The sequence below is a fragment of the Mitsuaria sp. MSU3D genome (genome assembly GCF_056867975.1).
Genome location: NZ_CP200314.1, coordinates 618,253 through 1,527,648, shown reverse-complemented (window position 1 = coordinate 1,527,648; position 909,396 = coordinate 618,253). Strand labels below are relative to the sequence as shown.

General features: G+C 69.0%; 802 protein-coding genes, 10 tRNA genes, 1 other RNA gene, 3 pseudogenes and 2 riboswitches (2 of these 818 cut by a window edge). Of the genes and pseudogenes, 380 read left to right on the top strand and 436 right to left on the bottom strand.

Annotation, left to right across the window (positions count from 1 at the left end):
- The 8 genes from AC1VNM_RS06915 to AC1VNM_RS06880 all read right to left on the bottom strand — a co-directional run.
- Positions 1–51, bottom strand: the 5' end (the start) of a protein-coding gene (locus AC1VNM_RS06915) for an AGE family epimerase/isomerase (RefSeq protein WP_483106337.1). 1,227 nt of this gene lie to the left of the window's left edge; only the first 51 of its 1,278 coding nucleotides appear in the window; the start codon lies at positions 49–51; its stop codon lies beyond the left edge, outside the window.
- Between the two features lie 17 nt (positions 52–68).
- A complete protein-coding gene (locus AC1VNM_RS06910; RefSeq protein ID WP_483106336.1) occupies positions 69–1,058 on the bottom strand; it encodes a LacI family DNA-binding transcriptional regulator in 990 nt (329 codons plus the stop codon).
- Positions 1,059–1,171: 113 nt separating this feature from the next.
- Positions 1,172–1,828, bottom strand: coding sequence for a hypothetical protein (locus tag AC1VNM_RS06905; RefSeq protein ID WP_483106335.1), 657 nt, complete (start codon positions 1,826–1,828; stop codon positions 1,172–1,174).
- Positions 1,825–2,604, bottom strand: coding sequence for a DeoR/GlpR family DNA-binding transcription regulator (locus AC1VNM_RS06900; protein ID WP_483106334.1), 780 nt, complete (start codon positions 2,602–2,604; stop codon positions 1,825–1,827). The genes AC1VNM_RS06905 and AC1VNM_RS06900 overlap by 4 nt, the downstream gene beginning before the upstream one ends.
- Before the next feature lie 54 nt (positions 2,605–2,658).
- A complete protein-coding gene (locus AC1VNM_RS06895; RefSeq protein ID WP_483106333.1) occupies positions 2,659–3,765 on the bottom strand; it encodes a hypothetical protein in 1,107 nt (368 codons plus the stop codon).
- Positions 3,762–4,229 carry a type III secretion system chaperone gene (locus AC1VNM_RS06890; RefSeq protein WP_377155166.1) on the bottom strand — a complete coding sequence of 156 codons (468 nt, stop codon included), beginning with the start codon at positions 4,227–4,229 and terminating at the stop codon, positions 3,762–3,764. The genes AC1VNM_RS06895 and AC1VNM_RS06890 overlap by 4 nt, the downstream gene beginning before the upstream one ends.
- Before the next feature lie 81 nt (positions 4,230–4,310).
- Positions 4,311–5,315 (bottom strand): Bug family tripartite tricarboxylate transporter substrate binding protein, encoded by a 1,005-nt coding sequence (locus tag AC1VNM_RS06885; protein WP_483106332.1) that lies wholly within the window; start codon positions 5,313–5,315, stop codon positions 4,311–4,313.
- A 47-nt stretch (positions 5,316–5,362) separates the two neighbouring features.
- Positions 5,363–6,436 (bottom strand): tartrate dehydrogenase, encoded by a 1,074-nt coding sequence (locus tag AC1VNM_RS06880; RefSeq protein ID WP_483106331.1) that lies wholly within the window; start codon positions 6,434–6,436, stop codon positions 5,363–5,365.
- Positions 6,437–6,580: 144 nt separating this feature from the next.
- On the opposite strand from AC1VNM_RS06880, the gene AC1VNM_RS06875 reads away from it, so the two are divergent.
- Complete coding sequence (locus AC1VNM_RS06875) at positions 6,581–7,591, top strand: LysR substrate-binding domain-containing protein (RefSeq protein WP_483106330.1); 1,011 nt, start codon at positions 6,581–6,583, stop codon at positions 7,589–7,591.
- Positions 7,592–7,630: 39 nt separating this feature from the next.
- Here the strand turns inward: AC1VNM_RS06875 and AC1VNM_RS06870 are convergent, their stop codons facing one another.
- The gene (locus AC1VNM_RS06870) at positions 7,631–8,026 is read right to left on the bottom strand and encodes a hypothetical protein (protein ID WP_483106329.1); all 396 of its coding nucleotides are present in this window, start codon (positions 8,024–8,026) and stop codon (positions 7,631–7,633) included.
- A 3-nt stretch (positions 8,027–8,029) separates the two neighbouring features.
- Positions 8,030–8,434, bottom strand: coding sequence for a hypothetical protein (locus AC1VNM_RS06865; protein ID WP_483106328.1), 405 nt, complete (start codon positions 8,432–8,434; stop codon positions 8,030–8,032).
- Between the two features lie 248 nt (positions 8,435–8,682).
- Here AC1VNM_RS06865 and AC1VNM_RS06860 point away from each other — a divergent pair, with 248 nt between their 5' ends.
- Positions 8,683–10,170 carry a serine hydrolase gene (locus tag AC1VNM_RS06860; RefSeq protein WP_483106327.1) on the top strand — a complete coding sequence of 496 codons (1,488 nt, stop codon included), beginning with the start codon at positions 8,683–8,685 and terminating at the stop codon, positions 10,168–10,170.
- On the opposite strand, the gene AC1VNM_RS06855 is transcribed toward AC1VNM_RS06860, so the two are convergent.
- A complete protein-coding gene (locus tag AC1VNM_RS06855; RefSeq protein ID WP_483106326.1) occupies positions 10,139–12,073 on the bottom strand; it encodes a potassium transporter Kup in 1,935 nt (644 codons plus the stop codon). The genes AC1VNM_RS06860 and AC1VNM_RS06855 overlap by 32 nt on opposite strands.
- Positions 12,074–12,327: 254 nt before the next feature.
- Between AC1VNM_RS06855 and AC1VNM_RS06850 the strand changes: the two genes are divergently transcribed.
- Complete coding sequence (locus AC1VNM_RS06850; RefSeq protein WP_377155172.1) at positions 12,328–12,534, top strand: hypothetical protein; 207 nt, start codon at positions 12,328–12,330, stop codon at positions 12,532–12,534.
- A gap of 31 nt (positions 12,535–12,565) precedes the next feature.
- Here AC1VNM_RS06850 and AC1VNM_RS06845 read toward each other — a convergent pair whose 3' ends face one another.
- Positions 12,566–13,675: an S-(hydroxymethyl)glutathione dehydrogenase/class III alcohol dehydrogenase gene (locus AC1VNM_RS06845; RefSeq protein ID WP_483106325.1), complete on the bottom strand. Its 1,110-nt coding sequence runs from the start codon at positions 13,673–13,675 to the stop codon at positions 12,566–12,568.
- 191 nt (positions 13,676–13,866) lie between these two features.
- A complete protein-coding gene (locus AC1VNM_RS06840; protein ID WP_483106324.1) occupies positions 13,867–14,835 on the bottom strand; it encodes a c-type cytochrome in 969 nt (322 codons plus the stop codon).
- Between the two features lie 239 nt (positions 14,836–15,074).
- Between AC1VNM_RS06840 and AC1VNM_RS06835 the strand changes: the two genes are divergently transcribed.
- Genes AC1VNM_RS06835 through AC1VNM_RS06825 form a run of 3 tightly spaced genes read left to right on the top strand, consistent with a single transcriptional unit; the run spans position 15,075 to position 19,077 of the window.
- Positions 15,075–15,452: a c-type cytochrome gene (locus AC1VNM_RS06835; RefSeq protein WP_377155175.1), complete on the top strand. Its 378-nt coding sequence runs from the start codon at positions 15,075–15,077 to the stop codon at positions 15,450–15,452.
- Between the two features lie 11 nt (positions 15,453–15,463).
- Positions 15,464–16,468: a cytochrome c oxidase subunit II gene (gene coxB / locus AC1VNM_RS06830; protein ID WP_483106323.1), complete on the top strand. Its 1,005-nt coding sequence runs from the start codon at positions 15,464–15,466 to the stop codon at positions 16,466–16,468.
- Positions 16,465–19,077, top strand: a complete 2,613-nt coding sequence (locus AC1VNM_RS06825) for a cbb3-type cytochrome c oxidase subunit I (RefSeq protein WP_483106322.1) — start codon at positions 16,465–16,467, stop codon at positions 19,075–19,077. Before coxB ends, AC1VNM_RS06825 begins: the two co-directional genes overlap by 4 nt.
- Positions 19,078–19,188: 111 nt before the next feature.
- Here AC1VNM_RS06825 and AC1VNM_RS06820 read toward each other — a convergent pair whose 3' ends face one another.
- Entirely contained in the window at positions 19,189–20,634 is a 1,446-nt protein-coding gene (locus AC1VNM_RS06820; RefSeq protein WP_483106321.1) for an NAD-dependent succinate-semialdehyde dehydrogenase, read from the bottom strand.
- A gap of 166 nt (positions 20,635–20,800) precedes the next feature.
- On the opposite strand from AC1VNM_RS06820, the gene AC1VNM_RS06815 reads away from it, so the two are divergent.
- Positions 20,801–23,302 (top strand): mechanosensitive ion channel domain-containing protein, encoded by a 2,502-nt coding sequence (locus AC1VNM_RS06815; RefSeq protein ID WP_483106320.1) that lies wholly within the window; start codon positions 20,801–20,803, stop codon positions 23,300–23,302.
- Positions 23,303–23,399: 97 nt separating this feature from the next.
- Positions 23,400–24,029, top strand: a complete 630-nt coding sequence (locus AC1VNM_RS06810) for a flavin reductase family protein (protein ID WP_483109251.1) — start codon at positions 23,400–23,402, stop codon at positions 24,027–24,029.
- A 93-nt stretch (positions 24,030–24,122) separates the two neighbouring features.
- Here AC1VNM_RS06810 and AC1VNM_RS06805 read toward each other — a convergent pair whose 3' ends face one another.
- From AC1VNM_RS06805 to AC1VNM_RS06775, 7 genes are all read right to left on the bottom strand, one after another.
- A complete protein-coding gene (locus AC1VNM_RS06805) occupies positions 24,123–25,211 on the bottom strand; it encodes a porin (RefSeq protein ID WP_483106319.1) in 1,089 nt (362 codons plus the stop codon).
- 121 nt (positions 25,212–25,332) lie between these two features.
- Positions 25,333–26,376, bottom strand: coding sequence for a tripartite tricarboxylate transporter substrate binding protein (locus tag AC1VNM_RS06800; RefSeq protein ID WP_483106318.1), 1,044 nt, complete (start codon positions 26,374–26,376; stop codon positions 25,333–25,335).
- A 127-nt stretch (positions 26,377–26,503) separates the two neighbouring features.
- Positions 26,504–28,045, bottom strand: coding sequence for a sensor histidine kinase N-terminal domain-containing protein (locus AC1VNM_RS06795; protein ID WP_483106317.1), 1,542 nt, complete (start codon positions 28,043–28,045; stop codon positions 26,504–26,506).
- Positions 28,042–28,707 carry a response regulator gene (locus AC1VNM_RS06790; protein ID WP_377155182.1) on the bottom strand — a complete coding sequence of 222 codons (666 nt, stop codon included), beginning with the start codon at positions 28,705–28,707 and terminating at the stop codon, positions 28,042–28,044. The genes AC1VNM_RS06795 and AC1VNM_RS06790 overlap by 4 nt, the downstream gene beginning before the upstream one ends.
- A gap of 74 nt (positions 28,708–28,781) precedes the next feature.
- On the bottom strand, positions 28,782–28,952 hold the full coding sequence (locus AC1VNM_RS06785; protein WP_483106316.1) for a hypothetical protein: 171 nt from the start codon (positions 28,950–28,952) through the stop codon (positions 28,782–28,784).
- Entirely contained in the window at positions 28,942–29,358 is a 417-nt protein-coding gene (locus AC1VNM_RS06780) for a hypothetical protein (RefSeq protein ID WP_483106315.1), read from the bottom strand. The genes AC1VNM_RS06785 and AC1VNM_RS06780 overlap by 11 nt, the downstream gene beginning before the upstream one ends.
- A 396-nt stretch (positions 29,359–29,754) precedes the next feature.
- A complete protein-coding gene (locus tag AC1VNM_RS06775; RefSeq protein ID WP_377155185.1) occupies positions 29,755–30,087 on the bottom strand; it encodes a hypothetical protein in 333 nt (110 codons plus the stop codon).
- A 440-nt stretch (positions 30,088–30,527) separates the two neighbouring features.
- Here AC1VNM_RS06775 and AC1VNM_RS06770 point away from each other — a divergent pair, with 440 nt between their 5' ends.
- The 3 genes from AC1VNM_RS06770 to AC1VNM_RS06760 all read left to right on the top strand — a co-directional run bounded on the left by AC1VNM_RS06770 (position 30,528) and on the right by AC1VNM_RS06760 (position 32,275).
- The gene (locus tag AC1VNM_RS06770; RefSeq protein WP_377155186.1) at positions 30,528–30,953 is read left to right on the top strand and encodes an organic hydroperoxide resistance protein; all 426 of its coding nucleotides are present in this window, start codon (positions 30,528–30,530) and stop codon (positions 30,951–30,953) included.
- Positions 30,954–30,978: 25 nt separating this feature from the next.
- A complete protein-coding gene (locus AC1VNM_RS06765; RefSeq protein WP_377155187.1) occupies positions 30,979–31,107 on the top strand; it encodes a hypothetical protein in 129 nt (42 codons plus the stop codon).
- A 103-nt stretch (positions 31,108–31,210) separates the two neighbouring features.
- A complete protein-coding gene (locus AC1VNM_RS06760) occupies positions 31,211–32,275 on the top strand; it encodes an MBL fold metallo-hydrolase (protein ID WP_483106314.1) in 1,065 nt (354 codons plus the stop codon).
- 31 nt (positions 32,276–32,306) lie between these two features.
- On the opposite strand, the gene AC1VNM_RS06755 is transcribed toward AC1VNM_RS06760, so the two are convergent.
- On the bottom strand, positions 32,307–33,731 hold the full coding sequence (locus AC1VNM_RS06755; RefSeq protein WP_483106313.1) for an MFS transporter: 1,425 nt from the start codon (positions 33,729–33,731) through the stop codon (positions 32,307–32,309).
- A gap of 257 nt (positions 33,732–33,988) precedes the next feature.
- On the opposite strand from AC1VNM_RS06755, the gene AC1VNM_RS06750 reads away from it, so the two are divergent.
- From AC1VNM_RS06750 to AC1VNM_RS06720, 7 genes are all read left to right on the top strand, one after another.
- Positions 33,989–35,551, top strand: a complete 1,563-nt coding sequence (locus AC1VNM_RS06750) for a methyl-accepting chemotaxis protein (protein WP_483106312.1) — start codon at positions 33,989–33,991, stop codon at positions 35,549–35,551.
- A gap of 242 nt (positions 35,552–35,793) precedes the next feature.
- Positions 35,794–36,345 carry a type VI secretion system lipoprotein TssJ gene (gene tssJ / locus AC1VNM_RS06745; RefSeq protein ID WP_483106311.1) on the top strand — a complete coding sequence of 184 codons (552 nt, stop codon included), beginning with the start codon at positions 35,794–35,796 and terminating at the stop codon, positions 36,343–36,345.
- On the top strand, positions 36,342–37,676 hold the full coding sequence (tssK, locus tag AC1VNM_RS06740; protein ID WP_377155192.1) for a type VI secretion system baseplate subunit TssK: 1,335 nt from the start codon (positions 36,342–36,344) through the stop codon (positions 37,674–37,676). The genes tssJ and tssK overlap by 4 nt, the downstream gene beginning before the upstream one ends.
- A 74-nt stretch (positions 37,677–37,750) precedes the next feature.
- Positions 37,751–39,073, top strand: a complete 1,323-nt coding sequence (locus tag AC1VNM_RS06735) for a DotU family type VI secretion system protein (protein WP_377155193.1) — start codon at positions 37,751–37,753, stop codon at positions 39,071–39,073.
- A complete protein-coding gene (tssM, locus tag AC1VNM_RS06730) occupies positions 39,070–42,648 on the top strand; it encodes a type VI secretion system membrane subunit TssM (protein ID WP_483106310.1) in 3,579 nt (1,192 codons plus the stop codon). Before AC1VNM_RS06735 ends, tssM begins: the two co-directional genes overlap by 4 nt.
- A 22-nt stretch (positions 42,649–42,670) precedes the next feature.
- Positions 42,671–43,381, top strand: a complete 711-nt coding sequence (gene tagF, locus AC1VNM_RS06725; protein ID WP_483106309.1) for a type VI secretion system-associated protein TagF — start codon at positions 42,671–42,673, stop codon at positions 43,379–43,381.
- Positions 43,382–43,458: 77 nt separating this feature from the next.
- Positions 43,459–44,982, top strand: a complete 1,524-nt coding sequence (locus AC1VNM_RS06720) for a HAMP domain-containing methyl-accepting chemotaxis protein (protein ID WP_483106308.1) — start codon at positions 43,459–43,461, stop codon at positions 44,980–44,982.
- Between the two features lie 33 nt (positions 44,983–45,015).
- Here AC1VNM_RS06720 and AC1VNM_RS06715 read toward each other — a convergent pair whose 3' ends face one another.
- Positions 45,016–45,885, bottom strand: a complete 870-nt coding sequence (locus tag AC1VNM_RS06715) for a PP2C family protein-serine/threonine phosphatase (protein ID WP_377155197.1) — start codon at positions 45,883–45,885, stop codon at positions 45,016–45,018.
- Between the two features lie 33 nt (positions 45,886–45,918).
- A complete protein-coding gene (tagH, locus tag AC1VNM_RS06710) occupies positions 45,919–47,856 on the bottom strand; it encodes a type VI secretion system-associated FHA domain protein TagH (protein WP_483106307.1) in 1,938 nt (645 codons plus the stop codon).
- A 138-nt stretch (positions 47,857–47,994) separates the two neighbouring features.
- Here tagH and AC1VNM_RS06705 point away from each other — a divergent pair, with 138 nt between their 5' ends.
- The 8 genes from AC1VNM_RS06705 to AC1VNM_RS06670 all read left to right on the top strand — a co-directional run bounded on the left by AC1VNM_RS06705 (position 47,995) and on the right by AC1VNM_RS06670 (position 58,809).
- The gene (locus AC1VNM_RS06705) at positions 47,995–49,032 is read left to right on the top strand and encodes a LysM peptidoglycan-binding domain-containing protein (RefSeq protein WP_377155199.1); all 1,038 of its coding nucleotides are present in this window, start codon (positions 47,995–47,997) and stop codon (positions 49,030–49,032) included.
- 67 nt (positions 49,033–49,099) lie between these two features.
- Positions 49,100–50,251: an acyltransferase family protein gene (locus AC1VNM_RS06700; protein WP_483106306.1), complete on the top strand. Its 1,152-nt coding sequence runs from the start codon at positions 49,100–49,102 to the stop codon at positions 50,249–50,251.
- A 56-nt stretch (positions 50,252–50,307) separates the two neighbouring features.
- A complete protein-coding gene (locus tag AC1VNM_RS06695; protein WP_483106305.1) occupies positions 50,308–51,621 on the top strand; it encodes a putative DNA modification/repair radical SAM protein in 1,314 nt (437 codons plus the stop codon).
- Positions 51,621–52,574 carry a TIGR03915 family putative DNA repair protein gene (locus AC1VNM_RS06690; protein ID WP_483106304.1) on the top strand — a complete coding sequence of 318 codons (954 nt, stop codon included), beginning with the start codon at positions 51,621–51,623 and terminating at the stop codon, positions 52,572–52,574. Before AC1VNM_RS06695 ends, AC1VNM_RS06690 begins: the two co-directional genes overlap by 1 nt.
- A gap of 1,018 nt (positions 52,575–53,592) precedes the next feature.
- The gene (locus AC1VNM_RS06685) at positions 53,593–54,021 is read left to right on the top strand and encodes a VOC family protein (protein WP_483106303.1); all 429 of its coding nucleotides are present in this window, start codon (positions 53,593–53,595) and stop codon (positions 54,019–54,021) included.
- Positions 54,022–54,123: 102 nt separating this feature from the next.
- The gene (locus AC1VNM_RS06680) at positions 54,124–55,437 is read left to right on the top strand and encodes an F-box protein (protein ID WP_483106302.1); all 1,314 of its coding nucleotides are present in this window, start codon (positions 54,124–54,126) and stop codon (positions 55,435–55,437) included.
- A gap of 229 nt (positions 55,438–55,666) precedes the next feature.
- The gene (locus tag AC1VNM_RS06675) at positions 55,667–57,190 is read left to right on the top strand and encodes an F-box protein (RefSeq protein WP_483106301.1); all 1,524 of its coding nucleotides are present in this window, start codon (positions 55,667–55,669) and stop codon (positions 57,188–57,190) included.
- A 131-nt stretch (positions 57,191–57,321) separates the two neighbouring features.
- Positions 57,322–58,809, top strand: coding sequence for a hypothetical protein (locus AC1VNM_RS06670; protein ID WP_483106300.1), 1,488 nt, complete (start codon positions 57,322–57,324; stop codon positions 58,807–58,809).
- Between the two features lie 24 nt (positions 58,810–58,833).
- Here AC1VNM_RS06670 and AC1VNM_RS06665 read toward each other — a convergent pair whose 3' ends face one another.
- The 16 genes and pseudogenes from AC1VNM_RS06665 to AC1VNM_RS06590 all read right to left on the bottom strand — a co-directional run bounded on the left by AC1VNM_RS06665 (position 58,834) and on the right by AC1VNM_RS06590 (position 78,442).
- A complete protein-coding gene (locus tag AC1VNM_RS06665) occupies positions 58,834–59,742 on the bottom strand; it encodes a hypothetical protein (protein WP_377155206.1) in 909 nt (302 codons plus the stop codon).
- On the bottom strand, positions 59,739–60,854 hold the full coding sequence (locus AC1VNM_RS06660) for a polysaccharide deacetylase family protein (protein WP_483106299.1): 1,116 nt from the start codon (positions 60,852–60,854) through the stop codon (positions 59,739–59,741). Before AC1VNM_RS06660 ends, AC1VNM_RS06665 begins: the two co-directional genes overlap by 4 nt.
- A 26-nt stretch (positions 60,855–60,880) precedes the next feature.
- Positions 60,881–63,535: a protein kinase domain-containing protein gene (locus tag AC1VNM_RS06655; protein WP_483106298.1), complete on the bottom strand. Its 2,655-nt coding sequence runs from the start codon at positions 63,533–63,535 to the stop codon at positions 60,881–60,883.
- A 371-nt stretch (positions 63,536–63,906) separates the two neighbouring features.
- On the bottom strand, positions 63,907–64,788 hold the full coding sequence (locus tag AC1VNM_RS06650) for a type VI immunity family protein (protein ID WP_483106297.1): 882 nt from the start codon (positions 64,786–64,788) through the stop codon (positions 63,907–63,909).
- 97 nt (positions 64,789–64,885) lie between these two features.
- Complete coding sequence (locus AC1VNM_RS06645; protein ID WP_483106296.1) at positions 64,886–65,896, bottom strand: DUF4150 domain-containing protein; 1,011 nt, start codon at positions 65,894–65,896, stop codon at positions 64,886–64,888.
- A 44-nt stretch (positions 65,897–65,940) separates the two neighbouring features.
- Positions 65,941–67,194 (bottom strand): annotated as a pseudogene (locus tag AC1VNM_RS06640) (TIGR02270 family protein); the annotation flags it as partial.
- A 2-nt stretch (positions 67,195–67,196) separates the two neighbouring features.
- Positions 67,197–68,318 (bottom strand): beta-ketoacyl synthase N-terminal-like domain-containing protein, encoded by a 1,122-nt coding sequence (locus AC1VNM_RS06635; protein WP_377155214.1) that lies wholly within the window; start codon positions 68,316–68,318, stop codon positions 67,197–67,199.
- A gap of 1 nt (position 68,319) precedes the next feature.
- Complete coding sequence (locus AC1VNM_RS06630) at positions 68,320–69,393, bottom strand: DUF2169 family type VI secretion system accessory protein (protein WP_483106295.1); 1,074 nt, start codon at positions 69,391–69,393, stop codon at positions 68,320–68,322.
- A 27-nt stretch (positions 69,394–69,420) separates the two neighbouring features.
- The gene (locus AC1VNM_RS06625) at positions 69,421–70,086 is read right to left on the bottom strand and encodes a DUF6484 domain-containing protein (protein WP_377155216.1); all 666 of its coding nucleotides are present in this window, start codon (positions 70,084–70,086) and stop codon (positions 69,421–69,423) included.
- A 1-nt stretch (position 70,087) separates the two neighbouring features.
- The gene (locus tag AC1VNM_RS06620; protein ID WP_483106294.1) at positions 70,088–72,325 is read right to left on the bottom strand and encodes a type VI secretion system Vgr family protein; all 2,238 of its coding nucleotides are present in this window, start codon (positions 72,323–72,325) and stop codon (positions 70,088–70,090) included.
- 217 nt (positions 72,326–72,542) lie between these two features.
- Entirely contained in the window at positions 72,543–73,061 is a 519-nt protein-coding gene (locus AC1VNM_RS06615; protein WP_483106293.1) for a hypothetical protein, read from the bottom strand.
- A 73-nt stretch (positions 73,062–73,134) separates the two neighbouring features.
- Positions 73,135–73,578 (bottom strand): hypothetical protein, encoded by a 444-nt coding sequence (locus AC1VNM_RS06610; protein WP_483106292.1) that lies wholly within the window; start codon positions 73,576–73,578, stop codon positions 73,135–73,137.
- A 1-nt stretch (position 73,579) separates the two neighbouring features.
- Positions 73,580–75,019: a hypothetical protein gene (locus tag AC1VNM_RS06605; RefSeq protein ID WP_483106291.1), complete on the bottom strand. Its 1,440-nt coding sequence runs from the start codon at positions 75,017–75,019 to the stop codon at positions 73,580–73,582.
- Positions 74,956–75,939 carry a hypothetical protein gene (locus AC1VNM_RS06600; RefSeq protein WP_483106290.1) on the bottom strand — a complete coding sequence of 328 codons (984 nt, stop codon included), beginning with the start codon at positions 75,937–75,939 and terminating at the stop codon, positions 74,956–74,958. The genes AC1VNM_RS06605 and AC1VNM_RS06600 overlap by 64 nt, the downstream gene beginning before the upstream one ends.
- Before the next feature lie 17 nt (positions 75,940–75,956).
- Positions 75,957–76,940, bottom strand: coding sequence for a hypothetical protein (locus tag AC1VNM_RS06595; protein WP_483106289.1), 984 nt, complete (start codon positions 76,938–76,940; stop codon positions 75,957–75,959).
- 23 nt (positions 76,941–76,963) lie between these two features.
- Positions 76,964–78,442, bottom strand: coding sequence for a PAAR-like domain-containing protein (locus AC1VNM_RS06590; protein WP_483109250.1), 1,479 nt, complete (start codon positions 78,440–78,442; stop codon positions 76,964–76,966).
- On the opposite strand from AC1VNM_RS06590, the gene AC1VNM_RS06585 reads away from it, so the two are divergent.
- The gene (locus AC1VNM_RS06585; protein ID WP_483109354.1) at positions 78,360–78,557 is read left to right on the top strand and encodes a hypothetical protein; all 198 of its coding nucleotides are present in this window, start codon (positions 78,360–78,362) and stop codon (positions 78,555–78,557) included. The two genes, AC1VNM_RS06590 and AC1VNM_RS06585, sit on opposite strands and share 83 nt — an antisense overlap.
- 22 nt (positions 78,558–78,579) lie before the next feature.
- On the opposite strand, the gene AC1VNM_RS06580 is transcribed toward AC1VNM_RS06585, so the two are convergent.
- The 9 genes from AC1VNM_RS06580 to AC1VNM_RS06540 form a co-directional block, all read right to left on the bottom strand.
- The gene (locus AC1VNM_RS06580) at positions 78,580–79,689 is read right to left on the bottom strand and encodes a hypothetical protein (RefSeq protein ID WP_377155224.1); all 1,110 of its coding nucleotides are present in this window, start codon (positions 79,687–79,689) and stop codon (positions 78,580–78,582) included.
- Positions 79,686–80,807: a DUF2169 family type VI secretion system accessory protein gene (locus tag AC1VNM_RS06575; RefSeq protein ID WP_483106288.1), complete on the bottom strand. Its 1,122-nt coding sequence runs from the start codon at positions 80,805–80,807 to the stop codon at positions 79,686–79,688. Before AC1VNM_RS06575 ends, AC1VNM_RS06580 begins: the two co-directional genes overlap by 4 nt.
- Before the next feature lie 14 nt (positions 80,808–80,821).
- The gene (locus AC1VNM_RS06570; RefSeq protein ID WP_483106287.1) at positions 80,822–81,367 is read right to left on the bottom strand and encodes a DUF6484 domain-containing protein; all 546 of its coding nucleotides are present in this window, start codon (positions 81,365–81,367) and stop codon (positions 80,822–80,824) included.
- A 1-nt stretch (position 81,368) separates the two neighbouring features.
- Positions 81,369–83,504: a type VI secretion system Vgr family protein gene (locus tag AC1VNM_RS06565; RefSeq protein ID WP_377155228.1), complete on the bottom strand. Its 2,136-nt coding sequence runs from the start codon at positions 83,502–83,504 to the stop codon at positions 81,369–81,371.
- A 141-nt stretch (positions 83,505–83,645) separates the two neighbouring features.
- Positions 83,646–83,996, bottom strand: coding sequence for a hypothetical protein (locus tag AC1VNM_RS06560; protein ID WP_483106286.1), 351 nt, complete (start codon positions 83,994–83,996; stop codon positions 83,646–83,648).
- Positions 83,997–84,098: 102 nt separating this feature from the next.
- Positions 84,099–84,464, bottom strand: coding sequence for a hypothetical protein (locus AC1VNM_RS06555; RefSeq protein ID WP_483106285.1), 366 nt, complete (start codon positions 84,462–84,464; stop codon positions 84,099–84,101).
- A 13-nt stretch (positions 84,465–84,477) separates the two neighbouring features.
- On the bottom strand, positions 84,478–89,676 hold the full coding sequence (locus tag AC1VNM_RS06550) for an RHS repeat-associated core domain-containing protein (protein WP_483106284.1): 5,199 nt from the start codon (positions 89,674–89,676) through the stop codon (positions 84,478–84,480).
- 82 nt (positions 89,677–89,758) lie between these two features.
- The gene (locus AC1VNM_RS06545; protein ID WP_483106283.1) at positions 89,759–91,198 is read right to left on the bottom strand and encodes a DUF2169 family type VI secretion system accessory protein; all 1,440 of its coding nucleotides are present in this window, start codon (positions 91,196–91,198) and stop codon (positions 89,759–89,761) included.
- Positions 91,170–93,242 (bottom strand): type VI secretion system Vgr family protein, encoded by a 2,073-nt coding sequence (locus AC1VNM_RS06540; protein WP_483106282.1) that lies wholly within the window; start codon positions 93,240–93,242, stop codon positions 91,170–91,172. Before AC1VNM_RS06540 ends, AC1VNM_RS06545 begins: the two co-directional genes overlap by 29 nt.
- Before the next feature lie 254 nt (positions 93,243–93,496).
- Here AC1VNM_RS06540 and AC1VNM_RS06535 point away from each other — a divergent pair, with 254 nt between their 5' ends.
- Complete coding sequence (locus AC1VNM_RS06535) at positions 93,497–94,222, top strand: hypothetical protein (protein ID WP_483106281.1); 726 nt, start codon at positions 93,497–93,499, stop codon at positions 94,220–94,222.
- 32 nt (positions 94,223–94,254) lie between these two features.
- Positions 94,255–94,989 carry a hypothetical protein gene (locus AC1VNM_RS06530; RefSeq protein ID WP_483106280.1) on the top strand — a complete coding sequence of 245 codons (735 nt, stop codon included), beginning with the start codon at positions 94,255–94,257 and terminating at the stop codon, positions 94,987–94,989.
- Between the two features lie 158 nt (positions 94,990–95,147).
- On the opposite strand, the gene AC1VNM_RS06525 is transcribed toward AC1VNM_RS06530, so the two are convergent.
- The 11 genes from AC1VNM_RS06525 to tssA form a co-directional block, all read right to left on the bottom strand.
- Entirely contained in the window at positions 95,148–95,783 is a 636-nt protein-coding gene (locus tag AC1VNM_RS06525; protein ID WP_377155233.1) for a PEP-CTERM sorting domain-containing protein, read from the bottom strand.
- A 255-nt stretch (positions 95,784–96,038) separates the two neighbouring features.
- Positions 96,039–98,690 carry a type VI secretion system ATPase TssH gene (tssH, locus tag AC1VNM_RS06520; protein WP_483106279.1) on the bottom strand — a complete coding sequence of 884 codons (2,652 nt, stop codon included), beginning with the start codon at positions 98,688–98,690 and terminating at the stop codon, positions 96,039–96,041.
- The gene (gene tssG / locus AC1VNM_RS06515) at positions 98,687–99,934 is read right to left on the bottom strand and encodes a type VI secretion system baseplate subunit TssG (protein ID WP_483106278.1); all 1,248 of its coding nucleotides are present in this window, start codon (positions 99,932–99,934) and stop codon (positions 98,687–98,689) included. The genes tssH and tssG overlap by 4 nt, the downstream gene beginning before the upstream one ends.
- Positions 99,931–101,841 carry a type VI secretion system baseplate subunit TssF gene (gene tssF / locus AC1VNM_RS06510; RefSeq protein ID WP_483106277.1) on the bottom strand — a complete coding sequence of 637 codons (1,911 nt, stop codon included), beginning with the start codon at positions 101,839–101,841 and terminating at the stop codon, positions 99,931–99,933. Before tssF ends, tssG begins: the two co-directional genes overlap by 4 nt.
- Positions 101,842–101,845: 4 nt before the next feature.
- The gene (gene tssE, locus AC1VNM_RS06505; RefSeq protein ID WP_088404496.1) at positions 101,846–102,340 is read right to left on the bottom strand and encodes a type VI secretion system baseplate subunit TssE; all 495 of its coding nucleotides are present in this window, start codon (positions 102,338–102,340) and stop codon (positions 101,846–101,848) included.
- 70 nt (positions 102,341–102,410) lie between these two features.
- A complete protein-coding gene (locus AC1VNM_RS06500) occupies positions 102,411–103,214 on the bottom strand; it encodes a type VI secretion system accessory protein TagJ (protein ID WP_483106276.1) in 804 nt (267 codons plus the stop codon).
- Between the two features lie 19 nt (positions 103,215–103,233).
- Positions 103,234–103,731, bottom strand: a complete 498-nt coding sequence (locus tag AC1VNM_RS06495) for an Hcp family type VI secretion system effector (RefSeq protein WP_377155238.1) — start codon at positions 103,729–103,731, stop codon at positions 103,234–103,236.
- A gap of 190 nt (positions 103,732–103,921) precedes the next feature.
- Positions 103,922–104,401: an Hcp family type VI secretion system effector gene (locus AC1VNM_RS06490; protein WP_377155239.1), complete on the bottom strand. Its 480-nt coding sequence runs from the start codon at positions 104,399–104,401 to the stop codon at positions 103,922–103,924.
- 220 nt (positions 104,402–104,621) lie between these two features.
- Positions 104,622–106,121: a type VI secretion system contractile sheath large subunit gene (gene tssC, locus AC1VNM_RS06485; protein WP_377155240.1), complete on the bottom strand. Its 1,500-nt coding sequence runs from the start codon at positions 106,119–106,121 to the stop codon at positions 104,622–104,624.
- A 66-nt stretch (positions 106,122–106,187) separates the two neighbouring features.
- Positions 106,188–106,697, bottom strand: a complete 510-nt coding sequence (tssB, locus tag AC1VNM_RS06480) for a type VI secretion system contractile sheath small subunit (protein WP_377155241.1) — start codon at positions 106,695–106,697, stop codon at positions 106,188–106,190.
- Positions 106,698–106,777: 80 nt separating this feature from the next.
- Positions 106,778–107,809 carry a type VI secretion system protein TssA gene (gene tssA / locus AC1VNM_RS06475; protein WP_483106275.1) on the bottom strand — a complete coding sequence of 344 codons (1,032 nt, stop codon included), beginning with the start codon at positions 107,807–107,809 and terminating at the stop codon, positions 106,778–106,780.
- A gap of 320 nt (positions 107,810–108,129) precedes the next feature.
- Between tssA and AC1VNM_RS06470 the strand changes: the two genes are divergently transcribed.
- Positions 108,130–109,275 (top strand): glycoside hydrolase family protein, encoded by a 1,146-nt coding sequence (locus AC1VNM_RS06470; RefSeq protein ID WP_483106274.1) that lies wholly within the window; start codon positions 108,130–108,132, stop codon positions 109,273–109,275.
- A 116-nt stretch (positions 109,276–109,391) separates the two neighbouring features.
- Here the strand turns inward: AC1VNM_RS06470 and AC1VNM_RS06465 are convergent, their stop codons facing one another.
- Positions 109,392–109,820 (bottom strand): hypothetical protein, encoded by a 429-nt coding sequence (locus AC1VNM_RS06465; RefSeq protein WP_483106273.1) that lies wholly within the window; start codon positions 109,818–109,820, stop codon positions 109,392–109,394.
- A 247-nt stretch (positions 109,821–110,067) separates the two neighbouring features.
- On the opposite strand from AC1VNM_RS06465, the gene AC1VNM_RS06460 reads away from it, so the two are divergent.
- The gene (locus tag AC1VNM_RS06460; RefSeq protein ID WP_483106272.1) at positions 110,068–111,066 is read left to right on the top strand and encodes a Crp/Fnr family transcriptional regulator; all 999 of its coding nucleotides are present in this window, start codon (positions 110,068–110,070) and stop codon (positions 111,064–111,066) included.
- Between the two features lie 40 nt (positions 111,067–111,106).
- Here the strand turns inward: AC1VNM_RS06460 and AC1VNM_RS06455 are convergent, their stop codons facing one another.
- The 5 genes from AC1VNM_RS06455 to AC1VNM_RS06435 form a co-directional block, all read right to left on the bottom strand.
- Positions 111,107–113,272 (bottom strand): PAS domain S-box protein, encoded by a 2,166-nt coding sequence (locus AC1VNM_RS06455; RefSeq protein WP_483106271.1) that lies wholly within the window; start codon positions 113,270–113,272, stop codon positions 111,107–111,109.
- Between the two features lie 20 nt (positions 113,273–113,292).
- Positions 113,293–114,204 (bottom strand): response regulator transcription factor, encoded by a 912-nt coding sequence (locus AC1VNM_RS06450; RefSeq protein ID WP_483106270.1) that lies wholly within the window; start codon positions 114,202–114,204, stop codon positions 113,293–113,295.
- A 9-nt stretch (positions 114,205–114,213) separates the two neighbouring features.
- The gene (locus tag AC1VNM_RS06445) at positions 114,214–115,827 is read right to left on the bottom strand and encodes a hybrid sensor histidine kinase/response regulator (protein WP_483106269.1); all 1,614 of its coding nucleotides are present in this window, start codon (positions 115,825–115,827) and stop codon (positions 114,214–114,216) included.
- A complete protein-coding gene (locus AC1VNM_RS06440) occupies positions 115,824–116,477 on the bottom strand; it encodes an MEDS domain-containing protein (RefSeq protein WP_483106268.1) in 654 nt (217 codons plus the stop codon). The genes AC1VNM_RS06445 and AC1VNM_RS06440 overlap by 4 nt, the downstream gene beginning before the upstream one ends.
- A gap of 394 nt (positions 116,478–116,871) precedes the next feature.
- A complete protein-coding gene (locus AC1VNM_RS06435; protein ID WP_431103404.1) occupies positions 116,872–117,231 on the bottom strand; it encodes a four-helix bundle copper-binding protein in 360 nt (119 codons plus the stop codon).
- A 494-nt stretch (positions 117,232–117,725) separates the two neighbouring features.
- On the opposite strand from AC1VNM_RS06435, the gene AC1VNM_RS06430 reads away from it, so the two are divergent.
- The 4 genes from AC1VNM_RS06430 to AC1VNM_RS06415 all read left to right on the top strand — a co-directional run bounded on the left by AC1VNM_RS06430 (position 117,726) and on the right by AC1VNM_RS06415 (position 123,047).
- Complete coding sequence (locus AC1VNM_RS06430; protein ID WP_483106267.1) at positions 117,726–118,862, top strand: TolC family protein; 1,137 nt, start codon at positions 117,726–117,728, stop codon at positions 118,860–118,862.
- Positions 118,863–118,925: 63 nt separating this feature from the next.
- The gene (locus tag AC1VNM_RS06425; RefSeq protein WP_483106266.1) at positions 118,926–121,082 is read left to right on the top strand and encodes an ATP-binding cassette domain-containing protein; all 2,157 of its coding nucleotides are present in this window, start codon (positions 118,926–118,928) and stop codon (positions 121,080–121,082) included.
- Positions 121,083–121,123: 41 nt separating this feature from the next.
- Positions 121,124–122,278, top strand: coding sequence for an HlyD family type I secretion periplasmic adaptor subunit (locus tag AC1VNM_RS06420; protein ID WP_483106265.1), 1,155 nt, complete (start codon positions 121,124–121,126; stop codon positions 122,276–122,278).
- A gap of 103 nt (positions 122,279–122,381) precedes the next feature.
- Positions 122,382–123,047, top strand: coding sequence for a response regulator (locus tag AC1VNM_RS06415; RefSeq protein ID WP_067271469.1), 666 nt, complete (start codon positions 122,382–122,384; stop codon positions 123,045–123,047).
- Between the two features lie 87 nt (positions 123,048–123,134).
- Here AC1VNM_RS06415 and AC1VNM_RS06410 read toward each other — a convergent pair whose 3' ends face one another.
- Entirely contained in the window at positions 123,135–124,325 is a 1,191-nt protein-coding gene (locus tag AC1VNM_RS06410) for an EAL and HDOD domain-containing protein (protein WP_483106264.1), read from the bottom strand.
- A 339-nt stretch (positions 124,326–124,664) separates the two neighbouring features.
- Between AC1VNM_RS06410 and AC1VNM_RS06405 the strand changes: the two genes are divergently transcribed.
- Positions 124,665–125,324, top strand: a complete 660-nt coding sequence (locus AC1VNM_RS06405) for a YiaD family glycine zipper/OmpA-like lipoprotein (RefSeq protein ID WP_483109249.1) — start codon at positions 124,665–124,667, stop codon at positions 125,322–125,324.
- Positions 125,325–125,411: 87 nt separating this feature from the next.
- On the opposite strand, the gene AC1VNM_RS06400 is transcribed toward AC1VNM_RS06405, so the two are convergent.
- Positions 125,412–125,615, bottom strand: a complete 204-nt coding sequence (locus AC1VNM_RS06400) for a hypothetical protein (protein ID WP_377155257.1) — start codon at positions 125,613–125,615, stop codon at positions 125,412–125,414.
- A gap of 22 nt (positions 125,616–125,637) precedes the next feature.
- Positions 125,638–126,165: a hypothetical protein gene (locus AC1VNM_RS06395; protein ID WP_377155258.1), complete on the bottom strand. Its 528-nt coding sequence runs from the start codon at positions 126,163–126,165 to the stop codon at positions 125,638–125,640.
- A gap of 263 nt (positions 126,166–126,428) precedes the next feature.
- Between AC1VNM_RS06395 and AC1VNM_RS06390 the strand changes: the two genes are divergently transcribed.
- From AC1VNM_RS06390 to AC1VNM_RS06370, 5 genes are read left to right on the top strand one after another with little or no spacing between them, the layout of a single operon-like run.
- The gene (locus AC1VNM_RS06390) at positions 126,429–126,605 is read left to right on the top strand and encodes a DUF1328 family protein (RefSeq protein ID WP_067271457.1); all 177 of its coding nucleotides are present in this window, start codon (positions 126,429–126,431) and stop codon (positions 126,603–126,605) included.
- A gap of 35 nt (positions 126,606–126,640) precedes the next feature.
- Positions 126,641–127,177, top strand: a complete 537-nt coding sequence (locus AC1VNM_RS06385; protein WP_377155259.1) for a ferritin-like domain-containing protein — start codon at positions 126,641–126,643, stop codon at positions 127,175–127,177.
- A 4-nt stretch (positions 127,178–127,181) separates the two neighbouring features.
- Positions 127,182–128,678, top strand: a complete 1,497-nt coding sequence (locus tag AC1VNM_RS06380) for a phospholipase D-like domain-containing protein (RefSeq protein ID WP_483106263.1) — start codon at positions 127,182–127,184, stop codon at positions 128,676–128,678.
- Positions 128,669–130,942, top strand: coding sequence for an AsmA family protein (locus AC1VNM_RS06375; protein ID WP_483106262.1), 2,274 nt, complete (start codon positions 128,669–128,671; stop codon positions 130,940–130,942). The genes AC1VNM_RS06380 and AC1VNM_RS06375 overlap by 10 nt, the downstream gene beginning before the upstream one ends.
- Before the next feature lie 29 nt (positions 130,943–130,971).
- A complete protein-coding gene (locus tag AC1VNM_RS06370) occupies positions 130,972–131,385 on the top strand; it encodes a response regulator (RefSeq protein ID WP_377155262.1) in 414 nt (137 codons plus the stop codon).
- 128 nt (positions 131,386–131,513) lie between these two features.
- Here the strand turns inward: AC1VNM_RS06370 and AC1VNM_RS06365 are convergent, their stop codons facing one another.
- The 4 genes from AC1VNM_RS06365 to AC1VNM_RS06350 form a co-directional block, all read right to left on the bottom strand.
- Positions 131,514–133,142, bottom strand: a complete 1,629-nt coding sequence (locus AC1VNM_RS06365; protein WP_483106261.1) for a DHA2 family efflux MFS transporter permease subunit — start codon at positions 133,140–133,142, stop codon at positions 131,514–131,516.
- Positions 133,139–134,386, bottom strand: coding sequence for an EmrA/EmrK family multidrug efflux transporter periplasmic adaptor subunit (locus AC1VNM_RS06360; RefSeq protein ID WP_483106260.1), 1,248 nt, complete (start codon positions 134,384–134,386; stop codon positions 133,139–133,141). Before AC1VNM_RS06360 ends, AC1VNM_RS06365 begins: the two co-directional genes overlap by 4 nt.
- A 95-nt stretch (positions 134,387–134,481) precedes the next feature.
- Complete coding sequence (locus tag AC1VNM_RS06355; protein ID WP_377155267.1) at positions 134,482–135,945, bottom strand: efflux transporter outer membrane subunit; 1,464 nt, start codon at positions 135,943–135,945, stop codon at positions 134,482–134,484.
- Between the two features lie 74 nt (positions 135,946–136,019).
- Positions 136,020–136,544 (bottom strand): MarR family winged helix-turn-helix transcriptional regulator, encoded by a 525-nt coding sequence (locus AC1VNM_RS06350; RefSeq protein ID WP_483106259.1) that lies wholly within the window; start codon positions 136,542–136,544, stop codon positions 136,020–136,022.
- Positions 136,545–136,829: 285 nt separating this feature from the next.
- On the opposite strand from AC1VNM_RS06350, the gene AC1VNM_RS06345 reads away from it, so the two are divergent.
- A complete protein-coding gene (locus AC1VNM_RS06345) occupies positions 136,830–138,569 on the top strand; it encodes an ABC transporter transmembrane domain-containing protein (protein WP_377161946.1) in 1,740 nt (579 codons plus the stop codon).
- 195 nt (positions 138,570–138,764) lie between these two features.
- Here AC1VNM_RS06345 and AC1VNM_RS06340 read toward each other — a convergent pair whose 3' ends face one another.
- Positions 138,765–139,499: a response regulator gene (locus AC1VNM_RS06340; protein ID WP_377155269.1), complete on the bottom strand. Its 735-nt coding sequence runs from the start codon at positions 139,497–139,499 to the stop codon at positions 138,765–138,767.
- 198 nt (positions 139,500–139,697) lie between these two features.
- On the opposite strand from AC1VNM_RS06340, the gene AC1VNM_RS06335 reads away from it, so the two are divergent.
- The 4 genes from AC1VNM_RS06335 (at position 139,698) to AC1VNM_RS06320 (ending at position 145,515) form a co-directional block, all read left to right on the top strand.
- On the top strand, positions 139,698–140,075 hold the full coding sequence (locus AC1VNM_RS06335; protein ID WP_483106258.1) for a response regulator transcription factor: 378 nt from the start codon (positions 139,698–139,700) through the stop codon (positions 140,073–140,075).
- A 68-nt stretch (positions 140,076–140,143) separates the two neighbouring features.
- Positions 140,144–142,798: an ATP-binding protein gene (locus tag AC1VNM_RS06330; RefSeq protein WP_483106257.1), complete on the top strand. Its 2,655-nt coding sequence runs from the start codon at positions 140,144–140,146 to the stop codon at positions 142,796–142,798.
- Positions 142,799–142,822: 24 nt separating this feature from the next.
- Complete coding sequence (locus AC1VNM_RS06325; RefSeq protein WP_483106256.1) at positions 142,823–144,010, top strand: hypothetical protein; 1,188 nt, start codon at positions 142,823–142,825, stop codon at positions 144,008–144,010.
- Positions 144,007–145,515, top strand: coding sequence for a hypothetical protein (locus tag AC1VNM_RS06320; RefSeq protein WP_483106255.1), 1,509 nt, complete (start codon positions 144,007–144,009; stop codon positions 145,513–145,515). Before AC1VNM_RS06325 ends, AC1VNM_RS06320 begins: the two co-directional genes overlap by 4 nt.
- Positions 145,516–145,769: 254 nt before the next feature.
- Here the strand turns inward: AC1VNM_RS06320 and AC1VNM_RS06315 are convergent, their stop codons facing one another.
- Positions 145,770–147,785, bottom strand: coding sequence for a putative bifunctional diguanylate cyclase/phosphodiesterase (locus AC1VNM_RS06315; protein ID WP_483106254.1), 2,016 nt, complete (start codon positions 147,783–147,785; stop codon positions 145,770–145,772).
- Positions 147,786–147,878: 93 nt separating this feature from the next.
- Positions 147,879–148,568, bottom strand: a complete 690-nt coding sequence (locus tag AC1VNM_RS06310; RefSeq protein ID WP_483106253.1) for an MCP four helix bundle domain-containing protein — start codon at positions 148,566–148,568, stop codon at positions 147,879–147,881.
- Between the two features lie 247 nt (positions 148,569–148,815).
- On the opposite strand from AC1VNM_RS06310, the gene AC1VNM_RS06305 reads away from it, so the two are divergent.
- Together AC1VNM_RS06305 and AC1VNM_RS06300 are read left to right on the top strand one after the other, a co-directional pair.
- Complete coding sequence (locus AC1VNM_RS06305) at positions 148,816–149,655, top strand: thymidylate synthase (RefSeq protein ID WP_483106252.1); 840 nt, start codon at positions 148,816–148,818, stop codon at positions 149,653–149,655.
- A gap of 20 nt (positions 149,656–149,675) precedes the next feature.
- On the top strand, positions 149,676–149,933 hold the full coding sequence (locus AC1VNM_RS06300; protein WP_483106251.1) for a hypothetical protein: 258 nt from the start codon (positions 149,676–149,678) through the stop codon (positions 149,931–149,933).
- 33 nt (positions 149,934–149,966) lie between these two features.
- On the opposite strand, the gene AC1VNM_RS06295 is transcribed toward AC1VNM_RS06300, so the two are convergent.
- Together AC1VNM_RS06295 and AC1VNM_RS06290 are read right to left on the bottom strand one after the other, a co-directional pair.
- Complete coding sequence (locus AC1VNM_RS06295; RefSeq protein WP_377155279.1) at positions 149,967–150,209, bottom strand: DUF2061 domain-containing protein; 243 nt, start codon at positions 150,207–150,209, stop codon at positions 149,967–149,969.
- 164 nt (positions 150,210–150,373) lie between these two features.
- Positions 150,374–150,940: a thermonuclease family protein gene (locus AC1VNM_RS06290; RefSeq protein ID WP_483106250.1), complete on the bottom strand. Its 567-nt coding sequence runs from the start codon at positions 150,938–150,940 to the stop codon at positions 150,374–150,376.
- 238 nt (positions 150,941–151,178) lie between these two features.
- On the opposite strand from AC1VNM_RS06290, the gene AC1VNM_RS06285 reads away from it, so the two are divergent.
- Together AC1VNM_RS06285 and AC1VNM_RS06280 are read left to right on the top strand one after the other, a co-directional pair.
- A complete protein-coding gene (locus AC1VNM_RS06285; RefSeq protein WP_483106249.1) occupies positions 151,179–151,607 on the top strand; it encodes a response regulator in 429 nt (142 codons plus the stop codon).
- A gap of 275 nt (positions 151,608–151,882) precedes the next feature.
- Positions 151,883–152,632: a sugar nucleotide-binding protein gene (locus AC1VNM_RS06280; protein ID WP_483106248.1), complete on the top strand. Its 750-nt coding sequence runs from the start codon at positions 151,883–151,885 to the stop codon at positions 152,630–152,632.
- A gap of 74 nt (positions 152,633–152,706) precedes the next feature.
- On the opposite strand, the gene AC1VNM_RS06275 is transcribed toward AC1VNM_RS06280, so the two are convergent.
- Entirely contained in the window at positions 152,707–153,252 is a 546-nt protein-coding gene (locus AC1VNM_RS06275) for a histidine phosphatase family protein (RefSeq protein ID WP_483106247.1), read from the bottom strand.
- Positions 153,253–153,309: 57 nt separating this feature from the next.
- Here AC1VNM_RS06275 and AC1VNM_RS06270 point away from each other — a divergent pair, with 57 nt between their 5' ends.
- The 3 genes from AC1VNM_RS06270 to AC1VNM_RS06260 all read left to right on the top strand — a co-directional run bounded on the left by AC1VNM_RS06270 (position 153,310) and on the right by AC1VNM_RS06260 (position 157,150).
- A complete protein-coding gene (locus tag AC1VNM_RS06270; protein WP_483106246.1) occupies positions 153,310–154,881 on the top strand; it encodes a cation:proton antiporter in 1,572 nt (523 codons plus the stop codon).
- 202 nt (positions 154,882–155,083) lie between these two features.
- Positions 155,084–156,433 (top strand): glutathione-disulfide reductase, encoded by a 1,350-nt coding sequence (gene gorA / locus AC1VNM_RS06265; RefSeq protein WP_483106245.1) that lies wholly within the window; start codon positions 155,084–155,086, stop codon positions 156,431–156,433.
- Between the two features lie 162 nt (positions 156,434–156,595).
- Positions 156,596–157,150: a tetratricopeptide repeat protein gene (locus AC1VNM_RS06260; RefSeq protein ID WP_483106244.1), complete on the top strand. Its 555-nt coding sequence runs from the start codon at positions 156,596–156,598 to the stop codon at positions 157,148–157,150.
- Positions 157,151–157,257: 107 nt separating this feature from the next.
- Here AC1VNM_RS06260 and AC1VNM_RS06255 read toward each other — a convergent pair whose 3' ends face one another.
- Positions 157,258–158,151: an AraC family transcriptional regulator gene (locus AC1VNM_RS06255; RefSeq protein WP_483106243.1), complete on the bottom strand. Its 894-nt coding sequence runs from the start codon at positions 158,149–158,151 to the stop codon at positions 157,258–157,260.
- A gap of 102 nt (positions 158,152–158,253) precedes the next feature.
- Between AC1VNM_RS06255 and AC1VNM_RS06250 the strand changes: the two genes are divergently transcribed.
- Positions 158,254–158,997, top strand: coding sequence for an SDR family oxidoreductase (locus AC1VNM_RS06250; RefSeq protein WP_483106242.1), 744 nt, complete (start codon positions 158,254–158,256; stop codon positions 158,995–158,997).
- 11 nt (positions 158,998–159,008) lie between these two features.
- On the opposite strand, the gene ppk2 is transcribed toward AC1VNM_RS06250, so the two are convergent.
- A complete protein-coding gene (gene ppk2 / locus AC1VNM_RS06245; protein ID WP_431103370.1) occupies positions 159,009–159,932 on the bottom strand; it encodes a polyphosphate kinase 2 in 924 nt (307 codons plus the stop codon).
- A gap of 206 nt (positions 159,933–160,138) precedes the next feature.
- Between ppk2 and AC1VNM_RS06240 the strand changes: the two genes are divergently transcribed.
- From AC1VNM_RS06240 to AC1VNM_RS06230, 3 genes are read left to right on the top strand one after another with little or no spacing between them, the layout of a single operon-like run.
- Positions 160,139–160,609 (top strand): (2Fe-2S)-binding protein, encoded by a 471-nt coding sequence (locus tag AC1VNM_RS06240; protein WP_483106241.1) that lies wholly within the window; start codon positions 160,139–160,141, stop codon positions 160,607–160,609.
- Positions 160,610–160,612: 3 nt separating this feature from the next.
- Positions 160,613–162,784 carry a xanthine dehydrogenase family protein molybdopterin-binding subunit gene (locus AC1VNM_RS06235; RefSeq protein WP_483106240.1) on the top strand — a complete coding sequence of 724 codons (2,172 nt, stop codon included), beginning with the start codon at positions 160,613–160,615 and terminating at the stop codon, positions 162,782–162,784.
- Positions 162,781–163,503 (top strand): Isoquinoline 1-oxidoreductase subunit, encoded by a 723-nt coding sequence (locus AC1VNM_RS06230; protein ID WP_483106239.1) that lies wholly within the window; start codon positions 162,781–162,783, stop codon positions 163,501–163,503. The genes AC1VNM_RS06235 and AC1VNM_RS06230 overlap by 4 nt, the downstream gene beginning before the upstream one ends.
- Here AC1VNM_RS06230 and AC1VNM_RS06225 read toward each other — a convergent pair.
- Complete coding sequence (locus AC1VNM_RS06225; protein WP_483106238.1) at positions 163,443–164,261, bottom strand: LuxR C-terminal-related transcriptional regulator; 819 nt, start codon at positions 164,259–164,261, stop codon at positions 163,443–163,445. The two genes, AC1VNM_RS06230 and AC1VNM_RS06225, sit on opposite strands and share 61 nt — an antisense overlap.
- A gap of 142 nt (positions 164,262–164,403) precedes the next feature.
- Here AC1VNM_RS06225 and AC1VNM_RS06220 point away from each other — a divergent pair, with 142 nt between their 5' ends.
- The 5 genes from AC1VNM_RS06220 to AC1VNM_RS06200 all read left to right on the top strand — a co-directional run bounded on the left by AC1VNM_RS06220 (position 164,404) and on the right by AC1VNM_RS06200 (position 169,557).
- Positions 164,404–166,140, top strand: a complete 1,737-nt coding sequence (locus tag AC1VNM_RS06220; RefSeq protein WP_483106237.1) for an FAD-dependent oxidoreductase — start codon at positions 164,404–164,406, stop codon at positions 166,138–166,140.
- Complete coding sequence (locus tag AC1VNM_RS06215; RefSeq protein WP_483106236.1) at positions 166,137–166,439, top strand: antibiotic biosynthesis monooxygenase family protein; 303 nt, start codon at positions 166,137–166,139, stop codon at positions 166,437–166,439. The genes AC1VNM_RS06220 and AC1VNM_RS06215 overlap by 4 nt, the downstream gene beginning before the upstream one ends.
- Positions 166,440–166,583: 144 nt before the next feature.
- Positions 166,584–167,090 carry a dihydrofolate reductase gene (locus AC1VNM_RS06210; protein ID WP_483106235.1) on the top strand — a complete coding sequence of 169 codons (507 nt, stop codon included), beginning with the start codon at positions 166,584–166,586 and terminating at the stop codon, positions 167,088–167,090.
- 87 nt (positions 167,091–167,177) lie between these two features.
- Positions 167,178–167,756, top strand: coding sequence for a DUF4337 domain-containing protein (locus AC1VNM_RS06205; protein WP_483106234.1), 579 nt, complete (start codon positions 167,178–167,180; stop codon positions 167,754–167,756).
- Between the two features lie 142 nt (positions 167,757–167,898).
- Complete coding sequence (locus AC1VNM_RS06200; protein WP_483106233.1) at positions 167,899–169,557, top strand: hypothetical protein; 1,659 nt, start codon at positions 167,899–167,901, stop codon at positions 169,555–169,557.
- A gap of 17 nt (positions 169,558–169,574) precedes the next feature.
- Here the strand turns inward: AC1VNM_RS06200 and AC1VNM_RS06195 are convergent, their stop codons facing one another.
- Together AC1VNM_RS06195 and AC1VNM_RS06190 are read right to left on the bottom strand one after the other, a co-directional pair.
- Complete coding sequence (locus tag AC1VNM_RS06195; RefSeq protein ID WP_483106232.1) at positions 169,575–170,192, bottom strand: 2-dehydro-3-deoxy-6-phosphogalactonate aldolase; 618 nt, start codon at positions 170,190–170,192, stop codon at positions 169,575–169,577.
- Positions 170,189–171,088, bottom strand: a complete 900-nt coding sequence (locus AC1VNM_RS06190; protein WP_483106231.1) for a 2-dehydro-3-deoxygalactonokinase — start codon at positions 171,086–171,088, stop codon at positions 170,189–170,191. The genes AC1VNM_RS06195 and AC1VNM_RS06190 overlap by 4 nt, the downstream gene beginning before the upstream one ends.
- Before the next feature lie 126 nt (positions 171,089–171,214).
- On the opposite strand from AC1VNM_RS06190, the gene AC1VNM_RS06185 reads away from it, so the two are divergent.
- Complete coding sequence (locus AC1VNM_RS06185; RefSeq protein WP_483106230.1) at positions 171,215–172,918, top strand: SMP-30/gluconolactonase/LRE family protein; 1,704 nt, start codon at positions 171,215–171,217, stop codon at positions 172,916–172,918.
- A gap of 115 nt (positions 172,919–173,033) precedes the next feature.
- On the opposite strand, the gene AC1VNM_RS06180 is transcribed toward AC1VNM_RS06185, so the two are convergent.
- Entirely contained in the window at positions 173,034–173,939 is a 906-nt protein-coding gene (locus tag AC1VNM_RS06180; RefSeq protein WP_483106229.1) for an SDR family NAD(P)-dependent oxidoreductase, read from the bottom strand.
- Positions 173,940–174,215: 276 nt separating this feature from the next.
- On the opposite strand from AC1VNM_RS06180, the gene xth reads away from it, so the two are divergent.
- Positions 174,216–174,980 carry an exodeoxyribonuclease III gene (gene xth, locus AC1VNM_RS06175; RefSeq protein WP_483106228.1) on the top strand — a complete coding sequence of 255 codons (765 nt, stop codon included), beginning with the start codon at positions 174,216–174,218 and terminating at the stop codon, positions 174,978–174,980.
- Positions 174,981–175,008: 28 nt separating this feature from the next.
- On the opposite strand, the gene AC1VNM_RS06170 is transcribed toward xth, so the two are convergent.
- On the bottom strand, positions 175,009–175,500 hold the full coding sequence (locus tag AC1VNM_RS06170; RefSeq protein ID WP_377155302.1) for a MarR family winged helix-turn-helix transcriptional regulator: 492 nt from the start codon (positions 175,498–175,500) through the stop codon (positions 175,009–175,011).
- Positions 175,501–175,608: 108 nt separating this feature from the next.
- Between AC1VNM_RS06170 and AC1VNM_RS06165 the strand changes: the two genes are divergently transcribed.
- Entirely contained in the window at positions 175,609–176,187 is a 579-nt protein-coding gene (locus tag AC1VNM_RS06165) for a PaaI family thioesterase (RefSeq protein ID WP_483106227.1), read from the top strand.
- A 166-nt stretch (positions 176,188–176,353) separates the two neighbouring features.
- On the opposite strand, the gene AC1VNM_RS06160 is transcribed toward AC1VNM_RS06165, so the two are convergent.
- Together AC1VNM_RS06160 and edd are read right to left on the bottom strand one after the other, a co-directional pair.
- Complete coding sequence (locus AC1VNM_RS06160; RefSeq protein WP_377155304.1) at positions 176,354–176,989, bottom strand: bifunctional 4-hydroxy-2-oxoglutarate aldolase/2-dehydro-3-deoxy-phosphogluconate aldolase; 636 nt, start codon at positions 176,987–176,989, stop codon at positions 176,354–176,356.
- 44 nt (positions 176,990–177,033) lie between these two features.
- A complete protein-coding gene (edd, locus tag AC1VNM_RS06155) occupies positions 177,034–178,854 on the bottom strand; it encodes a phosphogluconate dehydratase (protein ID WP_483106226.1) in 1,821 nt (606 codons plus the stop codon).
- 183 nt (positions 178,855–179,037) lie between these two features.
- Here edd and AC1VNM_RS06150 point away from each other — a divergent pair, with 183 nt between their 5' ends.
- Entirely contained in the window at positions 179,038–179,661 is a 624-nt protein-coding gene (locus AC1VNM_RS06150; protein ID WP_377155306.1) for a gamma-glutamylcyclotransferase, read from the top strand.
- Between the two features lie 45 nt (positions 179,662–179,706).
- Here the strand turns inward: AC1VNM_RS06150 and AC1VNM_RS06145 are convergent, their stop codons facing one another.
- The gene (locus tag AC1VNM_RS06145; protein ID WP_377155307.1) at positions 179,707–180,351 is read right to left on the bottom strand and encodes a nucleotidyltransferase family protein; all 645 of its coding nucleotides are present in this window, start codon (positions 180,349–180,351) and stop codon (positions 179,707–179,709) included.
- 189 nt (positions 180,352–180,540) lie between these two features.
- Here AC1VNM_RS06145 and pdxH point away from each other — a divergent pair, with 189 nt between their 5' ends.
- A complete protein-coding gene (gene pdxH / locus AC1VNM_RS06140) occupies positions 180,541–181,176 on the top strand; it encodes a pyridoxamine 5'-phosphate oxidase (protein ID WP_483106225.1) in 636 nt (211 codons plus the stop codon).
- 3 nt (positions 181,177–181,179) lie between these two features.
- Here the strand turns inward: pdxH and AC1VNM_RS06135 are convergent, their stop codons facing one another.
- From AC1VNM_RS06135 to AC1VNM_RS06105, 7 genes are all read right to left on the bottom strand, one after another.
- Positions 181,180–183,339: a TonB-dependent receptor gene (locus AC1VNM_RS06135; RefSeq protein ID WP_483106224.1), complete on the bottom strand. Its 2,160-nt coding sequence runs from the start codon at positions 183,337–183,339 to the stop codon at positions 181,180–181,182.
- A 151-nt stretch (positions 183,340–183,490) separates the two neighbouring features.
- The gene (locus AC1VNM_RS06130; RefSeq protein ID WP_483106223.1) at positions 183,491–183,955 is read right to left on the bottom strand and encodes a hypothetical protein; all 465 of its coding nucleotides are present in this window, start codon (positions 183,953–183,955) and stop codon (positions 183,491–183,493) included.
- Positions 183,956–183,970: 15 nt separating this feature from the next.
- Entirely contained in the window at positions 183,971–184,516 is a 546-nt protein-coding gene (locus AC1VNM_RS06125; RefSeq protein ID WP_483106222.1) for a DUF3299 domain-containing protein, read from the bottom strand.
- Positions 184,517–184,661: 145 nt separating this feature from the next.
- On the bottom strand, positions 184,662–185,873 hold the full coding sequence (locus tag AC1VNM_RS06120; protein WP_483106221.1) for an ABC transporter permease: 1,212 nt from the start codon (positions 185,871–185,873) through the stop codon (positions 184,662–184,664).
- Positions 185,870–186,646, bottom strand: coding sequence for an ABC transporter ATP-binding protein (locus AC1VNM_RS06115; protein ID WP_483106220.1), 777 nt, complete (start codon positions 186,644–186,646; stop codon positions 185,870–185,872). The genes AC1VNM_RS06120 and AC1VNM_RS06115 overlap by 4 nt, the downstream gene beginning before the upstream one ends.
- A gap of 29 nt (positions 186,647–186,675) precedes the next feature.
- Entirely contained in the window at positions 186,676–187,251 is a 576-nt protein-coding gene (gene msrA / locus AC1VNM_RS06110) for a peptide-methionine (S)-S-oxide reductase MsrA (protein ID WP_377155315.1), read from the bottom strand.
- 76 nt (positions 187,252–187,327) lie between these two features.
- Positions 187,328–191,392 (bottom strand): DUF748 domain-containing protein, encoded by a 4,065-nt coding sequence (locus AC1VNM_RS06105; protein ID WP_483106219.1) that lies wholly within the window; start codon positions 191,390–191,392, stop codon positions 187,328–187,330.
- A gap of 88 nt (positions 191,393–191,480) precedes the next feature.
- Between AC1VNM_RS06105 and AC1VNM_RS06100 the strand changes: the two genes are divergently transcribed.
- The gene (locus tag AC1VNM_RS06100; RefSeq protein WP_377155317.1) at positions 191,481–192,248 is read left to right on the top strand and encodes a YdcF family protein; all 768 of its coding nucleotides are present in this window, start codon (positions 191,481–191,483) and stop codon (positions 192,246–192,248) included.
- Positions 192,249–192,453: 205 nt separating this feature from the next.
- Here AC1VNM_RS06100 and AC1VNM_RS06095 read toward each other — a convergent pair whose 3' ends face one another.
- Positions 192,454–194,007, bottom strand: coding sequence for a UbiD family decarboxylase domain-containing protein (locus tag AC1VNM_RS06095; RefSeq protein ID WP_483106218.1), 1,554 nt, complete (start codon positions 194,005–194,007; stop codon positions 192,454–192,456).
- A gap of 307 nt (positions 194,008–194,314) precedes the next feature.
- Between AC1VNM_RS06095 and AC1VNM_RS06090 the strand changes: the two genes are divergently transcribed.
- From AC1VNM_RS06090 to nusB, 12 genes are all read left to right on the top strand, one after another.
- Positions 194,315–195,166: a lytic transglycosylase domain-containing protein gene (locus tag AC1VNM_RS06090; RefSeq protein ID WP_431103340.1), complete on the top strand. Its 852-nt coding sequence runs from the start codon at positions 194,315–194,317 to the stop codon at positions 195,164–195,166.
- Positions 195,167–195,544: 378 nt separating this feature from the next.
- Positions 195,545–196,795 carry a serine hydroxymethyltransferase gene (glyA, locus tag AC1VNM_RS06085; RefSeq protein ID WP_377155318.1) on the top strand — a complete coding sequence of 417 codons (1,251 nt, stop codon included), beginning with the start codon at positions 195,545–195,547 and terminating at the stop codon, positions 196,793–196,795.
- Positions 196,796–196,811: 16 nt separating this feature from the next.
- The gene (gene nrdR, locus AC1VNM_RS06080; protein WP_067271194.1) at positions 196,812–197,255 is read left to right on the top strand and encodes a transcriptional regulator NrdR; all 444 of its coding nucleotides are present in this window, start codon (positions 196,812–196,814) and stop codon (positions 197,253–197,255) included.
- Positions 197,256–197,450: 195 nt separating this feature from the next.
- Entirely contained in the window at positions 197,451–198,032 is a 582-nt protein-coding gene (locus tag AC1VNM_RS06075; RefSeq protein ID WP_483106217.1) for a GspH/FimT family pseudopilin, read from the top strand.
- Positions 198,029–198,556 carry a type IV pilin protein gene (locus AC1VNM_RS06070; RefSeq protein WP_483106216.1) on the top strand — a complete coding sequence of 176 codons (528 nt, stop codon included), beginning with the start codon at positions 198,029–198,031 and terminating at the stop codon, positions 198,554–198,556. The genes AC1VNM_RS06075 and AC1VNM_RS06070 overlap by 4 nt, the downstream gene beginning before the upstream one ends.
- A gap of 10 nt (positions 198,557–198,566) precedes the next feature.
- On the top strand, positions 198,567–199,280 hold the full coding sequence (locus tag AC1VNM_RS06065) for a PulJ/GspJ family protein (protein ID WP_483106215.1): 714 nt from the start codon (positions 198,567–198,569) through the stop codon (positions 199,278–199,280).
- Positions 199,277–200,389, top strand: coding sequence for a hypothetical protein (locus tag AC1VNM_RS06060; RefSeq protein ID WP_483106214.1), 1,113 nt, complete (start codon positions 199,277–199,279; stop codon positions 200,387–200,389). The genes AC1VNM_RS06065 and AC1VNM_RS06060 overlap by 4 nt, the downstream gene beginning before the upstream one ends.
- Positions 200,386–200,913 carry a type IV pilus modification PilV family protein gene (locus AC1VNM_RS06055; RefSeq protein WP_483106213.1) on the top strand — a complete coding sequence of 176 codons (528 nt, stop codon included), beginning with the start codon at positions 200,386–200,388 and terminating at the stop codon, positions 200,911–200,913. Before AC1VNM_RS06060 ends, AC1VNM_RS06055 begins: the two co-directional genes overlap by 4 nt.
- A gap of 10 nt (positions 200,914–200,923) precedes the next feature.
- Positions 200,924–202,156, top strand: a complete 1,233-nt coding sequence (gene ribD / locus AC1VNM_RS06050) for a bifunctional diaminohydroxyphosphoribosylaminopyrimidine deaminase/5-amino-6-(5-phosphoribosylamino)uracil reductase RibD (protein WP_483106212.1) — start codon at positions 200,924–200,926, stop codon at positions 202,154–202,156.
- Between the two features lie 127 nt (positions 202,157–202,283).
- Entirely contained in the window at positions 202,284–203,396 is a 1,113-nt protein-coding gene (gene ribBA / locus AC1VNM_RS06045; protein ID WP_483106211.1) for a bifunctional 3,4-dihydroxy-2-butanone-4-phosphate synthase/GTP cyclohydrolase II, read from the top strand.
- Between the two features lie 7 nt (positions 203,397–203,403).
- Complete coding sequence (gene ribH, locus AC1VNM_RS06040) at positions 203,404–203,868, top strand: 6,7-dimethyl-8-ribityllumazine synthase (RefSeq protein WP_377155325.1); 465 nt, start codon at positions 203,404–203,406, stop codon at positions 203,866–203,868.
- Entirely contained in the window at positions 203,865–204,365 is a 501-nt protein-coding gene (gene nusB, locus AC1VNM_RS06035; protein WP_377155326.1) for a transcription antitermination factor NusB, read from the top strand. Before ribH ends, nusB begins: the two co-directional genes overlap by 4 nt.
- Here the strand turns inward: nusB and AC1VNM_RS06030 are convergent.
- Both AC1VNM_RS06030 and AC1VNM_RS06025 read right to left on the bottom strand, forming a co-directional pair.
- Entirely contained in the window at positions 204,343–204,648 is a 306-nt protein-coding gene (locus AC1VNM_RS06030) for a hypothetical protein (protein WP_483106210.1), read from the bottom strand. The two genes, nusB and AC1VNM_RS06030, sit on opposite strands and share 23 nt — an antisense overlap.
- Before the next feature lie 111 nt (positions 204,649–204,759).
- Positions 204,760–206,106: an MFS transporter gene (locus tag AC1VNM_RS06025; RefSeq protein WP_483106209.1), complete on the bottom strand. Its 1,347-nt coding sequence runs from the start codon at positions 206,104–206,106 to the stop codon at positions 204,760–204,762.
- A gap of 289 nt (positions 206,107–206,395) precedes the next feature.
- Between AC1VNM_RS06025 and AC1VNM_RS06020 the strand changes: the two genes are divergently transcribed.
- On the top strand, positions 206,396–207,319 hold the full coding sequence (locus AC1VNM_RS06020; RefSeq protein WP_483106208.1) for a LysR family transcriptional regulator: 924 nt from the start codon (positions 206,396–206,398) through the stop codon (positions 207,317–207,319).
- A gap of 259 nt (positions 207,320–207,578) precedes the next feature.
- Entirely contained in the window at positions 207,579–208,661 is a 1,083-nt protein-coding gene (locus tag AC1VNM_RS06015) for an ABC transporter substrate-binding protein (protein WP_377155329.1), read from the top strand.
- A 57-nt stretch (positions 208,662–208,718) separates the two neighbouring features.
- On the opposite strand, the gene AC1VNM_RS06010 is transcribed toward AC1VNM_RS06015, so the two are convergent.
- From AC1VNM_RS06010 to AC1VNM_RS05990, 5 genes are all read right to left on the bottom strand, one after another.
- The gene (locus tag AC1VNM_RS06010) at positions 208,719–209,882 is read right to left on the bottom strand and encodes an acetyltransferase domain-containing protein (RefSeq protein WP_483106207.1); all 1,164 of its coding nucleotides are present in this window, start codon (positions 209,880–209,882) and stop codon (positions 208,719–208,721) included.
- A 14-nt stretch (positions 209,883–209,896) separates the two neighbouring features.
- On the bottom strand, positions 209,897–211,894 hold the full coding sequence (locus tag AC1VNM_RS06005; RefSeq protein ID WP_483106206.1) for a TonB-dependent siderophore receptor: 1,998 nt from the start codon (positions 211,892–211,894) through the stop codon (positions 209,897–209,899).
- A gap of 224 nt (positions 211,895–212,118) precedes the next feature.
- Positions 212,119–212,541, bottom strand: a complete 423-nt coding sequence (locus AC1VNM_RS06000) for a DUF2946 family protein (protein WP_483106205.1) — start codon at positions 212,539–212,541, stop codon at positions 212,119–212,121.
- Positions 212,542–212,693: 152 nt separating this feature from the next.
- On the bottom strand, positions 212,694–213,719 hold the full coding sequence (locus AC1VNM_RS05995) for a GAF domain-containing protein (RefSeq protein WP_483106204.1): 1,026 nt from the start codon (positions 213,717–213,719) through the stop codon (positions 212,694–212,696).
- A gap of 86 nt (positions 213,720–213,805) precedes the next feature.
- On the bottom strand, positions 213,806–215,251 hold the full coding sequence (locus AC1VNM_RS05990; RefSeq protein ID WP_483106203.1) for a hypothetical protein: 1,446 nt from the start codon (positions 215,249–215,251) through the stop codon (positions 213,806–213,808).
- A gap of 241 nt (positions 215,252–215,492) precedes the next feature.
- Here AC1VNM_RS05990 and AC1VNM_RS05985 point away from each other — a divergent pair, with 241 nt between their 5' ends.
- From AC1VNM_RS05985 to tolA, 5 genes are all read left to right on the top strand, one after another.
- Positions 215,493–216,695, top strand: coding sequence for a pyridoxal phosphate-dependent aminotransferase (locus AC1VNM_RS05985; RefSeq protein WP_483106202.1), 1,203 nt, complete (start codon positions 215,493–215,495; stop codon positions 216,693–216,695).
- Positions 216,692–217,258: a tol-pal system-associated acyl-CoA thioesterase gene (gene ybgC / locus AC1VNM_RS05980; protein WP_483106201.1), complete on the top strand. Its 567-nt coding sequence runs from the start codon at positions 216,692–216,694 to the stop codon at positions 217,256–217,258. Before AC1VNM_RS05985 ends, ybgC begins: the two co-directional genes overlap by 4 nt.
- A gap of 140 nt (positions 217,259–217,398) precedes the next feature.
- Positions 217,399–218,091, top strand: coding sequence for a protein TolQ (gene tolQ, locus AC1VNM_RS05975; protein ID WP_377155335.1), 693 nt, complete (start codon positions 217,399–217,401; stop codon positions 218,089–218,091).
- Between the two features lie 16 nt (positions 218,092–218,107).
- The gene (gene tolR, locus AC1VNM_RS05970; RefSeq protein ID WP_377155336.1) at positions 218,108–218,548 is read left to right on the top strand and encodes a protein TolR; all 441 of its coding nucleotides are present in this window, start codon (positions 218,108–218,110) and stop codon (positions 218,546–218,548) included.
- A 22-nt stretch (positions 218,549–218,570) separates the two neighbouring features.
- A complete protein-coding gene (tolA, locus tag AC1VNM_RS05965) occupies positions 218,571–219,488 on the top strand; it encodes a cell envelope integrity protein TolA (protein WP_483106200.1) in 918 nt (305 codons plus the stop codon).
- Here tolA and AC1VNM_RS05960 read toward each other — a convergent pair.
- The 3 genes from AC1VNM_RS05960 to pcp form a co-directional block, all read right to left on the bottom strand.
- A complete protein-coding gene (locus AC1VNM_RS05960) occupies positions 219,466–221,310 on the bottom strand; it encodes an MbnB/TglH/ChrH family RiPP precursor modification enzyme (RefSeq protein WP_483106199.1) in 1,845 nt (614 codons plus the stop codon). The two genes, tolA and AC1VNM_RS05960, sit on opposite strands and share 23 nt — an antisense overlap.
- Positions 221,307–221,507, bottom strand: coding sequence for a hypothetical protein (locus tag AC1VNM_RS05955; protein ID WP_377155338.1), 201 nt, complete (start codon positions 221,505–221,507; stop codon positions 221,307–221,309). The genes AC1VNM_RS05960 and AC1VNM_RS05955 overlap by 4 nt, the downstream gene beginning before the upstream one ends.
- Before the next feature lie 219 nt (positions 221,508–221,726).
- The gene (pcp, locus tag AC1VNM_RS05950; protein ID WP_483106198.1) at positions 221,727–222,365 is read right to left on the bottom strand and encodes a pyroglutamyl-peptidase I; all 639 of its coding nucleotides are present in this window, start codon (positions 222,363–222,365) and stop codon (positions 221,727–221,729) included.
- Positions 222,366–222,532: 167 nt separating this feature from the next.
- On the opposite strand from pcp, the gene AC1VNM_RS05945 reads away from it, so the two are divergent.
- Positions 222,533–225,070, top strand: coding sequence for a GspE/PulE family protein (locus tag AC1VNM_RS05945; protein WP_377155340.1), 2,538 nt, complete (start codon positions 222,533–222,535; stop codon positions 225,068–225,070).
- 77 nt (positions 225,071–225,147) lie between these two features.
- Here AC1VNM_RS05945 and AC1VNM_RS05940 read toward each other — a convergent pair whose 3' ends face one another.
- The 3 genes from AC1VNM_RS05940 to AC1VNM_RS05930 all read right to left on the bottom strand — a co-directional run bounded on the left by AC1VNM_RS05940 (position 225,148) and on the right by AC1VNM_RS05930 (position 228,310).
- On the bottom strand, positions 225,148–225,402 hold the full coding sequence (locus AC1VNM_RS05940) for a DUF1488 family protein (RefSeq protein WP_377155341.1): 255 nt from the start codon (positions 225,400–225,402) through the stop codon (positions 225,148–225,150).
- A gap of 159 nt (positions 225,403–225,561) precedes the next feature.
- On the bottom strand, positions 225,562–227,043 hold the full coding sequence (locus AC1VNM_RS05935; protein ID WP_483106197.1) for an acyl-CoA-binding protein: 1,482 nt from the start codon (positions 227,041–227,043) through the stop codon (positions 225,562–225,564).
- Entirely contained in the window at positions 227,036–228,310 is a 1,275-nt protein-coding gene (locus AC1VNM_RS05930) for an MASE1 domain-containing protein (protein ID WP_483106196.1), read from the bottom strand. Before AC1VNM_RS05930 ends, AC1VNM_RS05935 begins: the two co-directional genes overlap by 8 nt.
- Positions 228,311–228,400: 90 nt before the next feature.
- Between AC1VNM_RS05930 and AC1VNM_RS05925 the strand changes: the two genes are divergently transcribed.
- Positions 228,401–229,750 carry a GTP pyrophosphokinase gene (locus AC1VNM_RS05925; RefSeq protein ID WP_483106195.1) on the top strand — a complete coding sequence of 450 codons (1,350 nt, stop codon included), beginning with the start codon at positions 228,401–228,403 and terminating at the stop codon, positions 229,748–229,750.
- Positions 229,751–229,827: 77 nt separating this feature from the next.
- On the opposite strand, the gene AC1VNM_RS05920 is transcribed toward AC1VNM_RS05925, so the two are convergent.
- Both AC1VNM_RS05920 and AC1VNM_RS05915 read right to left on the bottom strand, forming a co-directional pair.
- On the bottom strand, positions 229,828–231,156 hold the full coding sequence (locus tag AC1VNM_RS05920) for a 3-deoxy-D-manno-octulosonic acid transferase (protein ID WP_483106194.1): 1,329 nt from the start codon (positions 231,154–231,156) through the stop codon (positions 229,828–229,830).
- 49 nt (positions 231,157–231,205) lie between these two features.
- Complete coding sequence (locus tag AC1VNM_RS05915) at positions 231,206–232,594, bottom strand: phosphomannomutase/phosphoglucomutase (RefSeq protein ID WP_483106193.1); 1,389 nt, start codon at positions 232,592–232,594, stop codon at positions 231,206–231,208.
- A gap of 360 nt (positions 232,595–232,954) precedes the next feature.
- Between AC1VNM_RS05915 and AC1VNM_RS05910 the strand changes: the two genes are divergently transcribed.
- The 3 genes from AC1VNM_RS05910 to AC1VNM_RS05900 all read left to right on the top strand — a co-directional run bounded on the left by AC1VNM_RS05910 (position 232,955) and on the right by AC1VNM_RS05900 (position 236,166).
- The gene (locus tag AC1VNM_RS05910) at positions 232,955–234,574 is read left to right on the top strand and encodes a DNA-3-methyladenine glycosylase 2 family protein (RefSeq protein ID WP_483106192.1); all 1,620 of its coding nucleotides are present in this window, start codon (positions 232,955–232,957) and stop codon (positions 234,572–234,574) included.
- A 120-nt stretch (positions 234,575–234,694) separates the two neighbouring features.
- Positions 234,695–235,279, top strand: a complete 585-nt coding sequence (locus AC1VNM_RS05905) for a methylated-DNA--[protein]-cysteine S-methyltransferase (protein ID WP_483106191.1) — start codon at positions 234,695–234,697, stop codon at positions 235,277–235,279.
- Positions 235,276–236,166: a DMT family transporter gene (locus AC1VNM_RS05900; RefSeq protein WP_377155350.1), complete on the top strand. Its 891-nt coding sequence runs from the start codon at positions 235,276–235,278 to the stop codon at positions 236,164–236,166. The genes AC1VNM_RS05905 and AC1VNM_RS05900 overlap by 4 nt, the downstream gene beginning before the upstream one ends.
- Here the strand turns inward: AC1VNM_RS05900 and AC1VNM_RS05895 are convergent.
- Positions 236,129–236,719, bottom strand: a complete 591-nt coding sequence (locus AC1VNM_RS05895) for a TetR/AcrR family transcriptional regulator (protein ID WP_377155351.1) — start codon at positions 236,717–236,719, stop codon at positions 236,129–236,131. The two genes, AC1VNM_RS05900 and AC1VNM_RS05895, sit on opposite strands and share 38 nt — an antisense overlap.
- 157 nt (positions 236,720–236,876) lie before the next feature.
- Here AC1VNM_RS05895 and AC1VNM_RS05890 point away from each other — a divergent pair, with 157 nt between their 5' ends.
- On the top strand, positions 236,877–238,157 hold the full coding sequence (locus AC1VNM_RS05890) for an MFS transporter (protein ID WP_483106190.1): 1,281 nt from the start codon (positions 236,877–236,879) through the stop codon (positions 238,155–238,157).
- Between the two features lie 72 nt (positions 238,158–238,229).
- Here the strand turns inward: AC1VNM_RS05890 and ligA are convergent, their stop codons facing one another.
- Positions 238,230–240,329, bottom strand: coding sequence for an NAD-dependent DNA ligase LigA (gene ligA, locus AC1VNM_RS05885; protein WP_483106189.1), 2,100 nt, complete (start codon positions 240,327–240,329; stop codon positions 238,230–238,232).
- Between the two features lie 91 nt (positions 240,330–240,420).
- On the opposite strand from ligA, the gene AC1VNM_RS05880 reads away from it, so the two are divergent.
- The 8 genes from AC1VNM_RS05880 to AC1VNM_RS05845 all read left to right on the top strand — a co-directional run bounded on the left by AC1VNM_RS05880 (position 240,421) and on the right by AC1VNM_RS05845 (position 249,367).
- Complete coding sequence (locus AC1VNM_RS05880; RefSeq protein WP_483106188.1) at positions 240,421–241,077, top strand: hypothetical protein; 657 nt, start codon at positions 240,421–240,423, stop codon at positions 241,075–241,077.
- A gap of 10 nt (positions 241,078–241,087) precedes the next feature.
- Positions 241,088–241,507 carry a toxin co-regulated pilus biosynthesis Q family protein gene (locus AC1VNM_RS05875; protein WP_483106187.1) on the top strand — a complete coding sequence of 140 codons (420 nt, stop codon included), beginning with the start codon at positions 241,088–241,090 and terminating at the stop codon, positions 241,505–241,507.
- Positions 241,508–241,674: 167 nt separating this feature from the next.
- Positions 241,675–243,297 (top strand): hypothetical protein, encoded by a 1,623-nt coding sequence (locus tag AC1VNM_RS05870; protein WP_483106186.1) that lies wholly within the window; start codon positions 241,675–241,677, stop codon positions 243,295–243,297.
- Entirely contained in the window at positions 243,294–244,937 is a 1,644-nt protein-coding gene (locus tag AC1VNM_RS05865; RefSeq protein WP_483106185.1) for a hypothetical protein, read from the top strand. Before AC1VNM_RS05870 ends, AC1VNM_RS05865 begins: the two co-directional genes overlap by 4 nt.
- On the top strand, positions 244,921–245,703 hold the full coding sequence (locus tag AC1VNM_RS05860) for a hypothetical protein (RefSeq protein ID WP_483106184.1): 783 nt from the start codon (positions 244,921–244,923) through the stop codon (positions 245,701–245,703). The genes AC1VNM_RS05865 and AC1VNM_RS05860 overlap by 17 nt, the downstream gene beginning before the upstream one ends.
- Before the next feature lie 8 nt (positions 245,704–245,711).
- A complete protein-coding gene (locus AC1VNM_RS05855; RefSeq protein WP_483106183.1) occupies positions 245,712–247,613 on the top strand; it encodes a GspE/PulE family protein in 1,902 nt (633 codons plus the stop codon).
- 96 nt (positions 247,614–247,709) lie between these two features.
- Complete coding sequence (locus AC1VNM_RS05850) at positions 247,710–248,789, top strand: type II secretion system F family protein (protein WP_377155362.1); 1,080 nt, start codon at positions 247,710–247,712, stop codon at positions 248,787–248,789.
- On the top strand, positions 248,786–249,367 hold the full coding sequence (locus tag AC1VNM_RS05845) for a lytic transglycosylase domain-containing protein (RefSeq protein WP_483106182.1): 582 nt from the start codon (positions 248,786–248,788) through the stop codon (positions 249,365–249,367). The genes AC1VNM_RS05850 and AC1VNM_RS05845 overlap by 4 nt, the downstream gene beginning before the upstream one ends.
- Here the strand turns inward: AC1VNM_RS05845 and paeA are convergent.
- Entirely contained in the window at positions 249,294–250,646 is a 1,353-nt protein-coding gene (gene paeA / locus AC1VNM_RS05840; protein WP_377161956.1) for a polyamine export protein PaeA, read from the bottom strand. The two genes, AC1VNM_RS05845 and paeA, sit on opposite strands and share 74 nt — an antisense overlap.
- A gap of 176 nt (positions 250,647–250,822) precedes the next feature.
- On the opposite strand from paeA, the gene AC1VNM_RS05835 reads away from it, so the two are divergent.
- A complete protein-coding gene (locus AC1VNM_RS05835) occupies positions 250,823–254,413 on the top strand; it encodes an ATP-binding protein (RefSeq protein WP_483106181.1) in 3,591 nt (1,196 codons plus the stop codon).
- 225 nt (positions 254,414–254,638) lie between these two features.
- The gene (locus tag AC1VNM_RS05830) at positions 254,639–259,582 is read left to right on the top strand and encodes an autotransporter outer membrane beta-barrel domain-containing protein (RefSeq protein WP_483106180.1); all 4,944 of its coding nucleotides are present in this window, start codon (positions 254,639–254,641) and stop codon (positions 259,580–259,582) included.
- A 9-nt stretch (positions 259,583–259,591) separates the two neighbouring features.
- On the opposite strand, the gene ligD is transcribed toward AC1VNM_RS05830, so the two are convergent.
- Together ligD and ku are read right to left on the bottom strand one after the other, a co-directional pair.
- Positions 259,592–262,342 carry a DNA ligase D gene (ligD, locus tag AC1VNM_RS05825; RefSeq protein WP_483106179.1) on the bottom strand — a complete coding sequence of 917 codons (2,751 nt, stop codon included), beginning with the start codon at positions 262,340–262,342 and terminating at the stop codon, positions 259,592–259,594.
- Positions 262,343–262,370: 28 nt separating this feature from the next.
- Positions 262,371–263,393: a non-homologous end joining protein Ku gene (ku, locus tag AC1VNM_RS05820; protein WP_483106178.1), complete on the bottom strand. Its 1,023-nt coding sequence runs from the start codon at positions 263,391–263,393 to the stop codon at positions 262,371–262,373.
- 217 nt (positions 263,394–263,610) lie between these two features.
- On the opposite strand from ku, the gene AC1VNM_RS05815 reads away from it, so the two are divergent.
- The gene (locus AC1VNM_RS05815; protein WP_483109248.1) at positions 263,611–264,282 is read left to right on the top strand and encodes a phosphoribosyltransferase; all 672 of its coding nucleotides are present in this window, start codon (positions 263,611–263,613) and stop codon (positions 264,280–264,282) included.
- Here the strand turns inward: AC1VNM_RS05815 and AC1VNM_RS05810 are convergent.
- The 4 genes from AC1VNM_RS05810 to smc all read right to left on the bottom strand — a co-directional run bounded on the left by AC1VNM_RS05810 (position 264,279) and on the right by smc (position 270,459).
- Complete coding sequence (locus tag AC1VNM_RS05810; protein ID WP_483106177.1) at positions 264,279–264,959, bottom strand: RES domain-containing protein; 681 nt, start codon at positions 264,957–264,959, stop codon at positions 264,279–264,281. The genes AC1VNM_RS05815 and AC1VNM_RS05810 overlap by 4 nt on opposite strands.
- Complete coding sequence (locus AC1VNM_RS05805) at positions 264,956–265,507, bottom strand: hypothetical protein (RefSeq protein ID WP_377155369.1); 552 nt, start codon at positions 265,505–265,507, stop codon at positions 264,956–264,958. Before AC1VNM_RS05805 ends, AC1VNM_RS05810 begins: the two co-directional genes overlap by 4 nt.
- 256 nt (positions 265,508–265,763) lie before the next feature.
- The gene (locus tag AC1VNM_RS05800; protein ID WP_377155370.1) at positions 265,764–266,879 is read right to left on the bottom strand and encodes a cell division protein FtsZ; all 1,116 of its coding nucleotides are present in this window, start codon (positions 266,877–266,879) and stop codon (positions 265,764–265,766) included.
- 67 nt (positions 266,880–266,946) lie between these two features.
- The gene (smc, locus tag AC1VNM_RS05795; RefSeq protein WP_483106176.1) at positions 266,947–270,459 is read right to left on the bottom strand and encodes a chromosome segregation protein SMC; all 3,513 of its coding nucleotides are present in this window, start codon (positions 270,457–270,459) and stop codon (positions 266,947–266,949) included.
- Positions 270,460–270,774: 315 nt separating this feature from the next.
- On the opposite strand from smc, the gene queF reads away from it, so the two are divergent.
- The 10 genes from queF to AC1VNM_RS05745 all read left to right on the top strand — a co-directional run bounded on the left by queF (position 270,775) and on the right by AC1VNM_RS05745 (position 280,406).
- Complete coding sequence (queF, locus tag AC1VNM_RS05790) at positions 270,775–271,206, top strand: preQ(1) synthase (RefSeq protein ID WP_377161962.1); 432 nt, start codon at positions 270,775–270,777, stop codon at positions 271,204–271,206.
- Positions 271,207–271,239: 33 nt separating this feature from the next.
- Positions 271,240–271,665 (top strand): SET domain-containing protein, encoded by a 426-nt coding sequence (locus AC1VNM_RS05785; RefSeq protein WP_377155372.1) that lies wholly within the window; start codon positions 271,240–271,242, stop codon positions 271,663–271,665.
- Between the two features lie 66 nt (positions 271,666–271,731).
- Positions 271,732–272,982 carry a succinyldiaminopimelate transaminase gene (gene dapC / locus AC1VNM_RS05780; RefSeq protein ID WP_483106175.1) on the top strand — a complete coding sequence of 417 codons (1,251 nt, stop codon included), beginning with the start codon at positions 271,732–271,734 and terminating at the stop codon, positions 272,980–272,982.
- 83 nt (positions 272,983–273,065) lie between these two features.
- On the top strand, positions 273,066–273,884 hold the full coding sequence (gene dapD, locus AC1VNM_RS05775) for a 2,3,4,5-tetrahydropyridine-2,6-dicarboxylate N-succinyltransferase (RefSeq protein ID WP_377155374.1): 819 nt from the start codon (positions 273,066–273,068) through the stop codon (positions 273,882–273,884).
- A 56-nt stretch (positions 273,885–273,940) separates the two neighbouring features.
- Complete coding sequence (locus tag AC1VNM_RS05770; protein ID WP_377155375.1) at positions 273,941–275,107, top strand: PilT/PilU family type 4a pilus ATPase; 1,167 nt, start codon at positions 273,941–273,943, stop codon at positions 275,105–275,107.
- A gap of 32 nt (positions 275,108–275,139) precedes the next feature.
- Positions 275,140–276,291 carry a succinyl-diaminopimelate desuccinylase gene (dapE, locus tag AC1VNM_RS05765; RefSeq protein WP_377155376.1) on the top strand — a complete coding sequence of 384 codons (1,152 nt, stop codon included), beginning with the start codon at positions 275,140–275,142 and terminating at the stop codon, positions 276,289–276,291.
- A complete protein-coding gene (gene prmB / locus AC1VNM_RS05760) occupies positions 276,288–277,190 on the top strand; it encodes a 50S ribosomal protein L3 N(5)-glutamine methyltransferase (protein ID WP_483106174.1) in 903 nt (300 codons plus the stop codon). The genes dapE and prmB overlap by 4 nt, the downstream gene beginning before the upstream one ends.
- A complete protein-coding gene (locus tag AC1VNM_RS05755; protein WP_483106173.1) occupies positions 277,187–279,208 on the top strand; it encodes an ATP-binding cassette domain-containing protein in 2,022 nt (673 codons plus the stop codon). The genes prmB and AC1VNM_RS05755 overlap by 4 nt, the downstream gene beginning before the upstream one ends.
- 156 nt (positions 279,209–279,364) lie before the next feature.
- The gene (locus AC1VNM_RS05750; RefSeq protein ID WP_483106172.1) at positions 279,365–279,922 is read left to right on the top strand and encodes a MarR family winged helix-turn-helix transcriptional regulator; all 558 of its coding nucleotides are present in this window, start codon (positions 279,365–279,367) and stop codon (positions 279,920–279,922) included.
- Between the two features lie 49 nt (positions 279,923–279,971).
- The gene (locus AC1VNM_RS05745; RefSeq protein WP_377155381.1) at positions 279,972–280,406 is read left to right on the top strand and encodes an organic hydroperoxide resistance protein; all 435 of its coding nucleotides are present in this window, start codon (positions 279,972–279,974) and stop codon (positions 280,404–280,406) included.
- A 108-nt stretch (positions 280,407–280,514) separates the two neighbouring features.
- On the opposite strand, the gene AC1VNM_RS05740 is transcribed toward AC1VNM_RS05745, so the two are convergent.
- Positions 280,515–281,441, bottom strand: coding sequence for an asparaginase (locus AC1VNM_RS05740; RefSeq protein ID WP_483106171.1), 927 nt, complete (start codon positions 281,439–281,441; stop codon positions 280,515–280,517).
- Positions 281,442–281,564: 123 nt separating this feature from the next.
- Here AC1VNM_RS05740 and lexA point away from each other — a divergent pair, with 123 nt between their 5' ends.
- Together lexA and AC1VNM_RS05730 are read left to right on the top strand one after the other, a co-directional pair.
- Entirely contained in the window at positions 281,565–282,242 is a 678-nt protein-coding gene (lexA, locus tag AC1VNM_RS05735) for a transcriptional repressor LexA (protein ID WP_377155383.1), read from the top strand.
- Between the two features lie 17 nt (positions 282,243–282,259).
- A complete protein-coding gene (locus tag AC1VNM_RS05730) occupies positions 282,260–282,565 on the top strand; it encodes a helix-hairpin-helix domain-containing protein (RefSeq protein WP_483106170.1) in 306 nt (101 codons plus the stop codon).
- Between the two features lie 65 nt (positions 282,566–282,630).
- On the opposite strand, the gene AC1VNM_RS05725 is transcribed toward AC1VNM_RS05730, so the two are convergent.
- From AC1VNM_RS05725 to AC1VNM_RS05615, 23 genes are all read right to left on the bottom strand, one after another.
- Positions 282,631–282,707, bottom strand: a tRNA-Asp gene (locus AC1VNM_RS05725).
- Between the two features lie 102 nt (positions 282,708–282,809).
- Positions 282,810–282,885, bottom strand: a tRNA-Glu gene (locus AC1VNM_RS05720).
- Positions 282,886–282,947: 62 nt separating this feature from the next.
- Positions 282,948–283,023 (bottom strand) — tRNA-Ala (locus AC1VNM_RS05715).
- A gap of 47 nt (positions 283,024–283,070) precedes the next feature.
- Positions 283,071–283,147: transfer RNA gene (locus AC1VNM_RS05710), tRNA-Asp, on the bottom strand.
- Positions 283,148–283,329: 182 nt separating this feature from the next.
- Positions 283,330–283,405: transfer RNA gene (locus AC1VNM_RS05705), tRNA-Glu, on the bottom strand.
- Positions 283,406–283,447: 42 nt separating this feature from the next.
- Positions 283,448–283,523: transfer RNA gene (locus tag AC1VNM_RS05700), tRNA-Ala, on the bottom strand.
- A gap of 144 nt (positions 283,524–283,667) precedes the next feature.
- On the bottom strand, positions 283,668–285,068 hold the full coding sequence (gene gltX / locus AC1VNM_RS05695; RefSeq protein WP_483106169.1) for a glutamate--tRNA ligase: 1,401 nt from the start codon (positions 285,066–285,068) through the stop codon (positions 283,668–283,670).
- Positions 285,065–286,300 carry an O-succinylhomoserine sulfhydrylase gene (locus tag AC1VNM_RS05690; RefSeq protein WP_483106168.1) on the bottom strand — a complete coding sequence of 412 codons (1,236 nt, stop codon included), beginning with the start codon at positions 286,298–286,300 and terminating at the stop codon, positions 285,065–285,067. The genes gltX and AC1VNM_RS05690 overlap by 4 nt, the downstream gene beginning before the upstream one ends.
- Positions 286,300–287,811, bottom strand: coding sequence for an amidophosphoribosyltransferase (purF, locus tag AC1VNM_RS05685; RefSeq protein ID WP_377155386.1), 1,512 nt, complete (start codon positions 287,809–287,811; stop codon positions 286,300–286,302). The genes AC1VNM_RS05690 and purF overlap by 1 nt, the downstream gene beginning before the upstream one ends.
- Positions 287,812–287,871: 60 nt before the next feature.
- Entirely contained in the window at positions 287,872–288,360 is a 489-nt protein-coding gene (locus AC1VNM_RS05680; protein WP_483106167.1) for a CvpA family protein, read from the bottom strand.
- Positions 288,361–288,428: 68 nt separating this feature from the next.
- Complete coding sequence (locus AC1VNM_RS05675; RefSeq protein WP_483106166.1) at positions 288,429–289,388, bottom strand: SPOR domain-containing protein; 960 nt, start codon at positions 289,386–289,388, stop codon at positions 288,429–288,431.
- A 164-nt stretch (positions 289,389–289,552) separates the two neighbouring features.
- Positions 289,553–290,932 (bottom strand): bifunctional tetrahydrofolate synthase/dihydrofolate synthase, encoded by a 1,380-nt coding sequence (folC, locus tag AC1VNM_RS05670; protein WP_483106165.1) that lies wholly within the window; start codon positions 290,930–290,932, stop codon positions 289,553–289,555.
- A gap of 97 nt (positions 290,933–291,029) precedes the next feature.
- Entirely contained in the window at positions 291,030–291,902 is an 873-nt protein-coding gene (gene accD, locus AC1VNM_RS05665) for an acetyl-CoA carboxylase, carboxyltransferase subunit beta (RefSeq protein ID WP_067270997.1), read from the bottom strand.
- Positions 291,903–291,952: 50 nt separating this feature from the next.
- On the bottom strand, positions 291,953–292,750 hold the full coding sequence (trpA, locus tag AC1VNM_RS05660) for a tryptophan synthase subunit alpha (protein WP_377161966.1): 798 nt from the start codon (positions 292,748–292,750) through the stop codon (positions 291,953–291,955).
- Positions 292,747–294,021 carry a tryptophan synthase subunit beta gene (gene trpB / locus AC1VNM_RS05655; RefSeq protein WP_483109247.1) on the bottom strand — a complete coding sequence of 425 codons (1,275 nt, stop codon included), beginning with the start codon at positions 294,019–294,021 and terminating at the stop codon, positions 292,747–292,749. Before trpB ends, trpA begins: the two co-directional genes overlap by 4 nt.
- A 93-nt stretch (positions 294,022–294,114) precedes the next feature.
- On the bottom strand, positions 294,115–294,750 hold the full coding sequence (locus AC1VNM_RS05650; protein WP_483106164.1) for a phosphoribosylanthranilate isomerase: 636 nt from the start codon (positions 294,748–294,750) through the stop codon (positions 294,115–294,117).
- A 23-nt stretch (positions 294,751–294,773) separates the two neighbouring features.
- Positions 294,774–295,556: a tRNA pseudouridine(38-40) synthase TruA gene (gene truA / locus AC1VNM_RS05645; RefSeq protein ID WP_431103262.1), complete on the bottom strand. Its 783-nt coding sequence runs from the start codon at positions 295,554–295,556 to the stop codon at positions 294,774–294,776.
- Between the two features lie 88 nt (positions 295,557–295,644).
- Positions 295,645–298,326 (bottom strand): motility hub landmark protein FimV, encoded by a 2,682-nt coding sequence (locus tag AC1VNM_RS05640; protein ID WP_483106163.1) that lies wholly within the window; start codon positions 298,324–298,326, stop codon positions 295,645–295,647.
- A gap of 382 nt (positions 298,327–298,708) precedes the next feature.
- On the bottom strand, positions 298,709–299,839 hold the full coding sequence (asd, locus tag AC1VNM_RS05635; RefSeq protein WP_483106162.1) for an aspartate-semialdehyde dehydrogenase: 1,131 nt from the start codon (positions 299,837–299,839) through the stop codon (positions 298,709–298,711).
- A 132-nt stretch (positions 299,840–299,971) separates the two neighbouring features.
- Positions 299,972–301,096 (bottom strand): 3-isopropylmalate dehydrogenase, encoded by a 1,125-nt coding sequence (gene leuB, locus AC1VNM_RS05630; protein ID WP_483106161.1) that lies wholly within the window; start codon positions 301,094–301,096, stop codon positions 299,972–299,974.
- A 109-nt stretch (positions 301,097–301,205) separates the two neighbouring features.
- The gene (gene leuD, locus AC1VNM_RS05625) at positions 301,206–301,853 is read right to left on the bottom strand and encodes a 3-isopropylmalate dehydratase small subunit (RefSeq protein WP_483106160.1); all 648 of its coding nucleotides are present in this window, start codon (positions 301,851–301,853) and stop codon (positions 301,206–301,208) included.
- Between the two features lie 17 nt (positions 301,854–301,870).
- On the bottom strand, positions 301,871–303,316 hold the full coding sequence (gene leuC / locus AC1VNM_RS05620) for a 3-isopropylmalate dehydratase large subunit (protein ID WP_483106159.1): 1,446 nt from the start codon (positions 303,314–303,316) through the stop codon (positions 301,871–301,873).
- 46 nt (positions 303,317–303,362) lie between these two features.
- Complete coding sequence (locus tag AC1VNM_RS05615; RefSeq protein ID WP_483106158.1) at positions 303,363–304,325, bottom strand: LysR family transcriptional regulator; 963 nt, start codon at positions 304,323–304,325, stop codon at positions 303,363–303,365.
- A gap of 228 nt (positions 304,326–304,553) precedes the next feature.
- Here AC1VNM_RS05615 and AC1VNM_RS05610 point away from each other — a divergent pair, with 228 nt between their 5' ends.
- Positions 304,554–305,705 (top strand): lytic polysaccharide monooxygenase, encoded by a 1,152-nt coding sequence (locus tag AC1VNM_RS05610; RefSeq protein ID WP_483106157.1) that lies wholly within the window; start codon positions 304,554–304,556, stop codon positions 305,703–305,705.
- A 159-nt stretch (positions 305,706–305,864) separates the two neighbouring features.
- On the opposite strand, the gene AC1VNM_RS05605 is transcribed toward AC1VNM_RS05610, so the two are convergent.
- Both AC1VNM_RS05605 and AC1VNM_RS05600 read right to left on the bottom strand, forming a co-directional pair.
- Entirely contained in the window at positions 305,865–307,592 is a 1,728-nt protein-coding gene (locus tag AC1VNM_RS05605) for an NAD(P)/FAD-dependent oxidoreductase (protein ID WP_483106156.1), read from the bottom strand.
- 118 nt (positions 307,593–307,710) lie between these two features.
- Entirely contained in the window at positions 307,711–307,875 is a 165-nt protein-coding gene (locus tag AC1VNM_RS05600; RefSeq protein WP_297530647.1) for a hypothetical protein, read from the bottom strand.
- Positions 307,876–308,163: 288 nt separating this feature from the next.
- Between AC1VNM_RS05600 and AC1VNM_RS05595 the strand changes: the two genes are divergently transcribed.
- Positions 308,164–309,909, top strand: coding sequence for a vWA domain-containing protein (locus AC1VNM_RS05595; protein ID WP_483106155.1), 1,746 nt, complete (start codon positions 308,164–308,166; stop codon positions 309,907–309,909).
- Between the two features lie 3 nt (positions 309,910–309,912).
- On the opposite strand, the gene AC1VNM_RS05590 is transcribed toward AC1VNM_RS05595, so the two are convergent.
- Positions 309,913–310,131: a hypothetical protein gene (locus tag AC1VNM_RS05590; protein WP_377155398.1), complete on the bottom strand. Its 219-nt coding sequence runs from the start codon at positions 310,129–310,131 to the stop codon at positions 309,913–309,915.
- A gap of 321 nt (positions 310,132–310,452) precedes the next feature.
- Between AC1VNM_RS05590 and AC1VNM_RS05585 the strand changes: the two genes are divergently transcribed.
- A complete protein-coding gene (locus tag AC1VNM_RS05585) occupies positions 310,453–310,893 on the top strand; it encodes a hypothetical protein (RefSeq protein ID WP_377161974.1) in 441 nt (146 codons plus the stop codon).
- A gap of 370 nt (positions 310,894–311,263) precedes the next feature.
- Entirely contained in the window at positions 311,264–311,620 is a 357-nt protein-coding gene (locus tag AC1VNM_RS05580; protein ID WP_483106154.1) for a hypothetical protein, read from the top strand.
- Between the two features lie 151 nt (positions 311,621–311,771).
- On the opposite strand, the gene AC1VNM_RS05575 is transcribed toward AC1VNM_RS05580, so the two are convergent.
- The 5 genes from AC1VNM_RS05575 to AC1VNM_RS05555 all read right to left on the bottom strand — a co-directional run bounded on the left by AC1VNM_RS05575 (position 311,772) and on the right by AC1VNM_RS05555 (position 317,120).
- The gene (locus tag AC1VNM_RS05575) at positions 311,772–312,395 is read right to left on the bottom strand and encodes a DVUA0089 family protein (protein WP_483106153.1); all 624 of its coding nucleotides are present in this window, start codon (positions 312,393–312,395) and stop codon (positions 311,772–311,774) included.
- Between the two features lie 266 nt (positions 312,396–312,661).
- Positions 312,662–313,153 (bottom strand): GAF domain-containing protein, encoded by a 492-nt coding sequence (locus AC1VNM_RS05570; RefSeq protein ID WP_483106152.1) that lies wholly within the window; start codon positions 313,151–313,153, stop codon positions 312,662–312,664.
- 187 nt (positions 313,154–313,340) lie between these two features.
- Entirely contained in the window at positions 313,341–314,759 is a 1,419-nt protein-coding gene (locus tag AC1VNM_RS05565) for a class I SAM-dependent methyltransferase (RefSeq protein ID WP_483106151.1), read from the bottom strand.
- Positions 314,752–315,771 carry a DUF1365 domain-containing protein gene (locus tag AC1VNM_RS05560; RefSeq protein ID WP_483106150.1) on the bottom strand — a complete coding sequence of 340 codons (1,020 nt, stop codon included), beginning with the start codon at positions 315,769–315,771 and terminating at the stop codon, positions 314,752–314,754. Before AC1VNM_RS05560 ends, AC1VNM_RS05565 begins: the two co-directional genes overlap by 8 nt.
- Positions 315,768–317,120, bottom strand: a complete 1,353-nt coding sequence (locus AC1VNM_RS05555; protein ID WP_483106149.1) for an NAD(P)/FAD-dependent oxidoreductase — start codon at positions 317,118–317,120, stop codon at positions 315,768–315,770. Before AC1VNM_RS05555 ends, AC1VNM_RS05560 begins: the two co-directional genes overlap by 4 nt.
- A gap of 329 nt (positions 317,121–317,449) precedes the next feature.
- On the opposite strand from AC1VNM_RS05555, the gene AC1VNM_RS05550 reads away from it, so the two are divergent.
- Positions 317,450–318,043, top strand: coding sequence for a sigma-70 family RNA polymerase sigma factor (locus tag AC1VNM_RS05550; protein ID WP_483106148.1), 594 nt, complete (start codon positions 317,450–317,452; stop codon positions 318,041–318,043).
- Complete coding sequence (locus tag AC1VNM_RS05545; protein WP_483106147.1) at positions 318,043–318,756, top strand: ChrR family anti-sigma-E factor; 714 nt, start codon at positions 318,043–318,045, stop codon at positions 318,754–318,756. Before AC1VNM_RS05550 ends, AC1VNM_RS05545 begins: the two co-directional genes overlap by 1 nt.
- Here the strand turns inward: AC1VNM_RS05545 and AC1VNM_RS05540 are convergent.
- The 5 genes from AC1VNM_RS05540 to AC1VNM_RS05520 all read right to left on the bottom strand — a co-directional run bounded on the left by AC1VNM_RS05540 (position 318,719) and on the right by AC1VNM_RS05520 (position 323,883).
- Entirely contained in the window at positions 318,719–319,186 is a 468-nt protein-coding gene (locus AC1VNM_RS05540) for a DUF2177 family protein (RefSeq protein ID WP_483106146.1), read from the bottom strand. The two genes, AC1VNM_RS05545 and AC1VNM_RS05540, sit on opposite strands and share 38 nt — an antisense overlap.
- Before the next feature lie 13 nt (positions 319,187–319,199).
- Positions 319,200–319,901, bottom strand: a complete 702-nt coding sequence (locus AC1VNM_RS05535) for a DUF6134 family protein (RefSeq protein WP_483106145.1) — start codon at positions 319,899–319,901, stop codon at positions 319,200–319,202.
- Positions 319,898–320,725: a DUF1295 domain-containing protein gene (locus AC1VNM_RS05530; RefSeq protein WP_483106144.1), complete on the bottom strand. Its 828-nt coding sequence runs from the start codon at positions 320,723–320,725 to the stop codon at positions 319,898–319,900. Before AC1VNM_RS05530 ends, AC1VNM_RS05535 begins: the two co-directional genes overlap by 4 nt.
- Before the next feature lie 10 nt (positions 320,726–320,735).
- Positions 320,736–321,797: an SAM-dependent methyltransferase gene (locus AC1VNM_RS05525; RefSeq protein ID WP_483106143.1), complete on the bottom strand. Its 1,062-nt coding sequence runs from the start codon at positions 321,795–321,797 to the stop codon at positions 320,736–320,738.
- A gap of 142 nt (positions 321,798–321,939) precedes the next feature.
- The gene (locus tag AC1VNM_RS05520; protein WP_483106142.1) at positions 321,940–323,883 is read right to left on the bottom strand and encodes a WD40/YVTN/BNR-like repeat-containing protein; all 1,944 of its coding nucleotides are present in this window, start codon (positions 323,881–323,883) and stop codon (positions 321,940–321,942) included.
- 434 nt (positions 323,884–324,317) lie between these two features.
- Here AC1VNM_RS05520 and AC1VNM_RS05515 point away from each other — a divergent pair, with 434 nt between their 5' ends.
- Entirely contained in the window at positions 324,318–324,722 is a 405-nt protein-coding gene (locus AC1VNM_RS05515) for a RidA family protein (protein ID WP_377155411.1), read from the top strand.
- Positions 324,723–324,888: 166 nt separating this feature from the next.
- Positions 324,889–325,383, top strand: a complete 495-nt coding sequence (locus AC1VNM_RS05510) for a GNAT family N-acetyltransferase (protein WP_483106141.1) — start codon at positions 324,889–324,891, stop codon at positions 325,381–325,383.
- Positions 325,384–325,416: 33 nt separating this feature from the next.
- Here AC1VNM_RS05510 and AC1VNM_RS05505 read toward each other — a convergent pair whose 3' ends face one another.
- Positions 325,417–325,881 (bottom strand): 5-carboxymethyl-2-hydroxymuconate Delta-isomerase, encoded by a 465-nt coding sequence (locus AC1VNM_RS05505; RefSeq protein WP_483106140.1) that lies wholly within the window; start codon positions 325,879–325,881, stop codon positions 325,417–325,419.
- Positions 325,882–325,912: 31 nt separating this feature from the next.
- Here AC1VNM_RS05505 and trhA point away from each other — a divergent pair, with 31 nt between their 5' ends.
- The 8 genes from trhA (at position 325,913) to AC1VNM_RS05465 (ending at position 334,841) form a co-directional block, all read left to right on the top strand.
- Complete coding sequence (trhA, locus tag AC1VNM_RS05500; protein WP_377155414.1) at positions 325,913–326,584, top strand: PAQR family membrane homeostasis protein TrhA; 672 nt, start codon at positions 325,913–325,915, stop codon at positions 326,582–326,584.
- Positions 326,585–326,606: 22 nt separating this feature from the next.
- Positions 326,607–327,074 (top strand): nuclear transport factor 2 family protein, encoded by a 468-nt coding sequence (locus tag AC1VNM_RS05495; RefSeq protein ID WP_483106139.1) that lies wholly within the window; start codon positions 326,607–326,609, stop codon positions 327,072–327,074.
- 233 nt (positions 327,075–327,307) lie between these two features.
- Complete coding sequence (locus tag AC1VNM_RS05490; protein WP_483106138.1) at positions 327,308–328,198, top strand: hypothetical protein; 891 nt, start codon at positions 327,308–327,310, stop codon at positions 328,196–328,198.
- Between the two features lie 109 nt (positions 328,199–328,307).
- Positions 328,308–328,862, top strand: a complete 555-nt coding sequence (locus AC1VNM_RS05485) for an ECF-type sigma factor (protein ID WP_483106137.1) — start codon at positions 328,308–328,310, stop codon at positions 328,860–328,862.
- A gap of 27 nt (positions 328,863–328,889) precedes the next feature.
- Positions 328,890–331,883 carry a serine/threonine-protein kinase gene (locus AC1VNM_RS05480; protein ID WP_483106136.1) on the top strand — a complete coding sequence of 998 codons (2,994 nt, stop codon included), beginning with the start codon at positions 328,890–328,892 and terminating at the stop codon, positions 331,881–331,883.
- Between the two features lie 90 nt (positions 331,884–331,973).
- Complete coding sequence (locus AC1VNM_RS05475) at positions 331,974–332,678, top strand: phosphatase PAP2 family protein (RefSeq protein WP_483106135.1); 705 nt, start codon at positions 331,974–331,976, stop codon at positions 332,676–332,678.
- Between the two features lie 147 nt (positions 332,679–332,825).
- Positions 332,826–333,305 (top strand): hypothetical protein, encoded by a 480-nt coding sequence (locus AC1VNM_RS05470; protein ID WP_483106134.1) that lies wholly within the window; start codon positions 332,826–332,828, stop codon positions 333,303–333,305.
- Between the two features lie 141 nt (positions 333,306–333,446).
- Positions 333,447–334,841 (top strand): TolB family protein, encoded by a 1,395-nt coding sequence (locus tag AC1VNM_RS05465; protein WP_483106133.1) that lies wholly within the window; start codon positions 333,447–333,449, stop codon positions 334,839–334,841.
- A 21-nt stretch (positions 334,842–334,862) separates the two neighbouring features.
- On the opposite strand, the gene AC1VNM_RS05460 is transcribed toward AC1VNM_RS05465, so the two are convergent.
- Positions 334,863–335,312: a hypothetical protein gene (locus AC1VNM_RS05460; protein ID WP_483106132.1), complete on the bottom strand. Its 450-nt coding sequence runs from the start codon at positions 335,310–335,312 to the stop codon at positions 334,863–334,865.
- A 32-nt stretch (positions 335,313–335,344) separates the two neighbouring features.
- On the bottom strand, positions 335,345–335,890 hold the full coding sequence (locus tag AC1VNM_RS05455) for an HD domain-containing protein (protein WP_483106131.1): 546 nt from the start codon (positions 335,888–335,890) through the stop codon (positions 335,345–335,347).
- Positions 335,891–336,014: 124 nt separating this feature from the next.
- Here AC1VNM_RS05455 and AC1VNM_RS05450 point away from each other — a divergent pair, with 124 nt between their 5' ends.
- Positions 336,015–336,947 (top strand): homocysteine S-methyltransferase family protein, encoded by a 933-nt coding sequence (locus AC1VNM_RS05450; protein WP_483106130.1) that lies wholly within the window; start codon positions 336,015–336,017, stop codon positions 336,945–336,947.
- A 69-nt stretch (positions 336,948–337,016) separates the two neighbouring features.
- Here the strand turns inward: AC1VNM_RS05450 and AC1VNM_RS05445 are convergent, their stop codons facing one another.
- Positions 337,017–337,460, bottom strand: coding sequence for a DUF1801 domain-containing protein (locus AC1VNM_RS05445; RefSeq protein WP_483106129.1), 444 nt, complete (start codon positions 337,458–337,460; stop codon positions 337,017–337,019).
- A 61-nt stretch (positions 337,461–337,521) separates the two neighbouring features.
- On the opposite strand from AC1VNM_RS05445, the gene AC1VNM_RS05440 reads away from it, so the two are divergent.
- On the top strand, positions 337,522–337,890 hold the full coding sequence (locus tag AC1VNM_RS05440) for a glyoxalase superfamily protein (protein ID WP_483106128.1): 369 nt from the start codon (positions 337,522–337,524) through the stop codon (positions 337,888–337,890).
- A gap of 33 nt (positions 337,891–337,923) precedes the next feature.
- Here the strand turns inward: AC1VNM_RS05440 and AC1VNM_RS05435 are convergent, their stop codons facing one another.
- The 3 genes from AC1VNM_RS05435 to AC1VNM_RS05425 all read right to left on the bottom strand — a co-directional run bounded on the left by AC1VNM_RS05435 (position 337,924) and on the right by AC1VNM_RS05425 (position 339,073).
- Positions 337,924–338,295, bottom strand: coding sequence for a YciI family protein (locus AC1VNM_RS05435; RefSeq protein WP_431104880.1), 372 nt, complete (start codon positions 338,293–338,295; stop codon positions 337,924–337,926).
- 96 nt (positions 338,296–338,391) lie between these two features.
- The gene (locus AC1VNM_RS05430; RefSeq protein ID WP_483106127.1) at positions 338,392–338,727 is read right to left on the bottom strand and encodes a YciI family protein; all 336 of its coding nucleotides are present in this window, start codon (positions 338,725–338,727) and stop codon (positions 338,392–338,394) included.
- Between the two features lie 58 nt (positions 338,728–338,785).
- Positions 338,786–339,073: a hypothetical protein gene (locus AC1VNM_RS05425; RefSeq protein ID WP_483106126.1), complete on the bottom strand. Its 288-nt coding sequence runs from the start codon at positions 339,071–339,073 to the stop codon at positions 338,786–338,788.
- Positions 339,074–339,154: 81 nt separating this feature from the next.
- Between AC1VNM_RS05425 and AC1VNM_RS05420 the strand changes: the two genes are divergently transcribed.
- Positions 339,155–339,781 (top strand): hypothetical protein, encoded by a 627-nt coding sequence (locus tag AC1VNM_RS05420; RefSeq protein ID WP_483106125.1) that lies wholly within the window; start codon positions 339,155–339,157, stop codon positions 339,779–339,781.
- Positions 339,782–339,825: 44 nt separating this feature from the next.
- Here AC1VNM_RS05420 and AC1VNM_RS05415 read toward each other — a convergent pair whose 3' ends face one another.
- Positions 339,826–340,242 (bottom strand): hypothetical protein, encoded by a 417-nt coding sequence (locus tag AC1VNM_RS05415; RefSeq protein WP_483106124.1) that lies wholly within the window; start codon positions 340,240–340,242, stop codon positions 339,826–339,828.
- A 174-nt stretch (positions 340,243–340,416) separates the two neighbouring features.
- On the opposite strand from AC1VNM_RS05415, the gene AC1VNM_RS05410 reads away from it, so the two are divergent.
- From AC1VNM_RS05410 to AC1VNM_RS05345, 14 genes and pseudogenes are all read left to right on the top strand, one after another.
- Entirely contained in the window at positions 340,417–341,013 is a 597-nt protein-coding gene (locus AC1VNM_RS05410) for a nucleotidyltransferase family protein (protein WP_483106123.1), read from the top strand.
- Positions 341,014–341,015: 2 nt separating this feature from the next.
- On the top strand, positions 341,016–341,417 hold the full coding sequence (locus tag AC1VNM_RS05405) for a nuclear transport factor 2 family protein (RefSeq protein WP_483106122.1): 402 nt from the start codon (positions 341,016–341,018) through the stop codon (positions 341,415–341,417).
- Positions 341,414–341,887 (top strand): hypothetical protein, encoded by a 474-nt coding sequence (locus AC1VNM_RS05400; RefSeq protein WP_483106121.1) that lies wholly within the window; start codon positions 341,414–341,416, stop codon positions 341,885–341,887. Before AC1VNM_RS05405 ends, AC1VNM_RS05400 begins: the two co-directional genes overlap by 4 nt.
- A gap of 267 nt (positions 341,888–342,154) precedes the next feature.
- Positions 342,155–342,520, top strand: a pseudogene (locus tag AC1VNM_RS05395) (DUF4365 domain-containing protein); the annotation flags it as partial.
- Positions 342,521–342,549: 29 nt separating this feature from the next.
- Positions 342,550–343,137 carry a hypothetical protein gene (locus AC1VNM_RS05390; RefSeq protein WP_483109353.1) on the top strand — a complete coding sequence of 196 codons (588 nt, stop codon included), beginning with the start codon at positions 342,550–342,552 and terminating at the stop codon, positions 343,135–343,137.
- A complete protein-coding gene (locus AC1VNM_RS05385) occupies positions 343,134–343,613 on the top strand; it encodes a hypothetical protein (protein ID WP_483106120.1) in 480 nt (159 codons plus the stop codon). The genes AC1VNM_RS05390 and AC1VNM_RS05385 overlap by 4 nt, the downstream gene beginning before the upstream one ends.
- On the top strand, positions 343,613–344,263 hold the full coding sequence (locus tag AC1VNM_RS05380; RefSeq protein WP_483106119.1) for a DMP19 family protein: 651 nt from the start codon (positions 343,613–343,615) through the stop codon (positions 344,261–344,263). Before AC1VNM_RS05385 ends, AC1VNM_RS05380 begins: the two co-directional genes overlap by 1 nt.
- Positions 344,264–344,454: 191 nt before the next feature.
- Positions 344,455–345,681, top strand: coding sequence for a hypothetical protein (locus tag AC1VNM_RS05375; protein WP_483106118.1), 1,227 nt, complete (start codon positions 344,455–344,457; stop codon positions 345,679–345,681).
- Positions 345,682–345,687: 6 nt separating this feature from the next.
- Entirely contained in the window at positions 345,688–347,010 is a 1,323-nt protein-coding gene (locus AC1VNM_RS05370; RefSeq protein WP_483106117.1) for a hypothetical protein, read from the top strand.
- A complete protein-coding gene (locus AC1VNM_RS05365; protein ID WP_483106116.1) occupies positions 347,007–349,160 on the top strand; it encodes a carboxypeptidase-like regulatory domain-containing protein in 2,154 nt (717 codons plus the stop codon). Before AC1VNM_RS05370 ends, AC1VNM_RS05365 begins: the two co-directional genes overlap by 4 nt.
- A 13-nt stretch (positions 349,161–349,173) precedes the next feature.
- Complete coding sequence (locus AC1VNM_RS05360; protein WP_483106115.1) at positions 349,174–350,364, top strand: aminotransferase class I/II-fold pyridoxal phosphate-dependent enzyme; 1,191 nt, start codon at positions 349,174–349,176, stop codon at positions 350,362–350,364.
- The gene (locus tag AC1VNM_RS05355; RefSeq protein WP_483106114.1) at positions 350,361–351,617 is read left to right on the top strand and encodes a hypothetical protein; all 1,257 of its coding nucleotides are present in this window, start codon (positions 350,361–350,363) and stop codon (positions 351,615–351,617) included. The genes AC1VNM_RS05360 and AC1VNM_RS05355 overlap by 4 nt, the downstream gene beginning before the upstream one ends.
- Before the next feature lie 24 nt (positions 351,618–351,641).
- Complete coding sequence (locus AC1VNM_RS05350; protein ID WP_483106113.1) at positions 351,642–353,018, top strand: peptidoglycan recognition protein family protein; 1,377 nt, start codon at positions 351,642–351,644, stop codon at positions 353,016–353,018.
- A gap of 14 nt (positions 353,019–353,032) precedes the next feature.
- Positions 353,033–353,827: an amidohydrolase family protein gene (locus AC1VNM_RS05345; protein WP_377155430.1), complete on the top strand. Its 795-nt coding sequence runs from the start codon at positions 353,033–353,035 to the stop codon at positions 353,825–353,827.
- Here AC1VNM_RS05345 and AC1VNM_RS05340 read toward each other — a convergent pair.
- Together AC1VNM_RS05340 and AC1VNM_RS05335 are read right to left on the bottom strand one after the other, a co-directional pair.
- The gene (locus tag AC1VNM_RS05340) at positions 353,775–355,136 is read right to left on the bottom strand and encodes a sigma 54-interacting transcriptional regulator (protein WP_483106112.1); all 1,362 of its coding nucleotides are present in this window, start codon (positions 355,134–355,136) and stop codon (positions 353,775–353,777) included. The two genes, AC1VNM_RS05345 and AC1VNM_RS05340, sit on opposite strands and share 53 nt — an antisense overlap.
- 196 nt (positions 355,137–355,332) lie before the next feature.
- Complete coding sequence (locus tag AC1VNM_RS05335) at positions 355,333–357,555, bottom strand: bifunctional diguanylate cyclase/phosphodiesterase (protein ID WP_377155432.1); 2,223 nt, start codon at positions 357,553–357,555, stop codon at positions 355,333–355,335.
- Positions 357,556–357,709: 154 nt separating this feature from the next.
- Here AC1VNM_RS05335 and AC1VNM_RS05330 point away from each other — a divergent pair, with 154 nt between their 5' ends.
- Positions 357,710–359,674, top strand: a complete 1,965-nt coding sequence (locus tag AC1VNM_RS05330) for a T6SS phospholipase effector Tle1-like catalytic domain-containing protein (protein WP_483106111.1) — start codon at positions 357,710–357,712, stop codon at positions 359,672–359,674.
- Positions 359,675–359,711: 37 nt separating this feature from the next.
- On the opposite strand, the gene AC1VNM_RS05325 is transcribed toward AC1VNM_RS05330, so the two are convergent.
- Positions 359,712–360,143 (bottom strand): hypothetical protein, encoded by a 432-nt coding sequence (locus AC1VNM_RS05325; protein WP_483106110.1) that lies wholly within the window; start codon positions 360,141–360,143, stop codon positions 359,712–359,714.
- 137 nt (positions 360,144–360,280) lie between these two features.
- On the opposite strand from AC1VNM_RS05325, the gene AC1VNM_RS05320 reads away from it, so the two are divergent.
- Positions 360,281–361,510, top strand: a complete 1,230-nt coding sequence (locus tag AC1VNM_RS05320) for an esterase-like activity of phytase family protein (protein WP_483106109.1) — start codon at positions 360,281–360,283, stop codon at positions 361,508–361,510.
- Positions 361,511–361,646: 136 nt separating this feature from the next.
- Positions 361,647–362,879, top strand: a complete 1,233-nt coding sequence (ampC, locus tag AC1VNM_RS05315; protein WP_483106108.1) for a class C beta-lactamase — start codon at positions 361,647–361,649, stop codon at positions 362,877–362,879.
- A 76-nt stretch (positions 362,880–362,955) separates the two neighbouring features.
- Here ampC and AC1VNM_RS05310 read toward each other — a convergent pair whose 3' ends face one another.
- On the bottom strand, positions 362,956–363,369 hold the full coding sequence (locus AC1VNM_RS05310) for a YfeK family protein (RefSeq protein ID WP_483106107.1): 414 nt from the start codon (positions 363,367–363,369) through the stop codon (positions 362,956–362,958).
- Positions 363,370–363,482: 113 nt separating this feature from the next.
- Here AC1VNM_RS05310 and chrA point away from each other — a divergent pair, with 113 nt between their 5' ends.
- Entirely contained in the window at positions 363,483–364,835 is a 1,353-nt protein-coding gene (gene chrA, locus AC1VNM_RS05305) for a chromate efflux transporter (protein ID WP_483106106.1), read from the top strand.
- Between the two features lies 1 nt (position 364,836).
- Positions 364,837–366,294: a 3-deoxy-D-arabino-heptulosonate 7-phosphate synthase gene (locus AC1VNM_RS05300; protein WP_483106105.1), complete on the top strand. Its 1,458-nt coding sequence runs from the start codon at positions 364,837–364,839 to the stop codon at positions 366,292–366,294.
- Between the two features lie 24 nt (positions 366,295–366,318).
- On the opposite strand, the gene AC1VNM_RS05295 is transcribed toward AC1VNM_RS05300, so the two are convergent.
- Positions 366,319–369,807, bottom strand: coding sequence for a P-loop NTPase fold protein (locus tag AC1VNM_RS05295; RefSeq protein WP_483106104.1), 3,489 nt, complete (start codon positions 369,805–369,807; stop codon positions 366,319–366,321).
- Positions 369,808–369,930: 123 nt separating this feature from the next.
- On the opposite strand from AC1VNM_RS05295, the gene AC1VNM_RS05290 reads away from it, so the two are divergent.
- The 3 genes from AC1VNM_RS05290 (at position 369,931) to AC1VNM_RS05280 (ending at position 372,685) form a co-directional block, all read left to right on the top strand.
- Positions 369,931–370,881 carry a 5'-nucleotidase, lipoprotein e(P4) family gene (locus AC1VNM_RS05290; RefSeq protein ID WP_483106103.1) on the top strand — a complete coding sequence of 317 codons (951 nt, stop codon included), beginning with the start codon at positions 369,931–369,933 and terminating at the stop codon, positions 370,879–370,881.
- Between the two features lie 123 nt (positions 370,882–371,004).
- Positions 371,005–371,430: a BlaI/MecI/CopY family transcriptional regulator gene (locus tag AC1VNM_RS05285; protein ID WP_483106102.1), complete on the top strand. Its 426-nt coding sequence runs from the start codon at positions 371,005–371,007 to the stop codon at positions 371,428–371,430.
- Complete coding sequence (locus AC1VNM_RS05280; RefSeq protein ID WP_483106101.1) at positions 371,423–372,685, top strand: M56 family metallopeptidase; 1,263 nt, start codon at positions 371,423–371,425, stop codon at positions 372,683–372,685. The genes AC1VNM_RS05285 and AC1VNM_RS05280 overlap by 8 nt, the downstream gene beginning before the upstream one ends.
- Before the next feature lie 22 nt (positions 372,686–372,707).
- On the opposite strand, the gene ggt is transcribed toward AC1VNM_RS05280, so the two are convergent.
- The 34 genes from ggt to AC1VNM_RS05110 all read right to left on the bottom strand — a co-directional run bounded on the left by ggt (position 372,708) and on the right by AC1VNM_RS05110 (position 405,162).
- Positions 372,708–374,378, bottom strand: coding sequence for a gamma-glutamyltransferase (gene ggt, locus AC1VNM_RS05275; RefSeq protein ID WP_483109246.1), 1,671 nt, complete (start codon positions 374,376–374,378; stop codon positions 372,708–372,710).
- A 144-nt stretch (positions 374,379–374,522) separates the two neighbouring features.
- Complete coding sequence (locus AC1VNM_RS05270; RefSeq protein WP_483106100.1) at positions 374,523–375,017, bottom strand: DUF1178 family protein; 495 nt, start codon at positions 375,015–375,017, stop codon at positions 374,523–374,525.
- A gap of 12 nt (positions 375,018–375,029) precedes the next feature.
- Positions 375,030–375,689, bottom strand: a complete 660-nt coding sequence (locus AC1VNM_RS05265) for an NUDIX domain-containing protein (RefSeq protein ID WP_377155448.1) — start codon at positions 375,687–375,689, stop codon at positions 375,030–375,032.
- Positions 375,670–376,005 carry a DUF2818 family protein gene (locus AC1VNM_RS05260; RefSeq protein WP_377155449.1) on the bottom strand — a complete coding sequence of 112 codons (336 nt, stop codon included), beginning with the start codon at positions 376,003–376,005 and terminating at the stop codon, positions 375,670–375,672. The genes AC1VNM_RS05265 and AC1VNM_RS05260 overlap by 20 nt, the downstream gene beginning before the upstream one ends.
- A gap of 58 nt (positions 376,006–376,063) precedes the next feature.
- Positions 376,064–377,545, bottom strand: coding sequence for an NADH-quinone oxidoreductase subunit NuoN (nuoN, locus tag AC1VNM_RS05255; RefSeq protein ID WP_377155450.1), 1,482 nt, complete (start codon positions 377,543–377,545; stop codon positions 376,064–376,066).
- Between the two features lie 12 nt (positions 377,546–377,557).
- The gene (locus AC1VNM_RS05250; protein ID WP_377155451.1) at positions 377,558–379,027 is read right to left on the bottom strand and encodes an NADH-quinone oxidoreductase subunit M; all 1,470 of its coding nucleotides are present in this window, start codon (positions 379,025–379,027) and stop codon (positions 377,558–377,560) included.
- A gap of 18 nt (positions 379,028–379,045) precedes the next feature.
- The gene (gene nuoL / locus AC1VNM_RS05245; RefSeq protein ID WP_483106099.1) at positions 379,046–381,106 is read right to left on the bottom strand and encodes an NADH-quinone oxidoreductase subunit L; all 2,061 of its coding nucleotides are present in this window, start codon (positions 381,104–381,106) and stop codon (positions 379,046–379,048) included.
- Between the two features lie 25 nt (positions 381,107–381,131).
- Positions 381,132–381,443 (bottom strand): NADH-quinone oxidoreductase subunit NuoK, encoded by a 312-nt coding sequence (gene nuoK / locus AC1VNM_RS05240; protein WP_067273420.1) that lies wholly within the window; start codon positions 381,441–381,443, stop codon positions 381,132–381,134.
- On the bottom strand, positions 381,443–382,084 hold the full coding sequence (locus AC1VNM_RS05235; protein ID WP_377155454.1) for an NADH-quinone oxidoreductase subunit J: 642 nt from the start codon (positions 382,082–382,084) through the stop codon (positions 381,443–381,445). Before AC1VNM_RS05235 ends, nuoK begins: the two co-directional genes overlap by 1 nt.
- 79 nt (positions 382,085–382,163) lie before the next feature.
- Positions 382,164–382,646, bottom strand: a complete 483-nt coding sequence (gene nuoI / locus AC1VNM_RS05230) for an NADH-quinone oxidoreductase subunit NuoI (RefSeq protein ID WP_255362648.1) — start codon at positions 382,644–382,646, stop codon at positions 382,164–382,166.
- 15 nt (positions 382,647–382,661) lie between these two features.
- The gene (gene nuoH / locus AC1VNM_RS05225; RefSeq protein ID WP_377155455.1) at positions 382,662–383,759 is read right to left on the bottom strand and encodes an NADH-quinone oxidoreductase subunit NuoH; all 1,098 of its coding nucleotides are present in this window, start codon (positions 383,757–383,759) and stop codon (positions 382,662–382,664) included.
- Positions 383,760–383,772: 13 nt separating this feature from the next.
- Positions 383,773–386,106 carry an NADH-quinone oxidoreductase subunit NuoG gene (gene nuoG, locus AC1VNM_RS05220; RefSeq protein ID WP_483106098.1) on the bottom strand — a complete coding sequence of 778 codons (2,334 nt, stop codon included), beginning with the start codon at positions 386,104–386,106 and terminating at the stop codon, positions 383,773–383,775.
- A gap of 21 nt (positions 386,107–386,127) precedes the next feature.
- Positions 386,128–387,525, bottom strand: coding sequence for an NADH-quinone oxidoreductase subunit NuoF (nuoF, locus tag AC1VNM_RS05215; protein WP_431103177.1), 1,398 nt, complete (start codon positions 387,523–387,525; stop codon positions 386,128–386,130).
- Between the two features lie 12 nt (positions 387,526–387,537).
- The gene (locus AC1VNM_RS05210; RefSeq protein WP_377155458.1) at positions 387,538–388,080 is read right to left on the bottom strand and encodes an NADH-quinone oxidoreductase subunit NuoE family protein; all 543 of its coding nucleotides are present in this window, start codon (positions 388,078–388,080) and stop codon (positions 387,538–387,540) included.
- Positions 388,081–388,091: 11 nt separating this feature from the next.
- Complete coding sequence (locus AC1VNM_RS05205) at positions 388,092–389,348, bottom strand: NADH-quinone oxidoreductase subunit D (RefSeq protein WP_483106097.1); 1,257 nt, start codon at positions 389,346–389,348, stop codon at positions 388,092–388,094.
- A 2-nt stretch (positions 389,349–389,350) separates the two neighbouring features.
- Positions 389,351–389,947 carry an NADH-quinone oxidoreductase subunit C gene (locus tag AC1VNM_RS05200; protein WP_297526090.1) on the bottom strand — a complete coding sequence of 199 codons (597 nt, stop codon included), beginning with the start codon at positions 389,945–389,947 and terminating at the stop codon, positions 389,351–389,353.
- A gap of 20 nt (positions 389,948–389,967) precedes the next feature.
- Positions 389,968–390,444: a NuoB/complex I 20 kDa subunit family protein gene (locus AC1VNM_RS05195; protein WP_067273441.1), complete on the bottom strand. Its 477-nt coding sequence runs from the start codon at positions 390,442–390,444 to the stop codon at positions 389,968–389,970.
- Between the two features lie 173 nt (positions 390,445–390,617).
- Positions 390,618–390,977, bottom strand: coding sequence for an NADH-quinone oxidoreductase subunit A (locus tag AC1VNM_RS05190; protein WP_067273444.1), 360 nt, complete (start codon positions 390,975–390,977; stop codon positions 390,618–390,620).
- A 264-nt stretch (positions 390,978–391,241) separates the two neighbouring features.
- Positions 391,242–391,326 (bottom strand) — tRNA-Leu (locus AC1VNM_RS05185).
- Positions 391,327–391,460: 134 nt separating this feature from the next.
- Positions 391,461–391,853, bottom strand: a complete 393-nt coding sequence (gene secG / locus AC1VNM_RS05180; protein WP_377155460.1) for a preprotein translocase subunit SecG — start codon at positions 391,851–391,853, stop codon at positions 391,461–391,463.
- A 34-nt stretch (positions 391,854–391,887) separates the two neighbouring features.
- The gene (gene tpiA / locus AC1VNM_RS05175; RefSeq protein WP_377155461.1) at positions 391,888–392,628 is read right to left on the bottom strand and encodes a triose-phosphate isomerase; all 741 of its coding nucleotides are present in this window, start codon (positions 392,626–392,628) and stop codon (positions 391,888–391,890) included.
- Between the two features lie 48 nt (positions 392,629–392,676).
- A complete protein-coding gene (locus AC1VNM_RS05170; RefSeq protein WP_483106096.1) occupies positions 392,677–393,663 on the bottom strand; it encodes an NAD(P)H-quinone oxidoreductase in 987 nt (328 codons plus the stop codon).
- Positions 393,664–393,691: 28 nt separating this feature from the next.
- Positions 393,692–395,830, bottom strand: a complete 2,139-nt coding sequence (gene pnp / locus AC1VNM_RS05165) for a polyribonucleotide nucleotidyltransferase (RefSeq protein WP_377155463.1) — start codon at positions 395,828–395,830, stop codon at positions 393,692–393,694.
- Positions 395,831–396,113: 283 nt separating this feature from the next.
- On the bottom strand, positions 396,114–396,383 hold the full coding sequence (rpsO, locus tag AC1VNM_RS05160) for a 30S ribosomal protein S15 (protein ID WP_067273461.1): 270 nt from the start codon (positions 396,381–396,383) through the stop codon (positions 396,114–396,116).
- 187 nt (positions 396,384–396,570) lie between these two features.
- On the bottom strand, positions 396,571–397,860 hold the full coding sequence (locus AC1VNM_RS05155; protein ID WP_483106095.1) for a branched-chain amino acid ABC transporter substrate-binding protein: 1,290 nt from the start codon (positions 397,858–397,860) through the stop codon (positions 396,571–396,573).
- A 41-nt stretch (positions 397,861–397,901) separates the two neighbouring features.
- Complete coding sequence (gene tsaD / locus AC1VNM_RS05150; protein WP_377155465.1) at positions 397,902–398,960, bottom strand: tRNA (adenosine(37)-N6)-threonylcarbamoyltransferase complex transferase subunit TsaD; 1,059 nt, start codon at positions 398,958–398,960, stop codon at positions 397,902–397,904.
- A 12-nt stretch (positions 398,961–398,972) separates the two neighbouring features.
- Positions 398,973–399,311 (bottom strand): ISC system 2Fe-2S type ferredoxin, encoded by a 339-nt coding sequence (gene fdx / locus AC1VNM_RS05145; RefSeq protein ID WP_067273474.1) that lies wholly within the window; start codon positions 399,309–399,311, stop codon positions 398,973–398,975.
- Positions 399,312–399,369: 58 nt separating this feature from the next.
- Positions 399,370–401,238: a Fe-S protein assembly chaperone HscA gene (hscA, locus tag AC1VNM_RS05140; RefSeq protein WP_483106094.1), complete on the bottom strand. Its 1,869-nt coding sequence runs from the start codon at positions 401,236–401,238 to the stop codon at positions 399,370–399,372.
- Positions 401,239–401,293: 55 nt separating this feature from the next.
- Positions 401,294–401,815 (bottom strand): Fe-S protein assembly co-chaperone HscB, encoded by a 522-nt coding sequence (gene hscB / locus AC1VNM_RS05135; protein WP_377155467.1) that lies wholly within the window; start codon positions 401,813–401,815, stop codon positions 401,294–401,296.
- Positions 401,816–401,899: 84 nt separating this feature from the next.
- Entirely contained in the window at positions 401,900–402,223 is a 324-nt protein-coding gene (gene iscA, locus AC1VNM_RS05130; RefSeq protein ID WP_377155468.1) for an iron-sulfur cluster assembly protein IscA, read from the bottom strand.
- An 8-nt stretch (positions 402,224–402,231) separates the two neighbouring features.
- The gene (gene iscU, locus AC1VNM_RS05125; RefSeq protein WP_377155469.1) at positions 402,232–402,648 is read right to left on the bottom strand and encodes a Fe-S cluster assembly scaffold IscU; all 417 of its coding nucleotides are present in this window, start codon (positions 402,646–402,648) and stop codon (positions 402,232–402,234) included.
- A gap of 71 nt (positions 402,649–402,719) precedes the next feature.
- Entirely contained in the window at positions 402,720–403,940 is a 1,221-nt protein-coding gene (locus AC1VNM_RS05120; RefSeq protein WP_483106093.1) for an IscS subfamily cysteine desulfurase, read from the bottom strand.
- Between the two features lie 55 nt (positions 403,941–403,995).
- The gene (locus tag AC1VNM_RS05115; protein WP_067273486.1) at positions 403,996–404,529 is read right to left on the bottom strand and encodes a Fe-S cluster assembly transcription factor; all 534 of its coding nucleotides are present in this window, start codon (positions 404,527–404,529) and stop codon (positions 403,996–403,998) included.
- 168 nt (positions 404,530–404,697) lie between these two features.
- Positions 404,698–405,162 (bottom strand): low molecular weight protein-tyrosine-phosphatase, encoded by a 465-nt coding sequence (locus AC1VNM_RS05110; protein WP_483106092.1) that lies wholly within the window; start codon positions 405,160–405,162, stop codon positions 404,698–404,700.
- 120 nt (positions 405,163–405,282) lie between these two features.
- Here AC1VNM_RS05110 and AC1VNM_RS05105 point away from each other — a divergent pair, with 120 nt between their 5' ends.
- The 3 genes from AC1VNM_RS05105 (at position 405,283) to AC1VNM_RS05095 (ending at position 408,287) form a co-directional block, all read left to right on the top strand.
- Positions 405,283–405,447 carry a hypothetical protein gene (locus tag AC1VNM_RS05105; RefSeq protein ID WP_483106091.1) on the top strand — a complete coding sequence of 55 codons (165 nt, stop codon included), beginning with the start codon at positions 405,283–405,285 and terminating at the stop codon, positions 405,445–405,447.
- Positions 405,448–405,570: 123 nt separating this feature from the next.
- Positions 405,571–406,548 (top strand): aliphatic sulfonate ABC transporter substrate-binding protein, encoded by a 978-nt coding sequence (locus AC1VNM_RS05100; protein ID WP_483106090.1) that lies wholly within the window; start codon positions 405,571–405,573, stop codon positions 406,546–406,548.
- A gap of 56 nt (positions 406,549–406,604) precedes the next feature.
- The gene (locus tag AC1VNM_RS05095) at positions 406,605–408,287 is read left to right on the top strand and encodes a rhodanese-like domain-containing protein (RefSeq protein WP_483106089.1); all 1,683 of its coding nucleotides are present in this window, start codon (positions 406,605–406,607) and stop codon (positions 408,285–408,287) included.
- A 142-nt stretch (positions 408,288–408,429) separates the two neighbouring features.
- Here AC1VNM_RS05095 and uvrB read toward each other — a convergent pair whose 3' ends face one another.
- Positions 408,430–410,595: an excinuclease ABC subunit UvrB gene (gene uvrB / locus AC1VNM_RS05090; RefSeq protein WP_377155475.1), complete on the bottom strand. Its 2,166-nt coding sequence runs from the start codon at positions 410,593–410,595 to the stop codon at positions 408,430–408,432.
- A gap of 133 nt (positions 410,596–410,728) precedes the next feature.
- On the opposite strand from uvrB, the gene AC1VNM_RS05085 reads away from it, so the two are divergent.
- The 8 genes from AC1VNM_RS05085 (at position 410,729) to AC1VNM_RS05050 (ending at position 416,296) form a co-directional block, all read left to right on the top strand.
- Complete coding sequence (locus AC1VNM_RS05085; RefSeq protein WP_483106088.1) at positions 410,729–411,931, top strand: amino acid aminotransferase; 1,203 nt, start codon at positions 410,729–410,731, stop codon at positions 411,929–411,931.
- Positions 411,932–412,181: 250 nt separating this feature from the next.
- Positions 412,182–413,504, top strand: coding sequence for a polyhydroxyalkanoate depolymerase (locus tag AC1VNM_RS05080; RefSeq protein ID WP_377155477.1), 1,323 nt, complete (start codon positions 412,182–412,184; stop codon positions 413,502–413,504).
- Between the two features lie 62 nt (positions 413,505–413,566).
- Complete coding sequence (gene rsxB, locus AC1VNM_RS05075; RefSeq protein WP_483109245.1) at positions 413,567–414,199, top strand: electron transport complex subunit RsxB; 633 nt, start codon at positions 413,567–413,569, stop codon at positions 414,197–414,199.
- A 54-nt stretch (positions 414,200–414,253) separates the two neighbouring features.
- A complete protein-coding gene (gene nth, locus AC1VNM_RS05070; RefSeq protein WP_483106087.1) occupies positions 414,254–414,892 on the top strand; it encodes an endonuclease III in 639 nt (212 codons plus the stop codon).
- 47 nt (positions 414,893–414,939) lie between these two features.
- Complete coding sequence (locus tag AC1VNM_RS05065; RefSeq protein ID WP_377155480.1) at positions 414,940–415,194, top strand: cell division protein ZapB; 255 nt, start codon at positions 414,940–414,942, stop codon at positions 415,192–415,194.
- Positions 415,191–415,523 carry a cell division protein ZapA gene (locus AC1VNM_RS05060; protein ID WP_483106086.1) on the top strand — a complete coding sequence of 111 codons (333 nt, stop codon included), beginning with the start codon at positions 415,191–415,193 and terminating at the stop codon, positions 415,521–415,523. The genes AC1VNM_RS05065 and AC1VNM_RS05060 overlap by 4 nt, the downstream gene beginning before the upstream one ends.
- Positions 415,524–415,552: 29 nt before the next feature.
- Positions 415,553–415,733: non-coding RNA, 6S RNA (gene ssrS, locus AC1VNM_RS05055), on the top strand.
- 125 nt (positions 415,734–415,858) lie between these two features.
- Entirely contained in the window at positions 415,859–416,296 is a 438-nt protein-coding gene (locus tag AC1VNM_RS05050; protein WP_483109244.1) for an EVE domain-containing protein, read from the top strand.
- A 33-nt stretch (positions 416,297–416,329) separates the two neighbouring features.
- Here the strand turns inward: AC1VNM_RS05050 and AC1VNM_RS05045 are convergent, their stop codons facing one another.
- Entirely contained in the window at positions 416,330–417,349 is a 1,020-nt protein-coding gene (locus AC1VNM_RS05045) for a GGDEF domain-containing protein (protein ID WP_483106085.1), read from the bottom strand.
- A 458-nt stretch (positions 417,350–417,807) separates the two neighbouring features.
- Here AC1VNM_RS05045 and rpsU point away from each other — a divergent pair, with 458 nt between their 5' ends.
- The 5 genes from rpsU to AC1VNM_RS05020 all read left to right on the top strand — a co-directional run bounded on the left by rpsU (position 417,808) and on the right by AC1VNM_RS05020 (position 421,429).
- Entirely contained in the window at positions 417,808–418,020 is a 213-nt protein-coding gene (rpsU, locus tag AC1VNM_RS05040) for a 30S ribosomal protein S21 (protein WP_012346814.1), read from the top strand.
- 166 nt (positions 418,021–418,186) lie between these two features.
- Positions 418,187–418,633 (top strand): GatB/YqeY domain-containing protein, encoded by a 447-nt coding sequence (locus AC1VNM_RS05035; protein WP_377155483.1) that lies wholly within the window; start codon positions 418,187–418,189, stop codon positions 418,631–418,633.
- Positions 418,634–418,671: 38 nt separating this feature from the next.
- Positions 418,672–419,013: a protein tyrosine phosphatase family protein gene (locus AC1VNM_RS05030; protein ID WP_377155484.1), complete on the top strand. Its 342-nt coding sequence runs from the start codon at positions 418,672–418,674 to the stop codon at positions 419,011–419,013.
- Between the two features lie 278 nt (positions 419,014–419,291).
- The gene (locus tag AC1VNM_RS05025) at positions 419,292–419,900 is read left to right on the top strand and encodes a TRAP transporter small permease subunit (RefSeq protein ID WP_431103148.1); all 609 of its coding nucleotides are present in this window, start codon (positions 419,292–419,294) and stop codon (positions 419,898–419,900) included.
- Positions 419,900–421,429 (top strand): TRAP transporter large permease, encoded by a 1,530-nt coding sequence (locus tag AC1VNM_RS05020; RefSeq protein ID WP_483109243.1) that lies wholly within the window; start codon positions 419,900–419,902, stop codon positions 421,427–421,429. Before AC1VNM_RS05025 ends, AC1VNM_RS05020 begins: the two co-directional genes overlap by 1 nt.
- On the opposite strand, the gene AC1VNM_RS05015 is transcribed toward AC1VNM_RS05020, so the two are convergent.
- Positions 421,426–421,746: a hypothetical protein gene (locus tag AC1VNM_RS05015; protein ID WP_483106084.1), complete on the bottom strand. Its 321-nt coding sequence runs from the start codon at positions 421,744–421,746 to the stop codon at positions 421,426–421,428. The two genes, AC1VNM_RS05020 and AC1VNM_RS05015, sit on opposite strands and share 4 nt — an antisense overlap.
- A 143-nt stretch (positions 421,747–421,889) precedes the next feature.
- Complete coding sequence (gene sugE / locus AC1VNM_RS05010) at positions 421,890–422,210, bottom strand: quaternary ammonium compound efflux SMR transporter SugE (RefSeq protein WP_377155488.1); 321 nt, start codon at positions 422,208–422,210, stop codon at positions 421,890–421,892.
- Between the two features lie 99 nt (positions 422,211–422,309).
- Here sugE and AC1VNM_RS05005 point away from each other — a divergent pair, with 99 nt between their 5' ends.
- Complete coding sequence (locus tag AC1VNM_RS05005; RefSeq protein WP_483106083.1) at positions 422,310–423,329, top strand: LysR family transcriptional regulator; 1,020 nt, start codon at positions 422,310–422,312, stop codon at positions 423,327–423,329.
- On the opposite strand, the gene AC1VNM_RS05000 is transcribed toward AC1VNM_RS05005, so the two are convergent.
- The 5 genes from AC1VNM_RS05000 to AC1VNM_RS04980 form a co-directional block, all read right to left on the bottom strand.
- Positions 423,244–424,203: an amino acid ABC transporter substrate-binding protein gene (locus tag AC1VNM_RS05000; RefSeq protein WP_377155490.1), complete on the bottom strand. Its 960-nt coding sequence runs from the start codon at positions 424,201–424,203 to the stop codon at positions 423,244–423,246. The two genes, AC1VNM_RS05005 and AC1VNM_RS05000, sit on opposite strands and share 86 nt — an antisense overlap.
- Positions 424,204–424,230: 27 nt before the next feature.
- Complete coding sequence (locus AC1VNM_RS04995) at positions 424,231–425,643, bottom strand: replication-associated recombination protein A (protein ID WP_483106082.1); 1,413 nt, start codon at positions 425,641–425,643, stop codon at positions 424,231–424,233.
- A 21-nt stretch (positions 425,644–425,664) separates the two neighbouring features.
- Positions 425,665–426,285, bottom strand: a complete 621-nt coding sequence (lolA, locus tag AC1VNM_RS04990) for an outer membrane lipoprotein periplasmic chaperone LolA (protein WP_377155492.1) — start codon at positions 426,283–426,285, stop codon at positions 425,665–425,667.
- A 65-nt stretch (positions 426,286–426,350) separates the two neighbouring features.
- On the bottom strand, positions 426,351–428,723 hold the full coding sequence (locus AC1VNM_RS04985; protein ID WP_377155493.1) for a DNA translocase FtsK: 2,373 nt from the start codon (positions 428,721–428,723) through the stop codon (positions 426,351–426,353).
- Between the two features lie 88 nt (positions 428,724–428,811).
- Positions 428,812–429,480 (bottom strand): Crp/Fnr family transcriptional regulator, encoded by a 669-nt coding sequence (locus tag AC1VNM_RS04980; RefSeq protein ID WP_067273553.1) that lies wholly within the window; start codon positions 429,478–429,480, stop codon positions 428,812–428,814.
- A 192-nt stretch (positions 429,481–429,672) separates the two neighbouring features.
- On the opposite strand from AC1VNM_RS04980, the gene trxB reads away from it, so the two are divergent.
- The 3 genes from trxB to rpmG all read left to right on the top strand — a co-directional run bounded on the left by trxB (position 429,673) and on the right by rpmG (position 431,313).
- Complete coding sequence (gene trxB / locus AC1VNM_RS04975; protein WP_483106081.1) at positions 429,673–430,632, top strand: thioredoxin-disulfide reductase; 960 nt, start codon at positions 429,673–429,675, stop codon at positions 430,630–430,632.
- Positions 430,633–430,886: 254 nt separating this feature from the next.
- Complete coding sequence (gene rpmB, locus AC1VNM_RS04970) at positions 430,887–431,120, top strand: 50S ribosomal protein L28 (RefSeq protein WP_377155495.1); 234 nt, start codon at positions 430,887–430,889, stop codon at positions 431,118–431,120.
- Positions 431,121–431,142: 22 nt separating this feature from the next.
- Positions 431,143–431,313 carry a 50S ribosomal protein L33 gene (rpmG, locus tag AC1VNM_RS04965; RefSeq protein ID WP_067273562.1) on the top strand — a complete coding sequence of 57 codons (171 nt, stop codon included), beginning with the start codon at positions 431,143–431,145 and terminating at the stop codon, positions 431,311–431,313.
- Between the two features lie 88 nt (positions 431,314–431,401).
- Here rpmG and AC1VNM_RS04960 read toward each other — a convergent pair whose 3' ends face one another.
- From AC1VNM_RS04960 to AC1VNM_RS04950, 3 genes are all read right to left on the bottom strand, one after another.
- Positions 431,402–431,920, bottom strand: a complete 519-nt coding sequence (locus AC1VNM_RS04960) for a DUF3016 domain-containing protein (RefSeq protein WP_483106080.1) — start codon at positions 431,918–431,920, stop codon at positions 431,402–431,404.
- 148 nt (positions 431,921–432,068) lie between these two features.
- Positions 432,069–433,280 (bottom strand): DesA family fatty acid desaturase, encoded by a 1,212-nt coding sequence (locus AC1VNM_RS04955; RefSeq protein WP_377155498.1) that lies wholly within the window; start codon positions 433,278–433,280, stop codon positions 432,069–432,071.
- A 230-nt stretch (positions 433,281–433,510) separates the two neighbouring features.
- Entirely contained in the window at positions 433,511–434,779 is a 1,269-nt protein-coding gene (locus tag AC1VNM_RS04950) for an RsmB/NOP family class I SAM-dependent RNA methyltransferase (RefSeq protein ID WP_483106079.1), read from the bottom strand.
- Between the two features lie 69 nt (positions 434,780–434,848).
- Here AC1VNM_RS04950 and AC1VNM_RS04945 point away from each other — a divergent pair, with 69 nt between their 5' ends.
- Together AC1VNM_RS04945 and AC1VNM_RS04940 are read left to right on the top strand one after the other, a co-directional pair.
- Positions 434,849–435,127 carry a DUF1653 domain-containing protein gene (locus AC1VNM_RS04945; protein WP_483106078.1) on the top strand — a complete coding sequence of 93 codons (279 nt, stop codon included), beginning with the start codon at positions 434,849–434,851 and terminating at the stop codon, positions 435,125–435,127.
- Positions 435,128–435,145: 18 nt separating this feature from the next.
- Positions 435,146–435,796 carry a DUF1345 domain-containing protein gene (locus tag AC1VNM_RS04940; protein ID WP_431103133.1) on the top strand — a complete coding sequence of 217 codons (651 nt, stop codon included), beginning with the start codon at positions 435,146–435,148 and terminating at the stop codon, positions 435,794–435,796.
- A 59-nt stretch (positions 435,797–435,855) separates the two neighbouring features.
- Here AC1VNM_RS04940 and purN read toward each other — a convergent pair whose 3' ends face one another.
- Complete coding sequence (purN, locus tag AC1VNM_RS04935; protein WP_483106077.1) at positions 435,856–436,494, bottom strand: phosphoribosylglycinamide formyltransferase; 639 nt, start codon at positions 436,492–436,494, stop codon at positions 435,856–435,858.
- A gap of 157 nt (positions 436,495–436,651) precedes the next feature.
- On the opposite strand from purN, the gene trpS reads away from it, so the two are divergent.
- From trpS to AC1VNM_RS04920, 3 genes are read left to right on the top strand one after another with little or no spacing between them, the layout of a single operon-like run.
- Positions 436,652–437,668: a tryptophan--tRNA ligase gene (gene trpS, locus AC1VNM_RS04930; RefSeq protein WP_483106076.1), complete on the top strand. Its 1,017-nt coding sequence runs from the start codon at positions 436,652–436,654 to the stop codon at positions 437,666–437,668.
- Between the two features lie 10 nt (positions 437,669–437,678).
- Positions 437,679–438,134, top strand: a complete 456-nt coding sequence (locus AC1VNM_RS04925; RefSeq protein ID WP_377155504.1) for a DUF3717 domain-containing protein — start codon at positions 437,679–437,681, stop codon at positions 438,132–438,134.
- Positions 438,131–439,519 (top strand): MATE family efflux transporter, encoded by a 1,389-nt coding sequence (locus AC1VNM_RS04920; protein WP_377155505.1) that lies wholly within the window; start codon positions 438,131–438,133, stop codon positions 439,517–439,519. Before AC1VNM_RS04925 ends, AC1VNM_RS04920 begins: the two co-directional genes overlap by 4 nt.
- A 3-nt stretch (positions 439,520–439,522) precedes the next feature.
- Here AC1VNM_RS04920 and AC1VNM_RS04915 read toward each other — a convergent pair whose 3' ends face one another.
- The 4 genes from AC1VNM_RS04915 to ettA form a co-directional block, all read right to left on the bottom strand.
- Positions 439,523–441,046: a sensor histidine kinase gene (locus tag AC1VNM_RS04915; RefSeq protein WP_483106075.1), complete on the bottom strand. Its 1,524-nt coding sequence runs from the start codon at positions 441,044–441,046 to the stop codon at positions 439,523–439,525.
- Between the two features lie 13 nt (positions 441,047–441,059).
- Positions 441,060–441,773, bottom strand: coding sequence for a response regulator (locus tag AC1VNM_RS04910; RefSeq protein ID WP_483109242.1), 714 nt, complete (start codon positions 441,771–441,773; stop codon positions 441,060–441,062).
- A gap of 94 nt (positions 441,774–441,867) precedes the next feature.
- On the bottom strand, positions 441,868–442,455 hold the full coding sequence (locus AC1VNM_RS04905; protein WP_377155507.1) for a Spy/CpxP family protein refolding chaperone: 588 nt from the start codon (positions 442,453–442,455) through the stop codon (positions 441,868–441,870).
- 198 nt (positions 442,456–442,653) lie between these two features.
- The gene (gene ettA / locus AC1VNM_RS04900) at positions 442,654–444,318 is read right to left on the bottom strand and encodes an energy-dependent translational throttle protein EttA (protein ID WP_483106074.1); all 1,665 of its coding nucleotides are present in this window, start codon (positions 444,316–444,318) and stop codon (positions 442,654–442,656) included.
- A 187-nt stretch (positions 444,319–444,505) separates the two neighbouring features.
- Between ettA and AC1VNM_RS04895 the strand changes: the two genes are divergently transcribed.
- Positions 444,506–446,152 (top strand): ABC transporter substrate-binding protein, encoded by a 1,647-nt coding sequence (locus AC1VNM_RS04895; RefSeq protein WP_483106073.1) that lies wholly within the window; start codon positions 444,506–444,508, stop codon positions 446,150–446,152.
- 70 nt (positions 446,153–446,222) lie between these two features.
- Here the strand turns inward: AC1VNM_RS04895 and AC1VNM_RS04890 are convergent, their stop codons facing one another.
- Positions 446,223–446,930 carry a winged helix-turn-helix domain-containing protein gene (locus AC1VNM_RS04890; RefSeq protein WP_483106072.1) on the bottom strand — a complete coding sequence of 236 codons (708 nt, stop codon included), beginning with the start codon at positions 446,928–446,930 and terminating at the stop codon, positions 446,223–446,225.
- A 457-nt stretch (positions 446,931–447,387) separates the two neighbouring features.
- Here AC1VNM_RS04890 and AC1VNM_RS04885 point away from each other — a divergent pair, with 457 nt between their 5' ends.
- Both AC1VNM_RS04885 and mnmC read left to right on the top strand, forming a co-directional pair.
- Positions 447,388–448,956, top strand: coding sequence for a DEAD/DEAH box helicase (locus AC1VNM_RS04885; RefSeq protein WP_377155511.1), 1,569 nt, complete (start codon positions 447,388–447,390; stop codon positions 448,954–448,956).
- Positions 448,957–449,067: 111 nt separating this feature from the next.
- Positions 449,068–451,005 (top strand): bifunctional tRNA (5-methylaminomethyl-2-thiouridine)(34)-methyltransferase MnmC2/FAD-dependent 5-carboxymethylaminomethyl-2-thiouridine(34) oxidoreductase MnmC1, encoded by a 1,938-nt coding sequence (mnmC, locus tag AC1VNM_RS04880; RefSeq protein ID WP_483106071.1) that lies wholly within the window; start codon positions 449,068–449,070, stop codon positions 451,003–451,005.
- Positions 451,006–451,010: 5 nt separating this feature from the next.
- On the opposite strand, the gene AC1VNM_RS04875 is transcribed toward mnmC, so the two are convergent.
- Together AC1VNM_RS04875 and AC1VNM_RS04870 are read right to left on the bottom strand one after the other, a co-directional pair.
- Positions 451,011–451,391, bottom strand: a complete 381-nt coding sequence (locus AC1VNM_RS04875) for a hypothetical protein (protein ID WP_483106070.1) — start codon at positions 451,389–451,391, stop codon at positions 451,011–451,013.
- 149 nt (positions 451,392–451,540) lie between these two features.
- Positions 451,541–451,903, bottom strand: a complete 363-nt coding sequence (locus tag AC1VNM_RS04870; protein ID WP_483106069.1) for a putative quinol monooxygenase — start codon at positions 451,901–451,903, stop codon at positions 451,541–451,543.
- Between the two features lie 194 nt (positions 451,904–452,097).
- On the opposite strand from AC1VNM_RS04870, the gene AC1VNM_RS04865 reads away from it, so the two are divergent.
- The gene (locus tag AC1VNM_RS04865) at positions 452,098–453,648 is read left to right on the top strand and encodes a methyl-accepting chemotaxis protein (protein ID WP_483106068.1); all 1,551 of its coding nucleotides are present in this window, start codon (positions 452,098–452,100) and stop codon (positions 453,646–453,648) included.
- A 66-nt stretch (positions 453,649–453,714) separates the two neighbouring features.
- Here AC1VNM_RS04865 and rpiA read toward each other — a convergent pair whose 3' ends face one another.
- The 5 genes from rpiA to AC1VNM_RS04840 all read right to left on the bottom strand — a co-directional run bounded on the left by rpiA (position 453,715) and on the right by AC1VNM_RS04840 (position 457,555).
- Positions 453,715–454,374 carry a ribose-5-phosphate isomerase RpiA gene (gene rpiA / locus AC1VNM_RS04860; RefSeq protein WP_377155518.1) on the bottom strand — a complete coding sequence of 220 codons (660 nt, stop codon included), beginning with the start codon at positions 454,372–454,374 and terminating at the stop codon, positions 453,715–453,717.
- A gap of 67 nt (positions 454,375–454,441) precedes the next feature.
- Positions 454,442–454,915 carry a DUF6152 family protein gene (locus AC1VNM_RS04855; RefSeq protein ID WP_483106067.1) on the bottom strand — a complete coding sequence of 158 codons (474 nt, stop codon included), beginning with the start codon at positions 454,913–454,915 and terminating at the stop codon, positions 454,442–454,444.
- Between the two features lie 37 nt (positions 454,916–454,952).
- A complete protein-coding gene (locus AC1VNM_RS04850; RefSeq protein ID WP_377155520.1) occupies positions 454,953–455,381 on the bottom strand; it encodes a hypothetical protein in 429 nt (142 codons plus the stop codon).
- 4 nt (positions 455,382–455,385) lie between these two features.
- Entirely contained in the window at positions 455,386–456,528 is a 1,143-nt protein-coding gene (locus AC1VNM_RS04845) for a 3-deoxy-7-phosphoheptulonate synthase (RefSeq protein WP_377155521.1), read from the bottom strand.
- Between the two features lie 52 nt (positions 456,529–456,580).
- Positions 456,581–457,555: a DMT family transporter gene (locus AC1VNM_RS04840; protein ID WP_483106066.1), complete on the bottom strand. Its 975-nt coding sequence runs from the start codon at positions 457,553–457,555 to the stop codon at positions 456,581–456,583.
- Positions 457,556–457,670: 115 nt separating this feature from the next.
- On the opposite strand from AC1VNM_RS04840, the gene AC1VNM_RS04835 reads away from it, so the two are divergent.
- The 5 genes from AC1VNM_RS04835 to AC1VNM_RS04815 all read left to right on the top strand — a co-directional run bounded on the left by AC1VNM_RS04835 (position 457,671) and on the right by AC1VNM_RS04815 (position 462,324).
- Entirely contained in the window at positions 457,671–458,621 is a 951-nt protein-coding gene (locus AC1VNM_RS04835) for a LysR family transcriptional regulator (RefSeq protein ID WP_483106065.1), read from the top strand.
- 155 nt (positions 458,622–458,776) lie between these two features.
- Positions 458,777–459,817 (top strand): quinone-dependent dihydroorotate dehydrogenase, encoded by a 1,041-nt coding sequence (locus tag AC1VNM_RS04830; protein WP_483106064.1) that lies wholly within the window; start codon positions 458,777–458,779, stop codon positions 459,815–459,817.
- A 173-nt stretch (positions 459,818–459,990) separates the two neighbouring features.
- Positions 459,991–460,317: an iron uptake protein gene (locus AC1VNM_RS04825; protein WP_377155526.1), complete on the top strand. Its 327-nt coding sequence runs from the start codon at positions 459,991–459,993 to the stop codon at positions 460,315–460,317.
- A gap of 17 nt (positions 460,318–460,334) precedes the next feature.
- Positions 460,335–462,020 carry a PepSY-associated TM helix domain-containing protein gene (locus tag AC1VNM_RS04820; RefSeq protein ID WP_483106063.1) on the top strand — a complete coding sequence of 562 codons (1,686 nt, stop codon included), beginning with the start codon at positions 460,335–460,337 and terminating at the stop codon, positions 462,018–462,020.
- The gene (locus AC1VNM_RS04815) at positions 462,013–462,324 is read left to right on the top strand and encodes a DUF3325 domain-containing protein (protein WP_377155528.1); all 312 of its coding nucleotides are present in this window, start codon (positions 462,013–462,015) and stop codon (positions 462,322–462,324) included. Before AC1VNM_RS04820 ends, AC1VNM_RS04815 begins: the two co-directional genes overlap by 8 nt.
- 125 nt (positions 462,325–462,449) lie before the next feature.
- Here AC1VNM_RS04815 and AC1VNM_RS04810 read toward each other — a convergent pair whose 3' ends face one another.
- The 5 genes from AC1VNM_RS04810 to AC1VNM_RS04790 all read right to left on the bottom strand — a co-directional run bounded on the left by AC1VNM_RS04810 (position 462,450) and on the right by AC1VNM_RS04790 (position 468,994).
- Positions 462,450–462,950: an FxDxF family PEP-CTERM protein gene (locus AC1VNM_RS04810; protein ID WP_377155529.1), complete on the bottom strand. Its 501-nt coding sequence runs from the start codon at positions 462,948–462,950 to the stop codon at positions 462,450–462,452.
- A 230-nt stretch (positions 462,951–463,180) separates the two neighbouring features.
- Positions 463,181–465,541, bottom strand: a complete 2,361-nt coding sequence (gene parC, locus AC1VNM_RS04805; RefSeq protein ID WP_483106062.1) for a DNA topoisomerase IV subunit A — start codon at positions 465,539–465,541, stop codon at positions 463,181–463,183.
- A 166-nt stretch (positions 465,542–465,707) separates the two neighbouring features.
- A complete protein-coding gene (locus AC1VNM_RS04800; protein WP_483106061.1) occupies positions 465,708–466,436 on the bottom strand; it encodes a lytic transglycosylase domain-containing protein in 729 nt (242 codons plus the stop codon).
- Positions 466,433–466,978, bottom strand: a complete 546-nt coding sequence (locus AC1VNM_RS04795; protein ID WP_431103104.1) for a GNAT family N-acetyltransferase — start codon at positions 466,976–466,978, stop codon at positions 466,433–466,435. Before AC1VNM_RS04795 ends, AC1VNM_RS04800 begins: the two co-directional genes overlap by 4 nt.
- 15 nt (positions 466,979–466,993) lie before the next feature.
- A complete protein-coding gene (locus AC1VNM_RS04790) occupies positions 466,994–468,994 on the bottom strand; it encodes a DNA topoisomerase IV subunit B (protein WP_483106060.1) in 2,001 nt (666 codons plus the stop codon).
- A 214-nt stretch (positions 468,995–469,208) separates the two neighbouring features.
- On the opposite strand from AC1VNM_RS04790, the gene AC1VNM_RS04785 reads away from it, so the two are divergent.
- From AC1VNM_RS04785 to bamC, 7 genes are all read left to right on the top strand, one after another.
- Positions 469,209–470,690, top strand: a complete 1,482-nt coding sequence (locus AC1VNM_RS04785) for an amidohydrolase family protein (RefSeq protein ID WP_483106059.1) — start codon at positions 469,209–469,211, stop codon at positions 470,688–470,690.
- A 101-nt stretch (positions 470,691–470,791) separates the two neighbouring features.
- Complete coding sequence (locus AC1VNM_RS04780; protein ID WP_483106058.1) at positions 470,792–472,027, top strand: MFS transporter; 1,236 nt, start codon at positions 470,792–470,794, stop codon at positions 472,025–472,027.
- 30 nt (positions 472,028–472,057) lie between these two features.
- Positions 472,058–472,195 (top strand): hypothetical protein, encoded by a 138-nt coding sequence (locus AC1VNM_RS04775; protein WP_377155534.1) that lies wholly within the window; start codon positions 472,058–472,060, stop codon positions 472,193–472,195.
- Between the two features lie 93 nt (positions 472,196–472,288).
- Positions 472,289–473,092, top strand: a complete 804-nt coding sequence (locus AC1VNM_RS04770) for an SDR family oxidoreductase (RefSeq protein WP_377155535.1) — start codon at positions 472,289–472,291, stop codon at positions 473,090–473,092.
- Positions 473,089–473,760, top strand: coding sequence for a class I SAM-dependent methyltransferase (locus AC1VNM_RS04765; RefSeq protein WP_483106057.1), 672 nt, complete (start codon positions 473,089–473,091; stop codon positions 473,758–473,760). Before AC1VNM_RS04770 ends, AC1VNM_RS04765 begins: the two co-directional genes overlap by 4 nt.
- A 62-nt stretch (positions 473,761–473,822) precedes the next feature.
- Positions 473,823–474,704 carry a 4-hydroxy-tetrahydrodipicolinate synthase gene (gene dapA, locus AC1VNM_RS04760; RefSeq protein WP_483106056.1) on the top strand — a complete coding sequence of 294 codons (882 nt, stop codon included), beginning with the start codon at positions 473,823–473,825 and terminating at the stop codon, positions 474,702–474,704.
- 83 nt (positions 474,705–474,787) lie between these two features.
- On the top strand, positions 474,788–475,948 hold the full coding sequence (gene bamC, locus AC1VNM_RS04755; RefSeq protein ID WP_377155537.1) for an outer membrane protein assembly factor BamC: 1,161 nt from the start codon (positions 474,788–474,790) through the stop codon (positions 475,946–475,948).
- A 283-nt stretch (positions 475,949–476,231) separates the two neighbouring features.
- Here the strand turns inward: bamC and AC1VNM_RS04750 are convergent, their stop codons facing one another.
- The 3 genes from AC1VNM_RS04750 to AC1VNM_RS04740 all read right to left on the bottom strand — a co-directional run bounded on the left by AC1VNM_RS04750 (position 476,232) and on the right by AC1VNM_RS04740 (position 478,286).
- Complete coding sequence (locus AC1VNM_RS04750; protein ID WP_082938518.1) at positions 476,232–476,432, bottom strand: hypothetical protein; 201 nt, start codon at positions 476,430–476,432, stop codon at positions 476,232–476,234.
- Between the two features lie 157 nt (positions 476,433–476,589).
- A complete protein-coding gene (locus tag AC1VNM_RS04745; RefSeq protein ID WP_483106055.1) occupies positions 476,590–477,114 on the bottom strand; it encodes a hypothetical protein in 525 nt (174 codons plus the stop codon).
- Positions 477,115–477,158: 44 nt separating this feature from the next.
- Positions 477,159–478,286, bottom strand: a complete 1,128-nt coding sequence (locus AC1VNM_RS04740; protein ID WP_483109241.1) for a cupin domain-containing protein — start codon at positions 478,284–478,286, stop codon at positions 477,159–477,161.
- A gap of 107 nt (positions 478,287–478,393) precedes the next feature.
- Between AC1VNM_RS04740 and AC1VNM_RS04735 the strand changes: the two genes are divergently transcribed.
- Both AC1VNM_RS04735 and AC1VNM_RS04730 read left to right on the top strand, forming a co-directional pair.
- Entirely contained in the window at positions 478,394–478,927 is a 534-nt protein-coding gene (locus AC1VNM_RS04735) for an FKBP-type peptidyl-prolyl cis-trans isomerase (RefSeq protein WP_483106054.1), read from the top strand.
- 118 nt (positions 478,928–479,045) lie between these two features.
- Positions 479,046–480,032: an IS481 family transposase gene (locus AC1VNM_RS04730; RefSeq protein WP_483109240.1), complete on the top strand. Its 987-nt coding sequence runs from the start codon at positions 479,046–479,048 to the stop codon at positions 480,030–480,032.
- Between the two features lie 126 nt (positions 480,033–480,158).
- Here AC1VNM_RS04730 and AC1VNM_RS04725 read toward each other — a convergent pair whose 3' ends face one another.
- From AC1VNM_RS04725 to AC1VNM_RS04630, 20 genes are all read right to left on the bottom strand, one after another.
- Positions 480,159–480,833: a hypothetical protein gene (locus AC1VNM_RS04725; RefSeq protein ID WP_483106053.1), complete on the bottom strand. Its 675-nt coding sequence runs from the start codon at positions 480,831–480,833 to the stop codon at positions 480,159–480,161.
- A complete protein-coding gene (locus AC1VNM_RS04720; RefSeq protein ID WP_483106052.1) occupies positions 480,823–484,824 on the bottom strand; it encodes an RHS repeat-associated core domain-containing protein in 4,002 nt (1,333 codons plus the stop codon). Before AC1VNM_RS04720 ends, AC1VNM_RS04725 begins: the two co-directional genes overlap by 11 nt.
- 1 nt (position 484,825) lies before the next feature.
- The gene (locus AC1VNM_RS04715; protein ID WP_483106051.1) at positions 484,826–487,186 is read right to left on the bottom strand and encodes an FG-GAP repeat domain-containing protein; all 2,361 of its coding nucleotides are present in this window, start codon (positions 487,184–487,186) and stop codon (positions 484,826–484,828) included.
- Between the two features lie 80 nt (positions 487,187–487,266).
- Entirely contained in the window at positions 487,267–488,481 is a 1,215-nt protein-coding gene (locus AC1VNM_RS04710; RefSeq protein WP_483106050.1) for a SpvB/TcaC N-terminal domain-containing protein, read from the bottom strand.
- Between the two features lie 264 nt (positions 488,482–488,745).
- Positions 488,746–489,684, bottom strand: a complete 939-nt coding sequence (locus tag AC1VNM_RS04705) for a YuxH family protein (RefSeq protein ID WP_483106049.1) — start codon at positions 489,682–489,684, stop codon at positions 488,746–488,748.
- Between the two features lie 195 nt (positions 489,685–489,879).
- Positions 489,880–491,979 (bottom strand): sensor histidine kinase, encoded by a 2,100-nt coding sequence (locus tag AC1VNM_RS04700; protein ID WP_483106048.1) that lies wholly within the window; start codon positions 491,977–491,979, stop codon positions 489,880–489,882.
- Positions 491,972–492,640 carry a response regulator gene (locus AC1VNM_RS04695; protein WP_067273685.1) on the bottom strand — a complete coding sequence of 223 codons (669 nt, stop codon included), beginning with the start codon at positions 492,638–492,640 and terminating at the stop codon, positions 491,972–491,974. The genes AC1VNM_RS04700 and AC1VNM_RS04695 overlap by 8 nt, the downstream gene beginning before the upstream one ends.
- A 116-nt stretch (positions 492,641–492,756) precedes the next feature.
- Positions 492,757–493,026, bottom strand: a complete 270-nt coding sequence (locus AC1VNM_RS04690; RefSeq protein ID WP_431102902.1) for a hypothetical protein — start codon at positions 493,024–493,026, stop codon at positions 492,757–492,759.
- Between the two features lie 351 nt (positions 493,027–493,377).
- Entirely contained in the window at positions 493,378–494,526 is a 1,149-nt protein-coding gene (locus AC1VNM_RS04685) for an ABC transporter substrate-binding protein (RefSeq protein WP_483106047.1), read from the bottom strand.
- A gap of 109 nt (positions 494,527–494,635) precedes the next feature.
- Positions 494,636–495,958, bottom strand: coding sequence for a TRZ/ATZ family hydrolase (locus AC1VNM_RS04680; protein WP_483106046.1), 1,323 nt, complete (start codon positions 495,956–495,958; stop codon positions 494,636–494,638).
- 18 nt (positions 495,959–495,976) lie between these two features.
- Positions 495,977–496,957 carry a nucleoside hydrolase gene (locus AC1VNM_RS04675; RefSeq protein WP_483106045.1) on the bottom strand — a complete coding sequence of 327 codons (981 nt, stop codon included), beginning with the start codon at positions 496,955–496,957 and terminating at the stop codon, positions 495,977–495,979.
- 19 nt (positions 496,958–496,976) lie between these two features.
- Complete coding sequence (locus AC1VNM_RS04670; protein ID WP_483106044.1) at positions 496,977–497,978, bottom strand: ribokinase; 1,002 nt, start codon at positions 497,976–497,978, stop codon at positions 496,977–496,979.
- Positions 497,975–498,991 carry a LacI family DNA-binding transcriptional regulator gene (locus AC1VNM_RS04665; RefSeq protein ID WP_377155547.1) on the bottom strand — a complete coding sequence of 339 codons (1,017 nt, stop codon included), beginning with the start codon at positions 498,989–498,991 and terminating at the stop codon, positions 497,975–497,977. The genes AC1VNM_RS04670 and AC1VNM_RS04665 overlap by 4 nt, the downstream gene beginning before the upstream one ends.
- 209 nt (positions 498,992–499,200) lie before the next feature.
- Complete coding sequence (gene gltA / locus AC1VNM_RS04660) at positions 499,201–500,511, bottom strand: citrate synthase (RefSeq protein ID WP_421037247.1); 1,311 nt, start codon at positions 500,509–500,511, stop codon at positions 499,201–499,203.
- A 30-nt stretch (positions 500,512–500,541) separates the two neighbouring features.
- Complete coding sequence (locus tag AC1VNM_RS04655) at positions 500,542–500,823, bottom strand: FAD assembly factor SdhE (protein WP_377155548.1); 282 nt, start codon at positions 500,821–500,823, stop codon at positions 500,542–500,544.
- Between the two features lie 28 nt (positions 500,824–500,851).
- Entirely contained in the window at positions 500,852–501,556 is a 705-nt protein-coding gene (locus tag AC1VNM_RS04650) for a succinate dehydrogenase iron-sulfur subunit (protein ID WP_067273709.1), read from the bottom strand.
- A gap of 22 nt (positions 501,557–501,578) precedes the next feature.
- Positions 501,579–503,387, bottom strand: coding sequence for a succinate dehydrogenase flavoprotein subunit (sdhA, locus tag AC1VNM_RS04645; protein ID WP_483106043.1), 1,809 nt, complete (start codon positions 503,385–503,387; stop codon positions 501,579–501,581).
- A 3-nt stretch (positions 503,388–503,390) separates the two neighbouring features.
- On the bottom strand, positions 503,391–503,753 hold the full coding sequence (gene sdhD, locus AC1VNM_RS04640; RefSeq protein WP_067273716.1) for a succinate dehydrogenase, hydrophobic membrane anchor protein: 363 nt from the start codon (positions 503,751–503,753) through the stop codon (positions 503,391–503,393).
- 75 nt (positions 503,754–503,828) lie between these two features.
- Positions 503,829–504,269, bottom strand: coding sequence for a succinate dehydrogenase, cytochrome b556 subunit (sdhC, locus tag AC1VNM_RS04635; protein WP_377155553.1), 441 nt, complete (start codon positions 504,267–504,269; stop codon positions 503,829–503,831).
- Between the two features lie 126 nt (positions 504,270–504,395).
- Positions 504,396–505,178 (bottom strand): GntR family transcriptional regulator, encoded by a 783-nt coding sequence (locus tag AC1VNM_RS04630; RefSeq protein WP_377155555.1) that lies wholly within the window; start codon positions 505,176–505,178, stop codon positions 504,396–504,398.
- Between the two features lie 255 nt (positions 505,179–505,433).
- On the opposite strand from AC1VNM_RS04630, the gene AC1VNM_RS04625 reads away from it, so the two are divergent.
- The 6 genes from AC1VNM_RS04625 to acnB all read left to right on the top strand — a co-directional run bounded on the left by AC1VNM_RS04625 (position 505,434) and on the right by acnB (position 511,922).
- Positions 505,434–506,420, top strand: a complete 987-nt coding sequence (locus AC1VNM_RS04625) for a malate dehydrogenase (RefSeq protein WP_297531473.1) — start codon at positions 505,434–505,436, stop codon at positions 506,418–506,420.
- A 190-nt stretch (positions 506,421–506,610) separates the two neighbouring features.
- Complete coding sequence (locus AC1VNM_RS04620) at positions 506,611–507,621, top strand: HpcH/HpaI aldolase/citrate lyase family protein (protein ID WP_483106042.1); 1,011 nt, start codon at positions 506,611–506,613, stop codon at positions 507,619–507,621.
- 181 nt (positions 507,622–507,802) lie between these two features.
- A complete protein-coding gene (locus AC1VNM_RS04615; RefSeq protein ID WP_483106041.1) occupies positions 507,803–508,378 on the top strand; it encodes a hypothetical protein in 576 nt (191 codons plus the stop codon).
- 232 nt (positions 508,379–508,610) lie between these two features.
- A complete protein-coding gene (locus AC1VNM_RS04610) occupies positions 508,611–508,856 on the top strand; it encodes an AbrB/MazE/SpoVT family DNA-binding domain-containing protein (RefSeq protein WP_483106040.1) in 246 nt (81 codons plus the stop codon).
- A gap of 4 nt (positions 508,857–508,860) precedes the next feature.
- Positions 508,861–509,283, top strand: a complete 423-nt coding sequence (locus tag AC1VNM_RS04605) for a type II toxin-antitoxin system VapC family toxin (RefSeq protein ID WP_377155560.1) — start codon at positions 508,861–508,863, stop codon at positions 509,281–509,283.
- 50 nt (positions 509,284–509,333) lie between these two features.
- On the top strand, positions 509,334–511,922 hold the full coding sequence (acnB, locus tag AC1VNM_RS04600; protein WP_483106039.1) for a bifunctional aconitate hydratase 2/2-methylisocitrate dehydratase: 2,589 nt from the start codon (positions 509,334–509,336) through the stop codon (positions 511,920–511,922).
- 168 nt (positions 511,923–512,090) lie between these two features.
- On the opposite strand, the gene sodC is transcribed toward acnB, so the two are convergent.
- The 7 genes from sodC to AC1VNM_RS04565 form a co-directional block, all read right to left on the bottom strand.
- Positions 512,091–512,627 (bottom strand): superoxide dismutase [Cu-Zn] SodC, encoded by a 537-nt coding sequence (gene sodC, locus AC1VNM_RS04595; protein ID WP_377155564.1) that lies wholly within the window; start codon positions 512,625–512,627, stop codon positions 512,091–512,093.
- Positions 512,628–512,642: 15 nt separating this feature from the next.
- A complete protein-coding gene (locus AC1VNM_RS04590) occupies positions 512,643–513,146 on the bottom strand; it encodes a tetratricopeptide repeat protein (protein ID WP_377155565.1) in 504 nt (167 codons plus the stop codon).
- A gap of 140 nt (positions 513,147–513,286) precedes the next feature.
- Positions 513,287–514,024, bottom strand: coding sequence for an anti-sigma factor (locus AC1VNM_RS04585; protein WP_483106038.1), 738 nt, complete (start codon positions 514,022–514,024; stop codon positions 513,287–513,289).
- Positions 514,021–514,596, bottom strand: coding sequence for a sigma-70 family RNA polymerase sigma factor (locus tag AC1VNM_RS04580; RefSeq protein WP_377155569.1), 576 nt, complete (start codon positions 514,594–514,596; stop codon positions 514,021–514,023). Before AC1VNM_RS04580 ends, AC1VNM_RS04585 begins: the two co-directional genes overlap by 4 nt.
- 46 nt (positions 514,597–514,642) lie before the next feature.
- Entirely contained in the window at positions 514,643–515,254 is a 612-nt protein-coding gene (locus AC1VNM_RS04575; protein WP_483106037.1) for a DUF3455 domain-containing protein, read from the bottom strand.
- A gap of 91 nt (positions 515,255–515,345) precedes the next feature.
- Positions 515,346–516,227 carry a YbgC/FadM family acyl-CoA thioesterase gene (locus AC1VNM_RS04570; protein ID WP_431102879.1) on the bottom strand — a complete coding sequence of 294 codons (882 nt, stop codon included), beginning with the start codon at positions 516,225–516,227 and terminating at the stop codon, positions 515,346–515,348.
- Complete coding sequence (locus tag AC1VNM_RS04565; protein ID WP_483109239.1) at positions 516,224–517,285, bottom strand: alpha/beta hydrolase; 1,062 nt, start codon at positions 517,283–517,285, stop codon at positions 516,224–516,226. Before AC1VNM_RS04565 ends, AC1VNM_RS04570 begins: the two co-directional genes overlap by 4 nt.
- A gap of 141 nt (positions 517,286–517,426) precedes the next feature.
- Here AC1VNM_RS04565 and AC1VNM_RS04560 point away from each other — a divergent pair, with 141 nt between their 5' ends.
- Positions 517,427–518,587 (top strand): iron-containing alcohol dehydrogenase, encoded by a 1,161-nt coding sequence (locus AC1VNM_RS04560; protein ID WP_483106036.1) that lies wholly within the window; start codon positions 517,427–517,429, stop codon positions 518,585–518,587.
- Positions 518,588–518,645: 58 nt separating this feature from the next.
- Entirely contained in the window at positions 518,646–519,233 is a 588-nt protein-coding gene (locus AC1VNM_RS04555; RefSeq protein WP_377155574.1) for a TetR/AcrR family transcriptional regulator, read from the top strand.
- A 91-nt stretch (positions 519,234–519,324) separates the two neighbouring features.
- Here AC1VNM_RS04555 and AC1VNM_RS04550 read toward each other — a convergent pair whose 3' ends face one another.
- Entirely contained in the window at positions 519,325–521,052 is a 1,728-nt protein-coding gene (locus tag AC1VNM_RS04550; protein ID WP_483106035.1) for an IlvD/Edd family dehydratase, read from the bottom strand.
- 7 nt (positions 521,053–521,059) lie between these two features.
- On the bottom strand, positions 521,060–522,103 hold the full coding sequence (locus tag AC1VNM_RS04545) for a Bug family tripartite tricarboxylate transporter substrate binding protein (RefSeq protein ID WP_483106034.1): 1,044 nt from the start codon (positions 522,101–522,103) through the stop codon (positions 521,060–521,062).
- 162 nt (positions 522,104–522,265) lie between these two features.
- Between AC1VNM_RS04545 and AC1VNM_RS04540 the strand changes: the two genes are divergently transcribed.
- From AC1VNM_RS04540 to AC1VNM_RS04520, 5 genes are all read left to right on the top strand, one after another.
- Positions 522,266–523,156 carry a LysR family transcriptional regulator gene (locus AC1VNM_RS04540; protein ID WP_483106033.1) on the top strand — a complete coding sequence of 297 codons (891 nt, stop codon included), beginning with the start codon at positions 522,266–522,268 and terminating at the stop codon, positions 523,154–523,156.
- A gap of 129 nt (positions 523,157–523,285) precedes the next feature.
- A complete protein-coding gene (locus AC1VNM_RS04535; RefSeq protein ID WP_483106032.1) occupies positions 523,286–523,651 on the top strand; it encodes a helix-turn-helix domain-containing protein in 366 nt (121 codons plus the stop codon).
- The gene (locus tag AC1VNM_RS04530; RefSeq protein ID WP_483106031.1) at positions 523,648–525,039 is read left to right on the top strand and encodes a HipA domain-containing protein; all 1,392 of its coding nucleotides are present in this window, start codon (positions 523,648–523,650) and stop codon (positions 525,037–525,039) included. The genes AC1VNM_RS04535 and AC1VNM_RS04530 overlap by 4 nt, the downstream gene beginning before the upstream one ends.
- 161 nt (positions 525,040–525,200) lie before the next feature.
- The gene (locus AC1VNM_RS04525; RefSeq protein WP_483106030.1) at positions 525,201–526,166 is read left to right on the top strand and encodes a tripartite tricarboxylate transporter substrate-binding protein; all 966 of its coding nucleotides are present in this window, start codon (positions 525,201–525,203) and stop codon (positions 526,164–526,166) included.
- A 211-nt stretch (positions 526,167–526,377) separates the two neighbouring features.
- Complete coding sequence (locus AC1VNM_RS04520) at positions 526,378–527,391, top strand: Bug family tripartite tricarboxylate transporter substrate binding protein (RefSeq protein WP_483109238.1); 1,014 nt, start codon at positions 526,378–526,380, stop codon at positions 527,389–527,391.
- 4 nt (positions 527,392–527,395) lie between these two features.
- On the opposite strand, the gene AC1VNM_RS04515 is transcribed toward AC1VNM_RS04520, so the two are convergent.
- Positions 527,396–527,608, bottom strand: coding sequence for a hypothetical protein (locus tag AC1VNM_RS04515; RefSeq protein ID WP_483106029.1), 213 nt, complete (start codon positions 527,606–527,608; stop codon positions 527,396–527,398).
- Complete coding sequence (locus tag AC1VNM_RS04510) at positions 527,605–529,320, bottom strand: M66 family metalloprotease (protein ID WP_483106028.1); 1,716 nt, start codon at positions 529,318–529,320, stop codon at positions 527,605–527,607. The genes AC1VNM_RS04515 and AC1VNM_RS04510 overlap by 4 nt, the downstream gene beginning before the upstream one ends.
- Positions 529,321–529,426: 106 nt before the next feature.
- Here AC1VNM_RS04510 and AC1VNM_RS04505 point away from each other — a divergent pair, with 106 nt between their 5' ends.
- Positions 529,427–529,711, top strand: coding sequence for a hypothetical protein (locus AC1VNM_RS04505; protein ID WP_483106027.1), 285 nt, complete (start codon positions 529,427–529,429; stop codon positions 529,709–529,711).
- A 246-nt stretch (positions 529,712–529,957) separates the two neighbouring features.
- Complete coding sequence (locus AC1VNM_RS04500) at positions 529,958–531,493, top strand: alkaline phosphatase D family protein (RefSeq protein WP_483106026.1); 1,536 nt, start codon at positions 529,958–529,960, stop codon at positions 531,491–531,493.
- Positions 531,494–531,581: 88 nt separating this feature from the next.
- Here the strand turns inward: AC1VNM_RS04500 and AC1VNM_RS04495 are convergent, their stop codons facing one another.
- Both AC1VNM_RS04495 and AC1VNM_RS04490 read right to left on the bottom strand, forming a co-directional pair.
- On the bottom strand, positions 531,582–532,364 hold the full coding sequence (locus AC1VNM_RS04495) for a M15 family metallopeptidase (protein ID WP_483106025.1): 783 nt from the start codon (positions 532,362–532,364) through the stop codon (positions 531,582–531,584).
- A 105-nt stretch (positions 532,365–532,469) separates the two neighbouring features.
- Positions 532,470–533,576 (bottom strand): AraC family transcriptional regulator, encoded by a 1,107-nt coding sequence (locus AC1VNM_RS04490; protein ID WP_483106024.1) that lies wholly within the window; start codon positions 533,574–533,576, stop codon positions 532,470–532,472.
- A gap of 137 nt (positions 533,577–533,713) precedes the next feature.
- Here AC1VNM_RS04490 and AC1VNM_RS04485 point away from each other — a divergent pair, with 137 nt between their 5' ends.
- Entirely contained in the window at positions 533,714–534,565 is an 852-nt protein-coding gene (locus AC1VNM_RS04485) for a class I SAM-dependent methyltransferase (protein ID WP_483106023.1), read from the top strand.
- A 57-nt stretch (positions 534,566–534,622) separates the two neighbouring features.
- Here the strand turns inward: AC1VNM_RS04485 and AC1VNM_RS04480 are convergent, their stop codons facing one another.
- The 3 genes from AC1VNM_RS04480 to AC1VNM_RS04470 all read right to left on the bottom strand — a co-directional run bounded on the left by AC1VNM_RS04480 (position 534,623) and on the right by AC1VNM_RS04470 (position 536,954).
- The gene (locus tag AC1VNM_RS04480) at positions 534,623–535,339 is read right to left on the bottom strand and encodes a GAF domain-containing protein (protein WP_483106022.1); all 717 of its coding nucleotides are present in this window, start codon (positions 535,337–535,339) and stop codon (positions 534,623–534,625) included.
- A gap of 51 nt (positions 535,340–535,390) precedes the next feature.
- Entirely contained in the window at positions 535,391–536,362 is a 972-nt protein-coding gene (locus tag AC1VNM_RS04475) for a bifunctional helix-turn-helix transcriptional regulator/GNAT family N-acetyltransferase (protein WP_483106021.1), read from the bottom strand.
- A gap of 100 nt (positions 536,363–536,462) precedes the next feature.
- Positions 536,463–536,954, bottom strand: coding sequence for a response regulator (locus tag AC1VNM_RS04470; RefSeq protein ID WP_377155589.1), 492 nt, complete (start codon positions 536,952–536,954; stop codon positions 536,463–536,465).
- A 202-nt stretch (positions 536,955–537,156) separates the two neighbouring features.
- On the opposite strand from AC1VNM_RS04470, the gene AC1VNM_RS04465 reads away from it, so the two are divergent.
- The 4 genes from AC1VNM_RS04465 to AC1VNM_RS04450 all read left to right on the top strand — a co-directional run bounded on the left by AC1VNM_RS04465 (position 537,157) and on the right by AC1VNM_RS04450 (position 546,981).
- The gene (locus AC1VNM_RS04465) at positions 537,157–542,298 is read left to right on the top strand and encodes a HAMP domain-containing protein (protein WP_483106020.1); all 5,142 of its coding nucleotides are present in this window, start codon (positions 537,157–537,159) and stop codon (positions 542,296–542,298) included.
- Positions 542,289–544,700: a response regulator gene (locus tag AC1VNM_RS04460; RefSeq protein ID WP_483106019.1), complete on the top strand. Its 2,412-nt coding sequence runs from the start codon at positions 542,289–542,291 to the stop codon at positions 544,698–544,700. Before AC1VNM_RS04465 ends, AC1VNM_RS04460 begins: the two co-directional genes overlap by 10 nt.
- Positions 544,701–544,784: 84 nt before the next feature.
- Positions 544,785–544,982: a hypothetical protein gene (locus AC1VNM_RS04455; RefSeq protein ID WP_483106018.1), complete on the top strand. Its 198-nt coding sequence runs from the start codon at positions 544,785–544,787 to the stop codon at positions 544,980–544,982.
- Between the two features lie 139 nt (positions 544,983–545,121).
- The gene (locus AC1VNM_RS04450) at positions 545,122–546,981 is read left to right on the top strand and encodes a hypothetical protein (protein ID WP_483106017.1); all 1,860 of its coding nucleotides are present in this window, start codon (positions 545,122–545,124) and stop codon (positions 546,979–546,981) included.
- 145 nt (positions 546,982–547,126) lie between these two features.
- Here the strand turns inward: AC1VNM_RS04450 and aceA are convergent, their stop codons facing one another.
- Positions 547,127–548,425, bottom strand: a complete 1,299-nt coding sequence (aceA, locus tag AC1VNM_RS04445) for an isocitrate lyase (protein ID WP_483106016.1) — start codon at positions 548,423–548,425, stop codon at positions 547,127–547,129.
- A 469-nt stretch (positions 548,426–548,894) separates the two neighbouring features.
- On the opposite strand from aceA, the gene AC1VNM_RS04440 reads away from it, so the two are divergent.
- On the top strand, positions 548,895–549,086 hold the full coding sequence (locus AC1VNM_RS04440; protein ID WP_483106015.1) for a hypothetical protein: 192 nt from the start codon (positions 548,895–548,897) through the stop codon (positions 549,084–549,086).
- A 337-nt stretch (positions 549,087–549,423) separates the two neighbouring features.
- Positions 549,424–550,974: a methyl-accepting chemotaxis protein gene (locus tag AC1VNM_RS04435; protein ID WP_483106014.1), complete on the top strand. Its 1,551-nt coding sequence runs from the start codon at positions 549,424–549,426 to the stop codon at positions 550,972–550,974.
- On the opposite strand, the gene AC1VNM_RS04430 is transcribed toward AC1VNM_RS04435, so the two are convergent.
- A complete protein-coding gene (locus AC1VNM_RS04430) occupies positions 550,961–551,938 on the bottom strand; it encodes a tripartite tricarboxylate transporter substrate binding protein BugE (protein WP_377155601.1) in 978 nt (325 codons plus the stop codon). The genes AC1VNM_RS04435 and AC1VNM_RS04430 overlap by 14 nt on opposite strands.
- Positions 551,939–552,215: 277 nt before the next feature.
- Between AC1VNM_RS04430 and AC1VNM_RS04425 the strand changes: the two genes are divergently transcribed.
- A complete protein-coding gene (locus AC1VNM_RS04425; RefSeq protein ID WP_483106013.1) occupies positions 552,216–553,238 on the top strand; it encodes an alpha/beta fold hydrolase in 1,023 nt (340 codons plus the stop codon).
- 48 nt (positions 553,239–553,286) lie between these two features.
- Here AC1VNM_RS04425 and AC1VNM_RS04420 read toward each other — a convergent pair whose 3' ends face one another.
- A complete protein-coding gene (locus tag AC1VNM_RS04420) occupies positions 553,287–554,339 on the bottom strand; it encodes a proline iminopeptidase-family hydrolase (RefSeq protein WP_483106012.1) in 1,053 nt (350 codons plus the stop codon).
- Positions 554,340–554,435: 96 nt separating this feature from the next.
- A complete protein-coding gene (locus AC1VNM_RS04415; RefSeq protein ID WP_377155606.1) occupies positions 554,436–555,077 on the bottom strand; it encodes a response regulator transcription factor in 642 nt (213 codons plus the stop codon).
- A 325-nt stretch (positions 555,078–555,402) separates the two neighbouring features.
- Between AC1VNM_RS04415 and AC1VNM_RS04410 the strand changes: the two genes are divergently transcribed.
- The 3 genes from AC1VNM_RS04410 to AC1VNM_RS04400 all read left to right on the top strand — a co-directional run bounded on the left by AC1VNM_RS04410 (position 555,403) and on the right by AC1VNM_RS04400 (position 557,857).
- On the top strand, positions 555,403–556,188 hold the full coding sequence (locus AC1VNM_RS04410; RefSeq protein ID WP_483106011.1) for a response regulator transcription factor: 786 nt from the start codon (positions 555,403–555,405) through the stop codon (positions 556,186–556,188).
- Positions 556,149–556,802, top strand: a complete 654-nt coding sequence (locus tag AC1VNM_RS04405; RefSeq protein WP_377155609.1) for a hydrolase — start codon at positions 556,149–556,151, stop codon at positions 556,800–556,802. The genes AC1VNM_RS04410 and AC1VNM_RS04405 overlap by 40 nt, the downstream gene beginning before the upstream one ends.
- Before the next feature lie 65 nt (positions 556,803–556,867).
- Positions 556,868–557,857 carry an alpha/beta fold hydrolase gene (locus tag AC1VNM_RS04400; protein WP_483106010.1) on the top strand — a complete coding sequence of 330 codons (990 nt, stop codon included), beginning with the start codon at positions 556,868–556,870 and terminating at the stop codon, positions 557,855–557,857.
- Here AC1VNM_RS04400 and AC1VNM_RS04395 read toward each other — a convergent pair.
- Positions 557,841–559,556, bottom strand: a complete 1,716-nt coding sequence (locus AC1VNM_RS04395; protein ID WP_483106009.1) for an ATP-binding protein — start codon at positions 559,554–559,556, stop codon at positions 557,841–557,843. The genes AC1VNM_RS04400 and AC1VNM_RS04395 overlap by 17 nt on opposite strands.
- A 197-nt stretch (positions 559,557–559,753) precedes the next feature.
- On the opposite strand from AC1VNM_RS04395, the gene AC1VNM_RS04390 reads away from it, so the two are divergent.
- The gene (locus tag AC1VNM_RS04390) at positions 559,754–560,413 is read left to right on the top strand and encodes a response regulator (protein WP_483106008.1); all 660 of its coding nucleotides are present in this window, start codon (positions 559,754–559,756) and stop codon (positions 560,411–560,413) included.
- On the opposite strand, the gene AC1VNM_RS04385 is transcribed toward AC1VNM_RS04390, so the two are convergent.
- From AC1VNM_RS04385 to AC1VNM_RS04375, 3 genes are all read right to left on the bottom strand, one after another.
- Complete coding sequence (locus tag AC1VNM_RS04385; protein ID WP_483106007.1) at positions 560,397–563,582, bottom strand: sensor histidine kinase; 3,186 nt, start codon at positions 563,580–563,582, stop codon at positions 560,397–560,399. The genes AC1VNM_RS04390 and AC1VNM_RS04385 overlap by 17 nt on opposite strands.
- Before the next feature lie 89 nt (positions 563,583–563,671).
- A complete protein-coding gene (gene cuyB, locus AC1VNM_RS04380; protein WP_483106006.1) occupies positions 563,672–564,466 on the bottom strand; it encodes a cysteate racemase in 795 nt (264 codons plus the stop codon).
- 18 nt (positions 564,467–564,484) lie between these two features.
- Entirely contained in the window at positions 564,485–565,426 is a 942-nt protein-coding gene (locus AC1VNM_RS04375) for an amino acid ABC transporter substrate-binding protein (RefSeq protein WP_483109237.1), read from the bottom strand.
- 134 nt (positions 565,427–565,560) lie between these two features.
- On the opposite strand from AC1VNM_RS04375, the gene AC1VNM_RS04370 reads away from it, so the two are divergent.
- Positions 565,561–566,442, top strand: coding sequence for a LysR family transcriptional regulator (locus AC1VNM_RS04370; RefSeq protein WP_483106005.1), 882 nt, complete (start codon positions 565,561–565,563; stop codon positions 566,440–566,442).
- On the opposite strand, the gene queG is transcribed toward AC1VNM_RS04370, so the two are convergent.
- Positions 566,420–567,499, bottom strand: coding sequence for a tRNA epoxyqueuosine(34) reductase QueG (gene queG, locus AC1VNM_RS04365; RefSeq protein WP_483109236.1), 1,080 nt, complete (start codon positions 567,497–567,499; stop codon positions 566,420–566,422). The two genes, AC1VNM_RS04370 and queG, sit on opposite strands and share 23 nt — an antisense overlap.
- 95 nt (positions 567,500–567,594) lie before the next feature.
- Between queG and tsaE the strand changes: the two genes are divergently transcribed.
- From tsaE to AC1VNM_RS04350, 3 genes are read left to right on the top strand one after another with little or no spacing between them, the layout of a single operon-like run.
- Complete coding sequence (tsaE, locus tag AC1VNM_RS04360) at positions 567,595–568,101, top strand: tRNA (adenosine(37)-N6)-threonylcarbamoyltransferase complex ATPase subunit type 1 TsaE (RefSeq protein ID WP_483106004.1); 507 nt, start codon at positions 567,595–567,597, stop codon at positions 568,099–568,101.
- 36 nt (positions 568,102–568,137) lie between these two features.
- Positions 568,138–569,619, top strand: coding sequence for an N-acetylmuramoyl-L-alanine amidase (locus AC1VNM_RS04355; RefSeq protein ID WP_377155621.1), 1,482 nt, complete (start codon positions 568,138–568,140; stop codon positions 569,617–569,619).
- Positions 569,616–570,038 (top strand): hypothetical protein, encoded by a 423-nt coding sequence (locus AC1VNM_RS04350; RefSeq protein ID WP_483106003.1) that lies wholly within the window; start codon positions 569,616–569,618, stop codon positions 570,036–570,038. The genes AC1VNM_RS04355 and AC1VNM_RS04350 overlap by 4 nt, the downstream gene beginning before the upstream one ends.
- A gap of 6 nt (positions 570,039–570,044) precedes the next feature.
- Here the strand turns inward: AC1VNM_RS04350 and AC1VNM_RS04345 are convergent, their stop codons facing one another.
- From AC1VNM_RS04345 to AC1VNM_RS04330, 4 genes are all read right to left on the bottom strand, one after another.
- A complete protein-coding gene (locus AC1VNM_RS04345) occupies positions 570,045–570,440 on the bottom strand; it encodes a helix-turn-helix domain-containing protein (RefSeq protein ID WP_377155625.1) in 396 nt (131 codons plus the stop codon).
- Between the two features lie 2 nt (positions 570,441–570,442).
- Positions 570,443–570,850 carry a type II toxin-antitoxin system RelE/ParE family toxin gene (locus tag AC1VNM_RS04340; RefSeq protein WP_377155626.1) on the bottom strand — a complete coding sequence of 136 codons (408 nt, stop codon included), beginning with the start codon at positions 570,848–570,850 and terminating at the stop codon, positions 570,443–570,445.
- A gap of 187 nt (positions 570,851–571,037) precedes the next feature.
- Positions 571,038–574,517, bottom strand: a complete 3,480-nt coding sequence (locus tag AC1VNM_RS04335) for a S41 family peptidase (protein ID WP_483106002.1) — start codon at positions 574,515–574,517, stop codon at positions 571,038–571,040.
- 246 nt (positions 574,518–574,763) lie between these two features.
- On the bottom strand, positions 574,764–575,414 hold the full coding sequence (locus AC1VNM_RS04330) for a DedA family protein (protein WP_483106001.1): 651 nt from the start codon (positions 575,412–575,414) through the stop codon (positions 574,764–574,766).
- Between the two features lie 153 nt (positions 575,415–575,567).
- Between AC1VNM_RS04330 and mutL the strand changes: the two genes are divergently transcribed.
- The 7 genes from mutL to AC1VNM_RS04295 all read left to right on the top strand — a co-directional run bounded on the left by mutL (position 575,568) and on the right by AC1VNM_RS04295 (position 586,511).
- Positions 575,568–577,616: a DNA mismatch repair endonuclease MutL gene (mutL, locus tag AC1VNM_RS04325; protein WP_483106000.1), complete on the top strand. Its 2,049-nt coding sequence runs from the start codon at positions 575,568–575,570 to the stop codon at positions 577,614–577,616.
- A gap of 95 nt (positions 577,617–577,711) precedes the next feature.
- A complete protein-coding gene (locus AC1VNM_RS04320) occupies positions 577,712–579,469 on the top strand; it encodes a pseudouridine synthase (RefSeq protein ID WP_483105999.1) in 1,758 nt (585 codons plus the stop codon).
- A complete protein-coding gene (locus AC1VNM_RS04315) occupies positions 579,466–580,704 on the top strand; it encodes a multidrug effflux MFS transporter (RefSeq protein ID WP_483105998.1) in 1,239 nt (412 codons plus the stop codon). Before AC1VNM_RS04320 ends, AC1VNM_RS04315 begins: the two co-directional genes overlap by 4 nt.
- Complete coding sequence (gene miaA, locus AC1VNM_RS04310; RefSeq protein ID WP_483105997.1) at positions 580,701–581,711, top strand: tRNA (adenosine(37)-N6)-dimethylallyltransferase MiaA; 1,011 nt, start codon at positions 580,701–580,703, stop codon at positions 581,709–581,711. Before AC1VNM_RS04315 ends, miaA begins: the two co-directional genes overlap by 4 nt.
- A gap of 82 nt (positions 581,712–581,793) precedes the next feature.
- Positions 581,794–582,453 carry an ABC transporter ATP-binding protein gene (locus AC1VNM_RS04305; RefSeq protein ID WP_377155641.1) on the top strand — a complete coding sequence of 220 codons (660 nt, stop codon included), beginning with the start codon at positions 581,794–581,796 and terminating at the stop codon, positions 582,451–582,453.
- Positions 582,454–582,567: 114 nt separating this feature from the next.
- Entirely contained in the window at positions 582,568–585,234 is a 2,667-nt protein-coding gene (locus AC1VNM_RS04300) for an FtsX-like permease family protein (protein WP_483105996.1), read from the top strand.
- On the top strand, positions 585,234–586,511 hold the full coding sequence (locus tag AC1VNM_RS04295; protein WP_483105995.1) for a lipocalin-like domain-containing protein: 1,278 nt from the start codon (positions 585,234–585,236) through the stop codon (positions 586,509–586,511). The genes AC1VNM_RS04300 and AC1VNM_RS04295 overlap by 1 nt, the downstream gene beginning before the upstream one ends.
- A gap of 7 nt (positions 586,512–586,518) precedes the next feature.
- Here the strand turns inward: AC1VNM_RS04295 and AC1VNM_RS04290 are convergent, their stop codons facing one another.
- Positions 586,519–587,136 (bottom strand): GGDEF domain-containing protein, encoded by a 618-nt coding sequence (locus AC1VNM_RS04290; RefSeq protein ID WP_483105994.1) that lies wholly within the window; start codon positions 587,134–587,136, stop codon positions 586,519–586,521.
- Positions 587,137–587,444: 308 nt separating this feature from the next.
- Between AC1VNM_RS04290 and AC1VNM_RS04285 the strand changes: the two genes are divergently transcribed.
- On the top strand, positions 587,445–589,517 hold the full coding sequence (locus tag AC1VNM_RS04285; protein WP_483105993.1) for a sensor domain-containing diguanylate cyclase: 2,073 nt from the start codon (positions 587,445–587,447) through the stop codon (positions 589,515–589,517).
- Between the two features lie 58 nt (positions 589,518–589,575).
- Complete coding sequence (locus AC1VNM_RS04280) at positions 589,576–590,115, top strand: GNAT family N-acetyltransferase (RefSeq protein WP_483105992.1); 540 nt, start codon at positions 589,576–589,578, stop codon at positions 590,113–590,115.
- Between the two features lie 114 nt (positions 590,116–590,229).
- On the opposite strand, the gene AC1VNM_RS04275 is transcribed toward AC1VNM_RS04280, so the two are convergent.
- The gene (locus AC1VNM_RS04275; protein WP_377155647.1) at positions 590,230–590,832 is read right to left on the bottom strand and encodes a MarC family protein; all 603 of its coding nucleotides are present in this window, start codon (positions 590,830–590,832) and stop codon (positions 590,230–590,232) included.
- Between the two features lie 126 nt (positions 590,833–590,958).
- Between AC1VNM_RS04275 and AC1VNM_RS04270 the strand changes: the two genes are divergently transcribed.
- Positions 590,959–591,471, top strand: coding sequence for an Lrp/AsnC family transcriptional regulator (locus AC1VNM_RS04270; RefSeq protein ID WP_483105991.1), 513 nt, complete (start codon positions 590,959–590,961; stop codon positions 591,469–591,471).
- On the opposite strand, the gene AC1VNM_RS04265 is transcribed toward AC1VNM_RS04270, so the two are convergent.
- The 7 genes from AC1VNM_RS04265 to AC1VNM_RS04235 all read right to left on the bottom strand — a co-directional run bounded on the left by AC1VNM_RS04265 (position 591,464) and on the right by AC1VNM_RS04235 (position 600,753).
- Entirely contained in the window at positions 591,464–593,179 is a 1,716-nt protein-coding gene (locus tag AC1VNM_RS04265; RefSeq protein ID WP_483105990.1) for a hypothetical protein, read from the bottom strand. The two genes, AC1VNM_RS04270 and AC1VNM_RS04265, sit on opposite strands and share 8 nt — an antisense overlap.
- 613 nt (positions 593,180–593,792) lie before the next feature.
- On the bottom strand, positions 593,793–594,791 hold the full coding sequence (xerD, locus tag AC1VNM_RS04260; protein WP_483105989.1) for a site-specific tyrosine recombinase XerD: 999 nt from the start codon (positions 594,789–594,791) through the stop codon (positions 593,793–593,795).
- 112 nt (positions 594,792–594,903) lie between these two features.
- Positions 594,904–596,499: a DegQ family serine endoprotease gene (locus tag AC1VNM_RS04255; protein WP_483105988.1), complete on the bottom strand. Its 1,596-nt coding sequence runs from the start codon at positions 596,497–596,499 to the stop codon at positions 594,904–594,906.
- Between the two features lie 131 nt (positions 596,500–596,630).
- Positions 596,631–597,215 (bottom strand): hypothetical protein, encoded by a 585-nt coding sequence (locus tag AC1VNM_RS04250; protein WP_483105987.1) that lies wholly within the window; start codon positions 597,213–597,215, stop codon positions 596,631–596,633.
- A 378-nt stretch (positions 597,216–597,593) separates the two neighbouring features.
- Positions 597,594–599,087: an ATP-binding protein gene (locus AC1VNM_RS04245; protein ID WP_483105986.1), complete on the bottom strand. Its 1,494-nt coding sequence runs from the start codon at positions 599,085–599,087 to the stop codon at positions 597,594–597,596.
- A gap of 8 nt (positions 599,088–599,095) precedes the next feature.
- Positions 599,096–599,755 (bottom strand): response regulator, encoded by a 660-nt coding sequence (locus AC1VNM_RS04240; protein WP_297524135.1) that lies wholly within the window; start codon positions 599,753–599,755, stop codon positions 599,096–599,098.
- A 50-nt stretch (positions 599,756–599,805) separates the two neighbouring features.
- Positions 599,806–600,753, bottom strand: coding sequence for a hypothetical protein (locus AC1VNM_RS04235; protein ID WP_483105985.1), 948 nt, complete (start codon positions 600,751–600,753; stop codon positions 599,806–599,808).
- 100 nt (positions 600,754–600,853) lie between these two features.
- Positions 600,854–600,957: riboswitch (glycine riboswitch) on the top strand.
- Positions 600,958–600,967: 10 nt separating this feature from the next.
- A riboswitch (glycine riboswitch) is annotated at positions 600,968–601,088 on the top strand.
- 65 nt (positions 601,089–601,153) lie between these two features.
- Here AC1VNM_RS04235 and gcvT point away from each other — a divergent pair.
- The 4 genes from gcvT (at position 601,154) to AC1VNM_RS04215 (ending at position 607,237) form a co-directional block, all read left to right on the top strand.
- Positions 601,154–602,287: a glycine cleavage system aminomethyltransferase GcvT gene (gene gcvT / locus AC1VNM_RS04230; protein WP_483105984.1), complete on the top strand. Its 1,134-nt coding sequence runs from the start codon at positions 601,154–601,156 to the stop codon at positions 602,285–602,287.
- An 88-nt stretch (positions 602,288–602,375) separates the two neighbouring features.
- Positions 602,376–602,747 (top strand): glycine cleavage system protein GcvH, encoded by a 372-nt coding sequence (gcvH, locus tag AC1VNM_RS04225; protein ID WP_297524138.1) that lies wholly within the window; start codon positions 602,376–602,378, stop codon positions 602,745–602,747.
- A 72-nt stretch (positions 602,748–602,819) separates the two neighbouring features.
- Entirely contained in the window at positions 602,820–605,711 is a 2,892-nt protein-coding gene (gene gcvP / locus AC1VNM_RS04220) for an aminomethyl-transferring glycine dehydrogenase (protein ID WP_483105983.1), read from the top strand.
- Between the two features lie 134 nt (positions 605,712–605,845).
- On the top strand, positions 605,846–607,237 hold the full coding sequence (locus tag AC1VNM_RS04215; protein WP_483105982.1) for an L-serine ammonia-lyase: 1,392 nt from the start codon (positions 605,846–605,848) through the stop codon (positions 607,235–607,237).
- Positions 607,238–607,449: 212 nt separating this feature from the next.
- On the opposite strand, the gene AC1VNM_RS04210 is transcribed toward AC1VNM_RS04215, so the two are convergent.
- Positions 607,450–607,728: a hypothetical protein gene (locus AC1VNM_RS04210; protein WP_483105981.1), complete on the bottom strand. Its 279-nt coding sequence runs from the start codon at positions 607,726–607,728 to the stop codon at positions 607,450–607,452.
- 269 nt (positions 607,729–607,997) lie between these two features.
- Here AC1VNM_RS04210 and AC1VNM_RS04205 point away from each other — a divergent pair, with 269 nt between their 5' ends.
- Complete coding sequence (locus AC1VNM_RS04205) at positions 607,998–609,443, top strand: MFS transporter (protein ID WP_483105980.1); 1,446 nt, start codon at positions 607,998–608,000, stop codon at positions 609,441–609,443.
- A gap of 60 nt (positions 609,444–609,503) precedes the next feature.
- Here the strand turns inward: AC1VNM_RS04205 and AC1VNM_RS04200 are convergent, their stop codons facing one another.
- From AC1VNM_RS04200 to AC1VNM_RS04160, 9 genes are all read right to left on the bottom strand, one after another.
- Positions 609,504–610,424 carry a S1 family peptidase gene (locus AC1VNM_RS04200; RefSeq protein WP_483105979.1) on the bottom strand — a complete coding sequence of 307 codons (921 nt, stop codon included), beginning with the start codon at positions 610,422–610,424 and terminating at the stop codon, positions 609,504–609,506.
- Positions 610,421–611,725, bottom strand: coding sequence for a PilZ domain-containing protein (locus AC1VNM_RS04195; protein ID WP_483105978.1), 1,305 nt, complete (start codon positions 611,723–611,725; stop codon positions 610,421–610,423). Before AC1VNM_RS04195 ends, AC1VNM_RS04200 begins: the two co-directional genes overlap by 4 nt.
- A 75-nt stretch (positions 611,726–611,800) precedes the next feature.
- Positions 611,801–614,701, bottom strand: coding sequence for an XrtA/PEP-CTERM system TPR-repeat protein PrsT (gene prsT, locus AC1VNM_RS04190; RefSeq protein ID WP_483105977.1), 2,901 nt, complete (start codon positions 614,699–614,701; stop codon positions 611,801–611,803).
- Positions 614,702–614,746: 45 nt separating this feature from the next.
- Entirely contained in the window at positions 614,747–616,114 is a 1,368-nt protein-coding gene (gene prsR / locus AC1VNM_RS04185) for a PEP-CTERM-box response regulator transcription factor (RefSeq protein ID WP_483105976.1), read from the bottom strand.
- A 73-nt stretch (positions 616,115–616,187) separates the two neighbouring features.
- On the bottom strand, positions 616,188–618,326 hold the full coding sequence (prsK, locus tag AC1VNM_RS04180) for an XrtA/PEP-CTERM system histidine kinase PrsK (protein WP_483105975.1): 2,139 nt from the start codon (positions 618,324–618,326) through the stop codon (positions 616,188–616,190).
- A 107-nt stretch (positions 618,327–618,433) separates the two neighbouring features.
- Positions 618,434–619,810 carry a TIGR03013 family XrtA/PEP-CTERM system glycosyltransferase gene (locus AC1VNM_RS04175; RefSeq protein WP_377155677.1) on the bottom strand — a complete coding sequence of 459 codons (1,377 nt, stop codon included), beginning with the start codon at positions 619,808–619,810 and terminating at the stop codon, positions 618,434–618,436.
- 546 nt (positions 619,811–620,356) lie between these two features.
- A complete protein-coding gene (locus tag AC1VNM_RS04170) occupies positions 620,357–621,499 on the bottom strand; it encodes a branched-chain amino acid ABC transporter substrate-binding protein (RefSeq protein ID WP_377155678.1) in 1,143 nt (380 codons plus the stop codon).
- A gap of 352 nt (positions 621,500–621,851) precedes the next feature.
- Positions 621,852–622,280 (bottom strand): DNA polymerase III subunit chi, encoded by a 429-nt coding sequence (locus tag AC1VNM_RS04165; RefSeq protein ID WP_483105974.1) that lies wholly within the window; start codon positions 622,278–622,280, stop codon positions 621,852–621,854.
- A 55-nt stretch (positions 622,281–622,335) separates the two neighbouring features.
- Positions 622,336–623,796 (bottom strand): leucyl aminopeptidase, encoded by a 1,461-nt coding sequence (locus AC1VNM_RS04160; protein WP_483105973.1) that lies wholly within the window; start codon positions 623,794–623,796, stop codon positions 622,336–622,338.
- A 28-nt stretch (positions 623,797–623,824) separates the two neighbouring features.
- Here AC1VNM_RS04160 and lptF point away from each other — a divergent pair, with 28 nt between their 5' ends.
- The 5 genes from lptF (at position 623,825) to AC1VNM_RS04135 (ending at position 628,824) form a co-directional block, all read left to right on the top strand.
- Positions 623,825–625,024 carry an LPS export ABC transporter permease LptF gene (gene lptF, locus AC1VNM_RS04155; RefSeq protein WP_483105972.1) on the top strand — a complete coding sequence of 400 codons (1,200 nt, stop codon included), beginning with the start codon at positions 623,825–623,827 and terminating at the stop codon, positions 625,022–625,024.
- Positions 625,021–626,184 carry an LPS export ABC transporter permease LptG gene (gene lptG, locus AC1VNM_RS04150; protein WP_377155683.1) on the top strand — a complete coding sequence of 388 codons (1,164 nt, stop codon included), beginning with the start codon at positions 625,021–625,023 and terminating at the stop codon, positions 626,182–626,184. Before lptF ends, lptG begins: the two co-directional genes overlap by 4 nt.
- Positions 626,185–626,245: 61 nt before the next feature.
- Positions 626,246–626,671 (top strand): sirohydrochlorin chelatase, encoded by a 426-nt coding sequence (locus AC1VNM_RS04145; protein WP_431102813.1) that lies wholly within the window; start codon positions 626,246–626,248, stop codon positions 626,669–626,671.
- A gap of 30 nt (positions 626,672–626,701) precedes the next feature.
- Positions 626,702–627,646 carry a CysB family HTH-type transcriptional regulator gene (locus AC1VNM_RS04140; RefSeq protein ID WP_088408215.1) on the top strand — a complete coding sequence of 315 codons (945 nt, stop codon included), beginning with the start codon at positions 626,702–626,704 and terminating at the stop codon, positions 627,644–627,646.
- 8 nt (positions 627,647–627,654) lie between these two features.
- Positions 627,655–628,824 carry a pyridoxal phosphate-dependent aminotransferase gene (locus AC1VNM_RS04135; RefSeq protein WP_483105971.1) on the top strand — a complete coding sequence of 390 codons (1,170 nt, stop codon included), beginning with the start codon at positions 627,655–627,657 and terminating at the stop codon, positions 628,822–628,824.
- Between the two features lie 10 nt (positions 628,825–628,834).
- On the opposite strand, the gene AC1VNM_RS04130 is transcribed toward AC1VNM_RS04135, so the two are convergent.
- Entirely contained in the window at positions 628,835–630,934 is a 2,100-nt protein-coding gene (locus AC1VNM_RS04130; RefSeq protein ID WP_483105970.1) for a type IV pilus assembly protein FimV, read from the bottom strand.
- Positions 630,935–631,170: 236 nt separating this feature from the next.
- Between AC1VNM_RS04130 and AC1VNM_RS04125 the strand changes: the two genes are divergently transcribed.
- From AC1VNM_RS04125 to AC1VNM_RS04115, 3 genes are all read left to right on the top strand, one after another.
- On the top strand, positions 631,171–631,875 hold the full coding sequence (locus tag AC1VNM_RS04125; RefSeq protein ID WP_088408218.1) for a Crp/Fnr family transcriptional regulator: 705 nt from the start codon (positions 631,171–631,173) through the stop codon (positions 631,873–631,875).
- 139 nt (positions 631,876–632,014) lie between these two features.
- Positions 632,015–633,055, top strand: a complete 1,041-nt coding sequence (locus AC1VNM_RS04120; RefSeq protein ID WP_483109235.1) for a phosphotransferase — start codon at positions 632,015–632,017, stop codon at positions 633,053–633,055.
- A gap of 105 nt (positions 633,056–633,160) precedes the next feature.
- A tRNA-Pro gene (locus AC1VNM_RS04115) sits at positions 633,161–633,237 on the top strand.
- Positions 633,238–633,292: 55 nt separating this feature from the next.
- On the opposite strand, the gene AC1VNM_RS04110 is transcribed toward AC1VNM_RS04115, so the two are convergent.
- On the bottom strand, positions 633,293–634,207 hold the full coding sequence (locus AC1VNM_RS04110; protein ID WP_377155690.1) for a LysR family transcriptional regulator: 915 nt from the start codon (positions 634,205–634,207) through the stop codon (positions 633,293–633,295).
- 179 nt (positions 634,208–634,386) lie between these two features.
- Here AC1VNM_RS04110 and AC1VNM_RS04105 point away from each other — a divergent pair, with 179 nt between their 5' ends.
- Positions 634,387–635,490 carry an NADH:flavin oxidoreductase/NADH oxidase gene (locus tag AC1VNM_RS04105; RefSeq protein WP_483105969.1) on the top strand — a complete coding sequence of 368 codons (1,104 nt, stop codon included), beginning with the start codon at positions 634,387–634,389 and terminating at the stop codon, positions 635,488–635,490.
- Between the two features lie 135 nt (positions 635,491–635,625).
- On the opposite strand, the gene AC1VNM_RS04100 is transcribed toward AC1VNM_RS04105, so the two are convergent.
- Entirely contained in the window at positions 635,626–637,107 is a 1,482-nt protein-coding gene (locus AC1VNM_RS04100; RefSeq protein ID WP_483105968.1) for a hypothetical protein, read from the bottom strand.
- A 3-nt stretch (positions 637,108–637,110) separates the two neighbouring features.
- Positions 637,111–638,559 (bottom strand): putative bifunctional diguanylate cyclase/phosphodiesterase, encoded by a 1,449-nt coding sequence (locus tag AC1VNM_RS04095; protein ID WP_483105967.1) that lies wholly within the window; start codon positions 638,557–638,559, stop codon positions 637,111–637,113.
- A gap of 393 nt (positions 638,560–638,952) precedes the next feature.
- Between AC1VNM_RS04095 and AC1VNM_RS04090 the strand changes: the two genes are divergently transcribed.
- Positions 638,953–640,938 carry an OPT family oligopeptide transporter gene (locus AC1VNM_RS04090; protein WP_377155696.1) on the top strand — a complete coding sequence of 662 codons (1,986 nt, stop codon included), beginning with the start codon at positions 638,953–638,955 and terminating at the stop codon, positions 640,936–640,938.
- Between the two features lie 171 nt (positions 640,939–641,109).
- Positions 641,110–641,186, top strand: a tRNA-Arg gene (locus AC1VNM_RS04085).
- Between the two features lie 61 nt (positions 641,187–641,247).
- On the opposite strand, the gene AC1VNM_RS04080 is transcribed toward AC1VNM_RS04085, so the two are convergent.
- The 38 genes from AC1VNM_RS04080 to AC1VNM_RS03895 form a co-directional block, all read right to left on the bottom strand.
- Entirely contained in the window at positions 641,248–641,679 is a 432-nt protein-coding gene (locus tag AC1VNM_RS04080; protein ID WP_483105966.1) for a hypothetical protein, read from the bottom strand.
- A complete protein-coding gene (locus tag AC1VNM_RS04075) occupies positions 641,676–642,161 on the bottom strand; it encodes a TIGR02594 family protein (protein ID WP_483105965.1) in 486 nt (161 codons plus the stop codon). The genes AC1VNM_RS04080 and AC1VNM_RS04075 overlap by 4 nt, the downstream gene beginning before the upstream one ends.
- Positions 642,158–642,481, bottom strand: coding sequence for a hypothetical protein (locus AC1VNM_RS04070; protein WP_483105964.1), 324 nt, complete (start codon positions 642,479–642,481; stop codon positions 642,158–642,160). Before AC1VNM_RS04070 ends, AC1VNM_RS04075 begins: the two co-directional genes overlap by 4 nt.
- Positions 642,468–642,863, bottom strand: a complete 396-nt coding sequence (locus AC1VNM_RS04065; protein WP_483105963.1) for a hypothetical protein — start codon at positions 642,861–642,863, stop codon at positions 642,468–642,470. The genes AC1VNM_RS04070 and AC1VNM_RS04065 overlap by 14 nt, the downstream gene beginning before the upstream one ends.
- Before the next feature lie 10 nt (positions 642,864–642,873).
- A complete protein-coding gene (locus tag AC1VNM_RS04060) occupies positions 642,874–643,071 on the bottom strand; it encodes a hypothetical protein (protein ID WP_483105962.1) in 198 nt (65 codons plus the stop codon).
- 24 nt (positions 643,072–643,095) lie between these two features.
- Positions 643,096–645,135 (bottom strand): hypothetical protein, encoded by a 2,040-nt coding sequence (locus tag AC1VNM_RS04055; RefSeq protein ID WP_483105961.1) that lies wholly within the window; start codon positions 645,133–645,135, stop codon positions 643,096–643,098.
- Between the two features lie 10 nt (positions 645,136–645,145).
- Positions 645,146–647,236: a hypothetical protein gene (locus AC1VNM_RS04050; RefSeq protein WP_483105960.1), complete on the bottom strand. Its 2,091-nt coding sequence runs from the start codon at positions 647,234–647,236 to the stop codon at positions 645,146–645,148.
- A gap of 3 nt (positions 647,237–647,239) precedes the next feature.
- On the bottom strand, positions 647,240–648,715 hold the full coding sequence (locus tag AC1VNM_RS04045; RefSeq protein ID WP_483105959.1) for a hypothetical protein: 1,476 nt from the start codon (positions 648,713–648,715) through the stop codon (positions 647,240–647,242).
- A 1-nt stretch (position 648,716) separates the two neighbouring features.
- Positions 648,717–649,346 (bottom strand): hypothetical protein, encoded by a 630-nt coding sequence (locus AC1VNM_RS04040; protein WP_483105958.1) that lies wholly within the window; start codon positions 649,344–649,346, stop codon positions 648,717–648,719.
- A complete protein-coding gene (locus AC1VNM_RS04035) occupies positions 649,343–649,798 on the bottom strand; it encodes a hypothetical protein (protein ID WP_483105957.1) in 456 nt (151 codons plus the stop codon). The genes AC1VNM_RS04040 and AC1VNM_RS04035 overlap by 4 nt, the downstream gene beginning before the upstream one ends.
- A 103-nt stretch (positions 649,799–649,901) precedes the next feature.
- On the bottom strand, positions 649,902–650,243 hold the full coding sequence (locus tag AC1VNM_RS04030) for a hypothetical protein (RefSeq protein ID WP_483105956.1): 342 nt from the start codon (positions 650,241–650,243) through the stop codon (positions 649,902–649,904).
- Positions 650,240–650,608, bottom strand: a complete 369-nt coding sequence (locus tag AC1VNM_RS04025; RefSeq protein WP_483105955.1) for a hypothetical protein — start codon at positions 650,606–650,608, stop codon at positions 650,240–650,242. Before AC1VNM_RS04025 ends, AC1VNM_RS04030 begins: the two co-directional genes overlap by 4 nt.
- The gene (locus AC1VNM_RS04020) at positions 650,601–652,019 is read right to left on the bottom strand and encodes a packaged DNA stabilization protein (RefSeq protein ID WP_483105954.1); all 1,419 of its coding nucleotides are present in this window, start codon (positions 652,017–652,019) and stop codon (positions 650,601–650,603) included. The genes AC1VNM_RS04025 and AC1VNM_RS04020 overlap by 8 nt, the downstream gene beginning before the upstream one ends.
- A 4-nt stretch (positions 652,020–652,023) precedes the next feature.
- Entirely contained in the window at positions 652,024–652,479 is a 456-nt protein-coding gene (locus AC1VNM_RS04015; RefSeq protein ID WP_483105953.1) for a hypothetical protein, read from the bottom strand.
- A gap of 1 nt (position 652,480) precedes the next feature.
- The gene (locus AC1VNM_RS04010; protein WP_483105952.1) at positions 652,481–652,786 is read right to left on the bottom strand and encodes a hypothetical protein; all 306 of its coding nucleotides are present in this window, start codon (positions 652,784–652,786) and stop codon (positions 652,481–652,483) included.
- 12 nt (positions 652,787–652,798) lie between these two features.
- The gene (locus tag AC1VNM_RS04005; RefSeq protein WP_483105951.1) at positions 652,799–653,248 is read right to left on the bottom strand and encodes a hypothetical protein; all 450 of its coding nucleotides are present in this window, start codon (positions 653,246–653,248) and stop codon (positions 652,799–652,801) included.
- A gap of 2 nt (positions 653,249–653,250) precedes the next feature.
- Complete coding sequence (locus AC1VNM_RS04000; protein WP_483105950.1) at positions 653,251–653,733, bottom strand: packaged DNA stabilization gp4 family protein; 483 nt, start codon at positions 653,731–653,733, stop codon at positions 653,251–653,253.
- Between the two features lie 7 nt (positions 653,734–653,740).
- Positions 653,741–654,127, bottom strand: coding sequence for a hypothetical protein (locus AC1VNM_RS03995; RefSeq protein ID WP_483105949.1), 387 nt, complete (start codon positions 654,125–654,127; stop codon positions 653,741–653,743).
- An 83-nt stretch (positions 654,128–654,210) separates the two neighbouring features.
- On the bottom strand, positions 654,211–655,626 hold the full coding sequence (locus AC1VNM_RS03990; RefSeq protein WP_483105948.1) for a P22 phage major capsid protein family protein: 1,416 nt from the start codon (positions 655,624–655,626) through the stop codon (positions 654,211–654,213).
- Positions 655,627–655,768: 142 nt separating this feature from the next.
- On the bottom strand, positions 655,769–656,755 hold the full coding sequence (locus tag AC1VNM_RS03985) for a hypothetical protein (protein WP_483105947.1): 987 nt from the start codon (positions 656,753–656,755) through the stop codon (positions 655,769–655,771).
- Positions 656,756–656,888: 133 nt separating this feature from the next.
- The gene (locus tag AC1VNM_RS03980; protein WP_483105946.1) at positions 656,889–658,946 is read right to left on the bottom strand and encodes a portal protein; all 2,058 of its coding nucleotides are present in this window, start codon (positions 658,944–658,946) and stop codon (positions 656,889–656,891) included.
- 10 nt (positions 658,947–658,956) lie between these two features.
- Positions 658,957–660,378 carry an SGNH/GDSL hydrolase family protein gene (locus tag AC1VNM_RS03975; protein ID WP_483105945.1) on the bottom strand — a complete coding sequence of 474 codons (1,422 nt, stop codon included), beginning with the start codon at positions 660,376–660,378 and terminating at the stop codon, positions 658,957–658,959.
- A 440-nt stretch (positions 660,379–660,818) separates the two neighbouring features.
- Positions 660,819–662,180, bottom strand: a complete 1,362-nt coding sequence (locus AC1VNM_RS03970; RefSeq protein WP_483105944.1) for a phage terminase large subunit — start codon at positions 662,178–662,180, stop codon at positions 660,819–660,821.
- Complete coding sequence (locus AC1VNM_RS03965; RefSeq protein WP_483105943.1) at positions 662,177–662,578, bottom strand: terminase small subunit; 402 nt, start codon at positions 662,576–662,578, stop codon at positions 662,177–662,179. Before AC1VNM_RS03965 ends, AC1VNM_RS03970 begins: the two co-directional genes overlap by 4 nt.
- A gap of 11 nt (positions 662,579–662,589) precedes the next feature.
- On the bottom strand, positions 662,590–663,042 hold the full coding sequence (locus tag AC1VNM_RS03960; protein ID WP_483105942.1) for a hypothetical protein: 453 nt from the start codon (positions 663,040–663,042) through the stop codon (positions 662,590–662,592).
- A gap of 21 nt (positions 663,043–663,063) precedes the next feature.
- The gene (locus AC1VNM_RS03955; protein ID WP_483105941.1) at positions 663,064–663,282 is read right to left on the bottom strand and encodes a hypothetical protein; all 219 of its coding nucleotides are present in this window, start codon (positions 663,280–663,282) and stop codon (positions 663,064–663,066) included.
- Positions 663,279–663,515 carry a helix-turn-helix domain-containing protein gene (locus AC1VNM_RS03950; RefSeq protein WP_483105940.1) on the bottom strand — a complete coding sequence of 79 codons (237 nt, stop codon included), beginning with the start codon at positions 663,513–663,515 and terminating at the stop codon, positions 663,279–663,281. Before AC1VNM_RS03950 ends, AC1VNM_RS03955 begins: the two co-directional genes overlap by 4 nt.
- Positions 663,516–663,526: 11 nt before the next feature.
- Positions 663,527–663,925 (bottom strand): M48 family metalloprotease, encoded by a 399-nt coding sequence (locus tag AC1VNM_RS03945; RefSeq protein ID WP_483105939.1) that lies wholly within the window; start codon positions 663,923–663,925, stop codon positions 663,527–663,529.
- On the bottom strand, positions 663,922–664,107 hold the full coding sequence (locus tag AC1VNM_RS03940) for a hypothetical protein (RefSeq protein ID WP_483105938.1): 186 nt from the start codon (positions 664,105–664,107) through the stop codon (positions 663,922–663,924). The genes AC1VNM_RS03945 and AC1VNM_RS03940 overlap by 4 nt, the downstream gene beginning before the upstream one ends.
- On the bottom strand, positions 664,104–664,328 hold the full coding sequence (locus tag AC1VNM_RS03935) for a DUF7696 family protein (RefSeq protein WP_483105937.1): 225 nt from the start codon (positions 664,326–664,328) through the stop codon (positions 664,104–664,106). The genes AC1VNM_RS03940 and AC1VNM_RS03935 overlap by 4 nt, the downstream gene beginning before the upstream one ends.
- Positions 664,325–664,606 (bottom strand): hypothetical protein, encoded by a 282-nt coding sequence (locus AC1VNM_RS03930; RefSeq protein WP_483105936.1) that lies wholly within the window; start codon positions 664,604–664,606, stop codon positions 664,325–664,327. The genes AC1VNM_RS03935 and AC1VNM_RS03930 overlap by 4 nt, the downstream gene beginning before the upstream one ends.
- Positions 664,603–664,914 (bottom strand): hypothetical protein, encoded by a 312-nt coding sequence (locus AC1VNM_RS03925; protein WP_483105935.1) that lies wholly within the window; start codon positions 664,912–664,914, stop codon positions 664,603–664,605. The genes AC1VNM_RS03930 and AC1VNM_RS03925 overlap by 4 nt, the downstream gene beginning before the upstream one ends.
- On the bottom strand, positions 664,911–665,375 hold the full coding sequence (locus AC1VNM_RS03920) for a RusA family crossover junction endodeoxyribonuclease (RefSeq protein ID WP_483105934.1): 465 nt from the start codon (positions 665,373–665,375) through the stop codon (positions 664,911–664,913). Before AC1VNM_RS03920 ends, AC1VNM_RS03925 begins: the two co-directional genes overlap by 4 nt.
- 481 nt (positions 665,376–665,856) lie before the next feature.
- Entirely contained in the window at positions 665,857–667,425 is a 1,569-nt protein-coding gene (locus AC1VNM_RS03915; protein ID WP_483105933.1) for an AAA family ATPase, read from the bottom strand.
- 30 nt (positions 667,426–667,455) lie between these two features.
- On the bottom strand, positions 667,456–667,716 hold the full coding sequence (locus AC1VNM_RS03910) for a hypothetical protein (RefSeq protein WP_483105932.1): 261 nt from the start codon (positions 667,714–667,716) through the stop codon (positions 667,456–667,458).
- A complete protein-coding gene (locus tag AC1VNM_RS03905; RefSeq protein ID WP_483105931.1) occupies positions 667,713–668,402 on the bottom strand; it encodes an HNH endonuclease in 690 nt (229 codons plus the stop codon). The genes AC1VNM_RS03910 and AC1VNM_RS03905 overlap by 4 nt, the downstream gene beginning before the upstream one ends.
- The gene (locus AC1VNM_RS03900; protein ID WP_483105930.1) at positions 668,399–668,803 is read right to left on the bottom strand and encodes a helix-turn-helix domain-containing protein; all 405 of its coding nucleotides are present in this window, start codon (positions 668,801–668,803) and stop codon (positions 668,399–668,401) included. Before AC1VNM_RS03900 ends, AC1VNM_RS03905 begins: the two co-directional genes overlap by 4 nt.
- Positions 668,800–669,150 carry a hypothetical protein gene (locus tag AC1VNM_RS03895; protein WP_483105929.1) on the bottom strand — a complete coding sequence of 117 codons (351 nt, stop codon included), beginning with the start codon at positions 669,148–669,150 and terminating at the stop codon, positions 668,800–668,802. The genes AC1VNM_RS03900 and AC1VNM_RS03895 overlap by 4 nt, the downstream gene beginning before the upstream one ends.
- Positions 669,151–669,340: 190 nt before the next feature.
- Here AC1VNM_RS03895 and AC1VNM_RS03890 point away from each other — a divergent pair, with 190 nt between their 5' ends.
- On the top strand, positions 669,341–669,475 hold the full coding sequence (locus AC1VNM_RS03890) for a hypothetical protein (RefSeq protein WP_483105928.1): 135 nt from the start codon (positions 669,341–669,343) through the stop codon (positions 669,473–669,475).
- 11 nt (positions 669,476–669,486) lie between these two features.
- On the opposite strand, the gene AC1VNM_RS03885 is transcribed toward AC1VNM_RS03890, so the two are convergent.
- Positions 669,487–669,777, bottom strand: coding sequence for a hypothetical protein (locus AC1VNM_RS03885; protein WP_483105927.1), 291 nt, complete (start codon positions 669,775–669,777; stop codon positions 669,487–669,489).
- Positions 669,778–669,780: 3 nt separating this feature from the next.
- On the bottom strand, positions 669,781–670,005 hold the full coding sequence (locus AC1VNM_RS03880; protein WP_483105926.1) for a transcriptional regulator: 225 nt from the start codon (positions 670,003–670,005) through the stop codon (positions 669,781–669,783).
- Positions 670,006–670,077: 72 nt separating this feature from the next.
- Between AC1VNM_RS03880 and AC1VNM_RS03875 the strand changes: the two genes are divergently transcribed.
- The 25 genes from AC1VNM_RS03875 (at position 670,078) to AC1VNM_RS03755 (ending at position 685,058) form a co-directional block, all read left to right on the top strand.
- Positions 670,078–670,809 carry a helix-turn-helix domain-containing protein gene (locus tag AC1VNM_RS03875; RefSeq protein WP_483105925.1) on the top strand — a complete coding sequence of 244 codons (732 nt, stop codon included), beginning with the start codon at positions 670,078–670,080 and terminating at the stop codon, positions 670,807–670,809.
- Complete coding sequence (locus tag AC1VNM_RS03870; RefSeq protein WP_483105924.1) at positions 670,806–671,060, top strand: hypothetical protein; 255 nt, start codon at positions 670,806–670,808, stop codon at positions 671,058–671,060. The genes AC1VNM_RS03875 and AC1VNM_RS03870 overlap by 4 nt, the downstream gene beginning before the upstream one ends.
- The gene (locus AC1VNM_RS03865; protein ID WP_483105923.1) at positions 671,060–671,341 is read left to right on the top strand and encodes a hypothetical protein; all 282 of its coding nucleotides are present in this window, start codon (positions 671,060–671,062) and stop codon (positions 671,339–671,341) included. The genes AC1VNM_RS03870 and AC1VNM_RS03865 overlap by 1 nt, the downstream gene beginning before the upstream one ends.
- Positions 671,342–671,481: 140 nt before the next feature.
- Positions 671,482–672,006, top strand: a complete 525-nt coding sequence (locus AC1VNM_RS03860; protein WP_483105922.1) for an Lcl C-terminal domain-containing protein — start codon at positions 671,482–671,484, stop codon at positions 672,004–672,006.
- Entirely contained in the window at positions 672,003–672,341 is a 339-nt protein-coding gene (locus AC1VNM_RS03855) for a hypothetical protein (protein ID WP_483105921.1), read from the top strand. Before AC1VNM_RS03860 ends, AC1VNM_RS03855 begins: the two co-directional genes overlap by 4 nt.
- On the top strand, positions 672,338–672,553 hold the full coding sequence (locus tag AC1VNM_RS03850) for a hypothetical protein (RefSeq protein ID WP_483105920.1): 216 nt from the start codon (positions 672,338–672,340) through the stop codon (positions 672,551–672,553). The genes AC1VNM_RS03855 and AC1VNM_RS03850 overlap by 4 nt, the downstream gene beginning before the upstream one ends.
- Positions 672,550–672,771, top strand: a complete 222-nt coding sequence (locus tag AC1VNM_RS03845) for a hypothetical protein (protein WP_483105919.1) — start codon at positions 672,550–672,552, stop codon at positions 672,769–672,771. Before AC1VNM_RS03850 ends, AC1VNM_RS03845 begins: the two co-directional genes overlap by 4 nt.
- Positions 672,768–672,983: a hypothetical protein gene (locus AC1VNM_RS03840; protein ID WP_483105918.1), complete on the top strand. Its 216-nt coding sequence runs from the start codon at positions 672,768–672,770 to the stop codon at positions 672,981–672,983. Before AC1VNM_RS03845 ends, AC1VNM_RS03840 begins: the two co-directional genes overlap by 4 nt.
- A 22-nt stretch (positions 672,984–673,005) precedes the next feature.
- Positions 673,006–673,944, top strand: coding sequence for a recombinase RecT (locus AC1VNM_RS03835; protein ID WP_483105917.1), 939 nt, complete (start codon positions 673,006–673,008; stop codon positions 673,942–673,944).
- Positions 673,941–674,807 (top strand): YqaJ viral recombinase family protein, encoded by an 867-nt coding sequence (locus AC1VNM_RS03830; protein WP_483105916.1) that lies wholly within the window; start codon positions 673,941–673,943, stop codon positions 674,805–674,807. The genes AC1VNM_RS03835 and AC1VNM_RS03830 overlap by 4 nt, the downstream gene beginning before the upstream one ends.
- Before the next feature lie 840 nt (positions 674,808–675,647).
- Positions 675,648–675,905, top strand: coding sequence for a hypothetical protein (locus AC1VNM_RS03825; RefSeq protein ID WP_483105915.1), 258 nt, complete (start codon positions 675,648–675,650; stop codon positions 675,903–675,905).
- A 105-nt stretch (positions 675,906–676,010) separates the two neighbouring features.
- The gene (locus AC1VNM_RS03820; protein WP_483105914.1) at positions 676,011–676,658 is read left to right on the top strand and encodes a 3'-5' exonuclease; all 648 of its coding nucleotides are present in this window, start codon (positions 676,011–676,013) and stop codon (positions 676,656–676,658) included.
- Between the two features lie 130 nt (positions 676,659–676,788).
- On the top strand, positions 676,789–677,214 hold the full coding sequence (locus AC1VNM_RS03815) for an Lcl C-terminal domain-containing protein (protein WP_483105913.1): 426 nt from the start codon (positions 676,789–676,791) through the stop codon (positions 677,212–677,214).
- Positions 677,215–677,248: 34 nt separating this feature from the next.
- Positions 677,249–677,716, top strand: coding sequence for an Lcl C-terminal domain-containing protein (locus AC1VNM_RS03810; protein ID WP_483105912.1), 468 nt, complete (start codon positions 677,249–677,251; stop codon positions 677,714–677,716).
- Between the two features lie 21 nt (positions 677,717–677,737).
- Entirely contained in the window at positions 677,738–678,100 is a 363-nt protein-coding gene (locus AC1VNM_RS03805) for a four helix bundle protein (protein ID WP_483105911.1), read from the top strand.
- Between the two features lie 287 nt (positions 678,101–678,387).
- Positions 678,388–679,440 (top strand): RNA-directed DNA polymerase, encoded by a 1,053-nt coding sequence (locus AC1VNM_RS03800; protein WP_483105910.1) that lies wholly within the window; start codon positions 678,388–678,390, stop codon positions 679,438–679,440.
- A 29-nt stretch (positions 679,441–679,469) separates the two neighbouring features.
- The gene (locus tag AC1VNM_RS03795) at positions 679,470–679,919 is read left to right on the top strand and encodes a crAss001_48 related protein (protein ID WP_483105909.1); all 450 of its coding nucleotides are present in this window, start codon (positions 679,470–679,472) and stop codon (positions 679,917–679,919) included.
- A gap of 34 nt (positions 679,920–679,953) precedes the next feature.
- Positions 679,954–680,739: a hypothetical protein gene (locus AC1VNM_RS03790; protein ID WP_483105908.1), complete on the top strand. Its 786-nt coding sequence runs from the start codon at positions 679,954–679,956 to the stop codon at positions 680,737–680,739.
- Entirely contained in the window at positions 680,736–680,897 is a 162-nt protein-coding gene (locus tag AC1VNM_RS03785) for a hypothetical protein (RefSeq protein ID WP_483105907.1), read from the top strand. The genes AC1VNM_RS03790 and AC1VNM_RS03785 overlap by 4 nt, the downstream gene beginning before the upstream one ends.
- A 2-nt stretch (positions 680,898–680,899) precedes the next feature.
- Positions 680,900–681,160, top strand: a complete 261-nt coding sequence (locus tag AC1VNM_RS03780) for a hypothetical protein (RefSeq protein ID WP_483105906.1) — start codon at positions 680,900–680,902, stop codon at positions 681,158–681,160.
- Positions 681,157–681,789, top strand: a complete 633-nt coding sequence (locus tag AC1VNM_RS03775) for a J domain-containing protein (protein ID WP_483105905.1) — start codon at positions 681,157–681,159, stop codon at positions 681,787–681,789. Before AC1VNM_RS03780 ends, AC1VNM_RS03775 begins: the two co-directional genes overlap by 4 nt.
- Positions 681,786–682,019 (top strand): DUF4224 domain-containing protein, encoded by a 234-nt coding sequence (locus AC1VNM_RS03770; protein ID WP_483105904.1) that lies wholly within the window; start codon positions 681,786–681,788, stop codon positions 682,017–682,019. The genes AC1VNM_RS03775 and AC1VNM_RS03770 overlap by 4 nt, the downstream gene beginning before the upstream one ends.
- The gene (locus AC1VNM_RS03765) at positions 682,016–682,999 is read left to right on the top strand and encodes a tyrosine-type recombinase/integrase (RefSeq protein WP_483105903.1); all 984 of its coding nucleotides are present in this window, start codon (positions 682,016–682,018) and stop codon (positions 682,997–682,999) included. Before AC1VNM_RS03770 ends, AC1VNM_RS03765 begins: the two co-directional genes overlap by 4 nt.
- A 716-nt stretch (positions 683,000–683,715) precedes the next feature.
- Positions 683,716–684,309, top strand: coding sequence for a hypothetical protein (locus AC1VNM_RS03760; protein WP_483105902.1), 594 nt, complete (start codon positions 683,716–683,718; stop codon positions 684,307–684,309).
- Between the two features lie 221 nt (positions 684,310–684,530).
- Positions 684,531–685,058, top strand: coding sequence for a phospholipase D family nuclease (locus AC1VNM_RS03755; protein ID WP_483105901.1), 528 nt, complete (start codon positions 684,531–684,533; stop codon positions 685,056–685,058).
- A 16-nt stretch (positions 685,059–685,074) separates the two neighbouring features.
- Here AC1VNM_RS03755 and AC1VNM_RS03750 read toward each other — a convergent pair whose 3' ends face one another.
- The 4 genes from AC1VNM_RS03750 to AC1VNM_RS03735 all read right to left on the bottom strand — a co-directional run bounded on the left by AC1VNM_RS03750 (position 685,075) and on the right by AC1VNM_RS03735 (position 693,710).
- Positions 685,075–685,791: a hypothetical protein gene (locus AC1VNM_RS03750; RefSeq protein WP_483105900.1), complete on the bottom strand. Its 717-nt coding sequence runs from the start codon at positions 685,789–685,791 to the stop codon at positions 685,075–685,077.
- 113 nt (positions 685,792–685,904) lie between these two features.
- Positions 685,905–690,065 carry an RHS repeat-associated core domain-containing protein gene (locus tag AC1VNM_RS03745; RefSeq protein ID WP_483105899.1) on the bottom strand — a complete coding sequence of 1,387 codons (4,161 nt, stop codon included), beginning with the start codon at positions 690,063–690,065 and terminating at the stop codon, positions 685,905–685,907.
- Entirely contained in the window at positions 690,062–691,612 is a 1,551-nt protein-coding gene (locus AC1VNM_RS03740) for a hypothetical protein (RefSeq protein ID WP_483105898.1), read from the bottom strand. The genes AC1VNM_RS03745 and AC1VNM_RS03740 overlap by 4 nt, the downstream gene beginning before the upstream one ends.
- A 13-nt stretch (positions 691,613–691,625) precedes the next feature.
- A complete protein-coding gene (locus AC1VNM_RS03735) occupies positions 691,626–693,710 on the bottom strand; it encodes a type VI secretion system Vgr family protein (RefSeq protein ID WP_483105897.1) in 2,085 nt (694 codons plus the stop codon).
- 270 nt (positions 693,711–693,980) lie between these two features.
- Between AC1VNM_RS03735 and AC1VNM_RS03730 the strand changes: the two genes are divergently transcribed.
- The 3 genes from AC1VNM_RS03730 (at position 693,981) to AC1VNM_RS03720 (ending at position 696,938) form a co-directional block, all read left to right on the top strand.
- The gene (locus AC1VNM_RS03730; RefSeq protein ID WP_483105896.1) at positions 693,981–694,838 is read left to right on the top strand and encodes a metallophosphoesterase; all 858 of its coding nucleotides are present in this window, start codon (positions 693,981–693,983) and stop codon (positions 694,836–694,838) included.
- 65 nt (positions 694,839–694,903) lie between these two features.
- Positions 694,904–695,932 carry a hypothetical protein gene (locus AC1VNM_RS03725; protein WP_483105895.1) on the top strand — a complete coding sequence of 343 codons (1,029 nt, stop codon included), beginning with the start codon at positions 694,904–694,906 and terminating at the stop codon, positions 695,930–695,932.
- Between the two features lie 73 nt (positions 695,933–696,005).
- Positions 696,006–696,938 (top strand): SOS response-associated peptidase family protein, encoded by a 933-nt coding sequence (locus AC1VNM_RS03720; protein ID WP_483105894.1) that lies wholly within the window; start codon positions 696,006–696,008, stop codon positions 696,936–696,938.
- Positions 696,939–696,943: 5 nt separating this feature from the next.
- Here AC1VNM_RS03720 and AC1VNM_RS03715 read toward each other — a convergent pair whose 3' ends face one another.
- Positions 696,944–697,756, bottom strand: a complete 813-nt coding sequence (locus AC1VNM_RS03715) for a CPBP family intramembrane glutamic endopeptidase (protein ID WP_483105893.1) — start codon at positions 697,754–697,756, stop codon at positions 696,944–696,946.
- Between the two features lie 137 nt (positions 697,757–697,893).
- Between AC1VNM_RS03715 and AC1VNM_RS03710 the strand changes: the two genes are divergently transcribed.
- Together AC1VNM_RS03710 and AC1VNM_RS03705 are read left to right on the top strand one after the other, a co-directional pair.
- Positions 697,894–699,465, top strand: coding sequence for a polyamine aminopropyltransferase (locus tag AC1VNM_RS03710; RefSeq protein WP_483105892.1), 1,572 nt, complete (start codon positions 697,894–697,896; stop codon positions 699,463–699,465).
- Complete coding sequence (locus AC1VNM_RS03705) at positions 699,447–701,105, top strand: flavin monoamine oxidase family protein (RefSeq protein ID WP_483105891.1); 1,659 nt, start codon at positions 699,447–699,449, stop codon at positions 701,103–701,105. The genes AC1VNM_RS03710 and AC1VNM_RS03705 overlap by 19 nt, the downstream gene beginning before the upstream one ends.
- Here the strand turns inward: AC1VNM_RS03705 and AC1VNM_RS03700 are convergent.
- Entirely contained in the window at positions 701,102–701,317 is a 216-nt protein-coding gene (locus tag AC1VNM_RS03700; RefSeq protein ID WP_377155714.1) for a Fic family protein, read from the bottom strand. The genes AC1VNM_RS03705 and AC1VNM_RS03700 overlap by 4 nt on opposite strands.
- 168 nt (positions 701,318–701,485) lie before the next feature.
- Complete coding sequence (locus AC1VNM_RS03695) at positions 701,486–701,656, bottom strand: hypothetical protein (RefSeq protein WP_377155716.1); 171 nt, start codon at positions 701,654–701,656, stop codon at positions 701,486–701,488.
- A 101-nt stretch (positions 701,657–701,757) separates the two neighbouring features.
- Between AC1VNM_RS03695 and AC1VNM_RS03690 the strand changes: the two genes are divergently transcribed.
- Positions 701,758–702,570: an acyl-CoA thioesterase gene (locus AC1VNM_RS03690; protein WP_483105890.1), complete on the top strand. Its 813-nt coding sequence runs from the start codon at positions 701,758–701,760 to the stop codon at positions 702,568–702,570.
- 94 nt (positions 702,571–702,664) lie between these two features.
- Here AC1VNM_RS03690 and AC1VNM_RS03685 read toward each other — a convergent pair whose 3' ends face one another.
- Genes AC1VNM_RS03685 through AC1VNM_RS03665 form a run of 5 tightly spaced genes read right to left on the bottom strand, consistent with a single transcriptional unit; the run spans position 702,665 to position 708,195 of the window.
- On the bottom strand, positions 702,665–702,916 hold the full coding sequence (locus AC1VNM_RS03685; protein WP_483105889.1) for a MoaD/ThiS family protein: 252 nt from the start codon (positions 702,914–702,916) through the stop codon (positions 702,665–702,667).
- A 26-nt stretch (positions 702,917–702,942) separates the two neighbouring features.
- The gene (locus tag AC1VNM_RS03680; RefSeq protein ID WP_483105888.1) at positions 702,943–704,232 is read right to left on the bottom strand and encodes a molybdopterin molybdotransferase MoeA; all 1,290 of its coding nucleotides are present in this window, start codon (positions 704,230–704,232) and stop codon (positions 702,943–702,945) included.
- The gene (thrC, locus tag AC1VNM_RS03675; RefSeq protein WP_483105887.1) at positions 704,225–705,634 is read right to left on the bottom strand and encodes a threonine synthase; all 1,410 of its coding nucleotides are present in this window, start codon (positions 705,632–705,634) and stop codon (positions 704,225–704,227) included. Before thrC ends, AC1VNM_RS03680 begins: the two co-directional genes overlap by 8 nt.
- On the bottom strand, positions 705,631–706,941 hold the full coding sequence (locus tag AC1VNM_RS03670; protein ID WP_377155725.1) for a homoserine dehydrogenase: 1,311 nt from the start codon (positions 706,939–706,941) through the stop codon (positions 705,631–705,633). The genes thrC and AC1VNM_RS03670 overlap by 4 nt, the downstream gene beginning before the upstream one ends.
- Before the next feature lie 27 nt (positions 706,942–706,968).
- Positions 706,969–708,195 carry a pyridoxal phosphate-dependent aminotransferase gene (locus AC1VNM_RS03665; RefSeq protein ID WP_431102787.1) on the bottom strand — a complete coding sequence of 409 codons (1,227 nt, stop codon included), beginning with the start codon at positions 708,193–708,195 and terminating at the stop codon, positions 706,969–706,971.
- Between the two features lie 138 nt (positions 708,196–708,333).
- On the opposite strand from AC1VNM_RS03665, the gene AC1VNM_RS03660 reads away from it, so the two are divergent.
- The 3 genes from AC1VNM_RS03660 (at position 708,334) to AC1VNM_RS03650 (ending at position 711,500) form a co-directional block, all read left to right on the top strand.
- Positions 708,334–708,708 carry an Mth938-like domain-containing protein gene (locus AC1VNM_RS03660; protein ID WP_377155726.1) on the top strand — a complete coding sequence of 125 codons (375 nt, stop codon included), beginning with the start codon at positions 708,334–708,336 and terminating at the stop codon, positions 708,706–708,708.
- A gap of 194 nt (positions 708,709–708,902) precedes the next feature.
- Positions 708,903–709,382: a peroxiredoxin gene (locus AC1VNM_RS03655; protein WP_067270239.1), complete on the top strand. Its 480-nt coding sequence runs from the start codon at positions 708,903–708,905 to the stop codon at positions 709,380–709,382.
- Positions 709,383–709,766: 384 nt separating this feature from the next.
- Complete coding sequence (locus AC1VNM_RS03650; RefSeq protein ID WP_377155728.1) at positions 709,767–711,500, top strand: PhoH family protein; 1,734 nt, start codon at positions 709,767–709,769, stop codon at positions 711,498–711,500.
- Positions 711,501–711,596: 96 nt separating this feature from the next.
- Here the strand turns inward: AC1VNM_RS03650 and mdtD are convergent, their stop codons facing one another.
- A complete protein-coding gene (gene mdtD / locus AC1VNM_RS03645) occupies positions 711,597–713,060 on the bottom strand; it encodes a multidrug transporter subunit MdtD (RefSeq protein WP_483105886.1) in 1,464 nt (487 codons plus the stop codon).
- A 93-nt stretch (positions 713,061–713,153) separates the two neighbouring features.
- Here mdtD and AC1VNM_RS03640 point away from each other — a divergent pair, with 93 nt between their 5' ends.
- Positions 713,154–714,002, top strand: coding sequence for an HAD family hydrolase (locus AC1VNM_RS03640; protein ID WP_377155730.1), 849 nt, complete (start codon positions 713,154–713,156; stop codon positions 714,000–714,002).
- Here the strand turns inward: AC1VNM_RS03640 and AC1VNM_RS03635 are convergent.
- On the bottom strand, positions 713,987–715,981 hold the full coding sequence (locus AC1VNM_RS03635; RefSeq protein ID WP_483105885.1) for a M3 family metallopeptidase: 1,995 nt from the start codon (positions 715,979–715,981) through the stop codon (positions 713,987–713,989). The two genes, AC1VNM_RS03640 and AC1VNM_RS03635, sit on opposite strands and share 16 nt — an antisense overlap.
- 112 nt (positions 715,982–716,093) lie before the next feature.
- A complete protein-coding gene (locus tag AC1VNM_RS03630) occupies positions 716,094–717,989 on the bottom strand; it encodes a propionate--CoA ligase (protein WP_483105884.1) in 1,896 nt (631 codons plus the stop codon).
- Between the two features lie 291 nt (positions 717,990–718,280).
- On the opposite strand from AC1VNM_RS03630, the gene AC1VNM_RS03625 reads away from it, so the two are divergent.
- The 8 genes from AC1VNM_RS03625 to AC1VNM_RS03590 all read left to right on the top strand — a co-directional run bounded on the left by AC1VNM_RS03625 (position 718,281) and on the right by AC1VNM_RS03590 (position 726,829).
- Positions 718,281–719,447: a C40 family peptidase gene (locus AC1VNM_RS03625; RefSeq protein ID WP_483105883.1), complete on the top strand. Its 1,167-nt coding sequence runs from the start codon at positions 718,281–718,283 to the stop codon at positions 719,445–719,447.
- Between the two features lie 165 nt (positions 719,448–719,612).
- Positions 719,613–721,016 (top strand): hypothetical protein, encoded by a 1,404-nt coding sequence (locus AC1VNM_RS03620; RefSeq protein WP_483105882.1) that lies wholly within the window; start codon positions 719,613–719,615, stop codon positions 721,014–721,016.
- A 106-nt stretch (positions 721,017–721,122) separates the two neighbouring features.
- Positions 721,123–721,198: transfer RNA gene (locus AC1VNM_RS03615), tRNA-Ala, on the top strand.
- A gap of 220 nt (positions 721,199–721,418) precedes the next feature.
- Positions 721,419–722,315 carry a hypothetical protein gene (locus AC1VNM_RS03610; RefSeq protein ID WP_483105881.1) on the top strand — a complete coding sequence of 299 codons (897 nt, stop codon included), beginning with the start codon at positions 721,419–721,421 and terminating at the stop codon, positions 722,313–722,315.
- A gap of 14 nt (positions 722,316–722,329) precedes the next feature.
- Positions 722,330–723,004, top strand: a complete 675-nt coding sequence (locus AC1VNM_RS03605) for a hypothetical protein (RefSeq protein WP_483105880.1) — start codon at positions 722,330–722,332, stop codon at positions 723,002–723,004.
- 304 nt (positions 723,005–723,308) lie between these two features.
- Entirely contained in the window at positions 723,309–724,559 is a 1,251-nt protein-coding gene (locus AC1VNM_RS03600) for an ABC transporter substrate-binding protein (RefSeq protein ID WP_483105879.1), read from the top strand.
- Positions 724,556–725,275 carry a response regulator gene (locus AC1VNM_RS03595; RefSeq protein WP_483105878.1) on the top strand — a complete coding sequence of 240 codons (720 nt, stop codon included), beginning with the start codon at positions 724,556–724,558 and terminating at the stop codon, positions 725,273–725,275. The genes AC1VNM_RS03600 and AC1VNM_RS03595 overlap by 4 nt, the downstream gene beginning before the upstream one ends.
- A gap of 42 nt (positions 725,276–725,317) precedes the next feature.
- On the top strand, positions 725,318–726,829 hold the full coding sequence (locus AC1VNM_RS03590; RefSeq protein ID WP_483105877.1) for an ATP-binding protein: 1,512 nt from the start codon (positions 725,318–725,320) through the stop codon (positions 726,827–726,829).
- Positions 726,830–726,928: 99 nt separating this feature from the next.
- Here the strand turns inward: AC1VNM_RS03590 and AC1VNM_RS03585 are convergent, their stop codons facing one another.
- Both AC1VNM_RS03585 and AC1VNM_RS03580 read right to left on the bottom strand, forming a co-directional pair.
- Positions 726,929–728,248, bottom strand: a complete 1,320-nt coding sequence (locus tag AC1VNM_RS03585) for a sugar MFS transporter (RefSeq protein WP_483105876.1) — start codon at positions 728,246–728,248, stop codon at positions 726,929–726,931.
- A 15-nt stretch (positions 728,249–728,263) separates the two neighbouring features.
- Positions 728,264–730,912 carry a TonB-dependent receptor gene (locus tag AC1VNM_RS03580; protein ID WP_483105875.1) on the bottom strand — a complete coding sequence of 883 codons (2,649 nt, stop codon included), beginning with the start codon at positions 730,910–730,912 and terminating at the stop codon, positions 728,264–728,266.
- 534 nt (positions 730,913–731,446) lie between these two features.
- Between AC1VNM_RS03580 and AC1VNM_RS03575 the strand changes: the two genes are divergently transcribed.
- The 4 genes from AC1VNM_RS03575 (at position 731,447) to AC1VNM_RS03560 (ending at position 735,703) form a co-directional block, all read left to right on the top strand.
- On the top strand, positions 731,447–732,184 hold the full coding sequence (locus AC1VNM_RS03575) for an endonuclease/exonuclease/phosphatase family protein (protein WP_377155750.1): 738 nt from the start codon (positions 731,447–731,449) through the stop codon (positions 732,182–732,184).
- Entirely contained in the window at positions 732,181–733,545 is a 1,365-nt protein-coding gene (gene clsB, locus AC1VNM_RS03570; protein ID WP_483105874.1) for a cardiolipin synthase ClsB, read from the top strand. Before AC1VNM_RS03575 ends, clsB begins: the two co-directional genes overlap by 4 nt.
- A complete protein-coding gene (locus tag AC1VNM_RS03565; protein ID WP_483105873.1) occupies positions 733,542–734,492 on the top strand; it encodes a lysylphosphatidylglycerol synthase domain-containing protein in 951 nt (316 codons plus the stop codon). Before clsB ends, AC1VNM_RS03565 begins: the two co-directional genes overlap by 4 nt.
- Before the next feature lie 98 nt (positions 734,493–734,590).
- Positions 734,591–735,703 carry an alpha/beta hydrolase gene (locus AC1VNM_RS03560; RefSeq protein WP_483105872.1) on the top strand — a complete coding sequence of 371 codons (1,113 nt, stop codon included), beginning with the start codon at positions 734,591–734,593 and terminating at the stop codon, positions 735,701–735,703.
- A 31-nt stretch (positions 735,704–735,734) separates the two neighbouring features.
- On the opposite strand, the gene AC1VNM_RS03555 is transcribed toward AC1VNM_RS03560, so the two are convergent.
- The 7 genes from AC1VNM_RS03555 to AC1VNM_RS03525 form a co-directional block, all read right to left on the bottom strand.
- Positions 735,735–737,057 carry an MgtC/SapB family protein gene (locus AC1VNM_RS03555; RefSeq protein ID WP_377155756.1) on the bottom strand — a complete coding sequence of 441 codons (1,323 nt, stop codon included), beginning with the start codon at positions 737,055–737,057 and terminating at the stop codon, positions 735,735–735,737.
- A gap of 234 nt (positions 737,058–737,291) precedes the next feature.
- A complete protein-coding gene (locus tag AC1VNM_RS03550; RefSeq protein ID WP_483109234.1) occupies positions 737,292–738,200 on the bottom strand; it encodes an ATP-binding cassette domain-containing protein in 909 nt (302 codons plus the stop codon).
- A 20-nt stretch (positions 738,201–738,220) separates the two neighbouring features.
- Positions 738,221–739,057 (bottom strand): aliphatic sulfonate ABC transporter permease SsuC, encoded by an 837-nt coding sequence (gene ssuC / locus AC1VNM_RS03545; RefSeq protein ID WP_483105871.1) that lies wholly within the window; start codon positions 739,055–739,057, stop codon positions 738,221–738,223.
- 1 nt (position 739,058) lies between these two features.
- The gene (gene ssuD, locus AC1VNM_RS03540; protein ID WP_483105870.1) at positions 739,059–740,240 is read right to left on the bottom strand and encodes an FMNH2-dependent alkanesulfonate monooxygenase; all 1,182 of its coding nucleotides are present in this window, start codon (positions 740,238–740,240) and stop codon (positions 739,059–739,061) included.
- Positions 740,241–740,291: 51 nt separating this feature from the next.
- A complete protein-coding gene (locus AC1VNM_RS03535) occupies positions 740,292–741,275 on the bottom strand; it encodes a sulfonate ABC transporter substrate-binding protein (RefSeq protein WP_483105869.1) in 984 nt (327 codons plus the stop codon).
- 92 nt (positions 741,276–741,367) lie between these two features.
- Positions 741,368–741,979, bottom strand: a complete 612-nt coding sequence (ssuE, locus tag AC1VNM_RS03530) for an NADPH-dependent FMN reductase (RefSeq protein WP_377155762.1) — start codon at positions 741,977–741,979, stop codon at positions 741,368–741,370.
- Positions 741,980–742,070: 91 nt separating this feature from the next.
- Positions 742,071–742,673 (bottom strand): TetR/AcrR family transcriptional regulator, encoded by a 603-nt coding sequence (locus tag AC1VNM_RS03525; protein WP_377155763.1) that lies wholly within the window; start codon positions 742,671–742,673, stop codon positions 742,071–742,073.
- Between the two features lie 162 nt (positions 742,674–742,835).
- Here AC1VNM_RS03525 and AC1VNM_RS03520 point away from each other — a divergent pair, with 162 nt between their 5' ends.
- Positions 742,836–743,837 (top strand): NADP-dependent oxidoreductase, encoded by a 1,002-nt coding sequence (locus tag AC1VNM_RS03520; RefSeq protein ID WP_377155765.1) that lies wholly within the window; start codon positions 742,836–742,838, stop codon positions 743,835–743,837.
- Positions 743,838–743,920: 83 nt separating this feature from the next.
- Positions 743,921–745,249: an outer membrane protein transport protein gene (locus tag AC1VNM_RS03515; RefSeq protein ID WP_483105868.1), complete on the top strand. Its 1,329-nt coding sequence runs from the start codon at positions 743,921–743,923 to the stop codon at positions 745,247–745,249.
- Between the two features lie 125 nt (positions 745,250–745,374).
- Here the strand turns inward: AC1VNM_RS03515 and AC1VNM_RS03510 are convergent, their stop codons facing one another.
- From AC1VNM_RS03510 to AC1VNM_RS03470, 9 genes are all read right to left on the bottom strand, one after another.
- Entirely contained in the window at positions 745,375–746,100 is a 726-nt protein-coding gene (locus tag AC1VNM_RS03510; protein WP_377155768.1) for an ABC transporter ATP-binding protein, read from the bottom strand.
- Complete coding sequence (locus tag AC1VNM_RS03505) at positions 746,097–747,005, bottom strand: ABC transporter permease (RefSeq protein WP_483105867.1); 909 nt, start codon at positions 747,003–747,005, stop codon at positions 746,097–746,099. Before AC1VNM_RS03505 ends, AC1VNM_RS03510 begins: the two co-directional genes overlap by 4 nt.
- A gap of 10 nt (positions 747,006–747,015) precedes the next feature.
- Complete coding sequence (locus AC1VNM_RS03500) at positions 747,016–748,032, bottom strand: aliphatic sulfonate ABC transporter substrate-binding protein (protein ID WP_483105866.1); 1,017 nt, start codon at positions 748,030–748,032, stop codon at positions 747,016–747,018.
- Positions 748,029–749,522, bottom strand: coding sequence for an LLM class flavin-dependent oxidoreductase (locus AC1VNM_RS03495; RefSeq protein WP_483105865.1), 1,494 nt, complete (start codon positions 749,520–749,522; stop codon positions 748,029–748,031). The genes AC1VNM_RS03500 and AC1VNM_RS03495 overlap by 4 nt, the downstream gene beginning before the upstream one ends.
- Positions 749,523–749,533: 11 nt before the next feature.
- The gene (locus tag AC1VNM_RS03490; RefSeq protein ID WP_483105864.1) at positions 749,534–750,343 is read right to left on the bottom strand and encodes a MetQ/NlpA family ABC transporter substrate-binding protein; all 810 of its coding nucleotides are present in this window, start codon (positions 750,341–750,343) and stop codon (positions 749,534–749,536) included.
- A gap of 79 nt (positions 750,344–750,422) precedes the next feature.
- Positions 750,423–751,097, bottom strand: coding sequence for a methionine ABC transporter permease (locus AC1VNM_RS03485; protein WP_377155778.1), 675 nt, complete (start codon positions 751,095–751,097; stop codon positions 750,423–750,425).
- A complete protein-coding gene (locus tag AC1VNM_RS03480; protein ID WP_483105863.1) occupies positions 751,090–751,983 on the bottom strand; it encodes a methionine ABC transporter ATP-binding protein in 894 nt (297 codons plus the stop codon). The genes AC1VNM_RS03485 and AC1VNM_RS03480 overlap by 8 nt, the downstream gene beginning before the upstream one ends.
- 14 nt (positions 751,984–751,997) lie before the next feature.
- Entirely contained in the window at positions 751,998–753,239 is a 1,242-nt protein-coding gene (locus AC1VNM_RS03475; protein WP_483105862.1) for an acyl-CoA dehydrogenase family protein, read from the bottom strand.
- 200 nt (positions 753,240–753,439) lie between these two features.
- A complete protein-coding gene (locus AC1VNM_RS03470) occupies positions 753,440–753,652 on the bottom strand; it encodes a hypothetical protein (protein ID WP_377155785.1) in 213 nt (70 codons plus the stop codon).
- Positions 753,653–753,808: 156 nt separating this feature from the next.
- Between AC1VNM_RS03470 and AC1VNM_RS03465 the strand changes: the two genes are divergently transcribed.
- The 7 genes from AC1VNM_RS03465 (at position 753,809) to AC1VNM_RS03435 (ending at position 762,041) form a co-directional block, all read left to right on the top strand.
- Complete coding sequence (locus AC1VNM_RS03465; RefSeq protein ID WP_377155787.1) at positions 753,809–754,513, top strand: response regulator transcription factor; 705 nt, start codon at positions 753,809–753,811, stop codon at positions 754,511–754,513.
- 26 nt (positions 754,514–754,539) lie between these two features.
- Positions 754,540–756,063: a sensor histidine kinase gene (locus tag AC1VNM_RS03460; RefSeq protein ID WP_377155789.1), complete on the top strand. Its 1,524-nt coding sequence runs from the start codon at positions 754,540–754,542 to the stop codon at positions 756,061–756,063.
- 336 nt (positions 756,064–756,399) lie between these two features.
- Entirely contained in the window at positions 756,400–757,599 is a 1,200-nt protein-coding gene (locus AC1VNM_RS03455) for a maltoporin (RefSeq protein ID WP_377155790.1), read from the top strand.
- Between the two features lie 196 nt (positions 757,600–757,795).
- Positions 757,796–759,049, top strand: coding sequence for an ABC transporter substrate-binding protein (locus tag AC1VNM_RS03450; RefSeq protein ID WP_377162015.1), 1,254 nt, complete (start codon positions 757,796–757,798; stop codon positions 759,047–759,049).
- Between the two features lie 107 nt (positions 759,050–759,156).
- Complete coding sequence (locus AC1VNM_RS03445; protein WP_067270156.1) at positions 759,157–760,035, top strand: carbohydrate ABC transporter permease; 879 nt, start codon at positions 759,157–759,159, stop codon at positions 760,033–760,035.
- A gap of 85 nt (positions 760,036–760,120) precedes the next feature.
- Positions 760,121–760,951 (top strand): carbohydrate ABC transporter permease, encoded by an 831-nt coding sequence (locus AC1VNM_RS03440; protein WP_483109233.1) that lies wholly within the window; start codon positions 760,121–760,123, stop codon positions 760,949–760,951.
- The gene (locus tag AC1VNM_RS03435; protein ID WP_483105861.1) at positions 760,893–762,041 is read left to right on the top strand and encodes an ABC transporter ATP-binding protein; all 1,149 of its coding nucleotides are present in this window, start codon (positions 760,893–760,895) and stop codon (positions 762,039–762,041) included. The genes AC1VNM_RS03440 and AC1VNM_RS03435 overlap by 59 nt, the downstream gene beginning before the upstream one ends.
- On the opposite strand, the gene AC1VNM_RS03430 is transcribed toward AC1VNM_RS03435, so the two are convergent.
- Entirely contained in the window at positions 761,956–762,825 is an 870-nt protein-coding gene (locus AC1VNM_RS03430; RefSeq protein WP_377155797.1) for a hypothetical protein, read from the bottom strand. The genes AC1VNM_RS03435 and AC1VNM_RS03430 overlap by 86 nt on opposite strands.
- A gap of 82 nt (positions 762,826–762,907) precedes the next feature.
- Between AC1VNM_RS03430 and AC1VNM_RS03425 the strand changes: the two genes are divergently transcribed.
- The 8 genes from AC1VNM_RS03425 (at position 762,908) to AC1VNM_RS03390 (ending at position 774,824) form a co-directional block, all read left to right on the top strand.
- On the top strand, positions 762,908–764,968 hold the full coding sequence (locus AC1VNM_RS03425; RefSeq protein WP_483105860.1) for an ATP-dependent helicase: 2,061 nt from the start codon (positions 762,908–762,910) through the stop codon (positions 764,966–764,968).
- A gap of 235 nt (positions 764,969–765,203) precedes the next feature.
- Positions 765,204–766,241: a serine hydrolase gene (locus tag AC1VNM_RS03420; protein ID WP_483105859.1), complete on the top strand. Its 1,038-nt coding sequence runs from the start codon at positions 765,204–765,206 to the stop codon at positions 766,239–766,241.
- 157 nt (positions 766,242–766,398) lie between these two features.
- Positions 766,399–766,926, top strand: a complete 528-nt coding sequence (locus AC1VNM_RS03415) for a hypothetical protein (RefSeq protein WP_483105858.1) — start codon at positions 766,399–766,401, stop codon at positions 766,924–766,926.
- A gap of 126 nt (positions 766,927–767,052) precedes the next feature.
- Positions 767,053–769,005 (top strand): ABC transporter ATP-binding protein/permease, encoded by a 1,953-nt coding sequence (locus AC1VNM_RS03410; protein WP_483105857.1) that lies wholly within the window; start codon positions 767,053–767,055, stop codon positions 769,003–769,005.
- Positions 769,006–769,109: 104 nt separating this feature from the next.
- Complete coding sequence (locus AC1VNM_RS03405) at positions 769,110–769,691, top strand: MgtC/SapB family protein (RefSeq protein ID WP_483109232.1); 582 nt, start codon at positions 769,110–769,112, stop codon at positions 769,689–769,691.
- Between the two features lie 90 nt (positions 769,692–769,781).
- Positions 769,782–771,902, top strand: coding sequence for a hypothetical protein (locus AC1VNM_RS03400; RefSeq protein ID WP_483105856.1), 2,121 nt, complete (start codon positions 769,782–769,784; stop codon positions 771,900–771,902).
- A gap of 159 nt (positions 771,903–772,061) precedes the next feature.
- On the top strand, positions 772,062–774,431 hold the full coding sequence (locus AC1VNM_RS03395; protein ID WP_483105855.1) for a hypothetical protein: 2,370 nt from the start codon (positions 772,062–772,064) through the stop codon (positions 774,429–774,431).
- 156 nt (positions 774,432–774,587) lie between these two features.
- Complete coding sequence (locus tag AC1VNM_RS03390; RefSeq protein WP_377155808.1) at positions 774,588–774,824, top strand: hypothetical protein; 237 nt, start codon at positions 774,588–774,590, stop codon at positions 774,822–774,824.
- Here AC1VNM_RS03390 and pdeM read toward each other — a convergent pair.
- The 3 genes from pdeM to AC1VNM_RS03375 form a co-directional block, all read right to left on the bottom strand.
- The gene (gene pdeM, locus AC1VNM_RS03385) at positions 774,814–775,527 is read right to left on the bottom strand and encodes a ligase-associated DNA damage response endonuclease PdeM (RefSeq protein WP_483105854.1); all 714 of its coding nucleotides are present in this window, start codon (positions 775,525–775,527) and stop codon (positions 774,814–774,816) included. The two genes, AC1VNM_RS03390 and pdeM, sit on opposite strands and share 11 nt — an antisense overlap.
- Entirely contained in the window at positions 775,524–778,337 is a 2,814-nt protein-coding gene (locus AC1VNM_RS03380) for a DEAD/DEAH box helicase (RefSeq protein ID WP_483109231.1), read from the bottom strand. Before AC1VNM_RS03380 ends, pdeM begins: the two co-directional genes overlap by 4 nt.
- Before the next feature lie 131 nt (positions 778,338–778,468).
- Positions 778,469–780,127, bottom strand: a complete 1,659-nt coding sequence (locus tag AC1VNM_RS03375) for an ATP-dependent DNA ligase (protein WP_483105853.1) — start codon at positions 780,125–780,127, stop codon at positions 778,469–778,471.
- 195 nt (positions 780,128–780,322) lie between these two features.
- Here AC1VNM_RS03375 and AC1VNM_RS03370 point away from each other — a divergent pair, with 195 nt between their 5' ends.
- Positions 780,323–783,592 (top strand): hybrid sensor histidine kinase/response regulator, encoded by a 3,270-nt coding sequence (locus tag AC1VNM_RS03370; protein ID WP_483105852.1) that lies wholly within the window; start codon positions 780,323–780,325, stop codon positions 783,590–783,592.
- Positions 783,593–783,682: 90 nt separating this feature from the next.
- On the opposite strand, the gene AC1VNM_RS03365 is transcribed toward AC1VNM_RS03370, so the two are convergent.
- A complete protein-coding gene (locus tag AC1VNM_RS03365) occupies positions 783,683–784,735 on the bottom strand; it encodes a ligase-associated DNA damage response exonuclease (protein ID WP_483109230.1) in 1,053 nt (350 codons plus the stop codon).
- 354 nt (positions 784,736–785,089) lie between these two features.
- Between AC1VNM_RS03365 and AC1VNM_RS03360 the strand changes: the two genes are divergently transcribed.
- The 8 genes and pseudogenes from AC1VNM_RS03360 to AC1VNM_RS03325 all read left to right on the top strand — a co-directional run bounded on the left by AC1VNM_RS03360 (position 785,090) and on the right by AC1VNM_RS03325 (position 801,779).
- A complete protein-coding gene (locus AC1VNM_RS03360; RefSeq protein ID WP_483105851.1) occupies positions 785,090–788,770 on the top strand; it encodes a response regulator in 3,681 nt (1,226 codons plus the stop codon).
- 35 nt (positions 788,771–788,805) lie between these two features.
- The gene (locus AC1VNM_RS03355) at positions 788,806–790,011 is read left to right on the top strand and encodes a response regulator (protein ID WP_483109229.1); all 1,206 of its coding nucleotides are present in this window, start codon (positions 788,806–788,808) and stop codon (positions 790,009–790,011) included.
- Positions 790,011–793,406: a response regulator gene (locus tag AC1VNM_RS03350; RefSeq protein ID WP_483105850.1), complete on the top strand. Its 3,396-nt coding sequence runs from the start codon at positions 790,011–790,013 to the stop codon at positions 793,404–793,406. Before AC1VNM_RS03355 ends, AC1VNM_RS03350 begins: the two co-directional genes overlap by 1 nt.
- Positions 793,406–797,422 carry a response regulator gene (locus AC1VNM_RS03345; protein WP_483105849.1) on the top strand — a complete coding sequence of 1,339 codons (4,017 nt, stop codon included), beginning with the start codon at positions 793,406–793,408 and terminating at the stop codon, positions 797,420–797,422. Before AC1VNM_RS03350 ends, AC1VNM_RS03345 begins: the two co-directional genes overlap by 1 nt.
- A pseudogene (locus AC1VNM_RS03340) lies at positions 797,419–797,862 on the top strand (response regulator); the annotation flags it as partial. The gene AC1VNM_RS03345 and the pseudogene AC1VNM_RS03340, both read left to right, overlap by 4 nt.
- A 68-nt stretch (positions 797,863–797,930) precedes the next feature.
- Entirely contained in the window at positions 797,931–798,995 is a 1,065-nt protein-coding gene (locus AC1VNM_RS03335; RefSeq protein WP_431102724.1) for a S1C family serine protease, read from the top strand.
- Between the two features lie 153 nt (positions 798,996–799,148).
- Positions 799,149–800,153: an LLM class flavin-dependent oxidoreductase gene (locus AC1VNM_RS03330; RefSeq protein WP_483105848.1), complete on the top strand. Its 1,005-nt coding sequence runs from the start codon at positions 799,149–799,151 to the stop codon at positions 800,151–800,153.
- Between the two features lie 165 nt (positions 800,154–800,318).
- Complete coding sequence (locus AC1VNM_RS03325) at positions 800,319–801,779, top strand: prepilin-type N-terminal cleavage/methylation domain-containing protein (protein WP_483105847.1); 1,461 nt, start codon at positions 800,319–800,321, stop codon at positions 801,777–801,779.
- Positions 801,780–801,860: 81 nt separating this feature from the next.
- Here the strand turns inward: AC1VNM_RS03325 and purL are convergent, their stop codons facing one another.
- Complete coding sequence (purL, locus tag AC1VNM_RS03320; RefSeq protein ID WP_483105846.1) at positions 801,861–805,886, bottom strand: phosphoribosylformylglycinamidine synthase; 4,026 nt, start codon at positions 805,884–805,886, stop codon at positions 801,861–801,863.
- Positions 805,887–805,997: 111 nt separating this feature from the next.
- Positions 805,998–806,294 carry a hypothetical protein gene (locus AC1VNM_RS03315; protein WP_377155819.1) on the bottom strand — a complete coding sequence of 99 codons (297 nt, stop codon included), beginning with the start codon at positions 806,292–806,294 and terminating at the stop codon, positions 805,998–806,000.
- Positions 806,295–806,571: 277 nt separating this feature from the next.
- Between AC1VNM_RS03315 and fusA the strand changes: the two genes are divergently transcribed.
- Positions 806,572–808,674 (top strand): elongation factor G, encoded by a 2,103-nt coding sequence (gene fusA, locus AC1VNM_RS03310; protein ID WP_377155821.1) that lies wholly within the window; start codon positions 806,572–806,574, stop codon positions 808,672–808,674.
- 141 nt (positions 808,675–808,815) lie between these two features.
- On the opposite strand, the gene AC1VNM_RS03305 is transcribed toward fusA, so the two are convergent.
- Positions 808,816–809,670: an SDR family oxidoreductase gene (locus AC1VNM_RS03305; protein ID WP_483105845.1), complete on the bottom strand. Its 855-nt coding sequence runs from the start codon at positions 809,668–809,670 to the stop codon at positions 808,816–808,818.
- 109 nt (positions 809,671–809,779) lie between these two features.
- Between AC1VNM_RS03305 and AC1VNM_RS03300 the strand changes: the two genes are divergently transcribed.
- On the top strand, positions 809,780–810,748 hold the full coding sequence (locus AC1VNM_RS03300; RefSeq protein ID WP_483105844.1) for an AraC family transcriptional regulator: 969 nt from the start codon (positions 809,780–809,782) through the stop codon (positions 810,746–810,748).
- Between the two features lie 2 nt (positions 810,749–810,750).
- Here AC1VNM_RS03300 and AC1VNM_RS03295 read toward each other — a convergent pair whose 3' ends face one another.
- Entirely contained in the window at positions 810,751–811,185 is a 435-nt protein-coding gene (locus AC1VNM_RS03295) for a VOC family protein (protein ID WP_483105843.1), read from the bottom strand.
- A gap of 291 nt (positions 811,186–811,476) precedes the next feature.
- Here AC1VNM_RS03295 and AC1VNM_RS03290 point away from each other — a divergent pair, with 291 nt between their 5' ends.
- The gene (locus tag AC1VNM_RS03290; RefSeq protein WP_377155828.1) at positions 811,477–812,109 is read left to right on the top strand and encodes an NAD(P)H-binding protein; all 633 of its coding nucleotides are present in this window, start codon (positions 811,477–811,479) and stop codon (positions 812,107–812,109) included.
- Positions 812,110–812,157: 48 nt separating this feature from the next.
- On the opposite strand, the gene AC1VNM_RS03285 is transcribed toward AC1VNM_RS03290, so the two are convergent.
- Positions 812,158–814,032 (bottom strand): tetratricopeptide repeat protein, encoded by a 1,875-nt coding sequence (locus AC1VNM_RS03285; RefSeq protein WP_483105842.1) that lies wholly within the window; start codon positions 814,030–814,032, stop codon positions 812,158–812,160.
- Positions 814,033–814,219: 187 nt separating this feature from the next.
- On the opposite strand from AC1VNM_RS03285, the gene AC1VNM_RS03280 reads away from it, so the two are divergent.
- Positions 814,220–817,621 carry an amidohydrolase family protein gene (locus AC1VNM_RS03280; protein ID WP_483105841.1) on the top strand — a complete coding sequence of 1,134 codons (3,402 nt, stop codon included), beginning with the start codon at positions 814,220–814,222 and terminating at the stop codon, positions 817,619–817,621.
- A gap of 266 nt (positions 817,622–817,887) precedes the next feature.
- Here the strand turns inward: AC1VNM_RS03280 and dut are convergent, their stop codons facing one another.
- The 11 genes from dut to AC1VNM_RS03225 all read right to left on the bottom strand — a co-directional run bounded on the left by dut (position 817,888) and on the right by AC1VNM_RS03225 (position 829,169).
- Positions 817,888–818,337 (bottom strand): dUTP diphosphatase, encoded by a 450-nt coding sequence (gene dut, locus AC1VNM_RS03275; RefSeq protein WP_431102716.1) that lies wholly within the window; start codon positions 818,335–818,337, stop codon positions 817,888–817,890.
- A gap of 60 nt (positions 818,338–818,397) precedes the next feature.
- Positions 818,398–819,627, bottom strand: a complete 1,230-nt coding sequence (gene coaBC, locus AC1VNM_RS03270; protein ID WP_377155839.1) for a bifunctional phosphopantothenoylcysteine decarboxylase/phosphopantothenate--cysteine ligase CoaBC — start codon at positions 819,625–819,627, stop codon at positions 818,398–818,400.
- 169 nt (positions 819,628–819,796) lie between these two features.
- Positions 819,797–820,570, bottom strand: coding sequence for a tRNA (guanosine(46)-N7)-methyltransferase TrmB (gene trmB / locus AC1VNM_RS03265; RefSeq protein ID WP_483105840.1), 774 nt, complete (start codon positions 820,568–820,570; stop codon positions 819,797–819,799).
- Positions 820,571–820,728: 158 nt separating this feature from the next.
- Positions 820,729–822,048 carry a thymidine phosphorylase gene (gene deoA / locus AC1VNM_RS03260; RefSeq protein ID WP_483109228.1) on the bottom strand — a complete coding sequence of 440 codons (1,320 nt, stop codon included), beginning with the start codon at positions 822,046–822,048 and terminating at the stop codon, positions 820,729–820,731.
- 154 nt (positions 822,049–822,202) lie between these two features.
- Positions 822,203–822,967, bottom strand: coding sequence for a deoxyribose-phosphate aldolase (gene deoC, locus AC1VNM_RS03255; RefSeq protein WP_483105839.1), 765 nt, complete (start codon positions 822,965–822,967; stop codon positions 822,203–822,205).
- Between the two features lie 126 nt (positions 822,968–823,093).
- A complete protein-coding gene (locus AC1VNM_RS03250; protein ID WP_483105838.1) occupies positions 823,094–823,951 on the bottom strand; it encodes a purine-nucleoside phosphorylase in 858 nt (285 codons plus the stop codon).
- A gap of 46 nt (positions 823,952–823,997) precedes the next feature.
- Complete coding sequence (gene cdd / locus AC1VNM_RS03245) at positions 823,998–824,444, bottom strand: cytidine deaminase (RefSeq protein WP_483105837.1); 447 nt, start codon at positions 824,442–824,444, stop codon at positions 823,998–824,000.
- Between the two features lie 2 nt (positions 824,445–824,446).
- Positions 824,447–825,412, bottom strand: coding sequence for an ABC transporter permease (locus tag AC1VNM_RS03240; protein WP_377155848.1), 966 nt, complete (start codon positions 825,410–825,412; stop codon positions 824,447–824,449).
- Positions 825,405–826,562 (bottom strand): ABC transporter permease, encoded by a 1,158-nt coding sequence (locus AC1VNM_RS03235; protein WP_377155849.1) that lies wholly within the window; start codon positions 826,560–826,562, stop codon positions 825,405–825,407. Before AC1VNM_RS03235 ends, AC1VNM_RS03240 begins: the two co-directional genes overlap by 8 nt.
- Positions 826,559–828,154 carry an ABC transporter ATP-binding protein gene (locus AC1VNM_RS03230; RefSeq protein ID WP_483105836.1) on the bottom strand — a complete coding sequence of 532 codons (1,596 nt, stop codon included), beginning with the start codon at positions 828,152–828,154 and terminating at the stop codon, positions 826,559–826,561. Before AC1VNM_RS03230 ends, AC1VNM_RS03235 begins: the two co-directional genes overlap by 4 nt.
- Before the next feature lie 25 nt (positions 828,155–828,179).
- Positions 828,180–829,169, bottom strand: a complete 990-nt coding sequence (locus tag AC1VNM_RS03225) for a BMP family lipoprotein (protein WP_483109227.1) — start codon at positions 829,167–829,169, stop codon at positions 828,180–828,182.
- Positions 829,170–829,669: 500 nt separating this feature from the next.
- On the opposite strand from AC1VNM_RS03225, the gene AC1VNM_RS03220 reads away from it, so the two are divergent.
- Together AC1VNM_RS03220 and feoB are read left to right on the top strand one after the other, a co-directional pair.
- Positions 829,670–829,990: a FeoA family protein gene (locus AC1VNM_RS03220; RefSeq protein ID WP_483105835.1), complete on the top strand. Its 321-nt coding sequence runs from the start codon at positions 829,670–829,672 to the stop codon at positions 829,988–829,990.
- The gene (gene feoB / locus AC1VNM_RS03215) at positions 829,983–831,845 is read left to right on the top strand and encodes a ferrous iron transporter B (RefSeq protein ID WP_483105834.1); all 1,863 of its coding nucleotides are present in this window, start codon (positions 829,983–829,985) and stop codon (positions 831,843–831,845) included. The genes AC1VNM_RS03220 and feoB overlap by 8 nt, the downstream gene beginning before the upstream one ends.
- Before the next feature lie 6 nt (positions 831,846–831,851).
- Here the strand turns inward: feoB and AC1VNM_RS03210 are convergent, their stop codons facing one another.
- Complete coding sequence (locus AC1VNM_RS03210; protein ID WP_483105833.1) at positions 831,852–832,406, bottom strand: DUF6036 family nucleotidyltransferase; 555 nt, start codon at positions 832,404–832,406, stop codon at positions 831,852–831,854.
- Positions 832,403–833,155 carry a helix-turn-helix transcriptional regulator gene (locus AC1VNM_RS03205; protein ID WP_483105832.1) on the bottom strand — a complete coding sequence of 251 codons (753 nt, stop codon included), beginning with the start codon at positions 833,153–833,155 and terminating at the stop codon, positions 832,403–832,405. Before AC1VNM_RS03205 ends, AC1VNM_RS03210 begins: the two co-directional genes overlap by 4 nt.
- A 136-nt stretch (positions 833,156–833,291) precedes the next feature.
- Here AC1VNM_RS03205 and AC1VNM_RS03200 point away from each other — a divergent pair, with 136 nt between their 5' ends.
- The gene (locus AC1VNM_RS03200) at positions 833,292–835,139 is read left to right on the top strand and encodes a DUF885 domain-containing protein (RefSeq protein WP_483105831.1); all 1,848 of its coding nucleotides are present in this window, start codon (positions 833,292–833,294) and stop codon (positions 835,137–835,139) included.
- A complete protein-coding gene (locus AC1VNM_RS03195) occupies positions 835,136–835,405 on the top strand; it encodes a SlyX family protein (protein ID WP_377155862.1) in 270 nt (89 codons plus the stop codon). Before AC1VNM_RS03200 ends, AC1VNM_RS03195 begins: the two co-directional genes overlap by 4 nt.
- Positions 835,406–835,589: 184 nt before the next feature.
- Here the strand turns inward: AC1VNM_RS03195 and AC1VNM_RS03190 are convergent, their stop codons facing one another.
- Together AC1VNM_RS03190 and lepB are read right to left on the bottom strand one after the other, a co-directional pair.
- Positions 835,590–836,300, bottom strand: a complete 711-nt coding sequence (locus tag AC1VNM_RS03190) for a glutathione S-transferase N-terminal domain-containing protein (protein ID WP_431102705.1) — start codon at positions 836,298–836,300, stop codon at positions 835,590–835,592.
- A gap of 100 nt (positions 836,301–836,400) precedes the next feature.
- Complete coding sequence (gene lepB, locus AC1VNM_RS03185; RefSeq protein WP_377155864.1) at positions 836,401–837,081, bottom strand: signal peptidase I; 681 nt, start codon at positions 837,079–837,081, stop codon at positions 836,401–836,403.
- A gap of 268 nt (positions 837,082–837,349) precedes the next feature.
- On the opposite strand from lepB, the gene AC1VNM_RS03180 reads away from it, so the two are divergent.
- The 3 genes from AC1VNM_RS03180 to AC1VNM_RS03170 all read left to right on the top strand — a co-directional run bounded on the left by AC1VNM_RS03180 (position 837,350) and on the right by AC1VNM_RS03170 (position 840,928).
- Complete coding sequence (locus tag AC1VNM_RS03180; RefSeq protein WP_483105830.1) at positions 837,350–837,730, top strand: DUF2946 family protein; 381 nt, start codon at positions 837,350–837,352, stop codon at positions 837,728–837,730.
- A 120-nt stretch (positions 837,731–837,850) separates the two neighbouring features.
- Positions 837,851–840,037: a TonB-dependent receptor gene (locus AC1VNM_RS03175; protein ID WP_483105829.1), complete on the top strand. Its 2,187-nt coding sequence runs from the start codon at positions 837,851–837,853 to the stop codon at positions 840,035–840,037.
- A 339-nt stretch (positions 840,038–840,376) separates the two neighbouring features.
- Positions 840,377–840,928, top strand: a complete 552-nt coding sequence (locus AC1VNM_RS03170) for a class I SAM-dependent methyltransferase (RefSeq protein ID WP_377155869.1) — start codon at positions 840,377–840,379, stop codon at positions 840,926–840,928.
- A 139-nt stretch (positions 840,929–841,067) separates the two neighbouring features.
- Here the strand turns inward: AC1VNM_RS03170 and AC1VNM_RS03165 are convergent, their stop codons facing one another.
- Positions 841,068–842,117 carry an SRPBCC family protein gene (locus AC1VNM_RS03165; RefSeq protein ID WP_483105828.1) on the bottom strand — a complete coding sequence of 350 codons (1,050 nt, stop codon included), beginning with the start codon at positions 842,115–842,117 and terminating at the stop codon, positions 841,068–841,070.
- A gap of 106 nt (positions 842,118–842,223) precedes the next feature.
- Between AC1VNM_RS03165 and AC1VNM_RS03160 the strand changes: the two genes are divergently transcribed.
- The 3 genes from AC1VNM_RS03160 to AC1VNM_RS03150 all read left to right on the top strand — a co-directional run bounded on the left by AC1VNM_RS03160 (position 842,224) and on the right by AC1VNM_RS03150 (position 844,630).
- On the top strand, positions 842,224–842,724 hold the full coding sequence (locus tag AC1VNM_RS03160) for a MarR family winged helix-turn-helix transcriptional regulator (RefSeq protein WP_483105827.1): 501 nt from the start codon (positions 842,224–842,226) through the stop codon (positions 842,722–842,724).
- 149 nt (positions 842,725–842,873) lie between these two features.
- Entirely contained in the window at positions 842,874–843,857 is a 984-nt protein-coding gene (locus AC1VNM_RS03155) for an alpha/beta fold hydrolase (protein ID WP_431102699.1), read from the top strand.
- Positions 843,858–844,036: 179 nt separating this feature from the next.
- Positions 844,037–844,630 (top strand): GNAT family N-acetyltransferase, encoded by a 594-nt coding sequence (locus tag AC1VNM_RS03150; protein ID WP_377155877.1) that lies wholly within the window; start codon positions 844,037–844,039, stop codon positions 844,628–844,630.
- Between the two features lie 171 nt (positions 844,631–844,801).
- Here the strand turns inward: AC1VNM_RS03150 and AC1VNM_RS03145 are convergent, their stop codons facing one another.
- The 4 genes from AC1VNM_RS03145 to AC1VNM_RS03130 are packed head-to-tail and all read right to left on the bottom strand — an operon-like array spanning position 844,802 to position 848,424.
- Positions 844,802–845,518, bottom strand: a complete 717-nt coding sequence (locus AC1VNM_RS03145) for an ABC transporter ATP-binding protein (RefSeq protein ID WP_431102697.1) — start codon at positions 845,516–845,518, stop codon at positions 844,802–844,804.
- 24 nt (positions 845,519–845,542) lie between these two features.
- On the bottom strand, positions 845,543–846,334 hold the full coding sequence (locus tag AC1VNM_RS03140) for an ABC transporter ATP-binding protein (protein WP_377155881.1): 792 nt from the start codon (positions 846,332–846,334) through the stop codon (positions 845,543–845,545).
- A 22-nt stretch (positions 846,335–846,356) separates the two neighbouring features.
- Positions 846,357–847,490 (bottom strand): ABC transporter permease subunit, encoded by a 1,134-nt coding sequence (locus AC1VNM_RS03135; protein ID WP_377155882.1) that lies wholly within the window; start codon positions 847,488–847,490, stop codon positions 846,357–846,359.
- A gap of 10 nt (positions 847,491–847,500) precedes the next feature.
- Positions 847,501–848,424 carry a branched-chain amino acid ABC transporter permease gene (locus tag AC1VNM_RS03130; protein ID WP_483105826.1) on the bottom strand — a complete coding sequence of 308 codons (924 nt, stop codon included), beginning with the start codon at positions 848,422–848,424 and terminating at the stop codon, positions 847,501–847,503.
- Positions 848,425–848,707: 283 nt separating this feature from the next.
- Between AC1VNM_RS03130 and AC1VNM_RS03125 the strand changes: the two genes are divergently transcribed.
- Together AC1VNM_RS03125 and AC1VNM_RS03120 are read left to right on the top strand one after the other, a co-directional pair.
- Positions 848,708–850,594, top strand: a complete 1,887-nt coding sequence (locus AC1VNM_RS03125; RefSeq protein ID WP_431102694.1) for a sensor histidine kinase — start codon at positions 848,708–848,710, stop codon at positions 850,592–850,594.
- Complete coding sequence (locus AC1VNM_RS03120) at positions 850,587–851,927, top strand: sigma-54-dependent transcriptional regulator (protein WP_377155886.1); 1,341 nt, start codon at positions 850,587–850,589, stop codon at positions 851,925–851,927. The genes AC1VNM_RS03125 and AC1VNM_RS03120 overlap by 8 nt, the downstream gene beginning before the upstream one ends.
- A 156-nt stretch (positions 851,928–852,083) precedes the next feature.
- On the opposite strand, the gene AC1VNM_RS03115 is transcribed toward AC1VNM_RS03120, so the two are convergent.
- The gene (locus tag AC1VNM_RS03115) at positions 852,084–852,458 is read right to left on the bottom strand and encodes a response regulator (RefSeq protein ID WP_377155888.1); all 375 of its coding nucleotides are present in this window, start codon (positions 852,456–852,458) and stop codon (positions 852,084–852,086) included.
- Positions 852,459–852,773: 315 nt separating this feature from the next.
- Between AC1VNM_RS03115 and AC1VNM_RS03110 the strand changes: the two genes are divergently transcribed.
- The 4 genes from AC1VNM_RS03110 to AC1VNM_RS03095 are packed head-to-tail and all read left to right on the top strand — an operon-like array spanning position 852,774 to position 858,287.
- Positions 852,774–853,433, top strand: coding sequence for a biliverdin-producing heme oxygenase (locus AC1VNM_RS03110; protein ID WP_483105825.1), 660 nt, complete (start codon positions 852,774–852,776; stop codon positions 853,431–853,433).
- The gene (locus tag AC1VNM_RS03105; RefSeq protein ID WP_483105824.1) at positions 853,433–855,811 is read left to right on the top strand and encodes an ATP-binding protein; all 2,379 of its coding nucleotides are present in this window, start codon (positions 853,433–853,435) and stop codon (positions 855,809–855,811) included. Before AC1VNM_RS03110 ends, AC1VNM_RS03105 begins: the two co-directional genes overlap by 1 nt.
- Positions 855,812–855,830: 19 nt before the next feature.
- Positions 855,831–856,289, top strand: a complete 459-nt coding sequence (locus AC1VNM_RS03100) for a response regulator (RefSeq protein WP_377155894.1) — start codon at positions 855,831–855,833, stop codon at positions 856,287–856,289.
- A 3-nt stretch (positions 856,290–856,292) separates the two neighbouring features.
- Complete coding sequence (locus AC1VNM_RS03095) at positions 856,293–858,287, top strand: hybrid sensor histidine kinase/response regulator (protein WP_483105823.1); 1,995 nt, start codon at positions 856,293–856,295, stop codon at positions 858,285–858,287.
- 178 nt (positions 858,288–858,465) lie between these two features.
- On the opposite strand, the gene AC1VNM_RS03090 is transcribed toward AC1VNM_RS03095, so the two are convergent.
- The 4 genes from AC1VNM_RS03090 to pmbA all read right to left on the bottom strand — a co-directional run bounded on the left by AC1VNM_RS03090 (position 858,466) and on the right by pmbA (position 862,060).
- Positions 858,466–858,849, bottom strand: a complete 384-nt coding sequence (locus tag AC1VNM_RS03090; protein ID WP_483105822.1) for a type II toxin-antitoxin system RelE/ParE family toxin — start codon at positions 858,847–858,849, stop codon at positions 858,466–858,468.
- Positions 858,850–858,964: 115 nt separating this feature from the next.
- Entirely contained in the window at positions 858,965–859,351 is a 387-nt protein-coding gene (locus tag AC1VNM_RS03085; RefSeq protein WP_431102687.1) for a hypothetical protein, read from the bottom strand.
- Between the two features lie 150 nt (positions 859,352–859,501).
- On the bottom strand, positions 859,502–860,584 hold the full coding sequence (locus AC1VNM_RS03080; RefSeq protein WP_067270047.1) for a TRAP transporter substrate-binding protein: 1,083 nt from the start codon (positions 860,582–860,584) through the stop codon (positions 859,502–859,504).
- A gap of 108 nt (positions 860,585–860,692) precedes the next feature.
- Positions 860,693–862,060: a metalloprotease PmbA gene (gene pmbA, locus AC1VNM_RS03075; protein WP_377162023.1), complete on the bottom strand. Its 1,368-nt coding sequence runs from the start codon at positions 862,058–862,060 to the stop codon at positions 860,693–860,695.
- A 122-nt stretch (positions 862,061–862,182) separates the two neighbouring features.
- On the opposite strand from pmbA, the gene yjgA reads away from it, so the two are divergent.
- The 3 genes from yjgA to AC1VNM_RS03060 are packed head-to-tail and all read left to right on the top strand — an operon-like array spanning position 862,183 to position 863,960.
- Positions 862,183–862,785: a ribosome biogenesis factor YjgA gene (gene yjgA, locus AC1VNM_RS03070; protein ID WP_483105821.1), complete on the top strand. Its 603-nt coding sequence runs from the start codon at positions 862,183–862,185 to the stop codon at positions 862,783–862,785.
- Positions 862,772–863,398 (top strand): molybdopterin adenylyltransferase, encoded by a 627-nt coding sequence (gene mog, locus AC1VNM_RS03065; RefSeq protein WP_483105820.1) that lies wholly within the window; start codon positions 862,772–862,774, stop codon positions 863,396–863,398. The genes yjgA and mog overlap by 14 nt, the downstream gene beginning before the upstream one ends.
- Positions 863,399–863,456: 58 nt before the next feature.
- Entirely contained in the window at positions 863,457–863,960 is a 504-nt protein-coding gene (locus AC1VNM_RS03060) for an FKBP-type peptidyl-prolyl cis-trans isomerase (RefSeq protein ID WP_331617172.1), read from the top strand.
- A gap of 104 nt (positions 863,961–864,064) precedes the next feature.
- Here the strand turns inward: AC1VNM_RS03060 and cysE are convergent, their stop codons facing one another.
- Positions 864,065–864,832, bottom strand: a complete 768-nt coding sequence (gene cysE, locus AC1VNM_RS03055) for a serine O-acetyltransferase (protein ID WP_377155907.1) — start codon at positions 864,830–864,832, stop codon at positions 864,065–864,067.
- A gap of 121 nt (positions 864,833–864,953) precedes the next feature.
- The gene (locus tag AC1VNM_RS03050; protein WP_431102681.1) at positions 864,954–865,757 is read right to left on the bottom strand and encodes an RNA methyltransferase; all 804 of its coding nucleotides are present in this window, start codon (positions 865,755–865,757) and stop codon (positions 864,954–864,956) included.
- 154 nt (positions 865,758–865,911) lie between these two features.
- Here AC1VNM_RS03050 and AC1VNM_RS03045 point away from each other — a divergent pair, with 154 nt between their 5' ends.
- The 12 genes from AC1VNM_RS03045 to AC1VNM_RS02990 all read left to right on the top strand — a co-directional run bounded on the left by AC1VNM_RS03045 (position 865,912) and on the right by AC1VNM_RS02990 (position 878,756).
- Entirely contained in the window at positions 865,912–866,889 is a 978-nt protein-coding gene (locus AC1VNM_RS03045) for an inositol monophosphatase family protein (protein ID WP_377155908.1), read from the top strand.
- Positions 866,890–867,053: 164 nt separating this feature from the next.
- Positions 867,054–867,539 (top strand): Panacea domain-containing protein, encoded by a 486-nt coding sequence (locus AC1VNM_RS03040; protein WP_483105819.1) that lies wholly within the window; start codon positions 867,054–867,056, stop codon positions 867,537–867,539.
- Positions 867,536–867,958, top strand: coding sequence for a hypothetical protein (locus AC1VNM_RS03035; protein WP_483105818.1), 423 nt, complete (start codon positions 867,536–867,538; stop codon positions 867,956–867,958). Before AC1VNM_RS03040 ends, AC1VNM_RS03035 begins: the two co-directional genes overlap by 4 nt.
- A 110-nt stretch (positions 867,959–868,068) precedes the next feature.
- Positions 868,069–870,669: a DNA mismatch repair protein MutS gene (gene mutS, locus AC1VNM_RS03030; RefSeq protein ID WP_483105817.1), complete on the top strand. Its 2,601-nt coding sequence runs from the start codon at positions 868,069–868,071 to the stop codon at positions 870,667–870,669.
- A gap of 35 nt (positions 870,670–870,704) precedes the next feature.
- Positions 870,705–871,532: an alpha/beta hydrolase gene (locus AC1VNM_RS03025; protein ID WP_431102675.1), complete on the top strand. Its 828-nt coding sequence runs from the start codon at positions 870,705–870,707 to the stop codon at positions 871,530–871,532.
- A 60-nt stretch (positions 871,533–871,592) separates the two neighbouring features.
- Positions 871,593–873,269, top strand: a complete 1,677-nt coding sequence (locus AC1VNM_RS03020) for a CTP synthase (protein WP_377155916.1) — start codon at positions 871,593–871,595, stop codon at positions 873,267–873,269.
- Between the two features lie 52 nt (positions 873,270–873,321).
- A complete protein-coding gene (locus AC1VNM_RS03015) occupies positions 873,322–873,609 on the top strand; it encodes a DUF1330 domain-containing protein (RefSeq protein WP_377155918.1) in 288 nt (95 codons plus the stop codon).
- A 201-nt stretch (positions 873,610–873,810) separates the two neighbouring features.
- Positions 873,811–875,097, top strand: a complete 1,287-nt coding sequence (eno, locus tag AC1VNM_RS03010) for a phosphopyruvate hydratase (RefSeq protein WP_088405489.1) — start codon at positions 873,811–873,813, stop codon at positions 875,095–875,097.
- A gap of 93 nt (positions 875,098–875,190) precedes the next feature.
- Entirely contained in the window at positions 875,191–875,460 is a 270-nt protein-coding gene (ftsB, locus tag AC1VNM_RS03005) for a cell division protein FtsB (RefSeq protein WP_483105816.1), read from the top strand.
- A gap of 41 nt (positions 875,461–875,501) precedes the next feature.
- Positions 875,502–876,134, top strand: a complete 633-nt coding sequence (gene pnuC / locus AC1VNM_RS03000; protein ID WP_377155922.1) for a nicotinamide riboside transporter PnuC — start codon at positions 875,502–875,504, stop codon at positions 876,132–876,134.
- A 64-nt stretch (positions 876,135–876,198) separates the two neighbouring features.
- On the top strand, positions 876,199–876,870 hold the full coding sequence (locus AC1VNM_RS02995) for an AAA family ATPase (protein WP_483105815.1): 672 nt from the start codon (positions 876,199–876,201) through the stop codon (positions 876,868–876,870).
- Positions 876,871–876,983: 113 nt separating this feature from the next.
- Positions 876,984–878,756, top strand: coding sequence for a bifunctional metallophosphatase/5'-nucleotidase (locus tag AC1VNM_RS02990; RefSeq protein ID WP_483105814.1), 1,773 nt, complete (start codon positions 876,984–876,986; stop codon positions 878,754–878,756).
- Positions 878,757–878,761: 5 nt separating this feature from the next.
- On the opposite strand, the gene hslO is transcribed toward AC1VNM_RS02990, so the two are convergent.
- On the bottom strand, positions 878,762–879,742 hold the full coding sequence (hslO, locus tag AC1VNM_RS02985) for an Hsp33 family molecular chaperone HslO (RefSeq protein ID WP_377155927.1): 981 nt from the start codon (positions 879,740–879,742) through the stop codon (positions 878,762–878,764).
- Between the two features lie 20 nt (positions 879,743–879,762).
- Positions 879,763–880,308, bottom strand: coding sequence for a gamma carbonic anhydrase family protein (locus tag AC1VNM_RS02980; protein WP_483105813.1), 546 nt, complete (start codon positions 880,306–880,308; stop codon positions 879,763–879,765).
- A gap of 29 nt (positions 880,309–880,337) precedes the next feature.
- On the opposite strand from AC1VNM_RS02980, the gene AC1VNM_RS02975 reads away from it, so the two are divergent.
- Positions 880,338–881,123, top strand: coding sequence for a ferritin-like domain-containing protein (locus AC1VNM_RS02975; RefSeq protein WP_483105812.1), 786 nt, complete (start codon positions 880,338–880,340; stop codon positions 881,121–881,123).
- Positions 881,124–881,241: 118 nt separating this feature from the next.
- The gene (locus AC1VNM_RS02970) at positions 881,242–882,135 is read left to right on the top strand and encodes a DMT family transporter (protein ID WP_483105811.1); all 894 of its coding nucleotides are present in this window, start codon (positions 881,242–881,244) and stop codon (positions 882,133–882,135) included.
- A 10-nt stretch (positions 882,136–882,145) separates the two neighbouring features.
- Here AC1VNM_RS02970 and AC1VNM_RS02965 read toward each other — a convergent pair whose 3' ends face one another.
- On the bottom strand, positions 882,146–882,619 hold the full coding sequence (locus AC1VNM_RS02965) for an Lrp/AsnC family transcriptional regulator (protein WP_377155933.1): 474 nt from the start codon (positions 882,617–882,619) through the stop codon (positions 882,146–882,148).
- A 154-nt stretch (positions 882,620–882,773) separates the two neighbouring features.
- On the opposite strand from AC1VNM_RS02965, the gene aptA reads away from it, so the two are divergent.
- A complete protein-coding gene (gene aptA, locus AC1VNM_RS02960; protein WP_483105810.1) occupies positions 882,774–884,093 on the top strand; it encodes an omega-aminotransferase AptA in 1,320 nt (439 codons plus the stop codon).
- A 93-nt stretch (positions 884,094–884,186) separates the two neighbouring features.
- Here the strand turns inward: aptA and AC1VNM_RS02955 are convergent, their stop codons facing one another.
- Positions 884,187–884,627, bottom strand: a complete 441-nt coding sequence (locus tag AC1VNM_RS02955; protein WP_483105809.1) for a DUF3052 domain-containing protein — start codon at positions 884,625–884,627, stop codon at positions 884,187–884,189.
- 37 nt (positions 884,628–884,664) lie between these two features.
- Between AC1VNM_RS02955 and AC1VNM_RS02950 the strand changes: the two genes are divergently transcribed.
- The 7 genes from AC1VNM_RS02950 to AC1VNM_RS02920 all read left to right on the top strand — a co-directional run bounded on the left by AC1VNM_RS02950 (position 884,665) and on the right by AC1VNM_RS02920 (position 891,385).
- Entirely contained in the window at positions 884,665–885,666 is a 1,002-nt protein-coding gene (locus tag AC1VNM_RS02950) for a DMT family transporter (RefSeq protein WP_483105808.1), read from the top strand.
- A gap of 406 nt (positions 885,667–886,072) precedes the next feature.
- Positions 886,073–886,810 (top strand): PIG-L deacetylase family protein, encoded by a 738-nt coding sequence (locus AC1VNM_RS02945; protein ID WP_483105807.1) that lies wholly within the window; start codon positions 886,073–886,075, stop codon positions 886,808–886,810.
- Positions 886,811–886,941: 131 nt separating this feature from the next.
- Complete coding sequence (locus AC1VNM_RS02940) at positions 886,942–887,937, top strand: succinylglutamate desuccinylase/aspartoacylase family protein (protein WP_483105806.1); 996 nt, start codon at positions 886,942–886,944, stop codon at positions 887,935–887,937.
- 22 nt (positions 887,938–887,959) lie between these two features.
- The gene (locus tag AC1VNM_RS02935; RefSeq protein ID WP_377155942.1) at positions 887,960–888,652 is read left to right on the top strand and encodes a DsbA family oxidoreductase; all 693 of its coding nucleotides are present in this window, start codon (positions 887,960–887,962) and stop codon (positions 888,650–888,652) included.
- Between the two features lie 311 nt (positions 888,653–888,963).
- On the top strand, positions 888,964–890,010 hold the full coding sequence (locus AC1VNM_RS02930) for a recombination-associated protein RdgC (RefSeq protein ID WP_483105805.1): 1,047 nt from the start codon (positions 888,964–888,966) through the stop codon (positions 890,008–890,010).
- 7 nt (positions 890,011–890,017) lie between these two features.
- Complete coding sequence (locus AC1VNM_RS02925; RefSeq protein ID WP_377155946.1) at positions 890,018–890,842, top strand: AraC family transcriptional regulator; 825 nt, start codon at positions 890,018–890,020, stop codon at positions 890,840–890,842.
- A 132-nt stretch (positions 890,843–890,974) separates the two neighbouring features.
- The gene (locus AC1VNM_RS02920; RefSeq protein WP_483105804.1) at positions 890,975–891,385 is read left to right on the top strand and encodes a cupin domain-containing protein; all 411 of its coding nucleotides are present in this window, start codon (positions 890,975–890,977) and stop codon (positions 891,383–891,385) included.
- A gap of 31 nt (positions 891,386–891,416) precedes the next feature.
- Here the strand turns inward: AC1VNM_RS02920 and AC1VNM_RS02915 are convergent, their stop codons facing one another.
- The 3 genes from AC1VNM_RS02915 to dusA all read right to left on the bottom strand — a co-directional run bounded on the left by AC1VNM_RS02915 (position 891,417) and on the right by dusA (position 894,232).
- Positions 891,417–892,325, bottom strand: coding sequence for a hypothetical protein (locus tag AC1VNM_RS02915; RefSeq protein ID WP_483105803.1), 909 nt, complete (start codon positions 892,323–892,325; stop codon positions 891,417–891,419).
- A gap of 232 nt (positions 892,326–892,557) precedes the next feature.
- Positions 892,558–893,139 (bottom strand): methylated-DNA--[protein]-cysteine S-methyltransferase, encoded by a 582-nt coding sequence (locus AC1VNM_RS02910; protein ID WP_483105802.1) that lies wholly within the window; start codon positions 893,137–893,139, stop codon positions 892,558–892,560.
- A 25-nt stretch (positions 893,140–893,164) separates the two neighbouring features.
- Positions 893,165–894,232 (bottom strand): tRNA dihydrouridine(20/20a) synthase DusA, encoded by a 1,068-nt coding sequence (gene dusA, locus AC1VNM_RS02905; RefSeq protein ID WP_483105801.1) that lies wholly within the window; start codon positions 894,230–894,232, stop codon positions 893,165–893,167.
- Positions 894,233–894,433: 201 nt separating this feature from the next.
- On the opposite strand from dusA, the gene AC1VNM_RS02900 reads away from it, so the two are divergent.
- Entirely contained in the window at positions 894,434–895,363 is a 930-nt protein-coding gene (locus tag AC1VNM_RS02900) for a hypothetical protein (protein WP_483105800.1), read from the top strand.
- Positions 895,364–895,448: 85 nt separating this feature from the next.
- Positions 895,449–895,598 (top strand): hypothetical protein, encoded by a 150-nt coding sequence (locus AC1VNM_RS02895; RefSeq protein ID WP_377155956.1) that lies wholly within the window; start codon positions 895,449–895,451, stop codon positions 895,596–895,598.
- Between the two features lie 4 nt (positions 895,599–895,602).
- Here the strand turns inward: AC1VNM_RS02895 and AC1VNM_RS02890 are convergent, their stop codons facing one another.
- Positions 895,603–896,010, bottom strand: a complete 408-nt coding sequence (locus AC1VNM_RS02890; protein ID WP_483105799.1) for a hypothetical protein — start codon at positions 896,008–896,010, stop codon at positions 895,603–895,605.
- Positions 896,010–896,627, bottom strand: coding sequence for a hypothetical protein (locus AC1VNM_RS02885; RefSeq protein ID WP_377155959.1), 618 nt, complete (start codon positions 896,625–896,627; stop codon positions 896,010–896,012). The genes AC1VNM_RS02890 and AC1VNM_RS02885 overlap by 1 nt, the downstream gene beginning before the upstream one ends.
- Before the next feature lie 210 nt (positions 896,628–896,837).
- Between AC1VNM_RS02885 and AC1VNM_RS02880 the strand changes: the two genes are divergently transcribed.
- Positions 896,838–899,468 (top strand): penicillin acylase family protein, encoded by a 2,631-nt coding sequence (locus tag AC1VNM_RS02880; RefSeq protein WP_483105798.1) that lies wholly within the window; start codon positions 896,838–896,840, stop codon positions 899,466–899,468.
- 79 nt (positions 899,469–899,547) lie between these two features.
- On the opposite strand, the gene AC1VNM_RS02875 is transcribed toward AC1VNM_RS02880, so the two are convergent.
- The 7 genes from AC1VNM_RS02875 to AC1VNM_RS02845 all read right to left on the bottom strand — a co-directional run bounded on the left by AC1VNM_RS02875 (position 899,548) and on the right by AC1VNM_RS02845 (position 908,458).
- A complete protein-coding gene (locus AC1VNM_RS02875; protein WP_483105797.1) occupies positions 899,548–899,946 on the bottom strand; it encodes a hypothetical protein in 399 nt (132 codons plus the stop codon).
- 10 nt (positions 899,947–899,956) lie between these two features.
- Positions 899,957–900,493: a hypothetical protein gene (locus tag AC1VNM_RS02870; RefSeq protein ID WP_483105796.1), complete on the bottom strand. Its 537-nt coding sequence runs from the start codon at positions 900,491–900,493 to the stop codon at positions 899,957–899,959.
- Positions 900,494–900,661: 168 nt separating this feature from the next.
- The gene (locus AC1VNM_RS02865) at positions 900,662–903,550 is read right to left on the bottom strand and encodes a spermine/spermidine synthase domain-containing protein (RefSeq protein ID WP_483105795.1); all 2,889 of its coding nucleotides are present in this window, start codon (positions 903,548–903,550) and stop codon (positions 900,662–900,664) included.
- Entirely contained in the window at positions 903,547–904,176 is a 630-nt protein-coding gene (locus AC1VNM_RS02860) for a putative 2OG-Fe(II) oxygenase (protein WP_377155970.1), read from the bottom strand. Before AC1VNM_RS02860 ends, AC1VNM_RS02865 begins: the two co-directional genes overlap by 4 nt.
- An 11-nt stretch (positions 904,177–904,187) precedes the next feature.
- Positions 904,188–905,156 carry a HupE/UreJ family protein gene (locus tag AC1VNM_RS02855; protein ID WP_377155972.1) on the bottom strand — a complete coding sequence of 323 codons (969 nt, stop codon included), beginning with the start codon at positions 905,154–905,156 and terminating at the stop codon, positions 904,188–904,190.
- A complete protein-coding gene (locus AC1VNM_RS02850) occupies positions 905,153–906,121 on the bottom strand; it encodes a peptidyl-prolyl cis-trans isomerase (protein ID WP_483105794.1) in 969 nt (322 codons plus the stop codon). Before AC1VNM_RS02850 ends, AC1VNM_RS02855 begins: the two co-directional genes overlap by 4 nt.
- 84 nt (positions 906,122–906,205) lie before the next feature.
- Positions 906,206–908,458, bottom strand: a complete 2,253-nt coding sequence (locus tag AC1VNM_RS02845; protein WP_483105793.1) for a hypothetical protein — start codon at positions 908,456–908,458, stop codon at positions 906,206–906,208.
- Positions 908,459–908,730: 272 nt separating this feature from the next.
- Here AC1VNM_RS02845 and AC1VNM_RS02840 point away from each other — a divergent pair, with 272 nt between their 5' ends.
- A protein-coding gene (locus AC1VNM_RS02840; protein WP_483105792.1) for a PEP-CTERM sorting domain-containing protein crosses the window boundary here: on the top strand, positions 908,731–909,396 show its 5' portion. It continues 3 nt past the right edge of the window; the window shows 666 of its 669 coding nt (coding positions 1–666); it begins with the start codon at positions 908,731–908,733; its stop codon lies off the right edge, out of view.

The following is a 909,396-nucleotide window of genomic DNA, read 5'->3' as shown; positions in this document are numbered from 1 at the left end:
GGATCGGAAATCGGGCAGGTCGCTGGTCGCGGGAGAGGTCGTGTCGGTCATGCGGAGGGTGATGGGGGTCAGTCGTTGCTGCTGGTGCTGTCGCGCACGACCAGCGCCACGGGCAGGGTCAGTTCAAGGGGCTCGTCCGCCGGCGTGCCCAGCAGCAGCTCCACGCCCTTGGCGCCGAGCGACTCCTTGTCGACACGCACCGTGCTGAGCGGCGGATGGGCGACGGAGGCCCCGCCGATGTCGTCGAAGCCGACCACGGCAATGTCCTCGGGGATGCGCAGGCCCAGGTTGAGGCACTGCCGCATGGCGATCAGCGCCGCGCTGTCGTTGAAGCAGACGACCGCGTCGGGCCGCTTGCGGCGGTCGAGCAGCACGCGCATCGCCTCGATCACGCCGGCCTCGCCGTCGCCGAGCTGCGGCGCGATGACCTCCAGGTCCGGGTCGGCCTGCACCTGCGCCTCGAACAGCGCGCGCCGGTAGCCGCGGGCGCGCTGCTCCAGGCTGTAATGCGCCGGCGATCCCGAGATCAGCGCGATCGTCCGCCGTCCGCTGCGCAGCAGGTGGCTGGTCGCGAGGAAGCTGCCGTGCTGGTGGTCCGGGTTGACCGAGGTCATCCCGCGCCGGTGCATGTCCACGAGCACCGTCGGCTTGCCGCTGCGCTTGAGGGTGTCGAGGACCTCGGGCTCGAAGTAGCCGACGCACAGGAAGGCGTCGAGCTGATGGCCGCGCGTCTGTTCCAGGACGGGCTGGCCGGGGCCGGCGACGATGAAGGACAGCGAGAGGCCCTCGCGCCGGCAGACCTGCTCGGCGCCGTGCAGCACGGCGGAGAAGAACGGGCTCGACGCCAGCGTGTTGTGCTGGCTGTGCAGCAGGAAGCCGATGCGCCGGATCCTGTTCTTGCGCAGTTGCGCGAAGTCGTAGCCCAGGCGCACGGCGGTGTCGCGGACGACCTGGCGCGTCTCTTCCGACAGCCCGGACTGGTTGCGCAAGCCGCGCGACACGGTGCCGATGGACAGGCCGGACGCCTTGGCGATATCGCGGATGGTGGTGCTGCTCATGGGTGGGGACGATTCTTGAAGTGCCCTTTTCAGGGGTCAACAAAGTCCCGCGAGTTTCCCAAGTGTTTAGGGCGCCCCGCTAAACACCGCCGCCATGCCCTCGAATCCCGTGGTCAGCGCCGCCGCGTCGGCGCCTCCAGCACATAGGGCCAGGCCACCACGGTGGCGATCGCCATCGGCGCGGCGACCAGCGCGGCCGCCAGCGGCGGCTCGAAGCCGACGGCCAGCAGCAGCGTCGTCACGAGCGCGCCACCCGCGCCCGCGACGCCGTAGATCGTCCGGAGTCCGGGTCGCCGCCGCTGCCGGGTCGAGCGCGCGACCTCGTCGGCCGTGGCATGCATGGCGACCTCCAGCACGCCGGCGCACAGGCCGAAGGCGAACAGGGCCGCGGCCAGCAGCCCCGGTGATCCCGCCAGCGCGAGCACGGGCAACATCGATGAGGAGCCCAGGCCGCCGATCAGCACCAGGCGGCGCGCGCCCAGCCATGGCGGCCGTTGATCCGGCGTCCGGCCGCCCCTGCCGGCACGCGTCCGGGTGACGGTCCGGGTGACGGTCCGGGTGCCGATCCACGCACCCGCCAGCAGCGCGAGCGCGGCCATGGCCAGATCCCACAGATCGAGTCCGATCCGATGCGCCAGGCTCGGCATCAGCGCCGCGACGCAGGTGATCCCGCCGCCGGCCACGATGAAGGCCAGGCGCACGGCCAGGCGCGCCTCGGGCCGATCCGTGGCGGGCTCCAGGAAGGACCAGCCGTCGTCCAAGGCGCTCATCCCGCCGGGTCCACCGGGAGGACCTCGGCCCCGCTCTTGCGCAGCGCCTTCATGACGCTCGCGCCGACGTCGCGCTCGATGACGATGGTGTGCAGCGCCTCCAGCGCGGCGACGCGATGGGCGGCCGTCGCCTGCAGCTTGTCGCTGGTGACGAGTCCCACGACATGGCGGCTGCGCTCGATCAGGGTGCGCTTGAAGGCGGCCTCGCGGAAATGGGTCGTGAGGATGCCGTCGCTCATCGACAGCGCGCAGACACCGACGAAACCGCGGTCGATGCGCAGCCGCGAGAGGCTGTCCACCGCGGCCGCGTCGACGCAGCCGCCCAGGTGCGGGTCGACCTCGCCGCCGATCATCAGCAGACGCAGGTCCTGGCGTCGCAGCACGGCGGCGGCGACGTCGACCGCGTTGGTGGCGACGGTGAGGTCCGCGTCCTCCGGCAGGACATCGACCAGCGCGAGGTTGGTGCTGCCGGTGTCGAGGAACACCAGCTCGCCCGGCCGGACCGTGGCCGCGCCGGCCCGCGCCAGCGCGGACTTGCGGACCGGGGCCTCCTTCATCCGCGCGGCGAGCGGCCGGTCGTTGGCCGCGATCGGCACGGCGCCGCCGTAGACGCGCCGGCACAGGCCGTCCGCGGCCAGCGCACGGAGGTCGCGCCGGATGGCGTCCTCGGACAGGTTGAATTCGGCGGCCAGGTCGGCCGCGACCACGGCATGGCCGGCGGAGAGCCGGTCCGCGATGACGTGGCGACGGGCGTGGGGAAGATCGGCGAGCGACATGGCGTCCCTGGAAGCGAGACGCGATTGTGCACGTTAATACACGTTATTGCACGATCATCCGTGACTCCGGGACGTGCGCGTTGCGTCGCAGTAGTGCGTCACGTGCTCGTCGAACCGGTCGTGCACGTGGGTCATGCCCTTGCCCGGAATGCCGTTGAAATGGTGCCCGATACCGAGGCCGTGCACGTTCGGCAGCAGGCTGCGCAACGCCGAGACAACGTCCCCGCGCGGCGAGAAGCTCTCGACCAGTTCCGTGGCACGCGCCAGGTTCCGGGGCGGCAGGCGATGGACCAGGCCATCGCTCAGATGGGGCGGGCAGAACGCCGTGACGGGCACCGGGTTGTGCGCCCGCAGGCTCGCAAAGATCGCTTCGTTGGCGCCCTTGGAATGCCCCACCGCCCGGACGGCAAAGCCCTTGAGCTCCGATGGCTGCTGCAGATGGTTCTGCGTCTCCAGCAGGAGATCGGCGGCCTGCCGATAGCTCTCGGGCAGATGACCCGCTCCGGCCTTGAGATTGGCCCCCCACTGCGCCATCGTCGAGCTGAAGTTCTGGCCCGGCCGGGATCGCTCGAGCACCGTCTCGCCGGTCTTCTTGCCTGCCGTCGTGCCGCCGAAGGACAGGACCACCTCGCGCGTTTCCGGGTGCTGCAGCACGACGGCGGTCAGTCCGGTACCGCGATCGACGAGGGTGCCGTCGGCGTGCTCGACACCGGACGACCGGAGGCCGAGCGCGGTGCGGAGCTTCACCGCCAATGCCTCGCACGGCGACCACCCCGGCGGCAGTTGCGCGTCATCCCGCTCGTAGGGGAATCGGGCCAGGGCCGCGTTGCAGCTCAGCCGCTCCAGCGACGGGAGATCGGTGGGCATGGCGCGTATCTCATAAAACCCGGACGTCGTCTGCGGCTGGGGGCGCAGCGATGACAGCGGCCCGCCACGCGCCAAGTCCGGCGTCGCCGCGGCGGCCACGTGCCGGGGCGGCGGCGTGGCGCGTCGGAACGCATCGCTGCGCATGAGCCGGGCGCGCGTCCCGGATTCCGCCTTCGCCTGGCGAAGGCCGCTCAGACGCGACAGCGGTGGGTGCGCTGTCGGCGCGGCAGGCGCCGCCGGTGGATGGTCGACGGGATCGAACGTCAGCGATACAGGTCTGGCATCGATTCTCATGCGGCTCTCCCGGTCCGCAGGAACAGCGCCGCGGTGCCGCGAGGCGGCCTGACATCGCCCGCGACATCGGCCCGCACCGCGGCGGCCAGGTCGAGCACGGCTTCGACGCCATCGACGAACGCCTCCGGTTCCAGATCGAGCGGGAGTTGCTGGATCAGCACGAACTGACGCCGCAGGCCGTCGACCGCGATCACCGCGCCCCCGAGCGCAGGCCGATCGGCATTGAGGCGCAACAGGCGAAGTGCGAGCGTCCCGCCGGCATCCTGTTGAGGGATGGGCAGGATCCGCGCGACGAGGAACACGTGATCCCCGGCCATCGACAGCTCGACGACGAGCTGGACGGTATCGGTGCCGTCCAGCAGCACCAGCAACCCGTCCGGGGCCTCCAGCGGCGAGGCGGTACGCCGCGACAGGGCAGCGAGGAGTCGCGCGAAAAGCGCGTCGGCTTCCGAGGAATCGAGCATGGCAGAACGGAGGATGGAGGTTGGTGTCAGTCGACTACCAACCGAAAACGTTCGGCCGTCGAAGCGACGCCGCCGGCGCACTCATTCAATCTGCACGTTCGCCTCCTTCACCAGCTTGGCGAACTTGGCCGTCTCATTGCGGATCTGCGACGCCAGTTGCTCGCTGGTGCCGCCGGTGGTCTCGGCGCCAATCTCCTCCATGCGCTTGCGGAACTCGGGCGCCTGCAGCACCTTGACCATTTCGGTGTTCAGCTTCGCGACGATGTCCTTGGGCGTGGCCGCCGGGGCCAGCACGCCGAACCAGGTGCCGATGTCGAAACCCTTCAGGCCGGCCTCGTCGAGCGTGGGCACGTCGGGCAGCGCGCTGGAGCGCCGGGCCGTCGTCACCGCCAGCGCGCGCAGCTTGCCGGCCTTGATGTGCGGCAGCACCGGCGTGACGGTGTCGAAGGACATCTGGATCTGCCCGCCGAGCAGGTCCGTGGCCAGCGGCCCGCTGCCCTTGTAGGGCACGTGCAGCATCGTCGTGCCGGTGAGGTTCTGGAACTGCGTACCGATCAGGTGCTGCGCGGTGCCGTTGCCGTTGGAGCCATAGGTCCATTCGCCGGGCTTGGCCTTGAGCTGCGCGACCAGTTCCTGCACCGTCTTCGCCGAGGTCTGGCTGGCGTTGACGACCAGCACGTTGGGGACCAGCGCGATGCTGGTGATGGGAACGAAGTCCTTCTGGAAGTCGTAGGGCAGCTTCTTGTAGACGCTGCTCGCGATCGTGTGGTGGACCGCGCCGATCAGCAGCGTGTAGCCGTCGGGTCTGGCCTTGGCGACGTAGTCCGCGCCCAGCGTCGCGCCGGCGCCGGGCCGGCTCTCGACGATCACCGGCTGGCCCAGGCTCTGCTGGAGCTTCTCCGCCAGCGCGCGCGCCAGCACGTCGGTGGTGCCGCCAGCGGGGAACGGGACGATCAGCGTGATCGGCTTGGCGGGCCAGGGTTGGGCGAAGGCGGGAGAGGCGAAGCCGAGGGCTGCGGTGGTCGCGGCGATCGCCGAGGCGGCGATCAGTAGCCGGCGGCGGAAGGTGGTCGGAACTTGACTCATGGTTTGTCTCCAGGGCGATGGCTCTGACGGCCATTCGAGTGGAAGGGTCAGCTGGGCTGGCGCAGGGCGGCGATCACGGCGGCGGTGACGTCGGTCGTTTTCGCCTGGCCGCCGAGGTCGCCGGTGTGCAGCGACGGGTTCGCCGTCACGGCCTCGATCGCGCGCATCAGGCGCCGGGCGGCATCGTCCTCGCCGAGGTGCTCCAGCAGCATCACCGCGGACCAGAAGGTCCCGACCGGATTCGCCAGGCCCTTGCCCATGATGTCGAAGGCCGAGCCATGGATCGGCTCGAACATCGACGGATAGCGCCGCTCCGGATCGATGTTGCCGGTCGGCGCGATGCCCAGGCTGCCGGCGAGCGCGGCCGCCAGGTCGCTGAGGATGTCCGCGTGCAGGTTGGTCGCGACGATGGTGTCCAGCGTCGCCGGCTTGTTGACCATGCGGGCGGTCGCCGCGTCGACGAGTTCCTTGCCCCAGGTGACGTCGGGGAAGTCCTTCGCGACCTGCGCGGCGATCTCGTCCCACATCACCATCGCGTGACGCTGGGCGTTGCTCTTGGTGATCACCGTCAGCAGCTTGCGGGGCCGCGACTGCGCCAGCTTGAACGCGTAGCGCATGATCCGCTCGACGCCGGTGCGGGTCATGATGGACACGTCGGTGGCCGCCTCGATCGGATGGCCCTGGTGGACGCGGCCGCCGACGCCGGCGTATTCGCCTTCCGAGTTCTCGCGCACGATGACCCAGTCGAGGTCCTTCGGTCCGCAGCGCTTGAGCGGCGCGTCGATGCCGGGCAGCACGCGGGTCGGACGCACGTTGGCGTACTGGTCGAAGCCCTGGCAGATCTTCAGCCGCAGGCCCCACAGCGTGATGTGGTCGGGGATGTCGGGATCGCCGGCGGAGCCAAACAGGAGAGCGTCCTTGTCGCGCAGCGCGTCGAGGCCGTCGGCCGGCATCATCTCGCCGTGCGCGCGGTACCAGTCGCCGCCCCAGCCGAAGTCCTCGAACTCGAAGCGGAAGCGGTCGGTGGTCGCGGCGAGGGCCTCCAGGACCTCGCGGCCCGCGGGGATCACTTCCTTGCCGATGCCGTCGCCGGGGATGGTGGCGATGCGATAAGTCTTCATGGGGTGTTGTCTCCAGGTGAGGTCGAGAGATCTCGGGGAATCTCAGGTAAGGCCTGGCCCGACTCTAGGAGCCCCCTGCCCTGCGGATCGCGGCTAAAGTCAATCCGTCTTCAACCTGGATTCAACAATCGGCAGGACTTCTCCATGGCTTCAAACACCACGTCCGGCGCTGGAACCGCGAAGGCAACGATCACGACGGCGACCAGGTCGGTGACCAGGACGGTGACGAAGACCGGCTCCAGTGCGGCGGCGATCGCGCCGGCCGACCTGGGCTTCTTCTCCGCGCTGTGCAGCGCCGGCAGCCTGAGCGCCGCGGCGCGCGAGCTCGGCATCACGACGGCGGCCGTCAGCAAGCACCTGACACAGATGGAGAGCCGGCTGGGCACGGCGCTGCTGAGCCGGACGACGCGGCGGATGAGCCTGACGCAGGAAGGCGAGCTCTACCTGGAGCACGCGCGGCGGATCCTCGCGTCGATCGACGACCTGCAGGAGGTGATGAGCGCGAGCGGCGGCACGGCCAGCGGCCTGCTGCGCGTGAACGCGACCCTCGGTTTCGGACGGACGCACATCGCGCCGCTGATCTCGAGCTTCGTCCGGCAGCATCCGAAGCTGCAGGTCCAGCTGCAGCTGTCGGTCAACCCGCCGCCGCTGAACGAGGACGCCTTCGACGTCTGCATCCGCTTCGGCCCGCCGCCGGACGCGCGGGTCATCGCGCGGCGCATCGCGGCGAACCGTCGCCTGCTGTGCGCCTCACCGGCTTACCTGAGCGCGCACGGCACGCCGAAGACGCCGGCGGAACTGGTGCGGCACGACTGCATCGGCATCCGACAGGGCGAGGAAGCGTATGGCCTGTGGCGGCTGTCTTCGAAACGCGGCCGCAAGACGGTCACCGAGGCGGTGAAGACACGCGGCGCGCTGACGACCAACGACGGCGAGATCGCGGTGAACTGGGCGCTCGACGGACACGGGATCCTGATGCGCGCGGAATGGGACATCGCGCGCTACCTCGCGAGCGGGCGACTGGTCCAGGTCTTGCCGGACTGGGAGACGCCGGATGCGGACATCTATGCGGTGTACCCGCAGCGGTACCAGGGCACCGCGCGGGTGAGGCAGTTCGTGGCGCATCTGGGCAAGGCGTTGGGGAGGTCGGGGTGATCGACCTCCTCTTGACTACGGCGAGCCAGATATCGATGTTCACCCGTGCAGATGCGCTGAGACGAACGGCGCAACGACACCGGCGAGCGTGGCGCACAGCATCGCCAGGCTGACCGCCAGTCCGATCGACCACTTCACGGCATTGATTGTCATCGCCTGCGTCTCGACACGTAGGTCGCCAATGGCCTTGTACATCTCCGCTCGCATCGAGCCAAAGCCCTCCTTCATCTCGGCGCGCAACTCGCCGAGACCCTCCTTCATCTCGGCGCGCAACTCGCCGAAACCCTCCTTCATTTCTCCGCGGAGCTGCTCCAGTTGAGCGCGCGTGGCCAGCGTCGGCAAGACCGTTTCAATGGCCTGCACGCGGGCGATCAGCTCCGGATCGGACGTCGCGGCGCGCTCGGCGGCGCCGCTCTCATAGGGATTCATCTGCATCGTTTACCTCGCGTGATTGACGACAAGCGGCATGACGAGCGTCATTGCAGTGATCACAAGACCGACGCCGCTGACCGCGACGCCAATCGACCACTTCATCGTGTTGTTGGCGGTCCGGTGCATGTCGACGCGCATCTCGCCCATGCAGGCCTGCAGATCCGCGCGCATGGTCTGCATTTCGGTACGCACTGCACCAAAACCTTCTTTCATTTCTCCGCGAAGCTGCTCCAGCTGCGCACGCGTGGCCAGCGTCGGCAGGACCGTCTCGATGGCCTGCACGCGGGCGATCAGCTCCGGATCGGACCTCGCGGCGCGCTCGGCGGCGCCGCTCTCATAGGGATTCATCTGCATCGTCTGTTCCTCGATCAACAGCGGGCCCCTGCCCGCCATGGAGAACAACTCTGCCACCGCTGATCGAGTCCGAAATCGAAATCGGGCCGTGTTCCCCCATCAGTCGGCCTCAATCTGGAATCACCTTGCGGCGGATCAAAGGGCGGCGATAAAAATTCGTCCGGATGGGGGTGTGAATCGGCGGCGACGACGGCCCTCTTGGGGGATGGAGGCAACTCCTGACCCCGCCTTACACTGCTCAGGCATTCGGTCCTCGGCGACAAGACAGTGACGCTGAAGGCACCGGCATCCCGGGAGTCCCTCTCATGCCCAAGTTCACTCGTCGCGCCGGCCTGCAGGCTTCGGCCGCATTGGCCACCATCGGTCTGTCGGCGCCGTGGCGCGCGGTCGCGCAGTCTGCCGCGCCCGCCAGCAAGCCTGCCTCCAACGCCGCTTCGAGCGCCGCCGCTTCGCCGTCCCGCGACGCCCCTCAGCATGACGGCCCGGAGGGCGCCCTGCTCGCCGAGCGCTTGAAGTACGAAGGCGTCGCGCTCGCAGCCCTGCGCATCCGTGACGGGGCGACCACCTTCAGCAGCGCGAGCGCCCGCGGTCCGGTGCCCGATCAGCAAGCGCTGTTCGAGCTCGGCTCGATCACGAAGACCTTCACCGCGCTGCTGCTGGCGGATGCCGTGACCCGCGGGCTGATCAAGCTCGACGATCCCGTCGAGACCGCCCTGCCCGATCGCCTCAAGCTGCGCGACAGCCAAGGCGCGCCGCTGCGCTGGGTGGATCTGGCGACACAGCGTTCGGGGCTGCCGCGGCTGCCCTCGAACCTGGCCGTGCGCCCGGAGCTCACCGATCCCTACGCCACCTACGACTGGCCGCAGATGGCCGCGTTCCTCTCCGGGTGGAAAGCCGACAAGCCGCGCGACACGGCCTACGAATATTCGAACCTCGGCTTCGGCCTGCTCGGCCAGGCGCTGGGCTTCCTGCAGCAGCGCGACTATCCGGCGCTGCTCCGCGAGCGCGTGCTGGTGCCGCTGGGGATTTCGGACCAGATCTTCCTGAGTCCTCCGGCAGGCCGGCGTTTCCTCGACGGACATGACAAGTCCGGCAAGCCCGTCGACCACTGGACCTTCCGTCCGGCGATGGCCGGCGCGGGCGCGCTGCTCGGCAGCACGCGCGGCCTGGCGCGCTACGCGCAGGCGGCGATGGGACAGTTCGACCATCCGCTGAAAGAGGCCTTCGCCTTGTGCCTGCGCCGTCACGGCGCCCGCGACATCCCCGGTGCAGGGATCGGTCTCGCATGGAACAGCGCCGCGTTGCCGGGTCGCATCGCGTTCAACCACGACGGCGCCACCTTCGGCTTCAGCACCTCGCTGTGGCTGGACCCGTCGAAGGGCAATGCCTCCGCCGTACTGGCCAACGCCGGCGTGGGCGTCGTCGATCTGGCGCTGCATCTGCTGGAGCCGACCATCCCGCCGTCGGACATGTCCTTGACGCGCCAGACCGAGGTGACGCTGTCGCCGGAGCAGCTGACACCGTTGACGGGCGTCTATCTGCTGTCGCCGTCGATGAAGATCACCGTGCACGCCGACGGCAACCGCCTGTTCGCGCGGGCGACCGGGCAACAGGCCTTCGAGCTCTTCGCGACATCCCCGCTGACGTTCTTCGCCAAGGTCACGCCGATGGAGATCGTCTTCGAGCCCGGCGAGCGGGCCGCGCCGGCGCTAACCGTCAGGCAGGCCGGAAGAAGCACCCGGGCCGCGCGGGAGCCGGACGCTACAGCTGGACCCGCGAGCCCAACTCGATGACGCCGTTGTCCGGCAGCCGGAAGTAGTCCGCGGCGCTGCTGGAGTTGCGCGCCATGGTGATGAACAGCTGCTGCCGCCAACGCGCCATCCCGGAGGTCTTCTTGCCGGCGCCGGGTACCACGACCTGCCGGCTCAGGAAGTACGACGCCAGGAAGGGATCGAACTGCAGATCGTGCCGCGCGCAGCGCCCCAGCGCCGCCGGCAGATTGGGCTCATCCTTGAATCCGTAGCGCACCACCACGCGCCAGAAGCCGGGGCGCAGTGACTCGACGCTCAGTTGCTGGTCCTCCGGCACGAACGGCACCTCGTCGAAACGGACGGTGACGATCACGTTGCGCGCATGCAGCAGTTGGTAGTGCTTCAGGTTGTGCAGCAGCGCCGGCGGCACGACCTCGGGATTGGAGACCGGATAGACGGCGATCCGGTCGGGTCGAGGGCCTTCGACGTCATGCGACAGGGACTCCAGGAACGGGAGCAGCGGCAGGTCCTCCCCGGCGACCTGCTCGTGCAGCCGTTCCTTGCCTCGGCGCCACGTCGCCATCACGGCGAACAGCACCAGCCCCAGCGCCAGCGGGAACCATCCCCCCTGCATGATCTTGAGCGAGCAGGCGACCACCAGCAACGCGTCGACCGCCAGGAACCCGGCCGTGGCGGCCCATGCCAGCGGGGCCGGATAACGCCAGGCGTGGCGGACGACGAAGAAGGTCAGCAGCGTCGTGATCAGCATGGTGATCGTCACCGCGATGCCGTAGGCCGACGCCAGGGCCGAGGAACTTTCGAAGCCCAGCACGGCCAGCAGCACGGCGACCAGCAGCGTCCAGTTGATCGCCGGCAGATAGACCTGGCCCATCGCCCGCTCGGAGGTGTAGATCACCCGCATGCGGGGCAGCAGCCCCAGCTGGATCGCCTCCTTCGTCAGCGAGAACGCGCCCGAGATCACCGCCTGCGAGGCGATCACCGACGCGAGCGTGGCCAGGAGCACGCAGGGGATGAGCCAGGCCGACGGGAAGAGGCGGAAGAACGGGTTGTCGAGCGCACCCGGCTCCCGCAGCAGCAAGGCCCCCTGTCCGGCGTAGTTCAGCGCGAGCGTCGGCAGCACGAGCGCCGACCAGGCGAGCCGGATCGGTCGGCGGCCGAAATGCCCCATGTCCGCATACAGCGCTTCCGCGCCCGTCAGCGCCAGCACGAGCGCGCCGACGACCAGGAACAGCCCCGGCCCGCGCGCCTGGAGGAAGGCCAGGCCGAATCGGGGATCGAGCGCCTGGAGGATCTGCGGGGCCTGCGCGATCTGGAGGGCTCCGATCGTGCCGAGCACACCGAACCACAACAGCATGACCGGGCCGAACATCACGCCGACGGCCGCCGAGCCGTGGCGCTGGATCAGGAACAGACCCGTCAGCACCGCCACCGAGAGGGGCAGGACAAAGGGCTTGAGGGTCGGCGTGATGATCTCCAGGCCTTCCACGGCGCCCATGACGGAGATCGCGGGCGTGATGACGCTGTCGCCGTAGAAGAGCGCCGCCCCGCAGACACCGACCAGCAGCAGCATCCTGCGCCGGCCCGGCGTGTCCCCGGCGGCCCGGACCGCCAGCGCGGTGAGCGCCATGATGCCGCCCTCGCCCCGGTTGTCCGCGCGCAGGATCAGCACGACGTACTTGAGCGTCACGACGATCATCAGCGCCCAGAGGATGGCCGATACCGCGCCGATGATGTCCGCCGGCTGCAGGCTCACGCCGTTGGCGGGGTTCAGCACTTCGCGCATCGTGTACAGCGGACTCGTCCCGATGTCGCCGAACACGATGCCCAACGCCCCCAGCGTCAGCGGGGCCAGTCCTTGACGCGGACCGTGCTGGCCGCTCGAGGGGATGTCGCCGGCGACAGGTGGGGCGGAATCTCGAAGCATCAGGAGAGCGCCGAGGCGCGGTCTGCGGAGAAGGCACCACTATCCCACAGCGGGTGCCGGCTTCACCGGACCGGAGATCCGCGGCCGCGGGTGTCTCGCGGCCGCGGGTCCCCTCCGGCCGGGCGATCCTTCGCCCGTGCAGTCCGTGAAGCCCAAATCACGGTTGGTCGCGCGACGAGGGCGGCGGGCGGCCGTCGACGTTATGGTGTCGGCCAGCCGTATCGATCGATCACGGCGTCAACAAGGAGTGCGTCATGGGCTTCGTCGGCCTGCTGTTCTGGTTGGTCCTGTTCGTGCTGTGCTGGCCGCTGGCCCTGCTGGCGCTGGTGCTGTGGCCCGTCGCCTGGCTGCTGACGCTGCCGTTCCGCCTGATCGGACTGAGCGTCGAGGCGGTCTTCGCGCTGCTCAAGGCCATCCTGTTCCTGCCGGCGCGAGTGCTGGGCTGGCGCGAGTCTCGCTGACCGCTCTCAGGCCGGAAGTCGCCCGCCTGCTTCAGTAGTGCACGACCGAGCGGATCGACTTGCCTTCGTGCATGAGGTCGAAGGCCTCGTTGATGCCGGCGAGCGGCATCGTGTGGGTCACGAACGGGGCGAGCTGGATGTCGCCGCGCATCGCCTCCTCGACCATGCCCGGCAGTTGCGAGCGCCCCTTGACGCCGCCGAAGGCGCTGCCCTTCCAGGTGCGGCCCGTGACCAGCTGGAACGGCCGCGTCGAGATCTCCTGACCCGCGCCCGCCACGCCGATCACGATCGACTGGCCCCAGCCGCGATGCGCGCACTCGAGCGCCGCGCGCATCACGTGGACGTTGCCGATGCATTCGAACGAGTGGTCGACGCCCCAGCCGGTCATCTCGACGATCACCTGCTGGATCGGCTTCTCGTGGTCCTTCGGGTTCACGAAGTCGGTGGCGCCGAAGACCTTGGCGAGCTCGAACTTCGACGGGTTGGTATCGATCGCGATGATGCGGCCGGCCTGTGCCAGCTTGGCGCCCTGGATCACCGCCAGCCCGATGCCGCCGAGGCCGAACACGGCCACCGAGTCGCCCGGCTGCACCTTGGCGGTGTTCTTCACCGCGCCCAGGCCGGTGGTCACGCCGCAGCCCAGCAGGCAGACCTGCTCGGGATTGGCGTCCGGGCTGATCTTGGCGAGCGACACCTCGGCCACCACGGTGTACTCGCTGAAGGTCGAGCAGCCCATGTAGTGGTAGATCGGCTGGCCCTGGTAGGAGAAGCGCGTCGTGCCGTCCGGCATCACGCCCTTGCCCTGCGTCGCGCGCACGGCCACGCACAGGTTGGTCTTGCCGGACTTGCAGAACAGGCACTCGCCGCACTCGGCGGTGTAGAGCGGGATCACGTGGTCGCCGGGCTTGACGCTGGTGACGCCCTCGCCCACCTCGACGACGATGCCCGCGCCCTCATGGCCCAGCACCGCCGGGAACAGGCCTTCCGGATCGTCGCCGCTGAGCGTGAACGCGTCCGTGTGGCACACGCCGGTGTGGGTGATCTTCACCAGCACCTCGCCTTTGCGGGGCGGCTCGACATCGATCTCGACGATCTGCAGCGGCTGGCCAGCCTGGAATGCGACGGCGGCACGGGATTTCATGGGAAGGCCTTTCGGAAGAGACGGGGCAGCGGGGGAAGCGCCAGGGATGGCAGGGGCGCCAGGGACGCAACGAGGACGCGCCCCGGAGGGCGCGCTGATGCGGTCGAGTCTATCCCGCCCGGTCGCTCATCGCGGGTCCGATCCGGCATCGGCGTTCGCTTCCTGCATCGGCTCCGGGAGCGCTCCGGCGGTCAATGCGCGAGCAGGTAGCGCGCCATCAGCCGCGCCTGCGTCTCGCTGATGCCCAGCGTCGGCATCGCGGTGTGCGCGTCGATCGCCTGCGGATCGCGGATCCAGGCGGCCAGGCCGTCCTCGGTCGGGAACGCCTTGCCGCCGATGCGGTCGCGTCCCGCGAGGCCGCTCAGGCGCGGACCGTTGGAGGTGTCCGGCCCGACCACGCCAGGGATCGTGTGGCAGGCGGTGCAGCCATGCTGGCGGAAGGCGCGCTGGGCGAGCTCCACGCTCGGCAGCGGCGGCACCAGCGGCGCCGGGGCGTCGACGACGCCGTCGCAGCGCGGCATCGCGTTCCGCGCTCCAGCCGGTCCCGCCGTCACCGGTGACGGTCGCTGCGAGGTCGGCGATGTCGGCGACGTCAGTGATGTCGTCGATCTTGCCGATGTGCTCGGCACCGGGCCCGCCGTGGCGCCTCCCGACGGCAACGCGGTCAACGCCCGGTACTGGTCCGGCGTCATCAGCGGCAACGCGTCGAGGAAGGCGACGACGGCCCAGAGCTCGCCCTCCTCCAGCCGGTACTCCCAGGCGGGCATGCCGCTCATCTTGATGCCGTTGCGGGTGATCCAGTAGAGGTCCTGCGGCCGCCAGTGGCGGGTGGCCTCCACGAGGGAACTCGGCACCGGCTGCATGCCCAGCGCGAACGCCTCCGGCGCCACGCCCGGCGCGCCGTGGCAGGCGACGCAGCGGTCGCGGAAGCAGGCGGCGCCCTGCATCACGCGCTCCCGGGTGAGCAGGTCCCGCGGCGGCGGATGCGCGTCCGCGCGGTGCTGGACCGCGCGCTGCAGCGCGATTTCCAGCAAGGAATGCACCGGCTGCAGGTGCGGCCCGGTCGCCGACACGTCGTAGACGCCGAACCAGACGAAGGCGGCCGCGCCCGCCGCCCCGAGCACGCCGGCCGCGACGCCGGCGGCCAGGACGGCTTTCACAGGGGAGACGCCCGGAGGGACGCCCGGGGGGACGCGACGCGGCGGATCGATCATGGCCGCAGCGAGGCAAGCGCGGTGCCGGACCTGCGATGCGGGACCTGCGATGCGGGACCTGCGATGCGGGACCTGCGATGCCGGACAGGTGGGCTCGATGCCGGGGCAGGCACTTCGTGTGCCGGGGAGCGCGCATGACGCGTCCCCGCCCTCCCGTTCGCCCTCGCTCCTCCGGCTCAGCCACCGTGCCCGCGGCCGTCCTGGGACTGGCCGCCGCGCTGGTCCTCCTGCTGAGCGGCTGCGGCCCCGCCCCGGACGAGCCGCTGCGGCGGTGGCAGGTCGACGCCGCCGACCTGGAACGTGGTCGGCAACTGATGTCGCAGTTCCAGTGCGGCAGCTGCCACGCCGTCCCGGGCGTGCCGGGGGGCGGTCAACGGGCGCCGGCGCTGGAGCGCTTCGGCCGGCGCGCCTACATCGCCGGCCAGTTGCCCAATTCCCCGGAGGTGCTCCAGCGCTGGTTGCTGGACCCGCCGGGCCTGCTGCCCGGCACGACGATGCCGCGACTCGGCCTGTCCGAGCGCGACGCGCGCGACATCGCCGGCTACCTGCTGTCGCTGCGATGAGCGCGGGCGGCATGCTCCGGCCCGCCGGCCCGCAGGCGCAGGCGCTGGCCGAGGTCATGACCACGACGCTGATCGTCTGCGCCTTCGCCTTCGTGTTCGCGATGGCCTGCCTGGCCGCGGCGCTGTGGTGGAAGGGCCGCCGGCCCGTGTCGACGGCGCTGTGGCTCTGGGGCGGCGGCCTGGTGCTGCCGGTCCTGGTGTTCGGCGGCCTGCTGCTCCACGGCGAGCGGCGCGCCTTCGGCCTGGACGACCCGTCACCGCCGGGCGCGCTGCGCGTGGCCGTCACCGGACACCTGTGGTGGTGGGCGATGCGGTACGACGCGGAGCCCGACGCGCCCGCCTTCGCGACGGCCAACGAGTTGCGCGTGCCGGTCGGCCGTCCGGTGACCCTGACGCTGGCCTCGGAGGACGTGATCCACAGCTATTGGGTGCCGGCGCTGGGCGGCAAGGTCGACATGGTGCCGGGACGACTCAACCGGCTGACGTTCACCGCGTCGCAGCCGGGCGTGTTCCGCGGACCGTGTTCGGAGTACTGCGGCACCCAGCACGCGGCGATGGTGCTGCAGGTCGTCGCGATGCCGCCGGAAGAGTTCGCGCGATGGCGGCGCGCGCAGGCCGGCGCCGCGCCGGAGCCGGTCTCGCGACAGGCGCTGCGAGGCGCCGCGCTCTTCCGCGAGAACGGCTGCGCCGCCTGTCATGCGGTGCGGGGCACCCACACGGCCGGCGACGTGCGTCAGGGTCTGCAGGCGGCACCGCCACTCGGTCCGGACCTGACCCATGTGGCGAGTCGGCTGTGGCTGGGGGCCGGCGCGCTGCGCAATCGCGATCCGCTCGGTGATCCGCGCACGGCGTTGCGACAGTGGATCAGCGACGTCCAGGCAGTGAAGCCGGGCGCGCGCATGCCGTCCTATCGGCACCTGCGCACGGACGAAATCGACGCGATGGTGGAGTTCCTCGCCGGACCACCCGTCGCAGGCGGCGGAACGGAGCGGCCGCTGGTCGCGTCCACGCCATGAGCGACGCCGGCAGCATGGACGGCGTGGGCGGTGCAGCCGGCGTGAGCGGCGCGGCCGACGTGCGCGCCACCAGCGCCACGCGCGACATGAACGAGGTGCCGTCGCCCGGCGCCCGCCGGCCGGAGAATCGCCTGCCGAGGCCGGAGGGCGAGCTCGAGCGCTTGCGCGCCGCCTGGGAGCCGCCGAAGGGCTGGGGCGTGATCGGCAGCGTCAACAACGTCTTCATCGGCAAGCTCTACATCGCGACGGCGTTCGTGTTCCTGCTGCTGGGCGGTGTCCTGGCGCTGCTGATGCGAGCGCAACTGGCGACGCCGGGGCAGACGCTGTTCAGCGCGCCGGTCTTCCAGCAGCTGTTCACGATGCACGGCACGGTGATGATGTTCCTCTTCGCCGTGCCGATGGTCGAGGCGATCGCCGTTTTCCTGCTGCCCAACATGCTGGGTGCGCGCGACCTGCCCTTCCCGCGCCTGTCGGCCTATTCGTACTGGATGTACGCCATCGGTGGGCTGGCCTTCTACGCCACGCTGTTCTGGCAACTGGCGCCCGATTCGGGCTGGTTCATGTATCCGCCGTTGAGCGGCGCGACGTACTCGCCGGGCTTGAACGCGGACTTCTGGCTGCTGGGCATCGGTTTCATCGAGATCAGCGCGATCGCGGGCGCGATCGAGCTGATCACCGGCATCCTGATGACGCGGGCGCCGGGCATGACGCTGGGCCGGATGCCGGTCTACGCGTGGTCGATGCTGGTGGTGGGGCTGATGATCGTGCTGGCCTTCCCCGCCGTGATCGCCGGCACGGCGCTGCTGGAGATCGAACGCGCCTTCGACTGGCCGATCTTCGACGCCACGCGGGGCGGCGATCCGCTGCTGTGGCAGCACCTGTTCTGGTTCTTCGGGCATCCGGAGGTCTACATCATCTTCCTGCCAGCGGCGGGGCTGGTCTCGACGATGGTGCCGGCGCTGGCGCGGACCACGCTGATCGGCCGCCACGCGGTCAGCGCAGCGCTGGTCGCCATCGGCGCGGCGAGCTTTTTGCTGTGGCTGCATCACATGTTCACCGCGGGCCTCGGCGGACTGGGGTTGAGCCTGGTCTCGATCTTCAGCGTGGCCATCGCGATCCCCGGAGCGCTGCAGATCTTCGCGTGGATAGGCACGCTCTGGCGCGGCCGGCTGCAATGGACCACGGCGACCTGGTTCCTCATCGGTTTCCTCGTCACCTTCGTCGTGGGCGGCCTGACGGGCGTGATGCTGGCGCTGCTGCCGATCGACTGGCAGGTGCACGACACCTACTTCGTCGTCGCGCATTTTCATTACGTGCTGATCGGCGGCATGGTGCTGCCGATGTTCGCGGCGCTCTACCACTGGATTCCGCTGTGGAAGGGGCGCGCAATGTCGGAGCGCGCGGGCCGCTGGGTCTTCGGTCTGATCTTCGGCGGTTTCCACCTGACCTTCTTCCCGATGCACATCGCCGGCATGCTGGGCATGCCGCGGCGGGTCCACACCTACCCGTCGGGGCTGGGACTCGAACTGCCGAACCTGCTCTCGTCCGTCGGCGCCTTCATCATCGCCGCGGGCGTGCTGCTCTTCGTCATCGACCTCGTGCGCAGCCAGCTGGGGCCGGAGCAGGAGCACGACGACCCATGGCGCTCCTCGACGCTGGAGTGGCTGCCCAGCGAGGCTTACGGCACGCGCAGCATTCCGCACGTCGAGCACCACGAGCCGCTGTGGCACCGGCCCGCGCTGCATGAGGAGGTCGAGGCCGGCGCGCACTGGTTGCCCGGCACGATCACCGGCGACCGCGAGACGCTGTTGACCAGTCCTGCCCAGGCGCATCCGCTGCGCATCGTGACGCTGGCGGGGGACAGCCTGTGGCCGCTGCTGGCGGCGATCGGGACGGCGGCCTTCTTCCTGCTGATGACGGTGAAACACGTGAGCGGCACCGTGGCGGGCGGCGTCCTGGCGATCGTCGCGATCTGGGCGTGGTTGTGGCAGACGGACCGCGCGCCGCCCTTCGAGGAAGCCGAGGCGGCGGATGGCGTGATCCTGCCGATGGGGGTGACGGGGCGTCAGGCGCCGTCGTTCTGGGCTGTGGTGATCCTGATCGTGGTGGAGGCGACGATCTTTGCGTCGATGGCTTTCGCGCATCTGCATGCGGCGATGAAGCTGGACGTGTGCCCGCCGCCGGGAGTCGGGTTGGCGAGCCCCGCGACCTTGTTCCAGCAGACGCTGGGCTACGCGCTGAGTCTGGTGGTCGTCGTGTGGGCGGGGCTCGGCGCCAGGCGCGCGCCGGTCTCGAGGTGGCGTGCCGTACTTCTTGCACCGGCCTTCGGCCTGGCGGTGCTGGCGTTCTACAGCGGCCTGAGGACGGCCTGGCCGGCGGAACGACCGCCGACGCTGGATGCGTGGACGGGCACGCTTGCCGCGCTGCACAGCCTGCAAGGCCTGCAGATCGCTGTCGCCTCAATGCTGGCGCTGTACTACGCCGCGCGACTTGCGAGTGGCCTGATCCGTCCCCGACAGCACGCCACGCGCGAAGCGGTGGTGTTGCTGTGGGGTTGGATCTGCGTGCAGGGCGTGATCACGGTATGGTGGCCTCGTCTCGTCGCATGAAGACGAGGGCAGCGAGCGCTTGTGGGGCCGGAATGGGGCTTGGGGTCCCTGGAGGGGCGCCCCATGCCCCGTGTAGAGCCCGCGCAAGGCTTACCGGAGTGGGCTCGCCGATCAAACCCCGAGCAGCGACACCGCCTTGGTATTGAGGTAGGCCTCCAGCGCCTCCGGCCCACCTTCCGAGCCGTAGCCCGAGTCCTTCACGCCGCCGAAGGGCATTTCCGCGGACGGCGTGGCGGGCTGGTTGACCCACAGCATCCCGACCTCCATGCGTTGCGCGAGCAGATGGGCGTTCTTGATGGACTTCGTGAACGCATACCCGGCGAGTCCGAACGGCAGCCGATTGGCTTCCGCGATGGCTTCCTCGAGCGTATCGAACCCGCGGATGGCTGCGATCGGCCCGAAGGGTTCGTCGTTGAACACGGACGCGTCGAGCGGGACATCGGCCAGGACGGTGGGCGCGAAGAAGTTGCCGGCGCTGCCGACGCGCTCCCCGCCGGTGGCGATCTTGGCGCCGCGTTCGCGGGCTTCCGCGACGATCTTGGACATGGCGACGACGCGTCGCTCATTGGCGAGCGGTCCCAGCGTGGTGCCTTCGGCGAGCCCGTCGCCGAGCTTGAGTCCTTGGGCGTGCTTCGCCAACGCCGCGGTGAACTCGTCCTTGAGGCTGTTATGGACGAGGAAGCGCGTCGGCGAAATGCAGACCTGCCCGGCGTTGCGGAACTTCGCTGCGCCGGCGGCCTTGACGGCGAGGGCGACGTCCGCGTCTTCCGCGACGATCACGGGCGCGTGCCCGCCGAGTTCCATGGTGACGCGCTTCATGTGCGCGCCGGCCAGCGCGGCGAGCTGCTTGCCGACGGGGGTGGAGCCGGTGAAGGTGACCTTGCGAATGACCGGATGGGGGATCAGGTAGCTGGAGATTTCATGCGGGTCGCCGAAGACGAGGCCGACGGTTCCGGGCGGCACGCCCGCGTCGACGAAGGTCTGCAGCAGCGCTGCGGGCGATGCGGGGGTTTCCTCCGGCGCCTTCACCAGGAAGGAGCAGCCGGTGGCCAGCGCCGCGCCGAGCTTGCGCACGATCTGGTTGACGGGGAAGTTCCAGGGCGTGAACGCGGCGATGGGCCCGACGGGTTCCTTCAGCACGAGCTGCTGCGCCGCCAGGTTGCGCGAGGGCACGATGCGGCCGTAGACGCGGCGGCCTTCGTCGGCGAACCACTCGATGATGTCGGCGCCGGCGAGGACTTCCACCTTCGCTTCGCCGACGGGCTTGCCCTGCTCCTGCGTCAGCAGCTTGGCGATCTCGGGTGCGCGCTCGCGCAGCAGCGCGGCGGCGCGTCGCATCGTCGCGGCGCGCTCGTGCGCGGACACGTTGCGCCAGGCCTCGAAGCCCTTCTGCGCCGCTTCGAGCGCGCGGTCCAGGTCCGACTTGCTCGCATGCGCGACCTTGCCGATCACGGCGCCGGTCGCAGGGTTGCGCACGTCGATGGTCTTGCCGCCGGCGGCGTCGACCCATTCGTTGGCGATCAGCAGGCGGGTATCGGGATAGGAAGCAGTGGTCATGGCGGGTCCTCGTGAACGTTGAGGGTGACTCTACCCGCTGGCCGCGCTCGCCGGCGCCGCGGGGGCGCTAACCCGACGGATCGCTGGCCCATTGGACGCAGAGCGCCCGGGACGACGGGCAGGCAGGCGGATTGCCCTCCTGGCGCACCTCCACTCACGACTCACGATGCGACGGATCAAGGACCTGACCGCGAGAGCCTCGCGGATGCTCGCCACATGGCTGCTGTGCGCCGCCGTGGCGGCGATCCCGGCGTTCGCCTTGGCGCAAGACCCGGCGCCCGAGCCGACCGACCCCGCGAAGCTGCTCGACCTGGCCCGGACGGAACTCAAGGCGGCCCAGCCCAAGCCGGGCAAGGAACTGACGACCGAGGACCTGAACGCCATCAAGGACAAGGTCGAACGGGTGAAGTCGCGCATCGACCAGGCGCGCTCCGCGCTTCAGCCGAAGTTGGACGATGCCAAGAACCGGCTCGCGCAACTCGGCACGGCCCAGGCGGACGTGAAGGAAACCCCCGAGGTGGCGCAGTTGCGCGCGCAACTGGGACGCGAAGTCGCCACGATCGACGGTCAGGTGAAGGTCGCCAACGACCTCGGCGGACAGGCCGACAGCACACTGCGCAACGCCAACGCGGCCCAGCGGCTGCAGCTGAGCGCCCGTCTGGGCGAGCGCGTGCCGTCCTTGCTCCAGTCGGGCTTCTGGCGGGCGCTGGGCGCTGATCGCGCGGCCGACGTGGAACGCGCCCGCGTGTTCGGGATCGAGTTCGGGGCCTTGTGGTCCTCGGTGCCGGCCTCGGCCTGGGCGACCTTCGTCGCCGCGGTGGCGGCGTGGCTGGTCCTGTGCCTCGGCGCCCGGCGATTGACCGCGCGCCTGTGCGCGACGCGCATCCCGCCCGGTCGCCTGCGCCGGTCGCTGTTCGCGATCAGCGAGGTGATCCTGCGCACGCTGCGGCCGGGGTTGATCGCCCACGGCCTGGTGCTGACCTTGACCGCCAGCCTCGTCGACGGCGCACCGGACGGTCCGGACTCGCTCGCCCAGTGGCTGGACACGGCGGAAATGATCGTCTGGTTCGGCGGCTTCATCGCCGGTCTCGGGGCGGCGCTGCTGATGGCGCGCAAGCCGTCGTGGCGGCTGCTGCCGGTGCCCGACATCGCCGCGTCGCGCCTGGCCTGGCTGCCGCGCACGCTCGCGGGCGCCGTCGTGCTGGGCTGGCTCTCGTCCCGCACCGCGGCGACGCTGGACCTGAGCGCGTCGGGCAACGGCGCCGTGCAGACGCTCGCGTCGCTGACCTTCATCATGGTGCTCGGAGCGGCCATCGCGCAGCTTCGCCGGCATGCCGGCGTCGCGGAGGACAACGCCGCCGTCGCCGATGCCGGTACTGGCAACCATCCAGAACTGACGATCCGTCCGTTGTGGCTGTCGGTGCTGCGCGCCGCCGCGTGGCTGACGCTGGTGGGCGCGACGCTCGCGCTGCTCACCGGCTTCGTGTCGCTGGCGATGTTCGTGCTGAACCAGGTGGTGTGGGGCTTGATCGTGATCGGCGGCGCCTACCTGCTGACGGTGCTGGTCGACGACCTCTTCATGACCCTGCTGGCGCCCTCGCCCTCGCCCTCGTCGGCGGCGACGTCGGGTGATGGCAGGAACGATGGCAGGAACGATGGCAAGGGCGACAACAAGGGCGGCCCGAACGCAAGACCTGGCACCTCCTCCTCCGCCGCCGCCGCCGACGGTCCCGCGCCGCCGCGCACGCGCGAGCAGACCGCCCTGCTGCTGTCCGCCGTCTGCCGCGTGTCGATCGCCTTCTTCGCGCTCCTGCTGCTGCTCGCGCCGTATGGCGAAGGGCCGATGGACCTGGTGCGCCGCTCCGGCAGCCTGCAGGACGGCCTCACCATCGGCACGCTGCAGCTCAACCCGATCAAGCTGCTGCAGGCGCTGGCCGTGCTGTTCGCGGGCCTGGGCGCGGTGCGGCTGCTCAAGGCCTGGCTGACCAACAGCTACATGCCGACCACGCGGATGGACATCGGCATGCGCTCGTCCACGACGACGCTGTTCGGATACATCGGCACCGTCGTCGCCATCGCCGCGGCATTGCGAGCGTCCGGATTCAGTATGCAGAGCGTGGCCTGGGTCGCCAGCGCGCTGTCGGTGGGCATCGGTTTCGGCCTGCAGTCGATCGTGCAGAACTTCGTCTCCGGCCTGATCCTGCTGGCCGAGCGGCCGGTGAAGGTCGGCGACTGGGTGTCGCTGTCGGGCGTGGAGGGCGACATCCGCCGCATCAGCGTGCGGGCCACCGAGATCCAGATGGGCGACCGCTCGACGGTGATCGTGCCGAATTCCGAGTTCATCACCAAGATCGTCCGCAACGTCACCTACGGCGAGTCGCTGGGCATGGTGCAGTTCAAGCTGCCGATGCCGCTGGCCACCGACACCGACCGCGTGAAGGCGCTGGTGCTGGCCGCGTTCCAGGCGCACGGCGGCGTGCTGTCCGCACCGGCGCCGAACGTGCAGCTCGACGGCGTGGACGGGACGAACCTGGTGCTCAACGCGTCGGGTTTCGTGAACTCGCCGCGCGCGGCCTACGGCATCAAGAGCGAGCTGCTCTTCGACGTGCTGTCGCGCCTGCGCGCCGAGGGGTTGCTGCCCGGGCAGACCGCGCCGCCGCCGGCGTGAGCGCCTGAGGGCCGGAGGGCTGAATCACGCGCAGGAGCAAGGTCCGGCGACCGCCGTCACAATGGTCGCCGCCATGAAGACGCTCTTGAACGAACTCCTGAACGAACACGTCGCGCCGGTCCCGCTGAACAAGGCCTACCGGCTGCTCAACCACGGGCCGACCGTGCTGGTGTCCGCCGCGCACGGCGCCGTGCGCAACGCAATGGCCGCGGCCTGGTCCTGCGCGCTGGACTTCCAGCCGCCGAAGGTGACGGTGGTGCTCGACAAGGCGACGCGCACGCGCGAACTGGTGGAGGCCAGCGGCTTCTTCGTGCTGCAGGTGCCGACGGCCGCTCAGGCCGAGTTGACGCACCGGCTCGGCAATCGCAGCCTGCATCAGGATGCGGACAAGCTCGCCCACGCGGGGGCGAGGCTGGTCGATGTCGACCTCCCGGCCGATGCGGGCGTCGGCCCCGACGGCGCCGCCGCGGGTCCCGTCCCGCTGGTGGACGGCTGCGCCGCGTGGCTGGTGTGCCGGGTCTTGCCCGAGCCCCGCAACCAGTGGATCTACGACCTGTTCATCGGCGAGGTCGTCGCGGCCTGGGCCGATGCCCGCGTGTTCAGCGACGGGCATTGGCACTTCGAGTCCGCGCCGCCCGAGCTGCGCACGCTGCACTACATCGCGGGCGGCCAGTTCTACGCGATCGGGGAATCGATCGTCGTGCCGGACACGCCCGCGGCGGGTTGAACGGAGCGGATACGCGCCAGGGCGGATCGATCGCGGCCTCGCAGTGACGGCGACGTCGGACCGGTGCGGTCCGGACCGACGTGCCGACGCCGGTCAGAACCGGTGCTGGATGCCCAGGCCGACGCTGGACTGCGAATCGCCGAAGCCGTTGTCGTCGCGCGAGACGCTGACCCGTCCGCCGTCGCCCGACTTCGCCGTCGAGGCGACCGCGTAGAGGCTGGTGCGCTTGGACAGCTCGTACTTGGCGCGCAGCGCATACAGCTTCGGATCGTCGGTGCCGCTGGCGCCGCTGGAGATGTTCTGGAAGTACACGGCCGGCGTGATGCTCAGCGCGGGCGTCGCCTGCCAGGTCGCGCCCAGCCAGGTCATCGTGCTCTTCGCATCGGCGCCGCCGACCGCGAACGCCTTCCTGTAGACGCGTTGCGCCAGGAACAGCTTGACCGGCTTCCAGTCATAGGACGCCGCCCAGTGCAGCGCCTTTTCCTTGTCGTGGCGGCCGTTGGCGGCGATCGTCGCGCCGTTGCGCTGATCGACAACCAGCGTCGCCGAGAACGGCCCCGCCGTGTACGCGCCCGCCAGCGCGAAGAAGCGGCCCGCCGAGTCCGAGCCCGTGACCTCGCCGAGCGCGTAGGTCGCGCCGACCTTCACCGGGCCGAAGGTCCCCTGGTACTTGATCAGGTTGGACATGCCCGTGGCCATCCCGTCCTTGCGCGGCAGCGTCGCGATCTGGCCCCCGGACGTGGCCCACGAGTAGAACGGCGCGTAGCCCATCGGGTCGAACGGCAGCAGGAAGTCGTAGGTGGTGGTGTAGGAACGGCCGGCGACGACGCGGCCGAATTCCCCCTCCAGGCCGACGTTGGCCTGGCGGCCCCAGTAGGACGAGCCCGCCATGCCGGTGTCGAAGGCGACCTCGGCCTCGAGCTGGAACACGGCCTTCAAGCCGCCGCCGAGGTCCTCGGCGCCGCGCAGGCCCCAGCGGGAGGTGTTCATGCCGCCCGACGTCAGGCCGAAGCGGTGGTCGCCGGCGGCGTTCATGTGGTCGCGGTATTCCAGCAGGACATCGGCGATGCCGTAGACCGTGACGCTGCTCTGCGCGAAGGCGGACGGTGTCGCGCACAGGGCCAACAGGCCGGCGGCGCACAGGGTGTTCAGTCGGATCGGGGTCTTGCGGGAGGATGTCAAGGGAGTCTCCTTGTTGTCGTTGAAAAAATCCGGACGCAGGGGCGCCCGCGGTCCTCACGCGGTGAGGCCCGGGTCTGGGGGAATCGGAGGGACGGGAAGCGGGACCGCCGCTTCGACGCGCTCAGCGTCTGAGGCCGAAACGGGTGGCGAGCTCGACGTACTCGCGGTTCTGCCGGTCGATGACGTCGCGCAACGCCGGGCCGGTGAGCGCGAGCGGGAACAGCCCGTGGCGCGCGCGGACCTCGGCGAAGGCCGGCGCGGCCATCAGGTGGTCGAAGGTGGCGGTCCAGGCGGCGACGTCGCCGTCCGAGACCTTCGGCCCGACATAGAAACCGCGGATCGCGGGCCAGACGATGTCGACGCCCTGCTCGCGCGCCGTCGGCACGCCGGACAGCGGGCCGGGCAGGCGCTGGTCGGCGAGCACCGCCAGCGCGCGGAAGGGGCTGCCGGCGCCGAGCTTGTCGAAGACCTCGGACGCGTCGCCCATGTAGACCTGGACGTGGCCGCCCTTGAGCGCGGCGATGGCTTCGCCGCCGCCCTCGAAGGCGACGAAACGCATCGACTTGTGGTCCACGCCGCCGGCCCCGGCGACCAGCGCCGACTTGACCCAGTCCTGGCTGCCGATCGTGCCGCCGGCGGCGAAGCTGATCCGGCCCGGATCGGCCTTCAGCGCGGCGAGCAGCTCGGGCAGCGTCTTCCACGGCGACTGCCGGCCGACCAGGACCACGCCGTAGTCGACGCCGATGGCGGCGATCCAGCGCACGTCGTCGACGCTACGCTTGCCGAAGCGGCCATGCGAGAGGTTCAGCAGCGAGCCGCTGGAGAAGGCCACCAGCGTGCGCGGCTCGGCGGGGCGGCGCGTGACGATCTGGTCGAAGGCGATCGCGCCGACGCCGCCCGGCATGTAGCTGATGCGCATCGGCGTCGTCGTGAGGCCGGCCTGCTGGAACGCGGCCTGCGCGAGCTTGCAGCTCTGGTCGAAGCCGCCGCCGGGCTTGGCGGGGGCGATGCATTCGGGCGCGGTGTCGCCGCCCGGCATCGGCGCGATGGCGGGCATCCTGGCGGGCGCCGAGGCGCCACGGCCCGGCTGCGCCGTGACACCGGCGGACGCGGTCAGCCAGACAGCCGCCATGAGCGTGGCCGCCCAGGTCGAGATCGATCGCATGTCTTGTCTCCTCGCGGTGGTCTGTATCGCCGCCGGCCGTCGTCGATCGCGAACGCTCGCGCATCGTCGACAGGGCCGCGCGGTCGCCCGCCACCTGCTGGTGACGAACTCTAGGAAAGCGGCGCTTTCAACCGGCTTTCAGCGTGAAAGGAAATTCCGCCGTCGCGCGCAGCGGAAGCCGCAGCGTGACGGTGGTACCGCGCTCCAGGCCGTCGGCGTCGAGACGCGCCGCGGCGATCTCCATGTCGCCGAGGTGGCGACGGACGATCGCCCGCACAATGGCCAGGCCCAGTCCCGAGCCCGGCAGGTCCACGTTGCTGCCGCGGAAGAAGCGCTCGCCCGCGCGCGGCCGCTCGTCGGCGGGAATGCCGGGGCCGTCGTCGACGACACGGATCACGGCCCAGTGCGCGCGTTCTCCGCTCTCTTCGCTCTTTCCGCTCTTTCCGCTCTGCACGCCCTGCCCGGCTGCCTGGTGTGCCTGCCTGCGTTCCACCCCGACCTGCAGCGTCACCGCACCGCCGCGCGGCGTGTAGCGCAGCGCGTTGTGCAGCAGGTTCAGCAGCGCCTCGCGCAACTGACCTTCGTGGCCCAGCACGACGATGTCCCCACCCATGTGATCGAAGCCGAGGTCGATGCCCTGCTCCCGCGCCAGCGGCCAGGATTCGCGCGCGCAGCGATCGGCCAGACGGTCCAGCGCCAGCGGCGTCATTGCCACCGCCGCGGTATCGGCGCGGGCCAGCGCCAGCATCTGGTTGGTGCGACGCACGGTGTCGTCGATCTGGCCCTTGAGCGCGGCCAGCGCTTCGGCGAGCCGCTCCGGGTCGCGCTCGCGACGCGCGTAACCCACCATCGTGGCCAGCGTCGCCAACGGCGTGCGCAACTGGTGCGAGGCGTCGTCGACGAAACGCCGTCGGCCGTCGATCAACTCGCGCTGCCGGGCGAGGTGATGGTTGATCGCGCGCACCAGCGGCGCGGCGTCGGCGGGCACCTCGGTCTCGTCGACGGGCGACAGGTCGTCGTCGGCACGCGCCTCGACCTCCCGCCGCAGCCGCTCCAGCGGCCGCAGCGCCCAGCCGATCACCAGCGCCAGGGTGCCGGCGACGATGGACACGGTCAGCAGGTCGCGCCACACCGCCTGCAGCAGCAGCGCGCGCGAGAACGCGTTGCGCGAGTTGGTGCTCTCGGCCACCTGGATGATCATCCGTCGGCCGGGACGTTCGGGATCGAGCTCGCGCGCCCACGCGCCCACGCGCACCGGGGCGCCGAAGTACTCGGCATCGATGAAGCGCGGCACGCCGGTCTTCAGCGGCTGGCCGGGCAGCGGCAGGCCGGCGTTGCCGATCTCGACGAGGCCGTCCTCGGTGCTGACGCGGAAGAAGACCTGCCCGCTGGCGGTGAGCTCGAAGAACTCCAGCAGCCGGTACGGCATCTCGACGGACAGGCCGCCGGTCTCGGTGGAGACGTTGCTGTCGATCGCCTTGATCGCGCCGAGCAGCGAGCGGTCGTAGGCGGAGTTGGCCGCCTGCAGCGCGGTGCCCCAGGTCAGCGCCAGCTCGATGCCGACGGCGGCTAGCATCACCGGCAGCACCAGCGCAAGCAGCGTGCGGCGGACGCTGAAACGGTGCCAGCGGGTCGGGAGCGAGGGCCAGCGGAGGCCGAGGCGTTTCACATCGCTTCCAGCACGTAGCCCAGGCCGCGCAATGTGGTGATGCGGACCTTGCCGGACTCGATGCGGCGGCGCAACCGGTGGACGAGGACCTCGACGGCCTCGGGCCGGACGTCCTGCTCGTCGGAGAACAGGCGCTCCAGGATTTCCTGCTTGGACATGGGCTCGCCGCTGTGCTGGATCAGCGTGCGCAGGACCGCGTGCTCGCGCGGCGACAGCGCCAGCGGTTCACGGTCCAGCGTGAAGAGCTTGGAGGCCGCGTCGTAGACCAGCGGGCCGCAGGCGAAGCGCGGCTGATCGCGGCCGCGGGAGCGGCGGATCAGCGCGATCAGTCGGGCTTCGAGTTCCTGCAACTCGAACGGCTTGGCGAGGAAGTCGTCGGCGCCTTCATGCAGCGTGCTGACGCGTTCCATCAGCGAGTCGCGTGCGGTCAGCACCAGCACGGGGACGCGCGAATCGGCGTCCCGCAGTCGCGCCAGCACCTCGTGGCCGCCCAGGCCGGGCAGTCCGAGGTCCAGGACCATCGCGTCGTAGCGGGTGGCGGCCAGCTGGTTCAGCACCAGCCGGCCGTCGTCGACCCAGTCGACGACGAAGTCGTTCTGGGCAAGCGCCTTCACCAGCCAGTCGGCCAGGGGCTTTTCGTCTTCGACGAGGAGGATCCGCATGGCGCGCGATGCTAGCGCGGCGGTTTACGGTGGCGGCTAGTGTCTTTCCACATGAATGGATTCCCTCGCCAGATTCACGCTTCAGTGGCCATCGAGCCTTCACTTGCCTTATTGCGACGTCGGGTCGCCTTTTCTTCGTCGGTATCCAGATATCCCAATCGACCGGCGACATAGAAAATCGTGCCAAAGAAAATCATGTAGAAGACAAAGGCCGCAAGGCCACCGAGCAAGAGTTCAGACAACATTGAATCCCCTTCCAAGAAGGTAGTAGTGAAAATAAAGATTGGAGCCAACAAATGTCCACATGGTCATGCACATGGCTACCCGCACGCCAAATGAGAAGCGATGATCCGAAGGCATCAGGAATGTCGGCTCAATCCAGCGGACAATGAGCAACCAGATCAGAATCGACAGGAAGATCAGCGCTGGCGAAATCGCCGGAAGAAGCTGCCTGACGGCCGCATTTGGCACATGGCAAGCCAGATCCTGTATACCGATGGCAATCGCACCGTCGAATGCAAGAAGCATCAACGCCCAGTCCGCGGCCGAGCTTTTCAGGGCTTGCTCCCCTCGCAGAATCAGATTCAAGGCCCAGGTCGCCGCCGCGGGAATGGTGCCCGCCAGCCAATATGTCAGAGCCTCCGAGGTCATCGCATCTCCAAGTACTGCAGATGAAGACGATCCTATGACTGCGCGAGATACCCGAAAACGAGTCCACCCCGCGTTTTGCGAGGTTCTTGCCATCAAAACAGTGCAAACAAGTAGTCCGGCGTCACCGCGGGACAAAGTGGGGCTAGCAAGACGCGCCGGATGCGTCGTGAATCGATGAGGGAATGGCCTTGTTCAGGCGTGTCGGAGGCAGCAGCGCGGGCCACCCGGGCCCGGACACGCGCCGTCTCGCGACGGCACGGGTTCGCGCCGCACCGCGGTCGCGAGACTCCTCCGGCTGGCGCTGCGCAGCGCCAGGAACGGCATGGGATGCGGGAACCTCCCCGCCGCGGCCCGCGACGACATCGCGGATCGCCGACAGCGGCGGGTGAGTCCCGCTCAGGCGGACAGGCCGCGCGCCGCGTCGATCGTCGCGATCGCCTCGACCGTGTCGCCGTGGCGGACCAGCCAGCTGACCTTCTCCAGCTGGCGCAGATCACGGGAGTTGTCCGGGTCGCGTTGCGCCATCAGTTGGCGACGCACGTCGCGCAACAGATGCATCGCGTTGTCCTGGTGATCGCAGTAGAGCTCGACCTGCACCGCGCGCAGTTGCTGCTGGATCGTCGCGCGGCGCTCCGACCGGCGCGCCATGTCATCGGGATTCGTCGAGGCCTGGGCCGACGCCGCCGCGAATGCGGCGACCATGGCGAGGATCGGGGTGGACTTGCTCATGTGCATCTCCTTCGGCTCGGCGGGCTCCGCGCCGGTGGCGTCTCGGGAAAGGCGTCGCCGTGGGCCGCGGGGCCGGTCGGGCCGATTGCGTCAAACATCGTGTTGCCCTGGGCGTAAGGTGCGCCCACCGAATTAGGGCGTCCTTAAGAAAACCGTCTGACGGGCGCTGGAAAACCTGTCGCGGCGCTGCACGCCCCAGGTTTTACGCGGCGGCAACGTCGTCGTCACGGACCGTCACAGAGGCGGCTCCGGAGGAGGTCGTTCGCCTCGTCTGTCCGGACGCCCGCGGGGGCGGACGGTCCATTTGTATGCCAGTGTGTCCAACGGCTGCCGCGACACGCGCCGCGCCAATTCGCCCCGGGGGGTCACACATCGTCGATACATCGGCCCGTTGCAATGCAGGTCATGCAGCGAGTGACGCTGTGCCACTGGAGTCCGACATGCCCCCGACCACCGATCACGTCCAGGTCCTCTACACCGCCCACACGCACACGACCGGCGGCCGCGACGGCCGCGGCCAGTCCGACGACAGCCGTCTCGACGTCCAGCTGGGGTCGCCCGGCACGTCGCGGCCCGGCACGAATCCGGAACAGCTGTTCGCGGTCGGCTGGTCCGCCTGCTTCATCGGGGCGATGGGCCTGGCCGCCCACGCGATCGGCGTGCGGCTGCCCGCGGAGGCCGCCGTCGACGCGTCGGTCGACCTCAACAAGGGCGCCGATGGTTACTTCCTGAGCGCCAAGCTGCGGGTCAGCCTGCCCGGCCTGCCCCGCGACACGGCCTACGAGCTGATCAAGCGCGCCCACGAGACCTGCCCCTACTCGAAGATGACGCGCGGCAACATCAACGTCGGCCTGGAACTGGTCTGAGCTGGCGACAACACGGATGCACCTCATGAAGCGATGGCTGCTCGCCCTGCTCTTCCTCCTCGGCGGCGCGGCGCATGAGGTGCGCCATCCGCTGCAGTGCACCGCGGTCACGAGCGGGGCCGGCCCCTCGGGAAGACGCCGGCCCGCCTCCTGAGGGTCGCACCGGCGCGGGACACCGACACCGGGGCATCAACGCTGGGGCATCAACGCTCGGTATAGTGACTTTCACCATCACCTCGCCGCGCGCTGCTTCGGCCATGAGCCCCGTTCCCCCTGCCCCGTCCCCTGACGTTCTCCCTGACGTCCTCCCCGACGTCCTTCCCGACGTTCTCCCTGCCGTTCCCCCGGCGGTTTCTTCCGCCTTCACCATCCGGGCCTTCCACGACGACCGGACCGGCACGGTCAGCTACGTGCTGGCCGACCCCGCGACCCGCCAGGCGGCGATCGTCGATCCGGTGCTGGACTTCGACCTGAAGTCCGGCCGCACCGCGACCACGCAGGCCGATCGCCTGCTGGCGCACGTCGCGCAGGCGGGGCTCACGGTGCAGTGGATCCTCGAGACCCACGCGCATGCGGATCACCTGTCGGCGGCGAGGCATCTGCAGGCGCATGTCGGCGGCCGCATCGCCATCGGCGAACACATCCGCGAGGTGCAGGCGGTGTTCCGCAAGCTCTACAACCTGGAGCGCGATTTCCTGCCCGACGGCCGCCAGTTCGACCACCTGTTCCGCGACGGCGAGACGTTCATGATCGGCGGCATCGAGGCGCAGGCACTGCTCGTGCCGGGACATACGCCGGCCTGCATGGCCTACCGCATCCGGGGTGGCCTCGGGACACGCCGTGAGACCGGCCTTGAGAAAGGCGGTCAGGAAGGCGGCCAGGCAAGCGGTGAGTCAGGCGGTGAGGCAGGCAGCCAGGACGTGGTCTTCGTCGGCGACACGATGTTCATGCCCGATGTCGGGACCGCGCGCGCGGACTTCCCCGGCGGCGACGCGGCGACGCTGTACCGCTCCATCCGCCGCCTGCTGGCGCTGCCGCCCGCGACGCGGCTCCTCGTCTGTCACGACTATCCGCCCGAAGGCCGCGCGCCGGCCTGGGAAACGACGGTCGCCGAGCAGCGCGCCCGCAATATCCACGTCCATGACGGCGTCAGCGAAGCCGAGTTCGTCGCGCTGCGCACCGGGCGCGACGCCCAGCTGGACGTGCCGGCGCTGATCCTGCCCTCGATCCAGATCAACATCCGCGCCGGCCAGATGCCGCCCGCCGAGGACAACGGCGTCAGCTACCTGAAGATTCCGCTGAACACGCTGAGCCGGCAATGACGGACGGTGACCGGCGCTGATCCGGGGCCGGTCAGTGCCCGCCCGCGGCGGCGCCTTGATCCTCGCGGTCGACCGTCACCGGAAACGGCGCCAGCCACGCCAGCACGATCGGCGGGATCGAGAACACCAGCACCCAGCCGAAGAAGCTCGCGTAATGCTGGCCCAGGCCCGCGTAGAGCCAGCCGCTGACGCTGCCCGTCGTCCACCTCGTCAGCGCCATCACGCCGGTGGCCATCGCGTAGTGGGTCATCTTGAAGGGCCCCGGCGCGATCTGCTGCATCATGTACAGCATGTGCCCCACGGAGCCCATGCCGAAGCCGAACTTCTCGATGGCGACCACGGCGCCGATCCACCACAGGTCCGTCGGCATCGCGTGGCTGAGGTAGTAGTAGGTCAGGTGCGGCAGGTTGAGCGCGACCGCCAGCAGCAGGAACGAGCGTCGCAGCGTCATCTTCGCGGCGATGAAGCCGCCCAGGAAGGCGCCCGCGATGAACGCGATCGTGCCGGCGCTGCCGTAGATGTGGCCCAGCGCCGCGTTGTCCAGGCCGAGCCCGCCCGCCGAGCGCGGATCCAGCAGGAACAGCGGCCCGAACTTCTCGATGAAACCCTCGCCGAAGCGGTAGAAGAAGACCACGGCCAGCATCATCCAGATCGACGGCTTCTGGAACAGCGTGACCCACGACTGCCGCAGCGACACCATCGCGCTGGCCAGGTCCTGCCCCTGCACCACCGACGGCGCGCCCGTCGGCAACACGCGCAGATGCCACAGCCCGAAGCCGCCCATCATCGCCGCCGCGCCCAGCATCACGGCCATCCAGCACTGCACCCAACTCCAGCCCAGCGAGCCGTGCAGCCAGCCCGTCAGCGACACCAGCAAGCCCGACGCCACCACCGCGCCCAGGTTCCAGCACATGCCCTGCACCCCGGCGTAGCGCGCCTGCTCGCGGGGGTTCATCGTGGTCATGAACACCCCGTCGGCCACGATGTCCTGCGTCGCCGAGGCGAAGCCCGTGATCCAGAAGAAGGCCAGCGACGCGCGGAAGAAGCCGTCCAGCGGCAGGCAGAACGCGACGGCGCCGATCGACGCCATCATCAGGAACTGCATCGCGATCACCCACCAGCGCTTGGTCCGGTAGGGCTCCAGCAGCGGCGACCACAAGGGCTTGAGCACCCACGGCAGGTACATCTGCGAGGTGTAGAGCGCGATGTCCTCGTTGGACACGCCCAGGTTCTTGTACAGGATGGCCGCGACCAGGCCGACCAGCACGTTCGGCAGGCCCATCGCCAGGTACAGGGAGGGCACCCAGGTCAGCGGATGACGGGCCTGCACCGCGGCGGCCTCGCCGCCCGGCGCCTCGCCCAGCGGCGCCTCGCCCAGCGGCGTGTGGCCCAGCGGCGTGTTGCCCGGACCCGCGGGCGCGCCGCTGCCGGCGACCTGGGATAGATCTGCACTCATCGACTGTCTCCTCTTATGGATGCGGAGCATAGAGCACCCTGACAACGCTGTCATACGGGCAAGTGCGGAGTCTCCGGACGCTCATCCTGCGTCGTGCGTTCGCACGGTCGTCCGTGAAGGACTTCGCAACGGGTCACAGGACGTGGGGACGCTGACTTCACACCGTGTTCAGGGGCCCCTCACGGACAGGTTTCTGAAGGCTGACGGGCGCACCCTGGTGACACCTCTCGTAACACCCGGCCTCCCCGGTCAAGACCATGTCCATCCTCCGCAACTTTCGCATCGGCAAGCGCCTGGCGCTGGCCTTCGGCGCCGTGCTGGCACTGCTGTGCTTCATCGCGGCGTTCGGCATCCAGCAGATGGCGCACATCAACGACAACGTCCAGGACCTCAACACGAACTGGCTGCCCAGCGTCGCCAAGCTGGCCGACATGCAGGACGCCGCCAACGAAACGCGCCGCCTATCGCTGCGTGGCGCGCTGGAGATCGACGACGGCGCGCGCGCCAGACTCGTGCAGCAGCATGACGCGTCGGTCCTGGCCTTCGACAAGGCGGCGCATGAGTACGAGCCTTCCATCACCGGCGACAAGGAACGGCGGCTCTACGACCAGATCCGCGACGCCTGGAAGGCCTTCCTCGAGTCGGATGCCGAACTGCAGCGCGCCGTCGCCGGCGGGGACGCCCAGCACGAGACCGCCCGCAAGCTGGCCGGCGGCAGTTCCTCCGCCCTCTTCAGCGCGCTGTCCAAGGCCGTCGACGTCGATGTCGCCTTCAACCGCGATGGCGGCGACCAGGCCGCCAAGGACGCCGCCGTGTCCTACGCCACCGGCCTGCGCGTGACGCTGGTCGTGGTGGCCGTGGCGCTGGCGATCGGCATCGTCCTCGCGCTGCAGGTGACGCGCTCCATCACCACCCCGATCGCCGAGGCGGTCCGCGCGACCCAGGATGTCGCCGGCGGCGACCTCACCGTGCGCATCCAGGCGGAAGGCCGCGACGAACCCGCCGACCTGCTGCGCGCGATGGGCCGCATGGTGGAACAGCTCGGCCAGCTGGTCGGCCAGGTGCGCGACAGCAGCGACAGCATCGCCAACGGTTCCAAGGAGATCGCCCAGGGCAATGCGGACCTGAGCTCGCGCACCGAAGCCCAGGCGAGCAGCCTGCAGCAGACCGCCGCGTCGATGGAGGAATTGACCAGCTCCGTCGCGCAGAACGCCGCGTCCGCGGGCCAGGCGAGCCGCATGGCCGCCGACGCGTCCGGCGCGGCCGCTGAAGGCGGCCGTGCCGTGAGCGCCCTGGTCGAGACCATGCAGGGCATCAGCGATGCGTCACGCCGCATCGGCGACATCATCGGCACGATCGACGGCATCGCCTTCCAGACCAATATCCTGGCGCTGAACGCGGCGGTCGAGGCGGCACGGGCTGGCGAGCAGGGTCGCGGTTTCGCCGTCGTCGCGTCCGAGGTGCGGGCGCTGGCGCAGCGCTCGGCCGGCGCGGCCAAGGAGATCAAGGACCTGATCCAGGCCAGCACCCAGCGCGTGGACACCGGCGCGCGGCAGGCGCAGAGCGCTGGCGAGGTGATGCAGCGCGTGGTCGCGGAGGTCGGCCAGGTCGACACCCTGATCCGCGAGATCTCCTCCGCCACGCAGGAGCAGACCGGCGGCATCCAGCAGGTCGGCGACGCCGTCACCCACCTGGACCAGGTCACCCAGCAGAACGCGGCCCTGGTCGAGGAAAGCGCGGCCGCCGCCGAGAGCCTCAACGGCCAGGCCCAGCAACTGGCGAAGCTGGTCAGCCAGTTCCGCGTCAGCGCCACGGCCTGACCTCCGCCTGCCCTCCCCAGACCATCGCCCGCAGTCCCCGGTCGCAAAACCGGGACAGTACGGCAGTGGTTGGGGACGGTGAGGCGTGGGGTTCCGGACCTTGCGTCCGGGGCCCCATGCCTCGGCGGCCGACGCCCGGGCCTCCAAAGGAGCGTTCTCGCCCGCGGTCCCCGATTACCTAAGTCACCACCCCGAAGCCCCCCCGCTGGCTATCCTTTCTTCCGGTCAAGAAGGACAACCAGATGCTCACGCCGCGTTCGGGACACCAAACCACCCAATCCCTCACTCGCAGGGCTGCTGTTGCGGCCCCGCTGGCCTTGGGGGCGCTGCTCGCCCTGGGTGCCTTGGGGGGATGTTCCTCCCTCGACAAGATCAATCCCTTCTCCAGTTCGGAGAAACCCACCGAGGTGACCAAGGGCAGCATCCAGGCGTCGGCCCAGGTGAACCCGAGCGTGACCAAGCGTCCCTCCCCGCTGCTGGTGCGCGTGTATGAGCTGAAATCGGACGTCGGCTTCAATGCGGCCGACTTTGTCAGCCTGTACCAGAAGGACCAGGCCGAGCTGGGCGCCGAGATCGTTTCCCGCGAGGAGATGACGCTGCAGCCTGGCGAAGCGCGTCCGTGGACGAAGAAGATCCTGTCGCCCGAGACGCGCTTCGTCGCGGTCTTTGCCGCCTACCGCGACCTGGAGCGTGCGCGCTGGCGCGCGGTCGTGCCGGTGGTGGTCGGCAGGAAGCAGGAGATTCTCATCCAGGCCGAAGAGCTGTCGGTCAGCGCGACGGTCAGGCTGCCGTGAGCTGGCACAGCAAGGTCATCTGGTCGCAGGGCATGTTCCTGCTGCCGCACCATTTCCAGCAGGAGACCCGTTACCTCGAGCATCTGGTGGACAGCCGCGCCCGCGCGTTGGCGCCGCACGGCTGGGGGTTCACCGAACTCGTGCTGGACGAGGCGCTGCTGAGCGTCGGCCGGCTGGGCATCGTGCGCGCGAGCGGCATCCTGCCCGACGGCACCCCGTTCCAGATTCCGCAGGCGGATGCCGCGATGGCGCCGCTGGAGGTGCCCGCGGACCTGAAGGGCGACATGGTCGTCCTGGCCGCGCCGATCGCCCGCCCCGGCACGGACCAGGTCGCGTTCAACGGCCACGATGCCGGCGAGCTGCACCGCTATCACGTCGTCGACCAGGACCTGCGCGACCAGACCAGCGCCGGCGACGAGCCTGAACCCGTGCAGACCGGCGCGCTGACGCTGCGCCTGCTGCCCGCCCGCGAGCTCAACGACGCCTATGCCGCGCTGGGCGTGGCCCGCATCGCGGAACGCCGCGCCGACCAGCAGCTGGTGCTGGACCGCAGCTACATCCCCCCGCAGACGCGCATCGACGCCAGCGGCCATCTGTCCGTGATGGCATCGCTGCTGCACGGGCTGGTGCGCCAGCGCGCGCAGTTGCTGTCGTCGCGGATGGGGCAGCTCGGCAACGGCGTGTCCGAACTGGCCGACTTCCTGATGCTGCAGGCGCTGAACCGCGCCGACCCGCTGTTCCGCCAGCATGCGGCCTCCCCGCACGTGCACCCGGAAACGCTGCATCGCGACTGCCTGCAACTGGCCGGCGACATGGCCACCTTCGTCAGCGACACCCGGCTGGCCTCCGAATATCCGCTGTACCGCCACGACGACCTGCGCGGCAGTTTCGCGCCCTTGCTCGAGGACCTGCGCCGCATGCTCAGCGTCGTGCTGGAGCGCAACGCGCTGCAGATCGACCTGACCGAACGCACCCACGGCGTGCGCACCGCCGTCGTCCCCGACGCCGACCTGCTGCGCAGCGCGAGCTTCGTCATCGCGGTCAATGCGCAGGTGGCGGCGGAACAGCTGCGCCAGCGTTTCCCCGCGCAATCCAAGCTGGGCCCGGTGGACCGCATCCGCGACCTCGTCAACCTGCAGCTGCCTGGCATCAGCATGCGCGCGCTGCCGGTGGCGCCGCGCCAGTTGCCGTTCCACGCGGGCTTCCATTATTTCGAGCTGGACCGCGGCGGCGACCTCTGGAAGCAGCTCGAGCGCAGCGGCAGTCTGGCGCTGCACGTGGCCGGCGATTTCCCCGGACTGGAACTGGAGCTCTGGGCCATCCGGCAGTGACCGCCGCTCGCGGCGACGCCGGGCCCCGCTCCACGCTTCCACCGATTCAAGACCAGTAACCTCCGGGAGCCGGCATGGACCCCTCCGCGCTCAACGATCCGTTCGCAGGCTTCGACGATCAGCGCACCTTCATCAAGCCCCGTCCGGGCGGCGCGCAGGCGCCGCGCGGCGCCACACCGTCGCCCGACTCCGTGCAGCCCGACGCCGCCCCGCCGGCCGCCGGGCTCAACCCGCTGCTGACGCTGGCCAACCCGCTGCTGCTGCTCGTCCCGCAATTGCGCGGGACGCGCCGCGTGGACGACGTGGCGGTGCTGCGCAACAACCTGGCCCAGGGCATCCGCGACTTCGCGGCCCGCGCCGCCGCGGCCGGCATCCCGCCGGAGCGCGTCATGGCCACGCGCTACGTGCTCTGCACGATGATCGACGAGGCCTGCGCCGACACGCCCTGGGGCGGCTCCGGCGTCTGGGCGCGGCACAGCCTGCTGTCGATGTTCCACAACGAGACCTGGGGCGGCGAGAAGGTCTTCCAGCTGATGGCCCGCCTGGCCGAGAAGCCCGAGGCCAACCGCGACCTGCTCGAACTGATCTACGCCGCGTTGACGCTGGGCTTCGCCGGACGCTATCGCGTCATCGACAACGGACCGGCGCAACTGGAAGCGGTGCGTGACCGTCTGGCCCAGATCCTGAAGCAGCAGCGCGGCGACTACCCCGCCGCGCTGGCGCAGCACTGGCAGGTCGAGGCCATCACCCAGCGCCGTCACATCGGCTGGCTGCCGCTGGCGGCGACGGCGGCGCTGACAGCGTTGCTGCTGGTGGGCGTGTACCTGTCGCTGACCCTGTCGCTGGCGGAGCGTTCCGATCCGGTGTTCGGACAGATCCAGGGGCTGCGGCTGTCGCCGCCCGTGGTCGCGCCCCCGCCGCCGCCGGCCAAGCCGCGCTTGGCGCAGTTCCTTCAATCCGACATCAAGGCCGGCCTGGTCACCGTGCGCGACGAGGTCGACCGCAGCGTCGTGACCATCCGCGGCGACGGTCTCTTCGCGCTGGGCAGCGCGACGATCGTGCCGGAGCGCGAAGCGCTCATGACCCGCATCGCCGACGCGCTGACGCAGGTCCAGGGCACGGTGCTGGTGACCGGGCACAGCGACAACACGCCGATCCGCACGGTGCGTTTCCCCTCCAACTGGCACCTGTCGGAAGAGCGCGCCAACACCGTGCGCGAATTGCTGGTGGCGCGCCGCGTCGCCCCCGAGCGCATCCGCGCCGAGGGCCGCGCCGAGGCCGAGCCGGTCGCCCCCAACGACACCCCGACCAACCGCGCGCTGAACCGGCGCGTCGAAGTCAGCCTGATGGTCAATGGCCGCGCGCCTGAAGCGCCGGCGCGCGGAGCTTCCCGATGAAACGCGTCCTGGGATGGATCTTCAACCGCTGGGTGCTCCTGGCGGTGCTCGTGCTGGCGGTCGCGCTGCTGATCTGGATCGTCGGTCCGCTGGTGGCCGTCGGCGAGGCTCGGCCGCTCGACACCGAGCGCTCGCGCTGGCTCACGATCGGCGTGCTCGTCCTGATCGTGGCGCTGTGCATCGCATGGAGCCGCTGGCGCGCCAAGCGCGGCAACAGCGCCGTCGTCAACCAGCTGCTGCAGCAACCCGCCGCGGACGCCCCCGAGCGCGAGACCGCCGACATGCTGGCCGTGCGCGAACGCTTCCGCCAGGCGCTGCAGATGCTGCAGCGCTCGCGCTTCGGCGCGGAGGGATCGGCGGGCTTCGGCGCCAAGCTGCGCTCGCGCTTCGGCGGCCGGTATCTCTACGAGCTGCCCTGGTACCTGATCATCGGCGCGCCGGGTTCGGGCAAGACCACGGCGCTGCGCCACAGCGGGCTGAACTTCCCGCTGGCGGACCAGATGGGCGACCACGCGATCCGCGGCGTCGGCGGCACCCGGCATTGCGACTGGTGGTTCACCGACCGCGCCGTGTTGATCGACACCGCCGGCCGCTTCACCACGCAGGACAGCGATCCCACCAACGACAAGGCGACCTGGAGCGGTTTCCTGCAGATGCTGCGGCGCTCGCGTCCGCGCCAGCCGATCAACGGCGCGCTGGTGACGGTGTCGGTCACCGACCTGCTGTCGCGCAGCCCGTCGGAGCGTGCCCAGCACGCCGCCACCGTGCGGGCCCGCGTGCAGGAGCTGCAGAAGGACCTGGACATCCGCTTCCCGGTCTACCTGCTGGTCACCAAGGCCGACCTGCTGTCGGGCTTCATGGACTACTTCGCGACGGTCGACAAGGACCAGCGCGCGGCGCCGTGGGGCTTCACCTTCCCGCGCAACAGCACGTCGCCGCTGGCCGGCTACGGCGCGGAGTTCGACGCCCTCGAGCAGCGCCTGCAGAACGGCCTGATCGACCGGCTCCAGGCCGAGCGCGATCCGCAGCGCCGCGCCCGCATCTACGGTTTCCCGGCGCAGTTCGCGAGCCTGCGCGCGCTGCTGGCGGAATTCGCCGAGGGCGTCTTCGCGCCCTCCCCTTACGAAGCCCAACCGCTGCTGCGCGGCGTCTACTTCGTCAGCGGCACGCAGGAAGGCACGCCCATCGACCGCGTGCTCGGCTCGGTGGCGCGCAGCTACCAGATCGAGAACGCGGTGCTGGCGCCCAACCAGGCCAGCGGCCGCAGCTACTTCCTGAACCGGCTGCTCAACGAGGTCGTCTTCGCCGAAGCCGGCCTGGGCGGCACGCACCGCGGCTGGGAGCGCCGCCGCAACGCGCTGGCGCTGGGCGGCTACGCCCTGGTCGCGATCGCCGGCATCGGCCTGCTCACGGCCTGGACCGTCAGCTACTTCAACAACAGGAAGTACCTGGAAGAGACCTCCGCCCGCGCGGACCAGGTCCGCGAGCTGCTGCAGGCCACGCCCAACCGCGCGACCGCCGACCTGCTGCCGATCCTGCCCGCGCTGCAGGCCACGCGCGCGCTGGCCGCGGTCGACGAGAACGTCCCGTGGTCGATGCGCATGGGCCTCTTCCAGGGAAAGAAGCTCGACAGCGCCGCACGCGCGTCCTACCAGCGGATGCTGGGTGACGCGGTGCTGCCGCGGCTGGTGCTGCGCATCGAGGAACAACTCCGCCAGGGCGCGGCCACGCCGGTCACGCTGTACGAGGCGCTCAAGGCCTACGTGATGCTGCACGACCCGCAGCACTTCGACGCCCCGGCGCTGAAGCAGCACATCGAGGGCGACTGGGAAACCACGCGCCGCGAGCTCACGCCGGACCAGCGCGAGGCGCTCGGCGCCCACCTGGACGCGCTGCTGTCGCAGGGCGGCATCGCGTCGCCGCTGCCGGAGGACGCCTCGCTGCTGACGGCGGTGCGCACGCAGCTCGCGACGCAGCCGCTGCCGCAGCGGATCTACAACCGGCTGCGGGCGCAAGGCCTGGGCACCGAGTATCCCGACTTCACCGTCGCGCGCGCCGGCGGCCACAACGCGCCGCTGCTGTTCACGCGAGCCAACGGCGCGCCGCTGACGCAGGGCGTGCCGGGCTTCTTCACCCGCGACGCCTACCTGCGCGGCTTCCAGCCGCGGGTCGGCCAGGTCGCGGACGAGCTGGCCGCGGAAGAGCCGTGGGTGCTCGGCGTCGCCGCCGCGCCGAAGAATCCGCAGGACCTCGTGCGCGCCAACGCGCCGCTGGTCGACGACGTCCGCCGGCTCTACCTGAACGACTACGCGGCCTCCTGGGAGTCCTTCCTCAACAGCGTGAAGCTGCTGCCGATGGCGACGGTGCCGCAGTCGGTGGAGCGCTCGCGCATGCTGTCCGCGCCGGACAGCCCGCTGGGTCCGTTCCTGCGGGCGGCGTCGCGCGAGACCACGCTCGCGCAGCCCGGCAACGCGATCGAGAACGCCGAGCGACGCGCCGCGGACCTGGTCCAGCAGACGCGCGAAAAGGTCGCAGGCATGTTCTCCGGCAAGCCGGGTCAGCAGAACCCGGCGGACCCGAACGCGCCGCGCATCGAGAACATCGTCGACGACCGCTTCGTCGGCCTGCGCAGCATGGTCACGGCTCCGGCCGGCGGCGGCAAGGCGCCGCTGGACGAGACCGTCGGCCTGATCGCCGAGGCCAACATCATGCTGACCGCGGCCGATTCCGCGCTCAAGGGCGGCAGCGCGCCGCCGCCGTCGCCGGTGCCGACGCGACTGAAGGCCGCCGCCGCGATGAGCCCCGAGCCGCTGCGCACGATGCTCGACGAACTGGGCAGCAGCAGCGCCCGCGTGTCGCAGGGCGCGATGCGCCAGAACCTCGGCATGGAGGTGCGCTCGCAGGTCGGCGAGTTCTGCAACCAGGCCGTTTCCGGGCGTTATCCGCTGGACCGCAACTCGCCGCGTGACGCCACGCAGGCGGACTTCGCGATGCTGTTCGGACCGGGCGGCAAGATCGACCAGCTCTTCCAGCAGAAGCTCGCGCCCTACGTCGACACGACGACCCGGCCGTGGAAGTTCCGTGCGGTCGAAGGCACGCCGCTGGGTGGCGACAGTGGCACGCTGCCGCAATTCCAGCGCGCGCAGGCGATCAAGGAGACCTTCTTCCCCGGCAGCGCCACGCCGTCGCTGCGGCTGGACTTCAAGCCGATCGAGATGGACACCACGATCCAGCAGTTCATCCTGGACGTGGACGGCCAGATCGTGCGCTACAGCCACGGGCCGCAGATCCCGACCTCGGTGCAGTGGCCGGGACCGCGCGGCAGCTCGCAGGTGCGGGTGCAGTTGAGCCCGGTCAGCGCGAGCGGTTCGTCGGGCCTGGTCAACGACGGGCCGTGGGCGCTGTTCCGGCTCTTCGACCGCGTCAAGATCGAGAAGACCGCCGCGCCCGAGCGCTTCAAGGCCACCTTCGAGATCGAAGGCCGCAAGGCGGTCTTCGAGGTCACCGCCAGCAGCGTCCGCAATCCGTTCCGTCTGCCGGAGCTCAACGAGTTCCGCTGCCCGGGCGGTCTGTGAGTCGCATCAGGAGAGCCCCACCATGAGCGCGCTGCCCGAAGCCCTGAACGCCGCCGGCGATGCCGTGCCCGGCTGGTACGGCAAAGTCACCGCGCTGGGCGACTTCGCCCAGCGGCGGCTGCCGCAGCACTGCGTGCAGCATTGCGACGCCTGGCTGTCCGGGATGATGCAGGACCTGCCGAAGGTGCTCGGCCCCCGCTGGCTCGACACCTACCTGACCGCGCCGGTGCTGCGCTTCGCGTGGGCGCCAGGCGTCGTCGACATGAAGTGGTGGTTCGGCGTGCTGATGGCCAGCTGCGACAACGTCGGGCGCTACTTCCCGCTGGTCATCGCGCAGCCACGCGCGCAGCCGCCGGTGGACCGCGCCGGGCTGGATCACCTCGACCGCTGGTACACGGTGCTGGCCAACGCGGCCATGCGCACGCTGGACGACACGGCGACGGTGAACTCGCTCGAGGCGGCGCTGGCCGCGGCGCCGCCCTGGCCACCGAGTCACGCGGCGACCTTGCCCGCGCCGGAGAACGCGGTGCAGTGGGTCACCTACACCGCGCCGGCAAGCCTGCTCACCGCGGCGGTGCCGATGCTGGCGGCGGGCGAGCTGCTGGAACGCCTGGCCGGCTGCACGGTGTGGTCGCCCAACCCCGAGCCCGGGGAGCAGGTCCACATGCGCTGGGGCCCGGGGCTCCCGTACGTGGAGGCGTTCGCGGCGATGCTGACGCGCAAGACCGGCTGATCTCGCTGGCTCGCGGTGACGGCAGGCGCGAGACCTTCAGCCTCACCTGTGCGACATTGCGCCCCAGGGAGAACCGCATGAAGACATTCGGACGCAGCCTCGCGCTGGGATTCCTGCTGGCCGCGGCGGTGCTGTGCGGCGTCGGCGTCGTCGCCATGAGAAGCGCCTACCTGATGGCGTCCGCGGCCGACGGCGTGACGCAGAGCCATCAGAACTTGCGCCTCCTGGCCGAGCTGCTCAACGACGTGGCCGAAGCCGAGGCCGCGCAACGCGGCTTCATGCTCACCAAGGACACGGCCTACCTCGCAGCCCTCGACAAGTCGACGGCCGTGGTCACCGCCAGACTCGCCGAGATGCGCGCGACGCCCGCGTGGCGATCCCGGAGCGCGGAGCTCACCAATACCGAACAGGACATCTCCGCGCTCTTCGCGCTGTTCCGTGAGCGCATCGCCGACCGCCAGACGATGAGCCTGGAAGAGACCACGCGATCGCCCAAGGTCAGCCTGGTCCGCCAGGGCATGGAGCGGCTGCGCGAGCGGTTCGCCGCGCTGGAGCGCGACGAGGTCGCGCAACTGGAGATGCGCTCGGCCGAGATGGGCCAGACCACGCGGCTGGTCAAGGGCGTGGGGCTCGGAGGCACGGTGCTCGGTCTGCTGATCGTCGTCGTCACCGGCCTGGTCCTGCAGCGACTGCTGATGCAGATGGTGGGCGCGTCCGCCGTGGACGTGGCCGAGCGCGCGCGCGAACTGGAAGCCTCTTCCGTGCGACAGGCCGGGGCGACGAAGCAGACCTCCTCCGCGGCCATCGAACTCACCGCCACGATGCACGAGGTGCAGGCGGCCGCCAACCAGATCGCGCAGCGCTCGACCGAGGTCGAGGAGATGGCCTCGGCCAGCACACGCGCCGCGACGGCCGGCAGTCAGGCGATGGCCCGCGCGCGCGAGGCCACCGTCTCGCTGAGCCAGCAGATCGACATGGTCGTCACGCAGATGACGACGCTGGGCAAGGAGGTCCAGGGCGCCTCCACCGTGCTCGGCGCCATCGAGGAACTGGCGGAGCGCACCAACATCCTCGCGATCAACGCAACGATCGAGGCCTACGGCGCCGGCGAGGCCGGCGAGCGCTTCCGCGTCGTGGCCGACGAGATCCGCCGCCTGGCCGAGAAGGTGCGCGCCGATGCGGTGGACATCCGGCGCCAGCTGGACTCGATCCGCAACGTCTCCAACGCCACCATCATGTCGACCGAGGCCGGCGTCAAGGCGGTGGCGGCGAACTCGTCGCTGTTTTCGGAGGCGGAGGCGATGTTCACGCTGATCTCCGAACGCGTGGCGGCGTCCGACCTCGCGAGCAAGGAGATCAAGATGGCCACGCACCAGCAGTCCAGCGCCGGGCGCCAGCTCGAGGTCGCGTTGACCGATGTCGGCCGCGCGACGGCCGACGCGGAACAGGTCGCGCAACGCAACCTGGAGACGGCCGCTGCGCTCTCGACCACCGCGCAGAGATTGAGCGCGTTCGTGGCGTCGCCGACGCGGTGGCCGGCCGCAAGACCTGGCCCCGGCTCCGCATCGCGCACCGCGCCGCGAGGCGCGCGGGGCAGCTGAAGCACGAGCGGCCGGCGACCGAAGGCCCGGCGCTCAGAGCGGCATGCGCCGCGTCGACTCGTCCTCTTCTTCCTCTTCCAGCGGGATCGGGCCGGAATCGACCGTCGACTCCTGCACCGCGGTGCCGGCTTCGTCCGTCGGCGTCTGGGCCACGGCCGCCAGCACCGGCTCGCCCACCCACAGCGCGATCGCGCTGAAGTTGTCCTGGTCGGGCAGCCGGCGCTCCTCGATCACCGCGCGCATCGCCGCCAGCCAGTCGTCCGGCGACCCCGCGTTGCGCAGCGTGTCGTGGATCAGCGTGTCGCCCGCGCTGCCCCACCAGCCGTCGCTGCACAGCAGGAAAACGTCCCCGTCCTGCAAGGGCTGCGGCGCGGTGGTGTGCGGGTTCAGGTCATCCTCGATGCCGAGCGCGGCCACGAGGTGGTTCTTGTGCGGATGATCCTCCGCCTGCTCGGGCGTCAGCAGGCCGGCCTCGATCAGCATCTGCACGACGCTGTCGTCCTGCGTGATCGTGTCGATGTCGCCGCCGCGGATGCGGTACAGGCGCGAGTCGCCCACGTGCGTCCACAGCGCGAAGTTGCGCTGCGCGTCGACGCACAGCGCGACCAGCGTGGTGTGCATGCGGTCGCGGCCCGTGCCCTCGACGCCGCGCCGCACGTCGTCGTGCGCGGCCAGCACCGCGCCGGTCAGCAGCTCGGGGCGCCACGGCAAGGTCGCGTCGCCCAGGCTGGTCTGCATGCGGTGCACGGCGCGGCGCGCGGCCTCGGCCCCGTTGCGGTGGCCACCGGCGCCGTCGGCCAGCACGGCATACCAGCCGGGGCCGTTCTCGTGCGCCACGATGGCGTCCTCGTTGTTGTTGCGCGCGCCTTGTTCGCTGCAGGCGGCAACCCTGATCTTGAGCATGGTGTGAACGACGTGTAGGACAAGTGGCGGGACTCAGGCCCCGCTCTGCTGTGCTTGTTGTTGTGACGGCTGCGAAGCCGCGGAGGCGCCCTGCCCATGCTGGCTCAGGCGCTCGAGTTGATCTTCATAGGCCTCCAGGAAGGCCTTGCCGAACAGTGAGTGGAAGTCTTCCTGCGCCTCGTCCCGGATGGACTCGAAATGCTGCAGGTAAAGCTCCCAGAGCTTGGCCTTGCGATTCATTGCCAGCACGCTGTCCAGCACCGACCGGCTGGAGAGCTTGGCTTCCAGCGCCTTGGGCTGGAAGCGCGTCAGCACGCCCTCCAGCGCGGCGCGCGTGCCGGCCATCGTGCCGATCGTGTGGCCGACCAGGTCGCGCATCGCGTCCTGCATCGCGGCGGGACCGGGCAGGAAACCGCGCACCGGCGGCTGCAGCAGCTGCTCGAGCGCCGATTGCGCGTCGGGCGAGAACTTCAGCGGGTTGTTCTCGCGCGAGCGGATGACGGTCACCTGCGCGCGCAGTTCATGTTTCGTCGCGGCGCGCACGGCCATCATGCGCAACGCGCCGTCCACCGAGGCGTTCAGCAAGGACCCGATGACACGCATCAGGTCCGGGTTCAAGCCCTGCGGCGGCGCGGCCATGCGGATGCCGGCGCCCTCGCAGAAGGCCTGCCACAGCGCCGCGGTGTCGGCGGCCTGGCCCGGGGCGGCCGGCGGGGCGGCCACGGCCGGCGCGGGCGGCGGCACGTAAGCGGGCATCGGCGGCGGCACATGCGGCGGCGGAACCATCGCCAGCGGCGGAGGCGCCACCGCCTGAACCGCAGGCGCCGCGATCGGAGCGCCAACGGGCGGCAGGATGGGCGCGACGACGGCGGGCGCCACAGCCGGAGCCATCACCGGCGGGACGGTGGCCACAGGGGGAGCCACGGGCGGCTGAGCCGGCGGCAATGGCAGCGGGAGCGGCGTCCGGACCCCCGGGGGCCGGAAGGCCGAATGCAGCGCCGGCGTGTGGTCCGGCAGCGCGGGGGTCTGCGGCTCGGTGTTCGTTGCCGGCGCCGCGGCGCCGAACAGCGCCAGCGGGTCCGACGCCACCGTGTCGCGCAGCGCGTCGCCGGGCTTGGACGCGCCGGCCATGAAGCCGGCCAGCGGATCGCTGCCACCGGGCTGCAGGCCGAAGAGATCGTCCAGCGAGCGGTTGTTGTCACCCGGCACGAGGTCGGCGAAAGCGCCGCCGAAGCCGAGTTCGTCGTTGCGTGCCGGCGGCAGGGCCGGCGCGGGCGGCGGCGCCAGGTCCAGCCCGCCGAAGGGATCGAAGGGCGAGACCCCTCCGGAGACCGGCGACGGCGATGGCGACGCCACCGGCGCGGCGCGGGACGGCGGCGGCGCGAACGGATCGAAGTCGTCCGGCAGCATCATCGGACCCGCCGGCGCGGGCGGCGGCGCCTGGACCGGCGGCGCCGCGAAGGCCGAGACGTGCGGCGCGGGCGCCGGCGAGGTGCTGAAGACGTCGGGCGGCGGCGGCGTGCCGCCGAACAGGTCGGCGAACGGATTGGAACTGGACAAGGCGGCCGGCGCCGGGGCCGGCGACGGTCCGAGCGTCGCCGGACGGGCGAGGTCCGGCGCGCGGCGGATGACCGTCGCGCCGCTGTCGGCGCTGGCTTCGCTCTGCACTTCCAGCAGGTACCCGCCGATGCGGACCTGGTCCAGATGGCGCAGCGGCACGGCCTGACCCTGCCCCACGGGCTGGCCGGCGACGGTGATCGGGTTGGCGCTGCCGACGTTGCGGATGACGAAACCGCCGGCCTCGGCGCTGATCTCGGCCTGCTGGCGGGAGATGTGGCGCTCCGGGTCCGGCAACGCCATGGTGTTGTTGTCGGCGCGACCGATGGTCCCCCCGGTGGCGTCGAAGCGCGCGGTGATGGGCTGCGTCAGGGGCAGGTCGTTGAGCGACACCGCGCGCAGGGTGAGGGTCATGTGGCTGCCTTTGGGACCTCGGGAGACTGGCATGGGATGTTTGCGTGACAATGGCCGCGCTTCAATGAACGAAAGTCACCTGAGAGGGGCTTGTCGCTGTTTCATACTCCACCCCGCTCGAATCCCGACGTGATGCCGATGTCGACCACCTTCCGTTCCGACGCCCCGATTTCCCTGACCCCGACCGCGCAAGCGGCGCGGGGCCGCGGCCATTCCCCCCTTGCTGCCGGTACGGCCCTGCTGCTGAGCCTGGCGCTCGCGGCCTGCGTCACGCCCGCCCCGCCGCCTCCGCCGCCGCCCGATCCGGTGGTGACGGCGCCGCCGCCGCCCCCTCCTCCGCCCGAGCCCGTGCCGCCGACCGCGGCCGAGCAGGCGCTGGCGCAGAAGACCGCCATGCAGGCGATCGAACTGCTGGAGGCCGGCCAGGAAGACCAGGCCCGCAACGAGCTGCAGCGCGCGCTGCAGCTGGACCCGGGCAACAAGCTGGCCAACAACCTGATGCGCCAGATCACCGCCGATCCGGTGGCGCAGCTGGGGCGCGAATCCTTCGCCTACACGGTGCAGTCCAGCGACACGCTGTCGCGGATCGCGGGCCGCTTCATGGGCGACATCTACTCGTTCTACATCCTGGCCCGCTACAACGACATCCGCGTGCCGCGCCAGGTGTCGGGCGGCCAGGTGCTGCGCATCCCCGGCAAGCCGCCGGCGGGTCCGCTGTATCCGCGTCCGTCGGCCAGGCCGGACCCGAAGGCGACCGCCGCGGCTGCGGCCGCCGCGGCAGCCGCGCAGGCCCCCACGCCGCCCGCGACGACGACGGTGGCCGCCGCCCCGACGCCGGCAGCGCCGCCGCCCCCGCCGGAACTCTCGCCCGGCGAGAAGGCGATGCGCGCCGGCGATGCGCACGAGCGCGCGGGCCGCTTCGACAAGGCGCTGGAAGAGTACCGCCGCGCCGAGGCCGCCGATCAGCCGGGCGCCGGCGCCAAGATCGAGGCGGTGCGCAAGAAGCAGATCGCCAAGGCCACGCTGGCCGCGCGCACCGCGTTCGCCAAGCAGGACCTGGCCGGCGCGATCAAGGGGTGGGACAGCGTCCTGCAACTCGATCCGGACAACGAGCTTGCCAAGCTCGAACGCCAGAAGGCCGCCACGCTGAAGGCGAAGGCGGACCAACTGAAGTGACCGGTCATTGCTGACCGCATGCGAAAGAGGCGCCCCGGGCGCCTCTTCGCTTTTTGAAGCCCATCCCATGGATTCCCCCACCCCGCGCAACTTCGCCATCGACTGCCTGCGCGGCGTGGCCATCCTGCTGGTGGTCGTGCACCACCTGGCACTGCCGTTCCGGCTTCCGCTGGCGCCGAGCCTGCTCGGCCCGTGGGTGCCCAAGCGCCTGATCGATGCCGTCAGCTTCAACGGCTACGAGGCGGTGTTCATGTTCTTCGTGATCTCCGGCTTCCTGATCACGACGCGCCTCCTCGAGCGCCACGGCGATCTCCGCCGTGTCGATCCGGGCGCCTTCTACCTGGCCCGCGCGCGCCGCATCCTGCCGCTGCTGCTGGTCGTCCTGGCCGTGCTGACGCTGCTGGCCGCGCTCGGCGTGCCCGACTTCGCGCCCTCGTCGAAGCAGTCGCTCGGGGGCCTGCTGGGTTCGGCGCTCACCTTCACCTTCAACTGGTATGAAGGCCGGACCGGCTGGGCACCGGCCGCGTGGGACGTGCTGTGGTCGTTGTCGATCGAGGAGGTGTTCTACGTCGGCTTCCCGCTGCTGTGCCTGGGGCTGCCGCGCCCACTGCTCGTCGTCGCGCTCGCCGTGCTGGCGCTGAGCCTGCTGCCCTTGCGCTCGATGGTGCCCGTCAGCCACGAGGTCTGGTGGGAGAAGGCCTACCTGCCCGGCATGTCCGCCATCGCCTGGGGCGTGCTGGCCGCCCTCGCCGTCCAGCGTTGGCGGCCGGGCCCGCGCGACGCGCGCGCGCTGGCGATCTTCGGCGGCTTCTGCGTGCTGCTGGTGATCGGGTGGGGCGACCTCGTCCACCGCCATCTGTTCAAGAGCGGCATGTACGGCCTGTGCGTCGGCACCTGCGCGATGCTGATCGCCTTCCGGGCGCACGCGCCAGCCCAGCGCTCCGGCTTGAACTGGCTCGCGCGCATGGGCCGGCTCAGCTATGAGCTCTACCTGAGCCACATGTTCGTCGTGCTCGGCAGCGTGGCGCTCTATCGCTCATTGCTCGGGACTTCGCAGGCGTGGACCTTCGTCGTCTATGTGCCGGCGGTCATCGCGAGCATCGGCCTTGCGATCGCGCTGGAGCGTCTCATGCGGCGCCTGGCCGAACTCGTCACGGGATCGACGCGGGCGACGCGGCACGCCCGTGCCGGCGCCACGGACATCGCATCCGGCAACTGAGGCAAACCTGCTGGAAAGCTGTATATTTATACAGTAGTTATTCTTCCGGCAGTGCCATGGACCTCCCCCGCAAGCTCGCCATCCTGGCGGACGCCGCCAAGTACGACGCCTCCTGCGCCTCCAGCGGTACGGACGCGCGCGATTCCCGCGGCGGGACCGGCATCGGCTCGACTGAAGGCATGGGGATCTGCCACAGCTATGCGCCCGACGGCCGCTGCATCTCGCTGCTGAAGATCCTGCTGACCAACCATTGCCAATACGACTGCCTCTACTGCGTGAACCGGTCGTCGAGCAACGTGCCGCGCGCGAAGTTCAGCGTCGAGGAAGTCGTCGCGCTGACGCTGGACTTCTACCGGCGCAACACGATCGAGGGCCTCTTCCTCAGCAGCGGCATCATCAAGAGCCCGGACTTCACGATGGAACAGGTCGTGCGCGTCGCGCAGGTCCTGCGCGAGGAGCATGACTTCCGCGGCTACATCCACCTGAAGACGATCCCCGATGCCAGCGAGGAACTGCTGCGGCGTGCCGGCCGGTATGCCGACCGGCTCAGCATCAATGTCGAGCTGCCGACCGATGTCGGCTTGAAGGCGTTGGCGCCCGACAAGGACACCGCCGCCATCCATCGTTCGATGGGCCGCCTGCGACTGCACATCGACGATGCGAAGGACGCGCACCAGGCCGCCGCCAAGGTGCCGATCCGCGTGATGCCAGGGGCCTCCGCGCGTCCCGCCCGACCTCCCCGCTTCGCGCCGGCCGGCCAGAGCACGCAGATGATCGTCGGTGCCGACGCCAGCGACGACCGCAGCATCCTGCGCAGCAGCGCCGCGCTCTACGGGCGCTTCCGGATGCGGCGCGTCTACTACTCGGCCTTCAGTCCGATCCCCGATGCCGCGCGGGCGCTGCCGCTGATGGCGCCGCCGCTGGTGCGCGAGCACCGGCTCTACCAGGCCGACTGGCTGATGCGCTTCTACGGCTTCGATCACGAGGAGATCGTCGACGACGGCACCGGTCTGCTGCGGCTCGACGTCGATCCCAAGCACGCGTGGGCGCTCGCGCATCCGGAGCGCTTCCCGGTCGACCTCAACCTGGCGCCGCGCGAGATGCTGCTGCGCGTGCCGGGCCTCGGCGTGGGTTCGGTCGACAAGCTGCTCGCCGCGCGCCGCGTGCGCCGCCTGCGCGCCGAGGACCTGCGGCAGATGAAGCTGCCCGCGCGCAAGGTGCTGCCCTTCGTGGTCGTCGACGGCCACAGACCCGCTGCGACGGCGATGGCCGCGACGTCCGTGGCCGCAGGCGCCCCGGGTCCGACAGCGCGCGCCGATTCGATGATGGCGCCTGCCATGCCGGTGCCGACGCAGATGGGCTTGTTCTGATGGTCCATGTCCGGCTCGACGGCCCCATCGATCTCGACGGCTTCCGTCAGGCAGCGAAGCGGCTGATGGCGCTCGGCATCGCGCCCGACGATGTCGTCTGGACCACGGGCGATGCAGGTGACGGCCTGTGGGGCGACGACGCGCACGGGAACGGACTTCCCCAAGGGCTGCCGCCCGACTTGGATGCGGAAACTGCGGCACCCACGGCAGCAGCAACCGCGGCAATGTTCACCGTGCCCGCAGCCTTCTTGTCGCTGTGCCGCACCGCCCTGCTCCACGCCGAGCCCCAGCGGTTCACGCTGCTGTACCGGATGCTGTTCCGCCTGAGGACCGAGCCCGGCTACTGGCGCGACACGCTCGACGCGGACCGTCGCCGGGCGGAGCGTCTCGAACGCGAGGTCCGGCACGAGATCCACAAGACGCATGCGTTCGTCCGCTTCGTGCCGGTCGAAGACGCCGATGGCGAGCGCCTGGTCGCGTGGTTCGAACCGACGCACCACACGCTTGAGGCCGCCGCGCCCTTCTTCGCCCGGCGCTTCGCCAACCTGCGCTGGGCGATCCTGTCGCCGCGTTGCTCGGTGTCGTGGGACGGCCAGTCGCTGCAGATCGGCCCCGGAGGCCGGCGCGAGGACGCGCCGCCGCAGGACGCGGGCGCCGAGCTCTGGCTGACCTACTACCGCAGCATCTTCAATCCCGCGCGGCTGAAGGTCGCGATGATGGAACGCGAGATGCCGCGCCGCTACTGGACGAACCTGCCGGAAGCGGCACTGATCGAACCGCTCGTCGCGCAGGCCGGGGGCCGCGTTCAGGCGATGCTGGAAGCGGGACCGACCTCGCCGCGCCGCATCCGCGAGATCGAGCGTCCGCGCAGCGCCAACGCGGCGACGCCAGCGATCAGCAGCGCCCAGGTCGACGGCTCCGGCGCGGGCGACGGCACCGCGGACAGCGCGTAGTTGAAGCCCGATGCCGACGACAGCGAATAGTCGATGAGGTTGCCGTTCCAGTCGGTGACCTGCGAGATGCCGCCCCAGTAGATCGTCGGCGCGTTGGCGGCCATCGAGGCCGTCGCCGACGGCCCCGCCGCATTCAGGTGGCTGGTCATCTCCAGGTAGAAGTCCATGTTCGTCGCGTGCCCCGCGAAGATCGCCGCGGAAAAGCTGTAGACCGCGTACACGTCGCCGATCGGGCTGCTGTTCCACTGGTTGTCGGTCACGACGCTGCCGTCGTGGGCGAGCGTGGTGGTGCTCTGCCAGGCGGTCGTGTAGAAGCCGTCGAGCTGATGGACCAGGGTCCAGTCCAGCGCCCCCGCCTGCGTCGTGCCGCCGGCGCCGCCGGTCATCGACGCCGACGTGCCGCCCGCGATCACGATGTTGTAGTGGACGATCAGCTCCGGATCGAAGCTGCCGTCGTTGCGCGTGAAGGTCAGTGCATCGGTCTGGTACGCCGTCATCGAGGTCGACGAGGTGCCGCTGCCCGTGACGCTCGTGGCGAGGCTGCCCGACAGGTAGCCCGGACCCAGCCGCGTCGACGCCGACGCGGTGGCGTTGAAGGGCGTTCCCGACGCATCCGTGCCGCTCTCGCTCGCCGACGCGTTCAACGATCCGGGCGTGCCATGGGTCGATCGACTGTCGGTCGCGGAACCGGCGCGGACCTCGATGGTCTGCTCGGGTCCGGCGGGCGGATTGAATTGGGCCTGTGCCTGGGGCACGACCGCCCAGAAGAGTGCGGCAAGGAGAAGCGGTTTCATGAGAGGGCTGCTTTCGGAGACGTGCAAGGGCACGAGAACGATCGCGAGAGCAAATGCGGGGCCCATCGAGCGCTCGCGCTGTCCCGGACTCGGGGGGCGTCGCAAGACATCGCAGGAAAAACGAACGGCACGGGCGCCGCGTCCGGAGGTGAACGGACAAGAACGCCGCTTGCCCCGTTCCTGTCACTGGACGTTTTCACCGCCACGATTTCAAGGAGATCCCCATGGAAACGCAGGAACTGCATCGCGGACGCCTCATCGACCACCTCCAGCTCGTCGTGCGGGATCTGCCCGCCAGCCGGAAGTTCTACGAGGCGATCCTGCCCCCGCTGGGCGTGCCGATCGGCGGCTCGGGCGACGACTACTTCTGGGCCGACGAGCTGTTCGTGTCGACCGCCGACAGCCAGGCCGCGCAAGGGCACCTCACCGGCCGCCACCACCTGGCCTTCCAGGCCAAGGACCGCGCGGCGGTGGATGCCTTCCACAAGACCGCGCTGGCCAACGGCGGCACCGACAACGGCGCGCCCGGCGAGCGGCCCTACCACCCCGGCTACTACGCGGCGTTCGTGCTCGACCCGGACGGCAACAACATCGAGGCGGTCTTCCACGGCGAGGCCACGCGCAGCGCGGCGTCGGTGAAGGTGACGTTCTGAGGGCTTGAACTTCTAATCATCCCGGACCACCAAGCGTACCCTTGCGCCGGGATGGCTGTCGTTCGACTGTCGCAAAAGCGCATGCCTTCAACGAACGCCACCATGCTGCCCTCCCCGGATTTCAAACGATTTGAGCTCGAGGCCTCACAGCCCATCAACGTCGAACCGCCGCCTTCCGGCGAGGCGGAGGCCCGCCAAGATCGCGGATTGAACGAGCTGCCGGAGGAAATGCTGGACCAGATTGCCGGGCACCTGCCGATGCGATCGTTGCAGGCTCTGGCGTGTGTGAACCAGCGCATGGGAAGCATCGTCGACTGGCAGTTCGAATTGAAGCAGAGGACGCTCCAGCAAGACATCGAGCGATTCTCATGGACGTCCGGGCTGGACGACTTCCGGTCTCTGCTGTTTCTCGTCCGACGTCTTCCGCGCGAGGATCAGACCGCGCCGCTCCAGGCGTTGTGTGCGCGTCTTGATCGATTGCCCGAGGCTCAACGCAAGCCGGCTGCGGCTGCAGTTCTGAGGGACCTGTCCGGGTTGTCCGAACGCTTGGTCAGTCAGTTGAGAGTCCTCGCGAGCCACGGTTCGGCCGCCAGCGCCGTCATTGCTGGAGAGCCGCTCAATGCCATCGCGAAATGCTTTGAAATTGACAGAACTTATGACTTGGAACGGCTGGCCCTCAGCCACGGGCCCATCCAGGGAGCCATCGATGCTGGCGAAGACAAAAAGACGGTGGCGAAGCGCTATGGAGTTTTTCCCGAAGACCTACCGCTGCCAACGCGTTACTGGACTTTTCAAGGGGTGCAGGATCCTTCGCTCTACATAGCCCGTTTGCAGCAAGCCCGTCGCGCAGTCCGCCAGGGCGAACCTGTGGACGCGGCTGTGAATCGATGCTTTGAAGGTGTCGACTTCCTCACCACCGATCGAGATGACCTGGTGAAGTGCGCGGTCGACGGTGTCGCCGGGGAAGCCGCCGTCCGGGGGCAAGACGTCGATGCCATCGCGCAGAAGCATGGCATTGACACCGAGAGAGGACGCATGGAGCTGGAACGCCTCGCCTGCGACGGCGCTGCCGGCGAAAAGGCCCGCGCGGGAGAAATCGTGGCTGCCGTGGCGCGACACCATGGCATTCGATCCGCGCCCTACCTGTTGGCGCTGCTGGCCGAGGCGATGAAGGGCGTACCAGGCGATGAGGTCAGGACGGGCGAGAAGACCGTGGAACAGGTGACACACGAACATGGCCTCGATCTCTCACAGATCGCGGAAGCCATGGAAGAGCACACAGCGGACGAATGGCTCTCGCAGCGTCCAAAGAACTACGGCAGGGCGATGTATGAGCTGCGCCGCGACATCAGCCCAGCCGAATTTCTGGAGCGCGAGGCCAATTCAGGCAGAGCGTCCTCCGTACCAAGGGTGTGAGCCATCCCCGGGAACGCTCACGCGTTCACTTCCCGTCGACCTTGTTCTTCGCCGTCGGAGCGGCGGCAGGCGCGGCGGCCGGTGGGCACGTGCCTTCGCCGGCGTGCCCATCCCGCGGATTCCAGAGGCGAACCGCCCCCGTTTCCCGGTCACATAGCTCATCCCCCTTGTCCAGGTTGTCCGCCATCGAGGCAGACACGGAGACATGAGCAACCGGAGAACCATTGTCATGGTCAGAACATCGCCCCACTGGGGAAGCACGATCCCCACGTCCCCCACCGAAGCGGCGACCGAGGCGGTGACCGAAACGGCCATCGAAACGGCCATCGACACGGCACCCGGAACACTGCCTCCGTCTGGCGGAATGCCGAATCCGCAGCGCGCGGGCCTGATGCACCTGCCGCAGGAGATGCTCGAGCGGGTCGCCGAGCACCTTCCGGCGAAGGATCTGAGGGCGCTGGCGCTCACGAGCAGGGAAAGCGCACGGGCCGTCGACTACCAGCTGAAGCGGGCGATGATCTCCCACCAGATCGCCCGGATCTCCGGAAGTGCGCAGCCTCCCTGGGGCGAACGACTCGAGACCTTTCAGCGACTGCTGACTGCCATCCAAGGGCTCCGCAAGAGCGATCAGCCCCGGCAAGCGCTGCAGGCCCTGAGTGCATGCCTCGATCTGATGCCGGAAGCGGAATGCCGACAGGCCGCGGCGAACTTGCTGACTTTGCATCCGCTGCTGCCGGAGTCACTGCACGAGCCCTTGAAGATCCTGGCCGAACACGGTTCGCCCACTCTCGCTATCGCTGGCGGCGTGAGCGTCGAAACGATCGTTCGCCACTTCTATCCGTCCTGCGAAGGACGGGCGCGGAACGATCTTCTTCTCAGGCTCGAGAGCACGGCGATCCACCTGGGTCCCGCCGAGGAAGCCATCAAGGCGTGTGAAGATCCGGACGAGGTTGCCCGGCGCCTCGGCATTGACACCAACTTCGCGTGGGCGTTGAAAAGGCGGATCGACCGGAGAGGCGATGTGCTCCCTGCCGTGCCGCCCGGTGCCCTGCCTGTCGCTCGACGAGCGGCCCGTGGGGGAGAAAGCGTGGAGGAAGTGGCCCTGCGTCTTCGGCTCACCCGGCAGCGCGACATCGAGGACCTGGAGTTGTTCGCGGCCGAAGGCGTCGCGGGAGAAGCAGTGGCCTTGGGCGAGCCCGTCGATCAGGTGGCGGCGAGGCATGGCATCCGAAGCGTCAACGGACGCTGGGCCCTGGAGCGCGCGGCCTGCTGCGGGGCGGCTTGCGATGCGGTGAGGCATGGCCACCTGGTGGATGCCACGGCGGACCGCCACGGCATCCTGGACCCGCTGAACCGCTACCACCTGCTGCTCCAGGCGATGGCGGCAAAGCCCGGCGACGCGGTCAGGAACGGGGCGTCCGTCGAGGACGTGGCGCGTCTCCATGGCATCGACCTGTCTGCGCTCGCCGTCGAACTGCAAGCCCGCGCGCCCCAGCGGCACAGCGAGCTCAACCCCGGCTTCCCCGGAGGCCACGGAGACCACGGAGACCACGGAGAGGAAGACGATGCGGCGTATGTGCAAAGAATGACGCAGAGCCACTACCAGTGGCTCGTCGACGACCTCAAGCGCCACGCCGAGTCGCGTCCGGAGAGTCGCCTGCAATTCAGGCGTCGGTTCATGACCTTCCTGACGGAAGTCCCCGCCCGCGAACGTCCTGGAGCCACGGGGCACGAGCCCCCGGCCCCGGCCTGAGGCGAGACCCGCCCCGGCGGCGCTTCACTTCGCCGCGAACCATCGCCATCTCCGGGTCACATAGCTCCCTTGTCCAGGTCGTCTGCCATGGTGGCAGGCGCAGGGACATGGGAACCCGGAGAACGATCGCCATGTTCAACACATCCTCCGCATGTCAACGTGCGATCCTGACGCCGTCCACAGAAACGGCAATCGCGCCGGCAATAGCGCCGGCAATCGAACCGGAAATCGAAACGTCGACCGGAACGCCCCCGTCCTCCATGGGGATGCCGGTCCCGCAGCGTACGGACCGGACAGACCCGCCACAGGAGATGGTCGAGACGGTCTCCGAGCACCTTCCGGTGAAGGATCTGAGGGCGATTGCGCTCACGAGCAGCAGGAGCGCACGGGCCGTCGACTACCAGCGGAACCGGGCGAAGATCTCCCAGGAGATCGCCCAGATCTCCGGCAAGGCGCAACCCCACTGGGGCGAACGACTCGAGACCTTTCAGCGACTGCTGACGGCCGTCCAGGGGCTTCGCAAGAGCGATCAGCCCCAGCCCCTGCTGGCACTGGCGGACTGCCTCGATCGATTGCCCGAGGCGCAATGCCAGGAAGCCGCGGCGAGCTTGCTGACTTGCCAGTCCATGCTGCCGCAGCGAATGCTCGAGCGCTTGAGGCTCCTGGCCTGGTACGGCTCGCCCGTACTCGCCATCGCTGACGGCCTGCACCCCGATCGGATGGTTCGCGAGTTCTATCCGTCTTGCAACGAAAAGCTGCGGAAAGCCCTTGCTTTGCGGCTTGAGAGCACGGCGATCCACCTGGGTCCCGCCGAGGCAGCCCTCCAGGCGGGTGAAGATCCTGAGGCGATCGCCAAGCGCCTCGGAATCCGCATCGGCCTCATCGACACGTTGCAATCGCGAATCGACGCCCGGGACGAAGGTGTGCTGGGTAGCGTGGCTGCCGCTCGACTGGCTGTCCGTCAAGGGGAGAGTGTGGATGCGGTGGCGCTGCGTCATCGACTTACCGTCGAGCACGACATCGAGGACCTGGAGTTGTTCGCAATCGACGGCGTCGCGGGAGAAGCTGCGGTCTTGGGCGAACCCGTCGATCAGGTGGCGGAAAGGCATGGCATCCGAAGCGTCAACGGACGCCGGGCCCTGGAGCGCGCGGCCTGCTGCGGGGCGGCTTGCGAGGCGGTGAAGAATGGCCACCTGGTGGATGCCACGGCGGACCGCCATGGCATCCTGGACCCCCTGAATCGCTACGACCTGCTGCTCCAGGCGATGACGGAAAAGCCGGGCGACGCGGTCAGGAACGGGACTGCCGTCGAGGACGTTGCGCGTCTCCATGGCGTCGACCTGTCTGCGCTCGCCACCGAACTACAGGCGCGCGCCCCCAAGCGGTACATCGAGGTGGACCTCGACTTCCCCGGAGACCACGGAGAGGAAGACGATGCGACGTATGTGCAGAGAATGACGCAGAGCCACCATCAGCGGCTCATCGACGACCTCAAGCGCCACGCCGAGTCGTATCCGGAGAGTCGCCTGCAATTCAGGCAGCGGTTCGCGCCCGCCCGGCCGGCGATCCCCCTCCGCGACCGTCCTGGAAGAACGGGGCGCGACCTTGCCCCGGTCTGAGGCGAGACCCGCCCCGGCGGCGCCTCACTTCTTGTCGACCTTGTTCTTCGCCGTCGCCGCCGCGGCGGGTGCGGGCGCGGAGGACTTCGCGGCCGATTCGTCGATCAGCTGCCGCATCATGGCCGTCGCGCGCGCATTCTTCGGGTCCACGCGCAGGCACTTCTGCAGCACCATGATCGCGCCGGACTTGTCGATCGTCGCCAGCTTCTCGGCCTTGCGCACGTAGAGGTCGGCCAGCAGCCGTTTCGCCGACGGATCGTTGCGATCCTGCGGCGCGCGTTTCTCCAGCAGGCGGATCGGCTCGTCGATCTCGCCCTGCGCCGCCAGCATCGCGATGTGCTCCAGCTCGTTGCGGTCCGGTCCGGCCGTGGCCGCCGCGGCCTGGGCCGACTCCTTCGCCGGGGCGCCCGAGCTCGACGCCTGCGCCTTCGCGGGCGAGGCCGGCTTCGCCGCGACCGGCGGCGGCGCGGCCTTGCGCAGCGTCACGCGCGCCGGCTTGCCGAGGTAGCTCTTCTGGTTGCGTTCCTTCTCGAGCGCGCGCAGCGCATCGGCGGCCGCCTCGTTGTCCGGCTGCAGCGACAGCGCCGCGAGGTACTGCGTCGTCGCACCGTCGAGGTCACCGCGCTTCTGCGCGGCCCGGGCCTTGTCCAGGCGCTCGCTCACGCCGCTGTCGATCTGCTGCCGCGTCGCGGCCAGGCTGTCGCGATAACCGGCATTGTCCGGACGCAGCACCGTCAGCGCCTCCCAGGTCCAGGCGGCGTCGGCCAACTGGCCATCCTTCACCTGCTCCTGCGCACGCTGGACCTGCGCCTGCTCGAACGCCGACGGCGGCGCGCCCGCCGTCCCTTCCGGGTTGCGCAACGCGCCGGGGCCGCCGGTACAGGCCGACAGCGCGACGGCCATCACCAGGGCCAGTGCAACGGCGGCTCTCATGGGGTCGGTCCGATGCGTCGGCTGGTCTGCAGCCGGGCCTTGAAGGCCTCGAGGTCGTGGTCGCCAAAGATCATCGTGCGGCGCAGCATCAGCGGCTGCGCGTAGAAGGCGTTGCCGCCCGGGTTGACGGTCACCGCCAGCGTGTACTTCTGGCGCGTCAACGCGTCCAGCACCAGCTCGTTGGCGTCGCCGTAGGGATAGGCGTAATGGCGCACCTGGCCGGCCGTGCCGAGCTTCTGCTCGATCAGGTCGCGCGGGCCGGCGGTCTCGCTGTCGAGGTTGCGCTTGTAGCGCTCCTCGTTCTCGCCGGTGGTGCGTTCGATCAGGTTGCGATGCGACTTCGAGTGCGACTGGATGTCCATCAGCCCCGAGGACTGCATCTCCGCCAGCTGCGGCCAGCTCACCGCGTCGCCGCCCGCGCCGACGAAGTCGGTGTAGACGAACATCGTCGCCGGCAGGCCGAGCTTGCGCAGCACCGGATAGGCCAGCTTGTAGACCGACTCGTAGCCGTCGTCGAAGGTGATCACCACGGCCTTGGGCGGCAGCGGCTCCTTGCCGTCGAGGTAACCCGCGAGCTGCGACAGCTTGACGACGCGGTAGTCGTTCTTCGCGAGCCACTCCATCTGCGCCGCGAAGTTGGCCTGGGACACGGCCATCTTGCCGCCGACCGTGCCGAGACGGTGATAGCAGAGGATGGGCACGGTCTGCAGCTGGCCCGAGCGCACGCCCAGCGGGCTCATCGGCTTGAGAGGCACGATCAGCGGCTGGCCCGGCTCGGCCTTCGTGGCGCCGCTGTTGGCCTCGCTGATCTGCCAGTCGCGGTCCTCGCTGCCGAGCAGCCGGGCCGCGATGCCGCGCAGCGACTCACCGGCCACCGGCACGTAGATCAACAGCCGGTCGCTGCGCGCGACGATCTCGCCGTTGGCGGTGGTCGAAGGCGCCTTCACGGGCGCGGGCTCGCTCAGCGGCGGCGTCGCGGTCGGCGGCGCGACGCAACCGGTCAGCGCGAGCACCATGGCCGCAGCGACGACGACTGCGCCGCCCAGCATCGGACGACGCGGATTGACTCCCTCTCCCGCTTGCGGGAGAGGGTTGGCGTGAGGAGCCCTCATGCGCGGCAATGCTTTCGCGACGGACATCAGGCGGCTCCCGGCGTCGACGGCGGCACCGGCGGTGCGGGTTGCGTCTGCTCATCCGAAGGCGCAACGGCGACCGGCGGCTCGGGCTCGGCCGGAGAAGCCTGCGCGGCCTGAGCGGCCTGCGCGCGCGCCGCCGCCAGCGCGCCGGACTTGCGCCCGATCGTCGTCGGCGCCTCGGCCTTCGCGGCGGAGGCCGCCAGCGCCTGCTTGTCCTGCAGCGCCTGCGCCATGCGGTCGAAGGCGGCGTAGAGCAGCCCGAATTCGTCCTTGCGCTGTTCTCGGATGCGGAAGTCGACGCGGCCACGGCCGATCTCGTCCAGCGCCTCCACGACCAGCTTGATGGGCCGCGAGAACCAGTTGGCGACGAAGAACATCGCGATCGCCACGGCCAGCACCGTCGTCACCGCGAGCACCGCCATCAGCGTGCGCGACAGCCGCGCGACGCTTTCCAGCGGGCGCTCCGGCAAGCCCAGCGCGACACGCCCCACGGTCTTGTCCTGGAAGGTGATCGGCGAATCGAAGCCCAGGATCGCCGCGCCGCCCGCCGCGTGGTACCGAGTGCGCTTGACGGCGCCCTGCGCGCCCAGCGTCTCGCCCGGCGGCGCCTGATACGGCTTGCCGACGGTGTCGGGCAGGCTGGACGCCGCGACCACGCCGGCGCGGTCGATGACGGTGACGCTCTCGAAGTCACCCGTCTTCATGATCTCCTGCAGCGAGACGTCGACGGAGACCCAGTCCTCGCCCAGCGCCGCGGTGGCGTTCTGCGCGGCGATGAAGCGCGACAGCGCGGTGCCGTAGTCGGCCACCTGCTGCATCAGCGCGGCGTTCTGGCGCTGGCTGATGATGGAGCCGCTCACGGCCATCACGATGGCGACGATGCCGGCCATCATCGCGGCCCACTTCACGCGCAGCGGGATCAGCTTGGAGCGGCCCTTGTTGCGCGCTTCCTCGTCGATCTCGTTGAGCACCTTGACCAGCGAATCGGCGAGTTCGGCGCCGGTCTGGAAGCGGTTGTCCGGCGCCTTGGCCATGCAGCGGTCGACGACGCGGCGCAGCGACGCGGGGATCTCGGGGCGCAGCTTGTTGAGCGGCGTCGGGTCGTCCTTGGCGATCTTGAGCGCCAGGTTCACCACGCTGTCGCCGGTGAACGGGCGCACGCCGGTGAGCATCTGGTACAGCACGATGCCCACTGAGAACAGGTCCGAGCGGCCGTCGATCTTCTCGCCGTTCATCTGCTCGGGGGCCATGTATTGCGGCGTGCCGAGCACGTCGCCGACGCGGGTGCGCTGCTCCCCCTTGGTGGACTCCATGTGGGCGATGCCGAAGTCCATCACCTTGATGTCGAGCGTGCCGCGCACGCGGGCGATGTTGCCGGGCTTGATGTCGCGGTGGACGATGCCGCGCTTGTGCGCGTAGTCGAGCGCGCGGGCCAGCTGGATGGCCATCACGACGGTGTCGCGGATGGGCAGCGGCGTGCCGGGCTCGAGCAGGTCGGCCAGCGGCTCGCCGTCGAGCAGCTCCATGGCCATGTAGGGCCGGCCGTCGACCTCGCCCACGTCGTGCACGGTGACGATGTTGGGATGCGACAGGCTGCCGGAGGCGCGCGCCTCGCGCAGGAAGCGGGCGTGGTATTCCTCGTCCTCGCACAGCGAGGCGTGCAGGAACTTGATCGCCACGTCGCGGCCGATGCTCGGGTCGTGCGCCTTGAAGACGCTGGCCATGCCGCCGCGTCCGATGCGGTCCAGCACCTGGAAGCGGCCGACCTGGCGCACGGGGGCCTCGTTGCTCGCGACCTTCGCGGCGAGCGTGCCGCCCGGCAGCGTGCCGGTGGACGGACGCCGCTCGGGCTCGGGCGGCAAGGCGCGCAGCGCCGCCACGGCGGCGGCGGCATCGGGATCGAGCACGGTCTCGGCGAATTCGGACGCGCCGAATTCGGATTCCTCGGCGTCGGCGACGGGCGCGGCGAACGGCGTCACCGACGCAGCGGGCGGGGCGACCGGCACGGCGGGCGGTGTCACTTCGGGGGCCGGAGGCGCCACGGGCGGCTTGGCAACCGCCTCGACGGCGGGCGGCTTCGCCACGACAGCCTTCGCGGCCGGAACGAGCACCGTTTCATTGCCCGAGGGCTCAATGTCCGCGAGCGACTTGGCGGCGGCTGCGGGCGGCTCGACCGGCGCGGCTGGTGGAACGGGGGGCTGGGCAGGCGCCGAAGGCGTCGGGGCAGGAGTCACGGAAGAGGCTTCAGCGGGAATGGCGGATTCGGCGGCGGGCGTCGAGGGGGCGGGCTTCTCGGCGTGCGCGCGCGGGGTCAGCAGCGGGGCGGGCGCGATGACGGTGTGGTCGGTGTCGACGGGAATGTCGGCCGGCTTGCGACCGGCGCGCATCGAGAAGGTGTCGGGGAACGTCGGATCGATGAAGCTGATCTCGCGTTCATGCTGGACCGTCTCGGGGCCCTCGTCATGAGGCGGCTCGGGATCCGGCTCCGCGGCCGATGCCGGAACGGCGCGGTTGGCGGCGGTGTTCGGGGGCATGCGGTCCAGCGGCGCGCCGGCCGGCACGATGCGTGTCGCGTCCGGATCGAGCGTGGGATCGTCGGCCGCCGCCGGTGCGTTGCCCGGCTTGGCCGAGCGGGGATTGCCTTCTTTTCGTGACATCGAACGCCTCGCCGCGGCGAGGATCGCCGCCCAATGCGCATCGTCTCTGTCACGGGGATCGGGGGCAATGAACGAAAGTCATCCGATGCCCTCCCCCAGGCCACGTTAGAAGAACTGCGCGACCCTGCGGTCCCCCACCTCTGCTGCACAGTCGGATGCTGGCGCCATACCGTTGCATGAAGCCGTCATACAGCCGCTGGATGGCAGGCATCGCCGGGCGGGGTCTTGCAGACGTCGGGGATGGTCGCCGCGCTGATGCCGTTGCTGAACTTGTGGACCAGCGAGTTGACCGTTCCGTTGACCTTGAGGGTGACCGGCCTGGCGTCAGTCGATCCGGCCGCGGAGCACGGGCACGAGGCGGCCGTGGCAGATCAGGGCCGGAGGCGATGCAGCCATTCGCGTGTCGCCTCCTCGTCCGGGAACCCTGGCAACGGGAAGAGGTTGTCGACCAGCCAGGGCGCGAGCAGCGCGTTCACGCGTCGATAGGCGCTCAGGTCCGTCCCGCGGTTCACGTCCCCCTCCAGCGGCTCGGCCGCGGCCTGCACCAGCACGCCGGCGCCGATGCGCGCGGCGCCCGGATGCCCGGACAGCGCCTTGGCCGCGTCCGGGTCACGTGCCAGCAGCGCGTCGCCGACGTAGGTCAGCCATTGCGCGCCCTTGAGCTCGGTCTGCAGGTTTTCCTTCTCGGCGATCAGATCGCTCAGCGACACGCCGGCGTACCGCATCACATGGGCGTGAAGCGCCTTGCCGCGCGCGCGGTTGATGTCGTTGTGGTCGAAGTTGAGCGCCAGTCCGCCATAGCCGTGCAGGAAACCCGATCGGCCCACGGCATCCGCGACCCAGTCCCGAAGACGCTGGGCCGGCTCCGTGACCGGCATGTGGAACTGCAGGTAGCCGACGATCTGGCCGTCGTAGCTCGGGGAACACGAGTACTTCAGCGCCCACGGGCCGACGCCGTCCCCGACCTCCCCCGAGTCGATCACGATGGACAGGTCCGTGCGCTGTCGCGCGGCATCCTCCGCCAGCGTCCGCAACTTCTGCGCCGTCGTTGCCGACACGGCCTGGTTGCGGCGCGCACTGCCCGCGCGCACCCAGCGTGCCTGCGGCAGCACCCGCTCCAGGGTCGCGAGCAGGGCCGGCAGCACGCCCTCGGCCTTGGGGCCGGTATCGAAGAACAAGGTGGCGCCCAGCGTGCGCAACGCCAGCACCTCATCGCCATCGCTGAAAACGATCGTCTCTTCCTGTGGGCTCATGTTGTCGATTGTCCTGTCGGCGAGGCCGCTCGTGGCGTCGCCGTCTCTGTTTCGCCTGATTGCCTGATTGCCTGCTTGCCTGCCTGGGCCCGCTGGCCTACTTGGTATAGCCCGGGCATCCGCAGTCCTCGGGCGTCATGGGGGTGGGGTCCTGACCGGGCGGCTTCGAGATCCGACGATACGCGGAGATCTGGTCATCGGAGAACTTGTCGCGCTTGCCGGGCCCGAGGATCTTCTCGTAATTGAACTTGGCATCGAAGATCTGCCGCTTGCCGGCACGGTCGACGACCAGGTCGGGAAAGCGCACGGTCCTCTGCGAGGGGTGATCCTTGAACAGCGAGCACACCTGACGGATGAATTTGCGGGAAGGTTCTCCGGCGGCATTCAGCTCGATCGGCGGGTGCGAACCGTTGAGCGAGAGCAGCGTATTGACCAGCTTGTCCAGCACGTTGCCCTCCATCATCGGCTCGATGGGCACGGGCGGCTTCTTCAGATCGGTGGGCATGAAGTAGGGCTGTTCCGGCGAGATGCCCTCGCCCAGCTTGCCCTCTTGCTTCAGCTTGTTCAGGCGGTCCTCGAAGTCCTTGGACGCGCGGCCGGATCCGCGCAGCTTGCCCTTGTCGTACTCGGCCTGCGTCTCGCACAACGCCTGGCAGATCGCGTTGGCCTCGGCCTCCGTCAGACCCGCGTCCATCAGCGCCTGCTGCACGACGCCCGCCAGATTGGCCGCGTTCTCGTGGTTGTGGAACATCTTGTCCGTCAACCGCGCGGCGCCCTTCCCATTCAGCTTGACGTCGAAGGAATACAGGATCCAGGTCGCTTCCTTCATGAAGGTGCTGGACTTGACCCCGCCGAGCGTGCCCGCGTTGTCCCCGTTGGACATCGCGAATTTCGAGCCCTTGATGGCGGCCATGGTCTTGTCGCCCTTGACCGTCGTCGTGCCGTCGGACAGCGTGACCGACTGGGCGATGTTGGGATACGGGATCGGCACGGGACCGCCCGGGCTCGGCGTCTTGCAAACGTCGGGGATGGTCGCGACGCTGATGCCGTTGCTGAATTTGTGCACCAGCGAGTTGACGGTCCCGTTGACCTTGATGGTGACCGGCATGCCTCAGTCCCCCCGCCCAGGCGCTGCAGCAAACGGCGCTGCCGCCACGCCGGCGCATCCACCGGGAACAGCGGCGTGCCCGGCCGCAGCAGGCACAGGTGCAGCGCGGCGAGCGCCCTCGCCCGCTGACGTCCGCCGTGCAGCACGCGCAGGCAGTGCACCTCGCTCAACGCCTGACCCAGGAAAAGCCGGCCGTCCGCCGACAAGGTCGGCAGCCGCGACTGGTGCGCCAGCCACCAGGCCCGCACCTGCTCGACGTTCGGCCACGGCAGCGCGACGTCCACCGGCACCTCGACGTCGTCGTCCTCCGGGTCCTCGTTGGGGCCCTCGTCGAAGTCCTCCGGCGGCGGCGCCTCCAGGCCGTCCGTGTTCACGTCGGCGCCGGCGATCAGGCAGAAGGCCTCCAGCGCGATGCGCGCCGAGGCGGGCTTGGTCATCTGGTCGATCAGCCACGGCAGGTAGCGCAGCTGGCCGGACAGCCCCGCGCCGATGATGCGCAGGCGCGCCGCGCCGGCCATCGTCTCCGCCTCCACCAGCAGGCGGTGGCCCTCCTGCACCGGCAGCGCGAGCACCGCCAGCCGGAACGCGTCCATCTGCCGCGTGCCCGGCCGCAGCGCGGCGCCGGTCAGCGCGGCCAGCGCCTTGCCGCGATCGCCCAGCAGCACGCCGGACCACAAGGCCCAGTAGCGCGGCTCGCTCTTCTCGTCGCCGATCAGGCCGAGCACCGGCTCCAGCCACTCGACGCGCCCGAGCTCGCCCGCCAGCCGCAGCGCCCGCGCGCGCTCGCCGGCATTGGTCGACCGCATCGACACCGACCAGCGCTCGCCCGCGTCCAGCCGGTGCGCGCCGTAGGCCTCCAGCGTCAGGCGCCGGCTCAGCGAATCGTCGGCCGGCATCAGCGCCTCGGCCTTCAGCGCCTCGTTGGCGCCGACCCAGCCCAGCGCCGAGGCAAGACCTGGCGCCGCCTCGGGCGCTTCCTTGGCGCGCCGCACCAGCGGCAGCCAGTCGTCCGGCCGCCCGTTCAGCGCCAGGACGCCGGCGACGAAGAAGTCCTCCGCGCAATCGTTGACCAGCGCGGCCTGGCACGGCGGCCAGGCCTCGTCGCCGGCCTCGACGAGCCCGTCGATCTGCGCGGCCAGTTGTTCGTCCAGATCGGCGAACTGCTGCGGCGAGTAATGCGGCGCGTCGAGCGCGTCACGCCGCTGCGTCCACAGGAACGCAGCCTCGTCGCGGTAGGTCTCGATCTGGTCGGCGGTCACCGGCGCCGGAAGACCGGGATCGAAGCGGGCGTTGTCCATCGTCATGCCCGCACCGCCACGTCGGCGCGGATCACCGCCGCGCCGCGTCCGCCGCCGTCCGAGCTGCCCCACAGCAGCGTCAGCGGCCCCTTCGCATGACCCTTGCGGCAGGCGGAGGCCGCCAGCAGCAGATGCAGCGGCAAGCCCGCCGCGCCCACGTCGCCCCAGCAGTCCGCCGGCGCGAGGAAGTCCGTCGGATCGCGCAGCCGGTCGCGCACGCGCAGCCCGCAGAAACCGTATTCATCGGCGCGGTACGCCTCTCCGTTCATGTCGCAGACCACGTTGTCGATCACCCCTCCCGCGGGCATTTCATCCAGCGCGCGGCGCAGGGCCTGCGTCAGGCCTTCGCCGATGCAGACCTCGCCGCTCTTGTTCAATTTCGATTCGCGGCCGAGACCGACCGCAAGCACGTCCGCCCAGCCGCCGCCCGCCGCGGTCTCTCCCGCACGCGCCAGGAGCAGCGCGCCGGCGGCTTCACCGGGGATGAAGCCCCAGGCGTTGTTCAAGGGACCGGCACCGTGCAACTGCTCTTCGGCCTCGAGCCATTCGAGCGTCTCCGGCGCCAGATACGAGTCCACGCCCGCGACGACGACCGCGTCGACCTGCCCGCCGCGCAGCCAGGCGCGCGCCTGGTCGAGCGCCTCGAAGCCGCCCGCATGGCCGCTGGCGAAGAGCTGGCACGGGCCAAGCCAGGCGCCGAGGCGTTCGCGGCACAGCGCGCGCACGGCGTCGGCGGCGTCATCCGGACCGCCAGGACGCGCAGGCGGCAAGGCGATGGCGACGCCGATGCGGCCGTCGCGCCCATCGCGGGCCGTCGTCGCCGCACCGCCTGGCGCGAACACACCCGCCAAGGCCTCCGTCAACGCGGGCGCGAGCAGCGCGACCAGGCGTTCCGCGCCGCGCAGGGCGTCGTCGACGCCGGCCACCCGCGCCACGCGCATCGGCTCGCCGGCGGTGTCGATCATGTAGGCGTGTTCGCTGAAGCCGCACAGCCCCGCACGCACCGCGGCAGCGGTCGAACGCGCGTCGCCGCCCACCGGGGTGAAGGCGCCGATCGCCAGGACGCGCAGCGCCGGCGGAGCCGGTGCGGCGGGCGATCGCGGAGCAGTCGGTTCCTGGCGCATCTCAGGCCGCCTCCGTCCGATGACCGGAGGCATCGGCCTCGTCGGGCATCGGCGCCCCGAGCACGCCGTCGCGCAGGTCCTGTTTGAGCCAGATCCGCGTGCGGTCGAGCTTGAGCACGCGCGGATGGCACGGCAGCGCGCTGTGGAAGACCAGCGAGACCCGGCGCTCATCCGGCGCCAGGATCACGGTGTGCAGCTTCGGCGGCGGATGCTGCTCGCGGTGGCCGTCGTTGAAGAAGGTCTCCAGGCCGAGGAACACGCGCGGCAAGGCGAAGCGGAGCTGTCCGCCACCCGGCGACAGGTTCAGCAGCGCGACGGGTTCACCGCCGCGCAGAAAGCCCGCGTGCTGCTGATCCGGCGGCGCGCACTGGTAGTGACGGTCGTCGAAGTCGTCGGGCAGCAGCGGCAGGCGCTCGCGCTGCCAGCGCTCGTCGTAGGTGCCGGCGAAGCGGCGGCGTTCCGTCCAATGGCTGCACAGCGCGCCGAAACCGGCCGGCACGGGCCGGTCCTTCCAGCCACGGATCAGATGGTCGGGATCTTCGATGTTGGGCAGCGGCCGGCCGTCGACATGGTCGCCGTCGACCGCGTAGCCCTGCCCCAGCGGATTGCGCTCGTCCCAGGTCGCGGGATCGGCCTGGGGATCGACACCGCCGAAGGCGCGCTCCCACACGACGGGCATCGCCGTGAACGGCGCCGGACGGCCGATGCTGCGGCCTGACCAGACGCGATCGCCGAAGACCTTGAGCACCTTCGCGCGACCGCCCACCGCCACGCCGACGTCCAGCTCCGTCACCGGCGTGCCGCCGGGCGCATGGGCCTGTCCATCGACGATCACGTCGGTCGCGATCTTGGTCCGGATCAGGTCCGCGTCCGCCGACAGGCTGGTCGAGGCCGCGTCACCGCGATGCGCCGGACCGCGCAGCACCTCGGGCTGCGTCTCGGCCACGCGCGGCGTGCCGTCCGCCTGCAGCGTGAAGCTCGCCTTCACGGCCACCAGCCAGATCTCGGTGCCGTCGCGATCGCGCACCCAGCCGCGCTCGGCGGCGAACGGCGTGCGGTTCTGCAGTTGCCACATGGGGGATCCTGACGGGGTCCGGGACCGTCAGTTGATGTCGACGAACGCACCCTTGATGCGGTTCGCGCCGCTGGAGCGGCTCAGCACGTAGGTGCCCCGGATCAGGATCTTGCCGGCGGCGGTCAGCACGATGCTGGCCTCGCCGCAGCGCAGCTCGACCTGCTTCGCGCCGTTGAGCACGACGCGCTCGCCGTCGACCGTCACGGTCTGACCCCGTCGCGTCAGCGCGGGTCCGGCCGTCCCGGCAGGCGCTCCCTCGGGGTCGATTTCGGGTTCAGGTTCGGGCGCGGCCCCGCGCGCTTCCAGCTCGAGTTCGCGCGCGGCGTGGGCCGCACGGGCGCCGTGCCTCGGCGCCTCGGGCTCCGCATGCCGCATCGCGCGGCCCAGGATGACCGGCCGGGTCGGATCGCCGCGCTCGAGCGAGACGATGACCTCGTCGCCCTCATCCTCGACCTTCAGTCCGACGACGGACATCGCGACCACGGGCGGCAGGCCCTTGGCCATGCGGACCAGGAAACGGCCCTGCGCGTCGAAGCCGCAGAACATGCCGACCAGCACGCCGGCGTCGACGAGCCGCATGCGGTCCATCAGGTGCTCGGCGGCGGCGACGGCCGCGCGGGTCGGGTCGCCGCGACGGCGGTTGGGACTGGGGGCGGCGCCCAGGGGCCCCGCGTTGCCTGCTTGTTCGGCCATGTCAGTTCTCTCCGATCTTGGCGCCCTTGACGGCGACGCCGCCGCTGCCCTTGATGCCTACCGTGCCGCTGGCCTTGATGGTGATCTTGGATGCGGTGATGGTGATCCCGCTCGAGTCCATCACGATCTTGCTGCCGCCGGCCTTGAGCGTGATCGACGGCGCCTCGATCGTGGCGCTGCCGCCGGCCTTGGTCTTGTAGGTGCCCTTGGCGGTCTGCCCGATGGTCGCGGCCGACAGCTTGTGCGGACCGCCGACGCCGATCGACTGCAGCGCGCCGACGTTGACCCGCTGCAGCCCGCCGATGGACACCATCTGCGCGCCGCCGACGTTGATCGCTTCCGCCGCGCCCACGGTGTGCATGCGCGCCGCGCCGACCGTGTGGGCCTCGGCCAGCGAGACGGTGGTGGTCTGCGCACCGTTGACGGTGTGGCTGCGCACGCCGTTGACGGTGACCGTCTGGCCGGCGTTGATCGTCACCGTCTCGCCGCCGTTGACGGTCTCGGTGCGATGCGCGCCGATGGTGATGGTCTCGGCCGCGCCGACGGTCTCGGTGCGGCTGGCGCCGACCGAGGTGGTCTCGTTGGCGCCGACCGTCTTCGAGCGGTTCGATCCGACGCTGATCGTCTGGTTCACGCCGACGGTCTGCGTCTGGTTGTTCCCCACGGTCTCCGAGTCGTCCACGTCGACCGTGTCGGTGCGGTTGTTGTGGATGGTGGAGGTCTGGTCGTGCTCGATCGTGGTGGCCATGTCGTACTGGCCGTGGATCGTGATCATCTCCTTGCCGGCGGTGTCGTCCATCGACATCTCGTTGTAGCCGGCGCCCTTGTGGGTCTTGGACTTCATGCCGCTGATGACGGCGGCGGCGGGCAGGCCGTACGGGGGCATCTGCTCGGCGTTGTAGACGCGGCCGGTGATGAGCGGCTGGTCGGGGTCGCCCTCGACGAAGTCGACCACCACCTCCTGCCCGATGCGCGGGATGGACACGCCGCCCCAGCCCTTGCCGGCCCAGGGCTGCGAGACGCGGATCCAGCACGAGCTGGTCTCGTTGCGCTGGCCGCGGCGGTCCCAGTGGAACTGCACCTTCACGCGGCCGTACTTGTCGGTGAAGATCTCCTCGCCCGACGGCCCCGTCACGATCGCGGTCTGCGGGCCCGGCGCCATCGGCTTGGGCGTGCGGCGCTCAGGACGGAACTGCTGGTCGGCGGGGATGGCGTTGAAGCGGCAGCGCAGCTCGGACTCGCCCGAGGCCGACTCCGTCGACGCCTGGCGCAGCTGCGTGACCGTGCCGGTGACGAGGTACTTCGCGTTCTGGTCGTCGCGCGGATGGCGGCTCAGCGACAGCAGATGGCCGGTGCGCACGCCCTGCGCGTTGGTGTCGCCGTCGAAGCGGGCGAAGGCGGTCTGGATCTCGTCGAGGCGGTCCTCGACGTACTGCGCGCCGTCGCTGCCCTGCACGTAGCCGCCGGGGTAGTCGAAGACCTCGCCGTCGGACAAGTCGTAGTCGCGGGCGCGGTCCAGCTGCGTTTCCAGCGAGGTCGAGGGCCGCTCGAAGTCGTAGTCGGTGATGACGACCTTGCCGGGCTTGAGGCTCTCCTGCGTGACCCAGGCGTCGACGTACTCGAGCTCGGGCGGCGCGTTGTTCGCGCCGCCGTAGAACGGCAGGGTCTCGCAGTCCGGGGCGCAGTCGTGGGCGGAGGCGGCGTCGGTCAGCACCAGCGTGTGGCCGGACTCGTCGTGGGTGAAGTACCAGTAGATGCCCTCGTTCTCGAGCAGTCGGGCAACGAAGTTGAAGTCGGTCTCGCGGTACTGGACGCAGTAGGTCCAGGGCCGGTAGGCGCGCATCAGCTTGAACTCGTGGCGCGCGACCGGGTGGTCGTCGAAGACCGCCTTGACGATGTCGGGGACGGTCATCGCCTGGAAGATGCGGCAGTCGGCGGTGCGCGTGAGCAGCCACAGCCAGGGGCGCATCGTCATCTGGTAGACGGTGTGCTTGCCCTCGAAGCCGGTCTGCGCGAAGCGGGTGACGTAGCCGGCCAGGTGGCGGGGCGCGTCGTCGCGCAGGGCCATGGTCAGCGTCGCGGACTTGCCGAGCAGTTCCGAGGCGCGGATGTCCTTGCGCTCGCTGAGCAGGGTCAGCGTGGTCTCGCCGAGGTCGCTCAGCGCCTCACGCGACGCGCAGGCGTGGACGCGGAGGACGTCGTCGTCGAGGGCGGTCTTGAGGCGGAATGGAGCTGCCATGGGCGGACCGTGAAGGCGGACCTGAGCAATCGGTCCGTCACGGTAGGCTCGGGCGAACTACGCCGAAAGCGACCAAAGTCATTCGCGGGGGCACCCCATGTAAAGGGGTGATACGGTGGCCCCACGCGTGTCACCGGTGTGGGTGACGCGTGCGCCGCTGGGTGCGGCGGCGCACGTTCGGAAGTTCGCGGAGCGCCTTCCGGCGCTCGCGCAGCCGTCACATCGGCAGCGTCATCGAGACGGTGATCGTCAGCACGGCGCCGTCGTCGTCGTAGTCGGCGGTGACCTCACGGCCCTCGACTTCCCACTGCTCCCACTCGAAGACGCCCTCTTCCTCCTCGCCGTCGACGGCTTCGCCGTAGGCGGCGGTGGCGGCCTCGCGGGTGGTCACAGGCGTGGTCGCGAACGGGCCGTTGCCCTTGTAGGGATCGACTTCCTCGCTGCCTTCGGGGTAGTAGAAGATCGCGCTCAGCACGTGCGTGCCGGGGCCCAGCGGTTCACCGTAGTCGACCGCGTGGGTCTCGCGCGGGGAGAAGGACAGCACCACGCCGCCCTCCTTGAGGTGCACGAAGCCGGCGCGGATCTCCTTCTTGCGCTTCTGGGAGAGCTCGGTCGGCGCGGGCGTGCCGGCGGGCGTGGTGTGCGCGAGAACCGCGGCGATCAGCGGAGCGTCGAGCTCGGTCAGGCCCAGGAGGCTGGGGAGATCGGGGAGCGTCGGAATGGTGGTGGTGGTCATGAGGCTGAACGATACCCCGTAATGGGGTCACCGGGCCGGGCGGGCGATCAGGCAGTTGGCGTGGGTACCGCGCTCACGAGCCGGCAGCCCAGGACGTGGAAGCGAATTCCACCCACAGCCGAGGGAGTTCCGTCAGTTCGCCCTGATGTGGATCCCGGACCTGGCTGCCCTCGATCACGAGCGGCTTCAGGCTGACACGCTCAGCCGGAGGCACGTCGAGATCGATGTCCTCCACGATGGCAGCCTGCACGCAGACGCCCTGACGCCATCGAAGCAGCAACGGCAGGTCGGGAGGGATGAAGCCGTTCAGGAACTCGGCGTGATCCTCCAGATCCAGCCACATCCAGGCGACTTGGGCCGGCATCGCATCCGCGCAGAGCGCGTCGAAGAGCGGCCGCAGCCGCAGACACTTCGGGCACCACGCCTCGGCGCCGATGATGACCAGCAGCTCCGCGTCGGGCCGTGCGAGTTGACGGGCCAGCGCTTGCGCGTCATTCCAAGGATCGAAGGTCGGCATGTCAGGCGGCCTGCTCGAGACCGATGCGGCGGAGTTGACGCGCCTGATGCCCAGGGCTCGCGCGCAGGTCGACAGCGTATTCGGGATGCATGCGCGACAACGCGTCCGCCGCGATGAATCGCAGCGCCTGGGCGTGGTCGCGCGTCGGGTCGAGGATGTCCCGCAGGAGGTGCGGATGCACCGGATTCGCCAGCAGCAGCCGCTGGTCGCGCGGCCACGCGTGACGGCTGGCCGGATGCGCGCGGACGCGCGTGACGTCGGGCAGAGGAAGGCCGGCGTCGGCATCGCGGCGCTCCGTTGTCATCGGTGCGTCGAGATCGAAGGCTGGCTCCTCGGCCGTGAGCCCTTCTCCGGCCAGATCGACGGCCGTGAGGCACTGCCAGACCCATCCAGCCCAACGACCCTGCGCCGGATCCTGCATCGCGGCCACGACGAAGTCGAGCAGCGCCGGATCGCCATGACTCAGCGAAAAATTCAGCGCCTGCCTCACCGGCAGACGCGCCACCAGCCGCCCCGTCTCGGGATGACCGATCGGCAGCATGGCGGCGAGTTCTCGGAGCCAGCGGTCCAGACGGCGTCGCGCCGGCACGCGATACCAGCCGGTCGCCGTGGCGAGCACATCGGTCTGTTCCACGGCGCATTGCCAGAGCAGACCCGACAGGCGCACCACGACGTCGGAGCTGCGGGCTTCCCGGGCTGCGCCCGCATGCCAGGCGATCACGGCCTCGGCGCGGACGGCGCTCGATGGGTCCTCGAACAGCGGCCGAAGCAGCCCTGGCCGCTCCCGTCCGACAGCGCGACAGGCGGCGGCACGGACATGGGGGTCGGCGTGTTGAAGCAGAACGGCAGCCGATTCGGGCACCGTGCCGCGCAGTGCGCTTGCCCGCAAGGCGAGCACGAGGTCCACCGGTTCCTCACTCGTCCAGGCCTTGTCGAGCCAGGCCGCGGCATCGGTCTCGCTGGCCCATGCCAACGCGGAAGCCGCTCCGCGCAGCACGACATCCGGATGGCGACGGATCGTGCGCAGGACGCGCCCGATCCGGTCATCACGCGAATCGGAATCGCCGAGCAAGGCGCAATACATCGCTACGAAGGCCTCCCCGGCCTTGCCCCAGCGGTCGAGTCCGGCGATGGCCAGTTCGTACGACAACGGCGTATTCAGGCGCAGGCCTTCGAGATTGGCCTCGAGCAGATGCGCGAAGTGCCGGGCCCGCTCGGCGCCGAGATGCGTGGCCTCTGCGGGACGATCCAGCGTCGTCCAATAGAACGCGGCGTCTTCCACATGCCGCGCCACGATGGGCGAGACGAAGGGGCGGTCCAGTGCGACGGAATCCATCTGTTCCTCGGGCATGAGTTCGGGTGCGGACAGCGGGGCCGTCAGTTCTTGTAGGGGGCAACGACCTTGCGCCAGGTCTTGCCGTCGAAAGTCGAGACCGTCCACAGGTCCGCAACAACGAGCAGGCCGTCGTGCGCGTCCATGTGGCCCGAGGCCAGGATGGGCTTGCCCTCGTGCTCGGGCGCCACGATCTCGTGCCCGTTCCACACGCGGAGCTGATAGTCGGAAGCGAGCCAGAGCTGACCGTTGAACCAGCGCGTGTCGTTCCACAGGATGCTGGAGCCGCGCTGTTCCAGCAGGCGCCAGGTGGACTGCTGCCCCACCCACAGGCTGCCGCCTTCGCCGGTGATGTACACGTTCCCGTCGCCGCCGCAAGTCACCGTCGCCAGTTGCTCGTTCGTCGGGAAGTCCATCTGGCGCCACTCGCCACCGTTGAAATGCCAGACGTCGCCGTGTCCGCCGACGGCGTACAGGTCATCTTCTGAAAAGCCGTCGATGTCGTCGAAGCCGGAGGCCTTCATCTCCCCCTCGGTGCGCGGTGCCTCGATCCCCACCACCTTCTCCCAGTGGCCCACGGAGACACGCCTGTAGATCTCGCGCGCAGTACCGACCGCATAGGTGTGCGCTCCGATGCACTTCAAACGCGATGTACCGGGCCATTGTCCGGCGGAGATCTTCTCGAGCGGGCCATTGCCGCCGCCGAGGGGCCAGGTGTCGCCATCGGCGTTCATCGCGGCCACGAGCCCTCCAGGACGGACAAAGGGCGCCCGGCTGACGCCGAGACTCGGGAACGGCATGTGGCTCAACTGCTGACACTCGATGTTGTTCTCGGTCGCATCGTCCAGAAAGATGCTGCTCAGCCGGGTGGCAATGTCGCTGTCTTTGATCAGCGATGCCTGGGCCGCCGGCACGTGCTGCCGCGCCAGCATCTGAACGATGTTGCGATCACGGACGGCAATGCCGGTGATCTCGAAACCTTCGACGATCTCTTGCCACTTCTTCAGTGAAACGTGCGGACTGCTCATGGAGGTGGACAGCCGGTTCAGTCCTTGTATGGCGCGACGACCTTGCGCCAGGTCTTGCCGTCAAAAGTCGAGACCGTCCACAGGTCCGCGGCAACGAGCAAGCCGTCATGCGCGTCCATGTGGCCCGAAGCCAGGATGGGCTTGCCCTCGTGCTCGGGCGTCACGATCTCGTGCCCGTTCCACACGCGCAGCTGGTAGTCGGAAGCGAGCCAGAGCTGACCGTTGAACCAGCGCGTGTCGTTCCACAGGATGCTGGAGCCGCGCTGTTCCAGCAGGCGCCAGGTGGACTGCTGCCCCACCCACAAGCTGCCGCCTTCGCTCGTGATGTACACGTTGCCGTCGCCGCCGCAAGTCACCGTCGCCAGTTGCTCGTTCGTCGGGAAGCCCATCTGGCGCCACTCTCGACCGTTGAAATGCCAGACGTCGCCGTGACCACCGACGGCATACATGTCCGATTCCGAGAAGGCATCCAGGTCCTTGAAGCCGGCGGCCTGCAGCTCGTCTTCGTTCTGGGACATGGGGATGCCTTCGACCCGCGCCCAGCGGCCCACCGCTACGCGCTTGTACAGCGTGCGGGCGATGCCGATCGAGTACGTGAACCCGAAGAGACACCTCAGGCGGGTTGTCGCCGGGCGGGCGCCCACGGCGATCTTCTCGAGCGGACCGTTGCCGCCTCCGAGCGGCCAGGCGTCACCGTCGCGTCCCCTGGACACCACGATCCCACCCGGTCGCTCGAACGGCGCGCGGCTGACCCCCAGCTTCGGAAAGGCCATGTTCTGCAACTCCTGACACTCCAGGTTCTGGTCGGACGTGTCGTCGAGAAAGACGCTGAGGATGCGGGTAGGAATGTCCGCGTCCAGCAGGTGCGTGGCCTGTTCATGCGGCATGGCTTTGCGCGCCACCAATTGCAGGATGTCGCGATTGCGCACAGCGACATCGGTGATTTCGAACCCTTGCAGATTGGCGGCCCAGGCGGCCTTGGAAACGTGCGTGCTGCTCATGAAAATTCAAACTCCGAATGCTCTTACCGACCCGAAGGCGTCGGCGTGGGCGTGGTGGGTGTGCCCGGTATCACCGGTTTCGCCTGGTCGTCCACCATGTGCGGCCTCGCGCCCCTGCACATGGCGTAATACGACTCCAATTGCGACCGAATGCATTCAGCGGAACACCCGGACAAGGGGAAGGCCTCCTTGTGGGACTTCGCGGCTGAATCCATGGCGTCAGCCATCGACATCGACCCGTCAGGCGAAACACGTCCAGCTTTGGCCTTCAAGTCGTGCTGATTGGCCAGCGCCTGGTGGGCGCGAGCGTGGCTGCCGTGATTCTGACTGAAGCCTTCGACACACACGGTGGGGGCCATGTCGTGGTCATAGTTGGGACATTGAGCCTTCAATGACCCTTCAGGGATGAGATGGTGCCCGGTCTGGCCGGGACAGCATCCACCGCCGTTGGCGGCCTCGACTTTCGACTTGCCTCGTTGACCGATCAAGTTGCCGGCGCCATTGGCCTTGTAGGGCACCAGATTGCATTTCCGCGCCCGCGTGCAGTCGTTCAGGGTCGCCAGCATGTCCTGCCCCTCGGTGGCGAGTTTCAGCACTTCCTCGTCGGACAGCTTGCTGATATCGCCGAACTTGCTGGCGAGGTTCTGCAAGTCCTTGGCCTTCGAGGTCAACACCTCGAGGCGTCCCAGCGACTCCATGGCGACCGCACGGATCTCGGCAACGTCGCCGACCGCCATCGCCGCGTCCGCCACGGACCAGATCGCCATCGCCGCATTGCCCCAGGCAGGAACGGAACTCCCCGCCAACTGCTTGGCCGCCGCCTTCGCTCCCCACTTCATCGCGGCATTCTTGCCGGCGTTGAACGCCATGTCCGTGAGCTGCTCCTTGAGCGCATTCATCAGGTTCAGCTCGTGCGGCAGGTTCTTGTAGGCGTCCTGCAGCTTCCCGGCGTATTCACGGGCCTGTTCGTAGCTGTTGACCATGGCGCCGAGGCCGTCGCAGTGATCGTCGGTCCAGTGCCAGTTCGAGCCGTCGCGTCGCCCCTTCCCGCTCTTGCGCCGGAACTTCTGCAGCATCTGCGACAGCTTGCTCTGCTTCTTCAGCGTGCTTCGAGTCTCCGAGTGTTCCTTCTCCGGCGCGCAGGCGCGCTCGATGCGTGCCTCCTCCTTGTGGCAAGGATGCCCACCCCAGAATCCCCGCGAGACATACGGGAACGTCGGCGTGTTGCTCGGCATCGAGCCGTGGTTATGCGTGACCAGGTCCAGGTTGCGCGGCACGCCGAAGCCCTCGAACACCACGTCGCTCGACCAGTTGGTGAAGTACGCCTTCCCCTTGATGACGCCCGTCGCGACGCCCTTGCCGAAGGCTTGCGTCGCGGGTTCGTTCCCGATGCTGGTGTCGAACCTCGACTTGTTCTCGATGGCCACCATCTGGCCGACGATCATCACGGTCTTCGTCCCGTTGACGATGGAGTCGGCGAAGCAGGTGTTGGGATACGGAATGACGACCGGGCCGGCGGCCGGCCCCGGCGGACTCCAGCAGGGATCGGGCGACGCGCTCGACGACACTCCGGAAGAGCCGACCGCCTTGCTGGCGATCTCCTGGCCGTTGGCGTAGACGTGGGTAGCTGGCATGGTCTTCAGGCAGTGTCCTGGGCCGGTTCTCGGGTGCGGAGCATCAACGCGGACCGGCGTCCGTCGTCTTCGGCGAAATGCAGCAGGCCGGTACGACCCAGGCCCGCCGTGCCGGCATGCCCGATCGTGCCCAGCGCACGCATCTCATGCGCGATCCAGCCCAGCGTCGCCACCGCGCCCGCGGTTCCGGCATCGCCGATGAACTGCGCGATGCGGTGATGAGGAAACTCCACGCGCTTGCGCTCCATCGCGCGCGACATCGCGAGTTCGATCTCGCGCGCCATCCAGTGCTCGCCGTTCATGCCGCTGGCGTGGAACTCGGCATCGGCCACGGCGACGCCCGATTGCCGCGCCGCCTCTCGCAGCGCCGCGGTCAACGCCTGCGCACGCAGCGGCTCATCGCCGTCGATCCGCCAGTCGTCCTGCCCGCTCGCGGCGCCGGTGATCCAGACCTCGGTCATGCCAGCGCGCGTGGCCAGTCGCGTCAGCACCACAGCCGCGGCGGCCTCGCCAGGAATCAACGCATCCGTGTGCCGATCCTCCGCGAGCCTGCGCTGCGCCAACAGGCGGTCGATCGTCGGCGCCGTCAGCAGGCTGTCCGACGCGAGCAGCACGACATGGCGGATCGCCTCGGTACCGTCGATCCCGTCCTCGAGCAGATGGGACGCTAGCAGCACACCGTCGGCAAGTCCGCCCCGGCCCGCATGCATCGCCCGACTGCCGGGATGCAGACGGTGATCGGTCGTCACGGTCTGGAACGCTTCATGCAGTTCACGCAGCGGAGTCGCCGGCTGCGACGCCGACGGCAGCATCAGCAGCAGCGCCGTCGACTGCGGCGAGAGCGACTCGCCCTCCTCCAGCTTGGCGCGCTCCCACGCCTCGTCGAAGGCCATGCGAAGCAGAGCGGCCTGCCGCTGACCGCCCCAGATGTCGAAGCCATGCACCGGGGCCCCGACGACCGGCTTGCCGCCGAGACCGACGAACCGGGTCTCGCGGAACAGGTTCAGCCGCGCTCGGATCGCCGCGACCGTGCGCGGCAGCGTGTAGCCAAGCGCGCTGCATAAGCCTTCTGCGGCGATGCGCATCGGGCGTGGTGGCCGGATCTGTGCACTCATGCGACCGCCTCGTTCTCGACGGCACCGGGAACGTCGGCCACCGTGCCGCAGCCGGCACAGCCCCCGGCCACGCGCTGCCGCCACCAGATCGGATCGATCGGACCGACGGCCACTTCGCTGAACTCCTGAATGCTCCGGTACTGGCGGACGCTGGCGCGCCAGACCACGCTGAAACGGCGCTCTTCGGGCTCGAAGAACAGCGTGTCGACCACCGCCTCCGGCGCCTCCTGTCGATAGTCGGTACGCAGCACACGGACTTGCATGTCGAGCTTGGGCAGCGCAAAGCTGAGTTCCGGATGCGTCTTCAGCAGATGCGTGAGACGCACCGTCTCCCCGCCGCGTGGATACGCCATCTGCTGGTCCGGAGGCGCGACCTGATGAAAGCGCTCATCGAAATCTTCCGGCAGCAGCGGGAATACCTCCCGCCGCCAACGGTCGTCATAGGTGCCGCCGTAATGGCGGCGCGGCAGCCAATGCCGGCCGATCGCGCCCAACGCCCACGGCGTCGCGTCGTCGCCCGGGTGACGGACTGGCCGTGCCGGATCTTCCAGCCGCGGAGCAGGACGGCCGTCCTTCGCGCGCCATGTCGTCTCGCCCGCGAAGCCGAGACCGATCGGGTTGGACTCCTGGACCTCGGCGTGGCCGGGATGTCCATCCACCGGCTGAGTGCCGCCGAACGCACATGCATGATGAAGCGGCAAGCTGACGAAGGGCTCCGGCTCGGTCAGCTTGAAGTCGGCACGTCCGGAGCCGGCGGCCCGCCAGCGACGCTCACCGGTGACACGCACCCGCTTGCTGAACTCGCCGACCTCGACGCTGGCGATCAGCTCGCGCACCGCCACGCCGTCCGGCGCGTGCGCATGGGCGTCGAAGATCACGTCGCAGCGCGGTTTGAAGCGCGGCATGTCGGCGCCATAGCGCATCGCGCTTTCGCCGGGGACGCCATGGTATTCATCGGCCAGCACGATCGGCGACGGCGGCAGCGGGCGCGGCCGCTGCCCCGGATCGGGGATCCGCCAGGTCGCCTTGACCGCGATCACGAGATGCTCGCGTCCGGCGGCATCCAGGGCCACCGCGACGTCGGACACCAGATGCCGGGAGCCCACATGAAGCTGCATACCCGGTGTCGCTTTCAGTTGACGTGCACCGACCCGCCCACGATCCGCTGCGTCGCGCTCGCATGGCTGGTGATGTAGGTTCCGCGCAGCTGGATGCGGCCGTCGGCCGTCAGCACGATGCACGCCTCGCCGCAGCGCAGCTCGAGTTCCTCGGCCGCTTCGATCACCTCGCGATGACCGTCCACCGTGATGACGAGCCCTTCCGGCTCCTCGTCGTGAACCACCTGCGCCGATTGCGTTGCAGGCGCGGCCTCGCCGTGCCACAGCAAGCCCAGCACGATCGCGGAACCGCCGGCAAGCACGCTCAGCGCGACGCCCTGGCCTTCGTGTTCGGCCGACAGCGGCACCAGGCTGTGCGCCACGCCCACGAGCCCCAGCCCGGGGACCATCGCCGCGCCGGTCGCGCCTTGCGCGGGCACCGCCTGCAGCGTGCCGATGATCACCTGTCCCGGCACCGGCATGACGGGCGCCTGCGAGCCCTGATTCAACAGCGCATGGAACGGCGACGCGTCCTGCGCCGCCGCGTCGACGCCGTGCGCCGGCAAGTCGAGTCGCTCCACGTCAGTTCTCCAGGATCTTCTTGCCCTTGACCGTCACCTCGCCGTCGGCCTTGAAGGTCTGCTCGCCGGTGGTGCCGACGCTGAGCGTGTGGCCGTTGAGGATGATGGTGCCGTCGGACTTCATCGTCAGGCTGGCCTTGCCCACCGTCAGGTGGATCTCGTCCTTGGCGTCGACGGAGTACACCGCGCCGCTGCTGATGCTGTAGTCCTTCCCGACCATCGTGTTCTTGTACAGCCCGACCTGTTCCGTCTGGAATGCACCGACCGTCGTGTTCATCATCGCGCCGACCGACGTCTGGTACCCCAGACCGATCGTCAACGCCTTGGCCATGCCGATGGTCTCGGCCTTCGCCATCGCGATGGTCTCGGTCTTGTTCGCACCGATCGTCACCGACCGGTTCGACCCGATGCTGATCGTCTCGTTGATGCCGACGTCCTCGGTCCGGTTCATCCCGATGGAGATCTTCTCGTCGAGGTCCACGCGCTCGGTGCGGTTCTTGTGCACCGTGATCGTCTCGTCCAGGTCAACCGTCTCCGTGCGGTTGCCCTTCACGAACACCGTCTCATGCCGATCGATCGTCTTCGTCCGATCCCGTCCGACCCAGTGCGTCTCGTCGTTCTCGACCTCGATGTCCTGGTTCTTCTCCGCGTGGATCCACAACTGCTCGTCGCCGTGCTTGTCCTCGAAGCGGATCGCGTTGGCGTTGCCGTAGCTGCCACCCTTGGTCGAGCGCGTCAGGAAGCCGCTCTGCGTTGCGTTGGCCGGCAAGTCCCACGGCGGCAGGTTCTCGCCGTTGTAGGTCCGCCCCATGATGATGGGCGCGTCCGGGTCGCCTTCGATGAACCCGATGATCACTTCCTGCCCGATGCGCGGGATGTGGATGCCGCCGAAGTTCGAGCCCGCCCACGGATGCGCCACGCTCACCCAGCACGAGCTGCGCTCGTCGCTCCTGCCGCGCCGGTCCCAGTGGAACTGCACCTTCACCCGGCCGTACTTGTCGGTGTGGATCTCCTCGCCCGCCGGACCGCTGACGATGGCCGTCTGCGGCCCCGCCACCAGCGGCTTCGGGGTGCGCCGCGGCGGCCGGTACTGCTGCGCCGCCGGGATGCAGTTGAAGCTGCAGCGCAGCCCCGTCTCGCCCGAGCCCGCCTCGTTGGCCGCCTGGCTCAGGCTGATCTGCGTGCCCGTGATCAGGTACTGTGCGTTCTCGCTCTCGCGCGGATGGCGGGTCAGCGACAACAGGTGCCCCGTCTGGACACCCTGCGCGTTGGTCGTGCCGTCGTAGGTCTGGAACTGCGTCTGCAGCTCGTCGAGCCGGTCTTCCACATACTGCGACCCGTCGCCCGTCTGGATGTAGCCGCCCGGGTAGTCGAAGATCTCGCCGTCGGACAGGTCGTAGTTGCGCGCCACGCTCTGGTTGGTCTCCAGCGACGTCGACGGCCGCTGGAAGTCGTAGTCGGTGATGACGACCTTGCCCGGCTTCACGCACTCGGCGCTGCTCCAGTTCTGCACGTACTCCAGCTGCGGCGTGGCCTGCGCGCCCGAGCCGTAGAACGGCAGCGACTCGCAGCCGGGCCTGGCATCGTGCCCGCTGGCCGAGTCGCACAGCACGACCTTGTGGCCGCCCTCGTCGTGCTCGACGTACCAGTAGATGCCTTCGTGCTCGAGCAGCCGCGCGACGAAGTTGAAGTCGGTCTCGCGGTACTGGACGCAGTAGTTCCAGGTCCGGTACGGACGCAGCAGCTTGAACTCGTAGCGCGCGACCGGGTGATCCTCGAACACCTGCTTGACGATGTCGGGGACCGACAGCTCCTGGAAGATGCGGCAGTCCGAGGTCCGCGACAGCAGCCACAGCCACGGCTTGAGCTGCATCTCGTAGACGCAGTGCTTGCCCTCGAAGCCGCGCTGCGCGAAGCGCGTCACGTAGCCGCTGAGGTAGCGCGGCGCATCGTCGCGCAGCGCGATCGTCAGCGTCGCGGGCTTGCCCAGCAGCTCCGAGGCCTGGATGTCCTTGCGTTCGCTCAACAGCGTCAGCGTGGTGTCTCCAGCGTCGCTCAGAGCCTCCCGCGACACACAGGTGTGCACGCGCAGGGTCTCTTCAGGCAAGGCAGTCTTGAGGCGGAAAGGTGAGGCCATGGCACCAGGGGTCAGGTCGACACCCCGGAGGCTAGGGATCACCCGAGATCACCACAACGGTCGAAAGTCACTCCCGCGTTTGAGACTGGCGTGGACGAATTTTGCAGAATTATCAGGACGGTCGGCACGACCTGGCCCGGCTCAGGTCATCAACAGGAATTCCTCGTCGTCAAGGATCTCGGCAACGTCTTCCCGCCACTGCCGGGGGTCATTCACCTGTTGCCAGACGACGCCCGCGGGCCAGGTCCTGCCTTCCCCGTGGAAACGATCACGCATCGTCCCGATGACGCTGCGTGGCGTTGGCCAGGAGGATTCTCCGATCTCGACCAGCAGGTTTCCCCGATCGAGCTCGTCGAGCAAGACCTGGCGCAGCCCGTCGGGCAACTGATAGACGAGTGAGATCCAGTCCGCGGCGGCGGAAGGATCGAGTTGGCGTGCGCGAACCTCTGCGGCGCAATCGCCGGCAATCGCCGCAGCATCGGCGTCTGACATCGTGTGCCAGTTCGTCGAGCATCGGAATTGAAGACCGCTGGAAGATGGCCATCGGCTCCAGGATGAAGGTTGGGTCACAGAGGTCCGTCCCTTGGGCTGGACTCAACGCCCACGAACCACGATCGACAGATCGCCCTGCTTCGGATCCACCGAAAACTCGATCTCGCCCCACTGAAAGCGGGCCAGGGCCATCGGCCTCGCGACCATCTCCGGCGCGATGCCGGTCTTCTTCGCGAAGCGCTTCACGATGCGACTCGTCAGGATCGAATCGGGAAATTCCTCTTCGTCGAACAGGACTGCCGCGACCAGCCCCTTCCCTTCTTCTTCGGCGATCACCAGGCTCGCCGCCAGATCGAGGTAACGGACGGGATGTCCATCCTGCGGCTGCGCCGTCGGCGTGCCGGCATCCCAGACGACCTTGCCATCCACCAGGACCCGCCCCGTCGCCACATCGATGTCGAGATTCACTTGCTGACCTTTCTCATTTGCCCAGTTTGATGATCCTGAACGTGTCCGACAGGTTGCCCTTCTCGGCATTGGACATGAAATACTGGACGCCGCCGCCCTTGCCCAGATGCGGGTTGGCCGCGGCCTTGCCCATCGCCACGCAGGTGTCCTCTTTCAGGACATAGGCGTGCACTTGGGTCCGCATGTCCCGCGCCTTCGGACTCTTCCAATTGTCCTTGTGCGCGACCTGCAGCGCATCGTTGTAGTCGCGCGCCGATTTGGCCCCGAGCACCTCGCCCCCCTTCACGAAGTAGTTGCCGGGCGCCGGCCCGTGCGGATACAGGGTGTAGAGCACCGTGCCCTTCTTCATCACGACGTTGGTGTAGCTGTCCTTGCCGTCGTACGGTGTCGTGCCCTGCCAGCTACGGGCCTCCGTGGCCGGATCTTTTCCGCAGCACGGGTCACAACCGCCCTTGCCCTTCTTTAACCCGAGCGGATCCACCCACTGGACTGGGTCCGGCGCGTACTGATAGGGATTGAACCCGCCCATCAGCCCAATCGGATCCTGCGTCAGATAACGCCCGGCATCCGGGTCGTAGTAGCGATGCCGGTTGTAGAAGAGCCCCGTCTCCTCGTCCTCGTACTGCCCTTGGAAGCGCAAGGGCTGGCGGACTTCGTCGACGTCGGTCCGCGCCAGGCGCCCCCAGGCGCGGTAGCGGGCGCGCCAGCGCGCACGGCCATTGCCGTCCAGCAGCGCCAGCGGCGTGCCGAGGTGGTCGCACTCGTAGAAGAGCACCTCGTCGTTCGCGGCGTCGGCGCCGTCCCATCGCGTCTGCGCCGCCTGCTCTGCCTCGCAGTCCGCGCGCCAGCGTTCCAGGCGCCGGTACCAGCGCACGTGTGCGTCCGGCTCCGCGGAAGGCGCATCCGGTCGATCCCACGCGACCACAGGCGCGAACGCGACCGACGCGTTGTCGAAAGCCGCCAGCGTCTCCGCGCCGCGGACCCGCGCCAGCGGCGTGAAGCTGTCGGGCTCGTGCACGTAACTCACGGTGCCCTGTGCATCGACCTCCTGGACCATGAGGTCGCCGTTCCAGACGAACACGGTGACGTGCTCGCCGTCCGGCGTTGCGACGCGCTTGAGCACGCGGCGTCCGATCGCGTCGTACGCGTAGCGGCTCGTCAGCACGCCTTGAGGCGTCGCGCGCTCCGCGCGGACCAGCCGCTGATGCGCGTCGTACAGCAGATTCAGATCGTCGACCTCGACCCCGACGCCGATCGCCGCCTCGTTCGCGGCATCGTCCTGCACCCAATGCTTGCGCACCGCATTGCCGTCGGCATCGTGCTCGTAGTGCCAACCGAGCGCCTGCGTCACCACGTTGCCACGCGCCGGCGCCGCGAGCGCGTGCGGCCCCGTCGAGATCGAGGCAGCGGACGTCGCGCCCGGCAAGGGGACGAGATTGCCCGCCGGATCGAACGCGAAGGTCTCCCGCAAGCCCGGCTGGATCGCGGACATCAACTGCCCCACCATGTCATGCGTGTAGCGCAGCTCTCCCAGCACGGAATCGTCGATGCGCTCGATGTCGCCCGTCCGCGCGTAGCCGTACTCGCGCTCGCGCAGCGCGCCCGGCACCGCGTCCCCGAAGCCGAACACGCTGCGCGTCCAGCGCGACGCGCGGTCGTAGCGCAGTTCGCGCCGCATGCCGCCGGGGCGAAGCCCACCCAGGCTGCGTCGCGTCTCGCGATGCAGCGCGTCGCGATCGACGTCGACCAGCGGGCGTCCTTGCCACAGCACGCCGTGCCAGTGTCCCGGACCGTAGCGCTGGGTCTGCAGCACGCGCCCGTTCGGCAGGCGCGTCGCCACGCGCTGCCCCAAGGCGTCGTACTCATGCCGCAGCAGGAAGGAGGCCGCCGCAGTGCCGCGCTCGGCCGCATCGGGCCAGCCGCCCGCGGGATCCGGTCGAACGCTTTCCGGCGTCAACTCGATGCGCTGTCGCTCCTCGATCAGTTGCCCCGCCGCATCCCAGCGCAGCCGCGACTGCGCCGCCGCGTTTTCGACGGCGATGACGCGGCTCAGCGGATCCCAGGCGAAGCGCTCCTGCCCGTCCGGCGTCACGCGCGCCAGCATGCGGCCCAGCGCGTCGCGCACGTAGTCCGTGCGGATCGCGCCGCGCTGACTGGCGACCAGCTCGCCTGCGGCGTCGTAGTCGTAGCGGCTGACGAGTCCGTCGAAGCCCGTCTCCTGGATCAGCCGCCCTTGCGCGTCATAGGCAAGGCGATACGACTCGCCGTTGCCGTTGATCAACTCGACCAGCCGCAGCGCGCGGTCGTAGCGGTACTGCAGGCGCTGACCGGCCGCGTCGATGCGCTCGATCGGCAGTCCCTGCATCTGGTAGCGGTAGGTCGTCTGACGTCCCACGCCGTCCATGTGGACGAGCAGGCGACCCATGGCGTCGTAGGTGAACCGTTCCTCGCCGCCGTCGGGATAGCGGATCGCCACGAGCCGGTCGATCTCGTCCCAACCGTAGCGAACGCTGTGTCCCAACGCGTCCGTCCGGGCGATCAACCGGCCGCAGGCGTCCCAGTCGAAACGCGTCTCGGATCCGGAGCAATCGACGTAGGCCATCAGCCGGCCGCTGCCGTCGTAGACATAGGTCTTCGCGCGACCCGCCGCGTCCATCAGTTCCCGCAGCTGGCCGAACACGTTGTAGGCCATCCGGGTGACGCGACCCAGCGCATCGGTCTGCGCCACCACGCGACCATCAGCGTCGAACGCGCGCTCCTGCACGTGGCCCATCGCATCGATGGTCCGGATCGGCCGGTTGCGTTCGTCGTACTGCAGCACCGTCCGTCCGCCCATCGCGTCGGTGGTGCTGAGCAGGCTCCCCTGCGCGTCGTAGGTGAAGCGCGTCGTGTGGCCGGCGGCGTCGGTCTCCTCGAGGAGATCGCCCGCGGCGCTCCAGCGGCGGGTGCCAAGCCGGCGTGCGTCCGCCGTCGCGTGGTCCTGGACCCGCACATCCACGCACAGGTTGTTGGCATTGAAGCGGTAGGTCCAGAGGCTGTCGTCGCTCTGCCGGACACGGGTGGTGTCGGCGTCGAGGTAGTCGATGTGGACAGGCTCCGTTCCGTCCTCCGCGCCGGCGTAGATGGCACGTGCCCAGTGGCTGGTCAGCGGCGACCAGCTCCCGCGGTGCGCAGGCGCAAAGTCGCTCGGAGGCTGCGCCTTCACGACGTCGGTCAATGCATTGGTCGAGGTATCGGTCTCGGCCGCGGTCTCGGCCGCGGTCGCGGTCGAAGTCGGAGTCGCGGGCTCGGTCTCGACGGGGTCCGCCGGCTGGAACAGCACGTCCGCGCCCTGCCAGCGAAGCACCCATGCGCCTCCGGTCGGATCGGCGTAGCGCGTCAGCAGGTGCGTGTCGTAGTGGTAGCGCCAGAGATGGCCCAGCGCGTCCTTGCGTCCGAGCAGATCCAGCGCCGACAGGTCCGCGCCGTCACGCGGCGCTTCCAGGCCATAGGCGTAGCGCGTCAGGACCTGCCACCCCACCGAGACCCCGCCGGCATCGGTCCCGTCGACCGGGAGCCGGCGGACCAATCTGCCGATCCGCAAGGCGCCATGGCAGTCGCGTTGCGCGTCCGTCAGCACACCCGTCGGCGCCGCGTGCGCCTCCAGCACGATGCCGCCCGGAGCCGTGATGCGGAGCACCGCGAAGTCTTCATCCAAGCGCTGCGGCAGCACGGACGACTCCCATCCGGGCAGCCAGTCGAGCCGCACGGACAGCCCGTCCGGACGTCGCTGTTCCGTCAGGTAGCAGCACTGGACGCGCTCCATGCGCGGCGCGGGCTCTTCCAGCAGGCGCAGAGATCGCGGCCGCAGGCCCTCCAGGCCGAGCGGCATCACATCGACCGCCAGCGCCTCGCAGCGCGGCCGCTCGAATGCATCGAGGGTGCCGTCGCGCCAACGCAGTTCGAAGCGCCACTCCTCCACGCGCGTCAGCGTGAAGGCCTCGAACGCGTCATCGATCGTTCCACCGACCGACAACAGCGGCAGCAGGACCGTCCGGCCGGTCGCGTCGTGGTACGCAATGCCGCGCGCGCCAATGCTCAGGCGAACTAGGTAGGGCGAGGTCCATCGGGCGCCGAGCAACCCGCGGTCATACGCCGCGTGGCTCGACCGGTAGGCGCGCGACCAGGCGACCGGCATCAGGCCCTCGATCTCGGCGTCGAGTTCCGACAGCAGCTCATCCCCGGTGCCGTAGTGGATCGGCCGCCGGCTGCGCGTCGCCGCCTTGCCCGGCCCCTGGTTCTGCGGGCAGCACTCCTTCGGTTGCTTCTTGTCCTCGGGTGCCTTTTTCTGCGTCTTGCCACCGTCGGGCTTGTCTTCCTCGTGTTTGGCGGCGTGCGGCTTGGGCTCGGGCTTCTTGGCCGGCGGATGCTTCTTCGGGAAGAAGCGTGCCAGCAGGCGCCCTCCGCCTGGCAGCTTGCCCAACGCCCAGGTGGCGCCGCGCTCGGCGGCCTTTTCCGCGAGGGCGCCCAGGCTCGGCGCCTTGTCGTCGAGCACCCAGTCCACCGTCGTATCCAGCACGTCGGTCGCCGACCCGGTGGCGGCGCCGACCGCAGTCACGCCGCCGCCGACCGCCGTCACCGCGCCGCCGGCCGTGGCGATCGCGCCGCCCACCGGCGCGCCCACGCCCGTCAGCGCCACGCCGCCGCCCACCAGTGTCGTGGCGGCCCCGGCGGTCGCCACCTTGCCGCCGGTCTCCATCGCCTCGTCGCTGAACTCATGCAGCGCGTCGGACGCGCCGCTGTCGCGATACGCCTGCGCCGCGCCCTTGAGCCGGCCTTTCGCCGCAGCCGTCCCCCGCTCGTAGATGCGCCCCATCGTGTTGCGCGCGTTCATCCAGATCAGGTCGGCCTCCCGCACCCAGGCCTTCGCGTTGCTGGTCGACGTGCTGCTCTTGTCCTTGGGCTCCGCCTTGTCGAGGTAGGTGCCGCTCTTGACCCCGCCCTTCACGCCGCGCGCATCGCCGGTCACCTTCGGGATGAAGGTCTGGCCGTGCAGCACCGCCGGATCGCCTTGATGCTTGACGTTGCGCGATGCGGCCGTGGCCTCCTTGAACTCGCCCTTGATCGGATACGGGATCGGCACGATGTTGCTGCCCACCGGGGTGAGACAAACATCGGGCTGCAGGCTGACGCAGAAGAAGCGCTTGGATCGGGTGACGGTTTCGCGGGCCATGAGGAGGATCAAGGGCCGACGGCGTGGCGGCGGCGGTTGCGGGGGAAGGTCGGAAACGGCGTGTCTGCGCCGACGCAGGCGGCTACATGGCCGGCTGCGCCAACACGGCGCGCAGCTCGGCGAGCCGCTCGCGTTGTCCGGGCGTCGTCGCCTCGATCAGGCGGGCCTCTTCCAGCCCATGTTGCGCGCTGACGCTCCAGCGCCAACAGATGTCGACGACGCCGTCGTCGCTATCGATCAGCACGGTGTCGATCACGGGGTCGAAGCAGCGCACGTCGCCCTCCGCATCGATGCCCATGAGGACGAAGCCGCGATCCGGCAACTCGAACATCGTCATCCGATGGCCGCCCTGGACGGGCCTCGCTGCCGGGTGCGACCGCGGCCAGAGGTTGTCCAGCACGACGCGCTCGCCGCCGCGCAGCGGCCGGCATTGCTGATCCGCGGGCGCGCAGTTCCAGTAGCGGAAATCGAAGTCGGGGTTCAGCGCCAGGCCCGCGGCGACGTGCGCCGGATCCGGCGCCTCGCGACCGATCCAGCCGACGCGCGGCGCCCAGCCGCGCTCGATCGGGCCGAGGCCCACGGTCTCCAGCGACTCGCGTCCGGCGGCGACATGCCAGAAGTCGTCGACGGTGACCGGCTGATGCGCGAGCTCGATCTGATGCGCCGGCAGACGGTCGAGCTTCGTCGCCTGCAGGAACCATTCGCGCGTGAATCCCCGCCCCGCCGGATTGAACCGGCTGGCCTCGTGCGCGAGCGGACGTTGCGGCAGGTCCGCCGACGCATCCGGATGAGCCGCCAACTGATCGGGACGCAGGTGATGGCGCGCGGGCACCTCGCTGGCCACCGGGCTGCCGACGTCGATGCGGCTTTGGCCGCCGAAGCCGTTTTCATAACGGAGCGCGCAACGCTCGATCGGTTCGGCGGCGCTGAGCATCCAGTCATCCGGCCCTGAAGCACGGCCGTCGCGACCGTCGCGACCGTCACCGTCGGCGGAACGTCGCATCCACCAGCGCGGCCCGTGCACGCGCACCTGCTTGTCGATCAGCACGTTGAAGGCCTCGCGCGCGGACACCGGTTCGGGCGAAGCCGACGTCGCGGTCGATGCCGATGTCGCGCCGGTGGCCGGGGCCTTCGGCTCGAACACACGCAGTCGCGCGACGAAGGAGGACACCGGCGTCGCCTCGGGTGCATGCGCCGATCCCACGACGAGCACGTCGCACATCGGCTTGTACGGCGCGAGGTCGCTCTCCTCGCGGATCGTGAGCGCGGGGTTGCCGTCGTGCGGCAGGTCCTCGTCGTTGAGCGGCGCGGGCGCCTCGTCGAGCAGCAGCGGCGCCACGCCGGCCTCGTCCGGCTCGCCGAGCCGGTAGCGCTCCTTCAGCACCACCGTGTGGATCAGGCGCAGCGCCGGATCCAGCGCGTCGAACTGCAGATGCGACCGCCCGGTCAGGTCGCGCAGGATCAGTCGCGGCAGGTCGGCGCCGCGCAGGTCCTCAACCGACCGGGTTGGTGTCGACGTCATCGCCGTGCACTTCCACTTTCTTGTCGCCGCGGATGATCACTTCCTTGCCGCTGATCTCGATCCGCCCGTCCTTGGTCATGAGCAGGCTGCTCGCGCCGACGGTGATGCTCAGGCGATCGCCGGCGGTGATGTTGATCGAATGCCCCACGGCGGTGGTCTGGTTGAGACCGACCACGGTGGCCATCAGTCCGCCGACGTTCAGGTTGTAGCCCAGGCCGACGTTGTCCATCCGTCCGAGACCGACGTTCTGCATCGAGGCCAGCGTGATCGTCTCGGTCTTCATGCCGCCGATGGCGATCTCCTGATTGGCGCCGATCGAGATGGTCTCGTTGATGCCGACGTCTTCCGTGCGGTTCATCCCGATGGAGATCTTCTCGTCGAGGTCGACGCGCTCGGTGCGGTTCTTGTGCACCGTGATCGTCTCGTCCAGGTCAACCGTCTCCGTGCGGTTGCCCTTCACGAACACCGTCTCATGCCGATCGATCGTCTTCGTCCGATCCCGTCCGACCCAGTGCGTCTCGTCGTTCTCGACCTCGATGTCCTGGTTCTTCTCCGCGTGGATCCACAACTGCTCGTCGCCGTGCTTGTCCTCGAAGCGGATCGCGTTGGCGTTGCCGTAGCTGCCACCCTTGGTCGAGCGCGTCAGGAAGCCGCTCTGCGTTGCGTTGGCCGGCAAGTCCCACGGCGGCAGGTTCTCGCCGTTGTAGGTCCGCCCCATGATGATGGGCGCGTCCGGGTCGCCTTCGATGAACCCGATGATCACTTCCTGCCCGATGCGCGGGATGTGGATGCCGCCGAAGTTCGAGCCCGCCCACGGATGCGCCACGCTCACCCAGCACGAGCTGCGCTCGTCGCTCCTGCCGCGCCGGTCCCAGTGGAACTGCACCTTCACCCGGCCGTACTTGTCGGTGTGGATCTCCTCGCCCGCCGGACCGCTGACGATGGCCGTCTGCGGCCCCGCCACCAGCGGCTTCGGGGTGCGCCGCGGCGGCCGGTACTGCTGCGCCGCCGGGATGCAGTTGAAGCTGCAGCGCAGCCCCGTCTCGCCCGAGCCCGCCTCGTTGGCCGCCTGGCTCAGGCTGATCTGCGTGCCCGTGATCAGGTACTGTGCGTTCTCGCTCTCGCGCGGATGGCGGGTCAGCGACAACAGGTGCCCCGTCTGGACACCCTGCGCGTTGGTCGTGCCGTCGTAGGTCTGGAACTGCGTCTGCAGCTCGTCGAGCCGGTCCTCCACGTACTGCGACCCGTCGCCCGTCTGGATGTAGCCGCCCGGGTAGTCGAAGATCTCGCCGTCGGACAGGTCGTAGTTGCGCGCCACGCTCTGGTTGGTCTCCAGCGACGTCGACGGCCGCTGGAAGTCGTAGTCGGTGATCACGACCTTGCCCGGCTTCACGCACTCGGCGCTGCTCCAGTTCTGCACGTACTCCAGCTGCGGCGTGGCCTGCGCGCCCGAGCCGTAGAACGGCAGCGACTCGCAGCCGGGCCTGGCATCGTGCCCGCTGGCCGAGTCGCACAGCACGACCTTGTGGCCGCCCTCGTCGTGCTCGACGTACCAGTAGATGCCTTCGTGCTCGAGCAGCCGCGCGACGAAGTTGAAGTCGGTCTCGCGGTACTGGACGCAGTAGTTCCAGGTCCGGTACGGGCGCAGCAGCTTGAACTCGTAGCGCGCGACCGGGTGATCCTCGAACACCTGCTTGACGATGTCGGGGACCGACAGCTCCTGGAAGATGCGGCAGTCCGAGGTCCGCGACAGCAGCCACAGCCAGGGCTTGAGCTGCATCTCGTAGACGCAGTGCTTGCCCTCGAAACCGCGCTGCGCGAAGCGCGTCACGTAGCCGCTGAGGTAGCGCGGCGCATCGTCGCGCAGCGCGATCGTCAGCGTCGCGGGCTTGCCCAGCAGCTCCGAGGCCTGGATGTCCTTGCGTTCGCTCAACAGCGTCAGCGTGGTGTCTCCAGCGTCGCTCAGAGCCTCCCGCGACACACAGGTGTGCACGCGCAGAGTCTCTTCAGGCAAGGCGGTCTTGAGGCGGAAAGGTGAGGCCATGGATCTTGCTGAATCGTTCTGGTCCGCACGGTAGGGGGCGCCTATCGCGCAAGTAAGAGGCGAAGGTCACTTCGGGCGACGATCGCCCGCGACGCCGCCGGGCGCTTCCTCCTCCGCCTCGGAACCAGGGGGCAGGACTTGCCCCGCTCGAAACATCCCGTTGCGAATTCCCGCCTGTGCAGAGGCCAAAGTCACTTCGGCGCGCCCGGCCCGCCCGGTACCTTCCGGTTCATCCGCATTCTGAAGAAGCGCCGATGCCTGCTGCACGCATTCCCGGACCATTGGGCGCCGGGGCCAACACATTCGAGATCGACGACGGCACGATGATCCGCGCCGCATCCCCGCTGGTGTCGCCGGTCGGCGCCGCGCCGCGCGCCGAGAAGGCGCCCGCCATCGACGACGACACCCGCGCGCTGGCCGCCGTCGCCTACGGCGAGGGATCGACCGGCAACGTCTACGAGGAGATGGCCGCCATCGCCAACGTGCTGGTGCGTCAGCAGAAGGCGCGCGGCTTCGCGTCGATCAGCGCGTTCATCAAGACGGACAAGACCTTCGCGTTCGCCGCGCATGACGGCAACCAGCGGCACAACAAGCTCAAGAAGGCCACGGCCGAAGAGATCGCCGCCGACACCGGCATGAGCGACGCCGTGCGCGGTGCGCGCAACGCGCTGAGCGCCACCGGCACGGACTACGCCAACGGCGGCTACTTCTGGGACGGCGCCGACATCAAGTCGAACTACGACAAGCACCCCAAGGTCAAGGCCGGCATCCACATCACCGACCCGAAGCACAACATCTACGGCATCAAGGACAAGGACGTCCCCGGTGAAGAATGGTGGCGCAGCGCGGCGGGCGCCAAGACCAAGCTGCGCGGCAAATGGGATTACAAGTACGAGTCCACCGCCGCGTACGGCGGGACCATCTTCTGGAAGTACAACGACGACTTCGTGAAGGCCACCAACAACAAGGTGTACGACTGATGCCCCGCCTGCCCCGTCCGCTCCGCGCTTCGATGAGCCACCCCCTGCGCTGTTCCCTGCGCCGTGCGCTGCCTCGATCGCTGCAGGTTGCCGCGACCGCCCTCGCCGGCTCGCTCTTCGTCGCCTGCGCGGCGCACGCCGACGCCGTGGCCAGGAATGCGACCGAGCTGCGCGACCTGCTGCGCGGCACGGCGACGCCGGCAGCGCTGGAACCGATCAAGACCGAAGGCTGGTGCGGACCGCAAGGCTGCTTCGTCGACGTCGGCGAGCTGCGCCTCGACCGCGACAAGGGCGGCTTCGCCAAGGCGCCAGGCGGCAGGCAACTCGTCCTCGTCGAGCACAAGGCCATGGGCGGTGAGCCGCTTCCGGACATCGACTGGACGTCGACGGACGCCTACCGCGTGACGTCCGGCGGCCAGCGCTGGGGCACGTGCATGGAGTTCGCGCATACCGGCATCGGCAAGAGCGGCGTGTACCAGCGCTGGACCAGCGTGGTGCTGGTGCCGTTCAACGGCGGCAAGCCCGCGGGAACGGCGCATCGCTTCGTGGGCTACTGGGCCGGGTGCGATTCGTTGCAGGCCACCGCGACCCAGGGTCAGGTCGTGCTGCCGGTCATCGAGCGCGGTGAGCCGTCGGCGTCGAAGCCGCTGCGGCTGGTGAACCAACAGTGCAGCGCCAAGAGCTGCGACGGACAGATCGACCGTCGGGTGATCGATGGAGATCCCGCCAGCGAAGATGGCACGCTGTCGATGCGCGACGCGCGCTGAGTTCCTGTCGCCGCTTCGGCTCCCAGCCTTCCCACGTCCTACGGCACCGTGCTGCGTCAATCCGCGCCGGACGTGAAAACGCCCGCGAGTGCGGGCGTTCGAACCGCCGCCGGATGGCGGGGTGGTCGGACGGATTCGTCCGACGATGACTTCAGCGATCAGGCCGACTTGCGGCGACGCACGACACCGACCGCCGCCAGCGCGAGGCCAGCCAGCGCCAGCGACGCGGGTTCCGGCACGGCGTTGCCTTCCAGCGCGAACGCAACGCTCTCGCCGCTGCGCAGGCCCGCGCCCTGCTGGTACAGCTGACCGCCCACATGGCTGTAGCCCCACACGCCCAGGTCGGTGTTGTAGAAACTGGCGTAGTAGGTGCCGGCCGCCAGAGTCAGGTTGAGCAGATCGTCGGTGGTGGCCGTGCCCTGGAGGCCGCCGAGGTCCGTCGTCGTGAAGTCGCCGGCGACGAGCGTCTGGCTGAACAGCTGCGCGCCCGGCAGGCCGTCGCCGCCGATGCTCCACACCGAGAACGTCATGCCGTTGTTCCAGTACGGCGCCGAGTTGTAGATGTTGACGCTGAAGCCGGTGATGTCGCTGGCCGAACCCAGCGTGAACTGGTCGAAGACGCGGTAGGTGCCGCCGCAGCCCGAGCACCACGGCGACGCGGGCGTGTTGCCGGTCAGGCTGGGGAACGACTGGAACACCACGTCCGCCGAAGCGGTCATCGGCAGCGCGGCGCAGGCCAGTGCAACGGCGCCCAGGGACAGGCGGGCGGTCGTGAAGAGGGAGCGGAGGGTCATGGTGTCGTCGTTGGAATGAGGTTGGACCAACCATCCCAACGCAGCGTCCGTGCCAGGCTTCAATTTCCCAGTCACGTCAATGACTTACGCTGACCATGCCCCTTGCTTCAGTGACAAGCTGTAAAGGAGTTCGACACTTGTTCATGGGACATAGTTCACGAATCGTGGGCATGCCGCTTGAAAAGTCGAATTCCACTGCCCGGCAGCTGGTCGCTACTTCGCCAGCGTCACCGGGCAAGGACCTCCCCGTCGTACTCAGTCGAACGCGTACGCGAAGTCCCCGTCCTTCACCGCCAGCTCGACCTTCGTGATCGCCTGGCCGTTGGTGACGCGGGTGAGGTACTCGCGGCTGATGCGCGGCAGCACGGTGTTCGTGAGGATCGCATCGACCACGCGGCCACCGCTCTCCACCTCGTTGCAGCGGCTGATGATCAGCTTGACCACGTCGTCGCCGAAGGTCAGCGGCACGCCGAGGTTCTCGCCCACGCGCTTCTGGATGCGGCCCAGTTGCAGGCGCACGATCTGGCCCAGCATCTCCTCGCTCAGCGGGTAGTACGGGATCGTCACCAGGCGGCCCAGCAGCGCCGCCGGGAACACCTTCAGCAGCGGCTCGCGCAGCGCCTTGGCGATGCCGTCCGGTTCCGGCATCAGCTCCGGGTCCGCGCACAGCTTCATGATCAGGTCGCTGCCCGCGTTGCTGGTCAGCAGGATGATCGTGTTCTTGAAGTCGATGTGGCGACCCTCGCCGTCTTCCATGCGGCCCTTGTCGAAGACCTGGAAGAAGAGCTCGTGCACGTCCGGGTGAGCCTTCTCGACCTCGTCCAGCAGCACGATGCTGTAGGGGCGGCGACGCACCGCCTCGGTCAGCACGCCGCCTTCGCCGTAACCGACGTAGCCCGGGGGCGAGCCCTTGAGCGTGGAGACCGTGTGGGCCTCCTGGAACTCGCTCATGTTGATGGTGATGACGTTCTGCTCGCCGCCGTAGAGCGCCTCGGCCAGCGCGAGCGCCGTCTCCGTCTTGCCCACGCCCGAGGTGCCCGCCAGCAGGAACACGCCGATCGGCTTGCTCGGGTTGTCCAGCCCGGCGCGCGAGACCTCGATGCGCTTGGCGATCATCTCCAGCGCATGGCGCTGACCGACGACGCGCTGGTTCAGCGTGTCCGCCAGTTGCAGCACCGCCTGCACCTCGTTGCGCACCATGCGGCCCACCGGGATGCCGGTCCAGTCCTGCACCACCGCGGCCACGGCCTGTTCGTCGACCTGCGGCAGGATCAGCGGCGCATCGCCTTGCAAGGTCGTCAGCTCCGAACGCAGGCCGTGCAGTTCGGTCAGCAGCGTCTCGCGCTCGGCCTCTGCCGGCGCGCCCTCGCCATCCTTGCGCAGCAGTGCGTGCAGTTCCAGCACGCGGTCGACCATGCCCTTTTCCTTCAGGTGACGCGCTTCCAGCTCCGCCTTGCGCGTCTGCGCCTCGTCGAGCTGCGTCGCCACGCGCTGCTTGCGCTCCGCGACGTCCATGCCGATCGCACCCTCGCGACCGATGATCTCGCGCTCGATCTCCAGCGCCTGGATGCGGCGCAGGCAGTCCTCGAGTTCCGCCGGCGTCGCATGCTGGCTCACCGCCACGCGCGCGCAGGCCGTGTCGAGCAGGCTCACCGCCTTGTCCGGCAGCTGTCGCGCCGGGATGTAGCGATGGCTCAGGCGCACCGCGGCTTCGATGCCCTCGTCGAGCAGCGCCACACGGTGGTGCTTCTCCAGGATCGACGCCACGCCGCGCAGCATCAGCACGGCCTTGTGTTCATCGGGCTCGGGCACCTGCACAACCTGGAAGCGCCGCGTCAGCGCGGGATCCTTCTCGATGTGCTTCTTGTACTCGGCCCAAGTCGTCGCCGCGATCGTGCGCAGCTTGCCGCGCGCCAGCGCCGGCTTGAGCAGGTTGGCCGCGTCGCCGGTGCCCGCCGCGCCGCCCGCGCCGATCAGCGTGTGCGCCTCGTCGATGAACAGGATGATCGGCTTGGGCGAGGCCTGCACCTCGTCAATGACCTGGCGCAAGCGGTTCTCGAATTCGCCTTTCATGCTCGCGCCGGCCTGCAGCAGGCCGATGTCGAGCATGTACAGCGATACGTCCTTGAGCTGCGGCGGCACGTCGCCCTGCGCCAGGCGCAGCGCGAAGCCTTCCACCACCGCCGTCTTGCCGACGCCCGCCTCGCCCGTGAGGATCGGGTTGTTCTGGCGGCGACGCATCAGGATGTCGACGATCTGGCGGATCTCCTCGTCGCGGCCGGCGATCGGATCGATCTCGCCGTTGCGCGCGCGCTCGGTCAGGTCGACGGCGTAGCGCTTGAGCGCTTCCTGCTTGCCCATCGCCGCGGGCGCGATCGCGCCGCTCGCGTCACCGGGGGCAGCGCCCGGCTCGGCCGCGCGCATCGCGCGTTCGGGCGAGCCTTCGAGGATCTGGTTGAACTTCTCACCCAGGTCGTCGACGTTGATCTTCTCGAACTGCTTGGACACCGACAGCAGCACGTTGCGCATCGACGCCGTCTTCAGCAGCCCCAGCACCAGGTGGCCGGTGCGCACCTGCTGGTCGCCGAACATCAGCGAGCCGTAGACCCAGCCGCGCTCGACCGCGTTCTCGACCCAGCTCGACAGGTCGGTCACCGAGGTCGCGCCGCGCGGCAGCCGGTCCAGCGAGGCCATCAGGTCCGACGACAGCTGCGCCGCGTCCAGCCCGTAGTGCTTGACGATGCGATGCAGGTCGGAATCGGGCGTGTTGAGGATCTGGTAGAGCCAGTGCTGCAGCTCGACGTACGGATTGCCCCGCAGCTTGCAGAACACGGTGGCGCCTTCGATCGCCTTGTAGGCCAGCGGATTGAGCTTGCCGAAGAGGCTGGTGCGGGCGATTTCAGTCATGACGATGCTCCCTGTGATGCCGGCGGCGTGGCCCGTCCCTTCACCCGCTGTTGCGGATGCAGGTGCAGGTCGCCCCGGTCGTGACGATGCGGACGGCCGCCCGAGCGGCCCGTCCAGGAGGTGAAGCCCAGGCGCGCGTTGCCGCTGAGCGCCGCGGCGGGCACCTCGTCGCGGCGCAGCACGGGCTGCAGCTCCCATTGCAGGTTGTGGCCGACGTACTGCCGGATCCAGTCGTTCAGCGGCCGCCACGCGTCGCCGTCGGGCAGGAAGCCCTCGTACTGGCGCAGCGTCAGCGGTCCCAGGACGACGCGGAAACGGTATTGCCGGTCCCAGGCCTTGTTGCCCGCGGACGTGTTGCGGCCCAGACGCGGCAGCTCCCTGCCGATGCGCTCGGGCCGCTGGCGCGCGAAGCCCAGCCGCGTGCGCTCGCCGTCCTCGACGGGCAGCCAGTGCGGCACATGCTGCTCGATGCGCACCGGCACCTTGAAGTGGGACGACAGGATCTTGGCAAGGCCTTCCGGATGCTGCGCGCGCCCGCCGTGCAGGCCCGCCTGGAACAGGCGCGCGGTCTGCGGCAGCGAGTCGCCGGGCCGCTGCGCGCCGTCCAGTCCGGTCGCCGCGCCCAGCCAGGCCGCGTAGCGGTCGGTCGCGGGCCGGTCGTGCTGCACGGCCGGTTGCGACTGCGCCCAGGCGCGGTAGAAGTGCAGCAGCAGCCGGTGATGGAAGACGTCGAGGAAGCGGCTCAGCGTCGGATCGCCGCGCTGGTGCAGCCGTTCACGGGTGTACTCGGTCAGGTGCAGCGGCATCGGCCCTTGCGGGCCGAGCAGGCCGAAGAAGCGCACGCCGAGGCGCGGCGCCGGGTTCTGGCCGCGCGTCAGGCTCTGCAGCGCCGCCGGCGCAAAGTCCAGCTCGGGCTCCTGGCCCAGGCGGATCGCCTCCTGCGAGGGGCGCAGACCGCGTCCCAGCCGCGGCACGTCCGGCGTCAGGCCCTCGATGCGCCGCAGCAGCGCGAAGAAATCATGCGCCCAGGGCGTCGCCTCGACGTCCTCGAAGAGTGCGCGCAGCGCGGCTTCGCGCTCATTGCGCTTCTCGGGCCGGCGCGCGAGCAGCGACTCGGGCGTCGGCGCGGCGCCTGCGTCGGCGCCGGCATCGGACGCCTGCGCGACGGCACCACCACCGGACGTGCCGGAGGCGTCCTCGTTGGCGTCGTCACCAGAGGTCGAGCCGGGGCCGTGCAGGTTCATCCGCGCTCCTCGTCGCGCGCGCTGTCGCCGCGACCTTCGGCGTCGCCGCCGATGCGCGGGGCCCAGCGCTTCACGAGGCCGCGCTGCGTCGTGCGCAGGCTCAGTTGCGTGAAGCTGTTGATCGCCGCGTGGCGCGTGAAGTAGCGTTCCAGCACGCTGGCGAAGAGGAAGGTGCTGTGGCCCTGGAAGGCGTGTTCGTCGAGTTCCAGGGCGATCTCCGCGCCGGTGCCGTAGCTCAGCGGCCCACTGAACGGCAGCCGCCGCACGACGGGTTTGGATTCGACCGCACGCACGCCCTCGACCTGACGCAGCCAGCCGGGATCGCCCGGTGGGCCGTACAACGCCAGCAGTCGTCGCAGGGTCGCGGCCGCCTGCGCGGGCGGCTCGTCGGCCCAGGGCAACTGCTGCTGCGTCAGCAGGCCGACCAGGCTCCAGCCCGCTTCGCCCGCCGGCTGGCGGTTGACCGGCCGCGTCGGACCATGCACCGCATCGACCTTGAGCACGGGCCCGGCGGCATCGAGCCGCCACACGCCGGCACCGTTGTGCGGCAGCAGCATCGGCAGGTCGCGGTTGGTGACCAGCGCCGAGACCGACAGCTGGCGGATGTCCTCGCGATACGGCGCATGGCGCGGATCGACCAGGGAGATGAAGACCTCGTCGCCGATGTAGCCGGTGCGCGGCCCCTGCTCCTTCTGGCGCGTGGACATCAGCCGCGGCTCGCGCCGCGCGGTGTAGAAGCCGGGGGCATCGGGCGGCGCCTCGTGATACGTCGCGTAGAGCGGCTCGAAGCCCTGCTGGCCGAGCGCCCCGGCGCCGTAGCCGATGACCGACTGCAGGCTGTGGATCTCGTAGTCCATCGGCCGGGTGCGGTCCGGCACGACGTGATATTCCCAGCTGCCCGTGCCGAGCTGGATCCGGTCCAGCCGTTTCGGGAACAGGTTGATCGCCGGCGTGCAGTGCAGCGAGACGCTGTCGACATCGACCATCGCCTCCAGCGCCCCGTCACCGCGGGAGAAGAACAGCACGATCTCGAAGGACGTGCCGTCGATGCGCGCGAGGCGGTCGGCCAGTTGATCGATCTCGAGGAACAGGAAGCGCCGCGGCATCGCGGCGAGCTCCTGCATCAGCCGGCTGCCGGAGAAGTTGCGGTGGGTCTCGGGCAGCAGCGCCTCGTCGGGCGCGAAACCCAGCGGACGGATGCTCGTCGCAGGCCGCCATTGCAGGGGCACGGTCGACGCGTCGATGCCGTCGCCGGTGACGAAAGTCCCCAGCGGCGCGCCCAGCGCCAGTTCATGCAGGCGATAGGCGACCTCGTCCGGCGCGCTCAGATACAACGCGAGCCGGTCGAGTCCGAGCTGCCGCACGGGGATGCCGCCACCGGTCTTGAGCCTGAGCCGCACGCCGCCGCGGCTGCCCGCCGCATCCGGCAGACGCGACACCGGCAGGTCCGGCGCGTGGGTGAAGTACTGGACGTCGTCCAGCGTCAGCGGCCACAAGGTGACGTCATGGGCGGTGCGGAATTCGCAGCGCGTGTCCTGCCCGCGCGGGATGCCGGACTGCAGCACGCTGCCGCGCGGCACCGGATGGCCCTTGGAGAGGTTGGGGTCGGTCGGATCGACGCTCAGGCGCGCGATCATCATCGACGGGATCGGCGCCAGGAAGTTCGGGTAGATCGATTCCAGCAGATGCGAGATCAGCCGCGGGTGCTCGGCGTCGAGCTTGAGCTGGACGCGCGCGGACAGGAAGGCGAAACCCTCCAGCAGCCGCTCGACATAGGGATCGGCGACCTCGGCATCTTCCAGCCCGAGGCGGGCGGCGATCTTCGGAAAGTCGCGTGCGAATTCGGCGCCGACCTCGCGCAGGTGGGCGAGCTCGTCGTTGTACAGGCGCAGCAGGCGCGGATCCATGTCCTCAGCCCTCGCGCACTTCGACCTGACCGGCCTCGAGGTCCATCTGCGTGCGCAGCAGGATCTCCAGCGGAATCGGCTGCGCCCACAGGTGGCCGCGGATGTCGAACTCGATCACGTTGTGCGTGTCCATCACGCTCTGCGTCTCGATCGCGCGGACCTCCAGCGTGTCGGGCAGGATGCGCGGCTCGAAGCGCAGGATGGCCTGGCGGATCTGCTTCTCCAGCAGATGCACGTCGATGCGCGAGGCCAGTTGCCCCGACAGCGCCGGCAGTCCGAAGTTCAGCACGCTGTCGCCCACGTGGCCGTAGGGATCGCATTCCTTACCCATCGGCTGGATCGCGTTGAACAGCCAGCCCAGATCGCGCAGCACCGCCTGGCGCAGCTGCGACTTGGTCATGACGCGGCGCTCCTCCGCCTCCACGCGGTGGAAGGGATCGTCGTCGGTCAGCCGGTCCAGCAGGGCCGGCTGCAGGCGGTCGCGGTGGATCTGGCTCATGAGCGGGTCGAGCGGGTCGAGGGAATCCGGAGCGCCGGCACGCCGCGGCTGGCCGCGCGCGGCGAGGCCGTCATGGCTGGCGCAGTTCGATGAGGCGCGCGTCGAGCAGCCCGGTCTCGCCCTGGTCGGTCATCAGCACGCGCTGGCCGACGCCGGCGTACTGGTCGTCCTGCGAGCCCGGCAGCGGCTGCCATTCGGTGCGGCGCGCCATCCAGACGCGCTCGTCGTCGAAGGCCACGCTGCGCGGGTAACGCGTCGGGATCAACGCGACGGAGCCGCCGCCGTTGGGGAATTCCAGGTGCGCCGCGGACCACACGAGATCGCGCAGGTCCGTCGGCGGCTCGATGTGGATCTCCTTGATCGCGGAGAACGGGACCCAGCAGTAGCGGCCGTTGATCACCGCCTCCAGCACCGGGCCGATGCGCGAATCGCCGTCGCAGATCCAGTCGAAGGCCTGGCCGTCGATCGAGCCGGCCGTCGCGGGCGCGGCGTCCAGCGCCTGCGCACGCAGTTGCCGCGCGCCGGCGACGTCGCCGTCATGCTCGAGCTTCAGCGAATGGACCAGGTTGGCGACCCACTCGGCCGGCTCGCCCATCACCATCGGCGTGGTGCGGCCCTCGAAGACGGCCTCGCGCACCAGCTCGCACTTCAGCGCTTCGCGGTAGGTGTTGACCATCGCCAGCGTGCCCGCGTCGAGTTCGCCGCAGACCTCCAGCTGCGCGGCCGCACGCGCCCATTGGCCCGTCACCGCCAGCAGCTGGAACAGCATCGTGCGCAGCTTCGCGTCCTGCGGACGCTGACGGACTTCCGCCTGCGCCGCGGCCAGCGCCTCGGTCGGGCGGCCCGCCGCCAGCAGTTCCTGCACTGCGCTCATTCCATACTCCTCAAGACACTCAGGTGAGGTCGTCGTCGAAGGTGTGCGTGCCGCCCATCGCGCCCTTGGCGTTCTGGGTGCGGTACTCGATGTTGACCTTCTGGAAGCTCATCGAGATGCGCTCCACCGGCGCGCCGGTCTCGTCGCAGTCGATGTCGTAGGACGCGACGCGCGCCTTCTCCAGCGTCAGGCAGAAATAGTCCTCCTGCGAGCCGCCGGCCTTGCGCAGGTAGAGCTTGGCGCTCTTGACCTCGTCGTTGGTCGCGACGGCGCTCATCAGCGCGGTGCTCGCGCTGTCGAGGCCCTTGGTGATCGTCAGCTGGCGGTAGCTGCGGCGGCCGGTCTGCTGACCGGCCACGGCATCGCCGGCGGCGCCCACGCCCCAGCTGAAGCCGCGCACGACGATGTCGTTGGCGTGGCCCGCCGAGGTGGACTCGCCCTTGACCTTGCCCGCCCGCTTGAGCGACAGGTCCAGGTACATGTCGGCGCTGCTCGCGCCGCTGGTCAACGGATTCATCTTTCGCTCCGGCATGGACAACGGATGACGGCGTCGGACGCCAGCGGGTGGCACCGGACGGCATCACGCGCCGCCCTTGCTCACCGTCATTCGTTGTCCGAGCGCGGCGCGACAGACCGGAGCCTGCCGCGCCGCGGGGATCGTCGAGGGTGCCGCGCCGACGCGAGCCGGCACCGCACCCGTCAACACATCAACGCGTTTCGGTCGTGGCAACGTTCCAGCCGAACTTGACCGCGCCGCCCAGGCCGCCCTTGGCGTCTTGAGCCTTGTACTCGAACTCGATGTCGGCGTAGGACACCGACACGCTTTCGCTGATCTCGCCGCCGGCCGAAGCGGACGGGGAGACCGAGGTCACCAGGACTTGCTTCAGGGTGACCTTCAGGAAGTCCTGCTGGCCTTCGCCGGCCTTGCGGCAGGTCAGGACGGCCTGGTCGAAGTGCTTGCCCGAAGCGCAGGCCTTGGCCAGCACCGGGGACGCCTTGTCGTAGTAGTGCGCGAACACGAACTGGCCAGGAACGCCCTTGCCCTTGCCCGAACCGGTACCGGCGGCGGCGGTGCTTTCCTGACGCACGTCCCACGACCAGGCCAGCAGGTCGATCTCGCCCTTGTGGTCCTTGTGGGTGGATTCGCCTTCGACTCCGGCGAACTTCAGATTGGCGTCGATCGTCATGGTCGGTTTCTCCTAGATGAACTCTGTGAAAACAGTCTCCGCCTCGACGCTGACCGCGACGGAGACCAGGGATTTCGGACCTTGGAAGGTCCGGATGGCGGGGTGCCTCGAAAGTTCAGACCGCGCCTTTCAAGGCGCTCCCTTCAACACGTCGCGCGTCATCGCGCGCGATTCTCAAATTCTTGTGCCGGCGATGACCGCGCGGCGGTCACCGCCCTGCTTACTTGCCCTTCTGCGACGGCAGCGTCGAGACCAGACGCAGCGACACGGTCAGGCCTTCGAGCTGGTAATGCGGACGCAGGAAGAACTTCGACGAGTAGTAGCCGGGGTTGCCCGGGATCTCCTCGACCACCACTTCCGCGGAGGCCAGCGGCTTCTGCGACTTCGTCGTTTCCGACGAGTTCGCCGGATCGCCGTCGACGTAGTTCATGATCCACTTGTTCAGCCACTTCTCCATGTCGCCGCGCTCCTTGAAGGAGCCCACCTTGTCGCGCACGATGCACTTCAGGTAATGGGCGAAACGGTTGCAGGCGAACAGATACGGCAGCCGCGCGGCCAGGTTGGCGTTGGCGGTGGCGTCCGGATCGTCGTACTCGGCGGGCTTCTGCAGCGACTGGGCGCCGATGAACGCGGCGAAGTCCGAGTTCTTGCGGTGCACCAGCGGCATGAAGCCGTTCTTGGCCAGCTCGGCCTCGCGGCGGTCGCTGATCGCGATCTCCGTCGGGCACTTCATGGCCACGCCGCCCTCGTCGGTCGGGAAGGTGTGGGCCGGCAGGCCCTCGACCGCGCCGCCCGCTTCCACGCCGCGGATGCGGGTGCACCAGCCGTAGGTCTTGAACGAGCGGTTGATGTTGGTCGCCATCGCGTAGGCCGAGTTGGCCCACGTGTACTTGGCGTGTTCGCCGCCGCCGGTCTCTTCCTCGAAGTTGAACTCCTCGACCGGGTTCGTCTTCGAGCCGTAGGGCAGGCGCGCCAGGAAACGCGGCATGGCCAAGCCGATGTAGCGCGCGTCGTCGGACTCGCGCAGCGACTTCCAGGCGGCGTACTCGGGCGTGCTGAAGATCTTGGTCAGGTCGCGCGGGTTCGCGAGTTCCTGCCACGAGCCCATCTGCATCAGCGACGGATTGACCGCGGCGATGAAGGGCGAGTGCGCGGCGGCCGCGACCTTGGCGATCTCGCCCAGCAGCTCGACGTCCGGCGGGCTGTGGTCGAAGTAGTAGTCGCCGACGATGGAGCCGAAGGGCTCGCCGCCGAACTGACCGAATTCCTCCTCGTACACGCGCTTGAAGATCGGGCTCTGGTCCCAGGCCGTGCCCTTGTAGCGCTTGAGCGTCTTGCCGAGGTCGTTCTTCGAGATGCTCATCACGCGGATCTTGAGCTGCTCGTCGGTCTCGGTGTTGTTGACGAGGTAGTGCAGGCCGCGCCAGGCCGACTCCAGCTGCTGGAACTCGGCGTGGTGCAGGATCGCGTTGACCTGCTCCGACAGCTTCTTGTCGATCTCGGCGATCATGGCCTCGATCGAGACGATGACGTCGCTGCCGATCAGCGTGGTCTGCGACAGCGCCTGCTGCGCCAGCGTCAGCACCGCCTGCTCGACAGCGGACTTGGCCTCGTCGGTCTTGGGCTTGAATTCCTTGTTCAGCAGCGAGGCGAACTCGCCGCCTTCGTACTCGATGCCCTGCAATGAAGGCGCGTGTTGCGCGAGGGTGTCATCGGCCATGGTGCGTGCTCCGTGGGATCCGTGGGTCGGTTCTTGAATCGGTTCTGGAAAGCGTCAGCGGCGCGCTCACTGCGCGGCGCCGTCGTCGGGCTTCTGGGCCGAGGCCAGCGACTTGAGCAGCGCCTCGTCCTTCACGACCTTGGCGATCAGCTGCTCGGCGCCGGCCTTGCCGTCCATGTAGGTGATCAGGTTGGCGAGTTGCTGACGCGCCTCGAGCAGCTGCTTGAGGCCGTCGACCTTGCGCGCGACCGCGGCCGGGGAGAAGTCGTCCATCGACTCGAAGGTCAGGTCGACCATCAGGTTGCCTTCGCCGGTCAGCGTGTTGGGCACGGCGAACGAGACGCGCGGCTTCATGGCCTTCATGCGGGCGTCGAAGTTGTCGACGTCGAAGTCCAGGAACTTGCGGTCCGACACCGGCGGCAGCGGCTCGGTGGGCTTGCCCGACAGGTCCGACAGCACGCCCATCACGAAGGGCAGCTGCACCTTCTTCTCGGCGCCGTAGAGCTCGACGTCGTACTCGATCTGCACGCGCGGGGCGCGATTCCTGGCGATGAACTTCTGGCTGCTGGTGGCCATGGGGTGCTCCTTGAAGCGGGGATCGGGTGAAAGGCGGAACGTTGAAGAACGGCGTCGAATTCGGTGTCGGTGTCCGGCGCTTACTCGCTGGTCGTGCCGGCGAGCTTCTCGATCTCGTGCACGCCCTCGGGATTGAGGTCGCGCATGATTTCCAGGAAGCTCTTGCTCATCAGCCGCTGCGCGCGGCGGATCAGCAGCGGCGCGGGATTGCTGGGCTCGTGGCGCTCGATCCAGTCGCAGACGCGCTGCAGGGCGCGGACGGCGTCGTCGCGGCTGGCGATCGTGCCGGGCGCGGACACCGCGCCGACGGCCACGCCGCCGAAGCCCGCGGCCGGCACGCCGGCTGCATCGTCCGAGGCGGCCGCGACATCGCCGCCGCCCTGCCCCTGCAGTTGTCCGGCGGCCGCGGCAAGCGGCTTGAACAGACGCAGCAGCGGCGAGAAATCAGGACCTTGTCCGGTGCCGAGCGGCGCTTCGATCGCCGCCACAATGCCTTGCACCGTCGGCAGCGCGTCATGCAGTCGCGCGGCGAAGGCGGGATCGTTCGCGGCCTGCGCCGACAGCCCGGCCATCAGGCCTTCGGGCGACGGCACGGATTCCTCGCCCATCGGATCGGCGTTGCCCAGCGCCAGTTCCACGTCGCGGACCCGGGGACCACCGCGCTGGCCGGTCAGGCTGGCGGCGCGCAGGTCGGCGATGCCGGCCATGACGCTGGTCAGGGGCTGCAGCGCGTTCAGGCGCATCGTGGGATCGTCGTGGTCGGAGGCATCCAGTTGCGGATGCACATGCGCCCACTGTTGTTCCAGCAGACCGCGGATCAGGGCCAGGCCGTCGATGGCGGCGCCCAGTCCTTGCAGCCGGGCACCGGCGCGCACCAGCCAGACGGCGACGCGCAGGTCGCGGGTCCGCTTCGCCAGCGCCAGGGCCTGTTCGTGGACGGCATGCCAGTCGGGTTCCTCGGCCGGGATGATGGTGTCGCCGAATTGCTGCTCGGGTTTGCCCGCACCCGCCGCTTCCAGCGCGAGGAAGGCAGCGTCGTACTCCAGGTCGGCGCCGCACGGGGCGTCGTCCTGCAAGGGGGCAAGCAGCGAATCGAGGTCGAGGTCAGCCATCGCGTCGGAGGCAGCAAAACGGTTGCATGCCATGGACTCTATTGAGGCCTGTAACCGAGCGCAGTGGTCGAAAGTCACTTTGGCGAGAGAGAGGGGGCGCTCAGGCTAGGGATTGCCGCCCGTCTCAAGTCAAGCCCGGACAGCTCTGCGCAACGCGCGACACCCTCTTCCGAGGTACCAGGATGAATGCCAGCCGTCAGCAACATTAACAATGTGTTTCGACGCGGGACAAGGACATCGGGAGACGCTCATACTCCGGCCCCGCAAGACCTGTCCCCTGCGTGGGGGACAAGGTTATCCATCGCTGCAAGAGCTCCCCCATGAAGCATCCGGCTGAATCCCCTTTGAATGCGCTGACGGCTCCGGCCGCGCCGACGCTCGTCGCGCCGTTGCCGCCCGACGCCGACCGCCGTCGCCTGCTGACCCTGGCCGGCGCGAGCGCGCTGCTGTCCGCCTGCGGCGGCGGCGGCAGCGGCGGGGACTCGCCGGCAACGCCCGCGGCGCCTCCGGCGGGATCGCCGCCCGCGTCCCCGCCACCGCCGGCGGCTCCGCCGCCTCCTGCATCGCCCCCGCCCCCGGCAGCACCGCCGCCGGCCGGGTCGCCTCCGGCATCGCCACCGCCGCCTGCATCGCCGCCGCCACCCCCTCCTCCGCCGCCTCCGCCGCCTCCTCCTCCTCCGCCGCCGCCCATCACGTCAGTGAAGCGGGGCGTCGCCTATGACCTCAAGGACGCGGCCGACTTCAACGCGCTGTCCGGCGGGACCATCGGCTGGTGGTACAACTGGGCGCTCCAACCCAACACGACCGTGCAATCGCAGCCGTCCATCGCCGGCGCGCTGGAGCACGTGCCGATGCTGTGGAACTTCAACTTCAACACGGCGCAGGTCGTGACGGCGTTGAAGGCGCGTCCGACGGTGAAGTACCTGCTGGTGCTGAACGAACCCAACCTCACCGACCAGGCCAATCTCTCGCCGGCCGATGCCGCCGCGCAGTGGCCGCGTTATGAGGACGTCGCGCGCCAGACCGGCGTGAAGATCGTCGGCCCGGCGATCACCTGGGGCACGATGCCGAACTACGGCGATCCGGTCGTGTGGATGGATGCGTTCATCGCCGCCTACCGCGCCGCCAACGGGGGCCGCGATCCGCAGATCGACGCGCTGGCCTTCCACTGGTACGACTACGGGCTCAAGGACCAGCTGGACCGGTTGACCAAATACGGCAAGCCGTTCTGGGTCACCGAGATGGCCAACTGGCACAACGGCGCCGGCCCGCACATCGACACCTCCGACAAGCAGAAGGCGCAGATGGCCGACATGGTCAGCGTCTGCGAGAACCGCAGCGACGTGGCCCGCTATGCGTGGTTCACCGGCCGCTGGGACAACGACGTGCACTTCACCAGCCTGTTCGGCGCCACCGGCGTGCTGACGCCGGTCGGCCAGCAGTACAAGAGCCTGCCGAAGGCTTGACGGCCTGCCGATGGGTCGTCGAGGGATGCTGCCGACCTTGCAGCACCCGTTGCAGGAGGCGCAGGCCCTCAAGGCGACCCTCCAGGCCGCTGACAAGAAGAAGTGATCTGAAGTGATTAGCGCAGCGCGGCGAGCAGCGCCGCCTGCACTGTTTGAACCGCCTCCGCCGCTTGTACCGCTTGCGTGATGCGGCGGCGCTCCTTCTCTGCCCCAGTGCCGCGCCCGTCGACGAGCGCGAGCACGGCCTGCACGTCCACCACGGGCACCACGGCCGCCGTCGCCAAGCGCCGCAGGACAGCGGGCGGCAGGCCGTCGCACGCGATCGCGCCGTAGAGGCGCCCGAGCAGCCGTGCGACATCTTCCAGCGCCGCGCCGTCCTCGATCACCCGCGTGGGGTCGAGGACGGTCACCTGCGCGCCCAGTTCTCGCGCCGCCTGCTGGAACAGCATCGCCTCCGGTGCGCCCTCGTCCCCACACACCATGCCCATCCGCAGGCCCTGCAAGGGCGCAGGCGTCGTGCGCGGAGACGAAGCGGACAGCGGCATGGTCGAACGCGTGGCGTGGAGGGAGGAAGTCGGCGGCATGACGGGGGCGGCGGGCGCGGGGACCACGCCGGGAGGCGAGCTGCACAGCGTAGTCAGCTCGCGGAGGGAGGCGTTGATCGATGTCAACGCGAACGCCTCGTCGACGCCGGGCGCGCAGCACGGCTGCCCGGACTCGACGGGCTGTTACTGAACCGTCACCGAGGGTTCACTGACTGTTGCTGACCGATGTCAAGGATTGGTGCCGCCGTTGCGAGCCGTTTCTAGCATCTCCAGCAATCCCTTCAACCCCGAGACCATCATGCACAGCGCCATCGCCCTCGCCTCCCCTCCGAGCGACCTCCCCCGCGATCGCCTGCGCGATGCCCCGGCTGGCCGGCCGCGTGTGGCGCCTTCGGCCAAACCGGTGCCTCGCGAAGGCGCCGCGCCCCTGTCCGCCACCGCCGCGATCGTCGCGTGCACCACCCCCGGCCTGATCGCGCCCGATCTGCGCCCGCAAGCGCGGCCGCCGCTGCAGGTGACCGTGTCGGAACCGCGCGTCGTCTCCCGTGATCCGCAACAGCGCATGCTCGAGGTGATGCGCACCATCCGCGACATCCTCCAGCCGGCCGCCAAGGTGGTGCGCGCCGGCGACATGGTCTTCCGCGCCTCGCAGCCCTTCAACACCGTGTACCTGATCAATGCCGGCGCGTTCAAGCTGGTGAGCCGCAGCCTGGACGGCCGCGAGCAGATCGTGAGCCTGAAGTTCCGCGGTGACTGGCTGGGCTTCAGCGGCATCGCGCACGGACGCCATCCCTGCGACGCGGTCGCGATGGACACCGGCAACATCTCGATCATTCCGTATGACCTGCTGCTGCAGGCCTGCGCGCGTTACCCGGAGATGATGGCCGTGGTCCACGAAGGCATGAGCGCCGAGATCACCCATGAACGCCAGTCGCTGATGTCGGTGTGCACGCTGGCCTCGCTGGCACGGGTGGCGGAGTTCCTCTGCGCCTGGGCGCGCAGCATGCATCAGCGCGGCCTGCGCGCCGATGAACTCACGCTGCGCATGACGCGCGCCGACCTGGGCAACTACCTGGGCATGACGCTCGAGACGGTCAGCCGCTGCCTGTCCAAGCTCAACCGCGAGGGCCTGATCCTGTTCGGCGAACGCGGCCGTCGCCAGATCTCGATCCCCAGCCGGGAACGGCTGGAGCAGTTCGTGATCGGGGGCTCGATGGCGCGGGGGAAGCTGGCGACGGCGGCGTGAGCCCCGCCGGCGCCTTCCGGTGCCGGGCGCCGTTCGTCCCTCAACGCGACATCACCCTCCCGATCGCCCGCGCGAGCGCGGCGCGCTCATAGGGCTTGGGCAGCAGCGCCCAGTCCAGCGCGTTGTCGTGCTCGGAAGAAAGCAGTTCGGCCGAGAACCCCGACATCAGCAGCACGGCGATGTCGGGCCATTCCTTTTGAACGCGTGACGCCAGTTCCGTACCGCGCATGCCGGCGCCCAACGCGATGTCGCTGAGCAGCAGATGCGGCAGCGGGCTGCCCTCGGACGAGTCAGCCGCTTCGTCCAGATCGCGCAGATGCCGCAGGGCTTCTTCCCCGCTCGCGCAGGCCGTGACGCTGCAGCCGAAATCGGTCAGGTAGCGACGTGCGACGGCGCGCACTTCGGCGTCATCCTCCACCAGCAGCACGCGCAGCCCCGGCGGTACGGCCGAGGCCGTCGCATCATGCTCGACCACCTGGCGCTGCGCGGCCGGCGGCTGCGGCAGGATCAAGGACAAGGTCGTGCCGTGACCCGGCGTGCTGTCGATGCCGATCGCCCCGCGCGACTGGCGCGCGAAACCGTAGACGGTGCTCAGTCCCAGTCCGGTGCCACGGCCCGCCTGCTTGGTCGTGAAGAAGGGTTCGAAGGCGCGCTCCTTGACGTCCTCCGGCATGCCCGTGCCGCTGTCGGAGATGGCGATGCGGACATAGTGCATCGCACCCTCCGACCCGTATCCCGCAGGCGTCGGATCCTCGTCGTCCTCCTCCAGCTCGCGGCGCAACTCGGGCGGGATGGACCTCAGCGGCCCGGCTTCGAAGAGCAGTTCCCCGCCCTCCGGCATCGCATCGCGCGCGTTGATGGCGATGTTCAGCAGCGCCGACTCCAGCTGCGCGGGATCGGCCTGCACATCGGGGCAATCGGCGGCCACCTCGATGCGGATGCGGATGCGCTGGTCAAGCGTGCGGTGCAGCATGTCGGCCAGCGAGCGAAGCATCGCGCCCACGTCGACGCTGGCCGGCTGCAGCCGCTGCCGGCGCGAGAACGCCAGCAACTTGCCCGTCAGCTCCGCGCCCCGGCGCGAGGCCCGCGTCGCCGCCGCGACCAGTTGCGGCGCGAAGCCGTCCTCGGTCACCGCCGGCAGTTCGGCCAGCACCTGCAGATTGCCCTGGATGACGGTCAGCAGGTTGTTGAAATCGTGCGCGATGCCGCCCGTCAGTTGACCCACGGCCTCCAGGCGCTGGGAGTGGCTCAGCGCTTCCTCGGTCTGCGCCCGCTGCAGACAGGTGCCGAGCAGGTTGGCGACCGATTCCAGGAAGCGCAGCTCCGCATCGCCGAAGCGTCGCGGCTGACGCGAGCGCACCGCCAGCGTGCCCACCGGCCTTCCCCGATCGGACAGCGGGACCGCCAGCCCGGACACCAGGCCCGCCAGCAGGTAGCTCTGCGGCACGGCGAACCGTTGCTCGCTGCGGTAGTCCTCGACGACGACCGGCGCGCCCTGGGCCAGGACGAAGCCTTGCGGCGTGTCCGGGCGGTTCGGCACCGTCGCGCCGAGGCCTTCGCCCTCCAGCAATCCGACGCCGTCCGCCAGGCGCAGCGCGGTGCGGCCCGGCTCGAGCAGGAAGACGACCGCCTGGTCCGCCTCCAGCGCCCGGGCGGCAATCGATGGCACCTGGCGCAGCACCTCCTGCGGATCGAGCGAATCGACGGCGATCCTGCCCAGTTGGGCCAGATGCTCGCTGTATCGCGCCCGCTGCAAGGCCTGGCGCACGCGCGGGTACTCGGCGACGCTGCGGATCGAGGCCATCGTGTACGGCAGTCCCAGCGGCTGCAGCGGGCTCAGCGCGATCTCCACCAGCACCTCCGACCCGTCACGCCGCCGCGCGACCAGTTCGGTGGCCGTGCCGCCCATGGGCCGCGATCGCGGTGCGGCCTCGTAGGCATGCCGGTACGCCGCGTGGCGCGGACGGATGCTGTCGGGCACCAGCATCTCGACGGAGGCGCCGATGAGGTCCTCGTGGGCATATCCCAGCAGTTGCGTGACCGTCGGATTCGCGAGCCGGATCAGCCCCCGGTCGTCGACGAGCAGCAGCCCGTCCGGCGACGCGGCGAACAGCGCGCGAAAGACGGCGGATTCGTCGAGCCCCGTGGATCCGCCGTCATTCCCGCCGTGCGCGTCGTTCCCGCGGTCGTTGGTGGCGTTGCTCATGACCGTGCTCCTCTCGGCGCTCAGGTCGAGCGCGTCGAGGTCACTCTCGGCGCGAACAAGTAGCCGGCGCCCCGGACCGACTTGATCCACTGGCCTTCACCCGACTCGGCGCCGAGCTTGCGACGCAGCCGCCCCACCTGCACATCGATCGTGCGGTCGAAGGGCCCGGACTCGCGACCCCGGGTGTGCTCCAGCAGAAAGTCGCGCGACAGCACGCGCCCGGGGTGCAGCATGAGGATGTGAAGCAGGTCGAACTCGCCGGTCGTCAGCGCGACCTCCTCGCCGTCCGGCCCGGTCACGCGGCGCGCGGACACATCCATGGTCCAGCCCTCGAAGTGGAGGCGCTCACGGCCGGCGGACAGGTCCTGGACGATCTCGACTGGCTGCCCGCTGGACAGTCCCGGCGGCGCCGATGCGGCACCGGAAGCCACGACCGCATTGCCCAGGTGGCCCGGGTGGCCCGGGTGGCCCGACGAAGCAGCCGCGGCGGCCGGGCCGGCCGCCGGTCCTGGCGCCAGGCGCCGCAGCACGGCCTTCACGCGGGCGACCAGCTCGCGCAGGTCGAAGGGCTTGGTGACGTAGTCGTCCGCACCGACCTCCAGCCCGACGACCTTGTCCACCGCGTCGCCGCGCCCGGTGACGATCACCAGGCCGCAGCGCCAGTGCTCGCGCAACTGGCGCGCGATCACGAAGCCGTCCTCGCCGGGCAGCCCCAGGTCCAGCAGCACCAGGTCGGGCGTGTCCGCCGCCATCAGGTCCATCAGCGCCCGGCCGGTGTGGAGTTGCGTCGTGCGGAAACCGTGCGACGCGAGGTAGCCGGCCAGGAGCTGGGTGATGTCCGGCTCGTCGTCGAGGATCGCCACATGGGCCGGGGCTGGCGCCGACACGCTCGCGGGCGTGGTCGCGGAAGGGAGGGAATCGGGCGCACTCATGAGCCCCGATTAGAGCGCGTCCGCACGGATCAGCCGCTCCAGCGTGCGCGTCAGGCGATCCAGATCGATCGGCTTGACCATGTGCTCGTCGAAGCCGCTGCTCAGCGCCTTGTCGCGATCGGAGGCCTGGCCATACCCGGTCAGCGCGATCAGGCGCGGCGCCGCCGCCCCGAGTTCGTGATGGATCAGGGTGGCCAGCTGGTAGCCGTCGATGACCGGCATGCCGATGTCGAGCACCGCGGCATCGAACCGCGATGCGCGCACCCGGTCCATCGCTTCCTGCGGCAGCGTCGTCGTGACGACGTCGTAGCCGGCGTAGCGCAGCGCCATGCCCAGCGTCTCGGCGGCGTCACGGTTGTCGTCGACGACCAGCACCCGCCCCTGCACCGGCGGCAGCGTGTCCAGCGCCTCGGTGGCCGGCCCCGGCGCGGGCGGCGCGGCATGGATCTCCGCCGGCAGCGTCACGCGGAAGGTCGCGCCCTGCCCCGGCCCCGCGCTGAACACCGCCACCTGGCCGTGATGCATCTCGACCAGCTGCTTCACGATTGCCAGCCCGATGCCGAGCCCGCCCTTGGAGCGATCCAGCGTCGTCGAGCCCTGCTCGAACAGTTCGAACACGCGCGGCAGCATGTCCGCGTCGATACCGGCGCCGTTGTCCTGCACCTCGATCACCAGTGCATCGCCGACGGCGCGCGCCGCGACGCGGATCTCGCCGTTCGTCGGCGTGTACTTGGCGGCGTTGCTCAGCAGGTTGACGAGGACCTGGCGCAGCCGGGCCCGATCGCCCACCAGCCGCAACTCCGGTCCGACGTCGCAGGCCACCCGCATCAGGTGGTTGCGTTCCTCGAGCAGCGGGCTCACGCCCTCGATCGCGTCGCTCAGCAGGAAAGGCACGTCCACCGGCTCGCGCGCCAGCTCGATCTTCCCGCGCGTGATGCGGGTGATGTCGAGCAGGTCGTCGACCAGCTTGGAGAGGTGGCCGACCTGGCGTTCGATGATCTCGTGCTCGCGCGACAGCTGGCCGGTCTGCAGGCGGATCAGATGCAGCGCGGTGGAGATCGGCGCCAGCGGGTTGCGCAGCTCATGGCCGAGCATGGCGAGGAACTCGTCCTTCGCGCTCGCGGCGCGTTCGCGCTCATGGTCCAGCCTCGCGGCGTGCAGACCGGTCGACGCCAGCGTCGCCGCGGCGCGCATGAAGGCGCTCTGGTGCGGCGACGGGAAGTCCGGTCGGGAGGAGCCGAACCACAGGCTGCCGGCCCGCCCCGCCGGTCCGAGGTAGAGCCGCACCACGCGCAAGGTGCCCAGCGGCGATTCCAGCGCGGTCGCGCTGTCGGCGGTGTCCGGCATCTGCCGGCAGGCGATGATGAAGTCGGTCCAGGCCTCCTGCGACACACGCACGCCCCCAAGCTGCAGGACCGTGGCCGGCGCGGCGTCCGGCACCAGCGGCGCATGCAGCAGACAGACCGCCGTGCCGACGATCCGGTTCACCGCCTCGGTCGTGAGCTGCAGGACGGTGGCGGCGTCGCGCCCGACCCAGAGGGCCGGCAGCGCGAGCAGGCCCATCAGGTCACGCAGCGCCCGGTCGGCGGCGGACGGTTCTCTTTCTCGGGACATCGTGGTCATTCGGCCCGCCGGGGTCGTGCCGGCACTGGGAGCGCCACCGGCGCGGAGCGCCCGCGACGTCGCCCCGTGGCCCGGCGCGCGGACAGCTCGCGCAGCATCTCGGCCGGCGGCGTGAAGAACGGATTCTCTCGCAGCACGCCGCCGATCATCGTCAGCGGATGCGTGCGCAGCAGATCCATCATGGTGGTGCCATCGAGCGGCGCGAGGTCGTAGACGCAGATCGCCAGGCGCCGGTTCGCGTCCAGGACGCCGTTCAGGCGCGCCTCGTACTCCAGCAGGTCCAGACGGTCGATGCCATGACGGACCGCCCAGCCCATCTGCGTCATCACACGCAGTCCGTCGAATCCGCCCAGCTCCCGCCCCTGCGCCGCGGTGGCCAGCGCCATGGCCGCGAGCATGGCCTCCACGTCGATCGCGCCGGGTGCCTGCGGCCAGGGCCACAGGGCCAACTGGCCGCGGTGTTCGCACGCCACGACGTCGATCCCGGCGCCGACCAGCCGGGCCCGGTGCTCGTCAAGGCCGCCCGGCTCGATCAGATGCAGGTTGCGTTCGTTGTTCCGCTCCGCCTCGCGGTAGAACGGCGCCAGCACCTGGCACGCCTCCTCCCGGCTGTCGAAAAAAGCGCAAATGTGGAAATGGGGGGTGATCACTGCTCTCTCGCACCGTCCGCGGCGTCAAGGCCATCGGACGTCCTCCGTCCCGAGTTGCATCGGCCAGTCGGCTGGCTCTTGGGGTCGATCGCCGGATGTTAGCCGTGAAGCGGGTGTGCGACTGGCATCCGATGCCCGACGGCCATCGTCATTCCGTCCCCGACCGTGTTCGAGCGCCCCGGCCCGCCCTGTCACATGCCACGTTCTTCGATCAGTTGCCGACTCACAACCGTCAGATACGGATTAAATCCCTGAAATCAAAGATGGACACTTGCCAGAAACCCGTCATGACAATTCATCAATGAACCGACTGCAGTCAGTCAATCGGTCCATCAATAAGTCAGCCGGCAACCGTGCCTTGGCAGAAAGTCTGCCGCCGTGCCGCCAATTGCGCTCAGGCGTGGGCGCCCAGCGCATGTCGCTCACCCGCGTGGACATCGCAGGCAGCTGCGCAAGCCCGGCAAGCCTGGGCGCAACGCCTGCAATGCGCATGCTGATGCTTCTCGCATTCTTCGGCGCACGCCCGGCACAGATGGGCGCACAACGCGCAGAAGTCGCCGTGGTGCGCGGACTCCCGCGACAGCACACCGATCGTGGCCTCGCAGATCGCGGCGCAATCCAGATCCAGCAGGGCGCACGCCTCCAGCAGGCGATCGCCGGAGCGGATGCACGCGTTGGCGCACTGACGCGTCGCCAGCAAGGCCTCGGCACACGCCTTCATGCAGGGTTCCAGGTCTTCGGAGGGGGTGGTCATCGCGAGTCCTTCAGGAGGTAAGAGGTGCCGCTTCCGGGCAACCGTCATTCCCCCGGACGCCGGCATCGGGCCCCTAGATATTCGTGCCCCGAACCCGACTAGCAAACTATTGCTAGTTTCTTTGCATAAACAAGCCATCAGTGGTTGACGGCGCCAAAAGGCTAGCAAGGAAATGTCATTGTGAGACGGCAGGACAGGAAACGAAACTGAGCGGGATAGAAAACAGCCCGACGGGGTTTCCCTTGAACCGCCAAGCTCCTTTCCGACCATTCCGACCTTTCCAACCCTTCCGCGCTTTCCGATCACACCGGTCAACGAATATCGACATCGCCACCGGATGGCACTATCCGCTCGCCGCGCTGGCACTGATCAGCCTGCCGGCCCACGCGGACGACGGACGCCAGGTGCCGGCCGAGGCCCTGGAGGAAGCCCCCCTCGCCGTCTCCTCCGCCAGCGCCGCCTCGCCGGTGAATGCCGTTCGCTGGGGGGCCGCCATGGATGACTTCCTCACCGGCGCGTTGTCCGCGGATCCCTCGATCGAACGCGCCCGGGCCTCGATCGCCGCCGCCGAGGACGGCGTCACCGCCGCGAAGTGGCAGTTCGGTCCCTCGCCGAGCTTCTCGCGCCAACTCGCCAGCGGCATCGGCGGGTACGTCAACGTCCTGAGCATCCAGCAGCCGCTCTACACGGGAGGACTGCTGTCGGCCAACCTGAGCGCCGCACGGACCACCGTGCGCAGCAGCGAGATGGAGCTGCGCTCCGCGCAACTCCAGTTGAAGCTGAAGATCGTGCAGACCTGGGCTGACTGGGCCAAGGTCCGCGGTCGCATCGACAGCCTGGAGGCGTTGCGCGCGGAGCATCAGCAGTTGCTGGAGATGATCCGGCGTCGCAACCAGGCGGGCGTGGCCACGAACGCCGACGCGGCGCTGGCCGCCTCCCGGCTGAGCGCCGTGCAGGCGGAAATGGCGCAGGCCCGGCTCGAGGAAGCATTGCAACGCGACCGGCTGCAGCGCCTGGCGCGTCGCCCCGTCGACGATCCCTTGCGCGTCGTGCTCGACGGCGAGCTCCCCGCGCCACCGGCGTTGAACCAGGTGCTCGACCGCATCCAGCTCTCGCCAGAGATGGCGATCGCGCGCGCGAACGTCGACCTGTACCGCGATGAACTGACCAAGGCCAAGGCCGCGCTGCTGCCGACCGTCAGCCTGCGCATGGACCGTCAGAGCGGCGCCTACAAGGACGATCGCATCGGCGTCGTGATCCAGGCCGGGCTGCCCGGGGGCCTGTCGGCCCTGTCCGGCGTGAATGCGGCCCGCTCCCGGATCGCCGCGGCGGAAGCCGCGGTCGCCGCGACCGAACAGGACCAGTTGAGCAACTATCAGCTGGAGTACACGCGCCATGCCGCGGCGGTCGCCTCGCTGCGCAACGCCGAGCTCACCGCCTCGACCGGCGACGAGGTGCTCGCGTCGTACCGACGTCAGTTCGATGCCGGCAAGCGGGCGTGGCTGGACCTGCTGAACATGGTCCGCGAGGCCCACACCACCCGCCAATCCCAGCGCGACGCCGCGATCGACGAACGCGCCGGCCTGTATCGCCTGCACCTGCTCCTCGACGGCGCACCGGCGCTCGATTGAGCGGCTCGCCATCCGTCTGCCGCAACGCCCTTCCTGCCCATCGCCACCCGCGAGATGCCCGCCATGACATGGAATCCCTTCAAGCGAACGACGGCCGCGTCGTCGCCCCCTTCGGCCGCCGTCGCGACCGCCCTGGCCCACTGGCTGCGCCTGAAGGGGCGTCCCGTGCCCGCCGCGCTGGTCCGTCAACGCCAGATGGAGCTGGCTCTGCCCGGCGAGGATCTTCACAGCGCGCGCCTGCTGGCCGGTGCGCTCGATCAGCAGAGCCATTTCGTGCTGCTCGACGCGCCGCAACTCGCCGCGTTGCCGCTGCTGTGCCACCACGCCGAGCACGGCTGGCAAGTGGTCACCGCCCGCACGCCCGAGGGACTCTGGACGTGCGCCGGACCTGATCGGGTCCGTCGCGACCTCGTGCTGGACGATCAGCCCTGCCTGCACGCGGTGGTGGATCACGAGACCGAACGGGGCGCGACCCGAAGCGCGCGCGGCATGATGCTCGCGCAGATCCGAGGCCAGTGGCCGATCTTCGTGGAGGCGGCGGGCCTGTCGCTGGTGCTCTCGACGATCGGCATCGCCATCTCGTTCTTCTCGATGCAGGTCTACGACCGCGTCATCCCGAGCCAGGGCCACCAGACGCTGTGGGTCCTCACCCTGGGCGTGGGCCTGGCGGTGGTGATCGAGTTCCTGCTGAAGCTTGCGCGGGCCTCGCTGCTCGAACCGCGGCTGAAACAGCTGGACGTCGGCATCTCCAGGGCGCTGATGGCGCGGCTCAACGCGGTCCGGCTGGATCAGCGACCCGGTTCCGTCGGCACGCTGGCGTCGCAGGTGCAGAGCTTCGAGTCGATCCGCGGCATCCTGTCGGCCAGCACCCTGTTCCTGCTCTTCGACATGCCGATGGCGCTGATCTTCGCGCTCGTGATCGCGGCGATCGGCGGCTTCTGGATGGCACTGCCGGCGGTGGTGCTCTTCGGCGTGACCGTGCTGACCGGCCTGCTGCGTGCCCGCCGCATCGCCCGGCTGACCGCGAGCAGCCAGTCCGGGGCCAACGCCAAGACCGGCCTGCTGGTCGAGACCATCGAAGGCACCGAGGCGATCAAGGGCTTGGGCGCCACCTGGCGCTTCGAATCCCGCTGGGCGGCGCTGTGCGAAGTGAACGCCGCGCAGAGCCTCGCCCTGAAGCACGAGAGCGACACCACCTCGTACATTTCCGCCGCCCTGCAACAGGTCAGCTACGTGGCCCTGATCTGCGTCGGCGCGGTGCTCGCGATCGACGGGCACCTGACACAGGGCGCGATCGTCGCCTGCTCGATCCTGTCGGGGCGCGTGCTGTCGCCGCTGGCCTCGATCCCGCCTTTGCTCGTGCAGTTGGGCAGCGCTCGTGCGTCCATGAAGGCGCTCGATGCGATCTTCCGGCTGCAGGTGGACAACGAAGGCGTCGCCCGCCCCCTCGTGCCCCAGGTCCTGCACGGGGAGTTGCGCTTCGAGAATGTCGAATTCGCCTACCCCGGTCAGAAGGAAGCGCTGCGCTTCGGCAGCATGCGCTTCCGCCCCGGCGAAAAGGTCGCCATCCTGGGAACCATCGGCGCCGGCAAGACCACGCTGCTGTCGCTTGCCTGCGGCCTGACCCAGCCGACACGCGGCACCGTCTACCTGGACGGCGTCGACCAGCAGCAGATCCACGCCGGATGGCGCGCGACCCAACTGGCCTATTGCCCGCAGCACGCCTGGCTGTTCTCCGGCACGCTGCGCGACAACCTCCTTTTCGGACTGCCCGACGTCAGCGACGACCTCCTGGTCGCCGCCTGCCAGAAGACCGGTCTCTGGCCCATGGTGGCCCAGCATCCGCTGGGCCTGGACCGCAAGCTCTCGGAAGGCGGACGCGGCCTGTCGGGCGGGCAGCGTCAGCTCGTGGCGCTGACGCGCCTCGTCCTGGCCGATCGCGCGGTGTGGCTGCTCGACGAGCCGACCTCCGGCATGGACGACGGACTGGAACAGGCCACCGTCCGCTTGATGCGGCAGATGCTCAAGCCCGAGACGACGCTGCTGCTGGTGACCCATCGCCTGTCGATGCTGGCGCTGGTCGACCGCGTGATCGTTCTCTCGCCACAGGGCGTCCTGGCGGACGGCCCGCGGGACGAGGTGCTGGCCAGGCTGCAGGGCCGCCCGGCGCCGTCCAACGACGCCGCGGCCGCCACCAGGGCCGCCACCGCGGCCGCTTGAGCGTCGGCCGCTCGCAGAACTTCCGACATCAAGAGAACGTTATGACAACGACCAAGAGTCTTCACGAGGGTCAGACGCGCGTGCGCTGGACCGTCCTCGCCACGGTGGCGGCGCTGGCTGCCGGCTTGTGGTGGGCCTCCCAGGCGCAGATCGAGCAGGTGACTCGCGCCGGGGGCAAGGTCATGGCATCCTCGCGCACCCAGGTGATCCAGGCACCGGACGGAGGTGTGGTGGAAAAGCTCTTCGTGCACGAGGGGGATGCCGTCCGCAAGGGCGATCTGCTGGCGCAGCTCGACAACACCAAGGCCAGCGCCGCGCTGGCGGACTCCAGCGAAAAGGCCGATGCCTTGAACGCCTCGCTGGCGCGCCTGCGCGCCGAAACGCTGGGCACGCCCTATCGTCCCGCCGGCACCGGCCCGTTCAACGAGCTGCAGCGCCAGCTCTACGAACGCCGCCGCACGGCCTTGCAGGAAGAGCTCACGGTGCTGGCGACGTCCGCCGATCTCGCCCGGCGCGAGGTCGCCCTCAACGAGCCCCTGTACAAGGCCGGCGACATCAGCGCGGCCGACTATCTGCGGCTCCAGCGCACGGCGAACGAGGCCGCGGGACAGGTCACCTTGCGCCGCAACCGCTTCCTCCAGGATTCGCAGGCGGAGCTGGCCAAGACCGAAGAAGAACTCGCCAGCGTGCAGCAGATGCTGAACGACCGTCGCGGCAACCTGGAACACACGCAGTTGCGTGCGCCGGTCGACGGCGTGGTCAATCTGATCACGCTGACCACCGAGGGCGCGGTCCTGCGACCAGGCGACGAGATCATGCAGCTGCTGCCCACCGGCGACGACCTGATCATCGAGGCCCGGCTGCGCGCCGCGGACATCGGATTCATCCGACGCGGCATGCCGGCGGTGGTCAAGGTGGACGCCTTCGACTACAGCATCTACGGCGCGCTCGACGGCAGCGTGACCTATGTGAGTCCCGACGCCCTGACCGAGCGCACCGCGCAAGGCGAGCAGGCCTACTACCGCACGCACATCCGCATCAGCGGCAAGCGTTTCAAGGGCGAGAAGGCCGATCGCATCGTGATCCAGCCCGGCATGACGGCAACGGCGGAGATCATCACCGGCCGTCACACGGTGCTGGACTACCTGCTCAAGCCCGTCCGGAAAACGATCTCGGAATCACTCGGAGAGCGCTGAATCCCCGGCGACCGCACGACGCTTGCGCAAGCACCACTCACTTCACGTCATCAATCTTCATCGCCCATCAGCAACAACAACTCCGAACCAGAGGGGAACAGACATGATCACCGTCACCATCATCGAAGACGATGCCACCGTCCTGCAGCGCCTGATCGACGTCGTGTCGGCCAGCAGCGCCTGCCAGATCGTGGGCATCGGTCGCAACCGCGGCGAATCGGTCTCCGCGATCCTCGCCAATCGTGCGGACATCTACCTGGTCGACCTCGGCCTGCCCGACGTGGACGGGATCGACCTGATCAAGCTGATCGACGAGAAGTGTCCCGATGCCCACAGCATCGTGATCAGCACCTTCGGCGATGCCAAGCATGTGATGCGCAGCCTGCGCTCGGGTGCTTCGGGCTACCTGCTGAAGGAAGAAATCCAGCCCAGCCTGATCGACAAGATCATCGCCACCCACAACGGCCACGCCCCCTTGAGCCCCGCCGTCTCCCGGCTGGTGCTCGACAAGCTCGAGAGCCTGGAGACCGGCGTGAAGCCCAAGGTGGACAAGGGGCAGAAGCTGAAGGAGCTCGGCCTGGGTCAACGCGAATGGAGCGTGCTGAACCTGCTGATCGAAGGCCTGCCGATCGTCGACATCGGCAGCCGCCTGTCGATCTCGCGCTTCACGGTGAACCAGCACTTGCGGTCGATCTATCGCAAGCTGAACGTCAACTCCCGCGCCATGGCCACGAGTGTCGCCCGGCTGCATGGGCTGATCGACGAGTGAGCGTGCCGGGGGGAGGCCCCGTGCCCGGATGCTCGCGGACAGGCCGCCCTCCCGGGTGGCTTGGTCATGGCTCAAGCGCCTGCGCCCTCAGGCGGCAGCCGTCACCATGCCATTGCCGGGCCTGCCATCACGAGCAGGTGTGGCGGAGCCAAGGATCGACAGGAACACCGAGGCGGGTTTCGACAGCAACCGCATCCGCAGCAGTTGCTTGCAGAGCATGAAGGAGGCTTGCTCCAGCGCTCCCGAGGTGCTCACGAGGCCCTCGCGACGCAAGCGGAGCCGCCCTTCGGCCAGTTCGCCGCGCAGCAGCTGCGCCAAGTCGCGATCCCGGCCATGCACGGCGGCGACGTTGAGCACCGCCAGCCAGGCAACCAGGACCGCACGGGGCAACGACGCCAGCACATCCGCCAGCGACTCCGATGTCGCGGCGCAATGGGGCGCATGGATGGCCTGCACGCGCAGCAGTCGCGCGACCAGTGCGGGATGACGCCCCGCGATCAGCGCGAGCGACGACGCCGAGACCCCCGAGCGCGCCAGCATGAACAGCTGCCCGACCACGTGCGGATCGCATCCAGGCAGCGCGTGCACGGCCAGGGTCGTCGGCCGGGCGATGCCATAGCCTTGGAAATAGTCGGCGCCCGCACGACGCGCGCGCTGAAGGGATGCATCGTCTTCGATCTTCTCGGCGATGACGGCCATGCCGAGTTGGTGGGCCTGGCGAACCAGCGCAGACAGTTGATCTGCATCAAGACCGACGGCATCGATCTTGGCGAACTGGACCCACGGGGCCAGTGACCATCGCGCGTCGTCGGCGCGGACGATATCGTCGAGGGCGAAACGGTAGCCGCGGCCATGAAGGTCGCGGATTCGATGCAGAAGCGCCGCGTCCACCACGACGGTTTCGAGCAGCTCGATCACGCCGACATCCGGCGTCAGCGCTTCGGCGATCGGACTCATCAGCGTGCGGCAGTCCATGTTGACCAGCAGGTCGCCGATGGGGTGCTCCGCGGCAGGCGCGTCGGTCAGCAGTTCGCCATCGATCAACGCGCCCGAGAGGGCCGTGGCCGTCGCGTAGGCGCCCAGTTCCGGTCCGACGCCGTCATTGCTGGCATTCCAGCGGAACAGCAGTTCCGTGGCCACGACGCGGCCGGCACGATCGATGACCGGTTGCATGGCGTAGCGGACATGGGAGCCGAGATGTTCGGCCTGCCAGTTCGGCGAGGGGGAGAGTTCCACACCGTTGACGGGGGTGCGACCGGGTTCGGACGATCGGGACATGGGCACTCCGCGGAGCGGGTAGCGAAGAAGGCTTCATGCTATGAACCAAGGGCCCGGCGCTGAATAACAAACACTTGTCATCCATGGAAGCTCGATAACAGTTATGGGAGGGGTCACCGACTGGAACTTGGGGGACACGGCAGGTGCCGCACTTGCCCTCCTTCGTCACCGTCGGACACGCGCTCGGACCGGAACCCCGGTGCGATGCGCGGGCGACTCACCCGCCAGACCCGGACCGGGTCCGCCGCCGCGCTGGGATACTGACCTGCGCGGGCGGCGGCACAGCCGCCCGGGTCGTTGGGTTTTCTTACCCGGATCACAAGGAGAAGCAACATGCAGATGCGACACACCCGACTGGCCGCGGCCGCCCTGGCGGCCGCCGTCCTGGCCGGCTGCGCGAACATGGACGAACGCCAGCGCGGCACCGCGGGCGGCGCCGCGATCGGTGCCGTCTCGGGCGCGGTCATCAGTTCCGCCACCGGCGGCAAGGCGGGGACAGGAGCGTTGATCGGCGGCGCGCTCGGCGCGGTGGCCGGCAACGTCTGGTCACGCCACATGGAGGACAAGCGCCGCGCGATGGAACAGGCCACCCAGGGCACCGGCGTCGAGGTGACGCGCACGGCGGACAACCAGTTGAAGCTGGACGTGCCGAGCGACATCTCCTTCGCGACCAACAGCGCCGCCATCGAGCCGCGGCTGCGTCCGGTGCTGGACGCCTTCGCGAACGGCCTGAACAGCAATCCGTCGCCGACGATGGTGCGCGTGGTGGGCCACACCGACAACACCGGCTCCGATGCGATCAACGATCCGTTGTCGCTGCGTCGCGCGGAGAGCGTGCGGGGTTATCTGGCCGACCGCGGCGTCCGTTCCGACCGGGTCGAGGTCGCCGGCCGAGGCTCGCGCGAACCGCTCGTGTCGAACGACACGGCGGAGAGCCGCGCCAAGAACCGCCGCGTCGAGATCTTCCTGCGCGAGCCGCAGCAGGGCTCGGGCGGATGAGCGTTCCGACGCTCCCATGACAAAGGCGCCTGTGATGCAGGCGCCTTTTTCTATCGCGCGTTCGGCGCGTCCAGCGCGTCCAGCGCGTCAGGTCGTGGGCTTGGCGGGCTCGGGTCCCATGTGAGGTCCGGTGCGATGCAGCGCGCCGCCCTCGCCTTCCCAGGTGGTGACCTCCTCGGGTTTCGAATGCGAGGTCTTGTGCCGCGCCTCGAAGCGCCGGGCCTGCCACTGCCACAGGGCGTAGCCGGCCAGGCTCGACAACGCGAGGGGGACGAGTCGTTTCATCAGCATGGTGTCGCTCCTCGTCGATCGATCATCGTGCCGGCGCGCTGGCCTTGGGCTGGCGCGGAGGCGGAACGTCCGGTCCCGGACGCATCGTCGCGCTCGGCGGTTCGGCCGGGGCGGACGGAATCCCCGCCGCCGTCGGGTTCTCCTGCACCATGCGATCGATGCGGGTCAGGATGCCGCCGCTCTGCACGCTGCCGTCGCGCGTGCCCTGCCCCATCACCATCATGCGGCAGTCCTCGCGGTCTTCCGCGGCGACGCGCTGGCAGCGCAGCATCGCGTTGTTGGCGAGGTCCTGCGCGCTCGCGGTCCGGAGGCTGCCGCGCTGGGCTTCCTGACGGGCCGCGCCGGCTTCCTTCAGGCAGGCCGCGCGGGCCTGGCCGGTCTTGCCGGCCAGGCAGTTGGCGCGTTCCTGCTCATAGGTCGCCTGGATGTCGGACTTGGACGCGGCCGCGAAGGCCGGCGTGGTCACCATCATGACGGCCGACAGCACCGCCCCGGCGGTGATCCACGCGGCGGCGGAGGGGGAAGTGAGGGTCTTGTTGAGCTTGATCATCTTGGGTTCCTTTCCAGCGCTCGGCGCCGAGGTCGGAAGACGGGACGGGAGGATGAAGCAAGGCTAGGCCCGCGACCTGCCGCCGTCTGTCGTACCGCGCCGGAGCCGCGTGTAGGACGAGTCCGGCACCGCGCTCCAAGGCAGCGGTGGCGGCGTCCTGTCCTACACCCGGACGTGGGCCCTGCTGATCCTTCCGGTCCACGGCGGCTTCTACAGTGACCCCAAGTGCCGCGCCGCGGCCGACAGCTGGAAAGGACATCGTCATGTTGAAGTGGGCCTTGATCTTTGCCGTGATCTCGCTGGTGGCGGGTGTACTCGGCTTCACCGGCCTTGCCGCGGGCGCGGCGGGCATCGCCAAGATCCTGTTCGGGATCTTCCTGGTCATCTTCCTGGTGCTGCTGGTCCTGGGCATCACCGGCGTGAACGCCCTTCGAAAGTGACCTTCACCGATTCTTGAATCCAGAGGAGCCAGCCCATGAACGCCCCCGAACACAAGCACCTGCAGCTTGACGAACAGGCCTTGCAACGCGCTCGCCAGCACCTCGACGAAGGCCCGGTCACGCCCAGCTACGGCCCGTGGCGCGAAGACGTGATCCGCCTGCTCAACGACGCGCTCGCGACCGAGCTGGTCTGCGTGCTGCGCTACAAGCGCCACTACTTCACCGCGCACGGCCTGAACTCGCCGCGCATCGCCGAGGAGTTCCTCGAGCACGCCACGCAGGAGGCGGTCCACGCCGACCGCATCGCCGAGCGCATCGTGCAGCTGGGCGGCGATCCGGACTTCAAGCCGGACACGCTGACCCAACGCAGCCACGCCGAGTACGACGAGTCCAAGGACCTGAAGGAGATGCTGCGATCGAACCTGATCGCCGAGCGCATCGCCGTCGAGGCCTACCGCCAGATGATCCAGCTCATCGGCGACAAGGATCCGACGACGCGACGCATCCTCGAGGAAGTCCTCGCCGAAGAGGAAGAGCACGCCGACGACCTCGCCGACCTGCTGAGGGACTGACAGCATGCGCCGGCGCGTCGCGGCCCTGCTCTTCGCGCTCGGCGCGAGCGTCGGTCTCGTGGCCTGCGGCACGCCGCGCGCGCCGGTCAACGGCCGCGTCCCGGAGCCGCCGTCCACGGCGCCGACGCTGACGCGGGTGGCCGCGCAGGTCGACGTCGTCGGCCCGCGCGGCCAGATGAACCAGGCCAGGCGCGAGCAGGCCCTGCAGGCGGCGGCCGCACAAGGCAAATCGGACCTGCTGAAGCGGCAGCTCGCGGCGATGTCCGCGTTCGGGGATGTCGACCTGTATGCCGGCAACGACGCGCAGCTGCTCGTCGATGGGCCGGCCACCTTCGCCGCCATGTTCGCGGCCATCGAGAAGGCACGCCGGCAGATCGTCCTGGAGAGCTACATCATCGAGGACGCCGACGTGTCGCGACAGCTGGCCGACCTGCTGCTGAAGCGACGCGCGGATGGCCTCGAGGTCGCGGTCCTCTACGACGGCGTCGGATCGATCGGCACGGACGAGACCTACTTCGACCGCCTGCGTCAGGGCGGCATCGCGGTCTGCGCCTTCAATCCGGTCAATCCGCTGAAGCAGCGCACGCGGTACCACAAGATCACGCAGCGCGACCATCGCAAGATGCTGGTCATCGACGGCGAGACCGGCTTCACCGGCGGCATCAACATCAGCGCGGTGTACTCGTCGGGCTCGGGCGGTTTCGGCGGCCGAAGCGCGTCGAAGGCGCCCCGGCCCCAGGCCGCATCGAGCGAAGCCAGCGGCAAGACCGGAGGCAAGGCCGGTGACAAGGGGGATGACAAGGCCGACGAGAACGGCTGGCGCGACACGATGATCCAGGTGCGCGGCCCCGCGACGCAGGCGTTGCACACGATGTTCCGCGAGGTCTGGTCGCAGCAGCACTGCGAAGGCACCGTCGCGGCGATCGAGCCGCCACCCGGCCCGCCCGCGGGCCAGCAGTTGATGCGCGTGATCCCGTCCACGCCGCAGGACACCGAGAACCGCATCTACACGCTGCTGCTGGGCAGCATCCGCGCCGCGCAGCGCAGCGCGTACCTGACGATGGCCTACTTCGCGCCCGGCCAGGACATGGTCGACGCCCTGTGCGAGGCCGCGCAGCGCGGCGTCGACGTCCAGCTGATCCTGCCCTCGCGCAGCGACTTCGGCCCGGTGATGCACGCGGGCCGCAGCCACTACGAGCGCATGCTGAAGGCCGGCGTTCGCATCCATGAACTGCAGGACGCGGTGCTGCATGCGAAGACCGCCGTCATCGACGGCGTGGTCTCGACGGTCGGCTCCAGCAACATGGACTGGCGCAGCTTCGTGCACAACAACGAGGTCAACGCGGTCGTGCTCGGCGAGGACTTCGGCGGCGCGATGACGCGCATGTTCGAGCGCGACCGCGGCGCGTCGAAGACGATCGAGCTGCAGCGCTGGCAGGACCGCGGCCTGTGGCAACGGGGCAAGGAATACTTTTCCAGGATGTTTGAGCAATGGTGGTGAACAACGCGCCCTCCTCCGCGCCGGCGCCTTCGCCGGGTCCGCGACGACATCGTTTCCATGGCTGGGCCCTGGGCCTGGGCGTGCTGCTGGCGATGCTGCTGATCACGGTCGGCGTCTGCGAATGGCTGGGCTGGCCCTTCCTGCGCCGCCCGGCGGAGCAATGGCTGAGCCAGAAGCTCGACCGCCAGGTGCGCTTCGACGGCGACGAGGACAACACCGCCTGGCAGCTCCGGCTGATCGGCCACCTGCGCCTGCGTTCGCACAGCCTCACGATCGCCGGCCCCAGCTGGAGCACGCTGGGCGGTCCGATGCTGCAGGCGCAGGACGCCGCGCTGACGCTGCGTTATTCGGACCTGCTGGCCCTGCGCCACGAGGGTCAGGCCTTGCAGGTGAAGTCGCTGCGCGCGGGCGAACTGACCCTGCGGCTGGAACGTGACGTCGAGGGCCGCGCGAGCTGGCAATTCGGCAAGCAGCCGCCCAGCGACACGCAGGTGCGCAAGCGCCCCAACATCGACGGCATCCGCTTCGACCTGCTCGAAGTGGGCCAGGGCACGGTACTGGTGGACGACAAGATCCAGCAGCTGTCACTGCTGGGCCGCTTCGCGTTGCGCGAGACCTGGGCGACGCCGGAGGACGCTGCTTCCGCGGTGCGTTCGGGCCTTGCCGCATCGGGCGCGGCGTCTGGACAGCGCGCGCCCGCGGCGGCGGCGCGGGTGGCCAGCGCGGCCGCCTCCGGCACCCGGCTCGCCGTGGACTTCGGCGAACGGGTGGCGGGCAAGCCCAAGGGCGCCTCGGCGCCCGCCGGCGAACCGGGACCCGGCGAAGGCGGCCGCAACGGCGTGACGGCGCAGGCCGAGGGCCATTGGCGCGACCTGCCGATCAAGGCCAGCCTGCAGACTGGCTCCGCGCTGCCCTGGATGTCCTCGGACCCGAACGCACCCGCCGTGCCGGTCACGCTGCGCGGCAACATCGGCAAGGCCCAGTTGAGCTTTGACGGCCAGGTCCGCGACCTGCTGGTCAGCCAGGGTCTGTCCGGGAAATACACGCTGGCGGGGCCGTCGCTGGCCGCGGTCGGCGAGCCGCTCGGCGTCACGCTGCCGACCACGCCGGCCTTCGCGATGGCGGGCAAGTTGACGCGCGACGGCACACGCTGGACCACGGCGGTCAGCAAGGCCACGATCGGCAAGAGCCAGTTGAGCGGCGAGTTCCAGTACGACAAGCCGGAGAATGGCCGCCCGACGCTGACCGGCGAACTGCGCGGTCGCGAGCTGTGGCTGGCGGACCTCGGACCGGCGGTCGGTGTGCCTGCGGAGCCGGGTGCGCGCAAGGCGAAGAAGGGGCCTTCGCGCGTGCTGCCGGACAAGCAGTTCGACCTGCCCTCGCTGCGGGCGATGGACGCCAACGTGAATGTGAAGCTGGCGCGTTTCGAATCCGGCAGCGCGCTCCTGCAGGCCGCCGAACCGCTGAACGCGCGGATCGTGCTGCAGGACGGCGTCCTGGAATTGCGCGACATCGATGCGCGCGTGGCGCGCGGCCAGGTGGCGGGCAACATGAAGCTGGACGGCCGGGGCCCGCAGGCGAAGTGGCAGGCGCGGCTGCGTGTCGGCGGCGTGCATCTGGAGCAGTGGCTGAACCTGGAGCGCAAGAACGGCCAGCGCTGGGTCACCGGGTTGATGGGCGGGCGCGTCGCGCTGGATGGCGAAGGCAAGTCGACGGCCGAACTGCTGGCGAGCGCGGATGGCCGCATGGTGCTGTACTGGACCGAAGGGACCATCTCCCATCTGATCGTGGAGGCGGCGGGCATCGACATCGCGCAAGGCCTGGGCATGCTGGTGCGCGGCGACGAACCGCTGGAGGTGTACTGCGGCGTCGCCGATCTGCGGGTCAAGGACGGCGTGGTGACGCCGCGGCCGATGGTCATCGACACGAAGGATTCGGTGGTGCTGGTGGATGGCGGCATGTCGCTGGCGACGGAACGGCTGGCGTTGACCGCCAAGGTCGATCCCAAGGACAAGAGCCCGCTGACGCTGCGCACACCGCTGAACATCCAGGGGACGTTCGGCGACCCCCAGATCAGCCTGCAGAAGGGGCCGCTGCTGCGCAAGCTGGTGCCCGCGGCCGTGCTGGGCGTGGCCCTGGCGCCGCTGGCGGCGATCGTTCCGCTGATCGACCTGGGCGAGGAGGCGGACCCGGAGAGTCTCAAGGCGCTGTCTGAATGCAACGCGCGGCTGGCGCCGGCTTCGAAGCGGGGCTCGGGATCGTGATAATGAGCGCCTCGCTCACGCCCATGCCCATGTCCACCGTTCCCGTCACCGCACCGACGCCCGGCACGCTGAACTGTTTCCTGGTTGAGGACAGCCCGCTGATCCGGGAGAACCTCGTCGCGACGCTGCAGGAGATGCTCGACCTCGACGTGGTCGGCTGGGCCGAGGACGAAGCCAGCGCGCTGCGCTGGCTGCACGACGAGGCGGTCCCCTGCGACATCCTCATCATCGACCTCTTCCTCAAGCGCGGCTCCGGCATGTCGCTGCTGCCCAAGGCGCGGCAACTGCAGCCCGAGGCCAAGGTCATCGTGCTGACCAACTACGCCACGGCCGACATGCGGCAGCGCTGCGAGCAGCTCGGCGCCGACCGCGTCTTCGACAAGTCCAGCGAACTGGACGAGCTGATTGCGTACTGCCTGGACCTGGCGTCCTCCAAGGCTTGACGCCAAACGCAGGCACGAATCACTGCGCAAATCGCAACCCGACGAAGCGCCAATCGCACAGCAGAAAGGGGTCCCGCGGGACCCCTTTCGACGTTGGGGCGATATCTGTCGCCTCGGCGATCGATTCGTCAGTGCGCCCCGCCCGCATCCACAGGCGCGCCCATCTTCGGGGGCCGCTTCGTGAGCCACACGAAGGCGATCAGCACGACGAACAGCACCGCGGACGCCAGGAAGATGTCGTCCGCCGCCCGCGTGAACGCCTGCTGGTCGACCAGCCGGTTCAGGTAGGCCAGCGCCTGGTCGTGGCTGAAGCCCTGGCGCTGCAGCGTGTCCAGCGCCGCCGTCTCGGCCGGATCGCCCAGCGACAGCCGCTCCGCCAGGTGATGGTGGTGCAGCGCCGCCCGGTTCTCCCACAAGGTCGTGGAGATCGACGTCCCCATCGCGCCCGCCGTGATCCGCACGAAGTTCGACAAGCCCGCCGCCGCGGCGATCCGCTCCGGCGTGATGCCCGACAGGGTCAGCGTCGTCAGCGGGATGAAGAAGAACGCCAGCGCCCCGCCCTGCAGGATCGTCGGGATCATGATGGTCCCGAGGTCCGTGTCCGTCGTGAACACCGACCGCATCCACAGCACGATCGCGAACATCACGAAGGCGAAGCTCGCCATCATCCGCGGGTCCCACACCGAGACCTTCTTCCCCACCACCGGCGACAGCAGGATCGCCAGCACGCCCACCGGCGCCAGCGCGAAGCCCGCGGCGGTGGCGGTGTAGCCCATGTGCTGCTGCAGCCACAGCGGCAGCAGCACCACGTTGCCGAAGAACAGCCCGTACGCGATCGACAGCACCGAGGCGCCGAACAGGAAGTTCCGCCGCGCGAAGAGCCGCAGGTCCACCACCGGGTGCTTGTCCGTCAGCTCCCAGACGATGAACACCGCCAGGCCCACGACCGCGATCACGGCCAGCGCGATGATCTGGTTCGACTCGAACCAGTCCAGCTCCTTGCCCTTGTCCAGCATCACCTGCAGCGAGCCCACCCACAGCACCAGCAGCGCCAGCCCGATGGTGTCGATCGGCAGCTTCTTGGTCGGGGTCTCGCGGGTGCGGTAGATGCTCCAGGTCAGCCCGGCCGCAAACAGCCCCACCGGCACGTTGATGTAGAAGATCCACGGCCAGGTGACGTTGTCGGTGATCCAGCCGCCCAGCAGCGGCCCCACCACCGGCGCGACCAGTGTCGTCATCCCCCATAACGCGAGCGCCGTGCCCGCCTTGTGCTTGGGATAACTCGACAGAAGCAGCGTCTGCGACAGCGGGATCATCGGTCCCGCCACCAGGCCCTGGAACACGCGCGCCGCCACCAGCATCTCCAGCGAGTGCGCGAAGCCGCACAGCCAGGACGCCAGCACGAACAGCAGCACGCTGGTCGTGAACAGCCGCACCGCGCCGAAGCGCTGCGTCAGCCAGCCGGTCAGCGGCACCGAGATCGCGTTGGCCACGCCGAAGCTCGTGATGACCCAGGTGCCCTGCACCGGGCTGACGCCGAGGTCACCGGCGATCGCGGGCAGCGACACGTTCGCGATGGACGAGTCCAGCACGTTCATGAAGGTCGCCAGCGACAGCGAGATGGTGCCCAGCACCAGCGCGGTGCCGGTCAGCGGCGCGGGACCGGCCGGCGGCCCGGAAGGCGCCGGCGATGCCTGCGGCGCGGCGGGCCCGGGGGCCGCCGGCGCGCCGGGCGCGGTTGGAGTGGAATCGCTCATTGCACGCGCGTGGTGGTCGTCTTGGCCGCGGCCTTGCCGAGGTTGGTCGCGATGATCTTGTTCACCTGCTCGTCGGCGGCCTTCTCCTGGACGTCGAAGATCGTCGTCTGCAGTCGCGGCGCGCTGGCGCCGGTCGCGGCGGCCAGCATCGCGCCGCCCTGGTCACGGATGTCGACCTGCACGTCCATCGACAGGCCCACGCGCAGCGGATGCTCCTGCACTTCCTTCGGGTCCAGCGCGATGCGCACCGGCACGCGCTGCACGACCTTGATCCAGTTGCCGGTCGCGTTCTGCGCCGGCAGGAGCGCGAACGCCGCGCCCGTGCCGGCACCCAGGCCCTGCACCGTGCCGTGGTACTCGGTCTTCTTGCCGTAGACGTCCGCCTCCAGCGTCGCCTTCTGGCCGATACGCAGCTTGGCCAGCTGGCTTTCCTTGAAGTTGGCGTCGACCCAGACCTGCTGCAGCCCGACCACCGCCATCAGCGGCGCGCCGGCCGCGACGCGCTGGCCCAGTTGCACCGAGCGGCGCGCGACCCAGCCGTCCACCGGCGCGATCAGCTCGGCGCGCTGCAGCGCGAGGTAGCTCTCGCGCAGACGCGCGGCGGCGCGCAGCACGTTCGGGTGTTCCTCGACCTTGACGCCGTCCGTCAGCACCTGGTTGGAGGCCAGTTGATCCTTCGCGGCCTGCAGCGCCGACTGCGCGGCGGCGGCTTGCGCACGGGCCGAGGTCAGTTGCGACTGCGCGTGTTCCAGCTCTTCCTTGCCGACGGCGCCGGTGGCCACCAGCGGCTGGCGGCGCGTGACGTCGGATTGCAGGCGATCCAGGTCGACGGTGACGCGCTTCAGGTCGGCCTCGCGGACCTTGACCTGCGCTTCGAACCCGCTGTTGTTCGCGTACAGCGTGCGGACCTCGCGGACCGTCTGGGCCAGTTGCGCCTGTGCCTGCTCCAGCGCGACGCGGGCATCGACCGGATCCAGGCTCACCAGCTTCTGGCCGGCCTTCACGAAGTCGGTGTCGTCGGCGTAGACCGCGCGCACCGTGCCGCCGACCAGCGGCGTGATCTGCACGACGTTGGCCTGCACATAGGCGTTGTCGGTGGACTCGTAGCGGCTGCCGACGATCCATTCATACCCGGCGTAGGCCAGGCCCGCCACGATGACGGCGGCGGCGATGATCGTCAGGCCCTTCTTGCGGGAGCCGTTCTTGGCGGGAGCTTGCGTGTTGGTCGGGGGCGTTGCGCTCATGGTGTGCTCTTCGGGATTCTTGTGATTCGGGCGCGTCAGCGGCATGACCGCCGGCGTTTCAATGTCGTGTTCGATGCCTGTCGGAGGAACCGGTGTCAGCGGCGGTCGGCCGAGGCGGTCGTCTGCGCGGCGTCCCGGGCAGGCTCGGCATAACCGCCCCCCAGCGCGCGCATCAGGTTGATCTGCGCATCGACCGTCAGGGCTTGCAGGTCGATCCGGCCGCGCTGCTGCAGCAGCTGGTTCTGCTGCGCGCTCAGCACCGCGATGCGGCCCGTCAGGCCGGCGCGGTGGCGCTGATCGGCCAGCGCGGCCTGGCTGTCGGCGTTGGCCACCAGCGCGTCCTGCTGCGTGCGCTGCTGGCGCAGCGACTCGAGCGTGGTGAACTGGTCGCTGGCGTCGCGCACGGCGTCCAGCACCGCGACGTTGTAGCTCGCGATCGCGGCGTCCTGCTCGGCGGCGCTGCCGCGCAGGTTGGCGCGCAGCCGGCCGCTGTCGAACAGCGGCAGGTGCAGCGCCGGACCCGCGCCGTACTGGCGGCTGCCGCTCTTGAACAGCTCATCCAGGCCGATCGAGTTCAGGCCGACGAAGGCCGTCAGGCTCACGCTCGGATAGAACTGCGCGCGGGCGACGCGGATGTCCTGCGCCGTCGCCTCGACCCGCGCGCGCGCGGCGGCCAGGTCCGGGCGGCGGCCCAGCAGGTCCAGGTGGGGCGCCTGCTGCCAGTCGAGCGCGACCGGCAGCGCGGCCTCCAGCGATTCGGTCGCCTTCGGGCCCTGCCCCGTCAGCGCGGCGATCTGGTGACGCAGCAGCGCCTGCTGCTCGCGCAGCACGACCTGCTGGCGCTGGATGTCGGGCAGCGGCGCCTCGGCGACGCGCAGGTCCTGGCCGTTGTCCAGGCCGGCGGCGCTGCGCTGGCGCACGAGTTCGAAGGACTGGTCGCGCAGCGTCTTCTGCTGCTCCAGCAGACGGCCCTGCGCCTGGCTGCGCGCCAGCGCGACGTAGGCCTTGGCCACGGCGTTGGACACGCTCAGCCGCGCGGCGGCCGCGTCCGCCTCGGCCGCGCGTTGCTGGCCGAGCGCGGCCTGCAGCGCCGCGTCATGCTTGCCGAAGAAGTCGAACTCGTAGCTCAACCCGGCCTGGATGTTGGCCAGCGTGCGGACGCTGCCGGCCAGCGGCGGCGGGTAGATGCCGTTCTCGGTGATGCGCTGGCGGGTCACGTCGGCCTCGAGCTCGGCGGCCGGACGCTTCGCGGCCTCGGCGTTCTCGGTCATCGCCGCGGCGCGGGCGATGCGGGCACGGGCCAGTGCCAGGTTCGGCGAATTCGCGATCGCCTGGTCGACCAGCGCATCCAGTTGCGGATCGCGGAAGGTCTTCCACCAGGACGCGTCGAGCGCCTGGCTCTGGCCGGCGTCGAGGCCCAGACGGGCGGCTTCGGCGCCGTCGATCGGCCGGCCGGGTTCGGCCAGCTTGGGGATGGGCGCGCAGGCGGTGAGCACCATCAGCAGCGCCGCGCCCATGGCCAGGGCCAGCGTGGTGCGATGAAGGAAACGGGAGGTCATCGGAGGTTCCTCAGGACTGTTGTTCTTGTGGGGAGAGCAGGCAATGGAAAAGGTCGGCATCGGGTCCGTCGCGATCATTCGAACTTGTCGACCAGCGTGGACGACTCGCCCGTCAGGTCGGCGTCGCGGATGCCCTGGCCGTTGACGACGATGCGTTGCAGCAGGCCGATCAGCGTGCGGAACTCCTGGTCGGTGAAGCCGGCCAGGTGGTCGTTGAACACCTTGGACAGCACGCCCGGGGCGGCCGCCATCGCGTTCACGCCGACCTCGGACAACGACACCATCACCACGCGCCGGTCCTCGACCGAGCGCTCGCGGCGCACCAGGTTCTTCGCTTCCAGCCGGTCCAGCAGCCGCGTCATCGCGCCGCCGTCCATCGCCAGCTCGCGGGCGAGCGCGGCACTGGACATCGGGCCGTTGAAACGCAGCCGCAACATCGGCGCCCATTGCGCGTGGGTCAGGTCGAGTTCGCCGAGCATCTTGTCGGCCTGCAGCACCATGGACTGCTTGATCTGCCGCAGCAGCCAGCCCAGGCTCGGCTCCGACGTGAAGCTGTCGGCGCTGTAGAAATCGGCGGGCGGGGGCAACTTGGCACTCATGACGTCGTCTTTCATGACTTCGGATTTCCGGGATGGCACTGACGGAAATTCTTGATGACAATTATTGCTTAGGCAATGATTGCCTTGCCAATCACTGCCTGGGATGGACTTTCCGCGTGTAGGGACATTCCCGCAACACGCGGCCCCTAAACTGACCTCATGTCCGCCATGTCCCCCTCTTCTCCCGGCTCGTCCCCCTCGGCGACGGCCTCCCGCCACCCCGAACCGGCGCCCGCTTCGAGCGGACAGGCAAACGCCGTGCGCACGCCGCCCCCCTTGCGGGCGATGGGCCCGGCGCTCTGGCCCTTCCTGCGGCCGTACCGGGGGCGGATCGCCGCGGCGATCGTCTTCCTGGTCCTGGCGGCGGCGGCGACGCTGGTCTTCCCGCTCGCGCTGCGCCAGCTGATCGACCAGGGCCTGGTGTCCGCCGATCCGGGCGACCGGCTGATGGCATTGCGCGAGCATTTCGTCTGGCTGTTCGCGACCGGCGCGGCGCTGGGCGTGTTCTCGGCCCTGCGCTTCTACGCAGTGACCTGGCTGGGCGAGCGGGTCAGCGCGGACCTGCGCACCGCCGTCTACAGCCACGTGCTGCGCCAGAGTCCCGAGTTCTTCGAGACCACCCAGACCGGCGAGGTCATCAGCCGCATCACCACCGACACGACGGTGATCCAGGGCATCGTCGGCTCCAGCCTGTCGATGGGGCTGCGCAACGTCATCATGGGCCTGGGCGCGGTGGCGCTGCTGATCTTCAGCAATCCGTGGGTGATGACGCAGGTGCTGGGCATCCTGGTGCTGGTCGTGGCGCCGGCGATGTTCTTCGGACGCCGCGTGCGGCGGCTGTCGCGCTCGAGCCAGGACCGCATCGCCGACACCAGCGCGATCGCCGCGGAGATGCTCAACGCGATCACCGTCGTGCAGTCGCATGCGCAGGAGGCGCGCGAGGCCGTGCGCTTCGACGCCGCCAGCGAGGCCGCCTTCGACACCGCGCGCAAGCGGACCAAGGTGCGCTCCTTCCTCGTCGCGTTCATCATCACGGCGACCTTCGGCGCGCTGCTGTGGGGGCTGTACCAGGGCACGCAGGCGGTGATGGCCGGCAAGATCTCCGCGGGTCACCTGGGGCAGACGGTGGTCTACGTGATCCTGCTGGTGTCATCGGTGGCGGTGCTGGCGGAGGTCTGGGGCGACCTGCTGCGCGCGGCGGGCGCGATGGAGCGGCTGATGGAGCTGCTCGCGGCGCAATCGCCGGTGGCGGACCCGGCGGCGCCGGTCGCCCTGCCCGCCTCGACCGGCCCGGCGCGCGTGGCCTTCGAACAGGTCCGCTTCCACTACCCGTCGCGCCCCGACCGCGCCGCGCTGGAGGACTTCACGCTGCGCATCGAGCCTGGCGAGACCGTCGCGCTGGTCGGCCCGAGCGGTGCTGGCAAGAGCACGGTGCTGCAGCTGCTGCAGCGCTTCTTCGACGTGCAGTCCGGCAAACTGCAGCTGGATGGCGTGCCTGTGGACCGCGTGAAGCTGGCGGACCTGCGCGGCCGCATGGCGCTGGTGCCACAGCAGAGCGTGATCTTCTCGGCCAGCGCCTTGGACAACATCCGCTACGGCCGCCCGGACGCGAGTGCGGAGGAAGTCATCGCCGCGGCCAAGGCCGCACATGCCGACGAGTTCATCCGCCAACTGCCGCAGGGTTACGACAGCTTCCTGGGCGAGCGCGGCGTGCGCCTGTCTGGCGGCCAGCGCCAGCGCATTGCGATCGCGCGGGCGATGCTGCAGGACGCGCCGCTGCTGCTGCTGGACGAAGCCACCAGCGCGCTGGATGCGGAAAGCGAGCGGCTGGTCCAGCAGGCGCTGGACGAGGCGATGCGTGACCGCACGACCCTGGTCATTGCGCACCGTCTCTCGACGGTGCAGCGTGCCGATCGCATCGTGGTGATGGATCATGGTCGCATCGTCGAGCAAGGCACGCATGCCGAGCTCGTGGCGCGAGGCGGCCTCTACGCACGCCTGGCCGCATTGCAGTTCAACGCATGACGGAGGCTGCTCCGTCGATGGCAGTGCGCGAGGCTGCCCGAGGCCGGCGGCGGAGCCCGCTTCCAGGACTGACCAGGCGCGTTCTGTCTGAGAGCAGCGAACCGCAGGTGAGCGGATCGAGTTGAGCGCCCTGGCGGGCTCCGCCGCCGGCCTCGGGCAGTCTCGCGCGGGCTCTCCCTCGCCCCGCTCCCCGACTTACTCCAGCACTTCCACCGGCACGCTGAACACGTACCCGGCCCCGCGCTCTGTGCAGATGTAGAGCGGCTGTGCCGGATCGCTTTCGATCTTGCGTCGCAGCCGCAGGATCTGGACGTCGATGGATCGGTCGTAGACCTCGGCGCCGTGAAGGCGGGAGAGGTCGAGCAGCTGATCGCGGGTCAGCACGCGCTGGGGCGATGAGCAAAGCGCCTGAAGCAGGTTGAACTCCCCATTGGAGAGTTCCACGCGCGCGCCGTCGGGCGCGGTGAGCCTGCGGCTGCGGACGTTCAACTCCCAACCGTCGAAGCGATAGCCGCGTCGACGCTCGTCGCGCGCCGGGACGGCCTCCCGCAGCAGCTGATAGCGCCGCAGCACGGCGCGGATGCGCGCAAGGAGTTCCCGCGAGCTGAAGGGCTTGTTGATGTAGTCGTCGGCGGCCAGCTCCAGCCCCATCACACGGTCGGCCTCATCCTGCCGGCCGGTGACGATGATCACCGGCACCTGACTGCTCTCACGCAGCGTGCGCGCCAGCTGCATGCCGTCCTCGCGGCCCAGCCGCAGGTCCAGCAGCACGAGGTCCACCAGTTGCGCCTGCATCACGGCCTGCATCTCCGCGCCCGACCCCACCGCGGTCACGCGCAGGTCGTGCTCGGTGAGGTAGTCGGTCAGCAGCTCGCGGATGGCCGGGTCGTCGTCGACCGCGAGGATGTGGGGCGTGGTGGTCGCATTCATGGTGGCGGCCCGAAAGCTATCACGGGTTCTTCACGCGGCGGAAGCCACGTCCGGGTGTCTCCGCATTTCAGCTGTAACGCAGGAAATCTCCCGGAAATGATGGCGGAACAGCGCCCGGCGCCAATAGCGTCATTCCCGCCCTTGCGCGCAGGCTCTGCCCCGGACTTCCGGGACGGCCCCGCCACCCGCGCCCCGCCGATGTTCACCGTAGTTGTTCTTGACGACAATGCCGCGATCCGCGAACTGATCTCCGAGTGGCTGGCCGCCGCCGGGCACGACGTGATGGACGCTCGAACGATCGCCGCCGGCTGCGCCGCCGGAGAACCCGGCGCCGAGGCCGTCGGCCTGGTGCTGCTGGACCTGCCGATGCTGCGCGACGGCGTGCGCACGCTGATCGAACGCGTGCGCGCCACATATCCGCGCGCGGCCCTGCTGGGATTGTCGACGCAGGTCTCGGAAGCGCTCGGCGCCGCGTCGCCGGCCGCCCGGCAGCTCGTCCTCCAGGGCCTGCTGCCCAAGCCCTGCCTGCGCGAGGAACTGCTGGCCGCCGTCCGCCCGCTGCTGCGCAAGGACTGACCCCCTGCCCCGCCCACACAATCCACCCCGTCCGCCCCTTCAACGTCCACGCCGGCTCCCTTCGCCCCATGACCGAAACCCGCTCGCTGCGCCGTTGGATCGCCGTCGTCGGAAGCGGCGTGATCCTGGCGTTCGCCGCCTCGTCCGCCTATGACGCGTGGCGGCTGCACCAGCAGGTCACGCAGTCCACCGGCCGCGAGCTGAGCAACCTGGCCCGGGCGCTGTCGGAGGAAGCGGAGCGCAGCCTGCAGGCCGTCGACCTGCTCCTGACCGACACGGCGATCTGGTACCGCGACAAGGGTGCCAGGCAGACCGGCGCCGACATCGAGAACGCGCTGCGGATGCGCGCATCGGCCACGCCGCAGGTCAGCGTGCTGACGATCACGGATGCCGACGGCCGGCAGCGCTACCGCTCGCGCCAGACCGGCGAGCCGCTGGCCGACGTCTCCGACCGACCTTACTTCGAGACGCAACGCGACTCGCGCGTGGCCGGCCTGTTCATCAATCCGCCGATCGTGACGCGGTCGGAGCGCCGCGCCGCGCTCGTCGTGTCGCGGCGGCTGGAGACGCCGACCGGCGCCTTCGCCGGCGTGGTGACGGCCATCGTCACGCTGGACGAGCTGCGCGAGGTCTACAACGCGATCGACCTCGGCGCGGGCAGTGCCTTGATCCTCACCTTCGACGACGGCCGGCTGGTCGTGCGCCAGCCGCCGGACTCGCGCGCCGACGGGCAGGTCTTCAGCGACCTGACCTCGCAGCAGGCCAGCGCACCGCGGATTGCGCGCAGCCCCGTCGACGGGCGCGAGAAGTTCATCGTGTCGCTCCCGGTCTCGGACCGGCCGCTGATGATGTCGGTGACCAAGGACGCGCACGAGGCGATGGCGCCGTGGCGCGCGGAGATGGTCGGCCTGGCGCTGCGCACGCTGGCGCTGGTGGCGGTGGGCCTGCTGACGATGAGCCTGATGCTGCGACAGCTGCTGCGCGTCGAGCGCGGCGAGCAGGCGCTGCGCCGCAGCGAACAGCGTTACGCGCTGGCGATGGAGGCGGCCAACGAGGGCCACGCCGAGTGGAACCTGCAGGAGAACAGCTTCTTCGCCTCGGAACGCTGGCTGCGCCTGCACGGCGCGGCGCCGTCGGCGCGGCCGATGGAAGCCCGCGCGCTGTTCCTCTCCCTGGATCTGCATCCGGACGATCGTCCGGTCGTCACGGACAGCTTGCACGAGCACCTGGCGGGCCGCACGCCGGAGCTCGACATCGAGTACCGCGTCCGTCTTTCCGGCGGCGGCACACGTCCCGCCGATGAGCGCCGAGACAGCGCGAGCGGAGCGAAGCGTGAGGTCGGGAATGAAGCCGCGAATGAAACCCTGAGCGACACCCTGGACGACGGCGAGGACGACACCGTCTGGCGCTGGCTGCACCTGCGCGGACGATGCCTGAGCGACGCGGCGGGCCGGCCGACGCGCTTCTCGTGCGCCGCGATGGACATCACGCCGCGCAAGGACGCCGAGGCCGAACGCGAGCGCCTGCAGGCCCAACTGCGGACCGCGCAGCACATGGAGTCGCTGGGCACGCTGGCCGGCGGCATCGCGCACGACTTCAACAACATCCTGGGCGCGATCCTGGGCCACGGCGAGATGGCGCAGCGCCGCGCCGGCACTGCCAACGCCGACCTGGCGCGCCACCTGGACCGCATCATGCAGGCGGGCGCGCGGGCCCGGCTGCTGGTGCGCCGCATCCTGGACTTCAGCCGCAGCGGCGTGCATGACCGCAGCCTGGTCAACGTCGACCAGGCCGTCGAGGAGGCGCTGCAACTGGTGACGCCGACGCTGCCCGCGGACGTCGAACTCCACACCGCGCTGCGCGGCGGCAACGCCGGTCTGCTCGGGGACGTGCTGCAGATGCAGCAGCTGGTCAGCAACCTGTGCAGCAACGCCGTCGGCGCGATGCCTGGCGGCGGGCGGCTGGGCCTCAGCGTCGACGTGCTGGTGCGCGCGCAGCCCGTGCTGCTGAGCCACGGCACGCTGCCGCCGGGCCGGTACGCCGAGGTCCGCGTCTCCGACACCGGCACCGGCATCGCGCCGGACGTCTACGGCCGCATGTTCGATCCGTTCTTCAGCACGAAGGCGGTCGGCGAAGGCACGGGGCTGGGCCTGTCGGTCGTGCACAGCATCGTCGCCGACATGGGCGGCGCCATCGACGTGCGCACCGAGCCGGGCCGCGGCAGCAGCTTCGCGCTGTGGTTCCCGGTGGCCGGCGAGGCGCCGCGCGCGCTCCGGTCGAACGACGCGGAGGCGCCGCCGCGCGGCGACGGCCAGACGCTGCTGATCGTCGACGACGAGGCGCCGCTGCGCGAATTCGCCGAGGAACTGCTGGCGGAACTCGGCTACGAGCCGGTCGGCTTCCCGAGCGCCGAGGCGGCGCTTGTCGCCTTCGAGCGTGCGCCGCAACGCTTCGACGCGGTGCTGACCGACGAGACCATGCCCGGCATGAGCGGCGTCGAGCTGGCCAAGCGCCTGCTCGCGCAACGCCCCGGGCTGCCGGTGCTCGTGATGAGCGGCTACGGCGGCGAGGAGCTCGAAGCCCGCGTCGCCGCCTCCGGCGCGCGCGAGCTGGTGCGCAAGCCGCTGAGCGCGGCGGAGCTCGCGCAGGCGGTGGCCCGCGTGCTCGACGCATCGGCGGTTTCAGCTGAAACGTCCGGGTCGCCGGGGGTAACCGCGCGGTAGTCGCACCGCCGCACGATGCGGCGCATGGACACGCTGAACCCCGGCGCTGCCGTGGCCCCTCGCTGGGCACACCGTGGTGCACTCGTGCTGCTGGCGGCGCTGACCGCGACGACCCTCGTCGCCGTCCGCGCCGACCGCCCCTGGCCCGACCTGGCGCCGCTGCCGGCCTCGCGACGCGCGGCGTTGCTGCTGTCGGTCAGCGACGGTCTGCTGACCGCGCCGCTGCGCATCGTCGATGAACGCGACGACGGCCAGCTCACGCCCACGCAGGCCGCCTTCGCCGTGCAGGCGAGCGCCGAACGCGCGCGCAACGCCTTCCGCAAGCTCGGCGACGACCGTCCTCATGAACCCTCGCCCGAACTGACGACGGCGACCTCCGCCGCCGCGGCGCGGATCCGCACGCTGACGCTCGCGCTGGACCGGCTGGCCAACGGCCTGCGCGCCGACGACACGGCGGCGGTGCGGCACCTCGTCGCGACGCAGCTGGCGCCGGCGACCGTCGATGTCCAGCGCGCGCTCACCGATCTGGCCGCCGCGCAGTCGGAGGCGGAGCGCCGACACCAGGCCTGGGCCGCCGATCACGGCGAACGCGACCGCGCGCTGATCGATGCCGCGCTGGCGGCGGGCTGGGCGATGACGCTCGGGCTGCTGTGGCTGTCCAGCCGGCTGCGCCGCCAGACCGCCGCGATCGGCGCGATGCAGGCGCGCTTCGAGGAGCCGGCCTGGCGCGATGCGCTGCGGCTCGGTGTGACCGGCGAGGCGCTCGAAGGCATCGGCAACGCGCTCGTGCGCGCGGGCGCCGCGGATCTCGTCTGCGTCGCGCGGACGGGCCCGGGCGCCGACGCGCTGCATCGCCTGCTGATCCGTCAGGTGGCGGCGCGCACGGGGCTGATCGATCCGCCGTGGGTGGGCGACCTGCTGCTGCTGCCCGGTCGCCAGGAGGTGCTGCGCGCACTGCGCGCCGGCGAGCCGCAGGTGCTGGGACGACATCTCTCCGACCTGGGGACGACCTTCGCGTGGCGCGGCTGCGCGACCTGCGCGCGGGCGCTGCTGCTGCCGATCTGGCACGGTCCCGTCTGGTACGGCTGCCTGGCGCTGTTCTCGACATCGGCGGACGCCTTCGATGCCGGCGAGGTCCAGCGGCTGCAGGCGATCGCCGATGCGATCAGCACGACGCTGGGCCGGGATTCGCAGCTGGGGCATTCGACATGAGCGCCGCCGGCCACCCGGGCAATTCGGGTAACGCGAGAAAGCCGCGCGACACGGGCAGCCCGGGCAGTCCAAGCCATCGGAGCAATCCGGGCAAGTCGGACGAGCCGGGCAAGCCCCGCAGCGTCGATGACTCCGCTGGTGCATCAGCGCCGGAGAACTCCACGCTCGTCGCCGCGATCTCCGCACTGGCGGCGCGCCCCGGCGCCCGCCTGGGCATGGCCGGACTGGTGCTCGGCGCTGGCGTCGCCGCCTTCGGCACGGGTACGGCCCGATTCGAAGCCGGCATCGAGACCGACTTGCGCGTCATGCACGGCCTCGATCGGCTCGATCGCCTTGTCGACGAAGCCGGCGCGCAACTGATGCGGGCGCGCGTCGCCCCGCGGCGCGAGATCGACGCCGGCACCCGCGGCGCTTTCCATCGCCTGACGGCCTTGAGCTTCCAGGCCGAGCAGACGCGCAGCGACCTGATCGCCGGCGTGCGCGGCGGCACGTCGCGCGCGGAGATGGCGGACATGCTGTCGGCCGACCGGCGCCTGTGGGACCTGCTGGCCGACGAGAGCGGCCTCGTGCGCGAGGGTTCGGTGGCGATGGCCACGCGTTTGCACGGGGACAGTCAGCGACAGGCGTTGGACGCCGCGCTGGCGGAACGCAAGACCGTGCGCGAGACGTATGTGACCCGCATGCGCGAGGCGTCGCATGACACCGCGGGCAGCTCGCGGGCCTGGGCGGTCGGCGGCCTCGCGGCGATCGCGCTGCTGGTGGCCGCCGCCGTTCGCGGTGTGCGACCTCGACGCACGTCGGCGAAGGATCCGTCGGACGCTTCAGACGCATCCCCCGGCGCGGCATCCCGCATCCGGCCCGATACCACCGATCTCACGCTCGCCCAAGCCGCCGCCCGTCGACTCGAGGACGGGACGGCGGCGACGCTCGCCGGGCTGGAAGCGCGGATGGCACGGCTGGCCTGGCTGGAACTCCAGTCGGCCGGACACATCGCGCGCCTCGGCACACCGGGCCCGCGTCCGCAGGCGCTGGACCGGGCCGGCGCGCGCGCCAGCCTGCGCGCGCTCGACATCGGCCTGCGCGACGCGATCGCGCAGGTGGAAACGCTGATCCACATGAGCAATGCGCTCGACGATCTCGTCGTCCAGCGCGGCAGCGCGGTGCGAAACGAGGCGGCTGCCGTCACTGCCGCCACCGCCAACACTGCCGACATGACGGCCGAGTCAGCCGCGATCGCTCAGGAATGGAACCGCCTGCTGGCGCTGGCCTCGGCCGGCGCGGCCGCGGCCTCGCGCGTCGCGCATCAGACGCTGGACCGCCTCGAGATCAGCGCCGCACTGCTGGGCCGCTGGATCGGGCTGGTGGACGAAGCCATCGCGCTCGCCGAGCAGTCCGGCCTGGCGCCGCTGCCGGCCGAGGCCGGCTCGCTCAAGCCGGCAGACGCCGCCACCTTGTGGCAGGCGCTGGGCCGCGTCCGCGCACGGCTGAAGCGCGCGGCGGCCTGAACCTTCCGGAGACCGCGGGCACGACCCGCGCCATCAACACCCTGCCCGGTCCGGTCCGGGGATCCAGGCCGTCGAGTCGTTCGATCTCCTCCAGCGCGTCGATCACATCGAGGATCTCGGCCATCGCCAGCGGCGCATCGGCGTCGAAGGTCCACGTGCGCAAATGGGCACGATCGCGGGCCCGTTGATCGAGGGGACGCGCACCGATCGCGCGCCGTTGCCATCGGGGGTTCATCGACGATCGCCCGGAGCGCTCACGCCGCCGCCAGTGCCGGGAACGACAGGCCGAGCGCGGACGCGGCCGTGGCGCTTGTCGCGACCATCGGCGCCATCGCGGTCAGCGCCGCGCGGCGATCGTGCTGCGCGAGGAACTCCGCGGCCTTGTCCGCCGCCAGCGGGCGGCCGTAGAAATAGCCCTGGATCTCGTCGCAGCCCATCTCCACGAGGCGGGCGCGCTGCTCCTGGGTCTCGACGCCCTCGGCCAGCACCGTCAGCTGCATGCTGTGCGCGAGGCCGACGACCGCGTGCACGATGCACGACGGATTCGCCTTCGGATCGAGGCTCATGCCGCGCACGAAGGACTGGTCGATCTTGAGCTTGTTCAACGGAAACCGCTTCAGGTAGGCGAGGCTGGAATAGCCGGTGCCGAAGTCGTCGATCGCCAGCGCCAGGCCGAGCCCGCGCAGCGCTTCCAGCACGTCCATGACCTTCTCCGGGTCCTGCATCGCGGTGCTCTCGGTGAGCTCGATCTCCACGTGTTCCGGATCGACGCCGGACACGGCCAGCCCGTGGCGGATCGTGTCCAGGAAGCCCGCCTGCTGGAACTGCCGCATCGACACGTTGACCGCGATGACCACCGGTTCCGCGCGGCCCTCGTTCCACAGGCGCGCCTGGTGGCAGGCCTGCTCGAAGACCCAGGCGCCGATCGGCACGATCAGGCCGGACTCCTCGGCGAGCGGGATGAACTCCGCCGGCGAGACCAGGCGGCCCTGGCGCTTCCAGCGCAGCAGCGCCTCGAAGCCGCGCAGCGCGCCGGTCGCGAGGTCCTGCTGCGGTTGGTAGTGCAGCGCCAGCTCGCCGCGCTCGATCGCGTGCTGCAGATCGGCTTCCATGTCGAGCCGCTCCAGCGTCTGCGTCTGCAGGTGCGCCGAGTACGGCACCAACTGGTCGCCGCCCGCGCGCTCGGCCGACTGCAGCGCGGCATCGGCCTTGCGCAGCAGCGTCTCGGCGTTGCCGCCGTCCTCGCGGCTGTCGACCTCGCCCAGGCTCAGCGTCAGGAAGACCTCGTGGCGGTTGACGCGGAACGGCCGGGCCAGTTCCTCGCGCAGGTGGGCGATGGCGGCGACGTGTTCCGCGCTCGGGCCCTCGTAGAGCACCGCGATCATCGCGCCGTCCAGGCGGAACAACTGGCCGCCGTGGGCGCGGGTCGCGGCCTCCAGTCGCCGTCCGACGTCGAGCATCAACTGGTCCGCATGACGATGGCCGAGGCTGACGACGACGCGCTCGAAACGGTCCAGCTTGCCCAGCACCAGCGTCAGGTCCGCGCCGTCCAGTTGGGCGAGCCGGCGCTCCAGGCTGCGGCGATGCGGCAGCCCGGTCAGCGGATCGTGGACGGCCTGGTGCGCGAGGACATCCTCCGAGCGCAGCCGGGCCCACACGTGGTGGATCATGAACAGCGCCGTCACCGCGGTGATCAGGTTGAAGACGTGGACGACGGTGCCGATCTGGTCGATGCGATGGGTGGCCTGCTCGCTGCTGCGGTAGACCATGGCGTCGATCTCGTCCTGGAGCGCGTCGATGTCGCCGCGGACCTGGTTGGTCAGCCGGTTCAGTTCGAACAGCACCGCCTCGGCGGCGCCGGGCTTGGGGTTGTCGGCGACGGCGTCGAAGCGCGGCGTCAGCGCGAGGATGGACTCGAAGCCCACCTGCATCCGCCCGATGACGTCCTTGTGCTCGGTCTGCGCGCGCAGGGCCTGGAGGTTGGCGTCCATGTCGCGGCGCGTGTCGCGCTCGAGCATGACGAAGCGGTCATGGCTGATCGAGTTCGCGAAGTACTTGTTCATCGCCAGTTGATGCAGCAGCAGCGAGGACTCGAACTCCGAGAGGTGATGCAGCAGCGGCACCTTCTCCTTGAGCAGCGGCGTGGCGCTGCTGCGGATGCTGGCGGTCATCCAGTCCATGGCGACGGACATGCCGATGCTGAGCGCCACCAGCGCGGCCAGCAGACCGTAGACGCCCCAGCGGTAGGGCCGGCTCACCGTGTGATTCATGAGCGTTCTCCGTCGTAGCGGGTGTTCAGGGGTGTTCGGGGGTGCCGAGGCGCTCGGGCGTACAGGCGTACAGGCGCTCGGCCATCGCGTCGCTCAGGCGCTGAGTCGCGCGACCGCTTCGCCGGTGCCCGGCGCGACGTCCCGGCGGATCCGCTGGCTGCCAACCACCGCGGCGCCCATCAGCATCGCGGCGCACAGCGCGACCAGCAGGCCGCGGGCGTTCAGGTAGCCCTCCTCGCCCTCCTCCGCCGCGGCGCTGATGAGCGCGGTCTGGCGGTCCTTGAGGGCATCGAGGTCGGCCATGGTCTTCAGCTGCGCCGCGCGCAGTTCGCCCACGAGCAGCGCGCCGGCCTCCTCGCGGTGGCGGTCCTTGAGCAGCGCGACGAAGCGCTGCTGCAGCGGCACGTAGTCCGAGAACGAGCGCGACAGGCGCGCGATGTCCGCGGCGCCGTTCTCCAGCGCGGGCTGGTGCTTCAGCGACTCGATGGTGGCGGCGATCTCGCGCGTCTGGCGGCCGGTGTCCACGAGCGCAGCGGCGATGCGGGTCTCGTCCTCGAAGATCAGCGCGTTGCGCAGGCCGCGGCCGACGGCGTTGACCTGGTCGGACATGTCGCCCAGGCGCTGGACCAGCGGGAGGCGTTCGCGCTCGATCTGGCGCAGGCTGGCGCTGACGGCGGCCAAACGCGACACGACCACGCCGGTGCTGAGGGCCGACAGCGCGAGCAGGAGCAGGAACACGGCCGCGAGGCGCGTGCCGGTGCTGAGCGACTGGATGGATTTCATGCGGACCCCGCGTGGCTTGTCTCGATGGCCGGCGGCCGCTGGCGTACGAGCGACGTTGTCCGGGCTGCGGCGATGTTCGGAGGCGCACGTTGGGATCGGGTTACGACGGCTCGCCGCGCGCATTACAGGCGTAATGCGGTGGGGCGCCGGCTACCTCTTCCGGGGGGTGACGTCGTCCGGGCGAGGGAGCGGCCCGGGGAGACCGCGCGGCCTGGGGGCTCGACGCGGGCCCTCTAGAATCGCCCTCATGACGACCCCGACCGCCCCTGCCTCGACCGCTGCGCGCCCCGTGCGCAGCCAGTACGAAGACTTCATGCGCCACGTGTACGAGCACGGCGTGGCCAAGGGCGACCGGACGGGGACGGGCACGCGCAGCGTGTTCGGGCACCAGATGCGATTCGACCTGAGCGAGGGGTTCCCGCTGGTCACGACGAAGAAGGTGCACCTGAAGTCGATCATCCTGGAGCTGCTGTGGTTCCTGCGCGGCGACTCCAACGTCAAGTGGCTGCAGGAGCGCGGCTGCACGATCTGGGACGAGTGGGCGCGCGAGGACGGCGACCTGGGCCCGGTCTACGGCGTGCAGTGGCGCAGCTGGCCGAAGGCGGGCGGCGGGCACGTGGACCAGATCGCGGAGGTGGTGAAGCAGCTGAAGACCAATCCGGATTCGCGCCGGATCATCGTCTCGGCGTGGAACGTGGCGGAGCTGGACCAGATGGCGCTGATGCCCTGCCACGCGTTCTTCCAGTTCTACGTGGCGGACGGCAAGCTGTCGTGCCAGCTGTACCAGCGCAGCGCGGACATCTTCCTGGGCGTGCCCTTCAACATCGCGAGCTACGCGCTGCTGACGCAGATGCTGGCGCAGCAATGCGGGCTGGGTCTGGGGGACTTCATCTGGACGGGCGGGGATTGCCACATCTACTCGAACCACTTCGAGCAGGTGGAGACGCAGCTGTCGCGCAGCCCGTTCCCGTATCCAACGATGCAGATCAAGCGCAAGCCGGCGTCGATCTTCGACTACGAGTTCGAGGACTTCGAGCTGCAGGACTACCAGCACCACGCGGCGATCAAGGCGCCGGTGGCGGTGTGAGCGGCGGGAGCTGAACTCACATGGCGCTGAGGCCGGAAGATCTCACCGAAGAGGAGATGCTTGCGGCCGAGGCGTGGTTTCCGGAGCTGGCCGCAAAGGCCGGACGGAAGGCTTACGAGCAGGCGTTGGCGGAGACCGGCTCGGTCGTTGTGGCAAGCGGGAATCGGCTGATCAGGCGGTTTGCGGATGGGAGCGAGAAGCTCATCCAGATGCTGCCGCCAGACCTGAGAGTGCAGCGCGGGGCTGTGCTGAAACGTGTCAACCGCGTAGCGACATAGCGCTCGCCTCACTAGCGCCAACACTTTCGCCCTTCAGGCGACCTCGACCTTCGCCGTCGCGAGCGAGCGCTCATGCGCCTTCTTGCGGCGTGCCGACCACCACGCCTTGATCGACGGGTGCCCCCAGTATTTGTCGAAGAAGTAGTGGAGGACGGTGTTGACCAGCGGCTCGATGAACGTCACCAGGCCCGCGATGGCGATGCTTCCGGTGAGCAGGTAGGTCACCGTGAAAGAGGTCCCGAGGTGAAGCACTCCGAACGTTGCAGTCTTGGCCATCTCGCATCCCCTTCCAACCGAGTTTGATCTTGCTCGAGATGGTACGGATCGCCGATGCGACCGGCCAATCGCCTTTGCTCATCGCGAAGATAGGTGCTGCACGACTGATGGTCTGGACTGGCCCCCTCCGCCCTTCTCAAAGCGGCAGGGCAAGACCTGGCACTTCAACGGGAGGAGTCATGTTCCGCGGGAGCTCTTGAGCCAGTCACTTTGCTGCGACGGAATTCCCACGGAGGGGTTGGCGTCGTCTCGCTCCATAGGCCGCGCCGCGCGCGCCGGGCATCGATCTCCTCGGCTGAGTACAGGGTGCGTTGTGCGGCCGGTTGCTCCCGCTCGTACGCCTTGTAGTGCCAGGCCAGGCCTGCTCTCAGTTGGGCTTGGCCGACATCGACCGAACGCACGCGGACAAGCCCGAGGATGCGGCCGTAGCGATCTCTCTTCTTCCAGTCCACGACAACCTCCTGCCGGAAGACCAGCTCCGAGAGGTGCTGCCGCGAACGCTCCCCAAAGGCTTGGCGCTTCTCCGGTGCATCGATTCCGACCAGCCGCACGCGATGCGGATGGTGCTCGCTGTCCAGCACGGTCAGCGTGTCGCCATCAGAGAGGCCGACGACTTCGCCGCGGAGCGTCGCTGCGCCGGCGGTGCCGAGCAAGCTGCAAAAGAGGACGGCGATCCGAACCGCGTGGTGCGAGGAAAACGGAGAGAAGCATCTGCCGGAGGGAACGGACATGAACGGTGCGGAGTGGCGGCGGGACCCGGTTTGTAGGTCATTTCCCGACAGCGAGTTGATGGATTTGCCGGCATTCGCACAAATGATAAAAGTGCAAAATTCATTTCACGTTGTTACGTCGTGAAGAGCGGCGGCAACGTCCCCGCTTTTCCTCCCTGAGCGGGGTCGACATCAGTCGATTACGCCCGGCGGCGCGCAAGCGGTCCGGGCTTCTTTTTTTGCTCGCGCAGCGAAGAGGATGGCTGCCATCGACCGACAAGAAATGCGAATTCTGCTAATCGACGCATCGTCCTCGTTCCGACGGCGGCTTCGAGACCGACTGACCCGGGTGCCTGGTGCGGCAGTGGTGGGAGAGGCCGAGCATGAGGATCAAGCCGTCATGGCCGCAGGCCTGTGCAGGCCGGACGTCATCCTCACCGACTTGACCCTGTCCACGGGCAACGGCTTCTCGGCGGTCCAGCGACTCCGGGCCCAGGGGTTTCAAGGCACGGCGTATGCCGTCACCTGTGGGGACGAAAGCGTGTTCGGGCCGCTGTGTATCGCCGCAGGCATCGACGGCTACTACGACAAGGTCCATGACCTGGACCGTCTGGTGCAGGCGCTGGCCGTGATCGCGGATGCCCCGACCCCACCTACGCGGTCGAGGCTCAAGATCGCCGACCTCTGACGGCTTGTGGCACGAACCGGCTTTGCGCCCATTCGTCGCGGAAAAACACGAGGTCTGAATGCTCCGCCGCCTCCTGTACGTCGCCTCGATTGCTGAAGGCAAGACCGACCGGGTGCTGACGCAAGCGGGACGAACGACCCGCGGGCCTGCAGCTCTCCCCTGCCGCGATGCGAGGCATGGCGCTGGCCTCCTGAACCGATGGCGGCGAGCCGCGCGCGAAGCCCCGGACGCGTGGCAGAGTCGGGGGGATCAACAGCCAAAGATCGACACTGGACATGAAGCTCCTCATCACCGGACTGAACGGCACCGTGGCTCCCTGGGTCGGCCGTGAAGCGGAAACGCGAGGCTGGGACGTGGTGGGTTGGGACCGCGGCGCGGTGGACCCTGCCGATGAGGCCGCCGCCCTGGCCTTCCTGCGCGCCGAGGCGCCGGATGCCATCGTCCACCTGGCGATGGGCGCCGAGTCGTGGGCAGCTCAGCTGGCAGGCTTCGCGAGGCTGCACGGGGTGCCCCTGGTCTTCGTGAGCACCGCGATGGTCTTCGACGCTTCGTCAGGGGGACCTCATCGGCCACGCGACCAGCGGACCGCAAAGGACAACTACGGGCAGTACAAGATTCGATGCGAGGACGCGGTGCTGACGGCTTATCCGTCGGCGACGGTGGCTCGCATCGGTTGGCAGATCGCGCCGGATGGTGTCGGCAACAACATGCTCCGTCACCTGGATGAGCAGCAGGCCCGGGATGGGCGCATCCGCGCGAGTTCAGCGTGGCGGCCGGCGTGCTCCTTCATGTCCGACACCGCGGCGGCGCTCTGCGATCTCGTTCAGGAAGGCACCGGCGGGCCGGTTCATCTGGACAGCAATGCCTTGGATGCGCTGACCTTCGACCAGTTGGTCCAGAAGGTGGGAAAGAAGTTCGAGCGGCATTGGGTGGTCGAGGTGACGCAGGACTACCTGCATGACCAGCGGCTCGTGAACGAGAGCGGCGGCTCGATGCTGCCGCCGCTGAGCGTCCATTTGGGGTAATGGGGCGCGAGAGCGGAGGGACGTCCTCTGACTGAATGAGCGAGGCTTCAGCTTGCCGCGGTTCTGAACGCGGCTCAGGGGGCTGGGGCGGCCAACTCGCCCAGCACTTCTGCGCGTCCGTCGACCCAGCGCAGCGCGACGCCTTCACCAGACGCGGGATGGATTCCGCTGAGCCCGGTGATCGTCACCTGGTGCGTGACGACCACCAGCACGCCCGGCCCGCGCCAACCGGCCAGCAGCGCGGTGGCATCGCGCAGTTGGCCGGCCTCGCGCTCCATCTGCCCGAAGAAGGAGCCGAAGGCCGGCTGCTCTTTCACCGGCAAGCCGGGGAAAGCCAGCCGCGCCGTCTCCAACGTGCGACACCAGGGCGAAGCCCACACCGCGCCGACGCGCAACCCGCCCAGGCGCTGGCGCAGCGCCTCGCCGATGCGGCGCGCCTGATCGCGCCCCGCGTCGCTGAGGTTGCGCTGCGTGCCGCAATCACCGAGCTTGAGGCCCGGCGGGTCGCCGCCCCCTGGCGCCAGCGCATGGCGGTAGAGCACCACGTCGCCATCGCGCAGGTCCACCGCCCAGACGGGCGCAAGCAGCAGACAAAGCAGGCAGGCTAGACAGAACTTCATGGCGGCCTATTGTGAACCGGGGGCGCGAAAGCCCTTTCGCACTGACATACTCGGCCCGTGCACGACCTAGAGCAGATCATCGTCCTCTTCGTCGCAGCGGTGCTTCTGGCCGCTGCCGCAAGAAGGATGGGCGCCCCCTACCCCGTCTTCCTGGCGGTAGGCGGCGCGGTGCTCGCATTGCTACCCGGCGCGCCTCATCTCACCTTGCCACCCGACCTGGTGCTTGCCCTCTTCGTGGCACCGATCCTGGTCGACGCGGGATACGACGCGTCACTGCGCGACCTGAAGGACAACTGGCTTCCGCTGGCAAGCCTGGTGATCGTCGCGGTCAGCCTGACCACCGCGGCGGTCGCGCTGGTCGCTCACACCTTGGTGCCGACCCTGCCCTGGGCCGCCGCCATCGCGCTCGGGGCCATCGTGGCTCCGCCAGATGCCGTGGCCGCGACCGCCGTCCTTCGCCCGCTGCATCCGCCGCAACGCATCCTCGGCATCCTGGAGGGCGAGAGCTTGCTGAACGACGCCAGCGCGCTCCTGATCTACCGCTTGGCCGTTGGCGCCGTCGCGGCAGGAAGTTTCTCCCTGCAAGCCATTGCGCCGGCCTTCGTCCTCAGCGTGGTCGGCAGCCTCGTCGCCGGGCCCGCGCTGGGCTTGCTGACGCAGCGGCTGCTCGAACGCGTCCAGCACATCCCGACGGCGATCATCATGCAGTTCGTCGGCGCCGTGGGGGTCTGGCAACTGGCCGAGCACCTTGGCCTGTCGGGCGTGCTCACCACGGTGTGCTTCGCCATGACATTGGCTCGCATCGCACCTGCCCGCATCGAGGCGCGCGTCCGCGTCCCCACCAACGCCGTGTGGGCGACGGTCGTCTTCGCGCTCAACATCTTTGCGTTCATCTTCATCGGCCTGCAGTTGCGCCCGATCCTCCTCGACCTGCCCGAGGCCACGCGAGACCACTATCTGACCGTTGCGGCCGCCGTGCTGCTGACCGTCATCGTGGTGCGGATTGGCTGGCACATGGCGTTCAACGCGATGCTCGGCGCGTTCGGCAAGAGACATCGCGTCAAGGTGGCGCGGCTGATGCTGAAGCCGACCGTCGGCAGCGGTCTCGTCATCTCGTGGGCCGGCATGCGAGGCATCGTCACGCTTGCCGCAGCCCTGGCGCTTCCAGCACAGTTCCCCGGGCGAGACCTCATCGTGCTCACCGCATTCCTGGTCGTCCTGGGCACCCTGCTCATCCAGGGCCTGACGCTCAAGCCGCTTCTTCGCTTGCTCAACCTGCGGGACGGCGACCCGGTGGGCGAAGAGGAAACGGCGGCGCGGCAGCGAATGCTCGACGCCGCCTTTGCCCGGCTGCCGAAAGACTCGACACCCGTGCACGACCTGGTGCGCAAGAACCTGAAGATGCACCTGGGCCGGCCACTTCACGACACCGGCAGCGCCTTCGCGTCGTTCGGCGCCGAGTACGACGACGCCTATGAAGGGGCGCTCGACGCCGCTCGGCAGACGCTCCTGACCATGCGCGACGCGGCGGAGATCGGCGACGACGCCTTCCATACCCTGGAGAACGAACTGGACTGGCTGGAGGCGTCAGACCCACTGCGCGCAGCCAACGCGGACTCGACGGAGTAGCTGCCAAGCTGCACCAGTTGGCCAGCGCCTCAATGTCGCGCCAGCCATCGACCGGTGTCTGCCAAACATTCGCGCTGCAGCACGCGATTGTTCCGACCCGCACAATGACCTGTTCCCCCGCCCACCGTTGATGGGCAGAGCGCGCGTCGTTACGCTGTCGTATCGATAGGAGCGCCCGGATCGACCTCCGGGCCGTTGACGTATGCAGCAGTTCGACTTTGATCTCTTCGTGATCGGCGCAGGTTCCGGCGGCGCACGCGCGGCTCGGGTCGCCGCAAAGCACGACGCGCGCGTGGGCATCGCCGAGGGTGCCAATTTCGGCGGCACCTGCGTCAACCGCGGCTGCGTCCCCAAGAAGCTGATGGTCTACGCGAGCCGTTTCCCCGATGCGTTCAAGGCCGGAAAGGCCTTCGGATGGGACGCGCCGGAGGCCCGCTTCGACTGGCACGCGTTGATGAACAACAAGGACACCGAAATCGACCGCCTGGAGAGCGTCTACGAGCGCAACCTCCACGGGGTAGGCGTGCAGACCTTCCCCGAACATGCCACGCTGCTGGGCGCCCACACCGTGCGGCTGCGCAGCAGCGGCAAGGTCGTGACGGCCGAGCGGATCCTGATCGCCACCGGCGCTGCCCCTGACCGCCCCAGCTTCCCCGGCGTCGAACTGGCGATCACGTCGGACGAGCTCTTCCATCTGAGCGAGCAGCCGCGGCGCCTCCTGATCGTCGGAGGCGGCTACATCGCCGTCGAGTTCGCCAGCGTCTTCGCCGGTCTGGGCAGCCAGGTGACCCAGCTCGTGCGGGGCCCGGCGCTGCTTCGCGGCTTCGACGGCGAGATCGCCGAGACACTGCGCGAGCATCTGTCCATGCGCGGCGTCGACCTGGTCTTCGATGACCGCATCGAAGTGCTGCGGCGGGAAGGCGCGGCCCTGCGCGTCGCCACGACCGGCGGCCGCGTGTTCGAGGTGGATGCCGTCCTGCTCAGCACCGGCCGCCGCCCGAACATCGAAGGCCTGGGGCTCGAGGCGGCCGGCGTCGAGGTCAACGACAAAGGCGCCATCGTGGTCGGCCCCGGCGGCAGCACGACCGTCGCATCGATCTTCGCCATCGGTGACGTCACCGATCGTCTGAACCTGACGCCGGTGGCCATCCGCGAGGGTCAGGCGTTTGCGGACCGCCACTACGGCGGCATCGAGGGGCCGGAGATCGACTACGCGCTGGTCCCGACCGCGGTCTTCACCACGCCCGAGATCGGCGTGGTGGGCCTGACCGAGGTGCAGGCGCGAGAACGCTTTCCCGGCCTGCGCGTGCTGAAGACCCGGTTCCGCTCGATGGCGCAGGCCTTCGCCGGCTCGCGGGATCAGGTCTTCTTCAAGGTGCTCGTCGATGACGCGACCGACCGCGTGGTGGGCGTGCACCTGCTCGGCGACGGGGTCGCGGAGATGATCCAGTTCATCGCCGTCGCCTTGAAGGCGAACGCGACCTGGCAGGACTTCCGCAGCACGGTCGCCCTGCATCCGACCATCGCCGAAGAACTCGTCACGCTCAAGTGAGATCGGCGAGGCGGATCGCCCCCGCCTCGCGCCTCGCCTTCTCGCCTCGCGCGGACCATGCACGGGGCCCTTCCGCTTGTCCTACACGCACTCGCACCGCTCTCCGGCAGAGGCAAGTCCCGACCCCCGGCACCATTCACGGCAACTCACCAGAGCACTGCCATGACCACCAACCCGCCGATCTCCGCCGCCGACATCCTCCTGGCCCACATCACGTCCGCGCGCCCCGCCGTGCGCGTCGAAGACGTCGAGCTGCACAGCTCGGCGCGCCGCCTGAGCAACGCCGCGCTGGATGCGCTGGTCGAGCTCGCGGCGCTGACCGAGACGACCGACGAAGCCGCCGCCGAGGCGGGCTATCGCCAAGCCATCGCCAACGATCCCTGCCACATCGAGGCCTTCGCGCAACTGACCTCGCTGCTCAGCCGCCAGGGCCGTCATGACGACGCGCTGGAGCTGATCGACCAGGCCGTCGGCTGGTGCAGCGACATCGCGTCGCTGTACTTCTTCGCCGGCAAGGTCCAGGAGAGCGCCGGCCGCCTGACGCAGGCCATCGCGGCCTTCGAGCAGGCGCTGGACCTGAACCCGGCGCTGGCTGAAGCGCATTACCGCCTGGGCTCGCTGTGCGAGCAGCTCGGCGAGCCGCGCGCCTCCGCCGCCCACTTCCGCGTCTATCGCCGCCTCGTGGACGAGAACCAGTCCAACCTGCGTCTGAGCTGAGGGCCCTCGCGCCGCTTCAGCGGCGACGCGCCCCCTCTGCCGCCACTGCTGGACTCGACGTGTCTGCTGGCGCGAACCGCGCTCACACACGCTGTGTTCCGCGCGGCTCAGCCGCGCGCATGACGACTCGGCGCCATACCCACGTGCCGGCTGAACGCCGTGCTGAAGGTGCTCGTCGAGCCGTAACCGACGCGCTCCGCCACTTCCGAGACCGGCACCTTGCCCGCCCGCAGCAGTTCCTTGGCGATCTCCATGCGCCAGGCCAGCAAGTATTCCATCGGCGCGACGCCGACCGTGCGCGTGAAGCGCTCGTAGAACGCGGACCGCGACAGCGCCGCGAGCTTCGCCAGTTGCGCCACCGTCCACGGGCGCTCGACCCAGGCGTGCATCTGCTGCAGCGCCTTCGCGAGCCGCTCATCGGCGAGCCCGCGCAGCAGGCCCGCCGGGGCGTCCGCGGTGGAACTCGCCCGCATCGCCTCGACCAGCATGGCTTCGACCAGGCGCGACATCATGAATTCGCCGCCGGGCTTGGGCGCCATCGCCTCCTCGCTGACCAGTTGCACGAGCAGCGCCAGCCGCGATGAGCCTCGCACGTGCACCACGCGCGGCAGCAACGCCACCAGCAGGCCCGGATCGGCACAGTCGAATGCGAACGCGCCGCCGAGCGCGCGCATGTCCGCCGGACCGCGGCGCTCGCCGTAGCGCAACTCGCCGCGCGTCTTCGCGGCTTCCCGCGGATCCATCGGCATCACCGGCACCGCGTCCACGCTCGAGAGCGTGAAGGCCGGTGTCGTCGGCAGCAGGACGAAGTCGCCGGCCTGCAGCGTCACCACGTCATGGCCGTCGACCGCCAGCCGGCTGTGCCCTTCCAGCACGATGCAGAAGCTCGGCTGGCCGTACTCGGCGTACCGCACCGCCCAGCCGCCCTTGCCGCTGATCAGGTTGGCCATGACCGCGCGCGGGCGCAGCAGGCGCACGACATCGGAAAGCGGATCGCTCATGTCCGGACGTTGGCCAAAGAAATGCGGACGATACGCCCTCGTTCGTCCGGCGCGGGATCTCTATCGTGGCTCCCTGTTCCCACCCACCCATGGAGATTCCCGATGAAGACCGTCCTGATCACCGGCTGCTCGTCCGGCTACGGCCTCGCCACCGCCCGCCACTTCCACGCCCAGGGCTGGCAGGTCATCGCCACCATGCGCACCCCGCGCGACATCGATATCCCGCCCTCCTCCCGCTTCCGGGTCGTGGCGCTGGACGTCACCCGGCCTGAGAGCATCGCCCGCGCGCTCGAGGACATCGGGACCATCGATGTGCTGGTGAACAACGCCGGCATCGGCCTGTTCGGCGCCTTCGAAGCGACGCCGATGACCACCGTGCGCGACGTCTTCGAGACCAACACCTTCGGGACCCTGGCGATGTGCCAGGCGGTGATCCCCCGCCTGCGCGAGCAGCGCTCGGGCACCATCGTCAACGTGACGTCCAGCGCGACGCTGGCGCCCTTCCCGCTCGTGGCGGCCTACACGGCCAGCAAGACGGCGATCGAGGGGTTCAGCGCCTCGCTGGCGTTGGAGCTGCGCGACTTCGACGTGCGCGTGCGCCTCGTCGAACCCGGCTACGGCCCGGGCACGAACTTCTCGGCGAACGCCGGCGAGCGCATCCAGGGCCTGATCACGCCGCCCTACGCGGCCTACGCGCAGCGCATCTTTGCGGAGTTCGTCGGCGCCTCGCTCACGACGACGCCGGAGGACGTCGCCGAGGCCGTCTGGCTGGCCGCCAACGACACGACGGACCGCCTGCATCGCGCCGCCGGGCCGGATGCGGTGGCGCTCGCCGAGCGCCGTTGATCGATGCCTGCTCAGTACTTCGCCGGCACGAACATCGACTCCGGCACCGGATGCCGCATGTAGTCGTCGTGCCGCTCGCGATCCGGCAGGCGGATCTCGGTGCGTTCGACCTCGTGGTACGGGAACTGGTCCAGCAGATGCTGGATGCAGTTCAGCCGCGCGCGCTTCTTGTCGTCGGCCGCCACCACCCACCACGGCGCCTCGGGGATGTGCGTGCGGTCGAGCATCACTTCCTTGGCGCGCGTGTAGTCCTCCCAGCGGCGGCGCGACTCGAGGTCCATGGGCGACAGCTTCCACTGCTTGAGCGGATCGTGGATGCGGCCCAGGAAGCGCAGGTGCTGCTCCTCGTCGCTGATGGAGAACCAGTACTTGATCAGCGTGATGCCGGAGCGCACCAGCATGCGCTCGAACTCGGGCACCGAGCGGAAGAACTCCTCGACGTCGTCCTCGCCGCAGAAGCCCATCACCCGCTCGACGCCGGCGCGGTTGTACCAGCTGCGGTCGAAGAGCACGATCTCGCCGGCGGCCGGCAGATGCGGCACGTAGCGCTGGAAGTACCACTGCGTGCGCTCGCGGTCGTTGGGCGCGGGCAGCGCCACCACGCGGCACACCCGCGGGTTGAGCCGCTGCGTGATGCGCTTGATCGCCCCGCCCTTGCCGGCGGCGTCGCGGCCCTCGAAGAGGATCACGACCTTCTGCCGCGTGTGGTGCACCCAGTCCTGCAGCTTCACCAGCTCGCGCTGCAGGCGGAACAGGTGCTTGAAGTAGGCGATGCGCTCGCCGTGCGCGCTGTCGGAATCGCTCTCGTCCAGCGCGCGCAGCGCCTCGTCGACGTGGCGGTCCTCGATCTCCAGCTCCAGTTCCTCGTCGTAGCCGTCCTGCAGGTCGCGGCGGATGCGTTCGACGAGATCGTCGCGGTCGGATGCTGAGCTCATGGTCGGCGGGGACAAAATGGTGGAAGCCTCGATCATCCGCCAGCGCGGTGACGGCGGCGTGACGATGCCCCGGCCGACCGATCCGTCCTCATCCCGAGGGATGAGGCGCGTCTCCCCGCCCCGAACGAGCCGGCATGCATCCCCCGTGCTGACGACACCGCCCCGCCATGGCCGGACAGTGGGTCTTCCACAGGAGGATCCCGCTCATGGCCTACCAGCTCAAGATCAACGGCAAGCTGCGGAGCGTCGATGTCGACGGCGACACCCCGCTGCTCTGGGTGCTGCGCGACGTCGTCGGCCTGACCGGCACCAAGTTCGGGTGCGGCATGGCGATGTGCGGCGCCTGCACCGTGCACCTCGACGGCAATCCCGTCCGCTCCTGCTCCTTCCCCGTCGAGGGCGTCGGCAAGCAGGCCATCACCACGATCGAGGCCATCGGCCAGACCCCCGTCGGCAAGCGCATCCAGGCCGTCTGGGTCGACAAGGACGTGCCGCAGTGCGGCTATTGCCAATCGGGCCAGATCATGTCGGCCTGCGCGCTGCTCAAGCAGAACCCGCGCCCCACCGAGGCCGACGTCGACGCCGCGATGTCGGGCAACCTGTGCCGCTGCGGCACCTACCCGCGCATCAAGTCCGCCATCCTGATGGCGGCCGCCGGCGCACCGGCCAAGGGGTGAGCCATGGAACGCCGTGATTTCCTCAAGATCGGCGCCGGCACGGGCGGCGCCTTCGTCGCCTCGTTCTGCCTGCCCCTTCGCGCAGACGCCGCCAGTGCCGCAAAGGCCGCCAAGGGCGCGACCGCGGCCTCCGCGGCTGCCTCCTTCGAACCCAGCGTCTACATCCGCATCACGCCGTCCGGCAAGGTCACCTATGTGATCCCCTTCGTCGAGATGGGCCAGGGCTCCTTCACCGCCATCCCGATGATGCTGGCCGAGGAGATGGACGTCCCGCTCTCGACCGTCACCATCGAGCAGGCCCCGGCCGACGAGAAGCGCTACGCCAACCCGGTCTTCGGCATGCAGATCACGGGCGGGTCGGCCTCGATGATCGCCGCGTGGAAGGCGGTGCGAACCGCCGGCGCGACCTGCCGCGCGATGCTGGTCAACGCCGCCGCCGACACCTGGCAATGCACGGCGCAGGAATGCGTCACGCGGGACGGCAAGGTCGTGCAGGCGGCCACCGGCAAACAGCTGGCGTACGGCGCGCTCGTGACCAAGGCCGCCGGGATGCCCGTGCCCAAGGACGTGCCGCCGAAGGACCCGAAGGCCTACCAGCTCGTCGGCACGCCGGCCAAGCGGCTGGACACGAGGAGCAAGACCAACGGCAGCGCCCAGTTCGGCATCGACACGCGCCTGCCCGGCATGAAGGTCGCCGCGATCACGCACTGCCCGGTGGTCGGCGGCAAGGTGCGCCGCGTCGACGACAGCAAGGCGCTCGCCGTGCGCGGCGTGCGTCGGGTGCTGGTCGCGGACGACATCGTCGGCGTGGTCGCGGACCACTACGGCGCCGCGCGCAAGGGCCTCGCCGCGCTGGTCATCGATTGGGACGAGGGGCCGAATGCGGGTTTCTCCACCACGGCCTGGAAGACCTCGGTGCGCGACGCGCTCAAGCGCAAGGGCATCGTGTCCAAGCAGGAGGGCGACTTCGCCGCGGCCAAGGCCGCGCCGGGCACCCGGCTCGTCGAGGTCGAGTACGACGCGCCGACGATGGTCCACGCGCCGCTGGAGCCGATGAACTGCACCCTGCACTTCCACGACGGCGCCTGCGACGTATGGCTCGGCACGCAGGCGCCGGTGAAGGCGCAGCAGGCGATCGCCGCCGTCAGCAGCGTGCCGGTCGAGAAGATCCAGGTCCACAACTTCCTGATCGGCGGCGGCTTCGGACGCCGGCTCGACGCCGAGTACGTCGGCCAGGCCGCGAAGCTCGCCCGGCAGGTCGACTTCCCGCTCAAGGTGATCTACAGCCGCGAGGAGGACATCCGCCATGGCAGCTTCCGCCCGCTCTACTGCGACGAGATGGCCGCGACGCTCGACAGCGCCGGCAAGATCACGGCGATCTCGCACCGCCTGTCCGGCTCGTCGATCGTGGCTCGCTACGCGCCGCAATGGCTGCAGCCCGGCGTCGCCGATCCCGACGCCGTCGAGGCCGCCGAGACGCCTTATTCGATCCCCGCGAAGATCGTCGAGTACGTCCCGGTCGAGCCGCCGTCCGGCTACATGACCGCGTTCTGGCGCGGCGTCGGCCCCAACCACAACGCCTGGGCCGTCGAGGGCTTCATGGACGAGCTCGCCGTCACGGCCAAGGCCGATCCGGTGGCCTTCCGCCTCGCGCACCTGAACGACAACCCGCGACTGAAGGCGGTGCTGGAGACCGCCGCCGCGAAGTCCGGCTGGGGCACGCCGCTGCCGGCGCGTACCGGCCGGGGCGTGGCGGTGCTCAACGCCTGGGGCAGCCACATCGCGATGGTGATGGAGCTCAGCGTCACGCCCGATGGCGCGGTGATGCTGCGCCGCCTGACCACGGCGCTGGACTGCGGCATCGCCGTCAACCCGGACAGCGTCGTCGCGCAGATGGAAGGCGGTCACATCTTCGGCCTGACGGCGGTGATGCTGGGCAAGCTCACCATCGACAAGGGCCGCGTGGAGCAGAGCAACTTCCACGACTTCCCGCTGATGCGCATCGACCAGACGCCGCGGATCGACGTGCACCTGGTCCGCAGCGGCGCGGAGCCCGGCGGCGTCGGCGAGATCGGCACCGCAATCATCGCGCCGGCCTACATCAACGCGCTGTATGCCGCGACCGGCAAGCGCTTCCGCAGCTATCCCGTCGCCGTCGAGGAGCTGAAGGCATGAACCATCCGATCTCCCCCTCCACCGGTCGTCCGGGCTCGGCGATCATCCCGACGACCACCTCGGCGACCACCTTGGCGACCATCGCAACGGCGACGCGCGGCGCGCTGGTGGGGCTGGCCGCGTCCGCCGGACTCGCCGCCACCGCGCACGCCCAGGACGCCCGCCCCGCCGCCGCGTCGGCCGCGGTCGCCCCGCTGCGCACGGTGCAGAGCTTCGACGCGATCGCCGATCCGAAGGAGCGCTCGCGGGCGATCTTCGTCGAGGCCGGCCGCGTCATCCAGAGCCCGCGCTGCGTGAACTGCCACCCTTCCGGCGACCGGCCGCTGCAGGGTCAGGGCGTGCAGACGCGGTTGCATATCCCCAACGTCACGCGTGGTGCGGACGGCAAGGGCGTGCCGGCGCTGCGCTGCTCGAGCTGCCACCAGGCGAAGAACAACGACGCGTCCGGCGTGCCCGGTCATGCGATGTGGCACGTCGCGCCGCGCGAGATGGCCTGGCAGAACCTGTCGCTGGGCGAGATCTGCGAGCAGATCAAGGATCCCGCGCGCAACGGCAAGCGCACGCTGGCGCAGATCCACGAGCACATGGCGCACGACACGCTGGTGGGCTGGGCGTGGATGCCCGGCGCGCAGCGCGAGCCGGCGCCGGGGACGCAGGCTCAGTTCGGGGAACTGGTCGACGCCTGGATCAAGACCGGCGCCTTCTGCCCGGCGAAGTGACCGGCGCGCGCGGCCTCCGCGAAGGCGGTCCGCGCCGTCTGGGCCGCCGTCTGAGCCGCCGCAGTCCGGGCCGTCGGGTCCGCCTGTGCCAGGAGCGCCGACTCCTGCGGCGGTCGGGCCGTCAGCCCGCTGCGGGCGGCGATCGCGACGGCCTCGGTGCGCGCGCCCGCGCCGACCTTGCTGAGGATCGCGCGCACATGCGTCTTGACGGTGGCGCCGGTGATGCCCAGCCGCTGCGAGATGTCCTTGTTCGACGCGCCGGTGGACATCGCGACCAGCACGTCCATCTCGCGCTTGGTGAGCCGGTCCTGGGTCAGGCTGCGCGCGAGCTTGGGCGCCAGTTCGACGGACACGAACTGCACGCCGAGCATCACCGCGTCGACCGCCTCGACCAGTTGCTCGGGGCGGCATCGCTGCAGCAGGTAGCCGTGCACGCCGGCCTCCATCGCGGCACGGACGTCCCACTCGCGGTCCATCGCGGTCAGGACGAGGATGCGGGGACATCGGCCGCCGGGATGGCCGCCGGGCCGCCGCGCCGCCTGACGCGCGGTCAGGGCCAGCGCCAGCGCGCTGGTGTAGTCGGCGATGAGGACGTCGCATCGTTCGGGCGACTCGCCCGACACGATCCGCACCGCGTGCGCCAGACTGCAGATCGAGGCCGCCAGGTCGGCGCGGCGGCTCAGCACCGCCGCGCATCCCGCGCAGGTCAGGGCTTCCTCGTGGACGATCTGGACGAAGGTCGGTCCAAGATGGGACATGGTCGCGCACCTCGTTGTGCTGGGCGGGTGACCCCCGGTGCTCGAAGGCCACTCCGCGAGACTCCCCCACTGTGGGGGCCACTGTAGACCCGCGATCAGCGGTACCGCAACCATCCCGAACACCCGACGCAGGGGACACGCCATGAACGCAGAGGCCTCGCACCACTCGCTGGAAACCCGCCGCCATCAGATGTATCCGCGGCTGAGTGCCTGCGACATGGCGCGCATGCAACGCTTCGGCACGCCGCAGACCTTCCAGCCCGGCCAGACGCTGCTCAGCGCGGGCAGGCCCGGCCCGGGGCTCTACCTGATCCTCGCCGGCACGGTGGACGTGTGTCATCGCGACGGCATGGGCAACACCACGCCGCTGGTGCAGCACACGCGGGGCAACTTCTCGGGCGAGCTGGCGGCGATGTCGGGCAAGCCGTCGCTGGTCGATGCGATCGCGGTGGACACGGTCGAGACGCTGCTGCTGCCGCCGAGCCAGCTGCGCGCGCTGATCATCGCGGAGGCCGACCTCGGCGAGCGCCTGGTGCGGGCGATGATCCTGCGCCGCGTGGGCCTGATCGAATCGGGGGCGAGCGGGCCGGTGCTGATCGGCCGCCCCAATTCGGCCGCGCTGCTGCGGCTGCAGAGCTTCCTGCACAGCAACGGCGAGCCGTATCGCGTGGTCGACGTCGCGCAGGACGCGGCGGCGGCCGCCTTGATCGAGGAATACGGCGCCGCGCCGGGCGACGTGGTCGCCGTCTGCCCGGACGGCGCGGTGCTGGTGAATCCGCCCGAGGCGACGCTGGCGCGCTGCATCGGCATGGTGGACACGACGCCGCGCGAGGAGCTCTTCGACGTCGCCATCGCCGGCGCCGGTCCCGCGGGTCTGGCGACGGCGGTGTACGCCGCGTCGGAGGGGCTGCGCGTGGTCGTGCTCGACCGCCGCGCCTATGGCGGCCAGGCGGGCAACAGCGCGCGGATCGAGAACTACCTCGGCTTCCCGACCGGCATCTCCGGCGGCGCGCTGACCGGTCGCGCCTGCGTGCAGGCCGAGAAGTTCGGCGCCGAGCTGCTGATTCCCACCGAGGTCGAATCGCTGGACTGCGCCCGCGAAGGGCCGGAAGGTGAGCTCCTGATCGCCTTGACCGACGGCCGCAAGCTGCGCGCGCGCACGGCGGTCATCGCCAGCGGTGCGCGCTACCGCCGGTTGGCGGTGCCGCGCCTGAACGACTTCGAAGGTCGCGGCATCTGGTACTGGGCTTCGGCGCTGGAGGCGCCGCTGTGCGTGGGCAGCGAGGTGGTGCTGGTCGGCGGCGGCAACTCGGCGGGACAGGCGGCGGTCTTCCTGTCCGAACACGCCTCGCGCGTGCACGTGCTGGTGCGGGGGCCAGGTCTTGCCGACAGCATGTCGCGCTACCTGATCGACCGCATCGAGGCGACGTCCAACATCGCGCTGCGCCCCTACACGGAGATCACCGAGCTGCACGGCGATCCGCTGCGCGGGCTGGAGGCGGTGACCTGGCGCTGCGCCCGCACGGGCACCGAGTCGCGCCAGGACACGCGCAACGTCTTCCTGTTCGTCGGCGCCGAGCCCGAGACGGATTGGCTGACGGGCTGCCCGGTGTTGTCCGACGCCAAGGGCTTCGTGCTGACCGGGGCGGACGTGCGACGTGCGCAGCGGCGGGCGGACCCGACCCTGGCCGCAGACCTGGAGTGGCAGATCGAGAGCGGCCCGGCGGCGCTGGAATCGAGCGTGCCGGGCGTGTTCGCGGTGGGCGACGTGCGCTCCGGCTCGGTGAAGCGGGTCGGCGGCGCGATCGGCGAAGGGGCGGCGGTGGTCGCACAGATTCATCAATGTCTGGCGAGAATGCGACCCCGGAGGTCCCCATGATCCTTGAAGTCGCCCCGCTCCCCGTCCGCGCCGGCCACGAGGCCGCGTTCGAAGCCGCGTTCCTGCAGGCGCAGGCCATCATCTCCGCCATGCCCGGCTACCTGGGGCACGAGCTCCAGCGCTGCGTGGAGCGGCCGGGCGAGTACCTCCTGCTCGTCCGCTGGCGCACGCTCGAGGACCACGAGGTCGGCTTCCGCAAGTCGCCGCAGTACCAGGACTGGCGCGCGCTGCTGCACCACTTCTACGACCCGTTCCCGGTGGTGTCGCACTACGAGTCGGTGGCCGGCGCGGCGGGATGAGCGGCGCTGGGCCGTCTTCCCCCGCCGCGCACTCGCACGCGTGCTCGCGCATCCGCACTCAGTTGTTGCCAGACTTCACCAGCGCGGCCCCGCGCAGTCCGTAAACTCCCGTCCCTGCCCCGTCCGCGCTCCGCCTGAAGCCCCATGCCCCACCTGACCCTCATCGCCGCCCTCGACCGCATGCGCGGCATCGGCCGCGACAACGAACTGCTGGTCCGCCTGCCCGAGGACATGGCGCGCTTCAAGGCGCTCACGATCGGGCACACGGTCATCATGGGACGCAAGACCTGGGACTCGATCCCCGCGAAGTTCCGGCCGCTCGTGCAGCGCCGCAACCTCGTGCTGTCGCGGCAGCCGGGGCTCGTGCTCGACGGCGCGGAGGTCTTCGAGACCTTGGATGCGGCGCTCGCCGCCTGCGCGGCCGACGAAGCCGTGTTCGTCATGGGCGGTGCCCAGGTCTACGAACTCACCCTGCCCCGCGCCGACGCCCTGGAACTCACCGAGATCGACGCAGCCTTCCAGGCCGACGCGTTCTTCCCCGCCGTCGACCCGCAGGTCTTCGCCGAGCTGCGCAGAGAGCGCCACCACAGCCCCGCCGATCGCGGCCACGACTGGCACTACGACTTCGTGCGCTACGAACGCCGGCGCTGACGCCTGCGCCCCGACGCCTGCCTGGGCCGTCCTGGCGCCTCGGCCGTCCACCCCGCCTTCCTCATCGACTTCCACATTCCGAGCCCCATGTCCGGCAACCATTTCCACGTCCACGGTCCGCACGACCACGAACTCGAACACGCCGCGCAGCACGAGCCCCACGGGCTCGCCGGCCAGTTGGCGGTGATCACCGCCGTCCTCGCCACGCTGGGCGCGTGCTTCTCGTACATGGGCGGCGCCACGCAGGCCAACGCCGGCCTGTTCAAGAACAACGCCGCGATCACCAAGACCGAGGCCGCCAACCGCTGGAACTACTTCCAGGCCAAGAGCAGCAAGCAGAACCTGGCCGAGTTCGCGCTCGACCTGACCCCCGGCGAGGAGCAGCGGGCCAAGTACCGCGAGAAGATCGCCCGCTACGAAACCGAGAAGAACGACATCAAGGCGCAGGCCGAGAAGCTCGAGGCCGAGTCCGCCGCGTGGGACCACAAGAGCGACGAGCAGTTGCACCTCCACCATCGCTGGGCGCAGGCGACGACGGCCTTGCAGGTCGCCATCGCGCTGGCCGCGATCGCGCTCCTGACCAAGCGCCGCTGGATGGAGTTCGCCACGCTGGGCGCCGGCGCGATCGGCATCGGCCTGGGCATCGCCGCGTGGCTGCACGTCTGATCGCAGGTCGCACCACACGGGCGATCGCGACCCCCACCGCCGGGGGAGATCACTCAAGTTCCTGAGCGCCCGGCCGATAGCGAAGGGATCACCGCCACGCCATCAGAGCACCGCGGGATTGCCGCCAGGGAGGCGCTTCGCAATGACCCTCATCACCTCGACCGGCGCGAGCGTGCTCGACCGCATCGCCGCGAGCCGCACGGCGTCGACGTACCGCCCCGCGGGCGTGTCGGCGCAGGCGGCCAGCGCCGCCGCCAGGACCGCGGCTTCCGCGTCCTCGGCGTCTGCCGCCTCGTCCGCCCCCACGCGCCTGACGCTCGACGCAGCGGCCGCCGGCGACCTCGTCTACGCGAAGCCGAAGACGCCTGGGTTCGGCCCCCAGCGCTTCTGGGCCCATGCGCGCGACGACAACCTCAGCGAACTCATGACCCGCAACAGCGGCAAGGACGCCGTCACCTTGTCCGACCGCTGGCGCGGGCTCGGCAGCGGATTGCTGAAGCAGTTGGCGGACACCGGCACGGCGTACAAGCAGACGCTCGCCGACTACGTGCCGCCCGCCGACGGCGTCAGCGCGATGGACGGCGCCAGCGGCAGCGAAGCCGCCGCAGCGGCCGCGGCGCTCCAGGAGCAGGCCATCGGTGGCGTCAGCACGAACGCCGCCGAGGTGAACCTCAAGATCCAGACGCGCTCCGGCCACACCATCGAGCTCACGATCGGCGTCAACAGCGGCGACCAGGGCGGCACGCGCGGCCTGCAGGTCGAGGTCAAGAGCTCGGGCGCGCTCAGCAGCGCGGAGCGCAAGGCGCTCGCCGAGCTGGGTGACGGACTCGACCGCGCCCTCGAAGGCCTGGGCGAAGGCGCACCCACGCTGGACCTGTCCGAACTGATGGCCTTCGACCGCGGCGGCGTGCTGTCCGGGCTCGATCTGAAGGTCGAGAACCCGAACGCGCCGGCCGATGTGCCCGGCGTGATGCGGACGTTCTCGCTGCATCTGGGCACGGACACGAAGTCGGTGTCGATGCGCACCACCAGCGGCGAAATGAACCTGGAGGTCGACGCCACGCCGCCCAAGGGCGGCGTCAACAACGGGCAGCGCTGGTCCGCCATCGATCAGTTGCTGAAGCAGATCAATGCGGCCGCCGACCGCGGCCACGCCGACGCCGCCATGACGAAGTCGTTCAAGGACGCGTTCCAGCAACTGCAGGCGCCGCCGGTCGATGGCGAGGTGTCGAGCGCCGTGCCCGTCGGCGCGAACGACGCCGCGAAGCCCACCGCCATCGCCGTCAACACGACGGCAGCGAAAGCCGCCGAGGCGGACGACGCCGCCGCGGCCCCGCCGCCGATGAGTGACGGGCTGCGATCGCAGGTGCAGTCGCTGCAGAGCGGCCTGGCGGACTTCAAGGCGGACTTCAGCGCCGACTCGCAGCGCACCAGCCGCATCGGCAGCATCAAGGAAGCCGGCCACGCCGACTACCGGATCGGCCAGACCACCACCGAGCGTCCGAACGCGGTGACCGGCGGGCGCGCGATCACGCAGACGCAGACCGAGGAGATGGACGCCCACTTCGAGAAGTCGCGCACCTTCACGCTCGACCGTGACAACGGCAACTACGACGCCTCCACGGTCAAGGACAGCAAGACTGTCACGACGCTGATCGACACGGTGAAGGACTCGCTCTCGCGGGCCCTGCGCAAGACCGACGAGCAGCGGCTCAAGACCTTCACGCAGGTCGAGAACTTCAAGGCGACGGCGCACAACGAGTGGCCCTCGCAGCGCAGCGTCACGGAACGTCTGCGCTGAGCCGGATCTCCTCGGCGTCAGCCGGACGCCGCCCGAAACCCGGCGGCGTCCCAGGCGACCCGCATCGCACGGGCGCGCTGACGCAGTTCCGCGGCGGAGATCCCCGGCGTGTACAGCGACGACCCCAGTCCTGCACCGCTGGCCCCGGCTTCCCGGAAGCTGCCCAGATTGTCCCGACCGATGCCGCCCACGCCGAACATCGGCGTCCCGTCCGGAAACACCGCGCGCCACGCCCGGATCGCCGCCGGTCCCAGGGTATCGGCCGGGAAGAGCTTGAGCGCATCCGCCCCCGCCGCCAGCGCGGCGAAGCCCTCGGTGGGCGTGGCCACGCCCGGCATCGATCGCAGGCCCAGCGCCTTGCTGCGGCGGACCACGCCCGGATTCACATTGGGCGACAGCACCAGTCGTCCGCCGGCCTGCTGGACCCGGGCCACGTCGTCGACATCGAGCACCGTGCCCGCACCGATCTCCGCCTCCGGCCCGAAGCGCCGGGCCAGCAGTTCGATGCTCTCCAGCGGACGAGGCGAATTCAGCGGGACCTCGATGATCCGGATGCCGTGCTCCAGCAGGATCTCGCCGACCGCCAGCACGTCGTCGGGGAGCACGCCCCGCAGGATCGCGATCAGGCCGTTCATGCGGCGTCCTCCACCAGCCCGGCCAGCACCGCGATGCGCCACTGGCCGCGTGCCGTGGCGTCGGCCGGCGCCGGTGCCGCCACCGTGCCGGCGCGGCGCAATACCCGCTCATAACGCGCGCACAGGTCGGGCTCGCCCAGCAGCTTGATGCCGCCTTGTGGCCAGTAGGCCAGCGCGCTGCCGACCTCCGCGCCGATCAGCAGGCCCGACAGGAAGTCCGGCAGGCCCTCGGGCGGCACACGGCCCAACAGGCTGGCCGCGCGGGCGGAAAACAGCGCCACGGACAGGCGGTCGTACTGCGCCAGCCCCAGCGCCGCGCCTTCGTCGAAGCAGTCGAGCCGCTCCCCGTCGAAGCGCATCAGCTTGGCCAGCATGCCGTGCCGGGTCAGCAGCGCGTACAGCTCGCCGGTCAGGCTCGTCTCGAAGCTGGTGACCCGGCCCCAACCATCGAGCCTGGCCCACTTGCTGTGCGTGCCCGGCAGCAGGCAGCACGCGGGATCGCCCGGCTCCAGGCCCCAGAGCTGGGTCTCCTCGCCCCGCATCACGTCCTCCTGCCCCGACGGGGACTGGCACCGCAACCCGGGCACGATGTGCAGCACCGCCCCGTCCGACAGCGTCACCTTCACCAGCGCGCCCGCGGCATCCAGTGCCGTCGCGGGGCACTTCAGGTAAGGCGCCTCCACCCATCCTTCACGGGCGCCGATCATGCCGTTGGCGATGAGCGGTACCCGGCTCCCCCGGAGCCAACCGCCACACAACGCCCGCAGGGCCGATTCGAACGAGCGTTCCCGCAGGTTCAGCAAGCCTTGGGCGCTGGAGCGGATCTCCACCACCTTCCCTTGCCGGTCGAACAGGCGCGCCCGCAGATTGGAAGAACCCCAGTCCAAGGTGATCAAGGCCGTTGATTCCATGTCGCCCCCTGAAGTTTCATTAATTGGAACTATAGCCAGCTTCGGGGCGACCGAAAGACGAAATGCCTACAATCGCGCGATTCAAAAGTTCCGGGGAGCGGAAGACAGGACATGTCAACGGGAGATCGATCCGCCAACGGTCAACAGGGTCTCGGGGTCCTGGAAAAGGCGATGGGCCTGCTCAACATCGTGTCCGCCAAGCGGGCGCCGATGACCTTCACCGACCTGTTGCGCGCCTCGTCGCTGCCCAAGGCCACGCTGCACCGGATCCTGGGCACGCTGGTGCGGGAAGGCCTGCTGCGCCACGACCCCTACAACAGGAGCTTCCAGCTCGGGTTCCGGCTGCTCGAACTGGCCCACGAGGTCTGGAGCGATTTCGACCTGCGGCTGGCCGCCCAGGACGCGCTGGTGCGGCTGCGCGACAAGCTGGGCGAATCGGTGCAGCTCTCCGTGCTGAACGGCCAGCAGGTCGTCGTGGTGGCCAGCGAGCAGGCGGGCCGCGACGTCGCGCCCGTGTCCAGCGTCGGCGTGCGGCTGCCGGTCCACGCCACCGCGGCGGGCAAGGCCATCGCCGCCAACCTCGACCCGCTGCGGCTGCGCCACCTGCTGGAGAACCTGGACTTCCACGCATTCACGACGAACACGCTGCGCGACGCGGCCGGCCTCCAGGGCGACCTGGCGCTGGCGCGGGCGCGGGGGTATGCCGTGGATGAAGGCGAGTTCGACGAGACCAGCGTCTCCGTCGCCGCGCCGATCTTCGACTACGAGGGGCGCCCGATCGGCGCCCTGTCCGTGACCGGACCGGCATCCCGCCTGGGCGGCGCCCGCGCCCACAGCCTGAGCGCGGCGCTGATCGCCACCGCGCGGGGCATCTCCCACGCCGCCGCCGGCGACGCCACGACGATCGCGATGTCCGGCAGGCCCGCGCCCGCCGCGCCGCCGGTCGACGTGCGCTGCATCAACGAGACGCGGGCGCTGCTCGGCGAAGGACCGATGTGGTCGCCGCGGGACAACGCGCTGTACTGGGTCGACATCCTCACGCCGTCGGTGCACACCCACCGCGCGTCCGGCGGCGTCAATACCGAGATCAAGCTGGGCACCATGGCCAGCGTCGTCATCCCCAAGGCCACCGGCGGCCTGCTGGTGGCGACGCCGGGCGGACTGATGACGCTGGATCCGGACACCAAACGCATGAGCCTGCTGAGCCATCCCGAGGCCGACCGCCCCGGCAACCGCTACAACGACGGCAAATGCGACCGTCGCGGCAGGCTCTGGGTCGCCTCGATGGACATGGGCACGGCGGCCAATCGCGGCAGCCTGTTCCGCGTCGACGCGGACGGCTCATGGAAGCGGATGGACACCGGCTTTACCGTGCCCAACGGCCTGGGATGGAGCCCGGACGACCGCAAGATGTACTTCACCGACACCTATCGCCGGACGATCTACCAGTACGACTTCGACCTGCTGTCCGGCACGATCGCCAATCGCCGCGAACTCATCGTCTTCGGTGCCGACGACGGCCGGCCGGACGGCCTCACGGTCGACGACGCCGGCTGCCTCTGGGTGGCACTGTGGGACGCGTGGCACATCGCGCGCTTCTCCCCGGACGGCCGCGAGATGCATCGCATCCGCATGCCCGTGCCCCGCCCCACCAGCTGCTGCTTCGGCGGCGCCAGCCTGGAGACGCTGTATGTCACCAGCGCTTCCGTGCGCCTGAGCGAGGAGGCGCTGGCCAACGCGCCCTTGTCGGGCTCGCTGTTCGCGCTGGAGATTCCCGACGTGCGGGGACTGCCCGAAGCCACGTTCGCGGGCTGACGGACTTGCGGCTCCCCGAGGGCTGACCAAGACGCAGGACTCGCGGTCGGCGACCTGCGGATCCACGCCCTGGATCACGGGGAGGAAACCGAAGGTCCGGCGCACGCCCTGGCGTTCAAGCCTCGCCATGGGGGCTCTCCTGGGTGGCCTCGGGGTGGTCGACGATGTCGAGGCAATCAGCGCGTTCGGCGCGTTCGACGGGCTCGGGGCGTTCTGGGGGCGGCTCGATCGGCGATCGCCCCCACCAGCCGCGGATGCGGGTGGACAGCAGCGCGCTCGCGGCCATCGAGGTCAGCCCACCGTCCACCACCAGGTCGGTGCCGGTGATGAAGGACGCTTCATCGGACGCCAGGAACAGGACCGCGGAGGCGACGTCCGCGGGCGTGCCGATGCGCCCCGCCGGATAGCACTCGCGATTGAGCCGCATGTCGCGTTCGGTGGCGCCGCGCAAGGTCCGCTCGGTGGCGATCAAGGCCGGCGACACCGCGTTGCAGCGGATGCCGCGGGGGCCATACTCGACCGCGATCTGCTTGGTCAGCGCGTGCACGCCGCCCTTGGCCGCGGTGTAGGCCGCCAGGCCCGGATTGGCCACGATCTGGTGGATGGACGCCAGGTTGACGATGGCGCCGCCGCCGCTGGCCAGCATCGCAGGAATGGCGCCGCGACAGAAGCGGAACGTGGCGCCCAGCGCGGAGTCCAGCGTGGCGGCCCAGTCCTCGTCGCTGCAGTCGACGACGCTGCGCTCGCGGTACGACACCGCGTTGTTCACCAGCAGATGCAGCCCGCCGAAGCAGTCGCGCGCATGACGCAGCGCCTCGTCCACCGTGCGTTGCGCCTGCGCGTCGCGGCACAGCAGATGCACGGCGCTGGTATCCAGACCCCGCAGCGCATCACGGGCAGCGACTTCATCCCATTCCACCGCCACCACGCGGGCGCCTTCGCGCACGAAGCGCCGCAGCACGGCCCGTCCGATGCCGTGTCCGACGCCGGTGACGATCGCGACCTTGCCTTCAAGCCTCATGATTTGACCGCTCCGCGCCGTGACTCTGCCTTATAGGTTCCATTTAATGGAACTCTATCGACGGCGCGATTCTGCCATTCGCACAAGTTTGAAGATTCAGGGGTTAACCCTTCACCCTCCCGCCGCCGACTGCCGGCCCCAAGACAAGCGACAGGCGTGTTGCCCGTCTGGCCGGTCGGGCCCGTGTTGGCGATGGAGGTGCGATCAAGGGGTGACAATCAGGCCCATTCCTCTCGCCTGAACTCCGACGCGCGGCCCACCGCGCTCCGCCCGCCCATGAAATTCGCCACCTGGAACGTCAACTCCCTGGCCGTGCGCCTGCCGCAACTGCTCGACTGGCTGGCCGCCAATCCCGTGGACGCGCTCGTGCTGCAGGAGACCAAGCTCACCGACGACAAGTTCCCGACGATGGAGATCGGCGACGCCGGCTACCAGGTCCAGTGGTTCGGTCAGAAGACCTACAACGGCGTGGCCCTGCTGAGCCGGACGCCGGCCCAGGACGTGGTCAAGAACATCACCGGCTATGCCGACGAGCAGGCGCGGCTGATCGCGGGAACGGTGGGCGATGTGCGCGTGATCGGCGCCTACTTCCCGAACGGCCAGGCGCTGGACAGCGGCAAGTTCGTCTACAAGATGGCCTGGCTGGACGGCCTGCGCGCCTGGCTCGCCACCGAGATGCAGCAGCACGAGAAGCTGGTGCTGATGGGCGACTTCAACATCGCCCCCGAGGACCGCGACTGCTATGACCCGGCCGCCTTCGTCGGCCAGACGCACACCTCGCCGCAGGAGCGCGCGCACTTCCAGGCGCTGATCGACATGGGGCTCACCGACGCCTACCGGATGTTCGAGCAGCCGCCCAAGAGCTACAGCTGGTGGGACTACCGGATGCTGGGCTTCCAGAAGAACAAGGGCCTGCGCATCGACCACATCCTGGTGAGCGCGGCGCTGAAGTCCAGGGTCACCGCCTGCACGATCGACCGGCAGATGCGCAAGCTGCCCAAGCCGAGCGACCACGCGCCGGTGATCGTCACGATCGACTGAGCCCCCTGCCGGAGCGCTCCCCGCCAGGTCAGTCCGGTGCGAGCTCGCCGCGCATCAACGCGGCGCATTCGTCGAGCAACGCATGCAGGCGCTGCACGCGTTCGTCGCCGAGGCGCTCGTTCAGCGAGAGCTGCGCGCGCTTCCACGTCGCCTTCATCTGTCTGCGCCGCGCGTGGCCCTCTTCCGTCGCCTGCAGCTGTCGGCTGCGCGCGTCCGCGCCGGGCAGTGTCTCCACCAGGCCCAAGGCCTGGAGCGGCTGCACGTTGCGAGACAGCGTCGAGAGATCGATGTCCATGCGCCGCGCGAGCTCGCTGGGCTGGATCGGCCCCAACACCACGATGTGCGACAGCAGCGCGTACTGCGTCGTGGTCAGGCCGGACTCGGCGAACTGCGCCTCGCAGTGGTTGGACACCAGCCGCGTCACCTGACGCAGCTTGAAGTTGGTACAGCCCTTGGGCGAGATCGGCTCCGCCTGCGTCTGCGAAGGCGTTGTCTTCGAGGGAGAGACGGAAGCGCTCATTGGAGTGATCTCTCAAGGTGTCGCCGGGAGGCTTGACAGCGGAAGATTGTAGCTGCAACCATTGCAGCCACAAGCTTTCACCCAGCCCCACCGCCACAGGACTCCATCATGAGCGCAGCACTGACACCCTCGCCCACCGCCTCATCCGTCGTGTCCCACGACGAAGCGCTGGCCCAATGGCAGGCGGAAGAGAAGGAGGTTCGCGCCCGGCTCCGCCCTGAACACGGCGTGGCCACGATGGCCGAGATTGCCGGCATGAACGGTCTGGAGCAGATGCTGGCGATGCTCGACGGCAAGCTCCCGCCGCCGCCGATCGCGCAGACGCTGGACTTCACGCTGCTGCGTGCGAGCAAGGGCGAGGTGATCTTCCAGGGCACGCCGAAGTTCCGGCACTACAACCCGATGGGCACGGTGCACGGCGGCTGGTACGCGACGCTGCTCGATTCGGCGCTGGGCTGCGCGGTGCACACGACGATGGATGTGGGTCGCGCCTACACGACGCTCGAACTGAAGATCAACCTTGTTCGCGCGCTCAACGAGAAGGTGCCGGTCGTGCGCGCCATCGGCCGCGTGCGTCACGTCGGCCGCCAGATGGCGACCGCCGAGGCCGATCTGATTGGCCACGACGGCAAGTTGTATGCACACGCCAGCACCACGTGCCTGGTATTCGACCCACCGAAACGCTAAGCCCGTTGCCGCTCACCCGCCCCACGGGGGCGGGCCGGGGTGGGGTGACTTCTGCCCCGCCCGCTTGGAGGGCGGGGATGGGGTGGGAGCGAAACGATAAAGAGGGCTTCCAGAGCTTCGTTCACCGGGTGAATGGAAGCTGCCAGAGCCTCCTTCACCGGGTAATTCAAGCGCGCAGCGCGCTGGCTTCCTTGGCCAGTTGCGTGATGCGGGCCCAATCGCCCGCCTTCACCGCATCCGCCGGCGTCAGCCACGAGCCGCCGCAGACCTTCACGTTCGGCAGCGCCAGGAAGTCCGGCGCCGTCTGCACCGTGATGCCGCCCGTCGGGCAGAACGCGACGTCCGGGAACGGGCCCGCCAAGGCCTTCAACAGGCTCGTGCCGCCGACGGCCGTGGCCGGGAACAGCTTCAGGAAGCGGAAGCCGGCATCGCTGGCCATCATCACCTCGCTGGCCGTCGACACGCCCGGCAGCAGCGGCAGGAAATGCGCCGAGCAGGCACCCGCCACATCCATCGTGAAGCCGGGACTGACGGCGAAGCTGGCGCCGGCCTTCTTCGCGGCGATGGCATCGGCCGAGGTGCGCAGCGTGCCGGCGCCGACGAGCGCTTCCGGCACCTCGCGCGCGATCGCGGCGATCGCCTCGAGCGCCACCGGCGTGCGCAGCGTCACCTCCAGCACCTTCACGCCGCCCGCCACCAGCGCGCGGGCCAGCGGCACCGCGTCCTCGACGCGGTCGATGACGATGACCGGAATGACCGGACCGTGTTCGGCCAGGCTCAGGGTGTCCTTGATGGCAGTCATGTGAGTGTCCTTTTAGTCGAAATCAGTGGGCGTTCAGCTCGGCCTCACAGCCAGCTGATCGCGCCCTCCTCCGCCGTCGTCACGTTGCGCCGCATGCCGGCGAAGAGCTCACGGCCCAGGCCGGCGCCGTTCTCGATCACCGCATCGGCGGTGATCTGCGCCAGCTCGCGGCGATCCCATTCGGCGGCCGGCACCAGCGCGCTCAGCACGCCGGTGTTGGCGCAGACGCGCACCAGATCACCGTCGCGCAGCTTGGCCAACGGACCGCCGGCCAGCGCCTCGGGGCTCACGTGGATGGCGGCCGGCACCTTGCCCGACGCGCCGCTCATGCGCCCGTCCGTCACCAGCGCCACCTTGAAGCCCTTGCCCTGCAGCACCGCCAGCGGCGGCGTCAGCTTGTGCAGCTCCGGCATGCCGTTGGCCTGAGGCCCCTGGAAGCGGACCACGACCACCACGTCGCGCTCCAGTTCGCCGGCCTTGAACGCGGCCTGCATCGCTTCCTGGCTGTCGAAGATGCGCGCCGGTGCCTCGACCGTGTGCCGGTCCTCCGGCACCGCGGACACCTTGATCACCGCGCGGCCCAGGTTGCCCGCCAGCAGCTTCAATCCGCCGGTCGGCGAGAACGGCGCGGCGGCCGTGCGCACGACGGTGTCGTCGCCGCTCTTGGCCGGCAGGTCGGTCCACGTGACCGAGCCGTCGTCCGCACGATGCGGCAGGCGTCCGAAGGCGCTCAGGTTCTGACCCGACACCGACGTCAGCACGTCGCCGTGCATCAGCCCGGCGCCGATCAGCTCCTTGATCACGAAGCCCGGACCGCCGGCGGCCTGGAACTGGTTCACGTCGGCGCTGCCGTTCGGGTACACGCGCGACAGCAGCGGCACGACGCCCGACAGCTCGGAGAAGTCGCTCCAGTCGATCAGGATCCCCGCGGAGCGCGCCACCGCGACCCAGTGGATCAGGTGGTTCGTCGAGCCGCCCGTGGCCAGCAGCGCGGCCATCGCATTGACGATGCTGCGCTCGTCGACCATGCGGCCGATCGGCGTGTAGTCGCGCTGCGGAATGATCTTCAACGCCTGACGCACCGCTTCGCGGGTCAGCGCCTCGCGCAGGCCGTCGTGCGGATGGACGAAGGCCGCGCCCGGCACGTGCAGGCCCATCGCCTCCAGCAGCATCTGGTTGCTGTTGGCCGTGCCGTAGAAGGTGCAGGTGCCCGCGCCGTGATAGGCCTGGGACTCGGCCTGCAGCAGCTCGTCGCGGCCCACCTTGCCTTGCGCGTAGAGCTCGCGCACCTTGGCCTTGTCGTTGTTGGACAGCCCCGAGCTCATCGGCCCCGCCGGCACGAACACGCAGGGCAGATGCCCGAAGTGCAGCGCGCCGATCAACAGACCGGGCACGATCTTGTCGCAGATGCCCAGCAGCAGCGCCGCGTCGAACACATCGTGCGACAGCGCCACCGCCGTGCCCATCGCGATCGTGTCGCGCGAGAACAGGCTGAGCTCCATGCCCGGCGTGCCCTGCGTGACGCCGTCGCACATCGCCGGCACGCCGCCGGCGACCTGCGCGGTCGCACCCAGGCGATGGACCTCGTCGCGGATGATGCCCGGGTAGGTCTCGTACGGCTGGTGCGCCGACAGCATGTCGTTGTAGGCCGTGACGATGCCGAGATGCGGCGCCTTCTCCGCCACGATGCGCAGCTTGTCGTTGGCCGGCATCGCGGCCACCGCATGCGCCACGTTCGCGCAGCCCAGGCGTTGCACGCCGCGCTGCCGACCCGCCATGCGCTCGATCAGGTCCAGATAGCGCTCGCGCGACGCGGCGCTGCGCGCCTTGATCCGCGCGGTGACATCCAGAATGGTCTTGTTCATGCCGACTGCCGATGTAACTCGGCCAGGGTTAGATTGGTAACCATATTACACGCCCCAGAGCGTGTGTGGCCCTCCCTGGCCGGTTTCCCGGGTACAAGGTGGTTACAGAAACAGGGCGCACGCCACACCTTCGCGGCAGGCCACGTACCCGACGCGGGCGGCCGGTATGGCAGCATTCGATTCATGATTCACGACCCCCTTGCGGAAGCCCGCCTGGAAGACCTGCCCGCCCACAGCCAGCAGTTGCTGGAAGTGGCGGAACGCACCTGGGACCGCGAGCACGGCCTGATGATGTTCGCTTATGGCTCCCTGATGTGGAACCCTGGTTTTGACCCTGCGCAGACGCTGGTGGCCAGGGTCCAGGGGTATCACCGCGCGCTGCGGTTGCGCTCGCTGGTGAACCGCGGCAGCACCGAGCAGCCCGGTCTGGTGATGACGCTGCTGTCGGGCGGCAGTTGCCGGGGCTTGATGTACCGCGTCGAACCCAAGGACAGCGAGGCGACGCTGCGTCGTCTGTGGCTGCGCGAGATGGTGGTCGGCACCTACGTGCCGCGTTGGCTGGACTGTCATTGCGCCGACGGTCTGGGCACACGCAAGGCGCTGGCCTTCACGCTGTCGCGACGCAGTCCGGGCTGGGTGGGCGATATCGCCGACGACCGGTTGCTGCACATCCTGCGCCACGCGCGCGGCCGTTACGGCACGACGCTCGATTACCTGCAGCGTGCCGTGACCTGCCTGCGGGAGCACGGCATCCGCGATCGCGCGTTGGAACGGCAGCTGGCGCTGGCCCGTTCGAACGGTCTCTGAGACCGATGGCGGGATGGCTTTGGAGCCGCCCGATCGAGGCCCGCCTCAGCCCAGGGACCGCAGGCCTTCGCTGCTCGGACGCGGCTTCGACGGATCGACGGCCAGGCGCTGCAGGTCCTCGACGGTGTCGACGTCGATGAGCACCCCCGGATCGTCGACGTCCACGGCCTGTGCCGGATAACGCGCCAGCAGCCGGCGCGCGCCTTCGTCGCCTTGCAGGCTGGTGAGCTCGGAGAAGAGTTCCGCATTGAACCCCACCGGATGTCCGCGCCGTCCGCGGTGCTGGGCATACGCGATCGGATCGTGCTCGATCGCCTGCGCGACGGCCGTCAAGGTGGTCGACCGCACCATCGGCATGTCCGCGGGCAGGATCAGCCAGCCGGGCGCGTCCCCGGTCGCGGCCACGCCGGCCGCGATCGAATGCCCCATGCCCAGCGGCGCGGGGCGCCCGAGGCGGTCCTGGTCGGGCAGCACCAGCATGTCGCGCGAGGCCACATGGCGTCGGACCAGAGGCGCCAACGCGGTCGAGGTCACCACGAGCATCGGCAGGCCGGAGGCCATCGTCTGGCGCAAGGTCAGCGCCAGCACGGTATCTCCGTTCAAGACCTGTTCCAGCTTGTGGCCCTCGCCGCGAAAGCGCTGGCCGCGCCCTGCCGCGAGCACGACGACGGCGGGTCGTCGCTGATTCATGCGAACTTCCTTCTGGTTTGGTCCCGATCCCCCTGGGCCGGCTCTGTGGCGCGGCTGGATGGGAGCAAGCATGCCTGTGGCGCGAAAGCGCTCCCACCCGGAGTTTCACGATTGGGAGCTCTACTTAAGGGATGCCCTGCATAACTCCCCTCGGCAGGGCGTCCCGAGGATTCACCCGATACTTGCAAGATGGACAAACTCTCCGACCTTCGAAAGAGCTACGAGCGCGCCGAGCTCGACGAACACCAGTCCGCGGGCGAGCCGATGCGCCAGTTCCGCGAATGGTTCCAGCAGGCGCTGGACGCCCAGGTGCCCGAACCCAACGCGATGACCCTGGCAACGGTCGGGCCGGACGGACGTCCGTCCACGCGCATCGTACTGATCAAGGACATCGAGGAACGCGGCCTCGTCTGGTACACCAACTATGACAGCCGCAAGGGCCGCGAGCTGGCGCTGCATCCGTTCGCCGCCCTGCAGTTCCATTGGGTCGAGCTCGAGCGCGTGGTCCGCATCGAAGGCGCCGTCGAGCAGGTCGACGCGGCGCAGTCCGATGCCTACTTCGCGTCGCGGCCGCTGGACTCACGCCTGGGCGCATGGGCCTCGCCGCAGAGCCAGGTGATCTCGTCGCGCGCGGTGCTGGTGGCCAATGCCGCGAAGGCCGCCGCGCAGCACGGATTGAATCCGGGCCGGCCGCCGCACTGGGGCGGTTACCGGCTCGTGCCCGAGCGCTGGGAGTTCTGGCAAGGGCGCAAGTCGCGGCTGCATGACCGGCTCGTGTATCGCCGTGAAGGCGACGAGTGGGTCCGCGAACGGCTCGCGCCTTGACGTTCAGAACTTGACCTGCACCCCCGCGAAGAGGCTGCGGCCCGGCAGCGGCGTCAGCTCGCGGATCGTCTGCACGCTGCTCGCGTTGTAGGCAAGCTTGTTGGCCAGGTTGTCCAGCTTGACGTACCACATCGCGTCCAGGTTGCCGATGTCGAAGTGGCGCGCGATGTTCAGACGCAGGATGCCGTAACCCGCCGTCGGCGTGTCCAGCGCCGGCACGCGGTCCTGGCGCATCGCGCCGCGCAGCTCGGCCTGGACCAGCCACGGGCCACGTTCCGCCTGGAGCGAGATGCTTCCACGCACCGGCGCCAGGCGCGGCAGCGGCTCGTTGGTGTCGCGGTTGGTGCCGCGCACGAGGTCGATCGTCGTGCCCAAAGTCAGGTCCCAACCCGCCAGCCTGGGCAGCGGCTGCTTGCCTTCCAGCTCCACGCCGTGCATCCGGGCACGCACGCCGCGGTAGAGGTACTCGGGCACCGATTCGATCCCGCCGTCCTCACCGACCTCGTCGATGCTGCGGCCGCTCGCGTCCAGCGCGATGTAGTTGGAGAAACGCGTCTGGTAGACCTGCACGCTCCACTTCGCGTTGCCCTGCTTCCAGTGCAGGCCGAGGTCGACCGCCTTCGCGCGCTCCAGGCCCAGGTTGATGTCGCCCACCTCGTAGGCACCCGACGCCACGTGCACGCCGTTGGCGAAGAGTTCGTAGAAGGTCGGCGCGCGCTGGCTGCTGCTCAGGTTGCTCGACAGGCTGAAGCCGTTGCCCAGTTCGTAGGCCCCGCTCAGCGAGAAGCTCTTCGGGCTGAAGCGCCGCGTCACCGGGTCGCCGAAACGCTCCTCGTCGCCGCCGGTCGAGCCGATGTTGACGCGCTCCGCGCGCGCGCCAGCCTGCAGACTCCATGGACCCGAGCGGAACTGCTCGATCAGGAACAGCGCGTTGTTGCGGGTCTTGGTGCCGGGCACAAGCGCCTCCTCGCCGAGCGCGGAGAAATCGCTGAGTTCCCATTGCCAGCCGAGCACGCCCTGCATCGAGCCCCAGTCGCCCTGGAAGGCGGCATGCGTCGCCTCGACACGGCCGTCCTTGCCGTCGGACGAGAAGACGGTGCCGACCTCGCCGCTGCCCTCCACTTCCTGGTGCTTGTAGCGGCTGCTCGCGAACTGCCAGGTCACGCGCGCCAGGCCCGGCAGCGGATCCCGCCATTCGCCCGCCGTCGCGAGGCGCTGACGCTGCATCTCGATGCGCACGTCGGGCTCGACGGTGACGCCGTAGTCGTTGTGATAGTCCTCGACCGACACGCCGGCATACCCCTGCGAGAACAGCAGCGAGCCGCCCACAGCGCCGCTGCGGCCGTGGCTGTCGGAGTTGCGGACATGCGTCGAGGCGCCGTCCTCGCTCTCGAAGCGCGGCACGCGCTGGTCGTCGGCGCGGCGGTCGGCCGCGTCCACGTGCCAGGCGAAGCCCGTCGTGCCACCGTCCAGCACCACGGCACCGCCGCGTTCCTTCGAGGCGCCGCCCAGGCGCAGCTCCGCCGCGCCGTTCAGTCCGGGCTGGGCCAGTCGCGGGATGCGGTTGTCGATCGCATTGACGACGCCGCCGATCGCGTTGCCGCCGTACTGCAGCGCGGCCGCGCCGCGCAGCACCTCGACGCGCGTCAGCACCAGCGGATCGACCGGCAGCGCGTGGTCAAAGCTCAGGCTGGACGCATCGACGGAAGCGCCGGAGTTGCTGAGCATCCGGACACGGTCACCGTCGAGCCCGCGCATCGTCGGCCGGTTGCTGTTGGGGCCGAAGTAGGTCGAACCCACGCCGGCCAGGCCGTCCAGGGTCTCGCCAAGGCTGGCGCCGCGCTTGAGGGTCAGCGCGTCGCCGCTCAGCACCTGCACCGGTGCGGCGAGTTCGCGCTGGCTCAGCGGGTTGCCCGTCACGACGACCACGTCAAGCTTGTGCTTGTGAGCCCGATCGGCACCGCCGGATACGGCGCCGGCATCGGCCGAGGCCGGATCGACAGCAGCTGCGGCGGGAGCCGGCGCGGGTGCGGGCGGGGCTGGCTGGGCCCAGGCGCCGCTTGCGGCGGCGCTCAGCGCGACGGCCAGCAGCGTGGGTTGGACAGGGGCACGCGACGGCGCCGACGAACGGATCAAACGGATCGAAGTGGACAGGATGGCCATGGAAACACTCTCGAGCACCGACGGCGGAACGCCGCGGCGCCATCAAATTCTTGGAGGGCCCGTGCCGGCACGCCGCGACGCCGAAGGCATGCGCGAACGGCCCGGTCGCGCCGGAAGGCGCGCCTGAGCAAGGGCGGAATCGATGGAGGTCTCAGGCTCTCGGCGGCCCGCGAGCGCTCTTGCGCCACTGCTGCGCGAGCGTGGCGTCATGCGGCGGGTCGATGCCGGTGGGAATGTCCGGCGGCAGCGCGGCCCAGGCGGACGCCTGGACGATGGGACCCAGCACATGGCTGAGCTGGTCGAGCAGTTGGCAGTCGGGCGTTCCAGCCGCGTGACCGAAGCGCGGTGTGCTGCCTTCGTCCGTCGCCACGGTGGTGGCGTCGCCGCCACCGACATCGAACGTCACGTCGGCGCTAGTGTCGGTGACATCGACCGCCGCTTCAGCCGCCGCGGCCAGTGCCGCGACCGTGAACGCCAGACGCGAGGACGCGGCAGGCGATCCGTGCAGCGTCCGGTGCACCAGGCCGAGCGCCTGGAAGCCCATCACCGCGGCCACGCACAGCCAGATCCACCAGCGTTGCCGGCGGGCCATGGCGGTGGAGGTCGAACGGGACATCGGCAGCAACCGGCTTCAGCGCGTCGCGCGGACGGCGTCCGTCACGCGATAGAACATGCCGTAGGGATCGTCGTTGAGGACGGCCATCTGACCCTCCACGGTCACGACGTCCAGCGTGTAGCGCACCGGTGTCTTGCTGCGGACCTCGACCAGGCCTTCCGGTCCGGCCGGCACGCAGAACGAGCAACTCGTCGGCACCGACGACAGCAGGAAGTGGCTCTGCTTGTCGCCCGGCTCCAGCGGCATCATGAATCCCTGGACCTTCACCGTGCGCTGGTTCAGCGCCAGCACGCCGGACGGGAAGCTCGGGGTGACCTTGCTCTTGTCCGCCTTCACGGTGACCGAGGACAGCAGCTTCCAACTGACGACGCCCTCGACCTCCTGCAGCGGCTTGAAGGGGCTGCGCGGGTCGTGATAACCGGGGCCGGAGCCCATCGGGACCGCAGCGCCGGAAGCGGCCGGCGCCGCCTGCGCGAAGACGGCGCCCCCCATGACGGTCGTCACGAGCGCGATCGCCGCCCGGCGGGCGCGCGTTGCAGCGGAGGTGATGCGAGTGCTCATCGAGGGCGGTGGCGTCAATGCAGCCTCAGGGCCGCGTGAAGCTCAGCATTGTGCACCGGCTCGGTGACCGCCCGAAGCAAGGTCCGGGCGAGCGGCGACCAGCGCCGGATCAGGCGGGCGGTCGGCCAAGCCGCCTCGGCGTCGCTCAGCGCGGCGTCTGCAGCAGTTCGGTGACGTCGAGCCGATAGCCGCGCCACGCCGGCCACGCCGCGGCAAGCACGGCCAGCCCGAGCGCCAGCGCCGGCACGAGCGCCTCCCACCCCGACACCCAGGCGCCGGAGATCCGCACCGACTGCTGCTGCGCCAGCACCGCGCCCAGTCCCTCCGTCAGCGCGTGGGCCAGGCCCAGTGCCAGCAGCGTGGCGAGTCCCGCCAGCATCAGCGCCTCCATCGCGATCAGCGCGGCCACGCGCGCCGGCGTGGCGCCGAGCATCCGCAGCATGGCGAGATCGCCCTGGCGCTCCCGCACCGCATGCAGCAGCGCCACCAGCACCGACAGGGCCGCCGCCAGCAGCAGCACGCCGCCGAACCCGCGCAACACATCGACTCCTACGCCGACCATGCTCAGCAGCCGCGCCGTTTCCAGCGCGGGCACCGACGCCTGCAGGCCCGGCTGCGCATTCACCCAGCGCGGCAGCATCACCGCGGCCAGCGGGCTGCGGTAGCGGACCAGCACCATGCTCACTTCCAGAGAGGCCTCGTCGTGAGGCGCAGCCTCGCCGTGCCCATGCGCCGCATGCGCCTCCCAGACGGACGCGAGGTCCGTCAGCACGAGCCGGTCGACCACGCCGCCCGTCGGCGCCAGAACGCCAACGACCTCATAGGCCTCCTCGTGCTCGTCGCCGCCGGACGCCAGTCCGTGCGTGCCGTGGAACCGGTCGCCCGGCTTCAACCCGGAGCGCCCCGCCACCTCGGCGCCCAGCACGGCCTGCATCGGCGCCTTCCAGGCTTGGCCCTGGGACAGGGCGAGTTGATAGAGCGCCAGATAGTCGGCCGTCGTCCCGACGATGCGGAAGCCCTGGACGCTGTCGCCGAGCGAGATCGGCACCGCCTGCGCGACCAGCGGCTGCGCGCGCAGTTGCGACACGGTGGCCAGCGGGATGTTGCCGGTCGACTGGTCGAGGTGGAACACGCCCGCCAACAGGATCTGCATCGGGCTGCCCTTGGCGCCGACGACCAGGTCGATGCCGCCGAGATCGCGCTTGAGGCCCTGCTCCATCTGCTCGCTGACCAGGACGACGAACCCGATCGCCGCCAGCCCGAGGCTCAGCAGCATCAGGTTGAGCGCCGTCAGCATCGGACGCGCCCAGAGGTAGCGCCACGCGAGGCGCGGCAGGTTCAACGGCGCGCGGCTCATGAGGTCGAGGTCGTCGATGTCACGGAAGAAGCGGCGCTCCGGCTCGGGAGTCGCAGTCGATACGGCTCGGGCCAGTCGACCCAGGCCGCCTCCACCCGTGCGTCATGCGAGGCGATCACCAGGTGCACGCCGTGCTCGGCGGCTGCGCGCCGCAACAGCGAGAGCGTCGCCTCGCAGGCCTCGTCGTCGAGGTTGGCGGTGGGCTCGTCGGCGATCAAGATGCGCGGCGCGCGCAGCAGCGCCCTGGCGAGCGCCACCCGCTGCGCCTGCCCTTGGCTGAGCGCATGCGGCCGGCGATGCTCCAGCGCGCCGACGCCGAGTTCATTGAGCAGGCGCCGGATGCGCGGAAGGTCCGGCGCCAGACCGGCCGCCACATAGGGCAGCGAGAGGTTGTCGCGCACGCTGAGCGACGGACTGAGGTGCAGCCGCTGCGGCACGAAGCCGAGGTACTCCCCGCGCCACGCGTCACGCTGGGCGGGAGGCATCCGGGCCACCTCCATGCCGGCCAGCATCAGATAACCCGCCGACGGCGTCAGCAGCCCCGCCATCAGCGCGAGCAGGGTGCTCTTGCCGCTGCCCGAGGTGCCGCGCACCAGCAGATGCCCGCCGGCGGGCAGCGCGAAGTCCGGAAACTGCAGGTCGAGCTCGACGCCGAGGTCGACGCCCTGCCCCGACCGGCCCGCGCCGCCGTAGCGGAAGCGCAGCCCGTCGCAGGCGATCATCGGCCAGCCCTCCGGCCGCTCCGACGTCCTGGCCGCCTCGGCGGACTTCACGGCGCCAGCCGCCCCCGCCGCTTCCGACATCAGCCTGCCGCCTCGTCCTTCAGCAGTTCCTTGAACTTCTTGGCGAACTTGTCGACCTTGGGCGCGACGACGAACGCGCAGTAGCCCTGCTCCGGATGGTTGGCGAAGTAGTCCTGGTGATAGGCCTCGGCGGGCCAGTAGTTGTCTTCGGGCTGGACCTCGGTGACGACCTTGCCGCCGTGGGCGCGCTGGGCCTCGTCGACGACCTGCCGGATCACGCCGAGCTGCTCCGGCCGCGTGTAGTAGATGCCGGACCGGTATTGGGTGCCGACGTCGGCGCCCTGGCGGTTCAGCGTGGTCGGGTCGTGGATGGTGAAGAAGACCTGCAGCAGATCCTCCAGGCTGACGACCTGGGTATCGAAGCGCACGCGCACGACCTCGGCATGACCGGTCGTGCCGGAGCAGACCTGCTCGTAGTTCGGGCTGGCGAGCGGCCCGTTGGTGTAGCCGGACTCCACGCCGAGGACGCCCTTGACGCGCAGGAACACCGCCTCGGTGCACCAGAAGCAGCCGCCGCCGAGGGTGATGAGGTCCTCGCCGGGCTGGAGTTGGACGGGGTTCGGGGTGGTGGTCATGGCGAGGTCCTCATGAATCGGTCGGCCGGGTCACTTGTGGGCGGATCATCGGCGATCAAGCCCTGGCGCCACGGACTTACTGTGCGCTCAGCGCCAGATCCACGCGAGGCGACCAGGGCTTGTCCTTGTCGCCGCCACGCTCGTCGTCCTTCGCGTGCAGCTTCGGCGAGGCGAGGAACATGCGCGCATTCGGCACACCGCGCTCGAGCAACGCGTCGCGGACGGCGACCGCGCGCTGCAGGGCCAGCTCGCGCAGCTGCTCGTCGGTGACGGTGTAGCTGTCCATCAGCAAGTCGCGCATCTGCGCCGCCGGGATGTCCTTGGACAGCCCGATCAGGTTGCGCGGCTTGTTGGGCAGCTTGGCGTTGTCGTAGACGACCTTGAGCAGCCGCGCGCGTTGCGCGTCGTCGAGCACGATCGGCGCGGGGCCCGCGTCGGCGGTGCCGGACACGCCCGACGCACCCGAAGCGCCGGAACTGCTCGAAGCGGCCGCGCCAGGCGCGTTCACCGCCTGCGTGACCGACGCGCGCCGCAGTTCACGGCGACGCTCGGCGATCAGCGCGTCCTCCAGGCGGGCGCCCTGCGCCGCGCGGCGTTCCGCGTCGGGATCGACCCAGCCCGTGATGCTCAGCTGCAGCACCGGCTTGTCGGCCAGCACCTTCGTCAGCGGTTCGAGCTTCTTCGCCGCCTCCGGCTGCAGCGCCGCCGTGCCCGGCTTGAACTCGAGCTGGCTCATCTCGGCGCCACCGCCGCCGCCCGACAGCAGCGAGAACGGCGCCGTCAGCGCCTTCGTCAGCAGATTGACGATGAGCTTCACGACCAGGCCGCCGACGCTGAACTCCGGATCGTTGAGCGAGCCGCTGACCGGCAGGTTCACGTCGATGACGCCGTCGCTGTCCTTGAGCAGCGCTACCGCCAGCTTGACCGGCAACCGGGTCGCCGTGGGGCTGTCGATGCGGTCGCCGAAGGTCAGCTGATTGAGCACGATCTTGTTGTCGGCCTCCAGGCGACCGCCGGGCTCGATCTGGTAATGGACCCGTGTGGACAGCTTGCCGCGCTCGATCGCGTAGCCCGCGTACTTGCCGGCATACGGCGACAGCGGCGCGAGCTCGATGTCGGTGGCGCTGGCGGTGATGTCCAGCGCCAGCGGCGCGCCGCTGGGGTTCAACTGGCCGCTGATGTCGAGCAGGCCGGTGCCCTCGACCTTGCCCTTGAGCTGCAGCGGCGCCATCGCCGCCGAACCGGCCGAGAACGCGCCCAGCGTCCCTGTGAGTTCGCTGAGGTTGGCGCTGTAGTTGGGCTTGATGAAGCGGTCGTTGAAATCGACCTTGCCGCCGTTGACGCGGGTCTCGCCGATGCTGAGCCGCAGCGGCGGATCGCCGGCCGCGGACGAGGCCGCGCCGACTACCGGCGCAGTGCCGGCCGACGCCGCGCCGGACGGCGCCGTCGCCGGTGTCGGCGCCGACGTCGCGCGAGCCACCGTCGCCGCCACCGGCGCGGACGCCGCCGACGTGCCTGCCACGGCCGCCACGGCCTGGCCCTGCTCGGTCTGGTTCAGGTCGCGCAGGTTGAGGCGGCCCTGCTCGTTGATGATCAGGCGCGCGTAGAACTCGTCCAGCACGGCCTGCTGGATCTTCACGTCCGGCGCTCCGCCGGGCGCCAGCGCCACTCGCAGCCCGCCGAGCTTCAGGCCCTGCCAGCTCAACAGGTCCTCGGCCGAACGGCGTCTGCCGTCCTGCAGCCGCGCCTGGCGCAGCCGGAGGTCGGAGATCAGCAACTCGCCGTCGGCGCGCACCGACGGTCCCTTGGACGTCTCGGTGAACTCGAAGCCGCCGCGCATCGACCCCTCGGCACGCTGCAGGTGGATGCCGATGGACGGATCGAGGTAGGGATCGACCCAGTGCAGCGGCAAGTGCTCGGCGCTCAGGCGTCCCGAGGCTGTCAGCGGCGTCAGCGCGAGTTGACCGTCCCAACGGAACTTCGGCACCTCGCGCGCGTTGCGGCGTGTGGCGTCGGGCCGGCGCAGCGTCGCTGCCAGTTGCACGGGCAGCGGCTTGCGCAGTTGCCGACCGTCCCAGTCGATGCCGGACACCTTCAGCATCAGTTCCTGAACACCGATCGGCCGGGCCGGTTCGTCGTCGAGCACATGCGTCGCCAGATCGAGCAAGGTTGCCTCGCCGCCTTCCACGGCGATCTCGGCAATCTGCGCGGTCCACGGCGCATCGTTCGCCGCTTTGGCAGCGGCCAGCTCGGGATGGTCCGGCGCGCTCAAGGTCAGGCGATCGCCGCGCCCTTCGGGTTCGCGTCGGCGTGAGGCAGTTGCTGCGCCTGTGGCGACTGCGGCGCCCTGCCCGCTCGCCGCGTGCGACGCGGCCGAGGCGCCCATCCAGGCGTCCCAGCTCCACTTGCCGGCCTTGTCGCGGCCCAGTTGCGCCTTCGGCGCCACCAGCGCCAGCCGGCCGGCCGTCAGTTGGCGGCTGTCCAGCGCGAGCTCCGCCTGGTCGAGGCTCAACTGCTTGAGCGCCAGCACCGGCTTCTTGCCGTCGGCGAGTTGAACGTCGTCGAGGCTGAGCGCCTTCAGCGACAGCTTGAGGTTCTCGCCCGCCGGTCCCGCGCTCACGGCACCCTGCGTGGCGAAGCGGCCCTGGACCGACAGCGGCGTCGCCGCCTTCAGATACGGCGCGAAGCCGTCCAGCGCGAGATCCTTCAGCGCCCAGGCGAGCGCGATGCCGGCCTTGCCGACCTCACCCTTGCCACTGAACGCCGCCGGAGTCTTCGCGCCTTCAGGCGACAGCGTCGCGGCGATCTCCACCGGCGCAGCCTTCGCGGCCAACGGCCAGCTCAGTCCGCTGCCCTTGACCGTCAGGCCGTCGACCGTCCATCGGGCCGCGGGACGGAGCGTCTGGTCGGTCCAGCCGACGCGACCGCCTTCCAGCGCCAGTTGCTGCACGCCGACCCGCCAGGGCGCCGCGCCCGCGGCGGATGTCTTCGCCGCATCGGAGGACGCCGCCTTCGGCGACGCGGCGACGGCCTTCGGCGCCGGCGTCGCGGATGCCGACGTGGAGCCCGCGGACATCTCCGGCAGCCACAAGCGGCCTTGCGCGTCGCGGCCCATCAGCAGCTCCGGCTGCTTCAGCGTCACCGCGCCCAGCAGCACCTGCCGCTTGAGCGGCTGCACGTCAGCCAGCTCGACGCTCAGCGTCTGCCAGCGCAGCCAGTCCTCCCAATCACTGTCCGCCTTGCCGTCCGATCCAGCGTCCGCGCGCCGCTGCAGCGACAGCTCGCGCACCGACGTCCGGCCGCTGAGCTTGACCTCGGGCGGCTGCTTCGGCGGCTGCTTGAAATCCAGCGTCAGCTGCGAATCGACCAGGCCCTTGGCCAGCCGCATCGGCAGCTCCTTGGGCCAGTAGGCGCGGTACGCCGACAGGTCGAGCGCGTCGAGCTTGACCGTCATGCTCGCGCTGCGCGTATCGGCGAAGGGCTGTACCTGACCCTCGCTCTGGAAGCCGACGCCGTTCAGGCGTCCCGACAGACGCGGCTGCACATGCACCTCGACGTCCGCATCCAGCGTCGACAGGAACGGAATGCCCAGCTGCAGCGCCTTCAGCTCGTGGACCATGCCGGCGCCGCGGTCGTCCAGGCGGAATTCGCCGTCGGTCAGTTCGATGTTGTAGAGCGCCGCCTCGGCGGGGCCGTCGTCCGGCGTCGGCGTCTTCTTCGGCGAAGCGGCCAGCCTCGCGACGATGTCGTCCAGATCGGTCTTGCCATCGGGCAGCAACGCGACGCGCACCCGCGGCGACGCCACCGTCAGCGACGACAGCACCGGCGCCAGATGCCACAGCGATCGCGGCGACAGCACCGTGCGCACGCGCTGGACCTCGAACAGCGGCGGCGCGCCGGCCGTCGGACCGGCGATCTTCAGCTCGTCCAGCGTGAGCGCGAGCCGCCACGGCGTGAAGCTGGCCCCACCCAGCGTGACGGGACGCCCCAGTTGCTCCGAAGCGATGCGCACGCCCGCCCGCTCGATCCACATCGGCAGCGCCACCCAGGCCACGAGCAGCAACGCGACGACGAAGAGCACCAGACCCACGAACACACGCAGCGCGCGTCGCGGCCAGACGGGAAGAGCAGAGAAGAACACGGGAACAGCCGGCAAAACCCGGACGAGTCGTCAAGGAAGCTGATTATGCTGGCGGGCCTCAACACCTGACACCCATCCCCGGCTCTCGATGAACGACCTGATACATGCGGTCGCGGCCTTCCTGCTGCCGCCCACCGGCGCGTTTCCGCTGCTGCTGCTCGCGTGGTGGCTGCGGCACCGCCGCCGCTGGCTCTCCGGCGCGCTGTTCGCGACCGGGCTGATCGCCGTCTGGGTCGGCAGCACCGAACTCGGCGCGCTGTGGCTGCAGGACCGGCTGCTGGGGCCGCAGCAGGCGGTGCGGGTCGAGCGCCTGAAGGACGTCCCGCCCAAGGAGACCCTCATCGTCGTGCTCGGCGGCGGCGCCCGCAAGCTGATGCCGGAATACGGCGGCGCCCAGCTCAAGGCCCTGTCGATCGAGCGGCTGCGCTACGGGATCTGGTTGTCGCGACGGACCGGCATCCCGCTGATGTTCACCGGCGGCACGCCACGCGACGCCTCGGACGAACGCATGACCGAAGCAGCGCTCGCCGAACGCACCGCGGCGCAGGAATTCGGCTTCACGCTCGCGGCCAAGGAAGACCGCGCCACCGACACGCGCGAAAACGCTCAGTTCACCGCCGAGCTGCTGCGCGGGCAGCCGATCCGGCGCGTCGTGCTGGTCACGCACGACGTGCACATGCGCCGCGCGCTGCGGGCCTTCCGCGAGGCGCTGCCGGCGGAGGTGGAGGTGATCCCCGCGCCGCTCGGCCTGGCGCTGCCGGGGTTCGAATGGCGCGACCTGCTGCCCTCGCAGGAAGGCATCTCCCGGGCGCGTTATCTGGGTTACGAATGGCTGGGCTACGTCGGCGGTCATTGACGGCCCAAAGAGAAACCCCCTCCGCGCCGGGCGTGCCGGACGAGGAAGGGGTGGGCGGACCAGCCGCCTTTGGGGCTCCGTGGCGATTTGCCGCAGGGCTCCTGGCGCGCAGAGACTGCGCCAGAGGAAGTGCCGGAAAGGCCAGACAACCTTAGGTCCGCCTCCCGGTCCTTTCAAGCCGTGATGCCCGGGAACCCGTAATTTCCTAGCCCCCGAACAAACGCTGATAGAGATCCGCCGCACGGGCTTTCTGCTCGGCCGGCATCTCGATCACGCGGCCCCATTCGCGCGGCGTCTCGCCCGGCCACTTGTTGGTCGCGTCCAGGCCCATCTTCCCGCCCAGCCCGCTGACCGGCGAGGCGAAATCCAGGTAGTCGATCGGCGTGCCCTCGACCAGCGTCGTGTCCCGCACCGGGTCCATGCGCGTCGTGATCGCCCAGATCACGTCCTGCCAACTGCGGATGTCGACGTCCTCGTCCACGATCACGATGAACTTCGTGTACATGAACTGGCGCAGGTAGCTCCACAGGCCGAACATCAGCCGCTTGGCGTGGCCCGGATAGGCCTTCTTGATCGAGATGACCGCCATCCGGTAGCTGCAGCCTTCAGGCGGCAGATAGAAGTCGACGATCTCCGGGAACTGCTTCTGCAGGATGGGGACGAACACCTCGTTCAACGCCACGCCCAGGACCGCCGGCTCGTCGGGCGGCTTGCCGGTGTAGGTCGAGTGGTAGATCGCGCCGTCGCGCTGGGTGATCCGGTTCACCTCGAAGACGGGGAACCAGTCCTGCTCGTTGTAGTACCCGGTGTGGTCGCCGTAGGGACCTTCCAGCGCGTGCAGGTAGCCGCCCTTCTCCTTCAGCGGGATGCCGTCCTCGCTGTGGCCGGTGAAGCCCGGCGCCGCCGGCGGGATGTGGCCCTCGAGCACGATCTCCGCCGTCGCCGGCACCTGCAGCATGCGGCCGGCCTCGCCGACGTTCGTGTCGGCGACCTCGGTCCGCGAGCCGCGCAGCAGGCCGGCGAACTGGTATTCGGACAGCGTGTCCGGCACCGGCGTCACCGCGCCCAGCGTCGTCGCCGGGTCGGCGCCGAGCGCCACGGCGATGGGGAACCGCTGTCCCGGATTCGCGATGCCGAAGTCGCGGAAATCCAGGGCACCCCCGCGATGCGCCAGCCAGCGCATGATCAGTTGCCGCTTGCCGATCAACTGCTGTCTATAGATACCGAGGTTCTGACGCAGGCGCGGGTTCGCGATCTTCTGCGGCCCCCGCGTCACCACCAGCCCCCAGGTCAGCAGCGGGCCGACGTCGCCGGGCCAGCAGGTCTGGATCGGCAACCGCTTCAGGTCGACGTCGTCGCCCTCGATCACCTGCTCCTGACAGGCCGGCCGCTTCACCAGCGACGGCTTCATGTCCCACAGCGCCTTGCCCATCTGCGCCAGCTTGCCCACGTCGCGCAGGCCGCGCGGCGGCTCCGGCTCCTTCAGCGTCGCCAGCAGCTGGCCGACCTCCCTCAACTGGGTGGTCGACTCGGCCCCCATGCCCAGCGCCACGCGCCGCGGCGTCCCGAACAGGTTCGCCAATACCGGCATCCGGTAGCCGGTCGGCTGTTCGAACAGCAGCGCCGGGCCCTCCGCCTTGAGGACCAGGTCGCTGACGGCCGTCATCTCGAGCACCGGAGACACCGGCTCGGCCACGCGGCGCAGCTCGCCCATGGCCTCCAAAGCGCCCATAAAGTCACGCAGATCTCGGTACTTCATAACCAAAAGTATTTAAGAACATGGCCCATACGGTTGACGGGTTATTTTTGATCCATAGAATCGCGCCCTGCCCTGACCCCCAGGGTTATCCCGGTCTTCGCTGTGGGACGCGAAGCCGGTGTGCTGCCAATGGACGCTGGATCGCCCGTCTGTCGCATCAAGAGCCCGGAGCCCTCTGAGAGCCCTCCGAGCCGTCGACGACGCCCGAGCCGGCCCATTATCACCACCCCCAGGTGGGTGTCCCGCGAGTGAACGCTTCGAGCGGCTCGCCAGACACACACCGGGCGTGGTCGGAGAAAGGAGTCGCATGACAGCGCGTTCAGACCTGCTATCCCTGCCCCGCCAGGCGCAAGCCGCCCTGGTGCTTTTCGTCAAGGACATCGGCCAGGGCCTCCTGGTCGTCAGCCACAACACGCTCGCCCTGGTGGGCTTCGCCGTCGTCGCCGTCGGGCTGGTCTTCGCCAGCCAGGCCGACCTGCGCCAGCAACTGGAAGGCCAGGTGCTGGGTTGGCTCAATGCGCGCCACGAGGCGCGCGTCGAGGCCTCCGGCGACGTGCTCGCCCTGATGGCCGAGCCCGACGCGATCACCCGCGCCACCGCGGTGGATCCGAAGGAGCTCACCCGTCAGCAGGCGCTGGTGGCCAACTACCTGGCCAGACGCTACCGCGTCGCGCCGGAACCGGTCAGCCGCCTGGTCAAGGAAGCCTGGGAAGTCGGCCAGCGCGCCCGTGTCGAGCCGACGCTGATCCTGTCCATCATGGCGATCGAGTCCGGTTTCAACCCGTTCGCCCAGAGCGCCGTCGGCGCCCAGGGCCTGATGCAGGTGATGACGCGCGTCCACGACGACAAGTACGAGGCCTTCGGTGGCAACCTGGCCGCCTTCGACCCGGTCACCAACCTGCGCGTCGGCGTGCAGGTGCTCAAGGAGTGCATCCAGCGCGCCGGGAGCCTCGAGGAAGGCCTGCGCCGCTACGTCGGTGCCGCCAACCTGCCCGACGACACCGGTTACGCCTCGCGCGTGCTGGCCGAGCAGGACCTGCTGAAGGCCGTCGCCCAGGGACGCAACGTCAGCCCCTCGGCGCCGCGTCCGATCCGCGAGCCGGCGTCCGCGCCGGCCTCGACCGGCGAGCAGGTCGCCATGACCGCCGTCATGCGCTGAACGCTCGTTCCGCGACCTCGATCAACGGGTTCCACGGGAACCCGTTTCTCATTGGGCGAAGCCGGCGACCCCTCTGCCGTGGGAACAATGTCACGAGATGCCCGGCGCCCCTCGACGGTGCGGCTACACTGCGGGCTTCGCGCAACTGGCGATCAGGGCGCCCTGCCCGGAGACGGATCGGTCTCCGCACAGGCGTCGCCCGAGGTGGGCCACCACCGGGAAGCGCGAACGGCCGGGGATCTCCCTGGCTGTCCGTGCCGTTCGCCTGGGCCGCCGTCGTTCCGTCCTCCGTCGCCGGGTCGCTGTCATTCCAGAAGAATGGCGACCGCGCCGATGCGTTGCCGGCCGGGCGGCGCCAACCCTTGAGCCGACATCATCATGTTTGACCGCACCCAACAGACCCTCGCCAACGTCGACGCCGAAGTCTTCGCCGCCATCCAGCAGGAGACCCGGCGCCAGGAAGACCACATCGAGCTGATCGCCTCGGAGAACTACACCTCTCCGGCGGTGATGGAAGCCCAGGGCAGCCAGCTGACCAACAAGTACGCCGAGGGCTACCCCGGCAAGCGCTACTACGGCGGCTGCGAGTACGTGGACATCGTCGAGCAGCTGGCGATCGACCGCCTGAAGCAGCTCTACGGCGCCGAGTTCGCCAACGTGCAGCCCAACAGCGGCTCGCAGGCCAACCAGGGCGTGTTCTTCGCGCTGCTGCAGCCCGGCGACACCATCATGGGCATGAGCCTGGCCGAAGGCGGCCACCTGACCCACGGCATGGCGCTGAACATGAGCGGCAAGTGGTTCAACGTCATCTCCTACGGCCTGGACGCCAAGGAGGCGATCGACTACGACGCGATGGAAGCGCTGGCGCGCGAGAAGAAGCCCAAGCTGATCATCGCGGGCGCGTCGGCGTACTCGCTGCACATCGACTTCGAGCGCTTCGGCAAGATCGCCAAGGAGATCGGCGCCTACTTCATGGTCGACATGGCGCACTACGCCGGCCTGATCGCCGCGGGCGTCTACCCGAACCCGCTGCCGCACGCCGACGTCGTGACCTCGACGACGCACAAGAGCCTGCGCGGCCCGCGCGGCGGCATCATCCTGACCAACGACGAAGCGATCGCCAAGAAGATCAACTCGGCGATCTTCCCCGGCATCCAGGGCGGCCCGCTGATGCACGTGATCGCCGGCAAGGCGGTGGCCTTCAAGGAAGCGCTGACGCCCGAGTTCAAGGCCTACCAGCAGCAGGTCGTCGCCAACGCCAAGGTGCTGGCCGACACGCTGATCGAGCGCGGCCTGCGCATCGTCTCCGGCGGCACGCAGAGCCACGTGATGCTGGTGGACCTGCGCCCCAAGAACCTGACCGGCAAGGAAGCCGAGGCCATCCTGGGCGCGGCCCACATGACCTGCAACAAGAACGGCATCCCGAACGACCCGCAGAAGCCGATGGTGACCAGCGGCGTCCGCCTGGGCACGCCGGCGATGACCACGCGCGGCTTCAAGGAGGAGCAGGTCCGCAAGACCGCCCACCTGATCGCCGACGTGCTGGACAACCCGCATGACGAGGCCAATCTGGCCCGCGTGCGCGAGCAGGTGGCCGAGCTGACGCGTCAGTTCCCGGTCTACCGCTGAGCGGAGTCCGCGGCGCATGCGATGCCCGTTCTGCGGTCACGGCGACACGCAGGTGTCGGAGACCCGGGAGTCCGACGAAGGCGACGTGGTGCGTCGCCGCCGTCGCTGCCAGTCCTGTGACAAGCGCTTCACGACCTACGAGCGCGCGGACATCGCGCTGCCGATGGTCGTGAAGAAGGACGGCACGCGCGCCGAGTTCGACATGGGCAAGCTGCGCGCGTCGATGACGCTGGCGCTGCGCAAGCGGCCGGTGAGCATCGAGCAGATCGACGCGGCGCTGGAGCGCATCCAGGAGAAGCTGCTCAGCACCGGCGTGCGCGAGATCCCGTCGACCAAGCTGGGCGAGCACGTGATGCGCGAGCTCAAGCGCATCGACAAGGTCGCCTACGTGCGCTTCGCCTCGGTGTACCGCTCGTTCGAGGACGTCGACGAGTTCCGGCAGCTGATCCGAGACATCTGAGGTCGCGGGACGCCGCGCGTGTGCGGCACTGAAGTCGTGCGTCATTGACGCGGCCTTCACGGACTTTTCAGGCGCATCCCCCGCGCATCCCCCAAAAGCCGGCCCCCTTCAGCGGGCCGGCTTTCCCCTCCTGAAGGCGAAGCGCAACGGCCGCCGTCTCCCTAGAGTTCCTGGCAACTCTTCGGGAGATCTTCCTTGCAGCCCTCCGCTTCCCCATTCCCCTGCCATCGCCCCACCGCCCCGCGCGGCATCGGCCTCATCGAGGTGCTGGTCAGCGTCGCGCTGGTCGTGCTCGTGGCCCTGCTCGCCGGGCCGGACCTGCGCGACTGGCTCTGGCGCCAGCGACTCGCGAATGCCGCGCAGGCCGTTCTCGGCGATCTTCAACTGGCTCGCAGCGAGGCGATCCAGGGCTCGCGCAACGTGAGCCTGCGCTTCGGCGGCGATGAATCCGCCGTCAGCGGCAGCGGCCGCTGCTACGTGCTGCACACCGGCGCCGCCGGTGGCTGCGACTGCCACCTGGATGCGCCACCCACCTGCCGCGCCGACGCGCAGGCGATCAAGCAGGCGCGCTGGGTGCGAGACCGGGGACGGCCGGAGGTCACGGCCAACGTGCCCTCGATGCTGTTCAGCGGACGCCAGGGGACCGTATCGGTCAGCGGCACGGTCGAGGTCCGCATCGCCAGCATCGGCACGGTCCGTCACATCGTGAGCATCACGGGCCGCGTGCGCAGTTGCACGCCCGATGGCGCGCTGAACCGCCTGCCGAGGTGCGCATGACGCCGCTGATGACGCCGCTGACGCCGTCGTCGGTGAAGCCGCCGATGAAGCCCCGCATCACACCGCGATCCACCGAGCGAATGACCATGCGAGAAGGCAAGCCACTGGGCCGCCGCGGTTTCTCGTTGATCGAGATCCTGACCGTGCTGGCGATCGTTGCCGTGCTGGCGGCGCTGACGCTCCCCGGTTTCCGCGATCAGGTCATGAAGGGCCGGCGCGCCGAGGCGCGCGAGGCATTGCAGGAGATCCAGCTCGCGCAGGAGCGTTTCCGCTCGCGCAGCCCGCGATACGCCGCCCGCCTCGAAGACATCGAGCAGCCCGCGACGACGAAGGGCGGGCTTTATCGGCTGCGCCTCGTCCAGGCCGACGCCACGCGCTACCGGGCCGAGGCCGTCGCGCAAGGCAGCCAGTCCGCCGACCGTCGATGCCGCGTGCTGACGCTGCGGCTGGAACTCGGCGCGGTCTACACCACCGGATTCGACGAGCAAGGGGTCGAGCAGGCAGACGCCTGCTGGCCACAGTGATGGAGCAAGCATGACGAACCACCTCTGCCAAGGCTTGATTCGCAGTTCGACACGAGGATCCGCGCGAGGATTCACGCTCGTCGAATTCATGATCGGACTGACGATCGGCCTCCTGCTCCTCGCCGGTGCGTTCTCGATGGCGGGCGTCCAGCTCGGTGAGCACCACCGGCTGATGCTGGAACTGCAGGTCCAGCAGGAACTGCGCGCCACCGCCGAACTCCTGCTGCGCGACCTGCGTCGCGCGGCGTTCTGGGACCGTGCGCAGGACGGCGTCTGGCAGGACGATACCGACGCGCCGGTCCGCAATCCCTACGCGGATCTCACGGTCGAGGACGCCGGCCAGCGCCTGACCTACAGCTTCGCCCGGGACGGGAGCGCCCCCGGCGGCGGGAGCGTCCGCGAGACCTCCGGCTTCCGCTTGAACGACGGTCGGATCGACCAGTTGATCGCGGGCCGCTACCAGCCGCTGACGGATCCCGACCTGCTGCGCGTGCGGCGGCTGGAGGTGCGACTCTCGTCGCAGGCGTATCCGTTGGAGGATGCCTGCGACCCGGCCTGTGCCTCCGGCTCCGGCGCTGGTGGCGCCGCCTGCCCGCCGACCCTGTCCGCGCGCCTGGTGACCCTGACCGTCGATGCCGAGGCCGTGCATGACCCGCGCGTCAGCCATCACCTCGAACTGTTGAGCCAGTTGCACAACCACGCGCTCTCGGGAGCCTGCCCATGACCCGGCGGAACGAGCGAGGCCTCGGCACGCTGGCGATGTGCATGGTGCTGCTGGGCGTGCTGGCACTCGGAGCCGCCTGGGCGGCGCGGCAGTTGGCGACGGCGCAGCGCGTGGCGGCCAACGACCTGCGGGCCGCCACGGCGTCCGAGGCCGCCGAGTCCGGCATGGCCTGGGCGGTCGCCATGCTCAACGGCGGCGCCATCGACGAGGCCTGCCGGCCCGCGACGGCTCGACCAGCGGTCGACGGCGCGACATCGTCTGACTTCCGCGGCCGATTCCTGCTGATCGGCGCCGATGGCTACTATCACGCGCCAGGTTCGCCGCCAGCCGCGCCAGCGTCGCCAGCACCGGCCGCATCGGCAACGCCGGCCTGTGCGAACTCCGGGCCCCTGCGTTGGTCCTGCCGCTGCGGCGCCTCCGGCAACGCGGATGCGGGCGGACCGCGCGCCGACGGCGAAGCGCAACCGCAGTTCAGCATCCGCTTCGCCGACGCGGGTGGGCCGGGGCAACTGAAGCTGATCGCACGCGGCTGCAGCGACCGCCGGGCGGACTGCGACGATGTCTCCAACGGCCCGATCGGCGTGGCCGAGTCCGCCCAGCATCTGGCGCTCCTCAGCGCCCTGCGCGTGCCGCCTCCGTCCGCCCTGGTGGAGGGGCCGGGGAGCTTTCTCCGGGTCTTCGGTTATCCGCCGGGACGCTATCGCGACCAGCCCGCCATCACCCGACTGCGCTGCGGTGGCGATTGCGACGGCTCGCTCGCCCAGGCGCTGGCGCGCGGGCGCCGCCTGATCTGGATCGACGGCGACGCACACCTGTCCCAATGGCCAGCGTCGGCACTCGACGGCACGCCGCTCGTGCTGGTCGTCGACGGGCGGCTGGACCTCGCCGCTCCCGGCCATCCACAAGGCGTGCTCTACGCGCGGGACGGCGTCGACTGGCACCCGCCTGCCGGCATGCCGACCTCGCTGCGCGGGGCGGTGGTCAGCGATGCCCGTGTCGACAAGGCGGGCTCGGTCGAATTGATCCATGACGCCGCCGTCCTCTACCGCATCCATCGACAGATGGGCAGCTTCGTACCGGTCCCTGGCGGCTGGACACCGACACGATGAAGTGCCTTCCCCAATCCCTTGCCCGATCCCTTCGCCATCCTCGATCCGGTGGCGCCCGTCGCCGTATCGGCAGCGGATTCACGATCGTCGAGGCGCTGGTCGCGCTGGTGTTGCTGTCCATCGGCGCGGTGGCCCTCATGACGTTGCAGGCCCGGCTGCGCGTGGCCGCAGACGAGGCCCGCCACCAGGATCAGGCCCTGCGCCTCGCCCACAATGAACTCGAGCGCTGGCGCTGGCAGCCAGGCGGCCCGTCCCCCGCGCTGTCATGGGAAGGACCGGACATCGAGTTCGCCATCGCGGGCCGCGCGGTGCCCGCGGCCGACGCGCTGGGCCGCGGCGCCGACGAGGGCGCGCCGGAGGCCGGGGCCGGGGCCGTCACGCCGCCGCTGCGACCTGTGCAGGTGCGCGTGCAGTGGACGGATCGCACCGGACGGTCCCGGTCCGTCACCCTCGAGAGCCTGCTCCCCCTCACCGATCCTGCCCTCTCCGGCCTGCTGCAACTCCCGCCGGGATCGCGCCGCTAGACTCCGCGCCATGCAAGACGTCCGATCGCCCGCCCTGCCGCCCGAACCGCCCTCCGGCCTGCCGCCGGCCACTGCCTCGGGTGCGTCCGGCGCCTCCGCCGCATCCAGCACCTCCACGCCGCCGCGCGACGACCGTTGGATGGCCGAGGCGGTGCGCCTGGCCCACGACGCAGTCGGCCTCACCGACCCCAACCCCCGAGTGGGCTGCGTCATCGTCGACGGCGAGGATCGCGTGCTCGGCCAGGGGCACACGCAGGCCGCCGGACAGGCCCACGCCGAGGTCATGGCCTTGCGCGATGCCCAGGCCCGGGGTCAGGACGTGCGCGGCGCGACCGTTTACGTGACCCTCGAACCCTGCGCCCACCATGGCCGCACCCCGCCCTGCTGCGACGCGCTGATCGCGGCCGGCGTCGGACGGGTCGTGGTCGCGCTCGGCGACCCGAACCCGCAAGTCGCCGGTCAGGGCCTCGCGCGGATGCGCGCCGCCGGCATCGCCACGGAGGTGCTGCCGACCGACCACCCGTCCGCCGTCGAGGCGCACGAACTCAACATCGGTTTCCTGACCCGCATGCAGCACGGACGCCCCTTCGTGCGGATGAAGATCGCCGCGTCCCTCGACGGGCGGACCGCGCTCTCGAACGGCGTCAGCCAATGGATCACCGGCCCCGAGGCCCGGCGCGACGGCCACGCCTGGCGGCGTCGTGCCGGCGCCGTGCTGACCGGCATCGGCACCGCGCGCGAGGACGATCCGCGCCTGGATGTCCGGGACGTCGACACCGTGCTGCAGCCGCAGCGCGTGTTGATCGACTCGCGCCTGGAGCTGTCCCCGGATGCGCGCCTGCTGGCGCCGCCCGGGCAACTGCTGATCTATCACGCCCTGGCCGAGCCGGGCGAGCGTGGCGCCGCGCTGGCGGCGCGCGGAGCGGAACTGGTCTCCGTCGCCGACCCGACCAGAGGCAAGGTCGACCTGGGCGCGGCGATCCGCGACCTGGGCCGACGCCAGGTCAATGAGCTCCACATCGAGGCCGGCTACAAGCTCAACGGCTCGCTGCTGCGGGCCGGACTGATCGACGAATTGCTGATCTACGTCGCGCCGATGCTGCTGGGCGAGGGCCGCGGCATGGTCGACCTGGGCGGGCTGACGACGCTCGACGGGGCGCCGCGCTTCCGGATGGTCGACTGCCAGTCCGTCGGGGGCGATCTGCGGCTGAGACTGCGGCCGCTCGCCGCTTCATCGACCTAGCGACTTCAGCGACTTCATCGACTTCAGCCGCATCGGGCGCGTCGGCCTCGCAGCGCCAGGATCGCCCGACCTTCCCGAGGAACCCCGCGAGTCCGACCACCGGGCCGCCCCGCCTACAATCGCACCCATGCCTATTTCACCGATTCCCGAGCTGGTCGCCGAGCTGGCGGCCGGCCGCATGGTCATCCTCGTCGACGAAGAGGACCGCGAGAACGAGGGGGACCTCGTCCTCGCCGCCGACCACGTCACGCCGGAGGCGATCAACTTCATGGCCAAGCATGGCCGGGGCCTGATCTGCCTGACCCTGACCCGCGAGCGCTGCGAGCAGCTGCAGCTGCCGCCGATGGCCACCCGCAACGGCACCAAGCACGGCACGGCCTTCACCGTGTCGATCGAGGCGGCCACCGGCGTCACCACCGGCATCTCCGCCGCCGATCGCGCGCGGACCGTGCAGGCGGCGGTCGCCAAGGGCGCGGTCGCGTCGGACCTCGTGCAACCGGGCCACATCTTCCCGCTGCAGGCGCAGGACGGCGGCGTGCTCATGCGCGCCGGCCACACCGAAGCCGGTTGCGACCTGTCGCGCATGGCCGGCCTGACGCCCGCCGGCGTGATCTGCGAGATCATGAACGACGACGGCACCATGGCCCGTCTGCCGGATCTGGAGATCTTCGCCAAGGAACACGGCCTGAAGATCGGCACCATCGCCGACCTGATCGAATACCGCAGCCGCAACGAGTCGATCGTGCAGCGCATCGCGCAGCGTCCGCTGGACACGCGCGAAGGCCGCTTCGACTGCCACGTCTTCCGCGACCGCTCGAACAACGTGCACATGGCGCTTTCGCTGGGCCAATGGCAGCCCGACCAGGAAGTGCTGGTGCGGGTGCACGAGCCCTTCTCGGCGATGGACCTGCTCGACGCCGGGCGATGCGGTCACAGCTGGCCGCTGCCGCAGGCGCTGGCGGCGATCCAGCGCGAGGGCTCCGGCGTCGCGGTGCTGCTGAACTGCGGCGAGGACGCGGACGCGCTGCTGGCGCGCCTGCAGCCGGCCGCGTCGGAAGACACCCGCCAGACCATGGACCTGCGCACCTACGGCGTCGGCGCGCAGATCCTGCGCGAACTCGGCGTGCAGCGGATGAAGCTGCTGGGCAGCCCGCGCCGCATGCCGAGCATGACCGGCTACGGGCTGGAAGTGACCGGTTTCCAGGCCGCCCAGGCCGGTGCCAACGACAAGAATTGCTGAGGACCGCATGCAAGGATCTGACAAGGGTCAGTCGACCCGATTGGACGGACGGGGCCTGCGCGTCGGCATCGTCCAGGCGCGGTTCAACGACGAGTTGACGACGGCGCTGGCCAAGGCCTGCCTGGGCGAACTCGCCCGTCTGGGCGTCCAGGACGCCGACATCCGCCACGTGACCGTGCCGGGCGCGCTGGAAGTGCCGGTGGCGCTGCAGGCGATGGCCGTCAGCGGCAGGTTCGACGCGCTCGTCGCGCTGGGCTGCATCATCCGCGGCGAGACCTATCACTTCGAGCTGGTCGCCAACGAGAGCGGCGCCGGCGTGACGCGCCTGACGCTGGACCACCGCCTGCCGATCGCCAACGCGATCCTGACGGTCGAGAACGAGGAACAGGCCTGGGCGCGGGCCGAAGACAAGGGCCGCGATGCCGGGACCGTTGCCGTCGAAATGGCACAGCTGCTGAAAGAACTCAAGTGAACACCAAGGACAACACCCCCGCCGGCAAGAGCGCAGGCAAGCCGGGCGCGAAGAAGGCGCCGGCCAAGTCGGCGCGCCGCCGCTCGCGCGAGCACGCGCTGCAAGGCATCTACCAGTGGCTGGTGACCGGCGACGACCTCGGCGTGATCGACGCGCACACGCGCGAGCAGGACGGCTTCGAGAAGGCCGACCGCGGTCATTACGACAAGCTCTTCAACGGCGCGATCGAGGAAGCGGCCGATCTGGACGCGGTGCTGGCCCGTCACGCGGACCGCAAGACGACCGAGCTGTCGCCGATCGAGCACGCGATCCTGATGATCGGCGCGTACGAGCTGAAGAACTGCATCGACATCCCGTACAAGGTCGCGATCAACGAGGCCGTCGAACTGGCCAAGTCCTTCGGCGGCACGGACGGCCACAAGTACGTCAACGGCGTGCTGGACCGCGCCGCGATCGACCTGCGTCCCGTCGAGGTCAAGGCCGTCCGCGGCAACTGATCTCCACCCGGACCGAGGCCGACGCTGCTCCCGAAAGGGACGCGTCGGCCTTTTTCATTGGCGCGGCAGCTGCGGGGGCCAGCCCATTGCACAGCACCTGGTATTGATCCACCTGACCCAGGAAATACGAGACTCGCATCAACGTGAGGTTGCCGCACCCAAGACCCACGGCGATCACGATGGTCAGGATCCGGAAGCCCCACTCTTCTTGCGAAAACGATGCGCGAAGTTTGCGCCAGATGGCCTCGAGCCGAAACAAGGTGGAGGGGAAAGCCAAATGCATCGAAAGACTCCCGAGCGAAGAAGACGATCAGTCTCCACCTGCTGGCGAGACCCGAATCTCACCCAGCCCTGGGAATCACACCGATTCGGTCAAAGAATGAACGCGTCGCCGCTACGTGGCGCGCCCTCGCCACAAGCTCACCAGCCCCGCGACCAGCGCGAATCCCGCAGCCATGCCGAGCCCCGCATGCGAGGCCCGTGACGCCGGCAGCCACGTGAAGAGCAGCCCCATCAACAGGCTGCCCAGCGTCTGACCGGTCAGCCGTGCCACGCCTTGCGCGCCGCCGGCAGCGCCGCTGCGCTCCTTCGGCGCGGACAGCAGCATGTTGCGGTTGTTGGGGGTCTGGAAGAAGCCGAATCCCAGTCCCGCCAGCGCGGTGAAGACGACCAGCAACGGCCGCGGGTCTGCCTGCGCCGGCCATGCGGCGCAGAGCGCGAGCCCCGCAGCGAGACCGCCGGCGCCGGCCGCGCAGAGCCAGGCCGTCGGCAGGCGGTCGGCCAGTCGACCGGACAGGGGCGCGGCCAGCATCACCGCCAGCGGCCACGGCGTCATCAGCAGTCCGGTCTCGAGCACGCTCAGGCCCAGCACGTGATGCATGTAGAACGGCAGCGCGACATAGCTCGCCATCTGCCCGGTGAAGCAGCACACCGACGCGATGATCGACATCCGGAACGACGGCGAGCGCAGCAGATCGATCGGGATCAGCGGCGCCGCGCGCGGCAGCTCGCGACGGACCAGCAGCGCGCCGCAGACGATCGCCGCGATCAGCAGCGCGCCGCCTTCCAGCGGCTTCGCCAGCACCTGGTCGCCGCCGAGCACGAAGGCCGCGAACATCCCCGCGTTGAGGGCGACGCTCACGACATCGAGCGGCCGCCGGGTGCCCGGCGTGCTCGGCAATCCGCGCGCGGCGATCAGCACCAGCAGGCCGACCGGCAGGTTCACCGCGAACAGCCAAGGCCAGCCGGCCACCGACAGGATGGCCGCGCCGATGGCGGGTCCGGCCGCCGACGCGCCCGCGACCGCCAGCGCGTTGTACGCGATGGCCTGTCCGAGCAGCCGCTTCGGATAGGTGAAACGCAGCAGCGCCAGGCCGAGCGGCATCACCGCCGCGCTGCCCAGGCCCTGCAGGCAGCGCCCCGCCACCAGCCAGCCCAGCGAGGGGGCCAGCGCGCACAGCGCCGAGGCCGCGGTGAAGAGCGAGACGCCCGCGACGAACACGCGCCGATAGCCGAGCCGCTCACCCAGGGCCGATGCCGGCAGCAGGAACATCACCACCGCCAGCTGATAGGCCGTCGCGACCCAGATGGCATCAGCCGGCGAGCTGTCGAGGGTCTGCGCGATGTTGGGCAGCGCGACGTTGGCGATCGCGCCGTCCAGCACCACCAGCGCGATCGCGCCGAGCAGCGCGGCGACTGCGGCGTGACGTCGGGGCAACGGCACGCCGTCGGTGTCGGGCATGTCGGGCGGATGTCCGGTTGAGACGGATGCAGCCGACGCAGCAGATGCGGCAGATGCGGCAGATGCAGCGGATGCAGCGGATGCAGCGGATGCAGCGGATGCAGCGGATGTGGCGGATGAAGCGGATGTGGCGGATGAAGCGGACGGCGTGGCGGACATCGGGGCGGCGACTCGGCAGGAGGTGCGTCCAGCATAGGAGCCGTCCGGCGACGCGACCAGCGCGCCGGGCGCAGGGAGTCCCTGCATGCGACGCCATCCGCACTGATCGCGCGCGTGCTAGCGTGGCCGGATGGCCGACGACATCGATCTCAACCTGCTCACCGCGCTCGACGCGCTGCTCGCCGAAGGCAGCGTGGCGCGGGCCGCCGAGCGCCTGCGGCTCAGCGAATCCGCGATGAGTCGCACGCTGGCGCGACTGCGCGCGGCCACCGGAGATCCGCTGCTCGTGCGCGCCGGCCGCACCATGGTGCCGACACCGCACGCGCTGGCGCTGCGCGACCAGGTCCGCGAGCTGGCGCAGGGCGCGCGCGCCGTGCTGCAGCCGGCGGGCGCGGGTTGGGACCTGCGCCGGCTGCAGCGGACCTTCACGCTGCGCGCGAACGACGGCTTCATCGAGGCCTTCGCGCCGGCGCTGGTCGCACGCGCGGCGGAAGAAGCGCCAGGCGTCTGCCTGCGCTTCGCCCCCAAGCCCGACAAGGACGTGCGCCCGCTGCGCGAGGGACTGATCGATCTCGACATCGGCGTGCTCGGCCAGTCCGGCCCCGAGGTGCGCATCCAGGCGCTCTATCGCGACCATTTCGTCGCCGCGGTGCGCGAGGGTCACGTGTTGCTGGAGACGCGTGAACTCGACGCCGCGAGCTATGCGGCCTGCGCCCACGTGGTCACCTCACGGCGGGGCCGTCGCGCGGGCCCGGTGGACGAGGCGCTGGCTGCACGCGGACTGGCGCGTCGCGTCGCCGTCGTCGTGCCGAGCTTCCGCGCGGCGCTGTCGATCGCGGCCGCGACGGACCTGGTGGCCCTGGTGCCGTCGACCTTCTTCCGGCCGGACTTCATCCAGGGCGCACTCCGCGCCCTGCCCTTGCCGGTGCCGACCGAGCCGATCACCGTCTCCCAGATGTGGCACCCGCGGCTCGAGAAGGATCCAGGACACCAATGGCTGCGCGGCCTGGTGTTCGAGCTCTGCAGGTCGATGGCGCCCCCCCGATCACCTTGATCACGGCGAGGGTCGCGCCGGTCACTCCGCGCTACCGACGTCGAGGTAATTCATGCAACCGCCGGTGTCCGAACCGGGGAAGCCCTCGCAGCGGCGTCCCCACATCGCCGTACATTTCGCACCTCAAGACGGCGCTTCGCTCCGACGATCGCCCACGCGCACCGACGTGGCGTGCCGACGACGCTCGCGTCCGCCACGCGCCCGATCATGGCGCCCCAACTTCTTGCCAGGAATGCATGTGAGAAATCTCTGTGGGCTGATGCTCTCCCTCCTGTTCGCGACGACCTGCCACGCCGATGTGCTCATCGGCCAGACCTCCGGATTCACCGGACCGGTCGCGGCCAGCGTCAAGGAAACGACCGACGGCGCCAAGCTCTACCTCGACGCCGTGAACAAGGCCGGCGGCGTCAACGGCGAGCGGATCAAGCTGATCTCGCTGGACGACAAGTTCGACCCGAAGCTGGCCGCGGAGAACGCCCGCACGCTGATCGTCGACAACAACGTGCTGGCGCTGTTCCTTACCCGCGGCACGCCGCACAACCAGGCCATCATGCCGCTGCTCACCGAGCACCGCGTGCCCCTGATCGCCCCGTCCACCGGCGCCATGGCGCTGCACAAGCCCGTCCATCCGTGGCTCTTCAACGTCCGCGCCACCTACCAGCGCGAAGCGGAACGCGCGGTGCGCCATCTGAGCCTGATCGGCATCGACAAGATCGGCGTGGTCCAGGTCGACGACTCGTTCGGCGCGGACGCGGTGGTCGGCGTGATGACGGGCTTCGCCGCGGTCGGCAAGTCGGCCGCCTTCGTCGAGAAGTTCGACCGCGCCCACCCCGACTTCAAGGCGACCGTCGCCAAGACGCAGTCGACCTCGGCGCAAGCCGTCATCTTCCTGGGCTCGGGACAGGCCGTGGTCGACGGCGTGGCCGCGATCCGCGACAGCGGCTCGCGCGTCCAGATCGTGACCCTGTCCAACAACGCCTCGTCGGGCTTCGTCGCCTCGCTCGGCAAGAACGCGCGCGGCATCATCGTCGGGCAGGTCTTCCCGTATGAGCGCTCCCGCGCCGCCGCCATCGTGACCGAGGCGCAGGGACTCGCCACCGCCCAGGGCCACGGCGACATCACGCCGGCCATGATCGAGGGCTTCGCCGGCGCCAAGGTGCTGGTGGAGGCCCTGCGCCGCGCCGGCCCGCACCCGACGCGGCAGAAGCTCCGCGACACGCTGGAAGGCCTGCAGAAGGTCAACATCGGCGGCCTGGAGATCAGCTACAGCCCGAGCGATCACTCGGGCCTGGACTTCGCGGATCTCTCCATCGTCGGGGAAGGCAACCGCTTCGTCCGCTGAGCCCGGGAGGGTCGATGTGCCGGGCCCCACACGGGGCCTGCTGGGGGCCCGGTGCGGTCACAGGTACTTGACCCAGGCCCGATGCGTGCGCCGCTTGTAGGCCGCGAACGCCTTCACCGGCGGATAGAGCAGCGGCACCAGGCCCAGCCAGATGAGCCAGATCAGCGGGAACTGGCCGGCATCCACGCCGAATCGCACGCCCTGGTTGGGGCCGAAGACCGCGAGCAGCACGCGATAGCCGATCAGCAGCACGTAGAGGTGCAGCAGGTAATAGAACATCGGCGCGCCGCCGAAGACCGCGCATACGCGGAGGAAGGCATGGCGCCCGTGCTCGAAGGCGGCCAGCAGGACTGCTCCGATCCCCAGCGTCAACAGCAGGAAGTCCAGCGACGGCGGGTACTTCGTGAAGTTCAGGAAGGACATCGCCGTGTCCAGCGCCGTGGCGCCGCTGACCCAGGGCGCGTTCTCGCCGTAGCGATTGAAACCGCGCAGGACCGCGAGCGCGAGCAGGCAGGCCGCCGCGAGGCCGCACAGCACGCGCCGCCGCTGCCGCACGGGCGTTGCGCGCGAGAACAGCGGCCCCGTCGCGAAGCCCAGCAGGATCACCCCGACCCACGGCAGCGCCGGATAACTCACGCGCACCCTCACGAGCCCTTCCGGGATGAGCCAGTCGCGATGCAGCATCAACGTCCACAAGGCCCGCCAGCCGCCGTCGGGCGGCACCGACAGGCCGGTCAGCGCGTTGTGTCCCCCGACGATCACGAGCCCGATGCCCACGAGCGCCCAGCGCGGCAGCCCCGACAGCAGCGCGAGCGCCAGCATGCTGAAGCCGATCGCCCAGATCACCTGGAGGTAGATCACGCCGAAGCTCGCGCTCCACGCGAAGTTCACCAGCGTCAGCTCCAGCCCGATCAGCAGCAGGCCGCGCTTGAGCAGGAAGCCGCGGACGTCGCGCGGCGGCGCGCCGTCGGGGTGGGCGTGGAGCCAGGCCGAGAGCCCGGTCAGGAACACGAACACCGGCGCGCAGAGATGCGCCGCGAGCCGCGAGAAGAAGAGCTCCGGCGGCGTGCCGGGCACCGTCATCGGATCCGTGACCTGCAGGTGCAGGTAGAAGGTCTCGCGGACGTGATCGAGCAGCATCACGATCATCACGAATCCGCGCAGCGCGTCGATCGACGCGATGCGGGAGGACGGCGGACGGGACAAGGCGGCAGCAGTCATGGGCACTCGCGGGTTCAGAAGACGTGGCGCGCGGACAGGACGAGCTTGCGCCCCGCGCCCGGCGCGACCCAGACCTGGCTGTAGGCGCTGGCGTAGTAGACGCGGTCGAGCAGGTTGTCGACGTCGAGCGAGAACGTCCAGTGCCTGTCGGGCCGGTAGCCGGCGAGCAGCTTGAGCGTGCCGTAACCGGGCAGCTTGAAGTCGTCGGCGGCGGCGAGCGGCGCGACGGCGCCTTCGCGCGCTGCGACGAGGTTCACGCCGAAGCCCGCCGTCGCCCGCCCGGCGCCGAGCGCAAACCCCTGGACCAGCAGCAGCGTCGCGCTGTGCCGGGGCACGTTGGCGAGCGGCCGCCCGACGAGAAACGCGTTGTTGTCGCGGGTCACCTGCGCGTGCGTGAACGCATAGGCGAAGGACAGGCGCAGCTCCCGGGCCACTTCGCCGCCGACGTCGAGTTCCACGCCTTCGCTGCGCACCTCGCCGGCCGCGACGGAGAAGTTGTTGGGATCGGTCGGGTCCGGCGTCAGGACGTTGTTCTTCGCGATGCGGTAGACGGCCAGCGTGGCGGACAGCCGGCCGTCGGCGGCGTCGTACTTGGCGCCGGTCTCGACGGAACGGCCCTGCTCCGCCGGGAACGACGTGTAGGCGCGGCTCACGCCGCTGTTGGGCCGGAAGCTGCGCGAGGCCGTCGCGTACAGCGCGAGCGTGCCGCTCGGCTGATAGACCAGGCCCGCGCGCGGCGACGTCGCGCCGAGCGACTGGTCCGTCGTGACGCCGTTGCGGCGATTGAGCAGCGACTGGTCGTAGCGGTCGTGACGCAGACCGACCAGCAGCTTCCAGCGTTCGCCGAGGTCCATCTGGTCCTGCGCATAGATGGAGCGGGACTTCTGCGCCTCGCGGGTCCAGGTGTTGAGCGCCATCGCGGGCGGCGCCGCGCCGTAGACCGGCTCGAACAGGTCGATCGGGGTCGAGGTGGCGACGCGGTACTGCTCCCGGCGGTCGACGAAGCGGTAGGCATCGGCACCGAACAGCAGGTGGTGCGCGAGGCCGCCCGCGCGCACGGTGCCGAGCAGCTCGAAGCGGCCCGACAGGTCGGTGCCGTCGAACGCCCGCGTGCGACGCTGGCGGACCAGCGTGCGCTTGTCCGCCTGCACGAAGCGCGCCTCGGTGGCCGTGCCCGCCAGCGCGCTGTCGCGGTAGCTCAGGCCGGTCTGCAGCGACCAGTCGTCATTCAGCTGATGCTGGACAAAGAGCTGATGGCCGACGCTGCGCGTGGCCGTCGGGCCGTCGCCGGGCTCGCCGTAGAACGCATGGCGCGGCACGCGCCCGAGCTGGCCGTCGATGGCGACGACGCCGCGGTCGAAGGTCGCCTTCTGCCTCGAGAACTCGAGCTCGTAGGAGACGGTCGTGTCGGCGTCCGGCATCCAGAGGAAGGACGGCGAGACCATCGCGCGGCGTGACTCGACGTGATCGCGATCGCTGCCGACGCGCTCCTGCGCGGCGGTCAGGCGGTACGCGAGCCGCTCGCCCAGCGGGCCCGTCGATTCGGCGGTCGTCCGGTGGCTGCCGTGGCTGCCGACGGACAAGCCGAGCGCGTGCTCCGGCACGAACAGCGGCTTCCTGGTCGTGATGTTGACCGTGCCGCCGGGCTCGCCGCGACCGTAGAGCGCGGAGGCCGGGCCCTTCAGGACCTCGACCGAGGCGGCGTTCGCCGTGTCGCGCACGCCGTTGTAGCCGCGGCTCGAACTGAAGCCGTTGACCAGGTAGTCGGAGCCGAAGCTCGGATCGCCGGTGAAGCCGCGCATCGCATAGCTGTCCCACAGCCCGCCGAGGTTGCTCTGCCGGGAGATGCCGCTCGCGAGGTCCAGTGCCTGGTCCAGCCGCGTGACGCCGGCATCGGCCAGCAGGGTCTCGGACAGCACGCGCACGTTCTGCGCGAGGTCGCGCACGGGGGTGTCGGTCTTCATCGCGCCGGTGACGACGAGGGTTCGATAGGGTTGACGGGTGCCGTTCACGGCAACGGCATCGAGGGTGGCGTCGGCGCTGCCCTCCGATGCTGCTGCGCAGAGCGAAGGAACGACGAGGCATGCGACGAACGAGCGTGCGACACCGGCACGCGAAACGGAGATGGTGGACATGACAGGCAAGGAGTGACCCCGGGGAGCGCGCGACGACGTGTCGACGGCTCCCCGGCGAAGTGAACCGGAGGGGATGACTGCGCGCCAGGCGCAGGGTCGGTTCAGGCGGACGGCGGTCCGCGAGGCTTCGCGACGGTCCAGACGAGCGCGGGCAGCGGCCCGCGCGGCAGCGCCACCGGAGGCGCGCTGGCTTCGGCGTGGGTCAGCAGCGCATCCGGCGCCCGGCCGGGCGCTGCGGCCTGCGCGTGGAACAGGCACCAGGCGCAGGCGTCGGACTTCAGGCCGCCATCGTCGTCCACGTTGTCGACGTCGTCCTGCGGGTCGCCTGGCCCCTCTCCGCCACCGATCGCGGCGACGTCGGTATCGACATCGGCAACAACGACGGCCACGAGGGCCGCCCCCCGCTCGGACTCGCCGAACGGATGCGCGATGTGCCACGCGTCATGCATCGGACGGCCCAGCAGACTGCACACCAGCACGAGCAGGAGCAGCCAGGGAGAACCGAATCGGCGGGACGACGGCATCGGGAGGGAGACGGCGCGGAAGATGAGCGATGGAGCGGACGCGGCATTCTGCCGCAAGGCTCGCCCGTCATCCGCCCATCCTCTGTCGATCTTCCGCGGATCACCCGCCGTCACCGGTCACCGGTCACCGGGTATCGGTTATCGGGTATCGGTCATTGGGGTTCATCGAGGTTCATCGGCTGCAATTCGAGGCTCGTGATCAGACAGCAGCTCTCGCCCAGATGCTCGATGGGTTCGGCGCACAGGATGACCGGGGTCACTTCGCCGTTCGCGCCCTGCAATCGCAGCCGCAGGTCGCGGACCCGCCCGTTCGTCGCCAGGACGCGGTAGAACAGATCCCGGTCCTCCGGCAGGACGCCGTAGGCGTGTGACGCCGTCGAGGTCCCGAGGATCTCTCCCTCGGACTTCCCATACCGCTGGCACAGCGCCTGGTTGGCCTCGACGATGCGCCGGTCCTTCAGCGCCACGATGGCCATCGGGATCGGGGCGGCCTGGAACAGGCGCCGGAACCGTTCCCGGCCGGCCTCGATCTCGCGGAAGTTCAACTCGCGGGCGCGTCGAGCGTCGACGATGTCCATCGCGAAGGAAAGATCCGCGCCCAGCTCCTCCAGCATGGTCATCAATTCGGCGTCGAAGAAGTCCGCCTCGCGGGCGCAAAGCATCAGGACGCACTCGACCTCGCCCGCGCGACGCACGGGGATCCACGCGATGGCCCGGATGCCCTGGGCGACCGCCTCCGCCCGCCATCGCCCCGCCTGCGCATCGAGGACGTAGTTGTTGCTGACGGCACTCACGCCGTCACGGAGCACCCGGGCGGTGTAGCTGCGCTGGATCTCCGCGTCCCGCAGGTCCAGCGGGTCCGGCACGTTCGCCAGCACCTCCGCCGCCGGCCCGGCAGACGCGGCCCGGCGGGCCAGGTCACCGTCCCTCTGATAGACGGCGGCCAGGATGGCGTAGCCCGCGTCGACGCAGATCTGGCAGGCCTCCCGCAGGAGCTCGCGCTCGTCGTCGATGCGCTGCACCATGCGGTTGGCGCGCAGGACGCTGGTGAGCACGCGCACCACGCGCTCGTCACGGGTGCGGGCGCGGGCGTGCACCGTGCGCTCGAGATGCAGCCGCCACAGCAAGGCGGCGACGCACACGGTCAACAGCAGGATGAGCAGGATCGAGCCGTTCATTCGACGGGTCCGTCAAGGGCACGCCGCCATTGTCGTCGGCGACGGCGCGCCTCCACCGGACCCCGTGGAGCTGAAAGACTGGACGCTCAGCGCTCGCGTTCCTTCTCCTTCTCGATCTCGCGCTGCTTCTCGATCTCCCGCTGCTTGTCCTTCTCCTTGTCCTTCGCGCGCGCCCGGTCGTGATCGCGCGCCCGGGCGTCCTCACGGCGATCATCGGCATGCGCGGCCTGGCGTGGGGGTGGCGTGCTCGCCGCGGGACGCGCGGCCTCAGCTCCCGGTGCGCGCTGTCGCGCGGCCTCCGTCTCCAGTGCGCGCTGCCGCGCGGCTTCGCGTTCGCGCGCCGCGTCATGGGCACGAGCGTCTTCGCGCTCGCGCTGGACCTCCTGCTCCCGCACGCCGTCGCGCGGACGCGCCTGCTCAAGCGCCCGGTCACGCTCAGGGGGCGCATTGACCGGCTCCTGCATCGCGCGCGACGGCTGCGGCGATGGAGGAGGATTGTTGAATGACGGCATCGGCGCCGCATGGTTCGCCGGCTGCTGCTGATTCAGTTGCTGCTGATGCAGTTGCTGTTGCTGCTGCGCTTGCACTCCCGGTTGCGGTTGCGGTTGCGGTTGCGGTTGCGGTTGCGGTTGCGGCTGTTGATGCTGCGCTTGCTGAGGCTGCTGCTGCGGCACCGGCGCCGGCGCGTGCACGACCGCCGGCAGGGCCGCCGCCAGATGCGCGGCGGCCGGCACCTCGCCCTGGAAGGGCTTGCCGCTCGCCGTCGAGCTGGCCGGCGCCACGATGGTCACGTTGGTGATGTTCGTCTCGTTGCGAACGTTGTTCACATTCGTCGTGTTGTTGACCACCGTGTTGTTGATGACCGTGTGGTTGATCTGCGTGTTGTGCTGGATGCGCATGCCGACGTTGGTGATCGGGGGCGCGCTGACCACCACGGCGGGCGGCGTGCCGAGCGGCGCCGGAACGATCAGGCCCGGACGCGATCCCGGCGGCGGCGGCACGAAGACGCCCATCGGCCCCATCGGCCGGGCACCGCCGCCGATCGCGATCTGGACCGAGAGGTGCAGTCCCGGCGGCGGCGGGACGAAGCCCACGCCATGCGCCGCCCAGTAGCCGGAGACGAACACGACCGCGCCGTCGCGATGCTCGTAATAGGGATGCACCCAGACATAGTCCGGCCGCGGCGGCGAAGACCACCGCCCCGTGCACCAGACCCAGCGGCCTTGCCAGCCCCAGTAGCCGCCGGTCCACACGGCGCCCGGATAGGGCTGCGGCGGCGGGACCTCCACCAGCATCGGTGGCGGCGCGACGTCGACGAAGACGGGCTCGGGTTGCACCAGCGGCGGCTCGACGTAGACGCTGACGACCGGCGCGGGCGGTGGCGGTGGCGGCAGCGGCGCCCAGCTGGACGGCGCGCGGTAGGACTCATCGGCATGGACGCTCGTGTGCGTGGGCGCGACGCAACCGGCGAGGAGCACCGCGAGGACAGCCGCGGCAGGCGCGGCAAGACGGAACGAGTGGTGCATGGGCATGAAGGGGGTTGACTGCGATGCCCTTGCCAACGGGGTCCCAAGTCCCGTCGTTGACATGTTTTCCGCCTCATCGGTATCCGCTTGTCAGGCACTTCAAGCTGGCGTCAAGCCCGCTTCAACAGGCCCTCACGGCGGCCTCCGCGTCGTCTCAGGATCGCGCCAAGACCGCATCAATCCCCATCGATCGGGCGTCTGCGATCCCGACGCGGACCTCGCCGCGTCTCACCCTATGATGGCGCGCATGAGACTTTCGAATCGTGTCGGGAACATCGACCCGTTCTATGTCATGGAGTGCGCCAAGCGGGCCGACGAGATCGCCCGCTCGGCGATCTGTGATCCGGCCCGGGGCGGCCGGCGCATGATCTACCTGAACATCGGCGAACCTGACTTCGGCGCCAGCCCCGGCGTCCGCGAGGCCGCCGCGCGCTTCACCGCCGAGGGCCGCATCCCCTACACGCAGGCCAACGGCCTGCGCGCGCTGCGTCAGCGCATCGCCGACTGGTACGGCCAGACGCAACAGCTGACCCTCGATCCCGATCGCATCGTCATCACCGCGGGCGCGTCCGCCGCGTTGCAGCTCGCCTGCCTCGCGCTGTTCCAGGCCGGCGACGAGGTCCTGATGCCGGACCCCAGCTATCCGTGCAACCGGCACTTCGTCGCCGCCGTCGACGCGACGCCGGTGCTGATCCCGTCGACCGCGGGAGAGCGCTTCCAGCTCAGCCTCGAGCGGCTGCGCGCGCACTGGAACGAGCACAGCCGCGGCGTGCTGCTCGCCTCGCCGAGCAACCCGACGGGCACCTCGATCGCGCCGGACGAACTCGCCCGCATCCACGCCTTCGTGCGCGAGCGCGGCGGCGTCACCGTCGTCGACGAGATCTACCAGCCGCTCGGCTACGACGACCGCTATGCGCGCAGCGCGCTGACGCTCGGCGACGACGTCGTGTCGATCAACAGCTTCTCCAAGTACTTCGGCATGACCGGCTGGCGGCTCGGCTGGCTGGTGCTGCCGACGGCAATGGTCGGCGCGGTCGAGAAGCTCGCGCAGAACCTCTACATCTGTCCGTCGACGATCGCCCAGCACGCCGCGCTGGCCTGCTTCGAACCCGACTCGATCACCGAGTACGAACGCCGCCGCGAAGAACTGCGCCGCCGTCGCGACGTCGTCGTGCCCGCGCTCGAGGCGATGGGCCTGCCCGTGCCGGTCGTGCCCGACGGCGCGTTCTACGCCTGGGCCGACGCCTCGGGCACCGGCCTCGGCAGCTGGGACCTGTGCATGGACCTGATGGAACACGCCCAGGTCGCGCTGACGCCCGGTCGCGACTTCGGCCCGGCCTTCGGCGAACGTTTCCTGCGCCTGTCCTTCGCCAGCAGCATGGACGACCTCCGCGAGGCGCTCGACCGCGTCCGCGCCCGCCTCGACCAACTGAAAGCCCGCGCCGCATGACCGCGCCCGACCCTTCCTCAGACTTCTCCTCCGACGCCCAATCCGGCGCCGGCGCCGACCCGGGCGCCGCCACCGTCCCGGCGCTGCTCGGCGGTCCGCTGACCGTCGCCGGCCCGTCGCCCGCCCTGCCCGTCCACCAGCACGAACTGCGCGTCTACTGGGAAGACACCGACGCCGGCGGCGTCGTCTTCTACGCCAACTACCTGAAGTTCATGGAACGCGCCCGCACCGAATGGCTGCGCGGCCTGGGCTTCGAGCAGGAGACGATGCGCCGCGACGAGGGCCTGATGTTCGTCGTCAGCGACACCGCGCTGCGCTACCTGGCGCCGGCGCGGCTGGACGACTGGCTGCGCGTCAGCGTCGTGCCGGCCGAGGTCGGCCGCGCCAGCCTGGTCATCGACCAGCAGGTCTGGCGCGGCGAGCAGCTGCTGACGCAGGGACGCATCCGCATCGGCTGCGTCGATGCGATCAGCCTGAAACCGGCGCGCATCCCGGCACGCATCCTGCAAGCGCTGCAGCCGACGCCGGGGGCCGCGGGGTCGGTCTCGCCCGCCCATCGCTGACGCCGCTGACACGCTTCTTTGCATGTGGCTGGTCCGCCGTTTGCCGAGGACCCCGCCAGTCTTGTCACAATTCGTCCTCGATCCCGTCCTCGATCCGCCGCCGATCCGCCCCTGATCCCCGACCACCGCCCGTCGACCTCATGAACCAAGACCTCTCCATCGTTTCCCTGATCGCCCATGCCAGCCTCACGGTGCAGCTGGTGATCGCCGCGCTGCTGCTGGTCTCGCTGGCCAGCTGGAGCGTGATCTTCAGCAAGCTCATCTCGCTGGGCCGCATCCGCTCGCGCAACGAGGGCTTCGAGCAGGAGTTCTGGTCGGGCAAGAACCTCAACGACCTCTACAACAACGTCTCCAACCGCCAGGACGGCGCACCGCTGGAGCGCATCTTCGCCTCCGGCATGCGCGAGTTCCTGAAGCTGCGCGAGAAGCGCGTGGTCGACTCCGGCCAGTTGCTGGACGGCGCCCGCCGCGCGATGCGCGCCAGCTTCCAGCGCGAGCTCGACGCGATGGAATCGCACCTGTCCTTCCTGGCCTCGGTGGGTTCGGTGTCGCCGTACGTGGGCCTGTTCGGGACCATCTGGGGGATCATGCACGCCTTCGTCGGCCTGTCCAACCTGACGCAGGTGACGCTGGCCACCGTCGCGCCCGGCATCGCCGAGGCCCTGGTGGCGACGGCGATCGGCCTGTTCGCCGCGATCCCGGCGGTGCTGGCCTACAACCGTTTCGCGCGCCAGATCGACCGCAACGCGATCACGCTGGAGACCTTCATCGAGGAGTTCTCCAACATCCTGCAACGCAACGCCGGCCAGCCCGCGCCGGCCGCGCAGCGCTGATCCGGAGACCCGGCCCATGCCCGCGATGTCCTCCCGCGGCGGTTCGCGCCGCCGCACGATGAACGAGATCAACATGGTCCCGTTCATCGACGTCATGCTGGTGCTGCTGATCATCTTCATGGTCAGCGCGCCCCTCATCACCACCGGCGTCGTCGACCTGCCCAGCGTCGGCTCCAGCCGCACGCAGCCGCAGCACGTGATCCAGGTGATCGTCGGTACCGACGAGCAGCTCAAGATCAAGCTCGACGGCGACCAGGATCCGTCGCCGGTGCCGCTCAAGGCGCTGGCCGCGCGCGTCAAGGACGCGCAGAAGGGCGACGCGGCCACGCCGGTCGTGATCTCCGCCGACCGCAACGTGAAGTACGAGGCCGTCGTCAAGACGATGGACGTGCTGCAGCGCGCGGGCATCCAGCGCGTGGGCCTGTCCGTGAAGAACGGCGCCGCGGCCGACCGCTGAGACCGGACAACGATCGCACGCGATGAGCACCCTGGTCTCCCGATTCCACCCGGACCGCGACCCCCTGCGTCCGCCGCCCGCGCCCGGGCTGGGCCGCGGCTTCAGCTTCGCGATCGTCGCGCACATCCTGCTGGTGGCGGCCCTGAGCTTCGGCGTGAGCTGGCGTTCGGCGCCGGTGCCGGCGATGGACGCGGAGCTGTGGTCCGCCGTCCCGCAGGCCGCCGCGCCCAAGGAGCAGCTGCCGACCGAGAAGCAGCCCGAACCGCCGAAACCCCAGCCCGAACCTCCGAAGCCGCAACAACCGACCCCGCAGGAGGTCCAGGCCCAGCGCGACGCGGACATCGCGGTCGCCAAGGCCAAGGAACGCAAGCTCAAGGAAGAGCAGGAGCAGCGCGAGGCCGAGGACAAGCGCAAGCAGGAACAGCGCAGGAAGGACGAAGCGGACCAGAAGGAACGCGACCGCAAGGCCAAGGAAGAACAGGCGAAGAAGGACGAGGCCAAGAAGGACGAGACCAAGGCCGCCGACAAGGCCAAGGCCGAGAAGGCCCGCAAGGAGTCTGAAGCCAAGGCCGAGGCGCAACGCCAGGAGAACCTGCGCCGCATCCAGGGCATGGCCGGCGGGACGGGCGCGCCGACCTCGACCGGCACGGCGGCGAGAAGCTCCGGACCGTCGGCGAACTACGCAGGGCGGATCAAGGCCCGCGTGCGTCCGAACATCATCTACAACGATCCGGGCGGCGCATCCAACCCCGAGGCGGAGGTTGAAGTGCGTGCGGGTCCGGACGGCACGATCGTCGCGCGCAAGATCGTCCAGTCGAGCGGGCTGCCGGACTTCGACAGTGCCGTGCTGCGCGCGCTCGACAAGACGGAGAAGCTGCCCACCGACACCGACGGCACCGTGCCGCGGGTGATGATCATCACCTTCCGCCCCAGGGAGTGACGGCCATCTCGACGGTCTCGACGCGGGCCAGCCAGCCGCGCGTGACCGCCGTCGAGAGCCAGGCGCTGAAGTCGAAGGCCGCGCCCACCTCGTGCAAGGCGCGCTCCAGATCCAGCCCGGCACGCAGCGATTCGAACCAGCGCGTGGTCACGCCGTCCAGCGCGATCGACTGACCGCCCCAACCGTCCCGCCACACCATCAGCGCGTGGCGCGGTCCGCTGCCGAAGGACTCGCTGGCGAGTTCGAGCAAGGCCCGCGGGCCGGGCGCGTCGCAGCCATGCAGCGCGACATGGTCCGCGAGCACCAGCCGCACCGCGCCGGCCGGCAGGCGTCCCAGCAGCGCGAGCGAGTCCAGGTCCGCCTGCGGATCCGCGATGCGCGCCACGCGGTGCAGTTCCCATTCGATCCGGGCCAGCGCCGTCCACAGCGGCGGCAGGCCTTCGGCCTCGGCGCCGGCCAGCAGGCCGACAAGCGCCTCGCCCCATTCACCCAGATCGCCGTCGGCGGGCGGGTGACGGCGCCAGCAGGCCCAGGCCAGCGAGGCGAAGCTCCCGGGCTCATCGGCCTCCACGCGCTCGCGCAGGCGCGGATAGACCACCGCCAACGCGCGCTCGGCCTGGGCGCTGAGATGCGCCTGGTACGCCCGCAGCGCCCTGGGCAGTCCGCCGGCGATGCCGGCCAGGGCGCGCAGCCCGGGAGGCGCCAGCAGGGCGATGTCGGCGCCCGGTCCCGCCAGCAGCGCGGTCACCAGGCAGGCCTGCAGATCGAGTAGATCCGGTAGATCCGGCAGGTCGGGAAGGTCGTGTAGGTCCGGCAGGCCCTGCCGCTCCCGAGGGGGCGGCTGGCACACCGCCGTCGACAGCATCGGCGCCGTGCCACGCTCCGCCGTGCGCGACGTCGGCCGCACACGCTCGTGACGCGAGGACGGCCGCGGCGGCGGCGGCGCGATCAGCTCCCGGTCCAGCGCGGCCTGCTCCCGACGGGCCCGGGCCACTTCCTCGCACAGGGCCGTGAGCGGCGGCAGCGCGTTGTCCCATTCGATCAGGGTCGGCCGGGCGCCGATGTGGATCAGCGCATGGCGGTACAGCGACCACACCGCCTCCCCGACCGCGCTGCCGTGGTCGGCGAAGACCAGGCCGTCCACCCGCGAATGGCCCGACACGTGGTACTGGCCGACGGCGGCCGGCTCCACGCCGTCGAGCCAGCCCAGGCCAGCCCGCAACGCGGCCTCGTCGTCCAGGCCGCGATTGAGCGCATGGACGAACACGCTGTTCAGGTCGAGCAGCAGCCCGCATCCGGTGCGCTCGGCCAGCGCGTTGAGGAAGTCGGGCTCGCTGATCACGTCCTCGTCCCAGGCCAGATGGGCGCCAAGGTTCTCGATCAGGATCTGGCGACCCAGGCCCTGCTGCACCGCGTCCACCTGCGACACCAGCCGCGACAGGCCGCGCGGGCTGAGGGGAATCGGCAGCGGCTGGTGCGCATGCACGATCCCGTGACGATGCCGCACGCGGGTGAAGCCGGCGTGTTCCGACACCACCGCGGGCTTGATCGCCTCGATCAGCGCACGCACGCGTTGGAGGTGCCGGTAGTCGACGCCGACCGCCGAACCCAGGCCCAGTCCCACCCCGTGCAGGCTGACCGGGCACCGGCGCGCGGCGTCCAGCAGGAGCTGACGTCCGGCACCGCCGGGCGCGAGGAAGTTCTCGGTGTGCACCTCCAGGAAGTCGAGATCGAGCGCGCTGTGCGCCATCACCTCCCGGTAATGGGGCTGGCGCCAGCCGATGCCGACCGCGACCGGCCACAGGGTGGTGCCGCGCTTCACCGGACGCCCTTCGCGACGTACGCCCATTCGCCGGGCGTGTGCTCGTCGGCCGAGGGCCCCGCGCACACGTGCTGGCCCGCCTGGGCCAGATCCAGGCACTGGCCCCTGGCCCGGCCGTCGGCGGCGCGGGCGCCCCCCGAAGGACCCGCGGACAGCGCGGCCGTCAGCGCAGCGAGGACGATCTGGCGAATGGACATGGCGGACTCCGATGAGCGGGTCGGTGCCCGCGAAGGTGACAGGCGACGGACGCGGCCATCGACCGGATCCACCGGATCGACCGCCCCGCCCCGCCTGCCCCCTCAGTTGGGCCATCGTGTCCCCTCGCTCTGCGCCTGGTGGGCGTTCATTGACATCGGTCAAGCGCGTGAACGCCTCACCGAGAACCACCAGACGATCGCTGCGCCGCGCCCTGGCGCTCAGTCGAGCTGCCCGCCCCCGGCCCGGATCTCCTCGGCGGTGACGGCCAGTTCCATCGCCAGCCGGGTCGCCGCCACGAGCGTCGGCAACGGCAGGCTGGGCGCGCCGGGATGGCGCGCGGCCTGCTCCGGCAGGTAGGGGATGTGCATGAACCCGCTGCGCACGCCCTGGCCGTCCAGCCGGTGCTGCAAGCCGTAGAACAGGTGATTGCAGACGAAGGTGCCCGCCGTCTGCGACACGGACGCCGGGAACCCCGCCGCCCGCAGTCCGGCGACGATCGCCTTGATCGGCAGCGTCGAGAAATACGCCGCCGGGCCGTCGGCCACGACAGGCTCGTCGACCGGTTGCGCGCCGGCGTTGTCCGGGATCCGCGCGTCGTCCACGTTGATCGCAATCCGCTCCAGCGACAGGTCGCAGCGCCCGCCCGCCTGGCCGATCGCCAGCACCATCGCGGGCCGCACGCGCTGCAGGGCCTCGTCCAGCCGGTGCAGGGCCTCTCCGAACACGCAAGGCAACTGCACGGCCACGACACGGGCACCGGCGATCACCTCGCCGTTGAGCGATCGCGCCAGTTCCCAGGACGGGTTGACGTCCTCGCCGCCGAACGGGTCGAAGCCCGTGACCAGAAGGTTCTTCATGGCAACGAGTCTAGACGCGAGACCTGGCCCCCGCCCGCCCGCGGACGGTTCGCCTGATGCCGCAGTCAGGCATGCCACCTGCTTATCTGGGTAGTGACCACTCTTCAAACGGGTTAATCTCCCGCTTCAAGAATGTCCAGATACAAATTCCCCGCGGAGACCGACCGATGACCGACCCGTCCGTGCCGCTTCAATGGCCCACAGCCCAGCCAGGCAGCGCGCCGGCCGAAGCGGCACCGCAGTTCGAGTGGCCCACCCCGCCCTTCGCCGCCTATCCGCGCCCGCGCCCGCAGCGTGAGCCGCAGGCCTGCGAGATCCTCGGCCTGAACGGCAGTCGCACGGTCGGCAAGGTGATCCTGATGGTGCCGTCGGAACGGCTGGCCCAGGTCGTCGTGCCGCCGGCGCGCAACGCGATGCCGCTGAAGTTCTCGCAGTTCAAGGCGCTCAAGCTGCTGCATGCGATCGAGGTCCCGCCGCGCGACCCGTCCACGGCGGATGACGCGACCTCGCTGGACCAGCGCCCGCGCAGCGAATTCAAGCTGGTCTACCAGGGCGGCGAGGAACAGAAGGGCACGACCATCGGCCACCACGAGACCGAGCTCGGCGTGTTCCTCTTCCCGCCGGTCAGCGAGACCAGCGACTGGGTGCGCTGCATGTTCGTGCCGCGCGAGGTCCTGGTCAGCTTCGAGGTCGGCGAGCGCATCGGCGACCTGCTGGTGCGCCAGCTGGTGGTGACGCAGGAGCAGGTCGACGCCGCCGCCGACGAGCAGCGCGAACTGCGCGACCGCCGCGTCGGCGACATCCTGGTGGCGCAGCACATCGTCAGCGCCGAGCAGTTGATGCAGGCCATCGAGCAGCAGGCCAAGATGCCGATGGTGCGCATCGGCGAGGCGCTGCTGGCGCTGGACCTGATCACGCAGGCGCAGCTGGACGAGGCGCTCGCGCAGCAGAAGCAGGACCGCTCGGTCCCGCTGGGCGAGCTGCTGGTGCGCAAGGGCATCGTCACGCGCGCCCAGCTGCAATCGGCGCTGGCCCGCAAGATGGGTTATCCGCTGGTCGACGCGGACAACTTCGCGATCGAGCCGGACTCGGTGCGCAAGCTCCCCTTCTCCGTCGCCAAGCGGCTGGAGGTGCTGCCGCTGGTGCTGCGCGACGGGCGCCTGATCGTGGCGATGGAAGATCCCACGCGGCGCGACTGCATCGACGAGGTCGAGTTCATCACCCAGCTCAAGGTCGTGCCGGCGCTGGCGCGCCTGGGCTCGCTGACCTTCGCGATCCCCGGCGCCTATGAGCGCTTCGGCAACCAGCCGGTCTCCGCCATCGGCGGTGCCCTGCCCGCGCTGACGATGGACTTCGAGCTCGACAGCTCCGACAAGCTGATCGAGACGCTCGAGCGCGAGGGCCAGGAGCAGTCCGCCCGCGAGACGGCGCGCGAGGAGGAGAAGGACCGGCAGATCGAGCAGAGCGACAACTCGCTGGTGCGGCTGATCAACACGATGATCATCGACGCGCACAACCAGAACGTGTCGGACATCCACATCGAGACCTATCCCGGCAAGGAGAAGGTCAAGATCCGCTTCCGCAAGGACGGCGTGCTGCAGCCCCACCTGGAGCTGCCGCACACCTATCGCAGCGCGCTGATCGCGCGGATCAAGATCATGTGCGACCTCGACATCTCCGAGCGCCGCAAGCCGCAGGACGGCAAGATCAACTTCGCCAAGTTCTCCGAACGCCACAAGATCGAGCTGCGGGTCGCGACCATCCCGACCAACAACAGCCTCGAGGACGTGGTGATGCGGATCCTGGCGTCGGCCAAGCCGATCCCGATGGAGAAGCTGGGGTTCTCGGAGCGCAACCTGCGCGAGCTGAAGGCGGCCTCGGAGCGGCCGTACGGCATGGTGCTGTGCGTCGGCCCGACGGGGTCGGGCAAGACGACGACGCTGCACTCGGTGCTGGCCAACATCAACACGCCGGAACGCAAGATCTGGACGGCCGAGGACCCGGTCGAAATCACGCAGGCGGGGCTGCGGCAGGTGCAGGTCAATCCGAAGATCGACTGGACCTTCGCCAAGGCGCTGCGCGCCTTCCTGCGCGCGGACCCGGACGTGATCATGGTGGGCGAGATCCGCGACGAGGAAACCGCGGAGATCGCGGTCGAGGCCTCGCTGACGGGTCACCTGGTGCTCTCCACGCTGCACACCAACAGCGCGCCGGAGACGGTCACGCGGCTGCTCGACATGGGCATGGATCCGTTCAACTTCGCCGACTCGCTGCTGGCGGTGCTGGCGCAACGGCTGGTGCGGCGCATCTGCCCGTCATGCCGCAAGTCCGAACCGATGTCGGACACGACGCTCAACGAGCTGCTCGACGACTACCTGCATGTGTTCTCGGCCGAGAACCGGCCGGACCGCGAGAAGGTCCTCGCCGAGTGGAAGGGCCTGTACGGCCAGCCCAACCTGCTTCAGTACCACTCGCCCGGCTGCGACAAGTGCGACCACACCGGCTTCAAGGGCCGCGCGGGCCTGCATGAGCTGCTGACCGTCACCCGGCCCATCCGCCGCCTCATCCAGACCGGCGGGCGCGCGGAAGAGCTCATGCATCTGGCCATGTCCGAAGGCATGACGACGCTGAGACAGGACGGGATCGCGAAAGTCCTGCAAGGGGTCACGACGCTCGGCGAGGTCCGGTCGACCAGCAACCAGTAGCCCCCGTCGCGAGGTGCGGTCGCGAGGCCCTGTCGCGACGCGCCATCGCGAGTGGCCCGCGAGTGGCCCGCGAGTGGCTATTCGACCTTCAGGTCGTGATCGCGCAGCATGATGGGCTCGCGAGAGCCGCCGGCGATGCGGCGTCGGACGATCCCTTCGAGTTCATCCGTGTGGGCCTGAAAGGTCTGCAGCGGATCGTCGTTCGTGCCGTTGGGGCTGTAGCGATAGTGCAGCGTCTCGCGCCGGACGGAGGCGCCGATGAATTGCTCGCCAACGAGCACCCAGAAGCGGATGGATCCGGAACTCAGGTCGTAGAACGCGGCTGGCTTCACTCTGTCTCCTGACGCTGACGCATCACCATGGGAGATCAGGTTGCGGGCATCCGCCCGCGCCGTCTGTGCACCGGCACACACAGGCCGGCGCCGGCCCATTCTGCACTTTCGGCCCATTCGGCGCTTTCGGCGCTTTCGGCCCTTCCAGGCCTTTCGGCCTCAGGCCGCGACGGCCGGGGCATCGGCGGCCTTGAGCTCCTGCACCAGCGCGACGTACTCGCTCATGGCCTGCTCGCGCGGCCGACCTCGTAGGCTCGCCCAGGCGTCGTACTTCGCACGCCCCACCACGTCCAGGACGCCCGGCCGCTCGCCGGTGGCGTCGCCGAGGCTCCCCTGCTTGTACAGCGCATACAACCGCAGCAGACTGGCCTCATCGGGCGCCCTGGCGAGCGTCCGGGACAGCGCGGCCGCGGCCTCGAAGGCCGCTTCGGCCGGGCTGGGGCCATCGGGCACGGGCTCGCCGCCGAAGTGCTCGTCCTCCAGCGCGGGCTCGTCCGGGAACCATCGTGCCTCGATCAGCCGCCCTTGATGCAGGCTGATCGCCAGCACGCCCTGGGAGGCCAGTGAACCGGTCTTCAGCGTCGTCGGCAGCACCGCCATGCCGGCATTGAGCACCGGCGTGCCGAAAGCGGTGAACGTCAGCCCCTCGCCCGCCCAAGCCTGCAAGCGCGCCAGGCCCTTGACGCCGCGGAAGATGCCGGTGCTGCGGTTGTGGCCCGGCTGGTACCAGGTGAAGTCGGGGATGCCGCGCTCGTACAGGGCGGCGAAGTCGGCGCGCTCCAGGTCCGCGCGGGCGGCGGCCAACAGCGCGTCGATCGCCTCGCGGCTCATGCGCGGATCGTCGCGGCTCACGCCCAGGCCAGCGTCGCTGGCGCCGAAGAATTCCAGGGTGCGCTGGGCGACGATCTCCTTGTCGTTGTCCACGCAGATCAGGTGATAGCTGTTCTCCAGAATCACCATGCGCGCCTGGCCGGCGCGCTTGCCGGCGCCGATGTGCTCGACGAGAAAATTGGCGGAGCGGACGCTGGTCAATTCATCCTCGCGCGCATGGATCACCAGCGTGGGACAGGGAATGCGGGTCAGGTCCTTCCTCACGAAGCGGCGCAGGCGATCCACCTCGCGGATGCAGGCCAGCGGGACCCAGCTGTAGGCGAAGGCATCGCCGCGCTCGAACTTGGCGCGCACGATGGCGCGCAGCTGATCGTTCTTGATGCCGTACGGATCTTCCTCATCCACGCGCATCCGGTCCGTCACGCCCGGCACCAGGTACAGCAGGTGGCGCAGCCCGCGATACCAGGGCGTGGACCAGCCATCGATGAAGACCGGTGGCGCCAGCGCGACCAGACGTCCCTTGTCGTGCCGTTCGCGCTTGCAGGTCTCGATGGCCAGCAGCGAGCCCATGCACATGCCCATCACATGCAGCACCTCGTGCTGGTCGACGATCTCGCGGTACTTGGCCCGGACCGCCTCCAGCCAGTCCTCGGCGCGCACGCCGAGCAGGTCGGACGGCTGGCCGCCGTGGCCCGGCAGCGTGATCGAGTAGGTGACGAAGCCCGCGTTCTTCAGGCGCTTGTGCATCGAGCCCAGGTCGTACTGCGTGCCGCCGAGGCCATGGATCAGGAAAACGGCCGGCTCAGCCATGGGTCTTCTCCCCGGCCGCCAGACTCAGCAGGGCCACGACCAGCTCGACCCGACCGTCGCCGCCGTGCACCGCGGCCAGCCGCTCGCGCACGCGCTGCACCTGTCCGCCCGGCAGGCGCAGCGTGTAGGCCTGCTCGCTGGAGGCGCGCACGCCCTGCGCCACCGCCTGCCAGGTGGCTTCCACCAGGCCGCGTTCCGCGGGGTCGATCAAGTCGAGCCAGTCCTGGATAGTGACGGCGGCCGACGCCGCGCGGCCCAGGACCTGGTCGGCACCCGCCCCCCAGGTGGCCCGGCCGGTGGTGGCGTCGTACTCGACGCTGGCCACGCCCACGGCCCGCAGCGTGCGCTCGTAGCGCAGGTGCCACTCGTCCGCGCGGGCAAGCGCGGCGCGACGCCCCTCGGCCAGCGCGCGGGTCACCAGCAGCACGGCCGCCCACACCATCACGAAGCCCTGCACCTCGACGACGGCCTCGCCGCGGAAGCCTTCATGGAACGCGAACGGCCCGTCGCCCTGCGCCGTGCGTCCGATGATCAGCAAGGCGCCGAGCAAGGTGGCCAGCGTGCCGCCGCGAGCGCCCCACATCAGCGACGCCACCAGCAGGAAAGGCATCGGCACGTAGGCCAAGGTCGCCGCGACGCCGCCCCAACGCTGCGCGGCCTGGTCCGAGAACACCAGCAGCACGGCGATGATGAAGCCGGCGAATGCCACCGCCCCGCCGAGGAACGGCGCCATCGGCAGGCCGCCCGATCGTCTGATGCGGAAGCCCTGGAAGGCGGTGACCAGCGGCGCGACCAGCAGCAGGCCGACGATCGTCGACAGCGCCCACGCGCGCCACTCGACGCCGAGGTCTGCGTCCGGACGTTGCCAGCCCCACAGCAAGGTCGCCAGCGTGGCCCCGATCAGCGACGCCGCCACGGCGCCGGCCATCAAGAGCGCCGCCCCGCGAGGCGTCTGCGAATCCTGTCGGCCGAGCGTCGCGATCCAGGCGCCCAGCGCCATGCTCGACACCTCGATGCCGGCGAACGCCAATGCCGGGCCGACCCCGAGCCGGTGATCCACAAGGCCCCACACGGTCGCGGCCACCCCGGCGCCCGCCAGAAGCGCCGGCCAGGCCCAGCGGGCGCTGACCAGCAGAGCGGCGAACGTGATGCCGCTGCTCAGCCAGACCAGCGTGGTCTGCGTCGCGGCATGGGCCATGGACCGCGACAACATGGCCGCCGCCAGCCACAGCAGGGCCACCAAGGCGGCCTTCATCAGATGTTGCATTGATGCTCCCTCACGCCCAGGTCGCGGAACAGGATAGCGTGAGGATTTGCGTCAGGGCAAGCGTGTCAGGTCTTGCCAGGCCGGCGTTGCATGACTCGCCGCGGCGGCTGCGGGGAGTTGTGCAGAGTTTCCCTGGACCAGGCCTCCGCGCTGCCGACGACTGTGGCCGGCGCACGGTGCGATGATGGGCAGGAGCACGAGCGCACCCGTTTCCGGACTGAGCGCTGTACAGGTGTCGCAGGGCCGCTGCGCCCTGGCGAGTCGATCGATGAGACGGTCGCCGGTTGGAAGCCGGCGATCACAATGGAGAGGAGAACCATGGCGAGTCTGGACTTCGAGGGCGAGAAGGCACAGTTCCGTGTCTTCTACGACGCCAATTCGGCGATGCTGGAGAACGCCAGCAGGTCGCTGGTCAGCCTCCTCACGGACCTGCTCCCACAACTCGGCTCGGTGCCCTTCTCCAAGATCGAGTCGCGGCTGAAGGACCGCGAGGAGTGCATCAAGAAATTCAATCTCAAATACCGTCAAGCCCTGGAAGCCGGGTCGACGGCGTACGAGATCAGGAACCACGTCAGTGACCTGGTGGGCCTGCGCATCGTCTGCCTCTATGAGGACGACATCGAGAAGATCGGCGCGATTCTCCAGAGCGAGTTCGAGGTGGTCGAAGTCACCGACAAGATCTCGACCATCGAGAACACGGAGGCCTCGTTCGGCTACAAGGGTCTGCATTTCGATCTCAAGCTGAAGAACCCGCGGCTCGAGTTGCCCGAGTACCGGGCCTATGCGGACCTTCAGTTCGAAGTGCAGGTACGGACGATCGTGCAGGACTCCTGGAGCGTGCTGGATCACAAGATCAAGTACAAGAAGTCCATTCCCAACCATCTGAAGCGCCGGATCAACACGCTGGCCGCGCTCTTCGAGCTGGCCGACCGCGAGTTCCGGCAGATTCGGGACTCCACCGAAGAGGAGCTTCAAAAGGAAGAGGACGAGCCGGCCGAGCCAGCGGAAACGTCGGTTCCGCAAGGCGTCAATGGTGCGGCGCCAGGTGAAGCGCCGCGTACCGAGCCTCCCGAGTCCCCGGCGACCGAGCGTCGCAGCGCGAAGCTCAACGCCTTCAATTTCCTGAAGATCGCCAGCCATTTCTTCCCCACCTTCGACTTCGTGCCGCAGAAGGTGGATGGCTTCGTTCAGGAGATCGTGACGGCGCAGCCGTCCATTTCACGCTCGGAGTTCAACCAGTACCTGCGCGAGAACATCGGCATCGTCAAGCGATACCAGGTCCACTTCGAAGACAGTTCCGAGAACCGGATGAATCCTTTCACCGTGATCCGTCACAGCCTCTATCTGGGCGACAAGACGCTGTTCCAAGGCATCCTGACGAGTCTCGCCAAGAAGAACTTCGAGGAGTGGCTCTCGGTCCACGCCGTCGAGGAACTCTGAGGCCACGGCCGCTGGGCGAGATCCCGTCCTGAACCGCGCCGAGGCGCCCGTTCGCGGGCCTTCAGGACTGGCGACGCCTAGCGCGCCAGAAGGTCCAGGATCGGCGCCGCCATCCGCGCCGCCGCGCCGCGATGCGCGGCAGCGAAGGCCGTGGCCGACGCAGCCATGGCATCGCGCTCATCCGGCCTCGTGAGCAACGCGAGCGCCTCTGCCACGCCCCGCGGCAGGGTCTCGACGCGCCGCGCGGCGCCTGCCTGCAGCGACAGCTCCGCCGCCTCGGCGAAGTTGAAGGTGTGCGGTCCCATGAACAGCGGCACGCCGCAGGCGGCCGTCTCGATCAGGTTCTGTCCGCCGAGCTTCTCGAAGCTGCCGCCGAGCAGCGCGACGTCGGCCAGGCCGTAGTACAGCGCCATCTCGCGCATCGAGTCGCCCAGCCACACGTCCGCCACGCCCGCGCTCAGCGGCGGCGTGGCGATGTCGCTGGTGCCGAAGGCGCTGCGGCGCGCGAGCGTGAGGCCGGCCTCGGTCACCATCGCGGCGATCTCGTCGAAGCGCTGCGGGTGCCGCGGCACGATCAGCAGCAGCGGTGAACCCGCCTGCGCCCTCGCCTGCGACGCCGCCTTCCAGGCGGCCAGCATCGCGGACTCCTCGCCTTCGCGAGACACCGCCAGCATCACCACGGGCCGGTTCAGCCCGGCGCGCCACGCGCGGCTTCGCGCGAGCAGCGCGTCATCGGGCTGGAGGTCGAACTTCAGGTTGCCGCAGACGCGCACGTCCACGACGCCGGCCTGACGCAGCCGATCGGCATCGGCCGCCGTCTGCGCCAGCGCCAGCCGCAGGCTGCGCGCCGCCGGCGCCAGCAGCGCCTTGAACTTCTCGCCGCGACGCAGGCTGCGCGCAGACAGCCGCGCATTCGCGAGCACCATCGGCACGCCCGCCTTCCGCGTCTCGTGCTGCACGTTGGGCCAGATCTCGGTTTCCATCAGCACGCCGACCGACGGCCGCGTGCGCTTCAGGAAACGGCGCACCGCGCCGGGCGTGTCGAAGGGCAGCCAGCGCTGCGTGTCGCCGTCGCGCAGCAGCGCGCGGCCGGCCTCCCGGCCGGTCGCCGTCGTGTGCGTGAGCAGCAGCCGCATGCCGGGCCGCTCCTGGCGCAGTCGCTCGATCAGCGCCGCAGCCGCCCGCGTCTCGCCCAGCGAGACCGCATGCACCCAGATCGCGCCCGGGGCGATCGCCTCGCCGAAGCCGAAGCGTTCGCCCGGATGCACCGCGTAGAGCGGCTCCACGCGCCCGCGCAGCAGCACGCGCGCCAGGTAGGCAGGCGTCGCGAGCCTCAGCACGGTGCTGAAGACCGCGCGCGCCAGGCGCTCCTTGAACGAATCGGAACTCAAAGGCGAATGCCCCATGCCGCGATCAAGGAGCCCGCCAACGATGGGCCGCTCAACGATGCGCCGCTCAATGGCCGGACGTGAACGTGATGTCCGGCTTCACGCGCTGGAGCTGGGCCAGCACTTCCTTCTGGATGCGCTCCAGCGCTTCCTGCGTGTGGCCTTCGAAGCGCAGCACCAGCACCGGCGTCGTGTTGGACGCGCGCACCAGGCCGAAGCCGTCGTCGTACTCCACGCGGATGCCGTCGATCGTGATGATGTCCTTGGCGTTCGGGAACTCGGCGATCTCCTTGAGCTTGGCGACGACCTCGTGGTGCTCGCCTTCCTTGCAGGGGACGTTCAGTTCCGGCGTGTTGACGCTGTTGGGCAGGTCGTTCAGGACTTTGCTCGGGTCGTCGCTGCGCGAGAGGATTTCCAGCATGCGCGCGGCGGTGTACATCGCGTCGTCGAAGCCGTACCAGCGCTCGGCGAAGAAGATGTGGCCCGACAGCTCGCCGGCCAGCGGCGCGCCGGTTTCCTTCAGCTTGGCCTTGGCCAGCGAGTGGCCCGTCATCCACATCAGCGGCTTGCCGCCGTGCTCGACGATCCACGGGGCCAGGCGTTGCGTGCACTTGACGTCGAAGATGATCTCCGAGCCCGGCAGGCGCGTCAGGATGTCCGCCGCGATCAGCATGATCTGGCGGTCCGGCATGATCATCGTGCCGTCCTTGGTGACGATGCCCAGGCGGTCGCCGTCGCCGTCGAAGGCCAGGCCCAGCTCGGCGTCGGTCGCGTGCACGATGCGCCGGAGGTCCTCGAGGTTCTCGGGACGCGACGGATCCGGATGGTGGTTGGGGAAGTCGCCGTCCACCTTCGAGAAGATGTCCACCACCTCGCAGCCCAGCGCGCGCAGGATGGCCGGGGCGGTCGCGCCCGGGATGCCGTTGCCGCTGTCGACCACGACCTTCATCGGACGCGACAGCTTGGCATCCTTGACGATGCGCTGGGTGTACTCGGCGATGACGTCCATCTGGCCGACGCGGCCGTTGCCGGTGGCGTAGTCCTCGGACTCGATGCGGCGCTTCAGGCCCTGGATCTGCTCGCCGTAGACGGCGGCGCCCTTCAGGACCATCTTGAAGCCGTTGTAATCCTTCGGGTTGTGGCTGCCCGTGACCATGATGCCGGAGTTGCAGCCATGCTTGCCGCGCGTCGCGGCCACGTAGTACAGCATCGGCGTCGTGACGGCGCCGATGTCGACGACGTCCAGACCGGTCGACTTCAGCCCGCGGATCAGCGCGTTCACCAGCGACGGGCCCGACAGGCGGCCGTCGCGGCCGACGGCAACGGCCTTCTCACCGGCGTTGATCGCCTCGGTGCCGAAGGACTTGCCGAGATGCTCGGCGAGCGTCTCGTCCAGCGTCGTGCCCACGACCCCGCGGATGTCATAGGCCTTGAAGATGGATGCGTGAACTTGCATGTGCTTCCTTGCAGGAATTGGTGGTGGTTCGAAACTGGGGCGCATTGTAGGCAGCGCCTATGAGAGGTCCGTGTAACCCGGTGCACGGCGGGCTACAGAGGGCAATTCCCGGGCCAGGATTGAGCGCGCGGGGATCGGCCAAGGCTCCTTGGTACCGAGCGATCGGGAACCGGCCAGGGCCCCCTTTTCTCCATGTCCCTCCTTTGTCGGCCGCCACGGCCTCCAAATTCCCTCCTCGACTTCCGAAAAGGGGGCCCTGGCCGGTTCCCTCCGGACGTCTCGTGGTGGGCCCCCAGGGGGAACAGGGACATGTCCGAAAACGGCGAGAACCGCCGGACACCGGCTCCTATGATCCTTGCCATGGACTTCCTTCTCGACCCGGATCACTGCTACCCCGCGCTGCTGGCGCGCGACGCGCGCTTCGACGGTCAATGGTTCGTCGGCGTGACCTCGACCGGCGTCTATTGCCGCCCGATCTGCCGGGTGCGCGCGCCGCGACGAGAGAACTGCCGCTTCTTCCCCAGCGCCTCGCTGGCCGAGGCCGCCCACTTCCGCCCGTGCCTGAAATGCCGCCCCGAACTGGCGCCGGCCGCACGCCCATGGAGCACGATGGACGCCGCCGAGGTGCTGGCACGCGAAGCAGCACGCTGGCTCGACGAATGCGCGCCAGAGGAAGCCTCGCTGCCCACACTCGCCGCGCACCTGGGCGTCAGCGAGCGCCATGTGCGCCGCGTCTTCACCGCCGTGCACGGCGTTGCACCGCTCCAGTACCTGCAGACGCGCCGGCTGCTGCTGGCCAAGCAGCTGCTGACCGACACGCGGCTGCCGATCGGCGAGGTCGCGCTCGCGGCAGGCTTCTCGAGCCTGCGCCGCTTCAACGCCGCCTTCCAGGAACACTACCGTCTGAGTCCCAGCGCGCTGCGCAAGGGCGGCGCCGAGGCCGATTCGAGCGCATCCGGCAACGCGCTGGAGACCGCCGAGCTGCGTCTGGACCTGCGCCCGCCGCTGCTGAGCTCGGCGCTGCTGAACTTCCTCGCCACCCGTGCGGTGCCAGGTGTTGAGCAGGTCGATGTCGAGCGCCTGTCGCTGTCGCGCAGCGTGCGACTGGTGCGCCCGGGCCAGGCGGACGTGCTGGGCTGGCTGTCGCTGCGACTGCCCCCCGACGGCGATGAACGGCCGCGCGTGCGCCTGTCGCTGAGCGCGTCGCTGTGGCCGGTGATCGCGCCGCTGATGCCGCGCCTGCGCCGCTGGCTCGACCTCGATGCCGACCCGCAGGCCATCGCCGCCGCGCTCGGCGAGACCCTCGGTCCTGCCGCCGCGGGACTGCGCCTGCCGGGGTCGCTGGACCGATTCGAACTCGCGATCCGCGCCGTGCTCGGTCAGCAGGTGACGGTCGCGGCCGCACGCACGCTGGCCACGCGCCTGATCGCCAGATTCGGCGAGCCGTTGCCCGATGCCGCTGGCGCCCCGCCCGGCGTGACGCATGTGTTCCCGACGCCGGCCACGTTGGCCGCCGCCACGGTCGACGACATCGCCCCGATCGGCATGCCCGGCCGCCGGGCCGAGGCGCTGATCCACCTTGCCCGCCAATGGCCGACGCTGGCCTTTGCCCAGGGCCGCGGCACGGTGGAGGACGCGATCGCGGAGCTCGCCGCCCTGCCCGGCCTTGGTCCGTGGACGGCGCACTACATGTTGATGCGCGGCTGGAGCTGGCCCGACGCCTATCTGCCGGGCGATGTCGTGCTGAAGCAATGCCTTGAAGAACGCGCCGGCCAGCCGCTGCGTCCGCGCGAACTGATCGCTGCCGCCGAGCATTTCGCTCCTTACCGCAGCTACGCCGTGTTGCAACTATGGCGGGATGCCGCAACGAAATCCGCCGCTGCGAGGACTCTCTCGAAGTCGGCCGCTGCCAAGTCCGTTTCGAAGTCCGCCGCTGCCAAACCCACCCGAAGTCAACCCAGGGTTGTGGGGCCGGAATGAGGCTGGGGGTTCCCGGAGGGATGCCCCCTGCCTCGTGGAGAGCCCGCGCTTGGCCCACCGGAGTTGGCGGACCTCCCGCCAAACCAAGGCCCGGCCTCCCGCCCACCAAGGAGAGTTTCGATGAACCACCGCCACCACACTGCCTGGACCGAGACCGACACCCCGCTCGGCCGCCTGCTGATCGCGCGCAATGCCGAGGGCTTGTCGGGTCTGTGGTTCGAGGACCAGAAGTACCACCCCGGCGCCCTTGCTGCTCCCCGCGACGATGAGGACGCGCTGCTGCGCGACACCGTCGCGGCGATGAAGGACTACTTCGCTGGCCGGACCGCGGCGCTTCCCCCGATGTCGCCCTCGGGCACCGCATTCCAGCAAGCCGTGTGGCGGGCCCTGCTCGGCATCCCGGCGGGCGAGACCCTGACCTACGGCCAGCTCGCCGCACGCCTGGGCCGGCCGGAGGCCGTGCGCGCCGTCGCGGCGGCGGTGGGGCGCAACCCGGTGTCGGTGCTGATCCCGTGCCACCGCGTCCTCGGCGCTGACGGCAGCCTCACCGGTTACGCCGGCGGCCTCCACCGCAAGGAAGCCCTACTGACAATTGAAGGAGGCCTGCCCGCTAAGCTGCGCTCCTCGCCCATAGAGACTCCTCCCGGGACCCCGGCCCTTCGCCGTCCCGGCAAGCACGACAACAACCAAGAGGCCCCCGCGTGAAGCGTAGCGATCTGATCGAACTGCTGGTCCTGGCCGCCATCTGGGGCGCGTCCTTCCTGTTCATGCGCGTGGCCGCGCCGGAGTTCGGCGCGGTGGCGACGGCTGCCGTGCGCGTGGCCGGGGCCTCGCTGTTCCTGATCCCGCTGCTGGGCCTGCGCGAAGGACTCGGCGACCTGCGCACTCACTGGAAGGGCCTGCTGCTGGTCGGTCTGCTGAACAGCGCCTTCCCGTTCGCGCTGTTCAGCTTCGCGGCGCTGTCGATCAACGCCGGCCTGTCGAGCATCCTCAACGCCACCACGCCGATGTGGGGCGCGCTGGTCGCGTGGGCCTGGTTCGGGCAACGCCTGGACGGGTCGCGGATGCTGGGCCTGGCGCTGGGCTTCGCGGGTGTCGTGCTGCTGGCCTGGGACAAGGCCTCGTTCAAGCCCGGCGGCAGCGGCTTCGCGATCGTCGCCTGCCTGATCGCCGCGCTGAGCTACGGCGTCGCCGCCAGCGCCACCAAGCGCTACCTCACCGGCGCCAGCCCGCTGGCCGTCGCCACCGGCAGCCAGTTCGCCGCCGCGCTGCTGCTGGCCGCGCCGGCCTGGTCGCTGCGTCCGGCCGCGATGCCGAGCGGTCACGCCTGGGGCGCGGTGGCGTTGCTGGCGCTGCTGTGCACCGGCATCGCCTACATCCTGTTCTTCCGGCTGATGAAGCGCGTCGGCCCGACCAACACGATCTCGGTGACCTTCCTGATCCCGGTCTTCGGCCTGCTGTGGGGCTGGATCTTCCTCGGCGAGACGCTGAGCGCCAGCATGGCCGCGGGTTGCCTCGTCGTGCTGCTCGGCACCGCGCTGGCGGTGGGTGTGCTCAAGCTGCCTTCGACGTCGCCTCCAGCGACGTCCTGAGGATCCTGTCCGACAGGCCCGGTGCCGCGCCCGCGCAGGCCCGGGCCAGGATCATCCCGCCGACCATCGTCGACAGCACGCCGATCGCGCGGGCTTCATCCTCCGCGGTCGGCTCGTCGACGATCGTGCCGTCGGGCCGGTGCACGGCCAGCTCGCGCAGGTAGGCGGCGATGCCGGTGCTCATCGATTCGCGCAGCAGACCGCCCTCGCGCGCCGCGTCGACGCCCAGCGCCGCCATCGGGCATCCCGCCCCGGGCGCGTCGCGATGCGCGGCGCCGAAGTAGCGTTTGAGGAAAGGCTGGTAGTCGCCGCCGTGCTTCTCCAGTTGCGCGCCCAGCCGCGACAGCGAGCCTTCGAAGGCCACATCGCAGGCTTCGGCCGCGAGTTCCTCCTTCGACGCAAAGCGCCCATAGAAGCCGCCGTGCGTGAAGCCGGCCTCGCGGGAGATCTCCGCCAGACCGACCCCGGCCACGCCCCGCTCGCGGTACAACTTGGATGCCGCGTCGACCAGCGCCTTGCGGTTGGCGGCCGATTGCTCTTTGGTGACTTTCATGATGGGCACCATTGTAGGAAGCCCCGCTACAACTTCCGGCCGAGGCGCGATGTCACGATTTTGAGTAGGGGCATCATCAAATCTGCGGCGGGCGTCGGAAATCCCGATACGATGGCGGCCATCATTAAAACAGGCACCCCTGGAAGGATCCTCCCGCATGCTTGCCGCCGCCATGTCCCGACGCATGACCCACCGGGGTCTGCACTTCAGCTGGGTGATCGCCGGGCTGACCTTCCTGACGATGCTGTTCATGTCGGCGGCGCTGGGCCTGCCCGGCGCGATGCTGCAGCCGCTGGCGCAGGAATTCGGCTGGTCCACCAGCCAGATCTCGTCGGCGCTGGCGTTGCGTTTCGCGCTGTTCGGATTGATGGGGCCGTTCGCGGCGGTGCTGATGGAGCGCTTCGGCGTGCGCGCCGTCGTCAGCGTGGCCCTGGGGCTGGTCGGCGGCGGCATGCTGCTGGCCGGGCTGGTCACGCAGCTGTGGCACCTGGTCGTGCTGTGGGGCGTGGTGCTGGGTCTGGGCAGCGGCATGACGGCGCTGGTGCTCGGCGCCATCGTGTCCAACCGCTGGTTCGCGACGCGCAAGGGCCTGATCATGGGCATCCTCACCGCGAGCGCCGCGACCGGCCAGTTGATCTGCCTGCCGATCGCCGCCTGGATGATCGAGCGTTGGGGCTGGCGCGCGCCGCTGCTGCCGCTGGCCGTGCTGTGCCTGGCGGTGATGAGCCTGGTGCTGCTGTTCATGCGCGACCGGCCGTCGGATGTGGGCCTCGCGCCCTATGGCGCCGATCCTGCCGCTGCCGCGGCGCCGGCCGCGCCCGCCGCCAAGGTCACGTGGCTCACGCCGTTCACCGCCTTGCGTGAAGCGTCGAGCCAACCGACCTTCTGGCTGCTCTTCGGCACCTTCTTCATCTGCGGGCTGTCCACCAACGGCCTGGTGCAGACCCATTTCATCTCGCTGTGCGGCGACTACGGTCTGGCGGCGGTGCCGGCGGCCTCGGTGCTGGCGATGATGGGGATCTTCGACTTCATCGGCACGATCCTGTCGGGCTGGCTCAGCGACCGCTACGACACCCGCAAGCTGCTGTGCTGGTACTACGCGCTGCGCGGGCTGTCGCTGATGTGGTTGCCGAACGCGGAGTTCACGCTCTACGGGCTGTCGCTGTTCGCGGTGTTCTACGGACTGGACTGGATCGCGACGGTGCCGCCGACGGTGCGCCTGACGGCGGAGCGCTTCGGCGCGGCGAAGGTGGGGATGGTGTTCGGTTGGATCTTCGCGGGCCACCAGATCGGCGCGGCAGTCGCAGCCTACGGCGCGGGGCTGAGCCGCAGCCTGCTGCTGAGCTACGCCCCGGCGCTGTACGTCGCCGGCGCGGCCTGCCTGCTGGCGGCGGTCATGGCGATGGTGATCCGTCGGAAGACGGTCGCTGCGAGTTGAGCCTCCAATGACATCGGGGCCCGAAGGCCCCGATACAGCGTGCATCGAAGGGACGGTTCGCCGTCCCTTTATTCATTCCGCCGCGATCGCATCCGGAGGCGCGGCGAGCAGCGCCTGCAGGCCTTCCTCGTCGAGGACAGTGACACCCAGCTCGCGCGCCTTGTCGAGCTTGGAGCCCGCCTCCTCGCCCGCGATCACGTAGCTGGTCTTCTTCGACACCGAGCCGCTGACCTTGCCGCCGGCGGCCTCGATCAGCTCCTTGGCCTCGTCGCGCGACAGCGTCGGCAGCGTGCCGGTCAGCACCAGCGTCTTGCCGGCCAGCGGCTGCGGTCCGGCGGGCGCCGCGGCGGCCCCGTCCGATTGCGGGAATTCGACGCCCGCGGCGAGCAGCTGCTCGACGACCTCGCGGTTGTGCGCCTCGGCGAAGAACGCCGCGATGCTCTTCGCGACGATCGGCCCGACGTCCTTGACCGCCAGCAACTGCTCCTCGTTCGCGCCCATCAGCGCGTCCAGGTTGCCGAAGTGCTTCGCCAGATCCTTGGCCGTGGTCTCGCCGACCTGCCGGATGCCCAGCGCGAAGAGGAAGCGCGCCATCGTCGTGCGCTTGCTCTTCTCCAGCGCGTCGATCAGGTTCAGCGCGCTCCGGTCCCCCATGCGTTCCAGCGCGGTGAGCTTGGCCACGCCGAGCTTGTAGAGCCCCGGCAGGCTGGTGACGATGCCGCCGTCGACGAGCTGGTCGACGAGCTTGTCGCCCAGGCCCTCGATGTCCATCGCGCGCCGCCCGGCGAAGTGCAGCATCGCCTGCTTGCGCTGCGCGGGGCAGAAGATGCCGCCGCTGCAGCGGTGGTCGATGCCGCCCTTCTCGCGCACGACGTCGCTGCCGCAGATCGGGCAGTGCTTCGGCATGCGGAAGTTGGGCACGTAGCTCGCGCGCTTCGCATCGACCTTGCCGACGACCTCGGGGATCACGTCGCCGGCGCGCCGGATGATGACCTGGTCGCCGACGCGGATGCCCTTGCGTCGCATCTCGAAGAGGTTGTGCAGCGTCGCGTTGCTGACCGTCGTGCCGCCGACGAAGACCGGTTCCAGCTTGGCCACCGGCGTCAGCTTGCCGGTGCGGCCGACCTGGATGTCGATGCGGTCGAGCGTCGTGACCTGTTCCTGCGCCGGGTACTTGTGCGCCACCGCCCAGCGCGGCTCGCGCGAGACGAAGCCCAGCCGCCGCTGCAGCTCGCGGCTGTTGACCTTGTAGACGACGCCGTCGATGTCGAAGGGCAGCGCATCGCGCTTCTCGCCGATCGATTGATGGAAGGCCACCAGGCCTTCGGCGCCGCGTACCACCGCGCGGTCGGCGTTGACCGGCAGGCCGTAGGCCTGCAGCGCGTCCAGCATCGCGCTGTGCGTCGCCGGGATCTCCCAGCCCTGCGTCTCCCCGATGCCGTAGGCGAAGAAGCTCAGCGGCCGCTGCCGCACCAGCGCCGGGTCCAGCTGCCGGATCGCCCCGGCGGCCGTGTTGCGCGGATTGACGAAGGTCTTCTCGTTCGCGGCCCGCTGCCGTTCGTTGAGCGCCTCGAAATCGTCGCGACGCATGTAGGCCTCGCCGCGCACCTCCAGCACCGCGGCCTTCGCGCCCTCGCCCGACAGCTTCAACGGGATCTGCTTGATCGTGCGCACGTTCTGCGTCACGTCCTCGCCGGTCTCGCCGTTGCCGCGCGTGGCGGCCTGCACCAGCACGCCGTGTTCGTAGCGCAGGCTGATCGCCAGGCCGTCGAATTTCAGCTCCGCCGCGTACTCGACCGGCGCGGCGTTCTCGCCCAGGTCCAGTTCGCGGCGCACACGCGCGTCGAAGTTCTCGGCGCCGCTGGCCTCGGTGTCGGTCTCGGTGCGGATCGACAACATCGGCACCACGTGCCTCACCGGCTCGAAGCCCTCCAGCACCTGCCCGCCCACGCGCTGCGTCGGCGAGTCCGGCGTCAGCAGCGCCGGGAACGCGGCCTCGATGGCCTGCAGTTCCTGGAACAGCTTGTCGTACTCGGCATCGGGCAGCGACGGCGTGTCGAGCACGTAGTACAGGTGGGCGTGGTGATGCAGTAGCGCGCGGAGTTCGGCGGCGCGGGCGGTGGCTTGTTGGGCGGAGAGCGAAGACACGGAAGCGGACCTCGAGGGAGTCATGCGCGCATTGTGGCGCACCCCCACTGAGCCACCGCTGGTCACGGCTGGCACCCCTGTCTTCTCGCACTCTCTGGAAAGGAGGTCTGTTCCCATGACCCTCGACGTCGTCACCGCATCCGCGCCCCTCGCCCGTTCGAAGCACCGCCGCGCCGGCGCCCGTCCGCAACGCGGCGTCACCCTGCTCGAACTCCTGATCGGGGTCGGCGTGATCATCGTTGTCATGGTCATCGTGCTGATGGGCATGCGCAACCTCAACGCGCAGATGGACCGCTCCGCCCTGCTGCGGCAGGCGCCGCAGATCCGGGCCAACGTGGCCGGCTTCGGGAAAACCGGCGCGGTGAACCTCGCCGAGGTGACCACCGCCCGCGCGCACGGCTTGAGCGCCTTCCCGCTCGGATCCGTCACCGTGGCGGGCGACGCCGTCACCGTGAAGCACGAGCTCGGCGGCCAGATCTTCGTCGCGGGCTTCAACGACGACTTCGGGGCCGCGAGGAAGGGCGAGGCGTTCACGCTGAGCTACACCGGCATTCCCGCGTCGCAATGCGCCAGCGTCGCGCGGGGGCTCGCGCTCGTGGCCGACGGCATCTGGGTCGGCGAGGAGACGGCCGAGATCAGGCACACGAAGCCCGCCGACAACAAGGTCGTGAAAGTGCCCGGCTCCGCCGAGCCGATCGGCGTCGGCAAACTCGTCGATGCATGCAAGACCGAGAGCGCCGTGGTCACCGTCCACGCGTTGATGGCCAACTGAACGCGCACCGATGGTCTCGTCACGATTCCTCTGCGTCTGCGCGCTGATGTCCGGCGCGGCGATCTCCGCATCGCCCCTGCCGCCGGACACCGGTCCACGGCCGGTCGCCGCCGCGTCGTCGGCGGCCGCCGCCGCACGGGCGGACCTCGAGACCGACGCTGCGATGGGGTGGACCTTCGCCCGCGTCGACGGCACCGTCCACCAGGCGTTGCAGCGCTGGACACGCGAGGCGGGCTGGCAGCTGGTGTGGGAGGTCGATCGCGACTTCCCCATCGATGCCGAGGTCACGCTGCGCGGCAACTTCCTGGACGCGTTGGCCCAGGCGATGGCCGTGTTGCGCGACACCGACTTCCCGCTGCAAGCCCGCGTCCAGGCGGGGACCCGCGTGGTGCGGGTCGTCCGCTACCTGCCCGATGGCGCTCGCCAGTGAGGACCTTCCCCGTGCCATCTTTCCCGCGGTCCTCACCGCACTCATCTCCGCACTCATCTCCGTGTCCATCGCTGCGTTCGGCGCTGCGTTCGGTGCTGCGTTCGTCGCCGAGGTCCCTCCCGCATCCTCCGGGCGGCGCTCCCCGTCGCCTCGTGATCGTCGGCGGGATGGCGGCCTGCGTCGCCATCGTCATCGCCATCGCCGGATGCGCGATGCCGGCCGCGCGCGAGACCGAGCGGGCCCAGCAGGCCCTGCTCGATCGCGCCGAGGCGCTGCAGGCCCGGCTGCGCGAGCCGGCCACACCGCCGCCGCTCGTCGTGAGCGATCCGACCCCGCGCTTCGCAAGCCGGTCCATCCCGCTGCGCCGCGACGAGCGGCTGCCGGACCACCTCGGCGACATCCGCCTGCACGCGCCGGGTCGGCTGCCGCTGGCCGCGGTGGCCGAACTGCTCTCGCGCGCGATCGGCCTGCCGGTGATCATGACGCCGGACGCGCTGCACAGCGCCGCCGACTACGCGCCCGGTCCCGCGCCGCGGCCGGCCTTCGACGCGGCCACCGCCGCGCCCGAGGAGAGCGCCGCGCTGCGCCGGGCCGGCCGGGCGGGCGCCCTGCGGCTGGACATCTCCGCGCCGGAACACCAGAACACCGTCGAGATCGACCACGCCGGCCCCTTGCGTCCGCTGCTGGACCGCATCGCGGCGCAGGCGGGACTGCATTGGCGCCACACCGGCGGACGCATCGTGTTCTCCCGCGTGGTCACGCGCGCGATGCCGGTCAAGGCGCTGCCCGGCGGCCTGGACGCGAGCGCGTCGTTCGACGTGTTCGGCGGCGCGGAAAGCTCCGGCGGAGGTGCCGCCAAGATCGACGGCAACGCGCAGAGCGACTACTGGGCCGGGCTGCCCGACGCGCTCAAGCCGATGCTCTCCCCGGCCGCCGCGCTGCAGGTGGATCCGCGCGCGGGACTCGTGACCGTCACGGACGCGCTCGCCAACGTCGAACGCGTGCAGACCTACCTCGACGCGCTCAACGCCAACTTGCTGCGTCAGGTCGTGCTCGAGATCGAGGTGCTGCAGGTGAGCTTCAACGACGAGTTCAGCAACGGCATCGACTGGCGCCTGATGCTGGGCCGGCTCGGCCAGGGCAACCAGCTGGACCTGGTCGCGCCGGTGGCGCTCGGTCCGCTGGGCGCGGGCACGCCCGCGGCGCTGAGCTTCGTGCTCGGCCAGTCGGGCTCGCGCGGATCGCCCAGCGAGTGGGTCGCCAAGGCGTTGCAGGAGTACGGGCGCGTGTCGACCGCCTATTCCAGCGTGGTCACCACCACGAACCGGATGCCGGTGCCGGTCGGCGCGCTGCAGACGCGCTCGTACGTGCAGCGCGCGACGGCGCCGACCGTGAGCCCGACCACCGGCCTGACCACCGCGGGCGCGCTGGAGCCCGGCAAGCTCACGACCGGCCTCGGTCTGACGGTGCTGCCGGTGATCCTGGATTCGCACCTCGTGCTGCTGCAGACCGCGCTGCAGATCAGCGAGCTGCGGCAGCTGCGCGCCTTCACCAGCGGCAGCGGCCAGCTGGCACGGTCGGTGCAGTTGCCCGAGACGATGAGCTTCAGCACCCTGCAGCGCATCAGCGTGCCGGCCGGTCGCACGCTGGTGCTGGCCGGCTTCGAGCGCCGGCAGACCCAGCTCGACGACGCGGACATGGTGCGCGGCCTGGTGCCGCTGGCGCGACGCGGCATGCATGCCAGACAAGGAACGGTCGTGCTGATCACGCCAAGACTGGTGGGGCCATGATGGGCGCGCGACCGACACCGCCGGACGGCGCCGACAGGACCGCCGAGGGGCGCGAGGCCCGAGCAACGCGCGAAGCCAGCGAGGCCCGCGGTCTCGACGAGCACGGCGTGGCCCGGGTGATCGCCGTCGCCGGCGTGCGGCTGGCCTTCGGGCTGGACTGGCACCCGGTGGCGCGGCCCGACGAGCCGGGCCCCGACCTGCGCCAGGCGCGCGCCGCCGGCTACCGCTTCGTCGCGCGACTGCCGGACGGTGCCCTGCTGGGACTGGCGCGCCGGATCGATTCGGGTCGACGCGCGCATCGACTTCTGCATCGCCGCGCCCATTCGGCGGTGGCCTTGCTGGTGGCCCGTTTCGCGGAGCGCGGCGCGGAGGCCTGCCTGATCGCCGCCTCCGGCACCGGCACCGGCACCCGAGCGTCTGGTGGTACGAGCACGCGCGTGGCCTTTGTCGGCCTGATGGAGCGGCGGCCGGTGCCAGGCTTTGACCGCGTGCTGCCCGACCTCGACGCGGCGCTGGCGGTGCTGCAGGAATTCCGCGACATGCATCCGGACCAGGAGGTCCGCGTCGCCAGCCATCTGCCCGGGCAGGACCGCATCGGCGAAGCGCTCGCACCGGACCTGCTGTTCGGCCAGCCCGACGGCGACACGCGCCTGCTTCCCCTGCTGCCTGCGCGCTGGCCGGCCGCGCTCGCCGCGGGCCTGGCCGCGCTGGGCCTGAGCGTCGGCTTCACGATGTGGATGCGGCATCAGCGCGAGGTGGAGCGCGCGACGCTCGACGCGGCGCGCCATCTCGCGGCGACGGCGGCGTCCCGTGCGCAAGCCTCCGCCCAACGCGCCCGCCGACTGGGCAGCCTGCTGGAGCAGGCGGGTCGACCGGGCCTCGCCCCGTTGGACCGCTGGCGTGCCGCCATCGCCGCGCTGCCCGTGAGCCGCGCCGGATGGACGCTTCAGCAGGTCGACTGCGATCGCTCGAACGGATGCGTCGCCACCTGGGCGCGCCATCACGGCAGCCTCGAGATGCTGGACGGGTTGCCGGCCGGCGTGATCGGCGCGCCGTCGATGCGGCCCGAGCTGTCAGCCGGCGAGGACGCCCTCGCGGCCTCGATGCAGACGGCGCTGGCGGACACCGTCGAGCCGCCGCTGAAGCGGGGCGAGGCGCTCATCGCCGCGCGGCTGCCGCCGTTGCGCCTGGCCATGAACGTCTGGGGCAGCCACCTGCAGGACCTGGCGACCGTCGGCGGCGCCGACGCGTCGCTCACGCCGGGACCGCCCCTCGACGGCGAGGCCGGCGTCAGCGACCCGACCACCACGAGCACCGCGACAGCCAGGACAGGCATGAGCACCACGACAGATGCAGCTTCCACGACAGGCACGACAGGCACGACAGGCACGACAGCCATGAGCACCACGACAGGCACGGCCTCCACGACCGGCATGACCGGTGCGGACCAGGAGCGCGCGGACCTCGTCGCGCAGCCGGTCGTCCGGATGGTCTGGCGCTTGAAGGACGGCGTCTGGTCCCTGCCGCTGGTCCAGGTGCCGCCGTACGTCGTCGTGGAGACCCTCACCCTGAATTTCGCCGCGTCACAGATCAGCTATGAGCTTTCCGGATCCCTCTTCGCCCATGGCCTGCGTTACTGACGTCTTCACTCCCCGACCCTGCCGGCGGGTCCGCGCGACGGCGCTGGGGTCCTGCCTGCAGGCGGCGCTGTCGGTGACGCTGTCGATGACCTTCTCGACCGCCCTGTCGACAGCCCATGCCGGCGGCGACGGAAGCCGCGCGCCCGAGACCACGCCGGGCCTCAGCTTGCGCCACCTGGTCGATGTGGCGCGACACAACAAGGCGGCGGAGCTGACCGCCGCCACGGCCCGTCTGGCGGGCACGCTGCGCCCGCCCGGTGATGCGGCGGTGCCGGCGCCATCAACGGCACGGGGTGCCGCGCTCGCCGAGCTACCCCGGCTCTGGTCGCTCATGGCCGCCGGAGACCGCTGGCGGGCCGAGGTGCTGTTGAGGGGGCGCCTGCATGCCGTCGACAGCTCGTCCGGGCCGGAGACCCGCGTCGGACCGTGGCGTGTGCTCGGACTGACATCGGAGGGACTGCGTGTCGAACGGGTCGCGGCGAGCGGACGTCCACCTCGTCACCTCGTGCTGCCGCCACCCGCACAGGGAGCCGCGGCCGCGAGCTATCGCTTCGACGGCGGCAGGTCGCTCGCCGCGGGCGCCTCCGCGCAAGCCGGCCTTGGACGGCTCGATGACGGAGACGGAAACGACGACAGCGGCGATGGCATCGGCGATGGCGGTCACGGCGGTCACGGCGGTGACGGCGACGCTGTCCACCGCGCCACGGCATTGCCCCTGCCCGCGGCCCCCGCAGCTGCGGCGCCGTCCAGCGCGCCCTCCCTTTGAGCAACGCCTTGAGTTCCCCCTTCAGCCGCCACGTCGACGACCCGGCGCGCCTGCCTCCGTTCGAGCGCGTGCTGTCCGTCGCCGCGGACGCGTTGCTCGCCGCGCCCGCAGTCGACGGACTGCCGGTCGCCAGCCACAAGCAGGACCGGCTGGCGGCGCTCGCGCTGGCCGGCGGGCGCTTCCTCGTCGTGTCGGCGGTGGACGAGGTCCATCGGCCCGACTGGTATCGCCTCGTCCAGGCCGGGAAGGCGAAAGGCCTGACCTATGCCGGCCACCTGACCGCCGCGCCCGAGGTCTTCGCCGCGCTGCTCGCTGGCGCGGCGACGCGGGTGAACGCCCCGCTGGAAGCCCCCGAGGCCACCGCCGACGAACGCCAGGCCGCCGAGACGGCCCGCGACATCGACGCCATGGTCGCGGGCTCCTCGCCGCTGGAATGGTTCCGCGCCATCGTGCAGCGCTGCCGCCTGGCCGGCGCGAGCGACCTGCACATCGAACTGCGGGGGCCGGTCGCGCTGGCCCGGGTGCGGCTGGACGGCCGCATGCGGGTGCTGGACCGCCATCCGGCGCGCACCGCCGTCGACGGGCTGTCGGCCGCCTACACGATGCTGGCCGAGGAGCGTTCCCGCACCGAGGTCGCCTTCAACGGCGCAGTGCCGCAGGCCGCGATGATCCCGCTGGAACTGCCCGGCCTGCGGCTGACGCTCCGGTACCAGAGCCATCCCGCGGTCGGCGGCATGGACGTGGTGATCCGCCTGTTGCGCGCCTCCGGCAGCGGTCGCGATGACGCCGCCGGATCACCCGACGCCGGACCGCACGACGCCGGATCGCTCGCGGGCCGACCGCGCCTGGCGTCGCTGGAGCCGCTGGGCTTCACGCCGTGGCAGGCCGGCCGCCTGCGCGAGGCGCTGGCCTCGGCCTGGGGCGGCGTGTTCGTTGCCGGGGTCACCGGCTCGGGCAAGACCACGACGCTCAACGCGATGATGACCATGCTGGCCCGCGACGGCTCGCGCAAGCTCTTCACCATCGAGGATCCGGTCGAGTACGAGACGCCCGGCGTCAGCCATCTCTCCATCCAGCGCGGCGCGGCGGGCGGCGCGGATCCGTTCCATGGCGCGATGCTGGCGTTCCTGCGCATGGATCCCGACGTCGGCCTGTTCGGCGAGATCCGGGACGGCCTGTCGGCGTCGATGGCGCAGGCCGCCATCCAGACCGGGCACAAGATCCTGTCGACGGTCCATGCGACCTCCGCGCTGGGCATCGTGGGCCGGCTCTCGTCGCGCCTGCTCGGACTGGACCGCGAGGACCTGTGCGATCCGGAATTCCTCTCCGCGATGGTCTATCAGGTGCTGATGCCGATCAACTGCGAGCACTGCAAGCGCCCCGCCGCCGCCGTCATGGGCGCGGACACGCTGCAGACGCTGCAGGCGGGTTTCGGCCTCGACCCGGACAAGATTTACTGCGCCAGCGCGCACGGCTGCACGCACTGCCGGCGGCCCGGCATCGACTACGGGGACGGCATGACCCCTGGATACCCCGCCGGCGCCGGAAGCGCCGGAAGCGCCGGAGACCGCCAAGGCGTCCGAAGCGCCCAGAGCGCCCAGAGCGCCCGAACCGCTGAACGCGCCGACGACACCCACGACGGCACGGCCGGCGTCAAGGTCGGCGCGGAAGTGATCGTTCCGGACCTGCGTCTGCTGGACCTGCTGCGGCAGGGCCGGGACGCCGAAGCCCGGCGCCACTGGCGGCGCCGCCGCACGGCGCCGTTCACCGATCCGGACATGGACGGCAAGGACGCCTGGGGGCATGTGCTGTACGACGTCGCCCACGGGCGCGTCGATCCCTATCACTTCGAGCGGACCTTCGGCAGCGCGGCGCTGCTGGCCCAGACGCTCGCCGCCGACGATGCCTGAAGCCGCCGCCGCGGACGTCGCGATCCGCCTCAGCCCGGACCACGATCGCGACCCTGCCCTCGACCTCGACCCACACTTCGACATGCGCCCGCCCCGATGACCCACCCGCTCGACTGGCTGCTGCTGCGCGCGGCGGCCCGGCGCCTGCGCCGCCGGCGCGGCGATTTCTACTACGACCTGGCCTCGGCGCTGGAGGATCGCGTCCCGCTCTACACCATCCTGCGCAAGCTCGAGGCCCGCGCCCGACGGCGCTCGCGCGGCGACCAGCTGCTGTACCGCCGCATGCTGCGCGCGGCGATGGGCGGCTCGCTGGCCCGCGCGCTGCACGGCGTCATGCCGCCGACCGAGCTGCTCATGATCGACGCGTTGCAGGGCGGCGGCGATGAGCGCCTGGCCCAGGGCCTGCACTTCCTGTCCGGCACCGTCGAGAAGGTCGACGGCATGTTCCGCGCGGTGCGCAAGGCGGTGGCCTACCCGCTGCTGCTGCTCGGCGCGATGACCGCCATCCTGGTGGCCTTCTCGCTGCACGCGGTGCCGGTGCTGGCCGATCTGATCGCCCCGGAGCGCTGGCCGCCGCTGGGGCGCGCGCTGTACGCGGTCGCGTGGACGATCCGCCACCACGGCCTGACGCTGGGCGCGGCGGTGCTCGTCGCGGGCGGGCTCTTCGTGTGGTCCCTGCCGCGCTGGCAGGGCCGCACGCGACGCTGGCTGGACCGGCACCCGCCGTTCAGCCTCTACCGCGATTTCTCCGGGGCGATGCTGGTGATCTCGCTGTCGTCGCTGATGCGGGCCGGCGTGTCGCTGCGGGCGTCGCTGGAGCGCGCGGGCCGGTTCAGCGCCCCGTGGATGCGCTGGCACCTGCGGCAGATCCTGTCGCGATTGTCCGGACGTGAATCGGCGCAGTTCGGTCGCGCCTTCGCCACCGGCGTGCTCAACCCCCGCATGGAGGAACGCGTGCAGGACGCCGCCGAGCGCCGCGACCCCGTCGCCGCGTTCGTGCGGATCGGCATCGGCTCGATCGATCGCCTGCAGCTCGGCATCTCCGACTCCGCCGCGCGCCTGAACGGGCTGCTGATGGTCGCCGCGGCCATGCTGCTGCTGTTCCTGCTCGGCGGTTTCCTGAGCACCGTCATGGAGGCGCAGAGCAGCCTTCAATCCGACATGGGGGGCCTGTGAGGCGCGCGATCGCGGCGGCGATGCTGGCGCTGGCGGCCGCGATGCCGGCCCAGGCCCAGGCCCAGGCCCAGGCTCAGGCCCAGGCCCGGAAGGTGCCACCGGTCGGAAAGACGGCGCGCTTGAACGACGCCCGGTTCGACCGCTGCTTCCAGCTCGCGGGAAATCGCTACGGCGTTTCGTCGCTGCTGCTGAAGGCCGTCGCGCGCCAGGAGTCCGGCCTGAACCCGGCGGCGGTCCATCGCAATGCCAACGGCTCGACCGACATCGGCCTGATGCAGATCAACTCCTCCTGGCTGCCCGTGCTGGCGCGGCATGGCATCAAGGAGGACGACCTGCGCGTGCCCTGCGCCAACATCCTGGTCGGGGCGTGGATCCTGGGCAGCAACTTCCGTTCGATGGGGCGCACGGTCGATGCGCTGGGCGCCTACAACGCGCGCGATCCGGCCAAGCGGTTGGCCTATGCGCATCAGGTGCTGCGGCGGTACGCGGCGCTGCGCGCGGAGCTCAGTCTCCGCGCTCCGATGATCCCGACGCCTCCGCGTCCCCCGACGGCGGACCGCCCACCCGCGCGATCATGACCTGGTCGACGCGGTGGCTGTCGACGTCGACGACCTCGAAGCGCCAGCCGTGCCATTCGACGACGTCGGTGCGCTTGGGGATGCGGCGCAGCATCACCATCAGGAAGCCGGCCAGCGTGTCGTACTGGCCGTGGTGCGGGAAGTCGTCCACGCCCAGCGCGCGCTGCACGTCGGGGATGGGCGTGATGCCGTCGGCCAGGAAGCTGCCGTCGTCGCGCCGGATGATCTGCTGCTCCTCCTCGGCGGTGGAGACCAGCGAGCCCATCACCGTGCTCATCACGTCGTTCAGCGTGATCACGCCGACGACCAGCGAGTACTCGTTGACGATCACGGCGAAGTCCTCGTGCGCGTTCCTGAAATGCGTCAGCACCTCGGCCAGCGTCAGCCGGTCCGGCACGATCAGCACCTTCTTGACCAGCGCGGGCTCGGCGCGCAGCGAGATGATCTCGCCACGCAGCACGCGCTGGAACAGGTCGGTCGCGTCGACGTAACCCACGACCTGGTCGATCTCGCCGGCGCAGACCAGGTAGGTCGAATGCGGCGAGTCCGCGATCCGGGTGCGGATCAGCGCCTCGTCGTCGTCGAGCGAGAAATAGACGACGCGCTCGCGCGAGGTCATCGAGGACTCGACGGTGCGGGTCTCGAGCTCGAAGACGTTCTCGATCACCTGCTGGTCCGCCGCCGAGACGACGCCGGCGCGCTGGCCCGCCGCGGCCAGGGCGAGGATGTCGTCGTGGGTGATCGTATTGTCCGGGCTCATCGGCCGGCCCAGCAGCCGCAGCAGGCCGTCGGCGACGTGGTTCAGTCCCCAGGCCAGCGGCCGCAGCACGAGGGTGAGGAACAGCATCGGCCGGATCAGCGCCATCGCGACCCGCTCGGGTTCGTTCATCGACAGCCGCTTGGGCAGCAGGTCCGCCAGCACGACGAAGAGGATGGTCACGCAGGTGAAGGACAGCGCGAAGGCGGCGCGCTGCGCGGTGTCGATGTCGATCAGCGGGCGCAGCAGCGATTCGAAATGCGGCGTCAGCGCGCCCTCCCCGACCACGCCGGCCAGGATCGCCAGCGTGTTCACGCCGATCTGCACGACGGTGAAGTAATAGCCGGGCTGTTCCTGCACCTTCAGCACCTGCGCGGCGCGGTGGTCGCCCTCGTCCGCCAGCTGCCGCAGCTTCAATCGCCGCGACGCGGCCAGCGAGAGTTCCGCCATCGAGAAGAACGCGCTGGCACAGATCAGCAGGAGGATGAGCAGCAGGCTGGAACTCAAGGCGGCTTTCGGAATGGGGGAGCCGCCAGTGTAGCGGGCGCCTCCCGCGGCCCGGGTGGCCCGTCCAGGCCAGAAACCCCCTCGGCGCCGACCCGTGAAGGCCCCGGGTTCACCAGGCTGGTGCGGGTGCGCGGCTTGCTTGGGGCCCATGGACTCGCTTGAATCGGGCTTTCACAAGGAAAATTCTGCCGATGCATGCCTCGCCAGCCGGTTCCGACGGCCTCCCCTCCGCGCCGATCCCCGCGCCACTTCCGGCGCCGCGCCGCCGCCATTTCCTGGACGGCGGCGGCGAGATGGGCGAACGCATGCGCGCGCTGGACTGGAGCGCCACGCCGCTCGGTCCGCCGGACGGCTGGCCGGGCGCGCTGAAGACGGTCGTGCGGATGATGCTGGACTCGCGCTACGCGATGTGGATGGCGTGGGGGTCGGAGATGACCTTCTTCTGCAACGACGCCTACCTGCCGACGCTGGGCATGAAGCGCGAATGGGCGCTCGGGGCGCGTTCGCAACAAGTCTGGGCCGAAGTCTGGGACGCCGCGTACAGCCGCATCCGCCATGTGCAGGCGACCGGCGAGGCGACCTGGGACGAGGGGCTGCTGCTGTTCCTGGAACGCAGCGGTTTCGCCGAGGAGACGTATCACACCTTCTCCTACAGCCCGGTCTACGACGACGAACTGCGCGTGAACGGCATGCTGTGCGTCGTCACCGAGGTCACGGACCGGGTGATCGGCGAGCGCCGCCTGCGCGTGCTGCGCGACCTCGCGACGCGCACCGTCGGCGCGGACCAGCCGCACGAATGCGCGCGGCGGGCCTGCCACGTGGTGTCCGACTATCCGATGGACCTGCCGTTCGCGGCGCTCTACCTGGACGAACCCGGCGGCCAGACCGCGCGACGCATCTGCTTCAGCCTCCCGGGCGGCGCGGGGGCGGAGGGGGCCGACGTCCCCTTCCCCGAGCTCATCAGCCTGCTCGATCCGCCGGACGGCTGGCCGTTGCAGGATCTCGCCGCGGGCGGCGCGGCACGCGACCTGCCCGACATGCCGGCGCTGGGCGTGTCGCTGACGCTACCGCCCTGGCCCGAAACGCTGACGCGCGCCGTGCTGCTGCCGCTGCGCAGCGCGGGCAAGGACCTCGCCGGTTTCCTGGTGCTGGGCGTCAGCCCGCGCCGCCCGCTGGACGAGGACTACCGCGACTTCCTGAACCTGGTCGCGGGCCAGGTGTCGGCGGCGCTCGCCGACGCGTCCGCCTACGAGGCGGAACGCCGTCGCGCGGAATCGCTGGCCGCGCTCGACCGGGCGAAGACGGCCTTCTTCTCCAACATCAGCCACGAGTTCCGCACGCCGCTGACGCTGATGCTGGGCCCGCTCGAGGAACTGGTGACCGCGCCCGGCCTGGACGGCCCGGCGCGGGACCGGCTGGCGCTGGTGCTGCGCAACGCCACGCGGCTGCAGCGGCTGGTCAACACGCTGCTGGATTTCTCGCGCATCGAGGCCGGCCGCTCGCAGGCGCGCTACCAGGCGAGCGACCTCGCGGCGCTGACGCGTGACCTGGCGAGCACCTTCCGCTCCGCGATGGAGCGCGCCGGGCTGGCCTTCGAGGTCGACTGCGCGCCGCTGGGCGCGCACGCCTACGTCGACCGCGAGATGTGGGAAAAGATCGTCCTGAACCTGCTGTCCAACGCCTTCAAGTTCACGATGCGGGGGCAGGTGACGGTGCGGCTGCGTGAATCCGGACGTGAACCCGGACGTGAACCCGGCGGCGAGCCGGCCCTCGCCGTGCTGGAGGTGGCCGACACCGGCACCGGCATCCCCGCGGACGAGTTGCCGAAGGTCTTCGATCGTTTTCATCGCGTCGCGGGCGCGGAGGGGCGCACCCACGAGGGGTCGGGCATCGGTCTGGCACTGGTGCAGGAACTCGTGCGCCTGCACGGCGGCCGGATCGAGGTCTCCAGCGTCCATGGCGAGGGCACGCTCTTCCGCGTCCTGCTCCCGCTGGGGTGGGAGCACCTGCCGCCGGAGCACGTCGAACGCCTCGAGCGCGCGGAGGAGCGCCACGGGCGCGCCGGCGTCCCCGCGTCGCCAGCCAGCACGACCGGCGCGCGGGCCTACGTCGACGAGGCGCTGCGTTGGCTGCCCGCGCCGGAGCCGCTGCGGGAGGCCGCGCCCGGCCACGCCGGCGCCGATGGCGTCGACACCAGCCGCGACCCGGGCGCCGGCTGGCCGGCGGCGGACCAGCGCTTCGCCGCGACCTTCGGCGCGCGGGTCATCGTCGCCGACGACAACGCCGACATGCGCGCCTACCTGCGCGACCTGCTGTCGCCGTACTACGCGGTGGAGCTCACCGCGGACGGCCTGCAGGCCCTGGAGGCCGCGCGGCGCGAGCCGCCGGACCTGCTGCTGAGCGACGTCATGATGCCGAGGCTGGACGGCCTGGCGCTGCTGGCGGCGATCCGCGCGGATGCGCGGCTCGGCGGCGTGCCGGTGGTGCTGCTGTCGGCGCGGGCCGGCGAGGAGGCCCGCATCGAGGGCCTGGACACCGGCGCCGACGACTACCTGATCAAGCCGTTCTCGTCGCGCGAGCTGCTCGCGCGGCTGGGCGCGCTGCTGGAGCTGCGGCGCCTGCGGCAATCGTCGGAGGCGGCCTTCCGGCTGCGCACCGAGCAGTTCGAGACGCTGCTCAACGAGGCGCCGATGGGCGTGTTCCTGGTCGAGCACGACGGGACGGCGCTGCGCCTGCGCGAGGCCAATCCGACGGCGCGCGCGGCCTTCGGCGGTGCGCCGGAGCTGATCGGCGCACTGATCGGCGAACGATTCGACGCGCTCGTGGAGCGGCAGTGGGGCCATCCGCTGTCGGACCAGATCGTGTCCCTGTTCCAGCGCACGCTGGAGACCGGCGACCCGTACCACACGCCCGAGTTCATCCAGGAGCGCAGCGACCTGGGTGTCATCGAGGCCTACGAATGGCAGATCAGCCGGATCCCGCTGGCGGACGGCGCGCCGGGGGTGGTGTGCTACTTCCGCGAGATCTCCGCGCATCTGAAGGCGCGGCGGCGGCTGGAGGCGGCGGACCGCCAGAAGGACCAGTTCCTGGCGATGCTGGCGCACGAGCTGCGCAATCCGATCGCGCCGATCCGCAGCGCGGGCGACGTGCTGTCGCGTCTGGGCCTGCCGGATGAACGCTCGACCAAGATGGTGGACATCATCCGCCGCCAGGTCCAGACGCTCACGCGGCTGGTGGACGACCTGCTGGACGTCTCGCGGATCACGCAGGGTCGGGTGGAACTGCAGTGCGGGCCGGTGCTGCTGTCGGAGGTCATCGCGCAGGCGGTGGAGACGGCGGAGCCGCTGATGCGGGAGCGGCGCCACCACTTCTCGGTGACCACCGGCGGCTTGCCGGTGCGCGTGCACGGCGACCTGGCCCGGCTGGTGCAGTGTGTGGCCAACGTGCTGACGAACGCGGCGAAGTACACCGATCCGGAAGGCCGGATCGAGCTGGCGATGAGCGAGGAGCCGTCCCCGTCCGGCGGCCCCGGCATCGCGCTGATCCGCGTCAGCGACAACGGCATCGGCGTGCCGCCCGCGCTGCAGGCGACGATGTTCGACCTGTTCGTGCAGGGCGACCGCGCGCTGGACCGCTCGCAGGGCGGGCTGGGCATCGGCCTGTCGCTGGTGAAGCAGCTGATCGGCATGCACGGCGGCAGCGTCTCGGTGCACAGCGAGGGCACCAGCCGCGGCGCGCGGTTCGAGCTGCGCCTGCCCCTGCTCGCGCCCTCGCCTGCCTGACCCGCCAGTGCAGACGTGCGCCGTGACGGCGCGCGGGGGGATGTGGTCCGGCGTGAACCGCAGGGTTCGCGCGTCGTACTCATTCCGGGCTCGCATCGCGCCTCCGCCCCGTCGGCCAGGCGCCGTGCCGGCGCGCTGGACCTCGTCCTCCAGTGGGTCGGCAGGCTGGCCCTACGGCGGGCCCCGGGTCCGAGTCACAAGCCTCGTTCCCACTGGAGTTCCCCCATGTCTGCACCCCCTCGTCCCCGATCGTCGGGCAAGTCGGGCACGCTGGCCGGCGTCCGCCGCAGCCGCCTGGGCGTGGCCATCGGCGCGATGTCGCTCGCCTGCTGGGTGTCCGGGCCGGCCACGGCGTCCGCCGACAACGGCGTGGCGCCGGGGACCGGCGGCGAAGGGCGCCTCGGCCCATCGCCGTTCAGCGCCGTCCCGAACAATTTCACCGGCACGGGCGGCGATGCCGGCGGCCAGGGCGGATCGCCGGGGATCAACCGGGTGCGGAACAACAGCGTGAACGGCACCGGAGGCCAAGGGTATGGCCTCGGCCCCAACCCCCCCACGGTGCAGGGCGGCGCGGTCGGTCTTCTGATCTCGACGGACACCGGCATCACCGCCCTGCGTCTCGGCGGCAACGGAAAGGACGGACCCGATGCCGGCTTCCTGCGCTTCCACGGCGCCTCGGGCGGCGGCGGGGGCGCGGGGGTGTTCGCCACCTCGCCCCTCGCGCTCGAGGTCACCGCCGCCGGCGGTGTGGCCGGCGGCAACGGCGGCGCCGGCGGCACCGGGCAGCCGGGTTCCACCAACAGCGCCAAGGGCGGCGGCGGGGGCGGCGGCAACGGCGTCACGATGTCCGGCGGAGGACTGCTCACCAACGCCGGCACCATCGTGGGCGGTGCCGGGGGCCGTGGCGCGGGCAGCTCGGACATCAGCGCCCGTGCCGCGGGCGGCGGCGGAGGCGGCCACGCCGTCGAGGGCGCGAACCTCACGCTCATCAATCGAGGCACGCTGACCGGCGGGGTCGGCGGGGCCAGCGGCGGCTACCAGGCCCAAGCCGGCGAGGACGGCGCCGCGGTCCACTGGAGCGGCGGCGACAACCTCCTGCGGCTGCAGTCCGGCTCGGTCATCAACGGCGCGCTGTGGGTCGGCACCGGCGCCACCGCGACGCTGAGCGTGGAAGCTGCGGTCGCACCGATGACCGGGTGGCTGCTGCTGAACGGCAATGCGACGATCGACACGGCGGCGGACCTCTCCCTCGGCGGCCCCGTCACCGGCACCGGCCAGTTGACCAAGACCGGCGACGCCGTGTTGACGCTGTCGGGCAACGGCAGTTTCTCCGGCGGCCTCACGATCGGCGGCGGCGAAGTGCGTGCGTCCGCGCCGGCGCTGGGCACCGGCGCGATCCGCAACGACGCCCTGTTGCGCATCGACACCGCCACGGATGCCGCCCTGCCACAGGATCTGACCGGCACCGGCCGCTGGGTCAAGCAAGGGAGCGCCGCCTTGACGCTGGGCGGCACGACCCGCCTGGACGGGCCGCTGGACATCGCGCAGGGCCAGTTGGCGATCGGCGCCTCGGGCACGCTCGCCGCCGCCGCGCTGGCGCTCACCGGCGCCGACAGCCTTCTCGATCTGACGGCCACGGCCGGTGTCACGACGATCGGCGGCCTGGACGGCGGGGCGGGCTCGACGATCCGCACCGGTGCCGCCGCCCTGGTCGCCGGCGACGCGTCGGACCACGCGTTCTCGGGCACCGTCACCGGCCCCGGAGCGTTGGACAAACGCGGCCGTGGCACGCTGACACTCGCCGGCGCCAACGCCTATGCCGGCGGCACGACGATCAGCGCCGGCACCCTCGTGGGCTCGGCCGCGAGCTTCGGCAGCGGCGCGATCGCCGACAACGCCGTGCTGCGCATCGACCAGTCCACCGATGCCGATTGGGTGAACGCCGTCTCCGGCGTCGGCAGCGTCGAGAAGCGCGGCGCCGGCACCTTGACCTTGCAGCAGGCCATCGATGCGGCCGGTGGACTGAGCGTGGTGGACGGCAGGATCGTCGTCGCGCAGCAGGCGCTGCTGGGCACTGGCGCGGTGACGGTCGGCGGCCGGGGTCAGGTCGTGCTCCTCCTGGCCGCCGACACGGCCTTGCGCCACATCGGCGGCGACGGACTCGTGGCCGTCGATCTTGGCGACACGAATCGCCTGCTGACGATGAGCGCGGTTCCTGCGGGCGCCACGGCCTTCACGGGCACGCTGGTCCTGGACAACGCCGGCCTCGCGCTGACGGGACCGGGGGCCGAATCGCTCTCCGCCGCCGCGCTGCGCGTGAATGCCGGCGGCCGGCTGCTCGCCGGCGCGGACACGGGCTCGATCGGCACGCTGCGGATGAACGGGGGATCGATCCGTTTCACGCCGGCGGCCACGGACGACGCCACGAGCGTGCGACCGTTGCTGATCACTCGTTCACTGGACCTGTCGGGCAGCGGCACGATCCAGGTCGAGCTGGACCTGCATGGCGCGCCGGCCGCCGACTCGATGGGCCCGCTGCTGGCGCGTGATGACGGCGTGTCGCTGCTGCTGGCACGCACCGCCCCGGGCGGGCAGGTGCTGGGCGATGGCGCCGGGCTCGGCCTCGTCGGCATCGATGGTCAAGCCGTCGGGAACACCACCGTCGGCGAGGTCGTCCAGGGCGGGCAACGCGTGGCCCTCACATCGACGCGTTATGGCCTGTCCACGGGCGCGGCCCGGGACGGTCTGTACCTGACCGCCCGGCTGCTCGGTGTCGACGTGCTGGCCGGCCGGGAACTGACGCTCGCGGCGCCGGCCGATACCGACGGCACGGCGCGGGAGCTGTCAGTCCCGCTCGGCGGCGCGGGCGGCGTGGCCATCGACGCCGGAAGCGGCAGGACCATCCATCTCTCCAGCCTGGACAACACGTATGCCGGCGGCACGCGGCTGATCACGGGCACGCTGTCGCTGGCGGGCGGCAGCCTGCCCGAAGGGAGTGTCGTCACCTTCCAGGGCGTGGGCACCGGACTGGATCTCGGCGCCGCGGGGCGACCGCAACGCCTGGGCGGCCTGGACGGCGGCGACGCGTCGGGCAGGCTCCGCCTGGGCGCGCAGACGCTCACGCTGGAGACCGTCGGCGACCATGCGTTCGCAGGCACGATCGACGGTGCCGGCGCACTGGTGAAGACAGGTCCGGGCACCCAGACGCTGACAGGGACCAACACCTACGGCGGCGGCACCACGATCAACGCCGGCACGCTGGTGGGATCGACGTCCAGCTTCGGCGGCGGCGACATCCGCAACGACGGGACGTTGATCCTGGACCAGGCCGTCGACGGCACGCTCGCCAACACGATCTCCGGCGGCGGCACGGTCTCCAAGCAGGGCGCGGGGACCCTGACGCTGAGCAGCGCCATCACCGGCCCCGGCCCACTGCGCATCGAGGCCGGCACGCTCCGCACGGACCTGGCCCGCCTCGGCACGGGCCCGCTCGTGAACAACGCCGTGCTCGAGCTCGACGTCCCGCGCGGCGCGCTGCTGGACAGCCGCCTGAGCGGCACCGGCCAGCTCGTGAAGACGGGCGCCGGCGACCTGACGCTGGAAGGCTCGCAGGCCGCGGGCGGCATCAGCGTCCGCACCGGCGGCCTCATCGTCGGTGCCGCCGCGGACGGCAGCGCGCTGCTGCGCGGCAACGTCGACATCGGCGCCGGTGCCCGGCTGCAAGGCAAGGGCACGATCGACGGCAATGCCCGCGTGTCGAGGGACGCGACGCTGCAGTTGCTGGCGGCCAGCGCGGCACTGCGCGTGAAAGGCGACCTGCACCTGGACCCGGGCGCCCGGTTGAACGTCCTGCTGGATGCCACGAGCCGCCTGCCGGCCCTGATCGTCGACGGGAAGATGACCGTGGAGGGCGCGTCGCTCCATGTCGATGCGGAGGACGGCGACTGGAGACCCAACGAGCGCGTCGATCTGCTGCGCAGCGGCGCGGTCGACGGCCGGTTCTCCGCCGTCGACACGAACCTGGCCTTCCTGACGCCGACGCCCGAGTACACGTCGCAAGGCATCGCGCTGGTGATGCGACGCAACCAGGTCTCCTTCGTGGACCTGGCGCGGACGCCCAACCAGAAGAGCGTGGCCGGCTCGCTGGTGTCGCACGAGGACACCGCGCCGGCATCGGATCTGCTGGTCAAACTGCCCCGCAACGAGGTCGGAGTCGCGTTGGAAGACCTGGCAGGCGGGCTGCAGGCGGGCGCTCTCAATGCGCCGGCGATGGCCGCGGCGCAGCAGCGACTGGCGTTGAATCGCCAGTTGCGCAACGCACTGGGAACACGGCCCCCGACGGACTCGGGTCGCGGCCTGTGGGCCACGGTCTACGAGTCGCGCGGCACGCTGGTCGGCGACGCGGTCGACACGCTCGGCGCCACGACCGACGGGCTGCTGTTCGGCATCGATCTGTGGAGCGCGCAGGACGCCCGCCTCGGCGTCGCGATCGGCGCGGATCGGCAGACGGTGGCCAGCAACGGCGACGACCGCGCGGACGTGCGCTCGGGCTCGCTGGCGCTGTATGGCGGCCTGGCGTGGCACGGCTTCCACCTGCGGGGCGCCCTCTCCTACGCGCAGTCGCGCGTCCAGACCGGACGCGTGGTGGTCAGCGGCGGGACCGTCGCCGCGCTGAAGGCGAGCGAACGGGCACGTCACGCCGAGGGCTTCATCGAAGTCGGTCTGCCGGCTCGCCTGCCCTTCGGCCAGATCGAGCCCTTCTTCCAGGCCGGCCGCTTCGTGACCTGGGCGGACGGCTTCAACGAGCGCGGCGACGCCGCCGCGGCACTGACCGGCGGCAAGGCGCGCGACAGCCGTTCCTTCGGCATGGCCGGCCTGCACGGGAACATCGACGGGTGGCTCGCGCTGGGCGCCTCCTGGGGCCTGCAGGCAACGGCGGCCGTGCAGCACCTCGGAGGACCGGCCACGGTCACCCGGCGCGTCCGCTTGCCGGGCGCGGACAGCTTCGTCACCAGCGCGCCGTCGGGCGCGGGCACGGGGGTGCTGGCCGACCTGGGCCTGACGGTCCAGCCGCGTCCGGGCATGACCCTGGCCCTGCACGCCGCGCACGGAGAAACCGGCGGCAGCCGCGAGAACAGCGTGCGCGTGCAAGGCGTCTGGCAGTACTGAGACCCGCGCTCAGAGTCCCAGGAGCTTCATGCCCTGGGTCAAGGTCTGGCGGCTGGTCCAGTAGTCCTTCCACGGATCGGCCTTCTGGAAGCTGAGCCGATCGCGCGCGTTGGCGAGGGTCCACTGGTCGCCGCGCTTGACGTCGTCGAGCTCGTCCCAGTCGATGGGCATCGACACGCCCAGGCCGGGGCGCGCGCGGACCGAAAAGGCGCAGGCGGTGGTCTGCCCTTCCCCGTTGCGGAGGTAGTCCGGGAAGATCTTCCCGACGCGGTTCTTCGGTCCGCTCTTGGCCGAGAACTTCTTCGGGAAGGTCTCGGCCAGATGCTGCACGAGGGCCTGGCTGAAGGCCTTCGCCGTCGCATGGTCGTGGCGCCGCGCCAGCGGGACCACCACGTGCAGGCCCTTGCCGCCGCTGGTCTTCAGCCAGCTCCGCAGGCCGAGTTCCTTGAGCAGCGCGCGCGTGATGCGCGCCGCGTCCACGACCGCGGGGAATGCAACGCCCTCGCCCGGGTCCAGGTCGATGATGAAGCGGTCCGCGCGGTCGAGCTTGTCGTCCTGCGCGTTCCAGGTGTGGAACTCGATCGCGTTCATCTGCGTCAAGTGCATCAGCGCGGCCGGATCGGGAAGGACGATGAGCGCGTCGCCCTCGACGTGCTTCTGGAAGAACAGCTGGCCCTCGATGCCGTCGGGCGCGCGCACGATCGCGACGGGTCGCCGCCCCAGGTGCGGTTGCATCCACTCGATCACGCTTTCGTAGAAGCGGATCAGCTCGATCTTCGTGTGGCCGGTGGACGGATCGATGACGCGCTCCGGATGCGTGATGCGCAACTGTCCGGAGGTGGCCGAGGTCGATGCGTTCGCCTTGCTCGAACGCTTGGCCGTGGTCTTGGCCGTGGTGTTGGCCGTGGTCTTGGCCGCCGCGCTCGAAGACCCGGAGGACTTCGGCGCCTTGACCGCCTCGGCGGGCTTGGCCGATTCCCGCCCGATGTCCTTCGGCGCCTTGTCTTCGCGCTCGCCCTGGAACGATGCGTGGCGCACGTGGCCGTCCGGCGTCCACTCCGCGAAGGCGACTTCGACGACGAGCGTGGGCTTCACCCAGCGCGCGGCGCCCCCGGCGCGACCGGTGATGCGGGCCCAGTGACTGCGGGCGATGGTCTGTTCGTCGAAGTGCGGCCTCTTGACTTCGATCGCCGTGAGCTGCCGGTGCATCTCGCCGGCCTGCTTCAGCGACCAGCCGGTGCCCACACGCCCGGCGTAGCGGAGTTCGCCGTCCTCGTAGTAGCCGAGCAGCAGGCTGCCCAGTGCCTTCGCGCCGTCGGACCGGTCCGTGAAACCGACGACCACGAACTCCTGCCGCAGCTGGCACTTCAGCTTCACCCACGCGTCGCTGCGGGCGGACACATAGCCGCTGTCCGGCCGCTTCAGGATCAGCCCTTCGAGCCGCATCTGGCACGCGGCGGCGAGCATCTCCTCGGGCGGCACCGCGAAGTCCTCGCTGAAGCGCAGGCGTTCGCCCTCGTGGCCGGCCATCAACGCGCGCAGCACGGCGCGGCGGTGGATCAAGGGCACTTCGCGCAGGTCGTGGCCGTTCAGGAACGGCAGGTCGAAGAGGAAGTAGACGATGTCCTCGTGTTGCGTGCGCTTCGGATGGCCGATCGCGTTCTGCAGCAGGTTGAAGTCGGGCGCGCCGTCGTCGCGCAGCACGACGATCTCACCGTCCAGCCAGCCGCTGTCGATGTCGAGGCCTTTGATCGCCTCGGCAAGCGACGGCAGACGGGAGGTCCAGTCGTTGCCGCCGCGCGTCATCAGCCGGACCTTGCCCTTGTCGACCCGTGCCATCAGCCGGTAGCCGTCGAACTTCGCCTCGGCGATCCAGTCGCCGGGCGGGGTCGCGCTGACCAAGGTGGCGAGTTGCGGCGTGAGCTCGGCGGGCAGCCGCGCCTTCTTCGCGCGGCTCAGGTCAGGGTCGGCGCCATCGCGGATGCCGGTGGACGGGTCGTCGGATCCGCCCGCTGACACGCCATCGGCCTTCACCGCCTTGGCGGATCCGGTGGGCTTGGTGGGCTTGGTGGGCTTGGTCGATTTGGCAGGCTTGGCAGGCTTGGCGGGCTCCACGCCACGCGCCGCTGCCCGTCCCAACGGATGCTGGATGACGCTGTCAGGCAGCTCGACGGTGACGTCGAACTCGGCATGCGGACGCTCCAGGCCATCGTGCTTCTTGATCAGCAGCCACTGCTCGCGCTTGGCGTCGCCGCGCGAGGTCCGGATCAACTGCCACAGCCCGGCCAGTTTCTGCCCGTGCAGGCGGAACACCAGCTTGCCGTCGCGCAGTCCGTCGTGGGGATCGCCTTCGGGCGTCCAGGTGCCGTTGTCCCAGACGATCACCTCGCCGGCGCCGTACTGCTTCGGCGGGATCGTGCCTTCGAAGCCGCCGTAGGACAGCGGGTGATCCTCGACGTGGATCGCCATGCGGCGTTCCTTCGGGTCGTACGACGGCCCCTTGGGGACCGCCCAGCTCAGCAGGACGCCGTCGAGCTCCAGCCGGAAGTCGTAGTGCAGGTGGCTGGCCCAGTGCTTCTGGATGACGAAGGACAGCGCCTGGGCCGACGTCGTTGCCGATGTCCTGCCGCGGGCCGGACGCTTCGCCCGCGGGCGGGCAGGCCCCGCGTCATGTCCGGCATCGTCCGGCTCGGGCGTGATGCGGAAGTCCCGCTTCTGGCGGTAGCGGGACAGCGGATCCTGGCGCGCTGCGGTCGGCATCGAACGGCTCCTCGCGTGTCCGCGGCGCTCAGGCCGCCTTCTTCTTCGACTTCCCGCCGAGGCTGCGGCGCAGCAGCTCGGTGAGGTCGACGACGTTGCCGCCCTCGCCCGCCGATTCGGGCGCGGCCTCGAGCGGCGTGACCGTCTCCGTCTCGCCCTCGTCGACCTTGCGCGCGATCAGCGCGCGGATCGCGGCGGTGAACTCGTCGTGGTAGTCCTCGGGGTGCCAGTCGTTGCTCATCTCGTCGATCAGCTGGCGCGCCATCTGCAGTTCGGCGGGTTTGAAGCCATGCGCCGACTTGCCCTCGGCGGGCAGGTCGAGGTCGTCGCAGGGGCGGATCTCGTTGGCCCAGCGCAGCATGCCGATCATCAGCGCCGGTCCCGCGGGCAGCAGCGCGGCCAGGTGTTCCTTGCTGTGGATCACCAGCCGCGCGATCGCGATGAGGCCGGCGTCCGCCATCGCCTCGCGCAGCAGCGCGTAGACCTTGCCGGACTTGCCGATGGGCTCGAGGTAGTACGGCTTCTCCAGGTAGACGAAGGACACCTGGGTCGCGGGGACGAAGGTCTCGATCTCGATGGTCTGCGTGGTGGTCGGATAGGCCTTGCGGATCTCGTCGTCGGAGACCAGGACGTAGTCGCCGTTCTCCTGCTTCACGCCCTTGACGATCTGCGTCTTGTCGATGTCCTTGCCGGTGCGCTTGTTGATGCGCTTGTAGCCGACCGGATCCATGGTGCGCTTGTCGAGCCAGTCGAAGTCGACGCGCTGGTCCCGGGAGGCCGGATACAGCGCCACCGGCACGTGCAGCAGACCGAAGCTGATCGCGCCCTTCCAGATCGCGCGGCGCGCGGCGGGAGCGTCGTCGCTGTCGCCCCGGGTCGACGCCGCATCGGCGGATTTGCCCCGGGCCTTGGTGTGCGCCGCCTTTGCGGGCGACGCCCGGTCGGCATTGGAAGCGCGCTTGCGGCTCGCGCCGGAGGTGCTCCGACTGGCCGGGCGCGGGGCCGGTTTGCGGCTGCCCGTGGAGGACGTGGAGGTGGTTCTGCTGGGCATGGGGACCTCGACGGCGGATTCGATGGAATCCACTCATCGGCAAATCGCGCGCCCGTGAACCGAGGGAGTCCACGCCGGCACGGGCATCCGGCTTGCTCTGTCCTGGGGATGGAAACACCGCCGTTGCGAGGCCATCATGTCCCCGGAAGCCCACGCCATGCTGCTTGTCCGCCCCTCCTCCGACGTCCCCGATCCGGAGTCACGTGCCCGGCTGCTGATGGCTGTTGAGCAGCGATTCCTGGATCGGCGCGATGCGGGCCGACAACTGGCGAGCCGTCTGACGGCCTACGCGCATCGCGACGATGTGACGGTGCTGGCGCTGCCGCGCGGCGGCGTGCCGGTGGCGGCGGAGATCGCGCGGGCGCTGGAAGCGCCGCTGGACATCCTGGTCGTGCGCAAGCTGGGCCTGCCCGGACAGCCCGAGTACGCCATGGGCGCCATCGCCTCGGGCGACGTGCGCGTGCTCAACACGCAGGTGCTGCAGCAGCTGGCGATCAGTTATTCCGCGATCGACCTCGTGACCCGCGCCGAGACGCGCGAGCTGCACCGGCGCGAGAAGCTCTATCGCGGCGACCGGCCGATGCCACCGGTCGACGGCCGACAGGTGATCCTCGTGGACGACGGCATGGCGACGGGCGCGTCGATGCGCGCGGGCGTTCAGGCGCTGCGGGAATTGCGGCCGGCGAGGATCGTCGTGGCGGTGCCGGTGTCGTCGGCGGAGACCTGCCACCTGATCACGCAGGACGCGGACGAGGTCATCTGCGCGCGGACGCCGGAGCGCTTCCGCTCCGTCGGGCAGTGGTACGAGCGGTTCGAGCAGACGACGGATGAGGAGGTGCGGCGGTTGTTGGCGACCGCACCCGAGCTGTCGACGACGGCCAGGGATTAAGCGACCAGTTCATGTTGCTCACCCCAGGTCCGCGGACTGGCCTCTCCCAAAGGCCGGATGAAGGGGTGTGCGGCCAGAAAGGCTTGGAACTCGACATCATCTCCAAGTCGTGGGCGCTCCACACTTGGCTGCAAATCCATCTCCTCCTTGCGCGAATGCCAGATGGCATACACCCGGCCAGGCTGGAAGCGGTGGAACGACTCATAGCTCAGGCCATGCACGAGATGGCCATATCGACGGAAGAGCTCGAGCGCCATTCGGCGCGACGACTCGTAGCCCGGCTCAAGTTTGCCTTCGAGACCGAGAACATGACGGTTCGGCCCATCGATGGGGATGAAGAGCCCCGGCTGCCGCATCCTGAATCGGACAACACGAAGTTGTGTCGCCACAGAGGGTTTCCAGAAAATCTGATTTGACCAGCAGTCCCAGAACAGGGCGCGGACTTCCGTCGCGCACGACTGGACGTTGGATGCCGTGTAGAGCACCGCAAATTCATTCTCGTGACCGACGGGCGGATCGATGTGATTGTTTCGAAATCGAGCCGGAGGTGGATTCCAGTCGGCATCGGGATGATCGTAGGCACGAATCAGCGTGACAGTGCCGGGATCAACCAGTTCCAGGTCCAACTCCCGGCCGTTGAACAGAGGTACACCGAGCAGTTTCTGGGTGGGTGTCATCGGACCCTCCGATGCTGCAATTCGTCCTTGACTGCCCCGAGCACTGACCCGAGCCGAAACTCCGGCGATTGCAGGAAGAGCCAACTGGCCTCGCGCTCCGGCAATGCATCGTACAAACGATGCCCGAGGAGCACTTCCAGCGGCGTCGCCCAGGCGAGCATGCGCGTTGGCACGCGAAAGAAGGACCCGATATCCCGCGAGTCCATCCATGCGTCGCCGGCGTCGATCGCCTCGAAGAATCGACCCAGTATCGAGCGCAACGGTGCTCCGGCCACGCCTGGCAATGCCTGGAAGAGACCGAAGAGCGGGTAGGACTGGGATGCCGCCACGAAGCTGATGACTTGCCGGGCAGTCTCCAACTTCGTGACGACATCGGGGTCGACCTTCAGCAGCGCGGCCAGTTGTTCCCTGGAGCCGAACGTCGTGGCAAGGAGGAACACGTTCGGATCGACCTCGGGAGCGGGCTCGGTCGGAAGGGTAAGCGCTGCGTTGGCTGCAGGCGCCATCCATGGACGCGGCCTGCTTGCCGCGGGTTCGAGAATTTCCATCACTTCAACACCGTGCCCGTTGCCGGGTACACGTCCATCAACACACACGTCTTCACTGTGCCGATGGTGCGTTTGTCACGCCATGACTGAAAGGTCTGCGAACTGGCTTGCAACCTAGATGAACACGGAGTCGCGATGACACGAACTTGCGCTTGACCGTCAGAACGGACCGGTCAACGTCGCGAAAACGGCCTGCCGGAATGAGCAACGGGCACCTTGCGGGTGCCCGTTGCTCATTCGAAGGCGCGTTCGGCGATCAGCTGAACAGGCGTCTCGCCACCGCGCTGCCCGCGGCGAGATCGCGCGCGGCCAGCGACTTGTAGAGCTCCGACAGTTCCTGTCCGATCGACTGGAACGCATGCAGGTTCAGGATCTGGTTGCGGTCGTCGCAGAGGTCGGCCTCGAAGTCGCGGGCCAGGTTGCGCGCCGATTCCTGCCAGGTCGCGAACGGCTCCAGCGCCTCCGGCGTCTGCAGCACGTCCAGCGACAGCGTCAGTTCCCGCAGCGCCGAGGCCTGCGGGTCTTCCGCCAGGGCCGCCTGGGCATCGAAGTTCAGCGTCAGCAGCGGCGGCGCGCCCTCCTCGGCCGCCGGCATCACCAGCCGGCCGGGAATCGATCCGGGCACGAACCCGTGCCGCAGCGCCCCCTGCTGCACGAAGCCCAGCGTCCACGCCGCGCCACGCGCCTTCAGCACGATCGCCAGCTGCGCGTCATGGCCCGCCGCGAACTGGTCGAGCTCACGCGCCCGGCCGACGACGTCCAGCATGTCCGGGAACTCCGGCATCGCACCGATGCCGTCCGCGAAGCCCTGGATCTTCTGCACGAACTCCGAGTACTCGATCTCGTTGAGCGCCCCGCTGCGGTTGGCCATCTGCAGCCCCGCCTGGAACTCGCCGTAGCGCTGGCCCGGATGCGGCAGTTCCCACTCGCCGCTGTCCGCGTTCAGGCCTTCGATGTGGAACGGCTTCGTGCCCGCGCGCCGGCTGCCCGGCAGGTGCGACAGCGCCATCTCGCCGCTCACCGGCGACTCCGGCGTCATCGTCGCGATCGCGTCGATCAGCGCGTCGATCCGCGTCGACGCCTTGCGTGCCCGCGCCATCGCCGGCACCGTCTCGTCCAGCGTGCGCAGATCCATCGTGCGCGAGTCCACCGCCTCGCCGTCGGCCGTGCCGTCCAGCGTGACCGGCGACTGGCCCGTCGCGGCGCCGCCCGCGCCCAGGCTGGGCTCCTGGCGGTCGCCCGCCGGCACGATCGGCTCGGCGCGCCGCGGGCCCGCCTTGCGCGCGCTCCACCAGCCCTGCGCCAGCAGCCCCACCAGCACCACGCCGCCCAGCGCGGCCAACAGCGTCGTCAGGTTCCAGTCCGTCGTCATCGCTCATTTGCTCCTGCGGCCCCGCGCGCCTCGTGCGCTTCGTGCGCCGCGATCACCGTCATCATCCTCATTGCTCGGCCATCGCCAGCGCGGATTCCATGTCCACCGCCACGATGCGCGACACGCCCTGCTCCTGCATCGTCACGCCGATCAGCTGACGGGCCATCTCCATCGCGATCTTGTTGTGCGAGATGAACAGGAACTGCGTGATCTTGCTCATCTCCTGCACGAGGCGCGCGTAGCGTTCCGTGTTCGCGTCGTCCAGCGGCGCGTCCACCTCGTCCAGCAGGCAGAACGGCGCCGGATTCAGCTGGAAGATCGCGAACACCAGCGCGATCGCCGTCAGCGCCTTCTCGCCGCCCGACAGCAGGTGGATGGTCGAGTTCTTCTTGCCCGGCGGCTGCGCCATCACCTGCACGCCGGCGTCCAGGATCTCGTCGCCGGTCATGACCAGCTTGGCCTGGCCGCCGCCGAACAGGCTCGGGAACATGCGCCCGAAATGCTCGTTGACCTGGGTGAAGGTCGAGCCCAGCAGGTCGCGCGTCTCCAGGTCGATCTTGTGGATCGCGTCCTCCAGCGTCGTGATCGCGCTGGTGAGGTCGGCCATCTGCGAGTCGAGGAAGGTCTTGCGCTCGCGCGCCGCGCCCAGCTCGTCGAGCGCCGCCAGGTTCACCGCGCCCAGCGCCGCGATGTCGCGGTTGATGCGGTCGATCTCGCCCTGCAGGCCGTAGAGCTTGACGCCGCCGTCCTCGACGCCCTTCGCCAACGCCTCCAGGTCGACGTTCTGCGCCACCAGCTGTTCCATGAACTGCTGGCCGCCGAGCGCGGCCGCCTGCTCGTCGAGCTGCAGCTTGGTGATGCGCTCGCGCAGCGGCTCGAGCGCACGTTCGATCGTCATGCGCTGCTCTTCGCTGCGCTTGAGGCGCTGGCTGAGGTCGTCGTAGTTGGCGCGAACGACGGCCAGCGCCTGCTCGCGCTCCATCTTCAGCGCCAGCGCGTCCTGCAGGCCGGCCTGCGCGGCGGCGTCGTCGAGCTCGGCGCGCTCTTGCGCCATGCTCTGCACCGTCTGCTCGTTGACCTGCACCTGCTGGCGCGAGGTCTCGATGCCGCGCTGCAGTTCGCCGCGCTTGGCCGCCAGCGCGCGGGCACTGAAGACCGCCTCCTGCGCGCGGCGCTCCAGCACGCGCTGATGCTCGCGGGCCTCGGTCAGCTTGCGCTCGGCGTTGATCACCGACTCGTCGAGCTCGGCATGTTTTTCCTGCGTCGTTGCGAGCTGCAGATCCAGTTCCTCGAAGCGCGCCTCGCCTTCCATGCGGCGTTCCATCAGCGCTTCGTGCTGCGCGTCGATCTCGCCGAGCTCGTCGTCGAGCTGCGTGCGGCGCGCGACGGCGGCCTCGGTCTGCTGCGCCAGGCGCAGCAACTCGACCTGCAGCTGATGCGCGCGGGCCTGCGTTTCCGAGGCCTCGCGGCGCACCACGGCCAGCCGCTGCGACGCGTCCGTGTAGCTCGCTTCGGCGCGCACGGCCTGGGCGCGCGACTCGTCGGCGATCAGGGTCTGCGCGCGCTGTTCGCGCTCGAGGTTCTCGATCTCCTGCGCACGGGCCAGCAGGCCGGCGGTCTCGCTGTCGGGGGCGTAGAAGCTCACCGCGAACTGGCTCACCGCGTGGCCGTCGCGGGTCATGATCAGCTCGCCATGGGTCAGCTTCGGACGCTGCGCCAGCGCGTCGCCGATGGACTCCGCCGTGTAGATGCCTTCGAGCCAGTCGTTCAGCAGCGCCTTCAGGCCGTTGGACTCCAGCTTGAGCAGGTCGCTCAGCGGCGACAGCGCGCGATGCGTGTTGACGATCTCGCCGCTGGGCAGCGAATAGAACGCCAGCCGCGCCGGCGGCGGATCGGACGCGAAGGCCTGCACCGTCTCCAGCCGGCCGACCGAGAGCGCGCCCATGCGCTCGCGCATCGCGGCCTCGAGGGCGTTCTCCCAGCCCGGCGTGATGTGCAGCTGCGTCCACAGACCCTTGATGTCCTGAAGGCCGTGCTTGGCCAGCCAGGGCTTGAGCTTGCCTTCGGTCTGCACCTTCTCCTGCAGCGCGCGCAGCGCGGTCAGGCGGGCGACGATGTCCGTCAGCCTCGCTGCCTGCTGCTGCGATTCGCGCTGCGCGTGCTGGCGGGCCTCGTCGGCGGCGGGCGCGGCTTCGGCGAGTTCCGCCAGACGCGCGTCGGCGACGGCCTGCTGTTCATCGGCGGCGACCGACAGGCGCTTCACCTCGTCGAGCTTGTCGTGCTGCGGCGCCGCCAGGCCCTGGCGCTCCTGCGCGAGGCGCTCGCGGCGGCCGCGCAGGCCCTTGAGCTGCTCGTCGACGCTGCGGCTCTCCGCGGCCAGCACCTGGATCTGCTGCTGGACCTGCGTCACCTGCGTGCGCTGCTCGTTGGCGCGGCCTTGCGCGGCGCGCACCTGGTCCTCGACCTCGGGCAGCTTCATCGCCTGCTCCTCGGCCTGGGCGGCGAGGATCTCGCTCTGCTCCTCGGCCTGGGCGATCTGGGTGGCGACGTCCTCGAGCTCGACCTGCGCCTGCTCGGCGCGGTCCTGCCACTGCTGGTTCTGCGCCTGCAGCTCGAGCAGCCGCTGCTCCAGCCGCTGGCGGCCTTCGACGACGTAGCGGATGCGCTCCTCAAGCCGGCTGACTTCCATCTGCGCCTCGGCCATGCGGCCCTGCGCGGCATGCAGTTCGTCGCCGGCGCCGTAGTGGGCCTGGCGGATGGTCTCCAGCTCGGCCTCGAGCTGGCGCAGCTCGGCCATCCGGGCCTCGAGCGCGTTGACCGCCTCCGAGTGCTCGGTCTTGACTCGCGTGGCCTCGCCCGCCGCGTCGCGATGCTTCAGGAACCACAGCTGGTGCAGCTTCAGCGTGCCCTGCTCCTGCAGGTTGCGGTAGTTCGCGGCGACCTCGGCCTGGCGCTCCAGCTTCTCGAGGTTGTTGTTGAGCTCGCGGAGGATGTCCTCGACGCGGGTCAGGTTCTCGCGCGTGTCGCGCAGGCGGAGCTCGGTCTCGCGTCTGCGTTCCTTGTACTTCGAGACGCCCGCGGCCTCCTCGAGGAACATGCGCAGTTCCTCGGGCTTGGATTCGATGATCCGGCTGATCGTGCCCTGGCCGATGATGGCGTAGGCGCGCGGCCCGAGGCCGGTGCCCAGGAACACGTCCTGCACGTCGCGGCGCCGCACCGGCTGGTTGTTGATGAAGTAGCTGCTGGTGCCGTCGCGGGTCAGGACGCGCTTGACGGCGATCTCGGTGAACTGGTTCCACTGGCCGCCGGCGCGGGCGCTGGTGTTGTCGAACACCAGTTCCACGCTGGAGCGGCTGGCCGGCTTGCGGTTGCCCGAGCCGTTGAAGATCACGTCCTGCATGGACTCGCCGCGCAGTTCGCTGGCCTTGCTTTCGCCCAGCACCCAGCGCACCGCGTCCATGATGTTGGACTTGCCGCAGCCGTTGGGGCCGACCACGCCGACCAGCTGCCCGGGCAGCTGGAAGGTCGTCGGATCGGCAAAGGACTTGAAGCCCGAGAGCTTGATCGAGTTCAGTCGCATCGGGTGGGATCACCGGCCGTCGCAGCCGTCACGTGATCTAAGCCTTTGATTTGATTGTGGAAACGCCCCTTGACGGGGCGCTCGATTCGCGGCGGATGATACCATCGCGCCCTTCGCATTCCGGCCGCCGCCGCCCTCTGAAGCAGCGACCCGGCCGCCACCCGCATTCATCCCCCGCCCATGGCCAAGAACACCCCCGTCAAGCCCGCGTCGACCGCGTCCTCCACCAAGGCACTGAAGGCTTCGAAGCTGAAGATGGTCGCACCGATCAAGGCCGCGAAGGCTGACACGGCCGTCCCGCCCAAGATGCGCGACATGCCGCCCAATCCGCCGAGCCGCCCGAGCAAGGAGATCCATGTCTTCCCCAACCCGGCCCCGGAGCGCGACTACGTCATCCAGTTCCAGATCCCCGAGTTCACCTGCCACTGCCCGCTGACCGGCCAGCCGGACTTCGCGCACTTCACGATCGACATGATCGCGGACCAGTACTGCGTCGAGCTCAAGAGCCTGAAGATGTACTTCTGGAGCTATCGCGACGAGGGCGCGTTCCACGAGAAGGTGACCAACACCATCCTCGAGGACATCGTGAAGGTCACGAACCCGCGCTTCATCCGCATCACCGCGAAGTGGTACGTCCGCGGCGGCATCTACACGAACGTCGTGACCGAGCACCGCAAGAAGGGCTGGAAGCCGCTGCCGGCGGTGGACCTGCCCGCGCACGGCTTCGAGAGCGGCCTGCTGCGCTGAGCGGCTGAGCGGAACTTCGACGGACGTCACCGGATGGCCCTGGCCTACGACACGGACACGCAGTTCGTCGCGGTCGCGCTCAAGCGCAGCCGCATCGACGGCTACGGCGTGTTCGCGGCCGAGGCCATCCCCGCCGGCACGCGGCTGGGCCTGCTGACCGGCGAGTCGATCACCGTCGCCGAGGCGCGCCGCCGCGCGCAGGAAAGCCAACGGCTGATGCTGGTGGAACTGTCACCGGCACGGGCGATCGACGCGAGCCGCTCGCAGGACGCGATGCGGTTCACGAACCACAGCTGCCAGCCGAATGCCCGCATCCAGGTCGAGGACGGTGAGATCAGCTTCTTCGCGTTGCGCGATCTCGGCCCGGGCGACGAGATCACCGTCGACTACGGCCTGACCCATCACGAGGGACGCCTGGCCTGCCGCTGTGGCGCGCCGGGATGTCGAGGTTCACTCTGATCGGCAAGCCTGCGTTGTCGATGTAAGTACCGGGAGCGGATCCCGGCCCCCCCTATGATTCCGCGCATGAGTTCCACCCCTGTTTCGCCTCCGGTCAGCCCGCCGGTCAACCCGAGGCTCGCGCTGCTGAACCCCTACCCCTTCGAGCGGTTGCGCGCCCTGACCCAGGGCATCGTTCCGAACCCCGAGTTCCGGCCGATCTCGCTCGGCATCGGCGAGCCGAAACACCCGGCGCCGAAGTTGGTCGAGGACGCGCTGATGGCCAACCTCCAGGGCCTGTCGAGCTACCCCGCCACCGCCGGCGAACCCAAGCTGCGCGAAGCCATCGCAGGCTGGCTGCAGCGGCGTTATGCGTTGGCGCTCGATCCCGCCACGCAGATCCTGCCGGTCAACGGTTCGCGGGAGGCGCTGTTCGCGCTCGCGCAGGTGGTGATCGATCCGTCCCGCCCCGGCGCGACCGTCGTCTGCCCCAATCCGTTCTATCAGATCTACGAGGGCGCCGCGCTGCTGGCCGGCGCGACGCCGGCCTTCGCGAACTCCGACCCGGCGCGCAACTTCGCCGCCGACTGGTCGCGGATCGACGAGGCGACCTGGTCGCGCACGCAACTGCTGTACGTCTGCTCGCCGGGCAACCCCACCGGTGCGGTCATGCCGCTGTCCGAGTGGAAGACGCTCTTCGAACTCAGCGACCGCCACGGCTTCGTGATCGCGTCGGACGAGTGCTACTCCGAGATCTACTTCCGCGACGGCCCCGACGCCGCGCCGCTGTCGGGCCTGCAGGCCGCCGCGCAGCTTGGCCGGCCGGACTTCCGCAACCTGATCGCGTTCACCAGCCTGTCCAAGCGCTCCAACGTGCCGGGCATGCGCTCGGGCTTCGTCGCCGGCGACGCCGCGTGGATCAAGCGCTTCCTGCTGTACCGGACCTATCACGGCTCGGCCATGAGCCCGCTGATCCAGGCCGCGAGCATCGCCGCCTGGAACGATGAGGACCACGTCGTCGCCAACCGCGCGCAGTACCGCGCCAAGTTCGCCGCCGTCACGCCGCTGCTGGCCGAGGTCCTCGACGTCGCCCTGCCCGACGCGGGTTTCTACCTGTGGGCGGCCGTGCCAGACGGTAACGATATTGGCTTCGCCCAGGGGCTGCTCGCTCAATACAATGTCGGCGTTCTGCCCGGCAGCCTGCTGGCCCGCGACGCCCACGGCATCAACCCCGGCGCCGGCCGCATCCGCCTGGCGCTGGTGGCCGAACAGGCCGAATGCCTGGAAGCCGCCCGCCGCATCGTCGACTTCGTGAAGCAGCTTCAACCGTCGCCCTGACCGTTCACGGCTTCAGTCACGGCCTCACTCACGGCTTCACTCACACCGCTCTCCCCGCATCCCCTCGAACACATCCCCGCACCATGACGCAAGACCTGCAATCGATCATCGACCTCGCCTGGGAAGGCCGCGCCAACCTGACCTCCGCCAACAGCCCCGAAGTGCGCGCGGCGGTGGACGAGGTGATCGCCGCCCTGGACGCCGGCACGCTGCGCGTGGCCGAACGCAAGGCCGTCGGTGAATGGACCGTGCACCAGTGGGTCAAGAAGGCCGTGCTGCTGTCGTTCCGCCTGAACGACAACCGCCAGATGGGCGCCGGCGACATGACCTTCTTCGACAAGGTCCCGACCAAGTTCGGCGGCCAGACCGACGAGCAGCTGCGCGCCGCCGGCGTGCGCGTCGTGCCTCCGGCTGTCGCCCGCCGCGGCAGCTTCATGGCGAAGAACGTCGTGCTGATGCCGTCCTACGTGAACATCGGCGCCTACGTCGACGAAGGCACGATGGTCGACACCTGGGCCACCGTCGGCTCCTGCGCCCAGATCGGCAAGCACGTCCACCTGTCCGGCGGCGTCGGCATCGGTGGCGTGCTGGAGCCGCTGCAGGCCAACCCGACCATCATCGAGGACAACTGCTTCATCGGCGCCCGCTCGGAGATCGTCGAGGGCGTGATCGTCGAGGAGAACTCGGTGATCTCCATGGGCGTCTACATCGGCCAGAGCACCCCGATCTACGACCGCGAGACGGACACCGTCTCGTACGGCCGCGTCCCGGCCGGCTCGGTCGTCATCAGCGGCAGCCTGCCGAAGAACGACAAGTACAGCCTGTACGCCGCCATCATCGTGAAGAAGGTCGACGCCGGCACCCGCGCGAAGACGTCCATCAACGAACTGCTGCGCGCCTGAGCCCACGAGCCTCACGACGCCACGCTGAAGAAGATCATCCGTCCGGAGGAGACCGCATGAGCACGGGAAACATGGAGCGCATCCTGCGCCTGATGGCCGAGAAGGGCGCATCCGACACCTACCTGTCGGCCAACATGCCGGTGCTGATCCGGATCAACGGGCAGATGCTGCAGCTGTCGGATCAACTCCTGACCCCGGCCCAGCCGCGCGCGCTGATCTCCGAGGTCGTCGACCCGCAGCACATGTCCGAGCTCGACACCAACGGCGAGCTCAACCTGGCGGTCTCCATCCCCAAGGTCGGCAGCTTCCGGCTGTCGGGCTTCCGCCAGCGCGGCTCGATCGCGGCGGTGTTCCGGCACATCCCGCACGTCATCCCGACGCTGGACAGCCTGGGCCTGCCGCCCATCCTGGCCAAGCTGATCACCGAAAAGCGCGGCCTGATCCTGATGGTGGGCGCGACCGGCACCGGCAAGAGCACCACGCTCGCGTCGATGCTGGAGCACCGCAACCAGACGATGACCGGCCACATCCTCACGATCGAGGATCCGCTGGAATACCTGTTCACCAACAAGCGCTCGCTGGTCAACCAGCGCGAGGTCGGCCGCGACACCGCGTCACTGCAGATCGCGCTGAAGAACGCGCTGCGCCAGGCGCCGGACTGCATCCTGATCGGCGAGATCCGCGACCGCGAGACGATGACCGCCGCGATCTCGTACGCGCTGTCGGGCCACCTGGTCGTCGCCACGCTGCACGGCAACAACAGCTACCACGCGCTCAACCGGATCATGTCCTTCTACACGCCGGAATCGCGTCCGGCGATGCTGAACGACCTGGGCGCCGGCCTGAAGGCGGTGGTCTCGCAGCGCCTGGTGCGCGCCGCCGCGGGCGGCCGCGTGCCGGTCACGGAAATCCTGCTGAACACCAAGCTCGTCGCCGAGCTGATCGAGCAAGGCGACTTCGCCGGCGTCAAGGAGGCGATGGAGAAGTCGATGGCCGAGGGCTCGCAGAGCTTCGAGGAACACTTCGCCCGCCTCATCACCGAGGGCACGATCACCCGCGAGGAAGGTCTGGCCTTTGCCGACTCGCCGACCAACCTGCTCTGGCGTCTGCAGAACGACGGCCCCGGCGTCAAGCCCGGCGGCCCCGGCGCACCGAAGCGGGAAGAACCGGCCGAGGACACCGCCAACTTCACCTCCATCACGCTGGACGTGCAGCCGGGCTGAGGCCCGCGCCGCACACACGATCCCACCGACCGATGGACGACCTGACCCTCGCGCTGCTGGAGCAGTTGATCGCCCGCCCGTCGGTCACGCCGGCCGATGCCGGGTGCCTGGAATTGATCGGCGCGCGGCTGGCCGGGGCGGGCTTCACGCTCGAACGCATGGACAGCGGGCCGGACGACTTCCGCGTCAGCAACCTGTGGGCCGTGCGCCGCGGACAGTCGGCGGACGGTCCGTTGCTGGTCTTCGCCGGCCACACCGACGTCGTGCCCACCGGTGACCTCGCGAAGTGGAGCAGCGATCCCTTCGTCCCGACCGTGCGAGGCGACCGCCTGTACGGGCGCGGCGCGGCCGACATGAAGACCTCGCTGGCGGCGATGGTCGTCGCCGCGGAAGACTTCGCCGCGATGCATCCCGACCATCGTGGCAGCGTCGCTTTCCTGCTGACGAGCGATGAGGAAGGCCCGGCGCGTGACGGCACGGTGGTCTGCGTCGAGCGCCTGCGCGCACGCGGTGAGCGGCTCGACTACTGCATCGTCGGCGAGCCGACCTCCGTCGAGCGCCTCGGGGACACCGTCAAGAACGGCCGGCGCGGCTCGCTCTCCGGCAAGCTGCGCGTGATCGGCGTGCAGGGCCACGTCGCCTACCCGCATCTGGCGCGCAACCCGGTCCACCAGGCCGCGCCGGCGTTGGCCGAACTGGCCGCGAGCGATTGGGATCGCGGCAACGCCTATTTCCCGCCGACGACCTTCCAGATCTCCAACATCGCCGCCGGCACCGGCGCCGGCAACGTGATCCCGGGCGAGATGGTGGTGGACTTCAACTTCCGCTTCTCGACCGAATCGACGCCGGAGGCTCTGCGCCAGCGGGTGCATGCGCTGCTGGACCGCCACGGCCTCGAGTACACGCTGGACTGGACGCTGTCCGGCGAGCCCTTCCTGACGCCGGTGGGCGAGCTGTCGGCGGCGATCGGCGCTGCCATCGAGGCCGAGACCGGCGTGACCGCCGAGTTGTCCACGACCGGCGGCACCTCGGACGGCCGCTTCATCGCCAAGCTCTGCCCGCAGGTGGTGGAATTCGGACCGCTCAATGCGAGCATCCACAAGATCGACGAATACGTGCCGCTGGACCAGATCGCGCCGCTGACGCGCATCTACCGACGCACCCTGGAGAATCTGCTGCTGTGACGCTGTTGGAATTGATCGAGGCCCAGGCCGCCCGCCTCCGTGAGGCGGGCGTTTCGTTTGGGCATGGCACGACGAACGCCTTCGACGAGGCCGCCTGGCTGGGCCTGTGGGCGCTGGACCTGCCGCTGGATGCGCTGGACGAGCACGAGGCCGACGCCGTCGACGACGCTGGCCGGGCGAAGGTCGAGGCGCTGGTCGCCGAACGCATCGCGACGCGCAAGCCCGCCGCCTACCTGACGCGCGAGGCGTGGCTGCAGGGCGTGCCCTTCTACGTCGATGAGCGCGCCATCGTGCCGCGCAGCTTCATTGCCGAGCTGCTGGCCGACGCGACCATCGACGCGTGGCTGTCGGACCAGACCACCCGCGTGCTGGACCTGTGCACCGGCAACGGCAGCCTGGCCGTGCTGGCCGCGATGGCCTGGCCCGATGTGGCGGTCGACGCCATCGACCTGAGCGCCGAGGCGCTCGCCGTGGCGGCGATCAACGTCGAGCGTCATCAGCTCGGCGATCGCATCCGGCTGCTGCAGGGCGACGGCCTCGCGCCGGCGCAGGGTCCCTACGACCTGATCCTGTGCAACCCGCCGTACGTGAACAGCACCTCGATGGCGGCGCTGCCGCACGAGTACCGCGCCGAGCCCGAACTCGCCCTCGCGGGCGGCGCCGACGGGATGGACTTCATCCGCACGCTGCTGTCCGACGCCCCCGCCCGGATGACGCCGCACGCGGTGCTGGTCCTGGAGATCGGCAACGAGCGCGCCTTCTTCGAGGCTGCCTTCCCCCAACTTGAATCCGCCTGGCTGGAGACCTCCGCCGGCGAAGACCAGGTCCTGCTGCTGACCCGCGAGGCGCTGGTCGCCGCGGGCTTCGGCGATGACGACGAACAAGGAGTTTCCCCATGATCACGCTGCGCAACATCGTGCTGCGCCGCGGCACCAAGGTCGTTCTCGATGACGCGAGCGTCGTGCTGCAACCCGGCGAGAAGGTCGGCCTCGTCGGCCGCAACGGCGCGGGCAAGTCCAGCCTGTTCTCGCTGCTGACCGACCGCCTGCACAGCGACAAGGGCGACGTGGAGATCCCGCGCCACTGGGCGCTCGCCGAAGTGGCGCAGCACATGCCCGAGACCGACATGCCGGCCACCGAGTTCGTGCTGGAAGGGGACGTCCGCCTGATGGCCGCGCGCCAGGCCCTGGCCGAGGCCGAAGCCGCCGACGACGGTCACGCCATCGCCGATGCCTACGCGCAGCTGATGGACGCCGGCAGCCTCGACGCCCCCGCCCGCGCGCAGGCGCTGATGATGGGCCTGGGCTTCAAGGGCGCGCAGGTCGATGCGCCGGTCAACAGCTTCTCCGGCGGCTGGCGCATGCGGCTGCAGCTGGCGCGCGCGCTGATGTGCCCGTCCGACCTGATGCTGCTGGACGAGCCCACGAACCACTTGGACCTGGACGCCCTGGTCTGGCTGGAAGCGTGGCTGCAGCGCTATGAAGGCACGATGATCATCATCAGCCATGACCGCGAATTCCTGGACGCGATCACCAAGGTCACGCTGCATCTGGACGATGCAAAGCTGTACCGCTACGGCGGCAACTACACCGCGTTCGAGTCGATGCGCGCCGAGCGCATGCTCCAGCAGCAGCAGGCCTTCAGCAAGCAGCAGGAGCGCATGGCGCATCTGCAGAAGTTCATCGACCGCTTCAAGGCCAAGGCCAGCAAGGCCAAGCAGGCGCAGAGCCGCGTGAAGGCGCTGGAGCGCATGGAGCGCCTCGCGCCGGTGCTGACGGCGTCGGACTTCAGCTTCGAGTTCCGCGAGCCGCTGAACCTGCCCAATCCGATGCTGATGTTCGACACCGTGTCCGTCGGCTACGACACGGACGAGGGCGAGAAGGTCATCGTGCGCGGCATCGACCGCTCGGTGCTGGCCGGCCAGCGCTTCGGCATCCTCGGCGCGAACGGCCAGGGCAAGTCGACCTTCGTGAAGACGGTCGCCCGCATGCAGCGCGCGATGGGCGGCACGATCACCGAGGGCAAGGGCCTGTCGATCGGCTACTTCGCGCAGCAGGAGATGGACGTGCTGCGGCCTGATGAAGGCCCGCTGATGCACATGATCCGGCTGGCCAAGGAGGTCAGCCCGAACGCCCGCGAGCAGGAGCTGCGCGACTTCCTCGGCCAGTTCCGCTTCGTCGGCGACATGGTGAACCAGGACGTGGGCAGCCTGTCGGGCGGCGAGAAGGCGCGGCTGGTGCTGGCGATGCTGGTCTGGCAGCGCCCCAACCTGCTGCTGCTGGACGAACCGACCAACCACCTGGACCTGCAGACGCGCGAGGCGCTGTCGATGGCGCTCAACGAGTTCGAGGGCACCGTCATGCTGGTCAGCCATGACCGCGCGCTGCTGCGCGAGGTCTGCGACGAGTTCTGGCTGGTGGCCGACGGCAAGCTCTCGCCCTTCGACGGCGACCTGGACGATTACCAGCGCTGGCTGCTGGATCGGTCCAAGGAGGCCGCGAAACTCGCCAAGGAAGAGGCCAAGCAGGCCCTGCGCAGCGCGCGCGCCAGCAGCGCGGCCGCCGCCCCTGCGCCGGCCCCTGTGGCCGTGGCAGCGGCGCCCGTGGCCGCCGTGCCAGTGACGCCGCCCGCCCCCGTCAAGCGCGAGGACCGCAAGCTCAGCGGCCAGGCCCGTCAGAAGCTGTCCGAGCAGACGCGCCCGCTGCGCAAGGAGATGGAGCAGATCGACGCCCGCATGAAGGCGTGGGCGGACGAACGCGCCGCGCTGGAAGCGCAGCTGTCGGGCGCGGGCCAGACGCCCGCGCAGATCGCGGACGCCGGCAAGCGCCTGAAGGCCATCGGCGACGAGATCGAGGCCGCGGAACTGCGGTGGCTGGAGCTCAGCGAGCAGGTGGACGCGATCCAGGCGACGGGCTGAGCCCGTCCCGCTCCACAGCGACGCCCTGGTGGACCCTTGTCCCCGGGGCGTTTTTCTTTCTGGAACTTCGCGCCGCCGCCGCCGATAGTTCCCGTCAACCGCCTTCAAAGACCATTTCAATTGCGTGCAATTTAATTGCTCGCTATAGTTCAGCTCATGCCGAACACAAAGTGCTTCAACCCGCAGATCGCCGCCGCCCCGGCCGCGACCCGCGCCCAGCCGGTGCCCGCGGGCACGGACTGGCTGAAGCTGGATGTTCAGCTGTGCTTCGCGCTCTATTCGACCTCGCTGGCGATGACGAAGCTCTACAAGCCGCTGCTGGCTCCCCTGGGCCTGACCTATCCGCAATACCTGGCGATGCTGGTGCTGTGGGAGACCGACGGCCCGAGCGTCTCCGATCTGGGGCAACGCTTGAACCTGGACTCCGGCACGCTGACGCCGCTGCTGAAACGCCTGGAATCGAACGGCCTCATCGAACGCCGCCGCGCCATGGCCGATGAGCGCCGCGTCGAGATCCACCTGACGCCCGCCGGCCGCGCACTGCGCGAGCAAGCCGTCTCCATCCCCGAACAACTGGCCTGCGCCAGCGCCTGCGGTCCCGCCGAACTGGAGTCGCTGACAAGACGCCTGCATGAATTGCGAGCCAATGTACTGACCCATCTGGCACGCGATCCCGCTGATCCCGTCACTGTCGACGAGGATGGCGAGACCTGACCCCGAGTTGTCCTTTCACCCCTCACCCATCACCACCAAGGAGCCTCACATGGCCATCGAAAAAGCCCTCTACACCGCCACCGCCACCGCCACCGGCGGCCGTCAAGGCACCGCGCAATCGTCCGACGGCGCGCTGAAGGTCGATCTGTCCACGCCGAAGGAACTCGGCGGCGGCGGCGGCCCCGGCACCAACCCGGAACAGCTGTTCGCGGCGGGCTACTCGGCCTGCTTCATCGGCGCGATGAAGGCCGTCTCGGGTCGCAACAAGGTCGCGCTGCCGGCCGAAGTCTCGATCACCAGCGAAGTCGGCATCGGCCCCCACGCCAACAAGCCGGGCGCCTTCGGCATCGCCGTGTCGATGAAGATCTCCGTGCCGGGCATGGACCGCGCCGCGCTGGAGAAGCTGGTCGCCGAAGCCCATGAGGTCTGCCCGTACTCGAACGCCACGCGCGGCAACATCGACGTCACGCTGACGATCGTCTGATCATCCGGGTCCGGCTCGTTCCGGACTCTCGATGGAAAAAAAGCGCCGGCAATGCCGGCGCTTTTTCGTTGGCGCATGCTTGCGCGCGCGTTCGTTGGCGCGGTGAGATCAGCGGGAGCGCAGCAGCGTGAGCATCAATTCGATGCGCGCCGCCCAGGGCGACAGCGCGGCCGCGGGCTCGTCGGACGCGCCGACGATGCGCCCCTGCGCGCAGCGCGTCGTTCGCCAGACCGGGATACCGGCGTCCTTCAGCGCCTGCACTGGCACGTCGAGCGCACGATTCAGCGTGCCATTCCCGGTGCAGGCCAGCACCAGCCCCTGGAGCCCCGCCGCACGCCACGCGTCGAGCGAACGCGCTTCCGAGCCGGCGTGGCTGCCGAGCACCTCGACCCAAGGCCACCGCGACGCGTCTTCGGGAAGCAGACCCACACCCAACGCCTCGCCTTGCGGCCAGTCGCGGAAGCGGCGCAGCGCACCCTCCTCCACCACGGCCAGTGGACCAGCGTCGGGCCCCGCCTCGAAGGCGTTCAGGCGATAGCTGTGCGTCTTGCGCAGTTCCAGGCCGGACCACACCTGACCCGCCACGACCGCGACGACGCCGCGCACGCCTTCGGCTTCGGCAACAGCCACCGCATCCAGCAGGTTCTGCGGACCATCCGCCTGGATGGCCGTCGCGGGGCGCATCGCGGCCGTCAGGACCACCGGCTTCTCCGGCGCGAGCACGCGCTGCAGCAGGTAAGCAGTCTCCTCGAGCGTGTCGGTGCCATGCGTGATCACGATGCCGCGGACCTCGGGGCGATCCAGATGCTCCCGCACCCGACGAGCGAGTCGCGCCCAGGTCGCGTGATCCATGTCCTTGCTGTCGAGCTGAGCCAGCTGCTCAGCCTCAAGCGCCTTCGACGCCAACGCCGGTACCGCGCTCACCAGCGACTCGACCGACAGCGAGCCGGCCTTGTAGCCGACGTTGTCCGTCGCGCTGCCGGAGGTCCCGGCGATGGTCCCGCCGGTGCCGATGATCACGAGGGTCTGGGCCACACTTTGCAATTTCTCGTCTCCTGTATAAAAATCCAGATGCTGGATGAATTCTCAGGCGGCTTTTGAACCATCAGGGTCGCCGCGTTCTCGACATCCGGTCCTCAATGGAAAAAAGGCTTGCTCGTGGATACACCGCCCAAACTCACTGCCCGGCAACAGCAGATCTTCGATCTGGTCCGCGACAGCATCGAGAGCACCGGCTCGCCGCCCACCCGCGCGGAGATCGCGCAGCAACTGGGATTCAAGTCCGCGAATGCGGCCGAGGAACACCTGCAGGCTCTGGCGCGAAAAGGCGTCATCGAGTTGGTCGGCGGTACCGCACGTGGGATCCGCCTGCCGTCGACCGCCTTGCGTCAGGTCAATCGCGCCCGGGAGCACAGCCAGTTCGCGCTGCCGCTGGCGAGCCTCGCACAGTTGACGCTGCCGCTCGTGGGCCGCGTCGCTGCCGGCGCGCCGATCCTCGCCGAGGAACATGTCGAGCAGCACTATAGCGTCGACCCCTCGATGTTCTCGAAGGCGCCCGACTTCCTGCTCCGCGTCAAAGGCATGAGCATGAAGGACATCGGCATCATGGACGGCGACCTGCTCGCCGTTCAGAAGATCAGCGAGGCGCGCAATGGCCAGGTCGTCGTGGCGCGCATCGGTGAAGAGGTCACCGTGAAGCGCTTCCAGCGCCATGCCGACGGCATTCGCCTGCTGCCGGAGAACCCGGACTTCCAACCGATCGAGGTCACCCCCGATGAGGAGTTTGCGATCGAAGGCCTGGCAGTCGGTCTGATCCGTTCCGGCGGCTTTCACTGAGCGCCGCCATCCCCCTCATGAGCGCGCGAAAGACGCACAGCAAAGCAGCCTCGGCCGCCGAATGCGCGTCTCTGCGGCAGATTCCCAACATCGGACCGGCGATGGTGCGGGATTTCGAGTTGATGGGGATTCATCAGCCGATGGATCTCGTGGGCGCCGATGCCTTCGCGCTGTATCAGCGGATTTGCAAACTCACCGGTCAGCGGCATGACCCGTGCGTCCTGGATACTTATATGGCCGCCGTCGATTTCATGAACGGCGGCCCTCCCCGTGATTGGTGGAGTTATACGGCGCAGCGCAAGCGCGAGTATCCGGATATCTGATTGAAGAACAAAAGCGACGACCAAAGAAAAAACCCTGCCGATTTGCATCGACAGGGTTTTAATGTTGGCGGAGTGGACGGGGCTCGAACCCGCGACCCCCGGCGTGACAGGCCGGTATTCTAACCAACTGAACTACCACTCCAGATACGACGCTATTGAGTGCATCGATATCATTTGCGAACAAATTCTGCTGCAAGCAATCAGTTCCATACAGAACTGCGATGCAGCCAAGCCTTGTCAAACTTGGCGTCCCCTAGGGGATTCGAACCCCTGTAGCCACCGTGAAAGGGTGGTGTCCTAGGCCTCTAGACGAAGGGGACAGGACCTGCTTGTTTTGACTCGAACTGCGCGTACCTTGCAACCGTCACACCCGAAGGCGTTCTGGTGGAGGTAAGCGGGATCGAACCGCTGACCTCTTGCATGCCATGCAAGCGCTCTCCCAGCTGAGCTATACCCCCGAATGCTTTCGCATCGAATCGGTACGCCGCCCGAGTCTCAACTGTGTTGGCGGAGTGGACGGGGCTCGAACCCGCGACCCCCGGCGTGACAGGCCGGTATTCTAACCAACTGAACTACCACTCCAGATACTCAAGACCTTTCGATCTGTCGCATCAAACTCTTCTTGCTTTGATTTCATCAATCACTTGATGTCATCGCTGCGTCGATTTCGTTACTGTACCTGATTTTGACAACGATCAAATCGATTTCCGAAGAATTTTTCGATTTTCTCGTTCAATCTCTGGTCAGTAACCAAGCTCGAAACTTGGCGTCCCCTAGGGGATTCGAACCCCTGTAGCCACCGTGAAAGGGTGGTGTCCTAGGCCTCTAGACGAAGGGGACTGAACCTTCTTCCTTGAACCGCGCGCCACGCAAACTGAAGTTTGGTGGAGGTAAGCGGGATCGAACCGCTGACCTCTTGCATGCCATGCAAGCGCTCTCCCAGCTGAGCTATACCCCCTTCGGGGAATTCGACCCGGCTTCTTTTCGGCTTTCTGAATTTCATCGGGGAGCTCGCGCTCCCCGTTTAATTCATCGTCTGCCGCTTCGAAGTTCGTTTCGAACGTCGCGCTGTTCAAGCGAGAACGAGAGTATAGATCGAGTTTTAAACAGAACGCAAGCGGTTCAACAAAATTTCTTTGTCGAAAAGTTCCAGCACCGCATCCACCGACGGCGTCTGCGAACGACCGCAGGCCAGCACCCGCACGGGAATCGCCAGTTGCGGCATCTTGATGCCGTACGCCGTGATCGTTTCCTTGATCGCGGCGCTGATCGACGCCTTGTCCCAATTCGCCAGCGCGTCGAGCTTGTCCGCCAGCGCCAGCACGGCCGGCTTCACGGCATCGGTCAGGTGCTGGGCCCGGTCCGCCTCGCTCGGCGTCACCGGCGACACATACATCGCCAGCCAGTCTGCCAGCGCCACCGTGGTACTGCAGCGATCCTTGAACAGCGCGCACATCGCTTCGAGGCGCTCCGGCGCGGCCAGGCCACGCCTGCCAAGTTGCACCGCCACCAGCGACGCCAGACGCGCGTCATCGGCCAACTTGATGTAGTGCGAGTTGACCCATTCCAGCTTGGCCGGATCCCATTGCGCGGGGCTCTTCGAGAGATGGCTGCCGTCGAACCATGACACCAGTTGCGCCACGCTGTAGAGCTCGTCGTCGCCGTGACTCCAGCCCAGGCGCGACAGGTAGTTCAGCATCGCCTCGGGCAGATAGCCGTTCTCCTCATACGCGGTGACGCTGACCGCGCCACGGCGCTTGGACAGCTTCAGTCCGTCATCGCCCAGGATCACCGGGATGTGGCCGAACGCCGGCAGCGCCGCGCCCAATGCGTTGAACAGGTTGATCTGCCAGGGCGTGTTGTTGATGTGCTCATCGCCGCGGAAGACATGGGTGATCTTCATGTCCCAGTCGTCGATCACGACCGCGAAGTTGTAGGTCGGGACGCCGTCCGGACGCAGCAGGATGAGGTCGTCGATCTCGCGGTTGTTGATCGTGATCGGTCCCTTGACCAGGTCGTCCCAGGTCACGTCGCCGTCGACCGGATTCTTGAAACGCACCACCGGCTCGATGCCCGCGGGAATCGCGGGCAGCGTCTTGCCCGGCTCCGGACGCCAGGTGCCGTCGTAGCGCCGCTTCTCGCCACGCGCCTCCTGGCCCGCCTTCATCGCGGCGAGCTCCTCGGGCGAGCAGTAGCAACGGTAGGCGGTGCCGGCAGCGATCATCTGCTCGATCACCGCGTGATAGCGCTCCAGGCGCTGCATCTGGTAGACCGGGCCTTCGTCGTACTCGAGGCCCAGCCACCGCATCGATGCCAGGATCTGGTCGACCGAATCCTGCGTCGATCGCGCGACGTCGGTGTCCTCGATGCGCAGCACGAATTCGCCGCCATGATGGCGCGCGTAGGCCCACGAGAACAGTGCCGTGCGCGCTGTGCCCAGGTGCAGGAAGCCCGTCGGCGACGGGGCGATGCGGGTGCGGACCGGGGTGGAAGGAGTCGTCATAGGGAATTCAAACCGCGGGCCAGGTCGGCCTTGATGTCTTCGATGTCTTCCAGGCCGACCGCGACGCGGATCAGACCCTGCGTGATGCCGGCCGCCTGGCGCTGCGGCTCGGTGAGCCGGCCGTGCGAAGTGCTGGCCGGATGAGTGATGGTGGTCTTGGTGTCGCCGAGGTTGGCGGTGATCGAGCAGATGCGAGTCTGGTCGATCACCTGGAACGCCGCGGCGCGGCCGCCGTCCTCGCCACCGCTCTTCACGATGAAGGACACGACCGCCCCGCCCTGCCCGCCTTGCTGGCGCATCGCGAGCTCATGCTGCGGATGCGACTTCAGGCCCGGGTAGTACACACGCTCGATGCCGGGGTGCGCCTCCAGCCATTCGGCCAACACGGCGGCGCTCGCGGTCTGCGCCTTCATGCGCACCGACAGCGTCTCCATGCCCTTGAGCACGACCCAGGCGTTGAACGGCGACAGCGACATGCCCACCGAGCGCATCACGGGGGTGAACACCTCGTCGACGTGCTTCGCGGAGGCGCAGATCGCGCCCGCGATCACGCGGCCCTGCCCGTCGAGGTACTTGGTGCCGGAATGGATGATGAAGTCCGCGCCCATCTTCGCCGGTTGCTGCAGCGCGGGCGAGGCGAAGCAGTTGTCGACGGCCAGCAGCGCGCCGTGCGCGTGCGCGATCTCCGCCAGCGCGGCGACATTGCAGACCTCGGTCAGCGGATTGGTCGGCGTCTCGGCGAACAGCAGCTTCGTGTTGGGTTGCAGGGCCCCCTTCCACTCGGCCAGGTCAGTCTGCGACACGAAGGTCGTCTGGACGCCGAACTTGCCGAACTCGCCCTGCAGCAGCTTGATGGTCGAGCCGAACACCGAGCGCGAGCACACCACGTGGTCGCCGGACTTCAGCAGGCCCATGACCAGCAGCATGATCGCGGACATGCCCGACGAAGTCGCGATGCAGGCCTCGGTGCCTTCGAGCGCGGCGAGCCGGCGCTCCATCATCATGACCGTGGGATTCGAGAAGCGGCTGTAGACGAAGGCCTCTTCCTCGTTGGCGAAACGGCGCGCGGCGGTGGCTGCGTCCGGATGCACGAAGGAACTGGTCAGGTACAGCGCTTCCGAGTTCTCGCCCCACGGCGACGGCGGCAGGCCTTCGCGGACGGCGAGCGTGTCCAGCCGGACGTCGGCGGGCAGGTCCACGCGCGGGATGCCGCCCTTCTTGTCGTTGCCCATCACTGGTCTCCGCCGCTCTGCAGCGCCAGACGGCTGCGCGCCGGCATGTCCTCTTCCTCCGGCTGCGACTTGCGCTGCGCCTGCAGCGTGGCGAAGTCCTCGGCCGACACGTCGCCGGTGATGTAGGTGCCGTCGAAGCAGGAGGCCTCGAAACCGTTCAGCCCCGGGCGGAGCTGGCCGACCACGCGCTTCATCGCATCGACGTCCTGGTAGATCAGCGCGTCGGCGCCGATGAACTGGCGGATCTCCTCGATCGAGCGGCCGTGGGCGATCAGTTCCTCCTTGGTCGGCATGTCGATGCCGTAGACGTTGGGGAAGCGCACCGGCGGCGCGGCCGAGGCCAGGTAGACCTTGTTCGCGCCGGCCTCGCGGGCCATCTGGACGATTTCCTTGGAGGTCGTGCCGCGCACGATGGAGTCGTCGACCAGCAGCACGTTGCGGCCCTTGAATTCGAGGCCGATCGCGTTGAGCTTCTGGCGCACCGACTTCTTGCGCGTGGACTGGCCCGGCATGATGAAGGTCCGGCCGACGTAGCGGTTCTTCACGAAGCCCTCGCGATACGGCTTGCCGATGCGGTGCGCGAGCTGCATCGCCGACGGGCGGCTGGACTCGGGAATCGGGATGACGACGTCGATCTCGCTCGGCGGGATCGTCGAGATCAGGCGCTGGGCCAGGGTCTCGCCCATGTTCAGCCGGGCCTGGTAGACCGAGATGCCGTCCATCACCGAGTCCGGGCGCGCCAGATAGACGAACTCGAACATGCAGGGGTTCAGCGTCGGGTTCTCGGCGCACTGCTGCGTGTGGACCGTGCCGTGGGTGTCGATGAACAGGGCCTCGCCGGGCGCGAGGTCGCGCGTCAGCGTGTGCGCCGTGCCTTCGAGCGCCACGCTCTCGCTGGCGACCATGACCTCGCCGTCGGCCGCCTGGCCGAAGCACAAGGGGCGGATGCCGTAGGGGTCGCGGAACGCGAGCAGGCCATGCCCGGCGATCAGGGCGATCACGGCGTAGGAGCCCTTGATCCGCTTGTGCACCGTGCCCACGGCCTTGAAGATCTGCGCCGGCGTCAGCGGCAGGTCGCGGCCGGCCCGCTCGAGCTCATGCGCGAGCACGTTGATCAGGACTTCGGTATCGCTCTCGGTGTTGATGTGGCGGCGGTCGACGTCGAACAGCTCGTCCTTCAGCGCATGCGCGTTGGTGAGGTTGCCGTTGTGGACCAGGACGATGCCGTAGGGCGCATTGACGTAGAAGGGCTGCGCCTCCTCTTCCGAATAGGCATTGCCCGCCGTCGGATAGCGCACCTGGCCGAGGCCGACGTTGCCGGGCAGCCCGCGCATGTTGCGGGTGCGGAACACGTCGCGCACCATGCCACGCGCCTTGTGCATGAAGCACTTCTGACCCTGCATCGTGACGATGCCGGCCGCGTCCTGGCCGCGATGCTGCAACAGCAGCAGCGCGTCATAGATCAGCTGGTTGACCGGCGCCTTGGAAATCACACCGACGATGCCGCACATGGGGAGGTCCTTAATGCTTCTGGAACGGGAGGAAAACGACGGCCGGAGCGCTCGTGACGCTCAGGCCGGAATGTAGTCTTGCAGGGCCGCGGGCAACAGCGGCTTCACCTGCGTGAGCGTGGCCTGCAGCCAGGGCGCGATCTGCGATTCGGCCCAGGGCTGCGAGCGCACGGCCGGCGTCATGTCGACGATGACGGTCGCCAGCAGCGTCAGCAGCACCGCGCGCAGCACGCCGAAGGCGGCGCCGCCGAGCCGGTCCAGCACACCCAGCGGCGTCGCGTGGATCAAGGCCCGGATCAGCTTCGCGCCGAGGCCCCAGATCAGCAGCACCAGGATGAAGGCCAGCACCAGCCCGAGGGCGTGGATCAGCGCCGGACCGATCTTCTCCGCCGGCAGGAAGCGCTCGATGAACGGCGCCACGAAGGGCGAGGCCGCGTAGGCCACCAGCCAGCCGGCGATGGTCATCAGCTCGAACACCAGGCCGCGCCAGGCGCCCAGCAGGACCGAGATGACGAGCAGGCTCAGCAGCGCGAGGTCGACCCAGTTCATCGCGGCGATCGGAGGTGCGCTGAGGCGGGTTCATGGTCGTGCATCGTGACAGTCTCCGTGCCGGCCCGTCAGAGCGTCAGCACGGCCGACGACAGGCCGCCGCCGCGGACTTTCGCCGCGACCTTGTCCGCCTCGTCGCGCGAATTGAACGGCCCCACCCGCACGCGGATGCGCTTGCCGTCCGCCGTGTCGACCGCCTGCGTGTACGTCTTCAGGCCCATGCGCTCGACCTTCACGCGCACATCCTGCGCGGCCTTGCCGTCGGCGTAGGCACCGACCTGCACGATGAAACGCGCGGCGGACGCGGCCGCGTCCGGCTTTCTCTCGGAAGAGGGCCGCCCCTCCAGCAGCGCCTGGGCGCGGGCAGCATCCGCGGAGCGGGTGTCGGGTTTCGGGTCAGGCTTGCGTTCGGGCTTGGCGTCGACCTTGGGCTCGGGCTTGCGTTCCGGCTTGGTCTCGGGTCTGACCTCGGGCTTGTGTTCAGGCTTGGGCTCGACGCGCGCCGGGCGGGCGGGCTCGGCGATCGTCGCGCGCTCGTCGGGCTTGGTGTCCATGCGCGTGGGCGGCATGGCCTGGGCCACTTGATCGGCCACCGGGTCGCGAGGCGCTTCCGGCGGCGGAACCGGCCGGTCGGCGGCGGCTTGCTCCGCGGACTCGGTGATGATGCCGCGGCCGGCATCCGCCCCGGCGGTCTGACCGCGCGAGGTCGGAGCAGTCGGCGCGGGAATGGTCAGCGGCGTGGCGCCGTCCTTGCGCGGGATGTCGATCGGCAGGTCGACCGGGATCGGACGCGGCTGGGTCTCGAAGAGCAACGGGAACACGATCACCGCGACGCCCACCAGTACCGCGGCGCCGATCAGGCGACGGCGCGCCCGCAGACGCAGTTGCTGGACATCGTCGACCGCCTCGGCGCCGCCGCGGGCGCGCCCTCGCGCACCGTCGCCGGAACGGCCCCGCTCAGCCCGATCACCGCCTCGGTCGCCGGAGTCGTTCGCTTCGCCGCGCTTCAGGAAGGACAGAAAACCCATGTACTCGGAGAACCTGGTTGATGCCGCGCCGTCGCCGCGGGAGTGCCTTCGGGACCCAGGGCCCCGGAGCGGAAAGCGGCCCCTCCGTAGGTACGGACAGGGCCGCCGACTTCAACTGCGAGAGATTCGAATGCAGCGTTGCGAAGCGCTCAATGCCGCCCGCTTCAAGACTCGGATTCCGGCTGGACGCCGCCGCCCAGTCTCGGGATGCCGTTCTTGAGCACGCCGCCCACGGTGAAGAACGAACCGAAGACCAAAATTCTATCAGCGGGGTCCGCCTCGGCCGCCGCCGCGGCCAGGGCCGACGCGGGGTCCGGGTGCAGCGATGCGCCGACTTCCTTCGGCGTCTGCAGCGTGCCGGCGGCGCGCGCCTCGTCGAAACGTGTCCGCAGCGCCTGGGCGGTCGCCGCACGCGCGATCGGCAGGTCGCAGAAATGCCAGTGGTCGATCAGCGGCGAGATGCGCGCCAGGATGTTGGCGAGATCCTTGTCCGCCATCGCGCCGAAGACGGCACGGGTGCGCGGGTAGAAGCCCATCTGGTCGAGGTTCTGCGCCAGCGCCGCCACCGCATGCGGGTTGTGCGCGACGTCCAGCACCAGCATCGGCGAGCCCGGGATCACCTGGAAGCGGCCCGGCAGTTCGACCAGCGCGAGCCCCGCGCGCACCGCCTGCGCGGAGATCGGGAGCCGCTCGTACAGCGCCTCGAAGACCGCCAGCACGCCGGAGGCATTCAGCAACTGGTTGACGCCGCGCAGCGCCGGGTAGGACATGCCGCTGTAGCGCCGCGCGCGTCCCGCCCACTGCCATTGCTGGCGATCGCCCGAATAGCTGAAATCGCGTCCGAGCTGGCGCACCTCGGCGCCGATGGACTCGGCATACGCGGCGATCGAGGCCGGCGGCATCGGATCGGACACGATGGCCGGCCTGCCCGGTCGCATGATGTGCGCCTTCTCGCGGCCCACGGACTCGCGATCCGGGCCGAGGTACTCGGTATGGTCCAGGTCGATGCTCGTGATGACGCTGCAATCGGCGTCCATGACGTTCACCGCATCCAGGCGCCCGCCCAGGCCGACTTCCAGGATCACCAGGTCCAGCGGCTCGGATGCCAGCTTGTGCAGGATCGCGAGCGTGGTGAATTCGAAATAGGTCAGCGCCAGTTCACCGCGGGCCTGCTCCACCGCCTCGAAGTGCGGCAGCAGCGCCGCGGCGTCGACCGGCCGCCCACCGACGCGGCAGCGCTCCTGGAAATGCACCAGGTGCGGCTTGATGTAGAGGCCGACGCGGTAGCCCGCCTGCAGCGCGACGCTCTCCAGCATCGCGCAGGTCGAGCCCTTGCCGTTCGTGCCGGCGACCATCACGACCGGTGTGTCCGGACCGAAGTTCAGGTTCAGACGCTGGCGCATCTCGGCGACACGTGCCAGCGTCATGTCGATGTCCTTCGGATGCAGCCGCTCGCAGCGGGCCAGCCAGGCGTCGAGCACCTGCTGCGCGTCGCCGCCGGGGGTCAGCACGGGAATGGACAGATCGTTCGAAGTGGTGGACATCAGGAATTCCAAGGCTCAAATGAAGACGGCCAGACCGGGAGTGGTCTGGCCGTGCTGAGTACCGCCACCGCCCCGGGGGCGGTTCGCCGTCGCGACGTCAGGCGACCGCGTCGGAACTCTGCCGCTGCAGGATGGCCAGGTTCCGGGCGATGACCTCGCGCAGCTTGCGGCGGTCGACGATCATGTCGATCGCGCCCTTCTCCATCAGGAACTCGGCGCGCTGGAAGCCAGGTGGCAGCTTCTCGCGCACGGTGTTCTCGATGACGCGCGGGCCGGCGAAGCCGATCAGTGCCTTCGGTTCGGCGATGACGATGTCGCCGACGAACGCGAAGCTCGCCGACACACCACCCATCGTCGGATCGGTCAGCACGCTGACGTAAGGCAGCTTCGCCTTGGCCAGACGCGTGAGCGCGGCGTTGGACTTGGCCATCTGCATCAGCGAGAGCAGGCCTTCCTGCATCCGCGCGCCGCCGGTGGCGGTGAAGCAGATGAACGGGGTCTTCTGCTCCAGCGCGGTCTCGACGCCGCGCGCGAAGCGCTCGCCGACCACGGAGCCCATCGAACCGCCCATGAAGTCGAACTCGAAGCAGGCGGTGACCACGGGGATGCTCATCACCGCGCCGCCCATGACGACCAGCGCGTCGGTCTCGCCGGTCGATTCCAGCGCTTCCTTGAGCCGGTCCGGATACTTCTTGCTGTCCTTGAACTTCAGCGCGTCCACGGGCAGCACTTCCTGGCCGACCTCGTAGCGGCCTTCGCCATCCAGGAACGCATCCAGGCGGGCGCGGGCGCCGATGCGATGGTGGTGACCGCACTTCGGGCAGACGTTGACGTTCTGCTCAAGGTCGGTCTTGTACAGCACCGTTTCGCAGGACGGGCACTTGATCCACAGGCCTTCCGGCACCGTGCGGCGCTGGTCGGGGTCGGTCTGCTGGATCTTCGGGGGAAGCAGTTTCTCAAGCCAACTCATGGCGGGCTCCTATGTCTATCGCCAGACGCGCAACAGGGCAGTTTGCCCCGTCAGGCGTCCAGCGCGGCGCGGATGTCTCGGATGAAGGCCGCTGCCTGGATCGCGACATTATCCCTTGTCTGCGACTCGATCAGCTGGACGAGGGCCGAACCGATCACCACCGCGTCCGCATGGCGCGCCACGGCGGCCGCCGTCGCCCCATCGCGGATGCCAAAACCGACTCCCAGCGGGATGGACACGTGCTTGCGCAGACGCGGCATCGCCTCGGCGACAGCGCCGGTGTCCAGGTGCCCGGCGCCGGTCACGCCCTTCAGCGAGACGTAATAGACGTAGCCGCTGGCCAGCCGTCCGAGACGGGCGACGCGTTCGTCCGTCGAGGTGGGCGCCAGCAGGAAGATCGGATCCAGCCCCTGCGCCTTCAGTGCCGCGGCGAAGCGCTCGCACTCCTCGGGCGGATAGTCGACGACCAGCACGCCGTCGACGCCGGCGGCCTTGGCCTCGGTCACGAAGCGCTCCAGACCGAAGCGCTCGACCGGGTTCGCATAGCCCATCAGCACAACCGGCGTCGCGTCATCGTGCTGGCGGAAGTCCCGGACGATCTCCAGCACGTGCGTCAGCGTGATGCCCTTGGCCAGCGCGCGTTCGCTGGCCTTCTGGATCACGGGGCCGTCGGCCATGGGGTCGGAGAACGGCACCCCCAGCTCGATCACGTCGGCGCCGGCCTTGGCCATCGCCAGCATCAGCTCGACGGTCACATCCGCATACGGATCGCCGGCGGTCACGTACGGGATCAAAGCCTTGCGGCCTTCGGCGCCCAGGCGGGCGAAAGTGGCTTGGATACGGCTCATTGCGCACCTCCCTTCACGGCGTGGCCGGCCATCGAGGGCCGGTCGAAGTATTCGGCACCCGACAGGTCGGCGACGGTGCCGATGTCCTTGTCGCCGCGGCCGGAGAGGTTGACCAGCAGATGCTGGTCGGGACGCATCGTCGGCGCCAGCTTGATCGCATGCGCCAGCGCATGGCTCGATTCGAGCGCGGGGATGATGCCCTCGGTGCGGCACAGCCGGTGGAAGGCCGTGAGCGCTTCGGCATCGGTGGCGCCGACGTACTCGGCGCGACCGATGTCCTTCAGGTAGGCGTGCTCGGGGCCGACGCCCGGGTAGTCCAGTCCGGCGGAGATCGAATGCGTCTCGATGATCTGCCCCGCGTCGTCCTGCAGCAGATAGGTGCGATTGCCGTGCAGCACGCCGGGCGAGCCGGCGGTCAGCGTGGCCGCATGCTTGGGCGTGTGGACGCCCTGCCCCGCGGCCTCGACACCGATCAGGCGCACGCCCTCGTGCGGGATGTACGGGTAGAAGATCCCGATCGCGTTGCTGCCACCGCCGACGCAGGCGATGACGGCGTCGGGCTGTCTGCCGGTCATCTCGGGCATCTGCACGAGGCACTCGTCGCCGATGACGCGCTGGAAGTCGCGGACCATCATCGGATACGGGTGCGGGCCGGCCACGGTGCCGATGATGTAGAAGGTCGACTCGATGTTGGTGACCCAGTCGCGCATCGCCTCGTTGAGCGCGTCCTTCAGCGTCTTCGAACCCGACTCCACCGGCACGACGCGCGCGCCGAGCAGGTTCATCCGGTAGACGTTCGGCGACTGGCGCTTCACGTCCTCGGAGCCCATGTACACGACGCACTCCATGCCGTAGCGGGCGCAGATCGTCGCGGTGGCGACGCCATGCTGGCCGGCGCCGGTTTCCGCGATGACGCGCTTCTTGCCCATGCGGCGGGCCAGCAGCGCCTGGCCGATGGTGTTGTTGACCTTGTGCGCGCCGGTGTGGTTCAGGTCCTCGCGCTTGAGGAAGATCTGCGCACCGCCAAGCTCGCTGCTCAACCGCTTGGCGTGATAGATCGGGCTCGGCCGGCCGACGAAGTGCGCGAGCTCGTACTGGAACTCGCGGATGAACTCCGGGTCCTGGCTGTAGCGGGCGTAGGCCTCGTTGAGTTCGTCCAGCGCGTGGATCAAGGTCTCGGCGACGAAGCGGCCACCGTAGTAGCCGTGCGAGTTCGCGGTGGACACGGGGCCGAAGCGACCCTGCGCGTCAGGCTGCGCATAGCCCCCCAACGGGCCGGTCGTGAATGGAATCGATGTCTTGGACATGAGGGGTCCTCGGTGAGGATGCCCGCGCACGAACCTGCAGGGAACGGAAGCAGGGATTCAGGCCGACTTCAGGCGGTCGGCCTCGCGCACGGCATCGCAGAACTGGCGGATCTTGCCGGCGTCCTTGAGGCCCTTCGAGGCCTCCACGCCGGAGCTGACGTCAACGGCCCAGGGCCGCACCTTCAGCACGCCATCGATCACGTTGGCTGCACTCAACCCACCAGACAAAACGACCGGAGAGGGAACGCTTGGAGGCAGCAGTGACCAATCGAAGACCTTTCCGCCGCCACCGTAGCCGTCGACGAAGGCGTCGACCAGCACGGCCTGGGCGTGGGAGAACCGAGTCGCGAAGTCTAGCAAATCGAAACCGGGCGCCATCCGTGCCGCCCGCAGATAGGGGCGCGACCAGCGATCGCAGTCCTCGGGCGTTTCATCGCCGTGGAACTGCAGCGTCAGCGTCGGGATCGCGGCCAGCGCCGCGTGAATCGCCTCGGGCGAGGCATTGACGAACAGCCCCACCGGCGTCACGAACGGCGGCAGGCGCCGCGCCAGCGCGGCGGCGCGCTCGACGCCGACGGCACGCGGGCTCTTGTCGTAGAAGACCAGCCCGATCGCGTCGGCGCCGGCCTCAACGGCGGCGTCGACATCGGCTTCGCGGGTCAGGCCGCAGATCTTGATGCGGGTTCGGCTCATTGGGGGTCCGGTGCGGTCGGGTCTCAGGGCAACCAGTCCATCGCCGCCGTATGACGCGGCAGGTTCAGGTGATCGTCGTAGGTCGGGCCGACGAAGTACAGCCCGTCCGGCGGAAAGGTCGGCGCCGCGGCATCACGAGAACGCGCGGCCAGCACCTCGTCCATCCACGAGGGCGGCTTCTGCCCGGCGCCGACGGCGATCAGGCAGCCCATGATGTTGCGGATCATGTGATGCAGGAAGGCGATGCCGTCGAACTCGAAGCGCCAGTACGGACCGCGCTTGTGGATCTCGATGCCGCGCAGGATCTTCACCGGCGACGCCGCCTGGCACTCCGCGGAGCGGAAGGAGCTGAAGTCGTGCTCGCCGACCAGCCGCGAGGCCGCATCCCGCATCGCGTCGCCGTCCAGCGGCCGGAAGGTCCAGCCGACGCCGCCAGCCTGGATGGAGGGGCGCACATTCGACTCCAGCAACAGGTACCAGTAGCGGCGACCGCGCGCCAGATTGCGCGCATGGAAGTCCTCGCCGGGAAAGGCGGCCCATTGGACCGCGATGTCGCGCGGCAGGTAACGGTTGACGCCGCGGACCCACGAGAACACCTCGCGCTCCACCGGCGAATCGAAGTGGACGACCTGGTTCAGTCCGTGGACACCGGTGTCGGTGCGGCCAGCGCAGATCGTGCGGATCGGCTGCGCGACGAACTGGGCGAGCGCCGCCTCCAGCGCGTCCTGGACGGTGCCGCCGCCGGGCTGGCTCTGCCAGCCCTTGTAGGCCTCGCCGCGGTAACTCACGCCCAGCGCCACGCGCATGCAGGTCTCCGGATCTCAGGGAAAGGTGAACGCCAAAAAGAAAAGGCGCCCGGCCAGGCCGAGCGCCTTGTCGTGAACCGCTCGCAGTTTAGCGAAGCTGGTCCAGCATCTGCTGGGCGCGGGCACGCATCGGACCGTCGGCCTTGCCGACCAGTTCCTGCAGCACGTCGCGGGCACCTTCGGTGTCGCCGATCTGGCGGAACTCCTCGGCCAGCTCCAGCTGACGCTGCAGGGCTTCGTTGTCGTTCGGGTCGATGCTGTCGAGGTCGACACCCAGGTCGTCCAGGCTCATCGTGTCCCGCGTCGTCGGCTTGGCGTCGGGCAGCGCATCCAGATCCGGCAGATCGATCGACGCGATGTCCTCGATGTCGTTCACCTTGCCGATCGTGCGCTCGTCACGGCTGGCCGGTGCGTCGGTCGGCAGGTCTAGGTCGATGCTCGACAGGTCGAAGTCCAGCGACGACGAATCCTGCGCAGGCGCAGGGGCCGGCGTGCTGCCACCCAGGTCGTCCAGGTCACCGAGATCGAACTCGAGTTCACGGGCGCTGGCAGCGGTCGGCGCGGCCGGCGGCGTGCTCAGGTCGAGATCCATGTTCATCGGCGCCTGGCTCGATGCCGACGGCAGCGCCTGCGTGGCGGCCATCGCGGGCGCCGGTGCCGGCGGCGAACCCAGATCCAGGTCCAGATCCAGATCCATCAGGCTGGACGGGCCGCTGTCGCGCGGGGCGGCCGCGACACCCGCCGCGGCGGTCGCCGCCGCGCGGGCCAGCGCGCCGCCGCCCGGATGCGCCATGCCGGTCGCGGGCAAGGTGCTCGCGTTCATCGGCTCGGGGCGCTCATCGTCGCTCTCGAACATCGTCGGCGCGCCGCCGGGCTGGTACAGCGGATTCTCAGGATCAGCCTGACGGCCGAGTTCCTGGACCTTCGCCCAATCCTCGCCCTGCCCCTTGGTCTCGGCGTACAGCTGGACGGCCAGTTGCTCGAAGCCCTTGATGTCGCGGCGCTTGCCGTAGACCTCGAGCAGCTTCAGGCGGATGGCCAGGCGCTCCGGGTTGGCGCGCAGCGCCTCCTTCAGGATCTCCTCGGCCTGCAGGTCGCGACCGTAGGCCAGGTAGACGTCGGCTTCGGCGACCGGATCGACGTCACCGATCGCATCGAGCTGGCTCAGCGAATAGCTCATCGACGACTGGCCGGTCGTCGACGCGTCGCGCGTGTCGACGCGCTGGCCGCCGCTATGGCCGAAGAACGAGTCCGGCGCCAGACGGCTTTCCGCGAAGGCCGTCTCGGAACGCGAGGCCGCGTCGCGGCGCGCGCGCCAGCGGTTGTAGCCGATGCCACCGGCGATGACCGCCAGGGCGGCCACGAGCGCGGGCAGGTAGTCGCTCAGCGAGTCGAGGAAGCCGGGCTCCTCCGGTTCGGGCTTGGGCGCCGGCACGGCGCGCGGCGCCGAAGCAGCGACCGGGCGCGAGGCGGCAGCCTCAGCCACGGCGGCCGAGGCAGCCGCGGAAGCGGCCGGCGCTTCCGACGCGGCGGCGGGGACGTTCGCGGCGACCGTCACCGGCGGCACGACCGCCGGAGCGGGTGCGGGTGCCGGCGCAGGCGTCGGGGCCGGCGTCGGTGCGGGAGCCGGGGCTGCGGCGGTCGTCGGCGCAGCCGGCTTCGAGGCCGCGCTCGACAGCTTCTTCAACTCTTCGACGTTGCGCGTCAGCTCGGCCACTCGGGCAGCCGAATCCTTCTTCTCGGTGTCCTTGGACACCTTGGACTCGGCGCTGGGAAGGCCACTGGGCTTGCTCAGCGTCAGCTTGTCCGGCGCGGTCGAGGTCGCGGGCTTGCGGTCCTCGACGGCGGCCTGCACGGAGCCCTTGGCCTGGCGGCTGTTCTCGTCAGCCTTCAGGGCCGGGGCGCCTTCCGCCAGACGCTGGCGGTAGCCGCCGAAATCGCTGCTCTGCGCCTGGATGACGCGGCGCGCTTCCTGCGGCGTGATCGACTGGACCGACTCGCTGCCCGGCACCGACAGCACGGCGCCCGACTTCAGCCGGTTCATGTTCTGGTTGATGAACGCGTCCGGGTTGCTGCGGTACAGGCCGACCAGCATCTGGTCCAGCGAGACGCCGGACGGCTGGGTGCGATTCGCGATGCGCGACAGCGTGTCGCCGGGCTGGACCGTGTATTCGGAGCCGGGCGTGGCCGGTGCCGGCGCGGCGGGCGACGGGGCCGGACGCGGCGCACGGGCCGTGGCGGGCGCGGGCGGCTGGCTCACCGGCGTGGCGGGCGTCGACGACACCGGCGCCTGCGTGCGGGCCACCGGCGGCGGCGCGACGACGGCCGGCGTCGACGCCGGCGCGGAGATCACCGGGGACGTGGTCGGCTCGTTCGAACGCGCGACGTTGGTGTTGCTCGGCGGATCGAACAGCAGCGTGAACTCGCGGGTCAGGCGGCCACTCGACCAGTTGACCTCGAGAATGACGTCGACAAACGGTTCCTGGACCGCGCGGTCGCTGCTCAGGCGCAGGTAGGGTCGGCCGTCGGCGCGACGGGCCAGTTGCACCTGCGTGCTGGCCAGCACCGCGTTGTAGTCAAGACCTGACGCCCGATAGGACTCGGGCGGCGCCACGCGCAGTTTGAGCGAACTGGCCTCCTCCGGGCTGAGGCTGCTGACGTCGATCTCCGCGCGCAGCGTTTCGCCGAGCGCCGACTGCACCGTCAGTTTTCCAAGCCCCAGGCCGTAGGCGGAACCCGCCGCGAGTCCCAACACGGTGACCGCGGCCACCTGGCTCAGCGCAAATCGCGCATATGCGCTCGCATGTTTTTTCAAGGCGTCCCCCAAAGCAACAAGGCGGACCATCCAAAGGACCGCCTGTCTGACGTATTGTTGTTGTGCGACTGATGCGCCCGGGCAGGCTCCCAGCCATTCCCGCGGTAGAAAATCACAACGGTGGCAAGCATATACGCATCGTTGCTGAGGTAGCTCATGAATAACAACGATGAGCTAGCGCAGATACACAGGTGGTTACCGCCTTGTCGCTAGAAGGCAACGGGCCCCTCCCCTGGCAATCCCTAATCGGCATGAAAAAAAGCGATGGCAGAGCCACCGCTTTCAGCACACCGCGCGCCAGCCGGCGTCTCGCCGACGACGGCCGGCGAGGCACGGATCAACGATCCAGCAGGATGCGCAGCATCCGACGCAGCGGTTCCGCCGCGCCCCACAGCAACTGGTCACCGACGGTGAACGCGCCGACGTATTCAGGCCCCATGGCCAGCTTGCGGATGCGGCCGACCGGGATCGTCATCGTGCCGGTGACGGCGACGGGGGTCAGGTCCTTGATCGTGGCCTCGCGCGTGTTGGGCACAACCTTCACCCACTCGTTGTCGGCGGCGATCATGGCTTCGATCTCGCCCAGCGGCACGTCCTTGCGCAGCTTCAGGGTCAGCGCCTGCGAGTGGCAGCGCATCGCGCCCACGCGCACGCAGAAGCCGTCGACCGGGATGGCGGCGGTACCGAAGCCCTCGCCCTGGCCGAGGATCTTGTTGGTCTCGGCCATGCCCTTCCACTCTTCCTTGGACATGCCGTTGCCCAGGTCCTTGTCGATCCAGGGGATCAGCGATCCGCCCAGCGGCACGCCGAAGTTGGCGATCTCGTCGCCGGACAGCGCGCGCTGCTTCGCGATGACCTTGCGATCGATCTCGAGGATGGCGCTCTTGGGATCGTCGAGCAGCGCCTTCACTTCCGCGTTCAGCGTGCCGTACTGGGTCAGCAGCTCGCGCATGTGCTGCGCGCCGCCGCCGGACGCGGCCTGGTAGGTCTGCGTGGACATCCACTCGACCAGGCCGGCCTTGTACAGCGCGCCCACGCCCATCAGCATGCAGCTGACGGTGCAGTTGCCGCCGATCCAGTCGCGACCACCCTTGGACAGCGCGTTCTTGATGACCGGCATGTTGACCGGGTCCAGCACGATCACGGCGTTGTCGGCCATGCGCAGCGAGGACGCGGCGTCGATCCAGTGGCCGTTCCAGCCCGCGGCGCGGAGCTTGGGATAGACCTCGTTGGTGTAGTCGCCGCCCTGGCAGGTGATGACGATCTCGCAGCGCTTGAGCTGCTCGATGTCGAAGGCGTTCTGCAGCGCCGTCTCGTTCCTGGCGAACGCCGGAGCGGTGCCGCCCGCGTTCGAGGTGCTGAAGAACAGCGGCTCGATCAGATCGAAATCGCGCTCCTGCGCCATGCGGTCCATCAGCACCGAGCCGACCATGCCGCGCCACCCCACCAAACCAACCAATGTCGTCATTTGCGTACCTTCGTTCATTGAAAGGCCCGGCACTGCTGGCCGGGCATCGCCCAAACACCGTCACACACCCTGGGAGCCTGCCCGGCTCGCTTCGCCGGGTGTGTGAGGTGGGGCGAGACGAACCGGAGCGGACTAGCTCTTGATGGTTTTGGTCGTCGTGGCAATGGTCGTGACCGAGCCCTTGCTGGACGCAATGGCGGCAACGACGGCATCACCCATCTCGCGGGTGCTCACCTTCTGGGTCCCCTCGCTCCAGATGTCCGCGGTACGCAGACCCTGGGCCAGCACGGACTGAATCGCCGACTCGATGCGAGCGGCGGCTTCGGGCTGGTTGAGGGAGAACTTGAGCATCATGGCAGCGGAAAGGATTGTAGCCAGCGGATTGGCGATTCCCTTGCCGGCGATGTCCGGCGCGCTGCCGTGACTCGGTTCGTAGAGGCCTTTGTTGTTCTTGTCCAACGAGGCACTGGGCAGCATGCCGATGGAGCCGGTCAGCATCGCCGCCTCGTCCGACAGGATGTCGCCGAACATGTTGCCGGTGACGACGACGTCGAACTTCTTGGGCGCCTTGACCAGCTGCATCGCGGCGTTGTCGACGTACATGTGGTCGAGCTCGACGTCCGGATACGCCTTGTGGACGTCGGTGACGACGTCCTTCCAGAACTGGAAGGTCTCCAGCACGTTGGCCTTGTCGACGCTGGTCACCTTCTTGTTGCGCTTGCGCGCGGCCTGGAAGGCGACGTGGGCGATGCGTTCGATCTCGGGGCGCGAGTAGCGCATCGTGTCGAAGGCCTCCTCGCTGCCGGGGAAGTGGCCGTCGACGGCCGTGCGGCGCCCGCGCGGCTGGCCGAAGTAGATGTCGCCGGTGAGCTCGCGGATGATCAGGATGTCCAGGCCGGCGACCAGCTCGGGCTTGAGGCTGGACGCGTGCGTCAGCTGCTCGTAGCAGATCGCCGGACGGAAGTTGGCGAACAGGCCCAGCGCCTTGCGCAGTCCGAGGATGGCCTGCTCAGGGCGCAGCGCGCGCTCCAGCTTGTCGTACTTCCAGTCGCCGACGGCACCGAACAGCACGGCGTCCGCGTCCTGCGCGAGCTTGAGCGTCGCTTCGGGCAGCGGGTGACCGGACGCCTCGTAGGCGGCGCCGCCGACGGGCGCGGTCTCGAGCTCGAACGGGAGTTCGAGCACGTCCAGGACCTTGACGGCCTCCGCGACGATTTCGGTGCCGATGCCGTCACCAGGCAACACTGCAATCTTCATGATCAATCCTTGGAATGGCGGTTTTCGCCAGCGGAACCCACGGGGCTGGCTTTGCCAGACCGTCGGGTTCGCCCCCTTGAGGGGGCCGCCGAAGGCGGTAGGGGGTGGGTCAAACCAGTCGATTGTTCAGCCACGGCTTGGTGGCGATGCGTTCGGCTTCAAAAGCCTTGATCTTCTCGGCGTGGCGCAGCGTCAGCGCGATGTCGTCGAAGCCGTTGAGCAGGCAGTACTTGCGGAACGGCTGGACATCGAAAGGCAGCTCTTCACCATCGGGCTTGACGACGACCTGGCGGTCCAGGTCCACGGTCAGCTGATAACCGGGGAAGGCGAACACCTCGTCGAACAGGCGCGCGACCTGGCGCTCCGGCAACACGATCGGCAGCACGCCGTTCTTGAAGGTGTTGTTGAAGAAGATGTCGGCGAAGCTCGGCGCGATCAGCGCGCGGAAGCCGTACTGCTGCAGCGCCCACGGCGCGTGCTCGCGACTGGAGCCGCAACCGAAGTTGCTGCGCGCGATCAGCACCGACGCGCCTTGATAGCGCGGCTGGTTCAGCACGAAGTCCGGATTGGGCTTGCGGCTGGCCGGATCCTGGCCCGGCTCGCCGTGATCGAGGTAGCGCCACTCGTCGAAGAGATTCGGGCCGAAGCCGCTGCGCTTGATCGACTTCAGGAATTGCTTGGGGATGATCGCGTCGGTGTCGACGTTCTCGCGATCCATCGGGGCCACGAGGCCCTTGTGCACGGTGAACTTGTCCATGTCTTGATCCTCGATCCTCAGGCGATGCGGCGCACGTCGACGAAGTGGCCTTCCATCGCGGCGGCGGCGGCCATCGCGGGGCTCACCAGGTGGGTGCGGCCGCCGGCACCCTGCCGGCCTTCGAAGTTGCGGTTGCTGGTGGAGGCGCAGCGCTCGCCCGGCTCCAGCCGGTCGGCGTTCATCGCCAGGCACATCGAGCAGCCCGGCTCGCGCCATTCGAAGCCGGCGGCCTTGAAGATCTGGTCCAGCCCTTCGGCCTCGGCCTGCGCCTTCACGAGGCCGGAGCCCGGCACCACCATGGCCAGCTTGACGTTGCCGGCGACGCGCCCGCCCAGACGCTTCACGACCGCCGCGGCCTCGCGCATGTCCTCGATGCGGCTGTTGGTGCAGCTGCCGATGAAGACCTTGTCGATGCGGATGTCGTTGATCGCCTTGTTGGGCTCCAGCGCCATGTACTGCAGCGCGCGCTCGATGGCGCCGCGCTTGACGGCGTCCTTCTCCTTGTCGGGATCGGGCACGCGGTCGTCGATGGACAGGACCATCTCGGGCGAGGTGCCCCAGGTGACCTGCGGGCGGATCTGGGCCGCGTCGAGCTCGACGACGGCATCGAACTTCGCCCCCGTGTCCGAGTGCAGCGTGCGCCAGTACTGGACGGCCTGGTCCCACTCGACGCCGCTGGGCGTGAACGGGCGGCCCTTGACGTACTGGATCGTCGTGTCGTCCACGGCGATCAGGCCGGCACGCGCGCCCGCCTCGATCGCCATGTTGCAGACGGTCATGCGGCCTTCCATCGACAGCGCGCGGATGGCGCTGCCGGCGAACTCGATCGTGTAGCCGGTGCCGCCGGCGGTGCCGATGCGACCGATGATCGCCAGCACGATGTCCTTGGCGCCGACGCCGGGCATGACCTGGCCCTCGACCTTGATCAGCAGGTTCTTCGCCTTCTTGGCCAGCAGCGTCTGCGTGGCCAGCACGTGCTCGACCTCGGAGGTGCCGATGCCGTGCGCCAGCGCGCCGAAGGCGCCATGCGTAGAGGTGTGGCTGTCGCCGCAGACGACCGTCATGCCGGGCAGCGTGGCGCCCTGCTCCGGACCGATCACGTGGACGATGCCCTGGCGCTTGTCGTTCATCTTGAACTGCGTGATGCCGAAGCGGTCGCAATTCTTGTCCAGCGTGTCGACCTGCAGGCGCGACACCGGATCGGCGATGCCCTGGCTGCGGTCGGTCGTGGGCACGTTGTGGTCGCTGACGGCCAGGTTGGCCGACAGGCGCCAGACCTTGCGGCCGGCCAGGTCCAGGCCCTCGAAGGCCTGCGGACTGGTGACCTCGTGGACCAGGTGGCGGTCGATGTAGAGGACGGACGTGCCGTCCTCCTCGGTATGCACCACGTGCTCGTCCCAGAGCTTGTCGTAGAGGGTACGCGGCGAACCGGCGTGGGCGGCGTTGGAGATGTTGGCGGTCATGGGATGGCTCTCCATCACTTCAGGGAAAGATGGCTGTCTTTGCGGCTCATTTCGAGCCGGCCTTGGAAACTTGATTCGCGGGCATCGCGGGCGTGGCGGAAGCCCCCGCGGCGGAGGCCTCCTTGGCGGCAGGGCACAGCGCGTCGACGAAGCGCTGCACGACGGTCGGCAGGCGCTCCTGGCGGGCCACACCCAGAACATAGTCGCGCTGGGCCCAGGCTTCATCCAGCGTCAGGCGCTTCACGTCGAAGACCTGCGCGAAACGGCGCGACGGTGCGTCGGGCAGCACCGCGACGCCCAGGCCGGCCTCGACCAGTTGCGCGATCGCGTCGAAGCCGCGCACCTGCAGCCGTGCCTTGAGCGTGCGGCCGCGGGCCATGGCTTCCTGCATCATCAGTTCCTGTGCCGCGGCGCCGCCGTGCAGGCCAACGAGGTCGTGGTCCAGCAGGTCGTCGAAGCTGACCGACTCGCGCCCGGCGAGTTCGTGGCCGGCCGGCACCAGCACGGCCAGACGGCCGGTGCGGTAGGACCAGGTCTGCAGCCGGTTGTCCAGCAGCGGCGTCGTGAACACGCCGACATCGGCGCGGCCTTCGGCGACGGCCGCCTGCACCTCGGCGCTGGTCTGGTCCTCGAGGCTGATGCGGATCTGCGGATGGGCCTGCGAGAACGCGGCCAGATCCGGCGGCAACGCTTCCGCGATCGCACCGGCGTTGGCGGCGATGCGCAGATGCCCCTTGATGCCGCGGGCGAATTCGACGACCTCGCTCTCCAGCGCATGCAGCGAGGCATGCAACGAGCGGATGTGGCGCACCAGCGCGCGGCAGGCCTCGGTGGGCTCGACGCCGCGGGCGCGACGCTCGAACAACTGCACCCCGAGTCGCGTCTCCAGGTCCGAGATCCGTTTGCTGGCCGCCGCCAGCGCCAGATGCTCGCGCTCGGCCCCGCGGGTGATGGATCGAGTCTGTTCGATCGCCAGCACGAGATTCAAGGTGGTGAGGTCGAGGCGCATGGTATGGCGGCGGCTGGGTTGAACTGTAGCCTTCGCTCAGAGAGCAAGACTGCGGTCGTTCATGATAATCCCTTCGCCTTAAACGAAAGCTGGAAAATCTTCAGCGACCGTCGTTACTGTTGTTCGGCTTGTTTTGGTATTCATCAGGTCCTATGGTGGTACTGCTTTGGTGCGATGTCGGGCCCATCCGCCACAAAGCGCTTCCATCATCATTTCCAGGAGACCTGCATGAACTTCCGAGCCCGATCCGCCGGTGCCGCCGCGCTGGCCACGTTGTCGACCGCCATGACCGCAGCGCTGGCGCCCAGCGCCGCGTTCGCGCACGGCGCACCTGAGTTCCCGATCTCGCGTCAGTACAACTGCTACAAGAATCCGTCACTGCCGGCCTGCCAGGCCGCGATCGCCTTCGGCGGGGAGCAGGCCATCTACGACTGGAACGGCGTCAACCAGGCGGCGGCCAACGGCAATCACAAGGCGGTGGTGCCGGACCTCAAGATCTGCGCCGGCGGACAGGAGAAGTTCAAGGGTTTCGACCTGGCGCGCGCGGACTGGCCCACCACGGCCTACTCGCCGGGCGCCGACGGCAAGTACGAGTACCGCTACAACGCCACCGCGCCGCACCGCTCGCTGAACTGGACCTTCTTCCTGACGCGCGACGGCTGGAACCCGACCACCTCGCCGCTGCGCTGGTCCGACCTGGAGCAGGTGCAGCAACTCGGCCCCGACCAGCTCGTCACCACGGGCAAAACCTACACGATGAAGCTCAGCCTGCCGCGGCGGACCGGCAAGCATGTGCTGTTCTCCGCCTGGCAACGGGCGGACAGCACCGAGGCGTTCTATGCCTGCTCCGACGTGGACTTCGGCGGCGGCACGACGCCACCCGGCACGCCCTCAGGACTGAAGCAGATCGGCCAGGTCTCGGCGGCGCAGGACCTGCCGTCGGGCAGCCAGGTGAAGCTGCGCGTGTTCAATGGCGCGGGCAATGACCTGGAGACGATCTCGGTGTCGCTGACCGCCGCGGCGACCAAGGCCGCGTGGCTGAGCCAGATCGCGACCAAGGTGAACCAGACCTCGGGCTACGTGAAGGTCGGCACCCTGCAGGGCGGCAATGTCGTCGTGCCGGGCGGCGCGACGGTGATGGACGTCTACCTGCAGAACGCCAACTCGGGCGCGAGCTACGCACTGGACGTCATCCTGCCGACGACGCCCCCGACGAACCCGCCGGGCGGCGCGCCCGCATGGGCGGAGGGATCGAGCTACACGGCCGGGCAGATCGTGAGCTATCAGGGCAAGCAGTACCGCTGCCTGCAGGCGCACACGGCCTGGGCCGGCGCGGGATGGAATCCGGCGGCTTCGCCGACGCTCTGGCAGGCGGTCTGAACTGCCGGCACCGAGCACCGGCAGAGGGTGCCGGGGGCCCCGTGTCGTCAATCGCGTCGCAGGCTCCGCATTCCTCCCCGGCGCCCCCGGCACCCTCTGCCGCGATGCGGCATGGTGCGCGGGTAGCGGCTCGGATTGCAGTGCGGCAGGGAGTCGGGGTCAGTCCTTGATGCCCAGGAGGCTGCGGCCCACCGCTTCGGCCACCTCGATCCCGTCGACGCCGGCGGACATGATCCCGCCGGCGTAGCCGGCACCCTCGCCGGCCGGATACAGGCCGCGGACGTTCAGGCTCTGGTAGTCCTTGCCGCGCGTGATGCGCAGCGGCGAGGACGTGCGCGTCTCGACGCCGGTCAGCACCGCGTCGTTCATCGCGAAGCCACGGATCTGGCGCTCGAAAGCGGGCAGTGCCTCGCGAATCGCGGCGAGCGCGTACTCGGGCAGGCTGCCGAAGCCCTTCTGCTGCAGGTCGGTCATCGTGACGCCGGGCTTGTAGCTCGGCTCCACGCTGCCGAGCGCGGTGCTGCGCTGGCGCTTGACGAAGTCCCCCACCAGCGCGGCCGGCGCCAGGTAGTTGCCCTCGCCGAGCTCGTAGGCGCGCGATTCCCAGAAGCGCTGGAACGCGAAGCCGTCCAGCGGATTGACGGTGCTGCCGTCCTTCTTCCCGTCCTGGCGATAGTCCTCGGGCGTGATGCCGACGACGATGCCCGCATTCGCATTGCGCTCGTTGCGCGAGTACTGGCTCATGCCGTTGGTGACGACGCGATTCGGTTCCGACGTCGCCGCGACGACGGTGCCGCCGGGGCACATGCAGAAGCTGTAGACCGAGCGGCCGTTGCCCGCGTGGTGGACCAGCTTGTAGTCGGCCGCGCCGAGGATGGGATGACCGGCGTTCGGGCCGAAGCGGGCCTTGTCGATGATCGACTGCGGATGCTCGATGCGGTAGCCGATGGAGAACGGCTTCGCTTCCATGTGCACGCCGCGCGCGTGGAGCATCGTGAAGGTGTCGCGCGCGCTGTGGCCGAGCGCGATGACGACGTGATCGGCGCGCAGCTGCTCGCCGGATTCGAGCATCACGCCGCGCACGTGCCGCTGGCCATCGGTGCCAGGCTCGATGAGCACGTCGGTGACCTTCTGCTGGAAGCGGATCTCGCCGCCGAGGCTTTCGATCTCGGCGCGCATCTTGATGATCATGCTCACCAGGCGGAAGGTGCCGATGTGCGGCTTGCTGACGAAGAGGATCTCCTCGGGCGCGCCGGCCTTGACGAACTCGGTCAGGACCTTGCGCGTGAGGAAGCGCGGATCGGAGATCTGGCTGTAGAGCTTGCCGTCGGAGAAGGTGCCCGCGCCCCCTTCCCCGAACTGGACGTTGGATTCGGGGTCGAGCACGCTTTCGCGCCACAGGCCCCAGGTGTCCTTGGTGCGCTCGCGGACCTGCTTGCCGCGTTCGAGCACGATGGGCCGCAGGCCCATCTGCGCCAGGATCAGCGCGGCGAAGAGGCCGCAGGGACCGAAGCCGATGACGATGGGGCGCGGACGGCCGGTGGCGTCGGCCACACCCGTGGCCCCGGCAGCGTCAGCGGCACCGGCGGCGTAGAAGTCGGCCGGCGCATGGCCGACGAACTGGTAGGCGGTGTCCGGCGAGGGCTTGATGTGCGTGTCGCCGGCGTGGCGCTGGAGCAGCGCGGCTTCGGCGGCGGCGTCGCCCACCTCGCAATCGACGGAGTAGATCAGCACCATCGCGGTCTTCTTGCGGGCGTCGTAGCTGCGCTTGAAGACGGTGAAGGCGGTGAGCTGCGCGTCGGGGATGCCGAGCCGGTCGACGACGGCGGGGCGCAGCGCCTCCTCGGGGTGGTTGAGGGGCAGTCGGAGTTCGTTGATGCGGATCATGGCGATTGATCGGGCAGCGGCGCGAGGTCCGGTGGACGGGCCTCGCTGAAAGCAAAACAGGCCCCGCCGGAGGGCATGGGCCTGTTGTCGGATCGATGGGGAGAAACTCCCCGCGACCTCAACCCGAGTGCGGACGCTTGCCCGGGTTCTTCTTCGAGCGGGTGTGCGAACCGCGCTCGAGGCTGCTCTTCTGACCGCGATGCGAGGTCACGGTCACGCCCTTCGGCGCGACGGGACGGGGGGCGGCCTTGCGGTCGGCTTCCGTGATGATCTTGTTGCCCATGTTGGCTCCGGTAAATGAACTGAGAAACACCTGCCCGAAGTCACACACTCAACGGCCTCGGACCCGAAGGGGCGACCGGTTGCCTGGAGCAGCGTCGGTAATACGGTGAAGGGCGGGAGTTTACACGCGCCGGAGGGGTCCCCGCTCTCCCCCGCTGCGGGGACTGCGACCTGTCAACCATCCCCCCTCGGGTCCGTTGACCGTCGATCGGGTCGTCGCCACGATGATCCGCATCCGGCCAGGACGGCGTCCGAGGCGCCGGCCGGCCGCACCACAGAGGGAGCACCCATGTCATTCCCGTCCCGTTCCGCCGTCGCTCAGTCCGCCCTGCTGGCGGTCTCGTTCGCCACGCTGGCCGCTTGCACCACGTCGCCGGCGCCGGATCAGCGCGCCTCGGACCAACGCGCGCAAGAATCCGCGCGTGCCGCCGACGCCAAGGCGGCACCCACCGAGCAACCGCCGCCACGACCTTCCCCGGGGCCCCTCATGCCCATCATCGCGGCGGCCCCGGCGGCGCCCGCCCCGATCGCCGAACAGCGGCAGCGCGCGGCGGTCAGCGTCGCGGCCTACGCGCCCCAATGGACGCCGCCACCGCCGGCCTCGACGGCCAAGTACACGGCCTTCTCCGACAACCCCTGGCAGCGCGCCGACGAACTGCCCGTCTCCACCTTCAGCGCCAGCGTCGACACCGGCAGCTACGCCAACGTCCGCCGCTTCATCAACCGCGGCCAGATGCCGCCGCAGGACGCGGTGAGGGTGGAGGAACTGGTCAACTACTTCGGCTTCGACGCCCCCGGCCCCGAGACCGGCGAGCGCGATCCGTTCAAGGTCCGCGCGCAGGTGCTGGCCTCACCCTGGAATGCCGAGCGCGGCCTGATCCGCATCGCCATCAAGGGCAAGGACATCGCCAAGGCGAGCCTGCCGCCGGCGAACCTGGTGTTCCTCGTCGACGTGTCCGGCTCGATGGGTCCGGAGGACCGGTTGCCTCTCGTGAAGTCCGCGCTGAAGCTGTTGACCGCGCAGCTGCGTCCGGTGGACCGGGTGAGCGTCGTCACCTACGCCAACGGCACGCGCATCGCGCTGCCGCCGACGCCCGGCGACCGCAAGGCGTCCATCAACAGCGCGATCGATCAGCTCCAGGCCGGCGGCGCCACCTACGGCGAAGGTGGCCTGAAACTCGCCTACGCGCAGGCCCGCGAGTCCTTCATCCCGGAAGGCATCAACCGCGTGCTGCTCGCCACCGACGGCGACCTGAATGTCGGCGAGACCAACCAGGAGACGCTCAAGAAGATGATCGAGGGCGAGCGCGACAGCGGCGTCACGCTGACGGCGCTGGGCGTGGGCCAGTCCAACTTCAACGAAGCGCTGATGAAGAAGCTGGCCGACACCGGCAACGGCAGCTACCACTACCTGGATTCGCTGCAGGAAGCGCACAAGGTGCTGGTCAACGAAATGACCTCGACGCTGGCGACGATCGCGCAGGACCTGAAGCTGCAGGTCGAGTTCAACCCGGCGACGGTGCAGGAGTACCGCCTGATCGGCTACGAGCTGCATGCGCTCAAGCGCGAGGACTTCAACAACGACAAGGTCGACGCGGGCGACATCGGCGCCGGTCATCAGGTCACGGCGCTGTACGAGTTCGTGCCGGCCGGCGCGAAGGGCAATGTCGATCCGCTGCGATACGGCAACGAGGGCAAGGCGGCGGCCAAGGCATCGCCGCGCGTCGGCAAGAACGGCGAGCTGGCGTGGATCAAGCTGCGCTACAAGGCGCCGGGCCAGTCGACAAGCCAACTGGTTGAACTGCCGGTCGCCAAGCCAGCAACGATGCCGGCGCTGGCCGCGCAGGACGCCGACACGCGTTTCGCGGTGGCGGTCGCTGCATGGGGTCAGTGGTTGCGCGGCAGCTCGCTGATCGGCAATTACGGGCCGGAGCAGTTCGTGCCGCTCGCCCGGGGCGCGCGGGGTGAAGACCGGTACGGCCACCGCGCGGAATTCGCCAGACTGGCCGAGCTGTCGGCCACCCTGAAACGCTGAGGCTTACTCGACCGCGTGACCGCCGGCGTCCAGGGCCGGCGGGCGCAGCAGATCCACGTCGACGCCCATCGCCTCACTGGCGCGCTCGACGGCCTGCCAGAGCTCGGCCGGCATCTGCAGGATCTCCTCCGGCGAGCTGGCACGCGTGATCCACGCGTCGATCTCCTGGTGCTGCGCCACCGTGATCAGGTCCAGGTTCAACATCTCGTCGATCGTCTTCACAGCGCTTTCCTTCTTGTGGGGGTCGGCGGCAGGTGTCGAAGCCTGCACCCCTGACGGGGACTGCTGTGGCAGTGCGTCTACCTTGCGCCACGCCGACCGCTCGATAGTATGCGGGACGATTCTCCGGCTCGCGCCCCGTCCGTCATCCGCATGGCGGCCCTTCCTACAGACTTCACGGCACGCGTCGCCTAACGTGAAGGGATGAAGCCCAACGCGCCCTCCCCCGACCGCGAGCCGACGTCCTCCGACGAGGACACCGTTCCGCTGCTCCTTCGGGGCTTCTCCGTCGTCCACGGCGCATTGGCGCTGCTCTTCACGGCCATGGCGCTGCTGCTGCTGGCCATCGCGGCGAAGGAAGCCTGGATGGCGCTCCACCTCGACTGGAACGACGAGGCCGCGCAACTGGTCATCGAAGCGATGGGCGTGCTTGCCGCCGCGGTGGTCGCGCTGCAGATCGCACAGACGATCACCGAAGAGGAAGTGATCCGCACCGCCCACATCAGCGCGCCGACGCGGGTGCGGCGATTCCTCTCGCGATTCATGGTGGTCATCGTCGTCGCGCTCGCGATCGAGGCGCTGGTCGCCACCTTCCGCGCCGCGCATTCGGACTCGACGCTGCTGCTCCACGCCGCGGTGATGGTCTTCGCCGTCGGGGCCCTGGTCGCCGGCTGGGGCCTGTTCATCCACTTGAACCGCTCCGCCGAAGAACTCGAGCCCGAGGCCATGCAAGAGGCGAAGCGCGAGGATCACAAGCTGAAGTGACGCGCCTGCGACACCGCGTCTTCAATCATCAGCGCGGCATTCGAAGCACACCCCGGATCCAAGTCCCCGCCCCTACCGATCCCAGGCATCAGGTCGGCCACTTGCACTGAAGTCGGTCATGGCGCGAAGGGCGGTCATTCGCGACGATAGGTCCCAGGTGTTCGAAGCACCTGCATGGAAGCGGCAGGCCGCCCCGATAGAGCGGCCACTTTCGCCCCCTATTCCGCGTGTTCATCGGGCGAGATGGGCCACTCCGCGAGGATGGCCACACGGACCTTCCTGACGTGTTTCGACATCTCGCCCACCCCGACCGCGCGGATCAACCCGCTCTTCCCGTGGGCTCATTGCTCCGCCTCCCGGGAAGGATGCCATGACCTGTGTGACCGATGCCGAACTTCCACCTCTCCCCGCCCTCGACGACCGTCCGCGCCGCGCCATCGAGGCCCTCATCCCCGCAGCGTCGACTGCCGCATCGAGGTGCCACGTGCTGAACCGCAAGCTCACCACACGCGCCGCCTTCGACGGCATCTGCGACCGCATCCACCTGCTGCAGCACCACGTGGAGGTCATGCGCGCCGACGACTCCGCCGCCCGGCTCGCCCATGACCATGCCGTGATGGGCCAGGTGCTCGATGAACTCGACGTCCTGCTGCGCGTCATCGCCCTGGCGGGCTTCGAGGAACAGCTCTATCGCTGGGCGATGCCACAGCGGGACCTCAAGTCCTGACCCTCGGCACCCGCGGCGCATGCAGCACCCGCAGCACCCACAGCATGCGCAGGAGAAGACATGTTGAACGCCACATGGAAAAAGGGAGGCCGTGGGCCTCCCTTTGCTCTGCGCCCGCAGGGCCCGGAGGCCGCGCGGCTCAGCCTGTCGATCAGGCCTTGCGGGTCTGCTTGCGACGCGCCACGCCCAGGCCTGCCAGCGCCAGGCCGGCCAGCGCCAGCGATGCCGGCTCGGGAACGCTCTGGCCGTCCACCGACAACACGTTCAGCGTGCCGTTGGTCGCCGTCATCGTCAGCTGCCAGGCGCCGAAGGCGTTGCTCGGGCCGTCGTAGTTGCCGAAGAAGTTGTTCAGCTGATATCCCGCCCATGCGTCCTGGGCGCTGTAGCTCAGTTGACCCAGGGTGATCATGTAGGTGCCAGCTTGCGAGAACGTGTAGCCGTAAGCCGAGTCGTAGTAATGGACCGAGCCGTCGCCGTAAGTCTCGCCCGAATCGTCCTGCGCGTAGAGCGCGTTGCCGCCTTGCAGCAGCATCATGTAGTTGTCGAAACCGGTGATCACGCCATCGCCGTTCAGGTCGACACCCGTCGACTCGCGCACCAGCGAGTCGAAGAACACATGCGTACCTGCCGACACGCTGAACGTCACCTGCGAGATCTTCCGGCCATCCAGCTGGCCATCGCCATTGCCATTGCCATCGATGTTGTAGATGGAGCCCTTGACCACCACCGGTGCCGCCGCAGCGACGCCTGCCATCACGGTCATGGCCAGTGCCATCAACGTCTTCTTGAACATCCTCTTCCCTCTGTTGTCGTATGAACCGACGCCACAGGAGCAAGGGCTGTGCCAAACGCGTAAGCCGTTGATTCGTTTGGATACGATCATGACCATGTCATGATCATGTAAAGATCTCCGACGCTTTTCACGTCCCTTCCTGGGACGACAAAGACGTCACTGATTAGAAGGACGACGGGTACCGAGGATCGCTTGAAAGTGCCAGACAGGTCACCTAAGGCACCGCACCAGCCGCCGCGGGATCCCGCTCAATCGTTCTCGAACGGCAGCGTGTCCAGGAAGTCCTGCGCCTCGACCTTGCGCGCCACCAGCCGCGCGCACCCCTTCAGCCGCGAGAGGTCCTCCAACCGCAGTCCTGGATTGGGCTGGAGGCTGAAACAGCACACCGTGCCGAACACGCGGCCATCGGACAGCACGACCGGGGCGCTCAGATGCGCGCCGATGGGCACCGGTGTCGGCGGGAGCTTCAACTCGGCGGCCACCGCGGCAGCGTTGGTCATCAACTCCGGCGCTCGGCCTTCCACGATGCGCTGGCAGTAGCTCTGCTCCAGCGGCGCCGAATCGCCGACTTGCACCTCGATCGCCGACTCCCCGTCAACGAAGCGGAACACGCGTTCCCCATCCTGGAATTCCGAGACGAAAACGACATCCATGTCGAGCTGCTCTCGCAGGCCTTTCAACACATCGGTGATCCGCGCGTCGAGGTCCGGGTCGAAGCCATCCGAGGTGGCAGCAAGCAATTCAGAGATCGCGACTTCAAGGGAATGGGCGGTGAACGGGCGGTCGTACATCGGGCGGAATCAGCTGGAGCAGCGTCGGTGGCTGGATAAAGAACATGCTACCCAAGCGCGGCGAGGAGCCATGTGCCGGGGGTATCGCAGTTACAGCTTGTAGGAACTCCCCGCGTCGCGTCGATGGCAAGTCGCCTCAGGTTGCAGGGGCCAGGCGGTACAGCCCGACGTCCACCCGTCCGGCGCGGAATCCGGCTTCGCAGTAGCAGAGGTAGTACTCCCACAGGCGCTTGAACGGCAGGTCGAATCCCTGTGCCTCGATCGCCGGCCACTCGGCCAGGAAACGACGGCGCCATTCGACCAGCGTGGCCGCATAACCGCGTCCGAAACGCGCCTGCGTCGAGAAGCTGAGGCTGGCCTTGCGGGCCTCCTCGGCCATGCGTTCCGGCGTGGGCAGCATGCCGCCGGGGAAGATGCAGCGCTGGATGAAGTCCGGATTCGCGCGATAACGCTCGAAGTGCTGCTCGTCGATCGTGATCGCCTGCAGCACGGCCACGCCATCAGGCTTCAGCCGGTCACGCAAGGTCGCGAAGTAGACCGGCCAGTACGCCTCGCCCACGGCCTCGATCATCTCGATCGACACGATGCGGTCGAAGCGGCCGTCGACATCGCGGTAGTCCTGCAACCGCAGGTCGACCCGGTCGGCCACACCCCATTGCTCGGCGCGCGCCTGCGCGAATCGCAGTTGCTCGGTCGACAGCGTCAGTCCGACGACCTCCACGCCGCAGCGCTTGGCCAGCGTCGCCGCCAGGGTGCCCCAGCCGCAGCCGATCTCCAGCACGCGCTGGCCCGCGCGCAGGTCCAGCAGTTCGACGATGCGGTCCAGACGGCGCGCCTGGGCGCGCTCCAGCGAGTCGACGGCGTCGGCGCCGCCCTCGGAGCTGGCGGAACCGGCGGTGAAGGCTGAGGCTGAGGCTGATGCTGAGGCCGAAGCTGACGCCGAAGCGGATCTGCCCGCGGTCTCGCTGGCCGATTCGGGAGTCGGCGCTTCGGGGGGCGGCGATTCGCGATGCGACGGGTCGAGCGGCTCCTCATACAGCGCGCTCGAGTACAGCATGCTGTCGTCCAGCCAGCGTTCGTAGAAGCGGTTGCCGAGGTCGTAGTGCGCGGCGATGTTGTGCCGGCTGCCGCTGCGCGTGTTCGCGTTCGCGCGATGCAGCAGGCGCGAGAACCAACGCGCTGGACCGCGCGTCTCGGCGATCGCGCCGAACGCCGTCTCGTTGGCGATCCCGAACGACAGCAGCGTCGTCAGGTCGGGCGTGCTCCAGTCACCGTCGCGGTACGAGAACGCCAATCCCAGGTCGCCTTGCAGCAGCAGTCGCAACGCCGGCCGCCAACGATGCAGGTGCAGCGTCGCGGCCGGGCCGGGGTAAGGACCGACGGCCTCGACGCGGCGGCCATCGGGCAGCGTGAGCGCCAGGCGCCCCAGCTGGATGCGGGACAGCACGCGCCGCAGCGATTCGTGGCGTGCGCCCAGCCGGTCGCCGCCCAGCGTCGCGGGGGTGATCTCGAGGACCGCGGGTGCGGTCAGGAACGCGCTCGTGTCGTCATGCATGCAAGGTCGCCTCGGAAGAATCGGCCGGGTCGGGCCCGGTCTGTTCGGTCTGTTCGGATCGGGTGGGTTCGGATCGGGTCGGTTCGGACCGGGTCGGCTCAGGCCGGGTCGGTCCGCGCGAGCGGACGACCGTCATCGGATGCCTGGGCGCGGTCGGCCGCTCGTGCAGCCTCGCGCCCTTGAGCCACAGGCGCAGCGCTTCCCAATGGATGCCCGCCACGACCTTCAGCGTCAGCAGCGGATGCGTCACCAGCAGCCGCAGCAACGCGCCATCGGTCAGCGGCGAGCGCGCGGCGTCGAGCCGAGCGTTCAGCACGGCCGCGCCATCGGCATCGCGGTCACCCTGGCTGAGGCTGTTGCCGGCGCCGACGCCCTCGTTGACGCCGTTGTTGACGCCGTTGTTGACGCCCTCGCCCTGTTGCTCATGCACGCTGACGCCGATGGAGAGCCGCTCGCGCGGCGGCTCGATCCGGAAGCGGTACTGCAGGTCCATGCCGAGGAACGGCGACACATACAGCCGCTTGCCGCTGCGCTGCTCGATGAGCGGCGCAGCGCGTTGCGCCTCGTCGACCTCGATCAGGTAGCTGTGCCGTTCGCCGAAGGTGTTGTTGACCTCGTAGACGATGGCGTGCAACGTGCCGTCCGGCGCATCGCAGAACCAGACGCTCAATGGATTGAAGGCGTAGCCGAGGAGGCGCGGCATCGCGAGCAGCCGGACCGCCCCGCCGACGGGCAGGCCGGCCAGCGCCAGGCGCGCATCGACGTGGGCGCGCAAGCCCGGCACGTCCCTGGCCGTGCCGTCGCCATGATCGGAGGGCCGGAAGCTGAAGAGATTGAATCGCCCGACCGAGAACCAGCGCAGCCGCGCATCCAGCGCGGGCAGTTCGTCGAGGTCGAGCAGCAGCGTGAACATCCGGTACCGCAGCCGGTGCCGCAGCGGCTTCAAGCGCTGATGCATCACCTGCCCGCGATAGATCGCCGAGTGCAGGTCCGCGTCCGGCCGCCTGCTCATGCGGACACCGCCCGCGGCAGGTGGATGCGATCGGACTCGCCCGCGACGGTCCATGGCCGGCGCACGCCGCCAAGGGCCTCGGCCACCGCGAGCCCGGCCTGCAGCCCGTCCTCGTGGAACCCGGACCCGAAGTACGCGCCGCAGAACCAGGTGCGCTGCTGCCCCTGCAGCGACCACAGCTCGCGCTGCGCGGCGATCGCGGCGATGTCGAAGCGGGGATGCTCGTAGACGTCGGTGCGGATCAGATGCTCGGGTCGCGGCGCCACCGCCGGGTTCAGCGACACGAACAGCGGCACCGCGCTGCGACCTTGCGGCAGGTGCGGCTGCAGCCGGTTCATCCAGTACGTGACGGTCGGCGGCAGTTGGAACGGACCATCACCCCGCCCCGCGAGGTAGTTCCAGCTCGACCACACGGCCCGCCGGCGCGGCATCAGCGCGGGATCACGATGCAGCACCGCGAGGTTGCGGGTGTAGGGGAACGCGCCGAGCAGCCGCCGCTCCTCCGCCGTCGGCGTGGTCAGCATGCGCAGCGACTGGTCCGCATGCGTCGCCAGCACGACGTGATCGAAGACCGGCGTCCACGCGCCGCGCCGCGTGCGCAACCGCACGCCGCCGGGCTCGCGGGCGACGGAGATCACCGGCTCGTCGCGATGCAGGCGGTCCTCGAAGCCCCGCGTCAGTCGACGCACGTACTCGCGGCTGCCGCCGTCGACCGTCCGCCAGATCGGACGGTCGGTCAGCTTCAGCAGCCCGTGGTTCTCACAGAAGCGCACGAACGCGGCCACCGGATACCGTCCGATGTCCGCCGCCGCCGAGGACCAGATCGCCGCGCCCATCGGGTACAGGTGATCGTCGCGGAAGGCGCGACCGTAGCCGCGCGCGTCGAGGTAGTCGTCGAGCGCCAGGTCGCCGCACGCGGCGGCATCGCGGGGCGCCTCGCGATAGAAGCGCAGCAGGTCGCGCAACATGCCCCAGAAGCGCGGACGGACGAGGTTGCCGCGCTGCGCGAACAGCCCGTTGAGGTCGGTGCCGGCGTACTCCAGTCCGCCGTCGTTCAGGCTGACCGCGAAGGACATGTCCGACGCCCGCGTCGGCACCTCCAGGTGGCGGAACAGCGCGCTCAGGTTGGGATAGGCCGGCTCGTTGTAGACGATGAAGCCGGTATCGACCGGCACCTGCAGCAACCCGCAGGGCGCGTCGACGGTGTGGCTGTGCCCGCCGATTCGCGCCTCGGCCTCGAAGACCTGCACGTCGTGCCGCTGCGACAGCAGCCAGGCGCAGGACAGCCCGGAGATCCCGGCGCCGACGACGGCCACCCGCAACCGGCGTCCTTCGTCGACGAGTGGCATCGGCAAACTGGGTCGTGGATCGGGGCGGTCCATGGGCGCGTCCTTGGTCGTTCTGGTTGTTTGGCGCTTCTACGCGGGCAGCCGCGTTTTGGATTCTTCCCTCGTGAAGGATCTCCCCAGTGCGCGGGCGAGGGTCGCCCGCATGGTGGTCCTCCGCAAGCCGAGCGATGATCCGGGACGCCGTTCGCCGCGTAAGAGCGTCCATGGGCCCCCTGCGACGCGACGACCCCCCCTCGGCTCCGGCCACCCCGCCGGACGCCGCGTCCGTGTCATCGTCCCCTGCGTCGACCGCCGTGTCGGCCGCCAGGTCCTCGCCGAAAGCCCGCCACTTGAAGATCGTCCCGATCGATCCCGACCGCAGCGCGTCGCCGCCCCCCACCGGGGACGACTGGCCGGCGCTGATGCGCCGCGTGGCCGAGCTGCGGGACCGGGAGGCCTTCGGCCGGGTGTTCTCGCACTTCGCGCCGCGGGTGAAGAGTTACCTGATCCGCACCGGCAGCACCGACGGCGCGGCCGAGGACCTGGCGCAGGACGCGCTGGTGATGGTCTGGCGCAAGGCCGCGCTGTTCGATCCGGCGCAGGCGGCCCTCTCGACCTGGATCTTCACGATCGCACGCCGGCTGCGCATCGACGCCGCGCGGCGCCATCAACTGGACGGCGCCGGCGACGAATGTTTCGAATTCGACCGGCTCGAGGCCGACCAGCCCGGTGTCGCCGACCACGTCGAGGCGACACGGCTGTCCCGTCGCGTGCGCGAGGCGCTCAACCGTCTCCCGCCCGAGCAGGCCCAGGTCTTGCGCCTGTCCTTCTACGACGACGAACCGCATGCCCGCATCGCGGCCGAACTCGGCCTGCCGCTGGGCACCGTCAAGTCGCGGATCCGGCTGGCCGTGGCGCACCTGCGCCGGCTGGTCGATCTCTGATGTCCCGAATCCCGTTGCCCTCCCCGACCATGCTGCCGCCCCTCGACATCCGCCATCACCCCGCCGACGAGCTGCTGCTCTCCCTCGTCAGCGGCGCGCTGCCGATCGGTCTGCAGTTGGTAACGGAAACCCACCTGGAGCTGTGCCCGGCCTGCCGGGAGCGGGTGGCAATGCTGCGCGCCCTCGGCGGCGTGGTGCTCGAGGAACAGCCCGAAGCGCCCCTGCGCGAAGACGCGCTGGCGAGGGCCTTCGATCGCATCGATCAGCTGGAGCAGGCCGAGCGCGCCGCGGGCACCCCGACGCCGCGCAAGGTGCCGGCCCCGCCGCCGCTGCCCGCGGGCGCGGTCTGGCCGAAGGCCCTGGAAGGCTGCAGCGCGACGCGCTGGCGCTGGATCGGCCCCGGCATGCGCTGGAGCCGCGTGACGGTGCCGGACTCGCCGGAAGCCAACGTCTTCCTGCTGCGCATCGGCGCCGGCAAGTACCTGCCGCAGCACACGCACCGCGGCACCGAGCTGACGCAGATCATCTACGGTCGCTTCCACGACGGCCGGGCGCTGTTCGGGCCGGGCGACTTCGACCTCGCCGACGGCGAGGTCCACCATCAACCGGTGGTGCAGGACGGCAGCGAGTGCATCTGCGTGGCGGCCGTCGAAGGCCGCCTGCATTTCGACGGGCTCATCGCCCGCTGGTTCGGATCGCTCGTCGGCATGTAGCCGCGGTGATCGCCGCGCCGGCGCCCGAGGCGACGCCGCTGACGATCGCGCCCCAGACCAGGTCGATGGCGGTCACGTGCCAGGGCCAGTCGCGCAGCGTGGCCTGGTTGGTGAAGTCGTAGGTCGCGTAGGCGAGGAAGCCGAACAGCGCGCCGCGCCAGAACGCCACGATCGGATGGCCCTCGGCCAATGCCGGCGCCACGGCGAAGAACACGAGTCCGACGATGTACAGCGGATAGAACACCGCCACGGCGCGCCAGTCGACGGTGGGCGCCATCAGGTGGCCGATGGCCGGTTGATAGAGCGCGCCGGAAGTGGCACTCAGCCAGACCGCGTCCATCGCCAGGAAGACGACCAGCGTCATCAGGTAGGCCAGCGGCCAGCGCCAGGCCGGCGCGCGCGTTGGGATGGAATCTTCTCGCAAGCTCATGGGGGTCTCCGGTTCAAGGCAGGCGGTACGTCAGCACGCGATCGCCCTTGACCTGCGCATCGAGGCCAAGCCATCGACCATCCGTCCGATCACGCCACAACGTGAGCACCTGACGGGCCGGCGCGGATTTGCCGGACGAAGGCGCCGTCGACGTGATCCGCCACCTCGACGCGTCGACGTCGCGGCCGCCTGCGGGGATGGCCGCGTCGGGCAGGCGCTCGATGTGGACTTCGTCCACCTCGCCGGTCTGCGGATTCAGCAAGCGCTGCTGACGAATCAGCGCGGGATTCCAATACGCGTAACTCATGAGGCAGGCCGGCTCGCCGGGCATGGCGGAGGCCAGACGCCGATCGACTTCGACCGGCTTTCCGTCGTCGTCGGTGCGGCTGCGGATCTCCTGCAGGCAATCGCCGCGCCAGCGCTCGCGGGCCTCGTGGCGATAGCGGAAGACGTTGATTCCGAGCAGCCTCACGTCGAAGGCGGCGTTGCTGGTGACCTCGCGCGCCTCGGCCGGGCCGTCGACGGTGAAACGATGCGTGCCGATCGGCTTGCCATCGAGGCGCACCTCGAAGTTCCAGCTCTCGGCCCGGGCGAGCGCGGCGGGCCCGACAGCGCCCATGGCCACAAGGGCAACGAAGGCCGCAGCAGCAGCGGCACCTCGGGATGCTCGCGGCGATGGTGCCGCACTCATTGCCGAACTCATTGCCGCGGTCATCGGACGTCTCCGCGCTTAGGCGGCCACGGGATGAAGGCGCTCGTGCGCGCGATGTAGTCGCGATAGGCGGGGCGGCGCTCGCCGATGTCCTTCTCCAGCAGCGTCACGCCGGAAACGCGCAAGAGCAGGAAGGTCATCAACAGCGGCGAGGCCAGCACCCACGCGCCCGCCCATCCGCCGGCGGCCCACCCCATCACGCCCAGGCCCCACCACACGCAGGTTTCGCCGAAGTAGTTGGGGTGGCGCGAATAGCGCCACAGGCCGCCGTCCATCACTCGCCCGTGATTGGCCGGATCGCGGCGGAAGCGCGCGAGCTGCGCATCGGCGACCGCCTCGACCAGCAGACCGCCCGCCGCCAGCGCGGCACCGAGGCTGTCCCACACGCCCCAAGGCACGCTGCCCGGGTCGCCTGCCGCGTTGCTGGCGACAAGCATCGGCCAGCTGACGATCCATCCCAGCACCGCCTGCAGCAGGAACACGAGCCACAGGCTCTTGAGCGCGAAGTTCGGCTGATTGCGTGCCCGGATGGCTTGATAACGGCGGTCCTCGCCGTGGCCCCAATTGCGCACCGTCACGTAGACGCCGAGCCGCAACGCCCACGCGACCGTGATCGCCAGCATGACCTGGGCACGCGCGTCGCCGCCGGTCTTCCACACATAGAACGCGACGGGCACCGCGATGAACGCCGACCAGACGCGATCGGCGAGGCTCGCATCCCGCAGCGGGATGCTCGCGAGCCAAGTCGGCACCGCGATGGCGACGGCGATCAGCAGGCCGGTGAGACCCAGCGCGGGCAAGGCCGGCAGCGATTCGACAACTGACATGGCGTCGGCCTCAACGTCGGGGGGCGAAGAGGTAGTGACTGACCCACCACTGCTGCCCGCGGTCGTAGCCGAACAGTTCCTCGACGGACAGCAGGAAGAGCCGCCAGCGCTGCCACCACATCGGCGCGTCGGCGGCGCCGTAGACCGACTCGAACATCGGCCACAGGGCGCTGCGATGCGCGTCGAAGCGCTCCAGCCAGGCGGCGGCCGTGCGCGCGTAATGGCGCCCGTCCCAGCGCCAGCGGTCCAGCAGCGCGAGGTCGTCCTGGCACAGCAGCGCGAGGTCGTCGCTGGGCATCATCCCGCCGGAGAAGAAATGCTGGCTCATCCAGTCGGTGGCGTCGCGGACCTCGAAGGCGTACGGCGCCTCGCGGTGCGCGAAGACATGCATGAAGAAGCGGCCGTCGTCGCGCAGCCAGCCGGCGACCTTGCGGAAGGCGCGCGGCCAGTTGCGCAAGTGCTCGAACATCTCCACGGACACGACGCGGTCGAAGCGACGGTCCAGGCTGCCGTCCTCGCCGAACGCGTTGAAGTCGCAGGTCATCACGCGCAGGTTGTGGAGTCCACGCGCCTGGGCTTGCCCCTCGATGAAGGCGCGCTGCGACGCGGAGTTCGACACCGCCAGGATCTCCGCCGCGGGGAACCGCGCCGCCATCCACAGGCTCAGAGAGCCCCAGCCGCAACCGAGCTCGAGGATGGACTGCCCGTCGGCGAGCCCGGCGCGCGCCGCGGTCTCCTCGAGCGCCGCCTCCTCGGCGGCCTCGAGCGTGTCCACGCCCTCGGGCCACCAGCAGCAGCTGTACTTGCGCTGCGGGCCGAGCATCGCCTCGAACAGCGTGGCGGGCAGCTCGTAGTGCTGCTCGTTGGCCTTCTCGGTCTGCACGGCCAGCGGCGCGGCGCGCAGCGAGGCCAGGAAGGCCTGCGTCAGCGCCGCGGCCGTCTCGTGGTCGTGGTGATGCGATTCGTCGAGCCGCTGCCGCAGCAGGCGGCGGATGCCCAGCCGCACGGCGGCCTCCGGCAGCAGGCCGCGCTCGGCGAGCCGGACGGCGATCGAGGAGATGTCGAGATCCATGGAGACGACCGGAAGCAGAGGACGCTCCCTATACGCAGGAAGCGGCGATCTGGATCTCCGGCGTCGACCGATGCGTCGTCGGCTGCGGCCTGGTCGGCCGATGTGTCGACGGCTGCCGTGTCGTCGGTTGCTGCTTCGTCGGCTATTGCGGCGTGAAAACGAGATTCGCCGACACGTAGCTGATCGGCATGAACACGCCGCCGCCGACATACTGCAGCTGCAGTGTGTCCGCCTGCCCGCCGGACAGCGACCCGGTCACGCCCGGCGTGGTCGATGACCGGCGCACGCCCCCATAGAGCGCGCCGCCGGACTTGCCGGCCAGCAGGGTCAGGCCGTTCGCGCTGCTGGCCACGGCTGTCCAGGCGCCGGCGTCGGCCGTGGGCCGCCAGGACTGCCCGCCGTCCGGCGATTCATACAGCGCACCGCCGCTCGTGGCCGCCACGACATAACGGCCGTCCGACGACGTGGCGATCCCGCGCCAGTCGCGGCCCGTCGTCACGACTTCCCAGGTGGTGCCGAAATCGTCGGAGCGCCAGATGGCGCCGGTGTCGACCGTCGCGTACTGCCGCTGGCCGTCCGCGGACACCGCCGTGCCCCACCAGAACTGGGCCGAGGCCCGCGGGGTCCAGGTCACGCCGAAGTCGGTCGAGACATACAGCTGCGCGCCATTGGTGCCGGCGACCAGCACGCGCCCGTCGGCCGATGAACTGACGGTGCGCCAGGCGCGATTGCTGTCGCGTGCCGTCCAGTTGGTGCCGCCATCGGGCGACGTCCAGATCTGTCCGAGGTAGGCCGTGGCCACGAGGCGCTGGCCGTCCGCCGAACTGGCGACGGCGGACCACGCGCGGCTGCTGCCATCGTCGGACCAGCTCAGGCCGCCGTTCGTCGACAGATAAAGGGCGCCCCCGTTGGTCGACGCCAGGATCCGCAGTCCGTCGGAGGACATCGCGACACCGGACCAGGTCTGACCGACGAGCCGCAGCGTCCATTGAGAGCCGGTGTCATTGGAGGTATAGAGCTCGCCGGACGCCGAGGCGGCAACCTGCCGCGTGCCGTCGGCGGACACGGCGGTCGCGGCCCAGGTCCCGGTCGGCGCCTGAGGCGTCCAGGCCACCGTGTTGCCCCCGGGCAATCCGAGGGTCGAGATCCGCTGGCCGGCGTTCTGCGCGATCGTCCAGCCGCCGGCGCCGACTCCGGTGACCTTGATCCAGTCACCGACGACCGGAGAGGCCGGCAGCGTGATGACCACGGAAGCGTTCGAATTCGCCAGATAGCCGGTGTTCGATGCGGCCTGCACGGCGGCGCCGGTCACCTCCACCCAGCGCGTGTCGGCCGGGGCGGCGCTGCAGACGTAGGACGTGGCGGTGACTTCGCCGGCGTCCAGCACGCCGTTGCGGTTGGCATCCTGCCCCGACTGCACGCGCTGGCCGCCATAGGCGCAATTGGCGCCGGCCGATTCCGCGACGACCGCGACCAGGGCGTCGAGGCCGGAAGACCCCGAGGGGCCGGTCGGGCCGGTGGGGCCGGTGGGGCCCGTAGGACCGGTGGGGCCTGCGGAGCCATTCGACCCGTTCGAGCCATTGCTGCCGTCCGCCCCCCGGCAGACATAGGCGACGCTGCTGGCCTCGCTGTCTTCCAGCGCGCCATTGCCATTGGCATCCAGGCCGGCCAGCACGGCCGAGCCGCCTTGTGCGCAATTCGCGCCGGCGGCTTCCGCGCGGACGCGGACCAGCATGGCGGGCCCCGCGGCGCCGGGGCTGCCGGGGGTGCCGGCCAGGCCGTTGCAGACGTACTGCGTGCTGGACACCTCCGCGTCTGAGAGCACGCCATTCGAATTGGCGTCGCTGCCGGATTCAATGCGCGTGCCGCCCGCGGCACAGTGACTTCCTGCCGGTTCCGCGGCGACGCGCACCAAGGTCGCGACCGTGGTGCCGGGTGTTGCCTCCGGTACCGCATCCGGCTCGGAGCCGCCGCCACAGGCTGTCAGTGCCGTGGCGGCGCCCGCGATCATGGCCAGGATCAGCAGACGGGATGAACGGGTGGATGGCACGCCGCGCGCGCGACGGTCGGTGATGGCATGGAGCATGGCGGACTTCGATGCGCCTTCAGCCGCCGCACCATGCGACGCTCCCCCTGAGGCGCGAAACGCCGGAGTATCTTCAAGCGCCGGCCAGATTGGCGAACCACCCCTTCCGGCGGTAGGAAAAGTTACAGAAACTGTCGTGCGTCCGCCGCAGATGACGACCCGCGTGGCGGACCCATTGCGGCTTCATCGACTGGCTCGTTCTCCGGTACGCGTGGACGCGGACTGGGCGATCATGTCGCCGGCGCCTGCGCGACGAAGGCGCAGGGATGCGGTGTACGACAGACCGACGGTTTGGCACTGAAGCGATGCGCACCATCGCGTGCGTTCCATTGTTTGGTCGCTCCAAACACTGATTGTGCGGACTGCCTGTTTATCGGCGACCGCCGGATTCCTAAAGTGACTGCATCCGCAACCCCCTTGAAGGAACTCCGCTCATGCCCACCCGCGACGTCGTCTCCCCGCCCGACCGCCACGCCCTGTACGAGCTGCACCGCTACTCCCCCGCCATCCGTTCCAACGGCCTGCTGTTCGTGTCCGGCCAGGTCGGCAGTCGCGCCGACGGTTCTCCCGAGCCGGAGCTCGACGACCAGGTGCGTCTCGCGTTCAAGAACCTCAACGCCATCCTCGCCGCGGCCGGCTGCGGCTTCAAGGACGTCATCGACGTGACGGTCTTCATGGTGGACCCGCACACCCATTTCGAGCGCGCCTGGGAAGTCGCCGCGGAGTTCTGGGGCGAGGCGCCCTACCCGACCGCCACCGCGATCGGCGTCACGTGGCTTTCAGGCTTCCAATTTGAGATCAAGGTCATCGCCAAGCTGCCGGAAGCCACGCCCGCCTGAAGCGGCGATGTCGCGGCGATGTCGCGGCGATGTCGCGATAGCATCCAGCGCCCGTTCCCGCATGCGCAGCCGATGGCTGTCGTTTCGCGACTCGCCCCTCACCGGGTGGATCGCGAGCGTCACGCACATCCACGCGGCGGGAGATCTTGCGAACTGAATGCCCACGATGACCAGCCCTGCGCGACGCCTCGCCCGTCCTGAAGACCTCGAACCGGTCTTCGCGATCTACGCCCATCCGAAGGTCGTTCCCTACCTCACGTACGAGCCGATGAAGCTTGCGTCCTTCGTGCCGATCTTCGAGGAGCTCGTGCGCAGCGGTGCCTTCTGGATCTGGGACGTGGACGGCGAGATCGCCGGCTTCTACCGGGCGACGCGTTATCCGGGTCGCGTGAGTCACGTGCTCCTGCTGGGCACGCTGGCGGTCGATCCCGCACGCCATGGACAAGGCATCGGCCGGGCCATGATCGACGACGCCCTCCGCCACTTCCGCGCCGACGGCATCCGCCGCGTCGAACTCTACGCCGAGGCCGACAACGAGCAGGCGCTGGCGTTCTACAAGCGCCTCGGGTTCGTGGTGGAAGGAACGCTCAGGGACTTCTACAAGCGCGCGGATCAGGCGCACTACGTCGATGAGCATGTGCTGGGCTTGCTGCTGGTCTGAGTCCGATCTGACGGACTCGAAGCTCCGCGGCGCTCAACCGGCGATGACTGCCTTCGCGTAGGTCTCCCGCTGGATCTCGACGACCTCGACGGACACCTGGATGTGAAGTTCCGACGTGGCCGGAATGCAGGCCACCAGCGCCTTCAAGGCGATCGCCCCCATCTCGCGCCGCGTGTCGTCGCTGCGCCCGGTCAACACGGAGAGCGTGCCGGCCACGAAGGCGCGGCCGCGCGCTTCCACGCCGACGAGGAACTGCTCCGCCTGGAACGCCCGGCTCTTGATGTCGATTTCCTCGAAGTGACCCGACTCCGCGAGCGCGGCGTTCACCGCGGTGAGGCAGCGCCCCACATCGAGGTCGGTCAGGTTGGCGCTGTGATGAAGCGTGAAGTGAGGCAAGGCAATCTCCAGGGTTGAGCCATGATAGGTCTGGCTGTTTTTCAGCGTCGCCAGCGCCGCGAAAGACCTGTCCCCGACGGGCCCTCTGATGGCTGCGTGCATACTTGGAACGGTCAGCCCCTGGACCCGCTTCATGACCGACCGCCCCCTCCCCGCCGACCGCCCGCAGACCCTGGGCGAAGAGATCGCCAACGCCATCAGCCATGGCCTGGGGGCCCTGCTGGCGATCGCCGCCCTCCCCATCCTCGTGATCCGCGCGATGAATCACGGCGAGGTGGCGGACGTCGTGGCCGCGGCCATCTTCGCGTCCAGCGGCATCCTGCTGTACGGCATCTCCACGCTGTACCACGCCCTGCCCGCGAAGCTGGCCAACGGGCGGCTGAAGGCATGGCTGATGCGCCTGGACCATGCGGCGATCTACGTCTTCATCGCGGGCAGCTACACGCCCTTCACGCTGGGCGTGCTGCACTCGGGACCGGGCGTGACGCTGCTGATCGCCGTGTGGGCCGCGGCCGCCTTCGGCGTGACGATCAAGCTGCTGAACCGGCTGCGCCACCCGCTGGTGTCCACGGCGCTCTATCTCGCCATGGGCTGGGTGGTGGTCTTCGCCATCGGGCCGTTGATCGAGCGCACCCCGGGGCCAGGTCTTGCGCTGCTCGTGGCGGGCGGCCTGAGCTACACGCTCGGCGCGTTCGTCTTCCTGCTCGACAACAAGCTGCGCTACGCACACTTCGTCTGGCACCTGTTCGTGCTGGGCGGCAGCGTGTGCCACTTCTTCGCGGCGCTGTTCTACGCCTATGCGTAAAGCGGCCTGCCTGCTCGCAGCCGTGACGCTTGCAACCGCGGGTGCGGCGCGGGCGCAGTCCGTTCACCCCAGCATCCCGGATGCCGACCTGCCGGCCCTCATCGCCAAGCTGGACCAGCGCCACTTCGACGCCTTCAACCATTGCGACACGGACACGCTGCTGGCGCTCTACGCGCCGGACGTCGAGTTCTTCCATGACCTCAACGGGCGCGTCATGAACCGCGATCAGTTCATCCAGGCCGTCCGGAAGAACATCTGCGGCAAGCTGCAGCGGCGCGTGCTGGAAGGCACGATGGAGGTCTACCCCATGGCGAAGATCGGCGCCCTTCAGATGGGACGGCACTGCTTCGTGAAAGCCGGCGAGGCCGACTGCATCCAGCAGGGACGCTACTCCATCCTGTGGCGCTTCGACGGAACGAACTGGCAGATCGCCAGGGTGTTCAGCTACGACCATCGGCCGATGACGGGCGGCGCCGCGCCTGCGCCATGACGCGGTGGCATCGATCAGTGACGGGAAGGGGACGCTACGTCGCCCCACCGTCACAGCACCTGCTACCTCACTGAACGAAGTCCCGGACAGGCGCCGGACATCCGGCGTCCACGGACGACCGGATTCCTTGTCCCCTGCTTGAGGTTCCGGCCACTTGTCCGTCCTCGACCGCCGATCTCGTTCACCTTGGCAGGACGGCGTGTTGTTGCTCGCCGTCCCCAAGGGGGAGCGCGATGGACGAGTTGTTCAAGGGCCTGCTGACCGCGGGCACAGTGTTGCTGGTGATGGCGGCGGCGCGCCACGGCGGGCGCCGGGTGGCAGGTCTTGTCGCCGCGCTGCCGACGATCACCGCGCCGACGCTGGCCTGGCTGGCGCATGACGAAGGCATGGCCTTCGCGATCAGCGCCGCGATCGGCAGCGTCGCCGCCTGCGCGATGCTGGCGGTCTTCGCGCTGGGGTACGCACGCGCCGCCCGCTACGGCGGCGCCGCTGTCGCGCTGGCCTGCGGGCTGGGCGGCGCGATGGCCATGGCGCTGCCGGCGAAGGCGGCCAGTGCCGACCTCAGCGCCGCGTTGATGCTCGCGCTCGGCAGTTGCGCCGTCACCTTCGTGGCGATGCCCCGACTCGGGGCGGAGATCGTGTCGCGTCAGCGCCTCCCTCCACGGTCCGCCCAACGCCCCTACTCCCGGCACGACTCCCGGCCCTTCACCCGACCTGACAGCTCGATGTGGCGCTCGATGTGGCTCGTCGCCGCGATGGCGGGCGCGCTCACCGCGATCGCGACCCTCATCGGTCCGGCCATGGGCGGCTTCGCGGCCGGGTTGCTCTCGTCGCTGCCGCTGATCACCGGCCCGGTCGCCATGGCCGAACACGCCAACGGCGGACACCGCGCCGCCGCGCACTTCCTGCGCGGCTACGTCGGCGGGCTCTTCGGCAAGGCGGCCTTCGGCACCGTGTTCGTCCTGCTCGCTCCCCACACGGGGGCCCTCCCGGCGCTGTCCCTCGCCTGCGCCTGCGCATGCCTGCTGTCGACCGTGCGGCTGCGCCCGCCGCTTCCGGGCGCCGCCTCGCTGCCGATGCCGCCGATGCCACCGATCGCCCGCGCCTCACGCCGGACGGAGTGACACCAGATGAAACAAGCCCGTCAGAACTCGGGGACGCGCCGCCGTCCGGGCCGCGCGGAGCGCGCGCTACCATGGCCGTCACCAACCACGTTTTGGACGGAACCACGGCATGGGGGAAGTGACGCAGTTGATCGGACGGGCGCGCGAAGGCGACCGCAGCGCGTTCGACAGGATCTTCGAGCTGCTCTATCCCGAGCTCCGGCAGGTGGCCCACCGGCGGCTCTCGCGCGGTTCCGGCGATGGCCTGATGGCGACGACGGCGCTGGTCAACGAGTGCTACCTCAAGTTCCTGCAGCGCGATTCGCTGACGCCCTCGGACCGTGGCCACTTCCTGGCCTACGCGGCCACGGTGATGCGATCGATCGTCGTCGACGCGGCGCGCCAGGCGAAGACGGACCGCCGCGGCGGCGACGCCGAACAGGTCACGCTGAACTCCGAGCTCATCGGCGCCCTCCCCGCGGCGTCCGACGAGATCCTGGCCGTGCATGCCGCGCTGGAGGACCTCGGCCGTGTCGACGAGCGGCTGGGACGCGTGGTCGAGATGCGCTACTTCGGCGGCCTCGAGGACGAGGAGATCGCCGAGGCGCTGGGCCTGTCCGCGCGCACCGTGCGCCGCGACTGGGACAAGGCCCGGCTGCTGCTGGCCCACGCGCTGCGGGACTGACGACGCCGTCGCGGGTCGGATGAACGCATGACGACCCTCTCAAGATTCGAAGGCGACTGGCCCGCGATCAGCGCGTTGCTGGACGAGGCGCTCAACCTCTCGCCGACCGCGCGCAAGGCCTGGCTCGAAGGCCTGATCGGCGAACACGCCGTGCATCGCGAGGCGCTGCGCGCCCTGCTCGCGCATCAGGCCGAGGTCGAGACCGATGACTTCCTCGACACGCTGCCTCGCCTGTTCGCGGCAGACGGCCCGGCCGACAGGCCCTTGCCCTTCGACGGCGTCCTGCCGGGCAGCAGCGTCGGCGCCTACCGGCTGATCGCCGAGATCGGCCGCGGCGGCATGGGCACGGTGTGGCTCGCCGAACGGGCGGACGGCCTGATGCACCGGCGCGTCGCGCTGAAGTTGCCGCGCCTCGTCTGGGGCGACAGCCTGGCTGAGCGGATGGATCGGGAAAGGGAGATCCTCGAGACGCTCGAGCACGAACACATCGCCCGCCTGTACGACGCGGGCATCGACGCGCAGGGCCGGCCGTTCCTGGCGATGGAGCATGTCGACGGCGTGCCGATCGACGCGTACTGCCGCGACCGGGCGCTGTCGGTGCGCGAGCGGGTGGCGCTGCTGCTGCAGGTGATGGCGGCGGTCGGGCATGCGCATGCGCGGCTCGTCGTGCATCGCGACCTGAAGCCGAGCAACATCCTGGTGACGCCCGACGGCAAGGTGAAGCTGCTGGACTTCGGCATCGCCAAGCTGCTCGAAGGCGACAGCACGCAGCGCACCGCGCTGACCGAGTTCTCGGGCCGCGCGTTGACGCTGGACTACGCCAGCCCCGAGCAGATCCGTGGCGATCCGCTGGGCACGGCCAGCGATGTGTACAGCCTGGGCGTGGTGGCCTACGAGGTGCTGGCGGGGGTACGGCCGTATCGCCTCAAGCGCGGCAGTGCGGCGGAGCTGGAAGAGGTGATCGCCTCGGCGGACGTCCCGCGGGCCAGCAGCATTGCCAGCGCCGACAGCGCAAGCAGTGCCAGCACTGCCAGCGGGAGCTCGGATCCGTGGGCCGACCGCTCGCTGCGCAGGCAGCTGCGTGGCGACCTCGATGCGATCCTGGACCACGCGCTGAAGAAGTCCCCCACCGATCGGTATCCGACGATGGATGCCTTCGCGCAGGACCTGCGCCGCTGGATGGACGGCGAGCCGGTGCAGGCGCGACCCGATGGCGTCGCGTACCGCCTGGCCAAGCTCGTGCGACGACACCGGCTGCCGGTGATGGCCGGTGCCATCGCGACGGTGGCGCTGATCGGCGGCGCATCGGTCGCGCTGTGGCAGGCGCATCAGGCAGGACTGCAGGCCCAGCGCGCCCAGGCCGAAGCGGCCACCGCACAGGCCGTGCAGGGCTTCCTGGAAGGCGTGTTCCGCGCGAACACGGCCGACCAGGCCAACCCGGCGAAGGCCCGCGACACGACCGCGCGCGAGCTGCTGGACCGCGGCGCCGAACGCATCAATGCCGAACTCAAGGACGCACCCGCCGCACGACTGCGGCTGCTCACCGTGCTGGCCTCGATGTACCAGGACCTGGGTCTGAACGCGCGCGAGGTCGACCTGCAGCGTCAGCGCCTGAGCGTGGCGCGCGAGCTGCACGGTCCGGCCAGCGACGAGGCGGTACTGGCGATGGCGGCGTTGGCCAACGCATTGGCCCTGGACAGCAAGCGGAAGGAAGCCGCCGCGCAGTTGAAGGAGGCCACGGCCCTGCTGGATGCGCGCCAGGACAACAGCTCGCCGACGCGGCTGCAGGTGGAGATCGGCCAGGCCTCGCTGAACCGGCGCGCGGAACCGGAGCTGGCGATGGCCTTCGCCGAGCGCGCGCTGGCGATCGCCCGCCGCGGCCACTCCAACGCCGACCTGCTGCTGGTGCTGCACATCCTGGGCGATGCGGCCTTGTACGACCGGTCGTTCGAGCGCGCGCAGGCGGCCTACACGGAAGCCGTCCAGCTCTGCGAAGCGCATCCGCCGCTGGGGGCCGGCGAGCTGTCGCTGCTCTACGAATTCCTCGGCCACTCCCAGCGCGCGCTGGGCCGATACGCCGAAGCCGAGACCAGCATGCGCAAGGGCGTGGCGGCGGAGGTCGCGCGCAACGCCAACGCGGTGCGCGTGGCGGAGACGCAGACGCACCTCGCGATCTTCCTCAACCTGGGCGGGCGCTTCCGCGACAGCCTGACGGCGCTGGCGCCCGCCTGGCGTTGGAGTGAGACCGCGCCGGCCGATCTTCCGCAGCGCCGCTGGGTCCGCATGTGGCAGGCGCGCGCACTGGCGAACTACGGCCAGACGCAAGCCGCGCTGGCCGTCAGCAGCGACGACGTGGCCGTGCTTGGAAAGCCCCACCCGGCTGACGGCATGGACGAGCAGGCGCTGACGGACCGTGCAATGGCGTTGACGAGCCTTGGCCGATTGGCCGAAGCCCAGACCTTGCTGGAGCGCCAGAGACAGGCCACCCCCGCCGGCAAGCCGCCGGGCAGGCTCTACAGCCTGGCACTTCGACGCTGGCAGGTCCAGAGCGGCCAGGCGCGCGAGGCGCTGGCGGGCCTGCAGGCGCAGCGCGCCGCGAGAAAGGTGCCGCCCGCCCCCACCGCGAGTGAGCCCGTGACGGAGCAGGTCGAGTCCGCCTGGCTCGAACTGAACGCCGGTCATCTCGACGTGGCGCAAGCGCAGGCGCGGCAGGCGCTCGCCGCCATCGACAGCGGCGGGCATGCCGACTACCAACGGGACAACCAGGCCATCGCCACGCTGGTGCTGGGTCAGTCCTTGCTCCAGCAACGCAAGGCCGAGGCCGCCGCACCGCTGCTGCGGGACGCCGTGCGACTGCACCGGCAGCTCTACGACACGGCGCTGAGTCCCGCCGTGGCCGATGCCATCGACGCATTGGCGAGCGCCGAACGCGCGCTGCGCAACGACGCCGAGGCCAACCGGCTGATGGAGCAGGTCCGCACGATCCGTGCGGCTCAGCGAAGGCCGGTCGAGCGGCCATGATGGCGGGCAGCGGGCGGCGATGTCCGCTTCGGGATCGGGATCTCGTAATCAGGGATAGGCGGGTGAAGGCACCCGCGGCGGAGATCCCCGATGAGCTATCCGATCCCCTGGTCCGAAGGCCAGGCCACATCCGAACGCCGTGCCACATCTGAAGGCCCTGAACGCCGTTCCCCATCGGCCGCGCAAGCGCCGCGCTGGCGCCCCCTGCCCTGTGCCGTCGGAACGTCAGCCGCCTACGCTGCGCTGTACACGCTGTCCAACCAGCTGACCAGTCTGCGGACGGACGTGGGTGCCGGTGTGTTCGCGTGGGAACGCGCGATTCCCTTCGTGAGCTGGACGGTGGTGCCTTACCTGTCGATCTGCGTCTTCTTCGTGCTGTCGTTCTTCATCGACGCGGACGGCGATCGGCTGCGCCGCCATGTACTGCGGCTGCTCATCGTGCTGGTCGTGTCGGTGCTCTGCTACGCGGCGTTTCCGCTTCGCTTCACGTTCGAGCGACCGCCGACTGAGGGCGCGCTCGGTGTCATGTTCGATCTGCTCGGCCACTGCGACATGCCCTACAACCGCGCGCCGTCGCTGCACATCGGCGTGCTGGTGCTGATGTGGGCGCGCTTCGCGCCGGTGCTGCGCGGTGGGTGGGCCGTGGGCCTGCATGCGTGGTTCGCGCTGATCGGGGTCTCGGTGCTCACCACGTATCAGCATCACGTGCTGGATGTGCCGGCTGGGGCGGCGTTGGGCGTTGTGGCGATCCTTCTGACGGCACCGCCGCAGCGCCGAGCATCGTCCGCAACCTGATGGCCCCTCATACCTGGCACTTCCGATCTGGTGAGGCACACTGCGGACCTCTCAAATGAGCGCCTCGGGCCGAGCAACGCGCCCTGCGTTCAACCCACCTCATGCCTGCACCGTCGGCGTTCCGATGAATCGCCTGCCTTGACCCGTATGACTACAGACACCATTCAATCGACACCTCGCTGGCGGCGGACCTGGATCGCCGTGGTAGCGGGCATCGTCGCTCACTTCGGAGCGTCGATAGCGCTGCTGTACACGGTCTTCATCATCCGAGACCTGCTCGGCACATTCATCGAGCCTGGCCATCTGGACTGGCTCCTAGAGACAAGGGACACCAGGTCTGGCGGCTGGTTCGTCGTTCAGGCAGTCAGCCTCCTCAGCAGCGTCATTTCGGGACTCGTCGCAAGGATGTTGTCTCCGGCGCGGTCACAGGTCGCCATCGGCCTCCTGCTGCTTCTGGCGGTGGTCACGGTCTTCTTCGCTCAACTGCCGAGCCCGCGTTCGGCGCTGGTGGTCGGCATCTGGGCGCTGGTCACCCCCGTCGGGATCGTCATCGGCGCGTATCTGGCCAAGCGAGTATCGCGGGCGCCCGGCGCAGGCGACCGCCTGCCGGATGTCTCCGAGCGCTGAACCATAGGGAAGCCCGCGCCGAATCTCATCCGCCCCCGGCCGCCTTGACGGCGTATTTCACCGGCTTCATCACATCGCGGGGGTCAGGTCTTCACCTCGCTTCTAGCATCGGCGCATTCCGGACTTCCAGCCCTGATCGCCATGCTTGCACGCGCACTGAACCCTGTGGCCCTGCTTCTCCTGGCGGCCATTCATGACCCGTCGTTTGCGGTCGCTGCGGCGCCCGCGGTCGCAGCGACCGAACTGGTCGTCGAACGGGTCGAACTGCCCGGCGTTGATCCGCAGACGCAGACCTACAACCTGCAGGAAACCGCCACCCTGCGCGTCTTCGCGCGCTCCGCCGCCGGCTTCAAGCAATCGCAGATCTTCTGGCAGCGGCGGAATCCGGACGGCAGTTGGCGCGCCCCGGAGCCGCTGCCGTTCTCCGAGCCCCGCTCGCGCGACTCGGACCCGCATCTGTCCGGAGACGGCAAGACATTGACCTTCGTCTCCCATCGGCCCGGCGCGGGGACCGCCGCTCGAGGCGACGATCTCGATCTGTTCGAAGCCGGGCTGTCGGATCTCGCCACCGGGCAATGGACGCCGCCCCGGCGACTGGCCGATGTGCTGCAAAGCCCGGGGCAGGAGCTCGGCCCTGAGCGTTACGGCAAGCGGCTGTACTTCGCGTCCACACGCGCCGGCGGTCCGGGCAAGCTCTCCATCTATCGCGTCGACGACGATGAAGACCGCCCTCCTCGCCTTCTCCCGTCCCCCATCAACGAGGGGACGGCCAACAGCGACTTCACCCTCAGCCCGGACGGGCGTTTTGCCGTGTGGTGGAGCAACCGCGCCGGGAGCGAAGGCGGTGCCGACCTCTACCTGGCCGAGCGCGTCGGCGAGCAGTTCGGCCCCGCGCTGCGACTGCCAGCACCGATCAACGGAGCCGGGTTCGAGTTCACGCCGTCGGTCACCGCGGACGGGCGATGGTTGCTGTTTGCGTCGACGCGACCGGTGTCAGGTCTTGCGTCAGGGTTGTCGCAGGTCTATCGCGTGAGCTGGCCGGCGCTGATCGACGCGCTCGGGCCCGACGCGCTGGCCTTCAGCCGCGCCGCGCTGGAGACGCAGGTCACCGCGCTGTGGCAGTCGTTCAGCCACACGGCAGGACAACCCGCGGACACGGTACGCATGAGCGCGCTGATGCATCCGGAAGCGCGGGTGTGGGGCCAACAGCTCAATGCAAACGTCAACCAGCTGCAAGCGCGCAGCTGGTCCGCCGAGGCGTTCATCGCCGCCGTGGGAAAGCCGTCCCCGCGAGCGCTGCATGAATGCGAAATCCACAGAGAACTGCGCCGTTACGCGGGGCAGGCCGAGGTCTACAGCGTGGTCGAATCACGCCGCGATCCCGCGCAGGCGGCACCGGACTACGTGGGCGTGAACAGCACGCAGTGGCAACTGGGGCCGCAGGGGTGGCAGATGTTGTCGCTGCACTATGCGATCGAGTTGCCAGGGGCGCCGTTGCCGGGGCACGGCGCACAGAGCGGGAAGTGCGTGGGATAGACCGGGACAGCCCGATCGAGTTCAGGTGTCGTAGACGCCGCTGTCCCAGGGCGCAAAGAACGCCATGTAATTCCCCGGTTGCGCTTCGACGGCGAGCACATCGTCGGGATCCTCGCAGTCCCGTCCGATCAAGCCGAATGTCCTGCCAAACCTCTCGACCTCGAACGGGGCCACCTCAATCCGTTGGAACGTGACCGGGCCCAGTCCATCGAGCAGTCGGCGGTAGGCCTGCGCTTTCGCTTGGGCATCAAAAGAGCTTCTCGGGCCGAATGACTCGATCTGCGCGCTGATGAATTCTCCCGTCGAATCGAACAGGTAGAGCGCATTGAACTCACCGCCCGGGTTTCCGTTCCTCGCCGGCTCGAACGGATAGGTCAGGAAGAACTGGCGTCCGTCGGCAGTCCTTCCGACGTGTTCCGCGTGGTAGTCGTCATGGTCGATCGCGATTCTTGTGGGGGAGTCTGGATTCATGGCGTCGACGATACCGAACGATCTCCGCAGCTTCAGTTCAATAGGGCATCCAGTTCGGCCCACAGCGAATCGCAGAGTCCCTGTCGATAGGCGGCTTTTCGAAAGGTCGAATGCTCGCTGCAATACACCTTCAGCATGCGCTCGTTGCGGTCCTTCACGGAGGCTCTCACGTTGGCCAGGCGATCCGATGCCTTCACGATCAAGGCGAGCTCCAGTGGTCCGGTGACCTCGGCCAGCTTCGCGTAGGTCTTCGCCTTGCGCTCCTTGCGGTCGGCCCCTGGCTCATCCGTCAGCAGTGCCACGCAGGCGGCGATCTCCGGACCGAACTGCTCGGTGATCTCCGCCAGCGTCGCCGGCGTGTCTTCCACCGTGTCATGCAAGTACGCAGCGACGACCGCGGCCTCGCCGAAAGGCTCGGCAATCGAGGCCACGGCGTCCAGATGATGCACGTAGGGATGATCTCCGTACCTCTGCGCGCCGTGAGCGGCAACGGCGAAGGCCCGGGCTTGCTGCGGGAGGGAGGTCGTCATGACCTTCAGTATCCGCGACGTGCCCGACCGCTGGCCGTGCAGGGACACCGGCAACCTTGGGAGTCCCGACTTCGAGCGATAGCGCCTCTCGATCCGCTTGATTGCTCAGAGTCTCCCGCCGGCGTATCGTTGTGTCGCCACGAAAGAGCAACTCGGCCGATGGAGGCAGCGCATGGCCAGGGCACTTCCCCAACTTGCTGGCGGCATCTTCTTGAGCGACGGCGGCCTCGAGACTTCGCTCGTCTTCCTCGACAAGATTGAGTTGCCGCACTTCGCTGCGTTCACGCTGCTGGATGATGAGCTTGGCCGCGAGCGCCTGAAGAGTTACTACGTTCCCTACCTCGAACTCTGTGGCGAGACGCCCGGGGCTGGCTTCGTACTCGAAACGCCCACGTGGCGCGCCAGTTCCGACTGGGCCACGCTGCTGGGCATGGATGCCGCGCACCTGCGAGCGCTCAACACCCGAGCAGCGCAAATGATGTGCGGCATGCGTTCGCGCTGGGCGCCACGCCTCAGCGGTCCGATTGTTGTCAGCGGTGTCATCGGTCCACGGGGAGACGGCTACATTGCGCAGGCGCCCGACAGCGTGGACGTCGCTGCCGACTATCACCGACTGCAGGCTGAGGCGCTTGCCGCAGGCGGGGTGGACATGCTCGCAGCCGTCACGATGACCACATCGGCTGAGGCCCTGGGCATCTCCATGGCAGCGCAGCGCGTGGGACTGCCCGTCGCCATCTCATTCACTGTCGAGACAGACGGCCGACTGCCCAGTGGAGAGGCGCTGGGTGACGCCATCCAACGAGTGGACGCGTCCGCTCCGCCGGCCTACTTCGCCATCAATTGCGCACATCCGACACATGTCGAGGATGTCCTGTCGGCCGACAAGCCATGGATAACGCGCATCCACGGTCTACGTCCCAACGCCTCGACGAAGAGCCACGCCGAGCTCGATGAATCCACCGCGCTGGACATAGGCGATCCCAAAGACCTTGCTCAAAGGTATCGGGGCCTCAAAGGTGTCTTGCCACGGTTGAATGTCCTGGGCGGCTGCTGCGGCACCGACTGGCGGCACCTTCGCGCCATGCGGGATGCATGGGTCAGCTAGGAGTCGGCATGCATGCCTCGCCTCGACCCTCACTGCGAGAGTCGCCTTTGATTCGCCTTGCATCAACCTTCAGCGGGCCGATGGGTGCTCTTGAGCCGGATAACGCCGACGAAGCTCCTCCACGGACGCCGACACCAACTGCTCAAGCACATCGACATCAACATCGGCGAGCTGCTTCACATACAGGCAGCCCTTGCCGGCCTTGAACTTCCCGAGCCTGCTCAACCACGCTTGCGCGCCGTCCCATTCCGGCGCCAGATAGAGGACGAACTCCTTGCCCCGGATGGCGAAGCCCGCGAGGCACGACGTGCCCGAACGACCGGACGCGTAGGTGTAGCGGTAGGCGCCGAAGCCCACGATGCTGGCGCCCCACATCGCCGGCGCCTCGCCGGTGACGGCGGAGAGAAGCAGCACCAGTCGCTGCACGTCCTCGAGCTGCTTGGGCGTCGCCTTGGCGAGGAGATGGTCCCTCACCGCATCGGGGATGGGGAACGTCTTCATGTCGGAGTCCATGCCCCCTCCCTTTTCTCTGGCGAATGGGTTTGGAGACTGTAGCCGTAGGATGATCGCGCTCATGAAATTCGCCAAGACCACCCCGATCCTGCGCATCTTCGACGAAGCCAAGGCGCTGGAGTTCTACGTGCGATTCCTGGGCTTCCAGGTCGACTGGGACCATCGCTTCGAACCGGGACTGCCGCTCTACCTGCAGGTCTCGCGGGACGGCTGCGTGCTGCACCTCTCGGAGCATCACGGCGATGGCTGTCCGGGTGCGGCGATGCGCATCGAGACGGACGACATCGAAGGCTTCCACGCGGAACTGACCGGGCGGCAGTACGGCTACGCCCGGCCCGGGCTGGAGGAGACGCCGTGGGGGTCCAAGGACGTCTCAGTGACGGATCCGTTCGGGAACCGGTTGACGTTCACCAACGCGATCAGCACCTGACGCAGCCGGGCGCTGTGCAGTTCCTCCGAGTCTTCAACGGCTCAAGTAGAAGTCCATCGGAATCAGCTCCACGGCCCATCCACCCGCTTCGCCCAGCGTGGCGGCCGGATGCATGGAGGCGATGCGCAGCGCTTCTTCCTCGCTGTCCGCCTCGATGATGAACAGGCCACCGACAACTTCCTTCGCTTCGGTGTAAGGCCCGTCGGTGACGTGCGTCTTGCCGCCGCTCGGACGAAGCGTCTTCCAGCCCTCCAGATCGCCAAGCGACGCGGACACCAGGACCTTGCCCGTGGCGCGCATCTTCTCGTCCAGCGGCGGACATTGGCTCACCAATGCCTTGACGTCTTCAGGCGACATCTTGGCGAATGCATCGGGCGTGAAGTAGGCGAGGCCGAGGTATTTCAAGGGAAGTCCTTTGAGACGGTGATGCACTGACGACGAATCGGAGGGTCGGAATTCGACAAGCTCCTGCAGAAATCTTGCAGCAGGATCCGGTCATCGTCACTGCGGAGGTTCCTCCAGAGGCCAGATTTCCACGACGCCGTGCGCCACGGCGCATGGCGTCTTCGACACCATCGCGATCGCTTCCTGCAGGTCCTTCGCCTCGATCACGGCGAATCCGGCGATCGGCAAGGCGCTGCGCAGGTAGGCGCCCGACGTCGTCTGGACGCCCGAGTTGTCGGGGTTACGGACCTGCACAGGAGCGCCGGCCATTCCGATCAAGGCACCGCTGGCCTTGAGCTTCGCATCGTGCGCATGAGCCGCATCGCGCACGGCTGCGTCGGTCTGCCTGTATCCGGCCTCGTCGCCGTAGCCCACGGTGAGGAACTTTGCCATTGACGTCTCCTTGTCGAAGCCAATGGGTTCGGGGGAGCAAGCAAGCCTCCCGATGCCCTCAACGCTCCCGCTTCGTCGGAAAGTCCAGTCCGCGCTCGGCGAAGATCATGTTGTTCGGCTCGAGGGTCCCCAGGCTGCGCAGGCTCTCGCAGAACTTCTTCATCAGACCGTCCTTGGCGATGTCCGCGCGAAACTCTTCATCGTCCATGTAGATGTCCACGGCCGCCCCCTGCTGCAGGAGAACCATGGTGCCCGAGGAATCTTTCTTCTGGTCGCCAACGGAGAGCAACACCAGATCGCGCTCGACCATCTCATTGAAGTCGACGTAAAGGCGGGGTTTGTCCAAGGGCGCTCCAAGCGCGTTCATGAGAGGGTCGAGATCGAGAGGATCTTGATATTCTCGACGCTGTCGCACGCAATGCCTTCAATGAACAAGCGCTACTTCTTTGACCCGGGCAGCGCGCTTAGAAGTCCTTGGCTTGAGCGCGTGAAGCCAGAAGCGAAGGCCTACCTCGTCGTGAAGCGGCTGCAACGTCTTCTTCTGATGCTCGCGGAGGCATTGCCCTTGTTTGCATTTCCAGTACACGCCGAAGCACTTCGCGATGATCCTTTGGTTGTGGCATCTGAGCGAGACGAAAGACAGGCCAGTGAGACGGCAAAGCGGCTGTTCGACTACGCCGAGCGCTACTTCGATCGGTACAGAATGACAACGCCGCGGAAGGACGACGTATCGGTAGAGGCCCTGGCGGACGGCAGCGAAAGCCGGCGGCACGATGCCGTGTTCGATTCGTTCAGAGCCAGCTTCTGGGTCGGACCGGATGGCAAGCGAATCCTGGATTCAATGTCGACACGGTCCAGGGCCTTCGTTCTGCCATCCCGGCTGAAGATGGGTGACTCCATGGCGCGCGTCCGGCAGGTACTGGGAGCACCCAGCGCGATCAGTTCGGACCTGTTCCTTTTCCAGATCAGGGGCGAGGCGCTGAGTGACGTCTTCTTCCGGTTCGAGAACGGTCGTCTCGCCGAAGTGAGTTGGCTGTACGGTGCGGCGGACTGACCTCAGACGAGCCTATCGCAGCGCAAGGCGGGAGCGCCGGCAGCTCAATCCCGACAGTAGCCCTCGCCAGGATGCAGCGTCAGGCACCTGGACTTGCCCGCAAGCCATTTCATGCCCGTGGCATTGCCATCGGTAGCTTTGATGGACTCCTGCTTCCCGTCTCGCTCGAAGTAGATGACACCGTCCTTGCCGACGCCCTTGAACGTCCGCTCCGCATCCAGGTCCTTGATGCGGATTTCGTAGCTCGCGTCGCCGGCGGCGTTCAGTTGAAGGTAGGTGCCTTCCGGACCGTTCCAGCGACCCAACCAGGATGGCGCGGTGTCAGGTGTTGATGATGCAGGGACCGACGCGGCTTGGGTTGGCGAAGTCGATGCCGATGTCGGCGCGCCAGCGCGGTCGCAGCCCGTCAATGCCAAGGACGACACGACGATCGCGCCTGCCGTCAACTTCATGATGATCATTCTGGTGCTTCTTGAGCTCGGTGTCGCTGGTTGACCCGGATGCAAGACAGGTGAGCAAACGAGGTGCCATGGCCAGCGGCTGTACCGTCAGAGCCAGCGACCACGCGGCAACACAGTCCGAACCAAATTTCTTCCGATACTTGGAGCAGGAGAAAATCGCCGGTCAGGCCGTCCATGAGCGGACGGACCGCCGACCTCAACGACATGCAAAACACCGAGCGACTGATCCATCTCGTCAACGACAGTCCCTGGATGATGAGCGCCTTGCGCGCAGTACGCTCCCTGCATCTGTCCTCGTGGTGCATCGGAGCGGGCGCCATCCGCAATCTGGTGTGGGACGCTCTCAGCGGACACCGCGAGCCGTCCGCCCTATCGGACGTGGATGTCGCATTCTTTGATGCCGACAACCTGAGCCCCGAGCTTGAGGCCAAGTTCCAGGACGCCCTATCGGCACGCTTGCCAGAAGTGCCGTGGGAAGTGACGAATCAGGCGGCCGTGCACCTCTGGTTCGAGACGTACTTCGGACATCCTGTTGCGCCCCTCACCTCTCTTCATGAAGCGGTCGGCACCTGGCCCGAGTTCGTGACCTCCGTCGGCGTCTGGTTGGACGGGGATGATCAGGTTCACGTGATCGCACCATGGGGTCTGAACGATTTGTTCAAGATGGTGGTCCGCCACAATCCGACCCGGGCCAGCGCCCAGAACTTCAAGGACAGGACGGCCGCGAAACGCTACAACGAACGGTGGCCTCGCGTCGTTATCGAGAGCTGATGATGAGCACCCGCAGCGAAGACCTCCCCAACGCCCTCCAACCCGAGGACTTCTTCCCCGCCCTCGAGATCCGCCGCACGCGCGCCATCGTCGAGCGCGACATGCCGGTCATCGAATCGCTGCACGCGCCGGAGTACGAGCTCATCACGCCGGCGGGCCGCTTGTTCAGCCGCGACAAGTACCTCGGGCTCATCGCCGAGGCGCCCTTCTACACCGGCTGGGAACACAGCGACATGCAAGTCCGCGCGTCCGCGGACCTCGCGGTCATCCGCTACCGCGCGCGACTGAGCTTCCCGTCGGGCAAGGTCGTCGACTGCTGGCACATGGACGTCTACGAGCGACGCGCGGCCGGTTGGATGGCCGTGTGGTCCAAGGCAACGGCCGTCCCGGCCATCACGCCATGAAGCTGCGCGCCATCGCACTCTCCATCGGCAGTCTGCTGCTGTCCGCGCTCATCTTCGCGAAGGCGTTCACGATCGAGAGGCAGCCGCCGGAGGACCTCCAATTCATCAGCGGCGTCGTCGTCGACAGGGAGCCGATCTACACCCGCAAGCAACTCACCGGGTTCAAGCTGCGGATCGGTCACCCGAGCGTCACGTTCACCTACCAGTACCCGGACCCGGACGTGGCGCGCGCCTGGTCGACGATCCAGGCCGCACGCGCGGTGCGGGTCCGCTTCCACGCACATGTCGATGACCAACCCACCTTGTGGTCCCTGGACGCCGACGGCAAGCCGGTCGCCACCGTGGCGCAGGTCGAGGCCGCACGGAGCACCTCGTTCTGGCTGCACTTCGGCGCCGCCGTGTTCGCGGGCGGCATCGGGCTGACCTCAGTCGCGTCGTGGTTCAGGAAGAATTCGAAGTTTCGCCGTTGACCCTGATCGACTGACAGTTCCTCAGACTTCGATTCATCGAAATGACGGCCATGAGCCTGGTGATAGGCTGCCGCCCGATCAGCACAGACCCTCTCGTCTCATGAGCAACGCGTCGCCCATCCCTGGGATCGATACGCGCCCGCCCAACCTGTGTTGCGGCTACGGTGGCATCCGCTTCGTGCGCGAAGGCTGTTCGAAACAACGGACACCTTGCGACTGCGGACGCGCGACGGCACAGTTGCTGCAGGCGTGCCCCGAGGAGAACTGATGACTGAAAGCAAATACCCTGTCGCGTCCGATAGCGAACAACAAGGCAGGACGGGGGTTCATCTCGTGGGCTTGAAGGTTCACCAAGACTTGAAGTGGATCTTCAGGGAAAAACCCACGACAGACATCGGAATCGATGGCGAGATTGAAATCCGGCAAGACAAGGGCGAAAGCCATGGTCGACTGATTTCAGTCCAGATCAAGTGTGGCCCCTCCTACTTGAAAGAGCAGGACGGCACTGCCATCACTTACCGCGGCGACTACCAGCACCTCCGCTATTGGGCCGACTACGCAACCCCTGTCGCAATCATCATCTGCGACCCGAAAACAAACGTCTGCTGGTGGGAGACGTTGAGATGCGAAAGGTCTCGTTCCACGAGAAGGGCTGGAGTCTCATGGTGGACAAGGCCAATGTGTTGGGTGACTCAACCGCCACTGCGCTGCAAGCGTTGGCGGCAGGACTGCAGAGAAAGGATCTCATCGAACTCGCGCTTCGTGATTGGATCGGATGGAGATTTGAGCACCGCATGCGGTTGGCATCGATATTTGCCAGTCCGGAGGACTACTGGTGGTTTGCCATGCTTGGCCACTTGGACGAGGACTTCTTCATGATTGACTATGTCCTGGCAGACGTGGATGGATTCAATCAAGAAGAAGTTTCTCAATTCATCAAAGCGGCGCAGGTCAATCACTCCAGGTTTGATTACCAGAACGTACTTCTCGGCTTTGTAAGCGAATCGCCCCACCACCTGAAAACGCTGCCAGTTCCTCCTACCATTCCTGGTCTTCGCATTGAGTACGTTCCATTGCTCCTTCAGCTCAAGGAGACCCCTCCATTGAGTGAACTGGGCACTGGAGGCGAGTCGATCTTCTTCTATGAGCAAGGTGACACGCTCGGATCGGGGGCAAACGCGGTTGGGACCAATAGAAAGGTCTCCGACGCTCGAACTGTCCCTCCTTCGGCAGTCCCGCCCCCTCCATGAAGCCGAAGCCCATCCTCCTTCCCGCCGTGAACCTGATGCTCTGCGTGCTGTTCTTCGCGATGACCTTCATGGTCGACTCGCGAGCGCCGCAGGATCTGGAAATCGAGAGCGGCTTCATCGTCGACAAGGAGCCGCTCCGCGAGGCGGGCCTGCTGACAGGTTTCAGGATTCACGTTGGACACCCGCCCCTCACCTTGACCTATCGGCGCCCCGATCCGGACATGGAACGCGTCTGGTCCACCATCCAGACGTCCCGCACGGCAAAGGTCCGATATGCCGTTCACACCGACCGTCCGCCCACCCTGTGGGAGCTGGAAGCCGACGGCCGACCGGTCGCAACACTCGCCGACATCGAAGCAGCGCGGAGCACCTGGTTCTGGTTTCACTTCTGTGCCGCCGTGCTTGCGGGCGCCATCGGACTGGCCTCTGTCGCGTCGTGGTTCAGAAAAACTTCGAGGTTCCACCGTTGGCCCTGATGCGATCCACCGTGCTCACCGTCGCCGTGCTGCTCTGCGCCACGGCCTGCACGCCAACCCCACCGTCCACGCCCGCCTCTCAAAGCGCGATGTCGCCCGAACTGCGCCAGGCGCTGCAGGAGATCGAACGGCAGGGCCGCGAAGAGGAAGCACGTCGCCCGCGCGTGACGACGCTCAACGACGACGCGTGGCGCGCCATCCCCGATGACAAGCTCGATGCCGCCGTGATCGCGTACATCGAAGACCGCATCTACGGAAAGATCGGCGAACCGAAGCCGCTGGCTTCCCTGCCGCGCGGATTCCAGATCTTCCACGTCTCATTCATCGTCGAAGCCGAGGTCGCCGATGGCGGCCTCAACCAGTTCTTCTGGAACAGCTCAGGCGAATCCGCACCCCAAGTGCCGGCCGCCTTGCGGACCATCGGCGCGGACGAAGCCGCCACCCTGTTCGAGCAAGTGCGGCGCGTCGCGGACCAGGACAGCCCGCGACGCGCCCCTTTCAAGGCGCAAGGCTCCCTGCAGGCCTTTTCGGACTCCTACAAGGGTTCGCCGCTGAACGCCTTCGACAAGCCGTTCATGGAACTGGCGATGAGGTTCTCCGCCCTGCGCGTCGAGTACCTGAAGCGCAACATCGAGCAGTTCCGCGAGTGATCGCCGCGGCCGACGCCGCACGCGCCAGACGGCCACGGACGAACGTCCTTTCGGCCATGAAGCCCTCTCCACGCCGAAAAGCGAATCGCGCTTCGCCGCCATCGCCGCTTTTGAGGCCCTCACCCAGGTAGATCCACGTCCCCGCGCAGTGGCACGGTGCTTGCAAAAGATGAGGCAAGGAGCACCGCCCCATGTCGCATCCACTGGTCGACTACAGCCCCGAGACCGAGGCTCAGGAAGGCACCTCGCCAGGTCCGCTGGCCGCCGTCGCGCAGCGCACGCCGGCCTCGGCCGGCGTGTTCAACGAAGGCCAGGTGCTGGAGCTCGCCGCGCAGTTGCTGGAGGCGCGAACCGCGCCCGCGCTGGCCGCTTCGCTGAACCATCTGATCGCCCGCACGTCCCGCCAGCTCGGCACGTCCGTCGATCCCGCCGCGGCGCGTGCGTTGCAAGGCGCGCTGCTCCAGAGCGCCGCCCGCGTCCTCCCCTGCACCGGCTGCCCGCGCGGCAACCAGCCCCTCGCCGCCGCGACGCGCGCCGCGGGCCTCGAACTCGAGGGCCTCAGCCCCGAGGACAAGGAGTTCGAGCTCGCGCGCAACTTCGTGCGCCTGTCCGCCGACGCCGTGCGCCATCTCGTCACCGCCCCTGCCCGCCTGTCCGCGCCCTTCCCGCCCTCACCGCAGCGGGCGGCCCGGGACGCCTTCGCACTGGCCGCGCGCCATCACGCCCCCGGCCTCCTTTCCTCACCCCACCGCAACCAGGAGCCCACCATGCACGACATCGACCGCACCCAGATGGAGTACGAGAACGAGCAGTTCGAATTCGGAGAGAACGAGTGGTCGACGGAATCCGGCGCCTTCAGCGAGGCCGAAGAACTCGAGCTCGCCGGCGAGTTGCTGTCCGTGGCCAACGAAGGTGAGCTCGACCGCTTCCTCGGCGACCTCGTCAGCCGCGCAACCAAGGCCGTCGGCTCCTTCGCGCGCTCCCCCATCGGGCAGGCCGTCGGCGGCGTGCTCAAGGGCGTGGCCAAGAAGGCCCTGCCCATGGCCGGCACCGCCATCGGCACCTACTTCGGCGGGCCGCTCGGCGCCAAGATCGGCAGCGGGCTGGCCAACGCCGCCAGCAATGCGCTCGGCCTCGAAGCCGAGATGGCCGGCGAGGACCGCGAATTCGAAGGCGCCAAGCAGTTCGTGCGTCTGGCCGCGCAGACCGCCGCGCAGGCCGCCTCCGCGCCGCCCAACGCGGACCCGCGCGCCGTCGCGCAGCAGGCCGCCGTCGCCGCCGCGAAGCAGCACGCGCCGGGCCTGCTCACCGGCGGCGCGTCCGCCGCCACCACCCCGCCGACCGCCGCACGCCCGGGCGCCGCCACCAGCGGCCGCTGGGTGCGCCGCGGCCATCGCATCGTCATCTTCGGCGCGTGAACCACCATGGCCATCGGCACCTATCCCGCGTGGTTCCTGATGCAGGAATCGCGTGCGCTGCTGACGCGGCTGGCGCGGGTCAAGCCCTTCGCGCTGGTCGAGCCGATGGTGCCCGCGGCCAACCTGCTGCCGGCCGCGCAGAGCGCGATTGAAGGCCATCTGATCGCCGGCCGGCGCGAGCTGCGCCGCCTGGTCCACGGCTTCATGGGCTGGCTCGACAGCGGCGCCGCGCAACGCGCCAGCGCCGCCGAGGCACAACGCCGCTTCGCCTACCTGCGGCTCAAGTTCAACGCCGTGCTGACGCAGTTCGACCTCTTCAGCGACGTCGTCACGCAGCGCAGCGAAAGCGAGAGCGGCGTCTGGCTGTCCGGGCTGGACGTGCTGTCGGCCGATGCGCTCGCGCTGCGCGGCGGCTACTACCGCGCGCCGCCGGTGATCTGCTACCTCGACCGCGGCCCCGGCGCAGCCATCCGCCGCGCGCGCACCCGGCTGCCCGGCGGCGGCACCAGCCCCGTGGCCGTGATCCGCGTGCCGCGCGAACGCATGATCGGCAGCGGCATCGCCTCGTCGCTCGTGCACGAGGTCGGTCATCAGGCGGCGGCGCTGCTCGGGTTGGTCGACTCGCTGCGGCCGGTGCTGCGCGGGCTGCAGCAAGGCGCCGGCGACGGCGCCGTGGCATGGGGCCTGTACGAACGCTGGATCAGCGAGATCGTGGCCGACTTCTGGTCCGTCGCGCGCATCGGCGTGGCCGCGCCGACCGGGCTGATGGCCGTGGTCAGCCTGCCGCGCGCCTTCGTCTTCCGCATCAACGTCGACGACCCGCACCCCGTCCCCTGGCTGCGCGTGAAGCTCAGCTGCGCGATGGGCGACGCGCTCTACCCGCATCCGCAGTGGGCGCGCCTCGCGGCGATGTGGGAAGCCTTCTATCCGACCCGCGGCCTGGACACCGAGTCGCTGCGCCTGCTGGATCGCCTGCAGGCGCTGATGCCGGCCTTCGTCAGCGTGCTCGTGCAGCACCGCCCCGCGGCGCTGCGCGGCCGCACGCTGGCCCAGGTGCTGGACGTGGCCGAGCGGCGTCCGGCGCGGCTCTCGGCGCTGTTCCGGCTCTGGACCCGGGTGCCGGCGCTGATGTACCGGGCGCCGCCGTCGCTCGTCTTCGCGGTCATCGGCCAGGCGCGCTGCGACGGCCGGCTCAGCCCCGAGGACGAATCGCTGCTGCTGGGCAAGCTGCTCACGCACTGGGCGCTCGCCAGCACGCTGGACACCACGCAAGCCTGCGCCGCGGCGCAGGGCCGCAGCTTCACTGTCACCGAAGGAGAACCCTCATGAGCAAGCACCATCACGACCACGATACCGATCGCCGGTCCTCGATCGAGGTCCGGGTGCGCGACAGCGGCGGCGCGCACCGTCCGATCGCCCAGGCCCAGGTCGGCCTGTTCCACACCACCGGGCTCGCCGCCGGGTCCCACCCGGCCGACGAGCAGGTGCTGCTGCTCAAGCGCAGCGACGGCGACGGCCACCTGTGCTTCGACGACGTCGCACCGGGCGAGTACGTGCTCGGCTTCCTGCACCACCCGCGGACCTACTCGGCCCGCTTCACCGTCGGCGACGGCGGCACCAGCAGGCAAGACCTGGAACCGGAGTTCTGCGCCCAGCTGGAAGCGCGCTGGATGACGCGCGACTGCGAGACGCTGGACTGCCGCCCGCCCCAGGTCGGCGACTACCTGAAGGCCACGGTCAACCACACCGTCAATCCGCAGCTGCACGTCGTGCCGCCGCACGGTTCGACCGGGCTGTCGCACGACGGCAGCTTCACCAGTTTCTCCACCCCCGTGTCGCGCGCCGGCCGCGTCGACTTCGTCTACGAGCTGCGCTCCCCGGCGCTGGGCGCCGCCGCGGGGCAGCCGCCGGCCGTGCTGACGCTGGCCCACTCCGGCCACGCCGCGTCGGTGCCGACGCAGCCGGTCTCCGGTCAGCTCGGCATCGCCCTCAGCCGCACCGGGACCGAGCCGACCGACGACATGGCGCTGTGGCTGGCCATCCGCAACGGCACCGATGCGCTGGGCTTCAACCACTACCTGCGCTTCATGGACGTGCTGTTCGGCGGCCGGCGGCACGGTCCGCGCCACGGCGACCGCCACAACGACCGCCACAACGACCGTAACGGCGACCGCGACGGCGACCGCGGCGGCTTCGGCCACGGCGGCGGAAGCGGCAACGCCGGACGCGGCTTCGAAGCCGAGAAGGAGGCGTTCGAGAAGCTCTCGCTGAAGCGCTTCCTGCCCTTCAACGACAGCGACTCGTACCGGGTGCTGAAGGCCGCGACCGAGGCCTTCGTGATGGTCAACTGCGGCGTGCTGCAAGGCGGCGAACACGACCGGGCCTTCCGCCCGCGCCACGACAACGCCTACCTGGACCGGCGCGACCTGCCGGCCTTCGACGACGCGCGCGGCAGCTTCGACGACTACCTCGAACAGCCCGGGGGCCTGCTGCCCTACCTGGCGCTGGTGGCGCGCAAGCTGCCCGACATCCCGATCATCGAGGGCAACCCCGACGGCGCGAACCTGGCCGTCGGCTTCGTGCACGACAAGCTGGCCAACCCCTGCCTGATCGAGCTGATCTGGTCGTACTGGCATGAGGAAGCGATGCTCGTGCAGACGATGAACGCGGTGACGCGGCGCTTCCAGAACCGCGGCTCGCCGACCACGCCCGACCCGCTCGCCAACCTCGAGATCGATCCGCTGCGGCCGCTCAACAGCCTGCTGTGGGGCTACACGCAGGACGAGCAGCACCGGCTCACCGTGAACCGCCGCAACGCCGAGTACGCCCACCAGTACGGCCTGACGCTGCGCGGCAAGGCGGTGAAGGACTTCCGGATCGCCGACTCGCGCTCGCAGTTCCTCGAAGGCTTCCACCACCTGCTGCGGCTGCTGACGGCGTTCTACAAGCAGGACGACGACACCACGGTCAAGGCCGACGCCTTCCCGGTGCTGAACGCGCTCAAGGAGGTGCACCTGGTGATGTCGCAGGGCGCGCACAACAACTTCGGCGAGCTGGCGACCACCGCGCGCATCGAGATGCTGATGCAGCAATGGCTGCTCGGGCGGCCCGAGTTCCGCGAGTTCCTGCCCAGCCGCATCATGGTGGCCTACCCCGAGCCGTGGATGGACCGCGTCGATGCGATGAAGAAGCTGCAGGGCTGGACCGACACCAGCGTCGTGCACTTCCGCAACCTGGCGATCTTCGGCGAGCAGGTGATGCTGGCGATCCGCGTCGGCAACTGGAGCGAGGTCTTCGAGCCGACCCCGGCCTTCAACTTCGCCCGCTACTGGCGGCCGCAGATCCAGGGCTACATCCATGCCTACCGGGCGGCCACCGGCATCGACCTGAGCAGCGAGACCGCCGATCCGAGCGCCGACGCGATGCTGCCCTCGCTGCTGATGCAGCGTCGGCTGGCCCAGCAGCAGCGCAACGCCTGACGGAGTCGCGGTCATGCTCGACTTCACCTCGTCCCTGTACCTGGGGCTGCGCCACGCGGAAGGCAGCGCCCGGAACTGGCCGGCCCTGAGCCTGGGCCGGCCCGCGGCGCTGCAGGCGCCGCCGGGCGCCGAGGCGGTGGCGCGCGAGCTGGCGGCGCTGCAGGGCTGCGAGGCGGCCACGCTGCTGCCGTCGACGCTGCACCTGTTCTGGGACCTGTTCGGCCTGCTGGCAAGACCTGGCACCGTGATCTGCGTGGAGGACGGCACCTACGCCATCGCGCGCTGGGGCATCGAGCGCGCCGCCGCACGCGGTGCGACGGTGCACGGTTTCGCGGCGTCGGATGCGGACGGCCTTGAACGCCTCGCCGCCGGCGCCGCCCGGGCCATCCAGGCCGCCAGGTCCGCGGAGACCGACGGCGCGGGTCCGCGCCTGCTCATCGTCTGCGACGGCTTCCGTCCGGGCCGCGAGCAGCAGTCGCCGATCGCCCGCTACGCCGCGACGGCCGCGCGCCACGGCGGCTGCCTGGTGCTCGACGACACGCAGGCGCTCGGCGTGCTCGGGCCGGCGGGCGGCGGCTCGGTGCGCCTGCACGGCCTCGAGGGCGCGCCGGTGATCGTCGGCGCATCGCTCGCCAAGGGCTTCGGCGTGCCGATGGCGGTGCTCTCCGGCAGCAGCGCGACGCTGCGCTGGTTCGAAACCCGCAGCGAGACGCGCGTCCACACCAGCCCGCCGACGTTGGCGGTGATCGAGGCAGCACGCCACGCGCTGGCGCTGAACGGCCGCTTCGGCGACGCGCTGCGCACGCGGCTGATGCAGCGCGTGGGGGAGTTCCGCGGCCGGCTCGCCGCGCTGCGCTTGCGTTGCATGGGCGGCGATTTCCCGGTGCAGTCGCTCGCGCCGCTGCCCGGCATCGACATGCCGGCGCTGCACGCCGCGCTGCTGCAGCGGCAAGTCCGCACCGTCCTGCACGCCGGAGGCGTGGCGGCGCCGTCGCGTCCGCTGTCTCATCCGGCGTCGCACACGCAGTGGCGTCCGCAGTCGCGTGGGCCGTCGCCATCGCGATCGCAGGCGCAGGCACGGCTGAGTTTCGTGATCACCGCGGCGCACACCGCGGCCTGCATCGAGCGCGCCGTGCAGGCGCTGATGCAGGCCCTGGCGGCGTTGCGGCGGCCCTTCCACCCCTTCCTTGCGGAGGCTCCATGAATCCCACGACATCCTTCGAGTTGCTGTCCACCGGCAACGAATTCGAGACCGCGTCCGAGGAGTTCGAGCGCGGCTACCGGGGCGGCCGCTCCGGCGGCTCGCGCTACGGTGGCTCGCAGCGCCGCTCTCCGTCGTCGCAACGGCGATCGCCACAACGATCCCCGCAGCGTTCACAGCAACGGCCGCCATCGCATGCGTCGCGGCCCTCGCGCTCGTCGCCCTGGGGGCGCTATGGCGGCCCCGCCTGGGATCCCACGCCGTGGCCGGCCTGGGGCGGCCCCGGATCGCGCTACCAGCGCTGCATGCAGCAGTGCCTGGCGTCGCCCTATGCGCCGCCCGATGTGCCGCCGTACGCGCCACCTGAACCCGCCCCTGCTGCTGCCGCCGACCCCGGTCCCGCAGCGGCGCCCGATGCCCCCAGCGAGGAGATGACCATGCATCCGATCCGTTGCAACTGCCCCCGATGCGGGGGCGCCCAGGAGACCTTCGAGTTCGCCGCGGAAGGTGGAGGTGAATTCGAGGGGGCGTACGAAGGCGAAGGCGAGTACGAGGGTCAATACGAAGGGCAATACGAGGGCCAGTACGAAGGCCCTTACGAAGGCCCCCACGAGAGCCAGTTCGAAGGCGAGTACGAAGGCGAGTACGAAGGCGAATACGAAGGCGAATACGAAGGCCAGGGCGAATACGGACGCGGTAGCGGCTCGCCGTTCAGCGAGGCCGAGGAGATCGCCCTCGCCGCCGAGCTGCTGTCGGTGTCCAGCGAGGCCGAACTCGAGCAGTTCCTCGGCAAGCTGTGGAAGGGTGTCAAGAAGGTCGCGGGCACGGTCGGCAAGATCGCCAAGCCCTTCTCGGGCGTGTTGAAGGCGGTGGCCAAGAAGGCGCTGCCCTTCGTCGGCGGCGCGCTCGGGTCGATGATCCCGATCCCGGGGGTCGGCACCGCGCTGGGCACGGCGCTGGGCAGCGCGGTGAGCTCGGCGTTGGAGATGGAGTTCGAAGGCCTGGAGCTGGAGGACCGCGAGTTCGAGATGGCGCGCCGCTTCGTGCGCATCGCCGGCACGGCCGCACAGCAGGCCACCGACGGCACGGCGCCGGCGGAGTTCGAAGCCGCCGTGGCCGCCGCCGCGCAGCAGCACCTGCCGCACTTCAGCGGCCGTGCGCTGCCGGGCCGGCCCGGCACATCGGGCGGTTCGGGCACGCGCAACGGCGGCCGCTGGACGCGTCGCGGCTCGACGCTGGTGCTGCACGGCGTCTGATCAGCCATCCACCGGGAGACGCACATGGACACGCGTGAATTCGAGATCGTCGGCGAATGGGGCCTGGGCGACGTGATCGGCGGCATCGGCAGCCGCATCGGACAGGTCGCGGGCCAGATCGCCGGCACGCTGGCGGGTGCGGCGGGCGCCGCGAGCGCGGCCGGCGCCGGCATCATCGACCTGACCGACAAGGCCGACAAGAGCAACCGCCACGGCATGCGCCCGGCCGCGCAGGTGAAAGCGCTGGTGCTGCACCAGATGGCCTGCTGCCGCAACCGCAAGAACGCGCTGACGGACTACCTGAAGATCGGCTCGCACTTCGCGATCATGGCCGACGGCCGCATCCTGCAGCTGCATCCGGAGCTCGCGATGGTCTGGGCCAGCAACGGCTTCAACCACGGCAGCGTGGCGGTGGAGTTCGCGGGCAACTTTCCCAACACCAAGGGCAAGTGGTGGCAGGGCGACAAGTACGGCCGCGACCAGGTCACGCCGGCGCAGCTGGAAGCCGGCCGCCGGCTGGTGCGCTACCTCGTCGCGAAGATCGGGTTGAAGACGATCCTGGCGCACCGCCAGAGCAGTGCCTCGCGCGAGAACGACCCCGGTCCCGACATCTGGTACCACGTCGGGCAATGGGCCGTCGACACGCTGAAGCTCAGCGACGGCGGGTCGGGCTTCAAGGTCGGCGACGGCAACGCGATCCCCGACCTGTGGCGCACCTGGGGCCGCAGCGCGCCGGTGAAGGAGGCCGAGTTCGGCGGCGTCGGCGCCGGTGAGTTCGGCGCCGGTGAGTTCGGTGAGGGCGAGGGGGAACAGGAAGGCGAACAGCAGGCCGAACAGGAAAGCGCCTTCGGCCCGCTGAACGCGCGGCTGAGCTGGCTGCCGAAGTCCTACTCGCGGGCGCAGATCGTGCGGGCCGGCAGCTCGTTCACGGGCTTCGGCGGCGTGTACATCGCGTTCGAGCCTGCCGCGGCCGGCGTGGCCGACGCGAAGCCGAAGATCCTGAAGGTCGGCATGAGCGACACCTTCGCGCGGCGCATGGGCGATCCGGCGCACATCGCGCTGAACCGCGCCCACCCGAAGCTGCAGTACTACCTGGCCAAGGTGCACGGCCACCGCGGCGCGCACGGCGTGGCCGGCGTGGTGCGCATGGTCGAGCTCGCACTGGCGCGCTTGCTGCGCCGCTCCGACGACCTCACGGATGCGCAGTTGCCCTTCAAGCCGTCGATGACCCGCGGTCCCGTGAAGATCGTCAACGTGCTGCCGCCGCAGCTGCAGACCGCGATGACACGAGCCCTGCGCAAGACACCGATCGATCCGAAACCCTTCGACCCGATGCCGCCGGGTCAGCTGGTGCTGCCGCGCGGCGTGCGTTGGGAGTTCGAGCAGATCGGCCCGGCTTGACGACGAGCATCCCCATGATCATCGACTGCCACTGCCACGCCGGCCCCGGCGACGGCTTCACCGGCCCGTGGGACAGCGGCGCGCCGCTGCGCGACTACGCCCGGCGCGCCGCGCAGGCCGGCATCGGGCGCACGGTGATCTTCGCGGCCTTCCACTCCGACTACGGGCGGGCGAATGCCGAGGTCGCGCGCATCGTGGCCGCGCAGCCGGAGCGCTGGATCGGTTTCGTCTTCGTGCACGCGGCGCGCGATCGCGGCCGCATCGGCGAGCTGGTGCGCATCGGCGTCGAGGACCACGGCTTCGTCGGCATCAAGCTGCACCGCCACGATGCCAACATCTCGCGCGAGGTCTGCGAGGCGGCGCGCGAGCACGCGCTGCCGGTGCTCTACGACGTGGTCGGCGAGGTGGCGCAGGCGGAGCTGCTCGCGCAGGAGTTCCCGGATGTCGATTTCATCGTGCCGCACCTGGGCAGCTTCTCCGACGACTGGCGCGCGCAGCGCGCGCTGATCGATCCGTTGGTCCGCCACGCCAACATCCACGCCGACACCTCCGGCGTGCGCCGCTTCGACCTGCTGGCCGAGGCCGTGCGGCGCGCCGGCGCGCACAAGCTGCTGTTCGGCAGCGACGGCCCGTGGCTGCATCCCGGCGTCGAGCTGGCCAAGGTGCGCGCGCTGGGCCTGTCCGCGTCCGACGAGGCGCTGGTCACCGGCGGCAATCTGCTGCGCCTGACCGCGCGGGCGCGGCGGCGCGCCGCGTTCACACCAGCGCCCGCTGACTGGCGCGCCGGATCTGCAAGGCTCGGTCGGTGACGCCGAGCCGCGTCGCGGCGCGCTGCAGGTTGCCCTCTTCGCACTCCAGCGCCATCTCCACCGCCAGTTCGGTGGCGCGCTGGCTGATGTCCTTCATGCCGATGCCCAGTTGCACCGCCGAGCGGATGGCCGATCGGAAGCTGTTGTCCGGCCACAGCGGCGGCGCGCCGGGCATCGTGTGGTCTTCCGGCGGAATGTCGCCGACCGTGATCGCCCCGCGGCCGCAATGGCGTTGGCAGATGCGCGTGACCAGTTGGCGCAGGTCGCGCACGTTGCCGGGGTAGTCGCGCGCGATCAGGAACTCGCGCACCGCCGGGTCGATGGTGAGCTCGGCCTGCGACGGGAGCAGCTCGCGCATGAAATGCAGCGCCAGCGGCAGCACGTCGTCCTTGCGCTCGCGCAGCGGCAGCGTGCGGCACCGCCAGCCGGCGATGCGGTAGTAGAAGTCCGCGCGGAAGCTGCCCTCGGCGATGCCGCGCTCCAGGTCGCGGTGGGTGGCCGAGACCAGGCGCAGATCGCTGTGCTGCCAGGTGTTGCTGCCCACGCGCTTGTACTGGCGCTCCTGCACCGCGCGCAGCAGCCGGGCCTGCAACTCGCACGGCAGCTCGCCGACCTCATCGAGGAACAGCGTGCCCTTGTGCGCCAGCGCGAAGGCGCCCTCGCGCGATCCCACCGCGCCGGTGAAGGCGCCGCGCTCATGGCCGAAGAACTCGCTGCCGGACAGCTCGGGCGACAAGGTCGTGCAGTCGACGACGACGAACTCGCCCTTGTCGGGACGCGGGTCGAGGTCGTGGATCAGCCGGGCGATCAACTCCTTGCCGGTGCCGCTCTCGCCGGTGATCAGCACCGACGACGAGGTGGAGACCGTCGCCTCGATCACGCTGCGCATCGAGCGCCGCCACGCCGGGCTGGTGCCGACCAGGCAGGACGCGACCGCCGGCGAATCGACCAGGGCGTCGACACGGAGCCACTGCTGCAGCCGCGCGCTGATCTCGTCGGCCGTCGCGGGCAGCTCGGGCCACTGCAGCACATCGCGCGCGCCGGCATGGACGAGGTGCCACTGCACCGCGCTCGACAGCGCCTCGGCGCCGACGCAGATCGCCAGCACCAGGGCGCTGTCGCCATGTCGTCGCAGCAAGGTGAGGACCTCGTCGTCGCACGCGCCGAAGACGACCAGGCCCAGCGCCGCGCCGTCCTCGGGTGCTGAAGCGCTCACGGCGATGCCCGCGCGCGTGAGCAGCGAGACGCAGCGCTCATGCAGACCGGCGTCGCACGACCCGGTAAAGGCGATCCAGGCCGATGGCGCCAATTGCTCCCCCCAAAGGAATGTCTTGTCCGATTCGTAACCGGCGACCTTCCCATTCCCGTCCGAGAGGCCTGAACCGCGATCACGTCCGAGTCAGTCTAGGTTCTGTCGTCGTGCGCGACATCCCTAACCTCGCGATGCAACGAGATGCTTCCTCACCCCGCGCTCAACCGGCCCTCAACCGGCCCTCAACCGGCCATCACCCTGCCCTCACCCGCCCCTTCCCATCGCGCTTCCCCCGCAGCATCTCGTGGTCCGCGCGCTCGATGAGCTCGTGCGCGCCGACGGTGTCGTCCGGCGAGAACACCGCGACCCCCGCGGTGACGCCCACCGCCACCTTCGCCCCGGACGACAACACGATCGGCTCGCCGATCGCGTCGATGACGCGCGCCAGCACCGTGCGCCATTCCCCGTCCTCGATGCAGGTCAGGACCAGGACGAACTCGTCGCCGCCCAGCCGCGCGACCGTGTCCAGCGGGCGGATGCCCGCCGTCAGGCGCGCCGCCACCGTCTGCAGCAACTGGTCGCCCGCGTCGTGCCCCTGCGCGTCGTTGACCGCCTTGAAGCCATCCAGGTCCAGGTAGCAGACCGCCACCTGCTGGCGCTCGCGCCGCGCCAGCGCCAGGGCCTGCTCGATCCGGTCGTACAGCAGCACGCGGTTGGGCAGCTGCGTCAGCGCGTCGTGGAAGGCCGCGTGCGCCAGGTCCTCGTGCGCCGCCTTCATCGCGGTGATGTCGACCGCCATCGCAAAGATCTCCGTGTCCGACAAGGGCACCGCGCCGAAGTCCACCCACACCGCCTCGCCGGTCTTGCTCCGCATCCGGATCTGCGAGCGGTAGTAGCCGTGCTCGGCCAAGGCCGCGTAGACCTGCCGACCCACCTCTTCGAACTGCGCGTCGTCCCAATAGAACACCCGCGCCGACACGCCCTGCAGCTCACCGGGCCCGTAACCGAGCAGCCGCTCCAGCGCGCGGTTGCGCCAGCTGATCGTGCGGCGCGAGATCCTGGCCATGCCGACCAGGTCGCTCTCGAGCATCGCCGCCTGCTCGCGCAACAGCCGCCGCTGCTGCGTGACGTCGCGGCCCGAGGAGAACACCATCAGTTCCCCGCCGATCTCGGTGACGCTCAGCTGCAGTTCCACGTCGATCACCTCGCCGTCGTCGCGCCGGTGCTGCACGTCGACGCGCTGCCGGTCCCCGGCCTTGACCCCGGCAAGCCAGCGCGTGATCGCGGCCTCGTCCTGGTTGGCATCCCAGCTCGAGATGTGCCGCCCCAGCAGCGACGCGCGCGTGGACTTCAGCATTTCCGCGAAGGCGTCGCTGAACTCCACCAGCCGTCCCTGCCGGTTGACGATGTGGATGCCGTCGGCCGAGACGCGCATCAGCGCCTGGATCCGCTTGCCCTGATCGGCCAGCGCCTGCATCGCGCCATCCTGCCGCCGCGTCACGCGATGGACCTGCCACGCCGCCAGCGCCACCAGCAGCCAGGCCAGCACCGCCAGCGAGGCCACCGTCCAGGCCTGCTGGCGCCAGGGCTTGAAGAAGCGCTCGTTGTTCACCCCGGCGTAGACGACGAAGGGCCAGTCGTCCAGCGCGCGGTACGCGCTGGTGCGGTTCTGCCCGTCGATCGTCACCGTCGACACGAAGGTCCCCTGGCGCGGCTGCGCGGCCTGCATCTCGCGCAGCTTGTCGGAGACCTGCGTCTCGCCGATGCCGCCCTGCGCCGGGCTGCCCGGCGCCATGCGCGCGACCAGGCGCAGGTCGTCGCGGCGCAGCGTCATCGCGTCGAGCGGCGCGAGGTCGTAGCGTTCGAAGAGATGCCGGAAATGATCGACGCCCACGGTCACGTACAGGACGCCCGCGAACCGGTTGCGCACCACCAGCGGCCGTCCGAAGCCGATCACCCAGTTGCCGGACACCCGCGAGACCAGCGGCCCGGTGACCTGCGTCAGCGGCTTCGAGAGGTCGCGGGCCTTGATGAAGAAGTCGCGATCGGAGATCCACGCCGGCGCGTCGGCCGGCAGGCGCGTGCCCCAGCGCACCTGCCCGGACGCGTCGGCGGCGCGCAGGGCCTCGATGCCGAAGAGCAGGCCGAAGCGCGCGTGGAGCACCTCGTTCAGCACCGCGTCGGAGGCGCCGCCCGGCGCTTCGAGCAGCCGTTCCATCTCGCCGGCGGTCGCGCGCAGCACCGCGTCGACGCGGCCCATCTCGGCCGCGACGTTGAGTTGCGCCACGGCGGCCAGGCCCTCGGAGACATCGCGCGCCTGCGCCGCATACGCGCGATGGGACGTGACCAGCACATGCGCCACGAGCGCGCCCAGCACCAGCGCGACGGTGAGGTTGGCGCCGATCAGCCAGGCCGTCATGCGGCGCCGGCGGCGCACGGCGCCGTCGACGAGGTGTTGCGGATCGGAAAGCGGCATGCCCTGAATGGTGCCTCAGCCGGACGTCGTCCAACAGCCGCACCGGTCCCCCGGGCCCTGTGTTTTCCCGAGTCCCCACATTCGGGGATGACCGCCTGGCCCTTCCGTCCTAGCCTTCCGGTTTCGACAGAAGAAGCACAGAGGGGGGATGGCCATGGACACGAGCACGACTGGCGCCGGCAGCGACAGCGACAGCGGCAGCGGTGGCGGCGTCGACCTCCGCAAGCGCAACCTCGTGCTGTTCTGCGACGGCACGAACAACACGCTGACCGGTGGGATCGAGGACACCAACGTCCTCAAGCTGTTCGGCTACCTGCGCAGCCGGCGGCCGGCCATCGACTCGCTGCTGTACTACGACCCCGGCGTCGGCTCGCCCGACTCGGCGCCGCCCACCGGGCTCATCGACCTGATCAAGCGCCGCTGGGCGCGCATCGCCGGGCTGGCCTCGGGCCAGGGCGTCTACGACAACATCGGCGAGGGCTACCGCTTCCTGATGCGCCACTTCGACGAGCGCATCGACGACCGCATCTTCTGCTTCGGCTTCTCGCGGGGCGCGTTCACGGCGCGCGCGATCGTCGGCATGGTCAACCTCTTCGGCATCCTGCGCCCCGAGCACGAGGAGCTGATCCCGACGCTGGTCCGGATCTATTTCTCGCAGCCGCCGATCGAGGAGCAGGCCGAGGGCCGCAAGAACTGGCGGCGCTCGCTGGCGCGCTTCGTCCACCGCGGGTTCGCCAGACCGGGCCAGGAAGGCGCGCGCGGCGCCCAGGGCGGCGAGGAGGCGACCGCGGCCACGCGCAACCGGCTCGCGGAGCAGGTCCGGCGCAACTTCGCGCGGCCCGCGGACGTCTTCTGGGTCGGCGTCTGGGACACCGTCGAATCGGTCGGCCTGCCGCCCTTCGGCTCGCGCGACAACCCGGCCACGGCGACCTTCGCGGACAAGCGGCACATGCTCAACGTCCGCCACGCGCTGGCCTTCGACGAGCACCGCTGGCCCTTCCTGCCGCGGGTCTACGACTCGCCGAGCCGCGTCGACGTGCCCGGGGTCGACCGCTTCAATCGCCCGATCGTGCGCACGTTGCGCCAGCTCTGGTTCCCGGGCGTGCATTGCGACGTCGGCGGCAGCTATCCGGCGCAATCGGCGGAGAGCCGCCGCTATCCCCACGGCCGCACCGGCCTGCCCGATGCGTCGATGGTGTGGATGGTCAACGAGGTGGCGGCCGAGCTCGGCGTCCCGCCGCTGTCCAGCCTGCCCGCCGGCAGCGATGCCTTCGGCATGCCGCTGCCGGAGTCCTTCGTGGGCACGCTGCCGCTGCGCCACGACGCGCTCCACGACACGCCGTTCTGGGCGCTCGCCGGCATGACAGTGCGGCGCATGACGACGGAGGTCGTCCGCATCCCCAAGGGCAGGCAGAAGATCCCGGTCGACGTGGCGCCCGAGTCGCCGCCCGCGCCGTTCCACGGCCCCAGCGTCTGGGACGAGCGGCGGTCGCTGCCGTGGCTGCTGTTCGCGGTCCTCGCGGGCGCGGCCTTCCTGCTGCTCTCCGGCTGGAACCTGCAGCAGCTGCCCTTCCTGCAGTCGAGGCTGCCGGCGCCGGGCGGCTGGTGGGAGTGCCTGATGCGCAGCGCCGTGGCGCCGTGGGAGTTCGCTCGCCACCAGGCGGGCTTCCTGGTCCACGTCGTGGTCCACGGCTGGCCCGATCACCTCGACTGGATCCGCCAGAACCGCGCGGGCATCTTCTGGGGCCTCGCGGGGGACCTGCTCTTCCTGCTGGCGGCGGCCTACCTGCTGTCGCGGCTCGCGTCGCGCGTGTTCACGTGGATGGCGGGATGGCGCCACCCGGGCGAGTCGCGGTCACGGCTGCTGCTGGGCATCGGCTGGCTGCCGGCGCTGGCCTTCGGCGCCGACGCGCTGGAAGACCTGTCGACGCTGGCCGCGGTCGCGATCGACACCCTCGGCATGCCCCGCCTCGCCGGCGTGGCGCTGCTGGCGATGAGCGCCTGCTCGCTGGTGAAGCTCCTCGCGTGGGGCCTCGGCATCGCCGTCTTCGGCGTGGGCCGCGTGCTGCTGGCGGTGCTGCCGGTCAAGACGGTCGGCAAGGTGGGACGCAAGACCTGACCCTGCGCGGACCTCGTCCGAGGCAGGCGCCGAGGCCTCAAAGGCCTTCCATCGCCTTCTCGTGCGCCTGGTCCTTCAGCGTGCCGCCCTTGGGCTTGAGCAGGTCGCGGGCGTTGGGGATGCCGGAGCCGGCCGACGCGGGTGCCGGCGGCGCCTTGTAGGCCGGCATGACGGTGATCGTGCCGCCCTTGACCTGCTGCTCGGTGCTGCCGGCCGGGCAGGCATCGTTGGTGTAGAGCACGCTGCCGTTGACCAGGCAGCGGCGCGCGCGGCCGGGGATGGGATTCGTCCGCGGGTCATCCGCCGTGACGGGCGGGCTCTCGGCGAAGGGGTTCTTGGGAATCTCGACCTTGTCTGCCTGGCGCTCGACCTGCCGCGCGGCATCGCGCAGGAACGGGATCTCGTCGCGCTTCTTCCAGCCGACGACACCCAGGATGGCGACAACGATGATGAGCAGCACGGCTCGCATGACTTCTTCTCCCTGATCGGCCGGCCATGTGTTTCGAAATGATGCGGCGCGGCGGGTGCGAATGATAGCGACGGCCTGTCACCTCGGCGCAACCTTGCGCAACGAACATGACACGCATCACGACCTCCATCGCTGTCATGTCCTTCACCTCGACGCCGTCCTTCCGCCGTTCCATCGCTTGCTCCCTCTCCGCGACCCGCGGCCTCGTGCCGCTGCTGGTGGCGACCGCAGCGCTGGCCGCCTGCGGCGGCAGCGACGACGACGCCGGCGAGCCCATCAACGGCAACAACAACATCACCGTCTCCAGCCTGCGCCTGATCGGCCAGCAGGTGCTGCCGCGCCGGATGGACTACGCGGGCACGGTCGTCGGCGGGCTGTCCGGCGTCGACTACGACCCCAAGACCGACACCTACGTGCTGATCAGCGACGACCGCACGACGACGGACTCCGCCGGCGCGCCCCGCCTCTACACCGCCAAGCTGAGCTTCGACGCGAACACCTTCAGCGCGGTGAGCTTCACCGGCGTGGTGACGATGAAGCAGCCGGACGGCAGCGTCTATCCCAAAGTGCCGGACGCGAAGGTCGCGGATCCGGAGTCGGTCCGCGTGGATCCGGTCACCGGCAACTGGGTCTGGCTCAGCGAGGGCGACCGCACGCTGACGAGTACGCCGCCGCGCGTGATCAACCCCTTCATCCGCGAGATCTCGCCGCAGGGCGGCCACGTGCGCGAGTACACCCTGCCGGCGATGTTCCAGATGAGCGCGCAGGAGACCGGCCCGCGCGGCAACCTGGTCTTCGAGGGCCTGAGCTTCTCGCCCGACGCCCAGTCGGCCTGGGTGCTGATGGAAGGCGCGCTGATCCAGGACGGCGCCACACCGACGCCGGCGGCGGGCAGCGCGTCGCGCCTGACGCGCTTCGATCGCGCGAGCGGCGTGGCCAACGCGCAGTACGTCTATCCGATCGAGAAGGTGCAGGCCACGCCGGTGCCGGCCGACCAGTTCACGGTCAACGGTCCGACGGAGATCCTGGCGCTGTCGGCGACGCGTTTCCTGGTGCTGGAGCGCAGCTTCTCGGTCGGCGTGATCGGCAACCAGGTGCGGCTCTACGAGATCGACACCGCCAACGCGACCAACGTGCTGACGGCACCCTCGCTGACCGGCGCGACGCCGGTGAGCAAGAAGCTGGTGCTGGACTTCGAGACGCTGAAGACGCAGCTCGGCGGCATCGCCAACCTCGAAGGCATGACCTTCGGGCCGAAGCTGCCCAACGGCAAGCGCAGCCTGGTCGTCGTCGCCGACGACAACTTCCCGACGGCGGACTCGCTGACGGACCGCAACCAGATGCTGGTCTTCGAAGTCCAGCCTTGAGATCAGGGGCGCGTTACGGCGACCGCCCGTAACGCGCCTTTCGCCTTCAGCCGGAGGGCGGCAGCCTCTATGGTCCGGGTTGAACGCCGCGCATCTCGCGCGGACCGATTCCAACGATTCCAACGAGGCTTCATCGATGCATGGGATTCCACGCGCCACGGCGCGACTGACGGCACAACTGACGGCGCTCGCCGCGTCCGGTCTCGCGCTCTTCTCCGCGCAGGCAACGACTGACCCCGTGCGTGACCCCGTGCGTGACCCCGTGCATGATGCCGCGGCGATCCACGCGGCCGTCGACGCGGCGGTCCGCCCGATGATGGCGAGGAACGACATCCCCGGCATGGCCGTCGGCGTGACGGTCGGCGGACGGTCCTTCGTCTTCAACTACGGCGTCGCGTCGAAGCAGTCCGGCCAGCCGGTCGACGACAGGACGCTGTTCGAGGTCGGCTCCGTCAGCAAGACCTTCAACGCGACGCTGGGCGCGAAGGCGCTGGTGGCAGGCAAGCTCCAGCTGTCGGACCACCCCAGCCGTTTCCTGCCCGCGCTGAAGGGCCATCCGATCGACCGCGCGACGCTGCTGAACCTCGTCACCTACACGGCCGGCGGCCTCACGCTGCAGGTGCCGGACGCGGTGACCGACGAGGCGTCGATGCTGCGCTACCTCCAGCAGTGGAAGCCCGACTTCGCGCCAGGGGAGAAGCGTCGTTATTCGAATCCGAGCATCGGCCTGTTCGGCCGCGCTGCGGCCGCGGCGCTGGGGCGCGATTACGCCGATGCGGTCGAAGCGGACCTGCTGCCCAAGCTCGGCCTGCGCGAGACCTACTTGCGGGTGCCGACGGCGGCCATGGCGAACTACGCCACGGGCTACGACAAGGTCGAGCACCAGGGGGCGACCCAGGACATGGCCGTGCGGGTCTCGCCGGGCGCGTTCGACGCGGAGTCCTACGGCATCAAGACGACGGCGGCGGATCTGGTGCGATTCATGCAGGTCAACATCGATCCCGGCGACCTTGACGCGACGACTCGCCAGGCGGTCGACGCCACGCACGTCGGCCACTTCCAGGTCGAAGGCATGACGCAGGGCCTGGGCTGGGAACAGTACCCGTGGCCGGTGTCGCTGGCGCAGCTCCAGGCGGGCAACACGCTGGGGCGCGTGACCACGGCGGTCAAGGCGCTGGACCACACGCCGGCGGGACCGCGGCTGTTCAACAAGACCGGCTCGACGCGCGGCTTCGGCGCCTACGTCGTATTCGTGCCGACGCAACGCATCGGCGTCGTGCTGCTGGGCAACCGGAGCTGGCCGATCCCGGAGCGCGTGGACGCGGCCTACGCGATCCTCGGCAAGCTCCAGGCGAGCACCACCCGCTGAAGCGACTCGGCTGGGCAGCTTCAGCGTGAGAACTTCAGCGTGATCGCTTCAGCGCAAGCGCTTCGGCAAGATGAGCTCAGCGCGCGGGCGAAGGCGCCGAGGCGCCCTTCCCCGCGGCGCGCACGGTCGCGAGCTCGCGCGTGAGCCAGGTCTTGCTCTCGACCGGCGCCGTGCCGCCACAGCGCACGAGATAGGGCTTGCCGCTCATGCTGCTCCTGGACGCGCCGAGGTCGATGAACTGCTCCGCGGTCTTCACGAGGTTCTTGTCCTCGAGGTAGCTCAGCTTGCGCTCGAGGTGGGTCTTCGCCTCGGCGGCGGAGTGCCAGTCCCCGTTGCGGTTGAACTGGCAGGACGACGCGGTCAGCTTGTCGAGCAACGCGGCGACTTCGGCTTTCGCGGCCGGGGGCAGCGGGTCGGCCTTGACGAAGGCGGGTGCGAAGGTCGCGGTCAACGCAGTGGCGAGCAGCATCGTGATCACAGGGGCGCGCATGGGCAAGGTCGTCGTGGCGTCGGAAAGCGCGATGTTGCCACGGCGCCTGATGAGGCACACTTCGCTGCCATCGCCCGGCCCTCGCGTCCGGCCCGCCGCCATTCGATCTCCGCATGACCCGCCCTGTCTCCCCTCCGCCGGACCGCCCCCCCGCGGTCGGATTCCGGGAAGCCTTCCGCTTCTGGCTGAAGCTGGGATTCATCAGCTTCGGCGGTCCCGCCGGGCAGATCGCGATCATGCATGCCGAGCTTGTCGAACGGCGCCGCTGGATCAGCGAGGGGCGTTTCCTGCATGCCCTCAACTACTGCATGCTGCTGCCCGGTCCGGAGGCCCAGCAACTGGCCACCTACATCGGCTGGCTGATGCACCGGACCTGGGGCGGGCTGGTCGCCGGCGGGCTCTTCGTCCTGCCGTCGCTGCTGATCCTGGTCGCGCTGTCGTGGGTCTATGCCGCTTTCGGCACCCAGCCGGTGATCGCCGGGCTGTTCTACGGCATCAAGCCCGCCGTGACGGCGATCGTGCTGCATGCGGCGCATCGCATCGGCGGGCGCGTGCTCAGGAACGGCTGGCTGTGGGCCATCGCGGTCGCGGCCTTCGTCGCGATCTTCGCCTTCGACACCCCTTTCCCATTGATCGTGCTGACGGCCGGCGTCGTCGGTGCCGTCGGCGCGCGCCTGGCGCCGGCGGCGTTCTCCGGCGCCGGGCCCCATGCGGCCCGGAGCGGCTACGGCCCCGCGCTCATCGACGACGACACGCCCACGCCCCCGCATGCGCGCTTCACGCGACGCCGGCTGCTGGGCGTGCTCGGCGTCGGTCTCGGCCTGTGGGCGGTCGCGATGGGCGCGCTGGTGCTGCTATACGGCGTCGACGGCGTGCTGACGCGGATGGGCGGCTTCTTCACGAAGGCTGCGCTGATGACCTTCGGCGGCGCCTACGCCGTGCTGCCCTACGTGGTCCAGGGCGCCGTCGACCAGCATCACTGGCTCAGCGGGCCTCAGATGATCGACGGGCTGGCGCTCGGTGAGACCACGCCCGGCCCGCTGATCATGGTGGTGGCCTTCGTCGGTTTCATGGGCGGCTGGAACACGCATCCCTTCGGGCCCGAGGCGCCCTTCCTCGCCGGCGCCATCGCGGCCGCCGTGGTCACCTTCTTCACCTTCCTGCCGTCCTTCGTCCTCGTGCTCGCCGGCGGACCGCTGATCGAGTCGACGCACGGCAACCTGCGCCTGAGCGCGCCGCTCACCGCCATCACCGCGGCCGTCGTCGGCGTGATCGTCAATCTCGCCTGCTTCTTCGCCGGGCACGTGTTCTGGCCGGACGGGCTGCATGGCCGCTTCGACCCCGTGTCCGCGCTGATCGCCGCCGCCGCGGCGTTCGCGCTGTTCCGCCTCAAGTGGGGCGTGCTCCCCCTGCTCGGCGCCTGCGCGGCGATCGGGCTGGCGTGGTCGATGGCCATGGGCGCTTGAGGTGTCGCAGGCCCTGCCCCCGCTCCTCGAAGACGCGCTGCGGCGGACGGCCCGACGGTATCGCGCGCCCGCGCTGCCGGCGACCTTGCAGGACGCTCGCGCCGCGGGCGCGGCGACCGCGCTCGCCGTCGCGATCGAATACGCACGGACGGCACTCGCCAGCGGGGAGGCACCCGAAGACGCCGTGCAGACGCTGTTCCTCGACGCGCTCGCCGACCTGATCGGCGAGGCGATGCGTCCGCTCAAGACGCATGGCGACGACATCGCGGAAAGCGGCGGCGACCCCGCCTTCCAGGCCATGGTGTTGCGCCACCGCTCGGCGGTGGTCCGCGAGTACGCCTCGCTCAGCGCGCATGCCGAGCGCGATCGTCGCGCGGTCCGCGCCGCGGTCAACGCCCTCGCCCATCCCGCGAAAACGCAGCGCCGATCGCCGGGACCGGCGCGCGAGGCGCTGCTGGCGCTTCACGCCGCGGGCGAAGCGGGCGACTGGGCGCGTGTGTCCGACGTCATCGCGCCGTTGCGCGACCTGCCCGAGGTTCGCGCCGAACCGCTGCTCCTTCGCGGCCTCGAGCGCCTCGCCGACGACAGTGCGATGAAGCATCTCCGGCGCCTCGACGCGCTGTCCTCCGATGCACTCGTGGCGCGTTATCGCGCGCTGTGGGACCGGCAAGGACCGGTCGCCGGCAGCGAGCAGGCGGCCGCCAGCGGCGCAGGCGCACAGCAGCGCGGTGACGCGGTGGAGGCGCTGGCCACCGAGGCGCTCGACGCGCTCGTCAGCCGCATGAATGCGGAAGGCGGCAGCGGTGTCGGCACGGGCCCCGGCGATGTTGGTACCAGTACCGGTGTTGGTGGCACGCGATACCGGGTCGCGACTTCGCTGCGGGTGCCGCCCTCCTTCCCCGGCGATGCGCAACGCGCGAAGAGCGAATGGGACGTGGCACTGCTGCGGCGCCATGGGACCGCGGAGCTTGGCGGCGAGGACTGGGACCTTTGCCTGCTCATCGAAGCCAAGGCCTCCCCGGATGCCGCGACGACAGACCTGCCCCGTCTGCTGCGCGGCTTGCGCCTGCTGGCGCAGGCCGACATCGGCACGACCTATGGGTTCGCCTCGAACGATGGCGACGTGCGCCTGCGCGGCGCCTCGCTGAGCAAGCTGCCCACCGAGCAGGGCGATCTCGCGCGCGCCGTGCTCTATTGCTGCGACGGTCCGGAGGAGCGCGCGCCGCGGCTGCTCAACGCGGCGAGCCGCATGCAACTGCTCTCCGCGGAGGCCAGCCTGGAGGTCGCCATGCGGCTGGAGGACGGCTCGCCGGTCACCCCTTCCCTGCTGCGCCCGGTCTGGCGACTGCTGCTCGAAGCGCCCGCCTTCACCTCGGTCCTGCACCAGTACGCGACGCTGCGCGTCGTGCGCGAGTTGATGGTCCATCCGCACGACCTGCTGACCGCGGTGACGGCCTGAGAGCGATCGATCGGCAGCGGCCGGTCATTTCATTTCGGGCCGACTGGACGAAGGCGAAGGCGAAGGCGAAGGCGGCTCCGAATCCGGCTCCGCATTTGCTGCCGCGCTGTTCTCGGACGGCCCGCGCATGTCGACCTCTTCCGATTCGCCAGGCATGCGGATCCCGTCGAGCAGGCGCGCGAAGACCTCCACCTCTTCCGGACGCGGCGGCCATCCGGTGCCGAACAGCAGTTCGTGCTTCGCGATGAAGCGCTCCGCGTCATCGATCAGTCGCACGTCGTCGTACTGGGAAAACGTCGAGAAGTCGCCTGGCCGGCTGTGACCCAGATCCGACCGGAATCGCGACAGCCAGTCTGCGCCGAAGGCTTCGTGCAGCGCGCCCAGCGCCACGAGCTGCTGCGCGGCGATCCGTCGATTCGGCTCTGCGCTCGGCGGGTTCGCCGCCGAGGCCGCGTCGTCGTCCCTCGTGGCGAAACGGCGCAGCCGCGCCTTGAGGTCATCGAGCAACGTGCGATCGCGCGCTTCCCCTTGCTGCAGCATCTCGAAGTAGCGCAGCTTGTTGCCGAAGCGCTTGACCGCGCGCGGGGTGTGGGCGGACTCGCGGACCAGCTCGGTCCAGACCTTGAGCGCGTCGCGGAAGTCCTTGGAATCGGTGGCCTCGCGATGGCGCCGGCTCGCGGCGCGCAGGAGCAGCAGTCCCGCCAACGCGGCGCCGACGACCAGCACGCCGGCCACGATCCATGCATCCGCATGACTGCCCGCGCCGGCTTGCACGAGCACCCGCGTCGCCGACTGCGCGGGGGATCGCCCCCAGGCCAGCGTCGGATCGGATGCGCCAAGGCCCGGTGTCGGTACCCAGCGCGGCGCGCTCGCCGCGCTCGCGACGGCCGCGGCCTCCGGGGCGGACGCGGCCGTCAACACAGGCCCCGTTGCCAGGTCTTGCGCTTGCGCCTTCAACGGAAGCTGCGGGCGCAGCAGGACGCCCAGACTCACGCCGCCTGCGATCGCGCCCGCGAGCGCCAACCACATCGCGTGGCGACGGAGCCCCTGCATCGCCTCGCGCCGCCACGACGACGAGGCGGCCATCGCCGGATCGTCGGTCAGCAGCCGCCACGCCTCATACGACTGCGCGGTCGGCACCTTGATCTCCAGGTTGATCAGCTTCTGCAAGTAGTTGGCCGCGTAGGCACGGCGCTGCTCGCGCGCGGCCTGCTCGGGGTTGGCGTTGGCATCGGATGCGGACGCGCTCGCCAGCTCCTTCGCGATGCGCTCGAACGCGATCGCCAGCGCCGCCTGCACCTTGTCGGTCGCCATGCCGAAGAGCACGAAGCACTGCCCTGACGAGGTCAGGAAGTTCACCGCTTCCATGATCTCGAGCACGGCCTCGGGCCGGCAGCGGTCGAGATCGTCGATGACGACGACCACGCGCTCGGGCAAGGCGCGCGAGACCTCGCCGAACTGCTCGGCGAATCGCGTGCGGAAGCTGTTCTGCTCGGCGGCGAGCTTGGGTTTCATCCCTTGAAGCCCGCCGGCCAGCAGCGCGGCGGGATCCGCGCCGAAGGCCGTCAGCGCCTTGCGCAACGCGGCCAGCGTGGTGCCCGCGACCGTCAACAGCGCGAGCCATTCCGCCCAGGGCAAGGGCGGTGCACTCGGCGTCGTGCTCGAAGCGGCATCCGACGCCGGTCCCGCCGCCGTCCTTGTCGGCGCGGCGGCGGTCTTCGCGGGCTCCTGCCCTGCCAGCGAGCCCAGCACCTGGTCGACGCGCCGCAGCATCTGAGCCTCCGCTGCGGGATCGTTCATCCCCGCGTGCAAGGTCAGGATCAACGCCGCCGCCGCGCACAGGAGCACCGTGAACACCCAGTGCTTGCGCGAGCGCAGCCACAACAGGCGCAGCCGGAAGCCGATGCCATCGAGGCTGAGCCAGGGCGGCAGCGCCTGCTTGCTCAGCGCGCCCAGCAGCGCGGCGAAGAGGTGATCCTCCTTCTGGTGGTGCCAGGCGTTGAACCAGATCGGACGCGAGCCATGCTTGCGCAGGTCCGCGCACACGAGGCCCATCAGCGAGCTCTTGCCCGAACCCCAGTCGCCGGTGATGGCGAGCGTCAGCGGCGGCTCGGTCGCCGGGTTGCGCAGGAAGCGGGAGATGCCCGCGGCGAGCGGCTCGAAGTTGAGCCGGTCCTGCTTCGGGTCGGTCAACGCCGCGTCGGTGGCCGGCGTGTCGGCCATGCCGGCCACCACCTGGCGCGCCTGCGTGAACGACCGCCAGGCGCGAAGGAACATCGGCACCGACAGGAGCAAGGCGAGCCAGTACCAAGGCGCCGGATAGCGCGCATAGACACGGGGATCAATCCAGGTGCGGCCGCCGTCGCGCGTGGTCAGCAGCAGGCCGCCGTCGCCGACGGCCCAGCCACGCAAACCGTCCGTGCCGATGTAGCCCGTGCGCAAGCCAAAGGGCAAGGGCATCGGCGGCCGCAGCGGTTGACGCGGACGCGCCATCGCCGCTTGCGCGTCCGGCGCGGTCAGGTCCCCGGGTTCCCACAGCAGGCCGCCGTTGGTGGTCTGGAGCACACTGTCGTCTTTCGCGCCCATCGCCCACGCCTTCTTGCCGTCGGCGCTGACGCGCAGCACGGCCAGTCCCGCAGCAATGCCCGCCGGCTGCGAGCGCCAGGTCTTGCCGCCATCGTCGGTCCTCAGCACGGTGCCGCTGGCACCGTAGGCCCAGCCACGTTCGCCGTCGTCGGAGAAGTCGACGCTCAGCAGTGCGTCCAAGGCCCTTCTCGTCGCCGGCGACCACGTCAGCGCGCCATCGTCGGACGTGATCAGGAGGCCGTTCTTCCCCAGCGCCCACGCGCGCCGTCCCGCGTCATCCAAGCGGACAACCGTCAGGAGCCGGAAGCCGTCCCCTTCCTGATAGGCCGGTGCCGGGGACGCCTGCACCGGGAGCGACTGCACCGGCGGCGCCTTCACATCGCGCGGTGGTGGCCGGTTCACGGACTGGACGACGCTCGACGGCGCGATGGCCGACGACCCGTAGCCGGCTTCCGACCAACGCCGGGCCTGTTCGTCCATGACGAACACGCGACCACTCTCCATGATCACCGCGCCCACGGGGTGAGTCGCGTCGAGGCGCACCTCCCTCATCCTGGAAGTGCCGGGGCGATCCGCCGAGTGCCACGTCGCGCCGCCGTCCAGCGTCTCGATCGTGACGCCGTCGTCACTCGCGAGCCACCACCGCTGGCTGTCGTCGTCGACGGCGATGGACGTGAGGTTTCCGCTGACATCGGGCAGGCGCCGGAACGCGTTGCGTTCGACGGGGAGAAGCCACCATTCCCAGAGACCGCGCTCGACGCGCGTGACCGGCAGTGCCGAGTCCACTGGCCCAGGCGGCTGCAACAACGCCACGGTGGTGGCGAGCGCGCACCAGACGAGCCCCATCGTCAGCCAGACACGGCCACCGCGTCGATGCGTCGCAGGCGAGCCGGGCGAGCCGGGCGAGCCGGGCGAGGGAGCTTGCATGGCGAGGAGCGAGTGGGCAACGTCATCCGTATATCCCGCGGCCCCGGCCCGCGCATCATCAATTGGGATGAGCCCGCGCCATCGCACAATCCACGCGTTCCGAACCAAGAGAAAGTCACCGGCATGCGCCTCGCAGCGATCCGACTCCGCCTCACACGCACGACGCTGGCCGCGGTCGTGGCGGTGAGCCCGATGACCGCCATGGTCTCGATGGCGCAGGTCACACCGGCGGCGCCGGCGGTCTCCGCCAGCGAGCCACCGATCATCGGCCGCGAGGGCGTGACGGCCACCTTGTGGTTCCAGACCGCCGTCGAACGGCGGGCCGCGACGCTTGCGGTTTATCGCGCCGCGACCGCCCGCCTCCCCGCCGCGCGCAAGGCCACCCACGAGACCGCGTCGCTCGAGCAGGCCGCGCAAGGCGGCTTCGCCCGCAAGCCGCCGGCGATCGTGCTGGACGTCGACGAGACGGTGGTCGACAACTCGCCGTACGAGGCGTGGCGCATCCAGGCTGGCAAGCCCTACGACAGCGCCTCGTGGGCCGCCTGGGTCGCTTCCGCGCAGGCCACCGCGATTCCGGGAGCGCCCGCGTTCATCGCCCGTGCGCGCGCCCTCGGCTTCCGTGTCGTCTTCGTCACCAACCGCACCTGCCCCGCCAACGGCCCCTACGGACCCGAAGGCCTTCACGCCGCGTGCCCACAGAAGGCGCAGACGCTCGCGAATCTGGAACGGGTGCTGGGCCGCCCCGTCGCTCCCGGCGACCTGATGCTGCGCGGCGACCGCGCGGACTGGGCCGAATCCGACAAGAGCGCCAGGCGCCTGGCGGTGGCGCGCACGCATCGCATCGCCATGCTCGTCGGCGACGACCTCAACGACTTCGTGCCCCGCGCGAAGTACGTCGAGCAGGGCCACGCGAAACGCTGGGGCCTGACCTGGGTGCCGATCCCCAATCCGACTTACGGATCCTGGGGCGATTCCCTGACGCTGCCTCAACGCTACGACGCGCTGAAGCCCTGGCGCGGACCCGGCTCCGCCGAACCAACCGTCCCGGCGTCCGGAGCGTCCGCCGCTCAGTGATCGATCAACGCAAGGCCACCGGACGTGGCCCCTCTTGGGCTTAGGCGCTTGAGGGCTTGAGGGCTTGACGATTCCATTTACAGCTGTAATCATTCATTCGATTACATACGTAAACGGAATCACATGCCCGACGATCTCCCGCCCATCACCTCCGCCGAAGCCGAGGTCATGGAAGTGCTCTGGCGCTCCTCGCCGCTGTCGGCGGAGGACATCGCCGCGGCGCTTTCCGACCGGCAGGACTGGCAGCTCGCCACGGTGAAGACGTTGTTGAACCGGCTGCTGAAGAAGGACGCCCTCGTCGCCGAGCGCGACGGCCGGCGCTTCCTCTACGCGCCGCGCTTCCCGCGCGCCGACTGGGCGCACAGCGAGAGCCTCTCGCTGCTGGACCGCCTCTTCGGCGGCAGCCTCGCGCCGCTGGTGTCGCACTTCTCCGCGCGCCGCCAGCTCAAGGCCAGCGACGTCAAGGCGCTCAAGCAGTTGATCGACGACCACGAGCAGCGCGCCGCCAAGCCGCGCAAGTCCCGCAAGGGAGATGCCGCCGATGACTGACGCCCTGCTCCATGCGTTGCTCCGGCAGAGCGCGCTCGTTGCCCTCGTCGCGGTCGCCTTGCTGACCTTGCGTCGTCCCTTGACACGCTGCTTCAGCCCCGGGCTGGCCTACGCGGCCTGGCTGGTGCTGCCGGCGCTGCTGCTGGTCGACCTGCTCCCCGCGAGCCGCCCGCCCCTGACCCACACGCCTGGTCAGATGCGCATGATCATTGCCCCGCCGGTGGAGTCGTCGACCGCGGTTGCCGGCTCGCCGCTCGCATCCGCGATGCTCTGGCTGGCGCTCTGGGCCGTCGGTGCGATGGTCATCGTCGCGCGCATGGTCTGGCTGCAGCGCCGATTCGGTGCGACGCTGACGCGCGACGCGCACGCCCGCCACTGGATCGGCGAACAAGGCCCGGCGCTGGTCGGCCTGTGGCCGGCCCGGCTGGTCCTGCCGCCGGATTTCGAGCAACGCTTCGACGCCATCCAACGCCCGCTGGTGCTCGCGCATGAGGACGTCCATCGCCGTCGCTTCGACAACCATTGGAACGCTCTCGCCGCCGCGCTCTGCGCGCTGCACTGGTTCAACCCGCTGGCGTGGCTGGCGCTGCGCGCAATGCGCGCGGACCAGGAGGTGTCCTGCGACCAGGCCGTGATGCGCCGCTTTCCCGGCCGCGAGGCCGACTACGGCCGCGCGCTGCTGCGTGCCCAGCAATCCCCTTCGCCGCTCCAGCCGTGGTCCGGCTGGCGCTCGTCCCACCCCTTGATAGAAAGAGTCGCCATGCTGCGTCACCCGCCGCGTTCCCTCGTCCGCCGCCTGCTGGGCGCCACGCTGCTGGCCGCCCTGGCGCTGGGCGCCGCCAACGCCGTGCACGCGACCAAGCCCAAGCCCACGGACATCCCGCCGGGCGAAGCCCGCATCAGCCTCGACATCGCCGTGGAAGTCACCACCGGCACGAAGGAGGCGAGCGACAAGCGCAAATCGGCCATGCGGCTCATCGTCCGCGAGGGCGAGCAGGCCATGGTGCTGATGGGCGGCACGCTCGACAAACCCACGCCGGATCAGGTCAAGCTCGTCTTCACCGCGCGCCGGCAGCCGCCGGGCAGTCTGCTCGGCGATCTCTTCGTGACCTTCGTGGCCAGCCAGGGCGGGCGCCCGCTGTACGAGAACGAGTCGGTGATGGCCAACGCGCAGCCCTCCCACCTGAACGTCGCGCCCGTGGACGGGGCCATGCCGATCATCGATCTGCGAATCACGCCGACGCTGCTGGACTGAACGGCCGCCCCGGCCGCACGCCTCAATAGCCGGCCGCCAGCCCCGTGTTCCGCCGCGGATCGTTCGCGCCGTAGAAGCGGTTGTTCCCCACCGGCTTCCCATTGAGCGACGGCGCGCCGACGATGATCGCCGCCAGGTGGTTCGCCGGATGCGGCGCGCCCAGCTTGTGCCCCATGCCTTCCAGCAGCTTGCGCGTGTCCGGCGAGAACGCATACGGTTCGACGTTGGTCACGTCCGGCAGCCATTGCTGGTGGAAGCGCGGCGCGTCCACCGCCTCCTGCACGTGCATGTCGAAGTCGATGGCGTTGAGCATCGTCTGCAGCACGGCCGTGATGATGCGGCTGCCACCCGGCGTCCCGACCACCATCACCGGTTTGCCGTCCTTGGTCACGATCGTCGGGCTCATCGACGACAAGGGGCGCTTCCCGGGCGCGATCGCATTCGCCTCGCCCTGCACCAGGCCGTACATGTTGGGAACGCCGACCTTGGACGTGAAGTCGTCCATCTCGTTGTTGAGCAGCACGCCCGTCTTCGCCGCTGTGACCTTCGCGCCGAACCAGTCGTTCAGCGTGTAGGTCACCGACACCGCGTTGCCCCACTTGTCCGCGATCGAGTAGTGAGTCGTGTTGCTGCCCTCATGCGGTGGCACGCCGGGCTTGATCTCCATCGACACGCCCGCCTTCGCCGGGTCGATCGCCGCGCGCAGCTTGGCCGCGTAGTTCTTGTCCAGCAGCCGCTGCAGCGGGTTCTTCACGAAGTCCGGATCACCCAGCGTGCTGTTGCGATCGACGTAGGCATGGCGCATCGCCTCGATCTGGTAGTGCGCGCCCTGCGCCGATCCCCAGCCGAGCTGCCGCAGCGGGTAGCCCTCGAGGATGTTCAGCATCTCGCAGATGATCACGCCGCCCGAGCTCGGCGGCGGCGCCGACACGACGTGGTAGCCGCGGTAGTCGCATTCCACCGGGGGCAGCTCACGCGTCTGGTACTGGTCCAGGTCGGCCTGCGTCAGGATGCCCTTGCCGGCCTGGCTGGACTCGACCAGCGCCTTCGCCACCCAGCCTTTGTAGAAGCCGTCCGTGCCTTTGGCGCCGATCTCGCGCAGCGTCTTGGCCAGGTCCTTCTGCACCAGCTTGTCGCCGGCCTGGAAGGGCTTGCCCTTGTTCAGGAAGATCGCGCCGGAGGCCGGGTCCGCCACGAAGTCCTTCGTGGCCGTCTGGAACATGTCGACGTCGCCCTGGTCCAGCGCGAAGCCGCGGTCCGCCAGCGCAATCGCGGGCGCGATCAGCGCGGGGCGCTTCATCGTGCCGTACTTCTCCCGCGCGTACTCCATGCCGGAGACCGTCCCCGGCACGCCCACCGCGAGGTGCCCGTGCGTGCTCAGGCCCTTGATGACGTTGCCGTCCTTGTCGAGGTACATGTTGGCCGTCGCGGCCAGCGGGGCCTTCTCGCGGAAGTCGAGGAAGGTCTTGCGGCCGTCGGCCAGCTGGATCGTCATGAACCCGCCGCCGCCGAGGTTGCCCGCCGCCGGGTACACGACCGCAAGCGCGTAGCCCACCGCCACCGCGGCATCGACGGCATTGCCGCCGTCCTTGAGCACGTCGACGCCGACCCGCGTCGCGAGGTGCTGCGCGGTCACCACCATGCCGTTCTGCGCGGCCACCGGCGCGGCCGACGCTGCGAGGGACGGCGCCATCGGCGCAAAGGCCAGGGACGCGGTCACCGCCGCGGCACACGTGAGCAAACGGAAAGTCTTCATGAACCTGATTCCTCAAGAGATGCGACGGGGCATTCGACACCCGCGGCGGTGTCGCCCGCAATCCCAAGCGGCGTCAGGTCGTTACTGGAGAGGGTCTTTCAGCGCATCGGGCACCGGCAGTGCGACGATGTCGATGCCCTCGTCCGCGAGCTCGCGCGCCTCGTCCGGCGTCGCGCGGCCGCGGATGCCGCGCTCCTCGGCTTCGCCGTAATGGATGCGGCGCGCCTCGGTGGCGAATCGGTCGCCCACGTCCTCGGTCTTCGCCATCAGCGTGCGAACCGCCTGCAGGACCTGCTTCTGCATCTCGATCGCGATCGGCGGCACGCCGTCCGGCATCGAGGGCCCCGAAGGCAGCGACGGCGCTTCGGCGCCGCTCGTGCGCGACTTCGCCGTCGTCGGCTCGGCGGCGGAAGAGAGATTCAGCCGCGGCGCGCTCGGCATCCGCCGCACGGCCGCGCTGTTGCACAGCGGGCAGCTCAGCAGGCCGCGCGCTTGTTGCGACTCGAAATCGGTGGCGGAGGCGAACCAGCCCTCAAAGGCATGGCCGGCCTCGCAGGCCAGGTTCAGTACCAGCATGATGGACCGATGCTAGCGGCTGGACGCTTCGTCCGCCGGCATCCAGTCCAATGGCCATGCGCCGGCCCGCCAGCGCTGCAGCCATTGCAGGCAGATCAGCGTCTTCGCGTCGGTGACGCGACCGTCGAAGGCCATGCGGTCGAGCTCGTCCTCGGCCACCGGCAGCAGGTCGAGGAACTCCTCGTCGTCGAGCTGCCGTTCGCCGGCGATCAGGCCGCGGGCGAAGAAGATCTCGATGCGTTCGTCCGAATAGGCGATCGCGTTGTGGAGCACGCCCGCGTAGGCCCACTCGCGCGCGCGGAAGCCGGTCTCCTCGAACAGCTCGCGCATCGCGCAGCGCAGCGGAGATTCGTCCGGATCCAGCTTGCCCGCGGGAAACTCCAGCACCACGCGGCCCATCGGATAGCGGTACTGGCGTTCCAGCAGCACGCGGCCGTCGTCGAACAGCGGCACGATCACCGCCGCGCCGGGGTGGCGGATGTACTCGCGCGTGGCCTCCCGGCCATTGGGCAGCGCGACACGGTCGCGCTTCACATGAAGAAAATTGCCCCGCAGGATCCACTCGGACGCCAGCGGGGCTTCGCGCAGATGTTCGTCGGCATCGGCGGCCGGCGGGATGCCGATCACGCCGTCGTCATCGGGTCGGTTGGCGTCAGGCAGCTTCTTCGTCATCGAACTCTCGCACCTTGGCCCGCGAGCGGCGCAGGTAGCGCCACACGAAACCCGGGAAGCCCAAGGTCACGAACATCGCCAGCGCCGCCGCGTAGAACTCCCAGCCCTGCGGGAAACGCTGGCCCTGCTGCGACTCGAGGCCGAAGCCCACGGCCAGCGTCACCAGCGCGAGCAGGAAAAGCTCCAGCAGGCGCCAGCCGCCGGCCTTGGGATCGCGACGCGGCCCCACCAGCAGGATGCGCGAACTCAGGTAAGGCAGGTTGGCCGCGACAAGCGCGACCACCAGCACCATCCAGACAGAAACGCCTTGATCCATGATCGTGCTCCGTATCCCGTCGTCGGCCGCTGCCGTTTCCGCCCGCCGTCGCCGGCGATCAGTGCGCCAGCGCGCGCGTGACGGCCTGGCTGCACAGTGCCAGCAGGCCGCTCGGCACCAGGCCCAGCACCAGCACCGCGGCGCCGTTCAGCGACATCACCACGCGGGCGTCCGCGGGGGCGCTCAGCGGGCTGTGGTCGGTCGGTTCATCGAAGAACATGACCTTCACGACACGCAGGTAGTAGAACGCGCCCACCAGCGACAGCAGCACCGCGATCACGGCCAGCCAGATGTAGAGCGACTGGCCCGTCGTGACCATCGCCTGCAGCACGGCCAGCTTGCCGTAGAAGCCCACCATCGGCGGGATGCCGGCCAGCGAGAACATGTAGATCGCCATCACGAAGGCGTACCACGGGCTGCGCTTGAACAGGCCGGCCAGATCGCTGATCTGCTCGGACTCGAAGCCCTGGCGCGCCAGCAGCATGATCAGGCCGAAGCTGCCCAGCGTCGTCAGCACGTAGGTGATCGCGTAGAACATCGCCGAGCTGTAGGCGTTCAGCGCATGCAGGTCCGGCTGGCCGTTCACCACGCCCGAAGCCAGGCCCAGCACGACGAAGCCCATCTGCGAGATCGTCGAGTACGCCAGCATCCGCTTCAGGTTGCTCTGCGCGATCGCCGCCAGGTTGCCCACGACCAGCGAGGCCACCGCCATCACCAGCATCATCTGCTGCCAGTCGGTCGCCAGCGGCAGCATGCCTTCCACCAGCAGACGCAGCGTCATGCCCAGCGCGGCCAGCTTGGGCGCGCCGCCGATCAGCAGCGTCGCGGCCGTCGGCGCGCCCTGGTAGACGTCCGGCACCCACATGTGGAAAGGCGCGGCACCCAGCTTGAAGCCCAGGCCGGCGACGACGAAGACCACGCCCAGCACCAGCACGCCCTTGTTGACGGTGCCGGTGGAGATGACCTCGAACACGCGCGGGATCGAGAGCGAGCCCGTGGCGCCGTACATCATCGACAGGCCGTACAGCAGGAAGCCCGAGGCCAGCGCGCCCAGCACGAAGTACTTCATCGCGGCTTCGGTCGAGATCGTGTGATCGCGACGCAGCGCCGTCAGCGCGTACAGCGACAGGCTCATCAGTTCCAGACCCAGGTAGGTGGTCAGGAAGTTGTTGGCCGCCACCATCACGTTGACGCCCAGCAGCACCAGCAGGCTCAGCGTGAACAGCTCGCCCTTGAGGATGTCGCGCGACTCGGCGTACGGACGCGCGTAGACCAGCGTGACGATCAGCGCGATGGCGCTGACGCCGCTCAGCAGGTGGCTGAGCGGGTCGACGACCAGCATGCCCTGCATCGTCTCGGTGGGCACGTCGCCCATCGCGGCGAAGTGCATCACGCCGACCACCGCCAGGCTGAGCTGCGTCAGCCAGTAGGTCGTCGTGCGGCGCGCGTCGGTGACGAACAGGTCCACCAGCGCGACCACGCAGGCCAGCGCCAGCAACAGGATTTCGGGATAGACCGCGACCCAGTTCATGTCGTTCATTGTGTTGGGCCCTTATTGGATCTTGGACACCGCGACGTGCTTGAGCAGCGCGTCGACGGACTGATGCATCACGTCGGTGAACGGCTTCGGGTACACGCCCATGTAGAGCGTCGCGATCGCCAGCACGCCCAGCATCAGGAACTCGCGGCCGTTGATGTCGGTCAGGTTGCGGACGTTGTCGTTGGTCACCGCGCCGAAGTAGACGCGCTTGATCATCCACAGCGTGTAGGCCGCGCCGAAGATCAGCGCCGTGGCCGCCAGCAGGCCGATCCAGAAGTTGTGGCCGACGGCGCCCAGGATCACCATCCACTCGCCCACGAAACCGGCCGTCGCCGGCAGGCCGCAGTTGGCCATGCCGAAGAACACCGCCAGCGCCGCGAACTTGGGCATCGTGTTGACGACGCCGCCGTAGTCGGCGATCTCACGCGAATGCACGCGGTCGTACAGGACGCCGATGCACAGGAACATCGCGCCCGACACGAAGCCGTGCGAGATCATCTGCACCAGGCCGCCGGCGACGCCCAGCTCGTTGAAGATGAAGAAGCCCAGCGTCACGAAGCCCATGTGGGCCACCGACGAGTAAGCCACCAGCTTCTTCATGTCGCGCTGGACCATGGCCACCAGGCCGATGTAGATCACGGCGATCAGCGACAGGCCGATGATGAACCAGTCGTAGTGACGCGCGGCGTCCGGCGCGATCGGCAGCGAGAAGCGCAGGAAGCCGTAGGCGCCCAGCTTCAGCATGATGGCCGCCAGGACCACCGAGCCGCCGGTCGGCGCCTCCACGTGGGCGTCCGGCAACCACGTGTGCACCGGCCACATCGGCACCTTCACCGCGAAGGCCGCGAAGAAGGCGAAGAACAGCAGGGTCTGCGCCGGCATCCCCAGCGGCAGCTTGTGCCACAGCAGGATCTCGAAGCTGCCCGACTGGCTGTACAGGTACAGCAGCGCGATCAGCATCAGCAGCGAGCCGGCCAGCGTGTACAGGAAGAACTTGAAGGCCGCGTACACGCGACGAGGTCCGCCCCAGACGCCGATGATGATGTACATCGGGATCAGCGTGGCCTCGAAGAACACGTAGAACAGCATGCCGTCGAGCGCGCAGAACACGCCGATCATCAGGCCCGACAGGATCAGGAAGGCGCCCATGTACTGGTGCACCCGCGTGTCGATCACTTCCCAGGCCGCGATCACCACGATGATCGAGATGAAGGCCGTCAGCGGGACGAACCACATCGAGATGCCGTCCACGCCCAGGTGGTAGTGGATGTTGAAGCGCGGGATCCAGGTCGCGACCTCGACGAACTGCATCGCCGCCGTCGAGTTGTCGAAGCCGCTGATCAGCGGCAGCGTCACCAGGAAGGACGCGACCGCCGCGACCAGCGCCATCCAGCGCACCGCGCCGGCATTGTTGTCGCGCCCGAGCGCGAGCAGCAGGCCACCGCAGACGATGGGCAGCCAAATGGAGAGACTTAGCAACATTCTTATTCTCCGCCCGCGTCAGAGGCCGAACAGGGCCTTGAATTGGGGCCCCATGTAAGGCCACAGCTGCCAGGTCATCAGACCCACGACACCCAGGATCATCACCAGCGCGTACCAGTACAGGTGGCCGGTCTGGATCAGCCGCACCAGGCCGGCGACGCCGCCCACCGTGCGCGCCGAGCCGTTGATCAGCACGCCGTCGATGACGCCCTGGTCGCCGCCCTTCCACAGGCCGGATCCGAGCGCGCGCGCGCCGCGGGCCAGCACGTTCTCGTTGAACCAGTCCATGTAGTACTTGTTCTCGAGGATCGTCACGATCGGGCGGAAGATGCGCGCGATCGCGGCCGGGATCGCCGGGCTGATCATGTAGAACCAGTAGGCCACGGCCACGCCGGCGATCGCCAGCCACAGCGGCAGCGTCTGCAGGCTGTGCACCGCCATCGCGACGGCGCCGTGGAACTCCTCGCCCAGTTCGGTCATCGCGTGATGGACCTCGTGGTTCACGAAGATCGAGTCCTTGAAGAAGTCGCCGTGCAGCATCGGCTTGATCGTGAAGAAGCCGATCAGCACCGACGGGATCGCCAGCAGCACCAGCGGCACCGTCACCACCCACTTCGACTCATGCGGCGTGTGGTCGTGCGCGTCGCCATGGTGATCGTCATGATCATCGTGGTGGTCGTGCTCGCCCGGGAACGGCTTGTGGTGGAAGTTCTCCTTGCCGTGGAAGACCAGGAAGTACATCCGGAAGCTGTAGAACGCCGTCACGAAGACGCCGGCCACCACCGCGACGTAGGCGAAGCCCGCGCCCGGCAGGTGCGAGGCGTGGACCGCCTCGATGATCGAGTCCTTCGAGTAGAAGCCCGAGAAGAACGGCGTGCCGATCAGCGCCAGCGAGCCCAGCAGCGAGGTGATCCAGGTCACCTTCATGTACTTGCGCAGGCCGCCCATGTTGCGGATGTCCTGGTCATGGTGCATGCCGATGATCACGGAGCCCGCGCCGAGGAACAGCAGCGCCTTGAAGAACGCGTGCGTCATCAGGTGGAACACCGCCACCGAGTAGGCCGAGGCGCCCAGCGCCACCGTCATGTAGCCCAGCTGCGAGAGCGTGGAGTACGCGACGACGCGCTTGATGTCGTTCTGGATGATGCCCAGGAAGCCCATGAACAGCGCCGTGATCGAGCCGATCACCAGCACGAAGCTCAGCGCCGTGTCGGACAGCTCGAACAGCGGGCTGAAGCGCGACACCATGAAGATGCCGGCCGTCACCATCGTCGCCGCGTGGATCAGCGCCGAGATCGGGGTCGGGCCTTCCATCGAGTCCGGCAGCCACACGTGCAGCGGGAACTGCGCCGACTTGCCCATCGCGCCGATGAACAGGCAGATGCAGGCCACGCTCAGCATCATCCACGGCTCGGCGCCGAAGGGATTCGCGAAGCCGATCTTGGCCAGTTCCGCCGACTTGGCGAAGGTCTCGGTGTAGTTCAGCGAGCCGCCGTAGGCGACCAGCAGGCCGATGCCCAGGATGAAGCCGAAGTCGCCGACCCGGTTCACCAGGAAGGCCTTCATGTTGGCGAAGATCGCCGTCGGCTTCGTGTACCAGAAGCCGATCAGCAGGTAGGACACCAGGCCCACCGCTTCCCAGCCGAAGAACAGCTGCAGCATGTTGTTGGACATCACCAGCATCAGCATGCTGAAGGTGAACAACGAGATGTAGCTGAAGAAGCGCTGGTAGCCGGGGTCTTCCTCCATGTAGCCGATGGTGTAGATGTGCACCATCAGCGAGACGAAGGTCACCACGCACATCATCATCGCGGACAGGCCGTCGATCATGAAGCCGACTTCCATCTTCAGGCCGCCCAGCACCATCCACTCGTAGACGGTCTGGTTGAAGCGCGCGCCGTCGAGCACGGCGTTGAGCGTCATCACGGAGATGATCAGCGCCACCAGCACGCCGAGGATGGTCACCACGTGGGCGCCGCGGCGGCCCACCTGCTTGCCGAACAGGCCCGCCACGATGGCGCCGGCCAACGGCGCCAGGGGCACCGCCAGCAGCATGTTCTGAGAGAGTGTTGCAGACATTGTTTTTCTCGCTTCCTGACGCTCGTCAGCCCTTCAGGGCGTCCAGCTCTTCCACGTCGATGCTGCTGCGGTTGCGGAACAGCACGACCAGGATCGCCAGGCCGATCGCCGACTCGGCGGCCGCCACGGTGAGGATGAAGAACACGAACACCTGGCCGGCCATGTCGCCCAGGTAGTGCGAGAACGCCACGAAGTTCATGTTGACCGCCAGCAGCATCAGCTCGATGGCCATCAGCAGCACGATCAGGTTCTTGCGGTTCAGGAAGATGCCGATCACCGACAGCGCGAACAGGAACGCGCCCAGGATCAGGAAATGGTTCAGGCTCAGCGCACCCATCACGCGGCTCCTTCGTTCTTGTCAGCCGCCGGCAGCGACGGCGCTTCGACGGTCGGGGCGACCTTGACGATGCGCAGGCGGTCCGCCTTCTTCACGCGCACCTGCTGCGACGCGTCCTGGTGGCGCGAGTCCTTGCGGCCGCGCAGCGTCAGCGCGATCGCCGCGATGATCCCCACCAGCAGCAGCACCGCGGCGATCTGCACCGGGAACAGGTAGTTGGTGTAGATCTCGATGCCCAGCAGCTTGGTGTTGCCCAGCTGCGCCATGTTGGGGATCTCCGGGGCGTTCTCGACGCCGCGGAAGCCGCCCATCAGCACGGCCGCGATCTCCAGCGCGATGACCGCGCCGACGAGGCTGGCCACCGGCAGGTGCTTCCAGATGCTCTCGCGCACGGCGGTGGACTCGAAGTCCAGCATCATCACGACGAACAGGAACAGCACCATCACGGCGCCGATGTAGACCAGCACCAGCGTGATGGCCAGGAACTCCGCCTTCAGCAGCATCCACAGACAGGAGGCGCTGAAGAAGGACAGGATCAGGAACAGGGCCGAGTGCACGGTGCTCTTGGCCGTGATGACACGGACCGCGGAGGCCAGCAGTACGAACGAGAAAACGTAGAAGAGCGCGGTAGTGATATCCATGCGATGTCCTGCAAGCAGGCCGCCGGTCGCGGTCCTCTCCCCTCGCCTCGCGGCGCGGTGAAGACGACCGCCGGACCGGTCAGCGGTACTTGGCGTCGGCCTCCTTGCTGGCTGCGATCTGCGGCTCGTACCGGTCCCCCACCGCCAGGAGCATCTCCTTGGTGAAGTACAGGTCGCCGCGCTTCTCGCCGTGGTATTCGAAGATGTCGGTCTCGACGATCGAGTCGACCGGGCAGCTCTCTTCGCAGAAGCCGCAGAAGATGCACTTGGTCAGGTCGATGTCGTAGCGCGTCGTGCGGCGAGAGCCGTCCGCGCGCACCTCCGATTCGATCGTGATCGCCATGGCGGGGCACACGGCCTCGCACAGCTTGCAGGCGATGCAGCGCTCTTCACCGTTCTCGTACCGGCGCAGCGCGTGCAGACCGCGGAAGCGAGGAGACAGCGGGGTCTTCTCTTCCGGGAACTGCACCGTGATGTTCTTCGAGAGGAAATGCCGGCCGGTGAGGGCCATGCCCTTCAGCAGCTCGGTGAGCATGAAGCTCTTGACTAGGTCCTTGATCACAGCGGATACCTCGGATTACTTCCAGATATTGAACGGCGACTGGATCCACAGACCCACCACGACGAGCCACACCAGGGTGACCGGAATGAAGATCTTCCAGCCCAGACGCATGATCTGGTCATAGCGGTAGCGCGGGAAGGTCGCGCGCACCCACAGGAAGCAGGTCACGACGAAGAAGGTCTTGGCGAACAGCCAGAACCAGTTCCAGAACGCCATCGAGTGCTGGATCCACGCGGGCGTGTCCATGCCCAGCAGCGACCACGAGATCGGGGCCGACCAGCCGCCCAGGAACATCAGCACCGCCAGGGCCGACACCAGGATCATGTTGGCGTACTCGGCCAGGAAGAACATCGCGAACGACATGCCCGAGTACTCGATCATGTGACCGGCCACGATTTCCGATTCGCCTTCGACGACGTCGAACGGGTGGCGGTTCGTCTCGGCCAGGCCGGAGATGAAGTACACCAGGAAGATCGGCAGCAGCGGCAGCCAGTTCCAGGACAGGATGTTCACGCCGTGCGACGCGAACCAGCCCTGCTCCTGGCTGGTCACGATGGCACTGACGTTCATCGAGCCGGTCACCATCAGCACGACGACCAGGCAGAAGCCCATCGCGATCTCGTAGGAGACCATCTGTGCCGAGGCGCGCAACGCGCCCAGGAAGGCGTACTTCGAGTTCGAGGCCCAGCCCGCGATGATCACGCCGTAGACCTCGAGCGAGGTGATGGCCATCAGGAACAGCAGGCCGGCGTTGACGTCGGCGATCGCGACGCCCGGGCCGAAGGGCACGACCGCCCAGGCGGCCAGCGCCGGCATGATCGTCATGATCGGGCCGAGGAAGAACAGGCCCTTGTTCGCGGCGCTCGGGACGATGATCTCCTTGAAGATCAGTTTCACGGCGTCGGCGATCGGGGTCAGCAGGCCCAGCGGACCGACACGGTTCGGACCCGGACGGATCTGCGACCAGCCGATGGCCTTGCGTTCCCACAGCGTCAGGTAGGCGACGCAGCCCAGCAGCGGCAGCAGCACGGCGATGATCTTGAGCACGCTCCAGACCACCGGCCAGACCACACCTCCCAGCAGCGAGGCGCCGGCGTTATAGAAGTTTTCCATCGTCGTCTCGTCCTCAGGCCTTGGTCACGGCGATCGCGCCGGTGAACGCGCCCAGTGCGGCGGTCTCGGGGATGCCGGCGGGGATGCGCACCACGGTCGCGGGCAGCGATGCGTCCAGCTGCGCGGCCAGCACGGCCTCGCCGCCGTTCTGCGTCACGCGCACCTGCGCACCCTGCTCGGTCAGGCCGAGTTCGGTCCACAGCGCCTGCGGCAGCGAGGCGATCGCCGCGTCACGGCCGTCGCGGGTCAGCTGCAGCGAGGTGGCGCGGCGCACCAGGGCGTCGGTCGCGTAGATCGGCACCGTCGTCAGGCGTTCCAGGCCTTGCACCGGCGCGGCTGCGGCGGATTGGGCCGACACGGTGTTGCCCAGGCGGTTCGCCAGGTCCAGCGACGAGCCCAGGGCCGCGGTGCGGACCTGCTCGGAGCTGTCGAAGTCGAAGCCTTGCAGGCTCAGCAGGTTGCCCAGCACGCGCAGGATCTTCCAACCCGGACGGGTCTCGCCGCGGGCCTTGGCCACGCCGACGAAGCTCTGCAGGCGACCTTCCGCGTTGACGAAGCTGCCCGAGGTCTCGGTGAACGGCGCCGTCGGCAGCAGCACGTCGGCGAACTCGACCACCGGGCCGGTCTTGAACGGCGTCAGCACGACGACCATCTCGGCCGCGTTGACGGCCTTGGCGGCGGCGGCGGCGTTCGCGCCGTCCAGCACCGGGTCGGTGTTGAGCAGCAGCAGGGCCTTGGCCGGCTGGTCGTTCAGCAGTTGGGCCGCCGTGCGACCGCCCTGCCCCGGACGGGCATTGACGAGTTGCGCGCCGACGCTGTTCGCCGCGGCCGACAGCACGCCGACGGTGGCGCCGGTCTGCTCGCCGATCCAGTTCGCCAGCGACAGCAGCGTCGCGGCCTGCGGATGCTGGATCGCGGCGTTGCCGATCAGCACGGCCTTGCGCTCGCCCGACAGCAGCGTGTCGGCGATCGCCTTGGCGGCGTCGGTCGCGTTGCCTTGCACCGGCGCGCTCACGCCCTTGGCGGCGCCGATGGCGGCGGCGACGTTGGCCAGTTCAGCGACCCAGGCCGACGGCGCCGCGGTGATCGCGGCAGCGACCGGCATCTTCCAGTCTTCGACCGAGCCGGCCAGCGACGCGATCTGCGCGCCGCGGCGGGCGGCCTGGCGCAGGCGTTGCGCGAACAGCGGGTGGTCCTTGCGCAGCGACGAGCCGACGACGAAGGCCCGGTCCAGTTGCGACAGCGATGCGATCGAGGTGCCGAGCCACAGCGCCTTGCCGTCCGCGGCGCGCAGCGCCGGGTCGACGACGCGCAGCTGCGTGTCGATGTTCTCGCTGCCCAGGCCGCGCACCAGTTGCGCCAGCAGGTGCAGTTCCTCGACGGTGCTGTGCTCGGAGCCCAGCGCGGCGATGGACGCGCCGCCCTTCTCCGTCTTGACCTGCTTCAGGCCGTTGGCGACGTATTCCAGCGCGGTGGTCCAGTCGACCGACTTCCACTCGCCGCCCTGCTTGAGCATCGGCGTGGTCAGGCGTTCGTCGCCGTTCAGCGCTTCGTAGGAGAAGCGGTCGCGGTCGGCGATCCAGCACTCGTTGACGGCTTCGTTCTCCAGCGGGACGACGCGCATCACTTCGTTGTTCTTGACCTGGACGATCAGGTTCGCGCCGGTCGAGTCATGCGGGCTGACGCTCTTGCGACGCGACAGTTCCCAGGTGCGGGCGCTGTAGCGGAAGGGCTTGCTGGTCAGCGCGCCGACCGGGCAGATGTCGATCATGTTGCCCGACAGCTCCGAGTCCACGGTGCGGCCGACGAAGGTCTGGATCTCGCTGTGCTCGCCGCGGTGCGCCATGCCCAGCTCCATCACGCCGGAGATCTCCTGGCCGAAGCGGACGCAGCGCGTGCAGTGGATGCAGCGGCTCATCTCTTCCATCGAGATCAGCGGGCCGACGTTCTTGTGGAACACCACGCGCTTCTCTTCCGAGTAGCGCGAGGCGCTAGAGCCGTAACCGACGGCCAGATCCTGCAGCTGGCATTCGCCGCCCTGGTCGCAGATCGGGCAGTCCAGCGGGTGATTGATCAGCAGGAACTCCATCACGCCCTGCTGGGCCTTGATGGCTTTCTCGCTCTTGGTGCGGACGATCATGCCCTGCGTCACCGGCGTCGCGCAGGCGGGCAGCGGCTTGGGCGCCTTCTCCACGTCCACCAGGCACATGCGGCAGTTGGCCGCGATGCTCAGCTTCTTGTGATAGCAGAAGTGCGGGATGTAGGTGCCGGCCTTCTCGGCGGCATGCATCACCATGCTGCCTTCGGGCACTTCGACCTTCTGGCCGTCGAGTTCGATTTCAACCATAGTTCTTCTCAGCGGCTCCGATCAGGCGTGCGCCGGCGACTTCGCCGTGGCGGACGGGGACGACGCGGCAGGCGCCTTGTTCTGCTGGGCCTGTTCGATCATCGCGATGAACTCACCCTTGAAGTGCTTGAGCATCGCGCGCACCGGCATCGCCGCGGCGTCGCCCAGCGCGCAGATGGTGCGGCCCTGGATGTTGTCGGCCACGGAGTTCAGCAGGTCGATGTCCTCGACGCGGCCCTTGCCGTGGGCGATGCGCTCGATCACGCGGTGCATCCAGCCCGTGCCTTCGCGGCAGGGGGTGCACTGGCCGCAGGACTCGTGCGCGTAGAAGTAGGACAGGCGCAGCAGGCTGGTCACCATGCAACGGGTCTCGTCCATCACGATGACGGCGCCCGAACCCAGCATCGAGCCGGCCTTGGCGATGGAGTCATAGTCCATCGTGCACTGCATCATGACGTCGGCCGGCAGCACCGGGGCGGACGAACCGCCGGGGATGACCGCCTTGAGCTTGCGGCCGCCGCGCATGCCGCCGGCGAGTTCGAGCAGCTTCTCGAACGAGGTGCCCAGCGGGATCTCGTAGTTGCCGGGACGCTCGACGTCGCCGGAGATCGAGAAGATCTTGGTGCCGCCGTTGTTGGGCTTGCCGACCTCGAGGTAGGCCTGGCCGCCGTTGCGGATGATCCAGGGCACCGCCGCGAAGGTCTCGGTGTTGTTGATGGTCGTCGGCTTGCCGTACAGGCCGAACGAGGCCGGGAACGGCGGCTTGAAGCGGGGCTGGCCCTTCTTGCCTTCGAGCGATTCCAGCAGCGCGGTTTCCTCGCCGCAGATGTAGGCGCCGAAGCCGTGGTGGCCGTGCAGCTGGAAGCTGAAGTTGCTGCCCAGGATGTTGTCGCCCAGCAGGCCGGCCGCGCGGGCCTCTTCCAGCGCGGCTTCGAAGCGTTCGTACACCTCGAAGATCTCGCCGTGGATGTAGTTGTAGCCGACCTTGATGCCCATCGCGTACGCCGCGATCGCCATGCCTTCGATGACGATGTGCGGGTTGTACATGAGGATGTCGCGGTCCTTGCAGGTACCCGGCTCGCCCTCGTCGCTGTTGCAGACCAGGTACTTCGCGCCCGGGAACTGGCGCGGCATGAAGCTCCACTTCAGGCCGGTCGGGAAACCCGCGCCGCCGCGGCCGCGCAGGCCGGAGGCCTTCACTTCCGCGATGACCTGGTCGGAGGTCATGCCCTGACCCTCGCCCTGGGCGAGGATCTTGCGCAGGGCCTGGTAGCCGCCGCGCGCTTCGTAGTCCTTCAGCGACCAGTTCTTGCCATCGAGGCCCGCGTAGATCTGCGGGGTGATGTTGCGGTCGTGGAAGCAGGTCTCGGCACCCGTGGCCTGCCACTTCGAGAGGTCGATGTTCGCGATGTTGGTCATCGTGCAGGTCCCTCAGTTCTTGTTGGCCACAGATTGCTGGCCATGGTGCGCTCTGAGCGCATCCACCAGCTCATCGAGACGTTCGGCGCTCATGAAGCTGAGCATCTGGCGATCGTTCACCAGCATCACCGGCGAGTCGGCGCAGGCGCCCAGGCACTCGCTCTGCTGCACGGTGAAGACGCCGTCGGCGGTCGTGCCGCCGGCCTCGACGCCCAGCTTCTTGCACAGGTGGTCCAGCGCCTTCTGGCCGTCGCGCAGCTGGCACGGCAGGTTGGTGCAGACGTTCAGCTTGAACAGGCCCAGCTTGCGCTGGTTGTACATGTTGTAGAAGGTCGTGACCTCGTAGACGGCGATCGCCGGCATGCCCAGGTACTGCGCGATCGCGTCCTCGGCCTCGCGGGACACGAAGCCCTGCTCCTGCTGGACGATGGACAGGCAGGCCATGACGGCCGACTGCGCCTGCTCGGCCGGGTACTTGGCGACTTCGCGCGCGAAGCGGGCCGCGGTGGCCTCGCTCAACACGAACCCGGTGCTCACAATTTCAGTGCTGCTCATGCGGTCACCACTCAACGGTCAATTTCACCGAACACGATGTCCATCGTGCCGATCACGGCCACCGCGTCGGCAATCATGTGTCCGCGGGCCATCTCGTCCAGCGCGGCCAGGTGCGAATAACCCGGCGCGCGGATCTTCAGGCGGTACGGCTTGTTGGCGCCGTCGCTGATCAGGTAGATGCCGAACTCGCCCTTCGGGTGCTCGACCGAGGCGTAGGCCTCGCCCTCGGGGACGCGGAAACCTTCGGTGAACAGCTTGAAGTGGTGGATCAGCTCTTCCATGCTGGTCTTCATCGCCACGCGGCTGGGCGGCGCCACCTTGTGGTTGTCGGTGATGACCGGGCCCGGGTTGGCCTTCAGCCACTTCACGCACTGCTGGACGATGCGGTTGGACTGGCGCATCTCCTCGACGCGCACGCAGTAGCGGTCGTAGGTGTCGCCGTTGGTGCCGACCGGGATGTCGAAGTCCATGCGGCCATAGACGTCGTAGGGCTGCGTCTTGCGCGTGTCCCACGCGATGCCGGAGCCGCGCAGCATCGGGCCGGTCAGGCCCAGGTTCAGCGCGCGCTCGGGCGTGACGACGCCGATGCCCACGGTGCGCTGCTTCCAGATGCGGTTGTCGGTCAGCAGCGTCTCGTAGTCGTCGACGTTGGCCGGGAAGCGGGCGCAGAAGTCCTCGATGAAATCGAGCAGCGAGCCCTGGCGGTTCTCGTTGAGCTTGTCGATCGCCTTCTGGTTCTTGATCTTGCTGACCTTGTACTGCGGCATCGAGTCCGGCAGGTCGCGGTACACGCCGCCCGGACGGAAGTAGGCCGCGTGCATGCGCGCGCCCGAGACCGCCTCGTACATGTCGAAGATGTCCTCACGCTCGCGGAAGCAGTAGATGAGGATGTTCATCGCGCCGCAGTCGATGCCGTGCGCGCCCAGCCAGAGCAGGTGGTTCAGGATGCGGGTCAGCTCGCCGAACATCACGCGGATGTACTGCGCGCGCTCCGGCACTTCCAGGCCGAGCATCTTCTCGATGGCCAGGCAGTACGCGTGCTCGTTGGACATCATCGACACGTAGTCGAGGCGGTCCATGTAGGGCAGCGACTGGATGAAGGTCTTGGTCTCGGCCAGCTTCTCGGTGGCGCGGTGCAGCAGGCCGATGTGCGGATCGGCGCGCTGGATGACTTCCCCGTCCAGCTCCAGCACCAGGCGCAGCACGCCGTGCGCGGCCGGATGCTGCGGGCCGAAGTTCAGGGTGTAGTTCTTGATTTCGGCTGGCATGCTCACAGGCCCCCGTAGTTGTCTTCGCGGATCACGCGCGGCGTGATCTCGCGCGGCTCGATGGTGACCGGCTGGTAGATCACGCGCTTCTGTTCGGGGTCGTAGCGCATCTCGACATGGCCCGTCACCGGGAAGTCCTTGCGCATCGGGTGGCCGATGAAACCGTAGTCGGTCAGGATGCGGCGCAGGTCCTCGTGGCCTTCGAAGATGATCCCGTACAGGTCGAACGCTTCGCGCTCGAACCAGTTGGCGGCGTTCCAGATCGGGGTCACGGCGGCGACGGACGGGAAGTCGTCCTCCGGCGCGAAGACCTTCAGGCGCAGGCGCCAGTTCTTGTTGATCGACAGCAGGTGGGTGACGACGGCGAAACGCGCGCCTTCGTAGGCGCCGTCCTTGTAGGCGGAGTAGTCCACGCCGCACAGGTCGATCAGCTGCTCGAAGCGAAGCTCGGAGTGGTCGCGCAGCAGCTTGGCGACGTTGAAGTAGTCCTTGGCCGCGACGGTGATCGTGATTTCACCCAGCTCGCGCTTGAACGCGACGATCTGGTCGCCCAGCACGCTGTGCAGGGCCGCCTGCAGGGTGTCGAGTTTGATGGTCATGGGGGTCTGCCTGCTTCTGCTCAGCGAGCGATGGTGTTCTCGCGGCGGATCTTGGCCTGCAGCTGCAGGATGCCGTAGAGCAGCGCCTCGGCGGTCGGCGGACAGCCCGGGACATAGACGTCGACCGGGACGATGCGGTCACAGCCCCGCACGACCGAATAGCTGTAGTGGTAGTAGCCGCCGCCGTTCGCGCAGCTGCCCATCGAGAGCACCCAGCGCGGCTCGGCCATCTGGTCGTAGACCTTGCGCAGCGCCGGCGCCATCTTGTTGCACAGCGTGCCGGCCACGATCATCAGGTCGGACTGGCGCGGGCTGGGACGGAACAGCATGCCGAAGCGGTCGATGTCGTAGCGGGCGGCGCCCGCGTGCATCATCTCGACCGCGCAGCAGGCAAGACCGAAGGTCATCGGCCACAACGAACCGGTCTTGGACCAGTTCACCAGCTTGTCCAGCTGGGTGGTCATGAAGCCTTCCTTCATTACGCCTTCGTTACCCATATCGAATTCCCATCTTTCGAGATCAGCGGAGAAGGAACTTCGTGACTGCGGACGTTGCATTAACGCCGCGTTGACGCGTCGCCCTTCCCTAACGGACACGCGCCCGAAACGGGCGCCGTGTCCTGAAGCATTCACGGATCCGGCGCGTCATCGCGGATCCGCCCATCGGGTCGTCACTCCCAGTCGAGCGCGCCCTTCTTCCATTCGTAGGCGAAGCCCACCACCAGGATGCCGAGGAAGAGCATCATCGCCCAGAAGCCTGCCGGTCCGATCTCGCGCAGCGAGACGGCCCACGGGAACAGGAAGGCGATTTCCAGATCGAAGAGGATGAAGAGGATGGCGACGAGGTAGTAGCGCACGTCGAACTTCATGCGCGCGTCCTCGAAGGCCTCGAAGCCGCATTCGTAGGGGCTGTTCTTTGCCGCGTCAGGGCGACGCGGGCCCGCCAGGAAGCCCAGTACTTGCGGGGCGATACCCACTCCGCAACCGACCAGGATGAAAAGGATGACGGGCAGGTATTGTTCCAGGCTCACGACTTGCTCTCGTTTTATGGCCGGGAAAACCAATTCCCGACGTGTCACCGAAGATTGGCGGGCCAGGGCCGACCAACGATTCGGCAAAAGCAACGGGCGCGCCGCCAGCGATTATCCAATCGCTCACGGACCGCGCCCGCCTTGTCCTCCGGAAATTCGCACACGGGATGTGCGCTGGGATTTCCTGAGTCCTACGACCTGCTTGATCACCTTCGATCCGGCTTTCCGGCTAGATCGCGAAGACCATGGCAGGCCGATTTATTCTGGTGCCGACGGCGAGACTCGAACTCGCACAGCTTTCGCCACTACCCCCTCAAGATAGCGTGTCTACCAATTTCACCACGTCGGCTTGTCGTCACCTTTCAGTGACCTTGTCTTGACGGCTCGCGTTTCAGACAGCCTCGAATTCTATAGTGCTTTCTGAGCCCCAAAAGGAAACCAAAGCAATTTTGTCGAGGTGCTTGCGCTTGCCGCCCACCTCTGTCAGTTCGAGGCGCCGGATGCGGCAGCCGACGGCGCCGCTTGCGGAGCGATCGACGCGCCAGGCAGCACCGCGGCCGAGGCCGGCGCGGACGGCACGGCGGCGCGTTCGAGCAGTTGCTCGCCCGCCGACGGACCGGAACCGATGCCGCCGTCGCGATGGCTGCCCATGTAGGCCAGCGCCAGCGTCGACACGAAGAAGATGGTCGCCGCGACGGCCGTCGAGCGCGACAGGAAGTTCGCGCTGCCGGTGGCGCCGAACAGCGAGCCCGAGGCACCGCTGCCGAACGACGCGCCCATGTCGGCGCCCTTGCCGTGCTGCACCAGCACCAGGCCGATCATCGCCAGCGCTGCGAGCAGTTGCAGCACCAGCACCAGATTCATCATCACTTGCATTGCTATTTTCTCCAGGAACCTTGAACGCCGGGCATCAGCCGGCAGCGCGGCAGATCGCCGCGAAATCGGCCGCCTTCAGCGCGGCGCCTCCGATGAGGCCGCCGTCGATGTCCGGCTGCGCAAACAGTTGGGGGGCGTTGTCGGGCTTGACGCTGCCGCCGTACAGGATCTGCATCTGATCGGCCTTCTGCGTGGCCGCGCGCAGTTGCTGGCGCAGCAGCGCGTGGACCTGCTGGGCCTGCTCCGGCGTGGCCGTCAGGCCGGTGCCGATCGCCCACACCGGCTCGTAGGCCACCACGATCTCGCCGATGCAGTGCGTCAGCGTGTGGATGACCGCCGCGAGCTGGCGCTTGACGACTTCCTCGGTGCGACCCGCCTCGCGCTCGGCCAGCGTTTCGCCGACGCAGACGATGGGCGTGACGCCATGCGCCAGCGCGGCCTTGGCCTTGTCGGCCACCAGCTGGTCGCTCTCGGCGTGGTACGCGCGGCGCTCCGAGTGGCCGACGATCGCGTAGCGGCAACCCAGATCCGCGAGCATGGCCGACGACACCTCGCCGGTGTAGGCGCCCTGCTCGTGCGTGGACACGTCCTGCGAGCCGTAGGCGACCTGCGTGCCGGTCAGCGCCAGCGCCGTGTCCGTGATGTACGGGAACGGCACGCACACGGCGACCTGGGCGTTCCACGGACCCGCTTCCTTCAGGCCCGCCAGCAGCACGGCGTTGGACGCACGGGTGCCGTGCATCTTCCAGTTGCCGACCACCAGTTTCTTGCGCATCAGATCAACTCCCTTGAATCCGAAAAATCCTGCGGATGAGCGGACCGCTCACCAGCTCAGCACGATCTTGCCGACGTGCTCGCCCGACTCCATCAGCGCATGCGCCGCGGCGGCTTCCGACGCGGGCAACTGCTTGAAGATCACCGGCGAGATCGCCCGCGACTCGAGCAGCGGCCATACGCGTTCGCGCAAGGCACGAGCGATACCCGCCTTGAACGCGATCGGACGCGGACGCAGCGTGGAGCCAGTGATCGTCAGACGGCGGCGCAAGACCTGACCCGCATCGAACTCCGCCTTCACGCCGCCCTGCACCGCGATGATCACGGCACGGCCGTCGTCGGCCAGGCACTGCACGTTGCGGGCGACATAGCTGCCGGCCACCATGTCCAGGATCACGTCGACGCCGCGACCGTCCGTCGCCGTCTTCACTTCCTCGACGAAGTCCTGGTCGCGATAGTTGATCGCGACGTCGGCGCCGAGCGCCAGGCAGGCCTTCGCCTTGTCCGCGTTGCCGACGGTGACCAGCACCGTCGAGCCCAGCGCCTTCGCCAGCTGGATCGCCGTCACGCCGATGCCGCTGCCGCCGCCGTGGACCAGCAGGCTTTCGCCAGGCTGCAGGCGAGCACGCTCGAAGACGTTGCTCCAGACAGTGAAGAAGGTCTCCGGCAGGCTCGCCGCCTCGACCATGCTCCAGCCCTTCGGCACCGGCAGGCACTGGGCCACCGGCGCCACGCAGAGCTCGGCATAACCACCACCCGCCACCAGCGCGCAGACCGCGTCGCCGACCTGGAGGCCGGCGGCGGCCAGCGCCTGGACATCCCCCGACTCGACCGTGCCCGCGACTTCCAGACCTGGAAGATCGCTGGCACCGGCCGGCGCCGGATAGGCACCCTTGCGCTGCAGGACGTCCGGACGGTTGATGCCGTAAGCCTGCACGCGGATCAGGCACTCGCCAGCCCCGGCGGCGGGGTCGGCGCGCTCGATCAGCTGCAGGACCTCCGGTCCGCCGGGTTGGGTGATGGCGATGGCCTTCATGACGTGAGCTGCCGGGCTGCTTCGCCGATTACTCGGCCGAGCCTTCGCCGTGGAACGGAGCGGCCGGGGCCGCATCGCGGTCCAGCAGCGCCTTCATCGACAGCTTGATGCGGCCCTTCTCGTCGGTCTCGAGCACCTTGACCTTGACGATCTGGCCTTCGCTCAGGAAGTCGGTGACCTTCTCGACGCGCTGATGCGCGATCTGGCTGATGTGCAGCAGGCCGTCCTTGCCGGGCAGGATGTTGACCAGCGCGCCGAAGTCCAGGATCTTGGTGACCGCACCTTCGTAGACCTTGCCGATCTCGGCTTCCGCGGTGATCTCGGCGATGCGCTTCTTGGCGATCTCGGCCTTGGCGCCGTCGGTCGACGCGATCGTGATCGTGCCGTCTTCGCCGATGTCGATCTGCGTGCCGGTCTCTTCGGTCAGCGCGCGGATGGTCGCGCCGCCCTTGCCGATCACGTCACGGATCTTCTCCGGATTGATCTTCATCGTGTACAGGCGGGGCGCGAACTGCGAGATCTCGGCGTTGGCCGTGCCTTGCGCGCCGACCATGGCTTCCAGGATGTGCAGGCGGGCTTCCTTGGCTTGCGCCAGGGCGACCTGCATGATTTCCTTGGTGATGCCCTGGATCTTGATGTCCATCTGCAGCGCGGTGATGCCCGAGGTCGTGCCGGCCACCTTGAAGTCCATGTCGCCCAGGTGATCCTCATCGCCCAGGATGTCGGTCAGCACGGCGAAGCGGTTGGCGTCCTTGATCAGACCCATCGCGATGCCGGCGACGTGCGCCTTCAGCGGCACGCCGGCGTCCAGCAGCGACAGGCAGCCGCCGCAGACCGAAGCCATCGACGAGGAGCCGTTGGACTCGGTGATTTCCGAGACCACGCGGATCGAGTACGGGAAGTCTTCCTTGGTCGGCAGCACGGCGACGAGCGCGCGCTTGGCCAGACGGCCGTGGCCGATTTCGCGGCGCTTGGGGCTGCCCACGCGACCGGTTTCGCCGGTGGCGAACGGGGGCATGTTGTAGTGCAGCATGAAGCGCTCGGAGTACTCGCCGGCCAGCGCGTCGATGGTCTGCGCGTCGCGGTCGGTGCCCAGCGTCGCGGCGACCAGCGCCTGCGTTTCGCCGCGGGTGAACAACGACGAACCGTGGGCGCGCGGCAGCACGCCGTTGCGGATCTCGATGGCGCGGACGGTGCGGGTGTCGCGGCCGTCGATGCGCGGTTCGCCGGCCAGGATCTGGCCGCGGACGATGCGGGCTTCGATCTCGAACAGCAGGCCGTCGACTTCAACGCCGTCGAAGGCGGTGCCTTCGGCGGTCAGGGCGGCCTTGACCTTCGAGTAGGCGCTGCGGCAGGCCTCGGTACGGGCCTGCTTCGAACGGATCTGGTATGCGGCGCGCAGGTCTTCCTCAGCCAGGGCGGTGACCTTGGCGATGAAGGCCTCGTCCTTGGCCGGGGCGACCCAGTTCCACGACGGCTTGCCGGCGTCGCGGACCAGTTCGTTGATCGCGGCGATGGCGACCTTGCCCTGGTCGTGACCGAAGGTCACGGCGCCCAGCATGATGTCTTCGCTCAGCTGGTCGGCTTCGGACTCGACCATCAGCACGGCGGCTTCGGTGCCGGCGACGACCAGGTCCAGCTTGGAGTCGATCAGTTGGGTCTTGCCCGGGTTCAGCACGTACTCGCCGTTGACGTAGCCCACGCGGGCGGCGCCGATCGGGCCGTTGAACGGGATGCCGGAGATGGCCAGCGCAGCGCTGGTGGCGATCAGGGCGGCGATGTCGGCCTGGACTTCAGGGTTCAGCGACACCGTGTGGACGACGACCTGGACTTCGTTGAAGAAGCCTTCCGGGAACAGCGGGCGGATCGGGCGGTCGATCAGGCGCGAGGTCAGGGTCTCGAGCTCGCTCGGGCGGCCTTCACGCTTGAAGAAGCTGCCGGGGATCTTGCCGGCGGCGTAGGTCTTCTCGATGTAGTCGACGGTCAGCGGGAAGAAGTCCTGGCCCGCCTTCGGGGAGGACTTGGCGACGACGGTCGCCAGCACCACGGTGTCCTCGATGTTCACCAGCACGGCGCCGGAGGACTGACGGGCGATTTCGCCGGTCTCCATCACGACTTGATGTTGGCCCCATTGGAAGGTCTTCACGACCTTGTTGAACATGCTCATTCGAGTTCTCCTCAGTTCAGGGATGCGCCGCTTGCGGTGCGGCACAGAGACCGGGAGTGAAACTGGGTTTGGCGGGATGCCATTCCAGAGCGGCTGCTTGTCCGGCTGCCACCGGTAAACGCTTTGGAATGACACATCGGCGCCACGTCAGTTCAACTCCGTTGTCCGACCGGTCCGCGGACCGGTCAGGCCGCCTGCCGGAACACTCCGGCCGACGGCACGCAGAAACGACAAAGAGCCTGTTGGAGTCAGACCAATCAGGCTCTTTGCTTTCATGCGCCGATTACTTGCGCAGACCCAGCTTCTGGATCAGGGCGGTGTAGCGGTCGGCGTCCTTCTTCTTCAGGTAGGACAGCAGGCTCTTGCGCGCGTTGACCATCTTCAGCAGGCCGCGGCGGCCGTGGTGGTCCTTGGCGTGCAGCTTGAAGTGGGGGGTCAGCTCGTTGATGCGCGCGGTCAGCAGGGCGACTTGCACTTCCGGCGAGCCGGTGTCGTTGGCGCTGCGCGCGTTGGCCTTGACGATCTCGGCCTTGTTTTGGTCGAAGCTGGACATGATGCGTTCCTTGTTCCGGAATGATTCGGAAGGTCCGCCGGCATGGCCAGTGAAGGCGTCAGGTGCGCAGACGGTTTCCGAGGTTGGACTTGCGATCACAGGTGAAACCGACCCGTGTCGTGCTGATTGCCGTCGCCAGGATGAACCTGACAGGACAGCCGGGGAGTATAGCCGCAAACCATACCTTTCAGTAGGGCCGCTTCATCCGGCAGCTGGAAGGCTGTTCCGCCTGCGCCGCATCGAGGAAGCGCAGCGTGCGGAAGCCGTAGCCGGACCCCTCGTTGTCGTGGGGCGTGCCGGCTTCGCCGGCGCGGCGCATGACGCTGACGTAGAGCGGCTGCTGGAGCTGGTGATCCGACGGCCGCATCCAGCCCTGGTGAGCCACGCCGAGCGGCCGACCATCGAGCCTCAAACCTTCCAGCGCCAGCGCGACCGCCTTCGGATCGGTGCTGCCGGCCTTCTCCATCGCAGCGGCCAGCATCTCGACCATCAGCTGCATGCGCGCATGGAGGTAGTCGTGCTCCGGCTTCGGGAAGCGCTGGCGGAAGGTCGCATAGAAGCGCTCCGAGTCCACGGTGCCGACGTTCGGATGCCACTCCGCCACCGCCAGCACGCGGTCGACGCCCGCCTCGCCCAGCACGCCGGGCACCCCCAGCGCGTTGCCGTAGAACGTGTAGAAGCGTGCATCGAGGCCGATGTCCTTGGCCGCCTTGATCAGCAGCGTCAGGTCGTTGCCCCAGTTGCCGGTGAGCACGGCCTGGGCGCCACTGGCGCGGATCTTCGTCGCGTACGGAAGAAAGTCCTTCACGCGGCCGAGCGGGTGGAGTTCATCGCCGACGATCTGCAGGTCCGGACGACGCTGCGCCAGCATCGCCCTCGCCTGCTCTCGCAGGTGTTGGCCGAAGCTGTAGTCCTGCCCGATCAGGTAGAGCCGCTTGAGATTCCGATCCTGGGCGATCACCTCGACCAGCGCAGCCAGCCGCATGTCGGTATGGGCGTCAAAACGGAAGTGCCAGAAGCTGCACTGCGCACCGGTCAGCGCAGGGTCGACGGCCGCATAGTTGAGGAACAACGCGCGGCGGTCGGGCTCACGGGTGTTGTGCTTGTCGAGCGCGCCGATCAGCGCGCTCGCAACGGCCGAGCTGTTGCCCTGGAGGACCACCGGGATACCCTGGTCCGTCGCCGCGCGCAGCATCGACAGCGACTCCTCGACGGAGCCCTTGCTGTCGAAGCGCACGATCTCCAGACGGCGCGCGCCGCCCGGCAGCTTCACACCACCACGCGCGTTGACGCGCTCGGTCGCCCAGATGAGATTGCGGAAGACAGCCTCGCCGCCGTTGCCGAGCGGCCCGGAGAGCCCCTCGATCAAGGCGAGCCGGATCGGAGCGGCAGGCGTCACCGGGACAGTCGGGACGGCGGCGGCCGGGGCCACTTGAGCGAGCACGACACCTGCGGCAAGCGCGAAAGCGGCAGACATCGCAGCGGTCAGCGCGACCGCCGCCCTGCTCGTCCAGCGCATCACAGCTGCGCCGGGCTGGCGAGTTGCGACAGGTCCCAGCGCGGCTTGACCTCGAAGCCACCATCGCGCGTCAGGTTCGCCATGTCGCGCTGCAGACGCAGTCCCGCCGCGAGGGCGATCATGGCGCCGTTGTCCGTGCACAGGTGCAGCTCGGGATAGTGGACGCGCACGCGGCGCTTCTCGCAGGCTGCATCCAGTTGCTCTCGCAAGCGCCTGTTCGCGCCGACGCCGCCTGCCACGACCAGGCGCTTCAGGCCGGTCTCCTTCAGCGCCAGCAACGCCTTCTTGACCAGCACCTCCACGATGGCGGCCTGCGTCGAGGCCGCGAGATCGGCCCGCTGCGACTCGGTGATGCCGCCGGGCTGCGCCTCGAGCTTGCGGACTTGCGTCAGCACCGCCGTCTTCAAGCCGGCAAAGCTGAAGTCCGGCTTGCCACTGTGCATGAGCGGGCGCGGCAGCGCGAAGGCTTCCGGATTCCCCTGCTCCGCCAGCTTCGACAGATGGGGACCACCGGGATACGGCAGCCCGAGCAGCTTGGCCGACTTGTCGAAGGCTTCGCCGGCGGCGTCGTCGATGGTCTCGCCGAGCAGCTCGTAGCTGCCGACGTCGTCGACGCGCATCAGTTGCGTGTGCCCCCCGGACACCAGCAGCGCGACGAACGGGAACTCCGGCGGGTCCGCCGAGAGGAACGGCGACAGTAGGTGCCCCTCGAGGTGATGGATGCCCATCACCGGCCGATCCAGCGCGACGCCCAGCGAGGCGGCAACGCCCGCACCGACCAGCAGCGCGCCAGCCAGGCCGGGACCTTGCGTGTACGCGACGACGTCGACATCCGCCAGCGACAGGCCGGCGCTCGCAAGAACTTCGCGCGTCAATGGCAGCACACGGCGGATATGGTCACGCGAGGCCAGCTCGGGCACGACGCCGCCGTAGGCCTGGTGCATCGTGATCTGACTGTGCAGCGCATGGGCGAGCAGCGTCGGCACGCCGTCGCCGGACGCGTCGACCAGCGCCACGCCGGTTTCGTCGCAAGAGGATTCGATGCCGAGGACGCGCATGGGCTCAGACGCTCAATGGTTCTCTTTGGCGTGGTTGATCGAGTACTTGGGGATCTCGACCGTCACGTCCTTGTTGGACAGGATGGCTTGGCAGGACAGGCGCGAGTTGGGCTCCAGCCCCCAGGCGCGGTCCAGCATGTCTTCCTCGTTCTCCTCCATCTCGGACAGGGACGCGAAGCCCTCGCGCACGATCACGTGGCAGGTCGTGCAGGCGCAGACCTGGTCGCAGGCGTGTTCGATGTCGATGTGGTTGTCGAGCATCGCCTCGCAGATCGTCGTGCCCGAGGGGGCCTCGATCGACTTGCCCTCGGGCGCGTATTCGGGATGGGGAAGGATCTTGATGACAGGCATGGGGAGGTGTCCTTGAGGCTGGCGAGCTGAGCTTGTCCGGCTGGGCGTCGGCTTGCGGTCAGACCTGATCGATGCTGCGGCCGGTCAGGGCCTGCTGGATGCCGCGGTTCATGCGCGCGGCGGCGAAGGCCTCGGTGCCCTTGGCCAGCGCCTCGACGGCGGCATCGATCGCATCGGCGTTCGCGACCGCATCGTCGGCCTGCGCCTTGGCGAGCAGGTCCGTCTGCAGCGCGGCGATCTCGGCGCGCTCGGCGTCGCTGAGCAGGTCGCCGTCGGCGCGCAGCGCGGACTGGGTCGCGAGGATCATCCGCTCGGCCCCGACGCGCGCCTCGCGCAGCTTGCGGGCGACCATGTCGCCCTCGGCACTCGCGAAGCCCTCGCGCAACATCGTCGCGATCTGATCGTCGGAGAGCCCGTAGCTCGGCTTGACCTGCACCGCCGCCTCGACGCCCGAGCCCAGCTCGCGCGCGGAGACGCTCAGCAGGCCGTCAGCGTCGACCTGGAAGGTCACGCGGATGCGGGCGGCGCCGGCGACCATCGGCGGAATGCCGCGCAGCTCGAAACGCGCCAGCGAGCGGCATTCGCTCACCAGCTCGCGCTCGCCCTGCAGCACGTGCACCGCCAGCGCGGTCTGGCCGTCCTTGAAGGTGGTGAAGTCCTGCGCCTTCGCCACGGGGATCGTGGCATTGCGCTCGATGATGCGTTCGACCAGGCCGCCCATCGTCTCCAGACCGAGCGACAGCGGAATCACGTCCAGCAGCAGGATCTCGCCATCGGCGCTGTTGCCGGCCAACTGGTTGGCCTGCACGGAAGCGCCGAGCGCAACGACCTCGTCCGGATTCAGATTGGTCAGGACTTCGCGACCGAACAGCTCGCCGACGACGCGACGCACGATCGGCATGCGCGTCGAGCCGCCGACCATCACCGTGCCCTGGACCTCATCCGCGGTGACCTTGGCGTCGCGCAGCACGCGTCGCACGGCCAGCAGTGTCTTGTTGACCAGCGGCTGGGCCAGCTCGTCGAACTGACCGCGCGAGACCTCGACGCTCAGCGCGCCGGCATCCAGCGCGGCGCTCAGCGTCACGCGCTCGTGATCGGTCAACGCTTCCTTGGCCTCACGCGCGGCGACGAGTACGCGGCGCTTGTCCGCCGCGCTGCTGACGCTCAAGCCCGCCTGCGCCAGCGCCCAGTCGGCCAGCAGGCGATCGAAGTCGTCGCCGCCAAGTTGCGCGTCGCCGCCGGTGGCCACCACTTCGAAGACGCCCTTCGTCAGGCGCAGCAGCGAGATGTCGAAGGTGCCGCCACCCAGGTCGTAGACAGCGTAGAGCCCTTCGCTGCCGTTGTCGAGCCCGTAGGCGATCGCGGCGGCGGTGGGCTCGTTGATCAGACGCAGCACGTTCAGGCCCGCCAACTGGGCCGCATCCTTGGTCGCCTGGCGCTGCGCGTCGTCGAAGTACGCGGGCACCGTGATGACGGCACCGAACAGGTCGTCGTTGAACGTGTCCTCGGCGCGCTGGCGCAGCGTGGCGAGGATCTCGGCGCTGATTTCGACCGGCGACTTCAGGCCCTCGCGCGTGGCCACGCTCAGCATGCCGGGCGTGTCCTCGAAGCGGTAGGGGAGCTTGTCGCGGTTGGCGATGTCGTCGAGCCGGCGCCCCATGAAGCGCTTCACCGAGACGATGGTGTTCTCCGGATCCTCAGCCTGCGCGGCGAGCGCCTCGTAACCGAACTGGCGGCGGCCTTCCGGCATCACGCGCACGGCCGACGGCAGGATCACGCGACCCTGCTCGTCCGGCAGGCACTCGGCGACGCCGTGGCGCATCGCCGCCACCAGCGAATGCGTCGTGCCGAGGTCGATGCCCACCGCGATGCGACGCTGATGGGGATCGGGCGACGCGCCGGGTTCGGAGATTTGCAGCAGGGCCATGGTGTGTTGTCTTGTTCTTCGAAGGTCGAATCGAATGTCGAATCGGATGCCGGGTTCAGGAAGGCTCGAGCGCATCCAGTCGATGGTCGATGTCCGAGCGGAAACGCGTCAGGAACATCAGCGCGCGCACCGATTCGGCGGCGCCGGCGGCGTTGTCCTCGTCATCGAGCTGGCGGCCGGCCTGCGCCAGCAGTGCCCGTTCGCGGTCCGCGACCTGCTTGTCGATGGCCAGGATCGCGTCGGGCGTCTTCGCCTCGTCGAGCGACTCGCGCCACTCCATCTGCTCCATCAGGAAGGCCGCGGGCATGCGGGTGTTCTCGTTGGCCTGGATCGGCGCGCCGCGCAGTTCGCAAAGGTAGGAAGCGCGCTTGAGCGGATCGCGCAGGCGCTGGTGCGCCTCGTTGACGCGCAGCGCCCATTGCATCGCCAGACGCTGCGACGCCGCGCCGTCGGCGGCGAAGCGGTCCGGATGCACCTTGGCCGCGAGCGCCTTCCAGCGCTCGGCGATCTCGGCGCCGTCTTGCGCGAAGCGCTGCGGCAAGCCGAACAGGATGAAGTCGTCGTCGTCGAGTTTCATGAACTCACGCTCGGCGCGAAGCCGAATCAATCGCACGAACAAAAAAGCGCGGCACCGTGGCCGCGCCTCTCTTCGCTTGCGAACTCAGACGCGGAAAGACTCGCCGCAGCCGCAGCGGTCCTTTTCGCGAGGGTTGCGGAACTTGAAGCCCTCGTTCAGGCCCTCGCGGACGAAGTCCAGCTCGGTGCCGTCCAGGTACGGCAGGCTCTTCGGGTCGATCAGCACCTTCACGCCATGGCCCTCGAAGATCACGTCCTCGGGGGTCACCTCGTCCGCGTACTCCAGCTTGTAGGCCAGGCCCGAGCAGCCGGTGGTCTTCACGCCCAGGCGCACGCCCACGCCACGGCCGCGCTTGGCGATGTAGCGCGTGACGTGCCGGGCGGCGGCTTCGGTCAGGGTGACGGACATCGCTGACCTCAGGCGGTGGCGGTGGCGCCCGCCTCGGCGTTCGAACCGTGCTTGGCGCGGTAGTCGTCCACGGCGGCCTTGATGGCATCCTCGGCCAGGATCGAGCAGTGGATCTTCACCGGCGGCAGGGCCAGTTCTTCCGCGATCTGGTTGTTCTTGATGGACAGCGCCTGGTCCAGCGTCTTGCCCTTGACCCACTCGGTGACCAGCGAGCTCGACGCGATCGCCGAGCCGCAGCCGTAGGTCTTGAACTTGGCGTCCTCGATCAGGCCGGTCGCGGGATTGACCTTGATCTGGAGCTTCATCACGTCGCCGCAGGCCGGCGCGCCGACCATGCCGGTGCCGACGGATTCGTCGCCCTTGTCGAAGCCGCCCACGTTGCGGGGATTTTCGTAGTGGTCGATGACCTTGTCGCTGTATGCCATGTCGTGTTCTCCAACAACCTTGTTCGTAATGATCAGATGGCGATCAATCCGCCGCTATCAATGAGGGGCGCTCAATGCGCGGCCCATTGAATGCTGCTGATATCGACGCCTTCCTTGAACATGTCCCACAGCGGGGACAGTTCGCGCAGCTTGGCGACCCGGTCCTTCAGCAGCGAGACGGCGTAATCGATTTCCTCTTCGGTCGTGAAACGGCCGATCGTCATGCGCAGCGAGGAGTGCGCCAGTTCGTCGCTGCGGCCCAGCGCGCGCAGCACGTAGCTGGGTTCCAGGCTCGCCGACGTGCAGGCCGAGCCCGACGACACGGCGATGCCCTTGATGCCCATGATCAGCGACTCGCCCTCGACGTAGTTGAACGAGGCGTTGACGTTGTGGGGCACGCGGCGGGTCAGGTCGCCGTTGATGAACACCTGCTCGATGTCCTTCAGGCCGTCCAGCAGGCGCTGCTGCAGCGCCTTGATGCGGGGCAGCTCGGTGGCCATTTCCTCGCGGGCGATGCGGAAGGCTTCGCCCATGCCGACGATCTGATGCGTCGGCAGCGTGCCCGAACGCAGACCGCGCTCATGACCGCCGCCATGCATCTGCGCTTCCAGGCGCACGCGCGGCTTGCGACGCACGTACAACGCGCCGATGCCCTTGGGGCCGTAGGACTTGTGCGAAGCCAGGCTCATCAGGTCGACGGGCAGCGTCGCCAGGTCGATCTCCACCTTGCCGGTGGCCTGCGCGGCGTCGACATGGAAGACGATGCCCTTCTCGCGGCACAGCGCGCCGATGGTCGGGATGTCCTGGATCACGCCGATCTCGTTGTTCACGAACATCACCGAGATCAGGATCGTGTCCGGGCGGATGGCCGCCCTCAGCACGTCGAGGTCGATCAGGCCGTCTTCCTGGACGTCGAGGTAGGTGACCTCGAAGCCCTGGCGCTCCAGTTCACGCGTCGTGTCGAGCACGGCCTTGTGCTCGGTCTTGATCGTGATCAGGTGCTTGCCGCGCGACTGGTAGAAGTTCGCCGCGCCCTTGATGGCGAGGTTGTTCGACTCGGTCGCGCCGGAGGTCCAGACGATCTCGCGCGGGTCCGCGCCGATCAGCTTCGCGACTTCGACGCGCGCCTTCTCCACGGCTTCTTCCGCCTCCCAGCCCCACGCGTGACTGCGCGACGCCGGATTGCCGAAGTGCTCGCGCAGCCACGGAATCATCGCGTCGACGACGCGCGGGTCCACCGGCGTGGTGGCGCCGTAGTCCATGTAGATGGGGAAGTGCGGGGTCATGTCCATGGGAACGTTCTTCTTATCGACTACTGAATGGTTGACGTGGACCGGAGGGCCGGGATCACTTGCTCATTGCATTGCCGAGCGCGAACACGGAATTCGGCGCGGTGATGCGGATGGGCTTGACGACGGGAGTGCTCGAGATGGCGCGCTTGATCGGCGCTTCCTCGACGGTGACGCCCTTGGCGAGCTGGTCGTCGACGAGCTTGCGCAGCGTGACCGAGTCGAGGTATTCGATCATCTTGTTGTTGAGCGCCGTCCACAGGTCGTGCGTGATGCAGCGGCCGGTGTCGTCGCCCATGCAGTTTTCCTTGCCACCACAACCGGTCGCGTCAATGGGTTCGTCGACGGCGACGATGATGTCGGCGACGGTGATCTCATCGGAGCGGCGGCCCAGCGAATAACCGCCGCCAGGACCGCGGGTGGATTCGACCAGCTGGTGGCGGCGGAGCTTGCCGAACAGCTGTTCGAGATAGGACAACGAGATCTGCTGGCGCTGGCTGATCGCCGCCAGCGCGACGGGCCCGCCGTTTTCGCGCAGGGCCAGATCGATCATCGCGGTGACGGCAAAACGACCTTTGGTGGTGAGACGCATCGAACTTCTCCTTGGCGCCCTTGTCGGGCTACAGGACATGGAGGCGGCGGCTCGGCTGACGCCGGGTCGACTCACGGAGCAGGGTTAACCCCCGCTAAGTCCGACCATTTTACTCAATTAAGAGGAAGCTTGCTCGGGTTACCCCGGACAGGGGTCGAGGGGGCCTTTTCAGGCCAGTCGACTGGCTGCGATTTGCGCCAGACGACCGCAGCCTGACTCCAGCAGATCGAGCACCTGCTCGAAGCCGTCGGCACCGCCGTAATACGGATCTGGTACCTCGATCTCCCCGGGCAGCAGGGAAATCTTGTGCTGCAGCGCAGCAGGGCAGCGGCGTCGGAGCTCGCGCAGATGGCCGCCATCCATGGCGACCAGCAGGTCGAAGCGCTCGAAATCGTCGGTGCGAAGCGCGCGCGCCCGTTGATCGCAGAGCTCATAGCCCCTTTTTCGGGCGTGGTCTTGGGAGCGTTCATCCGGGGCTTCGCCGGCATGCCAGCCCTGCACGCCGGCGGAGTCGACGTGGACGCGGTCCGCCAGCCCCATCTCCAGCAATTGGTGACGGAGCACGCCTTCGGCCGTCGGCGAGCGGCAAATGTTTCCCGTGCAGATAAAGAGGATGGAGAGCTCGGCAGGCATGGGCCGGCATTGTGGCGCCGGCGCCGCCGATTGCCATTCGGCAGATCCGCGATCGGCAGGACCGTCACATGGGACCAGAATTTGCTCATCGACCCATCACACCCACCCTGGAGCCCTGCCATGAACCTCACGCAAATCGAAACCGTCCGCGCCGCTCGCCTGCAGCTGATCGACCTCGGCGACGAGAAGACGGCCGCGCTACTGGAGTGGGCGCTAAAAGAGGAAGCCGCCCCCTCCCCGGCTTCCGGCACCACGCCTCAGCGTGACGATCCGCGGGCGGGCTGACATCCCGAACGCGCTTGAGCAGAGCGCGTTTATCGATCCTCGCTTTGCTTCCTTCCGATCCCCGGCCTGGATCCGTAGCCTGCGGCGTTCCCCTGTTTCACGCTCGATCTCGAGCACGCTGCCATGGTTTCCCTGCGCTTCCAGACCTCCCGCCGCCAATGGCTGGCACAAACCGCCGCCCTCGCGGGGGCGGCGGCCCTCCCCGCGCTCCCGGTCCGCGCGGCCGAGGCCAGGACCCTGCGCATCGGCTACCAGAAGTCCAGCACGCTGACGCTGTTCCTGAAGTCTCGCGGCATCCTCGAGAAGGCGCTCGCGCCGCAGCAGGTCGCCGTGAGCTGGCATGAATTCACCTCCGGCCTGCCGCTGCTGGAAGCGCTCAATATCGGCGCGCTCGACCTCAGCGCGGACGTGGCCGACGCCGTCCCGCCGTTCGCGCTCGCCGCCGGGGCCAAGCTCACCTATTACGCGATCGAGACGCCCTCGCCCACCGCGCAGGCCATCGTGGTCCGCAAGGATTCGCCGATCACCAGCGTCGCCCAGTTGAAGGGCAGGAAGATCGGCTTCGCCAAGGGCGCCGGCGCGCACTACCTGCTGCTGGAAGCGCTGAGCCAGGCCGGCCTGTCGATCCGCGACATCGAGCCCGCCTACCTCAACCCCGCCGACGGCCGCTCGGCCTTCGAGAACGGCGCCATCGCCGCCTGGGTCGTCTGGGATCCGTTCCTGGCCGCCGTACAGCGCCAGTCGGGCGCGCGCATCCTGGTCGACGGCACCCGCATCGCCGCCTACCGGCGCTTCTACCTGGCGGCCACCTCGTTCGCGCAACAGAATCCCGAGGTTCTCCAGCGCGTCTACGACGAACTTCAGCGTGCCGGCGAGTGGGTGAAGAAGAACCCCGCCGCCGCGGCCGAATGGCATGCGCCGGTGCTTGGCCTGGACGCTTCGATCGTCGCCGCCGCGAACGAGCGCCGCAGCTATGCGGTCCGCCCGGTCGACCCGGAGTCCCTGTCCGAGCAACAGCGCATCGCCGACGCCTTCAGCGGTGCGCAGATCCTGCCCCGCCGCATCGCGGTCCAGGAATCGCCCGTGTGGCGCCCGGCTTGAACACCGCCCCGTCACCCGACCCGCACCGCCCCGGTCCGATCGCAAGGAGCATCGCCATGTCCGTCCTGAACTCCGACACGGGAACCGCCCAAGGGCTGCCCCGTCCGCCGGCCCCGAAGCACCCCGCGCCGCTGCCGACCCGCACGCCCGCCGACGTCCGCGCCGCGCTGCTCGCGCGCGTGGAGATCGCCCTGCTCGACGTCCGCGAAGAGGCCGCCTACGCCGAAGCCCATCCGCTGTGGGCCGCCAATCTCGCGGCCTCGCGGCTGGAGCTCGACGCCTGGGGTCGCCTGCCCCGCCGCGACGTGCCCATCGTCGTCTACGACGACGGCGAAGGCGTCGCCGCGCCATCGGCGCGCAAGCTGCAGTCGCTGGGCTACACGGATGTCGCCCTGCTCGCGGGTGGCCTGTCCGCCTGGCGCGACGACGGCCTGGAGCTCTTCCGCGACGTCAACGTTCCGAGCAAGGCCTTCGGCGAGCTCGTCGAAGCGCGCCGGCACACGCCATCACTGCCGGCGGAGGAAGTCCAGGAACGGCTCGCGCGTCGAGACAACATCGTGCTGCTGGATGCCCGCCGCTTCGACGAGTACCGCACGATGAGCCTGCCGGGCTCGATCAGCACGCCTGGCGGCGAACTGGTGCGGCGCGCGCGCGACCTCGCGCCCGATCCGTCGACGACGATCGTCGTGCACTGCGCCGGCCGCACTCGCAGCCTCATCGGCGCGCAGTCGCTGATCGACGCCGGCGTGCCGAATCCTGTCGCCGCGCTCCGCAACGGGACCATCGGATGGACGCTCGCCGGCCTCACGCTCGCGCAGGGCCAGGGACGCTCGCACGAGGACGTGCCGGTCGGCGATCTGTCCGCCGCGAGAGAAGGGGCGGCCGCCCTCGCCCGCCGGGCTCACGTGCAACGCATCGATGCCTCCTTTCTCGCGGAATGGCTGGCCGATGCACGACGGTCGACCTATCGATTCGATGTCCGTAGCGCCGCCGAATACGGCCGCGGCCACCGCCCCGGTTTCCGCAACGCGCCCGGCGGGCAGCTCGTCCAGGAGACGGACCACCATGTGCCGGTGCGTGGCGCGCGCATCGTGCTGGCCGACGACGACGGCGTCCGCGCGCCGATGGCCGCGGCCTGGCTGGCGCAGATGGGGTGGGAGGTCGCCGTGCTGCCGCCCGACGCCACCGCCCACACCGAGACCGGCCCTGACCTGCCGCCGCAGCCGCTCTCGCCGACGGTCGCGACCGTGACGCCCGCCGAGCTCGCCCGCTGGCGCGCCGAGGAGGCGGATCGGGAGCAGCCGGATACGGTCGTCGTCGACGTGGCGCCGAGCATCACCTACATCGTCCGTCACATCCCCGGCGCGTGGTGGAGCCCAAGGGCGCGGCTCGCTGATGCGCTTCGGACGGTGATCCCGCCGGCACGTCGCGTCGTGCTCACGGGCAACCTGGGTGTGCTCCCGCGTTTCGTCGCCGCCGACCTCGCGGCCGAACTGGCTTCAGAGGGGCGCGAACTGCTGGTGCTCGAAGGCGGCACGACGGCCTGGTATGACGCCGGCCTGCCGATCGAGTCCGCCAATCCGCGCCTGGCCTTCCCGCGCGACGACCGTTATCGGCGCCCTTACGAGGGCACGAATCACCCGCGCGACGCAATGCAGGCCTACCTCGACTGGGAGTTCGGACTGATCGCGCAGCTCGACCGCGACGGGACGCACTTCTTCCGCGTCATCGAGAACTGACGCAGCCCGCACCACCGGACTCGCAGTCCCCAGTTCCCACTGGGGCCGGAATGGGGCTGGGGGTCCCTGGAGGGGCGCCCCCTGCCCCGTGGAGTGCCCGCGCTCGGCCACGCGAAGTCGGGGAGCCTCGACCAGAAGCGGCCTACTTCCCCTTGCCGGCCGTGATTGGTACGACGTTGTCGTGCACGGCCGCGCCGAACGCCTGCTCCTTGAGTTGCGAGAGCTGGTCGCGCAGCCGCGCGGCCTTCTCGAACTCCAGGTTGCGCGCGTGCTCCAGCATCTGCTTCTCCAGCTGCGTGATGCGCTTGCTCAGGTCCTTTTCACTCAGGGCCTCGACTTCAGCGGCGTCGTGGATCACCTTGGCGTCGTCGCGGCCCGGCTTGTCGCTGTAGACGCCCTCGATCAGGTCGCGGATGCGCTTGACCACGCCGCGCGGCGTGATGCCGTTGGCCTCGTTGAACTCGATCTGTTTGGCGCGCCGGCGCTCGGTCTCCCCGATCGCCTTCTTCATCGACTCGGTCATGCGATCCGCATACAGGATCGCCTTGCCATTCACGTTCCGGGCGGCCCGCCCGATGGTCTGGATCAGGCTGCGTTCCGCGCGCAGGAAACCTTCCTTGTCCGCATCCAGGATCGCCACCAGCGACACCTCGGGGATGTCCAGGCCTTCGCGCAGCAGGTTGATCCCCACCAGCACATCGAAGGTCCCGAGCCGCAAGTCGCGCAGGATCTCCACCCGCTCGACGGTATCGATGTCCGAGTGCAGGTAACGCACCTTCACGCCGTTGTCGCTGAGGTACTCGGTCAGTTGCTCGGCCATGCGCTTGGTCAGCGTCGTGATCAGCACGCGTTCCTTGATCTCCACCCGGTCGCGGATCTCCTGCAGGACATCGTCGACCTGATGCACGGCCGGTCTCACCTCGACGATCGGATCCACCAGCCCCGTCGGACGCACCAGTTGCTCGACGACGTTGCCGGCCTGGCGCTTCTCATAGTCACCCGGCGTCGCGCTGACGAAGATGGCCTGGCGCATCTTGCGCTCGTACTCCTCGAACTTCAGCGGCCGGTTGTCCATCGCCGACGGCAATCTGAAACCGTACTCGACCAGCGTGCTCTTGCGCGCCCGGTCACCGTTGTACATGCCGCCGAACTGGCCGATCAGCACGTGGCTCTCGTCGAGGAACATCAGCGCGTCGGGCGGCAGGTAGTCCACCAGCGTCGGCGGCGGATCGCCCGGCGCGGCCTGCGACAGATGACGCGTGTAGTTCTCGATGCCCTTGCAGTGGCCGACCTCCTGGAGCATCTCCAGGTCGAACCGCGTGCGCTGCTCCAGCCGCTGGGCCTCGACGAGCTTGCCTTCCTTGATGAAGAAGGCGACGCGCTCGCGCAGTTCCTCCTTGATCGTCTCGATCGCGGCGACCACGCGGTCGCGCGGTGTCACGTAATGGCTCGAGGGATAGACCGTGAAGCGCGGGATCTTCTGCCGGATCTGTCCGGTCAGCGGATCGAAAAGCACCAGGCCCTCGACTTCGTCGTCGAAGAGCTCGATCCGCAGCGCCAGCTCCGAGTGCTCGGCCGGGAACACGTCGATCGTGTCGCCGCGCACGCGGAAGTGGCCGCGGGTGAATTCCATCTCGTTGCGCGTGTACTGCATGCGCGCCAGCTGCTGGATCACGTCGCGCTGACCGACCTTGTCGCCGACCCGCAGCGTCATCACCATCTGGTGGTAATCGCTCGGGTTGCCGATGCCGTAGATCGCCGACACCGACGCCACGATCACCACGTCGCGCCGTTCCAGCAGGCTCTTGGTGCAGGACAGCCGCAACTGCTCGATCTGCTCGTTGATCGCACTGTCCTTCTCGATGAACAGGTCGCGCTGCGGAACGTAGGCCTCGGGCTGGTAGTAGTCGTAGTAGCTGACGAAGTACTCGACCGCGTTCTTCGGGAAGAACTCGCGGAACTCGCTGTACAGCTGCGCCGCGAGCGTCTTGTTGGGCGCAAAGACGATGGCCGGGCGTCCGAGCCGCGCGATCGTGTTGGCCATCGTGAAGGTCTTGCCTGAGCCTGTCACGCCCAGCAGCGTCTGGAAGCTTTCGCCGTCGTTGACGCCGTCCACGAGTTGCTGGATCGCCGTCGGCTGGTCGCCCGCGGGCGGGTACGGCTGGAACAGCTGGAAGGGAGAGCCTTCGAAAGAGACGAATTCGCCCTTCGGCGACTCGCCCGCGCCGGCGGTGTCCACCTCTGGCGAGGCGGGGCTCTCCCCCTTGGCGACGGGAGTTTCAGGCTTGGCGGCGGAGGATCGACTCATCAGGGTTTCCCAGGGGCAACGCATGTTCCCTGCCTACAATCGGCGGGCTTCGCTGGACGCTCAGGAGGCGCCTCGGGCGTCAGGACGCGACAGCGTAGCGCAGTCCTCTCCACCGTTTGTCAGGAAAGCCTCCATGTCCTTGTTCGCCGCCGTCGCCATGGCCCCTCGCGACCCCATCCTGGGTCTGAACGAGCAATTCAACGCCGACCCGAATCCCGACAAGGTCAACCTGGGCGTCGGCGTCTACTACGACGACAACGGCAAGCTGCCGCTGCTGGCCTGCGTGGCCGCGGCGGAAGCGCAGATGCAGGCCGCGCCCAAGCCGCGCGGCTATCTGCCCATCGACGGCATCGCCGCCTATGACCTGGCGGTGCAGGGCCTGGTCTTCGGCGCCGACAGCGAGGTGCTCAAGAGCAAGCGCGTCGCGACGGTCCAGGCCATCGGGGGCACCGGCGGTCTGAAGATCGGCGCCGACTTCCTCAAGCGGCTGAACCCGGACGCGAAGGTCCTGATCTCCGACCCCTCCTGGGAAAACCACCGCGCGCTGTTCACCAACGCCGGCTTCCCGGTCGACACCTACCCCTACTATGACGCCGCCAACCGCGGCATCAACTTCGACGGCATGCTGTCGGCGCTCAACGCCGCGCCGGCCGGCACGGTCGTCGTCCTGCACGCCTGCTGTCACAACCCGACCGGCTACGACCTGACGCCCGCGCAGTGGAGCCAGGTCGTCGAAGTGGTCAAGGCGAAGAACCTGGTCGCCTTCCTGGACATGGCCTACCAGGGCTTCGGCGAAGGCATCGCCGAGGACGGCGCCGTAATCCAGCAATTCCTGGCCGCGGGCCTGGACTTCTTCGTGTCGACGAGTTTTTCCAAGAGCTTCTCGCTCTATGGCGAGCGCGTCGGCGCACTGAGCGTGGTCTGCGCCTCGGCCGAGGAAACGGTCAAGGTCCTGAGCCAGCTGAAGATCGTCATCCGGACGAACTACTCCAACCCGCCGACGCACGGCGCCCAGGTCGTGGCGGCCGTGCTGTCGACCCCGACGCTGCGGGCCCAGTGGGAAGAGGAACTGGCCGGCATGCGCGTGCGCATCAAGCAGATGCGCGAGGCGCTCGTCACCGAGCTCAAGGCCGCCGGCATCACCGACGACCTGAGCTACGTCACCCGTCAGAAGGGCATGTTCAGCTACAGCGGCCTGAGCGCCGAGCAGATGCAGCGCCTGCGTTCCGAGTTTGGCGTCTATGGCGTCGATTCGGGTCGCATCTGCGTCGCCGCGCTGAACAGCAAGAACCTGAAGCCGGTCGCCACCGCGATCGCCGCCGTGAAGAAGGCCTGACCTCCGGGCTCCTCTCCGACACCACACTTCGATGCGCTGATCGCACGATCAGCCTCCGAACACAGGGCCGGACCCGCCGCAAGCGGGCCGGCCCTGCGCATTTATGGCGAAATGCGTCGGTTCGAAGTCCCTCCTCCCGCCTTGCTCGGCGCACCGGCGACACACACTGCAAGAAGCCGGGCACTAGAATTGCTGCATTGCACAACGGGTGCCAGCCTTCGCCTCACTCCCCCCTCCAGAGGTCCGCCAGATGCTCTACCAGCTTTATGAAACCCAACGCGCGCTGCTGAGCCCGTTCTCCGAATTCGCCAGCGCCACGGCCAAGCTGTACAGCCACCCGCTGTCGCCTTTCGCCCATACGCCGTTGTCGCACCGGATGTCCGCGGGCCTCGACCTGATGCACCGGCTGGCCAAGGAGTACGAGAAGCCGGAGTTCGAGATCAACAGCGTCGAAGTCGACGGTGTCGACGTCGCCGTGCAGGAACTGGTGGCGCTGGAGCAGCCGTTCTGCCGTCTGCTCCGGTTCAAGCGCTACACCGACGACCAGGCCGTGCTGGCGAAGATGAAGGCGCAACCGACCGTGCTGGTCGTCGCACCGCTGTCAGGCCACCACAGCACGCTGCTGCGCGACACCGTCAAGCAGCTGCTGAAGGACCACAAGGTCTTCATCACCGACTGGACCGACGCCCGCATGGTGCCGCTCGCGGCTGGCGCCTTCCACCTTGACGACTACATCTACTACGTCCAGGATTTCATCCGCCACGTCGGCGAGGACTGCCATGTGATCTCGGTCTGTCAGCCGACGGTGCCGGTGCTCGCGGCGATCTCGCTGATGGCCTCCAAGGGCGAGACAACCCCGCGCTCGATGACGATGATGGGCGGTCCGATCGACGCCCGCCGCAGCCCGACGGCCGTCAACAACCTGGCGATGAACAAGAGCTACAGCTGGTTCGAGAACAACGTGATCTACCGCGTTCCGACCAACTTCCCGGGCGCCGGCCGCGAGGTCTACCCGGGCTTCCTGCAGCACACCGGCTTCGTGGCGATGAATCCGGACCGCCACCTGAGCTCGCACTACGACTACTTCCTCGACCTGGTCCGCGGCGACGACGACAACGTCGACGCCCACCGCCGCTTCTACGACGAGTACAACGCCGTGCTGGACATGCCGGCCGAGTACTACCTGGACACGATCAAGACAGTGTTCCAGGACTTCGCACTGGTGAACGGGACGTGGGAAGTGGGCGGCGACCTGGTGCGCCCGCAGGACATCACCCAGACCGCACTGCTCACGGTTGAAGGCGAACTGGACGACATCTCCGGCGCCGGCCAGACCAAGGCGGCGCACGAGCTGTGCAGCGGCATCGACGCGAAGAACCAGGCCCATTACGACGCGGTCGGTGCCGGCCACTACGGCATCTTCTCGGGCCGCCGCTGGCGCGAGAAGGTCTATCCGGTGATCCGCGACTTCATTGCGAAGTACGATGCGGCCCCGTTGCACCAGCCCGCCGCGACCAAGCGTGCTGCCGCCCGTCCGGCTGCGGCCCGCCGGCCGCGCAAGCCGACCGAGTGAATCCCGCCGCTGCCGCCTCCGCTGAACCGACCTCCTCCGCGTTCGACGACTTCGTCGAACGGCTGAACCTGGCCCTGCCGCAGACGCAATGCACGCGCTGCGGCTGTCCCGACTGCCACTCCTACGCCCACGCGATGGCGAGCGGCGAGGCGGCGATCAACCAGTGCCCCCCCGGCGGCGCCGAAGGCATCGCGCGCCTGGCCGCGCTGACCGCTCGCGAACCGTCGCCCCTCAATCCGGACCACGGTATCGAGGGACCTCGCCGGCTTGCCGTCATCGACGAAGGCTGGTGCATCGGCTGCACCTTGTGCATCAAGGCCTGTCCAGTCGACGCGATCATCGGAACCAACAAGCAGATGCATGTCGTCATCGACGCGGACTGCACCGGATGCGAACTGTGTATCCCGGTCTGCCCCGTCGACTGCATCTCGCTGGCGGACGTCACGCCGGGGCGAAGCGGTTGGGCTGCATGGAGCGCGCCGCAGGCCGAGCGCGCTCGCGAGCGCTACCGTTGGCACGAGATCCGTGTCACGCGCGACCAGCATGAGCACGATGCGCGCCTCGAAACCAAGGCGCAGCACAAGCTCGATCACCTCGAAGAGGAAACGCGGCTCACCGACGCGGCACAGATCGACCGCAAGCGCGCCGTCATCGAGGCCGCGCTCGCGCGGGCCCGTGCCAAGCGCGGCGCCTGAACGCTGCCTCTCTTCGATCCCGCCCCGCCCATCGCCAGCCGTTTCCCGCTCGCCATGAATCAAACGCAAGTCCGCGAATTCTTCGAGATCCTCCGCCGCGCCAATCCGTCGCCGCAGACCGAACTGGAATATGCCAGCGTCTTCGAACTGCTCGCCGCGGTGCTGCTGTCCGCGCAGGCCACCGATGTCGGCGTCAACAAGGCGACGAGACGGCTGTTCGTCGTCGCCAACACGCCGCAGAAGATCCTGGACCTGGGCGAGGAACGGCTCGCCGAATACATCAAGACGATCGGCCTTTACAAGACCAAGGCGAAGAACCTCTACGCGACCTGCGGCATCCTGGTCGAGAAGTACGGCGGCGCCGTGCCGCAAAGCCGCGAGGCGCTCGAATCCTTGCCCGGCGTCGGTCGCAAGACGGCGAACGTGGTGCTCAACGTCGCCTTCGGCGAAGCGACGATGGCCGTGGATACGCACATCTTTCGCGTCGGCAATCGCACCGGCCTCGCGCCCGGCAAGAACGTGCTGGAAGTCGAACAGCAATTGCTTCAACGCGTGCCGGAGGAATTCCTGGTCGACGCGCACCACTGGCTGATCCTTCATGGCCGCTACGTCTGCCAGGCACGTCGACCGCTGTGCGAACGCTGCGCCGTCGTCGCGCAATGTGACAGCGCCCCGATGGCTGCGGCGCGCTGAGCGAACCCCGCCCCCTACAATCCGCGCGTTCATCCGTCAGGGAAGCCATGTCCAGCATCAACGACCTAGTCGACCGCGTCGAGCGCCTGCTGGTGCGTCACGAGGAACTCAAACGCACGAACGGCTTGCTCGAGCAACAGGTCCAGGCGCTCACCCTGGAGCGCGACAGCCTGCGCTCCAGACTGGCCGCGGCGCGCGCGCGCGTCGACGCCCTGCTGGATCGTCTCCCGCTGGAGGCGGCCGATCTGCTGGAGAGCGGCGACGGCACTGAACCCTCAGATTCTCGAAAGACGGGCGCATGAAGCAAATGGAAGTCACGATCATGGGCCAGAGCTATTTGCTCGGCTGCCCGGAAGGCGGCGAAGCCGCGTTGCAGAAGGCAGTGGCGCGTGTCGACAAGGAAATGTGTGCGATCCGTGACGCGGGTCGCATCAAGGCACGCGAACGGATCGCGGTGCTGGCGGCCCTGAACCTCGCTTATTCGCTCACCGAATCGAACGCATCGGCGGTGGCGCCGGGCGATGCAACGGATGCAATCGCCGGTGACGCGCGCGGCACCACCGTACCCGATCTTGAAACGCTGATGAAGCGGCTCGATGAAGCCCTTGTCCAAGACGGGCAACTGCTGTGAACGCGGAGTCGCGGCGCGTAGAATCCATGCTGTCCACTGCGTTCGCGTGAGTTTTATATTTCCTTGAACCGATGCTTTCGCGAGCAAGGGCTTGGAACATTGCAGAGCTGGTGTGAGCGTCTCGCGTCAGATGAACCCGAAGCCCTGCTGACCTCGCCCACCTGTACCCCTAGGGTTCAGGAATGCGGCTCACGGTTCGCCGTGGACACCCCTTCCCGAAACCGCGCCTGATCGTTCCGTCACGCGCGGTTTTTTCATGGTCGAGCTTGATCGGCCATCGCCATGAGGGTTCCGCCTTGAGCACCGCATCGCACGATTCCCGGCAGTACTGGCTGATGAAGTCCGAACCGGATGAGGCCTCGATCGACCATCTGCAGGCCGCCGGTGAACTTCCGTGGACCGGCGTCCGCAACTACCAGGCACGCAACTTCATGCGCGACCAGATGCGCATCGGCGACGGCGTGCTGTTCTATCACTCGTCCTGTCCAGAGCCGGGCATCGCCGGGTTCGCCGAGGTCAGCAGCACGGCCTATCCGGACGAGACCCAGTTCGATCCCGAGAGTCACTATTTCGATGCGAAGGCCAGGCGCGAGGAACCGCGCTGGCAGCACGTCGATGTGCGCTTCGTGCGCAAGACCCGGTTGTTGAGCCTGGCGGAGATGAAGCACGATCCCGCGCTTGCCGGCATGCGCACCCTGCAGCCGGGCAACCGGCTGTCGATCACGCCGGTGACGCCGTCGGAATGGCAGCACCTTCAGAAGCTGCTCGCCTGACCGGCGAGCGCGACGCTCGGTCCAGCAGCAGCCTCAGCCGCCCATCCCGAACGGGATCGACGCCAGCACGACCTGATTGCCGCCGCGCCGCTGCGCTTCCTTGACCGCCATCTCGGCGGCGCCCAGCAGTTCCTCCTGGCGCGAGGCGGTATGCGGGAAGCTCGCCACGCCCATCGACAACGACAGGCCGATGTCCTGCCCATGCAGCACGACGATCTGGGCATGGCACTGGCGGCGCAGCTGTTCCATGCGCGCATGCGCGGTCGCGAGGCCGACGCCCGACAACAGCACCGCGAAGAGGTCGTCGCCGATGCGGCAGGCCGCATCCATCGCGCGAGTGTTGGCGCGCAGCATGCGCCCCAAGCCTTCGAGCAGGCGTTGACGCGCCTCCTCGCCCAAACCGGCCTCCGGCGCCACCGGATCCAGCGCGATCAGCACCAGCGTGAACTCGCGGTGCTCGCGGGTCGAGAGATCGATCTCGCGCAGCAGTTGATCGTCGAACTGCGCGCGCATGTAGAGGCCAGAGACCTCGTCGCGGCCGCTGCCCTGCTGCAACTCGCGGCGCATCTGTTCGAGCGACTTCTGCTGCTGCTCGAGTTGCTGCAGCGCGCGCTGCAGGTGCGTCTCGCGGTGACGCTCTTCGGTCTTGTCGCTCCACAGCGCCATGACGTGCTCCGCGCCGAGCGGCACGCGCATGACCATGAACTCGCGACGGCGTCCGCCGATCTCCAGCCGGTGCTCGGAACTCACCACGCCGCGCTGCGCGAGCGTGGCCTGCTCGGAGCGTCGCATCGCCTGCACTTCGTCGCCGCGCATCAGCTCGGCATCGGTGGCGCCGACGATGCCGGTCTCCAGGCGACCGAAGAGCTCGCTCATGCCCGGGCTGGCGAAGACATAACGTCCGGTCGCCATCGACTTCACGGTCAGGCAGGCGCCGGTCGGCTCCAGCAGGCTGAGCAAGCCGGCCGCAACGGGCGTCTGGGGCGTTCCCAACGATTCCAGCCAGGCATCGAAACTGGCAGGCGCGGGCGTCGCGGCGGCTTGTAATTCCATGGGTCGGGCCGGGCCAGGGGGAGGCCCCTCGCGGTCGAATGGTGGTGGATCGAATGTAGATGGGCGTCCGTCGCCGGGGCAAGTGCCGATGGCAGGACAGAGGTGCCACTCCCCCTAAGCTTGGGGTGCGGCATCCTAGCTTGCCACGGCTTGGGCCGAGAGCGATGCACTTCGCCCAGCGAGGCGGGCCTGCGCTCCAGCGGGGACAAGGCGTGAAAATGTCACACCCGCCTGCACGGCGAGCATGCGGCCTTCACAGGGGACACGCTGGCGGGAACCAGACGTTGTCTCCTGCGCGGCGCGGCTGCATCGAGTTGAGTGGTCACCGGTCAAAAATAAGGCTAGAATCCTCGTTTTGCTGGCAAACCCTGCGCGTCGATTCGGAAGTGGACTCCGGATACTCCGCTTCGAAGGCAAGCCCTTCCTCGCGAACACCGAGCGCTATTTGAAGGAATTTCATGACCACCATTCGCGTCAAAGAAAACGAGCCGTTCGACGTGGCCCTGCGCCGCTTCAAGCGCACGATCGAAAAGCTGGGCCTGCTCACCGAGCTGCGCGCCCGCGAGTTCTACGAGAAGCCGACTGCCGAGCGCAAGCGCAAGAAGGCGGCTGCCGTGAAGCGTCACTACAAGCGCGTGCGCAGCATGCAGCTGCCCAAGAAGCTGTACTGATCGCCTGATCGGACCGCTTCGGCACCGGGGACCCGTCCACTGACGATCCCCACCGCCGGAACAGCACAGAAAGCCCGCGCAGGACGCTGCCGCGGGCTTTTCTGTTTCTGCGCGACATTACGACATCTCCCACATCTCCCTCGAGACCAGGAATCAAGGAGCCCTCATGAGCCTGAAGGAACAGATCACCGAAGACATGAAGACGGCGATGCGCGCCAAGGACAGCGAACGCCTGGGCACGATCCGGCTGCTGCTGGCCGCGGTGAAGCAGAAGGAAGTGGACGAACGCGTCGTGGTGGACGACGTGATGCTGGTGGCCATCGTCGACAAGCTGATCAAGCAGCGCAAGGACTCGATCAGCCAGTTCACGGCGGCAGGCCGCATGGACCTGGCCGACAAGGAAACCGCGGAGCTGAAGGTGCTGGAGGTCTACCTGCCGCAGCGCTTGAGCGAAGACGAGATCAAGGCAGAAGTCGCCGCCATCGTGACGGAGCTGGGCGCCAAGGGCCCTGCCGACATGGGCAAGGTGATGGGCGCCGTGAAGGGCAAGCTGGCGGGCAAGGCCGACATGGGCCTGGTCTCGGCGGCGGTGAAGGCGGCGCTGGCGGGCTGAGCGCCCTCCTCGCTTCGACTCAACGACAGGAGTTCGCGATGGAACTGACCGTCCAACAATTGACGCCCGATTTCTGCGTCGCGCCGCAGCTGACGCCGGAGGCGATGGCTGCACTGGCCGAAGCCGGCTTCAAGTCGGTGATCAACAACCGGCCCGATTTCGAGCACGGCCCTGACCAGCCAACCAGCGAGCAGGTCCGCGCCGCGGCCGAAGCCGCGGGACTGGTGTATCGCCACTTGCCGGTGCAGGGCGGTTATCAATCGCCGGAAGAGATCGCCGCGATGCGCGCGTTGCTCGACGAAGTGCCGAAGCCGGTGCTGGCGTTCTGCCGCTCCGGCGCGCGCTCCACGCGCCTCTTCGCTGCCGCTACCCAACTCTGAGCCGACGAGAGCCCCTCGGTGCCTCAGATCGAGGCGACCGGGGGCCCTTTTCGGAGGTCAAGGAGGGAATTCGACTGCCGGGAGGCAGTCGAAGGAGGGACACGGAGAAAAGGGGCCCCGGTCGCCTCGATCAACGCTCCATTCTTCGCATGTCGGGGCTTTCCCGCAGCCCCTCCCGAATTCAGGTTCCCGACAGCCCCCGCTGGCTACAGTCCACGTCTATACACAAGAACCGAGCCCCCCCCGTCGGGGTTCGAGATGGAGACCTGGACTCGTCGATGAAAGCCCTGCTTGCATTTGCCAAGGGCATCGACTGGCTGACGGACCGGTTCGGCACGCTTGCCGCCTGGGCTGTCCTGCTGTCGTGCTTTATCAGCGCCGCGAACGCGGTGATCCGCTACGGCCTGGACATCAGTTCCAACGCCTTCCTTGAGATCCAGTGGTACCTGTTCGCCGCCTGCGTGATGGGCGGCGCCGCGCAGGTGCTGCGGCTCAACGAGCATGTGCGCGTCGACATCCTCTACACGCGGCTGCGCGGCCACGGCAAGGTCTACGTCGACCTGTTCGGACTCATCGTCTTCCTGATCCCCGTGATGGGGTATGCGGGCTGGCTGTCGTGGGACTTCTTCCTGGTGAAGCTCACCACTGGCATGCGCGCGGAGGACACCGTCGCCGCGCTCGGCTACGGCGGTTATGCGTGGAAGCTGTTCACCAGCGGCGAGGTGTCAGGCAACGCCGGCGGGCTGATCCGCTGGCCGGCCGCGCTGACGCTGCCGGTGGGCTTCGCGCTCGTGTTCCTGCAGGGGATCTCGGAGGTGATCAAGCGCATCGGCTACCTGGCCCATCTCGTCGAGATGGACACGCACTACGAGAGGCCGCTGCAATGATCACGATGGAGCAATTCCCCCCGCTGATGTTCGCGGGGCTGATCATCATCATGCTGATCGGCTTCCCCGTGGCGTTCTCGCTGGCCGCGCTGGGCCTGGCCTGCGGCTTCTTCGCGGTGAGCCAGGGCTGGTTCCCGCCGTCGTTCATGTCGGCGCTGCCGCAGAACGTCTTCGGCATCCTCTCCAACGAACTGCTGCTCGCGATCCCCTTCTTCACGCTGATGGGCGCGTTGCTGGAGAAATGCGGCCTGGCCGAGGACATGCTCGATTCGATGGGCCAGCTCTTCGGGCCGGTGCGCGGCGGGCTGGGCTACTCGGTGATCATCGTGGGCTTCATCCTGGGCGCGATCACCGGCACGGTGGCGGGTCAGGTGATCGCGATGGCGATGATCTCGCTGCCGGTCATGATGCGCTACGGCTACAACATGCGCTACGCCACCGGCGTGCTGGCCGCCTCGGGGACGATCACGCAGCTGGTGCCGCCCTCCCTGGTGCTGGTGGTGCTGGCGGACCAGCTCGGCAAGCCCGTCGGCGACATGTACAAGGGCGCTTGGGGACCGTCGATCCTGCAAGTGCTGATCTTCGCGCTGTACACCTTCATGGTCTCGCGCTTCAGGCCGGAGCATGTGCCCGGCGTACCCAAGGAGGCGCGCACCCTTGACGGCTGGGCGCTGTGGGCGAAGTGCCTGCGCGGGATCATCCCGTCGGCGATCCTGATCTTCGCGGTGCTCGGCTCCATGGGCGGATTGCCCGGCATCGACAAGGCGATCTGCACGCCCACCGAGGCCGGCGCGATGGGGGCGGTCGGCGCGTTCATCCTGGCGGCGTCGCACCGGCGGCTGAACTGGCCGGTGGTCAAGGACGCCATGATCGGCACGATGCGCATCACCGCGATGGTGGTGTTCATCCTGATCGGGTCGCGGACCTTCTCCCTCGTGTTCCAGGGCGTCGAAGGCGGCAAGTGGATCGAGCATCTGCTCTCCAACCTGCCCGGCGGTCAGATCGGCTTCCTGATCGTCGTCAACCTCTTCATCTTCTTCCTGGCGTTCTTCCTCGACTTCTTCGAGATCGCCTTCATCATCCTGCCGCTGCTAGGCCCGGTCGCCGACAAGATGGGCATCGACCTCGTGTGGTTCGGCGTGATGCTCTGCGTGAACATGCAGACGAGCTTCATGCACCCGCCGTTCGGCTTCGCGCTGTTCTACCTGAGAGGGATCTCGGACACGCTGTTCAAGAACGGCGCGCTGCCCAAGCGGGTGCTTTCGAGCGATATCTACCTGGGCTCGATCCCCTGGGTGGTGATGCAGCTGATCCTGGTGGCCATCGTCATCTTCTTCCCGGTCACGGTGACGGCGTTCCTCGACAAGGCGGAAGCGGTCGACATGGACAAGGCGACGGAGATGCTCCAGGGCATCGACGCCGGCCAGATTGAGCGCACCGATCCCAACGCGGACACGAACGCGCTGTTCGGATTGCCGGCGGAGGCCGCGTCCGCACCGGCCTCCGCTGCCTCTGAAGGAACTCCCTAGCGCGTCGAGGGCGGCATGTTCGACGCCTCCTTGATGCGATCCCAGGCGTCCTTCACCGCGGGCTTGGCGCGCGCCCATTCGAGCGACGAGCCCTGGCGCTGATTGCCCCAGTCCCGATGCAGCTCGGCTTCGAAGTCCTCGAAGTCCCGGTCCGGATAGCGGGCAAACGCATCGGCCCCATAGGCATACGCCGGACCGAAGTCGTCATGCGTGTCGCCTTGCTGGATGTAGGGCCGGTTGGCGTAGTTGTCGCGCCAGTAGGCGGCCTCCTGCTCGTGGTCGTAGGCCTTGTCGCGGGGTTCGTTGAAGTCGGGCATGGGAGTCTCCAGAAGTCTTCGATGACCTTCGTCGGCAAGTGCCATGCCCTGCGCTCGCTACAGCCAACAGGCGCCGAGGACCTTCTGCTGACAACTGATCAGGCGCCGGTCGGCAACCGCGAACGACGCGGCAGTTGGCGGGCTTACTGCGGCGTGACGATCTTGAGCCCGACGATGCCCGCGGCGATCAGGCCGATGCACGCGAGCCTCGCCGGCGACGCCGACTCGCCCAGCAGCGCGATGCCCGCGATCGCGGTGCCGACGGCACCAATGCCCGTCCACACCGCGTAGGCCGTCCCCACCGGCAGATGCTTCAGCGCCCAGCCCAGCAGCACGACGCTCGTCACCATCGCCGCCACGGTGCCCACCGTCGGCCATGGCCGTGTGAACCCTTCCGTGTACTTCAGGCCGACGGCCCAGCCGATCTCGAACAATCCGGCCAGAAACAACACGCCCCACACCATCGCCATCTCCTTGAAAGTGGAATGGACGCCACTGTATGTTCGTGGTTCTGATAGTTAAAGTCAGCATCCATCAGATTGCCTGACAGATCAGGGACCACCATGGCTTTCGACCTCGACAACCTCCGCGTCTTCCTCGCGGCGATCGACCACGGTTCGTTCTCCGCTGCGGCGCGCGCGCTGGGGCGCGTGCCCTCAGCCGTCAGCATGACGATCGCGAACCTGGAAGCTCAGCTCGACCTCCCTCTCTTCGACCGCGCCGGCCGGGAACCCGTCCCCACCGCGCAGGCGCTCGCGCTGGTGCCGCAGGCGCCCCGGCTGGCCGAGCAGCTCGGCCAGCTCAACCGCCATGCGTTGTCGATGACCCAAGGGCTGGAGCCCTCGCTGACGATCACGGTCGTGCCCGAGCTCGTCGCAGCAACGCCATGGAGCGACGCACTGACGACGCTGTCCGCCGAGTTCCCGCTGCTGGACGTCGAGGTACTGACCGCACCGCAGGCGGACGCGCTCGCGATGCTGAAGTCCGGCCGCGCGCAACTGGCCCTCGTCTTCGAGCGACAAGGACTCGACCCGTCGGAGCAGTTCCAGGAAGTAGCCCGCGAAACGCTGATCGCCGTCGCGGCGACCTCGCATCCGATGCTCGCGCGCGATCCGTCGGCGCTACGCGATGAGCACCTCATCGGCGAACGTCAGATCCTGGTCGCCGGTCGTGACGCCTGCGACGTCGACAAGCGGATCGCAGTGTCCCGCGTGCAATGGCGCACCGACAGTCCGGTGGCGGCCTTGCGGATGGTGTCCGCGGGCCTAGGATGGGCGTGGTTGCCGTCGGGGTTCGTGCGCGCGGCGCTGGCCTCGGGGGAACTGGTGCAGATTCCCGCAGGCAACTTCACGACCGCCCTGCAGCTCTACGTCGACGTCGTCTGGACGCAGACGCGGCCGCTCGGACTCGCCGCACGGCGTTTCGTCGAACTGCTGAACGGTCGCGAAGGCTGCTCCGGCACGATCGCTGGCGATCGGACGCCGGCAGGTACGCCGTTCAGCGGTAGCGCTCCGGATCCGGCGAGTCCGTCGGCTGAGCGACCACGCGCCGGAAAGCAGCGTTCATCGGCAGCTTCAGGTTGATGCCCGTCGGCGGCAGCGGCGACTCGAACCAGCGTCTGTAGATGGTGTGGATCTCGCCGCTGCGGTACAGGCCGGTCAGCACGTCGTCGACCATGGTCTTGAACATCGGATCGTCGCGATTGAGCCCGATCGCATAGGGCTCCACGGTCAACGCGCGATCGGAGATCACGTAGTCGTCCGTCGAAACCGCCGCACCCTGCTGCGCCAGCAGGCTGCGGATGATCACGTCGTCCATCATGAACGCGTCGGCGCGGCCGCTGCGCAGCAGCTGGAATGCGTCCGGGTCGTCCAGCCCCGCGACGATGCGGATGTTCAGCCCCTGTTGCTCATTGACCTTGGCCAGGTGCTGGATGCTGGTCGTGCCGATGGTGCTCACCACCGGCCGGCCGCGAAGGTCAAGCAGGCTCTGCACCTTCTCGCCGTGGCGCGTCATCAGCTTGGTCTCGGCCACGAAGATCGTCACCGAGAATGCCTGACTGCGCGCGCGCTCGGCGGTGTTGGTCGTGATGCCGCACTCCATGTCCAAGGTGCCATTGCTGACCATCGGCATGCGCGTCGCCGAGCCGACCGCGACGCGTCGCACCTCCAGGTCGGGCAGCTTGAGCCGCACGCGCAGCGACGCGATCACGCGCTCGCAGAGTTCGACGGAATAGCCCGTCGGCCGCAGCTGCGCGTCGAGATAGCTGAACGGTGCCGACGCCGGCCGGTAACCGATGACGACGACCCCGGTTTCGCGGATGCGCGTCAGCGTCGGGCCTTCTGGCGGTTGCGCCAGGCGCGACGCCGACGGTCCGGCGAGTCCCGGCTTGACCGGCGCGGCGCTCGCGGGCAACGCGCCCGCCGTCCACACCAACATCAGAAGGACCGCGGTCACAACGCTGACGATCCGCGCACTCATCGATCAGGCCTCGCCGTTTTCACCGTTTTCGCCGATGCCATCGGTGCCGCCTCGACCGGGGGCATCGTCCTGTCCGAGCGCTCCGGCGTCGAGCCGCCGCAATTCGTCGAGCCGCGCGCCGATCTTGATCTCCAGGCCGCGCGGCACGGGTTCATAGAAGCGCTGATCCTCGAGGCCGTCCGGCAGGTACTGCTCGCCGGCCACGTACGCACCGGGGAAGTCATGCGCGTAGCGATAGGCCTTGCCGTAGCCGAGCTCCTTCATGAGACGCGTCGGCGCGTTGCGCAGATGGACCGGCACCGGCCGCGAGCTGTCCTGCTTGATCAGCGCGCGGACCTGGTTGTAGGCGTTGTAGACGGCATTCGACTTCGGCGCGATCGCCAGATAGACGACCGCCTGCGCCAGCGCGAGCTCACCCTCCGGCGACCCGAGACGCTCATAGGTTTCGGCCGCATCCAGGCAGATCCGCAGTGCACGCGGATCGGCGTTTCCAATGTCTTCGCTGGCCATCCGGACCAGTCGCCGCGTGATGTAGCGCGCATCGACACCGCCGTCGAGCATCCGCACCAGCCAATACAACGCCGCATCCGGATGGGAGCCTCGCACCGACTTGTGCAGCGCCGAAATGACGTCGTAGAACTGGTCGCCGCCCTTGTCGTAGCGCCGCAATTGCTCGCCCAGCGTGCGCTCCAGCAGTGCCTCGTCGATCTCCGCCGTGCCCGCGGGGGTCAGTTGCGCCACGGTCTCCAGCGTGTTCAGCAGACGCCGCGCATCGCCGTCGGCATAACCGATCAAGCGCAGCGTGGCGGCCTCGCTCACCGGTGGCGCGCCGAGCGCCTCGCGCCCGCGCGTCAGCAGTTCGCGCATGTCCTGCTCGTCGAGCGACTTCAGCACGTGCACCGTCGCCCGCGACAGCAGCGCCGAGTTCACCTCGAACGACGGGTTCTCGGTCGTCGCTCCGATGAAGCTGAACAGCCCCGACTCGACGTGCGGCAGGAAGGCGTCCTGCTGCGCCTTGTTGAAGCGGTGGACCTCATCGACGAACACGATCGTGCGCCGCCCCTGCCCCGCCGCGACCTGCGCGCGGTCGACCGCCTCGCGGATGTCCTTGACGCCGCCCAGGACCGCGGAGATCGCGATGAACTGTGCATCGAAGTGCTGCGTCATCAGGCGCGCCAGCGTCGTCTTGCCGACGCCGGGCGGCCCCCACAGGATCATCGAATGCGGCCGGCCGCTCTCGAGCGCGACACGCAGCGGCATGCCCTCGCCCAGCAGGTGGCGCTGGCCGACGACCTCGTCGAGCTTGTGCGGCCGCAGCCGTTCCGGCAGCGGTGCGTGCTGGCTCGGTGCGGCCCTCGCAGGCCGTCCGCCCGGGACGGAATCGAACTCGTCCGGAAAGAGCGACGCGTTGCTCATCGATGCTGACTCAGACGCCGCTCAGGGTTGGCGAGCGATGTCCGTGCCCGGCGGCGGGTTGAAGCGGAAGCGGTCGGCCGACACCTTGGCGTTCGGCTCGATCGCACTGAACTGCATCACCGACTGCTGGCCGAAACCGTCGACGATCTCCAGCGCGCCCAGTTCGCGCCCCTTGAAACCGAGCTTCAGGCTCTGCAGACCGCTGTCGTTCCGCTTGGGCGTAGCCTGCACCCAGTCCAGGCCGTTCGCGGCCGGCAACGACTTCAGCGTGAAATCCTTCGACAGGTCGCCGCCCGCGAGCAGCGACACCGGCGTCGCGCCCAACGCCTGGTCCATGTTGCGGACGCTGGCCTGCTGCAGGTCCGGGTCGTAGATCCACACTTCCTTGCCGTCGGCCACGATCAATTGCTCGGCCGGCTTGGCGTAGCTGAAGCGGAACTGGTTCGGGCGTTGGAACTCGAAGGTGCCGGTCGTCGTCTTCTTGCGCTTGCCATCGGGTGCGGTGACGGTCTGCGTGAACGCCGCGCGGCCGCTCTTCACTTCGGTGACGAACTGCTGCAGCGCGCTCACGCCGTCGGCGTGAGCCAATTGCGTGACGCAGACGGCGATCGCCGCGATGCCACGAGTCAGGATACGGAGCATGGAGGAAGCCTCAATCATTCGTCGCGTTCATTCGTCGCGTTCAGTGGTCGCGTCCGGTGACGCCGTCAGTCGTCCCGCTTGGGCACGATGATGTCGCGGTTGCCGTTGGTGGCCATCGCCGAGACGACACCGGACTTCTCCATCTGCTCCAGCAAACGGGCGGCCCGGTTGTAGCCGATGCGCAGATGTCTCTGCACCAGCGAGATCGATGCCCGCTTGTGCTGCAGGACGATGCCCACCGCCTGGTCGTACATCGGGTCGGATTCGCCGTCGCCGCCTGCTGTCAGGCCAGGCAGCCCATCGCCGCCCCCATCGCCGTCCAGCACGCCGCCTTCCAGGATGCCTTCGATGTAGTTGGGCTCGCCTTGCTCCTTCAGGTACTCGACGACGCGATGCACCTCGTCGTCGCTGACGAACGCGCCGTGCACGCGCACCGGCAGGCCGGTACCCGACGCCATGTAGAGCATGTCGCCCATGCCCAGCAGCGCTTCCGCGCCCATCTGGTCGAGGATGGTCCGCGAGTCGATCTTGCTCGATACCTGGAAGGACAGGCGCGTCGGGATGTTGGCCTTGATCAGGCCGGTGATCACGTCGACCGACGGACGTTGCGTCGCGAGGATCAGATGGATGCCGGCCGCCCGCGCCTTCTGCGCCAGGCGGGCGATCAGTTCCTCGATCTTCTTGCCGACGACCATCATCAGGTCAGCCAGTTCGTCGATGACGACGACGATGTGCGGCAGACGCTCCAGCGGTTCCGGCTCTTCCGGCGTCAGGCTGAACGGGTTGGGGATCTTTTCCTCGCGTTCGGCCGCGTCGGCGATCTTCTTGTTGAAGCCCGCGAGGTTGCGCACGCCCATCTTGGACATGAGCTTGTAGCGCCGCTCCATCTCGTTGACACACCAGTTCAACGCGTTGCTGGCCTGCTTCATGTCGGTCACGACGGGTGCCAGCAGATGCGGGATGCCTTCGTAGACGCTCATTTCGAGCATCTTCGGATCGATCAGGATCAGACGGACATCGCGGGCCTCGGCCTTGTAGAGCACCGACAGGATCATCGCGTTGATGCCCACCGACTTGCCCGAGCCGGTCGTGCCGGCCACCAGGCAGTGCGGCATCTTGGCCAGGTCGGCCACCACCGGCAGACCGACGATGTCCTTGCCCAGGCCCATCGTCAGCGGCGACGCGGCGTCGGCGTAGACCTGGGAGCCCAGGATCTCGGACAGCCGGATGGTCTGGCGGCGCGCGTTCGGCAGCTCCAGCGCCATGTAGTTCTTGCCCGGGATGGTCTCGACGACGCGGATCGAGGTCAGGCTCAACGAGCGCGCCAGGTCCTTGGCCAGGCCCAGGATCTGCGAGCCCTTCACGCCGGTCGCCGGCTCGATCTCGTAACGCGTGATCACCGGCCCCGGCGAGGCCGCCACCACCCGCACATCGACGCCGAAGTCCTTCAACTTCTTCTCGATCATGCGGCTGGTCATCTCCAGCGATTCGGGCGTCACCGTCTCGATGCGCGGCGGCGGCGCGTCCAACAGGTCCACCTGGGGCAGCTTCGCGTCCGTCGGATCGGTGAACAGCGTCTGCTGGCGCTCCTTGATGACGCGCGTGGACTTCGGCACCTCGGCGACCGGCGGCTCGATGACGATCGGGATGTGATGCTCTTCCTCGACCAGACGCTCGACCTCGACGACCGCTTCGCGCTCGCGTTTGGCTTCCTTGCCGACGCGCTTGTCCTCGGCGATCTCGCGACGGACCTCGCGCTTCTCGATCAGACGTTCGATCTTGGTTCCGATCTGCTCGGCCACGCGCAGCCAGGAGAACTTCAGCGCCAGCGACACGCCGGCCACCAGCGCGGCGATCCACACGACGCCAGAACCCGCGAAGCCGAGCAGCTTCATGCTGGCGGGTCCGAGCAGGTAGCCCAACACGCCGCCGGCATGTCCGGGCAGGTGCGACTCCCAGCCATAGAGGCGGGTCCATTCGAGCGCGCAGCTCGCGGCCATCAGGAGCACGAGGCCGGCCACGGTCGGCAGGCGTTCCTTGAACGTGAGCATCGGACCGCCGTCGGCGCGCAGCATACGCGCCAGGCCGCTCAGCCACGCACGCAGCGAGATGAGCATCAGCCACCAGCAGGAGTAGCCGAAGCCGAACAGCATCAGGTCGGAGATCCAGGCGCCGAGCGCACCGACGCGGTTGTGCGCCGGGGCTGAGGTGCCGGCGGTACTGAAGGCCGCATCGGCGCGGTCATGGCTGACCATGGCGAGCAAGACCAGGCACCACACCAGCGCGCCGATCAGCAGCCACAGCGGCGTGCGCAGCGGACTGGGAGGCGCGGGCGGCGCGGCGGGCGGCGCGGCCTTCTTGGACTTGCGTGCCGGCGCGGGGCGCTCGGTCGGAGCGGCGTCGTCACCGCCGCCCAGCAGGGAACCGGGAAAACTCATTCCTCGATTGTGACGCACAAGCCCCGCGTCCCGGACGCGGGGCTCCTCACCAAGGTGAAGAAACGTTGAAGCGTCAGTCTCTGGCGCCTCAGTCGTGCTGCAGGCGTTCCTTGATGACCACGGAGCCGTTCTCGAGCGTCTCGATGACGCCCTTGTCCTCCAGGTCCTTCATGACGCGGCTGACCATCTCGCGCGACGCGCCGACGACCTTCGCCATGTCCTGCCGCGATACCTTGCCGCGAATGATCTTCACGCCCTTCTCTTCCTCCGCCATGTCCAGCAGCGTACGCGCGACGCGACCGTAGACATCGAGCAGCGCGAGCGACTCGATCTGGCGGTCCGCGTTTCTCAGCCGCGCGACGAGGCCGCGCAGGATGCCGTAGGCCAGGCTCGACGAATCCGGCAGACCGCGTCCGAAATCGGCGCGGCCCAGCACCAGCATGTCGGTCTGCACCTCGGCGCGGACCGTGGCCGAGTGCGGCTCGTTGTCGATGAGGCTCATCTCGCCGACGTAGTCGCCAGGCTGCAGCACGGCGAGGATGACTTCGCGGCCGCGGCTGTCCGCGGTCAGCACGCGGGCGCGGCCGTTGAGCAGGATGAAGAGCGCGTTGGACTTGGTGCCCTGCTCGACGATCAACTCGCCGCGTTTGAAGCGCCGTTTGACGACGCTGTCCGCGATGGACTGGGCCTGGTCGGCGGTCAGCAGGGAGAACAAGGGAACCCTGCGGATCAGATCCAAATTGGACAACATGGCCATGAAGGGATGCCTCCTGTCGGGGGTTAGGGTCAATCGTGGTTGTCAGGATGGCAGAGAGACCCGCCACCTAGAATGGATGCATTGTGCCAATTTGTTCACGCCTGTTCATAGGGTCAACGCCATAGGCCGCCCGCCGGTCCCCTTAGGCTGTCGACCCTTGCGTCCGTTGAACGCATCCCCATTTCCCCCGTCATGAGCCAAAACACCCGCCACGCCCAGCTGTTGATCCTCGGTTCCGGCCCCGCCGGCTACACCGCCGCCATCTATGCGGCGCGTGCCAACTTGAAGCCGCTTCTGGTGACGGGCATGGCGCAAGGGGGTCAGTTGATGACCACGACCGAAGTGGACAACTGGCCCGCCGACGTGATGGGCGTGCAAGGTCCCGAACTGATGCAGCGCTTCCAGGAACACGCCGAGCGTTTCCAGACCGAGATCGTCTTCGACCACATCAACAGCGTCGACTTTTCCAAGCGTCCGTTCACGCTCACCGGCGACAGCGCGGTCTACACGGCCGACGCGGTGATCCTGGCCACCGGCGCTTCCGCGCAATACCTGGGACTGCCGTCGGAAGAATCGTTCATGGGCCGCGGCGTCAGCGCCTGCGCGACCTGCGACGGCTTCTTCTATCGCGAGCAGGAAGTCTGCGTCGTCGGCGGCGGCAATACCGCGGTCGAGGAAGCGCTGTACCTGTCCAACATCGCCAGCAAGGTCCATCTGATCCATCGTCGCGACAAGTTCCGCGCCGAGCCGATCCTGGTCGACAAGCTGATGGACAAGGTCAAGGCCGGCAAGATCGAGCTGCACGTGTTCCACACGCTGGACGAGGTGCTGGGCGACGCGAGCGGCGTGACCGGCGTGCGCATCAAGAGCACGCAGGACGGCACGACCACCGACATCAAGTTGCAGGGCTGCTTCATCGCGATCGGTCACAAGCCCAACACGGACATCTTCCAGGGCCAGATCGAGATGAAGGACGGCTACATCCGCACGAAGAGCGGTCTGGAAGGCTTCGCCACGATGACCACCGTGCCGGGCGTGTTCGCCGCGGGCGACGTGCAGGACCATGTGTATCGCCAGGCCATCACCAGTGCCGGCACCGGCTGCATGGCAGCGCTGGATGCTCAGCGTTTCCTGGAGCAGGAATCAGCCTGATCCTTCCGCGCTGCGCGACCGTGGCGCCCCTGGACGGGGCGTCCCCGAGGCTCACTGACCGGCCCGCCTTTGCGCGGGCCGGTTCGTTTCTGCTACACTCTTCGTTTCCCCGCGCCATCAACCTGTGAAGGATCTTGACGCGAGGAAGATGGGATACCGCCACCCTATGGCGAGGTGAGGCCGCCGCCCGCGACTCGACAGCGAGGTCGAGACGATTGGGACGGTCGCCGGATGACAAGTATCGGAGTGTCCTCATGGCACGCGTCTGCGAAGTCACGGGCAAGAAGCCCATGGTCGGGAACAACGTTTCCCACGCCAACAACAAAACCAAGCGCCGGTTCCTCCCGAACCTGCAATACCGCCGTTTCTGGGTCGAAAGCGAAAACCGCTGGGTCCGTCTGCGCATCACCAACGCCGGGCTGCGTCTGATCGACAAGAAGGGCATTGACGCCGTGCTGGCCGACCTGCGCGCGCGCGGTCAAGCCTAATCACTGAACCAGGAGCGACACCATGGCATCCAAAGGCGGACGCGAGAAGATCAAGCTGGAATCCACTGCCGGCACCGGTCATTTCTACACCACCAACAAGAACAAGAAGACCACGCCTCAAAAGCTGGAATTCATGAAGTTCGACCCCAAGGCACGCAAGCACGTGCTGTACAAGGAAACCAAGCTGAAGTGATTCAGCCCGGTCCTTGAAGAAGAAAACCCGCCTCTCGGCGGGTTTTTTCATGGGCGACCGAAAAGGGGCGTCACGGCCCCCATCGCGATCAGCGGGTCGGCGCCAGGTGCGCCTTGCCAAGCAGTTCGCGCGCCATCCAGTCGTCGATCATCTTCTTCTCATAGCGCAGCGGCTCGGAGTCGAAGTAGCGGTTGCCGACGCCATTCTGGTAGTCCATGTCCTTCAAGTCCGCCTTGCCGGACTTCAGGACCTGGCCGTTCTCGCTGAGCGTATAGGTGAAGCTCATGCGCGGAATCGTCACCGATCGAAGGATGCGGAGCCGATCGGTGCGGACATGCGGTTCGACTTCCCCCGCGAGGTCGACGTCGGTGACGTCGATCTTGAGCTGCTTGCCGGGCAGCTCGCGCGCGGCGAGCGCCTTGAAGTGCTCTTCCAGTTGCTTCATGGCGTTGTCGCGGTCCACGCCGACCCAGCCGATGTCGGAGAAGTTCTCCGGCTTGATGAAGTTGACTTCCGCTTGAGCCTGCGCAGCCGCGGCGATCGCGCCCAGGCTGGCGCCCATCAGGCCGAACAACACAGTGCGCTTGAAAAGGGTCGAGGCCATCATGTCAATCTCCTTGTCTGAGAGTTCAACAAATTATGGGCGCCGCCAAGAAAAAGGCGCCCAGTAGGGGCGCCCTTTGCATTGCTTCATCTCCGCCTGGGTGTCAGCCATCACTCTGGCCGACCTCGGGGCACGATGAGCCGACCTTCGCTCAGACGCGCACCGTGCGCAAACCCGTCGCGAAAGCCTTCAGTTCGGCGATGCCGCTTTCTTCGGCCTTGCGGCACCAGGCCTGCAGGTCATGCACCAGCTGCTCAGCCGACACGTTCGTGCGGGTCCACAACTGACGCAGTTCTTCGCGCATCGTCACCAGCTTGTCGAGCACCGGGCTCGCCGCGCGGGCGCCGTTCAGTTGCTCCTGATAGGCAGCCGGGATCTTCTCGGCATCGCGATGCAGCCAGCGGGTCGCCAGCTTGAACTGATGGAACTTGACGCTGTGCTGCTCGCCCGCAGCCTTCAACTGGAGCAGCTCGGCCTTGCAGGCGCCGCGCAGGCCGCGCGCATAACGCGCCATCACTTCATAGCGGTTGGCGATGATGGCCTCCAGCGTGTCCTTGTCGGCCACCGCCTTGAGTTCGCCGGTCTTCATCTGGGGCGCGGTCTTGCGCACCTTCGCCCAGCCGATCATCTCCATCGCACGGATGTAGCCCCAGCCGATGTCGAACTCGAAAGGCTTGACCGAGAACTTGGCCGAGGTCGGATAGGTGTGGTGATTGTTGTGCAGCTCTTCGCCGCCAATGATCACACCCCACGGCGAGACGTTCGTCGACGCGTCCTGCGCCTCGAAGTTGCGATAGCCCCAATAGTGACCGACGCCGTTGATCACGCCGGCGGCCCAGAACGGGATCCAGGCCATCTGCACCGCCCAGACCGCCATGCCGGCCACGCCGAACAGCGCCAGGTCGATGATCATCATCAGGGACACGCCCCACACCGAACGGCCGGTGTAGACATGGCGCTCGATCCAGTCGTCCGGCACGCCATGGCTGAACTTCTTGATCGTTTCCTCGTTCTTGGCTTCGGCGCGGTACAACTCGGCGCCACGCGTCATCACCGTCTTGATGCCGCGGGTGACGGGGCTGTGCGGATCATCCTCGGTCTCGCACTTCGCGTGGTGCTTGCGGTGGATGGCCACCCATTCGCGAGTGACCATGCCGGTCGTCAGCCACATCCAGAAGCGGAAGAAGTGCGACGGAATCGGACCCAGGTCGAGTGCCCGGTGCGCCTGGGCGCGGTGCAGGAAGATCGTGACGCCAGCAATGGTGATATGCGTCACCACGAGGGTGAAGACCACGATCTGCCACCAGCTGGCGCCGGTGAGGCCGTCGATCATCCACGCCAGGATGGCGTCGTGCACAGACATCAATACGTTCATTCGGTCCTAACCCTGCTCGCGAGGAGCCAGTTGTCCACAGGAAGCCCCGATTGTAGGCGACGCACTCTAGAAATCGCCCAGATGTAAGCCGCTTTCCCGTCGGTCTTTTGACGCTTCACGACCGGAAGGGCCTGAAGACGTGATCGAACAGACACGATAACCTGTTCGCAATAAGAAACATGCCGCTCATCGGACCCCGCCAAGTCCGGTCGGCAGACTCATTTCTTACGTTCCCAGACGGCCGCGAAGAAGCCGTCGCTCTGATGACGATGCGGCCACAGGCGCAGATAGCCGTTCTCGGACAGCTGTGCAGCCTGGGTCGCGTCGACCTGGGCGTGGGTCAGCACGTCCTGCGCGGGCATCAGGACGAAGTCGGGATGCGCCTCCGCGAAGGCCTGGGCGACCGACTCGTTCTCGGCATCGAGCAGCGAACAGGTCGCATAGACCAGGCGGCCGCCCGGCTTGAGCAGGCGCGAGGCGCTGTTCAGGATGGCCAGCTGCTTGTCGTGCAATTCCAGGACGCTGTTCGGGGATTGGCGCCATTTCAGATCGGGATTCCGGCGCAGCGTGCCCAGGCCCGAGCACGGCGCATCGACCAGCACGCGGTCGATCTTGCCGGCCAGGCGCTTGACGCGCTCATCGCGTTCGTTGCTGATCTGCACGGGGTAGACGTTCGACAGCCCGCTGCGCGCCAGGCGCGGCTTGAGCTTGTCGAGTCGATGCCCCGAGACGTCGAATGCATACAGCCGACCGGTGTTGCGCATCGCGGCACCCAGCGCCAGGGTCTTGCCGCCGGCGCCGGCGCAGAAATCGACGACCATCTCTCCGCGTTTGGCCTCGGTGAGCAAGGACAGCAATTGGCTGCCTTCATCCTGCACCTCGACCTGGCCGCTGGTGAAGACGTCCAGCTTCTGCAGCGCCGGCTTGCCTTCGAGCCGCAGGCCCCAGGGCGAGAACGGCGTCAGCGACGACGCGAATCCCTTGTCCTTCAAGGCCGCCTGCACGTCCTCGCGCTTGGCCTTCAGCAGGTTGACACGCAGGTCCAGGGGCGCGGACACGTTGACGGCGTCCGCCAGTTGCCAGAACTGCTCATCACCCAGACGCTGCCTCAGCGGCTCGACCAGCCAGTCGGGCAGGTTGTGGCGCAGCTTCTCCGGCAGCTTGCTGCGGTCGACCTTCGCCACCTGCTTGAGCCATTGCTGCTCCTGGTCATCGGTCGCCGCGCGGAGGAAGGTGTCGCTGCCGGCCCAGGCGAGGATCGCCAGCCGCCGCGACATCGGACCGCGGCCCGACTGGGCCAGATGCTGCAGCACCGGACGCTGGCGCAGCACGGCGTAGGCGGTTTCGGCGATGGTGTGGCGCTCGCGCTGGCCGAGCGCCTTGTGCGCACGGAAGAAATCGGAAACGAGGGCGTCGGCGGGCTTGTCGAACAGCAGCAGGCTGTCCACCAGTTCGGCGCAGAGTTCAAGAAGGGCATTAGGATGCATCGCGCGATTATCCCCGGCTCCGGCGCCAGGCCCGCGCCCTGCCCCATTCCTGCCGTCACGACCCTGCCCATGAGCGCCTCCCACACCGTCCCAGACCCTGCCGCGCACGGCGCCGGCGATCCGCTGCAACCGCTGCCCAAGGCGCCCACCGGGCGCTACCGCCACTACAAGGGCGGCGAGTACGAAGTCCGCGGCGTCGTCCGCCACAGCGAGACGCTGGAGCCCCTCGTGCTCTACGTGCCGCTCTACAACGACAGTGGCCTGTGGGTGCGTCCTTACGGCATGTTCTTCGGCTCCGTCGACATCGACGGGGTGACGCAGCCGCGCTTCGCCCGGATCCCGGACTGATTGCGCGTGGATCGGCCCATGCCCCTGCTGCACCAGATCAAGCGCCGCCCCCGCCTGCTGATCGGCGCGGCCACCGGCGCACTGCTGGCGGCCGCCTGGCCGGTCGAACTGGCCTGGCATACCCGCGCGTTGCTGGGCTGGAGCGCCGGCGTCTGGACCTACCTCGTGCTGATCGGCTGGATGATGTTCCGCACCGATGCGGAAGACGTCGAGGAGCAGGCCAGCGCTGTCGCGGACGGTGCGCCGACGGTGCTGGTCTTGGCGATCCTCGGCGGTGCCGCCAGCATGGCGGCGATCGCGCTGGAACTGGCGCAGGTGAAAGAGGCCGGCCTGTTGAAGGCCTGGCCGCACCTGCTGGTGGCATCGGCGACGCTGACCGGTTCGTGGCTGCTGCTTCCAGTGGAGTTCGGACTGGCGTATGCGTCGCTGTTCCACTGCGGCCCGAAGGCGCCCCACGGGCTGGAGTTCCCCGGCGACGAGGATGCCCCCGACTACCTGGATTTCTTCTATTTCGCGGCCACGGTCGCCGCGACCTCACAGACCTCGGACGTCGTCGTCAGCGCGCGACCGATCCGGCGACTGGTGCTGGTGCAGGCGATACAGGCCTTCGTGTTCAACACGGTCGTGCTGGCGCTGACGATCAACTTCCTTGCCGGCATGCTGGGCTGAACGCCGGGCCCGGGAGTCAGCCCTCGGCGCAGCCTGCGACGGGTCGTGCGGCCATGCGGTTAGTTGAACATCTGCGGCTCGCCGCCGCGATGGAGGACGCGCGCGCCCTCGATCGCGAGCTGCCCCTCGACGAACCAGCGCACGGCGCTCGGGTACATGCGGTGTTCGACCTTGAGCACGCGCGCCGCCAGCGCCGCCTCGTCGTCGCCGTCCAGCACCGGCACGATGGCCTGCGCGACGATCGGACCATGGTCCAGCTCCGCCGTCACGAAGTGCACCGTCGCCCCCGCCACGCGGCAGCCGGCCTCGATGGCGCGCTGGTGCGTGTGCAGCCCCGTGAATGCCGGCAGCAGCGACGGGTGGATGTTGAGCATGCGCCCCGAGTAATGACCGGTGAACGCCGGCGTCAGGATGCGCATGAAGCCGGCCAGCACCACCAGATCGGGGGCGAAGCCGTCGACGACGCGCTGCAGTTCCGCATCGAACGCGGCGCGCGCGGCGTCTCCCTTGCCGAAGGCCTTGTGGTCGACGACCGCGGTGGCGACGCCATGCGCCCGCGCGAATTCAAGCCCGGCGGCATCCGGCCGGTTGCTGATCACCGCGGCGATGCGGGCCGGCCATCCACCGGCCGTGCAGGCCTGGACGATGGCCTCCATGTTGGAGCCTCGCCCGGAGATCAGGATCACGATGTTCTTCATGGGCCGGCAGTGTAGCCAAGGGCATCGGCGCCAGCGCACTGCCATGACCGGCGGCGACCGGGCCGACGCTCCCTACAATCGCCCTCCCGCCGTCGCATGTCCGACCTCGTCCCGAGATCGCCGCGCGCCGGTGCGGCCACCGCCCCAGCCTTCCGCCATGACCGACCAACCCACCCTCACCCCGCGCCAGCGCGTGCTCTCCGGCATGCGCCCGACGGGCGCGCTGCACCTCGGCCATTACCACGGCGCGCTGAAGAACTGGGTGCGTCTGCAGGACGCGTACGACTGCTTCTTCTTCGTCGCCGACTGGCACGCCCTGACCACGCATTACCAACATCGCGAAGGCCTGGAACAGAGCGTCTACGACATGGTCGTCGACTGGATGGCGGCCGGCGTCGATCCGGAACAGGCGACGCTCTTCATCCAGAGCCGCATGCCGGAACACGCCGAGCTGTTCACGCTGCTGGCGATGAGCACGCCCTCAAGCTGGCTGGAGCGGATGCCGAGCTACAAGGACCTCGTGGCCGAGAACCGCGAACTGGCGACCTACGGCTTCCTCGGCTACCCGCTGCTGCAGGCGGCCGACATCCTGATCTACAAGGCGGCCTTCGTGCCGGTCGGCGAGGACCAGGCGCCGCACGTCGAGGTGACACGCGAGGTCGCGCGACGCTTCAACCACCTCTACCGGCAGCCCTCGGCGCCGCTGTTCCCGGAGCCGCAGGCGCTGATGACCGAGAACTCGCGACTTCCCGGCCTGGACGGACGCAAGATGAGCAAGACCTACGGCAACGCGATCGCGATGCGCGACGCGCCGGAGGTCGTCGCCGACAAGGTGCGCAAGATGCAGACGGATCCGCAGCGCGTGCGTCGCGGCGATCCGGGCGAGCCCGAGCGCTGCCCGGTGTGGGCACTGCACAAGGTCTATGCCGACAGCGACACGCGGGCATGGGTCGAGTCGGGCTGCCGCAGCGCGGGCATCGGCTGCCTGGACTGCAAGCAGCCGCTGATCGAGGCGATCCACGATGAGCAGGCGCCCTGGCGCGCCCGCGCCGACGATCTGCTCGCCGATCCGAAGAAGGTCCACTGGATCGTCGAGGTCGGCACCGAACGTGCCCGTGCGGTGGCACGCAAGACGCTGCGCGAGGTGCGCGGCGCGATGGGCATCGACTACTGAGCACGCACAGATGGCCGGCATCCACATCACCGACATCGAGTCCGCCATCAACTGGTGGCGACAGCGCTCGCCGGGCGACGGCGTGACGCTGGGTCCCGAGCTGCGCGCGCTGGCGGAGGTCTATGCGCTGATGGTCTTCCATCACGAGACCGAGTGCGACGAGGACTCGATGCCGCCGCGCGCGCTCGCGGCCTGGACGCGCTGGTACGACACCACGCCGGACGCGCCCTGCATCGCGATCTGTTCGACCAGCCAGGGCGACGAACTCTGCAAGGGCTGCGGACGCAGCTTCGACGAGGTCCAGAACTGGCCGGTGCTGACGCCCGGAGAGAAACGCGCCACCTGGCGGCGGATCACGATCGAAGGCACGGCGTGGCGCTTCAACCGCTATGCGGAGCGGGCGATCGAGCGGCGCAACGCCGCCGGCGCCGACGCTCAAGCGGCCGCCGACAAGGATCCCGCTTGAGCGCTGCGCTCCACGGCCGCCTCGCGAGCCTGCGCCAGATCCTGCCGCTCGCGTGGCCCGTGTTCATCGGGCAACTCGCAGTGCTGGCGTATTCGACGATCGACACGCTGCTCGTCGCCCGCCACTCCGCCATCGACCTCGCGGCCCTCGCGGTTGGCTCGGCCGTCTACACGTCGGTGTTCGTGGGATTGATGGGCGTGGTGCTGGCGATCTCGCCGGTGGCCGGGCAGCTCTTCGGCGCGAAGCGCATGGCCGAAGCCGGCGACAGCCTGCATCAGGCCGCGTGGCTCGCGCTGGCGCTCACGGTGATCGGCGAATTGATCCTGTGGTTCCCGCAGCCCTTCCTCGCGATCTCGCAGGTCAGTCCCGAGATCGCCGCAAAGATCCGCGACTACCTGCGCATGCTGGGCATCGCGCTGCCCGCGGCCTTGCTGTTCACCGCCTACCGCGGATTCAACACGGCGGTGTCGCGACCGAAGGCGGTGATGGCGTTGCAGATCGGCGGACTGCTCTTGAAGTTCCCGGCCAGCGCGCTGCTGATCGGCGGATTCACGCTGGGGCCGCTGCACGTGCCACCGCTGGGCGCGGTCGGCTGCGCGATCGCGACGGCAATCGTGATGTGGAGTCAGCTGCTGATCGCACTGGCCGTGCTGCGTCGCGATCCGTTCTATGCCGCGTTCGGCTTCGCTCGGACCGGGCTGCATCGCCCACGCAAGGACACGTTGATGCGGCTGCTGAAGCTGGGCGTGCCCATGGGCGCGTCCGTGCTGATCGAGGTGACCGGCTTCACCTTCATGGCGATCTTCATCGCGCGGCTGGGCACGACGCCGGTGGCGGGGCACCAGCTCTGCGCCAACCTCGTGGCGATGATGTTCATGCTGCCGCTGTCGCAGGCGAACGCCTGCAGCACGCTCGTGGCGCAGGCCATGGGCGCGCGCGACTATGCGGCGGCGCGCCGGCTCGGCTGGCATGGATTGGAGATCGCGCTGGCGATCGCGTTCGTGCTCGGCGGCGTGGTCTTCTCGCTGCGGGAGCAGGTGCTGGGCCTTTACACCAGCAATGCCGCCGTCATCGCCGCCGCGCTGCCCCTGCTGGGCTGGTTGTGGCTCTTCCACGTGTCCGACGCCGGCCAGACCGTGGCCGCCTTCGTGCTGCGCGCCCATCACATCGCGACGGCGCCGATGCTCATCTACGCGTTCGCGATCTGGGGGCTCGGCCTGGGCGGCGGCTACTGGCTGGTCTTCGGCGACCATGCCGTCGCGTTGCCCGCGATCATGCAGGGCGCGATGGGGTTCTGGAGCGCTGCCTCAGTCGGACTTGCCGCCGCCGCGATCGGGCTCGGCGTCCTGCTGGCCCTCGTTCATCGCCGGGAGATCGGGCGTTGAGCGTCAGCCAGCCGCGTTCAGCGGCAATGTGATCACGAAGCAGCTGCCGCCGCCCTCGCGGGCATCGCATCGCACCGTGCCCTGGTGGGCCGTCGCGATCTGCTTCACCAGGCTCAGGCCGAGTCCCACGCCGCCCGACACCTCGGCATGGCCGGGCAGACGGAAGAAGGCCTCGAAGATCCGCTCGCGCATCGGCTCGGGCACGCCCGGACCGCGGTCGCAGACCTGCAACTCGACGCGATCCTGCCCGGCGCGGCGCACCTTGAGCTCGACGACCGGCCCGCCGTAGCGGCGTGCGTTCTCGAGCAGGTTGCGCAGCGCGCGTCGCAGCAGGCGGTCGTCGCCGTTCAGCGGCAGGCGGGCGATGCCGGTCTCGATCTCGAGCTCGGCGTCACCCAGCGCGGCCGATTCGGCGGCGATCGCCAGCAGGTCCACCGGCTCCAGCCGCAGCGACTGCGCGCCGCCTTCCAGCCGGCTCGCCAGCAGCACCTCTTCGACGAGCGCGTCCAGCTCCACGATGTTGGTGTTGATCTCCTGCCCCAGGCGCGCGCGCTGGGCTGGCGACGCGTCGTCCAGCATCGAGAACGCCATCTTCAGCCGCGCCAGCGGCGAGCGGAGTTCATGGCTCGCGTTGGCGAGCAGGCTCTTCTGCGATCTCAGCAAAGCCTCGATCCGTTCGGCGGCGAGGTTGAAGCTGGTCGCGAGCGCGGCGACTTCGTCCTTGCCGTTGTCCTGCACGCGGAAACTCAGATCGCCGGAGCCGAACTGCTCGACCCCGGACTTCAGCGATTCGAGCCGACGCGTCAGCCGGCGCACGACCGGATAGGCCCCGACGGCCACGGCCACGAACAGCACCGCCAGCAGCACGGCCAGGGCTTCGCCGCTCGGGCGGGGGATCCAACCGGGCAGCCAGGAGCCGTTCGCCGCGTCCTCGCGACGCTGTTGCTCCAAACGGTCCAGCATGCGCTGGCGCATCTGCTCGACTTCGGGCCGCGGCTCGCGGCGGATGGGACTGCGCACGTCGTTCGGCGGCGGGCCATCGACGAACGGATCGCGGCGCTCGCGCTGCATCCGGTGCGGACCGCTCGCGGCACGCGCGTCGGCTTCGAGCTTGTCCTGGCCGGTCGGCCCAGATGCGCCCGGCGGGCGGGCCAGGCGCAGGAACAGCAGGTGCCGCCCGTCGTCCAGCGGCACGCGCTGCACGCGCGAACCGGGCAGGTCCTCGCGGCGCTCGAACAGCGGCGAGGCGCCGATGCGGCGTCCGCGCGAATCCTCCAGCGCCAGCGCCATCCGCAGGCGCTGACCCCAGTCCTCGACGGCGTCGGCCTGCTCGTCGGTCGACGCCGTGACCGGCGGCAGCGCGCGCTGCACCAGCACCGCGAGCGCCACCAGCCGCTCCGAGGCGGCCTGCTCGAAGGTCCCGCGCTCCTGCTCGATGCGGCCCTGGAAGAGCCACGCCGAGCCCAGCGCAAATGCCAGCAACACCACCACGACGGTGATGTAGATGCGCAGGTACAGCGCCTTCACTGCGTCGCAGCCTTCATTCCAGGCCTTCGGCGTCCTGCTTGCGTGCGAACACGTAACCGGCACCGCGCACCGTGAGCACGCGGCGCGGGTTCTTGGCGTCGTCCTCGATGACCGAACGGATGCGGGAGATGTGCACGTCGATCGAGCGGTCGAAGGCCTCCAGCGGGTGGCCCTTGAGCGCGTCCATGATCTGGTCGCGCGACAGCACCCGGCCCGGGCTCTGCGCCAGCACGACCAGCAGGTCGAACTGGTGGCTCGTCAGGTCGCAGGCATTGCCGTCCAGGCGCACCTGTCTCGCCGCCAGGTCGATCTCCAGGCGGCCGAAGCGCAGCACCTCGTCGCCCATCGCCTGGGGCTCGGTGCGGCGCAGCAGCGCCTTCACGCGGGCCTGCAGCTCACGGGGCTCGAAGGGTTTGGGCAGGTAATCGTCCGCGCCCAGCTCCAGGCCGAGGATGCGATCCATCGGCTCGCCGCGTGCCGACAGCATCAGCACCGGCAGGCGGCGCCAGCGCTTGTCGCTGCGCAGTTGGCGGCAGAACTCGAGGCCATCGCCGTCGGGCAGCATCAGGTCCAGGACCAGCAGTTCGAACTGGCCGGCCTCGAGCTCGGTGCGGCCCTGCGCCAGCGAACCGGCAAAGCTGACGTCGAAGCCGGCGTTGCTGAGGTAGTCGCCCAGCATCGCGGTGAGCCGGGCGTCGTCGTCGATCAGGAGCAGTCGTGGGTTCATCGGGCGTTGCGGTGCAGCCACCGACCGGGCCGGATCGGCCAGGCCGCGCGCCGCGGACTCATCGAAAGACTGAAGCATAGCCGGCCTCGTTCGTTCAGCGGTCAGTGAAAGGCTTCGGGACCGGGTTGGCCTCGTTGGCGCCGCGGCGTTCCTTGGCGCGCTCGGCGCGGTCCTTCATGCGCTCCTTCATCTTCTCGCGCTGCTGGTCCTTCAACTGGGCGATCTTGGCGCGCTGCTCGGGGGTCAGGACACGCGACGCGTCGATCATGGCCAGCGTGATGCGCTTGGACTCGACGTCATGCGCGGCGTGCATCTGCTGGCGCACCTGCTCGACGGCGTTGGCGTCGACGGTCGGCGCGGTGAACAGCGCCTGCATGCGCTCGTGCAGCTGACGCTCGGTGTCGCGTTGCGTCTTCAGGTCCTTGTGCGCGGCGTCGAAGATCTGCTTGATCTGGGCCCGCTGCGCATCGGTGACGCCGGCGTCCTTCAGCAGCTTGCCGTGCATCGGGCCCATGGGGCCGAAGCCGGGGCCGCCGAAATCGGGGCCACCGCGATGCATGCCGTGCGGCGGCGGCGGCGGCGCGTCGCCAGGTGCTGTCTGGGCGTGCGCCGCCAGGGCGGCCACGCTCATCGTCGCGGCCAGGGCCAGCATCTTGAGGGGGCGGGAGAAGCTCTTGACCATCTCGGGATCTCCAAATCGTTCTGGGGTGAGGAAATGGTCGAGGGCGCGCGTCAATTGGCCGTGGGCGCGCCGTAAAGATTCGTGAAATGAATCAGCGCCAATGAAAAACGCCCGCGGTGCCTCTTGAAATCGAGACATCGCGGGCGCCTGGCAAGGCCTGCCTCGGAGGGCGGGCCTGGCGGCTGAGAGCCTTGGAAATCAGGTGATCGGTTTGAAGCGCACGCGCTTCGGTCGCGCACCTTCTTCGCCGAGGCGCTTCTTCTTGTCAGCTTCGTACTCGTGGAAGTTGCCGTCGAAGAAGAACCACTGCGAGTCGCCCTCGCAGGCCAGGATGTGCGTGCAGATGCGGTCCAGGAACCAGCGATCGTGGGAGATCACCATCGCCGAGCCGGCGAACTCCAGCAGCGCTTCTTCCAGCGCGCGCAGGGTTTCGACGTCCAGGTCGTTCGACGGTTCGTCGAGCATCAGCACGTTGCCGCCCTGGGCCAGGGTCTTGGCCAGGTGCAGGCGGCCGCGTTCACCGCCGGACAACTGGCCGACCATCTTCTGCTGGTCGTTGCCCTTGAAGTTGAAGCGGCCGATGTAGGCGCGCGACGGCATCACGAACTTGCCGACGATGATGTTGTCCAGACCGCCGGAGACGTCCTCCCACACGGTCTTGTTGGCGTCCAGGCTCTGGCGGCTCTGGTCGACGAAGGCCAGCTTGGCCGTCTTGCCAATCTTCACCGTGCCGCTGTCCGGCTGCTCCACGCCCTGGATCATGCGGAACAGCGTCGACTTGCCGGCGCCGTTCGGGCCGATGATGCCGACGATCGCGCCCGCCGGGACCTTGAACGACAGGTTGTCGATCAGGACGCGGTCGCCGAAGGACTTGGTCACGCCTTCGAACTCGATCACCTCATTGCCCAGGCGCTCGGCCACGGGGATGAAGATCTCGTTGGTCTCGTTGCGCTTCTGGTATTCGACGTCGCTCAGTTCCTCGAAGCGGGCCAGACGCGCCTTGCTCTTGGCCTGGCGGCCCTTCGCGTTCGAGCGCACCCACTTCAGTTCTTCCTTCATCGCCTTGGCGCGGGCGTCCTCGGTCTTCTGTTCCTGCTCCAGGCGGCGTTCCTTCTGGTCCAGCCAGTCAGAGTAGTTGCCCTTCCAGGGAATGCCGTGGCCGCGGTCCAGTTCCAGGATCCACTCGGCGGCGTTGTCCAGGAAGTAGCGATCATGGGTGATCGCCACCACGGTGCCGGGGAAGCGCTGCAGGAACTGCTCCAGCCACTCGACCGATTCGGCGTCCAAGTGGTTGGTCGGTTCGTCCAGCAGCAGCATGTCGGGCTTGGACAGCAGCAGGCGGCACAGCGCCACGCGGCGCTTCTCGCCGCCGGACAGCACGCCGATGTTGGCGTCCCACGGCGGCAGGTTCAGCGCGTCGGCGGCCAGTTCCAGCTGCAGGTCGGTGTTCTCGGAGCCGGCGGCGGCGATGATCGCCTCCAGTTCGCCCTGCTCGGCGGCCAGCGCGTCGAAGTCGGCGTTCTCTTCGGCGTAGGCGGCATAGACCTCGTCCAGGCGCTTCTTGGCGGCCAGCACGCCGCCGATGCCTTCCTCGACCGCTTCGCGCACGGTCTGGTCCGGATTCAGCTGCGGCTCCTGCTCCAGATAGCCGATCTTGATGCCGGGCATCGGGACGGCTTCGCCCTCGATCTCCTTGTCGACGCCGGCCATGATCTTCAGCAGCGTGGACTTGCCCGAGCCGTTCAGGCCGAGCACGCCGATCTTGGCGCCGGGGAAGAAGGACAGCGAGACGTTCTTGAGGATGTGGCGCTTCGGAGGAACCGTCTTGTTGACGCGGTTCATCGAAAAGACGTATTGAGCCATGGCGATGGTTCTTCAGCGTTTCGTGGGTTGACCTGGAGCCCTGGGGCCGCCTGCAGCAGCGGGTGCGACAGTGGGGCCGGAGCCTGCGTGGGCGGCGGGGCGCCCGGGCAATAGTCGTGCATTGTCGCAGCTTCCGCCGGTGCCCCTAAACTCGACCGCCCTGCCCGTTCCCTCAGAGATGACCACCATGCTGTTCCGTTCCATCTCGCGTTCCATCTTGCGCGCCATCCCGGTTCGTTCGCGCACATCGGCCGCCCTGGGCGCCTGGCCGCTCACGATCGCCCTGAGCCTGGGGCTCCTGGGCGCCGCGCACGCGCAGACCCTGCGCTGGGCCAGCCAGGGCGACATGCAGACGGCCGATCCGCATTCGCAGAACGAGATCGTCACCAACGCGATGAACGGCCAGGTCTACGAGCGCCTGGTCTCGCGCGACCGCAACCTCAACCTGGTGCCGGGTCTTGCCACCGAATGGACGCAGCTCAAGCCCACGCTGTGGCGGCTGAAGCTGCGCCAGGGCGTGAAGTTCCAGGACGGCACGCCGTTCACGGCGGACGACGTCGTGTTCTCGATCAACCGGGCCAAGGATCCGTATTCGCAGATCAGCGTCTACGCGCAGGCCGTCGGCACGCCGAAGAAGATCGACGACCACACGGTCGAGTTCCAGCTCGACAAGGTCAATCCGATCTTCCTGCAGCACCTGGACACGCTGTTCATCATGAGCCGCAAATGGTGCGAGCAGCACAACGTCGTCAAGCCGCAGAACTTCAAGGACAAGCAGGAGACCTACGCCGCCACGCATTCGAACGGCACCGGGCCGTACGCGATGGTGGCCCGCGAGCCCGGCATCCGCACGACCTTCAAGCGCAATCCGGCCTGGTGGGGCAAGTTCGACGGCAACGTGCAGGACGCCGTCTACACGCCGATCGCCAACGACGCGACCCGGCTGGCCGCGCTGGTGTCGGGCGAGATCGACTTCGTGCTCGACCCGTCGCCGCGCGACATCCCGAAGCTCAAGCAGACGCCGCAGGTCAAGGTCCAGGAAGGCCCGGAGAACCGCATCGTCTTCATCGGCATGGACCAGTCGCGCGACAAGCTGCTCTACGGCAAGGTGCCCGGCGACAAGAACCCGTTCAAGGACCTGCGCGTGCGGCAGGCGCTGTACCAGGCGATCGACATCAACGCGATGCGCACCAAGCTGATGAACGGCCTGAGCCTGCCCACCGGCGGGCTGACGCCGTCGCCGCTGGGCGCGTTCAACGATCCGCAGCTGGAAACGCGCCTGCCCTTCGACCTGGCCGCGGCGCGCAAGCTGATGGCCGACGCCGGTTATGCCAACGGCTTCGAGGTCACGCTCGATTGCACCAACAACCGCTACATCAATGACGAGCGCATCTGTCTGGCGCTGGCCTCGATGTGGGCGCAGCTCAAGGTCAAGGTCAGCGTGAACGCGCAGCCGCGCGTGCTGATGTTCCCCAAGCTGGAGAAGCTCGACACCAGCCTCTACATGTACGGCTGGGGCGGCAGCATCACCGACGCGGAGGTCGCGATGACGCCGTTGATGCGCAACCGCGGCGAGAAGTCGGTCGGCCAGTACAACTTCGGCAACTGGCGGGACGACAAGTTCGATCAGCTCGCCGCCGCGTCCAGCGAGGAAGCCGATCCGAAGAAGCGCGAGGAACTGATCAAGGCCGCGCTGCGCGAGTTCCGCGCGCAGACGCACCTGATCCCGCTGCACCGCCAGATGATCCCGTGGGCGACCCGCGCCAACGTGACGGTGGTCCACCGTCCCGACAACTGGTTCGAACTGCGCTGGGCCTCAGTCGCCCCGAAGTAAGGCAGATCGAACTCCCTCTCCCCGCTTGCGGAAGAGGGTCGGGGTGAGGGCCAGCGGCCGCATTCGTGCATCAGCGCAACGGCGGATCGAACAGATACCCGATGCCGCGCACCGTGCGAATCAGCGGCGAGCTCGGATCGTCGTTCAGTTTCTGTCGCAGCCTCGACACCATCAGGTCCACCGAGCGCTCCAGCGCCGTGACGCCGTCGCCGCGCGCCAGGTGCAGCAGCTCCTGGCGTTGCAGCACGCTGTGCGGACGTTCCAGGAAGGCGCGCAGCAGCTTGTATTCGCTCTGTGACAGCACCACGCAGAAGCCCCCCGGTCCGGACAGTCGACGCGTCATCGGCTCCAGCTTGAAGCGGCCGAACATCAGCACCTCGGCCGCATCGCCCTCGCGGGGTCGCAGCAACGCCTTGATGCGGGCCTGCAGTTCGCGCGGTTCCCCGTCCTTGGGGAGCACCGCGTCCGCGCCGCGCTCCAGGGCGAGGACGCGTTCCAGCGTGCTGTCGTGCTGCAGCAGCACGATCACCGGCATCCGCGAGCGCTGTCTCAATCGGGTCAGCGCGCCCCAGCCGGCCTCGCGGGCGTCGCTGGGATCGATGAGGGCGAGGTCCACCGGCAGCAGCGGCACGCGGTCCAGCAGGGCCGCCTCCGCGCTGTCGGTGACGCGGAAGCCCCAGGCCCGTATCAGGCCGGCGAATCGCAGGCGCGCATGCGGGTCGGGGTCCAGCAGCAGCAGATGGGTGCCGGCGGCAGGATCGGGAAACAGGGCGCTCATGACGATGGGACAAGTGGACACATTGGCGCAAGACTATGCCGCCGCAATCCCGTTTGAACGCCGATCAGGACGGGCCTCACCGCCCTTTTTACCCACGGTTTACCGCACTGAAACACGGCTGCGGACACCGACACGCTTGCCTGAGTGAGGCCTGTCACCGAGCTTGCTGGAAGCTGTCCGGATCGCCGTATTTGCGCCCTTGCGGTGCACGCGTTCCCTCTTCTTCCCCCTCTTCGGCATCGAGGGAGAGGAATGGGGCGAGGCTCGTCGACCGAACCAATTGCTCACAGGGGTGACAGACCCCGTCAGCTACAATGCCCCCATCGCCGCGGCTCAGTCTTGCCGCGGCTTTATCTTTTGAGCTCACGCTCTCCCACGGCAGCCGAAGACTGGCGCCAGCCCTCACCGGGCCGGCGTGCTGCACACAAAGCCCGTTCGGGCACCAACAAAGCAGCTTATGAGTTTTGACGCATTGGGGCTCTCCCAGCCCCTGCTCCGCGCGATCGCCGATGCCGGCTACTCGACCCCCACCCCCATCCAGAGCCAGGCGATCCCCGCCGTCCTGACCGGCGGCGACCTGCTGGCCGGCGCCCAGACCGGTACCGGCAAGACCGCCGGTTTCACGCTTCCCCTGCTGGAGCGCCTGTCCGCCAGCAAGCCCGTCCGTGACGCCAAGGGCCGCGTCGCGATCCGCGCGCTGGTGCTGACGCCGACCCGCGAGCTGGCCGCCCAGGTCGAGGAAAGCGTGCGCACCTACGGCAAGTACCTGCCGCTGACCAGCATGGTCATGTTCGGCGGCGTCGGCATGAATCCGCAGATCAGCCAGCTGCGCAAGGGCGTGGACATCCTGGTGGCGACGCCGGGCCGTCTGCTGGACCACGCACAGCAAGGCACGCTGGACCTGTCCAAGGTCGAGATCCTGGTGCTGGACGAAGCCGACCGCATGCTGGACATGGGCTTCATCCACGACATCAAGAAGGTGCTCGCGCTGCTGCCGGCGAAGAAGCAGAGCCTGCTCTTCTCCGCGACCTTCAGCGATGAGATCAAGGCGCTGGCCGACCGCCTGCTGGACAAGCCGGGCCTGATCGAGGTGGCGCGCCGCAACGCGACGGCCGACACGATCGCGCAGCGCATCCACCCGGTCGACCGCGACAAGAAGAAGGAACTGCTCGCCCATCTGATCACGAAGAACGACTGGCACCAGGTGCTCGTGTTCACGCGGATGAAGCACGGCGCGAACCGTCTGGCCGAGTACCTGGACAAGTCGGGCATCACCGCGATGGCGATCCACGGCAACAAGAGCCAGGGCGCCCGCACGAAGGCGCTGGCCGAGTTCAAGAGCGGCGACCTGAAGGTCCTGGTCGCGACCGACATCGCCGCGCGCGGCATCGACATCGACCAGTTGCCCCACGTCATCAACTACGAGCTGCCGAACGTCGCCGAAGATTACGTGCACCGCATCGGCCGCACCGGCCGCGCGGGCGCGCAGGGCGAGGCCCTGTCGCTGGTGTGCGTCGACGAGGAAGGCTTCCTGCGCGAGATCCAGAAGCTGATCAAGCGCGAGATCCCGCGCGAGGTCGTGCCGGGCTTCGAGCCGGACCCGAACGCCAAGCCCGAACCCATCGTGCTGGGCCGCATGGTGCTGAACGGCGGGCTGGGCAAGTCCTCGGGCTCGCCGCGTCCGGCGGGTGGCGGCGGTGGTGGTGGTGGCCGTCGCGGCGGTGGCGGTGGCGGCGGTGGCCGCTCGCAGGGCCAGGGCGGCCGTCCGCAGGGCGGCGGTCAAGGCCAGGGCCGTCCGGCGCAGGGTGCGCAAGGCGGCGGCCAGAGAGCCGGCGGCCAGCCGCAAGGTCAGCGCCAGGGACAAGGCCAAGGCGGCCAGGGTCAAGGTCAGCGTCAGGCACAAGGTCAAGGCGGTCAGCGCCAAGCTCAGGGCCAAGGTCAAGGCCAGGGTCAGGGCAGCCGTCACGGCAGCCAGGGCAACCGTCCGGCAGGCGCGGCACTGACGCGTCCGAAGTCGAACTCCTGATCCCGGACCTTCCGTGATGCAACGGCGCCCTCACCGGCGCCGTTGTCGTTTCCGCCTCCGTGCCGCCGTGCGAGACCGCATTGGGCATACTCGCGGCCACTCCCCGTCCCCATGAAGACCGCGCCCATCCTTCCGGCCCGCGTCGATTTCTCCGGCGCCATCCCGAACGCGCCCGACTTCGGCGATCTCTACCACGCCCCTTTCGGCGCGTTCGCGCAGGCGCGGCAGGTCTTCCTCGACGGCAACGAGATGCCGGAACGGTGGGCGGGTCGACGGCACTTCGTCGTGCTTGAAACGGGCTTCGGCCTGGGCAACAACTTCCTCGCCACCTGGGCCGCGTGGCGCGAGGACCCGGCGCGTTGCGAGCGGCTGGTCTTCCTCAGCATCGAGAAGCATCCGCTGACGCAGGACGACCTCGAGCGCGCTCATGCGGCGTCGCCAGAGCCTGCGCTGGCGCGCCAGTTGCTCGAGGCCTGGCCGGCACTCACGCCCAACCTGCACACGCTGGACTTCGACGAAGGCCGCGTCCGGCTGATGCTGGCGTTCGGCGACGCGCACGATTGGATGCCGGAGCTGGTGGCGTCGGTGGATGCGTTCTTCCTCGATGGCTTCGCGCCGGCGAAGAACCCCGAACTGTGGGACGACGCCATCTTGAAGCAGGTCGGCCGGCTGGCCGCGCCGGGCGCCACGGCGGCGACCTGGAGCGTCGCCCGCGGCGTGCGCGACGGATTGACGGCGGCGGGCTTCGAGGTCCGGAAGCGACCGGGCACCGGCGGCAAGTGGCAAACGACCGTGGCGCGTTTCGCTCCCCGCCATCGGGCGCCGGTGCCGCCGGGCCGGACGGCCGTCGCGCCGCAGGCCAAGGACGTGCTGATCATCGGCGCCGGGCTGGCGGGCGCCGCCTGCGCGCGCGTGCTGGCGCGGGAAGGCTTGCGAGTCACGGTGCTCGAAGGCGGCGCAACGACCGCGGCGCAGGCCTCCGGCAATCCAGGCGGACTGTTCCACGGCACGCTCCACGCCGAGGACGGTCCGCATGCCCGCTTCAGCCGCGCCGCGGCGCTCGCCACGGAGCGCGAACTGCGCCGCATCGCGCCCGCCCTGCCCTGGCTGCAATGGGGACTGCTGCGCGTCGAGCGCGATCCCCAGGCGCTGGCATCGATGCAGGCGCTGTTGGCGCGCAGCGGGCTCCCCGCCGACTATGCGCAGGCCCTGAGCGCCGAGGAAGCGGGAGCGAAGGCAGGCCTTGCATTGACCCAACCCGCATGGTTCTTCGCAGGGGGAGGCGCGGTGTCGCCGCCGGCGCTCGTGACGGCGTGGCTGGATGAAGCGGCGCGATCCGACGGCTTCCAGTTGCGTTTGAACACGCCGGTCGAACGACTGCATCGTGACGACGCCAGCGGTCGCTGGGCCGCGCTGGACATCGTCGGCGAATCCATCGCGACCGCGGATGCCGTGGTGCTGTGTGGCGGCATCGGAAGCGCTCCGCTGGCCTCCGCATGGACGGCCGGCCCGTCGTGGCCATGGGTGGCGCAGCGCGGGCAATTGAGCCTCATGCCGCAAGACCTGTCCCCGCCGATGCTGGCGATGCCGGTGGCGGGACTGGGCTACGCGCTCACTCTCCCCGACGGCACGCTGTGCTTCGGCGCGAGCACCGATGGCGGCGACATGGACCCCACGCTGCGTGCGTCGGACCACTCACAGAACATGGGTCGGTTGCGTTCGTTGCTACCGTCGGCCGCGCTCCCCGATGACATGCCCCTCGCGGGCCGTGTGGGCTGGCGCAGCCTGGTGCCGGACCGGCTTCCGATCGTGGGCGCGCTGCCGGCCGCCATGCCCGAGCGCCGCGCCGAGCAGGCGCGCTTCTGGCCGCGCCAGCCCGGCTTGATGGTGCTGGGCGCCCTCGCCTCGCGTGGGATCACATGGGCGGCGCTGTGCGCCGAACTCGTCGCCGCGCAGTTGACTGGCGCGCCGTGGCCGGTGGAATCGAGCCTCGCGGACGCGCTCGATCCAGCCCGCTTTGCCGCCAAGGCGCACCGGGCCACGACGTAGAGCGCCTACTCGCGCTGCAGGTCTTGCGCCTTGTCGGCCACCATCGCCAATGCCAGGACATCCCGACCGCGCGGCGAGAGCTGGAGCATCGGCGCCATGGCCGTCACGACGGCCGCCGCAGCCACGATCGACGTCAACGCGACGCCGACGCCCCACTTCAGCAGGTTGGTGAACGCCTGATGCATTTCCGACCGGAGGCTGCCGATCTCGGCACGCACCGTGCCGATCTCCCCGCGGAGCGCGCCCACCTCCTGCTGCAGCTGCTCTCGCGTCGCCAGGGTCGGCAACACCACATCCAAGCGCGTCTTCAGCATCTGCACCTGCAGCGCCAGTTCGGCGTTTCCGCCCATCGCGCTTGCGCGCTGTCCTTCTTCATTGAACTGCATGAACTTCCCCATCGCGACGACGGGCGTCGCCCATCCATGGCCATTACTCTGCCACTGCGAGAGAAGTTGCGGATTCAACTTTCGGGGGAAGCGGCGGGGGATTCGACCTCCCCTTGCGCGGCGTCAACACCTCTCGTCATTTCGGGGGGTCAGGCCTTGACGGCGTCCACCGGCTTGCCGTCGGCGCCCACGCGCACGACGTAGCTCGTCACCTCGCGCGACACCAGCATCGGGATGATCGTGCCGAAGCCCAGCCGCTGGAAATGCTCGGAGGCCCGGTGCTCGTCCAGGCCGCTCGCATCGGTGTACTGCTCGAGGATCACGTAGCGGTCCGGATCCTGCGGCGAGCGGTAGAACGCATACGCCAGGTTCTTGGCCTCGCGGCGCGTGGCCTCGGTCAGTTCGACGAGCAGCGCGCCGACCTGGTCGCCCAGACCCGGCTTGACGTGGTAATGCGCGATCACCTGCAGGAAGCTGCCGCGCTCGGCGGTCGGGAGAGTCGTGTCGGACATGGCGGACATCGGTGCTGGACGGGGTCGTGACGGATGGCGCATTGTCCGGCGACCCACCGTCGAACCATTTAAGTTTCTTCACGTACGCGTCGATATGAAGCGAAGGTGCCGTCAAGGCGTCGCGCGCCCGCATGGGCGCAGACATACGAATCCAAACGGATCCAAGCGGATTCAATATCTCGGGAGACACATTCATGATTCATCTCGTGGCGGGCCGATCGATCGGCCAGCGGCTCGGCGTGGTGCTGGGCCTGGTGCTGCTGATCGCCTTCGTGGGCTCGGGCCTGAGCTACCTGGCCCTGGGCCGCGTGGCCGCCGAGACCGACGTGATGCTCAACCAGGACCTGGCCGCCGAACGTGTCGCGTCCGACTGGTACCGCAACATCACCAATGGTGTGAACCGCACCAGCGCGATCGCGGTCAGCGCGGACCCCAGCCTGGCCCAGTTCTTCGCCGCCACCTCGGCCGAATCGACCAAGCAGTCGGGCGAACTGCAGAAGCAGCTCGACGGCTACATGGTCACGCCCGAGGAACGCAAGATGTTCGAGACGCTCAGCGAGGCCCGCAAGGGTTACCTGAGCACCCGCGACGCAGTGGCCGCCGCCAAGAAGGCCGGTGACGCGGACAAGTCGCGCGAGGTCTTCGACCGCGAATTCCAGCCGGCCGCGGCGAAGTTCCAGGAAGCGATCCAGGCCATCGTGCAGCACAAGCGCAGCTTGCTGGACGACGCCGCCAAGCAGCTCGACGCGACCAACAGCCGGGCGCGGACCGCGCTGCTGGTGTTCTCGCTGGTCGCGCTGGCGCTCGGCGTGTGGTTCGCGGTGACGCTGACGCGTTCGATCACTGGCCCGCTGCGTGGTGCCGCCGAAGTGGCGGACGCCATCGCCCATTTCGACCTGACGCAGCGCGTGCCTCAAGGCGGCCGTGATGAAACGGGCCAACTGCTCGGCTCGCTGGGCGGCATGCAATCGCAATTGCTGAAGCTGATCGGCGACGTGCGCGGCTCGGCCGAGAGCATCGGCACCGCCAGCGCGGAGATCGCCACCGGCAACCACGACCTGAGCGCGCGCACCGAACAGACGGCCTCCAACCTGCAGGAAGTTGCCGCGTCGATGACGCAGCTGACGGGCACGGTGCGCCAGACGGCGGATTCGGCGATGACGGCCAACCAGCTGTCGAGCTCGGCAGCGGAGACGGCGCAACGCGGCGGCTCGGTGATGAGTCAGGTGGTGAGCACCATGGGCGACATCAGCAACAGCTCGCGCCGCATCGCCGACATCATCGGCACCATCGACGGCATTGCGTTCCAGACCAACATCCTCGCGCTGAACGCGGCCGTGGAAGCGGCGCGCGCCGGCGAACAGGGCCGCGGTTTCGCGGTGGTGGCGAGCGAGGTGCGTTCGCTCGCACAGCGCAGCGCCGAGGCGGCCAAGGAGATCAAGACGCTGATCGGCGCCAGCGTCGAGCGCGTCGAGTCGGGCTCGCGCCTGGTGGAAGACGCCGGCGGCGCGATGACCGAGATCGTGGCCAGCGTGCAGCGCGTGGCCGACATCATCGGCGAGATCAGCGCCGCGTCGCGTGAGCAGAGCGACGGCATCAACCAGGTCAACGCGGCCATCGGCCAGCTGGACCAGATGACGCAACAGAACGCGGCGTTGGTCGAGGAATCGGCGGCGGCGGCCGAGAGCCTCAAGGAGCAGTCGCAACGGCTGGCCACCGCGATCTCGGTGTTCCGGCTGCGCTGAGCGCTCGGGGAGCAGAAGAAGATCGGGGCCCCGCGGGGCCCCGACGTCATTTCCTCCGGCGTTCGCTCAGAACGTCATCGTCTTCACGCCCTGCGCCGTCCCGAGCAGGCACACGCCCGCCTTGTTGCGGGCGAAGACGCCGACGGTGACCACGCCGGGCCACTGGGTGACCTCGGCCTCGAACGCGGCCGGGTCCGTGATCTTCAGGCCCTTGACGTCCAGGATCTGGCAGCTGTTGTCCGTCACGCAGTCCTTGCGCAGCACCGGTTCCGCGCCCATCGCCCGGAAACGGCGCGCGATCTGCGCGGCGGCCATCGGGATCACCTCGACCGGCAGCGGGAAGCCGCCCAGCACGTCGACCAGCTTGCTCTCGTCGGCGATGCAGACGAAGGTCTTCGCCAGATCGGCCACGATCTTCTCGCGCGTCAGCGCCGCACCGCCGCCCTTGACCATGTGCCCCTGGCGGTCGATCTCGTCGGCGCCGTCGATGTAGACCTGCAGCGACTCGACCTCCGACGCGTCCAGCACCGGGATGCCCAGCGCCTTCATCCGCTCGGTGCTGCGCACCGAGCTCGACACCGCGCCCGAGATGCGGATCGCGCTGGCGGCCAGCGCGTCGATGAACTTGTCCACCGTCGATCCGGTGCCCACGCCCACCACCGTGTCAGGCGTCACGTACTGCAATGCGGCCTGGCCGACCAGGGTCTTCAATTCGTCTTGGGTCATGGCGAAGGGATCGAGCGAAGGCTCGTCGTTGATGGCGGGAGAGGAAAGGCGGGATTATCTCCGCCGCTCACGCCGGCGACGACCTCAGTCCGTACACCTTCCCGCCGACGAACAGGTACTCCGCCCGCAGCACCGCCTCGCCCTGCTCGCCCCGGGCGGCGAAGCCGATCACCGACACGTCGGTGCCGGGCCTGATCTCCTCGACCTTCCAGGCCTCCAGCCGCGTCAGCGGCGCGAGTTCGACCTCCCAGCGCCGGTCGCGCCGCGTCGGCACCTGCGTCTTCGCGAGCAGCGCCTGGCCATCGACGGCGGTCGTCTGCTTGGGCAGCGTCCGCTGCTTCAGGTCCGCCGGCAACACCAGCCGCTCCGGCACCTCGAGGTCCAGTTCCGCATGCGGGTTGCGCCAGGCGACCTTGAGCGCCTTGCCTTCGAGATACAACGGGCGATCCTGGTCGAAGCCGCTCCACCCGTGATGGGCGCGGACGGTGGCGGGCATTAGGGGCGCGGCCGCGAGCGCGGCCAGCAACAGACGACGTTCCATCGAAGCCTCCTTGAAAGACGCGCCGGCGGGTGGGAAGTCAGACGAACGCGATCCAGCGCCCGCAGATGATGACAGCGACCCAAATCCCCAACGACAGCAGGCATTGCCAGCGCCCGAGCCGGTCCTGCGCGCGGACGCCGCCGCGCCAGTGGAACCACGCGGCGTTCAGGCCCGCCAGCGCGATCAGCGCGACCTTGATCCGCAACGCCGGATTGACCCACAGCTCCTGGGGCTGGATCGCGAACATCGCCGCGCCGGACACCGCGCACAGCGCGAAGCCCGCCAAGGCCGCGGGAATCGCCAGCCGGGCCAGCGACGACGGATCCAGCTCGCGCCGCAGACCCAGCGTCCTTAGCTCGAAGACCAGCAGCCCACCGAACAGCGCGCCCAGCCCGATCAGGTGCACGACCGAGAACGCTGGGTAAGCCCACGGATGGGCCACCAGCGTCGTCATCGTGCGCCACATGCGCTCAGGCCACGCGACGCTCGCGACGCTCTCGACGTTCACGCACCGCGGCCGCCAGCGAGCGCATCAGCGGCTCGGTCTGGCTCCAACCCAGGCAGGCGTCGGTGATCGACACGCCCGGCAGCAGGTCGGCCTTGGTCTGGCCGGCCAGCAGGTCCTGGCGACCTGGCTGCAGGTGGGACTCGACCATCACGCCGGTGATGCGCGCATCGCCGCCGGCGATCTGCGCGCCGACATCGTGGCCGACGTCGATCTGGCGCTCGTACTTCTTCGACGAGTTCGCGTGAGAGAAGTCGATCATCAACTGCTCGCGCAGCCCCGCGGCCTTCAGCACCTCGGCCGCCGCCTGTACCGACGCCGCGTCGTAGTTCGGCGCCTTGCCGCCGCGCAGGATCAGGTGGCAGTCGTCGTTGCCGCGGGTCTCGAAGATCGCGGCCAGGCCCATCTTCGTCATGCCCATGAAGGCGTGGCTCGCGCGCGCCGCCAGCACCGCGTCGGCGGCGATCTTCACCGAGCCGTCCGTGCCGTTCTTGAAACCCACCGGGCAGGACAGGCCCGACGCCAGCTGGCGGTGGCTCTGGCTCTCGGTGGTGCGCGCGCCGATCGCGCCCCAGGCGATCAGGTCCGAGATGTACTGCGGCGACAGCAGGTCCAGGAACTCGGTGCCCGCGGGCAGGCCCAGCGCCGTCACGTCCAGCAGCAGCTGGCGCGCCAGCCGCAGGCCTTCGTTCATGTGGAAGCTGCCGTCCAGGTGCGGGTCGTTGATGTAGCCCTTCCACCCCACCGTCGTGCGCGGCTTCTCGAAGTACACGCGCATCACGATCAGCAGATCCTGCTCGAGCTCGCCGCGCAGGTCCTTCAGCAGCCGGGCGTAGTCCATCGCCTGGCCATGGTCGTGGATGGAGCACGGCCCGACGATGCACAGCAGCCGGTCGTCGCGGCCGTGCAGCACGTCGCTGATCTCGCGGCGCGCGGTCTCGACGACCTTCAGCGAGGCCTCCGGCAGCGGCAGCTCGTCGAGCAGCAGCGCCGGCGAGATCAGCGGGCGGACCGCATCGATGCGGGTGTCGTCGGTGCGGGTGTCGTCGCGGGTGGAATCGGCGGAACCGATCTCGCGATCGTGCTGCGGGTGGTCGAGGTGCTTCATGGCGGCGGCGCTGCGCCCTCTCGGGCGTCGATACGCGAAATTGAACCGCCGATTATCCGCCCGCCCGAGACATCGAGGCCAGTCCCACCGAGGCCGCCGACACGACGAAGCCCGCCAGGGCCAGCGCGCCGAAGTGCTCGCCGAGCAGCCCCATGCCCATCAGCGCCGACACGCCGGGGATCAGGTAGAAGAGCTTGGCCACCGCGCCGGCCTGGCCGCGCCGGATCATCACGAACATCAGGCTGAACGCGCCGATCGAGTTCACCAGCCCCAGCCACAGCGTCGAGCCGATCAATTCCGGACTCCAGTCCGGCATCCCGGGTTCGCGCCACCAGGCCAGCGCCAGTACGGTGAGCGCGGAGACCGTCATCTGGATGCCGCTGCCGGTGCGCAGGTCCATGCCGGCGCAGAAGCGCTTCTGGTACAGCGTGCCGGCGACCAGGCCGGCCAGCCCGAGCAGCCCCGCGCCGTAGGCCATCCACGCCCCACCGCCCAGCGGCCGGTCGACGATCACCAGCGCCACGCCAGCCGCGCCGCCGAGCATGCCCAGCCACTGGCCGGCGCTCATCCGTTCGGCCAGCCACAGGTGGGCGCCCATCGCGGTGGCCAGCGGCATCATCCCGATCAGCAGCGCGGCCACGCCGGTCGGCAGACCCCACGCGATCGCGCAGTAGACGCCGGAGAAATGCAGCACCTGCATCAGCAGGCCGACGACGCCGAGGTGGATCCAGGCCCGCGCCGTCTTCGGCCACGGTGCGCGCGTCGCGACCGACACGGCCAGCAGCACCACCGCCGCCAGCCCGAAGCGCAGCGCCAGCAGCGTGAACGGTCCCGCGTGCGGCAGCGCCAGCTTGCCGGCGACGTAACCCGTGCTCCACAGCAGGATGAACAGCGCCGGCAGGCTCAGCGCCACCAGGGCGCCGAGACGGGCGGGTCGCGTGCCGCCACCCAGCCGTGGAAGCCGGCGCGACGCCGGGGGCGACTGCGATGAATGCGGCGTGGCAGTGGTGAGGGTTGAGGTCGTCATGGCGAACTCCCAGGTGAACGTCGATGAGACGAACTCTAGAAATGGAATCCCCTGGACACAATCCATCAGCGATTCGTTTTAGAGTTTCCAAATCGAGAACAATCAAGGGACCGTCATGGGCCGCCTGGAAGACCTGCAAGCCTTTGCCCGCGTCGTGGACGCACGCAGCTTTTCGGGCGCGGCCAAGCTGCTGGGCGCGACCAAGTCCGCCGTCAGCAAGCAGGTCGCGCGGCTGGAACAGCAGCTCGGCACGCGGCTGCTGCACCGGACCACCCGCAGCATCAGCCCCACCGCCGAGGGGCGCAGCGTCTACGAGCGTGCCCAGCGCCTGATCGAGGAGGCGCAGGCGCTCGATGCGGAACTCGCCGGCCAGCGCGAACAGCCGCGCGGCGTGCTGCGGCTGAGCACCTCGACCGCCTTCGGCAACCTGCAATTCACCGCGCTGATGGCGGAGTTCTGCGCGCTGCACCCGCAGCTGCAGATCGTGCTCGGCCTCAACGACCGCTATGTCGACCTGGCCGAGGAAGGCTTCGACGTCGTGATGCGACTGACGGGGCGTCCGAGTCCCGGGCTTGTCGCGCGCAAGCTGGCCGACATCCGTTTCGTGCTGTGTGCGTCGCCGGACTACCTCGCCAGGCATGGCACGCCGACGGCGGTCGCGGACCTGGCCGGCCACCGCTGCCTGCGCTTCGGCTACCTGCACGCGCCGGAGCGCTGGCGCTTCCGCCATGCCGCCGAGGGGGAGTCGGAGGTCGAGATCTCCGGGGCTCTGCGCTTCGAGAGCGGCCTCACGGCCAACAGCAGCGAGTCGCTGCGGGTGGCGGCGCTGGCCGGCATGGGCCTGGCGGTGCTGCCCACCTACGCGATCGGTCGCGACCTGCGCGAGGGCCGCCTGACCGCCCTGCTCCCGGACTGGACGCCGCTGGGCGGTCCGGCCGAGGCCAACGTGCTCTACGCGGTCTACCTGCCGAGCCGCTTTCCGAGTCCGAAGGTGCGCGCGCTGATCGATTTCTGTGTCGAACGGTTCGGCGACGTGGCGCCATGGGATCGCGCGGAACCCACCTGACACCAGCGCCGGCGGGCCCGCGGCGGGAGCCGCCCCGAAGGCTCCGCCAGGCCCCGGCCCGAACGGGCCAGGGGGAGTCCCCCATCACCGTTCGCACGCCAGGAGTAGGCGCGGCCAGGGTCGCGCGAAGGGCGATGAGACAATCCGCCCCCATCATGACTCTCATCCCCTACGGCTTCGCCCGTCCCTTCCTGTTCGGTCTGGATCCCGAACACGCGCACGAACTGACCCTGGGCAGCATCGCCCGTCTGCAGAACACCCCCGCCCAATGCGCCTGGGCGCAGACGCGGGTGTCCGATCCGGTGACCGTCGCCGGACTGCGCTTCCCCAACCGCATCGGCCTGGCCGCCGGCCTCGACAAGAACGGGCGCTGCATCGACGGCCTCGGCGCGATGGGCTTCGGCTTCATCGAGGTCGGCACCGTCACGCCCAAGGCGCAGCCCGGCAACGACAAGCCGCGCATGTTCCGTCTGCCGGCCAAGCAGGCGCTGATCAACCGCCTGGGCTTCAACAACGAGGGGCTGGACGCGTTCATCGCCAACGTCAAGCGCTCGCACAGCTTCCGTCACCATGGCGGGCTGCTCGGCCTGAACATCGGCAAGAACGCCGCGACGCCGATCGAGCGTGCCGTCGACGACTACCTGATCGGTCTGGAGGGCGTGTTCCCGCATGCCGACTACATCACCGTCAACATCTCCAGCCCCAACACCAAGAACCTGCGCCAGTTGCAGAGCGACGAGGCGCTGGATGCGCTGCTCGGTCCGCTGCAGGCGCGTCGGCTGGCGCTGCAGGACGAGAGCGGGCGGCAAGTCCCGCTGTTCGTGAAGATCGCGCCGGACCTCGACGAGGAGCAGGTCGCCGTCATCGCCGCTAGCCTGAAGCGCCACGGCATCGACGGCGTCATCGCGACCAACACGACCATCTCGCGCGAGGCCGTGCAGGGCCTGCCGCACGCGAACGAGACCGGCGGCCTGTCCGGCGCGCCGGTCTTCGAGGCCAGCAACCGGGTGATCCGCCTGCTGCGCGCGGCGCTGGGCAGCGGCTATCCGATCATCGGCGTCGGCGGCGTTCTCGGCGGCGAGGATGCGCGGGCCAAGCTGCAGGCCGGCGCGGATCTGGTCCAGCTCTATACCGGCCTGATCTACAAGGGCCCGGCGCTGGTGCCCGAGTGCGCGAAGGCGATGGCGCGGCTCTGACCCCGCACTCGTCGATCCACGTCCCACCTGCCAGACAAAGCGCTCCCGAGGGAGCGCTTTTTCGTTGGCGCATCCAGCAAAGACCTGCTGGTGAGAGCTAGAACTTCATTCGGTTGGGCCATTGCCGAGACGATAATGCCTCGCATTCACATCTCCCCGATGCCTGCCCGCTCATGATTGATGCCGCTACCCGCCCCGCTCGAGGCACTGGCCGACGACCTCCGCTCGCCCTTCTCTCCCGCATCGGCGCGGCGATCCTCGGCGGCTACGCGTTCTGCTGGGGCTTCATCGCGATCGCGCACAGCGGGCTCTATGCGCTGGGCATGCCCTTCCACGACGCCGAGCACCTGAGCGCGATCCTGGGCGTGCTGCTCTTCCTGGTGGTGTTCCTCTGGACCTTCGCGGCACGCCGCGTCGGCCTGTGCTGGGCGGTGCTGCTGGCCGGCGGCGGCGTCATGACCGGGGCAGCCGCGCTGATCCAGCGCGCGCTGCTCGCCTGACGCGAAAGGATCGGACCGTGTTCCAGAATTTCCGGCTGTCGATGGCCTGGCTGCACACCTGGTTCGGCCTGGTGCTGGGCTTCGTGCTGATGGTGGTGTTCTTCTTCGGCGCGCTGTCTGTCTTCGACCGCGAGATCGACCGCTGGGCGATCCCGTCCTCGCGCTTCGAGCCGCAGCCGATGCCGTCCTTCGACCAGATCCTCAAGCCCGCCTTCGAGAAGATGCAGCCGGCCAAGGAGACCGTCGCGCTGCTCGAAGGCCGCGTCAACGGACCGCTGCCCGGGCGCTTCGACGTCGTCAGCAGCTGGGGCGCGTACACGACCCACCGCGATCCGGTGGTGTCGGTGTTTGCCGGCTTCAAGGTCCCGAACGCGAAGGATCCGGACGAGACCGTCTTCGCGGTCCATGCGCTCGATCCGCGCAATGGCGCTGTGCTGCCGCAGGGTCAGCTGCGCATCGGCAGCGAGTTCTTCTATCCGCTGCACTACAGCCTGCACGTCACGTGGAAGGACCTGGGCTACTGGATCGTCGGCTTCTCGGCGCTGATGATGCTGGCGGCGCTGGTCAGCGGCGTGGTGATGCACCGCAAGATCTTCCGCGAGTTCTTCACCTTCCGTCGCAACAAGACCGTGCAGCGCAGCGCGCTGGACCTGCACAACCTCACCGGCGTCGTGGCGCTGCCCTTCCATTTCTTCTTCGCGTTCACGGGGCTGGTGATCTTCGCGGGCATCTATTTCCCGGTCGCCCACACACAGCTGCATGACCTGCACGACCTCCATGAACGCGTGGAGGCACAGGAGACCGGCCTGCCGCACGAGCGCGCCGGCACCGCGGCGCCGCTGGCCTCGGTGGACGCGATGGTGGCCGAGGCGCAGCGTCGCTGGGCGGCCAAGGGCATGGCAGGCGACGTGGGCTTCGTCAACGTGCAGCACGTCGGCGATGCCAACGCCTATGTGAGCGTGTATCGCGCCGGCACCGACCGCGTCGCGCTGACCGGCGAAGGCATCCACTTCAAGGGGACCACCGGCGAGCTGCTGCGCGAGGATCCGCCGCGCACCGCCGTCGACAGCGTCAACGAGTTCCTCACCGGGCTGCACCTGCAGCACTTCCGGCATTGGCTGCTGCGCTGGCTCTACGTGCTGGGCGGCCTGCTGGGCTGCGTGTGCATCGCGACGGGTTTCCTGTTCTTCGTGGAGAAGCGCAAGCAGCAGCACGCGAAGGCCGGCGGACAGGGCAGCCGCATCGTCGACGCGCTGGCGGTGACGACTGTCACCGGCATGCTGGTCGCGACGATGGCCATGCTGATCGCCAACCGCCTGCTGCCGGAGTCGCTCGCCGACAAGGGCGCGTGGGAGCGCAACGTGTTCTGGAGCACCTGGGCGCTGACGATGGCGCATGCCTTCCTCCGCGGCGGCGCGGTCGCGCAGGCGCGCATGAATCCGGCCTGGCGCGAGCAATGCTGGGCGATCGCCTTGGGCGCGGCGTCGGCGGTCATCGCGAATGCGGTCACGACGGGCGACCACCTCGGCAAGACACTGTCGGCCGGCTACTGGCCGGTGGCCGGCGCGGACCTGAGCCTGATCGCGATGGCCGCCATCGCCCTGTTCGCCGCCAGCAAGCTGGCGCAAAGGGCCAGGCGTTCAGCGTCGCCGGAGCCTGCCTCGCCGTCCGCCCTCAAGACCGCGGGAGTCCGTCATGGCTGAGCCCGTTGTGCTGTTGAGCGCTGCCGCCGTGAACGCCGTGCTGGGCTTCGGCTGGCTGGCGTTGGCGATGGACACCCACTGGGAGCAGGTCCACGGCGAAGCCGCGCCGACGGCGGCCACCGTCCGGAATCTCCGCGCGGCCGGCGTGCTCGCACTGGCGCTGTCGCTCGGCCTGTGCCTGCAGGCGGATCACCCGTCGATGGCCGCGCTGGTCTGGCTGATGCTGCTGGCGGGCTCGGCAGCGGCCATCGCGGCCACGCTGTCGTGGCGCCCGCGATGGCTGAAGGCGCTGTGGCCGCGTTGAGCGGCTGAAAGACAAACGGCCGCGTGAGCGGCCGAATGAAGAACGGCCGCGTGGGCGGCCGAATGAAGAACGGCCGCTCACGCGGCCGTCGAGGCAGTGGCCGCAACCCGCGGCCCGGATGCCGATCAGTCCTGGCGACGACGACGCGCCGCGAAGCCGATGCCGGCGATACCGGCCAGCATCAGCGCGTAGGTCGCGGGCTCCGGCACGGCAGCCGCCGCGGCGACGTTGACCGTCGTCGACAGCACCGCGATGCCACCGAAGCCGGCACCGCCCAGCGTGCCGCTGGCGAGGAGCTGATAGGTACCGGCGGCCAGGTTGGCGTAATGGAAGCCAGCCGCGCTCGCATCCAGGTCGGTCAGCCCGTTCAGGCCCGCGAAGCTGAAGCTCACCGACTGCAGCGGCACCGTGAAGCCGTTGCCGAAGCTGATGGTGGTCGCGGCCAGCACCGAGCCGGTGACGTCCGAGGCCTGCGTCAGGGTGAAGGATCCGAGGACCACGTCCGAAAAGCTGTTGCCGCTCGGGGTCACCGTCGGCGTGACAAACACCGGATCCAGGGTCGCGGCGCCCGCGGCGCCACCGATCAGCGCGGCGCCCAGCGCCAGCACGAGAGACTTCAATTTCATGGCTGCCGATCCCGTCAGTCGAGTTGATTCGTGACGGAGTTTGCACTGCAGCATGGGTTCGCGTCCTGCACAAACCGGCGACTTTTGTTGCGGTGCGTCACTGGCGTGTCACATCCGCAGGGGACAAGGGCCAGGTTTTGTCCCCTTCCCTTGTCCCATGTGTGCCCACTTCAGGCACGCCGCCGATCGAACAGGCGATGGGCGGTGACCGGGGAGAAGATCCCTCAGCTTTACCCTGCCGTGATGCGCATCGGCTTCTGCATCACGTCGCAGGGCTTGCCCTTCTTGGCTCGTTTGCCGGCGTAGCCGGCGAGCGCCACGCCCTTCAGCGGCTCTTCCCGGGCCTTGCCGCCGCGGATCGTGCCGCTGACCAGCAGATGGGTCGTGAACGCGGCCACGCTGACCAGCGCATCCTTCGCGTCCAGGTCGATCAGTGTCAGGCCGCGACCGCCCTTGGGCTGGTGCTTGAGCTCGTCCATCGCGAAGGTCAGCAGGCGACCGGTCATCGACAGGCAGGCGACCTGCACGCCGGCGACCTCCCCGGCCGGCACCACCGACGGCGGCAGCGGGCGCTCCTCGCCTTCCAGGCTCAGGAAGCTCTTGCCCGCCTTCTGGCGGCCGACCAGGTCGCCGACCTCGGCCACCAGGCCGAAGCCGCCCGTCCCCGCGAGCAGCAGCTTCTGCGTCGCCGCGCCGGCGAAATAGTGCGCGATCTGGGTGCCCGACTCCAGCTCGATCAGCGTGGTGATCGGCTGGCCGTCGCCGCGGCCGCCCGGCAGCGCCGAGACCGGCACCGAGTAGGCCCGGCCGTTGGTGCCCAGCACCACCAGCGGATCGACGCTGCGGCACGGGAACACGCCGTACAGCGAGTCACCGGACTTGAACGCCAGCGCCGCAGGATCCACCTCGTGGCCCTTGAGCGCGCGCACCCAGCCCTTCAGGCTGACGACCACCGTCACGGGCTCGTCGACGATGCGCACCTCGGCGACCGCGCGCTTGTCTTCCTTGATCTCGGTGCGGCGGTCGTCGCCGTACTGCTTGGCGTCGGCCTCGATCTCCTTGACCACCGTGCGGCGCAGCACCGACGGGTTGGACAGGATCTCCTCGAGCTTGCCGGCCTCCTCGCGCAGGTTCTTCAGCTCCTGCTCGATCTTGATGAACTCCAGTCGCGCCAACTGGCGCAGGCGGATTTCCAGGATGTCCTCGGCCTGGCGCTCGCTGAGCTTGAAGCGCTCGATCAGCGCCGGTTTCGGTTCGTCCGAGTGGCGGATGAGCGCGATGACCTCGTCGATGTGCAGCAGGATCTCGTGGCGGCCTTCCAGGATGTGGATGCGGTCGCGGACCTTGTCCAGGCGATGCTGCGTGCGCCGCGTCACCGTGTTCAGGCGGAAGCCGATCCACTCGGTCAGGATCTTGCGCAGCGTCTTCTGCGTCGGTCGGCCGTCATCGCCGACCATCGTCAGGTTCAGCGGCGCCGTCGTCTCCAGGCTGGTCTGCGCGAGCAGCGTGTTGATGAAGTCCTGCTGGTCGACCGTGCGGCTCTTGGGCTCGAAGACCAGGCGCACCGGCGCGTCCTTGTTGGACTCGTCGCGGGCCTTGTCCAGCACCGCCAGCATCGCGCCCTTGAGCTGCAGCTGCTCCGGCGTCACCGTCTTCTTGCCGGTCTTGACCTTGGGGTTGGTCAGCTCCTCGATCTCCTCGAGCACCTTGGCCGTGCTGACGCCTTGCGGCAGCTCGGTCACGACCAGTTGCCACTGGCCGCGGGCGAGGTCCTCGATCTTCCAGCGCGCGCGCACCTTCAGGCTGCCGCGGCCGGTGCTGTAGGCCGCGCGGATCTCGTCCGCCGAGCTGATCAACTGGCCGCCGCCCGGATAGTCCGGTCCCTTGATCACGCCGAAGAGGTCATCGTCGCTGGCATCCGGCCGCTTGAGCAGCAGCACCGCCGCCTCGGCGACCTCGCGCAGGTTGTGGCTCGGGATCTCCGTGGCCATGCCTACCGCGATGCCCGAGGCGCCGTTCAGCAGCACGAACGGCAGCCGCGCCGGCAGTTCGCGGGGCTCGCTCTCGGACCCGTCGTAGTTGGGCTGGAAGTCGACCGTGCCCTGGTCCAGCTCGTCCAGCAGCAGGCGCGAGTAGGCGGACAGGCGCGCTTCCGTGTACCGCATCGCGGCGGCGTTGTCGCCGTCCCGGCTGCCGAAGTTGCCCTGGCCGTCGACCAGCGGATAACGCTGGCTGAAGTCCTGCGCCATGCGCACCATCGCGTCGTACGCGGCCTGGTCGCCGTGCGGGTGGTACTTGCCGAGCACCTCGCCGACCACGCGCGCGCTCTTGACCGCCTTGGCGCCGGTCGTCCCGGTGAAGCCCAGGCCGAGCCGCTCCATCGTGAACAGGATGCGGCGCTGGACCGGCTTCTGGCCGTCGCTGTAGGACGGCAAGGCCCGGCCCTTCACCACCGACAGCGCGTATTCCAGGTAGGCCTGCTGCGCGTACTGCGCCAGCGTCAGCGCGTCGCCCGACGGGGACTGACCGCCCGGGCCGCCGGCGCCGTTGGGGTTCTCGAAATCAAAGGTCTCTTGGGTCATCTCTCTCATGCCGGCCTGCGCCGGTCGTTCGAATCTGCTTGCGAATGTCTGGAAAAACGTTCTTGCGAATATTCTTGCGAGTGTTCTTGCGAATGTCTTTGGGAAGGTACTTGGGAACGTTCCCGGGAATCTGTTGCTCAGGAATCCTTCGGCGTCCGCCGGTCGCCACGACCGCTCATTCGAGCGGCGCCGCGACCATCGTCAATTGCCTGGCCCGGCTGCCGAGGCTGCGCTGCAGCAGCGCCCAGTAGAGCTCCATCACGAGGTGGACGTGCGCCTGCGTCTCGTCGATGTCGGGCATGTGGCCGCCTGCGCGACGCACCGCGCCTTCGCCGGCGTTCCAGGCCGCCAGCGCCGCGTCCAGGCGGCCGAAGCGCCGTGTCAGGTCCGCCAGCATCCGCGCGCCGATCAGCACGTTGGTGCGCGGATCCTGGAGGTAGCCGGTGCGCCGCAACTCTTCCGGCGTGGCGTAGCGTTGCGCCGTGACCGCGGTGATCTGCATCAGACCGGTCGCGCCGCGCGGCGACACCGCGTCGGGCTTGAAGCCGGACTCGACCGCGATGATCGCCTTGAGCAACTCCGCGTCGATGCCGGTCGCGGCCGCGGCCTCGCGCAGATACGGCTGCACGGCCTTGACCTCGGGCGCGATGTCCAGCCAGGTCAGCATGCGCTGGCCGTGGTCGGTCTTGCCCGGCACGCGCCGGATGCCGCTCAGCGGCGACATCACCGGCTGGAAGCGGCTGTCCACCTGCACCGGCGCGAAATGCGCGATGCCGTCGGCATCCACGTAACCCCACAGCTCCGCATGCGCCGGCGACATCTTGGCCGCGAAGGCCACGGCGATGCTCAGCGCCAGCCGCTTGCGCAGCCCGCGTCCGCGCGGCGTGGGGCGGCCATGGCTCATGGCGCCTCCAGGCCCTGCGCGGCGCGCGCCTCGTACTCGCGCTGGAGCAGCGACATCACGATCAGGTCGTCGTAGCCCTCGCCCATGACGCCTTCAGCATCGGCCAACGGCTCGGCCCGCACGCATTCGCGCAGCCGGCCTTCCTCGACATAGCCCTCGCTGAGGTACAGCGATTGCGCCCGCGTGTTGCGGCCCTTCACGTCCAGCCAGAAGCGGTGCGCCCCCAGCTGCGTGAATGCCATCTTCTTGAGCAGCCGCACGCAGAGGCGCCCGACGCCCTGCCCCTTCGGGCCGAGCACGATGCGCTTGAGCTCCACCGAGCGGTTGGGGTTGCGGCAGCCCTGCAGGATCACGAAACCCGCGCGTTCGGCATCGAGCTCCACGATGAAATGCCGCGCGTCCGGGAACCGGACGGCGCCCTCGTGCTGCGTGCGTTCCCACGGCGTGATGAAGGGCCGGTTGCCCGCGTCCTGCTCCACGCCGACGACGAAGTCCAGGTCGGACAGCATCGTGGGTCGAAGCGTGACGCGGTGTTCCAGCATGGCGCGGTCCGGGATTCAGACGTCGACTTCGATGGAGTCGCCGTGCAGCTCCATCAGCTCGCGCCGCGCGGCCGCTTCACCCTTGCCCATCAGCTTGTTGATGGCGCCTTCGGTGTCGCCGAAGTCCAGCTCGCCGTACTGCACCTGCAGCAGGCGGCGCGTCTCGGGGTTCAGCGTCGTGTCCCAGAGCTGTTCGGCGTTCATCTCGCCCAGGCCCTTGAAGCGGCTGATGCTCCAGCTGCCTTCGCGCGCGCCCTCCTTGCGCAGCTTGTCGAGGATCGCGGTCTGCTCGCCCTCGTCCAGCGCGTAGAGCTTGGCCGCGGGCTTCTTGCCGCGCGCCGGCGCATCCACGCGGAACAGCGGCGGCCGCGCCACGTAGACATGGCCGGTGGCGATCAGCTTGGGGAAGTGGCGGAAGAACAGCGTCAGCAGCAGCACCTGGATGTGGGCGCCGTCGACGTCCGCGTCCGAGAGGATGCAGATCTTCCCGTAGCGCAGGCCGGACAGGTCCGGCTCGTCGTTCTTGCCGTGCGGATCGACGCCGATGGCCACCGAGATGTCGTGGATCTCGTTGTTGGCGAACAGCCGGTCGCGCTCGACCTCCCAGGCGTTGAGCACCTTGCCGCGCAGCGGCAGGATGGCCTGCGTCTCCTTGTCGCGGCCCAGCTTGGCGGAACCGCCGGCGGAGTCGCCCTCGACCAGGAACAGCTCGTTGTGCAGCAGGTCGGTGCTCTCGCAGTCGGTCAGCTTGCCGGGCAGCACGGCCACGCCGGAGCTCTTGCGCTTCTCGACCTTCTGCGCCGCGCGCTGGCGCGTCTGCGCCTGCTTGATGACGAGCTCGGCCAGCTTCTTGCCGTGCTCGACGTGCTGGTTGAGCCACAGCTCCAGCGCCGGCTTCACGAAGGCCGACACCAGCCGCAGCGCGTCGCGCGAGTTCAGCCGTTCCTTGGTCTGGCCCTGGAACTGCGGATCCAGCACCTTGGCCGACAGCACGAAGCTGGCGCGCGAGAACACGTCTTCCGCCATCAGCTTCACGCCCTTCGGTGCGAGGGCGTGCATCTCGATGAAGCCCTTGATCGCGCCGAACAGGCCGTCCTTCAGCCCGGACTCGTGCGTGCCGCCGGCCACCGTCGGGATCAGGTTCACATAGCTCTCGCGCATGACCTGCCCCTCCTCGGTGAAGGCCACGCACCAGCTCGCGCCCTCGCCCTCGGCGAAGTTCTCGCTCTCGGAGGCCGTCGCGAACTGCTCGCCCTCGAACAGCGGGATCAGCGGATCCGCCGGCAGCGCCTGCATCAGGTAGTCGCGCAGGCCGCCCTTGTAGGTCCAGGTCTGCGTCTCGCCGGTCTTCTCCTGCGTCAGCGTCACCGTGACGCCGGGCATCAGCACGGCCTTGGAGCGCAGCAGGTGCACCAGCTCGCCCTTGGGCAGGTCGGCGCTCTCGAAGTACTTGCCGTCGGGCCAGACGCGCACCGTCGTGCCCTGCTTGCGGTCGCCGGTCTTGAGCTCGGCCTTGCGCGTGGCGACCGGCTCGATGACGTCGCCGCCGGAGAAGGCCAGCGTCGCGACCTGACCCTCGCGATAGACCGTCACCTGCAGCCGCTTGGCCAGCGCGTTGGTCACCGAGACGCCCACGCCGTGCAGGCCGCCGGAGAAGCTGTAGGCGCCGCCCGAGCCCTTGTCGAACTTGCCGCCGGCGTGCAGTCGTGTGAAGACGATCTCCACGACCGGCACGCCTTCCTCGGGGTGCAGGCCGTAGGGAATGCCGCGGCCGTCGTCCTCGATGGTGATCGAGCCGTCGGTGTGCTGGATGACGGCGATGCGCTTGCCGTGACCGGCCAGCGCCTCGTCGGCCGCGTTGTCGATCACCTCCTGGATGATGTGCAGGGGGTTGTCGGTGCGGGTGTACATGCCCGGGCGCTGCTTGACGGGCTCGAGTCCCTTGAGGACGCGGATCGAGCCTTCGCCGTAGCTGCCAGGAGCGCTGCCGGTGGGAGTGACTGCTTTGGTTGCCATGGGGCGGGATTCTATGCAGCGTCGGCGACGCTTCCGGACGCCTGCGGGCACGGGTCGTTCCCATGGGGGTTTCCACCCCCACGAGACGGCCTTCGCGCGCATGCCGCACGCCACACGCGCTCCCGCACGTCCCGTTACCGCTGGAGCCCCGACGGCATGGGAGCGCTGACGTAGCATCCGCCGCTTGTCCGCACGCCCCCGCCCGACTGGTCCGATGTCGCTCCTGCCCCGTTCCTCGCGCCCGCTGCTGGCGCCCCTGGCCCCCCTCGCCCTGGTGTTGGCCGCCCTCCTCGGGGCGGGACCGGCCCGGGCCGACAACTACAAGGCCAGCCCGGAGATGGCGATGGAGCTGCGCCACGCCCGCTGGTTCGACGGCGAGAAGCTGCAGAGCGGCACGCTCTACGTCGAGGACGGCCGTTTCGTCGAGAAGCGGCCCCGCAAGGTCAACCGCCTGCTGGAGCTGCGCGGCCAGACGCTGGTGGCGCCGCTCGCCGACGCGCACAACCACAACCTGCAGAGCGCCTGGGGCCTGGACAAGTTCGGTCAGGATTACTTGCGCGACGGCGTGTTCTACGCGGCGATGCTGTGCGCCGACCCGGCCGCGATCGAGCCGATCCGCGCCCGCATCTCGCAGCCGGAAGCGCCGGACGTGCTGTTCGCCACCGCCTGCATCACCTCGTCGGACGGCCAGCCGCTGGCGATGCTGCAGTCGGGCACGCCGCCGATGGCGCTGGACCAGATCGTCGACAAGGCGGTGCTGGTCATGGACACGCCCGAGCAGGTCGGCCAGAAGTGGCCGCTGATCGCCGGCCGCCACAGCGACCTGGTCAAGGTCATCATGAGCTACCACGACCGCCCCGAGCTGCGCCAGGTGCCCGAGCAACGCGGCCGCCTGGGCGTGACGCCCGAGGTCGTGGCGGAGGTGGTCCGCCGCGCGCATGCGGAGCAGCGGCGCGTCGTGGTCCACATCGAGAGCGCTGCCGATTTCGCCGCCGCCGTGCGCGCCGGCGCCGATTTCATCGCCGAGTTGCCGGGCTACTTTCCGCAGCATGGCGAGGATCCCGAAACCCATCTGATTGCGCCCGACGTCGCCGCCCTGGCCGCGGAGAAGAAGATCGGCATCATCACCGCGACCGTGGCGACGCGGCTGTTCCAGCCGGCGCCGGAGCTGCTCGCGCGCATCGAGGCCGTGCAGAAGCAGAACCTGGAGCGGCTCAGGACGGCCGGTGCCCAGTTGCTCGTGGGTTCGGACCTTTTCACCGGCAACGCGCTGAGCGAGCTCCACCACCTCGAGCAACTGGGCGTGCTGGACAAGCCGGCGCTGTTGCGACTGGCCACGGTGGACACGCCGAAGGCCCTGTTCCCGCAACGCAAGCTCGGCTGCTTCCAGCCCGGCTGCGAAGCCAGCTTCCTGGTGCTGATCGGCAACCCGCTCGAGGACCTCGACGCGCTGGACAAACCGCTGCTGCGCATCAAGCAGGGCCGCGTGCTGACGCAGCTGGAGGACGTCGCCGCGACGGCGGGCGAAGAGAACAACGCGCTGAACTCCGCCGCCGGCGCGCAGAAGAAGTCCTCCGGCAAGAAGTCCGGCGCGAAGTCCACGAAGAAATCGTCCAACTCGAAGGCCAAGCCCGCGGGCAAGTCCACCAAGGGCACGAAGACGAGCGCCCGCGACGCCTCGACCCCACGCGCCTGAACGCCGCGGGCGCGCCGATCGATCGCCCTTCGGAGGGAGCGCGGCCGCCCCGCGTCATCCAGGCGTCAGCGGAACGCGCATGAAGCCATTACATTGACCGGATGAGCGCGATGCCGATCCCCCCTTCCTCCTCCCGCACCCTGTCGATGCGGCAGGTGCTGATCTGCGGCACCGCGATCGTCACGCTGTCGATGGGCATCCGCCACGGCTTCGGCCTGTGGCTGACGCCGGTCACGATGGACCGCGGCTGGACCCGCGAGGCCTTCTCCCTCGCGCTGGCCGTGCAGAACATCGCCTGGGGCGCCGCCGGCCCCTTCGCCGGCATGCTGGCCGACCGCTTCGGCGCGCTGCGCGTGCTGATCGCCGGCGCCCTGCTCTACGCGGCGGGGCTGGCGCTGATGGCCGTGTCGTCGTCGACCGCCGGTTTCCTGGGCAGCGCCGGGGTGCTGATCGGGCTGGCCCAGTCGGGCACCACCTACGCGGTCATCTACGGCGTCATCAGCCGCAACGTCTCCGCGGAGAAGCGCTCCTGGGCCATGGGCGTGGCGGCGGCGGCGGGCTCCTTCGGGCAGTTCCTGATGGTGCCGGTCGAGAACTGGCTGATCGGCTACACCGGCTGGCAGAACGCGCTGTTCGTGCTGGCGATCGCCGCCTGCCTGATCATCCCGCTGGCCTTCGGCCTGCGCGAGCCGGCGCGCGACGCCGTCCACGGCGCGCACCACCAGAGCATCGGCCAGGCGCTGCGCGAAGCCTTCGGCTACCGCAGCTTCCAGCTGCTGATGCTGGGCTACTTCGTCTGCGGCTTCCAGGTCGTGTTCATCGGCGTGCACATGCCCAGCTACCTGAAGGACCACGGCCTCACGCCCCAGGTCGCCACCAACGCGCTGGCGCTGATCGGCCTGTTCAACGTCTTCGGCACCTACGCTGCCGGCACGCTGGGCCAGAAGCTGCCCAAACGCTACCTGCTGTCGGGCATCTACCTGCTGCGCTCGATCGCGATCATCGTCTTCCTGTCCGTGCCGCTGACGCCCGCGAGCGTCTACGTCTTCGCCGCGGTGATGGGCGTGCTCTGGCTGTCCACCGTGCCGCCCACCAACGCGATCGTGGCGCAGATCTTCGGCGTGCAGCACATGTCGATGCTGGGCGGCTTCGTGTTCTTCAGCCACCAGATCGGCAGCTTCCTGGGCGTGTGGCTGGGCGGCAAGCTCTACGACGCGACGGGGTCCTACGACGTCGTCTGGTACCTGGCCATCGCGCTGGGCGTGATGGCGATGCTGGCCAACCTGCCGGTGCGCGAGACCGCGATCACGCGGCACGCCGCGCCGGCGGGAGCCTGACGGCGTGCGACGGAGCGACGGAGCGACACGATGACAGGCAGGCGACGCGGACTCTGGCGGATCGTGGCGTGGCTGGGCGCGTGCGGCGTGCTGGCGGCGGTCTTCCTGGCCTACGCGCAGCCCTCGCTGATGCAGCAGCTGGGCGATGCGATCTGGGCCTGTTTCTGATCTACCTGATCCGGTTCCCGAACCGGGCTTTCTCTCTGACGATCTGACGACGAATACAACCAGCGCCACGAGCGCAACGACAACGGAGACAACATGGTCGTGATCATCACCGGCGCCTCCGACGGCATCGGCGCCGAACTGGCGCGTCAATGGGCGCGGCGCGAGGGCGCCAAGCTCTCGCTGGTGCTGGCGGCGCGCAGCGTCGACAAGCTGGAGAAGGTGGCGGCGGAGTGCGAGTCGCTCGGCGCCCACACCCGCGTGCAGCGTTGCGACGTCGAGTCGCAGGAGGACTGCCAGGAACTCGTGCGCACGACGCTCGGCGCCTTCGGCGCGATCGACGTGCTGGTCAACAACGCCGGCATGTCGGCGCATGCGCTCTTCGACCAGGTCAAGGACCTCGCCTGGTACCAGCGGCTGATGCAGATCAACCTGTGGGGCTCGGCCTGGTGCACCCAGGCCGCGCTGCCGGCGCTCAAGGCCAGCAAGGGACGCATCGTGGCGGTCTCGAGCCTGGCCGGCCTGCTGGGCATCCCGGGTCGCACCGCCTACAGCGCCAGCAAGTTCGCGATGACCGGCTTCTTCGAGGCGCTGCGCACCGAGGTCGCGGCCAGTGGCGTCAGCGTGACCATCGCCTATCCGGGCGTCGTCGACACGCAGATCCGCTATCGGGGCTTCAACGCGCAGGGGCACGCCTCGGGGTTGAGCAGCCTTGACGAACGCGGCGCGATGCCGGTCCAGGAGTGCGCCAGACTGATCCTCGACGGCACGCTGGCCCGCGAGCGCGACATCGTCATGACCGCCAAGGGCAAGCTGGGCCGCTGGCTCAAGCTGCTGGCGCCTGCGATGGTGGATCGCATGGCGATGAAGGCCCTCAAGAAGGAACAACGCCCCGCATGAGCTTCTCCTCTTTCCCCAGTACCCCGTTCCCGAGCGACTGGGTGCTGCGCTGGGCGCAGGCCTGGCGCGACCGCGACGGTGTCACGGCGCTGGACCTGGCCTGCGGCTCCGGCCGCCATCTGCGCCTGCTGACGGGCGAAGGCGTGGCCGTCACCGGCGTCGACCGCGACGCCGCGGCGCTGGCGACGCTCGCCGGGCTCTCCGACCGCGTCGAGCTGATCGAGGCCGACATCGAGCAGGGACCCTGGCCGCTGACCGACCGCGTCTTCGACGTCGTGCTCGTCACCAACTATCTGTGGCGCCCGCTGCTGCCGCGCGTCATCGAGGCCGTCGCGCCCGGCGGCTGGCTGATTTACGAGACCTTTACCGATGGACAACAGACGGTCGGCCGGCCCGCGCGACCGGACTTCCTGCTGCGGCCCGGCGAGTTGCTGGCCGCCGTCGACGGCCTGCGCGTGATCGCCTACGAGGACGGTTTCATCGAGGCGGAGCCCCCCGTCACCGGGGGCGGCGCCGTCAACGGCCGGTATGTCCAGCGCGTTGCTGCCGTTCGGGAGAACCGGCCCGCCGCCGGTGCCGCGACCGCAGCCGGCCTTGACGGAGGCGGCGGCAGGGGTGGCGACAGCGATGTGCCGCCTGGGGTCTACCCGAGATACCGGCTGCGCTGAGCGCGCAGGCCCGGAAGCGCCCCGGCGCTTCAGTAGAATCCGCCGATCCAGAGGAATCCTCAATGAACGCAATTGTTGGCAGCATCGTCGCGCTGGTCACGCCGATGCATGAAGATGGCCGCATCGACTTCGATGGGCTGCGCAGCCTGATCGACTGGCACATCGACCAGGGCACGGACGTCATCGGCGTCGTCGGCACGACCGGCGAGTCCCCGACGGTCACGATGGAAGAGAACCGCGAAGTCATCCGCGTCGCGGTCGAGCACGTCAAGGGCCGCAAGCCGGTCCTCGCCGGCACGGGCGCCAACGCCACGGCCGAGGCCATCGAGCTGAGCCGCTTCGCCAAGCAGGTCGGTGCCGACGCCACGCTGTCGGTCGTCCCCTACTACAACAAGCCCTCGCAGGAAGGCATCTACCAGCACTTCAAGGCGATCGCCGAGGCGGTCGACATTCCGATGATGCTGTACAACGTGCCCGGCCGCACGGTGGCGGACATGTCGGTGGAGACCACGCTGCGCTGCGCCTCGCTGCCCGGCGTGTTCGGCATCAAGGACGCGACCGGCAACGTCGAGCGCGCCGCCTGGCTGATCAAGCACGCCCCGCAAGGTTTCAGCATCTACTCGGGCGACGACGCGACCGCCATCGCGATGATGCTCATGGGCGGCCGCGGCTCCGTCAGCGTCACCGCCAACATCGCGCCCAAGGCGATGCACGAGATGTGCATGGCCGCGATCGAAGGTCGCGTGCGCGAGGCCACCGCGCTGCACTTCCAGCTGCTGCCGCTGCACAAGCAGCTGTTCTGCGAACCCAGTCCCGCCCCGAGCAAGTGGGCCCTGAACAAGCTGGGCCGCTGCCCCAACAACCTGCGCCTGCCGCTGACGCCGCTGACCGCCGCCGGCCAGGATCTGGTCGAAGGCGCCATGCGCGAAGCCGGCCTGCTCTAATCACCCCCGGCCGGCGCGCGCCGGCCGCACCCTTTTCCTTCAGCGGCCGCGGGCCGCAGCGACCTACCTCGGAGATCTCCAGCGTGACTCGTTCCCTTTCTGAATCCGGCGCGCCCACTCCGGTGCGCGTGGCCTGCCTGATGGCGCTGGCCTCGCTGACGGCGTGCAGCACGTTCGAGAGCATCACCAGCAGCGACAAGGTCGACTACCGCACCCAGGCCAAGCAGACCACCGGCCTGGACGTGCCGCCGGACCTGACGCAGCTGCCCAAGGAAAACCGTCCCACCGGCCCGATCAGCGCCGCGCAACTGGCCGCACAGCCGAACGCCCAGCGCCAGGCCGTCGCCACCGCCGGAGCGCCCGTCGCGCTCGACAAGGCCGGGACGATCGAATTCCACCGCCTGGGCAACGCCCGCTGGCTGCACAGCACGCTGCCGCCGGAGCAGCTCTGGCCGCAGGTCAAGGGCTTCTGGCAGGACCGCGGCTTCACGATCGAGTCCGAGGACCAGAACGTCGGCCTGATGGAAACCAACTGGGCCGAGAACAAGGCCAAGCTGCCGCAGGACTTCATCCGCAAGACGCTGGGCTCGCTGCTGGATTCGCTGTACTCCACCGGCGAACGCGACAAGTACCGCACCCGCCTGGAGCGCAACGAGCAGGGCGGCACCGACATCTACGTCACGCACCGCGGCCTGGTCGAGGTCTACACGAACTCGCAACGCGACGACACCGGCTGGCAGCCGCGCCCCTCCGATCCAGAGCTGGAAGCCGAGATGACCTCGCGCCTGATGCTCAAGCTCGGCGGCAAGGAAGAGGACGCCAAGACGCTCGTCGCCAACGCGCAGCAGCCGGCGCCCTCCTTCGCCGAAGCGCCGCGCGGCAACGCGCCGCGCTCGCTGGCGGACGTGCCGGATCAGCTCAAGATCAACGAGGACTTCGACCGCGCCTGGCGCCGGGTCGGCCAGTCGCTGGACCGCCACGGCTTCACCATCGAGGACCGGGACCGCAAGCAGGGCCTGTTCTTCCTGCGCTACGCCGATCCGAACCAGGCCGGCAAGGAAGAGCCCAACTTCTTCCAGCGTCTGTTCGGCGCGACCAGCGCGTCCACCGCGGTGCGTTATCGCGTGTCGGTCAAGACCGAGGGCACGACCTCGACCGTCATGATCCTGGACGACAAGGGTCAGCAGCAGACCAACGAAATGGCCAAGCGCATCCTGCAACTGCTGATGGAAGACGTGCGCTGATCTCCCTGGATGGCGGACCACCGTACGCCATCAGTTTGCGCAAAACAAAAACGCCACCTTCGGGTGGCGTTTTCATTGGCGAGCCATTCGTCGGGAGCGACCGGCCACATTCGGTTGGGCGAGGCTAGGTAAACTCCACTCTAATACCAGCGCGGGGCGCTCAGCGCGCGGATTCCCGAAGCGGGGAAGAGGCAAAGGCGATGGGCCAGGGACAGGCAAAGGACAGGCAAAGAAAAAGCCGCAAGGGCGAACCCTTGCGGCTTTCTCAGGACGAGAGATCGTCTTAGTTGCTGGCGGCCGAAGCGGGCGCAGCAGCGTCGGAAGCGGCAGCCGAAGCTTCCACAGCCGGGGCCGAGGCCTCAACAGCGGGAGCCGAAGCTTCCGGAGCCGGGGTGGCCACGGGAGCAACGACTTCTTCCTTCTTGCCGCAAGCGGTCAGGGCAACAACGGCCAGCAGGGAGGCCAACAGGATCGACTTTTTCATACTTGTCCTCAAGTAACTTTTAGACGAACAATCAATTACCGGTAATTAATGAAGTCGTACCAGATGACAAGTACGAACTTCAGCAGACCAAGACGTGAGAAACCTCGAGCGCTTCCCCCGCCTAGCCAGCAATTATAGCCACCAGTTTGTAATCTCCTTACAAGCCTAGGGTGCTGCTGGCGAACGAGTCGGCAGACCGTTGCTCAATAGCGTCAAACCACTCGCGGGCCATGGCTTCTTCGCGGGCGTCTTGTACCGAAAGAGAGGCCCGCGCCGGCGTCCACAGCTTCATCGTCAGCAATCCGGGTGCCAGCAGCAGGCCCATGGGAGCGGGGGTGCTGCGCTCCGCGAGGTCGGCGGGATCGAAGGCGCGCGCCAGCACCACATGGTCATGCGCCTGGCGCCACTGGACGAAACGAGGATGGACGCGCCGCAGCGTCTCGTAGTCATGGGCTGCCAGCAGGCGCAATTTGCGGTGGGGCAGCGCCCATCGATGCAGGGCATCCAGCAGCGCCGGATCGGACAGCGGCCAGTGGGCGAAGTCCGGGTCCAGCCAGCACAGCTCGCGACCGCCCTGCTCCGCAGCCCGCTGCAGCGCTTGCTGCAGCATTTGCCGGACCTCCGCGGCGGTTTCGACGAGTCCGGGCGTCAAAGCTTCTGGCATCGTGGGTTCCGGCGACATGTCGAACTCCTCATGACGTTGGCGTGGGATGGAGGCGGGACCGGTCAGGCGGGGTTCACCCACCCGTCCTCGGTCCACTGATCCAGCAAATCGCGTGCACCGTCGCTCAGTTTCGCGACCTCGGCAGGAGACAGCGCTCGGCTGTCCGCCATCCGGCGCATCAGCGTCGCATCGCGTCCGCCGGCCCGGAAGGATTGTCCATTGATGAAGACATGGGCCGCGTCGTACATCATGCGGGTGCGGGCGCTCAGCCGCGCCCCCTGCCCCGGCGGCAAGGCGGCGCCGGGTTCGAAGAAGACGCGGGGCTTGGGCTCGGTCAGCGCCTCGCCCAGCGCGCGCTCCAGCGCCAGCGGCTGCGAGGCCGCTCTCAGCACCGCTTCGCGCGCAAACGCCGTCAGCGCCTCGGGAATGCGTCCCGGCTCGCCGGTCGCCGGCTGACGGGGGTCGACATACATCCGGTCGCCGCGCGGCGCTTCCTCGTCGTCGGTCAGGCGGACCAGCAGTTCATTGGCCAACTCGCTGCGCCAGGGCGAACGGAAACCCACCGAGGCGGTCATGCAATCGCCGCCGACGGCCACGCCGTCGTGCGCCCATCCCGGCGGCAGGTACAGCATGTCGCCGGGCTCGAGCACGAAGTCCTGCTCCGGCTCGAAGTCCGCCAGCACCTTCAGCGGGACGTCGTCGCGCAGCTCGCCGGTGGTCGACACGCCCAATCGGCCGATGCGCCAGTGGCGACGGCCGCTGACCTGGATCAGGAAGACGTCGTAGGAATCGAAATGCGGACCGACGCCGCCGCCCTCGCTGGCATACGACAGCATCAGGTCGTCGAGCCGGGCCTCGGGAACGAACCGGAAGCGGCTCAGCAGCGCCGCGGCCGGCTCAACGTGCAGATCCAGCCCCTGCACCAGCAGTGTCCATTGCGGTTTGCTCCAGGCGGGCAACTTGGCGATCGGGCCCTGGCGCATCGTCCAGCGGTCGCCGTCCTGCTGCGACACGAGTCGGGATTCCACCTCGTCGCTGGCCGCCAGCCGGGCCAGGCCGGCGCGATCGATCGGCGGCACCACGCCGGGCAAGGCCTGGCGCACGAGCAGCGGCTGCTTCTGCCAATGGCGCTTCATGAACTGCGCGGGGCTCAGGCCGCCGAGCAGCGGCAGCTTCGCGTCGATGTCGATGCCGGAGGCGCCGGAAGCGGCCGGGGCACGCTTGGACAGGATCGGGGATGTCTGGGGGGACTTGGACTTGGAGGTCATGGGCGCGCATTGTCTGAGAGAATTGCGCGATGCAAATCACTGCCCCCTGCGTCGTCTCCCTGACTTGGAGACTCGAGGACGCCCAAGGCCAATCCGTCGAGGTGCTGGACCCGCCGATGGAGTTCTTTTACGGCGGTCAAGACCTGTTCACGAAGGTCGAGGAAGCGCTCGCCGACAAGCTTGCCGGCGACGAGGTCAGCGTGGCGCTCGAGCCCGAGGACGCGTTCGGCGACTACGACAGCGCCCTGGTGTGCTTCGAGCCGCGCGAGGTGTTCCCCGAGAACGTCGATGTCGGCATGCAGTTCGAAGGACTGCCCGAAGGCGCGTCGACGCCCGACATGCCGGCCGACCGCATCTACACCGTGACCGAGGTTTATCCGGAACACGTGGTGCTGGACGGCAACCACCCGCTGGCCGGTGTCGGCCTGCGCATCCACGTGACGGTGCACGATGTGCGCGAGGCCACGGAGGAAGAGCTGGAAGCCGGCTCGCTGGGCGATTCGGGTTTCACCGTCGCCACCGGCCTCACCGCCGGCCCGGGGCCGGATGAGCCGATCCACTGAGCCCCGCCGAAGTCCGAATCCATGGAAGCCCCGCGATGCGGGGCTTTTTGCTGCCTAGGTGTGAAGCTTCAATAGGTTGTATCGGGTGTTCACCCGGGCTGAATTTGAGAGACTGGAAATCGCCAAACCCCCAGTCACTCAGGAGAGCAGCCGGACGAACACCGACAAGCATGCCCGACTCACCTTCGCGCGTCGACTCCAAATGGTCCAGCAGCTCACCTTCGAAGGGTTCTCCTTCGCTCAAGCCGCAGCCGAGCATGGCGTGACCCCGGCGACGGCCCGCAAGTGGCTAGCCCGCTATCTCGCGGGCGGCGAGTCCGCGCTGGAAGACGCGTCCTCGAGGCCCGTTAAGTCACCGCGTTCGATCTCTCCGGCCAAGGCGTCATTGATCGTAGAACTGCGGCGTCGGCACCTGCTGCAAGCGCGCATCACGCGCTCGGTGGGCGTCTCCGAGTCGACCGTCAGCCGAGTGCTGGCACGCGCTGGACTCTCCAAGCTCAGCGACCTCAAGCCGGTCGAGCCGGTGCAGCGCTACGAGCACGAAGCGCCGGGAGATTTGCTGCACATCGACACCAAAAAGCTCGGGTGCATCGTTCGACCCAGCCATCGCGTCACTGGCGACCGCCGAGACGGCGCGGACGGCGCTGGATGGGAGACCTTGTTCGTTGCCGTCGACGACCACGCGCGCATCGCCTTCACGGAAATGCAGCCCGACGAGAAGACGCCTCGGGCCGTGCGGTTCCTTCGCGATGCCGCGGCGTACTGCGCGTCGTTGGGCGTGCGGCTCAAGCGGCTTCTGACCGACAACGGCGCGGCCTTCAGATCGCGCGACTTCGCGGCCGCCTGCAAGGATCTGGGCATCCAGCATCGCTTCACACGGGCCTATCGACCGCAGACCAAGGGCAAGGCGGAGCGCTTCATCCAGTCTGCGCTGAGAGAGTGGGCCTACGGCTGGACGTACCAGAACTCCAGTCATCGCACCGCCGCCTTGGCCAGCTGGATGCACCACTACAACTGGCATCGCCCGCACAGCGGCATCGGCGACGTCGCACCAATGACCAGGCTCAATGCTTCAGGACATAACGTCTTGACGCTTCACAGCTAGGCCTCGTGCCTCAAGCGCCCGTGAAAGCTCATGCAGTACGGACGTCGCGAAGGTTCTTGCCACGGAACATCCCGACACGATGATGCGCCGAAATTGCCATCGAAAATCTGCTCAGGCCCTCGCTCCTCACGACTGCGTCAGACCAGACGACTGGCCGTCCCGCAAGTTGCCGCTTTCGTCAAAGAGACCGTCGAGTCGATTGAACTCCGCAGTGACATAGGTGGCCAGATCACGCCACTCGGCAACGACACCCCCACCGTGCTCCAGCGCCACCACTCGCGTGTCACTCTCCAGACAGGCGACAAGAACGCCGTCCCATCGGTACCCTCCGAAGATGAGCGCTTTCTTGCCAAAGAGCGTCCGCGCAGGCGTGTTGCCGGAGATCAGCTCAAGAGGCTGCGTGGTCTTGCGTGGATCCTCCGTACGAACACCAAAAAAGTTAAGGTGCCCGGAGAAAAAACGTCCGCCGTTGAGCGACCGCAGCAAATCAAGATAGCCGTTCGGAAAGTTCCAGTACCCGCGATCGTCAAAGTCGGTTGTCGCTTGCTCCGGCAAATCATCCGGCCTCCACGCGCTGGCACCGAGGTCCGACCAGCATTCATCCAGAAGCGACGTTGGCAGCGGCTGATAGAGAACTGAAAACCATTTGTCCTCGCCAGGAAACTGCGGCGTGCGTTCTCCGAGCATCAAGGCGTTGTCGCCCGCCACGCGGCGCATGCCCTTGCGTCGCGCCAACACGTCAAAAATCACCTGACACGCGCCGGATTGATCGCGTGTCACGTCAAACAGGTCATGGTCCATGCGACGGATTCCTAAAGTTGCCCTGATGCCCGATCACCCGATGATCATGCGCGTTGTAGAACCTGATGAACTCCGGTCGGCCAGCGTACTCAGGATAGCGAGCAACACTGTATTGGTGGTGCCCCTGGAATCCAGTCACGCTTCCTCTCGACAAGAGTTCTCTCGCTTGGCTGAATGTCCAGTTGTAGGTCGAAGTGCCGTCTCGCACGGCTTGTGCTTCGATCCGCCAAGCCTGCGCCACCGCACGGCTGGCGGCTGCGGGAAGCAACTGGTCGATTCGAGCCGTCAACGAGTTGTAATAGGCTTCAGACGGGGGTTGGCCTCTCGACGAAATGGTGGAGAAGTTCGGCTCAAGTTCCCTCAGTACATGTTCCGCTCGGGTGATTCTCACCTGCAAGATCTCGCCCTGAATGCTGATCCGCCACTGGTTGGCGGCTCGTCTCGATCCATGGTTGAACAGAAATGCGAATCCAGCCTGAGCTGCACCATTCGCAAACTTCCCTCCACCAACCACGGAAGCAGTCCCACCCGCCACCATGGTCATGACGCCTTGCATGACGTCATCCAAAGGGAGGACGCTGATGCCTTCCGTCATGCCCTTGCCAACCGCTCCGCTGAGCGCGCCTGGGCCGCATTCACCGCCGCTCACGGCGCCTTGCACGCAGCCGACAAGCGTGTGTGCGAGCACTCGACCAGGGACTGAATCGACCCCCACGCCGATCGACTGGTAAACAGCGGCAAACAGCATCGATTGCGCGATGGATTCGACGGTGGCGCCAGGGGTCAATGCCGTGGCCACTCCTGCGGAGACCATCGCGTTGCCTAGCCCTCCAGCAGCGAATGTGGGGCTCGACGCACCTAGGCCGCTCTCTACCAAGCCGCCACCCTGCCCGGCTCCCGACAGCGCCGCCATCATCATGATCTGCCCGGCCATGCGCCAGTACTTGTTGCCCTCTTGCGCCAGCACGAAGCCCACGATGAACACTGGCACCTGCCACCACTCACCCGTCGGATCGCGATAGATCAGCGGGTTGTTCAGCACATAGCTGTAGCGGTTGTAGCCCTGCAGCAGCGTGGGATCCTGGACCAGCGGATCCGCGCTGAGGAAGCGTCCCAGCAACGGGTCGTACAGCCGCGCGTTCATGTGCACAAGAGCCAGCTCGTCCAGATGCTCATGCCCGGTAAAACCGCGATCGCCGTTGGCCGGGCTCTCGGTCAGTCCTACCTCCGCGCCAGTCGACGCCTGGCGCCTGCCCCACGGATCGAACAAGGTGCGCTCGAACACCTGGCCGTTCGCATCGCTCACCGCGACGATCGACCCCAGCGAATCCTTGTGCCAGTAATTCACCAGCCTCGGATCGGCCTGCACGCCGCCTGCGCCGGGGCCCTCGCCCAAGGTCTTCACGACGGTGACAACATCGCCGCCGATGCTCACGTAATGTCGATGCTCCACGCGCGGGTTCGGACCAGCGACGACGTCCTCCCGCTCGTAGCCCAGGCCGCCAGCACCGTCCGGATGCAGCTGGAACACGCGTCGCTGCAGCACCTCGGCGGCGTAGAACTCCTCCCGCAGGCGCTTGTAGTCGCCGTCGTACAGGAAGGTGACCTTGTTGCTGCCGTAGCTCATGCTCGACGGGCGGTTGAACGCGGTCCACGTGTTCGTGCGCCGCTGCACGCCGGTCACGGTCGTCAGCTGTCCGTTGCCGTCATAGGCATAGGTGCTGCCGCCGGCCGACTTGACCGCGAAGGGCTGCGGCGAACCAGCCGCCTCGTAGCGGTAGCCGCCGACATCCTCCTTGCTCAGGATGCTGCCCATCGCGTTGTAGGTCACGCCCACCGAGCGCGTCGCTGCGGCGTCGCTTGCCGAGTTCAACTGATGATTCGTCAGCCGGTTGAGCCGGTCGTACTGGAACTGATCCTGCACGCCCATGCGCGCCTCCAGGCGCGACACGATGTTGCCCGCGACGTCGTAGTCGTAGCGATGATCCAACGCGTCGCCCCAGCCGTCGTTGGTGCCGGTGCGCAGTTGGAAGGCTTTGCCCGACAAGCTGTCCATCTGATGGCTGACGAAAAGGCCGTTGCCCAGTCTCGCCTTCAGCAACTGCCCCCGTTCGTTAAACGCTTGGTCACGCGCGATCGAGTCGATTTGCCAGAACACGCGCGCGGGGTTCGCCGCGTCAGCGATGCGGACCATCGCCCCTGGCACTGCGTCCGTCGTCGCCGAGAAGCTGTAGCGCAGGGCAAAGCCGGTCGGATATGTTCGTGTCACCACACGGCCCAGAGCGTCATACCCAACACCGGTCGTGAACGTGCGGTCCCCTGTGCTCATGGTCGTCTGCGTCGGACGCGCCAGCGCGTCGTAGCCCATCCGGAACTGCGACACTTTCGGCACGGACGGGTTCGCCGGATCGCCGCCCGACGCCACTTCGCAGACGCGGTTGTGACCCGACGCGCACGCCTGCCCCGCTGCATTGCGGTCGTGATACCAGAGCGTGCTCAGGTCTGCGTTGCGCTTGGCGGTCAACCGGCCCAGCTCGTCGTAGTCCAGCGTGGTCACCTGCAGCTTGGCATCGGTCTGCTTGCGCAGCTGACCGGCCCCGTCGTGCTCGTACTTCCAGGTGCCGACGCTCGGATCCGTCATCTCCACCTTGAAGCGCGCATGGCCCGGCGAATATGCAACGCGCGTCTCATTGCCCATCGCATCGATGCTGCGCACCGTATTGCCGACAGCGTCGTAGGCCACGTTCAGCGTGGCGCCGTAGGTGTCCACCATCTGCAGGGCCAGCCCTTGCCCATCCTTCTGCACGACCGTGCGCCGTTCCTGTTGTCCGTCAGGCGAGGAGTCGGCCGGCACGACCGTGGCCAATTCTTGGCCGCGGAAGTAGGTCAGCTGACGCCGTACCATCAGCGCGCCGTTGAGCGTGCCGCGCCAGTAGTTGCGCTGATCGACCGGCCGATGCATCAGGTCGAACGCCGCCGTCCATTGCCGGTGCTCGTGCGCGTCCAGCATCGTCACCGCACCCGACGCATCTCGACCGTAAAAGTTGCTCCATCCGGCCACCGCCAGCCCCAGCTCGTCATAGGCGGTCAGCTCCATCACCCAGCGTCCGCTGAAGTGCCGGAGCTCCTTGGCCACCAGCCGATGCAGGCTGTCGTAATGCTCGCGTGCCGGAGCACCCATGGCCTCGCCGGACGGACCGTAGGTCTGCGTCTCGACGTAGTAGGCCGAAACGATCATCGGCTGGACCGTGCCGACCGGATCGCCGTCGGCATTCGTGTTCAGCCGCGACTGGTAGTCCACGGTCACCGCGGAGAGCGAGCGGATATCCAGGCAAGCCGCCAGTTCGGACGGCTGCGCCGTCTTCAACGGTCCGAGGCAATAGACGCGGCGCGTCTCCGCGTAACCATCGATCTGGTTGCCGGATCCATCGCGATCCACCGGCGCGTATTGCCGTTTCAATCGACCGAAGCCGTCGTACTCGACGCGCGTGGTCAGGTGGCGACCGGCATCGGCCTCGATCGTCTTGTCCAGCGGCTGGCCCGTGGCCGGATCGACGCGGTTGGACGCGCGGCTCATCGCGAGCGCCGGATTGGTGTCCAGCCCCGCCTTGCCCGTGCGCACCGCCGTAACGAACGCCCCCTCGACGTGGCCGTTCTGCGCCGCGTACAGGTACTGCGTCGCACGCGGCGCGAAGTTCGCGCCGGACGGGCTACAAGAACTGGTCGTCGTCAGCTTTCGGTTGCCATACGCATCGAGCTGATGCTCGGTGCGCACGCATTCGGCGGCCCCAGGCTCGACGGTTTCCTTGACCAGTTGCCCCGAAACCGGGTGGTAGTCGTAATCGACGGTACGGGTCACCGTCTGCTGCGCCTGCGCGGCGCCGGGCAGCACGGCAAACCAACCCGCAGCGATCACCGCGGCGGTGCCGATCAGGCGGGATGCGCCCATGGGCGCGCGGCTCTTCGACATCGTGAGGTCCTTGCGACTCATGTCAGTCCTCCAGCAGGATCTGGAGAATCGCCGACAGCACCGCCGGCGAGATCTGGTTGGGCGGCGGCGTCTGCCCCTTGGGCGGCATCGTCGACAACACCTCGGCGGCGTGCGGCGACGAGCCCACATTGCGCGGGTACGCCGCCAGCTGCGCCTCCGGCGTCGGCGCGGTGCTGGTCACCGTGCTGCGCGTCAGGCGCCCCAGGATCCACGCGGCGGGGTTGTCCTGGTCGTAGCGGTTGACCGTCGTCTTGCTCCACTGCAAGCCCTTGACGGTGTCCTCCGTGACCTGGTCGATGCGCGTCACATTGCCCAACGCGTCCAGTGCGGTGGTCACCGTCTGCTTGGGCAGCGCATAGGGCGCGCGGCCATCCAGATCCCATTTCTGAGTCGAGGTCTGCGCAGCGAAACGCACCCGAGGATTGACCGGGACGGTGTCCCCCAAGGTGTTCGTGGTCCGCTGCGTCAGCACGTAATCGGCGCTCAGGCGATCCGGATTCGGCTCCGCGGCAATCGTGTTCAGGATGTGACCCAGCGCCGTGCCGAGCTCGCTGCCAGGCACCTGACCCGGCTTGCTGCCGGTCATCGCGAAGCGCTGCTGCATGCGCAGCTGGCCGACCTCGCGGTAGTCCCCCTTGACCGACCCGCCGCCGTTGCCCAGCCCCTGGAAATAGATCAGATGCTCGATCGCATTGCTGCCCTCGGTCAGCATCCAGCGCTCCGAGAATCCCTGCGAGCCCAGCAGCGGGCTGTAGCGCAGGTCCTTGTAGTAGTAGCGCGCGTTGCCGGTGAGCCGTTGGTTCGTGCCCTCGCGCCAGGCGCGCGTCTCGAAGACCACCTGCTGCTTGGGCTGCAGGATCAGCGAGCCGTTCTTGCTGTTCACCGCGCTGGCCTCGCCGTAGCCGCTGCGGTAGTACACGCGGTTGGTCGTCATCGACGTGTAGCCGATGCGCGTCTCGGCGCCGACGCCGTCGCCGAAACGCGTCATCAGCGGCGACTCCGGCAGGCGCTGTTCGGGGAAGCCCGCCATCACGCCGTAGACATCGCGCGTCTGGTTCCAGCAGCCGTTCTCGTTGCAGGTCTCGGTGCCGGGGATCTCCTCGGTGCGCATCGTGATGCGACAGAACGTGGACACCCCGCTCCCGAACATGTCGCAGAAGCCGCGTCCGCCGTCGGGGATGCCGAAGTTGACCCAATGCAGCTGGACATCGGAGCTGGCGAAGATCGTCGAGTCACCCGAGGTCAATCGGCAGACCATCGAGTTGGTCGAGTTCTGCCACGGTGTCGCATGCGGATCGCCGCCGCCGACGGCGCGGCAGTAGTCCGGATTGCCGTCGCCGTTGACGTCGATCCACCAGCGCGCGAACCAGCCGGTGTCGGTCGGCTCGGTCATCGAGTCCGAGCCGGAGCCCAGCCAGCCGCTGCCCGTCGAGAGCCGGCAGGCCACGCGGCGCACGTTGGAGTTGTTGGTCGGCCGGCAGTAATCGGTCTTTCCGTCGCCGTTGATGTCGATGAACGCGGAACCGGCTTCCTCGTTGCCGGGTCCGAGGTCGGTCGAACGCGATTCGCCGCCGGTGAACGGGCCGTCCTTCGTCCCCAGCAGGCAGCGGATCGCGTTGTTGTTGACGAAGCAGTAGTCCTGGTAACCGTCGCCGTTGACGTCATGGAAGCCGCCCTTGCGCAGGGTGTCCTTGCTGACGTCGGAGAGCGCCACCTTGCCCCAGTTCGGCAGCAGCGTGAAGCCGCCGGTGCTGGCCTGGGTACATTCGATGCGGCTGTTGCTGCCGCCGCCGGTCATCAGCACGCAGTAGTCCGTGCGGCCGTCGCCGTTGAGGTCGGCGAAGATGAAATCGCCGCGCTCGGTCGGACCCATCGGATTCAGGCGGACCACATATCGCATGTGGCTGGGACCGACGGGAAAGTCGACTGTCGCGCGAAAGTCCGTCCCCAGCCGGCATTCGACGCCCAGGCGCGCACCGCCGTCGCGCTCCGAGACCTTGCACAGGTCGACCTTGCCGTCGCCGTTCTGGTCGACCCAGCGAATCGACTCCGGATCGGTCCAGCCGATCTCACCGAAGCTCACGGGCGAGGTCTCCAACGCGGTCCCGTTCGACAGATAGCAGTCCAGCCGCGTGTTGCCGACCAGGAAACACAGGTCGTCGCGGCCATCGTTGTTGATGTCGACCCAGTAGCGGCCCTCCTTCGGGCCGGGATCGACGAAACCCTCGCGGGCATAGGACTGCGCACCCTGCGCCTGCGCGCCCGGCGCGGACAGTCCCAGTGCCAGGCCCAGCACCAGCTGGAACAGGCCAAGCACCATGAACGGCGAGAGGCGTTGAAGGAATCCGGAAGCGATGACCATGGCGATGCTCGTGGACGCGGATGTGGACGTGGACGCGCGAGGGCGGATCGGAAGGACGCGGGCGTGTGGCATGGACGACCTCACGGGCACAGCAGCCGGCGGCCTGTGCGCGGATCGATGCCGCAGTCGGTGCCGCCGATCGGCGGATTCACGACCCCGCCCTCGCCGGCGACCTGCGTCGTCGCCTGCCCCCACACCAGGTCCGCGGTATGGCTGAACTGCAGCGGCGGCAGCCGGGTGCCGTCGCGACCGATCTCCTGGATGCTGGCGAGACGGCTCGTGCGCGTGGCCCGCACCGGCGTGCTGCCATTGGTGAGCGCCTCGTAGGTCAGTTCGTAGGTGCGCACCCGTGTGCCACGTTCGGCGATCGCCGGGCCAGAGAAGCCGGTGTAGGTCTGCAGCGATTTCAGCCGCTGCCCCTGCTCCTGACGCGAGCCGGCGTGATAGCTCAGCAACCGGTCGCGACGAGCCTCGTAGGTCAGAAGCACCGCCGAATTGCCGGGCGCGCCGGGCCGGTTGGTGTAGCGCACGTAGTGCAGCAAATGCGAACCCGCCCACATCGACTGCGTCGACTCGGTGCAACGGGCGCCGTCATCGAGGACCTCGCCGGCGCAGTAGACGAAGTCCACGCTGTTGCCGTTCCGATCCTCGATCCGACGCAGCATCCAGCGGACGGCAAACTGCGTCGACGCCAGACCCGATCCGATGTTGCTGCGCACGACGGCATTCGCATCGCCGCCGAAATGCATGATCAGTCCGGACTTGCTTTCGACCGTCCAGCTCTGCGGCGCGTTGCTGCCGACCGGATAGGTCCCGACGGCGCGCACGCGCGAGAAGCTGTCGCGCTCGGTGCGGTATTCGGTGCCCGCCGTGCCATAGGTGGCGTCGGTGCTGCTGCCGCTGACCAGCAGCAGGCGCTGTCCGTCCAGACAGTAACGGTCGCCCACGCCGAAGGTGACCGCGCCGCGCTCGCCGTCGTGCAGGTCCGTCTTCGGGCAACGTGTCACCGCCGAAGGTCCCGTCAGCATCCAGCCCAGGCCGACCATGCCGTTGCCCTGCTGGCTGCCGTAGGAAAGGCTCAGCTGAGGCTCCATCCCCGCGATGCCGGGCACGACCTTGATCGGCACATTGATGCTGGCGGCACCACTCGCGTTGACGGAGAACTCGTGGGGCGTCGTCATCTCGGCCCGCGCATCGGGACTGGTAGCAGCCAGCGCCAGCACGACTACCGCCGCGTGGCCGGACAAGCGCCGCATCCCGTCCGGAGACGGACTCAACAGGGTGTGGAGATTCATTCGCATCGTGTGTCTTCCGCCTCGTGCCGCGTCCGGGGCCGGACAGGCACGGGCAGACCCGATGCGGATCGACCGCGAACGGTCGATCGCACACAAGCTGCGCGCTTCCTCCCTCCCCTCGACGCGGCGTTGCTCCGCGTGTCAGGTCTTGCCGTGCGTATTCGCATCTGGCAAGACCAATGGGCGCGCAGTATACAAATTACTTAACGAATATTTAACTCAACATCAACGCCAGAAAAACCTTCGTGCGAGGACATCCGTCCGTCAAACATCGCGGGCACAAAGCCGCCGATAGAGATCGAAGACCTTCGCCTCCAGTTCGGCCGGACTGCAGCAGATGCGTGCGCCGATCAGCCGCGCGCGATAGTTGTGGATCTGCTCGCGAACCGCGTGCGACCAGCTCTGGGTGCTCGGCGTCAGGTCGAAGGTGCTGCTGCGCAGCACGTGCAGCCAGCCGATCAGCACCGGCTCCGGCACTCCCGCCAAGGTCTCGGCGAGGGTCTCCGGCGGTCGCGCCCGGCCGGCATGCAGGCGGTGGAGCATCAGCAGCCGGATCACCAGCGCCGGGTCCGAGGCCGCGGTCATCGCCAACGCCTCAGGCGGCGCGCCATGCCGCACCAGGCGGAAGAGGCGCCCCAGCACGTCCAGATCGCAGCTCGGCAGCGATCGCGGCGACTCCTCCTGCGGCGCCATCAGCAGGTCGCCCTGGAAGTAGCGCACGCCCAGCGCCTTGAGGCGCAGGTAGTCCGCGGACTCCGTCATGCGGTCGGCGATCAGCGTCGCACCGGCCTGGCGCGCCAGTTCCTGGACCGTCGCCCAGGCGCTCACCGGCGCCAGCGACACATCGAGCTTCACGAACGAGACCATCGGCAGCCAGGCGGTACGCGCATCATCCGGCGACACCACGCCCGCCAGTGCGAATCGGTAGCCTCGCGCATGCAGTTGCGCGATGCGGCGGGTCACCGACTCCTGGACGGGCATGCCCACGGGCAACTGGATCGCGCCGAGCGAGCCGCACAGGACATCCCCGATCGGACTGAGCAGGGTCGCCGCGTCCATGTCGATGAACAGGCAGCCGGGACGGCGATGCGCCAGGCCGCCGTCGAGCAGGGCCTGGCTCAGCAGCAGGCTGGTCGCATAGGCACTGGGCGGCGGCGCGCGGCGCGAGCCGGCGCTCCATCGGAAGCACAGTTCCTGTCCCATCGGTTCGACGGATCCGTCGATGATGGATTGGCGTGCGAAACGGGAACTGGCCGGTTCGGGTTGAATCAGCAGCCGGGCTACCGTAACGCCGTTGCGGGAGGGTCGGGAAGATTGCATGACCATGGAAATCGTCGGCAGACCCGGATGCCCGGGCGGGATATCAGTATTTCCAGGAACGGCCAAACGTTCGATGGCTCAGCTCAGTGGCAATGCAGCGGTTTCCGACTGGGAACAGTCGTCGACCGACTCGTTTGCTGAGTCCTGGGCCGGCAATATCGTCAACGGCAGGCTCAAGCAGGTGCGCGCGCCTTGCGGCGTGCGTTCGAAATGGAAGACCGCGCCGATGCGCTCGGCGCGGCGCCGCAGACCGTGCAGCCCGGTTCCTCCGGTCAGCGGCGACTCGTCGCCGGACATCTCCGCGCGCGCGTCGCGCTGGGCCGCCCCGGACTGGCCGTTGTCCTCGATGAGCACTTCCAGCCGCGCGCCCTGCTGCACCGTCATGCGGATCGAGAGCCGGCTCGCCTGGGCGTACTTGATGGTGTTGGCGACGGACTCCTCCACGATGCGCATCACCTGCCTGGAAAGATCAGCCAGCAGCACGATCTCGGGTCCTTCGGGAATGTCGTACTCGATCTGGAAGTCGGCCCGGGTGAGCGATTCGTCGAGGTTGCTGCAGTAGGTGAACAGGATGTCGTGGATCGTCCGCTGCTCGTGGACTTCCGTCACCGAGATGATCTCGCGCAGGTCCTTCAACGCATCCATCAGCCCGCGCTCGAGACGGTCATGGTCGATGTCGCGGTCTCGCACGCTGAACAGCGTCGTGACCAGCTTGGAGCCGATGCCGTCGTGCAGGTCGCGGTAGATCCGGTCCCGCTCGGCCTGCGCGGCGGATTCGGTCTCCATCTCGCGCTGCCGGTTATAGCTGATCAGCAGCTCCCGTTCGCGCTGCTGCAGCGTGTCCGTGAGGATGCGGTTGTTGTCGCGAACGCGCTTCACGCTCGCCTGGAACTTCGTCAGCAGGATCTGCGCGACGACGAACAGCAGCAGCGGCACGCTCAGGTGACTCAGGAAGATCGGCGTCACCAGCAGATGGGAGAGCGACCAGCCTGCATCAGGAATCGGGAAGGACACGAGCTGTCGCACCGCGTTGTGGTCGCGCAGCGCGAAGACCTGCGCCAGCACGGACTGGAACAGCAGCGACATGGCCGTGCGCGAGCGCGTCCGCGCCACGTGCAACGCCAGGCGCGAGCAGGCGTAGAGATGGAACACCAGCAGCACGGGCAGCCAGTAGGTGTCCAGCCATTCCCGCCCGCGCAGATCCAGCAGCGGATAGGTCAGCGCCGCGAAGGCACCCGCGCCGAACAGGGCCAGCATCCCGCCCCGGCCCAGGGGCTCGTCGACGAAGGCGAAGATGAACAGCGTCAGCACCACCACGACGCCGCCGATGCAGGCGTACTGGGCCCAGAGCCACAGCGGCAGCATCGCGGCCGGGACGTACGGCAACAGCACCAGCGAGAACAGCACCGACCACAGCACCGTCGTCGCCCCCGCATGCAGGAACACGGCGCCCTCCCGCCGGTTCGCCAGCCAGGCGCCCAGCATGAACATGCCCGCCAGCAGGCAGAACACGTTGGACGCATTGGCCAGCGAGGTCCCGACGAACAGGGTCAGTTCGCCGATGTAGGAGATGGTGTCGAGGTCCCCGATGTAGATCGGCGCGATGTGGATCTGCCGGTCCCAGGTCGTGAGTTCGACCGTCAGCACGTTGCCTTCCGGCCGCACGAGGCTCCGCGCCAGCGGCACCTGCAAGGGGCGGTACCACTTGTAGCGCGCGTCGGCGGTCGACTTCGGCAGGCCGGCGACCCAGACGCCGTTGAGGTAGACGTCCATGCCATCCAGGGCCTGGCTGATCAGCAGGCTGGTGCCTGGGATCCGCGACTCCTGCCGGAAAGGCGTGCCCGCCGGCGTCTCGCAGCACGGCGCCGGGCGGGCGAGATAGCGGTCCAGGTCGATCCGGAATCTCGCCCGCTTCAATCCGGCCGACTGGCTGACGTCGTGAAAGTAAGGGAGGGCGAAGCCCCCCTGGTGGGCGAGGATCAGCCCCTCCAGCCGGGGGATCTCCGGACCCGCATCGCGCGCAGCGGAATTGGCTTCGACGATCTCCAGGTCCTGGGCCCCCTCCACGCGGTAGACCCGCGTCGCCAGACTGCTGGTCGCCACGACCAGCAAGGCCAGGATGAAGAAGGTCAGCCAGAAGAACACCGTCTTCAGCGAACTCCGCCTCGGACTACTCATCGATGAGACCGTGCAGGCGCGCGGCGTTGGCCGCCATGGCCCGCGACTTCACACCGAGCTTGCGGTAGACGCTGCGCAGGTGCTGGTTGACGGTGTGATGCGAGATGCTCAGCCGGCGTCCGATCTCGACGATGGGCAGGCCATCGACCAGATGCCGCAGGACCTCCCATTCCCGCTCGCCCAGCCCGAGGTCACGGAGCACCTTCTGCCGGTCGACATGCGGCCGCACGTTGTTCTCGAGCATCGTGATCCGCTCGACGACCAGCTGCGCGACCGCCGGGCTCAGCGGGGCCTGCCCGTTGTGCGCGCTGACGAGCTTGTCCACCATCGACGGCTGGATCTCCTCCTTGAGCAGGTAGCCGCTGGCCCCCGCCCGCAGGCTGCGCATCACATGCTTGCTGTCGCCGAAGGTGCTGACGACGACGCTGCGCGACTCCGGGCATTTGTCCTGGATCAGCCGGATCAGTTCGACACCGTCCACGTCCGGCAATCCCAGGTCGACGATGTACAGGTCCGCGCGGTTGGCGAGGATCGCCGCCACGGCCTCTCCGCGATTCTTGGCGATGCCCACCACCTCGCAAAAGCTACTGTTCGAAATCACGTCCACCAACCTCTTCATGACGGTGGGGTCGTCCTCGATGATCACGACGGCGATACTCATTCATTGGCTCCTTCTCACTCGTTATCCCATTGCCCAGAGGCGGGCACAGTTTCGCGAGCGAGCAGAAACGAGCAATCACCGAAGCAAGTAAACCCGAAAACGCCAGACTACTGAATTCAGTGGTGGTCCAGGATTCGCGGCGGCGGCTGGTCCCACTCCCTGTCGGCGGGCCGCGCGACCCGATGCCATCGGCCTTTGATCCAGCCTTCGGTGCTGGCGGCCAGGCAGGCGATCAGCAGCATCAGTCCACCAATCGCCAGCAGATAACCAATGACAGTAAGTTCAAATAAGGGATGCCCGGGGGGCGACGACTCGGTCCGCTCGGCCACCAGGCATCCCACGCCGGCGAGCGTCAAGCCGATCGAGATCGCATACATATTTCGCATGACACAAATCCATTCGCAAACTGTTGGCGGCAGTGTCACCGACTGCGATCAGTTTGCTAATCACTCATGAATGCATTTATCGACTTAAACATGTCAGCCTCCGGCGATTCGAATGACGAATTCATTGGTCGACCAACGAATTCGTGTCGTTCGAGGAGGTCGTTTCGAATAAGTGGGTCGGTCTGACCCATTCTCAGGCCGCCATTGCCGATATCGAGGCCCTGGTCGGGATGCACCGACTCAGTCGCTGAAAACCGCCCGACGGCGACTTGTCTGGCCGGCTTGCGCGTCAGGAAAAACAAGACGGGCGCCCGAAGGCGCCCGTCGCGAAGGGAAGTTCCGACCCCGGGATCAGCGCAGGAAGCGGCCTCGCGGATCGATGATCGCGATGTCCGCGTAGTTTGTGCCCGTGTGGTCGGTGGGCGAATACCCCACCTCCATGCCGCCCAGATCGAAGCGGGTCATGCTGTTGAGGACCTTCTGGATGGCGGCGCGGCTGGGATCCTTGCCGGCGCGCTTGAGCGCCTCGACCAGGACCTTGGCGGAGGCAAAGCCTTCCATCATGGCCGGCGTGACCTGGCCGTTGGACTCGGCGGGATTCGCCTTCACCAGGTCGCCGAGTTCGCGGACCATCGGCACGTTGGTCGAGCGCTCGCTCGGGAAGACCTGCGACACGATGATGCTGGCGGCGTTCTGGCCCAGCAGCTGGACGAACCCGTTGGACGCGTTGTTCGACAGGGTCGCACCCAGGATGCGCGAACCGGCCGCGCGCAGCGCATTGATCGTGTCGGCGGTGATCTGCTGCGAGGCGACCATCAGCACGACCTGCGGGTCGGCGGCGATCAGCTGCTTGACGACGCCGGCGATGTCCGGCTTCTCGCGCTCATAGGTGAAATGGGCCACCGGCTTCATCTTGCGGTCGTTGAAGCCCGCCATCGCACCGACGATGCCGTCCGCGCCGAAGGTGTCGTTCACCTGCACCAGCGCGATGCGCGTGTTGCCCATCTCCAGCAGCAGCTGGACGGCACGCTCGGCCTCGCGCTGGTAGGTCGAACGCACGTTGAAGACCAGGGGGTGGACCGGCTTGTGCAGCAGCATGGCGCCGGTGGACGGCGCGATCAGCGGCACCTGGCCCTTTTCCAGCAGCGGGAGCACGGCCTGCGTGTGCGGCGTGCCGCGCGTCAGGAACAGGGCGACGGCGCCCTTGTCGATCAGTGTCTGCGCGTTGGCGGCGGCGCGCTTGGGATCGAAGCCGTCGTCCAGCGACTGCAGGTCGATCTTCTGACCGTTGACGCCGCCGGTGGCGTTGACCTTGTCGATGTAGAGCCTGGCGCCCAGCGTCAGTTCCTTGACGCTGGCCGCGACCTGGCCGGTGAAGCCGGCCGTCTGGCCGATCAGGATGTCCGCGCGGGCCGCGGCGCTGAGGCCGAAGGCCACCAGGGCGGTGGCGATGGAGGCGGCGAACCGGCTCAGGGGCCGGTTCCGTGTAGGCTTGCTCATGGTGGTCTGTCCCGCCGGCTCGCGGTGGCGGCCGGCTTGTGTCTCCAGCACGCCGACGGTCAGTTCGCCGCCGGCCCCTCGGCGCCGCGACCCCCACGTTCAGGGGGGATCAGCGCCCCGCGCGCATCTTAGCCACGATGTCCGTGACCCGCCCCAGCAAAGCCTGCGTGTCGAAGGTCAGAACGTTGCGATTCGACAGCACCTGACGGCCGCCCACCCAGACGTCCGTGACATGTTCACGCCCCGCCACATAAACGAGTTGCGCGTCGGCGTGATAGACCGGCTGGCATTCGATCGAGTCCAGCGCCACGGCCACCACGTCGGCCAGCTTGCCGGCTTCCAGCGTGCCCAGATCGTTCGCGCGGCCCATGGCCTTGGCGGCGCGCACCGTGGCCATCTCCAGCGCGGTGCGCGCGGAGACCGTCAGCGGATCGCCGGTCACGCCCTTGGCGAGCAGCGCCGCGGCGCGGATCTCGCTGAACATGTCCTGGCGGTTGTTGGAGGCCGCGCCGTCGGTCCCGAGGATGGTGTTGACGCCGGCCGCCTCCAGGGCCTTCACCGGCGCCACGCCCGAGGCCAGCTTGAGGTTGGAGCTCGGGTTGTGGACCAGGTGCACGCCCTGCTTCGCGACGAGGTCGATCTCCTCGGGGCTCAGGTGGACCATGTGCACGGCGATCATCTTCGCGTTCAGCAGGCCGAGCTTGTTCAGGCGCGCCAGCGGGCGCTCGCCGTACTGCTTGATGCTGCCGTCGATCTCGTCCTGCGTCTCATGGATGTGGCAGTGCATCTGCAGGTCGTACTTCTCCGCCAGCTCGCGCAGCTGGATGAAGGTCTCGTCCGAGACCGTGTACGGCGCGTGCGGCGCGCTGGTCCAGTCCAGCAGCTTCTCGCCCTTGAACTGCTCGTAGGCGGCCAGGCCTTTCTCGATGTAGTCCTGCGCGTTGGCGGCGTAGCCGGTGGGGAAGTCGATCACGTTGATCGACACGCCGGCGCGGATGCCGCTGTCCACCGCCGCGCGGGCCATCGCGGCCGGGAAGAAGTACATGTCGTTCAGGTAGGTCACGCCGCCGCGCAGCGCCTCGGCCGCGGACAGCAGCGAACCCTGGTAGGTCCAGTCCTCGCTGACCCACTGGCGCTCCAGCGGCCAGATGTGGTTGTTGAGCCAGTCCATCAGCGCGAGGTCGTCCGCGACGCCGCGCAGCAGCGACATCGCCGAGTGCGTGTGGGCGTTGATCAGGCCGGGGATCAGCACGTGGTTCGGGAGCTCGACGCGCTCGGCGTCGGCGTAGCGCTTGAGCGCTTCCTCACGCGGCAGGACGGCGGCGATGCGTTCGCCTTCGATGGCCAGCGCGTGCTGCTCGAGCACCGGGCTGTCCGGGGTCATGGTGATCAGCCAGCGGGGCAACAGCAGCTTCACGGCTTGGGTCGTCATGGGGGTCTCCTCAAATGCTCAAAAGATCTCGTCGAACAGCGCCAGCACGCGCGCCGCATCGACCTCGACGCAGACCTGCTGCGCCGGATGGCCGCTCCAGGGCGTGCCGCCGCCGTGTTCGCCGCGCCAGTCCTGGATGGTCTGGCCGGTGGCGATGCCTTCCAGCGCCACGCGCACCGGGCCGGCACGCAGGGTGAAGGCGTCCGGCACCAGCAGGATCGCCGCCGCGCTGGCATCGTGCGCGTAGATGCCGCCGATGCCGTCGCGCGCATCGTAGAACTGCTGGTAGTGGCGCGTGGCCTGCCAGAGCAGGTCGCCCGCGCCCTCGCCGCGGCCGCGCAGCTTCGCCAGGTCGGCCTCGCGCATGATCGCTTCCTGCGTCACGTCCAGACCGACGATGGTCACCGGCCAAGCCGCGGTGAAGACCTGGTCCGCGGCTTCGGGATCGGCCAGGATGTTGGCTTCGGCCACCGGCGTCACGTTGCCGCCGTGGCCCTTCAGGCCGAAGGCGCCGCCCATCACGACGACGCGCTTGACCTTGCCGGCGATCGCCGGATCGTGCGCCAGCGCGAGCGCCAGGTTCGTGAACGGACCGACGGCCACCAGCGTGATCTCGCCGGGCCGCTCATTGACGAGGTCGCAGATCAGCTGATGCGCGGGCCGCGGATCGAGCGGCCGCGTCGGCGCCGGCAGACGGTCGGCGACGCCGCCCAGTCCGTCATCGCCGTGCACGTGCGCGGCATCCTTGCGCCGGCGCTCGTCGCGCAGCGGGCCTTCGGCGCCGGCCGCGACGGGCACATCCTTGCGGTAGAGCGCGGTCAGCCCGCGCGCGTTGCGCGTGGTCGTGGCGACGGGGCCGTTGCCGAAGGCCGTCGTGACGGCCACCAGCTCGAAACGCGGATGGCAGGCCAGCAGCGCGAGCGCGAGCGCGTCGTCGATGCCGGGGTCGGTGTCGAAGAGGACCGGAATGCGGCCGGAAGCGGGGATCTTGCTGTCCATGGGGTACTGCGCTCCAGGGTCAGGAGTTGCCGTCGGCGGAGTGTGCCCCGTTCGCCGTCAACGTGGCGAGCTCGGGCAATTCCGGCAGCTCGGAGCGGTGCGGCATCGCCTGCTGCACGCCGGTGCGGCTGACCGCGAGCGCCGCGGCCAACTGCCCCAGCGCGGCCGCGCGGGCCGGCACCAGGCCCTCGGCCAGACCGACCGCGAGACCGCCCACGAGCGTGTCGCCGGCACCGACCGTGTCCACCGCATCGACGCGGGAGGCGCGCAGATGCAGCCCCTCCGGATGCTCGTCGCTGAGCAGCCAGGCGCCGGCGCCGCCCAGCGTCACGAGCACGTGACGCGGTCCCAGCGTCCGCAGATGCGCGGCGCTCGCGCGCGCGATGGCGATGCCGTCGGCATCGCCGGGCAGCGCCAAGGCGCGGGCCAGTTGCAGCGCCTCGGTCTCGTTGACGATCAGCCAGTCGCTCAGGCCCAGCAGCGCGGCCGGCAGGTCCTGCGCGGGCGCGGCGTTCAGCACCGTGATCACGCCGGCCTCGCGGGCGATCTCGAAGGCGCGCTGGATCGCCGGCACCGGCACCTCCAGCTGCGCCACGACGACCTTGGCCTGCCGCAGCAACGCCCCACCCTGCTCCACGTCGGCCGCGTCGAGGTCCGCATTGCTGCCGGGCACGACGACGATCGCGTTCTCGCCACCCTCGCTCGCGACCATGATCACCGCCACGCCGGGCCACGCGGCCTCGTCGCGTCGGATCGCCTGGACATGCACCCGCTCCGCTTCCAGCGCCTTCAGCAGATCCTGGCCGTGCTGGCGCATGCCGACGCGGCCGATCAGCGCGACCTCGGCGCCGAGCCGCGACGCGGCCACCGCCTGGTTGCCGCCCTTGCCGCCGGGCGTGCCGGCGAAGGCCTCGCCGATCAGGGTCTCGCCCGGCGCGGGCAGGCGCACGGCGTGGGCCACGAGGTCCATGTTGACGCTGCCCACCACCACCACGGTGGCCGCAGCCTTTGCTGAAGTCATGAAAGCTCCGGAGACGACGGCGCCGCGGTGCTCTCGCGCAGCACGACCTGCGGCACGAGTTGCAGGTCCTTGAAGGGCGCCTGGGGATTCTCGATGCGCTCGATCAGCGCGCGACCGGCCTCCCGGCCGAGCTCGCGGATCGAGCAGCCCACGCTGGTCAGCGCGGGATAGACATAGCTGCCGAGCTCGATCGCATCGAAGCCCACGACCGACAGCTGACGCGGCACGTTCAGTCCGAGTTCGGCGGCGGCGCGCAGCGCGCCCATGCCCATCAGGTCGTTGCAGGTGAAGACGGCCGTCAGCTCGGGCTGGCGGGTCAGTAGCGCCTTGACGGCCTCGTAGCCGCCGGCAGTGCTGAAGTCGCTCTCGGCCAGCCACTCCGCGCGCGCCTCGAGGCCGCGCTGCTGCAGCGCGTTGCGCCAGCCGGCGACGCGTTCAGTCGTCACTTCGAATTCGGCGGGGCCGCTCACACAGCCGATGCGGCGATGGCCCAGTTCCAGCAGATGGCGGACGACCTCGAAGGCGCCCAGCTGGTTGTTCACGCTGACGCGGTCCGCGCGCGCGCCGGGCACCAGGCGGTCCACGGTCACCACGGGCACGCTCGCATGACGGAAGGTGCTGGCCAGCGTCTCGGCATCGCCGGCGGAGCTCAGCAGCAGGCCGTCGATGCGCTTCTCGAGCAGCGTGCGCAGGTAGGCCTGCTGGTGCTTGGGGTCGTTGTCCGAGTTGCAGAGGAAGACCGAGTAGCCCGCCTGCCGGCACCACTCCTCGGCGCCGACGACCAGCTCCGCGAAGAACGGGTTGCGCACGTTGGGCACCAGCACGCCGACGATCTTGGTCTCGCTGCGCCGCAGCGAGCGGGCCACCGCGCTGGGCAGGTAACCGATCTCGTCGACCGCCGCCAGCACGCGCGCGCGGGCTTCGGCGCTCACCGGTCGCGTGTTGTTCAGCACATGCGACACCGTGGTGAAGGACACCCCCGCCAGCGCGGCCACATCCTTGATGGTGCTCATCGGTCGATCCGGTCCTCTGCTCGTGCCAAACTGGCTGGTTCAGTCAATTGCAAACGTTTGCAGAGCATACCCCAAGGGCAACGGGCTCCAGGCCGGGGCGAACCCCGTGCATCAAATATTCAAATGCCGGTCCAGATGAAGAAAAGCCCCTGGGCCGAGGCACAGGGGCTTGGTGGGGTGAGCCGGTGTTCCGGCTCGGCGTCTGCTGATCAGCGTTGGGCGATCGGCGTGACGTCGCGCTTGGTGGCGCCGACGAAGAGCTGACGCGGACGGCCGATCTTGTACTCGGGGTCGCCGATCATCTCGTTCAGCTGGGCGATCCAGCCGACCGTGCGGGCCAGCGCGAAGATCGCCGTGAACAGCGGCACCGGGATGCCGATGGCGCGCTGCACGATGCCGGAGTAGAAGTCGACGTTCGGGTACAGCTTGCGGGCGACGAAGTATTCGTCTTCCAGCGCGATCTTCTCCAGCTCCATCGCCAGCTTGAACAGCGGGTCGTCGTGCAGGCCCAGTTCGTTCAGGACTTCGTGGCAGGTCTCGCGCATCAGCTTGGCGCGCGGGTCGTAGTTCTTGTAGACCCGGTGACCGAAGCCCATCAGCTTGACGTTGCTGTTCTTGTCCTTGACCTGCTTGATGAACTCGCCGATCTTGGCCACGCCACCCATCTGCTGGATGTCGTTGAGCATGTTCAGGCAGGCCTCGTTGGCACCGCCGTGCGCGGGACCCCACAGGCAGGCCACGCCCGCGGCGATCGCCGCGAACGGGTTGGTGCCCGACGAGCCGCACAGGCGCACCGTCGAGGTCGAGGCGTTCTGCTCGTGGTCCGCATGCAGCGTGAAGATGCGGTCCATCGCGCGGACCAGCACGTCGTTGGGCTTGTACTCCTCGCACGGCGTGGCGAACATCATGCGCATGAAGTTGCCGGCGTACGAGAGGTCGTTCTTCGGATAGATGTACGGCTGGCCGATCGTGTACTTGTAGGCCATCGCCACGAGCGTCGGCATCTTCGCGATCAGGCGGATCGCGGCGATCTCGCGGTGCTCGGGGTTATTGATGTCGGTGCTGTCGTGATAGAAGGCCGACAGCGCGCCCACCAGGCCGGTCATGACCGCCATCGGATGCGCGTCGCGACGGAAGCCGCGCAGGAAGAACTGCATCTGCTCGTTGACCATCGTGTGGTTGGTCACGCGGTTGACGAACTCTTCCTTCTGCGACGGGCTGGGCAGCTCTCCGTACAGCAGCAGGTAGCAGGTCTCGAGGTAGTCGCAGTTGGTCGCCAGCTGCTCGATCGGGTAGCCGCGGTACAGCAGCTCGCCCTTGTCGCCGTCGATGTAGGTGATCGTGGAGTTGCACGACGCCGTCGACAGGAAGCCCGGGTCGTACGTGAACTTGCCGGTCTGCGCGTAAAGCTTGCGGATGTCGATCACATCCGGACCGATGGTGCCCTTGTACAGGGGCAGATCCATTTGCGGGCTGCCATCGGAGAACGACAGGGTGGCTTTGACGTCAGACGGGGTCATGGGCATTCCTTATGACTTCGGGGGTTCTGGTTACTGAGGAGTCCGCAGCATCGCGAGCACGGCATGAACGTCGGGCCGGTCCAGCTCGTCGGCCGGTTCCTTGCGGGCCAGCATCAGATCGAGCAGGTCGTTGTCCGACAGGTCCATCAGCTGGCGCAGGCCTTCCGCGTGGAATTCGGTCAACGCGCCTTCGTGCCGCCGGAAGAACCGCTCGATGAAAAGATCATTCTCCAACAGCCCGCGGCGGCAGCGCCACTTGAGCTTGGAGAGATCCCTCTCATCGATGAGGGTGTTGGTGTCGGCGGCGTTCATGCGTGTGCGTAGGTTCGCGCGAGCAGGCTCAGACGGTGCGGCGCACCATCAGTTCCTTGATCTTGCCGATCGCCTTCGTCGGGTTGAGACCCTTCGGGCAGACGTCGACGCAGTTCATGATGGTGTGGCAGCGGAACAGGCGGTACGGGTCCTCGAGGTTGTCGAGGCGCTCCGCGGTGGCCTGGTCGCGGCTGTCGGCGATGAAGCGGTAGGCCTGCAGCAGACCGGCGGGACCGACGAACTTGTCGGGGTTCCACCAGAAGCTGGGGCAGCTCGTCGAGCAGCTCGCGCACAGGATGCACTCGTACAGGCCGTTGAGCTCGTCGCGCTCCTCGGGGGACTGCAGGCGCTCCTTCTCGGGCGGCGCTTCCTCGTTCACCAGGAACGGACGGATCGAGTTGTACTGCTTGAAGAACTGCGTCATGTCCACGATCAGGTCGCGGACCACGGGCAGGCCCGGCAGCGGCTTGAGGATGATGACGTCCGGCAGCGAACGCAGATTGGTCAGGCAGGCCAGACCGTTCTTGCCGTTGATGTTCATCGCGTCGGAGCCGCAGACGCCTTCGCGGCACGAGCGGCGGAACGACAGCGAGGGATCCACCGCCTTGAGCTTGAGCAGGGCGTCCAGCAGCATGCGTTCGTTGCCGGCGAGCTCCAGCTCGATGGTCTGCATGTACGGCTTGGCGTCCTTGTCCGGGTCGTAGCGGTAGATCTTGAAGGTGCGCTTGATCATGTTTGAGTGCTCCTGCGGCCGGTCAGAAGGTACGGACCTTCGGGGGGACGCTATCGACGGTCAGCGGTTGCAGATTCACCGGCTTGTAGGTCAGGCTGTTGGACTTGGAGTGCCACAGCGTGTGCTTCATCCACTCCTTGTCGTTGCGGCCCAACGGGAATTCCGCATCGTCCGCGCCGCGCTCGAAGTCGTTCACCGTGTGGGCGCCGCGGCATTCCTTGCGCGCGGCGGCGGACACGATCGTCGCCTGCGCGGCCTCGATCAGGTTGTCCACTTCCAGGGCCTCGACACGCGCGGTGTTGAAGACCTTGGACTTGTCCTGCAGCGTGATGTTCTTGACCCGCTCGCGGATCGCGGCGATGGCGGTGACGCCCTCGTCGAGCAGCTTGCTGGTGCGGAACACGCCGGCATGCGACTGCATCGCGGCGCGCAGATCGTCGGCGACGCCCTGCGCGTATTCGCCGCCGGTGTTGGACTCCAGACGGTTCAGGCGCGCCAGCGTCTGGTCGGCGGCGTCCTTGGGCAGCGGCTTGTGCGACTTGCCGCCGTTCCTGACCGCGTCCACGATGTGATTGCCCGCGGCGCGACCGAAGACCAGCAGGTCCAGCAGCGAGTTGGTGCCCAGGCGGTTGGCGCCGTGCACCGACACGCAGGAGCATTCGCCCACCGCGTACAGGCCGTTGACGATGTCCTTGTAGTTGTCGCCCTTGGGGGCGACGACCTGGCCGTGGACGTTGGTCGGGATGCCGCCCATCTGGTAATGGATGGTCGGCACGACGGGGATCGGTTCCTTCGTGATGTCGACGTTGGCGAAGTTGTGGCCGATCTCCAGCACCGACGGCAGGCGCTTGGCGATGGTGTCGCCGCCCAGGTGGGTCATGTCCAGCACGACGTAGTCCTTGTTGGGACCGCAGCCGCGACCTTCCTTGATCTCCTGGTCCATGCAGCGCGAGACGAAGTCGCGCGGTGCCAGGTCTTTCAGCGTCGGGGCGTAGCGCTCCATGAAGCGCTCGCCGTTGGCGTTGCGCAGGATCGCGCCCTCGCCACGACAGCCTTCGGTCAGCAGCACGCCCGCGCCGGCCACGCCGGTCGGGTGGAACTGCCAGAACTCCATGTCCTGCAGCGGGATGTCGGCGCGCGCCGCCATGCCCAGGCCGTCGCCGGTGTTGATGAAGGCGTTGGTCGACGCCGCGAAGATGCGGCCGGCACCGCCGGTGGCCAGCAGCACGGTCTTCGCTTCGAGGATGTGGATCTCGCCCGTCTCCATCTCCAGCGCGGTCACGCCGACGCAGTCGCCATCGGCGTCGCGGATCAGGTCCAGCGCCATCCACTCGACGAAGAAGTTGGTGCGGGCCTTGACGTTCTGCTGGTACAGCGTGTGCAGCAGCGCGTGGCCGGTGCGGTCGGCCGCGGCGCAGGCGCGCTGGACCGGCTTCTCGCCGTAGTTGGCGGTGTGGCCGCCGAACGGGCGCTGATAGATCGTGCCGTCCGGGTTGCGGTCGAACGGCATGCCGAAGTGTTCGAGCTCGTAGACGACCTTGGGCGCTTCACGGCACATGAACTCGATGGCGTCCTGGTCACCCAGCCAGTCCGAGCCCTTCACGGTGTCGTAGAAGTGGTAATGCCAGTTGTCCTCGGACATGTTCCCCAGGCTGGCGCCGATGCCGCCCTGGGCGGCCACGGTGTGCGAGCGGGTGGGAAAAACCTTGGACAGGACGGCCACGTTCAGGCCGGCCAGCGACAGTTGCAGCGACGCGCGCATGCCGGAGCCGCCGGCACCGACGATCACCACATCGAATTTGCGCTTGGGCAGCGAGGTTCCGATTTGCATTTCTTACAGCCTCCAGAGCACTTGGATCGCCCAACCCGCGCAACCCGTCAACCACACCAGCGTGAACGTGTGCAGGAACAGCCGCACGCCCACCGGTTTCACGTAATCCATCCAGATGTCGCGCACGCCGACCCAGGCGTGGTACGCCAGGGACACGATCAGCGCGAAGGTCAGGAACTTCATCCATTGCTTGCTGAAGATGCCGGCCCACAGGTCGTAGCCGATGGCCTGGCTGGTGAACAGCACTTGCGCCAGCAGCACGATCGTGAACAGCGCCATGAGCAGCGCGGTGGCGCGCTGGATCATCCAGTCGCGCAGACCGTAGTGCGCACCGGTGACGATGCGCTTGGTTCCGTAGGTGGTCATTGTTGATTTGCCTCTTGGGTCAATCGTCGGAATTCAGTCCGACCGCACGGCCCGCGCCGCCCGGTCGCGGCCTGATCAGTACAGGCCGAACAGCTTCGCGCCGAGCGCCAGCGTCAGCACGACGCTCAGCACCAGCGTCGCGACGGCGCTGACGTGCCCTTGCTGCTTGCTCACGCTGTGCGTCGCGTCCATCCACAGGTGGCGGACGCCGGCGATGAAGTGGTGCAGGTAGCCCCAGATCAGGCCCAGCGTCACGAGCTTGATGAACCAGCCCGGCAGGAAGCCGATGCCGGACACGAAGGCCGCGGTGAAGGTCTCGTACGAGATCTCCGACGTGAGGCTGGTGTCGAACATCCAGATCACGAACGGGAGCAGGAAGAACATCAGCAGGCCGCTGATGCGATGCAGGATCGAGACGATGCCGGCCGGCGGCAAGCGGTACGCCACGATCTGCGTGACATGGATGTTGGTGTAGACCGGTCGATTCTTCTTGGTGGCTTGGGTGGCGTCCGTCATGTCCGACCTTGTAATCAATGTGAAACCCGAAGATTTTATGGCAACGCAACACCCCTCAAGGGTGTCCTGGGCGCATGTCGTCTTCCGGCGTTGCCATGAAAACGTCAGCGCCGCAACGCGAAAGCATCAGTTCAGGCTGTTGCGATAAAAGTGGTGGGAAGTGTTGTAGAGACCGCGGCGCAACTCCACCGGCTTGTCGCCGTAGGTGAAGGAGAGCCGCTCCACGCTCAGCAGCGGACTGCCGGGCGTCACCTGCAGCAGCGCGGCGGCATCGTCCTCCGCCGCGACCGCACGGATCTTTTCCTGCGCCCGGATCATGGGCACGTTGAATTCGGTTTCGAGCAGGCTGTAGAAAGGGCCGCGATGCTCGAGCAGCCGCTCGGTCGTCAACCCCTTGAACAGCGTGCCGGGCAGCCAGATGTCGTCGAGCACGACCGGATGGCCGCCGCTGTGCAGCAGGCGGCGGATCTCGATCACGGGATCGCCGGCGCGCAGCTGCATCAGCTTGGCGATGAAGGCCGGTGCGCGCTGGCGTTTGCAGTCCAGCAGCTGGCGGCCGAGCGACGAGGCCTCGTCGGCGTCGGGCGTCAGGCGCAGGAAGCGGTATTGCTGCTGCTGTTCCGCATGGGTGGCGACGAAGGTGCCCTTGCCCTGCTTGCGGACCAGCAGGTTGTCGGCGGCCAGTTCGTCGACGGCCTTGCGCACGGTGCCCTGGCTCACCCCGAAGCGGGCCGCCAGGTCCATCTCGCTGGGGATGGTCTCCCCCGCCTTCCATTCGCCGGCCTGCAGCCCCTTCAGGATCAACCCCTTGATCTGGCGATACAGCGGGCTGAACGACGGCGCGGCTTCCGCGCGCGCCAGCTCATTGAGCGGCGTCACGGGGTGGACCGGTGCGGCGGGGGGCGACATGGGGCGCGATTCGAGCACAAACCCGAAGACAGCGTCCACCCTCCAGAGGGAGTCCGACCGGATTAGTCTTATATAAGACAGAAGAGTGTCAGTTCCGCGCAATGGTCGTGCACTACTTTTGGGGGCAACTCCCCAGACCGGTGGGCGAAGAAGACCCTTTCGCGATCCGTGCCGGGGCCGCGCTGTCCTACACTTGCCGCCGCTGGCGCGGACTGCGCCTCACGCATCATTCACTCGCACTTCTCGGAGACCCTGATGAGCAAGAAACCCGTTCGCGTCGCCGTCACCGGCGCCGCCGGCCAGATCGGCTATGCCCTGCTGTTCCGCATCGCTTCCGGCGAGATGCTGGGCAAGGACCAGCCCGTCATCCTGCAACTGCTGGAGATCCCCGACGAGAAGGCCCAGAACGCGCTCAAGGGCGTGATCATGGAGCTGGAAGACTGCGCCTTCCCGCTGCTGGCCGGCATCGAGGCCCACAGCGACCCGATGACCGCCTTCAAGGACACCGACTACGCACTGCTGGTCGGCTCGCGTCCGCGCGGCCCGGGCATGGAGCGCTCGGAACTGCTGTCGATCAACGGCGCCATCTTCACCGCGCAGGGCAAGGCCCTGAACGCCGTGGCCTCGCGCAACGTCAAGGTGCTGGTGGTCGGCAACCCGGCCAACACCAACGCCTACATCGCGATGAAGTCGGCCCCGGACCTGCCGGCCAAGAACTTCACCGCCATGCTGCGCCTGGACCACAACCGCGCCGCCTCGCAGATCGCCGCCAAGACCGGCAAGCCGGTCGCCGGCATCGAGAAGCTGGCCGTGTGGGGCAACCACTCGCCGACGATGTACGCGGACTACCGCTTCGCCACGATCGACGGCCAGTCGGTCAAGGCCCTGATCAACGATGAAGAGTGGAACCGCACGACGTTCCTGCCGACCGTCGGCAAGCGCGGCGCCGCGATCATCGCCGCCCGCGGCCTGTCGTCGGCCGCCTCGGCCGCCAACGCCGCCATCGACCACATGCGCGACTGGGCCCTGGGCACCAACGGCAAGTGGGTCACGATGGGCGTGCCGTCCAACGGCGAATACGGCATCCCGAAGGACGTCATGTTCGGCTACCCGGTGACGGTCGAGAACGGCGAGTACAAGATCGTCGAAGGCCTGGAGATCGACGAGTTCTCGCAAGGCGCGATCAAGAAGACGCTGGACGAACTGCTGGAAGAACAAAACGGCGTGAAGCACCTTCTGTAAACCACCCCTACCGCCTTCGGCGGCCCCTCAAGGGGCGGCTCCGAGGCCTGGCAAAGCCAGATCCTCGTGCCCTGCTTGATAGGGACCAGGCTTCGCCGGACCGTCGCTGAAGGCAGTATCGTTGGGCCGACCTTCGCAAGAAGGCCGGCCCTTCTTCTTTCCAGACCTCCTCATCGCCCCTCCTCATCGCATGAGCACCCTCCTCACCCCTGCCCAGGCCCTGTTCGAAGAAGGCCAGGCGCCCGTCGTGCTGCCGGTCGTCGATCACTACTGCGGCGTCGAGGCGCGCATGCTCAAGAGCCTCGAACTGCAGGTGCGCATGGGGCCGGTCTTTGACATCACGCTCGATTGCGAGGACGGCGCGCCCGTCGGCGGCGAGGCCGAGCACATGCTGCTGGTGCTGCACCTGCTGAACGGATCGCTGAACGCCCATGGACGCGTCGGCGTGCGGGCGCATCCGTTCAGGCACCCGGCCTTCGAGGCCGATGTCGAGGCGGTGATCGCCGGCGGCGGCGAGAAGCTCGCCTTCCTGATGATCCCGAAGCCCGAAGGCATCGAGGATCTGAGCCGCGCCATCGCCTTCATCGACGACTGCCTGAAGCGCCACGCGATCAGGAAGCCGCTGCCGCTGCACACGCTGATCGAGACGCACGGCGCGCTGCGCGACGTGATGGCGATCGCCGCGCATCCGCGCATCGAATCGCTCTCGTTCGGCCTGATGGATTTCGTGTCCGCGCATCGCGGCGCGATCCCGCGCTCGGCGCTGACGGTCGAGGGCCAGTTCACGCACCCGCTGGTGCAACGCGCGAAGCTGGCGATCTCCGCCGCCGCGCACAGCTACGGCAAGACGCCGTCGCACTGCGTCGTCACCGAGTTCAAGAGCGAACGCGCGATCCAGTCCGCCGCCGAGCGCGCCGCGCGCGAGTTCGGCTACACGCGGATGTGGAGCATCCATCCGAACCAGATCCAGCCGATCATCGACGCCTTCGCGCCCAGCGTCGCGGAGATCGACGAAGCCATCGACATCCTGCAGGCCGCGCAAGCCGCGCAATGGGCGCCGATCCAACACCGCGACATGCTCCATGACCGCGCCAGTTACCGTCTGTTCTGGCATCTGCTGCAGCGCGCGCACGGCACCGGGCAGAGCCTGCCGACAGAGGTCGAGCAAGCGTGGTTTGCGCCGCATCCATCGCCCCTGTGACGGCACGAACACCCCGTGAAGACCCTAGCAACGATCAACGGTTTGACACATTAAATCCCCGCTTCAGGGGACGCGCGCGCAGTCACAATCGCGCATCGCCGAGCTCCGGCGTTTCGTTTTTCCGGCCGTTGCTTCGGCTGGTGATCCAAGGTCCCTCAGGTCCAACTTTCACGTCCTCCCCATGCGACTGACCGCCCTCCTCCTTTCCGGCGCCGCTGCCGCCGCGCTGACGCTGACCACCGGCATCGCCGCCGCCCAGCCCGCCGCCAACACCGGCACCGCCAAGCCCGCGGCGCCGGCCAAGCCCGCGGCCGCCAAGCCCGCACCGGCGAAGACCGCCGCGAAGAAGCCGGCCGCCAAGACGCCCGCCCCGCCGCCTCCGCTGCCGGAAGCGAACGAGGAACAGCTGGCCGCCGCCAAGCGCGCCTACCTGGGCCTGTACGAGTGCGAGTTCAAGCAGTCGATCACCATCGAGCCGAACGCCAAGGACGTGGGCTACATCAACGTGGCCTTCAAGAAGGACACCTTCGTGATGAAGCCCGTGCTGTCGACCACCGGCGCCCTGCGCCTGGAAGACGTCACCGGCCGCACGCTGATGGTCCAGATCGCCAACAAGTCGATGCTGCTGGACGTGAAGGCCGGTCAGCGCCTGGTCGATGAGTGCGTCCACCCGGAACAACGCGCCGCGATCGAAGCCGCGCGTTCCGCTTCGGCTCCTGCCGGTGGCGGCCTGGGCATCACACCGAGCGCGCAGTAAAGCCTTCGCGCCCGCTGGACGAAGCCGCCTCTCGAGGCGGCTTTTTCTTGTCCACCGCCCCTATCCATACTTCGGGTGTCGGGCTTCCGGTGCTGACGCTGGCTTTCATGGACTGAAAGTACGTACAATTCATGCATACTTTCTGATTCATACCGTTCGTGCGACGCCGCACTGAACGGTCATGAATTCGCCAGAGCCGTCGTCTAATCTCCCAGCATCGCCAGGAGCCCGCATGGAAGCCACCGTCGCCGAACGAGGTCAGATCACCCTGCCCAAGGCCGTGCGCGACGCGCTGGGCCTGACCAAGGGCACGACGCTCAAGGTCGAGCTCGACGGCGCGCGCATCATCCTGCGCAAGAACGTCGACGACGCCATCTCCCGCGCCCGTGGCCGCTTCAAGCTGCCCGAAGGCACCGCCACCGACGACGTGATGCGCGACCTGCGCGGCCGCGGCCCCGACGACGCCACCGACGCCTGACCCGATGATCGCCGTCGACAGCTCCGTCCTCATCGACCTCCTGGGCGACGCGCCCGGCGCGGACGCGGCCGAGGCCGCCCTGCGCCTGGCGCTGTCCAGCGGCCCGGTGGTGCTGTGCGACGTCGTGCTGTCCGAGGTGACCGCCGGCCTGGGCCATGGTTCCGAGGTGATGGACGCGCTGGAGGAGATGGGCCTGAGCTTCCTGGCCATCGACCAGCGCGCCGCGATCCGCGCCGGCGAGATGCAACGCAAGTTCAAGCAACGGCTGGCCGACAAGGGGGCGAACGCCTCGTCGTCGCGCGCCATGCCCGACTTCCTGGTGGGCGCGCACGCGATGCTGCAGTGCGACGGCCTGATCACCCGCGACCAGGGATTCTTCCGAGACTATTTCAAGGGCCTCAAGGTCATCGTGCCCAGCGCGCCATGACCGGTCAGACCCGCCTTTTGACCCAAGCAGAGACAACGACTGGAGTTCGCATGCTGCAAGCCTACCGCCAACACGAAGCCGAACGCGCCGCGCTCGGCATTCCGCCGCTGCCACTCGACGCCAAGCAGGTGGCCGAGCTGATCGAACTGATCAAGACCCCGCCCGCCGGTGAAGACGCGTTCCTGCTGGACCTGCTGACCCACCGCGTGCCCCCGGGCGTGGACGACGCCGCCAAGGTCAAGGCCAGCTTCCTGGCCGCCGTCGCGCACGGCGACCTGAAGGTGGGCCTGATCTCCAAGGCCAAGGCCACCGAGCTGCTGGGCACCATGGTCGGCGGCTACAACGTGCATCCGCTGATCGAGCTGCTGGACGACGCGGAAGTCGCCGGCGTCGCCGCCGAGGGCCTGAAGAAGACCCTGCTGATGTTCGACTACTTCAACGACGTCGCCGCCAAGGCCAAGGCGGGCAACGCCAAGGCCAAGGAAGTGATGCAGAGCTGGGCCGACGCGGAGTGGTTCACCTCGCGCCCCGAGGTCGAGAAGAAGATCACCGTCACCGTCTTCAAGGTGCCCGGCGAGACCAACACCGACGACCTGTCGCCGGCCCCGGACGCCTGGAGCCGCCCCGACATCCCGCTGCACTACCTGGCGATGCTGAAGAACACGCGTCCGGACGCGGCCTTCAAGCCCGAGGAAGACGGCAAGCGCGGCCCGATGCAGTTCATCGAGGAACTGAAGAAGAAGGGCCACGTCGTGGCCTACGTCGGCGACGTCGTCGGCACGGGCTCGTCGCGCAAGTCGGCGACCAACTCGGTGATCTGGGCCACGGGCCAGGACATCCCCTTCGTCCCGAACAAGCGCTTCGGCGGCGTGACGCTGGGCGGCAAGATCGCGCCGATCTTCTTCAACACGCAGGAAGACTCGGGCTCGCTGCCGATCGAGGTCGACGTCAGCAAGCTGGAGATGGGCGACGTCATCGACGTGCTGCCGTATGAAGGCAAGCTGGTGAAGAACGGCGAGACCGTCACCGAGTTCAAGCTCAAGAGCGACGTGCTGTTCGACGAAGTGCGCGCCGGCGGCCGGATCAACCTGATCATCGGCCGCTCGCTGACCGCCAAGGCGCGTGAGTTCCTGGGCCTGCCCGCCTCGACGCTGTTCCGCCTGCCGCAGGCCCCGGCCGAGACCAAGGCCGGCTTCACGCTGGCGCAGAAGATGGTCGGCCGCGCGGTCGGCCTGCCGGAAGGCCAGGGCGTGCGTCCGGGCACCTACTGCGAGCCCAAGATGACGACCGTCGGTTCGCAGGACACGACCGGCCCGATGACCCGCGACGAGCTGAAGGACCTGGCCTGCCTGGGCTTCTCGGCCGACCTGGTGATGCAGTCCTTCTGCCACACCGCGGCCTACCCGAAGCCGGTGGACGTCAAGACGCACCGCGAGCTGCCCGCCTTCATCTCCAACCGGGGCGGCGTGTCGCTGCGTCCGGGCGACGGCGTGATCCACAGCTGGCTGAACCGCCTGCTGCTGCCCGACACCGTCGGCACCGGCGGCGACTCGCACACGCGTTTCCCGATCGGCATTTCGTTCCCCGCAGGTTCGGGCCTGGTCGCCTTCGGCGCGGCCACCGGCGTGATGCCGCTGGACATGCCGGAATCGGTGCTGGTGCGCTTCAAGGGTGAGATGCAGCCGGGCGTGACGCTGCGCGACCTGGTGCACGCGATCCCGCTGTACGCGCTCAAGGCCGGTCTGTTGACCGTCGCCAAGGCCGGCAAGAAGAACATCTTCTCGGGCCGCATCCTGGAGATCGAAGGCCTGCCCGACCTGAAGGTCGAGCAAGCGTTCGAGCTGTCCGACGCCTCCGCCGAGCGCTCGGCCGCCGGCTGCACGATCAAGCTGAATCCGGCGCCGATCAAGGAGTACCTGAGCTCCAACGTCGTCCTGATGAAGAACATGATCGCCGACGGCTACGCCGACGCGAAGACGCTGCAGCGCCGCATCGAGAAGGTCGAAGCCTGGCTGGCCAAGCCTGAGCTGCTGGAAGCCGACAAGGACGCCGAATACGCGGCCGTGATCGAGATCGACCTGGCCGACATCACCGAGCCGATCGTCTGCTGCCCGAACGATCCGGACGACGCGAAGGTGCTGTCCGAAGTCGCCGGCACGAAGATCGACGAGGCTTTCATCGGCTCGTGCATGACCAACATCGGTCACTTCCGCGCGGCGGCCAAGCTGCTGGGCGGCCAGCGCGACATCCCGGTCAAGCTGTGGGTCGCGCCGCCGACCAAGATGGACCAGAGCGAGCTGATCAAGGAAGGCCACTACGCCGCCTTCGGCACGGCCGGTGCGCGCACCGAGATGCCGGGCTGCTCGCTGTGCATGGGCAACCAGGCGCAGGTCCGCGAGGGCGCGACGGTGATCTCCACCTCCACGCGCAACTTCCCCAACCGTCTGGGCAAGAACACCAACGTGTTCCTGGGCTCGGCCGAGCTGGCCGCCATCGCGTCCCGCCTGGGCCGCCTGCCGACCAAGGAGGAGTACCTCAAGGACATGGGCGTGATCGATGCCGACAAGGCGAGCGTCTACCGCTACATGAACTTCGACCAGATCGAGGAATACGCGGAAACGGCGAAGTCGGTGGCGTGATGCAACGAGCGACCTGACGGTCGCTCGGTCGCGAGATCGGCGGGGGATGTTGACTCCCCTGCCCCTCGCCAAAGAACAAGGGCCCGGAGGTGCAAACCTTCGGGCCCTTTGCATTGGGCGAACGTGTCGTCGCCACGGCTCGGGCATGGCGTGCCCGATCAGGGAGGCTCAACCGCCGATGACGCCGCAGGCGACACGCGCCCCGCCACCGCCCAGCGGCGCGGGATGGTCGGAGTGGTTGTCGCCGCCCATGTGGACCATCAACGCGTGACCCTTCACCTCGTCGATCTTCTTCAGCCGCGGCGACAGCACCGGGTTCGTCGCCTGGCCCTCGTGCGACACGTACAGCGGCGGCAGGTCGCCCAGGTGGCCGTCGCCCCAGGGCTCGCCGTGGCGCTTGCTGCCCAGCGGATCAAAGTGCCCGCCCGCGGCGCCGGCCGGCGTGACCGTGCCGTTGGTCGTCGACGGCGCGCACGAGGGGTTCTCATGCACGTGGAAGCCGTGCACGCCGTGCGGCAGTCCGGTCAGTTGCGGATAGAACGCCAGGCCGTAGGGCGTCTCCACGATGCGCACCGTGCCGACCGAAGGGCCGGCGCCATCCGCCTGCGCGGCGGCGAGGTTCACGGTCAGCTCGGCGGCATGGGCCGCCGCCATGGCGCCGCAGGACACGAACAGGCCCAGGCACAACGACTTCACGAGGTTCATTCAAAGCTCCTTGGTTTACCAGCCACCCTGGGCCACGTACTTGTTGCCGTTGGCCTGGTAGCGCGCGATGGCTTCCTTCAGCTCCGTGTGCTGCTCGCAGGACGACTTGCACTCGGTGGCCAACGAAGCCAGACGGGCCTGCGCCTTCGGCAGGTCGCCCTTCATCAGGTAGAGCTCGCCAGAGTACTCCAACGCGTTGCGGTGATGGGGATCGATGCGCAGCGCCTCGTCGTAGTAGCGCTCCGATGCGGCCAGGTCCGGATTGCCGGCCTTGCGCGACACGTAGCCCATCAGGTTGTTCCAGTCCGCGTTGCGGCGATCGTCGACGCGCTTCAGTTCGTCACGGGCCGCTTCCCACTGGCGGGCCTCGATCAGTTGACGGGCGGTGGCCAGGCGGTTCACCGCCGGCGCCGGCGCGGCCGACGGCGGCGGCGACATGTCGGCGGCCTGCGCGGACGGGATGGAACCGGCCAGCGCCCAGACGGCGGCCACCAGGGACAGCAGCTTCATGGTCTTCATGTGTTGCTCCTCGAGCGTGATGCAGGACATCCTGCTCCTTGACTTACGGGCTTGTCATGACGGCGGACGCACCCGGCTTCGAAAATTCGTTGTAACGATTCGTCGGGCGCCCGAGGGCTGATGCCGCCCTCACCCGGGCCTCACCACACCTTGACGCAGGCCCCTTCGAGCACGAAGGTCGACGGCGTCGTCGGTGCCGGTCCATCGCTCGACTCCAGGCTGATCGCGACGCGACTCACGCTGAAGAAGAGCTTCTCGGACTCGGCCGGCAACGCGATCTGCGTCTGACCCGATGGGGAGACCGTGCCGACCACGAACGGCGCGCCGTCCTTCGGGATGGCCCACAGCGTGGCGCGACGGCCTTCAGACACGGCGATGGGGCGCAGCACTTTCACGGTGAGCAGCTTGCCGTGGCGCTTCGAACTCACGACGACGGACGGCGGCGCGGCTTCCGCGCTGAGCACGCCGACGTAGCTCGCGGGCAGCGCTTCCGAGGCGGGCTCCAGACCGACCGTGGTGGGCACCGTCTTCACGAGCACCACCGCGAGCAGCATGCCCGCCAGGACGCCGCCGGCCGCGCGACCGGTGAGCCAGCCCAGCACGGCGCTCAAGCCGCCACTCGCCTGGGTCGATTGCGCTTGCTGAGCACGCGGGAACAAGCGCAGCTCGATGCCCTGCCAGGTCGTGACGGGCGGCTGGATCGGCACCGGCGAACGCTCCATCACCGCCATGCGCTGCTCCCACTGCGCGACCGCAAGCGCGATCGGCCGTGAGTCGCGCATCAGCGCGACGAAGCGACGCCGCGCGGGTCCTTGCAACGTGCCCAGCACGTACTCGCGCGAGAGGTGTTCCACCAGCTCGGGTCGGTTGTAGTTCATGGCGCGGTCACCCCCCCGGCTTCGAGGCAGGCCTTGAGGCGATCGAGCCCCCGGCGCACCCACGCCTTGATCGTGCCGAGCGGCGCATGGAGCGCTTCGGCGATCTCGGTGTGGACCATGCCGCGGTAGTACGCGAGCGCCAGGGCCTGACGCTGCTGCGCGGACAGCGCCTGCATGCAGGCACCGATGCGGGCGTCGGCGAGGTTCTGCTCGAGCAGCTGCAGCGGCTCGCCGGCCGCGTCCGCCGGCACGGCGAGCGCGTCCTCGTCGAGTTCGACCGAGTGCTCGTCCTCGTTGCGGCGCGAGCGCAGCTGGTCGATGGCCTTGTTGCGGACGATGTTGATCATCCAGGTCATCGGCGTACCGGCATCGGGCCGGTAGGCCTGCGCGTGGTGCCAGATGCTCACGTAAGCCTCCTGGAGGTTCTCCTCCGCGCGCTGTTCGTTCCTCAACATACGCAAGGAGACGGAGAACAGATGCGCGCTCGTCAGTCGATAGACGAGCTCGAAGGCCGCGCGGTCGCGCAGCGCCACGCGGGCCATCAGGTGGGGGAGATCTTGATTCGCTTGCATCGCCGGGGTCACTGCCAGGACCCGGGATGATCGGTCAAGACGGACCTCACCGCGACGGGGTGGAACCCCAAAAGAGGTAGTCGGCGGTGTAGTCGATCCGGACGGTCCGGCCGGTGGCCGCCGCGACGCACTCCTGCGCCGACGGCGCGACACCACCCACCGTGTTGATGCGCTGCACGGCGTCGACGGGATCGAGGCCGCCGGTACCGCTGCGCGACTTCACCGTCAGCAGCAGCCAGGGAATGGCGCCCGCCGTCAGCGACGGAGACGATGCCTTGGCCTGGCCGACGATGCGGGAGCCATCCTCCAGGCGCCAGAACGGTCCGGCGCCGTGGTCGCCGACCTTGGCATTGCGCGCGTCGAAGAGCGTCGCTTCGGGCCCGCGGAACTGCCACTCCCAGGCGCCGTTGGCGGCCTGGGCGCATTCGTAGATCTGGACGCCGATGGCATGGACCTGCAGCACCAACCGCGAGCCGTCTGCGGGGCGAAGCGCCGGGGGGACGTCGGGGACCTTCACCGCGATCGCGTTCGCGGTCGCATTCGCCGGGTCAGGCAGGCGGGCCAGCACGTCCGCGGATGGTCGGGAGGCCTGCGCACTGGCGCAGGTGGCGACGGCGATGGCCAGAGCGGGAAAAACGGTAGCGGCGATTCGCTTCATGGAAATCTCCTTGGTCGGATGGCAGAAGGAGCGGCGTCAGTGCCGCACATCATCCACTTACGGAGAGAGGTCCAGGACGGATGCACCCGTCTTACAAACCCCGCACCATCTCCACGTGCGCGATCCCCGCCTCCTCGAACACCGGCCCGCGCCGCTGGAACCCCGCGCGGGTGTAGAACCCTTCGGCGCTCAGCTGCGCATGCAGCAGCACCTCGCGGTAGCCCTGCTCGCGACCGGCCTGCATCAGCGCGTCCAGCACCTGGCGACCGACGCGGCTGCCGCGCATCGGCGACAGCACCGCCATCCGCCCGATCTTGGCCACCCCCGGCACGTGCTCCAGCAGCCGGCCCGTCGCCAGCGGCCGGCCCAGCCGGTTGTAGGCCACCGCGTGCGTGCAACTCTCGTCGGCGGCGTCCCACTCCATTTCGGCGGGGATCTTCTGCTCCTCGACGAAGACGGCCTGGCGGATGCGGTGCGCGTCCTCGCCCACCGTCGCCCAGTTGCCCACGCGCGCCTCGGTCATCGCCTCGCCGCGCTCGAAGCCCAGCAGCAGGTCGCGCAGCGCCTGGGGCACCGCCTTGGGCACGCGCGCCACCGGATCCGCGAAGACATAGACCAGCTCGCCGTGCACCAGGCACTCGTCGCCGCGGAACACCGCGCAGCTCACCGTCAGCGAGCTCGTGCCCACGCGTTCCGTGCGCACGCCGATGTCGAGCAGCTCGTCGTAATGCGCCGAGCCGAGGTACTCGATCGTCGACTTGCGGACGAAGAGGTCGCCCTCCAGCGCCTGCATCGTCGGCGCGTAGGGCAGCGCCAGCGCGCGCCAGTAGCCGCCCACCGCCGTGTCGAAGTAGGTCAGGTAGTGGCCGTTGAAGACGATCTGCTGCGCGTCGATCTCGGCCCAGCGCACGCGCAGGCGTTCGAAGAAGCGGAAGCGGTCGCGGGTCAGGGCGTGGGGCGCGGTGGTGCTCATGCGGAAGCCCCGGTCGGGGTCGAGGAAGTCGTCGTCCCGGAAGCGGGATCGGAGGCGGGATCGGAAACAGGAACGGAAGCAGGAACAGGAGCAGGAACGGAAACCGGCGCCGGCAGGCCGAAGGCCGTCCTCAGCGCGTCCGCGCAGGCATCGAGCGCCTGCTCGGCCTCCGGAATGCTACGACCCATCTTGATGAAGTCGTGTGTCACGCCGCGGTACAGCTCCAGCCGCACCTCGTTGCCGCTGGCGCGCAGCAGGTCGGCGTAGGCGATGCCTTCGTCGATCAGCGGATCGGCCTCGGCCAGGATGAGCGTGGCGGGCGCCAGGTCCTCGTGGTCCTCGGCCTGCAGCGGCGCGAAGCGCCAGTCGTCGCGCTGTTCCGTCGGGATGTACTGGTTGAAGAACCAAGCGATCGTGTCGGCGTCCAGCAGATGGCCCTTGGCGAAGCGGCGGTGCGAGTCGGTGTCCGCATGCGCCGTCGCGCCGGGCGTGATCAGCAGCTGCATCACCAGCGACAGGCCCAGGCGGTCACGGATGTCGCGCGCATGCAGCGCCGTCACCGCGGCCAACGTGCCGCCGGCGCTGTCGCCGCCGACGGCGATGCGCGCGCGGTCCAGGCCCAGGTCGGTGGCGGCTGTCGCCAGCCATGCCAGCGCGGCCCAGCAGTCGTCGACCGCGGCCGGGAACGGATGGTCCGGCGCCAGGCGGTAGTCGACCGCGATCACCGCGGCGCCGGTGCGCAGCGCCAGCTGGCGGCACAGGCTGTCGTGGGTCTCGAGGCTGCCGATGACGAAGCCGCCGCCGTGGAAGTACAGCAGCACCGGCAGGCCGCGCGCGTCCCGCGCGGCCGCGTCCTCACGCGTGAATGGGGCGTAGAGGCGCGCGGCGATGTCGCCGGCGGGACCGGGGATTGCCAGATTCTCGATGCGCGGCAGCGGCGCCCGCGGCAGGTCCAGGATCTCGGCGCCCATGAGGTAGGCGATGCGGGCCTGCTTGGGCGTGAGGCTGTGGAACGACGGGCGGTTGGCGCGGTGGATGCGCTCCAGCACCGCGGCCATCCGCGGTGTCAACAAGGTGCTACTCAACGGGAACTCCAGGACGTAGGCTCGGCTGCTGCCAAACCCCAATCGCGGGATTCTCCCAGACCCCGCGGGCCCGCGCCGATGCGGCCCGCCATCACCAGGCAAAGGACGTCGCCCATGGCCCTGATCCAGTACCTCACCCACATCCACCTGGAGGCCGGCGCGCGCCGGCTGATCGGTGCCGAATGCGTGCGCGCCGGCATCGGCAAGCCGCTGATCGTCACCGACAAGGGCGTGCGCGCGGCCGGCGTGCTGGACCTGGTGCTCGAGGCCTGGGCCGCGTCGCCGATCGACGCGGCCGCCCTGCCCGTCTACGACGGTACGCCGCCCAACCCGACCGAGGCCGCCGTGCGCGAGGCCGTCGAGCTGTTCCGCGCCCACGGCTGCGACGGGCTGATCGCCGTCGGCGGCGGCTCCAGCATCGACCTGGCCAAGGGGGTGGCGATCGCCGCGAGGCACGACGGGCCGCTGACGCGCTACGCCACCATCCTCGGCGGCGCCGGCAACATCACGTCCCAGGCCGTGCCGCTGATCGCGGTGCCGACGACGGCGGGCACCGGCTCCGAGGTCGCGCGCGGCGCGATCATCATCGTGGACGACGGCCGCAAGCTCGGTTTCCACAACTGGGAGCTGATGCCCAAGTCGGCAGTCTGCGATCCGGAGCTGACGCGCAAGCTGCCCGCCTCGCTGACGGCCGCGACCGGCATGGACGCGATCGCGCATTGCATGGAGACCTTCATGTCGTCGGCCTTCAATCCGCCGGCCGACGGCATCGCGCTGGAAGGCCTGCGCCGCGGCTGGCGCCAGATCGAACGGGCCACCACGCATCCCGACGACATCGACGCCCGCCTGGACATGATGGCCGCGAGCACGATGGGCGCGCTCGCCTTCCAGAAGGGATTGGGCTGCGTGCACTCGCTGAGCCACGCGCTCGGCGGGCTCATGCCCAGGCTGCACCACGGCACGCTGAACGCGGTGTTCCTGCCGGCGGTGATCCGCTTCAACGGGATGCACGACTCGATGCGGCGCGACGACAAGATCGCCCGCATGGGCCATGCGATGAACCTGCAGGCAGGCACGCCGGCCGACGAGCTCGCCGCCGCCGTCAAGGCGATGAACCAGCGGCTGGGACTGCCCGCCGGCCTTGGCGAGATGGGCGTCACGGTCGATCTCTACGAGCAGATCATCGACCGCGCGTTGCACGACCACACCCACAAGACCAATCCGCGCGAAGCTTCCGCGAGCGACTACCGGAAGATGCTGGACGAGTCCCTGTGATCTACCAACTGGTAGATCACCCGTAGAATCGGGGGCTCCTTCATCCGATGCAGGCCCCATGACCGTCGAGCTCTCCCCCAAGGCTGCCGAGATCGTCGCGCACACGCGATCGCTGCTGGTCTCGGGCGGCTACAACAGCTTCAGCTACGCCGACCTGGCCGAACGCGTCAGCATCACCAAGGCCAGCATCCATCACCACTTCCCGAGCAAGGCGGTGCTGGTCCAACGCGTCGTCTCGCTCTATCGCGAGGAAGCGAGGAACGGCCTCGCCGGCCTGGTGCAGAAGATCGACAACCCGGTGGCCGAGCTCAACGCCTACGCGGACTACTGGGCCGGTTGCATCCGCAGCGGCGAACACCCGTTCTGCATCTGCGCGATGCTCGCCACCGAGATGCCGACCATCCCCGAGGAAGTCGCGATCGAGGTGCGAGGCCACTTCCACGATCTGGGCGCGTGGCTCGCGTCCGTGCTCAAGCGCGGCGTCGCGGCCGGACAGTTCCATCTGCCCGGTAGCCCGGCCGCGTCGGCGCGCGCCTTCATGGCGGTGGTGCACGGCGCCATGCTGGTGGCCCGCGCCGTGGACGACCCGAAGGCATTCGCAGCTGTCGTGCAGCCGGCGATCGTCAAGCTGACGCAGCCGGCCTGATTGCCACGGCCACTGGCCCTCACCCCTGCCCTTTCCCGCTTGCGGGAGAGGGTGGGGGTGAGGGCCAGCGGCGGAGGAAGTGCAGAAGCCTTCACCGATCTTCAGGTGCTTTGCCTGTGGTCTTCACCGCACGCAGGAAGTCGAAGTCCACGCCCTGGTCCGCCTGCGTGACGGTCTGCAGGAACAGCTTGCGATAGCCCCGCTCCGCCGTCGGCTCGACGACCGGGTGCTCGGCGGCACGCTTCGCCAGCTCCTCGTCGGAGACCAGCAGCGCGATCTCCCGATGCTTCACGCTCAGGCGGATGCGGTCGCCGTTGCGCACGTGGGCGAGCGGACCGCCCACAGCCGCCTCCGGCGTCACGTGCAGCACGATCGTCCCGAAGGCCGTGCCGCTCATGCGACCGTCGGACACGCGCACGATGTCCTTCACGCCCGCGCGCGCGAGCTTGCGCGGGATCGGGATGTAGCCCGCCTCGGGCATGCCCGGCGCGCCCTTCGGCCCGATGTTCTTCAGCACCAGGATGTCGTCGGCGGTGACGTCGAGGTCGTCGCTGTCGATGCGCGCGGCGAGGTCCGCGCTGTCCTCGAAGACGACCGCCCTGCCCTCATGCTCCATGAGCTTGGGATCCGCCGCCGACTGCTTGATGATCGCGCCGCCGGGCGCCAGGTTGCCGCGCAGCACGGCCAGGCCGCCCTGCGGATAGATCGGCCGGTCGAAGGAACGCACGACGTCCTGCGCAAAGCCCTCGCCGGCGCGTTCGATCTCCTCGCCCAGCGTGCGCCCGGTGACCGTCAGCGCCTCCAGGCGCAGCAGCGGCTTGAGCTCGCGCAGCAGCGTCGCCATGCCGCCCGCGTGGTGGAAGTCCTCCATGTAATGCTGGCCCGACGGCTTCAGGTCCAGCAGCACCGGCGTCTCGCGCCCCAGGCGGTCGAGGCCCGCGAGGTCGATGTCGATGCCCATGCGGCCCGCGATCGCGGTCAGGTGCACGATGCCGTTGGTGGAGCCGCCGATCGCGAGCAGCACCCGCAGCGCGTTCTCGAACGCCGCCGGCGTCAGGATCTTGTCGATCGTCAGGCCCTTGCGCGCCAGCTCGACCGCCTGCGCGCCGGTCTGCTCGGCCACGCGGATGCGGTCCGCGGTGACGGCCGGCGGCGAGGCACCGCCCGGCACCGTCATGCCGAGCGCCTCCGCCACGCAGGCCATCGTGCTGGCCGTGCCCATCACCGAGCAGGTGCCCACGCTCGCAACGAGCTGGTTGTTGACGTCGGCGATCTCCTGGTCGTCGATCTCGTCCGCGCGGTACTTGCCCCAGTAGCGGCGGCAGTCGGTGCAGGCGCCGACGCGCTCGCCGCGATGGCTGCCGGTCAGCATCGAGCCGGTGATCAGCTGGATCGCCGGGATGCCCGCCGACGCCGCGCCCATCAGCTGCGCCGGCACCGTCTTGTCGCAGCCGCCGATCAGCACCACCGCGTCCATCGGCTGCGCGCGCACCAGTTCCTCGGTGTCCATCGACATCAGGTTGCGCAGGTACATGCTGGTCGGGGCCGAGAAGCTCTCGTGCACCGAGATCGTCGGGAAGTCCATCGGCAGCCCGCCGGCGAGCATGATCCCGCGCTTCACCGCCTCCAGCAGCTGCGGCATGTTCCCGTGGCACGGGTTGTAGCTGCTGCCGGTGTTGGTGATGCCGATGACCGGCCGGGCCAGCGCATCGTCCGTGTAGCCCGCGCCCTTGATGAAGGCCTTGCGCAGGAACAGCGAGAAGCCCTGGTCGCCGTAGTGGGTGAGGCCCTTCTTCAGGCCCTTGGGTTGATCGCTCACGACTGCCTCACTCGTCTGCCTTGATGTTGGCCGCGGCGATGACCTTGGCCCATGTCGTCACTTCGCCCTTGAGGCGCTCCTGCGCGGCGGCCGGCGTCAGCGGCGCCTGCGCCACCACGCCCTGCTGGGCCAACTGTGCCAGCACCTCGGGCTTCTTGAGCGCCTTGTAGATCTCCGCGTTCAGGCGCGACACGACGTCCGCCGGCGTGCCCGCCGGCACCAGCACGCCGAAGGTCGAGGTCGCCAGCAGGCTGGGGAAGCCCGCCTCGGCCGTCGTCGGCACGTCGGGCAGGTTGGGATCCCGCGCGGACGCCGCCACGGCCAGCGGCGTCAGCTTGCCGCCCTTGATGAACTGCAGCACCGCCGGCACGGTCTCGGCCATGAACTGGATCTGACCCGCGATCAGGTCGGTGACGGCGGGGCCGCTGCCGCGGTAGGGGATGTTGTCGGTGGCGAGCTTGCCCTGGAGCTTCAGCATCTCCGACGCCATGCGCTGCGGCGCGCCGGCGCCGGAGGAGCCGAAGGAGGTCTTGCCGGGATTCGCCTGGATGTAGGCGACGAGCTCCTTCAGCGACTTCGCCGGCACCGAGGGGTTGGCCACGAAGACCAGGGGCACGCTGCCGACGACGGCCGCGGTCTGGAAGTCCTTGACCAGGTCGTAGCGGACCTTGCCCTTCTCCAGCGTCGCGATGGTGGCGTGGGAGGTCATCGCGCCCATCAGGATCGTGTAGCCGTCGGGCGCGGCCTTGGCCACCGCCTGCGCGCCGAGGTTGCCGCCCGCGCCGGCGCGGTTCTCGACGATGACCTGCTTGCCCAGCCCCGTCGACAGCTCCGCCGCGAGGATGCGGCCGATGATGTCGGTGGCGCCGCCGGGCGAGAACGGCACGATCATCGTGATGACCTTGTCCGGCCAGGTCGCGGCGGTGGCGGGGCCGCCCAGGGCGAGCGAGGACGCCGCCGCCGCGGCGGCGACGGCGAGGACCTGGCGGCGACGGACGCCGGAATTCCGAAGCACGGGACGGGGCAATGAGCGCGGCAATGAACGGGGCATGTTGTCTCCTGGCTGTGGTCAGCGGGGTTGTTATGAGTCGTTGTGGGTAGCGATGGTTGGCCAAAGACGACCTGAGAACAATTTGCTTCCCATTGCTTCAGAGCAAAAAATTCCTTATGTTCCGGAGCCGCCCGGTCGGGGCGACGGATGAAGGACGCCGGGATGGATCTGCGCTACGTTCAGAGCTTCGTGACGACGGTGGAGTGCGGCTCCATCGCGGAGGCCGCGCGGCGGCTCGACATGACCGCGCCGGCGGTGGCCGCGCGCCTGAAGGCGCTGGAGGACGACCTCGGCACGGCGCTGATCCGGCGCTCGGGGCGTTCGGTGAAGCCGACGGCGGCGGGGCTCAACATCTTCGACCGTGCCCGCAACATGCTGCGCGAGGAGCGCGACCTGCGCGCGCTCGCCAACGAGAAGGTGCAGTTGGGCGAACTGCGGCTGGGCGCGTTCGTCTCGGCGCTGACGACAGTGCTGCCGCCGGTGCTGCGGCGTCTCTACGCGAGCCATCCCGACCTCTCGGTCTCGGTCGTCTCGAACGCGTCGACGGAGTTGGTGCGCATGGTCGCGGCCGGCGACCTGGACGCCGCGGTGGTGGTGGAGCCTCAGTTCACGATCCCCAAGACCTGCGAGTGGCGCGAGCTGATGACGGAGCCGCTCGTCGTCGTGGCGCCGAAGGAGCTCGCCCGGCGCGACGCGCACGACCTGCTCCAGACCGAGCCCTTCATCCAGTACGACCGCTCCGTGCTCGGCGGTCAGCTGGCGGACCGATACCTGCGTCAGCAAGGCCTGACCCCGCGACGGCGGCTGGAGATCAACGGCCTGATGTCCATCGCCGCGATGGTCGACCAGGGGCTGGGGATCTCGCTGCTGCCGGACTGGTCGGCGCTGTGGTCCAGCGGCTTGTCGATCCAGAAGGTGCCACTGCCCGGCACGGCACCGGTCCGCAAGAGCGGCTTCGTCTGGAGCGCACGGAGCCCGCGCGCGCCGCTGGCACGGATGTTCCTGGAGCAGGCGGAGGCGCTGTTCGCCCCGAAGCTCAAGCGGAAACGGTGAGCCTTAAATCCTGGCAAAGCAGGCGAATAGATGCTTAAAATGACGCATGCTACTAAAAACCTGCCAAACCATCCGAATACAACTCCATTGACTTGATAGGCGTATAGTCCTGGTAAAACAGGAGGAAAGATGCGCAAAGTTGTTCGCGAACCTTTTCCCGACCCCATGGTTCGGGACGCCCAGGCCTTCGGGCAGGCAGTCCGTGCTGCCCGGACGGCGGCAGGCATCACCCTTGAAGCCGCCGCCGAGGCGCTGAGCATCAGCAAGGCGACGATGAGCGATCTTGAAGGCGGCAAGGGGACGGTGGCATTGGGTACGGCGCTGCGCGTCGCGCGGGATCTCGGCGTCGCCTTCTTCACGACGCCGCTGGTGACGCACTACGAGGCCGCGAGCGCGCTCCAGCATCTGCGCGTGAGTGACCCCATTCCATGGGGAGGCCCCAGCGCCGAACGCACCCGCTCCCTGAACGGACGCGTGGAAGGACCCGCAAAGTGATCAAGCTCGCGATCTGGGCGGCAGACCGCCGCGTTGGGACTCTCGCGTACGACCCGGCTGGCACGCTTTTCGATTTCAGCTATGCCGAAGAGTGGGAGCACTGGCCCGGCACCTTCCCTCTGAGCCCCCAGATGCACATGGCGCCGCGACTCCTCTCGCAGGCATCGGGTCCGGCGCGATTCGGGGACCTATCGCCAGAGACGCGCTCCGCGATCGTCCGAGCGTTCTTCCAGAACCTCATGCCGGAAGGGCAGGCCCTGGACGTGGCGGCACAGGCGAATGGCTTGTCGAAAGCAAATCTGGCGGGACTGCTGGTGGCCCTGGGCACCGAGACGGCGGGCGCGCTGAGCGTCAGTCTGGCCGATGCATCGACGCCGCCACGGATCGACATCGGTCGAAGCACACTGCGCCCGCTGCCGCCCGCAGAGCTGAGCGAACGCATCCGGGGGCGCCTCCAGACGCCCTTCTCCGTCTGGGACGGCAAGGTCAGGCTGTCGATTGCCGGGCTTCAGGACAAGATCGCAGTCTTCGAGGACGACAACGAGTTCTTCCTCGCCAACGGCGGCGACTTCGCCTCGACGGTCATCCTCAAGCCAGCACCGCTCGATCCACGTTTCGGCGAGCTTCCGGCCATCGAGCATGTCTGCATGCACCTCGCCGCCGCCGTCGGTATTCCGGCCGCCAAGACCCGCCTGCTCCACGTGCCGGAGCCAGTGCTGCTGGTCCAGCGCTTCGATCGCAGGCGCTCGGCAGACGGACGGGTCGAGCGGCTGCACATCATCGACGCCTGCCAGGCGTTGGGGCTCACGCCCGAGCTCAAGTACGAACGCGCCTACGGCGATCAGGACGCGGTGAAGCATCTGCGCGACGGGGCGTCGATGCAGCAGCTGTTCGGACTCGCTGCGATCGGCACGTCGCCGCTCGAGATGCAATCGCAACTCCTGGATCGCGTGATCTTCAACGTCCTCATCGGCAACACCGATGCGCATGGCAAGAACTGGTCGTTCTTCATCGAACGGCATCCCGGGCTGCTGCGCCTGGCGCCCGCCTACGACCTCGTGGACGTCGAAGCCGTGGCCGACGAGCACATGAGCACGAGCTTCGCCATGGGCATCGGCGATGCGTTCCATCTCGACGAACTCGGCGCATTCCAGTGGGCGAGCATGGCCCTGGAATGCGCCCTCGCACCGCGACAACTGGCAACGCGAATCCGGGCCTTGAGCACCCGACTGCCCAAGGCGCTCAAGGACTCACGTCCAATGCTGGAGGAGCAAGGCGTGCCCCCGGCATTGCTGGATGCCACGGCCGCACGCCTCCAACATCGTTGCGAGTTCATCGCAAAGCATGCGTCGTTGATTCCTCAGGTCTCGCCAGAGGACCTGATGTGACGCGTTCACACCGGTCCCCCGCCATGCCGCCCCGGCATAACAGCTAGCGCCATTCCAGCATTGGTCGCTGCGAGGCCACCGACCAGAATGCGCGCGGGCGGTGCCTCCCGGTCCGACCCGCAGCGCGCCGTCTCCGGCGCCGATTCCCCCACAAGGTCCCCATGAAGAGACAAGCATTCCTCTGGGCCGGCGCCGCGTTGGCGTTCGCCGCCCCGCTCGCGTTCGCGCAATCCCTCCCCGCCGGTCCGCTCAAGATCGTCGTCGGCTACTCGGCCGGCGGCGCCGTGGACGTGGTCGCCCGCGCGGTCGCCGTGCGGCTGCAGGCCGAGCTGAAGCAGCCCGTCATCGTCGACAACAAACCCGGCGGCGGCAGCAACATCGCCGCCCGCACCGTCGTGTCCGCGCCGGCCGACGGCGCCACGCTGCTGATGGCCGCCAACGCCGTCGCGGCCAACATGGCCCTTTACCAGCCGCCGCCGTACGACTCGGAGAAAGACCTGGCCCCCGTTGCGCTGATCGGCCGCGTGCCGGTCATCATCGCGGTCAATCCGGAGTCGCCGTACAAGACGCTGGCCCAGCTGATCGAGGCCGCCAAGGCCAAGCCGGAATCCGTCGGTTATGCGACGCCGGGCAACGGCTCCACGCCGCATCTGGCCGTCGAGCTGTTCGCCAGCGCCGCCAAGATCAACCTGATGCACGTGCCCTACAAGGGCGGCGCCCAGGCGCTCACCGACGTCATCGGCGGCCAGGTGCCCGTGGTGGCGCTCAACGCGCTCGAGATCCTGCCGCACTGGAAAAGCGGCAAGCTGCGCCCGCTCGCCGTGCTGAGCGCCAAACGCTCCAGCCTGTTCCCCGACGTGCCGACGATCGCGGAGTCCGGCTTCCCCGGTTTCGAGGCCTCGGTCTGGTACGGCCTGATGGCGCCGGCCGGCACGCCCAAGCCGGTGCTCGCCGCGCTGAGCGCCGCCGCCGTCAAGGCCGCTCAGTCGGCCGAGGTGAAGGAACGCCTGGCCCAGGCCGGCGGCGAGAGCACGCCCGGCGACGCCGCGGCCTTCGCCAAGCACCTGCATGCGGAGCGCGAGCGCTACACGAAGCTGATCACCGCCGCCAAGATCAAACCGGATTGAGCGGAACCTTCCCTTCGCAGGCCAGCCCTCGCGACGCGTCCGGGCGAGGCGCGCGCGCCTTGCCGGACGACGGGCGATCTGCGCGTCCGCCGCACGCTCCGCCCGGGTAATCACGCTCGTGATGCGCGGGGAATCGACGTCTCATCGATCCACAAGATCAGGAGACCTCATGTCCATGCCCCGCTTTGCCCCCCGGCCCGTCCTCCGCCCGATGCGCTCCGCCGCCTTCGGCCTGTCGTGCCGCGCTTCCTCCCGCCGCGCGATCCTCGCCACGACCGCGGCAGCCCTGCTCGGCGCGTGGGCCGCACTGCCCGCCTTCGCGCAGGACGCCTTCCCCACCAGGCCGATCCGCTTCATCGTGCCCTACGCGGCCGGCGGCACCACCGACCTGGTGGCCCGCACCGTCGGCGCGCACATGTCGCAGACGCTGGGGCAGGCCGTCGTCATCGAGAACCGTGGCGGCGCCGGCGGCAACCTCGGCATGGACGCGGTCGCCAAGGCCGCGCCCGACGGCTACACGGTCGGCATGGGCGCCATCTCGACCAACGCGCTGAACCCGCACATCTACAAGAAGATGTCCTTCGATCCGCGCAAGGACTTCAGCGCGATCGGGCTGCTCGGGAACTCGACGATCGTCCTCGAGGTCGGACCGTCCCTGCCGGTCAAGACCGTCGCCGAGCTGCGCGCCCATGTCGCGAAAAATCCGGGGCTGCCCTTCGGCACGGCCGGCGCGGGCACCTCGATGCATCTGGCCGGCGTGCTGTTCGGCCAGCTCAGCCACACCGAGTGGGTGCATGTGCCCTACAAGGGCAGCGCGCCGCTGATCACCGACCTGATCGGCGGCCAGATCCCCGTCGCCTTCGACAACCTGCCCGCGTCGCTGCCGCACATCCAGGCCGGCAAGCTGCGCGCGCTGGCGGTGGCCGGCTCGCAGCGCAATCCGGCGCTGCCGGATGTGCCGACACTCGCGGAGGCCGGCCTGCCGGGCTACGCGATCGAACCGTGGTTCGGCGTGTACGGTCCCGCCGGACTGCCCGCGCCGGTCGTGCGCCGCCTGGAGCAGGCGCTGAAGGCCGCGCTGGCCGATCCGGGCGTGAAGGAGAAGCTGGTCGCCGCCGGGTTCTCGCCGAAGTCATCGACCGCCGCGGAGCTCGCGACGCTGTCGGCGCAGGAGTACGAACGGCTCGGCAAGGTGGCGCGCAGCGCCAACATGACGGCGGATTGAAGGGTCAGCGCGCGGGCCGCTTCACCACCGCGCCGACCTTGCACGACGCCGTGTCGAACTGCGTCGTCCCCGGCGCGCCTCGGCCGCCGGTGGTGCCGTCGGCCGGCGTCCACTCGTCCACCAGCGGCAAGGTACCGCCGAAGTCCGCCGCGTTCATCGCGGTGAACCGCGTCTGCCACAGCGAACCGTGCGGCGTGCTGAACAGCTGCAGCTTCACCAGCCCGCCGCGACCGGTCGGCAGGTTGCCGCGTAGGTGAAGTTGTCCGCGCTGGTCGCGTCCTTCGCGCCGCGCTTGTAGCCCGTTGCATCGTTGGGCTTGTTCCAGTCGCGGTACCCGATCGGCAGCAGGTGGCGCAGCACCGTGCCGTCGGCGTAGGTCGCCACCAGCGTGTAGTCGCAGCCGCTGGTCACGCAGTAGTAGCCGCTCCAGCCGCCGGGCTTGTCGCTGAGGAGGCGGTCCACATCGGCTTGCACCGTCGGATCGATGCGCTGCGGCAGGTTGCCGGTCCACGCCGGCGTCACCACCATCGTGCTGGCCGTCGGCGCCGCATTGAAGTGCGACACCGTGCCGATCACCGTCTGCACCTGCTGGTCCAGTTGCAACACGTCTGTGCCGGCACGCGCGCGGTCGTCGTTGGAGACTTTCTCAAAGGCGCCCGTCGTGCGGTTCCAGCGCTTGTAGCCGCCGTCGAAGGTCGAGTCCGGGAACAGCTTGTCCAGGAAGCCCTGCTGCAGGATCGCCGCCTGGTAGTCGGAGAACGCGTTCCACCGGTAGCTCGCCGCGTTGCGGTCGTCGTCGCCGCCGGACATCGGCGTGCGCTGATAGCAGATGCCGTCGACGGTGCGCGTGTCGCAGGACTGGCCGCTGAACTCGCGCGTCGTCAGCAGCTGCTGCTTCACGCTGTCGAAGCCCCAGGCCGAGCCGCTCTTCGTGCCCAGCTTGTACGGATCGTCGCCCGCCTCCGCCGCGGCATCGGCATGCGGCAGCCCGTAGGCATGGCCCATCTCGTGATTGAAGATCGCCGAGTAGATCGCGTCCGGCCGGTAGTCGCCGCCCGACACGGCCACGCCGTTGCCGCCCAGTCCGCCGCCGGTCGAGGCCGCGACCTGCCTGCCGCCGCTGAGGGTCTGGACGAAGCCGTAGAAGCCCGCCGCGAAGGCCTGATCGCGGTTGGCCGTCCAGCCGCGCAGGTCGCGCAGGAGACGCAGCATCCGGGCATTCGTGTCGCCATCGATGGCGCGGTAGTCGGCCCACGAGGACACCGTCATCGCGGGATAGCAGAACTTGTCGTCGTTGCGGCCGGGCACCGCCAGCTGGTCGATCGTGACCGCGCCGGCAAGACGCGCGTCCAGCTTCGCGATGGGCAGCTTCTCGCGGTACTCGAGGTCGATCGGATACCCCGCCGTCGAGAACGCGCTGAGGTTGAAGTCGGGCACGACCGATTGCGACGCGCGCGCGCCGAACAGGTAGATCGGCACCGTGTGATGCTTCAGCGTCGTGGCCGGCGTGACGGTCAATGCGATCGTCCGCGGCGACGAAAAATCGGTCTGCCCGACTTCCAGCGTCGCGCCGATCTGCACCCATTCCTTGGGCAGCAGCGCGCTGTACTTGACCGACGAATACGCAACACCGCCGCCGTCCGAGGTCGGCAGCCGGCCCGGCGTGTTCATCGTCAGCGGACCGAGCGTGCGACCGTCCGCGAGCTTCACGCGGACCAGCAGCGAGCCCACCGAGCCCGCCGTCGTGGACGGCTGCAGCATCAGCAGCGCCGCGCGGTCGGCGACCAGTTGGAGCTTGCGGCTCTTGTTGAGCCTGGCCTCGTTGGGCGACTGCAGGGTGCGACCGTGGGCCGGGATCACATGCGTCTGCGCCAGCTCGACGCCCAGCAGTTCCGGCGTGACCGTCGGCGCGGGCGGAGACACCTGCACGGGCGCCGACGCCGGTGCAGGTGCGGGAGCGGGAGCGGGAGCGGGTGTCGGCGCGGGAGCGGGTGCAGGCGAAGGCGCGGACGAAGGTCCCGGCAGGTAGAGCGCCATGGCGCGCACCGGCGCGGGCGCGGGCTCCACCGGCTGCGTTGACACGCTGGAGACGGCGAAGCGCATCGGCACGGACGGACTCGATCGCGCCGTCACGGTCGCCGGAACGGGCGCCGGCGGGATGATCGGCGGCGGCATCGGCACCGCGCCGGTCAAGGCGAACTTCGGTTTCTTGATCGCCGGTGCCGAAGGCTCCGGCGGTCGCACAGGCCCCATGCCGGCGAAGGCACGTGCGTTGGCGCCGCCGCCCTGCGCGGCAGCGCTCACGCTGGGTTCGGGTTGACTGCTGCCTCCCGCCTTGTACGCGGCGAACGACGCTGCGGCGATGAACGCGGCAGCGGAAACGACCGCTTTGGGGTAGGGAACCGTCATGAGTGCGACATACGAATCTGCAAAAAGGCGGCGAATGATCAACGATCCTTCCAGGTTCTTTGCCTCGCCTTGACCAACTCTTACGCCTGATGCAGCCCGCTACAGGTCAGCCGGGAGGTCACGGGGCCGTCAGGCTTCGCGGCTACGCTCCGGGGTCATGACTTGCCTCTGGACCCCCTCGCGCCGCAGCCTGCTGCAGGCCGCCCTCGCCGCCGGCTGCGCCCCGGCACTGCTCCGCCATGCCGACGCCGCCAGCGCGCCACTGTTCGCGTTGGGCGTCGCCTCCGGCAGCCCCCGTGCCGAACGCGTCGTGCTGTGGACCCGGCTGATCGGCGACCGGCTGCCGGCCCAGGTGCCGGTGCAGTGGGAACTCGCGGAGGACGAATCCTTCAAGACCGTCGTCGCGCGCGGCACTGAACACGCGGAACCCGGTACCGCGCACAGCGTGCACGCCGAACCCGCGGGCCTGCGGCCCGACCGCTGGTACTGGTATCGCTTCCGCGCGCTGGGTCAGCAGAGCCCGATCGGCCGGACCCGCACCGCGCCGGCGGCGGGCGCGGTGGCGGCGTCGCTGCGTTTCGCCATCGCGTCCTGCCAGCGCTACGACCACGGCGAGTACGCCGCCTGGGGCGACATGGCGACGCAGGAGCTCGACCTCGTGTTCTTCCTCGGCGACTACATCTATGAATCCGCCACCGCGGTGGACAGCAAGGCGCCGCGTCGGCATCACGGCGGCCAGTGCCGCACGCTGGAGGACTACCGCCAGCGCTACGCGCAATACAAGAGCGATCCGCAGCTCCAGGCGATGCACGCCAACGCGCCGTGGATCCTCACCTGGGACGACCACGAGACCCAGAACGACTGGGCGGGCGACGTGTCGCAAGACCTGGCCCCCGATTTCCATGAGCGCCGCGTCGCCGCCGCGCAGGCCTACTGGGAGCACCAGCCTTTCCCGAAGCACCTGCGTCCGCGTGGCGCCGACATGACGCTGAACCAGCGCTACGACTGGGGCAACCTGGCGCGGCTTGTCACGATCGACGACCGCTCGTGGCGCGATCCGCAGGCCTGCCCGAAACCGGGCCGCGGCGGTTCCAGCACGGTCGACCTGAAGGACTGCCCGACGCTGCGCAATCCGCAGCGCACGCTGCTGGGCGCGCCGCAGGAGCAGTGGCTGCGCGACAGCTGGGACGCGACGCGCCCCTGGAATCTGCTCGCGCAGCAGACGCTGATGGCCCGCTTCAACTCGCAGGATCCGGCGAAGGGGCCGGGCCGCTACTGGACCGACGGCTGGGACGGTTACCCCTTCGCCCGCGAGCGGCTGCTGCGCGACCTGGCGGCACGGCAGGTACCCAACGCGGTGGTGCTCGGCGGGGACGTGCACGCGAACTACGTGTCCGACCTGAAGCTCGACTGGGACGACCCGACAGCCCCGGTGCTGGCCAGCGAGTTCTGCGGCACGTCCATCTCCAGCAACGGCTCGGAGCAGTCGCGGCTGGACAAGGCCCTGCCCTTCAATCCGCACATCCGCTATGGCCGCAGCGATCAGCGCGGCTACATGCGCTTCGAGCTGCGCGCCGAGCGGCTGGAAGCCGAGCTGCGCAGCGTGCAGACGCCGTGGGACGCGAAGAGCGCGATGTTCACGGCGGCGCGTTTCGCCGTGGAGGCGGGACGGCCGGGCGCGCAGGCGGCTTGACCGGCGCCAGTGCCGGTGGACTGCCAAGGCCGCCGGCCCTCACCCCTGCCCTCTCCCGCAAGCGGGAGAGGGAGTAAGCGCGCTTCGTTCAGTCTTTCACATTCGGCGTCTTGAAGGTGCCGCTCGCGAGCGCCCGCTGCGCGCGGGCCTCGTCGAACTCCCAGTGCCACGGCTCCCGACTCACCGTGCGCACGAAGCCGAACGAGGTCGCATGCCGCTTGAGCCACTCGTAGGTGGGATTGCCGTCGCCGCCGGCGACGGAGAGGTCGAACGCGATGCCGTTCTGGTGCTTGGAGAAGCCCGGCTTCGCCGCCGTGTTGAATCCGGGCAGTCCCCGCACGAAGCCGTCGTGCAGCAGCTTCTGCTCCGGGTAGGACCGGAAGCCGCTGTTGAGCGTGATCCTGACGCCGTCGTCCTTCGCGGCCGCCACCAGCGCGGTGAACGGCGCGATGGTCTTCATCGCCAGGCGCTCGATCTCGAGGTTCGAGTCGACGATCGCGACGAGGTCGAGCTGCTCGAGGAACTCGCCGTTGTCCCACGCGGCATTCGGGCCGAAGCGGTTGGCACCGGGCTCGGGCGGCACGAGGCCGATCGTCTCGTTCATGAAGGTGCCGGCGAGGTTGCGCGTCGACGTCCAGCCGAGGACATCCCCGCCGGCGGCCGCCGCCGCGCGACCGAAGACGATGCGCTTCTTGCTGCCGGCCTCCTCGAGCCTGACCGCGACGATCGTCACCGACGTGCCCTTCGCGATGGTCTTGAAGCCGCCGCCCGGCGACGGCACGAAGGCCATCAGATCGTCGTCGCGGCGGATGCGCGCATCCGGGTCGTCGACGACGAAGGTCCTGTCGCGGAAGCTTTCTTCGAGGCTCACGGCGGGCTCCAGGAGTGGGCACCGCCAGCGTAATCCCGAGCGGCCCGCCAAGGCCAGCCGGCGGGCCGGCGCGTCATCAAGGAAGGGGACTTGAGGAAGGGGACGTCAGGCCGCCGCGCTCCCTTGCTGCGCCCGTCGCCACGTCGCCGGCGGCAGTCCTGCCGCGCGCTTGAAGGCGCGCGAGAACGCGGCCTCCGAGTCATACCCGACCTCCAGCGCGATCGCCGCCACCGCGGCCCGGCTCTCGCGCAGCAGCCGCGCGCCGCATTGCATCCGCCAATGGGTCAGGTACTGCATCGGCGGCATGCCGGCGAGCGAGACGAAGCGCTCATGCAGCGCGGACCGCGACAGTCCGACGCGATGCCCCAGTTCCTCGAGGGTCCACGGCGCCGACGGATCGCCGTGCATCAGCGTGATCGCGTGGCCGACCTGCCGGTCCTTCAGTGCGCCGAGCCAGCCGCGCGAGGCCGCCGGCAAGCTCTCCAGGTAACGGCGCGCGCCGTCGACGAACACCATCTCGCTGACCCGCTCCAGCATCGCCGCCGTGCCCGCGCGCCGGCTCACCGTCTCGCTGGCCGCGTGCGACAGCATCGGTGCCACCCACTCACCGACCGAGTCCCGCGGCAGCACCAGCAGCCGCGGCAGCGCGTCGATCAGCGGATTGAAAGGCCGCAGGTCGCAGGCGATGAATCCGCACAGCAGCACGGTGCTCGCGTCCTCCGACGGCAGCAGGCCGGGCTCGACCATGAAGCCGCGGTAGGTCACAGGAATGGGCTTCGGGTCCTCGGGCTGGAACAGCAGACCATCGCCGCGCGCCGGGTGCAAGCCAGGCGCGCTGGACACCGCGTGGGCATCGCCATGCGGGAGCATGGCGATGTCGCCGGCCTGCAGGCGCCGCGGCGCCTCGCCGTCGAGGGCGATCCAGCACTCGCCCTTGACCACCAGGTGGTATTCGATGACGTGTTCGGCGCCGGGCATCACCGCCGGCGCGAGCTCACGCGACGGCGGCGCCCAGGCGGCCCAGTCGTCGCGGCAGCTGACATGGAAGAACACCGAGCCGCGCAGGCGCACGCTGCGCAGCACATCGGACAGAGGGTCGGACAGGCGATCGGAGGCACGGTCGAACGAGCGGTCGAACGAGCGGTCTGACGGAAGGTCGGACGGGGAGTCGGACGTGGGAGCCGCGTGGGGATCGTGGGGGTCGTGGGACATGGCCGATGCCGCCGCGACGGCGGACGTTCGAGCAAAGCGGCGCGACATCGGGTGAAGCGCCCGGCGCGGTGCCTCGGAATCATAGGCACACCGACGGACGCACCGCCGGGCACCCCCCAGTTTGAAGGAACCGAGACATGACGACCCCCGCGAACATTCCCGCCTCCGCTGTCGGCAGCACCGCCGTGCCGGACTACACCGCCATCAAGCAACGCCAACAGGCCACCTGGGCCAGCGGCGACTACACCATCGTCGGCACCACGCTGCAGATCGTGGGGGAGTGCCTGGCCGAGGCGGTCGACCTGCGTGCCGGCGAGCGCGTCCTGGACGTCGCGGCCGGCAACGGCAACGCGACGCTGGCCGCCGCGCGCCGGTATGCCGACGTGACCTCGACCGACTACGTCCAGGCGCTGCTCGATCGCGGTCGCCGCCGCGCCGATGCCGAAGGTCTCTCCGTCCGCTTCGAGGTGGCGGACGCCGAGTCGCTGCCCTACGAGGCCGGCAGCTTCGACGTGGCGCTGTCCACCTTCGGCGTGATGTTCGCGCCGGACCAGGCCAGCGCCGCGCGCGAGCTGTTGCGCGTGGTCCGTCCGGGCGGTCGCATCGGCCTGGCCAACTGGACGCCCGAAGGCTTCATCGGCCGGCTGTTCAAGACGATCGGCGCGCACGTGCCGCCACCGGCGGGCGTGCGTTCACCGGCGCTGTGGGGCGCGGAGTCGCATCTGGTCACGCTGTTCGGGCCGAAGGCGCAGGAGCTGCGGGTGCAGCGCAGACACTTCAACTTCCGCTATCGCTCGGCGGACCACTTCCTGCAGGTCTTCCGCGACTACTACGGTCCGACGCACAAGGCCTTCGGCGCGCTGGATCCGGCGGGCCAGGCCGCGCTGAGCGACGACATCCGCGCGCTGCTGGATGAGCTCGACGTCGGCGGCGGTCGCGGACTGGTCGTGCCGAGCGAATACGCGGAGATCGTGATCACCGTGGCGTGAGGCGGCGGTGGCAGGACCGCATTCCGAGGCGGTGCTCCGCCTCGGGCCCTCCGCGCCTCACTGCGGTTGCGCGATCAGGCCGCCGGACAGCGTGATCGCCACGGCGATCACCAGCGCCAGCTCGTCCCCGCCGAAGAAGTCCTTGTCGAAGGCTTCGGAATCGAGGATGCCGACGACGCGCCGGTCGGCGTCGAACAGCGGCAGGCAGGCTTCGGCCTTCACCTTCGGATCGCAGGTGTAGTAGCCGCCGCCCTCGGCCACGAACGCGGCCACGTCGTTGATCAGGCGCGCGCGGCCGCTCAGGCCCACGGCGCTGTTGTTGCTGCCCGCCGCAAAGGCCTCGGTCAACGGGAACTCGGCGCGGCTCTCCGCGCCGAAGTAGGCCAGCTTCACCAGCACCGACTCGTCGGCGGACTTGCGCCGCGCCTGATACACGCCGAACCAGTGGCTGCGGCTGTGCTCGCGGTAATAGCGCGTGACGATCGTGGCTTCGGCCAGCAGGCGCCGGTTGTCAGCGCCCTGCCCGCCCAGGATGCCGGCGAGCTCATAAGGCTGCTCCGCCAACTGGCCGAACAGGGAGCAGGCGCCGCCTTCGCCGAGTTCCGGCACGCGGAAGCTCCAGCTCACCGGCGAGGCGGCCAGCGTTTCCGGTGTCAGCAGCGCTTGCAGCGCCGCCCGGTGCGCGCGCACGGCCTCCGTGAACGACGGGGAAGAGGCGGCGTCGGCGAGGTCGGCCCGCAGGCCGCTCCAGTCAAGGTATTGATCGAGAGTCATGGTCGGGAAGGAAACAGGAGGATGTCGGGAACGTCGCCGACAGCGGCGCCGTCACGCGGTCCTCTCAAGATCGAGTTCCCAAGTTTCGCCGACAAGGTCCAACCCGAATCCCTGGAAGGGCTCTGTCCCCGTCAGCCGGTAGCCCGCCTTGCGATAGATGTGCTTGGCCGCATCGAGCTGGCTGTTGGTCCACAGCCGCACGCGCTGGTAGCCGGCCTCGCGTGCGAAGCGGTGGCATTCGGCGACCAGCCGATCGCCCAGTCCGAGCCCGCGCGCGGCCGGCTCCACGAGCAGCAGCCGCAGCTGCGCGACGCCGTCGATCGGCGCGTCGGTCGTCTCGTCGCGCGCCTGCACCAACGCCACGCTGCCGATGTTGGCGCCGTCGCGCTCGGCGATCCAGCAGGCTTCGCGGCGGGCATCGAAGCGCTCGATGAAGTCGGCGGCGATGCGCGCCACCAGGGCCTCGAAGCGCACGTCGAACTGGTACTCGCGCGCATAGAGCGCGCCGTGCCGCGACACGATCCACCCCATGTCGCCGGGCCGGTGCGGGCGCAGGATGAAGCCCTGCTTCGCGGGCTTGTCGCCGGGCGCTTCCAGCAGCCCCTGCACGCGGCGGAAGGCCTGCAGCAGCTCGGTCTGCTGCGCCTCGCCAAGTTGGTCGAGCAACGCGCCGACCTGCTCCTGCGAGCGCCGCTCCAGCGGCTTGAAGGCCTTGCGTCCGGCCGGACTCAGCTGCAGCAGCGACTGGCGCGCGTCGACCGCGCTGCGGGTCGCACGCACGAGGTCGCGTTCCTTCAGGTCGCGCAGCAGGCGGCTCAGATAGCCGCCGTCGAGGTCGAGCAGGCGACCGAGGTCGGTGGCGGTGATGCCGTCGCTGTTCTCGAGATGCGCGAGCTCGAACAGGATGCGCCCTTCGGTCAGGCTGAACGGGGAATCCAGCAGGCCTTCGTTGAGCACCCCGATGCGGCGCGTGTAGAAGCGGTTGAAGCGGCGGACGGCTTCGATGCGGTCAGGATCGGACATGGCGGCATGCTCCGCCAATTGATTGCTTTTGGCAAGTAATTGATTGCCAGTGCATCAGCAAGCTGCGTCGTCGACATTCGCCATGGCGTCGCCGCCACACTCAGTGTTTCGGTGTGCGATCCCTGTACATCGGACGCGCGGGACGGATCGCCGGCGCGTTGCTTCCTGCCGCGAAATTGCCCGGTCTTGCCGCCAGCAATACCGCCAGCAGGTCGGTCACGTTCAGCGGCTTGTAGAGCAGGCGATTGAATCCGGCCGACCCGGCCGACTCGTCCGTGATCTCCGGTCCACCGCCGGTCAGGCACACGTACATGACATGGCGGCCGGCCTCGGCGTCGATCAGCTTGGCTTCGGACACCACCTCCAGGCCGTTCATGTCCGGCATGTCGAAGTCGACGAACACCAGCTCCGGCTTGAACAGCTTCAACAGGCGCAGCCCCACCCGGCCGCTGTAGGCGACCGAGGTCGCGCAGCCATAGCAGCGGAACAACTCGCTGAGGCTGCGCGCGCCCTCCGGGTCGTCGTCGATCACGAGGACCCTCAGCGCGTGCGGCGACGTGTGGGACGCCGCGTGAGGCGATGTATCGGACATCGAAGTCTTCTCCCTGAATGCAACACGACGCAACAGCGGCCCGCGCACGACAAAGCGCGGGCGGCATCCGCCGTCCGTCCACACCGTATATCGGCAAGCTGCGTGCCCGGCCCTGCCCTCCTAAACCCAGGTCCCGCCCGCGTTGTCGCACGGCTAAAGTCGATCGGTTGAGCCGCGATCAGACGGCCGTCGGGAGTCCTCAATGAGCGTCTTGGAAGAAGGGGTGGCCGTGGTCCCGGCCGAGCACCTGAATGCAATGCTGCTGGCGCTCCATGCGCTGCGCCGCGGAGACCCGGACGTGCGGCTGCCCTTCCACTGGACCGGCGTCGCCGGCAAGCTCGCCGACGCCTTCAACGAGGTGGTCGAGCAGAACGCGTCGATGGCCGCCGAACTCTCCCGCCTGCGACAGGTCGTCGGCCGCGAAGGCCGGCTCAAGCAGCGCGCCACCCTGCCCGAACTGCGCGGCTTCTGGGGCCAGCAGATCGACTGCATCAACGCGCTCATCGACGATCTCGTCCATCCCACCAGTGAAGCCGCGCGCGTGATCGGCGCGGTCGCCGAGGGCGACCTCACCAAGTCCATGGCGCTGGAGGTCGAGAGCCGCCCGCTGCAGGGCGAGTTCCTCCACACCGCCAAGACCATCAACCGGATGGTGGAGCAGCTCGGCGACTTCTCCGCCGAAGTGACCCGCGTCGCGCGCGAGGTCGGCACCGAAGGCAAGCTCGGCGGCCAGGCCGAGGTCAAGGGCGTCGCCGGGACCTGGAAGGACCTGACCGACTCCGTCAACTCGATGGCCGGCAACCTCACCGACCAGGTCCGCAACATCGCCGACGTCACCACCGCCGTCGCGCAGGGCGACCTGTCCAAGAAGATCGAGGTCGACGTCAAGGGCGAGTTCCTGACGCTGAAGAACACCATCAACACGATGGTGGACCAGCTGCGCTCGTTCGCGTCGGAAGTGACCCGCGTCGCGCGCGAGGTCGGCACCGAAGGCTCGCTGGGCGGCCAGGCCCGCGTGGAAGGCGTGTCCGGGACCTGGAAGGACCTGACCGACTCCGTCAACTCGATGGCCGGCAACCTGACCTCGCAGGTGCGCAACATCGCGGACGTGACCAAGGCCGTGGCCGCGGGCGACCTCTCCAAGAAGATCACCGTCGACGTCAAGGGCGAGATCCTCGAGCTCAAGAACACCGTCAACACGATGGTCGACCAGCTGCGCTCCTTCGCCGCGGAAGTGACCCGGGTCGCGCGCGAGGTCGGCACCGAGGGCAAGCTCGGCGGCCAGGCCGACGTGCAGGGCGTGGCCGGCACGTGGAAGGACCTGACCGAGTCGGTGAACTTCATGGCCGGCAACCTGACCTCGCAGGTGCGCAACATCGCCGAGGTGACCACCGCCGTGGCCGCGGGCGACCTCTCCAAGAAGATCACCGTCGACGTCAAGGGCGAGATCCTCGAGCTCAAGAACACCGTCAACACGATGGTGGACCAGCTGCGCTCCTTCGCCGCGGAAGTGACCCGGGTCGCGCGCGAGGTCGGCACCGAGGGCAAGCTCGGCGGCCAGGCCGACGTGCAGGGCGTGGCCGGCACGTGGAAGGACCTGACCGACTCGGTCAACTCGATGGCGTCCAACCTGACCTCGCAGGTGCGCAACATCGCCGACGTGACCAAGGCCGTGGCCGCGGGCGACCTCTCGAAGAAGATCACCGTCGACGTGCTCGGCGAGATCCTGGAGCTCAAGACCACGATCAACACGATGGTGGACCAGCTCTCCTCGTTCGCCGCGGAAGTGACCCGCGTCGCGCGCGAGGTCGGCACCGAAGGCCGCCTCGGCGGCCAGGCCACGGTGCGCGGCGTGTCGGGCACCTGGAAGGACCTGACCGACAACGTGAACTTCATGGCCGGCAACCTGACCGGCCAGGTGCGCGGCATTGCCAAGGTCGTGACCGCCGTGGCCAACGGCGACCTCGCGCAGAAGCTGACCGTGGAGGCCAAGGGCGAGATCGCCGCGCTGGCCGACACCATCAACTCGATGACGGACACGCTCGCGATCTTCGCGGACCAGGTGACCACCGTCGCGCGCGAGGTGGGCGTCGAGGGCAAGCTCGGCGGCCAGGCCAAGGTGCCGGGCGCGTCCGGCACCTGGAAGGGCCTGACGGAGAACGTGAACGAGCTCGCCGCCAACCTGACCACCCAGGTGCGCGCGATCGCGGAGGTCGCCACCGCCGTGACGCAGGGCGACCTGACGCGCTCGATCACCGTCGAGACGCAGGGCGAGGTCGCGTCCCTCAAGGACACGATCAACGAGATGATCCGCAACCTGAAGGACACGACGCAGAAGAACACCGAGCAGGACTGGCTCAAGACCAACCTGGCCAAGTTCACGCGGATGCTGCAGGGCCAGAAGGACCTGGTCACCGTCGGTCAGCTGATCCTGAGCGAGCTCGCGCCCGTCGTCGGCGTGCAGCAGGCCGAGTTCTTCGTGCTCAACATGCGCGGCGAGATGCCCCGCCTGAAGCTGATCGCCAGCTACGCCTCCGGCGGCCTGGCCACGCACGGCAAGGAACTGGCGCTCGGCCAGGGGCTGGTCGGCCAGTGCGCGCTGGACCAGGAGAAGATCCTGCTGACCAACGTGCCGGGCACCGCCTTCCGCATCGCGTCCGGCCTCAGCGAGACCGCGGCGATGGAGGTGCTGGTGCTGCCCGTGGTCTTCGAAGGCCGCGTGCGCGGCGTGCTGGAGCTGGCCTCGCTGGAGCGCTTCAGCTCGACCCACCAGGCCTTCCTCGACCAGTTGACCGAATCCATCGGCATCGTGATCAACACGATCGAAGCCAGCACGCGGACGGAAGACCTGCTGATCCAGTCGCAGTCGCTGGCCGAAGAGCTGCAGCGCCGGCAGCAGGAACTGCAGCAGACCAACGGCGAGCTGCAGGAGAAGGCGCAGCTGCTGGCCCACCAGAACCAGGAAGTCGAGCGCAAGAACACCGAGGTCGAACAGGCCCGCCAGGCGCTGGAGGAAAAGGCCGAGCAGCTGGCGCTGACCTCGAAGTACAAGTCCGAGTTCCTCGCCAACATGTCGCACGAGCTGCGCACGCCGCTGAACTCGCTGCTGATCCTGTCCGACCAGCTCTGCAAGAACAGCGAGGGCAACCTGACGCTCAAGCAGGTCGAGTTCTCCAAGACCATCCACGCGTCCGGCAACGACCTGCTGATGCTGATCAACGACATCCTGGACCTGTCCAAGATCGAGTCGGGCACGGTGGCCGTGGACGTCAGCGAACTGCGGCTGGACGAGCTGCAGCGCTCGGTGGAGCGCAGCTTCCGCCACTTCGCGGACTCCAAGCACGTCGGCTTCGCCGTCGAGATGGACCAGCCGCTGCCCAAGTCGCTGGTCACCGACGTCAAGCGGCTGCAGCAGATCATCAAGAACCTGCTGTCCAACGCCTTCAAGTTCACGCACCAGGGCCAGGTCACCTTCAGCGTCACCGCGGCGTCCGACGGCTGGGCCGCCGACAACGAGGTGCTCAACCACGCGGGCCAGGTGATCGCCTTCGCGGTCGCGGACACCGGCATCGGCATCTCCGCCGACAAGCAGCAGATCATCTTCGAGGCCTTCCAGCAGGCCGACGGCTCGACCTCGCGCAAGTACGGCGGCACCGGCCTGGGCCTGGCCATCAGTCGCGAGCTCGCGCGGCTGCTGGGCGGCGAGATCCGGCTCGTCAGCGCGCCGGGTCGCGGCTCGACCTTCACGCTCTACCTGCCGCAGCACTACACGCCGGCGCGCAATGCGCGGCCTCGCCTGGCGCCGGCCGCGCCGGCCAAGCCCGAGGCCGGCGGCGCGCCGTCGACCGCGCCCGCCGATGACCGCGACGATCTGCCGACCCACTCCCCGGCCGCGATCTCCGCCGCCGAACTGGCCGAGGCGGCCGTGCAGCGCGCCGCCGCGCGGCGGGCGCCGTCCGCGCAGGCCCGCCCGGTCGAAGGTCGTGGCGATGGCCGCGATGAGGGCAAGGGCCAGGGCAAGAGCGACGGCACCGGCGATGGCGGCATGACACCGCTCGACGCGCACCGCGTCCAGATGGACACGCCGCCCGACAGCATCGTCTTCGCCAACGTCGCCAAGGACGACCGCGAGGACATTGGCAGCGGCGACCGCGTGCTGCTGATCGTCGAGAACGACCTGGCCTTCGCGAACGTGCTGCTTGAAGCGGCGCGACAGTCCGGCATGAAGGGCCTCGTGGCAACCACCGGGGCGGGCGCGCTGGCGATGGCGCAGGAGTTCCGCCCCAGCCTGATCACGCTGGACATCTTCCTGCCCGACATGCAGGGCTGGCGCGTGCTGGACCGGCTCAAGTCCGACCCGGACATGCGTCACCTGCCGGTGTGCGTGGTCTCGACCGACGATGCGCGCGAACGCGCGTTGCAGGCCGGCGCGCTGGGCTTCCTGCCCAAGCCGCTGCAGTCGCGCGACGATGTCGACGTCGCGCTGCGCGACCTGCAGCGCTACCTGGACCGTCCGCGACGGCGACTGGCCGTGGCGATGCCCGAAGGACCGGAGCGGCTCGCGCTGCTGACGCCGCTGGCCGACGACATCGAGACGGTGTTCGTCCAGACCGCGGCGCAGGCGCGCGACGTGCTGCCCGGCGTCGATGCGCTGCTGGTCGACGCGGTCGCGAGCGCCTTCGGTCCGCAGGACGTCCTGGACGCACTCGAGACGCGGCCCGGCACGCTGCCGCTGCCGGTGGTCGCGCTGAACACCGAGATGCCCGCCGCCGCCCCCGGCGCCACGGAGCCCTCCGAGGAACAGGCCGCCGCGCGCCGCTGGACCCGGCCGCACGGCCTGCCGGTGCGCACGGCCACGGGCACCGACGCGGCGCTCGCGGCGCTGGCGCTGGCGCTGCACCGCGCGCCCGCCGACATGGGCGACGGCGAGCGCCAGGCGATGCACGACGCGCAGGAGACCAGCTGCCCGCTGGCCGGCAAGAAGGCGCTGATCGTGGACGACGACATGCGCAACATCTTCGCGTTGGCGACCGTGCTGGACGGCCACGGCATGGTCATCGTCTCCGCCGACAACGGCCGCGAGGCGATCCGGCTGGTGCAGGAGGACCCGTCGATCGACATCGTGCTGATGGACATCATGATGCCGGAGATGGACGGCCTGGAGACGATGCAGCAGATCCGCCGCCTGCCGCGCGGACGGGAGCTGCCGATGGTCGCCGTCACCGCCAAGGCGATGAAGGGCGACCGCCAGAAGTGCATCGAGGCCGGCGCCTGGGACTACCTGTCCAAGCCCGTCGACCCCGCCAACATGCTGACCGTGCTGCGGGGCTGGCTATGCCGCTGAGCGCCCTCTTCGACGGCTACGCGACGCCGGACGCGGCGGAGCGCGCCAGCATCCTGATCGTGGACGACCTGCCGGAGAAGCTGCTCGTCTTCGAGACCATCCTGGCCGACCTGGACCAGCACCTGGTCATCGCGCGCTCCGGCAGCGAGGCGCTGCGCGAGGTGCTGCGCCAGCAGTTCGCGGTGATCCTGATGGACGTGAACATGCCGGGCATCGACGGCCTGGAGACGGCGCGGCTGATCCGCGGCTACCGGCGCTCGGCGCACACGCCCATCATCTTCGTCACCGCGTATGCGGACGAGCTGCAGACGGCGCAGGGCTACTCGCTCGGCGCGGTCGACTACATCCTCTCGCCGGTCATCCCCGACGTGCTGCGCAGCAAGGTGCGGGTCTTCGTCGACCTCTTCATCATGCAGCAGCGGTTGCGGCAGCAGGCGCTGGAGCGCATCGCCATCGCGCGCGCCGAGGCCGCGCAGCGCGCCGCCGAGGAGAACACGCGGCGCTCGATCTTCCTGGCGCAGGCGGGACGGGAACTGGCCGACTCGCTGGACGCGGACGTCGCGATGCGGCGCCTGCTCGCGCTGCTGGTGCCGAACTTCGCCCCGCGCGCCCTGCTGTGGCTGCGCGACGCGGGCCACGGCCATGAGCGCGTGCTGCGCTGCGACGCGCCGCCCGCGGCCGGCGAACCCGCCCCGTTCATCGAAGGCCGCGAGCAGATGCTGTCCGAGGTGCTCTACGACGCCACGCGCACCGCGATCGAGCAGATGATGCCGCCTCTGCCGCACGGCGCTTCCGCGGCGCCGCACGCGCCCCCGGCCTTCGCCCCCGCCCTCCCGCCCGGCGTGCCCGGCCTGCCCGACGACGAGCCCCCGCCCCGCGCGCCGCTGCACCGCGACACCGCCAGCGGCGTCGTGCTGCCGCTGGTCGCGGGCGAGCGCATGCTCGGCGGCCTGCTGCTGGTCGAGCCGCATCAGCCGCCCGACTGGCCGACGCTGGAGGAACTGGCGGGCCGCGCCGCGATCGCCTTCGAGAACGCGCGGCTGTACGGCGCGCTCCAGGCCGAGATCGTCGAACGCCGCCAGGCCGAGGCCGGGCTGCTTGAAGCGAGCCGGCGCAAGGACGAGTTCCTCGCGATGCTGTCGCACGAGCTGCGCAATCCGCTGGCGCCGATCCGCAACGCGATCGAGGTGATGCGCGCGCTCGCCGACACGTCCACGCGCGACGGCCAGCCGCACCCCGACGCGCAGGACCGCGACCGGCGGCTGGGCGAAGCGGTCGCGGTCACGGATCGCCAGGCCCGGCACCTGACGCGGCTGGTCGACGAGCTCCTCGACGTGGCGCGGATCAGCCAGGGCAAGATCGTGCTGAAGAACGAGACCGTCGATCTGCGCGACATCGTGCGCCACGGCCTGGAGCCGGTGCAGTCGTTGATCGACGGGCAAGGCCAGCAGCTCTGCCTGACGCTGCCCGATCGCCCGGCGCGCGTGCGCGGCGACGCGGCGCGCTTGATCCAGGTCGTCACCAACCTGCTGCACAACGCGAGCAAGTACACCGGCGCCGGAGGCCGCATCGAGCTGACGCTCGTCCACCAGGACACCGACGGCGTCGGACAAGAGGGCGTGTTCGTGCTGACCGTGCGCGACAACGGACGCGGCATCGCCGCGTCGCTGCTGCCGCATGTCTTCGACCTGTTCGAACAGGGACCGCGCGGACTCGACCGCAACCAGGGCGGCCTCGGCGTCGGACTGACGCTGGTGCAGCGCCTGGTGCAGCTCCATCACGGCCAGGTGGAGGCCCGCAGCGAAGGCCCCGGTCACGGCTCCGAGTTCGAGGTGCGCCTGCCCGCCGCCGTGGACGAGGCGCTCGGGACACCGCTCGCGCCCGTCGCTTCCGAGGAGCGCGTCGTGCCCCCGCGCGCCGAGATGGCGGTCGGCAATGACGTTCGCAATGAAGTTCGCGGCGAGGTCCGCGGAGACGGGCACCAGGACGAGGACCAGTGCCCGTGCCGCGTGATGGTCGTCGACGACAACCGCGACGCGGCCGATTCGATGGCGGTGTTCCTCGAACTCGCGGGCTTCGACACCGCGGTGCAGCTCGATGGCCCCAGCGCGCTCGACGCCGCGACCACGCGCGCGCCGCAGGTGGTGCTGCTCGACATCGGCCTGCCCGGCCTGGACGGTTATGAGGTCGCGCGCCGCCTGCGCGCCCTGCCCGGCGGCATGGACTGCCTGTTGATCGCGCTCACCGGCTACGGCCAGCAGGACGACCGTCGCCGTGCGCACGAAGCCGGCTTCGACGTCCATCTGGTCAAGCCGGCCGATCCGGATGCGGTCGTCGAACTGATCCAGGAATGGCGGCAGCGCGATCGGAGCGCACGTCCCGCGGAGGCGGCCGCGCGCTGAACGGGAGGCACGGGACGGGAGGCGCCGAACGGGAACGGCGGCCGGGGCACTACGGGGACTCCCTTCTCATCAAAGTCGATCACCATGCCTCTTCCCCTCCTCGCCACCGTGCTCGCTCCCGCCGTCTCGTCGCTTGTCGGCGGTCTCGTCCAGAAGGGCGTCTCCAAACTTGCCGGGCCACGGGCCGGCATGATGGCCGGCGACCTCGCCGGCGCCGTCGCGCCCAGCCTGATGCAGAACGCGGGCGCCGGCGTGCCTTCGACTTTCCCCCAGAGGCGCTGACCGCAACCAGCACGGGGCTGCTCATCGGCAGCCTCGCACCCAGCCATCGCAACGAGCCAGGTCTGCACCCACCCGATCCATGAACCGGGACTGCGACCGGCCACTGCCGCACGGTGTGGTCCCCTTCGGAAGACACACCATGACTGGCCTGTTCCCGCTCGGCGTTCCGAGCGGCCCCTCGCTGCCGCCGGACGATCCGGTGAGCGTCACCTTGGGTCACCGCTTTCTCTCGTCGCGTCCCCAGGTGATCGACGACTTTTCCGGATCCGGCTTCCTGCCGCTGCTGCGGATGCTGGCGCGCGTTCGCAACCTCGACGGCCCGGACGACATCGCGAGCGGCATTCCGACGGCGATGTCCCGGGCCCAGGCGCCCTACGCGGAGATGGGGCTGCTGGCCGCCTTCTTCCCGCTGGTCGCCGCCGCCGCGGTGGGCGCGGTCAGGTCGGCGCGCGCGGGCTACGCGCAGGACTATCCCGACAGTGTGCGGCGCACCCTGGACCAGCAGCAGCGGCTGATCGACGCATTGAGGCACGGGAACAGCGTCGGCAACGGCAACGGCAACGGCAACGGCAACGGCAACGGCGAATCGGAAGCCACGCTGCAGCCGCTCATCGACCTGCACGCGCAGGGCGTCGAGCGATTCGAGGCGCGTCGACGGCATCGCGACAAGGGCCTCCTCTCGCTGCTGAAGCACAACCTGACCAGCAAGCGGCTTCACACCCCGGGCAACGGCGTGCTGAGCGACGCCTTCAACAAGCGGGCCGCCGACATCATCGCCGAGCGCCTCGCACGCCACTGGCGGCTGGACACCGAGGAGACGAGTTATCAATCGCACCTGCTGCGCAAGTGCGAAGGCGAGCGGCAGGTGGCCAAACGCACCCGGACCGTCAGGCTGCTGACGGGCATCGGCATGCCGGGCATGGCGGCCGGCATGGTGGCCTCCATGGGCAAGTCGGCGGCCTCCGCCGGCGCGGTGGCGGCGCAGGCCGCGGGGAGCGTGTCCAGCCAGGTGGCCGCCGAAGCGGCCCATCACGCCCTCGGGGCGGCGACTGGCGGCATCATGATGGGCGCCCAGTTGGCCCAGGGCCTGTCGGGCGTCGTGAACGGACGCCTCCATGCCGCGCAGCACCGCCAGATCCGCCGCGACCGGGACGCCTTGCAGGCGATCGCCGCCGACCTGCCCGAACGCGTTCCGACGCTGTATGCGCGGGACGCGCGGTTCCGGCTGGCCGACAGCGCCAGGAGCCAGGCGTGCGACGCGATGCTGAGCGCGGGCCAAGGATTGATGCTGGGCGCCTCCGTGTCGACCTTCGCCTGCCCGCCCGTGGCCCTGGCGCTGGCGGTTCCGGGCATCGCCCTCACGCTGGGCGGCAGCGTGGGCGCCGGCATCAACGAGGCGCATCGGGACGGCTATCTCGGCGAACAGGCGCCGGCGTCGATGAAGGCGGCGATGCGCCTGGGCAACCTCGGGTCGCGCTTGCGCGAAGGGACGCTGGGCCAGGTCTTGCGGGAGGTCGCCGACCGGTTCGAGGGTCACCAGGACCGGGCCTCGCTGGCGCGCCGTCGGCGCGATCCGAAGTCCCGCGGCGGGGAGACCGGATTCGCGCCTCAGGAACAGTGGGCAGGCGAGCTGCGGCAGCACCCGGCCAGCGCCGCCATCACCGCGCTGAAGTCTTTCCGGCAGGAGGTGTTCTTCGCCACGGCCCGCGATCTGGCACGCCGCCGGGATCCGGCGACGCAGGCGCTGTTCCATGACGCGACCGGGCGCCGGCTGAAGACGCTGACTGACGATGAACGCTTCGCGCGGTACCTGGCCGCCGATCCCGAGGCCCGGGCCATCCAGCGGCGACGGCACAACGAGATCCTCGCGCGCCACCTCCAGGCGGTGGACCGCTTCGGACGCGCCGACAGCCGCGAGGCCCTGACCGACCTGGCGCACGTCAAGCGGGACCGCGCCGCCCGACACGGGCCCACGCCCCCAGCGATGCGAGCGACATGAGCGGCAGGAGCGGCAGGAGCGGCAACAGCAACTAGAGCGGCGGACCGGACACGACCGGCGCCATCGGACCGACGAAAAAAGGGCTGCTTCCCAGCAGCCCTTTCCGGTTCACGGGCCCCGCCACGACGGGGCCTTGGCGCGGCGATCAGCCGTGCTTCGCGTCGAAGAACTGTTCGTCCTCCGTCGATCCCTTCAGCGCCGCGGTCGACGCCTGCGCCTCGATCGTGGTGGTGACCGCGTCGAAGTAACCGGTGCCCACTTCGCGCTGGTGCTTCACCGCGGTGAAGCCCTTCTCGGCGGCGGCGAATTCAGCCTCCTGCAGCTCGACGAAGGCGCTCATGTTGTTGCGCGCATAGCCGTAGGCCAGGTTGAACATCGAGTAGTTCAGGCTGTGGAAGCCGGCCAACGTGATGAACTGGAACTTGTAGCCCATCGCGCCCAGCTCGCGCTGGAACTTGGCGATCGTGGCGTCGTCCAGGTTCTTCTTCCAGTTGAAGCTCGGCGAGCAGTTGTAGGCCAGCAGCTTGCCGGGGAACTTCGCGTGAATGGCTTCGGCGAAGGCCTTGGCGAAGGCCAGGTCCGGCTTGCCCGTTTCGCACCAGATCATGTCGGCGTACGGCGCGTAGGCCAGGCCGCGGCTGATGGCCTGCTCCAGGCCGTTGCGGGTGCGGAAGAAACCTTCGACGGTGCGCTCGCCGGTGCAGAAGGGCTTGTCGTTGTCGTCGATGTCGCTGGTCACCAGGTCGCCGGCCTCGGCGTCGGTGCGGGCCAGCAACACGGTCGGCACGCCCATCGTGTCGGCGGCCAGGCGCGCCGCCACCAGCTTGGCCACCGCTTCACGCGAAGGCACCAGCACCTTGCCGCCCATGTGGCCGCACTTCTTCGCGGCGGCCAGCTGGTCTTCGAAGTGCACGCCCGAAGCGCCCGCCTCGATCATGGCCTTCATCAGCTCGAAGGCGTTCAGCACGCCGCCGAAGCCGGCTTCCGCGTCCGCGACGATGGGGGCGAAGTAGTCGATGTCGCTCTTGCCTTCGCTCCATTGGATCTCGTCGGCGCGCTTGAAGGTGGCGTTGATCTTCTTGACGACCTTCGGCACCGAGTCCACCGAGTACAGCGATTGGTCGGGGTACATCTCGCCATTGCTGTTGGCGTCGCCGGCGACCTGCCAGCCGGACAGGTAGATCGCCTTCAGGCCGGCCTTGACCTGCTGCATGGCCTGGTTGCCGGTCAGCGCGCCCAGCGAGTTGATGAAGGGCTCGGTGTTCACGAGGTTCCACAGCTTCTCGGCGCCGCGCTTGGCCAGCGTGTGCTCGATGTTGATGGAGCCGCGCAGGCGGACCACGTCGGCCGCCGAGTAGCCGCGCTGGATGCCCTTCCACCGGGGGTTCTCCGCCCAGTCCTTCTCGAGGGCGGCAATCTGCTGTTCGCGGGTCAAGGTCGTCATGGTGAGCTCCTGGTGGTTCGAGTGAAGTTGCAAAACCGATGGCTCAAATCTAGACGCCTGGACCTCCGGCGTGTGAGGCGATGTCTTATATAAGACTGATTTTTTATTCCTTTGAAATCAACGACTTGGAAAACAGAAACCGGATCGTGAGAACAGCTCTTCCATGATGAGAAATCTTGCGGCACTGCAGCACGTCAGTTTTTTGCATGCCGGCAAGTTCTTTTCATAATTTGAAATCCATCGATGCACCGCGCGGACGGATTCATTGCAAATGAAGGAGTCACTCCCTCATTTGCAGCAGGCGGTCGGCGCTCAGTCGCAATTCGATGGTCGACCCTTTGAGTCCGCCCACCGCACTAGAGCATTCGTGCCGCGACCTGATTTCAGGCCGCCGCGCGCCGGGACACCGGTCGTGCTCCGCGGCACCGTGGCGACCTCCCGATCGCGCGGCGGTTTTCAAGGAAAAACGATGATTGGTGCAATTGCAAGTGCTGTGCTTCCGGGCCTGCTGGGCGGCGTCGGCGGCAACAAGGGTTCGGGTTCCGCAGGCGGCGGCGGCGGCCTGCTGTCGGGCATCGGCGGCATCGCCAACAGCCTGACCGGCGGCCTGCTGGGCGGCGCGGCCAACTCGCTGGGACTGGGCAAGCTGTTCGGCGGCTGATCCGCACCCGGCGGTGCGGCGGATGTGGCGACAGCGGTCTCTTGACCACCTGTCGCCCGCATCCGGCGCTATCCGGCCACGCTGACAAGGGGCGCTTCGTGCGCCCCTGTTCTTTGGTGACATGGCGATGTTTCATCGCGCATCGCCCGGCACAACTGCACGTTCGCGCCGATTCACCCCGCACGTTGTCAGACAACTAGCTTCTACAGTCCTTCCCATGCACGCGCCAGCAAGCCTGTTGGTGCGGCGTTAAGAGCGCACACCGATGATCCATCGGCCACGGCGTTGTATGACAACTGGCTTCCGCCATGACGGAAGTCGAGACTGGGGAGATGCTGTGAAACTGAATGACATGCGCCTGTCGGTGCGGCTGGCAACGGGCTTCGGCGTGGTGCTGCTGCTGGTGGCGGCGCTCATGACCGTCGGCTGGCTGGGACTGAACCGGACCGCCGACGCCACCCGCACCATGATGGCGGTGCCGCTGCAGAAGGAGCGCCTGGTGAGCGAGTGGTACATGCTGACCATCGTCGGCGTGAAGCGCTACACCGCCATCGCCAAGAGCACGGACGCCTCGCTGGCCGACTACTTCGCCGGCGACGTGAAGATCTCCACCGCGCGCGGCAACGAGATCGTCAAGGCGTTGGACGAGCTGCCCAAGAGCGACGCCGAGAAGAAGGTCGTCGCCGAGCTGACCGAGGCGCGCCAGACCTACATCGCGACGCGCAACAAGATCGCCGAGCTCAAGAAGAGCGGCGACACCGACGCCACCGAGCGGCTGCTCAACGACCAGTTCCGTCCGCAGGCCGAGGCCTATCTCCTGAAGATGACGGGCTACCTGAAGTTCCAGCAGCAGACGCTGGACGAGATGGCCGCGGAGGTCGACCACGTGACGCAGCGCGCGCAGACCCGCATCACGGTGATGGGCCTGCTGGCGATCGTGGCGGGCACGCTGTTCGCGTGGGCGTTGACGCGCTCGGTGACCAAGCCGCTGTCGGAAGCGGTGCGGCTGGTCGAGGCCGTGGCCGAAGGCGACCTCACCCGCGCCGCGCCCCCGCAGGGCAAGGACGAGATCGGCGCGATGGTCGGCGCCCTGGAGCGCATGCGGACCAGCCTGCAGACGGCGATCTCGCAGGTGCGCGAGTCCTCGGAGAACATCCAGAACGCCTGCCACGAGGTGTCGGCGGGCAACCAGGACCTGAGCCAGCGCACCGAGCAGACGGCGTCCAACGTGCAGCGCGCGGCCAGCACGATGGAACAGCTCAGCGGCACCGTCGGGCACACGGCCCAGTCGTCGGGAGAAGCGAACAAGCTCGCGGTGGCGGCGTCCTCGGTGGCGGAGCGCGGCGGCCAGGTCGTGGCGGAGGTCGTCACGCGCATGCAGGGCATCCACGACAGCTCGCGCAAGATCGCCGACATCATCGGCACCATCGACGGCATCGCGTTCCAGACCAACATCCTGGCGCTGAACGCGGCGGTCGAGGCGGCGCGCGCCGGCGAGCAGGGCCGCGGCTTCGCGGTCGTCGCCTCGGAGGTGCGCACGCTGGCGAGCCGCTCGGCGGCCGCGGCCAAGGAGATCAAGTCGCTGATCGCGGCCAGCATGGAGCAGGTCGAAGCCGGCACCGGGCTGGTGAACCGCGCGGGCGACACGATGAACGAGGTGGTTCAGGCCATCGCCCAGGTCAACCGCATCGTGGGCGAGATCAGCGTCGCCAGCGCCGAGCAGGCGACGGGCGTGTCGCAGGTGTCCAGCGCGGTCAGCGAGATGGACGCCGCCACACAGCAGAACGCCGCGATGGTCGAGGAGATCGCCAGCGCGGCGTCCAGCCTGCGCGGCCAGGCGCTGGGCCTGGTCGACGCGGTGCGGGTCTTCCGGATCAGTCGAGCTTGAGCTTCTGCTGCTCGACGACCTTCTTGTAGACCGCGTACTCGGCCTTGATCTGCTCGGTGAACTGCTCGGGCGTATTGCCGATCACGATCGAGCCAGTCTCCTCGATGCGCTTCCTGACCTCGGGCATCTCGACGGTCTTGCGCGCGGCCTCGTTGATCTTGGCCACGACTTCCTTGGGCAGGTTCTTCGGGCCGAGGATGCCGTAGTAGGCCATGCGGTTCACGGGCTCGAGGCCGAGCTCCTTGAAGGTCGGCACATTGGGCAGCACGGCCAGGCGCTGCGGCGCCGCGACGGCGATCGCGACCAGGCGGCCGTCCTTGATGAAGGGCAGCGCCGACGGCAGGTTGTCGAAGATCATCGGCACCTGGCCGGCGACGGTGTCGTTCAGCGCGGGGCCCGCGCCGCGGTACGGGATGTGCGTGACGAAGACGCCGGTCAGGCTCTTGTACAGCTCCATCTGCAGGTGGCCGATGCCGCCGGTGCCCGAGGTCGAGTAGCTGTACTTGCCGGGGTTCTTCTTCAGTTCGGCGACGAAGGCCTTGTAGTCCTTGGCCGGGAAGGACGGATGCACGGCGATCACGTTGGGCGTGGCCGCGAGGTTGATGATGGGCGTGAAGTCCGTCAGCGGGTTGTACGGCGTCTTGGGATTGATCGCGGGGTTGGTGGCCGTGGTGGACACGGTCGCGACGCCGAGGGAGTAGCCGTCGGGGGCGGACTTGGCGGTGTCGTTGGCGCCGATGATGCCGCCGCCGCCGGCCTTGTTCTCGACGATCATCGTCTGGCCCAGCGGCCCGTTGATGTGCTGCGCGACGACGCGGGCCACGATGTCGGTCGTGCCGCCCGGCGCGAACGGCACCACCAGCTTGACCGGCTTGGTCGGATAGGACTGGGCCAGCGCCGCGGCGCAGGACAGCGACAGCGTGCTCAGCAGCAGGCCGTGTTGGAGGATCGAGCGACGGTTCATTGGGCTCCTCGTCTTTTGAACAATAGGTAACGTGATCGGAACAGCTTAAGTATGTGCCGGCTGGCCCGGCCTAGCGGAACTACGTAGAGACCTCGTCACAGGAGCGGGAAACCCCTGGCGCGGTCTGAGGCTGCGTTCGGGAGTTCCGATGTGACCAGGCGAGCCCCCGCAGCGGGAGGCTTCACCACGTTTAACCACAGCCAACCCCCGCTGACGACAGGAGGAAGTACCTTGGCTGCGCGCCGCTGATTCCCATGCGGCAACGAAAGGTCTCTCGATGCGCACCGCCCCTCCTCATCCCTGTTCATCCGCTCACGCCCGCTGGCTGGCACTCGCGGCGCTGGTGTTCTGCGCAGGCGCGATCGCGGCACCGCCGCAGGCCTCCGAGGCGCTGCCATCACCGCCTTCGTCCGAGGCGTCGATCGTCGTGCGGCACGACTTCGCCGATGTCGACGGACACCGCGTCTTCTATCGGGAAGCCGGTCCGGCCGATGCGCCCGCGATCCTGCTGCTGCACGGCTTCCCCAGTTCGTCCCACCTGTTTCGCGAGCTGATCCCCAAGCTCGCGCGGCGCTACCGCGTGATCGCGCCGGACATCCCCGGCTATGGCCTGACCGAGGTGAAGGCCGGCGCCTCGTTCGGCTACACCTTCGACGAGTTGGCGCGCGTGGTCGAACGCTTCGCCGAGACCCGCCAGCTCCAGCGCCATGCGCTCTACGTCTTCGACATCGGCGCGCCCATCGGCTGGCGGCTGGCGGTCGCGCACCCCGAGCGCATCACTGCCATCGTGTCGCAGAACGGCAATGCCTACGAGGAAGGTCTGAGCCCCGGCTGGGCGCCGATGCGCAAGTACTGGTCGGATCCGTCCCCCGCCAACCGAGAGCCGCTGCGCGGCCTGTTCAAGCGGGAGACGACGAAGTGGCAGTACCTGGAGGGCGTCAGCCAGCCTGACCGCATCGCGCCCGAGAACTACCTGCTGGACCAGCTCTTCCTCGATCGCCCGGGCCAGGAAGACATCCAGCTGGCCGTGCTGCTCGATTACCGCTCCAACCTGAAGCAATACCTGACCCTCCAGGACTACTTCCGCAAGCACCAGCCGCCGCTGCTCGCCGTCTGGGGGGCCAACGACCCGTTCTTCCTGCCCGCAGGCGCGACGGCCTTCCAGCGGGATCTGCCTCGGGCCGAGGTCCATCTGATCGAGGGCGCGGGGCACTTCGCCCTGGTCTCCCACGGCGACGAGGTCGCCCGGCGGATGCTGGACTTCCTCGATCGCCAGATCCCTCGACCCGCGCCGCGCTGAGCCGACGCCCCGGCCGGTCGCCGCAAGGCGATTGGCCATGACCCCGGCTCAAGTCCTGAGCGACGCGAGGAAGCGCAGCAGGTGGCCGAAGTACACAGCCTGGTCGTCCCACATCGCGAGGTGGCTGCCGTTCGGGCAGATCGCCGCCTTCGCGTCGGGCATCAGCGTGGCCATGCGACGGATGTCCTCGGGATCCATCGTGTCGTGCCGCGCGCCCAGCAGCAGCGTGCGCGTGCGGATGTCCCTGAGCCGGTCCCACGAGGACCAGTCCTTCAGGTTTCCGCTCACCTCGAATTCGCTGGGCCCCTGCATCTGCACATAGATCGCCTTGTTGAAGTGCTTGAAGCTGCGCATCAGCGCATCGGGCCAGGGGTCGAGCCGGCAGATGATCTTCGTGTACAGATGGGTCAGGATGATCTGCTCGTACTCGGGGTTGTCGAAGTCCCGTGCGGCCTCGAGGACGTTGAGCCGTTGCAGCAGTGGCGCGGGGAGCAGCGTCTCTTTCAGGTGGTTCACAGGCTTCAGGTAGGCCTGCATGCCCGCGACCATGTTGGAGACGACCAGGCCCTTCAACACCTGGGGATGCCTGAGCGCGTACTCCATCGCGAGCAGCCCGCCCCACGAGTGGCCGAACAGCACGAACTGCTCCAGGCCCAACGCCAGGCGCACCTCTTCCACTTCCTCCAGATATCGCGGCAGGGTCCATAGCGTCGGGTCCTCGGGCTGGTCCGAGTTGTTGACGCCGAGCTGGTCGTAGAAATAGATCTCGTAGCCCGCATCCGGCAGGAAGGCCGCCATCGCTTCCAGGTACTCGTGCGAGAACGCCGGGCCGCCGTGCAGCAACAGGATCTTCGTCTTGCCGCTGCCGACGCGCTTGGTCCAGACCTTGTACCTGCCGCCGACCACCGGCACCAGCCGCACGCCGGCCGTGCGCACGCCCACGGGGTTCAGCCCGTCCGGCACGCGGGCCGCGATGTCGGCGCCGCGCGCCGCTGCGGTGGCCGCCGCCGCGCCCGTGGAGACGACCAGCGCGCTGGTGGCCGCGGTGACCGCCGTCGCAGCAGCGGCACCGGCGGCCAGGAAACTTCTTCTGTCAGTCATGGAGGTTCTCCAGTGAAAAATGCCCTAGCGGGCAGGAGGCGCCCTCGCGTCAGGAGGACGCGCGCCAGGAGGCGTCGCGCCGCTGCGTGGATGGCATCAATTCAGCGAGGCGAGCTCATACCGCGGCGACCGTGTGAACTCGACGATGCCAAGCTCCGCCGCGATGCTCGCGGCCTCGGTGCGCGTGGACGCGGCGAGCTTGCCGAGGATGGCCTTGACGTGGCTCTTGACCGTGCCCGGCGCGATGCCGAGGTTGGTCGCGATGGACTTGTTGCATTGCCCGCGCGCCAGCAGCTGGAGGACGGTCTCCTCGCGGCAGGTCAGCGGCTCGCGCGAGAAGTTGGCGGCGACCCGCTGCGCCACCTCCGCGCACACATAGCTGCGGCCGGCCGCGAGCGCGTCCACGGCAAGCAGCAGTTCGGTTTCAGTGCAGGACGCCAGCAGCACGCCGCCCAGCCCTCGACGCAGCGCGGACAGCATCGGCTGCTCGCGCGCCTGCGACGAGACGACCAGCACGCTCGCGGCACGCTGCGGATCGGCGCGGCTCGCCGACAGCCCTTGCACGCCCCTCGACCAATCCGTCACGAGCACCTGAGCCGGCAGCCCGTCGAGCGCTTCGCCCGGCTGCATCAGCTGCAGGTGGGGGGCGCGATGCAGCGCGGCGCGAAGACCCATCGCGAGCAGCGGCTCCTCGTGATCGACGGCGACTCTCAGCAGACCGGAGGGGGCACGAACCATGATGAACTCCTGTTCGTGCACCGGCACGACTGGCCGTCATCGTCGACCCAAGGACGATGGGGCGTCGAGTTAGTTCCGGTTAAGAACCATAAGCCGCGGTGCACGACGGTCCATCGTTTTTCACCGGGAAACGTCGAAGGTGCCAGGTCATGCGCGGCCGCCACCGCTCCCGGTTAATCATGGTGAAACGAGGTGAGACGCGGCGTTCACGCCGTGTCCACCGGGCTTCCACCTTCCATACTCGTCTCACCGCCATCCGCAGGAGACCCGCGTGGATCAACGCCCCCCCTTCCCTCCTAGCGCTGCGATGTCCGCAAGACCCACCGTGATCGAGCTCTCCCACGAGGTGCCGGTTGTTGAAGCGGGACTTCGTCAGATCCTCGGCGCGTGGCCCGAATTCGAGCTGAGGCCGTCGTCCCATGACACCGCGCATCCACCCGCGCCGCAGGGGGCGCCGGACGTGCTCGTCCTCGACCCGGCGCGAGCCATGCAACGCACGGTGCGACAGGCCTGGCAGCACGCGGCCGCGCCGCCCTCCGGCCCATCGCCCCGCACGCAGACGCTGATCGTCGCGATGGACGGCCAGACGCTCGACGTGCGCGGCGCCGTGGAGGCCGGCATCCGGGGCTATGTGATGGTGAGCTGTGGTCGCGACGAGATCGTCCGGGCCGTCAGGGCCGTGGCGGCGGGTCATCGCCATCTCTGCACGGCGGCCTCGCTGCGCCTGGCCGACAGGCTGGATCAACCCACCCTGACCCTGCGCGAGCGCGAGGTGCTGGCGCTCGTCCTGCGCGGCCTGAGCAACAAGGAGATGGCGCGCTCGCTCGCGATCTCCGAGGGCACGGTGAAGGCGCACCTGCGCACGCTCTTCTCGAAGCTCGGCGCCCGGTGCCGCACCGAGGCCCTGTGGATCGCCTCGGAGCGCGGACTGCTCACGCGACCCAGCCCCGCGGACGGCGCACCTGTCCGAATGGACGAGCCGAGCATGACCGCACGTGCGTTGGCGCCGGGCGCCCTTCTTCCGAGACTGGGGACTCGTTACGCAACCCCGACTTTCTCCGAGGAGGCCCCATGCCCATCACCGCCACCGCCAGCGCTGCATCCCGCCTGATCACGCCGACCGATCACACCCTGGTGCTGATCGACTTCCAGGCGCAGATGGCCTTCGCCACGCAGTCCATCGACGGCGTGAGCCTGCGCAACAACGCCGCCATCGTGGCCCGTGCCGCCGCCGGCTTCAAGGTGTCCACGATCCTGACGACCGTCGCGGCGCGCAGCTTCTCCGGCCCGATGTTCGACGAGGTCACCGACGCCTTCCCCGCCCAGGAACTGATCGACCGCAGCACGATGAACTGCTGGGAGGACGCCAACGTCGTCCGCACCCTCAACGCCATCGGCAAGCCGCGCGTGGTCCTTGCGGGCCTGTGGACCTCCGTGTGCATCGTGGGGCCGGCGCTGTCCGCGCTGGAACAGGGATTCGACGTCCACGTGCTCACCGACGCCTGCGGCGACGTCACGGCGGAGGCCCATGAGCGCGCCGTCGCCCGCATGGTGCAGGCAGGCGCGCAGCCGATGACCTCGCTGCAGTACCTGCTCGAACTGCAGCGCGACTGGGGCCGCGCCGAGACCTACGAACTCACCACCGGCATCGCCCGGCAACTGGCCGGCGCGTACGGCGTGGGGATCGCCTACGCCAACGCGATGTTCGGCGCGACCGAAGGCTGACGCGCTTCCCCCATCCACCCCTTCTTCATTTCTTCCTTCTTTCCTTCAACCCTGAAAGGTTTCCCATGAAGCACTCCGCCCACGCCTGGGCCCTGGCGACATCGCTGCTGCTGGCGTTCGCGCCGCACGGCGTCCAGGCCGCCCCCACCGCCGCCAAGGAAGCGACGAACGTCGTCAGCACGGCGGCGGTCAGTTATCGCACGGTGAAGATCGACGGCCTCAACATCTTCTACCGCGAAGCGGGTCCGAAGGATGCGCCGGTGCTGCTGCTGCTGCACGGCTTCCCGACCTCGTCGCAGATGTTCCGCAACCTGATCCCGCGCCTGGCCGATCGCTACCGCGTGATCGCACCCGACTACCCCGGCTACGGTCAGAGCGACATGCCGGCCATGGACAAGTTCCAGTACAGCTTCGACAACCTCGCCAAGGTCATCGACAAGTTCACCGAGGCCGTCGGCGCGAAGCACTACGCGATGTACGTGCAGGACTACGGCGCGCCGATCGGCTACCGCCTCGCGGCCGCGCATCCCGAGCGCATCACCGCGATCGTGGTCCAGAACGGCAACGCCTACGACGAAGGTCTGGACAACGAGTTCTGGGTCCCCGCCAAGGCTTACTGGGCCGACAAGTCCGTGGCCAACGGCAACAAGCTGCGCGGCCTGTTCGAGCTGTCCGCGACGAAGTGGCAGTACGCGGAGGGCTACCGCGACGCGGCCCACATCAGCCCCGACGCCGCGGCCACGGACCAGTTCTACATGGACCGGCCGGGCAACAAGGACATCCAGCTCGAGATGTTCTACAGCTACGGGACGAACCCGCCGCTGTACCCGTCCTGGCAGGCCTATTTCCGCAAGCATCAGCCGCCCATGCTGATCGTCTGGGGCAAGGGCGACAAGATCTTCCCGCCCGCCGGCGCCCACCCCTATCTGCGTGACCTGCCCAAGGCGGAGCTGCACCTGCTCGACACCGGCCACTTCGCGCTCGAGGAGGAGAGCGAGAAGATCGCCGGGCTGATGCGCACCTTCCTGCAGAAGAACGTCAAGGCGTCGAAGTAAGCGAAGGCGTCGACGTCATCGACGTCATTGACGTCTCCGATGCCGTCGGCGCAGTCGATGCATCGCTGGCGCCGCCGAGCTCGCTCAGCAGCTCGGCGGCGCTCATCAGATCCCGCGTCGCGAATCCTTCGGTGAACTCATGCTCCGCGTCCGCGGCGGCCCAGGCCAGCGCGCCGCGCAGATCGTCGATGGAACGTCCGTCGGCCGCGGCCCAATCGTCCGCGGGCCGCTTCGCCCATTCGGCGCCGGCGCGCTCGAGCGTCGCGCACAGGTAGCGCGCATGGCGTCCGCGCACGGCCGGCTCCTCGCGGGCGGCCCGCAGTCGTTCGATGCAATAGGTCCGCGTCGTCTCGAGCAGGCGATAGGCCACGCCGGACGCGTCCAGGTCCGCCGCCAGCAGCGACTTGGCGGCGAGTTGCGCCAGTCCCTCCGCGGCCTCCGCGCCCGGCAGATCCGCGACGGCCGCGGCGCCCTCGCTGTCGAAGACGCCCGCGAACACCGACACCGCCCGCAACAGCGCGGCTTCGCCGTCCGACAGCAGACCGTAGCTCCAGTCGAGCGTCGCGGTCAGCGTGCGATGCCGCTCGGGGCCGGCGCGTCGCCCTTGCAACAGGCGGAAGCGGTCGTCGAGCTGCTGGAGCAGGCCGCCGACGCTGAACGCATCGACGCGCGTGGCGGCGAATTCGATCGCCAGCGCCAGGCCGTCCAGCCGCCGGCAGATCTCGGCCACCCTTGGCGCATCGCCGTCACTGAGCGCGAACGATGCCAGGCGTTCGGTCGCCCGCTCCACGAAGAGCTGGATGGCGGGGAACGCCAGGGACTGCGCGGCGCTCAGCTGCGCGGAGGCGGCCGGCGCCGCCAGACCGGGCAGCCGGCGCACGCGTTCGCCCTTCACGAGCAGCGGCTCGCGGCTCGTGACCAGGATCTTCACGCCGGCCGCTTCCGCCAGGATGCGATTCACGCAGGCGGCGGCCGCGTCGATGAGGTGCTCGCAGTTGTCGATCACGAGCAGCAGTTGCTGGTCGCGCAGGCAGTCGCACAGTGCGGCCAGCATGTCGGCCGAATGCGCCACCATGCCGATCGCGGTCGCGACGACATGCGGAACCAGCAACGGATCCTTCAGGGGCGCGAGGTCCACGAGCCATGCCCCGTCCTTGAACGACGGGAGCGCGCCCTGGGCGACGGCAAGCGCCACGGTCGTCTTCCCGATGCCGCCCGGCCCGAGCAGCGACATGAGCCGCGACCCTTGCAGGTCCTGCTGCAGGGCGGCGATCGCGTCCGCCCTTCCGACCACCCGTGTCGTGCCGGTCGGCAGGTTGTGCCTGCGCAAGGGCGCCACCTTCTTCGGCGAGGGTTCGGGCGATTCCGGGACATGGACGTCGGCGATGAACCGGTACCCCCGGCCGATGACCGTCGCGATGTATCGCGGGTCGCCGACGCCTTCGCCCAGCACGCGCCGCAGGCCGGCCATGTTGACCTTGAGATTGCTCTCGTCGACGACCGTGCTCGGCCAGGCGCGCGCCATGAGCTCGCGTTTGGTCACCATCTCCCCGGGACGCTCGACCAGCGCCGTGAGGAGGTCGAGCGCACGCCCGCCGATCCTCGATGGCGTGCCGCCGTTCAGGAGCAGCTGCCGTTCAGGCAGCAGGGTGAAGGGCCCGAAGACGAACTGCCTGCGAGGCCGCGCCGCGACATCCATGATCCACTCCCCGGGGGGCCGGCCGGAACGGCCCGATGGGCGGGAACTCTAGGAGCCGCGTATCGACGCCGCCAGCCACCACGCAGGGATCGCCCACTCACTCGATCGAGTGAGTGGCACGGCATTTTTCTTGACCGAGCCGGAACGCCGGCGGTAAGGTCGCCCGCTGATTCCGAACCGCGCCTCGCGCGCCGCCCATGTCCCTGTCCCCGTCCGTGCCCGGCTCCCCCGAGCGCCCGATCCGCCTGCTCGTCGTCGACGACCATCCGATGGTCCGCACCGGCATCGGCGCGGTGATCTCGGGACAGCCGGACATGACGCTTCTTGCCGAGGCCGAGGACGGCCTCGAGGCCGTGGCGATGTACGAGCGGCACCGCCCCGACATCACGCTGATGGACCTGCAGATGCCGCGCATGAACGGCATGGTCGCGATGGGCGAGATCCTGAAGCGCTGGCCCTCGGCGCGCATCGTCGTGCTGACCACCTACCGCGGCGACGTGCAGGCCCTGCGCGCGCTCAAGATCGGGGCCTGGGGCTATCTGTTGAAGAACACCTTGCGCAAGGAACTGGTGTCCGCCGTGCGCGACGTCCATGCCGGCAGGCGCTACGTCGCCGCGGAAGTGGCACTCGAACTGTCCCGTCGGGTCACGGACGAGGCGCTGTCGCCGCGCGAGGTCGAGGTGCTCGGCGAAGTGGCCGCGGGCGGCGCCAACAAGCAGGTCGCGGACCGGCTCGGCGTGTCGGAGGAGACGGTCAAGACCCACATGAAGAACATCCTGGTCAAGCTGGGCGCCAGCGACCGGCTTCAAGCCGTCGTCATCGCCATGCGGCGCGGCATCCTCAACGAGGATCTCTGACCGGCCGCGGCCGTGATCCGGCCCCCGTCAGCCACTGCAGCCAGCCGCGCCGCGTCCGCCGGTAGGCCAGACGCCCCGGCACCCGCAGATGCACGGCGGTGCCGCCGGCGTCCGAGCGGACCTCCAGGATCGCCCGCAGGCGGGCGGCCCGTTCGCGCATGCCGACCAGGCCCCAGCGGTCGGCGTGCCGGACCGCGGTGTCGAAGCCGCGTCCGTCGTCCGACACCCGCAGCGAGAACGACCGGGGCGTGTAGGCGATGTCCAGCCGCACGGTCGCGGCCTCGGCGTGGCGGAACGCGTTGCTCAGGGCCTCGGTGGCCAGGCGCTGACACTCCTGCAGCACGATCGGGTCGAGGGCCCTCACGGCGCCCAGCACCTCGGCCCTGAAGGCGACGCCGGTGTCCTGCGACCAGCGTTCGCCGATCAGTTGCAGATCCGCGGCCAGGTCGATCGACAGGTCCGCCGGCTCGCGCAGGTTCAGCACGGCGTCCCGGCCCACGGCGATCACGTCGTCGGCGCTGTCCAGCGCGTGTTCCATCAGCTCGCGCGCGGGCTCATGCGGGGGGATGCGCTCCATCGCGGAATGGAAGCGCAGCATCAGGCCCTGCACGGCCTGCAGGAAGGTGTCGTGCAGCTCGCGCGCGATGCGCTCTCGTTCCACCATGCGTTCCTCCAGCCGCAGGCGCAGCCGGTCGTTGACCGCGCGCAGGCGCATCAGGTACAGCAGCCACAGCGCGCCAAGCACCGCGATCACGCACAAGGCGATGAACCACGGCGTCTGCACGAAGGCGGGCGGGATGACGACCTCGACGCTGGCGCCCGTGTCGCTCCAGAGGCCGTCGTTGTTGGCGGCAGTCACCTGGAATCGATACCGGCCCGGCGCCAGGTCCTTGAAGTAGACCTCGCGGTGATTGCCGATGTCCTGCCATCCGGCGCCCGCGTCACCCGAATCACCCATTGCGCCTGCATCGCTCGCATCGGCCAGGCGATAACGGAAACGCACCCGCTCCGGCATCGTCAGGCTGGGCGCGGTGAAGGTGATCTTCAGATCGCGCGTGCGGAGCGGCAGTCGGGTCGGTGCATCCGCCGAGAAGGGATGGAGCGTACCGTCCGCGACGATGGCCTTCACCACCACCGTGGGGGCGACCGTGTTGCGCGGTCGTTTCGACGGGTCCATCCACACGACGCCGTTCACCGTGGCGAACCAGATCCGGCCGTCGTTGCCTTCGGCGCCATCGGGCACGCCGGGCAGGCCGTCGAGGTAGTCGAGCAGCTCGTGGCGGAGGCGATGGTCGGGACGCCCGCGGGCCAGCTGCAGCTCGGCCGCGTCCAGGCGGACCGGGCCCTCCACCGTGCTCAGCCACAGGTCCCCGGAAGCGGTCGGCACGATGCCCACGACGCCGATGAACGGCCCCCGCGTGCCTTCGACCGCCTGGAGGGCCAGCCGCTGTTCCTGCCGCTCATGCAGACGCTCATCCAGCCTCCACAAGCCCTTCTGTGTACCGATCCAGAGCGTCTCCCCCTGCTGCACGAAGACGGACACCTCTCCCAGCACCGGGCGCGGCGGCGTTTCCGCGGGCGCCACGACGGTGGCGAACCGGTCGCCGTCGAGCACGCCGACCCTGCCGTCGTCATAACCGAACCACACCCGTCCGCGCGCATCGGTGAACAGGGCCGTCACGTTGTTGACGGGCATGTCCGTGCGTCCTCCCCATAGCGTCCACTGGTCGCCGACGACGCGGTACACGCCGACTCGGAGCACGGACACCCACATGCCGCCTTGCGGATCCTGGGTCATCGCCTCGATGTTGGAATAGGCGTTGGTTCCGGGCTGACTCGGGGCTGCGGCGGCGGCCCCGCGGCGCGCCGACCGGCGCCAGCGGTGATCCGGCAGGCGCTCCAGGATCGAATCGTCGGCGGCGGCCCACAGCGTGCCGGACGGGTCGGTGTAGAGGACGTCGATGCCGGCCCGGAAATGCGGATCGGACCTGACCTGTTCCTGCGCGCCGGGAGACGAGCGGAAGAGGTTGCCTTCCGAGGTCCCGATCCAGACGCCGCCGTCCCGGGCCGGGGCCAGCGGGTACTCCATCGCCCCCACGTCCAACGGCAGCCTGCGCAGCGCGGGCGCGCGGATCCGGTCCAGCCCGCTGCGGGTGGCTATCCAGATGTTGCCTTCGCGGTCCTCCAGCACCTTCGCCAGGGAGGTGCCGGTGAGCGTCATCAGCGCGGTGGTCTCCGACCGCGCGGCCCGCGCAACCCGCGCGATGGTCGCTGCAGTCGTGGAGGCCGCGGAGGTTCTGCCATCAGGAGCGGCCGGGAAGCGTCCGCCGCCCTTGAGTCCTCCGAACCACAGCTGACCCTGCCGGTCGAACCCGCAGCGGTTGGCACCGATGTCGACCGGGCGATCCGTCCAGCCGGGAATGACGGCCGGCTCGCGGGACGAGGCGGGCGACGTCAGCGCCATCACCCGGGTGTCCATGCACACCATGGCGGTGCCGTCCGGATGCAGCACCAGCGTCGAGTAGTCGCTCCTCGGGATGGTCGCGGCGAAGGTCTCGAACCGGGCGGCCCCCTTGCGGAGGAAGTAGACCCGGTCGGCGCTCATCACCCACAAGGTGCGGTCGCGGTCGAGCACCAGGGCGTCCACGGGTTCCGTCGGCACGTGCCAGGCGCTGTTGGCCGGGGACCAGCGGCCGCCCTCCAGCCGATAGAGGCCCCGGGTGGTCCCGGCCCAGATGGTGCCGTCGCCGTCCTGCCCCAACGCGCTCACCGACGATCGCGGCAGGCCTTGATCCGGGCCGTGGTTGACCAGCCGACCCTGCTGCAGGCGGCTCACGCCACCGAGGTGATGCCCGATCCACAACGCGCCGTCCGCGGCGACGTTCAGGGAGTAGATGTCCTGGGACAGGAGCGGGACGCCGTCGACGCCCGAAAAGCGCTCGAAGCTCACGCCGTCGAAGCGGAACAGCCCGCCCGGGCTTCCCAGCCACAGGAAGCCGTCCGGGGTCTGGACCATGGCGGCAATGCCGGTCGGCACGCCGTCACGGACGGTCCACTGGGTGTGATACAGCTCGTCGACGCTGTAGTCCGCCGGCAGGGCCCAGACGGCGGCGCCGGTCAGCCATGCGATGGCGACCGCGGCCAGCCGGCCGATCAAGGTCTGGCGCAAACGCGGGACGATCCGTTGGAGAGCTCTTTTCAATCACAGGCCCGTGGATGGGAGGGGGCCATTATCTTTACTGGCTCACAGATGCTCGCTCACATCCGCTGACTCACAGGGACTGACTCACGTCGCGGAGCCGTCTGCCTCGCCCAGGCCACGGCGCGACGCGCCAGCGCCGCAGTCGCATCGATCACCGGCAGTCCGGCCGACTGCTCATCGAGCACCAGCGGGATCTCGGTGCATCCGAGCACGAGCGCACGGGCACCCCGTGCCCGCAAGCGCTGCGCGGCCGCGGTCAGTCGCGGCGCCGCCATCGCGAGTTGCCCCGCCTTGACCTCCGCGATGGCCGGCATGATCAGCTCGAGCATCTCGCCCGCGGTCGGCAGCAGCCATTGCACCGCCCTGCCCCGCGGCGGCCTGCGGTTCAGATAGAGCCCGGAGGCCAGCGTCGCGTCGGTCGCCAGCAGGCCGACCTTGCCGCCTTCCGGCACGAGGTCGAGCGCCTCGGCGATCGCCGCGTCCACGAGGTGGATCATCGGCAGGCCCAGCGCCTGTTCGAGGTCGTCGAACCACAGGTGCGCGGTGTTGCAGGGCACGACGACCACGCCCGCGCCCGCCGCGGCCAGGCGACGGCCGCTGACGATCATCGCGGCGAGCGGCGATTCGCCCTCGCCACGGAAGGCCGCGGTGCGGTCGGGGACCTGCGGGATGCTGCTCACCACGACGGGGATGTGCTCCTGGTCCGTGGCGGCCGGCGTGGCGGCCAGCAGCTTGCGCATGAAGTCGACCGTCGCCAGCGGACCCATGCCGCCGAGGACGCCGACGATGCCCGGCGCGGCGGGCAAGGCTCCGCCCTCGCCGCGCGCGGGTCGCGGTGTGGTGTGCGTCATGACGGGATCAGTGCGCGATCAGCGCGCGGGCTTGTCCGACAGCGCCTGCAGGTTCTCCTGCAGCTCGCGGCTCATCGGCGCGCCCAGCGTGATGCCCTTGGGCGGGATCGGCGACTGGAACCACTTCTTGTAGAGCGCCTCGAACTCGCCGCTCTTCATCAGGCCCGTCAGCGTGGCGTCGACCAGCTTCTTGAACGCGGCATCGTCCTTGCGGACCATGATCGCGTAGGGCTCCACCTGGACCGGATCGCCGACCACCGCGAGCTCGGCCGGATTGAGCGCCCCGGCGCGCAGCCCGTACAGCAGGATGTCGTCCATCGCGAACGCGTCGGCCCGGCCCGACTGCACCAGCAGCGCGGCGTCGGCATGGTCCTTGGCGCCGAGCATCTCGAAGCCCAGGTTCTGCTCCTGGTTCATCCGCCGCATCACCTGGTAGTTGGTCGTGCCGGTGGTCGACACGACCTTGCGTCCCTTCAGGTCGGCGAAGGTCTTGATCGGCGAGCTCGACTTCACCAGCAGCCGGGTGCCCGTGTAGAAGTAGTTGATCGCGAAGTCCACCTGCTTCGCGCGCTCGCTGTTGTTGGTGGTGGAGCCGCATTCGATGTCGATCGTGCCGTTGTCCAGCAGCGGGATGCGGTTTTGCGAGGTCACGGACTGCGTGGCCACCTTCAGGTCGGCGCGGCCGGTGGCCTTCTTCACCTGCTCGACGACCTTGCCGCAGATCTCCCAGCCGAAACCGGTCGGCTGCCCGTCCGCGCCGAGGTAGGAGAACGGGATCGAGGAATCCCGGTACGCGACGGTGATCACGCCCGAGGACTTCACCTTCTCGAGCGTGCCCGAGGGCTGCGCCGCGGCGGGCCCAGCGATGAACGCGGTCATGGCGGTCAAGGCGCAGACGGCGATCGACGCGATCGGAGCCGTCGAGGCGAAGGACACGGCAACGGCACGGGGAGCGGGCATCTTCATGGCGTATTCCTTTGTCGGGAGAAGTGAAGTTTGCATGGCGTCAACGATAGTGGCCATCGCCGTTTGCGAGCATCGGGATCGCGCCGCTTCGTATAAGCTGGTCTTATGTTCGTCGGCAATGTCCATCCATGCGACTGAAGCACATCGAGGTCTTCCACGCGGTCATGCTGACGGGCTCCGTGAGCGCGGCCTCGAAGCTGCTGCACGTCACCCAACCGGCGGTGACCCAGTCGCTGCAGCTGGCGGAGCTGCAGCTGGGGTACGCGCTGTTCACGCGGCAACGGCGGCGCCTGATGCCCACGCGCGAGGCGCAGGCGCTCTACCCGGAGGTGCAGGCGCTGATGTCGCAGCTGGAATCGGTGCGGCGCATGGCCACGGCACTGGGCACCGGCGAGGGACAAGGCTTCCGCATCCTGATCGTGCCCTCGCTGGCCGTGAAGGCCCTGCCCGACGCCTTGAAGGTCTTCCGCCGGCGCTATCGCGATCTGCCGATCAGCGTGCGGACGCTGCATTCGAACGACATCGCGCGGGCGATGCTGCTCCAGGAAGGCGATGTCGGCATCGTGTACGGACGCCCGTCCCACGCGGCACTCTCCGAAGAACTCGTCGCCACCGGGCGGCTGGTCTGCGCGTCGCCCCGCAGCAAGGCGGGTGCGGACCGTCGCACGACGGTGGCGCTGCAGGACCTCCTGCGGGAGCCGTTCATCCGCATCGACGAGCACGATCCGCTGGGCGCCGTGCTCGCCGATCAGTGGGCGCGACTGGCGCTGTCGCCGCGCGCCGGCATCACGGTGCAGACGCACCACATCGCCATGGTGATGGCCGAGCAGGGATTCGGGCCGGCCATCATCGACTCCTTCACCGCCCAGGCCAGCGGCGGCGACCTGCACATCCGCACGCTGCTGCCGGAGGTGCCGGTCGAGGTCCGCGCCGTCCAGCCGCAAGGGCTGCATTCGCCGCAGCCGGTCGCGGACTTCATCGCGGCGTTCAGGCAGGCGATCGAGGAATAGCGTCCTGCGCCAGCGCCCACTCGATGTGCTCGGCCACGACGGGCGTCGCCGTCGGCAACGCGGCGGTCAGCGCCGCCAGCAGGTCCGAGCGCAGATCCGGCGCCAGGTCTTGCCTCAGCGCGTTCCCCATCGCCACGGCGATGTTGCGTTGCCATCGCGCATGGCCGATGCGTCGGATCGCGGAGCCTTCGGTGCGCTTGAGAAAAGTCGCCTCGTCCCAGCCGAAGAGTTCCAGGAGCGACGCATGTCCCAGCGGCTCGCGCCATTCGAAGTCCGGCAGCGGGTTCCTGCGCGCGAACTTGTTCCAGGGGCACGCGAGCTGGCAGTCGTCGCAGCCGTAGATGCGGTTGCCGATCGCCTCGCGGAATTCGATCGGGATGGGACCGTCCTGCTCGATCGTCAGGTAGCTGATGCAGCGCCGCGCGTCGAGGCGGTACGGGGCGATGATCGCCCCCGTCGGGCAGGCGTCGAGGCAGGCGCGGCACTGGCCGCAATGCGCGGTGACCGGCTCGCTGGTCGGCAGCGCGAGGTCCAGGTAGATCTCCCCGAGGAAGAACATCGACCCGCTGTCGCGATGCAACGTCAGCGTGTGCTTGCCGCGCCAGCCGATGCCGGAGCGGCTGGCGAGCTCGACCTCCAGCACCGGCGCGGAATCGGTGAACACGCGGTGCCCCATCGGGCCGACGCGTTCCTGGATACGGTCCGCCAGTTGCTGCAGCCGCTGGCGCAACACCTTGTGATAGTCCCGGCCGCGGGCATAGAGCGAGACCTGCGCGCGCGCCGGGTCGCGCATCGCGGCCCATTCGCGGTCCTGCCAGTCGTCGCCGGCGGCCTCGGGCAGGTAGTCCATGCGGGCGGTCAGGATGCTGATCGTGCCCGGCACCAGTTCGGCGGGTCGAGCGCGCTTGAGGCCGTGCGCGGCCATGTACCGCATCTCGCCATGGAAACCGGCGTCGAGCCAGGCCTGCAAACCGGCTTCCGCGTCGCTCAGATCGACGTGGGCCACCCCAATCTGTGAGAATCCGAACTCAAGCGCCCAGGCGCGGACCTCGACCATCAGCGCACGCAGCGCGTCGGGGTCTCGGGAGGGGCTCGACGGGTCATCGGAGGACGCGTCGGGCCGTGGCGTGTTGACCAGGGAATTCATCGCAGTTGAGCATTCTAGAAACCCGCCCGTACCGTTGGCCCGACGAGGCCGCCTGCGAACGTTTCGCACAGGCGTTGGCCCGCTGTCCGCAGATCGCGGACCTGAGCATTGAACTCGACGGCGGCCTGGGGGCCGGCAAGACCAGCCTGGTCCGTCATCTGCTGCGCGCGCTGGGCGTCACCGGCCGCATCAAGAGCCCGAGTTATGCCGTGGTCGAAGACTACGCCCCGCCGGGCCTGGCCGGCCTGCCCGCCCATCATTTCGACTTCTACCGCTTCAGCGATCCGCGCGAGTGGGAGGACGCGGGCTTCCGCGACCTGTTCGCCGCGCCGGGGCTCAAGCTCAGCGAATGGCCCGAGAAGGCCGCCGGCATGCTGCCGACGCCGGACCTGCGGCTGTTCCTCACGGTCAACGACGACGACAGCCGCGACGTTCGGGCTGAAGCGCACACGGTGCGGGGTCAGGATTTGCTGGTGGAGTTGGACCGGCAACTGGCCGGACCGTCCCACTGATCCGACGGCAAGCGCCCGCCACACATGAACGCAGACATGAACGGAGACATGACCGGCCTGCCCTCCTCCACCGCAGACACGACGCCGACGCGCGCCGACCTGCCCTCGCGGAGCCGCCGCAAGGCCCTGGGCCGCATGGGCGCGACGGTGCTGAGCTTCTCCGTGCTGCCCGCCGTGCCGGCGCTGGCCGCGAGCGCCACCAACATCGTCGCGGTGCGGGTCTGGCCGGCGAGCGACTACACCCGCGTGACGATCGAATCCGATCGGCAACTGGCCGCGAAGAGCTTCATGGCGGCGAATCCGGACCGGCTCGTGATCGACATCGACGGGCTGGAGCTGAACGCAGGCCTGAAGGAGCTGCTGGGCAAGGTCAAGCCGGACGATCCGTTCATCGCGGGCGTGCGCGTGGGGCAGAACCAGCCGCGCGTGGTGCGCATCGTGCTGGACCTGAAGCAGACGGTGGCGCCGCAGGTGTTCACGATCGAGCCGGTGGCGGCCTATCAGAACCGGCTGGTGCTGGACCTGTATCCGACGCGCGAGCGCGATCCGCTGCTGGACCTGGTGCGCGGCAAGGAAGCCGCCGAGTCCGCCGCGGCGCAGTCGGTGAACGACGCGCTGGGCGAGCTGATCGGCCGCATCGACCGGCCGCTGTCGGCGGCCTCATCGGCCGAGCAGGCCGCGAGCGCCGCGACGCCGCCGCAGCGCCCGGCAAGCGCGACGGCGATCGCGAAGATCGACACCCCGCCCCCGCCCGCGCCGCCGCTGAAGGAAGTGGCGCCGGAGATGAGCCAGACCAAGCTGGACCGGCTGATCGTGATCGCGATCGATCCGGGCCACGGGGGCGAGGATCCGGGCGCCATCGGCCCGACGGGCCTGAGAGAGAAGGACGTGGTGCTGGCGATCGGCAAGAAGCTGCGCGACCGCCTGAACGCGAACCCGCGCATCCGCGTGATGATGACGCGCGACGCCGACTTCTTCGTCCCGCTGGGCGAGCGCGTGCGCAAGGCGCGACGGGTGCAGGCCGACCTGTTCGTGTCGATCCACGCGGACGCCTTCATCACGCCGAAGGCACGCGGCGCCTCGGTCTTCGCGCTGTCGACCAGCGGCGCGAGCTCGACGAACGCGCGCTGGATGGCCGACAAGGAGAACGCGGCCGACGTGATCGGCGGCGTCAACACCAAGGCGGTGAAGGACGCGGGCGTGCTGCGCGCGATGCTGGACATGAGCACCTCGGCGCAGATCAAGGACAGCCTGAAGCTGGGCGGCGAAGTGCTGGGTCAGATCGGCAAGCTGGCCAAGCTGCACAAGGGGAGCGTCGAGCAGGCCGGCTTCGCGGTGCTGAAGGCGCCGGACGTGCCGTCGATCCTGGTGGAGACGGCCTTCATCTCCAACCCCGAGGAAGAGGCGAGATTGCGCGATCCGGACTACCAGGACGACTTGGTCAAGGCGCTGGCGACCGGCATCGCGCGGTACTTCGCGAAGAATCCGCCGCTGGCGGCGAGACACCGCGCGCTGTGACGGTGCTCGAGGATCAGCCTGCGGCGCCCCAGCCGCTGTTCGGGTTCGGCTCGATCCTGCTGGCGGGGTTCATCGGCGGGCCGCCCGCGGCGGGCGTGCTGGCGTTCCTCAACCTGCGAACGGCACCGGCTCGCGCACGCCAGCTGGTGCTCGGCTTCTTCGTGGCGGCGTCCGCCGTCTGGTGGTGGTGCCTGACGCAGGTTCCACCGGATGCCCTCTCGCAGCTGCTGGCCCATCTCCCGGTCTGCGCCGTCCTGAGCTTGCCCGCCTGGCTGATGCTGCGCGGATCTCACCGCGCCCACAAGGTAGCGGGCGGAGCGTTCAGGTCTGCGTGGGCGGCAGTCGGGATTGCAGTGCTCGTCCGGGTCGCGCTGGCGATGCTGACGCTTGCAGTTGCGGTCGCGACAGTCGGTTCCTAGGCGCGATCAGCCCTTGCTCTTGGCCGCGCGACTCGACGCTCGTGCTCGCTGCCTGGCTGGCACGCCGCCCTCGGGCAACAGTGTGCCAAATCCGTCGAGCACGATGACCACGCCAGCAGCAGTACGAATGGTGAGCTGCAACTCTGCCCCCATCGCGGACACGTACTTCCGCAATGTCGAAAGCAGCATGTCGCTGCGCTTTTCCAGTTGAGCGACCGCGTTCTGTTTGATCTGCAGGACATCGGCCAATTCGGTCTGAGTCTTTTCCAAAGCGCGGCGTGCCTGTGCGAGCGTCTCCGCGTAACGGATCATGTCGTCGGCCATCTCACGACTCTTGGCCTCAACCTTTGCGCGCCGCTCCGGCGGAAGCTCCGCGACGATGCTCTTGAGTGATCGGCTCATCTTCATTTCCTCTCGAACGTCCTGCCCCGATGGCCTTTGCGAGCCAGATGATCGGCAAATCGCCGATCGGCAATGCGGATCAACTGCTCGTAGAACATCGCCTGGCTCCTACCTTGCTTCGCCCCTGCCACCAGCACGCACGCCTGTCGATCAGGATCAAACGCGAATGCAGCGCGCCACACTTCCTTGCCGGCATTTGCCGTAAATCGCAGCTCCTTCATGTTGGAAAACTTCGAACCATGAAGCGTGTCCACGTGCGGCCTACCTGTCATCGGTCCAGACAATTCGATCGCACCCGCCGCACCGACCAAAGCGTCTTGGACATCCAATTCCAGGGCTTCATATTCGGCGACGAATTCATCATGAAAGAAGACTTCCCATGCGCCGGGAGAACAATCGTATGAGGACAAAACCATAACCTTTGCGTGATATCACGTCAAGGTGATGGTAGGCATGCAATCGGCACTTGGGCGATCTTCTCCCCCGACGCCGACCCGGCTCCCTCTTCAGTGGGAAACAGGTCAGGATTCAGAAAGCAATCGGCACCAATGAAAAACGGGGCCGCAGCCCCGTTCCGTTTCGTGATGGCGAGATGCCTTACTTGCCGACCTGCGTCGGCATCGCCGGTGCCGTCGTGCGCTGGATCGGCTTCCAGGTCTTGAGGCGTTCGAGGACGCTCGCGACGCCCGCTTCCAGCTGCACATCGCGTCCCGCGTTCACCGCCACCGGGTCCAGATCGACATCGATGTCCGGCGCGACGCCTTCGTTCTCGATGCGCCACTCGCCTTCCGGCGTGAAGAAGCGGAAGAACGGCACCACGAGGAAGCCGCCGTCGATCAGGCTCGGGTTCGCCGAGATGCCGATCAGGCCGCCCCAAGTCCGCTTGCCGATCAACGGGCCCAGGCCCGTGCGCTTGAACGCATAGGGCATGAAGTCGCCGCCGGAGCCCGCGTCCTGGTCGATCAGCATCGCCTTGGGACCGTAGATCGCGCCCGCGGGCGTGTCGTAGATCAGGCCGTCGCGGTCCTTCCAGCTGCCCAGGTAGGCGCGGTTCAGCAGCTCCGTCACGTAGTTCGCCGCCTGGCCGCCGCCGTTGCGGCGGTCATCGACGATCAGCCCCGGCTTGTCCACCTGCGCGAAGAACATCCGGTTGAAGTGCTGGAAGCCCGGACCCGCCGTGTCCGGCATGTAGACGTAGGCGATCTTGCCGCCGCTCAGGCGATCCACTTCCTCGCGGTTGTGGTCGATCCAGGCCCACTGGCGCAGCCGGCCCTCGGTCGCGATTGGCTCCACGGTCACGCGGCGCGCGCCCTGTCCGTTCGCATTGGCCGACACCGTCAGCTGCACCTGCTTGCCGACCGTGTTCTCCAGCTGCTGGTACAGGTTGTGCGCGCCGTCCACCGGCTGGCCGTTGACCGCCAGCAGGTAGTCGCCTTCCTTGACGCCCAGGCCCGGTGCCGCCAGCGGCGCCTTCAGGTAGGGGTCCCAGCGGTCGCCCTTGAAGATCGTCTTGATGCGGTACCGGCCGTTCTCGACGCTGAAGTCCGCGCCCAGCAGGCCCACCGCGACACGCGCCTCCTGGTGCACGTCGCCGCCACCCGTGCGGTTGTGGCCGACCTGCAGCTCGCCGATCATCTCGACCAGCAGATCGTTGAGGTCCTCGCGGCGCTGCAGACCCGCCACCAGCGGCGAATAGCGCTGGTACACGCCCTTCCAGTCGAGGCCGTGCAGGTTGGGGTCGTAGAAGAACTCCTTCTCCATCCACCAGGTCTCGTCGAAGATCTGACGCCATTCGGCGCGCGGATCCACGCGGGTCTTCAGGCCCGACAGGTCGATGCTCTTGGGATCGATCTTCTCCTTGGCATCGGCGATCTCCAGGCGGCCGCCGCCCGGGCTCAGCAGGATCTTCTTGCCGTCGGGGCTCAGGCTGTAGCCCTCGATCTGCGGCTTGACCAGCTTGGCCTTCTTCTCCTCGAAGTCGAAGCGGTACAGATCGCCCTTGCCGGCGTTGCCGGCCTCGGCGTCGATGGACACGCCCGGCTGCTTGCGCTCGATATAGAACAGCGCGCCGTCGTCCGCGACGGCCAGGTCGTCGTAGCGCGCGGTCGACACCGGCAGGCCGACGATGCGGTCCTTCAGGCCGGCGAAGTCGATGCGCACCGGCTTGACCTTGGGCTTCACGTCCTTGCCGTCATCCTTCTTGCCGGACTTCCCGTCGTCCTTCGACTCCTTGGCGTCCTTGTCGGCCTTCTCCGACTTGTCGGCCTTCTCACCCTTCTCGGACTTGTCCGACTTGTCGTCCTTCTTGTCCTCGTCCGCCTTCTTGTCCTTGCCGTCCTCGTCACCGGCCTTGGGCTCGAGCGGCGACTTGCCGTCCGCGCGCAGCACCGCCGCGTACAGGCCCATGCGCAGCGAGCGCTCCTGCGTGGACATGTCCAGGCCCACCTGGGCCGGGCCCGAGTTGATCGACGCGGCGAAGAACAGCACGTCGCCCTTGGTCGAGAACGCCGGCAGGTTGGCGTGGCTCAGGCCGTCGGTGACCGTGTGCTGCTGACCGGTCTGGAAGTCGGCGATGCGGACCTGGCTGAAGAAGTTCTTGCCCACCACCGTGTAGGCCAGGTAACGACCGTCAGGCGAGAAGCCGACGTCGAAGCCGGCGCGACGCTCGCTGCTGTCGATCTTCGCCAGCTTGCCCGACTGCGCGCCGGTCAACGGCAGCTGGTACAGGTTGAGGTGGTTGTCCTGCAGCACCAGCCGCGCGCCGTCGGGCGACCACGCGAGCAGCGTGTAGTAGCCGGTCTCCGGCAGCAGCAGCTTGCGCGTGGGCTTGTTGGCGGCCTGGTCGCCGAGCTGGTCGCGGATCACGACCTGATGGCGCATGCCGGGCTCGTCGGAGACGTAGGCGACCTGCTGGCCGTCGGGGCTCCACAGGCCGTCCTTCTCGCGCACGCCGGAGGTCTGCGTCAGGTTGCGCACGACCCCGTCCTTCACCGGCACGGAGAAGATCTCGCCGCGCGCGCTCACCACGACGCGCTTGCCGGTCGCCGACAGCGACGCGCCGGTCATCGTCTTGGCGGCGTCCTTCCACTGCACGCGCGCCTCGTTGCTCGGCTCGTTCAGCGCGATGCTGAGGAAACGCGCGGTGCCGCCGTCGATGCCGACTTCCTTCAGCTGGCCGCCGGCCTCGTAGACAATGCGGCCGTCACGGCCGTCGGCGCTGCGCACGTCCCAGACGGTTTCCTTCGTCAGCTGGCGCAGCGCCTTGGTCCTGGTGTTGAACGCGAACAGGTTGGCCGCGCCGTCGTTGCGGTCGGAGATGAAGACGACCTCGTCGCCCATCCAGATCGGGTTGCTGTCGGTCGCGTTGACGTGGGGGATCTGCTCCCAGGTCTTGCCCTTGGGATCGAGGATCCAGATCGGCGGCGTCGTGCCGCCGCGGCTCTGGCGCCAGCCGCTCGGGCCGACGTACGCGGCCGCGTAGGGGCGGTAGGCCAGGCGCGTGCCGTCGGGCGACCACGTGCCTTCGAAGGCCACGGCCTCCATCACCTTCTGCTCGAAGCCGCCGTCGACCGGCACTTCGAAGAGCTGTCGGCTGCGGTTGTTCAGCACCTCGCGGTTGGAGGCGAACAGCACACGCTTGCCGTCGGGGCTCCAGCCGGTCACCACGTCGGCGGCCGGGTGCCAGGTCAGGCGACGGGGCTGGCCGCCGCTGGCGGCGATGACGTAGACATCGGTGTTGCCGTCGTAACCCGCGGAGAACGCGATCCACTGGCCGTCCGGCGAGAAGCGCGGCGCGAACTCGGCGGCCGCGTGGCCGGCGAGCCGGCGCGGCTGGCTGCCGTCGCGGTTGGCGATCCACAGGTCGCCGCCGTAGACGAAGGCCAGATGGCGCGCGGACACGGCGGGCTCGCGCAGCAGCAGGGTCACGGCTTGCGTCGGTGCGGTCGTCGTGGCCGTCGCGGCGGCGGATGCGATGACGGCAGGCTGGGCCTGCTGAGCCTGTGTCGGGGCTGCCGCGATGACGGCGGTCAGACTCAGGGCCAGGGTGATGGCCTTGCTGAGGATGCTGGGTTGCATGAGCGTGATCGGCGGTGAAAACAGCGGGCGAGGATAGCCCTGCGATTTCACCGTGACGAAGCTCACCCCCGGGGTTTGCGCGCTCTGCGGGTCGGTGTTTTCCCTTTAGGTGCCGCCTGCCTGCCGCGACCGGGGCGTTGGCCGCTGGGGCATGGGGCCACAGGCGTCAAGCGCCTGAACCCCAAGCCCCACCGTCCCCAACCGCTCGTGGCGTACGACGTCTTAGCGGCTCGCTGTCTGCGTCGATCAGGCGGTGGTGGTCTTCGCGCGTGAGGCGCGCCATCCACCGTACAACGCGATCAGGCCCGGGATCAGGATCATGGCCCAGATGATCTTGCTGAGATGGGTCTGCACGAACGGGATGTTGCCGAAGAGGTAGCCCGCCATCGTCAGGCCCACGACCCAGACGACGCCGCCGGCGACGTTGTAGGCGGTGAAGCGGCTGCGGGTCATCGCCGCGACGCCGGCCACGAAGGGCGCGAAGGTGCGGATGAAGGGCATGAAGCGGGCGAGGATGATGGTGACGCCGCCGTGCTTCTCGTAGAACTCATGCGCGGCGTCGAAGGCGCGCTTGTTGAAGAAGCGCGACTGCTCCCACTGGAAGACCTTCGGCCCGAAGTAGCGCCCGATCGTGTAGTTGCACTGGTCGCCCAGGATCGCGGCGACGAGCAGCACGGCGATCGCCAGCGGCAGGCTCATCATCCCGGTCCCGCACAGCGCGCCGACGACGAACAGCAGCGAGTCGCCCGGCAGGAAGGGCATCACCACGAGGCCGGTCTCGACGAACACGATCAGGAACAGCAGCGCGTACACCCACATGCCGTAGGCGGTGACGAACTCGGCGAGGTGCTTGTCGACATGCAGGATGAAGTCGACGAGGAAGTGCATCAGGTCCATGGGCGCGGATTATGGCGGGCGGTTCCCGGTCAACCGGTGACGAAACGCGAGATTGACCGACTCGGAAATGCGGTGTGGTCCACCGAACAGAGTCAAGCCCTCAGATCGGCAGTGATCGGCCCCGGAACCGCGCCACCTTCTACAATCGCCCCCATGGACGACACCCTCGCCCCGACGGCGAACGCCGCGGCCGCATTCGACACCGCCGCCCCCGCGGGCCGGCGCGCGATCCGCGAACTCCCCGATGAACTGATCTCCCAGATCGCCGCCGGCGAGGTCGTCGAACGCCCGGCCTCCGTCGTGCGCGAACTGGTGGACAACGCGCTGGACGCCGGCGCCGGCCAGATCCAGCTCAAGCTGATCGCCGGCGGCATCCGCAGCCTCATCGTCGAGGACGACGGCCACGGCATCCCCGACGGCGAGCTGCCCCTGGCCATCAAGCGCCACGCCACCAGCAAGATCGGCACGCTGGACGACCTGGAGGCCGTCGCGACGATGGGCTTCCGCGGCGAAGCCCTCGCCGCCGTCTCGTCCATCGCCGAACTGGCCCTGGTCTCGCGCTACGACGGCGCCGCCCATGCCTGGCGCCTGGAAGCCCGCACCGGTGAGCTCAGCCCCGCCGCCCGCGCCAGAGGCACTTCCGTCGAAGTCCGCGAGCTGTTCTTCAACACGCCCGCCCGCCGCAAGTTCCTGAAGAGCGAGAGCACCGAGCTCGCCCATTGCCTCGAAGCGCTGCGCCGCCACGCGCTGGCCCGGCCCGACGTCGGCTTCGCCGTCTGGCACGAGGGCAAGCTGGTCGACCAGTGGCGCGCCTCCCCGTTGCCGCAGCGGATCGCGGAAGTCCTCAACGAGGACTTCATCGCGCAGAGCCGCGAGGTGTTCGCCGAGGTCGGCCCGATGCGCATCCACGGTCGCATCGGCCTGCCCGAGGCCGCCCGCAGCCGCGCCGACATGCAGTACGTCTACGTCAACGGCCGCTACGTGCGCGACAAGCTGATCGCCCACGCGATCCGCTCCGCCTTCGACGACGTCCTGCACGGCCACCGCCAGCCGAGCTACGTGCTGTTCATCGACGTCCAGCCCGAGCTGGTCGACGTCAACGTCCATCCGACCAAGATCGAGGTCCGCTTCCGCGACGGCCGCGAGATCCACCAGCAGGTGCGCCGCGCCGTGGTGGCCGCGCTCGCGCTCTCGCGCAGCAGCGAGGAAGGCCAGCCGACCGCGGCGGCGCCCGCCACGACCGGCGAGCCCGCCGCCTCGCCGGGCCGCCAGCGCTGGACCGGCACGCCGGCCTGGGAACAGGGCGGCATGGCCGGTGCACCGGGCACCTCGATCGCACCGGGCACGGACGGACAGACCGCGGGCGACGCCGCTTCCAGCCAGTTCGCCTACGAGCCACCGGCCCCCTACACCGCGCCCTCCGCCCGGTTTGCCGGCCCCGAGGGCTGGCGTGCCCCGATCCCGACCCGCGCGCAGACGGCGCTCGCGCTGGAACAGGCCGAGGCGCTCTACGCTTCCGGCCCCAGAAGCGGCCTGCCGACCACGCCGGCCTCGGCTTCCGCGCTGTCGGCGCTGGGCGCCGCACCCGCCGCCCCGCTGCCGTCGAGCCAGGCCGGCGAATGGCCGCTGGGTCGCGCGATCGCGCAGATCCAGGGCATCTACGTGCTGGCCGAGAACGCGCAGGGCCTGATCATCATCGACATGCACGCGGCCCATGAGCGCGTGGTCTACGAACGCCTGAAGGCCGCGCTCGGCGAGACCCGCATCGACTCGCAGCCGCTGCTGATCCCGGTGACCTTCGCCGCGACGCCGGCCGAGATCGCCACCGCCGAGGCGCAGTCCGAAACGCTGCGGCGCCTGGGGCTCGACATCTCCCCGCTGTCGGCGAAGGTGCTCGCGGTGCGCGAACGCCCGGCGCTGCTGGCCGGCGGCGATGTCGTCGAACTCGCGCGCGGCGTGCTGGCCGAACTGGCACAGTTCGACGCCAGCCATGCGATCGAGCGCGCGCAGCATGAGATCCTCGCCACGATGGCCTGCCACGGCGCGGTGCGGGCCAATCGCCAGCTCACGATCGACGAGATGAATGCGCTGCTGCGCGACATGGAACGCACGGAACGCGCCGATCAATGCAACCATGGGCGCCCGACCTGGCGCCAACTGACCCTGCGCGACCTCGACGCGCTGTTCCTGCGCGGGCGCTGAGTCCGGGCGACTCAACGCGCCCGCCCGTCGTCCGTTCCCGCGCTCCCCCTCTTTTTCCGGCGGATCCCCGCAATTCACCCCGAAGCAGTACCGACATGGCCACGCTCAAACTCAACAAGAACAAACCGGCCGATGCCAAGTCGGCGGACGACAAGGGGCCGCGCCGCGCGCCGCTGCGCGGAAAAGGCGTCAACAAGCCGCGCCCGACGCTGGCACAAGCCCAGACCGACCGCGCCGAACGCGAGGCGGCGTTCCAGAAGCGCCTGGCTGAGGAAGGCCGTGAACGACGTGACCCGCGCCGTGACCCGCGACGTGACGATCGCGGCCAGGACACCCGCGGCCCGCAGGGACGCGACGACCGCCGCGGCGGTCCCGGCGGCCGGCCACCGCGCGAAGGCGGAGGCTACGGCGACCGTCCGCGCTCGGATGACCGCCCCCGCTTCGACGGCGACCGTCCCCGCCGGGATGACCGCTACGGCGATCGTCCCGCCCGTCCTCAAGGGGATCGTCCGCAAGGCGACCGCCCGTATGGGGACCGCCCTCAGGGGGACCGTTCCTATGGCGACCGGCCGCAGGGGGATCGCTCGTACGGCAACCGTCCGCAAGGGGATCGTCCTTATGGCGACCGTCCTCAGGGAGATCGCCCCTACGGTGATCGCCCGCAACGCGACCGCGCCTATGGCGACCGGCCACAAGGCGACCGTCCCCGGGGTGATCGGCCGTATGGCGACCGTCCCTATGGCGACCGTCCCTCTGGCGATCGTCCACAGGGCGACCGGCCTTACGGGGACCGCCCGCAAGGCAACCGCTCCTACGGGGACCGCCCGCGCGATGATCGCGGTGGCGACCGGGGCGGCGACCGCTATGGCCGCGGCAACGAAGGCTCGCGCTACGGGAACGGCCCCGGCGCCGGTCCGGGCGCCCGCTACGGCGACGACCGCCCGCGTCGCGCGCCTTACGGCGACCGCGATCCCGGCCACCCGTCCGACGTCCATGCCCGCGCCGAGCGCGAGGAGCGCGCCGAGCGCACCGACCGTCCGCGTCAGCCGGACGCGCCGCGCCAGCCCGCGCCGGTGCGCCTCGCCGACCAGGATGCCGGTGAGCGCCTCTCCAAGCGCATGAGCGAACTCGGCCTGGCCTCGCGCCGCGAAGCCGATGAATGGATCGAATCCGGCTGGGTGACCGTGGACGGCCAGCTCGCGACGCTCGGCCAGCGCGTCGGCCCCGACGCGAAGATCGAGGTCGACCCCGCCGCCCGCGAACAGCAGGCGCAGCGCGTGACCATCCTGCTGAACAAGCCGATCGGCTACGTCTCCGGCCAGGCCGAGGACGGCTACGAGCCCGCCTCGGTGCTGGTCAAGGCCGACACCCATTGGGGCGAGGATCCGTCCAAGATCCACTGGGCGCCGGGCCACGGCCGCGGCCTCGCGCCGGCGGGGCGCCTGGACATCGACTCCACCGGCCTGCTGGTGCTGACGCAGGACGGTCGCATCGCGCGCCACCTGATCGGCGAGGACTCCGACGTCGAGAAGGAGTACTTGGTCCGCGTCGCCATCGAGAACGGCGATCCGGAGCAGGCCCCGCAGCACGCGCTCGACCCGCGCGCGGTCGCGATGCTGATCCACGGTCTGGAACTGGACGGCGTGCAGTTGAAGCCCGCCAAGGTGAGCTGGGCCAACGAGGACCAGCTGCGCTTCGTCCTGCGCGAGGGCCGCAAGCGCCAGATCCGCCGGATGTGCGAACTGGTCGGGCTGAAGGTGCTGGGCCTGAAGCGCGTGCGCATCGGCCGCATCCCGCTGGGTCAGCTCCCGCCAGGACAGTGGCGCTACCTCGCGCCCTGGGAGCGCTTTTGAGCGTTCCGTCGCCGGCGGCGGCTGACCGCGGCGCGAGCCCCGCGCCCGCGCTGCAGGTCGTCGCGCTGGCGATGCTGCTGGGGCTGCAGCCGGTCACGACCGACCTCTATCTGCCCGCCCTGCCCGGCCTGCGCGCCGACCTGCAGGCGGGCATGGGTGCGACGCAGCTGACGCTGTCCGCGCTGATGCTCGCGTTCGGACTCTCCCAACTGGTGCTGGGCCCGCTGGGCGATCGCTTCGGCCGGCGGCCGGTGCTGCTGGGCGGGCTGTCGCTGTACGTCGTCGCCGCGATCGGCGCGGCGCTGGCCTCGACGATCGAGGGCCTCGTCGCCTGCCGCGCGCTGCAGGGTCTGGGCCTGGCGGCGTCGGTCGTCGTCGCGCGGGCGATGCTGCGCGACTGGTTCGAGCCCCAGGAAGGCGCACGGATGATGGCCAAGGCGCTGTCCGGGCTCGGCGTCATCGCGCTGGCCTCGCCGCTGATCGGCGGCGTGCTCGCGGCCGGTCTCGGCTGGCGCTGGGCGATCCTGGCGACCGCCGTCTTCGGCGCCGCGACGCTGGCGCTGATCGCGCTGCGCGTCCCCGAAAGCCTGCCTCGTCCCGACCCCGCCGCGCTGCGTCCCTCGGGTCTCGTCGCCAACTGGCGGACCGTGCTCTCGAACCCGACCTTCCGCGCCTACGCGCTGCTCACCGCGCTCGCCTACGCGACGCTGTACGCCTTCCTCGCCGGCTCCAGCTTCGTGTTCATCGAGGTCCTGGGCCTGCGCCACCACGCCTACGGCGCGCTCGTCGCGGGCGGCGCCGCGCTCTACGTCACCGGCACGCTGATCTGCCGCCGCTGGCTGCGCACGCTGAGCATCGCCGACACCGTCGCGCGCGGCGCGTGCTTCACCGCGCTGGGCGCGCTGGGCATGGGCCTGGCCGCCTTCGTGCTGTCGCCGTCGCCGTGGGCGCTGATGATCCCGCACGTCGGCATCATGCTCGGCCACGGCGTGCTCCAGCCCTGCGGTCAGGCCGGCGCCGTCGGGCCGTTCCCGCGTCAGGCCGGCGCGGCGGCGGCGCTGTCAGGCTTCGCGATCGCGCTCGCCGCCTTCGCCGTCGGCGCGTGGCTCAGCGCCAGCCTCGACGGCACCGTGACGCTGCTCGCCGCCACGATGATGGTGCTGGGCCTGTGTACCGCCACCTGCGCCTGGACGCTGGTTCGTCGGCACGGCCAGCCCTCGCCCCGACCCGCATGAGCGACCTCCGCCGCCCCGATACCGTGATCGACGCCGAGATCGACGCCGTGATCGACGCCAACCGCCCGGCGAGGCACGACCTGACCCCGCTCTGCATCGCGGGCCCGACGGGCTGCGGCAAGACCGCCGCGGCGCTTGCGATCGCGCGCCGCCAAGCGGTCGAGATCATCAGCGTCGACTCCGCGCTGGTGTACCGCGGCATGGACATCGGCACGGCCAAGCCGACGCCGGACGAGCTCGCGTCCGTGCCGCACCACCTGATCGACATCCTCGAGCCGACGGCGAGCTACTCCGCCGCGCAGTTCGTCCGCGATGCGATGCGACTGGTGCCGGAGATCCAGTCGCGCGGCGCGCGTCCGCTGCTCGTGGGCGGCACGATGCTGTACTTCAAGGCGCTCTTCGACGGCCTGTCGGAGCTGCCGCAGGCCGACCCCGCGCTGCGGGCGCAACTCGACGCCGAGGCCGCGCGCGACGGCTGGCCCGCGATGCACGCGCGGCTGGCCACGCTCGATCCCGAGACCGCCGCGCGACTGGCGCCGCTGGACGCGCAGCGCATCCAGCGCGCGCTGGAGGTCTGCCTGCTCAGCGGCGAGCCGATGTCGGCGCTCTACCAGCGCCAGCGCTCGCAGGGCGTCGACTGGCCGCTGATCTCGCTCGAACCCTCGGACGAGGCCCGCGCCTGGCTGCATGCGCGGCTCGGGCAGCGCTTCGCGCTCATGCTGGAACAGGGCTTCATCGACGAGGTCCGCCGCCTGCGCGCGCGCGGCGACCTGCACCTCGGCCTGCCGTCGATGCGTTGCGTCGGCTACCGCCAGGCGTGGGAACTCCTCGACGCGAACGAGGCCGCGCCCGACCTCGCGGCGCTGCAGGAACTCGGCACCGCGGCGACGCGGCAGCTCGCCAAGCGCCAGATCACCTGGCTGCGCAGCATGCCGGCGCGCCGCATCGTGCCGGCCGAGGCGCCAGACGCGCTCGACCGGCTGATCGCACACGTCGACACGATCTGACCGGGCGCCCGCCGGGACAGGCGCCACAATCCCTCGATCGACCTCCGGCTTCTCCACGACGATCTGGAAGAGGGTTCCGACGATGGATGTCCCGCTCCTCACGGCCACCGGCCTGACCAAGCGCTACGGCGCGCAGACGCTGTTCGAGCACCTCTCGCTGACGCTGCAGCGCGGGGAAATGCTCGCGCTGCTCGGCGAATCCGGCAGCGGCAAGTCCACGCTGCTGAACGGCCTGGCCGCGCTGGAGCCGCTGGACCGGGGTCAGGTCGTGCTGCTGGGGCGCGACATCCTGTCGCTGGACGAATCCGGCCAGGCGCAGCTGCGCCGCGAACAGCTGGGTTTCGTGTTCCAGGCCTTCCACGTGCTGCCGCATCTGAACGTCCACGACAACGTGGCCCTGCCCTTGTTGCTGCAGGGCAAGCCCGACGCGAAGCGCGTGGCCGAGATGCTCGACGCGGTCGGCCTCGCCGCGCAGGCCCGGCACCTGCCGCGGCAGTTGTCCGGCGGACAGCTGCAGCGCGTCGCGATCGCCCGCGCGCTGGTGCACCGGCCCGTGCTGGTGCTGGCCGACGAGCCCACCGGCAACCTCGATCCCGCGCATGCGGATCAGGTCATGCGGTTGCTGCGCCAGCAGTTGCTCGAGCAGAACGCGGCCTGCCTGCTGGTGACGCACTCGGCGCACGCGGCGGAACACGCGGACCGGCGGTTGCGGCTCGAGAACGGGCACCTCGTCGAGGCATGAGCCCGCAATGAGCACGCAATGAACTCGCGACACCACCGAAGCCGGCGATGAGTCCGCGATACCCCCGCCCTGCGCCCACGACGGGCCAACGATGAGCCGGCGATGAACGCGCGCGTGAACTCCTCCGCCCTCGCCGGCCTGCGCCGCGCCTGGGGCTGGTGGTGGCAGCTGTCGTGGCCGGCGCTGCGCCTGCAGTGGGGCCGCCAGCTCGCGGCGCTGCTGACGATCGCGCTGGGGCTGGCGCTGGCCGGCGCGGTGCACTGGATCAACGCGTCGGCGCTGGCGCAGTTCGAATCCGCCGCGCGCCAGAGCAGCGCGGTGGCCGATACCGAACTCAGCCCCGCGCCCGGCGCCGCGCCGCTGTCCGACCGCTACTTCGGCGAGCTCGCCGCGCGCGACGACATCGCCGCGATCGCGCCCCGGCTCGACGCCAGCATCCGGCTTCAGGGCCGCGACGGATCCTGGCAGCGCGTGCGGCTGATCGGGCTGGACCTGGTGCAGCTCGGCGCCTTCCATCCGCAATGGTTCCCCCGACTGGACGGCGCGGACCTCGGCCGCGCGCTGCGCGAGCCGGCGCTGCTGGTCAGCGATGCGGCGTGGTCGAGACTCGGCTTCGACGCCACGGCCAACGCGGGCACAGGCAACGGCACATCAGGATCCCTGCCCGCCTCGGGGTCAGGTCTTGCCGCGCCTTCCGCGCCGCCTTTGTCGCCCTCGCGGCCCTCGCCCCTGCCCCGGACCCTGCGCGTCGACCTCCCGGATGAACCGGCCCCGCTCCCCGTCGCCGGCCGCGTGCCGGACCGCCAGCAGCCGCTGGTCATCGTCGACATCGCCTGGGCACAGCAACTGCTGCACCGCCCCGGGCAGCTCGACGCGATCCTGCTGCGCATGGCGCCGGACCGCGCGGTGCCGACCAACTGGCCCGCCGGCGTCCAGGCCCATGCGCCCGAGGACCAGGCCCGCCAGCAGGCCGACGAGGCGCGCCGCCTCACGCGCGCCTACCGGCTCAATCTCGGCGTGCTGTCGCTGATGGCGCTCTTCGTCGGCGCGTTCATGGTCTTCGCGGTGCACAGCCTGTCGGTGGCGCAGCGGCTGCCGCAACTCGCACTGCTGGGCGTGCTCGGCATGAGCGCGCGTCAGCGGCTGGCGCTGCTGGTGTCGGAGGCGCTGGCGCTTGGCCTCGCCGGCGCGGTGCTGGGCCTGGGGCTGGCCGTCGCACTCGCCGAGCTGGGCCTGCACGCGCTCGGCGGCGATCTCGGCAGCGGGCTGACCGGGCTCAGCGGCGGACGGCCCGAGCTGCAGCTCTCGGGCGCCTCGATCGCGGGCCTGCTCGCGCTGGGACCGCTGGTGAGCCTGGGCGCGGCCGCCCTGCCGCTGGCGCGGCTGCGCGGCCTGCCGGTCGCGCAGGTGCTCAAGGGACTCGGCAGCGGCGGCGATGCCGGCCGCTGGTGGTGGATGGGTCCGGTGCTGCTGGCCGCCGCCTTGCCGCTGACGTGGATGCGCCCCGTCTTCGGCCTGCCGCTCGGGACCTATGCGGCGATGGTCGCGCTGCTGCTCGGCGCGCTGGGCACGGTGCCCTTCGTGCTGCGCGCGATCACGGGCCTGCTGCGCGGCTGGGCGGCGCGGCGCGCGCTGCCGCTGCTGGCCGTCGAACGCGCCCGCGACCAGGCGGGTGAAGCGGGCCGCCTGATCGCGGGCGTGCTGGTCGCGCTGGCGCTCGCCGTGGCCATGCTGGTGATGGTCGCGAGCTTCCGGAATTCCCTGGACCAGTGGCTGAGCGACATGCTGCCCGCCGATCTCTACCTGCGCCAGACCGCCCGCGACAGCGCCCAGCAGGGCCAGCCGATGCCGCCGGGACTGGCGGCGTCGGCGGCGGCGCTGCCGGGCGTCGAGCGCGTGGCGGCGCAGCGCACGCGCTCGATCGGGATCCGGGTGCGCGGCATGACCGGCGGCACGACGCTGCTGGCGCGGCCGCTCGATCACCGGCTGCCGCTGCAGGGCGAGGCCGCCACGCTGCCCGACGGCCTGCAGCCGGTCTACATCAACGAGGCGATGCGCGACGAGCTCCGCCTCGCCCCCGGCGACCGCTTCATGCTCCGGCTCGACGGACGGCAGCTGCCGGTCGGCGTGAAGGCGATCTGGCGCGACTACAGCCGCCAGAGCGGCGCCGTGCTGATGGAGCGAAGCGATTGGGAACGGCTCAGCGGCGACGCCGCGATCACCGAGCTCGCGCTGTGGCTGAAAGCCGGCGCCGATCCCATCGCCGTGCAGCAGGCGCTGCGCGACAGCTCCGGCGCGCCGGAGTCGCTGGAGATCGCCTCGGCCGGCGAGCTGCGGCGCTTCTCGCTCGCGATCTTCGACCGCAGCTTCGCGATCACCTACTGGCTGCAGGCGGTGGGGCTGGGGCTGGGCCTGTTCGGCGTGGCGGCCAGCCTGTCGGCGCAGTTGCTGGCACGGCGGCGCGAATTCGGCCTGCTGCTGCACCTCGGCCTGACGCGCGCGATGCTGCGCCGGCTGGTGCTCGCCGAAACGCTGCTGCAGGCCCTGGCCGGCGCGGTCATGGGGCTGCTGGTCGGGCTGGCCATCAGCGCGGTGCTGGTGTTCCGGCTCAACCCGCAGAGTTTCCACTGGAGCATGGACTGGGCCATCCCCGGCTGGCGCGTCGCGGCGCTGCTGGTGGCCAGCCTGCTCGCCACCGGCGCCACCGCCGCCTGGGCCAGCGCGCGTGCGCTGCGCGCCGGCAGCGGCGAGGCGCTGCGCGCCGTGCGGGAGGACTGGTGATGATCGGACGGCGCCCGCTGCTGGGCGGTTTCGGACTCTCGGCGCTGACCCTGGCGCCTCAGGCGTCGTTCGCCCAGGCGCGGAAGTCCGGCGCCGGGTCAGGGTCAGGGTCAGGGTCGGGGTCGGGGCCGACGTCGGCATCGGCATCGGAGCGCTTGTCCGCCGCACCGCTGCATTTCCCCCGCGACCACGGCGCGCATCCCGAGACGCGCGTCGAGTGGTGGTATGTGACGGGCGTGCTGTACACGGGTTCGGCCGCGGCCGCGCCGGCAGCCAGGATCGGCAAGGACGGCGACGGCAGTCCCCGGCCGGACTTCGGTTTCCAGCTCACCTTCTTCCGGGTCCGGAACGATCTGAAGCGTCCGTTGCAGTCGGCGTTCGCGCCGGATCAGATGATGCTGGGCCATGCGGCGATCTCGGACCTGGGCCGGCAGCGCCTGCTGCACGACCAGCAGGTGCTGCGGCATGGTTTCGCGAACGCGCGGACCGAGATCGACGACACCCGCGTGCGCCTGGGCAACTGGCAGTTGCGTCGCGTGGACACCCCCGGCGGCGCCGGCGGTGTCGGCACTCCCGGCGGCCGCAGCCGATACGCGCTGCTGATGGCGAGCGAACAGGCCGGCTTCGCGCTCGAGCTGACGCTGGAGGCGCCGCAGGCCCCGCTGCTGCAGGGCCGGGCCGGCTGGTCGCGCAAGGGACCGGGCGAGCAGCAGGCGAGCCGCTACGTCAGCGAGCCGCAGTTGTCGGGCACCGGCCGGCTCGCGCTGCGCGAGGGCGGCACGCACGGCACACGCGATGTGCGGGCCCGGGCCTGGCTGGATCACGAATGGAGCAACCAGTACCTTGGCCGTGGCGCCGACGCGGCGCCGGACCGCGCGGTCGGCTGGGACTGGCTGGGTTTGAACCTCGACGACGGCGCGTCGCTGACGCTGTTCCGGATGCGCGGGCAGGACGGCAAGGGGATCTGGACCGGCGGCAGCTGGCGCGCGGCGACGGGCGGCGCCATGGTCGACTTCGAGCAGCAGCTCCAGTTCGAGCCGCTGGCGTTCTGGAAGAGCCCGGTCAGCCTCGCGACCTATCCGGTCCGCTGGCGGATCCGCACGCCGCGCGGCGTGTTCCTGGTCGAGGCCGCGTACGCGTCGCAGGAGATCGACGCGCGCCGCAGCACGGGCTTCCCGTACTGGGAAGGCGTGGCGCGCGTGGCCGACGAGGCCGGCCGCACGCTGGGCTGGGGCTACCTGGAGATGACGGGCTACGCGGGACGGGTCCCGCTGTAGCACCGCGCTAGGCCGGTCGCGTGCCGCTGTAGCGACTGCGCCCCGACGGGATCGCCGCGTAGGCGCGCACGCAGTTGCAGCCGGCGCTGCGGGCCAGCGCCAGCGCCTGCCGGGCCTGCTGCAGCAGTTGGTCCGCGCCCTGCTGCGGCTCGCGCCGCCAGTCCTGCCAATGGGCCAGGCCCAGGCTCGCGCTCAAGGGCAGCGCCTGCCCCTGCCAGCGGTAGTCGAGGGTGGCCACGCGGGCCCGCACCCGGTCCGCGGCATCCAGCGCGCCCAGCGGATCGGTGCACGGCAGGTACGCGGCCCACACGCCACGCGGCAAGGGCAGCAACCAGTCCCCGCCGCGCAACTGTTGCCGCACAAGCTGGTCCAGGCGCTCATCCAATGCCTGGATGCAGTCCTCGCCATGCTGCTGCTGCAGTCGCGCCCAGGGGTCGAGTTCCAGCAGCATCAGCACGCCGTCGTGGCGGTGCCGCTGCGCACGGGCGGCCTCGCGTTTGAGGTCGTCCATCAACTGCGCCTCGTCGGCGGCGGCGATCCGCGCCGGAGGCTCGCGACGCGCCAGCCAGCGCCGCCGCAGGGAAGTCCACCAGGCCCCGGGGCCCCTGTCCGAGTCTTGAGCCATGCCGCCCACCTTCGCCGGAGATGAGGATCGATTGCAGCACAGGAGCAAGCCGCGCGCCGCCCCCTTGAGCGGGGGAGGATAGGCGCTTGCGCCACGGTGCGTCGCGTCAGTTGTAACGAATCCGGACGCGCCGCAGGGACGCGTGCGACCGGTCCGCGCCTGCTCTACAGTCAACGGCTGTGTCCAGCGCCCGCGGCCTTGCCGCCCTGCCCGTGCACACCACACCAGAACAAGGTTCGCGAGATCCGGGAGACTCGCGGGATTCCACGTTCAATGAACCGGCCGCTCCGCCGCCCGGCGACCTGCCGATGCCGGCGGTCGTCGGCGCGCTGCTCGTGCTGCTGACCGGTCTGGCGCTGACGCTCAGCGCGATGCTGTGGAACCGCAACCGCGTCGTGGCCGAAGGGCATCGCGTCCTCGATGCCCAGATGGAGCGCCTGCAGCGCGACGTCGTCCAGCGCTTCATGCAACCGGTCTACGGCCTCAAGGGCGCGCGCGGGACGATCGCCGCGCTGCGTGGCCGGCTCGACCGCCACGCCTTCCGCGCCTACGTGCAGTCGCGCGATCTGGCGCGCGAATTTCCGGGAGTGCGCGGCTTCGGCTTCGTGCCGCGCGTGATGCGCGCCGATCTGCCCGCGTTCATCGCCGCCGAGCGGGCGGACGGCGCGCCGCAGTTCTCGGTGCGCGGTTTCGGCGACGCCGCGCCGGACCTCTTCGTCGTCGCCCACATCGAGCCGCTGTCGCAGAACTATCCGGCCTGGGGCTTCGACCTCGGGTCGGAATCGACCCGCCGCCGCGCCATCGAACAGGCGATCGCCACCGGCGAGGCCACGCTGTCCGCGCCGGTGCCGCTGGTGCAGGATCGGGCGCACGGACCCGGCATGCTGCTGCTGGTGCCGGTCTTCCGCGACGGCGCGGATCCGGTCACGCCCGACCAGCGTCGACAGTCCTTGCTGGGCATGCTCTACGCGCCGCTGGTGGCGCAGGAGATCCTGCACGGACTCAAGGAGGGCCTGGCCGCGGCGCCGATGGACTTCCGGCTGCTGGTCGACGACCACGGCGCGACCGAGGACCTGCTGCTGGATTCGGTCACCGGCATCCAGCCCCTCGACACCCCGCCGACCGCGCGGGCCGGTTTCGACAACCGCGTCGTCGCGGTCGAGCGTCAGGTCGAGATCGCCGGCCGGGCCTTCCGCGTAGAGGCCGCGCTGACGACGGCCTATGAGCGCGACGTCATCGACGCCGCGGGCTGGGGGCCGGGGTTGCTGGGCCTGGTGCTGACGACGCTGCTGGCGGCGACGACCTACCTGCTGTCGGCCGGCCGCGCCCGCGCGCAAGCCCTGGCCGACACGATGACCGAGGACCTGCGCCGCCTGACGCTGGACCAGCAGGCGATGCTGGACACCGAGGTCATCGCCATGGCCAAGCTGCGCGGCCGTCGCATCGTGTGGAAGAACGGCGCGCTGGAACGGCTCTTCGGCTACGGCAAGGACGGGATGCTCGGGCTGCCGGTGCGCGAGCTGTACGTCGACGAGGACACCTTCGCCGCGCTCGGCCAGAACGCCTATCCGGTGCTGCGGCGCGGCGGCCACTACCGCAGCCAGCAACAGATGCGGCGCAAGGACGGCAGCCTCGTCTGGGTGGACCTCAACGGCGTCGCGCTGCCCGGCGAGCGCGACGAGGAGACCACGCTCTGGATGATGGTCGACATCACGCAGAGCAAGGCCTACGAGGCCCGCGTCGAGCGCGCCGCCTTCCACGATGCGCTCACCGGCCTGCCCAATCGCGTGCTGCTCGCCGACCGGCTGCGCCAGTCGATGGCCGCGGCGCAACGGCAGCAGCAGTCGGTGGCCGTGGCCTACCTGGACCTGGACGGCTTCAAGGCCGTCAACGACGCGCACGGCCACGATGCGGGCGACGAGGTGCTGAAGGCCGTGGCGCAGCGGCTCGCGGAGACGATCCGCGCCACCGACACGGCCGCGCGGCTCGGCGGCGACGAGTTCGTCGTGCTGCTGACGCCCCTGCCCTCGCCCGAGGCGAGCCGCGTCACCTGCGAGCGGCTGCTGCGCGCGATCCTGGAACCGGTACGGCTCTCCTCGGGCGCGACGGTGCAGGTGGGCAGCAGCATCGGCGTCGCGCACTACCCGCTCGACGGTGTCGACGCCGAGGTGCTGATGAGCCGCGCGGACCAGACGATGTTCGAATCCAAGCGCGCCGGACGTTGCCGGATCCGCTGGCTCAACGGGGCGCTGCCGCCGGACGAGATCGATCTGTCGGCGCTGCGCCAGCCTTCGGAGCTGCCATCGGCCGGCACTTCGGCGGAGACATCACCCGCGACCGATCCGCAGCGTCTGCGGGGTGACCGGAGCCATGCACGCTGAGCCGCCGTACAGTCGGGCGATGACCTGCCTGACCACCGCCCGCCTCCGCCTGGAACCGATGACCGACGCCCACCTGCAGGGCCTGTTCGAGATGAACCGCGACCCCGAGGTGATGCGCTACATCACCGGCAAGCCCGACACGCTCGAGGACACGCAGGCCATGATCGACCGGGTCAAGGCGCGCTGGGCCGAGTGGGGCTTCAGCTGGTGGACCTTCTTCGAGGTCGGGACCGGCGAGATCGTCGGCGCTGGCTGCATCCAGCATTTGCGCGGCGACAAGGCCAACCCGCACGAGATCGGCTGGCGCCTGCGCCGCGACCGCTGGAGCCTGGGTTATGGCTCGGAGGCGGCGCGCCGGATGGCGGCCTTCGCGTTCGATACGCTGCAGGCGCCCGAGCTCGTCGCGGTCTGCGAGCCGGCGAACGAGGGCTCGGCCCACATCATGAAGAAGCTCGGCATGAGTTACCGCGAGCTGCAGCGCTGGCACGACGCGGACATCGCGGTCTACGGCATGACGGCGGACGAATGGCGCCGCTCCCCGTCCGCGGCCAAGGCGGCGCAAGAGATGTCCGCCACAACGCTGGCTCCCCGCGGCTGACGCGGCGCCGGTTTGGGATGCGCCGCTAGGCGCAAACCGGAGCCATAGCGGCGCTATGGCGAGGATTTGCAACGACGCGGCGCGCCCAAAGCGGTGCTGCGTCAGTCGTGGGGATCAGAGGCCGCCGACGAAGTAGCGCTTCAGGCCGGACAGGATCATCTCGACCGCGATGGCGGTCAGCACCAGGCCCATCAACTTCTCGATCGCCGAGACGACCGAGTCGCCGAGCAGCTTGCGGATCCGGTCCGCCAAAATCAGCGCGAGGAACGAGATCACCATCGCCGTGAACAGCGCGCCGATCCATTCGGCCACGCGGTCCGGCTGGCGCGAGGCCAGCAGCAGCACCGTCGCCATCGCCGACGGGCCGGCCAGCAGCGGCACGGCCAGCGGGAAGATGAACGGCTCGCGGCCGGTCTCCACGCCGTAGGCGGATTCGCCGGCGTGGCTGAAGATCATCCGGATCGCGATGATGATCAGGATCACGCCGCCGGCCACCTCGAGCGAACGCTCGGACAGGTGCATCAGCCGCAGGAAGCCCTCGCCCAGGAACATGAAGGCCAGCAGCACGCCGAAGGCGATGGTCACTTCGCGCAGCGCGACCTTGAGCCGGCGCTCGCGCGGCACGGCCCGCATGATGGGGATGAAGATCGGCAGGCTGCCCAGTGGGTCGAGCACCAGCAGCAGCAGGATGAGGGCGGAGAGAAAACTGTGATCCATGGGGCGGGATTCTCGCCGATGGCGCCCCGCGGGCGACTGGGCGTTGGCGCGCCGCCACGCACGCTTCGTTCATCCGACTCCATAGAATCGCAAGGATTCCTCGCCCTGACCTCGATGATGAACAAGATGAACGACAGGATGGACAAGAAGACCGCCCCTGCCCGGCCCACCGGTCCGGTCGTGCTGGATGCGATCGACCTGCGGATCCTGGAGGCGCTGCAGCGCGACGGCCGGATGTCCAACGTCGATCTGGCGACTCAGGTCCACCTGTCGGCGCCGCAGTGCTTCCGCCGCGTGCGCGCGCTGGAGGAACGCGGCGTGCTGCGCGGCTACCGCGCCGATGTCGCCCCGCTCGCGCTGGGGCTGAGCGTCACCGCCTACGTCAGCCTGAACATCACCGCGCAGGCCTTCGTCCGCGTGCGGGAGATCGAGTCGCTGATCCGCGACTTCCCCGAGATCCTGGAGTGCCACACCGTGTCGGGGGACTCGGACTACCTGCTGAAGGTGGTCGCGCGGGACCTGCAGGCGCTGTCCAAGTTCCTGACCGACAAGCTGATGCAGCTGGACGGCGTCGCCGACGTGCGCTCGATGATCTGCCTGGAGGAGATCAAGCCGCCGGCGGGGCTGCCGGTCAAGTAGGCGCGTTCTGCTTCGACGGCACGGCGAATTCCAGGGCCGCGATCGCGTAGTTCAACGCTTCATGCTTGCGCTGGGCCACTCGATACTCCGCGCTCACGCCGCTGGGGTCGCGCGATGCGGGGACGCCTGACGCGGGGTCGGCCAAGCGGATCATCTCCCGCAGTCGGTCATCGCGCGCGGCCTTGATCGCCGGCAGCTGACCGCCATCGTCATGGAACGCATCGATGAGTCGCAGCCGCATCGGCGGCGTCAATTCATTGAATGCTCGACCAGCGGCCTTGGAGAGGTTCCGGGCAATGAATTCGGCCTCCCCGACACCGCTACCGCCGGCACCGGTCGCTTCGAGCTTCTGATGCACGTGACGGAGCTGGTCGACGACCAGCATCATCCGGTCCGCGATCTGATCCGCCAATCGGGCCTCCCCATTGCGGAACGGCAGGAGACGCTTCAACTTCTGAGCAATGCCCAGGGAACTGTCGATCTCCCGGAACAGCGCTCCCATCGAATTCTGAAGGGGTCGTTCGCGCGAGGTCGCCAGCAGGTTGGCTTCGCTGGCGGCGCGCGCCTGCGTCAGTGCCATCGCCAGCGTGGTCGCCGCTTCAGCATTCCTCGAGGTCTGCAGAAGGTCCGGGGCGGAAGCGGACCGCGGCAGCGCGGCGAACGCCTTCGGCAGGCGGGCCATGGCGTCCATGATCTTGCGTTCCTTCAGGTCGGCAGCTTTGCGATCGTCGACCTCGGGATCATGGGTGGCCACTGCCGGCAACTGGGCGAACATTCGGTGGACCTCGGCGTTCGTGATCGCCGGGGTGGGCATCAAGGGCCGATGCAAAGCGGTGTTGGCGGGAATCGGCTCGTCCAGCAGCGATGACTCGGCCCCGGACATCGGTGCCGGTGCCGGTGCGGGCACAGGTGCAGGTGCAGGTGCGGGCACAGGTGCAGGTGCAGGTGCAGGTGCAGGTGCGGGTGCAGGTGCAGGTGCGGGTGCGGGCGCGGGCGCAGGTGCAGGTGCAGGTGCAGGCATGGGTGCGGGCGCAGGTGCCGGTGCCGGTGCCGGTGCCGGTGCTGGCGGTGCGGCTGCAGGTGCGGGCGCAGGTGATTGCGCGTACACGCGCTCGCAGGCCTGGCTGAGCTGACGATCCAGCCCTTGCGCAAAGGCCTCGCCATGCCGGTCCCGCGCCTCCTGAATGAATCGGCGCTGCTCTTGCTGGAAGTGTTCCAGGCTGGGCCCTGGCTGCTGCAGCTCATCCGCCTCCTGGCGGTGGCGATCCAGCGATTCCATCTGGTTCATCAGCGTGATCGCCGCACCGGAAGCCGTCGCGCCGTCCGCGCAGATCACCGCCAGGCCGCTGACGTCGCCGAGCGTCTCCTGCCTCGTCGCGACGGCGTCGCGAGCGCGGGCCACGTCCAGCTGAAACGCCTCCGGATCCCGCGGCTGGGCCTGCACGTCATGCATGCGCATCAGCCGCGACTCCACGGGCTCCCCGGGGAGCTGGATGTCCACCTGCAACAGCCAACTGCCGTCCGGTTCCATGCCGTCCAGGCGATACGCACTCGCGCGCGCTTCGCCGCCGTCGTCGGTCTGCAGGCTGCAGACGATCGACTGCCCCGGATGCTTGAGTTGCTCGAAGAATGGAGAGATCGGCTCACCAGGCCCCGGATGCAGCAGCATCACATCGGACACGTCCTGTTCGTCCAGGGCCTGCAGCACGCCGAGGAAGGCATGGGGATCGATGGGCGTCGGCGGCGACGACGGGGCAGGCACTGTCGCCGCGCGTGCCGGTGAAGCGGCGCGCTGGAGGTCCGGGCCGGCTTGCGGCGCCGGGCCGCTGCGCACAGGAGCGCCGGACTGCGGTTGCGGCGGTCGCGGCGCGCTGGGTGCCGGCGCGGGGTACGGCACGTACCGGATCGGGGCACCAAAGGCCGCGGGAGGCGCCGCGGCTTGCAAGACGGGCGGCATGTACCGGGAGATCTCGTGCAGCGCCGCATTCAGGATCGGCGCGATCACGCCGTGCAGCGGATGGCCGACCGCGCAGGCCGCCAACGGCAGCAGGTGGGCCACATGAACCCCGTGCGCCACGGGCGGCCACACGGACGCGACGCCCGCCATCGAGGCTCCACCGAACGACGGCGCATGCATGGCGCCGCCCCAGCCGACAGCGGAGGCGAAGGAGGAATGGAAGAGCGTGTTTTCGAACATGGGGCGGGAGAATCGCGCGGGGCAAGGCCTCGAAACGGGCCTGGCCAACGATCCAGGGAAGCGTGGATAGCCGTTTGGTGCGGTCACCGTCCAACACGGTTCGGCGCGCCCCGCCCGCGCTCCCTCATCCCCTCGGGTGATGCGCCGCGTGCAAGGCCTTGAGGCGCTCCCGCGCCACATGTGTGTAGATCTGCGTGGTCGACAGGTCCGCATGGCCCAGCAACAGCTGGACCGCCCGCAGATCCGCGCCATGGTTGAGCAGGTGGGTGGCAAATGCATGCCGCAGCGTGTGTGGCGAGATCGGGCTCGTGATCCCCGCGATGAGCGCGTACTTCTTGACGATGCGCCAGAAGCTCTCCCGCGTCATGGCCTGGCCGAAGCGGCTGAGGAAGAGGTCGTCGGTGCCGCGCATGCCGAGCAGTTGCGGCCGCCCTTCCCGCAGATAGCGCATCAGCCAGGTGTGCGCCTCCTCGCCGAACGGCACCATCCGTTCCTTGTCGCCCTTGCCGGTCACGCGCAGCACGGCCTCGCGCAGCCCCACGTGCACGCTCTTGAGCGTCACCAGCTCGGTCACGCGCAGCCCGCTGGCGTACATCAGCTCCAGCATCGCCCGGTCGCGCAGGCCCTGCGCGGTGCCCACGTCGGGCGCGTCGAGCAGCGCCTCGACCTGCTGCTGCGACAGCGTCTTGGGCACGCGCATCGGCTGCTTGGCGGTGATCAGCTTGAGCGTGGGGTCGCGCTCGATGCGGCGCTCCCGCAGCGCCCAGCGGAAATAGCGCTTGAAGACGGACAGCCGCCGGTTCGCCGAACTGGCCTTGCCGCCGTCATGCCGCGCCGCGGCGTAGCCCATCAGGTCGAGTTCCTCGACCTGGTCGAGCGTCCGGTCCCGTTGCGTGGCCAGCCAGTCGGCGAGCAGCTGCAGGTCGCGCCGGTAGGCCAACTGCGTGTTGCGCGACAGGCCTTCCTCGATCCAGAGCGATTCGATGAACGCATCGACGGCCCGGCCGCTGCGCTCGCGCGCGGCGGAAGGAGCGAGAGGTTCGGTGCTGGAAGACGACGGGGAGGGGGACGACGGGGAGGGGGACGACGGGGAGGGGGACGACGGGGAGGGGGACGACGACATGCCGCGCATGATGCGCGAAAAAAAGGGCCCGCGCCACCACGCGCGGGCCCTACGGAGCAACCGCCACAGGCAGCGGTTGGTTGGGGACCGGGAAAGAGGGAGACGCCGCGCGTCAGCCGATGCGCACCGGCACGAAGATCTTGTCGCCGCCGCGCTGCACCAGCAGGGCGACCGACTTCTCCGCGCCCTTGACCGCGCTGCGGACCTGATCGAGCGATTGCACCGGCGTGCCGTTGACCGCCAGCAGCACGTCGCCGGGACGCACGCCGGCACGCGCCGCGGCGCTGCCCTCGCCCACTTCCTGGATCAGCAGGCCGTCGCGGGTGCCGAGCTGGCGGCGCTCCTCGGGCTGCAGCGGGCGCAGGGCCAGGCCCAGCTTGGCGTGATCGGCGTCCGCATCGCCGCCGCCGACCTTGGCCAGCTTGGCGCCCTTCTCGTTCGCATCGCCGAGGGTGGCGGTGATCGTTTCGCGCTTGCCGCCGCGCCAGACCTCGATGTCGACCTTGTCGCCGGGCAGCGACTGGTCCACCAGCGCCGGGAGATCTCCGCTGGACACGATGCGCTGCCCCTTGAAACCGAGGATCACGTCGCCCGAGCGCAGGCCGGCCTTGGCGGCCGGGCCGTCATCCTCGACGTTGGCGACCAGCGCGCCCTCCGGGCGGTCCAGCTTGAAGGAGTCGGCGAAGCCCTGGTTGACCTCCTGCACCATCACGCCGAGCTTGGCGTGCTGCACCTTGCCGCCCTTCTCGATCTGCTGGCGGACCTTGTTGGCGACCTCCACCGGAATGGCGAACGACAGGCCCTGGTAGCCGCCCGACGCGCTGTAGATCTGCGAGTTGATGCCGACCACCTCGCCCCGCGCGTTGAACAGCGGGCCGCCGGAGTTGCCGGGGTTGATCGCGACGTCCGTCTGCAGGAACGGCACGCGGCTCTCGTCCGGGCCCAGCGAGCGGCCCTTGGCGCTGATCACGCCGGCGCTGACGCTGTTCTCGAAACCGAACGGCGAGCCGATCGCCAGCACCCATTCGCCCACGCGCAGGTCCTTGGTCGCGCCCAGGCGGACGGTGGGCAGGTTCTTGGCTTCGATCTTCAGGACGGCGACGTCGGTCGACTTGTCGCTGCCCAGGACCTTGGCGCGGTACTCGCGACGGTCGGTCAGCTTGACGACCACTTCCTGCGCGTCCTGCACGACGTGGGCATTGGTCAGGATCACGCCGTCGGCGCTGACGATGAAGCCGGAGCCCTGGCCGCGGATCTCGCGACTGCCGCCGCCTTCACCGCCGCCGTTGGGGCCGCCGGGCATGCCGGGCACGCCGAAGCGGCGGAAGAATTCGTAGAAGGGATCGTCGGGATCGATCTGCGGCGCACGCGCGGCCCGCGTCTTGACCGTGCCCGACACGCTGATGTTGACGACCGCCGGGCCCTGCGCCGCGGCGATCTGCGCGAAGTCGGGCATGCCCGCGGGCGGCGACGTGAAGTTCCCGGCCGGCGCGGCGGCATTCGCCAGCGGCGTCGTGGCCGCGGCCACCTGGGTGTCGCCGTTCGACGTCGAGACACCGTCGGTCGACGCCGGCGCCGAGGTCTGCGCGACCGGCATCAGCTTCGCATTGCGCATCGCGAGCGCACCGCCCGCGGCCCCCAGCACGCCAGCCGCGGCCAGCGCCCACACGAGTTTCTTCACCGGAATCATCTTCTCCACTTGAGCCATCTGAACCTCCAGATTCACTGGGAGTCGGCGACCAGTGCGGGACGCCTTGGCGCCGACTCGATGGCTTGAAGTTTGAGCAGCTTGGCTTAGGTCGCTCTTAATCCGCGGCAGGCGCCCTTCCGGTGCCGTTTTCAGCGGCCCGTCGACGATGCCGTGTCGCGCATGGCGCCGAGCACCTGCAGCGTGACCAGCAGCCGCTCGTTGCCCCGCCAGCACGCGTTCTGCTGGGTGATCCCGGCGCACAGCTGCTCATGGCGTTTCAGCGTGTCCTGGAACGAGCCGTCGCCGCCGCTCACGCGTCGGGCCCATCGGCGTCGACCCGCGTCGTCCAGGCCGTCGAAGGCGGCCTGCATCCAGTCCCCGCAGAGCCTGGCGCCGACCTCGCGTCGCCGAGCGGGTGCCCAGTGCTTGGGCAGCTCATCGAGCACGGGCGCGACCAGCGACATCGCCAGCGGCTCCACGGCCCTGTGCTTCGGCCCGAAGACCCGCCGCAACCAGCCTTTCACCCCGGTGGGCGCCGTCATGCGCGCGGTGAGGCTGCGGATGGCGGTCTGGCGCCAGGGCGTCAGCAACCGGGCCGTCCACGCCGTGTCCTCAGCTTCCTGCGCTTTCTGCGCTTCCTGCCGCGACGTGCAAGCGCGCGGAACCGCCGCCAGAGTCGTCGGCCCCACGGCCACCGGCGTGTCGTGCGGCGGCGAGGCCCGGGGGGTGCTCAACTGGGACTTGCGCAGGCTCGCGCCCCTCGGACGAGGCCGCGCGGGTGCGTTGGCGTCATGGCCGCGCGGGCGCTCGCCGCCGGGCGCGATCCGACCATGCGGGTCAGGCGTTTGGGACGTTCGGGACGTTCGGGACGTTTGGGGCGTTTCGGCTGCGGGCCAGGACTCAGGCGACTTCAACGCGGAGAGGAAACGCGTCGAGGCGAATCCAGCGGACGGAATGAGCATGAGAGACCTTTCGCGAAGCGTTGAGGTCCTTCATGGGTGGGAGCGGGAAGACACCCGGTTCCCTCGCGACATCGCGTCCGGCGCTGGCGCGCGATCGGGCACGCGTGGTGGCCATACGGATGCGGATGCGGATGCCCATGCCGCTGCCGGTCAGGCGGGCGGCGGCGATGAAGGCGGCAGCAGCCCGGGCGGCGGCCCCGGCGGCAATCCGGACGGAGGCGGGGACGCGGCCAGCGGCGCGCGGGAGAGCGGCATCGCCAGCTCGACGCGCAGTCCGCCCAGCGCGGTGCTGTGCCCCAGCCGCAGCGTGGCGCCGTGGTCGTCGGCGATGCTGCGCACCAGCGCCAGTCCGAGCCCGCTGCCCGGCGCCTGCTGCGCCTGCGATTCGGACCGGTAGAAGCGGTCGAACACGCGCCCGCGCTCCGCGTCGGGAATGCCGGGGCCGTCGTCCTCGACCACCAGCAAGGCCTGGCCGCCGCTGCGCTCCAGGCTCAGGTCCACGCGGCCGCGGCCGTACTTGATGCCGTTGTCCAGCAGGTTGCGCAGCAGCATCGTCAGTGCCTCGCGATGGCCGTCGACCAGCACCGCGTCGCAGCGCTCCATGCCGAGGTCGATGCCGCGCGCCTGCGCCAGCGTCGCGCCGTCGATGACGGCATCGCGGCACAGCACGTCCAGCGCGATCGGCTGCGCCGGCGCCTGTGCCTTGGCGCTGTCCTGGCGGGCCAGTGCCAGCAGTTGCTCGATGAGGTGGGACGCCCGGTCGATGCCCAGGCCGAGTTTCTCCAGCGCCTGGACGCGCGCGCCCTCGTCCGGCGCGCGGCGCAGCGACTGCAGCTGGAGCTTCAGCGCGGCCAGCGGCGAACGCAGCTCGTGCGCGGCATCGGCGACGAAGTGCTGCTGCTGCTCGAAGGCCTGGCGCACCCGGTCCAGCAGCGCGTTGAGCTCGGTGACCAGCGGCTGGACCTCGGCCGGCAGGTCCTCCTCGTCGACCGGGGCCAGGTCTTGCGCGGCGCGGCGCGACAGTTGCTGGCGCACCCGCTCCAGCGGCGCCAGCGAGTGCGACACCACCCACCACACGACCAGCGCCAGCATCGGCAGCATCAGCGCGGTGGGCAGCACGGTGCGCCAGGCCAGCTGTCCGGCCATGCGCTGGCGCACGGCGATGTCCTGCGCCACCTGCACGACCTGGAAGCGCCCCTGCACCGCGAAGACGCGATAACGCTTGCCGCGCAGCGCGACGTTGGAGAAGCCCAGCACCGCGCGCTGCGGCAGCCAGTCCGGTCCGGCCGAGCGGTACAGCGGCGTGCCGTCCAGGCCCCAGACCTGCACGATCAGGTCGATGCTCTGCTCCTCGCCGAGCGGCAGCGGCAGCCCCGTGCCCATGCCCGCGCGCAGCGACAGCGCCACCTGCTGCATCTGGTAGTCGAAGATCTCGTCGGTCTCCATCAGCGCGTTGCGGTAGGCGCTCATGCCCTGCGCGAGCGCGCCGGTCAGCACCGCGCCCAGCAGGAACAGCAGCAGGCGGTAGCGCAGCGATCGCGGCAGCAGCGCCAGCCGGCCGCGGCGGCCCGCGCCGGAGCCGGCGTCCGCCTTCACGCCGCCATTCGCGTCCGCCTTCATGTCCGCATTCACGTCCGCCTTCACGTCCGCCTTCATTCCTTGGGCACGCGATAGCCCACGCCGCGCACGTTCTGGATCAGTTCCGCGCCGAGCTTCTTGCGCAGGCCGTGGATGTAGACCTCGACGGCGTTGCTGCTGATCTCGTCCTTCCAGCCGTAGAGCTTCTCCTCGAGCTGCTGGCGCGAGAGCACCATGCCCGGACGGGCGAGCAGCGGCTCCAGCACCGCCCACTCGCGCTGCGACAGCGTGACCGGATGGCCGTTGGCGGTGACCTCGCGCGTGGCGGGATTGATGCTGACGCCCATGTGCTCGTAGACCGGCTCCGCGCGGCCGGCGGCACGGCGCAGCAGCGCGCGGATGCGGGCCAGGAGCTCGTCGAGCTCGAAGGGCTTGAGCACGTAGTCGTCCGCGCCGGCGTCCAGCCCGGCCACGCGCTGGGCGGTCGCGTCGCGCGCGGTGGCGATCAGCACCGGCACCGCCTGCTTGCGGCCGCGCAGCGCCTGCAGCACGCTCATGCCGTCGCGCCTGGGCAGGCCCAGGTCCAGGATCACCAGGTCGTAGGTCTGGGATTGCAGCGCGGTGTCGGCGATCTCGCCGTCACGCACCCAGTCCACGGCGTAACCCTCGGCACGCAGCAGCTCGAGCAGCTGCTCGCCGATCATCAGGTCGTCTTCCACCAGCAGGAGTCGCATGGGCACGATTGTGCACGCGCGCCGAGGCGACCGCGGCCGCGAGCGGCCGGTCAGGCGTCCGCGGGGCGCCGTCGCACGGGGCCGGCCTCGAGGACCGCGGGCGCACGCCAGTCGCGCGACGGCGCGATCGGGAGCGGTGGGGGCGGCGGCAGCGGCAGATCCTTCGCCGGCGAGGGCGTTCTCCGGCGCCGGGCGGCAAAGCCTGCCCCCGCCTCCTTGGGCGATGTCCCCGCACGCAGCTGCTCGATCACGCAGCGGATCTGGACGAGGTCCCGCTGGCGCTCATGGATCACGGCCAGGCCGTCATGGTCCTCGGCGTCCTCGCGCGGCGAGCGGCATCGCCTGGCCAGCGCGATGGCGTCCCGCAGGCCGCTCGCGAACCGGACCGCCTTGCCGGTCGGCAGCGCATGCACGGAGAGGGACTTCCTGCTGCGCAGTTCACCGTCCACCTCGATCGTCAGTTCGATCCCACGCGGCAACTGGCCCGGCGGCGCCGGCAGCGGCCCTGTCCGGATCCGCAACCGGCCATGGCCCGTGAGCTCCCGGTCCACCGAGCACGGCCCGCCGAGCAGGCGCTCGACCAGCGAGCGGTGCCCCGGCGCCACCCTCGGATCGGGTTCCTGGCGGACCGGCACCGCCACGCCGCCGATCCCCTGGTTCAGCACCGCGTCGGCCAGACGCACGAGCAGATCGCCGTCCTGCCCCGCGCCGGGTCCGGCGGCGATGGCCCAGGGATCGCCGGGGCGGCGCAACACGCCGGATCGGGATCCGGGCTCCAGCCCGGCCACCGGCCTCAGTCCGGCCCGCCAGGCCGCCACGCCCAGGGACAGCAGTCGCCGGCGCTCGGACGCCTCCTTGCTGCCCGGCGCCGGTCCCTCCCGCCTCGCGGCGCTCCAGGCAGACTTCAGGTCGTGGCTGTCGGCCTTGGCATCGAGGCCCAGGCAACGCGTGAACAACGAAAAGATCGATGAGATGACCGGCATGTCGAGGGTTTCCATTCCTGCCCGTCCATCGGGCCGTTCCCCCTGTGTGCAGATGACGGCGCGGAGCACCTGCAAACCAGACGGTCGCGAGGCGGACCGATTCCATGACTACAATGCGCGCCTGTCAGGAGAGAGCTCCCTCGCGGGAGCCGCCGAAGGCGCAGTGGCACAGGTGATCCCACGCTGCGAACGCTCAGGCAAAAGGACTGACGAAACGCTCGAGACATCGGGCGTCCTCACTGGAGAGAGGCGGGGCGGACCCTTTGGGTCGAGCCCGTCCACCGAAGGGGCAAGCCGCCGGTCAACCGCCGACGGCCAATCTCTCAGGTAAAGCGGACAGCGAGGGCATCTCCCCCACCTTGACGTGACCGGTTCACAGTCGGGGTGGTCATGACGAATGCCCTCGGAGCGAGACATGTCCGCTGATCAGTCCTTGAACGCCCCCCTGCACAAGACCCCGCTGCACGCGCTGCACGTCGAACTCGGCGCCAAGATGGTGCCCTTCGCCGGCTACGACATGCCGGTCCAGTACCCCGCCGGCGTGATGGCCGAACACAAGCATGCGCGAGCCCAGGCCGGCCTGTTCGACGTGTCGCACATGGGCCAGGTGCTGCTGGTCGGCGACGACGCCGCCGCGGCGCTGGAAACGCTGGTGCCGGTCGACATCGTCGACCTCGGGATGTTCAAGCAGCGCTACGCGCTCTTCACCGCCGACGACGGCGGCATCCTCGACGACCTGATGGTCGCGCGCCGCACGGACGGCCTGTTCGTCGTGGTCAACGCCGGCTGCCGCGACCAGGACATCGCGCACATGCGCAAGCACCTGTCGGGCCGCTGCGAGGTGCGCCCGCTGCCGGACCAGGCGCTGCTGGCGCTGCAGGGCCCGCAGGCCGTCACCGCGCTGTCGCGCCTGAACGCCGAGGTGGCCAAGCTCGTCTTCATGACCGGCGGCTTCTTCGAGCTGGACGGCATCCCGACCTTCGTGACCCGCTCGGGCTACACCGGTGAGGACGGCTACGAGATCTCGGTCCCCGCCGACCGTTCGGTGGAACTGGCCCGCAAGCTGCTGGCCCAGCCGGAAGTGATGCCCATCGGCCTGGGCGCGCGCGACTCGCTGCGCCTGGAAGCCGGCCTGTGCCTGTACGGCCACGACATCGACACGACGACGACCCCCATCGAAGCCTCGCTGACCTGGGCGATCCAGAAGGTGCGTCGCGCCGGCGGCGCCCGCGCGGGCGGCTATCCGGGCGCCGCGGTCATCGACAGGCAGTTCGCCGAAGGCCCCGCGCGCAAGCGCGTGGGTCTGGTCAGTTCGGAGCGCATGCCCGTGCGCGAAGGCGCGAAGCTCGTCAACGCGGACGGTCTGGAGATCGGCGTCGTCACCAGCGGCACGCTGGGCCCGACAGTGGGCAAGCCGGTGGCGCTGGCCTATGTGCAGACGCCCTACGCCGCGCTGGGCACCGAGCTGTTCGCCGAGGTCCGCGGCAAGCGCACCCCGATGACGGTCTCTTCCACGCCGTTCACGCCCAACGGATACTTCCGCGGCTGATCCGCAATCCCGGGTCACACGTCCTTCGATTCCCTCGAGCTCACCCTCGAGATTCCCCTTTCAACTTTCCGACGCACGGAGCCTCTCCATGAGCATCAAGTACACGCCCGACCATGAGTGGGTCGATACCACCGACGGCATCGCCACCGTGGGCATCACGGTCCACGCGCAGGACGCGCTGGGCGACGTCGTGTTCGTGGACCTGCCGGACGTCGGCAAGTCCTTCGCCGCCAAGGAAGTGGCCGGCGTGGTCGAGTCGGTCAAGGCCGCCGCCGACGTCTACGCGCCGGTGTCCGGCGAGATCGTCGAAGTCAACGAGGCGCTGCGCGCCGACCCGTCGCTGGCCAACACCGATCCGCTGAAGACGGGCTGGTTCTTCAAGGTCAAGCTGTCGGATCCGTCGGAGCTGGATGCCCTGATGGACACGACGGCTTACGACGAGCTGGTCAAGAACAGCTAATCGCTTGAGCGATGCACGCAGGGCCCCTCGGGCCCTGCGGCAATGAATTCTTCTCTCCAGGATCGCCCCGCCATGTCCGCCCTGCCCTCGTTCGCCGAACTTGAAAACGCTGCCGAGTTCCACGCCCGTCACATCGGTCCCGACGCCCATGACGAGACGCTGATGCTCTCGGCCATCGGCGCCGCGTCGCGCGCCGCGCTGATCGACGCCATCGTCCCGGCCGCCATCAAGCGCGCCGCGAAGATGGACCTGCCGGACGCCGTGACCGAGTCGCAGGCGCTGGCCGAGCTCAAGGCCATCGCGGGCAAGAACCAGATCCTGAAGAGCTTCATCGGCCAGGGCTACCACGGCACGATCACGCCGGGCGTGATCCTGCGCAACATCCTCGAGAACCCCGCCTGGTACACCGCCTACACGCCCTACCAGGCCGAGATCTCGCAAGGCCGCATGGAAGCGCTGGTCAACTTCCAGACCATGGTCTGCGACCTGACCGGCCTGGCCATCGCCAACGCGTCGATGCTGGACGAGGCCACCGCCGCCGCCGAAGGCATGACGCTGGCCGCGCGCATGGGCAAGAGCAAGAGCCAGATCTTCTTCGTCGCCGACGACGTGCTGCCGCAGACGCTGGAAGTCGTGCGCACGCGCGCCGAGCCGCTGGGCATCACCGTCCAGGTCGGCAAGGCCGAGGACGCCGGCAAGACCGAATGCTTCGGCGCGCTGGTGCAATACCCCGGCGTGACCGGCGTGGTGCGCCCGCTGCAGGCGATCGCCGACGCGGTGCATGCACAAGGCGGCCTGCTGGTCGTCGCGGCCGACCTGCTGGCGCTGACGCTCATCGCATCGCCCGGCGAGCAAGGCGCCGATATCGCCGTGGGCACCACGCAGCGCTTCGGCATGCCGATGGGCGCCGGCGGCCCGCACGCCGCCTACATGGCCTGCCGCGACGAGTTCAAGCGCTCGCTGCCGGGCCGCCTGGTCGGTGTGTCCGTCGACTCGCACGGCAAGCCCGCCTACCGGCTGTCGCTGCAGACGCGCGAACAGCACATCCGCCGCGAGAAGGCCACCTCCAACATCTGTACCGCGCAGGTGCTGCCGGCCGTCGTGGCCAGCATGTATGTCGTCTATCACGGCCCGCAAGGCCTGAAGCGCATCGCGCAGCGCGTCGCCGCCTACGCCGCCGTGCTGGCGCAGGGCCTGAAGGCGCTGGGCCTGACGCTGGTGCACGAGACCTCGTTCGACACGCTGCACGTGAAGACCGGCGCCCACACCGGCCCGGTGCTGGCCGCCGCCGTCGCCGCCGGCATGAACCTGCGCCAGGCCGGCGAGGACAGCATCAGCCTGACGCTCGACGAGACGACGACGCGCGCCGACATCCAGGCGCTGCTGACGGTCTTCGCCGAAGGCAAGCCGGTCGCGGATGCGTTCGGCGGCGCCTCGGCCTCGACGCTGATCCCCGCGGCGCTGTCGCGCACCAGCGCCTATCTGACGCATCCGATCTTCAACATCCACCACTCCGAAACGGAGATGCTGCGCTACATCCGCCTGCTCTCCGACAAGGACCTGGCGCTGGACCGCAGCATGATCCCGCTGGGCTCGTGCACGATGAAGCTGAACGCGACCAGCGAGATGATCCCCATCACCTGGCCCGAGTTCGCGCAGGTGCACCCGTTCGCGCCGCAGAGCCAGCTGCAGGGCTACGCGCAGCTCGACCAGCAGCTCACCGCCTGGCTGTGCCAGGCCACCGGCTACGCGGGCGTCTCGCTGCAGCCCAACGCCGGCTCGCAGGGCGAGTACGCCGGTCTGCTGATCATCAAGGCCTGGCACGAGTCGCGCGGCGACGCGCACCGCAAGATCTGCCTGATCCCGGAATCGGCCCACGGCACCAACCCGGCCTCCGCGCAGATGGTGGGCATGCAGGTCGTCGTCACCAAGTGCGACAAGGAAGGCAACATCGACCTGGCCGACCTGAAGGCCAAGTGCGAGCAGCACAGCGCCAACCTGGCCGCGATCATGATCACCTACCCCTCGACGTACGGCGTGTTCGACACGCACGTCAAGGAGATCTGCGCGCTGGTGCATGAACACGGCGGTCGCGTGTACGTCGACGGCGCCAACATGAACGCGCTGGTCGGCATCGCCGCGCCCGGCCAGTTCGGCGGCGACGTGTCCCACCTGAACCTGCACAAGACCTTCTGCATCCCGCACGGCGGCGGCGGCCCGGGCGTCGGCCCGGTCTGCGTGGTGGAGGACCTCGTGCCCTTCCTGCCGGCGCACCGCTCGGCCGGCCTGGGCGAGAAGACCGCCATCGGCGCCGTCAGTGCCGCGCCGCTGGGCAACGCGGCGGTGCTGCCGATCTCGTGGATGTACATCCGCATGATGGGCGAGGTCGGCCTCAAGGCCGCGACCGAGACCGCGATCCTGTCGGCCAACTACGTGGCCGCGCGCCTGTCGGACCACTTCGACATCCACTTCAGCGGCAACATCGACGGCGTCAAGGGCGGCGGCGTGGCCCACGAGTGCATCCTGGACCTGCGCCCGCTCAAGGACAGCAGCGGCATCTCGGCCGAGGACGTCGCCAAGCGCCTGATCGACTACGGCTTCCACGCGCCGACGCTGTCGTTCCCGGTCGCGGGCACGCTGATGGTCGAGCCGACGGAAAGCGAATCCAAGTTCGAGCTGGACCGCTTCATCGCCGCGATGATCCAGATCCGCGAGGAGATCGCGAAGGTCGAATCCGGCGCCTGGTCGAAGACGGACAACCCGCTGGTCAACGCGCCGCACACGGCCGAGAGCCTGCTCAAGACCGAGTGGTCCCACGGCTACAGCCGCGACGACGCCGCCTACCCGGTGCCGGCGCTGCGCCACGTGAAGTACTGGTCGCCGGTCGGCCGCGTGGACAACGTGTACGGCGATCGGAATCTGGTCTGCTCCTGCCCCCCGCTCTCGGCCTACGCCGACGAGTGATCAGGGTGATCGACGAAGGCCGCTGACGCGGCCTTCTTTTTGGCCTAGTTTCCATCCAGGCCGTCCGGCCCCGCGCGTCACGAGCGACGCGGGCGGGCGTTCCACATCCGCAAGAGCCACCCACGAGGTCCGCCATGGCAGTTTCCGTCTTCGACCTGTTCAAGATCGGCATCGGGCCGTCGAGCTCGCACACCGTCGGTCCGATGCGCGCGGCACGCATGTTCGTGCAGCGCCTGCGGCATGAGGGCGTGCTCGATCGCACCGTGCGCGTCGCCACGGCGCTGTACGGCTCGCTCGGCGCGACCGGCAAAGGCCACGGATCGGACAAGGCGGTGCTGCTCGGCCTGGCCGGGCACGAGCCCGACACCGTCGACATCGAGGCCATCCCCGGCGTCCTCGAGGGCATCCGCAACGACAAGCGCCTCGCGCTGGGCGGCGAGCACGTCGTCGCCTTCGACGAGACGCGCGACCTCGTCATGTACCGCCGCCAGAGCCTGCCGCTGCACGCCAACGGCATGCGGCTGATCGCCTACGACGCCGACGGCAACGAGATCCAGAACCGCGTGTACTACTCGGTGGGCGGCGGCTTCGTTGTCAGCGAGGAGGTGCTCGCGGACGGCAGCAAGCAGAAGCAGATCGCGCCGGACACCACCGTCCTGCCCTACCCCTTCAGGTCGGGCGCCGAGCTGCTCGAACTGACGGAGAAGGAAGGTTGCTCGATCGCCGAGATCATGCGCCGCAACGAGCGCCACTGGCGCACCGACGAGGAGACCCGCGCCGGCCTGCTGAAGATCTGGCAGGTGATGCAGGACTGCGTCCAGCGCGGCTGCCGCACCGAGGGCATCCTGCCCGGCGGCTTCAAGGTGAAGCGCCGCTCGGCCGCGCTCTACCGCGACCTGATCGCCCATCCGGAGGCCGCGTTGCGCGATCCGTTGCAGGTGATGGACTGGGTCAACCTCTACGCGCTGGCGGTCAACGAGGAGAACGCCGCCGGCGGCCGCGTCGTGACGGCGCCCACCAACGGCGCGGCCGGTATCGTGCCGGCGGTGCTGCACTACTACGCGCGCTTCGTCCATTCGGCCAACGAGGACGGCATCGTCGACTTCCTGCTGACGGCCGCGGCGATCGGCATCCTCTACAAGGAGAACGCGTCGATCTCGGGCGCGGAGGTCGGCTGCCAGGGCGAAGTGGGCGTGGCCTGCTCGATGGCCGCCGCGGCGCTGTGCGCGGTGATGGGCGGCACGCCGGCGCAGACCGAGAACGCGGCCGAGATCGGCATGGAGCACCACCTGGGACTGACCTGCGATCCGGTCGGCGGCCTGGTGCAGATCCCCTGCATCGAGCGCAACGCGATCGCGTCGGTCAAGGCCATCAACGCGGCGCGCATGGCGCTGCGCGGCGACGGCACCCACCACGTCAGCCTGGACAAGGTCATCAAGACGATGCGCGAGACCGGCGCCGACATGATGACCAAGTACAAGGAGACCGCCCGGGGCGGTCTCGCGGTGAACATTGTCGAGTGCTGACACGCCGCCGACGTGTCAGAGGGGGAGGCCGATTCGCGTGCCCCGGCGGTACGGCTTGCCGGAATCAATCGCGAGTCAGGCGGCGAAAACTGTCAGCACTCGAGCAAACGGTGGGTCCGGATCTCCCTGCCAGGCGTCCGTCCCATGACGACGACGCAGGCTTCCTGACGGGAAGACCGGACCGGGATCGGATCAGCCTGGGTCGCTGATCGTCACGGTGCGGTGTCGCTGTCGGTTTTGGTGCCGCTGCCCGGCACGACGCCGGCCGGCGACGGGATCGCGGAACCGAAGCTCAGGTGGGCATCGGACACCATGCGGGCGCTCGTGACCGTCACCGGGAAGGTGTCGGTCACCGGCGTCGCGCCGCGTGCTTCCTGGACCGCGCTGAACATCAGGCCGGCGCCGATGGCCAGGCTGCTCAGCAGGATCGCGGTCTTGAAACTGCTGTTGCGTTCGGTGCGGATCGCTCGCAGGTACTTGGTGGTGCTCATGTGATGCCCCCCGGTTGATGGAACGAATGTTCCGCCTCAGTGCGTTCAGGCGGCAGACGTGCATGCCGCATCGCGCGGTGCAACGAAGCCGGCAGGCCGCGTAGGCGATCGACCGACAGCTGACAGCCGGTGACAGCACCGACCGCCGGGCAGGCGAACGGCACTGGCGGCGCCCCCTCGCCCGCTGCTACAAACGCGTCCGTGTCGATGTCACGGCGGCCCGCCCGTCGTGGGGACAGACACCCTCGGTTCAACACCTCCTCCTGCCCATGACCTCTCACCTTGATCCGAAGCGGCGCCGCTGGCTGGCGCTCGGCGTGCTGTGCCTGGGCGTGCTGATGATCGTGCTGGACACGACCATCGTGAACGTGGCGCTGCCCTCGATCCGCGCCGACCTCGGCTTCACCGAGACCTCGCTGGTCTGGGTCGTCAACGCCTACATGCTGACCTTCGGCGGCTTCATGCTGCTGGGCGGCCGGCTGGGCGACCTCCACGGCCACCGGCGCATGTTCCTGGCGGGACTGGCGCTGTTCACGGCCGCGTCGGCCGCCTGCGGGCTGGCGCACACGCAGGCGCTGCTCATCGCGGCGCGCGCCGTGCAGGGGCTGGGCGGGGCGGTGGTATCGGCGATCTCGCTGTCGCTGATCATGAACATGTTCACCGAGCCCGGCGAACGCGCCAAGGCCATGGGCGTCTACGGCTTCGTCTGCGCGGGCGGCGGCAGCATCGGCGTGCTGCTGGGCGGGCTGCTGACCAGCACGCTGAGCTGGCACTGGATCTTCCTGGTGAACCTGCCGATCGGCGTGGTCGTGATCGGGCTGTGCCTGTGGCTCATCGAGCGCGGTGGACCGACCGCGCCGGACGAGACGCTGGACTGGGCCGGCGCGGTAACCGTCACGCTGTCGCTGATGCTGGCGGTCTACGCGGTGGTCAACGGCAACGAGGCCGGCTGGACCTCGGCGCGCACGCTGGGGCTGATGGGCACGGCCGTGGCGCTGCTGGCCGCCTTCCTCGTGCTGGAGACGAAGGTGGCGCACCCGCTGATGCCGCTGTCGCTGTTCCGGCTGCGCTCCGTGGCCGTGTCCAACGTGATCGGCGTGCTGTGGGCCGCGGCGATGTTCGCGTGGTTCTTCCTGTCGGCGCTGTACATGCAGCTGGTGCTGGGCTACGACGCGATGCACGTCGGCCTGGGCTTCCTGCCGGCCAACCTGATCATGGCGGTGTTCTCGGTGGGCCTGTCGGCGAAGCTGGTCATGAAACTGGGGCTGCGCAAGCCGCTGTGCGGCGGGCTGCTGCTGGCGGCGCTGGGGCTGGCGCTGTTCGCGCGCGCGCCGGCGGACGGCGGCTTCTGGCTGGACGTGCTGCCTGGGATGCTGCTGCTGGGGCTGGGCGCCGGCGTCGCGTTCAATCCGGTGCTGCTGGCGGCGATGAGCGAGGTCGCGCCGAGCGAGTCCGGGCTGGCCTCGGGCGTGGTGAACACGTCCTTCATGATGGGCGGATCGCTCGGACTGGCGGTGCTGGCCAGCCTGGCCGCGGCACAGACGGCGGAACTCGGCGCGATGGGCGCCGCGATGCCGGCGGCGCTGGCGGGCGGGTATCGCGTGGCCTTCGCGGTCGGCGCGGTGTTCGCTGCATCCGGCGGATTGCTCGCGCTGCTGCTGCGCGAGCCGGCGCCGCAAGCCGACGCAGCGGCGCCGGTGGCGCACCCGGGGTGAGGGCCTGTCGGCCCAGTCGCGCCCCTCACTTCGGGACGACTCCGACGTTGACTTCGCCGATCACTTGCCCAGCAGCGGCCACACGTACTTCACCGGCACCGCGTAGGTGATGCCGCTCGGCGCGCTGAGCGCCGATTCACGCGTGCCCTTGAGCACCACCATGTTGACGATGCCCACCACCTTGCCGGTACGGATGTCCAGCAGCGGACCGCCGCTGTTGCCCGGATAGGCCGTCGCGTCGAGTTGCAGGAATTCCATCGCGCCTTCGCGCAGCTGGCGCACCGCGCGCTCGGACAGCGTGTTCGAGGTCGGCGCGGGCAGCGCCGCACGCGTGATCGCGGCCACGGTGCCGCGGTGCGTCGCCATCGTCACGCCCAGCGCCGTGCCGATCGGATAGCCCATCAGCGCCACGGCGGCGCCCTCGCGCACCACGGGCTGGTCGCCGTCGGTTTCGGCCAGGGGCAGCACGTCGACCAGCGCGCCCTTGTCGTCAGCCAGTTCCAGGATCGCCAGGTCGCGCGCCGTGTCGCGGCGCAGCAGCTTCACGGCCCGCAGTTGCGGCTGCCCCGACGCGTTACCCACCGCGGGCACGGTGATCATCAGGTCCTTCTCGATCGGGTTCGGGATCACGTGCGCGCAGGTGACGATGCGCCGGCCGTCGGCGACCGCGAAACCCGTGCCGCGAAAACCGAAGCGCGGGTTGTCCGTGGCCGCGAAGGTCCCCACCGCCACCACGGCCTGCCGACTGCGGTCGATCAGGTCGGGCAGCGTGTTGGACATCTCCTGCGCCCGCGCCGGCGCGGACGCGCCGAACAGTCCCGCCATGCCCAGGGCGCCCCCCGCGCCCAGTGCCAGCAGCTCGCGGCGCCTCGGCGCCGTGGCACGCATGCCGCGATTGCTCGGCTCATTCACGGGATCGGACGTCGGATCGGACATCGGGTCGGACATCGGGTCGAACATCGGAACGGTACTGCCAGTCATGCGGCCAGGTCCTTCGTCGTGGTGCCCATCTCCAGCGTGGAGACGAAGCTGCGCCAATGGCGGTCGGGTTCGTCGATGCGGAAGCCGTAGAAGCTGCCCTGCTCGGTGTCCTTGCGTCGCACCGCGCGCGCGGTCACGTGCGCGGTCTCGTTGTGGCCGAGCTCGATCTCCACCGTGCCGTCCTGGTTCAGCGGCAGGTCGTGGTCGCACTCGGCCTGGAAGCCATGCGCCGACACCTCGATCACATCCAGGTCGAAATGCCCCAGCTGGCTGTCGTTGGCGGCACGGATGTCGAGGTGGCCCGGGCAGCGGATCGAGTAGCGCGGGTATTGCCGCAAGGAACGCCCCAGGTCCTGGCCGCCGCCGCTGAGCATCGGCAACACCTCGCGGAACTGCGCGTCGTCGCGGTACACCGACCACAGCAGCGCCTTCTTGCGGTCGTCCATCGTCGGGAACACCGGCACGACCTGGTTGAAGAAGTGGTCGAGCAGCGCCGGCGTCATGACCGGGTCGTTGGTCGTGTGGAAGCGGCGCTCCGGCAGCCGGATGTTGGGCAGCCGGTGGCGGAAGAAGTAGTGGTGCAGGTTCTTCTCCGGCCGGCGACCGCGGTAGCGGCGCTCGAACAGCGCGTCGGCCTCGTGCAGGTCCAGCGTCGCGCCGACCGCGGGCGCGCCGTTGGCGAAGTCGTACTCGGCCACCGTCTGCTCGCGCAGCCGCGTGAAGGACAGCAGCGCCTCGTAGAGCTCGATCTTGTCGGGGTTCACGGCGATCACCAGGTGCCGCGTGTCGAAGTACTCGGTGCAGTACTGGTGCATGAACTTCATCAGCGGGAACAGGATCGCGCCGCCGGTCTTGCGGAACGCGGGCGCGATCGCCAGCGCCGAGATCTCCGCGACCTTGCCGCCCTTGGCGCGCACCCCCTCGAGGTCGAAGACCGACTGCAGCGGGAAGCCGAAGACGCCCTCGCGCACCATCGAGATGGTGCCCACCACCTGGCCGTCGTACTTGGCGCACAGCGTCGTGGTCGTCGGCAGCGCGTGATAGATCGTCACGCGCAGGCCGCTCGGGTCGGGTTTCATGAAGCCGCTGCCGACGTAGGCGTCGTGCAGGATGCGGAAGCAGGCGTCGAGTTCCTCCTGCGTGTCCGCGACCTTCAGCTCCAGGCGCTCCGACGGCGCGGGATCGCAATCCACCATGCGCCGGTAGACCGCGAAGCGCATCGGCTTCGGGAGCGACGAGAACAGGCGCCGCAGCCCCTGATGGAGCCGCTTGCGCAGGCTGGATCGTCGAATCTGGCTCATGACCGTCCCCTCCCCGGGCGCGGTGGTGCCACCGTTACGCGGTCCCCGCGGCGATCGACCTCAGGATCGGACGCCTCAACGGATCGCGGCCTGCAGCTTGCGCACCTCGGCTTGTTGCTCGAAATTCGGTCCCAGGTCTGCCAGGCGCTTGAGTTCCGCCTCGGCCTCGCCCTTGTTGCCACCCGCCACGTAGAGCTGCGCGAGGCGCAGCCGGTACGCGGGAATGGTCGGCGCCTGCTTCACGGCGTCCTTCTGCACCTCGATGGCCTTGGCGTTCTGCCCCTTGGCGGCCAGCGCCTCGGCCAGCGTGTCCATGTACGGCGGCACGTTGGGACGGAGCTTGTTCGCTTGCTGGGCAAATTTCAAGCCCTCATCCGCCTTGCCGGCCCGCAGCCGCAGCCAGGCGACGTTGTTGGCCGCCGCCGCATTGTCCGGATTGGCGGCCAGCACCGCCTGGTACCGCTGCTCGGCCTCAGGATAACGGCCGGCGTTGAGCGCCACGTCGCCGAGGTGATACGTGAACAGCTCGTCCGACTTGAACTTCGCCAGATACGCGGCGGCCCAGCGGTCCGCCTCGTCCTTCTTGCCGGACTCGATCAGCACACTGTGCAGCGCGATCGCGAGCTCGGTGTTGGGCACCTTCGCACCGGCGTCCGCGGCCAGTTGATCCGCCTTGCGGTAGGCCGCGATCGCGGCCGGTGCATCCTTGCGCGCGCGGGCGATGTCGCCCTCGAGCTTCCAGCCCAGCCCGAACTTCGGCTGCGCCGTCTGCAGGCCCTTGGCCGCCGTCAGCGCCAGGTCGGGCAGTCCCAGTTGCAGGCTCTTCTCGACCACCTTGCGGGCCAGCTCTCCATCACCGGGCGCGATGGCCTGGGCACGCTTGAGCGCCGCGGTCGCAGCCGCCTTGTCGCCCGCCTGCGCATGCAGATCCGCCAGCCGCAGCGGACCGAGCGGCGAGCGGGGCTGCAAGGTCGCGACCTTGTTGAAGCTGCTGATCGCCTGCTGGCGGTCGCCCGTGGCGGCCTGCACCTGGCCCAGCAGGTCGACCAGCGCCGGGTTGTCCGGGCTCGCCGTCACGCCTTCCTGGGCCAGCGACAGCGCCGTCTTGAAGTCCTTCTTCTCCATCAGCAGGCCGACCGCCGCCTGGCGCGGCGTCGCGTCGTCCGGATGCTGCTTGGCGAGTTCCGTCAGGCGCTTGACGGCCGCGTCCCTGTCGATCAGCTTGTGGGTCAGCTTCAGACCCAGGAGGGCCATCTCCGCGCGCAGGTTCTTCGGCTCGGCCTTGAGCACCGTTTCATAGCGCTTGACGGCGTCCTCGGCCTTGCGGTCCTGCAGGTCCTGCGCGACCAGGCTGTTGGCCGCGGTCATCGAGCCCGGGTCGCGCTTGACCGCTTCCTCGAAGCTCGCCCGCGCGCCCGCGCGGTCGCCGCGCAGCAGCGCCAGGCGGCCGCGCAGCTCGGCGGGCGTCGCGGACTTGGGATCCTTCTTCTCCAGCGCCGCGATCGCCTGCGAGGCGCCCGCATCGTCCTTCTTGCGCGCCAGCACGCTGATCAGCGCGATGTCGGCCACGGTGCCCTTGTCCTCGGCCGCCAGCTGGCGCAACGCGGCCAGCCCGGCCGCTTCCTGGCCCTTCTGGATCTGGTTGAGCGCCAGCCCGACGCGGCTGCGCACGTCGTTCGGGTTGGCCTCGGCGGCGCGCGCCAGGAAGCGCTCGGCCTCGCCGCCCTGCCCTTGCTTGAGCCGGATCTCGGCGGCCAGCGCGAGCGCCTCCGACGAGGCCACCTTCGCATCGAGCGCCGGTTGCAGCGTGGTCATCGCCTGCTCGGCATCGCCGCCGCGCAACTGCAGCTGCGCCAGGGCGACGCGTGCCGGCTGCGCCTCGGGCGCGGCCTGGATGACCTTGCTGTACTGCGACTCGGCCTGTCGCAAGTCGCCGTTGGCCTGCGCCACCCGACCCGCCAGGAAGAGCGCGCGCTCGTTGTTCGGCGCCACCTTCAGCAAGGCCTGCGTGAGGTCGGTCGCCTCCTTGACCTGGCCCGCGTCCATCGCGAACACGGCGGCGTAGTAGTAGGTCTGGGGGTGCTGCGGCGCGGCCGCCTTCATCGCGGCGACGGCATCCTTGGCCCCGGCCTTGTCACCGGCGCGCATCAGCTGGTTGATCAGGCCGGCATGCGCGCCGACGAGCTTCTTGTCGAGCTCCAGCGCCTTGCGGAAACTCGCGACCGGTTCCGCCGATGGCGCCTCGGCCAGCACCTGCAGCTCGCCCTTGAGCTGCCAGGCCTCGGCCGACTGCGGCGACTTCTCCAGCACGCGCTCGACCTCGGCGCGGGCCTCGGGCAGCTTGCCCTCGCTGGTCAGCAGACGCACGTTGACCAGGCGCACCGCCGCACTGTCGGGCGTCGCGCGCAGCGCCGCGTCCGCGGCCTTGCGCGCTTCGGCCATCTTCTGCTTCGCGACATAGGCGCCGACCAGCGTCATCTGCAGATCGGCTTCGTCGGCGGCGTTCTGCAGATGGGCGTTGCCGTACTGGCCGAGCAGCTCGTCGACCTTGCCCTGCATCAGCAGCAGCCGCGCCTGCAGCGCGACCAGCGCGTCGCCGCCGAAGCCTTGCGTCTTGGCCTTCCCGGCCTCGATCGCCGCGCCGGCGACATCGCCGCTGTCCAGCAGCGCCTTGGCGAGCAGGTAACGCGCCTCGGCCAGCGACTCGTCCTTCTGCAGCGCGTTCTTGAGCTGGATGATCGCGGCCTTGTTGTCCCGCTTCTCCAGGTGGCCCTTGGCGGACTTCACCAGGTCCTGCGCGGACTCGCCGAAGCAACCGGCCAGCAGCAGCGCCGAGCCCAGCGCCAGCGCGGTCGCGCCGCGCCGCAACGCGCGGCGGCCGTCGCGGGAAAGGCCGGCGTCCGCCACGCCGCAGTCAGCAGTCTGGGGGGCAGGCAAGGGTCCGGTCATCTTGGTGTTCTCAGGCTTGCGGGACATGCGTCGTCTCTTTCGCTGTCGGGTGGTCTGTCGGGTGATCGATGCTCAGGCCTTGACGCCGAGGCGGGCCATCAGGTCGTACAACGTCGGCCGGCTGACCCCCAGCAGGTCGGCGGCCTTGGCGATGTTGCCGTCGGTACGGGCCAGCGCGGCCACGACGGCCTGGCGCTCGGCGCGCTCGCGCACGGTGCGCAGGTCGAGGTCGGCCGCGTCCGCCGGCACTTCGCCGCCGGCGGGCACCGGCAGGTTGAGGTCGTCGGCGGTGATGCGGTCGCCGTCGGCCATGATCGACGCGCGCTTCATGACGTTCTGCAGTTCCCGCACGTTGCCGGGCCAGCGGTGGGCCTCGACCGCGCGGATCGCGTCGTCGGCCAGGCGCAGGATGGGGCGGCGCTGCTCCGACGAGAAGCGGCGCAGGAAGGCATGGCTCAGCAGCACCGCGTCGCCGGCGCGATCGCGCAGCGGCGGGATGTCGACAACGATCTCCGCCAGGCGGTAGAAGAGGTCTTCGCGGAACAGGCCCTGCTCGATCTTGGCCTTCAGGTCCTGGTGCGTCGCGCCGACGATGCGCACGTCGACCGCGATCTCCTGGCGCCCGCCCAGGCGTTCGATGCTGCGTTCCTGCAGGAAGCGCAGCAGCTTGGCCTGCAGCGACATCGGCAGGTCGCCGATCTCGTCGAGCATCAGGGTGCCGCCGTGCGCGGTCTCGATCTTGCCGACCGTGGTCTTGGTCGCGCCGGTGAAGGCGCCGCGCTCGTAGCCGAAGAGCTCGCTCTCGAGCAGCGCCTCGGGGATCGCCGCGCAGTTGATCGCGACGAAGCGGCCCTTGCGCTTGGACGCGTCGTGCAGCGACTGCGCCAGCACTTCCTTGCCGGTGCCGCTCTCGCCGAGCAGCAGCACGGTGGCGTCGCTGCCGGACACGCGTTCGACGGTGCGGCAGATGCGCTGCATCTGCGCGTCGCGCGTGAGCAGCTTGCCGGTGGGTTCGCCGTCCTGCTGGGTGAGCAGCCGCTGGTTCTCCTGCTGCAGCTCATGCAGGCGCATCGCGCGCTCGACGGTCAGCACCAGCACGTCCGGATCGACCGGCTTGGCCAGGAAGTCGTAGGCGCCCATGCGGATCGCGCGCAGCGCGTTGCTCTGGTCGTTCTGGCCGGTGAGCACGATGATCTTGGTGCCGGGTTCGAGCTCGATCAGCTTCTCGAGCAGCTTGAAGCCCTCGGAGGTCGAGTCCTGGTCGGGCGGCAGCCCGAGGTCCATCGTGACGACCGGCGGCTTGTGCCGGCGGAACTGCAGCACCGCGCTGGCGACGTCATCGGCGGTGACGGACTCGAAGCGGTCCATCGACCACTTCAGCTGCTTCTGCAGCGCGAGGTCGTCCTCGACGATCAGCAATGCGGGAGGTTGAGCGCTCATGTGGACTCCCGCCGCTTCGCGGGACCCTTCGGGAGGGAGGGCGTGCCGCCTTCGGGCGGCCGTGCGTCGGCGCTCATCGCGCCTCCACCAGTCCGGCATCGCTGCCCGACTGGGCGAAAAACAGCGGCAGCAAGATGGTGACCTTGGTGCCTCGTCCGGGCGCGCTTTCCACGTTGATCTTCCCTCCAAGTTCCTGCAGGTACTGATAGCTCTCGTAGGCGCCGATGCCCATGCCCGCCGCCTTCGTCGTCTGGAACGGCTTGAACAGCCGTTGATCGATGAACTCCTGCGACATGCCGCAGCCAGTATCTTCCACTTCCACCTGCGCGTGGCTGCCCACGCGCTGCAATCGCAGCGTCACGCGGCCGTCGATCGGCGTCGCGTCCAGCGCGTTCTGCACCACGTGGCCGAGCACGCGCTCGATGCGTTCCTCATGGCCACGCGCGCTGACCTCGTCGCGCAGCTCCAGGTCCAGCGCGCGGCCCTTGCTGACGGCCGCCGCGGCCAGCCGCCGCGCGATGGCCGTCAGCGCGACGCCGCCGGCGCTGCCGTGATGCGGCTTGTCGCCCTCGCGCAGCTGCAGCATCAGCTGCCGCATCTTCTCCAGGGAGTTCTCCACCGTGTCCAGCATGTCCTGCTGGAACTCCGGGTTGTCGCGCAGCCGCTTGGCGTTCTTCATCATCAACGACAGCTGCGTGACGATGTTCTTGAGGTCGTGCACCACGAAGGCCGACATGCGGTTGAAGGCCTCGAACTTGCGCGCCTCCAGCAGCGCTTCCGCCGCCTGCATCTGCGCGAGGTAGCTGGCGGCCTGCTGGGCGGCGGTGCGCAGCAGGTCGCGCACCTCCCAGTTCAGCTCCAGCCGGGTGCGCGGCTGGCCCAGGATCACCCAGCCCGTCAGCGCGCCCGCATTGAGCAGCGGGATCAGCAGCCAATGGCGGGCATCGCCGGCGATCGCCTCGGGCAGCGGCGCATGTTCGTAGGCGGCCGGGTCGCGGCGCCACTCGTCGAGGTCGACGATCCACGCGCGCTCCTGCAGCAGTCGCAGCAGCGGCTCGTCGGCGGTCAGCGGCTGGCGGTCGTCGTTGAGGTTCCAGCGCGCGGCCTGCTGGTACTCCGCCGCCGGCGCCGCCACCGGCGCGCGACGCAACCAGAGCGCGCCGGCCGGGCTCTCCACCAGATGGGCCAGCCCGCGGATCACCGATTCGCCCAGCTCCGCCGGCGACGCGCTGGCCGAGAGCATCGCGGTGAAGCGCAGCCATTCCTGCCGGTAGTCGTAGCGGTAGCTGAAGAAATGCTTGCTGATGTAGACGCGCAGCTTGGCGCGCAGCGAGCCCGACAGGCCCATCGTCAGCAGCGCCAGCACGCCCACCGCGAGCAGCACCTGCTGCAGCGCGCGTCCCCATTCGCCGCCGGTGTAGCGCACGTAGTAGCCGATGCCCGACACGCCGAGCAGGTACACGCCGACGATCAGCAGCGTCGCCGAGTGGAAGGCCGCGGTGCGCGAGACATGCAGCTTGTCCAGCCACTTCTTGTGCCGGCGGCTGGCCAGCCACAGCAAGGGCACGGCCAGACTGTGCACGGCGGCGCGCACGCTGAGGGCGTCACCGTCGAACTGCGCGAACAGCGAGGCCTGCGAGAACACGAACACGTCGAACGCGAACACCGCGCCCAGGCCCAGGCTGACCGGCTTGGCGTTCCAGCGCGCGTCGCTGTCGATGTTGCGCAGCATCTGCTCGATCAGCACCAGCCCGAACACGCCCAGGCCCAGCCAGGCCATCGTCATCGGACGCTGCATCGTGACCAGCGGCGCGTCGCCCCAGTAGCGCCACAACGGCAACGCGACCGCGGTGACCACGCCGGCCCACGCGAGCCATTGCAGCGGCCGCGCGACGCCGGCGCTGCGCGAGCGGCCGTCGTCGTCGCGCGATTCGATCAGCGCCAGGATGAAGGAGAACCACGCGCCGTAACGCAGCGCGTCGCAGATGGGCAGGAGCACGAGGGCCGGCCACTGGTGGTCGCCGAGCCAGCCCTGCTCGACCGCGGCGTCAAGACCGGCCCACAGGGCCGTCAGCAGCAATGCGGCCTGCAGTCGCAGCGCGCGGCGCCGGTGCTGGCCGAACTGGGGCAACACCACGACCGCCAGGGCCAGATGCGCGAATACCGCGACGATCCCCGACGCGGCGCCGAGGCTCAGGGTGTTGGCCCACATGGATCAATGTCCCGACGCGCGGGCCGCGATCAGGAACGGCCGCGGACACCGGCGCAAAAATGGACGCAGAAACGGGACGCCGGGAGCGCAACGCTCCGCCGTCGCGCTCAGCGCGCCCCCCGGCCCGTCAGGACCACCGCCACCGTCTCGAGCATGATCAGCAGGTCGAGGAACAGCGTGTGGTTCTTGACGTAGTACAGGTCGTACTGGAGCTTCTCCAGCGAGTCCTCGATGGTCGAGCCGTATTCGTAGCGGACCTGCGCCCAGCCGGTCACGCCCGGCTTCACGCTGTGGCGCACCGCGTAGTACGGGATCTGCGCGACCAGCTCGTCGACGAAGAACGGGCGCTCGGGACGCGGGCCCACCATGCTCATCTCGCCGCGCAGCACGTTGATCAGCTGCGGCAGCTCGTCGATGCGGACCTTGCGGATGAAGTTGCCGACGCGCGTGACGCGGGCGTCGTTCTTGGTCGCCCACTGGGGGCGGCCGTCCTTCTCGGCGTCGTTGCGCATGCTGCGGAACTTGATCACCTTGAAGGTCGCGCCGTTCAGGCCGACGCGTTCCTGCGTGTAGAAGATCCCGCCGGGCGATTCCAGCTTGATGAGCAGCGCGGTGACGGCCATGATCGGCGCGGTCGCGACCAGCAGCACCAGCGAGGACACGAGGTCGAAGGCGCGCTTGACGGCGCTGCGCAGCACGCCCTGGTTGAAGCCGTCGCCGAAGATCAGCCAGCCGGCGTGGACGTGGCTGATCTTGATCTGCGCCAGCGTCTTCTCGAAGTAGGTGGCCAGGTCCACGACGCGGATGCCGTAGAGCTTGCAGTCCAGCAGCTGGCGCAGCGGCATGCTGCCGCCGCGGCGCTCGGACAGCGCCACGACGATCTCGTCCACGCCCAGGCGCATCGCCGCGTCGGTCAGGCTCTCGGCGGCCAGCAGTTCATGGGCGGGCACCTGCGGGTCGATCTCGTTCGGGCCGGGCAGGAAGCCGACGATGTGCGCATGCGGATCGGCGGCGCGCAGGCTCTCGCTGACCGCCAGCGCGGCATGGCCGCTGCCGAAGATCAGGATCTTGGTCCGGCCGGCGCCCTGCGCGCCGGAGTGCGCGGCGTACACGCGGTGCACCATGACCAGCGCGACGGCCAGCATGGCGGTCGTGGTCAGCAGGTCGCGGTGGGAGACGGTGGCGGGGATCAGGCTGAACAGGCCGTAGGCCAGCGGCAGGCCGATCAGCAGCGCGAAGAGCGCGCGGGCGCAGGACTGCGTCAGCGAGCGCTTGTGGGATTGGGAGTAGAGGCCGGACGCGGAGTTGATGACGAACATGCCGCCGGCCAGCGAGAGCCCGTAGGACGCGGCGAAGGTCACCATGTGCTCGCTGCTGCCCTGGCTCAACGCGACCGCGAACACCGCCGCCACGATCAGGCCCAGGTCGAAGAGCACCTGGACCAGGGTTCGACGATGGAGGTAATGGTTAAAAATTCGAATCATGCCCGTCCCCAAAGCTGGTCACGGCATCCTCTCGGGATGCTGTCGCCGACCCGGGTGAACCTCTCAGGACCGCTCGTCGCGAACACGTCCTCCGCCAGAGGAGGCCCCATTCGCTGCGGGGGGCATCATGCCTCCCACCCCCAGGCTTGAAAGCCCCCTGTTTGCAGGGGCGTTCGCCTTGCAATCCGGCTCGGTTGAACCCGTCTCGCCGACCGCCGCGGAATCCCCGAATCGACCCCTTGGCGCGTTGACCGGGGCCATTGTCTGTAGGCCCTGTTAGGTGCAAACCCCCTGACTGAATGCTTTGAGGGGCTCTCGTGCGGGAATGCACGTGAGTGAGGGGGGTGCCCCCTCGATCAAGGGACAGGCCCGCGTCGTCCCGACGTCGGCTTGTCAGAGAGGAACCGTGAAGGGACGACCAGGGAAACGACGGACGAAAAAAAACGCCCACCGAAGTGGGCGTCGTTTTGACGTCGCACGACCGTCGCATGACCGTCGTGTGACAGCCGGATCCCTCTCCCGAGGGCCCCGGCCTCGCGCCGACGATCAGCGCACGACGGCGATCTGCTCGCGGTTGCCGCCCTTGTACGTGTACAGGGTCAGCGCGCCGTTCTTGATGTCGCCCTTGGCGTCGAACGCGATCGTGCCGGTCACGCCCTTGTAGTCGGCCGTCTTGGCCAGCACCGGCAGGTAGACCTTCGGATCGGCGGACTTGGCCTTGACCATCGCGTCGACCATCACGTTGACCGCGTCATAGACGTACGGGGCGTAGATCTGGACCTCGACCTTGTACTTGTCCTTGAACTTGGTCTTGAAGGCGTCCAGCGACTTCTTCGACTCGCCTTCCACGCCGCCCGCTTCCGCGCAGACGACCTGGCTGTCGGCCAGCGTGCCGGCGGACAGCTTGGGCAGTTCGGCCGTGCAGATGCCGTCGCCGCCCATGAACTTGGCTTCGATGCCCAGCTGCTTCATCTGGCGCAGCATCGGGCCGGCGACGGCGTCCATGCCGCCGAAGAAGACGACGTCGGGCTTCTTGCCCTTCAGGGAGGTCAGGATGGCGGTGAAGTCCGTGGCCTTGTCGTTGGTGAATTCACGACCGACGACCTTGCCGCCGGCGGCCTTGACGCCCTTCTCGAATTCATCGGCGACGCCCTGGCCGTAGGCCGTGCGGTCGTCGATGACGGCGATGGACTTGCCCTTCAGCGAGGTCACCGCGTACTTGCCCAGCGTGCCGCCCAGGTGCACGTCGTCGGCCACGACGCGGAACGCCGTCTTGTAGCCGTTGCGGGTGTACTTGGGGTTGGTCGCCGACGGCGAGATCTGCGGGATGCCGGCGTCGCTGTAGATCTTGGACGCGGGGATCGTCGTGCCGGAGTTCAGATGGCCGATGACGCCGTTGACCTTCGAGTCGACCAGCTTCTGGGCGGCGGCGGTGCCCTGCTTCGGATCGCCGGCGTCGTCTTCGGCCAGTAGCTCGAACTTGACCTTCTTGCCGCCGATCGTCACGCCCTTGGCGTTCAGCTCGTCGATGGCCATCTTGGCGCCCAGTTCGTTGTCCTTGCCCAGGTGCGCGATGGCGCCGCTGGTGGGACCCACGTGGCCGATCTTGACCACCGCATCCTGCGCCAGGGCGGCGCCGCTTGCGGCAATGGCGATTGCGCCCACGATCACATTCAGCTTGGATTGCATCTAGGAACCTCCGACTCGGGAATATGTGGAATGACGTTGAGTTCTCAACGCGAGCGACCATACCCCGAAAGACGGAAGCGTTTCCATAGTGAAAATGCTGTGAACGCGGTCACGGCGCAGACGTTGTCGCGCCCCTGTCACCGGGGCAAACCCGGATGGTTTTCGCAGGAGTGCGACGGCGTGCACACAGGCCGCACGCGAAGTGCGGATTTCCGCCCAGTCGATCGCGCATCAGGGGGATTCGCGCCCTGCCCATGGGCTTCGCGGCACCACGACGGCGCAACGCGTCACCGGCCTGGCACCAGCCCGGCGCGGGCTTCGCCTGGCGACGAAATGACAAGAATCAGTCGGCTCAGGCCGACATGACGTGGTGATTCAGCGTCAGGCCCAGCGCCTTGTAGGCCTTGAATCGTCCGCGTCCCGCGGCGACCTGGTCGGCGTCGGTGGAGACCAGCTCCAGCACACGCTCGAAACGCTCGAGGCCGGGCGGTACGCCGGGCTCGAAATTGAGCAAGACCTGGCACCCGGCCAGCGCATCGAGCTGGTCCGAGAGCAGGATCGGGGTGCGCGCCCGCAGCGCCGCCGGGGTGTCGGCGCGCAGCAGCAGGTGCGGGAGGAATTCGCCGGGCTCGAAGGTCCAGAGCGTCTGGTCCAGCCGCTCCAGCAAACGCATCGGGCCCCAGATGCCGACGGTCAGTCCCGCCGCCTGCGTCTTGCGCAGCAGGCGGCAGGCGTAGACCTGGCGGTCGGGCACGCCGGTATAGAAGTTGACTTCCGTCACCGGACCCGCCCTTCCCTCGTCAGCTTGCGGAAGTTCCGAAGAACGCCGACGGCGTTCAGCGGACCTGCGACAGCACGAAGTGCGTCAGCAGACCGACCGGCCGGCCGGTCGCGCCCTTGGCGCCGCCGCCCTTCCAGGCGGTGCCGGCGATGTCCAGGTGGCCCCAGCGGTACTTGGACGCGAAGCGCTGCAGGAACTTCGCGGCGGTGATGGAACCGCCCTCGCGGCCGGCGACGTTGGCGACGTCGGCGAAGTTGGTCTTCAGGCCGTCGGCGTAGTCGTCGTCCAGCGGCAGGCGCCAGCACGGGTCCAGCGCCGTCTCGCCGGCGGCGCTCAGCGCGGCGGCCAGTTCATCGTCGCTCGCGTACATGCCCGAACGCACGCCGCCCAGCGCGATCACGCAGGCGCCGGTCAGCGTCGCGACGTCGACGACGGTCGCGGGCTTGAAGCGCTCGGCATAGGTCAACGCGTCGCACAGGATCAGGCGGCCTTCGGCGTCGGTGTTCAGGATCTCGATGGTCTGGCCCGACATCGAGGTCACCACGTCGCCCGGCTTGACCGCGCGGCCGCTAGGCATGTTCTCGCAGGCGGCGATCAGCACGACCAGGTTGATCTTCGGCTTGAGCTCGACCACGGCGCGCAGCGTGCCCAGCACGGAGGCGGCGCCGCCCATGTCGAACTTCATCTCGTCCATGCCGGCGCCCGGCTTCAGCGAGACGCCGCCCGAGTCGAAGGTGATGCCCTTGCCGACCAGCACGACCGGTGCCTGCGTCTTGGCGGCGCCTTCGTACTTCGCGACGATGAAACGCGGCGGCACGTCGGAGCCCTTGGCCACCGACAGGAAGGAGCCCATGCCCAGCTTCTCGATGCCCTTCTGGTCCAGGACCTCGACCTTGATGCCGTGGCTCTTGGCCAGGGCCTTGGTCTGGTCGGCCAGGTAGGCCGGCGTGGCGACGTTGGGCGGCAGGTTGGCGCATTCGCGCGCGACGGCGATGCCGGCGCCGATGGCCTGGCCGCGGGTCAGGCCGGCCTTGACCGCCTTGACGTCGTCCTTGCCGTGCAGCAGGGCGATCTTCGTCAGCTTCGACGCGGCGGGCGCGCTGGGCTTGGTCTCGCGGTAGACGTAGGTCGCTTCCAGGGCGGCGAGCACGGTCTGCTCGGCCAGGGACTCGGTCAGCTCGGCACCGAAGCCGGCGTAGGCCACCGAGGCGCCGGTCGCGCCCTTGCCCTTGAGCTGGCCCAGCGCGGCGCCCAGCGCGCTGCGGGCGGCCTTGAGCGAGGCGCCGCTGGCGGCGACGATCAATCTGGGGGCCTTCAGTCCGGCAGGACGGACCAGGGACAAGACCTGACCCGCCTTCAGCTCGAAGTCGCCGAGCTTGACGGCATCCTTGACCAGGGCGGCGACGGCCTTGTCGAGCGACGCCGGCAGGCTGTCGCCCGCGACGACCAGCACGAGGGCGTCAGCGCCGTGCGACGACAGGGCGTCGAGGGAAACGAGCTGAGAGCGGAAGTCCATAATGCCGAGAAGTAGATAAAGTGCCCGGATGTTATTCGATTCAACCGTACGCAAGGAACTGGCCCGCAGTTTCGGATTGGCCTTCGTGGTCATCCTGACCATCGTCGTCACGATGCTGCTGGTGCGCTCGCTCGGCATGGCGGCCAAGGGCACGGTGGCCCCGCAGCATGTGCTGCTGTCGCTGGGTTATCTGGCCCTCGCCCAGTTGCCGGTGATGCTGAGCCTGTCGCTGTTCGTCGCCGTCGTCATGTCGCTGGGGCGCATGTACAAGGAATCGGAGATGACCATCTGGTTCGCCAGCGGCCTGGGCCTGACGCGCTTCGTGCGGCCGGTGCTGACGATGGCCTCGCCGGTGCTGGTCGTCGTGACGGTGCTGATGACCATCGTCTGGCCCTGGAGCAACGAGAACAGCGTGCAGCTGCGCGAGCAGTTCGAACAACGCAGCGACCTCTCGCGCGTCGCGCCCGGCCAGTTCCAGACCTCCAACGACGGCTCGCGCGTGTTCTTCATCGAGCGCGACCCGGCCGATGAATCCGCCGCCCGCAACGTCTTCATCATGAACAACACCGAGCACCTGGAGTCGGTGACGACCTCGGCGCGCGGCGCGCTGCAGTACAAGGACAACCAACGCGTGCTGGTGCTGGATCACGGCCAGCGCAACGACGTCGACCAGCGCAACGGCGACAAGTCGGTGGCGCGCTTCCAGCAGTACCAGGTCGTCGTCGACGACGAGGTGATGCGCGCCGGCGGCACGCGCCCGCCCAAGACCCGCCCGACGCTGGACCTGCTGGTCGACCGCACGCCCCAGAACGACGGGGAACTGGCCTGGCGCTTCGGCATGATCCTGGGCTGCGTCAACCTGGTGCTGCTGGGGATCGGCATCTCGGCGACGAATCCGCGTCGCGCCAGCAACTGGAACCTGCTGTTCGCGCTGCTGGCCTTCATCGTCTACTTCAACCTGATCAACCTGACCCAGACCTGGGTGGTGGGCAACAAGATGAAGCTGGGGCCGGCGCTGATGGCGCTGCACGGCGGCGCCTTGCTGGTGACGCTGCTGCTGCTGCTCTGGCGCGAACAGGGCGCGCGACTGGGCGCCCCGCGCAGCGGCGTGCTGCCGGCCCCGCCCGAGAACCCGGCGTACGCGGAGACGGTCTTCGCCGCGCCCCCGGCCGGCATGGTGATCGCGCCGGCGTCGATGTCCGGCTCCACGCCGGGAGTGCCCACATGAGAACCGTCCGGCGGCTGCTGTATCGCGACATCCTCAGCTCCTTCACCCTGGTCATGGCCGGGTTCCTGGCGCTGTTCTTCTTCCTGGACTTCATCGACGACCTGGACCGCTTCCAGCGCCTGGGCCTGGGCATCGGGCTGGCGGTCTGGTCCAGCGTGCTGAAGCTGCCGGGCCGCTTCTACGAGCTGATGCCCATCGCGGTGCTGATCGGCACCATCTTCAGCATGGCGCGGCTGGCGCAGTCCAGCGAGTTCACCATCCTGCGCACCGGCGGCCTGGGTCCGCAGCGGGCGCTGGGCCTGCTGAGCGTGATGGCGCTGGCCTTCGCGGTGCTGGCCTTCGTCGTGGGCGACTTCGTCAACCCGTGGGCGGACCGCCAGGCGCAACTGCTCAAGTCCAGCGCCAGCGGCGGCGTCACGAACGCCCAGGGCGCCTGGTTGAAGGACCGCATCGGCGACTACAGCTACGCGGTGCACGTCGGCCGGGCCCGCGCCAACGGGACGATGGAGGACGTGCTCGTCTTCGAGTTCGACAGCAAGGGCGCGATGGCCACGCGGATGACCGCGAAGAATGCGACCGTCGACCCGACCGGCCGCTGGCTGATGAACGACGTGCGGCTGATGCAGTGGTCGCGCGCGCCGACGCCGCTGAACCAGCCGGCCCTGGCCGCGCCGCAGCACGCGGACCCGGCGGCGCCGCAGGACAAGCTGGCCGAGAACCCGGCCGTGCGCGAGATCCTGCTGCCGAAGTATGAGTGGCAGAGCCAGCTCCCCTCGGGCGTGGTGGCGGCCGCGGTGCAGCCGACCTGGAACATGTCGACGCTGGAGCTCTACCGCTACACGCGCCACCTCTCCTCGCAGGAGCAGTCGTCGGCGCAGCCGGAGATCCAGTTCTGGCGCAAGGCCTTCTATCCGTTCGCCTGCATGGTGATGGTGGCGCTGGCGCTGCCCTTCGCCTACCTGCATTTCCGCTCGGGCGGCATCAGCGTGAAGGTCTTCGGCGGCATCATGCTGGGCATCAGCTTCGTGGTGCTGAACGCGATCACCGGTCACCTCGGCCTGCTGCGCGACTGGACCCCGTGGCTCGTGGCCTCGGCGCCGAGCCTGCTGTACCTGGGCATCTCGATGGGCGCCTTCTACTGGCTGGTGCGTTATCGATGAGCGGCGGGATCGCCGCCTGCCGGGCCCCACGCGGGCCCTGTCGCCTGAGGGAGAACCGCTGATGGACAGTCTGCTGCTCTTCGCCCACGGGGCCCGCGATCCGGCCTGGGCCGGCCCGTTCCAGGCCATCGCCGCGGAACTGCAGACGCGCTGCCCGGACCTGCCGATCGCGCTCGCCTATCTCGAGCTGATGACGCCGGACCTGGCCACCGCCGCCGGCGCGCTGGTCGCCGTGGGCGCCACGCGCGTCCAGATCGTGCCCATGTTCCTGGGCGCCAGCGGCCATGTGCGCCGCGACGTGCCGCCGCTGGTGGAGTCGTTGCGCGCGCAGCACCCGGGCGTGCTGTTCGTGCTGCACGACGCCATCGGCGAACAGCCCTCGGTGATCCGCGCGATGGCGGGCGCGACGCTGGACCTGATCTCGTCCGTCACGCTCCCCGCCGACCCGCTCAACCCCGCCACGCCGACCGTGCTGGCCCAGTCCTGACGCTCCGACGAGCCCCGCACTGAACCCGCCATGAACCTCCACCAGTTCCGCTTCGTCCAAGAGGCCGCGCGCCGCAACCTCAACCTGACCGAGACGGCCAAGGCGCTGTACACCTCGCAGCCGGGCGTCTCCAAGGCGATCCTGGAGCTCGAGGAGGAACTCGGCGTCGACATCTTCTCGCGCCACGGCAAGCGGCTGCGCAGCATCACCGAGCCCGGCCGCCAGGTGCTGAAGTCCATCGAGATCATCATGCGCGAGGTCGGCAACCTCAAGCGCATCGGCGAGGAGTACTCCAAGCAGGATGTCGGCACGCTGTCGATCGCCACGACGCACACGCAGGCGCGCTACGTGCTGCCGGGCCCGGTCACGCAGCTGCGCAAGCAGTTCCCGCAAGTCAACATCGGCCTGCACCAGGGCAGTCCGGACCAGGTCGCGAAGATGCTGATCGACGAGACGGCCGACGTCGGCCTGGCGACCGAGTCGCTGTCGCAGTTCGAGGAGCTCGTCACCCTGCCCGCCTACGAATGGCAGCACGTGCTGGTGATGCGCGCCGAGCATCCGCTGGCGCAGCTCGAACGCATCGACCTCGAGCACCTGGCCGCGCAGCCGCTGGTGTCCTACCACCCGAGCTTCACCGGCCGCACCCGCATCGACCGCGCCTTCGCGCAACGCCAGCTCAAGCCCAACATCGTGCTGGAGGCGATCGACTCCGACGTCATCAAGACCTACGTCCGGCTGGGACTGGGCGTGGGCATCGTGGCCGAGATGGCGGTGCGCGAGGACCCGCCCGGCGGGGAACTCGTCTCGCGACCGCTGGGTCACCTGCTGGGACAGAACGTCGCGCGCATCGCCTTCAAGCGCGGCGCCTACCTGCGCAACTACGTCTACAGCTTCGCCGAGCTGCTGTCCGATCGCCTGAATCGCACGCTGCTGCAGCGCGCGATGAGCGGCGAGGCCAGCGACTACGATTTGTGAGCCCCACCATGCGCATTCACACTCCCGTTCCCGCGAGCCGCCTGCCCCAGCTGGGCGTGACGGTCTTCAGCGTCATGTCGGCGCTGGCGCAGCAGCACCAGGCGGTCAACCTGGGCCAGGGCTTCCCTGATTTCGAAGGCGATCCGGCGCTGCTGGACGCCGTCGACGCCGCGATGCGCGCCGGCCACAACCAGTACCCGCCGATGCCCGGCGTCCCGGCGCTGCGCCAGGCGATCGCCGCGAAGATCGAGACGCTCTACGGGCACTCGTACAACTCGGACACCGAGATCACCGTCACCGCCGGCGCGACGCAGGCGATCCTGACGGCGCTGCTCGCGATCGTGCACCCCGGCGACGAGGTCATCGTGCTGGAGCCGGCCTACGACAGCTACGCGCCCAACATCGCGCTGGCCGGCGGCGTGATGGTGCCGGTGCCGCTGGACCCATCGAGCTTCCGTCCCGACTTCGACCGCCTCCGCGCCGCGCTGACGCCGCGCACCCGCGCGATCATGATCAACAGCCCGCACAACCCCAGCGGCGCCGTGTGGAGCGCGGACGAACTGCGCCAGCTCGCCGAACTGCTGGACGGCACCGACGTGCTGGTGATCAGCGACGAGGTCTACGAGCACATGGTCTACGACGGCCAGACGCACCAGAGCGTGTCGCGGCTGCCGGCACTGGCCGCGCGCAGCTTCGTCGTGTCGAGCTTCGGCAAGACCTACCACGTGACTGGCTGGAAGGTCGGCTACGTGACCGCGCCGGCGCCGCTGATGGCGGAGTTCCGCAAGGTCCACCAGTACAACGTGTTCACGGTGAACTCCGCGATGCAGCACGGCATCGCGACCTACATGCGTGACCCCGCGCCCTACCTGGGCCTGAGCGACTTCTACCAGCGCAAGCGCGACCGCTTCCGCGCCGGACTGGCGGGCTCGGCCTTCGTGCTGCGCCCCTGCCCCGGCAGCTACTTCCAGTGCGTCGATTACAGCGCGCTGCCGGCGCCGCTGGCCGCGATGGGCGACATGGAGATCAGCCAGTGGCTCACGCGCGAGATCGGCGTCGCAGCGATTCCGCTGTCGGCGTTCTACGGCGGCGGCAGCGACGCGAAGGTCATCCGCTTCTGCTTCGCGAAGAAGGACGAGACCCTGGACCTCGCGCTGGAGCGCCTGAAGAAGATCTGAGCCAGGACGATCAGCGTCCCTTGGGCTCGCGTGGCGCGTCGTCCTCGACGAGCGACAGATCCAGATCCACCGACTGCGTGAGTGGCGTCCGCGACGCGGCTGGCGACTGCCAGACCATCGTGGCCATCTGGTCCGCCGGCGCGGTCGCATCAAGCGGCAGCACGACGTCGATGGACGACCCGTCGATCTCGTGCTCGGCGCGGTCCCGCGCCACCGCGTACAGCAGCAGCAGGTCGCGATAGGCCGGCAGCCCCAGGTCCCCGCTGTACTCCTGGTGGTTGGACAGCAGGTCCTGCAACAGGCTCATGCTGCCCTCGGGATCGGACCAGGCGGCCTCGAGCCGCTCGATCAGTTCCCCGTGGGTCTCCAGCGCCTCGCCCTGGTTCAGGTCGTCGCTCCACGACGGCGCACGGGCGTGGAACTGCTCGGCGAAGCGCGCCCCGACGCGGTCGAAGGCCTCGCGGTCGCCGCGACGCTGATAGAGCTCCATCAGCTTCAGGAACGGCAGGCCGCTGGCCGCGTCGCGGTGGTTCAGGCGCGAGGACAGCAGCTCGATCGCCGCGTCGTCCTGGCCCAGCACCATGAAGAAGTCGACCTGCTGCTCGAGGTCGATGAGTTCCTCGACCGTCACGGTGACACCGCCGACGCCCAGGTCGGCCGACAGCGGTGCCGGCCGCGTATCGCCACGCTCGAACTGCAGGCTCAGCGGCTCCAGCGCATCGAGCGCGGCCAGGGCGTCGAGCGCGTCGTCCGCCGCCGTGGTCGGCGCACGGGCCGGCCGCTGGACGGAGGACGCGGGCGGCGTGGGCGACATCAAGGGCGCGGGACGGGTCGGCTCCTCGTTGAGGCTCAGCGGCATCGGGATCGTCGACGGCGCCAGGGACGCCACCGGACCGTCGCTCGACAGGTGCGACATCAACGGCACCGGCGAGCTGTGCGGATCGGTGGGCGTGAACGGGGACGGACCGGTCGGCACCGGCGGCAACACCGTCTCGGCCCCTTGCAGATCGTGGCGGGAGTCGCCCAGCCAATGCTGGCCCGCTTCACGCTTCTGCACGCGGTTGCTGCGCCACAGCAGCAGGCTGCTCGCGGCCAGCGCCAGGCTCAGCAGGCTCAGGCCCAGTACCCAGACGGACGACGACGCGTTGCCCCCGCTCGCGGCATGCTCGCGCGCGGCCTGCAACTCCTGGCGCAGCGTGGTCATCGCGGCCATCGTGCGCTTCTGCTCGGCCTGCATGTCGGCGAGCTGCTTCTGCATCGCCAGCATCTGCTGGCGCGCGTCCTCGGCGGCGCTCGCGGCACTGGCGGCGGCCTCGGCGGCCAGCAGCGCCGGCGCCGTCGACTGCAGCGCTTCCATGGGTTCCAGCGACAGGCGCGGCGTCGGAGCCCGCACCACGCGGGCATCGCGCGCCTGGGTCCGGCTCTGGCTCTGCCGTGCCTCACGCGACGGGTTCGAACGGGTGCCGTCGGTGCCAGGACTTGCCTCCGCCGTGCGACGCTGGGGGCGACGTGGCCGCTCGTCCGTGCTGCCCGAGGCACCAGGCGTTGCCGCGGCGGCGATCGCCAGCTCACTGCCGACGCGCGGTGTCGACGGACGGGGGACCGGCGCCTCTGGCGGCCGTGCCTGCTGGTTCTCCTGCAGAGCCTGCAGCGCGGGCGACACGGTCGCCGCGGGCGGCGGGCCGGCGTCGGCCATCGGCTCGCCATTCAGGCCCGGCGGGTCGATGAAGGCGGTGTACTGGCGCGTCAGCCGCGCCGGACAACCCACGCTGAGCTGCACCGAGACGATGGGCTCGTCGATCCGTTGCGCGCTGCGCAGCCGCACGCCGGTGACGCGCGCGCCGTCGCCCTCGACCTGCCAGTGCAGGCCCGACGTGGCCAGCGCGTTCTCCCCGGCGCTGACTTCCGCGCGCACGCACTCGGGCGTGACGGTCTCGCCGGGGTTGAGCTGGACGGGGAACAGCAGGTTCAGCGGCTGGCCCAATGACGATGCCGCCTGGGGGCGGCCGACACCGAGGCTCCAGGCCGGCGCCGACATCATGAGGATGGCAAGCACGAGAACGCTGTGCGGCGGCAACGCGCCGCGCGGGTCGTGATGATCTCGATCCATTCCCGCTGTTGTTGCTGTTGGTGTGCGTTTCACTCTAGCACGGCGCTTACAGGGACAAACCCGGAAAAGCGCCCCTTCCTCCCCCGGATGCGCATCGCCCGCGCATCATGCGCGGATGGTCGCGGCGCCCACGGGCATGCCGCGGGTCCCTCACAATAAGCCGGAAGAAGCCGCGACGCACGCGGTCCATCCGCACATTTCAGGAGACCGCTGGCTTGTCACGCCAGCGACAAAGCATGAACAGCTCGGTTCTTACAATTTCCGAACGCAACAACATCGAGACGGGGCCGTGGTTTTCCAAACTGTCACTGCCGCTGCGCAGCGACATTCTGGCGCGCGCCACCGTGAGACGCCTCACCGACGGCGCACTGATGTCGGTGCGCGGCGAACCGGCCGAGGAATGGATCGGCGTGGCCAAGGGCGCGGTGCGGGTGAGTTCGGTCTCGCTGTCGGGCAAGCAGGTCACGCTGACCTACGTCGAGCCCGGCATCTGGTTCGGCGACATCGCCCTCTTCGACGGCCTGCCGCGCACGCACGACGCCAGCGCGCATGGCGAGACCACGCTGCTGGTGATCCGCAAGCCCGACTTCCGCGATCTGCTCCAACGCCACACCGAGCTCTACGAGGCGCTGCTGCGGTTGAACTGCCGCCGCCTGCGGCTGATGTTCGACCAGGTCGAGGACCTCAACACCCGACCCCTCGCCTCGCGGCTGGCCAAACAGATCCTGCTGCTGGCGCGCAGCTACGGCGTGTCGCAGGGCGAGGAGGTCCGCATCGGCCTGCAGCTGGCGCAGGAAGACCTGGCGCAGTTGCTGGGCGCCTCGCGGCAGCGCGTGAACCAGGAGCTCAAGGGCTTCGAGCGCGAAGGCGCGGTACGCGTGGAGCCGACCCGGCTGGTGGTGTTGAGCAAGGAAAAGCTGCTGGCCATCGCCAACCGCTGAGCGTCGGGGGAACGTCGACACAATCGACACGGTCGACGGGGTCGACCCGGTCTCCAGGACGCTCGGATCACGAATCACGACAACTTCAGGAGACCTTGTGGACGATGCTTTCACCGGCACCCGTGCCCCTTCGCAATCGATGGATGCCCAGGCGCTCGCCGCCTGGCTGGCGCGCGAGATCGACGGCTTCGCCGGCCCGCTGACGATCGAGCAGTTCAAGGGCGGCCAGTCCAATCCCACCTACAAGCTGATCACGCCGGGCGCGACCTACGTGATGCGCGCCAAGCCGGCGCCGGTGGCCAAGCTGCTGCCGTCCGCGCACGCGATCGAGCGCGAGTTCACCGTGATGCGCGCCCTCGCCGGCACCGACGTGCCGGTGCCGCGCATGCTGGCGCTGTGCGAGGACGAATCCATCGTCGGCCGCGCGTTCTACGTCATGGAGTTCATGCAGGGTCGGGTCTTGTGGGACCAGACGCTGCCGGGCGCGTCCACCGACGAACGCAGCGCGATCTACGAGGAGATGAACCGCGTCATCGCCGCGCTGCACCGGGTGGACTTCCGCGCGCTGGGACTGGAGGGCTACGGCAAGCCGGGCAACTACTTCGAACGCCAGATCGGCCGCTGGAGCAAGCAGTACCAGGCGACGATCACCGGCCCGAACGAGGCGATGGACCGCCTGATCGAGTGGCTGCCGGCGCACATCCCCGAGTCGGCGCGCGACGAGCGCGAGGTCGCCATCGTCCACGGCGACTACCGGCTGGACAACCTCGTCTTCCACCCGACCGAGCCGCGCGTGCTGGCGGTGCTGGACTGGGAGCTGTCGACGCTGGGCCATCCGCTGGCGGACTTCAGCTACCACTGCATGTCGTGGCACATCCGCAAGAGCGGCGCGGCGCGCGGCCTGGGCGGCGTGGACCTGGCGCCGCTGGGCATCCCGAGCGAGCTGGACTACGTGCGCCGCTACTGCGAGCGCTCCGGCCGCGGCGACGCGGCGACGGTGATGAAGGACTGGAACTTCTACCTCGCCTACAACCTGTTCCGCATCTGCGCGATCCTGCAGGGCATCGCCAAACGCGTCGAGGACGGCACCGCGTCCAGCCAGCAGGCCCGCGAGGCCGGTGCCGGCGCGAAGCCGATGGCGGAGCTGGGCTGGCAGTTCGCGCAGAAGCTGTCGGGCTGAGCGCGAAACGAGCGGCGGCGATCGCGCCTCGACCCGCTGCTTTGGGAGCAGAGGGTCACGAGTTCCGGAGCGGGCAGATTTTCAGGCTAGAATGCAAGGCTCAGTCGGGGCGTAGCGCAGCCTGGTAGCGCATCTGCTTTGGGAGCAGAGGGTCGCGAGTTCGAATCCCGCCGCCCCGACCAACCATCTCGAAAGCCGCAAGGAGTCCTGCTCCTTGCGGCTTTTCCTTTTGGCGAACTACTTCGACGACGTCCGCTTCGGACTCGCCAGCTTCGGCGCCATCGCGCCGACGGTCTTGCGCAGATGCTCGACCACGTGCTGCGCGCGCGCCGACAGCGGCCATTCGGCGCGATGGATCAGCCACAGCGTGTCCACCACCGGCGAGCCGCAATCGAGCACCCGGATCTCGTCCTGGCGAGGGAACGCGCGGCGCGCATGCTGCGTCAGCACCGTGAATCCAAGACCGCGCGCCACCGGCTCGAGCAGCAGGCCGATCTGGTTGCTGAAGCCACGCACCGGCAGGTCGCGCACGCCCGGCGAGCCGGGGAAGTGACGGCTCAACAGACGCCCGGCCATCGCCTGTCCGTCGGGATGATCGATGAAGCCGATGCGGCGCAGGTCGTCCCACTCCGCGCACTTCTCCGCCGCCGGCAGCACGAGTTCCAACGGCTCTTCCAGGAAGGCGCAGCTGGCGAGCCGCGCATCGTCCGGTCGCAGCGTCACCAGGCCCAGTTCATAGCGGTTGTCCAGCACCGCCTGCAGCACGTCGGGATCGGGCGCGAAGCGATGCCGCACCACCAGTCCGGGACGTTGCGCCTGCAGGTCCAGCAAGTGCGGGTACACGAACAGCCCGATGCCGCCCGGCGTGATCATGCCCACCTCGCCCTGGCAGGCGTCCTCGTCGGCCAGTCGGCCACGCAGGCGCTGGTCGGCCTCGTCCAGTTCGCGCCAGTAGTCCAGCGTCGCCTTGCCGGCCGGAGTCAGCTCGATCGCACGCGGGCGGCGGATCAGCAGCGGCCCCAGCGAGCTCTCCAGATGCCGCACGTGCTGGCTGACCGCCGCCTGCGTCAGGTCCAGCGCCTCGGCGGCGCGCGTGAAGCTGCCCAGCCGCGCCAGGGTGGCGAAGCTGCGCAGCCATTGGGGATTCAGCATGGGGTACTCGGCTCGAACATAAGAAAATCTTATCGCGGTGATAAGGCCGCAGTACTTTTCATTATGGGTCCGACTTTCTAGACTGCCGTCTCCGCAGGTCTTTCCCTGCGCCCTCTTCCCCCTTTCCCCCCTTCCTCCCCCTCCCTCCGGCGGCTCCCGCTTTTCCGATCAAGGTCTCCATGTCCAGCTTGTTCTCTCCATTCACCCTCAAGGACGTCGTCCTGCGCAACCGCATCGCCGTGCCGCCGATGTGCCAGTACAGCGCCACCGACGGCCTGGTCAACGACTGGCACCTCACGCACTACACCGGCCTGGCGCGCGGCGGCGCGGGCCTGGTGATCGTCGAGGCCACCGGCGTTTCGCCGGAAGGCCGTATCACGCCAGCCTGCCTGGGTCTGTGGAACGATGAACAAGCCACCGGCCTCGCCCGCGTGGCCGCGTCCATCGCCGCCGCCGGCGCCGTGCCCGGCATCCAGATCGGCCACGCCGGCCGCAAGGCCAGCGCCCATAAGCCCTGGGAAGGCGACGACCACATCGCCGCCGGCGATCCGCGCGGCTGGGCCACGTTGTCGCCCTCCGCCGTGCCTTACGGCAAGGGCCTGCCGCAGGTGCCCAAGGCCATGGACAAGGACGACATCGCCCGCGTCCAGGCCGACTTCGTCGCCGCCGCGGTGCGCGCCCGCGACGCCGGCTTCCGCTGGCTGGAGCTGCACTTCGCTCACGGCTATCTGGCGCAGAGCTTCTTCTCCGTCCACGCCAACCGGCGCGACGACGAGTTCGGCGGCAGCGCCGAGAACCGCGGCCGCTTCCTGCTGGAGACGCTGCGCGCCGTGCGCAAGGTCTGGCCCGAGCACCTGCCACTGACGGCCCGTTTCGGCGTGATCGAATACGACGGCCGCGACGAGCAGACACTGGCCGAAGCCATCGGCCTGACGCGGGCGATGAAGGCCGAGGGCCTCGACCTGCTGAACGTCAGCGTCGGCTTCACGACGCCGGAGGCGCAGGTCCCCTGGGGCCCGGCCTTTCTGGGCCCGATCGCGCAACGCGTGCGTCGCGAAGCCGCTCTGCCGGTCGCGGCCGCCTGGGGCTTCCACACGCCGCAACTGGCCGAACAGGCCCTGGCCGACGGACAGCTGGACCTGGTGATGATCGGACGCGCGCTGCTGGCCAACCCGCACTGGCCTTACCAGGCCGCGCAGGAGCTGAAGAAGGACAAGCCGACCTGGGTGCTGCCCGCGCCGTATGCGCACTGGCTGGAGCGCTATCAACCGCAACGCGGTTGAGTCCCCCTCGACGAACGCCCTGACGATCGTGCACGGAGCCGGGCATGCCGGTACCCCCGGGAGCGAATTCCGAGCGGCGAGGAGGAGATTGAGCGGACGGGGGTACCGGCATGCCCGGCGGGCGCTCGGTCCCCGTCAAAGCGGATACGAATACCCCTGCTGGATCGCGCGCTCGTAGGTACAGACCTCGATCGCGTCGCGGCGGCTGTCCAGGTAGTCCAGCAGACCCGTGAACTTCGCGAACTGCGCCGCGTTGCCCGCCGGGATCACGTGGAAGACGAAGATGGCCAGCCCCCGGCTGGCCGCCGCATAGCTCGCGAAGTTGATCAAGTCGGCGCCGGTGTTGACGTTCAGGTCGATGCCCAACGCCGTCACGTAGTTCGGATCGGCGATCGGGAAGGTCTCCGGCAGCACGGCCTTGGCGGTGATGGAGCCGCTGGCACCGACGTTGAACCCGCGCATCCCCATCGGAAAGTTGGTCCTGCGCGCCGCCTTCCAGTCCAGCGCGTTGGGCGAGTTGTTGGAGAAGTAGGAGCCCATCCCTCCCCCGTTGAGCCCCAGCGCCACCCACAAGGCGCGTTGCGACGCCATCTCGGACATCGCCTGGCTGCCGCCGAACGAGGGGTTCTCCGTCGACCAGGCCTGGGACGCGACCTGCCAGCCGTGCAGCCGGCAGAGCTTCTGCATCTGCGCGACGCTCATCTGGAACTGGTCCGGACCCGCGCGCAGCATCGCGGCGACCGCGCCCGGGAACAGCGAGCCCGGGAAGCCACGCCTGGCCATCTCGAACGAGGCGTCGGTCCAGGTGTCGGCCCGGCAGTCGTCGAAGGCGATCACCGCGGCGGCACGGCCCAGCTGTTTGGGACAGATGAACAGCCCGCCCAGCGCGATCTGCGTGCTGACGGTGACACCGCCGAGTCGCGCGCCCGCATGCGTGATCGCCGTGATGTCGCTCAGCTGGGCGGCGCCCACGGCCACGAAGTCCTCGATCGCAAATCCCAGCACCTGCCATTCGAGCGTGGCGTTCCAGTTCACACGCGTGCATTGCAGGTAGTTCCCGCCGCTCGCGTTGACCGTCCCGCCGGTGTAGAGACGCACGCCCGCCGTGATGCTGCCCGGGCCGGACGCGCCGCCCGGCAGCACCTTGAAGGCGAGGTAGACGTTGCAGCCCGTCAGGTTGAGCGCGGTCAGCGGCACCGCGCTCGGGATCGCCGTGACGGCGCCGCCCGAGCCCAGGGTGATGAGCGGGCTCGTGCCCATGTTGGCCGGATAGGCGCTGGCCGCGGTGTTGCCGATGTAGGGATCGGCGGTGTCGTTGGTCTTGGTCGCGCCGCCGGTCAGCGCGGTCACCGCGGCGGCGGCTGTCGTGAAGAGCCCGAGGTTGCGCTTCTTCGGCCAGAACGTCGGCGGCGGCGCGGACGGACCGGAGATCAACGGCATCTCGAAGGCGCCGGCCACGACGTTCGGCGGCGTCAGCAGTGTTCCGGTCGACACCTCGGACTCGAGCGCGTTGGCGGTCGGCGCGGAGAGCGGCATCAACGCGCGCTGCTGCACGCCCACGACCTGACCGAAATCATCGACGACCCATTGCAGTTGGCGATGGGTGTCGTCGGCCATGGTTCAGCGTCTCGCCACGTCCAGCGGCACCGCCGCGGTCTCGACGAAGATCGACGGCCGGAAGCCCTCGGTGTGACCGCTCGCGGCCTTGCCCGAATCCGAGGCCAGCACCTCGATCGCGAAGGCCGACATCGGCTTCGCGAACAGGAAGCCCTGCAGCTCGTCGCAGCCCATCGCGACCAGCTGGTCGCGTTGCGCCGGCGTCTCCACGCCCTCGGCCACGACTTTCAGGTGCAGCACCCGTGCCATCTCGATGACGGCGCGCACGATGGCCTGCGCCTCGACGCTGGTCGCCACGTCGGCGACGAAGCTGCTGTCGATCTTGAGCTCCTGCGCCGGCAACTGGCGCAGCGCGGCCAGGCTCGAGTACCCCGTGCCGAAGTCGTCGATGGACACATGCACGCCCAGCGCGCCCAGCCGCTTGAACGCGCGCCCGGTGACGGTGGCGTGTTCCATCGCGACGGATTCGGTGATCTCGCAGGTGAAGCGCTCGGGCCGCAGACGGTGCTTCTTGAGGCCCTTCTCGAGCCGGAGGATGAAGTCGTCCGAGCGCATCTGGTAACCCGACACGTTGATCGCCACGCGCATCCGCAGGCCCATCTCGCGCCAGCGCGCGGCCTGGGTCAGCGCGGTATCGGCGACCCAGTCGCCGATCGCGTCGATCACGCCGTAGCGCTCGGCGATCGGGATGAAGCGCGACGGGCTCACCATGCCCAGCGTCGGATGCCGCCAGCGCAGCAGCGCCTCCACCGCGGTGACCTGCATCGTCTTCGCGTCCATCTTCGGCTGATAGACCAGCTCGAGTTCCTTGTTCTTGATCGACTCGCGCAGCTCGCGCGCCATCGTCAACTCCTCGCGGAGTTCCTCTTCCTGCACCGCGTCGAAGAACGCATGGCCATTGCCCCCGAGGCGTTTCACCGAGCGCATCGCCGTCTGCGCGCGCCGGATCAGCCGGATCGAGCTGCCGTGCTCGGGCGACATCGCCACGCCCACCGACAGTCCCGTGCGCAGCGGCGTCGTGCCGATCACCACGGGTTGGCCCAGGCTTTCGAGCACCTGGCGCACCAGTGCATCGGTCTGCGACGGTGACACCTCGCTCCAGAGGGCGAACTCATCCCCCGCGAGCCGTCCGACCAGGGCCCTCTTGCCGCCGATCTGCCGCAGGCGCTCGGCGGTGCGGACCAGCAGGTGGTCGCCGAACTCCTTCCCGTGCTCGTCGTTGACGAGGCGGAAGCCGTCCAGTCCGATGTACAGCAGGCAGCCCTGCCCTTCGCGGCGTTGGAGGCCCTCGAGCATCGCGGCGAACTCATCCTCGAAGCGGCGCGCCAGCAGCAGGCCCGTGAGGCGGTCCCGCTGGCGCCGGCGACGGGCACGACCGAGCCGGCCCTGGACCGCCATCAGCAGGGCCAAGGTCAGCGCGACGCCCAGCAGGACGCCCAGGAGAACCCACATCAGCGTCAACAACGGCTCCGGAATCGGCGGGGGAAGTACGCATGCTAGGCGCTGAATGCGCTTCCGTGCGATCTCAGCACCGGAATGCGGGGGCAGGTCTGACCAGCGGCGACCGGAGGGCGTGACGAACTCGGCGGGGGCCGGGCCTTGCGCGCGAGAGGGGCCGGCGCGGCGCGGCGTTCGCGCGACACCCCACCCGCAGGGGCGATAGGCGCGATGGGCAAGCACCGATAGGTGGAAACCCCATGCGCACGGACCTGTCAGCACGATGTCAGGCAGAGACAATGCGCGCTGTTTTTTTGTTTCAAAACAGCGCCTTTTTCCTGTTCTCCTGGTCACGAGCCGGGAGGCGGGCGGGGCAACGGGAACGAACCCGGAAAGATCGAGCACAGCATGGCGCTACAGCATTTGACCGACGAGCAGGTGCAGACCTGGTCGCGCGCGCAGAAGGACGAGTGGTGGTTCAAGAACGTCTTTCGCGGCGACATGGCGCAGCTCTCGCTGCGCTCCGGCTTCACCGGCTTCATGCTGGGCGGCATCCTGGCGGCGACCTCGCTGTACATCGGCGGCAAGACCGGCATCAGCGTCGGCGTGGGGCTGACCTCGGTGATCCTGGCCTTCGCGATGTTCCGCATCTTCGCGACGCTGGGCTGGGCCTCGGACTACACGATCCTCGAGAACAACTGCACCCAGTCGATCGCGACGGCCGCGGGCTACGTGGTGTCGCCGCTGTTCTCGTCGCTGGCGGCGTACATGCTGGTGGTGGACCACATCGTGCCGTGGTGGCAGATGATGGTCTGGATGGTCGTGATCGCGATCCTGGGCGTGCTGGTGGCCTTCCCGATGAAGCGGCGCTTCATCAACGAGGACCAGCTCCCCTTCCCTGAAGGCCGCGCCTGCGGCGTGGTGCTGGACTCGCTGTACACCGGCGAGGGCGGCGAAGGCATGTACAAGGCCAAGCTGCTGGCCAAGGTCGCCGGCGGCGCCGCGCTGTACCAGGCCGTGGTGAGCGACGGCTGGATGAAGCTGCTGCAGTTCAAGATCCTGCGCATGGACCAGTGGGCCGGCATGACCGAACCCTGGACCTTCCACGAGCGACTGGACCAGTACTACTACGGCCTGGCGGCCAAGGCCGAGATCTGGATCCCGAAGATCCTGGGCACCGACATCCGCGCGCTGGGCCTGCGCCTGACGCTGGACGCGGCGATGCTGGGCGTGGGCGGCCTGATGGGCATCGCGGTGGCGACGAGCTGCCTGCTGGGCGCCTTCGTCAACTTCGTGGTGTTGGCCCCGATCATGATCCAGGCCGGCGACATCGTGCAGCGCGTGGGCCCGACGGGCGCGCTGATCCCGATCTCGCGCGTGGAGATCGTCAACCAGTGGTCGATGTGGTGGGGCGTGGCGATGATGGTCGCGGGCTCGCTGACGACGCTGCTGGCCAAGCCCGACCTGTTCCTGGCGGTGTTCAAGGTCTTCAAGAAGAAGCCCGCGGGCCAGAGCGAAGGCAGCGACCTGCTGAACCACATCGAGGTGCCGCTGTGGATCTCGTATGTCGGCGTGCCGGTCTTCGGCGTGCTGGCGGCGTGGACCTCGCACGCGTTCTTCGGCGTGCCCTTCCTGATGGCGCTGATCTCGCTGCCGCTGATCTTCGTGCTGACGGTGATCTGCACGAACTCGATGGCGCTGACCTCGTGGACGCCCACGGGCGCGCTGTCCAAGATCACGCAGTTCACGATGGGCGCGATCGACCGCTCCAACCCGGCGTCCAACCTGGTGCCGGCGGGGATGACCGCCGAGATCGCGTCGAACGCGGCCAACCTGCTGAGCGACATCAAGCCGGGCTACATGCTGGGCGGCAAGCCGCGCCACCAGGCGATCGGTCACATCATCGGCGTGGTGGCGGGCGTGCTGTTCTGCGTGCCGCTGTTCTTCCTGCTGTTCGTGCCGAAGAACGCCGAGGGCGTGCGCACGACGGCGACGATCATCTCGGACCAGTTCTCGATGCCGGCCGCGGTGCAATGGCGCGGCGTGGCGGAGATCATCGCCAACGGCCTGCACAGCCTGCCGGCGTCGGCGCTGATCACGATGGCGATCGCGGCGATCTGCGCGGTGGTGATCGAGGTGATCAAGATGGCGACCAAGGGCAAGTTCCCGCTGTCGTCGGTGGCGATCGGCCTGGGCGTGGTGCTGCCGCCGGAGTCGACCTTCGCGATGTGGGTCGGCGCCATGATGTTCTTCGTCATGGGCAAGCTCTACAAGACGCCGGGCACCAAGGGCTGGAAGCGCTGGGTCGACGGCTGCGAGCCGATCTGCGCGGGCCTGATCTCGGGCGCGGCGCTGATGGGCATCGGCAACGCGATCGTCAACGTGCTGATCTGAGTTTGAGCTTATCGACAGTCGATCGGACAAAGATCGATATCGAACCATTCCACGGGCGCCGGTAACGGCGCATCGCATGGCACAATTCGGGCCCTTCGGCAGGCGTGGGAACGCTTTCCGAAGGGCCCGAAGTCATTTCTGGACGCGGGCCGTCGGTCTACCGATTTCAGTCTGCCCGTAGCTCAACTGGATAGAGCAGCTGCCTTCTAAGCAGCAGGTCGGGGGTTCGAGTCCCTCCGGGCAGGCCATGCAGATCAAGCACTTACGTCGCCCGGAATCATCCGCCGAGGCCAAAAAGTTTGACAGCGTCTAACTCGGCGCGCTCGCGCTCAGCTCCTGCTGGCAGGCTCGCAGCCGGTCGCTGACGGCGTCGGCGTCCCTGGCAACCGCGACAAGATCCTCTCGATCCTCTCGACGAAGCACCCAGACGGCGGGGCCGGGACCAGCATCTCCGTTGGCGCAGGAGGCCGCTGAGGCTGGAGCGGTTGCGGCGAGCTGGCGCAGCCGGCCAGCAGCATCAGTTGCAGCGCGCTCGCTGCGCAGGCGATCCTGGGTGAGTGCATCGCTGATCCTCGTCATGTTGCGGGCCGCCAGGCGCTCGGCCTCTCGGTTTGCCTCGGACTGCTGCAGCTGGGTCTGCAGCGCGTCGCGCGCAGCCTTTCTGACCGCCATGCCCCAGCCGGTGGCGAACGCCGCCAGCAGCGCCAGCAGCAGCGCCAGGATGCGGGCCGGCAGGCTCACGCCTCGTTCCTTGAGCTGGCCTCGGCCGTCGCGTAGATCGGAATGGCCGAAGGCGGAAGCTCGTTCGAGTCGGCCGGCCAGCGGTAGCCCGACACGCGCTCCTTGTCGAACGGCGAGATCTTGACGGCGTCGCCTTGGTTGCCGCCGAGGACCAGGATGCGGTTCACGCGATCGACGCCCACGACGATCCCCACGTGGCCGCCGCCGACACGCTCGAAGACGACGACGCTGCCGACGGTCGGGAAGCGCTGCGACACGCCCCAGTCCAGCCACGCCTTGGCCCGGTACCAATCCTTCGGGATGGCCACGCCGGAGCTGCTCATCCAGTAGGCCATCGCGCCGCCGCACCACGGCTGGCCCTTGAGCCACGACGCCTTGAAGCGGTCCAGGATCTGCCGGATGAACGGCGAATCGTTGGGGCCGAGCGTCTCGCGCTCGCCGATGTTCGCGCGCGCGGCGCGCAGCCAAGAGGGTTCGGTCATCGTTTCGGTCCTCGTGAAGCCAGCGAGTCCAGCTCGCCGAAGTCGGTCTTGCGTCGACCGGGGTGATGCAGAGGGGCGGCGCGGTGCCGGTAGACGGCCCAGCCGATCCAAGCGGCGCAGCCGATCAGCACGACGACGTGGGCCGGGTGCAGGTACCCGGTGACGGCCACGGCCATCGACCAGGCGCCGCCGGCGCCCAGCAAGAGCGCCACCGCACTGCGGATGGAGATCTCGAAGCGATGCCCGCCTTCGAGGATGCGCAGCGCCGTCAGCACCAGCACCAGCGCGCAGATGAATCCGATCAGGTCAAGGAGCCACATCGGGCACCTCCTTCGTCAGGTATCTCCCAACGGCCAACCTGTATGCGGGTGGTCCGACCTTGTGGATGAGCGCCGCGACGGTGAAGGCCAGCACCCACCGCGGCGCCTTGGCGACGTAGGCAACGATCGGCACCTCTGACATGGCTGCGATGCCGGCGGAGGCTGCGATGCCGGACAGGACGCTCACGCAGATCATCCCGATCGCGCGCCACACCCAGGCCCAGGACAAAGGCTCGCCCTTCTGCCGGTCGAGCCAGACCGCGACGAGCGCGCCCATCACAGCCCAGAGGATCACGTCCTGCGGCGGCATGCCCGCAGCGATCGCTGCCGACGTGGCGCCCGAGGCTACGGCCGCCGCCGGCGAGGTGGTGAGTTCGGCCATCGTGCGGACCTCATTCCCCATGATCGACGGGCTGTTCGGCGACCTCGGGCGGGACCTCCGAGATCGTCAGCCGGTTCATGGCGTGGACGAAGAACTCGGCCGACTCGCCCCTGCGAAGTCGCACATCCGGATGACCGCGCCCCTGCGTGATCAGGAGCTCGTCACTGCTGGCGGGGTCGTCGTGGGTGATGGTCACCTTGGTGGTCATTCGTGGCTCCAGTGGGATGGGCGGTCAGACGATCGTGACCTTGAAGTGGCGGTAGGTGGACGTCGATACGCTCACCACCAGCTGCAGGTTCTGGTGGGAGGTCAGCGTCACGACGCCGGAGACGAGGCCCGTCACGGTGATCCGGATCGTCTGCGAGCCGATGCTCGCGACGCGCTGGAACTGCTCCGAGGCGGCGACGATGCCGGCGATGCGGAAGTACATGTCGCCGGCGGGCGAGTTGTTCACCGTGGCCAGGTCGACATAGAACTCAACGACAGCCAGCCGCGGCTTGCTCAGGCGCGTGTTGACGCTGGCGATGGTGTTGCCCGCGTTGTAGGTGCCGTCGGCGATCGTCGTGCTGAAGACGCGGCCCTGGGTCTGCTGGTCGCCGCGCACGACCACATCCGAGTAGGTGCCGGTGACGATGATTTCCGAGCCCGGCGGCAGCGAGTCCTGGACGGGGAAGTCGTTGTTGTCGACGTCCAGGTCGTTGCAGGCATCGACGATGAAGTAGCCGTTCTGCACGATGTTCATCGCGCGCTGGTTGCCCAGGATCCGGTTGCCCTTGATCTGGCCGTGGGTGAGGTTGGTGAAGCGGCAAACCGGGTTGGTGATGTTGTACTTGCCGCCGCCGTCGTCGGTGCCGATCACCTTGATCAGGTTGTCGTTGAACTGGAAGCCCTGCGAGAAGTTGCTGGCCTTGATGTTGTTCAGGTCGACGTAGATCGTGAGGATGTTCCCGACGATGCGGATGCTCTGGTTCACCGAGCCGTCGGCCACCACCTCGATGCCGTTGCCCAGCATCACGCAGCCCTCGATGACGAAGGCCTCGAGGACCGCGTTGATCGCGCCCTTCGTGTGCTGGACGTCGATCAGCTTGTCGAGGTATCCGGTGGCCGTGCCGTACTTCTGCGAGTTGGTGAACCAACAGTCCGCGGTGAAGGTGATGTCCTGGCCGGACTCCCAGTGCAGGCAGGCCTGGTTGGCGTTGTTGCCGGTGTTGTAGGCCAGGTCGAAGGTGCAGCCGTTGAACTTCAGCCCTTCCACCAGCAGCGCGCCGGTGACCTGCTCCACGCAGCGCTGGCGCGCGAAGATCGTCAGGTTGCGGAACTGGTTGGCCAGCACCGTCGTGCCGATGTGCAGCCCGATGATGGGCGTTGCCTCCTGGTCCGTGCCGATGAACCGGCCACTCTTGGCCAAGCCCATCTTGATGTCGCTGAAGACCGATTCGCACACGCCTTCGATGTCCATCCCGGTCTGGAAGCCCTCGAAGGTCAGCCGGGTGAAGGCGCAGTAGAAGACACCCACGGTCGCCACCGAACTGCGAGTCATGACCCCGGTGGTGACCACGGAGCTGCCCGGGCCGACCAGCGTCATGTTGTCCAGGCTGAATCCGCGCGAGCTGGTCGCAGAAAGCAGTGCGCCGGTCGTTCCGGTGTAGCGAATCCCAGAGCTGCGAGTGGCGCCGAAGATCAGACAGCCATCGGTTCCCGTCGGCATCGTCAACGTGACGGCGGTGCTGTAGAAATCGTTGAGCTGAACCGTGCGCCGCGCGCTGCACGCGTAGTTGATGGCGGCCTGCAGGGCCTGCGCATCCGTCGAACCCGTCGCGGTCCACCACTCCGGCTTCACGGGGTTGAGCCGATCGGCCCAGCCGATCGTGTTCACCGCGTAGTTCTTCGTGCCGTTGAAGCCGATCAGGCCGGCCCCGAGTAGCGCGCTCGACGTGTCCTTGAGATCGTTGATCTGCTGCTGCAGCTGGATCGCACTGCTGATCGTTGCCGCGCTGGCGCAGTAGTAGACGAGCTCACCGCGGCGCGACTTCACGCTGATGGAGTAGTCGCCATCGAGATAGACGTTCGCCGGCGTGCCGGCGCGAGCGATGTACCCGTTCATCGTGCGCAGCGGCTGGGCCGCCGGCTGCGTGCCCGCGGGATCCCAATAGACGGCTACCTGCGCCGTTTCCGGGTTGTCGTTGGCGGCTCCGAAATAGATCTTCCCGCCATCCAGAGGGTCGCCGCGAACGTCCAGGTAGAGCGGAAAAGGGGTAACGGTGGCGAGCATCGTCGTGTCCTCAGAAGGTGGTCGCGGCGGACCGCTCGGAAGGCTGTGCTCGTTGGCGGCGCTCGACGGCGGTGAGCGCGTCGGTGATTCGGCGCCTCAGCTTTGCGTCCTGGATGCGCTTGGAGACTTCCCGGGCGATGCTCACGACGGGCACCGGCAGCCCGGTCGCGCCGATCAGGCCAGCGTCTCCGAACGCGCTGAGCAGCGTCGCGGCAGTGTTGGAGTGGTTGATCGCCGACTCGGGCGGAACCGTGCGCGCGTACTGCGCCAGGTCGCGGATGTCTCGCAGCTGCTGCGCACCTTGCTTGCCGACGATGAAGTCCAGCTTGCCGTCGGCATCGAGCTCGCGGATCGTCTTGTCCAGCTTGGCCGCCGACACGACGCGGTTGCCGGATCCGTCCGTCGCGGTATTGCCGAACGCCTCGTCGCGGATGTGGCGCACGGTTTGACCCTGCAGCTCGCGCCAGGCCTGAGAGCCCGTCTCGCCGCCGCGCTGCAGCACGCGCCGGACATTGCGGATGTCGTCCAGGCTGCCCTGCAGCATGGTCTGTCCGAAGACATCCTCCAGAGCCACGCGGCGGTCGGACGTGCCCCGCTTGGTCTCCAGCAGCTTCGCGATGGCGCCGCGGTCCTCGAAGTTCTGCGAGAAGCGTCGGCGCGCCGCGCGCGCTTCGCGGTAGAGGTTGCCGCCCAGACCATCGGTCGATTCGTCGATCAGACCCTTGATGATCGTGGACTGCCGCACATTGGTGGGCTCGTAGTCGGTCGCTCGGCCGACGGCCTGGCGGAACGTCTCAGCGATCCTGAGCGGTACCGGCTGCGGCGTGAGCTGGCCGCCCTCCTCCACGGCCACGCCCAACTGGATCGCGCGGCGACGCGCCACATCCAGCAGGGGCGCCGTCGCGGCATCCGGCGCAGCGTCGTTGAGGTGGGCCACGACGCTGTCGAGCGAGACGGGAGCCTCGAGCTCGCCGGCGCGTTCGGCGTTCCGGTAGAGCGTACGGATCTGCGCCTTGTCGCGGCGCGACTGCTCGACCAAGGCCTTGTCCACCGCCTGGCCCACTGCGCGCAGCCCCGGAGCCTCTGCGCCGGTCTGGTCGACCCAGTTGTCGAAGTTGCGCAGGATCTGGTCGTTCTGCGCGACTTGGCGCGCGCGCAGCGGCGCACCTTGCTCGGGCAGCTTGGCCGTCTCGACTTCGAACTTGAGCTGTGCAGCGTCGCGCGTTGCCTGGCCTGTGGTCAGCGCGGAGTCGCCGGTGAAGCCGAGGTTCTCCGCCGTCGCGATGCGCTGGGCGGCAATGTCGGTACCGGCGGCACCCGCGCTGCCGAGCGTGCCCGGCGTCGGGGTCTGGCTGTCGCCGCCGCGGATCGCTGCGACGGCGCGGCGCGGCAGCGAGGTCGCCTTCTTCGCAGCGTCGGAGAGCGCGGTACCGGTTGCGCGTGCGGCCGTCGCGCCAGCGTCGATCGAGCGCGAGGTCAATCCGGCCGCGGCCTCGCCTGCTGCTGGACCAGCGACGCCAGCGATGTCTCGCGCGGTTCCCTCAGCGGCGGCGCGCGCGGTGGTGCGCAGCGGAGCGCCTGTACGCGCGGCCGCGCCCGGTACCGCGAGCGACTGCAGCACCGGAGCGGCGGGCACAAGCTGCTGCAACGCATCGCCGACGGACTGTGCCTGCTCCTGCCCCTGCTCCGTGCGCGGCGCATAGGTCAGCGCCTGCGCGCCGCCGGAGACGGCCTCCGACATGCGTCGCTGAGCCTCTGCCACGAGCGCGGGATCAGTCCCCGGCGCCTGGTAGGCGTCGCCGCTCACCAGCGCGGCCGCGCCCCCGCCGAGGGCGCCCCCGATGCTGCCCAGCAAGCCGCCGGTGGCGCCCGTGACGGAGCTGAGCGCGGCCTCGCCGGCGCCGACGATGCGGTCCAGCACGCTGGGCGCGGCCGCCTTCGCCGGCGCGACGCGCGCGGCCAGATGCGAGATCACGTCGGCATCGCTGTAGCCCGACTGCTTCGCGCCGGCCAGGTTGAAGCCCTGCGCCTTGGCCAGGTGGTCCGCGATCTCCGCGTCCGAGTAGCCGGCCTTGCGCGCGCCGTCGACGTCGAAGGCCATGACTCAGGTCCCCGCGTCGAAAGAGCTGAGCGGGGGGCGCCCGGCCGGAGGCGGCGCCGGCGGGCGGATGGACGCGCCAGGCTCAGCGGGCGCTGCGCCGGGCGCCAGCGCGGGACGGTAGCTCTTCGCCGCCTCGGCGGCCACGCGCTTGCTGACGCTGGTCCAGTCCTCACCCGCCTTCACCGGCACGCCGCCGGCGGAGAAGTCGCTGCCCGCGCGCCGCAACAGGCCCTTGTTGTTCGCCGCGAAGTCCGCCTTGGCGTTCTCCACTGCGGCGTTGATGTCGTTGAGCTTGGCCATCCCGGTCAAGAACGACTTCAGCGTGGCCGGGTTCGCGGTCGCCGGCGGGAATCCTTCGAGCGCGAGCGCCACGTCCTTGTCGGTCGACGGGCCGGGCGGCAGATATTCCTTCAGGCCGGAATTGCGCAGTCGTGCGTACTCCTGACGGAGTTGGGTCACCGCATCCTGGTTGCCGGTCTGCTTGGCAAGCCATTCGGACAAGCTGCCGTAGGCACCGCCCTTCTGGTCAATCTGGTCGATGCGGTTGGCCAAGTCATTGGCACGGTCGGCGGCCAGCTTGGCAGCTCCAGCTTCGACTGCCGACTTGTTCACCAGCGCACGACCATCCTGACCGATGTCCTGCAGCTTCTGTTGCTTGTCGAACAGGAACTTCTGCGTCTCCAGATCCAGCTTCTGGCGATCCAGTCCGAGCTGGCCGGAGCGGTTGCTGATCTGCGAGTTGACATCGCGGACCTGGGCCTTCGTCAGACCGAGCTGCGCCGCCTTCTGGTCCAGGCTCGCCTGGGCCTCGGGGCGCGCGAAGTCGGCAGTGACCGCGGCGGTCGTCGCCTCGCTGCCGGCCTTCGCCGCTTCTGCACCGGCCTTGGCCACGGCGGAGGGCTGCAGTTCCTGCGCGCGCTGCTCGCCGCCGAACTTGGCCAGCGCTTCCGCGGCGTCCTTGCCGTTGGGGTTCACCGCCAGCAGCGCCTGGTACTGGCCGAGCGCGAACTGCGGGTGATCGCGCACAAGCTGGGCCTGCGTGCGGAGCGCCTGCGATTCGGGCGTAGGTTGGCTGGCGTTGCCGCCACCGGCTTGCGCCTCGATCGACTCCGCGCGCTTCGTGAGCTCGTCGGCGACCAGGTCGGCACGGTTGTTCTTGAGCGCCGCCCCCCAGCGCACCATGTCGCCGGCGGCGGCCTGCTGCTGCGCCGCGCTCTTCGTCGTCCACGCCTTCTGCAGCTGCTCCGAGAACTGGGGCAGCTGCGTCATGACGGAGGCGTAGTCGTCCGCCGTGGCGCTCTGCTTGGCAGCCAGGCCGGCGAGGAGTTGCTGCTGGCGCTGCTGCTGTGCAAGCGCGGCCTCCTGCTGCTGGCGCTGGATCTGCCGGTCCTGGATGGCCTGACCTGCCTGGTAGCCCTGCAGGGCGGCCTGGAACGGGCTCTGCACGTCCAGCGAGTAGTCGATGGGTCCGAGTGCCATGTCAGAACTTCCCGCCGATCAGGCCGGCCGCGTTGACGAAGGAGTTGGCGAGGCCCGAGGTCGCCTTGCCTTGGCTCAGGTACGCGCCCGCCTGCGCAGCGCCCTGCTGTTGGAGGAGCTGCGCGATCGAGTTGCCGGTCTGCATGCCTGCGTTGCCGGTCATGGCAGCGGCGTTCTGACCCACGCTGGTCAGGCCGCCGAGGCGCGAGTACTGGTCGTTGATGGTCTGCGCCAGCAGCGCCGGGCTGAACTGCGCCAGCGCGGCCTGCGTGTTGCCGCCACGCAGGCCGCCGGTGGCAGATGCGTTCTGCAGGATCGAGTTCTCGCCTTGCTGCAGCTGCGCCTGGAACGCGGGCGAGTTTTGTAGCGCCGTGATGGCGGACTGCTGCGCAGCGTTGCCGTTCAGGCCGACCAGGTTCTGCTGCGCCGTCAGCGCCCCGGTGCCCGCCTGCGCGTATGGCGCCAGCAGCTTCTGGATCGCATCGAACTGGCGCTGCTGCTCGGCTATGCCGGCTTCCGATGCCGCGGACTGGGCGTCGGCGGCCTTGTTTCCTGCCTTGCGCTGAGCGTCCGAGGAGACGATGCCACCGACCAAGGTGGCGCCGGCCACGGCGACGACGCCCCAGCTCATGCGAGCACCTCGACGACCTGCTGCTCGAGCTCGAACGATTCGGGCTCCGTGAGGTCCGCTTCCAGCTGTACCAGGTCTTGTTCGGCAGTGATGTGCAGGTTCGAGCACACGACGTCGGTGATGGCCACACCCACTCGCTTCATGCCAGCGCGGGCCACGAACTGCACCGGCGCCTGCAGGCGCTCGACGCCGTCCTCCGTCGCCACCTCGAGGATCCCCTCCGAGAGGAAAAACACGTGCTCGGTCTTGTGGACCCTCCCCACCAGCACGGTCCCGGCGGGGATCCGAATGGTGCGGACGTAGAAGCCCGGTCCGAAGGTGTGATCGAGTGGCAGCTCAGACTGCGGCAGCTGCGCCATGGCGTGCTGCAGGCGCTCGATCTGCGCGCGCGTGGGCGCCGCTGGGGTGGCCGCGACCGCGGCGGATTCTTGGACCGGAGCTGCTGCCAGCATCACTCGCTCCCTTGCGGGGTGGTGAGCTGCTGGCTGCTCTACGGTCTCAGCGGGCCGGCATTGCGCCGGTCGGGTGCGCGGATTGTAGGCGCGGGTGCGCGGATCAGGTCAACTCGCGACCGACGACGTCCAGCGCGATGGCGCTCGCGGCGCTGGAGGCGGCCCAGATGCTATCGCCCGGCTTGAGAAACTTGCCACGCAGCTCCGGCAGCAGGTCAGTGGCGCCGATCGCGATCGACTTCGCTTTCGCAACCAGGTTGTCCGCGGTGGCGGCTTCGCCTAAGGGCACTCGATACAGCGTGAGCGTTTGCGCGCCCGCGTTGTCGTTGGTGCCGGTCGCGGCATCGATCCAGGTCCCCTTCCCACCGGGCGGCGATGTGTAAAGGGCGGCGGCGGACGCGGGCGCGAATACGCCGGCGATCAGAACGGTAGCGGTGCTGCTCATCGGGGTGGTCCTTCTTCGAGGGCTGAGACGCGCTGCAGCGCCGCGTGCAGCTGGCCATCGATCGACGAAAGTGCTGCGGGGAGCGCATCGAGTCCAAGCTGGTCGATCAGCGCGGCGAGGCTATTCACAGCAGACTGGGCCGCGACGGCGGCGGCCTGAGCAGCTTCGGCGGCGAGTTGCGCTGCTTCGGCGGCGGCCTGAGCAGCCTCAGCAGCCTGTGCCGCAGCCTGCGTGGCCTCGGGCAGCGTGATGGAAACGTCCTGCCCGAGGTTCTCCATGAACTTGATGCCGCGCGGCGTGCCGGTGATCTTGACGATCTCATCTCGCGATAGCGCCTGAGTTCGGATGTCGGGCATGTCAGCCATACAGTGCCTCGATGTCGGCTTCCAGGCGCGCCAGCGACAGCCGAGCGTCGCTCGTGCCCCGGAAACGCTCCATCCGGTAGTTGCGCATCTTCCCGCAGCGGCGCCACTGGAGACGCTTGAGCCGGACGCCGCGCCCACCTGCCGAGATGGGTCGCTCCTGGCTCCAGGTCTCGCCATCGACGCTGTAGGAATGCCAGATCGTGGGGTCACCGGCGATGTCCAGATCGACCCCGGGCCTGCCTGGAGTGCCGATCAACTCCAGCGTGCGCACGATCGCGCCGCGGCCCTCGTTGAACAGGACCATCGTCCCGAACTCCCAGCCAACCTTCTGACCGTAGTGGCGCATCGTGTTCTGCACGAGGTAGCCGGTGGCTGTCGACGTCGGGTCGCCCACACACCAGCGGTCATAGCACCACACCAGGTTGCGAGCCCGATAGGTTGCCGGCCGGGCGCCCGGCGCTGCGCTGTCGCGCGTGGACCAGGCCGGCTCGCCGAGAGCCTGCGTCGCGGCCAGGTCGTAGACGAGCGTTCGGTCCGGCAGGTGGATCAGTAGCTCGTTGTGCCCCTTATCGACCTTGGACTCCACGACGGACGCTGCCAGCTCCTCCTCGGAGAATTCGAGCAGGATCCGATCGATTTCGGCCGTGGCAATCTTCTGCGTGCTGCCGGCGGTCATGAGGTACACCGACGGGGCCTCTTTCTTGCCGCTCCCCATGAACGCGACCGTCTCTGCAAAGGTCGTGAAGGTGTGAGTGCCGATCGCGCCGCGCAGGATCTGGGCGCCATCAATGCGTCGAAACGGGAAGTTGTCGCCGCCCACGTTCTGGAATACCTCGCCGGTGTAGCGGTTCATGGCGATGAGCTCGTTGCGCAGCTCAAGCACGCCCCTGATGGGGTCCGGGTCGGCCTCGCTTGAGCCGTACTTCAACGGATTGACCGACATCGGGTCGTTCAGCTCCGTGACGATGATGCTCGTGCCGTCGGTGCTGGCGTAGTAGCCGGCGATCCAGCAGCCATCGATCACGGTGCCCAGGTCCGCGTCGGTGACCTGCGAAAGCGTGGCGCCATTCCAGTAGTACTGCCGGCCGCCGGACCAGATCACAAGGCGGTCGAAGCCGTTGTCCATGGTGACCTGGCCGCCGATTCCCACGTCTCCAAGAACAGTGATAGCGCCGCCCGCGTCCTGGGACACCAACTTCGATCCCATCACGCGATAGAGCGTGTCGTTCCACCGCCAGCCTCCGCGGTCGACGCCCGGGCCGGCAGTCAGTGCGGCGATGCCATCGGCGGGCCGCAGGAAGCCGCTGCTGATCCCCGTCTGCTTGGGCACCGGGAGCAAGTTTCGCGGATAGCTGGTGCGGAAGTCCGCGACCGGATCTGCGTAGATGCCGTTGAGGATCGGGATCTGCATGAGATCAGCTCGAGCGCGCCACGGCGATGCAGCTGCAGGTCACGCCGGCGGCGGAGGCGCCGAAGATGTTGAAGATGCCGCCCAGCAGCAACGTGGCCAGGTTCTGGGGGATCGTCTGGGCGCGATAGGCCTTGATCACGCAGCCGATGACGTCGGGGCCGCTCATGGTCCAGGACTTCACCTTGAAGAGCAGCGGTTGGTTGTCCGCCGACTCGACGTAGGTGCAGCCGATACCGGGCGTCGCCGCGAAGCTGCGCGTGAAGACCACCGTGAACTCGCCGTTGGCGTCGGTGACGTGCGCGGTGACGCTCGTGAGCCGCGGGTGCTGATGATCGTCGCGCGAGGCGGTCGTGCCTGCACCTGCAAGGCCTGCTACCGCCTCCGGATCCGGAGCGGCGTTGGACAGCAGCATCGCCTGCAGCTGGGCAGGCGTCAGTTGGATGCCGAAGCCCGCATCCATCTCACCACCCCTCGCCCAGGATCACCTCCAGCGTGGTGCCGGCGGCGGAGATGTGGCTCAGATGCGTGTGCTGGGACGACTTCGACACCGTCGTCGACATCCCCGGCGGGATGCACAGGTCCGCCGTGGTGGCAGCTCCGAGCGTGGACTCGCCGATCCGCACATAGCACTTGTTGGTGCCGGTGTTGGTCAGGCGGACCTGCCGGTTGTTCTTCTGGACGTCGATCGCCACGGTCGCCGAGCCGGCCGCCGGCGCCAGCACCTGGTTGCTGCCGTAGACCGGCTGAAATGGGGCCTTGATGGTCACGATGCGTCTCCTTCAGCCGATGCGGCACCAGAGCTTGTTGGGTTGGTCGTAGCGCAGGCGGAAGAAGCTGGCCGCCGTGAGCGCCGCCGGCGCACCACTGACGCTGTCGCCTGCCTGCGGCGTGACGGTCAGCGTCGTGACCGCCTGGCGGCTATGCACGAGCACCTGCTGGCCATCGACGGCCGGGGGGAGCACGACGGTCCCCGCCGCGTAGGCGCCACCCTGAGACAGCAGCAGGAACATGCTGGCCCCGTCGGTCGGCGGGCTCACGGTGACGGAGAAGCCGGTGGAGGTCGGCGCCGCGTACTGCGAGATTAAGTCGCCGCCGTCAGTCAGGAGCGACTGCAGCACCGTCGCGATCTGCGAGAGCGATGCGCGCCGGTCCTGTCCCTGAGAAGGATCGTTGAACGGGATCTGCGAGGCCGAGCTCGGCAATCCCTGGTTGAGCGCGTAGATGGTCATGGTCACTCCGGGAGGACGTCCAGGTCACCGCCGCTCGTGGTTCGCAGCGGGCCGGTGTTGGGGCCTGGGAAGAACGGCAACTCGGTCGAGACGTAGCGTCGATTTCCGGCGCCGCGCGGCAGCGTGCTGGGGAGCTGTTGCTGCTGAGGGAAGGCCGAGCCGATGAGCAGCCGACCCTTGCTCTCGCGGAACTGCCGCTTCGTGTCGGCTGGCAGCGTCTTGCCCAAGCCAGCGGCCAGCTCGATCGCGAGCCCGAGGTAGGCGGCCTTGATCGCCTTGGGCTGCAGACCCGACTGCTGATCAGGGTCAGCGTCGTCCGGGTTGTCCGCGAACGCATAGCCCAGCTGGATGTCCCAGTCCGCCAGCATCGCGTCGAGTCGGATCACACCCTGCTGCTGCTCCTCGGGCGTGATGTCGAACTCGTACCCGGCCAGTGCCATCTCGGCGTAGGCCTGGTCGACGATCTGACGCTTGGTCCATCCCATGGCAGCCTCACGCCGCCTGGTCGCCGCGCTTCGCCGCGATCAGCTCCGCCAGCTTCTTGTTGCTGACGGTGTGATCGAAGTCGACGCCGTGTTCCTTGGCCTGCTTCTCCAGCTCGTCGCGGCTGGGCTTGCCGGTCGCGGGGCGAGCGGTAGCCGGGGCGGTGGTCACCGCAGCCGTCGTCGCCGGCGGCACCGGAGGGCTTGCGAGCGCTGCGGCTTGACGGGCCTTCTCAGCGTGGTGCTGCTCGATGGCCTCGGTCGTGGTCTCGGACCAGCCGATGGTCTGCGCGTCGGCGAGCTCGTCCTCGTCGTTGACGATGAGCGTCGCGAAGTTGGCGCCGTGGACCGGCTCCGAGCCGGGGAAGCGGTAAAGCATCAGGGGGAACTTGTCCATGGTGGTGTCCTGTCTGGGGAAGAAGGCGGGCCGCGCCACGGCGGCCCGAATGCAACCCGGCGAGCGCCGGGAGGAGAACGTGATCAGGTCTGGTTGAACAGGATCACGCCGCACATTTCGGGGTTGGTCATGCCGACCCCGAAGCGCGTGTCGCACCGGTACTTGTAGACCTTCGAGTTGATGTCGAAGAACTTATAGAGCGTGATCTCCACGCCCAGCTCGGTGGTGCCGCGCATGTAGCCTGCGCCCGCGGCAGCCAGACCCTCGTCGATGCCGTTGCGGCCCGGCAGCAGCTCGATCGCGCGCTGATCGAAGAACGGTGCGACGTTGCTGGCGGCGGTGTTCAGCCAGGTGATGGCCGCGCCGTTGGCCGGGGCGGCCGTCACGTTCTTGTATTCCAGCTCGGGGGCGGTCGGCGCGGAGTCGGCGGAGATGATCGGCGGGCTGATCTGGATCGTGCCCGAGCCGCCACCGCCGCTGATGATGCCGGTGACCGTGAAGGTCTTCAGCTGGCCGGTGTCGGCCTTGCTGATGTGGTGCACCGCGTTCACGCCGGCGATCGTGAACTTGTCGCCGACCTTGATGGTGCCGCTGGTCACGGCCACGATCAGGTTCTGGTACCGGTTGTCGACGTTGCCGGTCTCGCCGGTGCCGGCGGTGCTGGTGGCCTTCGGCACGTAGCGCTGGCCTGCGCCGTTGACCGTCACCGTCACACCAGCAGCAGCCGTCAGGCGGTAGGTGTAGTCGGCCTTGTAGGTCTCGAAGCCGCTGACCGGGCCGATGTACGCCTTCTCGTAGGCGGTGTTGACCTTCGCGTTGGCCGAGGTCTGTGGCTTGGCCAGCTGGCCGGCGGCGGCGTTGTAGTCGCGAGCGTGCAGCACCGCCACGCGACGCGACTCATCGCCCACGAGGCCCTGCTCGATCATCAGCGCGTCGGCGAGCGAGAGATCGTCGTAGCCGGATGCGGCGGCGGTACGTTTCACGATGAGCGTGCCCTGCAGGCATGCCACGTTGGCGCAGGCGACGTTGATGTCGGTGGCCAGGCGCTGGAACGCGCTGGTCATCTTGCGATCGCGCTGCTGCGGATCGTTCAGGTCGTTGCTCGTCATCTGCCAGGGGACGGTCTTGTCGTAGCCCAGGCCGATCGGCACGGCCAGCTGCGTCACGTCCGAGAAGCTGGCGGCGATGCTGGTGCCGGCAGGGCCGTCGACGGACACGCTGACGTACGGCACCGGGCGCCAGATCAGCGTGCCCTGCGAGCGCTCCAGGATGACCGGGTCGGCCTGGTAGGTGCTGACGTTGCGACCCACGACGAGCATGTCGTCGAAGCCGGCCAGCAGCTGGTCGAAGCGCACCGTCTCCTGCTTGTTGAAGGCAGTGACACCGAGCACCAAGCCGGATGCCTGGGCGCGGTTCAGGAGAGCGGTGGTCAGCGACGAGCTGACCAGACCGACGAGGCCCAGCATGGTGGCCTTGAGGCGAGAGGGAGTCTTGATCACGGTGATCTCCGATGGGATGAGTTGAGAGCGCGGCTCGCGCCGCATTCGCTTGACTCATCCGCTCGGGGCCGGATGGGGGCCTCTATCGCTGCCCATTGGGTGGGCGAGACCTGGCGCTGTGAGGGGCGCCGCCCCGCGGGCATCAAGCCGCCCGCTGCTTCTCTCGGATGTACTTGGCGACCTTGGTGCGGTCGCCCGTGCGGTCCGCTTCCTTCTGGAGGCGGTCGAGTTGCGGATCAACCGCGGCGGCGGCCGTCGTGGTGGAGCGCAGCGCGCGCTCGGCCGGCGGCGGACCGGGCTTCTTGCTCGTGGTCTTCAATTTCTCGGTCTCCAGCTTGGACACGGCGAAAGCGAACTTCACCGGGTCCTTGATCGACGCCAGTTCCTTGGCGACCTTGGGGTTGCGGCCGACGGCGTACATCAGCAGCGCAGCGCGATCGGGCGACAGGCCGTGCAGGATGATGCCGGTCTGCGTCGTGTCGAAGTACTCCATGGCCGTCGACTCGGCAATGTCGAAGTCGCGCACCTTGAGCTTGGCACCGGCGGCCTTGTAGGAGTCGACGGTGGTCTGCCACTGCTGCGCCGCCTGCTTCTGCTGGCGCTCGGTCTCCTCGCGTGCGCGATCGGCTTCGGACTTCGCCTTGATCCAGGTGCTGTACTTGGCCTTGAACTTCTCCGCGTCGTAGTCGACGTCGGCGTCCTCCATCGTGGGCTCGGGACCGATGGCGACTTGTGTGGCGGGCGCAGCGGCGCCGGTCTGTTGCGTGCGGATCTGCTCGCGCAGCTGATTGCGCTCACGGATCAGCGCCTTGTGGGCCTTGCGCAGATCGCGAATGACGGGGGACTTCTCGGCCTCGGGATCATCGGAGACCTCCGGGTCTCCCTCGCCGAGCGAGACGACCAGCTCAGCGTTTTCGTCGTCGGGACTGTCGGCGCCATCCCCTTCACCGTCGCCGTCCTGTGCGACTTCGCCTTCAGCGTCGTCGTTCTCGTCAGGATCTTCCTCGGCACCGCCGTCACCATCCTCGACGACCTGCTCGCCATCCTCCTCGTCATCAACGACACGGAGCTGGTACGGGCGCAGCAGCGCCAGCAGCAGCTTGGAGAAACGGGGCGTGGGGAGCTTCATTGCAGTGCCGGGGCGTTGGACTGCCGGCATTGTCGAAACGCAACAGCCGCGAGGCGATGCCTGCGGCTGTCGGTTATCGGTGATGCAGATAATCTGCGTGCCAAATATCGGCGCGGCAAATAGCTTTGCCCGTCTACGCCGTCTCGGCGCCGTTGAGGATGCCCTGCAGCAGCTGCGTGCTGGCGATGAACTGGCTGTTGTGCTCGCCCACGGCCTTGGCGTATGTCTCGGCGGTCTGGGCCCGCTTCAGATCCGCGCTGGCCAGCGTCTCGATCGTGTCTGCGCGTGCTTTTCCTGCCTTGGCGACAGACTCCTCGGCCAGCGCCCGCAGCGCCTGGTCGTTTGCGTCCGGCGGCGTGTTGGCCGCGGCCTGCGCCATCTGCTGCGCCTCCTCCTCGGTGGGCTTGATCACGCCCATCTGCACCAGGCGCTTGCGCGACCAGTCGCGCGCGTCGGACAGCCCCTCGCCCTCCATGTTCATGAGGATCAGGTTGTCCAGCACCGACAGCGTCTCCGGGTCGGTCGTACCCAGCTTCATGGCGGTCAGCTCGCGCACGGTGGCGGCCCGCCGGCTGCTGCTGCTCGGGCCCACCTCGACGTCGACCTCGTAGTCCGCCTTCGAGAGGTCGTTCTCGACGACGTCCTGCATCGACTCGGCGTCGTATTCCGGCTGGTTCATCACGACGCTGGAGGTCTTGCCCGACGCGTCGATCGTCTTCATGCGGCGGCCGCGCTCCACGACGATGTCCTTCTGCATCGACAGCCAGATCTCGCCGCTGCGCTTCATGCCCTTGGCGTGGTTGGACATGTAGATGAAGGTCTGCATGTCCAGGCGGTTCTGGATGAGCTCGACGACCTTGCCGCTGATGTTGGGCTGCATCTCCTCGCCGGCCTGCTGGGCGCCGAGCAGGTCCTCGAGGAGGCCGCCGGCCAGCTGCGCGAGCGCTGCCATCGCCGGCGGGACGTTGGGCGCCTTCGTGTAGCCCATCGGGACCTGCGAGCCCGGGATCGGGTTGCCGTCCTCGCCGTTGATCATGTTCAGCAGCAGATACGGGTACTTCTCGACGTTGTCCTCGGACCACATCTTGGCGTGCCCAGCCATCTGCTCGGGCGAGACGATCGGCTTCTCGATGTCGAAGCGCGCGGCCATCTCGGCCAGCCACGACAGCAGCATGTTGACCAGGCGCTGCGCGTCCTTGGCCAGGCGCACATGGCCCATGCAGCGCTCGATGCCGTCGATGACCCAGCGCTTGCCGTACGTCACGACGATGGGGATGTGCTTTCCCGGGATGCGGCCGCAGTCCTCAATGATGCTGCCGCCGCTCATGAGGTACTTGCGCACCACGCGACGCTTGACGCGCTTCTCGCGGATGACCTGAAAGCCGGTGGCCTCGAGCTCGTCGGCCATCGCCGGGTCGGCTTCGAGCTCCTCCTTCGTTACCTTCATTGGCGGGGCGCTCTCGTCCAGGCCGGCGTAGTAGTAGACGACGCTGGGCGCCTCCTCGACGCGGTAGTACTCGGCCACCCACACGTAATCCGGCGTGCACCAGTCGAAGTAGGCGTTCTGGATGAGCTTGGGCCAGCTTGCCGGGTCGTCGTTGAAGGTGTCCTCGTACTCGCGCCGCGTGAAGGGCGTCAGCACCCAGCAGCGTTGCGCGTCGGACTTGTCCTGACGTTTGGCGCCGAGATCGAAGAACACGCAGCTGTCGGCGTCGTAGATCGGCTCGATGGCGCAGCGCTGGCGGTCGTTGTCGTCGTCTTCCTCGTCCTCGTAGATGGCACGCAGCCGCCACGCGCCCATGCCGCCGGTGCAGGCCTCCTCGAACGCGTTGTCGTAGGCCTCGTCGGCGGTGCAGGCCTTCTCGTCGGCGCGGTAGAGCCCGTCGCACACGTCGGCAAGCTTGTCGTCGTCGGCGCCGTCGCGCGGCTGGAAGTCGACGGTGATCCGGTTGTTGCGGTACTCGTTGATGATCCGGATGACCGCCAGGTGGGTCTTGTTGAACTCGAACCGCGGCTTGTTCTCAAACTGCTCGCCCAGCGGTCCTTCCCACTGGGCGCCTGCGATGGAGTTGAAGCGTCGGTCTTGCAGGCACTGCAGCCGCTCGTCGCGCAGCGCGATCTGGATCGCTTCGAACTCGATCAGCGCCTCGCTGTGCAGTTCGGCCAGGCGTTGTTCCTTGGACTTGGCCATGGCGCGCCCCTCAGGCGGTGACCTTACGGATGGAAGCGCGGGAGATGTCGACCGTGGCGCCGCCGGCCTTGCTGAACAGCGTGTACCAGTTGATGGTGATGCTGGTCAGGCCCGTGGCGTTGGCCGGGATCTGCACCGGCGGCGTCTTCAACTGCGCGGTGTAGTTCAGGGTGTCGGTGCCGTCGAATGTCAGGCTCACCGGGTACATCGTGCGCGAGCGCGTCGGTCCTGCCGGCGAACCGCCGGTGTAGGCGATGACCACCTCGCAGGCCACGCTGATCAGGCCGCTGGCGCTGCTCACCTGCACGAGGCACTCGCCCTGCAGGAACGATCCGGCGCCCAGCTGCGCGAACGACGGTCCGGAGGTGACAGGCAGCGACACCTGATGGATCTCGCCGGCGACGGCCGAGGCCACGACCTGGCGCAGCGAGTTGCCGATCGAAGTGATGCCGTCACCGATCGGCGCAGGCACGACCGGAGCCGCACCGATCGAGTAGGTCGCGGTGCCAGAGCCAGCCACTCGGCTTACGGTCATCGAGACCTGCTTCGTGCCGGCAGTCCCGGTCGCAACCGCAGCATCCTGGGCTCCCTGAATCAGCCCTTCGATGCCGGCCAGCACGTTGGTGCTCAGCGAGTTCTTCTGGAAGCAGTCGTTCTGGCTGGAGATCAGCGTGGGGTTGGGCGTGACGTACTTCGAGACCATCGCCACGAAGAGCAGCGCCTGACGCACGGCACCGTTGGTGGCCCAGTGCGTCGTGTCCACGTAGAGCGATGCGATCGCGTAGCCCTGGACGATGGCCGGGTTGATCAGCGCCGAGAAGGTGTCGATGAAGACCACGTTCTTGCGCAGAGCGGCCAGCCGCTTCAGCTCGGTGTTGATGCGCACGACCAGCGTGTTCTCCGGCGTGCCTTCGCCCGAACTGACCTGCTTGGGCGAGATGGACTCGTAGAAGACGCGGATGTTCGCCTTGGCGGCCTGGTCCCACATCGACGTCACATTCGCAACCGTGGTGCTGAAGCACAACGCGGCGTCGCCGCCGTAGGTCGTGGACAGCTGCGTGACGTCGTTCCGGCCCGCGTCCATGAAGACGTCATCGGGCGCGTCGGCCATCACATCGGGCCAACGCGCCAGGATCTGGATCGAGTTCTCACCCGAAACACCACGCGCGCCGACCAGGGTCCACGGCTGGCCGCACAGGGCGTTGACCCAGTTGAAGACGCCGCGCGGGTTGAGCTGGCTCTGCGGCACCGAGAATGGGCTGCCGTAGATCGGCGTGTCAGCGGTTGGCAGACACACCTCAAGCGCCTTGAGCGAATCACCCATCAACACTGCGCGACGGGCCTGCACGCTTGGAACGCCGCTGCCGCTGACGCTCAGGCTGGCCCCGGTCGCGTCGTACAGCGTGCCCTGGCCGTCCGTGGAAACCGGCATGTTGCCGCTCCAGGGCGTGACCACGGTCCAACTGATCGGCCGATTGGCCTGGATGGCGATGGTGGTGCCGGCGCGATATGGGCCCATAAGCACCGGAGCCGCTCCGATGAGCTTGGGGGATCCGGGGTGGCCGTTGACCTGAGCGACAGCGAGGCCATCGCCTCCAGCGTCGAATCGGAGCGCCTGGCCGGCGGAAAGGGTGATGTTCGTCGAGCCGCTATTGAGCGTTGGCATGGCAGTTCATCCTCGGGAGGGATGAGCTGCTGGCGGCTCGTTCTACTCAGCGGACGCGATGCGTCGTGATGGTGTGCGTGCGGTCAGGATGGGATTTGAACCCATGAGCGATGACTCAATCGGCTCGCGTGCAGCCTTCGTCCCCGCTTTTGCATCGCGCCACCCTTCAGCCTCTCAGGCACCCGGCCACGCGCACGGACGGGAGTTTATCGGCGAGCGAAGTGCGACACCATGGGGATAGGTTCCTCCTTGGCCTTCGCTGGTTCCGGCTTCACGATCGCGGGGAACAGCTCGGCCAGGCCCCAGACGTGCGCATCGGCCCGGTTGGGCGACTTCTCGCCGGTGTAGCCGCCTGTGGAGAAGGCGCACAGCTCGTCCTCCAGCTTGGCGAAGATGCCGACGTGCCGCACCTTGCCCTGCTCGTACAGCGCGGAGAACGGCTCGGCGCGCTGCACCTTGCCGCGGCTGGCCGTGACCATCTTGAACGGCACCTTCACCCCGAGCGCCTGGGCGGCGACCTGCATGGTGAGCTTCACCATGCCGCCGCCGAAGTTCTTCTCGCCCACGACCAGGTCGGCCTTGTGGCGGATGAAGGCCTGCACCGCGACGCGTCCCCAGGTCGTCGGGCCTCCGCTGACGGAAAGGTCCTCGAGGAGGTAGGCGCGACCGTCGGTGCCCAGCGCGTCGACGCTGATGCCGACCTCGTCGTTGTCCGCGTTCTGTTCGTCGTCGCTAGCACCGGATGGGTCGACCGATACCACGATGCGCACGAAGTCGGGCAGCTGCTCGCCGTCGGCCACGCGCCAGCGGTCGATGGTGGCCTCGTCGAAGAGCGCGTTGGGCGTGGCCTCGGCGAACTCGCCGCGCTTAAAGCGGCGCTTCATTCGCTCCGACAGTCCGTCCAGCACGGTCATGTACTCCTCGGACAGGTTCTCCAGGTTGTCCTCGGGATTTATCTGGAAGGACTGGTAGTCGTCGGGATTGGCCAGCAGCTCCTTGGTCTCGGGGTTGACCTTCTGCTTGAAGATCTTGAACGACCAGTGCGCCTTAGACGGCGGGTTGCAGTCGAAGAAGAAGCGCAGCTTGAGCGGCACCTCGCCGCGCCCGGGCAGGAGCTGCATCACCTTCTGCGCCAGGCGCGTCAGCAGCAGCATCACGCCGGCCCAGCTGATCTGGCTGGACTCGTTGCAGTAGATGGTTGCGAACTCCATGCCGAGCAGCTTCTCCATGCGCTCGCCCTCGTCGAGGCCGCCGAACCAGATCTCGCTTCCATTGTCGAAGGTGACGAACCAGTCCGTGCGGTTGAGCACGTAATGCACGCCGGGGAAGCAGATGCGCATCACCTTGGGGAATGTGTCGGCCAGGATCGAGGACTTCAGGTGGACGAAGCGAAAGCGCACGATCAGGTGGCGCGACGCCGCGGCCTTGAGCGCGCGCAGCACGATGGTGCGGACGATGAGGAAGGTCTTGCCGCTGCGGCCGCCGCCGTAGAGCAGCAGCCACGTCGCGGCGCTGGCGAGGATGCCGGCGATCGCCTCGCGTTGCTTGGCGGTGGGGGCGAAGCTCAATGCTCAGCCTCGGCTGCCGTGATGTTGAAGTGGATCGGGCCGCCGCCCATGCCGCCGTGCTCGTGCTTCTCGGTGAACAGCTTGTAGTGCTGACCCAGCAGCTGGTTGGCGCGGTTGGCCGCGTTGTAGTCGCCGGCGGCCTCGGCCTTCTGCGCGACGCGGTCGATGCGTTTGAGCACCAGGTCGGCGGTGATCAGCGTGCGCTTCTCCTGCTCCTTGAGTGCCCGGGTGATCGCGGCGCGGATGTGCGGCTTGGCCAAGAGCTGCGATCCCTGTCGCATGGCTGACCGCTCGCTGTAGCCGGCCGCCTTGGCCGCGCGCGTGGCATTGCCGTCGACCAAGTACTCGGCGACGAAGCGCTGCTCCTTGGCGGTGAGTTCGGTTGAGTGGCGGGGCATGGTCTCGATTGTCAGCGGTCCAGACGCAACGCGTCGACGCCGTTTCCGGTTCCGGTGTCGAGGGCGGACGCAACGACAACGGCCTCGACCGCATCCTTACCCAGGAACATGGCCGCCATGGCGAAGTCGCGTCCGCTGCCGATGGCGAACTTCTCGTTCTCGATGGTCATCGGATCGGGCGTGTTGTCGAAGTAGAGCAGGCGCCCTTCCGACGTGACCACGAGGATGCAGCAGCACTTTTCCTCGATCCGGTTGGACTGCGGAAAGCTCTGCGGCTCAGCGCCGGTCGCGATCCATCGCAGCATCTCCTGGATGAGGACGGCCGGGCCGGCGCCGGCGACCAGCGCGCCCTGGTACGGACCGATCGGCATGCGATGCACCTTGGTGGTGGTGGCGTGCATGCCGCCGAAGTTGGTCCGCTTGTCCCCGGCCAGCGTCTGGCCGTCCCATGCGATCGTGGTCATCGCGACTCCTGATTGTGGGCGTCAGCCCGGTTGAAACTCTTCACGCTGTTTGCGCTTCTTCTGCCGCTGCCCGGCGCTCTTCGGTCGGCCGATGTGCCAACCGTGGCAGAACGTGCAGTGGTACGCCTGCATCGGCTCGTCGTGGCGGCGGCTGACATCGCGCGCCAGGCGCCGGGCCCGGCTGACGCTGTAGGCCTTCTTGCCGGTGCACGACGAGGCCTCGAAGTCGCTGACGCTCATGGCTGCGCCTGCGGCTCGCGTGCGTACGGGATCGGCGCGTCGCCATAGACGTGGTCATAGCCGATGTCGAGGCCTCGGGCCCGGGCCGCTTCGATGAGCCGGCCGGCCACCTCGGGCTGGATGGTGGCGCCGCGCTCATACGCGCTGATCTGCGGCTGCGTGCGGCCGACGGCTTCGGCGAGCTCGGACTGGGAAAGGCCGAGGCGGCTGCGGATGATCTGGATGCGGCGCATGGTCGTGGGTCTCAGGTGCGGGAGAGGCGGTCAGCGCGGATGCGATCGAGGGGCGCGCGGCTGAGCTTGCGGATCGCGTTGGCCAGCGCCGGGCCGTGGCCGCGCGCGGCGGCCCAGTCGTCGGCTTCGAGCTCCTGCTGGTGGGCACGCTTGGGCGTGCGGCGGACGAAACAGCAGGCCAACGCGAGGTTCTCGATCGCGTGCAGGTGGTGCTGGTGGCCGCGCTCGTGGGCGATGACGGCGGCCAGCTCGGCGTCGGTGAGCTGCTCTCGCACGTGGCGCGGGATGGAGACCCAGATGCCGTTGGTGCTGGCGCCGCCGGTGAGCAGCGGTGCGAGCAGGAGCAGCAACAGCTGCAGGGCGCACCAGCTGAGCCACACGCAAGCGACGATCTGCAGCGTTCCGCTCATCGCTTCACCCCCTTCGGGAACGGCCAGCCGAGCGGCGTCTCTGCCTTGGCAGGCTCCTGCTTCAGCTCGCGCGGGTTGGGCAGCGGGCAGTTGCAAGCGTGGTGATCGGTCCAGCGGCTGCAACGCATGCAGTACTTCGCGCCGTAGCGGGTGTGGTCGGAGACGGGCGGCTCGCGGTTCATCGCGGTTCTCCTTGCATGAGCTGGTGCGCAACCTTGCGCAGGCGGTCGGCGGCCAGGTCGCCGCGGCTGGCGCGCACGGTGGCGATGTGGCGCTTGCGTTCATCGTGGCTGGACATGGCGGCGACGCGGCGCGCCTCCACGTAGCGCTCGGCGCACTCCAGCCGCCATTCCTCGGAGGCGCTGTCGACCTGGCGGCCGTCGATGAGCTGGACGGGGGTCATGGCAGCGGCTCGCCCATCACGTGCTGGTACAGATCGGCCATACCCATCTCGCGCATGCGCTTCTGCAGGTACTGCAGCTTCAGCTGGGCCAGGTCTTCGCGGGACAACAGCGAGTAAGCGGTCCCGCAGGCCTGCTCGACGGTCCATGCGCTTTGGAACCCGTCCTTGGCCACATGCCGGAAGAGCGTGACTTCGAGAGGGGCGTCGGGCAGGCCGCGGTAAGAGGCGAAGTGGTCCAACGCCGCGAGTAGGTCTGGATTGACGACGACGCCTCTCACGCCGCCACCTGCTCAGGCACGTCGACCAGGTCGAGCTCGTCTTCGGAGAGCGGCGGCAGCGGGCGGAGAAACTCGTCGGGGATGCCGCAAACCGTGACGGTTCCGGACCCACCGAACGAAGACTCCCATCGAACGTCGCGGACTGGCTCTTCGAGCATCCACGACCCAGCGTAGCGATCGCTCAGCGCGGTCACCCGCACAACGGTGCCGGCCATGAACAGCTCCACGGTCATAGGCGCGCCGTTGAAGCTGCCCGGGCACACCGGGCGTCGATAGACGATGGCCATGTCTCCAGGCTTGCAGTTCATGCGGTCTCTCCCAGCAGGTCCAGCTGCGGCGCCGGCGCGCTGGCCAGCGGGGTGATGCGGATGACGACGCGCGCGCCGTTGGCGTCGGGCTCCATGCGGCGCGATCGCAGCTCGCGCACCCACTTGTCGTCGTCGAAGGCGAAGCCCTTGAGCGAGTCGAGCAGCACCTTGTTGGCGTTGTCGAGGTCGATGCAGCGCACGTCGTCGTCCCAAGCGTCGCCGTGCTTGCGCTGGCGCTTGGCCCAGTCCAGCGGGCGCTGCGGGTAGAGCTCGATCTCCACGACCACGCGCCCGGCGATCGGGCGACGGATGCCGGCCTGGCGGACCTTCCAGCCCACCTCCTGCTTGTAGGCCTTGGCCTCGTCGCTCAGCGTCACGATGGCGCGCTGGTGGCCCTTGGGCACGAACGAGCGCCAGTACACGTTGGCCGAGACCGGATACGGCAGCACGAGCTCGATCACGGCGCACCTCCCGCGATCAAGAACCACGCCGAGGCTGCGGCCATGCCCAGCACGAAGCCGCCCAGCAGCAGGTCGGCCACCGAGATGCGAGTGGGCGCGACCTTGGCCGTCCGCACACAGCCGTCGGTGTGGTCGCAGTTGGCGCCGCCGCATGGCAAGCGTCGGCGATGGCATACGGCCTCGGCCGTGCATGCCCTCCCCTGCTGGCAGTTCCCGCTGCAGGGCGGGCAGAAGTTTTCGGCAGTGGCTGTGACATCCGCGCCACCGGCAACAATCGTCGTGTGACCGTGATGGTCACGGACCGGAGGGGAGTGACTGTCACTGTCACGCTCAGATGTCACTGTCACGCTGTCATCTGTCACGCGTGACATCCGTGACATCACCCCGAAGGGGTTTCCCGGGCGCGCGCGAGGGATGTCACGCTCCGCGTTTGTCACGCTGACTCCGTTTTCTGTCACGTTTGGCCGTTTTTGTGTCACGGTCATGCTCCCGGCTTGAGGGTGAGGATGTGGCCCTGCGCGACCTCGAAGAAGCCCTTCTTCGTGGCCCAGGACTTGGCGCGGTGGTAGGCCTGGCGGCGCGCTTCCGGAGTGGTGGCGTCGCAGGCGTCATAGAAGGCTTTGCGCAGGTCGGATTCCTTGGAGCCGTTCTGCAGGAGGGACAGCAGCAGCTGGTTGTTGCCGCCGCGGCCGGCCTTGGCCTCGGTGTCCATGACTTCCTGGATCTCCTCGGCGCTGCTGATGTGGCGCGCGACCAGGCTGGTGACCTTGTCGCCGTCCTCATCGGTGCCGATGGTGCTGACGGTCACGGCGAAGGTGGCGTCTTCGAAGGGGTCGCCGTCCTTCACCTTGGCGCAGGTGATCGTGGCGAGCATCTCCTTCTCGTCGCGGAAGACACCCAGCATCCAGTCCAGGTTGGCGCGCATCACGCTGGATCCGCGGGGGCGTTCTGTGGCGTTGTGGCCGCTGTGGTGGACGAACATGACGGCGCAGTGCCACAGGGCGCGGATGCGCGTGCCGACCTCGCGGAAGTAGCCGGCGACCTCGTTGGCGCTGTTCTCCTCGCCGCTGTAGGTCTGGCTGAGCGTGTCGACGATGACCAGCGCGGGGTGGATACCGAGCGCCTGGATGGCCTCGACGACACGCCAGGAGTCCTTGCCCAGGTCGACGGCCACCGGGATGACGTAGAACGGCACGTCGCCGATCTGCAGCCGCCTGGCGCGGTGCCAAGCGACGATGCGGGTCCACAGGCCGGTACCACCCTCGGCCGCGACGAACACGACGGCGCCCTGCTGGGTGCGGCGGCCCATCCACGGGAGCCCATGCGCCACGTGCAGCCCCGCGTCGATCGCCACGAAGCTCTTGAACGAGCCCGAGGCGCCGAACACCATGCCCATCGAGTCCGCGTTGATGATGCCCTTGACGATCCACTTCAGCGAATGCGCGAGCTCGCGCAGCTGGCTGAGCGCCATGACGGGGATGCGGCTGGAGCTGGCGACCTTGCGTTGCTCGGCGATGCGCGCGAATGACACCTTAGCGTCATCGAGCAGCTGAGCTGCGGTGCCCTCGGCGGCGAAGGCCTGCTCCAGCGTGACGGTGGCCGCGGCGATGATGGCGCGCTTCGTGGCGCGCTCGGCGACGATCTCGGCGTGGCGCTGAACGTTCGCCGCGCTGGCCACGCCCTGCACGATGGCGTTGATGTACTGCAGCCCGTGGGCCTGCTCGGCCTGATCGCCCAGTTGCTCGAACACTGTGACGACGTCTGCTGGCTTGCCCGAGCCGATGAGCTGCGCGATCGCGCCGAAGAGCAGCTTGTGGGCGTGGGCGTAGAAGTCGCCGGCGCCGATGGTCTCGGCGACCTTGGCGAAGGCGCCGTTCTCCAGCATGAGTGCGCCGAGCACGCTCTGCTCAGCCTCCAGCGAGTGCGGCGGCTTGCGCAGGTATCCATCGGCGTCGTAGGCCTGCGGCGGTGGATTCGCCGCGGCCAATGTGTCGGGTGCGGTCATCGGCGGCGCGCCCCTTTCCAGGTGATCGAGCAGGGCGGTATCCACGGCGCCCTGCTGGTGGTGGGAACGCGGGCGTCAGCCCTGCAGGCGGTGCTGGAAGACGGAGTTCTGCGGCAGGCCCTGCGGCAGGTTGGTCTTCCCCACCGCGCTGTCGATGAAGCTGGATTCGCCTCCTCCGGCGACACGCACGTAATCGACCTCGACCTTCGCCGTCTCGACGATGGTCTTGGCGACCTCGTTGATCTGCTTGGCCCGGTCCAGGTCCAGCTCGCCGCTCTTCACGGCCTCCAGGGTCGCGAACAGCGTTTCGCGCAGGTCGCTGATGCTCTTGTTCATGTGGACTCCTTGGCGCGCTTGTTGATCTGGCGCGTGATGGCGCCGCGCAGCTGCACGACGCTGGCCACTTCAGGGCCGTATTGGTGGAAGGTGTGGGTGCGCATGTGCTCAGCGCGGGAGAGGCGATCGAGGGTGACTTCCTCGACGTCGACGGTGTGCATGCCGTGCCTGAAGCGCACCAGGCGGCCGCCCGGGATCGGGCCGTTGGCCTCTTCCCATACCAGGCGCGCGACCGATGTCCAGCGACGCGCCGGGTACACCAGCGGGTCGTCAGTCATCTTCCGCTCGAGAATTCCGTCGCGGGTGACGCGCAGGCTGCCGACGGGCTTGTAGTTGCGCGCCTCCTGCGGCGGCCGGCCCTTCTTGAACTGCGTGGCGCGGCAGGCCTCCTGCACGCCGACGACACCCTTCAAGCCCTTGTTCCAGGACTGCTGTCCCTTCACGAAGCGCGACTTGATGCCGCCGTGATCTGGGCGCGTCGAGCGCTCGCGCGCCGTGTCCGCGATCCACTGCACCGACTTCTGCAGCCCGAGGCGGCGCGCCTGCTGGTAGACCGTCGACGGCGTTCGATCGAGCGCGACCGCGATGTCCTCGGTGCGGCTGTCTGCGTAGTTCCTGCGCAGCAGCTCGAGCTCGGGCTCAGTCCAAGGCCTGCGCGGCGCCAGGATTCCGCGGCTCTTGGTCATGACGCCCTCGCCTTCAGCATCGCGTCGGCGAGCTCGTAGGCCAGCACCGCGTGGTTCTCGATGACGTTCAAGCCCGGCTTGGGCTCGTAGTCGAAGTCGAACCAGGTGCGCTCGATCACTGCGGGGAGCGCATGCGCGGCAAAGTAGTCGCGCAGGCCCACCTGCACGGTCTTCTCGGCCGCGGCGTGCTGGCCATCACCGATCAGCGCCGCGACCGTGGTCTGCAGGACATGCGCAATCCTGGTCATCAGATCGAGGTTCACGCGGCGGTGCCCACTCTCGATCTCGCTGAGATACGAGTTGCTGATGCCGACCTCCTTGGCGACCTTGTTTTGCGCGATGTCGAGCTCCACTCGACGCTTGCGGATCTCGCGACCGACGCCATCCATAACGGCGGTCATGACGCCGCCCTTTCCGCCTGCATCTCCTCGAGGAGCGTGAAGCGATGGCGCGCGGCGAGCCACTGCGTGATGGCGGTGTTGCCGCAGACGTCCTCGAAGCGGTGGATCTGCTCGGCGGGCAGGCTGCGACGGGTGGGCAGGTCGTCGTCGTTGAGGTAGTCGCTGACGTGCTGGCGGGTGAAGCCGTGGTCGCGGCCGAGGTCGGTGACCTTCAGGCCCTTGGCGCGACGCAGGGTCCAGCACAGGCGCACGGCGGCGCGGTAGTTGCGGATCTGCTTGAGCAGAGACGGAGGGACGACTGCGGGCGCGTCGATGCGCCCGAGCAGCGTCAGGGTGGCTTGTTGCAAGGTGGCCTCCTTGAACGGGTTGGTGGAAGACGAACGCTGCACCGGTTGATGCACCGGTTGAGGTCCGCAGACAGTGAAGGCTCGATGGGTCAGACCTTCCAGTTGCACCCGGCCCGCCGCACCACCGCTTGGAACGGAGGCCACCGCCGAGACGGCGGAGCGACGGGAGGGCACAACTGGAAAGCGACGAATGAAGCGAGACATGACACCGGCCGAGGCCGACTGGGCGTATGCGAAGGTGCTGCTGGTGATGGAGCTGGTCGCGCGACGCCTGGCCGCCGCCGGCGAGCCCGAGCTGGCCGCCGAACTGAGGAGGTGGAGGTGAGAGCGCATGGGTCAGGTCCCCTCGCCTCGCCGCTCGCACGCCGCCCGGATCGCGTCACCGATCCAGTGCCGGCGCACGACGAAGCAGTTAGGCCGTACCTCTTCGAGCGGCACGTTCAGCGGGATCAGGCTGCACGGCGCGCGCTCCACGCCGCCCCCCCAGTGGCCGATCCATTCGCCGCAGTCGGCGCACGGCTTGTGCGACGCCCAGCGCCAGCGCTCGCGGCGGATCTCCGACTCCCACCGGGCGCGATAGGAGGCGTCCTCCGCCTGGGCGTCCGTCGGTGCGACGACTTCCGGCACGGATCAGCCCTCGGAGGCGTCGGCGGTGGCTGCCCCCTGCGCTGCGCGCTCCGCCATCACAGCGGTGTGCAGGTCCTGCAGGCGGCGGTAGTTGCGCGAGAGGACGTCGTCGACGTCGCCGCGATAGACCTTGCTGATCGTCGGCTGGGGGATGCCGGACCGCTCGGCGATCTGGACCTGCGTCAGCCCGGCTCCGATCAGTTCAGTCACGTAGTCCTTGGCTTCCATGGGTCGCTCCATATTCCTTCAGGACTATTGTCGCAGGCCTTTGGGAATATGCAAGTGCGATTAAATCCACCCATGAGGGAAGCAGACACATTGGGGCGCCGCTTGAAGCTCGCGCGCGAGAAGCGCGGGATGCGCCAGGCCGACCTGGCCAAGGCTGCCGACATCGGTCAATCCTCGATCTCCAAGCTGGAGCGAGGCGACTCGTTCGAGACGGCAGCGATCGCCAAGATCGCCCGGGCTCTGCGAGTGCCGGCTGCGTGGCTCGAGCTCGTCACGGACGACGAGCCGGATTGGGATGGCGGTTCAGGCGCAGAAGTGGAGCCCGCAGATTCGCATGTGACGCTGTCCGTCGGCTCGGTAGCAATGCTGCTGGCCCGATCGCTCGAGAGCACCAGCGACGAAGACCGTGAGCTGATCGCTCAGCAGGTCGCACACCTACTGAGGCGCGGGCCGATAGAAAGGCTCGCGTCAGCCATCGACGCCCTGGCGACACTCGACGTTTCCGTGCAACTGCCGGCGTCACCGGCGCGACAGAGCGCCACCCCCAAAGGTTGGGATTCGTCGGACGTAGATCACGAAGTCTCCAAGACCCTGCAAGAGCTTGCAGTTGCGTCCATGACCATGACCCTCCCCCAGCGGCGCGCGATGGTCGCAGCGCTGCAGGGCATAAAGGAGACGTCATGGAAATCGACGCAGGAGACTTCATCGGGAAGACTGGTCCGGCCGCCCAACGAGGAGCCGGGCACGCAGCCGATCTACCGCAGCCCAGGCGGCGGCGCACGGACCGAAAGGAAGACGAAGTGAGGGCGCGTCCGTTCCGCCTGGTGCAGCTCAAGAAGCCTGTGTCCCACGACACCGTGCGCTGCCTGCGCGCCCTCCTCGAGGAGGCCGAGCGGGGTGAGATTCAGGGCGTGTGCTTCGCCGTCATGAAGTCCAACCGCGACTTCTTCTACAACTCCTGCGGCGAGGCCCACCGCAATCCGGCCTGGGCCGCGGCGATGGCCGCCACGCTGCTGCATGGCACCATGAAGCGAGTTTTCAACGAGGAGGGATGATGAAAAAGCTGATGAGCGCCGGCTTGGCGCTGCTGCTGGCGGCCTGCGCGTCGACCGGCGTCACGCCGATGGGCAAAGACACTTTCCACATCGCCAAGCAGAGCGCGGCCGGCATGTTCGGCACGCCGGAAGGTGTGAAGGCCGACATCTATCGCGAGGCAGCCGCCTTCTGCGAGGCCAAGGGCCAGACCTTCGAGACGATCGACGCAAAGACGCGCAACGCGGTGCCGTTCGTGCACACCGGCAGTGCGGCCCTGACCTTCAGGTGCATCGACAAGTAGGGGCACATCGCCGCGCTGTCGAATGCCCGCCATGCTTGCGGGCATTTTTTTCACCAGTCATATTCTTTTGCGCTTGCGCTTCCGTATTCTTTGTCGAATAATTCTCTCCAACGCGCCACCCCGGCGCACTTGGAGGGCAGATGGAACAGCAAGCGAATGCCGGCGCGGCCGGCCTGACGATCAACAGCCTGCCGGCGCTCGGCGAGGGCTGGCCCGGTGTCGAGGGCAAGTACTTCGGCGTGATGACGGCCACCGACGGCGCGCTGTACGCGCTGGTGCTGCTGGACGCGAAGCCGACGGGCGCCAAGACGTGGCAGGCGGCCATGGACTGGGCGAAGGACGCGAGCGGCGATCTGCCGACGCGGCCCGAGGCCGCTCACCTGTTCCAGGTCGCGCGCGGCGAGTTCGCCCGCGAGTGGTACTGGACGAACGAGACGCACGAGGCTGACGCCTCCTACGCCTGGCTCTGCACCTTCCACTACGGCCTCCAGGGCAGCTACCACAAGGGCAGCGCGGAGCGCTGCCGCGCCGTCCGCAGATTGCCCCTTGGATCCTTGGATCCTTTGGCCGGGGCCGCGAAGGCCACGGCTGAGCGCGTCGGCGAGCTGCGCAGTGCGGCGCAGGCGCTGCTGGCGGTGTGCAACGACGTGGGCGGCGTGCTGTGAGCGCCGCGGCTGCCGTCACGCTGCCGATCGCCATCGTGGAGACGATGCGCGACCTGGTGACGTTCCACCGCCAGCGGGGCGAGTACTGCGCGAAGGCCGTGGAGCAGCGCGCGCTGCGCGCCGAGGCTGAGACGACGCAGCAGCGAGAGGAGCACACCCGCGCCGAGATCGCCGCGCGCGAGCAGGAGATCGCCGCGCAGCGCATGGCGCTCGCGACGCGCAACAAGCTCGAGGCGCTGGTCGTGAAGCACGCGGACGAGATCCTCGCCGATGCGCGCTTCGCGCCGGTGGGCGACTGGGGTCCGACGCATCAGCGCTGCGAGGTGGCAGCATGAAGCTCACCTTCACCGTCGAAGAAGTCGACAGCATCCAGCCCGGCTACCGCGAGCTCGACATCGGCATCACCGTCACCGAACAGCAGGCGGAAAAGATCCTCGAGGAACTCGGCAGCGGCTTCGATTTGAAGAAGCTGCTCGAAGAGGCCGCGCCGGACGTCGTCGCGGCCATCCGCCAGGCTGCTCTCGAAGATGTCGAGGCCCCGGAATGAGCACCGTCTTCCATCAGGGGCTGCCCGCGCCCGGCGCGTGCACTGAAGCCGACCTTGACCGCTGCATCGCCGATCGGCTGCGTGAGTTCACGGTGTCGGCGCGTGTCGGCGGTCGCCGCGTCGAGCACACGGTCGTCGCGCGCTCCAGCAGCGCGGCCGCCGCAATCGCATTCGAGTCGCTCGGCCTGCCGTGCGCCTGCGTGAGGCGCGCGCCATGACGCTCGATCGTCCCCGCGCGCAGCCGGACCACGCTGCGATGGATGACGCCGCCGAGTGGGCCTGCCCGCAGCCGGACATGTCCATGTGCGACCCCGACCACCTCACGCCGCCGGACGCGCCCTCGAAGCGCGCCGACCGAATCGCAACCGTTGCCGGGGTCGCGCTGATCCTGCTGGCGTGGGCGCTGGGCGCCTGGCTGGACTCCCTCTGAACCCTTCAATCCGGAGAACCTGATGAATCAGACCGCCATGGCCGCCACTTCTGCGGCTTCCGCTCAAACCGTTGCCGCGCAACAGCAGGAGAGCGAATTCGAAAAACTGCTGCGACAGCCGCCTAGCTTCAGCACGCGCGACCTGCTGGCCGACGACATGCTGGACAAGGTCCTGCGACTGGCCGAGGTGATGGCCTCTGGCAGGGTCACCTGCCCGAAGCACCTGCAGGGCAACATCGGCGACTGCGCCGCAGTGATTGGGCAGGCCATGCGCTGGGGCTTCGACCACAACGCCGTGGCGCAGAAGACCCACCTGGTCAACGGCGTCCTGGGCTACGAGTCCCAGCTCATCGTGGCGGCCCTGAACTCGTCCTCCTTGCTCGCTTCACGCATCGACTACGAATGGGCAGAGGGCTGGGACGGCACCGGCGGAAAGGCCGACAACAGCGCCAATCACTGGTGTGAAGTCTCTGCGCGACTGTCCGGAGAGACGAAGACGCGGAAGCTGCGCGTCAGCATGGCGCAGGTTGGCAGTGTTCGGAACTCGCCGAACTGGATCACCGATGCGCGCCAGCAGCTCGCCTACCTCGCGGCCAAGCGCTGGGGACGCCTGCACGCTCCGGACGTGATGCTCGGCGTCTATTCGCCGGACGAGCTTCGCTCCAGCGCCGACGACCAAGAGGAGGCGGCCGCCATCGTTACGCCGGCGCCGAAGCCTGACCTGCCCGCGTATCAACAGGACGCCTTCGAGAAGAACCTGCCGGGCTGGCGCAACGTCGTTGAGTCCGGTCGCAAGACCGCGCCGGACCTGCTCGCCATGCTTCAGACGAAGGCGACCTTCAGCAGAGAGCAGCAGGCCGAGATTCTGAAGCTTGGCCAGGTCGAAGAAGCGCAGGCGCTGACCGCCGAACAGCAGGAGTTCGCCAACGCCATGGACGACACCGATGGGAGCCAAGAATGAAGATCCACAACCTGATCCAGGGCAGCCCGGAGTGGCTCGCCTATCGCGCCCAGCACTTCAACGCCAGCGATGCGCCGGCCATGATGGGCGTGTCGCCCTACAAGACTCGCGCCGAGCTGCTGCGCGAGATGCACACCGGCCTCACGCCAGAGGTCGACGTCGGCACCCAGAAGCGCTACGACAATGGCCACCGCGCCGAAGCGCTGGCCCGCCCGCTGGCCGAGGAATTCATCGGTCAGGACCTGTACCCGGTCACGGGATCGCTGGACCGGCTGTCCGCGAGCTTCGATGGTCTGACGCTCGACGAACGCGAGGGCTTCGAGCACAAGGCGCTGAACAACGATCTGCGCCAGTGCTTCAAGGCGATGGGCGACGCCGAGGACCGCGATTGCCGGCTCCTGCCGGTCTACCACCGCATGCAGATGGAGCAGCAGCTGTTGATCAGCGGCGGCGAGCGCGTACTGTTCATGGCCAGCCAGTGGAACGGCGAGGAGCTCGTCGAAGAGCAGCACTGCTGGTACTACCCCGACGCCGCGCTGCGCGCCGAGATCGTCGCGGGCTGGGAGCAGTTCGCGAAGGACCTGCAGGCCTACGTGGCGCCCGAAGCTGTCGAGCCCCCCGGTCGGCAAGGCGCCGGAGTCGCTGCCGGCGCTGCTGATCGAGGTCACCGGCAAGGTCACTGCCAGCAACCTGGTCGAGTTCAAGAAGACCGCGCTGAGCGCGATCGCCTCCGTGAACCGGGACCTGAAGACCGACAAGGACTTCGCGGACGCGGACAAGGCCGTGAAGTGGTGCGAGGACATCGAAGAGCGCATCGCCGCGGCGAAGCAGCACGCGCTGAGTCAGACCAGCAGCATCGATGAGCTGTTCCGCACGATGGACGAGATCAGCGCCGAGGCGCGTACCGTGCGCCTGGATCTGTCCAAGGTGATCAAGGTCCGTAAGGACCGCGTGAACGAGGACGCCGTGGCCGCCGCGCGCGCGGCGCTCTTCGAGCACATGCAGACGTTGAACGCCGAGTTGTCCCCGGCCGTGCTGCCCGCGCCAATCGCCGACTTCGCCGGCGCCATCAAAGGTCTGCGCTCGATCGCCAGCAAGCAGGACGCGCTGGACGCCCTGCTGGCGAAGACCAAGATCGCACTAGACACCACGGCCCGCGGCGTGCGCACGAACCAGGCCGCGTTCAAGACGCAAGCCTCCGGCTTCGAGCATCTGTTCCCCGATCTGGCCGTGCTGGTGCTGAAGCAGCCCGAGGACTTCACCGCCGGCGTCGGCGCGCGCATCGCGCAGCACAAGGACTCGGAGGCCAAGCGCCTGGAGCAGGAGCGCGAGCGCATCCGAGCAGAGGAACTGCAGCGCATCGAGAACGAACGCCTGGCGGCTGAGAAGGCTCAGGCCGAAGCATCGGCGCCGGCGGCGGCTCCTGCTGCCATGCCGGCCGCTGCCCCGATCTCGACGCCCGTGCGCGGCGTCGGCGCTGTCCGCCGTGCTCCGGCCGCCGAGCCCGCGTCGTTGAAGCTGGGCGTGATCTGCGAGCGTCTGGGCTTCACCGTCGGCGCAGACTTCCTGGAAGTCCTGGGCTTCGTCGCGCACAAGGACCGTTCGGCGCGCCTGTACCGCGAGGGCGACTTCAAGGCCATCTGCGCCGCGATCCGCGCCCACGTGCAGGCCGTGGAAGAGAACGCCACCGAGGCGGCCTGACCATGCGTCGCGTCACCATCGAATTTGGCCATGACGCCGAGCGCGGCATGGGAGTGAACGTCGTCGACGAGTACGGCCGAGAGACGGGCCCGCTCACCTTCGGCGAGGCGCTGCAGCAGCTCACCTCCCTGTTCATCCTCGGCGACGTTCCGGCGCTGCAGTACCCGATGCAGACGCCCACCGAGTGGGAGGCGCGTCGCCAGCGCCGCCTCGACGCCAAAGCCGCGCGCGCGCTTCAGGGCGCAACGCCGCCCTACTGATCAACGGGACGGCGCGACGTAGCCGGTGAAGGCCCCGGACGCACCGGGCAGCACTGCCGGGCAAAGGGCGCCTCCCACCATTCCCACCACGACCGAGACCACACCATGAGCCTGATCCTTGCCTACGACACCGAGACCACCGGATTGCCCAACTGGAGCGTGCCGAGCGAAGACCCGAGCCAGCCCCACCTGGTGCAGCTCGCCGCCGTGCTGATCGACGAAGAGACCCGCGAAGAACTCGAGGGCATGTGCGTCATCATCCAGCCCAACGGCTGGGCCATCCCCGACGACGTCGCCAAGATCCACGGCATCACGACCGAGATCGCGCTGGCCGAGGGCATCCCTGAAGCCGAGGCAGTCGAGCGCTTCATGTCGCTGTGGCAGCGCGCCTGCAAATCCGGGGGGGGGCGCCTGGCCCACAACGAGTCCTTCGACATGCGCATCGTGCGCATCGCCCTCATGCGCTACGCCGATCACGAACAGGCGGACGCGTGGAAGGCGGGTCCGGCGCGCTGCACGCAAACGGCGTCGACGCCGATCTGCAAGCTTCCGCCGACTCCCAAGATGCTCGCAGCGCGCCGCAACCATCCGAAGTCCCCGACGCTGGCCGAGGCCTTCGAGTTCTTCACCGGCCGCAAGCTCGAGGGCGCGCACAACGCGCTGGTCGACGTGAAGGCGTGCATCGCTGTGCACTGGGCCATCGCTGACGGCGTTCGCGAACGCGTTACCGCCGTCGACCAGGCCGAGGCCTGACCAGTTCCCTCCCGCGCCCACTGGTGCCGGCCTATCCGGCGGCAGTTTCCCTCCCTGTTGCCGGGCGCGGCTTTCCCCGGGGCTTCGGCTCCGGGGCTTTTCTTCCCAACGCTCCATCAGGAGAAACACCGTGAACGTGACCGAGACGACCACCAACACCGTCCGCCTGGCCGAGCTGCCGGCCGTCGGAGCCCAGCTCGCTGGCGGCATCTTCGCCGGCTTGTCCACCACGAAGGCCGGCCAGCACGTAGCCGTGATCCTGCTGCCCAACAAGGCGCAGGAGCGCATGTCGTGGACCGAAGCCGCCGAGTGGGCCACCGAGGCCGGCGGCCTGCTGCCGACGCGCCCTGTCGCCGCCCTGCTCTACGCGAACCTGAAGTCCGAGTTCGAGGCGGACTGGTACTGGACCGCCGACGTCCTCAGCGACGACACCGGCAACGACGCACACGCCTCCTCCGCCTGGCACTGCCACTTCAGCGACGGCGGCCAGGACGGCACCCGCAAGAGCAGCGCGGAGCGCTGCCGCGCCGTCCGCCTGATTCACCTCGCCGATTGATCCTTCAATCCTTTCAACCACAGGGAGCACGCACATGTCTCTGATCACCCTGGACGACCTGGTCGCCGACCACGAGCGCCTCGGCGCGCGCATCGAGCAATTCAAGAGTCAGCCCCAGCCGCGCAGCCTGACGCTGCCGGCCATCACCATCGATCTCCGCCCGGGCGAGCACTACGCCGGCGCGGTGCTGGACGAGAACGGCACCTTGAGCCACCACCTCGTGCTGATGGCGCAGAAGCCACTGGGGCCGCTGAACTGGGTCGACGCCATGAAGTGGGCCGATGACGTCGGAGGCGCCCTTCCGACTCGCCAGGAGCAGGCGCTGCTCTACGCCAACTGCAAGGCGCAGTTCGAGGCCGCGTGGTACTGGTCCGGCGAGGAGCACGAGAACGCCTCCTCCGCCTGGTTCTGCAACTTCACCGACGGCGGCCAGAGCGGCTACCGCAAGAGCAGCGCGGAGCGCTGCCGCGCCGTCCGCAGAGTGAATCCTTCGGTCCTTTGATCCTTTGAGCTGACCACCACCATGGCCTTGCACCACGACCTGCCGATCTATCGCACGGGCTCACAGTTGCTGAGCTTGGCCGTGCGTGCGCAGGTCCAGATGCCCCGCGACGTGAAGCGCTCCCTCGGCGAGAAGGTGATGCAGCACTGCGTGGAGATGCTGGACCTGATGGCGCTGGCGAATGCGTCGCAGCGCGCCGAGCGCGCCCGGCACATCGAGCAGCTGCTGACGCGCAAGCGCGCGGTCGAGGTGCTGCTGCGCGTGAGCTTCGACAGCCGCTACCTCTCGCCCAAGCTCTGGAGCGAGTCGGTGCAGCTGCTGGGCAGCATCGGCGCGCAGGCCGGTGGTTGGCTCAAGTCCTCGAACAGGGCGCCTGCTGTATGAAGGTCACGGCCATCATGCCCGAGCGCAAAGTGAATCTGGTCGCGCCGCTGGTCCACGAGACCACCGACATGCACACCACGGATACCTCGGCCCGCGTGCCGGATGCGTTCGGTGCAGCTTCCACCGTGATCGGCTCCGGCCTTCGCGGCGGCAGCCTTCATAGCGCGACTGGTGCGCCTCCTACGCCTGGAACTGCAACTTCAACAACGGCAACCAGAACAACAACCACAAGAGCAGCGCGGAGCGCTGCCGCGCCGTCCGCAGATTCCGACCTGTTCCACCTGCTGGTGCAGGCGTACCTCGATTGCCGGCGCACGAAGCGCAACAGCGCCAGCGCGCTGGCATTCGAGGCCCACGCCGAGCGCAACCTCTTCGACCTGCACGCGGAGCTGATCAGCGGCGCCTACCGGCCCGGCCGCTCGATCTGTTTCGTCGTCACCCGCCCGCGGCCGCGCGAGGTGTGGGCCGCGGGCTTTCGCGATCGCATCGTCCATCACCTGCTCTACAACCACGCCGCGCCGCGCTTTCACGCCGCCTTCGTGGCCGACAGCTGCGCATGCATCCCCGGGCGCGGCACGCTCTACGCGGCCAGGCGCCTGGAGCACCAAGTGCGCAGCATCACCCGCAACTGGAGCCAGCCGGTCTCGTACCTGAAGTGCGACCTGGCCAACTTCTTCGTGAGCATCGACAAGACGGTGCTGCTGGAGCAGCTGGCGCGCCGGATCCACGAGCCGTGGTGGATGGCGCTGGCCGAGACCATCCTGATGCACGACCCGCGCGAGGACGTCGACGTGCGCGGGAGCCGCCGCGAGCTCGCGCTGGTCCCGCCGCACAAGAGCCTCTTCAACGCGCCGGCCAGCCACGGGCTGCCGATCGGCAACCTGTCCTCGCAGTTCTTCGCCAACGTGCTGCTCGATGACCTCGACCAGTTCGTGAAGCACCGCCTGCGGGCGCCGCACTACATCCGCTACGTCGACGACTTCGTGCTGCTGCACGAGGACGCGTCGTGGCTCGTCGCCGCGCGCGGGCGCATCGAGGTCCGGCTCGCTGAACTGGGCCTGCGCCTGAACCCGCGCAAGACCATCCTGCAGCCCGTGGCGCGCGGCATCGACTTCGTCGGCCATGTCATCCGGCCATGGCGCCGCACGACCAGGCCGCGCACGCTGGTTGCGGCGCTGCGCCGCGTCGCCGAGGTCGATCCCGACGACCTGATGCAGACCGCGAACAGCTACTTCGGCCTGCTCGGACAGGCCAGCCACAGCCATCACGACCGCGCCCAGCTCGCCAACGCCGTCCGCCGCCGCGGGCGCAGCGTCAGCGCCGGGCTGCGAAAGATCTGATTCCTCAACCACTCCAACGGGAGACCCGCGTGACCATCGACACCACCGCGATGCCCATCTACCAGGGCACCAAGACGCTGAAGGCGCATCCCATGACGCGCGGCGAATACAACCGCTACCGCGGCTGGAACGCGCCCGTCGACGAGGACATGGGCGAGCGCGGCTACCTGGTCGAGTACACCGACGGCGGCAAGGCCAACGACCCGCGCCACGCCGGCTACATCAGCTGGTCGCCGGCGGATGTCTTCGACAAGACCTACCGGCCCTGCGGCACCTTCCAGGAGCGCGTTCGCCTCGAGGCCGCCGAGCTGGGCGAGAAGCTCATCAAGCTCCAGACGTTCATCAGGTCGCCGGCGTTCATTGCGCTGCACATCGACGAGCGCACCCGTCTCTGCGATCAGCGCGACCACATGGAGCGCTACCACGACACGCTGAGCGATCGCATTGAGGCCTTCCCGCCCGATCACCACCGCGTCTGACCTGACCGATCGCAACCAACAGGAGATCCCCGCGATGCAATTCCAGCTCACCGAATGGACCCAGGCGGTCCTCGCGAAGAAGACCGACCGCACCGAGCACCACGGTGACGAGAAGGTGCCGGCCGTCACGCTCGGCTTCCGCATCACCGGCCCGAACACGATCCTGGATCTGTTCGGCAAGCCCTACGACTTCCGCCACGCGTTGTACTCGGCGCCGGATGACGGCCAGGAGCAGATCGCAGGCATCGACAACACGCCTCTGCTGCGCACCGTGGGCCTCGGTGTCATCCCGCTCGCGGTGAAGAAGCTGGAGGGCTGGGTGCTGCACATCGACCACGGGATCGACGAGCACGACCCGATCGCGCTGGGCAACTGCTCGGTGTCGAAGTTCAAGCTCGATCCGTTCCAAGGCGGCTCGTGCGAACTGTCCTTCATCGTCAGCACCGACGACGTCGACGCCGAATATGGCGGCCTGCTGCTGATGATGCTGGGCCAGGAGGTGCCGATCAAACTGATCGCGCCAGAGCCGAAGGAGGAGGCCATCGACGGCAGCGCGCAGGCCTTCGAGAAGGATCACCCGCTGTTCAACCAGGTCAACCATGCATGCCCGCAATGCGGCTGCGAGGACACCTCGGACGAAGGCGAGGATGGCCGTGGGTGCCCTGAGTGCGAGCACGTGTGGAAGCCGGTCCAGTCCGCCGCCGACGCCTTCGCCGCCAACGAGGCCGCCGGCATCAACAAGGAGGCGTCCGAGGTCCCGCCCGAGCCCAAGAAGAAGCGCGGCCGCTCCAACCGTCCGTCGCTGACGCCCGTCGAATGATCAGCCCCATCGTCCCCCGCGTGGAGCTCGAGCGCGAGCTCTTCCGTCAGCTCGAGGACGGGGCCACCTCCGACCAGGCGGTGGCGGCCGTTTCCTCGGACTACTGCCTGCCCCGCGAAGCCGTCGAGCAGGTGATCGAAGACCTGGAGGAGGCGTGACCATGCGCACCATCGACCCCAGCGAGATCCCGAAGGACGTGATCGACGCGGCGACCACCGTGGCCTGGTTCTTCAGAAATCGCGGCATCCTGTCGTGGCAGCTGGGTGAAATCCAGTCGCGCGCGCAAGACGCGCCGGCGGCTCGCTCCAAGACCGAGGTCAACGAGCGGCAGGCGGAGCTGCTGGAGGAAGCGATCAATCCGGCGCTGGCGGACGCTGCGCTGCGGCTGCAGGCCGGCGCACGGGAGCTTGCTGCGTCATGAGCCACTACGACACCCTCGGCGTCGCGCGCGACGCGTCCACCGTCGAGATCAAGCGCGCATGGCGGCGAGCCAGCTCTGCCGCTCATCCCGACAAACCGGGTGGCTCGAAAGAGCGCCAGCAGGCGGTGAATCGCGCGTACGAGATCCTGGGCGATGCGGAGCGGCGTGCGGCCTATGACGCGACCGGCGAAGACGTCGAGAAGACGTCGATCGATGAGCAGGCGCACCGAACGCTGATCCAGATGCTGCGGAGCTGCCTCGATGCGGACGATGTGATCGCGGCAGCGCGCGACACCGTCCGCCGCGTGCGATTCGACCTCGACGCAGGTTTGGCCGCTCGTCGGCTCAGCATCCGCAGCCTGGAGAAGAAGCTCGGACGCGTTCGCGTGAAGCAGGGGGATAACCTGGTCGAGATGCTGCTGCAGGACCGGATCACGACGCTGCATGCGGAGATCGAGGTCATGGAAACCGGGTTGCTCATCAACGCCGCCATCATGAAGAAGTTGGACGACTACGAGAGCATGCCGGCGGAAGTATTCACGCCCAGCGCAACCACCGCCGGCACCATGCCGGCCTTCAACCCGATCTCCAGCCTGTTCAACCGCAGGACGCCGTGGAGGAAGGCATGACCACGCTACTTCTGTCCGCCGCCGAGATCGTCGAGCTGACCGGCTACAAGCAGCCCGCGGCCCAGCTCGCCGAGCTGACGGCTCAGGGCTTCCACCGCGCGCGGCGCAACGCCGCCGGCCACGTGGTGCTGGAGCGCGCGCACTACGATGCCGTCTGCGCCGGCCATCAGCCTCACCAGACGACGCCGGCGCTGCGCCCCGTCAAACCGCGCCTACGCGCCGTCGCATGATCCGCAAAGCCTCCGGCCTGCCGCCCCGTGTCTACCCCAAGCACGGGGCGTATTACTTCGTCACGCTGGACCGGAAGTGGATCCGGCTATGCCGCATCTCCGACGGCGCCCAGGCTCTATATGCGGCGCTGGCCGCGCACCTGAAGTCCGACAACGAGCGCGACGGCATGCCAGCTGTCATCGGGCGTTGGGTGGAGTCCAAGGACGGCGAGTGGACCACCAAGACGAAGAAGGATCAGGAGCGTCTGTCCAAGGTGATGGCCGAGGCCTTCGCCGACTTCGCGCCGGCGCAGGTCACCACACCGGTCGCAGCCGCCTACCTGAAGGCCTTCGCCGCCACGCCGCGTACCTACAACATGCACCGGACCATGCTGCGCCAGGTGCTGTCGTTCGCCGCGCTGGAGGGCCTGCGCGAGGGTTTCAACCCGGTGGACAACGTCCCAACCAAGACGCTCGCCGGCCGCAAACGCCTGGTGACCGACGACGAGATCCGCGCGCTCAAGGCTGCGGCGCTGCTGCAGTCACGGAATGGTGAGGCGCTGGTGCAGATGATCGACCTCGCGCTGCTCACCGGCCAGCGCATCGGCGACCTGGTCAAGATGCGCTGGCAGGACGTCACCGACTCCGGTGTGCTCGTCGAGCAGGGCAAGACCGGCGAGCGGCTGCTGATCCAGTGGAGCCCGGCGCTCAAGGCTGCGATCGAGGCCTGCGCGCGCAGCGACAAGATCGGCCACGTGCTCAAGACGCAGAGCGGCGCCGGGTACCGCTACGCCGGCATCCGTAGCGCCTGGGTGCGCGCGTGCGAGCGCGCCGGCATCGAGGACCTGCACATCCATGACCTGCGCGGCCGCGCCGGCATGGACGCCCGGGATGGCGACGGCCTGGAAGCCGCACGCGACTTGCTCGGGCACAAGTCCATCAGGATGACCGAGCACTACGTCGACGGCAAGGCGCCACGCAAGGCCCGGCCCGCACGCTGAACGGCGTCTGATTGGCGTCTAACTGGACGCCGGGACACTCGATGGAATGCGGCCTAGATCAGCGCCTCGGAGTTTGACGAATCAGCCGCCAGGCCGCGCCAATGCAGGATACGGCGCATGCCTTCTAAGCAGCAGGTCGGGGGTTCGAGTCCCTCCGGGCAGGCCATGCAGATCAAGCACTTGTGGCTCGAGACGTCAGCCGCCGAAGCCGCGAAGTTGGACAGCGTCCAACTCACCGTCCTGTCAGCGCGGCTGCACAGCCCGCATCGCACTGTTCGGCCAGTTCGCAGGCCTTGCTTTTGCAGCCCCCGTCCGAGTCTTCAGTGGCCGGCGTCCAAGGCGGACAGTTGGCGCAGACGGGTTCGCATGTCCAGCCAATCGTTCGCTCCTCACGGCCGAACTCACGGGAGGACCGCCGATATCATTTTCGAATGCAAAGCCGCCCCATCAACAACCCACTTGGCAGCGTCAACCCCGCGTTGTCTTCGGCCCCCGCCACAGCCGCAGATGCGCCTGCTCGAACTTCTGGAGAGAGCGTTCGATCCACCGGCAATCCCCATGGCCTGCCGACACGGGTCTCGCCACGATCAAGCCCGACCGGAAGTCGCGTCAGCCTCCCATCGTCGTCCAGGGCACCAGGCCCAGGTGCCAGCGCTACGCCGAACCTGCGACAGTCTGCGAATTTTTTCGAGGGGATCGCGGAGAAGCCGAGCCAGGTGACGTCATTTGCAGCGGCCGCCCAAGGTGGTAACGCAGAGTCGCTGATGTTTGTCGCGCGGAACGTCAATCCGAATTACTACACTGGGGCGATTTCCAATGGGATTGGTGCATTGATGGGCGGTCCAAAGGCATTGAGGCAAAACTGCGTGTATTGCTCGAAGGCCGTTGATCAAAACCTCGAGGCACTCGCCTCTGGAACGCCAGCGAAATTCTGGGTGGCCACCGACACGTCTGCAGCCAACCTGCCGCACGAGAACAACGATCCCAAGGCCGTCAAAGCGCAAGTCAGCATTGAAGAGATGATCAAGGCGGAAATCGAGCCGGGTCGGCGCGGCATCATCAGCGTGCCGCAGCGCAAGGCAAAGGACAATCACGCGATGAATGTGGTGAGCGCGGATAGTGGGGCGATCCATGTGATCGACGGCCAGAATGGCAGGCTCTACGACCTGTCCAATCAGCTTGATCAGCAAGACTTCAACACCACCTTCGGCCACAACGGCGGCCCATGCATGGCACGGTTCTTCGACACAGGGGAAGCGCCCAAAGCGCCCACCCAGCAATCGTTGACCGAGGGTTGGGTGAGGGTTTGAGTGATCTGCTGTCGCAATGCTTCTCCCCAATTGACTCTCAACTGTTTCACGCAAGCGGTGGGACCGCGCCCGCCGCGCGACGTGTTTTCGCCGCTGCCCACCCGACAGTTCTTCCATTGCCTCGTCGCCGGTCGAGATGCTGCCATCAGCGCGGCGCTGTCGCCATCTGAAGCAACGGGGGACCTCCCTTGACATCGATTCGATGCCTCGCGCTCGCAGCCTTGCTGAGCGTTTCCTTTGCCGCTCATGCCGAACCCGAGATCCAGGTCGGCTTCTCGCCCGAGGGTTCGGCGCGACAGCTCGTGCTGGAGACCATCAGCGGCGCAAAGGAGCGCATCCAGATCCTGGCCTATGCCTTCCAGGCGCCCGACATCATGCAGGCGCTGGTCGATGCCAGACAGCGCGGCGTTCAGGTGCAGGTGGTCGTGGACAGGAAGCGCAACCAGAACAAGCCGAGCAAGAAGGCCATGGACTTCGTGACCGGCCACGGCGTGGAGCTGCGCACCAACGACCATTTCCACATCCACCACGACAAGACGATCATCGTGGACGGCCACACGGTGGAGACGGGCTCGTTCAACTTCGCGCCGTCGGCGGAAACGCTCAACTCGGAGAACGTCGTCGTGATCCGCAACGCGCCCGAGATCGTCCGCCAGTACGTCGCGCACTGGCAGTCACGGTGGGACCTCGGCAAGCCGTACGACGCCAAAGCGCTTCCCGACAAGGCACCTCCTCCGCCCATGCCCTGATGGTGGCTGCCAGCCGTCAGCGCGCCGCGCGATCCTGCGCCCATTCCGCCGCTCGCTCCGCCGCCAACACCATTGCCGCGCGGCGGTCGCTCACGATGCAATGGATGCCGGCACCTCGGTACGCATCCACCTGGTTGGGTTTCGCGATCACGACGATCGGCGACCGCGCGCCACGGAACTTGTAGGTCCCGACCTGCAGATCATTTCCGTATTGATAGTCCAAGTCGGAGAGGTCGACGACCATGCCGTCCGGGTCGGTCATGACAGAGAACATGTTCAGGACACGTCCGATCAGTACCGCGTCATCCAGACCTTCCGACCCCGGTCGATAGATCCCGCGGAACCGGACGAACCCGATCTTCATGCTTCCCTCGCCGTGGATCTCGGCGGCGGACTGGATCGTCGGCGAATGGCTGTCCATCACAAAAACGCCTGGCCTTGGATCCAAGTCCCGCGGATCAACAGGCCGCCCCTTTTTTGTCTTGAGCTTTCGGTCGATGCACACCTGCGTCAATCCCTCGAGCTCAGCCGAGCTGATCGGCGCCGAATGTTGAGTCGCATGCACCGCGACACAATTCAGCAGCCTGAATGGCTGACTCATGATTTCCGTCTGAGTGGCACGCGGAAGCTGCTCCGGAAAGGAAATCGCGCCGCCGACTCGATGTTCGGGCGAATCGAAGCACTCGCTCAGCGCCAGGTTGGCCAACTTGGGCGCATCGTGAGCGAAGGCCATGCCGCTCACTTTCACGAGAGAAATGGAGCGCCCACCCCCAAGAGGAAAGTCCAACAGCGGCACTGAGAGCCTTGGCAAAACTACAAGCGTCATTTCAATTTCCTCGACGACCGCTAATAAGAGATCTTTTCGGAACTCGGCAGATTGGCGATCGTATCGGTGCGCACGACGGCCACACTCGATCCGCGCCCCAGTTGCTGCGCGGTCTGGGCGTCGAAGTCCTGGAACACCTGATGCAATTCGGCATTCGCGCTCTTGGTCGAACGCGGCTTGATCTTGCCGTCGACGTCGAATTCATCCTTCAACTTGCGGTCAAGCGTGGGACTGGACACCCAGAAATCGACGTCGCTGGCCTTCAGCCCGTCGGGGAGACGGTCCTGGCGGAAGTTGCCGCCCTTGCTGGAAACATTGGTGACCGAGCTTCCCAGAATCCCGACCTGGGCATCGTCAATCCCCAAGGCCTTCAGGCGGTTTTTCAGGTTGCCAAGGCGTTCCTGGATTTCGCCCGCATTCCTGAAGCCACGCACATCGTGCCCCTGGTATCGGGACGTCCCGCGTCTCCTGTTTCTCTGGCATTGCGCGCTGAGCCCCAGCGGATCAGCCCAGTTGAAGGTGTTCGGGCCGAACTGGTAAATGTTCAGGCCACCGGCCAGGCGAATCGGGTCCTGACTCACGAACTGCCCGGCCACCGCATCGAAGTAGCGATACCGGGTGTAGTACAGCCCGTTTTCCTCGTCGTCGTACTGGCCCTGCAGTCTCAACGGATTGGCGATCTCGTTGATCGAGATCCGAGCCTGGCCCCACGCTTCGTACTGCGCCGCCCAAACGACCTGGCCGTCCTGTTTCGTCAACCGTGTCGGACAACCATTCGGATCGGCGTGATAGCGGTAGCTGCCTTCACCATCCACCAGGGCCAGCGGCACAAAGGTGTGCGGGTAGTACACGTACTCGCGCTGCAGCGGCTGCCCTTGTGAGGCGGCACCGGTCTCTTCATTCGCCAGCGCATCCCCGTCCCAGCCGAACTTCGCGCAGAAGTCGCCTGTGCGCTTGAAGACCCGCCGCCCCAACGGGTCATAGCCGTAGACGGTTTCAACCGTTTCCGCTTCGACGCCGCCGAACGTCGGCCTCGCGCGACTGCGCACCAGGCGCTGGTTGGCATCCCACGCCAACGCGAGCGTCTTCGGCGCCTCCGCGGCTTGCGCAGTTTCCAGATCCCGCTCGTCACGCCGCTCGACCAGGTTGCCCGCCGCATCGAAGCGGTAATGCACGCCCTCGCACCAGCCTTCGCGCCGCCATGGGCCCTCTGCCTGCTTCACGCCGGTCGTCAGGCGATCCCCCGCCGGGTCGTGGAAGAAGCGCTTGAGCTTGCCCTGCGGATCGACATGCTCGACGATCTGCCCCAGCGGGTCGTAGCGGAACTGGTCCACCCCGTACTGGCTGTCCTTGCGATGCGTGAGGTTGCCCACCGAGTCGTAGGCGTACTGCGTGCTGAACAGCCACTCGGCCTCGCGTCTGACGCCCCGCCCCGTGAGGCGGCCTTCGCCGTCGTACTGGTACTGCCGCTCCAACGCCGGCGACAGCGTCTCCTTGACCACCTGCCCCGCCGCATCGCGCTCGATCGTGATCGGCGGCTCGTCGTTGATGCGGATGGCCGTCGGCTGCCCGAGCACGTCGTACTCGTAGGCGATCGTGTTGCCCGCGCTGGTCTCGCGGCGGATGCGGCGCCCCAGCGCATCGAAGTCGTTCCTGACGACGAAGTCGCCCTGCTTCTCTTCGACCAGACGCCCTTCGACATCGAGCGTCCGCTGCACCGTGACATGCTCGTTCGCGCATGCGGTGAGATTGCCGTTGGCATCGAAGTCGAAGGTCTCTTCGAACATCCGCCCCGCCGCGAACGGATGCTCGAATCGCTTGCGCCGGACACGCCCGAGTTTGTCCGTCGTGTACTCGATGGCCCGGCCCAGTGGATCCACGCTCTGCTTCAGATGCCCGGAGAGATCGAAGCCGTAACGCGTGACCTGACCCCAGTAGTCCACCTCCTCGACCACCCGTCCGAGCGCGTCGCGCCTGAGCTCGTACATCTCGCCGCGCTGGTTGCTCACGCCGACGAGTTGCTCTTCCGTGTCGTAGTGGTACTGCACCACATGCCCGTCGGGCTGGTGGCGCTTGGCGATCAGTCCTTGCCCGAAGTACTCGAAGCTCGTGCGCGCGCCGTTCTCGTCCTCGTGGTGCGTCAAGTTGTCCTGCGCGTCGTAGGCACAGCGGATGCGCGCGCCCGCCGGCAAGCCCGCCTCGACGAGCCGGCTCTTGCGGTCGTAGCGGTAGCGCGTGCCGCGTCCCAGCGGATCGGAACGCCCCAGCACGTTGCCCAGCAGGTCGCGCTCGAGCCGGGTCACCTGCCCCAGCGCATTCCGCACGCTGACCAGATAACCGTCGGTGTCGTAGCCCAGCCGCGTGGTGGCCTTCAACGCATCGGTCGCGCCCAGCAGAAGTCCGTCCCCGCTGTATTCGTAGCGCGTCACCGCGCCCAGCGGACTGATCTGCTCGGCCAGCAGTCCGCGCTCGTCCCAGCGCTGGCGCCAGCTTGCGCCGTTGGGATCGGTGATGGCCACGGGCTTGTCGCGCGCATCCATCTCGACCGCCATCGCGCTGCCGTCCGGGCGCGTGAGCCGCAGCAGGTTGCCGCGCTCGTCGTAGACGTACTCGGTGCGTCGGTTGGCCGCGTCCACCACGGCGGTGGTGCGGCCCACCTCGTCGTACTCGAAGATCGTGCGCCCGCCCAGCGGGTCGATCTCCAGGATTGGCAGGCCGTTCTCGTCGTACTGGACCGTGGACACCTGCCCCAGCGAATCGGTGATGCGCACCTCATGGATCGCCGGCCAGTAGGCGAAGCGGTAGTCGTACAGCCCGCCGTCGCCCCACGCGTGGACCACCTGCCACGCGTCGCCGCTCTTGTCGTACTCGTAGTGGAACGAGAGCCCGGTGCGGTTGGTATGCCGCACCATGTGGCGGCCGTCGTAGGCGAAGCGGTAGGGGTGGTCCAGCTCGTCGCGGACCGCCACGAGGCAGCCCGCCTCGTCGTGCTCGTAGGTCACGAAGGTGTGGCTGAAGTCGGCCTCGGGCACGTACAGCGAGAGCGCCCGGATGAAGCGCCCCGCGTACTCGACCAGCAGGTGGCGCCCGCCCGATTCGCGGATCGCGCTCAGCCGGCCTTCCACCCATTCGTAGAGCAGCCAGTTGCCGCACAGGTCGGTGACGCGGCCCAGCGGCACTTCCCGCACGTCCTCGGCCGTGAGGACGGCCAGCGACTTCGGGAAGTGATAGACCAGATCGCCCTTGGTGCGCACGCGCCACTCGTCGCCGTGATCGCTGAGCCGCGCGCCGTCCATCAGCTCCAGCACCGCCGCCGCGTCGCCAGGCTCGACGGGCAGCGCGGGGAAGAGCGCCGGTCCTTCGTCGGGATGCAGGAACACCACGCTGCCGTCGGCCACGTCGATCTCCAGCCGCGCATCGGCGGGGCTCTCCCAGCCGACGCCGCAGGCGCCGACACGCTCGCGACCCGAGGCGTAGCTGCGCCCCCATTCCAGCGGGACGCGCCAGGGCAGGTGGAAGTCGCTCTGCTCGACGCTGACCTCCCCCGTCAGGATGTTCACCGGCTCCGCGCGCAGCACCTTGCACTTCAGGAAGCCGGGGTCCATGTTCTTGAACAGCTTCTGCCGGAACTTCTTGAAGCGCGCGCCAAGCGCCTTGCCGAGCCGGGACTTGGCCAGCTTGCCCAGTCCCGCGAAGGCGCCGCGCGCGATCATGCCCGCCATCGAGATGGTCGGCGCGCCGCCCACCTTCACCGTGTTGGGGATCGCCAGGTTGAAGCTCGTGGGCAGCAGGTTGGGCAGCTTGAGCTTTTTCTTCTTCGGCCGCAGCGGGCTGGGCATGCCGGCCACCTGGCAGCCCAGCACCGGCAGCGCCTGGTACGACATCGGATCGCCGTCCGCCACGACGGTGGCGCTGCCCATGAACAGCTCGTCGTCCTTCTCCGGAATCATCGGGGCGAAGGGGAAACCCGGCGGGATGTGCACGACGATGGCCGACGTGCCCGCCGTCGCCCGCTTCATGCCCATCACCTTCACCGTCGCGCCGATGAAGGGCAGGTAGTCGAAGGGATCGAACACCACCGACAGGTGGGGCGTGGGCAGCGGGATCGGTCCCGCCGGCGTCGTGCACAGGTGGATGTCGATGCCCAGTTGCGGGTCACCGTGCTTGGCGGAAAGGCTCATGCGGCGACTCCTTCGGCCTTTGCCGCGCCCGGTCCCGGGCCGGGTCCGATCGCGCCGTGCATGACGACCGGCCACGTCGGCCCGAACAGGCCGCGCGCCTGCGCGAACAGCGCGACGAACGCGGCGTCGCCACCGGCCGCCTCACGGTCCGCGCCTTCCTGGGCCTGCAGTGCCAGGGCCTCGCGCTCGTCCAGGTGTTGCTGCTCGACATGCCGCAAGGCCGCGACGTCGGACGACGCCTCCAGCGCCGCGGCCTGCGCGTCCAGGCGCCCTCGCCTGTGCGTCTGTTCGTGTTCGAGCGCATGACGGATCGCCTCGATGCGACCGGCGCGCTCGGGCTCGATGAGCCGCAGCATCTCGAAGCAATGCAGCGGCAAGGTCGTCATCGGCCGCGATGCAGGCCGGAGCTTCTCTCCGACCATCAGTGCCGATTGCCCGAACGCCAGCGCGGCCTCGGTGTCCCCGGCGCGCGCGAGGCAGAACGTGCCCATGCGCAGCGCCTCGATGCGCATCAGCGGGTTCGGCAGGTCGGCGGCCAGTTGCTCGGCCGCCTGGTAGCACGGCGCGGCCGCCTGCGGCTGCCCGGCCGCGAGCAGGGCCGCGGCCTCGCCGAACCACGTCTGCAGCACCAGTTGACCGCCCGCCGGATGCCCGGCGGCACGCGCGGCCTCGGCGGAGGTTCGCGCATGCCGGTAGTGGTTGACGGCCTCGTCGCAGCGCCGCTCCTTGAGCATCACGCCGGCCGTCAGCAGCCGCACCGCCACCTCCTGGTCGGGCCAGCCCTGTCGATGCGCGAAGGCCAGCGCATCCCGCGCCTTCAGCAGCACCTGATCGGCCGAGCCCTTTTCGGCGAGCGCGAACAGGCCCGTCAGCAGATTGCGGAACACGCCGCCCGGCCCCACCGCGGGTTCCTGCGCGAAGGTCTCCTGTGCGATGGACCAGGCATCCAGCGACAGCGCCTGCACCAGCACCTCGGGGTGATCGGCTTCCGCCAGGCGCTCCAGGCGCGATGCGCCGTCGACGTCGGGCACGAGCAGGCGCACGCCCTCTGGCACGCCGGCCCCGAGCGCCCGGGTCACCCAGGCGGCCCAGGCCTCGTCGTCGCTCACGCCCGCGGGCGACAGCACGGCCACCAGATGCCCGAACACCGCGTGATGCCCGGCCAGCGACGCCAGCGCCCGCACGAACGCGGCGGCGGTGTCGGGAATCTCGTCCGGCTCGAAACGCCAGTCCGGCACCTGCCCGGCCTTGCGCAGCTCGTCGTGGCTCGCGGCGTACTGGCCCGCGAGCGTCTCCTTGAGCGCACGCGAGTAGCCGATGGCCTGCTCGAAGGGCGCGTCGAAGACGATGAAGGTGTCGCCGCTGGCGCCGCTCGTGGCGCCGCCGTCGGGGTCCTCGTGCCGCTGCATCTCGAAGAAGGCGTCCAGCATGCGCTGGCCGCCGTCCGCCACCTGCCACAGCAGCAGGCGCTTGTCCGGCAGGGCGATGAACGCCTGCCAGTGCTGCAGCAGCTCCGCGAGCCGGCGCTGCACCGGATTGATGGCCATGGCCACCCTTTCTTCAGCAGTTCAGGGAGATTTCGGTGCCGTTGACCGACACGCCGCCGGCATCGATCTTGATGACCGAGCCGCCGGCACTGATCGTGATGCTGCCCGCGTCGATGACGACGGTCGATGCGCCCACGCCGAGGGTCAGCGAAGCGGCCGAGGTGTAGGAGCCCGCCCCGGTCGCGTGCAGCGACATGGTCGCGGTCGCGCCCTGCGTCACCGCGCCGGTCGTCTGGACGTCCAGCGGGCCCGTGACGGCCTGCGTGTAGCCGCCGGTCACGGTCAGCCGCTTGCCGGCGCTGACGGTTTTCTCCTCGCCGGCGGTGACCGTCTCGACGAAGTGGCCGTTGACGGTGTTCTCGCGCTTGCCGTTGACGGTGTTGGTCAGGTCGCCGGTCACGGTGCGCGTCGTCGCTCCCGTGATCGTCTGGGTGTAGCCCCCCGCGGTGACCGTCACCTCGTGCCCGGCGTTCACGGTCTCGGCCAGCTTGCCCACCACGCTCATCGTGCGGTCGGCGTTGACGGTCAAGGTGTCGTTCACCGACACGGTGGTGGTGCGGTTGTTGTTGACCGCGTTGGTCTGGTCGTGCAGCACCGTCGTCGACATGTCGTACTGCGCGTGCAGGGTCATCTGTTCCTGCCCCGCGGTGTCGTTCATGGACAGCTCGTTGTAGCCCGTGCCCTTGTGCGTCTTGGACTTGATGCCGCTGACCATCGCGCCGTCGGGCAGGCCGTACGGCGGCATCTGCTCGGCGTTGTAGAGACGGCCGACGATCAGGGGCTGGTCCGGATCGCCCTCGAGGAAGTCGACGATGACCTCCTGGCCGATGCGCGGGATGGAGACGCCGCCCCAGCCCTTGCCCGCCCAGGGCTGCGAGACGCGGATCCAGCACGAGCTGCGCTCGTCGCGGCGGCCGCGGCGGTCCCAGTGGAACTGCACCTTCACGCGGCCATAGGCGTCGGTGTGGATCTCCTCGCCCCCCGGCCCGGTCACCGTGGCGGTCTGCGGGCCCGCCACCAGCGGCTTGGGCGTGCGGCGCGCCGGCCGGAACTGCTGGGCCGCGGGGATCGCGACGAAGTCGCAGCGAAGCTCGGTCCGGCCGCTGCCGGATTCGCTCGCGGCCTGCCGCACCGACAAGCTGGTCGACGTGATCAGGTAGCGGCCGTTCTGGTCGTCGCGCGGATGCCGGCTCAGCGACAGCAGCCGGCCCACGCACACGCCCTGGGCGTTGGTGCTGCCCGTGAGGACGTTGAAGGCGCTGTGCAGTTCGTCCAGGCGGTCTTCCGCGTATTGCGTGCCGTCGGCGGACTGGCGGTAGCCCCCGGGGAAATCGAAGATCTCGCCGTCGGACTGGTCGTAGCCGCGCACCCGCGACTGCTCGGTCTGCAGGGAGGTCGACGGCCGCTCGAAGTCATAGTCCGTCAGCACCACCTTGCCGGGCTGCAGGCGTTGCTCGCAGGTCCATCGGCTGATGTGCTCCAGCGCGGGCGGCGCCTGCTCGACGTTGCCGTAGAAGGGCAGCGACTCGCAGCCCGGCACGCTGTCGTGCGCGCCCGCCGCATCGCAGAGCACCAGCTTGTGGCCGCGTTCATCGTGCTCGAGGTACCAGTAGATGCCTTCCTGCTCCAGCAGGCGCGCGACGAAGTTGAAATCCGTCTCGCGGTACTGCACGCAATAGGTCCAGGGCCGGTACGGGCGCATCAGCTTGAACTCGAAGCGCGCCACGGGATGGTCCTGGAACACGGCCGCCACGATGTCGGGCACGTTCATGTCCTGGAAGATGCGGCAGTCGGCGGTGCGCGTGAGCAGCCACGGCCAGGGCTTCAGCGTCATCTCGTAGACGCCGTGACGGCCCTCGAACCCGCCCTGCACGAACCGGGCGACGTGGCCGCTCAGCCTGCGGGTGTCCGTGTCGCGCAGCGCGATGATCACCGACACGGGCTTGCCGAGCAGATCGTTCGGGGCGATGTCCATCTGCTCGCTGAGCAGCCGGAGCCGGATCTCGCCCAGTTCGCTCAACGATTCTGCGGCGTCGCACTCGTGCACGCGGAACGTGCCTTCGGGCAGCGGGGATTCAAGCCGGATTGAAGCGGTCATGTCACGCAATGCTCGGTGGGGCCTGCATTAGAGGCAGCGCCCCCAGAGGGGTAAAGCGACGAAAGTCACCACCTTGGCAACGTGCCCGCGCGACGCGTCCGCCGGGCATGACCTTCCGCATGGGGGGCACGTGTCGTTCCAGTTGCCGCAGGGTCCTCATGCGCGGCGGCCCCTGTTCCGGGCCGGATCACAGGGCTCGGGAGATCCGTCGATACTGCCTCGTCCCGATTCGATCCACGCCCGTTCCCGACACCTTTGCCCACGCCTCCGATGCTGCTGTCCGCGCTCCGCAAGTTTTTCAAGTTCCTCCTCTGCCTGCTGCTCGCCCTCGCCTTGCTGGCGGTCTGGGGCCTGCTGATCGAGCCCCGCTGGGTGGCCCGGCGCGACATCCCCGTGGAGGTGCCCGGCTGGCGCGGACCGCCGGGACTCAAAGTCGTGGTCGCCTCCGACTGGCACATCGCGCACGAGTTCAAGCGCGTCATGACCATCGCTCGCGCCAACGCCATCGTCGACGAGATCAACGCCGCCAGGCCCGACGTCGTGCTGCTGCCCGGCGACTTCATCTACGGCCGCGGCGAGGACGGCACGACGCCGGAAGACGTGGCCGCCGTGCTGGGCCGCCTGCGCGCCACGCGCGGCGTCTACGCGGTGCTCGGCAACCACGACTGGTGGACCGACGGCCCGAGGTTCAGTCGCGCGCTGGGCGCGGCCGGCATCCAGGTGCTGCTCAACGAGGCGGTGCCCTTGCCCGGCACTGACCTGTGGGTGCTGGGCATCGGGGACAGGACGTCGATGCAGAGCGACCCGGTCCGCGCGGCGCGCCAACTGCCCGCCGGCGCCCAGGCGCTGACGCTGATGCATGACCCCGCCAGCGCGCTCGCACTGCCGCCGGTGCCAGGTCTTGCCGTGGCCGCGCACACGCATGGCGGTCAGGTCTGGATCCCCTTCTACGGCTCCGCCGTCGCGCCGCACGGCTGGCCGAAGGACAAGACCCACGGGTGGGTGGAGGTCGGCGGTCGGCCGGTCTACATCACCAGCGGCCTGGGCGTCAGCATCTATCCGGTCCGCATCAACATGCGGCCGGAGTGGGTGATGTTCAGCGTGAGCGATGTGGCGAGTGGCGCCTGACCGAAGAGAATGGTCCGATGACGACGTCCCCACGCTCCGTGCCAGTCATGGCATCGCTCGCGGTGTTGCCGCTGGCGCTGATGGTGTCCACCCCGGTCCAGGCCGCCTGCGCCGAGACAGCCTGGGCTGGCCGCATCGGCACCGTGCCGGTGTCGCTGGTGTTCGGACGCCATGACGACAGCGATGCCAGGACGCCGGTCGCGCGCTATCACTACAACCTGTCCCTGGAAGACCTCTACCTGCGCGCCGACGAAGGCGCCCCCACGCGTTGGACGGAAACCGATGTGTCGGGCCGCCGCACGGGCACCCTTCAGATGGATTGCCAGGGGGATCGGCTCACGGGCACCTGGCGCTCGACGGATGGGCGCAGGGCCTTGCCGCTGCTGGCAAAGAAGCTGGCCGGTACGGACCAGTACGACGGGGGACGCACGCTCCAGCTGAAGCCTGATCGCGAGACCTCGAAGTACTTCGAGGACCGCATCTACGACGAAGTCGCGTACTCCGGTGTCTCCAGCGTGTCGGCGGTGTCACTGTGGGGCGACGGCGTCGGCATCGGGCGCATCAATGAACTGCTCTGGCATGAGGCCAAGCTCGCCATGTCGGAGGCCCTCGATTGCGACGGTGAGGGCCGCATGGTCCGCGGCCCGAAGCACGACCATGAATACAGCTGGCGACAGGCCGTCGCGGCCTGGAACGAACGGTATGCGGTGATCACGACCGCGTCCGGCGGCTACTGCGGCGGCGCGCATCCGTATTACGCGGATCGCGCCGCCGTGTTCGACCTGCGCTCGGCCGACGAGATCGATCCCAATGCCTGGCTCATGGCTGTTTATCGCCGGGGCGTCGATCTCAAGTCCCCCTTGGGGAGGATTCTCGTGGGGCGTTATCTGTCCCAGGAAGACGGCGAGACCGAATGCCTCGACAGGATCGACGCCGGCGGCTCCGTTTACCCGGTCCGCACGGGCATGGTCTTCAAGCTGAGCGCGATCGCCTATGTCCATACGCCATGCACCCGCGACGTGACGGTGCCGTGGGAGCAGTTGACGCCGTTCCTGAGTCCGGACGGGATGACGGCGTCCAAGGCGTTCCGCTGAGCACGCAGGCCTTCGACGCGAGCCCCCGAGTGAGGGACTCGACCCTCGACACCCCGGCGCTAGCATCGCCGCCATGTGCTACAGCGCCCGCATCCGCCAGGAATGGAAGACCTTCTGCGCCCGCCTGGGCGTGAAGATCTCGCTGGCCGATTACATCGAGCTCTTCTGGGAACGCGCCGACGGCCGCAAGCTGCCGCTGCCCAAGACGATGGAGGCGATGTTCGCCGACCCGCGCACGGACGAAGAGCAGCGCGCCTGGGACGCCGTCGTCCGCTACCGCGAATCACGGACCGGGGAGATCGAGCAGGAACTCTTCGAGCTGCGCCGCCGTGTCGCCGACGCCGAACGCAAGCTCGCCGCGAAAGCGACCAGGACCGCCGAGGACAGCCGGCGCATCGCCCTGAACAAGATCGACCAGCGCCTGCGCTGGCTCGGCGACCTGCGCCGCGATCTGCCGACCGAGGAACAGGACTCGCGCATCTACCCCGGCTGGTACGTGCCCGTCCTGGTCATGGAGAACGGCCAGCGCGTGCTCAAGCCGATGCGCTACCAGTGCCGCCCCGCCGGCAAGCCCGCATTCTTCGACACCAGGTTCCCAGGCACCTACAACGCGCGCCGCGACGGCCTCGCCGGCTTCTGGAAGGGCCAGTTCGGCGTGAGCCACGGCGTGATGGTCGCGGACGCGTTCTTCGAGATCGTCGAGCGCGACGGCCGCAAGGTGGTGCTCGAGTTCCGACCGCAAGGCCACGGGGACATGCTGGTGGCCTGCCTGTGGTCACGCTGGGAATCGCCGGACGCGCCCGGCGAGCCGCCGCTCCTGTCCTTCGCCGCGATCACCGACGACCCGCCGCCCGAGATCGCGGCCACGGGACACGACCGCTGCGTGATCCCGATCAAGGAGGCCCACCTCGACGCGTGGCTGAACCCGCAAGGCGATGTGGCGGCCATGCAGCGCCTGCTCGACGACCGCGAGCGACCGTTCTACGAGCACCGGCTCGCGGCCTGATCAGCTCATCGCCGCCACAGACCGAGCAGCTTGTGCAGCGCCAGCGCGCCGATCACGGCCGCGATCAGGGCCGTCAGCCACAACAGCGAGCCCGCCGAGGCGCCTGACGCGATCGCCGACCCGGCGTCCGACGTCCCCTCGCCAGGATCGCTCAACAGGAAACCCGTCGTGTTGAACGCCGCATGCAGCGCGATGCAGGGCATCAGCGAGCGGCCCCGCTCGTACAGCAGGCCGAGCAGCAGCCCCAGCAGGAAGGCCAGGCAGAACTGGTAGATGTTCAGGTGCGCGACGCCGAAGTACAGCGCGGAATAGCCGATCGCCAGGCCTCTTGGATAGCGCTGCAGGAACCCGCGCAGCAGCACGCCCCGGAAGAGCATCTCCTCCACGACCGGCGCCACCACGCAGACCATGAGCGCCATCGACAGCGAGGGCTGATGGAGCTCGGTGAACGCCCGCGCCTCGTAGTCCGAGAGCGGCAGCACGGCCTGCAGGCCGGTGAAGAGCACCGAGTTCAGCAGCAGGAGCAGCGGGGTGAGCAGCAGCACCGCGGGCACGACCAGGACGAGCGTCGGCAGCAGCGACGACAGGTCGGGATGGACGACCTCCCGGTAACCGACGCCCTGCATCTGCATCGCCACGGCGATGACGATGCCGTCGGCCAGCACCGTGACGAGCACGGTCATCTGCTCGAGGCTCAATCCCAAGGTCTCGCGGAAGTCGTAAAGCGCCGCGCCCACCAATTGCTGGAGCACCAGCGTGGCCAGCAGGAGCAGGCCCGCCTGCAGGGCGGAAGGAAAGGGCGACTTGTTGTCCGGCATGGGATCCGGACTGTAGGGCCCGTTTGTTGCTGATCGGTATCGGGATCGAAGGGGATTTCCCCCAGTGGGGGGAGGCGCGCCCGAGGCCGCGCGCCAAGGCTGAAACCACCCTCGCGCGCGTGATAGCCTCGCGCCCCATGTCTCAAGAGCCCACCGTCGACGACGCCCCCGCGCGCGCCTCGCTGCCCGAGGTGCTGCTGCTCGCCAGCGTCTTCGTCATCGCCGCCTGCGGGCTGGTCTACGAACTCGCGGCCGGCGCGCTCGCGAGCTACCTGCTCGGCGACTCCGTCCTGCAGTTCTCGACCATCATCGGCGCCTACCTCTTCGCGATGGGCGTCGGGTCCTGGCTGTCGCGCTACATCGACCGCCAGCTGGTTGCGCACTTCCTGCGGCTGGAGCTGCTCGTCGGCGTCATCGGCGGGCTGATGCCCGCGGCGCTCTTCACCGCGCACAGCCTGCTGCCGCCGTCGCAGGTCGCCGCCTTCCGCGTGCTGCTGTACGGGCTGGTGCTGCTCGTGGGCATGCTGGTGGGCCTGGAGATCCCGCTGGTGATGCGCATCCTCAAGCGTCACTTCCGGCAGCGTTACGCGCTCAAGGAACTGGTGTCGCAGGTGCTGACCTTCGACTACCTCGGCGCGCTGCTGGTCGCCGTGGCCTTTCCGCTGCTGCTGGTGCCCCACCTCGGGCTGGTGCGCACGGGGCTGTTCTTCGGGCTGCTGAACGTCGCGGTCGCGGTGTGGGCGCTGTGGCTGTTCCGCGCGGAGCTGCGCGGCTGGCGCTCGCACGCGCTGACCTGCGCGGTGGCGATCGGCCTGCTCGCCGCGGCGATGGCGGGCGCCGACCGGCTCAGCACCTGGGCCGAGGACCGCTTCTACGGCGAGCAGATCGTGTTCAAGGAAAGCAGCAACTACCAGCGCATCGTCGTCACGCAGGGCGCGGCGGGCACGCGGCTGTTCCTGAACGGCAACCTGCAGTTCCACTCGCGCGACGAGTACCGCTATCACGAGGCCCTCGTGCACCCCGCGATGGCCGCGCAGGGCGCGCCACGCAAGGTGCTGGTGCTGGGCGGCGGCGACGGCATGGCGGTGCGCGAGATCCTGCGCTATCCATCCGTCGAGCAGGTCACGCTGGTCGAGCTCGACCCGCACATGACGACGCTGTTCTCGACGATGCCGCTGCTCAGGCAGCTGAACAAGGACGCGCTGCTGAGCCCGAAGCTGCACATCGTCAACGCGGACGCCTTCAGCTGGCTGGAGACGACCGACGAGATCTTCGACGTCATCGTCATCGACTTCCCCGATCCGAGCAATTTCGCGCTCGGCAAGCTGTACACGGCCAGCCTCTACAAGATGGTCGACCAGCATCTGAGCGCGTCGGGGTACGCGGTGATCCAGTCGACCTCGCCGCTGGTGGCGCCGCGCGCGTTCTGGACCGTCGTCAACACGGTGGAGTCGGTCGGCCTCACCGCGACGCCGTACCACGCCCACGTGCCGAGCTTCGGCGAATGGGGCTTCGTGCTGGCGAGCCGGCGTCCGTGGTCGATGCCGAGAAAGCTGCCGGACGGGCTGCGCTTCCTGAGCATCGACGGCATCCCGGCGCTGATGAGCTTCCCGCCGGACATGGCGCGGCCGGAACACCTCGAAGTGAACCGCCTGTCCAACCAGGTGCTGGTCCACGAGTTCGAGCGCGAATGGGGCAAGTTGCATTGAAGCGGCGTGACCTGCTGACGCGCACGCTGGCGGCCTCGCTGGCCACATCGCTGGTGCCGATGCTGTCGGCTTGCGGGCGCGATGCGCGGCCGCTCGCCGATCGGCTGGCCGAGCGCCTCGTGGAACTGCCCGGCGGCTGGACCGGCGCGAACTGGGAGCGCGGCCATCGGCTGCGCGGCGCCCTGCCCGCCTGGTCGGCAGCGACCGGCGCGCCCCAGCGCGCGCAGGTGCTGGTGCTCGGCGCGGGGATCGCGGGACTGGCCTGCGCGCGCCGTCTGCGACTGCAAGGCGTCGATGTCGCGCTGCTCGATCTGGAGGATGCCCCCGGTGGCAACAGCCGCGGGCATCGCATCGGCGCAGGCCCGGCGCTCGGCGAAGGGCTGCGCTGCCCGCTCGGCGCGCACTACCTGCCCACGCCGGGGCCGGAGGCCGTCGAGGTGCGCGCGCTGCTGGAGGACCTCGGCCTCGCCCGCCAGGAGCATGGCCGCACCGTCTACGAGGAACGCTGGCTCTGCCACAGCCCGCAGGAGCGGCTCTGGTGGCATGACCAATGGGTCGACGGGCTGCTGCCGCCGGCCGAGTCGCCGGAGGTGCAGGCGCAGTACCGCCGCTTCGGCGAGCTGGTCGACCGGGCGCGGCATGAGGTCGGCTTCGCCATGCCGAGCACCCATCGCGCATGGACGCCGGCGCACCAGGCGCTCGACGCGAAGACCTTCGCCGCGTGGCTCGACGAGCACCAACTGACCGCCGCGCCGCTGCGCTGGTACCTCGACTACTGCTGCCGCGACGACTACGGCGCCGATGCGACGCAGGTGTCCGCGTGGGCGGGGCTGCACTACTTCGGCAGCCGCCACGGCTTCATGAGCGGCGAGGAACGCGAGGCCGTGCTGACCTGGCCGCAAGGCAATGGCTGGTTGTCCGAGCGCCTGGCCGCGCCGCTGGCGGAGACCTTCCACGGCGGACGCACGGCGCTGCGCGTGCGCGAGGAGCGCCATGGCGTGCAGGTGCTCGTCTGGAACGACAAGGACCAGGTGGCGGAGCAATGGGCCGCCGATCAGGTCGTGATGGCGATGCCACTGTTCATCGCGGCGCGGCTGCCGGAGCAGCCTCCGCCAGCGCTGATCGAGGCCGCGAAAGGCATGCGCTACGCGCCGTGGCTGGTGACGAACCTGCTGCTCGACGCACCGCCGCTGGAGCGGCTCGGCGCGCCGATGTCCTGGGACAACGTCGCCTACGGCGGCGAGGCCCTGGGCTATGTGAACGCGAACCAGCAGGACCTCGATCCGAGCCGTGGTCCGATGGTGCTGACCGCCTACCGCTCGCTGCGCGAGTCACAGCGCAAGGACCTGCTGCAGGACGACTGGCGCGCGTGGGCGGCGCGCGTGCTCGCGGACATGGCGCCGATGCACCCGGACCTGCCGGAGCGGCTGCAGCGCATCGAGTTGATGCGCTACGGACACGCGATGAGCATTCCGCATCCGGGGCTGCGCGGGTCACAGGCGCTGACCGCGCTGCGCGAGCGCCCGCAAGGGCGGCTTCATTTCGCGCATGCGGATCTGGCGGGGTACTCGGTGTTCGAGGAGGCGTTCACGCAAGGTGAGGTGGTGGCGGCGCGCTTGACGCGCCGACCTCCTCGCTAGAAGCGCGGTGCGTGATGCAGCGCTTGCAGAATTTCAGCAAACCCTTTTTCGTCCAAGGATCCCTCCGCAACGCAAACCATAGCCTCTTCAAGTTGAAGACACCTCTGCAGGTCGATTCCCTCCCTGCCCAGATAGGTCAACGCAGCGACGAGGCCGGTCCTCTTGTTTCCGTCATTGAAGACATGCCCCCGAGCGACTGCCACCGCATACATGGCTGCAATCTCTCAAAGACATCTCCGATCTCTCCGTACTGAAGCCGGTGGCTGACGCGTGCCAGCGCACCGTCCAGAGAACCGACATCGCGGTCACCTGGCAAGCCACCCTCATTCAACAGGATGGACTCATGAAAGTCGCGGACCTCTTGCTCGCTGAGCATGACGTCATCGCTTGGCAAGGGCGCGAAGAACGTCCCGATGCACTTCCATGACCTTCTTCGCCGCAGCCATCGTCTCCGGATCGATACCCTCCCGCGGCGTCATGTGCTTGGCGGGATGCATGATCCGTTCCTTCAATGCCGGAATGCCGATCCGCTTCCTGATCGCTTCATCCATCGTCGTCACTCCTGATGTCGTTGATGAGGGTCAGATCTTGCGTGAGGCCTCCTCGAGCGTCCATGACTCGGATCAGTAAGAATTGGCCTCAAGGAGCCCGCATGCCTCACGACCTCGACCAAGCCATCCTGCTCGCCCCTGCCGGCGGCCACCGCTTCGCCGGTGCGACGAATCCGGCCTACGCCAACATGGTCGGTCCGTTCGGCGGCACGACCGGTGCGGCGATGCTCAACGCCGCGTTGCTGCATTCGGAGCGCATCGGCGAGCCGATCGCGCTGACGATCAACTTCTGCAGCCCGCTGGCCGACGGCGCCTTCGAGGTCGAAGCCCGACCCGCCCGCACGAACCGGTCGACCCAGCATTGGGTGCTCGAGCTCACGCAGAACGGCGAGGTGGCCGCCACCGGCAGCGCCGTCTTCGCGCAGCGTCGGGAGACCTGGTCCGCGAAGGAGGCCGAACTGCCGGCGGGCATCCCGCCCGCAGCGGAACTGAAGCCGCTGCCGAAGGTCGGTTTCCTGCCCGCCTGGGTCTCGCGCTACGACATGCGCTTCCTGCCCGGCTTCGGTCCTGGGCCGTTCGACGGCCAGGAGCAGCCGCACTCGATCAGCCGCTACTGGGTCCGCGACGAGCCCGCGCGCCCGATGGACTTCCCGTCCCTCGCCGCGATCTGCGACAGCTTCTTCCCGCGCATCTTCGTCCGCCGCCGCAAGCCCGGCGCGATCGGCACCGTCACGCTGACGACCTACTTCCATGCGGACGCCGTCATGCTCGCGCAGCAGGGCGACCGGCATGTGCTCGCGATGGCGAAGGCGCTCAACTTCCGCAACGGCTACTTCGACCAGACCGCCGAAGTCTGGAGCGACGACGGCCACATGCTGGCCAGCACGCACCAGATGGTGTATTTCAAGGAGTGAGGCGGCACTCGCCGCTGCGGCGATCAACGGCCACGTTCATCCGCCGCCTGACCTTGAACGGCGGCCGAGCCCGTCCGCCGGATCGGTCACCGATTCAACCGCCCGTGACTGGCGGGAAGAACGCCACTTCCGCGCCGTCCTCGACGGCCGTGTCCTCGGGCAGGATCTGCTGGTTCAGCGCGCAACGGATCGCGCGGCCGCGCGCCAGCGCCGCCGCGTGCGTCGCGTCGCTGGCGATCAGCGCATCGCGGATCGAGCCCAGCGTCGCGCCGGCGTGATGCGGGAAGCGTTCGTCTGTCCCCAGGGCCTCGCGCAGCGAGGCGAAGTAGCGCACGGTGATCGTCATCTCGGGTCGATTCGTCAGAACAGCCGTCAGAACAGCTCGTTGAACGGAATGAAGCGCAAGACCTGACCCGGCGCCACCGTGCTGCCGGGCGGCAGGTCGATCAGGCCGTCGGCCCACGCCGCCGAACTCATCACGCCCGAACTCTGGTTGCCGAACAGCTGCAGCCCGCCCACGTCGCTCAGCTTCGCGCGCAGGAACTCGCGGCGCTTGTCGGCCTTCGTCCAGGTGAACTCGGCCGGCAACGGCAAGGCGCGCGGCGTCAGCTGCGTCGCGCCCTGCATCCGCAGCAGCACCGGCCGCACGAACAGCAGGAAGGTCACGAAGCTCGACACCGGATTGCCCGGCAGTCCGATGAACCAGGTGCGCCCGCCGGTGCTGGTCACCTCGCCGAACGCCAGCGGCTTGCCGGGCTTGATCGCGATCTGCCACAGGTCCAGACGGCCTTCGCGCTCGAGCGCGGGCTTCAGGTGGTCCTCCTCGCCGACGGACACGCCGCCGGAGCTGAGGATCAGGTCCGCGTCCTTCGATGCCTCGCGCAAGGCCACGCGGGTCGCTTCGAGCGAGTCGGGCACGATGCCCAGGTCGCGTACCTCGCACCCCATCGCCAGCAGCAGCGCGTGCAGCGTCGTACGGTTGGAGTTGTAGATCTGGCCGGGACCCAGCGGCTGACCCGGCAGCACCAGCTCGTCACCGGTCGAGAACAGCGCGACGCGAGGGCGCGCCGCCACCGTCAGCGCCGCCGCGCCGGCCGTCGCGGCCAGGCCCAGCGAGGCCGCATTCAGGCGCATGCCGGCGCTGAGCACCAGTTGACCGACGCGCAGGTCCTCGCCTCGACGGCGGATGTGCAGGCCCACCGTCAGCGGCCCGTTGATGCGCACCTGACCGAGGCTGCCCGCCGCGCCCGTGGCATCGGCGATCGCCTCGCACTGCTCCTGCATCAGCACGGAGTCGGCGCCCTCGGGCACGGTCGCGCCGGTGAAGATCCGCGCCGCCGTGCCGGGCTGCAGCGGCTGCGGCACCGAGCCCGCCGCCACGCGCTGCGACACCGGCAATACCGCGCCCTCGCCGCCCAGCGCCGCGACGTCGGCCGCGCGCATCGCGTAGCCGTCCATGGCGCTGTTGTCGTAGGGCGGCACGTCCAGCGGCGAGACCAGGTCCTGCGCCAGCACGCGACCGCGCACCAGCGGCGTCGTCACCGACTCGGTCCGCCCCAGCGGCGTGACCTGCGAGAGCAGGCGCTCCAGCGCCTCCTCCATCGGCATCATCGGCGCGCGCGGTGTGGCAGCGGCGTCCGGGGCGTTCTTCGCGTCAGACATGGTCGACGATGAACTGCTTGACCTGTTCCACCGAGACCGGCATCACGCTGACGCGCTTCGGACGCGTCTCGAGATCGTCGAGCGCGGCCGGGCGCGGCGGCACGATGCCGAGCGCTTCCTCGATGGTGACGGCGAACTTGGCCGGCAGCGCCGTCTCCAGCACCAGCATCGGCACGCCCGGCTCGCGCTTCGCGAGCGCGACCTTCAAGCCATCCGCCGTGTGCGTGTCGATGACGACACCGTACTGCTGATGGCACAGACGGATCGTCGCCACGCGATCCTCATGCGTGCTGCGCCCCGAGACGAAACCGTAGCGTTCGCTGATGCGGGCGCGCTCCTCGGCGGTGATCTCGAAAAAGCCCTTCGAGGCCAGTTCCTCGCCGAACAGCCGCTTCACGCGCGAGGCGTCGCGGTCCAGCAGATCGAACACGAAACGCTCGAAGTTGCTCGCCTTGGAAATGTCCATCGACGGGCTGGAGGTCTCCAGCGTGTGCTCGGCGCCGCGCGGGCGATAGACGCCGGTGCGGAAAAACTCGTCGAGCACGTCGTTCTCGTTGGTCGCCACGACCAGGCGCTCGATCGGCAGGCCCATCCTGCGCGCCACGTGGCCCGCGCAGACATTGCCGAAATTGCCCGACGGCACGGTGAAGCTCACGCGTTCGCCGTCGGTCTTCGTCGCCTGGAAGTACGCGGCGAAGTAGTAGACGACCTGCGCCAGCAGTCGCGCCCAGTTGATCGAGTTGACGGTGCCGATGCGGTGACCGCGCTTGAAGTCGAGGTCGTTGGACACCGCCTTGACGATGTCCTGGCAGTCGTCGAACACGCCTTGCACGGCGATGTTGTGGATGTTGGGATCCTGCAGGCTGAACATCTGCGCCTGCTGGAACGGGCTCATGCGGCCGTGCGGGCTCAGCATGAAGACCTGGATGCCGGCCTTGCCGCGCATCGCGTACTCGGCGGCGCTGCCGGTGTCGCCGGAAGTCGCGCCGAGGATGTTCAGCGTATCGCCGCGGCGCTGGAGCTCGTACTCGAACAGCTGACCGAGCAGCTGCATCGCCATGTCCTTGAACGCCAGCGTCGGGCCGTTGGACAGCGCGACCAGCGCCAGGCCCGGCTCCAGCGGCTTCAGCGGCGTGATCTGCGGCGTGCCGAAGACGGCTTCGGTGTAGGTCCGGTGCGCGATCGCCTTCAGGTCGGCCGCGGGGATGTCGTCGATGTAGAGCGACAGGATCTCGAACGCCAGGTCGGCGTACGACAGGCCGCGCCAGCGGCCGAGCGTGGCGGCATCGATCTGCGGATACGCGACCGGCAGATACAGCCCGCCGTCGGGCGCCAGGCCCTCCAGCAGGATGTCGCAGAAGTGGCGCTCGGCCTTGTCGCCGCGGGTGCTGAGGTATTTCACGCCAGCTCTTCCTTGCGCAGCTTCACGATCGGCGCCAGCACGGTCTGCAGCGCCTGCATCTTCGCCAGCGCCTCGCTCATGCGGCCTTCCTGCGTGTCGTGCGTCAGGATGATCAGGTCGGTCTGGCTCTCGCCTTCGGCCGACTCGCGCTGCAGCACCGCGTCGATGCTGATCTCGTGCTCGGCCAGGATGGTCGTGATGCGCGACAGCACGCCCGCCTGGTCCGCCACCCGCAGCCGCAGGTAGAACGCCGTCTGCACCTGCGCCATCGGCAGGATCGGCGTGTTGTTCATCGCGTCCGGCTGGAAGGCCAGGTGCGGCACGCGGTGGTCCGGATCGGCCGTCGCCAGACGCGTGATGTCGACCAGGTCGGCGATCACCGCCGAGGCCGTCGGCTCCGCGCCCGCGCCCTTGCCGTAATACAGCGTCGTGCCGACCGCGTCGGCCTGCACCAGCACCGCGTTCATCGCGCCCTCGACATTGGCGATCAGCCGGCCCGACGGGATCAGCGTCGGATGCACGCGCAGCTCGATGCCGTTGTCTCTTCTGCGGGCGATGCCCAGCAGCTTGATGCGGTAGCCGAGTTGCTCCGCGTACTTGATGTCGGTCGCCTGCAGCGCCGTGATGCCCTCGACATGCGCCTGATCGAACTGCACCGGGATCCCGAACGCGATCGCGCTCATGATCGTCGCCTTGTGCGCGGCGTCCACGCCCTCGATGTCGAAGGTCGGATCGGCCTCGGCGTAACCCAGCCGCTGCGCCTCCTTCAGCACCGTCGCGAAGTCCAGCCCCTTGGAGCGCATCTCCGACAGGATGAAGTTGGTCGTGCCGTTGATGATCCCGGCGATCCACTCGATGCGGTTGGCCGTCAGGCCCTCGCGCAGCGCCTTGATGATCGGGATGCCGCCGGCCACCGCCGCCTCGAAGGCAACCATCACGCCCTGCTCGCGCGCCGCGGCGAAGATCTCGCTGCCGTGCACCGCCAGCAGCGCCTTGTTGGCCGTCACCACGTGCTTGCCGGCCTTGATCGCGTCCAGCACCAGCGTGCGTGCGATGCCGTAGCCGCCGATGAGCTCGACGACGATGTCGATCTCCGGGTTCGCGATCACGTCGCGCGCGTCGGCCACCACCGGGCAGGCGTCGCCGACGATGCTGCGGGCGCGCTCGACGTCCAGGTCGGCCACCATCGCGATCTCGATGCCGCGGCCGGCGCGACCGCGGATCTCCGCCTGGTTGCGGCGCAACACCTGGAATGTGCCGCTGCCCACGGTGCCAATGCCCAGCAGGCCAACTTTGATCGGGTTCATCGTCTTGTCTTTCAGAAGGTCGGGAGGTCAGCGTGCGTGGCGTTTGCGGTATTGCGCCAGGAATCGCTCGATGCGGCCGATGGCTTCACGGAGATCGTCCGTGTTGGGCAGGAACACGAGCCGGAAATGATCGGGAGCTTTCCAGTTGAAGCCCGTCCCCTGGACGATCAGCACCTTTTCTTCGGCCAGCAGCTCGTAGGCGAACTGCTGGTCGTCCTCGATCGGATAGATCTTGGGGTCGAGGCGGGGGAACATGTACAGCGCGGCCTTGGGCTTGACGACGCTCACGCCCGGGATCTGCGTCAGCAGCTCGTACGCGAGATCGCGCTGGTGGCACAGCCGGCCGGTCGGCGCGACCAGGTCCTTGATGCTCTGGTAGCCGCCCAGCGCCGTCTGGATCGCGAGCTGGCCCGGCGTGTTGGCGCACAGGCGCAGCGAGGCCAGCATGTTCAGGCCCTCGATGTAGTCGCGGGCATGGCGCTTCTCGCCCGACACCACCATCCAGCCGGCGCGGTAGCCGCAGCTGCGGTAGTTCTTGGACAGGCCGTTGAAGGTCACGAACAGCACGTCGTCGGCCAGGCTGGCCATGCTGGTGTGGGTGTTGCCGTCGTAGAGCGTCTTGTCGTAGATCTCGTCGGCGAAGACGATCAGCTCGTGGCGCCGCGCGATCTCGATGATGCCCAGCAGCACGTCGTCCGGGTACAGCGCGCCGGTCGGGTTGTTGGGGTTGCAGACCATGATGCCGCGGGTGCGCGGCGTGATCTTCGATTCGATGTCCTGCAGGTCCGGCAGCCAGCCGGTGCCCTCGTCGCACAGGTAGTGCACCGGGCGGCCGCCCGACAGGCCGACCACCGCTGTGTAGAGAGGGAAATCGGGCGACGGGATCAGGATCTCGTCGCCGTCGTTGACCAGCGCGTTGATCGCCATCTGGATCAGCTCGGACGCGCCGTTGCCCAGGTAGACGTCGTCCACCGACACGCCGCGGATGCCCTTCTCCTGCGTGTAGTGCACCACCGCCTTGCGCGGCGCGAACAGCCCCTTGCTGTCGGTGTAGCCGCCGGCGTCGGCCAGGTTGCGGATCATGTCCTGGACGATCTCGTCCGGCGGCGTCAGCCCGAACACCGCCGTGTTGCCGATGTTGAGCTTGATGATCTTCTGCCCCTCTTCCTCCATCTGCCGCGCCTTGTCCAGCACAGGCCCGCGGATGTCGTAACTGACGCTGGAAAGCTTGCTGGACTTGGCGACGGTTCTCAAGATGACTCCGGGCGAGGTAAGGTTCCGCAAGGGGAACACACAGGGGAAAATCGGGGCCATCGATTTAAACACAGGGTTATCGCGGGTAATCCCACGCCCGCGGGGAGACACCCTCCGTCGCTGCCAGAATCACCCTCAATGAAATTTCAACCCGACCAGCCGCTCGGCGGCAACATGATTTCGGCCCACGACCTGAACCACGTGTGGGTCAACGGCGTCGAGCAGGCCCACAGCGTGCTGGTGCCATGGCAAGGTCAGCCGGAGAACTGGGATGTCACCCGCTTCGAGGACCTCACCGAGGCGCACTTCGAGCGCATCCTGGCACTCAAGCCGGAGCTGGTGATCTTCGGCAGCGGATCGAAGCTGCGCTTCGCCAGGCCCGCGCTGTACCGGGGCCTGATCCAGGCCCGCATCGGCATGGAAACGATGGACATCGGCGCCGCCTGCCGCACGTACAACGTGCTGGCCAGCGAGGGCCGCGCGGTGCTGGCGGCCCTGCTGATCGAGCCATGAGCCCGGCGTGATCGCGTCCTGATCGCGTCCTGAACGCCCGCCCCGGCCCCCGCGAACCCTGCCGCCGCCGCGGCTTGCCTCCCTCTCTCTGGGAGGCTGCCTACTCGTCCATGTCAGAGGGGGCGAGGAACGACCCATTCAACGTATAATCGCTGGCTATGCCCACCCGGGCACATCTCTCTGAAGAACGCCACATGACGCCAGCGCTCAACAAACCCCTCCCGGACATTGAAGCTCTTGCCACGGGAGGCGTGAAGTTCACTCCCAAGGAATTCCTGGGTCGGGTCGTGGTGCTGTACTTCTATCCGAAGGACAACACCCCGGGCTGCACGACCGAAGCGATGCAGTTCCGCGATCACCACAAGGAATTCGTCAAGGCCGGCGCCGTCGTGCTGGGAGTTTCCCGCGACAACATGGCCTCGCACGACAAGTTCAAGCAGAACCTGGAACTGCCGTTCGAACTGATCGCCGACACCGAAGAGAAACTCTGCCACATGTTCGGCGTGGTGAAGAACAAGATCATGTACGGCAAGAAGGTCAAGGGCATCGAACGCTCGACCTTCCTGATCGACGCCCAGGGCATCCTGCGCGAAGAGTGGCGCGGCCTGAAGGTCGCCGGCCACGTCGAGGAAGTCCTGAAGGCCGTCAAGGCCCTCAAGAAGGAAGCCGCCTGATCGTCTGCGCGGCCCGCGCCAGGACGTCCTGAGGGCCGCGGAACTTCGCATCGGACCATCGAATCCGATCGCCGACACCTCGGGTTTGCGCTGAGCCGCGCACGGCGGCGTCTGACAGCAACGCCGCCATGCGTCCGTCACGGGCGGACGCCGCGAGTTGTGCATAATCAGCCGCATGCCCCTGTGCCTGATCGCAGCGAATGAATTCCCAAGGACGAGCCGCACCGCCCCCGGTGCGGCTTTTTGTCTTCTGGGATCCGCGTGCGAGTTCGAGGCCCCCGATGCCGCCGATACCTCCGGCATCGCCACCGCCCGTCAGGCCCGGGGCATGACCCCTGGTCCGCATCGACCCAGGCTCATCACGCAAGCCCGTCACCCCCGCACATGCCACTGCCCAAGCCTCCGACCAAGCGCGCCAGCCGCCTAGATTCCGACGCCTTCGCGACCGACCTGTCGCCCAGCAAACGGCTCCCCCAGAACGAGGCCAGACCGTCCGCCCCCCTCGCCGCCCCGATCGCGGCGACCCGGCACGAGCCCGAGGCCAGCCATTCCGCCGCCGCTCCCGCACAGCCGTCCGCGGCCAGCGCGCGTGCGCGCACGGAGCCCGTCGAAGCCCGCGGCGGCAATTCGCCGTCGCTGGCGCTGGTGTCGCCGGCCCCGTCCAGGGCCCCCGCGAAGAAAACCGCCCCGACCCGCGCCAAGGCGCGCAAGCCGGCCGGTGACCCCAAGCTGTTCGTGCTCGACACCAATGTGCTGATGCATGACCCGATGTCGTTGTTCCGCTTCGAGGAACATGACATCTACCTGCCGATGATCACGCTCGAGGAGCTGGACGGCCACAAGAAGGGCATGACCGAGGTCGCCCGCAACGTGCGCCAGGTCAGCCGCGACCTGGACGCGCTGGCCACCAGCCTCAAGTCGAGCACGATCGAGGAAATGTCCAAGGGCCTGCCGCTGGACCAGACCGGTCACCGCGAGGCCGGCGGCAAGCTGTTCTTCCAGACGACCCTGTTCGAGGCCCCGCTGCCGCAAGGCCTGCCGCAGGGCAAGGCCGACAACCAGATCCTGGGCGTCGTCCAGGCGCTGAAGCAGCAGCAGCCCGGCCGCGAGGTGGTGCTGGTGTCCAAGGACATCAACATGCGCATCAAGGCCCGCGCGCTGGGCCTGCCGGCGGAGGACTACCGCAACGACAAGACGCTGGAAGACTCCGACCTGCTCTACACCGGCGTGCAGGCGCTGCCGGCGGACTTCTGGGAGCGCCACGGCAAGACGATGGAGAGCTGGCAGCAAGGCGGCACCACGTTCTACCGGATCAGCGGCCCGCTGGTGCCGACGCTGCTGGTGAACCAGCTCATCTACCTGGAAGCGCCGGGCGCCGCGCCGCTCTATGCCAAGGTGCAGGAGATCACCGGCAAGACCGCGGTGCTGCGCACGCTGAAGGACTTCGGCCACCAGAAGCATTCGGTCTGGGGCGTCACCGCGCGCAACCGCGAACAGAACTTCGCGCTGAACCTGCTGATGGATCCGGACTGCGACTTCGTCACCCTGACCGGCTCGGCCGGCACGGGCAAGACGCTGATGACGCTGGCCGCCGGCCTGTCGCAGGTGCTGGACGAGCGCCGCTACACCGAGATCATCGTCACCCGCGTCACGGTCCCGGTCGGCGAGGACATCGGTTTCCTGCCCGGCACGGAAGAGGAAAAGATGGGCCCGTGGATGGGCGCGCTCGACGACAACCTGGAAGTGCTGGGACGCGGCGACAGCGCCGCCGGCGAATGGGGCCGCGCGGCCACCAACGACCTGGTGCGCAGCAAGATCAAGATCAAGAGCCTGAACTTCATGCGCGGGCGCACCTTCCTGAACAAGTACGTGATCATCGACGAGGCGCAGAACCTGACGCCCAAACAGATGAAGACGCTGATCACGCGCGCGGGTCCGGGCACGAAGATCGTCTGCCTGGGCAACCTGGCGCAGATCGACACGCCCTACCTGACCGAGGGCAGCTCCGGCCTGACCTTCGCGGTCGACAAGTTCAAGGGCTGGGCGCACAGCGGGCACGTCACGCTGGCGCGCGGCGAGCGCTCGCGGCTCGCGGACTTCGCCTCCGAGGTGCTCTGAGCGGCGGGCCTGCCGGCCCTTCCCGCTCCCGCCAAGCCACCCTTCGGGGTGGCTTTTTCATTCCCGCGTCGATCCCTGCTTTCGGGCGACCGCGCCCTACTCTTCGGGGGTCAGTTTCGACTGGACGGTTTCCTCGGCGGCACCTTCGTCGCGGCGCAGCTGGTAGAAGATGAACGCCGCCAGCGCAGCCATGGCGCCGAGCGCGAGATAGGTGCCGTGGAAGGCGGGAACGATCGCGGCGCCCTCGGTGCGCGGCAGCCCGTGCGAGAACAGCAGCAGGAAGGCACTCGAGGTCGCCACGCCCAGGCTCATCGACAGCTGCATCACCACGGCCAGCAGGCTGTTGCCGGGACTCGCGGTGCGCTCGTCGAGATCGCCCAGCGTCAGCGTGTTCATCGCGGTGAACTGCATGCTGTTGACCATCCCGAACAGCCCGAGGTGGATGGCCAGCCAGACGTGCCCGACGCCGCGCGGGATCAGCGCGAAGCTCGCGATCAGCACGCCCAGCAGCAGCGTATTGACGATCAGCACGCGGCGGTAGCCGGCACGCTTGATCAGGCGGATCGCCAGCGTCTTGGTGAACATCGCGCCGAGCACCGACGGGATCATCGACAGGCCCGCTTCGCTGGGCGAGAAGCCCAGCCCCACCTGCAGGAACAGCGGCGTCAGGAACGGCGTCGCGCCGCTGCCCAGTCGCGCGAAGACGTTGCCCAGCAGCCCGATGCGGAAGGTCGGCACGGCGAAGAGCGCGGGCGTGAAGAGCGGCTCGTCCGTGCGCGTCGCATGCAGCCAGTAGGCCATCATGCAGGCCACGCCGGCGATCAGCATCACGAAGCACACGGCGACGCTGACCATGTGCTCGCCGAAGCCCTGCAGCGCCAGCGACATCAGCATCAGCCCGACGCTGAACAGCCCGTAGCCACCCCAGTCGAAGCGCTTGCCGATGGGGCCCTTGATCTCCGGCATGAAACGCCGGCAGGCGAAGGCGCCGGCGAGCCCGACCGGCAGGTTGATCAGGAAGATCCAGTGCCAGCTGACGAACTCCACCAGCACGCCGCCCAGCGTCGGGCCCAGCAGCGGTCCGACCAGCCCTGGCAGACTGATGAAGGTCATCACCGCGAGGAACTCGGCCTTCGGGAAGGCCCGCAGCACGACCAGCCGTCCGACGGGCACGAGCAGCGCGCCACCGACGCCCTGCACCACCCGCGACGCGACCAGCACGTGCAGGCTGGGCGACACCGCGCAGGCCAGCGAACCCAGGCTGAACAGCCCGATCGCCCACAGGAAGACGGTCCTCGTCCCGAAGCGGTCCGCCAGCCACCCGGAAGCGGGGATCAGCAGTGCCACCGTCAGCAGGTAGGCGACGACGGCGGACTGCATCCGCAGCGGGTCTTCGCCGAGGTCGCGCGCCATGCCCGGCAGCGCGGTGTTGAGGATGGTCGTGTCCAGCGTCTGCATGAAGAACGCCAGCGCGACGACCCATGGCAGCCAGCGGCGGGTGGCGTCATCGAGGATCGGGCGACCGAGCACGTCGAGCGGCGTCGTCGAGGAGGAAGGCATGGGCGGCATCCGGCAAGTATCGGACCCCGGCGGCGTAGGATGTGCGCTTGTCGCGGCGCGCGGACGCGCCCCGGACCTCGCTGCCCAGGACCCATGCGCTTCTACGTTTCCGATCTCGACGGGACCCTGCTCGACCCGCAGGCCCGCCTCTCCGCCGCCACCCGCGCGGGCCTCACCGAACTGCTGGCCGAGGGCCTGGCCTTCACCGTCGCCAGCGCGCGGCACGTGGTGTCGATCGCCCGCATCCTCGAAGGGCTGCCCATCTCATTGCCGGTGGTGTCGTCCAACGGCGCCTACATCAGCGACCTGCGCACCGGCCGGCATGAGCTGGTCAACGCGATGGAGCCGGCGCTCGGCCAGGCCATCTTCGCGCTGGTGCGGCGGCACGGCCTGATGCCCTTCATCGCGACGCACGGCGCCAAGGGCGACCAGCTCTTCTGGCAGGAAGTGCAGAACGAAGGCCAGCAGCGCTTCGTCACCGAGCGTCAGCGCAACGCCGATCCGCGGCTGCGCCACGTCGACCGCCTGCAGGACCAGTTGGACGATCCGCTGGTCACGCTGCTGGTGGTCGGCCGCGCGGAGCCGCTGGAAGCGCTGCAGGCCGAGATCCTGAGCACCTGCGGCGACCTCGTCACGACGCACCTCGCCGAGGACCTCTACATGCCGGGTTGGCCCTGGCTCAACGTCCACGACCGCCGGGCCAGCAAGGACCAGGCGATCGCGACGCTGGCGCAGCGCTACGCGTTGCATGAGCGCGAACTCGTCGTCTTCGGCGACCAGGTCAACGACCTGACGATGCTGAAGGCGGCGCATCACGCCGTCGCGATGGCCAACGCCAGCGACGACGTGAAGCAGGCGGCGCACCGCATCATCGGCTTCCACCATGAGGACGCCGTGGTGCAGTTCATCCGCGACGACTGGCGGACCTACTTGCGCAAGTAGTCGTAGAACGCGTTGGCGTTGGCATCGCGACCGAGGAAGTCGCGCACCAGTTCCGGCGCCGGTTTCTCCGCGCCGCGCGACAGCACCGCGTCGCGATAACGGCGGCCCACGGCGGCATCGAGCTTGTCGGCCGCGAACGGCGTGCGCAGGTCCATCGCGACGACCAGACTCCACAGGTAGCCGTAGTAGCCCGCGCCGTAGCTGCCCGCGATGTGCGCGAAGCGCGACGGGAACATCGTGCCCGCCACGTGGCCCAGCGGCGTGTCGCCTTCCATCCTGGCCCACAGCGCCAGCGGATCTTGGATCTCCGCGCCGTGCAGCGCGAGGTCATAACTCGCATACAGATGCTGGCGGCCGAACTTCGTGCCCTTGGCGAAGTCGCGCGCCTCGCGGGCCTTGCCGACGAGTTCGTCGGGCACCGGCTTGCAGGTCGGGCAGACCTCGGCCATCAGCTTGAGCACGCGCGGGTCGTAGACCCAGTCCTCGAGCATCTGCGACGGCGCCTCGACGAAGTCGTGCATCACCGCCCATTGCCCCAGCGACACGTCGCGCGTGTGGGCGAGGTTGTTGTGGACCGCATGGCCGAGCTCGTGCAGCAGCGTCTCCAGCTCGTCGAGCGACAGCCCGCCGCGATCGAGGTTGACGACCAGCGCCGCCGCAGGATGGCGCCCCAGGCGCGTGCTGCTGGAGCGCAGCGGCCAGACCGCCGCGTGGTTGTACTTGCCGTCGCGCGGGAAGGGATCGACGTAGAGCGTGCCGAGCGCCTTGCCGGTGGCCGTGTCGCTGACCACGTAGGCCTTGACGTCGGGATGCCAGAGGCCGGGCAGCTTCACCGCGGTGTGCGTCACGCCGAGCAGCCGGTCGACGACGCGCAGCGTGAAGGCGAGACTTTCGGCGGGCGGGAAGTACGGGCGGAAGGCTTCCTGGTCGACGGTGAAGCGTTGCTTGCGGATGCGCTCCGCGTAGTAGACGCCGTCCCATTGCGTCACGGCGGTGGTCTCGACCGCGGTCCCGAGGTGCGCCGCCTTCGCGCGGCGGAGTTCCTCCAGATCGGCGCGTTCACCCTGCTGGACGGTGCCCTTGACCTCGCCGAGGAATCGCGTCGCCGTGGCCGCGTCCTTGGCCATCTGGCGACGCAGGTTGAAGTCGACGTAGTTGTCGTAGCCGAACAGCCCGGCGTACTCCTTGCGCAGCGTGATGATCTCGGTGAGCAGCTTGAGGTTGCCCTCGCCGCCCTCGTTGGTCTTGGCGCGCCAGATGCGCTCGCGCGCGGCGCCGCTCTCGGCGGTCTGCATCAGCGCGGTGTAGGTCGGGTTGTCGACGCCGAGCAGATAGCGCCCCTGGTCGTCGCGCGGCTTGTCCTTCCAGACGCCGTCGGGCACGCCGCGCAGTTCCTCGGCGGTGAACGCGACGCGGATGTTGGCGTCGCGGATCGCCTTCGAGAACTGCTGGTCGAGCGCGGAGAGCCGGTCCAGGATCTGCTTGGCGCGCGAGCGCTTGTCCTTCGACAGGCCGACGCCGCTGTCCTCGAACAGCCCCAGCGCATTGCGCTTGAGTTCGCGGTCGATCGCGTCCGCGGCGGGCGCGGTCTTCAGGCCGCGATAGATCTTCTCGTTCTGCGTGAGCGCGGTCTGGAAGTCGGTCCAGCGCAGCGCGCAGTCCTGGGCGGCGTCGCGCACGGCCTTGTCGGCATGCACGTTCTGAACGAATTCGATCGGGAACCGCGCATCCTCGTGATGCGCGATCACCAGGTCGTAGGCGGCGAGCCAGCCCTTGTCGACCTTGCGTTTGGCCAACTGGGCGACCTCGCGGTTCAGCGCCTTCAGTCCGGCATCACAGGCCCGGTCCACGGCCTTGCCGTCGGCGAAGCTGGGAAACGCCGGCGTGGGCAGCGCGGGCGCCCGGGCCCCGGATTGAGCGAACGCCGGCGCGGACACGATCGCGCAGGCCGCCAGGATCAACGCATGCGTCGAGGCCATCGGAAACTCTCCAGGAATTGGAATGGCGGGGATTCTCGTCCCCGCCCTCACCCATCCCGAAAGTCGTGCCCGCATCCTGGGGCAGAGGAAACCCGACCCCGCGCTCGCTCCATCACGCCATCAGGTCGCGGATCTGTTGCAACGCGGCCGGATCGTCGAGCGTGATCAGGTCGCCGGGATCGCGATGCTCGCAGACGGCCTGGATCGCGCGCCGCAGCAGCTTGCCCGAGCGCGTCTTGGGCAGCAGCGCCACGAAGCGCACCCGCGACGGCCGCGCCACCGCGCCCAGCCGCTGGTCGACGCGCTTCAGGATCTCGCCTTCGAGCGCCAGCGCGTCCTGCGGCGTCGCGGCGCGCGCCGGGTCCTTCAGCACCGCGAAGGCCATCGCGACCTGACCCTTGAGCGGATCGGCCACGCCCACCACCGCGACCTCCGCCACCGCCGGATGGCCGGCGATGCATTCCTCGATCTCGCGCGTGCCGAGCCGGTGCCCGGCGACGTTGATCACGTCGTCGCTGCGTCCGAGGATGAAGTAGTAGCCGTCCTCGTCGCGCAAGGCCCAGTCGAAGGTCGAGTACACCTGCCGGCCCGGCACGCTTTCCCAGTAGGTGCGGATGAAGCGCTCGTCGTCGCGCCAGACGGTCTGCATGCAGCCGGGCGGCAGTGGATACGCGATCGTGAGCAGGCCCTTCTGGTTCGGCGCCTCCAGCACGTCGCCGGTGCGCTCGTCGAGGAGCTGGACGCGGTAGCCGAACATCGCCACGCCCGGCGAACCGAACTTCGGCTCGGCGGGCTCGACGCCGCGCGCCAGCGTCAGGATCGGCCAGCCGGTCTCGGTCTGCCAGTAGTTGTCGACGATCGGCTTGCCGATGGCATCGGCGATCCAGCGCGCCGTCGGTTCATCGAGCGGCTCGCCGGCGAGGAACAGCGCGCGCAGCGACGACAGGTCGTGCCGCGTCAGGCAGGCGGGGTCCTGCTTCTTGAGCACCCGCACCGCGGTCGGCGCGCTGAACATCACCGTGACACGGTGCCGCTCGACGAGCTTCCACCAGATCGCCGCATCGGGGCTCACCGGCGTGCCCTCGTACATCAGCGTGGCCATGCCCGCGATCAGCGGCCCGTAGACGATGTAGCTGTGGCCGACGACCCAGCCGATGTCGCTGGTGGAGAAGAAGGTCTCGCCCGGATGCCCGTCGTAGATGTGCGTCATGCTCGCGGCCAGCGCGACGGCGTAGCCGCCGACGTCGCGCTGCACGCCCTTCGGCCTGCCGGTCGTGCCGCTGGTGTAGAGCGTGTAGCTGATGGCATCGGAGGGCAGCCATTCGCAGGGCACGCGCGTGCCGAGCAGGCGCCCGCGTTGTTCCGCGTAGTCGAGGTCGCGGCCGTCGACGCGCTCGAACGCGCTGAGCCCGCGATCGACCATCAGCACCTTCGCCGGCTTGTGCGCCGCCAGACGGATCGCCTCATCGAGCAGCGGCTTGTAGGGCACGATCTTGCCGTTGCGACTGCCCGCATCCGCGCTGACGATCAGCACCGGCTCGGCGTCGTCGATGCGGTTGGCCAGGGCGTGGCTCGCGAAGCCGCCGAACACCACCGAGTGGATCGCGCCGATCCGCGCGCAGGCGAGCATCGCGAAGGCGGCCTCGGGAATCATCGGCAGGTAGATCAGCACACGATCGCCGATGCCCACCCCCTGCTCGCGCAGCATCGCGGCCATGGCCTCCACCTCGTCCTTGAGCACGGCGAAGCTGAAGACGCGTTCCTGGTCGACCTCGCTCGACACCCAGATCAGCGCCGCATCGTCCGGCCGCGCGGCCGCGTGGCGGTCGACCGCGTTGTGGCACAGGTTGGTCCGCCCGCCGACGAACCAGCGCGCGAACGGCGGCCGGCTCGTGTCGCAGACCTGATCGAACGGGCGCTCCCAGTCGATCAACGCCGCCTGCCCGGTCCAGAAGCCGTCCGGGTCGTCGATCGAACGCCGGTACATCGCCGCGTAGCTGTCGGTCATCGGGGTCTCCTTGGATGTCGGTATTGAATGCGCGAATTCCGCACGGATCCTCGCATCGGCAGCTTTTCTGAAACTTTCGTTCACAGCCTTGCGTCATGGGGCTGTGGTCCAATCCGGGTTTTCCTGGGAACGGTCACGCGGCCACGCCCGGACTTTCCCTAGCCAAGCGCGGTCTTGCGGGCATTCGCGCTTGACCGGTACGGAGATGGTGCCTAGTCTCCGCGCCCAACACCGATGAGTACTGTTCGTCCTTCCCGCTCTGCTCCCCGACACAAGAAGCTCCAGCGCGCCATGGCCGCACTGGGGCTGATCTGCGTCTTCGCGAGCGGTGGTTGCTGGGCGCAACAGTCGACCTCGTCCACCAACGAGTCGCACGACAAGCCCAAGGCGCAGGCCAAGGCGGCGCCGTCGAAGGCTGCCGCCAAGCCGGCCGCGAAGAAACCCGCCGAGTCGAAGCAGGCCGCCAGGTCCTCGAAGGACGGCAAGGCCTCGAAGCCGGTCGCGACCAAGAACACCGGCAAGGACCGGAAGGCCAAGGCCGACGAGGACAGGTCCCCGGCGACCGAGATCGCTGCCGACAAGCCGGCGAGCACCGACAAGATCGCTTCGGCCAAGGCCGAAACGAAGGCCGAGACGAAGGCAGAAACGAAGACCGAGTCGAAGACCGCGGACAAGGCCGCGCCGGCGAAGGCCGACGCGAAGGTCGCGGACACGAAGACCGACGTCGCGCCGCCCGCCGGCACGATGATGGGCGCCTATGGGCAGAGCCTGATGCGCTCGCCCGCCGGCGCCGCGGCGGTCGCGACGACCGTCGCCGCCGCAGGCACGGCCGCCGCGCTGGTCGCGCCGGCCCTGCCCGCCACGAACACGACCGCCACCCCGACCTCCTCGCTGCCGCCGACCGCCCTGATGGGCGCCGCCGCCGGCAACGCGAACGCCAGCGAGTCCGTCGCCCGCTTCCTGCAACAGCGCGGCATCGTCGCGCAGGCTCAGCAGACGCCCGCCTCGCCCGGCGCCGATGCCGCCTCGCCGGGCCTGCTGAACCGGGTGCGCGACAACGCCTCGGACCTGGTGCTGTCGGCGATGAATTTCCTGGGCGTGCCGTACAGGCGCGGCGGCAACTCGGTCAACAACGGCTTCGACTGCAGCGGCTTCACGCGCCACATCTTCGAGATGAGCGTGGGCCTGGTCCTGCCGCGCCGCGCCGACGAGCAGGCCAAGCTCTCCAGCCTGGTGCCGATCAAGAAGGAAGACCTCAAGCCCGGCGACCTGGTCTTCTTCAACACGATGCGCGCGACCTTCTCGCACGTCGGCATCTATGTCGGCGAAGGCAAGTTCATCCACTCGCCGCGCGTCGGCGGCGCGGTGCGCGTCGAGGACATGCGCGAAGCGTACTGGGCCAAGCGTTTCACCGGCGCCCGCCGCGCCGATCTGAACCAGGCCAATCCTGGCACCTGAGCCAGCACGCGAGCGGGTCCCTGCGCCCGCCGCCGACGCCCGCGACACGGGCGCCCCGCGCAACTTCCGGCGCGATCCTCCTGAAGACAAGTCCTGACACGGCAACCCGGTGATCCCGGCTATGCTGCGCCCCAGCGCCGTCGCCGCGATCCTCCGCGATCCACCTTGTCCGCCGTCCTCGATCCCGCCCAGACACCGCTGCACCGAGTCTCCGACCAGATGGGTCAGGCCCTGCTGCTGGCCGTGCTGCTGCACGTGCTGCTGCTCGTGGCCATCGGCAACGCGCCCGGCGGATCGGCCAAGCCCGGCGAAGGCGCCTGGGGTCCGCTGAACGTGAGACTTCAGGGCGATCGCTACGAGCCAGGCTCGGGCGAGCCCGCCGTCGTGCTGCCCGAGCGCGGACCGATCGGCGAAGCGAAGCAGCCCCGCTCCGGCGGCGCGGTGCGGGAACGCCCGCCGACGCCGGAAGAACAACGGGCGCCTGGCGCCGCGCGCCAGGGGCAATGGCGGCAACAGCCCGGCGACGAACTGACTGGCGACGCGCCCGCCGACCGCAGCGCACCGCCGGCCACGACGGCACCAGTGCCCGCACCCGCGCCCACACCACCGACACCGACACCGGCCCCGCCCGCGCCGACACCCGTTCCCGCGCCAACGCCCGCACCGACACCAGCGCCGCCGACGCCGACGCCGCCTCCAGCGCCCTCGCCCACGCCCGCCGTCGAGCCCGCGCCTGCGATCACGACGCTCACGACGCCTGCCGACACCACGGTGACGGCGCCCACACGCATCGCTCCCGCGCGAGAGGCGACGCCCGCGCGGCCGGCAGCGCCGACGGATCCGCTGCAGGCACCTTCGCCGTTGCAACTGCCGGAGCGTCCCGCGCCCATCCTCAGCGAAACGCCCACGACAGTGAGACGCATCGACCGCACGCCGATCGAGCGGACACTGACACCACCCGTGCCATCGGAACTGAAGGCGCCCGCCGAGTTGCCGCCACTAACGCCTGCGCCGGCGCCAACACCCGCCCCTGCGCCTCAACCCGCGCCGACGCCCGTACCGACGCCGCCAACGCCCGCGCCGCAGGTCGCGCCGCCCACACCTGCGCCCACCCCCACCGCTGCACCAACGCCACCGGCGGCGGCCACGCCCGCGCCCAGCCCTGCCGCCACGCCGCAGCCGCGCGTATCGACCACGCCTTCACCGACACCGGCCAATCGGACATCGCTCGACGGCTCGACCACGCCCACGACGACCCAACCCAGCGTGGGCGCCCCGGACGCAGGCGCACGCACCGGCCATGACGTGGCGACCCCGGCATCGACGCCGCCGAACGCGCCGAAGCTGAACCTCGACCTGAACGCCGCGCGGGGTCCGATGCGCCCGCGCGGGACGCCCTCGGGCGTGATCTCGGCGGTACCGAAGCCGCCGGAGGACAAGGACGCCCTGGCCGAGAAGATGCGAGAGGCCGGCCAGCAGGAATGCCGCAAGGCCTACGCGGACAAGGGCCTGCTGGCGGTCGTGCCGCTGGTGCGCGATGCCGCGCGCGACAAGGGCTGCCGTTGGTGAATGCCGCGCGCCGCGATGACCACCCCGCGTGTTGTGCGAACTCCGTTCCGGTTTCCGACGCAGCGGTGACCACCGTGAAATCTCTGCTATAGTCGATGTCTTCGTTGGGGGGGTAGCTCAGCTGGGAGAGCGTCGCGTTCGCAATGCGAAGGTCGGGAGTTCGATCCTCCTCCTCTCCACCAACAGATCCGGAAGGGGTCGCACCGAAAGGGGCGACCCCTTTTTCTTTGTCTGGCTTGTCTTTGACCGGGTTCCCCCCCGACCCGCTGCCCGACTCGGGACCTTCCCTCATACGCCTTCCGTTCTTCCAACGCGCTGCAATAATCCGCGCGCCTCGCGCCGGCACGTTCCGGCCACGCGAGCAAGAAGAACAAAGTTCCAGGCCACCACGAGGGAGAAATCATGATCCGACTGCGACTTGTCGCAACGCTTTCCGTCGCCCTGCTGCTGACCGCTTGTGCCGCGCCGATGCGGGCCAGCCTCACGCCCGAGCAGCGCGGCAAGATCACCGGGCTCACGGCCCATGTCGTCGTCGTGCAGGACGAGGTCATCGCCGCGGTGGAGGCCTCCAACGTGAGCGCCGCGCTCGGCGGCGGCCTCATCGGCGCCATGATCGACAGCAAGGTGACCAACAACCGGGTGAACGAGTCGCAACAGGCGCTCGGCCCCTTCTACGCCGCGATCGAGGACGTCGACTACCGCCAGGAATTCAACGGGTCGATCGAACGCGGCCTGGCCGGCTACCCGATCAAGGTGGGCAAGGTCACGACCACGCCGCGCGCCCTGTCCGACGCCAAGCTCACACAACTGCGCAAGGATCTGCAGCCCGGCCAGGCGCTGTTGGTGATCAGCCCGCGCTACACGCTGAGCATGGACTTCCGCAGCTTCGACTCCGAGTCCGTGGTCACGATCTGGCTCCGGCCCGAGGCCTCCGATTCGCGCATGCCCAGCCAGCGAGGCGTGCTGCACTATCAATCGGCGCCGGTCGGGCCGGGCGGCAGGGAGTCGCTGGCCCAATGGGCCGCCAAGGACGCCGCCGCCTTCCGCGACGTGATGCGCGAATCGATCGCGGAGACCGTCCGCATGGTGATGCTGGACATCGACGTCGCCGCCTCCAGCGCCCCGCCAGCCAAGGACCTCAGGAGCTTCGCGTTCAACTTCGGCGCCGGCAAGGGGGAGATCAAGGGCACGGTCCTGAAGTCGGAGAACGGCCGCACGATCCTGCTGGGCTCGGACCAGAAGCTCTACTCGCTGCCCGACGCGGGCGCCGCCGCCACCACCGCCTCGGCGCAGAAATGATCAGGAGGACCGCCATGACCAAGACCACGACGCTGATGGCCGGCCTTGCCGCCGCCCTGCTGTGCCATGCTGCCTCCGCCGCGGACGCCGACCTCGCCACCGCCGCTGCCGCCGCCCATGAATCCGGCGAGAAGGTGGCCATGAAGTACAGCGCCACCGACAGCGAGACCGGCGGCAAGGCCACCTTCCGCGCCGCCGGAGCCTGCACGGTGCACATCGTTCCCACCGCGGACCTCCGCCAGAACAAGGAGACCATCGGCCAGACGATGAGCGGCGCGCTGCTGTCCGGCGACGTCGGCCCCTGGGTGACCGACGGTCTGCGCCAGCTGAAGGACTTCGGCTTCACCGTGTCCGACGCGTCCGCCGAGGCCCCGGTCGCCGCCGACGGCGTGACCGTGCGCACCAGCGTCACGCGCGCCTACACGTGGCAGATCGGCCTGAAGCTCTTCAGCATGGTGGCGGTGAAGGCCGAATTCGCCGACCGCAACGGCGTGCTGCAGCAGAAGTACTACCGCTCCCATGGCGACAAGACCAACATGTGGGGCGCCAACAGCGAGTACGTCACGACGATGAACTACGGGCTCAACAACCTGCTCCCCTTCCTCGCCAACGACCTGCAGTCGCTGTGCAAGGGCGAAAAGGTCGCGGCCTATTCCTACGCTGGCCCCGACGGCCTGCCGAAGAAGTAAGGCCGGCCGCCGGGAGCGACCGGCGCGCCGTTTCCCCCATCGATCCGGAAGGGGTCGCACCGAATGGGGCGACCCCTTTCTCTTTGGCGCTTCGACTGGAGCGTCCGCTGACGAGTCGCGGTAAAGCCCCAATCGCCATTCGCCCCCCTGCTCAAGACAATCCACGCCTCCTCTGCAGTCGGCGGCGTCCTTGAGTCACACAACATTACAGTGGTCGTACAAAACGCAAGGTTGGCCCCTTCGGGCAACCCGCAAGATGCGCTGCATGGTGGCGTTGGCGGTGTTGCCCTGGAGTTGCGCGGTCATGGCGACCGGGCCGACCGTGGCCGCCCCGTCCGCGGAGGGCGCCGGTGAGCTGAATGTGCTGCACTGGTGGACGTCCGCCAGCGAGCGTGCCGCGGCCAACCATGTCGCCGCGCGCATGGCCGAGAACGGCTTGAAATGGGTCGACGGCGCTGTCGCGGGCGGCGGCGGTGGCCCGGCCATCAAGGTGCTGAACGAACGCATCCTGCGTCGCATGGCGCCCAAGGTGGCCCAGCTCAACGGCGCGTCCATGAACGAATGGGCCGACATGGGCCTGCTGCTGGAACTCGACGGCGTGGCGGCCAGGCGCAACTGGTCCTCGGTCATGTTCCCGCAGGTCATGGCCCAGGTCACGGTGCGCGGCCACATCGTCGCGGCGCCGCTGGGCATCCAGCGCATCAACAACCTCTACCTGAACAAGGCGCTGCTGAAGCGCCACGGCATCGCCCCGCCCGACGACTGGGACGGCCTGGAGCGCGCCGCCGTCAAGCTGCGCGCGGCCGGCGTCACCCCGGTGGCCTTCAGCGACGAGCCCTGGCAGGTGGCCACCATCTTCGAGGCCATGCTGCTCAGTGAAGCCGGCCCCGCCCTGTACCGCCGCATGCTGGAGCAGCGGGATCTCAGCGCCTTCGACGATCCGGCGCTGGAGCGCGCGCTGAGGCGCCTGCGCAACTGGCGCAACCTCGCGCTGCCCGCCAGCGGCGTGGCGCCCGGCGAGCGGCCCTGGACCGACGTCGTCGCCGACTTCGCCAACGAGCGCAGCGCCATGATGATCATGGGCGACTGGGCCCGCGGCGAGCTGGGCACGATGGGGCTGGAGGGCGAACGCGACTTCAGTTGCAAGGCCGTGCCGGGCACCGCCCAGGCCCATCTCTACAGCATCGACACGCTGGCCATGCTGGCCGGCAACGGCGGCAGCCAGGCCGACCAGGAGAAGATGGCCGAGCTGCTCGGCAGCGCCACGCTGCAGCTGGGCTACAACCGCATCAAGGGCTCCATCCCCGTGCGCCGCGACGTGCCGGTCGACGAACTGGACCCCTGCGCGCAGGCCTCCTTCCACCTCTTCGCCAACCCCGGCACGCCGCGCGTGCCCAGCCTCGTGCACCGCATGGCCTTCGGCGAGATCGGCAAGAACGCCATCATCGAAACCGTCCACCGCTTCGCGCTGGACCCCACCCAGACACCCGCCGCCGCCCAGCGCAAGCTGCAGGGCCTGCTGCGCGCGCTGAGCCCCAGGAAAGCCGCCCCATGACCCCGCGAAAAATCCTGATCGTCGACGACGATCAAAAGATCCGCAGCCTGCTGAAGACCTACCTCGAGAAGAACCAGTACGAGGTGCTGCTGGCCCACGACGGCGCCAGCTTCATGGCCGAGTTCGAGCGCCACCGCGACGAGATCAGCCTGTGCATCCTCGACGTCATGCTGCCCGACACCGAGGGCTTCACGCTGTGCCAGTCGGTGCGCCGACGCTCCGAGGTGGCGGTCATCATGCTGACGGCGAGCGCGGACGAGACCGACCGCATCGTCGGCCTGGAACTGGGCGCCGACGACTACCTCGGCAAGCCCTTCAACCCGCGCGAGCTGCTGGCGCGCATCAAGGCCATCACGCGCCGCACCGGCCAGGAGAAGACCAAGGAGCCGCGCTACTACGCCTTCAACGGCTTCACGCTGGACCTGCTGGAGCGCAGCCTCGTCGATCCCGACGGCACGGCCACGGCGCTGTCGGGCATGGACTTCCAACTGCTCAAGCTGCTCGTCGAACACCCCGGCGAGGTGCTGGATCGCAGCCGTCTGGCCGAGGTCACGCGCGGGCGCGACCTGGGACCGCTGGACCGCTCGCTGGACGTGCAGGTCAGCCGCCTGCGCCAACGCCTCCAGGACGATGGCAAGCAGCCCGCGCTGATCAAGACCGTGCGCGGTTCGGGCTACGTGTTCTCGACGACCGTGACGCCGCGGCATGCGCTCTGAGACGCCCCGGTCCGCACCGACAGCACCGACAGGGGCACGTCGATGACCGACGCGGCCGTCGACTTCGACGGCCCGCCGGCCCCCGCGCGACGCTGGTGGCAGCGCACCCGCAGCTTCCTGTTCGACAGCCTGCAGGGCCGTTTCGTGCTGGCCATGCTGGGCGGCCTGGCCCTGGTGCAACTCACGGTCAACCTCGTCTGGTACAGCCAGATCGAGCAGCGCGTGCGGCGCCAGACCGAGCTGGCCGCCCATCACGTGACCAGCGGCGCCATGGGGGCCGTGCGGGCCCTGCGCGAACTGCCCGCCGCCTACCGGCCGCTGCTCATCGAGCAACTGCGCACCATGGGCGGCACACGCTTCCAGGTCTTCTTCAACAACGCCGCGGTGACGGTGACGCCGCTGCCCGGCCAGCCCATGGTGCGCATGCTGGAACAGCAGGTCACCCAGGAGCTGACCGCCCAGCTCCCCAAGGGCACACCGGTCCGCGTCGTGCTGGCCTCGCCCATCGGCCTGGCGGTGGCCCCCAGCGGCGCGCTGCTCAGCGATCTGCCGGAGAGCTGGGTCGAGCCGTCGCTGATCGCCGCCGAGCGGCCCGCGCCCTTCCTCGTCATCCAGGCCGAGACCGAACCCGGCGTGTGGCTCTACCTCAGCAGCACGCTGCCCGACCCCTATTTCCTGGAACAGCTGGAGTTCTTCACCTGGCACCGCCTGACCCCGCAACTGCTCGCACTGGGTCTGGCAGTGCTGCTCACGCTGATCGCCGTGCGCGCGATCACGCGGCCGCTGGCGGGTCTGAGCCAGGCGGCCGCACGCGTGGGCCGGCGCGTGGCCCCCAAGCCGCTGCGCGTCAGCGGCACGCAGGAGGTGCGCCAGGCCATCGAGGCCTTCAACGACATGCAGGAGCGCATCCGCCGCTATATCGGCGACCGCGAGCGCCTGTTCGCGTCCATCTCGCATGACCTGCGCACGCCGATCACGCGCCTGAGGCTGCGCAGCGAACTGCTGGACGACACCGCCGTGCAGGACGAGTTCCATGAGGACCTCGACGAGCTGGACATGATGGTGAAGACCGCCCTGCAGATCGTGAAGGACACCGACATCCACGAGAACCGCGCACCGCTGCGCATCGACCTGGTGCTGCAGAAGATGGTGCGGGATGCGCGCATGGGCGGGCACAGGATCGAGTTGCAGAACGAGCCGCTGACCGTGTTCGGCAAGCCGCTGGCACTCAAGCGCGCCATCGGCAATCTGCTGGACAACGCGATGTTCTACGGCGATGCCGGGCAGGCGGTGGAAGTGAGCGTCGGCAGCGACAAGGACGGCCTCGTGCTCATCACGGTGCGCGATCACGGGCCCGGCGTGCCGGACGGCGCGCTCGCTCTCCTGGGCCAGCCCTACACGCGGCTGGAGCACGGCGCCGGCCTGCGCAAGGAAGGCCTGGGCCTGGGCCTGTCCATCGTGCGCGAGATCGTGGCCGACCACGGCGGCACGGTGCGCTTCCGCAATCATCCGTCGGGCGGATTTGAAGTCCGTGTCGCCCTCCCTGCGGGCTGAGCCGTCACTACCGCCCTTCATCGCCCTACTGCCACCGCCGCTGGCCCTCACCCCTGCCCTCTCCCGCAAGCGGGAGAGGGAGCAAGACGGACACCGCCTTCACCAACGCCGGAGGCGGCTGCCGAACAGGGCGTAGAACAGGATGAGTCCGTACCAGGGCAGCATGACCCAGTAGCCGAGCTGCGGGCTGGTCACATCGGCCAGATGGCCGTAGAGCATGGGGATCAGCGCACCGCCGGCGATGCCCATGATGAGCAGGGCCGAACCGGCGGCCGTGTACTTGCCCAGGCCCTCCAGCGCCAGCGGCCAGATGGACGGCCACACCAGGGCGTTGGACAGGCCCAGCAGCGCCAGGAAGAACACGGTGTCGGGCACGGGCGGCACCCCCGCCCAGCCCAGGAGCGCCTGCGAGACGCTGGAGGCCGTCGGCGACGACAGGGCGACGCCGAGCACGAACGCGATCCCGCTCGCCCCCGACAGGATGAGGGCGGTGCGTTGCGACATCCAGCGCGGGATCAGCGCGACGCCCAGCAGATAGCCCAGCACCATGAAGCCCATGGTGTAGGACGTCAGCACCCCGTAGTGCGCAACGCCGAGTTCACGGCCATAGAGCCCGATGGTGTCGCCGGCGATCACCTCCACGCCGACATAGCCGAACAGCGCGATGGCACCGAGCACGACCTGCGGATGCTGGAAGACGCCCCAGCGCTTCACCGCGTCCGACGGTGCATCGGCCGCTTCCAGATCGGGCTCCCGCAGCGACGAGAAATGGATCAGGGCCATGAAGACCAGCAGACCCGCGGCCATCACCGTGTAAGGCAGGACCAGGCGCTGCGACAGCTCGTTGCGCAGCGCCTCCCGGCCCACGGCATCCAGGGCCGCGAGGGCCGGCTCGGAGAAGCGCTCCATGCCCGACAGGATCAGCGCCGAGAACACCAGCGGCACGACGATGCCGGCGCCCTTGTTGAACAGGCCCATGATCGAGATGCGCATGGCCGCGCTCTCGCGCGCGCCGATGCAGACGATGTAGGGGTTGATGGCCGTCTGCATCAGCGTCATGCCGCTGGCCAGCGTGAACAGCGCGGCGAGGAAGATCGCGTACTGGCCCGAGCGCGCGGCCGGGATGAAGGCCAGCGCGCCGATGGCCATCACGCCCAGGGCGGCCGTCATGCCCTTCTTGTAGCCGATGCGAGCCAGGACGGCCGCCGACGGCAGCGCCATCACCGTGTAGGCGATGTAGAAGGCAAAGGCCACCCACAAGGCCTGGAAGTTGTTCAGCTCGCAGACGATCTTCAGGAAAGGGATCAGCGAGCCGTTCAGCCAGGTGACGAAGCCGAGGATGAAGAACATCAGCCCGATGAAGAGCATGGGCAGCAGCACGCCCTGTGCTGCCGCAGGGGTCAGGGTCTTGGTATGCATGGAGGTGGTCGACCCTTAGAACTTGGCCCGGACGCCGACGCTGTAGCGCGCGCCGTTCTCGTACATGCCGACGGGGATGCCGTCCACGGTATTGGACTTGATGACCTCGTTGTTGAGGTTCACCGCGCTGGCATAGAGCGCGATGTTGCGTGTCACGTCCCAGCTGGCCGACGCGTCCCACTGGCCGTAGGCGCTGTTGACGACCTGGCCGCCCATCTCCACGTTGCCGTAGCTCTTGGAGCGGTAGTTGTAGGAGACGCGCAGCGTGATGGGTCCCCGCTCGTAATAGCCGCTGAAGTTGAACTGGTCGCGTGAGTTGCCCAGCACCTTCAGGCGCGGCTGGCCCGCCACGGCGCCGGCCTTGGCGTCGGTGAAGGTGTAGTTGACGACGGTGCCGAAGCCGGTGTTGCCGAAGGGCTGCTGCCACTGCAGCTCGAAGCCCTTGATGTCGGCGCCGTTGTCGGCGTTGTAGGGGCGCTCCACCGTCAGCGTCTCGCCGCCCACCTGCTCGGACTTGGACGCCTTGTAGGTGAAGGTGTCGAGCTTCTTGATGAAGAAGGTGCCCGAGACCAGCGCGGCATCGGCGTAGTACCACTCGGCACCGATCTCGGCCTGGTTGGCGTGCACGGGCTTGAGCAGCGGGTTGCCGGCATAGCCCTTGGAGAGCACGGTGCCGTCGCGGCGCAGGCCGGGGCTGAGCAGGTCGAAGGTCTGGCGCGCCATGGCGCGCGAGACCGCGCCGCGCAGGATGACCTCCTTGCTGAGGTCGTAGACGACGTTCAGGCTGGGCAATGCGTCGGTGTAGTTGTGATCGACGCTGGTGGGCGAGAAGCCGCCGCTGGCGTTGCCCAGATAGCCGTCCGAGGTCTGCTGCGTGCGCACGACGCGCAGGCCGAAGTCGCCGCGGAATCTGGCCACCGAGAAGTCGGCCTTGGCATACACGGCGCTGATGCGCTCGTGGATCTTGTAGTTCTCGTTGAGCACCTCCTTGTAGGTCATCGCCTGGTCGAACATCGGGATGCCCTTGCTGGCGACGAGACCGTCGTCATACCAGGCGTACTGCCGCAGCGCGTCCGGCGTGCCCGCGGCCTGGCTCAGCAGCGGCGAGGGGCCGGTGGACAGGTCGGCCAGCGAGAACGACTGCCAGCCGTTCGAGCCCGGCCCGGCCGTGCCCTGGATGCGGGTGTTCCTGAGCGTGTTGTCGCGCAGCTTGACGCCCACCTTGACCGCCTTGATGACGCTGCCGTCGATGTCGACCGTCACGTCGCCCTGGGCGTACTTCTCCCGGGCGTCCATGCGCCGGATGCGATCGTCGCCGGACTTGAGCGTCAGCGCTGTCGGATCCAGCGGGTTGATGTCGAGGTACTTCACGCCGTAGTGATCGGGCCCCAGCGAGATCGTCGTGCGCGTGTCGCCTTCCATCCAGAAATGGCGGTCGTGCTTGCTGCCGCCCGAGCTGCTCGTGGTGCCGGCCTGGCCGTGCACTTGCCAGTTGCCGCCCTGGTAGGTGCCGTCCAGGTCCGCCACGCGCGACTTGATGTAGCTCTCGCGATAGATGGGCTCGAAGGACACGCCGGTCTTGGGCCCGAACGTGCCGCCGACCAGCGCCTTGCTGCCGTCGGCCACGGTGATGAACTTCGGGTCGACGGCGCTGATGACGCCGCCCACCGCCAGGCCGCCGGCCTGCCAGAGGTAGTTCTGGTTGTTGTTGTTCATCTTCATGTCCGAATCCATCAGGTTCAGCACGAGATCGGTGGCCCGGTTGGGCTGGAACTGCAGCGCGAGGTTGGTCGTCGTGCGCTCGCGCTCCTGGCGGAAGATGGCCGAGCCGCCGCCCCAGGACGCATAGGCATTGGTGACGACGCCGTTCTGATCCCTCACGTCGTACTTGCCGTCGGAGAACTGCTCCAGGCCGTCGCGGCGCATGTGGCGCTTCTGGCTGCTGATGGCGAGCAGCACGCCGAAGGTCTTGTCGTCGTTCTTCCAGTTCAACAGGCCCGACAGCTGCGGATCGGTCTTGCCGGGCAGCTTGCTGTACATGGCCTCGGCGGAGACCTGCACCGTCAACGGGTCCTTGAAGGCCAGCGGCCTGCGCGTCTTGACGATGACGAGTCCGCCGATGGAGCCCTCATCCAGGTCGGCCGACGGACTCTTGTAGACATCCAGGCTGCCGACGATCTCGGAGGGCAGCACGTCGTAGTTGAAGCTGCGGGTCTGCGGCTCGTTCAGCCACCACTCGGACGACGCCACGGCCTGGCCGTTGAGCTGCGTCATGTTGAGGTTCTTGTCCGTGCCGCGCACGAAGATGGACTTGCCCTCGCCCCAGATGCGGTCCACCGAGATGCCGGGCACGCGCTGCAGCGAGTCGGCCACGTTCTTGTCGGGGAACTTCCCCACGTCCTCGGCGCTGATGCTGTCGACGATGTTCTGCGCCTCGCGCTTCTCGGCCAGGTTCTTCTTCAGCGTCGCCCGCACGCCGCGGACCTCGACGGTGTCGAGCTGCTGGTTCGCCTCCTGCGCATGGGCGGCACCAAACGCCGCGGCGCCGAGCGCGAGGCCGATGAGCCGGGGCAGGAGAAGCGGCTTGAAGACCGGCTTGAGGGCCGGCTTGAGGACCGGCTTCGGGAGGGGCTTGGGAAGGGTCTTGAAGGGGGGCTTGGCCACGTAGGTGCTCCTGGGCAACGAGTGCCCGCAATCTAGTGGCGATGCCGCCGCCCGGAGCGCGGCGTTGCGCTTTGATGGACTTCATTGCGCCGACGTTACGTTGGCGCAAGACAGGGTCAGGTCGCGCCCCCCGCCGGTGCGCGACCTTGGCGATTCATTTCCCACTGACGTACGCGTATGGCACGCCACACGCTGTCGAGCGCGTTCGGCGCACGCCTGGAAAGATTGCGCAACCCGGGCTCGGAATCCCCCGAACGGGCGGTGGGTCACCGCCGTCCGCGATTGCGGCGGCGGCGCCGACAGGTCTAGTATTGATCGCTCCCACCCGGCATGCCGAGCCTCGCGCCCGGAGCGCCGGGAGCCCGCCGCGACGCGGCACCGCCACCAGGAGCACCCCATGCTTGAACTGATCGGCGCGATCCTCGTGGGCGCGTTCGCCCTCACCTTCGGGGTCCTGTGCATCGGCCCCATGATGCTCAAGCCCGACGACCTCTGAGGCGATGACGGGCACAGGGCTTGCCGCTAGGGCAAGCCATGAAATTCACCGTCCTCACCGTCAATCTCCACAAGGGTTTCGGCTTCTTCAACCGCCGCTTCATCCTGCACGAGCTGCGGGAGGCGGTGCGAGCCGTCTCCGCCGATGTCGTCTTCCTGCAGGAAGTGCTGGGCGAGCATGAACTGCATGCGGCCCGGATCGCCGACTGGCCGCGGGGCCCCCACTACGAGTTCCTCGCGGACAGCCTGTGGACCGACTTCGCGTACGGCCGCAATGCGGTCTATCCGCAGGGTCACCACGGCAACGCGCTGCTGTCCAAGTTCGCGATCACGCGACACACCAACCACGACGTGTCCATCGAAGGTCCCGAGCGCCGCGGCCTCCTGCACAGCGTCCTGAAACTCTCCGACGGCCGCGAGCTGCACGCGATCTGCGTGCACCTGGGCTTGCGCGAGTCGCACCGCCAGCGCCAGGTCGAGCGCCTGTGCCATCTGATCGACAGCCTGCCCCCGGGCGACCCGGTGGTCGTCGCTGGCGACTTCAACGACTGGCGCCAGCGGGCGCACAAGATGCTGAGCCGCTGCGCCGGTCTCGCGGAGGTCTTCGTGAAGTCGTACGGCTCCGCGGCGCGGACCTTCCCGTCGCGCTTCCCGCTGCTGGCGCTGGACCGCATCTACGTGCGCGGCGCGTCGGTGCAGCATCCGATCGTGCTGCCGCGCCGGCCGTGGTCGCACCTGTCCGACCACGCGCCGCTGGCCGCGGAGATCCGGCTGTGAAACGCCCCGACTGGAGCGCAGGCAACGACCTCGAGCTGCTCGAGAACGGCGAGGAGTTCTTCCCCGCCGTCTTCGCCGCGATCGAGGGCGCGAAGCACGAGGTCCTCATCGAGACCTTCATCCTCTTCGAGGACAAGGTCGGCCTGGCCTTGCGCGAGGTCCTGATCGCGGCCGCGAAACGCGGCGTGCGCGTGGACATGACGGTGGACGGCTTCGGGTCGCCGGAGCTGTCGATGAACTTCGTGAGCGGACTCACCGACGCGGGCGTGCGGCTGCACGTCTTCGACCCGCCGCCCAAGCTGTCGCGGCGGCTGAAGCCGTTCCGCAGGCTGCATCGCAAGATCGTCGTCGTCGACGGCGAGACGGGCTTCATCGGCGGCATCAACTACTCGGCGGATCACCTGATCGATTTCGGCCCCGAGGCCAAGCAGGACTACGCCGTGCGCGTGCGCGGGCCGGTGGTCGCGCAGCTGCGGCGCGTGACGGGGGAGATCCTCGCCACCGCGACGCCGCAGACGCCGTCCGCCGGGTCGGCGGGACAGCGTCGCTGGTGGCCGAGCCGCGCGAAGGAACCGCGCAGCAGCACCCCCTCGACGGGTCGCGCGGACGCATCGACGGCCGGCCAGGCCAAGGCGGTCGTCGTCACGCGCGACAACCACCGCCACCGCGACGACATCGAGCGCATGTACCGCCTCGCGCTGCACGCGTCGCAGCGCGAGGTGATCATCGCCAACGCCTACTTCTTCCCGGGCTTCCTGCTGCTGCGGAGCATGCAGCGCGCCGCGCGCCGCGGCGTGGACGTCCACCTGATCCTGCAGGGCCAGCCCGACATCGCATGGGCGCGCTGGGCGGCGCAGCTCGTGTACGACCAGCTGATGCGGGCCGGCGTCCACATCCATGAATACTGCGAACGACCGATGCACGGCAAGGTCGCGCTGGTCGACGACCACTGGGCGACGGTGGGTTCGAGCAACCTCGATCCGCTGAGCCTGTCGCTGAACCTCGAAGCCAACCTGATCGTCGAGGACCGCGACTTCAACCGCGCCCTGCGCGACAAGCTCCTGCCGCTGATGAAGAACCAGTGCAAGCTGCTGAAGCTCGAGCACACCAATGCGCATCGCTGGTGGTGGCGCCTCGGCATGGGCACGCTGGTCTTCCACGTGCTGCGGCATTTCCCGCGCTGGCTGGCGCGGCTGCCGCGGCAGACGCAGCCGGTGATGCCGGCGGCGGAAACGCCGGTGGTGGTGAGCGCCTCGCAGACACCGGCTGCTGAAGCCTGGTCATGGCAAGACGGGACCGGCGAGCAGCGCGGGCAGGACGCTCACGGCGTGAAATGCATGAGCAAGGAGACGGCCGAGTGAGTGCCACGCCGACGCCGGACGCCGCGGGGCAACGCCCGGCGCGCTGGCGTTGGGGCCGATGGCTGAGCGGCGTGTTCGCGGTCGCCGTGGTGGCCCTGCTCGCCTGGGCGGCGCGGCAGGTCGACTGGAACGAGGTCGGCGACGCGCTGCGGCAACTGCCCCTGGGCGTGCTGATCGCCGGCGCGGCGCTGTGCGCGCTCAGCCACCTGATCTACAGCGGCTACGACCTGATCGGCAAACGCTGGGCGCATCACGCGGTGCCGACGCGGCGGGTGATGCTGATCACCTTCATCAGCTACGCGTTCAACCTCAACCTCGGCTCGCTGGTCGGCGGCGTCGCGATGCGATTGCGGCTGTACGCGCGCGAGGGGCTGAGGCACCCGGTGCCGGCGAAGATCCTCGCGCTGAGCATGGCCTCGAACTGGCTCGGCTACGGCTTGCTCGCGGGCGGGCTGTTCCTCTTCGGCTGGCTCGCGCCGCCGCCGGAGTGGCGGATCAGCGCCGCCGCGCTGCGCGGGCTGGGTGCGCTGATGTGGGTGATCGTCGCTGCCTATCTGGCGCTGTGCGCGTTCTCCAGACGCCGCGAGTTCCGGCTGCGCGGCCACGACTTCTTCGTCCCGAGCCTGCGCATCGCGCTGATGCAGCTGGCGATCTCGTCGGCTAACTGGCTGACGATGGGCGCGGTGCTGTGGGTGCTGCTGCAGCAAGGCGTCGACTACGGCCACACCCTGTCCGTGCTGCTGGTGGCCGCGGTGGCCGGCGTCATCGCGCACGTGCCGGCAGGCCTGGGCGTGCTCGAAGCCGTCTTCGTCGCCTTCCTGGGCCCGACGCTCGGCCACGGCCAGGTCCTCGCCGCGCTGATCGCGTACCGGGCGCTCTACTACCTCGCGCCGCTGTCGATCGCGGCCATCGCCTACTTTGTGCTGGAGGCGAAGGCGAGGACGTAGGAGGCTCAAGCGCTCCTCCGAACCCAGGCACCCGCCTTGCTGAGCCCTCCGCGAGCATCCGCATCGGATGCGCCGCACCGCTCTACAAGGACGTCGCCATGCTCCGCCTTCACTTCCAGGTCGCCGCGCTCAGCGCGCTGCTGTTCACCCTGCCCTTCGTGCATGCCGCCGACGAGGCCGGCAAGGGCACGGGCAACGAGCAACCCGGCAAGCTCAAGACCGCCATCGCGAAGACCATGGGCAGGATCCGGCTGGATGGCGACATGCTCGCCGTGCTGAAGGCGCATGAAGGCCTGCGGCCCAAGGCGATCGAAAAGATCGACGTGCCCGCCGCCCGCGCGAATCCCACCCTCGCCGACGCCGTCAACGCGCTGCTGCGCCAGAACGGCCGCAGCACCGATCCCGCGCAGCTCGTGCCCGGCGTGACCAGCATCGACGGCACGGTGCAGGGCGGCGCGGGCATGATCCCGGCGCGCTTCTACACGCCCGCCGGGCCGGGCCCTTTCCCCGTCGTCGTCTACTTCCACGGCGGCGGCTGGGTCATCGCCGACAAGCAGGTCTACGACGCCAGCGCGCGCGGCATCGCCAGGCAGGCGCAGGCGGTCGTGGTCTCCGTCGACTACCGGCAGGCGCCGGAGAACAAGTTCCCGGGCGCCTGGGACGATGCGCTGGCCGCCTACCAGTGGACGCTGGCGAATGCCGCGAAGTTCAAGGGCGACATCAGCCGCGTCGCGCTGGCCGGCGAAAGCGCCGGCGGCAACCTCGCGCTGGCCACCGCCATCGCGGCGCGCGACGCGGGCCTGCAGAAGCCGGCGCACGTGCTGGCCATCTATCCGGTCACGCAGACCAGCCTCAACACCGAGTCCTACCTGGAGAACGCCGCCGCCCAGCCGCTCAACCGCGCGATGGTCGAGTGGTTCATCGACAAGCTGCTCGACAACAAGGAACAGTTGAAGGACTGGCGCCTGAACCTCGTCGACGCGAAGCTGACCGGCCTGCCGTCGGTGACGCTGATCAGCGCCCGCGTGGATCCGCTGCGCTCGGACAGCGCCAAGATGGAAGACGCGCTGAAGAAGGCCGACGTGCTCGTCGAGCGCCGCGACTACGAGGGCGTCACCCACGAGTTCTTCGGCACCGCCGCCGTCGTCGAGAAGGCCCGCAACGCGCAGGCCTTCGCGGGCGAGCGGCTGCACAAGGCGTTCGGGAACTGAGGGCGGTCCCCGCTGATGCCCAAACGAAGGATCAGCCGCCGTTGGGCAGCAGACTGGTGATCAACGGCGCGACCAGTTCACGCAAGAGCACGCCGAGTCCGCCGGCCACCGCGATGGCGACCATGGCCAGCGCCAGGCGGGCGATGAGCCGCCGGTGGCCCGTCTTCAGGATGAAGGACAGGCTGAAGGCCAGGCTGGTCATCGAGGCCAGCACCGCGCCGTTGGCCGCGACGTCGAAACCGATCGCGCCCTGCGCCGCCATGCTCGCGGCGGCCGCCACCGCGCTCGCGCTGGAGAGCAGCCCGCCGATCACCGTGACCAGGTAGAAGCCGCCTTCGCCGAACTCGCGCTGCATCAACCGGCCCACGACATGCAGCGCCAGGAACAGCACGCCATAGCGCAAGGCCACGGGCAGCGAGAACGGCAGCTCCAGCTTGATGTCGGTGACGTCCTCGACGGCGGCGCCGTTGCGTCGCGCGATCAGGCTCAGCACCACGAAGCCCGCCGCGGACAGCACCATGAAGCCGAAGGCCGCCGCGGCGTTCACGAAGGCCAGCGGTGTGAGGATCAGCAGCAGCACCGCGTTGCGCATCACCATCGCGGCGACGGCCACCAGCACCGCGCGATACGCGCCTTCGGCGAAGCGGCCGGAGGTCTCGCGCACGCGCGTCGCCATCTCCACCACCGTGAAGTTGCTGTTGACCAGGCCGCCGAAGAACGCGGACAGCTCCGCGCCCTTGGAGCCGTAGAGCTTCCACAGGATGTAGTTCACGAAGCCGATGCTGGCGATCAGGATCACGGTCACCCAGGCGGCGCGCGGCTCGATCAGGTGCCAGGGTCCGATCGGCCCGGCGGGCAGCGCGGGGTAGATGACGATCGCCAGGATCGCGAGCAGCAGCGCGGAGCGCACCTCGCCCTCGGTCAGGCCCATCGACAAGCCGGAGAGCCGTTCCTTCCACGCGAGCAGCGCGGTCGTGCTGACCATCACCGCCGCGGGGGTCACGGTGTGCCCCAGGCCGCAGAGGATGCCCGCCATGCAGGTCACCAGCATCGCCGCGGAGGTCGTCAGTTCCGGCCCATGGCCGCCGCGCATCGTGTGGACGTTGAGCGGCACCGCCAGGCCCGCCGCGAGCAGCAGGCTCAGCAGCGCGTAGTGCTCGCCGAGCGAGCCGCCGAGCGCGCCCAGCAGCGCAATGAAGCCGAAGGTCCGCAGGCCGGCTTCCTTGCCGCGCCGCTCTCGTTCCAGCCCGAGCAGCAGGCCCAGGGAGAGGGCCAGCGCCAGGCGGATCAGGATCTCGAGATAAGGCCACTCGGCATTGGGGAGTGGCGTCGACGTCGGAAGCACTGGAGTCATCTGCCCCAGGTTATCGCAACCCTTCGCACCGCGAAAGCCGCCGCCCCGATCGACCGCCTCTCTGTTCGGCCGCCGCCCTGATTTGGGTGCGCGGCTAGGCGCGAACCGGAGCCATAGCAGCGCTATGGCGAGGATTCGCAACGACGCAGCGCGCCCAAATCAGGGCGGCGCGAGGCCGTCGGTGTGGTGGAAGGCCCCCCGGCCCTTCAACTACCGACGGCCCGCGCTGCACGCCTACACCGCCCAGCGCAACATCGGCGCGGCGACGGAAAGTGGAGCCGGCTGGTGAGCGACGTCGGGCTCGCGACCGGGCGTGCTCAGCACGCGGTCGAGCAGCCGCTGCTCCAGCGAGGCGAAGGCCGCGTCGCGTCGACGCGGACGCGGCAGATCGATGCGCAGGTCCAGCGCGAGCCGGCCGTCCTCGATCAGCAGCACGCGGTCCGCCAGCGCGACCGCCTCGGCCACGTCGTGCGTCACCAGCAATGCCGTGAAGCGATGGCGCGTCCACAGCGTCTCGATGAGGCGCTGCATGTCGATGCGGGTCAGCGCGTCCAGCGCGCCGAGCGGCTCGTCGAGCAGCAGCAGCTTGGGCGCATGGACCAGCGCGCGCGCCAGTGCGACGCGCTGCCGCTGACCGCCGGACAGGCGCGCGGGCCACTCGCCGGCACGGTCCGCGAGACCGACCTGCGCGAGCGCCTGTCGCGCCCGCTCACGCGCATCGGCACCCGCCAACCCCAGCGCCACGTTGTCCAGCACCCGCGCCCACGGCAACAGCCGCGCGTCCTGGAACATGAAGCGTGTGTCCTCACGCTCGCCCGCTTCGAGCGCGCCGGCGCTCGGCGTTTCCAGCCCCGCGAGCAGGCGCAGCAGCGTGCTCTTGCCGCAGCCGCTGCGGCCGATGATGGCGACGAACTCGCCGGGGGCGATGTCCAGGTCGATGCCATGCAAGACCTGGCGCTCGCCGAAGGCCTTGCCCAGGTTGCCCAGCGTCACGGCCTGCCCGTTGGCAGGGAGCTTCGCGACGGCCTCGCGTCGCACCGGCGCCGCGTGCTGTGACGCCGCATGCTGCGATGCCGCGGGGGGCAGCGCCGCGGGCTGCGAGTCCTGCCATTCGGTCAGGACGTCGATCTCGGTCACGCTCATCATGTCTCACCCATCCTGTTTCAGCCTCGGGCCTGATAGCCCGGATGCCAGCGCAGCCACGCGCGTTCCAGCGCCTGCGCCGCGACGTCGGCCAGCTTGCCCAGCAGCGCGTAGATCAGGATGCCGACCAGCACCACGTCCGTCTGCAGGAATTCGCGCGCGTTCATCGTCATGTAGCCGATGCCGCTCTGCGCCGAGATGGTCTCGGCCACGATCAGCAGCACCCACATCAGGCCGAGCGAGAAGCGCAGCCCCACCAGGATAGACGCGATCGCGCCGGGCAGGATCACCTGCCGGTACAGCGACCAGCCGCTCAGTCCGTACGAGCGCGCCATCTCGATCAGGTCGCGGTCCACGCCGCGGATGCCGTGGAAGGTGTTCAGGTAGACCGGGAAGAACACGCCCAGCGCGACCAGGAACAGCTTGGCCGTCTCGTCGATCCCGAACCACAGGATCACCAGCGGGATCAGCGCCAGCGGCGGGATGTTGCGCAGCATCTGCAGCGTCGTGTCCAGCGCCGTCTCCGCCCAGCGCTGCGATCCGGTCAGCAGGCCCAGCAGCAGCCCGAGTCCGCCACCGATCGTGAAGCCGATGAAGGCGCGCCCGGTGCTGACGGCCAGGTGCCGCCACAGCTCGCCCGAGAGCGCCAGCTCCCAAGCGGCCTTGGCCACCGAGGACGGCGCCGGCAGCACCCGCGTCGACAGCCAGCCCGCCTGCGCGCTCAGCTGCCACAGCGCCAGCACCGTCAGCGGCACGATCCAGGGCACGAGGCCCTTGAAGGCGACGATGCCGCGGCCCGGTGTCGCCTGGGAACTGGCGTGGGCCTGGGCCTGGGCCTTGATAGCGACGGTGCTCATCTCAGCTCGCCGCGGCCAGCTTGGCCGGACCGGGCACGAAGTTGTTGGCGACGATCTCGCCGAAAGGGCCGGTCAGTTTCGGTGCGCTGAGCTTCTCACGCACGTCCAGCGGCAGCAGCGGGAAGACCAGCTCGGCGAAGCGGTAGGCCTCTTCCAGATGCGGATAACCGCTGAGCACGAAGTACTCGAGACCCAGCGCCGCGTACTCCTGGATGCGATCGGCCACCTGCTGCGGATTGCCGACCAGCGCCGTGCCCGCGCCCCCACGCACCAGGCCCACGCCAGCCCACAGATTGGGCGAGATCTCCAGCCCGGCGCGGATGTCGTTCTTGTCGAAGCGACCGCCGTGCAGTTCCGCCATGCGACGCTGGCCGACCGAGTCCATCGATGCGAACTTGGCTTGCGCTGCAGCGATGACGTCCTCGTCCAGATGCTTGACCAGATCGCCGGCGGCGGCCCAGGCCTCTTCCTCGGTCTCGCGCACGATGACGTGCAGGCGGATGCCGTACTCGAGCTTGCGGCCCTTGGCTTCGGCAGCCGCGCGCACCTCGTTGATCTTCTCGGCGACGGCCTTCGGCGGCTCGCCCCAGGTCAGGTAGGTGTCGACCTGGTCGGCCGCGAGGTCGATCGCCGGTCCCGACGATCCACCGAAGAACACCGGCGGATAGGGCTTGTTGATCGGCGGGTACAGCAGCTTGCCGCCCTTGACGCGCAGCTGCTCGCCGTCGAAGTCGATGGCCTCGCCCTCGTGGCTGGCGCGCAGCACGTCGCGCCAGACGGTCAGGAATTCGGTCGAGAGCGCGTAGCGCTCCTCGTGCGGCAGGAACAGGCCGTCGCCCGCGAGTTCATCGGGATCTCCGCCGGTGACCAGGTTGACCAGCAGCCGGCCGCCGGACAGGCGGTCGAGCGTGGCCGCCATGCGCGCCGACTGCACCGGCTGCACCAGCCCCGGCCGCAGCGCGACCAGGAACTTCAGCCGCCGCGTCGCCTCGATGAGACTGGCCGCGACGATCCAGCTGTCTTCGCAGCTGCGGCCGGTGGGCAGCAGCACGCCCTCGTAGCCGAGGCTGTCGGCGGCGATGGCGATCTGGCGGTAGTAGTCGAAGTCCGCGACGCGCGCGCCCTTGGAGGTGCCGAGGTAGCGTGAATCGCCGTGGGTGGGAATGAACCAGAGGATCTTCATGGGGGGAAGCTCGTGTGAGGAACCGACGTCGCGGCGGTGGGCTTGCGGCGCTTACTTGGCGGCCGTGGTGATCGACTTCGGCAGCGCGTCGGCGATGCGGATCGGCTTGGGGATCAGCTTCAGCGCATGGAACGCGTCGGCGATCTTCTGCTGCTCGGCGGCGATGGCCGGCGTGATCGGCTGGATGCCGTAGGCGAAGCGCGCGGCGGCGACCTCGGTCGTCGCAAGGTCGAGCCCGATCTGCGGCGCGAGCAGCGCGGCCACGGCGGCGCTGTTGTTCTCGGACCAGCGGTCGAGTTTGGCGAGTTCCTCGATGATGGCCTGGACGACTTGCGGGTACTTCTCCGCGTAGCCGCGCTCGGCCAGGTAGAACTGATGGTTCGCGACGACGCCCTTGCCGTCGGCCACCACGCGCGCGCCGAGCTGGCGTTCCGCCGCGGCCAGGAACGGATCCCAGATCACCCAGGCATCGACCGCACCGCGCTCGAAGGCGGCGCGCGCATCGGCCGGCGGCAGGTAGACGACGGTGATGTCGGTGTACTTCAGGCCCTGCTTCTCCAGCAGCTTGACCAGCAGGTAGTGGACGTTGGAGCCCTTGTTCAGCACGACCTTCTTGCCCTTGAGGTCGGCGAGCGTCCTGATCGCCGAGTCCTTCGGCACGATCAGTGCTTCGGCGGTCGGCGCGGGCGGTTGATTGGCGACGTAGACCAGGTCCGCGCCGGCGGCCTGCGCGAAGATCGGCGGCGCCTCGCCGACGGTGCCGAAGTCGATGGAACCGACGTTCAGTCCCTCCAGCAGCTGCGGGCCGGCGGGGAACTCGGTCCACTTCACGGCGATGCCCTGCGCGCTCAGGCGCTTCTCCAGGTCGCCCTTGGCCTTCAGCACGGTGAGCGTGCCGTACTTCTGGAAGCCGATGCGGACCTCCGTCGGCTTGGCCGCCGTCTGCGCGCTGGCGACACCGGCGAACAGGCTGAGCGAGGTGGTCAGCGCGGCGGCAAACGCGAGGGCCCCGCGGCGGTCGAAGAAGAACGTCATGGTGGTGGTCCTGGAGAGTGAAGAGTCGGGAGGAATCGGGAGGAATCGGAGGCGTCAGGCTCGCGGAGCGCGCGCGAAGCGTTCAGGGGTGCTCAGAGCACCAGCGCGGGACGCGAGACCGGCTCGACGGCCTGCGGCGTCGGCACGCGGTCCAGCACCTGCGACGCACCGACGAGCAGGCGGCGGGCGATGTCGTCGTTGATGCGGTAGTCGCCGACGGCGTCCTTGGCGATCTGCGCGTCGCAGGCGTAGACGCCGTCGACATGCGAGCGCGCGCCGAGCGCGGACAGGACGGGCAGCAGGCCGTAGTCCAGCGCCAGCAGATGCGCCATGCTGCCGCCGGTGGCCAGCGTCCACACGCTCTTGCCCGCGAGGCCGTCCTGCGGCAGCAGGTCGAGGAAGACCTTCAGCAGCCCGCTGTACGCGGCCTTGTAGATGGGCGTCGCGAGCACGACGACGCGCGCCTCGGCGACCGCGGCCAGCGCGGCGCGGATCTCGGCGTCGTCGAAGTCGGCGTGCAGCAGCGGCTGCGCCGGCAGATCGCGCAGACGCAGCGTGCGGGTCGCGAGTCCGTGGTGATGCAGCCGCTCCGCGGCGGCGCCGAGCAGCGCGCCGGAGCGCGATTTCACGCTGGGGCTCGCGGCGATGAGCAGGACGGGCGAGCCCGGAAGATCGGCGGTCGAGGCGGTGGCGGAGGCGGTCATGGCGGGGGGAGGAAGCAGGAACCGCCTCATTCTGCGAACCGCCCCGCCCTCGCCGAACGAAGGAGATCGTCGATGCTTAGGCGCTTTGCGGCTATCGCTTGCGCACGGGTGCCGACGGCTTCACGGCCGGCGTGAGCGACGCCAGGGCCTCGTTGCGGCAGGCGACCAGGATCTCGTCCGCCAGCGGCGAGTCGTCCGGACAGGCGCGCGACATCACCATCGCGCCGACTGCCCGCGCGAAGAGGTCCAGCGACTTGGCTCGCGCCTCGTCGGCGCTCGCGTGCTCCAGCACGGTCCCCTCGAGGTTCAGTGCCGCCAACAGACTCTCGATGCCGTTCGCAAACGTGGCGCGCACGGCGTCCGATTGACGCGCCGCATCGCCGCCGAGCGCCGCCATCGAGCACCCCTCGCCCCGCGCGTCGCGATGTTCGCGCGAGAGATAGAACCGGGCGAAGTCCGAGACCGTCACGCCGGCCGCCAGGGCCACCGTCTGCGCGATGCCGCAGGCCGCCGACTCCGCCATCAGTTCGGCCTTGGATTCGAACTGCTTGTAGAAGCCGCCGTGCGTGAAGCCGGCCGCGGCCATCAGATCGACGACGCCCACGCCGTCATAGCCGCGCTCACGGAACACCGTGGACGCCGTCTGCACGACGTGCTCGCGATTGGCCTGCGCCTGTGCCTTGCTGACCTTCATCTGTCGTCCATGCGCGTGGAGAGATCCACGGGCGCCACTATACATAGATGCTGATCATCATCAAAGTCTTGACTTTTTGGATTACAAACATAATCATTGCCATCGATCCTGCCCACCGATTCAACAGGCCTTCCCGGTCCACCCCCAGTCATGAAGACGACGATGAAAGCATTTGTCCTGGAACGCTACGGCAAGCAGAGCACGCTCCAGCCGGTGGAGATGCCGACGCCGGAACCTCGGGACGACGAGGTGCTTGTCGAGGTCCATGCCGCTGGCGTGAACCTGCTGGATTCCAAGCTCAGGGATGGCGAGTTCAAGCTGATCCTGCCCTACCGGCTGCCGCTCGTGCTGGGACACGACGTCGCCGGCGTGGTGGTCCGGGTGGGCTCGCGGGTGCGCCTGTTCAAGCCGGGGGACGAGGTCTACGCGCGGGTGGACGATTTCCGGATCGGCACCTTCGCCCACTTCGTGCCGGTGAAGGAGTCGTCGCTGGCGCTCAAGCCCGCGAACCTCACGATGGAAGAAGCCGCCTCGATCCCGCTGGTCGGCCTGACCGCCTGGCAGGCCCTGGTCGAGAAGGCCGACCTGCAACGCGGGCAGAAGGTCTTCATCCAGGCCGGATCCGGGGGCGTCGGCACCTTCGCCATCCAGCTGGCCAAGCACCTCGGCGCGACGGTCGCCACGACGACGGGCACGACCAATGTCGCGCTCGTGAAGGGACTCGGCGCCGACGTCGTCATCGACTACAGGAAGCAGGACTTCGACGGCGTCCTGCGCGACTACGACGTGGTGCTCAACAGCCAGGATGGCACGACGCTTCAGAAGTCGCTCGGCGTGCTGCAGCGCGGCGGCAAGCTCATCTCCATCTCCGGCCCGCCGGACCCCGAGTTCGCCCAGGGGATCGGAGCGCCCGGCTTCGTGCGACTGATCGTGCGCCTGCTGAGTGCGGGCATCCGTCGCAAGTCGCGCCGCCAAGGCACCGGCTACTCGTTCCTCTTCATGCGGGCCGACGGTGCGCAATTGCGCGAGATCACCCGCCTCATCGAGGCCGGCGTCATCCGGCCGGTGATCGACCGGGTCTTCCCCTTCGAGTCGACCAACGACGCCCTGGCCTACGTCAAGGCCGGCCGTGCCAAGGGCAAGGTCGTCATCAAGGTCAAGTAGATCCCGACACCCCACACGCCTCCGCCAAAGGACGCGGCGGCGCCATCGACGGGCCCGGAAGCCCAACCACAGGAGACAGAAGAATGACATTGATCCCGGCGGTCCATCGCCCCTCCCTGCTCGTGCTCGTTGCCGGCCTGGCTTGCGCCGGCCTCGCTCAAGCCGCAGCCTTCAAGCTCAAGGAGCAGAGCGCCGCCGGTCAGGGACGCGCCTTCGCGGGGTCCATCAGCGAAGGTGGGGATGCCTCCGTGATCGCCAACAACCCCGCCGCGATGACCCTGCTCGATGGGCGCCTCGTCCAGGCGGACGGCGCGGTCGTGACCTATTCGGCCAAGTTCGACGGCTCGGGCCGGGATGCGCTGGGGCGCCCTCTGTCCGGTGGGAACGGCGGCGATGCGGGACAGACCGCGGTCATTCCCTCGCTCTACTTCCATGCGCCGGTGACCGACCGGATCCATCTGGGTTTCTCCGTGACGGCACCGTTCGGATTCAAGACCGAGTACGACGACGGATGGGTCGGTCGCTACCAGGGCGTCAAGACCTCGCTGAAGGTGATCGACGCCGGCGTGTCGGGTGCCTACCAGGTCAATGACGTCCTGTCGCTGGGCGTCTCCGTGTTCGCGGAGCGCCTGGACGTCAAGCTGCGCAATGCCGTCGACTTCGGCGCGCAGCTGGCGGCCGCGCGCGTGCCGGGATTCCTGCCGACGAGCGCGGACGGGTACCTGGACGTCGAAGGCGACAACACCGAGGTCGGCTACACGCTGGGCGCGCTGCTGCGTCCCGTCGACGGGACGACGGTGGGCCTGGCCTACCGCTCCGAGGTCAAGCACAAGGCCAAGGGCGTGGACGCGCGCTTCTCGATTCCCGCCGCGGCGAACGCGGTGCTGTCGGTGGCGGGTCCCAACACCTTCGTGAACACCACGGTGGACACCGAGTTGACGATGCCGGCGTCGTGGACGCTCAGCGTCAGCCAGCGGCTGAATCCGCAATGGACGGTGATGGCCGACTACTCGCGCACCGCGTGGCACAAGTTCGACCGGGTGGTCCTGGACTTCGCGTCCAACCTGCCCAGCCAGACGCTGGACTTCGGCTATCGGGATTCGTCGTTCTACTCGGTGGGCGCGGAGTACCGGATGAACGACGCCTGGACCTTCCGCGGCGGCTTCGCCTACGACCAGACGCCGGTCACCGATGCGGTGCGCGATGTCCGCGTTCCCGACGTCAGCCGCCGATGGCTGTCGCTCGGCGCGACGTGGCGGGCCAGCAAGCAATCGGCCTACAGCCTGGGCTACACGCATCTCTTCATCAAGGACACGAGCGTCAACCTGACCTCGCCCTCCGCGAGCACCCTGCAGGGCTCGTACAAGGTGGGCAGCGACATCCTGGCGGTGTCGGCGCAATACAGCTTCTAGGCGCGTCGACACCCGCGCCAGTTTGCGTCGGTTCGCGCCGCAGCGAATCGCACGGTTCCAGGGGTTGTCGTGCATTGGCTTGCACACGACCCATTCGCCTCGGACGGCAACGTCCGGGGCGTTTTTTACGACAGGCGCTCCAGCTCCCTCAGCACCTCGCCCCGCAGGTCCGCCACCGCCGCGCTCCCGCGCCCGCGCGGATGCAGCAGCGGCACCTCGATGCGCCGCACGATGCGGCCCGGCCCGGCGCCGAGCACCAGCACGCGGTCGGCCAGCAGCACCGCTTCCTCCACGTCGTGCGTGACCAGGATCAGGCTGGTGCCATGTCTTGCCGCGACCTCGCGCACGAGGTCCTGCAGCCGCATCCGTGTGAAGGCGTCCAGCGCGGAGAACGGCTCGTCGAGCAGCAGCACGCGCGGCCGCGTGTAGAGCGCCCGCGCGATCGCGGCGCGTTGCGCTTGGCCGCCGGACAGTTGACGCGGCAGCGCCTCGCCGAGCTCGCCCAGGCCGACCTCGCGCAGCAGCGTGTTCACCCACGCTTCATCGTGGCCCTGGCCCAGGTCGAAGCCGACGTTCTCGGCCACCGTCAGCCACGGGAACAGCCGCGGTTCCTGGAACACGACACCGATGTCGCGATCCGGTCCGCGACGCGCGCGACCGTCGAGACGCACTTCCCCGTCGAAGTCCGGATCCAGCCCGGCGGCGATGCGCAGCAGCGTGCTCTTGCCGCAGCCGCTCGCGCCGACGAGGCCGAGGACCTCGCCCGCGTTCAGGTCGAAGTGGACGTCCTGCAGGATGGGCAGGTCGCGGGCGAAGCGCTTGGCGCGCACGGACACGGTCAACAGGCTCATGCGTGGCCTCCGAAGCTGTCGCGCCAGTGCAGCGCGCGTTGTTCCACCGCGGCCATCAGGCTGTCGGTCAGTTTGCCCAGCAGCGCCAGCAGCACGATCGCCGCCATCACCAGGTCCGCGCGGCCGGTCTCGCGGCCGTCGGTCAGCAGGTAGCCCAGGCCGCGGCTCGCCGCGATCAGTTCCGCCGCGACCATGAACATCCACGCCAGGCTCAGTCCGTTGCGCAGACCCGTGAGCAGCGCCGGCAGCGCGGCGGGCAGCAGCACGCGGCGCGCGAGCGCCACGCGGCCGAGTCCGCGCAGGCGCGCGACCTCCACCAGCTTGCGGTCCACGTCGCGGAAGCCCGAGGACACGCCCATGTAGACGGGGAAGAAGGCCCCGATCGCGATCAGCGCGATCTTGGACGCCTCGTCGATGCCCAGCCAGAGCAGCAGCAGCGGCACCCAGGCGAGCGAGGGAATGGCGCGCAGCGCCTGGAAGCTCGGCGTCAGCACGGCTGCGGCCAAGCCCGAGAGGCCGACCAGCGCGCCGAACAGCACCGCCAGCACCGCGCCGAGCGCGAAGCCACCCGCCACGCGCAAGGTGCTCGCGAGAACGTGTTGCGTCAGTTGGCCGTCGCGCAGCATCTGCGCCAGCGCCGCGGCCACATCGCTCGGCGCCGGCAGCAGGTTGGGCGCGATCCAGCCGAGCCGCACCGCCGCCTCCGCAAGGGCGAGGACCGCCACGGGCGGCAGCGCGCCGAGGAGCCACGTCGGCCATCGCCACGCGACCCGCGTCTGCGTCTGCGTCTGCGTCTGTGTCTGCGTCTGCGTCAGCGTTGATCGCGATCGAGCCGGCGCCTGCTCCGGCAAGACCGGCCCGAGCGACGAGACGGCGCGCGCGATGAGGTCGGGGTCGGCGCTCATCGCTCCGGACTCACGCCTTGATCAGGCCGTTGGCGAAGCGCGTGTCGACCAGCTCCGCGATCGTGCGGTTCAGGTCCACGCCCGGCTTCACCAGCTGCTCCGCGTTCAGGATCGGCGCCGCCGCCTGCAGCGCCTTCACATGCTCGTCCGACGGCTGCGGATGCGAGAAGTCGCTGCGCAGCTTCACCTGCAGCAGGGCCACCGGCAGGCTGACCTTGGCCTCTTCGGACAGGATCTTCGCGGCGTCCGACGGGTTGGCCAGCGTCCACGCACGCGCCCGCTCGTAGGCCGCGATCACGCGCTTGACCGTCTGCGGGTGGCGGTTCAGGAACTCCTCCCGCACGTTGAGGAAGCCGTAGGTGTTGAAGCCGACGTTGCGGTACAGCAGCTTCGATCCGGCATCGAGCTCGCTCGCCGCCATCAGCGGGTCGAGGCCGGCCCACGCATCGACGCGGCCCTGCTCCAGCGCCGCGCGTCCGTCGGCATGCTGGAGCGCGACATGCTCGATGTCACCGCGCTTCAGGCCCACCGTGTGCAGCGCGCGCAGCAGGAAGAGGTAGGGATCGGTGCCCTTGGTCGCCGCGATCTTCTTGCCCTTGAGGTCGGCGAGCGAGCGGATGCCGGAGTCCGGACGCACCACCAGCGCCGTCCATTCCGGCCGCGAGAAGATGTAGGGCGCGCGGATCGGATTGCCGTTGGCGCGCGCCAGCAGCGCGGCCAGGCCGGCCGTGGAGCCGATGTCGATGCTGCCCGCGTTGAGGTACTCCAGCGCGCGGTTGCTGCCGGCGCTCAGCACCCAGCGCACCGACGTGCCGTCCTTGGCCAGGTCCGCCTCCAGCCAGCCGAAGCGGCGCAGCACCAGGCTGGTCGGCGAGTAGTAGGCGTAGTCGAGCTTCAGCTCCTTCGGCGCCGCGGCGCCTTGAGCGCGCAACGGGCCTGCGGCCAGTCCGGCGGCGAGGCCCGCGCCAAGGACGAGCGCATCGCGACGCGTCGGGCTGTTGTTCTTCGAATCGGTGTGGCGGGTCATGCGACGGGCTCCGTCAGGGGAATGTCCAGGGAAGTGAGCGGGGGATCCCGACCGTCGGCGGTCGTGGTGGTCGAGGGGGTCGCGGCGGCGGTATCGGCATTCGGCTCGCCGAGGCGGACACGACGCCCGGCGTGCGTCGGCATGAGGCCGTCACCCGCGCCGAACAGCCGCGCGCGCAACGTCCTCGGTGCGTCGGCGACGTCTGCGCCCTCGCCTGCTTCCGGGCGATAGCGGCCGCGGCGGCGAAGCTCCGGCACCACGAGATCGACCACGTCGCGGAAGGTCTCGTGCGCCAGCGCATAGGCCAGGTTGAAACCGTCCAGGCTCGTGGCGTCCTGCCACGCGATCAACTGATCGGCGATCTCCGACGGATCGCCGACGAAGACCGGCCCTCGACCGCCGAGGCCGATGAACGCGGCCGCCTCGCCCACCGTCCAGCGACGCGTCGGATCCGCGCTGCTGAACGAGGCCAGCGCCGTGCGCCCCGCCTGGGTGTCGAGGTAGTCGATCGTGGCGTCCAGCGGATAGCGGCTGAAGTCGACGCCGGTCCAGCCCGACAGCAAGGCCAGTGCGGCCTCGATGTCGACGTGGGACTTCAAGTCCTCGTGCTTGGCGTGGGCCTCGGCACTCGTCGGCGCGGTGACGATCAGCGCCTGACCGTAGATCAGCACGTCGTCGCGCGCGCGGCCCGACTCGGCGACCGCATCGCGCAGGCCGTTCACATAGCCCTTCACCACGGACGTGCTGGGACCGCTCACGAAGACGCACTCCGCATGCCGGCCGGCGAAGGCGCGGCCGCGGCTCGACGTGCCGGCCTGGAACAGCACCGGCGTGCGCTGCGGCGACGGCTCGCAGAGATGCACGCCGGGCACGCGGTAGTGCTCGCCGCGATGGTGGATCGCGTGGACCTTCGTCGGGTCCGTGAAGACACGCCCCGCCTTGTCGCGCTGGACCGCGCCGTCCTCCCAGCTGAGTTCCCACAGCTTGTAGACGACGTCGAGGTACTCGTCCGCCAGGTCGTAGCGCTCGTCGTGCGCGCGTTGCCCGGTGTGGCCGAGGTTGCGCGCCGCGCTGTCGAGGTAGCCGGTGACGATGTTCCAGCCGATGCGGCCCCGCGTCAGGTGATCGAGCGTCGACATGCGCCGCGCGAAGCTGTACGGCGGCTCATAGGTCAGCGCCACCGTCACGCCGAAGCCGAGGTGCTTCGTCACCGACGCCATCAGCGGCACCAGTGCCAGCGGATCATTGAGCGGCACCTGCACCGCATGGCGCAAGGCCGCGTCGGGCGAGCCGCCGTGCACGTCGTAGACGCCCAGCACGTCGGCCAGGAACACGCTGTCGAAGCCGCCGCGTTCCAGCAGCCGCGCCAGCTCGACCCAGTAGTCCGGGTCGGTGTAGCGATGCGACTCGTCGCGCGGATGCGTCCACAGCCCCGGCGACTGGTGCCCCACCGTGTTCATCGCGAAAGCGTTGAAACGGATCGGCTTCAACCCGCTGGCGCTCATTGCAGGAACGCCGGCCGCGCGTAGCCGGGGAACTTCTGCACCAGCACCGCCTTGAACTCCGGCGCGCGGAAGGCATCGGCCAGCGCCTTCGTCCACGGCTGCTGCTTGTCCTTGCCCTTCACCGCCAGCACCAGCATGTAGTGGTCGGGCGTCTTCTCCAGCAGCAGCGCGTCGGTGAGCTTCAGGCCGCTGGAGATCGCGAAGTTGCCGTTGACGATCGCGTACTCCGCGTCGTCGAGCGTGCGCGGGATCTGCGCCGCCTCGATGGGCTGCAGCTTCAGGTTGAGCGGGTTGCTGGCGATGTCCTTCTCCGTCACGCGGATCGGATCGGCGCCCGGCTTCAGCGTCAGCAGCTTCTGGTCGGCCAGCAGCGCCAGGCCGTGCGCCAGGTTGGCCGGGTCGTTGGCCAGCGTGATGCGGTCGCCGGACTTCACGTCGGCCAGGCTCTTGCGCTTCTTCGAGTAGATCCCGAACGGCGCCATCGGCCCCTGCACCACGTCCACGATGTCCAGCTTGCGGTCTTCGCGGAAGCGGTTCAGGTAGGTGATGTGCTGGAAGAAGTTGGCGTCCAGCGCGCCCTGCGCCAGCGCGATGTTGGGCTGCACGTAGTCGTTGAACTCGACCAGCTTGACCGTGTAGCCGCGCTTCTCCAGCAGCGGCTTGATGCCCTGGCGCAGCACCTCGATGTTGGAGCCGGCGGTCGCGCCGATGGTGATCTCCTTCTTGTCCTGCGCGTGGACGGCGGGCGAGGAAAGCGCGGCGGCGGTGAGCGCGAGGGCCAGCAAGGTGCGGCGGGCGAGGATCATCGGGAAGTCCTTGGAGGTCCGGGAGGGATGGAAAGGGAAAGAAGCGGGAAGGAAGAATCTGAAACGAAGGAGCGCGTGCTCAGCGCTTGTCGAGCCGTCGCGCCACGCGCTGACCGGTGAACTGGATCAGCTGCACGAGCACGACGAGGATCGCGACCGTCAGCACCATGACGTCGGTCTGGAAGCGGTAGTAGCCGTAGCGGATCGCGAGGTCGCCGATGCCGCCGCCGCCGACGACCCCGGCCACCGCCGAGTACGACAGGAAGCTGATCGCCAGCACCGTCAGCGCGCCCACCAGGCCGGCGCGCGCCTCGCGCACCAGCACGCGCAGGACGATCTGCGTCTCGGAGGCGCCCATCGCGTGCGCGGCCTCGATGACGCCGCGCGGCACCTCGCGCAGGCATTGCTCGACGAGGCGCGCGAAGTACGGGATCGCGGCGAAGGACAGCGGCACCGCGGCGGCCAGCGGCCCGATCGAGGTGCCCGCGATCACGCGCGTGATCGGCACCAGCGCGACCAGCAGGATGATGAAGGGGAAGCTGCGCACGGTGTTCACCACCGCGTTGATCAGGCGATGCAGCAGGCCCGCGCCGCGATGGCCCGACAGCGACTGGCCCGGGCTCAGCAGGAACAGCAGCACGCCCAGCGGGCCGCCGAACAGCACGGCCGCGCCGAGACCGATGGCGAGCATCAGGCCCGTCTGGCCGAGCGCGGTCCAGATCTCGGGCAGCAGCCCGATGAGGTTCTCAAGCATGGCGGACCTCCCGGCGTCCGATCGACGCGATCACTTCGGAGGTCGCCAGCGCCGAGGCGTCCAGCGCGGCAAGGTTCGCCGCCTGCCGCTGCAGCCGCGCGAGCTCCAGTCCCAACGGCGAGGTCGCCACGCGCGTCGCGTCGACGACGTCGAACTGCTCGACCAGCCGGCCCTCCGCGATGACCGCGGCGCGTCGGCACAGCGCCTGCACGACCTCGAGTTCATGCGTGACGATCACGATCGTGACGCCCAGCCGCTCGTTGATGTCGGCCAGCGTGGCGAGCAGCTCGCGCGTGGTCTCGGCATCCAGCGCGGAGGTCGGCTCGTCGCACAGCAGCACGTCGGGTTGCGGCGCCAGCGCCCGCGCGATCGCAACGCGCTGCTTCTGCCCGCCGCTGAGCTGCGCCGGATACTGGTCGGCCTTGTCGGTCAGCCCGACCAGCGCCAGGCACTCGGCGACGCGATCGGCGATCTCGTGGCGCGAGCGGCCGGCGTGCAGCCGCAGCGGGAAGGCGACGTTCTCCGCCGCGGTCGCGTTCTGCAGCAGGTTGAACTGCTGGAAAATCATCCCGAGCCGCTGCCGCTCGCGGCGCAACTCGGTCGGCTTCAGCGCGGTCAGCTCGCGGCCGGCCACATGCACCCGGCCCGCGTCGGGACGCTCCAGCAGGTTGATCAGCCGCAGCAGCGTGGACTTGCCCGCGCCGCTCTTGCCGATCAGGCCGAGGATCTCGCCGGGACGCACGGACAGGCTCACGTCGCGCACGGCCTCGAAACGCCGCCCGTCGGGCAACGCGAAGGACTTCGACACGCCGTCGAGGCGGATCAGTGGGTCGTTCTTTGGGGCGCACTTTGGGGTGCTCTTTGGGGTGCTCTTCTGGTCGCTCATCGGGACCTCCTCGATCAGGAATACGCCGTCGGATCGGGGATCCGGCCGTCGAGGAAGAAGCGGCCCAGGTCGCGCAGCTTGTAGTCGACCGGGTCGTGCAGCGTGTGCACCCGCGCGTTGCGCCAGAAGCGGTCCAGGCCGAACTCGGCCGACGTGCTGCGCGCGCCGGTCAGCTCGAACAGCTGGCTGCCGACCTCGACGCCGGCGCGGTGCGCGAGCACCTTGGCCTCGGCGCCGGCGACCGCGACCTCGCCGCGTTCCTGCGCGGTCAGGGCCTCGCCGCGATCGAGCGCGCGCCGCAGGCGGTCGACCGCCTCGACCGACACGGCCTGCGCCGCCCTCACCTTCAGCCACAGGTCGCCGTAGCGGTGCTGCACGAGCGGATCGTCGACCGCGCGCGACACGCCCGAGGCCGACCAGGCCCGGCCACGCGTCGCCGTGTAGCGGCGCGCCTCGTCGAAGGCGCCCTCGCCGATGCCCAGGTACAGGTGGGTCATGATCAGCTGAGCGATCTGCGAGCGCAGCGTCGCGCGCGGGGTCGGGCTCTGGCCCGGCACCTGCAGCAGCTCGTCGTCGTCCAGCCGGACGGCGTCGAAGCGCACCGTGCCGCTGTCCGTCTGGCGCTGGCCGAAGGCGTCCCAGTCCTGCTCGACGCGCACACCCTCGCGCCGCGTCGGCACGATGCCGATGAGGAAGCCGCCCTCGCCCGTAGTCGCCGAGACCGTCAGCCGGTCCGAGCCCAGCGCGCCGGAGCAGAAGCTCTTCACCCCGTCCAGGCGCCATCCGGCGCCGTCGCGCGCCGCCGTCAAGCGCGTGTCGGCGGGATTGAGCGCATTGCCCCAGAACAGGCGCTGCTCGGCGGTCTCGCGCAGATGGCGCGCGCCATGCGCCGTCGCGGCCGGGCCGCCATACAGCGACACGCCGTAGAGCTGCAGGTGGTGGAAGGCCAGCACATGGGCCAGCGCGCTGTCGACGCGGGCGAGCCGCCGCACGGCGTCGAAGAACTCGGGGATGCCGCCGCCCAGGCCGCCATGGGCCTCGGGAATCGTCAGCGCGAGCAGGCCGCTGGCGCGGATCAGCTCGCGCTGCTCGGCGGCGTGGCCGCCCTCGCGGTCGCGCTGCACGGCCGTGGCGGCCAGCTGCTCCACGACGTGGTCAAGTCCTGACCCCAGGAGCTGGGCCAGCGGGGATGCGGCAGGGGTGGCGGAGGAAGTCGGGGAGGCGTCGTCGAGACGCCGCAGCACGGGAGCGGTCATTGGCGAGGAGACACTCGGGGGGCGGCAATGCGCGATGACGCCGAGTGTTCCTGTCCGGCCGCGCGGACCGAAGCGAGAAATTCGTCTGTGCTTATGCGGTGGCCGGTACCGCACCCATACCGTGCCACGCGACCCCGGGGCGGGGTCGGCCGAGGTCGGCCGAGGTCAGCGGAGATCGGCCGAGCTCGGCTGACGTCGATTCAACTCGACCAGGTCGATTCGTTCTTCGCCGCCTGCGCGTTGCTCTGGATGCCGACGTCCTGCGAGAGCATCGCGCGCATCGCCTGCGCGCATTGTTCGACGTGTCGCTTGTCGGGATGCCACGGTCCCGCCGCATCGCCGTTGCTCTGCAGGTTGGCGCTTCTGACGTAGACGACGCGCCAGAGCGTCTGTTTGAGGTCGCTGGCTTGCATGTCGGGGAGTATTCCGAATCGACCGGGCCTTGCGCGAGACGGCATCGCCGTCACCGCCTGTCAGCCACTGCCCTACAGCGGGGCACGCAACCCCGAATCTACGCCTCGGGCTTGCCCCAGTCCAGTGCAAGAGGCCGGGCTGTTAATCTTCCATTCATGAACCTGCTGCTCGCCGAAGACGACGCGATCCTGGCCGACGCCCTGTGCGAACAGATGCGCGCCAGCGGCTTCACCGTGGAGCACGCGCCCAACGGAGCGGTCGCGCAGTACCTGCTCGCCAAGCAGCAATTCGACGTGGTGGTGCTGGACCTGGGCCTGCCGATGGTGGGCGGCATCGAGGTGCTCAGACAGCTGCGCCAGACGGATGCGTCGCTGCCGGTGCTGATCCTGACCGCGCTGGACAGCCTGGAGGACCGCGTCGCCGGCCTGAACGCCGGCGCCGACGACTACCTGACCAAGCCCTTCGACTTCCCCGAGCTGGAGGCGCGTCTCCGCGCCCTGCTGCGTCGCAGCCGCGCGCTGAAGGCGAGCACCGAGCTGGGCCAGCTCAGCATGCAGCGCGAGACCCGCAGCGCGCAGGTGCGCGGCGAGATGCTGGAGCTCAGCCCGCGCGAGTTCGACCTGCTCGACCTGCTGCTCACGCACCAGGGCCGCGTGATCACGAAGGAGCAGATCAACCAGGCCTGGTCGGGCGACCGCAACGGGACCGCCGCCGGCGCCGCCAGCCCCGTGGATAGCGGCGCGGCGACCAACGCCGTCGAGGTCTACATCCACCGCCTGCGCCGCAAGCTCGAAGGCTCGCAGGTGGCCATCCGCACCGTGCGCGGCCTGGGCTATCTGCTGGAGCTGGAACGCGCCTGAGGGCGCGCGCCCTCCACGCCCTCCCCATGGCGCCGTCCCGCTTCTCGCTCAAGCGCCAGCTCCTGCTGTGGCTGCTGCTGCCGCAGGTCGTGCTGTGGCTCGCGGGCGCGGTGTTCAGCTACCGCCTCGCGGGCCGCTATGCCAACGAGGCCGTCGACGCCACGCTGCTGCAGGCCACGCGCTCGCTCGCGCGTCAGGTCAAGCCCATGGGCAACGGACTGCTGATCGACTTCCCGCGCGCGGCGCAGGACGTGCTCGAGGCCGACCCCAGCGACAAGCTGCTCTACACGGTCAGTTCACCGCCGGGCAAGTTCATCCTCGGCAACCGCAACCTGCCCAGCCCGCCCGCGGTGCCGGCCAGCGCGCCGCTGGGCCAGGCGCAGTTCTACGACGGGGAGATCGACGCGCAGGAGTCGCGCACCGCCTCGCCGGTGCGGGTCGCCGCGCTCTACCTGCAGTTCGGCGAGAACCCCAAGGCCCAGCAGACGATGCTGGTGCAGGTGGCCCGCTCCAGCGCCAACCGCGAGCTGCTCGCGCGCCGGCTGCTGATCGACACGATGCTGCCGCTGTCCATCCTCATCGTGCTGATGAGCATGATCGTGTGGGCCGGCGTCGGCGCCGGGCTCGCCCCGATCGCGCGGCTGCGCCGCCTGGTCGAGGGCCGCAAGCCCAACGACCTGCGCCCCATCGAGCTCGACGCCGCGCCGCAGGAACTGCGCTCGCTCGCGCAGGCGATCAACGACCTGCTCGAGGCCGTCCGCCACAACGTCCAGGGCCAGCGCCGCTTCATCAGCGACGCCGCCCACCAGTTGCGCACGCCGCTGGCGGGGCTCAAGAGCCAGAGCGAACTCGCGCTGGCCGAAGCGCCCCCCGGTCCGCTGACGGTGCGTCTCGCCCGCGTGCATGAGAGCGCCACGCGCAGCGCCCACCTCGTCAACCAGCTGCTGGCGCTGGCGCGCACCGAGCCGGAGTCGCTGACGCGGCAGACGCCGGTGCGCTTCGACCTCGGCCGGCTGGCCCGCGAGGTCACCGCCGAACTCGTGCCGCGCGCGCTCCAGCAGAACGTGGACCTGGGCTACGACGGTCCGGACAGCGATCCGGACTGCGCCTCCGCCTCGCAGCTCGAGGAGCCGCTCACCGTCCCCGGCCTCTCCCGCGAAGAGCAAGCGCAGAAAGAGGGGCGCGAACAGGGGCAGGAGGACCGCCCTGTCGAGGTCACCGGCATCCCGCTGCTGCTGCGCGAGGCGCTGGTCAACCTCGTCGACAACGCGCTGCGTTACGCCGGCCGCGGCGCCCGGGTCACCGTGCAGGTGCACGGCGACGCCGACCGCGCGGAGCTGGTCGTCACCGACAACGGCCCCGGCATCCCCGAGGACCTGCGGGAGCAGGTCTTCGAGCGCTTCTTCCGCGCCACCCACGAGGGCAACGGTTGCGGACTCGGCCTGGCGATCGTCAAGGAGATCGTCGAGCGCCACGGCGGCCGCATCGTCCTGTCGACGGCCCGGCCGCGCGGCCTGCGCGTCTCGATGAGCCTGCCGCTCGCCGCCTGAGCCCCCCCGCCCGCCCTGGCGCAGGCACGACCTGGCCCCGGCCGGTCATCACACGTCCTTCCTCGCAGGACTTGCCACCGCGATCGCTTCCCCGGACCTGCGCGCTCGGCGCCGCCCCGCGCGCACCAAGACTGCGCCGATCACACGCCAGGCGCCCGACATTGCCGCCACGCGCCCGAACTCCCCGCCTTTCGTGCACCACAACGCTAGTGGTAAGCACCAATATAGATTCATTAATGAATTATTAAAGTTCAGCCCGCATGCAAGAAAGATAAACGTCCGATTAACGGCGGCACGCCCGGAGCACCGTTGCTCGGAGACAACCGGAGACTGAACATGACACGCACCTCGCGCTTGCGCACCACCACGCTGTCGACCCTGTCGACCGCCGCCGGCCTGCTGATGGCCGCCGGTTCCGCCCATGCCCTGGACTACACCGGCTACTTCCGCGCCGGCCCCGGCGGCACCACGGACGGCGGCGCCAGCCGCGCCTGCTACGCCCTCAACGGCGGCACCAGCGGCATGAAGTACCGCCTCGGCAACGAGTGCGACATCTACGGCGAGTTCCAGCTCGCCCAGGGCTTCAAGAAGGACGGCATCGACTACAAGGTCGTGCTGATGACGGACTACTTCAATCCGCATTCGGACGCGGACGACGCCAAGCACCTGCGCCTGGCGCAGATGTACGCCGAGGCCAAGGGCTTCGACTTCGCGCCGGAAGCCACCGTCTGGGCCGGCAAGGAACGCGGCCGCCGCGGCGACGTGCACATCGTCGACACCTACTTCACCGAGATGGCCGGCATCGGCGCCGGCTTCAAGGGCCTGAACGTCGGCCCGGGCAAGCTCGGCGTCGCGTACTACACCAACGACAAGGACAACAACCAGCGTCCGGCCCACCGCGGCAACGTCGAGTACGTCGACATCAACTCCAACACCGACGGCACGCTGGCCTTCTTCGGCACCGCCACCAAGTCGCAGTTCGCCGGCGGCACCAACGGCTGGGGCCTCACCGCCAAGCATGTCCAGGCCAAGCTGTTCGGCTCGGACTTCAACAACGTGCTGTGGGTGCAGTACGCGCAGGGTTCCACCGGCCTGAACTCCAACTTCGGCAACCAGACCGACACGTCCGCGGCCAAGAAGTTCCGCGTCGTCGAATCGGTGAACTTCCAGCAAGGCGCCTGGGGCGGCATGGGCATGCTGCTGTGGGCCAACGAAAAGGACAACGCCGGCAAGGCCACGGTGTCCACGTCGGTCGGCGGTCGCCTGTCCTACGGCGTCACCCGCAACTTCAAGCTGCTCACCGAAGCCGGCGTCTCGCAGTACAAGCCCGACGGCGGCCAGCGCGCCCGCCTGACCAAGGTGACCTTCGCCCCCACGCTGTCCACCGGCCCGGCGCTGATGGACCGACCCGAGTTCCGCCTCTATGTCACCCACGCCAAGTGGAACAAGGCGGCCGGCAACGTGACCGGCGTGGCCGGCTACGACGGCGAGACCTCGGGCACCAGCTTCGGTGCGCAAGTCGAAGTCTGGTTCTGACGCCCGGTTCCGATCGGACGACGACTGAGGGGCGCGACGCGCCCCGCCTCATCCGACATCCCATGACAACATCGCACCCACTCACCGTCCGGCGCGAGCCGGATGCGATGCCCGGAAGGTGATGCCGGACGCGACACGAAACGCGATGCGAACCGTGATTCGAAACCCAATTCCAGACGACATGGAGACCCCCCCGATGATGAAGCTCAAGCAACTGTCCCAGGCCGCCGCGCTGTGCGCGCTGATGGCCGCCGGCGCGGCCCAGGCCGGCGAGGTCGAAGTCCTGCACTGGTGGACCAGCGGCGGCGAGGCCAAGGCCGCCACCGCGCTGAAGGCCACCCTGCAGAAGCAGGGCCACACGTGGAAGGACTTCGCGGTGGCCGGCGGCGGCGGCGATTCCGCCATGACGGTGCTGAAGTCCCGCGTGGTGTCGGGCAACGCCCCGGCCGCGGCGCAGATCAAGGGCCCGTCGCTGCAGGAATGGGCGGCCGAAGGCGTGCTGACCAACGTCGACACCGTCGCCAAGGCCGGCAAGTGGGACGAGGTGATCCCGCCGGTCGTCGCCAACATCATGAAGTACCAGGGCCACTACATCGCCGCGCCGGTCAACGTGCACCGCGTGAACTGGCTGTGGGTCAACCCCGAGGCGCTGAAGAAGGCGGGCGCCAAGCTGCCCACGACCTGGGACGAGTTCTTCGTCACCGCCGAGGCGCTGAAGAAGGCCGGCATCATCCCCGTCGCGCACGGCGGCCAGAACTGGCAGGACTTCACCACCTTCGAATCGGTGGCGCTGGGCGTCGGCGGCGTGGACTTCTACAAGAAGGCCCTGGTGCAGCTGGACCCGGCCACGCTGACCGGTCCGCAGATGGAGAAGGTGCTGACGACCTTCAAGCGCATCAAGGACTACACCGACAAGAACGCGTCGGGCCGCGACTGGAACCTGGCCACCGCGATGGTGATCAAGGGCGAGGCCGGCATGCAGCTGATGGGCGACTGGGCCAAGGGCGAATGGGTCGCCGCGGGCAAGACGCCGGGCAAGGATGTGCTGTGCGCCGCCGCCCCGGGCACGCAGAAGGCCTTCACCTTCAACATCGACTCCTTCGCGCTGTTCAAGCTGAAGAACGCCGCCAATGAGAAGGCCCAGCAGGACCTGGCCACCGCGATCATGTCGCCGGAGTTCCAGGAGCTGTTCAACCTGAACAAGGGATCAATTCCCGTGCGCACCGGGATGAAGATGGACAAGTTCGACGACTGCGCCAAGCAGTCCGCGACGGACTTCGCCGCCGACGCCAAGTCGGGCACCCTGGTGCCGTCGATCGCGCACGGCATGGCGGTTCCCGCCGCGGCCGAAGGCGCGATGAAGGACGTCGTGAGCCAGTTCTGGAACAGCGACAAGATGACGGCCAAGGACGCGCAGACCAAACTGGCGGCCGCCGCGAAGACGAAGTAAGCCACCAGCGAACGCTGGCCCCGAGGGGGCGGACCGATCCCGGACCGCCCCCGATCCGTTTCTCCCGACGCGCCTTCCGCGGCGCGTCCTCAGGTCCGCTCCTCCGCATGTCCGCTTCCCGAGCCCCCCGCAGTCCCTGGCTTCCCAAGCTGGTGGTCGCGCCGACCTTCCTCGTCTCCTTCCTCTTCATCTACGGCCTGATGGCCTGGAACGGCTACCTGTCGCTGTCCGCGTCGCGGCTGCTGCCGAACTACGAGTTCGTCGGCCTGGACCAGTACCGCGCGCTGTTCGACAACGAGCGCTGGTGGCTGGCGCTGACCAACCTCGGCATCTTCGGCGCGCTGTTCATCGGCGGCGCGATGGCCGTGGGCCTGCTGCTGGCCATCCTGCTGGACCAGAAGATCCGCGGCGAAGGCGTGCTGCGCACCGTGTACCTGTACCCGATGGCCCTGTCCTTCATCGTGACCGGCACGGCGTGGAAATGGATCCTCAACCCCGGGCTGGGCATCGAGCACCTGATGCAGCAATGGGGCTTCGAGAACTTCAGCTTCGGCTGGCTGGTCGACCCGGACATGGCGATCTACTGCGTCGTCATCGCCGGCGTGTGGCAGTCCGCGGGCTTCGTGATGGCGCTGTTCCTGGCGGGACTGCGCGGCATCGACGACTCCATCATCAAGGCCGCGCAGGTCGACGGCGCGTCCCTGCCGCGCATCTACTGGCGCATCATCATCCCGACGCTGCGGCCGGTGTTCTTCTCGACGCTGATGGTCGTGGCGCACATCGCCATCAAGAGCTTCGACCTGGTGATGGCGCTGACCGCGGGCGGCCCCGGCTACGCCACCGACCTGCCGGCGACCTTCATGTACACGATGGCGTTCTCGCGCGGCCAGATCGGCCTGGGCGCGGCCAGCGCCACGGTGATGCTGGCCACGATCGCCGCCATCGTCGTTCCCTACCTCTATTCCGAGCTCCGCTCGAAGCAGTAACCGCGAGCGCCGCGACATGAGTACCCTCACCTCCCCTTCCGGTCCTCCCTCCTCGGGGGGATCCCGCAGCCTGACCGTGCAGCGCATGCTGCTGTGGGCCGTGCTGCTGGTCTTCGCCTTCTTCTTCCTGCTGCCGCTGTACGTGATGGTCAGCACCTCGCTCAAGAGCATGGACGAGGTGCGCAACGGCACCCTGCTGTCCGTGCCGATGGCGCCGTCGCTGGCCGCCTGGTCCAAGGCCTGGACCAGCGCCTGCACCGGCACCGACTGCGGCGGGCTGAAGCCCTTCTTCATGAACTCGGTGCTGATGGTCGTGCCGGCGGTGCTGATCTCCACCGCGCTGGGCGCGATCAACGGCTACGTGCTGACCAAGTGGCGTTTCCGCGGCAGCGAGCTGCTGTTCGGGCTGCTGCTGTTCGGCGTGTTCATGCCGATGCAGGTCGTGCTGCTGCCGATGAGCCAGGTGCTGGGCACGCTGGGCATCGCCAGTTCGGTGTGGGGCCTGATCCTGGTCCACATCCTGGCCGGCATGCCGTCCACGACGCTGTTCTTCCGCAACTACTACGCCGGCCTGCCCGACGAGCTGATCAAGGCGGCGACGCTGGACGGCGCCTCGTTCTTCCAGATCTTCTGGCGCATCGTGGTGCCGCTGTCCACGCCGATCCTGGTGGTGACGCTGATCTGGCAGTTCACCTCGATCTGGAACGACTTCCTGTACGGGGTGGTGTTCTCCGGAGCCGACAGCAAGCCGATCACGGTGGGGCTGAACAACCTGGCCAACACGTCCAGCTCGGTCAAGGAATACAACGTGGACATGGCCGCGGCGCTGATCGCCGCGCTGCCGACGCTCGTGGTCTATGTGGCCGCGGGCAAGTATTTCGTGCGCGGGCTCACCGCCGGCGCCGTCAAGGGTTAAGGAGTCAAGCATGGGCGCGCTCGCCATTTCTCAAGTCCGCAAGAGCTACGGATCGGCCGACATCCTCAAGGGCATCGACCTGTCGATCGACGCCGGCGAGTTCCTGATCCTGGTCGGCCCGTCGGGCTGCGGCAAGTCGACGCTGCTGGCGATGATCGCCGGCCTGGAGCACCCGACCTCGGGCGCGATCCACATCGGCGACCGGGACGTCACCTACCTGCCGAGCAAGGACCGCGACATCGCGATGGTGTTCCAGAGCTACGCGCTGTATCCGAACATGAACGTCGCGCAGAACATCGCCTTCGGGCTGGAGATGCGCAAGGTGCCGAAGGCGCAGCGCGAGACCACGGTGCAGCGCGTCGCGAAGATGCTGCAGATCGACCATCTGCTCGATCGCAAGCCGGGCCAGCTGTCCGGCGGCCAGCGGCAGCGCGTGGCGATGGGGCGCGCGCTGGCGCGCGATCCGAAGCTGTTCCTGTTCGACGAGCCGCTGTCCAACCTGGACGCGAAGCTGCGCATCGAGATGCGCGCCGAGATCAAGCTGCTGCACCAGCGCACCAAGACCACGACGGTCTACGTCACCCACGACCAGGTCGAGGCGATGACGCTGGGCGACCGCATCGCGGTGATGCGCGACGGGCTGGTGCAGCAGTTCGGCACGCCGGAAGAGATCTATACGCGGCCGGCCAACCGCTTCGTGGCCGAGTTCATCGGCTCGCCGACGATGAACTTCGTCCAGGCCGAGCGCAACGGCGGCGGCGCGCTCGCCGCGCAAGGCGTGACCCTGCCGGTGAACGCGGCGCAGCAGGCGTCGATCGACGCGGCCGGCGGCGTGCTCTACGGCGTGCGTCCGGAACACATCCGGCTGGCCGAGACGACCGACGCGGACGCGGGCGGCATGCCGGGCGTGCTGAAGATGAGCGAGCCGACCGGTCCCGAGACCTACCTGCTGGTGGACACGCCGTCGGGCCCGATGACGGCGCGCGTCTCGGGCAACCCCCACCTCAATGTCGGTGACGCGGTTCGCCTGCAATGGGCGGCGGAGTCGGCCCACCTGTTCGACGCGAAGGACGAGCGCCGCCTGGCCTGAGACCGTCGGTGGGACCGGCAGGTCTCATCCGCAGCCAGAGGGTCTGCGCCGCGAGCACCGCGGCCAGCACCAGCGCGATCCAGGCGGAACCGTCCGAGCCGCTCATCGGCGAGGCGGTCTGCTTCACGTACACGCCCACCAGGCCCCACACCGCCGCGCCGGCATAACCGAGCGCGGCGGGGCCGGTGCCCGGCGCGTGAAGACGCGCGTTGGCGACCAGCAGCAGCAACGCGGCCAGGGCCCACAGCACCAGCGTCCAGGGCAACTGGTCCTGCGTCGGCAGCATCTGCGCGGCGACGACCGTCTGCGCGGTGTCCAGGAACGCGGCCAGCGACAACCAGCCCGCATGCAGCGCCAGCGGGAACACGGCGAGCCAGGACTGCGCGCCGCGCGGCATCGCCCGCGCGACCAGCATCAGCGCCCACAGCAGGCTCGCCAGCGCGGCCCAGATGACGGCAAGCGCCAGACCGAACCATTGCTGCGAGAACACGATCATCCAGCTCGCGGTCAACGCGAAGCCGACGATGACCAGCCAGTGGCAGCGATGCGAGTCGCGATGCCCTTCCCTGTCCGGGACCGGCTGGCCGCGCAGCAGCCAGGCGGCAAATACGAGATCGAGCAGGAAGATCACCCCCCAGATCGAGAACGCGTAGCCGTCGGCGACGAGCAGGGTCGGAAAGCGGTCGGAGATCGCGCCGTTGTCGGGCCCGAACACGCCGCGCTGGGACGCCCAGGCCACCAGGGGCATGGACAGCGCGCTGAGGATGACGAGGATCTGAAGCATGTCCCATCATGGGCAAGGCGCATTCCGCCTACCGCGAACGCGGGGAATGACTGGGTTTGCATACAGCTTATGATCCGGCGCCATGTCCACCGCCGATGTCTTCGCCGATCTGAATCCCGAGCAGCGCTCCGCCGTCGAGCATGGCCTGGATGAAGGCGCACAGGGCCACGGACCGCTGCTGGTGATCGCCGGCGCGGGATCGGGCAAGACGAAGACGCTGGCGTCGCGCGTGGCGCGCCTGATCCAATCCGGCGCGGATCCGCAACGGCTGCTGCTGCTGACCTTCTCGCGCCGCGCCGCCGGCGAGATGGAACGCCGCGCGGGCCGCGTGCTGCATCGCGCGCTCGGCCTGCGCGTGACGCAGGCGCCGCCGCGTTTCCCGTGGGCAGGCACCTTCCACAGCGTCGGCGCACGGCTGCTGCGCGAGTACGCGCATCGCATCGGCCTCGCGCCCAACTTCACCATCCTCGACCGCGCGGATGCCGAGGACCTGATGGGCCTGCAGCGTCAGGCGCTCGGCCTGGCCGAGACCACCGACCGCTTTCCGCTGAAGGCGACCTGCCTGAACATCTACTCGCGCGTCGTCAACAGCGAGGCGCGGCTGGACCAGGTGCTGCAGGAGCACTTCCCCTGGTGCTTCGCGGTCCATGACGAGCTCAAGCACCTGTTCAAGGCCTACGTCGAGGAGAAGCAGCACCAGCAGCTGCTCGACTACGACGACCTGCTGCTCTACTGGTCGGAGCTGATGAGCGACGACACGCTGGCCGCGGAGCTCGGCGAGCGCTTCCAGCACGTGCTGGTCGACGAGTACCAGGACACCAACCGGCTGCAGGCGACGATCCTCAAGCGCCTCAAGCCGCGCGGGGACCGGCTGACGGTGGTCGGCGACGACGCGCAGGCGATCTACTCGTTCCGCGCGGCGGAGGTGCGCAACATCCTGGAGTTCCCGGCGCAGTTCGACCCGCCCGCGCGCGTGGTAGCGCTGGAGCGCAACTACCGCTCGACGCAGACCATCCTGGATGCCTCCAACGCCGTCATCGCAATGGCCCGGGAGCGCCACGAGAAGCGCCTGTGGACCGACAAGACCTCGAGCGAACTGCCGCACCTGGTCACTGTCGACGACGAGGCGCGACAGGCGCAATGGGTCGCGGACAAGGTGCTGGAGCGCCGCGAGCAAGGGCTGAAGCTGACGAAGCAGGCGGTGCTGTTCCGGACCTCGAGCCACGCGGCGCCGCTGGAGCTGGAGCTGACGCGACGCAACATCCCGTTCGTCAAGTTCGGTGGCTTGAAATTCCTCGAGAGCACGCATGTGAAGGACGTGCTGAGCGTGCTGCGCTGGGCGGAGAACCCGCGCGGTCGGCTGGCGGGTTTCCGCGTGGCGCAGTTGCTGCCGGGCTTCGGTCCCGCGAGCGCGAGACGGCTGCTCGATGCGATGACCCCCGCGGCCGATCCGGCGCAGGCGCTGCGCGATTTCGAGCCGCCACGCGCCGCGGCGTCCTCCTGGACGGCGTTGCGCGAACTCATGCTGCAGTTGATCTCAGGCTCCAGTTGGCCGATGGATCTGGAAGAGGCGGTGCAGTGGTACGCGCCACATCTGGAGCGGCTCTACGACGATGCGCCGGTGCGCCTGTCCGACCTGGAGCAGATCACGCGCATTGCGCAGGGCTACGGGTCGCGGGAGCGGTTCCTGACGGAGCTGACGCTGGATCCGCCCGACGCGAGCAGCGACGAGTCGGGCGTACCGCTGAAGGACGAGGACTACCTGATCCTGTCGACGATCCACTCCGCCAAGGGCCAGGAGTGGAATGCGGTGTACCTGCTGAACTGCGTGGACGGCTGCATGCCGTCGGACCTGAGCACGGGCGCGCAGGCGCAGATCGAGGAGGAGCGGCGGCTGCTCTACGTCGCGATGACGCGCGCGAAGGACCACCTCGCGGTGATGGTGCCGCAGCGCTTCTACGTGACGCAGCAGACGCGCAACGGCGATCGGCACCTCTATGCGAGCGTGTCGCGTTTCCTGCCCGGCAAGGTGGTTCGCCACTTCGAGAAGGTCGGCCCCGCCAATCAGGCGCAGGTGCCGCTGCCAGAGCTCGTGAAGCCGGCGATGGACGTCGCCGCGAAGCTGCGCAAGGCCTGGGACTGAGCTCCCCCCATCGGTGACTCAAGCTTTCATGACCTGCGAACACCGCGTCAGAGCTGCTGAAGACAGGCTGCAAACGTCGTGCAGTCGCCCGCGCGTAACGCACGTTACGGCAAGCCCGGATGGCGGTCCGACGCGAAGAACTTAAACTCCGCGACGGTCAAACCCTGACCCCGCGCTTGCCGGAAGATCTCCGGACAAGTTCCCGGACCCAGCCCGCCAGCCCCGCCCGACCGCCGTGACGATCCGCGACACCGTTCTCCGCACCCTCGCCCATACCAACTGGAAGCTGGCGCTGCCGGCGCTGATCCTCACCTGCGGTTGCCTGATCGTGCAGGCCGCCAGCGACGACCCCGAGGTCGTCGTCCCCACGACCGCCCCCACCACCGCGGCCATCAGCCCCAACGGCGTCGTGACGCCGGCGCCGGCGGGCGCCTCCGCACCGGCGCCGACAGCGCCGACGGCCTCCTCGCCCCTGATCGCCAAGTCGCCCGGCACCGTCGTCGCGCCCACGCCGTCCGACGAGCCGCTGATGAAGCTCCCCGTCAACGCCCGCCACATGCTGGTCGTCGACGACACCGGCCGCGTGCTGATGGCCAAGGAGCCGGACACCGTCGTGCCCATCGCCTCGCTGACCAAGCTGATGACGGCGATGGTCGTGCTGGACGCGAAGCAGGACATGAACGAGGAAATCAAGATCGACGACGCCGACGTCGACCGCCTCAAGCACAGCAAGTCGCGCGTGCGCGTCGGCGCCACGATGACCCGCGAAGCGGCGCTGGAGCTGGCGCTGATCTCGTCCGAGAACCGCGCCGCGTCGGCGCTGGCTCGCCACTTCCCCGGCGGCCTGCCGGCCTACGAGGCGGCCGTCGTCGCCAAGATCCGCGCGCTGGGCCTGTCGCACACGGCGCTGGCCGACCCGACGGGCCTGTCGCCCAACAACACCTCGACGGCCGCCGAGGTCGCGCGCATCGCCGCCGCCGCGTCGCGCTACCCGGTGATCGCGCGCATCAGCAGCGACAAGTCCAGCGAGGTCGAGGTCAACGGCCGCCCGCGCGAGCTGCGCAACACCAACCACCTGGTCGGTGCCAAGGGCTGGGACATTCGCCTGTCCAAGACCGGCTACACCGAGGAAGCCGGTCGCTGTCTGGCGATGCGCATGAAGAGCGGCGGCCAGACCATCACGGTCATCCTGCTCGATGCCGACGGCTCCGCGCAGCGCCTGCGCGACGCGGCCGCGATCCGCAAGTCGCTGGCGAAGATCGCGGCGGCCTGACCCCCTCATTACGCCTGGAATCCCCCTCGCGGGGGACGCGAGCAGGTTCTTTGAGGCTGGTCAAACAACCATCAGATTCGGCATTGGCGCCACGCCTTTGGTGTCCGATCACTCCTAGCATCTGCGGCTCCTCTCACCGCATGTCTGGAGTAGACGCATGCACCCTCACTCCCCGCAAATCACCAACGTCACGCCGATCCCGAACGCTCAGCCCGACCTCCATCACGTGATGTATCGGCTCGACCTGCTCTCCGCCGAGACTCACAAGCTCCGCCAGCAAATGCAGGAAGGCTTCACCTCGATTCGGAAAGATCAGGAAGTCTTCAGGAAGGAGCTCAACGACCAACGCCAGGACTTCACAAAGGAGATCAACACGGTGCGTCTCGAGATGAACGCCCAACGCCTCGAGTTCAAGGCTGAACTCAATGCTTGTCGGCACGAGTTCAAGCAGGAACTGCATGACATGCACGAGAAGTCCAGGAAAGAATTCGATGCCACGCTCGATCGCGCGAGGATCAACGTGAAGGAAATGCTCGACTCGGTGATCGCCACCGTCGACGATCGCATCAAGATGAGCGGTCAGGCCTCGGACCTCCGGCTGCTCAAGTGGTGCGCCCGCGCCGCGCTCAGCTCGTCCGCCGCCGCCGGCAGCCTCGCGTACGCGGTGTCGAAGCTCATGCCGTGACGGGCGCCTCAGGGAGGCGTCGCGTTCGCGCCTCCCTCCGTCACCCGCAGTAGGCCCCGTCCTACCCGCCCCATGAGCCACCGGAGCTACTGTCGAACCATCCTCGGCAGACTCGGTCCAGCCCTCATGGTTTCTCCCTCCTCCCCCGCGACGGACCTGCCGCCGTCCGCCTCTTCGGGCCCGCGCTCGTCGTCCTCGACCAGCCCGCCCGCGCCTCCGGTCGCCCCCAGGAAGAAGCACAAGCGCCGCCGCCCGCCGCGCCTGTCCGCCGCCGCCTGGCGGCAGTTCATGCAGATCGCCAAACCCTACTGGCTCGGCGACCAGCGCAAGGCCGCCTGGGGCCTGCTGCTGTTGATGATCGTGCTGATGCTCTGCGAGACCCAGCTCGCCGTCATGCTCAACAACAAGACCGGGGAGATGACCTCCGCGCTCGCCGAACGCAACCACGCGCGCTTCTGGCACGCCGTGCGCGACAGCCTGATCGTGCTGGGCTTCGCGGTGCCGGTGTACGCCTTCTACTACTACATGCGCGACGCCTTCTCCAACCATTGGCGACGCTGGCTCACCGGCAAGTTCCTCGACGGCTACCTCGACGGCCGGAAATATTACGAGATCGGTGCCGGCGCGGCGGGCGACATCGACAACCCCGACCAGCGCATCTCCGAGGACATCAACACCTTCACCGGCCGCTCCACCCACTTCATGCTGCTGATGCTGGGCTCCGCGATGCAGCTGGTGGCCTTCTGCGCGGTGCTGTGGTCGCTGTCCAAGCTGCTCGTCGCCTTCCTCGTCGTCTATGCCACGGTGGGCACCTTCCTCGCGCTCTACGTCTTCGGCTCGCCGCTGATCCAGCTCAACTTCTGGCAGCTGCGCCGCGAGGCCGACTTCCGCTTCGGACTCATGCGCCTGCGCGAGAACGCCGAATCCATCGCGTTCTACCGCGGCGAGCCGCAGGAACGCGCCCACATCGAGAGCCGCTTCGAGTCGGTCTACCAGAACTACTGGAAGCTGATCCGCAAGCAGCGCGCGCTCAACCTCTTCCAGCGCGGCTTCAGCCAGCTGACGCTGGTCGTGCCCGCCGTGATCCTGGCCGAGCGCGTGCTGTCCGGCGACCTGGAAGTCGGTGCGGCCGTGCAGGCCGCCGGCGCCTTTGCCGCGGTGCTGACCGCCGTCTCGCTGATCGTCGACAACTTCGAGAGCCTCAGCCGCTTCGTCGCCGGCATCGACCGGCTGCATGCGCTCTCCGAGGTCATGCACAAGCGCAAGCCCCGCGACGAACGCGCCCGCGAGAAGATCGAGACGAAACACGCCGACCAGCTCGCGTTGCGCGACCTGACGCTCTACACGCCGCAGTTCGACCGGCTGCTGATCGAGAAGCTCGACGTCGCGCTCAAGCCCGGCGAGAGCCTGCTGATCACCGGCGTCAGCGGCTGCGGCAAGAGCTCGCTGCTGCGCGCGATCGCCGGCCTGTGGCGCAGCGGCGAAGGCACGATCGAACACCCGCCGCTGGAGGACGTCTTCTTCCTGCCGCAGCGCCCCTACCTGCAGCCCGGCACGCTGCGCAGCCAGATGATCTATCCGGACACGACGACCGAGCTCGACGACGACGCGCTGCGCGCCATCCTCGACGAGGTCTGCCTGCCCGAGCTCGCCGACCGCGTCGGCGGCCTGGACGCCTCGCAGGACTGGGAGAAGCTGCTGTCCATGGGCGAGCAGCAGCGGCTGGCCTTCGCGCGGGTGCTGGTGCGCACGCCGAAGATGGTCATCCTCGACGAGGCCACCAGCGCGCTGGACAGCTGCAACGAGCGCCGTCTCTACGAGCGCCTGTGCCGCGACGGCGTCACGCTGGTGAGCATCGCGCACCGCCACGCAGTGCTGCAGCATCACACGCATGTGCTGCGCCTCACCGGCGGCGGCGCGTGGCAGCTGCATGCGGCCGAGGGCTACGACTTCGACGCGGTCGAGGCGGAGGCCGAAGCGGCGCGCGAGGCGGCCCTGGAAAGCGCACTGGAAGCCAGGCATGCCACTGGCGCCGACACGGGACCGGTCGCGAAGCCCGCCGAGAAAGAGTCGCCATGAGCGCCGCCAGTGCCGCCGCCAGTGCCACCGCCGCTGCAAGCGCAACGGCCAACGCCGCTTCGAACGCCGCTTCGAACGCCGGCGCCTCCTGGACCGACGAAGTCATCGAGACCGTGCGGTCCGAGTTTTCCGACGTGCCCGACGTCGCGCAGATCACGCGCATCGCCGTGCGCCTGCTGCTGGCGGCGCTGCTGGGCGGGATCCTCGGCTACGAGCGCGAGCACCACGGCAAGGCGGCGGGCATCCGCACGCACATGCTGGTGTCGCTCGGGGCGGCGCTCTTCGTGCTGGTGCCGCAGCAAGGCGGCATGGCGCTGGCCGACATGAGCCGCGTGCTGCAGGGCGTCATCGCCGGCATCGGCTTCCTCGGCGCGGGGGCCATCCTCAAGCTGAAGGACGAGGAACAGGTCCACGGCCTGACCACCGCCGCCAGCATCTGGATGACAGCCGCCATCGGCATCGCCTGCGGGCTGGGCCGCGAGGCGACGGCCGTCTTCAGCATGCTGCTGGCGCTGCTGATCCTCGCGGTGCTGCCGCTGTTCACGCGGCCGCATCCCCGGACGGACGAGGGTCGGATGGACGAGGGTCGGACGGACGAGGACCGGACGGACGAACATCGGAAGAGCGAGCCCCGGAACGAGGACGACCGGACGGCGGATGAGCGGAAGGCGGACGCCCTGCGCTGATTCGCTTCTCGCACCATGCGCCCCTGCCCATGGCACGCGAACCCGGCTGCTGTCGGAGCGACTGAGCCCGCCCCGACTGCAAGGACCTGCATGCTCCCCCTCCGCAGCCCCGCGAGCCTCGTCGCCGCATCGATCGACGACGCATCGATTGACGACGCAACGATCGATGCCCGCTTCGACGGCGCGCGCCCCACCACGATCGATCCCACGCCGCTGGCGCGCCAACTCGCGACCACGAGGGACGCACTCCTCCGATCGATGGCACGCGACCATCTCGCGCTCTGCCCCGAGGTCAAGGCGTTCCCCGACAGACCGGGAACGCACGAGTACGAAGCGCATTGCTTCAAGAGGCTCGTGGTCTATGCGAATGAGCGCCTGGCGTCGCCGTCGGCCGAGCCGCCGGTGGCTGCCACCGCATGGGAGCGGAAGCTGGATGCCCCCATGGAAGCCGAACGCTTCGTGAGCCGCGTGGCGCCGCGATTGACGGAAGCGGCGGTCTGCCGGGCGTTGGCGCGGCAGCTGCGGCGCGGCGCCGACGCCCACGGCGACGCTCACGGCGACGTCGTCCTGTCGGCCCGGTCGCTGTGGCGCGAGGCCCGGGCCACAGCGGGCGCTCCGCAGGCCGCCATCGTCATCGCGCCCCTGCCGGGGTCGACGTCGCAGCAACTGCGCATCGAAGGCGATGAATGGGTCAGCATCACTGGACCCGCCCGCATGGAACGCTCGGTGCGCGTGGGCGATCTGGCGCTGATCGATCAAGCCGAGGGTGTTCGGTCCCGCCTGAGCGCCCATGCACGCGAGCGCGTGGCGCTCACCGCCATTGACGCGTCGTCATCCGCCGACCTGCGGGTCTTTCCCGCCGCCTGGGTCTGCACGTCCGGTGTCGCGGCCGCATTGCTGGAGCGGCTGGACGACCATGAGATGTCGCAATGGGTGGCGCGCCAGGCGTTGACGGAGCAACCGGAGATCGCCCGGCGGATTGCCGCGAGCGGCGTCGACGCCTGGCGTCATGGGCTCGTGGCCGTCAGCGCTGATCGACTCGGCAGGACGGTCGTCCTGGAGAGCCTGAATGCACGCGCCAGCGGCCACGCGGACGACCGATCCCTGACCGCGGCGCGTTCACTCGGCGATGCCGGACGGGTCCGCGACCTCGTCGGCGGCGTGCTGGGCGGCATCGGCAAGGGGCTGACCGCGGACGAGGCCGTGTCCATCCTCTGGCGCGAGGACGACGTCGAGCCCTCACGGCCCGTTCTCCGGGGCGAGGAGGACGAGTGGCCCTCGCCGGCTCACCGGCACGGGCACCGGTACAACGCAGCCTTCCTCGACGCGCTGGCGCCTGCGTTGCGGGACGGCCGGCTGTCGGCCGTCCAGGCGACCGAACTGCTGGACAGCGGCACGCCGTCCCGGCCCATCGTGACGGGGTCGACCGCGGACATCGCCCACTGGTTCGGTGCGATCTTCAAGCTGTGGCGCGACAAGCGGATCAGCGCCGGAGACGCTCGCTCCCTGATGCTCGGTCTCGACCACCGCGGATCGTCCGTGTGGCACGCGGCGCTCCGGCATCCCGTGGACACGTCGAATGTCTCCACCGTCCTGTCCCTGGTGCGGGCCTGGGACAGTGCCATCCGTGCGGGCCTGCTGCCGTGCGAGGCGCTGCGCGACGGGCTGCTCTCGCGAGCGCCCGACGGGGAACGAAGCGAACTCGCCCGCGCATCGGCCGCTCGCCATTCGCATTGCCTCTCCGCCGCGTTCAGGGAACTGGGTCGGCTTCAACGCCGAGGCGTCCTGCCGGAAGCCGACCTGCGCCTGATCCTCGACACCACGCTGGATACCGGAGGGATGGCGGAGGATGTGGCGGAGGAGCCTCTGGTCGACCTCATCCCGCACCCGGCACTCATCCGTTCGATTGCGCAACGGCAGTTGGCGACCTTCGAACGATTGATGAACCAGTGCCTCCGCGCCCGGATCATCGATGGCGCGTCGGCCGCACGGTTTCTCCTGGCGCGGCCCGACGGCCAGACCTCGCGATCGGTGCGGGCGGCGGGGTGCGCCGGTGGGAACACCGACATTCATCGACGGATGCTCGACGACGCCGTGCACCGTGGCGACCTGTCCGCCGCGCAGAGGACCGAGGCCCTGCAGGCGGCCGGACGTCATGCCCTCGCGATCTACCCGCGACACGACTCGCCGCCGGCGGCCGCCGGCGCCTGAGCCTTCCACCGAAGCGTCCAGGCCGGGCAAGCGGCGCGGCCCTCGCTCCTCGCTGCCGCATGCCGTCACCGCATGCTGCCTCCGCACGGCATCTCCACGTGCCACGCGAACCTGGCCCTCACCGGGACGACTGAGGCCTGCCCTGCCTCGAGGACCTGCATGCTCCCCACCAGCACCACCGCGAGCCAGATCGCCGCAGCGATCGACGACACGACGATCCCTGCGCCGCTGGACCTCGCGGGTCCCCCGGGCTCCGGCACCACGCCGCTTGCCGACGAACTCGCCAGCACCAGGCAGGCGCTCCTCGAGTCGATGGCACGCGAGCACCTCGCGCTCTGTCTCATGGTCAAGCGGTTTCCCGACCAGGTGGAGGACGTGGACGAGCATGAGGCGGACTGCGTCGCCCGGCTGGTGGCGTATGCGACCTCCGCGCTGGCCATGCTTCCCGGCAAGCCGCCGTCGTATCCGGCGTCATGGGACTGCTCCGCAGCGCACGACATGCGAGCTGCTCTTTTCCTTCATCGCGCGGCCCCGCAGGTGACGGAGGCCGCTGTCTGCCGGGCCTTGGCGCGCCGTCTGCTGAGCGAGATCGGTGCCGCCGGTCCGGACGGTCTCCCTGCCGACGCGGGCCTGCTGAAAGCGCGGGCGGCCGGGCTGGCACGGAGGCTGGGGGTGCGGATCCCCGAATCCTGCGTCCTTGCGCCGGACGCGGTGACAGGAACGGTCGGCGTGCGCGGCGACGCCACCCTGCTGGGTCAGACCTTGTGGCAAGCGGGACGTCCCGCCGACGGTGCGACGGAGGCCGCGCCGGTCACCATGCGGCTGCCCGGGCCGTCATCACGGCAACTGCGCATCGATGCGCAGGAATGGGTCCGCATCGTCGGGCCCGATCGGCAGGAGACCTCGGTGCGCGCGGCCGATCTGGCGCTGATCGATCAGGCCGAGGGACGCCGCTCCCGACTGACGACCCGCGAGCGGGAACGGGTGGCGCTCACGGTCATCGAGTCGTCGCCTTCCGCTGAACTGATGGCCTTACCTGCCGCCTGGGTCTGCTCGTCCCGCGTCGCCGCCGCGTTGCTGCAACGGCTGGACGACGACGCGATGTCGCGCTGGATGGCGGACCAGGCCCTGACGCAGCAGCCGGACGTGGCCGCGAGGATCGCCGCCGCCTGCGTCCTGGCCTGGCGTCATGGGCTGGTGGCGGGCAACGTCGACAGCCTGGGCAAGGCGATCGTCTGGCAGAGCCTGACGGCGAAGCCCAGGCAATGGCACGACGAACGATGCCTGACCTGGGCCAGTTGCCTCGGCGATGCCGGACGGGTCCACGCGATCGCCGCCGGCGTGCTGGGCGGCATCGGCAAGGGGCTGACGGCGGACGAGGCCCTGTCCATCCTCTGGCGCAAGGAGGACGTCCTGCCGCCATTGGCCAACGGTCACGGGCATCGCTGCGCGGCGGCTTTCCTCGACGCGCTGGCGCCTGCGCTGCGGGACGGCCGGCTGTCGGCTGAACAGGTGACCCGGCTGCTCGGCGGCGGCACACCGACGCGGGCCGGCCTCGGCCTGGGGCCGGTGTTCATCGACGGCTACTGCGGCGAGGCCAGACAGTTCCTCGCCGCACTCCGGCGGTGCCAGGGCCCGGGTGGGCTCAGCGCGGAGCAGCAAGGCAGGATCATCACGGGGACGGTCCATGGCCGGCCGCCGCCTCGCCTGTCCTTCTCGCTACAGACTGTCATGAAGGGCTCGCCCACGGACATCGCGGACTGGTACGCCGAAATCCTCGCCTTGTGGCAGACACAGCGGATGCCCGATCAGGACGCCAGGCGCCTGATGCTCGGTCTCGACCGCGACGGATGGTCCGCGTGGCACGCCGCGTTGCGGCGCGATCCGCGCGGGTCTGATGCGGCCGTGGTACTCGCCCTGGTGGAGGCCTGGGCCGTCGCCATCCAGGAGCACCTGCTGCCGCACAGCAGCCTGCGCGACGGATTGCTCTCGCAGTCGCCGCGCACGAGGCAATGCGAACTCGCCCGCGCGGCGGCGAATACCGACACCCGCCGGCTCTCGGAGCTGTTCCGCCGGCTGGGCGAGCTGAATCGCCTGGGCGTCCTGCCAGCCACCGATCTTGTCGAGATCCTCGACGCGACGGTCGACGTCGATGGATTGACGCAGGCCGTCGCGGCGGAATATCCGCACCTGGACACCACGAGGCGCGCCGGCTGGCGCAGGATCGCCGCACAGCGCCAGCTGATGAGCTTCGAACGATTGCTGAACGAGTGCCTCGAGGCCGAGGTCCTCGACAGCGCGTCGGCCGCCCGCCTGCTCCTGGCCCGGCCCGACGGCCGGACCTCGAGATCCGTTCGCGCGGCCGGGATGGCCGGCGGTCACAGCGACAGCCATGTGCGCCTGCTCGACGACGCCGAACGCCGCGGCGACCTCTCCGCCGCGCAGAAGGCCGATGCCTTGAGCGCGGCCGGGCGCCTTGCACTGGCGAACCCGGAACATGGCGCCCCGCCGGTGGCGGAAGGCGGCTGAGGGGCGGCTGAGGGGCGACTGAAGGGCGGCTGCCCCGTCCCATCGCCGTTTTACCCTGCGGCGCGACCTGTTCCGGCGACTTGGGCATGACAGTTGCCGCTCGATGCGCTAGGGTCGCCGATCCGGAGGCCACCCGGAGACGACCCGGAGCTCAGCATGGATCTCGATACCGTCTCATACGTTTTCCAGAGCCTGGACGGCACGTTCACGATCAAGCCGCGGCTGTCGCGGCGCTGGCGCGTGAAACACGACAGCATGCCGTGGGGGGATTCCTTTGCCTCGGCGGAGGAAGCCGCGAAGGCGCTGTCGGCGCGCTTCGCCGTGCCCGCCGACCTCAACGAGTGGACGGAAGTCGGTGACTTCCACACCGACGTCGGGGGCTTCAATCTCTGACGCGGCTGAAGGTCGACTTCCGCGACTGCTCATTCGCCGGCCACACGGCGCCGCCGCCGATCGCGTGACAGCGTGAGCCTTCGGGCAGCCCGGCCAAGGTGGTGCCGGTGAACGCGCCGAACGCGGGCAGGATCATCAATCCCTCGGATTCGCAGAAACACGGCAGCCGATGATGCTCGTGCGCCCGCCCGCGCAAGGTCATCGCCGGATGCAGATGCCCGGCGAGCACGTAGGCATCGGCCACGCGGCGCGGATGGTGGCAGGCGGCGAACGGTCCCATCGGATGCGGTTCGTCGACGATCTCGAAGCGCAGCGACGGCGGCGGATCGCCCGCGCGACTGTCGTGATTGCCGCGGATCAGCAGGCAGTTCACGTCCGCGTGCCGCTCGCGCCAGTGGTGCGCGGGATCGAGCACCAGCGGCTGCTGCGCCGCGGCCGCATGCAGGAAGTCGCCGAGCACGACGAGCCGCGCGGCGCCCAGGGCGTCGATCAGTGCGCTCAGGCGGTCGAGGTTGTCGCGCGTCGTCCCTGACGGCACCGGCTGGCCCATCGCGCGGAAGCTCGCGGCCTTGCCGAGGTGCACGTCGGCGACGAACACCGTGCGCGTCGCCGGCCACCACAGCGCCCGCCCCGGCAGCAGGTCGACGCGCTCGTCCGCCAACGTCACCGTGAGCGCGCCCGACCGCGGATCGGCGTCCGTCATCGTCTTCTCCTGCGGCCGGTATCGCGGCGTTTCGCGGGTGCCTCGCCACGCGTCTCCAACGCGAGCGACTCCCGCACCGCCTCGACCGCAAACTGCGGCGAATCCTTCTTCGCGAACACCGCCAGCGCGCGCTCCGCGGGCTCGCGCGCGGTCCCGACCGCATCGCCGCCGGCGCTGCGTTCCAGTTCCGACACCATGCGCGCGATGCGGTCGCCGAGCGGCTCGTTGCTGAGCTTCTCGCGGAAGCGCTCCACCATCAGCGGAAACGCCAGCGGCGTCGGTTGCTTCAGCGCATGGATCTGGAGCGTCTGCCGGCCCATGCGCTCGAGCGCCGCGGCAAGCTGCCGCACATCCAGCTCCTGCGTCAGCAGCTCCCGCTCCGCCTGCGCCAGCAGGCGGTTGCCTGGATCGTGCTGCTGGAACACCTCGAAGAACAGCGTCGCCGAGGCCTGCAGCTGTCGGTTGCCGCGCCGCTCGCCCGGGTGGCTCTGGAAGATCAGGCCGGCGATGCGCGCGATCTCGCGGAAGCGCCGCCGCGCCAGCTCGGTGGCGTTCAGGCTCGCGAGCACCTCGCGCAGCAGCGTGTCGATCGGTGGCAGCGTCAGCAGCGACGGCAGCCGCTGCGCCCAGTCGATGGGCTTGGCGCTGAGCAGCTCGATGCCGTAGTCGTTCAGCGCGATGGAGAAGGTGCCGGTCTCGGGCTGCGCCGCGCGCCACGCGATCAGCCCGGCCAGGCCCAGGTGCACCTGCCGGCCGGCGAAGGGATGGAGGAAGAGGTGCCAGCCCTCGCGCGACTTGAGCGTCTCCGCCACCAGCACGTCCGGACCGGGCACGCCGGACCAGCGGCGCTGGATGTCGATCAGCGGCCGCACGCACTGCATCTCGGGCGAGTCGAAGCGTCCGGCGTCGGCCGCGGCCAGTTCGTCCAGCACCGCGTCGGCGAGCGTGCTCGACAGCGGCATGCGGCCGCCGTTCCAGCGCGGCAGGGCGGCGCGGCCCGAGGTGGCGCGCCGCACCAGCGCCGTCATCTGCTCGACGCGCACCAGCTCCAGCAGCCGGCCGCTGAACATGAACGCGTCGCCCGGCTTCAGGCGCGCGATGAAGCTCTCCTCGACGCTGCCCAGCTTGCCGCCGCTCAGGTACTGCACGCTGATCGACGCGTCGCTGACGATGGTGCCGATGTTGACGCGGTGGCGACGGGCCAGCCGCGCGTCGGGCACGCGCCAGACGCCCGCCTCGTCGGGCACGACGCGGTGGTAGTCCGGATACGCAGTCAGCGACGGCCCGCCCTGGCGGACGAAGTCCAGGCACCACTGCCAGTTCTCCGCGCCGAGGTCTTCGTAGGCGACGGTGCCGCGCACTTCGGCGAGCAACTCGTCCGGCCGGAAGCCGCCGCCCAGCGCCACGGTGACCAGGTGCTGGACCAGCACGTCCAGCGGTTCGCGCGGACTGCGCCGGGCCTCGATCCGGCCGGCGCGGACGGCATCGCGCGCGGCGGCGGCCTCGACCAGTTCCAGGCTGTGCGTCGGCACCAGCGTGATCCGCGACGGCCGTCCCGGCGCGTGGCCGGAGCGCCCCGCGCGCTGCACCAGCCGGGCCACGCCCTTGGCCGAGCCGATCTGCAGCACGCGGTCCACCGGCAGGAAGTCCACGCCCAGGTCGAGGCTGGAGGTACAGACGGCGGCCTTCACGCGGCCTTCCTTGAGGCCGAGCTCGACCCACTCCCGCACCTCGCGGTCCAGCGAGCCGTGGTGCAGCGCCAGCACGCCGGCCCAGTCGGGCCGCGCCTCCAGCAGCGCGCGGTACCAGCGCTCGGCCTGCGAGCGCATGTTGGTGAAGACCAGGCAGCTCGCGCTGGCCTCGATCGCCTCGACCACCTGCGGCAGCATGCGCAAGCCCATGTGGCCCGCCCAGGCGAAGCGCTCGGCGGTCTCCGGCAGCAGGGTGTCGATGACCAGCGTCTTGTCGGTTTCGCCCTGCACCATCACGGCGTCCGTGCCGGCGTCCGCGGTGCCCTGCAGGGTCCGCATCGCTTCGTCGAGATTGCCCAGGGTCGCCGACAGCCCCCAGATCATCAGCGTACTTCGCCGGCCGCTGGCCCTCACCCCTGCCCTCTCCCGCAAGCGGGAGAGGGAGTGCGCGGAACCGTCACCGGACTCGGAAGCGGCGCTTGAATCGCTCCCTCTCCCGCTTGCGGGAGAGGGCGGGGGTGAGGGCCTGCGCTCTCCGCAATGCTCCTGCCTGAAGCGGCGCAGCCGCGCCAGCGCCAGCTGCGTCTGCACGCCGCGCTTGTTGCCCATCAGCTCATGCCACTCGTCGACGACGACGAGGCGCACCTGGCCGAGCTGGTCGCGCGCATCGGCGCGCGACAGCAGCAGCGACAGGCTCTCCGGCGTCGTCACGAGCACGGTCGGCAGACGTCGATCCTGCGCGGCCCGCTGCGCCGACGTCGTGTCGCCGCTGCGCAGCGCGGCGGTCCAGCCGGGACACAGCGCCGCCATCGGCGTTTCGAGCGCCCGCAGCGTGTCGGCGGCCAGCGCGCGCATCGGCGTGATCCAGAGCACCGTCAATGGCGGTGCGATCGACTTGCCGGCGTGCACGCGCGCTTCGGCGCCGACCTCGTCGCGCAAGGCCGCGAGCGCGCCCAGCCACACCGCCAGCGTCTTGCCGCTGCCGGTGCTCGAATGCAGCAGACCGCCGCGGCCGCGCGCGATCTCCTCCCAGACGCGGCGCTGGAACGGAAACGAAGTCCACCCCTTCTCCGCGAGCCACGCGTCGATCGCCGCCACGCCGATCGCCGTCGCGCCGATCGTTGTCACGCCGATCGCTGGTACGCCGATGGCGTCCCCCCTTGGACTCCCTCTCCCGCTTGCGGGAGAGGGTGGGGGTGAGGGCCAGCGTCCGTGCCTGTCCTCCCCGTCGTCGCCGTCGCTCCCGCCGGTCACGCGCCCTCCTCCGGCAGCAGGGCCTGCAACGTCTGCAAGGTGTCGGCCTCTTCGACCGGTTTGTCCTCGCGCCGACGCAGCATGCGCGGGAACCGGACCGCAATGCCGCTCTTGTGGCGGCCGCTGCGCGCGATGCCTTCGAAGCCGAGCTCGAACACCATCGTCGGCGTGACGCTGCGCACCGGACCGAAGGTCTCGGTCGTCGTCTTGCGGATCACCGCGTCGACATCGCGGATCTCGGCATCCGTGAGCCCCGAATACGCCTTCGCGAACGGCACCAGCTGCCGGGCCGGATCGTCCGGCGGGCCGTTCCAGACGGCGAAGGTGTAGTCGGTGTAGAGGCTGGCCCGCCGCCCATGGCCGCGCTGCGCGTAGATCAGCACCGCGTCGACCGACAGCGGATCGATCTTCCACTTCCACCAGACGCCGACGTCCTTGGTCCGGCCGACGCCGTATCGCGCGTCCCGGCGCTTGAGCATCATCCCCTCGACGCCGAGCGCGCGCGCCTGCTCGCGCTGCCGGGCGAGGTCGTCCCAGTCCGCACCGGCGATCAGCGGACTGGGCTCGAGCCCCGCCAGCGGATGCGCGGCGACGAGGCGCTCCAGCCGCGCGCGCCGCTCATGCTGCGGGCGATCGCGCAGATCCTCGCCGCCCTCTTCGAGCAGGTCGTAGACGCACAGCGCCACCGGCAGCTCGCCGAGCAGCTTCGCGCTCAAGGTCTTGCGGCCGATGCGCTTCTGCAACTCGGCGAACGGCATCGCGCGGCCGTCGCGCCAGACGAGGATCTCGCCGTCGAGCACGACCCCGTCGGGCAACGCCTCGCCCATCGCGCGCAGCTCGGGAAAGCGGTCGGTGACGAGCTCCTCGCCGCGAGACCAGATCGCCACCTCGCCACCGCGTTTCACCAGTTGTGCACGGATGCCGTCCCACTTCCACTCAATGAGCCACTCCGACGCCGGCCCGATCGCGGCGTCGAACTGCCCGACAGCCAGGTTGAACGGATGCGCGAGGAAGAACGGATACGGCTGCAACCCGCGACCGGCGCCATCGGCGCCCTCGAGGTCCGCGGGCGCGATGAGCGCGGCATAGTCGTCGGCGGTCGGCGTCGCGCCGAGGTGGGTGTAGCCCATCAGCCGCTGCGCGACGAGCTTGGCGTCCAGCCCGCCGACGGCCGCCAGCGCCTGCGTCACCTGCAGCTTCGACACGCCGACGCGGAATGCGCCGGTGATCAGCTTGAGGTGGACGAAGCGCTGCTCGACCGCCAGCGCGGCCCACTGGCTCTGCAACTGGACGGCGAGCGACTCCGGCGGCTGCCCGCGCAGCGGCAGCAGGTACTCCGTCATCCAGACGGACAGCGGCCGCTCGATCACCTGCGCGGGCTCGGGCAGGAGCAGCGAGATCGTCTCGGCCAGATCGCCGACGGCCTCGTAGCTCTCGTCGAAGAGCCACTCGGGCAGCCCGGCCACCAGGCGCGCCTGCTCGCGCAGCAGCTTGGTCGGCACCAGCTGGCGCGGCTTGCCGCCGGCCAGGAAGTACACGGCCCACGCGGCGTCCTCCGGCGGCGCCAGGCGCAGGTAGGCCTGCAGCGCGGACTGCTTCGAGAGGCTGGACGTCGAGGCGTCCAGGTCGCGGTACAGCGCGGCAAAGGCTCTCATGCGGGCGATGCTAGCGAGCGCCGCGGTCCGACGCTGTAGGACGCGGGCGCGTTCTCAGGTTGACAAGCGCCGGTCCGCCCTCCAACACTGGGCCGGCTCCCACGCGGCACAGGCACTCGGCGACGCATCGCCGAAGCAGTCCGGAGCGGCCCGGGCCCGCCCGGAAGAACTCAACCGGTCCGGGGGGAGATCGTGATGGCGCAACCGCCGCGGAGCAAGAAGTCGCAGGGCTGGCGGGGCGCCGTGGTGGACCGGCCGCGCCTGGCGTGGCTCCTCATCGGCGCCGCGACGGCGGTGGCGGCCTGGACCGCGCAGTTCGGCTATACGGCCTGGGCCGGATACGAGGCGCGGCTGGAGCTGGAGCGGTCCGCGCGCGGGCAGGCCTTCCTGCTGAACCGCGTGACGATCACCAGCCCCGGGTCGGGGGCGCTCCTCATGCTCGGCCGCCTCGGCGACGAGCTCAAGCACGCCGCCCGCCTCGAGCGCGTCGAGCGCCCTCCCGCCGAACCGCTTGCCCGCCGCACGCTCAGCGTGCTGGCCCAGAGCCCGGAAACCGAAGTGGCCTTCGTGGCGAACCGTCGCGGGCTCGTCGTCGAGAGCTGGAGCAATCCGGGGCAGGAATCGCCGCTCGGGCAGGACGTCGGCCTCAGCCCCTACTTCCGGCGCGCGATGACCGGCGAGATCGCGGTGAGCGTCGGCATCAGCGCGTCGAGCGGCCGGCGCGCGTTCTTCACGGCCGCGCCCATCTGGCCGGAGGAAGGCGGCCCCGGATCCGTCGCCGCGGTCAAGCCGCCGGACCGGCCGATCGGGGTCGTCGCCCGGCGCTTCTTCCTGGACGAGGTGGACCGCTTCCTGGCCGACCCGCAGTTCGATCACGGGCGGTCGGTCTCGCCCGACGCCCGGTACGCCGGCGGCCTGCTGATCTCCCCCGACGGCGTGGTGCTGGCGGCCAGCGAAGCCGGCTGGCGCCTGGCGGTCGTCGGTCCCTTCGACACGGCACGCGCCGCGGCGCTGACCGCCAGCCGCCAGTACGGCAACGCCTTTCTCGACCCGGCGCGGACGCGCCGCCTGTCCTTCGATCCGGAGCAGCCGACGATCGAGGTCGGCCGTCGCCGCCTGCTGACGGGCCGCGCCGACGTGGACTGGGGCGATCCGCGCGGCCCGTGGCGGCTGGTGCTGCTGAAGGACGAGACCCTGGTCGCCCCGATGGGCGAGCGGCTCGCCGCGGCCGGCGTCATGGCGCTGCTCTGCGGGGCGCTGCTGATCGCGCTGCAGCGCGCGACCGCCCACGGCGTGGCCACGCGCCGCGCGAAGGAGGCCGCCGAAGAGGCCACGCGCGCCAAGTCCGATTTCCTGGCCAACATGAGCCACGAGATCCGCACGCCGATGAACGCCATCCTCGGCATGTCCGAGCTGGCCCTGCGCACCGGGCTCGATCCGCGTCAGCGCAACTACATCGAGAAGGTGCACCGCTCGGCCGAGCACCTGCTCGGCCTGCTCAACGACATCCTGGACTTCAGCCGCATCGAGGCGGGCAAGCTCCAGCTGGAGTCGGTCCCCTTCCGGCTCGACGACGTGCTGAGCCACCTCGTCGACCTGATCGCCCTGCGCATCGAGGACAAGGGCCTGGCCCTGCGGCTGAACGTCGCGCCCGACCTGCCGCCGCGGCTGCTCGGCGATCCGCTGCGGCTCGGGCAGGTGCTCGTCAACCTGGGCAACAACGCGGTCAAGTTCACCGATCAGGGTGAGGTCGTCGTGGCCGTGGAGCGCGCGGACGAGGCGCCGATGTCCCCCGGCGGCACGACGCCGGACCGCGCGGCGTCGGACGGCATGACGCACGATGGCACGAAGCGCGATGGCACGGCGCAAGACGGCACGATCGCACTGCGCTTCGTCGTCCGCGATTCCGGCATCGGCATGAACCGGGCCACCCTGTCCCGGCTGTTCAGCAGCTTCAGCCAGGCCGACTCCTCGACCACCCGGCGCTACGGCGGCAGCGGCCTGGGATTGGCGATCTGCCGACAGCTGGTGGAGTTGATGGGCGGCCGCATCGAGATCGAATCGGCGACCGGCCTGGGGACGATCGTCCGCTTCACGGCACGGTTCGGCGTCGTCGCGGCCGCGGAGACCGCGCCGGCCACGCCCTCGCCGGGCAGACGCCGCGCCCAGGGCGAGGCGATGCGCCGCCTGGCCGGCGCACGGGTGCTGGTGGTCGAGGACAACGAACTGAACCAGGAACTCGCGGCCGAGCTGCTGCGGGATGTCGGCGCGACGGTCACGCTGGCGGACCACGGCGCCCAGGCGCTGGCCTTGCTGGCGATGGCGCCGCAGGGATTCGACGCGGTGCTGATGGACTGCCAGATGCCGGAGCTGGACGGCTACGAGACCACGCGGCGGCTGCGCGCCGATCCGCGCTGGCGGACATTGCCCGTGATCGCCCTGACCGCCCACGCGATGGCTGGCGACAGCGATCGCATCCTGGCCGCGGGCATGAACGCGCACCTGGCCAAGCCGCTGGACATCGAGCTGCTGTATGCGACCCTGGCCCGCTGGGTGGCGGTGTCGCGCGGCAAGACGCCGCCGGTGGCGGACGACGGCGCGCCGGTGGCGGCGGCGCCCCGGTCGCTCGACGATGGCGGCCCTCACGGCTTTCAGGACGCACGAGACATACACGACATACGCGACATTCGCGACATTCGCGACAAGCGTGGCGCACGCGACGAGCGCGGCACGCCCGACCGACGCGACGACCCGATGCCCGTCGAGGACGGCGAGGCGGGCCTGTCGTCGCAGGACCTGCGCCTGATGCGCGCCGGCCTGGCCGGCGCGAACCGGCGGATGCCGCTGTACCGGCGGCTGGTCGCCACCTTCCTGCGCACGCGTGCCGACTTCGACGCGCAACTGGCGGCCGCGCACGAGGGCGACGACGCGCGGTCGACCGCGCTGCTGGCGCATGCGCTGCGGGGTGCCGCGGGCGCGGTCGGCGCGCACGAGGTGGCGGAGGCGGCGGCTCGGCTGGAGCGCGCCTGCGACGCGGGCCTCCCGACGCAGGAACGGTCGGTGCTGCTGGCGCGGCTGCGGGAACAGCTGGGCGACCTGCTGCCGGCGCTGCGACGCATCCAGGCCTGGTCCAAGGCCCGGTTCGACGTCGGCTCCGATGATGACGCCGCCCATGACACCGCCCATGACGCTGTCGCCGTCGGCGCCGCGGTCGACGCGGCCAGGCCTGACGCCGCGAAGCTCGACGCGGCGGATCGGGATCGACTCCTGCGCCTGCTCGACGCCGACGACGGCGCCGCCGTCGACCTGGCGGAGCGGATGCGCGGCGCGCTTGATCGTCGGACGGCACTGGACGACGATCAGCGCGCGCAGCGGGCCGCGCTGCTGGACGCGCTCGACGCCGTGCAGCGCTTCGACTTCAGCGACGCCCGCGATCGGCTGCGGAACGGGCGGCGCACCGGTTGAGCCTCACGGACGCGGCCCCGTTCGAGCGAGCCTCGCCGACTCGGTTCGGCGCGCATGAGCCGAACGTCCGCGGCTCGGCACCGGCGCCCCTCACGGCGGCGGCTCGGGCACCGCGGCGGCGGTCGTGTCGGCATCGCCGCCCGCTTCCTCGTCGCCGTACTCGGTCGCGAAACCCTGCGCCCGCAGGCCCTGCTCGCTGAGCCAGCGCACCATCGTCGCGACGCTGCCGTGCGTGACGAAGACGCGCTCCGCGCCGGTGCCCCGGATCGCCGCCATCAAGCCCGGCCAGTCGGCATGGTCGGACATCACGAAGCCGCGGTCGACGCCGCGCCGCCGCCGCGTGCCGCGCAGCTGCATCCAGCCGCTGGCGAAGGCGTCCGCGAGGTCCGGCCCGAAACGCTTCAGCCACGGCGAACTCGCGGCCGACGGGGGCGCGATCACCAGCGCGCGCGACAGCGCGGCCTTGTCCAGCGCCGGATCGCCGGCATGCCGGGTGGGCGGCAGGCTGACGCCGGCCGCGCGGTAGACGGCGTTCAGCGGCTCGACGGCGCCGTGCGCCACGATCGGGCCGATGGACGCATCCACGCCGTGCAGCAGCCGCTGCGCCTTGCCCAGCGCATAGGCGTAGAGCACCGAGGCGCGGCCCGCCTCGGCGTTGCGGCGCCACCAGGCGTCGATCTCGGCGAACAGCGCCGGCTGCGACGGCCAGCGGTAGATCGGCAGGCCGAAGGTCGACTCGGTGATGAAGGTGTCGCAGCGCACCGGCTCGAAAGGCGCGCAGGTGCCGTCGGCCTCGAGCTTGTAGTCGCCCGACGCGACCCAGACACGTCCCCCGTGTTCGAGCCGTACCTGCGCCGACCCCAGCACGTGTCCGGCCGGATGCAGCGACACGCGCACCCCGTGATGCACGATCGCCTCGCCGTAATCGAGCGTCTGCAGCGTGATGTCCTCGCCCAGCCGGCGCCGCAGGATCGCGGCGCTGTCGCGATGCGCCAGGTAGTGCGCATGGCCCATGCGGGCGTGGTCGCTGTGGCCGTGCGTGATGACGGCGCGGTCGACCGGCCGCCACGGGTCGATGTAGAAGTCGCCGGGCGGGCAATAAAGCCCCTCGGGCCGCGCGACGACGAGGTCGCCGACCGCCATTCCGCCGGCGTCCATGCCTGCCGTCCCCCGGGCGTTCACGATGTCCATGTCGACCGATGCTAGCCAGGGCGCGACGCCCTCCGTGTAGGACGAGCCCGCGTCCGGCGTCCGGCGCCGGGCATCCGGCATCCGGTATCCGGCATCCGGTATCGCAATCACAATCGCAATCGCAATCGGCATCCAGCAATTCGATCGAACCGAAGCGCCGGGGGCGCAACAAAGTAGGTCTACCCTCACCTCGCGACCTTGCCGCCTACGCGGGGCTTGCGCCCCGGGCCACCTCCCCTACACTGACCCGGCGTTCATCCACCATCACCCGGCGCACGTACGCCGGGGGTTCCAGGGAGGAAAGGGATGGGTCGTGTTTCCGACTGGCTGCTGGGACATCGCCGGGTCGCGTGGCCGCTGGCCGCCGTGGCGGCGCTGGCGCTCGGTGTCGGCGCGAGCGAGCTGCACCGCCGCTCGCTCGAGCACGACTTCCTGCGCAACCTGGACAACGCCGCCCAGCGCGAGGCGCTGGCGCTGCAAGGCCTGACCCTCACCGGCAAGGGCATGGGCGCGGTCGTGCTCTCCGGCCAGCTCAATCCGGCGCTCAAGACCGTCGCCACCCTCACCGACGTCGACGAGGCCCGCCGCACCCGCCCCGCCGCCGACACGCTGGAAGTGATCGGCAGCAGCGTCGGCGCGCAGCTGGCCTTCGTCGTGAACGCGCGCGGCCGCATCATCGCGGGCTGGGACGACGAGGGCTCGCCCCCGATCGGCCTGGACGTCGGCTTCCGCCAGTACTTCCACCAGGCGATGCGCGGCCAGCCCAACGTCTTCGCCGGCATCAGCATCAGCACCGGCCAGCGCGCGTACTGGCTCTCCGCGCCGATCTACCGCCGGCCCGGCCAGGAGGGCGAGATCGTCGGCGTGATCGCCGCCCGCCTCTACGCCGACGCGCTGGACCACTTCCTCGACACCCGCAGCTACGCGGGCGCCCTGCTGGTGTCGCCGTCGGGCGTGGTGCTGGCGGCCAGCCGACCCGGCTGGCGCATGAGCCTGGACGGCCCCGCCACGCCGCAGCGCGCGAAGACCATCACCGCGGCCGGCCAGTTCGGCAAGCTCTTCGAGGATCCCGCCCACTCCCACAGCCTGCCGTTCGCGCTGCACGGTCCCACGGCCGAGATCGACGGCGTGCGCCATGCCGTCGCCCATGCCGCCGTGGCCTGGAACGATCCGGCCGGCCCCTGGCGCCTGGTGCTGCTGGGCGACCTGGACGCGCTGGAGCCCACCGCGACGCGGCTGGGGATCGCGGCGCTCGTGGCGCTGCTGGCCTTCGGGCTGCTGGCCGCGACCTTGCGCAGCCTGGCGCACGGCGCGTCGCGCGACCGCAAGGACCTCGAGCTGCAGGCGCAGCATCGCCAGCTGCAGGCGCTGCTCGCGGAACGCGAGCGCGCCCAGGACGCGCTGCAGCAGGCCAAGGACGACGCGGAAAGCGCCACCCGCGCCAAGTCCGACTTCCTGGCCAACATGAGCCATGAGATCCGCACGCCGATGAACGCGATCATCGGCATGTCCCACCTGGCGCTGCAGACCGGGCTGGACGCCCGCCAGCGCAACTACATCGAGAAGGTGCACCGCTCGGCGGAGAACCTGCTCGGCGTCATCGACGACATCCTGGACTTCAGCCGCATCGAGGCCGGCAAGCTCAGCCTGGAGTGCGTGCCCTTCCGAATGGAGGAGGTGCTCGACCACCTGGTCAACCTGATCGGTTTCCGCGTCGAGGACAAGGGCCTGGAGCTGCTGCTGAACGTGCCGCCCGACCTGCCCACGGCGCTGATCGGCGACCCGCTGCGCCTGGGCCAGGTGCTGGTGAACCTGGGCAACAACGCCGCCAAGTTCACCGACCACGGCGAGATCATCATCGGCATCGAGGCCGTGCCGCTCACGCCGCCCACGCCGGCCCTGGACGCCGACCCGCCGGGCGCGGCCTGCACGCCCGAGGTCGAGCTCCACTTCCAGGTCCGCGACAGCGGCATCGGCATGACGCCGGAGCAGCAGGCGCGGCTGTTCCGCAGCTTCAGCCAGGCCGACAGCTCCACCACGCGCAAGTACGGCGGCAGCGGCCTGGGCCTGGCGATCTGCAAGCAGCTGGTGGAGATGATGGGCGGCCGGATCTGGCTGGAATCGACACCGGGCGAGGGCTCGACCTTCCATTTCACGGCCCGCTTCGTGCTGCAGTCCGAGGGCTCGGACCTGCCCGCGCGCCGCGCGCTGATGGCGCATGAGCTGGCGCAGATGCGCACGCTGGTCGTCGACGACAACCGCGCCGCGCGCGAGATCCTGTCCACGCTGGGCGCGGGCTTCGGGCTGGAGGTCTCCACCGCCGCCGACGGCGCCGAGGCGGTGCGCGACGCCGAGCGCGCGCAGGCCGACGGCCGCCCCTACGCGCTGGTGCTGATGGACTGGCAGATGCCGGTGCTCGACGGGATCGAGGCGACGCGCCAGCTCGTCGACGGGCGGCTGCGGGTGCCGCCGGCCGTCGTGCTGGTGACCTCGTTCGGGCGCGACGACTCCTTGACCGCGGCGCTGGCCGCCTCCGGGCCGTCGCGCCGGCCGGTGCTGCTGACCAAGCCGGTGACCGCGTCGTCGATGCTCGGCGCCATCGGCGAGGCGCTCGGCCACGTCGACCTGCCCTCCCCGGCGGCGCAGCGCCGGCGCGACTCCGCGCGCGAGGCGATGCGGCAGGTCGCCGGCGCCCGGCTGCTCGTGGCGGAGGACAACGAGCTGAACCAGGAACTCGTCACCGCGCTGCTGGAGGATGCCGGGGTCCATATCACCCTGGCCTGCAACGGGCGCGTCGCGCTGGACCTGCTGGAAGCCTCGCCCGACGGCTTCGACGGCGTGCTGATGGACTGCCAGATGCCGGTGCTGGACGGGTACGCCGCCACCCGCGCCCTGCGCGCCTCGCCGCGCTGGGCGGACCTGCCCGTCATCGCGATGACCGCCAACGCGATGAGCGGCGACCGCGAGCGCGTCCTCGAGGCCGGCATGAACGACCACCTCGCCAAGCCCCTCAACGTCGACCATCTGTTCGAGATCCTCGCGCGCTGGGTGCACCCGGCGATGCCGGCGGCGGACGTGCCGATGGACACGCGCTCCGGCGCGGGGCGTCGCGTGGACACGCAGCAGGGGCGCAGCGAGGTGCTGGAGCCCGGCATCCTCGATGCACGCGATGCACGCGGCGGCGGGACCGCCTCCACCGGACCGAGGGATGGCCGGAGCGACGGTCAGACCGACTGGCCCCAGGGCGACGCCGGCAAGCCGGACGGCCTGCCGCAGATCGCCGGGCTGGACGTGCAGGCCGGCCTGGCGACGGCCGGCGGTCACCTGCCGCTCTACCGCAAGCTGCTGCGCACCTTCCACGACACGCAGACCGGCTTCGCCGCCGACTTCGCCGAAGCCGCCTCGGCGGGCGACGCGATCACGATGACGCGGCTCGCGCACTCGCTGCGCGGCGCGGCGGGCACGCTCGGCGCCCGACCGCTGGCGGCGGCGGCAGGCGCGCTCGAGCAGGCCTGCGCGCAGCGCGCCCCCGCCGCCGAGCGCGACCCGCTGCTGATCCGCGCGCAGTCGCTGCTGGCGACCTTGATGGTGTCGCTGGGCCGGCACCTCGCGCGCGAGGCGATGACACAGGGAATGACGCAGGCGATGGCGCAAGGGATGACGCAGGGGATGCCGGCGTCGCCGCCCCCGCCCGCCCCAGCGGCCACCTGGCCCGGCGGCGGCGCCTCGCCGGCGCTGGACGACGCCTCGCGCGAGCGCCTGGACGCGCTGCTGGCGCGGCTGACCGCGCTGCTGCGGGACAGCGACTCCGCGGCCACCGACGCGGCGCAGGAACTGACCGAGCTGCTCGACCGCGTGCCGCTGCCGACCGCCCGGGCCCGCCTGCTGCGCCGCGCGGCGGACTCCGCGGCCCGCTTCGACTTCGACGGCGCGCTCGACTGGCTGCACGACGACGAACGCGCCACGTCCTCCGGGAGGCCTGCATGAGCGACCCCTTGTTCCCTGCCGGCACCACGCCTCCCATGCCCCCCCTGGACCGCGCCGCCAGTCTTCCCGACCCCACCGACGGCGCCACCGTGCTGGTCGTCGACGACACGCCCGACAACCTCCTGCTGATGAGCGAGCTGCTGCGCGACCGCTATCGCGTGAAGATCGCCAACCATGGCGAGAAGGCCCTGGCCATCGCGCGCGCCGAGCACCGCCCCGACCTGATCCTGCTCGACGTCATGATGCCGGGCCTGGACGGCCACGAGGTCTGCCGGCGCCTGAAGGCCGACCCGGCGACGCGCGACGTGCCGGTGATCTTCCTGACGGCGAAGTCCGACGTCGCCGACGAGACCCGCGGCCTGGCGCTGGGCGCCGTCGACTACATCACCAAGCCGATCAGCCCGCCGATCGTGATGGCGCGGGTGCGCACCCACCTGCAGCTCAAGGCCAGCGCCGATTTCCTGCGCGACAAGGCGGACTACCTCGAGGCCGAGGTGGCCCGCCGCAGCGAGGAACTGGCCGCCATCCAGGACGTCACCATCCTGGCGATGGCCTCGCTGGCCGAGACGCGCGACAGCGACACCGGCAACCACATCCGCCGCACCCAGCACTACGTGCGGGCGCTGGCCGAGGCGCTGCGCGAGCACCCGCGCTGCCGCGAACTGCGCCAGCCCGGCGTCATCGCCACGCTGTTCAAGTCGGCGCCGCTGCACGACATCGGCAAGATCGGCATCCCCGACCGCATCCTGCTGAAGCCGGGCCGGTTCACGCCGGAGGAGTTCGAGGTCATGAAGTCGCACCCGGCGCTCGGGCGTGACGCCATCGAGCAGGCCGAGGCGCAGCTGGGCACGCCGGTGGCCTTCCTGTCGACGGCCAAGGACATCGCCTACTGCCACCAGGAGAAGTGGGACGGCTCGGGCTACCCGCAGGGCCTGCGGGGCGAGACCATCCCGCTGTCCGCGCGGCTGATGGCGCTGGCCGACGTCTACGACGCGCTGATCAGCCGGCGCGTCTACAAGGACGGCATGCCGCACGAGCAGGCGGCGGCGATCATCGCCGAGGGCGCCGGCACGCATTTCGACCCGGTCATCGTCGAGGCCTTCCTGCGCATCCAGCCCGAGTTCGAGTCGATCGCGCGGCGCTTCGCCGACGACGACGCGGCGCTCGCGCGCAAGCGGGCCTGGATGGAGACGGTGAGCCCGCCCGACCTCACGCCGCTGGGCGTCGAACGGGGGCGTTGATGCCTCGCCCGGGCGATCGCAGCAGGCGGGGCTGGCGCGATCGACCGGTCATCGTCTGGGGCATCGCCGCCGCCGTCGCGATCGCGGCGGGCTGGGGACTGAGCACCGCGCAGCGCTGGTACCTGGAGGCGGACCTGCGCCGCGCCTTGCGCTCGGCCACCGACCGCGAGGGCGTCTCGCTGGTCCAGCTCACGCTGTCGGGCAAGGACATGGGCGCCGTCGAACTCAGCGGCCGGGTCGATCCGCTCGTCAAGGGGATGACGCTGGAGACGGACCTCGAGCGGGCGCGGCTGGTGCGGCCCGGCGCGGCGCACCTGCGGGCCATCGCCGACACGCTCGACAGCGAGGGCGTCGTCGTCCTCAACGGCAAGGGCGTCGTGGTGGCCGAATGGGGACCGGACGAGAAGAAGGAGCGCTTCATCGGCCGCGACCTGTCGATCCGCACCTACGTCCAGCAGGCGCTGAAGGGCCGGCCGTCGATCTCCACCGGGCTGAGTCCCGACCTGCGGCGCCGGTCCCTCATCTTCTGCGCGCCGATCTTCGGGAGCCGGGAGTCCACCAGCGTCGTCATCGGCGCCATGGTCGCGCGCAACTCGTCGGCGGTGCTGGACCGCTTCTTCGAATTCCGGGGCCATGCGGGCGGGTTGCTGATCTCGCCGCAAGGCGTGGTCTTCGCGGCGAGCCGGCCCGACTGGCTCATGGCGCTCGTGGGCCCGCTCAATTCGGAGCGCGCCGCGTCGCTGACGGCGACGCACCGCTTCGCGGACCTCTTCCAGGATCCGGACCGCTCGCGCGCGCTGCCGTTCGATCCCGTCGACGGCGCGGTCGTCGAGGTCGACGGCCGGCGCATGGCCGCCGCGGAGACCCCGATCGAGTGGAACGATCCCGAAGGCCCCTGGCGCCTGGTGCTGCTGGAGGACCTCTCCGGCGCGATGGGCGCGCGGTACCCGCTGGGGGTGGCGGCGCTGACGGCGGCGTTGCTGCTGGGGGGCTGCGCGCTGCTGCGGCTGATGGCGGCCCATCGCCGCCTTCGCGCGCGCAACAGCGCCGAGATCGCCGCCCGCGCCGACCAGGTCCGCACCATGTTCCGCATGGCGCCGATCGGCGTCTGCCTGATCGTCAACGACCGGATCGAGTTCCTGAACCCGGTGCTGGCCGAGCAGCTGGGGACGGCGCTGTTCCAGGACTGGCCGCATCGCTACGCGGACGAGGCCAGCCGCGATCTGGTCGACGCGGTGCTGCGCGAGCGGCGCCGCACGCTGGACGTCGAGGTCGGCCTGCTCGACGCCCGGGGGGAGGCGCGCAGCTTCGCGCTCTCGTCGATGCCGTTCGACTACGAGGGCGACAAGGCCGCCGTGGTGCTGTGGCTGGTCGACATCACGCGGCGCCAGGAGGCCACGCGCGAGGCGCGCCGGGCGATGGAGGCGGCCAAGGACGCGGCCCGCGCCAAGTCCAGCTTCCTGGCCGGCATGAGCCACGAGATCCGTTCGCCGATGAACGTGATCGTCGGCATGTCCGACCTGGCGCTGCAGACCGGCCTGGACGCGCGCCAGCGCAACTACCTGGAGAAGGTGAACGGTGCCGCGCTCAGCCTGCTCGACCTGATCGACGACATCCTGGACTTCAACAGCATCGAGTCCGGCCGGATCGCGCTGGAGCGGGTGCCCTTCCAGCTCGACCAGGTGGTGGACCGCCTCATCGACCTGATCGGACTGCGCGCCGAGGACAAGGGCCTGGAGCTGCTGATCCATCGCCCCGCCGACGTGCCCAACGCGCTGATCGGCGATCCGATGCGGCTCGGCCAGGTGCTGATCAACCTGGGCGCCAACGCCGTGAAGTTCACGGACAGCGGCGAGGTCATCGTCGCCGTGGAGCGCGTGCCGGCGGGCACGGCCGGCCAGGGCGCCAGCAACGGCAACGGCAACGGCAGCGGCGGCGATGGGCGGGACGCCGACGTCGGCGACGACGTCGAGCTGCGCTTCAGCGTCACGGATTCCGGCATCGGCATGACGGCGGAGACGATCTCGCGGCTGTTCCACAGCTTCAACCAGGCCGACACGTCGACGACGCGCCAGTACGGCGGCAGCGGGCTGGGTCTGGCGGTCAGCCGCCAGTTGGTCGAGATGATGGGCGGACGCATCCAGGTGCGCTCGCGCCCGGGCGAGGGCTCGACCTTCTCCTTCACCGTGCGGCTCGGCCTGCGGCCGGGGAGTCGCACGGCGGCGACGGCCGCCTCGGCGGCCTCGGCGGCCATGGCCGACCTGTCGCGGCTGCGCGTCCTGGTGGCCGACGACAACCGTGCCGCGCGGGACATCCTGGGCGCGCTGTGCGCGGGCTTCGGCATGCGCGTGGACACGGCGGTCAACGGCGCGAACGCCGCGCAGTGCGTGCTGGAGGCCGAGGCCGAGAAGCGCCCCTACGACCTGGTGCTGATGGACTGGCAGATGCCCGTCCTGAACGGCCTGGAGGCGACGCGCCTGATCACGGCCGGACGGTTGAGCTCGCCGCCCGCGATCCTGCTGGTCACCGCCTTCGGTCGCGACGCGACGCTCGCCGCCGCGCTGGTCGATTCGGACCCGCGCCACCGGCCGCAACTGCTGAGCAAGCCGGTCACCGCCTCGGCGCTGCTGTCGGCCATCGGCGAGGCCACCGGGCGGGCGGTGCTCCCCACCCTCGCCGCCCCGCGCCGCGGCGGCGCGACGCGCGCGGCGATGGCACGGCTGACCGGGACGCGGCTGCTGGTCGTCGAGGACGATCCGGTCAGCCGGGAACTGGGCGCCGAGCTGCTGCGCGCCGCCGGCCTGGACGTGACGCTGGCCCCGGACGGCCCGACCGCGCTCGACCTGCTGGCGCTCGCGGATCCCGGCATCGACGCGGTGCTGATGGATTGCCAGATGCCGGGGATGGACGGCTATGAAACCACGCGCCGCCTGCGCCAGGACCCGCGCTGGCGCGAGCTGCCCGTCATCGCGCTGACCGCCAGCGCGACGCTGGAGGCGCGCGAACGCATCCTCGCCGCCGGCATGAACGGCTGCCTGAGCAAGCCGCTGAGCGTGGACCGCCTCTTCGAGGCGCTGGCGCGCTTCTCACGCGGCGGCGCGCCCGATCCGGCGGCCACCGGCGACGGCGCCGCGACGCCGCCCGCCGACGCGGCGCCGGACGCCGCCCTGGAAGCGCTGCTGTCGCGCCTGGCCCAGCTGCTGCAGGACAGTGACGCGACGGCGATCGAGGTCGGCCGCCTGCTGGCCGAGACGCTCGATCGGCGGCCGCCGCCGCCGGCCCGGGCCCGCCTGCTGCGCCGCGTGGCGGCGGCGGCCTCGGGGTTCCGCTTCGAGGAAGCGCTGGCGCTGCTGAGCTGGGACGCCGGCGCGCCGGCTGGAGGGCCGACGCCATGATGCGCGCGGCGCTCCGGCTGTCGCGTCATGCGACGGCAGCGTGGATCGTGGCGGCGGCGCTGTCGCTGCTCGTCGGCGCGCTGGTCGCCCGGCAGGCCCGGAGCGTCCTCGAGGAGCGCTTCCGTGCCCGGATGACGAGCACGATCGATCGGGAGGTCCTGCAGTTCCGCGGCCTCACGGAAGAGAGCAAGGCGATGGGCGCGTTGCGGCTGGCCGGGCGCCTGGATCCGGACCTGAAGGCGGCGGCGCTGCAGACCGACCTCCCGGTCGCGCTGCGCATGCGGCCGGCCGCCGAGATGCTGTCCGCGATGAACGACCAGCTCGGCGCGGACGTCAGTTTCGTGGTCAACCGCCACGGCACGATCGTCGGGGAATGGAACCGCGGCCTGCAACGCTCGCCCCTGGGGCAGGACATCAGCCATCGCGAGTATTTCCGCGAGTCCATGGCCGGACGCACCGCGGTCTCGATGGCGATCAGCCAGGCCACGTCGCGCCGCGCCCTGTACCTGAGCGCGCCGGTCTTCCGGGACGTCGACGCCCGCGGCCCCGTGATCGGCATCGTCGCCACGCAGTTCTACGGCCCGTCGCTGGACCGCTTCCTGACCGAGCGCGCCGACATGGCGTCGCTGGTCCTGTCGCCCGAAGGCGTGGTGATGGTGTCGTCACGGCCCGAGTGGCTGCTGATGGTCGCGGGGCCCGCGTCGACCGAACGCAGCCGCCGGCTCACCGAGGGGCTCCGCTACGGGCGCCAGTTCCTGGATGCGACGCGCGTGCCGGTGCTGCCCTTCGACCCCGGCGCGAGCGTCGCGGCGATCGACGGACACCCGCATGTGCTGGTGGCGCGCGACCTGGGCTGGCGCGACAGCGCCGGCCTCTGGCGGTTGGTCCTCGTGGCCGATCTCTCCGCCGCGCTCAGCGGACCGGCGCAGGCGGGCATCGGCCTGCTGACCGCGCTGCTGTGCTTCGCCGCGCTTGCCGCGCTGCTGCGCGGCCTGCTGCTGCGCGCCGCGAAGCACGCGCAGGAGACGGCGCTGCAGCGCCAGGGCGAGCGCTTCATGACGCTCATCGAGCACACGCCCGCGGGCATCGGGCTGATCACGGACGGCGTGGTGGGCATCGCCAATCCGGCGCTGCGGCGCCTGGTCGACGTGCGGATCGGCCAGCCCTGGCCCGACGTCTACGCGGACGACGCGAGCCGCGCGCGTGCGCAGGCCCTGCTGCAAAGCAAGAGCAGCAGCAACAGCAACAGCAACGGCACCAGTGACGGTGACGGCGGCGGCAGCAGCAGCACCGGCACCGGTGACGGCAGCGGCAGCGATGTCGAGCTGCAGATCGTCGATCGCGAGGGGGCGCACCATGCCTGCCTGGCGACCTTCCTGCCGGTGGCCTTCGGCCAATCGGGGACGCTGATCTGGCTGACGGACCTGACCGACCGCCTGTCCGCCGAGAACGAGATCCGCGCGGCGCGCGAGTCCGCGGAGGCCACGACGCGCGCCAAGACCGACTTCTTCGCCAACATGAGCCACGAGCTGCGCACGCCGATGAACGCGATCATCGGCATGTCCGAGCTGGCGCTGCAGACCGAGCTCGACGCGCGGCAGCGGAACTACGTGGACAAGACCTGCCGTGCCGCGGAGACCCTGCTCGGCGTGATCGACGACATCCTCGACTTCAGCCGCATCGAGGCCGGCCGGCTCGCGCTCGAGCACATCCCGTTCGAGCTCGACGAGGTGCTGGCGCATCTGGTGCAGGTGATCGGTCTCGGCCTGGAGGAAAAGGGCGTGGAGCTGCTGCTGAGCGTGCCGCCCGGCCTGCCGCGGACACTGGTCGGCGACCCGTTCCGCCTCGGCCAGGTGCTGGCCCATGTCGGCAAGCATGCGGCGCGGCGCAGCGAGCAGGACGAGGTCGTCGTGGCCGTGGCGGAGGATCACCGTCCGGGCGACGACGAGATCATGCTGCGCTTCAGCATCCGCGACAGCGGCCCTGCGCTGTCGCCGTCGGAGCTGGCGCGGCTGGGCCGGCGACCGGCGGAGGTCGACGCGGACACCCCCGATCGCGGCGACCTGGCGCTGGCCGTGTGCCGGATGCTGGTGGAGATGATGGGCGGCACGCTGCGCGTGGACTCGATGCCCGGCGCAGGCCTGACGCTGCACTTCACCGCGCGGCTGGGCATCGGGCGGGACGAGGATGACGGCGAGAACGCCGGCGAGACGGACGGCGAGACGGACGACGACATCGACGGCGATATCGACGGCGATATCGACGCCGATGAGGGCCACCAGGGCCATCAGGGTCATGAAGGCCATGCGGCAGACGGGAGCGCCGACGACGATGAAGGCGCCCAGGACGATCACGACACGCGGCCGGCGGCGCTTCGCGGCCGGGTGCTGATCGTCGACGACAACCGCGTCGCCCGCGAGGTCCTCGCCGCCCTCTGCCAGGGCCTGGGCCTGCAGGTCGAGCAGTGCGTCGACGGCGCGCGCGCGCTGCGGGCGGTGCATGCGGCGACGCGGGAACACCGTCCGTTCGACTGGGTGCTGATGGACTGGAAGATGCCGTCGCTGGACGGCGTGGGCGCGGCGGCCCGGCTGCTCCAGGAGGCGACCCCGGTGCCGCGCATCGTCATGGTGACCGCCTTCGGCAACGACGACGGGCTGTACGAGGCGATGACGGCGCTGCCCACCGGGCACGCGCTGCCGGTGCTGGCCAAGCCGGTGACGGCCGCCACGCTGGTGGGCGTCCTGGACGGCTCGGGCGCGTCCGGCGCGCACCCGGACGCGCAGGCCCGCCGCGCCGCGACGACGGCGATGATGCAGTCCCTGGCGGGGGCGCGGCTGCTGGTCGTGGAAGACAACCCGGTCAACCAGGAACTCGCCGGCGAGCTGCTGACCAACGCCGGCATCGCGGTCACCATCGCGGGCAACGGGGCGATCGCGCTGGAGCTGCTGCGGCAGTCCCCCGACGGCTTCGACGGCGTGCTGATGGACTGCCAGATGCCGGTGATGGACGGCTACGACGCGACCCGTTGCCTGCGCCAGGACGCCCGCTGGCGCGAGCTGCCCGTCATCGCGCTCACCGCCAACGCCACCGGTGCCGACCGCGCGCGCATCCTGGCCACCGGCATGAACGACCACGTCGCCAAGCCGCTGAACGTCGACACGCTGTTCGAGGTCCTGGCGCGCTGGATCCGCCCCGCCGGGGGCGCGGCGGTGGCGCCGGCCGGGCTGGCCGGCGGACCGCGCGCCGCGGCAGGGATGCCCCGCTCGTCCGGCACGCCGGCCCCGCCGCCCTCCTCCACCGGCTCGCCCAGGGCGCGCCTGGAAGTCCCGGCGGTGCCCGTCGTCGACGGCCTGGAGGCGCGCTCCGGCCTGGCCTCGGCCTCGAACAACGCCGAGCTCTACCTGCGCCTGCTGAAGATCTTCCTGCACTCCCAGCAGGAGACCGGCGCGCGGCTGGACCAAGCCGCCGCGTCGGACCAGGCGCAGGTGATGGAGAAGATCGCCCACTCGCTGCGGGGCTCGTCCGCGACCATCGGCGCGCTGCCCTTGAGCGAGGCCGCCGCGGCGCTGGAGAGCGCCTGCCGCTCGCCGGAGACGGCCGCCCGACGCCGTGAGCTGGCGCAGGCCGTCCGTGTCGCGCTGGACCGCCTGTTGCACGCGCTGGCGGAGACGCTCGCGGACGACGCCCCGCCGACGCTGCCGGGCCCGCTGGACGATCAGTCGCCGCCGGGCATCCCGCAGCTGGACGAGCGCCTGGCGCGTCTGCGCCGGCAGCTGGACGAGGACGACGCCGCGGCGGTCGACACCGCCGAGCGGCTGAAGGAGGAGATCGACCGGGGTCGGCACGGCCTGGACGACCGGCGCGCCGCCGCCCTGCGCGAGGTCCTGGCGGCCGCGACGCGATTCGACTTCGAGACCGCGCGCCGCAGGCTGGAGAATGAGAGCGCCAGTGCACCGCCCCCGCCCCCGTCCCCGCCATCTCCCGGCGCCCGATCGTTGGAGGACCCCCTGCCATGAGCATCTCGAACGGAGATTCGCGCCCGACGATCCTGATCGTGGACGATTCGCCAGAAGTCCTGTCCCAGCTGTACGAGCTGCTCAAGGAACGGCATCGCGTCAAGGTGGCGACCACCGGCGACCGCGCGCTGCGCATCGCGGCCGAGTCGCCGCGGCCCGACCTCATCCTGCTGGACGTGCTGATGCCCAACATGGACGGCTACGAGCTCTGCCGCTGGCTCAAGGCGGACGCGGCCACGCGCGACATCCCGGTGCTCTTCCTCACCGCGCGCTCCGATCCCGCGGACGAGAGCCACGGCCTGTCGCTCGGCGCGGTGGACTACATCACCAAGCCGATCAGTCCGCCCATCCTGCTCGCGCGCGTGCGCACCCACCTGCAGCTCAAGGCCACCGCCGACCTGCTGCGCGAACGCGCGGCGCACCTGGAAGCCGAAATCGCCCGATGGGCCGGCGGCGCCGACGGCTGAGCTTTCATAATCGTCCGGTCCTCTCCGCTTCTGTCCTCGTCATGCAACTCCGGCCCTGGTCCCTCGCTCTCATCGCCCTGCTCGTCGGGTCGGGCAACACCTGGCCCCAGCCGCGGCCGGTGACGCCGCGCGGTCCGCTCGACGCGCAGGAGCAGAACAACATCGCGGTGTTCCGCAAGGTGTCGCCGTCGGTGGCCCACATCACGACGCTGGCGCAGCAGCGGGACTTCTTCTCGCGCAACGTGACGGAGGTGCCCAGCGGCACCGGCAGCGGCTTCCTGTGGGACGAGCAGGGCCACATCGTCACCAACTTCCACGTGATCCGCGGCGCCTCGGCGGCGAAGGTCACGCTGTCGGACCAGAGCGCGTACGACGCGACGCTCGTCGGCGTCGATCCCGACCGCGACCTGGCCGTGCTGCGCATCGTCGCGCCGCGCGAGAAGCTGACCCCCGTGCCGATGGGCAGCAGCCGCGACCTGCTGGTCGGGCAGACGGTCTATGCGATCGGCAACCCGTTCGGGCTCGACCAGACGCTGACGCGCGGCATCGTGTCGGCGCTGAACCGCGAGATCGAATCGATGACGCAGCGCACGATCCGCGGCGCGATCCAGACCGACGCGGCCATCAACCCCGGCAACTCGGGCGGCCCGCTGCTGGACTCCGCGGGCCGGCTGATCGGCGTCAACACGTCGATCTTCAGCCCGAGCGGCGGCAGCAACGGGATCGGTTTCGCGATCCCGGCCGACGAGGTGAACCGCGTCGTGCCGCAACTGATCAAGCACGGCCGCGTCATCCGGCCGGCGCTGGGCCTGACCGCCGGCAGCGAGCAGCTGCGCCAGGTGCTGCGTCTGCCCAAGGGCGTCGTGCTGATCGGCCTGCAGCCCGGCGGCGGCGCGCAGCGCGCGGGGCTGCAGCCGTTCATGCGCGGGCGCGACGGCCGCATCGTCGGCGGCGACCTCATCACCGCCGTCAACGGCAAGCCGGTGGCCGACCTCGACGAGCTGCTCGGCGAACTCGAGGAACGCCAGGTCGGCGACAAGGTCACGCTGACCGTCTGGAACGGCGGCAAAACGCGGCAGGTCCAGGCCCAGCTCACCAGCGACTGATCACCAGCGACTGATCACCAGCGACTGATCACCAGCGACTGATCACGAGCGACTGATCGCCAGCAGCGGATCGCCAGCCACCGATCGCCTACTCCATTCCGCGATAACCCTCCCGGGACCCCGGTCCGGACGGCGCGCCTAGACTCGGCGCCCATGCAAGCCCGACTTTCGATCCTCGACCTCGCCTTCATCGTCGAAGGCGGTTCCGCCGCCCAGGCGCTCCACGAGAGCATGGCGCTGGCGCAGCACGCCGAGCGCCTCGGCTACACCCGCTACTGGGTCGCCGAGCACCACAACATGGACGGCGTCGCGTCGTCCGCCACGGCCGTTCTGATCGGCCAGATCGCCGCCGCCACGTCGACGATCCGCGTCGGCTCGGGCGGGATCATGCTGCCCAACCATGCGCCGCTGACCATCGCCGAGCAGTTCGGCACGCTGGCCACGCTGTTCCCGGGGCGCATCGACCTGGGACTGGGCCGCGCGCCGGGCACCGACGGGCCGACGATGCGCGCGCTGCGCCGGCACCTGGCGACGGCGCACGAGGACCGCTTCCCCGAGGACGTGCTGGAGCTGATCAGCTACCTCGCCCCCGCGCAGGAGGGTCAGGTCGTGCGCGCCGTGCCCGGCCAGGGCACCGAGGTGCCGGTGTGGCTGCTCGGGTCCAGCCTGTACGGCGCACAGCTGGCGGCCTACCTGGGGTTGCCGTTCGCGTTCGCCTCGCACTTCGCGCCGGCGATGCTGATGCAGGCGCTGGAGATCTACCGCGCCCAGTACCGGCCCAGCGTCCGGAACCCGCAGTCCTACGCGGCCGTCGGCCTGAACGTGGTCGTGGCCGACACCGACGCGCAGGCGCAGCGCCTGTTCACCTCCATCCAGCAGCGTTTCCTCGGCATGCAGCGCGGTCAGCGCGGCCTGCTGCCGCGGCCGATCGACAGCATGGACACGCTGTGGACGGCGGGCGAGAAGCTCGGCGTCGAGCGCATGCTGTCGGAGTCCATCGTCGGTTCGCCGCGCACGGTGCGCGAGGGGCTGCTGGCGACACAGGAGCGCACCGGCGCCGACGAGTTCATCGTCGCCTGCGCGGTGCACGATCCGGCGGCCCGCCGGCGCTCGTACGAATTGCTGGCGGGGATCGCCGCGGGCACGGACGCCGGCTGACCGCCGGCCCCGGCGTGCGGCTGGCGCAGGCCGGTGACGGAAACAGGGGAGCCGCCTGCCGCGAATCGATGAGCGCCGACCGCTGGGCGCTCAACTTCGCGGATTGGCACGAACACCGGGGGCGGGGACCATGACGGCCCTCACCGCCCAGGAGTTCCTCCCGCAATGTCCGCCCGCGCCCGCTCCCTCTCCAACACGCCCGCAAGATCCGCGACACGACAGTCGGGCTTCAGCCTGATCGAAGTCTCGATGGCGCTGGTGCTCCTGGGTGCGATGTCGCTCGGCGCGCTGCAGGTCCAGCAGTTCCAGCAGACCGTCGCGGGCGGACGCCAGGCTGGATTGCGGCTGGCTGAACTGCGCGACGGCGTCGCGCGTTATGTGCGCGATCACAGCGCGGAGCTCCTGAAGGTGCAGGCCGCCCCCCAGTCGACCTGCGCGAACGTCGCCTTGTCATTGGCGCCCTCGGCGGGGACGCCGCCGCCCAAAGACTGCGAACTGAAGGCGACGGCCGGCGGCAAGCCCCTGGCCGTCAACGCGCTCCAGCCCTCGCTGCAGGAGTTGCAGGACCTCGGCTACGTCACCTTCAGCGACACCTTGCCCTTCCCTCACGGGGCCACCATCGTCGACGGCCGCACCGGTGAAATCGCCCGGGCGCGCTGGGCGGTCTCCGTGAAGTGCAAGGCGAAGTGCCTCCCCGTCGACGGCCAGCGGCCCGCGGCGACCTTCGAGGTGATGCTCTACAACACGCAGCCCTTCTTTGCGCAGGCCGAGCTGCCCTTCGGCTACGGCGCGCAGTTGAAGGCGGCCCTGCAGGCGCTGGGGCCCGATGCGATGGTGTCGCTGCCGGGCGAATCTCCGCGGGTGGCGGCCCAGTTGCGCGGCAAGGGCGCCCTGCCCGTCGACAACCCGCTGCGGGGAGACAGCGCCGATACCGGCGTAGCGGGCGTGCTGGCGTCATTCCGGCTGATCCACCTGGACGGCGGCGCCACGACGGCCGGCGTCGCCTGCGGCGTCCCCACCGGCGCCACCGGCCCCGGCGCCAGCGGGTCGGCCTGCCTCGACGGCTCGGCGAAGCTGACCGGGCGATGGGACTTCGACGGCCATGACCTCGTCGGCGTCCGCGATCTGGACGTTTCCAGGAGCGCGAAGATCAAAGGCATGCTGGAAGCGGACGGCACCGTCCACGCCAACGGCGGACTGGTGGTCCGGCATCCGCAGGGTGGCCGGAGGACACAGCAAGGAGCCGGGGCATCCCGCGACGTCGTGGATCCGCTCATCGACGTCCACGGCCACGCTGTCGTGCGCAAGCGCCTCATCGTGGGCCACAACAGCCCCTGGGACTTCGCAGGTCAGGATCAGGACGGCATGTCGCTGTCGGGCGTCCTGATGACGTCCAACGGCTACATCGACACCGCGTCGGGCCAGGCGGGCGGCCCCGGGTTCGACTCCCGTCGGAATGGCATCCGCATCCCCCGCCGCGACCCGGACACGCCTTGCAATGCGCAGGACGTCAACCCGAGAACCTCCGGCGGCAACATCGCCCTGTACCAGCCCCACCGGGGCCAGCAGGTCTACGTGATGGCCTGCAACCGGGAGGGCAAGTGGGTCAAGGCCACGGGCGGATGAAACGCGAAGGGCCGCTTGCGCGGCCCCTCCTCAGCGATGCGCCCTCATCGACGCATCACGCGCGGCGCACGCCGCCCGATCTCACCCCACCCACTTGCGCGCGTTGCGGAACATGCGCATCCACGGGCTGAACTCGCCGACGTCGCCGCCGGTCCAGCTCATCTGGATGTTGCGGAACACGCGCTCCGGATGCGGCATCAGCGCGGTGAAGCGGCCGTCGGCCGTGGTCACCGCGGTCAGGCCCTGCGGGCTGCCGTTGGGGTTCAGCGGGTACTGCTCGGTCGGCTGGCCGTCGCCGTCGACGTAGCGCATCGCGCGCAGCACCTGGTCCGGGTTGCCGCGCTGCGAGAAGTCCGCGAAGCCCTCGCCGTGCGCGACCGCGATGGGCAGGCGGCTGCCGGCCATGCCGGTGAAGAAGATGCTCGGCGACTCGACGATCTCGACCTGCGCCAGGCGGGCCTCGAACTGCTCGCTGCGGTTGCGCACGAACTTCGGCCAGTGCTGCGCGCCGGGGATCATCGGCGACAGCGCGGCCAGCATCTGGCAGCCGTTGCACACGCCCAGCGCGAAGCTGTCGGCGCGCGCGAAGAAGGCCTCGAAGGCCGCCTTCAGCACCGGGTTGAAGAGGATGGAACGCGCCCAGCCCTCGCCCGCGCCCAGCGTGTCGCCGTAGCTGAAGCCGCCGCAGGCGACGAAGCCCTTGAAGTCCTTCAGGTCGACCGCGCCGGCCTGCAGGTCGCTCATGTGCACGTCATAGGCGTCGAAGCCGGCCTGCGCCATCGCGTAGGCCATCTCGACATGCGAGTTGACGCCCTGCTCGCGCAGGATCGCGACCTTCGGACGGACGCCGCCGGCGATCAGCGAAGCGGCGACGTCGTCCTTCACGTCGAAGCTCGGCGACCAGTGCAGGCCCTGGCCCGGCGCGCCGGCCAGCGCATGTTCCTGGTCCGCGCAGGCGGGGTTGTCCCGCTCGCGGGCGATGCGCCACGAGACCTGGTCCCACTCCTGCTGCAGTGCGCTCAACGGGGCGGCGAAGACCTTCTTCGCGTCGCGCCAGACTTCCGCCTGCTTCGTGTCGTTGGTCTTGCCGACGACGTGCGAGATCTTCGACAGGCCGTGCGCGCGCAACGTCTGCAGCACCGCGTCGCGGTCGCCGGTCGCGACCTGGAGCACGACGCCCAGTTCCTCGTTGAACAGCGCCTTCAGCGTCAGTTCTTCGCGGCGGGCGCTGACCTGCGAGGCCCAGTTCTTCGAGTCGCCCATCTCGGCGCGGCTGTCGCTGATGCCGTCGCCTTCGGTGACCAGCATGTCGACATTGAGACTGACGCCGCGCTGGCCGGCGAAGGCCATCTCCAGCGCCGCGGCGAACAGGCCGCCGTCGCTGCGGTCGTGGTACGCCAGCAGCTTGCCCTGGCCGCGCAGGTCGTTGACCGCGGCGACCAGCGCCTTCAGCAGCGCGGGATCGTCCAGGTCGGGCACTTCCGGACCGAACTGGTTCAGCGTCTGCGCCAGGATCGAGCCGCCCATGCGCATGCGGCCCTGGCCGAGGTCGACCAGGACGAGCGTCGTGTCGCCGTCGCGCAGCTGCGGCGTCAGCGTGCCCCGCACGTCGGCCAGCGACGCGAAGGCGGTGATGATCAACGAGACCGGCGCAGTCACCTGCTTCGTCGCGCCCTCATCGCTCCAGCGCGTGCGCATCGACAGCGAATCCTTGCCCACCGGGATCGAGATGCCCAGCGCCGGGCACAGGTCCATGCCGACGGCCTTGACGGTGTCGTACAGCGCGGCGTCCTCGCCGGGTTCGCCGCAGGCGGCCATCCAGTTGGCCGAGAGCTTCACGCGCGACAGCTCGATCGGCGCGGCCAGCAGGTTGGTGATGGCCTCGGCCACGGCCATGCGGCCCGAGGCGGGCGCGTCGACGGCAGCCAGCGGCGTGCGCTCGCCCATGCTCATCGCCTCGCCGGTGAAGCCCTTGAAGTCGGACAGCGTGACGGCGACGTCGGCCACCGGCACCTGCCACGGACCGACCATCTGGTCGCGGTGGTTCAGGCCGCCGACGGTGCGGTCGCCGATCGTGACCAGGAAGCGCTTGCTGGCCACCGTCGGGTGGCGCAGCACGGTGCGCGCGGCCACGCCCAGGTCCACGCCGTCCATCGTCAGCGCGCCGCCCGAGCGGGCCACGCGCGACACGTCGCGGTGCATCTTCGGCGGCTTGCCCAGCAGCACGTCCATCGGCATGTCGATGGCGCGTTCACCGTCGGTGCCGTCCTCGAGCACCAGCTCGCGCTGCTCGGTCGTCACGCCGACGACGGCGAACGGGCAGCGCTCGCGCTCGGCCATCGCGGTGAAGAGCTCGAGGCTCTCCGGCGCGATCACCAGGACGTAGCGCTCCTGGCTCTCGTTGCACCAGATCTCCTTGGGGGCCAGGCCGCTCTCCTCGAGCGGAACCTTGCGCAGGTCGAAGATCGCGCCCCGGCCGGCGTCGTTCACCAGTTCCGGGAAGGCGTTGGAGATGCCGCCCGCGCCGACGTCGTGCACGGCCAGGATGGGGTTGCGCTCGGCCAGGCCCCAGCAGTGGTTGAGGACTTCCTGCGCGCGGCGCTGGATCTCGGGGTTGCCGCGCTGGACCGAGTCGAAGTCCAGGTCGGCGGTGTTGGTGCCGGCGGCCATCGAGCTCGCCGCGCTGCCGCCCATGCCGATGCGCATGCCGGGACCGCCCAGCTGGATCAGCAGCGAGCCGGCGGGGAAGGCGATCTTCTTCGTCAGGTCCGAGCGGATCGCGCCCAGGCCGCCCGCGATCATGATCGGCTTGTGGTAACCGCGGCGGATGCCGTCGACGTCCTGCTCGAAGACGCGGAAGTAGCCGCCCAGCGCGGGCCGGCCGAACTCGTTGTTGAACGCGGCGCCGCCCAGCGGACCCTCGGTCATGATCTGCAGCGCGCTGGCGATGTGCGCGGGCTTGCCGACGGGGTTCTGTTCCCAGGGCTCGGACAGGCCCGGCAGGTGCAGGTTGGAGACCGAGAAGCCGGTCAGGCCCGCTTTGGGCTTGGCGCCACGGCCGGTCGCGCCCTCGTCGCGGATCTCGCCACCGGCGCCGGTGGAGGCGCCCGGGTGCGGGGAGATCGCCGTCGGGTGGTTGTGCGTCTCGACCTTCATCAGCACATGGGCCGTTTCGGCGCGCGCCTCGTACTTCGGCGCGCGGCGATCGCCGGTCGCCATCCAGCGCTCGATCACGTGGCCTTCCATCACCGCGGCGTTGTCGGCGTAGGCGATCACCGTGTGCTGCGGGTGCAGCTTCTCGGTGTTGCGGATCATGCCGAACAGCGAGAGCGGCTGCGCCTCGCCGTCGATGGTGAACTCGGCGTTGAAGATCTTGTGGCGGCAATGCTCGCTGTTGGCCTGGGCGAACATCATCAGCTCGACGTCGCTGGGGTCGCGGCCCAGCTTCGTGAAGGCGGCGACCAGGTAGTCGATCTCGTCGTCGGACAGCGCCAGGCCCCAGGCGCCGTTGGCTTCTTCCAGCGCGGCGCGACCGCGGCCCGACACGTCCACGTGCGCGAGCGGCTGGGCCTGCTTGTCGTCGAACAGGTGCGCGCCGGCTTCGCGCGACAGCAGCACGCTCTCGGTCATGCGGTCGTGCAGCAGGTCGGCGCAGGCGAGGATCTCGGCCTCGGTCAGCGGCTTCGCGCCGCCGGTCAGTCCGGCCGTCAACTGGTTGAGCAGGCCGGACTTCAGCGTCAGGCGGAATTCGGTGACGCGCTCGACGCGGTGGATCGCGAGACCGCAGTTGTGGGCGATGTCGGTGGCCTTGGAGGCCCAGGGGCTGAGCGTGCCCAGGCGCGGGGCGACGACGATCAGCGCGCCCTCCGTGGGGCCTGACGGGCCTTCGTAGGCATCGCCGTAGTCGAGCAGCGCGGCCAGCTTGCCCCGGCCTTCGGCGTCGATGGCGGCGTCGGTCCAGACCCAGTGGACGTGGCGCGCGTGCACCGCGGCGATGCGGTCGCTGACGGCCTGCAGACGCGCCAGCAGCGCCGCGGCCCGGAAGGACGAGAGGGCATTGCCCCCCTCGAAGTGAATCAGATGCTTGGAGGAGGTGGTGCTGGCCATGGGGTCCCAGGGGGTTTGCGCCGCGCGCGCCGCGACGGTGAGCCCGCCATTCTAGCCAGCGCGCTCACGCGGCCCGGGTTTACCCCCTCCGCCGGCCGTCCCCGCCTTGCGTCAGCGGCAGTCCGTGAGGCGCTCCAGCGCCAGATGGAACTGATGGTCGGACAGCTTGCCGCGCTGCGGCTGCACCCAGACGCCGGGCGTGCCGGTGGTCAGCGGCTTGAGGGCCACCACCTTCACCGGCTCCGGCTGCAGGGGACGTTCCCGGTCCAGCGACCACCAACCGTCCGACACCGTGCAGGTCATACCGACGTCGACGCTGGTCGGGGCCGCCACGGCACCCGTCGCATCGACGGCCAGGACGCACAACCCGATGACAGCGGGCAATACGCGGGCAACTACATGCAACATCACACCAACTCCCTGGAACATTCTTTGAGTTTCCGAATGTATCGACGTCCCGCGACGTAATCGCCCGGGGATGTCGACATTCGCCCAAATTACTGTCCCTCATTCAGGGGGTGGCAGCGCATTGCCCGTCCTGGCTCAGCCCCTGGTGCGCCGGGCTCTTCCAACGGGCGTATGGCGGGGGTCATGGCTTGTCGCTACATTGGTCGGCTCTCGGACCCGGCGCGCGCCTCCAACGAAGCTGGCGCGCGCGGGTCGTCCATCGCCACTGGAGACCACCATGTCCCGCAAGACCCCCATCGAGCTCTACCGCAACATCGGCATCTCGGCGCACATCGACGCCGGCAAGACGACGACGACGGAGCGCATCCTGTTCTACACCGGGGTCAATCACAAGATCGGTGAAGTGCACGACGGCGCCGCGACGATGGACTGGATGGCGCAGGAGCAGGAGCGCGGCATCACCATCACCTCCGCGGCGACGACCTGCTTCTGGAAGGGCATGGACCGCTCGTACCCGGAGCACCGCATCAACATCATCGACACCCCGGGGCACGTGGACTTCACGATCGAGGTGGAGCGTTCCATGCGCGTGCTGGACGGCGCGGTGATGGTGTACGACTCGGTCGGCGGCGTGCAGCCGCAGTCGGAGACGGTCTGGCGCCAGGCCAACAAGTACAAGGTGCCGCGGCTGGCCTTCGTGAACAAGATGGACCGCGTGGGCGCGGACTTCTACCGCGTGCGCCAGATGATGGTGGACCGGCTCAAGGCCAACCCGGTGCCGGTGGTGCTGCCGATCGGCGCGGAGGAGCATTTCAAGGGCGTGATCGACCTGCTGAAGATGAAGGCCATCCTGTGGCACGACGCCACGCAGGGCATGACCTTCGATTACCAGGAGATCCCGCCGGAGCTGAAAGCGCAGGCCGACGAGTGGCGCGAGAAGATGGTCGAGGCGGCGGCCGAGGCCGACGAGGAGCTGATGAACAAGTACCTCGAGACGGGCGAGCTCGATGAGGCCGAGATCAAGCGCGCGATCCGCCAGCGCACGATCGCCGGCGAGATCCAGCCGATGCTGTGCGGCACGGCGTTCAAGAACAAGGGCGTGCAGCGGATGCTGGACGCGGTGATCGACTTCATGCCCTCGCCGGTGGACATCCCGCCGGTGCACGGCATGGACGACGACGACCAGGACACGACGCGCGCGGCCGACGACAGCGCGAAGTTCAGCGCCCTCGCCTTCAAGCTGATGACCGATCCGTATGTGGGCCAGCTGACCTTCGTGCGGGTGTACTCCGGCATCCTGAAGTCGGGGGATTCGGTCTACAACCCGACGCGCGGCAAGAAGGAGCGCATCGGGCGGATCCTGCAGATGCACGCCAACCAGCGCGAGGAGATCAAGGAGATCCTGGCCGGCGACATCGCCGCCTGCGTGGGCCTGAAGGACGTGACGACCGGCGAGACGCTGTGCGATCCCGAGGCCATCATCACGCTGGAGCGGATGATCTTCCCGGAGCCGGTGATCTCGCAGGCGGTGGAGCCCAAGACCAAGGCGGATCAGGAGAAGATGGGCATCGCCCTCGGGCGTCTCGCGGCGGAGGACCCGTCCTTCCGCGTGCGCACGGACGAGGAGTCGGGCCAGACCATCATCTCCGGCATGGGTGAACTCCACCTGGAGATCATCGTGGACCGGATGAAGCGCGAGTTCAGCGTCGAGGCCAACGTCGGCAAGCCGCAGGTCGCGTATCGCGAGACGGTGCGCAAGGCGGTGACGGACGTGGAAGGCAAGTTCGTGCGCCAGTCCGGCGGCAAGGGCCAGTACGGGCACGTGGTGTTCTCGCTGGCGCCGCAGGAGCCGGGCAAGGGCTTCGAGTTCGTCGACGCGATCAAGGGCGGCGTGGTGCCGCGCGAGTTCATCCCGGCGGTGGAGAAAGGCGTCATCGACAGCCTGCCCAACGGCGTGCTGGCCGGGTATCCGGTGGTGGACGTGAAGGTCACGCTGACCTTCGGCTCGTACCACGACGTGGACTCGAACGAGAACGCGTTCAAGATGGCGGCCTCGCTGGGCTTCAAGGAGGCCTGCCGGCGTGCGAATCCGGTGATCCTGGAGCCGATGATGGCCGTGGAAGTCGAGACGCCCGAGGACTACGCCGGCACGGTGATGGGCGACCTGTCCAGCCGCCGCGGCATGGTGCAGGGCATGGACGACATGGTCGGCGGCGGCAAGATCATCAAGGCGGAGGTGCCGCTGTCGGAGATGTTCGGGTACTCGACCTCGCTGCGCTCTGCGACGCAAGGCCGCGCGACGTACACGATGGAGTTCAAGCACTACTCCGAGGCGCCGAAGAACGTGGCGGACGCGATCATGACGTCGCGGGCGAAGTGATCGACCGTTAGCGATCGACGCTTGAGACGTCACACATGGAATGGGCCGCGAGAGCGGCCCATTGGCGTTTGCGAGAACGGCATCGGGCGGCTTGGAGATGCGAGGCCCGGTGCCCTCTGCCCCCACTACGCGCGGTGACTCTCAGGCGAGCGCCGCGCCCACGGCGACATCCAGCGTCGTCGTCGGTCGGCCGATCAACCGCGCCAACGCGCCGCCGTCGTCCTGCAACGCGCCCTTGGCGGCTTGCTCGTCCGAATCAGCGAGCAGCTCGGCCAACGGCGCCGGCAGGCCTGCATCCAGCAGCAAGCGCTCGTAGTCCGCGCGAGGCAGGTCCTTGTACTGCACGGGCTGGCCGCTCTGGCGGGCAACCTCCGCGGCCAGTTCCGACAGCGTGTGCCCGCGGTCGCCCGCCAGCTCGAAGACTGCATTGCCGTCGATGGGTCGCGTCAGCACCGCAGCGGCGGCATCTGCGTAATCGGCGCGAGTTGCCCACGAGATGCTCCCCTCACCCGCCGAGCCGAGGAAGGCGCCGTGCTTCAGCGCCATCGGCAGCGCAGCGAGGTAGTTCTCGACATACCAGCCGTTGCGCAGCAGCACGTGCGTGAGGCCGGCGGCTTTGATCAGCGCCTCCGTCTCGCGGTGTTCCCCGGCCAGGCCCAGCGGCGAGCGGTCGGCGTGCAGCACGCTGGTGTAGACGAGCTGGCTCACGCGAGCGGCCTTGGCCGCGTCGATGACGGCGCGATGTTGCGGAATGCGCTCGCCAATCTCGTTCGAGGAGATCAGCAGCACGCGTTCCGCGCCGACGAAGGCGGCGGTCAGCGTGTCGGGCCGCGTGTAGTCGGCCTCGCGGACGACGACGCCCCGCGCGGCCAGGTCCGCAGCCTTCGATGGGGTGCGTACCGCGGCGACGATGCCGGCGGATGCAACGCCCAGGCTCAGCAGGCGGTCGATGACAAGGCGGCCCAATTGGCCAGTGGCGCCGGTGACAACAATCATGATCAGGACTCCGGATCGGTGAAGAGGAATTCATGCTAGGGACGGCATCCCGGACTCGGAATGGACAAAGATCCATAATTCATGTCTCCGCGTTCCGGCATCTCCATTCATGAGCATCGATCTGTTGAGCGCTGTTTTGCGCGACACGGGCCTGTCGCGGCGCTTGCTCGACCTCAGCGAGCTGTCCGACGACTGCGCGCTGCGCTTCCCCTGCGACCGCAGCATCGGATTGCACGTCGTGCTGCGCGGCAGCGTGATGCTCCATGCGCCGGAGCTGGAGGAGCCGCTGCAGTTGAGCGGCGGCGACATCGCAGTGATGGCGCGCGGTCATCCGCACGTGCTGAGCCTGCGCCCGTCGCTGAAGGGGCAGCGCGTCGACGACATCGACATGCAGCGGTCTTCGTCGTCCGGCGCGATCGGCGCGTTCGGGACGCCAACGGGCATCGATGCCGCCGTGCTCAGCGGCGCGTACCAGTTCTGGCATGCACCGGTGCATCCGTTCTTCGCGGAGCTGCCGACCTGGGCGGTGCTGCGTGCGGCCGACATGCCGCGGCTGGGGCCTCTCGCGCTGGCAGGCGGACTGCTGGTCGAGGAACTGCGCGAGGCCGAGCCCGGCGCGGAGATCATCACGCATGGCCTGCTGGACCTGCTGTTCACCTACGCGCTGCGCCAGCTGATCGCGAAGCGCGCGGCGACGAGCGTCGGCTGGAGCTTGGCGGTACACGACCCGATGGTGGGTCGCGCGGTGGCACTGATGCATGGCGACCCGGCACATCCGTGGACGCTCGACGAGCTGGCGAAACGGGCCGGCCTGTCGCGCACGGCGCTGGCGGAGCGCTTCCGCGAAGCGATGGGCGACACGCCGTTGAAGCACCTGCGCGTGGTGCGCATGCAGCGCGCGATGCAGTTGCTCGCGCAGACGCGGCATAGCCTGGAGGCGGTCGCCGCGGCGGTCGGTTACCGCGACGCGTTCGGGTTCTCGAAGGTATTCAAGCGGACGGTCGGACTCTCACCCAAGGCGTTCCGCCAGCAGGATGCGGCGGAGCGACAGGATCCGTGGCGCTTGTCGGCGGGGTGAATTCAGCCGAGCTGTTCGGCCAGCCCGACGATGATGCCCTCGGGCCCACGGAGATACACGAGCCGGTACGCAGTCCCGTACTCCATCCGGCCGATGAGTGCCGCGCCACGCGCGAGCATCCGTTCCACGACGGCATCGATGTCCTCCACGGCGAACATGATGCGACGAAGACCCAGCGCGTTCACCGGCGTGTCGACGGGCCCGAACCTGACGGCGTCCGGCGTGTGGAACTTGTCCAGTTCGATGCCCTGTCCATCGGGCGTCCGCAGCATCGCGAGCGTGGCCCGCACGTCGCCGAGCCCGATGAGGCGCCCGACATCGGGACCTTGCACGTCGGTCTGGCCCTCGAGCTCGAGGCCCAGTTCGATGAAGAACGCCTTCACGGCCTCGAGATCGTCGACAACGATCAGGACGTTGTCCATTCGCTTGATTGACATGTCCTTGGCTCCACTTCAACGATGTCGCTCATTTTGAGCCCCCCGTAGACTGCGACCTCCGCCCGGATCGTTCGTGGCTGATCTGCGCCTGCACCTTCGAGGTCGGGCCGCGCTGGCTGCGATGGCTGCTGGAACCGCCCGTCGTGTGGATGTTTGATTGGCGGACGCACCGCTGCTTCGAAGGGCTGCGGGCGTACATTCAGCGCCATCGGCCAGAGGTCGAGCGGTGGCAGAAGGAACACTCCGCATGACACCCCACCATTGCGGCTACGCGTGCGAGGAGATTCGACGATGAGACTGCTGCTGCTCGGTGCCACAGGTCTGGTGGGAAGCAAGGCGCTGGAGCTTGCGCTTGCCAGTGATGCGGTTTCCGAAGTCATTGCGCCAACGCGCAAGCCTTTGGCGCCCGCCGGGAAGCTCGTGAACCCGGTGGTCTCACGCCTCGAAGACCTGATTCCGCAGTTGGCGTCGTTCAGGCCTCAAGCGGTGATCTGCGCGTTGGGCACGACCCAGGCCAAGGCTGGCTCGAAAGAAGCGTTCCGACACGTCGACCACGAACTTCCCGTCGCGTTCGGAAAGGCCGCGCACGCCGCGGGCGTCGAGACCTTCGCCCTCGTGAGCGCGGTCGGCGCTTCAGCGGACTCCCGGTTCTTCTATACGAGGACCAAGGGCGAAGTGGAACGGGACATCCAGGCCATCGGTTTCCGATCGCTGACGATCTGCAGACCCAGCCTTATCGGAGGAGAGCGCCAGGAAACCAGGCGTGCCGAAGGCGCGGCCATGACACTGATCCGGCTCCTGACGCCAGTACTGCCGAAGAGGTTCCGCATCAATCCGGCGAGCAGCATCGCGGCGGCGTTGCTCAAGGCCGTCATGGAGGCAAGACCTGGACTCCGATGGATCTCGTCGGACGAGATGAACTGATTGCCTGTCGCTTGCACGCCAAGACGCATCGGTCCGACCGGATGCAGCTCAGAGCGACTTTGGCGTCTCGTCGCCGAATCGGAGCGCGCCCTTGGGACCACTCGCCAAGGTGTCCTTGGCCTTGGGCACGCTCAGTTCGGCCTCCAGCCCGGTGAGCTTGAGCCGGCTGAGCCAGGGCAGCAAGCATGCGACCACCAGCAACCCCAACAGGAGCGGCAGCAGCGCCGCGAAGACAGTCGCACTCACACGATCACTGGCAATGAACAGCCACCACAACGCACCCAGGTGCGCCAGCAGTACCACGCACAGGAACACGCTCGCGACGCGGCTGGCGCCAGTCAGTTTTCGTTCCTGGCGCAGCAGTGCCGCGACCTGTTGTCGATTGAGCTCGGCCTGCAGGTGATGTCGGTCCAACGCGAGGACCTGTTGAAAGCTCTGCAACGCACCGCGCAGGTCACCCAGCTTCGCTCGGATCAGACCGCGCTGGAACAGCGCGGCGCAGCTTCTCGGCTGACGTGTCAGCGCCAGGCCAACCTCCTTCAGCGCCTCTTCGATCAGCTTGTTGTCCGAGGCGTTCTCGCCCTGGCGCGCCAGCAACTGTGCCAAGGTGAGATGCAAGGTGCCGCTCTTTGCCACATCCACATCACGCAGGCCACGCCTCAGGATGAGTTCGGCCTCGTCCAACCGGCCCAGCTCGATCAGTCCGACGGCCATCGCGCGGTGGGCGTCCGGATTGCGAGGCGCCAAGGCCAACGCCTGATTGAACTCCGCGATGGCCAGCTTCGCCTTGTCCTGCGTCAGCAGGAGGCTTCCGAGTTGCAGGTGTGCAAAGACGTCGTCGGGGTCGATCTCGATCGCGCGGCGGAAGTACCTCTGCGCGTCTACGGTCCGCCCCATGCGTGCCAGCACCGTTCCAAGATCCGCGCAGCGCCCGGACACGGGATCCAGCTCCGCCGCGCGCCGGAACTGGCGCTCGGCTTCGCTCCACCGTCCGCGCTGGAAAGCAATCTGCCCGAGACAACCGAACGCGTCGGCCAGATCGGGCTCCTGCTTCAGGGCCTCGCGGCACAAGGCTTCGGCCTGGACATGATCATCCTCCGTCCGCTGGCACACCAGCGCCGCCGCCAGGCACACCTTGAGCCGAGGGTCCGCGGGCGCGCGCCGCACGGCCGTGGCGAACGCCCGCTCGGCGGTCTCCAACCACCCCTCGTCAAAGGCGGTCCAACCCTTCTCCACCAGCAGGCCCACGGCATCGGGACAACTCGTCATGCCTTGGGCCACGACTTCCCGCGCCTCGGCAAAACGCTCCAGCTTGCGCAGGCTGGCAATGCGCCCCTGCCAAGCGGACGCATCATCCGGACGGCTCTTGAGCACCTCCTCGAAGCGACGCAAGGCTTCCTCATGGTCGCGTCGATGGAAACTGAGCCACGCAGACTCGGTATTCAATCGCGTAGCACCGGGCAGACGAGCGCGGGCCAGCGAGATCATCGCTTCGGCCTCCTCGAACCGGCGCTCACGCCGCAGGAGTTCGACCTTCCACAAGTAGTGCCCTTCGTCTGCACGGCCCGTGGCGATGATCTCGTCCAGTCGTGTCGAGGCCTCCGCATCCCGTTTCTGGTCGAGGGCACACCAGACGCGCTCCGCGAGCAGGCCGAGGGCATCGGGGTGGCGCCGCAGCGCGGCATCGAGCACGCGCGCCGCCGCATCGAAATCCCGCTGCTTGCGCAGGGTCGCCACGAGTCCCTGGGCGGCACCCAGGCTGTCCGGCTCCCGGGCCAACACAGCCGCGAACCGTGCGTTCGCGGCGGCCCAGTCTCCGCTGTCGAGCAAGGCCCAGCAGGCCGCCTCGTCAGCGTCGACGACCAGCATCGCGGGCGTGGCGATGGCAGGGGTGGAGGCGCGCTGGACCGGCTTCGGACTCATGCCTGAGAGGATTCGCCGGCCTGACGCGCGGGGCAATCCCTATGTCGGCGATCGCCGAGCCAGTCCAAGCTTGCGCCGGGACCTTGCACGCCACTCGCACGGCCATTCGTCATGCCCTCGCAAACCCGGTCGGGTTTGCGCGTAGTCGGCCTCTATGCTGCCGGCACTCTTCATCCCAGGGTGCCCCATGACGAACAAGATGCTCACGAAGCAGTCCTCGCTGACGACCGCCTCCAATGGCGCCAACGCCTTCGCCGTCACGCCCGCCCGCGCGGGCGTGCTCGCTTTCGCGCTCACGCTGCAGGCGGCCGCCTTCGCCGCTGATGCCCCGGTCGCGGCGCCCTCTCCGGCCACAGCCGCCTCCGCGCCCGCCGCGAAATGGAACGTCAACCAGCCCCCCGGCGAGAAGAAGATCGCCAACATCGACGTGCGCACCGGCACCTGGATGTCGGTCGACGTCAGTCCCGACGGCCAGCAGATCGTCTTCGACCTGCTCGGCGACCTCTACGTGATGCCCGTCGGCGGCGGCGAAGCCAAGGCGCTGACACACTCGATCGCCTGGGAGATGCAGCCCCGCTTCTCGCCCGACGGCAAGCAGATCGCCTTCGTCTCCGACGCCGGCGGCGGCGACAACATCTGGGTCATGAACGCCGACGGCACCAACGCCCGCGCGATCTCGACCGAAGACTTCCGCCTGCTCAACAACCCCGTCTGGCACCCGAGCGGCAAGTACATCGCCGCCCGCAAGCACTTCACCGGCACCCGCTCGCTGGGCAGCGGCGAGATCTGGCTCTATCACCTCGACGGCGGCAAGGGCCAGCAGCTCAACGAGAAGCCGAACTGGCAGAAGGACCTCGGCGAGCCCGCGCTCTCGCCCGACGGCAAGTACCTGTACTACTCGCAGGACAGCACGCCCGGCCGCCAGTTCGAATACAACAAGGACAGCACCGGCGAGATCTTCCGCATCTACCGCCAGGACCTGACCGATGGCACCAACGAGCCCTTCGTCACCGGCCCCGGCGGCGCGATCCGGCCGACGCCCTCCCCCGACGGCAAGTACCTCGCCTTCATCCGCCGGCTGCGCGACGCCTCGGGCAGCCGCACCACGCTGTTCCTCAAGGACCTGAAGACCGGCCGCGAATTCCCCGCCTGGACCGGCATGGAACGCGACCTGCAGGAGTCCTGGTCCGTGCACGGCGTCTACCCCGGCATCGCGTGGATGCCCGATTCCAAGCAGGTTGTGGCTTGGGCGCAGGGCAAGCTCTGGCGCATCGATCCGTTCAAGTCCAGCGCCGCGGAGATCCCCTTCCACGTGAAGGACGAGCGCCAGATCACGCCCGCCCTGCGCTTCGCGCATGAGGTCGCGCCCGCGACCTTCGACTCGAAGATGCTGCGCTGGGTCAAGGTCTCGCCGGATGGCAGGCGCGTGGTGTTCTCGTCCGCCGGCTATCTCTACACGAGCGAGCTGCGCGACGGCCAACCGGTCGGCGAAGCGCGCCGACTCACGTCGCAGACGGAACGCTTCGAGTACTTCCCGGCGTTCTCGCGCGATGGCAAGCAACTCGTCTACGTGAGCTGGACCGACGCGGACCAGGGCCGCGTGCGCGTGCTCGACCTCGCCGGCGGCCGCGACACGATCGTCACGCCGGAGCCCGGCAAGTACCTGTCGCCGGCGTTCTCGCCGGACGGCAGGACCGTCGCGTATCAGAAGGCCAAGGGCGGCTTCCTGACCTCGCCCTGGAACAGCCTGGAGCCCGGCGTCTACGTCGCCCCCGCCGACGGCAAGGGCCAGCCGCGCCGCGTCACCAAGGACGGCGAAGCGCCCCAGTTCGGCGCCGACAACGACACGCTCTACGTCACGCGCAAGCAGACGACGGGCGAGGTCGATTCGAATCACCAGCTGGTCCGCCTGAACCTGGTCGAGCGCAGCGAGTTCGCCGTCGCCAAGAGCGAATTCGCGACGCGCTTCACCGTGTCACCGGACGGCCAGTGGCTCGGCTTCACCGAGCGCTTCCACACCTACGTCACGCCACTCGCGCCCGCGGGCAAGCTGCAGACGGTCGGCCCGAAGGCCGAGGCGATGCCGGTGAAGAAGCTCGACGTCAACGCGGGCGACGACCTGCAGTGGTCGGGCGACGGCAAGTCGCAGCCGTATGCGCTGCACTACGCGCTGGGCAACGAGCTCTTCACCGTGCCGCTGACACAGGCGCTGCAGCCGGGCTTCAAGCCCGCGGAACGCGGCGCGCCGATCAAGCTGACGCTGACCGCCGACAAGCCCAAGGGCCGCATCGCGATCGTCGGCGCGCGCATCGTCACGATGAGCGCGAGCAAGCCCGATGAAGTGATCGAGGACGGCGCGATCCTCGTCGACGGCGACCGCATCGCGGCGATCGGGCCGCGCGCGTCGGTGACGATCCCCGCCGGCACGGAGACGATCCAGGCGGCCGGCAAGACGGTGATCCCTGGCCTGATCGACGCGCACTGGCACGGCACGATGGCCGAGAGCGAAATCGTCCCGCAGCAGAGCTGGATCAACTACGCGTCGCTGGCCTTCGGCCTGACGACGCTGCACGATCCGTCCAACCGCACCAGCGACATCTACACGCAGTCGGAGATGCAGCGCACGGGCCGCGTGGTCGGGCCGCGGATCTTCTCGACGGGCACGGTGCTGTACGGTGCGAAGGCCGATTTCTCCGCGGTGATCAACAGCCTCGAGGACGCGCAGACGCATCTGAAGCGCTTGAAGTCAGCCGGCGCGATCAGCGTGAAGAGCTACAACCAGCCGCGGCGCGATCAGCGCCAGCAGGTGCTCGAAGCCGCGCGCGAGACCGGCATGATGGTCGTGCCTGAAGGCGGCTCGCTGTTCCAGCTGAACATGTCGATGGTCGTCGACGGCCACACCGGCGTGGAGCACGCGCTGCCGGTGGCCAAGGTCTACGACGACGTGAAGCAGCTGTGGCCGCAGACCCAGGTCGGCTACACACCGACGCTGAACGTCGCCTACGGCGGACTGGACGGCGAGCACTACTGGTACGCGCGCACGGACGTGTGGCGCCATCCGATCCTCAGCAAGTTCGTGCCCAAGGCCGTGCTGGAGCCACGCAGCGTGCGCCGCGAAACCGCACCGGAAGAAGACTTCAACGTCATCCAGGTCGCGAAGACCGCGACCGAGCTGCAGCGCGCGGGCGTGCCGGTGAACATCGGGGCGCACGGGCAGCGTGAAGGGCTCGGCGCGCATTGGGAAATGTGGATGATGGGCCTGGGTGGGATGACCTCGTTGGAGGCGATCCGCACCGCGACGCTCAATCCGGCGCGTTACCTCGGTCTGGACAAGGACATCGGCTCACTGGAGTCGGGCAAGCTCGCGGACCTGGTGATCATCGACGGCGACGTGTTGAAGGACATCCGCCAGAGCGATCGCATCAGCCAGGTCATGCAAGGCGGGCGGGTCTTCGACATCCCGTCGATGAACGAGGTCTGGCCAGCGAAGAAGGCGCGCAAGCCGTTCTTCTTCGATGGGGCGAATGCGAGCGCGCCGGTGGATGCGATGGCCGCAGGTGTCGAAGAAGGACACGGGCACGGGGATTGATCCCGGTCGGCCGAGCGCGGGCAGACCCCGGTCGGCCAAGCGAAGGCAGCCCCCGGTCAGCCAAGCGCGGGCTCTCCACGGGGCATGGGGCATCCCTCCGGGAACCCCAAGCCCCATTCCGGCCCCACTCACACTCGCTGACTCCAGCCTGCGATTGACCGGTCCGACTGCAAAGTCGGACTCGGTGTCGGTGTCGGTGTCGACTTCGACGTCTGAGTCCGAGTCCGAGTCCGAGTCCGAGTCAGCTTGGAGTGGGGTGAATGGGGTCAGGCCTTGCCGGTCGATCCGAAACCGCCCTCGCCGCGCGAGGACGCGTCGAAGTCGTCGACGACACGGAAGGTGGGCTGCACCACCGGCACGATCACCATCTGCGCGATGCGCTCCATCGGCTGGATCGTGAACGTGTCCTTGCCGCGGTTCCACACGCTGACCATCAACTGGCCCTGGTAGTCGGAGTCGATGAGGCCGACCAGGTTGCCCAGCACCACGCCGTGCTTGTGGCCCAGGCCCGAGCGCGGCAGGATCATCGCCGCCAGACCCGCATCGCCGATGTGGATCGCCAGACCCGTGGGCACCAGCACCGTGTCGCCAGGCGCCAGCGTGATCGCCTCGTCGAGGCAGGCGCGCAGGTCCAGGCCGGCGCTGCCGGTCGTCGCGTAAGCAGGGAGTTGCTCGGCCATGCGGCGGTCGAGCACCTTCAGATCGATGGTGGTCATGGAATCAGTCGAGATGGAAATCGAGGGCGTCTGAAGGGAGCGCAAAGGACTGCGACTGCCTCAGGCGCCGTAGGTCGTCAGCCGCTGCGCGATCTCGCGCACCAGCTCGCGGGCCAGCGTCAGCTTGTCGGCGCGCGAGAGTTCGCGTTCGCCGCGCGCGTCCACCAGCGTCAACGCGTTGTCTTCCTGGCCGAAGGCGGCCGGGCCGATGTTGGCCACGATCAGCGGCACGTTCTTGCGCTGGCGCTTCTCGCGCGCGTGCTTGATCAGGTCCTGGCTCTCCGCCGCGAAGCCGACACACAGCGGCGGATGCGGCAGCGCGGCGACCGTCGCCAGGATGTCGGGGTTCTCCGCCAGCGTCAGCGCGGGCGCGACCGCCTCGCCGGCCTTGGCGTTCTTCTTGATCTTGTGTTCGGCCGTCTGCGCCGGCCGCCAGTCCGCGACCGCCGCCGTGGCGACGAAGACCTGGTGCGTCGCGGCGCGCGGCAGCACCGCGTCCAGCATCTCGCGCGCGCTCTGCACGTCGATGCGGGTCACGCCCAGCGGCGTGGGCAGGTGCACGGGGCCGGCGACCAGCGTCACCTCGGCGCCCGCCTCCGCCGCCGCGCGCGCGATGGCGAAGCCCATCTTGCCGCTCGAGCGGTTCGTGATGCCGCGCACCGGATCGATCGCCTCATAGGTCGGCCCGGCCGTGATCAGCAGCTTGCGTCCGGCCAGCACCTTCGGCTGGAAATGCGAGACCACGTGCGCCAGCAGCTGCATCGGCTCCAGCATGCGGCCATCGCCGACTTCGCCGCAGGCCTGGTCGCCGGACCCGACACCCAGCACCAACGCGCCGTCCGCCTGCACCTGCGCCAGGTTGCGCTGCGTGGCCGGATGTGCCCACATCTCACGGTTCATCGCCGGGGCGAGCAGCAGCGCGCACTTGTGCGCCGGACGCGCCAGCGCCGTCAGCGACAGCAGATCGTCCGCGCGGCCTTGCGCCAGCTTGGCGATGACATCCGCGCTGGCAGGCGCGATCACCATCACGTCGGCCTCGCGCGTCAGGTTGATGTGCGCCATGTTGTTGTCGGGGCGCGCATCCCATTGGCTGGTGAAGACGGGGCGGTTGGAGAGCGCCTGCATGGTCACCGGCGTGATGAAGGACTCGGCGGCCTCCGTCATGATGACCTGCACCGTGGCGCCGGCTTTCACGAGCAGCCGCGTGAGCTCGGCGATCTTGTAGCAGGCGATGCCGCCGGACAGGCCCAGGAGGACGTGCCGACCGGCGAGGGAGTTGGATTCGGACATAGGAAGGAACTCTACCAGCGCGACCTTTTCGCGATGCCTGAAAGCCCTTGCAGGTCCCTCCGCGCCTGACCTTCGTCACGCACGTTCCCGCCGCGCCGGGCGCGGTGGGGAACTCGCCCCGACGGGCCCGATGAGTGACTCGCCTCGACGGACAGGAGGGGTCGGCGGGTCAGACCTTGCGCTTGAAGACCAGGTCCCACACGCCGTGGCCCAGCTTCAGGCCGCGGTTCTCGAACTTCGTCAGCGGGCGGTACTCGGGCTTGTCGGCGTAGCCGTCCGCGCGGGTCGAGGTGTTCTCCAGATCCGGATCGGCGCGCAGCACCTCCAGCATCTGCTGGGCGTAGGGCTCCCAGTCGGTGGCCAGGTGCAGGTAGCCGCCGGGGGCCAGGTGTTGCACCAGCTTGGCGACGAACGGCGGCTGCACGAGCCGGCGCTTGTTGTGGCGCTTCTTGTGCCAGGGATCGGGGAAGTAGATGTGCACGCCGGCCAGCGAGCCCTTGGGGATCATGCCGTCCAGCACCTCGACGGCGTCGTGCTGGAAGATGCGGATGTTGGGGATGTCCTGCTCGCCGATCAGCTTGAGCAGCGCGCCGACGCCGGGTTCGTGGACCTCGCAGCCGATGAAGTCGACGCCGGGCAGGGTCTGCGCGATCTGGGCGGTCGGGCCGCCCATGCCGAAGCCGATCTCGAAGACGACGGGCGCCTTGCGTCCGAAGGTGGCCTCGTAGTCCATCGCTTCAGGCTTGAACGGCAGCACGAACTTCGGTCCGAGTTCCGTGAGCGCCTTGACCTGTCCGGTGCCCATGCGACCGGCGCGCACGACGAAGCTGCGGATGCGGGCCTTCGGATGGTTGACGCCCTCGCCCGCCGCCGGCGTGCCGGCCTTGTCGCTGGCGTCGTCACTGTCGAGGGGATCGTCGATGGGGTCGATGGAATCGGACATGTCGGGAATCAGGAATCGAGGGCCGGGATTCTACCGAGCCCCATGGCCCGATCACCTGACTCGTCCGGTCTGCGGGACCCGGTGCCGGCCGACCGATTTGCGAAACATGTGCAGCGTATGAGGGCGGCCGGCACCGGGTCCCGCAGACGTGCTCGGTCTCAGCCGAGTTCCGCCATGACGAGCGGTGCTGGCGTCCAGGACGGCGCGTCGCCGATGGTGACGGCGGCGAGCACCTGCGCGATGGCGCGATCGGCCGAGGCCTCGTCGGCGGCGTGGACGAAGGCGATGGGATCGCCTGCGGCGACGACGTCGCCGAGCTGCGCGAAGCGGTCGAGGCCGACGCGCATGTCGAGCGCATCGCCGGGCAGACGGCGGCCGCCGCCGAGCTCGACGATGACGAGCCCGAGGTCACGCGTGTTCATGCCGACGATGCGGCCGGCGCGCGGTGCCGGGATCGGAAGGACGACCGGCGCTGCCGCGAGGTGAACCTCGGGCCTCTCCAGCAGATCCGCCGGACCACCGAGCGCCGCGACCATCTTCGCGAAGCGTTCCGCCGCCGCGCCGCTGTCCAGCGCCGCCAGCAGCTTCACGCGTGCCGAGGCCGTGTCGGCCGCGATGCCGCCCAGCACCAGCATCTCGGCGCACAGGGCCAGCGTGAGTTCATGGGTGCGGGCCTCGCGCGGCCGGCGTCCGGTCAGGTAGTCGATGGCGCCGCGCACTTCCAGCGCGTTGCCGACTTCCTGTCCCAACACCTGGTTCATGTCGGTGATCAGCGCCCGGGTCCGCAGGCCCGCGCCGCCGGCCACGTCGACGATGCTCTGCGCAAGCTCGCGTCCGAATTCCGGCGTGGACGCGAACGCGCCGTTGCCGCACTTGATGTCCATCGCCAGGCCCTGCAGCCCGGCCGCGAGCTTCTTGGACAGGATGCTCGCGGTGATCAGCGGCACGCTCTCCACCGTGGCCGTGATGTCGCGCACCGCGTAGAAGCGCTTGTCGGCCGGCGCCAGATCGCTGGTCTGGCCGATGATGGCGCAGCCCAACGTGCGCACGATGCGGTCGAAGTCGGCCGGCGCCGGCGTCGTCGTGTAGCCGGGGATGGCCTCGAGCTTGTCGACGGTCCCGCCCGTGTGCCCGAGCCCGCGTCCCGCGATCATCGGCACGTAGCCGCCGCAGGCCGCCACCATCGGCGCGATCATCAGGCTCAGCTTGTCGCCGACGCCGCCGCTCGAATGCTTGTCCAGTACCGGCCCTGGCATGTCCGGCCAGCTCAGCACGCGGCCGCTGTTCATCATGGCGCGCGTCAGCGCGACCGCCTCGTCGCGCCCCATGCCCCGCAGGAACACCGCCATGCCGAGCGCGGCCACCTGGCCCTCGCTCCAGCTGCCGTCCACCAGCCCGCGCACGAAGTGCCCGATCTGGGTCTCGTCCAGCGCGCGCCCCTCGCGCTTGGTCCGGATGATTTCCTGCGCCAGCATGATCGCCGCGTCCCTTCGATGTGTTGTCGTTGTGCGCCCGCCCCTCGTCGGTCGGGGTGGGGCTTCGCGGCTTGCGCGCTGCTTGAGCGCTTCCCATGCGCTTGTGGAGCGCTGCTTCAGTACTGCTTCAGTGGTGCTTCAGCGCTTCTTCGGCGCCTCAGTACGCCGCGCTGACCGCCGCGCTGTCCTGTCCGGCCAGCACCGCCTCGATGTCGCCCAGCAGCCCGCTCGCGCCGAAGCGCAGGCGCTGCGGCGTCAGCGCGGCGGCGCCGAGCGCCTCCGCCGCCAGCTGCAGATAAGCGCGGGCATCCACCACCGAGCGGATGCCGCCCGAGGCCTTGAAGCCCGCGTTGCCGAGCCCGCTGCCGGCGATCTCGCGCAGCATCGTCGCGGCCGCTTCGGGCGTCGCCGACACCTTGGTCTTGCCGGTGCTCGTCTTGACGAAGTCCGCCCCCGCCATCAGCGCCTGGCGCGTGGCCTCGGCGATGCGCGCGGTAGAACCGAGTTCGCCCGACTCGATGATCACTTTCAACGTCAGCGGCCGCGTCGCGTGCCGGACTTCGGACAGGAATTCGCCGACCTCGGTCGACTGCCCCGCCATCAGCGCGCGGTACGGCAGCACGACGTCCACCTCCTGCGCGCCGGCCTGCGCGATCGCGTCGATCTCCGCCAGCACGCGCGGCAGATCCAGGCTGCCATCGGGGAAGTTGGCGACCGCGGCGACGCGGATGTCCTTGGGCAACGCGGCGCGCGCCTGCGCGACGAACTTCGGCCACACGCACACGGCCGCGACGTGGCCACGCTCCGGCGCGCCGATCGCGCGCGTGCACAGGGCCTCGATGTCGGCGGCGGTATCGCCGTCGTTCAGGCTCGTCAGGTCCAGGCATTGCAGCGCCAGGCGCGCCGCTTGTTCGAGACTCATCTCCGACTTCATCGACTACTCCTACTGCTCTACCCTGAAGGTCGCGCACGACCGCCGCGGCCCGTCACGTCCGTGGACGCGGGGGCCACCGGGACGCGGCGCGTCCCGATCTTCGCTCCGGGGCGCTCAGGCCTTGAGCGATTCCAGCGTCGCCAACGAGGCCAAGTAGTGGCCCAGGTAGGCCGCCGCGCGGTCGCCCGAGACCTTCGCCTGCTGCAGCGTCAGCGCGTGCGTCAGCGCCTCGTCGGACATGCCCGCGGCCATGTTGGTGATCAGCGCCAGGCCGGCAACGCGCAGGCCCGCGTGACGCGCCAGGATGGTCTCCGGCACGGTGCTCATGCCGACCGCGTCCGCGCCCCAGGCGGCGAACATGCGGATCTCGGCCGGCGTCTCGAAGTGCGGGCCGACGGCCCACACGTACACGCCCTCGGTGAGCACCATGTTGTGCTCGCGGGCGATCTTGAAGCCCTGCTGGCGCAGCTCGGCGTCATAGGCCACGCTCATGTCGCAGAAGCGGTCGCTGCCCGGCAGGCCCGTCAGCGGCGAGCGCTGCGGCGCATTGATGTGGTCCGAGATCAGCATCAGGCTGCCCGGCGGCTGGTGCGAACGCAGGCTGCCCGACGCGTTCGTCAGCACCAGCACCTTCACGCCCCAGGCCTTCAGGCTGCGGATCGCGCCGGCCATGCCGGTGCAGTCGCCGCTCTCGTAGGTGTGGGCACGGCCGCGCAGCATCGCCACGCGTTGCTGGCCGACGCGGCCCACGGCGATCTCGGCCACGTGGCCTTCGACCTTGGGCTGCGGGAACGCCGGCAGCTTCGCGTACGGCAGGTGCTGCACGTCCTGCAGCTGGTCGACGGCGCCGGACCAGCCGGAGCCCAGCACGACGGCGACTTCAGGGCCTTGTTCGCCGAAGGTCGACTTCAGCGTGGCGATGCTGGCGGTGATGGCGGCGTCGAGCTCGGCGCCTTGCAGGGGGATGGACATGGTCGTTCTCCTGTCGCGGCCACGGCGGCCGCGTCGATTGGGATGTTCAGGGCTTCAGGTGATCCGGACCGAAGCTGGCGGGCAGCAGCTGCTCCAGCGTCCAGTGCGCGCGCACGCCGGTGGTGTCGCCCGCGATCACGATGAGGTCGTCGGGCCGCGCGAACTCGCGCAGCTTCTGGCGGCAGCCGCCGCAGGGGGTGATGATTTCCGAGCCCGCGCCGGTGACCATCACCGCGCGCGCCACGCGCCCGCCGCCCATGATCATGTGGCCCAGCGCGTTGGTCTCCGCGCACCAGCCTTGCGGGTAGGCGGCGTTCTCGATGTTGCAGCCGGCGTGGATGCGGCCGTGCTCGTCGAGCACCGCGGCGCCGACGAAGTACTTCGAATACGGCGCATGCGAATGCTGCCGCGCATCGAGCGCGGCCTTCAGCAGGCGTTCGATGACGTCGGCGGGCAGCGGGATCGCCGCGATCAGGCTTTGGTTCGCGCTCATGATCAGCGCTCCTTCACGTAGGGCTTGCTCAGCGCCTTGGGCGCGATCGCCTGGCCGATGAAGCCGGCCAGCAGCACCACGGTCAGGATGTAGGGCAGCGCCTGGATCAGTTGCACCGGGACCTCGCCGATGCCCGGCAGCGACACGCCCTGCAGGCGGATCGCGACGGCGTCCAGGAAACCGAACAGCAGGCAGGCGCACAGCGTCGGCACCGGCTTCCACTTGCCGAAGATCATCGCGGCCAGCGCGATGAAGCCGCGGCCCGCGGTCATGTTGGGAGAGAACGAGGCGTTCTGCGCCAGCGTCAGGTAGGCGCCGCCCAGGCCGCACAGGATGCCGTTGAGCGCCAGCGCGGTGTAGCGCAGCCGCGGCACGGAGACGCCGGCCGCGTCGACCATCGCCGGGTTCTCGCCGACCGCGCGCAGGCGCAGGCCGGGGCGGGTGCGCTCCAGGAAGAACCACACGACGACGACCAGCGCGAAGGCCAGGTAGACCAGCGCGTTGTGGCTCAGCAGGCCGTGGCCGATGACCGAGGCCACCCAGCTGCCGGGCGTCGGCTCGGCCCACTGCGGCAGCAGGCCGGTGATGCGCTGCTCGGCGCCGATCGGCGGCGTCTGGCCGCCCTGCGCGAACCAGGCGATGCCCAGCACCACCGTCAGCCCGGCGGCCACCATGTTCAGCGCGACGCCGGAGACGACTTGGTCGCCGCGGTGCGTCACCGTCGCGAAGCCGTGGATCATCGACATCGCGATGGCCACGCCGATCGCGGCCAGCAGGCCCAGCGTCGTCGAGTGCGACACGCTGGCCACCGCCGCCGCGGCGAACGCGGCGGACAGCATCTTGCCTTCCAGGCCGATGTCGACGACGCCGGAGCGCTCCGACAGCAGGCCGGCGAGCGCGGCAAACAGCAGCGGCGTGGTGACGCGCAGCGTCGACGCCAGCACGGAGCCGATCAGGACCTCATCCATTCGACTTCCCTCCAGCGACGCCTGCGCCGCCTGCAACGCCTGCGCCGCGCTTGCGGGCCACGGCCGCATACAGCTTCGCGAACATCGGCGCGCTCACCATCGCCATCGCGCCGGCGAACAGCACGATCAGGCCTTGCACCGTCACGACCATCTCGCGGCTGAAGCCGGGGACTTCGAACGAGACCTCGACGCCGCCTTGATACAAGGTGCCGAACAGCAGCGAGGCCAGCACGATGCCGACCGGATGGTTGCGCCCCATCAGCGCCACCGCGATGCCGGTGAAGCCCGCGCCTGCGACGAAGTCCAGCGTCAGCTTGCCTTGCACGCCGGCGATCTCGTTGACGCCGACCAGCCCGGCCAACGCGCCCGACAGGCCCATCGCGGCCAGCACCTGCCAGCGCGGCTTGATGCCGGCGTAGTGCGCGGCACTCGGATTGGAGCCGACCGCGCGCAGCACGTAGCCGGCGCGGCTCTTCCACAGGAACCACCAGACGAAGACGCAGGCCGCGACGGCCAGCAGGATCGACAGGTTCAGCGGCGAGGACGGCCATTCGATGCCGACCTTCGCCAGCAGCTCATGCACCGCCGGCATGCGCGCCGAGTCGGCGAAGGCATCGCTCTCGACCGACATCGAGCCGTTCGGGCGCAGCCAGTTCACGAGCAGGTAGCCATTGAGACTGGCCGCGAGGAAGTTGAACATGATGGTCGTGATGACCACGTGGCTGCCGCGCCAGGCCTGCAGGTAGCCGGGCACCGCGGCCCACACCATGCCGAACAGCGCCGCCGCGACGATCGCCAGCGGGATCATCACGAACCCGGGCAGCTTGGGCGCGAGCCACAGCGACAGCAGCGCCACGCCGATGCCGCCCAGCGTCGCCTGCCCTTCCCCGCCGATGTTGAACAGGCCGCCATGGAAGGCGACCGCGACGGCGAGGCCGGTGAAGATGAAGGTGGTCGTGTAGTACAGCGTGTAGCCGAGGCCACGCGCGCTGCCGAGCGCACCTTCCAGCAGCACCGACAGCGCCTGCATCGGGCTCGCGCCGATCAGCAGCACCACGCCGCCGGCCACCGCCAGCGCGATCAGCAGGTTCCACAGCGGCAGGAGGACCAGGTCCATCCAGCGCGGCATCTGCAAGGCTTGGCTGCTCATGGGGCCACGGCCGCGCCAGCGGCCTTCTCGTGAGTGGGGGAAGCGGACATCAGCAGGCCCAGGTTCTTCTCGGAGCACTCGTCGATCGCGAGCTCCCCGGTGATGCGCCCGGCGTTCATGACGATGACGCGATCGGCCAGCGCCAGGATCTCGTCGAGCTCGCTGGAGACGACCAGGATCGCGCAGCCGGCGTCGCGCAGGCGGCGCAGCTGGTTGTGGATGAATTCGATCGCGCCGATGTCGACGCCGCGCGTCGGCTGGCCGACCAGCAGCACGGCGGGACTCTGGCCGATCTCGCGCGCCAGGATCAGCTTCTGCTGGTTGCCGCCGGAGAACTTCGACGAGCCCAGCTCCGCGTTGCGCGGGCGGACGTCGAAGCGCTCCATCATCTCCGCGGTCTGCGCGCGGAGGTGGCGCTGGTTCATGCCCAGGCCCATCGGGCCGGCGCGATAGGCGTCCTGCTCGTGATAACCGAGCGCGGCCGTTTCCCACGCGGGGAAGCTCAGCACCATGCCGAGCGCGTGGCGGTCCTCGGGCACGTGCGCGAGCTTGAGCTCACGCGCCGTGCGCGGATCCATCCACGACGTCGGGCGGAAGTCGCGGCCCGCGACGTGCAGCGTGCCGGCGTCCGGCGCGCGCATGCCCGCCAGGACTTCCAGCAACTCGCTCTGGCCGTTGCCGGAGACACCGGCCACGCCGACGATCTCGCCCGGACGCAGCGCCAGCGTCGCATGGCTCAGCAGGTGCACGCCGGAGCCGCTGTCGCCGGCGACGGTCAGGCCTTCGGCCTTCAGCACCGGCTGGTCCGACGGCGGCTTCACGGCACCGCCGTCGCGGCCCAGGTTGACCTTGCGGCCGACCATGCTCTCGGCCAGGTCCTCGGGACTGGTCTCGCCGATCGCGCAGGTCTTGATCACCGCACCCGCGCGCATCACCGTCACGGCGTCGCACAGCGCCATCACCTCGCGCAGCTTGTGCGTGATCAGCAGGATGGTCGTGCCGCGTTCGCGCAGGCGGCGCAGGACCTCGAACAACTGGTCGGTTTCCTGCGGCGTCAGCACCGCCGTCGGCTCGTCCAGGATCAGGATCTTCGCGCCGCGGTACAGCGCCTTCAGGATCTCCAGCCGCTGCATCTCACCGACCGGCAGGTCGGCGACGGTCGCGTCCAGACGCACCGTCAGGCCGGTGTCGCGCATCAGCGCCTCGAGCTCCTGGCGCACCTGGCGCTTCGCGCGGGACAGGAAGAACGCCGGCTCCGCGCCGAGCATCACGTTGTCCAGCGCGGACAGCGTATCCACCAGCATGAAGTGCTGATGCACCATGCCGATGCCCAGCGCGATGGCCTGCTGCGAACTGGCGATGGTGACGCGCTGGCCGTCGACCTCGATGTGACCCTCGTCGGCGTGGTAGTAGCCGTAGAGGATGGCCATCAGCGTGCTCTTGCCGGCGCCGTTCTCGCCGACCAGGCCGTGCACCGTGCCGCGCTCGACGGCCAGGCTCACCGCCCGGTTGGCCTGCACCGCGCCGAAGCGCTTGGAGATCTCGCACAGACGGACCGCGGGCGCGGCGGCGCCGCGTGGGGACTGTGTCATGTCAGGAACGCTCGCTCGCGAGGGGTCAGTTCTTGCAGGCGTTGTCCGCCATGTAGTCCGCGACCTTGATCTTGCCGGCGATGATGTCGGCCTTGTACGCGTCCAGCCTGGTCTTGATCGCGGGAGCGATCAGCTTGGCGTTGTTGGCGTCGACGGCGTACTCGACGCCGCCTTCCTTCAGGCCCAGCACGCTGATGCCGGGCTTCCATTCCTTGAGCACGTTGTAGACGGCGACGTCCACGCGCTTGACCATCGAACTCAGCATCGTGCCGGGCTGGATGTGGTTCTGGTTGCTGTCGACGCCGATGGCCAGCTTGCCGGCATCCTTGGCCGCCTGGTAGACGCCGACGCCGGTGCCGCCGGCCGCGGCGAAGACCACGTCCACGCCCTTGGCGAACTGGGCCTTGGCCAGCTCGCCGCCGCGGGTCGGGTCGTTCCAGGCCGAGGCCGTCGTGCCGGTCATGTTCTTGAAGACCTCGACCTTGGCGTTGGCCGCCTTGGCGCCCTGCTCATAGCCGCACTCGAACTTGCGGATCAGCGGGATGTCCATGCCGCCCACGAAGCCGACCTTGCCGGTCTTGCTGGTCAGCGCGGCCAGCGCGCCGACGAGGAAGCTGCCTTCCTGCTCCTTGAACAGCACCGACTGCACGTTGGGCTGGTTGACCTTCTCGTCGATGATGACGAACTTCGTCTTCGGGAAGTCCTTGGCCACCTGGTTCAGCGCCGAGGCCTGTGCGAAACCCACCGAGATGATCGGGCTCGCGCCGCGCTCGGCCATGCGGCGGATCGCCTGCACGCGCTGGGTCTCGTTGCTGATCTCGAACTCGAGATACTTGCCGCCCGTGTCCTTCTTCCACTGCTCGACGCCGCGGTACGCGGCCTCGTTGAACGACTTGTCGAACTTGCCCCCCATGTCGAAGATCACCGCCGGGGTGGTCTGCGCGGCCGCCGCGCCAGCAATCAGGGCCAAGGCCAAGCCAGCCGCGATGGGGGAGAACGACAGGAAGGACTTCATCATTTGCGGTCTCGATGCGAAGGGTGAGGAGCAGCCGGCCATTCTAAGAAGGCGCGAGTGTAAGCCACCTCAAGGTAAACGCTAAACGTTTGCGGGGTCGTCAATTCCAGGAGGTGGCTCCCTCGCCGGAGCCATTGCGTCGCCCAGGAAATGCCGCTATCGAGTAGCACGTCTTGTGCCTACGTTGCTCGACTCCGATCTGCCAGGCGCGGGCTCTCTACGACTCAGGGGGCATCCCTCCGGGAATCCCCAGAGTCATTCCGGCCCCACCCCCACTGGCTGACCCCGGTCCGACTGGCGCTCGTTGACTTCGGGCGAGGCGACGTCGCCTCGTCTCGCTGCGTTCGCACCCTTTCGAGGGACCGCGTTTTGGGCGAATCGCAGTGCGCCCTCGGGTTGACCGAACCCTCACCCCCGTTCGGCGAGAGAAGTTGAGAATCACTATCATTTAGAATCTTTCGCTTCGCAAGCCCGCAGGCTCCTCCCGAGATCCCTACGACATGAGCGCCGTTCTCCAAGTCCCCACCCTCGCGCAGGCCACCATCGGTCAGGCGCACCGCGTCAAGGCGCTGCAGGCACCGGCGCATGCGCCGGAATGGAAACAGATGCTGGAGGAACTGGGCTTCGTCGCCGGCGAGCACGTCGCCGTGCTGGCCCGCGCCATGCCCGGCGCGGACCCGCTCGTCGTGCGCATCGGGCAGTCGACCTTCGCGCTGCGCCGTGCGGAAGCGGAATGCGTGGAGCTCGAAGGCGCCGCGCCCGGCGGCCTGACGGCGGCGGTCAACGCAAGCGCGGACCAGGCGGGAGCCGCCCATGCGTGAGTCCATCGTTCACATCCACCCGGCCGGGCCGCTGCTGGCGTTGGTCGGCAATCCGAACTGCGGCAAGACCGCCCTGTTCAACCGCCTGACCGGCAGCCGGCAGAAGGTCGCCAACTACGCCGGCGTGACCGTGGAGCGCAAGGAAGGCCGCCTCAAGACCGCCGCCGGCAAGCTGCTGCGCGTGCTGGACCTGCCGGGCACCTATTCGCTGTATCCGCGCTCGCCGGACGAGCGCGTCACCGTCGACGTGCTGGCCGGCCGCGCGCAGGGCGAGAAACGCCCCGACCTGATCGTCTGCGTGCTGGACGCGACCAATCTGCGTCGCAACCTGCGCCTGTTCCTGTCGGTGCAACGGCAGGGCCTGCCCTGCGTGGTCGCGCTGAACATGGCCGACCTGGCGCAGCGCCGCGGCATCGTGGTCGACACGCAGAAGCTCAGCACGCTGCTCGGCGTGCCGGTGATCCGCACCGTGGCCACCGACGGCGAAGGCATCGACGACCTGCGCGCGGTGCTGGACGAGCCGGAGCGCTGGCGCACCGAGTCCGTCACCGCCGAGGGCGAGGACACCGCGCGCATCAACCACATCCTGAAGGAGCTGGGCCTCGACGCGCTGCAGGGCGAGCTGCCCAGCGACAAGGTCGACCGCTTCGTGCTGCATCCGGTGCTGGGACCGATCCTGCTGGCGGTGCTGCTGTTCTTCCTGTTCCAGGCGGTGTTCGCGTGGGCCGAGGCGCCGATGGGTTGGATCGAGGCCGGCACCGCCTGGCTCGGCGCGCAGGCCGGCGCGCTGCTGCCCGAAGGCCACCTGCGCAGTCTGGTCGTGGACGGCCTGATCGCAGGGGTCGGCGGCGTGCTGGTGTTCCTGCCGCAGATCCTGATCCTGTTCTTCTTCATCCTGCTGCTGGAAGAGTCCGGCTACCTGCCGCGCGCGGCCTTCCTGCTGGACCGGCTGATGGGCTCGGTGGGCCTGTCGGGCCGCAGCTTCATCCCGCTGCTGTCGAGCTTCGCCTGCGCGATCCCCGGGATCATGGCGACGCGCTCGATCGCGAATCCGCGCGACCGGCTCGTCACCATCCTGATCGCGCCGCTGATGACCTGCTCGGCGCGGCTGCCGGTGTACGCGCTGCTGATCGGTGCCTTCATCCCGCAGCGCGAGCTGTGGGGCGGCATTGAGCTGCAGGGGCTGGTGCTGTTCGTCCTGTACTTCGCCGGGATCATCGCGGCGATGGCCGTGGCCTGGCTGCTGAAGCGCTTCACCGACGCGGGCCGCCAGGTGCGCCCGCTGATGATGGAGCTGCCCAGCTACCACTGGCCGCATGCGCGCAACGTCGCGATCGGGCTGCTGCAGCGCGCGGAGATCTTCATCAAGCGCGTGGGCGGCATCATCCTGGCGCTGACGTTGCTGCTGTGGGTGCTGTCGACCTTCCCCGGCGCGCCCGAAGGCGCGACCGGCCCGGCGATCGAGTACAGCTTCGCCGGCTACCTGGGCCGCGGGCTGGCGACGATCTTCGAGCCGATCGGCTTCAACTGGCAGATCAGCCTGGCGCTGGTGCCGGGCATGGCGGCGCGCGAGATCGCGGTCAGTGCGCTGGGCACGGTGTATTCGCTGTCGGCCACCGGCGACGAGGCCGCGCAGGCGCTGACGCCGCTGATCGCCTCGACCTGGGGCCTGCCGACGGCGTTCTCGCTGCTGGCCTGGTTCGTCTTCGCGCCGCAGTGCCTGTCGACGATCGCGGCGGTCAAGCGCGAGACCGGCGGCTACAAGATCCCGGCCGTCATGCTCGCCTACCTGTTCGTACTGGCCTACGTCGCCTCCTGGCTGACGTTCCACATCAGCCGGTGGTTGCTGACCTGAGGTCGTCTACTCGACAGCCGCATCCTTCGCCCATCGACGGATTCGAGCCAGGAGCGACCTCGCTGTAAGTCCGAATTCGGGCCTCGACTCGACGTCCATCAAGGGAACTTTCTGGATGGCCTCTTCCGCGGTGAGGTACTTGTGTTGAAGCAATGCGATACAGAACGCGCGGTCCTTGTCGCGCCCGGCCGCAGCCTTGGCCAGGAAGAGATCCAGCACGTCGAGGCAATAGCCCGCATAGCCTGACGTGTTTTCGTTCTGGATCTTGTTGACCCTGGTTTTCCAATCTCCGGGAAGAAGGGCGACCTCCGGGTCGATGCCTTCGGCGTAATAGCCGTTCTTGTTGTGGAAGTCGGAGAACTCCCCGATGGCGCCCTCGATCTTGGCCGCAAGCTCTGGCGCCGCAAGCGGATAGACATCGGCCTCCATGGAAGCAGTGAACACGGCCGCCGGATTCGGATCGGCACCGAGGATCGCCTGGCTGCCGAAGATCATGATGTCGTACTGATCCGTGATCGCCGCGCTTGCGCGGATGATGTGTTCAAGCTGCTCGCGCGTCATGGCTGCTTGGGCCCTCGTGCTGACCTGCCGACAATGCGGACTTCTTCGACAGCAGGCGCCTGCTGCTCGTTGAGCCGGCCCACCGTTTCCGAGACTGGACTCTGGAATTGCAACCCATTCTTGAGTTCTGCCATCTGGTTGAGGACGCGCTGCCTGGTCTGCTCCGGCACCAATGCGCCGAGCGGCGACGTCTGGCGCAATTGCTGGGCGAGCGCTGTCTTGGCAAGCACCTTGCTCCACGCCTTGGACTCCACAATCTTGAGCCACTCCCGCCAAAGGGGAAATGACCTCGATGCGGGATTCGTCCTCATCCACTGCATCAGCGTTTCACGAGCGAGTTGGACCAGTTCCGGCTTCTTGCGCAACAGACGCACCGCCTCTTCATGCAGAGAGAGGCTCAAGAGATCCTGGAGCCGATGCTTGGCGGGGTCGGTGGATATCTCGAGCTTCACCGGCGTCGGCAGCAGCCGTGAGCGGGCCGCAGCGGACCCTGGTGTGACAGGGGCGAACGTGTCTCCCGCAAGCATCGCGATTTCCTGGTTGACGCCCAGGACAGTCATGACGGACAGGTAGATCCCGATCGACGTCCTGGGGTCGCCAGACTCCACGGCGCGCAGCGTCATGCGGCTGACGCCCACCTTCGCCGCCATCTCCAGCGCCGTCATCCCGCGCGCAATGCGCAAAGCCCGCAGCCGCTCACCCAGCTGAAGGAGGAGATGACGGTTCAGTACGGTGTGGTCGGCGCTCATATGGCAAACATACTAGACAATTTATAGGTAAATGGCCAATATGCTTGCCATCCGATCAGGGGCGAAGAAATTTGCTCCCCTTTGCTTTTGGCATGCTGTCCCGACGGTTCGCGCAAAGCTATGCTCGCGCCCCATGATGAATCGCCCCACCCGTCACACCCTCTCTGCGCTGGCCGTGGCCGCGCTGTCCAGCTTCGGCGCGCTGTCCGCCGGCATCGCCTCCGCCGCCGACGCGCCCCAGCCGACGCGCGGTGTCATCAAGCTCGCGCCGGACCAGACCCTGGACGCCGACACGCGCTTCCAGCGCCTGGCCAACGACTACATCGAGGCGCTCTGGCGCCTGGACCCGGACGCGGCCATCGGCGCCGGCCGCTATGAGTTCGCCGCGGAGCTGCCCGCGCCCGACCGCACGATGCGCGCCCGCTCGCTGAGCTTCACGACCGACTGGCTCAAGCGCTTCGAGGCCGTCGATGCGAAGACGCTGAGCGCGGCCTCGCGCACCGACCTCGGGCAACTGCTCAACAAGCTGCGCAGCGACCGCTTCCAGCTGACCGAGCTGCGCGAGTACGAGTGGAATCCGTCCTTCCTCAACATCGCCGGCCCGATCGACTACATCCTCGCGACGGACTACGCGCCGCTGCCGGTGCGGCTGAAGACGATCTCGGCGCGACTGGCGCAGGTGCCGGCGTATTACCGCGCGGGCGCCGCGCTGCTGAAGCAGCCGACGCTGGAGCACACGCAGCTCGCGATCGACCAGGCGCCGGGCGTGCTGAGCGTGCTCGATGAAGTGGCCAAGGCCGCGCAAGGCCCAGACGCCGCCTCGTTGACCGACGCGGAGCGCAAGCAGCTGGCCGATCGCATCGCGGGCGCGAAGGCTGCCGTCGAGGGCTATCGCGCGCAGCTCAAGCAGTTGCTGGCCGACGGCAAGGCCAGCGGCAAGGCGCGCAGCTTCCGCCTGGGCAAGGCGCTCTACGAGCAGAAGTTCGGCTACGACATCCAGTCGGCGCATTCGGCCGAGCAGATGTACCAGCGCGCGTTGGCGGCGCGCGAGACGCTGCTGAAGCAGATGGCGCAGATCTCCGACCAGCTGTGGACGCAGACGATGGGCGACGCGCCCAAGCCGGAGGACCGCTTCGCCCGCATCGGCGCGGTGATCGGCAAGCTGAGCGAGCAGCACGTCAAGCGCGAGGACTTCGTCCAGGAGATCCGCGCGCAGATCCCGCAGCTGGAACGCTGGATCACCGACCACGACCTGCTGACGCAGGACGCGAGCAAGCCGCTGATCGTGCGCGAGACGCCGGTCTACCAGCGCGGCGTGGCCGGCGCCGGCATCGAGGCGCCCGGCCCCTACCGGCCGCAGGACCGCACCTACTACAACGTGACGCCGCTGGACGACCTGACGCCCGAGCAGGCGGAGAGCTCGCTGCGCGAGTACAACCGCTGGATCCTGCAGATCCTCAACATCCACGAGGCGGTGCCGGGCCACTACACGCAGCTGGTGCATGCGAACAAGTCGCCGTCGCTGGTGAAGACGCTGTTCGGCAACGGCGCGATGGTCGAAGGCTGGGCGGTCTACGGCGAGCGGATGATGCTGGAGTCCGGCTACGGCGGGAATGCGCCGGAGATGTGGCTGATGTGGGGCAAGTGGAACCTGCGCAGCGTCACCAACACGATCCTGGACTACAACGTGCACGTGCTGGGCATGACCGAGGCGCAGGCGCTGGACCTGCTGCAGCGTCAGGCCTTCCAGACCGAGCGCGAGGCGCGCGAGAAATGGCGCCGCGTGCAGCTGACCTCGGTGCAGCTGACGAGCTACTTCAGCGGCTACAGCGACATCATGGAATTGCGCGATCAGCGCAGGGTGGCAATGGGCAAGGACTTCAAGCTGAAGGACTTCCACGAGCAGTTCCTGAGCTACGGGAACGCGCCGGTGTCGGTGATCGCGGACCTGATGTCGCAGCCGGTCGCGAAGGCGGCGCCATGAGCGGGAGTCAGGGCGAGACCGGCAACACCGACGGCAGCGATGCGACGGCGCCGGAGGTCCGCATCCTCGAGGCCCGCGTCACGGAGCTGGAAATCAAGGCCAGCTTCGCCGAGGACCTCGTCGACCACCTGAACGCGCAGGTCGCGAAACAGCAGGAGCAGATCGACGCGCTGGTGCGCGAGGTCATGCAGTTGCGCCGGCAGGTGCCGGAAGGCCGCGGTGACGGCACCGGCGGATTGCGGGACGAGTTGCCGCCGCATTACTGAGTGAGGCCGCGGGCCCTCACCCCTGCCCTCTCCCGCAAGCGGGAGAAGGAGCAAGAATGATGGTGGTATGGCTCTCCTTTCCGCTTGCGGAAAAGACGCAGGAAGGGCGCCGGTCGGACTCCCTCTCCCGCTTGCGGGAGAGGGTGGGGGTGAGGGCCAGCAGCGGTGGAAGTACTGAGCCTTTTCAGGCCGCCGGGCGCGCCGGGATGTTCAGCCCGCGCTTGACGGCATCGCGCGCCAGGAAGGCCTCCAGCACGCGCTGGACGTTCTTGAACTCGCTGAAGCCGACCAGGTCGCCCGCGCCGTAGAAGCCCACCAGGTTGTTGACCCAGGGCCAGATGGCGATGTCGGCGATCGTGTACTCGTCGCCCATGATCCAGCCGCGGCCGGTCAGGCGCTGTTCGAGCACGCCCAGCAGGCGCTTCGATTCGTTTAGGTAGCGGTCACGCGGACGCTTGTCTTCGAAGTCCTTGCCGGCGAATTTGTGGAAGAAGCCGACCTGGCCGAACATCGGCCCGATGCCGCCCATCTGGAACATCACCCACTGCAGCGTCTCGTAGCGGCGTGCCGGGTCTTGCGGGATCAGCTTGCCGGTCTTCTCGGCAAGGTAGACCAGGATCGCGCCGGACTCGAACAGCGGCAGCGGCTCGCCGCCGGGGCCGTCGGGATCGATGATCGCGGGGATCTTGTTGTTCGGGTTCAGCGACAGGAACTCGGGCGTGAGCTGGTCGTCGGTCTGGAAGCTAACCAGGTGCGGCTCGTAGGCCAGGCCCAGTTCCTCGAGCGCGATCGACACCTTCACGCCGTTGGGCGTCGGCAGCGAGTACAGCTGCAGGCGTTCGGGGTGCTGCGCGGGCCACTTCTTGGTGATGGGAAAACTGGACAGGTCCGTCATGAAAGTTCCGTCTGGATGTTGTGAAGGCTGGATGGACGGACCATTCTCTTCGGCGCCCGAGAGACCTTGCGCGCGACGGGTCAATGCGATCCGTGTCTGCTCAACGCAGCGGCGCCGCGAACCGGTCCCAGCGCGGCGCCCAGTGCCCGGTGATGTCGGCCGAGACCAGCACGCGGTGCGCCTGCCCGATGATCAGCCGCCGCGGCACGAGGCCGATGAAGCGCGAGTCCTCGCTGTTGTCGCGGTTGTCGCCCATCATGAAGAACTGGTCGGCCGGCACGACGATCGGGCCGTAGTCGCGCCGCGCGCGAACCTCGGGCAGGAACTGCACGACGCGGCGCTGGCCGCCCCAGTGCTCGACCGCGCGCACGCCGCGGACCTCGACGCCGGGCGCGAGCGCCTCGGCCACCTCCTCCACCGGCGCGTAGTCCGCCGGTTGCCCATTGAGGATGAGCCGGTCCGCGCGCAGCTCGACGGTATCGCCGGGCACCGCGACGATGCGCTTGATCAGCCGCGTGCCGTCGCGCGGCGAGCCGAAGGTGACGACGTCGCCCCGCTGCGGCTCGCCGACGCGGCGCAGCGAGATGTCGGTCAGCGGCAGCTTCCAGTCGTAGGCGACGCGCTCGACGAAAACGACGTCGCCTTCGAGGATCGTCGGCCGCATCGAGCCGCTGGGCACCGGATTCCAGTCCGCGATCGCGGTGCGGAAGAACAGGAAGCCGGCGAGGAACAGCAGGAAGCTGCGGTTCTCGCGGAACCAGACGGCGACGGGGATCTTCATGGCAACACTCCAGGGTCGGGCGACGATGCGCCAGTGTGTCCAGCACCCGGGCCCCATGGCGATCGCGTGCGGCGATTGGCGGGAATCCGCGCCTGAGTGGCGGCATGCCCGGCGTCTGCCCGGCATTCACCGGCGGCTTGCCCGCTCTTCGCCTGCTCTTCGCCCGCTCTTCGCCTGCATTCGCCCACAGTTCGCCCCCGGCATGACGACAGCTTCGCGACAGCCTGACGTTCGGCCGGACGCCTCGCGACCCTCATAATTCCGCGCCATGCGCAAGCACCTCCTGCACTTGCTGCTCCCGCTGTTCATGCTGCTGTCGCAGCAGGGCGCGGTGTGGCACGGCATCGGTCACCTGACCGGTGCGCGGGGGCATGCGCCCGCAGGGTCCGTCCTGGCGCACGCGCCCACGACGACCACCGCGCAGGACGGGCACGACGACGTCGCCCACGCCGATCCGGACGATCTGTCCACCGATCAGCTGTGCGAGGTCTGCCTGGCCTTCGACGATCTGGCCGCGTCGGCCCGCGCCGAAGCCCCGGTGCTCGCACTGGCCGAGGCCGTCCACGTCCAGGCGGCCGCCGTCGAGCGCGCCACGCGCTCGCTGCCCGCGCCGCCGCCGCGCAGCCGCGGTCCGCCGCTGGCGATCTGAGCTCGACCTCCTGACCGCAACGCCGTCCGCCCGCGCCTGAACGCTTCGTCGAAGCCTTCGGCGCCCGGGCCTCGATGGCCGGCCTGCGTTCGACCGATTTCAGATTTCCAGAGTCTCACCATGACCCATCCTCCTCTGCGCGTGCTCGCGCTGTCCCTGTCGCTCGCCTATCCGCTGCTGCACGCGCTGCCGGCACGCGCCGACGACACCGCCACCACCACCTCCTCCGCCGTCGCGACCAGCACCGTCGAAGCGCCCACCGCCGCCGGCGGCACGCCGCTGCCCACGGTCCAGGTCCAGGGCGCGCGCAGCCGCCTCGACGCGGCGCGCAACGGCCTGTCGCCCGACACCGGCAGCACGATCTACAAGTTCGACAAGAACGACATCGCCCGCCTGCCGCAAGGCGACGACACGCCGCTGAACCAGGTGCTGCTGCAGACGCCAGGCGTCGTGCAGGATTCCTACGGCGGCCTGCACGTGCGCGGCGACCACGCCAACCTGCAGTACCGCATCAACGGCGTCGTCATCCCCGAGGCCATCAGCGGCTTCGGCCAGACGCTGGAGACGCGCTTCGCCGACAGCATCAGCCTGCTGACCGGCGCGCTGCCGGCGCAATACGGCTACCGGACCGCCGGCATCGTCGACATCACGACCAAGGGCGTCGGCGACGACGACAAGCCCTTCGCCGGCAGCGCCGGCATCACGCTGGGCACGCAGCGCTCGCGCGAACTCGACCTGTCGGTGCACGGCACGCAGGGCCGGCTGAGCTACGAGTTCAGCGGCTCCTTCCTCGGCAACGACCTGGGCATCGAGAATCCGACGCCGTCGCGGGACGCGCTGCACGACCGCACGCACCAGGGCAAGGGCTTCGGCCTCGTCTCCTACCTGCTCGACGACGACAGCCGCATCACCGCGATGGCCGGCGTCACCGACAACCGCTTCCAGATCCCGAACTCGCCGGGGCAGTCGACCGCCTTCACGCTCGACGGCACGCCGGACAAGGACTCGAGCACGCTGGACGCGCACCAGCGCGAGCGCAACCGCTTCGCCGTCGTCAGCTACCAGAGCGTGATCGGCAGCGACGTCGACTACCAGGTCTCGCTGTTCCACCGCTACACCGACGTCCACTACTCGCCGGACCAGACCGGCGACCTGCAGTACCTGGGCGTCGCCGCCAACATCCTGCGCCGCAACGAGGCCAACGGCGTGCAGGCCGATGCCAGCTGGCGACTCGACAGCGCGCACACGATCCGCACCGGCCTCTTCGCGCAGCGCGAGCACGCCAGCACGGTCAACGACGCGCTGGTCTTCCCGGCCGACGACGACGGCAACCAGACCAGCGGCACGCCGGTCAGCATCGCCGACAGCGGCCGGCTGAGCGGCCACCTGTGGGGCGCCTACCTGCAGGACGAATGGAAGCTGGATCGCACGCTGACGCTGAACTACGGCGCGCGTTACGACGAGGTCGACACGGTCACGAAGGAGCACCAGTTGAGCCCGCGCATCGGCCTCGTCTGGGACGCGGCGCCGACGGTGCGCCTGCATGCGGGCTACGCGCGCTACTTCACGCCGCCGCCGACCGAGAAGATCGACACCACCTCGGTGGCGGCCTTCGCCGGAACGACCAATGCGTTGCCGACCGACGCGGACACGGCGGTGCGTTCGGAGCGCTCGAACTACTACGACGCCGGCGCGGCCTGGCAGGTCACGCCCAAGCTGACCTTGGGCATCGATGGCTACTACCGCGCGGTGCAGCACCTGCAGGACGAGGGCCAGTTCGGCAACGCGCTGATCTATTCGGCCTTCAACTATGCGAAGGGCCGCATCTACGGCGTCGACCTGTCGGCCAGCTACAAGGAGAAGACCTGGTCCGCCTACGCCAACCTCGGCACGACGCACGCCCGCGCGCAGCAGGTCGAGACGGGGCAGTTCAACTTCGAGCAGGACGAGCTGGACTTCATCGCCAACCACTGGGTGCACCTGGACCACGAGCAGAAGCTGAGCGCCTCGACGGGCGTCAACGTGCGGCTCGACGACGGCTACGCGGTCGGCGCGAGCGCGCTGTTCGGCAGCGGCCTGCGCAACGGTTTCGCCAACACGACGCACCTGCCGTCGTACACCAGCGTCAACGCCGACGTGAGCAAGAAGTTCGACCTCGGCGGCGGCGGTCCGGTGGAAGCGCGGCTGTCGGTGCTCAACCTCTTCGACAAGGGCTACCAACTGCGTGACGGTTCTGGCATCGGCGTCGGCGCGCCGCAGTACGGCCAGCGTCGCACGGTCTACGTCAGCCTGACGAAGGAGTTCTGACACGCCGGCAGCGGCATCGCCGTGCGTCGTCCTGTCGCCTGTATCGGGCGACGGTGGGACAGCGCACGGCGAAGGCGATCGGCTCGCGGTAGGCTGCGACGCATGAGTGCCGAGCCGACCGCCCCACCGCCCCGCCCTGACGCCGAATCGCTCGCTGCCTCGCAGCCGGAGGCGCCGGGGCCCCTTGGAGCGAATGCCGAGCGTGCGGAGGCGATTGAGCGGAAAGGGGCCCCGGCGCCTCCGGCTGACGCTCAGTCCGCGCCTGCCGACGTCCCCTCGCCCACCGACGTCTGGGACCGCCGCTACGCCGCGCAGCCGCTGAGTCGCGACGAAGCCTGGTTGAGCAACTGGCAGCACCGCCTGCCCGGGGTGCGCCGCGCGCTGGACATCGGCTGCGGCGACGGCTGGGAGACGGCTGCGTTGCTGGAGCTGGGCGTCGACGTCACCGGCATCGACATCTCCGCCGAGGCGCTCGCGCGCTGCCGGCAGCAGTCGCCGCGGGCGCGGCACGTGCTGGCCGACGTGCGCGCGATGCCGATGCTGGCCGACGGCGAATTCGATCTGGCGGTGGCGCAGCTGTCGCTGCACTACTTCGACCGCGACGACACGCGCCGCGCGCTGTGCGAGATCGCCCGCGTGCTCGCGCCGGGCGGCCGGCTGATCGGTTGCGTCAACGCCGAGGACGACTGGCACTACGGTGCGCCGGACGACGCGTCGTCCTGGGCGCTGACGGTCGTCGACGGCGTCGCCAAGCAGTTCTTCACCCGCGAGAAGATCGAGGACGCGCTCGCCGCGTGCTTCGACATCGAACACCTCGATAAACGCACGCTGAGCCGTTACGGCAAGCCGAAGTCGGTGTGGGAATTTTTCTGCACGCGCAAGGCGGAGTGAGCGGGGGCCGCGCGCCCTCGCCGTCCGCGTCGCGCGGCTTCAGCCCTTGTAGAGCCGGAAGTACTGCAACTTCATCGAGCCCTGGTTGGTGCAGCCGCTGATGGCGACCGTCACCGTCGTTCCCCTGACGACAGGACGCTCACGCCTCGCTCCGGCGCTTGTACAGCACCAGCAGGCCGTCAACGAAATCGCGCCCCAGGAAGTCGGCGACCGGCACGGCGTAGATGTTGACGCTCGACGTGACGCGATAGTGGGCCTCGATGTCCAGCCGCGTGTGGACCGCATCGATGGGCGTCAGCGTGAACCGTGTTTCGCCGAGATCGAAGTAGCGTCCGCCGATGACGACGTGATCGTCCATCGTGCCGGGCGGAAAGGAGTCCGGCGAGAACTCGTAGCGCCACGCGATCCGGCGTCCCTCGACGCGCTCGGTGACTCGGCCGAGGAAATGGACGCCCCGCTCCCAGCGCGACTCGCGGACTTCACCCTGCGGCGTCGCATGGTTGACGCCTTCGACGGGACGCGGCACCCCGATGAGGTGGATCCAGGTGCGCGGAAACTCCTCTCGTCGGATGTCCCGCGCCGCGACGATCTCGGACCAGAGACGTTCCGGCGTCGCCTCGACGACCACGGAACGATCGATGCGCTGCCACTGCTCGACGGTCAATGGTCCTTCGACGATGGTGAACAGCAGCGGCAACGTCGCCAGCACCCCCACCTGCAGGTTTCCGATGCGCGTGGTTCGCAGGACAACGTTCATCACCACGCCGCCGACCGACGCCAGCGCCAGGAACAGAGGCGACAGGATCACGACGCAGATGGCGCCCTCGAGGAGCGTCAGCATCGCGCCGATCATCATCAACCCCGTCGCGCCCCAAGGCGCGAAGACCGCCTGCGTCCAGGTCGGGCCTGGGCGGCCAGGCTCTGCCCGCATCAGGTACACCGTGATCGCTCCGAGTACCAACGGCGTCATCAGGACAAAGCCCGTGCTCATGACGAGGCTGGTCTGTTCAGCAATGCCCAACCAGGACGACGCTTCGCGCAGCCCGCCGAACACGACGCGCATCAGCAAGCCATATGCCGCGCCTGCCAGCACCGGTGTCCAGGCCCTCATTCCGCGGCGGCGAGGTTCAGCCGTCACCGCCGGAATGGCCCTTTCGTCTTCACTTCGTGGGGTGTCCTTCTCGTTCATGTTCCCGTCCCTGTTTTGCGGCGCATTCTGCCCACATCCGCGCGCGTCCCCCGACTTTTCAATTTTTCGCTTGCAATTCATTCGCACACTAATTAAAGTTCATCCCATGGCACGCACCACCACCCCCAAGCAGCAGAAGGCGACCGGCACAGCCGCCAACGCCAGCGCCGTCTGCCCGCCGCTGGAGATCGATCAACAACTCTGCTTCGCGATCTACTCGACGATGCTGGGGATGAACAAGGTCTACCGCGAACTGCTGAAGGACCTGGAGCTGACCTACCCCCAGTACCTCGTGATGCTGGTGCTGTGGGAACGCGACGGCCTCACCGTCGGCGAGATCGCCGACCGGGTGTTCCTCGACTCCCCCACCGTGACCCCGCTGTTGAAGCGGCTGGAGACCGCGGGCCTGGTCAGCCGCGACCGCTCGCCGCAGGACGAGCGCCATGTGCTGATCACGCTGACCACCGCCGGCCGCGCGCTGCGCAAACGCTCGACGCATCTGCCGCAGTGCATCGTCGACGCCTCGGACTCCGACCTGTCCGAACTGATCGAACTCCGCGATCGTCTGCTCGTGTTGCGCGAACGGATGGCCCGCAAGGCCGGTTGAGCGCCGACCGACGAACTCGAACACCGCTTTCCCGCACCATTTACTTCGCACACTAACAATTAGCAAGCAATTCGAATCCCTGACACCTGATCCCGCAGCACCAACCCACCTTTCCACCCCCTCTCACCCCACCCAAGAAGGAGCCCACCATGAACGCCATCGCCACCCTCGCCCGCCAATCGCGTCGTCAACTGCTGGTCCTGTCGACGCTGGCCGTCGCCGCCGCCGGCGCGATCGCCACGCCGGCCCTCGCCGCCGACGCCAAGTCCTCGCCGGCGCCGGTCGTCAGCGCGCAGCCCTCGGGCTCCTACATCACGACCAAGGACGGCGTGCAGCTCTACTACAAGGACTGGGGTCCGAAGAACGGCCAGCCCATCGTGTTCAGCCACGGCTGGCCGCTGAACTCGGACAGCTGGGAATCGCAGATGATCTTCCTGGCCGACCAGGGCTACCGCGTGATCGCCCATGACCGCCGCGGCCATGGCCGCTCCAGCCAGCCCTGGGACGGCAACGACATGGACCACTACGCCGACGACCTGGCCACCGTCATCGAGACGCTGAACCTGAAGAACGCCGTGCTGGTCGGCTTCTCCACCGGCGGCGGCGAAGTCGCCCGCTACATCGGCCGTCACGGCACCTCGCGCGTGGCCAAGGCCGTGCTGGTCTCGGCCGTGCCGCCGATCATGGTCAAGTCCGACAAAAACCCCGGCGGCCTGCCCATCGCGGTCTTCGACGGCATCCGCAAGGCCCAGCTCGACAACCGGTCGCAGCTCTACAAGGACATCCCCGCCGGCCCGTTCTACGGCTTCAACCGTCCCGGCGCCAAGGTCTCGCAGGGCCTGATCGACAACTGGTGGTTCCAGGGCATGCAAGGCGGCCACAAGAACACCTACGACTCGATCAAGGCGTTCTCTGAAACCGACTTCACCGAGGACCTGAAGAAGTTCGACAAGCCCACGCTGATCATCCACGGCGACGACGACCAGATCGTGCCGATCGACGCCGCGGGCCGCGCCTCGGCCAAACTGATCAAGGGCTCGGTGCTGAAGGTCTACGCAGGCGCCCCCCACGGCCTGACCGACACCCACAAGGATCGCGTCAACGCCGATCTGCTGGCCTTCATCCGCCAGTAACGCCCTGCAACTCCGGGGCCCCGGCCGCCTTCCATGGGGGCCGGGCGACCGGGTAGCAAGACCCGTCCCCCACCTTCGGGGGAAGTCAGACGCGGGGTTTCGCCAGTCGCTTCGTTTGGTACGCTTGGTGATCTTTCCGATGGCCGGCGTTTCGACGCGCCGGCGCGTGGACCCCGCCGATGCCGACCCCCCTCCCGCCCTCTTCTTCGCTGCCGAATGTCCGCGTGTTCGAACTCCAGGCCAGCGATGAGGACCTGCTCCAACGGTTCTACGAACGGAATCCGCTGTACTTCGAGCAGGTGAACGGCGCCCCCCCCCGTCCCGACGAAGCCCGCGAGGAAATCCGCGACCTGCCGCCCGAGGGCTGGAGTTTCAGTGCCAAACGGTTGCTGGGCTACGCCGACGACGCAGGCGAACTGGTCGCGATGGCCTCGATGGTCTCGGACCTGATGGCACCCCGGGTGTGGCTGGTGGGACTGTTCATCGTCGCCACGTCCCTGCACGGCTCGCCGGCCGCGCGCGAGATCTACGGGGAACTGGAGCGCTGGATGCAGCGCAACGGGGCTCAGTGGGTGCGGCTGGGGGTGGTCGTCGGCAACCAGCGCGCGGAGCGCTTCTGGGAACGCCAGGGCTTCACCGAGGTCCGCCGTCGCGACGGGCTCACGATGGGACAACGCGTCAACGAGCTGCGTGTGATGGTCAAGCCGCTGGCCGGCGGCCGGATCGACGACTACCTGGCACTGGTCCCCCGCGACCGACCCGGGGAACCCTGATCAGCCTCCCCCGCCGGAGGGACGTCGGAAAGAACGAAGGGTCCTCGCGGACCCTTCGTCGTCATGCATGCCGGCATGCACGTCATCACTGGGCGCCGGCCGTGACCGGCGCCGCAGCGAGGCTCGCTCGCCCGCTCGTTCGCAAACGTACTCGCCCACGTACTCGCCGACTCACTCGCCGAGGTAGGCCGCGCGCACCTTCGGGTCGTTCAGCAGCGTCTTGCCGTCGCCTTCCATCGTGATCGCGCCCGACTCCATCACGTAGCCGCGGTTGGCCAGTTCCAGCGCGCGGCTGGCGTTCTGCTCGACGAGCAGCACGGTCACGCCCTGCTGGTGGATGTCGTTCACGACCTCGAAGATCTTGTCGACCATGATCGGCGACAGGCCCATCGACGGCTCGTCCAGCAGCAGCAGCTTGGGACGCGCCATCAGCGCGCGGCCCATGGCCAGCATCTGCTGCTCGCCGCCGGACATCGTGCCCGCGAGCTGGTTGCGCCGTTCCTTGAGCCGCGGGAACAGGCCGAAGACCTTCTCGATGTCGGCCTCGATCTCCTTGTCCTTGCGGATGAAGGCGCCCATCTGCAGGTTCTCGGTGATCGTCATGCGCGTGAAGGTGCCGCGGCCTTCGGGCACCATCACCAGGCCCTGTTTGGCCAGGTTCCAGGCGCCCTGGCCCTTGATCGACTGGCCCAGGAACTTCACGTCGCCGACGTTGAGCGGCTGCAGTCCGGTGATGGCCTTGAGCGTGGTGGTCTTGCCCGCGCCGTTGGCGCCGATGAGCGAGACGAGCTCGCCCTCGCGCACGACGAAGTCCACGCCCTTGACCGCCTGGATCCCACCGTACGCGACCTTGAGGCCCTCGACCTGGAGGAGGATGTTGTCTGCCATCTTTTCGATTTCCTTGGGTCGCGCTCAGGGAGCCGCGTGGACTTCTTGCGCCGCATGGGCGCCGAGGTAGGCCTCGATCACCTTGGGGTTGCGCTGCACGTCGGCCGGCGTGCCTTCGGCGATCTGCTTGCCGTAGTCCAGCACCGAGACACGGTCGCACAGGCCCATCACCAGCTTCACGTCGTGCTCGATCAGCAGGATCGTGCGGCCGTCGTTGCGGATGCGGTCGATCAGCTCGCGCAGCACGACCTTCTCGGTCGCGTTCATGCCGGCGGCGGGCTCGTCCAGCGCGATCAGCTTCGGATCGGTGGCCAGCGCGCGCGCGATCTCGAGGCGACGCTGGTCGCCGTAGGACAGCGTGCGCGCCTTGAAGTCGGCGTGCCGGCCGATGCCGACGTAGTCCAGCAGCTCGCGGGCGCGGGCGGTGATCTCGGCCTCTTCCTTCTTGAAGCCCGGCGTGCGCAGCACCGCGCCGATCAGGCCCGAGTGCGTGCGCACATGGCGCCCGACCATCACGTTCTCCAGCGCGGTCATGTCGGCGAACAGCCGGATGTTCTGGAAGGTCCGCGCGATGCCGGTCTTGGCGACCTGGTGCACCGCCTGCGGCTTGTAGGGCTGGCCGCCGAGTTCGAAGGTGCCGCCGTCGGGCACGTAGAGCCCGGTGATCACGTTGAAGAAGGTCGTCTTGCCGGCGCCGTTGGGTCCGATCAGGCCGTAGACCTGGCCCTGCTTGATCTCGATGCCCACATCCGACAGCGCCTGCAGACCGCCGAAGCGCTTGGAGGCGCCGGCCACTTTCAGTACGGTTTCAGTCATTGGTTCTTGCTCCTGGCGCGGGTCAGGTGGCGTTGATCGCATTGCCGGCATTCGCGGGCGGCTGCGCGCCCGGCGGCAGCGGCCGCGACTTGCCGTGTTCCGGCGAGGGCCACAGGCCGCGCGGACGGATCAGCATGATCACGATCATGGCCAGCGCCACCAGCAGCTGGCGCAGGATGGACGCGTCCAGGCGGCCGTCGGTCATCTCCTGCAGCGGACCGGCGACGTAGCGCAGCACTTCCGGCAGCGCGGCCAGCAGCAGCGCCCCCAGGATCACGCCCGGGATGTGGCCGATGCCGCCCAGCACCACCATGGCGACGATCATGATCGACTCCTGCAGGCTGAACGATTCCGGCGAGACGAAGCCCTGGAACGCGCCGAACATCGAGCCCGACACGCCGCCGAAGGTGGCGCCCATGCCGAAGGCCAGCAGCTTCATGTTGCGGGTGTTGATGCCCATGGCCTTGGCGGCGATCTCGTCCTCGCGGATGGCCATCCAGGCGCGGCCGATGCGCGAGTTCTCGAGCCGGTAGCAGATCAGCACCGAGCCGACCACCAGCGCCAGGAACAGGTAGTAGTACATCGACACCGAGTTGACGGCGAAGCCGAGGATCTCGTGGTTCTGGCTGAACTCGAAGCCCCAGAAATGGACGCCGTCGATCTGGCCGATGCCGCGCGGGCCGTTGGTGATGTTCAGCGGATATTCCATGTTGTTCAGGAACACCCGGATGATCTCGCCGAAGCCCAGCGTCACGATGGCCAGGTAGTCGCCGCGCAGCTTCAGCGTCGGCGCGCCCAGCAGCACGCCGAACAAGCCCGCCAGCAGCGCCGCCAGCGCGATCGCCAGCAGCAGCGGCAGGTGCAGCCCGTTGGGGAAGGCGGCGGCGATGTGCTCGAAGTTCTCCGCCAGGTGCGGGCTGTTGAGCAGCGCGAACAGGTAGGCGCCCACCGCGTAGAACGCGACGTAGCCCAGGTCGAGCAGGCCGGCGTAGCCGACGACGATGTTCAGGCCCAGGGCCAGCAGCACGTACAGCAGGGCCAGGTCGATGATGCGGACCGGGCCGTTGCCGAACTGCTGCGCGAACAGCGGCAGCACCAGCAGCAGCGCGCCGGCGACCAGGAAGGTGATCAGCTTGGAGGATTTGGTCTGGAACATGTGCGGCTCCTCAGGCGCGGTCGGCGACGCGTTCGCCCAGCAGGCCGGACGGCCGCAGCGTCAGCACCAGGATCAGCGCGATGAAGGCGAAGATGTCGGAGTAATGGCTGCCCAGCACGCCGCCGGTCCAGTCGCCGAGGTAGCCGGCGCCGATGGCCTCGATCAGGCCCAGCAGCACCCCGCCGACCATCGCGCCGGCCAGGTTGCCGATGCCGCCCACCACCGCGGCGGTGAAGGCCTTCAGACCCGGCAGCACGCCCATGGTGTGCTGCGCGGTGCCGTAGTTGGCGGCCCACATCAGGCCGGCCACCGCGGCCAGCGCGGCGCCGATGATGAAGGTCAGCGAGATCACCGCATCGGGCTTGACGCCCATCAGCGAGGCGACGCGCGGGTTCTCGGCCGTGGCGCGCATCGCGCGGCCCATCTTCGTGTGGTTCACCAGGAACAGCAGGCCGCCCAGGATCACGACCGTCGTCACCAGGATCACGATCTGCGTCACCGTGATCACGGCGCCGCCAATGTGGATCGGGTCAGCCGGCAGCAGCTGCGGGAAGGGCTTGGGGTTCGGCTTCCAGATGATCATCGCCAGCGTCTGCAGCAGCAGCGACATGCCCATCGCGGTGATCAGCGGCGCGAGTCTGGGCGCGCTGCGCAGCGGCCGGTAGGCGATCTTCTCGATCGTGTAGTTGAGCAAGGTGCAGATCACGACCGCGCAGACCAGCGCGATCAGCATCAGCGCCCAGCCGGGCAGGCCCAGCGACGCCAGCGCCGTGACCACGGTCCAGCTGACGAGGGCCCCCACCATCAGCACGTCGCCGTGCGCGAAATTGATGAGGTTGATGATGCCGTAGACCATCGTGTAGCCCAGCGCGACGAGGGCATACATGCTCCCCAGCACCAGGCCGTTGATGATCTGCTGAAAAAGTATCTCCATAAGGCCCCAGCATGTAGTTGGACGCGGCTCGCACCGCGTGACGGCGCTTCGGGGTGCAACCCCCGTGCCAAGCGCTGCGTTTCAAGGGTATTCACCGACAAGGTGACATCCGTGCGTACGAGGCGACGTTGTGTTCCCAGTCTCGGCGACGCAACGAGGTGCGGAAATCCGCACAAACCGCCTAGCCAGCCGGGCGATTCCTCGCCAGTCACAAAAAAGCCGCCGCGCCGGGTGCAAGGCGTGCGCCAAGTTGGGCACACTGGGCGTCGATTTTTCGTCTCCCATGCCCTCGGTCGCCTCCTCCTCCTTCGCCTCGACATCGGTCCGCCAGCGGCTGGCGCATTTCCTCGGCCGGCCGACCTTCTACCTCTACCTGACCGGCGTGCTGATGCTGCTGGGCCTGCTGCTGGGCCATCGCTTCAGCGAACGCGCCAGCCTGGACCAGCTCAGCGCGCTGGCCACCGAACGGCTGGAGCTCTACGCGTCCAACCTGCAGACCGAACTCGGCCGCCACGCCTATCTGCCCAGCCTGCTGGCCATCGACGGCGATGTGTCGCGCCTGGTCGAACATCCCGAGGACGAGGCCCTGCGCAAGGCCGCGAGTCTGCTGCTGGCCCGGGTCAACGTGCGCGCGGGGACGACGCAGATCTTCGTCGCCGATCCGGACGGCCGCGTGCTCGCGGCCAGCGAGCCGCTGACCCCACCGCTGCGGCTGCAGCAGGCGATCGAGCAGGACCGGCACCACTTCTTCGCCTCCGACGCCGGCCAGACGGGGCTGAGCGGCTCGACCAACTTCTTCCTGCTGCATCCGTTGCGGCGCAACCAGCAGTTGCAGGGCGTGATCGTCGTGAAGCTCAACCTGGCGCCGCTGGAGTCGACCTGGGTGGACCTGGGGCTGCGCTCGCAGGGGGAACGGATCCTGGTCTCGGACGACCAGGGCGTGGTGATCATGAGCTCGGTCGAGGACTGGCGCTACGCGGTGCTGAACCGCGCCGACGCGTCCGAGCGCGACCGCCTGCAGGCCAGCGCGCGTTACCCCAAGGTCGGGCCGGACCTGGGCCTGCCGGGCGCACTGGAGGCCTACAACAGCCTGTTGGTGCGGGCGCCCGCGCCGGCCAGCGCGACGCTGCTGGCGCAGGAGCGGCAGCTGCTGCCGCTCGGTCTGCGGCTGCTCGCCCTGTCCGACCTGTCGGAAGTGCGGCGGCAGGCACGCCTGGCGGCCTGGAGCGGCGCGGCCTTCGGCGCGGCGATCGGCATGCTGCTGCTCTACCTCGCCTCGCGTCGGCGCGCGCTGCGGCAGCTCTTCCACGCGAAGACCGAATTGCAGAACGCGCATGCGCAGCTGGAGCTCATCGTCGATGAACGCACGGCGGAACTCCGCCAGACCAACGAGGAATTGCTCGACCAGATCGCCCAGCGCCGACAGGCCGAAGGCGAGCTGCTGCAGACCAGCAAACTGGCGGTGCTGGGGCAGATGTCGGCGGGCCTGTCCCATGAAGTCAACCAGCCGCTGACGGCGCTGCGCGCGCTGGCACGGAATTCGCAGAGGTTGCTGGAGGCCGGCCGCACGCAAGCGGTCGCGGACAACCTGCAGACGATGGACGACATGGTCGAGCGGATGGGTCAGATCACGCGCCAGCTCAAGAGCTTCGCCCGCAAGGCGGAGCCCTCGCGCACGGCGGTGTCGCTGCTGGCGAGCGTGAACAACGCGAGACTGCTGCTGGAGCACCGCACGCGTCAGCTGGACCTGCCCGTGGAAGTCGACGTGCCGCCGGGGCTGCGTGTCAGCGCCGAATCCAACCGGCTGGAGCAGGTGCTCGTGAACCTGCTGGCCAACGGCATCGACGCGATCGCGTCGGAGCCGGCGCACGATGGCCACGAACGGCGGCTGCGCGTCGCGGCCGTGCCGACGGACGACGGCCGGCGCGTGCTCGTGCAGGTGCAGGACACGGGACCGGGGCTCAGCGAATCGCTGCTGCCGCGGCTGTTCGAACCGTTCTTCACCACCAAGCCCGCCGGCGAAGGCCTGGGGCTGGGGCTGGTGATCTCGTCCAAGATCGTCCACGAGTTCGGCGGCGCGCTGCGGGCGCACCGCCTGGACCATGGCATGTGTTTCGAGTTCGACCTGGAGGTCGACACCTGGCAGGCCGAGGAGGGGCAGTATGTTTGAAGGCTACAAGGTCGTGTTCGTCGAGGACGACCTGCCGGTGCGGGTCAGTCTGACCCAGACGCTGGAACTCGAAGGGCTGGCCGTGGTGCCGTGCCGCTCGGCCGAGGAGGCGCTGCCGCATGTGCAGCCCGGCGCGCAGGTCATCGTCATCACCGACGTGCGCCTGCCCGGCATGGATGGACGCGCGCTGCTGGCCCACGTGCAGGCGACCGATCCGCAGATCCCGGTGATCCTGATCACCGCGCACGGCGACGTGAACATGGCCGTGCAGGCGATGCGCAACGGCGCCTACGATTTCATCGAGAAGCCCTTCGCGCCGGAGCGGCTGCTGGACACGGCGCGGCGCGCGCTGGACCTGCGCCTGATCCGCCACTCGGCCGACGAGTTGCGCGCGCAGCTGTCGGCGGCCAGCGGCATCGAGGCGGCGCTGCTCGGCAAGTCGGCCGCGATGCAGCAGTTGCGGCGGCAGGTGCTCAACCTGGCCTCGACCTCGGCCGACGTGATGATCCTCGGCGAGACCGGGACCGGCAAGGAACTGGTCGCGCGCTGCCTCCACGACCAGAGCCCGCGGCGCGATCGCAACTTCGTCGCGATCAACTGCGGCGGCTTGCCCGAAGCGCTGTTCGAGAGCGAACTCTTCGGCCATGAGTCCGGCGCGTTCACGTCGGCGGGCAAGCGCCGCATCGGCAAGATCGAACACGCCAACGGCGGCACGCTGCTGCTCGACGAGATCGAGACCATGCCGGTCGCGCTGCAGATCAAGCTGCTGCGCGTGCTGCAGGAACGTCGCGTGGAACGGCTCGGCTCCAACGAGGAACAGGTCATCAACGTCCGCTTCATCGCGGCGAGCAAGGCCGACCTCAAGGAGATGGGCGAACGCGGACAGTTCCGCAGCGACCTCTACTACCGGCTCAACATCGCCACGCTGGTGCTGCCGCCGCTGCGCGAGCGCCGCGAGGACATCCCGCTGCTGTTCGAGCACTTCGTCGCCCAGGCCTGCAAGCGCTACGAGCGCGACGCGCCCGAACTCACGCCCGAGAAGCTGCGCGAGCTCATGGCCCACGACTGGCCGGGCAATGTGCGCGAGATCCGCAACGCGGCCGACCGCTTCGTGCTGGCCCTCGATGACCTCGATTCATCGGCCGCGATCCAGGCCGTGCCCAACCTGGCACTGGCGCGTCAGATGGAAATGGTCGAGAAAGCACTCATCGAACAGGCGCTGCGGCGATCAGGCGGCAAGGTGCCGGCGGCGATGGAACTGCTCGGGACACCGCGCAAGACGCTCTACGACAAGCTGCATCGGCACGGGATCCAGCTCGACGATTTCCGCTGAAGCCCCTCTTCCTTCCCCCTCTCTGCGTCCGCATGGGGGAAAGATTTTCCCGGCTCCGCCGCGAAAACCCTTCCCCCATACACCGACACAGCACCGCCCTTCGACGGCCGCGCACCAAGGACTTCGAAAGACGTTGTTCGTGGTGGCGTTCGGCCTTCAAGCGGCCTGACGCGAGGCGAGCGGCGCAGCATCCAGCACCGCCTTCAATTGATCGATCGTCGCGGGCTTGACCAGGTAGGCGCTCGCGCCGCGACGGATCGCCTCGGCAGCATCACCGGGGTCGGACGTGCCGGTGAGCATCACCACAGTCATCGGTCCCTGCAACAAGGCCTCGGTCAAAAAATCCATGCCCTGCCCGTCCGGCAGCGCCCGATCCAGGATCAGGACGTCCGGTCGGTGCTCGGCGATGCGCTGGCGCGCCTCGCGCAAGCTCCCGGCAGTGGCGGCGGAGTAACCCTCGAGTTCGAGGAGGATGCCCAGCGTTTCGCTGGACTCGAGGTTGTCGTCGACGATGACGGCGTGGGGAGGCATGGCAAACCCTGCGGCAAGAGGTCCACGGAACAAGCCGGCGGGCGCGGCGCGAGCCGGCGCGCGACAAGCGTGCGATGAGGGGAATCGGGGCGACTCGGCAAATGGCGTGCCTCCCTCGGCGACACCCCTCTGGCGCACGGTTCGACATTCTTGCCGCGGTCGCGCGCGGGCATGGGACCCCTCGTCCGTAGGGGGCGGGACGGATGTTTGCCCTGGGCCTTTCTGACCATAATCCGCGCCTTCGCGGAGAGGGGTTGCGGCAAGTCCGCAACGTGCCCGACCCGCAGTGCGCGCCCGCCTTGTTTGCCGAGCTTCATGACGACGACCGACGCCACGATCGAGACCGACCTGCTCCCCCGCCTGCGCCGCAGCACCGGGCCGCTGCATGACGACATCGAGGCGCTGCTCCGGCTGGAGGCGCCGATGCCGCTCTTGCGCTACGGCCGCATCCTGCGCGGGTTCCACGAATTCCTGCAGTTGTGGGAACCGCGCGCGCGCCAGGCGTTGCCGGAGCGCCTTCGCCCCTGGTTCGACGCCCGTGTGCGATCACCGTTCGCCGCGCGCGACCTCGCCGCGCTGGAGCTGCCCGAGGACGCCGCGGACACCGCGATGCGCGCGTCGGCGCTCGCGGCGCTGCACGGGCTGCGGCTGGATTCGTCGGCGGCGGCCTTGGGATCGCTGTACGTCATCGAGGGCTCGGCGCTCGGCGGCCAGGTGCTGACGCCGAAGCTGCTGGCCGCGCACGGCCTGACCCCCGAGCACGGCGCGGCCTACTTCCACGGCTTCGGGGCCCGGACCGGCGCGATGTGGCGCGAGTTCCGCCAGCTCGCCCAGGCCGAAGCCGGCGGCGCGGAAGACGATCGCATCGCCGCCTGCCACGCGGCGGTGGAGACCTTTCGTGCGCTGATCGCGACCTTCGGGGCGCTGGACGCGCCAGCAACGCCCGCAGCGCCCGCAGCGCCGCCGAGGTCATGATGAATACCGACACGCTGGCCACGTCGCCGACGGACCTGCAGGTCGCGCAGTGCGCGAGCGAGCCGATCCGCATTCCCGGCGCGATCCAGCCGCACGGCTGGTTGGCGGCGGTGGACTGGCGCAGCGGCGGCCTGGTCGCGTTCAGCGAGAACTGGTCGGCCTTGCTGCAGTCCACGCCGGACATGCTGGCCGCGCGCATCGAAGGCGCGCTGGACGCGGTCAGCGGTGTGCGGCCGGGGCTGATCGACGGCGAAGGCCCCGTGTCCTGCGGCACGTTGACGATCGGCGGACGGCGCCTGCACGTGTCGGGCCACCGGCTCGGCGGGCTGGCCTACTTCGAGCTCGAAGCCGACACCGACGACGCCGGCAACCGCGCGCCGATCTACAGCCTGGCGCGACACCTCGTGCCGATGATGCAGCGCACCGACGCGGTGAGCGAACTCTGCCGCATCGTGGTGGCGGAGATGAAGCGGCTGACCGGCTTCGGCCGCTGCCTGGCCTACCGCTTCGACGCGGACGGCCACGGCGAGGTGCTCGCCGAAGCGATCGACCCCGGCTACGACGCGTACGCCGGCCACCGGTTCCCGGGTTCGGACATTCCGCCGCAGGCGCGCGAGCTCTACCGCATCAACCACATCCGGCTGATCGCCGACGCGCACTACGAGCCGGTGCCCGTGCGCTTCGTCGACGGGCGCGACGGCACGGCGTTGGACCTGTCGCAGGCCGCGCTGCGCAGCGTGTCGCCGGTGCACCTCGAGTACATGCGCAACATGCGGACGCTGGCGTCGATGTCGGTGTCCATCATCGTGGACGGGAAGCTGTGGGGACTGGTGTCCTGCCACGACCACGCGCCGCGCCAGTTGTCCTGGCAGGCGCGCATGGCCTGCGAGCACCTGGGCCAGCTGCTGTCGCTGCAGATCGAGGCCAAGGAAGAGAACGAGCAGGTCACCGAGCAGTTGCGGCTGCGTCAGCAGACGCTGGCGATCGTGGCGCACCTGTCCGACAGCGACGCCACGCTGCAGCGCCTGGTCGAAGAACCCGGCCCGCTGCTGCGCCTGGCGCGCGCCACCGGCGCCGCCGTGATCCTCAACGACAGCTGCTGGGCCGTCGGCGAGACGCCGGACCACGCCACGCTGCTGGCACTCGGCCAATGGCTGGGCAACCGCATCGACCAGGTCTGGCACAGCGACCGGCTGCCGGTGGACGCGGCGTCGCTGGGCAGCGAGGCACGCGGGGAGACAGGCAACGAGGCGGATAACGAAATGGGCAACCCGCTGGGACCGACGGCGGGGCTGCTGGCGATCTCGATCTCGAAGCTGCATCGGCATCACATCGTCTGGTTCCGGCCCGAGATCGTCCAGACCATCCTATGGGCCGGCGACCCGCGCAAGGAATCGGCCATCGGCGAAGACTCGCGGCTGCATCCGCGCCGCAGCTTCGCCAGCTGGAAGCAGCAGGTGAGCGGCCGGTCCCTGCCCTGGACGCCGGGCGAGATCCACGCGGTGCAGGAACTGCGGCAGGCGCTGATCGGCATCGTGCTGCGGCGCGCCGAGGAGATGGCCGAGGTCGCGATGGAACTGGGCCGCGTCAACAAGGAGCTGGAAGCCTTCTCCTACACCGTGTCGCACGACCTGCGCGCGCCGATGCGCCACATCGCGGGCTTCGTCGACCTGGTGCTGGAGATGGAGGGCGGCGCGCTGTCCGAGCGTTCGCGGCGCTACCTGGCGCATGTGAAGGAAGCCTCCGCGCATGCCGGCCAGCTGGTGGATGCGCTGCTGGACTTCTCGCGCATGGGGCGCTCGGCGATCAAGCCCGGCTCGATCAACACGGACCACCTGATCGACGACCTGATCGCGGAGCAGAACACGCTGAACAAGGACCGCCGCATCGAGTGGGCCGTGTCACGCCCGCTGCCGCGGCTGTGGGGCGATCCGATCCTGCTGCAGGTCGCCATCCGCAACCTCGTCACCAATGCCGTCAAGTACACGCGGCCGCGCGATCCGGCGCGCATCGAGATCACCGGCTTCGAGACCGGAGACGGCGTCGGACTGAGCATCTCGGACAACGGCGTGGGTTTCCAGATGAAGTACGTGAACAAGCTGTTCGGCGTGTTCCAGCGCCTGCACCAGACCGAGTCCTTCGAAGGCACCGGCATCGGCCTGGCGAGCGTGCGACGCATCGTCGAACGGCACGGCGGCCAGGTCGAGGCCTGGGGCGAGGCCGACCGCGGCGCACGCTTCCGCTTCACGCTGCCCACCCGCGAGATGGCGGAAGCCCAAGCCATCGATCCCGCCCCCGGCCACGGGGCATTCCCCCCTGACGATGCCGCCGTGACCGCCTTCGAGCGATCGGTCGGCACCGGCAACACCCTTCTCTGACCCCCAGCCCCCGAACGCCATGCTCAAGCCCATCCTGCTTGTTGAAGACGACGCCCGCGATCTTGAACTGACGCTGGTCGCCCTCGAACGCAGCCAGCTCGCCAACGAAGTGATCATCGTGCGCGACGGCGCCGAGGCGCTGGACTACCTGAACCGCGAAGGCGTCCACGCGGACCGCGCCGAGGGCAATCCGGCCGTCATCCTGCTGGACCTGAAACTGCCGAAGGTGAACGGGCTGGAGGTGCTGAAGGCGGTCCGCGCCACGGAACGGCTCAAGAGCATCCCGGTGGTGATGCTGACCTCGTCACAGACCGAGTCGGACGTGGTGCACAGCTACGAGCTCGGGGTGAACGCGTATGTCGTGAAGCCGGTGGAGTTCAAGCAGTTCGTCGCGGCGATCGCGGACCTGGGCGTGTTCTGGGCCGTGCTGAACGAACCGCCGCCCGGATCGCTGCGCGCCACGCGCCGCTACGAATGAGCCATGACTGAGACGTCACCGCCGCCCGACGACGCGGGCTCGCCGCCGCTGGAGATCCTGCTGCTGGAGGATTCGACTTTCGACGCGGAGCTGCTGCTCGCGTCGCTGGAGACGACGCATCCCCGCGCGCGGGTGACCTGGGTGAAGGACGAGCCTCAGCTGCTGGGCGCGCTGGAGACGCAGCGCTTCGACCTGATCCTGTCGGACTACCAGTTGCCGGGCTTCACCGGGGCGGAGGCGCTGACGCTGGCGCAGCAGCTGGTGCCGGGGACGCCGTTCATCTTCGTGTCGGGCGTGATCGGCGAGGAGAACACGGTGGAGCTGCTCAAGCGCGGCGCCACCGACTACGTGATGAAGGGCCGGCTGACGCGGCTGCCGGTCGCGATCGACCGCGCGCTGCGAGAGGTGCGCCAGCGCGAGGCGCAGATCCAGGTCGAGGCGCAGCTGCGCGAGGCCGACGCGCTGTATGCGCGGGTCGTCGATTCGCTGCAGGACCACGCGGTGATCCTGCTGGACACCGAGGGCCGCATCCGCGACTGGAACCGCGCGGCGGGGACGATCTTCGGCCACGCGCTGGACGACGTGCTCGGCATGTCGGCGGAGATCCTGCTGACGCCGGAGGACCGCGCGGCGGGCGTGCTGGAGAACGAGCTGGCGCTGGCCCTGACGCAGGGCGCGGCGCGCGACGACCGCTGGCTGATGCGGCAGGACGGCACGCGGCTGCGCGCCGAGGGCGTGGTGACGCCGCTGTTCAGCGCGGCGGGCGTGACGACGGGGTTCTCGAAGATCATCCGGGACACGACGCCGGCCTACGAGGCGCAGCAGGCGCTGCGACAAGGCAAGGAAGAAGCGGAGCGCGCCAACGAGCTCAAGGACCAGTTCCTCGCGGTGCTGTCGCACGAGCTGCGCTCGCCGCTGAGCGCGATCACGGGCTGGGCGGACATCCTGACCAATTTCTCCGACGCCCATCCGCTGCTGGGCAAGGCCTCGACGGTGATCCGGCGCAACGCGCAGCTGCAGGCGCGGATGATCAACGACCTGCTCGACATGAGCGCGGTCGTGGCCGGCAAGCTGATGCTGCAGACGACGCCGATGGACCTGGCGGCACTGGCGGCGGACTCGGTGCTGGGCGCGCTGCACGAGGCGCAGGGCAAGGGCGTGGCGCTGAACTGCCATGCGGCGGCGCCGGTGTGGATCCCGGGCGATGCGCAGCGCCTGTCGCAGGTGATCACGAACCTGATCGGCAACGCCATCAAGTTCACCGAGAGCGGCGGCCGCGTCGACGTGCAGGTCGAGGTCGAGGACGGCTGCGCGCTGCTGCGCGTGCGGGACACGGGCCGCGGCATCTCGCCGGAGTTCCTGCCCTTCGTCTTCGATCGGCTGCGGCAGGAGGACGGCTCAAAGACGCGCAAGGTCGGCGGCCTCGGCCTGGGCCTGGCGATCGCGCGCGCGATCGCGCAACTGCACCAGGGCCGCATCAGCGCCGACAGCCCGGGCCCGGGCCGCGGCGCGGTCTTCGAGCTGCGCCTGCCGATGCTGGCGGAGCAGGCCCTGGCGCCCTCGCCATGCGCGGAGCCGGTGGAGTTGTCGGAAGACACGCTGTCGGGCGTGCGGGTGCTGCTCGTCGACGACGAGGAGGACGCGCGCGAGGTGGGCCAGGTGGCGCTGAGCCGCCTGGGCGCGAAGGTCAGCGTGGCGACGAGCGCGGCGGAGGTGCTGTCGCGCCTCGAAGAAGGCGAGGAGCACTACGACCTGCTGGTGTCCGACATCGGGATGCCGGAGATGGACGGGCGCTCGCTGATCCGCGCGGTGCGGCAGCTGCCGGGAGGCAGCCCCGACAAGCTGCCGGCGGTGGCGCTGACGGCCTTCGCGATGGTCGCGGATCGCCAGGAAGGCCTCGCGGCCGGGTTCCAGGGCTACGTGGCCAAGCCGATCGAACTGGCCGCGCTCACGCGCGCGGTGCAGGAGGCGCTGGGGCGCAAGGCGGGCGGGGATTGAGGGTCATCAGCGTCGCGGGCCGGCTGCGCTGAGCGCCCGCTGCCTGCGCGGACGGACGGGCTCCGAGGGTCGACGCGGCTGCAACGTGGGGCGGCACAGCGCTTGCACCGCCATGTACTTGGCTCCAGTCACCCTACCCGCTCGCTTGAGCGTGAAGTAGAGGTCGAGAAGCGTTCGATCAAATGGAGACACGGATTTGTGCATGGCAATTCACTTTGAAAAGACGACCGTCCTCGATCTCCGTCTCGCGTTGATCGAGGCCCAATGACAGAAATTCTTTGACGGCGTCTCGGCAATGCAGCTCCCTCGCGGTGCTGATGTTGCTCAGATCGCTCTTCGCGAAACCGTAAACGAAGAGCCAGGTCTCGAATTCCGGTTTGGCGACGATCGTCCGGAAACCGCCACGCTTTCCTTGACCGTTTCGGGCAATGCGCTTCTTGAACAGCGCGCCCCCGAGGTTCGCGTCGATCAAACCCTGTGTCATCTCCAAAACGGCCCGACAGAGATCGTCATCTTTCCAACCCTTGATCTCGCATCCAACGGCGAAACCTGCGCGCGACATACACCGTCACATCGACCTCCACGCAGCACTGCGATGAACCTCAGTGCCGGGTCTTGCGTGCGAACGATTCGTTCTGAAGGCGGCCTACTGATGGGGGCGTGGCGACCGCCCGATTTCAGAATGTGGATCTGCGGCGCACCAGGCTCGGCACGGCCAGCAGGACGATCAACACCGCCTCGAAGAGATCGAAGGCGAAGGGACCGTCCGATGCGTACAGCTCCATCACGTGGCGCCAGCCGAAGAAGACGATGCTGAGCGCATACAGCACCAGCAGCAGCACCGCGCCGATGCGGCGCACCGGTTGCGGCACGAGCAGCATGATCAGCAGACCCGCCAGCACACCCGCCGGCACGAGCGCCCAGAACGGCGGCGACGCATACGTGAACGCGTAGGCAAAGAGCCGGAAGCAGATCACGGCGATGACGGTCAGCGTCAGCAGCACCGTGAGCAGCACGCGAAGGGCCTTGAGGAGCGCCTCGAGCGACTGCGTTTCCTGATTCATGAACTCATCCTGATGCCGGTTGATCGAGGACCGATTGTGACGCCACGGCCCCTGCCCTCGGCTCAAGGGCACGCCACAAGCGGAACGGGCCGCGCCCCTTTCGAAGCGCGGCCCGCGATCAGCGGATGTCGTTGCGGACGTCGGTCCCGATCAGAACCGCTGCGACTGCATGTAGTCGTCGAAGCCCGCTTCCGCGAAGCGGAACCACAGGTTCTGGTCGCGCCGGAAGTTGGCGTAATCCTCGTAGACCTTCTTCCAGTTCGGGTTCTTCGCCGACAGCTCCGCGTACAGCGCCATCGACTCCTTGAACGCCAGGTCCATCGTGTCCTTCGGGAAGCGCATCAGCTTGGTCTTGGCCGCCACCAGCTGCTTGAGCGCCTGCGGGTTCAGCACGTCGTACTTGGCTTGCATGTCCACGTGCACGTACGCGGACGCCGCTTCCACGATCGCCTTGTACTCGGGCGACAGCCCTTCATAGGCCTTGGTGTTGATGAAGAAGTCGACCTGCGGGCCGCCCTCCCACCAGCCGGGGTAGTAGTAGAACGGCGCCACCTTGTTGAAGCCCAGCTTCAGGTCGTCGTACGGTCCGACCCATTCCGCGGCGTCGATCGTGCCCTTCTCCAGCGCCGAATAGAGCTCGCCGCCCGGCAGGTTCTGCGGCACGCCGCCCATGCGCTCGATCACCCGGCCGGCGAAGCCGCCGATGCGGAACTTCAGGCCCTTGAAGTCCGCCGCCGACTTGATCTCCTTGCGGTACCAGCCCGCCATCTGCGCGCCGGTGTTGCCGCCGGGAAAGTTGATGATGTTGTAGTTCCGGTAGAACTCGCGCATCAGCTTCAGGCCGTTGCCGTGGAAGGTCCACGCCGTCATCTGCCGCGAGTTCAGCCCGAACGGGATGGACGCGCCGATCGCGAAGGTCTCGTCCTTGCCGAAGAAGTAGTACGGCACCGTGTGCGCGATCTCGACCGTCGCGTTCTGCACGCCGTCGACCACGCCGAAGGCCGGCATCAGCTCGCCGCCCGCGTGCACGCTGATCTGGAACTTGCCGCCGCTGAGCTCGCTGACCTTCTTGGCGAAGACCTCGCCGCCGCCGTAGATCGTGTCGAGCTGCTTGGGGAAGCTCGACGCCATCCGCCACCGGATGTTGGCCTGCGCATGCACGATGGCCGGTGCCGCACCCGCGGCCAGCACGCCGGCCAGGCCGGCATTCTTGACGAACGAACGACGCTCCATGAAGTCTCCTGTTTCGTTGGTATGGGGCGCCCTCTGCGGGAGCCCTTGAGCGAAAGCAGGATTAACTACCGCCGGGCTGGCGTCAACCTGACAAGCCCTGGGGAAGCCTCAGGCGCCAGCGAGCTTCATGTTCTCCAGCAGGATCGACCCCACCGTCTTGCTGCCCAGCGTGTAGGTGTCGGCGCCGATGCCCACGATCTGCTTGAACATCTCCTTGACGTTGCCTGCGATCGTGATCTCGTTGACCGGGAAGGCGATGACGCCGTTCTCGACCCAGTAGCCGCTCGCGCCGCGCGAGTAGTCGCCGGTCACGTAGTTGACGCCCTGCCCCATCAGCTCGGTGACGAACAGGCCGGTGCCGAGGCGGCGTAGCATCGTCGGCAGATCGTCGCCGGGTGCCGTCGCCTTGCTGCGCATCGTCAGGTTGTGCGAGCCGCCTGCGTGGCCCGTCGTGCGCAGGCCCAGCTTGCGCGCCGAATAGGTCGACAGGAAGTAGCCCTTGAGCACGCCCGCCTCGACCACGGTGCGGGCCTTGGTGACCACGCCTTCGTCGTCGAAGGGCGAGCTGCCCTTGCCCTTGACGATGTGCGGATCCTCGACCACCTCCACATGCGGCGACAGGATCTGCTGGTCCAGGCTGTCGAGCAGGAAGCTCGCACGGCGGTAGAGCGCGCCGCCGCTGGTGGCCTGCACCAGCGCGCCCAGCAGGCCGGCCGCGACCGGGGCCTCGAACAGCACCGGCACGCTGGCCGTCTTGACCTTGCGGCCCTTCAGCCGCGCCAACGCGCGCTCGGCGGCGTAGCGGCCGATCGATTCCGCGGACGAGAGATCCGCCGCGTCGCGCATCGAGCTGTACCAGGCGTCGCGCTCCATGCCCGCGCCACGGCCGGCGATCGGCGCCACCGACACGGAATGCCGCGAACTTGCATACCCGCCGCGGAAACCGCGCGAGTTGCCCGAATAGAAGTGCGACTGCTGCGCCGAGACCGCCGCGCCTTCCGAGTTGGTGATGCGCGCGTCCGTCTTCAGCGCCGCGTCCTCGCAGCGCAGTGCCAGCTCGGCGGCCTGCTCGGCGGTGATCGCCCACGGATGGAAGAGGTCCAGCGACGGCCGCGCCGCTTCGTCAAGCGACAGGTCCTGCTCGTCCGGCAGGCCGGCGAATTCGTCCTCGGCCGTGAAGCGCGCGATGTCGTAGGCGGCGCGCACGGTGTCCTTCAGCGCCTGCGGCGAGAAGTCCGAGGTGCTCGCGTTGCCTCTGCGCTGGCCCAGGTAGACCGAGATGCCCAGCGACTTGTCGCGGTTGCGCTCGACGTTCTCGAGCTGGCCGCGCCGCACCGACACCGACATGCCGCTGCCTTCGGAGACTTCCGCGCCGGCGTCGCTGGCGCCCTGGCGTTTGGCCTCGGCGAGCACGTCCTCGATCAACTGGCGGAAATGGTCCTGGCTGTAGGCGAATCCTTGCTCGGCTTGACTCATGAATGCGGTCTCTTTGGAAAGCAGCGCGGCCTGGGGGAATCCGAGGCCGCGGCGGGGTGGCGACTATCATACGGGCGCTGTGCCCCGCCCTTCCGGTCGGGGCTTCTCGCTTTCTCCCCCTCATGAACGCCGACCACGACGACCACGACGACCGCGCGGACTTCGACGACTTCGAAGACGACCGCCCCAGCAAAAGCCAGCTCAAGCGCGACATGGACGCGCTGCAGGCGCTGGGCGAAGAACTGCTCACGCTGCCCGAGAAGCGCGTGGCCGCGCTCGACCTGCCGGAATCGCTGCTCGACGCGATCAAGGAAGGTCGCCGCATCGTCGCCGGCACCGCCCGCAGCGGCAAGAAGCGCCACCTGCAGCTGATCGGCAAGCTCATGCGCCAGGTCGATCCCGAACCGATCCGCGAGGCGGTCGCCGAGTTCAAGCTCGGCCGCGCGCAGGACTCGCTCGAACTGCACCAGGCCGAGCGCTGGCGCGTGCGCCTCGTCGAGGACGACAACGCGCTGCAGGGCTTCCTCGACGCCTTCGACGAGGTCGATACCCAGCAGCTGCGCAGCCTGATCCGCGCCGCCCGCAAGGACCGCGCCCAGGCGCCCGAGCAGCGCAACGGTCGCGCCTGGCGCGAGCTGTTCCAGTTCGTGAAGGGCCACGTGCTCGCGGGCAAGGGCGACGCGGCCGGCGACACGGAAGCGGCCGGCGAGGATGACGATGAGTGAGCCCGCGGCCCTGCCGGCCGACGGCGCGGCGCTGCCGCCGCCGGAGCCGGTGCGCATCGGCATCGTCTCGATCAGCGACCGCGCCTCCAGCGGCGTCTACGAGGACAAGGGCCTGCCCGCGCTGCAGGACTGGCTGCGCTCGGCGCTGATCAACCCGATCGAGTTCCAGCCACGGCTGATCCCCGATGAACGCGAACTCATCGCGCGCACGCTGCGCGAGCTCGTCGACGAGACCCGCTGCGATCTCGTGCTGACCACCGGCGGCACCGGCCCCGCGATCCGCGACGTCACGCCCGAGGCGACCATGGACGTCGCCGACCGCGTGATGCCGGGCTTCGGCGAGCAGATGCGGCAGATCTCGCTGCGCTTCGTCCCGACCGCGATCCTGTCGCGCCAGGTCGCGGTGATCCGCGGCCAGGCGCTGATCATCAACCTGCCGGGCCAGCCCAAGGCGATCGCCGAGACGCTGGCCGGCCACGAGGCCGCCAGCGGCATCTTCGCCGCCGTGCCGTACTGCATCGACCTGATCGGCGGCCCCTACCTTGAAACACGCGACGCGATCTGCGCCGCGTTCCGTCCCAAGACCGCCCAACGGCCCAAGCGCCCGGGCTGACCACCCCCGCGGCCTCCACGAGGGGCCTCCACAAGAAGCACGCACTGAGCAACACCCCATGAAGATCACCAAGGACACCATCGCCACCGTCGAACTGAAGGTCGCGAACAAGCTCGGCCAGATCATCGAGAAGACCGATGAGCCGATGGCGCTGCTGATCGGCGGCTACGGCAACACGCTGCCGGTCGTCGAAGCCGCGCTGGAAGGCCAGGAGAAGGGCTTCGCCACCACGATCGAGCTGACGCCCGAGACCGGCTTCGGCGAGCGCGACGAGAGCCTGCTGATCACGATCCCGAAGAAGGACTTCCCGCCCGGCGTGAAGGTCGGCGGCCAGATCCAGATCCGCCAGGCCAAGGAAGGCGAGGAAGAGCCGGCGGCCGACGACGGCTTCCATGTCTTCACGGTCGTGAAGGTCAAGGGCGACACCGTGCACCTGGACGGCAACCACCCGCTGGCCGGCCAGCACCTGAAGATCAGCGTCAAGGTCACGGACGTCCGCGCCGCGTCGCAGGAAGAGATCGAGCACGGCCACGCGCACGGCGCGCACGGGCATCACCACTGATCGCCATCCAAGCCCTCACGATGGGGGCACTCTGAAGAACGAAGGGCGCCATCGGCGCCCTTCTGCGTTTCCGCCCGGAGCGGAAGCGAATCAGCTTCCGCTGATCACTTCACCAGCCGCGACAACTCCGCCGCGTCGAAGTGCTCGCCCTGCTGCGCGCCTTGCGGCACGCAGTCCTTGCGCTCTTCCTCGGACAGCTTCGCGATCGCCTGCCACAGCAGCGCGATCTGGTGCTCCTGGGTTGCGGCGTTGTCGATCAGGCCCTTCATGGCCAGCGCCACCGGGTCGTCGCCCTGCGTCACGCCGTAAGCCGAGAAGCCCATGCGCGCCGCCGCCTCTTCGCGTCTGGCATCGAGCTTGGCCTCGATGACGCGGGCCGGATTGCCGACCGCCGTCGCGCCCGGCGGCACCGGCTTGGTGACCACCGCGCCGGAGCCGACGCGCGCGCCCTCCCCGACCGTGAAGCCGCCGAGGATGCAGGCATTCGCGCCCACGATCACGCCGCGCTCCAGCGTCGGGTGCCGCTTGGCGCCCTTCACCAGCGAGGTGCCGCCCAGGGTCACGCCCTGGTAGATCGTGACCTCGTCGCCGATCTCGGTCATCTCGCCGATGACGACGCCCATGCCGTGGTCGATGAACACGCGCCGGCCGATGGTCGCGCCGGGGTGGATCTCGATGCCGGTCAGGAAGCGGCCGACGTGGGAGGTGAAACGTCCCAGCCAACGCAGGCCACGGAGCCAGAACCAGTGCGCACAGCGATGCACCACCAGCGCGTGCAGACCCGGATAACAGGTCAGCACCTCCCAGGCCGAGCGGGCGGCGGGGTCGCGTTCGAGGATGCAGGCGATGTCTTCGCGAAGACGCTGGAACATGGTGGGGGGACCCGATGGCAGCCCGCGAGGGGCTGGAGCTGAGGGTCGGCCAGTTTAGCGGCGGGTCCCGACCTTGCCGGCCGCAGGCTTACTGGCCTGCCGCGCGGGCGCCACGCCGAGCCTACTCGTCTCCCCCGAGTGCGGGGGGCGTGCCGGCGGCGGGGTGGGTCTTCTCGATCGCACGGGCGATGCCGCGCAGGATGTGGACCTCTTCCTTCGTCAGCCCGGCGCGGTTGAAGAGCTGGTTCAGCCGCGGCATCAGCTTCTTGGGCGAGGCCGGGTCGAGGTAGCCCAGGTGGACGAGGCTGCCTTCCAGATGCGTCAGCAGCCCCTGGACCGCCTGCGCGTCGGCCAGTTGCGGATCGGCCGTGCGCGGCGCCACCGCGTAGCCGCCCAGCGCCTGGCGCCAGTCGTAGGAGATCAGTTGGACCGCCTGCGCCAGGTTCAGCGAGCCGTAGTCCGGATGCGTCGGGATCGACAGCACCGCGTGCGCGCGGTAGACGTCCTCGTTGCTCATCCCGTAGCGCTCGGAGCCGAAGAGGAAAGCCACCTGATGGGGGAGCGGCTCCCCCATCGCCAGTTCGGCGAACAGCGATCTGGGCTCGCGCGTCGGCGGTCCGAAATCGCGCGGCGTCATCGCCGTGGCGCAGACGAAGGTGCAGCCGTCGAGCGCGTCCTCGACGCGGTCGACGATGCGCGCGCGGGCGAGGATGTCGGCCGCGCCGCTGGCCATGGCCACCGTCTCCTCCTGGCTCAGCACGTCGGCGAAGCGGGGCCGCACCAGCACCAGGTCGCGGAAGCCCATCACCTTCATCGCCCGCGCGGTCGAGCCGACGTTGCCGGGGTGGCTGGTCTCGATCAGCACGAAACGTGTCGGATCCGACGTCGGAGGGCGGGCGGTCGTGCCGGAGTCAGCCGGGGGCATAGGGGAAACCACGAGTCTGTGTCAAAATGGTCGATTATCCGCGCCGGTCCCCTCGCTCGCGATTCAATTCGCCCCCGAGGTTCTGACCACAGGCCCCAGGGCCGACGCACGCTCTTTCCTTTCGCCAGTCCACTTCCCACAGGAACCGTCCCGCATGACGCAAGCCGCTCACCATCCCATGCTCAACGTCGCCATCAAGGCGGCGCGTACCGCCGGCGCGATCATCAACCGCGCGTCGATGGACCTGGACATCCTGAAGATCAACACCAAGTCGCCCAACGACTTCGTGACCGAAGTGGACCAGGCCGCCGAGCAGGCGATCATCGAGACGCTGCTGCAGGCCTACCCCGACCACGGCATCCTGGCCGAAGAATCCGGCCGCGAATACGGCGCGAGGCACTCCGAGTACCAGTGGATCATCGACCCGCTGGACGGCACGACCAACTTCATCCACGGCCTGCCGTTCTACTGCGTGTCGATCGCGCTGGCGCACCGCAACATCGTTCAGCAGGCCGTCGTCTACGACCCGACCCGCAACGACCTGTTCTACGCGACCAAGGGCCGCGGCGCCTACCTGAACGACAAGCGCATCCGCGTCAGCAAGCGCACCCGCATGAGCGACGCGCTGATCGGCACGGGCTTCCCGTTCCGCCGCGGCGACAACTTCAAGCGCTACCTGAAGATGTTCGAGGACGTCATGACCCAGGTCGCCGGCGTGCGCCGCCCGGGCGCGGCCGCGCTGGACCTGTGCTACGTGGCCGCGGGCCACTACGACGGCTTCTTCGAGACCGGCCTGAACCCGTGGGACGTGGCCGCGGGCTCGCTGATCATCCAGGAAGCGGGCGGCCTGGTCGGCAACTTCACCGGCGAACCCGACTTCCTGCATCAGCGCGAGATCGTCGCCGGCACGCCGCGCATCTATGGCCCGCTGGTGCAGATCCTGGCGCCGTACACCCGCGTGATCACGCAGGACGCGCTGGACGCGGACGCAGACGCAGCCGCGGGCGGCGAGCCCGCTGACAAGGCAGCCCCCCGGAAGAAGGCCGCGGCCACCACCGAAGGGGGAAGCGAGGCGCCGAAGAAGCGCGCGCCGGTCCGCATCAAGAAGAACGACGGCGGCGCGGAAGCCTGATTCCATCGGCCTTCCCGACGATCCGCGGCGTCGTTGACGCCGATCAAACAGAGCCCTCCCCTTGGAGGGCTTTGTCGTTTTTGGCGCGAACGGTTGAAGCGCGAGCCGCTGGAGCAGACCTAGCATGGCTCCATTCGATCACTGGCATCACCCGCTTCAGCGCCATGACTACGCCTCTCTGCTCTGCCCAATCAGTTGCCGATTACATCCTCTCCTTCTTCCAGTGGAAATGTGACCCGATCAACAACTACAAGCTGCAGAAACTTCTCTATTACGTCCAGGGCTGGCACTTGGCGGAATACGACGAGCCCGCGTTTCCTGACCGGATCGAAGCCTGGATTTCAGGACCGGTCTGCCCTGCCATCTTTGAACGGTATGCGCAGTACACCTGGCGTCCGATATCGGAAGAGACGCAGGATCCCACGGGCCTTCCCGAACGTTTGACCAGGTTGATCGACGAGGTCGTTGATCTCTATGGCTTCGATACGGGGTGGTCCCTGGAGTACCGTGTGCACCGGGAACCCCCGTGGCTGGAGGCCCGCAAGGGCCAAGATCTCATCGACACGCGCCGCGAGGAGATCACGCACGAATCCATGGCGCGATTCTTCAAGGCGGAATCGGCGGCCGCCGAGGTGGAGGCGGGGTCATGACACTTCGCAAACGTGCCGAGCGGCGTCCCGCCGTCGCCGCCTCGACATTCCACGCTCTTCCGGACGGCATGCTGCACTTTTCGTTTCGGCTGCTGCACTCGACCGGCAAGTTCGGCCACGAACAGGTGACTGCTGCTGCACCCTACCTGTCGACGCTACTCGACAGGCTTCGAGGACTGTCGACCATGCGGCCCGACGAGTTCCGACGCAACAGGGATCGTGCGTGGCGAATCCACCCCGTGCAATGGTCCGAAACGACGGAGAAGAATGGTTTCAAACATCTGCCAAGCGAAATGCAGCAGTACGTCGCCTGGCAGTTCCAGTTGACAGCGAACGAACACGGCCGTGTTCATGGAATCCTGGTGGAGGATGTCTTCTACATCGTCTGGCTCGATCCCGAACACCGTCTCTACCAGTGATACCGGCAGCCCCGATCATGTCCAGCCATGCCCTACACTCATCCCCCAGTCAGCCACCACAGCGCCCTCCGCACGAGGGCGTTGTCCATTTCCCGTCCGCACCGCTCCCGATGACCAGCGCCGTCCCTGCCGATTTCAGCCACCACACGCCGATGATGCAGCAGTATTTCGGCCTCAAGGCCGAGCATCCGGACACGCTGCTCTTCTACCGGATGGGGGACTTCTACGAGGTCTTCTTCGACGACGCCCGCAAGGCCAACGCGCTGCTGGACGTCACGCTGACCACCCGCGGCCAGAGCGGCGGCGAACCGGTCGTCATGGCCGGCGTGCCGGTGCACTCGCTGGAGTCCTACCTCGCCAAGCTGCTCAAACTCGGTGAGTCCGTCGCGATCGCCGAGCAGACCGGCGAAGTCGGCGCCACCAAGGGCCCGGTCGAACGCAAGGTCGTGCGTGTGGCCACGCCCGGCACCGTCACGGAATCCGAGCTGCTCGCCGACAAGCAGGACTCGATCCTGCTGTCCATCGCCACGCAGGGCAAGACCTTCGGCTTGGCCTGGCTGTCGATGACGCAGGGGCAGATCGGTCTGGCGCAGTGCGGCGAACGCGACCTGCCCTCGTGGATCGCCCGCCTGTCGCCGGCGGAGGTCCTGGTCGATCGCGAGAAACATCCGCAGGCGGTGCTGGGCGCCAAGCTGCCGATCACCAACCGCCAGAGCTGGCAGTTCGATACGAACCTGGGCTGCCGCAAGCTCTGCGAGCAACTCGGCGTCGCGAACCTGCAGGGCCTCAACGCCCAGGACCTGCCCGCCGCGCATGCGGCGGCCTCCTGCCTGCTGTCCTATGCCGAGAGCACCCAGGGCAGCCGCGCGCTGAGCCACGTGAAGAGCCTGCGCGTGCTGCGCGCGTCCGACCTCCTGGACCTGCCGCCCGCCACCCAGCGCAACCTGGAGTTGACGCAGACGCTACGCGGCGAGACCTCGCCGACCCTGCTGTCGCTGCTGGACACCTGCCGCACCGGCATGGGCAGCCGCGCGCTGCGTTTCTGGCTGCTGCACCCGGAGCGTGAACGCACCGTAGCCCGCGAACGTCAGGCGGCCATCGCCGAACTGATGAGCACCGGGTTCGAGCCGCTGCGGGAAGCCTTCCGGCAGGTCTCCGACGTGGAGCGCATCGCCGCGCGCATCGCGCTGCGCCAGGTGCGTCCGCGCGAACTCGCCGGCCTGCGCGCGACCTTGCTGATCCTGCCCGAACTCGCGCAGACGGTCCCTGCCGGCGCGAAGTTGCTCGACGAGTTGTCCGAAGGCCTGCGCGCGTCGCCGCACATCGCGGAGCTGTTGAGCCGCGCCATCGCGGAAGAGCCGCAGGCGCTGATCCGCGAAGGCGGCGTGATCGCCAAGGGCTTCGACGAGGAGCTCGACGACCTGCGCGCCGTGCAGACCGACTGCGACCAGTTCCTGCTCGCGATGGAAGTCCGCGAACGCGCGCGCACCGGCATCGGCAACCTGCGGGTCAAGTTCAACAAGGTGCATGGCTTCTACATCGAAGTCACGAACAGCGGCCTCGAGAAGATCCCCGCCGACTACACCCGCCGCCAGACACTGACGAACGCCGAGCGCTTCATCACCCCCGAGCTCAAGGCCTTCGAGGACAAATCGCTGTCCGCGAACGAACGCGCCCTCGCCCGCGAGAAGATGCTCTACGAGATGGTCATCGACCAGCTCACCGAGGAGATGCCGGCGCTAGGCCGGCTCGCGCGCTCGCTGGCGTCGCTGGATGTGCTGGCCGCGCTCGCGGAACGCGCAGCGACGCTGAACTGGTGCCGTCCCGAGTTCGTCCCGCATCCCTGCATCGACATCCAGGGTGGCCGCCATCCGGTGGTCGAGGCCCGCCTGCGCGAGACCGGCGCCGGCGAGTTCATGGCCAACGACTGCCGGCTGGACGCCCGCACCAAGCTGATGGTGATCACCGGCCCGAACATGGGCGGCAAGAGCACCTTCATGCGTCAGGTCGCGCTGATCGCGCTGCTGGCGGCGATCGGCGCCTATGTGCCGGCGACCGCCTGCCGGCTGGGGCCCATCGACGCGATCCACACGCGGATCGGCGCGGCGGACGACCTGGCCAACGCGCAGTCCACCTTCATGCTCGAGATGACCGAAGGCGCCGCGATCCTGCACAGCGCGACCGAGCAGTCGCTGGTGCTGATGGACGAGATCGGCCGCGGCACCTCGACCTTCGACGGCCTGGCGCTGGCCGGCGCGATCGCCACCCACCTGCACGACAAGTGCCGCGCGTTCACGCTGTTCGCGACGCACTACTTCGAGCTGACCGAGTTCCCGGCCAAGCATCCGCAGGCGGTCAACATGCATGTCTCGGCGGTCGAGAGCGGCGAGAACATCGTCTTCCTGCACGAGATCCAGCCCGGTCCGGCGAGCCGCAGCTACGGCGTGCAGGTGGCGCGGCTGGCCGGCATGCCGGGTCCGGTCGTGCGGCAGGCCCGCGCGGCGCTGGAAGCCCTTGAAGCCCGCGCCACCGAGGGCGAGTCGCAGATCGACCTGTTCGCCCCGCCGCCGGAGCCCGCGCCGGGCGCGGTGGCCGAGGAGCCGTCCGAGCTGCTGGACGCGCTGCGGGACCTCGATCCCGACGCGCTGAGCCCGCGCGAGGCCCATGCGGCGCTGTACCAGCTCAAGCTGCTGGCCGCCGGCCGGCACTGAATCCTCCGCCGATCCGACGCGCCAGACCTGACCCCATGGACTCGACCAAGACCCTCGTCTTCTCGCATGCCAACGGGTTTCCGGCGGGCTGCTACCGGGTGCTCTTCGACCGCTGGCGCGACGCGGGCTGGACCGTGCACGCGCTGCCGCGCATCGGCCACGACCCGCGTTATCCGGTGACCAGCAACTGGCCGCACCTGCGCGACGAGCTGCTGCACTTCATCCAGGACGAGGTCAAACCGACCGCGCCGGTGATGCTGGTCGGACATTCGCTCGGCGGCCTGCTGTCGCTGCTGGTCGCCTGCCGCAAGCCGTCGCTCGCGCAGGGCCTGGTGATGCTGGACTCCCCGGTGATCGACGGCTGGCGCGCGCACAGCCTGCGCGTGGTGAAGTCCGCCGGCCTGATCAAGCGCGTCTCGCCGGGCAAGGTCTCGCACCAGCGGCGCTACGAATGGCCCAGCCTCGAAGAGGCACACGCGCATTTCGCCGCCAAGAACAAGTTCGCACGCTGGGATCCCCGCGTGCTGAAGGACTACATCGCCAGCGGCTTCGACGCGCACGAGGACGGTCAGGTGCGCCTGGGCTTCACGCGCGAGATCGAGACCCGCATCTACAACACGCTGCCCCACAACCTGCCGCGCATCCTGCACGGCCACGCGCCGAAGTGTCCGGTGGCGTTCATCGCGGGCACGCAGTCCGAAGAACTGCGGCAGGCCAACGCGGCCGGGTCCAAGGCGCTCGCCAAGGACCTGTTCCGCTGGTTCGAGGGCACCCACCTCTACCCCTTCGAAAGACCGGACGACACGGCGGCGCTCGTCCTCGAATTGATGGGCGAGATCGAGGCCAAATCGGCATCGCTATAATCTCCTTTTACCACCACGGCGTTTTTGGTTTCCTGCTCGGAAAACCGGCGCTGCAAGACAATGACCAAGTACGTCTTCGTCACCGGCGGTGTCGTGTCCTCTCTCGGCAAGGGCATCGCATCGGCCTCTCTCGCGGCCCTTCTCGAGTCCCGCGGCCTCAAAGTCACCCTGATCAAGCTGGATCCCTACATCAACGTGGATCCGGGCACGATGTCGCCGTTCCAGCACGGTGAAGTGTTCGTGACGGACGACGGCGCCGAGACCGACCTGGACCTGGGTCACTACGAGCGCTTCATCACCACGCGGATGAAGAAGAGCAACAACTTCACCACCGGACAGATCTACATGTCGGTGCTGGAGAAGGAACGCCGCGGCGACTACCTCGGCAAGACCGTCCAGGTGATCCCGCACATCACCAACGAGATGCAGGACTTCATCCGTCGCGGCGCCGGTCACGGCACGGCGGACGCGGTGGACGTGGCGATCGTCGAGATCGGCGGCACGGTCGGCGACATCGAGTCGCTGCCCTTCCTGGAAGCCGCGCGCCAGATGAGCCTGAAGGCCGGCGCGAACAACGTCGCGTTCGTGCACCTGACCTACGTCCCGTGGATCGCCGCCGCCGGCGAACTCAAGACCAAGCCCACGCAGCACACCGTGCAGAAGCTGCGCGAGATCGGCATCCAGCCCGACGCGCTGCTGTGCCGCGCCGACCGCCGCATCCCGGACGACGAGCGCGAGAAGATCTCGCTGTTCACGAACGTGCCCGAGTACGGCGTGATCTCGATGTGGGACGTGAACACGATCTACAAGGTCCCGCGCATGCTGCATGAGCAGGGCCTGGACCAGATGATCTGCACCAAGCTGCAGCTCAACACCAAGTCCGCGGACCTGAAGCGCTGGGACACGCTGGTCAACGAGGTCGAGAACCCGAAGACCGAAGTGACCATCGCCATGTGCGGCAAGTACACCGACCTGTCGGACAGCTACAAGTCGCTGAACGAGGCGCTGCGCCACGCCGGCATCCACAACCACGCCCGCGTCAACATCGAGTATGTCGACTCGGAGACGCTGGACGCCGAGCACTCGCAGCAGCTCGACAAGTACGACGCGATCCTGGTGCCGGGCGGCTTCGGCAAGCGCGGCGTCGAGGGCAAGATCCTCGCCGCCCAGTACGCCCGCGAGCACAAGACGCCCTACCTGGGCATCTGCCTGGGCATGCAGGTGGCGACCATCGAATACGCGCGCCACAAGGCGCACCTGGACGGCGCGAACTCGACCGAGTTCGAACCCGACGCGCCGCACAAGGTGATCGCGCTGATCGACGAATGGCAGGACGCGGACGGCTCGATCCAGAAGCGCAACGCCCAGTCCGACCTCGGCGGCACGATGCGTCTGGGCGCGCAGAGCTCCGACGTCAAGCCGGGCACGCTGGCCTACGAGATCTACGGCCCGGTCGTGAACGAGCGTCACCGCCACCGCTACGAGGCCAACGAGCAGTACCTGGACCAGCTCCAGGACGCCGGCCTGGTGATCTCGGCGATCACGCAGCGCGAGAAGCTGACCGAAATCGTCGAGCTGCCGCGCAATGTGCACCCGTGGTACATGGGCGTGCAGTTCCACCCGGAGTTCAAGTCGACCCCGTGGGACGGCCACCCGCTGTTCATCGCGTTCATCAAGGCCGCGCTGGAACACAAGGCCAAGGCCGGCCACGAGGTGAGCGCGCCCGCGGCGGCCTGAGCCCCGTCGGGGTCCGGGACGACTTCAGACACCAACGACAGAGACACCGCCCATGCCCGCCTTCATCATTGCCGACGTGACCGTGACCGACGCCGACCAGATGGCCAAGTACCGTGAATGGAGCACCAAGGCGATGCAGGAGCACGGCGCGGAAGTGCTGGTCCGCGGCGGTGAGATCGAGGTGCTGGAAGGCCCCTGGACGCCGAGCCGCCTGGTGGTGCTGAAGTTCCCCGATCGCGCCGCGGCCAAGGCCTTCTACGACTCGGAGACCTACCAGCATGCGAAGTCGCTGCGCGAGCACGCCGGCGTGATGCGCATGATCGTCGTCGACGGCGTCTGATCCCCCGCCATGCCCTGCACGAGCCATCGCGCCGCCAGCCTGTCCAGACGGACGGCCAGCGGCCCGGTGGCTTTTTTTCGCCTCCGTATTTCATCCCCCGTTTCGTCCCCCAATATCCGGACGCAGGTTGTTCAGCCAAGGTAACCCGTTGCTGGCACCATGCGCGCCGACCGCGTTTTTTCACTTCTGGAGACTGTTCCCATGAGCGCCATTGTTGACATCGTCGGCCGAGAGATCCTCGACAGCCGCGGCAACCCCACCGTGGAATGCGACGTGCTGCTGGAGTCCGGCGTGATGGGCCGCGCCGCCGTGCCGTCGGGCGCGTCGACCGGTTCGCGCGAAGCCATCGAGCTGCGTGACGGCGACAAGTCGCGCTACCTCGGCAAGGGCGTGCTGAAGGCCGTCGAGCACATCAACACCGAGATCTCGGAAGCCGTGCTGGGCCTGGACGCCTCGGAGCAGGCCTTCCTGGACAAGACCCTGATCGACCTGGACGGCACCGAGAACAAGAGCCGCCTGGGCGCCAACGCGATGCTGGCCGTGTCGATGGCCGTGGCGCGCGCCGCCGCGGAAGAATCGGGCCTGCCGCTGTACCGCTACTTCGGCGGCATGAGCGGCAACCAACTGCCGGTGCCGATGATGAACGTCATCAACGGCGGCGCGCACGCCAACAACTCGATCGACTTGCAGGAACTGATGATCATCCCCGTGGGCGCGCCGTCGTTCCGCGAGGCGCTGCGCTGGGGCGCGGAGGTCTTCCACGCGCTGAAGAAGATCATCGACGCCAAGGGCATGTCGACCGCCGTCGGCGACGAAGGCGGCTTCGCCCCGAACGTCGAGAACCATGAAGCCGCGATCCAGATGATCCTGGAAGCGATCGACAAGGCCGGCTACACCGCCGGCGAGCAGATCGCGCTGGGCCTGGACTGCGCCGCCAGCGAGTTCTACAAGGACGGCAAGTACGTGCTGGAAGGCGAAGGCGGCATCCAGCTGACGGCCGAACAATGGACCGACATGCTGGCCACCTGGGTCGACAAGTACCCGATCATCTCGATCGAGGACGGCATGGCCGAAGGCGACTGGGACGGCTGGAAGCACATCACCGAGAAGCTCGGCGACAAGGTGCAGCTGGTGGGCGACGACCTGTTCGTCACCAACACCAAGATCCTGAAGGAAGGCATCGACAAGGGCATCGCCAACTCGATCCTGATCAAGATCAACCAGATCGGCACGCTGACCGAGACCTTCGCCGCCATCGAGATGGCCAAGCGCGCCGGCTACACCGCCGTGATCTCGCACCGCTCGGGCGAGACCGAGGACTCGACGATCTCCGACATCGCCGTCGGCCTGAACGCCGGCCAGATCAAGACGGGTTCGCTGTCGCGCTCGGACCGCATGGCCAAGTACAACCAGCTGCTGCGCATCGAGGAAGACCTGGGCGACGTGGCGGTGTACCCGGGCCGCGCCGCGTTCTACAACCTGCGCTGACCCCACGCGGACGTCCGCTGGGCGGGCGCTCCCCGCGTTCGAAGGGCAGGCCCATGGGCCTGCCCTTTTTCGTTGCAGCTAAACTCGCGGCCTGTGAAAGCCCTGGCCATCGTCCTCACCGCGTTCCTTGTCGCCATCCAGGCCCAGCTCTGGTTCGGCAAGGGCGGCCTGGCCCGCGGGGTCCAGCTGCGCGCCGAACTGCGCGAGCAGGACGAAGCCAACGAGAAGGCCCGCGCGCGCAACACCCAGCTGCAGGCGGAACTGCTCGACCTGCGCGAAGGCCTCGAGATGGTCGAGGAAAAGGCCCGCATGGAACTGGGCATGGTCAAGCCGGACGAAGTCTTCGTCCCGCTGCGCCGCTGAATCACAATTCCGCCTCCCGCCACTCCTGCATGCGCTCGCAGATGGATGCCTTGCTCGCCTGGGCGCTCTCGCCCGCCTTCCACGCCCTCGGCAGCCCGATCAGCTGGCTGGAGCTCGTCGCGTTCGCGCTGGCGATCTGGATGGTCGTCTGCAACATGCGCGTGCAGGTGCTGGCCTGGCCGCTGGCGCTGACCAGCTCGCTGCTCTACTTCCTGCTGTTCTGGAGCGGCAAGCTCTACGGCGAGGCCTCGCTGCAGCTGCTGTTCGCCGCGCTCGCGCTGTGGGGCTGGTGGCAGTGGATGCGCGGCCGCACGGCCGATGGCCACACGCTGCATGTGCGCACGCTCGGTCCGAAGGGCCGCGTCACCGCGCTGCTGTTCACGCTGGCGGCCTGGCCGCTGCTGGGGATGTTCCTGCAGCACCGCACCGACTCCCCCCTCCCCTATTGGGATGCCCTCCCGACGGTGGCCAGCATCACCGGCCAGTGGCTGCTCGGCCGCAAGTACCAGGAGAACTGGCCCGTCTGGGTGATGGTCAACCTGGTCAGCATCGGGCTGTTCGCGCTCAAGGGCTACTGGCTGACGGTCGTGCTGTACGCGGTGTTCGTGCCGATGTCGGTGGCGGGCTGGCGCGCCTGGCAGCGCCAGCTGCGGCCGGCAGCGATGGCCGCTTGAGCGACCGCTCTCATAGCGCACTTCGTCTGACGCCCCTGCGCGGCGCCCTGCCATCATTCCCACCATGACGCTGCACATCGCCCTCGTCGGCGCCGAGAGCACCGGCAAGAGCCGCCTCGGCGTGGCGCTGCTGGAGCACCTGAGCGCCCAGACGCGGCTGCGCTGCGCGCTGGTCGGCGAATACCTGCGCGAGTGGTGCGAGCGCGAGGGCCGCACCCCGCGCCCCGACGAGCAGCGCGCGATCGCCGAGGAGCAATGGCGCCGCGCCGAAGCCGCCGCCGTCGATCACGACCTCGTCCTGCACGACACGACGCCGCTGATGACCGCGGTCTACAGCGAGCAGCTGTTCGACGACACCAGCCTCTATCCATTCGCGCTACAGGTCCAGGCCCGCATGGACGCCACGCTGCTGATGGCGCTGGACCTGCCCTGGGTCGCCGATGACATGCGCGACGGTCCGCATGCGCAGCAGCCGACGGACCGCCTGGTGCGCCGCGCGCTGCGCGAGGCCGGCCTCGGCTACAGCCTGGTCTCGGGCACCGGCCCGGAGCGCCTGCAGCAGGCGCTCAACGCGCTTGGTCCGCTGCTGAGACCGCATTTGGGCCGCGAGGACGGCCTGTTCGGCCGCCTGCTGCAGCGCGAGGAAAGTCTGGGCGGCGACTGGCGTTGCGAGCTCTGCGACGACCCGGCCTGCGAGCACGCCAGCCGCACCGCCGAGCGCCTGCCGCGCGCCTGAACGCGGCGCTCACGGCCCGGCCACACAGCCGAGGCACAATCCGCCGCTTCGCCGTCGCAAACATTTGCGGACGTCGCGAATTTCGAGATCACGGCGTTCCTGGAGCCTCCCCGATGAACCGTTCTTCCGTCCGCCCGCTGGGCGCTCTGTCGATGCTGCTGAGCGCGGCACTGCTCGCCGCCTGCGGATCGTTGAGCTCCTCCGGGCCGCAGGCGCCTCTGCCGCCCTCGCTGGAGACATCGGCCGCGGCCGCGAAGACCGCGACGCCGACCAGCGGCTCGGTCGCCGTCAAGGTGCTGGCGATCAACGACTTCCACGGCAACCTGCTCCCGCCGGCCGGCGGCATCAAGCTGCCCGATCCGCAGAACCCCGACAAGACGATCACGCTGCAAGCCGGCGGCGCGGAGCGCATGGCGACGGTGGTCGCGCAGATCAAGGCGAAGAATCCCAACCACGTGTTCGTGGCCGCCGGCGACCTGGTCGGCGCGAGCCCGCTGCTGTCGGCGCTGTTCCATGACGAGTCGACGATCGAGTCGCTGGGCATGATGGGACTGGACATCTCCTCGGTCGGCAACCACGAGTTCGACCAGGGCATCGACGAGTTGCTGCGCAAGCAGCGCGGCGGCTGCCACCCGAAGGACGGCTGCAAGGGCCCGACCGAGTTCAAGGGCGCGAAGTACCAGTACCTCGCCGCCAGCACCATCGATGAGAAGACCGGCCAGTCCGTGCTGCCGGCCTACGCGATCAAGCGTTTCGACGGCGTGCCGGTGGGCTTCATCGGCCTGTCGCTGAAGGGCACGCCGGAGCTGGTCAGCCCGACCGGCATCAAGGGCCTGCGCTTCGACGACGAGGCGCAGACGATCAACCGCCTGGTGCCCGAGCTGGAACGCCAGGGCGTGCACGCCTTCGTCGTGCTGATCCACGAAGGCGGCTACCCCAGCGGCGGCATCAACGACTGCCCGGAGATCTCCGGGCCGATCGTCGACATCGTCAAGCAGTTGGACAAGCGCGTCGGCCTGATCGTGTCCGGCCACACGCACCGCGCCTACAACTGCCGCATCGACGGCCGCCTGGTCACCAGCGGCGACAAGTACGGCACCCTGGTCACCGAGATCGACCTGACCCTGGACCGCGCCACCGGCACGATGACCGAGGCGCGCGCCAACAACGTCGTGGTGCGCCCGGAAACGGCGAAGGACCCTCGCCAGACGCTGCTGATCAGCAGCTACCAGCACGTCGCTCAACCGCTGATCGAGCGCCAGGTCGGCTTCCTCGCTCAAGCGCTGAGCAAGGAAGGCGACGACAGGAACGAAGGCGGCGGCTCGACGATGGGCCAGCTCGTGGCCGACGCCATGCTGGCCGCGACGCGCGCGCCGGAGAACGGCGGCGCGCAGGTCGCGTTCCAGAACATCGGCGGCGTCCGCACCGGGCTGATCCATCGCGCGGACGACACCATCACCTTCGGCGATCTCTTCGCGGCGCTGCCGTTCTCGAATGCACTGGTGGTGGTCGAGATGACCGGCACGCAGTTGCAGGCGGTGCTCGAAGAGCAATGGTGGGCCAGCGATGCGAAGAAATTCCTGCCGCTGCAGACCTCGCAAGGCTTCAGCTACCGCTGGGACAAGCGCCGCCCGTTCGGCTCGCGCGTGGTGCCCGGCAGCATGACACTCAATGGCCGGGCGATCGCCCCCGATCAGAAGGTCCGCGTCGTCATCAACAACTTCCTGCAGGTCGGCGGCGACAGCTTCAATACCTTCACGACCGCGCGGCTGGTGCAGACCGGACCCATGGACGTGGATGCGCTGGAAGCCTACTTCAAGGCCCATGGCACCCAGCGCGTGAAGGCCACGGCGCTGGATCGGGTCGTGCGCGTCGATACGCCCTGAGTCCCTTACTGGACCTGCTTCGATCCCGGGGCCTGGTTTTGGGGATCGGTGAACAGCTCGCCGACATCCACCGGGTCGAAGACATAGTGGTTGCCGCAGAACTCGCAGCCGATCTCGACACCGCCCAGCTCCGCCAGGATCTCGTCCACCTCCTGTCTGCCCAGACCCAGCAGCATGCGCCCCACCCGCTCGCGTGAGCAGGTGCAGGCAAAGCGCGGGTACTGCGGATCGAAACGGCGGACGTTCTCCTCCCAGAACAGACGGCGCAGGATCGTGTCGCTGTCCAGCGTCAACAGCTCTTCCGCCGTCAAGGTGGCGGCCAGCATGCTGATGCGGTTGTAGGCATCCTCCATCTCCTCGCGCGCGACGCCCGAGCTGGCACCCGGCTCGAGGTTGCCCTCGCCTTCAATCGGCAGGCGCTGGATCAGCAGGCCCGCGGCCAACTGGTCGTTGGCGGCGAGCACCAGCGTGGTCTCGAGCTGCTCCGACTGCCGCATGTAGTGCTGCAGCACGTCGCTGAGCTTCTCCAGCGGCTGGCCCTGCGGGCCGCTCAGCGGCACGACGCCCTGGTAGGGCTGCTGGCCCGGCAGGCGGTCCTTGGGATCGAGCGTGATCGCGACGCGGCCCTGGCCGTGCACGTTGAGCATCTGCTGCAAGGTCGCATCGTCCACCACCGTCTCGCGCGTCTTGGCGGTGGAGCGGAAGCTGGCGTCCGGCTGCACCTCGACGACCGCCAGCTTCAGCGGCCCGTCGCCCATCACCTGGAAGATCAGCGCGCCGTTGAACTTGATGTTGGCCTGCATCAGCACGCCGGCCGCGGTCATCTGGCCGAGCAGGTCTCGCACCGCCGGCGCCAGCGGCTCCTTGCGGCGGCCGAGCAGTTCCTTCCAGCTGTCGTCGAGCCGGACCAGCATGCCGCGCACGGGCAGCCCTTCGAAGAGGAATTTGTGAAGCTCGCTCGGAGCGGGTTTGATGGACGTGGCCATGGGCTTCCTTTGAATTCGAGTTATCTGGGGACGGATTGCGGATCGTCAATGCGGACGAGTTCCTCGGCATACCGCCGCCCGTTCTGGACGTAATGGGCGGCGCTCATCGCCAGGCCCTGGATCTGCTGCGGCGTGAGCTCGCGCACGACGCGGGCCGGTGAGCCGACGATGAGGCTGCCGTCCGGGAACTGCTTGCCCTCGGTGACCAGCGCGCCGGCGCCGACGAGGCAGTTGGCGCCGATGCGCGCGCCGTTGAGCACCACCGCGCCGATGCCGATCAGCGCGTTGTCGCCCACGGTGCAGCCGTGCAGCATGACCTGGTGTCCGACGGTGACGTTGCGGCCGAGGACCAGCGGCATGCCCGCGTCGGCGTGCAGCACGCTGCCGTCCTGGATGTTGCTGCCGGCGCCGATGGTGAGGTGCTCGCTGTCGCCGCGCAGGACGGCGTTGAACCAGACGCTGACGTCGTCCTCCAGCGTGACGCGGCCGACGACCTGCGCGCTGTCGGCGATCCAGACGCCGGTGCCGAGTTCCGGCGTGTGTTCGCCAAGGCGGTAGACGGCCATGCGATTCTCCAAAAGGGATAATTCTACGAATGGAACTTCGAATCCGCGCGCTGCAGGTGCTTCTGATCGCCGATCCGCAGGCCAAGGCGCGGGCGGCCCGTGAGCTGTACGGCGCGGCCGATGCCGCTGAGCTCGACACCGCCGCCCTCCTCACGCCCGACACCGAGCCGCCCGGCCGCCCCGAGCGCCCCCGCCTCGTCGCGGCGCTGCAGGTGGCGTCGCGCTCGCCGTTCACGCCCGAAGGTCGAGCAGCGCTGATCCACGCGATCGCGCACATCGAGTTCAACGCGATCAACCTGGCACTGGACGCGGTCTGGCGCTTCCCCGGCATGCCGCGCGCCTACTACGTCGACTGGCTCCAGGTCGCCGCCGAGGAGGCGTTGCACTTCACGCTGCTCGACGAGCACCTGCGCAGCCTGGGCCGCGCCTACGGCGACTTCGACGCGCACGACGGCCTGTGGACGATGGCGATGCGCACGGCCGGCGACGTGCTCGCACGCATGGCGCTGGTACCGCGCACGCTGGAGGCGCGCGGGCTGGACGCGACGCCGCCGCTGCAGGCCAAGTTCGCCAAGGCCGGCGACGCGCGCGCGGTGGAGATCCTCGACGTGATCCTGCGCGACGAGGTCGGCCATGTCCGCATCGGCAACCACTGGTACCGCCACCTGTGCCGCGAGCGCGGGCTGGATCCGCTGACGCTGTATCCCGAGCTCGTCGAGCGTTTCGAAGCACCGCGGCTGCGGCCGCCGTTCAACGTCGAGGCGCGCAGCGCCGCCGGCTTCAGCGACGAAGAGATCGCCTACCTGAGCAGTTGATGGCCGAGCTCCTCTGAGCTCCTCGCCGACGCGCCGCAAGCCTCCCCTGCCAGCCGAAGAAGGCTGACCCGCCCGTGCCATCCGGCGCGGGCGTCGAGATCCCCGACACTCCCTCCCCATGACCCGCATCCAAGCCAACCTGCTGCTGACCCTCATCGCGATGATCTGGGGCTCGGCCTTCGTCGCCCAGGCCCATGGGATGGAGAGCATCGGCCCGATGATGTTCACCGGCATCCGCTTCCTGATCGGCGCGCTGGTCGTGCTGCCGCTGATCGTGCGCGAGCGGCGCGCCCCCGGCGCGACCGTGCTGCGCGGCAGCGACGCGCTGAAGATCATGGGCCTCGGCGCGCTGCTGACGACGGGCGCGGCGCTGCAGCAGATCGGCATCCAGTACACATCGGTGACCAACGCCGGTTTCCTGACCGCGCTGTACGTGCCGTTGGTGCCACTGCTGGGCTGGCTCGTGCTGCGCCATCTGCCGCACTGGTCGGTGTGGCCGGGCGCGCTGGCCTGCCTGATCGGCGCTTTCCTGCTGTCGGGCGCGCATGAGCTGGACATCGGCGTGGGCGACGCCTGGGTGATCGCCTCCTCGCTGCCCTGGGCCGTGCACGTGCTGCTGGTCGGCATGGTGGCGGACCGGATGAATTCGCCGTTCACCGTGGCCGGCGGGCAGTTCCTGTTCTGCGGCGTCGTCGCGCTGGCCTGGGCGCTGGGCTTCGAGTCGTGGAGCTGGGCCGGCATCGAGGCCGCGGCCGGACCGATCCTCTACACCGGCGTGCTGTCGGTGGGCGTGGCCTTCACGGGCCAGGTCGTCGCGCAGCGCTACGCGCACGCGGCGGACGCCGCGATCATCCTGTCGTCCGAGACGCTGTTCGCCGCCGTGTTCGGCTACCTGATGATGGGCGACCGCCTCAACGGCGCGGGGCTGCTGGGCTGCGCGCTGATCCTCGGCGCGATGCTGCTGATCCAGTTGCTGCCGATGCTGCGCGTGCTGCGGCCGCGCACGGCCTGACCCTCGGCGCTCAATCCAACGGGAACGCACTCGTCTTCTTGACGGTGCGCAGCACCAGCATCGAGTTCGCCTTCGCCACGCCCGGCAGTTGCATGAGCACGTGGGTGTGCAGGCGTTCGAGGTCCTCGGCGTCCTTGTAGGCGAAGCGCAGCAGGTAGTCGTTGCTGCCGGCGACGTAGAAGCAGTCGAGGATGTCCGGCGCGTCCTTGACCGCCTGTTCGAACTCGGCCAGCGCGGCGGGCGTCATGCGCTCGACGTTGACGATGGTCCAGCTCGTGCCGGGCTTGCCGATCGCCTTGGGGTTGAGCAGCGCGACGACGCGGTCGATCACGCCGGAATCCTCCAGCCGCTTCACCCGTCGCAGACACGCCGACGGCGACAGATGGACCTGCTGCGCGAGGTCCTGATTCGAGATGCGCGCGTCGCGCTGCAAGACCGCGAGGATCGCGCGGTCGATCGCATCCAGTTGCACTTCCTTGATCATGGGCGGCATTCTGTTCGAAGAATCCACCCACAGGCCGCATCCGATTGCGTCGATGCGGGTTTTCCCGCCGCCGGAACGCTCACCGATTGCGCGTCCGCTTGCCTAGACTGGCCGGATCGATCACGCGCGCCGAACGCGCTCCGGGAGCTCCACCATGTCCACCCCCACCCGCCCCGACCTCGACGCCTACTGGATGCCGTTCACGGCCAACCGCCAGTTCAAGCAGTCGCCCCGCCTGCTGACGCGCGCCGACGGCATGTTCTTCACCGACGACCAGGGGCGGCAGATCCTGGACGGCGTCGCGGGCCTGTGGTGCGTGAACGCGGGCCACAACCGGCCGCGCATCGTGAAGGCGATCCAGGAGCAGGCGGCGGAACTCGACTTCGCCCCGCCCTTCCAGATGGCGCATCCGAAGGCCTTCGAGCTCGCGTCGCGGCTCGCGGAGATCTCGCCCGAGGGCATGAACAAGGTGTTCTTCACCAACTCCGGATCGGAGTCGGTGGAGACGGCGTTGAAGATCGCGCTGGCCTACCACCGCGTCCGCGGCGAGGGCCAGCGCACGCGCCTCATCGGCCGCGAGCGCGGCTACCACGGCGTCAATTTCGGCGGCATGTCGGTGGGGGGCATGGTGGCCAACCGCAAGATGTTCGGCACGCTGCTGTCGGGCGTCGATCACCTGCGCCACACGCACGACATCGCGCGCAACGCGTTCAGCGTCGGCCTGCCTGCCCATGGCGCGGAACTGGCCGACGACCTCGAACGCATGGTTGCGCTGCACGACGCGTCGACGATCGCCGCGGTGATCGTGGAACCGGTGGCCGGCTCGGCCGGCGTGCTGATCCCGCCGCAGGGCTACCTGCAGCGCCTGCGCGAGATCTGCGACAAGCACGGCATCCTGCTGATCTTCGACGAGGTCATCACCGGCTTCGGCCGCACCGGCAGCCCCTTCGCGGCGCAGACCTTCGGCGTGACGCCAGACCTGATGACGGTCGCCAAGGGCCTGACCAACGGCTGCGTGCCGATGGGCGCGGTCTTCGCGCAGCAGCGCATCCACGACACCTTCATGACCGGGCCGGAACACCTGATCGAGTTCTTCCATGGCTACACGTACTCGGCGCATCCGCTGGCCTGCGCCGCGGGCCTCGCGACGCTGGACACCTATGCGGAAGAAGGCCTGCTGACGCGGGCGTCGGAACTGCAGGGCTACTTCGCCGAGCAGCTGCATTCGCTGCGCGGTGAACCCAACGTCATCGACGTGCGCAACATCGGCCTGGTCGGCGGTGTCGAGTTGGCACCGCGTGCCGGCGAGCCGACCAAGCGCGCCTTCGAGACTTTCCTCGACTGCTGGCAACAGGGCGTGCTGATCCGCACGACGGGGGACATCCTCGCGCTGTCGCCACCGCTGATCGCGGAGCGCGAGCACCTCGACCGGATGATCGACGCGATCCGGGTGGCGCTGCGGCGGCTGAAGTAAGTCTGCTTTCCACCTGCTCAGGCCCGGGCGTTGGCCGCCAGGTCGCAGGGCCCTGGCGTCAAGCGCCAGAACCCCGCGACCAGCCGTCCCCAATCACTTGCTGACTGCTCTCAGTTCTTTGCGCACGACGAGCTTGAGCCCCGACCACACCTCACTGACGGCGCAGACCTTCACGTCGACCCAGCCCAGCGGCAGGCACTCCTCGCGGATGACGTCCTCGGTGATCGTGGTCGGCACCTTCGAGGCCTTCTTCGGCCACGAGATCCACAGCGCCGCGTCGTCGCGCAGCTTGGCGCGCAGCGCCTTGAGCTGATGCGCGAGGTCCTCGCGTTCGACAAGGAATGCGTGTGCGACGTCGACCTTCGTCGACGGCTGCTTCGCGCGCGTGACGTCCTCGGGCATCGGCGCGAGCCAGTCCTCGTAGCCCTCGGGCGCATTGAACGTCCACACCGTGCTGCCCGCCTGGATCCCGAGCTTGCGTGCGAGGGGTGTTCCCGAGTAACCCGCCGACGTCGCTCCCACCCCTGTCGCCATGTCTGATCCCTCCCTGCGTCGGGCATCATCACCCACCATGTCCAGCGCCACAACCGACCGGAAACCCGCGTCCTCCGCCACGGCCCCCACCACGTCTTCCGCGGCCTCCGACGCGGCGTCGGGGACGATCGGCACACACGGTCACCACGTCCCGTGGCTCTCGTACCTGAGCCTGGCCGCCAGCACCAGCGTCATCGGCAGCTACGTCGGGCTGTCCAAGCTGCTGGTCGTCGTCTTCCCGATCTTCCTGCTGGCCTTCCTGCGCTTCGGCATGGCCGCCGTGTTCATGCTGCCCTGGCTCAAGCGCGGCCCCACCGAGAAGCCCCTCACCGGCCGCACGCGCTTCCTGCTCTTCCTTGAATCCTTCTTCGGCAACTTCCTGTTCTCGATCTGCCTGCTGTTCGGGATGAAGCACAGCTCGGCCGTCGTGGCCGGCGTGATCATGGCCGGCATCCCGGCCACGGTCGCGCTGATGAGCTGGATCTTCCTGCGCGAACGCATCGCGCCGCGCACGCTGTTCGGCATCGCGATGGCGGTCGGCGGCATCGTGATGGTGGCGCTCGACCGCCATGGCGGCGGTGAACACCTCGGCGACACCTCCGCCTGGGGCGCGCTGCTGCTGGTCGGCGCGATGTGCTGCGAGGCCAGCTACGTCGTCATCGGCAAGCGCCTGACCGCCGACCTGCCACCGCGCCGCATCAGCGCGCTGATCAACCTGTGGGGCCTCGTCCTCGTCACGCCGCTGGGCCTGTGGCAGGCCGTCGATTTCGACTTCGGCACCGTCGCCGTGAAGGACTGGGGACTGCTGCTCTTCTACGCGATCGCCGCCAGCACCGTCACGGTCTGGTTGTGGATGAAGGGGCTGCAGCACGTCAGCGCCGCCAAGGCCGGGGTCTTCATGGTGTTCCTGCCGATCTCCACCGCGCTCGTGGGCCTGGTGCTGCTCGGCGAGCAGATGAGCGGCATCCAGTTGCTCGCCTACGCGCTGGCGCTGGGCGGAGTGGTGCTGGCCACCTGGCCGGGCCGCCCCACGGCTTGACGCCGGCCGGCGGGCCCCGCTGGCAGGCTCCCCGGGAAGGGCCGCCGGCGAGGTCGCGGACGATCCCGACCGGCCCGCTCCGGGAATACACCGGTCTTCATCCAGTTTTACTACCAATGTAATACCATTTCCCGATTCGGCCCGCTAAGATGGGTCGATCGAACTTGCCTTGGCGCCTGCCGTCCGGGCCGCCAACTTCCCGCCGATGAACGCGACCGCCCCTTCCCCGGCCTCCACGCCTGGTTTTCCGACAGCCGTCAGCCCCGCCGCCAGCCAGGCCGACTGGGAATCCTGGATCGCCAGCTGGTATGCCGTCCTGCGGCAACCCGTGCGTACCGGTGTGAGTCCTTTGGCCCCGGATGGTTCCGGTACCACACCAGGCATCCCACGCCAACGCGCGCCGCACGTGCTGGTGTTCGCTCCACATCCGGACGATGAATGCATCGTCGGCGCGCTGCCGCTGCGGCTGCGCCAGGAAGCCGGCTGGCGCGTCACCAACATCGCCGTGACGCTGGGCAGCAGGCAGGACCGCCGCGCCGAGCGCTGGACGGAACTGGGCGCCGCCTGCGACGTGCTGGGCTTCGACCTGCGGCTGCTGGCGGCCGACGGTTTCGAGCAGGTGAAGCCCGAAGCCGCCGCCGCGCGCACGCCGCTGTGGCAGCAGCAGGTCCGGCTGGTCGCCGAGCTGCTGGTCGCCGAGCAGCCCGCGCTGATCCTCGTGCCGCACGCGGGCGACGGCATCCCGACGCACATCGGCGTGCACCTGCTCGTGAGCGAGGCGCTCGCGCAGGCGCGCATCAGCACCGTCTTCGCGCACACCGAGTTCTGGGCCACGCAGCCCTCGCCGACGACGCTCGTCGAGACCGGCCAGCGCGACACCGCGCTGCTGGTGCGCGCCCTCGCCTGCCACCATGGCGAGATCGCCCGCAATCCGTATCACCTGCGCCTGCCGGCCTGGATGGCCGACAACGTGCGCCGCGGCGGCGAACTGCTCGCCGGGCCGGGCGAGACGCCGCCGGACTTCGCCTTCGGCACGCTGTACCGGCTGACACGCTGGATCGATGGCGCCGCCGCCGAGGAACTGCCGAACACGCACTGGTCCTGCGACGCGCCGCTCGACCCGGCCGCGCTGCTCGGCGGCTGAACGGCGCCACCCCCCACTTCAACTCATCGCTGCCCGCGCTTTCGGCATACGCGCCGCGCACGCGAGGGCGGTGCGCGGGCTCGTGCGGGCCTATGCTTCGGGTTCCCTTTTTCGAGCCCCTCCGCCACGCCATGAGCGACGCCCGCACCGATCACCCGACCCACCTCCGCGTCCACCAGTTCGCCGGCCTGAAGCCCGGCCCCAAGCTGCTGGTGACGGCCGCCGTGCATGGCAACGAGGTCGCCGGCGTCGGCGCGATCCAGCGCGTGATGGCGATGCTGGACGAGGGCGCGCTGACGCTGCTCAAGGGCACGCTGACGATGATCCCCATCGTCAACCCGCTGGCCCACCGCCTGCAGCGTCGCGAGGGCGAGCGCAACCTGAACCGCAACCTGCGCGTCAACCCGATCCCGCAGGACTTCGAGGACCGCATCGCCAACCGCCTGTGCCCGTGGATCGCCGCCAGCGACGTGCTGCTGGACCTGCACAGCTTCAACAACCCCGGCCCGGCCTTCGCGATGATCGGCCCGCGCGACAACGACGGCGAGCTCGAGCCCTTCCGCCACCAGGCCGCCGAGAGCGCGCTGGCGATGGCAGTGGGCACCTCGCGCATCGTCGAGGGCTGGCTGTCGACCTACGCGCTCGGCCTGAAGCGCCGCGCGGAGAAGGCCGCGGACGGCTCCCGCAAGATGGCGCTGCAGCAGGACCCGCATTACGGCGTCGGCACCACCGAATACATGCGCAGCACCGGCGGCTACTGCATCACGCTGGAATGCGGCCAGCACGCCGACCCGCAAGGCCCCGACGTCGCGTTCAAGGCGATCCTGCGCACGCTGGTGCTGCTGGGCATGATCGCCGCCGAGGGCGTCGAGCGCGCGGACCCGAAGCGCCCCGTCGAACTGCTGCAGCTCTACGAGGTCGTCGACCGCGAGCGCATGGACGACACCTTCACCCGCGCCTGGGCCAGCTTCGACCCGATCGCCGAAGGCGAGCGCATCGGCACCCGCGCGGACGGCACGCCGGTGCTGGCGCCCTTCGGCGGACGCATCGTCTTCCCGAACAACAACGCGGAACCCGGCCACGAGTGGTTCTATCTGGCAAAGCCCAGCGACCGCGTGTTGACTTGAGCTTCTGGCTAGAGTCGGCGGCATGAACGACACCACCGCTTCCGCCGCTGCCGCCACGAGCCCGCTGCAGCCCTTGCGCATCGATTTCGTCTCCGACGTCGCCTGCCCCTGGTGCGCCGTCGGACTGAAGTCGCTGGAGACCGCCCTCGCCCGCGTGCCGGACGTGCAGGTCGACATCCACTTCCAGCCCTTCGAGCTGAACCCGCAGATGGTGCCCGAGGGCGAGGACATCGAGGAGCACCTGACGCGCAAGTACCGCTCGACGCCCGAGCAGCGCAAGGACATCCGCGCGCACCTGAAGCAGCGCGGCGCCGACGTCGGCTTCACCTTCACCGAAGGCGCGCGCAGCCGCATCTGGAACACCTTCGACGCGCATCGCCTGCTGCACTGGGCGGGACTGCAGTCGGCGCAGGCGCAACGCGACCTGAAGCTCGCGCTGCTGACCGCGTATCACACCCACGGCAAGAACCCGGGCGACCGCGAGACGCTGCTGGAGACGGTGCGCGAGATCGGCCTCGATGCCGCCGAAGCGGCGCGTGTGTTCGACAGCGGCGAGTTCGCCGACGACGTGCGCGAATCCGAATCGCTGTGGCAGAGCCGCGGCATCAGCTCGGTGCCCGCGGTCGTGATCAACGAGAAGTACCTGATCTCGGGCGGCCAGCCGCCGGAGGCCTTCGAACAGGCGCTGCGCCAGATCGCCGCCGAACAGGCATGAGGAAGCCCCGGCCACCGAGCGGCCCTGAGCAGACCTGAGCAGAACTCGGTCGGCAGGCAGCGAGTGCTGCTGGGGCCGGAATGGTGCTGGGGGTCCCTGGAGGGGCGCCCCCTGCACCGTGGAGTGCCCGCGCCAGGCGTCCCGAAGTCCCTCGAGTGACGTAACGGTTCCAAACGCAAGGGGGTTGTTCCGCTGCCGACAGGACCGCCAGACCTGAGACAATCGTGCCATCGTTTGAACGGGGCTCGCGTCGTCCGCGTGGCCCCGTTTTCATTGCTGTCGCTGTATCGTTGTCGCGAGTTGTCGTCCGTATGTTCAAGAACCTGATCGTTTACCGTCTGGCTGCTGACTGGCAGCCCAATGTCGAGAAGCTCGAGGATGCGCTCGAGAACGAGCGTTTCGTCCCGTGCGGTGCCACGGAGGCGCTGTCTGCCGGCTGGGTGCCGCCGCGTGGCGAACCTGGCGCCCGTCTGCTCGAGGAGATCGGCGACCACTGGCTGCTGAGCCTCCGCATGGAGAAGCGCGTGCTGCCCGGCTCGGTCGTGCGCGAGAAGGTCGAGGAGATGGTCGAGCGCGTCGAGCTGGAGACCGGTCGTCGCCCTGGCAAGAAGCAGCAGCGCGACATGAAGGAGCAGGCCACGCTGGAGCTGCTGCCGCGCGCGTTCACGCTGCAATCGCACCTGCGGGTGTGGATCTCCCCCAAGCAGGGGTTCCTGATGGTGGACGCGGGCTCGATCGGCAAGGCCGATGAGTTGATCACGCTGCTGGTGAAGGCCGATTCGTCGATCAACCTGCACCTGCTGCAGAGCGCCGAGTCGCCCGCCGCCTGCATGGCAGCGTGGCTGATGGACGGCGTGCCGCCGAAGGACTTCGTCATCGACCGCGACTGCGAACTCAAGGCCGCCGACGAGATGAAGGCTGCCGTGCGCTACGCCCGCCACAACCTGGACACCGACGAGGTGAAGGCGCACCTGACCAGCGGCAAGATGCCGACGCGCCTGGCGATGACCTGGAAGGAGCGCGTGTCCTTCACGCTGACGGACACGATGCAGATCAAGGGCATCAAGTTCCTGGACGTCGTGTTCGACGGTCGCGACAAGCCGGCCAAGGACGAGGCTTTCGACGTCGATGCGGCGCTGGCCACCGGCGAACTCGCGCAACTGATCCCCGACATGATCGAGGGCCTGGGTGGCGAGCTGGACTTCATCGGCCAGTCGGCCAAGATCGCGGTGGAACATGCGCCGGGCGGCGCGACGGCCAAGCCCGCGGCCACCGAAGCCAAGGCGGCAAAGACACCGGAATCGGCCTCCTCCGCGAAGGACGAGGACCTCGCCACCGAAGCGGCGCCCTGGGACTGAGCCCGCCATGACGGACGCCCCCGCCGCGGACACCGACTGGGTGCGTCACGGCGCGGGCCACGACGGCCTCGATCGACTCGAGGCCTTTTTTCATGGCGAGGCCTACACGCCGCATCGCCACGACACCTACGCCATCGGCAGCACGCTGAGCGGCGTCCAGTCCTTCACCTACCGCTCAGCGCTGCGCCACAGCCTGGCCGGTCACACGGTCGTGCTGCATCCGGACGAACTCCACGACGGACACGCCGGCACCGACGCCGGCTTCCGTTATCGCATGCTCTACCTGGCGCCGGCGCGGCTGCAGGAGATGCTCGGGGGCGTCGCCCTGCCCTTCGTGCCGGGCGGCGTGTCGACCGATCCTCGACTCGCTCGCGCGACGCGCGCGCTGCTGGCGCAACTCGCCGCGCCGCTCGACGCGTTGGAGCAGGACGACGGGCTCTTCGAACTCGCCACCGCGCTGCAACTCGCGACCGGTTCATCGCCGCGGCCCGTGCGGGGCGACTACCGCGCCGCGCGTATCGCACGCGAGTTCATGGACGACCGACTGGACAGCGACATCACGCTCGAGGAGCTCGGCGCCGCCGCGGGGCGCGATCGATGGAGCCTCTCGCGCGATTTCCGCGCCAGCTTCGGCACCAGTCCGTATCGCTATCTGACGCTGAGACGGCTCGACCTCGCGCGACGGTTGATGCTCGCCGGGCAGACGCTCGCGGACTGCGCCGCCCACGCGGGCTTCTCGGACCAGAGCCATCTGACGCGCCAGTTCGCGAAGGCGTTCGGTGTCACACCAGCACGGTGGCTGCGCATGTCGGGCGCGCCGTGTTCGAACTAGCGCGGACCAGGCATCGGGCTCGGACTCGAAGTTGACGTCGAACCCCACGCACGATCGTTCAAGACGGAACGCAGGCGGGTCGCCAAGATGGGCGATCCGACAGACTTCCACGCGCTGACCGCCTTGAATGCCATGACAACGCCTGACCCCCAGCCGATCCCCGGCCCCGCCCCGCGCCGGGACTACCGCGCCGTCAACCTCGCCGACAAGCTCTCGCTGCTGCATGAGCAATGGTCGCAACGCGTGGTGGCCGAGATGAACGACTACCAGTTCAAGATCGCCAAGGTCGAAGGCGAGTTCCTCTGGCACGCGCATGCCGAGACGGACGAGGCCTTCCTGGTCGTGGCCGGTGAACTGCGACTGGACTTCCGCGACGGCGCGGTCACGCTGCGCGCGGGCGAGCTGTTCGTCGTCCCGCGCGGCGTGGAGCACAAGCCCAGCGCCGCGCAGGAGACGCATCTCCTGGTCATCGAGCCGCGCGGCGTGCTGAACACCGGCGCCGCGCACAACGAGCGGACGCAGCCGAACGACCGGTGGGTCTGAGAGGCGGACTGACGCCTCTTCCACCATCACGTCAACGTCGTGCGGCAGCCGGATGGGTCGTCTGAGGGCGAGGCCTCGCAGACGCGTCCGAGGATGGCCGATGCCTGGCCGACGCGAGGGAAGGCCGTGCGCTGAACAGGGCCATGCGAGCCCGGGCGTTTGCAACGAATCGCCTTGCGGCGCTGCCACTGAGCCAAGAGGGCGCTTTAGCGGAATGAACGCCGGCTGGTGCCTCCCGCGCCGGGGATTCCCCGGCGCCCTCGCCCTCCCGAACGCTCAGTTCTCGCGGTCGCGGCTTGTCGAGCGCAGCACCGCAAACCGGCATCGCCAGTGGCCTGCCCCTCGCGGGGACCCGCGTAGCGGGTGCTTGGGGTGCCGTCCAGGGTTGCCAGGCCTCGACGTCGGTCAGTTGAAGGAAGGCCGTGGCATCCGACTTCGCCAGGTGAAGCATCCGACGAATGAACTCATCCCTGAAAGACCGGGCCTCGATTCGATCGAAGCCCTCGACGGGCCTGGCGCCTCGCCCGATCTTGATGGCGTGGTGCAAGGCGTCGAGGAACCCACGCGTGGTCGCCGGAGCAGCGATGCGGTTGGCGTCGGCCTCCGCCACGGAGCCGCCGCGGACCCGCATGGTCGCCATGAACTGCTCGGCCGAGCCTCGACGGCGGTGGCCGAAGTAGAGGACTTGCGACGCCGCTTCGCAGTCTCCGGGCAGCTCGCGCCGTTGGTCCTCTTCGCTGAAGCACACGACCGCGGTATCGCCCAGTTCGAGAAGCTCGACAGCCAGGGCGGTCAGTTGCTTGATCGCTCGCTCCCGCATTTCCGGGTCCCACCACTCCCGCTCCAGCCGACTCAAGTTGAAATGAAGCCCCTCCGACTGAACGCGCCGATCAAAGCGCGTCTCCGACGGGCTCAGGGGCCTCCGGACGGTGTGCGGCATCAGGACGCTGGTTTCTCCGCGCCAGGTCGTCGGGACATCGGGGCGCTCCCACCACTTGGCAGCGTCCGCGTCCGCAACTGAGGCTGAGGCTGAGGCGCCTTGGAGATTGTTCGATAGGTCGTACAAGGATCGATCTCTGCAATTGACAACGATCCTTGAGTAGCCTGTCCCTGCCGAACGTTCATGCTGCGAGAGCTCCCCGAGACGCAGCCGCTGCGCGACGAGTGACGTCCTAGAACAGATCCTGCTGTTCGCCGACCTGCTGCCCCGTCGCGCGGGCCTCGATCGCGAGGATCTTCAGCTTCGTCACGACGCCGCCCGGCGCAGAGAAGCCCGTGAGGTTCGCCGCCTTGCCGGCCGTCGGCGCGCCCATCACGCGATGGCAGGGCACGATCGGCGCGAACGGGTTGTGGCCCTCCGCGCGACCGACCGCACGCGCCGCGTTCGGCTGTCCGAGCCGGGCCGCCACCTCGCCGTAGGTCAGCGTCTGTCCCACCGGAATAAGCCGCGTGAACGCGAGCACCTCGCGATCGAAGGCCGGCACGGCGCTGTCGTCGAGCTCGACCTCCAGCAGATCGCGCGCCTCGCCGTCGAGCAGCGCGCGCACACCGACGCAAGCCTGCTTCACCGGCTCGGGCAGGCGCTCGAAATCCGCCACCTCGCGCCCCGCGGGGAAACGCACCTGCATGCGGTCGCGCGTGACGGACAGCGTCTCCTCCGGCAACTGCGAGCCGACGATGCCGCGCTCGGTCCACGCGATGCCGCAGTGGCCGAGCACCGTCGGATAGCAATGGAAGAACACCTGGGGCGCCATGGCGGGATGCTGAACCGAGATGCGGTCAGTTCGTGACAGGAGCCTGGGCGGCCGGCTCGATCGCCGCGTCGACGGGCGGCTTGAACGCGGGATGCTGGCTGGCGATCTCGGCAGCCTGCAGGCGGGCGGCGGTGGCGAGCTTCGCGACCTCGCGCGGCGCCATCGCCTTGAGCTTGTGATCCGACCACACCTGACGCCAGCGGCGCGCGCCGGGCAGGCCGTTCCACAGGCCGAGCGCGTGTCGCATCGCCTGCGACCACGGGCGGCCAAGCGCGACCTGCCGATCGAGATAGTCGAGCCACTGGTCCTCGACCTCTTCACGGCTGGCGACGGGGGCGGTCTGCTCGCCGAAGAAGCGCTGGTCCCACTGCGCCATCTGCCAGGGCTCGTGATAGGCCTGGCGGCCGATCATCACGCCGTCGACGTGGTCGAGCTGCTGGGCGATCTCGTCGTCCGTCTTGAGGCCGCCGTTGATGGCGATCGTCAGACGCGGGAATTCGCGCTTGAGGCGATGCACGAGTTCGTAGCGCAGCGGCGGGATGTCGCGGTTCTCCTTCGGCGACAGGCCCTGCAGCCAGGCGTTGCGCGCATGGACGAGGAAGACCTCGCAGCCTGCGTCGGCGACCTGGCCGACGAAGTCGCGGACGAAGTCGTAGCTCTCGATCCTGTCGATGCCGATGCGGTGCTTGACGGTGACCGGGATCGCGACCGCGTCGCGCATCGCCTTGACGCCGTCGGCGACCAGCGCGGGCTCCGCCATCAGGCACGCGCCGAACGCGCCGCGCTGGACGCGCTCGCTCGGGCAGCCGCAGTTCAGGTTGACCTCGTCGTAGCCCCATTGCTCGGCCAGCTTCGCGCAGGCGGCGAGATCGGCCGGTTCCGAACCGCCGAGCTGCAGCGCGACGGGGTGTTCCTGCTCGTTGAAATCGAGGTGCCGGGGCTTGTCGCCGTGCAGGATCGCGCCGGTCGTCACCATCTCGGTGTAAAGCAGCGTGTGGCGGGTCAGCAGCCGGTGGAGATAACGGCAGTCGGCCGTCGTCCAATCCAACATCGGGGCGACGGACAGGCGCCAGGGGGAGAACTTCGAGGACATAGGGGGCGGATTATCCCGCGCCGCCCGGGATCGGGCGCCGGACGGGGCTTCCCCGGCGTTCACCCGCCGCGAAGCCGTCAACCCCTCCTTAGAGGCAGCTTCTTGTTTCCAATTGCTTCAACGCCGCTGAAGCCGGCGACGCCGGGGCTTGCGTACGTCGTACCATCCCCGCCGCCTCCGCGGTCTCCTGCCTCACGTCCGATGTTCCCGTTCCGCCGCCCGCTCGGCTCCGCCAGCGGCCTTCCGCGCCTTCATGGCACCGTTCTCGCGCTGCTGATCGCCGCGGGCGTGGCGCTGCCGTCTGCGCATGCGACGCAGACGCAGAAGAGGGTCAAGGCGACGAAGGCGGCGACCTCCGGCCCGCCGGCGGACGAGCCGGCGTCGAACCTGGCGAAATCCGAACTTGCCGACATCGCCGACCTGCGCAAGCGGATGTCGGCGAAGACGGTGACCCTGACGCGGCATGCCGAGGTCGCCGACATCGCCATCCAGGTCTGGGCGCGGACGACGCTCCCGAAGAAGTACTACGTCGCCGTGACGCAGCAGGGCACGCTGCGGCGCACGCTCACCGCCAACGATGAAGCCGAAGCCTGGCGGAGCTACGACAGCTTCCGCCGGATGGCCGGCCTCGGCGAGGTGGGACGGCCGGTGCTGCTGGGACAGCAGATGACCGCCATTCCGGTGCAGCCCTTGCCCCCGCTGGCGCCCCCCCCGCCGCCTTCGTTCTCATCCCCACCGCCGGCCCGCACGCCGGTGGCCACCGCGGCGATCGGGATGTCAGCGCCGGAAGGCCTCACGCGCGCGCCGTCGTCGAGAAGCGATGTGCCCATGGCCGCCAGGGAGATCTCCGCGACTACGGGCGAGACCGTGGAGTCGCGTGTCGCCGGCTATGCGGTCGAGACACTGCGCCGCGCACGCTTCGGCGACGAGGTGGCGCGGCTGGTCTGGAGCGCCGAGAGCTCGCTGTACTTCGTGTCTCTCACGCGCCAGGGCTCGGTCGTGGCCATGCTGCGCAGCCGCGACGGCGCCGAGGCGACCCGGGCCTACGAGGACTACGTGCGGCAGGCCGAGACGCGCGCGGCGTTGCTGCAGGGACGCACGGCGGGGCCGATGTCGTCGGCATCGCGCTAGCAGCGGCTCCTCGTCCTACAGACACCGCTCCGGGAAGGGCGAAGACTCCGTGCATCCAGCCGCCACGGCCATCGAGAGGCACGTCATGATCCGCAAACTCAGCAACGGTCAGTACCGCCTCTATTCCCGCAACCCCGATCCGAAGACGGGGAAGCGCCGCAACCTCGGCACCTTCGACACCCGCGAGGCGGCGGAGAAGCACGAGCGGGAGGTGCAGTACTTCAAGCGGCATTGACCCCTCAAGGAGTTCGTGGTCCATGCCAGCCGTCACAGCAGTCGAATACCTCCTTCGCTTCGCGCTGTTGATTTCGCATTTCCTCCTCGGAGATATCGCGCCAAAGCTTGTAGTCGGCCATCACTCGACGCTCGCGCAATGTCGTTAGTTGCTTCGCCAAGTGATGGGCCACGCGCATCTGCCGCGCGGGACAAGACTTGGGAGGATCCGCGAGACGTTCGATCAGTTGCTGATGAACACCGTGGACCTTCCGGCTCGACGGGGTCGGTCGAGGAAGCGACTTCGCCCATTCCCGACAGCGGTGATACGCCGCGTAGTAGGCACGACTGATCATCGCCCGCCGACGCGCTTCGGGCGTATGTCCACGCAGGCCTTGCGCATGCACAAGCAGATCCTTGCTTGACGTCGACATCACTCGTCCTCCTCGTCGCAATCATCGTAATGATCGTAGGGGTCCAATTCGTCTTCACCGTCTTCGACGTCCTCGTCGCCGGCAGCCTCCTGGTCGACCGGACCGTCCCAGCGCCCCTTGAATGCGATCTGAAAGCCCAGCGACTGGAGATCACAGTCGATGATTCGCCATGAGCAGGCCGTCGACACCACATGCCCGACTTCCCAAGGGGCATCGATGCGCAGCTCGTAGCGCATGCCAACGAATCCTGCTTCCTTCGGCGAGAACGTCACTCGTGCCGGGCAATTGCACAGCTGCAGCGAATGTTCCTTCAGGACGTCTGCGGCCACCTGCAGCATCTGCACGACCTGCGACCAACGCAATCGGTGATGCCGCAGCACCTGATCCATGTCTTCGGCGACTTGGTGCCAATCCACGGCCTTCGTCGATCCGGAACAGCTCCCGTCGCACGCCGTCGATGGCTCGCCGAACAGCGCCGTCGGCGCTGCAAGCAGAGCCACGATCTCGTCGAATTCCGCCACAGGCCGTCCTACCACCGGCGGTAGTCGTTTCACCAGATTCTTCGCCTGCGCCAAACGAACATCCATCACCATCACCGTCCTCGCTTTCTCTTGCACTCAAGCAGTCGTTCGATCCGAATGCATGCAGTGTCGAACCGGATCCGCCGATGTCGATTCCCCTTGAAGGGCGATTAAATGGGGGACACACCTTCGTGTGAGTCGCTCCCCCTGCACAAACCGATGCAGGTCATTGCGTCGAAGCCTCTATGCTTGAACGGAACCGGCCCGCCCCGGCGCGCCGACTACCAGAGAGCACAGGGAGACAACATGCGACTTTCCGTTCGACGCGGCCGTGGGCCGCTGCATGCACTGGCCTTGGCCTTGACCGTGGGATCGGCCGTGGGATCGGCCGGGCTGCTCGCGGGCTGCAACGGCGATGACGACGGGGACGGGACACCCGTTGCCAAGTTCAGCGCCGAGATCCGGCGCACCGCCCTGGGCGTGCCCCACATCAAGGCCGCCGACTGGGGCGGCGCCGGTTACGGGTACGGCTACGCGCAGGCGCAGGACGACCTGTGCACCATCGCCAACTCGATGCTCACCTTCCGCGGTGAACGCGCGCGCCACTTCGGCGCCGATGCCGTCATCCCCTTCCAGGGCACCATCGGCCAGCCGAAGAACCTCGACTCGGACTTCTATCACCGCCACGTCCTCAACGACGACGTGATGCAGCGGCTGATCGCCGCGCAGCCGGACAAGCTCAAGCAGCTCGTCGCCGGCTTCGCCGCCGGCTACAACCGCTACGTGCGCGAGATCAAGGCCGGCGCGGAACCCACCGCCCATGCGGCCTGCCGCAATGAGGCCTGGGTCGTGCCGGTCTCGGACACCGACATCTTCCGCCGCATGTACGCCGCGCACTTCGCGGCGGGCTACAGCAACTTCATCGCGCAGATCGCGAACGCCACGCCCCCCGCGGCGGCGACACCCGCGATGGCGACGTCCACGACCGTCATGGCGGCCGCAGCAACCAGAAAGCCCGCAACGACCGCAACGACCGCAACGACCGCAACCACGGTACATGCTGCGGCGGCCAAGGCATCGCGACGTGCGCGCACCGCGGCGCCGCAGCGACTCGCCATCGCCACGCAGCACCTGCCCGACTTCCAGGTCGGCGGCAGCGACGGCGTGGGCAGCAACATGATCGGCTTCGGCACCGCCGCGACCGGCGACGGCAGCCCGCTGCTGTTCGGCAACCCGCATTGGTACTGGCGCGGCCCCGACCGCTTCTACCAGGCGCAGCTCACGATCCCCGGCGAACTCAACGTCGCCGGCACGTCCTTCCTGGCGATCCCGGTGATCCAGATCGGCTACACGGACAACGTCGCCTGGAGCCACACCGTCTCCACCGCGCGCCGCTACGGCCTGTTCCAGCTCACGCTGACGCCCGGCGATCCGACGAGCTACCAGCGCGACGGCGCCCCCGTGAAGATGACGGCCCGCGCGATCACCGTGCAGATCAAGCAGGGCGACGGCAGCATCGCGCCGGTGTCGCGCACGCTCTATGAGTCGCAGTACGGCCCGATCGTCAACCTCGGCGCGCTCAACGCGGCGCTGGGCTGGAACACGAACACCGTCTTCGCGATCCGGGACATCAACGGCGACAACTTCCGCGTGTTCCGCGTCTGGCTGCGCTGGAGCCAGGCCAAGACGCTGGACGAGCTCGCCGCCATCCAGCGCGAGGAATCCTCGATCCCCTGGGTCAACACGGTCGCCGTCGCGCGCGGCAGCGGCCAGGCCTGGTACGCCGACATCGGCGCGATGCCCAACGTCTCCGCCTCGCAGCTCGGCAGCTGCGCGACGGCCTTGACGACCGCGCTCAGCGCCGCGCTGCCGCGCACGCCGGTGCTGGACGGCTCCAAGAGCAGCTGCGACTGGCAGAGCGACCCCGACTCCAAGCAGCCCGGCGCGCTCGGCCCCGCCCGCATGCCCAGCCTGCTGCGCGACGACTACGTGCTCAACAGCAACGACAGCTACTGGCTGGCCAACACGGCCGCGCCGCTGACCGGATATCCGGACATCCTCGGACCGGCGGGCACGACGTCGATCAGCTTCCGCACGCGGCTGGCGCATCTGCTGGCCCAAGGACGCCTGGCCGGCACCGACGGTTATGGCGGCAACAAGGCCACCAGCGAGACCGTACGCGCCATGGTGCTCAACAGCCGCACGCTCACCTCGGAGCTCTTCAGGGATCAGGCGGTCGCGATGTTCTGCGCGCCGCCGACGGCGTTCACCGTGGGCGGCGATCCGGCCACGGGCGAGACCTTCAGTCCGGCGCGCAACGTCGACCCCACCGAGGCCTGTGCGGCACTGCAGGCGTGGGACGGCAAGGCGCTGCTGGCGTCACGCGGCGCGCACCTGTGGGACGAGTTCTGGACGCGCGCGTCGCGCGTCCCCGAGGCCTCGCTGTTCGCGGTGCCCTTCAGCAGCGCCGATCCGCTGCACACGCCGCGCGACCTGAACGTCGCCGTGAAGACGACACTGCAGCAAGCCTTCGGCGCGGCGATCCTGCGCGTGCAGGCCAGCGGCTTCGCGCTGAACGCGACGCGCGGCGAAACGCTCTTCGCCACGCGTGGCAGCGAGAAGATCCCCCTCTTCGGCGGCTGCGGGCAGCCACAGGGCTACTACACGGTGGCCTGCGCGCTCAGCCGGCTGGACCAGGGCGGCTACGACCTCAACACCGCCACGAGCGCCAACAGCTACATGCAGGTGGTGCGCTTCCCCGGCGAGGGTGTCGAGGCCTACACCTTCCTGACCTTCTCGCAGTCGGACGATCCGGCCTCCGCGCACTACAGCGACTACACGCGCGCCTACAGCGCCGGGCAGTGGCAGAAGGTGCCCTTCTCCGAGGCCGACATCGCCAAGGACGCGGCCTTCACGACGAAGACCATCAGCGAATAGCGCGACGGGCACGCGCTTGCTCGCGACGGCCTGACCGATGACCAGGCGCGTCAGGTGCCTCGGCAAGGCAAGGCTGAGGTCAGGGCTTGCGCCGGCCATCGCAGCAGTCGAAGACCTCCTGCGCGAGCCCTACTTGCACGCTGAGTTCCCTTCGGTCCAGCTCCTCCGACAGCTTGTAGTCGGCCCGGACCCTCAGCTTTCGCAGTTCGTCGAGGCTGTCGCCAAGCCATCGGGAAAGCTTGGCTTGTTCGCCGGTGCACTGCGTATCAGGCGTTTGAAGTCGCAGGATCAAGCGTTGATGGACGCCGCCGCGCCGCTTGAGCGGATTTCCACGAGCGGGCAACGATCGCTCCCACTCGAGGCAACGGTGATAGCTGGCGTAGTAGGCGCGGCTTGCCAGATTGCGCCGGCGTGCCTCAGGCACGACGAGCGGTCGTTCTTTCGCTTGATGAAGCAGGTCATGACTGGTGACGGGCATGGCACTTACCTCACTCAAGGTCCGCTTCACGGCGATCCAGTTCGGCCAGTTCTTCCTCGGTCCATTCGCCGACGAATCCGAACATGAAACCATGCCGATGCATGTCGCGATCGATCAGGCGCCAAATGAACTTGTCGGTGAGCGCCCGAGCCACCTGATGAGGCGCGTCAATTCGGAGGTCGTAGCTGAAGCCGGGCTCCTCCATCTCCGGCGGATAGATGTCGACACACTCGGGATTGCCGCGACAGATTTTCAGGCCACTCTCGCGCAACACTTCCGCTGCGACCTGCAGGACTTCCACCATCGTTGTGGCCGTCATCCAATGCTCTGCTGCTGTCTGATGCGCGACTTGCAGCAACTCATCCCAATCTACGCGTGGGCACTTGGCATTCGGATCGACCTCCTTGTCCGCAGGTTCCCCGAACAGCGCGCTCGGTTCTCGCAGTATTGCCAGCAGATCATCGAAATGGAACGTCTGCCGGGGCGGAAGCTGCGACATGCCAGCCACCACCATGGTTGCCCGTTCCAACTGCGCATTCATCGTCATTGCACATCTCCTGTTGCCGAGTCCTCGACCCGGGAAGGCATGCAGTGTCGAATCGGAAGCGCGGTTGTCGATTCCCCTCGAAGAGCGAATCGATGGGGGAAATCACTTCGAGTAGGTGAGTCCCCCTGCACATACACATGAGGGCCATTGCGAGGGGCCCGGCGATGCTCACGGCCCCATTGCTTGCAGTGCCTGCGCCGCCTCGGGGCGCGCGGGCTGCGCCTCGCGCAGCGCGATGAGCACGCGCCGAGCCGCCGCCGCATCGCGCGGCGCGAGTGCGTTCGCCATCTGCAGCAACGGGTCGTAGGCGGGGCGGAAGTCCGGACTCAAGCGCAGGGCCTCGAGCAGCGGATCGCCCACCTGCGCCAGCATCGACGCCGGATCGGCAACCGGACGCGCCGATCGTCCAGCTTCGAGGAATCGATCGCGCGCCCGCCAGTACGCGGCGAGTCGCCGCGCCTCATCCGGCGCCTTCAGGCCGACGTCCGACGGCGCGGCGCTCACCTGGTGCAGGAACTCGAAGAGCCGCTCCTTCGGCGTCGATGCCGGCGCGTACACCAGTCGCGGCGCCAGGTACGCGACGATCGGGCGGTCGTCCGTGTTCATCGGAAACTTGCCCGCGAAGGCCGCCAGCGACCGCGGCCCCGCGACGATCGCGCCGAGCATCGCGAACTCGTCCTCGATGCCGAAGTCGGCCAGCGTCCGGCCATCGCGCCTGGCGGGCGAGAGCTCGACACGCGCGTGCCATGCCGACAATGTCGATGTCGATGTCGATGTCGATGAAGCCGCCCCGCGCCACGCATCCGCTTCGCGCCGGCCCACGAGCCCGATCACCGGTGTCTCCAGGCTGTTGGCCGCCAGCACTGCGATCGCCTCGGGGTACACCGCCAGGAAGGCGCGCGTGACGCTGCGCAGGCTGTCGAGGTCCAGCTGGTGCAGCGGCAGCCACTGGCAGAACAGGCCACGCGGCGCCAGGCGTTCGCGCACGGCGGCGAAGTGCTCGCGCGTGTAGAGCGCACCGGAACCGCTGCGCGCCGGATGGAAGTTGTCCGAGACGATCACGTCGTAGCGCGCTTCGGACGCGCGCACGAACCGCCGCGCGTCCGCCGCGACGAGGCGCGGCAACGCGGCGTCCAGCCCCAGCGCCCGCGTGAAATGCGGCGACGCATCGATCACCTCCGACAGCAGCTCCACCGCGTCGACCTGCAGCGACGGATCCTGCACCGCGACGCCAGACGTCGCGCCGGTGCCCAGGCCCAGGAACAGCGCGCGACGCGGCGCCGGATGCAGCAGCACGGGCAGCAGGGCCTGTCGACCATCCACGAACAGGCTCGCGCTGCTGCCTTCCTGCTGGCGGTTGTTGATGCGCAGTCGCGCCACGCCCGCCGCGTCCTCGACGACGCTGACCGCGGCCATGCTGCCCTCGGCGTAACTGACGAGATGCGCGCCGTCAGGCAGGTCGACGAATGCGAGCGGCGCGCCAAGGACGGCCATCAGCGCGAGCGCGACCATCGCGGCCGCAGTCCCCATCGCAGTCCCGCTCGCAGTCCCCATCGCAGCCGCCGTCGAAGTCCCCGTCGCGGTCGCCGTCGTTGGCGTCGCAGTCGACGTGGCGGCGGCGGTCGCTTTCATCGGCGCGACGATCAGACGTCGCCACGCCCGTGCCCCGACCATGGCGGCGGCAAGGTAGCCACCGGCAATCAGCAGCAGCGCGGTCTTCGGCCCGCACCATGGCGCGACGACGACGCCAAACAGCGGCGCGGCCATCGCTGCTCCGACCGTGTTCACCGCAAGCGCACGCCCGAAGGCAACGCCCTGCCCCATCGCCTGCGCGCCCAGATGGCTGAACCACGCCCCCATCGCCAGGGTCGGCAGACCGAAGGCCGCCGCCGCAAGCAGCGCTTCGGCGCCGAGCGCCGCCGCGAAGCCGGTACCGATCAGCCCGATGGTCCCGGCCTTCAGCATCGGCGCCGTCCACAACGCGGCGAGGCCGAGCAGGCAGGCGGCCGCCAGCACGCCGGGCAACACCGTGGACAGCCGCTCCTCATTCCATCGTCGAAGCCAACGCTGATAGCACGCCGCGCCCATCGACGTGCCGACGAGGTAGACGGCCAGCAGCAACGCGAAGGTATAGACCGTGTCCTCGTTGAGCTGGCCGAGCACGCGCACGACGACGACCTCGTAGCCGATCCCCAGCAGGCCGCTGACCGCGAGCAAAGCCAGGGCCTGCGTCCAGCGAGCGCCGGTGGGCCCGGAACGGTGCGTGGGGGTCCCGGACGGGAGCCCCCATGCATCGTGATGGGCCGCGCTTGGCCGACCGCCCGCGGGTGCTGCGGAGCTTGCGTCATTCGCGCCGGCGCGCCGGTCCTGAAGCCACCGCCACGCCGCGACCACGCACAGGGCATTCATCGCCACGCAGACCCTGGCCGTCGCCGCCAGTCCGAGGGCCGGCACCAGCCAGAACGTCGCCAGCAGCACGCCGAGCACGGCACCAAGCGTGTTGGCGGCGTAGAGGCCCGCGATGGAACGTTTCCCCTCGCCAGACTCGCCTGCCCCGCCTGAGTCGGCACCGAGCACCCGTTCGATCGCCGGCAGCGTCGCGCCCATCGCGGCGGTCGCGGGCAGCAGCAACAGGAAGCTCGCGCCGAAGGTCACCATCCATTGCCACCACGCGGCGGGCTCCGCGCCGATCCAGTGCTCCACCGCATCGCCGACCGGTTGCATCAGCACGATCAGCGCCAGTCCCCACAGGCCGATCACGGCCTCGCAGGCGAGATACCCACGCAAGGGGGACGCCGATCTCTCGATCCGTCCGCCGAAGGTGATCGCGCCCAGCGCGAGCCCGCCGAAGAACGCCGTGACCACGGCGAGCACCGCCGCCGCCTCGAAGCCGAGCCACAGTGCGCACTGCTGCGTCCAGACCATCTGGTAACCGAGCCCCGCGAATCCCGACAGGCCCATCAACACCAACGCCACACGGCGCGCGCGGCTCCGTGACGCCGCCGACGCGGAGTCGACGGCGGCAGGCGGATCGGCAGGCGTCAACGACACCGTCATCCGCTGAACCCGATCGTGTAGCCCCACGAGTTCAGGCGCGCCGGGATCGCGTTGAACGCGAGGCTGATGCGCGTCTGGCCGTCGTTGGGCGGCACTGCATGCATCAGATAGCTCGGGAACAGCACCAGGTCGCCGGGCGACGGCGAGGGGCTGATCCACTTCTCCGCATTGAACGGCCCCGCGACCATGCCGGGGTGATCGTTCTTGAAGCTGAAATCGGTGCCGCCCGGCGACTTCATGAACACGGTCCGCGCCGAGTCGTCCGTCCCCGTCAGGTACACGATCCCCGAGGCGAAGCTGTTGGCATGGTTGTGCATCGCCTGATGGCCGCCGTGCGCCATCACGTTGACCCAGAGCTCCTTGACGCCCCAGGCCATGCGCTCGCCGAAGAGCAGCGCGCCGAACTCCGACAGCGGCCCCGCCAGCAGCCCCGCGACGTCGACCAGCAAGGGGCTGTCGCCCGGTTGAAGCATCCGCGTGTGCACCAGCTTCGCGGAGCTGTTGTTGTCCCGCACGGCCTCCGCGCTGAAATGCGCCACGAGGGCCGCCACCAGCGTCGGCGGCAAGGCGCCCGGCACGCGCATCACGGGCGTGGGGAACAGACTGAAGGTTTCGGATGCAGGCATCGACGCTCCCCTCACCCGGCGATCGCCGCGATGCGCAGCCACGACCAGTACGCCGCCGCCGAGCCGATCAGGTACAGCAGCGCGGTGCGCAGCCGCCCGGTCCACGGCCATCGGCGCGAGACCCGCCACAGCGCCCAGCAGGCGCCGACCGTCATCAGCTGGCCGATCTCGACGCCGACGTTGAAGGTCAGCAGCGCGACCAGCAGGTGGTTCTCCGGCAGGCCGATCTCGCGCAACGCGCCGGCGAAGCCGAGGCCGTGCACCAGTCCGAACAGGAAGGCCACCAGCGCCGGCCAGCGGCGCGCCAGCGTCTCGCGGCCCTTCGATGGTTTCAGCGCCTCGCACGCGACCAGCACGATGGACAGCGCGATCGTGGCCTCCACCGGCGGCGGCCGCAGCTGCAGCCAGCCCAGTGCGCTCATGCCCAGCGTCAGGCTGTGCGCCGCGGTGAACGCGGTGATCGTCCACAGCAGCTGGCGCCGGAAGCCCACCAGGAACAGCAGCCCGATGACGAACATCAGGTGGTCGATGCCGGCCAGGATGTGCTCCACGCCCAGCAGCGTGTAGGCGCGGGCGATCTCGCCCATGCCGCGCCTGTCCTGCGCCGAGCCGAACAGCTGCACCGACGGCTGTCCTGCCGTCAGCGTGTAGACGCTGGTCTGGCCGTCGATCCAGAACACCTTCACCAGCGCGGCCGAGTACTGGCGGCCGACGCCGTCCATCGTCAGCGTGCCCGTCAGACCCGACTTGCCGCAATGCAGGTTCAGGCCTTCCGCCGTGCAGCCCTCGGGCCACGCCGGCGCGAGCACTTCCTCGGCGGCGCGCTTCTCGCTCGCCGTCCATTGCCAGATGAATTCGCCGGGCGCGGTCTCGCGCACCTGCATCTCGGCCATGCTCATCTCGTGCGCCCGCGCACTGCCGCCCGCCAGCGCGGCCGCTGCCATCAGCAGGCCGAGCATCCGTCGCATCCAGAGGCTCATTTGGATTCGCCTCCGAGGGCGGCGGCCGGCGCGGTGGTCGACGTGATCGCCGCTGTCGCCGCTGTCGCCGTCGTCGCGGTGGTCTCACGGCGGATCGTGTACTTGCGGCTCAGCGCGAGGACTGCCGCACTGCGCTGCTCCGACAGCGTCGCATCGGTCCAGTCCTGCAACACGACGCCGCGCAGCCTGTTGAAGTCGCCGGGTCGGGCCGGTGTCGTCGAGACCAGCCGCATGGCGCGCCATACCGGATTGCCGCCTTCAACAGTGCGGAACACGCGCCATTCGCCGATGGCCGACGACTCGATCGCCTTCGCGAAGTCCGTGCCGTAGCTTTGCACGAGGTTGGCATGCGGACGGCCCTTGAAGACGCGCAGGCCGGCGCCGGTGTCGCCCGGTGCGCCGCCATTCGCTCCACCCGCACCGCCGTTGAGCTTCGCGACGAAGGCGCGCAGGGCCGCTTCATCGGCGTCGCCGGCCAGCACGGCCTCCTCGAAGTCGAAGCGCGCGGGATCGTCGTACTTCTCGCGATGCGACTCGAACCAGCCGCGCAGGTGCGCGTCGTCGGCCGGCGGCAGCTTCACGCCGGCGTCGATCATGCTGAGCGACTTGAAGATCACGCGCTCGCGGATCGCCGTGTCGCCCTTGTCGAGCTGCAATGCGAGGCCTTCGCGGTACAGCACCTCGTTGTCGAGCCAGACCTGGCGCAGCGCGGCGAGCTCCTTCGCATCGGGCGCGCGGCCGCGCGAGGCGGTGAACACCTGCGTCGCCTCCGCATCGACCTCGGGGCCGACGACGATCCGCATCGGATCGTCCGCGCGACTGACCATCACGTGGTCCACGCCGAACAGCACGCCGCCCAGCAGCAGGAAGTGCAGCAGCGGCTCGCGCGTCCACGAGGGCCAGCCGCCCTTGGACGACGAAGAAGAGGTAGAAGCAGCGCGCGCTTCGGCGGGGGGCATCGTCATCGACATGGCAATCGGATCACTTCTGAAAATGGAAATGCGCCGCGCGTCGAAACGCGCGGCGCCGAGGGCTTCAGTGCGACTGGGTTACTTCACACCTGCCACTTGCGTCGAACCGCTCACTTCGATGTAGACGGGGTTGCTGTAGAACCAGAGGTCCGACCAGGCGGCCACGTCGTAGGCCACGTACTTCACGCCGCCGACGGTCGGGAGGTGGTTCGGGCAGCCGTCGATGGTCGTGCCGGTGTAGGTCGCGCCGTTGGCCGGGACGTTGGTCCCCACCGTCGTGCAGGCGATGCGCAGCTTGGAGGAGTCGTTGGCGTTGGTGTACAGGTCGGCCAGCGGATTGCCGCTGCCGTCGGTCTCGAAGGGCACCGACGCCGGCAGGTTGGAGCCGCGCAGCCGCACGTACTGCGAGGCCGTGACCGCCGGGATGCGGGTGCTCATCTTCAGGAACTGCGTGCTGTCCGCGCCCGAGATCACCTTGACCCACGGCGACGAGCCGGCGCCGTTGAAGCTGCGGATCACCGCGGCCGTCGTGTTCTTCGCCGCGGCGGGGACGTTGGCCAGGCCGGTGGTCGTGCCGTCGGTGCGCAGCCAGTTGGTGTTGCGCGGCCATTCGCCGGCGTAGTCGGCCGAGCCCGGCGCGCGGTAGCCGCTGACCAGACCGCGGATCAGATCGATGTGGTCCAGCACCGGCTGGTTGATCGGCTGCTCGATGCCGACCTGCTTCAGCGACGGATTCGGGAAGCTGTAGGGCGCGTAGTTCGTGCCCGCCGGATCGCGCACCGCGACGGCGACGACGAGCTCGGCGCCCGGACGCACCACCAGCTTCTCGCCCATCGTGGCGCAGCCGGCCACGTCGGTGTCGGTGTTGCCGGTGGCGGCGTTCAGCGCGAGCTGCTCCACCGAGGCGCTGCTGCGCGCGCCCGGGCCGGCGTAGGACGCACAGACGACCACGGCCAGGCGGTCGATCAGCTGGCCGGTCGTCGACCAGGCGTTGCCCGAGCGCAGCCCGTTGACGATGGCTTGCGGGCGCAGCTTGTCGGTGCCGTTGCGGACCATCGCGTAGGTGCGCTGGTATTCGCCGGGGTAGAAGTCCTGCGTCGAGCGGCGGTCATCGGGACCGAAACTGCCGCGGTTGTGCCAGTCGGAGCTGGCGAAGAACCAGAAGTTGCGGCCCTCGCCGAGCAGCGCGTCCCACACGCCGCCGACCACGCCCGCGTACACGCCGGTGCCGCCGAAGGTCGTGCCGCCGACGGAGTCGACCTTCTCGCTGCCGAAGGTATTGCGGTTGACCTGGTACTCGCCGCGGTTGGCCGAGGCGCCGTGGCCCGGCTGCGATTCGAAGCCGAAGGCGATGCCCGGGGCGGCGTTGTTGAAGTTGCGCAGGTGCTCGACGTTGAAGCCCTGGTTGCCGTCGGCATAGAACGGGCCGGCGCGCTCCAGGTGGGCCGGCACGTAGTAGCTGGCGGTCGCATGGTTCTGCGCCATCCACTTCAAGGCCTCGACCGTCTTCAGGTGGCCGCGCGTGCCGACGCCGGCGCCGCTCGCGGGCATCAGTTTCTGGGCCTGTGCGTTCCAGCTCACGTCGGCCTGGCTGTTGCTGCCCGGGACCGCGCAGTTCCAGTTGTTGCCCACGTTGGAGCCGGTGACGTTGCCGCGGCTGCGGTCGGTGTCGCCGCGGTCGAAGCAGTAGGACCACTGCGCCAGCGCGTCGGCGTTGCCCAGCGCGGAGAAGCTGCCGTTGGCGGGCAACTGCGTGGCATCGATGCCGTTGGGCATCTGGCCCGTCACGATGGACATCGAGCTGTGCTCATGGCCGGCCACCACCGATTCCATGCCGATGAACAGCGGCAGGTTCTTCGCGACCGACAGGTACTCCAGCAGCGGGTACTGGAACTCCTGGATCGACTGCCAGCGCCACATGTTGCCGTTGCCGCCGACGCCGCCGTTGTCGCCCTTGATCGCGGCCGCGCCGATGCTGGCGGACCAGGTCGTCGTCGGACCCTGCCCTTGCACGAACGGGTAGGCCGGCGTGGACAGCGAGGCGTCCTCGACAAGCGTGCAGTTGCGGTTGCCGTTGCCGCCGTGGCCGGCCTGGACGAACCAGTCCAGGCCCCAGGGGGTGTCCTGCTTGTCGGTGACCTTCTTCACCAGCTTCTGCATCGAGATCGAGCCGTCCGAGCAGGTGGTGTGGTTGTGGAAGTCGCCGCTGACGTAGCGGCCGGGGGTCTTGCCCGCGGCGGCGGCCGGTGCCGGCGCGGTGGTCAGCGAGAGGGAGCCGAGGGCGGCGAGCGCGGCGAGGGCGACGTCGCGTCGGGCGAAGGGGAAGCGCATGGTGGTTGCTCCAGGAGTCAGCGAGGACCGGATGAGGAAAAAGTCACGCGCAGCGTAGAAAGCCGGCTTGACCGAGCCGTGACAGCGCCGTGGCAGGACCCGGAATCGCGTCCCCTGAAACCAGGGACGCGGGAAACCCGTGGAACGAGACTTCCGTCACGCGACTGCCTTGGACGGATTCGAGACTCGCGGCCGAAGCGTCCCGACGTGCAGGCCCGATCCGCGCGGTTTGCATGCGGGAGGCAACCCCTGACCCCCACCGGAGAACCTCCATGAAGCGTGCTGCTTCCACCGCCTTGCTGTCCCTGGCCGCGCTGTCGGCCCTCGCCCTGTCCGCGGCGCCGGCCCATGCCGCCAACGCGTGGATCGACTTCGACGGCCCGACGAGCTTCGCGTCGGTCGCCGACTACTACAACGGCGGCACCGACGGCGCCGGCCTGAGCGGCGCCAACCTGGGCGTGTCGTTCAGCGGCTCGATCCTGGGCCTGGCCAACGACGGCCTGGCGGACAGCCCGAGCGGCAACTACTTCAGCAACGCCCCGACGATGGGCGGCGTGATGTTCAACAACATCGGCGAGACCGGTCTGATGAACGTCGCCAAGGGCTTCACCGGCGAGGTGTCGCTGTACTACTCGTCGGCGAGCGCGCTGGCCAGCGCGGTCACGATCTACAGCGGCCTGAACGGCACGGGCTCGATCCTGGGCTCGTTCTCGCTGGCCAACAACGCGCAGCTGGGCTGCTCGGAGTCGTCGTACTGCCACTTCGACCTGGCGTCGGTGAGCTTCGCCGGCGTGGGGCGCTCGCTGGTGTTCAGCGGCGGGCTGAATGGCGCGATCGACAACATCGCCATCACGGCAGTGCCGGAGCCGGGTACCTACGCGCTGATGCTCGCCGGCCTCGCGGCCGTCGGGTTCGTGGCGCGGCGCAAGCGGGCGCAG

Bases quoted from the DNA above. Each gene is read 5' to 3' on its own strand.
- AC1VNM_RS05810 (WP_483106177.1), bottom strand. From the start codon at position 264,959: ATGACACCCACCCAGAAACTGCTCGGTGTACCTCTGTTCAACGGCCGG.
- sdhD (WP_067273716.1), bottom strand. From the start codon at position 503,753: ATGACCACCTACGGAACCAAGCGCATCGTCACCGGTGCGCACTACGGT.
- AC1VNM_RS04215 (WP_483105982.1), top strand. From the start codon at position 605,846: ATGGCAGTTTCCGTCTTCGACCTGTTCAAGATCGGCATCGGGCCGTCG.
- ribD (WP_483106212.1), top strand. From the start codon at position 200,924: ATGCAAGACGTCCGATCGCCCGCCCTGCCGCCCGAACCGCCCTCCGGC.
- AC1VNM_RS04110 (WP_377155690.1), bottom strand. From the start codon at position 634,207: ATGCTGAATCCCCAATGGCTGCGCAGCTTCGCCACCCTGGCGCGGCTG.
- AC1VNM_RS03595 (WP_483105878.1), top strand. From the start codon at position 724,556: ATGACCCCGCGAAAAATCCTGATCGTCGACGACGATCAAAAGATCCGC.
- AC1VNM_RS06825 (WP_483106322.1), top strand. From the start codon at position 16,465: ATGAGCGACGCCGGCAGCATGGACGGCGTGGGCGGTGCAGCCGGCGTG.
- purL (WP_483105846.1), bottom strand. From the start codon at position 805,886: ATGGCCAGCACCACCTCCTCCAAGCATCTGATTCACTTCGAGGGGGGC.
- AC1VNM_RS04615 (WP_483106041.1), top strand. From the start codon at position 507,803: ATGCGACTGACCGCCCTCCTCCTTTCCGGCGCCGCTGCCGCCGCGCTG.
- AC1VNM_RS05675 (WP_483106166.1), bottom strand. From the start codon at position 289,388: ATGGGTTTTCTGTCCTTCCTGAAGCGCGGCGAAGCGAACGACTCCGGC.
- AC1VNM_RS03450 (WP_377162015.1), top strand. From the start codon at position 757,796: ATGATGAAGCTCAAGCAACTGTCCCAGGCCGCCGCGCTGTGCGCGCTG.
- AC1VNM_RS03315 (WP_377155819.1), bottom strand. From the start codon at position 806,294: ATGTTGCATGTAGTTGCCCGCGTATTGCCCGCTGTCATCGGGTTGTGC.
- AC1VNM_RS05860 (WP_483106184.1), top strand. From the start codon at position 244,921: ATGGCCTGCGTTACTGACGTCTTCACTCCCCGACCCTGCCGGCGGGTC.
- AC1VNM_RS03680 (WP_483105888.1), bottom strand. From the start codon at position 704,232: ATGTCTGACGCGAAGAACGCCCCGGACGCCGCTGCCACACCGCGCGCG.
- AC1VNM_RS05370 (WP_483106117.1), top strand. From the start codon at position 345,688: ATGGCCATCGGCACCTATCCCGCGTGGTTCCTGATGCAGGAATCGCGT.
- AC1VNM_RS03950 (WP_483105940.1), bottom strand. From the start codon at position 663,515: ATGCGCCGCATCCAGATCATCCGCAGCCGCCTCGGCCTTTCCCAGTCC.
- AC1VNM_RS04790 (WP_483106060.1), bottom strand. From the start codon at position 468,994: ATGGCAACCAAAGCAGTCACTCCCACCGGCAGCGCTCCTGGCAGCTAC.
- AC1VNM_RS06380 (WP_483106263.1), top strand. From the start codon at position 127,182: ATGCGCCGGCGCGTCGCGGCCCTGCTCTTCGCGCTCGGCGCGAGCGTC.
- AC1VNM_RS03670 (WP_377155725.1), bottom strand. From the start codon at position 706,941: ATGAACCCGATCAAAGTTGGCCTGCTGGGCATTGGCACCGTGGGCAGC.
- AC1VNM_RS03490 (WP_483105864.1), bottom strand. From the start codon at position 750,343: ATGATCCTCGCCCGCCGCACCTTGCTGGCCCTCGCGCTCACCGCCGCC.
- AC1VNM_RS03585 (WP_483105876.1), bottom strand. From the start codon at position 728,248: ATGCATACCAAGACCCTGACCCCTGCGGCAGCACAGGGCGTGCTGCTG.
- AC1VNM_RS03685 (WP_483105889.1), bottom strand. From the start codon at position 702,916: ATGACGATCACCGTGCGCTACTTCGCCTCGCTGCGCGAGGCCCTGGGG.
- AC1VNM_RS04705 (WP_483106049.1), bottom strand. From the start codon at position 489,684: ATGGGACAGGAACTGTGCTTCCGATGGAGCGCCGGCTCGCGCCGCGCG.
- AC1VNM_RS05560 (WP_483106150.1), bottom strand. From the start codon at position 315,771: ATGAGCAGGCGGCCGGACGCGGACCTGCACTCGGCGATCTATCGCGGG.
- AC1VNM_RS03250 (WP_483105838.1), bottom strand. From the start codon at position 823,951: ATGTCCATCCCCCTGCAAGGCGCCGAGCTCGACGCCGCCATCACCGCC.
- AC1VNM_RS06405 (WP_483109249.1), top strand. From the start codon at position 124,665: ATGCGACACACCCGACTGGCCGCGGCCGCCCTGGCGGCCGCCGTCCTG.
- miaA (WP_483105997.1), top strand. From the start codon at position 580,701: ATGAGCGACCTCCGCCGCCCCGATACCGTGATCGACGCCGAGATCGAC.
- AC1VNM_RS02860 (WP_377155970.1), bottom strand. From the start codon at position 904,176: ATGCCTGCATCCGAAACCTTCAGTCTGTTCCCCACGCCCGTGATGCGC.
- AC1VNM_RS06885 (WP_483106332.1), bottom strand. From the start codon at position 5,315: ATGAGTCAAGTTCCGACCACCTTCCGCCGCCGGCTACTGATCGCCGCC.
- AC1VNM_RS04750 (WP_082938518.1), bottom strand. From the start codon at position 476,432: ATGAAAAAGTCGATCCTGTTGGCCTCCCTGCTGGCCGTTGTTGCCCTG.
- AC1VNM_RS06310 (WP_483106253.1), bottom strand. From the start codon at position 148,568: ATGAAATCCATCCAGTCGCTCAGCACCGGCACGCGCCTCGCGGCCGTG.
- ettA (WP_483106074.1), bottom strand. From the start codon at position 444,318: ATGGCTCAATACGTCTTTTCGATGAACCGCGTCAACAAGACGGTTCCT.
- AC1VNM_RS06470 (WP_483106274.1), top strand. From the start codon at position 108,130: ATGAAGCATCCGGCTGAATCCCCTTTGAATGCGCTGACGGCTCCGGCC.
- AC1VNM_RS05910 (WP_483106192.1), top strand. From the start codon at position 232,955: ATGGACTTCCTTCTCGACCCGGATCACTGCTACCCCGCGCTGCTGGCG.
- AC1VNM_RS03195 (WP_377155862.1), top strand. From the start codon at position 835,136: ATGAGCGGGAGTCAGGGCGAGACCGGCAACACCGACGGCAGCGATGCG.
- AC1VNM_RS06230 (WP_483106239.1), top strand. From the start codon at position 162,781: ATGAACCATCCGATCTCCCCCTCCACCGGTCGTCCGGGCTCGGCGATC.
- AC1VNM_RS05085 (WP_483106088.1), top strand. From the start codon at position 410,729: ATGTCCTTGTTCGCCGCCGTCGCCATGGCCCCTCGCGACCCCATCCTG.
- AC1VNM_RS06330 (WP_483106257.1), top strand. From the start codon at position 140,144: ATGACCGAAACCCGCTCGCTGCGCCGTTGGATCGCCGTCGTCGGAAGC.
- AC1VNM_RS04140 (WP_088408215.1), top strand. From the start codon at position 626,702: ATGAACCTCCACCAGTTCCGCTTCGTCCAAGAGGCCGCGCGCCGCAAC.
- AC1VNM_RS06775 (WP_377155185.1), bottom strand. From the start codon at position 30,087: ATGAGCAAGTCCACCCCGATCCTCGCCATGGTCGCCGCATTCGCGGCG.
- yjgA (WP_483105821.1), top strand. From the start codon at position 862,183: ATGAACGCCGACCACGACGACCACGACGACCGCGCGGACTTCGACGAC.
- AC1VNM_RS04290 (WP_483105994.1), bottom strand. From the start codon at position 587,136: ATGGCTCAAGACTCGGACAGGGGCCCCGGGGCCTGGTGGACTTCCCTG.
- AC1VNM_RS02925 (WP_377155946.1), top strand. From the start codon at position 890,018: ATGACGGACGCCCCCGCCGCGGACACCGACTGGGTGCGTCACGGCGCG.
- AC1VNM_RS04040 (WP_483105958.1), bottom strand. From the start codon at position 649,346: ATGAGCTGGGGCGTCGTCGCCGTGGCCGGCGCCACCTTGGTCGGTGGC.
- AC1VNM_RS04840 (WP_483106066.1), bottom strand. From the start codon at position 457,555: ATGACGACCTCAACCCTCACCACTGCCACGCCGCATTCATCGCAGTCG.
- AC1VNM_RS05325 (WP_483106110.1), bottom strand. From the start codon at position 360,143: ATGCGAGCCGTGCTGCTCATCATCGTTGTCGCCATCCTGGGTGTCGTC.
- AC1VNM_RS04405 (WP_377155609.1), top strand. From the start codon at position 556,149: ATGCCCATCACCGCCACCGCCAGCGCTGCATCCCGCCTGATCACGCCG.
- AC1VNM_RS05515 (WP_377155411.1), top strand. From the start codon at position 324,318: ATGCCCACCCGCGACGTCGTCTCCCCGCCCGACCGCCACGCCCTGTAC.
- AC1VNM_RS02940 (WP_483105806.1), top strand. From the start codon at position 886,942: ATGAGCGACGCCCGCACCGATCACCCGACCCACCTCCGCGTCCACCAG.
- rpmB (WP_377155495.1), top strand. From the start codon at position 430,887: ATGGCACGCGTCTGCGAAGTCACGGGCAAGAAGCCCATGGTCGGGAAC.
- AC1VNM_RS03635 (WP_483105885.1), bottom strand. From the start codon at position 715,981: ATGGCCTCGACGCATGCGTTGATCCTGGCGGCCTGCGCGATCGTGTCC.
- acnB (WP_483106039.1), top strand. From the start codon at position 509,334: ATGCTGCAAGCCTACCGCCAACACGAAGCCGAACGCGCCGCGCTCGGC.
- AC1VNM_RS06205 (WP_483106234.1), top strand. From the start codon at position 167,178: ATGTCCGGCAACCATTTCCACGTCCACGGTCCGCACGACCACGAACTC.
- feoB (WP_483105834.1), top strand. From the start codon at position 829,983: ATGCGTGAGTCCATCGTTCACATCCACCCGGCCGGGCCGCTGCTGGCG.
- AC1VNM_RS04415 (WP_377155606.1), bottom strand. From the start codon at position 555,077: ATGGTTCGTGCCCCCTCCGGTCTGCTGAGAGTCGCCGTCGATCACGAG.
- AC1VNM_RS06705 (WP_377155199.1), top strand. From the start codon at position 47,995: ATGTCGACCACCTTCCGTTCCGACGCCCCGATTTCCCTGACCCCGACC.
- AC1VNM_RS04655 (WP_377155548.1), bottom strand. From the start codon at position 500,823: ATGAACGCCGCCGACACCAACACCCTCATCGATGAGAGGGATCTCTCC.
- AC1VNM_RS04905 (WP_377155507.1), bottom strand. From the start codon at position 442,455: ATGGTCAAGAGCTTCTCCCGCCCCCTCAAGATGCTGGCCCTGGCCGCG.
- AC1VNM_RS04270 (WP_483105991.1), top strand. From the start codon at position 590,959: ATGAACGACAGGATGGACAAGAAGACCGCCCCTGCCCGGCCCACCGGT.
- AC1VNM_RS05355 (WP_483106114.1), top strand. From the start codon at position 350,361: ATGAATCCCACGACATCCTTCGAGTTGCTGTCCACCGGCAACGAATTC.
- AC1VNM_RS05770 (WP_377155375.1), top strand. From the start codon at position 273,941: ATGAGCACGGGAAACATGGAGCGCATCCTGCGCCTGATGGCCGAGAAG.
- AC1VNM_RS04015 (WP_483105953.1), bottom strand. From the start codon at position 652,479: ATGGATGCGGGCTTCGGCATCCAACTGACGCCTGCCCAGCTGCAGGCG.
- trpS (WP_483106076.1), top strand. From the start codon at position 436,652: ATGACCGACCAACCCACCCTCACCCCGCGCCAGCGCGTGCTCTCCGGC.
- AC1VNM_RS04295 (WP_483105995.1), top strand. From the start codon at position 585,234: ATGATCGGACGGCGCCCGCTGCTGGGCGGTTTCGGACTCTCGGCGCTG.
- leuD (WP_483106160.1), bottom strand. From the start codon at position 301,853: ATGGACAAGTTCACCGTGCACAAGGGCCTCGTGGCCCCGATGGATCGC.
- AC1VNM_RS05465 (WP_483106133.1), top strand. From the start codon at position 333,447: ATGCTTGCACGCGCACTGAACCCTGTGGCCCTGCTTCTCCTGGCGGCC.
- AC1VNM_RS06700 (WP_483106306.1), top strand. From the start codon at position 49,100: ATGGATTCCCCCACCCCGCGCAACTTCGCCATCGACTGCCTGCGCGGC.
- AC1VNM_RS04160 (WP_483105973.1), bottom strand. From the start codon at position 623,796: ATGGACTTCCGCTCTCAGCTCGTTTCCCTCGACGCCCTGTCGTCGCAC.
- AC1VNM_RS02875 (WP_483105797.1), bottom strand. From the start codon at position 899,946: ATGCCCGTCACCAGTCATGACCTGCTTCATCAAGCGAAAGAACGACCG.
- AC1VNM_RS05405 (WP_483106122.1), top strand. From the start codon at position 341,016: ATGAGCACCCGCAGCGAAGACCTCCCCAACGCCCTCCAACCCGAGGAC.
- AC1VNM_RS02935 (WP_377155942.1), top strand. From the start codon at position 887,960: ATGAACGACACCACCGCTTCCGCCGCTGCCGCCACGAGCCCGCTGCAG.
- AC1VNM_RS06090 (WP_431103340.1), top strand. From the start codon at position 194,315: ATGACAGCGCGTTCAGACCTGCTATCCCTGCCCCGCCAGGCGCAAGCC.
- prsK (WP_483105975.1), bottom strand. From the start codon at position 618,326: ATGTGGGCCAACACCCTGAGCCTCGGCGCCGCGTCGGGGATCGTCGCG.
- queF (WP_377161962.1), top strand. From the start codon at position 270,775: ATGCCGCCCAATCCGCCGAGCCGCCCGAGCAAGGAGATCCATGTCTTC.
- AC1VNM_RS02850 (WP_483105794.1), bottom strand. From the start codon at position 906,121: ATGACGATGCCCCCCGCCGAAGCGCGCGCTGCTTCTACCTCTTCTTCG.
- AC1VNM_RS04240 (WP_297524135.1), bottom strand. From the start codon at position 599,755: ATGCGACTCCTGCTGGTGGAAGACGACCTGATGATCGGCGAGCAGCTG.
- AC1VNM_RS03100 (WP_377155894.1), top strand. From the start codon at position 855,831: ATGCTCAAGCCCATCCTGCTTGTTGAAGACGACGCCCGCGATCTTGAA.
- AC1VNM_RS06645 (WP_483106296.1), bottom strand. From the start codon at position 65,896: ATGCCGGTCACCATCAAGGTCAACGGGACCGTCAACTCGCTGGTGCAC.
- AC1VNM_RS04940 (WP_431103133.1), top strand. From the start codon at position 435,146: ATGCCCCTGCTGCACCAGATCAAGCGCCGCCCCCGCCTGCTGATCGGC.
- AC1VNM_RS03445 (WP_067270156.1), top strand. From the start codon at position 759,157: ATGTCCGCTTCCCGAGCCCCCCGCAGTCCCTGGCTTCCCAAGCTGGTG.
- secG (WP_377155460.1), bottom strand. From the start codon at position 391,853: ATGCAAGTGATGATGAATCTGGTGCTGGTGCTGCAACTGCTCGCAGCG.
- AC1VNM_RS06860 (WP_483106327.1), top strand. From the start codon at position 8,683: ATGCCCAAGTTCACTCGTCGCGCCGGCCTGCAGGCTTCGGCCGCATTG.
- AC1VNM_RS03925 (WP_483105935.1), bottom strand. From the start codon at position 664,914: ATGAACTGCAAGCCTGGAGACATGGCCATCGTCTATCGACGCCCGGTG.
- AC1VNM_RS06240 (WP_483106241.1), top strand. From the start codon at position 160,139: ATGGCCTACCAGCTCAAGATCAACGGCAAGCTGCGGAGCGTCGATGTC.
- asd (WP_483106162.1), bottom strand. From the start codon at position 299,839: ATGACGACATTGGTTGGTTTGGTGGGGTGGCGCGGCATGGTCGGCTCG.
- fusA (WP_377155821.1), top strand. From the start codon at position 806,572: ATGTCCCGCAAGACCCCCATCGAGCTCTACCGCAACATCGGCATCTCG.
- AC1VNM_RS03840 (WP_483105918.1), top strand. From the start codon at position 672,768: ATGACGCTCGATCGTCCCCGCGCGCAGCCGGACCACGCTGCGATGGAT.
- AC1VNM_RS04370 (WP_483106005.1), top strand. From the start codon at position 565,561: ATGCGACTGAAGCACATCGAGGTCTTCCACGCGGTCATGCTGACGGGC.
- AC1VNM_RS03810 (WP_483105912.1), top strand. From the start codon at position 677,249: ATGTCTCTGATCACCCTGGACGACCTGGTCGCCGACCACGAGCGCCTC.
- pcp (WP_483106198.1), bottom strand. From the start codon at position 222,365: ATGAAGAACCTTCTGGTCACGGGCTTCGACCCGTTCGGCGGCGAGGAC.
- ku (WP_483106178.1), bottom strand. From the start codon at position 263,393: ATGCCCAGCAGAACCACCTCCACGTCCTCCACGGGCAGCCGCAAACCG.
- AC1VNM_RS03975 (WP_483105945.1), bottom strand. From the start codon at position 660,378: ATGCCGGTTTCCACGGACGGCCAGGGCACGCTGTACGACGCGACCGGG.
- AC1VNM_RS06425 (WP_483106266.1), top strand. From the start codon at position 118,926: ATGACATGGAATCCCTTCAAGCGAACGACGGCCGCGTCGTCGCCCCCT.
- accD (WP_067270997.1), bottom strand. From the start codon at position 291,902: ATGAGTTGGCTTGAGAAACTGCTTCCCCCGAAGATCCAGCAGACCGAC.
- AC1VNM_RS04475 (WP_483106021.1), bottom strand. From the start codon at position 536,362: ATGTCCGATCCTGACCGCATCGAAGCCGTCCGCCGCTTCAACCGCTTC.
- AC1VNM_RS06850 (WP_377155172.1), top strand. From the start codon at position 12,328: ATGGGCTTCGTCGGCCTGCTGTTCTGGTTGGTCCTGTTCGTGCTGTGC.
- AC1VNM_RS04335 (WP_483106002.1), bottom strand. From the start codon at position 574,517: ATGCAACCCAGCATCCTCAGCAAGGCCATCACCCTGGCCCTGAGTCTG.
- AC1VNM_RS04145 (WP_431102813.1), top strand. From the start codon at position 626,246: ATGGACAGTCTGCTGCTCTTCGCCCACGGGGCCCGCGATCCGGCCTGG.
- AC1VNM_RS05605 (WP_483106156.1), bottom strand. From the start codon at position 307,592: ATGATCCGCATCAACGAACTCCGACTGCCCCTCAACCACCCCGAGGAG.
- AC1VNM_RS03890 (WP_483105928.1), top strand. From the start codon at position 669,341: ATGAAGCGAGACATGACACCGGCCGAGGCCGACTGGGCGTATGCGAAG.
- AC1VNM_RS05295 (WP_483106104.1), bottom strand. From the start codon at position 369,807: ATGCAAGCTCCCTCGCCCGGCTCGCCCGGCTCGCCCGGCTCGCCTGCG.
- dapA (WP_483106056.1), top strand. From the start codon at position 473,823: ATGAACGCAATTGTTGGCAGCATCGTCGCGCTGGTCACGCCGATGCAT.
- AC1VNM_RS05520 (WP_483106142.1), bottom strand. From the start codon at position 323,883: ATGCTCCATGCCATCACCGACCGTCGCGCGCGCGGCGTGCCATCCACC.
- AC1VNM_RS04420 (WP_483106012.1), bottom strand. From the start codon at position 554,339: ATGACTGACAGAAGAAGTTTCCTGGCCGCCGGTGCCGCTGCTGCGACG.
- AC1VNM_RS03145 (WP_431102697.1), bottom strand. From the start codon at position 845,518: ATGGCAGACAACATCCTCCTCCAGGTCGAGGGCCTCAAGGTCGCGTAC.
- AC1VNM_RS06160 (WP_377155304.1), bottom strand. From the start codon at position 176,989: ATGACTGCCATCAAGGACACCCTGAGCCTGGCCGAACACGGTCCGGTC.
- AC1VNM_RS06360 (WP_483106260.1), bottom strand. From the start codon at position 134,386: ATGAGCGCAACGCCCCCGACCAACACGCAAGCTCCCGCCAAGAACGGC.
- AC1VNM_RS03710 (WP_483105892.1), top strand. From the start codon at position 697,894: ATGTCTCAAGAGCCCACCGTCGACGACGCCCCCGCGCGCGCCTCGCTG.
- ligD (WP_483106179.1), bottom strand. From the start codon at position 262,342: ATGCCGACCGCAGCGCGCCAGGATCCGCTGTCCCGCTACCGCCAGAAG.
- AC1VNM_RS02955 (WP_483105809.1), bottom strand. From the start codon at position 884,627: ATGGCGACAGGGGTGGGAGCGACGTCGGCGGGTTACTCGGGAACACCC.
- AC1VNM_RS03160 (WP_483105827.1), top strand. From the start codon at position 842,224: ATGGCACGCACCACCACCCCCAAGCAGCAGAAGGCGACCGGCACAGCC.
- AC1VNM_RS06030 (WP_483106210.1), bottom strand. From the start codon at position 204,648: ATGCATTTGGCTTTCCCCTCCACCTTGTTTCGGCTCGAGGCCATCTGG.
- AC1VNM_RS04835 (WP_483106065.1), top strand. From the start codon at position 457,671: ATGGGCCGCCTGGAAGACCTGCAAGCCTTTGCCCGCGTCGTGGACGCA.
- AC1VNM_RS06675 (WP_483106301.1), top strand. From the start codon at position 55,667: ATGGTCAGAACATCGCCCCACTGGGGAAGCACGATCCCCACGTCCCCC.
- rpsO (WP_067273461.1), bottom strand. From the start codon at position 396,383: ATGTCCAGCTTCGACCAAAACAAGGCCGAGATCGTCAAGGCCAACGCG.
- AC1VNM_RS04780 (WP_483106058.1), top strand. From the start codon at position 470,792: ATGAGCGCGATGCCGATCCCCCCTTCCTCCTCCCGCACCCTGTCGATG.
- AC1VNM_RS04465 (WP_483106020.1), top strand. From the start codon at position 537,157: ATGAGCGTCTTGGAAGAAGGGGTGGCCGTGGTCCCGGCCGAGCACCTG.
- AC1VNM_RS04485 (WP_483106023.1), top strand. From the start codon at position 533,714: ATGACGACCCCCGCGAACATTCCCGCCTCCGCTGTCGGCAGCACCGCC.
- AC1VNM_RS06180 (WP_483106229.1), bottom strand. From the start codon at position 173,939: ATGAGGCTTGAAGGCAAGGTCGCGATCGTCACCGGCGTCGGACACGGC.
- AC1VNM_RS03370 (WP_483105852.1), top strand. From the start codon at position 780,323: ATGGCGCAACCGCCGCGGAGCAAGAAGTCGCAGGGCTGGCGGGGCGCC.
- AC1VNM_RS04950 (WP_483106079.1), bottom strand. From the start codon at position 434,779: ATGCATCCTAATGCCCTTCTTGAACTCTGCGCCGAACTGGTGGACAGC.
- AC1VNM_RS06595 (WP_483106289.1), bottom strand. From the start codon at position 76,940: ATGAGCAGCACGCACGTTTCCAAGGCCGCCTGGGCCGCCAATCTGCAA.
- AC1VNM_RS02900 (WP_483105800.1), top strand. From the start codon at position 894,434: ATGTTCCCGTTCCGCCGCCCGCTCGGCTCCGCCAGCGGCCTTCCGCGC.
- AC1VNM_RS04870 (WP_483106069.1), bottom strand. From the start codon at position 451,903: ATGTCCGACACGACTCTCCCGACCGCCGAGCGCGGCAGCTTCCTGCAG.
- AC1VNM_RS03330 (WP_483105848.1), top strand. From the start codon at position 799,149: ATGCAAGCCCGACTTTCGATCCTCGACCTCGCCTTCATCGTCGAAGGC.
- tssJ (WP_483106311.1), top strand. From the start codon at position 35,794: ATGCTCACGCCGCGTTCGGGACACCAAACCACCCAATCCCTCACTCGC.
- dapD (WP_377155374.1), top strand. From the start codon at position 273,066: ATGACGCAAGACCTGCAATCGATCATCGACCTCGCCTGGGAAGGCCGC.
- AC1VNM_RS04045 (WP_483105959.1), bottom strand. From the start codon at position 648,715: ATGGCACTCGGACCCATCGACTACTCGCTGGACGTGCAGAGCCCGTTC.
- AC1VNM_RS06185 (WP_483106230.1), top strand. From the start codon at position 171,215: ATGTCAACGGGAGATCGATCCGCCAACGGTCAACAGGGTCTCGGGGTC.
- AC1VNM_RS04815 (WP_377155528.1), top strand. From the start codon at position 462,013: ATGGCTGAGCCCGTTGTGCTGTTGAGCGCTGCCGCCGTGAACGCCGTG.
- AC1VNM_RS04800 (WP_483106061.1), bottom strand. From the start codon at position 466,436: ATGAGCCATGGCCGCCCCACGCCGCGCGGACGCGGGCTGCGCAAGCGG.
- AC1VNM_RS06540 (WP_483106282.1), bottom strand. From the start codon at position 93,242: ATGGCCTCACCTTTCCGCCTCAAGACCGCCTTGCCTGAAGAGACTCTG.
- AC1VNM_RS04440 (WP_483106015.1), top strand. From the start codon at position 548,895: ATGATTGGTGCAATTGCAAGTGCTGTGCTTCCGGGCCTGCTGGGCGGC.
- AC1VNM_RS03610 (WP_483105881.1), top strand. From the start codon at position 721,419: ATGATCCGACTGCGACTTGTCGCAACGCTTTCCGTCGCCCTGCTGCTG.
- AC1VNM_RS04095 (WP_483105967.1), bottom strand. From the start codon at position 638,559: ATGTGGGTTCTCCTGGGCGTCCTGCTGGGCGTCGCGCTGACCTTGGCC.
- AC1VNM_RS03910 (WP_483105932.1), bottom strand. From the start codon at position 667,716: ATGAACAAGAGCATCAGCGACCTGCGCGAAACGCTGTTCGCGACCCTG.
- AC1VNM_RS05600 (WP_297530647.1), bottom strand. From the start codon at position 307,875: ATGGGCAACAAGATCATCACGGAAGCCGACCGCAAGGCCGCCCCCCGT.
- AC1VNM_RS06625 (WP_377155216.1), bottom strand. From the start codon at position 70,086: ATGGCCGAACAAGCAGGCAACGCGGGGCCCCTGGGCGCCGCCCCCAGT.
- AC1VNM_RS02965 (WP_377155933.1), bottom strand. From the start codon at position 882,619: ATGATCAAGGAAGTGCAACTGGATGCGATCGACCGCGCGATCCTCGCG.
- AC1VNM_RS04575 (WP_483106037.1), bottom strand. From the start codon at position 515,254: ATGAAGCGAATCGCCGCTACCGTTTTTCCCGCTCTGGCCATCGCCGTC.
- AC1VNM_RS02980 (WP_483105813.1), bottom strand. From the start codon at position 880,308: ATGGCCGTCTACCGCCTTGGCGAACACACGCCGGAACTCGGCACCGGC.
- AC1VNM_RS03775 (WP_483105905.1), top strand. From the start codon at position 681,157: ATGAGCCACTACGACACCCTCGGCGTCGCGCGCGACGCGTCCACCGTC.
- AC1VNM_RS04555 (WP_377155574.1), top strand. From the start codon at position 518,646: ATGACCGTCGAGCTCTCCCCCAAGGCTGCCGAGATCGTCGCGCACACG.
- AC1VNM_RS05260 (WP_377155449.1), bottom strand. From the start codon at position 376,005: ATGGATCAAGGCGTTTCTGTCTGGATGGTGCTGGTGGTCGCGCTTGTC.
- AC1VNM_RS03375 (WP_483105853.1), bottom strand. From the start codon at position 780,127: ATGAGAGCCTTTGCCGCGCTGTACCGCGACCTGGACGCCTCGACGTCC.
- tolQ (WP_377155335.1), top strand. From the start codon at position 217,399: ATGAACCAAGACCTCTCCATCGTTTCCCTGATCGCCCATGCCAGCCTC.
- AC1VNM_RS06295 (WP_377155279.1), bottom strand. From the start codon at position 150,209: ATGGCCAAGACTGCAACGTTCGGAGTGCTTCACCTCGGGACCTCTTTC.
- AC1VNM_RS05380 (WP_483106119.1), top strand. From the start codon at position 343,613: ATGCGATCCACCGTGCTCACCGTCGCCGTGCTGCTCTGCGCCACGGCC.
- parC (WP_483106062.1), bottom strand. From the start codon at position 465,541: ATGAGAGAGATGACCCAAGAGACCTTTGATTTCGAGAACCCCAACGGC.
- AC1VNM_RS04675 (WP_483106045.1), bottom strand. From the start codon at position 496,957: ATGGACAGCAAGATCCCCGCTTCCGGCCGCATTCCGGTCCTCTTCGAC.
- AC1VNM_RS04855 (WP_483106067.1), bottom strand. From the start codon at position 454,915: ATGGAACGTCGTCTGTTGCTGGCCGCGCTCGCGGCCGCGCCCCTAATG.
- AC1VNM_RS03230 (WP_483105836.1), bottom strand. From the start codon at position 828,154: ATGACACAGTCCCCACGCGGCGCCGCCGCGCCCGCGGTCCGTCTGTGC.
- AC1VNM_RS03115 (WP_377155888.1), bottom strand. From the start codon at position 852,458: ATGCCTCCCCACGCCGTCATCGTCGACGACAACCTCGAGTCCAGCGAA.
- AC1VNM_RS05390 (WP_483109353.1), top strand. From the start codon at position 342,550: ATGGTGGACAAGGCCAATGTGTTGGGTGACTCAACCGCCACTGCGCTG.
- coxB (WP_483106323.1), top strand. From the start codon at position 15,464: ATGCTCCGGCCCGCCGGCCCGCAGGCGCAGGCGCTGGCCGAGGTCATG.
- AC1VNM_RS06400 (WP_377155257.1), bottom strand. From the start codon at position 125,615: ATGCTGATGAAACGACTCGTCCCCCTCGCGTTGTCGAGCCTGGCCGGC.
- AC1VNM_RS03205 (WP_483105832.1), bottom strand. From the start codon at position 833,155: ATGAGCGCCGACCACACCGTACTGAACCGTCATCTCCTCCTTCAGCTG.
- nuoK (WP_067273420.1), bottom strand. From the start codon at position 381,443: ATGGGTGCGCTGAGCCTGAACCATTTCCTGATCCTGGGCGCGTTCCTG.
- ligA (WP_483106189.1), bottom strand. From the start codon at position 240,329: ATGACTCCCTCGAGGTCCGCTTCCGTGTCTTCGCTCTCCGCCCAACAA.
- AC1VNM_RS03095 (WP_483105823.1), top strand. From the start codon at position 856,293: ATGACTGAGACGTCACCGCCGCCCGACGACGCGGGCTCGCCGCCGCTG.
- AC1VNM_RS04175 (WP_377155677.1), bottom strand. From the start codon at position 619,810: ATGATTCGAATTTTTAACCATTACCTCCATCGTCGAACCCTGGTCCAG.
- AC1VNM_RS03165 (WP_483105828.1), bottom strand. From the start codon at position 842,117: ATGAACGAGAAGGACACCCCACGAAGTGAAGACGAAAGGGCCATTCCG.
- nuoH (WP_377155455.1), bottom strand. From the start codon at position 383,759: ATGGAAAACTTCTATAACGCCGGCGCCTCGCTGCTGGGAGGTGTGGTC.
- AC1VNM_RS06130 (WP_483106223.1), bottom strand. From the start codon at position 183,955: ATGTCCCGTTCGACCTCCACCGCCATGGCCCGCCGGCAACGCTGGTGG.
- pnuC (WP_377155922.1), top strand. From the start codon at position 875,502: ATGGATGCCTTGCTCGCCTGGGCGCTCTCGCCCGCCTTCCACGCCCTC.
- AC1VNM_RS03575 (WP_377155750.1), top strand. From the start codon at position 731,447: ATGAAATTCACCGTCCTCACCGTCAATCTCCACAAGGGTTTCGGCTTC.
- AC1VNM_RS06580 (WP_377155224.1), bottom strand. From the start codon at position 79,689: ATGAGTGCACAGATCCGGCCACCACGCCCGATGCGCATCGCCGCAGAA.
- AC1VNM_RS04955 (WP_377155498.1), bottom strand. From the start codon at position 433,280: ATGTCTGTGCACGACGCCATCCTGGCGTGGATGATCGACGGCCTCACC.
- AC1VNM_RS02995 (WP_483105815.1), top strand. From the start codon at position 876,199: ATGACGCTGCACATCGCCCTCGTCGGCGCCGAGAGCACCGGCAAGAGC.
- AC1VNM_RS03830 (WP_483105916.1), top strand. From the start codon at position 673,941: ATGAAGATCCACAACCTGATCCAGGGCAGCCCGGAGTGGCTCGCCTAT.
- AC1VNM_RS05200 (WP_297526090.1), bottom strand. From the start codon at position 389,947: ATGACCATCAAACTCGACACCCTGCAGGCGGCCCTGCACAGCGTGCTG.
- AC1VNM_RS04995 (WP_483106082.1), bottom strand. From the start codon at position 425,643: ATGAGCAACGCGTCGCTCTTTCCGGACGAGTTCGATTCCGTCCCGGGC.
- AC1VNM_RS05430 (WP_483106127.1), bottom strand. From the start codon at position 338,727: ATGGCAAAGTTCCTCACCGTGGGCTACGGCGACGAGGCCGGATACAGG.
- AC1VNM_RS04665 (WP_377155547.1), bottom strand. From the start codon at position 498,991: ATGAGCACCATCAAGGATGTGGCCGCGCTGGCGGGGGTGTCCTTCACC.
- AC1VNM_RS05285 (WP_483106102.1), top strand. From the start codon at position 371,005: ATGCCCGACGATCTCCCGCCCATCACCTCCGCCGAAGCCGAGGTCATG.
- AC1VNM_RS04025 (WP_483105955.1), bottom strand. From the start codon at position 650,608: ATGGCTGACATGCCCGACATCCGAACTCAGGCGCTATCGCGAGATGAG.
- AC1VNM_RS05800 (WP_377155370.1), bottom strand. From the start codon at position 266,879: ATGACGACGGACTGGAACCTGACGACGCTGTTGGCCGCGCTGGGCGGC.
- AC1VNM_RS03640 (WP_377155730.1), top strand. From the start codon at position 713,154: ATGCGCTTCTACGTTTCCGATCTCGACGGGACCCTGCTCGACCCGCAG.
- AC1VNM_RS06550 (WP_483106284.1), bottom strand. From the start codon at position 89,676: ATGGCCCGCGAAACCGTCACCCGATCCAAGCGCTTCTTCTGCGTCAGC.
- AC1VNM_RS04395 (WP_483106009.1), bottom strand. From the start codon at position 559,556: ATGGATGTCGCGGCGCGGCCTCGCAGGCAGTTCGTCTTCGGGCCCTTC.
- AC1VNM_RS04715 (WP_483106051.1), bottom strand. From the start codon at position 487,186: ATGGTCATCGCTTCCGGATTCCTTCAACGCCTCTCGCCGTTCATGGTG.
- AC1VNM_RS05410 (WP_483106123.1), top strand. From the start codon at position 340,417: ATGAGCGGACGGACCGCCGACCTCAACGACATGCAAAACACCGAGCGA.
- AC1VNM_RS04450 (WP_483106017.1), top strand. From the start codon at position 545,122: ATGACTGGCCTGTTCCCGCTCGGCGTTCCGAGCGGCCCCTCGCTGCCG.
- AC1VNM_RS05945 (WP_377155340.1), top strand. From the start codon at position 222,533: ATGACCGACCCGTCCGTGCCGCTTCAATGGCCCACAGCCCAGCCAGGC.
- AC1VNM_RS06065 (WP_483106215.1), top strand. From the start codon at position 198,567: ATGACGAACCACCTCTGCCAAGGCTTGATTCGCAGTTCGACACGAGGA.
- ribBA (WP_483106211.1), top strand. From the start codon at position 202,284: ATGCCTATTTCACCGATTCCCGAGCTGGTCGCCGAGCTGGCGGCCGGC.
- nuoG (WP_483106098.1), bottom strand. From the start codon at position 386,106: ATGGTTGAAATCGAACTCGACGGCCAGAAGGTCGAAGTGCCCGAAGGC.
- AC1VNM_RS04580 (WP_377155569.1), bottom strand. From the start codon at position 514,596: ATGCAAGCGAATCAAGATCTCCCCCACCTGATGGCCCGCGTGGCGCTG.
- AC1VNM_RS03240 (WP_377155848.1), bottom strand. From the start codon at position 825,412: ATGGATGAGGTCCTGATCGGCTCCGTGCTGGCGTCGACGCTGCGCGTC.
- folC (WP_483106165.1), bottom strand. From the start codon at position 290,932: ATGTCCACCACTTCGAACGATCTGTCCATTCCCGTGCTGACCCCCGGC.
- AC1VNM_RS05545 (WP_483106147.1), top strand. From the start codon at position 318,043: ATGTCCCGAATCCCGTTGCCCTCCCCGACCATGCTGCCGCCCCTCGAC.
- AC1VNM_RS06690 (WP_483106304.1), top strand. From the start codon at position 51,621: ATGGTCCATGTCCGGCTCGACGGCCCCATCGATCTCGACGGCTTCCGT.
- AC1VNM_RS04050 (WP_483105960.1), bottom strand. From the start codon at position 647,236: ATGGCCTTCGACGTCGACGGCGCGCGCAAGGCCGGCTACTCGGACGCG.
- AC1VNM_RS04960 (WP_483106080.1), bottom strand. From the start codon at position 431,920: ATGATGGCCTCGACCCTTTTCAAGCGCACTGTGTTGTTCGGCCTGATG.
- AC1VNM_RS05155 (WP_483106095.1), bottom strand. From the start codon at position 397,860: ATGTCTGCCGCTTTCGCGCTTGCCGCAGGTGTCGTGCTCGCTCAAGTG.
- AC1VNM_RS04205 (WP_483105980.1), top strand. From the start codon at position 607,998: ATGACCTCTCACCTTGATCCGAAGCGGCGCCGCTGGCTGGCGCTCGGC.
- trpA (WP_377161966.1), bottom strand. From the start codon at position 292,750: ATGAGCCGTATCCAAGCCACTTTCGCCCGCCTGGGCGCCGAAGGCCGC.
- AC1VNM_RS03125 (WP_431102694.1), top strand. From the start codon at position 848,708: ATGCCCTCGGTCGCCTCCTCCTCCTTCGCCTCGACATCGGTCCGCCAG.
- AC1VNM_RS06630 (WP_483106295.1), bottom strand. From the start codon at position 69,393: ATGTGGCAACTGCAGAACCGCACGCCGTTCGCCGCCGAGCGCGGCTGG.
- AC1VNM_RS03860 (WP_483105922.1), top strand. From the start codon at position 671,482: ATGGAACAGCAAGCGAATGCCGGCGCGGCCGGCCTGACGATCAACAGC.
- AC1VNM_RS04650 (WP_067273709.1), bottom strand. From the start codon at position 501,556: ATGATCAAGCGCACCTTCAAGATCTACCGCTACGACCCGGACAAGGAC.
- ybgC (WP_483106201.1), top strand. From the start codon at position 216,692: ATGACCGCGCCCGACCCTTCCTCAGACTTCTCCTCCGACGCCCAATCC.
- mdtD (WP_483105886.1), bottom strand. From the start codon at position 713,060: ATGCCTTCCTCCTCGACGACGCCGCTCGACGTGCTCGGTCGCCCGATC.
- AC1VNM_RS05785 (WP_377155372.1), top strand. From the start codon at position 271,240: ATGGCCCTGGCCTACGACACGGACACGCAGTTCGTCGCGGTCGCGCTC.
- AC1VNM_RS05250 (WP_377155451.1), bottom strand. From the start codon at position 379,027: ATGTTGCTAAGTCTCTCCATTTGGCTGCCCATCGTCTGCGGTGGCCTG.
- AC1VNM_RS03040 (WP_483105819.1), top strand. From the start codon at position 867,054: ATGACTACGCCTCTCTGCTCTGCCCAATCAGTTGCCGATTACATCCTC.
- AC1VNM_RS04480 (WP_483106022.1), bottom strand. From the start codon at position 535,339: ATGACTCTCGATCAATACCTTGACTGGAGCGGCCTGCGGGCCGACCTC.
- AC1VNM_RS03520 (WP_377155765.1), top strand. From the start codon at position 742,836: ATGAAAGCATTTGTCCTGGAACGCTACGGCAAGCAGAGCACGCTCCAG.
- truA (WP_431103262.1), bottom strand. From the start codon at position 295,556: ATGCGCGTGGCGCTGGGCGTGAGTTACCGCGGCGAGGCCTACAAGGGC.
- AC1VNM_RS04545 (WP_483106034.1), bottom strand. From the start codon at position 522,103: ATGCCCCGTTCATTGCCGCGCTCATTGCCCCGTCCCGTGCTTCGGAAT.
- sdhC (WP_377155553.1), bottom strand. From the start codon at position 504,269: ATGACGGACGCCACCCAAGCCACCAAGAAGAATCGACCGGTCTACACC.
- AC1VNM_RS03390 (WP_377155808.1), top strand. From the start codon at position 774,588: ATGGATCTCGATACCGTCTCATACGTTTTCCAGAGCCTGGACGGCACG.
- AC1VNM_RS03395 (WP_483105855.1), top strand. From the start codon at position 772,062: ATGCTCCCCACCAGCACCACCGCGAGCCAGATCGCCGCAGCGATCGAC.
- AC1VNM_RS06345 (WP_377161946.1), top strand. From the start codon at position 136,830: ATGGGCCCGGCGCTCTGGCCCTTCCTGCGGCCGTACCGGGGGCGGATC.
- AC1VNM_RS04345 (WP_377155625.1), bottom strand. From the start codon at position 570,440: ATGAGCCGATCACTCAAGAGCATCGTCGCGGAGCTTCCGCCGGAGCGG.
- queG (WP_483109236.1), bottom strand. From the start codon at position 567,499: ATGGTCGAGGTCCGCGCCTGGGCGCTTGAGTTCGGATTCTCACAGATT.
- AC1VNM_RS03335 (WP_431102724.1), top strand. From the start codon at position 797,931: ATGCAACTCCGGCCCTGGTCCCTCGCTCTCATCGCCCTGCTCGTCGGG.
- AC1VNM_RS05475 (WP_483106135.1), top strand. From the start codon at position 331,974: ATGAGCTATCCGATCCCCTGGTCCGAAGGCCAGGCCACATCCGAACGC.
- purF (WP_377155386.1), bottom strand. From the start codon at position 287,811: ATGTGCGGCATCGTCGGTGTGATTTCCAAGGCGCCGGTCAACCAGCTG.
- AC1VNM_RS04005 (WP_483105951.1), bottom strand. From the start codon at position 653,248: ATGACCATCTACGCGCTCAACCAGGGATTGCCGAGCTCGGCCTCGCAG.
- AC1VNM_RS03505 (WP_483105867.1), bottom strand. From the start codon at position 747,005: ATGAGCGCCGACCCCGACCTCATCGCGCGCGCCGTCTCGTCGCTCGGG.
- AC1VNM_RS05420 (WP_483106125.1), top strand. From the start codon at position 339,155: ATGAACAAGCGCTACTTCTTTGACCCGGGCAGCGCGCTTAGAAGTCCT.
- AC1VNM_RS03715 (WP_483105893.1), bottom strand. From the start codon at position 697,756: ATGCCGGACAACAAGTCGCCCTTTCCTTCCGCCCTGCAGGCGGGCCTG.
- AC1VNM_RS04585 (WP_483106038.1), bottom strand. From the start codon at position 514,024: ATGAACTACAACCGACCCGAGCTGGTGGAACACCTCTCGCGCGAGTAC.
- prsR (WP_483105976.1), bottom strand. From the start codon at position 616,114: ATGAGCGCTCAACCTCCCGCATTGCTGATCGTCGAGGACGACCTCGCG.
- tssM (WP_483106310.1), top strand. From the start codon at position 39,070: ATGAAACGCGTCCTGGGATGGATCTTCAACCGCTGGGTGCTCCTGGCG.
- AC1VNM_RS05065 (WP_377155480.1), top strand. From the start codon at position 414,940: ATGTCCAGCATCAACGACCTAGTCGACCGCGTCGAGCGCCTGCTGGTG.
- AC1VNM_RS06560 (WP_483106286.1), bottom strand. From the start codon at position 83,996: ATGTCAGACGCCGATGCTGCGGCGATTGCCGGCGATTGCGCCGCAGAG.
- AC1VNM_RS03955 (WP_483105941.1), bottom strand. From the start codon at position 663,282: ATGAGCGTCAGCGACTTCGAGGCCTCGTCGTGCACCGGCAAGAAGGCC.
- aceA (WP_483106016.1), bottom strand. From the start codon at position 548,425: ATGACGACCTTGACCCGCGAACAGCAGATTGCCGCCCTCGAGAAGGAC.
- AC1VNM_RS03985 (WP_483105947.1), bottom strand. From the start codon at position 656,755: ATGAAGCTCCCCACGCCCCGTTTCTCCAAGCTGCTGCTGGCGCTGCTG.
- AC1VNM_RS03705 (WP_483105891.1), top strand. From the start codon at position 699,447: ATGGGGCAAGTTGCATTGAAGCGGCGTGACCTGCTGACGCGCACGCTG.
- AC1VNM_RS05540 (WP_483106146.1), bottom strand. From the start codon at position 319,186: ATGAGCTTGCGAGAAGATTCCATCCCAACGCGCGCGCCGGCCTGGCGC.
- AC1VNM_RS06815 (WP_483106320.1), top strand. From the start codon at position 20,801: ATGCGACGGATCAAGGACCTGACCGCGAGAGCCTCGCGGATGCTCGCC.
- AC1VNM_RS06620 (WP_483106294.1), bottom strand. From the start codon at position 72,325: ATGGCAGCTCCATTCCGCCTCAAGACCGCCCTCGACGACGACGTCCTC.
- rpiA (WP_377155518.1), bottom strand. From the start codon at position 454,374: ATGACCCAAGACGAATTGAAGACCCTGGTCGGCCAGGCCGCATTGCAG.
- AC1VNM_RS05115 (WP_067273486.1), bottom strand. From the start codon at position 404,529: ATGCGTCTCACCACCAAAGGTCGTTTTGCCGTCACCGCGATGATCGAT.
- AC1VNM_RS06755 (WP_483106313.1), bottom strand. From the start codon at position 33,731: ATGAGTGCAGATCTATCCCAGGTCGCCGGCAGCGGCGCGCCCGCGGGT.
- AC1VNM_RS04100 (WP_483105968.1), bottom strand. From the start codon at position 637,107: ATGGCCGACGACACCCATCGCCAACTGCAATGGGTCGTCGATGATTTC.
- tssB (WP_377155241.1), bottom strand. From the start codon at position 106,697: ATGGCCACCAGCAGCCAGAAGTTCATCGCCAGGAATCGCGCCCCGCGC.
- nuoL (WP_483106099.1), bottom strand. From the start codon at position 381,106: ATGTCTGCAACACTCTCTCAGAACATGCTGCTGGCGGTGCCCCTGGCG.
- AC1VNM_RS04910 (WP_483109242.1), bottom strand. From the start codon at position 441,773: ATGAACCCACGACTGCTCCTGATCGACGACGACGCCCGGCTCACCGCG.
- AC1VNM_RS06215 (WP_483106236.1), top strand. From the start codon at position 166,137: ATGATCCTTGAAGTCGCCCCGCTCCCCGTCCGCGCCGGCCACGAGGCC.
- AC1VNM_RS03025 (WP_431102675.1), top strand. From the start codon at position 870,705: ATGGACTCGACCAAGACCCTCGTCTTCTCGCATGCCAACGGGTTTCCG.
- AC1VNM_RS04170 (WP_377155678.1), bottom strand. From the start codon at position 621,499: ATGCAATCCAAGCTGAATGTGATCGTGGGCGCAATCGCCATTGCCGCA.
- gcvH (WP_297524138.1), top strand. From the start codon at position 602,376: ATGAGCATCAAGTACACGCCCGACCATGAGTGGGTCGATACCACCGAC.
- AC1VNM_RS03175 (WP_483105829.1), top strand. From the start codon at position 837,851: ATGACCCATCCTCCTCTGCGCGTGCTCGCGCTGTCCCTGTCGCTCGCC.
- AC1VNM_RS05280 (WP_483106101.1), top strand. From the start codon at position 371,423: ATGACTGACGCCCTGCTCCATGCGTTGCTCCGGCAGAGCGCGCTCGTT.
- AC1VNM_RS05060 (WP_483106086.1), top strand. From the start codon at position 415,191: ATGAAGCAAATGGAAGTCACGATCATGGGCCAGAGCTATTTGCTCGGC.
- AC1VNM_RS03880 (WP_483105926.1), bottom strand. From the start codon at position 670,005: ATGGAAGCCAAGGACTACGTGACTGAACTGATCGGAGCCGGGCTGACG.
- AC1VNM_RS04430 (WP_377155601.1), bottom strand. From the start codon at position 551,938: ATGAACCGTCGCTCGATCCTCCAACACGGCCTGCTGCTGAGCACGCTG.
- AC1VNM_RS03020 (WP_377155916.1), top strand. From the start codon at position 871,593: ATGACCAAGTACGTCTTCGTCACCGGCGGTGTCGTGTCCTCTCTCGGC.
- AC1VNM_RS04125 (WP_088408218.1), top strand. From the start codon at position 631,171: ATGAACAGCTCGGTTCTTACAATTTCCGAACGCAACAACATCGAGACG.
- AC1VNM_RS03045 (WP_377155908.1), top strand. From the start codon at position 865,912: ATGACGCAAGCCGCTCACCATCCCATGCTCAACGTCGCCATCAAGGCG.
- AC1VNM_RS06635 (WP_377155214.1), bottom strand. From the start codon at position 68,318: ATGCGCCAGGAACCGACTGCTCCGCGATCGCCCGCCGCACCGGCTCCG.
- AC1VNM_RS04980 (WP_067273553.1), bottom strand. From the start codon at position 429,480: ATGGCCATGTTGTCCAATTTGGATCTGATCCGCAGGGTTCCCTTGTTC.
- AC1VNM_RS06125 (WP_483106222.1), bottom strand. From the start codon at position 184,516: ATGAGCACTCGCATCACCTCCGCTGCAACGCGCGCCCGCCGGGCGGCG.
- AC1VNM_RS03300 (WP_483105844.1), top strand. From the start codon at position 809,780: ATGAGCATCGATCTGTTGAGCGCTGTTTTGCGCGACACGGGCCTGTCG.
- AC1VNM_RS06220 (WP_483106237.1), top strand. From the start codon at position 164,404: ATGAACGCAGAGGCCTCGCACCACTCGCTGGAAACCCGCCGCCATCAG.
- AC1VNM_RS06525 (WP_377155233.1), bottom strand. From the start codon at position 95,783: ATGACCCTCCGCTCCCTCTTCACGACCGCCCGCCTGTCCCTGGGCGCC.
- AC1VNM_RS06260 (WP_483106244.1), top strand. From the start codon at position 156,596: ATGACCACCAACCCGCCGATCTCCGCCGCCGACATCCTCCTGGCCCAC.
- rpmG (WP_067273562.1), top strand. From the start codon at position 431,143: ATGGCATCCAAAGGCGGACGCGAGAAGATCAAGCTGGAATCCACTGCC.
- AC1VNM_RS03360 (WP_483105851.1), top strand. From the start codon at position 785,090: ATGGGTCGTGTTTCCGACTGGCTGCTGGGACATCGCCGGGTCGCGTGG.
- AC1VNM_RS05555 (WP_483106149.1), bottom strand. From the start codon at position 317,120: ATGCCACTCGTCGACGAAGGACGCCGGTTGCGGGTGGCCGTCGTCGGC.
- AC1VNM_RS04710 (WP_483106050.1), bottom strand. From the start codon at position 488,481: ATGAATCTCCACACCCTGTTGAGTCCGTCTCCGGACGGGATGCGGCGC.
- mnmC (WP_483106071.1), top strand. From the start codon at position 449,068: ATGAAGACCGCGCCCATCCTTCCGGCCCGCGTCGATTTCTCCGGCGCC.
- nth (WP_483106087.1), top strand. From the start codon at position 414,254: ATGAATCAAACGCAAGTCCGCGAATTCTTCGAGATCCTCCGCCGCGCC.
- AC1VNM_RS04945 (WP_483106078.1), top strand. From the start codon at position 434,849: ATGAGCGCCTCCCACACCGTCCCAGACCCTGCCGCGCACGGCGCCGGC.
- AC1VNM_RS03110 (WP_483105825.1), top strand. From the start codon at position 852,774: ATGACGACGACCGACGCCACGATCGAGACCGACCTGCTCCCCCGCCTG.
- AC1VNM_RS03105 (WP_483105824.1), top strand. From the start codon at position 853,433: ATGAATACCGACACGCTGGCCACGTCGCCGACGGACCTGCAGGTCGCG.
- hscA (WP_483106094.1), bottom strand. From the start codon at position 401,238: ATGGCCCTGCTGCAAATCTCCGAACCCGGCGCGTCGCCCGATCCCCAT.
- AC1VNM_RS03190 (WP_431102705.1), bottom strand. From the start codon at position 836,300: ATGACGGACCTGTCCAGTTTTCCCATCACCAAGAAGTGGCCCGCGCAG.
- AC1VNM_RS05025 (WP_431103148.1), top strand. From the start codon at position 419,292: ATGAAAGCCCTGCTTGCATTTGCCAAGGGCATCGACTGGCTGACGGAC.
- AC1VNM_RS06010 (WP_483106207.1), bottom strand. From the start codon at position 209,882: ATGACTGCTGCCGCCTTGTCCCGTCCGCCGTCCTCCCGCATCGCGTCG.
- AC1VNM_RS06870 (WP_483106329.1), bottom strand. From the start codon at position 8,026: ATGCAGATGAATCCCTATGAGAGCGGCGCCGCCGAGCGCGCCGCGACG.
- tssA (WP_483106275.1), bottom strand. From the start codon at position 107,809: ATGGCTGACCTCGACCTCGATTCGCTGCTTGCCCCCTTGCAGGACGAC.
- AC1VNM_RS05865 (WP_483106185.1), top strand. From the start codon at position 243,294: ATGATGGGCGCGCGACCGACACCGCCGGACGGCGCCGACAGGACCGCC.
- AC1VNM_RS03805 (WP_483105911.1), top strand. From the start codon at position 677,738: ATGGCCTTGCACCACGACCTGCCGATCTATCGCACGGGCTCACAGTTG.
- AC1VNM_RS06255 (WP_483106243.1), bottom strand. From the start codon at position 158,151: ATGAGCGATCCGCTTTCCGATGTCGTGCGCCTGCTGCGCCCGCGCGCG.
- ggt (WP_483109246.1), bottom strand. From the start codon at position 374,378: ATGGCGCCGTCCCTCGCAGCGTCGGCCGCGCCGGTGGCCGCGCAGAAC.
- AC1VNM_RS04490 (WP_483106024.1), bottom strand. From the start codon at position 533,576: ATGTCCCACGACCCCCACGATCCCCACGCGGCTCCCACGTCCGACTCC.
- AC1VNM_RS03460 (WP_377155789.1), top strand. From the start codon at position 754,540: ATGGCGCCGTCCCGCTTCTCGCTCAAGCGCCAGCTCCTGCTGTGGCTG.
- AC1VNM_RS03285 (WP_483105842.1), bottom strand. From the start codon at position 814,032: ATGAGTCCGAAGCCGGTCCAGCGCGCCTCCACCCCTGCCATCGCCACG.
- AC1VNM_RS06500 (WP_483106276.1), bottom strand. From the start codon at position 103,214: ATGAGCGCAGTGCAGGAACTGCTGGCGGCGGGCCGCCCGACCGAGGCG.
- nrdR (WP_067271194.1), top strand. From the start codon at position 196,812: ATGCGATGCCCGTTCTGCGGTCACGGCGACACGCAGGTGTCGGAGACC.
- AC1VNM_RS06545 (WP_483106283.1), bottom strand. From the start codon at position 91,198: ATGACGTCGACACCAACCCGGTCGGTTGAGGACCTGCGCGGCGCCGAC.
- AC1VNM_RS06165 (WP_483106227.1), top strand. From the start codon at position 175,609: ATGAGCGCAGCACTGACACCCTCGCCCACCGCCTCATCCGTCGTGTCC.
- AC1VNM_RS03935 (WP_483105937.1), bottom strand. From the start codon at position 664,328: ATGACCCCCGTCCAGCTCATCGACGGCCGCCAGGTCGACAGCGCCTCC.
- AC1VNM_RS05460 (WP_483106132.1), bottom strand. From the start codon at position 335,312: ATGAATCCAGACTCCCCCACAAGAATCGCGATCGACCATGACGACTAC.
- AC1VNM_RS03695 (WP_377155716.1), bottom strand. From the start codon at position 701,656: ATGGATGAAGCGATCAGGAAGCGGATCGGCATTCCGGCATTGAAGGAA.
- AC1VNM_RS03155 (WP_431102699.1), top strand. From the start codon at position 842,874: ATGAACGCCATCGCCACCCTCGCCCGCCAATCGCGTCGTCAACTGCTG.
- AC1VNM_RS04850 (WP_377155520.1), bottom strand. From the start codon at position 455,381: ATGTGGCGCACGATGACGACGCTGGTGGCCCATCCGTGGGCTTACCCA.
- AC1VNM_RS05095 (WP_483106089.1), top strand. From the start codon at position 406,605: ATGTCCGTCCTGAACTCCGACACGGGAACCGCCCAAGGGCTGCCCCGT.
- AC1VNM_RS03400 (WP_483105856.1), top strand. From the start codon at position 769,782: ATGCTCCCCCTCCGCAGCCCCGCGAGCCTCGTCGCCGCATCGATCGAC.
- gltA (WP_421037247.1), bottom strand. From the start codon at position 500,511: ATGACCCCGTCTGACGTCAAAGCCACCCTGTCGTTCTCCGATGGCAGC.
- sugE (WP_377155488.1), bottom strand. From the start codon at position 422,210: ATGGTGTGGGGCGTGTTGTTTCTGGCCGGATTGTTCGAGATCGGCTGG.
- AC1VNM_RS05195 (WP_067273441.1), bottom strand. From the start codon at position 390,444: ATGGGTAACGAAGGCGTAATGAAGGAAGGCTTCATGACCACCCAGCTG.
- AC1VNM_RS06285 (WP_483106249.1), top strand. From the start codon at position 151,179: ATGGCTGCCATCGACCGACAAGAAATGCGAATTCTGCTAATCGACGCA.
- AC1VNM_RS04500 (WP_483106026.1), top strand. From the start codon at position 529,958: ATGACTTGCCTCTGGACCCCCTCGCGCCGCAGCCTGCTGCAGGCCGCC.
- AC1VNM_RS05990 (WP_483106203.1), bottom strand. From the start codon at position 215,251: ATGCCCATGCACCACTCGTTCCGTCTTGCCGCGCCTGCCGCGGCTGTC.
- coaBC (WP_377155839.1), bottom strand. From the start codon at position 819,627: ATGTCCGAATCCAACTCCCTCGCCGGTCGGCACGTCCTCCTGGGCCTG.
- dut (WP_431102716.1), bottom strand. From the start codon at position 818,337: ATGACCACCATCGATCTGAAGGTGCTCGACCGCCGCATGGCCGAGCAA.
- AC1VNM_RS03015 (WP_377155918.1), top strand. From the start codon at position 873,322: ATGCCCGCCTTCATCATTGCCGACGTGACCGTGACCGACGCCGACCAG.
- AC1VNM_RS06195 (WP_483106232.1), bottom strand. From the start codon at position 170,192: ATGAACGGCCTGATCGCGATCCTGCGGGGCGTGCTCCCCGACGACGTG.
- tssH (WP_483106279.1), bottom strand. From the start codon at position 98,690: ATGACTGAAATCGCCCGCACCAGCCTCTTCGGCAAGCTCAATCCGCTG.
- AC1VNM_RS04425 (WP_483106013.1), top strand. From the start codon at position 552,216: ATGCGCACCGCCCCTCCTCATCCCTGTTCATCCGCTCACGCCCGCTGG.
- AC1VNM_RS04685 (WP_483106047.1), bottom strand. From the start codon at position 494,526: ATGAGCAAGCCTACACGGAACCGGCCCCTGAGCCGGTTCGCCGCCTCC.
- AC1VNM_RS03590 (WP_483105877.1), top strand. From the start codon at position 725,318: ATGACCGACGCGGCCGTCGACTTCGACGGCCCGCCGGCCCCCGCGCGA.
- AC1VNM_RS03280 (WP_483105841.1), top strand. From the start codon at position 814,220: ATGACGAACAAGATGCTCACGAAGCAGTCCTCGCTGACGACCGCCTCC.
- cdd (WP_483105837.1), bottom strand. From the start codon at position 824,444: ATGAGCGCGAACCAAAGCCTGATCGCGGCGATCCCGCTGCCCGCCGAC.
- AC1VNM_RS06120 (WP_483106221.1), bottom strand. From the start codon at position 185,873: ATGAGCCGCGCGCCGTTGAACCTGCCGCGCCTCGCGTGGCGCTACCTC.
- AC1VNM_RS02930 (WP_483105805.1), top strand. From the start codon at position 888,964: ATGTTCAAGAACCTGATCGTTTACCGTCTGGCTGCTGACTGGCAGCCC.
- AC1VNM_RS06395 (WP_377155258.1), bottom strand. From the start codon at position 126,165: ATGATCAAGCTCAACAAGACCCTCACTTCCCCCTCCGCCGCCGCGTGG.
- tagF (WP_483106309.1), top strand. From the start codon at position 42,671: ATGAGCGCGCTGCCCGAAGCCCTGAACGCCGCCGGCGATGCCGTGCCC.
- AC1VNM_RS06390 (WP_067271457.1), top strand. From the start codon at position 126,429: ATGTTGAAGTGGGCCTTGATCTTTGCCGTGATCTCGCTGGTGGCGGGT.
- ssuD (WP_483105870.1), bottom strand. From the start codon at position 740,240: ATGAAGATCCTCTGGTTCATTCCCACCCACGGCGATTCACGCTACCTC.
- AC1VNM_RS06015 (WP_377155329.1), top strand. From the start codon at position 207,579: ATGCTCTCCCTCCTGTTCGCGACGACCTGCCACGCCGATGTGCTCATC.
- AC1VNM_RS03085 (WP_431102687.1), bottom strand. From the start codon at position 859,351: ATGAATCAGGAAACGCAGTCGCTCGAGGCGCTCCTCAAGGCCCTTCGC.
- AC1VNM_RS05690 (WP_483106168.1), bottom strand. From the start codon at position 286,300: ATGGGCAACGACAAGAAGGGCGGCATCCCGCGCGTGGACCTGCCCGCC.
- AC1VNM_RS03900 (WP_483105930.1), bottom strand. From the start codon at position 668,803: ATGACCGCCGTTATGGATGGCGTCGGTCGCGAGATCCGCAAGCGTCGA.
- prsT (WP_483105977.1), bottom strand. From the start codon at position 614,701: ATGTCCCGCAAGCCTGAGAACACCAAGATGACCGGACCCTTGCCTGCC.
- AC1VNM_RS03485 (WP_377155778.1), bottom strand. From the start codon at position 751,097: ATGCTTGAGAACCTCATCGGGCTGCTGCCCGAGATCTGGACCGCGCTC.
- tssE (WP_088404496.1), bottom strand. From the start codon at position 102,340: ATGAGCCAGATCCACCGCGACCGCCTGCAGCCGGCCCTGCTGGACCGG.
- AC1VNM_RS05105 (WP_483106091.1), top strand. From the start codon at position 405,283: ATGAACCTCACGCAAATCGAAACCGTCCGCGCCGCTCGCCTGCAGCTG.
- AC1VNM_RS06305 (WP_483106252.1), top strand. From the start codon at position 148,816: ATGACGACCCCGACCGCCCCTGCCTCGACCGCTGCGCGCCCCGTGCGC.
- AC1VNM_RS05930 (WP_483106196.1), bottom strand. From the start codon at position 228,310: ATGCAACATCTGATGAAGGCCGCCTTGGTGGCCCTGCTGTGGCTGGCG.
- AC1VNM_RS03500 (WP_483105866.1), bottom strand. From the start codon at position 748,032: ATGACCCGCCACACCGATTCGAAGAACAACAGCCCGACGCGTCGCGAT.
- AC1VNM_RS06785 (WP_483106316.1), bottom strand. From the start codon at position 28,952: ATGTTGTCTGAACTCTTGCTCGGTGGCCTTGCGGCCTTTGTCTTCTAC.
- rpsU (WP_012346814.1), top strand. From the start codon at position 417,808: ATGACCACCATTCGCGTCAAAGAAAACGAGCCGTTCGACGTGGCCCTG.
- AC1VNM_RS04355 (WP_377155621.1), top strand. From the start codon at position 568,138: ATGAACGGAGACATGACCGGCCTGCCCTCCTCCACCGCAGACACGACG.
- lepB (WP_377155864.1), bottom strand. From the start codon at position 837,081: ATGAAGATCCCCGTCGCCGTCTGGTTCCGCGAGAACCGCAGCTTCCTG.
- xth (WP_483106228.1), top strand. From the start codon at position 174,216: ATGAAATTCGCCACCTGGAACGTCAACTCCCTGGCCGTGCGCCTGCCG.
- tsaD (WP_377155465.1), bottom strand. From the start codon at position 398,960: ATGCGCGTCCTCGGCATCGAATCCTCTTGCGACGAAACCGGCGTGGCG.
- AC1VNM_RS04060 (WP_483105962.1), bottom strand. From the start codon at position 643,071: ATGACCACCAAGGTGACCATCACCCACGACGACCCCGCCAGCAGTGAC.
- AC1VNM_RS05350 (WP_483106113.1), top strand. From the start codon at position 351,642: ATGGACACGCGTGAATTCGAGATCGTCGGCGAATGGGGCCTGGGCGAC.
- AC1VNM_RS05830 (WP_483106180.1), top strand. From the start codon at position 254,639: ATGTCTGCACCCCCTCGTCCCCGATCGTCGGGCAAGTCGGGCACGCTG.
- gcvT (WP_483105984.1), top strand. From the start codon at position 601,154: ATGTCCGCTGATCAGTCCTTGAACGCCCCCCTGCACAAGACCCCGCTG.
- iscU (WP_377155469.1), bottom strand. From the start codon at position 402,648: ATGGCATACAGCGACAAGGTCATCGACCACTACGAAAATCCCCGCAAC.
- AC1VNM_RS04885 (WP_377155511.1), top strand. From the start codon at position 447,388: ATGAGTTTTGACGCATTGGGGCTCTCCCAGCCCCTGCTCCGCGCGATC.
- AC1VNM_RS02950 (WP_483105808.1), top strand. From the start codon at position 884,665: ATGTCCAGCGCCACAACCGACCGGAAACCCGCGTCCTCCGCCACGGCC.
- AC1VNM_RS03535 (WP_483105869.1), bottom strand. From the start codon at position 741,275: ATGACGTTCTTCTTCGACCGCCGCGGGGCCCTCGCGTTTGCCGCCGCG.
- AC1VNM_RS05265 (WP_377155448.1), bottom strand. From the start codon at position 375,689: ATGACGAAGAAGCTGCCTGACGCCAACCGACCCGATGACGACGGCGTG.
- AC1VNM_RS05805 (WP_377155369.1), bottom strand. From the start codon at position 265,507: ATGGAAATTCTCGAACCCGCGGCAAGCAGGCCGCGTCCATGGATGGCG.
- AC1VNM_RS04035 (WP_483105957.1), bottom strand. From the start codon at position 649,798: ATGCTGGCAGCAGCTCCGGTCCAAGAATCCGCCGCGGTCGCGGCCACC.
- AC1VNM_RS03525 (WP_377155763.1), bottom strand. From the start codon at position 742,673: ATGAAGGTCAGCAAGGCACAGGCGCAGGCCAATCGCGAGCACGTCGTG.
- AC1VNM_RS03825 (WP_483105915.1), top strand. From the start codon at position 675,648: ATGCGTCGCGTCACCATCGAATTTGGCCATGACGCCGAGCGCGGCATG.
- AC1VNM_RS05750 (WP_483106172.1), top strand. From the start codon at position 279,365: ATGCCGAACACAAAGTGCTTCAACCCGCAGATCGCCGCCGCCCCGGCC.
- AC1VNM_RS06200 (WP_483106233.1), top strand. From the start codon at position 167,899: ATGACCCTCATCACCTCGACCGGCGCGAGCGTGCTCGACCGCATCGCC.
- ribH (WP_377155325.1), top strand. From the start codon at position 203,404: ATGCAAGGATCTGACAAGGGTCAGTCGACCCGATTGGACGGACGGGGC.
- AC1VNM_RS03780 (WP_483105906.1), top strand. From the start codon at position 680,900: ATGCGCACCATCGACCCCAGCGAGATCCCGAAGGACGTGATCGACGCG.
- AC1VNM_RS04985 (WP_377155493.1), bottom strand. From the start codon at position 428,723: ATGAGTTTTCCCGGTTCCCTGCTGGGCGGCGGTGACGACGCCGCTCCG.
- AC1VNM_RS05565 (WP_483106151.1), bottom strand. From the start codon at position 314,759: ATGCATGACGACACGAGCGCGTTCCTGACCGCACCCGCGGTCCTCGAG.
- AC1VNM_RS04020 (WP_483105954.1), bottom strand. From the start codon at position 652,019: ATGCAGATCCCGATCCTCAACGGCATCTACGCAGATCCGGTCGCGGAC.
- AC1VNM_RS06900 (WP_483106334.1), bottom strand. From the start codon at position 2,604: ATGTCGCTCGCCGATCTTCCCCACGCCCGTCGCCACGTCATCGCGGAC.
- AC1VNM_RS06280 (WP_483106248.1), top strand. From the start codon at position 151,883: ATGAAGCTCCTCATCACCGGACTGAACGGCACCGTGGCTCCCTGGGTC.
- iscA (WP_377155468.1), bottom strand. From the start codon at position 402,223: ATGTCCGTCACCCTGACCGAAGCCGCCGCCCGGCACGTCACGCGCTAC.
- AC1VNM_RS03475 (WP_483105862.1), bottom strand. From the start codon at position 753,239: ATGACCGCTCCCGTGCTGCGGCGTCTCGACGACGCCTCCCCGACTTCC.
- AC1VNM_RS03480 (WP_483105863.1), bottom strand. From the start codon at position 751,983: ATGAGCGACCAGAAGAGCACCCCAAAGAGCACCCCAAAGTGCGCCCCA.
- AC1VNM_RS04770 (WP_377155535.1), top strand. From the start codon at position 472,289: ATGGTCGTGATCATCACCGGCGCCTCCGACGGCATCGGCGCCGAACTG.
- AC1VNM_RS04235 (WP_483105985.1), bottom strand. From the start codon at position 600,753: ATGGAAACCCTCGACATGCCGGTCATCTCATCGATCTTTTCGTTGTTC.
- AC1VNM_RS05925 (WP_483106195.1), top strand. From the start codon at position 228,401: ATGACTCGCCGCGGCGGCTGCGGGGAGTTGTGCAGAGTTTCCCTGGAC.
- AC1VNM_RS02920 (WP_483105804.1), top strand. From the start codon at position 890,975: ATGACAACGCCTGACCCCCAGCCGATCCCCGGCCCCGCCCCGCGCCGG.
- AC1VNM_RS03650 (WP_377155728.1), top strand. From the start codon at position 709,767: ATGCCACTGCCCAAGCCTCCGACCAAGCGCGCCAGCCGCCTAGATTCC.
- AC1VNM_RS05080 (WP_377155477.1), top strand. From the start codon at position 412,182: ATGCTCTACCAGCTTTATGAAACCCAACGCGCGCTGCTGAGCCCGTTC.
- AC1VNM_RS03835 (WP_483105917.1), top strand. From the start codon at position 673,006: ATGAATCAGACCGCCATGGCCGCCACTTCTGCGGCTTCCGCTCAAACC.
- deoC (WP_483105839.1), bottom strand. From the start codon at position 822,967: ATGAGTCTCGAACAAGCGGCGCGCCTGGCGCTGCAATGCCTGGACCTG.
- AC1VNM_RS04775 (WP_377155534.1), top strand. From the start codon at position 472,058: ATGACAGGCAGGCGACGCGGACTCTGGCGGATCGTGGCGTGGCTGGGC.
- AC1VNM_RS04210 (WP_483105981.1), bottom strand. From the start codon at position 607,728: ATGAGCACCACCAAGTACCTGCGAGCGATCCGCACCGAACGCAACAGC.
- edd (WP_483106226.1), bottom strand. From the start codon at position 178,854: ATGAACAAGACCATTCTGGATGTCACCGCGCGGATCAAGGCGCGCAGC.
- AC1VNM_RS03135 (WP_377155882.1), bottom strand. From the start codon at position 847,490: ATGTTCCAGACCAAATCCTCCAAGCTGATCACCTTCCTGGTCGCCGGC.
- AC1VNM_RS05870 (WP_483106186.1), top strand. From the start codon at position 241,675: ATGGCGGCCTGCGTCGCCATCGTCATCGCCATCGCCGGATGCGCGATG.
- AC1VNM_RS05615 (WP_483106158.1), bottom strand. From the start codon at position 304,325: ATGCGCCTCGACCTCACCACCTTGAATCTCGTGCTGGCGATCGAACAG.
- AC1VNM_RS06340 (WP_377155269.1), bottom strand. From the start codon at position 139,499: ATGAATGCGACCACCACGCCCCACATCCTCGCGGTCGACGACGACCCG.
- AC1VNM_RS05005 (WP_483106083.1), top strand. From the start codon at position 422,310: ATGGCTTTCGACCTCGACAACCTCCGCGTCTTCCTCGCGGCGATCGAC.
- AC1VNM_RS06760 (WP_483106314.1), top strand. From the start codon at position 31,211: ATGAGCCCCGTTCCCCCTGCCCCGTCCCCTGACGTTCTCCCTGACGTC.
- AC1VNM_RS03960 (WP_483105942.1), bottom strand. From the start codon at position 663,042: ATGACCACGATCGCATGGGACGGCCAGACGCTGGCCGGGGACAAGCGG.
- mutL (WP_483106000.1), top strand. From the start codon at position 575,568: ATGGACGACACCCTCGCCCCGACGGCGAACGCCGCGGCCGCATTCGAC.
- tagH (WP_483106307.1), bottom strand. From the start codon at position 47,856: ATGACCCTCACCCTGCGCGCGGTGTCGCTCAACGACCTGCCCCTGACG.
- pnp (WP_377155463.1), bottom strand. From the start codon at position 395,830: ATGAGCATGTTCAACAAGGTCGTGAAGACCTTCCAATGGGGCCAACAT.
- AC1VNM_RS06660 (WP_483106299.1), bottom strand. From the start codon at position 60,854: ATGAGGGCTCCTCACGCCAACCCTCTCCCGCAAGCGGGAGAGGGAGTC.
- AC1VNM_RS02880 (WP_483105798.1), top strand. From the start codon at position 896,838: ATGCGACTTTCCGTTCGACGCGGCCGTGGGCCGCTGCATGCACTGGCC.
- AC1VNM_RS03790 (WP_483105908.1), top strand. From the start codon at position 679,954: ATGCAATTCCAGCTCACCGAATGGACCCAGGCGGTCCTCGCGAAGAAG.
- AC1VNM_RS04070 (WP_483105964.1), bottom strand. From the start codon at position 642,481: ATGTGGCTCCTTGACCTGATCGGATTCATCTGCGCGCTGGTGCTGGTG.
- uvrB (WP_377155475.1), bottom strand. From the start codon at position 410,595: ATGAGTCGATCCTCCGCCGCCAAGCCTGAAACTCCCGTCGCCAAGGGG.
- AC1VNM_RS02895 (WP_377155956.1), top strand. From the start codon at position 895,449: ATGATCCGCAAACTCAGCAACGGTCAGTACCGCCTCTATTCCCGCAAC.
- AC1VNM_RS03345 (WP_483105849.1), top strand. From the start codon at position 793,406: ATGCGCGCGGCGCTCCGGCTGTCGCGTCATGCGACGGCAGCGTGGATC.
- AC1VNM_RS06715 (WP_377155197.1), bottom strand. From the start codon at position 45,885: ATGCTCAAGATCAGGGTTGCCGCCTGCAGCGAACAAGGCGCGCGCAAC.
- AC1VNM_RS03200 (WP_483105831.1), top strand. From the start codon at position 833,292: ATGAATCGCCCCACCCGTCACACCCTCTCTGCGCTGGCCGTGGCCGCG.
- AC1VNM_RS03220 (WP_483105835.1), top strand. From the start codon at position 829,670: ATGAGCGCCGTTCTCCAAGTCCCCACCCTCGCGCAGGCCACCATCGGT.
- AC1VNM_RS03130 (WP_483105826.1), bottom strand. From the start codon at position 848,424: ATGGAGATACTTTTTCAGCAGATCATCAACGGCCTGGTGCTGGGGAGC.
- AC1VNM_RS03210 (WP_483105833.1), bottom strand. From the start codon at position 832,406: ATGACGCGCGAGCAGCTTGAACACATCATCCGCGCAAGCGCGGCGATC.
- AC1VNM_RS05445 (WP_483106129.1), bottom strand. From the start codon at position 337,460: ATGGACTCCGACATGAAGACGTTCCCCATCCCCGATGCGGTGAGGGAC.
- AC1VNM_RS06225 (WP_483106238.1), bottom strand. From the start codon at position 164,261: ATGTCCCATCTTGGACCGACCTTCGTCCAGATCGTCCACGAGGAAGCC.
- AC1VNM_RS03425 (WP_483105860.1), top strand. From the start codon at position 762,908: ATGTCCACCGCCGATGTCTTCGCCGATCTGAATCCCGAGCAGCGCTCC.
- AC1VNM_RS04785 (WP_483106059.1), top strand. From the start codon at position 469,209: ATGTCGCTCCTGCCCCGTTCCTCGCGCCCGCTGCTGGCGCCCCTGGCC.
- tolA (WP_483106200.1), top strand. From the start codon at position 218,571: ATGAGCACCCTGGTCTCCCGATTCCACCCGGACCGCGACCCCCTGCGT.
- AC1VNM_RS06070 (WP_483106216.1), top strand. From the start codon at position 198,029: ATGACGCCGCTGATGACGCCGCTGACGCCGTCGTCGGTGAAGCCGCCG.
- AC1VNM_RS05835 (WP_483106181.1), top strand. From the start codon at position 250,823: ATGCATGCCTCGCCAGCCGGTTCCGACGGCCTCCCCTCCGCGCCGATC.
- AC1VNM_RS04630 (WP_377155555.1), bottom strand. From the start codon at position 505,178: ATGTCGCCCCCCGCCGCACCGGTCCACCCCGTGACGCCGCTCAATGAG.
- AC1VNM_RS05030 (WP_377155484.1), top strand. From the start codon at position 418,672: ATGGAACTGACCGTCCAACAATTGACGCCCGATTTCTGCGTCGCGCCG.
- glyA (WP_377155318.1), top strand. From the start codon at position 195,545: ATGTTTGACCGCACCCAACAGACCCTCGCCAACGTCGACGCCGAAGTC.
- leuC (WP_483106159.1), bottom strand. From the start codon at position 303,316: ATGACCGCCAACATCTCCAACGCCGCCCACGCCGGTTCGCCGCGTACC.
- AC1VNM_RS02870 (WP_483105796.1), bottom strand. From the start codon at position 900,493: ATGACGATGAATGCGCAGTTGGAACGGGCAACCATGGTGGTGGCTGGC.
- AC1VNM_RS03940 (WP_483105938.1), bottom strand. From the start codon at position 664,107: ATGAACCGCGAGCCGCCCGTCTCCGACCACACCCGCTACGGCGCGAAG.
- AC1VNM_RS04505 (WP_483106027.1), top strand. From the start codon at position 529,427: ATGGCGCGCACCGGCGCGGGCGCGGGCTCCACCGGCTGCGTTGACACG.
- AC1VNM_RS05360 (WP_483106115.1), top strand. From the start codon at position 349,174: ATGCTCGACTTCACCTCGTCCCTGTACCTGGGGCTGCGCCACGCGGAA.
- AC1VNM_RS06055 (WP_483106213.1), top strand. From the start codon at position 200,386: ATGAAGTGCCTTCCCCAATCCCTTGCCCGATCCCTTCGCCATCCTCGA.
- gorA (WP_483106245.1), top strand. From the start codon at position 155,084: ATGCAGCAGTTCGACTTTGATCTCTTCGTGATCGGCGCAGGTTCCGGC.
- AC1VNM_RS06600 (WP_483106290.1), bottom strand. From the start codon at position 75,939: ATGAGCAGTCCGCACGTTTCACTGAAGAAGTGGCAAGAGATCGTCGAA.
- AC1VNM_RS03875 (WP_483105925.1), top strand. From the start codon at position 670,078: ATGAGGGAAGCAGACACATTGGGGCGCCGCTTGAAGCTCGCGCGCGAG.
- AC1VNM_RS04280 (WP_483105992.1), top strand. From the start codon at position 589,576: ATGACCGACGCCCACCTGCAGGGCCTGTTCGAGATGAACCGCGACCCC.
- AC1VNM_RS03050 (WP_431102681.1), bottom strand. From the start codon at position 865,757: ATGCCCCCGGCTGACTCCGGCACGACCGCCCGCCCTCCGACGTCGGAT.
- AC1VNM_RS06780 (WP_483106315.1), bottom strand. From the start codon at position 29,358: ATGACCTCGGAGGCTCTGACATATTGGCTGGCGGGCACCATTCCCGCG.
- AC1VNM_RS05050 (WP_483109244.1), top strand. From the start codon at position 415,859: ATGAAGTCCGAACCGGATGAGGCCTCGATCGACCATCTGCAGGCCGCC.
- AC1VNM_RS06855 (WP_483106326.1), bottom strand. From the start codon at position 12,073: ATGCTTCGAGATTCCGCCCCACCTGTCGCCGGCGACATCCCCTCGAGC.
- AC1VNM_RS04865 (WP_483106068.1), top strand. From the start codon at position 452,098: ATGATTCATCTCGTGGCGGGCCGATCGATCGGCCAGCGGCTCGGCGTG.
- tssG (WP_483106278.1), bottom strand. From the start codon at position 99,934: ATGAACCTGCACGGCCCCGGCTCGACCTCTGGTGACGACGCCAACGAG.
- AC1VNM_RS05895 (WP_377155351.1), bottom strand. From the start codon at position 236,719: ATGAAAGTCACCAAAGAGCAATCGGCCGCCAACCGCAAGGCGCTGGTC.
- AC1VNM_RS03605 (WP_483105880.1), top strand. From the start codon at position 722,330: ATGACCAAGACCACGACGCTGATGGCCGGCCTTGCCGCCGCCCTGCTG.
- AC1VNM_RS06060 (WP_483106214.1), top strand. From the start codon at position 199,277: ATGACCCGGCGGAACGAGCGAGGCCTCGGCACGCTGGCGATGTGCATG.
- AC1VNM_RS05375 (WP_483106118.1), top strand. From the start codon at position 344,455: ATGTCGCATCCACTGGTCGACTACAGCCCCGAGACCGAGGCTCAGGAA.
- ssuC (WP_483105871.1), bottom strand. From the start codon at position 739,057: ATGAGCACCGTCGCTATCAAGGCCCAGGCCCAGGCCCACGCCAGTTCC.
- AC1VNM_RS06170 (WP_377155302.1), bottom strand. From the start codon at position 175,500: ATGAGCGCTTCCGTCTCTCCCTCGAAGACAACGCCTTCGCAGACGCAG.
- AC1VNM_RS05920 (WP_483106194.1), bottom strand. From the start codon at position 231,156: ATGGGGCATTCGCCTTTGAGTTCCGATTCGTTCAAGGAGCGCCTGGCG.
- sodC (WP_377155564.1), bottom strand. From the start codon at position 512,627: ATGAACCTCGTGAAGTCGTTGTGCCTGGGCCTGTTCGTGTCCTGCGGC.
- AC1VNM_RS04000 (WP_483105950.1), bottom strand. From the start codon at position 653,733: ATGGGATGGACCAAGCGTCAGATCGTCGACCAGGCCTACGCCGAGATG.
- AC1VNM_RS03235 (WP_377155849.1), bottom strand. From the start codon at position 826,562: ATGAGCAGCCAAGCCTTGCAGATGCCGCGCTGGATGGACCTGGTCCTC.
- AC1VNM_RS04700 (WP_483106048.1), bottom strand. From the start codon at position 491,979: ATGAGTAGTCCGAGGCGGAGTTCGCTGAAGACGGTGTTCTTCTGGCTG.
- AC1VNM_RS03325 (WP_483105847.1), top strand. From the start codon at position 800,319: ATGTCCGCCCGCGCCCGCTCCCTCTCCAACACGCCCGCAAGATCCGCG.
- AC1VNM_RS06530 (WP_483106280.1), top strand. From the start codon at position 94,255: ATGAGCCACCCCCTGCGCTGTTCCCTGCGCCGTGCGCTGCCTCGATCG.
- gltX (WP_483106169.1), bottom strand. From the start codon at position 285,068: ATGACGACTCCTTCCACCCCGGTCCGCACCCGCATCGCCCCGTCGCCG.
- tpiA (WP_377155461.1), bottom strand. From the start codon at position 392,628: ATGCGCAAGAAACTGGTGGTCGGCAACTGGAAGATGCACGGCACCCGT.
- AC1VNM_RS06735 (WP_377155193.1), top strand. From the start codon at position 37,751: ATGGACCCCTCCGCGCTCAACGATCCGTTCGCAGGCTTCGACGATCAG.
- AC1VNM_RS05330 (WP_483106111.1), top strand. From the start codon at position 357,710: ATGGACACGAGCACGACTGGCGCCGGCAGCGACAGCGACAGCGGCAGC.
- AC1VNM_RS03365 (WP_483109230.1), bottom strand. From the start codon at position 784,735: ATGGCGGTCGGCGACCTCGTCGTCGCGCGGCCCGAGGGGCTTTATTGC.
- AC1VNM_RS06325 (WP_483106256.1), top strand. From the start codon at position 142,823: ATGGACACGCTGAACCCCGGCGCTGCCGTGGCCCCTCGCTGGGCACAC.
- AC1VNM_RS05270 (WP_483106100.1), bottom strand. From the start codon at position 375,017: ATGCTGGTACTGAACCTGGCCTGCGAGGCCGGCCATGCCTTTGAGGGC.
- AC1VNM_RS05815 (WP_483109248.1), top strand. From the start codon at position 263,611: ATGGCTGTTGAGCAGCGATTCCTGGATCGGCGCGATGCGGGCCGACAA.
- AC1VNM_RS03080 (WP_067270047.1), bottom strand. From the start codon at position 860,584: ATGGAGCGTCGTTCGTTCGTCAAGAATGCCGGCCTGGCCGGCGTGCTG.
- lptF (WP_483105972.1), top strand. From the start codon at position 623,825: ATGTTATTCGATTCAACCGTACGCAAGGAACTGGCCCGCAGTTTCGGA.
- trxB (WP_483106081.1), top strand. From the start codon at position 429,673: ATGAGCCAAAACACCCGCCACGCCCAGCTGTTGATCCTCGGTTCCGGC.
- AC1VNM_RS03700 (WP_377155714.1), bottom strand. From the start codon at position 701,317: ATGTATGCGGTGGCAGTCGCTCGGGGGCATGTCTTCAATGACGGAAAC.
- AC1VNM_RS03465 (WP_377155787.1), top strand. From the start codon at position 753,809: ATGAACCTGCTGCTCGCCGAAGACGACGCGATCCTGGCCGACGCCCTG.
- AC1VNM_RS05755 (WP_483106173.1), top strand. From the start codon at position 277,187: ATGATCACGCTGCGCAACATCGTGCTGCGCCGCGGCACCAAGGTCGTT.
- AC1VNM_RS03690 (WP_483105890.1), top strand. From the start codon at position 701,758: ATGCCTCACGACCTCGACCAAGCCATCCTGCTCGCCCCTGCCGGCGGC.
- AC1VNM_RS06665 (WP_377155206.1), bottom strand. From the start codon at position 59,742: ATGAGAGCCGCCGTTGCACTGGCCCTGGTGATGGCCGTCGCGCTGTCG.
- AC1VNM_RS05485 (WP_483106137.1), top strand. From the start codon at position 328,308: ATGGGGGAAGTGACGCAGTTGATCGGACGGGCGCGCGAAGGCGACCGC.
- AC1VNM_RS05345 (WP_377155430.1), top strand. From the start codon at position 353,033: ATGATCATCGACTGCCACTGCCACGCCGGCCCCGGCGACGGCTTCACC.
- AC1VNM_RS04540 (WP_483106033.1), top strand. From the start codon at position 522,266: ATGGATCTGCGCTACGTTCAGAGCTTCGTGACGACGGTGGAGTGCGGC.
- AC1VNM_RS03035 (WP_483105818.1), top strand. From the start codon at position 867,536: ATGACACTTCGCAAACGTGCCGAGCGGCGTCCCGCCGTCGCCGCCTCG.
- tssF (WP_483106277.1), bottom strand. From the start codon at position 101,841: ATGGATCCGCGCCTGCTGCGCCTGTACAACGACGAGCTCGCCCACCTG.
- AC1VNM_RS06575 (WP_483106288.1), bottom strand. From the start codon at position 80,807: ATGCAGCTTCATGTGGGCTCCCGGCATCTGGTGTCCGACGTCGCGGTG.
- AC1VNM_RS03435 (WP_483105861.1), top strand. From the start codon at position 760,893: ATGTGGCCGCGGGCAAGTATTTCGTGCGCGGGCTCACCGCCGGCGCCG.
- AC1VNM_RS05205 (WP_483106097.1), bottom strand. From the start codon at position 389,348: ATGCCAGCCGAAATCAAGAACTACACCCTGAACTTCGGCCCGCAGCAT.
- AC1VNM_RS06275 (WP_483106247.1), bottom strand. From the start codon at position 153,252: ATGAAGTTCTGTCTAGCCTGCCTGCTTTGTCTGCTGCTTGCGCCCGTC.
- AC1VNM_RS06000 (WP_483106205.1), bottom strand. From the start codon at position 212,541: ATGCCGTCGTCCCGCCGATTCGGTTCTCCCTGGCTGCTCCTGCTCGTG.
- AC1VNM_RS03785 (WP_483105907.1), top strand. From the start codon at position 680,736: ATGATCAGCCCCATCGTCCCCCGCGTGGAGCTCGAGCGCGAGCTCTTC.
- AC1VNM_RS03415 (WP_483105858.1), top strand. From the start codon at position 766,399: ATGCACCCTCACTCCCCGCAAATCACCAACGTCACGCCGATCCCGAAC.
- AC1VNM_RS03290 (WP_377155828.1), top strand. From the start codon at position 811,477: ATGAGACTGCTGCTGCTCGGTGCCACAGGTCTGGTGGGAAGCAAGGCG.
- AC1VNM_RS06820 (WP_483106321.1), bottom strand. From the start codon at position 20,634: ATGACCACTGCTTCCTATCCCGATACCCGCCTGCTGATCGCCAACGAA.
- AC1VNM_RS06375 (WP_483106262.1), top strand. From the start codon at position 128,669: ATGGTGGTGAACAACGCGCCCTCCTCCGCGCCGGCGCCTTCGCCGGGT.
- AC1VNM_RS05110 (WP_483106092.1), bottom strand. From the start codon at position 405,162: ATGCCTGCCGAGCTCTCCATCCTCTTTATCTGCACGGGAAACATTTGC.
- AC1VNM_RS02915 (WP_483105803.1), bottom strand. From the start codon at position 892,325: ATGCCGCACACCGTCCGGAGGCCCCTGAGCCCGTCGGAGACGCGCTTT.
- AC1VNM_RS06145 (WP_377155307.1), bottom strand. From the start codon at position 180,351: ATGAATCAGCGACGACCCGCCGTCGTCGTGCTCGCGGCAGGGCGCGGC.
- AC1VNM_RS06765 (WP_377155187.1), top strand. From the start codon at position 30,979: ATGAAGCGATGGCTGCTCGCCCTGCTCTTCCTCCTCGGCGGCGCGGCG.
- AC1VNM_RS05170 (WP_483106096.1), bottom strand. From the start codon at position 393,663: ATGAAGGCCATCGCCATCACCCAACCCGGCGGACCGGAGGTCCTGCAG.
- AC1VNM_RS06770 (WP_377155186.1), top strand. From the start codon at position 30,528: ATGCCCCCGACCACCGATCACGTCCAGGTCCTCTACACCGCCCACACG.
- AC1VNM_RS06585 (WP_483109354.1), top strand. From the start codon at position 78,360: ATGGCCACCATCTGGCCGACGATCATCACGGTCTTCGTCCCGTTGACG.
- AC1VNM_RS05045 (WP_483106085.1), bottom strand. From the start codon at position 417,349: ATGGAATTACAAGCCGCCGCGACGCCCGCGCCTGCCAGTTTCGATGCC.
- AC1VNM_RS03410 (WP_483105857.1), top strand. From the start codon at position 767,053: ATGGTTTCTCCCTCCTCCCCCGCGACGGACCTGCCGCCGTCCGCCTCT.
- AC1VNM_RS03350 (WP_483105850.1), top strand. From the start codon at position 790,011: ATGCCTCGCCCGGGCGATCGCAGCAGGCGGGGCTGGCGCGATCGACCG.
- AC1VNM_RS03655 (WP_067270239.1), top strand. From the start codon at position 708,903: ATGACGCCAGCGCTCAACAAACCCCTCCCGGACATTGAAGCTCTTGCC.
- AC1VNM_RS03455 (WP_377155790.1), top strand. From the start codon at position 756,400: ATGACACGCACCTCGCGCTTGCGCACCACCACGCTGTCGACCCTGTCG.
- AC1VNM_RS04890 (WP_483106072.1), bottom strand. From the start codon at position 446,930: ATGAGCGCCCTGTTTCCCGATCCTGCCGCCGGCACCCATCTGCTGCTG.
- AC1VNM_RS06650 (WP_483106297.1), bottom strand. From the start codon at position 64,788: ATGAGCCCACAGGAAGAGACGATCGTTTTCAGCGATGGCGATGAGGTG.
- AC1VNM_RS03090 (WP_483105822.1), bottom strand. From the start codon at position 858,849: ATGTCGCGCGCAGGTTTCGCCGTTGGATGCGAGATCAAGGGTTGGAAA.
- AC1VNM_RS05995 (WP_483106204.1), bottom strand. From the start codon at position 213,719: ATGAACGGCTCGATCCTGCTCATCCTGCTGTTGACCGTGTGCGTCGCC.
- AC1VNM_RS04690 (WP_431102902.1), bottom strand. From the start codon at position 493,026: ATGCGAAATATGTATGCGATCTCGATCGGCTTGACGCTCGCCGGCGTG.
- AC1VNM_RS06465 (WP_483106273.1), bottom strand. From the start codon at position 109,820: ATGCCGCTGTCCGCTTCGTCTCCGCGCACGACGCCTGCGCCCTTGCAG.
- AC1VNM_RS04075 (WP_483105965.1), bottom strand. From the start codon at position 642,161: ATGACCGAACCCTCTTGGCTGCGCGCCGCGCGCGCGAACATCGGCGAG.
- AC1VNM_RS04055 (WP_483105961.1), bottom strand. From the start codon at position 645,135: ATGCTCGCCACCGTTACCCCTTTTCCGCTCTACCTGGACGTTCGCGGC.
- AC1VNM_RS03140 (WP_377155881.1), bottom strand. From the start codon at position 846,334: ATGACTGAAACCGTACTGAAAGTGGCCGGCGCCTCCAAGCGCTTCGGC.
- AC1VNM_RS05575 (WP_483106153.1), bottom strand. From the start codon at position 312,395: ATGGCACTGGCCATGACCGTGATGGCAGGCGTCGCTGCGGCGGCACCG.
- AC1VNM_RS04720 (WP_483106052.1), bottom strand. From the start codon at position 484,824: ATGAGTCGCAAGGACCTCACGATGTCGAAGAGCCGCGCGCCCATGGGC.
- nuoF (WP_431103177.1), bottom strand. From the start codon at position 387,525: ATGACCAACATCGCGAACATCGACCTCTCGAAGTGGCAGGCCACGGGT.
- AC1VNM_RS02990 (WP_483105814.1), top strand. From the start codon at position 876,984: ATGAACCGTTCTTCCGTCCGCCCGCTGGGCGCTCTGTCGATGCTGCTG.
- AC1VNM_RS04375 (WP_483109237.1), bottom strand. From the start codon at position 565,426: ATGCCCGCTCCCCGTGCCGTTGCCGTGTCCTTCGCCTCGACGGCTCCG.
- AC1VNM_RS06320 (WP_483106255.1), top strand. From the start codon at position 144,007: ATGAGCGCCGCCGGCCACCCGGGCAATTCGGGTAACGCGAGAAAGCCG.
- fdx (WP_067273474.1), bottom strand. From the start codon at position 399,311: ATGCCTGTCATCAAGATCCTTCCCCATCCCGAATACGCGCCCGAGGGC.
- AC1VNM_RS05905 (WP_483106191.1), top strand. From the start codon at position 234,695: ATGAACCACCGCCACCACACTGCCTGGACCGAGACCGACACCCCGCTC.
- AC1VNM_RS05680 (WP_483106167.1), bottom strand. From the start codon at position 288,360: ATGAACTGGGTCGACCTCGCGCTGCTGAGCCTGCTCGTCATCTCGGTC.
- leuB (WP_483106161.1), bottom strand. From the start codon at position 301,096: ATGAAGATTGCAGTGTTGCCTGGTGACGGCATCGGCACCGAAATCGTC.
- AC1VNM_RS05505 (WP_483106140.1), bottom strand. From the start codon at position 325,881: ATGCACGCAGCCATCAGAGGGCCCGTCGGGGACAGGTCTTTCGCGGCG.
- AC1VNM_RS04200 (WP_483105979.1), bottom strand. From the start codon at position 610,424: ATGACTGGCAGTACCGTTCCGATGTTCGACCCGATGTCCGACCCGATG.
- AC1VNM_RS04895 (WP_483106073.1), top strand. From the start codon at position 444,506: ATGCTGTTCCGTTCCATCTCGCGTTCCATCTTGCGCGCCATCCCGGTT.
- ppk2 (WP_431103370.1), bottom strand. From the start codon at position 159,932: ATGAGCTCAGCATCCGACCGCGACGATCTCGTCGAACGCATCCGCCGC.
- AC1VNM_RS05610 (WP_483106157.1), top strand. From the start codon at position 304,554: ATGAACTTCCGAGCCCGATCCGCCGGTGCCGCCGCGCTGGCCACGTTG.
- AC1VNM_RS06415 (WP_067271469.1), top strand. From the start codon at position 122,382: ATGATCACCGTCACCATCATCGAAGACGATGCCACCGTCCTGCAGCGC.
- AC1VNM_RS05310 (WP_483106107.1), bottom strand. From the start codon at position 363,369: ATGCGCGCCCCTGTGATCACGATGCTGCTCGCCACTGCGTTGACCGCG.
- AC1VNM_RS06450 (WP_483106270.1), bottom strand. From the start codon at position 114,204: ATGAGTGCGCCCGATTCCCTCCCTTCCGCGACCACGCCCGCGAGCGTG.
- AC1VNM_RS03430 (WP_377155797.1), bottom strand. From the start codon at position 762,825: ATGCTTCAGATCCTCGTCATCCTCAGCGCGCTGTCCATGCCCCTGGTG.
- AC1VNM_RS03865 (WP_483105923.1), top strand. From the start codon at position 671,060: ATGAAAAAGCTGATGAGCGCCGGCTTGGCGCTGCTGCTGGCGGCCTGC.
- AC1VNM_RS03440 (WP_483109233.1), top strand. From the start codon at position 760,121: ATGCTGCTGTGGGCCGTGCTGCTGGTCTTCGCCTTCTTCTTCCTGCTG.
- AC1VNM_RS05365 (WP_483106116.1), top strand. From the start codon at position 347,007: ATGAGCAAGCACCATCACGACCACGATACCGATCGCCGGTCCTCGATC.
- AC1VNM_RS06680 (WP_483106302.1), top strand. From the start codon at position 54,124: ATGCTGCCCTCCCCGGATTTCAAACGATTTGAGCTCGAGGCCTCACAG.
- AC1VNM_RS04845 (WP_377155521.1), bottom strand. From the start codon at position 456,528: ATGAAGCACCTCGACCACCCGCAGCACGATCGCGAGATCGGTTCCGCC.
- AC1VNM_RS02855 (WP_377155972.1), bottom strand. From the start codon at position 905,156: ATGAGCCTCTGGATGCGACGGATGCTCGGCCTGCTGATGGCAGCGGCC.
- AC1VNM_RS06685 (WP_483106303.1), top strand. From the start codon at position 53,593: ATGGAAACGCAGGAACTGCATCGCGGACGCCTCATCGACCACCTCCAG.
- AC1VNM_RS05235 (WP_377155454.1), bottom strand. From the start codon at position 382,084: ATGGATATCACTACCGCGCTCTTCTACGTTTTCTCGTTCGTACTGCTG.
- AC1VNM_RS03945 (WP_483105939.1), bottom strand. From the start codon at position 663,925: ATGAGCGGAACGCTGCAGATCGTCGCTTGCGTGTGGCTCAGCTGGTGC.
- AC1VNM_RS05210 (WP_377155458.1), bottom strand. From the start codon at position 388,080: ATGAGCAGCACTGAAATTGTGAGCACCGGGTTCGTGTTGAGCGAGGCC.
- AC1VNM_RS06750 (WP_483106312.1), top strand. From the start codon at position 33,989: ATGTCCATCCTCCGCAACTTTCGCATCGGCAAGCGCCTGGCGCTGGCC.
- ssuE (WP_377155762.1), bottom strand. From the start codon at position 741,979: ATGACCGCCTCCGCCACCGCCTCGACCGCCGATCTTCCGGGCTCGCCC.
- AC1VNM_RS04195 (WP_483105978.1), bottom strand. From the start codon at position 611,725: ATGAGCCAGATTCGACGATCCAGCCTGCGCAAGCGGCTCCATCAGGGG.
- AC1VNM_RS05035 (WP_377155483.1), top strand. From the start codon at position 418,187: ATGAGCCTGAAGGAACAGATCACCGAAGACATGAAGACGGCGATGCGC.
- AC1VNM_RS06350 (WP_483106259.1), bottom strand. From the start codon at position 136,544: ATGAGTGCCAAGTTGCCCCCGCCCGCCGATTTCTACAGCGCCGACAGC.
- AC1VNM_RS03150 (WP_377155877.1), top strand. From the start codon at position 844,037: ATGCCGACCCCCCTCCCGCCCTCTTCTTCGCTGCCGAATGTCCGCGTG.
- AC1VNM_RS02970 (WP_483105811.1), top strand. From the start codon at position 881,242: ATGACCCGCATCCAAGCCAACCTGCTGCTGACCCTCATCGCGATGATC.
- AC1VNM_RS03995 (WP_483105949.1), bottom strand. From the start codon at position 654,127: ATGGACAAGTTCCCCCTGATGCTTTACCGCTTCCCCGGCTCGGAGCCG.
- AC1VNM_RS05320 (WP_483106109.1), top strand. From the start codon at position 360,281: ATGTCCTTCACCTCGACGCCGTCCTTCCGCCGTTCCATCGCTTGCTCC.
- AC1VNM_RS04330 (WP_483106001.1), bottom strand. From the start codon at position 575,414: ATGGACCTGATGCACTTCCTCGTCGACTTCATCCTGCATGTCGACAAG.
- AC1VNM_RS05745 (WP_377155381.1), top strand. From the start codon at position 279,972: ATGGCCATCGAAAAAGCCCTCTACACCGCCACCGCCACCGCCACCGGC.
- AC1VNM_RS04535 (WP_483106032.1), top strand. From the start codon at position 523,286: ATGCGCAAAGTTGTTCGCGAACCTTTTCCCGACCCCATGGTTCGGGAC.
- AC1VNM_RS04745 (WP_483106055.1), bottom strand. From the start codon at position 477,114: ATGTCGCCGGAACCCACGATGCCAGAAGCTTTGACGCCCGGACTCGTC.
- tolR (WP_377155336.1), top strand. From the start codon at position 218,108: ATGCCCGCGATGTCCTCCCGCGGCGGTTCGCGCCGCCGCACGATGAAC.
- AC1VNM_RS04105 (WP_483105969.1), top strand. From the start codon at position 634,387: ATGTCCAGCTTGTTCTCTCCATTCACCCTCAAGGACGTCGTCCTGCGC.
- AC1VNM_RS04305 (WP_377155641.1), top strand. From the start codon at position 581,794: ATGGATGTCCCGCTCCTCACGGCCACCGGCCTGACCAAGCGCTACGGC.
- AC1VNM_RS04455 (WP_483106018.1), top strand. From the start codon at position 544,785: ATGCCTCTTCCCCTCCTCGCCACCGTGCTCGCTCCCGCCGTCTCGTCG.
- lptG (WP_377155683.1), top strand. From the start codon at position 625,021: ATGAGAACCGTCCGGCGGCTGCTGTATCGCGACATCCTCAGCTCCTTC.
- AC1VNM_RS04810 (WP_377155529.1), bottom strand. From the start codon at position 462,950: ATGAAATTGAAGTCTCTCGTGCTGGCGCTGGGCGCCGCGCTGATCGGT.
- AC1VNM_RS06315 (WP_483106254.1), bottom strand. From the start codon at position 147,785: ATGAATCACACGGTGAGCCGGCCCTACCGCTGGGGCGTCTACGGTCTG.
- AC1VNM_RS03355 (WP_483109229.1), top strand. From the start codon at position 788,806: ATGCCCCCCCTGGACCGCGCCGCCAGTCTTCCCGACCCCACCGACGGC.
- AC1VNM_RS06800 (WP_483106318.1), bottom strand. From the start codon at position 26,376: ATGCGATCGATCTCGACCTGGGCGGCCACGCTCATGGCGGCTGTCTGG.
- AC1VNM_RS06565 (WP_377155228.1), bottom strand. From the start codon at position 83,504: ATGGCCTCACCTTTCCGCCTCAAGACTGCCTTGCCTGAAGAGACCCTG.
- AC1VNM_RS03770 (WP_483105904.1), top strand. From the start codon at position 681,786: ATGACCACGCTACTTCTGTCCGCCGCCGAGATCGTCGAGCTGACCGGC.
- AC1VNM_RS03980 (WP_483105946.1), bottom strand. From the start codon at position 658,946: ATGGCCAAGTCCAAGGAACAACGCCTGGCCGAACTGCACAGCGAGGCG.
- trhA (WP_377155414.1), top strand. From the start codon at position 325,913: ATGACCGACCGCCCCCTCCCCGCCGACCGCCCGCAGACCCTGGGCGAA.
- AC1VNM_RS04625 (WP_297531473.1), top strand. From the start codon at position 505,434: ATGAGCAAGAAACCCGTTCGCGTCGCCGTCACCGGCGCCGCCGGCCAG.
- AC1VNM_RS04695 (WP_067273685.1), bottom strand. From the start codon at position 492,640: ATGAGTATCGCCGTCGTGATCATCGAGGACGACCCCACCGTCATGAAG.
- AC1VNM_RS04065 (WP_483105963.1), bottom strand. From the start codon at position 642,863: ATGGCCGAACTCACCACCTCGCCGGCGGCGGCCGTAGCCTCGGGCGCC.
- mutS (WP_483105817.1), top strand. From the start codon at position 868,069: ATGACCAGCGCCGTCCCTGCCGATTTCAGCCACCACACGCCGATGATG.
- lolA (WP_377155492.1), bottom strand. From the start codon at position 426,285: ATGCTCCGTATCCTGACTCGTGGCATCGCGGCGATCGCCGTCTGCGTC.
- AC1VNM_RS06235 (WP_483106240.1), top strand. From the start codon at position 160,613: ATGGAACGCCGTGATTTCCTCAAGATCGGCGCCGGCACGGGCGGCGCC.
- AC1VNM_RS04765 (WP_483106057.1), top strand. From the start codon at position 473,089: ATGAGCTTCTCCTCTTTCCCCAGTACCCCGTTCCCGAGCGACTGGGTG.
- AC1VNM_RS04875 (WP_483106070.1), bottom strand. From the start codon at position 451,391: ATGCAGTTCAATGAAGAAGGACAGCGCGCAAGCGCGATGGGCGGAAAC.
- AC1VNM_RS05530 (WP_483106144.1), bottom strand. From the start codon at position 320,725: ATGTCAGTTGTCGAATCGCTGCCGGCCTTGCCCGCGCTGGGTCTCACC.
- AC1VNM_RS06610 (WP_483106292.1), bottom strand. From the start codon at position 73,578: ATGCCGACCTTCGATCCTTGGAATGACGCGCAAGCGCTGGCCCGTCAA.
- AC1VNM_RS05385 (WP_483106120.1), top strand. From the start codon at position 343,134: ATGAAGCCGAAGCCCATCCTCCTTCCCGCCGTGAACCTGATGCTCTGC.
- AC1VNM_RS03470 (WP_377155785.1), bottom strand. From the start codon at position 753,652: ATGCAAGCCAGCGACCTCAAACAGACGCTCTGGCGCGTCGTCTACGTC.
- trmB (WP_483105840.1), bottom strand. From the start codon at position 820,570: ATGTCCGATTCCATCGACCCCATCGACGATCCCCTCGACAGTGACGAC.
- AC1VNM_RS06695 (WP_483106305.1), top strand. From the start codon at position 50,308: ATGGACCTCCCCCGCAAGCTCGCCATCCTGGCGGACGCCGCCAAGTAC.
- AC1VNM_RS05015 (WP_483106084.1), bottom strand. From the start codon at position 421,746: ATGCCCGACTTCAACGAACCCCGCGACAAGGCCTACGACCACGAGCAG.
- AC1VNM_RS05400 (WP_483106121.1), top strand. From the start codon at position 341,414: ATGAAGCTGCGCGCCATCGCACTCTCCATCGGCAGTCTGCTGCTGTCC.
- AC1VNM_RS05415 (WP_483106124.1), bottom strand. From the start codon at position 340,242: ATGATCATCATGAAGTTGACGGCAGGCGCGATCGTCGTGTCGTCCTTG.
- AC1VNM_RS04525 (WP_483106030.1), top strand. From the start codon at position 525,201: ATGAAGAGACAAGCATTCCTCTGGGCCGGCGCCGCGTTGGCGTTCGCC.
- AC1VNM_RS06020 (WP_483106208.1), top strand. From the start codon at position 206,396: ATGGCCGACGACATCGATCTCAACCTGCTCACCGCGCTCGACGCGCTG.
- hslO (WP_377155927.1), bottom strand. From the start codon at position 879,742: ATGGCCACGTCCATCAAACCCGCTCCGAGCGAGCTTCACAAATTCCTC.
- AC1VNM_RS03515 (WP_483105868.1), top strand. From the start codon at position 743,921: ATGACATTGATCCCGGCGGTCCATCGCCCCTCCCTGCTCGTGCTCGTT.
- AC1VNM_RS04520 (WP_483109238.1), top strand. From the start codon at position 526,378: ATGCGCTCCGCCGCCTTCGGCCTGTCGTGCCGCGCTTCCTCCCGCCGC.
- AC1VNM_RS04725 (WP_483106053.1), bottom strand. From the start codon at position 480,833: ATGGACCATGACCTGTTTGACGTGACACGCGATCAATCCGGCGCGTGT.
- AC1VNM_RS06790 (WP_377155182.1), bottom strand. From the start codon at position 28,707: ATGCGGATCCTCCTCGTCGAAGACGAAAAGCCCCTGGCCGACTGGCTG.
- AC1VNM_RS04565 (WP_483109239.1), bottom strand. From the start codon at position 517,285: ATGGCCGCGGTGCTGGAGCGCATCCACCGCGCCAACCGCCCGTCGTTC.
- AC1VNM_RS03845 (WP_483105919.1), top strand. From the start codon at position 672,550: ATGAGCACCGTCTTCCATCAGGGGCTGCCCGCGCCCGGCGCGTGCACT.
- AC1VNM_RS03510 (WP_377155768.1), bottom strand. From the start codon at position 746,100: ATGAGCCTGTTGACCGTGTCCGTGCGCGCCAAGCGCTTCGCCCGCGAC.
- AC1VNM_RS04030 (WP_483105956.1), bottom strand. From the start codon at position 650,243: ATGAGCAGCACCGCTACCGTTCTGATCGCCGGCGTATTCGCGCCCGCG.
- AC1VNM_RS04620 (WP_483106042.1), top strand. From the start codon at position 506,611: ATGAGCACCCTCCTCACCCCTGCCCAGGCCCTGTTCGAAGAAGGCCAG.
- AC1VNM_RS06615 (WP_483106293.1), bottom strand. From the start codon at position 73,061: ATGACCACCACCACCATTCCGACGCTCCCCGATCTCCCCAGCCTCCTG.
- AC1VNM_RS05650 (WP_483106164.1), bottom strand. From the start codon at position 294,750: ATGAGCCGAACCCGCATCAAGATCTGCGGCCTGACCCGCGAAGCCGAT.
- AC1VNM_RS06720 (WP_483106308.1), top strand. From the start codon at position 43,459: ATGAAGACATTCGGACGCAGCCTCGCGCTGGGATTCCTGCTGGCCGCG.
- AC1VNM_RS06655 (WP_483106298.1), bottom strand. From the start codon at position 63,535: ATGTCACGAAAAGAAGGCAATCCCCGCTCGGCCAAGCCGGGCAACGCA.
- dapE (WP_377155376.1), top strand. From the start codon at position 275,140: ATGGACGACCTGACCCTCGCGCTGCTGGAGCAGTTGATCGCCCGCCCG.
- AC1VNM_RS03295 (WP_483105843.1), bottom strand. From the start codon at position 811,185: ATGTCAATCAAGCGAATGGACAACGTCCTGATCGTTGTCGACGATCTC.
- AC1VNM_RS04130 (WP_483105970.1), bottom strand. From the start codon at position 630,934: ATGGATCGAGATCATCACGACCCGCGCGGCGCGTTGCCGCCGCACAGC.
- AC1VNM_RS06300 (WP_483106251.1), top strand. From the start codon at position 149,676: ATGGCGCTGAGGCCGGAAGATCTCACCGAAGAGGAGATGCTTGCGGCC.
- AC1VNM_RS04135 (WP_483105971.1), top strand. From the start codon at position 627,655: ATGCGCATTCACACTCCCGTTCCCGCGAGCCGCCTGCCCCAGCTGGGC.
- AC1VNM_RS03550 (WP_483109234.1), bottom strand. From the start codon at position 738,200: ATGAGCGTGACCGAGATCGACGTCCTGACCGAATGGCAGGACTCGCAG.
- AC1VNM_RS06890 (WP_377155166.1), bottom strand. From the start codon at position 4,229: ATGCTCGATTCCTCGGAAGCCGACGCGCTTTTCGCGCGACTCCTCGCT.
- AC1VNM_RS02865 (WP_483105795.1), bottom strand. From the start codon at position 903,550: ATGACGGTGTCGTTGACGCCTGCCGATCCGCCTGCCGCCGTCGACTCC.
- AC1VNM_RS06455 (WP_483106271.1), bottom strand. From the start codon at position 113,272: ATGAGCAACGCCACCAACGACCGCGGGAACGACGCGCACGGCGGGAAT.
- AC1VNM_RS04460 (WP_483106019.1), top strand. From the start codon at position 542,289: ATGCCGCTGAGCGCCCTCTTCGACGGCTACGCGACGCCGGACGCGGCG.
- AC1VNM_RS02975 (WP_483105812.1), top strand. From the start codon at position 880,338: ATGGAACTTCGAATCCGCGCGCTGCAGGTGCTTCTGATCGCCGATCCG.
- AC1VNM_RS05100 (WP_483106090.1), top strand. From the start codon at position 405,571: ATGGTTTCCCTGCGCTTCCAGACCTCCCGCCGCCAATGGCTGGCACAA.
- AC1VNM_RS04825 (WP_377155526.1), top strand. From the start codon at position 459,991: ATGATTGATGCCGCTACCCGCCCCGCTCGAGGCACTGGCCGACGACCT.
- tssC (WP_377155240.1), bottom strand. From the start codon at position 106,121: ATGGCCGATGACACCCTCGCGCAACACGCGCCTTCATTGCAGGGCATC.
- AC1VNM_RS03555 (WP_377155756.1), bottom strand. From the start codon at position 737,057: ATGACTCCAGTGCTTCCGACGTCGACGCCACTCCCCAATGCCGAGTGG.
- sdhA (WP_483106043.1), bottom strand. From the start codon at position 503,387: ATGCAAATCGGAACCTCGCTGCCCAAGCGCAAATTCGATGTGGTGATC.
- AC1VNM_RS03120 (WP_377155886.1), top strand. From the start codon at position 850,587: ATGTTTGAAGGCTACAAGGTCGTGTTCGTCGAGGACGACCTGCCGGTG.
- AC1VNM_RS04605 (WP_377155560.1), top strand. From the start codon at position 508,861: ATGATCGCCGTCGACAGCTCCGTCCTCATCGACCTCCTGGGCGACGCG.
- AC1VNM_RS05120 (WP_483106093.1), bottom strand. From the start codon at position 403,940: ATGGACATGACCCCGCACTTCCCCATCTACATGGACTACGGCGCCACC.
- AC1VNM_RS06445 (WP_483106269.1), bottom strand. From the start codon at position 115,827: ATGACCACGATGTCCCGAGAAAGAGAACCGTCCGCCGCCGACCGGGCG.
- AC1VNM_RS05480 (WP_483106136.1), top strand. From the start codon at position 328,890: ATGACGACCCTCTCAAGATTCGAAGGCGACTGGCCCGCGATCAGCGCG.
- AC1VNM_RS06025 (WP_483106209.1), bottom strand. From the start codon at position 206,106: ATGCCCGACACCGACGGCGTGCCGTTGCCCCGACGTCACGCCGCAGTC.
- xerD (WP_483105989.1), bottom strand. From the start codon at position 594,791: ATGTCGTCGTCCCCCTCCCCGTCGTCCCCCTCCCCGTCGTCCCCCTCC.
- AC1VNM_RS06495 (WP_377155238.1), bottom strand. From the start codon at position 103,731: ATGAATCCGTTGACCAGCGGCGCGAGCAGCGCCGACATGTACCTGGAC.
- AC1VNM_RS03735 (WP_483105897.1), bottom strand. From the start codon at position 693,710: ATGACCGCTTCAATCCGGCTTGAATCCCCGCTGCCCGAAGGCACGTTC.
- AC1VNM_RS03180 (WP_483105830.1), top strand. From the start codon at position 837,350: ATGCGCAAGCACCTCCTGCACTTGCTGCTCCCGCTGTTCATGCTGCTG.
- AC1VNM_RS06370 (WP_377155262.1), top strand. From the start codon at position 130,972: ATGTCCACCGTTCCCGTCACCGCACCGACGCCCGGCACGCTGAACTGT.
- AC1VNM_RS05890 (WP_483106190.1), top strand. From the start codon at position 236,877: ATGCTTGCCGCCGCCATGTCCCGACGCATGACCCACCGGGGTCTGCAC.
- AC1VNM_RS05510 (WP_483106141.1), top strand. From the start codon at position 324,889: ATGACCAGCCCTGCGCGACGCCTCGCCCGTCCTGAAGACCTCGAACCG.
- AC1VNM_RS05535 (WP_483106145.1), bottom strand. From the start codon at position 319,901: ATGACCGCGGCAATGAGTTCGGCAATGAGTGCGGCACCATCGCCGCGA.
- AC1VNM_RS04610 (WP_483106040.1), top strand. From the start codon at position 508,611: ATGGAAGCCACCGTCGCCGAACGAGGTCAGATCACCCTGCCCAAGGCC.
- AC1VNM_RS04275 (WP_377155647.1), bottom strand. From the start codon at position 590,832: ATGGATCACAGTTTTCTCTCCGCCCTCATCCTGCTGCTGCTGGTGCTC.
- AC1VNM_RS03745 (WP_483105899.1), bottom strand. From the start codon at position 690,065: ATGAGCCTTTCCGCCAAGCACGGTGACCCGCAACTGGGCATCGACATC.
- AC1VNM_RS06250 (WP_483106242.1), top strand. From the start codon at position 158,254: ATGAAGACCGTCCTGATCACCGGCTGCTCGTCCGGCTACGGCCTCGCC.
- AC1VNM_RS05875 (WP_483106187.1), top strand. From the start codon at position 241,088: ATGGTCTCGTCACGATTCCTCTGCGTCTGCGCGCTGATGTCCGGCGCG.
- eno (WP_088405489.1), top strand. From the start codon at position 873,811: ATGAGCGCCATTGTTGACATCGTCGGCCGAGAGATCCTCGACAGCCGC.
- AC1VNM_RS03305 (WP_483105845.1), bottom strand. From the start codon at position 809,670: ATGATTGTTGTCACCGGCGCCACTGGCCAATTGGGCCGCCTTGTCATC.
- AC1VNM_RS03720 (WP_483105894.1), top strand. From the start codon at position 696,006: ATGTGCTACAGCGCCCGCATCCGCCAGGAATGGAAGACCTTCTGCGCC.
- AC1VNM_RS04120 (WP_483109235.1), top strand. From the start codon at position 632,015: ATGGATGCCCAGGCGCTCGCCGCCTGGCTGGCGCGCGAGATCGACGGC.
- AC1VNM_RS06290 (WP_483106250.1), bottom strand. From the start codon at position 150,940: ATGTCCGTTCCCTCCGGCAGATGCTTCTCTCCGTTTTCCTCGCACCAC.
- AC1VNM_RS05850 (WP_377155362.1), top strand. From the start codon at position 247,710: ATGACCCACCCGCTCGACTGGCTGCTGCTGCGCGCGGCGGCCCGGCGC.
- AC1VNM_RS05880 (WP_483106188.1), top strand. From the start codon at position 240,421: ATGACCCTCGACGTCGTCACCGCATCCGCGCCCCTCGCCCGTTCGAAG.
- cysE (WP_377155907.1), bottom strand. From the start codon at position 864,832: ATGTTCCAGCGTCTTCGCGAAGACATCGCCTGCATCCTCGAACGCGAC.
- chrA (WP_483106106.1), top strand. From the start codon at position 363,483: ATGACCCGCCCTGTCTCCCCTCCGCCGGACCGCCCCCCCGCGGTCGGA.
- AC1VNM_RS05915 (WP_483106193.1), bottom strand. From the start codon at position 232,594: ATGCAAGTTCACGCATCCATCTTCAAGGCCTATGACATCCGCGGGGTC.
- AC1VNM_RS06435 (WP_431103404.1), bottom strand. From the start codon at position 117,231: ATGACCACCCCCTCCGAAGACCTGGAACCCTGCATGAAGGCGTGTGCC.
- AC1VNM_RS06895 (WP_483106333.1), bottom strand. From the start codon at position 3,765: ATGAGAATCGATGCCAGACCTGTATCGCTGACGTTCGATCCCGTCGAC.
- AC1VNM_RS03750 (WP_483105900.1), bottom strand. From the start codon at position 685,791: ATGGCCTTCGCTCACGATGCGCCCAAGTTGGCCAACCTGGCGCTGAGC.
- AC1VNM_RS05955 (WP_377155338.1), bottom strand. From the start codon at position 221,507: ATGTCCATTCGCCAGATCGTCCTCGCTGCGCTGACGGCCGCGCTGTCC.
- AC1VNM_RS02890 (WP_483105799.1), bottom strand. From the start codon at position 896,010: ATGTCGACGTCAAGCAAGGATCTGCTTGTGCATGCGCAAGGCCTGCGT.
- ampC (WP_483106108.1), top strand. From the start codon at position 361,647: ATGCATGGGATTCCACGCGCCACGGCGCGACTGACGGCACAACTGACG.
- AC1VNM_RS04390 (WP_483106008.1), top strand. From the start codon at position 559,754: ATGTCCCTGTCCCCGTCCGTGCCCGGCTCCCCCGAGCGCCCGATCCGC.
- AC1VNM_RS03060 (WP_331617172.1), top strand. From the start codon at position 863,457: ATGAAGATCACCAAGGACACCATCGCCACCGTCGAACTGAAGGTCGCG.
- AC1VNM_RS04590 (WP_377155565.1), bottom strand. From the start codon at position 513,146: ATGAAGACCATGAAGCTGCTGTCCCTGGTGGCCGCCGTCTGGGCGCTG.
- AC1VNM_RS04470 (WP_377155589.1), bottom strand. From the start codon at position 536,954: ATGTCCGATACATCGCCTCACGCGGCGTCCCACACGTCGCCGCACGCG.
- AC1VNM_RS05335 (WP_377155432.1), bottom strand. From the start codon at position 357,555: ATGCCGCTTTCCGATCCGCAACACCTCGTCGACGGCGCCGTGCGCCGC.
- AC1VNM_RS05470 (WP_483106134.1), top strand. From the start codon at position 332,826: ATGACTACAGACACCATTCAATCGACACCTCGCTGGCGGCGGACCTGG.
- AC1VNM_RS02845 (WP_483105793.1), bottom strand. From the start codon at position 908,458: ATGCGCTTCCCCTTCGCCCGACGCGACGTCGCCCTCGCCGCGCTCGCC.
- AC1VNM_RS05290 (WP_483106103.1), top strand. From the start codon at position 369,931: ATGCGCCTCGCAGCGATCCGACTCCGCCTCACACGCACGACGCTGGCC.
- AC1VNM_RS03765 (WP_483105903.1), top strand. From the start codon at position 682,016: ATGATCCGCAAAGCCTCCGGCCTGCCGCCCCGTGTCTACCCCAAGCAC.
- AC1VNM_RS06135 (WP_483106224.1), bottom strand. From the start codon at position 183,339: ATGGCCATCCTGTCCACTTCGATCCGTTTGATCCGTTCGTCGGCGCCG.
- msrA (WP_377155315.1), bottom strand. From the start codon at position 187,251: ATGACCACCACCCCGAACCCCGTCCAACTCCAGCCCGGCGAGGACCTC.
- AC1VNM_RS04830 (WP_483106064.1), top strand. From the start codon at position 458,777: ATGACTCTCATCCCCTACGGCTTCGCCCGTCCCTTCCTGTTCGGTCTG.
- AC1VNM_RS06335 (WP_483106258.1), top strand. From the start codon at position 139,698: ATGTTCACCGTAGTTGTTCTTGACGACAATGCCGCGATCCGCGAACTG.
- AC1VNM_RS06910 (WP_483106336.1), bottom strand. From the start codon at position 1,058: ATGAGCAGCACCACCATCCGCGATATCGCCAAGGCGTCCGGCCTGTCC.
- pdeM (WP_483105854.1), bottom strand. From the start codon at position 775,527: ATGACGGACGCCGATCCGCGGTCGGGCGCGCTCACGGTGACGTTGGCG.
- hscB (WP_377155467.1), bottom strand. From the start codon at position 401,815: ATGAAACTCGACGACGACGACTTCATCCTGTTCGGCTTGCCGCAGCGC.
- AC1VNM_RS05490 (WP_483106138.1), top strand. From the start codon at position 327,308: ATGGACGAGTTGTTCAAGGGCCTGCTGACCGCGGGCACAGTGTTGCTG.
- AC1VNM_RS06880 (WP_483106331.1), bottom strand. From the start codon at position 6,436: ATGAAGACTTATCGCATCGCCACCATCCCCGGCGACGGCATCGGCAAG.
- AC1VNM_RS04680 (WP_483106046.1), bottom strand. From the start codon at position 495,958: ATGACGACCCAAGCCGTGAAGCTGCTGTTGCCCCGCTGGCTGATCACC.
- pmbA (WP_377162023.1), bottom strand. From the start codon at position 862,060: ATGAGTCAAGCCGAGCAAGGATTCGCCTACAGCCAGGACCATTTCCGC.
- nuoN (WP_377155450.1), bottom strand. From the start codon at position 377,545: ATGAACGACATGAACTGGGTCGCGGTCTATCCCGAAATCCTGTTGCTG.
- AC1VNM_RS06095 (WP_483106218.1), bottom strand. From the start codon at position 194,007: ATGAAGTACCGAGATCTGCGTGACTTTATGGGCGCTTTGGAGGCCATG.
- AC1VNM_RS05595 (WP_483106155.1), top strand. From the start codon at position 308,164: ATGTCATTCCCGTCCCGTTCCGCCGTCGCTCAGTCCGCCCTGCTGGCG.
- AC1VNM_RS05985 (WP_483106202.1), top strand. From the start codon at position 215,493: ATGAGACTTTCGAATCGTGTCGGGAACATCGACCCGTTCTATGTCATG.
- AC1VNM_RS05935 (WP_483106197.1), bottom strand. From the start codon at position 227,043: ATGGCTGAGCCGGCCGTTTTCCTGATCCATGGCCTCGGCGGCACGCAG.
- AC1VNM_RS06355 (WP_377155267.1), bottom strand. From the start codon at position 135,945: ATGACCTCCCGTTTCCTTCATCGCACCACGCTGGCCCTGGCCATGGGC.
- AC1VNM_RS02910 (WP_483105802.1), bottom strand. From the start codon at position 893,139: ATGGCGCCCCAGGTGTTCTTCCATTGCTATCCGACGGTGCTCGGCCAC.
- smc (WP_483106176.1), bottom strand. From the start codon at position 270,459: ATGCGACTGAACTCGATCAAGCTCTCGGGCTTCAAGTCCTTTGCCGAT.
- AC1VNM_RS05440 (WP_483106128.1), top strand. From the start codon at position 337,522: ATGAAATTCGCCAAGACCACCCCGATCCTGCGCATCTTCGACGAAGCC.
- AC1VNM_RS05525 (WP_483106143.1), bottom strand. From the start codon at position 321,797: ATGGATCTCGACATCTCCTCGATCGCCGTCCGGCTCGCCGAGCGCGGC.
- AC1VNM_RS06430 (WP_483106267.1), top strand. From the start codon at position 117,726: ATGGATGACTTCCTCACCGGCGCGTTGTCCGCGGATCCCTCGATCGAA.
- aptA (WP_483105810.1), top strand. From the start codon at position 882,774: ATGTCCACCCCCACCCGCCCCGACCTCGACGCCTACTGGATGCCGTTC.
- AC1VNM_RS04670 (WP_483106044.1), bottom strand. From the start codon at position 497,978: ATGACTTCAGCAAAGGCTGCGGCCACCGTGGTGGTGGTGGGCAGCGTC.
- AC1VNM_RS03965 (WP_483105943.1), bottom strand. From the start codon at position 662,578: ATGCCCCGCCACTCAACCGAACTCACCGCCAAGGAGCAGCGCTTCGTC.
- AC1VNM_RS06490 (WP_377155239.1), bottom strand. From the start codon at position 104,401: ATGACGATCGACGCCAATCTGAAGTTCGCCGGAGTCGAAGGCGAATCC.
- AC1VNM_RS06150 (WP_377155306.1), top strand. From the start codon at position 179,038: ATGATTCACGACCCCCTTGCGGAAGCCCGCCTGGAAGACCTGCCCGCC.
- AC1VNM_RS03660 (WP_377155726.1), top strand. From the start codon at position 708,334: ATGAAATTTCAACCCGACCAGCCGCTCGGCGGCAACATGATTTCGGCC.
- AC1VNM_RS03625 (WP_483105883.1), top strand. From the start codon at position 718,281: ATGGCCGCACTGGGGCTGATCTGCGTCTTCGCGAGCGGTGGTTGCTGG.
- AC1VNM_RS05730 (WP_483106170.1), top strand. From the start codon at position 282,260: ATGAGCGCGCGAAAGACGCACAGCAAAGCAGCCTCGGCCGCCGAATGC.
- AC1VNM_RS03630 (WP_483105884.1), bottom strand. From the start codon at position 717,989: ATGACCGACAGCTACGCGGCGATGTACCGGCGTTCGATCGACGACCCG.
- dusA (WP_483105801.1), bottom strand. From the start codon at position 894,232: ATGTCCTCGAAGTTCTCCCCCTGGCGCCTGTCCGTCGCCCCGATGTTG.
- AC1VNM_RS03225 (WP_483109227.1), bottom strand. From the start codon at position 829,169: ATGAAGTCCTTCCTGTCGTTCTCCCCCATCGCGGCTGGCTTGGCCTTG.
- AC1VNM_RS04925 (WP_377155504.1), top strand. From the start codon at position 437,679: ATGGCCGGCATCCACATCACCGACATCGAGTCCGCCATCAACTGGTGG.
- AC1VNM_RS04255 (WP_483105988.1), bottom strand. From the start codon at position 596,499: ATGGCTCAAGTGGAGAAGATGATTCCGGTGAAGAAACTCGTGTGGGCG.
- AC1VNM_RS06420 (WP_483106265.1), top strand. From the start codon at position 121,124: ATGACAACGACCAAGAGTCTTCACGAGGGTCAGACGCGCGTGCGCTGG.
- AC1VNM_RS06410 (WP_483106264.1), bottom strand. From the start codon at position 124,325: ATGTCCCGATCGTCCGAACCCGGTCGCACCCCCGTCAACGGTGTGGAA.
- mog (WP_483105820.1), top strand. From the start codon at position 862,772: ATGACGATGAGTGAGCCCGCGGCCCTGCCGGCCGACGGCGCGGCGCTG.
- AC1VNM_RS03600 (WP_483105879.1), top strand. From the start codon at position 723,309: ATGGCGACCGGGCCGACCGTGGCCGCCCCGTCCGCGGAGGGCGCCGGT.
- AC1VNM_RS06670 (WP_483106300.1), top strand. From the start codon at position 57,322: ATGTTCAACACATCCTCCGCATGTCAACGTGCGATCCTGACGCCGTCC.
- AC1VNM_RS04560 (WP_483106036.1), top strand. From the start codon at position 517,427: ATGGCCCTGATCCAGTACCTCACCCACATCCACCTGGAGGCCGGCGCG.
- purN (WP_483106077.1), bottom strand. From the start codon at position 436,494: ATGAAGAACATCGTGATCCTGATCTCCGGGCGAGGCTCCAACATGGAG.
- AC1VNM_RS06905 (WP_483106335.1), bottom strand. From the start codon at position 1,828: ATGAGCGCCTTGGACGACGGCTGGTCCTTCCTGGAGCCCGCCACGGAT.
- AC1VNM_RS03850 (WP_483105920.1), top strand. From the start codon at position 672,338: ATGAAGCTCACCTTCACCGTCGAAGAAGTCGACAGCATCCAGCCCGGC.
- AC1VNM_RS04285 (WP_483105993.1), top strand. From the start codon at position 587,445: ATGCCGGCGGTCGTCGGCGCGCTGCTCGTGCTGCTGACCGGTCTGGCG.
- AC1VNM_RS06385 (WP_377155259.1), top strand. From the start codon at position 126,641: ATGAACGCCCCCGAACACAAGCACCTGCAGCTTGACGAACAGGCCTTG.
- AC1VNM_RS06535 (WP_483106281.1), top strand. From the start codon at position 93,497: ATGCCTGCTGCACGCATTCCCGGACCATTGGGCGCCGGGGCCAACACA.
- AC1VNM_RS04400 (WP_483106010.1), top strand. From the start codon at position 556,868: ATGAAGCACTCCGCCCACGCCTGGGCCCTGGCGACATCGCTGCTGCTG.
- dapC (WP_483106175.1), top strand. From the start codon at position 271,732: ATGAGTTCCACCCCTGTTTCGCCTCCGGTCAGCCCGCCGGTCAACCCG.
- AC1VNM_RS04090 (WP_377155696.1), top strand. From the start codon at position 638,953: ATGGCGCTACAGCATTTGACCGACGAGCAGGTGCAGACCTGGTCGCGC.
- AC1VNM_RS06365 (WP_483106261.1), bottom strand. From the start codon at position 133,142: ATGAGCGATTCCACTCCAACCGCGCCCGGCGCGCCGGCGGCCCCCGGG.
- pdxH (WP_483106225.1), top strand. From the start codon at position 180,541: ATGGACAAACTCTCCGACCTTCGAAAGAGCTACGAGCGCGCCGAGCTC.
- gcvP (WP_483105983.1), top strand. From the start codon at position 602,820: ATGTCCGCCCTGCCCTCGTTCGCCGAACTTGAAAACGCTGCCGAGTTC.
- AC1VNM_RS04735 (WP_483106054.1), top strand. From the start codon at position 478,394: ATGCAAATCACTGCCCCCTGCGTCGTCTCCCTGACTTGGAGACTCGAG.
- AC1VNM_RS06845 (WP_483106325.1), bottom strand. From the start codon at position 13,675: ATGAAATCCCGTGCCGCCGTCGCATTCCAGGCTGGCCAGCCGCTGCAG.
- AC1VNM_RS03560 (WP_483105872.1), top strand. From the start codon at position 734,591: ATGCTCCGCCTTCACTTCCAGGTCGCCGCGCTCAGCGCGCTGCTGTTC.
- AC1VNM_RS04795 (WP_431103104.1), bottom strand. From the start codon at position 466,978: ATGCTGGAACACCGCGTCACGCTTCGACCCACGATGCTGTCCGACCTG.
- AC1VNM_RS03740 (WP_483105898.1), bottom strand. From the start codon at position 691,612: ATGGCCATCAATCCGGTGCAGCGCCGGCTCGCGGAGCTGCTGCAGCAC.
- AC1VNM_RS06875 (WP_483106330.1), top strand. From the start codon at position 6,581: ATGGCTTCAAACACCACGTCCGGCGCTGGAACCGCGAAGGCAACGATC.
- cuyB (WP_483106006.1), bottom strand. From the start codon at position 564,466: ATGACGCACACCACACCGCGACCCGCGCGCGGCGAGGGCGGAGCCTTG.
- AC1VNM_RS03820 (WP_483105914.1), top strand. From the start codon at position 676,011: ATGAGCCTGATCCTTGCCTACGACACCGAGACCACCGGATTGCCCAAC.
- AC1VNM_RS06100 (WP_377155317.1), top strand. From the start codon at position 191,481: ATGAACGACCTGATACATGCGGTCGCGGCCTTCCTGCTGCCGCCCACC.
- AC1VNM_RS05450 (WP_483106130.1), top strand. From the start codon at position 336,015: ATGGCCAGGGCACTTCCCCAACTTGCTGGCGGCATCTTCTTGAGCGAC.
- AC1VNM_RS03730 (WP_483105896.1), top strand. From the start codon at position 693,981: ATGCTGCTGTCCGCGCTCCGCAAGTTTTTCAAGTTCCTCCTCTGCCTG.
- AC1VNM_RS05585 (WP_377161974.1), top strand. From the start codon at position 310,453: ATGGCGCTGCTGCTGCTGGCCATCGCGGCGAAGGAAGCCTGGATGGCG.
- AC1VNM_RS04320 (WP_483105999.1), top strand. From the start codon at position 577,712: ATGGCCACGCTCAAACTCAACAAGAACAAACCGGCCGATGCCAAGTCG.
- AC1VNM_RS06210 (WP_483106235.1), top strand. From the start codon at position 166,584: ATGCCCCACCTGACCCTCATCGCCGCCCTCGACCGCATGCGCGGCATC.
- AC1VNM_RS05580 (WP_483106154.1), top strand. From the start codon at position 311,264: ATGACCTGTGTGACCGATGCCGAACTTCCACCTCTCCCCGCCCTCGAC.
- AC1VNM_RS03905 (WP_483105931.1), bottom strand. From the start codon at position 668,402: ATGACCAAGAGCCGCGGAATCCTGGCGCCGCGCAGGCCTTGGACTGAG.
- AC1VNM_RS04570 (WP_431102879.1), bottom strand. From the start codon at position 516,227: ATGAGCACCACCGCGCCCCACGCCCTGACCCGCGACCGCTTCCGCTTC.